This window comes from Enterococcus sp. AZ196 (assembly GCF_050498845.1).
Classification (GTDB): domain Bacteria; phylum Bacillota; class Bacilli; order Lactobacillales; family Enterococcaceae; genus Enterococcus_A; species Enterococcus_A murrayae.
In genome coordinates this window covers 461,066-1,383,811 of the sequence record NZ_JBIPAM010000002.1, presented here as the reverse complement: position 1 = coordinate 1,383,811, position 922,746 = coordinate 461,066, and the positions used below count along the sequence as shown (strand labels likewise).

Genomic DNA, 922,746 nt, shown 5'->3' with positions numbered 1-922,746 from the left:
TACGAACGATGTGTTCCTGATGTGATGGTCGATAACCATGGTGTGCCGACACATGAATGGGAGCAGCCATTTTCCGGATACACCTCCCCATCCTACAAAGGCTTCTGGCTGCCGCGTTCATTGCTGTATGGGTATTTTTGGGTACCGACGGATGAGAACTATCGCTCAAATATCGCGTTGAATAAACGGATTGAAGACGTGATCGCGGATGCGATCGGCGCCGTTCCAGAAATGAAGCGCTGGAATGAGGAATGGGCGGCACAATTTGAGGTCTATGCGCATAAATGGCTGCCGAAGCTGTTTCCGGCAGAATACTATAAAGAAATGATCAACTATTGGATCGGTTTTGCGGCAGACCCGCAGCACCGATATCCATCGATTCGTTTTCCTTGGCTGACATCTGTAGCCTACACAAGTGAGGTTGCTGATGAAACGGCGCAGGGGGATTATTTGCGATTGTGTGCTGAAGCGCATGTGGTTCATGATTTGGCTACTATTGATTTGCTATTAGCGGCAACCGCACTTTATCAGACTTCAGCTGTGTTCACAGAAGAAGAAATAACTATCGGCTATACTCGGCTTCGACCGATTATTGCATCACAATAAGGAGGAAAAATTTATATGGAATTAGCTAAATTAATTGGTATTTTGATTGTTATTATTGGCTTTGCCTTGAAGTTAGATTCGATTCTAATCATTTTAGTGGCTGCGGTCGTTACGGCGATCACGGGTGGATTAGGAGTGGAAGGATTGTTGACGACCTTAGGAACGAGCTTTGTTTCTAACCGTTCGATGGCGATTTTTATTTTGATCATGCTGGTGACTGGTACTTTGGAGCGAAACGGCTTGAAGGAATCGGCGGCGAAGCTGATTGGAAAGATCAAAAATGCCTCGGCCGGCGCGGTAATTGGGGCATATGGAGTGATGCGTTCCATCTTTGCGGCCTTCAACATTAGCTTTGGCGGTGTAGCGGGCTTTGTTCGTCCAATTATTATGCCAATGGTGATCGGTTCAATCGAAGCCAAGGGCAAGGAGCCAGAAGAGGAGTATGTTGAAGAATTAAAGGGAATGTCTTCAGGGATGGAAAACATTGCATGGTTCTTCTTCCAAGTATTATTTGTTGGGGGTCCGGGCGCATTGCTTGTTCAAGCGACATTGAAGGATCTAGGATATGAAACAAGCTTATTAGATTTAGCGAAGGTCGAAATTCCGGTGGCATTATTTGCGGTCATCGTTGCGATTGTTTATTACTTCTTAAAAGACCGAAAATTATACAAAAAATACTACGGCAACAATAAATAGGGAGGGAAGCACATGTCATTTTTTCTAAGTCAGGATGTATTATTATCTGAGAAATTACTTGAAATCATTTATATTATTATGGGCGCGGTAGCTATTTATACCGGGATCAAAAACGCTCGCGATAAAGCCAATGCGACACCGATCGGAACAGCGATCTTTTGGTGTGCCTTAGGGGTCGTAATGATGTTTGGCCGATGGATTCCGCCAATGATCAATGGACTATTGGTCATTCTTATGACCTTGCCGCCAATCTTTAAAAAGGTCAGCAAAGGCAAGGAAAGTGCGCCGGCCGAAACGGTTACTAAGAAAATGGCGGATAAGATCGGTATGAAGATTTTTATTCCGGCCTTATCAATGGGGATTTTTGCGATTATCTTTGCCGTGTTCACACAGCTAGGTGCCTTGGTTGGTGTCGGAGTTGGTGTGTTAGTGGCGATCGTTATTTTGATGGTTTATTCAAATTCAAACAAGCCAAAGGTATTCCTGGATGATGCTGAACGGATGCTGTCGACAGTAGGACCGCTAAGCATGCTGCCAATGCTGTTGGCCAGCTTGGGAGCGATCTTTACAGCGGCTGGAGTCGGCGAAGTTATCTCTGAGCTTGTGGCAAAGGTTATTCCGAAGGGCAATGTGAATTTAGGAATCATTGTTTTTGCTATCGGTATGATGCTGTTCACTATGATTATGGGAAATGCCTTTGCGGCGATCACGGTAATGACGGTGGGGATCGGTGCGCCTTTCGTATTAGCATACGGGGCTGATCCGGTGTTAATCGGTATGGTGGCGTTAACCTGCGGCTATTGCGGAACCTTGTGTACACCGATGGCGGCAAACTTCAATATCGTGCCAGTTGCCATGTTAGAGATGAAGGATCGCTTTGGCGTAATCAAGAATCAGGCCGTACTGGCAGTAATCTTTTTAGTTTTCCAAATCTGTTACATGATTTTATTTAAATAAACGAGTAAAGTAAGTATAGTAAAGGAAAGGTGACGAGTATGAAAGTATTGATTACCGGTTTTGACCCCTTTGGCGGAGCAGCGATCAATCCTGCTTATGAAGCAGTGAAACGTTTGCCAGATACGATTGAAGGCGCAGAAATTCATAAATTAGAAATCCCAACGGTTTTTAAAAAGGACGGCGAGGTTCTAGCAAAGGCGATAGAAGAGCAGCAGCCGGATATCGTTATATGTGTGGGACAAGCAGGCGGCCGATCAGATATCTCGATCGAAAAGGTTGCGATCAATTTGATGGAGGCGCGTATTCCAGATAATGAACAGCAGCAGCCATTAAACCAAGTGATTCATGAGGACGGCGAAACAGCTTATTTTGCGACGATTCCTGTCAAAGCGATGGTAAGCAACGTGAAGAAAGCGGGGATTCCGTCAAGTGTTTCTTATACAGCAGGGACCTTTGTCTGCAACGATATCATGTATCGCTTGCTCTATTTAGCAGATAAGCAAAAGAAGAACATCAAAGGCGGATTTATCCATGTTCCATATTTGCCGGAACAAGTTTTGGACTTGCCGGTAGGAACACCGAGCTTATCCGTTGAAACGATCGCCAAAGGTTTAGAGGCGGCCGTGGCAGCAGCAGTGACGACAGATGAAGATCAGCACGTTGCAATGGGAACAATCATGTAATAATAAAAACACAGAAGAGGATCAAGCAGATGATGACTGCTTGATCCTCTTTTTTATTATGCAGTTTTATACGATGAAGGGATTGTCTGCCCGACTATTTTGTCACAGTTTCCCAAAATCGTTCCAACGTATCCAGTTGGGTCAGCTGACGGTTGCATTGGTTGCTGTCTGTACAAATGTAATTCCCTTTTTTCGTATAGGTTCCGTCTCCCGCTGATTTGGTCGTTGCTAAAAAGAAGGCGACAGTGCTGATTTGATTGCAGATGGCACAGTGACCCTTTTGCACATCCGTGCTGAAGCTTCCATAAACACCCGTAAAACGTCCGTCGATTTTTCGAATCAGGTACTTACGGTTCGTTCCGCTGTCATTCCAGCCCAAATAGCTCAGCTCGTGAAAATCCAATGTCGCAAGCTCAGGAAATTGCATCTTCTTAACTTTTCGAAAGCTTTTTTCGATTTGTTTTGTTGAAGGGGTATCCATTGGAATAGTGAAGCGTTTCATTTCCTCAAAAAGCTTTTCGAATTTTTCTCTAGTCAGCCCGGTATCGAGAAACTGATCCCAATAAGCTGCCAAGGCAGGGTCGCGCTTGAATAATTCTTCGGTCTTTCCTTGGATCAATGTTTGCAAAGTCAAGATGACCTGCTTGTCATTTACGGAATGGTACGCACTCACAAGTTCACTGATCTGCTGTTTGCAATACCAATATTCATAGGGTTGTAAAACTAATTTTTCTGTATTCATTATTTTCCTCGTTTCTTTTCTTTGAGGAAAATTTATTTCCGTCAAAGAACTAATCGTTTAATAGGTAACTGGATTGTTCTTTGAGCGTACGATACAAGATGAATATATCACCATGATCTCCTCCTAATGTTGCATGATTCTTGGATAGGATAAATCATTCTCGTACTTTCTACAAGTCTTTTTTCTTTTATCCCTGTAATTTTTAAGAAAAAGCGTATTTTCATCGGTCAAAATAGTTGATAAAGTAAACTAAATATTTTATACTCGATTTAGTTGATAAAGTAAACTATTTAGCGAAAGGTCGTGATAGCTGGTGGATACCCGTGATATTAGAAGCTTTAACCGATACTACACAAAAATTTTAGGAGTCTTTGATCAAACGGTTTTTGATTTGGATTATTCCATGATCGAGATGCGGATATTGGGTGAGATTGGTCGTCATCCGAGTATTACGGCAAACGAACTGACAAAACGTTTAAATATTAAAAAGAGCTACCTGAGCCGGATATTAAGCAAGCTGGAGCGAAATGACTATATTTATAAGAAAAAAAATCCCGATGATAGTAGGAGTTTGCAGCTTTTTCTGACGGAAAAAGGACTGGAATTGAACAAATACGTCGAGGCAGAATCAGACAAAAAGGTTTTGGAATTGCTGGAACCCTTGGATACCCAGAATTATCAGGAGTTGGTCACTGCTATGAAGACGATTGAACAAATATTAGGCAAGGTTGCTCCAGAGGAACAGAAAAACTAGTTAAAGGAGTCGATAAAATTGGCAGAAGTAACGATTGTCCTATTTGAAGAAAAATATACCCAAGAGGTCGTTGATTTGATCCTCCCGATCCAAAGAGAGGAATTTAACATTGATATCAGCATTGAGGATCAGCCGGATCTTTTGAGAATCAAAGAGGAGTATATCGATACCGGCGGGAATTTTTGGGTCGCGCTTTCCAATGGCCAGGTGGTTGGAAGTATCGCGTTAGTGAAACTGGAAAATCATTGCGGCGCCATCAAAAAAATGTTCGCCGCAAAAGAGTTCCGCGGTGAAAAGCAAGTGGGAAAGAAACTGCTGAACACGTTGATCTCTTATTGTAAGGATCAAGGCTATGAGCGAATCTATCTAGGAACGGTGGATGTGTTAAAAGCAGCACAAAAATTCTATAAAAAGAACGGCTTTGAATTGATTGCTAAGACTGAAATGCCGAAGGACTATCATTTAATGGACGTCGATACTGTATTTTTTATGAGAGAGCTGACAAAGAATTAGCTGCCTATGTCCCTAGCTCCATCAAAAGTGGTGGAATTAGGGGTTCTTTGTCCATGTACATATAAGATAAAAATATCGCAAAAGAAATATACGCCCATTCTTTTATTTCATCATTAGCAACCAAAGCAAATGAACCGCCTTATCAAATCATTGCCAACCTGATAAACTGAGAGCATAAAGAAAACGAAGGAGGGTTTGCCATGAGCTTATTGAATTCGCCGATCCAGATTGGACGTTTAGAGATCGTGAATCGATTAGTTATGCCGCCGATGGCTACGGCGAAATCCCAAGAAAATGGCGAGGTTACACGTGAGCTTTGTGAATATTATGCTGAAAAATCGCGGGGCGGTCACATTGGCCTGATTATTACCGAGCATAGTTATGTCAGCCCCGCAGGCAAGGCTAGTAAAGGGCAAGTATCAATTGCTAAGGACAGCGATATTGCCGGCTTGGAGAAAGTGGTTGAGATGATTCATCAAAATGGCTCAAAGACTTTTGCCCAGCTTGCTCATGCAGGAGGCTTAGCAAAAAAGGAAATCACTGGTTATGAGCCATTAAGTGCTAGCGCAGTCGAGCTGCCGGAAACCGCCAGAAGTAAAACGATCCCGACTGAGATGACGGAAGAGGATATCCAGAAGCTCATCGCCGATTTTGCGGCGGCAGCCTTGAGAGCAAAGAGGGCGGGATTTGATGGCGTGGAGCTTCACTCAGCTCACGGTTATTTACTGAACCAGTTTTATTCTCCGCTAACCAATAGGCGTGAAGATCGCTATCATGGACATTCGATCGATGGAAGAATCCGGCTGCATTTAGATATCCTGCAGGCAATTCGCGAAATTGTTGGAGAGGATTATCCGGTTGCTATACGCTTAGGAGCGAGCGATCATTTGGCTGGTGGAACGACGATTGAGGATAGTGTGGCAGCAGCGAAGAAATTCGAAGAAGCCGGTGTTTGTTTGCTGGATATTTCTGGCGGCTTCAGCTTCTATACGAATCCCTATACCAAGGAACAGGGATATTTCAGTGATTTAACGGAGTCAATCAAGCAGAACGTCAGAATTCCGGTTTTATTAACGGGCGGGATTGTAGATGGCGTTGTCGCGGAGCGGCTTTTACGGGAGGAAAAGGCGGATATGATCGGAGTAGGGCGAGCGATACTGAAGGATTCCGATTGGGCGAAGCAGGCAATTTCTTCATTAGGATAATACAGGATTGAACAGGTGAATAAAAAAGTCAAACGCTCTTATTACTTTCATAATGGAAGGTAATAGGGGCGTTTGACTTTCATTTTTTAAAGTATTTTTCCAAAAAACTTTCGAATCATTCCGTTTTATTATGTCTGAAGAAATTCGGTGTTTGACCGGTTTCCTTTTGGAACAGCTTGAATATGGAGGGGACACTTTTATAGCCGATTTTCATCGCAATCGTACTCAAGCTTTCGTCGGTTTCACTCATGAGTCGTTTCGCTTCGGATAAGCGCTTTTGATCGATCAATTCTTGAAAGCTGCTGCCGGTTTTGTCCTTGAGCAAATTGCTTAGGTAGTTTTTATTGTAGCCGAATGTCTGTCCTAGTGATTTTAGTGAAACGTCTGTGTAGTTGTCGTTAATATATTTAAGGATTTGAATAAGCGGGTCATTTGTAGTTATTTTTTTGTTTGTGCTTATTACGGGTAAATGAGAGATTTCTACCATTAACGCACAATACAGTAGGTTTATAAGCAGTTCCTTTTCTGAATTTCTACGATTGAAAGCGGCTAATAGTAACGATTCTATCATTTTCTTAGCGAGCGGATTTCCTGCTGTGTCTAAAATAATATAGTTGCCATGCTCGTGCTGTCCATTCGCGGATTGAAAGAAAAAATCTGTTATTAAATTGCTGGAAGGAGAAAGGTTGGGCAATATGTGATTTTGAATCGACTCATCCTCTAATAGAATATTGATAATGATGTCCTCTGAATTCACGTAATCGATTTGTTGAATCACTTTTCGATCCAAAATAACTAGCTGCTCCTTTTCCAATTGAAACTTTTCACCGTTTAAGCGCTGGGTACAGCTGCCGTTTAGCACATAGTTTATCTCGATAAAGCTGTGGGTGTGGGCGGGAGTATACGAAAATCTTGAATGCTTGTTCAGGGAAATATTTCCATACTTAAAAAAATCGACCTTAGGAATTTCAGGAACAATCGAGCTGTTGTAATTCAGATTCATCGTATTAATGTTTTTTCCGGTTTTCTTTTGTAAATCCTCAAGGGCAGTGACTGCATGCAGCTGCTTTAGCAATTCCTTCATTTTTTTCTCCTCCTTTTCCGCTCATTTTATATCGACCGTGATTTCTTTATTACTAAAATAGCATATGACCTGTAAATTGGCTATAAACCTTCTTAGTATTTGAAATTGAAGCAAGGATATGAAAGCGGTTAATATATGGATGCAAGAAGAAAGGAGTTTTAAAAAAATGGATAGTAATACAAAAAAGAAGTCTTTGGTCAAGGAATATAGCCCATTGGCAACGGCTGCGGGGATTGGATCAATGCTGGGATCAGGATGTATCGTTGGACTTTCCGCGACAATTCCGGTGTGGCAAAGAGGATTGGATCTGACAACGGCGCAGGTTGGTTTTATTTCTGGGGGCTTAACATTCGCTATTGCCTTTGGTTCGTTATTTGCTGGGAAAATCACCAGCTTGTTCGGCTTGTTCAAATCATTTAACTGGATTAATTTATTTTATGCCATTGGTTCTGCTATTTGTGTCTTCTCAGGAAGCTTTGCGATGTTATTGGCTGGAGTATTAGTGATGGGCGTTGCTTCAGGAGCGGATTTGCCGATCAGCTTGACGGTCGTATCTCACGACGCACCCGACGAGAAAACATCGGCAGAGCTGGTATCGTCAACTCAGATTTTTTGGCAGGTAGGGATTTTCATTTCGTATATTTGTTCTTTTTTACTATCTGGAGTCAGCGGCGTCTTAGGTGCACGGATCGTATTTGCCATTTTGCTTACATTTTCTTTGTTTACTTGGATTTGGCGCACTCTTTCTAAAAAATTCAAGCATTTTCATGAAGAAGGCATCAAGCGTCAGCAGCAAATCAAGACAGAAACGATTGGAAAACAAGAGGTCTCTATTAAGTCCGTACTGTTTGGAGAAAATAAAAACAAATTCTTAGGCTACTTCTTAGCGATTCTTATTTTCTATGTTTGCTGGAACCTGCTGGCCAATACATGGGGACAATTTCAAACCTATGCCCTTACAAATGCAGGGGCGTCTCAGTCTCAAGCGACTGGTTTGGGAATCGTGCTGAATATTGTTTCACTAGTAACAACGATTTTATTTGCGTCAGTTTCCGGCGGGAAATACCGAAACAAAGCGTTCTTTGTCGGTGCTTTTGTTCAATTTATGGCAATGCTGGGCATGGCCATCATTGGCGGCGGAACAGGCTTCATTATGCTGGCGATCACGATCGGCTTCTACAATTTTGGGAATCCGATGGCGGGAGAAGCGATCTATAAGGTTTGGACACAGGAATCGTTCCCGGCGGAAGTGCGAGCATCGATTCAAGGGTTTATTAACGGCTTTTCTCGGGTATGCTGCGGATTGTTCGCCTTTGTGACACCCTTTTTAGTAGCTCCTGGAAAAATTCAAACTTCTATGTACGGGTTTGCCGGAATTGTTTTGTGTGCGACCTTTGCCGGAATCATCATGATGCGGCTGCAAAAGAAAAATAAAACAACACAGTATGAGCCAGGGAATGACAACGAGCTCAATACGGATAATGTATAGGTGGGGAAATCGATGATAAAAGAAGATCAAACAAGATGGCTTTGGTATCCAGGCGATTTTGAGATAAGACAGGGCTTGCTGCAGAATTTTTCAAGAGAAGAACGCAGCTATGATTGGCCGGCTTATTGGAACATGGATGATTGCCATAAAAATGTTAAATTCAAACGGTATTATGATTTGGCGGCTGAGACCAGCTTTGTTGTTCACGCAGTCGGTGTTGGATACGCTGAAGTAAATGGAAAAAAATATCCTTTTGGCGAGGAAATTCATTGTGAGCCGGGTAAAAATAAGGTTCGCGTATTTGTCGGTAACACAGAGGGACTGCCGGCAATGTATATTGAAGGCGAAGTCATTAAAAGTGATATCGGCTGGGCAGCAAGTAATTTTATCGAGGAGCTGCCAGCAGGCTGGAGCGCTTTATACTTAGCGCAGGATCGTGATCCTAACAAGGTTTACTTCGCGACCGAGACGGTTCAGGCTGTGTCAGTAGCAGAATGTCAAGGCGGCGTATTGCTTGATTATGGGCGCGCGATTTTTGGAACGATTGCTATCAAAAAATTGAATACGGCTAAGCCTGTGACGATTTGCTACGGGGAATCGGATGCGGAAGCGCTGGATATTGAAATGTGCTATTACAAAGAGGAAAATGCGGTGGCGGATACAGTTCCTAGAAAACGTGCGTTTCGCCATTTATTCATTCCTGGCCTCACACCAGAGCAGGTGGAAATCGATGCGATCCATGAGTTTATCCCATTGGAGAATCAAGCCTCATTCCATTCGGATAATGCGCTGATGAACAAAATTTGGGATATCTCTGTTGAGACCTTCACCTTGTGCAGCGGGCTGTTCTTCCTTGATGGAATCAAGCGAGATCGCTGGATTTGGTCAGGAGATGCGTATCAAAGCTATTTCATCAATCAGTATTTGTTCTTTGATGAGGATATCAATACGAGAACTATGTTGGCACTTCGAGGTCAAAATGAGATCAAGCAGCACATGAATACGATCGTTGATTACTCTATATTATGGATTATCGCAGTAGAAAATCATTATATGATGTCTGGCAATGTTGAATTTTTGAAACAAATCTATCCGAAAATGAAGAGCTTGATGGATTATTTAGTGGCTCAAACAGATGAGCTTGGCTTTATTTATGGAAGAGAAAAGGACTGGATCTTTATTGACTGGTCCGAAATGGACAAAGACGGCACATTAGCGGCAGAGCAGGTCTTATTACTTAAGGCTTATAACGCGATGATCGTTTGCGGATCGATCGTAGGGGAAAATACTGCTGAATATAGTCAAAAATATACTGTACTGGAAAAAAATCTGATGACTTATTTCTGGGATGAGGAAAAGGGCGCCTTCATTGATTCTTATCAATCAGGCAACAGACATGTAACCAGACATGCCAACATTTTTGCTGTGTTGTTCGATTTTGTCGATGAAACGAAAGCAGATAAAATTTTGAAGAATGTGCTATTGAATGATGAGATTACTCAAATCACAACACCATACTTCAAATATTATGAGCAAGATGCATTGTGTAAATTAGGACAGACCCAGACCGTTTATCAAATCATTTGTGATTACTGGGGTGGCATGGTCGAACAAAACGCGGTGACTTTCTGGGAGGAATACATTCCTGAAGAGACCGGCAATGATGTGTATGAGATGTATGGCGATCCTTTTGGCAAAAGCCTATGTCATGCTTGGGGTGCTAGTCCGATTTATTTGATTGGAAGATATTTCGCCGGTATCAGCCCAACTTCTCCTGGCTATGCCACGTTTCTAATTGAACCGCAATTGGCGTGCTTCTCTGAACTGGAAAGTACATTCCCGGTTAAAAATGGCTCTGTCACACTTAAAAAGAATAAGGATCAGCTGATTGTTTGTTCAACAAAAGAGGGCGGGACCCTTAAACTGAATGGGAAAGCGTTCGAGCTAGCAGCAAACCAAGAGTACACTTTTGAATTAGCAAATGAGCTGGCAGAAAATTTAAGCTAGCCTGAAAAGCGGCATAAGGAGGGCGGAGCATTGGAAAATACAAAGATTAGGTTGATTGAAAAAATTGGTTTTGCTTTAACGAATCTTGGAAACATTCCGATCATGACGTTATTGAATACCTATCTGTTGATTTTTTATACAGATGTTGTTGGAATTAGTCCCGCAGTAGTTGGTACGTTGTTTTTGATTTCGCGGCTGTTAGATGGAGTAAGCGACCCGTTGCTGGGCTTCTTGATCGACCGTTTTCCCAAAACGAGATTTGGAAAATACAAGCCGATCTTAGTTTTAGGGACGATCATCTGCTGTATCAATTATCTGCTAGTTTGGTTTTCGCCACTGATGTTTTCAGGCCAGAAGATCCTGGCGATCAGTGTCTCATACATTCTTTTGGGAATCACCTTTGATCTGATGGACATTCCGTTGAACAGCTTAATCCCTGTATTAACGGGTCGCGAATCTGAACGAAATGTTTTGTCTTCGATAAAGGGGGTCTCCTACACTGTCGGCCCCACGTTATTAAACATCGCTGCACCTTTGATTCTTGCCAGCTACAGTAATCAAGTCTCTGGCTATCTGCTGCTGATTGTCGGAACAGTGATTGTAGTCGCCTTTTTTACGATCGTTGGAACTTTGACACTTAAGGAGCGGGTGATCGAGGAGATCGATCACACTAAAGAGAAGAAAAATTACTCGATTAAAGACGCGGTAAAGATTCTGAAGGTCAGAGAAGTAGCGACACTTTTTATCAGTATGCTGTTTATCACTGCGGCTACCAATATTTTTAATGGTTCGCTGCTGTATTATTTAAGCTACATTATTAAGGATACTCGATTGCTCAGCTTGGCTAGCTTTTTAGGATTATTCGGCGCATTAGGAGCGGGTGTAATCGTACCTATTATTTCTAAAAAAATAGGCAAGATAAGGCTATACACGGCTGCACTGGTATTAATCAGCGGGGCAATGCTGCTTTTGATTGGTTTTAAGAGTTCACGATTGGTCTTTTTGATCGGCTATGTGCTGGTGCAGTCTGGATTAGGCTTTACGAACACGCTGCAATACAGTATTTCGGCAGATAATGTCGATATCATACGAAAAAAATTGGGCTTTGAACCAGCCGCATTAATCGCATCACTAAATTCCCTCATTATGAAATTTGCAATGGCAGTAGGAGGTGCGATCCCTGGCTTTATTCTATCCTACACTGGCTATGTAGCGAATCAGGAGCAGGTGGGGAGTGCGTCAACCGGGATCATCGTAGCAACTTTTGTGATTCCTTTTGTATTATACGTTTTGACGATGCTGGTCTTTAATTATGGCTATGGCTTTTCACCCAATAAATTATTTTCAAAGGAAAACAGGAAATCGTCTGTGTGAAAGTCGAAATGGATTAAAAAATACTCTTCAACATATGGAGAGATAAGTGTTAATTGAAACCAAGGTCTGCTATCTGCCAGATTTTGGTTTTTTTGATTTGATTTTTCCTGCTAGACTCCCCCGAGCAAAAAAGCGAATTCTCCTCTTGACACATGAACGATCATTCATGTATAATTAAATAAAACATATGATCACATGCACATATGTAAATATTGTCATGCGAAAAGAGGAGATAACTATGGAAAAAGCGAACGTGAACATCCACGATCACGAGACAGGGCACGACCACGACCACGATCATCATAGTCACGATCATGATCACAGTCATGGCGGAGGTTTTACGATTTTTATGTTTTTTGTTGGTATCGCGGCTTTTATTGGCGGCTATATTTTAGAAGGGAACAATGTGCTTTATTCAAATGCGGCCTTTATTATCGCGGTTGTTACCGCAGGCTATCATATCATTCTTGAGGGCTTAGGGGATACCTTCAAGGATTCCATCAGTGCCAGAAAATTTCAACCGAATGTCCACTTTTTGATGGCGTTGGCGGCGGCTGGCGCGATCGCGATTGGGAATTATGAAGAGGCGGCGATGCTGATTGTCATTTTTGCAGCGGCTCATTTTTTGGAGGCCTATGTTGATGGCAAGAGCAAGCGAGAAATAACGAATTTGCTAAACATGAACCCAACGGAAGCCAGAGTGCTTGCTCCTGATGGCAGCACAGAGGTTGTTCCTGTTGAAAAGGTAAAGGTTGGTGATATTCTGCAGGTTTTGAATGGCGATCAAGTACCTACAGATGGGATTGTCCGAACAGGAACGACTGCGATCGATGAATCTTCTATCAATGGAGAGAGTATTCCGAAAGAAAAAACGGTCGGTGATGAAGTTTACGGCAGCACGATCAATGGTGCGGGAACCTTCACGATGGAGGTCACGAAGGACAGCTCAGAGACGGTCTTTTCCAAAATCCTGCAGCTGGTCAATCAGTCGCAGAAGAGCTTGACGAAGACAGCGACATTGATTCAACGATTAGAACCTAAATATGTCACGGTTGTCTTGGTGCTGTTTCCCTTTGTTCTTTTGGCAGGTCCGTATATTTTCGGCTGGAGCTGGGAATTGAGCCTGTATCGCAGTATGGTGTATTTAATTTCTGTTTCGCCCTGTGCGTTAGCGGCCAGTGCGGTACCGACGACATTGGCGACGATCTCTAATTTGTCTAAAAAGGGAGTATTGGTAAAAGGCGGCGCCTATTTATCAACATTACAGGGCTTAAAGGCAATCTCCTTTGATAAAACAGGGACATTGACAAACGGCAAGCCGCAGGTCACAGATTATTCTTTTGAGCAGGCGCTGGATCAAGACGCGTTGATTGATCTGATTGTGGCGATGGAGAAGCAATCGAATCATCCATTAGCTGCGGCGATCATCAATAAATTCCCTGTTAAAGACGAACTTGCGCTTGAGGTGGAAAATGAAGTCGGCCGCGGTTTGTCAACGATCTATCAGGGCGATCATTATCGCATTGGCAAACCGACCTCCTTTGAGCAGGCCTCGTTTGTCTATAAAGAAAAGGAAAGACAGCTTTCTTCGGAAGGAAAGACCGTTGTATTTATTGGGAAAAATGAAACGGTTATCGGCTTGATTGCTTTAATGGATGTGCCCAATCGCTACGCAAAGGATGCCATCCGCTATTTCAAAGAAGCTGGTCTTCATACGACGATGATCACCGGAGATGGGAAGCTTACTGGCGAGGCAGTTGGAAAACAGATTGGCGTCGATGAGGTTGCAGCAAACGTGATGCCGGAGGACAAGGCCGCGATCGTTCAAGAACAGCAAAAGAAATACGGGTCAACAGGGATGCTGGGAGACGGAATCAATGATGCGCCTGCGCTGGTTACCGCAGATGTCGGTGTAGCGATGGGGGATGGAACAGACGTGGCGATGGATGTGGCTGATTTGGTATTGATGAAAAATGATTTGTCCAAATTAGTCTATGCTCACAAGCTCAGCAAAAAGATGGATAAGGTGACGTGGCAGAACATCGCATTCTCCATATTTGTCGTCCTATTCCTGGTTACCTTGAACTTTTTAGGAAAGATGGATATTACCATCGGCGTCATTCTCCATGAAGGCAGCACGATCGTAGTGATTTTAAATGCCCTTAGAATGTTAAAGACACCTAAAAAACTTTTAAATGATTGAAAACTTTTAAAAAAAGAGAAATGGACCGATCACAAAAGAACGTGATTGGTCCATTTTTTTTGCAGCTGTTTTATAGTTCGGCCTTTAAGATTTGCTTTGCAATGACATCCGTAGTGATCAGGTCAGTGATCAGCTGATTTTTGCAGGAATAATAGACACCTGACCACTTATCCTCGTGATACGCCAAAGCCACGACCTGCGGAATTTTCTTGAGGTCTTCAATTCCGATGCCGATGACATTCGTATTTGTGACATGATCGACCTCAACGCCGTTTTTATCGAAAAATCGGGAGTTCATATCGCCAACGACCTGCAGATCATGCAATTCCTTGATATCAGACTCTGAAAGGTACCCAATTTCCTGCATGGTATTAATGTGATAAGGGGAGGAAATACTGACAATTGCCAGATCCACCTGCTTTGCCTCCTCAAGAATCTCACGAATGTATTCATTGTTTTCAAACTCAGCACGTATGGTAGGGTTGCTGACTAGTGCAGGGGTATATAAATATTTTGATGAGCTTCTCGTCTTTCTTGCGAACTCATAGCAAAGCTGATTGGAGTGGATATCAAAATTATTTATTCCCATCCCGCCAATAAGAGGAATAAAGACCTTGTCAGAATATGATTCAAACGGAAACTGGGTGACCAATGCTTTGATCGATTTTCCCCAAGAGAGTCCGATTGATTGGACATTTTCAATTTTTCCTTTGATTGCCAAAGCGGCAGTTTGCCCCAAGACCTTCTCAATTTCTGAGGTGGAGAGATTATTCGTATCAATGACTGTCGCTGATTTAAGACCAAATTTTTCCTCAAGCTTGTTCTCTAGCTCCACTGAGTAGACCTCTTCACTATTAAAGAAAAATTCAATGAAGCCTTGGTTTCTCGCGGCAACCAGCCATTTCGAGATTAGGGATCTGGAAACCCCGAGTTTTTTGGATATTTGTACTTGGGTTAATCCTTCTTTGTAATAGAGAGTAGCCACCTTGATCAGGTTTCTCTCTTCAGATTTATTCATGTCAAAACCTCCTATTGAAGAATGCTGTAAAAGACTCTTCTTCATCTTATACTAAAAACCCTAAAAAAAAAAGTTAAAAATCCCAATTGACATAAATTGTGTCACCTGCTATTATGAACTCGAACATACCAAGTGACACGAGTTGTGTCATATGGTATGGAATCGCGCGCGCGTAGCAAATTCTACAAGAGGAGGAAGGTTATGGATTTTTTAGTTAAATTATCAGACGGTTTTATTGGGATGTTTCAAGCAGGGGCTGAGACCTTTGTCGGCTTTCTAACAGGGATCATTCCATTGCTGATCACATTGATTCTTTTTGTAAACGCTTTGATTAAGATCATTGGCGAGGAAAGAGTGTTTGGATTCATGCAAATGTGCACGAAGTTTTTCGTTTTACGCTATACACTGATTCCGTTTTTAGCTTGTTTTTTCCTAACAAACCCAATGTGTTACACATTCGGTCGATTTTTAAAGGAGGAGCATAAAGCTGCTTATTACGATGCAACCGTATCAATGGTTCACCCAATTGTTGGTCTGTTTCCTCATGCGAATGCTGCAGAACTTTTTGTTTATTTAGGTGTTGCCCAAGGCTTTGCTAAGGTCGGGAACCAAAGCGAGCTGGCGCTGAGATATCTAATGGCCGGTTTTGTCGTGATTCTTATTCGCGGAGTCATCACCGAACGAATTGCAGCTGTTTTATCCAGTCGAGACAAGAAAAAAGCAGTGAATGCTTAGAGTGAAGGCGGAGGGAAAAAAATGAGTAAAAAAGTGATTGTTCATAAAGGAAAAGGCGGATGGGGCGGCCCATTAACACTTGTTCCAGATCATAAAAAGCAATATGTCATCAGTGTGACCGGCGGCGGCATTCATCCGGTGGCTGAGAAAATTGCTGAATTAACGGGAACGACAGCTGTGGATGCGTTCAAGAATCCGGTTGAAAAGGAAGAAACACTGGCTGCTGTAATCGATTGCGGCGGGACCGCTCGCTGCGGCACCTATCCGCGAATGAATATTCCGACGGTTAATGTAAAGCTTCAGGCACCTTCTGGACCGTTATCCAAATTTATGACAGAGGATATCTTTGTTTCAGGAACAACGATCAACGATCTTGAGTTGGTCACAGGCGATGCTGCCGCTGAGATCGCGGCAGAGGAAATCCAACCAGAACCTAAGGCTTCAATAGTAGAAGAAAAACCAACCGAGAGCACCAAACCAGATCCTGCTCCCAATGGAAAACGAGGCTTCATCGGCTTTATCGATAAAATTGGTCGGGCAGCCGGTAACTTCATTAATATTATGTACCAAGCGGGAAGAGAAACGATTGAAACAGTGATGACGAACATTCTCCCGTTTATGGCATTTGTTGCTACATTGATCGGAATAATAAATTATACCGGAATCGGCGATTTGATCGCGAAGGTCTTGTCTCCATTGGCGGGCAGTCTGATTGGACTGGTTGTGTTAGGATTGATCACTAGTTTGCCTTTCTTGTCTCCATTATTAGCGCCGGGAGCGGTTATTGCTTCGGTTATCGGTCTATTGATCGGAACAGAAATTGCAAACGGAACCATCCCAGCACATTATGCGCTGCCTGCATTATTTGCCATTAATTCTCAGGTAGGCTGTGATTTTGCTCCAGTTGGGATGACCTTAGGAGAGGCGGACCCTGAAACAATTTCAACTGGGGTACCGGCGATTCTGTTTTCACGTGTGATTACAGGTCCCTTGGCAGTAGTAGTTGCCTACTTCATGTCATTCGGACTTTAAAAAAAATAGGGGTGAGTAAATTGATTCCAGACAAAATCAAATTTGGATGTTTAGTAGAAAAGGGCGTTGCAGAAGTAAAGGAAATGCCGATGCCAAAGCTTTTGGCAGATGAAATCTTAGTGAAGCAGGATGCTTGTAATATTTGTACGACAGATTATCAGCAGTGGCTGGGTCTGCGGGAGCATCAGGGCTATCCAATGGCAGGCGGTCACGAATGCTCTGGTACGATCATCGCCAAGGGTTCTGAGGTAGGCGATACGTATGAAGTCGGCGATCGTGTAAGTGTTGTCTATGATTATTGCGGGTATTGCGAGGAATGCAAGCACGGAGAGGTTACGGGCTGTGAGAATATCAAACAGTTCGGTAAAAACTACTCTGAAGAGTACTATGGAATATTTGGCTTTGCCAACTATTTTGTTCGCAAGGCGAAAAGCTTTGTCAAAATGAATCCAGATTTGCCGGCGTCTGAAGCTGCATTTGTTGAACCGCTGTCCTCTGTCATTCAAAATATGAAAAAGTTACGAGTGAAGGCAGGAACCGATACGGTCGTAGTCATTGGCGGCGGAACTATGGGCTTGCTTAATGCGGAAACAGCCAGAGCCTTTGGTGCGAAGGTGATTGTCTCTGAATTAATGGAGAAAAAGGTAGCGGTCGCAAAAGCGATGGGCTTTGAAGTGATCAATCCTAAGGAAGAAGACCCTGTCCAAAAGGTAAAAGAGCTGACGAACGGCAAAGGGGCAGACATCGTGATTGTTGCGGTAGGAGCGACACCAGCCAATAATCAAGCGCTGGAGATGGTGAAGCCTAAAGATGGGAAGATTTCAATGTACGCGGCAGGGTATCCGGCACCAGAAATGGATGTTGATCCGAACAAAGTGCATTATATGCGTCTTGAGCTGATCGGCACCTATGGGTCAACATTAGAGGACTTTTCGGATGCTGCTGAAATGCTGAATACTGGCAGAGTCGATGTTTCGAAGCTGGTAGAGACGCAGATCCCGTTGGATGATATTCAAAAAGCGTTCGAAACAGCAAGCACTCCCGGTAATTACCGAGTTTCAGTGATTTTAGATTAAAAGGATAGGAGAACGAGTGAATGGTTAAATGTTTGGCAATTGCAGATTTATTCATCGATAAGCAAATGATGGAGAATGGTTTGGCCGATTTGAAGGAAAAGGGCATCGAGGTAGTCGTAAAAGAGTGGCAGCATGACGATCTAGAAGCCCTTCAAAAGGACAATATCACACTTGAAAAGCAAGGAAGCGAAGCGGTCGATTTACCGGACTATTTAATAGAAGGAATCGAAGAGTACGACTACTTGATCACCCAGTTTGCGCCAGTCGGTAAAAAAGTGATCGACAAGGCAAAAAACTTAAAATTTGTTGGTGTGTTGCGTGCCGGAATCGAAAACGTCAATAGACAATACGCTGAAGAAAAAGGGATCACAGTGTTTAATACGCCTGGTCGAAGTGAGACGAGTGTTTCTGAATATGCTGTGGGGCTGATGCTTTCTGAAATTCGAAACATCGCCAGAGCGGATCGCAAATTACGAAATGGCGAGTGGGAAAAATCTTATCCAAACGGTGTGCTGGCTCCTGAGTTGAAGGAATCGGTTGTAGGATTGGTCGGCTATGGGGCGATTGGTCAAAAGGTAGCGAATCTGGTTCGACCATTTGGCGGAAAAATCATTTTCTTTGATGATTACTTCAAAGGCGAAACAGAGGATACACAAGTTTCTCTGGAGGAATTGGTTACGCAGGCGGACATTATTTCGATGCACTATCGTCTGACAGCCGAGACAAGAAATATGCTGAATAAAGAGCATTTCAAGAAAATGAAAACATCGGCAGTTGTCATTAATAGTGCACGTTCGGGATTGATCAACGAAGCGGATTTGATTGAAGCGTTGCAGACCAAAGAGATTACCGGTGCGGCAGTGGATGTTTTTGAACAAGAGCCTCTACCAGCAGATCACCCGTATTTAGCCTTGGAAAATGTAACGATCACTCCCCACATCGCGGGATCGACGATTGGCAATTTCGCTAATTCACCTAAAATTTTGGCGAATCGCCTCATCAATGAATACCTTTAACAGATAGGAGAATACGTATGGCTGAACTTCGCTTAGCATTGCTTGTGGTCCTGTTGTTGGTTCTGAATGTGATCACCTCTCTGAGACATTCGAATTATTACAAGAAAACAGTCAACAGCATTTTGAAAGAAAACCGAGCGGGCTTTTTAGGGATTGGAATGACTCAAAGTAAATTTAAAGCACGAAGTATTGTACTGATGGTCGCCGATCCAAACGGCGTCATTGAAGAGTGCCAGGTGATGACTGGATTGACGATCTTTGCGAAGTTCAAGCGGTATTCCGAGATTGAAGACTATTGCATCGATACGATCCCAGAACACATCTTAAAGGTAAAACATGGCGAAGCCTTAAAGCAATCAATCGACTTTATCAAAAACGAAATCGAAAATAAGCAAACATCGGAGGAAAGATAGAATGACATTATATGGAAAGCTTTTGGAAAGAGAACAAAATGGCGCACCGATCAAAGTTGGAGTAATCGGGGCAGGACAAATGGGCTTTGGGATGGTCTCTCAGATCTCAACAATTCCCGGTATGATCGTTGCAGGAATCAGTGATATCAATCTAGATGCCGCGAAAAGAGCAGCGGATGCCTACAATGCCAGTGCGGAGAAAAAAGTCGACATTTTGACAAGCACCGATTTTAAAGAAATCGTCCATTCTAAAAATGTAGAAGTGATCGTCGACGCGACGGGTGTTCCAGAGGCAGGAGCGAAAATCTCACTAGAAACATTGATCGCTAAAAAACATTTGGTTCTATTAAATGTAGAGATCGATATCACGGTTGGTCCTTTAATGAAGAAATTATACGACGCAGCGGACCTTGTCTACACTGGTTCAGACGGGGATGAGCCTGCGGCAACGGTTCAAATGTATGAATTTGCTAAGAGCATGGGGATGGAAGTCCTTGTCGCCGGCAAAGGGAAAAACAATGCCTTAAAAGTAAGTGCCAATCCAGATACTGCCCAGGCAGAAGCGGATTCCAAAGGGATGAACAGTCATATGCTGGCTGCCTTCCAGGATGGAACGAAGACAATGGCTGAAATGAATCTCCTGTCCAATGCGATCGGCTACCTGCCGGATGTTGTGGGAATGCATGGAGTCTCAGCTGATTTAGACGGAACAGTCGAAAAATTAAACCTGAAAGAAAACGGCGGCGTGTTAAATAGCTTCGGCGTTGTTGAATATGTTGACGGTATTGCTCCAGGGATCTTCTGTATTGTGAAGGGGCAAAACGAAGGCGTCCAGCATGAATTGAATTATTTACTGAAAAAGGGCGAGCGTGATCATCATATCCTATTCCGTCCGTACCACTTGTGCAGTCTGGAAACACCGTTGACCATCGCTCGAGCAGTACTAGAGCATGACACAGCGATCGTTCCTTTAGGAGCACCGATTTCTGAGACAGTGGCTGTTGCGAAACGCGACATCAAAGCAGGTGAAAAAATCGACGGAATCGGCGGCTATTGTGTTCGCGGTGTGTTGGAAACACATGCGGAAATGAAGAAAAACGGCAATGTGCCGATTGGTTTAGTCGGCGGCGGTTCGGTAGCCAAGCGTGATATCAAGGACGGTGCTTTCTTGACAATTGATGATATTGAGCTGGACGAATCAACGACGGTTTACAAACTGCGTAAATTGCAGGATGAGACCTTTGCCTAAAAACCTATGAGGAGCCTAAGCATGTACAAAACAAAAATTGTAGAAATCGGTTCGATCGTTGAGGATTTCGCGGAGGAGTTCCTGTTGATTTTATTCGGACCCCAAGCAACAGCAGAGTTAAGAGATATTTGTGTCATTCATGAAGGCGCGGATGCTCCGAAAAATGTGATCCAAAAGAATGGACGCTTGACCATCGGGGAGCAGGAGTACCATATCCTTGAGGTTGGAGAAGAGGCGAACCCCAATTTTGAGACGCTGGGACACATTTCCCTCTATTTTAGAGATGGCGAGAACAATGAGATTCTGCCTGGCGCGATTCTAGTCGAACCAAAGGTGTTTCCAACACTGGCTGTCGGAGATGAGATTTCATTCGAGTAGCGTAAAAAACAGTTAATCCATAGTAAAGGAAGATAATGATGAATACTTTTGAAGAAAAAAATATTATAAAAATTGCTTGCTTATACTACGAGGATGGACTGACGCAGGCTCAGATCGCTAAAATAATCGGTGTTTCCCGCTCCCTTGTTTCCAAGCTGCTGCTTGATGCAAGGGAACAAGGGATCGTGGAAATTACTATTAATAGTAAAAATGAATACACCTCAAAGCTGGAGCGCTCCTTAGAAGCCGTCTACGGATTAAAGACCGCGATGGTCGTCGATTCAAAGGATCTCACGAACGAAGAGGTGGAAAAGGTAGCAGCCAACTATGGGGCCTATTACCTAAATAGCCGCCTGAAATCCATCAAAAAGCTCGGGATTTCGTGGGGCAAAGGAATCCGGCGAGTGGTTGATTCCGTCATTCACAGCTCAAACACGGAGGTAGCCGTGATCCCGCTGATTGGCGGGATGGGAGACTCTCATGTCAATATCCATTCCAATCAGCTGTGCTATGATCTGGCTCGAAAAATTCGCGGGCAATCCAAATATCTGTATGCGCCCGCGATGCTGTCGGATGAACAGCTGGCGATCGCTTTACGCAGCAATCAGACGATAAAATCAGTTCTTGATGATGGCGCCAACGTTGATTTTGCGATCGTAGGCTTAGGAAATCCCTATGCCGGAAGCACGATGGAGGAAATCGGCTATTTGACGGAAGCAGATATTCAGCAGCTGAAAACGGACGAAGCACTGGGAGATATCAATTCCAACTTCTTCGATGCTAGAGGAGAAAAAGTCGACAATGAGATCAATAAAAGTATCGTGGGGATCACTTTAGAGGATATCAGAAAGATTCCTCAAGTAATGACGATTGTTGATGACCTCAGAAGAATGCCAATCGCCAAAATCGCGATTGAGACGAAGCTGATCAATATCCTCGTAACGACAGATAAAGTCGCGCAGGCCTTATTAGAGGAAGTTGCGGAATAAACGCCGAAAATGTTTACAAACGTAAAGTTTTTTTGAGAAATACTTAATGAAATGAAAGTAAATCCCCCATAAACCATCGACTTTGAAGGTTTATGGAGGATTTGCTTTTAGTATAAAAAGGACAGCGAACCCGTTTAATTTCTGGGTTCGCTGTCTTTGGTAAGGTGCCGCTAGTCTATTGAACGGCGATAAAAATAGAAATTTCCCCAGCAGGAGGGTAGTTTTCAAAATCAAATTCATACACTCGCTGGATTACTTGGGCTTCCTCCTCTGACCATATTTTCTTCCAGGCATTCAGGACGCCTAATTCGTCAGAGCTATCCACTTTGTATTCCTTCCACTGGTATTTGGAAGTATCAAAATCCCCCTCAGCCTCAGTTTCTTTGCAGATGGAAAGAGAATAGTCCCCTTTGTAATCACTTTCGTAATCATGATACACCGCCGCAATACTTTTTCCTTGTTCCTTCGCCTGTGCGATAAAGGCATTGCTTTGCTGCCATAGGCCCATAATTTTTTCTTGGATAGCAGCGTCTTTAAAGTTATTCGTTCTAACGGTATTCGAAATTGAAAATTTCATTTCAAAACCTCCTCTATAGTATGGTTTAATAGTACTATGGAAACTATGACATCTAATGTCATAGTTTATAAAAAATATTTAAGAGGAGAAAATCTATTGAATAATGGTCGGTTATTTGGAATTATCTATCATCTTCTGAACGCAAAATGAACGACTTCCAGCGAATTAGCCACAATGTTTGATGTATCTGATAGAACTATTTTCAGAGATATAAACGCACTCAGCTCTCTAGGAATACCTATCTGTGCAGAAACGGGCCGAAATGGCGGCATTTATTTGATGGATCATTTTGTCTTAGACAAGGTTTTATTTTCAAAAGAGGAGCAAGAAAGCCTGTTGCTAGCACTGAAGGGCATCAAAGCAATCGAACCGGAAAAAAGTGAGCAGGCCTATTCAAAATTGCAATCATTGTTCAAGCTTCCCGAGGACAATTGGCTGGAGGTCGATTTTTCTCCTTGGTATCAGGAAAACGAGGGTGCCCAATTCGATAGGCTCAAATCAGGAATTTTAAATAGGAAGAAGGTTGCATTTGAGTATATAAGTCAGTCGAATCAACGAGAAAAAAGGGTGTGTAATCCATTAAAGCTGATTTTCAAATCACAAACATGGTACCTGCAAGCCTTTTGCTTATCGAGGAAGGATTTCAGGGTCTTCAAAATCAGCCGCATGCAGTCTCTCAAAATAATGGACGAAACCTTTACTCCAATGGTCGTTCCTGAGATAGCTGTTCCTGAAAGGGAGGGTCAGAGGATTGAATTGACCTTGGCCTTTTCTAAAGAAATTCTCTATCGAGTATTTGATGATTTTGATCATCAGGACATAACGATTCAAAAGGATGGTTCTGCGATCGTTACCACTCAAGTAACTGATCAGCGTTGGCTCATTAGACAGTTGCTGTCCTATGGGAAACACCTGAAAATTTTGAGTCCAGACAGTATTAAGGAACGAATGAAGCATGAAATAGAGGAGATAAGAGCAAATTATGATTTTTAGGGTTGTCAGAAGGTTGTCTTTAGAAACCTAGTTTTGAAGCAGCAGCAGAATTGTTTAAAAATTTAAAGTAATTTCGAAAAATACTTTACAAAACGAAAGCGAATGAGCGGATAAACCTTCGATAATGAGGTTTTTTTGGTTATTGGCTTTTTTGCTATGCTTCGCTTGAATCTTAATTTTTCATTAAGGTTTTCTCAGTATAGCCTTTCTAATCGGTTACAATAAGGAGAAATGACTAACTAAAAGGTAGCGATACTTGTCGTAAAGTCAGGTTCTTGAACAGTTTTTAGATTGACTGTAAGAAACGACAAACGGTTTGCGTACTTTTTATAGAGAATAGAAAAAGGGTGAGATGTTTTGAAAAATGGTAGTCAGGCAATTCCCAGCTCCCTCATGGAGGTGCGAGAAAATACCTACAATTTGCAGTTTATCGTTGGTGATGCGGTTGATTTTTTATTCAACGAAGGCAAGAGTGCGCTGTCGGGCACGGTGCTCAAAAAATACACCAACGGCTGTTTGGTGGACATTAGTCAGGATTCTAGACTGACGAAGGATGAAATCGATCAGTACAATCAGAAGGTAGTCGTCAATTATAAAAAGATCAAAGGAGTGGTTCATGATGGATGAGGCGGAGTTTGAGGATTTAGAGCTTCACGTACTTACACTTGCTTTTCAAATCGATGGCTTGAAGCAAAATAAAAGCAGCTTGACTCGTGAACAAAAGGCTTCATTAGAAATTCTCGAAGAAGACTATCGGTATTATAAAAGCCAATACGACCAGAGAGTAAAAAAAGTGGAGAAAATAGTTTCCAAAGAAGCGAGTTTTGGCGATTGGTAGCTTAAAAAGAGGCAGATGGCCGATTATACAAGTGTATAGTCGGTCTTTTTTTTATCGAAAAAAAGAAATTTTTCGTTATTTTATGGCGCGTGAATGATTGGTGTAATAACAATTCGTTCCTGAGAATTATTATGCTTAATTTAATATTAATTTTTTGGTGTGTAATTTGGTTGCAAATAAGCGTATTTTGATTATGTAGATATCTCACACCACAGAATTGAAACTATTTTTGACGAAAGGAGGATTTTTTTGAAAGAGTATGGTTTGAACAACAAAAAATTGTTTTCGCTTTCACGTAAAACTTTGGAAAAAAGAATCAGCAGCTACTATCATGAAACAAACGATGGAACGGCCACCCTCGAGATGTTGATCACGCTGCAGGTTCGGGAAGACTTATGTAAAGCGGATTTTTCATATGTATTAAGAACTCTTGTGCAGCGAATCTTTTTAAAAACTAGATCTACTGCTGCTATGCGTCGCTATTATTTATATTTTATTGATTATTTCGGAAAAGAAGATTGGCAGTTATTGTCGGTCAAATTGTTTCCAGCGCAAACATTTATCTCCGAAAAGCTTGAGCATCTTTACAGCCAAGTCATTGGAAAACCGCTGACAAGCTTAGCAGAATCATGACGTGAGGATTAGGAAGGAGGCAAAAAATACGAAAAAAGAAGGGATAAAAAATGATAAGTACATTTACATTAGATGCAGAATTTGAAAATGGCAACGGCAAATCGCATCATTTTCGTTTTAAAAATTTTGATGTGTCAAAAACAGGGGAGCAGATCCGTTCCTCATTAGAAAAATTAACCAAGCTGAGTCTGTTTGAAAAGGATGGCGTTCAATTATTCAAAAAGGTGAAGCATGCGACTGTCATCGAAGAAAGAGTAACTGATCTTTTTGATGATTCAGCGAAATTCAAGAATTCGCCAAAAGCTGCAACTGATCCGTTGAGCACGATGATGAAGGCGGCAACCAGCACTGCGATTGAAGAGCCTGTCAAAGCGCAGGGTGAGCCAGCACCAACAACAAAAGCAGAAGCTGACCCAGCCACTATCCGTTTCCCGGAAGATTTGCGAATTACCGAGGAACGACCAAAAGAGGATGTATTGATTCAACACATCGAACTTCCTGAAGGGCTCGATCCGTGGTCGCTAACTCAAGAGCAGGCCATATCACTGATTTCGGCCTGTCTGCCAGCTAATGCGGCACCGGTCAATCTAGAAGTCGATGATCAATCTGTTCCGGCGAGCCTGACCCTCACGGCGATGGTGGAGGAAAGGGCGGCTCCGTCCAAGGCACCAGCAGTCAATCAGTCGCCACCAGCACAACCAAAGAAAAAACGAAAGCGGTTACTCGATCGTGTCTGCAGGCGCGAGTAGCTGACTGACTGTATCTCATCAGAAAAGCCAACGTTGGTATGGGATCGAATAGTCAGTAGAAATCAACATGAATAAAAATTTTAGCCCGTTTTATCACGGGCTATTTGTGGTGAACGGAAGCCGGCTGATTGAATAAACTATTTTTCTTAAAAGAAATCGATCGCGTTTGCGTATTTTTTTTAAAAGATTTACATTGATGAATCATTTTATTCAAGGAGGACAAGCAGTGAAGGTTACGTATGAAAAGGAACCGATTGATTTTTGTGATTACCATGCAGAACGGGTGATCCATATTACAACGTTGGCAGGTGAAGAGCTGATAAAGTTCAATCTGTTAGATAAGGATCGCAATCATTTGTGCACAGTTACGGAAAAACCGGATAACGCGCCGATCGAGGTTAGTGAGGATAATCTAACCTCGGAGGAGATAAAAGAAATCGCGGGGGTTTTAAATGAGATGTACCCAGAAGTTGAGTGGGAAGAAGAGGACCTTGAGGACACGCTGTGGGTTTTTGGACTTCAGGTCACGAGAAATGAGTCCTTGCTGGAATATAGCAGGAGGTTCGACACTCAGGTAGTCCAATATGATTTCACTTCCACTGACGAGGTGTTGGAGGATGACGAAGAAGTATGTGAGTTGGAATTTTTTGAGGAGCACTTGACGGATACGGTCATAATCGAAAACATTCTGATTCCCAAAATCCTCGAATATGATGGACTGGATACGATTATTTTGAAAATCATTCAAGGCGGGATTTTGAGGTGCTACCGGCTGGTGATCAAAAAAATGATTGGCGATTAATTAGTCATAAACTGTTTGATTTGGTAAGCCTACTAAAGGAATGGATTAACCGTGATCAATAAAGAGATTTTTTTGAGTTTCCATTGACAAATTTGAAAAAGACAAGTAGCTTTGCACTATAGCTGAAAAATGAAAAGCAGCTATCGACGTTTTAGAGGATAGAAATGAGTCTAACGTCGTTGAAAAGCAGCTGTTTTGAAAGTAGAAAGAAGGATGTTGATGAAAGGGTATAGTGTGCGGCTGGTTCGTCTGATTTTTGGGTTGTTTTTATTTGCTTTAGGGTCGTTTTTGACGATTCAGGCAAATATCGGATTGGCCTCATGGGAAGCCTTCAGTATGGGGATTGCGAATCTGACCGACCAAACCTATGGAAATATTTTGATCATTAGCGGGGTAGTGATTCTAGGTGTAGATGTGCTGTTGAAGGAAAAGGTCGGCTTTGGTACGATTCTGAATACGATTTTGATTGGGGTTTTTGTTGATATGATCCAAGCTTTTGAGATTGTTCCTCAGATGCATAGTTTTTTCTCTGGAGTTGTGATGCTGCTGCTGGGGCAGGTGTCTATTTGTATCGGCAGCTATTTTTATATCGGTGCTTCGATGGGCTGTGGTCCGCGGGATGCTTTAATGGTGGCTCTTGGGAAACGGATGCCGAACGTACCGATTGGAATCACTCGCGGTTTGATCGAGGGTACGGTTCTATTGATCGGGTGGCTGCTAGGTGCGAAGGTTGGCATTGGGACTGTTATTTCTGTTTTTGGGATCAGTTTCATTTTGGAGACCACCTTCAAGCTGCTGCATTTTGACGTGACCAATGTCGATCATGAAAGTGTTGTGGATACAGTAAGGGCGTTGTAAATTTTTCCAGTGAAAGGCGAAGCTTTGACCGCTTATGTGGTTAGAGCTTTTTTGCTTTGCAGACCCGCTTTCAGCAGAGAATAGTTATTTTAAAAAAGGCAAAGAGGCAGTTGGCTTGTAGGCCGATCATTTTCAGAAATAGTTGCTTGTTGTAAATGGTAAAAACAGCCTTTTTTTATCAATTCATTGATTTATTTTTTAACAAATTAAGCGATTGTAAGCAGATTATTGTGAAAATAAAAAAAAGTGAGCTATGCTAATTAGTGAAAGAGGGACAGTCAATCATTGAGAATCTTTTTTATAAAAGCTGTCCAGGTTATTTTATGATGCCGGAAAAATTAGTTAACAGGAGGAATTTATCATGGCAGACAATTACGGAAACAAGCCGCTTCATGAGCAATCAAGTGGAGCTGAATCCACTCATGCCTCTCAAAAGGAGCAAGAGATTAAAGGTGATTTGGTTTATGACGACAAGGTCATCCAAAAAATCATAGGTGTCGCAATCGAGCAAGTGGATGGGCTATTAACAGTTGACGGAGGCTTTCTCTCCAATGCGAAGGAAAAATTAGTCAATACAGAAGATGTCACTGCTGGCATCGAAACAGAAGTGGGCAAGAAGCAGGTCGCTGTGGATATGGATGTCGTCGTTGAGTATGGTCGCGACATTACAGCTGTTGCTGAAAAAATTCGCACAGTGATTCGTGACGAGGTTGCGAAGATGACTCATTTGGAAGTCATTGAAGTAAATATTCACGTGGTGGATATCAAGACGCAAAAAGAGTTTGAAGAAGACAGCGAAACCGTTCAAGACAAGGTCACAAGTGCGGCTAAATCAACCGGAGAATTTGCCTCAAAGCAAACGGATAAGGCGAAAGATGCTGTAAACCGCGGGACGGATAAAGCACAAGAAAGAATGGAAACTGCACAAGAACCACGAGTAAAATAAGTTTATTAGGAGGAATTTGACATGGGATTATTATGGTCATTAATTATTGGAGCAGTCATCGGCGCAATTGCCGGTGCAATTACAGGTAAAGGAAATAGTATGGGATGGATCGCGAATATTATTGCTGGGTTAGTAGGTTCTTGGTTAGGGCAAGCATTATTAGGCTCTTGGGGACCTTCATTGGCAGGGATGGCCTTGGTGCCATCAATTATTGGCGCGATTATCTTAGTGCTGATCGTTTCTTTCTTCTTAGGAAGATCCAAATAGGAAAAAACAATGTTAGTTATTGTGGATATGCAGAATCGTATTTTAGATGCGAATGATAAGAATCATGTTCCAGGAGCAGATTTCCTTATTCCCAAACTGCAGCAGCGTTTGAAAAAGGCGCGCGAGTCTGGCGAGATGGTGCTTTTCACGCGGGATATTCCCATCGAACATAAAAATGAATCGGAGGAGCTGTTTGGCTTACAGATCATAGATGAGCTGGCTCCTTTGTCGGATGAGTATGTGTTTAAGAAAAATTATTATGCTTTGCCGCCAGAATCGTTAATCCAGGTTCGGGAATTAACAGCGGAACGAAAACAGGAAAAAAGCCAAATCGAAGTGGCCGGTGTAGAATTAAGCGTATGTGTGTTAGCCAACACACTGGCTTTGCAGGGGGCACTTCCTGAAGGGAATTTTTCTATTGATTCGGATTTAGTTGCAGGAAACCACTTGAACGAAGCGACCCTCAGTTTACTGAAGGAATTCAATATTGAATGTAAATAGACAATACGCTCTAACCTTTTGACAGGGTTAGAGTTTTTTATTTCCTGCGTAAGAAAAGCCAAGCGGCAAACAAGGTGGTCAATTGATTTTTTTTTTATCCAAAAAAGGGTTTTAAAAAAGAAACGATAACTAGTCAAGCACTTACAGGGTCGTTATACTTAAGAGAGAAACAAAGAGTTAAAAAGTTGTATTATATGAAAGAAAAAAGCAGGGGTAGACGGGTGAATAGAAAATACTTAAAAAGGAAACAGTCTTTCGGTGATTATCAGGCGGCCAGAGTGGTTTGGGTCCATACCCGAGAGGATGAAACATTACTTAAAGCAGATATTTTGGATAAAACAGGAAAGGTAGTCTATAAGATAACCGAGCCGCCACAAAGCGAACTCTATGAAATTTCGGCGAATGCTCTGACCTTTGAACAGCTGGAAGAGATCACACACCTCTTGCGAACAAGTGATCTTGAGAGGAACTGGGAAGAGGAAATAGACTACGATGATGAGGAAGATATTGCCTTTGTCTTAGGTTTTTTTGGGGAATGTGTGGCCTCACGTCATTCGCTAATGCGGGAAAGCAGAAAAACGGAGGATGTGATTGTTGAATATACCTTTGATTCTAGTGAGGATTATACTGGCGATGAAATCTGTAAAACAGACTATTTAAAAAAAGAAGCAACAGAAGATGACCTGATCGAGGAGTATTTGCTGCCGAAGCTTTTAGAGCAGGAGGGAATGGATACGCTTCGCGTACACATTGCCGCAGCAGGTGTGGTCAACAGTTACTTAGTGACCATACAGGAATAGGCGTTCGAAAAAAACGGCGATGCCTGCTGAATAAGAGGCATTGCCGTTTTTTTAATAATCCAACTGCTTTAATCTAAGCTTCACGTTGTTCTTGTCAATGAATTCAATCGTATACAAAGTACCGATATCCTGCTTCAAATTTTCAAGTTTTGTCTCATCGCCAAACGAATTCAGAATGCGCAAAATTTTGTAAACAGCGATGGTTCCAAGGCCGCCGCTGCCATATTGAAAGCCCAATTCAGCCGTCTCGGAGATTCGGCCTCTTTCAATTTCTTTCAACAGCTCGTTGAATTCACCCTTGACAATGAATTGGTCCTCTTGTTCTCGGACCTTTTGCCGCAGCTCATTCAAGGTGGTTACTTGATAAAGCTCGTCACTATCACGAATTTGCCGCAGCGCATCTAACACTTCGCCTGGACTGTGCTCCGTTCCTTTAGCGATAGCGATAATCGTTTTAGAGCTGTAGGTTTCCGGATCACGTTTACTTGCTTTGGAAAGGGTCTGTTCGGAGATACCAGCAGATTTCGATAAATCGTACCGAGTCAAACCTTGTTTCTGCAAAAAAATATCTAAAACGTTCTTCATTTCCGCTCCTCCTTACTTTCACGACAGCGAACGATTACTCAACTACATTTTAGTATCGAAATGCTGGATTGTCTATAGCTCGGTGGGTTTCTTTACGGGATAAACTTAAATTACTATAAACTAATTGGCTTTCTATCATGTTAGCTATTTCTGCAATTTTTGTAAGCGTTCGCTCAATTGCTTCAGTGATTTTCTAAAAGTGGTCAAACGCTTTAATTTATCTTTAAATATTGAGTTTTAAATTCGAAAAGATAGCTAGTCGGAACCCGTAGATTCCTTTATACTGAAGGTGAAAATAGAAAGAATCAGGGAGATAAAAAAGGTGAAAATAAAATATTTGAAAAGGCTTCAGAGTTTTGGCGGATACCAAGCCAGTCGAGTGATTTGGATCACGACGTTGAAGGATGAATTATTGATGAAGTTTAATATTTTAGATAAAGACGGGATTCTGCTCTATCAAATCAGCGAACGGCCAGAGTATGAAGAGGTAGATTTAATCGACTATTCCTTGTCCAACGTGCACTTGAAGGAAATAGGAAATTTTTTCAAGGAGGATTTTCCTGAGATAGAATACGATTGGGACGATCAGGAAGAAAAGACGATCATATTGGGTTATTTTGGCGAGTTTCTAGCAAGACGGCATTGGTTGGCCAGAGATAGTAAAAAGTGCGACGATATCATTGTTGATTTCACCTTTAGTTCTTCTACGGGAGAGTCAGGCGAAAGTGCCAGCAAGGTGGAATATATCGTAAAAGGGACTACCGAAGATGAAATCATTGAGAATATCCTGCTTCCGAGGCTGATGGAGCGCGAAAGATTGGATAGAATCTTCGTTAATATTGCCGAAGCGGGAGCCGTTAATAGCTATCTAATCACGGTACAAGAGGATAAATAATTATTACTTGCAGTGTTTTAAGGCAGATACAAGAGGTGTATCTGTCTTTTTTTGTTCATTTATTCAGTAAAATTAAAAATTTACTCTTGCCCTAAAGTGAACTCCAAGGTGTATGCTTATTTCAACAGATAAAGCAGGCACAATAAAAGGACACGGACATGCAACAAATCGCCCCATTGGATCAAAGGCGGTCAGGCTTTTTTGATCCTCGTGATCCAGGAGCGGTAAAAATTTTAGTGAGATAGATAAATGAAAAAGAGGTGAAGGCATGAATATTAAGGAAGTTAGTGAAAAATACGATCTTACACCAGACACTTTGCGCTATTATGAACGCATCGGAGTCATCCCGCCGATCGCTCGTGACAAAAATGGCTACCGCGATTTTTCCGAAACGGATTTGAATTGGGTTTATTTCGCGAAAGTCTTGCGAAATGCTGGTGTTTCGATTGAAGGCTTGATTGATTATACCCGTCTTTCACGTGATGGCGGGGAAACTTTAGTTGCTAGAAAAGCGATTCTTCAGGAGCATTTAGAGGAGGCTGAGGAAAAAATCAAAGCGCTGGAAGAAGCCAGAGACTATTTGAAGTATAAATTGGATAATTACGATACCCATATGGTGGCTTATGAAAATGAGAAGCTGAAAATCAATAATGAGCCTGTTTGACTAGCTGGATCAAAAAGGAAGAACTGAAGACGACAGGGATCAACTTGATAGATAAAAAGGAGCGAGGAAATGAAAATGTTATATTTAATGCGGCATGGGGAAACCTTGTTTAATCAGCAGAAGAAAATTCAAGGCTGGTGTGATTCGCCGCTTACGGAGTTAGGCAAAAAGCAGGCATTAGTCGCACGGGAGTATTTTATAGCGAACAACATCAACTTACATAGTGCTTATGCCTCTACATCCGAACGAGCCTGTGATACGTTGGAGCTGGTGACGAACGTGGATTATACGAGAGTCAAAGGCCTGAAGGAATGGAATTTCGGAGATTTAGAAGCGGAGCATGAATACTTGAATCCGCCCTTGCCCTATGGAGACTTTTTCGTCGATTTTGGCGGTGAAAGCGAGTTGGAATTTCGAGCAAGAGTTTCCCAAACGATTTTTGACTTGGTTCAAAAGGATGCCGGGGAGAATATTCTGATGGTTTCTCATGGTGCTTCCTGCAGGCAATTTATGCGGGTTTGGGATCATACAAGCCACATTGATTTACCTGGACGCATCGCGAACTGCTGCATCTTGAAGTTCACTTTTGAGAAGGATCAGTTTGAGTTACAAGAAATAGTCAATCACGATTTCACTTCTGTTTTATAAACTAAAAAGCGATTCTACTTTACAGATGTTAAGTAGAATCGTTTTTTTAGTTACTATTGGCATCCTCCGACAAGCTGCCCTTTTCGATCCACGTGTTCTTTTTCTTAAAGTCCGACAGATTTTTTTGGAACTCTTTGGCATATAAAAGAGAGAACAGAGTATCCAAAATATATTCGAAGGCAACCTGTGAAGAGAAGGTGCTGACTTTTAAGAAGTCCATCTCCTCTTGGGTGAAGACGATCGCTTGAGCAGCGAGGGGGATCAGATTTGACTGGCTATTGCCGGTAAGCAGCACAGCAGGAATATTTTCATTCAAAAAGTGCTTCATCATTCGTTCATATTGCGGCACTCTTGCCCGATAGGTGATAAAAATGGCGCAATCGTTACTAGTCAGGCTCGCGGCATTCCAATCCTCATCGGCGTATTCATCCGCGATGATCAAAAAGCGGTTGATTTTCACCAGCTTATTTTGAAAGCTGCGGGCACGTATCTGTGAATCTCCTTGCGCAAATAGGAAAATCCGCTCGGCCTTTGCTAGCAGGTTGACGGTGTCATCAAGTATTTGATCCTCTAATTGGGCATAGGTTCGTTGGACCGTATTGATCGTCAAATCGGCAATTTTTTTAGCGATTTCTTTGGTTGAGTCCTGAGGCATAAAAGGGAAATTCGCATCCACTGGTTCTGAACGATAAAGCTCGCTGTGGGCGATCTCTGAAACAGCGACTCGAAAATCGCGAAAGCCGTCGTAGCCCATTTTTTGTGCTAAACGAATCACGGAGGAGTGAGACGTATAGGTGTTTTTGGCGAGCTCAGCGACATTGATCGCCGGGATGGTTGTCAGATGCTGCAAAATGTAGTCCGCGATTCTTTTTTCGGTATTGGTCAGGTCCTTTTGCAGCCGTAGTTTATCTATTAAGAGCATGTGATCACCTCAGTCCTTATCATAACGTAAATTCAACAAATCCAGAAGAACTGCCGCCCATTTTTCCCAATTTTTGGTATAAATGTTCAAGATTTCAGCGAAATGGATTGAATGCTTGGATAAAACGACCTGATTTGGCAGAAAGGCTTTTTTAGCAGCGAGAGTCTTTTATAATGAATGCAGCAAAACAAATTTGGAGGGATTTATTCATGTTAACTATCGCATATATTGGAAACGGAAAGAGTACGAACCGCTATCACTTACCATTTTCGACTAAATTAACGGACAAAATCAACGTCAAAACGATCTATTCGCCAAGTGGCCGAATCACCTGGAAGAAAAATCCTGGTACGAATTATACGTCAGATATCAATGACATTTACAATGATCCGGAAATTCAGCTGGTAGTAGTGACCACGCCAAGTCCGCTGCATTTTAAATTGGGTAAAGAGGTTCTGGAGCATGGGAAAAACGTCTTGATTGAAAAGCCGTTTACGGAAACCTCAGCAGAAGCAAGAGAGCTGTATCGACTAGCGGATGAAAAGGGCTTGTTCGTACAATGCTATCAAAACCGCCGCTATGATTCGGACTTTTTGACTGTTCAAAAGGTGATCGAAAGCGGTGTGCTTGGGGATCTGCTGGAGGTGGAGATGCATTATGACTATTATCGTCCGGAGGTTCCAGAAGGTGTCGAGAAATTCTCCATCGGCACCAGCTATCTGTATGGGCATGCCTGTCACACATTGGATCAGGTGATCTCTTATTTTGGTCAGCCGGATGATGTTCATTACGAAGTGCGTCAGCTTTTAGGGGATGATCGGATGAACGATTATTTTGATTTAGATCTCTTTTATGGCCGGATGAAGGTCTCGGTAAAATCCAGCTACTTCCGCTTAAAGGAACGGCCAAGCTTTGTGGTTTATGGCAAGAAGGGCGTTTTTGTGAAGGAGACCAAGGACCGCCAAGAGGAACATTTGAAGATGTTTTATATGCCGGAAAACAAGGATTTCGGGATTGATTTGCCTGAACATTATGGTACGCTGACTTATATGGATGACAAAGGCGTGTTTCATGAAGAAAAGGTGGTCTCAGAGATCGGTGATTACAGCCGGGTATATGAAGACATCTACGAAACGCTAATCAACGGCAAACCAAAAGCCGTTAAAGATGAAGAAACGCTGCTTCAGATCGAAATGTTGGAAAAAGGGATTCAGCAAGTAATCAACTAGTCAAAGAAAGAAGGGATTTCCATGAAATTAGCCATTTTTGGTTCGGGCAAAATTGTACAGGAGTTTTTACCGATTACGAAGGACTTACCTGAAATTCAAGTGAAGGCCATCTTAGGAACGAAACGCAGTCAGGAAAAAACGGAGAAAATCCAAGCCGAGTATGGGATTGAGGCATCGTATACGGAGATTGACGAGTGCCTGCAAAGTGACGCCTTCGATACTGTTTATGTCGCGGTGCCGAATCATTTGCATTACAGCTTTGCCAAAAAAGCACTGGAGGCTGGAAAACACGTGATTTGCGAGAAGCCCTTCACGTTGAAGTATGCCGAATTATTGGATCTAGAGCAGCTGGCGTTAGAAAAGGGCTTGGTTTTAGTCGAGGCTATCACGAATCAATACTTGGTCAATTACCAAGGAATCAAGGAAGCCAGTAAACATATCGGCAAGCTGAAAATCATTGAATGTAATTATTCGCAATACTCCTCCCGCTACGATGCCTTCAAGGAAGGGACGATTTTGCCAGCCTTCAATCCTAAGATGGGTGGCGGCGCTTTGATGGATATCAATATTTACAACATTCATCTGGTAGTGGGCTTGCTGGGAAAACCGCAACAGGTTCACTATTATGCGAACATCGAGCGTGATATCGACACTTCGGGTATGCTGCTGCTGGATTATGGCGATGTAAAAGTCGTCTGTATCGGAGCGAAGGATTCAGAGGCGACGATCCGTTCAACGATCCAAGGAACAGAAGGCTCTGTTGTAGTGAACGGTCCGACCAATACACTGAACAGCTACACCACTGAAGTACTTTCGGGGGAAAAAGAAACCTTTGACCACAAGGACCACCCTCATCGGATGTATGATGAATTCAAGCTATTTAATCAAGTGATCGACAACAAGGACCTGTCCTTTGTTAAACAGCAGCTTGCTCATAGTAAAATCGTGATGGAGATCGTGGAAGCAGCGTTGACAGATGCTGGAATCGTTTTGGGATAAGTCTCTGCTTTTTTGAAAAAAAGACTTGCCTTGAAGTGAACTCTAACGTGTATAGTAGGAGTCATTAAGGAAGGTGTGAAGTAGATGGAATATGCAAAATTAGGAAACACTGGACTAGATGTCTCAAGAATCTGCCTAGGCTCCATGAGCTTTGGCGATCCTAAAAACTGGATCCACAAATGGGTCTTGGAGGAAGAGGACAGCCGCCCATTGATCAAGAAGGCCTTGGAATTAGGGATTAATTTTTTTGATACGGCCAATGTTTATTCTTTAGGACGCAGTGAAGAGATTCTGGGAAAAGCGTTGAAGGATTACGCGAAGCGCGACGAGATCGTTTTGGCAACGAAGGTTCATCAAAAAATGTTCGACGGTCCGAATGGTCAAGGCTTATCGAGAAAAGCGATCCTATCGCAGATCGATCAAAGCCTGCAACGCCTGCAGACGGATTATGTGGATCTATATATTATTCATCGTTGGGATTATGATACGCCGATCGAAGAAACGATGGAGGCTCTGCACGATGTTGTGAAGGCTGGAAAGGCTCGTTATATTGGCGCTTCGGCGATGTTCGCCTATCAATTTCAACAGGCGAATTCCATTGCTGAAAAAAATGGCTGGACCAAGTTCGTTTCGATGCAAAACCATTTGAATCTGATTTATCGTGAAGAGGAACGCGAAATGATTCCTTACTGCCGTTCGGAAAAGATTGCGTTGACGCCCTATAGTCCAATGGCGTCTGGCCGACTGATTCGTGATCGCTCAGAAGAAACCAAGCGCAGCACGACAGATAGCGCTCAAAAATCGAAATATGACGAAACGGCTGATAAAGACCAGCTGATCATTGATCGTGTAGCGGAGCTGGCGGATAAATATGAGACGAATCGCGTAAATATCGCACTAGGCTGGCTCCTGCAAAAGGATCCAGTGGTTGCTCCGGTTGTCGGCGCTACAAAAATGAGCCACATCGAAACAGCCGTTGGTGCCGTTGATTTCAAATTAACCAAAGAGGATGTTCACTATTTGGAAGAGCCTTACATTCCCCACAAAGTAGTCGGACACAATTAGAAATAGCTCAAAAAACTGCAGCCTTTTGTTGGCGGCAGTTTTTTTCCTCTTGACTTAAAGTCCACTTCAGCCTGTATGCTGGAACTAACTAATATGGAGGTGAGAAGTGTGAAAAAGCTGTTTTGGTTAGCCGCCGTTACGTTCTTTTTAGGCGCATGCGGCTCAAACAATGTAAAAAATGAGGATGCCAGTCTGGGTGAAGCGGATCGTTCAAGCACACCCGCTAAAGTGAAAAAGTCGAAGAAGGACGGGGGAAAATCGATTGTTGTCTATTATTCCTTGACCGAAAATACGCGGGCTGTTGCAGAAGAAATTCAGAAGCAGGTGGAGGGGGCGAGCTTGAGGATCGAAACACAGGAGCCCTATCCAGAGGAGTATGATGAGGTGCTGGATATCGTTCAAGCCCAAAGAGAAAGAAACGAGCTGCCTGCCATTGTTTCGAAGGAAATCACTTTAGCCGATTATGATGTCATTTATCTGGGAGCACCGATTTGGTTTGGCGAACCTGCGCTGCCAGTCGAACAGTGGCTGCGTGAGAATGATTTGGCAGGTAAGAGGGTGTATCCCTTCTTCACGAGCGGCAGCAGCTCAATCAATGAATCGATGAAGCATTACAGCAAGCTGCTTGATGGCTCAACGCTAGGTAAAGGGCTGGGGATCAACTCTTCGAACAAACAGCATACCGCGGAGCTAGTCGAGGAATGGTTGGCTCAATTGGATTGAGCGCCAGAGGATGAGAGGCAAAGCCAGCAGGCGCTTTGTCTCTTTTTTCAATTGGCCTCTTAACCAGCGCTTTGATTTTAGCTGGAAGCCTGATAAAATTGAAAAGAACGAGTTTATACATAGCTAGACAATAAAGGAGTGACACGCGTGAATATCTCAGAGGTGGCAACAAAATTTGAAATGACTCCGGCAACGATTCGCTATTATGAAAAGCAGGGATTGATTCCGCCGATCACCCGGAATGCCTCTGGCGTGAGGGATTTTCAAGAGGAGGATTTAAATTGGGTCGAGTTCATTAAATGCATGCGGGATTCGGGACTTTCGATTGATTCCCTCGCTCGCTATTCAGAGCTGTATCAGCAGGGAACCGCCACTTTAATGGAACGAAAAGCGATTCTGCTGGAGGAATACCAGAAGCTGCTGGAAACGCAGCAGCTGATCAACCAAACAGTCGCTCGCTTGGAAACGAAGCTGGACAATTATGATCAGATGATTGAAGAGTGTGAGCAGCAGCTAGTTTCCGGTGCTAATAAAACGGCTGCTGAAAAGGTCTAAGGAAGGGGGGATGAGCCATGTATTTGTTTCAAAGAATTGAGGAAGCTGCATTCAAGCAAAATGATGCGAGGCGGACAATTGGAGAGTTCATTCTTGAAAATCGTGACCAGCTGCAGGAGCTAAGTATGGATGAGATCGCTAAAAGAACCTTCACTTCAAAACCAACGCTGGTTCGTTTTGCCAAGTATTTTGATTATTCTGGTTGGAAGGAGTTCATGTATGCCTTTACTCATGAGGTCGCTTACTATGATGAGAATGCCTATGAAGCTGTCGATCCCAATTTCCCCTTTTCTGCTGAAGATGATTCGCTGCAGATCATTGAACATCTCGTAACGCTAAAAATGCAAAGCATAAAGGACACTGTTTCTCATATCGCGGCGGAGGATTTGAATCATGCGGCAGAGCTGATTCAAAAAGCCGAAAATATCGTCATTTATGGGACTAGCCCGAATTCTTATTACGGCGAGCTGTTTAAGCGAAACCTGCTGACGATCCAGAAAAGGGCTTTTCTATCAAAGGCTGGAGAAAACGGCTTGATTTCTAGTGCGTTGACGAATCGGGATTGTGCCATCATCATCTCCTATTCAGGAAATAATCCCGATGAAAATCCTACTAGCAATGTCAAGAAACTAAAACGTTCGGGTGTACCGATCATCAGTATCACCAGCGGGGGAAAGAATTATCTTAGAGACTATTCCGATGTGGTGCTGAATATTTCCAGCAAAGAGCGGCTGTATTCAAAGATTGCAAACTTCGCGACACAGGAATCCATCCTATTCTTATTAGACGCGCTGTTTTCAAAGGTCTTTGCACTAAATTATCAAGTGAATATGGACAATAAAATCGCAAATTCAAAGGTTTTAGAAACAAAGAGACAATCTGACTCGAAGGACTTATCGGAGCACTTCTAAAGAAGGCCGAACGGTCATTTATTATCACATACGATAGTAAATGACTGTTCGGTTTTCGTTTTGTACGATATTTTTTAAAAGACTTTTTGGCGGCAGCTTAAACTAGCAGGCAGGGGCCGAGGACGAAAAAATGAAACGTATTTCAAGAAATTGACCTCCTCGTTTAGAAAAAGTGGAATACGTTTTAAGGTATGGACAAACTATTGGAAACGCTATCTAAGCATGGTAGAGTTCAATTACAAGCAAGACTTGATTAACCGGTTAGATCAAAAAAATCATCTTGTTCCGCTGAAAGGAGAGTCCCATGAGTAAGAAATATGAAGGTTTAGCTCATGATATTGTAGAAAAGTTTGGTGGCAAAGAGAATATAACTGAAGGCTACCATTGTCAGACACGTCTTCGATTTAAAGTGATCGATGAGTCTAAAATCGATACCGAGGGTTTAGAAGGGTTAGATGGAGTAGAAAAATATATTTTTAACGCGGGTGTCCATCAGATCGTGATCGGAACCCACGTAAAAGATGTTTTTGAAGAAATTGAAAAAATCATTGATCTTGATCCGACAAAAGAAGTTCAAACAGAGAAGAAAGGGATTTTGACGGCTATTATTGAGTTTGTCGCTGGAACGTTTCAACCAGTTATTCCGGCTTTGTCTGGCGCAGGGATGGTAAAAGCGGTCCTCGCTTTACTGATTGTCTTCCAGGTGATCTCGCCTGAGTCGCAAACCTATTACCTGTTGAACATGTTTGCCGATGGTGTTTTCTTCTTCTTACCGATTATTCTGGCATTTACCGAGGCGCAGAAGCTTCGCTGCAACCCAATTTTAGCAGCCTCTGTCGCTGCGATGATGCTGCATCCTAACTGGGGAGCGCTAGTAACCGCAGGAGATCCAGTCAGCTTTTTTGAAATTATTCCATTCACACTCGCTACGTATACTGGCTCCGTCATTCCGATTTTACTGGTGATTTTTGTCCAATCCTACGTAGAGAAATTTTTGAATCGTGTGATCCCTAAATCGGTGGAGCTTGTTTTCGTACCGATGCTGACTTTTTTAGTCATGGGAACATTAGCATTTTCTGTATTAGGACCTTTAGGCAGTATACTTGGCGGGTATTTAGCGAGCTTCTTTACCTTCCTAAGCGTCAATGCCAGCTGGGTACCAGCTGTTTTGATCGGCGGCTTTTTACCGATCATGGTCATGTTCGGCCTTCACAATGGAGTCGCTCCTCTTGGGGTGATGCAGATGGCGGAGCTAGGCTACGATAGTATTTTTGGCCCGGGCTGTGTCTGCTCAAATATCGCACAGGCGACCGCTTCGGCAGTTGTGGCCTTTAGAACAAAGGATAAAAAATTACGCCAGCTGGCGACCTCTGGTTCAATCACTGCTTATATGGGGATTACAGAGCCGACCCTTTATGGCGTGAACTTGCCTAAAAAATACCCGTTGATTTCCGCAATGATCGGTGGTGGGTTAGGCGGCTTATACGCTGGTTTGACCAATACTCATCGCTTTGCTACAGGCTCATCCGGGTTACCTGCGATTTTGCTATACATCGGTGATGACACGATGCGCTTTTTCTGGAATATCGTGATCGCATTGATCATATCTGCCGTATCGACCGCAATTTTGACTTACTTTTTGAGCTTTAAATTTGAAAAGGAAGAGAACGAATTAGAAATTCCAGAAATGAAAGAAGTTATTTTGGAGGATACGCTGATGATCAGTCCGATTAGAGGACAAGTCCTTCCACTGAATGAGGTTCACGATGAGGCGTTTGCTTCTGAAGCACTGGGTAAAGGCTTTGCGATCGAGCCAGTCGAAGGAAAGGTAGTCGCTCCGTTTGATGGAGAAATAGCTGCTGTCTTCCCGACAAAGCATGCGATTGGGCTAGTTTCAGAGACTGGGGTAGAAATTCTGATTCATGTTGGATTGAACACTGTCGAACTGAAGGGGAAATATTTTGACGTATTGGTGGAAGCGAACGAGAAAGTCAAAAAGGGACAGCCGATCTTGACCTTTGAGCTAGAGCAGCTTCAGGCAGCAGGATACGATACGCAGGTTCCAGTTGTTGTGACCAATACGCCTCAGTACTCCGCGATCGAAACGATCACGATCGGGCAAACGGACTGTAATCAAGATATTTTGGCTGTGAGAGTTTAGCGCTGGACAACGAACGCTGGCAGAAACGAGAAGGAGAATCAGAATGGCTTTAGATAAAAACTTTTTATGGGGCGGAGCGACCGCTGCCAATCAAACAGAGGGCGGCGTACTTGAAGGCGGCCGGCAATTGGCCAATATCGATGTATTACCGTACGGAGAAGATCGAAAGAAGGTAGCGGCCGGCGAACTGGAAATGCTCGATTGGAAAGAAGGGTATTACTATCCTGCTAAAGAAGCGATCGATATGTACCATCATTATATGGAAGATATTCGGCTTTTCGCTGAGATGGGCTTTAAGGTGTATCGGATGTCGCTTTCCTGGTCACGTATTTTCCCTAACGGAGATGACGAGACACCGAACGAAGCCGGCTTGAAATTTTATGAAGACATTTTTAATGAACTAAAAAAATATGGGATCGAACCACTTGTTACGATCACGCACTTTGATATCCCCATTCATTTGATCAAGGAGTATGGCGGCTGGAGAAGCCGTAAAATGGTCGATTTTTACACCCGCTACGCTGAAACAGTCATCACCCGATACAAAGGTCTGGTGCATTATTGGCTGACGATCAATGAAATCAATATTTTGCTTCACCAGCCCTTTGTTGGCGGCGGCATCGTCTTTAAGGAAGGCGAAAACAAAGAAGCGATCAAGTATCAGGCGGCGCATCATCAACTGGTCGCCAGTGCATTAACTACGAAAATTGCTCATGAGGTCGATCCTGAGAATAAAGTCGGCTGTATGCTGGCTGGCGGCAGTCATTATCCCTACACCTGCCGGCCGGAGGATTATCAAGAAGCGATCAAGCGCGATCGTGAAGGCTATTTTTTCATTGATGTCCAGGCAAGAGGCAACTATCCTAATTATGCGCTGAAAAAATTTGAACGAGAAGGCTTGTCCATTCAAATGGCGCCTGAAGACAAAGAGATATTGGCCGCATCGCCGGTCGATTTCGTGACATTTTCTTATTATTGTTCACGAACCGTCAGTGCGCATCCAGAGGACTATGAGCAGGCCACCGGAAATCTTTTTGCCTCAATCAAAAATGAGCATTTGCCATCAACTGAATGGGGCTGGCAGATCGATCCGCTGGGCTTGCGAAATTCCTTGAACCAGCTGTATGATCGTTATCAAAAGCCCTTGTTTATCGTAGAAAATGGGTTAGGAGCGGTGGATGTTCCTGATGAAAATGGCTATGTCGAGGATGACTATCGGATCGACTATCTGGAAAAGCATGTTCAAGCCTTCATGGATGCAGTGGAAATTGATGGTGTAGAGCTTCTTGGCTATACTACCTGGGGCTGTATTGATCTGATTGCAGCAAGTACTGGTCAAATGAGCAAACGGTACGGCTTTGTGTATGTCGATCGTGATGACCAGGGCAATGGTACGTTAAGACGGACAAAGAAAAAATCCTTTGATTGGTACAAACAAGTGATTGCGACAAATGGAGAAGCCGTAAGAAATCAAATCCCCTCAGCAGTCCTTTAGTGAAACAGAATGAATAGAAAGCCAATCGCTCCTAAACTTTCGAAATTTAAAGAAAAGGGACCGTTTGGCTTTCGTTTTGTTAAGTATTTTTCGAAAATACATTACACACGCTAGCTGCTGCCGCAGTTCGGTTGGGTTGAAATCGCCCGAGGATTTAATTGAGGACCATCTAAAATCGATAAATGAGGCGGTTAAAAAAGGCGATTCATCGAAACAATTTTCTTATATTCTAAAAGTGAATTGAAAAGTATCTGCAAGAATAGTAATCTAGTTAGAAATGCAGGTTTATTTGAGCAATTCATGAGAATGTGAGGGAAATAATGGGAAAAATAATTTTTTTAGATATTGATGGTACGTTGTGTAATGATGCTGGGCTTGTTCCAGACAGTGCCAAAGAAGCGATCATTCATGCATATGAAAGAGGACACCGTTTTTATTTATGTACAGGGCGTTCTAAAGCAGAGATTTCTGACGAAGTCCTTGCGTTGCCGATCAGCGGAATCATCGGTGCTGGCGGCGGCTACTGTGAGATCGATGGCGAAGTGATTTTTCATCATGTGTTTGATTCTGCGGAATTAAAGAAGATGATTCGTTTTCTAGAGGGGCATCAGATTGAATACTATCTTGAATCAAATCAAGGGCTGTTTGCGAGCGCCAAGCTAAGAGAGCGTCTGATTCAGCTTAGTTTAGGCGATAGTGCTGAGGAATCGGAGGAAGGACAGAAAAAAATCGCTGCGATCCAGTGGTTTTTGGACCTTCTAATCGAGGATTCGAGTTTAATCGACTATGAAGACGTGAATAAGCTTTCCTTTATTAATCATTCGGTTCCTTATGAGGTTATCCATGAGGAGTATGACGGAGACTTTCATATGTTGAGAAGTACCGTTCCGGCATTTGGACCAGACAGCGGCGAGATTGGTCTGAAAAATATCAATAAGAAGACTGCTATTGAAATGGTACTAGAAAAGATCCAGCGCAGCAAAGAGGATTGTCTGGCCTTTGGTGATGGGAACAATGATTTGGTCATGTTTGAAGCTGTCGGAGTCGGTATCGCCATGGGAAATGCCAAAGATGAATTGAAGGCTGCAGCGGACGAGATCACATTGACTCATGATGAGGGCGGGATCGCGCATATTTTGGCTAAGCTGAATTAATTGAAGAATTTATAAAAAGCGCTGCGTTCAAATGACGCAGCTTTTTAGTTTGCGGGAATAATCTGCTATAGTAAAAGAAAAAGCAAAGAGGCAATGTTATGGAGATCAGACTTTTACGCTATTTTTGGGCAGTTGCTCAAGAGGGAAATATTTCACGGGCAGCCCGTATCTTGAATATTACTCAGCCTACCTTGAGCCGACAAATCAAGGAGCTTGAGGAAAGTATCGGCAGACCGCTTTTTCATCGGGAAAAAAATCGCCTAAGCTTGACTCAGGATGGCTATTTTTTAAAGGAACGTGCCGAAGAAATCTTAGTATTGGATAAAAAGCTGGAGCAGGCCTTTTCAGCGCAGCGAAATGAGGAATTAAGCGGTACGATCTCGATTGGCTGTGTGGAAGCAGACAATTCAGATACGGTCGCCATGCTTTTAGAGGAGCTGATCAGTGATTATCCTCAGATCAGATTCAATTTAGTTACCGGCACAAGTGACGATATTTCGGACCGTTTAGAAAAGGGCATATTGGACCTTGCAGTATTGATCGAGCCTGTTTCATTGAAGGAAGTCGAAGCGTTGACCCTGCCGCGGGAGGAAAAATGGGGATTTCTGATCTCCAAAGAATTGTTCATCGCCAATAATGAATATATCCAGCCAGAGGATATTCGCGGGTTGCCGATCCTGTGCTCAGGTCGTGCAGAGGTTCAAAGCTTATTGGCTGAATGGTCGGGAGTTCCCTTTGACCAGTTGAATATCGTCGGCAATTACAATTTAATTTTCAATGTGCTGCCGCTGGTAGATCATAAGGTTGGTGCTGCGTTAGCGATCGAAGGAGCGATTTCGGATCGCAAATTGGAAGAGACAGTGTTTATTCCGTTGAAGCCGGCGATTAAAACCAACTGTGTTTTAGTTTGGAAAAAGCGGGTTCAAACACCGGCGGTTCAAGAGCTAATCAATCGGTTCAATCATGCCTTCAGGCTATAGTAGTATGACTATATAGGCATTAGACATAGTTGATAAAGAGTCGTATTCTGAAGTTGTTCAGGATACGACTCTTTTTTGTAAAAGGAAAGAGCCGCAGAATAATAAGAAAAGAGGAGGGAGCAGAATGACCGCAGTAGTTGTTCTTTTTTCCAGAGCTGGAGAAAACTACATTGATGGAAAAAGGCAAATGGTCTCAGTTGGAAACACCGCGATTTTGGGAGAAAAAATCAGTCAGCAGTTAACGATTCCTATGTATGAATTATTACCGTTAACGCCATATTCAGACAATTATGATGAGGCCGTGCAAAAGGCTGAGGAGGAGAAAAAAACTTCCGCGCAGGTAGCCTATGAAAAGCTGTCTGTTGACCTTGAACAGGTGGATACGATTTTTCTTGGCTACCCAAATTGGTGGGGAACCTATCCGCGGATCATCGCGACTTTTTTAGCAGAACACAATTGGCAGAATAAAACAATCTATCCTTTCATTACTCACGAAGGCAGTGCCTTTGGTTCAAGTATCCAAGACTTGCAGGCGGCTTGTGCAGGAGCCGAGATCAAGACGGGATTAGCCGTTCGCGGCTCAAAGACCAGTCGTGCGGATACCGCAGTGAAAAATTGGCTGCTATCCTATTCAAAATAAAAACAATTATCAGGAGGAACTTATAATGGCAAAACATGAAGAAGTAAAAAATGGTGTGATTTTTCCAATCGGAGAAAAAAATGATGCCTATGCACAATATTTTATCGGACAAAGCTATTTAGAGACATTAGTTGCTGATCCAGCGGTCAATGTCGGTGTTGGCAATGTCACCTTTGAACCTGGCTGCCGCAACAATTGGCACATCCATCATGATGGGTATCAATTATTACTAGTAACTGGAGGAGAAGGCTGGTATCAGGAGGAAGGAAAAGCAGCACAACTCTTGAAAGCCGGAGACGTGATCGTAACCCATGATGGCGTGAAGCATTGGCACGGAGCCACCAAAGACAGCTGGTTTGAACATGTAGCCATTACAGCAGGCACACCCGAATGGCTGGAACCAGTAAGTGACGAATGGTACAACAAATTAGAACAATAAGGAGAGAATAAATCATGAAAAAACAAACAGCTGGAAGAGAACAATTAGGAGAATTTGCACCGCAATTTGCCGCATTAAATGACGATGTATTATTTGGCGAGGTTTGGGCAAAAGAGGAGGAGCTTTCTGCTCACGATCGCAGCATGATTACCTGCTCTGCCCTTTTAGCAATGGGGGCACCGCAGCTTGAAGCACATTTGAAAATCGCCAAAGAAAATGGCGTGACAAAAGAAGAAATCAGCGCGTTGATCACCCATTTAGCCTTTTATGCTGGTTGGCCAAAAGCTTGGAGTGCTTTTTCAATGGCGAAGGAAATTTTTGACTAAGGATGTAGACAACAGGAGGAAGTTTGTATTAATGAAGAGCCCTTTGAGTGGACAGATCGCTGATGGCGACCGTCCAATGGTTTGGTTATATTTATGAACCGAGTAGCTAAGTCTGCTTTATTGTCGGTTTCATTATTGGTGGTAACAGGAGGTGCGATAGCTGGAAATATCCCGGCTATCGCCCAAGCTTACCCCGACATCAACGCAACATATATTGAGTTATTAACGACGATTCCGTCGTTTTTCATTATCACAACCGTGCTGATCAGTCCTAAAATCGCACAGGTCATCGGTAAAAAAAGAACGGTCCAATTAGGAATTCTGCTGGTCATTATTTCCGGAGCAATGCCTGCAGCAACCAGCTCGTTCTTCTCACTCTTCTTAAGCAGACTGCTTTTTGGCATAGGAGTCGGATTGTTTAATCCATTGCTGTATTCATTAGCCGCCACCTTTTTTAAGGGGAGGGAGTTAGCTTCAGTGATTGGCCTGCAGAGTGCATTCGAAGGAATCGGAGGGATGCTTTTCACCTTCACTGTCGGTCAATTATTACTAGTGAGCTGGCGGGTTTCCTTTTTCACCTATTTTCTTGCCATTCCAATTCTGCTCGTTTTTTCCTTTTTTGTTCCTGAAACAGAAACAGCCGCGATTGAAAAGCATCAAGACAAAAGAAAACGGCCGCTTACGCCGCAATTTGTCCGATATTTGATTTTTCTGCTGATTACAGTGACTGTTTACATGTCTATCGCGGTAAAGGTGACTGCCTTCTTTGTAACTAAGGGGATTGGAAATGCGACAGACGGCAGTAACTATCTCGCAATAGTAGGTCTTGGGGCAATGCTGGCAGGGATTCTTTTTGGAAGAATCGTTTCAATTCTAAAAGAATGGACCTTGCCAGCGGCTTATCTGCTTTTGGGCTTTTCGCTGATTTTATTAGCATTTTCTACAAATTTAGTGATGGCCGCCCTGTCAGCAGCTCTATGCGGATTTGGCTTTAGAACATTCATTCCATATATCTTTAACGAGATAAATCAGCAGGCGGAAAATGCAGAACGAAACACGTCGATTTTGCTGATCACCTTCAATATTGGTTCGGCCTTTGCGCCAATTTCCATTGCGCTGCTTCAAGGATTGTTGCCAGTATTAACAGGCGCTGGATTGTTTGTTGGGGAAGGAGCTCTGATGATTGCGCTGGCTGTCATTTTGACCATTATGGAGAAAAAGCCCCTCCTGGTGAGTCGTATGAATCATCTTTTCTACAAAGAAAAAAGAAGAACGAAGAGAAATCAAGAGTAGAAAGATCGTTATTTCACCTGAGGATGCAGCAAGAACAATCCTGTTTGCAATTGAGCAGCCAGCCGAGGTTTGGGTAATTGAAATGAAATGGATGTTCAGCATCGGACTATGGATTACTATCAAAGAATTTCAGCACCTCACAAAGACTTTATCACAATGGAAGGTACTGGTCATTTGCCATTCATCGATCATTCGAAAGAGTTTTCGAAAATGGTAGTGAAGGCATTGAACAGAATTCATTAGTTTTTCTACACTTAAAAGCAGGGAGAGTACTAAGATTTCGACTCTCCCTGCTTGCTTATTATAAATAATGTCGTATTTCTGCCGCTTCTTTCAAGCTTCCTTCGATGATGTGCTTTTTTAGTTTCTCCAAATCGGAAAAATCAGGCTGCTCTACGATGACCGTATCCAGAACAGTATATTTTGGCATCGCAGCCTTATCTACATTCCATTTTAAATGCTTCAGCTTATTCCAGTAATCGATTTGCAGGTCGGCATTTTGAGCCATCAGCCAAAGTTCAAATCGCATGTCTTGATGATTCAAAACGATCCCAAAGCGCAGCCCATCATTCCTCAGCTGCTGATCAAAGAAGGGAAAGTAGGTATAATCCAAATAGCCGTCCGAAAGATTTCCGACCTTATAATCCGTTGAGTTTATAAAGAAATCCGTTCGGACACTCCGGATAAATTTCAAAAGACCCGCGTACGCACGACAAACAGGACTGTCCGTGTAAATGGCCTGCTGGTAGATTTTGATATCTTCGGATAAATTTGACTCCATGGAAAAACCTCCTTATTTGAGTGGGCTGATCAGGCTTATTTTTTGCGAAATTGTTGGATCAAAAAAACAAAAATAAAGAAAAATAGCGCCTCCCAAAGGGTCGTCGTCCAACTGTATCTCGGGCTGATACCGAAAGTTAGATTTCCTATATTGGAAATAAGCAGATAAACCAGTGTGACTAAGAAAGAGTTTCGTAATCTACGCATCATAAAAAACACCCTCCATTCTACCTAAAAGTATAAACGAGGAGGCTCCATGCGTCCAATATTGTATGGGACGAGTATTATTTCTGATTTTTCCTTCTAGCAAAAGTGCCAGAGGCCCCTAGAGCGACCCCGATCGCCAAGCCGATGGCCAAGTTGTCCATAAGAAGGCCAAAAACCAACCCTAAGGACAATCCAATCGCCAGCGAACTCCCATCATCTTTTTTCATTTTTATTGCCCCATTTCCTGATTTCATTAAGCATACTAATCAGCTATCTTTATTGTAACGGATGAACAATGAAAAAAATAGGCAACTAAAAAAAATCAAATGTTCCATTTTTGATTTATCACAATTTTTCTGGCTAATTCGTCTATAATAAACGAATCACTAAGAACAAAAAACTTCCACTTTTGTGGGAGTTTTTTGTTTCGCTAAATAATAGCAGGGATCGTTTTTCTTTCGTTTTTCCTTTCGAAAATGACTATTCGATCGGGCTTGAAGATCAATTAAAATAACAGGAATTAGAGAGGTGGAATAATTGGATAAACGGAACGATTTTAGGCTGCGCTTACATTGTTGCCAAAAAAGATTGCAAGAATCTCTACTTATCAAGAAAAATAAAGGGTTATATACTCACCTTAGACGAGAGGAAGATATAGATGAAAGATCGAACAGTAAAAATATTGCGGATTTTTATAACTTCTGATTATCCAGTCACACTTGCCAAACTGGAGGAAGAATTTCATACCAGTGCGCGAACGATTCGAAATGAATTACGGGAAATCAATCAATTTTTAGCTGCCGAAAAGATTCCAGAAATCAAAAATCTTCGAAAAAGGGGCTATCAATTAATCCTGAGCTCAGAAGAAAAGAAGGCCTTGTTAAAACAGATCGATTTAGTCAATGATGAACGCTACTTGGATCGTGAAAGCCGAATTTTTGATTTGATTCTTTCCTTTTCGCTAGGAAAAAAGGCGACCTTTCTTTATCAAAAGGAGGAAGAATACCAAATCTCTAAAAGCTCACTGGATGAGGATATGCGTCGCGTCAGAAATATTTTAACCGAATATGGCATTGAGGTTTTAAGTGTGCCAAAGCAGGGAATCATCCTGCAGGGGGCGGAACGATCGATTCGAACGATGATCTATGACATCATCAACAATTCAGTAGGCGTGATTGCGCCTCAAGGTGAGCAGGAATATTCCATCAATCGGACGATTTTAAACCATTATATTCCACAGCATTTATTAAAAAAACTAGATCAGCTCTACGTTGAGTCGATGGCTTCAATGGAGGACGCAATTTATCGAAATCAGCTGCTGGTATTCACAGCAGTATGGCTGAGCCGGTATCTGCGAGAAGATTTGATTGCCAGCTCGGCTTGGGAGGCTGCGGATACCCCTCAAAGCGACATTCGTGATTTTGTGACAGCGATCTGTGAGGCATTTCAACTCTCACCACCAGAAGTCGAAATCAAATACATTGTTTTCATGTTGAATACCTTTAACTCAAGAGATATGAATAATTCGATCGAATGGGTTCAGGCACAGCTTCTTTCGATACAACTGATGCAGTTTGTTGAAGCAAAAACGAAGATTCCCTTTTCGAGAAAAGAGGAGATGCTGCAAGAAGGTCTGTACAAGCATCTCGTTGGTCTGATCAATCGAGTGAAGAGTGATATTCAAATCGTCAATCCATTGAAGGAAAATATCAAAAAGAATTATGGCAATATTTATTCCGCCATTCATCAATTCACCCCCTCGATCGAGCAGGTGACCGGCAAGCAAATAACAGAAGATGAGATTGCTTTTCTCACGATTCATTTTTCCACCTCTGTCAGTGCGATTAATCAGGATCTTCATTACATCTATAAAGCGGTAGTCATTTGCAACCACGGAGTTGCGACCGGCAAGCTGCTGTCGGAAAACCTGAAGGAGCTCTTTAATATTGAGGTTCTGGCTGTACTGAGCTCACGAGAAGTGGACTTGATCGAAAAGCTAGATGTGGATTTGATATTCAGTACAGTAGCGATTGATTACCTGCAAAAGCCTGTGTTGGAGCTGGAGCCGATCATCAAGGAGGAAAGTAAAAAAAGAATCACCAGCTTTTTGAATGAGAATCAGAAGCTCAAGCGTCTAGTCAATAACGAGGATTCCACACAATTGTTCTACGCGCTGATCGATACCATTGAAAAAAGCGGCGGCGAGGTGTCAGGAGATATTTATAAAGAATTGGAAACGCTTTTTGACAAAAATCAATTAACGATAAACAAGAAGGAGATTCAGCCGATGTTAGAAGACGTACTAAAGGACAGCAATATTTTATTGAATGAGAAGGTAAACACTTGGGAGGAATCGATTCGCAGGGTTTCCGAACCATTAGTAAATGAACAGGTGATCGAGCCTCGGTATGTGACCGCCATGATCAACTCGGTAAAAGAATATGGTCCTTATATCGTGATCGGCAAATACATCGCATTGGCGCATGCGCGTCCTGAGGATGGCGTCAATCAGCTAGGGATCAGCGTGGCAACGATCAACGAGCCTATCGAATTTGGCAACGAAGAGAACGATCCGGTGAAAATTATTTTTTGCTTAGCAGCCATCGATGCCTATTCTCACTTAAATATTATGAGAAGCCTGATCGAATTGATCAATGATGAAGCCAAGGTAGATCGTTTGAGTCGAGAAACAGATATCGAAAGGTTCAAGGAAATCTTATTTAGTTAGGGAATTATGTTTTTACTATAAATATAAAACAGAAATGGAGAGAAAAAAGATGGGAAAACAGGTATCAATTTTATTCGTATGCGGGGCAGGGCTAGGAAGCAGTTTCGCTGCTCAAATGGCAGCGGAGGACGTGCTGAATGCACATGGCGTTGATGCAAAATTGGATCATGTAGATATTTCTACAGCGGCATCGTCACAATCTGACATTATTATCACAGCACAAAATTTCAAGTCGCAGTTTGAAAAATTTTCGATTGATGAAGAGAAAACAGCCATCGTTTATTTAAAAAATATCGTCTCAAAACCAGAAATCGAAGAAAAGCTTTTACCAATCTTAGAGTCAAAAGGTGCGTTGTAAAAAACAATAAGGATGCCAGTTTGCCAGTTTTACTTCTTGCTTCAGCAAGTTAGTAAAATGGTATGCGCAACGACAATCAGACTCATTTTTCATGTTTTCGAAAAATGATTTCTAAAATAGGAGTTAGCCTTTGTCTGAGTGCATTATGTAGAAATGGTATGTCAGCATGAAAATCAAACTCATTTTTCGGTTTGTGAAAAATGAATACACTAATATGAATAAGGATGCCAGTTCCACTTTTCACAGTTAGCAAAGGGGAGCGAAACAAAACACAAAAAAGTATCCCACTAAAACAGAGCATCTAGTGGAATGGTATACGGCATGAAAATCAAACTCATTTTTCGAATTTTGAAAAATGAATACACTAATATGAATAAGGATGTCAGTTCCACTCTTCGCAGTTATCACAATGAAAAGAGATAAAACGCAAGAATTAACCCACTAGAACAGAGCACCTAGTGGAATGGTATACGGCATGAAAATCAGACTCATTTTTCGAATTTTGAAAAATGAATACTTAAATATGAATAAGGATGCCAGTTCCACTCTTCGCAGTTATCACAATGAAAAGAGATAAAACGCAAGAATTAACCCACTAGAACAGTGCACCTAGTGGAATGGTATACGGCATGAAAATCAGACTCATTTTTCGAATTTTGAAAAATGAATACTCTAATATGAATAAGGAGCGAAACAAATGGGAATTGTTAATTTCATCATCGAGAATATTTTGACACAGGCGTCGATCACGATCGCTTTGATCGCGATGCTAGGGCTATGCTTGCAGAAAAAATCAGCTGGACAAGTTATATCAGGCACGCTGAAAACCTTACTTGGCTTTCAAGTATTGAGTGCCGGTTCCAGCATTATTGTCGGCAGCTTGACTTATTTTGGCGAGATCTTTACTGCTGGTTTCCACATGCAGGGGATCATTCCTTCAATCGAAGCAATCAACGGACAAGCGATGAATGAGTTGGGCTTAGGCCGTGACATCGCACTGACTTTTCTAGGTATTTTTATTGTTAATATTCTGATTGCTCGTTTTACGAAATGGAAATACATTTTCTTAACGGGTCAAGCGATTCTTTGGATGGCAACGATGACGACTGTTTTTGGTTATTTTTCTGGATTAAGAGGACTAGTGCTGATCGTTGTTGGAAGTATCGTTGGAGCGATTTTTGCTGTTGCGATGCCGGCGATCGCTCAACCGATTATTCGAAAAATTACCGGATCCGACGATATCGCTTTAGGACACTTCTGTACGATTGGTTATATGTTTGAAGCAGGTGTTGCATACATCTTTGGTGAACGCGGGGAGAACAAAAAATCAATCGAAGACATCAATTTGCCAAAATCCTTTGAGTTTTTACAGGACACGTATTTGTCAGTCATGGTCGTGATGGTTCCGTTATATATCATCACTGCGGCCTTTGCTGGTCAAGGCGTCGGTGATCACGGAGCGCAACACTATCTGATGTTTGCTTTCTTACAGGCCATTCAATTTGTTGTCGGCGTTTATGTGCTGTTATCAGGTGTACGTCTGTTGCTAGGTGAAATCGTACCGGCATTCCGCGGAATCGCCATGAAGCTTGTACCAAATGCGATTCCTGCATTGGACTGCCCTGTATTTTTCCCATATTCACCAAATGCCGTAATTCTAGGATTCATTACAACGACGATCGGTACGATCATCGCCATGTTTGTCCTGCCGACTTTTGGATTAGCGATGATTTTACCAGGTATGCTGACAAATTTCTTTGCGGGAGGAACAGCAGGGATTTTCGGAAACGCGACTGGGGGAAGAAGAGGAGCCATCATTGGCGGGATCGCCCACGGCTTCTTTATCACCTTATTGCCAGCGCTTTTAGTAACGATCTTCAATCAAATGGGCTTTATCAATGCCACGGCAACTGACGTAGATACTGTTACAGCAGCCTTGTTATATGCTTGGATTCTTAGTCCAATCTTGAAAATGTTCTAAAATTAGGAGGTTTCAACATGTTTGGTTTTTTTAAGAAAAAGAACAAAACAGAAAAATCAGTAGAAAAAATTGAGCTGTCGGCTGAAGAAAAGGAAGCTTTAGTAAAAGAGCAGCAGGAATTAGTGGTCAAAGCTGCTGAAGCTGAACAGGCGAATCCAATTGAAAAAAGTGAATTAGCCAGTCTGTATGAAACGCTTGGCTTGAACCAGGCCAAGCTGGAGCAGATTGATTCTGCCATCGAAAGTTTTGAAAAAAGCTTAGACTACAAACTGACGATCGGTGATGGCTACAAGAAATTAATGAGCCTTTACAATGGGAAACGTGCGGAGGCTGCTCGCAATGGCGATGATGCGGGTATCGAAAAGTATATGGGCAAAATGGACGAAATGCGTCAAATTGCCAAAAAAGTGACGATCAGCGGGTAATTAATCAAAAGAAAAGAAGGTATTGGATAAATGTATAAAACATTAAAAGAAGTAACGCAAATAGCAGAAGATTTGAACATGACGATTGGGGCGTTTAATACGCACAATTTGGAAATGCTGCCGGAAATGATTCGTGCAGCAAAGGAAATGGGTTCTCCGATCATTATTCAAACGAGTATCGATACTGCTAAATATATTGGCTACGATGTGATGGTCGCAGTGGTAAAGGAGATAGCGAATACGGAAATGGTAGATGTGGCATTGCATTTAGACCATGCCAGAGACTTTAATGAGATCAAGGCAGCGATTGATGCAGGCTATTCCAGCGTGATGTATGACGGTTCACATTTACCCTTCAAAGAAAACATCGCCAAAACGAAAGCAGTCGTTGAATATGCTCATGCCAAAGGGGTTTCTGTTGAAGGCGAACTAGGGACGATCGGCGGTACAGAAGAAGGAATTTCTGTAGCAGAAAACGACAAGGTTTATACAAAACCTGCTGATGCGGTAGAGTTTGTAAAACAGACAGCGATTGATGCTCTTGCCATCGCAATTGGAACGAATCACGGACAATTCAAATCCAAAACAGAAGTAAACATTCCATTATTAAAGGAAATTCATGCAGTGGTAGATGTACCATTAGTCATTCATGGCGGTACTGGTGTGAAGGAGGAGGATTATCCAGAATTGATCAACAATGGCATCCGCAAATTTAACGTTGGAACCGAATTATTAGTGAATTGGACCAAAGTGGCGAAGGAGTCATTCGGAGAAACAGAAGTAAATAAATCGCTTCGTCATAATGTCATACCAGCTAATCAGGCGGTCAAAGAAATCGTTAAACATAAAATCAGTCTGTTTATGAACGTGGACAGCCCTTTAGCGATGCAAAAGTAAGATGAAAAAGTATTTGATTTTGATCGCAGGCAGTCCGGCAACGGGAAAGTCTTATCTGATCAATGAAATGCGGCGTGTTCTAGGAGATTTCTTCCTGATCACGCCGGATGAGGGGAAGGAAATCCTGGCTGATCAGATCGGCTTTGACAATCTAACGGAGAAGAATGAGTTAGAGAGCAAAGTTTGGACGTTCTATTACAATGCTCTATCTTTATATATGGAAGCAGGGAAGCGCATCGTAGTTTCCGAATATCCTTTTAGTGATAAACAAAAAACTAAATTAAAAAATTTAGCCGAACGCTATCACTACGAACCAATCACGATTCGTTTAGTCGCAGATTTTGACGTTCTTTGGCATCGTAGAAAGGCCAGAGATGTTGAACCTGATCGCCACCTGAGCCACATTATGACTCATTATCATTTTGGCGATACACTGATTGATCGAACACAGGCGGATAATCTGATTACAAAGGAAGCCTTTCGTGAAATTATCGACGCACGAGGATACAACCAATTTCAATTAGGCCATTTAACAGAATTTGATGTATCTGATTTCTCAACAGTTAATTACGAGCCCTTTCTAAAAGAATTAGCTGAACAAATAGCACAGAACCGCTGATCCCTCAGATCAGCGGTTCTTTTGTCCTTTTTTGATGACATAAATGAGAATGTAGAAATTTTTCGTTCATAACTTTTAAAATTCTTGTTGACAAAAATATCAAGACGTCGTACTATATTTATGAAATCGATACCATAAGGCGGTGATGTATTGGCAACTATCAAAGATGTAGCAAAAAAGGCAGGTCTTTCTGTTTCGACAGTTTCTAGGTACTTAAATAACCATCCGTATATTTCTGAAGACAAACGAAAACGAATCCAAGATGCTATGGCAGAATTGGATTATACTCCAAGCTCTGTGGCTACTCAGTTACGCTCCAAAAAGGGGACAATGATTGGGATTTTAGTTTCTCGAATTGTCAACCCATTCTTTTCCCATCTAGTAGATTCAATCGAAAAAAATGCACGAGCTCATGGCTACAACGTTTTAGTGATGCAAACTTATGATGACAAGAAAGCAGAGACGAATATGCTTGAGATGCTAAAGCAGCAAGTAATTGCCGGATTGATTATGTGTTCGATTGAGGGAGATTCGAAAAACATTGAAGCCTATCGGGAATATGGCCCGATTGTCTTATGTAACGAACAGATCCCGGATACCACTCTGCCACAGGTTTTTACGAATCAGGAAGCAGCCAGCTTTGATGCAACGAGCTATTTGATCAACAAAGGACATAAAAAAATTGCTTATTGTACAGGGGGAACATTGACACGTGGAGGACACGGAAATTCTCGTACCGAAGGATTTGAACGAGCGTTGAGGGAGTCCAACTTGCCAATGAAAATTGACTGGATATTTAAACAGGTGCATACAGTCGAAGATGGCAAAAAGGTAGCAGATAAATTACTAGCGTTAACAGAAGATGATCGCCCCGATGCAGTATTCACCAGCAGCGATGAAGTAGCCAGCGGCATTCTAGCAAGATATTTAGAGGTCGGGAAAAGGGTACCAGAAGATCTGGCAATTATGGGATTTGATAATCAGCCTTTTACTGAGATGTTGGCGGTGCCTTTAACGACAATTGCACAGCCAGTTGAAGCTTTAGGTCGAGAATCGAGTAATTTACTAATGGCACATATGGAGGGAGAAAAGTATCAGCTGGATAAATCTGATTTGGTACTAAAATTGATTATACGAAAATCTGCTTAGCAGATTTTTTTAAAATTAAAATATGGTATCGATACCATAAAAAGGAGCGAGAGTTTTGGAGATGACTTTAGAAAAGAAACAGTGGTTGAATGAAGAGCAGATTTTTTGGAAGGAAGAGGTAGTTTATCAGATATATCCAAAGAGTTTTTATGATAGTAACGGAGATGGTATTGGCGATATCAAAGGTATTATTAAAAAATTAGATTATCTGCAAGAGCTTGGTGTTACAATGTTGTGGATTTGTCCAATTTTTACTTCACCAATGGTTGATAATGGCTACGATATAGCCGATTATAAAGGTATACAGGCAGATTTTGGTACGATGGCTGATCTGACGGAGCTGATTGCATCTGCAAAGGAAAGGAACATCAAGCTGATTCTCGACTTAGTAGTAAATCATTCTTCCGATGAACATGCCTGGTTCCAAGCAGCTTTAGCAGATAAAGAAAGTGTCTATCGAGACTACTATATTTTTAAAGCTGGTAAGGCTGGAAATCCACCAAATAATTGGCGTTCGATTTTTGGCGGCAGTGTTTGGGAACCTGTTCCAAATGAAGACAATATGTATTACTTTCATACCTTTGATAAAAAACAGCCCGATCTAAATTGGGAGAATCCAGCATTAAGAAAGCAAATTTATGAAATGATTAATTGGTGGATGGAAATGGGAATCGCTGGGTTTCGAATTGACTCTATCACCTTCATAAAAAAAGATCAGGATTATAGTGATGCGGTAATAGACGGTTCTGATGGTTTAGGGAGTGTAAAGAATAAAACAAGGAATCGCCCTGGAATCGAGGCATTTCTAATTGAACTGAATAACGAAACTTTTAAAAAATATGAATGTGTAAGTGTTGGAGAAGCACCTGGTGTTCCATATGAGCAATATGCTCAATATATCGGCAAGGATGGTTATTTTAATATGATTTTTGATTTCCATTATGCAGATATTGATGTTAAAAACGGCAGTGAATGGTTTCGTCGCACAAAATGGCAGCCTCAGGATTTAAAGGAATTATTATTTCGGAGTCAACAAGCGATACAAAGCAGCGGCTGGGGAGCAAATTTTTTAGAAAATCATGATCAGCCTCGCTCGTTATCAAAATATATTACAGACGAACATTATCAGAATGAAATTGGAGCAAAAGCGTTAGGAGCTTTGTTCTTCTTTTTAAGAGGAACCCCGTTTATCTATCAGGGACAAGAAATTGGTATGAAAAATTTTCAACGTGAAACGATCGAAGATTTTAATGATGTATCTAGTATCGATAATTACCATCGTTCACTATTAGAAGGTTATTCTGAGAAAGAAGCGCTAGATTTTGTGAATTGGCGTTCCAGAGATAATACTCGAACCCCGTTTCAATGGAATGCTTCAAGTAATGCCGGTTTTAGTAAATCTACAAATTCTTGGATAAAATCAACTGGGAATCAGAAAGATGTGAATGCCGCGGATCAGATTCATCGATCCAATTCAGTTTTTTCCTTTTATAAAAAAATGATTCAATTGCGCAATCACTCTACTTACCGTGACACGTTGATCTACGGACATTTTACTCCTTTGAAAACAGCTGATGCGGTGATCGCTTATGAAAGAACAGGGAAAGAGCAGGTTCAAGTATTTGTTAACTTAAGTAACCAATTGCAGAAAATCCAAGCTTCAGGAGAAGTTTTGCTGAATAACTATTGTGAGCTGAGTAAAGAGGATGGTTCGCAGGTATTACAACCATATCAGGCTGTTGTAATCAGAAAGGGTGAAAAACATGACTAAAATAAACTATCAAGAGATCGCAAAAAAACTTGTTTCCGTTATAGGAGAAGATAATATTGTTTCTGCTACCCATTGCGCCACCCGTTTACGACTACAAGTGAAGGACCGAAAAGCCATTGATGACAGTCAAGTAGAGCAGGTGGAAGAAGTCAAAGGAGTCTTTTACAATGCGGGTCAATATCAAGTGATCCTTGGAGCAGGAATCGTGAACAAAGTTTTTGATGCATTACAATCGATCTATTCATTTAATGAAGTATCCAAAGATCAAATGGCAAAAGATGATTCATCTGCTTTACAACGAGCCGTTCGTAATATTGCTGATATCTTTGTCCCGATCATTCCGATTTTAGGTGCAACTGGGTTATTTCTCGGGTTGAAGGGCGTCCTGTTTAATGAAACTGTGCTAAATACGATGGGGCTGTCACCAAACAGTATCCCCGAATGGTTGAGTGCTTCGGTGACAGTATTGACCGATACCGCATTTGGTTTCTTAACAGCTTTCATTTGTTGGTCAGCATTCAAAAAAATGGGCGGCTTGCCGATTATCGGATTCTTGATAGGATTAATGCTGGTTTCACCAGCGTTGCCTAATGCCTATGCTGTTGCCGGAGGGACAGCAGAACCAATCATGGCTTTTGGCGTGATTCCTTTGGTGGGTTACCAAGGATCGATTTTGACTGCGCTGATCACAGGAATGATCGGCGCTACATTGGAGAAAAAATTACGTAAAGTCATGCCCAATGCAATGGATCTGATTTTCACTCCTTTTGTCGTGATACTCGTTTCAGTTTTTATAGCTCTATTTGTTTTAGGACCCATTGTTCATGGATTTGAAGGACAAGCGGTCAAAGTTATTGAAATGTTCTTGCACTTGCCATTAGGTCTTGGCGGTTTGATTATTGGATTTTTGTATCCGATTGCAGTAATGACTGGTATGCATCACATGTTCATCATGATTGAGACATCTTTAATCGCTACTACTGGTTTCAATCCATTGATTACTGTTTGTGCAATGTACGGTTTTGCGAATGCAGCTGTTTGTCTGGCAATTGCTTTGAGAACCAAAAGTACATCAATCAAGACAGCTGGAATTTCAGCGACGGTCACTCAAATGCTAGGAGTTAGTGAACCAGCTTTATTTGGGGTGGTGATGCGAACTGGGATGAAAGCGATAATAGTTATGTTAGGAAGCTCAGCAATTGGCGGAATGGTTCTCTCATTATTAGGAATTCAAGCAAATAGTTATGGCTTAGCTGTGTTGCTGTCGCCTTTGATGTATATATATGAACCATATCAAGTAATTACCTATGTATTGATTGGAATCGGTACCTTCATTCTGGCTTTTGTTCTAACCAATATCTTTGTAATCAAGAAAAGTGCAAAAGTCGAAAACATCTCGCAATCACAAAGAAAAGCAAAAAATGTAAAAGTCTATTCTCCAATTGAAGGAGAAATTATTCCAATTACAGAAGTCAATGATCAGGTTTTTGCCAGCAAAATGATGGGTGAAGGTTTTGCTGTATTGCCAAGTAAGGAGGCAATTAAGGCGCCCATTTCGGGTTTAGTAAAAATGATTGCACCAACAAAGCATGCGATTGGAATCACCGCAGATGATGGTTTGGAATTATTACTGCATCTAGGAATTGATACTGTTGAACTGAATGGCGAGCCATTTAACTTAACCATTAAAGAAGGAGATACCATTCAGCAAGGACAGGTGATCGGATCAATTGATTTAAAAATGATCGAAGGAAAAGGCAAAGATGCAACAGTGATGGTGATCATCACGGATTCCAAGGAAACAATCTCAGGTTTGGAATACAATCAAGACTATGTTTTGCCCATCCTAGGCTCTTAGGCGAATAACATGGAGTAGACACAGGAAAATCGTTATAAGGTGTATCAGGAATGGATGAGTATGTTAATAACTTGAAGACAACTATTGTCTTCAAAAGTGATGATTGCCCAGAGACAGATCTGCCGAATGATTTTAATGGACTTATTTTTTTAGTTGGACGAAAGAATGGAGGAAATCGAGAGAAGAGAAGGTTGTTGATTCATCTGAACGGTTTATCAGGCTAACAAACATTTGTCGTGATAGCGTGCTCTTTTTCAAATCCAACCGATTAAAAGACTAATCTTAATAATATTTATTCTCAATTCGACATGCGATGTTTTAATCAATAGTGGAGAGAAGTTCTTAACATCAATTATTATCCAATCGATAATAAAAAAATTTGGTAAGAAAGATAGAGAATGATAACGTATCAAAGCAATCTATTATGAATTAGAATAAATCAAAATGGGTAACGAAGAATTCTTCGTTACCCATTTTGATTTGTACATGAGTTACCTATTTTTCTCCAAAATGGCTTCATGCTGTCGGCTGTATTTGGCAATTTTTCGATCAATTTTATCCAGATATGCCTGCGTTTGCGCCAATTGCTTTTCAACCTCTTTCTTGTGTTCCGTAAAGAAATTAAGTCGGTTTTCATAGGTTGGATCACCAGCCATCGACCATTCGACAAATTGCTTAATGTCGTTTAATTGCATTCCGGTATTTTTCAAGCAGGTGATAATGGATAAATACTCCAGATCCTTCTCGTCAAAATAGCGGCGGCCATGTTCATCTCGTGCCACAAAAGGAAGCAGCCCTTTCTGATCATAAAATCTTAATGTATAGGCACTAAGGCCTGTTTTCTTAGAAATATCACTTATTTTGTAGGACAACTTTTTCTCCTCCTTTGTCATTTCTATTTTAACAGATGTTGGGTGCGGTTATTGCGAACACTTTAGAATCAGCTGGATTGTTTTAGCCGCTTCTTCTCCTTGGGGGAGGCAATTTTCCGCTAACTTGCTAATCTCACTATCCGTTGGAAAAATACCGACTTCCTCAAAAGTAAGCGGCAAGTGGGCGGCGCGGAAAAAATTTTCCATTGCATGAATCCCTTTTAATGCGGTTTCTTCAGCACATTCGCAAGGAGCGATTTTCATACTATTGACAGCAAATGCCACAAAGCGTTTCAAGCGCTTCTGATAAACCGCGCGTGCCCAGTTTGACCAAACAATACTTAATGCGAAAACAGGAGATAGGTCAAAATACACACTGAGTTCATGGGCCATTTTCAGTACTGAAAAATCAGTATACCTTTCTGGAATACGTGGTGAATAGCGGATTACTTCTATTAAATTGTTCGGTTCACGATAAGAGACAGTGTCTATCAGGTTGTGGAGCAGCGCTTCGTAAAGCTTGTCAATGACCGGTGAATGTTCTTGCTTTGTCACATACATCGTAGCGATCTGCATAATAAAATAGGTATTCTTTTTTGCGATGGCTTCCTCCTGATAATCCTTTGCAGGGTTCGGACTTGTGTGAGGGTAGTATAGTAATTGCTGCATAATAAGCACTCCTTTTTTGATTTGGATTAGGGCAAATTGTTTTGTTGCATATTATTTATTGGATAAATTTAGCTTAATACTTTGAGTATACTCTAAGTCAACAGGTAAATGAGCATCAGTTAGAGTAAAGGCTGACTGATTTTTTTGTGTAGAAGAATGCTATACTAAAAGAAACTATCGGGAGGTGGGGGAATTGGAGATTCGTCCTGTGCAGGAATCAGATCGCGCATTTTGGTTCACGCTAGATCAGCATTTGCCAAAGGAGCAATTTGATCAGAAGGTTCGGGAAAAGCTTGGGTACGTTTTATCGGTCGACGGTGTGGCCGTAGGACTAATGAGATACAATTTTTTCTGGGACGAGCACCCTTTCTGTACGATGCTGTATGTGGCCGAAGAATACCAAGGCAGAGGCTATGGTAGAGCATTAATGATATTTTGGGAAAAAGAGATGCAGCAGCGGGGCTATAAAATGCTGATGACCTCGACTCAAGTAGATGAGCAGGCCCAGCACTTTTACCGCAAATTAGGTTATCAGGATGCCGGTGGTTTACTGATTCCGGTTCCTGATTATCAGCAGCCGATGGAGATTTTTTTTGTCAAAGGAATTTAAGGAGGAGAAGAATGAACTATCAAGGAACATTGATCGCAGTGGCAGATATTGAAAGGGCCAAAGAGTTTTATCATTCTGTTTTAGGATTGGAAGTAATGGTGGATGCGGGTGAGCATATACAATTGACAGGTGGATTATTTTTACAAACGGTGGATAGTTGGGCGGAATTTATTCATAAAAAAGCAACGGAAGTCGTGCTTGAGAATAATGCCAGCGAATTGTACTTTGAGACGGATGACATGGATGATTTCATCAAACTGCTGGATGGTCGGAGCGATATCCTTTATCTGCATCCTCTGCTGGAGCATAGCTGGGGACAACGAGCTGTGCGTTTCTATGATTTGGATAAGCACATTATTGAGGTATCTGAGAGTATCACCATGGTAGTCAGACGCTTCCTTGATTCTGGTTTGACGATCGAGGAAACAGCAAATCGAACAGGCGTAGATGTTGGCTACATCGAAAATGTTTTGAAGCAGTAATCACTGTTTGATTGGCAAAGGAGTAGAATCTAGTGAAGGGAAAGAAAGCAAGAATAGGTGCGGCTCTCAAAGCTAGAGGTACAATTTTCGATGGGCGAACCAATCATCTTTTCATTTGGTATACGCAATTTTTATGTTGCTGATCCAGAAGGGAACTTACTGGAAATTGGCAGTACAAAAGAAAAATAAATTTTTTACAACGTAGGAAAAATAAGTGATTCAAAAGCCATTTTCAAAATAACTTAACAAAACGAAAGTCAAACGACGATTGTACTTAACGAAATGAAAGTATAATCGTTGTTTGGCTTTTCTTATTTTCTTAAAGACTTACTTGTTTCAAAAGTGTTTCATAACATGAAACGCTCCCCAATATATGTTTCACTGATACATTCGAACGCAATGGTATAGACGTAGTAAAGGCTCAGATGATAGATTCAAAGTATAAATAAAAGCGCTTACATAAGGGAGGAGGGGGTACGGATGGAAACGAAAAAGAAATTGGGGTTCTTTTCAATTTTAGCACTGGCATTTTCTTCTGTCTTTTCATTGGAATTGATTTCCTCTCAGGCAAAACTAGGGCCATCGTTAATAGTCAATTTCATTTTTATTGGCTGTACCTATTTTTTAGCTCATGGTCTTATCTGTGCAGAATTGGGATCAACTTATCCGGATCAAGGTGGAATTTACGTTTGGGTCAAGCGAGCCTATGGTGACAAGTGGGCTGCTCGTACGACCTGGTGGTATTGGTTGAATGTAGCTGGGTTTATACCAGCAACAGCGGTCGTGATGGTATCTATCGTAAAAGAAATGTTTTTCCCCAATTTGTCTGTTTGGGGCATCGTACTTATCTGTATCGCATGTGTTTGGTTTGTAGTGATCTTCAATTGCATTGATTTGCAGAAGGCCCAATGGCTGCCGATTATCAGTTCAATCAGCAAGGTCTTAGTGACATTCGTTTTGATAGCAGGGGGACTTTACTCAAGCTTTACTCACGGGGTGCAGCATTCTTTTGCGACAGATTCATGGCTGCCTGAATGGGATTTAAGTTTTGCTGCATTGATTCCAGTTTACGTATACAGTGTGACAGGGTTTGATTTAATCAGCTGTTCAGCAGGCGAACTTGAAAACCCCAGAAAGAATGTTCCGAAAACAGTCTTTTTGAGCGGATTTTTTACAATCTTCTTTTATATTCTTTCTGCTTCAGCGATTATCATGGTTTTGCCAACAGGAAGTATCAGTGAGACATCAGGACTTTTTGATACAGTTGTTGCAATGTTTGGTAGTAAATGGCTAGTGAATGTTATCGGAATCGTCACGTTCGTTGGCTTTTTAGGCTATGTATTCGGTTGGGCGTTGGGTGGTAATAAAGTAGCACTTGAAGCAGGTGAAAGCGGCGAGCTGCCAAAGTTTTTTGCAAAGACAAATCGCGCCTATGCTCCTGTAGGTTCCGCTGTTCTATTAGGGATTGTTTCGACAGGGTTATTGATTTTTTATGGTATTACTGCCAGTACAAGCGAAAGCTTATTTTGGACCTTATTGGCGTTCACCTCAATCATCTTTTTCTTGCCCTATATCGTTTTGAGCTTTACTTTTTTGAAGCTGCGTAAAATGGATCAAGCGATCAAGCGACCGTTTAAAGTACCATTTGGTAAAAAAACGGCGTATTTGGTTGCGATCGTTCATGCTATCTTCTTGGTTTTCAGCAGTATTTCATTTTTAATTCCGCCAGAAGGAGATAATCCTCACCTCTATGTCATCAGCCTGATCGTTGGCCTGGCTTTATCGATCGGTTGCGGTGAAGGTTTGATCTATCTTGCAATGAAACAGCAAAAAGCATCGGTGCTCGATGCATAAAAAATAAAGGAGTGTTTTCATTATGGCAAAAAGACTTGCTTCAACACCAAAAAAAGACGGCTTTCGGATGCCGGGTGAGTTTGAACCGCAGAAACAAATTTGGATGATTTGGCCAGAGCGACCGGATAATTGGCAGCATGGCGGAAAGGATGCTCAAAAAGCTTTCACCGATGTGGCTAATGCCATCAGCAAATTTACCCCTGTCACGATGTGCGTTTCTGCAGCTCAATATGAGCATTGTCGTAATTCCTTACCAAACAATATCCGTGTTGTGGAGATCGCGAATGATGATGCCTGGATGAGAGATTGCGGACCAACCTTTGTAGTCAATGATAAAGGGGATGTCCGTGCAGTTGATTGGGACTTTAACGCATGGGGCGGACTGGTCGACGGCTTATATTTTCCATGGGCAGAAGATCAAAAATTAGCTCAAAAGGTTTGCGAGATTGAATCTATCGATACGTATCACACACCGGACTTTGTTTTAGAAGGCGGCTCAATCCACGTCGATGGCGAAGGGACAGTCATGGTGACAGAAATGTGCCTGCTGTCAGAAGGACGTAATCCGCATTTAAATAAGGCAGAAATTGAAGAGATGCTGAAGGAATATTTGAATACTGAAAAAGTTTTGTGGATCCCTCGTGGAATTGATCCAGAAGAAACCAACGGACATGTCGATGATGTGGCTTGTTTTGTTCGCCCCGGAGAAGCAGCGTGCATCTACACAGAGGATACAGATCATCCATTCTATGAAGTGGCAAAAGAGACCTATGACTATCTAAGCAGTCAGACAGATGCGAAGGGTCGAAAGCTGAAAGTACACAAGCTGTGCACGACGATTGATCCAGTGACTTATGGTGAAGAATATGAGGTTGATACAGTCGCCGGCAGTATTCCAAGACACGCAGACGATATATGCATCACTTCTTATATGAATTTTTTAATTACGAATGGTGCTATTATCGCTCCACAATATGGCGATAAAAATGATTCCTTGGCATTAGAACAATTGCAGGAAATGTTCCCAAAACATGAAATCGTGGGTGTTCAAACGAGACAAGTCGTCTATGGCGGAGGGAATATCCATTGTATTACGCAACAGCAGCCAAAGGGATAGAGTTGCTGTGTCACAAAATTAACAGAAGGACCTGTGCATGGATAGCCAAGTCATTTATTATGTTTTATTCATTATTAAGCGATAGGAGTAGAGAAGATGAGACATTTTATTGATACAAATGAATTTACGAAAACAGAGCTTTTGACTATTATCAATCTTTCTCTGTTGATCAAGGATTGTGTGAAGAAGGGGTACTATCCGCCGTTGATGCGGCGTAAAACATTAGGCATGATTTTTCAGCAAAGTTCCACTCGTACACGAGTTTCGTTTGAGACAGCGATGGAGCAGTTGGGCGGGCATGCTCAGTATTTAGGACCAGGAATGATTCAACTAGGAGGTCATGAAACGATTGGAGATACCGGGAAGGTCCTTTCTCGATTGGTCGATGTGGTGATGGCACGGGTAGCGGAGCATCAAACGGTTGTCGATTTAGCAGAGGTTTCGACTGTGCCAGTTATTAATGCGATGAGCGATTTCAATCATCCTACCCAGGAAATCGGTGACTTGTGTACCATTGTTGAAAATTTACCTGAAGGAAAACGCCTAGAGGATGTAAAAGTAACGTTTGTTGGAGATGCAACGCAGGTTTGTGCGTCGTTGGGTTTTATCACAACAAAATTAGGCATGAATTTCGTTCATTATGGTCCAAAAGGCTATCAATTGAATGAAGAGTATCAATCCGTTTTAGCAAAAAATGTACAGGAAAATGGCGGGAGCTTCCTAGTAACAGATGATCCGAAACGGGCTTTGCCGGGGACCGATTTTGTTTATACAGATGTTTGGTATGGGCTTTACGAAAGTGAGCTGTCTCCGGAAGAAAGAAATCGAATTTTTATGCCGAAATATCAAGTCAATCGTGAATTGCTAGAGCAGTGCAGTCTTGGTGTGAAATTTTTACATTGCTTGCCGGCAACTAGAGGTGAAGAGGTCACGGATGAGGTCTTAGATTCATCGATTTCCTTAGCTTTTGATGAGGCAGAGAATCGTCTGACCGCCATGCGCGGCTTGCTGGTCTATCTAACCAACTATCAAAAGGACAGCAGCGAGTACGAACAGCTGGCCGCAAAAGAGAAACTCAACAGCTTTTTGGAAAGCTTAGAATAGGACGTGATTACTATGGCGAAAATTGTTGTAGCATTAGGCGGCAATGCCTTAGGAAATTCAGCGATCGAACAATTATCTCGTGCGCAATTAGCGGCTAAATCAATTGTCGACTTGATTGTTAAAGGGCATAAAGTGGTTATCGCTCACGGCAATGGACCGCAGGTTGGTCAAATCCGCTTGGCGTTTGAAACGAGTGGTGAGAAGGAGGTTATGCCGTTAGCAGAATGCATCGCAATGAGTCAAGGATACATCGGGTATCATTTGCAACAAGCAATCGATGAGGAGCTGGAGAGCCGCGGGATAAAGGACGTACCAGTTATTTCAATGCTTACTCAAGTAGTAGTGGCTGCGGACGATCCGGTCTTTCAATGTCCGACAAAACCAATCGGCGGCTATTATTCCGAGGAAGAAGCGAAAAGATTAATGGCAGAAACGAACATCAGCTATCAAGAGGATTCTGGGCGAGGCTGGCGGCGAGTGGTCCCTTCTCCAAAACCCATTGATATTTATGAGAAAAACAGTCTTCAGACATTAGTCAATGCTGGACAAGTAGTCATCGCCTGCGGTGGTGGTGGGATTCCGGTAGTGTATCACGGAACAAAATATGCCGGAGTTGACGCGGTGATCGACAAAGATTTTGCAGCATCAAAAATGGCAACTCTAATTGAGGCGGACGTGTTTGTTATCTTGACAGCGGTTGATTACGTTTATGTCAATTTCGGTAAGGAGAATCAAAAAGCATTGAAGGAAGTCAGTCTCGCACAAATGCAGCAATATATTGCAGAAAATCAATTTCCGGCTGGCAGTATGCTCCCGAAAGTAGAAGCAGCCTGCGAGTTTGTCAGCAGCGGAAAGAAAAAAACTGCTATTATTGCCAATCTTGAGCAGGTAGCTCAGGCAATCACAGCAGAAACAGGAACGATTATTCGCTTGTAGTAGCGCGTTTTAAGCGTTTATAAAGAATCAATTCGACAATAGCGATCATCGAAATACGGGAAGTCATATCAAGACTGTCATAAATAATTTCATCAGTAAAAATATAAAAATCAATATCGCATAAATTTTGCACAACATTGGTGACCGCTCGAGTAAAGCTGACGATTGTTGCTTGCGAGGATTGCTTGACTAGTTCGATGGTTTCAATAATTGCCGAGCTGTCCCCAGTGTAGGCGAAGGCAAATAAAATGTCATTGTCATTAATGTTATGCACCGCATTGCGGATAGCCGCTTTATCTGCTAGCAATACGGAACGAAAGCCTTGAGCAGTGAACAGCCAATCAACATATCGCAAGGCCTGCAGGTCCAATTCTTCACCGATTAAATAGATTACAGGATCGTTGTCCAATAGTTGATTGAACTTCTCCATGCGTTCTTGATCAGCAACACGGACGGATTCCATAATATTTTTAAGATATTCTTCACGATAATCCTTTTGCTTAATGGAGTGGGGGATTTCCTGCGGTGCCTCTGGCGTATTTGATAGACTATCCACGAAATCGCTGTAGCCTTCGAAGCCTAATTTTTTAGTGAAGCGGAAAATCGTTGCTGAAGAGACATAGCATTTCTTAGCCAGCTGGCGAATGCTGTAATGCTTCGCTTCTTCAAAATTTTTCAAAACATATTGAAAAATTCTTCTTTCTGATTCATTTAATTGCGGAAAATTTTGATTTGCTGCTGAATAGAAATTTTTCGTTTCTGTCACAGAACCACCTGCTTTCTTGTAATTTTATTATAACTCAAATTCTACTATCAAAACGATTCAATTTGACTAACTGGAGGTCTGGTAAAATGAAGCTATCACATGATAAAAATTACCCAATCAAGCATTTTGTAGACAACTATGATCTGTCCAAAGAGGAAATTCAAGATATTTTAAGTACGATTATTCAATTAAAGGAAGCGGCGTATCAAAATGCGGTTCCTCAATTATTAAAGGGTGCGACCTTAGCGATGATTTTTGAAGAACCATCGACTCGCACTCGGGTATCCTTTGAGACCGCAATGGCAGAGTTAGGAGGGCATGCACTGTATTTAAAACCTGGAGAGATTCACTTTGGTTCTCATGAAGCAATCAAAGATACCGCTCAAGTATTGTCTAGTATGTGTGATGGGATAATGTTGCGGACGGAAGACCATGAATTAGTGCTAAATTTGGCAAAATACGCTACGGTACCTGTTTTCAATGCCATGACCTATTATATTCATCCGACACAAGGATTAGCCGATGTTTTGACCATGATGGAGCATCTGCCTGCTGGGAAAACGTTAGATGATAGCCAAATCGTTTTTGTCGGAGATTCTGGCGAAAACGGTATTATGTCGATGGAACATGCGCATTTAGCTGCATCATTGGGTTTGAAATACACGATTGCTTCACCAAAGAAGTATTCCATCAGCCAAGCGGAAATCGATAAAGTAAATAAAAAAATGGCAATCACCGGAGGGAAACTAACTGTGACCGAGAATGTTGAAGAAGCAGTAAAAAATGCTGACTTTATCATTCCGGATGTTTGGTACTATTATGGTTACGAAGATGAAAAAGAAGAACGGACAGCAGCATTTTATCCCCGCTATCAATTGAACATGCAAATGTTGGAAATGGCACCAGCGCATTGTAAAGCCATGCATTGTCTGCCTGCAAATCGAGAAGTTGAGATTACTAGTGAGGTACTGGATCACCCGACGCGTTCCTTGGTTTTTCAAGAGGCAGAAAACCGGCTGCATGTACAAAGAGGTTTGTTAGCTTGGTACTTGTATCCTCGATTAAAACGGGCGGATAAACAGACCAAGGCATTTTATGAAGGAAAAATACGAGCCTTCCTTGATCAAAAGCTAAACTAGAAAGGTAGGGGATAGGTTATGGAAAATGTAAAAAAACTTGGTTTCATTGACATTGTCTCTCTTTCCTTTGCGGCGGTTTTCTCCCTTGAGCTGATTGCTTCGCAGGCGTCGATGGGGCCATCTTTGATCTTCTGTTTTATCGTCCTAGGTGTGACCTTCTTTCTTTCTCACGGATTGATTTGTGCAGAGCTTGGTTCGACCTACCCTGATCAGGGTGGGATCTATGTGTGGATCAAGCGAGCCTATGGCGATCGCTGGGCCGCACGAACGACTTGGTGGTATTGGATCAATGTCGCTGGCTTCATTCCATCGACCTTAGTGGTGATGGGATCGATTCTACAGATGTTGTTTTTCCCGGATCTTTCTGTCTGGGGGATGGTAATATTTTGTATTATTTGTACGTGGTTTATTGTTGCTTTTAACTGTATTGATCTGCAGGATGCCAAGTGGCTTACGATGATCAGTACGATATGCAAATTGATTGCTTGTCTAGCGTTGATCGTGGGTGCGGGAATAACAATATCTTCCAGAGGAGCACAAACAGAATTTTCTTTAAAGACAATCATTCCTACTTTTGATCTGGGCTTCTTTTCACTTGTTCCTGTTTACGTATATGCTTTAACGGGCTATGACCTAATCAGCTGTTCGGCTGGAGAAATGGAAAATCCTAGTAAAAATGTACCAAAAGCTGTTTTTTCAAGCGGCATATGTACGATCGTTCTCTACATCATTGCAGCGGTTTCGATGCTTATCATTTTACCAGCAGATCAAATCGATCCGGATTCTGGTTTGTTTACGGCTTTTGGTCAAGTGTTTGGAACACAGGTGATGGTCGGTGTAGCGGTGATTTCCTTTATCGCATTCTTAGGCTATATCTTCAGCTGGGCATTGGGCGGAAATAAAGCAGCACTAGAGGCTGGATTGGAAGGGGAGCTTCCCAAAATTTTTGCTAAAACAAATAAGGTTCATGCCCCGATTGGATCAGCTATTCTATTGGGCTTATCGTCAACTGCACTTTTAGTGTTTTATGGTCTGATTGCTTCTAGTAATGCCAACTTATTTTGGACGCTGCTTTCTTTCACATCGATCATTTTCTTTTTACCGTATATCGTACTTTCCTTTGCATTTATTACGTTAAGAAAAAAAGATCCCACCATCGAACGGCCTTTCCGCATTCCAGGAGGCGATGGTGTCGGAAAATTAGTCGCGGGAGTTCAATTTGTATTCTTTGCTTTTAGCACAATCTTTTTCTTTTTACCGCCTGAAGGAGAGAATCCCGTGTCTTATGTCTTATTTTTAGTGGTTGGCGTAGGGTTAGCCGTAGTAGTTGGCGAGTGGTTAATCGATAAGTCAATCAAAGAACGCACGTTGAGAGAAGCTGAAACTAGTGAATAAAAAAGGACCTTAGAAGCTGGATGCTGAATCCAACTTCTAAGGTTTTTTAGATGCATAAAGATAGAAAAGCCACTCGGAATCTTTGCGGCGATTATCAAACGGAAGATAGCCGGCATACTTATAGATATAGTCGATTTTCCAGCCGCCCGTTTTGCTCCTTTTCTCGTTGAGCAGCTGCAGTAAATCCTGTGCTCGCGGATCATCAGTACATTGACCTTTTTGAACAATATAAATCAAGTCGGTAAATGAAAGATGGTAGCTTTGTGGAAACATACTATCTGTAATATGGGGACTGATGGGGCGCCCATTGGAAAGCCGTTGAAACATTTTGTGCTGAAGCATGTAATCAATTCCTAAGTGAATCATTTCATTGACCTTCTCATCCGAAGCATCGACGTTTTCTTGATAAGTCAACAATGCACGAAGGGTTTTTCCAATGCCGATAAAGCAAGGAACATGGTTCATACAGCCGCCAAACTTGCAGATCCCTTTGTGGGGCCAGGTTGTTTTTTGTTTACGGTCAAAGACTTGATACTGTTTTATCCAAGCAAGAGCATTTTGTGCTTCCGGGGATTTGCCTAAACCTAATCGAGAGTAGGCTTCAAACAGCAACGCGTTATAGCAGGGGACGATCTCCTCCATTTTCCCGGTAAACGAAAAGCCCTCCGGTGTTGCTAAGTGCTGGTTTACATAAGAAATCAACATTTGAGTCATCGGCAACTTCTCAGCATAGGGAATTTCTGCCAAACCAATCAAAGCAAAAATTTTACCTAAAGGGTTTAAATCGGACATCGCAGTATATTTCTGCACGATGACTGACTGCTTAAGCAAATCGAGCGGATCTTCAACAATGTTTCTATTCATAAGTAATTCTAACGCCTGATCCATCATAAATCCCTTCTTCCTTCACTCTATTATCTCAAATGAGCCGCCGTTTGAAAACGGATTCTAAAAAATTCCTGAGAGGAGATGCAATCCACTTTTAAAACCTGTATGTTAGAGATAGTTCATTATCTACTAACATGTAAGAGGAAGGTGCCTAAATGAAAAAGCATCCATTGGAAGGTAAAATTGCTAAAGTAATGTTTGATTCAGGACTACAATTTCGGCTTGATTTTTTAGAGGACTATCAAATGCGTTGGACCTCGATTCGAAAAGAAGATGCAGGAGCAACGGATGTGGAAACGATCCATATTGAAGAGTATCCTGGCGGTATTTTTTCCATTGATTGGGTGGAGGAGTCGGGCTTATGCGTTTCCTATACGCTGGACACTGCTAACAGCTACGTGAAAAGTTTTATGACTTTTACAGATGAGGGTTATCGCGGTGGAAGGAGACCATTTGTTCACGAAGGACCGTTTCATTTTATTCTAGAAAACGGCGAGCCAGATACAGCACTTGTGTGAGACTTCATCACTAGGCTTCAACTGAAGTCCAAAATATAATAGAAAGCCAAACGCTCATTTACTTTAATAATTTAAAGTGATAAGGGCGTTTGGCTTTCTTTTTGTAAAGTATTTTTCAAAATGGCTTTTGAGTTAGCTGTTTTTCGAACGAAGTAGTATCCTAGTTCACTCCATGACGTGTGATACAATCGATATTATTGGTCTGATAATTATCAAGCTGTGAGATGCTTTTCTGAGTAAGATGAATCCATGAATGAGGTGAAGGAAATGATCAAAGATTTAAATCAGTTGATGGCGTATATCGAAGCCCACCTGACACAAGAGCTTTCATTATCAGAGGCGGCTAAAACGGTAGGTATATCAGAATACCACTTGAAGCGAACGTTCTCTTTTATCGCGGGGATTTCTTTAGTTGAGTACATCAAAAATCGGCGGTTAGCACGAGCGAACACCGATCTGGTCAACGGCGCGTCGGTAACGAATGTCGCATTCAACTATCAGTATCAATCGGTAGAAGGATTTTCCCGGGCCTTTCGAGAATGGTCAGGCTTCTTACCGTCAGAGGTGATAAAAAATCGCCAACAAAAATCGTTTCCTCAGCGCTCATTCTATATGGACATTAAAGGAGGAGTTTCAATGGATTTTAAAATCGAAAAAAAGGATGCGTTCCATTTAGTTGGCGTTTCTAAGCAAGTCCCGCTGCAATTTGAAGGCGTAAACGAGGCAATCCAGACATTGGCTCAAGAGATTACAGAAAAACAAAAGACAGAAATGCATGAATTGGGGGATCTGTATCCTCATCAGGTGCTGAATGCGTCATACGCTTTCGATGGAGAACGGATGGAAGAAAAGGGGACGCTGACTCATTTTATCGGCTTTGCGACAACGCAGGAAAATCCTTTTGATGATTTGGAACAGCTTCAAGTCGCCGAACAGACCTGGGCCGTTTTTCCTATTAAAGGACCCTTCCCGCAAACGTTACAGGATACTTGGGGGAAAATCTATTCTGAATGGCTGCCTTCTTCAGACTATGAGCTCGTTCAAGCACCAGAAATCTCTTTTTCGAATTTTGCTGAAGGCTTAGAAAAGTGCAGCAGCGAGATTTGGATAGCTGTGAAGGAAAAATAGAAGGATGTAAGAATCTTCTGATCAAATAAAGTAAAAAATATAAATAGAAAGCCAAACGCTCATTTACTTTAATAATTTAAAGTGATAAGGGCGTTTGGCTTTTACTTTGTAAAGTATTTTTCAAAACGGCTTTTGAGTTAGCTGTTTATACTCAGCTCTTTGATTTCCGTTATTTGGATAGTTTGAATATATTTGAGCACCTGATTCTTATCGATCGTACCGTTTGTCTCAAATAAGGAATTGGATATTCCGCAGGCCATAGCATATTTGATCGCAGCCTCAAATGTATAGCCCTTACTGATCGCAAAGGCCATTCCGCCAACAGTGGAATCGCCGCAGCCCGTCGTATTGACGATCGCTACTTCAGGGATCTGTACGTCATAAATCATTGAGTGATGCTTGACAATCGCGCCATCTCCGCCTTGGGAAATCATGATCGTTTCAATATTGTCAAAAAGCGGGTCATGTAAAATTGTAACGAGCTCTTCGGTTGTCTGGATTGCACTTCCAACCAGCTCCTCTAATTCATGGGTGTTTGGTTTGATAAAGCTTGGACGAACTGCTTGTTGACTCAAAACATTTTTCAACTGATCACCGGAAATATCCATCAAAATTGGGAAATCTTCCCCTACAATCGACCGAATAAAGCCCAATAGATGCAAATGAAAGTGCGCATCATCTGAGTTTACTGAACCAGAAATACAAATGGCATCAATGGCGTATTTTTTTAGGAGATCACCAACATGCTGAAAGAAAAGCTGCTGATTTTCCTTCGAGAGATAAAGCCCTCTTTCCACCAGTTCTGTGTGAGTGTTCCCATCATGCATGATTGTAATCGCATTTCGCGAGTTTCCTTCAACAGTAAGAAACTCAAGCTGATAACGTTCTTCGGCGATCAGCGTATCTAGGATCATCTTCCCAACGGGACCGCCCAAAATCCCTGTTAGTACCACTTCTTCACCAGACTGAGCAATGACTCTGCCGGCATTAATGCCTTTTCCGCCGATGGATGTATGAGGATTCTCTACACGATTTACCTGGTCCAAATTTAGCGAAGAAACTAGATAATTATAATCCATTGAGGGGTTCAAGGTAATCGTCAGAATCATTCCTGTTCCTCCTTAATGATTTTCGTAAATGAACTATAATAGTCAAAAGTTGTCTCTGAAAGCTGATCATCGGTCACTAAGTAATCAACATCAGACAGAGAGTAGAAGGTGTAGACATCGGATCGATTAAATTTGGAGCTGTCGGCGACAACACATTTTTTGCGTGAATGGGCAAAGGCGACGCGTTGAATCGAACCTTCGATTGAATTTGCCGTAGTGACATTGTTGTCAAAGACCCCATTGGTCGCTGCGAAGGCGATATCGATATTCAAGTTGTCAAAACTCTTTTCGGCAATTTCGCCATAAAACTCTTCTGTGGTTCGCGAAAATTCTCCGCCAGTCAACAACACACGATAATCCGTGTTATAAATCAAATAATTAAAAGCCAACAGACTATTTGTGATCACAAATAAGTTTGCTTTTTTGATTTCTGGCAAAGCATGGAGCATGGTTGTTCCAGCCCCGATGTAGATCGTGTCGTTATCCGAAATGATACTGTTCATTACTTTTCCAATAAACTTTTTCTCAGGAACATTGGTATCGATTTTTTCCTGAGTGGAGAGTTCCTGCTCAATTTTTTCAAGCTTTTGCGCTCCGCCATAAATTTTTACTAATAAGGATTGTTCTGCAAGTTCATTAATGTCTCTTCGAATCGTCATATCGGAGACACCTAAGTTTGAAGATATTTCTGGGATGGATAAGTAGTCATTTTCATGTAACAAATCCAAAATTCTTTCCTGCCGCTCTTTTTTTAACATGAAATCACCTCTAATTAAGTAAGCTCTTACAATAAACCGAATCGTACTCGGCTATGTTTATACATTAATTAATAGCATTTAAAGAAAGAAAAAGCAAGGATTAAATGTTCAGTTATGTTAAAGTTTGTTAAAGTATCGAAATGTTATTGGAAGACAATTGTTCTGAAGTGAAATAAAATGTTAAGTAAGCGTTGACAAACATTTTTACACGTTGTATATTTACATTGTAAAACACATCTTAACAAAGTTTAACAAAATGTTTCAAAAAGGAAATTGAAAGGAGTGAGACGATTCGTGGACTACAAAGAAATGTTTGATCAGCAGTTGATTAGTCTCGAGGTAGAAGGAGAGAGTGAGGAGCGTGTATTTGAACAGGTTGCGGATCACCTAAAAGAACTAGGATTTGTCAACGACGGCTATTTAAACGGTATCACTGCAAGGGAGGAACGATTTCCAACAGGTCTGATCACGCAGCATCTGAATATTGCATTGCCGCATTCGGATCCTGAATATATTGAGAAGCCCTTTGTTTATATTGCCCGGCTGAAAAATGAGGTGAAGGTCAAGCAAATGGGAGACAGTCAAGAAATGGGGGTCAAAAATTTGTTCTTTCTTGGGATTAAGGACCCTAAAGGACAGGTCGGATTGCTGCAGGCGTTTATGGAATTATTTATGAAAGAGGAGTTCGTTCAAGCATTTATGCAGGAACAGGATGAAAAGAACATCTATCAATTATTTACACAACATATTTAAGTAGAAGATTTAATAAATGAATTTATAGAAGCTGGAGGAAGTTTAAATGAAAAGAAGATTGATCGTTGCATGTGGAAGCGGAGTAGCTACAAGTCAAACAATTGCTAGTAAGATCGCCGGATTATTGGAAGATGATGGCATCGATTTCCCAGTCGAGGCAGTCGACTACAAATCGATTCAAAGCGAACTGCCATCTACGGGTATTTATGTTTATGTTGCACAGCCAGATGATGAAGTGCTGGAAAAGGCTGAGGAGCTTGGTGTGAAGGTATTTCCGGGTATTCCATTTTTAACAGGGATGGGTGCGGATCAGATTTACGATGACATCAAAGCATTAGTTGAATAAGGAACAGAAAATTTAATAAGGAAAGAAGTGGGAAGTGTGCAAATATTTCAGGATATCATTAACTATATTTTAGGGTTAGGTTCAGCTATTTTCGTTCCATTGATCATTTTGATTTTAGGACTTATTGCCGGGATGAAGTTCAAAAAGGCATTTATGTCAGCGATTACTTTAGGAATCGCCTTTACCGGGATGTCGATGGTCATTGGGTTCATGTCTAATGCTGTAAGTCCAGCGTCAGAAGCATTAGCGAAAAATACAGGACTTAATTTGCCAGCCTTAGATTTAGGCTGGACAGGAGCGGCGAGTATCACGTGGTCTTGGTCATATGCGTTTGTTTTCTTCGCGGTCGTTCTTGGCGTGAACTTTGTGATGCTGATTTTGAATTGGACGAAGACATTAAACGTCGATATGTGGAATGTTTGGGGAAAGGCTTTGACAGCTTATCTTGTCTACTTTATCAGCGGCAGCTTACTGGCTGGATTCGCTACGGCGATCGTTCAAGTTATTTTGGAATTAAAAATGGGGGATATGTTCCAACGTCATATTGAAGACCTGACCGGCATTCCTTTGGTAACGGTTACTCACCTGATGAATATTTCGGCGGTTCTATTATTGCCGATTAATGTGATCATGGATAAGATTCCTTTCTTTAATAGACGAGCAGATACAAAAGCCTTGAAGAAAAAAATCGGGGTTTTCTCTGAGAATTCTGTGATGGGCTTTATCATCGGTTTAGGACTTGGATTAGCGGCGGCTTACGGAGTGTCAGGTTCATTGAACTTGGCGATTCAAATTGCGACAGCGATGGCTCTGTTCCCAATGATCTCTAAAATGTTTATGCAATCACTTTCTCCATTGGCAGATGCTATGTCTGAAATGATGAAGAAGCGTTTCAAGGATCGTGAAGTTTACATTGGGTTAGACTGGCCGGTTTTAGCGGGGCGCTCTGAAATTTGGGTTACTGCGATTCTGTTAGTCCCTGTATTTATCGGGTATGCGATCATTTTGCCAGGCAACGCAGTCTTACCATTGGCGGGGATCATCAATTATTCCATCGCTGTAGGCGGCTTGCTGCTAACAGGCGGAAACCTGGTCAGAATGCTGATCATGGGTGTCATCTCGATGCCGATCTATCTTTATGCAGCAACATATTTAACACCTATCTTGACAGGATTGGCTGATAAGACAGGCGCGGTTGAAGGAATCAAAAAAGGGCAGCAAATCACATGGTCTTCTATTGAAGGACCCGAATTCCGAATCCTATTTGCAGAAGCGTTTAAAGGCAACATCTTAGGGATTGTTGGTGCTATCGTCTTTGTCGGAATGTTTGTCTGGCTGTATAAATACATGACAAAAGCAAAAGTTCCTAGTCAAAGATATGAAGAAGCAGCAGATAAAAAAGTCAAAGGCATGAAAGTGGCTGGGTAATAAAAATAATTGAAGGCAGGTAAAGTAAATGAAGAATAGAAAAGAGCATAAAGAAAAAACCAAATGGTTCGCTGTCTTGTTTCTTGCGGTCATCAGCTTTATCCTAGCCTTCATGACCCAGCAACTGGTCTTTAACTTTATCGCCATTGGATTAGCGATCCTTGTTTATAAATATGGCAATCTCGTACTCTTCAAGGAGTATGATGAACGTCGCAGGCAAAAATACCAGGAAGCGATGCAGATTAGAAGTGCCGCACAAATAGCGATTAAAAGTAAGAAAATATTCAAAAAATAGAAAAGGTGGTCTCGACTATGTCAGATGGACGGATGATTTTTGAAAGAGAGCGCGAAGATTTAGCGCGGATTGTGAAATTAATTTTTGCACGAAAGAACACAAATGTCGCAGGAGGCAACTTTTCATTTAAAACGACAGATAGAAACGGAAAAGAATACATTATTATGACACCAACAATGATGTCGGAGGCCTATCTGGGCGAAGTTTCACCGGCACAAATTTTAGTGGTGGAGCCTCATACGCGAAAAGTGATCGACGGTGTTGGAAAGCTGACACGAGAAATCAATTTACATGAGGCGGTATATGATACCAATCCTGAAATCAAAGCAGTCTTGCATGCCCATGCCCCAAATTCAATGTTTTGGGCTACAGCTGGCCTAGATATGCCAAACCTAACAGAAGCCACACAAAAAATCGGGTATGTTCCGGTACTTGGCTTTGAGCCGAACTGCTCGCCTGAGTTAGCAGAGCTGGTCTCGAATTATATGGAAAAAGAGAAGCTTGAGCTGCCTAATATGCTGCTGTTGAACAGTCACGGTGTATTGATCAGCGCTCCAGGTGAAACAGGAATCGAAGCGATCCATAAAGCCTTGCAAATTCTGGATACAACGGAATGGAATGCGGAGATTGCATACAAACAAACGATTTTCCAATCGTTGGGATTATTGGATGGCTACTATTCAAAAGGCAAGCAAGTCGGTACGCTAGAAGATCTGAAGGATCACAGCCCGATCTACAATCGCGATGAGGTGTTTGCGGGCGGAGACTAAAAAAAGAACAAACGTAAAGTCTTTTTCAAAAATACTTAACAAAATGAAAGCCGAACGCTCTTTTACTTTCAATTATGAAAGTGGAGGAGCGTTCGGCCTTTTTGCGTATCTTTTTTTCAAGGCGGATTGGTCAGGTTTGCGGCTTAATTTAGCCAGCCAAAATCAGACAAGCACTTATGGACATCTTTTTCAAAAGTAGAGCCATTGATACCATGGGATTCAATCTTATTTGTGGCCAAACGCAAATTCCTAAAACGATCAGCATAGCGTGAGTTATCCGGCAAGATATACAGATCGATTCCATCGTCGTCAAAGCCAAGCATCGAAGCGATTTTCTTTGCGGCTTCATAAGTTGATTGCTCATTTTGACTAGAAAAGTGATAGATGCCCTTTGGCAAATGAATGATTTTGTCGAATTGTTCCGCTAAATTGCTCGCGTAGGTCATCCCGCGACACTCATTGACAGTAAACATTGTTGGTTTTTGAAAAAACATCGCCTTCATTACATTGGTGAGGATGTTGGGACTGCTTTTGATACCAGGGGATGAGAGTCCCATCATCCAAGAAAGACGTAGAATCACGGAATCTATCTGATTTTCAATTAAAAAATTCTCGACTTCGATTTTTTGCTGCCCGTAGACGGAGCTGCTGTTAACAAGCGTATCCTCCTTAAAGGGGAGGTTCTCGGTTCGATTATTGAAGACCTGTTCGGTACTTAAAAAAATAAAGCGTGCGCCTTTTTTATGACAAGCTTTGGCAATAGTAATCGCACTCTCCGTGTTCACCTTATGCGTGTCGCGTGGATTTGCTTCACAATCAGAAGTTTGTGTTCGAGCAGCAGCGTGAAAGACGAAATCATAATCCATGCGCTCAAAAAAGCGAGTTACTGCTTCAGGATCGGCTAGGTCAACTTCCTTTCGAGTAATTGGGATAAAATCAAAATGAGTCTGATTAACAGATTGGATCAAGGAAGCTAAATACCCATTAGCCCCTGTAATCGCGATTTTTTTCATTTTCTTACTCCCTCAGATAGTAATTTTCCCATCAATCGCTTCTTTCTTTAGGCTTTCAATAATAGGAATACCCGAGCTGGTACCAATGCGTTCTGCACCGCAAGCGATCATTTCTTTGAAGGTTTGCGCATCACGGATACCGCCCGCAGCTTTCACCTTTACATCTGGTCCAACGTTTTCTTTCATTAATTTGACATCCTCAAAAGTGGCCCCAGATGGAGCAAAGCCAGTCGAGGTTTTGATGAAGTCGGGTTTTACAGTCTTGGCAATCTTAGATAAAGCGATTTTTTCAGCATCTTCAAGATAAGCATTTTCAAAAATCACTTTGGAGATTACATTATTTTTTTGGCAAACGGATACAATTTGTTCCATTTCAGTTTGCAGATAGGCCCAGTTCTTTTCTTTTACTTCGGTGATATTGACAACGTAGTCGATTTCCGTCGCACCATTTTTGATGGCATCCTGTGTTTCAGCGACCTTTGATTCGATTGAAGTTTGCCCCAATGGGAAACTGATTGCCGCTCCGATATTGACATCAGTTGCCTTTAGCAGGCGGCTGCATAATTCAGATTGAACCTGATTGATTGCGACCATTTTAAAATGATAGTCTTTCGCCTCATTACACAAAATCCTCATATCCTCTTTAGTGGCAGTTGGTTTTAGGTTTGTGTGGTCGATAAAACGAGCTAATTGGTCAATCGTGTAGCTTTTCATAAAATCCCTCCTGTATATGTAATTACATAAAAAATAGTAAAGCATATTTATTCGCTTGTCAATGATAAAAAAACTATTGACAACGCTTACTATAGGAATTATAGTTATGACATAAAATAAAATGTAATTACATATAAAGAGAGGGAGCAAAGAATGAAACTACTACTACTAAGTCACGGAGAGCTCTGCCAAGGGCTCATCTCCAGCTACCAGATGATCGCTGGGGAAAACAAAGATATTGCCGCAGTTAGTTTGACAGATACGGGTATTCAAGATTTTTCTGAACGGTTGAACAAGGTGTTAACAGGATTAGAGGCGGAGGATGTCTTGATTTTGACGGATATTAAAGGAGGAACTCCATATAACGAAGCGTACAAATACTATTTATCAAACGAGAATCGGGTACAGCTAGTTGCTGGAATGAACTTGCCGATGGTTATTGAAGCCGGTCTTAATCTATCAAATAAGGACCTGCAAGCCATCACAGAAATCGCCATAGAAATGGGAAGAGGCGGCATCGAAGGAGTCGTTAATGACACCTTTGAAGAGGATATAGAGTTTTAAACGTAATCGAAGCATTCTTTGAGTGTTATAGATAGGAATTATTTTTTACTATTTTAATTTAGGAGGAAGCAATTATGACAATCACTTTAGCAAGAATCGATGATCGTGTGATCCATGGTCAAACTACTACGAGGTGGACGAAAGCGCGATCCGTACAAGGGATTTTGGTAGTAGGTGATGACATCGCGCAAGATGAGCTGCGGAAAAAGGTACTTAAGGCTGCAGCCGGGAACTTGAAGCTAGGGATTTACACTACAGAGCAAGCGGTAGAAAGTATCCCGAAAGGAAAAGATTCGACAAAGGATTTCTTCTTAATCAGTAATTCGCCCCAAACCTTTGCGGAGCTTGTACGATTAGGTGTGGATTTTGGCGGAAAATTAAACGTTGGACCGATGAATACCCGCGAAGGAGCAAAGGTCTTAGGCAGAACAGTAGCTATCGATGAAAAAGATTATGAGGCGTTTGATTATATGGAGCAGCAAGGCATTGAAATCGGCTTCCAGCTTTTGCCCGATGACGAATCGAAACCATGGAAAATCATGAAGGCGAAGTATGATTCATTAACAAATTAGCTAGAGTGTTTGTTAAAAACGACAAAAACGCAAAAAGTAACACAAGGGAAAAGAACACCTAGTGGAATGGTATACGGCATGAAAATCAAACTCATTTTTCGAATTTTGAAAAATGAATACATTAATATGAATAAGGAGGATAAAAGATGGATGGCAGTTTGTTTTTACCAGCGTTATTGACCGGAATTTTTTGTTATTTAGGGGCGATCGAAAGCCCGTGGTTATTTGGAATGAGTGGTGGGTTTTATGTTGTAGGACGCCCTCTGGTAGCAGGTTTTTTGGTGGGGATTGCTTTTGGCGATATTAAAGCAGGAGTGTTGTGCGGATTAGCCGTGCAGGCTGTGTTCATTGCGAACTTATCAACCGGCGGCGCAACAAATAGTGAGATCACTTATGCTGCGTATGGCGGAATAGGGCTTGCGCTGGCTACGACAAGAGAGCCTGCGGTTGCGGTGACACTATCGATTCTAATTGGTCAAACCTTTGGACTTATCTTTTACAATACACGTATGGCGTTGTACTCTTTTTGGAATACACGGGCACAAAACGCAGCTGAAGCAAATGATGATCGAGGGATTATGCTTAATCATATTGCTTATCCGCAAATCACCACTTTCTTTCTTCGAGCAGTTCCAATTTTTGCGGCTATTTTCTTTGGTCGAGGCTTAGTTGATTGGCTATTAAACAATGTGCCGCAGGTTGTTACGGATACTATTTCAGTTCTGGGGGGCGTGTTGCCAGCTTTAGGAATTGCGATGCTGATGGGGATAGTAGTCAAAGAAAAGGTTCATTTAGTGTTCTTTTTCGCTGGCTTTGTTTTAATGGCCTTTGCGAAGCTAAACATGATTGCTTTAGTCTTTCTTGCGGCGATGGTGGCTTATGTGGTTTATTTAAGCACCGGAAAATCCAGCGGCGACAGCAAGCTTGTCGCTACGACGAATGGATCAGTTGAGCAAAATGAAGCAGCTTACGAGGACGACGACCTGTTTTAAAGGAGGAAAAATAGATGGAGAATCGATTAACGAAAAAAGAATTGCGTCAAATATGGAAACGTTGGGGCTTTACTCACTTATCATCGATGAGTTATGAAAAATTGCAAGCACATGCTTGGGCCTATTCGTACTTGCCATTTGCCGAAAAGTACTATAAAAATGATGCTGATGCCAAGCGAAGATTGCTCCTTAGGCATTCGATGTTCTATAATACTGAACCGCAGACGGGACAATTGATAAACGGAATTGTCGCATCATTAGAAGAGGAGATCGCTATTGGCGGTGATGTCCCAGAAGAAATGCCGGTAAATATTAAGACGACCTTAATGGGACCACTGGCAGGGATCGGTGATTCGATCATCCAAGGAATTATCGTGCCGATATTGCTTTCTATCGCGATGGGGCTAGCTGCTGGAGGAAATGCTTTAGGGCCAATATTTTACATTGTAAGCTATGGAATTATTGGTCCATTGATATCTTACTTGTGCTTTATGAATGGCTATCGTTTAGGCGTAAGCGCGATTGATGTCATTATCGGAGAGAATGCGAAACGAATTACTGATGCGTTCAATATCTTAGGGATTATGGTAGTAGGCGGGTTGGCAGCGTCCAACATCGCGTTGACGACTAAAATAAAAATTCCGATGGGTGATGAGGTGCAAAAGCTGCAAAATGTTTTGGATGGGATTTTTCCTAATGTTTTGCCTTTAGTCATGGTCTTGCTGGCTTGGTATTTACTGACATCTAAACAGATGACAGCCACAAAAGTGATCCTTGTTTTGACGGTTATTTCTGCCATTGGTGTTGTGATTGGTGTGTTTTAAACAAGAGACGTGTTTCTTATGAAACGCGTCTTCTTTTCTTTACAAAATAATGAAAAGCATAGGAGGAGCATCATGTATATTTTAAAACCAGAATCTCGAGAACGCATATGGGGGACACCACGACTGCATGATTATTACGGTGATCAGCAGATAGATAAGATCGGTTCTGTCTATTCAGCAAGCGGCGTATCTGAGATCGATTGTCCTGTAGTGAACGAAGAAAAAACATTTAGTGAAATAATCGCAGAGGATCCAAAAAAATTTGGACTGAAGACAGGTGACGTTTATCCTCTGATTATTTCATTTACAGCCTGTGATGAAAACCTCAGCATTCAGGTTCATCCTACTGATGATTATGCTCAAAGCGTGGAACAGCTGCCATATGGAAAGAGTGAAGCGTGGTACTTCATTCAGCCTCCTGAAAAAGGCTGGATTTATGCTGAGCAGCAAATTCCTGAAAAATCGGTTCTTTTAGAAGCAGCGAAGAAAAATGAGTACACAAAAATTCTAAAAGAGTATCCTGTTGCCAAGCATGAGTTGATCTATATTCCTTCAGGTACGATTCACGCTTTGACAAAGGGGTCGCTGGTTTATGAGATTCAACAATCGTCAGATATTACGTATCGTTTTTATGACTATGACCGGATAGATAAGAATGGGAAAAAACGGCCGCTTCATATCGAAAAGGCTATTGAAACGCTGCATCCTGAAAAACAAGTAGAAAAGCGAACCTTTCCGCCAGGCAACACATTTGCCCAAAGAGAATTCAGTATTCAACACTTGAAAGGAAAACAAATTGTAGAAAACAAATCGGAAATAGCCAGTATTTTGACAATTATAGCTGGCCAGCTGACGATTGCCGGAGAAACGTGTCAGACGGGTCAAAGTATTGTTCTATTAAAAGATGAAATGATTGAGCTGCCGGAAACTGCTGAAGCCGTTTTGGCTACACCAATACGTTATTGGGAAGAATAATTATGGTATAATAAACACAATTAATTGAGGAGTAGGTAGCTTATGAATATCCCGTTGCATAAAAAAATTCGAATGGACTTACTGGAAAAAATTCAAAATGGCGATTACCAAGAAAATCATCTCATTCCCACAGAAATGGAACTGGCTGAACAATACAGTGTTAGCCGGCCGACTGTTCGTCAAGCGGTACAGGCGTTGGTGGACGAGGGGTATTTGGAAAAACGAAAAAAACGAGGCACAATCGTTAAAAAGAATAAAATCCAGCAGGAATTCACCCATGTGATTGAGAGTTTTGATTCAGAGATGAGCAGAAAAGGAATCATCCCTAAAACAAAAGTCTTAAACTTCCAAAAAGTCGCGGCTAGTGAAGAAGTCGCTGAAAATTTAGAATTGAAGCAGGGGGACGCGGTTTATAAGTTAACCCGTTTGCGTTACGCTGAGGTGAAGCCGGTTGTTCTAGTGACTAGTTATATACCATATGAACGGTTTCCCGATTTTCAGCAGGTTGATTTTACCAAAGAAAAAATGTATCAGGTCTTTGAAGAGATGGGCTATCCGATTAGAACCGTCACTAGAAAATTGGAGGTGATCAAATCAGACGAAACGATTAGTGATTTGCTAGATGTTGAAGAGGGCGATCCGATGTTCTATTTCCATACGCAAGGATTTTCTGAGAATCGAGTGCCTGTAGAATACTCGATATCAAAATATCGCGGGGACATCAACTACTTTGTTTTTGAATTAGCACAATAGGCCTTGAATTCAAGGCCTATTTTCTGTGAAACCTTGAAGGCATCGCATGTCCATTTGAACTTTAAAGAAATGTACTGCAAGAAAAATCACTCTAGCACTTTACTTAAGAATTTGATAGTCTTAAACAGAAAAGAGGGGATGAAATGTTAAAAACGGATCGATTTCAGGCAATCATGTCGTTATTGGAAGTAAGCGGAACGGTACGAGTGAGCGATATCATGGATAAATTAGCGGTTTCCGATATGACTGTTCGACGTGATCTGGATGAATTAGAGAAACAAGGATTATTAGAGCGGGTGCATGGCGGTGCGAAATTAAAGGATTTTTATCGTCACGTTGAGCTTTCACATACGGAAAAACAAATCATGCTCCAGGAGGAAAAGCAACGTATTGTCGAAAAGGCTAATGAGCTGATCAATGATGGCGACACCCTTTTTCTTGGTCCAGGAACGACGATTGAATTATTGTCAAAAATTGTCCGAGCAGATTCATTGCGGATCGTGACGAATTGTCTGCCGGTGTTTGAAGAATTGAACAAGCATAAAGGAAATCGGAAAATTTATCTATTAGGCGGAGAGCTGCGGGAGACGACCCAATGTTTTGTTGGTGAAATTACGAATAAATCGCTAAATGACATGAATTTTCACAAGGCCTTTTTTAGCTGCAATGCACTCAATGAACAAAAAATCATGACCTCCACGTTTGAAGAAGGTCAGACGCAACAAATCGCTTTGAATAATTCTGTTGAACGTTTCCTATTGATTGATCATTCAAAGATTGGAAAGAAAGATTTTTCTGTCTATTATAATTTACAAGAAGTTACCGCGGTAATTACAGATGAAGACGAACAGAAGCATTATGAAAAAATTGAAAAAGAAGAAAAGTATATTGTTTAAAAAGCTATCTGGTCCTTTGAAACTTCTATCAAAAGATTTCAAAGGTTTTTTTCCAGCAATTCTTTTCTTTCATACATTCATTTGAGAAATAAAATTTTCATGTACATTCCGTTTGTTTATGTTTGTTTTTTGATTGTTTAGGCGCGGAGAATGTCAACCCGTTCACTCATTCTCGCGGTATATTAGAAGAGGATTTTGTACGATTCTATAGGCTTTGCTTTAAAAAGCGACTCTCTTAACTAAAAAAAATAAACATTTTTTGTCTGAAAGTGTTTACAAATGTATTTTAAGGTGCTATCCTATTAGTGAAATCGAAATATTAGTGGATTGTTACTATTGAATTAGGCAAAAACCGCAAGTAACTGATTGGTCTATCAATCGGTTGTTTGCGGTTTTTTTTGTAGAAGTGGGGTGAAAAAAATGTACAGAGTAGTTCAGGTGTTGAACAACAACATTGCCATCGTAAAAAAGAATCATGAACAGGCGATTGCAATGGGAAAGGGACTGGTTTTTCAGAAGAAGAAGGGCGACTTGCTGTCGGAGGATGCAATTCAAAATCTGTTTGTACTAAAGAGTGAAGAATCAAAACAAAATTTTTCTTTCTTATTAAAGGATGTTCCGTTGGATTTTATTACAACTGCTTATGAAATTATTGAAAACGCTATCCATAATTATCAGTATTCTGTTCAAGAGTATATTTATGTCACATTAACAGATCACATCTATTGGAATTACAAGAAATTGATGAAGGGAGAATATCAAAATAGTTTTTTACCGGATATTAGTAAACAATATCCCAAAGAATATCAGATTGCTAAAGATGGCCTGCGAATCATCAAAGAGCGGTTAGATATCGCTTTTCCAGAAGATGAGCTAAAAAACATTAGTATTCATTTTATCAATGCTCAAGGAAAAACGCCGGAGCCTGTCACAACGCCGGCAGATGCGTATGAAGAGCAGCAGCGTGTCATGCAGATCATTGAAGAAGCTTTACGAAAACGAAACATTGTTCGAACAGAAAAAACGCAAAATTTTTATGATCGCCTGATGATTCATTTACGCTATATGCTGGAACGAACGGAAGAAGAAAGAGTCGATGAATTTGCGGAGAAGATGGAAGAGGATTTGAAAAAGGATTACCCAGAAGCCTACAGTGTGGCAGAGGAAATGTATCGGATCATTGTAGAGAATACGGGATTAAAGCTACATGCTGGAGAAAAAGTTTATTTTACGATTCATATTCAACGATTACTTTAGTTTGATGGAGGAGAGAAACGAATGAAGAAATTACCAGAACATTTTATTTTTGGCGGAGCAACAGCTGCTTATCAATGTGAAGGAGCAACCAAAGAAGGCGGAAAAGGCGCAGTAGCCTGGGATGATTTTTTAGCTGAACAGGGCCGCTTCAGTCCCGATCCAGCGAGTGATTTTTATCATCAATATCCAGTGGACATTGAATTATGTGAGAAGTTCGGGGTAAATGGCTTGCGTCTGTCGATTGCTTGGAGTCGTATTTTTCCAAAGGGTACAGGTGAACCGAATCAAGAGGGAATTGATTACTACCATGCAATTTTTAAAAAGTGTCAGGAGCATCACGTTATTCCATTTGTAACGCTGCATCATTTTGATACACCAAAAGCTCTGTTTGATCAAAATGATTTTCTAAATCGCGACAATATTGACGCGTTTGCGAATTATGCAAAATTCTGCTTTGAAGAATTTACTGAAGTGGCGTATTGGAGCACCTTTAATGAAATTTATCCCGTCGCTACGAATCAGTATTTACTCGGTGTTTTCCCACCAGGGATCAAATTTGATTTTACGAAGATTATTATGTGTCTTCACAACATGATGGTGGCTCACGCCAAAACCGTGAACATTTTTAAAGAGAATGGGTATGCTGGAGAAATCGGCGTCGTCCATTCATTAGAAACAAAATACGCGAATTCAGATTCTGAAGAAGACAAGCATGCGGCATTTTTAGAAGATGCTTTGTCCATCCGATTTTTACTGGAGGCTACGTATCTTGGACGCTATACGGAGGAACTGCAGGGGGCATTAGACGAAATTTGTGAAGCCCAAAATGCAACGTATGAGTTTTTAGAAGAGGATTACATTGAGATGGAAAAAGCGTCTCATCGCAATGATTTTTTAGGAATCAATCATTATCACAGTCATTTTTGTAAAGCATATAAAGGACCGAATGAAATTTATCACAACGGGACTGGCGACAAAGGAACTTCGGTGTACCGGGTGAACGGGATCGCTGAACGCGTTTATCGCGATGATATTCCGAGAACTGATTGGGATTGGTTGATTTATCCTGATGGGTTGTATGATCTTTTGATGCGAATCAAAAAGGAGTATCCGCATTACAAGAAAATTTATATCACCGAGAACGGGATGGGCTACAAGGATGATTTCGAGGATGGAGTTATCATGGATGCGCCGCGAATTGATTATTTACGTCAATACCTAGGAGCGTTAAGTGATGCAATCGAAGATGGAGTCAATGTAGAAGGCTACTTCTTGTGGTCATTGATGGATATGTTCTCTTGGACCAATGGATACAATAAGCGCTATGGCTTATTCTATGTTGATTTTGAAACACAAAAGCGTTATCCGAAAGAATCAGCCTATTGGTATAAGTTTGTTAGTGAAACGAAAACGATTATTTAGTAAAGCGATAGATGGAATCAGCGCTTGATTGCATCTATCAGCTAATTGAAATGAAAAGGGATACATCGCTGTAGGAGGGAAAGAGTATGAATAAGGAAGAATTACAGATGTTAGGCTTTGAAATCGTGGCCTATTCAGGCGACGCGAGAAGCACATTGATGAAGCTGCTAAGCGAGGTGCGTCAGGGGAAATTTGAAAATGTCGAAGACGCATTAAAGGACGCTGATGAAAATCTGAAATTGGCGCATAATTCGCAAACGAAAATATTAGCGGATGAAGCGGCAGGCAGCAACCTGGATATTGGATTTATTTTTATCCATGGACAGGATCATTTAATGACCACTTTATTGTTAAGAGATTTAGTACAGGATTTTATTGAGCTTTATAAGGAGAAGTATCAAAAGTAAAAATGAAGAAGGAGATGGAGTAAGGTGAATGCAATTATTAAACAAATCGAAAAAGGAAAACCATTTTTTGAAAAAATTTCCCGAAATATTTATTTAGGTGCTATACGAGACGGCTTTTTAACAGCCATGCCAGCCATTTTATTTTCTAGTATTTTTATCATGATCGCTGCAATTCCTGAAGTTTTCGGAGTAACTTTACCAGAAGCATTCTCGACTTGGCTGTGGAAGGTCTATGGCTATTCAATGGGAATCGTTGGTTTGTTAGTAGCTGCGACTACAGCACGTTGTTTAGCGGGATCGATAAATCGTCGGTTGGAAGATGGAAAGAATATCAATGAAGTGTCTGTTATGTTGGCATCGATCGCTGGTTTCTTCATGCTGAGCGTAGAGCAGATCGACGGCGGTTTTGCCAGTGATTTTATGGGGACAAAAGGACTGTTGGCTTCATTCGTTGCCGCCTTTCTCACAGTAAATGTCTATAAATTCTGTGTTAAGCGCGATATTACGATCAGAATGCCGAAGGAAGTTCCTGGGACGATCTCGCAAATGTTTCGTGATGTGATTCCCTTCTCTTTTGCAGTGTTTGGTGCCGTTTTGATTGATTTGCTGTTCCGCAATGTCTTTCAAGGTTCGTTTGCTAATACAGCGATTACTGCTTTGCAGCCGCTATTTACAGCAGCAGACGGTTATCTAGGAATCGCCATTATTTGGGGAGCGATGGCATTATTCTGGTTCGTTGGGGTACACGGTCCGTCAATCGTGGAGCCGGCGATCGCAGCGATTATTTATGCGAATGTTGAAACGAATTTAATGCTATTCCAAAACGGCGAACAGGCCTCCAAAGTTTTGACTGTTGGTATGGGAAATTTCGTTGGAACAATGGGTGGTACCGGTGCGACGCTAGTAGTTCCGTTCTTATTCTTACTATTTGCTCGTTCTAAACAACTGAAAGCCGTAGGAAAGGCCTCGTTCGTTCCTGTCATTTTTGCAGTAAATGAACCGCTTTTGTTTGCGGCGCCGATCATTTTAAATCCGTATTTCTTTATTCCATTTTTATTGGCACCGATTGTTAACGTCTGGATCTTTAAATTCTTTGTTGATGTATTAAGCATGAATAGCTTTATGTATGTTTTGCCATGGGCCACGCCGGCACCAATCGGGTTAGTCCTGGGGACCGGAGTCAGTGTGATGGCGATCGTTTTAGCACTCGTGCTGATCGCTGTGGATTCAGTGATTTACTTACCGTTCATTAAGGCGTATGATGCAGTGCTGATTGAAGAGGAGAGTAAAAATACGCAGCTGAAGGCTACCGAAGCTGCTGGAATTGAAACGATGCAAGATGCGGGAACAGCTGTTGTGGAGGCGTTGGCAGAGGATACGATCGAGAAAATAGGCGATGGCAAGCGAGTGTTGGTGCTATGTGCCGGTGCTGGTACGAGCGCGATGCTAGCCAATGCCTTAGAAGAAGGCGCGAAGGAAACAGGCGCGAATATTCAAGCACAAGCTGGCGCTTACGGTTCGCATTATGATATTATGAAAAATTTTGATTTGATTGTCTTGGCACCGCAGGTCAACTCTTACTTAACGGACATTCAAAAGGATGCGGAGAAAGTTGGCGTGAAGGTCGTAGCAACAAAAGGCGCAGAGTATATTAAATTAACGCGTGATCCAAAGGGCGCTGTTGATTTTGTTTTAGCAGAGATTTAATACTTATTTTGGAAGTTTATAGTCGAAGCAGCCTTCGCTATAGACTTCCAAAATTAGTCTACTAATCTGTTTAACTATAAACAATATCGCTGAAGAACTTGAGACCAAGCCGACAGTTGAGTATAAAGCGAGGAATAAGGATGTTAAAAACAGATCGATTGCAAGCGATCATGTTGCTGCTTGGACCTAAGGGGCGAGTTCAAAGCAGCGAGGTCATGGAGAAATTAGCAGTATCTGATATGACGGTCAGACGTGATTTAGCTGAATTAGAGAAACAAGGACTGGTAGAACGATTTCACGGCGGGGCAAAATTACAAAATTTTTACCTGCAGGAGGAGCTTTCTCATATTGACAAAAAAATCATCCATCATGAGCAAAAGGAGAGGATCGCGCGCCGAGCGAGTGAACTAATTAATGATGGCGACACTATTTTTCTTGGGCCTGGAACAACTATCGAATTATTGGCTCAGTGTATTCAGGCGGATTTTCTGCGGATTGTAACGAATTGTCGACCGGTTTTCGATCAGTTGAATAAGCACAAAAAAAATTGGAAGCTCTATCTGTTAGGTGGGGAATTGCGGGAGAAAACGCAGTGTTTGGTTGGCGAAATTGCGGATCAATCGTTAGAGAGCATGTACTTTCAGAAGGCCTTTGTGAGCTGCAATGCGGTAAATGGGCAAAAGATCATGACATCGACATTTGAAGAGGGGCAGACGCAACAGATTGCCTTAAACAAATCCGATGCGCGATATTTGCTGATCGATCATTCCAAAATAGGGAAAAGAGATTTTTCTGTCTATTATAGTCTGCGGGATGTGACGACAGTTATTACCGATGAGCACGAACAGAAGTACTATGAAAAACTTGAGAATGTGGAAACATCTATCGTTTAATAAGCAAAACCCGGAGATTTCGTTTCTCCGGGTTTTGTTTGTTTTATTTTGCCTCAGCAGCATAAGCAACGTTGCCCTTAGCTGATGCCGGAGCGGTTTTTTCTTCTTTTTCTGCTGCATAAGCGGCATTGCGTTTTTTCATTTGACGAGCATACCAGATGAAGATCAACAGGTAAGCGCCCAGTGCTAAAGCAGCGTAGAGGACAAATTCAATTTGACCTTGAGAAGCATTGCCGACTAAGTAGCCTAAGAATTTTTCGATTGGGCCCTCCATGGTCGTATGAGAAATCATCGCAGATTCGCTTAATCCTGATGGAAAGGCGCCGACAGCTTTGGCTGTTTGAGTGACAAAAGGAGCGATCAATGTTCCGGACCATAAGAACAACGGCAACTCAATTGCACCGATGACGATCATTCGAATCAATTTTCCGCGAGTGACTACCAGCAGTGCCGGTGTAACACCCATGGCAATGATCCCGCCCAACGGCAATAATTTATTACCTGGTAAAATGATGGCTTCCAATAGCATGATTGGAGCTAAAACGTTAGCCGCTGCCCAGATTTCTGCGCGACCAGCGAGGAAAGGCCAGTCTAAACCGATATTGATGGTGCGGCCTTTTAGACGTTTGTTGGCAAAGTCAGTAATCCCTTGAGATAACGGTTCGACGGCAGCGATGAACCAGGCGCCGATCAAAGAGAACAATTCCAAACAAACCGCGGCAGTGAAGGCGAGTGAGAAAATTTGGGTTGGTGTTTGTCCAGCTAACAGCCCGACGAAAATACCTAAATAGATACCAATCGCAAATTTTGATCCCCAAAAGCCGATCTTGCTGTTTAATTTAGCGGCATCGAAGTCGTATTTATCCAGCCAAGGAAAGACCTTATCAAAAATTTTGTCAAAAACCATGATGATTGGATTCATCATGTAATTCATGTGGGTTGTTGTCATCGGATTGCTGTCAGGTGCGTTCAATAAATCATTGAAGGTCGGCTTCATCAAATCTGAGTTCCAAATTTTAAGAACCCCAATGAAAATAACCAAAGCAGAGGCGATGAACAGATTTGCACCGCAGAAGATGGCGAACAAGCCGACGATCGCTAAATGCCAAATATCAAAGATATCTACGTCCAAGGTGTTGGTCTTTTTCATTGCCAACATGATGATGTTAACGATCACCATAATCAATAGGAAGTAAAGAGTGTAGGGGGAGCCCCAGGTGATGGTTGCTAATGGTGCCCACCCTACATCTGTGATGTTCAAAGAAATTCCTGTACGTTCAACAAAAGCGGTCATTGCGTCTGAAAAAGCAGTCGTTAAAATTCCAATAATAGCTCCGATCCCAGTTAAGGCGATCCCAAGTTTGATCCCACCTTCTAGGGCGCGTGACGGTTTCACTTTAAAAAATAGGGCGATAACAGTTAGTACGATGGTCATTAATGGTGCCGCCCCTAAATTAATTAGAGGAGTAAACAGTTGATTGGCGATATCAATAATTGTACTCATTCGTTTGTCCTTTCTTGGAACTAGTGGAAATTCACTAGTCTTCCACATGACGTTTTTTGATTAGCTGTATCTGGCTCAATGAATCGACCCTCATGGTTATAGGCTGAGCAAGTTGGTTCATTGAGCCATTTTTCGATTATTTGTTCAGCGATTGGATCGCGCTCTCCATACTTTGATAAACAGGCTCTGCCATCGCAGGGATACGATAGAGAATTGCACCTGCGTCAACAATGGGAATATTTACGTTGAAGCCCAAGTCCGTATTAGCGATTTGCGCGAAAATGTCATAATGCGAAAGCATGTCTTCATTGATGTCTTTGATCATTACGGCATCGCAGGTCACTTGATAGCCGCGGTTGCTCAATTCGGTTTCTAAGGCACTTTTGATTTGGTGGCTTGAATTCACTCCTGCACCACAGGCTGCTAAAATTTTGATCATGATTGTACTCTCCTTAATAAAATTATTTTTTATCCTGCAAATTATGCAGAAATTTCCATGTTAAAGTGTTCCTCTAAAAACTGATAGATCGCTTCTGTTTCCTCAAGCTTGAAAAACGCACAGAGCTCAGCTTTATCGACCGAATTGATGAAATCCATGATATCAGCCAGCATACCGGCCTGTGCTTCACCGTTTTCGTTCAAAATCATAAATAAGAAACGGGCAGAGAGTTGCTCGCTAGGCGAGATCATATTGTGAAATGTGATCTCTTTGTTCAATTTGATTGGAATGATTCGAGTTGTTTTGACATATTCGCTTTCCGTATGAGGGATCGCTATGTCAGGCAATCCTTCAGAAACAGGAGAAAGATCCAAGCCAGTCGGATAATTTCTTTCCCGCTCTAAAAGATTCTCCAAAAAATCCTCAGTAACTAACTGTTTGTTTAAGAGATCCAAATAAACTTCTTCGAAAACTTTTTCTTGTGTGTCCTGGTTGGAAACATAGGTTGTTTCTCTAAAAAAAAGCTTTTTCAAACAGAACAGCTCCTTTCTTAGTTCGTTTGTGTTTGTTTACACGTTGAGTATAATCGCTTACATCTGCTTTGTCAACACAAAACGAAAATAAATAAACATATACTGTTGAAAAATGTTTGATAATGTTTTATTATAAGTGTGTGGAGGGACAACCTATGCTGAAAACAGAGCGTCAACAATCAATCTTGGCCATGTGCGATCGCTATGGGACGATCACAGTGAAGTTCATTCAGGAAGTATTAGATGTTTCTGATATGACCATTCGGCGAGACCTGGAAGAGCTCGCTCAAAGGAAGAAGCTGCTGCGTGTTCATGGCGGCGCACAGAAAATAAACAATCAGGAAGTTTTCACATCTTCTATAGAAACAAACGAACTTTCCCATAATGAAAAAAAGAAGCTGCATACCAGAGAAAAAGAATACATCGCAAGAAATGCGGCGGCCTACATCACTAAAGAAGATGACACGATCTTCCTTGGTTCCGGGACGACGATTGAGTTGATGACTCAATACATCGAATCGTCTTCATTGCGGATTGTGACCAACAGTTTGCCGGTTTTCAATTTATTAAGTGAAACCAAACGATTTGAACTTTATCTGATCGGCGGACTCTATCGTGAAAAGACTGGTGCTTTTGTCGGTTCGATCGCCAATGAGGCAGTCCAGAAAATCGGGATCAAGAAGGCCTTTGTCGGTGTCAATGGCTTAAAAGGACCAGAGGTGTCCAACTTCAGTATTGAAGAAGGAACGCTGCAGAAAATCGTGTTGGACAACGCCGCTGAGAAATGTTTGGTTTCTGATGCGAACAAGTTCGATCATAGCGATTTTTATAATTTCTACGATCTGCGCAAGGTTGATGCACTATTTACGGATTCTACTCTTTCAGCAGAGCTGAAGAGTTATTATCAGCAATACACCAAAATTATTCAATAAAATAAGCGAGCTTTATTAGGAGGAGGAAATAGCAATGCGTGTAGTAATTGGTTCAGACAGTGATGGGATGAGACTCAAGGAAGTCATTAAGGAAGATCTGATCAATAAAGGATTTACTGTAGTAGACAAAAGTGAAACTGCTTCGGAGGATTTTGTGGAATCCACGTTGGCGATCGCCAATGATTTAAATGAAAACGAGGGCAGCTTAGGAGTAGCGATCGATGGTTATGGTGCCGGAAGCTTTATTACAGCGGTGAAGGTAAAAGGGATGGTGGCAGCGGAGGTCTCTGATGAGCGCAGTGCCTATATGACAAGGGAGCACAACAATTCCCGCATGATCACTCTCGGTTCAAAAATCGTCGGCGATGAGCTGGCACTAAACATCGTTCGAGAATTTTTACAGGCGAACTATGATGGCGGCCGTCATCAAATTCGGGTCGATATGCTAAACAAAATGGCGTAATCAGAAAGGATGAATAGAATGAAAATCGCAATCGGCTGTGACCACATCGTCACAGATACAAAAATGGCTGTATCAGATTTCTTAAAATCAAAGGGACATGAAGTGTTGGATATGGGGACGTATGACTTTACTCGAACCCATTATCCGATTTATGGAAAAAAAGTCGGGGAAGCTGTAACCAATGGTGAAGCAGATTTAGGTGTTTGCTTATGTGGTACCGGGGTTGGGATTAACAATGCGGTCAATAAGGTTCCTGGGATTCGCAGTGCTTTGGTGCGGGACATGACCACCGCGATTTACGCGAAGGAGCAATTGAATGCTAATGTGATTGGTTTTGGCGCTCGAATCACCGGCGAATTCTTGATCTGTGACATTTTGGAGGCCTTTATCCAAGCAGAGTATCAAGAAACGGAAGAAAACAAAAAATTGATCGCCAAGATTGATCATGTCGAAAAAGCCAGCGCTGATCAAGCCGATCCGCATTTCTTCGATGAATTTATCGAAAAATGGGACCGCGGCGAATACCACGATTAAGAGGGCGGTTAAATGATTCTAACTATTACGATGAATCCTTCGATCGACATTTCCTATCCACTAGCAGAATTTAAGCTGGATACAGTTAATCGAGTGAAAAATGTTCGCAAAACAGCTGGGGGCAAGGGGTTGAATGTGACCCGCATCTTGAAACAATTAGAGGCCGAGGTGACTGCCAGCGGTTTGATCGGAGGATTTTTAGGAGAAGAAATCAAGAAAGAATTGGATCAGAATAGAATTTCTCATGACTTTTTACCAATCAGCGGGGAGACGCGGAATTGCATCGCTGTGCTGCACGAGGGGCAGCAGACGGAAATTCTAGAAAGCGGACCGGTTATTTCTGAAGCAGAAGCGGCGAAATTTCTGCAGCATTTCGAACGCTTAGCGGCAAAAGCAGATATTATCTCTATTTCCGGCAGCCTGCCGGAGGGATTACCGATGGATTATTATAGCCGCATGCTGCAGGTATGTCGGGAAAAACCAGTGGTTTTAGACTGCTCCGGCGACGCTTTGAACGCAGTACTTGTTGGTGAGGTTAAGCCTCGCTTGATCAAGCCGAACTCCGAAGAGCTTGCAGGATTACTAGGTCGAAGTGTTTCTAGCGATACAGCAGCATTAAAAGCGGCGTTGTCTGATCCGATGTTTGCGGGGATCGAATGGATCGTCGTTTCTATGGGCGGCGAGGGCGCGTTTGCGAAGCACCGCGATACATTTTATCGTGTCACCATTCCTAAAATCACAGTGGCAAATCCTGTCGGGTCCGGCGATGCGACGGTGGCTGGTTTAACTGCGGCGCTTGAAAAAGAGCGGTCTGCTGAAGACGTGTTAAAGCAGGGCAACGTTTTAGGAATGTTAAATGCCGAAGAAGCAACAACGGGACACGTAAATCTTACCAACTATCACTCATTATTCGAACAAATTGAAGTAGCGGAAGTCTAATAGGAGGGCATGAAAATGAACGAAGAAAAGCGGCAATTTATCAAGCAATTATGCAATGAAGAGGGAGTGATCGGAGCGCTAGCAATCGATCAGCGGGGAGCATTGAAAAAAATGATCACGAAGTTCAAGGGCAGCGCTGCCGAAGAATCGGAGATTATCGAATTTAAGGAACTTGTCTCCTCTCAATTAACCAAATACGCGTCATCGATTTTGCTAGATCCGGAATATGGATTACCCGCAGCGAGTGTACGAGCAGAAACGGCCGGTCTATTACTAGCCTATGAAAAAACAGGCTATGACGCATCAACTCCTGGCCGGTTACCGGATTTATTATCGATCTGGTCAGTCAAACGCCTAAAGGAAGCCGGCGCCGATGCCTGCAAATTTTTGCTTTATTATGATGTGGATGAAGCCAAAGAAATCAACGACCAAAAGCATGCCTTCATCGAACGCATCGGTTCAGAATGTCAGGCAGAGAACCTGCCATTTTTCCTAGAGCTGGTTTCTTACGATGCGGATATTTCTGACGCAGGCTCGAAGGCATATGCACTTAAAAAACCGCATAAGGTGAATGAAATGATGAAGGAATTTTCTGATCCGCGTTATGGTGTAGATGTCTTAAAAGTAGAAGTACCAGTCAATATGAATTACGTTGAAGGCTACGCTGCCGGTGAAGTCGTGTATACCAAAGCAGAAGCTGCAAACTTCTTCAAGGAACAGGCCGAAGCAACGAACTTGCCATTCATCTTTTTGAGTGCTGGTGTAAAAGCCGAGCTGTTTCAGGAAACGCTGCGCTTTGCGAAAAACGCGGGCTCAACCTTCAATGGTGTACTTTGCGGCCGTGCCACATGGGCTGACGGAGTAGAAAGCTATATCGCGGATGGTAAAGAAGCGGCGATTGAATGGATGAATACACAAGGACGTAAAAATATTGAAGAATTAAATGCGGTGTTGAAAGAAACCGCCACACCAGTGGAAGCACTGACTGCCGCTTTGTCTTAAAAAGAATTTCCAACTAAATTTATCAATTAAGACCCAGATACCTAAACTCTGGCAAAATGTCTGATAAAGGCACTTTGCTGAAGGAGCTTTCGTGTCTGGGTTTTTCAATACGGCTTTCTATTTCGGTGAAGGATTGATCCAGTTCTAATAATCAGAAACAGATCAAGTATAGAAAAAATAGTACAGGAGAATCCGTTCATAAAATGATAATAGGCCGATTTCAATTTTTCTTTAATAAACGAAAGAAAAATCACTAAAAACCTTTCGTTTATAAAGTATTTCTGTGATTCACTTAATTATTTTAGCGAAGCACTTTATTGAATGAAGTGAAGCTTGGTTCTATTCGACTCGCTAACAAGTTTTAGGGTGGGAAAATCGCCGAGAATGAGACATCTGAGACCATGTTTCATCGACACGCGGATTTTGAATAGAAAGCTTTTGAGACGGAACTAGAAAAACTCTTTACCGTAAGTATAATAAGAATATAAAGCAAAACGACTATATACTTTCGAAATGGAAAGAATATAGTCGTTTTACTTTCATTTTGTTAAGTTTTTTTCAAAACGGCTTTCGGGATTATATGCTTTTTAGCCTTCAGCTTTTTTTGACTATTTGACGAAAATCTTGAAATCTTCACAAAAATAAAATGGACATTCATAAAGAAGCTGTACTATTCTAAAAAGAATAGGAACGATCATTTTATCCAATTGAGGAGTGAGAATAGATGCGTGTATTGGTAGTTGAGGACAATCGTGAATTGGCTTTGTCAGTGAAAAAGGGCCTGGAGCAAGAGAATATTTCAGTAGATCTAGCTTATGATGGTGAGCTGGGAGAAGAAAAGGCCTTCGTAAATGCCTACGATGGCATCTTGTTGGATTTGAATTTGCCTAAAAAGGATGGGCTAGAAGTTTTGCGGCATTTAAGAGAATCCGAGGTTGAAAGTCCGGTGATTATTATTACTGCTCGCGATGAGATCGAAGAGCGGGCGAAGGGATTAGATTTTGGTGCCGATGACTATTTAGTTAAGCCTTTTGAGCTATTAGAGCTGAAAGCGCGTCTGCGGGCAGTTATTAGACGGTATCATGGCCGCGCGCTGCCGCAGATTTCGATCGGAGGGCTGATGGTTGATCCTGTTTCGCGCAAGGCCAGCTATCTGCAAAAGGAAATTTTATTGAAGCCGAAGGAATTTGATATTTTGCTGTGTATCGCGCAGCGTTATCCGGCGGTTGTCTCGTCTGAAGAAATATCTGAGCATGTCTATGATGAAGATTTTGATCCATTTTCTTCCGTCCTGCGCGTTCATCTGGCTCGCTTGAAAAAGAAGCTGGCTGAAGCTGCGGAGAAGGAAGTCTTAAAAACGATCCGAGCAAAGGGGTATCAACTATGCGACTAAATTTTAAAATGACGATTACCATGCTGACGTTCTCATTGCTGGTGACCGGAGTGATTTTAGGTAGCTTTTTCTTTTTGCGAAACAATGTAGAAAGTATCAGCTTTGCTTCTGCGTTGGGTGAGAATGTTTATATCATGGGAGAAGAGGCGACGGTCCAGTCAAAAACAAACTTGGATGTCTCAGAATCAAAAAACGGTGAGACAATGAACATTTCAATGCTGGACAAGGCTTATCGAGATGAGCTGTTCAAGTATTTACCGGCGATGGTGCTGGTGATTTGTTCGGCAGTTTTATTGCTGACCTTTTTGCTCTGGCTAGTATTACGCAAAATTTACAGCAATCAAATAGTGGCGATCACTCATGACTTAACGTTTATTGATCAATTGCCTAAAAATACCGTAAAAGATGAGGTGCTTAGTGAAGCCTTCAACAAATTAAAGGATAAATTTGACGGCCATCTGGAGGATTATCGCCGCTTGAATAGCTATTTGACCCATGAACAAAAGAATGCCATCGCGATTTTGCGCACCAATCTTGAAATTGAGCGTCAAAGTGCGAATCAAGGAAATTTAGCACTTTTAGATCGTTTAACTGACAGTATCGATGATATTTTGACCTTATCGAACAATACGAGTGATCTTGGAGAAGAGGTCGTAGATGTTTCTTTAGTCTGTGCAGAGGTTTGCGATGCCTATAAAAAGAATTATCCGAATCTTTTGTTTCAGTTTGATGAGGAGGCTTCCACGCTGATCAAAGGACGCGATCGTTGGATTTATCGCGCGGTTTCCAATTTGGTGGACAATGCGATTAAATATGGTGAGGGCAAGCTGGTAACCGTGACGATCACAAACCAAAACGAAAGTGTCATTATTGAAGTGAGGGATCAGGGAATTGGGATACCTCAAGAAAAACAGTCAGAGATTTTTTCCCATCACTACCGAGTCAACGGCTTGAAGCAAGACGGTTACGGAATCGGGCTGTCAGTGGTGTCCCACGTCTGTGATTTGTGTCGCGGGTTTGTTTACTTAGAAAGTATGGAAAAACTAGGTTCGACGTTTTATTTAAGTTTTCCTAGTGTGGGTTAACATTCAGTTAACAGAGAATTTGCTACGATACGCTCATAGGAGGAGAGAAAGCGATGATCATCATCCGACATGCTTGGCTAAATCTTAAGCGCAACCGCCTCAGTCACTTGAAGCTCAGCTGTTTCATTTTTCTGCTTACGCTGACTGTTTTCTCAATGCTGCAGATCTATCGAAGGGCGACGATTTATTTTACAGAGTATCGCGATCAAGCAGCGACTGTTGTAAAGGGCGTTCAGGATTTAAATCAAACAGGACAAGCAAACAAATTGAATACAACCGATTATGAACGATTGAAACAGTTGCCATACGTAAAGAGGAGTCAATTAACCGGGCAAAGCATCATCTCATCGTCTATAGCCCAACCGACAGAGCAGGATCAAACAGCTGTTGGGTATTATAGCTTTTCGTCGGAGGCTAACAACGGAAATTATCTACCGGTGACGATGCTGGACGATGACTCTTTAAAAACACTTTTAACTGATAAAAAAGAACAGCTTCAGGGAACGGTCCCGCTGGAAAAAGGAACGTGTGTCATCAGCGAAGCATTGGCAAATGCCAATAAGCTCAAGGTGAATGATACCATCCAGCTCGGCGCAAAAGGCCAGGAGCAAAAGGTCAGAATCGCAGGGATTGCGAACTATTCAACAACGGAACAGCTGGCAACGCTCAATACACTGCTGATCAACTGGAAAACAGAAACGATGCTACAGAAAAATATCATGCAGCCTTTTTCCACTGTGATGTTCCAATTGACCAGCAAAAAGGAAATAAAAAAATTTGTAAAAGACTTTAAAAAAATGGACTCCTTTAAAAACTATTCGCTGATCAGTCAGAGCTGGTCGCAGGGATTGCTTCAGACAACCAAAGACACGCTGGACTTACTGTTTAATGGGCTAATCGTTGCCTTAATTTTGGGAGTAGTTCTGATCGCTGCTGTTTATCAGTACCATATCAAACAGCGAAAAGATTTTTATACGCTGCACTTGATGGGGCTGGATCGCAGAATTTTGTCCTTCAGCAGCTCGCTGGAATATCTGGTCATTGTTATAGTGATTGGTCTCAGTGCATTTTTTACTTCCCAACAGCTCAGCCGCTGGATCACTGGAGGATGGCTGCTCAAGCTTCAGAAGAACTTGGCCCAGCAGGAGCCGTTTGTAGACTGGCTATTGCCTCATTTTGAGCAAAATGCTGGGGCGGGCTGGCAGAATTACGCTGGAGCATTCTTCTTAGGTGTTGGCCTGCTAATCATGCTTCTGCTGGTGAATCTCCGAATCGCTCAGATCATTCGTGATCCGTTACAGGAGGTGGCCAGAAGATGACTGAATGGGTATTAAAAAATGTCGAGTATCGTTATGAGCGTTCAGAGATAAAAACGCTGGACGGGATTCACGGAAGCTTTCAAACAGGAAAAAGCTACCAGATTTTTGGGAACCCAGGCAGCGGAAAATCAACGTTATTGGCTCTTTTTGCCGGCTTGGCGGTTTGCACCAAAGGCTCTCTGACAGTTTCAGGTCAGGAAATCGCTTCTCTTGAGCGAAACATTTACCGTGGCCGTGAGACGACGTGCCTCTTTCAAGCAGGAAGCTTATTAAAGGATTCCCCTTTAGCGAATCTGGAGATGGAAGTCTTGCTTTCTGGTGCCAAGCTTGAGAAAGAGCGGCTGAAAAGAATCCTGCTAGCTGTAGGGCTGGCGGAAAATCAGTTGAAGACTCCGACAAATCGATTATCAGAAAAAAATCGTCAATTAGTGGCCCTAGCGAAGCTGCTTGCTAAGCAGCATGCCAAGCTGATTTTAATCGATGAGCCTGAAAAAGTGTTCAGTGAATGCGGAGTGCCAGTTGCCATGGAGCTTCTTAGAAACCACTGCCTACAGCAGGAAAAGTGTTTAATTTTTACCACTCAATCAACACAATCGGTCCAATTTGCGGATGAACTATGGGGTCTTAATGGAGGGAAATTACTCTTTATTAAGGAACAACACCCTTAGGCAAGATCTCGCTTTCCAACCATCTAAGTTCTTTAATAGGAAGGATACGAAGATGAATTATTGGAAACGAGCGAAAAGCAGTATTTTTAGAAGCAAAGGAAAATCATTGATCTTGTTTGCGGTCATTTTTGTTTTAGGCAATGTGATTGCCGGAGCGATTGCGATTCAGCAATCAACGGCAAATGTTGAGAAAAAAATGAAGCAGCAGCTAGGAGCGACTGTCGCTCCCGAATTAGATTTGAATAAAATATTAGAGCAAAACGAAAACGGAGAGGTTCAAGCCACTTCACAGCATGAAAGCCTAAAAGAGGAAACAATCAAAAAGATGGGCAGCTCTCCATATGTAAAGGATTATGATTATAGCTATCTTGCGTACTTGACGGTAAAGAATTTCAAGACCTATGAGCTGAAGCAGCAGGGAGATATGCAATTCTCCACGCCATTCAAATCTATGACCTTAAAGGGCAGCAACAGCACCGAGCCGATGGATTTCAAAAATAAGAAGGTCAAATTAGTCGATGGACGAATGCTGACAAAAGAGGAGCTGTCTGGAAAAAAACCAGTTGCTTTGATTTCAAAAAAGGTCGCGGATGAAAATGGCCTCTCGGTTGGCGATCAAATGGTATTGGATACGTTGAGTTTGGCACCGAAAGAAGACGGCACGATGGATTCGCAGGATTCGACTGAGCATGCTGTGAAAATCGTGGGGTTATTTGAACCTATCAAATTGGATAAAAAGAAAAGCGATGGACAGAGCGGTCAGGAGTCCATGAATCAGCAGATTACCGAGATGGAGCTGTATAATACGGCTTTTGTTTCCAACGGTCTCGTTCGAGAAGTCAATAAAATCGAAGCTGAGAACCTGCCGGCTGAATCGCAAAAGGAAATGAGCGAGGAAGTAGCGCCGATCTTCACACTGAAATCACCAGATGATGTTGACGCCTTTAAAGCAGAAATCAAGCCGTTACTGCCGAGTGGATACAAAGCTGTCGCTTCCACTGATGAATTTGACAAAGTAGGCGCTAGTGTGAAGCGTCTCTCTAAAATTTCTGGTTATGTAGTATTATTGGCCGTTTTGGCTTCATTATTAATCATTTCACTAGTAGTCGTACTCTTCATGAAGGATCGTCGCCATGAATGGGGGATTTATCTATCCTTAGGCGAACATCGAAAGAATATCATGAAACAGGTGGTTGCTGAATTATTAGTCATCAGCGTTGCCGCATTGTTGATCTCTCTTATATCGGGGAATGTTTTAGGAAAAATGGTTTCGGAATCCTTGATCGCCGGCGATACGCTGGATCAAGCGGCCCAAAATGTCGGAAATCAAATGATTTCGATGGGAGGCGTCTCTGTTTTAGGGTCTTCACTATCGAATCAAGATGTTCTAAGCAATTATGAAGTACGTTTTACCTTACCGTATATCGCCACTTTCTTAATTGCCGGTATTGGTACAATTCTATTGGCCGCTATCTTACCATTAACCTATGTAATGCGGCTTAATCCTAAGAAAATCATGATGTAAAGGGGTATGACAATGACAATTTTAGAAGCAAGAGAGTTAAGTTATTTCTATCAAGATGGTGGAAAGCAGCGCATGATTCTGCAAGACACGTCAGTGAAATTTGAAAAGGGGCGCTTTTATACGATCTTGGGCGAGTCAGGTTCAGGCAAAACCACCTTTTTATCGCTGATCAGTGCATTGGATACGCCCAGCTCCGGTGAAATCTTATATAACGGGGAAGACATTAAGAAAATCGGTCATGAACGCTTCCGTCGGGATGATGTCAGTATCATTTTTCAAAACTACAATTTAGTTCCATATTTGACGGGATTGGAGAATGTTTTGGTTGCGATGTCGATCACGGATAACGAAATGCCGAAGGACACGATTGAGATAGCCTATAACCTTTTGGATTATATCGGAATTAATAAGGCCAAGGCTGATCGTTTGGTCAACCAGCTTTCCGGTGGTGAACAGCAGCGGATCGCGATTGCCCGTGCTTTGGCGACCAATGTGGACATTATCCTAGCCGATGAACCGACAGGAAATCTGGATGTGGGGATGGAGGAAGAGATCGTAACGATTTTTAAGGAATTGGCTGCCATTCACAATAAATGTGTGATCGTGGTGACCCATTCAAGAGAGATCGCGGAACAATCCGATGAGACCTTCTATTTAAATCAAGGTGAGCTGCTGCCGTATGAGTGATTTTCTATCGAACTTCAATGGTGATAATTACGATCGCCGAAAGGAAGAGAAGGAGCCGCGCAAGGAGCTGCCGAAGCAAGAAAAGCAGCCACCACCTAAAAAAGCCCCTTCCTCAGAGGAACGAAAAGAGCCGCCTGAGCCGCAACTAAAGCGAAGAAATCCTGGCTTGAAGGACGGCATCGATCCTTCCTATCAAAAACAAAAAAAACGGAAACAGCGCTTGATAATTTTGGCAGTTATTGCGGCGTGCGTGCTGCTAGGGGGATTCTACTATCAGCAGACACACGTTAAAGTGCCAAATTTCATCGGAAAGAATCTGACGGATGTTCAGGTTTGGGCAACGGAGAATAAGGTGAAGCCTAAGATCAAGCAAATTTACGATCGAGGGAAGGATGCCAATACGATTTTATCTCAAGAAGAAAAAGCCGGTTCGCGTGTTAAAAAGGGCGGTGTGCTGAATGTGACCAACAGCTTAGGCGCGGATCCCGATGAAAAGCTGCCGCTTCCGGATTTTATGAAAATGAACAAGCAGCAGGCAGAGAGATGGATCAAAGAGAACAAAGCGGAAAATCTTTCCTTGATTGAAGAATACAGCGATACTATTGAAAAAGGCCGCCCGCTTCGAGCAGAGATTGCTAACGCAGAGGTAACGCCAGAAACGTATAAACGAAAAGATGCAGCCAAGGTTTATTTCTCAAAAGGAAAGCAGACGTACCAAAAAGACATCAAGGTACCGGATTTTCAACGGAAGCCGCGTAGTGAGGTGGAAACCTGGGCGAAGAACAATGAAATCGATTTGACCTACGAGGAAAAAACCTCCAATGAAATACCCGCAGACAGCATCATGGAGCAAAGCATCGCAAAAGATGAAAAGATCGCGAAAAAGGATAAAATGAGCGTGACTGTGTCCTTAGGTAAAGGCTATGTTGTTCCGAATTTTTCAGATTACAGCTTGGAAGATGCTGGTACTGCTTTGGAGGGTGTACAGGTGCAGGCAAAGGGCGTTTATACAGAAAACCTGCCATATGGTCAATTAGTCTCACAAAGCGTTGAAGCGGGAAAGGTCCTGAGTGCGAAGGATGATTTAACGATCAAAGTTTACTATTCTTTAGGCCGTCCCTACATGAAGGATTTGCGAGGAACAATGGTGGAAGGCGGACTGCAGAAATACTTCCACGATGAATTCCAATCAAAAGGGGCAAATATCAATTATGTCATTCGCCGTGTAGACTCTGATCAGCCTAAAGGAACTGTTGTGGGAATGAGTCATTTCAGTGATTATATTCCGTTGAATCTGACTGTATCGATCGACATCAGCTTAGGCAATCTAGGATCAGCGCCGACTAGCTTCCCAAACAACAATAATGGAGGCGGAAGCGACAGCGGAGAGAATCAAGAAACCCCTAGCGAATAGGCGCAGATCGTAAGAAGATATATTATTATTGCCAAAAAAAGAAATAAATTTTATAAACCCATTCACTAGTTTAGTGAATGGGTTTATTTGTGTTCGTCTAAACATAATTATTTGTGTTATAATAGGAATTATATTAATATTAAATCAATCATAAATATCATTTATTTGTTTTTGTAAAATGGAGGATTTATAAATGGAAGGAACAACAGAAGAGCAAGATCGAATTCGCCGAGGGACGTTGCTAATTTCAGTATTGCTGCTATTGAGCAGTGTGGGAGGCTATTTCGTTTATCAGCATTTCTACCAGCCGGAGCTGCAGGTAACATTTGTCAGCAGAAAAGTTTTGCCGGAAACAGGCACACGAAAAAAAGAAGCCGAGAAATCTTCTGAAGAGACAAAAAATTATTCAGAAATAAAAGTAAATCAGTCAAGCAGAAAAACAGTTAAAGAGCTGGAGCAAGACCCATTGAAGGCACAAGCATCATTGTCTGGAGAGCATTTGAAAAAGAAAACTCCCGCTGACTCTCGTTTAAGGGTGTTCAGACTGAGTGATAAAATAGAGGTTTTACCGTAAGCAATTAAATGACTTATTTCAGAGTTTAAAACAAGAGATAGACAAGCTTTCTGAAATAATTCCCTCTATTGTAGAGGAACATAAATAAAAGAAAGCGTTGACACAGCAAAAATCATCCTTTACAATGAGGGTGAGAAAACTTAAATCAAAGCAACGGTGGTAGTTGCTGCTTTGAGTATGTTACTGATTGTGCAGGCAGAACTCAAATTACCTTAGGATAAATACACTATCCTTAGGTAATTTGGGTTTTTTTGTTTGAAAGGAGGGAAAGCATGATAATCAGTCAAATTTTGAACAACAATGTAGCTATTGTAAAAAAAGGGAGCAACACCCAAACACGTGGAAATGAAATTATCGTTTACTCGAAAGGAGTCGCTTTTAAACGAAAAGTTGGCGACAGCATTGAAGAAAAAGACATTCAAAAAACGTACGTACTGGATTCACATGATAAATTGGAGCATTTCAGCTACTTACTTTCAAACACCAAAGATGAATACCTACAGATTGTAACCAAGACGATCGAATATGGTGAAAAAGTCATTCAGAAGAATGTTTCCGATTATCTCTATCTGGCGTTGCTGGATCACATTGATTTTGCGATAAAACGATTGCAGAAAGAACAGATCGTTAAAAGTCCACTAGATTGGGAGGTTCGAAAGTTTTATCCAGACCATTATAAAATTGGACTTTACGCTGTGAAATTGATTGAAGAAGCAACTGGCATGGCTTGTCCAAATGAGGAAGCAGTTTCTGTCGCGTTACATTTTATCAATCTCCAAACAAAGGGTAGTGAAGAGGATAATATGATGCGAATGATGGAAACTGTACGTGACATTTTATCCATTATTAAGTATCACTTCCGATTAGATTTTGAAGAGGAAAGTATCAATTACATTCGTTTAGTCACTCATCTCCAATATTTCATTATACGGATGTTTAAGAATGAGGCATTTACGTCAAATGAGACTGAGCTCAATCGACAAATTCGTAAACTTTATCCAGAAGCTTATAGCTGTGTGAACAAAATACGCATTTATGTTAGAGACGCATTTGAAAAGGAGCTTTCTGATGATGAAGAAGCTTATCTGATGCTTCACATTCAGCGTGTCACAAAACGAGAAGAGGGGAACTAAAATGAACTATCAAGAATTTTGCCACCAGTTGATCGAGTTGGTCGGCGGCAAAGAAAATATTCAAAGTGTAACGAATTGTATGACGCGTTTGCGTTTTAAATTAAAAGATCGCAGTATTGCCAAAACCGAAGAAATCAAGGATTTGCCAGATGTAATCGATGTAGTTTCTAATGATGTGGCCTATCAAGTGATCATCGGAACACAGGTCCAAGATATTCGTCCGGAGATGAATCAGATTTTAGGTTTAAGCGGAGAAAACGTTAAAAGTGAATCTGGTGAAAAAGAAAAATTTGTTACGATGGCCTTGCGCATTTTGTCTGAAGCAATGGGCCCGATCCTAACTCCGATAATGGCTGCCGGTTTGTTGGCCGGAATTTTATCACTGATCTCATTGACCGGATTAGTATCAGCAGAAAGCTCAACTTATCTGATTTTGGATGCGATTCGCCAGTCCGTGTTTTTCTTCCTGCCAGTTTTGATTGCGATTTCATTTAGTCGTCAATTAGGTGTGAATGAGTATTTGGCGGTCGTAATCGCGCTGACACTGATGTCTGAATCCATCAATGGTGCGAAAGGGTTAGATTTTCTTGGGCTAAAATTACCTGAGACGACCTATTCAAACTCATTCTTCCCGATTATTCTTAGTATCATTTTCATGAAGTACTTAACGAAAGCATTGGAGAAAATCATTCCCAAAGCACTCCAATACTTCTTTAATCCAGTCCTGATATTGATCATTACTTTACCAATCACCTTGATTTTATTCGGACCATTGGGAACGTATATTGGTGATGGTTTAAATTTCGTTTTTGACTTTATTGGAAATACATTTGGAAGCTGGAGTGTCGTGATGTTGTATGCGGCTTTGCAGCCGTTCCTGATCACAATTGGTGCAGGAAACTTTATTATTCCGATCTTTATGAACTCTTATGCAACATTAGGCTACGATCCGGTCTTTACAGCTGCATGGATTATTTCAGATATTGCTGTATGTGGTGCGGTTATGGGCTATTTCTTCCGCTCGAAGGACAAAAAGCAAAAGCAGCTATTTGGTACAACTGCCTTTAGTGCTTTCATGAGTGTAACTGAGCCAGCTATTTATGGGGTATTTGTTAAATATCGTCGTCCCTACATCGCTGTAATGATTGGCGGGGGGCTAGGAGGTTTATTTGCCGGGTTAATGAAAGTCGTAGGTTACGCTCCTGTTGGTTTGTTTGGTCTTGCTTCATTTATTGGAAAAGACAATTACTCAAACTTTTATATGATGGTGATTGCAGTCATTATTGGTTTTATCGGCGCAGGAATCGCGGCATTTGTTTTAGGTATTCCTGATGATGACAAAGTAAAAGAAAAGCAGGCAGTGTCAGTTGAAACAGGAGAAGAAGCAGTTACAAAATTGTTAGTCAAAGCACCTGTCAAAGGAACAAATGTCGCATTGAGCAAGGTCAATGATAAGGCTTTTTCTTCATCTGCTTTAGGAAAAGGCTTAGGGATCGAACCTGAGGAAGATACGATCTATGCACCTGTTGATGGGGAGGTCGTAAGTTTATTCCCTACCAATCATGCGATCGGAATCAAAACGGAATACGGCGTTGAGATATTGATTCATATTGGCATCAACACAGTCGAGCTGGATGGAAAACACTTTGAAGCATTTGTTAAACAAGGCGATAAAGTTTCAGCAGGGGATGCCATTTTGAAAGCGAATATGGCCGAAATCAGAAATGCAGGGTATGATCCAGTCGTAATTACGGTCATTACAAATACGGCAGATTATTTAGATGTTTTACCATCAAATGATCCGAGCTTGAATAACGAAGAGGACTGTTTAACAGTCGTAGTCTAAATAATGGAGGTTGAGAACGTGACAAAATTATCTAAAGATTTTTTATGGGGTGGCAGTATTGCTGCTCATCAATTAGAAGGTGCTTGGCAGGAAGGCGGTAAAGGACCTGCAATAATGGATTTTGCGACTTCAGGATCTGCCACGACACCAAGAGAATATACAAAAACGATTGAAGCTGGCAGACAATACCCTTCTCATGAGGGAATCGATTTTTACCATCGTTACAAGGAGGATATTAAACTCTTTGGCGAAATGGGGTTTAAAAGCCTGCGAATTTCGATTGATTGGTCACGGATTTATCCGAACGGAGATGAGGATACACCCAACTCGGAAGGTTTAGCCTATTATCAAAGTGTAGTGGATGAATTATTAAAGAATGGAATTGAACCGATCGTGACTATGTATCATTTTGAATTGCCGATGAACTTGGTAACTAAGTATGGTTCATGGAAAAATCGTCAGGTGGTTGATTTCTATTTGAGATTTGTGGGTACGATGGTTAATGCGTTAAGGGGCAAGGTCAAATACTGGGTGACCTTTAATGAAATGAACCATATTGATCCGCAAACAGAAGCTTCGGATATGTTTACCTATATTTTGGCAGGATTAAAATATAGTGAATTAGAGGGAAATAAGAAAGAAATCTTGGCACTTTTGGGTTATAACATGACCTTAGCTAGTGTCAAAGCAACGAAACTGATCCATGAGATCGATCCAGAAAGTAAAGTCGGCTGTGTATTTGGGATTACTCCGACTTATCCAATCAATTGTGATCCGATCAATGTGTTGAATGCTTTTAAAGAAATGGATCGTGATTTTTATCAGATCGATGCTATGTGCAACGGGGAATTTCCAGCGTACAAATTAAGAGAATATGCTGATATGGGTATTGAGATTGGATTTACGGAAGAGGATAAGCAGGCTTTTACGGAAGGTAAGCTTGATTTTATTGGAATGAATTATTACATGAGCGCTGTTGCGATGTATGAAGGCGGCGAAGAGGATGAAGGATCGTTATTTGGTGGTGTACAAAATCCATTTCTTGAAAAAAGTAAGTGGGGTTGGGGGATTGATCCAATCGGCTTAAGATACTTGTTGAACTATACTTATCGCCGGTATGGATTGCCGATCATCATTTGTGAAAATGGTCTAGGAGCAGCGGATGAGGTTGGATCAGACGGAGTGGTTCATGATGATTATCGGATTGATTTTTTACAGAAGCATTTAAGTGAACTGAAAAAGGCTGTAGAGGAAGACAAAGTTGATTGTTTTGGCTACTTGATGTGGGGACCGATTGACCTAGTGAGTGCGACGACTGGGGAGATGAAAAAACGCTATGGGTTTATTTATGTCGATAAACACGATGATGGGACGGGTGATTTATCTAGAAAACCTAAAGATTCGTTTTATTGGTATCAACATCTGATCGAAACCAATGGGGAGGAGTTATAGAAATGAAAAAAGTATTCGGTACATTGTTGACTTGTTTGTTGGGACTTACATTGATGGGTGGATTTTTAAAAGGTCAGGAAGCAGAAGCAGCAAAGAAAAATGATGAAATCACGATCTATCTGATTCGTCACGGGAAGACTTTTTTCAATACAACCGGGCAAGTACAGGGCTTCGCGGACTCCCCTCTGACGGATAAAGGAATCAGCCAAGCGAAAAAGCTGGGAACTGGATTAAAGGATATCCAATTTGACTTGGCTTATTCTAGCGATTTAGGTCGCCAACGCAATACTGCAAAGCTGATTCTTTCAAAAAGCGATAAGAAAAAGCCAGTGTTGAAAGAACATGATGGCTTTAAGGAATGGAATTATGGCGGGTATGAAGGCAAGACGGACAAGGAAATGTGGGAACCCATTTTTGAAGCAAATGGCTTAAAGCTAGATGAAAACTGGTCAGATTATGAGAAACTAGTCGAAAAAATCGGTGACGACGGGATTGCCAATGCAATCGCAGCAAATGATCCATTAAAAGCAGCGGAAAACTATGATGAAATTACAACTCGCGGGAAAGCTGCAATGAAAACTGTGATCAAAGACGCAAAGAAGGCAAAGGCTAAAAATGTCATGGTGGTTTCTTCAGGCAGTATGATCCCAACGATTTTAGAACTGCTTGTTCCTGAAGAGTACAACGGAGAGATTTTAGATAATTGCAGCGTGACCACGTTAACATACAAAGACGGCAAGTACACGTTAGATAAAGTCGGTGATACACAATATATTGAATAAAAAGAGTACGAACTGAAAAAGCTTAACAAAGATAAAGAGAAACGCTGATAAACTTTAAAAATGGAAAGTTTATCAGCGTTTCTCTTTTCTTATATAAAGTATTATGGTTTATCGCTTTATTTTTCTTGCCTAACGCAAATTAGAAAACGCACCGAATTTTGTCATCAATTCGTCAAATCCAGGAACGGTTTCTTCCCGATTCCAATCTCGCTGCAATTCACACGCCAGCTGAGCGATGGAGGTTAATTGAGCCCCTGCTTGTTCGACACGCCGCAGCGCAGTTTCATGGGCGATTGGCGAGGTTCCACCAACAGCGTCAACGATCGGATACACTTCATAGCCCTCTTTTAAAGCATCCAATGTTGGGAAGGTCAGACAGGCCTCTGTCCATAAAGCAAGGATCAGGATTTTCTTCCGACCAGTAGCTTTGATGGCTTCATTGTATTCTTTATCCTCCCAAGCATTGATCGAGCTGCGGTCATACGAAGGGACATCTTCGCCGACAGCCTTTTTCAAGACAGGGATCGTATCGGTATTCCAGCCCTTTTCAACATTGACCGTCGAAAGAACAATTGGGATATGATAAAGCTTGGCAAGTTCGATAACAATCTCCGTATTGCGGATCAGTTCTGAACGATTCATGGAATTGATCGAGTTGATCTGAGTCGGCTGGTAATCAATTACAGTCAATACAGTATTTTCTGGTGAAAGCAATTCGTCTTCCGTTCTTTTTGCATAGCTAGTCATTCTATCCACTCCTTTAATCTAATGCCCACATTGTAACGCGGAATAGAAAAAATCACGAAGATTTCGTTTTGGTATGACTGGCTAGTTTTTCAAGAAGGAGCGTACCGGCGTTAGAGAAAATCTGTTTCTTTTTCCAGATAATATTGATTCTGGCGTTTAGGGCTGGTTTAAGCGGAACAAAAACCAAGCCGCTACCCTTTGTATTAATAATTCCATCAATACAAAAGGCCACAATGTTTCCTTCTTTGACTAATAAGGAGGCATTATAAAGCAGATTATAGCTGCCGGCAATATTGAAATGACTCAGATTTTCTCCCAGCCATTCTGACAGCTGATTGTTCACGAGTGTTTGATTGGAAATCAATAATGCGTGATCGGTCAAGTCCTTGGGCGTCACAAAAGCTTTAGAGGCTAAGGCATGATTTTCATTGATAAGGATGCCCCAGCGATCAGAAATTGGGAGTGGGAGATACTCATATTTTTGTTTTTCTACCGGATCAATCACCAGACCGAAATCCAACAGGCCCATATCAATTTTATCCTTCACATCATCGGCGTTTCCGCTATAAAGATGGACATTGATATCAGGATACTTTTCCATCAGCTCATTCAAGATAACTGATAAAAAATGAAACGCTTGGGTTTCTCCGCCGCCAATCATAATGTCGCCGCCGATCACTTCATTTTTCTGCAAATTTGATGTTGTAGTATCCACTAATGACAGGATTTCTTTGCCGCGATTTTGCAGATAGACGCCATCTTCTGTTAAAGAAATTTCTCGATTTCCGCGAATAAAGAGCTGTACGCCCAGTTCCTCCTCTAAATCCTTCAGCTGCTTTGACAAGGTGGGCTGAGAAAGGTGCAAAACTTCGGCGGCTTTACTGATGGTCTTTTCTCTAGCGACTGTTAAAAAATAATTTAATACACGTAATTCCATCTAATCACTCCTATAGATATTAACGATAGTTAGCTATGCAATATAAGTATTATTCATCGCAAGTATAACGAAGTATACTAGATTCAGCAACTAGAGGAGGAATGATACGATGAGCAAAGAGGAGCTGTTAACCCAGATCCAAGGAGCGGAGATTTTGCCTGGCTCCGACCTCTATGAGGAGATTCATGTGCTGAAGGCCGACAATGAGCGGCTCGTTATGGAAATGAACGAAAAATATCATACGCCCCAAGAGATCCGTGCGTATTTAGAAGAGATCACCGAGAAGAAAATCGATGATTCTGTTACGATTTCTCAGCCCTTTTATACGGATTTCGGCAAGCATATTTCATTTGGCAAGGACATTTTCATCAACCAAAATGTCACCTTTGTTGATTTAGGCGGTATTGCGATTGAAGATCATGTCTTGATTGGTCCAATGTGCCGGATTATTTCCGTCAATCATTTGATAGATCCGAAAAAACGCAGAGGAGTAACCGCAGCATCAGTCAACATTCACGAAAATGCTTGGTTAGGGGCGAATGTCACCGTTTTGCCAGGAGTAACGATTGGTAAAAATGCGATCGTTGCTGCGGATTCAACCGTTACCAAGGACGTCCCTGCGAATGTGATTGTAGCTGGTACACCGGCTAAAGTTATTAAGGAAATCTAGTTTGCGAAAAGAAGTGAAACAAAGGTTCGTTCATAGGAGGGATGAGAGTGAAGTTTCTACGAATGCTGCTTGTTATCGGCTTGCTTTGGAGCGGTCTTGCCGTATTGTCCACCTGCTCTGCAACAGAAAAATCCACCTATGATCAATCAACCGAGAGGACTAAAGAGGAACGTGTAGACATGCTGCGACTGCAAGTGAACGGGAACGAACTGCAAATAGAATGGGAAACGAATCCAACCGCAAAAAAGCTGCAACAACTATTGCCGAAGAAATTCACGATGCAGGATTTGCATCAAAATGAAAAATATTATGACCTGCCTGAAAACCTTCCTAGTGAGGCCAAAAAAGTTGGCAAAATCGAAGCAGGAGACATTATGCTTTATGGAGAAAGGACCCTTGTGGTATTCTATCAGTCCTTTGATACAAGCTACTCTTATACTAGAGTTGGTCGGATCGTCAATAATCAACAGCTGATTGAGCAGCTAGGAAACGCTCAAGTAGAAGTCGAAAGAATCAATTAAGAAAGCAGGGAATAAATGTGTTAAAAGAAACTTATACATTAACAAACGGAGTCAAAATACCAAAAATTGCCTATGGAACATGGAAAATCACGAATGACCAAGTAACTGAAAAAGTCTTAGAAGCGATCGAAGTAGGCTATCGTCATATTGATACTGCACAGGCCTATGAAAACGAAGAAGGCGTAGGAGCCGCAATCAAAGCCAGCACTCAGCCGCGAGAGGAGCTGTTTATTACAACGAAGCTTGCTGCTGAAATCAAGGATTACGAAGGTGCGGTCAAGGCCATCGATGACTCACTAAGAAAACTAGACTTGGACTATATTGATTTGATGATCATTCACAGTCCGAAGCCATGGGTAGATTTCCAAGGCGACAATCATTATTTTGAAGGCAATTTAGCCGCTTGGCAAGCGTTAGAAGAAGCCTATCAGGCTGGAAAGCTGCGAGCGATTGGTGTTTCCAATTTTGAAGTGGTGGACTTAGAGAATCTATTAGAACATACTACGATCAAGCCAATGGTAAATCAAGTGCTCGCTCACATTGGCCAAACACCCTTCGAGGTCATCGATTATTCTCAAGCAAATAACTTGCTGGTAGAAGCCTATTCACCAATCGCCCATGGTGCAATGCTTCAAAGTGAAACGATTACAGCTTTGGCGAAAAAATACGAGGTATCGATCCCGCAGCTGGCTATTCGCTACTGCCTGCAATTAGATCTTTTACCGTTGCCAAAAACGCAGAATCGCCAACACATGGCTAATAACGCGGATGTTGATTTTCAAATTTCACCAGAGGATATGGAGACGCTGAAGGCGTTAAGTAGTGATTTTGATTACGGAAAAAACAATGATACGCCTGTTTTTAAAAAAGTATTAGGCGATCGAAAAGAATAATGATAAAAGCGAATGACTTTACTACTTTCGATTATGAAAGTAATAAGGCCATTCGCTTTCGTTTTGTTAAGTATTTTTCAAAATGACTTTAATTCTGTTATGTTTTGTTCTATAGAATACTTTTTTTAATTGACGGATCAATGATGTCTTCTAGACAGAATGTGTGATTCTCATAGGTTAAAATAAATATCGCACAATTTGGAAACGAACGAATGAGGTCGGCTTCATCGCCTTGCCAGATCGTTTGAAGAAAGCTGATGCAAGCCCCGTTATGAGACATCGCCAAGACATTTTGGTGATCCTCCTGCGCCATGATTTGATACAGCGCAGTAGTCATTCGTTTTTGGACCATCGCCATGGATTCGCCGCCAAATTGCAAATAAAAATTCTCAAAATATTCCTTTCCCTGCGGTTGTAAAAATTGCTGCTCGCCCTCGAAGGAGCCAAACCCCATCTCCTTCAGTTCTTTCAAGCGTTGGTAGCTTTTATTATTCGTTATGATCTCCAAGGTGTCACAAGCACGTTCTTGGGTAGAAGAGTAGAGGTGATCAAATTGAATCCCATTTTCTTGAAAAAATTCTCGTGCTTGGTGGGCCTGCTCGATCCCTTTTTCGGTCAAAGGCGAATCACAGGCGCCCTGAACTTTTTTTAATTGGTTAAAAAGTGTTTCTCCATGCCTCATTAAGAATAGCTGCTTTTTCATTTTTACCTCCAATTTATCGATTCGTTAAATACATCAACGTCAATTTGAGAATGCACCCTCTGTTTTTCCAGAAGTGCACGGTGATTGATTAGGTTTACATAAAATAATTATTAAAAAGATAGACCTGTCAACATCTTTGGCAGGTCCATCTTGCACTAATAGCTGAGCTCAATCCTAGCTGTAAAATAGTCTAAAATCAATATCCTGTTCATGATTACCAAATTTTTTCCCGTAGATTGTACAGCCGCCAACATTGGCAGCATCAGATTTGACTTCGATCCGCAAAGTCCAAAGCTGGGTGTCTGATGAATGAAAGTCACTGATTTTGGTGGCAGACAAGGGTTCACCCTCCATGTAAGTTCCATGGTCCATTATTCGAATCGTTTTAAGCAGTCCGTACTGATTCAAATTATCTGGATACCAGGAGGGATTATTTTTTCCGCGAGTATCAGAGAAATCTCCAGGTGAAGTCCATGTTCCCAAGTCCTTCCCATTTAGCGAAAAAGAGATATCGGATGGCCAGTTATTGTTTGAAAAAGGAAATTCGGAGGCGATCTCCATGGAGATTTCCAGCATTTCCAGCTTTTGATCATCCTCTAATAAATTAGGAATTTGGTATTCGATGTAGCCTTGGGTAAACCAGAGAATTTGAGCATTCATTCTTGAAGGATCCATAAAATATTTTGGATGGTCATTGATCCCAATGAAATCCTCTGAAGTAGCTAGACCACAGGGGGGAACAATCGAAAAATTTGTGTATTGACCAATCGGGATCGATGTATCAAGTGTATTGTAGGCCGTGTAGATTTTTTTTGGAAAATTTATCGTAATAGAATCGACCTTCAAGCTAGAAACTTTTGAGCGGCCCAGACGATCGGTAGTGATAAGACCGGCGTTTTCTAGTTTTTTTATGTGCATGGTCACGATTGCACTGCTGAGTCCAAGCTCCGAAGCGACTTCTTTTACACTCATCTTCTTTTTAGAGAGCAACTGAATAATAGTTAAACGAACCGAACTGGCTAGTGCTTCATAAACTGGAAGAGAATCTTGAGTAATATCTAGCTGCATAAAAAATCTCCTTTGAATTAACGATTACCTTAATTATACAATTTGAAAGCGAAAAATCAATGGAATAAGGTTAATAAAAACATTAATCAAGTAATGGATTTGTAATTTAGATTAATAATTTTATGTTTGACTTTAGATATTTATTGATCTATGATGGGAATGTAAAAGAAAAGCGCTTTCTGTTTACTTGTTTGATTAATGTAAATGTTAAGGGAGATTATTATGGTAAACAATCAAAAAAAGCATTTTTGGAGTTTTGCTGGAAGTCACTTTGCGTATTTCTTCTCTTGGGCTGTTGTCTATGGCTATCTGACCTTATGGTTGGAGCAGGTCGCCGGATTAGGAGGAACAGCGGCTGGGCTGTTGTTTTCGGTTATGGCGGGAATCTCTTTGGCCTTTCAACCAATATTCGGGATTCTTTCTGACCGTCTGAAGTTCAAAAAGACATTATTAGCCGCTATTTCGCTCAGTGCGATCTTTATCGGACCCTTTTTCCAATGGCTGATGCTGCCATTGTTGGAAATCAATTTATATCTAGGCATCTTAACGGCAGGATTGTATCTGAGCTTTGTTTTAAATGGCGGTGTTGGTGTCATTGAACAATACATCGAGCGTGCAAGCTGGGTTAACAATTTCGAATACGGGCATTCTCGCATGGGCGGTTCGCTGGCTGGAATCGTAGCGACGCTGATTGCCGGCAGACTGTTTGTTTGGAATCCGACAGCGATTTTTTGGGCCTGTTCTGTTGCGGGAACAATTTTGTCTATTTTAGTCATTTTCTTCGATAAGGTAGATGTGACTGAAGAGGACTTGACTCAGTCAACAGAAGACTCGAAGCTAGACCGAAAAACGATTTTCTCGATCTTTAAATTGAAGAACTTTTGGGCCTTGGCCTTGTTTTATATTGGCGCAGCTGCTTTATATGATGTATTCGATCAACAATTTATTGTTTATTTTAAGAGCTTCTTTGAAAACGGAAATGACGGAACGATCATTTATAGCTACATGGCGTCCGCTCAAGTGGGATTAGAACTTTTACTTATGATACCAATGCCTTATATCATTAATAAAATCGGCGCTAAACGAGGATTAATCATCTTTGGATTTATTACATTTTTACGTATTTTTGGTAGCGCTCTCTCACCGAGCTATCCATTCCTGATCTTTTTCCGTATTTTGGCAGGTTTGGAAATGCCGTTGCTGCTTGTTTCAATTATGAAGTATATCTCTCATACCTTTGACCGAAAATTATATGCAACAATCTATATGTTAGGCTCGAATTTTGCCAAACAAGTATCTGTCTTCATTTTTTCAACAATCTCAGGAAGCTTATACGATGGCATTGGTTTTCACAAGACCTACTTATTATTAGCTGGTATCGTATTGGTAATTACGATAATCAGTATCTTTACTTTAGAAAATGATAAAAAAACTGAAAAGACAATCACAGCCGCAGAAGACGCGGTTGAAATCAGATAATGGAGGAAGTCACATGCAAAACACCTACAATAACCCGATCGTTTTAGAAAGAGCCGACCCTTGGGTCTATAAACATCAGGATGGTTGGTATTACTTTATGGGCTCTGTTCCCGGCTATCAAACGTTGGAGCTGCGCAGAGCCAAATCACTGAATGAGCTCGGTTCAGCAGAAGCTGTCACGATCTGGCATGCTCACGAAACGGGGAACATGAGCCAGCTGATTTGGGCGCCGGAAATCCACTATATCCAAGGAAAATGGTATATCTATTTTGCTGCAAGCGACCATTCTGACATTCGGGATCAGCACCATCATCATCGCATGTTTGTCATAGAAAATGAACAGGCGAATCCTTTTGAAGGGGAATGGGTCGAAAAAGGTCAGATCGTCACACAGTTTGAAAGCTTCAGCTTAGACGCAACAACCTTTGAGCATCAAGGCAAGCTTTATTATGTGTGGGCCCAGCTGGACCCGCGTATACCCGGAAACTCAAATCTGTACATTTCTGAAATGGCGAATCCGTGGACATTAACCGGAAAACAAACCTTGTTGACGATTCCAGAGTATGATTGGGAGAAAATCGGCTTTTGGGTAAATGAAGGACCCGCTGTGATCAAGCGAAATGGCAAAATTTTCATCACTTATTCGGGAAGCGCGACAGATGAAAATTATGCGATGGGCTTACTCTGGGCAGATGACACCAGTGATCTATTGGACGGCTTTTCGTGGCACAAGAGCCAAGAACCTGTATTTGTATCCTCCGAGAAGAACCAGCAATATGGTCCCGGCCATAACTCATTTACTAGAAATGAGGCGGATACCGAGGATGTGTTGATTTTCCATGCGCGTCCTGAGAAGAACAAGGTGGGGGATCCATTGGATAATCCAAATCGTCATGCGAATGCTCAAGTTTTTTCGTGGGATGAAAAAGGCTTTCCGCAATTTGGCGAACCCGCTCCATACAAGGAAAAAGAATTAGTCAAATAAATCCGCAAGAAATTTCATTCTCGAACTTATGACAGACCTGTTGACACTTCAGGTCTGTTTTATCGTTGTTTCTTAGAGAAATCAAACAGTGGTTATCAATTGAAGTCTATCAATCATCCAGCTATACAATCCCAAATAAAACCTGTTATTGTCGAATAGGCACTTTATCGGCTGTTTTTTTATTTATAAACCCTCCACTATAACACCAACCCTGAATCGCTTTGTTAAGATAAGGACTGATGAAAGAGGAGGATTGTATGCATTCAATGACTGAGGAGAACTATTTAACAGAGGTTTCGGCGAAGCTCGAAGAAAAGATTGTAGAAGTAGAAGAAGCCCTACAGGCAAACGAGAAGAATTACAAAGAGCTGAAGCATTATACGATCGACTATAAAAATGAGCTGGACAAATATGAAGTCTACAATCATCATCAAAATTTGAATTATCTCGACAGTCGAAGTGTACTGGAAGCAAATGTATTGAAAAAGCTGAACTATCAGAAAGCGACACCGTACTTCAGCAAGATTGCTTTTCAATTTGACGAGGAGGACGAAACGGAAGATTTTTACATTGGCCGCTACGGCTTTGCGGATAAATATGGAGAACAATTAATCTATGATTGGCGGGCGCCGATTTCCTCAATGTACTATGATTTTTCTCTTGGGGATGCCTATTACGAATCGCATAATCAGAAATTCTTTGGACAGCTGCGCTTGAAGCGGCAATTTGAAATCAAAAATGGCAAAATCGAGCTTATCGTCGATACAAACGATGCTGTTAATGATGAATTGCTCATGAGAGAGCTGGGGAAAAGCACCTCCAATGAAATGAAGACGATCATCCATACGATTCAAAGAGAACAAAATGCGGCGATCCGCGATACAAAGACGAAAAATTTAGTGATTCAAGGTGCCGCTGGATCAGGCAAAACCTCGATCGCTCTTCATCGCATGGCTTATCTGCTTTATCAGAAAAAAGAGGAATTGTCGTCTGCTGATATTTTGATCGTTTCACCTAATCAGGTATTTGCGGATTATATCTCAACCGTTTTACCTGAGCTGGGAGAAGATGATCTGCCGCAGGTGGATATTGTTCGTTTAGGAATGCTGTTTATTGAGGAAAACTATCAAGTAACTGATCGTCAGGATGAGCTAAAGGAAACTTTGGAAAATCCCGACTCGAAGCTGGCAGCAAATTACCGCTACAAACAATCTAAAGACTTTTTTACTAAGCTGAAGGATTATTTTGAAGAATTGAAAGCTCAATTATTCTTAACGGAAATCACCATCGCCGATCAGCGAATCCTTCCTGAAGAAGTCAAACGATTGGTCGATCAGCAGACGGATAAAAGCCTCTTCGAACTTATCCAAGAGGTTTCCGCACTTCTAAGCAAACGCGTTTCGGAGCCGAAGCGGGAAGCATTTTCAAAACAGCTTGAGCAGCAGTTCAAGAAAAACGTAAAAACAACTGGCAGTTTAGCAGATTATTATAAATTTCTCGCAGCGAACAGCTTGGAATTTGCGAAAGAGCGGAATACGATTCATTACTCTGATTTATTTCCCTATTTATTGTTCAAATCTATGATTGAAGGAATCAAGCCCAATAAACAGGTCAAGCATTTAGTGATCGATGAAATGCAGGATTATTCTGTCCTGCAGCTTTCAGTGATCGATCGACTGTTTCCTTGCCAAAAGACGATCTGCGGAGACGTTCATCAATCATTGGTCTCGTCGGATACAGATTTTTTAACGGAGATCCAATCTGTACTGCCCAATGTACGACTGCTGAAATTTACGACGAGCTATCGATCCAGCTTTGAGATTATGACCTTTGCCAAACAATTTATTGACGACTCGCAGGAGATTCAACCTGTCGAGCGACATGGAAAAGCAGTCGAGATTCATTCTTACGAAAAAGAAGTTTTGAAGCAAAAAATCGCAGACTTCAAAGAAAGTGACCATAAATCTTGTGGTATAATTTGTCAAGATTGGCAGGCAGCGGCAAAAATCGAAGCAGCACTGCCCAATGAGACCCTCGTTCGCTTCGAAAAGGAGACGAAAAAAATTGCGGAGGGAATCATTCTAACAACAACGCAATTTGCGAAGGGCTTGGAATTTGATCAGGTTATTTTGCCAGATATTCGTAGGAGTCAGTTAAGTGAGAAAAGCACCAGACTTTATACGAGCTGTTCCAGAGCACTGCATGAACTGACACTTTTAGTTAAAGATTGAGGAAATGAAGATGAAAACATACAGCACTTCTGAGGTGGCAGCCCTCGTTGGTTTACATCCGAATACGATCCGTCGTTACGAGGAATGGGAGCTGATACCCATTCCTCCCAGAGCGAATAATGGGTATCGTGTTTTTACTGATTACCATGTTGAAACGATCAAAATTGCTCAGATCGCTTTTCAGATCGAGGTTTTACAATCCGGCCTGCGCATGATCATGGTGGATATGGTCAAGGCGGTTGCCCGCTATGATTTCACCGAGGCACAAGCTTTACTTGATCGTTATCTCCAGTTAGTGGACCAGGAGATTTCTAATGCCCATGAAGTAATCAAGGTAGTAGAAAATCTTCTCGCTGGCAGGTTGGAAGAAGAGGACCTCTTTCTGACTAGAAGCGAAACGGCTGAATACCTCGGTGTAACTTCTGAGGCTTTGCGCAACTGGGAACGCAACGGATTGCTTGCAATTAAAAGAAGTAAAAATAATTATCGCGTTTACGATGCAGAGGATATTAAACGTTTAAAGATCATTCGAACATTACGATCAGCCAAATATTCACTGGCAGCCATTTTGCGCATGCTAAATGCCATCGATCAGGAAAAGCAGGATATCAAAACGTTATTGAATCCAACCGATCCGGATGACAGTATCCTCACAGCCTGCGACAATTTGATTGATTCGCTAGAAAAGGCGAAAGATAATGCGGGTGAATTGAAGCAACGAGTGAAGGAAATGCAGAACCTTTTTTTTAATTAGAAAAAGCGTTTGCATTTTTTGAAGACGTAATGCTATAATTCTTGTAGAAATGAATACAAATGGATAGTGATTGCATTAAGCAAGCTAAACCTGTTGATAAATCGAGCGTGTGAAACGCTTTATTTGTTGACGGGTTTTTGTTGTTTTAAAAAGCGATCAACCCAAAATAATAAGAAACGAGGACGAAGTGAATGACATTTCCTAAAGATTTTTTATGGGGCGGAGCAACAGCCGCCAATCAATGCGAAGGTGCCTGGAATATCGGCGGAAAGGGTGAAAGTATTCCAGACCATATGCGTGCTGGAGGTCTTCATAAACATCGTGTGATGACACCAACGATCGAACCCGATGGCTACTATCCTAACCATGATGGGATTGATTTTTACCATCGCTACAAAGAAGATATCGCATTGTTTGCGGAGATGGGCTTTAAGGTGTTTCGCTTGAGTATCGCCTGGTCACGGATTTTCCCCAAAGGTGATGAGACTGAACCAAATGAAGAGGGACTGGCTTTTTATGATCGAGTTTTTGACGAATGCAAAAAATATGGCATTGAACCATTAGTGACGATCAGTCATTTTGAGCTGCCTTACGCACTGGCAGAAAATTATGGCGGTTTTTCCGATCGTAAAACAATCGACTTTTTCGTAAACTATGCGACGACACTATTCGAACGTTACAAAGATAAAGTAAAGTACTGGCTAACCTTTAATGAAATCAATTTTGGCACACTGCCATTAGGCGGTCGAAACCTATTAGGTATCTTAGATGAAGAGGATAATGAGGAACGTCGTTTTCAGGCTTTACATCATATGTTCCTAGCTAGTGCAAAAGCAGTGAAAATCGGACACCAAATTAATCCAGATTTCCAAATCGGCTGTATGCTGGCTTATATGACGATGTATCCGTTGACCTGTAAACCAGAGGACGTGTTAGCTAGCCAAGAGCTGGTTAAAAAGTTGAACTGGTTCTGCGGTGACGTGCAAGTAAAAGGCAAATACCCTTATTATATGAAGAATTATTTTGCGAAGCATGGCATTCATTTGACGATTGAGGCTGGCGATGAGGAGATTTTGAAAGAGGGAACAGTTGATTACTATACCTTCTCTTACTATATGACGAGCTGCGCCACAGCAAATATTGATGAAAGCGGCGATCGTGTTGGCGGAAATCTATTTGGCGGTGTAAAAAATAATTATCTGGAAACGAGTGAATGGGGCTGGCAGATCGACCCGGTTGGCCTGCGTTTTACACTAAACGAATTATATGATCGCTACGAGATTCCATTAATGATTGTAGAAAATGGCTTAGGTGCCGTTGATAAGGTTGAGGCAGATGGGGCGATCCACGATGACTATCGAATCGATTATTTCCGTCGCCACATAGAAGAAATGGACAAAGCGATCGCTGATGGGGTGAATCTAATCGGATACACACCTTGGGGTTGTATTGATCTGGTTTCTGGCGGCACAGGAGAAATGTCGAAGCGCTACGGTTTTATTTATGTCGACAAAGATGACGAAGGAAACGGCAGCTTTGATCGTAGCCGCAAGGACAGTTTTTATTGGTATAAAAAAGTGATTGCGACCAATGGAGAAGAGCTAGCTTCTGAATAAAGAGTAGAATCAAATGAAAAGCCGAACGACACTTTTACTATTGAAAATGATCGTAAAAGTCCGTTCGGCTTTATTTTTGTAAAGTATTTTTAGCAATGACGTTAAATAGTTAAATAATGCTATACATTCATTGCTGCTTCATAGGCTGCCCAAATGGCGTCCATAACATTGGTTGGTTTCTTGGCATCACCGATCAGATGGACATTGTCAGCCTGGATTGCTTGATAAAGAGTATCATCCGATGTGTACCCAACAGATACAACGATATCGTCCGCTGGGATTTCATGTAGTTTTGGCATTCCCTGTACACCTAGAGCAAACATATGCTGGGCACGATTGGCGACGTTCGGATAATTTTTGACTGTCTCAGTCACATAAGCGATCCCATCTGCAAATTTATCGACCACTGAGTTTTTCAACACGGTCACTTGATAATAATCTAGAAGCTCCATCATCATATTGTAGTTTGCCGCAGATAAGCCAAACGCATTCAAAATCGTTTCGCTGGCTTCCACGATCGTGACTTTTTTGCCTTTTTTCGCTAAGTCATAAGCAATTTCGCAGCCAGTCAGACCACCGCCGACAATGACAACATTTTCACCTTCAACCTCTTTGTATCGCAGCGCCTCGATGGCATAGGACACATGGTTATCGTCAAATCCTGGTGTATCTAAGCGACGTTCGTTTGCTCCAGTGGCAACGAAGATTTCATCATAGCCCTTCGTCTGAGCCTCAGTCACTTCGCTGTTCATGTGGATGTTCACCTTTAGATCATTCATTTGCTTCTTATACCAAGCCAGCAGTTGTCGATCATCTTCTTTAAAATCGGGCGTAGCTGCCGCTACAAAGACGCCGCCCAACTGATCCGTTTTTTCAAATAAATCAACAGCGTGTCCGCGAATGGCTGCAACTCGAGCAGCTTCCATTCCGCCAATTCCGCCGCCAACGACTAAGATTTTTTTCTTTGTCTCAGCAGGAGTCAAGGCATAGCTCTTTTCACGACCGCAAGCCGGATTGACTGCACAAGAAATATCTTTGAATTGGAAAATCCGTCCTAAACATCCTTGATGACAATAAATACACGGACGCACATCGTCTAAACGTCCTTCCGCAAATTTATTTGGCGCCTGAGGATCAGCCAACAGTGGACGACCCATACCCATAATATCCAGTTCTCCATTAGCAATCACTTGATCTGCGAGCGAAGGATCATCAAATCTTCCTGCGCAGGCGACTGGAATAGAGACGACTTCTTTCACCTTCATGACATCTTCTAAATTGCAGGCCTTTGGCATATACATAGGGGGATGCGCCCAGAACCAGGAATCGTAGCTGCCGTTATCGCAATTCAGCATATCATAGCCAAATTCTTCTAGTTTCTTCGCGACAACAAAGGATTCTTCGTAATCACGTCCCTTTTCTTCAAATGCTTCACCGGGAATGGCACCGCGGTTAAAGTCTTTAACATAGCTCTTCACGCTGTAGCGCATCGAAACTGGAAAGTCTTGTCCGCAGGCTTCTTTGATTCCTTCGACAATCTCTTTGATGATCCGTAAACGATTATCCAGTGAACCACCGTATTCATCCGTTCGACGGTTAAAGAAGGAGATTGCGAATTGATCCAGCAAGTAGCCTTCATGAACTGCGTGAATCTCAACACCGTCCCCGCCAGCCTCTTGAACCAATTTAGCGCCCTTAGCAAAGTTCTCAATGTACTCTTTGATCTCTTCTTTTGACATGCCGCGATCTGTTTTGGTAGGGTCCCAAACATTTTGGATCGGAGCAGGGGCAGGACAAATACCGACTAATCCGTGATTTGCACGACCAGTCAAAGCAGTCAATTGGACGAATACCTTTCCGCCGGCTTCGTGAACGCCATCCATCAAATACTTCATCTCTCTAACATAGCCCTCTGGATTATTTAAAATACAAAAACCCATGTTTGATACAACGGGCATCAGCCCAGTAATGATCAGCCCAGTACCGCCTTTTGCTCTTTCAATGTAGTAATCGGCACCTTCTTTTGTATAAGCGACAGTCTCGGTACTTAGTAAACGAGGCGAGAAGACACCCATCGGCATCATAGCGATCCGATTGGGAATTTCAACAGAACCAATTTGTAAAGGGGAAAACAAATGTTTAAATTTTGATGACATACAGCAAATCCTCCTTCATTAAATGATGTTGTGAAAATATGATCAAATAGTATAATTAAAGTATAGAATATCTGATAAAGAAGACTATGATTTTAGCGCCCGAGGAATATAACTATTACGCGAGGGGAGCGGAAAAGCAGATGACAGAAAGAGGAACTCAATGTACTCAGTTTTCCAAATCGCAGGATTATTCAAATGGTTTGTCTCAGTTGAACTATCAATACACGATCAATAGTCCAAAAGAAACCCTGTCCGTCTCCAGAATTTATCAATTAGACCGCTTGGTATTAACGCACAGTATTGTCGATCGTTCTCAAGGTGTTTTTACCCGATGTACCAAGGATCAAAAAGGTTATTTGGCTTTTCGTTTTATCAGAAATGGTTTTGAACGTCATTCAGATGGAAAAAACACGAGCATTCTAAAAGACTATACGATTGGTATCTTTGATCTGCGTGAAATAAGCCATTATCAACGCGAAAAAAGGACAGAAGGAATCAATCTATTCATTCAACAGGATTGTCAAACAGAGAAAATCTTAGCCGATTCAACCACCAGTAAAACGATTGACGCCCAAAGAGGGATGGGGCGGGAATTACTAGAGATGATCTTTCAAATCGCGGAACAATTTTCCTATTGCTCGGAAGAAGAGAATCGCTTACTATTGAAGCATTTCTTGCAGATTTTTTGTGAATGGCTCTCCGAGACCGCGCCGTTTTTAGACAGTCAAAATTATAATGAGCTCTTAGTAAGTGCGACGGATTTTATGCGACAGAACCTCCAGGATGCTGATTTGACAATTGAGCAGACCGCGGAGCATTGTCAAACATCGATCCGCACTTTGCAAAAAGTCTTTCAAATTGCTGACTTGTCTTTTAGTCACTATTTGAATGATTTAAGATTGACTGCTGCTGCAATCCGCTTGTATCAAACCACTAGTCCGGTAACAGCCATTGCCTTTCAATGCGGTTACAACAATTCTGCGTATTTTAGTAAACGCTTCAAGGAAAAGTATCATCTATCGCCGATCCGCTACCGCAAAAAAGTCCAGGCAATGGTGAAATCAAACGAAGCAGCAGAAAGAAAATGTCCGTTGCTAGAAAAATTCTTTCCATAATGTAGAAGAGGCAGCAGCTGTGCGAAGTCATTTCACACAGCTGTGTTTCGTTACCTTTTATACAAGCGTTTTCTTTGATTTGGCTTCGACATTCTTGCATAATAAAAGAAAATTTATAGGGGTGAGCAATATGTCAACGATGGTATTTGTCAATTATCCAGTGAAAGATGTGCAAGCTTCGACCGTTTTTTATGAAAAGTTAGGCTTTAAGAAGAATGAAAATTTCTCTAACGAGCGTTCCAGCTCAATGGTGTGGGATGATACATTTTGGATTATGCTGCTGGAATACGATTTTTATAACCTATTCCTGAAGAACAAAAAAATTGCAGACACGAAGAGTCAGAGCGGTACACTCACAGCGTTTTCTGTTGAGAGTGCGGATGCTGTCAGGAAAATAGCAGAGGCGGCAAAGGCGAATGGCGGCGATTATTTTTCGGTTGATATGGGAATACCAGAAGATCAGATGTTTAGCTTAGAAGTAACAGATTTAGATGGCAATCAGTTTGAGCCCGTTTGGATGCCCATTTCATAAACAGAAGCGGTTGATGTTCTATACATTAAGTAGTTGCCTCGCACTTTCAGAATATGGTATGATTTTTTCGAACTGGAAAATTGGAGCTAGGGTTCCACTCAAACGAGGATCGTGACCGAGGGCTTCATCTTTTACCATATGTAAAAGGCACCTATTGATATAAAAGATCCGAGGGGAAAGGTTCAGTGTATTTGTGATGCACTGACTTTCCTCTTTTTTTGCGTGTCTGCAGGTCGGTCTGTGCATCGTTCAAATAAATCAATTTTTAATGGAGGGTAATTATGAAGAAATTGGCTTTTTTTGATTTGGATGGAACGTTATGCTGCGGCGGAGGGCTGCAAGTAGAACCAGAAATGATCGCAGCTTTTAGTGAATTGAGAGCAAAGGGTATTCTGCCAGTAATCGCTACGGGCCGCAGCTATTACGAAGTGAAGGAACTGCTGAAACAGTTGCGTGTGGAGCACTTTATTTTGTCAAATGGTTGTTACGTTCGGTTAGCAGGAAAAACTCTTTTGGATGCTAAATTTTCACAGACAGAAATCGAAACGATTCTGCAAATCGCTGATCAATATCAAGTTTCTGCTGGTTATTTTAATCAAGAAGGCTTTGCCATAACAAATTATTCGGAGATAGTGGAGGAGCACGTGACGTATATGGGAATCAAAGAGGTTCCGGTAGAGGTTGATTTTTATCAAAATAATCCAGTCAATTTTATGAATCTTTACGTAAATGCAGCGTTGGAAAAAGAAGTGAAAAAGGAATTAAGCACGGTGGCAGATACGGTTCGTTTTGCCCCTTTGGCAATTGATGTATTGCCTAAAAATGTCTCAAAAGGAGCTGCGATACAGATATTTTTGAACTCAATGGCAGGCACTCAGATGGAAACATATGCTTTTGGTGATCAGAACAATGATCTAAGTATGTTTCAATTAGTGGATCATGGAATCGCTATGCATCATGGGACCGAGGAATTAAAGGAACAAGCATCCTATATAGCTAAAACAGAGAATGGCGTACTGGAGGGATTAAGGCATTACGGTTTGATTTCCTAGAAGTATGAGGAAAGAATGAGACTTTAGGCTGATGCTCTCATATTAAGAATTCGTTAAGATGAAACTATCAATTAATAGAGAGTTGGAAAGCGTGTGAAGGGAAATAAACGAAATATTACGTTTTTGATGTTGGGTCAATTTATTTCGGTGTTTGGTGGGGCTATCTTACGATTTGCTTTGTCGTTGTTTGTATTAGATGTGACAGGAAGAGCGGATATATTTGCGACAGTTTTAGCAATTTCGAGCATTCCTGTATTATTTGCTCCAATTGGCGGAGCCATCGCAGATCGGTTTAACCGAAAAAACTTGATGGTGCTGATGGATGTTGCGAATGCAATGATTGCTGGGTTTCTCTTTTTTGTGATTGGAACCTCCCAATCGGTTCTATCCATCGGTTTTTTACTGTTCATTTTGGCAATTGTGGGAAGTTTTGACACACCCGTTGTTGGAGCAAGTATTCCATTATTAGTAGAAGAAAAGGATCTGGAAAAAATCAATGGTCTATCTAATGGGATTTTGCAATTATCAAATGTCATTGCACCAATTATTGGAGGCATTTTTTATGGATTGGTCGGGGCGAATGTGCTAGTCGGCAGCAGTATTATCTTTTTCGCTGCAGCCGCATTAATCGAGAGCTTTTTGAAAATTCCATTTGAAAAACGGGAACAATCACCTGGCACTATCCTAGAAATCTTGACCGGGGATTTGAAGGATGGCTTCCATGAGGTGAAGAATAACCGTGTGATTTTTAAGACGATAATTATGGCAGCTGCTATCAATTTTGTACTGACTTCATTCTTCATTGTTGGTTTGCCAGTGATTCTGCGGATGACCTTGCAGGTAAATGATACGATGTATGGGGTCGGAATGGCCGTCTTCAGCTTATCTAGTATTATCGGTGCGGTGTTTGCTGGACCACTAACAAAAAATTTGAAATTCAATAATTTTTATCGCGTGTTTATGTATTCAGGGATCGCTTTGCTGATCATGAACATAATGTTGAGTTTGACGGGAACGACAATCGGTTTTATGATTGTCATTCTTATGGAAATCGTGATCGGAATGATGCTCAGCGCCATTTCAGTTTATATGATCTCACTGATTCAGCGAATCACACCTAAAGAAAATCTAGGTAAAATCATGGCGACTGTGATCGCGGTTTGTCAATGTGCAGTTCCATTAGGACAATTACTAATGGGGTTATTGTTCAAACAGAACAGTGCTTCGATCTTTATTCCCTTATTCTTAATCAGCGGACTAGTATTAGTGATTTCCTTTATATGCTTTAAGCTGTTCAAAGAAACCAAAGATAGTGATATATACAAAACAGTAAATGAGTAATCAGCAAAGGCATCAGCTCTATAAAGCTGATGCTTTTTATACGTTAAACAATAATTAATTATCGTTTAACGACAAAAATATATTGTTTTGTAATGATATTCGTGCTAAAATAATGGTGAAAGGGAGGAATTAGAATGAACGTGACCAGATTTCGAAATTTATGCGGTGCATTAAATTTAGTTTTAAAGTTTATGGCCTTGATTGCCGTCGTTTCAGTTTTTGCTGGCATTGGCAACTATCTTAACAACTCTTTCACTGTCAGTCGTGACTTCTCACCGGGCTTTACATTGATAAATACTAGCAGTGGCAGTTTAGAAGATTTTACGAATTCACAAATCGCTTTGGCTGAAGTAGTTACCAAATCATTATCATTACTTGTTGTAGCCTTTTTACTTGTTGTCGGCAGTAATATTTTATTGGATATTTGGCTAGAGAAGTCGCCATTTAGCGAAAAACAAACACAGCGATTAACTGTCATATCACTTGGAATCATAATACTGTCGCTTGTTCAGTCGCCTCTTTTTTCAGCCGTTCTCTCGGCAGCTTCTCCAAGTGCTCGTTTTATCAGTTTTGATATCGGCTGGTTGTTTATATTTGGCATGGTCATGCTTTGTATGACTGGAATATTCAAATATGGGGCGGCTTTACAAAAATTGTCCGATGATACGGTCTAAGGGGTGAGGGCAATGGGAATTCAAGTTCAACTAGACCTAGAGATGGTAAAGAAAAGAATCAAATTGAACGATTTAGCTGACGCAGTAGGGATCACGCCTGCTAACCTTTCTCGGTTGAAAAATGGAAAGGTTAGTGCGATACGTTTCTCGACTTTAGAAAAAATATGTGAAGTCCTTGACTGTCAGCCAGGAGATATCCTAATTTATCAAAAAACATGAACGAGATAAGTTTAATGCTTATCTTGTTTTTTCGTTTGATTTTTGAAATACTGAATAAAAAGCTAAAGGAGCAGCATATGTATTATGATAAAGAAATCACTAAATTGATTGAAAGTAGCGACCTTTGTTTTCTTGGTTCTGTAACAGAAGCCGGTTATCCAATGATTCGAGCGATGCTGAAGCCAATTAAGGTAGAAGAAAATCGGTTTTATTTGCATACAAATACATCGTCAAGAAAAGTACAACAATTTTTGGATAATGCTAAAGCCTGTCTCTATTTTTATAATCCGCTAACTTTCACTGGGGTAACATTGATGGGTGAGATGGAGGTAGTCTCAAAGGAGGCTGAGAAACAGGCTTTCTGGCGTGATGAGTATCAGATTTATTATGAAAAAGGCGGCGGATTACCAGATTTTACTGTACTAAAATTTACAGGAAAAACAGGGGAGTTTTATCAAAATTTTCAGACGACATCCTTTTAGATCAACAATTGTAGACCATATAAAGATAGTGTAAAGAAATGCGTGCAAGTTTCACACTATCTTTAGGTCTTTTTTTTTATGCTTACAAGGTAAAGGATAACGATGTGAAAGGAAGAGAAATGAAATGACGATTGTTTTAGGAATTATCGGACTCTTATTAATGATCTATCTTTTCTGGTTTTTATTTAAGGGGGAAGAGCTATGAGCAGTGTAATCTATCAAGCAATATTTTTCCTATTTATTTTGTTAATAATAGCATTGCCGTTAGGGTGGTATATTAAAGAAATTATGCAGGGAAGGATTCCTAAAGGTGTACGCTTTTTACAACCGGTGGAACATTTCTTTTATAAAGCAATCGGTCCAATCAGTAAAAAAGAAATGTCTGCGAAACGTTATGCTATGAATGTGGTGCTGTTAAGTATTTCTTCAATTATATTATTAGTCATTATTTTAATGACGCAGCACTTTTTACCAGGGGGAACAGCAGTAGAGAATTTGTCATTGCCATTAGCACTAAACACGGCAGTCAGCTTCGTGACCAATACCAATTGGCAGGCATACGCTGGTGAAACAACGCTATCAAATGCGTCACAGATGTTTGGCCTAACAGTACAAAACTTTATTTCGGCAGGTGTCGGAATTTCTGTGTTAGCGGCCTTGCTGCGGGGACTTTCACAAGTAAAAAAGAAGGCCCTAGGAAACTTTTGGCAAGATTTGACACGTAGTCTAATTTATATATTGCTGCCGCTGTCACTAATTCTTGCTGTTTTATTAATTTCGCAGGGCACGGTTCAGTCATTTAAATCAGGAGTTGGCTATCAGGGCTTGGAAGGAAAAAGTCTGTGGCTCTATTTAGGACCTGTAGCTAGTCAGGTAGCAATCAAGCAGTTAGGAACAAATGGCGGCGGATTCTTTGGCGCCAACTCGGCTTATCCCTTTGAAAATCCGACGCTGCTTTCTAACTTTTTAGAGAATATCGCAATTCTGCTGATTCCAGCCGCTTTGATTTTTGCTTTTGGTTTTTGGGTCAAAGATTGGAAGCAGGGACGAACGATTATGATTGTTTCCTTATTTTTCCTATTGATTGCTTTCATTGGAGTCGGCTTTAGTGAGTATTACGGCCCACAATTTTCGCAGGTTATCGGCGCAACAAATCTGGAAGGAAAAGAAATTCGGCTAGGTATCGGCTGGTCCAGTCTGTGGTCAGTAGCAACGACGGCGGCCTCTAATGGTTCTGTAAACGCAATGTTGGATAGCTTTACGCCGCTTGGCGGTGCGATTCCGCTGTTTTTGATGCAGCTTGGCGAAATTATCTTCGGGGGAGTCGGCAGCGGACTTTATGGGATGCTGGCTTTTCTATTGCTGGCCGTCTTTATCGCTGGTCTTTTAGTAGGACGAACACCCGAATACTTGGGGAAAAAAATTGAAGCCTATGATATCAAGATGGCTAGTCTCGTCATTTTAACCCCTTTGATGCTGACTCTATTTGGTGCGATGGCCTTGGTCTTGCATCCAGAGATAATGACGTGGCTGACAAATCGAGGCCCGCACGCATTTAGTGAATTGCTTTATGGCGCAACGTCATTAGCGAACAATAACGGGAGTGCCTTTGGCGGTTTACTAGCAGATACGACGTTCACAAATATTCTAGGAAGCTTATTAATGGCTGTTTCAAGATATTTACCGATCTTTGCAATTTTATTCTTAGCAGAAAATATGGGTGGTAAAAGAAGAGCAGCTTTAAGCTCTGGAACGCTATCGACGGTTAGTCCAACATTTGTTTCTATGTTGATTATTGTTATTTTGGTGATCGGGGCTTTAAGCTTTTTGCCATCGTTGGCGCTTGGTCCGATTGCAGAATTCTTTACGATGAACTAGATGGAGTGAATGAAAATGAAGAAAATCTATCAATGGGCCGTGGGTCAATCATTTAAAAAATTAGACCCGCGCCAACAAATCAAAAATCCGGTCATGTTTGTGGTCTATCTTGGAGCGATCATCACGACGGTGTTATGTTTTTATCCAGTAAATGTCCCTATCTGGTTCAGCATTTCAGTAACGATTTTTCTTTGGCTGACGCTGCTCTTTGCGAATTTCGCTGAAGCTGTGGCAGAGGGACGGGGAAAAGCGCAGGCAGATAGTTTGAAGCAGGCAAAAAAGGAAGTAATGACCTATAAAATAAAAGGGCTAGAAGATATCAAAGAAGAGAATTTCATAGAATTACGTTCCTCTGATTTGAAGCGCGGCGACTTGGTTTATGTACGTGCGGGAGAGCAAATTCCAGCGGATGGTGATGTAATTGATGGTGCAGCTTCAGTTGATGAAAGTGCTATTACCGGTGAATCCGCTCCAGTAATTCGTGAATCTGGAGGAGATCGCAGCGCAGTGACTGGCGGAACCACCGTTGTTTCCGATTACTTGGTGATACGCGTCACTTCGGAAAATGGTCAATCCTTCTTGGACAAGATGATCGCTATGGTAGAAGGAACTCAGCGAAAAAAGACACCAAATGAGATTGGATTGCAGATTTTCTTGATTACCCTGACTATTATTTTCTTGACTGTATCAATTACACTTGTTCCATTTACTGATTTTAGCAGTCAGCTATCCGGGAAAGGGGAAGCTCTATCCATGATTATCGTGATTGCACTCTTAATTTGTCTGGCGCCAACCACAATCGGTGCCTTGATTTCTTCTATCGGTATCGCAGGAATGAGTCGCTTGACGAAAGAAAATGTCATCGCCATGAGTGGACGTGCGATCGAAGCGGCAGGGGACGTGGATGTTCTTTTACTAGACAAAACAGGAACCATTACATTGGGAAACCGTCGAGCAAGCGAGTTTTTGCCTGTTAATGGTGTCAGTGAAGAACAGCTGGCGGATGCGGCACAACTGTCTTCTTTGGCAGACGAAACAGCAGAAGGCCGGAGTATCGTAATTTTGGCGAAGGAACGGTTCAATTTGCGAGAAAGAGAATTTCAGCAATCAGAGGTTAAATTTATCGATTTTAGTGCTAAAACTAGAATGAGCGGAATTGATTATCGCGGAGATGAAATCCGTAAAGGCGCAGCCGACACGATGAAAAAATACGTGAGATCCAAAGGAGAAGCCTATCCGCCTGAATGTGACGATATTGTTGCTAAAATGGCTCGCGCAGGCGGAACTCCTTTGGTAGTAGTAAAAAATGATCGTGTAATGGGTGTCGTTTATTTAAAAGATATCGTGAAAAATGGCGTAAAGGATAAATTTGCCGATATGCGTAAGATGGGTATCAAGACTATCATGATTACCGGAGACAATCCGCTAACGGCAGCAGCGATCGCAGCGGAAGCGGGTGTGGATGATTTTCTAGCCGAAGCCACCCCTGAAAATAAAATGGATTTGATTCGTGACTATCAAGAAAAAGGACATTTGGTCGCTATGACTGGTGACGGCACCAATGATGCGCCAGCGCTGGCTCAAGCGGATGTAGCAATGGCAATGAACACCGGAACTCAAGCCGCCAAAGAAGCAGGAAATATGATCGATTTGGATTCCAGCCCAACTAAGCTACTGCAGGTCGTACAGATCGGTAAACAACTATTAATGACTCGCGGTGCTTTAACTACGTTTAGCATTGCAAATGATATTGCGAAATATTTCGCGGTAATACCGGTCTTGTTTTACAGTATTTATCCGCAATTAGATCGATTAAACATTATGGGATTAGGGAGTCCGTTGACTGCGATATTGTCGGCCGTGATTTATAATGCTGTAGTTATCATTGCCTTAATCCCCTTAGCGTTGAAAGGAGTGCAGTATCAAGAAAAACCGGCTAGTCAGATTTTACGACATAATCTATTGATCTATGGATTAGGCGGGATCATCGCACCGTTTATTTTTATCAAGGTGATTGATGTAATCCTCTCATTGATTATTTTATAGAAGGAGCAGGACAATGAAAAAAAGTATTTTAGGAAGCTTACGATTTTTGATGTTGAGCTTGATCGTCTTTGGTGGACTGTACACTGTTGCAGTTACTGGTATTGGACAGCTTTTCTTTTCAGATCAGGCCAATGGAAGCCAAATTACCGTGAATAATCAAACCGTTGGGTCAAAATTGATTGGGCAGTCCTTTGAACAACCGAAATATTTTTCTGGACGCAGTGAGAAAGTCAGCCAGCTATCCCCTGCTTCACCAGAACAAAAGAAGCTAGTTGAAAGTCGCCGAGCAGCTGAACTGGCAAAAAATCCGACCGAAAAGAATGTTCCAAATGACCTTGTAACAGCATCGGGCAGTGGTGTTGACCCGGATATTAGCCTATCTGCGGCAGAATTCCAGGTTGCTCGAATTGCCGAAGTGCGGGGACTATCTCAAGGATCCATTCGAAAAATTATTGCTGAACATCGTCAAAAGGATTGGTTTTCTGAGCGATACTATGTCAATGTTTTGCAGTTGAACCTAGCATTAGATAAACTAGAAGCATGATAGTCCATAATTCTCTAATCGTTTTTCGGTTAGAGAATTATTGTGCCTGCAAAGAAAGGAGGAACTTTGATGCAAACAGTAGAAGAGCCATGGGTGAAAAGACATCGTGGGCGCCTGCGGGTGTTTTTTGGGTTTGCTGCTGGTGTTGGAAAAACTTACGGCATGCTGGCAGAAGCTCATGAATTATTACTGATGGGAAAAAATGTGGTGATCGGTTATATTGAACCGCATGATCGTCCAGATACCAATCGACTAGTGGAAGGATTACCCCAAATTCCTCCAAAAAAAATTCTCTATAAGCAAATGGTTTTGACCGAGCCGGATATTGATCAAATCATTCAACAAAAACCGGAAATCGTTTTGATTGATGAATTGGCTCATACCAATGCGAAAGGGTCTCGAAACCGCAAACGATACCAGGATGTCGATGAGCTGTTGAACGCTGGAATCGATGTTTTTACTACCGTCAATGTTCAACACATCGAAAGTTTAAACGACATCGTTGAAGAAGTTACCGGAATCGAGGTCAAGGAAACGGTTCCGGATACTTTTCTGCAGCAGGCCACAATCAAGGTAATCGACGTAGAGCCGGATGAATTGATAGAACGCCTAGAGCAAGGAAAAATCTATGCCAATGAAAATGCCAAACGTGCGTTGCAGCACTTCTTCATCCCACAAAAGCTGGATCAACTTCGGGGACTTGCGATCCAACGTGCATCGGATCATATTAATCGGATCAGTGGGAAAACATTAAGAATACAAAGCAAACTTCTGACAGTCGTGAATGATGCCTTCCCAAGAATGACAGAAAAGTGTATTCGCTGGACAGCTCGTTTGGCTCAAGGCCTAGGGGCGGAGTGGACAGTCATTCAGATTCGGACACAAGAGGATACACCTACTAATATTCCATTAGCAGATAAGCTAGGGGCAGAGGTAATAAGTATTGAAGAAGACGATAGCTTTGAGACGATTGTCGAGTTCGCCAAAATGACAGGTGTTACAGATATCATTATGGGGAAAAATCTGCGTCAACCATGGTATGAGAAGATTTTTACTGAAGCATTCGATGATCGTTTATTAAAACGCTTGAATGATACCGAGCTGCATCTGATTCCTTTCAATGAAGAAAAGCAATCTTGGTTCTTTAAGACACGAACAGTCATTGAAGGGGGCGGAAAAGATCTGAGCATTGCGGTGGGAGGCGTGTTTCTAGCGACCATTGTGACAGAATTGATGCAATACCTTCACGTTGGCGATCAAAATCTGATGCTGGTCTATATTTTTTTCATTCTACTAGTCGCTCGGACAACATCTGGCTATTTTTGGAGCGCTCTTTCTTCTATTTTAAGTGTGCTGTCTTTCAACTGGTTTTTTGTCGAGCCGCTATACTCACTGACAGTCTATAAACAGGGCTATCCGATTACTTTATTAATAATGTTTGTCGTCGCCTTGATGATCAGTAATTTGATGGTTCGTTTGAAAAAACAAGCAGACAGCTCAATGGAAAAAGAACATCAGATGGAAATCTTATATGAATTGAACAAGCAATATGTGTTAGCTGAAAGTCGAAAACAAATCCTCGATATTTCTGCTACTTATTTATCCAGATTATTGGATCGAGAAGTAATTATTTTTGATCCCCGAGCAAAGGTCGAGAGCGTTCATTGTGTATCAAATAAGCAATCCGTTCTGGATAAAAAGGATGAGGCAGCTGTTGCTTTTTGGGCTGCGAAAAATCAAAAAGAAGCTGGTAACGGCACAGATACATTGATCGGCGCCAAAGGCTTTTATCTGCCGATCGTCGCAAGTGGAAAAACGTTGGCCGTATTAGGTATTGAAAGAAATGCGAACCTTGAGCTAGAAAATGATCAGCTAAACTATCTGAAGCTGGTATTGACCCAAATCGCTGTAATTTTAGAACAAACTGAATTGAAGGAGGAAAAAGAGCAGGTAGAATTGGAAAACGAGCGTGAAAAGGTCCGAAGCAACCTGTTGCGTGCAGTATCGCATGATTTAAGAACACCGTTAACGGTTATTTCTGGGATCGCCGAGACGTTAGGTATCGGGACGGATTTAAAAGAAGAAACCCGCCAAAAATTGTTAAAAGATATCCAGGAAGAGTCCCAATGGCTGATTCGAATGGTAGAAAATTTATTATCCATCACTCGAATCAATATGGATACGATGAAGGTTACAAAAACTGCTGAACCCGTAGAAGAGATTATCGAAGCTGTTTACAAGCACTTAAAGAAGGTTTATCCCGATGGGCAGGTTGAGATTCATCTGCCTGAAGAGGTCATATTTATTCAAGCAGATCCCATTTTGATCGAACAAGCGCTATTCAATCTCGTTGGAAATGCTTTTCGACACGGTGAAAAGAATCAACTGGTCAAATTGACCGTTTACCAAGAAAAGGAACAAACAGTCTTTGAAATTGAAAATCGCGGAGAGATACCACTGAAACAATTTCAAAAGATTCAGTCAAATTTAACCAGTACGAATGAAGTACCAGTTGATTCAAAAAATGGTTTGGGCATTGGGTTAAGTATTGTAAAAACGATTATTCATGCCCATAATGGCAAAATGGAAATGACCGTCGGAGAAGGCAAGACACTCGTTAGAATTTATTTGAAGTGAGGGGACATTGTATGAAGCAATCCATTTTATTGATTGAAGATGATCCGAATATTACAGATTTTATGGAAGTTGTCTTGGACCAAGAACGTTATCAATTGACGATCGCCAGTAATGGAATGGAGGCCTTGACCGCATTGCAGACCACATCGATTGATTTAGTGTTATTAGACTTAGGGCTGCCAGATATTGATGGCATTGATCTGTTGAAAATCCTTCGCAAACGAATGCATTTGCCTATTATCATTATTTCTGCGAGAAACAATGAAGAAGAGAAAGTGAAGGCTTTGGACTTAGGGGCGGATGACTATGTAACAAAACCGTTTGGTACAAATGAATTATTGGCACGTATTCGTACAGCTTTACGCCATCAAAATGTTCAAATGGAAGCACTAGCGGTTGTAGAAAATAAAGAGCTAAAAATTGATTTTGAGCGACAGCTAGTTTACAAAAAAGGTAAAGAAATTCATTTGACTAAAAATGAATACCGAATTTTAGCATTAATGTTTCATCAGTTAGGCAAGGTGGTCACTTATCAAGCCTTGATGACAGAGGTTTGGGGACCTTACAGTGATGATTCTCAAACCTTGCGAGTAAACATGTCTAATATTCGAAAAAAAATTGAGCAGGACACGTTGAAGCCTGAATATCTGATTACCGAAATCGGAGTAGGTTATCGGCTGCGTGACCATCGTTCAGAATAATTTTTTTATGTCGACCACTCAGGTCGGCATTTTTTGTTCAAAAATAGTTAAGCATCACTAATTCTCCCAATTAAGGTTAGATTTGAAAAGAACGAAAGCATTTAATTATAATTATTGTAAATTGAAACCAGAGTATCTTTGTTGTTAATGATTATCTTTATCATTTAGATGTTTCTATTTTCAATTAGAACTACCACGTGCTAATCTAGTTTTGAAGATAAATGGAGGCGCATGATGATGAGTAATTCAAAGAAATTTTTATCCACGGTAGTAATAGGAATCATTGCATTGGTATTGGAGTTTGGTTTTCAACAGAATCGAGCAGCTTTTTGGTTAGTTGCTATTGTGGGTGGGATCATGACGATCTCTATGCTGATTGGAATGATCAAGACATTACGTTCAGGAAAATATGGGGTAGATATTTTGGCGATCACCGCGATCGTCGCTACTTTATTAGTTGGTGAATATTGGGCAAGTCTGATGGTTTTGATTATGTTGACTGGTGGAGACAGCTTAGAAGATTATGCTAGCCATCAAGCAAGCAGGGAGCTGCGTTCTCTCTTGGATAATTCGCCACGAATCGCTCATCGCATCGAAGGTGAAGAGATCAGTGATTTGGCGGTGGAAGAGGTCCAAGTTGGTGACATGATAATGGTGAAGCCTGGTGAATTAGTGCCCGTCGATGGGCGGGTAGTTATGGGCGAATCCTTTGTGGATGAGTCCTCATTAACAGGAGAATCTAAGCCAATTGAGAAAAAAATCAACGATGAGCTGATGTCTGGTTCCATTAACGGAGATGCGGCTTTGCGCTTCAAAGTGACAAAAGCCGCAAAGGATAGCCAGTATCAAACCTTAGTGAAGCTAGTTAAGGAATCAGAGGCGAAGCCAGCTCATTTTGTTCGTTTAGCTGATCGATATGCGGTTCCCTTCACAATTATTGCCTATTTAATTGGCGGCATCGCTTGGTTTGTCTCAAAGGATCCTGTTCGCTTCGCCGAAGTGCTGGTAGTGGCTTCTCCTTGTCCATTGATATTAGCAGCCCCTGTAGCACTAGTCGCTGGGATGAGCCGTTCAAGTCGAAATGGGATCGTAGTGAAAACAGGGACGACAATTGAGAAATTAGCGCGAGCAAAAAGTATCGCTTTTGATAAAACTGGCACATTGACAGAAGGAAAGCTTTCGGTGGAAGAAATTATGGTAGCTTCTAATGATTTTTCCAAAGAAGAACTGATGGTGTATGCAGCTAGTGGCGAACAAGAATCTAGTCATATTTTGGCTCGATCACTCGTCGCTTATGCGAAAGAAAAGGGCGACACTTTATATCCTGTATCAAAGCTGGAGGAGATTACAGGGCAAGGGATTCAGGCTGACGTAAACGGGAAAAAAATTCGTGTCGGAAAGGCTTCATTTGTTGGGTCAACAATCGAATTAAGCAATCAGCAAACAGCTGTTTATGTTTCTTTAGAGGATCGATATATTGGATATATTACTTTTACGGATATTGTTCGTAAAGAATCTGCTGATACAATCAAAGCATTGAACGAATTAGGCATAAATAAGACCATTATGTTAACGGGAGACCATAAATCCATTGCCAATCAAATTGCTAGTGAAGTAGGCATTTCAGAGGTCCATGCAGAATGCTTACCAGAAGAGAAAATCAATGTTTTAAAAGATTTGGATGAAACCGATCGGCCAGCTATCATGGTTGGTGATGGGGTAAATGATGCACCTGCTTTGGCGATTGCCGATATCGGTATCGCTATGGGGGCTCACGGATCAACGGCTGCCAGTGAGAGCGCCGATGCAGTAATTCTGAAAGATGACTTAAGTCGAGTCTCAGAAGCTGTTCGTTTATCTCAATACACCATGCGAATTGCTCGACAATCCGTATTGATCGGTATCGTGATTTGTGTCGTTTTGATGCTGATTGCAAGTACTGGTGTGATTCCAGCTTTGCTGGGAGCTGCCCTGCAAGAAGTCATCGATACAGTTTCAATTTTGTCTGCTTTGAGAGCAAGAAAAGATCGCTAAACGCTTCTCAGAAGAATAGTTAAAAAAAAGTGCCATGTTCAGTCTGATTGACTAAGCATGGCACTTTATTGTATTAACGTTTTCGATCTATTTTCCAATTGCTCCGATTTTATCTAGTAAGTTCTTACATGCTAATAACAATGTCCGCCTCGGCCTCTTTGTCCGCCGGCACCTGATCCATCGCGTAATCCGTGATGTGTTCCAGCACGACCAGCACCATTTTGCTGATTTTGTCCTGCTTGTGGAGTATAAGTACTTGGTTGAATAGCAGAATTTTCGCTATTTTGTTGTCCGCCGCCCACATTTTGATCATAAAGTGCAGTCTCATTATTGGCTTGCTGATTAGCCCCGGCTTGACCATAATTGTCTCCATTACCATAACCGTTCCCGGCGAATTGTTGTGGATCTACAGCATCAGTGTTTTGCTGTCCATATTGATTCCCGGTGCCGTCTTGTGGCTGTACAGCGTAATTTGTCGCTTCAGCGGCATTCGGCTGTGGAGTGTTTGTGGTGGCGTTGTCTTGCTTTTCCTCATAATTTGGACAATTAGGAATTCTCGGTCCGTTCGCTTGTCCAGTGCCATCTTGTTTTCCATTTCCGTAGCCGTTCTGTGCACCCGTTCCATTTCTTTGATCAAAGCCGTTCAAAATATGATTTTGACGCAATGGACAATCTTCTCTAGGCGCTTTGTAAATATTATTGATCGTACAATAGCGTAAATTTTGAACGCCTTCTCCAGAAACAGCAGCATCCGCACGTAAAGTCGCGAAGCTCAGCATTCCAATAAAGAGCAAAGCTGCGGAAGTCATTCCCTTTTTATGCTTCATCATAAATGATCTCCTCCTTTTCAACTATAGTATAGGAAGAGAATGTGTCAAAAGTATGGCAATTAAAACGAAGGAAGAAAAATTTTGATTGTAAATTGTTCTTCATCAGCCTCTGCCGTAATTTGACCATGATGGCGGCGAATGACCTGTTTTGCAATCGACAAGCCAAGTCCAGTCCCATTTTTGTAGTTCTGGTGTTGACGATGGAAAGAGTCGAAGAGATGATCCGTATCAGGTATTGGAGCAAGCAGCTGATTAGAAAGGGAGATGTTCAACGTTTCCTCCTCATTTGAAATAGTGAGTCTGATCACAGACTTTTCAGGGGAGTACTTATTGGCATTATCCAGTAATATCTTGATCACTTGAGTAATGCGCATGTAATCTCCATCGATCATTTTAGGCTCCGTAAGCTGATTGATTAGCTGCACAGATTGCTCCTTATCACTAAAAACGATTCGATAACTTCGCAACGCGTCGTTAATACAGTCTAAAGGATTGACCAATTCCTTTTGCAGCTGAAACTCCGTAGACTGTAGACGGCTTAGCTCTAATAGATCGTTGACGAGCCTTTCTAGATTTGTGCTTTCCTTTAATAACTGTTGTAGATACTCTGTTTCTTCTGCGCTGCTTAGATACCCATCATTCATTGCTTCTAACGAACTTTTTATTACCATGACAGGTGTTCGAAGCTCATGAGAGATTTGCGAAAGAAAGTCTTTCTCTGATTGTTCCTTGCGTTCTCGAGCGGATTTTGCCTCGGCTAATCGTTGACTTAGTAGAGTGAGCTGGTCTCCAAGTTCCTGCAATTCATCCTTGGTCTGAATAGATAGTCTTTCGTGATAGTTTTCTTTTGTAAGCTCACCGGCATAATTTCGCATAGTTTCAATTGGTCTGACAAAACGCTTAGATAAACGCCAGGCAAGGATACTTGCAAGAATGACAGCCCCAAGAAGACTGATTAGCAGCATAAAATAGCCAGATAATTGATTTTTATGAATAGCATCTACTTTTGAATGCATAAGCACAACACCTTTGACTGAGTCTTCAGACAAGATAGGAGTGGCAATCGTTAGTTCTTGTAATTGAAAAAGATTTCTTTTTTTTGCCACTTGTGTTTGTTTGCTGGCAAATGTTTTCGCCACAATGCTCTTAGCTTCATCAGGAGGGCTTTCCCGGTTGATTGAATCCTCGTGATGATAATTAATGATCGTGTTCATTTTTGAATCCAGTACCCAAACATTCTCACCAGCTATTTGATTGATAAAGCGCAAAAAGGCGCCATATCCACCGCTGCCTCCTTTTTGGCCTGTGCGAGATCCACTAGTAAAATAATCTGAAAGGGTGGCGCTAATCAATTCACTTCGATGGGTCATTTCCTCCTGATGCAGATCCTCTGTTTGTTTCGCGAAAAGAATGCCGAAGAAAAGAGCACTCATTGTAGCAAAAATCAGTAATAAGCCCACGAATTGCTGGATCAGTCGAATCGTAATTTTTTTCATGTGGATTCCTCGATTCGGTACCCTTCACCCCAAACAGTCTCGATCTGCCAGTCACTAACGCCAGCTTTTTTCAATTTTGCCCGCAAACGCTTAATATGGCTATCTACTGTGCGGCTGTCACCGTAATAATCGTAACCCCAAACAGTGTCTAGCAGATTGTCGCGAGTAAAGACTTTGTTTGGATATTTTGCAAATAAAACCAGTAATTCAAATTCCTTTTTAGTCAATTTGAGTTCTTTATCCTGGACGACAGCTTGACGATTTTCCAAAAGCAGGCGCATCGATCCTAAAGTCAGCTGTTTTATCATAGATTCTTTCTCAAAATCAATGCGCCGCATAATCGCCTTGATTCGATACAAGACTTCTTTTGGTGAAAAGGGTTTAATGATATAGTCGTCCGCACCTACCTCTAAACCTAAAATACGATCTGCATCCTCCGATTTAGCCGTGATCATGATGATGGGAACCGTAGATTTTTCACGAATTTGTTGGCATATCTCAAACCCGTTTACATGCGGGAGCATGATGTCCAATAAGATAAAATCGACGGGATGACTGTCAAAGTAAGGAAGCGCATCTTTACCGTCATAAACAACATCTGTCTCATAGCCAGCTTCCTTCAAGTAGCGATTCAAAACATCCACGATTTGTGTGTTGTCTTCGATGATCAATAGTTTCATATCGGGCCTTCCTTTCAAAAGGGTGTCTGTCTATTCATTATATCGCAACTCTCTCATGGAAGGAGTCCCAAAAAGAAAATAGGATAAGATAGGGTTGTCTCAATGTAAATACATAATCATATAAGAAAATATCCGCGATTTATTGCTAAAAAAATAAGGTAAGCAAAATAAGACACTCTTTCGCGGCAATTGAGCAATAATTTACAATCCAAATTTTTTGAAAGCGTTTTTTGTTATGATACACTGATTTTGTAAGTTCGATTAAAGCTATTCTTCGTATAAAAGGGGATGTTTATTTCAGAGCTCATTATTCGATTCAACCAACCGATTTATTTAAAAAGGAATGAGGTGTTTATCTATGTTTTCTTTTCGAGAACGATCGAAAATGATTCAAAATTTGGAAGATCAAACCTTTGATTTAGTAATCATTGGCGGCGGAATCACAGGAGCGGGAGTCGCATTGCAGGCAGCAGCTTCGGGTCTATCTGTCGCGTTAGTAGAAATGCAGGATTTTGCTGAAGGGACATCTTCCAGATCTACGAAATTAGTGCATGGGGGATTACGCTATCTAAAAACCTTTGATGTAGAGGTTGTAGCGGACACAGTAAGCGAGCGGGCGATTATTCAAAGCGTTGCGCCGCATATTCCGAAAGCGGATCCAATGATTTTACCGATTTTTGATGAACCAGGTTCCACCTTCAATATGTTCTCTGTAAAAGTAGCAATGGATCTTTATGATCACTTAGCAGGGATCACCGGCGGTAAATATGCCAACTATATGCTGTCGAAGGAAGAAATTTTAGAACGAGAACCGCAGTTAGAATCAGAAGGGTTATTAGGTGGAGGCGTTTATCTAGACTATCGTAATAACGATGCTCGTTTAGTAATTGAAAATATCAAGCGAGCAGTCGAAGATGGTGCCATCGCTGTTAGTCGTATAAAGGTTGAAGAAATTGATCATGACGAGCAAGGAAAAGTATCCGGTGTAAAAGCCAAAGATTTATTGAGTGATCAAACAATCACCATCAAAAGCAGACTAGTGATCAATACTGCTGGACCATGGTCTGATTTTGTCAATAAGCTGGACGATAAAATCGACCACAAGCCTCACATGAGGCCAACCAAAGGTGTCCATTTAGTTGTAGATGGCGAGAAGCTGAAGGTTCCTCAACCAACGTATTTTGACACGGGTGAAAATGATGGCCGAATGATTTTTGTTATTCCTAGAGAAAGCAAAACCTATTTTGGTACGACTGATACGGATTATCAGGGAGATTTCAACCATCCAACCGTCGAGCAAGAGGACGTTGACTATTTATTGAAAATCGTTAATCTTCGTTATCCTGAAGCAAATCTGGCAATCAATGATATCGAAGCTGCATGGGCAGGGTTACGACCTCTGATTAGTAATGCAGGCGGCGATTATAACGGAACGAAAAAGGAAAAAATCAGCGATGAGAATTTTGAGAAAATCATTCGCGCGGCTGGAGATTATGCCAATGGAAAACAATCCCGTCCGGAAGTAGAAAAAACAATCAGCGATGCGGCAAAAGAAGAACCGAAAGACAATCCATCGGCGGTTTCACGCGGCAGTGATTTGACTATCGCAAAAGATGGCCTTTTGATTCTATCTGGCGGAAAGCTGACGGATTACCGTTTGATGGCCACTGGGGCAATGAAGAAAATTATTTCTTTATTGTCTGACAGTAATTTTAAATTGATCGATTCTGAAAATTATCCAGTCTCTGGTGGAGAAATCGATCCGAATAATGTCAATGAAGAATTAGAGAAAATTGCTAAAAAGGGTGAAGAGCAGGGCTTAAGTGCTGAAGATGCAAAGTTCTTAGCAGAGCTTTATGGATCAAACGCAGAAAAAGTTTTTGCCTTGAAGGATCAAGGGCCATTTGAAGGTCTTTCATTGGCAGAGTCTATGTCGTTACGCTACGCCATGGAGTCTGAGATGACGTTAACACCGGTTGATTATTTATTACGCCGGACAAACTATATGCTGTTTATCAGTCACCGCTTAATGGAAATTAAGGATGCAGTGGTTGATGCTATGGCAGACTATTTTGATTGGGATGCTGCAACGAAGAAAAGCTATCAATCACAATTAGAGCAGCAAATCAAAGAAACACAATTAACGGATTTAAAAAAGCACCAAATATAATATAAAAGGAGTGGGAACATGGAGTCTTATATCATGTCAATCGATCAAGGAACAACGTCAAGCAGGGCAATCGTTTTCGACAAAGCTGGTAAGGAAGTAAGTTCATCACAAAAAGAATTTACACAGCATTTTCCAAAACCAGGCTGGGTAGAACATGATGCAAATGAGATTTGGAATTCTGTTCAATCAGTTATCGCAGGTGCGCTAATTGAAGGTGGACTGAAACCAGATCAAATTGAAGGGATCGGAATTACCAATCAACGTGAAACAACAGTCATTTGGGAAAAAGAAACCGGACATCCAATCTATAATGCTATCGTCTGGCAATCCAAACAAACTAGTGATATCGCCGATGAATTGAAAGAACAAGGCCACTCAGAAATGATTCAAAAGAAAACTGGGCTGTTGATTGATTCCTATTTCTCAGCAACAAAGGTGAAATGGATCTTGGATCATGTTGAAGGCTCACGCGAACGGGCGAAAAACGGGGAATTACTATTTGGAACAATTGACACCTGGCTTGTTTGGAAGCTGACGGGCGGAGAAGCTCATGTTTCTGATTACACCAATGCCAGTCGGACGATGATGTACAACATTTACGATTTGAAATGGGATCAAGAAATTTTAGACCTTTTGGATATTCCAAAAGAAATATTACCAGAAGTGAAATCCAATTCAGAAATTTATGGACATACGGCAGACTATCATTTCTACGGAAATAAGGTGCCAATTGCCGGTATGGCGGGGGACCAGCAGGCAGCATTAGTTGGACAGTTGGCCTTTGACAAAGGAATGGTTAAAAACACCTATGGAACGGGTGCCTTTATTGTCATGAATACTGGGGAAGAACCAATTCTTTCTGAAAACGGATTATTGACGACGATCGGATACGGCATCGACGGCAAGGTCACCTACGCATTAGAAGGAAGTGTTTTCGTTGCAGGTTCTGCAATCCAATGGCTGCGTGACGGCTTGCGGATGTTCCAAAAGGCACCACAGTCAGAAGACTATGCAAAACGGGTAGACAGCAGTGAAAATGTTTATGTCGTTCCAGCCTTCACCGGACTAGGTGCACCTTATTGGGATCAGCAGGCACGTGGTGCGATCTTCGGATTGACTCGTGGAACAACAAAGGAACATTTCATTCGTGCCACCCTTGAATCATTGGCTTATCAAACGGCGGATGTGGTGAAAACAATGAACAAGGATTCTGGTACAGATATCAAGCTATTGCGTGTTGATGGCGGCGCGTCGAAAAATGATCTATTACTGCAATTCCAAGCAGATATTTTACAGACACCAGTAGAGCGGGCTCCATATCTTGAGACAACAGCCTTAGGTGTGGCTTATCTAGCTGGTCTGGCAGTAGGATATTGGAAAGATGTTGATGAAATCAAAAAATTTGCTTCTGATGGTCAACGCTATGAACCAGAAATGGATAAAGAAGTGACAGACGATCTTTATAAAGGCTGGCAAGAGGCCGTTCAAGCGACGATGCAATATAAACATCAACCAAAAGAAAAATAAGGCAATCAGTCAGCTGCACAACGCAACTAAATTTTTATGAGAGAAAAAATTTATTGTGTAGCTGACATAGCACCAAAAATTAAAGGGGATGAGTTTATGGACACAAGTATGTCAACGCAGGTTATTGGAGAAATTATTGGAACAATGGTCTTAGTATTATTAGGTGATGGTGTCGTGGCAGGTGTAAGCTTGCGTAAAACCAAAGCGGAAGGTGCGGGCTGGATCGCCATTACATTAGGCTGGGGCGCTGCCGTTACAATTGGAGCTTATGCGGCAGGCTACATGTCATTTGCACACCTGAACCCCGCAGTGACGATTGGTATGGCAATTGCTGGGAAGATTGGTTGGGACATGGTCGTTCCATACATTTTAGGTCAAATGATCGGTGCGATCATCGGTGCGGTTCTGGTCTATATCCATTATTACCCGCATTGGAAGGAAACGAACGATCAAGCGGCGATACTAGGTGTATTTTCTACAGGTCCGGCAATCCGCAGTCTAGGTGCCAATCTGATCAGTGAAATAATCGGAACCTTCATGCTGGTATTCGCTTTATTAGCGTTTGGTATGAGTAAATTTGGTGATGGATTAAATCCGATCGCTGTGGGTATTTTGATTTTAGTTATTGGACTGTCTCTGGGCGGTACGACTGGTTATGCAATCAACCCAGCTCGAGACTTAGGTCCGCGAATCGCTCATGCTTTCTTGCCAATTCCCAACAAAGGCGGTTCTGATTGGGGCTACTCTTGGGTTCCAGTTGTAGGTCCAATTATTGGCGGTATATTAGCCGCATTGTTGTTTATGATCTTACCAATGTAAGTCTTTTGGGGTAATAGAAATCAGTCTATTACCCTAATGTGCTTTAAACATAAAGTAAAATGAAAGGGACGAAAACAATAGAAACAGAACGACTAATAATTAGAAAATTTGTACCAGGTGATTGGCCGGATCTGTTAGAGTATCTGTCAGATCCACGCGTTGTTAAATATGAGCCTTACGGACCGATCAATCAGCAGCAGAGTATTGAAATCGCTCAAAGTCATAGCGAGTCTGATGAATTCTGGGCGGTTTGCTTGAAGAATAAGGTAATCGGAAACATCTATCTTGAGGAGGTTGTTCAGGATAGCTGGGAACTGGGCTTTGTCTTTCATTATGACTTTCAGCATCAAGGCTATGGCTATGAGGCTGCTTCGAGGCTGATCGATCAAGTTTTCGCACAAGGAGCTCATCGGATTTTTGCGGAGTGTCATCCGGATAATCAGGCTTCTTGGAGGTTATTAGAAAAATTAGGATTCAAAAGAGAAGGGCATTTGCGAAAGAATCTCTTCTTTAATAAAGCAGAGGATGGCACACCAATCTGGCAAGACACACTTGTCTATGGATTGCTTAGAGAAGAGTACACGTAAAAACAATATAAAGGAAAAAACTTAAGAGAACTGAGGAGGAAGTGCAAGTGAAAAAAATAATCAATGATCCGAAAAATGTTGTAGAGGAAATGGTCAGCGGATTGGTTGGCGCTTATCCAGATTATGTGAAGCAGGTCCCTGAAACATTAGTTGTTGCCCGCAGTGATGACTTTGATCAAGTTGCTTTAGTCAGCGGCGGCGGCAGCGGACATGAGCCCTCTCATGCTGGCTTTGTCGGCGATGGGATGTTGAGTGCGGCCGTTTGCGGACAGGTCTTTACTTCCCCAACGCCAGATCAAATCCATGAAGCGATCAAAGCCACGGATAAAGGAAAAGGAACCTTGATGATCGTTAAAAATTACTCAGGTGATGTCATGAACTTTGATATGGCTAAGGATTTGGCTGAAATGGATGATATTGAAGTAGATTCTGTATTAGTCGATGATGATATCGCAGTTGAAGACAGCACCTATACACAAGGCCGCCGCGGAGTGGCTGGAACGGTGTTGGTTCATAAGATTTTAGGTGGTTTAGCTCGTGAAGGAAAATCGGTTTCTGAACTGGCCGGCTATGGAAAAGAGTTAGTCAAAGATATTAAAACAGTCGGAATTGCTTTGTCTGGAGCAACTGTTCCGGAAGTAGGCAAGCCTGGTTTTATTTTAGCGGACGATGAAATGGAATTTGGTGTCGGTATCCATGGCGAGCCCGGCTATCGTCGAGAAAAAGTTAAACCTTCTTATGATATCGCAAAAGAGATTATTGGCAAGCTAAAAGCAGAATTCAATTGGCAAAAAGGCGATAAATACGGTCTGTTTGTCAATGGTATGGGTGCTACTCCATTAATGGAACTGTTCATTATGTTTAATGATGCAAAGAACATTCTTGCTGAAGATGGAATCGAGCTGACATTCAATAAAGTCGGCAATTATATGACATCGCTTGAAATGGCAGGAGCATCCATCACGATGATCAAATTAGACGAAGAGCGCTTACGTTTATTAAATGAGCCTGTTCACACGATTGCTTGGTAAAAAACTAAGCTTTTGAGCTGGCTAAATTAAAGGAATCGCAAGCTGAAGAAAAGAGTATTCAAGGAGGCCCACTATGTTTACACCAGAAAATTTGCGCAAAACGTTGGAACTATTCAATGAAAAGATTCAAATCAAAAAGGACTATTTAAGCGAGCTAGACACACCAATCGGTGATGGCGACCATGGAAACAACATGGCTCGAGGCATGGATGCGGTGATGGCGGCGGATCTATCTGGAGAATTACCGGATATTTTTAAAGCGACCGCGATGGCATTGATCAGCAAGGTTGGTGGAGCATCCGGTCCTCTTTATGGAACGGCTATGATGGAAATGATGAAGGCCAGCAAAGAGTCAAGTGAGCCTGAAATACTGTTGAACGCGGCTATCGCCGGAATCGAAAAACGCGGAAATTCAACCGTTGGTGAAAAAACGATGTTAGATTTATGGGTACCGGCAGTAGAAAATTTGAATAACGGTACTTTAAATCCAGCTACACTAGAAATATTAGTTGAACAAACAAAAAATATTAAAGCGACCAAAGGCAGAGCTTCTTATGTCGGCGAACGTTCGATTGGCCATATTGATCCAGGTGCGATGTCGTCTGCGTATTTCTTTGAGTCAATGATTGAGGCAGGTGTTTTCAGTGACTAGAGGTGTTGTGTTAGTTTCACATACGAAAGAAATACCAGAAGGTCTGAAGCGATTGATCGGCGAAGTCGCTAAAGGAGTACCTGTAACTACAGCGGGAGGCCTAGAGGACGGCGGCGTCGGAACTTCAATGGAGCGAATTTCCCAAGCAATCGAAGAAAATTCGGCAGATGAGTTGTTAGCTTTTTATGATTTGGGCAGTGCAAAAATGAATTTGGAAATGGCCATCGAAATGACAGACAAAAAAGTGACACTGTTTGATACAGCTTTGGTCGAAAGCGCTTATACTGCTTGTGCATTATTGGCGGCCGATGCAGAGGAAGCAGAGATTGAAAAGCAATTAGCTGAGTTAAAAATAAAATAAACTTTTACAGAATTCGCTTACCATATTTAAAGTCTTTTTGAAAAATACTTAACAAAAGTAAAGTCGAACGCTTATATTTCTATCGATTACGATAGTATATGAGCGTTCGACTTTTCTTATTTACGTTCTGGAAAATGGAAATCCACTAGCGCCGTATTTAGGAACTGATTGAATTCTTTCATTAATAGAAATTTTTCGACGGTTTCAGTGATAAAGTTATCTGACGTGAGAATTTCCTGATCAGTCAAAGAAAGCTCCAAATACATGCTCTTGTATTTTAAGAACTCAGCAACAGGCGAATCCGCATAAGCTTCATATCCCCGCGGCATCCGTTTTAATTGCTTACCCATTACGCGATAATATTTCTTAAAAGTGGGGTTTTCGATGATCGATAGAAATTCTGCTTCGCGTTCCAACAGTGCTTGACGAATAAGCTCAGTAGCTTCTGAAAACATATCCGCAAATAGTCCGCCGCCTAAAAAAGATTGGTTGTTTGGTTTTAGGAAAAGGAAATAGCCGCAGGGAATCGGCAGCTTGCCCTTGGGACCGATATGTGCCCGCAAAACGGAATTATAAGGTGCTTTATCATGACTAAAGCGTGTATCGCGGTTCAGTTTAAAGGTTAGATTTTTTGCTGGAATCAGCGGTATTTCTGGATCTTTCTCATGAAGCGCCTGTGACAAGGCATCTACTAATTGATTAAACGCTTCAATAACTGTCGTTCGTTCTTGCTTTGTTTCATGGAACCAATCTCGGTTATTATTCTTTTCCAAATTAGATAAGTAATCAAACATTTTTTCATATGTCATAGACCGTATTCTCCTTCGTTAATTCTGATAACTGCTTTGATACCAATAATTCTTTTAAAAACTGCTGAGGATCAAACGCGGACTGATAATGAGACAGTGCTTCAAATAGAAGCGTTTGCTCATCTAGATACTCCATATTGCTTTTCTGTTGAAGAATCTCTGCTTGCTCCAGCTGTATCATGGTTGAATAGTCGAGCCGCGATGGCTGAACCCGCTTCTGCTGAAGAGCGAAGGGGACTCTTTTTTTACAGTCGCATCTCCCACCAGCAAGCCCACAGTTGGTCTCTAAAAAATTCCCCATTTTTTCGCGGATTCGGGAAAGCCTTTTTCGATAAGCAGCGGGAGTCATCTGTAGGAGTTCACCCGCGAATTGACTGTTCATTTTGAACATCGTTCCTAAAATGAAGAGACAACGATCTTGTGGAGTCAAGCATTGAAGCATGATGTTTGTACACGAGAGTTTCAATTCTTGAGCTAGCTCATCTTGCTCGATTTCATTGAAGGACTCATCATAAGCTGGTATAGGTCGCTCAAGGTCTTTTTGCATAACGTCAAAAGTCAACTGTTCCCGAAAGGTACGCTTTTTTTGATCGTTTATTAAATGATTGATCGCAATCCGGTACACCCAGGTACTGAAACGACTTTGCTGTTTAAAGGAGGAGAGGCTTGAAATAGCTTTTAACAAAATCTCTTGCGTAGCATCCTCAGCGTCAAAGACATTTCCTAACATCCGCAGGGAAAGATTGAACACGCTGTCTTTTACTTCATTTAGCAACTCTGTCAAAGAGTCAGCATCTCCATTCAATGAAGAGTGGACGAATCGTTTCTCTTGGTCGATATCCATTTTTTAACCTCCTTTATTAATTAGACAAATTAAAACAGTAAGTGTGACAGGAAATTTAATTTTCTAGCTCTATTTTGGCAGATCCTGTTCTGTCTTTCTATAAAATGTTTCAAATGATGGTGGGGAATCGCTTCATTTCAATATTGACAAACTGATATATACTGTTATACACTGTTTGTGAAGAGGTGGATTCTCATGAAACTAATTATTCAGCACTCGTCAATGACCCCCATCTATGAACAGTTAGTAGAACAAGTAAAAGCGGCGATCATTCAGGGAGAATTGAAAGAGAACGATTCATTGCCATCTGTACGAACTTTGGCGAAAGAACTGAAAATCAGTGCACTCACAGTAAAAAAAGCCTATGATGCTTTGGATCAAGAAGGAATGATTACAACTGTACATGGGAAGGGAAGCTTTGTTTGCGGAGTAGATCCATCGTTAAAGTGGGAAGAGCAGCTTAAAGGAATACAGGATGAGCTTGAAGGAATTATCACGAAAGCACGTTTGGTTGGATTAAGTGATCAAGAGTTGAAGGAACTTATGGAACTAATACTGGAGGAATCATAATGCTTACACTAAAAAATGTAAAAAAAGACTATCAAGATTTCAGATTAGACTGTTCTTTGACACTTCAGAAAGGTGAAATCGTTGGTTTAGTTGGACGAAATGGTGCAGGAAAAAGTACCGCTTTTAAAATCGCTTTGGGGTTAGTTACTCATGAGGGAGGAACAGTAGAACTTTTCGAAAAACCGATTCATAAAGTTACTGCCAAAGATCGACAACGTTTAGGCGTTTCATTAGCAGATTCGAGCTTTAATGAGTTTTTTTCCATTAAGGAAATTATTTCGATGCTTAAAAATTTTTACCCTCAATTTGAAAAAGCTTTTTTTCTGGAGAAATGCATTGAATTTCAGCTGCCTTTAGATAAGCCGCTAAAAGAATTTTCCACTGGCATGAAGGCTCGTCTAAATATTTTAGTGGCGATCAGTCATAATGCAGAGCTGCTGATCTTAGATGAACCAACAGCCGGTTTGGATGTTATTGCTCGTGGAGAAATCTTAACCCTGCTGCAAGAGTATCTGGAGCAGGATGAATCTCGCAGTATTTTGATTAGCTCGCATATTTCAACGGATTTAGAACAACTTTGTGATTCCTTGTATTTTATTGATCAAGGAAAAATCGTCCTTAATGAGGATACTGATGTATTATTGGATGATTATGGTATTTTGAAATTAACGACCGATCAATATTATGAACTGGATAAGGCGCATATTGAAAAGGCACTACCTGCTAGCTTCGGTTATCGCTGCTTAACGAAGCAACGACGGTTCTATCATGAAAATTATCCAGACATTGTAATAGAAAAGGCCAATATCGATGAAATCGTCCTTATGCTGATGGGAGGGAATTAGAATGAAAGGTTTATATATTAAGGATCTCCGCTTGCTCGCAAAGCAAAAATTATTCTTTTTGGCGATCATTTTTCTGACTGTGATGAACGCTTATAATCTCGAAAGTTTGTCGATTGTTCCATCATTGATGCTCTTTTTCTTTGTAACATTGATTTTTACTACAGTTACTTATGATGAGATGAACCATGGATTGACTTTTCTATTCACTTTACCAATCTCTCGAAAAAAATATATTGTCCAAAAATATTCGTTGGCAATTATCGGTTCGATTGCTGCTTTATTGTTATCGATAGCAATAGTTTTTATTATGACTAGAATTCAAGGAAAGTCGGTCAATCTTGAAGCCTTCAGTATTATATTGTTCAGCCTTTTTATCGCTGGTTTGTTCTATATCAGCTTGATGATGCCAATATATTTTAAGTTTGGGGAAGAAAAGAGCAGAATGATTATGATTCTCGTGATGGGTGTAATTTTCTTTTTCGCTTTCTTAGGAAGATCATTGGTTGAGAGACTTAGCATTGATATCGACATGATTTTACAGCGTATCACTAATGCACCGCTATGGCTGATGTTGGCAGCAGGAACAACAGCTGCAGGGATTCTATGTATTCTTTCCTATTTTCTATCATTTAGAATCCTTGGAAAGAAAGAGTTTTAGCAGCACATGGAGTCAACAAAAAGTTTAGGAGTGATCATTTTGAAGATGATTACTCCTATTTTTTTAACAATTTTTAGGGCGGCTTTATTGATGGTACTGTTTCATCAACACTTTCTTCAACAGTTCAGGAAGGCCGCTAAACTGTTGAAGCTGATCGAAATAGTCTGTACAGAATCACGAATCTAGCTACGGGCAGTGTCTGGCATGCTTTTTGCCTAATAATATAGTAAGAAAGCTGTTGAAAAGGAAAAACTAGGATTGACTTTGTATTTGCTTTTTTTATTATAAAGAGAAGGGGGAGATGGCATGAAAGAAGAATTATTGAATTATTTAAAAAATCAAACCGCTTTTCTCAATTTAGAGGACCTTAGCGAATTGTTCACCGCTTCTAAGCTCGCTGAAATTTTTAGCGTAAAAAGAAATACGGTGAGTCAGTATTTGAATCAGCTGACCGAAAGCGGAGAACTTGTAAAAATAAATTCTCGTCCAGTCTATTATTTTCATAAGGGGGCCTTTGAAAAGCAATTTTTTAGCTTGAGAGCAAATTATTATGAAAGCGTTCAGACGATTTTGTCGGAACAGCCAATGTTTGGTAAAGAGCAGGACTTCTTTTCTTTGCTGATTGGGCATGATAAAAGCTTGAATCGCGTCATTGAGCAGATCAAGGCAGCTCTCAATTATCCGGATGGCGGCTTGCCGGTTTTGATCAATGGTGAAAGCGGGACGGGAAAAAGCTATTTAGTCAAGCTAATTCATCACTATTGTATTCAAAATGAGCTTCTGCCCGAAGATGCCCCATTCATTACGTTAAATTGCGCGCAATATGCCAATAACCCCGAGCTGTTGACCAGCAATCTCTTTGGAAGCGTGAAGGGTGCCTATACCGGAGCTGAGTCGGATCGTAAAGGAGCTTTTGAGGCAGCCGATGGCGGGATTTTATTTTTGGATGAGGTCCATCGTTTAAATGCTGAAGGGCAGGAAAAATTATTTACTTATTTGGATCAAGGAGAAATTTATCGAATGGGGGATACTGCTCATCCGATTACTGTAAGAACGAGGTTATTTTTTGCGACGACGGAGGAGCTGACTAGTAATTTTCTGAATACGTTTATTCGACGGATTCCTATCCAGGTAACAATTCCTTCATTACAGCAAAGGGGCAGGAATGAACGCCTGGAATTGATTTATTCCTTCTTAATCAACGAGCAGGTGAAAATCAAACGACAGCTGGTGATTACTGGACAAACCCTTGAATTGTTAGCAAGCGGAAGCTTCAAAGGAAACATCGGTGAGTTAAAAAATATTATCAAGGTAATGGCGGCACAGGCCCTTTCCGAAGCTAATGATCAGCAGCAGATCAAGCTGACGATTTATCACCTGCCTGAATCGTTACTCTCTGCAAGCAGTCAGAATCTGCAGACCTCGTTACCAGAAGAAGTGGTGATCACAAGTGAGTCCAGATTAGATAACTTGATGCTGTCAAATACTCAAAGTCAAAAAAGAGTGGAAGATTCATTTACTAAAGTGATTCTGGAGTATCAGAAATCTCAAGGAGAGCTGACTGATTGTCACTTGAAGCTAAAAGAAATCGTAGATCAATTGTTCGACTATCTGCTTTTTGAAACAGATCGCCAGCAAAAGCATGAGATGCTGCTGTATCTAACGCAATATGTTCGAGAAACCTTTCGGCAAATGGAAAGTGCTTACCAGGTCAAGTTCAACGGAAACAGTGTGTATGCTGTCGGCTATTACTTGTTCCAAAGAGGCTCAAATCGCTGGCTATCAGAAGACATTCAAATCATGGAGCTGATCCGTCAGCTGGAACGACAGATATCCGAGGCCTATCCAGCGAGTTATCATTATGTGGAGCGTATCTTGGAATTGTGCCGTCCAAAAATAGATATCGAGGTATCAGCGATGGATCGAATCGTTTTGACCTTGTATTTGAAGAAAGCGGATTGGACGAAGGAACAGGGCATGGCGAAAGCCGTGATCGTCGCTCATGGATATGCGACTGCCAGCAGTATTGCCAATGTGGCGAATCGTTTTTTAGAAAAGGATATTTTTGAATCGTTTGATATGCCTTTGGATGTGACTCCTCAGCAAATCGCCGAAGAAATTTTGGATTATAGCGAAAACAACGACATCTCTAATGGGCTGGTCATTCTGGTAGACATGGGCAGTCTCAAGGAAATTTATCAATATTTTCCAAAACAAATCAACGTTCCAATCGTGATTATGAATAATGTGACGACACCGTTAGCGATTGCTATCGGAGAAAATATCAAGCATCAGCGCACCTTGAATGAGCTGGCAAGTAAATCAGCGGCTGAAGCCGTTTTTGATTGGGAAATTATTTATCCTGAGGAAAATCGAACCAAAGCATTATTGACGACTTGCCAAACGGGGATTGGAACGGCAACGCAGATTTGCCATTTACTCGAAAAAAGTCTGCCCAGCACATGTGAATTAAAGATATTGCCATATGAATATCGCGTATTGGAAGAGAAAAAATCAGAAGAGACTGTCTTTTCTGTCTATGACGTGCTAGGGATCATCGGAACAGATGACCCGCTGATTCCAGAAATGCCTTACCTGTCCTTAGAAGAGCTGATCTCAGGAGATGAACAGAAGGTCTTGACTGAATGGTTGGCCCCAGTGATGACCGCAGAAGAAAATCAGATTTTCAATAGGAATGTGATCCGCAATTTTTCTCTGGAGAAGGTGATTGATTCTGTCACGATCCTGGATACGGATAAGGTCATGAGTGAGATCGATCTATTTATGCGGGATTTGGAGTTAGCTGGGAGAATCCAGCTTTCTAACGCCAAGAAGCTGGCGCTGTATGTTCATGTCAGCTGTTTGATCGAGCGTTTGATTCGAAATGTTCCGATTGAAACCTATGAGGGTTATCATGATTTGTATCAGTGTCAAAAAGACATGCTGGAAATCATCAAACAAGCTTTTAGTGTCATTGAAAAGGATTATAGTGTCACGATTCCTGATTCTGAGATCGCCTACATTTTTGATATTGTCTATAAGAATGCAGATACCACGATGAAAGATGAGGAATTTTAAAAAAGCAAGCGGTGCGCCACTAAAGTTGGCACACCGCTTGCTTTTATTTAAGTGTAGAGAAGATTGAGAGGTGAAAAGTAGTGGAAAGAATGCTGGTTCTAGCATCACATGGGAAGTTAGCGTCAGGAATCCATTCTTCTTTGGGGCTGATCTGCGGAAACCCTATCAAGATCGAAACGTTGGATTGCTATTTGACCGAAGGCTTTGATTTAGAAAAAGAAGTAAGTGGCCTGCTGGAGCGTTACCGTGAGTATGAATTGGTTGTCGTAACGGATTTATTCGGCGGCAGTGTGAATAATGAGTTTTTAGCACACATGGATCGTTCAAATTTTTATTTAGTTGCAGGGATGAACTTGCCATTTCTGGTTGAATTGTCCATGCAGCTCAAGAATGCTGAATCACTTCCTCAGCTGATTGAAGCATCGCTGGAAACGTCAAAGCAGACGATTCAATTTTGCAATCAATTAATTAGCGGCGAAATAGAAGAAGAGGAATTTTAAAGCAATAGAAAATGGAGGGATAAAAATGATTTTATTGACAAGAGTGGATCATCGGTTGCTTCATGGGCAAGTGGCATTTTCATGGACGCAAGGCTTAGGAGCAGACTGCATTCTGATTGCAAATGATGATGTACCAACAAATGAGCTGCGCAAAACCACTATCAAGCTGGCGAAACCGCAGGGCGTAAAATTAGTGATTAAAAATATTGAGGATTCCATCGCGGCGTTACAAAGCGGGGTAACAGATAAATATAAATTATTTATCGTAGTGGAATCAATTGCTGACGCAAAAAAATTAGCCGATGCATATCCCCAAATTCAAAAAATCAACTTAGGCGGAATCAAAGCCAAAGAGGGCACGCGGAGCATTGGAAAAGCAGTTAATGTTTTGCCTGAAGAGGAAGTTTTGCTGAAGGAATTGGTGGATCAGGGTCTGGAAGTAGAGATTCGACAAGTTCCGACAGATAAAAAAGTGGCTGTTACTGAAGTCCTTTAAAAAAGAAAGGTTGAAAAAATATGCTCATTCAAGCAATTTTACTTGGGTTAGTTGCATTTATCGCTCAGTCTGAGTACGCATTAGGCACCTCCCTTTTGTCTCGTCCAATTGTTACAGGTTTATTTACCGGAATTGTATTAGGCGATATAAAGGCTGGAATTATTATGGGAGCAACATTGGAATTAGCATTCATTGGTTCTTTCTCTGTAGGAGCAGCGATTCCTCCAGATGTTGTTACAGGCGGCGTTTTAGGAACGGCCTTTGCCATCACGGCTGGTGCCGGGACAGAGACAGCGTTGCTGCTGGGCTTGCCAATTGCGACACTGACATTGATTTTGAAAAATATCTATCTTGGAATTTTGATCCCAATCATGAACCAAAAGGCTGATAAATACGCTGAAGATGGGAACTACAAAGGAGTCGAACGGATGCATTTAACGGCCGGCTTTGGCCTTTCCTTGATGCTGGGCTTAGTCGTTATGATCTCATTTATGGTAGGCAGTAAAACAATCGGTAATTTATTGGACATGATTCCTGACTTTATTCAACACGGACTGTCAGTGGCTACTGGTTTGATCCCAGCACTAGGATTCGCGATGCTGGCGCGTCTTTTGATCAACAAACAAGTTGCTCCGTATTTCTTCTTAGGCTTTGCACTAGCTGCCTACTTAGAAATTCCGGTAACTGGAATCGCGATTTTTGGAGCAATTGTAGCGGTAGTTGTGGTGAATATTATGAATGTGCGCGGTGGGCAGAATAATAGTGCTCAGACTTCAACAGGGGAGGTAGTTGATGATGATGACTTCTAATGAGAATAATGAGTTGAAAATCACTAAGAAGGATTTGAACAAGGTATTTTGGCGGTCCTTCCAAATGGAGTTTTCCTGGAATTATGAACGTCAGATGAATCTTGCTTATTGTTACGCGATGATCCCGATTTTGAAGAAGCTGTACAAAACGAAAGAAAGTATGGCCGGGGCGTTGAAACGACATTTGGAATTCTTTAATACTACACCGCATATCGTGACCTTGATTTTAGGGATCAACGCGGCGATGGAAGAGGAAAATGCGAATGATGCCAACTTCGATGTTTCAACCATCGATAACATCAAAACTTCATTGATGGGACCACTGGCAGGTATTGGTGATTCGTTCTTCTGGGGCACCTTGCGCCTGATCGCTACGGGGGTAGGAACTTCTCTAGCTATGCAGGGAAACATCTTGGGACCCATCTTGTTCGTACTGATTTTTAATACTCCTCACTTGCTATTCCGTTATTTTGGAACCTCTTGGGGGTATAAGCTGGGGACAGGATTCTTAAAGAAAATCCAGGAAAACGGTATGATGGGCAGCTTGACGTTAGGAGCGTCAATCATCGGGCTAATGGTTGTTGGCGGAATGACAGCATCAATGATCGATATTAATATCCCGTTGAAAATCGGCTCTGGGGAAAATGCCGTGACCGTACAAAGTATTTTTGATGATATCGTACCAAGAATCTTGTCGCTTGGGGCTTTCGGAGCAGTATTCTATCTGCTTAAAAAGGAAGTAAAGGCGTTGACGATTTTACTGGGCTTGGCTCTTTTTGGAATCCTTGGTTCATGGATCGGCTTCTTTTAGAAATGGAGGGATAAGATGGCAGCAATGACCATGCTTGATTATATCAATCAAGAGCAGGAAACATTAACAAAAATTTTAAATGATTATGATTTCTCAAGTGATCATAAACTAGCAAAAATGAACACTGTGACGATTCTCGCTACAGGCTCCTCCTATAATGCTTGCTTGTCCGCCAAGCTGGCGTTTGAAAGGATCGCTGATGTCAGTATTGTAATTGAAGAGCCGTACAATTTTAACCATTACGGCCGGCTGATCAGCGGAACTGACACAATCATCGGTGTTTCTCAAAGTGGAAAAAGTGCATCGACGATTGATGCCATGAAAAAATTCAGTGATCGTAACATTCAACAGCTTGTCTTAACTAGTGACTTAGAAAGTCCGATCGCTCAAGTAGTTGATCAAGTGCTCGATTTGAATATGGGAATCGAAACAGTCGGTTTTGTCACTAAAGGATTTTCAGCAACCTTATTACAGCTGATGCTGCTTGCGATTAAAGTGGGGATTTCAAAGAACCTGATCGATGAACAGCGATTATCCGAGCTGACACAAGAGCTGCAGGAAGCAATCAGCCAGATTGAAACGGTCATCAATAAATCCAATGCCTTTTTTGAACAGCACGAGAACCTATTAAAGCTGGGCGGCCGATTTGTCGCATTAGGCTATGGTCCAAACTGGGGAACAGCGAAGGAATTTGAGACGAAGTTCACAGAAACTGTTCGGCGTCCGAGTCAAGGCTTTGAGCTGGAGGCCTATATGCATGGTCCTTACTTAGAGGCTGATTGGGCGCATACATTATTCTTCATTGAGACACCTAGTGTGAATCAAAGCCGCTCACAAGCACTGGCGGAGTATATGGACAGCTATGTTGGAAAAGTGTTGAAAATAACGACGGATAAAAGTTCCGACAAGGATGTTCTGGGCTTAGATGTCACCCTTTCGGAGTGCTTCTCTCCATTACTATTAATTATTCCATTCCAGCTGCTGGCCTATCGTACCGCTGCGGCAAAAGGAATTGATTTGAGTAAACGGATTTTTGATGATTTTGACTCAGTTTTAAAAAGCAAAATATAAAATTTAAGGAGTTTTAGACATGTTAAAATTTAATGAACAGCAGCAGATTGAGGATATTCAAGGCGCATTAGAATTACGTCCGCAGGTAGAAAAAATTATTGATGAGGTTTGGGATAAGGGCTATGACAATATCTTCTATTTAGGAATTGGCGGAACCTACGCTTCAGCTATGCAGGCGGTTACCTATATGAACGGTCGCAGTGATCTGCCTGTTTATGTACAGCATGCTGCAGAATACTATACAACTGGAAACCGCAGACTGACGAAAGACTCATTGGTCATTCTTTCATCTGTGACAGGAACGACCGAAGAAGTTGTGAAGGCAGTCGCTGAAATGAAAAAAGTCGGAGCAACATTACTCGGCTTCATCGACACAGCAGGAACGAGCTTGGCAGAAAGCTGTGACCATGTGATCACTTATCCAGCACCGGGAACGGAACAAATCAAATTCTTTATGGCTGCAGATCGTTTGCTGGAGAAAAATGGAGATTTCCCTGACTATGCAGAATATTATGCAGAACTAGAACAATATTTACCTAAAGGCTTGGTTGAAGCAGAAAAACAAGCGGAGGACTTCGGACGAGAATTCGCAGAAAAACATCGTCACGATGATATGCACTATTTTATCGGAGCCGGAAATCAATGGGGAGCGGTTTACTCTTATGCGATGTGCTATTGGGAAGAGCAAAGCTGGCTTCGTTCTAAGTCAATCCATGCTGCAGAATTCTTGCACGGCACATTGGAGATCGTTGATGAAACAACTCCTGTAACTTTATTCCTAGGAGAAGACGAACAGCGTCCATTGGCAGAACGGGTAAAAAATCTATTGCCGCGCATTTGTGGAAACTACACGTTTATCGATTCAAAGGATTACCCAATTGAAGGGATCAGCGAAAAAAATCGCGGCAGAGTCTTACCGCATCTATTGATGCATTGTGTGACTCAACGGATTGATGCACATGTTGAAAAATTAAATTGTCATCCTTTAGATATTCGTCGTTATTACCGTCAGTTTGATTATTAATTAACAATACAAAAGTATTTCTCAAAAATACTTAACAAAAAGAAAGCCAAACGGTCATTTCACTTTCATTATTGAAAGTATTTTGATCGTTTGACTTTTTTATTTACTCGACAAACCAGCAAAGTAAGCACCTTCATATTCTTGAATCCGAAAACACAATATATTGTGTTACATTTTGTCATATCACGAAATACACACAAAATCTAGTCTTTACAATGAAAAAATTTAGGAGTACTATTATCAAGGATTTGAAAGAAAAATTTAGTTTACTATGAAGGGATGGATGAAACAATGCTATTGATAGCGGGTACGATCGGAGCTGGGAAAAGCAGTCTGACAGACATGTTATCACAGGAAATGAACTCAAGACCATTTTATGAGAACGTGGACGATAACGAAGTACTGCCATTGTTTTACTCGAATCCGGAAAAATATACGTTTCTGTTGCAGATATTCTTTTTAAATAAACGTTTCTTGGCTATGAAAGATGCCTTGCAGCAAGCCGATAACGTGCTGGATCGCTCGATTTATGAGGATAGTCTGCTTTTTCATTTAAATGCGGATCTTGGCCGAGTAAGTCAAGAGGAGGTGCTGCAATACGACAACTTGTTAGACACGATGCTGAAGGAGTTAGAGCATACAGCGCCTAAAAAAAGACCTGACTTATTGGTCCATATCAAAGTTTCCTTTGACGTGATGCTGGAGCGGATCGAAAAACGTGGACGCGACTATGAACAAATCGCGGCGAACCCTGAATTATTCGACTATTATCGAATGGTCAATGAACGATATGAGAAGTGGTATGACAGCTTTGAAATCTGTCCAAAAATTCAAATCGATGGGGATCGCTATGATTTTGTAGCTGATCCGCAGGCAGCGGAGGCAGTTATTAAGCAGATCAAGGAAGAAACGAACAAATTAAACCTGCTTGAGTTCCAAAACTCAAACTATTATTCAAAAGAAACGATTGAAAAAGGCATTTTTTAGTATTTCAATTTTTTTGAACAAATAAAGAACGACCGTTTTCTAGAAGGAGCCAATTATGTTCACTTATCTCAAATTTTTACTTCACCAATTAAAAGGCTGGCCACAACAAAACTACTATTTATTTTTCTTTAGTTTAGGCTGCCAGGTGATGACCTTAGTCAATCAGCCGATCACACTGCTCACGGTGATCACATTTATCGGAACGATTTTAGGGGTATTATGTATTCTTTCTATTAATGCAGCGAAATCGGTCAATGGTATTTTAGGAATTATTTCCGCGATTTGCTTCATTTATGTCGGCTACTCAGCCAAGAATTATTTGAGTATCGGCGAACAGATCGCGTATATGATCACATTGGATATTCCCGTACTGTTAAGCAAGGAATGGAACCACAACATGGCGTCGAAAATCCGTAGGTTTACTGGAAAAACATGGTTCATCGCACTCATCAGTACGATCATCGTCTACTTTGTTTCTGGCTATTTGATCCAAAGATTTACTGACGATCCTCGCCCTTGGATCGATGCCATCGCCTTTTCAATTAGTCTAAGTGCAGGAATTATCAGCTTCCTGCGTTACAATAATCAATATTTTTGGTGGCTGGCTTCAGGACTTGCTCAGATGGTTCTTTGGTACATTTCCTTCAGACACGGTTCGGCAAGCTTGGCAATGTTTGTAAACAGCTCGGTCTATTTGATCAATGATATTTTAGCCTTCACTGTGTCTCCGTGGTACAACAAGAAGGAACGGGAAAGAATGCAGCGGATGGAAGAGGAATATTATCATTTAAGCCATTAGCTTGAACAGAAGAGACTTTAATGACTATTTTCACGTCATTAAAGTCTCTTTTTTGTGCGATCATTCATCGGATAACAGCCATTCAATTTCGTCAGTAATCCATGCTCCCGGTTTCTTTACCGGATCAAAGGCTACCCAAGAGCTCTTCATAAAAATCTTTTCCGCTTGCCAGCAGCCTTGTTTAGTTTGCTTTGCTTTCAAATATTCTAGGGCTTCGCGACACTCAGGCTGCCCTAACAGCTTCTCTGTTTTCATGACTCCTAATACTTCTATGATATTTGTCCGATAGGGGTAGGGATAAAAGAGTGTGATCAGATCCTCATATAAATAGTCCTGGTTGTTTTGATGAAAAATCACACGATGTTTCAGGATATAATCCAGTCCCTGCTGTAATTTTGCTTGAAGCCCAGGGAAATCGCCGTATTTTTGCGAGTATTCAGAAAGCACCTTAACTGATTTTACAAGACCGTCATAACAAGGTGATTTGCCGACACATCCGCCAAACCGCTGAAAAAGGTCCGCTCCATGCCAACTGGAGGGTTCATTTTTATCGAATGGAAAATAGGTAAGTATCCATTGAAGTCCCTTTTCCGCCCATTGTTTTTTTCCAGCCCGCAGAAAAATAAGGGTACAAATTGCATGATGACAAGCCAAAATGCCATCGTTTTTCCCCGTTAGTGAAAAGCCATCCGGAGTATCCACAAAGTGATGAAGCGTCTCAAGCATCGTTTGAACTTGATCCAAACACTCAAAAGCAGGTATCTCAGAAAGTTCAGCCAGCAAAAACTCCAGCTTGCGTAAACCGGTGAAGGTATCTGTCCGGTAAGGGGCTGCTAGAATCGCGGCAATAATTTCTGATTTATCTAAATAGGAGTGAATTTCCGCTGATTCCAGCGACGTTTGAGCTCGTACAGCTTTTTTTAATTGCAAGGCAGAATCCAATTCTGCTTCATTAAATATCATATAGACACCTCAAAATCCATATTAGTTGCTATAAGTGTAGCATTCTATGGTGGACTAGAACAGCTGATCTTGGCTGATAACCAAATCGCTGCTCATTGACCGACGAAAAAAAGAACAGGTATTATTTAAATAGGAATATTCTTTGAAAATTCAATGAACTATGAGATTTTAATTTAATAATAAGTTATTGTAAGGGTAATCAATAAACTGAATAGAAGAGGCTTCCTATGAGATATTTGTATCAGCAGTTACTAGCTTTTTGGCTGCTTATTATTTTAACCTTGGTTTTGATCAGTGTATCATTTACGAATATTAATAAGCGGACATTAGCTGCTCAGAACTATAATGAGATGATGAAGTATATAAAATCTGTCAATGCCACGTTAAATGGTTTTCATACAGATTTATCCGATTCTTTTTCCGAACCCTATGGCAACTTAAGCAGGGAAGAGATACTACCCTATTATCTGTTTAATGCAGAGCAAGTATTAGCGAATCAACAGATCAAGTTTGTATTAATTGATAGTCAAAAAAATATTATTTATCCAAAGAATAACAAGGAGCTTCAAAAATCCTTATTAGATGATTGGGAATGGGAACAGCTCAAACAAGGGGCAAATATCTCTAAAACCATCAAGTATGATCTTGATGGAAAGCCTAATCAGACCTCCTATGTTCTTTCGAATCGGTCTGTTTCCAATGAATTTAACGGCGTACTCATTGCATCAAAGTCAGCTAAGGACTTGGAATATAGTGAAAAACTGATTTCGGATAATTTATTAAAAGGATTTATCATTTCATCATTGTTTGGCGGAGCGATCAGTTTTGGCCTTGCGGCTAGACAGGTGAAGAAAATAAATGACTTAAAACGCGCAGTCAATCAGATCGCGAATGGAAACTACGAAATCGAGATCGAGGAAAAGGACAATAAAGACGAATTCAACGAGCTGGCGCATGATTTTAATAAAATGGCAGTCGCTTTGCAGGAGAATGAAAAGGAAATTATTCGGCAGGAAGAATTACGGAAACAGTTTATGGCGAATACCTCACACGAAATGCGAACACCATTGACCACAATCAAAGGATTATTGGAGGGCTTTGAGTATGGGGCGATCCCAGAGAGCCAAAAAGAAAAAGCTGTTTCATTGATGCAAAACGAAACGGACCGCTTGATTCGATTAGTGAAGCAAAATCTAGACTTCGAAAATATTCGAAGTCAGCAAATTACACTATCTGCTACTACGTTTAATGGAACAGAAGCGATCAAAAATATCATCGCTCAATTAGGCAAAAAGGCAGAGTCAATGAATGATCAGATTGTTTTATTAAATGAGGAGACGGTTGCTATTTACGCGGATCATGATCGGTTTATTCAGATCATGGTGAACATCATTCAAAATGCGATTCAATTTACCAAAAATGGGGAAATAAAAATAGTTTTAAAGGAAACAGATTCAGATGTCCTCATCTCCGTTGAGGACAATGGCATCGGCATGACGGAAGAGGAGCAAAAAAATATCTGGGATCGCTATTTTAAAGCAGATCCGTCCCGAAAAAACACAAAATTAGGGGAATCGGGGCTTGGTTTATCGATCGTGAAGGAACTGGTGCGATTGCATAGGGGTTCAATCGATGCGTTTAGTGAGAAGGATCAGGGCACGACCTTTACCGTTCGATTTCCTAAAGAAGGTTAAATAATAAAGGCTGCTGGTAAGATGATTATCAGCAGTTTTTTTTCGATAAACTGTTTACTAGATATTTGTTATACTTATAAAAATGGGAAAAAAGGAGAAAAGGTGTGTCAGTATACTTATTACTAATTGTACTTTTTGCGTTCATCTGTTTTGAAGGCTATCGATTTAGAAGTGACATTAAAGCTGCCTATGAGCGTTTGAATCACTATGAGGTGAAGTCCATTAATACTAGCTTTGGGAAAATGACCTATCTGGATGAAGGTTCTGGTGAAGCGATGATCATCTCTCATGGAATTTTTGGCGGCTATGATCAAGGATTGACAAGTCTGCGACAAGTAGTAGGAGATCGACAACGAAAAATTTCCCCCTCACGTTTCGGCTATGTAGGGACAGAGCTGCCTCAAGAACCCACACCGAAAAATCAGGCTAAGGCCTTTGTAGAACTGCTGGATCAACTAAAAATTGAAAAAAGTTATGTTTTGGGAACATCAGCTGGTGGAGCAGCAACCTTGCGCATGGCTTTGGAGCATCCGCATCGAGTAAAAGGCATCATCCTTTTATCTTCCGGAGCACCTGATAAAAAGAGGTCACCAGATGAGGTGAAGGAGATGGGCCTACAAGGTCCCCCGCCAATTATTGTGAATGACTTTATCATGTGGTTTACGATGAAACATTTTGGCTTTATTTTCAATCACATGATGGGTTCAAGAGTTGTGACAAATACTCTTTTTGAAACGATGCTGCCTGCAACGCCCAGACGAAAAGGAGTCAAGGCAGATAGTGAAATCACTAATACAGATATGACCTTAAACTACGAGGACTATCCGTTAGAGCAGCTGCAGGTACCAGTCTTAGTTTGCCATGCAAAAGATGATCCCATGGCAAACTATGAAGCGATAGATAAATTCATTCAACGAGTAACTGACGCGGATACCGCGATTTGTGAGACCGGTGGACATACGATTGAGGGTAATGGAGATTTTGTTAATCAAGCGATTCTTGATTTTATTGACAAAACCAATCGAGCGGAGAAATTCTCTTAAGTCATCCCAGAGCTTTCATACGTGATCCACTTGTGATGGTATACTTGTTTTAAACTGTATCAAGGAAAGGTGAGTCGATGAAAGCTGTTATTTCAGGCAGTACTGTTTTTCAAGAAGACTATCTGCAGCTGCAAAAAGATTTTAAGGATAAAGGAATTGACGTGATTGATTATCCGCGATTCAGTCAGAACCTAACAGCAGAGTACCCTCAAATTTTGACGAGCTTCTTTAAAAATATTGAAGCAACCGATATCTTTTTTTTATTCAATCAAGATAAAAATGGTGTGTCAGGTTGTATTGGTGCGGCAAGCTTTTCTGAACTGACCTATTGTCTGATGCAAAATCTTATTCATAACAAAAAGATCAAGATTATTTTATTCAAGGAGCCGTCAAAGGAGAATTTTTGCTTTGATGAGGTGAGTCTCTGGCTGGAGAATGAGTGGGTGGAGGTGGCCTCGCTCAGCTTCCTGTAACCGAATTTTGAATGATCATAAAGGAGTTTCAACAATGTTAAAGCGTTTTTTTAGTTATTATCGTCCTTATAAAGGATTGTTTCTATTAGATTTTACCTGTGCTGTATTTGCGGGTCTGCTAGAGCTGGCCTTTCCAGTTGCGGTCAATCAGGTGATTGATAAGATTATGCCGCAAAAGGAATTTCGTGTCATTCTGCTGGCCTGCTTCGCTCTTTTTCTATTTTATGTATTAAATACGGTCCTGCAATATATTGTTGTATTTTTTGGTCATCAGCTGGGGGTCAATATTGAGACGGATATGCGCCGGGAATTATTTGCCCATTTACAAACTCAACCATATGAATATTATGACAACCAAAAAACTGGGAAGCTGATCAGTCGTTTGACCACCGATTTGTTTGAAATATCAGAGGTCGCGCATCATGGTCCAGAGGATGTTTTTATTACAGTGATGACATTGGTAGGGGCGTTTTTGCTGATGCTCAACACACATGTAAAATTAGCGATTGCAACCTTTGCCGTATTGCCGCTAATCACGGTTGCTTTAGTCTTCTTCAATAAGAAGATGACCAATGTAAATACGCGTATTTATGAGGATTTAGGTGAATTTAACGCGGGAGTGGAGGCTTCTGTCAGCGGGATTCGAGTAACACAATCCTTTGCTAATGAGGAGTATGAATACCATCGGTTTGGCGGGTTAAGTGAAGCCTATCGAAAATCAAAGATTCTATTTTACCGAATAATGGCCATCAGCTCAGCGTATAACTACTTGTTGATTCGTTTAATTAATTTGTTCACACTGATTTTTGGCTCTTATTATGTGATCAAAGGGGAATTGACGAACGGTCAATTTGTCGGGTTCATTCTCCTTGCGAATGTTTTTGTTCGTCCAATCGAAAAGGTCAACACTATGATCGAAAGCTATCCAAAGGGGATCGCAGGATTCAAACGGCTGACAGAGGAATTAGATAAAAAGCCCACGATTGTCGATCAGCCAAATGCGGTGAAGGTGACACAGTTATCAGGAGATATTCATTATGAGGACGTATCCTTTTCCTATGGGGATGGAAAAAAAGTATTGAATCATGTGAATCTGACCATCAAAACAGGCGAAACCGTAGCTTTTGTCGGGCAAAGCGGCTCTGGAAAGACCACCTTGTGTAATTTGCTGCCGCGTTTTTACGAGGTGACTGAGGGACGGATCACTATCGATCGGCTGGATATTCGAGAAATGACACTAGCCTCTTTGCGAAATCAAATCGGAATCGTCCAGCAGGATGTTTTCCTGTTTCCAGGAAGCATTCGCGAAAACATTGCTTATGGTCGATTGGACGCCAGTGAAGAAGAGATCCTGACGGCAGCTAAATTGGCCCATCTGGAGGGTGTTTTAGAAACAATGCCTGAGGGAATCAATACCCAGATCGGTGAACGGGGCGTTAAGCTTTCCGGAGGACAAAAGCAGCGAGTGGCGATTGCTCGAATGTTTCTGAAAAATCCGCCGATTCTGATTTTAGATGAAGCGACCTCTGCTTTGGACACGGAAACTGAGCAGGTGATTCAGGATTCCTTGAATTCCTTAGCAAAAGGACGGACCACCATGATCATTGCCCATCGTTTAGCCTCGATCAAGCATGCGACCCGAATCGTCGTTGTTAGCTCTGAAGGAATCCTCGAACAGGGGACTCACGAAGAATTAATGGAAAAAGGCGGAGCGTATCGCCAATTATATGACGCACAATTCAGAAAATAAAAGAAAACGGCCAATCATAAAATCCTGTGGGAGATTACGACTGACCGTTTTTAATTTTACAGGCGCACTTGGAAGTTATGATTCACTTCTGCTTTGATGACTGGATGGGCTTTTAAGTATTCCGCGATGAGTTCAGTCATATCGATTGGGATTTCCCGCACGATTTTTTCTGCACGGAACATCCTATAATTTCCGCCGCCGATCGCGCGGTATTGATTCGTCACAACTTCTAGCTCTTGCTCTAAAGTAATTGGCTTGCCTTGAAAGTCAAGCCGTGTTATCCGCTGACCAGCCGGCTGGCTCATATCGATCGTGTAATCAATGCCTTCATACATATCATAATTATAATATTGTGGTTTAGGATGGATAAACGCGGGATTGAACACGATCCGACCATTTTCCACCGCAAGATAATTCGCGGTCTGCTCCAGTGCGGATCGTAATTCGGCCCCATTGATTTTAATGACCGCTAAGGTGTTGGGATAGATGTAGTTGGTAATGACATCCCGCATCGTAATCGTCTTGCCAAATCCTTTTCCATCATTATTGAAGAGCGCTGTACCAGAGATTTTTGCACCGCTGGCGAATAGTTGGACGCGATTAATAAACTCGACGTATGGATGCTCCTCAATGCGTGCCTGCATTGGATCGAGAATGCGCATATCGCCTGACACTTCACCTAAAGTTTGATCCAGCCAGCTTTCCAGTTCTGCTTCAACTGGTCTGATCACTGAGAGAATTTCAGGATCAGGCTTCACCGCCTCCACAGAATGCAGCGCGGCACAGCTGTCAACGACAACAGCCTGATCGCCATTTTTTTCTACCGTTAACTGAATTTCTCCAATATGATTTCCTCGATACCCCGGCTGCACAATTTGAACGCCGTTGATTTTTGCCGCGATGGTTCGGTGCTGATGCCCAGTGAAAAGGGCATCAATTCCAGCAACCTCCTGCAGTAAGGCATATCCTTCATTTTCACCAGTCAGTGCTTCAGTCGCCTCACCCGTGGAGAGTTCCTTTTCAAAACCGCCGTGATAACTGACCACGACCAAATCTGCCTGCTGCTTCAAGAGAGGAATGTACTTCTTTGCAGTATCAACGATGCTTTCAAAAACCATGCCTTTAAGGGTTTCTGGTTTTTCCCAATGGGGGATATACTGCGTAGTTAGTCCCAAAACAGCGATCTTTATTCCAGCTTTTTCGATAATCGTATAGGCCTTGCCGAAATACGGCTGGCCTGTATGATTTAAGACATTCGCCGCTAGAACAGGCGCAGTATAATTTTCAATCGCTTCTTTTAAATAGTCAATTCCGTAGTTAAACTCATGATTTCCGATGACTTGAACATCATAATGCATCTTATTGATCAGATCGGTTAGCTCCTTGGCTGAATGTTTTTCTTTGGCCAGGTAGTAGCTCAAGGGGGAGCCTTGTATGAAATCGCCATTCTCAATCGTAATCACTGGGCCTTCAGCTTTTGATCGAAGCTCTTTCAATTTTGCGGCTATTTTAGCCGCGCCAAGGGCTAACGCCTCTTTACCAGAATAATCTGTGGGAGAAATATAGCCATGCATATCGCTGGTTTCAAGAAAAGTAATTTTCATTTTGGCTTCTCCTTTCTTCATAGTAGTTTTTTACAATAATACAGAAGAGACCGAAGAAGCTGTCGCTGTTCGGTCTCTTCTCCAACTTGATTATTTACTCATATCAAGAGTCTTCAGAACATGGCCTGAAAGAAAATTCTCTGTTGTTTGCTGCGTCACTCGCCCCTGTTGGAGGTGGTAAAGATTATAGCCGTGACGTTCTTCAAACCGTACAAGACCATCCCCTTCGTCCTCGCCGACAAAAGACATGCTGGACACTGTAAAATAGGGGATACCGGCGATGTCGTCGTTAAAAGTATGGTGCGTATGACCATTTAATATGCAGCTAATGTTGTAGGGAGCGATCAGCTGCAGGAAACGTTCAGCTCCCGGCCATTCTGGAATACTGCTTTGATGTGCCAGCAAATGATGATGGGTTACCAAAACGATCGGCTGGTTTTTCTCCCGCTCCAACGTTTTTTTCAGCCATTGAAATTGCTGCTCATCCACAATACCATCCGCATGCCCATAGCATGAATTGTCAAAAGCAATCACGGTGAAGTCAGGCAGATATTCTACTTGATTATACGGCTCAGCGGAGGCTGCTTCATTACACCAGCCAGCTCGAAAATGTTCCTTGATATCGTGATTTCCTAAAGTAACAACGACTTTGGTGTCTCCTAAAAAATCTTTCAGCCATTCTCGTAAATAGCGATAATCTTCTACATCGCCATCCTCAGTTAAATCGCCGCTAATGATCACTAGATCCAGCACCGTTTGCTGCTGAAGCTGCTTCAAGCATTGCTCCAACGGAATAAGCGGATTTTGCATCTTTGCGAGCATCCCTTTATAGCCTTCATCGCAGGCCTCATACTTTCTGCGAAAATGTATATCTGATATATGCAATATATTCATTTTTATCTCAATTTCTTTCTTATGATTCCGGTTATTTGATCTAAAATAAACACGGTAACAACAACACCGAGCAATATTATGCTGACCTTGCTCCACGAACGCGTTTGAATCGCGAAAATCAATGGCGCACCAATTCCGCCAGCTCCAACTAGCCCAAGTGTTGCGGCACTGCGGACAGCAATCTCAAAATGGTTTAATGCCAGGGAAGAGTAGATAGGCATCAGATAGGGAACACGTACATAAAAAATCGTCTGCCAAAAATTTGCTCCTACGGCATGCATTTCTTCCACCAAACGCTCGTCCATTGCTTCCATTTCTTCAGTAAATAATTTTCCCAGCATTCCAATTTGATGAACACCGATCGCCATGACACCGGCAAACGGTCCTGGCCCAACGACCTTCACAAAAATAATGGCAAAAACCAGCTCAGGGAAGGCACGCAGCACATTGCAAATAAATTTCCCTAACTTAGTGACCCAAGGATGCGCCTGCCATAGATTTACTGCACTGATTAACGTGATGGGGATAGCTAAAACGGTGGCAATCATCGTTCCTAAGCAGGCAATGCCGATCGTCAGCAACAACAGACTCAGCAAGTCTTCGCCGCTGCCGTCATAGAGAAATCCCCAATCAGGTTGAGATAAGCCGCGTAAAACATCCATTCCCATGGAAGGTGAAAAAGTACGTAGTCCTGAATAGTCAAGCGTCATTGCTGAAAGGATAACAAGAATAATTACGACGATCAGTGAAAGGATCGTTTTTCTACTCATCTCACGAATCATCATAGAAGGGACCTCCTAACCTGCTCGCTCAATTTATCCACGAGTGCGACAGTGATCAAAATCGTCAGAATGATAATCGACACCCGTTCGTAATTCAGCAGAGCCAATGAGGAATTCAGGATCACTCCGATCCCGCCAGCACCAACGTAACCAAGAACGGTAGAGGCGCGAACATTGACCTCAAACGCGTAAAAAGCATAGCTGGCAAATTGACTCAATACCTGCGGGGCAATCGACCAGACAGCGATCTGCATTTTATTCGCACCAACAGCCGCCGCAGCTTCGATTGGTCCGAAATCAATTGTCTCAATTGCTTGGAACATTAGCTGCGACACCATGCCGAAGGTGAATACTGCGATCGTCAATACGCCTGTTGCTTCACCGATACCGAAAATTGCGACAAAAAGAGCAGCCAAAAGCAGGGTAGGAATGGTGCGAACCAAGCCCAGCAGAAAACGAAAAATCGTAGATAGCCAACGATTTTCAGTTACGACAGTCGTTGCTAGAAAGCTGACAGGGATCGCAAAAACCAGCCCAATCACAGTTCCCAAAAGCGACATTTGCAGTGTTTTGATCATCGGTTCGACTAATTTAGGCAAATAACTGAAATCAGGATGGATAAACCGCGATAAGAAGGCGGTCATCTGACTAGAATTTTGAAAGACCTGCGAAAATTCAGCTGCCGTAATCCAGGCACTGCCTTGAAAACAGGCAAATAGAAATAGAAGAATAAGCAGGTGCTTATACCACTTAAAGTGAACGGTCTCTTTCAAGCTCATCAATTTCGCCTGCCTTTTCTTCAAAAATTGCTTTGCCGTAAATCTGACTCAGCCGTTCGTCCGTCAAAGCTTCCGGTGTTCCATCAAAAACGACCTGCCCCGCATTCAAAGCGATGACCCTAGTGGAAAACTCACGCGCCAGCGGCACTGAATGAAGGTTGACGATTACGGTTTTGTTCATTGTTTGATTAATTTTTTTCAGATCCTGCATGACTTTTTGAGTAGTGATGGGGTCTAGTGAAGCGACCGGTTCATCTGCCAAAATAATCGGAGCCTGCTGTACCAAAGCTCGAGCAATCGAAACCCGCTGCTGCTGTCCGCCGCTAAGCTCGTCACTGCGTGTTTGTAATTTATCCGATAGGCCGACCGTTTCCAGTGCTTCCTTCGTTTGCTGATAATCCTCTTTGGTGAAGAGACCAAAAATACTTTTCCAAGTCGAATAATAGCCCAATCTGCCAGAGAGCACATTTTTCTGAACCGTACTGCGCTTCACAAGATTGAAGCTTTGTGAGATCAAGCCGATCTGCCGGCGGATCGTCCGCAATTCCTTCTTGTTGGCTTTTGTAATAGAGGTGCCATTGATACGGATATCTCCTTTAGTAGTATCAACTAAACGGTTGATGCTGCGTAAAAGAGTACTTTTACCGGCACCGCTCAAACCGATGATGGAAACAAATTCGCCATCTTCAATTGTTAGGTTGATATCCTTCAGACCTACAACGCCGTTCGGATACACCTTTGAAACCTTGTCAAAAATTATCATGATCCGTCTCCATTTTTTAAAGTGTCAGCAAAATAAACTTGCTGACACTTCCTGTTGTTTTATTCCGCTGCTTTTTTCGTATAGTCTCTGATCGTATCATAGGCAGAGTCGGCAGCTTCTTCATAGCCTTGATGACCCCATAAAGACATGGCTTCAGAGCCGTCTTCGTCATCCTTCATATTAAGGAAGGTCTTTTTGATTTTTGCTTTCAAATCCTTTGACATATCGGGTTGAACCGCGATGGCGTCATTGGGAATATCGCCTTCAGTTAAGTACAATACTTTTAAATCCTTGAATAGATCATTGTCTGAGAAGTTTGAGGCAAATACGTTTCTTGCTCCTTCAAAAACAAAGGCAGCATCCATTTGCTTATTCAATACGGCAGTGATCTCACTTGGGATATCATTGACGGTTGTCATTTTTGTATCCGCTGTTGGATCAATCCCAGCATTTTTTAATTCAGCTACAGGATAAATATAACCGCTGGCTGAGTTTGGACTCAATGTAGCGATATTTTTGCCTTTTAAATCCGTCAATTTGTTCAAGCCGCTATCCGCACGAACCAAAACTTCGCCTTTAAAGGTATTCGTCAATTTATCTTTCAACGGCAGGCCAGTTTCTTGATCGTAGTCACCTAGCTGTGACGTTAGAATCGCTTCGGCAGCGCCAGCATCTTTTGCTTGAACATAGGCTGCTGGAGGCATGATACCGATATCTACTTGCCCAGAAGACATGGCTTCAACAATGGTTGAATAGTCAGTAGCTAAAGTAACCTCTACATCGCGGTCCAATTTTTTTGACAGGTATTTAGCAAATGGTTTTGCCTTTGCTTCCATACTGCCGTCATTGTTTGTCGGAACGAACTGAACGACCAATTTTTCTTTGCTGTCCTTTTCTGAGCTGCTGTTTGTTTTACCAGAGCCGCAACCAACTAAAGCCGTAAGTAGCATCACTCCGATAAACCCTTTTGCTAACTGTTTTAACTGCATTTTTCTCCTCCTGTTGGATGTAATTTCTATTACGTCTAAATCATAGCAAGGAATAAAAAATAATGAAGTGACGCACGTCCTATTTTACACAACTTTTACATACAATTTACATATAAATATAAAAATCGTTCGTATTGAGACTAAAAACATTCTAGGCTATAATAAAGAAAAACTCTTTAGAGGTGACTTTTTTCATGAAAAAAATTCAAGACACGGAACAGCTGTCTGCCTACGTTGAGATGCATAATTTGCAGGATTATATGGATTCAGATTTCTTGGCGATGGCTTCTTTGCAGTATTTCGAAAAGGAAGAGCACCTCATTCAAACGGGAACGACTTCTGATTATCTGTACTTTTTAGTAGATGGAACGGTAATGGTTTATTCCTATTCCTCGGATACTCAAAATATTTGTATCGACTATGCCAAGCCTGCTACACCGCTTGGCGAGGCGTCTTCTCTATGGGGCTTGCTGCCCAAAAGCAGTGTAAAGGCCGTCTCAAATTGTATCTGCGTCAGCATCCCCCTGAATAAATACCGTTCACAGCTGCAAGAGGATGTTCGCTTTTTACAGAATATTTGCCAGCTGTTGAGCTATCGACTAAACTCAGGGATCAACCTAGCCAATTCATTAACTGAGCCAGTCGAGACTCGCTTGGCAAAGTTCATCCTCGAGCATCACGAAAACAACCAGTTTTCATTTCGCTTAACCACCTGTGCATCCATTTTAAATGTCAGCTATCGGCATCTTTTACGAACGATCACGAATTTTAGAGAGGCGAACATCATAGAAAAGAAGAAGAATGGTTATTTGATTCATGATGTCGCTGCGCTGGAGGAGCTAGCCGAAAATCTCAGCAGTCCCGCTAAATCATAGAAAATCCGCACATCCTTGTGATTATTGTTCATTGCAAGGGTGTTTTTTTGCTGAAGGAAGAGCCAATAACTAAAATTTTGGAAAAAACGAATAGTTTTCAAGATATAGGTATGCTATACTTTTGAAAGCTCAATGTGTCAAGACACATAAAAGGAGAGAAAAACGGTGAAAAAACTATTTGTTTCATTATTATTTCTAGCTTCACTGGGAACGTTAGTTGGGTGTGCACAAAATCAAGAAAAGGCAAAATCTGAAAAAGAAACGAGCAAGATAGCGCTGGTTTTGGGATTTGGCGGGGTGGATGATCGTTCCTTTAATCAGGCTGGCTGGGAAGGGCTTGAAGCTTGGGGAAAGGACAAAAAGCTGACGGCTAAAAAAGATTTTACGTATATCGAAACGAATAATCCCGAGGACAATAGCACGAATATTGATCAGGCTATAAAAAATGGCTTTACTACGATTATCAGCTTAAGCTATCTGCAAGCTGAGGAATTAAAAAACGCCGCAGAAGCAAATCCGAAATTAAAATTTGCACTTGTAGATGGGGAGGTATCAGGCAAAAAGAACATTTCCTCTGCTTCTTTTAAGGATCAGGAAAGTGCTTATTTAGCAGGATTAGCGGCTGCCTATACGACTAAAAGTAATAAAGTAGGCTTTATCGGCGGAATGGAAGGGCCCGTCATCCAGCGTTTTCAAAGCGGTTTTGAGGCAGGAGTCAAAGCCGGAGCAGACGCTCAGAGCAAGGAAATAGCTGTGAACGTCCAATACGCCGCATCATTTGACTCGCCAGACAAAGGAAAGGCCATTGCTGCTTCGATGTATAAAGATGGAGCCGATATTCTTTATCAAGCAGCAGGAAGTACGGGGGCCGGCGTTTTCCAAGAGGCGAAGGCCCGTAATGAAAATGATTATAGTAAAAAGGTTTGGGTCATTGGTGTCGATCGTGATCAAGAAGATGAGGGTGACTATAAGCTCGAAAATGGAGAAACTGGCAACTTCACTCTAACCTCCACGAAAAAGAACGTGGGAGCAGCCGTTAAGGAATTTGCGGAAACCTCCTATAATGGAAAGTTTCCTGGTGGAAAGCATCTGACTTTTGGTCTAAAGGAAGAGGGCGTCGATCTGACAAAAGGTCAGCTGTCTGAAGAAGCCTATCAAGCTGTTTCGGAGGCTAAAAAGAACATTATCAGTGACGAACTGACAGTACCGGAAAAGTAATTTCTTTAATAAAAGGATTCTAGATAGGAGCATTGATAAGCTGGTTTGAGCTATCAATGCTCTATTTTTATGGGTGTGCTGCCATGCTTTTTACCGTATACTTATTTATGGGGACAGGCATTTCCCAAAATGAAGGAGGCAATCATGCTGAATTTCACAAAGGCTACGGCCATTTATACGATTATATACGCGATCATCAGCTTTATCTTGCTGGTAAGCTTTGGCTTTTTTATGATTGCTTCACGAGGGACATTCCTTTTGACACCTTTGATTGGACTGCCATTTTTTATCGGCTTTTTACATATCGTCGGTTTTGTTTGTGAGATTACGTGTCTTCGAATAAATAAGGATTCCCCCGCCAAAAGAAAGCTGATCTTTCTTTCTCTGATCTTTTATACGATTGAAATTTTCGCTTTGCTGCTTCCTATGATGGCTATTTTGATAAAAATGAATGCCGCGTATAGCCAAAAAATCGTTTTCCTTGCACTGGCGAGTATTCCGGTGACCAAGCTGTGTTTACTGGTGCTTTCAATCATTATTCTGGTGAAGTTTCGAAAGAAGCAGGTTCCCTTTTAACCAGACTTCACTGGCTGCCAGTTTAAAGTCTTTTTGAAGAATACTTTACAAAAGGAAAGCCAAATGGTCATATTACTGTTGATTTCGACAGTAAATGACCATTTGGCTTTTTGTTTGTATCATTTTTGCTGCTTCTTTAAGTCGTTTTCCCCTGAATGAGCTTTATCGGCAGTGAATAATATTGTTCCAGCTTTTTATCTGGGGTTGTGATACGTTGGATCAACAAATCGACCAGCAAATCAGCAAAATCAGAAATGGGCTGAGCGATTGTAGACAACTGAGGAAAATAATTCTGGACAAATTTTGTTCCGTCATAGCCAATCAGCTTCAAATCCTCTGGAATCGAAATCTTCATTTCTTGACAGATATTATAGACCAGTATTGCAGTCATATCGTCGGTACAAAACAAGCTGTCCAGCTCTTCATTTTCTAAAATCCGCTTAATCTCCAAGGTTTTTAGAGCCATTGAGCTTGCTCTCGAATCAATGTTAAAGACTCGCGGTTCTAAATTTTTTTCTGATAAAAACTGCTCGTATCCTTCCAAACGTCCATTTGTCGGCGAATGCGACTTCAAGCTGCCAGTCAGAATGCCGATTTTTCTGCAGCCTCGCAGATATAAATTCTCCGTTGCCAAATAGCCGCCATGAAAGTTATCACTCCCGATGATCGGAATATTCTTAGACAAATAACGGTCGAAGGAAACGATCGGAAGTCCAATATCCTCGTATTCCTTAATTCCTAAGTTGTGGGCACCGGCTATGATGCCATCCACTCGATTTGCTGAAAGCATATTGATGTAGGCACGTTCTTTTTCTTTATTATTGGCACTATTGCAAAGAATTGTTTTGTAGCCTTGTTCAAATAGCGTGGCTTCTAGTTTATCGACGAGTTCACCAAAAAAAGGATTCGAAACTGTCGGGAAGATGAGTCCAATCAGCTGGGTATTTTTCCCCTGCAAAGAACGGGCGAGAGAATTCGGCTGATAGTTTAACTCCTTCATGGCCAGATGCACCTTATCAATGGTCTTTTGGCTTAGTGATCCGTAGTTATTGATCACACGTGAGACCGTAGTGGGGGATACACCTGCTTTTTTTGCAACATCCGTCAATTTGATTGCCATGGTATCGTTGTACTCCTTAATCGTTTTTCATGTTCCGCAAGCACCAGAAATCTCCGGTAAAATCGCCAGAAGTTCCTTCAAGATAAACATTTTTTTCCACTTCATTTGGAAATACCCGGGCAGTAAAAACAGCTTGTCCGCCATTTACAAAGATTTCGCAAACCGAATGATCAACAAAAATTTGTAATGACAAAGGACTCTCCTTCTGAAGTGCAAGACTTCGAGTTGTTCCGTATTCCTGAGCAAAGGTATGGCTTGTGTGTGTGCGGTCTACACTTATCATACCATTTTTTGTATCAAAATCGATGGTGAATGAGTGATCCCTTTGCATATCTGAATAAAGGTGCAGCCTTCCTTGACTATCGTCGGAAAAATGGAGCATTAATTCATAGCAGTTATTGGTTTTTTCAGCAAGCGCAAGGGGCCGTGAAACAAGCTTTCCCTCAATAGGCGTTTGTTCCTGTCTCAACTCGACTAGCTCCTTGACAGGCTTTTGATACAATTGCCCATCCTTGAGCTGCAATTCTTTTATGATGCTTAAACAGTGTGCCCACCCCTCTGAATCACTGGGATATTCCACTTCAGGAAGCCCGATCCAGCTTACTGCCAGAGCCCGGCCATCAGGTGCGTTAAAGGCTTGTGTGGCATAAACATCAAACCCGTAATCCAAATTCATTAATGGACTTGGCTTTGTTAATGAAGGGCGATCCGTTTCGAATGTCTCGGCGACGATATAAGTATTGGGATAAATATTTTGGTAAGCCATGATTTTCTTGCTCAATCCTTGAGGACAGAAGAGAAAAACGGGCTGCTCATCAATAAACACTAGATTTGGACATTCCACCATGAAGCCCAGCGACTGGTTTGTAAAATCTAAAGGTCCTGAAAAATGCAGGCTTTCTAAAGAATCGCCTGAATAAACCAACACTTTTCCTTCAAGTGCTTCAGTTTGAGCACCAATCAGAAGCCAATATTTCTCCTGATAGAAAAACACCTGCGGATCACGAAATTCATGGGTATACCCTTTAGGCGGAGCAGGAATAATCGGTTGCTCATCCTTGATAATCTCTCCATCATTCGTCATGTGAGCCAACATTTGATAGGACCCTCGCTGCCAATTTGAATCCCGTACATTTCCTGTGTAGGCTAGTACCAGCTCATCATCAATGACTATTCCCGAACCTGAATAAACACCGTGCTGATCATAAGCAGAATCAGGTAGGAGGGCAATCCCTTCAGAGGCCCAATCCACGAGATTGCTTGATGAAACATGGGCCCAGGACTTCACTCCATGGACAGGTCCCATTGGATAGAGCTGATAGAAGAGCTGCCATTTTCCATTGAAATATGAAAAACCATTCGGATCGTTTAGCAGACCGCTTTCCGGTTGAATATGATACCCTTGCCGCCACTTTGAACCGCGAACAATTTCATTTAGAGCTGTTTGGTAAGACGTATCCCATTGATCATAAGGGAGGTAACGCAGATCGTCAGTCCAATTTTTAATTAAGTCCATGTTTGTTTCTCCTTCCATAGGTAGAGGAACTATTTTCTAGGCTGACTCATAGGTCCAGCCAATCATTAAAAAAACGCCTTCGTTTGCTAATAAGATACTTCAAAAACCTACAATTGTCAAACGTATATCATTTATATAATTATTGATGTAACAATATACAGGAGATTTTAAAGGTGATTAAAAAATATTTTTGATAAACGTTTGACATTTCGAGAATATGCTGTATGATAAAGGTGAAAAAAGCGATTACAATAGGAGGGAGATAAATAATGAATCATCAAAAGGTAGCAGCAGAGGTCAACAAAGCAGTGGGGGAAGGGAATATTCAAGCAGCCGCTCACTGTGCTACACGATTACGCCTAGTACTAAAAGATCCCAGTAAAGTGGATCACGCAGCCTTAGATAACAACGAGGATGTAAAAGGAACTTTTGAAGCGAATGGTCAATTTCAAATCATTATTGGACCAGGAGATGTAAACAAGGTTTATGCCGAATTAGTCAAGTTGACAAATGTTAAGGAGGCCTCTACAGAAGATTTGAAAGCGGTCGCCGCTGAAGGGAAGAAGGTCAATCCCGCGATGGCATTTATCAAAGTGCTGTCGGATATCTTTGTTCCAATCGTTCCAGCCCTAGTCGCCGGCGGTTTGCTGATGGCGATCAACAACGTATTGACCTCTCAGAATTTGTTTGGTCCGCAATCAGTGGTAGAAATGTTTCCAAATATTAAAGACGTTGCCAGTATTATCAATTTGTTAGCTTCTGCACCGTTTGCCTTTCTTCCAATTTTAGTCGGGTTCTCAGCGACAAAACGTTTTGGGGGAAATGGTTATCTAGGAGCTGCGATGGGGATGGCAATGGTCATGCCTGATTTGATCAATGGTTATGGTGTCGCAAATGCGATTGCCGAAGGATCAATGCCCTACTGGAATATCTTTGGTTTGCAGGTGGCACAGGCCGGATATCAAGGTTCTGTATTGCCCGTACTAGCCGTTTCTTGGATTTTAGCCACGTTGGAAAAATTCTTCCACAAGAAAATCTCGGCCGCATTCGATTATACATTCACACCCATGTTAGCAATTATTATTACCGGTTTCTTAACCTTCATTTTCGTTGGTCCTGTAATGCGAATCGTTTCTGATGGTCTTACAGATGGACTAGTGTGGTTGTATCAAGCAACTGGAGCGGTCGGCTTAGGAATTTTTGGGCTGTTTTATTCGCCAATCGTGATTACCGGACTTCACCAAAGTTTCCCGGCAATCGAAACGACCTTATTAGCAGATGTAGCACGGACAGGCGGTTCCTTCATTTTCCCTGTTGCATCAATGGCAAACATTGCTCAAGGCGCTGCAGCATTAGCCATCTTTGTTTTAACAAAAAATGAAAAGCAAAAAAGCTTGGCTTCCTCAGCAAGTATCTCCGCACTCCTTGGAATCACAGAACCTGCGATTTTCGGGATTAATTTAAAATTAAAATTCCCGTTTGTCTGTGCCATGATCGCTTCAGGAGTCGCTAGTGTTTCATTGGGACTTTTCCATGTATTATCCGTAGCGATGGGCCCAGCAAGTGTGATCGGCTTTATCTCCATCGCACCTAAATCAATTCCATTCTTTATGATTGGCGTAGTAATCAGTTTTGTTTTAGGTTTCGTACTGACATTTGTTTATGGAAAGAAAAAAATGGACGTACCTATAACAGACGCCGCTGCTGCAGAAGAAGCTGTCATGATCAATGAAGAGCCTGATCAGTCTGCGGGTGTTCAAGATGATGTATTAGCAGCGGTTGTGGCCGGAAAAGTTGTGCCGTTAAAAGAAGTGAACGATCCAGTCTTCGCAACAGAAATGATGGGGAAGGGGATCGCGATCGCACCTGATAGCAATCAATTATTTGCTCCAACTGATGGTGTTCTGACTGTAATGTACGATTCCAAGCACGCCTATGGCATTCAAGCAGATAGCGGGGCAGAAATTCTCATTCATATCGGGATCGATACAGTCAATCTTGCAGGGAAGTTCTTCTCAACCAATAAAAAGAAGGGAGAACGAGTGAAAAAAGGGGAATTGCTGGGAACCTTTGACAGAGAAGCAATCAAGAACGCCGGTTATGATGATACAGTCATGATTTTGGTCACAAATTCACCTGCATATAGCGACATCAGTCCATTAGACAAGAAGAACGTTGCTGAAGGCGAAGATATTCTCGCGGTGAGTAAAGCCTATGAGCAATAAATGGTGGCAAAAGGCGGTCATTTATCAGATCTATCCCCGCAGCTTTCAAGACAGCAACAACGACGGGATCGGAGATTTACAGGGAATCATCCAAAGATTAGACTATCTGGCTTTTTTAGGAGTAGACGCCCTCTGGCTGAGTCCAGTCTATTCTTCTCCCAATGATGATAACGGCTATGATATCAGTGATTATCAAGCGATCGGCCCCGAATACGGAACAATGGCGGATATGGATTGTTTAATCAAAGAAGCAGAAAGTCGAAAAATCAAAATCATTATGGATTTAGTCGTAAATCATACATCTGATGAGCATATCTGGTTTCAAGAAGCCTTAAAAAGTAAAGACAATCCTTACCACGATTTTTATGTGTGGCGAAGACCTGTTGCTGGTGGTCCGCCCAATGGCTTGAAATCTAATTTTGGCGGTTCTTCCTGGACCTATGTTCCTCATCTTGATGAATATTATTTGCACCTGCACTCTAAAAAACAGCCAGATTTGAATTGGGAAAATCCGAAGATGAAACAAGCTATCTGGGATATGATGAACTTTTGGCTAGAAAAAGGGATTGGCGGCTTCCGTTTAGACGTGATTGATTTGATTGGTAAAGAGCCGGATCATGAAATCACTCAAAATGGGCCGAAGCTGCATGACCTGCTGCAGGAAATGAACCATAAAACCTTTGGAAACTATGATGTTGTTACGGTTGGAGAAACATGGGGAGCGACCCCTGAGATCGCCGAATTGTATTCAAGTCCTGACAGAGATGAGCTGTCGATGGTTTTCCAGTTTGAGCATATCAATCTGGATAAGCAGCCGGGAAAACGCAAATGGGACCTAAAAGAATTGAATCCCTACGAACTTCATGAGGTTTTCTCGAAGTGGCAGATCAAATTAGACCAAAAAGGGTGGAACTCCTTATTTTGGAACAATCACGATTTACCGCGAATCATCTCTCGTTGGGGCGATGATTCGGACGAGTATCGGGAAATCAGCGGAAAAATGCTGGCGATCTATCTTCATTTCATGAAGGGGACTCCTTATATCTATCAAGGAGAAGAGCTTGGAATGATCAATTATCCTGTCAAAGAGATTCAAGAGGTGGATGATCTTGAAAGCATTCAAATGTACAACGAGCGATTAAAGCAAGGATACCCCGTCGACGATTTGATTACTTCAATCAATGCTAAAGGACGAGATAACGCTCGACATCCGATGCAGTGGGACACGCAGCTCAATGCTGGTTTTTCTGCGGAAAAGCCTTGGCTGCCTGTACATTCTAACTACAGGACAGTCAATGCGGCGGCAGCCCTTGCTGATGAAAATTCGCTCTTTTACACATATAAACAATTGATAACTCTGAGAAAACAATTTGATGTGATCACAAATGGCGAGTATCAAATAGTAGAAACAAATAATCCGTTGGTATTAGCCTATCAGCGCTTTGACGATGAAGAAGAATTAACGGTTGTCGTGAATTTCTCTAAAGCTGTCCAGACGTATAAAGTGGCTCAAACCTTAGCGGAGCATGAGATCCTGATCCATAATTATCCTGAAAGACCCGAACAGTGGCAGCAATTAGCGCCCTACGAGGCATATGCTGTTCGTCGATCCAACTAAAAGCTTTCCCCGCAGCGAGCATAAGTTGCGGGGAAAGCTTTTTAGTTTATACTTTTTTCCAATGGAACAGCAAAGTCGAAAAATCTTCTTTGATTCGCGGAATCGCGATACCGGCAACGTTTAATTCAGCACCGGAAACAATCTCACCAGTTTCTGTATTTTTGTAAGCTGCTTGATCATCCAGATAGCGAGTTTTTAGGTAGTTCACAGGAACCGCCGGACGAGCTAGTCCGTTAAAATAGAAGATCATCGCCTCAATGTCATTCTTGATCAGCCACGCAGAGGCAAAGTATTCATCGGCCGAACGCAGCCGATAAAATTTTCCAAACTGGAGCAATCTGCGGTGAGCCTTGTAAAAATTGATTTGCTCTATAATTTCTGTTCTTTCGGTATTCGCTAAACTCGTCAAGTCTAATTCATAACCAAAGTTACCGCTCATAGCGATCAGGCTTCGGGTATGCAAAGATGTTTTACGACCGACCTGATGATTCGGTACCGGTGAAACATGCGCCCCCATCATAATCGGCGGATATAAAAGGCTGTACCCATATTGGATTTTACTGCGGCAAAGCGCATCCGTGTTATCACTGGTCCAGGTCTGAGCCATATAATACATCATCCCCGGATCAAAACGACCGCCGCCGCTTGAACAATTTTCAAATAGACAGGCGGGAAAACGCTTGGTGATCGTATCAAGCACCTGATAAAGCCCCAATACATATCGATGAGAAATTTCCTTCTGCTGCTCTGCTGGGTAAGCCAAACTGCCGACTTCTGTCAGATGGCGATTCATATCCCACTTGATATAGTCGATTTTACCTGTAGACAGGTACTTGCTTAGAATCGCGATTAAATATTCTTGAACAGCAACTTGACTCAAGTCCAACACAAACTGTCTGCGCCCCTCTGTCAGCGGATAATCAGGTACTTGCAGCGCCCACTCAGGATGCGCTTCAAACAGACGGCTATTTTCAGAAATCATCTCCGGCTCGAACCATAAGCCGAACATCAATCCTTTTCGTTGGATTTTTTCCGCTAAACCAACGATGCCCTGCGGCAATTTTTCCTGATTCTCAAACCAATCTCCTAAGGAAGTCGTATCATCGTTTCGCTGGCCAAACCAGCCATCATCCAAAACAAAAAGCTCGATTCCAGTCTCTTTAGCCAAATCTGCTTGTTTTAACAGATCGGCTTCATGAAAATCAAAATAATTTGCCTCCCACGTGTTCAACAGGATCGGTCGTTCTTGCTTTTGCCACAGAGCAGGAGCCAAGTGATTCTGATAAAGGTGATGGAAGGTTTGAGACATGCCGTTAAACCCACTAGTCGAATAGTTAATAATAACTTCAGGTGTTTGAAAGTCTTCACTCGGCCCTAGGCACCACTCAAAGGTCTCCGGCTGAATTCCTATTTGCACGCGGCTCGATCCGTATTGCTCCACCTCTACCTGGGCCGCAAAGTTCCCGCTATAAGCCAGATGAAACGCGTAGACTTCCCCTTGAAATTCATCTGTCTTAGCATCAACCAGGGCTAAAAACGGCTGGTGCTGCGGACTACTTGTTCCGCGGGCACTTTCGATCTTTTGAACGCCCGCATGTAACGGCTGCCGGCTGATGTTCGCTTCATTTGTATGAGATCCGTTCAATGTAACCATGTCAAAATCGCTACGAGGGAAGTCGATCATCATCGATCCGGCATTTTCAAGAAAAACTGTGTCCTCACTGTGATTAACGAAGCGAACACTGCGGGTAATAGCTGGATACTCTTCAAAAAGGGTGTAGCTAAGAATCATCTCGAGCTTCTGGATTTCATCAATCAGGACAATTTCCAGCGTTTCAGCAAGCGTAGCACGTAAACTGGGTAATCCCTTTAAAGAAGGCTTTCCTGTAAAAATCGAATGAGTGTGATAAACAAAATTGGTGACCGTCGTTCCATTTGATCGACGAATCTGGTAATTGCTGATGCGGTGATCCCCAGTGCCTTGTGTACTGGTTTCCATCGGTAAAGAATTTAATGAGAACCTGCGATCAGCTTTATCGGGGTTTGTGGCGAATCCGCGATCGATTCGCAGCAATGCATTGCTGCCGGAATAAAAGGGCAGTGTCCGACCAAAATAACGATGAGTAATATATTTTTCTTTTTCAATCCCAATGACATAGCTGATCGCTGAATTGGATAGATGAAATATTTCTTTTTCTGAATCAAATAAAATCGGCATGAAATCTACTCCTTGTATATTAGAGTTAGGGTTTTAACCTTCCGGTTTTGATTGGATAACCCTATGAACCATCGTTATTTAAATTTGGTATTAACTCATTCATTTTGAGATAATATATTTATTGGATTGAGAGGCTATGCCGTTTACTCCTTGAGTTTTTGAAGCTCGTAATCGAAAGACTGGCACCTCTCTCTGATAAGTGGATCACGTATGAGTTAGATGTTGAAAGTTTTTGCTTTACTCCGTATCTCGTACAAGGTAGTGACGCTTTTCAGTTGAGTGGATTTCAATCCAAAATATTTTTTTAGAAAGGTCAAATGCATGTACTTCTTAGGAATTGATATCGGCAAGCGAACCCACGTAGCTTCTTTAATGAGTAAAGAAGGTAAGGTAATATTAAAAGGTTTTTCTTTCCCTAACACTACTGAAGGAGCTGACTCACTGATTGAGCGGATTTCAAAATATTCAGAGACTCCCGCTGACTTTGTTGTCGGAATGGAGGCTACAGGGCATTATTGGCTCTCTATCTTTTCATACCTCCACGAATCAGACTTTTTGATTCACGTTGTGAATCCTCTTCAAACCGATGGCTGGCGCAAAGGAACAGAAATCAGAAAACGAAAAAATGATATTATTGATTCTGTTTTGATTGCAGACTTAATGCGTTATGGTTCCTTTGTAGAAACAGTATTGTCTGATGAAAATGTTTTTTCGTTAAAACAACTTTCACGTTACCGAACCTATTTAGTAGGTACCGTAAGCGACTTCAAACGAAAAATCATAACTATACTAGATCAAGTGTTTCCTGAATATACATCAATTTTTACCAAACAAAGTATTTTCGGAAAAGCGTCTAAAGAGTTATTGCTTGAGTTTAGTTCTCCTGTAGAGCTAGAAGAAATTTCGGCAGAAACGTTGGCTCAATATTTAGCTGAGTTAAGCAGAAACCGAATAAAGCCAGAGAAAGCAGATCAATTGAAGCAAGCAGCTTCTAACTCCTTTGGAGTAAAATTTGCTCAAGAAGCTTTTACATTTCAATTACGCTCCATGATTGAACAATTGAAATTCATCGAAAGCCAAGTAAAGGAGACTGAAAAAGAAATTAAGCGCATAATGAGCGATTTAGACTCCGTTATTCTCACAATCCCTGGAATCGGTCCCATAAATGGCGCGACTATTCTTGGTGAAATTGGAGACATTCACAAATTTTCTAATCCGAAAAAACTGGTTGCTTATGCTGGCATAGACGCTTCTGTGTCCCAATCGGGGCAATATGAAGCAACACATAATGTTATGAGCAAGCGTGGATCTCCTTACTTACGAAAAGCCCTGTTTTCAGCTGCTCTGGTTGCTTCTCAATGTGATCCTGTTTTTCGCGCGTTTTATCAGAAAAAAATTTCTGAAGGTAAGCATCATCTGACGGCCTTAGGTGCTGTTTCTCGTAAGCTTTGTTATGTAATCCATGCTATTTTGACTAAAAATGAACCTTATAAGATTGTTTCCGATTAGCTATTGAACAATCAAAAAAAATCTAATAGTGGAAGGTCTATTTGTTGCACTCATTTTTAGACTTAATTGTTATAAAATATTTTTTTTATTTAGCTATTTTTCACTTGACTCTATATAGTTAGTCTTTCTACTATATACTGTAAGCATAAGGAATCCGACTTGCGGGAACAAGAATAAATAATTTAGATTAGGCGGGTAGAAAATTGCAGAATTATTTTTCTCAGTCATACTATTATATGGATAACTACAATCTGCCTTTCTTGAAGGGAATAGGCATAGGACACGGTGATGCACACTACTTTTGGGAGAATAAGGACCGAAAAGATCATCAAGTCGTACTGCAATACACTTTGGCTGGTGTCGGCTACTTTGAATCAGGAGATCAGCGCAGCATTCAGAGAAGAGGCAGTTTTTTTCTCGCTGAAATTCCTAGCGATTGCCGTTATTATGGGAAGGAGGATTGGCAGTTTTTATATTTAGAATTTTCCAAGGAAGTGCTTCAATTATTCTATCCAATCAATCAGACCCATCATTCCAGTTCGCCGGAGTTTCAAGAACTGCTAATAAAATTGTGTGCTGAGCTAAAAGCCTGTTCGGAGGTGCCTTTTTTTGAGAATACTCAATTGGCATACTCCTTGATCTTGGCGTTAAAAAAGGAATTGCTGACGAAGCGGGTAGAAAAATACCCCTTAGCGAAGGAAATAAAAAAATATTTGGAGCAGCACTATCAAAGTGACGTGGGGCTGATGGACGTCGAAGAACAGTTTGGGGTATCCAGATACAAAGCCATCCGCCTGTTCGAGAAAGCCTACAGTATTTCACCCATGGCCTATCTAAAAAAATATCGCATCAAACGAGCTTTGCCCTTTCTAACCGATGGGCAGCGAACGGTTCATCAGATTGCTCAGCTTGTTGGTATGGCAAATGGTAATTATTTTGCTAAGGTCTTTAAAGCAGAGATGGGCATTTCACCTAGTGATTATCAAAAAAGTAAGCAACGCTTTAACGAAGAATCATAGGACTGATCGAAGAGGTTAAACGCTTTTGATCAGCTACATAAATAAAAAGCCAAACGATCAAATACTTTCGTAATTTAAAGTAAAATGATCGTTTGGCTTTCGTTTTGTAAAGTATTTTTCAAAAAGACTTTTCGCTTGTCCCTTTTTTGGGCTACAGATATTCTTGAAGAATCTCTTTATTTTCCGGTCTTTTTTCCATTTCCAGCTGGGCAATTTTATGCACGAGAGCAGCAAGTGTGATGCTCCTCATCTCATCCTCTACTTTTTTCTGAAGTTCCTCGTATTTTTCATTCAACACATCCTGGATATTTGCGCCGACAATGCAATTAGGATTGGTTTTCGGATCGACTTGGATCAGGTTTGTGTTTCCCTCAATGCTTTTATAGATCTCTAATAAAGTGATTTCTGCCGGAGCTTTTGCGAGGGTAGGGGTCGGCTTGCCAATTTGTGTATGGATCAGCTCCGCTTTTTTTAGCTGACTCATGATTTTGCGAACATTTGCTGGATTGGTCTCCACACTTCCGGCGATCATTTCGCTGGATAGGGCATCCGTTCCCTGAAAGATTTCGATGTAAGCAAGAATGTGGATCGCGTCACTGAATTGTACCGAATACTTCATACTATCTGCTCCTTTCAACATTTCTTTCTTGACATATCTTATCATACTACTTATGATTAAAGGTGTAAATTATAAATGTACAGCTAAAAAATAAGGAGTGGATCATATGAAGTATTTAGTCACAGGAGCAACCGGTGGATTTGGCGATTATGCGTTAAATTATTTAAAAGAAGAGGTGCCAGTCTCTGATATTTTTGCTTTGGTTCGAAGTGAAGAAAAGGGAGCTGCTTTAAAAGAAGCTGGTGTGAACATACGTATTGGCGATTATGCAGATAAGGCTTCGATGAAAAAAGCTTTGGAAGGAATCGATCGCTTGTTATTCGTTTCCGGAGCACCTGGCAACCGGCAGGAAGAACATGCGAATGTAGTCGAAGCCGCAAAGGAAGCCGGCGTTTCTTATATCGCCTATACGAGCTTTGCTGGCGCGGATAAAGCAACCAGTCCTTTGGCTGCGGATCACATTTTTACCGAAGGATTGATTGAAAAGACTGGCATCATGCATACCTTTTTGCGTAATAACTGGTATTTGGAAAATGAAATGCCGATAGTTGATGCCGCGTTAAAGGGCGGAAAATTTGTTTACGCGGCAGGTGATGGAAAAACTGGTTGGGCGATGAAACGGGAATATGCAGAAGTTGCCGCAAAGGCACTAGCAGGAACCGATTATCCCGCTATTTTAGAGCTTTCCGGCACACCAATCAGCTATGCTGCTTTAGCGGACAGCTTGAAAAAAGTCACGGAAAAGGATTTTGAAGTCATCGGCTCAGATGATCAAGGCTTTATTGAGAACCTTGTCGCAAATGGAATGCCTCAATCCGTAGCAGAAATATTCCTGTCTTTTCAATATGATATTAAGAATAATCAGCTGGATGTTGTTTCCGATGACTTTGAAAAAGCATTAGGCCGGCCATTGATCCGCTTGGAAGCAGGATTCAAGGAGCTGTTGGATTAATCAATAGAAGAGGTGAATGAGATGAAATATGCGGTGACTGGTGCCACTGGGAATCTGGGAAGTCGTGTAGTGAAAAGACTAACTGCTTTAGTGGAGAAAAAAGACCTTGTGGCAATCGTACACTCGATGAGCAAGGCAAAAGCTTTACAGGAACAAGCGATTGCAGTGAGACAAGGAGATTATTCGGATAGCGCAAGTATGACTGAAGCGCTCCAAGGAATCGATTTATTGATCTACATTCCTAGTAAAACGTATGATGTTGTTCAACGAGTGCAGGAATTGGAAAATACATTGACCGCGATGAGCCATGCAAAGGTTAAAAAGATTATCTTCGTCAGCTTTTTTGCGGATCAAGAAAAGAATCCTTTTACTATGTCGCCTTATTATGGCTATGCGCCAAGACGCTTGGCAGGTTCTGATTTCGCCTATACGATCGTCAAAAACGCATTATATGCGGATCCACTGGTGCCTTATTTGCCTGAGCTGATTGAACGTAAAAACATTATCTATCCAATCGGAGCAGAGAAGCTATCCTTTATTTCTTTAGACGATAGCGCAGAGGCGCTTGCCCGATTAGCGATTCAACCGGAGCTGAGAGATAGGGGACAGACTTATCTGTTAAGTCAGAAGAACAACTATTCAATGCCCGAGCTGGCTGCTGTCATGAGTGCCGTTACCGATAAAACATTCGGCTATCAGCCGGTAAGTCTCACGACATTTGCAGAGATTTACAAAGGGGACGGCGATGGCAACGAGTTAGCCTCGATGTATCATGGCGGAGCGTTGGGCATGCTAAGCGGGGTAACCAATGATTTTGAAACGATCACTGGCCATGCACCGACAGATATGAGGACCTTTTTGCAGGAGAATTATTCAAATTAACCAAACGGGTAAAAAACATTCAAATCGTAAAGTCTTTTTGAAAAAAACTTTACAAAACGAAAGCCAAACAAACGTCTCACTTTCAAAAATGAAAGGGGCGGCTTGTTTGGCTTTTTTCGTTTTATCTCAAACTATTGGGAAATAATCTCAAACATGACTACAAGATCTTCACACGCCATTTGGACCTTAGACTTTTCAATCAATATATTTTTGCCGGTCATGATGTATGAGGGCATGATTCGAATATCCTGATAATAAAGTGCTGTGCTCCGCAGCTTGTAGGTAGAGATTGCGGGAACGGCATTTTTCTTAGTCGCTTTTTTAGTAATTTTATTAAAGCATTTTTTTGCTACGTCTCCCATCAGCATGATGACCTGAACATTCGGGAAAAGCGACAGCTCCTTTTCTAGGTAAGGTAGGCTCCTGTCGATACTCGCATTAGCGACTGTCGTTTCTGTTTTAGGGGTCTTAATGGCATTCGTTAGGTAAATACCCTTAGACAAAATATCCTGAATCGTTGTTACTTCAATCCCAGCCTTTTGAAAGAGCGGAATCGTGGTTTCCATGTAGGCAGCATCTTCAGGACCGTAAAAATCATTTTCCGGATATGCGGGAACAACCTCGTTGATCATAATCGCCTTTATCGCTGCCGGATCTATATCGATATCGTTCAAATGAATCTGTTCATCCGCGCCAAAAACGGCTTCAAGCTCTTGTTTTATATTCATTTTTTCACCCTCCTATGACTTTAGTGTACAATAGAAAACTTGACGATGCATGTCCAGTTTCTATCACTTCTTTTGAAATTGCTAAGCAAACAATACTAAGGATACGGTATAATAATCGTTTAGCAGGAAAGGAGCGGGAAAGATGGAAGAAAAATATCTGACCAATGATTTATTGTCAATTACTGGTATGACACGGGATACGCTGCGCCACTATGAGCAAAAAGGGCTCATCCACCCAGAAAAGGATACCTATAATAACTATCGCCAATTTCGTTTTGCTGATATTTATCGTCTCTTGACGATCGATTTTTATCGTAAACGGGGATTTTCGATCAACGAGGTCAAAAATTTGCAGGAGAATTTTAATGAACTGGATTTCCCGCAATTGATGCAGCAGAAAAAACTGGAGATGGAGGAGAAGCTTCAGTACTACTCCAGTACCTTAGATCGAATCAACAAGCTGGCGAAGTTTCAGCAGGAGCTGGCAGAAACACTAGATTGTTTCACTCTTGAACGCATGCCGTTATATGAGGTGTTAGGCTCATTCAGTGAATTTGATGCCTTCGAAGAATACCATCAAATTTTGGCTCATTGTTCAAATGAAGATATTCTTTCTTCGATTGTTCGAAGCTTTGCGTTTGATGAGACTGGACTCAATCACTCCCGAATGCTGATTGTCAAAGAAGTTAGTGATAATTGCTTACAGGAGGGCAAAGAGTATTTAAATGCTTCGCGCTGCATCCGGCTGATCGTGACTGAGACCCTAGGCGAAGAAAACAGTGAAGAGATGGCGCATCAATTATTTGAAAAAATTTTAAACTACTCCTTAGAAAAGAACTTGGAACCTCTTGGAGAAGCCTTTGTTTTTACCAAGATGGTCACTTACCAAGATCGAAATGAACAAGCTGTACTAGAAATTTTTGTTCCTGTAAAATAGCCGCTTGACCCGGGGGCAGCCCCCGCCTCTATACTTAAAGCCAGATAAGAAATAGGGGGAATAACAATGACAAAAGCAGCGAAAAGATTTATTTTATATACGTATTTGATTTTTTGGGGAATGATCCTGGCGATTGGCGGTCTCATGGTTGCAACAGGAAGTACACAGCCAGCCAATAGTTTACAGATTCTTTCTTCGTGGGCACCCACACTGGCAGTGGTGATTTTCTGGAAAAAATTGCGCCCTAACACTGATTTAAAAAAATTTATCACAACGAAATTTTCGACACCGCTAAATTTGAAGACAGTAGCGTTAACTATAAGCATCCATCTGCTGTTTTTAGCGGGCTCTTTACTTATTGTGTCCACTATTTTGAAGCAGCCAATTCAAGACCTGCTGATTTTATCTCCAGGCTTTTTACTATCGTCGATGCTCAATCATAGTATTCGAGGCCCTTTGGGAGAAGAGCTGGGCTGGCGGGGATTTCTCATGGAGGAGCTGTTAAAAAATTTTCAGCCATTAACGATGTCGATCCTTTTAGGTTTGATTTGGGCTGGCTGGCATCTTCCTTTGTGGTTCATGTCTGGCTATAGCGGAACCGACCTGCTGCAATACGTTTTATTCTTTACGCTTTGGTGCGTTGCTCAATCGATCATCATCACACTGCTTTATCAGCGGAACAGCAATTTATTGATTCCGATACTCTTTCATTTTTTAAGCAATTACTTGTTAGGCTTACAGAAGGTAGAATTATTGCTGCTTTTAAAAATCAATGCCAGCTTGTGTTTGCTCGCAGCGATTATCTGCGGTGTGGTTCTTTATCGAAAAAGAAATCTTTAAATTGACTTATGCGACCTGCGATTACCTGCAGGTTGCATTTTTTGTTTTGCGGCTTCATTGCTAAGCAAAATATTTTCCTAAAAAATTGAATCGTGTTACGGTAATTTTATCAAGTGATAAGTGGAGGTAATAACTATGTTTTTAGCGATTAATGAAATCAAACATTCCAAGCTGCGTTATACGCTAGTAATGGGTGTCATGTTTTTGATTGCTTACCTAGTGTTCTTTTTGACGGGGTTGGCCTATGGGCTGGCGCAGGACAATCGGACTGCGGTAGACAAATGGAATGCGGATAACATCCTTTTAACTGAGGAGGCAAACAATAATTTAAATATGTCAATGATTCCTCTGAAGACCTTTGACGAGGTGAAGGCAGATAAAAAAGCATATCTCGCACAAACGGCTGGCGTCATAAAAGGCGACAGCGGAGAAAAAATTGATGTCAGCTTTTTCGGCATCGACAAGGATCAATTTTTAGCACCTAAGCTGACAAGCGGAAAAATGTTTGCCTCTGATGAAGAAGCAGTGGCAGACATTTCATTGAAGGATCAATACCAGCTAAAGCTAGGCGAGACAGTCAAAATAGCGGGAAATGATAAAACCTTGAAAATCGTTGGTTTTACGGATAACGCCAAGTTTAACGTCGCACCTGTTCTTTACACGACGATCGGTGCGTATCAGGAAATTCGTTTTGAAACACAGGGGACGAGTGAAAATACACGAATCAATGCGATCATCACTCGCGGGGATGTTCAGTCGGTGCCTGATGACTTGGATCAAATCAGCATCAAAAACTTTATCAATGATCTGCCTGGATACAGCGCGCAGGTCCTGACCTTTGGATTCATGATCGGTTTCTTGATCGTGATAGCCGCGATCGTCATCGGAATATTTATTTACGTATTAACGATGCAAAAAGCTGAAATCTTTGGCGTCATGAAGGCTCAAGGAATTTCCAGCCGCTACATTTCAAATTCCGTGATCGCCCAAACCTTTTTACTCGCGACGGTTGGTGTCGTCATCGGTTTAGGCGCGACTTTGGGAACAGCCTTGGTGCTGCCGGATGCGGTGCCGTTTCAGGTCAATATGCTGTTCTTTGGCGGGATTAGCATCTTGATGATTCTAGTTGCCTTGATCGGTGCGTTCTTCTCCGTTCGAACCATCGTGAAGATTGACCCATTGAAGGCTATCGGATAGGAGGAAAAAACATGAGTGCCATTGAATTTAAGCAAGTAGAGAAAAATTTCAAAGACGGCGATTCAACGATCGAAGCCTTAAAGGAAACGAACTTCTCCGTAGAAAAAGGGGAGTTTGTTGCGATCATCGGACCATCGGGTTCAGGTAAAAGTACCTTTTTGACAATTGCGGGAGGACTACAATCACCTTCTTCAGGCGAGGTTTTGATTAATGATGAGGACTTTAGTGAGAAGAAGGAAAAGGAGCGGGCAAAATTACGCTTCAAAGAAATCGGTTTTATTTTGCAGGCATCTAATCTAGTTCCATTTTTAACCGTCAAAAAGCAATTAAAACTAGTCGACAAAGTCAGCAAAAATGACAATTCAGAGGTCGCGGAAAAATTATTCCAGCAGCTAGGCATCGCCAGCCTAGAAAATAAATACCCTGAAGAGCTTTCTGGCGGAGAACGTCAGCGGGTGGCTATCGCACGGGCCTTATACCATGATCCAACGATTATTCTGGCAGATGAACCAACGGCCAGTCTAGACTCTGAAAAGGCATATGAGGTCGTCAAAATTCTAGCCAAAGAGACAAAAGAAAAGAATAAAGCCACGATCATGGTGACTCATGACACCCGGCTAGTAAAATTTTGTGACCGAATTTTAGAAATGAAAGATGGAAAACTAAAAGAAAAATCCGTTTCTAAGGACGAAAGTTAAGCAGATAGCGTATAATGGTTGTACCAAAGAAAAATGAGGCGATTCGATGTATGAAGAGATTTTAGATGTTGCCGAAGAACTTTTTATGAAGCAGGGATATAATGACACATCTACTCGGCAAATCGCAAAGATCCTTGGGATTACTCAACCAAATATCTACTATCATTTTAAGAACAAAGAAACTATTTATTATCAAGTAATGCAGCGCTTAGCAAACGAGGTCGGTGAGAATCTGCGGGGCTGGGCCGCAAAAGAGACGAGCTTTGAGGAGAAAATCATGGAGATGGCCCTGTATCTCCAGAAAAGACATCCATTCAGCCTGTTTATGATGATGCATGACATCCAGCATACACTGAAGCCAGAAACGGCGAAAAAATTATTTACGCTTTGGAAGGATTCCTATAAGAAGCCTTTTCTTGAAGCCTTCGAAGCGGAAGCCAAAATCAGAGCTTCGGTGGATGCTGATTTTGCGGTGGGACAATTATTTGTCTTGATTTCTTCGTATCTGGACTCACCAAAGGAAACAGCCAAAGAAGATTTGGAAAAGGCTGTGCAGCTTTTTTTCTACGGGGTGCTGAAATAATGTGAGAAGAACTTGTCTAGTGTTAAGGACAAGTTCTTTTTTTGTAAATCAATTAAATTTTTGGAAATTGCTTTTCTTGTCGCTCCTATACAATAAGGATAAGCAGAAATTAACGAGAAGGAGGGAAGAGTTGTGGAATATAATCTGGCTGTTGTGGACAATGAGGCTCCCTATGTAATGGTTTACAGCAAGGAGGGCAGCGAACGGCATTTTGATTTGGGCTCGAATGAAGACAAGCGGCGTGTCGCTTTGATCAAAGAAGGCTTCCATTTGGTTGCTGTTTCAAATGGGATTGAGTACTGGGAAAAATTGAAGAAGTAGGAAAGAGGCCGCATATTCGTTCGGCTTTCGTTTTAAAACAGAAAAATCCCTGCCTTCGAAATTGAGGGCAGGGATTTGTTTTAGGCTAAGACTGCTGCAATCATGTCTGGCAGCTCTTTTTTCATAACGCGTTTTGTAGCTAGAGCGTCAGTATAGGTAATTGTTTGATCCGCTGAAACCGTAGCTAATAATTGACGGTCTTTTTTAGGCGGATTGTAGAATACCTCGATTGCTTTTTCTGTATCTGACCATTCAGCAGAATAATTTGATTTCGTTTTCAAGGATTGATTCAAGGCTTCCGCTTGTTCGGCAGTCACACCAGCGCCGGCTGGTTCTTTGACCACATCAGCTAAAATATCCTGTGCCAGTTCAGCTGCTTTATCCGTATCTTCCTTGACCACAGCGGTTTCTGATTTGAAGCTTTCTGACCACAGGTTGTAGATGCTGTTGGTCAATTGATTCAGTGTGTTTGTGTGTGGTTTTTGAATATGCGCATCAACTAATTCTTTGAATGAGTGATCCTGCTCTGTGCTTTGAATATGACGTGTTTTTCCCTCAGGCGTTTTTTCCTCTAGATGGAGCTGGTGAGGATTCGCCTTGTCAAAATAGATTTTCACATCACTATGGATATGATTAGCCAGTGTTTCCTCCACTTGAGCAAAGGTCTTGCTGATTTGTTTGTTACGAATTTTGATTGATTTTTTAATGCTTTTCAAATTCACGAGTATCATTCAGTCGCTTTCTTTTAGGAATTGTTCTAATCGATAGTATTATAGCATACTTCGCAAAAAGTGCAGTAGAAATAAGGTAAAAGATGTTATTTGATTTAAAAAAAGCAAATTTTCTACTAAAATGATGAAAAATGTCCGCTTAACAGCTTTTTTCCTTACAATAAGCAAAGCAGTTTTCCTTGTGGAAAGCGCCAAAAAAATCCCTATCAGTCTGATAGGGATTCTGGGTTTAACGCAAATCATCCAAAAATGCTGTCTTCTCCGGATCGATCTCGTCTTTCATTTTTATCACTCTGGCAGGGGTTCCTGCGACAACGGCGCCGGCAGGTACGTCCTTAGTAACAACTGCGCCTGCTGCGACGACCGCATCTTTTCCAATATGAACGCCTTCTAAAACGACCGCGTTGGCTCCGACTAAAACATTGTCCTCCACAACGACTGGTGACGCGCTAGGCGGCTCAAGAACACCTGCTAACACTGCACCTGCACCGATATGCGCATGCTTTCCGACCGTCGCCCGTGCACCTAAGATGGCGCCCATGTCGATCATCGTACTTTCGCCGATGGAAGCACCGATATTAATGATCGCGCCCATCATGATGACCGCTTTGTCGCCAATTTCTACACGGTCGCGAATCAATGCGCCTGGCTCTATCCGGGCATTGACCGTTGAAATATCCAGCATCGGAATCGCTGAATTTCTGCGATCATTTTCAACATGCACTTCGCTGATCGCTGCCTGCTGCTCCTTTAATACTTCTTGGACAGCCTGACTGTCACCAATTAAGATCCAGGTTTTCTCTTGTCCGAAAAATTGAACTTTTTCCTTGGTGACTCCTGACAGATCGCCTTGAACATAGGCCTTGACCGGTGTCATTTTTTCAGCGTTTTTAATATATTTTGCTATTTCATAAGGATCGGTTAACGTCATCAAATTCCCCCAAGTATTCTTTTTACTTCTTTAAAACTCAGCTCTCGTCAATCAGCTTTTCCATATCGTATAAGCCAGCCGTTTTATCGCTGACATACTTAGCGGCTTTTACCGCACCGCTAGCAAAAATATTACGCGATAAAGCTAAATGATTCAACTCAATCACCTCGTCAGGTCCGGCATAGATTACCGTATGCTCGCCAGGGATCGTTCCGCCGCGAACGGCATGGATGCCAAGTTCGGATAAGGGATTTTCTAGATCATTGCCATGACGCCCATAAATATAGGTTTTCTTTTCCTCAACCGCGTCGTTGACTGCATCGGCCAATAAAAGAGCCGTACCGCTAGGGGAATCCTTTTTCTGATTGTGGTGCTTTTCAACGATTTCAATATTGAACTCTTCTTCTAAGACGGGAGTGATCTCGCGAATGGCTTTTGCCAATAAATTGATTCCTAAAGACATGTTGGCAGAGAAGAAAACAGCGGTTTGCTCAGCGGTTTTCGCCAATTGTTCCTTCACTTCATCCGTCAGACCCGTAGTAGCTACGACCACCGGGATTTTTTTTGCTGCCGCATAATCCAGCACTGCCGGTACAGCAGAATAGTGAGAAAAATCAATGATGACATCAGCCTTCACCTGGCAGTCCGCAATCGTCTGATAAGTAGGGAAGTCCGCTTCGAAGTCTTCACGATCAATACCAGCCACGACCTGCATCTCAGGCTGCTGAGCGATCATTGTTTGCAGGACTTGTCCCATTCGGCCATTGGCGCCGCTCAAAATAATATCGATCATTTATTTAACGACCTCCAGCCCATATGCTGTCATTTCTTTTCTCAGACCTTCAACCGTTTCTGCTTTAGCTGCTGAAAGAGGCAGACGGAAGTTTGGTTCGATTTTTCCTAATAATCCAACACCGGTTTTTACAGGGATAGGATTGACTTCACAGAAAATCGCATGGATCAATGGCAGCTGTGCCAATTGAAGCTCTTTCGCCAATGGGAAATTGCCATCCAATAGGGCTTTAGTCAGCTCATGAGTTTGACGAGGGGCAATATTGGCGATCGTCGAAATCGATCCTTTTCCTCCAAGAGCCATGATCGGCAAGACTTGATCATCATTGCCAGAGTAGATGGCAAAATCATCCGGCATGATACGCGCGATCTCCGCAATCTGGGAGATGTTTCCGCTGGCTTCTTTGATAGCTACCACATTCGGGATTTCAGCCAAGCGTTTCACCATTTCCGGTGCGATGTTCATATTGGTACGAGAGGCTACAGAATATAAAATAATCGGTAATTTCACACTTTGAGCGATTTTTTGATAATGTAAAAACAAGCCTTCATTAGAAGCTTTATTATAATATGGAGTCACGATCAATAGGGCATCGGCACCAACTTTTTCCGCACCTGTCGATAATTCGATCGCGTGTTGCGTGTCATTCACACCGGTTCCTGCGATAACTGGGATTCGTCCGTTTGCTTTGTTGACGACGGCTTCAATCACAGCGATGTGTTCATCATTCGCTAGGGTAGACGCTTCACCAGTCGTTCCGCAAGCGATGATTGCATCTGTACCCTCGCTGATTTGCCATTCGACTAGTTCCTCTAGTTTCTTGTAATCAACGGCACCATCAGCTTTCATAGGGGTAACCAAAGCAACACCAGATCCTTCAAATATTTTCAAGAGAAACAACTCCTTTTTCTTTTTTTCAAAGCCTTTATAAAAAGGTCCTTAATAGTAGAATTATATCCCAATTATTAACGAATGCCAACGAAAATCTCATGAAAATTTTAAACAGCAAAGGACAAAAAAACAGAGACACTAATGTCCCTGCAGGTTTAATTGATACATCAGCCATAAATCCAGACTGGCAATCAGAAAATAGATGGTTCCTACTTTATTTCCAAATAGTAAAAAGAACCCGATCGAGCCGATCGAATATACACCCAGCTCTAAAAATAATTTATTTCGTCCAGTCAGAACAGTGGGGGACTTGGGTGCCCCATACCTTGCCCAAACTAGTGTAATCGACAGGGCTAAGACCACAAAAAGAACTTTTAGATACACTTGCTTTTTTATGAATAATCCGCTGAAAAGACCACCGACAGTTCCTACTTCAAGTAAAAAACGCAGAGCCAAAACAATACTAGCCACAAATGCACCTCCAAATATATTTGAACTTTGATTAAAGAATAAACGCGACAGCGACAAAAAGATACGTCCAGCGTAGATCTTTTTCACATAAAAGATAGAGGACTCCGGCAACTAGCGAGAAAAAGAGGGTGTAGACCCCGCCGCTGAAGCCCTGTAATAGAAAATGAATCAGTCCCCAAGTGATGGCCAGCAGCAGGCCGCCGCTAGGAAAGTGGGGAGACAACTGAAACTGCGCTTCGCAGAATTTTTGACCAAAAGCGATCACTAACACGATCAAGCTGCATTCAGCTAAGTAATACATCGTCCGAAAAACAAGGGCACTCGCGCTTCGATTCAATTCGCCATTAAACTCAACGACGGGCTTGAAGCCGCCAAAACCGATTGTAGTAACAAGGATCACAGCCGCTACAAGAACAAGAATCGCCACTAGCTTCTTCTTATCTGGTGAGTGAGACGTACTGAAAACATCGAAATCGAAACGTTTCTTTGCATAATAGATCAGAAAAAGCGAAACACCTGACCATAAAATGGCCGTCAACGCAGCGTTCACTGCCACGCTTAAACCATTTGTTACCATTCCCAGAATCAATTCCAAACTAAACCCCGCAAATGCATAAAGTGCCAACCACAAAAAATCGATCGGCAAGATCTTTTTTTCCTTTTCCAAAAATAAATCCTCCAAGTCCTTTTTCTATTCAGTCTATCAATTACTAAGGAAGAAATCATTAACAATCTGGCTTCAATTTATTTAGCTATCAATTTTAAGGGAATTTATAAGATTGAGCTTTCTGGCTTTCGAAAAGATTGAAACAGGAAGGCGTTCGAGCTATTGTTACATCTGTCTGCGATCATTGCCGAAAAAATCAACGGATCGCACGGTTTTAGAAGGGAATAATCCAAAGTGAAGATTTTACTATGTGAAGACGAAGATAAAATGCGTGAGCTATTGAAGAAATTTTTCGAAAAGGAAGGCTATACAGTGGTAGAAGCCAGCGATGGCGAAGCTGCCATGGAGAAATTTTACGCAGAGACCTTTGACTTGGCGATTTTGGACTGGATGATGCCAAAAATGACAGGGCTGGAGGCCGCTAAAAGAATGAAAAGCGAGCGCAATATCAAAATCTTGATGTTGACGGCCAAAAATCTGCCAGAAGATGAGGTACGAGCATTAATGACCGGTGTCGATGACTATTTAGCGAAGCCGTTTCATGCCCAGGTCCTTTTAGCGCGGGCAGCGAAATTGTTAGGAGTGATTCAGCAAGATATCAAGCAGCCGCTGATTTTTATCCCCAATGAGAAGCGTGCATTGTTAAATGATGTGGCGCTGAGTCTGACCAACAGGGAGTATGACATGCTGTATTATCTGTATCAGAATCAAGGTCTGCCTTTAACACGGGAACAGATTCTTTTATCCGTTTGGGGAATGGATCATGAAAATGATGAAAGGACCGTCGACAGTTTTATTCGTATTTTACGAGAAAAGGTAGGGAAAGAACTTATCCAAACTGTTTATGGAACAGGCTACCGCTTTGAATTACCGAAAAAATAGTCTGACTCGCGCATTTATCCAGCGTATCGCGATCATCTTTATTTTGATTCTGTCACTCGTTACGATTTTTTATCGCTGGGGCTTTCCAACCTATTATTATTGGAAGATGGAGCAGCCGGTCAAGGAAGCGCAAAAATTGATACAAAGCGGGAAAAAAGAGCAAGTAGACGATGAGCTGGTAGTTATCGCAATCGAGAACAAGCCCGCTATTTCAAATGAGGAGTTGACCAGCGACATGGCCTTCCGCTTGAGCCAAGCCGGGATCTCATTGAATCGCTTTTGGATTGATCAGACAACTACCGCCGCTGTTAAAAAAGGGCGGTCAGTCCAACGATTATACAATCAGACGCGGCAACGAAATGATTTCTATACTATTTTCTTTGCTCAAGACAACAAATTCTACTTAATAGGGACGAGTATTCCAGATTTTCAGGCGGCTATCCAAACATTATTTCCGATTTTAATCGCGGCGACGAGTGTCTTTTTGGTGCTGCTGCTTGGTCTGATCGTTCTCTTAGTCCGGCGGCAGATCATCGAACCGATTCGCCGCTTAGAACAAACGACTCGAAACATCTCCCAATTGAATTTTGCCGACTCCGATATCACGGTTGAAAATGAGCTGGGGAATCTAAGTCAATCGATCAATCAAATGAAGCGGTCGCTTCAAGAACATGAAATGGAGATGCTTGAGCGCAATGATCAATTGAAGGCCTTCTCGTCTAATTTGGCCCATGAGCTAAAAACTCCCTTATCCGTTATGCAGCTGCTCGTTGACGGTGAAAAAATGGCGTTAGAGAATCCCAGCTTCTTAGACGATCTTGATCAGCAGCTCATCAATATGAACGAATTAGTCGCCAATCTGCTGCACTATAGTCAACAGTTAAAGGAAGCAATCCAGTTAGAGCCGGTGGCGATCAACGGGCTAATCGAAAAAGAAGTGGCCCAGCAGCAGCTCATTGATCAAAAATTCAAAATTGCGCTTGAGGTAGAACCCTGTCAGCTTGATACAAATGAGCCATTGCTGAAGGTCGTACTGATCAATCTATTAACAAACGGGATCAAATACAGCCTGAATAAACAAATGAGCATTAGCGGTAAAAAGAAACACGATCATTATTTGCTGATTTTTGAGAATTTGTCTGCAAAAATATCCCCTAAGCAGATCACTCAGCTAACCAAACCGTTTGTAGTAGGGGAGGCATCACGAAATAATCACCTGGCAGGAACCGGCTTAGGCCTTTCGATCGTCGAACAAACACTCCAGCGAATCGGTGGAGAATTGACACTTCAGCAGAAAGAACATCGTTTTATCGCGACCGTTATCCTTCCTATCAAGCAAAAACCAGTCCATTAAGTTGTGCTGGTTTTTCTTTTGCACAAGTTTTGCATAATTGTTTTCTATGCTTTGCTCATGGGAGAGGATCGGATGACGAATCAAGCAAAACGAAGAGTGATTATTGGAATCCTGGTATTTGCACTGCTTCTATCGGGTAGTGCATTGGCGATTCTATCACTGCAATAGAACGAAAAAACGAAAAGGCAGGTCAACTTATGTTTAAAAAAATTTTCATCGGACTAGTATTAATTTTAGTCTGCATTCCTATTTATGCCTTCAAAATCGAACCCAGCTTAGCAGTGGTTCACCGGCTGCAGTTAGGCAATAAATCAATGCCCAAGGAATTAAAAGTCCTTCAGCTTTCAGACATTCAAGTATCTGAAAGCTATTCAACGAAACGGTTGGATAAGGTCATTCGTAAAGTCAATAAAGAAAAACCGGATATCATTGTATTTACTGGCGATCTTTTTGATAATTACGCACAATACAATCACGAACCGGAAATCATTGAGAAGCTTAAGGAAATGAAAGCAACGATTGGGAAATACGCGGTTTGGGGAAATCATGATTATGGCGGCGGAGCAGCTAGAGTCTATCAGCAGGTCATGAATGCAGCGAATTTTGAAGTATTAAAAAATGCTGGTGAAACATTGACTCTCGCAAATGGCAAAAAAGTCTTCATTGGAGGGTTGGATGATTCTCTACTAGGTGCTCCTTCGATCGAGGAAACCTTGAGCTATCGCCAAAGATACGACTATTCTATATTACTTACTCATGAACCAGATGTAGCGGATGGATTTGTGGGCACCAATACACAATTAGTATTGGCCGGACACAGTCATGGCGGGCAGGTCCGCCTGCCGTTTTATGAAGTAAAAAATGTTTTAGCAAAAAAATATACTCGCGGACTCTATGAACTGAAGGATCATACCAAGCTATACGTCAATACCGGGCTGGGCACGACCGCCATTCACGCGCGATTGGGCGTACCGCCGGAAATTTCCGTCTTTCACTTGCATTTTTAAACACATTTTCCAAGTGGGTGTCGCCTAAAGTTTGTTGGACATTATGGGAAAATGGTATGATAGCAACGAAAGAAAGGAACGATCAAAGTGAAAAAATGGAAAAAGCTCCTTCTGATCCTTGTTATCGGATTAGCCCTCGTATTAGGTGGTGGCATAGCGTATTTAAAAACGCAAAGCTATTCTCCAACCAATAATGCATTGCAGACCGCAAAAAAAGCAGAGGACAGCGGGGATTGGTTGTATTTCTCTGGCAAGGATCAAACAAAACCTATGATCATTTTTTATCCGGGCGCACTTGTTGAACCCGAAAGCTATAGCCCTTGGGCACAAACCTTAGCCAAAGCAGGATATCCCGTTTATATCCTGAAAATGCCTCTGGATTTAGCCGTTTTAGCACCTAACCGCGGGGAAAAGGTTCTTTCTGAACACCCCAAGCGCGACTATATAGTAGGTGGCCATTCTTTAGGCGGCGTCATGGCCAGCCGCTTTGCAAAAGGGCATACCAATCATCTGGAGGGCGTCTTTTTCTTGGCTAGTTATCCAGATACAAAAGGAACCTTAGCAGATAAAAACCTCCCTGTATTGTCCTTGACTGCGGAAAATGATCGCGTCTTAAATCATGACGCCTATAAAAAGGCCAAGCAGGACTTACCTAAGTCTACCGATTATCAAGAAATCAGTGGCGGAAATCACGCCGGCTTTGGATCTTATGGTCCACAAAAAGGGGATGGCAAATCCGAGATCAATGATCAGAATCAACAAGTTGCCCAACAGCTGCTTTTATGGCTAAAGGAAAATGTTAACCATTAGCTTAGAAAATAGAAGGAACAAAACGAAAAGCCAAACGATCTTAAGCTTTCATAATTGAAAGTAAAAAGATTGTTTGGCTTTCATTTTGTTAAGTTTTTTTCGAAAAGACTTTAAGAATGTTAACTGGTACTAATTTATTTTCTTTAATAAGTAGATAGCGGCTCCGAATAGGCTAGTTCCCAGCAGAACCCAGATAATGCTGCTTCGGTCGTCATTGGTTTTAGGATAGCGCTTGTTAGAGGTGCTGGTCGTTTTAATGATTGCCGCTTTCCTGGAAGACTCGCTTGTTTTTGGTTCTTCCGTAGTAGCTGCCGGAGCGGTACTCTCGGTTGTCGAACTTTGAGTGGTACTAGGTTCTGTAGTACTTGGCTCCGTGGTACTTGGTTCTGTGGTACTTGGTTCTGTAGTGCTTGGCTCCGTGGTACTTGGTTCCGTGGTACTTGGTTCTGTTTCCTTATACGTATTAATCATAGTAAAGTGATTGTTTTCTTTATTTATTGAAAATTCAAAATCTGCGGGGATATTTACTTCATTGACATTATAAATGATTGTATCTCCAGCGTTGTTATACAAGGGCAGATCATTGTTAACACCTTGCACAGGTACAGTTGAAACAGTCGACTTGAAATTTTTCTCTTTTGTTAGTGAAAGAGTATCCGACGCTGCCCATGAACTTGGGTTGGCTAACGGTGTTCGAATCACTTGGTAGTCTATTTTGTCAGGAATCATTGATGCTGGTGCATTTTTCCATTGCTTTTCTAGGCTAAGGTCGACTTTGGGTGCTTTGATTGATGGAATCGGAAAATCTAGCAGCGATGAGCCATCACTTGCCGGGTCCAAGGTCGTTCGCTGGTTACACAAATACCAGAATTCACCTTTAAAATCATTTGCCTCGGTATTTAATCGAACTTGATACGTCACGGTAATACGTTCGTTTACACCTAAGGCAAAGTTCGAAACAGTGATTACTTGATTTTGCTCAGTGACTTCTAAATTTCTTACTAACTCATCGGCTGGCAGCCAGTTTCCGCTAGAATCCTTTTTCCAACCAGCTTTCCTGTAGTTTGCTTCAGAAAAATTTCCACTGCCTTGCAGCAAAATATCTTCACCCATTGGGTCAGTTACAGTGCCCTTTGGGATAGTTTTCGTTGCCGAGTTGATAATATTTTTTAACGCATCCCCTAATCCTAGAAGATTTTCGTCTATAGGACTATAGTGACTCTCTTTGTCCGCGATATTTCGTGCAATATATTCCCCTCTAGGAGTGGGGGCAGTACCGATGGAATAAGTGATGATGCCTTTTTCCTTTAAAGCAACGATTGTTCCAAGAGTGGCATCAGTAACAACGGTTTTATCGACCTTGTTCCCATTGGCATCAGAAATCGTATCACTAGTATTAAATTGTGGCGACTCAGTCTGAAAGTCTTTATTATAAGCAGCAGTATGGTAACCATTATAATCCGTAATTTGACCAGTATTTGGGTAGGTAGCTGCATTATCCACAGGAAGGTAGCTGCGATTTGCACTGCCATCTCCAACGTGAATCAAGATTTTCTCAGCCCCTGGTCTGCCTTGATTCAATAAAAGCTCTTGACCTGCGATCAATCCCTTTTGTATAAAAGTACCCGTATGGCTTTCAGCGGTGTTAGTCAAAAAGTTTTGCAGCTGATTCATGTCATTTGTCAAGCCGTTTGTAGAATACACATTTCTGTTGTAGGCGACAATCCCGATTTGAGCAACTCCGTTTGATAAGGAATCCCCTAATTCTGCACCGAACTCCTGCAGTCCTCTTAATGTGTTGGTCAATTTCTCCCCCTGCATAGAAGAAGAGTAGTCAATAACTAAGACAATATCTAACGGTGGGTGAGGAATCTCATTTCCTTTAATATCTAGGGTCACATCGAACAATCCTTGCTTTTTCGGATTGGATTTGACTGTCTTTCTAACATAGGCCTGATCCTGATAGTTAACGAAACCCTCAGAATCTACCGGTAGTTGATTTGTGTTTGTGTAGCCGTAATTGTACGTATCTCCATTTGCGACTCCATTACTTATGAAATTACCCGCGTTCGTTGATTCGTATTGAAAAGGACTCTCAGCAGCCAACGTTGTTGTAGAATTGGCAACAAAGAAAACAAATAGCATAGCTATAACAGTCCCGAACGACGTAAAAAACTTATTTTTCATAATATCCTCCATTAGTAACTTTATTTCGTCTCGATTATAACACTTATCGCTTTATTCTCGTAAAGATACACTCATAAATAAAGATGAAAACGCCTAACAGTTTTATTAATGACAGAATGCATCAAGAGATAATGGAGAAGCGTTTTAAAAGTAGGAATAATTACTTTCTTTAAGTAGAAGAGACTCGCTGAAATAATTTTTTTGAAAGGGTATTCATTATTTTATGGGCATAGAAAGCCTGATGTGATAGGAAAAAGCTTCTAAGAATCATTATACTTTAATAATTATTAATTTATTGGTGTGTAAAAGACGTGACAAAAGGAGTATTTTGTTGTTGTAGATATCTCAAATAATAATTAGTAAATTCTAGAGTGAAAGGAGGCAACCCCATGAAAGAATTTGGACTGAGCAAACAGAAATTATTTAGTCTCACTCGCCAGACATTGGAAAAACGCATTCGTAAATTTTATTTTGAAACGAAAGATGGAAAGGCCGCCATCGAAATGCTGATCACACTTCAGGTGAGAGATGACTTGTGTGAAGCAGATTTTTCAAATATGCTGCGATCACTCGTACAGCATATCTTCTTAAAAACAAGATCAACCGCAGCCATGCGCCGCTATTATTTTTATTTCACTACCTATTTCCAAGAAAAAGATTGGCAATTATTATTAATTAAATTATTTCCAGCACAAACATTTATCGCTGAAAAGCTTGAGCACCTATACACACAAGTTATCAAAGCGCCTTCAACAAGATTGGCGGAATCATGACCTGATTAACAGAAAAAGTGGAAGATAACAAACGAAAGGGAAGAGAAGCAAATGATTGAAACATATACATTAGATGCGGAATTTGCTAACAGCAACGGCAAATCCCAACATCTTCGAATAAAAGATGTAGACCCAACCAAAACCGCAGATGAAATCAAAGCCGCTTTAACAAAAATGACGAAGCTCACTTTGTTTGAAAAAGACGGGGTTGGTTTATACAAAGAAGTGCTGCACGCTACACGAATCAAAAAGACCGTGAAACCAATTTTTGATGATCAAACAAAAGAAGTAATCCAGACGCCATCGCCTATGATGATGGAAACAGAACCTTTGTCTGTAAAAGAAGACGCACTGCAACAGGTGCAAGAACCTGTGGATACTATAGAAAATATTCGCATTCCTGAGGATTTGACTATCATAGAAGAAATACCAGAGCCGGGTGTGCTGATTCAAAATATCGAGCTTCCTATGGGGATTGACCCTTGGTCATTAAACGAGGAGCAAGCAGGTATTTTGCTTCTTTCATGTGTACCCAATGGCGCCTCGCTGATAAACATTGAAATCAATGATCAAGTGGCACCTCCAAGACTGATCGTTACATCGGGGATTGAACAGGAGAGTTTGCCGGCTGAAACACCGACAGCAACCCAATCTCCGCCGGCAAAACCCAAAAAAGCCCGAAATCGGCGTCTGAATCGGATTCGTAAACAAGAATAACCAATCGTGTGTCTCATCAAAAAATCCAACGTTGGTATGAGGCGCAGGTTTAAACGAAGCAACAAACCAAATAAAAATTTTTGCCCGCTAAAGCAGCGGGCTATTTGGCATAGGAATCGGACGAATAATAAACTGTCAACAGCTCTTTCGGTAATCAGAAGGAGAAAGAGTGGTCGCTTTCTTAAACACCTTTGAAAAGGCTAACGGTTCTGGAAAACCTACGGAATTAGCAATGATATTAATCGGATGGTCAGTTGTACTTAACAGCTCTTTCGCTTTGTCAATCTGAACCTTACGCAGAAATGCTTTTGGACTCATCAGGTATTTCTTTTTGAATACGTGAGAAAGATGATTAGGATGTACGCCCAATTCTGAAGCAAGCTCATTAATTTGAATCCCATCATGAAAGTGTAGGTCAATATATCTTCTTGCTTGAAAGGCAATTGAAGTATCCATAATAGAAACTTTTTTTATTTCCTTATTTTCCAATAAATGCCCCACAAGAGTGTTCAGAACGCCATTTCCTTTAAGATATTTTGACAGATCATTGCTGTCCATCTCGATAATCTCAGCGATTTGCTTATGAAAAAAATGGCGGTCCGGCTCTTCCAGCTCAAAGATCGGATTCTGTTGTTGACAAAGTAATTGAACATATTGATCAACTTGGGTTCCTAGAAAACCGATCCATGAATAATTCCATGGGTCGTCGGCTGAAGCTTTGTATGTAATGAGGTCTTTAGCTGGGCTTATAAATCCTTGACCGGCACTTAGTTGAAAGCTTTTCTTATTAAGCGTAAAGGTGCCCTTTCCTGAGGTTATGAAATGAATGAAATATTACTCTCGAGAAATTGGGCCGTATGTATAATTAGGTTCACAATTTTGGATGCCGCAGCTATAAAAATTGAAATCAGAAATCATTTTTCTTTCAAACTTGTGGCTTTTATCGGTATATTGCCATTTACCATACATTTTCGTTCCTCTTCTCATCTTTTTCTTATAAATCATTTTAGCATGAAATCGTAAGAGTATTTGATTTTGACATGAAATACTCTTTTTTTTACATGTATTCATTAGATATTGCCATGTTACGCTTGTTTTATCACAAGTATGGAGGAAAGCTCAATGAATGATTGGTGGAAAAAAGCAACAGTTTATGAAATCTATCCTAGAAGTTTTAAAGACACGAATAATGATGGTATTGGTGATATTCAGGGGATTATTGAGAAGCTTGATTATCTAGAGAATTTGGGGATCGATCTTTTGTGGGTGACTCCTATGTATGTCTCTCCTCAACATGACAATGGTTATGATATTTCGGATTATTACGCTATTGACCCTTTATATGGAACGATGGAAGACTTTGATAGATTAATCCAAGTGGCTAAAAAAAGAAATATCTATCTAATGATGGACATGGTTCTAAACCATACTTCTATTGAGCATAAATGGTTCAAAGAATCTCGAAAGTCGAAAGACAATCCTTATCGCGACTATTATTTTTGGAAAGATCTCAAGCCTGATGGCTCCGCTCCAAATAATTGGACCTCTCGGTTTGGCGGAAGCGCGTGGAAATATGATGAGAAAACAGAACAAGCCTATCTACACCTATTTGATGAGACTCAGGCCGATTTAAATTGGGAAAATGAAAATGTTCGAAACGAATGCTACAAGATCTTAGATTTTTGGGCGAAAAAGGGAATAAAGGGCTTCCGATTGGATGTGGTCAATCTACTTTCTAAAACACCTGGATTGCCTGATGATCCAGTTCTTGGTCCGACGGGTGATGGTCGTACGCACAATGTTGATGGTCCTAAAATCCACGAATATCTTCATGCTATGAACCAAGAAGTATTTAAATCTATGCAGCTGGTAACAGTAGGGGAAATGTCTTCTTCTACACCTGAGCAATGTTTATTATACTCGCAAGAAGAACGTGAAGAGCTCTCTATGATCTTCAGTTTTCATCATATGAAATCAGATTATAAGGGGAAGGCTAAGTGGACCAATGAACCCTTCTCACTGGAGAAGTTAAAGGCGAGCCAATCGCTTTTTCAAGAGAAGATGCATAAGGGCAAGGGCTGGAATGCACTATTTTATTCAAATCATGACCAGCCAAGAGCACTGTCTCGTTTTGCGGATGACCGTATGTATCGACAAGAGAGCGCTAAGCTGTTAGCTATCACTCTCTTCGGTCAGCAGGGGACTACGTTCATTTATCAAGGAGAAGAGATTGGTATGACCAATGCCTATTTTTCAAGCATTGATGACTATAAAGATACTGAAAGCCTAGCAGCCTATGAGGAGCTGATCGCTTCTGGCTTCAGCGAAAGAGAAGCTCTGATCATTTTGCAACAAAAATCAAGAGATAACGCCCGTACCCCAATGCAATGGGATAACAGCATATACAAAGGCTTTTCAACTAGAGAACCTTGGTTAAGAATAAATCCAGATGAAATAAGTGCAGAAAAAGAAATGAGCGATGAAAACTCGGTGTTTTACACCTACCAAAGACTAATCGCGTATCGAAAAAAATATCCAATCTTTACTGAGGGAAGTTACCGAGCGCTTGATGCCGAAAACAAAGAGCTATTCATTTATGAACGACTTTATAACGAGGAAAAACTCTTGATTATCAGCAATTTTAGCAATAAAAATATCCACTACAAAATGCCAGCTGATTACCGAGAACCCCATAGAATCAACATATTAGAAAGCAACTATGGAAGAGAGAACCTATCAGCTACTCTGGAATTGAAGCCCTACGAAAGTTTACTGTTGTTTCGCGAGTAAACAAAAAAACTTCAAGTTTTCTTGAAGTTTTTTTATTGTTTAGCTGATATGGCCGGCATTAAATAAAGGTGGCCCGCTAAAAGCGATGTTTCTATCTCACGTCTATAGGATTCCTAGGTTGTCATGAACATTTACGCCGACAGCATTGGTTAGCTCAATTGCTTCTCTATTTTCGAAAGCGATAATCACAGTGGTTTGCTTTCCTTGCTCCAAAATAAATGGCAGGTCAACAGTCGCCAGTAATGTTTGTTCACTGATCGTTTGCCCACTATCAACATGCACTTCAATTCCTTGACCGTTCAGTTCAACTGTATCGATACCGATATGAACCAGAACCGGCTGTCCTTTTTTTGTTTCTAATAAGATTGTATGTTTGGTTGGGAAAACGCTGACCACTTTACCATTGATTGGGCTGTAAACAGCTGCTTCTTCTGGCTCAATGCCAAATCCAGCGCCCATCGCTTTCGAAGAAAAAACGGGATCGTTAACATCTTCTATTTTGATCAATTCACCGCTTACTGCGGCAAATACTACTTCTTTTTTTCGGTTGAAAAACATCCTACACACTCTCCGCTTCTATTTTCTTTAGTTTTATTTTTTGAACGATACAATCACCTTTAGGATTTTCCAAGGCCAGACCGCAGTTGATCAACTCTGAACCAGAATACACTTGTCTAGTTGTTTCTTCTTGGTAAAGTGCGTGATGGTCAAGACCAGGCAGCTTGATCAATAAACTCAAATCAAACACTTGATACCTATTGCGAAATAGATAAATCACGGCTTGCTCTTTATTCAAGAACATCCACCCACAGGTATTTCCTTCAAAAGGGGACTGCAGTCTATGAAAAGTTCCTTCCATAATGAGTTTTCTTTCTTGTTTGTACTCTTTTAAATGGCTTCGAACGGCTTTTTTCTCATCCTCTGTCAATTGAGCAATGTTCATTTCATAACCCATATTGGTAGAAGAAGCGAGAGCAGCTCGAGTTTTAAAGGGAACCACCCGATTTGTTTGATGATTAGGTACATCAGAAACATGGCCAGTCATTGATGAAATGGGGAACAAGTAGCTAGCACCATATTGAATTTGCTGCCTATCTAAACCATCCGTATTATCGCTGATCCACGTTTGCGGAAAATAGAAAAGCATTCCAGGGTCTAATCTACCGCCGCCGCTAGAGCAATTCTCGAAAAGAACCTCAGGAAAGGCACTTGTTAATTCATTGAGAACCCGATACAGTCCTAACATATAACGATGGGGGTATTCAGTTGATTCAAACGTTTGCTGCTGGGAAAAAGGGTCGGTCATATGGCGATTCATGTCCCATTTAACGTAGCTCACACCAAGTTCCATGATTGTTTTAGCGACAGTTTCAATAATGAAGTGCTGGACCTCTGGGTTTGTAAGATCCAATACATATTGATTTCGACCCAGCAGCGGCTCATAATTTTTACTTCTCATAACCCAGTCAGGATGCTTTTGAAGTAATTCCGTCTTTGGCGAAATCATCTCAGGCTCAAACCAAATGCCAAATCCAATATTTTTTTCTTTGGCATAATCAACTAAGGGCTTGAGGCCATCTGGAAATTTATCTGTATCAACAGTCCAATCTCCCAAAGATGTTTTACTGCTGTTTCTCTTTCCATACCAGCCATCGTCCAATACTACTGTTTCAAAGCCTAGATCAGCAGCAGCATCAATCAAATCAATGATTCGTTTGTGATTGACATCATAATAGGTCATTTCCCAACTATTAATGAGAAGCGGCCGCTCTTTATTTTTCCAAGCTGGAGAAATCAAATGATCAGTGAAGAAGCGATGGAAACTTTGCGAACTGCCATTAAAGCCTCGATCGCTATAAGATAAAAGGGCTTGAGGACTGTAAAAAGTTTCCTCAGCATTTAGCTGCCATGAAAATGTCTCGCTAGCTAACCCAGCTTGCATTCGTAAGTGATCATATTGATCTCTTTCTAATATGATTTCGTGATTCCCGCTGTAAATCAAGGTCATGGCATGAACTTCACCACGGAACTCATCGGCCCCTTTTGATAAAGCAATGTAAGGCGGATACTGTGGCCCGCTAGCGCCTCTAGAGCTACCAATCTTATATAGCCCATGCTGAATCTCACTGCGATTTAACTGAAACTCCTTTTGATGGGTTCCATAAAAGGTTGTGGAAAGCTGCTGGTCGTATCTAACATCAATGGAAGCACTGAATAATTTGGCTATTTTTATTGGCCGAGTTCCGATATTTTTTATTTTTGATGACCGGACGATCACAGAAGAATCTGCAAAAATTGTATAGTACAAAGCTAATTCTATTTCAGCAATCTGATCAGATAAATAAATGATCAGGGTTTGTGCTTCTTCATCAGCACCTCTTGCATGAGGCAAATCAGATAGTTGGTTTACTCCATTTTTGATTTCATAGCTTTGAAAACAGAATCTGACCAGCTCATCGCCATTTGCTTGTTGAATCTGTACTGCAGAATTCCTGAAATCTCCTTGATGGGGATAGGGGAACTCGAAGGGGAGAAATTCAGGAGAGACCTCAGGCTTTTCAGCAATAGGAGCTGCAGCAAAAGTTCTCTTTTTCAACGGCGGGCGATTACTAAAATGATAGCTCGTTAATTTTTTCCCCCAGTAACGATGAACCAGATAGGTATCTTCAACAATTTCCATAATATAGGTGATCTGCTCATTGGATAAGGTAAAGGTATTTGCTTCGGCATTGAAATGAATGAGATCCTGCATGATTAGTTATGATCCTTTCTGTATTCAGTAGGGGATATCCCCATTTCTTTTCTAAAAAATTTTGAGAAGGAGAGGGCGTCAGTAAAGCCAACTGAACCGGCAATCAGATTAATTGGATCATCGCTTTCCGTCAATAATTTTTTGGCTTTGTTGATTTTTAAATTGGTTAAATACTTCTTGGGTGAAACGCCGATCTCCTCTTTAAACATTGCTGATAAATAGTTAGGATGGATACCTACAGAATAGGCGATATCAGAAATTTGAATATCATCGTGATAATGCAGATCCATATATCGCATTGCCTGAAAAGAAGGGGAGGTCTGATGATCGTTTACCGTTTCTATCTCACACTCCCCTAAGAGCGTCCCTACAATGTCATACATAATTCCATTAATCTTAAAATATGAACCAAAGGTGTTCTGATTTAGTTCAATTATTTCCTCGATTCTTTTTTCATAAAAAGAAGCATCCGCACAATCCATCACGAAGCTAGCTTTGCTTGATTGAAGCAAGGTTTGAACAAAATTGACTGATTCTATGCCAGTAAAGCCAATCCAGGAATACTTCCAAGGATCTTGCTGATTTGCTGTATAGGTAGAAACAACATTTGCCGGTACAATAAAGAGTTGATTCTCATGTACTTCAATCTGCTGATTTTCTATTTCCAGCAGTCCTTTGCCCTCCTTCACAAAATGAATAAAGTGATAGTCTCTTCTTTTGGGCCCGTAACTATAATCGGGCTCACAATATTCAATCCCACTGTTATACAAAATGAAGTCTGAGATACTCTTCTTTGAAAAATCAGTAAACCTATCCGTATACTCTCTCAAATTATTATTCATGGTCCTATTATACATAGCAACGCTTAACAAAGAATGGCCGTCTTAGAAATTTCCATATATCCATTAATTTTTTCCATATTCCAAATGGATTAAAGGATGTTAAGATTTCATCAACCAAGGTTATGAAAACGCATTAATGCAAATGATTTTAAGGAGGTAGTAACGGATTTGGCGAATCAGCACAAGAATTCTTTCCATATAGAGCCGGCAAAAGGATTATTGAACGATCCAAATGGATTAATTCAATTTAAAGGAACCTATTATTTTTTTCATCAATGGAATCGTTTTGAAACTAATCACGAGTATAAAGAGTGGGGACTGTTTACTTCAAAGGATTTAGTACAGTGGGAAAGTCAAGGTTCCGCGATTTTACCAGATACAGAAAGTGATAAAAATGGCATCTACTCGGGAAGCGCGATTGAAAAAGATGGAAAAATGTATCTTTTCTATACGGGAAACAGCAAAAATCAAGGAAAGAGAGCGAGCTGCCAAAAAATCGCCTACTCAGAAGACGGAAAAACCTTTATCAAAATGGAAAAAGTTATCAAAACGCCTGCTGGCTATACAGAGCATCATCGAGATCCCAAGGTTTGGCAAAAAAATGGCAAGTGGTGGATGATCGTAGGGGCGCAGTCAGCAGCAAATGTCGGAGCTGTCACATTGTTTGAATCCAGTGATTTAATTAATTGGCATTATCAGGGTGAATTTTATTCAAATGAGTTATTAGATCAGATGTGTGAGTGTCCAGATGTATTTTCCCTATCTGAAGAAGCAGATATCTTGCTGGTATGCCCGCAAAAAAGAACCCCTATTGAAGAATCAGATTTGTCGCTTTCTAGTTACGCAGGATACTTAGTGGGAAAAGTAGATTATCAGCAAAAGAAATTTATTGAAAAAGAAGCATTACGAAAAATAGACTATGGATTTGATTTTTACGCCCCGCAAACCTTTGAAGATGATAAGAAAAGACGAATTATCACCGCCTGGATGTCTCGAATGGGCGATAAGGAAGAGGTCTACTGTCCTACAGTTGCCGACGGTTACCTGCATTGCTTGACCATGCCTAGAGAGCTGAAATGGAAAAACGATCGTCTTTATCAGCTTCCCTTAGAAGAATATCAGGCATTGAGAAAGGATCAATGCAACTATCGCGAAGATTCACTATTGATCAAAAATCAAAACGATACCTATGAGATGATTATCGAGTTTCAGGCTGCAATCACAGATTTTTCCATGACTTTAAATTCCGAAAGAAATTCAATTAGCTATAGAGAAGGCCGCTTGGAAATCAGCCGCATCAATTGGGTTTCAGGCGAGAGGGAAGCGAAAGTGCTTCCGGTGGATTCTCTTTCTAAGCTGCATATTTTCAATGACAATTCAGCAATGGAAGTGTTTATCAATGATGGCGAATACGTTTTTTCAATGAGAACCTTCAGCACCAGTGGCAGGGATGTCTACTATCAGAATTTAGGACACAACGGGTCAGTTATGTTTTATAATTATTAAGGAGGATAACAGATGAATAACAAAGAGATCGCAAAAAAAATCTTAGAGCTAGTCGGCGGAAATGAAAATGTCCAATCAGTGACACATTGCGCGACCAGACTTAGAATTATCACAAATGATAAGGATAAAATCGATATCAAAGCAGTCGAAGATATCGATAAAGTAAAGGGAAGCTTCTTCAATTCAGGGCAGTATCAAGTCATTTTGGGCACTGGTCTAGTGAATAAGGTATACGATGAATTCGTTCCGCTGATCGATGGTTCTGATAAGCCGTCAGATCAACAGCCAGCAGAAAAACAAAAAATGACTTTCCAACGAGCTATCAGAATATTCGGAGATGTTTTTGTTCCAATAATTCCCGTTTTAGTCGCTACAGGGCTTTTCATGGGACTTCGAGGGTTATTCACGCAAGAAGCTGTTTTAGGTGTCATCGGTCTTACTCCAGCGGACATTCCGCAGCAATTTCTAATGTTTACTCAAATTTTAACCGATACGGCTTTTGCCTTTTTACCTGCTTTAGTCGCTTGGTCTACCTTTAGAATTTTTGGCGGAACCCCTATTTTAGGGATCGTTCTAGGCTTAATGCTGGTAAGCTCTGTCCTGCCAAATGCCTATGAAGTAGGGCAGCAAGCAGCTGAACCAATGGTATTTTTCGGATTTATCAAGGTGGTTGGCTATCAAGGCTCCGTATTGCCAGCCTTTGTAACTGGAATTTTAGGCTCAAAAATCGAAGTATTTTTGAGAAAACGAATTCCTGATTCACTGGATCTAATTTTAACACCATTCTTAACTTTATTAACTGGACTTATTCTAGCACTGTTCATTATTGGACCCATTTTCCATGAAGTAGAGATCGGTGTTTTACATGCAGTAGAATTCCTATTAAATCTGCCTCTTGGGATTGGCGGATTGATTTATGGCAGCTTCGGTCAATTGCTGGGCATTTTTGGAATTCACCATATCCTAAATTTCTTAGAAATCAGCATGTTAGGGCAAGATGGCTGGAACTATTTGAATCCAATTGGAACTTGTGGAAATATTGCCCAAGCCGGGGCTGTTCTAGCAGTAGCGATCAAATCAGTTTCACCAAAAATGAAACAAATTGCTTATCCTTCAGCACTATCAGCAGCACTAGGGATTACCGAACCTGCAATTTTCGGTGTCACGCTGCGTCTAATTAAACCCTATATCATGTCAATGATTGGCGGAGGTGTCGGCGGATTCTTGGCATCCATTCTGCAACTTAAGGCAACCGGGATGGCTTTAACAGGAATCCCAGGAACACTGCTCTATTTAAATGAACAGCTGCCATTTTATATTCTAGTCAATCTTGTCGCTTTTGGTGTTTCTTTCGGATTAACCTGGACGTTTGGTTATAAAAAAGATCAAGAATTGTAAGCCACTCTGGTTTATCAATTGAGTAGACAATAGCTAAAAGCGGAGAAAACCAAAAAATTTCTCCGCTTTTATTAATTGGGCAACGCAGTTAGCGTGACTGATGAACTCCAGAATCTCTAGCTCATAGTGGGAATCTCCCCTGAGCCTTTTCTTGGTTTCTGAAAGAATTGTATGATAAAAATAAGAAAATCATTGTTGACAGCGCTTTTCTAATTTGCTATATTGAGCGTGTAAACAAATAGGGTGTAACTATTAAATTAGGCACGACCTGGGAAAACACTTTCCTTAGGTCGTTTTTTGTTGTTTTAACTATTATAATCAATTGAATTTAGAGTATTTTATAGAGAGGCTCGGTGCAACGATGAAGGTTGTTAAAAAAATCAATCATAATGTAGTACTAATTGATGATGAGGGAGTAGAAAAAATTGCGATGGGCAAAGGAATTGGGTTCTCCGCCGTCGTTAATCAAACTTTTGATCCAGCTCTTGCAGATAAATTTTTTACTTTAGATTCCAAAGAAAAAACAAAAATGTTTAGTGAGATGGCTGCCCAAATACCAATAGAATTCATAGAATTTTCAGAAGAAATCATTCAATTTATTTCAAAGAGAATTGCTTCACCGTTAGACTCAAATATTTATATCGCATTGACGGATCACATTTATTTTGCGATTCAACGGCAAAAAGAAGATAGTCAGGTAACAGCCATTATGCTGCCAGAGATGAAGCTGCTTTATCCAGAGGAGTATGAAACAGCAAATGAAGTCGTTGCTTTGATCAATCACCGTTACAATACAGAGCTGGGAGCGAATGAAGTCGGCTTCATCACAATGCATATCATCAATGCAGAGCTGGGCGAACGAAACAGTTTGAACAGTCTAAAAATTTTAGAGATGACCAAGACAATTTTAGAGGATTTGGAAAATACCTTTGGTTATCGGTTTGATAAAGATTCACTGACTTATCATCGGATGATGATCCACATCAAATTTTTAGTGAAGCGTTTGATTTATCAGGAGGAATCTCCGACTGAGAATATCGGCTTTTTTACAAGTACCTTTAAAGAAAGCAAACCATATCAAACGGCAGTAGCGATCAAAAATATGATCGAAAAAAACTTTCAATTGGACGTTCAGGAGAACGAAGTCATTTATCTGGCAATCCACTTGGCAAGAATTCAATAAGCAGGGCGTAACTATTAGGTAGGCGCAACCTTTTGACACAGGAGAAAAATCTGTGCTCATTAGGTTGCGCCTATTTTTAGTATAAAAAGAAAGGAAGGAAATAATGGGAAAAGTAATCTTCAATTCAGACGATTTCGGCTACAGCTATGGAGTGAACTACGGGATCGTGGATGCTTATCAACGAGGGATCTTGACATCAACTACTTTAATGGCCAATATGCCGGGGTTTGAACACGCTGTAAAACTAAAAAAAGAGCTTCCAGATTTAGGGGTAGGGGTCCATTTGACATTGACTTGCGGCAAACCACTCTTGAAAAATGTGGATAGTTTGATGGAGGATGACAAGTTTAAGCACTTATCATATTATAAGCAACCTTTTGAAGTAGACGGAGATCAACTCTATCAGGAATGGAACGCGCAAATTCAAAAAGTCTATCGCGCCGGAGTTATTCCAACACACTTGGACAGTCATCACCATACGCATACCTTTGGAATGAATCAGGAAGTAGTTGTTGCACTAGCAAAAAAATATGATTTGCCCGTTCGAGGAAATTTTGAGAGAAATGCAGACGTTCGACATACGGATTATTTTGAACCTTATTTCGATGATGTTGGAGAAATGTCTGTCGAAAAAAGGCAAATTGATTGTTCCATTGACGAGTATCTAGAACGCTTGATATCCGTTTTACGAGAAAAGAGAACGGTAGAGATTATGTGTCACACGGCTTATCTTGATCAGGATTTGTTGAATGGATCGAGTTTTGTCTATCCAAGAATCAATCAAGTGGCGTTTTTGATTCATTCAGATTTTGCGCAGCAGGTTAAAAGGGATCGTTTGATTGAGTTAGCAACATATAAAGATATATAGCCTAAGGAGGAGAAAAAATGTCAACTTTTAAAGCAAATATACAAAAATTAGGAAGAGCAATGCTGCTGCCTGTAGCTGCGATGCCATTAGCTGGATTGATCATGCGACTCTCAGCTGATGACATGTTGAATATTCCAGTGATTGGGGCAGCCGGAAATGCTGTATTTGGAAATTTGGATATTCTGTTTGCGATTGGTGTTACGATCGGTTTTGCGAAAACAAAAGATAAAGGCATCCCGGCACTTACTGGATTCTTAGCGATCGCTACTTTGAAAAAGGGGTTAGAAATCATGAATCCAGCCGTCAATATGGGGATATTCGGTGGGATTATTTCTGGTTTGATCGCAGCTTGGACTTATAACCGTTTCAAAGAACAAAAGCTGCCTATGGTGTTCTCGTATTTTGCAGGTGAGAAATTTCCATTGACGATGGTGATGATTTTACAAACAATCACTTCGGTTGTTTTTGGGATATTATGGCCGTTTGCCCAAGCTGGAATTGACAGCTTTGCTAGATTGTTAGTGAACATGGGGGCATTAGGGGTCGGGATTTTCATGTTCTTGAATCGTTTATTAATTCCATTTGGTCTTCATCATGTACTGAATACGTACGTTTACTACGATCTAGGAAGCTACACAGCGCCGAATGGAGAAGTATTCCGAGGGGAAATGACTCGTTTCATCAACGGTGATCCGCAAGCAGGGCTATTCTTGTCAGGTTTCTTCGTAGTTATGATGTTCGGCGTACCAGCGATCTGTTTAGCAATCTATCGTGCAGCGTTTAAAGAGAACAAAGCTATGGTCAAAGGGATTATGGGAAGCGGCGCCGCTACATCCTTCATCTCAAATATTACAGAACCAGTGGAATTCAGCTTCATGTTTCTTTCTCCAATGCTGTATGTTGTCCACGCGGCTTTTGCCGGTTTAGCGGGAATCGTTTGTTATCTGCTGAATATTCGGATTGGCTACACTTTTGGTGCCACTATCGTTGATTACCTAATCAATTTTAGAATAGCGACTAACGCTATCTTAATCATTCCAATCGGAATTGTTTTCTTTGCACTGTACTATTTTACTTTCTATTATCTGATCAAGAAGCAGAACATTCAAACTTTAGGAAGAGAAGTCGCAACAGAATTCGGAACAGAAGCAGTAGAAGATGAAAAAGAATTAGGTTTGGCAAGTAAAAATTATGAATATATGGCAAAAAAAATGCTACAGGCTTTTGGCGGATCAGAGAATATTTCTGATGCCTTTAGCTGTAATACTCGCTTAAGAGTTGAAGTTGAAAATCCAGCAATCGTCGACGAACAGCGGATCAAGCAACTAGGCGTCAGCGGTGTGATCAAGCCAACAGAAAAAAATTATCAAGTCATTATTGGGTTGGAAGTAACTTATGTAATGGCAGAATTTAATAAATTATTGGAACAATAGGGAGGACGTAAATCATGACAAACAAACAAATCATAACAATTGCCGGTGGAGGCAGTACTTATACACCAGGAATTATTCAAGCTGTTCTGAACAATGCGGATCGTTTGCCGCTTTCAGAGATTCGCCTGTACGATATTGATGCTGAAAGAAATGCTGATATGTATTTGATTATTCAATATATGTTGAAAAAAGAGGGATTCAAGGATGTTGTCATTTCTTCAACAGAAGATCCGGAGACGGCCTTTACAGGGTGTGATTTTATCTTTTCACAAATTCGAGTTGGCGGAATGAAAATGCGTGAGAAAGACGAAAAAATTCCGTTAAGTCACGGATTAGTTGGTCAGGAAACTTGCGGATTGGGTGGCTTTGCTTACGGAATGCGATCAATGAGTGGACTGTTGGAAATCGTGGGTTACGTACAACAGTATGCACCTGATGCTTGGATTTTAAATTACACAAATCCAGAATCAATTGTTTCAGAAGCTGTTCGCAGACAATATCCACAAGCGAAGATGATCAACGCTTGTGATATGACGATTTCAATTGAAGAAACGATTGCAGTCAATTATGGTTATGATCGGAAAAATTGGATACCGACTTATTACGGGCTGAATCATTTCGGCTGGTACACATCCATTTATGATAAAGAATTGAAAAAAGACATTATGCCAGAGCTTATTGAAAAATTGAACACTCAGGAAATGCAGGTAGCTGATTTTAACGCAGGAGATAAAACATGGCAAGAAGCATTTAGTATGATGTCTGTGATCACAAAGAGCTTCCCGCAACATATTCCGAATAACTATTTAGAGTATTACTTGTATCCAAATATGGTCGTAGAACATTCAGATAAAAACTACACTCGCGCCAATATGGTGATGGAAGGTAGAGAAAAGAACACCAAGGAAATGGCTGAGAAAATTCGCGGAGGAGCGACAGATGACGTTTTGAACTTCAACTTTGGGGAACATGGACAATACATTGTTGATATGGCAACATCGTTATTGAATGATGAACGTCAGCGCTTTATGCTGATAGTACCTAATCAGGGTGCTATACCAAACTTGCGATCAGACGCTGTGGTAGAAGTACCAGCTTATGTTGGAGCAACCGGAGTTGAACCGATAGCACTAAGAGAACCAATTTGCGATTTTCATAAGGGATTGATGGAGGCACAAGTAGCAGCTGAAAAATTATTAGTTGATGCTTACTTTGAAGGATCCTATCAAAAAGCATTGCAGGCTTTCACACTGAATCAAACGGTTCCGAATGCTCAAGTAGCTAAAAAAGTATTAGATGAAATGATCGAGGCCAATAAAGAATTCTGGCCGGAATTAGTCTAGAGGTGATGAGAAAATGCTCTTCTTTAAAACAAAGAAAGTTCTGAAGTCTGTTGCAAATGGTCACGTTCTACCTTTAGAGGCAGTAAAAGATGAAGTTTTCTCCTCAAAGATGATGGGTGAGGGCTATGCAATAAGTCAACATGACGGTAAGGTCTATGCACCGATTGAGGGAATTGTTGAGAGCATTTTCCCAACACTGCATGCTATAACAATTGAAAGTAAAACTGGAGAGAAATTACTGATTCACATGGGGTTAGATACTGTGGAACTAAAAGGAGTTCCTTTTTCAATCAAAGTAGCAGAAGGACAGAACGTTAAAACAGGAACATTACTCGCCTTTATGGACTTACAGCAATTAAAGAATGCTCAAAAGGACGATACCATCATCGTGGTTTTTCCAGAAATGACCAAGGGTGAGTTGCTGAAAAAAAATCAAACAGTAACATTACAAGACGAACTGTTCAAATTTTAGATCAGGAAGAGACTGGGTAGATGCCTGGTCTTTTCTTATAACGATTATTTTAGCCTTTTAGGAGAAACCAATGATTATTTTATGTTTATTACCCGCATTAGGATGGGGCTTTATGCCAATCATCGCACAACTGACAAATGCCAAACCAATCAATCAACTTTTAGGAACAACGACAGTGGCCCTTCTGATCGGCTCGCTTTTCACAGTCATCGTGCAGCCGAATTATAGTAGCGGAAGTTTTCTAGCAGCCATTTTTTCTGGGTGTTTTTGGTCGATCGGTCAATATCTCCAATTCTATTCATTTCAATTATTACCAGTATCTGAGGCCATGCCGATTTCCAATGGGACTCAACTAATCGGAACAACTTTCATTGCGGCTTTATTTTTTGGCGAATGGTCAAATATGAAAATGGCAGGCATAGGGATAGGAGGAATTTTACTGATTATTGTTGGAATTATTTTCACTTCCTATTTAGAAAAACAAGATAACACCTCGCTATTAAAAACAACTAAAAGCAAAGCGCTTATCTGTTTGCTGCTGTCTTCTTTAGCTTTAACAATTTATGTAACTTTGCCGCAAGCATTCCAAGCTAGTGGAGCAGAGGTTCTATTTCCACAAGCAATCGGAATGTGGTTCTTATCGATAGCATTATCTTTAAGCAAACGTGACGAGACAAGCTGGAGACAGGTGAAAAAAAACTTTGGGACAGGAATCGCTTGGAGTATAGCAAATATCAGTTTATTTCTTACTATACCGTTGATTGGCGTCGCCAAAAGTTTTACCTTTTCACAACTAGCAGTATTAATCTCAATTTATGCGGGGCTGGTTTTTTTGAAGGTTCAAAAAACAAAAAAGGAATGGCGAATGATCAGTTTAGGCGCTGCACTTATTACAATAGGGATATTGCTGATTGGTTCGATTAAATAAATGTCTAGTCATCATTCGGTAGCTAGACTGCTTTTAAGTATCAATAGAAAAACAAAGCGAATAACTGTAAGGGATTTGAAAAGCTATCAAGATCTCCTTATGAATAAACCAAGAAACTGCATTGATTTAGAGGTACTTCAAAACGAAATAGCGTGGTATAGAAACGATTGAAACACAAACTGATGGAGCTGCATTCACTGATCGCAAAAGCATAGCAAATTATTTGCTATACGTAGATGAACATAAAAGCAGAAAAGAACACTAATTCTTGCCAAAAATAGGAAGAATCAGTGCTCTTTTTTACTGAGATTTTTGTAGTAATGATCAAGACCAAAATAAAGCTCGTTTCATAAGAAAGTAGGAAAAAAACAAAATTTACCTCTCAAAAGAATAACGTTCATTTTTCGCGTTTTTTCGAAAGAAATTTTTTACTCAATAAGTGATGTAAATCCCGCTAAAGCAGCGGGCTATTTGGCATAAGTGTATTTTCACGTCCAAAGATCATTCATCGCATCGCGTTTTTTCTTACCAGCGATATGGGTATAGACCGTCGTAGCCGAGGTGCCCGACTGTCCAAGCTGTTCAGCGACCTGAACGAGTGAGTTTGTTTTACTATATAGCTGGGTTGCTACCGAATGACGCAGTTTGTGTGGTGAGATTTTAATTTTGAAGGCCTCTGAATATTTTCCAACCATCGCTTCAACAGCACCGCTGGCGATGCGTTTTGCTTTGCCGCGGTAGCGGGTGAGGAAAAGAGCCGTTTCATTCTCATCTGGCTGATAAAGCTGTGCTCTTTGCGAAAGATATGCGGTTAAATATTCGATGGCGATCGAAGAAATGACCACCATGTCCCATTTTCCGCCTTTACGATAAACACGCGCTTCACCAGCGGTTAAATCAAGATCCTGCAAATTCATATTCACCAATTCAGACAAACGCATCCCTGTCCCAAGAAAGAGACCGATAATCGCGAGGTCACGCACTTGGTTTTTCTTAAAGGCAGTGATCGCTTGACGAGTCTCCAGAGTATCGATATAGCGGGTTTCAATAAAATCCAGAAAATCCAACGCTTCATCATCTAAGAACAATTTCTTCTCAATCGCGGCACCACGTTCGGCCATCGTCTTATTATCCTTGACATTTGCGACTTTTCCCATCATATTGTGTTCAAGATAAGGTTTGCCGGTCGTGCGATCGATCGCTTCATTCAAATAATTGAAGAGGGATCGTAAAGCAGTGACGCCACGCTGAACCGTTGCATTTTGACGCAAGGGTAGGGCTTGCTCACTTTCTTCCAGTCGTTTCTTGGTGGATTCTTTTAAAATTTTTGGCGCCTTCACCAAGTGGGCTTTATAAAACTCCAGATCCTCCGGCCAAAGTGCCGAAAATTCTGTCAAAGTAATCTCTGACAGTTTTTCTGCCGAGGAAAAGCCTTCTTGGATCAGCCAATTTAGAAACCGCCGATATTCCTTGGCATACTCATACAAGGTGATGGAAGAATACTGATCTCCGCTTTTTTTCCGAAAATAATTTTGGACAAACCAAGGAAAAAATTGGATTTCCTCCTCCATTCGTCGATTGGCTTCCTGTTGATTCATCTGTGCCAGCTCCTTTATAACCAAAAGTATAAAGCAGAGCCGCAAGCTTGTCAAACATCAGTTATTTTATAAACTTAAACTATCTTTTGAACAACGCCAATATATTTCAACCAGTTATTTAAAGATGATTGGTCATAAAAATAGTTGTTCATTTTTCGGAAGAAATTCTTTAGTACCGGAGATATACTTTACTAGTAAAAACATTGCAAGAGGAGAGAGGAAGAATGATTACTTCAAAGAAAAAGCGCGAAGAATACTATCATGCTTTAAAGGAAAAGGATCGAAACTATGATGGAATCTTTTTTGCCGGAATCAAGACCACCGGAATTTTTTGTCATCCAACGTGCCGTGCCCGCAAACCTAAATTTGAAAACTGTGAATTTTATCCAACAGCAGAAGAAGCCTTGCTGGCAGGATATCGTCCATGTAAAATTTGTCAGCCTCTATCATTTCCGCAAGCCATTCCTGAAGAGGTGCAATTGCTGGTCAATGCCGTAGAGGAGCAGCCGGAAAAGCGCTGGAAGGAGGCTGATTTTTCGGCGATCGGTTTAAATTCGGCCACAGCTCGCAGAAAATTTAAAGAGGTTTACAAGATGACATTTGTTCAATATGCACGTGCGCGCCGAATGGGTTTGGCATTTAAAGAGATTCGGCGAGGAAGCAAAGTGATTGAGCAGCAGCTAGAAGCAGGCTATGAATCCTCTAGCGGATTTAACGATGCGTTCACCAAAATCATGGGGAATCCTGCAAAGAAGGTCGCCGCACGTCAGCTGAATGCTTCCTTTATTTCAACTCCGATCGGACGGATGCTTAGCTTAAGTGATGATGACTATCTGTATTTACTGGAATTTGAAGATCGGCGAGGGTTGGAGCGGGAAATCGAACAGCTCCGATTAAAATACAATTTTCGGATCATTTATGGGCAAACAGCCGTTAATCAGCTGGTGGAGGAACAATTAGGCGAGTATTTCCAAGGCGTACGGACTGAATTCTCATTGCCGTTGTTTTATGACGGTTCGCCATTCCAAAAAGAAGTATGGAAAATCTTAGAAACAATTCCCAGCGGCAAAACCTTAAGCTATCGGGATATCGCTCTTCTTTTGGGAGATAAAAATAAGGTTCGAGCGGTCGGCCGAGCAAATGGGTCAAATAAAATGGCGATCGTCATTCCGTGTCATCGAGTGATCGGAAGTGATGGAAACCTGACCGGATACGCTGGCGGTATAGAACGAAAGCAGTATCTGCTGGAGCTGGAGAAAAGAGCAGCACTACAAAAACAAGAATAGTCCACAAAAAGCGCCCTTCATGCCAGGCCTCCAAAAAGTTAGAGCATAAATCCAGCTTCTGGAGGTCGATACATGTGGGGCGCTTTTTTACTTGAATCGGAAAATAACTACTACAAACAGCAGAAAGAGAAAGAACATCACAGCTAATAAACAATAAATCTTGCGCTTAAGCTTAAGAAAGTCAGCCGTCTCGGCCGAGTTCATTTTACTGATCGTTTTTCGCCGAGTAAAAAGATAGAGCAGCAGGCCGCCGCCATTTTGTCCTCCGGTAGCAATGATAGACCAAAATCTGGGATTTTTAATTCCACGGCTTTTAGCATCCAGCATGACCATGGTAAAAACGTAGTAGCACAAAAAGCCAGCCGTCATTAGCAGTAAAACCATCAGAAAAATCATTATCAGTAGTTGATTCATACTATTCAGCTCCTAAATTTTTTTAATGATCAGGTAGAAAAGTGACAGGCTGTTGGCGCCGATCAAAGCAAAAAGAATCAATAAAAAAGGTTCGCTCATTCTCTGATTGAGCAAAAGAACCATCATCAATAAGAAATTGACTGAAAGCATGGCAATAAAAATTTTAAGAAAATGATTAACGACCGTATTTTCTTGTAAATGCTTGACCATCTCCTGATCTCCTTTCAATAATTCGTCTAAAGACAAGCCATAAATTTCCGATAAGCGAATGATTCGTTCAATATCCGGATAGCTTCTCCCATTTTCCCAGTTTGACATCGTTTGCCGGGTAATCCCCAGCTCTTCAGCGACATAATCCTGTGTTAAATTCAATTCGTTTCTTCGTTCCTTTAATCGTTGTCCAACATCCATATCTACACCTCAAATACTATCAATCTTTCCTCTAGCATAAAGCAAAAGTCTTTTCCCTGCGAGAAAAAGTTAGGTAAAAAAGCTTTTACATGCGATGATTAAAGGGTTTTGGCTGCTAAAAAGACAATCCTTTTCTATTAATCAGTGAATCAAAATGAACTCTAAAAAGACTCGCTGCTAAATTTTTTTACTAAAACAATTTGACAACACGATTCGATTCACGTATATTCTAAATAGATACCAATGGTATGTAAGGAGCTGAACCGATGGCTAGAGGAAAAAATCCAGAAGAGACCCGACAAAAGATTCTAACTGTTTCTGAAAAATTATTCTTGGAGAAAGGGTATGATAATACCTCCATCCAAGATATCGTGAATGGCTTAGGTGGAATGACAAAGGGTGCCATTTACCAGCATTTCCGTTCGAAGTTTGAAATCTTCGAAACGATCATTGAACCGGCAGAAACAGCTGAAGAAAGCTTGAAAAAGCACTCAGGAAATACAGGCTTGGAAAAATTGCAAAACGCGATCTTAGACGCCTTCACAGATTATTCCCGCATGAAGCTGAATTACTCAGCCGCGGTTACCTTACGAAGCCCGCGATTTATTGGAGAACAATTTCTCTCGATGTTCAACGAAGTCATTCCAGAGATTAAGAAAATCGTAGAAGAGGGGATTAGGGACGGTTCCATCGATACAGAATACCCCGAAGAAGTTGCTGACGTTTTGATGATGCATTTGAATACCTGGATCGGGTTGCACCTGACTGTCTACACAGAAGAGCAGCTTAAGCGAAAACTTCTTTTCACCAAAAAAATCTTTGATGAAATCGGTGTTCCGATTTTTAATGAACAGCTTGTCACAGAAGCAAATAAAATGTTTGAATACATTAAAAAAGATAGCAACTAATCAGCTATTTTTTTTAGACCAATAGATACCAACGGTAGGTATGTAATTATTTAACCTTTTTGCTCAGTTAACTCATTCGTTTTTGAAATCGCCACTTACAGTTTAAGAAAGCAGGTATAGTATGAAAAACAATAAAAATTTTAACTTATTGATCGGAAGTCAACTATTTTCCGTTTTAGGGACCACGATCGTCCAGTTTGTCATTTCCTTGTACGTATTAGATATTACTAAATCCGCCTTTACATTTAGCGTGATCGCTTCGTTATCCATTGTAGGTCGGTTAATTTGTTTGCCTTTTTGCGGTGTATTAGCGGATCGTTTGCCGAAAAGGAATCTGATGCTGCTGATGGATTTTCTGTATCTTGTTTTATCTGTTGGCTTGTTCCTCGTTACGCGATTAGCCGATCCGGTTACTGCAATCGGTATACTAACGGTAATCATCGGAATGGTTTCGGCCTTTGAAACGCCGGTCGTTCAATCCGCCATTCCAGTCATTTGTGCAGCCGAAGAGATTCCGCGAGCAAACGGCATCATCAGCTCAATCGGAACGTTGGGGACAGTTTTGGGTCCAATCATTGCCGGGATCATCTATCGTTTTGACGCGGTATATCAGATTTTTATGATCACTGGAGTATTATTCCTGCTGGCGATCCTTTGTGAAATCGTACTGAGTATCCCTGTTCAACCACAAGCAGGGGTGGAGGGGACGCTTTTACAAATCGTTGCGGGAGATTTAAAGGAAGTAACCAGCTATTTGAAGGCCCAAAAGGTAATTGTAAAAGTTGCGGTAGTCGCATTTCTGCTAAACTTTTTCTTAGCATCATTTATTCAAGTGATCATTCCTTATGTTTCTCGAATCCAATTAGGTGTCAGTGACGCGCAATATGGCTTAATGAATACGATTTTTGCCATCGGCAGTTTGTTGGGAACCGTCATTTATGGGGTCATTGCCAATCGTTTGAATGAAACGAGTATTACCAAGAATTTGATTTTAGTGGCGATTCTCTTCGGGCTATTAGTGATTCCATTCGGCTTGATTCAAGATCCAACAGCCGCTTTCTGGGTCATGACGATCCTTGTGGCCGGTGCAATGGCGGTAGTTACGGTGGTTTCAGTACAATTAATTGTCTATATCCAATTAGTTTCTGATCAGGCTTTGCTTGGTCGGATCATGTCATTAGTCATGATCGTCACTACACTGGCGGTGCCTTTAGGACAAGTGATGTATGGTGCTTTTGCGGCAGTCGCTTCTGGAGAAATGCTGATTGCATTAATCATTGGGACAGCGACCATAACTATTTTAATCGCGATCTTCTCAATCAGAATTTTCAAACAAATGCGCTTAGAAAAAGAACTATAAGGAGAACGGCTCTACGAAAAAACTCAACCCATTTTCTTTATAGATCCATAAATTTTTTGTTGAAGCCAGGGAGCATTCTGTTTCGCTTTTCTTGCTATACTAAAAATGAATGGATCAAGCACTAAGGAGGGATTGGAATGAGCTTTTTCAGCTATCAGGGAAAGAACATTTTTTACGAGACAATCGGAGAAGGAAAGCCACTCGTTTTTTTGCATGGAAATACCTCGTCTTCAAAATTATTTACTCCTATGCTGCCTCTTTACACCGACTTTCAGGTCGTCTTGATTGATTTTTTAGGCTATGGACGCTCTGATCGGTTAGATAAATTTCCAACAGAACTTTGGAAAGACGAAGCGAGGCAGACAATCGCCCTGCTAGAGCACTTAGCGCTCAGCGACGTAAATCTGGTTGGAACAAGCGGTGGGGCTTGGGTAGCGATCAATACCGCTTTTTTGAGACCAGATCTTATCGCCACTGTCACCGCCGACAGCTTTGACGGTCGTACTTTTCATGACGGTTTTGACCAGGCATTATTGGCAGAGCGCTCGACAACGCTGGCAGATCCGGAAGCCTCTCAATTTTATCATTGGTGTATTGGCGAGGATTGGAAAGAGGTCGTCGAAAGAGATACAGATTCCATGTGGCGGCTGATCGTCTCACGCAGAGAACTGTTCTTTGATTCTCTGCAAATTTTGCAAGCGCCTCTGCTTTTGACCGCTACGAAAAGGGACGAGATGATTCGGCCGAATATCGAACGGGAGTATCAAGCAATCGTCGGTGAAGTGGTACAGGGGCAATTCAAACTTTTTGAGAAGCCGGGACATCCCGCGATTGGCTCCAGTGCAGAGGAAGTAGCAGAAACCATCAATCAATTTATTGCCGAATATAGTTGAGAATACAGCGTGAAGGAATCAACGCTTCAGCCTTAAAATAAAAAGTTCCAATTTTACTATATATAATAGTAGAATCGGAACTTTTTTTGCGTCGAAAATCACTTTCTGTTTCGTATATGCTCCTCAAGCCAATCAAGCAATTTCTGATAAATGTCAGTTGCCGTTGGATTTTTCTCTCGATCGAAGTCGTGTTCAATCCTATCCAACTCTAGAAAAGTACATTGCTTAACGGCAGCTGCCATTTGTTGGGACGAAACGATCGGAACATCTGGATCTTTCCTGCAATGAGCCATAAAGACAGGCGGAAACTGCTCTAATTGTTTGTCATTGACCGTCAATTCATTGAGTTTTGGTCCTAAATAGCTGAGCCAATTCCCATACTGCCTAGCTGAAAGATACAAGGGAAATCTTTCGGCCACTCCGCTAACCACAGTCGGTTGATTTTGGATAAGCTGCTGTGCGGTTAGAGGGGGAACCTTAGGATAATGATTATAAAACGGGCTTGGTAAAACGAACTCCTCATGATCAAAATGATGATACCCGTAAAAACGAATCAGCCCCAGCTGGTGTTGATAATGATTAGCAGTCAAAATAGAAGCCAAGCAGCCGCCAGCTGACCGGCCAAATAAGAAAAAACCTGGTTCTAATAGATTCAGTCGAGACTGATAATTCTCTGAAAACCAGTGAACCCCTGCTTCTAAGCAATGAACAATTTCTCTTAATGGGGTCTCAGGTGCAAGCGGATAATCAAATGCTAAAACATGAAAGCCGTTTTTTAAAAAGAGCGCCAGATACGCTTCAGGAAGATCCTCACGATCCCCGAAAAGAAACCCGCCGCCATGAAAATAGAGAATTGTTTTATCCTTTGCCTCTGTCGCTGTTGCTGGAAAAAAGGAGACCTTCAATAGGAGCTCCTTCCAGGTTTTATAGATAAATTGCTGTTTTCTCATAAGATTCCTTCTTTCTACTTTCATTATAATGATTTGATTAGCAGGAATTCACAGTGCTTTAGCACAAATGGATATCAATTTTTGTCACTTATGAACAATGAAGTTCGAACTATTAGCGCTTACAATGAGGTTACTAGATAAAGGAGGTCCATGGAATGACTTTAGAAAAACGATTAGATACTACAATCAACGCATTATCCCAAATAGGCAGCGATCCAACCGGTGGTATGACACGGCTGCTCTATTCAGATTCCTGGCTAGAGGCACAAAAATTTGTTGAAGGCAAAATGCAGGAAATCGGATTAGAGACTTCCTATGATGCGATCGGAAATTTATTTGGCCGCGTAGCTGGAACAAAATATCCGGAGGAAACGATCCTTTCTGGTTCCCATATCGATACTGTCGTCAACGGCGGTACCTTAGATGGACAATTTGGTGTGATGGCCGCCTACCTAGCCATCCAGCAATTACTTGAAACCTACGGCAAGCCTTTGCGTTCATTAGAAGTCATTTCAATGGCCGAAGAAGAAGGCAGCCGTTTTCCGACTGTGTTCTGGGGAAGTAAAAACTTCGTAGGGGAGGCCTCGAGAGAACAGGTTGAAGAGATTGCTGATTCTGAAGGGCTGAAGTTCGTTGATGAAATGCGCCGCCAAGGCTTTGATTTCTCTGAGGAAGCGAATGCCAGACGTGACGATATCAAAGCATTTGTAGAGATCCATATTGAACAAGGAAACGTCTTAGAAAATGAGAAGCTGCAAATCGGTGTTGTCAATAATATCGCAGGCCAAAAACGCTATACCTTTGTTTTAAAAGGTGAAGCCAATCACGCTGGTACAACGCCAATGGGGTATCGTCGGGATGCTGTCTACGGTTTTTCCAAAATCTGTTCAGGAATCATCGATCGTGCATTCGCAGAAGGGGATCCGCTAGTGGTGACCTTTGGCAAGGTTGAACCTAAACCTAATACTGTCAATGTTGTTCCAGGCGAAGTCCTATTTACAATGGATTGCCGCCACACAGATGCTGCGGAGCTGACGCGATTTACCAAAGAAGCTGAGGAGTATATGAAAAAGGTCGCCAACGAGCTTGAATTAGAGTTGGAGATCGATTTATGGATGAATGAAGCGCCCGTTCCAATGGATGCTGACGTAGTAAAAGTCGTAGAAGGTGCTGCAAAAACCAAAGAAAAGAAATACAAAGTGATGCATAGTGGCGCTGGTCATGATTCTCAAGTCATCGCACCGCATTATCCGACTGCGATGATCTTTGTGCCAAGCATTAAGGGAATCAGCCACAATCCAGCAGAGGCGACTGACTTAGCAGACCTGGTTGCCGGCGTCGAGGTATTAGCACAAGCACTCTACGAATTGGCCTATAAAGAGTAGGAAAGAGGGAAGAATATGGGGTACAAAAATAATCATATCGGCTATATTGACGGCTTATTAGAATCAAGAGCTGTTATCAAAAAGAATAATTACGCGGTTCTTCCGCATGAAGGCTTGGTCAACAATGTGATACCGGGATTTGAAAATTGCGATTGTTCCATTCTAGGCTCCACGAAACTTGGTGCGAGCTTTGTAGATTACATCATGACTTTCCATCAAGGTGGTAAAAATGCGCTCGGCTTCGGCGGCGACGGCATCGAGACCTTAGTTTACGTGATCGATGGAAAGCTGGAAGTAAGCGACAGCAAGGAAAGTCATACGATCCTCTCTGGCGGCTATGTTTACTTGCCCGCTGGAGAAAAAATGTTTTTAGCGAATGCACAGGAAGAAGACACAGAATTTTTCTTATATAAGAAACGCTACCAGCCATTAGAAGGACACAATGCCTATAAAGTAGTCGGTAATGTAAACGAAATTGAGCCGATCCACTATGAGGGCATGAAAGATGTACTGCTTTGGGACTTTTTACCGAAGGATCTCGGCTTTGACATGAATTTCCATATCTTATCTTTTGAGCCTGGCGCAAGTCACGGCTATATTGAGACACATTATCAGGAACACGGAGCGTATCTGCTTTCTGGAAAAGGAATGTACAACTTAGACAATGATTGGCTGCCAGTAGAAAAAGGAGATTACATCTTTATGAGCGCTTACGTTCATCAGGCAGCGTACGCAGTTGGCAGAGATGAGCCATTAAAATACGTTTACTCAAAGGACTGCAACCGTGATCCTGAAATTTAGAAAAAGGAAGTAGTTTGTACGATGGAAGAAACAATGATTGTTCAACCAGTAAGATTACATGAGTTGATTCAAGATAAATTGATACAAGCCGGTTTGAAAGAGGAACATGCGGATACAGTGGCGGAACATTTAGTTTTTGCGGATGCTTGCGGTATCCATTCTCACGGAGCGGTGCGTGTCGATTACTATGCAGAACGTATAGCAAAAGGCGGAGTAACGACCGATCCTCAGATTACCTTTGAACGAACCGGCGCAAGTACAGGAATCGTTCATGGAGATAATGGCGTCGGCCAATACGTCGCGCTGCGAGCGTTGGAATACGCGATCGATCAGGCGAAAGAATCTGGGGCAGCGATTGTTGGTGTGAAGCGAATCAGTCATTGCGGTGCGCTTTCCTATTATGTAAAACGTGCCGCAGAAGAGAACCTAATCGCCATTTCTATGTGCCAGTCTGACCCGATGGTAGTTCCTTTTGGCGGTTCAGAAAACTACTTTGGAACCAATCCAATCGCCTTTGCGGCACCTAGAGAATACGGGGCTCCGGTTGTTTTTGACATGGCGACAACTGTTCAGGCTTGGGGAAAAATTTTGGACGCCCGTTCAAAAAATCAAGACATCCCAGATACCTGGGCAGTGGATGTGAATGGACAACCAACAACGAATCCTCATGAGGTGAATGGCCTGCTGCCAATGGCCGGACCTAAGGGATTTGGCTTAATGATGATGGTGGATGTCTTATCGGGCATGCTCTTAGGCCTTCCATTTGGAAAAAATGTTTCTTCTATGTATAGCGATCTGACGGAAAAAAGAAATCTTGGACAACTATTCATTCTGATTGATCCAAGACGCTTCACGGATCTGCCTAGCTTTAAACACAACATTGAGACCATGATCGAAGAGCTGCATGACATCGCCCCAGCAGCTGGCTTTAAGCAGGTTTATTATCCAGGCGAGACAAATCAAGTCAAATACGATCAGTATATGGCTGAGGGAATTCCTGTCACGAAACGCGTATTAGACTATTTGGAAAGTACTACCATCCATTTCGATCAATACGGAGAAACTGGAAGTTTTGCAACTAAGTAACAGAAAGTGAGGGAATCAAGTGTTACACACGATTATTCAGAAAAATAGCTATCAAGATTCGATCGTATTGATGCTGCTAACGAATCGATTAAATACATTGGCTGGAGTGAAGAAGGCTTCGGTTATGATGGGGACTCCCGCTAATAAGGACATTTTCAAAACTGGCGGACTTTACACTCCAGAACTGGAAGAAGCATCCTCCAATGACATGGCAATCGTTTTAGACATTCGAGATAAAGACGAAAAGTTAATTCAAGACGTATTAAGTACGATTGACGAATTTCTAGCCGAACAAAGCAAAGGCGGAAATGAGAAGGGGACAGAGACAGTAAAAACCTGGGATAAGGCGTTAGAGCTTGGTCAAGAGGCCCACGTTGCAGTCTTTTCTATTCCAGGAACGCATGCGGCAGTAGAAATTGAACACGCTTTGAATGAAGGCAAGCACGTTTTCTGCTTTAGCGACAATGTCGCGCTGGCAGACGAAGTTCGTCTGAAACAGCTGGCTCACGAAAAAGGGCTGCTGCTGATGGGGCCTGACTGCGGTACAGGGATCATCAATGGTATTCCTGTAGCCTTTACCAATGCTGTCCGTAAAGGAAGTATCGGAGTCGTGGGCGCTTCCGGAACCGGGATTCAGGAAGTGACAACACTGATTCATAAATTAGGCGGCGGTGTAACTAACGCAATTGGCACCGGCGGACGCGACTTAAAAGCCGAGGTTGGCGGAATCACCTTAAAAGACAGTGTCGCAACACTGGAGCAGGACCCAGATACAAAAGTTATCGTGGTGATCTCAAAACCGCCTGCCCCAAGCGTTCGTGATGAGGTCTTGGAGCTGTTAAGAGGCTCTTCTAAACCAGTTGTTACCATCTTTTTAGGAGAAGAACCAACCGATCATGAGGAAAATCTATACCGAGCCTATACCTTGGAAGAAGCTGCTGAAATAGCTGTTCAATTAATGCAAGGCAAAGACGTAGTGCAGAAAAATACCGCTTTAGCTGATCCAGGTTATCAATTTACCCCAGAGCAAACTGGGATCAAAGGATTGTATTCTGGCGGTACGTTAGCTTATGAAGCCGCTATGTTAATGAAGCGAGCGCTAGGGTTAAAGGATGATCAGAAGGCAGAAGATGGTTTTATCTTAAAAGACGGTGTTCATGAAATCATTGATTTAGGCGATGATATCTATACGCAAGGCAAACCACACCCAATGATCGACCCAAGCAAACGCCAAGAAATGCTGGCACAAGCAGCGGATGAACCAACAACAGCGGTAATCCTGTTAGATGATGTTTTAGGATACGGCTCGCACGCGAATATGGCAAACGAATTGGCGCCCACTATCAAGGAAATCAAAGAAAAAGCGGCGTCTGACGGCCGAGAATTGGTGGTCATCGCAACGATCGTCGGTACGGATGAAGATCCGCAAGATATGGCTGAACAGAAGAATATTCTGAAAGATGCTGGTGTCGTTCTTTGTGATAGTAACGCCCAAGCAGTCAAAATGGCACTATTGATCCTTGGCCATCCATTGACATTGCCTGAAAGAAAGATCTTACCAAAGAAAAACAGCGGGAAAGCTTCAGCAGCTCCTTCAAAAGAGATGCTACGTCTTCTAACAAATGATGCCTTTATCAACATTGGCTTACGCAGTTTTTCTGACGCAATCACCAGTCATAACGGCAAAGCCGTCCAATTTGATTGGCAGCCGGTGGCAGGTGGGAATATCACCTTGCAAAAAGCATTGCAATTTTTGAATAAGGCAATATTGAATTAGGAGGAGAATGAAACGTGTATAAAACAATTGATGAAGCAAACCAAGCGGTCGCCGCAAAAATTGTAGCTGGTTCTCCGTTCCTACTAGACGTAGTACCCGCCAAGACAGTCATTACTGAATTAAATGAAGGAAAGGTTTTGCTGCATGCAGGACCGCCGATTCGCTATGATCAAATGATCGATCCTATTCAAGGAGCGTGTGTTGGGGCGGCATTGTTTGAAGGCTGGGGCGAAACTGAAGAAGACGTTCGGCGGCAGCTAGCGTCCGGCGAAGTAACACTCATCCCTTGTCATCACGTGGATGCGGTGGGGCCAATGGGAGGGATTACCTCTGCCAATATGGCCGTACTAGTAGTAGAAAACAAAACCGACGGCAATCGCGCATACTGTACGATGAATGAGGGTATTGGTGCGGTTCTACGTTTTGGAGCCTATTCAGAAGAGGTCGTCAATCGATTACATTGGATGAAAAATACTTTGGGGCCTGTGTTAAGCGCTGCGTTAAAAACCATGGAGAACGGGTTGAATATCAATGTATTAGTGGCCAAGGCAATTTCGATGGGGGATGAGTTCCACCAACGAAATATCGCTGCCTCTCTGGCATTTCTGAAGGAAGTTGCTCCGGCAATCGTTTCATTAGAAGGATTCGAAAGTGAAAAGCAGGAAGTCATTCAATTTTTGGCGGACACGGATCAGTTCTTCTTGAATATCATGATGGCCTCTGCAAAGGCCGTAATGGACGGTGCACGAAAAATCCAAGAAGGAACAATCGTTACAGCAATGTGCCGAAATGGCCATGAATTTGGAATCCGTATCGCCGGAATGGGGGACGAATGGTTTACAGGTCCCGTGAATACACCAAAAGGCCTGTACTTCTCCGGCTTCAGCGAGGCAGACGCATCACCGGATATGGGGGATAGCGCCATCACAGAAACCTTTGGTGTTGGCGGCATGGCAATGATCGCCGCTCCGGCGGTTACTCGTTTTGTCGGCTCAGGGGGCTTTTACGATGCCTTGAACACCAGCAATGAAATGACTGAAATCTGTATTGACAGCAATCCGAATTTCCCAGTTCCAACTTGGGATTTCAAAGGAATCTGCTTAGGAATCGATGCACGAAAAGTGGTGGAAACAGGCATTTTACCAGTTATTAATACTGGAATTGCTAATAAGAAAGCTGGTCTGGGACAAATTGGCGCAGGCACAGTGACACCGCCAATCGATTGCTTTGAAAAGGCTGTCTTAGCCTATGCGAAGAAATTAGGGTTTAACGAATAAGGAGAGGAAAGCGATGCTGATAGAGTCCTGCTGTTTGGATCAAGAAATCTACAACCGTTCATTTCCTAAAAGCTGGTGGCGGGTACACAGTAAATTTGGCCGCAGCTTTAATATTCAAGATGAGACGTGTCAGCATTTAGCCGTTGTCTCCACTGAACAAAGTGCCATTGTCCCAAACGGAATCTATTTAAGAGCGACTGATTTTGAACAGCTGTCAGCGGAAATAAACGTAGATGACTGTTTGATTATTCAAAATCAAACGCTTAGATTTACAAACAGTCAATTGCTGCTTTCTGGAAAAACCTATCAGACCTTTCAAAGTCGAAGAACCAAAAAAATCGACGCAGCTATATGGGCTGACTATGAATGCTGCATCAGAAGACTTGAAAAAGAGACCGGCTATCAGGAAGGCTTGAACGCGGTTTTTGCTAGTGAGCATCGCTTTGTATCAGCAATCGATGCCTTGTGCGCTGATCAGCTGTCTCAGCAGCGTCAGGCACTGCACTTTTTAATCGGTCGCGGCCCCGGATTAACGCCATCTGGCGATGATATGATCATCGGACATTTAGCGGCTCGTCTATTGCTGGATAAGCAAAATCAAAAGCTGCAAACGTATTTACGCACCAAAATGACTGCGGTGGAGGATTTGACCACGGATGTCAGTAAGCATTATCTGCTGTGCAGTTTGAATCAGCGCTTTAATCAATCTGTTTTGAGCTTACAAGAGGCATTAGTTGATCCAAACAGGCAGCTGCAACATGCGATTCACACTGTTTTGAAAACAGGACATACCTCGGGAGCAGATTTCTTGGCAGGTTTTACAAGAACCCTCGCCTATTTTAATAAAACACACGGAGTGAACGAGAAGAAAATTTACGGAACAAAGTAAAATAAATCGTTGTTAACCTATGTAGAACCACATGCGTTAACAACGAAATCATTCAGAAAAAATGAGGAGAAAGAACATGGCAAATCGTGTAGTTATTGCTCTTGGCGGCAATGCGATTTTGAAACCTGGTCAATCGGAAACAGTTGAAGCACAGCTGGAAAATATCAAGACCAGTGCGGATATGATCGCAAAGATTGAAAAGCTGGATTACCAGATCGTTGTGACTCATGGTAATGGACCGCAGGTAGGCAATATTTTGCGGCAAAATGAAGAAGCCAAAAATATCGTACCACCATTTCCTTTAGATGTCTGCAACGCGGAATCGCAAGGATTCATCGGCTATTTAATGGAACAAACCATTAAAAATAAGATTGAGGAGGAGGGGTTGACGAGCGAAGTCGTGACACTTTTAACTCAGGTAGAGGTATCTGCGGAGGATGAAGCTTTCCAAAAACCAACCAAACCAATCGGCGTATTTTATACAAAAGCAGAAGCAGAAAAAATGTCGAAGGAACGCAATTGGAAGATGATGGAGGATGCGGGGCGCGGGTATCGTCGAGTTGTGCCGTCACCTAGACCTCTAACGATCCACGGAGTCAATTCCATCGTGAATTTACTGAATCAAAATACGATCGTCGTAGCCGGCGGAGGCGGGGGAATCCCTGTATCGAGAAAAGAGAACGGGCTCTTGAGCGGAATTGAAGCGGTCATTGATAAAGACCGTACAGGGAAGAAGCTGTCTGAGCAGGTAGATGCCGATGTCTTCATGATGCTGACAGATGTCAGCAACGTCTATATTAATTACGGCAAACCAAATCAAGAAAAGTTAGAAACGATTACGCCGGAAATTGCTCAAAAGCATTTTGAAGACGGTCACTTCGCTGACGGCAGCATGGGGCCGAAGATTGAAGCGGCGATTCACTTTGCACGCCAAGGAAAAACCTCGATCATTTGCGCCTTAGAGGAAGCAGACCAGGCTCTATTAGGTAAAGCAGGTACACGGATAGTCGGGTAATATCCCCGCTATTCGTGTACCTGAAGATGTTTTATAAATTGTCCTCCTCCGAAAGCTCTAAGGCCAAACGCAAGTCAAGGCTGACACCAGAATCATGGATATTTTTGCCAATGATCTCGTTGCATTGATCAATGCGATATTTAATCGTGTTTCGATGAACGAACAGCGCTTTGGCCGTTCGCGCAATTTCACAATGAAAATCGAGGTAGTATTTCAAGGTTTTTCGCAGCTCGATCATAGATGCTTCTTTGGGGTAGGCAAGCTCTTTTAAGGTAATTTCACAAAAATAGGTAATATCCGATGGCCCCATTTTTTCAAAAAGACTGCGCATCCCTTTTTGCTGGTATTGATAGGTCAAGGGAAGAGTCGAGAGCAATTGCATCTCTTCAAAGGCCGTTTTCGCTTCAATATAAGATTTCGCGATATCATCGATCGAGTCATAGATCGTTCCTATGCCAAATTGCAGCTGGATATCCAAACGTTCAAATAAATCCGCCGCTACAGTTTTTAGAATATTTTCCAGATTTTCCTGCTTGTGCTGGACCACTATCGCATAGTGAGCCGTGTCTTTGACCTTAAAGAGGGTAACGTCCTTAATATGATGAGCAAGCTTATCGCTCAACCAGTTAAAGCCTATTTGACTGACTTCCTCTTGATACCTGATTTTCGAATGATAGGGCTCTTTTTGCTGGCAGGCAACATAGACTACACGATAATGTCGTGCTTTAACCAGGCCATAGGTCGTCCCTGAATCAAGCCAATCGCGCGGTTCTTGGTTGGGTGCTTGCTGAATTTCGATCATTCGAGTCAAAAAATCCGTTTTCAAAATATCGTAGGACTCTTGAATCTTTTGATTTTTATACAGCATGAAGGACAACACAAGGGCCGCCTGCTCTAAGGCAAAATTTGATACAGGGTAGGGAATCTTCTCCGGATTCAAAATGACCAGCGAATGTGGAAAATAATGATTATGCTCAACCGAAAAATAAGAGACCAAAAAGGTTTTTTGATCCAAATCCTTGATCAAGATGGAATCCTCTTTCTTATTCACGAAATTGGGATCGGCTAATTTGACCTGGTCAATATAATATTCTGCTGGCTTAGTTGTTTTTGAAAAGTGTTTGGATGCTGCATAAACGCGTTTATAAGGATCAACTAAAATGACCGGCGTATTGATTAATCGGCCAAAGTCAGAAATAAAACGCGCAATACTTACATCATTTACAAGCATATTTGAAAAACGACGCTGAATATCCAAGGCGTAGTTCAATTGTTCTGTCTGTTTATCCCACAATAAATTCAGCATTTGATGGAGCAGACTGCCTAATGGGATCGAAATGGGAATTTGAACAATGGGAAATTGCTTTTGATTGGCGTAATCAATGACCTGCTGTTCGATTTCATCAATGTATCGCCCAACCTTGATCCCTAAACCAGCCGCATTTTTTTCCTGAAGCGAATCAATCAGATCAAATATCTGACTTTGATCGTTCTTGTAAATCATTGCAGTGGTTAAAAGAAAGGTCTTTTCAGGAATATAGAAAGAAATATCTGGCGTTTCACTGATTTCAATACTGTCAACCTGCAGGTTCGCATACTCTGCATTCGTCAGTAAAATCAGATCAGAAAAACGCGGGATTTGTAATAAATCAAGTATCGTTCTCATAGCACAACCTCCTAGCTAGAGTATAGGCAAGGCGGCGAGGATAAACAAGGGTCAATTAGTTATTTCGACCAGAAGAAGCAACTTTTTGTGCAAAAAGAACAATTAGCTTTACCAAATTAAAGAGAAAAAGAGGGATTTTTATGTTTTCAGAATTAGTAATACCAAGCCGAACGATTATGACACCAGGACCCGTTGAAGCACACCCGAATGTTTTAAGGGTGATGAGCTCAACTATTCTAGGTCAGTTTGATCCAGCCTTTTTGACGATCATGGATGACGTAAAGGAGATGATCAAGATACCGTTTGGAACAAAAAATGAGCAGGCTTTCGCTATTGACGGCACCTCGCGCTCTGGTTTGGAGGCAGCTTTAATTGCTTTGATTGAACCGGGAGATAAGGTCCTAATTCCTGTTTATGGCCGTTTCGCTTATTTATTAGGTGAGATTTGCGAGCGGGCCAAAGCAGAGGTCAAATATTTAGAAAAGGATTGGTCAGAGCCCTTTGATCAGAAGGAGATCATTCAAGCAATCGATGAATTTCAGCCGAAAATCGTTACGATGGTGCATGGCGAAACTGCGAATGGGCAAATGCAGACTCTAGATCAGATCGGAGCTGCCTGCCGAGAAAGAGATATTTTCTTTGTGGTCGATATGGTTGCAACCTATGGCGGGGTACCGATTTTTGTCGATGATTGGTATGTCGACATCGCAATTGGCGGTACTCAAAAATGTGTCAGTGTACCATCTGGTATGTCTTTAGTCACATACAATGATCGGGTGGAAAAGGTTCTGACCAGTCGCTACCAAAAAGAATTAGGATTAAGCAAAGTGGATCGCAATGACAATCACATCAGCAGCAATTATTTAGATTTGAGTCAGCTGCAGCGCTATTGGAATTCTGAGCGGATCAACCACCACACTGAAGCAACTAGTATGATTTATGCGCTGCATGAAGGGCTGCGGACAATGATCAATGAAGGGATTGAAAACGTCTGGGCACGTCATCAATTAAATGACCAAGCGATCGTGGCAGGTATCAGAGCTATGGGCTTGGGTTTCTATGGCAATTTGGATACAAAAATGCCGACGGTGACCCCCATTTTAATTCCTGAAGGAGCAGATGATGGGGAAGCGATCCGTAATATGCTGCTGGAAGTATTTGGTGTTGAAATTGCATCTTCCTTCGGTGACTTGAAGGGAAAAGTTTGGCGGATTGGAAACATGGGCTACAGCAGCCGTCGAGAAAATGTTCTTCAGGTTTTAGGCGCATTGGAATCTGCATTAATTTATTATGGCGCGACTGTCAATAAAGGGGAAGCAGTAAAAGCAGCGTTGCAGATTTATGAAGGATAACCAATTCACTCCGAATAAATTGGTTAATTTGCACAAATTTTTTTAAACATTTGTTTCAATTGTCAATGTATCTAATCTATATAAATTTTACAATGGAAATAGGCAATGAAAAGGCATCCATTGCCTATTTTATACTAATAAATGAATGTATACGGAGGAAGAATGATGGAAATGAATAAAGAACGGGCCGGCATGGAGTACTGGAAGAAGATTATTGTTTTGCTTTGCTCTGGCTGGGTATCGATTTGGATTTATCGCTCAGCATTATCACCAGTCTATCCACAAATCAATGCGTCATTAGGAGGAAATGTTTCTGATACCGCTTTAGGATCGATTTCAAGCTTCTACTTCTTAGGTTATGTAATTATGCAGATTCCTGCTGGTTTTTTAGTTGATAGAATTGGGAAAAAGAAAGTACTTATTCCCGGCTTTATATTTTTTGCTTTGGCCGCATTTATCATTTCTCAAGCATCAACTATCTCAATGATCTATATTGGCAGCTTCATAGCAGGGATTGGTTGCGGATCTTTCTACGGATCGGCATACTCTCTTACTTCCCAGAATATTCCAGCAGATAAGAAGAGCTTCTCTACAGCAATCGTAAATAGCGGTTCTGCAGTCGGTTCTGGTCTGGGAATGATTCTTTCCAGTTATCTGGTTGTTCAGTTGGGCCTTCCATGGCAGGTAATGATGTACATTTCAATCGGATTAACGCTAGTAATGCTGGGGGCATTCAGTCTTGTTATTCGTAGTAATAAAGATGATGTAGCGTTCAATAAACCGAAAGAAAAAGTAGAAGAAAAACCTAAAGAAGCCGTTTCAATGAAGTCTTTACTATCGCCAGCAATGCTATTTACCTATATACTTTATTTTGCTACCTGCTATGCTTATTACATGACAGTCACTTGGCTGCCAAATTTTTTAGGAACAGAACGTGGATTTCAAGGCGCAGCTATTGGTTTTTCTTCATCTTTGGTAGCGTTCGCATCAATTCCTGGAGCATTATTCTTTAGCCGGCTAGCGGATAAATATATGGACAGAAAAGTACGATTCATTGTTATTTTAGAAATCCTGGCAGCAGTAATGCTGTTGATCACTGTACAATCTTCGACATCGACCTTTTTGATGATCGCTTTGATTTTATATGGTTTTCTAGGTAAGCTAGCGGTTGAACCAATCATTATTTCTTGGTTAGGAGAAAATGCACCGCAAGTTGGAATTGGAACTACTTTAGGGGTGTTCAATTTCTTCGGGATGATGTCATCGGTGATTGCTCCTACCTTAACTGGATCGATTTCTGATGCTACAGGCTCCAAAGTTATGGGATTCTATATTGCGATCGTTCTTTTAGTGGCTGGATCACTCCTATTTCTACTATCTAACTTAAAAAAAGCTAAATAGCTATGCAGCGATTTCCTTCTATATAAGAGAGCGAGGTAATTTAATGAGAGCACTTCGGAAAATAAGCTTAACGAATCAAATTATGATAGCAATGGTCCTAGGAATCATACTAGGTGCAATTTTTCAAAAGAATATTGTAGGAATCAAAATTATTGGTGATTTGTTTTTACGCTTAATTCAAATGTCGGTAGTAATCTTGATTATGGGCTCGGTAATAGAAGCTGTTGGTGGGTTAGAAATTAAAGAATTACGAAAGATAGGTTTGAGATTAATTTTGTGGTTCATGGGATCAACCATTCTAGCTGCGGGTATAGGAATCGTATTTGGTTTAGTATTTAAACCAGGTGTTGGTTTAACCCACACACTTTCTGGTGTCAGCGATTTTGCAGTCAATGATGGTGGGCTGCAAGAAGTAATTTTAGGGTTTATTCCACAAAATATTGTCACCGCAATGGCAGAGGCGAATATGATTCAAGTGATTGTTTTCTCTCTCATGTTCGGCTTGGCCTTAAGTATGGTAAAAAGTGATGAAAGCAATACACATATTTTAGATTGGATATCGAACTTCAATAATGTTGTTTTAAAAATGGTTACAATGATTATGAAACTTGCACCAATTGGTATTTTTAGTTTGATTACTGCAGTAGTCGGAGATATAGGTATTGGCGTTTTAGGAACATTGATGAAATTTTTATTGACCTTTGGTGTCGCTGCAGTCTTATACTTGTTGATCTGGTTTCTGATAACTGGCGTTTATTGTAAGGTAAGTGTTCCTCGTCTAATCAAAAACATTTGGAGAATCACAATGATTGCTGTCACTACGACCTCTTCAGCTGTTTCTTTACCAATCAAAATCGAAGATGGGAGAGAAAAATTAGGAATTGGTGACCGCATCAATAAATTAGTAATGCCTTTAGGAATGAGCTTGAACAGTAATGGGTTAGCCATGTATTTATCTTTATCCATCGTAACTTTTGCTCAGTTTTTCAAAATCGAACTTAGTATTGGTCAACTAACACAGGCAATCTTACTTTCTACTTTAGCTTGTTTAGGCACAGTCGTCGTTCCCGGTGGAGGCCTTGTAGCATTGGCAACCGTAATGCCAATGTTAGGTCTGCCAACAGAAAGTATCGCTTTGTTAGCTGGAATCGATTGGTTTTCTGGCGTGTTTAGAACCTTGTTGAACGTAGATATTGACGTTCTAGTTGCTATGATTATAGCGAGTGATGAAAACGAACTGAATCTAGAAATATTTAATGGGACAAAAAGTTATTCGGAATTGAGTAAATAAGTTGATCCTAGAAATTACGTGCTATCTCCATCGTTTTTAAATAGAAATCCGCTGATTATTTAATGCATATCACTAAATAATCAGCGGATTTTTAACACTAGTCAAACAATCGATAAACGAGGAATTATCAATAATCTGACAAGAGTATTTTAGTTGTTCATTTTGAACAATTGGCAGTACAGATTTTTGTACTTACATCCAATGAACACTTTAACTAAAACGCTTACAATAGGTTATAAGAAATGGGTAAGCTCAAAAGAAAAAAAGGAGGCGCAATAGTGGAAAATACGGATTATCAGGTTTCAGAAGAAGAAGTCGCTCGCTTTAAAGAACGCGGCTACAACGATGACATGCTGCCTAAGACACCAGAGAAGCGGAACATGGGAACGAAAAATTATTTTACTCTCTGGATGGGATCTGTTCACAACATTCCCAATTATACAGCAGTTGGAGGATTTCTATTTTTAGGGCTATCTCCAATCAACGTCATGATGGCTTTAGTCGTTAGCGCTCTTGTTGTGTCTTTATTTATGACAATGAATGGACGAGCAGGATCGAAATACGGAATTCCATTTGCTATCCATCTACGTTCGACTTATGGAGATGTCGGTGCGAAATTACCCGGCTTTCTAAGAGGCTGTGTCGCGGCGATCGCTTGGTTTGGTTTACAAAATTATACAGGTTCGTTAGCACTTTTAGTATTGATTGGAAAAATCTGGCCTGGCTTTTTAGCCATCGGCGGTTCAACCAGCTTCTTTGGAATTGGCCTTCCGGGTTTGATTGCCTTTACTCTTTTCTGGGCACTCAACATGCTGATCGGTCTTGGCGGCGGAAATATTCTAAATAAATTTACGGCAATTTTAAGTCCGCTGATCTACATTGTATTTGGCGGAATGGCGATCTGGGCGATTCGTGCTGCTGGTGGTGTGGGAGCTATCTTAGCTTTCGATACTAGCGGAGCAACACAGAGTATCAATCCGATTTTCGCGTATTTTATGATCATCAATTCGGTGTTGGCCGTTTGGGCAGCACCAGGAGCCAGTGTTTCCGACTTTACGCAAAATGCGAAGTCCACTCGCGATCAGACAGTTGGACAAATGGCCAGCTTGCTTGTTGCCTATTTGATCTTTGCTTTCTCCAGTGTAGCAATTCTGATTGGCGGATCTATCCATTATGGGATTCAGGAATGGAATGTGTTGAACATCGTTGATCGTTGGGATAATTTCCCTGCAATTATTATTGCTATGACTGTCTTTTTGTTAACGACTATCTCAACAAATGCAACGGGTAATATTATTCCGGCAGCGTATCAGCTTTCTGCTTTGTTCCCTAAAAAAGTCGATTATAAAAAAGGGGTTATTATTGCGAGTGTGATAAGCTACGTGATCATGCCTTGGAAGTTAATGGAAAATGCGGACAGTATTTTTATATTCTTAAATTCAATCGGCGCTGTGTTAGGACCGGTGGCTGGAGTAATGATCGCCCACTACTTCTTTATCAAAAAGCAAACCATTAATTTGGATGCGCTTTATATTGATCCAAAGGCCGACAATTCAAAAAATAGTTATCGCGGCTTGAATCGCCAAGCCTATATTGCGACAATCATCGCTTTGCTGATTTCACTTAGCGGACAATTTATCCCAGCATTGCAGGCGATTTCTAATGTTTCTTGGTTAGTTGGTTTCTCTTGTGCATTTGCTATTTACTATGTTTTGAAGAAATTAGGCTCTGAGGATAATACCGAGGAAGTCTTTGATTAAAAAAACTATATACAGAGAGGAAGTAAAAGAATGAGTCACGATTTAGTTATTAAGAATGGTCTAGTAATTTTGGAAAGCGGAGAAGTTGAAACAGATGTCGCAGTCAAAGATGGGGTTATTGCTGCCATTGGAAAAGGACTAGAAGGCGACAAAGTTATTGATGCTTCTGGATTAGTCGTTAGTCCGGGAATGGTAGATGCTCATGTCCATATCACCGATCCTGGAGGCGGCTATCGCGATGAGTGGGAAGGCTATGTCACTGGAACTGCTTCTTGTGCCAAAGGCGGTGTGACTTCGTTTATGGAAATGCCTTTAAATCAAGTCCCTGCTACTACAGATGCCGAAAGCTTGAAAATCAAGTACGAAGCAGGTAACAACAAGCTGCGTTCAGACGTTGCGTCATTCGGAGGATTGACACCTTTAAATCTTAAGGGTGGGATTCAAGAGTTAAACGATGGGGGAGTTGCCGCATACAAATGCTTCATGGCGACATGCGGAGACCGTACAATCGATGGCGATTTCATGAATGTCGATGACTATTCTTTATATGAAGGAATGAAACAAATTGCCAAAACAGGCAAAGTACTGGCGATCCATGCAGAAAATGCAGCGATCACAGACAAATTAGGCGAAATTGCTTATAAAAATGGTGAAACGACCTTGAAAGCTTATGTGGAAAGCCGTCCAGTCTTTACAGAAGTAGAGCCGATTCGTCGTGCGATTCTTTTAGCGAAAGAAACAGGCTGCCGCATCCATATCTGTCATGTTGCTTGTCCTGAAGGTGTAGAGGAAGTAACGAAAGCGCGTGCAGAAGGAGTCGACGTAACGTGTGAGACATGTACTCACTACCTATACTTCCACACTGATGAATTGGATGCCATCGGACCAGTGGTGAAATGCTCGCCGCCAATCCGTGATCTGGAAACACGCAAAGCAATGTGGGACAAAGTATTATCAGGCGAAATCGCATTTGTAACATCGGATCATTCTCCTTGTACGCCTGACTTGAAGGACAAAGAAAATGCCTTTGAAGCTTGGGGCGGAATTTCAGGTGTTCAAAATAATGTGGATGTTATGTATGACGAAGGGGTTCAAAAACGCGGCATGAGCTTGAAGATGTTTGCTGATATTATTGCGACAAACCCAGCTGATCGCTATGACTTAGATTCTAAAGGCCGCATTAGTATTGGAAAAGATGCGGACTTCGTATTGATCAAACCAAATGCGCCATATACGTTAAAAGCTGAAGATTTAGAATATCGCAATAAAATCAGTCCATACATCGGACGTGAAATTGGTGCGCAAGTCGTTCAAACAATTTTACGCGGCGAATCAATTTACAGTCAAACAGATGGCGTTACCTCAGAATTTCCAGGTGCATTTATTAAAAAATAGCCATCAGCAAATTCGATGGACTGTGCTGCAATAAAGTACAGTCCATCGAGATTTTTGATTTAAGGGAGGACGTAAAAATGGAACAACCAGTTATAAAAAAACGAGCTCCCTATTGGAAGCAAATTATCTTTGTCTTGACCGCAGGATGGATTGTGATTTGGATTTACCGAATGGTTTTAACGCCGATTTATCCGATTATTAGCGATTATTTTGGTGGAGCAACTGATTCAGAACTAGGTACTATTTCAAGTTTCTACTTCTTAGGATACGTGAGTATGCAAATTCCTTCTGGGATTCTTGTAGATCGTTTTGGCAAAAAACGCATCCTGATTCCAGGTTTTCTGCTTTTTGGAGTAGGCACCCTAATTGTTGGGACCGCCTCCAGCTTGTCAACCGTCTTTATTGGCAGTATCTTAGCTGGGTTAGGGTGCGGTACCTACTACGGAGTAGCCTATTCTCTAACCACTGAGTATGTACCTACAAATAAAAAAAGCTTGGCCACAGCCATTGTAAATAGCGGAACAGCAGTTGGTAGCGGATTAGGATTGATTTCTTCAAGCTTTTTAGTTGGCGAGGGCATTTTGCCATGGCAATTTTTATTATTCATTACTGCACTTTTAATCGTAGTAATGTTGGTCGTCTTTAAGAAATGGATTCGTGAGAAAGAAAAGAACACTAGACCAGAGAAAAACAACAATGAAAAATCAAAAAATTCTATCAAAGATTTATTTAAACTGCCAATGATTGCAGCCTATGTTTTATATTTCTCAACCTTGTACACCTATTATTTAATCGATACCTGGCTTCCTAACTTTTTAGAAACAGAACGGGGGTTTCAGGGAACGGCGATTGGGGTCGCATCTTCCTTAGTATTTTTTACAGCAATACCAGGAGCACTTTTTTTTAGTCGAATGGCTGACAAAATTCCTCATAAAAAGACAACAATTATCATCCTGCTTGAGCTATTAGCTGCGTGCGTCCTATTTATGACGATCACAACATCCAATCAGTCTTTGTTGATCATTGGAATAATGGCGTATGGCTTTTTGGGCAAATTGGCGGTAGAACCAATTATTATTTCATGGTTAGGACAATTCGCACCGAAAAAGAGCATCGCCACTACTTATGGCGTTTTTAATTTTTTTGGGATGTCTGCTTCAGTGATCGTTCCATCAGTAACTGGATTGATTTCTGATGCTACTGGCACAAAGGTTTATGCCTTTTATTTGGCAATTGGGATCATCTTTGCTGGTACGCTGGTATTCTATTTAATTAATAGAATTTGTCAGGGGAAAGAAGAAAAATCAGAAATTACTGAGTCAGCGTGTTAAAAATAATCGAACTAAATAGAGTACTAGACTGTGGGCTAACCATCCGCAATCTAGTACTCTATTTAGCAGTCCATTTTAATTAGAATCCGGCTCAGATAAGAAAAGTGCTACCCGCAATTGAAGCGAAAATTCGGGCTCATTGATGCTGGTATTCAACAGCTCTTCGCATTTTTTGATGCGGTATTTTACTGTGTTGCGATGGATAAACAGGAGTTCAGCTGTTTTTGTTATCTCACATTGCATATCGAGATACGTCATCAAGGTTCTTCTCAATTCCACGTCCTGTTCGTTCTCTGGATAGGCCAAGTTTTTCAAAATCGAAACACAAAAGTACCGCATATCCTCATTAGAAACATTTTCCGTAATTCGTTTAATCCCCTGTATTTTGTTGTAAGAAACAAACGCGGTTTTATCCTCAGATTCTTCTAAAGCTTGTTTGCTTTCTGCATAGGAGAAGTGGAGAAGATCAATATTATTTACTGGATCGCCAATACCGAATCGTGCATATACCCCGAACAATTCGAATAATTGCTTATGGATATCTTCCAAAATCGGCAGGATCTCCGTTTTTTGTTGAACAATAAAAACCCACTGATTCAACTGTTCGGTCGGAAACAGCATAATACTTTTGTACTTATCTTCCACTCGCAAATATAAGTAATCATAGGTCAGTGCATCCAGCTCTTTCGCGTAAAAGTGCCGTTCTTTTGGAACAAAGGATTCGATGTAGACTACACGATAATAATTAGAGTTTAGATTAGGAAAATGACGCTTATATTCTAACCAATCGGTGTCTTGAGAAGCTGTCTTTCGATTTAGAAGGTAGGTCAAAAAGCTCCGCCGCTCTGCTCTTTTTTCATTTAACAATGTCTGCTCCTTATAAAGAGCCAATGTTAACACGGTCAAGGATTGCTGGATTGCAAATTGAGAGAAGGGGTAGGGCAGCTCGTCTGGATCAAAAATCACCAGCATATAAGGCAAATAACGGTCTGAACTGAGTGGAAAAATATTGATCAGCATTTTTCCCTGCTCTGAATCTACTAAAAGATGTTCGCCGCGTCTTTCTTTTTGGCATTCACGGACCTTATTTAAAAAAGTCGTTTTTTGCGTTTTTAATGCAGCTAGATTGGAATAGGGCATGTGAGTGCTGATGATCTCGCCAAATGGATCAATCAGCAGGACCGATTGCCTGATCATAGAACTAAGCTCTTTTACTAATGTATCGACCGAAGCCCCGCGAATCATCAAATTGACAAACTTTTGCTGGATCTCTAAAGCAAAAAAGATTTGTTCAGTCTGATCATGCCAGAGAAAGCTAAGCAGCTTATGAGAAATATCTCCCAATTGCAGGCTGACCGGTATTTGTAAAATTGGAAAATTCAATTCATCAGCGACTGCCAACACTCTGGCATCAATTTCAGTTAAGTAGCGTCCAAGCTTAATCGCTAATCCGGCGGAGGGAACATTTGCGAGGGAACGAACCAAATCACATAACCCATCCGTATCCTCACCAAAGGCCATCGCAGTCGTCACTAGCAAGGCATTTTTTTGTATGTAATAGGAAATGTCTGGTGTTTCAAAAATTTCGATCGTGTCCAATGGTCGTTCCAGATCAGCATGCTTATTTAGCACGGATAGCTCAGAAAAGCGCGGAGTCTGAAGAATTTCTTTTATTGACGTCATAGTTTTCTCCTATTGTTTTGATTGGTTTCGTCCGACGATTGACTAAAATGGCTATAGACAAAAATTTCTGGTCGCATTTTTTAAAACTTCAACTGTTTGATTGGTTTTCTCTCGACTAGCACGAATGGCAGGCATTGACACACTAAGCGTAGCAAGGAGCGTCTGCTGCTGATCCATTAACGGTATCGCAACACATCTCACCCCCAGCTCACATTCCTCATCATCAATAGAAAAGCCTTGTTCTCTGACTTTAAGCAGTTCCTTTTTCAACGCCTTCTCAGTGACTATCGTTTGATTGGTCAAGGGCACTAATTGAGTCTGAGCTAAATAGTGCTCCAACTCTTCTTCAGACATTTTACTCAGATAGAGTTTTCCCGCACCGGTACAGTATAGGGGCGCACGTTTTCCGATTTTTTGTGTAACGTTCAACAGATTGTCCTGACTGTCGATCGATTCAATATAGACCAGCTCTTGCTTGTCACAAAGCGACAAACAAGTTGCCTCATTTAATTCACTTGAAATTTGCTGCATATACGGCCGAACCAGCGAAACGATATCGTGATTGATCGTTGTACTGTTGGTTAGTAGCTTGAATTTTAAGCTCAAAGAGTAATCCGCTGTTTTAGGATTCTGCTGCACGTAGCCCAGAGTCATCAAAGTATAGAGCAGTCGTGAAGCCGTAGCTTTTGGAATAGTGGTTTGCTTTGAAATATCATTTAACGTCATTGGGCTCTTAGCTGCCGTCATAATTTCAATAATCGCAAACACCTTTTGAACAGAGTGATTGATTTTGAGTTGCTTTTCTTCCATGTTAGAAGCTCCTTCTAAATATTATTAAGAGGTATCTTTTGTCCAATCTGAACAAATCGATTTTTCGAGTGACAAAAATACACCGTTTACATTGTCCGCCTATTGCTCACATGGTAACATGCAATAAAGTGAAACGCAATATCACATAGTGAAATAAACACAGGAAGAAGGAATGAATATGAAAGCAGCAGATGCGATCGTTCAGATTATGGTAAAGGAAGGAATCACCGATGCATTTGGTATCCCCGGAGCAGGGATCAATCCCGTCTACAAATATCTAGAGGAGGCGCCGATCGAACACTTTTGCATGCGCCATGAGGAGGCCTGTATGCATGCGGCAGATGGCTATTATCGTGCTTCTCACAAAATCAGTGCCGCACTTTGTACGTCAGGTCCTGGAGCAACCAACTTTGTCACTGGCCTATACACTGCTCATATTGATTCTATTCCAGTATTAGCAATCACAGGACAAGCCAATAGCTGGCAAATGAAACAGGATGCCTTCCAATGTGTGGATATGGAGAGCATCGCTAAAACGGTTTGTAAGAAAGTTTTCTGTGTGCTGGACGCGGAAAAAATCCCTGAGATTATGCAGGAAGCCTTCTATCTGATGCGCAATGGCAAGCCAGGCCCTGTTTTACTGGATCTGCCTTTAGATATCCAGCAGGCAGAAATCGACTTTGACATCAACAGCTACCAACCGGCAAAAAAAGAGTGCGTGAAACCAGAAACGGCTGATATTCAAAAAGCCGTAGATATGATCCAAAAAGCCCAAGCTCCGATCATCATTATGGGCGGCGGCGTGATCCTATCCCACGCAGAAAAAGAATTGATCGAATTTGCGGAGTTATTGGAAATCCCCGTAATCACTACTTATATGGCTAAGGGCGGATTGCCAGAGGAACATCCGCTAAATGCAGGTCATGCCGGTATTCAAGTAGGACAGCCGATCGGCAATAAATATTTCTTAGACTCTGACTTAGTGGTAGGTATCGGCAATCGCTTTACTGACCGCCACACTGGTAATTTGGCTGTGTACCGTGAAGGTCGTCAATTTATCCATATTGATATTGAACAAGGACAGATTGGAAAAGTATTTGACCCTGAATTAGGAATTGTCTCTGACGCCAAAGAAGCATTAACTGCTTTGATCGCGGAGGCAAAAGCCCGGGAGATACACCCAATCAATCCTCAAAGAGCTGCAGACCTGCCAGCAGTCAGAAATGAATTAGCTCGTAAAACAGACTTTGACAGCAGCCCAATGATGCCGCATCGAGTGTTCCACGAGATGAATGCTGCCTTTGATGACGCTACGATGTTTACTGCCGGCTGCGGCATTACTCAAATCTGGAGCGGACAATTACAAAAAATCAATCGTTCTCGCCGCTACCTGCCATCAGGCGGAGCTGGCACGTTAGGATATGAAGTCCCAGCAGCATTTGGAGCGAAGGTTGCCGATCCACAAGCACAATCAGTGACTGTTTTAGGTGATTTCGGCTTTACTTTCATGGGGGAAGAAATTGCCGTAGCAGCCGCTTTTAAGAAGCCGATCATCGTAATCATCGTCAACAACGCATATCTCGGCTTAATTCGTCAAAATCAAAAGGGTGCTTACGGCTTTGAATACGCTGTAGACATGCCGTATAACCAAGACGGCACGATGGATTATGTGAAGGTCGCTGAAGGCTTCGGCTGTGTTGGCGAACGCGTATTTACACCTGATGAACTAAAGGGCGCGATTCAGCGGGCGAAGGGGTCTGGTAAAACATACGTCATCGACGCGATTTGCAAGCCTGAGCAATTGTGTGATATGGGAAATGCTTTGGACAATGTAAAATCATTTGTTTAATTTGCCCTCATCTACAAGAAAACAACAAAAAAAGAAAGCGAGTGAAGAAGAGTGAGAGAAAGCATTCATAAATATTTTGATATGGGACTGATTCAATGGATGAGCTATCCACCGCAAAAGTACCCGTTGTTAGATACACTAACGAAGGTAGCCAGTGACCCGTATTTTAATGCGATCGAAATGACCCAGGTAAAAGAGGACAAGGGACGTGAAAACGCGCGGGATATTTTGGCGCAAAGTCATATGCGCGTGTGTTATGGCGCGCAGCCGCGCTTGCTGGGGCCGGGCTTGAATCCAAATGCGATCGATGAAGCGGAGCGGCTGAAGGCTGAAGAAACGTTGTTAGAAGCGATCGATGAAGCGGAATACTTAGGCGCAAAAGGAATCGCCTTCCTTTCTGGAAAGTGGGAGCCTGCGACAAAAGAAGAAGCCTATCAACAATTACTGAAGACCACACGTAATCTTTGCGACTATGCCGCGAAAAAGGACATGATGATCGAGCTGGAGATCTTCGACTATGATATGGATAAGTGTTCATTGATTGGGCCAGCACCGTTGGCAGCACAATTTGCGGCAGATATTTGCTTGACCCATAATAATTTTGGGTTGATCGTGGATTTATCCCACTTCCCAACGACTTATGAAACAAGTAAATTTGTGATTCAGTGTACGAAGCCCTACATCACTCATTTGCACATTGGCAACAATGTCGTCAAAGAAGGCTGCGAGGCTTATGGTGATCTGCATCCACGCTTTGGCTACCCAAACAGCGCAAATGATGTGCCAGAATTACTAGACTTCTTCCAAGTACTGAAGGACGAGGGTTTCTTAGATGCGAAGGCGCCGATGGTTCTGTCCTTTGAAGTCCAGCCAAGACCAGACGAGGATGGGGATATTATTGTTGCTAACACGAAGCGGGTCATCGAGCGGGCTTGGGCATTACTAGAAGAGTAGAGAGAAAGGGAAGGTTCTTATGAAAATTGTTGTATTAGACGGCTATACAGAAAATCCGGGAGATTTGAGCTGGGAGGCACTGGGCCGCTTAGGAGAGTTGACCGTTTATGATCGCACCCCTCAAGAGCAAGTTCTTGAGCGAATCGGGGATGCGGAGATTGTTTTAGTCAATAAAGTTCAAATGACCAAAGAAATCATTGAACAAGCAGCAAGCGTTAAATATATCGGTGTCTTAGCAACTGGCTACAATGTTGTGGATGTGGATACTGCTAAAGCGAAAGGAATCACCGTGACAAATATTCCGACATACGGAACAGACGGTGTCGCTCAATATGCGATCGCCTTGCTTTTGGAACTGTGTCACCGCATCGGCGATCATTCCAATACGGTTCACGCTGGAGATTGGACCAATAATGCCGATTGGTGTTATTGGAACTCGCCGCAAATGGAATTAGCGGGGAAAACCATTGGGATCATCGGTTATGGCCGAATTGGACAAAAAGTAGGCACGATCGCCCAGGCGCTTGGCATGAATGTTCTTGCTAATGATCGAGGGAAAACTCAGAAGACGTTGACAGAAGCAAAAATGGTGGAGCTGGATCAATTATTTAAGGAATCAGACATGATTTCCCTGCATTGCCCATTATTCCCGGAAACAGAAGGTCTAATCAATCAAGAAAATATCGCTAAGATGAAGGATGGTGTCTACATCGTCAATGATTCTCGCGGTCAATTGATCAATGAGGCGGATTTACGCGATGCGTTGAACAGCGGAAAAGTTGGCGGTGCTGCGGTCGATGTCGTTTCTACTGAACCAATTAAGAAGGACAATCCGTTGCTGCAGGCTAAAAACATCATCATCACGCCTCATATGGCCTGGGCATCTCGTGAAGCACGCGCTCGTCTGATGGCTATCGCTGTAGAAAACGTTGAAAAATTTCAACAAGGGACACCTGTAAATGTTGTTAACTAGACGATAACGAAAGGAGCATCGTTATGAAAATAGTAATCGCGATGGACTCCTTCAAAGGCAGCGCCAGCTCATTGGAAGCTGGCACTGCCGTAAAAAAAGGAATCCAGCTGGGAATGAGGCACTCTCAGGCTATCGAGATTTTACCCGTAGCCGATGGTGGAGAAGGAACGGTCGAAGCATTCATCACCGGTACTTCAGGCTCCATCGAAACAGCAGAAGTCACTGGACCATTCGAAAAAAAAGTGAATGCGCGATATGGGCTATTAAACAATCTAGCAATCCTCGAAGTTGCGGAAACCTCAGGAATCACTTTAGTCAAAAAAGCAGACTTAGATCCTTGGCTGGCCACCAGCTATGGCTTGGGAGAGCTGCTGAGAAAGCTGATCAAAACAGGTCATAGACACTTTTTAATTGGTTTAGGCGGCAGTGCTACAAATGATGGCGGTCTGGGAATGCTGCAGGCACTAGGGTATCGCTTCTTAAAGAAAAATGGCGAGGCAATTCCTCGAAGCGTTTGTGAAATAGAACACATTGAGACCGTTGATGATTCTATGGTACCAAAGGAATTGGCAGATTGTCATTTTACTATCGCTAGTGACGTGACGAATCCCTTGTGGGGAAAGCATGGTGCTACAGCCGTCTATGGTCCTCAAAAAGGAGTCAGATCAGCGGATATAGCAAAGTTTGATGCTTTGCTGCAGCACTTTTCTACTATTACGAAGGAATATTTGAAACAGGAATTTTCTCAAATCGCCGGTGCTGGTGCAGCAGGCGGACTGGGTTTTGCGATTCTGGCTTATTTAAACGGGAAGATTACACCAGGTTTCCAGCTATTGGCCAAGGAAAAACACTTTGAAGAGAAGATCGAGGCCTGCGATCTCGTGATAACAGGGGAAGGTCGGCTTGATGCGCAATCGGTTATGGGAAAGGTCCCATCCTCCTTGGCGAAGATCACTCAAAAGTACAACAAACCATTAATCGTGATTGCAGGCAGTACATCCGATGATGCCTATCAATGCAACGACCATGGGATCGATGCTTTCTTTTCGATCATTCATCGTATTGGAACAGAAGAGGAGCTTTTACAGCCTGCCGTCACAACTGAGAGTATCCAACAAACAGCAGAACAATTATTTCGTTTTTATCAAACAATGAAGGCGCTTTAAGGAAGGATGAGTAGTATGTCAAAATCAAAAATTGAGGAAAGACTGTTTAAAATAGCTGAAGTCGCTTGTTTTGATCCAGCAGAGGGAAAGAAAAGCTTCTTTTACGAAACCGAAAAAACAGCTGGTGCTTTATGGTGTTTAGAGCCTGGTCAAACTGTTTTTAATCATTCTCATACGACATCTGACGATCTGTGGATCTGTGTCCAAGGAACAGGAACCTTTTATCCAGGCTTTGGGGAAGAAATCGAAATTACGAAAGGCGACCTGATTATTTCACGCCCAGGAGAGCAGCATGGTATGAAAAATACCGGAGACGAACGCTTCATTTTTGTAGGAGTCGCAGGACCGCATCCAATGGATTTGATTACCCACTAATAAAAATAAGGAGGACACTCTCGTTTAGAATGTCCTCCTTATTTTTATGTCCACAAATCATCAATGACAGAACGTTTTTCCTTTTTGACGATATGAGTATAAATCTCTGTTGCCGAGGTACCGCGCTGTCCTAGAATCTCGCTGACAGTTTTCAGATTTTTGGTCTTTCTAAAAGCCATCGTGCCCACACTGTGCCGCAGCTTGTGTGGCGTTGTCCGTTTGCCAAAAGCAGTGGAGTACTTGTCGATCATCTTTTCGATCGAACCGCCTTCCATTCGTTTAGCCATATTCTTGTGTTTAGTCAAAAACAGCGCCGCTACAGAGTCATCTGCATTATAGAGAACCTTCCGCTGATCGATATACTCCTGGATGTAATCAATAAAGATAGGAGAGATCATCGCATGATCCATTGTGTCGCCTTTACGTTGGACCTGAATGTACAATCCTTCATAATTAAGGTCACTAACGTTCGTATTGACTAGTTCAGATAAACGAATGCCCGATCCAAGGAACAACGCTAAGATAGCCGTATCTCTGATTCGATTTTTTTCATAGGCTGTTTTGGCCTGGCGTGAGGTTACATTATTCCCGTAGCCCTCATAAACAAATTCAACAAAATCAATCGCATCTGAATCTAAATACAGCATCTTTTCAATTTTGTCTTTTCTTACCGCATCGGAAGCATCGACACCGCCATTTTCAATATTGACCATGATATTTCTTCGAAGCATGGGACGAATGATATATTCGCCTGTCTGTTCGTCAAATTCCTCAACCTCTTCATTTGCTAAATACTTAAAGAGGGAACGAAGAGCAGTGATGCTTCGTTGAACCGTTACTTTTAGTCGATGCGTATTTCTTTCGCTCAAGGGGGATTGAGAAAGCTCATTTTCTAGTTTGCCTTCAAAGGTTCGTTTTGGTGATTGATTCAAAAAGGACTTATATAAAACGATTTTATCTTTATTCAGCCGTTCAAAATCTTCCAAGCAGATCTCTGAAATAGCATTCACAGAAATGATTCTTTCAGAAGTGAGCCAGGTAAGAAATCGGCGATATTCTTTTGAGTACTCGTATAAAGTATTAGTCGAACGGGGGATGGCTTCTAAATACAACAGATATTTTTGGATGAAGTCTGGCAATTTTTCAAATTCTTTTTCATAACGTTCTCTTAGTAATTCTCGACTCATTCGATTCAGTCCTTTCATTAATTGATGGGAGAGGGGGATGATCCTCTAAATCTATTATAATTGGCATATACCAATTAGTCAAGCGTAAAATAACATGAATATAGATAAACGCGAAGGGAGTAGGGTTAGTAAAAATATTAACTATTGCTGAAAAATGGTTCTTTCTATAAAGCTTTAAATATACTACCAAAGTTATAAAATAACAAATATCAAAATACGAAAAAGGGGGAGACAGTAACAAAAAAAGACTCAAAGTATTTTTCAATCTAAGAAATTCATAATCAATTGTTGCACATAAACTTCATCTAACTATGGAAATTCATTTGAAATGTCTTAGCAAATCCTTGATAAACCAACATCTTTACACACGTTGGTTCAATTAATTTCGAAACCTTTTTGGCTTGAATCGTGAGCGAATCGTTGCTGTTGATGAAAATTCACTCTGAAAATATTCTGAAATTACCGCTTGTAAATGTCGCTTTTTTAGTGCTGTGCACAGTAAAAAAATCATGCTTTCGGGAAAATAGATATTGTTACGAAAACATGATTTCTTGTTGGCGATCGCCTTCGAGTATAAAATCAATGATTATCCGCTGCCAATCATCGAATCATCTATGCTTTCAATTACTAGCAAAAAAGCCTGTAATTAGCATGATCGATCACCGCTGCATTCGTGTATGATGACTTATTGACTATATTCAGCCTTGATTTGCTGTCAAACGTCGCTTCGTAATCGTTTAGATACTCATGATCGTATAACCAATTCGCTGATCGCAGTTTCTGATAGTTTATGTTGATCCTTCATCATTATTGTTGCTGCTTAGTTGTTCATCAATTAAATTTACTTTATGTCTTATCAGCTTTAACTAAAAAATGCTGACGCTTTAAAAAAGTTCTCACACTGATCATAAAAAATAAAAAAAGATCAATAATAATCTAGTTTTAACGCATTCGTGGTTTGATCAGCTCTTTCTTTTAAGCTCTTTTATGGTTTGAGAAAAACTAACATTATTCTCAAACCATAAAGGAACCCTTTCGTTAGACTTTGAGAATAAAAAATCAACAATTACTCTTTTGTTCAACAAAAACATGCTTGAAGTACTAAAGCTGCTCCAACATTTGGAACTTTCAGCACTTCAAGCATGTTCTCATTTGATATTTTTCTTGAAATTAATCAGCTTAACAGCTGTTTGCAAGCTTTCTTCGTTTTTAAGTGGAAGCAAAACGGCCGTTAATTTACCAGTTTTATGAATAGATGCTTCATTTGCTTCAAGCTGGTGGAACAAGTCGTTTGCAACAAGCTGCGGCCATACTCTTTCACCGAAATAAACCGTCACTTTTACACCTGTCTCCCAAATCGATAGCCAGCCGAGATTCTTCTTTTTAAATAGTATTTTACTTAGCCAGTTATTGCCATCCTTGTAGTAATTCCAATCTTCTTTGAAGGAATGGTTATGCAATTCCTCTAAAAGCTGTTGATAAAGACTTAGATTTTCCACTGATAGATGCTTGGCTAGGTTCTCAATGGTGGGAAATTCTGTTTGGTCCTTCAGTATTGGTTTCATTTAAAACGCCTCCTTTAGTGCCAGTTTAGCAAGTAAAACTCGTCATCACCTGTCAAGTTCTATATTTGTTTAACAGCTGCTCGATCCGATCAGCCATTTTTTCGCGATAATCTTGTGGGGCTAAGATTTCCAAATGATCCCCAAATGAAAATAGATAGTTCATCGTTGATTCATCATCAGGAAAGCGAATCACAACAATCGAGGTTCCATCCTCTTTTTGTACGATGTTGTCAAATTCTTCCTGTACGCGATAGGCAGCGCCCGAATCAAACGCAAGCGTCAACTCAATTATTTTTTCTGGCGGTGCTTGCTTTTCAGCGAAGACTTTTTTAGGTATCTCTCGATGAAACACTTCCGAAAACACTCGTAAATCCCGCATTCTAGTGATTTTAAGTAAGCGGCACTCGTCTCTTAAACGGCAAAAGGCGTAGAGATACCAGGCCTTGTCTCGAAAAACCAATTTTAAAGGCTCCAGCTCTCGTTCAGTAAATTGTCCTTTGCTGCTAAGATAGCTTATTTGAATGACTTTTTTAGAAAGAATCGCCCGCTGGAGCTCATCAAAAAGATGCGTCCGCAGACCAGTCCAATCTGAAAAATCAATCTCCATCCAATCAAGCTGCTCCTTTTTAAAAAGCATACTGAGCTTTGAAACTAGCGGGCTTGTCTCAGAACCCGCTGTAAGAGTCAGACTTTGAAGTGCCAGCAAAATTTCTCTTTGCTCTGTATCAGAAAACAATGTCCTGTCTAAAACATAATTTTCCTGAATGAAAATACCGCCGCCTTTTCCCCTGACTGCATAGACTGGAATTCCGGCAGCACTTAATGCGTCAATGTCTCGATAAATCGTTCGGGCGGAGACTTCGAATTTCTCAGCCAGTTCTGGAGCTGTAACCGAGCCCTTCTCTAATAAGATAAAAAGAATTTGCAATAGTCGGCTTTCGATCATCTGACATCCCCCCTCATCTTCTAGCATATCATGCAAAATAATTGGGTGAAAGCTTAAACCAGCAAAAATAAAGTTAAAGCCAAACGGTCATTGGCTATCATCATCGATAGGAAAATGACCGTTTGGCTTTCATTTTGTTAAGTTATTTTCAGAAAGACTTTATCTTTGCTGGCTATTATTTAGCAGTCAACGCGGCTTCCTTATTTAAGAAAAATGGGCGATAATATGCCGTCGCATTGCTCATCGGTAACACTTCTTCACTTAATTCGATGCCGATTTCTTTTATTAAATAGCTGCGGCGGGCCTGCATCCGAGCCCACATCTCTGGATATTCTGTTTGGATAGACGCTCGCAGATCCTCGTCGGCCAAAACAACGCCGCCCTCACAGCTCGCACCAGAATAACCTGGAACCGAAGGAATGATATCAAATTGGAAGATCATTCCGCTGGTGATTTTTTCCTTTGAATCAGGATAAATCGGCGATGCCAGCCATTCTTCATCGGCGCACAGGTGGCCTGGGTTCAAATGCCAGCCATAATGCGCTTTTGGCAAAACTTCTTCGATTTTATTGTACAAAGTCGCCCCAGCCATATTAGTAGTGATCGTTTCCAGCCAAGTCTTGACTGCGTTAAAATAAGGCTTAGCTACTCGATCTAAATAATCCCTTTCAGCCTCAGGTAATTCTTCGCTGGCAGTTACGGCATAGCCGCCGCGGCTTTGCAGACCGCCTTTATAGCCGCTGGTCATAGAAATTCGATCACCTAGCTGAATTTTTTTCCCGGTCGGATATAGGTTGGCCTTCTCAAAACGAGCGCCCGTCGCCATGATTGTCACAACACTTGTTGTTTGGCCAAAATCATTTAAATACGCACCGATCTCCATCTCGCTCTTACCTATGTCCAGTTGATCCATGGCCTTTAAGATGCAGTTTCCAGCAATCATAGCCCCAAATTCGTAGTGGGCAATTTCATTAGCTGTATTGGTGGTACGCAGACCATTTTCCCCAATCATTAAATAGGCAGCATTTTTATAATTCGCTTGAGGGGCAGCCTGTTTTAGTCCATCAACTAAAAAGTAAGGCAAATCATAAAGCACGGCATTTTCTTCTTGCTGGCTAGTAAAGTTTTTCCACCCAATCAAACCAATGGAAGCTGCCCTGTCCAAACCTGTTTGTTTCAAAATTTCTGGAACACTCAGCGTGGTTTCCATTGGTTGGTTCGGCAATGAAAGATGCGGCATATGAACCGCTTTTGCTTCCATTCGTGCAAATGGCACCTTGTTCAGATTCTCATTGCCTAAAACCATGTAGACCTCACCTGTTTGATGAAGAACGAGCAGCGCTTCTTCAAAACGCGGAACAAATCCGGTGAAATACTCAAAATTACCGCCATGCTCCAAGTCGGCGTATATCACGACGGCATCGAAGTTTTCGGCCTGCATTTTTTTCAATAAATTGCTTTTACGAACTGCCATCGTCTCATCAGTCAATTGAACCGGCAGGATAGTTTCATCTAGTTGGGGTGCTGCTGTTTTTTGTAATTTGATCATGTTGATTTAGCTCCTTCTTTTTTTCTATCATACCATAGCAGTCAGCTGGAAAATACGCGAAATAGTTCTTTATTTTTGACAATTTATCTTATTATATAGCTAAATAGCTCGCTTTTTTTGAAGAAAATCGGTAAAATTATAATCAGAATTAATTATTTTGAAAGGAGTCAAATATGAAACAGCTACTTAACTCCTCTACTTATCGACGAATCCAGTTCGTTGAATTTTTGGATCAGCTTCCGGCTTGGTGTGATATCAAAGAAGCAGCGAAAACTGTCGACTGCTCAGTAAAAACACTTCTATCTGACATTGATTTTATCAATGAGTTTTGGGGTGACTACATCTACATTGAATATTCCAAATTCCAAGGGGTACGTCTCAACAACATCACCTCAAATAAACTTGGAAATGTCTATGGAAAGATCTATCACGAATCTCTTGAATTTCAATTTTTGGAAAAGATGCTGTATGAGTCCAATCAAGACGCCGATTACTGGATCAATGAACTGTTTATGAGCGAAGCGTCCTTTTATCGGATGGTCAATGCGCTGGAAGACTTTTTGAAGCGGCGCGGTCTGCAGCTGGAACGGTCTCCATTTCGAGTCGTTGGACCTGATGAACGCTGGGTTCGCTTCTTTTACCAGCAATATTTTACTGAAGCCTATGCTGTCAATCAATGGCCTTTTACATTAAATCACGAAGATACGACTTGCTTCATTATGCGTACCTCGACCGATTTTGATGTCTCTTTAGACGATCGCGAGATTCAAGAGGCCGCCTATCTGTTTATGGTGACATTGAATCGAATGCACCAAGGGTTTTATTTGCCGGAAAGCGTCTATGCCGAAGAAGATGACACGATCGATAAGGTCATGGATTTCAGCCGGCCCTTTGCGGAGCATCTGTTGGCTGACACAGACTTTACCTTGCCGAAGAAGTGGTACAAGGAGATCAGCCGAACAGTTTTCCATGAGTTTTATAACTGGGATAATCCAGAACAGATCGTTCGGATAAATAATAAAATCGATATCTTTTTAAAGAATATCTCCCAAGCGATCGAATACCCGTTAGACCGTGATGATAAACGGAAAATCATGCAGGAGATGATGTCCTGGTATGTAGAGTACAATTTTTATCCTTATCGCCAGATCATGCTGTTTGATAAACATCAAAAATTTGCTCGAGAGATTCAGTTGGTTTATCCGATTTTCTCCGCTATCGTGAAGATCCATTTAAAGGATATCGAGAAGAAGTCACCAGAGCTTTGGACAGATATTCGTTTGAATAATGTCTTTTTCTTATTAATGAAGGAATGGACTCACCTGCCTATACATTTAGAAAAACTACGCCAAAAGGTTTCCATTTTGGTCGTTAGTGATTTAGGACGTAAGCATGCGGAGATGCTGCAGGACTTTTTGATTGCCAATTACAATGAACGAGTGGCCGTTGACACCTTTAACGAACCCGTCATCTCAACTGGACCAGATGATTTTAAAAGCTTTGCCTCTTATGATATCGTTGTGAGTAACAATCCGATTGATGGCTATGATCATAAGAATGTTCTGATCGTGAACAACTTCTTTTCTGCCTCCGATCGCGAGAATTTATGGAACCTTATCATAGCGGTCCAAAAGAATGGCGCCCGCAAGCATTTGAAAAAGCTAGGCAATATAAAAATGATGACCGCCAAAGAAATTTATTTTTCTCAGCGAGTATTAAATTTATAAAAATGAGCAGTACCGTAGAATTCTTCTTCTCCGGTACCGCTCATTTTTTTATTTATTGGCAAAAACAATTAAATTGTAGTCGTCGTTGATACAGGTTTGTAAAGTAATCCGTTCACCGCCATCTGTGCCGGTTATCTGTTCCCAATAATCCGTGCCGTCTGCGGCAACCCCAGAATCATCTACCGTCACAATTTGTGAAACAGTATAAGAAGTTACATTATTTGAGCCGTCTGATACCTCAACTGTTGCTCCGGTCCCTAATGAAAACAACACATTAAAGATACCAGGATTGTGACCGATGAAATGAGTATTTGCTCCATCATTTCCTGATTGGACAGTTGCTCCTCCCCACGTTGCTACTTGGTTTGGATTGGCATCAATCGTTGCTTGCCCGCTCCCTTGACCAGCGTTAGCGTAAGGAATAAATTGTCCATTGATCTCTAATTGATCTGGCTGAATAGCAGTTGGCGCCGGCTTAGCTGCGTTTTGTGTTTCTTCCGGTGCCGGTGCTTCATTTGTCGGTTCTTCCTCATTTATCGTTGGTTCAGGCCGGCTGTTTGTTTCGGCTGGAACTGCCGCCTCTGCTGCTGGGGCTGTCTCCGTAGTTGAAGAGGCCACAGGAGCCTGGCTTGATTCACTTGTTGCAGTTGAGCTTGATTGACTCACTGAAGCTGCCGTTGAAGCTTCAGTTGACTTTTTCGTTGCAGCTTCAGATTTTTTCGTTTCCTTCGTTGCCGTTTCTTTCACTGATGTTTGATCCGTTGTACTTGGTGAACTCGCCTGCGAGTCTGCCAATACAGATGCTGCCCCAGTGGTAACAAAAAGTGCGGCGATTACAATAAATTTTAAATAGGTACTCATTTCCATTTCCTCCTAAACAAAAAGCTGTTTGCTATTTGCCTACAAAGTAATGGAAAAACGCCCAAATCCCTTGAATACTGCTCATGAAATAACGATCAGCATTATTTTTGGTTACCAGAAGTTGGTCATTTAACAGGTTTTTGCGCAATAATTTCATAACTTTCCATTTTAGGAACAAAACTGGTCGAGCAAATTATTAGGGAATTTATTAATTATGACGTATTTACCTGTCAAAAACACACTAGGAAAAATCGTGAGGAACTAGTTGATACTCATTAATAGTATCAAAAAGACAATCACTTTCTTCTTTTCCTAAAGATTTTATATAAACTTTAAAAAGACTCAAAATATTAGAATCCCCCTTTGTACCAATGGTTTCCGCATGATTTTCAAATCCATATTTATTCGCTAAATACAACAAAAGAGTCTTTATAAAATCTTTATTCAAGTTTTCAAAAAGACTTTTGTAAAACTCTGAGCTTTCTTCAGTGATTTCCAAGTATTCTTCAAAATCTGCTGGAGCGGAAATTTCACTCGTAATTAGCCGAAGCTTCTCCTGCTCATCCGCCACAGAATAGGCTTCCAGTAACTGATTAAAGGCACTAGTTGCCATCGTGGAGGGCAATTCTAATTGCTTCTTCTTAGTCTGCTCTATCACGAAGAAGTGAACGGCGCTCTCAGGCTCGAGTAGCTGACGGATCATTACTTGAAATCGAAGGAACACACGTCTGTAATAATCATTTTGCTGAAAAAGAAGCTCCAGCTCAGGAAAGGTTTTTTGAGTTTTGATTTTTCTTAAAACATAGTGCGCTTCGATCTGATTTAGCACGAGTGTATGGATGGTCTTTTTCCCCAAAAGCAGTTTGCCGATCATTTGCTTAAAGACAATGTCAAAAAGATTATTCACATCTTTGCGATAGTCAAAGCCTAATTCCTGCTGATAGACATTTAGAAGCTCGTGTATGTGAGCTTCAGGAATATTCTTGATGAAGAAAGTCTCAGCTGCCAGATTATGCAGATAACGTTCATAAAAATCGATTCCCACAAAATCAGTTGGTACAGCCTCAGCAAGCTGATAATCTAGAAATGCCTGATCCACTTCTGCGGCAGCGTACTCAATATCATAGGTCGAGAAGAAATTTCCGATCTCATTTAAGCTTTCCTCTAAGGATTCGATTCCAAAGCTTTGATAGTTATCCTGAATTTCTTGGTAAAGATTTTGGAGGTTTCTTAGTCGACGCCGTAACCGTTCTTGGCCCTGCATAAAACGCTGTGGCAGACTCCCCTCCTCACCATTGGCTAATACAAATTCGATGGACTGCTGGATTCTTTCCGCCTGATCGATAGGTATGACACTTGTGCCGCTTAACCGCGCTTGCAGCTTCTCCATAAAAAAGGGGTAGAATGCCGGATCGAATAATTCGTTTTTCATCACTTTTCCTCCCAATCTGGAAAATCTTCAAATGAGCCCTGCAGCATTTCTAGATCTCCCTGGTACTCTTGATAGCGCTCTTGGATTTCTTCTAGAATCTCCTGATCAGTCATCTGACCTGAATGATGCGCTCGCAAATAATAAAAGATTGCTTGGCAGACGCTGAGATGCTCTAGGTAGTCACTTTTATAGAAAAGCGGCTCAGATACTAAAAAGTAGGCAATAGTATGCGTATTCTGCCAGCTAAAATCAAGCAGATGATGCTCCATAAAAAGCTGGTTTCGTTCCTCAGCAATCTCAGAAAAATCCGCTACGGACAATTGAAAGTTCTTATGTTTTGCTTGAAGCTCCTGATTGATCACTGCCCGCGGACTGGCTTCTTGCTGCGTCAAAAACTGGTTAAATAACGTCAAATCAAATCGTGCCATTGGCTTCCCCTCCTCTTTCAAAGACTTAATAGCACAATCCTGTCAGAAAGACAATCTTGAAATCACCCTCAAAATATGTTATTATAAAGAGAGTTAGGGAAGCTGATTTAACCATTCCTTAACTTTTTTTATTAGGAAAACCGAAGCGAAGAATAATCGAACTTTCTTAAAATAACTAAAGGAGCCTTTTATGGTCTTTTTTACTTTTCTCTATTTATTAATCGCTGCTTTTGTCATTTGGGTTTGGCAGCCACCTGCGATACCGAGGCTGATTCTTTTGCTGCTGCTGATTTTGATTTACTTATGGACTTCGAAGCGTTCCAGGCCCACAAAAAATAGCAAAAATTAAAAGCAAGTCAGATTAACTCTGACTTGCTTTTTTAAACGTGATCTTTTGAATTCTAATTGGATTTAAAGGTGCGTCCTCTTCATTGGTCACTTGATTGGCAATTTCTCGTACGACGGCCATTCCTTCAATCACCTGGCCAAAGACAGTATAACGGCCGTCCAGCTCAGGAATCCCTCCAACTGCCTCATAATGCGAGCGAACCTTTAGCGGCAGATTCATACGATACAGCTGCTCTTGATCAACATGATTTCGCTCCACGATATAGAATTGATTGCCATTGGTGTTGGGGCCATGATTGCCGAGACACACCGCGCCATCGAAGTGGTACAGCCCTTCATCCACCTCATCTTCAAAATAGCCCCCATAAATTGATTCTGCCTCTTTTCCTGAACCGTCTAAAGCCCCGCCTTGAATCACAAAATCTTTGATTACCCGCGCAAAGGGCGTGCCATCATAGAAGCCTTGCTTTGCTAATCCGCGCCAATTTTTTACCGCTTTCGGAGCGTCCTGCTGGAATAGCCGCATGGTAATTGTTCCCGCATCCGTTTCTATCTGACAAATCTCCTCTTGGGGGCGAATCGGTGTTAGCTGCAGCAAATATTGATTGGGATACTTGATCCCTCGATCTTGCTGGACAACCTTTTGGATATACCACTCTAATTTTTCGCCAACGTTTAAACGAGCGACTTTGATCAAGTAGGTATATTCTTTTTTCGCTGTCGCCACACGATACGAGATAAGCCCCCGCAAATTATTGTCGCTGTTTCCCTTTACCTTAAATAAAGACAGAAAATGTGTTTCCAAAAACGTTAACTCTTGTCCCTTTAAAGGATTAAAGTGTTTTCCTTCCTTCCCCAAAACGAAAGAGTCGATCCCCTCTTCGTCTCCTGTCGCCAGCTCTTCAGTAAAGCTCTGCATACGCTCCTTGATCTCCTGCTCATCCCAATGACGGGGAATCAAGTGCTTCCTGACAGGCTCAGCTTCCAGCTTCTTTTTGACTACGATCGCCGCAGCTCCAAGAATCCCTGCGGCCAAAATCCCCTTGCTCTTTTTCATGTTCTGCCTCCACCCTGAATTTTTCCTAATTGTACCAGAAAAATACCTGCTCAGTCATTCGTACCAACAATCCATAAGCTTTTTTAGCGAACGTCAACGGTTAGAAATAGAATAGCTGAGTGAGAAGTTTTAATGTCTTTTTGAAAAATACTTTACAAAAGGAAAGCGAACACGCAAAATACCTTCGTAATTCCTCGTATTTTACGTGTTCGACTTTCTCTTAGCTAGTGAAGCCGTCCTATTCAATTATAAGGATTTCTTGAACTTTCTAATTTTCTTAGCCGCCCAATCATAATGGCTTGAGGTGGATGAAACAAAGTAGCTGCCTAAAGTACTGCCGCCAACCCATGGAAATTGACCTTTCGAGAACAGTTCATCATTAGAAAAATCCTCGGCCAGCGTGATTACCTGCTGATGGCTTGCTGCTAAAAGCGCCAATGCTTTTTCATAGCTGGTCGTTTGATGCTTCTCCCAAAATTCATTATTCATCGCTCCGTAGCTCTTCCAATTATAGCCCTCCTTTAGAAATTGCTGCTGCTTGCCCTGCCGATTTGCCTCCACCCAATTCAGCAATAATTGATGCCATTCATACAAGTGGATCAAAACATCGCGCAAATTTTTATCTCGTTGCCAATGAGCCTGCTTTTCGTTTTCGACATCAAAGGTAAATGTCGTATCCAGCTCCTCTTTTGGAAGCGAATCTAGCAGATCCGTCATTTTCTTGTAGCCGTCGTTCGCTGCCTGAATCAAATCATGCTTTGTTGTTGGTCTTGCCATTGTAAGTTCCTCCTCATAGCTCTTTCTTTAAAACTAGTATGGACCAACACGTAACGTGGGAGTCAAGAAAAAACGACAAAAATTTGTGCTTTTCTTTTGCTCGTTTTCTAGAGAGAAGTTCAGCTGAAACAAAAAGACCTCTTTCAGCGTTTAACTGAAGAGGTCTTGAACTTAACTAATCCCTTTGTCGATTTGCTTCAATCGTCGATAATGGGCGTTGGTTTGCTCTAATTCACTCGGGCTGCCCTGCATCGTCAAGTGGCCATCCTCAATGAAGATAACCTTATCCATCGCATCAATTCCTTGCAAATGATGGGTGATCCAAATAACGGTCTTGCCCTGAAGCTCATGGAAAAAGGTATTAATCAAAGCCTGCTCTGTCACTGGATCAAGCCCAACAGTTGGCTCATCCAGTAAAATGATCGGTGCTTCTTGCAGCAGGATTCGAGCTAACGCCAGTCTCTGACGTTCCCCCCCAGAAAAACGCAAGCCAGCTTCATCCACCATCGTTTCTAAGCCTTCCGGCAACCCTTCAACCAATTCTTTCAATCCGACGCGAGTCAACACCTGCCATAATTCTTCTTCTGTGGCGGACTCATTTCCAATCCGCAGATTGTTCGCAATTGTCGTATGGAATAAATAAGGCGTTTGATGGATAACCCCGAGAGCTTTACTGATCTCATCACCAAACGCGTACGTATCCACTCCATTTAACGTAATTGCCCCTTCAGTTGCCCGCAGATCGCCGCGAATCAAATTAGCCAAGGTACTCTTACCTGAACCGCTGCGCCCCAATATCGCGATTTTTTCGCCAGGCTGCAACGTCAGGTCAATCTCTACTAAAACCTCTTTTGAACTTTCAGGATAATGGTAATGCACCTGATCGATCTTTAAGGTCAATGGGCCAGAAATTTCTGGCGCAACAGTCGAAGCTGTGTGAAGCGCCGGCAACTCATTTAGGTTCTTGATAGAATCTTGATAGCTATTCGTTTCTTGGGCTGCAGCTGGCAGCGGAGCAAACGCATCTATCAATGGAAAGACCGATAGAACAAATGCTGCGATCCAATTTGCGGCTCCCCCATGATTTCCGGGAAACCGTTGACTTGTCCATAGCAGCAAGGCGATCGTGATTACGCCAAACATTAACTGCAGCAGGAAATTGCGTTTTCGCTGGAAGCTTTGAAGCTTGCGATTGACTTCTCGCAGGGCTTCTTCGGATTCTTCATGGTGGTTCACATAATCCTGCCCCCGTTGACTAAAGATCCAATCAGACACGCCTAGCACATTATCCGTTAAGTCGCTGTACAATTGATTCTTCATCTGCTTTTGCTGCTCTTGTCGTGCGCCATTGATAATCACCGACCAGAGCGGCAGCAGAAACACTACGATACCAAGCAACAGCAGCATCGCCAACGCGAAAAACGGTGAAAAGTACCCAATTCCGATAATCACAAAGACATAAAGCAGCCATGCAATAATCGTTGGAAAAATCGTCCTCAGATATAAGTTCTGAATGTGGTTGATATCCTCAGAAAGCAGCCCGAGAATATCTCCCGTTCGATGATTCTGCTTAAAGAAGATCGCGTCCTGCTCCAATGAATCATAGAGCTTCACCCGTAAATTCGACGTCATTTTCAGGACCCAGTTATGACTGACTAGTCGCTCAACATAGCGAAAGACCGGTCGACCAATCCCGAATGCCCTTGTTAAAACGATTGGAATATAAATCAGTAAAATATTTTCCGGCAAGGAAGCCGCGCGGCTAATTAAGTAGCCGGAATTGAACATCAGGGCGCCGGCGCAGAAAAAGGTAATGAATCCTAAGGTCAAAGCAAGGATCAACGATTTCCTGTATTGCTTGAAAAATGGTTTGACCCACTCGTCTGTTTTTAAGACTTGAAATAACCCGATTCGATTCATGCTTCATCACCTCTCAATGCACGACTCAAAGTTGTGAAGGCCCCATTTTTTTGTTTCAGTTCCTCCAATGTTCCCTGTTCCACCAGCCTGCCATGATCCATGACCAGCAGGTAATCCATTTCCTCCAGCCAATGAAGCCGATGCGTCGCAAAGAAGACTAAATGATCCGCCATCAGCGGCAGCATTCGCTCCTTTAATTCAACCTCTGTCTCAATATCCAAGTGAGCAGTCGGCTCATCAAATAGTAAAACCTTCCGTTCCTGATCTAAGAAGGCGCGAGCCAATGCGATGCGCTGAGCTTGTCCACCACTTAACGCCCGGGCACCTTCTCCTAGTTTTGTGTCCAAACCATCCGGTAATTCCTTTACCAGCTCCGTCAAACCAGTGACCTCAATGGCCTTCACGATTTCCTCATCGGTGGCCTGTGGATGATAAAAGGCAATGTTTTCACGAACCGAACGTTGGAAAATATAAGGATTTTGCGGAATATAGATCAATTGCTCCTGCCAATGAGGCTGATCAAAAGCGCTCATTGCTTGTTCATTTAAGCGGATTTGACCTTCATCAGGATGCAAGAAACCACTTAAAAGATTGATTAATGTAGATTTTCCTGAACCGCTCATGCCGATGATCCCGATTTTTTTATAGCCTTGAACAGTAAAATCCGCTTCTGCTCCAAGCTTATCCGCATAATTATAACGCATGTTCACATCAAGTCGGCTATCCGCTGACCACGTTGGTATTTGGATCGCTGCATCCTGACTCTCAGGCAGCTCCAAGATTTGATTCACATCGTCCATTGCATTTTTCCCATCCAATGTCGCATGATAATCACTTGAAAAATCACGAATTGGTAAGAAATACTCTGGTGCCAGAATCAAGACAGTCAACGCCGGAAACAGAAAAATGGCCTCATTAATCAGGCGTAATCCCAACAGAACTGCCACCACTGCCACCGACAGTGTCGTAAAGAAATCCAACGCGAAAGTCGAGAGGATCGCGATCTTCAATGTACTCATCGTCGCCTTGCGGAAGCGTTCACTGGTCGTGAAGATACTTTTGCTGTATTGCTTGCTGATACCAAAAAACTTTAACGTATCGATTCCACGGAGAGAATCAATGAAGTGGTTCGACAAAAGTTGAAAAACCTTGTATTGCTTGTCCGCCTTACTTTGAGCCGCATAGCCCAAGATGATCATAAAAATAATGATCAGCGGAAAGACGATCAATAGAACCACACCCGATTCCCAGTCTAAAAGAAAAATCGCGACTAATAAAATCCACGGGATAATCATCATATTCAACATTTTTGGTAAAATCAGATGCAAGTATTCTTCTACTTGATTAATCCCATCCAAGGCCGTCGTTACTACGCTCCCCGTCCCCTGCTTTTGCACGACTTGCGGTCCCAAACGAAAAATCTTCCGCAGCAGCTGACTGCGTAAATCTTTGGCCTGCTGGTAAGCATACTCTTCCAACACATGCTCCCGCACATACGTCATCAAATGCCGCAGCGCAAAAGATACGAAGAACAGCAGTATCCAGTTAAATTGATTGCTTACTCCTTCTCCGTTCCATAAGTGAGTAATCGTCATAGATAATCCATACGCTTGCCCAATTATAAAGATTGCTTGCAGGACAGCAGATCCTGCAAGCAACATCAGAATTTTCTTGATACCGGGAAGTTGTAATAACTTCTTGTCGATCATGATTGAACTCCTAATTCCTTAATAATGTATTCATTTTTCTAAAAACACGAAAAATGAAACCGATTGTCATCACGCATACCATCCAACTAGTTCATTGCGCTTTTTTCTACTCAGCTATGTTGTGAAGTGTTACACCTCGTAAACTGGGAAAAGTTGGACTGGCATCCTAATTCCTTATTAATGTATTCATTTTTCTAAAAACACGAAAAATGAGACCGATTGTCATCACGCATACCATCCAACTAGTTCATTGCGCTTTTTTCTACTCAGCTATGTTGTGAAGTGTTACACCTCGTAAACTGGGAAAAGTTGGACTGGCATCCTAATTCCTTAATAATGTATTCATTTTTCTAAAATACGAAAAATGAGTCCGATTGTCATCACGCATACCATCCAACTAGTTTGTTGCGCTTTTTTCACTACTAAAAGCTGGACTGGTAATTTCATGTGGATGCTTGATCCGTTTACGGAAAATGTAGTAGGTCCATGCTGTATAAGCCAATACGAACGGTAAGATCGTCAATGAAATATAGGACATGATCTTTAAGGTGTACGGGCTTGATGACGCATTTTCGATCAATAGATCATTGCCTGGGATCGAGCTGATCAATACCCGTGGGAACAATCCGCTAAACAATAATGCCACCAGAGCAATCAAGGTTAAGCCGCTAGTGATAAACGCCAGCATCTCCTTGTTCCTAAAGACAGAAACATTTGCGATCACCGTCAGTAAAACAATCACCGCTAATAAAATCAAGGTAACTGCAAAGTTGTTTTGGAAGAAGTCCGTTTTGAAATACATCAACACAGCAAATACGACTAAACCGACGTACAGCACGCCATAAAAGAACTGTGCGTAATTTTTCGCTCGGTAACGAATCGGTCCTTCCGTTCGCAATGAAATGTAGTTCAACCCATGCAGGTAGCATAATAAAGTCAATGCTACGCCGCCGACGATCGAATACAAATTGATGTAATCTGTAAAGGTCGCCATCATATTATGATTGGCATCCAGCGGCATCCCTTGAATCATACTAATGAACAAAACACCGAAAAAGAAAGGCACAAGAAAGCTGCCGATACTCAATGTCCAGTTCCATAGCTGTTTACGTTCCTTCGGCATGCTGGCACGAAACTCAAAGGAAACTCCGCGAATGATCAAACCAAATAAAATAATAAACAGGATCAAGTAATAGCCGCTAAACAACGAGGCATACCAATACGGAAACGAAGCGAACATCGCACCGCCTGCCGTCAACAGCCAAACCTCATTGCCATCCCAAACGGGTCCGATTGTTTGTACGATTTGGTCTTTTTCATGCTCGTCATGGGCTAAGGTTTGTACCGACATCCCTACACCAAAGTCAAAGCCTTCTAAAAAGAAGAAGCCGGAAAATAGGACGCCGATCAATAAGAACCATAATAATTGTAAACTACTCATGAGAGAACGCCCCCTTGTCAAAAGGATCGATCGAATCAGAATCTTCATTGATTTGATCCAATTCAGGTCCTTTGCTTAATTCACGTTTGACTAAATAAATCATCGTTACCGCTAAACCTGAGAACAATAAGAAATAAACGATATTTGAAATCAACAATGATGTTACCGATACATTTGGCGACACACTGTCTTCGATCGTAAACAACCCATAGACAGTCCAAGGATAACGACCTAATTCAGTCACCAGCCATCCAGCGGTATTTGCCAAAAACGGCGCAAAGGTACAAAGACCCATCACCCAAAGCATCCAACGCTTTTCGTAAAGAATCGGTTTCTTCTTACGCGTGAAGAACAAGCCAAGAATCGCCACCAATAGCATTAACATGCCAAAGCCGGCCATAATCCGGAAATTCCAGAACAAGACATTCACTGGCGGATAATAATTTCGATCCCCATATTTTTTGACTAATTCCTTATTAACCGTATCCATCCCTTTGATGGAGCCTGAAGGCTTATTATAAGAAAGAATACTTAACATGTAAGGGATTTGCACACCAAATACTTGCTTATGCTCCCGTTCATTGTCCCATGCGATCAAGGTCCAAGCTGCTGGATCCCCTGTATCTTCATAGGTTCCTTCCATCGCCGCAAATTTCATCGGCTGGCCTTCAATCAACGCTTTCATTTGCGCATCACCGGCGCCTAAAACCATGATCGAGCCAAATAAAGTAATCACAAGACCAATCCGCATCGATTTCATGAAAAATTCCCGCATCTGAGGTTCCTTGCGTTTTAACAATTGGAATGCCGCAAGTCCTGCCGCAATCATTCCGCCCATCGTAATCGCTGCTGCGATTACGTGACCAAACTCATACCAGACTTTTGGATTTGCGATCACCGCACCAAAATTAGTCATTTCTGCTCGACCGTTACGAAGGGCGTAGCCGACTGGATGCTGCATAAAACTATTTGCTGCTAAAATCCAGAAAGCTGATAACATCGAAGCTATGGTAACTAACCAAATAAAAATGACGTGGGTGCACGGTTTTACTCGATCCCATGTAAACATCCAGAGTCCTAAGAACGTTGATTCCATAAAGAAGGCCAATAAAGCCTCTATTGCTAACGGCGCGCCAAAAATATCACCAACGAACCGTGAATAATCTGACCAGTTCATCCCAAATTGAAATTCTTGAATGATCCCAGTCACGACGCCCACCGCAAAGCTCAATAGGAAAATATTTCCCCAAAATTTTGTCAATTGACGATATTTTTCATTTTTCGTTTTAACATATAAAGTTTCCATAATGGCAACAACCAAAACCATCCCAATTGAGAATGGTACGAAGAAAAAGTGAAAAACTGTTGTCATGGCAAATTGAAAACGGGCCAACGTCACTATATCCATTTTAATTCCTCCCCTACTATTGTGAATAACAAAACTAAAAAATAAAACCCTTTGTATAATACTATAATCCTTAAGAAATAAAATGCCAAATGTTCAGCTTAAGCGCTTTTTATTTCTGAATTTTGAAAAAAGAGGAAAATAACTATTTACGCAAAAAAATAGCCCCTTGATCACTAAGACCAAGCGGCTATTAGAAAAAACTATTCCGCGCCAGAATAAACTTCGAGGTGCTGCGGCAATACTTTAAAGCGCAGCGGCAGCTCCGGCCCTTCATCACCATCGACACTCGGATGCAGCTCCGCATCCTCCTTTACCGTCAAACGCCCCTCCTTAAAAGGGGTATAGCCGATCGTTTCAGTCGATTGATCCACGCCTTTGATAATCTCAGGCACACTTTTCAGCCGATCTGTGATGCTTTGATCTTTTAAATAGAGCAAATACAATTGACCATCATTGTTCTCTGCCTCAGGAACGATATGGGTAAATCCGCCAATCGTACGTGTCAGTACGATGACGACTGCGCTGCTTTCAATCTCTGTTTTCTCGCCATCGATCTCTAAAGTAAAATGATAATTTTCGTCGTTAAAGACTTCCTTTATACCATTCACGAAATACGCCAACTTGCCGAACTTCGTCTTCTCTTCAACATCCACATCGCTGATTGCTTCAGGAATACTGCCGACTGATACGATATTCATAAAATAATCGTCATTGATTTTGCCGATGTCCAAGCTTGTCTTACGTTCAGTATCAAACGAAGCGATCGCTTCTGCTGGATCCATTGAGATATTCAAGGAACGCCCCAAATCATTTACCGTTCCTAGCGGGAAAAAGCCGAATTTCGGTCGATAGTCTTGCTCAGCCAACCCATTGATCGCTTCATTCACCGTGCCATCGCCGCCCATCGCAAAGACACTGTCAACTTTTTCTTCAGCAGCTTCTCGTGCAAATTTCGTCGCATCGCCGCCCTTTTCCGTTTCTCGTACTTCTACCTCGTCAAAAAAATTTTGCAATTTTTCTTGTGCTTGTTTTTCGTAGTCCTTCGCTTCTTCATTCCCAGAGCTGGGATTGACAATCAGTACTGCTTTTTTCATTGTTTCTTTTCTCCCCTTTTCGCTAACCTGGAATTCTACTTACTAAGTATTTTTTATTTCCTTTTCAGTATAACAGGCAACAGACATCTTACCTTGGGAGACGACTTATCCTGAATCAAAAATCAAGTCACGCAAAATAGCCCGGAGCCGAAAGAATCTTTTTTAATGGAAGATTCTCACAAATCAGGGTTTGTGCTATTTAAGGGGGTATTTTAGGTCTTCGTCTTAACCAACGTTGGATGTATCCATTATTTTTTAGCGATGATTGTAGTGCACTAGGTCCTTCTATTTTCACAATAAGGATGAATCGCGCAGTTTCTTCCCTATTGATAGCTTTTTTGCATGGTGGCATGAACGTTCTGCTACCACTTTCATTTAGCTTATTAAGTTCAGTCTCAGGTAGTTGGGAAATTAGAACCTAGATCAGTTCCCCGGAATTTTCCGCAGATATCCTTATCTACGAATAGTTGACCTCCAATTGTTTCAGGGCAGACTCCACCTGTTCTGTCTTTTAGTAGCTTTTTGACTAGTCATTTCGTCAAGAACCCACTAGTCCTTGTAACGGTTCTTTGATAAATTGCGTATATAATTGCTCAAGCTTTTCAGCGATAAGGGTTTTGATCGAACGCAAACGCAGCGTTAATAGCCGCCACTCTTTTGCGTCAAAATATTCTTCAAAATAAATATAGTAGCGACGCAAAGTGGTGGGCACCCCGTCAATAGGACAATGAAATATTTAAAGAGTTTATGAGCTGCTTTTCGGTTAGCGAAAGGCAGCTTTTTTCTATTTGAAGAAGCGTCTAAACAATCATTAAGCTGCTTCGTAGTATTGGTTGTGGTATTCCATCGGTGTTAAGATGTGCAGTTTTCGTTGATAGCGACCATTGTTATAGTAGTCGATATAAGAATCGATCATTGTCATCAATTCGTCGCGACTGATAAATTTTCTGCCGTAATACTGTTCGCGTTTGAGAATCCCCCAAAAGCCTTCCATTGGTCCGTTATCAATACATTTTCCTACTCGAGACATGCTTTGCGTCATTTCTGCTTTAACGATTTTCTTGTAAAAATTCACATGGGTATATTGAAAGCCGCGATCACTATGAAAGAGCGGATGAGCGTCTGGTTCAAGGGCAACTGCTTGATCGAAGGTATCAAAAACAAGGTTCAAGTCATTCGTATCCCGAATCACGTAAGAGACGATACGACGATCATACAAATCTAAAATGGCGCTTAGATAAAGTTTCTTCACTTCAGGTCCCACATAATATTTGAACTCCGTGACATCGGTCAGCCATTTTTGATTCGGCGCTTCAGCAGTAAACTTCCGATCTAGGATATTCTCGGCAACATGATAGGGTTGGTTCGCACGTTTCGTGATACTGTTGGCTGAATGTTTAATCGTTGACTGAATGCCTTCGTGTCGGCAGATCCGCAAGACGCGTTTGTCATTTACATGGATATCATGTTCTCGATTCAGTGTATTATTTATACTGCGATAGCCTTTTTCTGGATGGTCGTCATGAATCGTTCGGATTACTTTGGCTAATTCCATATTTTCCACTGTTCGTTCGCTATACGGATGTTTGATCCAACGAAGATAAGCAGAACGGGTAACCTGTAAAAGTTTACACATTGGGAGAATGGCATAGCCTTTTTCCTCGTGAAGCTCTTTGATTGCTTCGTAAGACACGATTTTTCGGACTTGTCCTAGTGATCCCTCCTTTCTAATTCCCTGACTTTTTTTAATAAATCAATCTCCATCTGTTGGTCCTTTACTTGTTCTTCCAGTTGGGCGATTTTGATCTGCGCTTCTTCTTCAGGCGTTCGGCTAACTTGCTTGGCTTTGCGTCGCCCTCGCCGATCTTCTAAACCAGCTTTGCCTTTTTCTTCATATCGTTTGACCCATTGGTATAAATTGGCATAGTTCACTTGGTACTTAACAGCTGTCCCGCTATAATCATACTCATTGGCAATACAATAGAGGACCATTTCGATTCGTTCATCTAGACTGAATTTTTTTGTTTGTCTCACTTTACTTCCACCACTTTCTGATTTGAAGTCTCCATGAGTATTATATATCCTAATCCAGTCTCGAAGTTGCCTTTCACTTCTTAAACCATATTTTTGAGCAACTTGATCAAGGCCTCTGTTACCATCTAAGTAATCCCGAACAGCTGTCAATTTTAGATCTTTAGAATAATGCTTATTTTTCTTGGTAGCGAGCAATCCAGTTGGTCCTTCATTTTCATAGAGAATACACCACCTGCGAATCGTTCTAATGCTTACTTGAGCTTTCTGAGCAGCTTGGCTTCTACTAATCTCTCCATTTAAACACTGTTCAACAATAGCCACTCGTTCTACTGGAGTCCCTGACATCTTTCTTTTTCCCATACTAAAAACCCCTAACTAAGATTTAATTGTTTCTTTGTCCTAGTTAGGGGTAGCATATCAAAGCACGTGTCGATTTTGTTTTTAAAAATAGATGACGGACTAATTCCTTTAAAAAATAGGAAAAATCTGCATCACACAGCTCCTCTCTCACCTGAAGCGCTATCATAATTTTGACAATCTTATTCTCATCGTGAGTTTCTTCGTAATACGCCATCAGACGTTTTTCAAGTGTTTTTCTTTTTAGGGTAAATATCTGATTAGCTGTCAAATGTAATTCTGTCATGCTGCCGCCTCCTTTTTGTATTTGCTTGTGACCACGATTAAACGATACTCTAGGTAAAGATTCAAAGTCAATCGGTCATCGATTATTGGAGAATTATGTCGTAAATCAGTGACATTTTTCGACAATTTTTTAGAACTACGCAAAGAATTTGGCAAACTAGGCGCAAAAAAAGAAGCTTGCGATTTCGCAAAAGCTTCCTTTCAGATTTAACATTCTTTAGTCGTTTAAATTGTAGCGTAATTTCATGTGTTCAGAACCAGAGATGACCATATCGCCAAATAGCTTGGTTTGACGTTTCAAGGATTCGTCTGCTAATTTTTCATTCGCAGCTTCCAGGTATTTTTGGACATCTGTTTGATTATTCACGGCTTTATCGGTTTCGTTTTGAATGCCGCGATAAACGGACATTGCTTCTAAATCGAAGGTATTACGGAAATCAACATAGAAATTGTAATCCGTATCGCCCAGCAGTGCAGTTGCACAGCTCAACCAGTACATATTATTCAAATCAAAAGTACCTGTCGCATTCTTGTAGCATGCCGGTGTATCGTTAACGTTTGAGTAGAACGGTACCACTGTATTGAAGGTATTCGCACCATAGGCTAACCAATGAACGCCGGCGATTTCTGCTGGCACATTGTTGCGGATTTGCAAAATATGCACATTGTGGTTCCGATTGATTCCGATAGGACGGATCAATGTTTTTTCTGCTTCTGTACCATCCCCATAAGGATCGTATTTCGTATTTTCAAAGTGAGAACTTAAAACAAATTTGACATCTTCGATCGAGATTTTGCGGTTCGCACGACAGATGAATGGCAAATTCTGATCCATTGGGTCTTGTTCTACTTCGGGCGTGAAATATTTTTGACCATACCAAGCCCGAGGATTATTATAAACCGTATCTTTAATAGAAGAGCTTCCGAAAATGTGACGCAGATTGTAGCCTTCAAAATCAGGATTCAGATGATTGTCTTCGATCAGCGCTTTTAGATCGTCGGAGCAAAGAGTATCTGCTGAATCAAAATCAAAGTCATCAATATTCATGCGGTTTGGCGCAACAACATACGCATCGTCTGGAATCCGAACTGCCGCCCAATGATGCCCGCCGATTGTTTCCAACCACCAAACTTCGTCTTGATCAGAAAAGGCGATGCCGTTTGGCTCATAGGTCCCGTATTCTGTTAATAAAGAACCTAAGCGTTCAACCCCTTCTTTTGCACTGTGAATATAAGGTAATACCAAAGTAACGATATCTTCTTCACCGATGCCGCCTTCAACATACGGATCAAGCCCTTGAATCCGCGGATTTGTCGTGATCGTTTCTGTTGCGGACATTGCAACATTTTCACTGTTGATTCCGGCAGCTGGCCAAATACCGTTGGTTAAAATGGAGTTTGGCATAGAAGTGTAGCGCAATGGATTATCAGGCAAGTCGACTTTTACGCCGCTGATTACAGCTTGATACTGTCTTGGCTGATCTTCTGGTTGAACTACCACAAAACGTTGTGGGTCTAAAGCTTCATGCCCATCATCGTTCCTTGAAATAATAGTTGAGCCATCAATTGATGCTTTCTTTCCGACTAGTACAGTGGTACATGAACCTTTTACTCTTTTTGTCATACTTGAAACACTCTCCCTTTTCATGGTAACTCAAGTATAACGCTAAAAAAATGAAACACCAAATGAAATCCTAGCGTAAGATTTCCGCCACCAGTTCTCCCGTTTTTTCCGTTCCTTGCTGCTCTAATGAACGCACGATTTTTGAACCGATCACTACACCATCGCAGATCTGTTGGAAGCTTTTAACATGCTCACTAGTAGAGATGCCGAAGCCAGCTAAAACCGGGATATCACTAACAGCCTTGACTTTCGCTAAGTGCTCCAGCAAATCCTTACGAAAGTTTTGATCCGTCCCAGTGATTCCGTTGACAGTAACCGCATAAATGAACCCTTCCGCCTCTGCCGTCAACTGTTCGATCCGCTCAGCCGGACTCGTCAATGAAACTAATGTTAATAATGCTTTATCTCCTAAATCTGGCAGCACCAAATCGCGATGCTCATAAGGCAAATCAGGAATAATAAAGCCTTGGACATCCGTTTCCTGCAGGTCTTTGACTAATTCTTTGATGCCATAACGGAAGAAAGAATTGCTGTAGCCCATCAAGATCAACGGAACGTCTGAATGAATTTCCTGCAAAACCGCAATCAGCTTTTTCAGAGTAACCTGCTGAGCAAAAGCGCGTAAGCCAGCCGCTTGAATCGTTGGTCCATCTGCCACAGGATCAGAAAAGGGAACGCCCAGCTCAATAGCTGCAGCTCCTTGTTCTGCCAGCATCGCGATCTCTTCTTCTAATTTATCCAGACCTTGGGCGCCCGCCATGATATAGGGCACAAATAATTTTTCTGTTTCTGCTTTGTTTTTTAACGTTTGCGTCAATGGTTTCATTTTGCTGCCTCCATTCGTTCTTTGATTTGCTGGACATCCTTATCCCCGCGTCCTGAAAGATTCATCACGAGTATTTGGTCCTTTTTCATCGTTGGCGCTAGTTTTATGACTTGGGCTAAGGCATGAGAACTTTCCAGTGCCGGGATGATGCCTTCCATTCGTGAAAGATAATGGAAGGCAGCGACTGCCTCTTCATCAGTGATGGCCGCATATTCCGCCCGACCAATAGCGTGCAGAAAGGAATGCTCCGGCCCGATTCCCGGATAATCAAGCCCTGCCGATATCGAGAAGGCCTCTTGCACCTGGCCATCATCGTCTTGCAGCAGATGCATCTTAGCACCATGTAAAATGCCCACACTGCCTTTATTAATAGAAGCCGCATGCTCTTCTGTATCCAAGCCATGTCCGGAAGCTTCTACCCCCATCAAACGAACCTCTTCGTCTTCAATAAACGGATAAAACATGCCCATCGCATTGCTTCCGCCGCCAACACACGCCATTACCAAATCAGGCAGACGACCTTCCGCTTCTAAGATTTGTCTGCGAGTCTCAGTCCCAATCACGCTTTGGTAATCCCGAACAATCTCAGGAAACGGATGCGGACCTAGCACTGATCCCATCACATAATGGGTATCTTCTACAGTTGCGACCCAATAACGTAATGCCTCGTTCACAGCATCCTTCAAGGTCTTGCTGCCGGAAGTGACACTTTCAACCTTCGCGCCTAAAAGCTCCATCCGAAAGACATTCAACGCCTGACGCTTCACGTCAATCTCACCCATAAAAATCGTACATTCCATGCCGAAAAGTGCCGCAGCCGTTGCCGTTGCTACTCCATGCTGACCAGCACCAGTTTCAGCAACAACCTTTCTTTTACCCATTTTTTTCGCCAGCAGTACTTGTCCTAACGCATTGTTGATCTTATGTGCCCCCGTGTGGTTTAAATCTTCCCGCTTCAAGTAAATCTTGGCCCCGCCTAAATCATTGGTCAAGCGTTCCGCAAAATAAAGCGGATTTTCGCGCCCAACATATTGTTTTAAATAATAAGTTAGCTCCTTCTGAAATTCCAAGTCTTGCTTCGATTCCTCATAGGTCGCTTCTAATTCCTGAATAGCATACATTAAAGTCTCTGGTACAAACTTCCCGCCATATTCCCCATAAAAGCCTGCTTTATTAGGTACTTGATACATGAAACCACTCCTCGTTCATAATAGTGTATTCATTTTTTATAAAAAATGAGTTTGTTTTTCTCTCCGTCTATCATTCCACTAAACGCTTTGAGCGCTAACTGTCTTTACTTATTTTGTCGTTTATTATTCGATCATACTGGGAAAAGTGGAACTGACATCCTCGCTCAATCTTTTGTATTCATTTTTTATAAAAAATGAGTTTGTTCTTCTCTCCGTATATCATTCCACTAAACGTTTTGAACGCTATCTGTCTTTACTTAATTTTGTCTTTTATTGCCAAATCATACTGGGAAAAGTGGAACTGACATCCTCGTTCAATCTTTTGTATTCATTTTTTATAAAAAATGAGTTTGTTTTTCTCTCCGTCTATCATTCCAGTAAACGATCTTTCAATAAAATGGGTATTGCACTCGCCATTTTTACTATATGAATTCTTGTCGATCCACAGCTTTGACTGCCTGACAAAAGGCCTTAATCTTTGCGTGGTCTTTTTCACCATTGGTCTCTACCCCGCTAGATACATCTACTGCTCGCGGCTGGAAAAAACGGATCGCCTCGCCAACATTTTCTGGTTTCAATCCTCCTGCTAACCAGAGCTTTTCTTTCGGCAAACGCCGCTGATCTACTAAGTGCCAATTGAACGTTTGTCCATTGCCGCCCATCAGTTTAGCCGGCGGAGCGTCTAACAAAAGATGCGGATAATTAAAAAAATAAGAAGTCTCTTGATCCTCGATACTGAAGGCTCGGATAATGGGCCGTGAAAGCTCCGTCAAATTGGAGCTTCCATGAATTTGGATCATGTCTAAGCCGGCAATTGCAACGATTTCCTCAACTTCTGCTTCCTCTGGTGAAACGAAAACACCGACCTTTTTAATCTCCTCCGGCACCTCCTGAGTGAGCTCTCGAACTTCTTCCGGCGTAACTTGCCGCGGACTTTCTGCGAAAACGAAGCCTAAATAATCGGCACCGGCCGCCACTGCCGCGTCAATCGCGGCGCGATTCTTCAAGCCGCAGATCTTGATTTGTGTCATTTTCTTCTCACCTGCAATTCCCTGACCTTCTCGACTGGATTCGCTGCTCGCATCAAGGTCTCTCCAACTAAAACGCCATGATAATTGTGTTTTACTTTTTCAACATCCTCCCCTATTTTAAAACCCGATTCACTGATGTAAATAACGTCTCCTTCAGGTTGAGCCAGTTCAATACTCGTTTGAAGCGAAACTTTGAATGTTTTTAGGTTGCGATTATTGATGCCGATGATGTTTGCTCCAATTGCCTGCGCTTGTGCCAACTCATCAGCATTGTGTACTTCCATCAGAACCTCTAGATTCCTGGCTTGTGCTTGCTGATAAAGTTCAGCTAACCGCGAAGCTGACAATGCCGCCACAATCAGCAGCACCATGCTCGCGCCAGCTTTTTTTGCTCGATCCAATTGCCGCTCATCAATGATAAAATCTTTGCATAGAATCGGTACGTCTACCACCTGAGCGACAGCCGCTAGATCGTTAATCTTGCCTTTAAAGAAAACGGGGTCGGTCAATACAGAGATAGCGCTGACCCCGGCTTTTTCATAGTCCTCTGCTTGCTGTAAAATGTCTACGTCATCATTGATGGTACCTTTCGAGGGGGATGCGCGTTTGATTTCACCGATTACATGCATTTTCTCAGGATGTTCTTTCACTGTTTGATAAAAAGAAGGCCGCGATTTTTCTGGTACTTCTTGAACCGCAGTTAAATTTTCAACTTCCCGTTCCTTTTCGATTAAGATCGTTGACAAAAAGTCCACTTAAGCCACCTCCTGTTGTTTTGCAATTAATTGCTGTAAACGATCATAAGCTGCACCAGAAAGAATCGATTGCTCCGCTTCTGTGATTCCCTCAGTCAGCGTTTTGACGCGACCACTTGCTAAAAAGCCCAGACCAGCGTTTAGCAATACCGTTTCATAATACGCAGAAGGCACACCCTGTAAGACAGAAAGCAAGATATCTTTATTTTTTTCAACCGAACCGCCGATGATTCCGTTTAATGGAACACGCCTGAAGCCGACTTCTTCCGGAACAAAAGTAAATTCCTCGACAGTCCCTTCTTGATAAAGTGCGCAATGGGTTGTTCCAGCTAAATTTGCTTCATCCATTCCGCCATGCCCATGAACTACAATTGCCCGCTCGCGTCCCAACTGCCCTAAGGTTTTAGCTGTTTCAACTAACGAGTCCCCCGCATAAGTTCCCATCAGCTGATGTTCTAATGGGTAAGGATTGATGATTGGTCCTAGTAGATTGAAAATCGTCGGTGTCGCTAATTCCTTGCGAATGTGCATCACTGCACCCATCGCAGGATGCAGCGTTGGTGCGAACAAAAAGGCGATCCCTGCTTCTTTCAGCAGATAGTCGATCTTAGCAGGACTGACTGTCAGTGAAATCCCTAATGCCTCTAACACATCAGCACTGCCGGATTTGCTGGAAATACTTCGATTGCCGTGCTTAGCCATAGGTATGCCGCCGCCTGCTAAAACAAATGCTGCGGTAGTACTGATATTGAAGCTATGGGTGTGATCACCCCCCGTACCGCAATTGTCCATCACTCCTGCCGGTGCCGCCAGCATCGGTGTTCCTTTGCCCTGCATCACTTGTGCTAATCCTGTCAGTTCCGTTGCAGCCACTCCTTTGACCTTCAACCCGACCAATAATCCGCTGATTTGACTGTCTGTTAATTGTTGTTCAAAGATCGCTTTTCCCAGTTGCTGCATCTCGTTAATCGTTAGATCGCTCCCACGATACACTTTTTCAAATAATTCTTGCATTTAAATCCCTGCTTTCTGTAAAAATTGATTAATGTAGCTCGCGCCATCTTCTGTCCCGATAGATTCTGGATGGAATTGCAGCCCAAAGATGGGGTATCGTTTATGGCGAACGGCCATGATACAGCCCTCTGATTTATCGGTTACTTCTAGATCCTGCGGAAGCTCATCAGGGTCGATCATCAGCGAATGGTAGCGCATGACCTGTCGTTCTGCCTGTCCTTGCAATCGGGATTGCTTCCCGTGCATGATCGTCGGCGCTTTGATGATTTTGCCGCCGAAGACTTCACCGATCGCCTGGTGTCCTAGACAGATTCCTAAGATTGGCTTTTTTCGGTAGAAGCGGCGAATAAGCATTTCCATATTTCCCGCTTCAGCAGGCCGTCCCGGTCCGGGCGAAAGAACGATGGCTGAGGCTTCTGCCGCTGCGGAAAACAATTGCGGATCATCATTGCGTAAAATGGTGACTGCTTCAGGCAAAAGCTGAACCAAATTATAGGTAAATGAATCATAATTATCGACTAATAAAATCATTGTCCCACCTCCATTAATGCTTTGGCTTTTTGTAATGTCTCAACATATTCGCTGTTTGGATCAGAGTCATAAACGATCCCGGCTCCAGCCTGTACGTGGGCCTTTTGCTCTTTAACTACCATCGTGCGGATAGCGATAGCAAAATCTGCTTGATCGTTTTGACCCAAGAATCCGACAGCTCCTGCATATACAGAACGTTTCACCTTCTCCCATTGATAGATACGGGTCATTGCACGGATTTTCGGTGCTCCGCTGACGGTTCCTGCTGGCAGTGTGGCCTTCAAGGCATCTATCGCAGTATGTTCCGGCTTTAATTTGCCAGTAACGACTGATACAAGGTGCATGACAAAGCGGTAACGCTCGATCGTTAGATAGGTCGGTACTGTTACCGAGCCGTGAACCGCGACCTTGCCTAAGTCATTTCTTCCGAGATCCACCAGCATGCGATGTTCAGCAACTTCTTTCGGATCCTTTTGCAGCTCTTCAGCCAAATTCTCGTCTTGTTTTTCAGTTTCCCCACGTTTTCTCGTTCCAGCGATCGGATTCGTTGTAACAAGCTCTCCCTCAACTGTCACCAAACTTTCTGGTGAGCTGCCGATTACTTGAACGTCCGAAAAATCCAAATAGTAAAGATAGGCTGAAGGATTACTGTCTCTTAACTGCCGATAATAGCTGAAGGAATCCATTGAAAATTCTGCCGAAAGTCGTTGAGAAGGAACCACCTGGAACAAATCCCCTTCGATGATTTTTTCTTTCGCTAGTTTGACGATGCCTTCAAACTCTGCCTGAGAAAAATTGCTGGTAAAATGCAGTGGTTTGATTTCCAGCTCTGGTATTGCACATTCCTGCTGCAGCTTTTGCTCCAACTCATCCATTCGGCGTTCTAATTTTTCCTTAGAATCGCCGCTGTAGCTATTTCCTACAACTAAAAAACTGATTTGGCGCTGCTTGTCATAAACCACGTAAGATTCATAAAGATAAAATTGCAGATCTGGAAGCTTTAGCTCATCCTTGGGAATATCGCCAATATTTTCATAGCAGGCTGCGATATCATACCCGACATACCCAAGTGCTCCTCCTTGAAAAGGCAGATCTGATGCATCAAAGTCCTCCTTGAGCGTATATTTTTCTAATTCCTTTAAGGGGTCCTCGCAGGGATAGCTTTCAGCCCCATTATGAAAATTTCCATTCTGATACGTTAGCTTTCTGACTGGATCAAAAGCGATGATCGCATAATCCTGTGTTTCAGCTTTCCGTTCGAATAAACAAGTCCCACGAGCCTTCAAGCAATAATAAATAGAGATTGGATTCAGTCTTTTATCCGTTAATTCTTTAATGATTTCCATGTCAAAACTCCTTAATAAATAAATTTTCTGCTGCTGACTAGCTAAACATGTTCGCTATCCCCCTTAAGAGCCGCGAATACAAAAAAGCCCCCAAACCAAAGAAACTCTGGTTTGAGGGCGCAAGCAGCACGGTACCACCTCTTTTTTACTGTTCGAAAACAGCAACTCTAATCGTCCAACAACGATCGCACTCTGTATCGGGAGCTCCCGTCGTTCCCTACTGCTGTTCAGGAACGCTCCAACAAGTCCATTCACTAGGGAAAAAATGTTTCTTCTCATCAACCGAAACTTTCTGTGATTTTTTCTTTCCTAGCTACTTCTCTTGCTTATGATTTATTTTTGATTTCCTTTTTTTTGCAACTTGGCGACTGATCGCCCATTGTCATGCAATAAAAAATATTTCTCGGCACCCAGAGCCATCAATTACAGAAAGCGGAACAAACAAAAAAGCCCCCAAGTCGAACAAAACTCGACTTGAGGGCGGTTATTCCACGGTGCCACCTCAGTGTATGCCAAACAAGGCATTTCTCATTCAGTCGTCCAACAACGACCTTGCTCTGTATCGGGAGCTCCCGGAAGTTCCTACTAACTATTTCAAAACTTCGTCCAAAAGGCCATTCGCATAATAATCCTTACTGATTCACAGCACCATCAGCTCTCTGAAAAGGCTCATTTATGTTACTTCTCTTTTGTTAGACATTTATTTTTTTGAATAATACGCGTTTTTTTTCTGCTTGTCAACGCTTTTTGCTAAAAAAATTATTTCTCGTCGATTCTTTGACTGTTCTAAACTCACTGAACTTGCTAAAATGAAAACATTGGAGGCGAAAGCGATGAAAAAATTTTTTTCTGCACTCGTTACTTGGTTACGGCATTTTTTGTCAGGAACCTTTTATAATCGTAAAAATGTTTGGCGTGCCTTTCCTGAATTTTTTGAGGCTGCGTCTGAACAAACTTATCGCATTCCCGACTTAGAAAGTGCCGATACCCTCAGCTTCAAACAGGAAAAAGCCGTGTGCCCATCGATGACTCCTCAAGGTATGACCCTGACGGAAAACTATGTGCTGATCTCCGCTTATTGTCATGATCATCGCCACAACTCTGTCATACATGTTTTGGATAGACTCACAGGTCTCAAGCTTAAAACGATCATCTTACCGGATCTTCCTCACGCTGGCGGTTTGGCCTATGATCCAATACATCAAAAAATTTGGATTAGCAATACTGCCGGAAAGAACGCCGCGGTGACAGCCCTAGCTCTCGAGCAGATTGAGGAATACACTGAAAATTCTGGGCCGATCAATTATCAGCAAAAAAATGTCTTAAAGGAGCTGCCGCGAGCCTCTGCGATCACTTATGATCACGGCTTTCTAGTAGTGGCGCTTTTTGCTTTAAATGGTTTTGGGCAGGTCGTCTGTTATCCAATTGATGGTAAAGGCGGCTTAGCAAATCCGACCAGCAGGAGTTTGATTGAATCCCCCTTTGGTTCGTTAACGATTCCAGCAAAGGTCCAAGGGGTCACTTTTTACAAGAATTTCCTGCTGCTCTCTCAATCCTGGGGCAAACAGCCAGGGCAAATTTTTATCTTTGACATCCGGCAGACAACAAATTTCGCCGATCTTGATCAAGCCGTAAAAATTATCGCGACTCCTCCTTACTTGGAACAGATTTATGTTGAAGGCGATCAGTTGTATACACTCTTTGAAAGTGGTGCTGCGGCCTATCGCAAGAAAACCTCATTTGTTATGAAGGATATTTTACAATTAGATTTGCTAGAGCTGCTAAAATAAACCTGCGCTCCGAAACAATCGTTTTGTTTCAGAGCGCAGGTTTATTTCACCGTTCCTATAAAAAGGGTGCCATCTGGTGCTGCTGGAGCGCCTTTACTGATCACGAATTCAAACGCCTTCCCGCTTTTTTCGGTCGCGACAGCCAGATGGCAAAGGGCAATCCCAACGTCCAGATCTGTCATTTTATACATCATTCCAGGCAATCCATTGATTTTTTTCTGGCGATAAACAAAAATCGGACCATCTTTGGCAATGAAAAACCAGGGCTGTCCGTTCAAACCTGATGGCGCCAAACGTGCCGCATCAATTCTGGAATCTTTTCCTTCAGAAATCTCTGCTAACGGTTTCCGATCAAAATCCTTTAAAGCCCGCTGCTCAGGCTTCTCTGGTTCACCAAACGCCATACCGATAATAAAATCAGCATCTGCTTCCTTTGGTTTCATCATGCCGATCCAACGTGAAGCATAGCCTTGAGAAAATAAATAGAGATCGACATGCTGAAATAAAAAGCCCGCACAAGTATTTCTCAAAGGCTGCTCCTTGCCATAAATCAAGAAGTAATGCGGCGCTTTAGGAACCCCCACTCCCTTGACCATTTCCGGACCTACGATTTTATAGCTGATCTTCGCATCTGGCAAAAGCGGCTTAACGGTTTCAATAAAAGCTTTCATTTCCTTGATTTTTTCCTCAGGCAGCGGTGTTGAAGTGAAATTACGAGTCGATTTCCGAGTAAAAATACTTGAATACAGATCCATATACAACCTCCTTATAATGAGTCGTTCATTTATTCAACTATATGATTCTTTCTACCATTTCGCAAGACTACTAACTGTCCTGACCAAAAAAGGCTAGTTCGTGAAGCCAGACATGAATAAACCTGCTGCAAAGCGATTTCTTCATAATAACGGTAAAAAAACGCTAGGGATCACCCCCTAACGTTTGCTAGTCTACATATTTTGAATCAGTATTATTCAGCCATGCATAGCCAAGCCCCATGACCAAGCCGCCGCCAACGAAATTCCCAATTAAAGTGAAGAATAAATTGTGAGCGACATTTCCTGCAGTCATCTCAGCGATCGTTCCGTGAGAAGCAAAATACGCGAGTGAAAATGCTGGGAAGTTGGCAATTACGTGCTCAAAACCTAAGAAGGCGAAAATGAAAATAATAAAGATGATCGACATCACCTTCGCTGCGTCATCCTTCATACGCATGCTGACTAAAACGGCCGTATTTACTACAATATTGGCAAACATGCCTTCAACTAGGATTTGTCCGGTTGACTTTGTCAATTTAGACGCAATCCCTGTAAACATATAGTTATCGGCTTCCAAATGACCAAATGGTGCTGTTAATGATAACAGGTAGCCGCACAGGACTCCGCCAATTAAATTGAACAAAATACAAGTGAATAATAATTTTAAAGCAAAGGATACCGACATTTTTTTCTTGTACACACCAATCGTGGTGTAAAGCATATTAGATGTTCCCAATTCTGCATTCATAAATAGGATCATTACCAGTGACCAGCTAAACATGAACGCATACGCCATTTTTTCCAAACCTGGAATCGCTTCTTGCATGCGAATGGCAATATAAAAAGCAATAGCCGTTCCTAAGGCCAAAAACAAACAGGCAAACATTGAACGTACTGCATAACGAGGCAAACTCGAATTAAACAAATCAATTTTTTTACTGATTGAATACTCCAGCTGAGACATCAAAGTTGAGTGAGTGTTCACATGCTTTTCGCTTTCAGTCGCAGGTGTTTCTTCAATTTCCATAAATAAATCCGATTTCATAGGTTTCCTTCCTTCTTGGCCGCAGCCATAATGTAAGGGTATCATACAAGATTTTCATAATATTTTCAATGAAAAATTGGTAAAATATGAAATATTGAGAAAAATTGCACAAGTTATTTAATTTTCTGAGTAAAAATCGTATGATGGAAGAAACGATTGGGAGGGATTTTTATGTCCAAGCAAATTTTGAAAGCAGAAGTAGCCTCTTTAGGCGGTTTGCAGCTGAAATGCTCTGCGCGCGGGTTTGAATTTTTGATCGATGAACCAGAAAATGTAGGGGGAAGCAACGAAGCGATGAACCCGCTAGAAGCCCTGCTTTGCTCATTAGGAGCCTGCAAAATGATGGTCGTCCGTTTTTTCTATCAAGCAAAACACATCAACCTGAAATCTATGCGTGTAGAAATATTGGGTGAGATCGATTCAGATCGGCTGAAGGGCACGCCCGATGTAAAAGTCGGCTTCTCGAAGATCATCACGAACTACTACATCGAAGCAGACAATAGCGAGGAAGAAATCGCGGAGCTGGTCGCCTTCGTTGAAAGAACTTGTCCAGTCAAAGATACCATCGTCAATGCTCCGGAGATGGAGCTTCATATTAATCCATAAAAATAAACCTGCTAAAAGAGCGCCTTGTCTTTTAGCAGGTTTCCATTTTTTAACAATCCAGTTTCATTTCGTATTGATCACAAAAATGATCAAAGCCTAGTTCCTCCAACGTTAGAATCCACTCTTGATCAGTAAAATTAATATTGTGTAAGCGAACATCTTGAAAACGCCCACTTAGATTGACCATCAGCTGGCCCAATTCCGATACATGCCCTTCACGCCTGCCCCACTGCTTCACGTGACCATTCTCTTTTTGATAAATAATAAATGCGGCGCATTGCTTCGGCATCCCTGTGAACATAATCCTATAATCCTCCGGGAAGGCTTGTAGAATTTCTGTTCGATTTTCAAAAGAAGGGGCATCGTGCATCAATGGGGACAATGATTCTAAGGGAAAATCATTGATCGCCAATTCTTGGAAATCCTCGGTTCCTGTCGCTGTTTCTTTTGCATTTCCACGGAAACAAGCATACTCTTTCATAATCTTTAGTCCCATTTTTTGATAGGTGGCGACTGCAGGTGCATTCGTTTGAATCACCTCTAGCCCGTAGTAGGCAAAATCATGTTGCTTTAATAACACCATACAAAAATCCATCATCTTGGAATAAAGTCCTTTTCGGCGATGTGCTGGAACCACTCCGGTCGCTGCATCAAACGCGACCTGCTCATTATTATACTGCCCGACTGCGTTTAGCAAAACCGCTACTAATTCATCCCCGACAAAGGCCCCGCAGGATAAATCATAGCGCACATTCTCACTATGGAAACGGTGATACAACGCATCATCGCTCAACTCCATTTTCACGTAATAATCAGAAAACGCTGCCCGCATACATTCAGCAATCTTATGGAACGCTACACCTGTTAAGTCTTTGATTTCGTACATTTTATTGCCCCTTTCTTCCGCTAATACAGAAATGCCAACCGACCATTACACGCATTTAACTTCCACGCTATCTCTTACTATTAAAATAGCACAGAACGATTTAACTAAAAAGCAGATGAGCGTACTCTTACTAAGAAAATATAAACCAACTTCTCCGTCAAGGCAGCACTCAGAACAAATGAAAAGCCAAATCCCTATTTACTATCCTAATCGATCGTAAACTAAGCGTTTGGCTTTCATTTCGTTAAGTTTTTTTCAAAAAGACGTTAAATCACCTCTTTGCAGAAGACGGATTAAACAGCTTCCTTCTCTGTCATTTTGGCGGTACTGCTGCCTTTTTTCGAAGCAAAAGAAAGGATAATCCCTAATGCGATCGAACTGAAGGCTGCCACGACCACGCGAATATTCTCAGGTAAGAGAAAAACGATCGTGTGGACTGGAATCCAAAAACAAATGCCTACCTTCAACCAGTTGAAGGTAACAAAGGTGGCCCAGTCAATTTTGCCAATCAATCCCTTTAAAGTCACCGGTTCCTTTGCTGCGGAGGTTTCGATCCACAGCTCCATGATTCGATGAAACGTATTCATCGCTGGTGCAAAGGTCAGGTTCATAATGCTGCTTCCACAAAAGGCTTGGGCAAATGATACCCCAGCAAACGGTAGCAGCTTTCCTGCCTGTGCTAAGCCGGCGCCGCCCATAAAGACGGGAAAAACAAGTGTCACCATGCAGCCGATAATGCCCCAAACGACTGCTCGGAGAAGGACTTGAGATGAGAACTGATACTCACCAGCTACGATACGTTTGCCGAATAAATCACCCATCGTGGCTAAAATCCCAAATTGAATGAAGCCGCCGATATAGGGATGGGCACCGCTTGCCGCTAGTATTGGATCTCTGGTAGCTGGGATCACAAATAGGACCAATAATCCTGCCAGCAGAAGACCCCAAACAATGTCCCCTTTTTTCATCTTATCCCCCTCCTATCATTTGGGTGGCTGATACTCTTTATCCATGACCACAACAGCCTTAATGACCTCACCGCTGATGGAATCTGCTTCTGCCTGATTGATATTTTCAAAATCATAGTATTTGATAAATTGATCAAATGGGAACTCCCCGCGTTTGTAAAACTCAATTAAGTTTGGCAAATGGTATTTAGCGATGGTATCTCCAATCAGTACCCCCCGCACTTTTTTATTGCCAAAAACTAAATCGAAGAAGGTATTTACTTCGAAGTTTTTCTGAGTTACTGCCAACGGTACAAAAGTCCCAGAATTACTAACAGAATGAAGGGCTTTCGTCATTACAGGTCCGACTCCCGTTGAATCAATGACATAATCTAGCCCTCGGCCATCCGTCAAGTCCTTGATAAATTTCTCTGGGTCATCTTCCTTGCTGTTAAAGATATGGCTTGCGCCTAGTTCCTTTGCTTTAGCTAATCGCTGGTCATTGATGTCGATCGCAACAATTGGATAGCAGCCGGCGATTTTTGCCGCCATGACTGCAGAGAAGCCTACTGCGCCAGTTCCGAAAACAGCGATTCCTTCACCAACTTTTGGCTGAAGGACGCTTAGAACCGCTCCGCTTCCTGTTCCAAGTCCACAACCTAATGGCCCAAGCAAACGCAAGTCCACGTCCTTATCGACTTTTACGACATTTGATTCTTCTGTCAAGCTGTAGGTTGAGAAGGAAGATTGGTTAAAGAAGTTATTGACCTCCGTGCCATCCTCCGTATGCAGAATGAACTCTCCCCGCGGGTTTTTCCCTAAATTATTGACAGTAAACCATTTTTCACAAGACGATGGATGGCCTTCCGCGCAATGTTTACATTCTCCGCAATAAGCATAGGATAAAATCACATGATCGCCAGGTGCCACTGATGTGACTGCATTTCCGATTCTTTCAACGATTCCCGCACCTTCATGACCTAAAACGTTAGGAAAATTAATACTGTTGCCATTTCTTTCACCATAATCGGAACGGCATAACCCTGATGCCACAACTTTTACCAAGACATCCTTTGAGCCGACCTCCGCTAATTCTAATTCGGTGATTTCATATGGCGCTCCTTTTTCCTTTACTAATGCCGCTTTGACTTTCATTCGTGTTACTCCTTGTATATTAGAGTTAGGGTTTTAACCTTCCGGTTTTGATTGGATAACCCTATGAACCATCGTTATTTAAATTTGGTATTAACTCATTCATTTTGAGATAATATATTTATTGGATTGAGAGGCTATGCCGTTTACTCCTTGAGTTTTTGAAGCTCGTAATCGAAAGACTGGCACCTCTCTCTGATAAGTGGATCACGTATGAGTTAGATGTTGAAAGTTTTTGCTTTACTCCGTATCTCGTACAAGGTAGTGACGCTTTTCAGTTGAGTGGATTTCAATCCAAAATATTTTTTTAGAAAGGTCAAATGCATGTACTTCTTAGGAATTGATATCGGCAAGCGAACCCACGTAGCTTCTTTAATGAGTAAAGAAGGTAAGGTAATATTAAAAGGTTTTTCTTTCCCTAACACTACTGAAGGAGCTGACTCACTGATTGAGCGGATTTCAAAATATTCAGAGACTCCCGCTGACTTTGTTGTCGGAATGGAGGCTACAGGGCATTATTGGCTCTCTATCTTTTCATACCTCCACGAATCAGACTTTTTGATTCACGTTGTGAATCCTCTTCAAACCGATGGCTGGCGCAAAGGAACAGAAATCAGAAAACGAAAAAATGATATTATTGATTCTGTTTTGATTGCAGACTTAATGCGTTATGGTTCCTTTGTAGAAACAGTATTGTCTGATGAAAATGTTTTTTCGTTAAAACAACTTTCACGTTACCGAACCTATTTAGTAGGTACCGTAAGCGACTTCAAACGAAAAATCATAACTATACTAGATCAAGTGTTTCCTGAATATACATCAATTTTTACCAAACAAAGTATTTTCGGAAAAGCGTCTAAAGAGTTATTGCTTGAGTTTAGTTCTCCTGTAGAGCTAGAAGAAATTTCGGCAGAAACGTTGGCTCAATATTTAGCTGAGTTAAGCAGAAACCGAATAAAGCCAGAGAAAGCAGATCAATTGAAGCAAGCAGCTTCTAACTCCTTTGGAGTAAAATTTGCTCAAGAAGCTTTTACATTTCAATTACGCTCCATGATTGAACAATTGAAATTCATCGAAAGCCAAGTAAAGGAGACTGAAAAAGAAATTAAGCGCATAATGAGCGATTTAGACTCCGTTATTCTCACAATCCCTGGAATCGGTCCCATAAATGGCGCGACTATTCTTGGTGAAATTGGAGACATTCACAAATTTTCTAATCCGAAAAAACTGGTTGCTTATGCTGGCATAGACGCTTCTGTGTCCCAATCGGGGCAATATGAAGCAACACATAATGTTATGAGCAAGCGTGGATCTCCTTACTTACGAAAAGCCCTGTTTTCAGCTGCTCTGGTTGCTTCTCAATGTGATCCTGTTTTTCGCGCGTTTTATCAGAAAAAAATTTCTGAAGGTAAGCATCATCTGACGGCCTTAGGTGCTGTTTCTCGTAAGCTTTGTTATGTAATCCATGCTATTTTGACTAAAAATGAACCTTATAAGATTGTTTCCGATTAGCTATTGAACAATCAAAAAAAATCTAATAGTGGAAGGTCTATTTGTTGCACTCATTTTTAGACTTAATTGTTATAAAATATTTTTTTTATTTAGCTATTTTTCACTTGACTCTATATAGTTAGTCTTTCTTAATTTAAGGTATGTTTATCTATAGTGAAACGCTTTCATTTCTTCTTCTCCCAGCACTACCCGTTCTGCCCCTTTCGACAGAGCGATCATCTCGTGTTCGCCAGGCACAGCAACGATTGGCGCGATAAAGCTAACCCGCTTCTTCAATTCCGATACGACCATTTGCGAGTACGCTACACCGCCAGTCAGCACGATACGGTCTACTGCTCCATTTGCTACTGTAGCAAGACTTCCGATTCCTTTAGCAATTTGGTAAATGTAGCCGTCGTAGACTGTTTTTAATTCCTTATCACCTGCGACTATGCGTTCTTCGATTTTTTTGGCGTTACTTGTTCCTGCATAAGATTTTAATCCGCCTTCTCGCTTATAAATCCGCAGCATTTCTTTCAATGAATGCTCATAGCACATCGGCATCAAATATTTCAACGGCAGGCCGCCAGTTCGTTCAGTCGAAAACGGCCCTTCATCATCAGAGATCAAGTCAATCATCTTGCCATTATGATGGATACTGATCGTATTTCCGCCGCCCAAGTGTGCCACGATGAATGTTGCGTTTTGATACTCCAGCCCTTCTTCCCGAGCAACCTTCATTGCCACCGCCCGCATATTTAAGGCATGACCGACACTTTTGCGTTCAATCCCTTTTAGACCTGAGATTCGGGCCACATCTTCAAACTCGTCCACCGACACCGGATCATAAATCAAGGCGATCGTTTTCTCACTGCCCTGCTCCTTGATCTCATTAGCCAAAATGGCTCCTAAATTCGAAGGATGCTCGATTTGTGTGATGTTTTTCAAATAATCGATCATTTCGTCGTTGACCTCATAGGCTCCAGACGAAACGGGAGGCAGGCTGCCGCCGCGCCCAGCTACAGCGTCCAACTCCTTAGGATCAATCCCTTCTTCTTTCATAAATGCTAATAAGATGTCCCGCCGAAATTCCATTTGATCCACGACATTTTGAAACTTCCGTAATTCTTCTGTTGAGTGAGAGATTCCCTGTTCCTTGATAATCTCTCCATCTACATAATAGGAAACCTTGGTCGATGTCGACCCCGGGTTAATTGCTAAAATTTTCATCTGCTATCCCCTCTTGCTGCAATACATGGCGACTACTATCGAATAGGCCTTTTCCTCTTCCGTCGACCCGCGAGAAACCATAACGATCGGCACACTTGCCCCCATGATCAAGCCCGCCATCTTAGCACCGGCCAAAATCGTCAAGCTTTTGCCTAACACATTCATTGTGGTAATATCTGGCCCTACAACGATATCAGCATCTCCAGCCACCGGACTATCGTAGTGCTTGATTTCAGCTACCTCTTTGCTTAGCGAAAGATCTAAAGAAATCGGTCCATCGATCCAACAGCTGTCTGGGGCTTCCGCCTGCAGCTCATTCATAATTTCTTCTGCTTCTATCGTCGATGCAATCTTAGGATTGACTTTTTCTGCGGCGGCTAATAAGCCGACCTTTGGCTTTTTGATCCCAATTTTATTCATCACTTCGATTCCATGCTGAATCAAAATTTTCTTATCCGCTTTGCTTGGTGCGGTGACCATGCCCCCGTCAGTCGTCAACAACAGCTTGTGATAGCTCGGAATCTCATTTAATGCTACATGGCTTAATAAAGCGCTCGTTGCGATGCCCTTCTCACGATCTACCACTGCTTTTAAGAAGGTACGTGTTTGGATATGTCCCTTCATCAAGAAATCGATCTCTTTTTTATGAACCATTTCCACACCAATTGCCGCACACGCTTCTTCGGTATCTGCGGAAACAATTCGCGCAGACAACCCCAGCTGTGCTAAAATCCCGCTTATTTTTTCCTCGTCGCCAATTAAAATCGGTTCTAAATACTCTCTGACTTTTTCGTTAAAAACGGATTGAATCGTCACTTCATCGTTCGCACAAACGACACCAATACGAATTTTTTTGTCACTTGAAAAATTAGCCAGCAGCTCATCAAATTTTTGCATAGCCATCACCTAATCCCATGGATTGCCGTCATGTTTTGGTGGAATCGGCTGTGCAATGCGCGAAATGTTGATCAAATGAGTGTAGGTCAGGTTTTCCGAAATAATATTATTTCCCCAAGAACCGCAGCCCAGCGAAACCGTTGGATTCAGTCCATTGGCTGGAGAGCCGCCGGCATCAATTGTTGGTTGATTCACGACTAAACGACTGACTGGTAATACCTCACCTGCATATATTTGATGCTCTTTTGTATGACTGAACAGCCCTGCCGAATGACCCGCGCCTTCTAATAAGAGGTTTTCCCGTGCAAAGGCCACCGCCTCCTCAAACGTGTCATAGCTTTTCAGTGCCAAAACAGGGGCCATTTTCTCCTTACAGAACAACTCTTCCTTACCAACTGCTTCGACTTTTACCGCAATAATTTGGCTGTCAGCCGGCAGCACAACACCTGCCGCATCAGCGATCACTTTCGGATCCTGACCGATCATTTCTGGATTGGCTTTTCCATCAATAAACAGCGTTTCTCGCAATTTAGCTAATTCTGATTCCTCTGTAATAACCGCCGCTTGTTTGGCACGTAAAGCTTCAAAAACCTCCGTTTCTTTCTCTACTGGATAAAAGAGACTTTGCTGACAAGCACAAACGATCCCATTATCAAAGGAACGGCCAATGACTGATAACTCAGCTGCTGCTTCAACGTCAAAATCTCGGTCTAAAATGGCTTGAACATTGCCTGGTCCTACGCCATAAGCCGGATGTCCGCTAGAATAAGCCGATTTCACCAAGCCCGGACCACCGGTCGCTACGATCAAGTCGACAGATTTCATTAATTCTTGTGACAATTCAATACTTGGCTCTTCAATCACCTGGAGCAGATCTCGTGGTGCCCCAACACTGACAAGTGCTTCACGCATCAATTCAATCGTTTCTTTCGTCGTCTTCTTTGAACGAGGGTGAGGAGAAACGATCATGGCGTTTTTACCTTTCAATGCCATTAACCCATTGCCTAACGGTGTGATCGTCGGATTAGTCGTTGGTGTTACGGACCCGATGACCCCTCGTGGATGAGCAATCTCAATCAGACCTTCCTCAGGAATTTCCTTAATTACCCCAACGGACGGCTTGTCCTTCAAACTAGCAAAAATATTCGTGGCCATCCCCTGATTTTTACCGATTTTATGATCCAAACGTCCCAAACGAGTTTCTTCAATCGCCAACTTTGCTAATGGCTCAGCTTGCTCAAAAACTGCTTTTGAAATCGTATAAAGCATCTTATCTACTTGTGCCTGATCGTACCCGCTAATCTCCTCCATCGCAACACGTGCCTGTTGTACCATTTCTTCAATCGTCATTTTCTCAAGCTCCTTTCATTTTTACATACATCGGTGTATGTATATTGCAACTTCAATATACCCAACTTATGAAAGCGCTGTCAATTTAGTGAAAAAAGGAACTTGCTCGCAAAAGGTTGCTGCGAACAAGTTCCTCTTTTTTTTAAAGATTTGTAAAAATAATCGAAATACTTCGTCTGATGCCCTCCGGCGTGTAATTTTTTGTAACCTCATCCGGTGTTCCCGAACCGTACATTCCCTCAAAATAATTGTAAAGCATGCTTGAAATTGCAGATGCGTCATTCTCATTTAATCCTTCTTTTCTCAAGCCTTCTAAGAAAAATTTATATAAACGTCCGCGTGTTTCACGAAAAGTGTCCAGCAGCTCAGCGAATTCCGGATAGACCTCTAACGTTTTTAATGACTGCTGCATAAACTTAAAGCCTTCTAGGTTTTGAGACGGAACCACCAGTATTTGTACGACTTTCTCTTCAAAGCTCAGGCTTTCATCAAGCATGATTGCTCGTTTTTCCGCCTTGATTTTATCGATTGTCATACGCACAACCTCACCGAATATCTCCGACTTATTTTTAAAATGCCAATACGCCGCTCCACGGCTAACATTCGCATCCTTTGATATTTTGTCTAAAGAAGTATTTTCGAAACCCACTTCATAAAAATTTTGAAATGCCGTTTCTAACAGCCGCTGCTTTGTTATCAAGCTGTCCTGTTTTCGTTTCATTGTCATCTCTCCCGTTTTAAAAAAACAAAAATCCGCTCTTTTCTGCCTCATTTTGACTCTTTTTCATTTCTAGTAAAATTTCACGAAATCTAAGAGATTGTGAAATTTTTCTTTTCTATCTCTGCTGATATTTGTGCCCTCAGCAAAATGAATACGATTCCATTTTCACACAAATGGCTCCTTTTTAAAAGAGAAAAAAGCTGCCAAGTTTTCACTCGACAGCTTTCGCTGATTGAACTATTACTTCATCGGCGGAATAATCGCCAATAAGCCGTTGCTTAAAGTGACATAAATTGAAGAAGTGGTAGGCAACGCTTCATTAAACGTATCCTTCACAGGTAAAGCCGTTGCTGCTAAAGCAATCAAGCTCTCACTGCGGAAAAGATTAACAAAATGCTTCGTCGACATCACTTGTGGAATACGCGGACTATTGAGAATACTTGCAATCAATTTTGCTTGTACTTGATCGTTCACATCAATCTTCGCTTTTGTTGCTTTGATTTCAGGCCCGGTAGCTTTTTCTTTGGTCTCTTTCGCATGATCGAACTCAGTTAAGTCATAAGCACTGATGATCGCATTCAATTTTTCTGCGTATTGCTTATCTGTCGCATAGCGTCCTTGAAGATGTTTGGTGGCATCCTTGTAAGATTCTGTTTGATCTTTCCAAGTGGCTTTGTAGAAATCATTGTTGCCTGAGATGCCTTTTTTAATTAATTTCGCGTAATCTTCTAACGACTCCTTATAGGAAGGATATTTCCTAAACTCAGAGGTAATCTGGAAGCTTGCGCCGACATTATCCTGTTCTAACGTTTGGAAGGTGACACCTTGATCCTTGTATTTCCCTTTGATCCCAAACAAGTTGTAGTTTGGTTCACTGGCTAATGAACTATTCCCCGATCCGCTTTCTAAAATCGCTTGTGCGATCATAACAGAGGAGTAAATGCCATTCTTCTGTCCAATTTCACGGGAAGTTTCGCCAATTTTTTTAATAAATTGATCTGTTGTTTGATTCTTGTTAAAAATAAATGGCTGGTTCGGGCTGTATTCTCCAAAAGCGTTCGACAATGAACCGGTTGCTTTTGGTAAGCCGGCGATGTTCACACGAACCGCAAAGGTTGGCGCAAACGCGCTGATACTGCCGATTTTCACTACATCACCTGGCTGCGGTGCATGGATATATTGACCATTGCCGATGTAAATAGCCACGTGTGTGGTGACACTCGTCGGTGCTCCCCAGAATAATAGATCCCCTGGCTGCGCTTCGCTAACCGGAATCTGCGTTCCAGCATATTGCTGATCCCCTGTCCAGCCGCCGATATTATGGCCAGTTGCATTCGCATAAACTACATAGGCTAAGCCAGAACAGTCAAATGCATTTGGTCCCTTAGCTCCCCATACATAGGGCTTTCCAAGATGACGGTAGGCTTCTTGGACGATCGCCGTTTGCACCTCATTACTAAAGGTTGGTGCCGCTTGATTAGAAGGAACACGAACATCGGAAGCTGATCCATCCGCTTCAGGCTGGCGATTTGCTGCTGCCTGCTCTTGATTCGCTGATGGGGTGTTCACAGCTGGTTTTTGTGTATTTTGTTTGTTTGAATTATTGGCAGGCTTATCGTTGTTCGTATTATTTTGATTATTGCTATTACCTGTATTGCCGCCAGGTTTTTCTTCTGGCTTCGGCGTTGGTGTAGGCGCTGGTTTCTCTTCCTTCACCGTTTCTAGTTGAATGGATACATCTGAATCCGGCATCGTAAATATGCCGTTAACCTCAGCGCTTGATAAAATCACTGCTCCTGTTGCTGCATTGACCGCTTTAACCTCTTTTACCTTGACACCTTCAGGTAATGTCACTGAGTAATGAACCACAGTGTTAGCGATTAATCCTTTATCGGATGTATATTGAAAAGCAATCTGTGCGCCATTCGCATCACTAAACGTATTATTAGCCATTGGATTGCCATTGGCTAATAAATTGTATTGGGTCGGTTCAGGTTCAGGAGCTGGTGCTTCAGAACTTTCTGTGCTTCCTGGAGTTGAACTTTCGGTCGATTGTTGATTTGATGAAGTCGTAGCAGGATCGCTGGCCACTGTTCCACTTTCTTCAGCAAGCGCTTGTTGTGAAGATAAAATAGTTGGGCCAAACAACGTTCCCAATGCTAGTAAACTCACAATCTTATTGTACTTCACATCTATACCTCATTTCCAAATTAAATATACGTGCATATATAATTATTTTTCTTAATTACTTACTATAATATCATTAATTTAAATGCCTGTCTAAGGAGTTGATCATTGTTCATAAAATCTTCTAAATTAACAATACACAAAAATGGATTTTATTGATTTAGACATACTTTATCTTTTTAATGACTGCTATATCAATAATTGCTTCAAAAATGAAACATAAAATATAAAATGGCTATTCAAAAAGATTTCCCCCTTTCCCTAACAATAATCGATTTATTTAACACAATATTAAAAAAGTGAAATGAATTAGTTGACGAAAATAAATATTTTTATAAGTAAACATACGCAATAAAGTAAAAAAGTCTCGAATAATCAGCGATTCACTGACTATTCGAGACTTTTCGTATTTAAAAGCTTCTATATTATAGAATAAATTGGCGCTGAACAACCGCTCTTTAAGTTTTTTTGATTGCTAAACCTTCTCTTTAACGATTTTTTGCATCAATTTTGAAATGGCACGTTCGTGAAAATGCGTCATTCGGACGCTTTCGCCGTTTTCTGTGCGCCAAATCTTATTTTCATAAAAACCAACACTGTCCCGTTTCCCATCCATCAGCTCTTTGGCGTATCCCAGAACAAGACGAATCGCTTCACGTGTAGGCTCATCACTCTTAAAATACCCTGGATAGCTGCGCAGGTATTCATCGAGATCACTATTATGGGATACTTTCCAATCTTCAATGAAATCTTCTAATGCTGTGACTACATTACTCGTTTGAATCTTCCATAGTGTTATATCTACCTGATTTTTCATAATCATACCTCCATTATTCAATCCCTTTACTCTTCCTATTATAAAGGGTTTTCATTTTAATCGGCTGAGATATCCGGAAATTTTCTATTAAAAAAACTAAAAGAAGCTCCATTGATTTGGAGTAAACCTTTTACATTTGAGGTTTACCTTTTATCTGAGACAGTGGATTTGACTTCTTATTGTTTGTCATTTCAGTTATACTAATAGTAATTGAATGATAAGGATGATTTTTTATGCTAACACTTTTAATAAATAAAATTACAGAACGTTCGAAGGGAAACAAGCGAACCAGTGTTGGAATCTTGGCGGGAGTCTTAGGGTTGATCTCAAACCTTGTCCTCTTTCTCGCCAAATTTTTTATTGGTTCACTTTCAGGAAGTGTCTCGATTATGGCGGATGCAATGAACAACTTATCCGATACGGCTTCGTCCTTCATTACCCTTGCCGGCTTTAAAATTGCTGGCAAGCCAGCCGATGAGGATCATCCTTACGGTCATGAACGCTTTGAATATATCAGCGGCTTCGTCATCTCCATTTTAGTGACCTATGTCGGGTTTCGTTTTTTAGACAGCTCTTTTGTTAAAATTCTGCATCCTAGCAGTGTGCTGCTTTCTCCAATTGTCTACATCGTTTTGGTCTTATCGATTTTAATGAAGTTCTGGCAATCCTTTATGTATCGCAGATTGAGTCGCGAAATCAATTCTGATACCCTAAAGGCCACCGCCCAAGACAGTATCAACGATGTCTATACGACCATCGCGGTTTTGATTTCTGCTGTTATCGAATGGTTCAGCGGCTGGCGTATCGACGGCTATATCGGCTTTCTGATCGCCTTGTACATCATTTATTCAGGGATCAAAATGATTATGGGTTTCATCAATGATTTGATGGGCGTTCGTCCGCGCGAGGAAGAGGTTTTAGCGATTCGCAAGCATTTGGATAACTATCCAGACATCATCGGCTACCATGATCTGTTGATTCATAGCTATGGACCAAATAGTGTATTCGCTTCTGTTCATATTGAAGTCAATCAAGATTGGAGCCTGTCTCACGCCCATGAAGTGATTGATACGATCGAATACGATGTAAAACAGAATCTAGGCGTCGATCTGGTTTGTCATTTAGACCCTTATCCGATCGATGATCCCGATTTCAAACGAATCGCTCCTGAGTTAAAGAAAATTTTGAAGGACATCCACCAGCAGCTGCGGTTTCATGATTTGCGTGTAGATAAAAACACTACTCCAGAAACGATTTATTTCGATTTGGTCGTGCCTGAGGATTTAAAAAAGGTCACCAACTCGCAATTGCAGGATCAAATCAGCAGTCGCTTTATTACGCAAAGTGAGCCGGCAAAATTAAGCATTACCTTTGATCGAACCTATTTATTATAGCGAAAAAGCATTAGTCGAATGCTGTGCTCCTTCTATATAAAGGAAGCACAGCAAAACGACCAATGCTTTTTTAGCTTTTTCGTTCAACTAATTGATAGTAGGTTCGGGCCGTCAGCCGATAGACGATAAAATACAGTAGGGCAAAGATGACGGTCACGATCCCGCAAATAAGCAGGAACAGCTGCCAATTTACCAAACCAAATAGAACAAGCAGCTTTCGAATAAGTGGAAAAGCAAATGCCAAATGGATAACTGCGATTACCAATGGGAAAGAAAACACCATTGATACTTGACTGCGAATAACCTTTTTGACCTCCTTGTGCCCCATCCCCACCTTTTGTAAGATTTCAAAGCGCTCACGATCATCCATACCCTCAGAGATTTGTTTATAGTAAATGATCAAGGCTGTCGCCAAAATGAAGGTCGCACCGAATGTGATCCCTAAAAACATAAAGCCGGCGGTAATTAATCGGTTCTCAGATACAAAGGTCGCTTTGTCATCGAAAGTGTACTGGCGTTCTCCTAAAGCCTGCTGCATTTCGTATCGCAACGCTTGCGCAAAGTCTATCCGTTTCTTTTCCCCTTTTAAATCAATATTGAATAGAAAGCTGTACTTAGGACCGCGTTCCCTATTGTCCGCTTTTTTAGGAATCCAGCTATTCAAGCAACGATCGATAACCTGTTGATTTGCCATCACTACCACAAAGGAATCGGTCAATTCAACCTGTTGATTGATTCCTGGGAATTGATGGATTCGCTTTTTGATTTGAAAGCTCTGATTTTTGAATGTTAATTTATCTGATTGGTGATCACCGCTAACAGGATAGAAATAAATCTCATCCTCCTTCAGCTCCGGCTTTTCCTTCGTATGCTTTTCATATTCCTGTGCAGTCATAAAGAGCATCATGACAGCGGTAGATGCTTTTGAACTATAGTAATCGTTCAAATTCAAGTAGCTATAAGAATCCGCTTTGGGAGAAAACATGATGCTTTGTGTCGAGGTCAAATACACCTGGTCAAAAATCGGCGCTTGCTTCTCTGCACTGACCTTGCTGATGATTTTTTTAACCTGTTCGGGCTGATGGTTCGTTGTAATCGCGACATCTCGTGGATAACGTGACTCCTCAACGTCCTTCTTTCCGAGATAAAGACTTGCCGTTGTGGCTACAGTAACTAAGACCATTGTCGATAGAATACAAATACTGGCTAACCCTGCTGCATTTTGCTTCATCCGATACATCATGCTTGAGACCGAAATAAAATGATTCGTCTTGTAATAAAAACGTGGATTCCTTTTTAACAGCTTCAGCAAGGCAATACTTCCAGCCGTAAATAAGAAATAGGTGCCGAAAATGACTAAAACAACGGCTACAAAAAACAAGTTCAATGCATTCAATGGCGATTCAATCGTTACAGCGATCCAATAGGCACTGACGATACATACTAGCCCTATGATTGCTAATAACCAACGTGCTTTCGGTTCCTGCTCCCCTTTTTTGGCGCCTTGTAAAAGGGTGATAGGCTTTGTTCGTTTAATTTGCAGACAGTTGATTAAAAATAGCAAGAAGAAGATTCCGGCAAACAGCATAGTAACGAAGCCTAAGCTTTCAGGCATAATTTTAAAGACAAACTCCGTTCCGACACCGATCATTCGATGCAGCACTAGAAAAGCGAGCTTCGATAGCACTAAACCCGTAATCAAACCGCTGATCACCACTAGTAAAAAACTGAGAAACGATTCCCAGATCAACAGCTGATAAAGCTCGCTCTTGCCTAATCCTAAGATATTGTACAAGCCCAGCTCTCTTTTTCGCTGCTTCAGCAGGAAGCTATTCGTATAAAAAGAAAAGATCACAGTAAAAATCATAATAATAATATGGCCCAGACCAAACATTGAGCTGGCGGAAGCTCCGCCCGGTAATGCGCGCATCCCTTCATTATTCACAATGATTTGTGTCATCGTATTGATCGCCACTAAAAACAACATCGAAATTAGAAAGGGCGAGTAGCCGCGATGATTTTTTCTTAAGTTAGTAAAAGCTAATTTTCCATAAAACATCCGTTACGCCTCCTTTGATTGCAAGGCTGTCAATGTCTCGTTGATGGTTTCCAAAAACTCATAGTTATCCTTGTTCCCTCGATAAAGCTGGTGGTAAACCTGGCCATCCTTAATGAAAAGCACACGTTTCGCATGACTGGCCGCGATCGAGCTATGGGTCACCATCAAAATCGTCTGCCCATTATAATTCAGGCGTTGAAAAATTTGCAGCAGCTGTTCAGAGGTCTTGGAGTCCAACGCCCCTGTCGGCTCATCGGCTAACAGCAAATCTGGGTTGGTAATGATCGCTCTTGCCACAGCCACTCGCTGTTTTTGACCGCCGGACAATTCGTAAGGATATTTTTCTAATAGCTTTTCAATCCCTAAAGCCTGAACCACCGGGGTAAGTCTATTCATTAATTGATTGACCGGTGTTCGGGATAAAACTAAGGGCAATAAAATATTGTCCTTAACTGAAAATGTATCCAATAAATTAAAATCCTGAAAGACAAACCCAAGATGGTCTCGCCGAAAAGCGGCCGCGTTTTTTTCCTTAATGATGTTCAAGTCCATTCCATCTAATAAAATCGTTCCCGAAGATGGCTTGTCCAATGTCGCGATCAGATTTAACAAGGTACTTTTTCCTGAACCTGATTCCCCCATGATTGCGACATAATCACTCTTTTCAACAGAAAAATCGATCGCTCGCAATGCTTCTACAGGCATTCCTTTGAACTGAGTTTGATAAACCTTTTTAACGTTTTCCACTTTTAATAGTTCATTCATTGTGAAATCCTCCTTGTTCAGCTTGATGTAATCGGTCCTAACCAAAAAAACTAGGTCAGCCCTGCTACTTCATCATAGAATGTCGCCCTTAAAAACACTACTTACGAAAATAAATCCAAACTTACAATCATGAAAGTTTGGATTTATTCAAACGCTGATATTTCTTCAGGAAAGACGATGGTAACCGCTGTTCCTTTTTTTACCTTTGATTCAATATAGATGCGGCAGCCTAATTTAGCTGCTGCCTCCTTGCTTAGATACAGACCTAGCCCGCTGGCTCTTTGCTGCTCTCGGCCATTTAACCCGGTATAGCCCTTTTCAAAAACTCTCGGTAAGTCCTCCGCCTGAATCCCCATTCCCGTGTCACGAATCGTTAGCTGATTATCCGCAAAAGAAATGCTGATCGTTCCATTTTCAGTATATTTGATCGCGTTAAAAATGACCTGCTCTAAAATAAAAATCAGCCACTTTTTATCCGAATAGACCACACCCTCAAGCTGTCCAAGCTGCAGGCTTAGATCCTTTTGGGAGAAAAAGGTCGCATATTTTTTTACAACTGATTTTACAACTTTTTCAATTGATAATTGCTGAAAAACCAAATCCGCTTGGTCTAAATTTTGACGCATGTAATTTAAAATCATCTGCAGGTATTCATTGATCTTAAAGACTTCATTTTTCATCATTCGGGGCTCCAGCTGCCCTGATTGAATCAATAGATCTAAAGCTGCGACGGGGGTCTTGATTTGATGCAGCCAGAGTCCAAAGTCGTTCAGCATGTCCTTTTGCTTTTGCTGAAGCGCTTCTTGCTGTTGATTTTTAGTTTCCAAAACCAATCGTAACGTTTCTTGATAATTCTTCTCGCTCAAGGTCTGCGCTTTTGGCAGAAAAACTAGGCTGCCTAGCTGTAAATCCTTCGTTATTAATTGCTCCAGCCGCTTTTGCTTGCGTGCCGCTCGATAAAAAGAGACGATGGAATAGACCACCAGCATAAACATTGTAAACAGCCAGCCATCCCAAAAAGGCGCGAAGTCTAGTTCATAAAGATAAAATGTCAAAAAGATCAAGCCCCAGAAAACAACATACATCCCATAGACGATCCGCCGTTCATAAAAAAAACTTTTTAGCAGCTTCATTTTTTTCCCTCTATTAAGTATCCTTTGTTTTTGACCGTTTGAATCAAGCTGTTGATTCCAAAATCATTCAGCTTCTTGCGTAATCGCGTCAAATTAACCGCCAAAGTATTGTTGTCAATAAAATCATCACTTTGCCACAAGGTCTCAATGATTTGCTCCCGCGGAACGATTTTCCCCTGCGCGGAAAAGAGGACACTCAGGATACGTGATTCATTGGGGGTTAAGGGCAAGTGATCCTTTGACGATTGAATTTGATTAATCGCCGGCACAAACTGATACTCGTCAAAAGAATATGTCAGCTGTTGTCCGTATTGATAACTGCGCCGCAGCAATGCTTGGATCTTTGCTAATAAAATGGTCAGCTCAAATGGTTTTTCAATGAACTCATCAGCTCCCATATTCAAAGCCATCACCTGATTCATTTGATCTTTGGCAGAAGACAAGAAAATGATCGGCACCTCAGATACCTTTCGAATCTCTTGACACCAATAAAAACCATTAAAATAAGGCAAAGAGATATCTAGGATGACTAAATCCGGCTGCGCCTTTTGATAATCATCAAAAACATGCTGAAAATCAGTTGCGGCGGCACATTCCATTCCCCACTGTGTCAAATGCTGCTGAATGACCGAAACGATCGTCATGTCGTCTTCTACAAGAAAAATTTTACTCGTCATTTATCGTACCTTCTACTTTTTCCTTTTATTATACTAGAAAACTCCCTCATAATAGAAGATTCATTTTGTAAAACGCTGGGAAGTTCAACAAAAGTTTTTTTGAAAAATACTTTACAAAAAGAAAGCCAAACAACCATTTTACCTTCAATTATGAAAGTATTTGATCGTTTGGCCTTTGTTTATTCTTTTTTCTGTAGTTAGAATGCTCGGTAGACGTATTGATTTTTTGGTGCACTGACTGTCTGTACGCTGCTGACTTCAACTGATGGGATTTGCCGATCAAAAGGCTCAAAGAAATCCAGCGTGAGTATTCCTTCAACATGCAGCCACTGATTATTCTTCACCGTCAAGTGCTCCGGCAATTTGGTCATCAAGCCAAACACGCCAGAATCAGCAACACAGTGAATGATCCCAAAACGGAACAGAAAGTCGTATTTCTGATTGTTCTTATTCGCTTCATATACGAAGCCGCTAAATGAAACCTTTTTGCCGACGAAAGAATTAGGATAATTATAGATTAATTCCATCATCTCTAAGTAATTTTCATCCGTAATCACCAATTGTTGATCAGCCTCGTATTTCTTCATCAGCTTCGTCATCTGATCGTTATAGTCGCTTTTATTGTAATAGATACTCGTATCAGGCTTCAAATACTGTGTGCTCATCTCAGGGTCCCCCACGGATTCCTTGCTGATAGGAAAACTAAACCCTTTCGCTTCAACAATCGTCGTATCTAGGCTAATCGTTGGAAACAGCGTACCTGCAATCAACGGAAGCACTAGCAGTAAATAAGCCATTCCTCTTTGATAAGGTTTATTCAAGCCGTGATCGTGCCCTTCATGAACCAGCTGCTGTTCTTTCCCACTCGCCCATATTCTCAGCTGTACCAGAGCCAATAAAAGCGACAAAAACATCGTCAGAAAAATTAAATAGCGATAATGCACGTTGATGTATTGATCTAATTTTCCAGAAACCTGCAGGTACATCATCCATTCAAAATAGCCAGATAAAATCAGAAAACGTATCATCATTTCGCTCCTTTGTTGTTTAAGTATTCCTTTAATCTCAATACTGCGTGTCATTCGTCCAAAATAGTGTTCATTTGCGAATCTGTCAGTCTAGATCACAAGCGCATAAATCGTGACAATCACACTAATCAAAGCAATCAATTGCAGAATAAATTTCCCATGAAAACTGCGCTTCATCATCATCAAGTTTTTGATATCCACCATTGGGCCAAAAACGAGAAAGCCCACGATGGCATTGGTGCCAAACAGGCTTAATAAGGATGAGCCGACAAAGGCATCCGCTTCCGAACAAAGCGACATAGTAAAGGCCAAAAACAGCATCACTAAAATACCGATGATTTTAGATGAGGTCAGCTGCAGCATAAATTGCGTAGGCAAAAAGACCTGCATCCCGCTGGCGATTAAGGCGCCAATAATCAAATAGCGTCCCGTGTCAAAGAATTCATCGATTCCATGAACGAGGACGGACCAAATTTTCCCGCCAAAAGCTGGAGTTTCTTCTTGGTCGTGCTGATGATCCTCGTGAATATGCCCCACTGACTTCAAAATCGGTGAACGATTGAAATAGGCGATCCATGAGCCCACAATCAAAGCCACAACAAAACTACCTATTGCTCTCAATAAGGCAAATCGGACACTGTTGCCGAACGCGATATACGTTGAAAATAAAACGATGGGGTTGATGATTGGAGCAGTCACCATAAATGCAAATGCCGTATGCTCCGGCACTCCCTTACGCATGAACTGCGTAACGATCGGTACGATCCCGCATTCGCATGAAGGAAAAAAGAACCCTAAAAAGGAGCCGACAAGAATTGCTAGAAATCTATTTTTAGGCAGGATTCTTTTTACCCGTTCAGGTGTTAAAAAGACCTGCAGCGCTCCTGAGATGAGGCAGCCTAATAGAACAAAAGGGATCGCCTCGATGACAATCGATAGAAAGATCGCGCTCATTTGTAAAATCGAATGTGGCAGAAAATTAAACATGTCTCTCCTCCAAAATTTTCACTGTTTAAAGATATACTCTTTTTCTTCAAAAGATACAAGAAATTTTCGATTCACAAACTTTTTTTTACCTTTTTTTATCGTTTAGCCCTTTTGAAACACAAAAAAACCCGCTCATAAAGAGCGGGTTAGTATTTGCTATTTTACAGCGTCTTTTATTATGGCAGTTTTATCACTTGTTCAAACTGGTCAAAACTCGCTTTAAATCAACGTTTAATAACAATTTGTTTACGATAAAAATTCGAGCTAGAACGGACTAGTTGAGATTTTTTGCCCCTTTTTTGCCCCCTTTTTATTCGAGAATTCTGTTGACTTAATACGCATTGCGTATTATAATAAGAGTATAGAAAGGGGGAAGGAAATGCTAGAGAAAATCATAGCTTCAATAATCACTCTCATAACTGCTCGTCAGCTTTGGCACAGCGGGACAAAAGCAAAGTATGAGAGCGAAATCAAGAAGCTAGAGCTTCAAAAGAAGCGCAGAGGGGGCTAACCCCTTCTCTGCTTCTTCTTTAATTCTAGCATATATATTATGATAAATGTAGTGGACATCATTCTCGGCCTTTCAATTATTGCCCTCGTATTTGCTGGCGTTCGATATCTCTATTACAAGAAATTTAAGTAGGTGTTTAGTGTGAAATGGTTTGATATGTACAAAAGAGATTTTGGTTTCACGAGCAACTATAAACTCGCCCAGGCAACAAAGATAATGCCTAGTAGTTTGACACGCTTGAACAATTCTAATGACTGGGAAAATGTGAAAATTGGTACAATGATCCGTTTAGCCAATGCCGCCGACAAAACGCTAGATGATTTTGTAGAATACCTCAGAAACCAAAAAGTATAGGAGAGTGAAAAATGAAGTTTGGCATTAGAAAACCAAGTATTAAGAAGTCATTTAAGGCTAGAACTACGGGGAAAGCAAAACGAAAAGTCAAAAAAGTTAGTAGTCCAGGATACGGTAAAAAAGGAGCAGGTTGGGTCAAAGACCCTAAAAAAGCGGCTTATAACAAAGGCTACAAAAAGACGACCGCTAGCTTTTGGGATATATTCAAATAGAAAAACTCACACCCGTTATTAAAGTTAAGGGTGTGAGTTTTTTGTCAGTTCTATTTATATCCCATAGCTCTCCATGTAGCTTTGCCAACGATCCCATCAGCTTTCAATCCTCTACCATACTGATAATACCAAACAGCGTTATAAGTATCTTTCCCGAAAACTCCGTCAACCTTGACTCCCACTATTCGTTGAACAATCTTAACATCGTTTCCCATAGAACCATAAGCCAATAAAGGCTTTGCTTTCGCAGCTTCTACCGTTTCTGCACCAATCAAATCATTGGCTACAGGAGTAACACCTGTTACAACTCCTAAACTAACTACTGCCATCAACCCAATAATAACTTTTTTCATAAAATAACCTCCATTTTCATTATTTATAATACTATCACATAACTTCTATATGTTCAATATGTTTTCGAAAAGAGATAATTAATATAAAATAAAGCAATATAGTTAGTTCGTAATTGTTAAAAATAATAATTCTAAATAGAAAAAGCACTCGTCATGAGTGCTTTTTCCGTATGTCTTGCAAATAATACTCAGCTGAGCAATGGGTACAAAAATGGACTGGCGGAACGTATGGGAGGTCCCCACCAGTCTTGGAACCAGAATTGTTAGCAATGACACTAACATTTTTTATTATATCAAACAAATATTTTGTGTCAAATTACAAAAAAAGAGCAGATCAACTCATTTACGAATCAATCTGCTAGATAATTTTGAGGTCAACAACGAGCAAGCTGCCGACAACTTACTTATAACTTACAAAGAATTTGTGTCAATTAAAAAAGGCTCGGCACGCTTTCTGGGAAAAGCTGACCGAACCTCTGGAATACATTGCTTATTTTAATAAGCTGTTTTTGATTATATCACAACATTTTATTTCGTCAATTTGACAAAAAAACGGTTGAAAAAGTAGGGACTCAACCGTGTAGACAACTTAAAAATACTGAAGTAAGCGATTAAGGTCATTATGGTCAAAAATGATCTTGCGACAAAAAGTCCCTACTGTTTTTGTCTGAAAGGAGGACTATCCTTATGATTATAGAATAGTCTTCTACGATCTTTTAATCAAAAATATTGCTCATTGCACAAAAAAAGACTGATCTGAAGCTAGCTCGATCAGTCTTCGGGATAAAAATAAGCCTCGAAGTAAGCTTGGTTTGATTATAACAAATGATTTACCTGCGTTCAATTGTCTATTAATAAGAAAACATTGTGTATTAATACTTCAAGTAATACAATAAAAAAAGAGAGAGACCGATATTTCCCCACAGCCCCTCCGTCAAAGGTTGCTGTATCTGGTCTCTCTCTTTTTTAATAGTAGCCATTTGTTACTTGTAGAGCAAGAAATTAGCCTACTACATACATCAAAACGGCAGTTTATTCGCATTTAAAGCTTGCTGCATTGCCTTCACTAGATCACTCTGAGGACTAATAAATCCATCAACAGTAGTTTTAAACGCTCGCTGTAGGGCTTTAATCGTTTCAGTCCCACCGAGTCCGTCAATCACCCCTGTGTAAAATCCTTTTGGTTTTAAACGTTTCTGCATTTCCCGAATCAATTGCGATCCGATCAACGTACGATCAAACTGTGCCGCATAGATAAACTGATTGCAGTTTTCCTTGTATTGATGACTAACAACGCCATCTCTACTTGATAATGTGCAATACTCCTGGAGCCTACGAGTTACAGCGGGTCCCCAAGAACCGTCAATGGCTAATTTACTGCTATTGCCTGGTGTTCCCGTGGATCCGGATCCCACCCACCGCAAATAACAATTCCAAGGATAGTTGTAGTATGGACTGACATTCGTTTCGCGTCCGGTTTGATCGCCGCCCTTACCACCTGAGATTTTTCCACGCTCATCAATTGAAGCTTGAGCGAGTTTCCCACCGCCAATGTAAACAGCAACATGATTCACATCATTCAACAGAATATCGCCTGCTTGCGGTCTACCATTGTTGGCTACAACTTTCCAACCTCTTGCGGTTAGATTAGATCGCATATTTCCTGTATACGTCGCACTACCTGTATCAAACCCAGCTTCTCGTAATGCATGCAAAACGAGAGCTGAGCAATCTGTTTCGCCGCCGTTTCGAAAATCTTGACGGTTACTTTGATCGTACCCCAGGCTAACAGTGACACACCAATAAATCATACGGTTAATGAATGTTTGAATATTTCCAGCCATTTCTAACCCCTCCTATCGTACGTTATTTTCTTGGTCGTCTGGATCCACGCTGATTTTTTCATCTTCCTGTCCATTCGCTTGTAATCTCTTGATAATTGGATCAAACATGTTTGTCGCGATCCCTAGTTTATTCAGATTTTCTACGATACTCATCATCTCGTTAAGCGTTTCGAGTGCATAAACTGTAATGATCACACTTGTAGAAAAGAGACTAGGTAAAACGATTGTTAGTGGAACGATCGCAACCAGCACCAACAAAAGAGCGAATTTCTTTAGTAATCCATTACTCATTTTTTTCGATTTTAAATCTCGATTAATATAAGCTTGAATGAACCCAGTCACTACGTCTATAGCCATTAGCACCAAAACAAATGCTAACCAGATAAGCAACTTTCCGTGTTCATTCTCCATCATTGTTTGCGCCCATAGAATCATTTTCATATCCATTTATCTCACTTTCCTTTTCTGATTTTGGCTGTTGCTACTAATAAATAAAAAGACACACCCGAAGGTGTGCCGTGTCATTGATGAATTCCCCAAACGCTCTTTAGCGCCATACCTCCCAGCGGCATATCTTGTCGGATGGTTCCACCATTCGCTAAATTTGCCACCGATTCTTTAAGAGTAAGTGTTTTATTATCCTTCACGGTTATGTTCAGCTCGCCGAATTCAATTGCTGGGTTTGTATTTACACTGTTCGGTAAGTTGAAGCTTCGCAAAGAAAACTCTGTCGGCTTTGCATAAAGCGGGACGTCCACAAAATGAGACCCTGCCGTTCGTAATCCTCGATACTCAAATCGCAAGATATCAAAATCTAAGTATGATTGTGACAACGGTATCTCTGTCTCTGTCTGCCCCGTTACATTACCGATCCATAAACGTAAGGGACTCAGATATTTCCATGGATTCCATGTAGTCCCGAACTTCGTTCGAATTGCGAATTTTGGTGAGGGCTGATGAGTGATAAGAATCTGAAAAATATTCACCTCATCGTCACCTGCATCTGCATTAGATCCAAAATTCCTTAAAACTATAACATGGCTCCACTGTGATACTTGTGTCACTAAGAAAGGACCATTTGTAACCTTGTCCATCGGCGGCAACATGTAAATCCCACCTTGTACAACATCGTTTAAATCCACACCGTCCAGAAAGCCGCCTTTTGCACCAACCAGTCCATGCATGACCGCCGTACCCTCTGAGGCAGGTACAAAACCCGCCACATTGATACGAGCGTCTGAGTGCTCACTAAATCCATTGGAACCAATATGGTTCATAACAATTGCCCAGAGGGCGGATAAACTTTGTTTTTCTTCCATTTGATTCCCTCCTAAATACTAAATTCTAACGACTCACCAACGCCCAAGCGATTAAATTTCAACTTGGTGTCCGTTACCTCAATAATGTCAACGGCCACCTCTGTATCTGTTCCAATTTCTCTGGTAACAGTTCCATCAGGAGCTGAGCAAACTTGGCTAATGCGGGTTACATGCCGGATCGTTCCGGTTTCGGAAAATTCATCCTTATGCTTATGGCCAGATACGACGGCCAACAAACGATTTTTCGGCTTGTTTTTAAAGTCGACTGTGCCACTAACTGGAAAATTGGAATTGTTCCCCGATAGAATAGCACCCGTGCTGTTGTTAAACGCCTGCAGCAGCGTCAACATAACACCGTGATTGATGTTATACGTGAGATCGCTCGACATGCCGTTTGTTCCGTTTAGTGGGCAATGTTGCACGATCAACACTCGATAGTCATCGGGACATTCTTGTAAACTGGTTTTCACAAAATTAAAGGTTTCTGTAGTGATAATGCTATATAGGTCCCTGGGATATTGATTGACATTATTATAAAATCTTTCTGGATTGTCATAAGTCGAAACTGCAAGAATCATCAATTTATGTTTCTCACTGACAAGCTTCCGATTAAATGAGGAGACTTTATAGACGTCTTTTAATTCCTGCAGGCTCAAAAAGACCGATCGATCTTTGACAGGCTTGTAACACACGGCATCATCATGATTCCCAATCTGGTACACCGTTGGACACTCAAACATGTCCCCGATCTTTCGAACGTCTTCGTTTGCCTTACGAGTCAGTTCTTTGTTCTCTCGGCCATGGACATTATCACCGTTCAAAATAGCCAGATCACAATGCTTTGAAAAAAGCCCATGCATCTGGAGGTATTTAATACTTAATTGACTTGCTAAGCCATGATCGGCAATACCACCCAAGTAGATAGATTTTTGATAATGCATATCCGTGATCAGATTAATCTTAAATGCATTCTGATTGATCTTAGATACGTTTGTTTCGTAGAACTGAATTAATCGATCTTCTAGTCCGCCATTTAAAGCAAGGAAAGCCGGATCATTACTTCCATCAATTCTACTTTGAATCTCTTTCACACCGGAGTCATTTGCATCTAGTCGCTCTTTTAATGTTGGATAGGCCGATTCTTCTTGTGGTTTACGTGCCTCTATCAATTCCGTTAATACTTTGCCACCAGGGTCAACATCTTGAATAATTTCTTTATTAGAATCAACGAAGTTCCCCCACTCGTCTTTTTGCTGGTTGGAGTAGTCGATGAATTCCTCTTTTTGCTCGGTCAACTCCTTGTCGTGCTTATTTAGCATTTCATCAAGTATCGAAACATGGACCGTTGCTTGATCTGCAGACATGTCTGCTTGATCAATGACCCGCATTTCAAAATTACAGGAAGTGATCTCTTTTCCGTACCGATCAAAGATCTGGAAATAGGCATTCTGATACTTCCCGGGTACGGAAAGATTCTCTTTGGTGAATGTATAGAGATAAGAACCACTTTCGTTCGTTCTATTAGCTGAACCGTCGGTTAAATCGCCCTTTGGGTTGTTACCAATGAATCGAACGGTAAACTGAGTATTGTCAATTCGTACACCGTTATTCGTGATAATCAGCTTTAATTGTGCGATCTCTTCATTTTGACGTGCGGCCACTGCATAGCCTGTTTCAAACTTATTGATATCAAGCCAAATTTCTTCGTAGATCACTTCATTCACCTACTTTTTATCTTTGTCGTTTGATTCATTATTTTTAGAATCTAGTTCGTCTTTCAATCGAACGTTTTCAGCTTGTAATGCTTCACAAGCTACCTGCAATTCAATGTTTTGCATGGTCAATTTGCCAAGTTCAATGGCTAACATTTCGCTATTCTTTTGAATTCTTGGGTCCATTTCTGGTTTATTCATTTTCATTCTCCTTTTTCTTCCAAGGGGGCAAAGTAACTTTTCCGCTCACTTTCTTTTCTTTGACTTCTTTTATTTCGATTGGAATATCAGCTAAATTTTTTACATCTATATTGGTCGATTCACTACCCAATCTTCCCATGAATATAATCCTCCTGACGTTTTAATATAAGTATCCCCGTTAACAAATACAATTCCTGAGCTGTCATGTAAAAGAGCAATACCTGCAACACCGTTAACTTTATATTGAGTCACTTGCATATACTGCGAACCGCTTAGAATTCCTAAATAGTCTGTATAGACTCCTTTTTTCGCGTAGAAATTTAATTCTGAATGTACTCCTCGTCGTGTGTACAGTTGCCCTTTTGGATCCGCTGTTAACATTGGCGTGTATGTCGTCGCATTTTCACTTTCTCGATAAGTCATTGATATGTAGTCGCCCTCTTCATACTCGAGATCGAATACAAGTCCTTTTACTTGAGGAAAGTATTTCTTTGTATTGGTTCCGATAAAACCAACTGGTCTATCATCTCGCCAAATACCTATACCACTTTGATTGAACTCTGAAACAAGGCTGTCTCCTGAATAGATTGAGACTGCTCTAGGCGTAATGCGAACCGCAGAACCATTATCCAACTTAAAATCATTTGAATTTAAATCAATGTAACTATTTCCATTGGCTGACTCGATTCGACCTTTTTTCATTGTGACATTCCCTGTGGTCATGTTTATTTCCAATCCTGGCCCTGTAATCTTTCCCTTTGCAAACTCTGCAACGCCTGTATCCAAATTCAAAAAGAAATTCGGACCGGCCAAAATCCCCGTTTGAATAAATCGGGCATTAAATACGCCGTCAATGGTCCAAGCGGTGTGGAAATTATCCATATTGAAATCACCGTCAATAAAGCCGATTCCCTCAGAATTTGCGACTAGAAAGTGATCAGATGTTTCTAGCGATAAGCCATTCATCCAGACAGTCGCAAACGGCGTGCGATCGTCTCCTATGCCTAAATCTTCTTGATTCAACATGATAAACGCTCCGCCTTTGGCTCCTCGGATAATATCCGATTGCCATTTAGCTATTTGTTCAGACGTATAAAACGAAGCTTTTTCCTCATCTATCCGTTCAAGATCTAACTTGATATCAGAGGATGTTTTGATAGATGACTTTTTAGCCAAATTATCTCCTACAGACGAATTCACTTTTCCGGTTAATCGATCAATAGTAACACTAAAGATTCTTGCTCTATAATGATAATCTCGGTCGTAACGGTGAACTTGAATCGTATTACCGATCTCATCGCCTGAGAATACTTCTGTTTTAAATTGAACCAACGGACGGCTTATTTCAATTAGAGCGTTGTATGTGTTTAACAACAACTGCTCTTTGTCTTCGATGTCGTCGAAAATTGTAACACCTTCACGCTTTCCCATCTTCCCATTTTTCAGCGGTATCCCGTACAAAGCCGTCATTTCTGGCAACTCGATGAAGTTCTGTCCTTTTGGTTTATTTACAGGCTTACCATCTGATTTTTTCCATTCAATGTCTGTAAATTCGATTCTACGTCCGTACCCGTCGCCGACCTCTTCACCTTTGCCGCGACCAATTAGCGACGTATAAAGTTGTGATCGAGTTTGTTCTTTCACAATAGAAAGAGCACTGCCACCATAAGTAAAACGCTTGTTGGAGGCAGTACCGATCTTGTCGTATATTTCAATATATTTATCTGTGATACGCCTATTTTCGATCTTACATTTAAACCTGATTTCACAACCATGGCTCTGCAGCTGTTTCAAACAATCCTTCACCGATTGATAGTAGAAGTTATCTGTAACCATTGGTAGATTAGGTATTACATATCCTACCCGCCATTCACCCTCTGTGGCTTCTAAGATTTGACTTGCTACATAGTTCATCGTTCTGTTTGTAGGTCTAATGTCTTTTACAATAAACCCTTCAAGTTCTCGGACTGCGAAATTCACACCAACAAAGTCGCCTCTGTTGTGTGGATCTTCACCCGTTTGAATGGCATACATTGAAAAAGTTCCATCTGATTCTTTCACGGCCATATATGCAGCTGATTCTATCCTCTTGTCGTACTCTGTAGAAACGTAGAGCCTATCATTGAGAAGCTCCGACTTGTCTGCAGTAATTTCCATTTGTTGTTTGTTCTGAGTGAGGTATTTCTTTGTTACCATCCTGATAAGTTGCTGCTTATCATCAAAAAAATAAACGGTTGATGAATATTTCATATATACACCTCTCTGCACTGGACCACCATTACTCCGTTGTTGCACTCCAAGACATCCCCTCTATGGATGTAAAAATTTTCAAAGTCAGAGTCCAGATCAATAATAGCTGTTTTATCAACGCCATTCACAAGTAGGATCCCTTGATCAAAATCAAATACGAGAGTATTTCCAGAATAAATGGATCCTCCTGTTATTTTGATTATCTTACCCGTCATTTTATTTTTAATTTGTATGCTTGATCCCCGAACAATTTGTACTTCGATTTTTTCTGGTGTTGTTTCAACAGGAGACTTTATAGTTATCTGGCTACCGCTTTGTTTCGTCTTTGAATACTTCAAAGGATCTTGACAATAGATTTCGTAAGAGCCCTCGAAGCATCCGGAGCTTATCGTAATGTCTTCCTCGTCGAATTTAGAAAGCCGTCCAAAATAATAGATACCAGGGTCGTCTTGAAAGACTATCGGGACATCTTTTTCTTTGTACAAAAATTGTTTTAAATCCCTTTGCAGTTTTCGAATATCCCCAAACTCTTCAAAATACATCATATATCTAATCTTTAATGTATTATCAGAAATTTTTTGAGTGGATATTTTAGATCCGACTGCTACTTGATCAACTTCAAAGAGGACAGAGAGTGTTCCTCTGCCCTCGACTTTAGTTGTACGATAAGTATCAAATACTCTTTCAAGAAGTCGGCCATCGTATTGGAATGAATACGGCTGAATAGGTACCATCGCTGTTTCTTCCATCAAAAGTCCTCTTTCCTAAAACATACTTTGTATATCAATTTCTCGTCCCTGAAGCTCACTGATTTTAGCAACAAGTTTCCCGATGATGTCCTCGCCAAACTTAAACACAACGGAAATCTCACGATCCTGATCCTGCTGTGTATGAGTAATATTAGATTCATCTGTTCTGAGAAATGCCGCCTTTCCTGCAGGTTGGATATTCCCCCGTTGCTGATCGTAGTTGAATATGGATGAGTCCAATTCAGGATTAAAACTTAATGTATCCGCCGCTGTGTCTAAGGCTCTCTGCATCGCGTCAGAATCTCTTTCAATTCCTACAGCGATACCTTTAGGGATCCACTGACCGACTTCATCTCGGAAGACTCTTGACGGCGATTTGATGCCAAGTTTTTTCTTCATCCATTTCAAAGCATTTCCTGCTGCATTCGCAGCTGCGTCCATTAACGAACTTGCGGCTCCTGATATCCCAGAGGATACACCTCGGATAATATCTCTGCCGATAGATCCCCAATTGACATTAGAAAATGCGGATTTCACTTCTCTGAAGACTCTCGGAAGCGTCCTCAGTAAAGCAGGAATTGCTTGTATAATTCCCTTTCCTAATTCACCTAACAATTTGATTCCTTGGCGTAAAATTTGCGGCAAATTTCTACCGATCGCGGAAACGAGTTGAGCGAAAATCTGTGCAATCATTGGAATCAACTGCGGGATAATCTGCACAACACCTTTAATCAATGCCTTAAGTATTTGAATCCCGCCTTGAATAATTTTCGGCAAATTGGATAAGACTGCATTCGTTATCACACCAATGAACTGAACGACTATCGGTACTAATTTAGGAATTGTTTTCACGACTCCATTGATCAGTGATAAAAGGATCTTTATCCCACTATCGATAATTTTCGGTAGCATCACACTAACTTGTGCCGCAAAGTTCGCTAGGACTTGCTTCGCCGCACCAATCATCTGAGGCATGTTTTGCATGATTCCGTTAATCAGCCCTTGTTGAAGTTGTAATCCGGCCATTAGTAACTGTGGTCCCGCCGATATCAATCCCTGCAGCAACGTTTGAATAATCGTTATTGCTGACGAAACTAAAGACGGTAGATTTTGAGTCAATCCACTAACAAGCGTCACTATAATATCAATACCAGCCTGCAATACAACAGGGAACATCTGTTGAAAAAGCAACGCCACAGAAGCCACTAGTTGTGCTCCTTGAGCAATTAACCCGGGCAGTGCTGAAACAATCGAATTCGTAAAGTTGGCCACTAGTTCAGGTCCTTTGGTGATTGCAAGCATGATCATTTGATTAATCTGATCGCCGAAGCCAGCCTGCAATAGCCCCACCCCGGCAAGTATGCCGGCAATGATCACTCCTGGACCCAACATTTTAAGTGCTATTCCCATTATCGAGGTTAATGCGCTTGTAGTTTGACCTACGATACCCGTTACTGCTCCTGCTCCTTTTGACAGCATTGTCTGAGCCCCAGAGCCTATTTTCCCGAAGAAAGGTGTAACTTTTTCAAACTTTGATGTAACTCCACTTAACTTATTTCCGACTGCTTCGATTCCTGTGGTCGGTATACTTTTAAGCTTGCTATTGAATGATGTGACTTTAGACACTAGAGAATCGGGAAATATCTTACTTGCAATATTCCCAGTTCCAGAACCGATGGATGACAATATACTCTTGAAGCTCATTAAGCCTTGTTTGCCTTTTGACGTAAAATCCATCACGGAATTTTTCGCTTTTCCCATGCTATCGGTTGCTTTACTTGGGATTAATTTAAATGAATCAGCGAAAGTACCAGCCACATGACTCGCAGTTTCTAACCCTTTAGCCACTGGTGCAAGTGCAGTCGTCACTTTTCCAGTAATCTGTAAAGCAGGTCCTAAGCCTACAGCTAAAGCCGATCCCATTTTGACCGCTTGTAGAATTGTCCCTTTCATCTCAGGGCTTAATCCGTCAAATTGTGATTTTAAATCTGTCACAAATTTAACAGCATCTGAAAAGGCCTTTCCGAATTTTTCTCCAAATTCTCCGGCTTTTTCTTCAAGGCCTCCTAACATGTCAGTAGCATTACCGATCAACGGTTTCATTTGACTAAAGAAACCGCCACCCTTACCGCCAGCGTCTAAGAAATTCGCTCCAATACGACCAACAGCCGCCCACATATTTTTAAGGGATGCTGTAAAAGACATATCCCCCATGATTGCAGCTGCTCCACCGATATTCTTTTCGATCGCAGCCATAAACATCTCTGAAGATATTTCTCCCTTAGATGCTAGGTCTTTAACCTCACCTGCAGCAACTCCAGCCTCTTCGGCCAACCATTGATAGATTGGTATGCCTCGATCAGATAGTTGCTCCAAGTTCTCTGTATAGGCCTTCTGACCCGTTTGAACCTTGTTAACAATTGCGCCCATTTCCGACATGGATACCCCGGCAATTGCTGCCGCATCTGCTGTCGTTTTCAGGTACTTAGTCAACTTTTCACCGGGTTCAATTCCAGCAGCTACCGCATTGGCTGCAGTTGTCGCCGCTTCATCCATCCCGAACGAGGTTCCCTTTACAGATTCAAGAGCTGATTTCATGATTTCTTCTACAGCTCCAGCATCGTGTCCTAACCCTGTTAGTTTGGCTCGTGCGTCATCAATACCAGTTAAACGGGCAAACCCTTTAGCCAGCGTAATTCCGCCTAATGCTGTTGCTGCACCAATTGCGGGTTTGGTAATTTTAGAGGTTAGAAATGACCCAGCTGCAGAAGCTTTGCTCCCTATGGATGCCAAACCATTAGAAAGAGTGTGGTTTGCTGACTTTGCTTTCTGCGTAACGCGGTCAATCACACCGGAAGCCTCATCTTTGGCACCAATCTTCCCAAACATTTCGAAAATATTAACCGCCATTGACTGCACCTCCTGATGTGTTGTTCAGCATAGCCAGCGCTTTATCAGCCGCTGTTTTTGCCTCTGTCTCGATTTGTTCTTTCGACTTGCCTGAGCCAACAACCTCATCTTTCCAATCATTGAAAGATGTCTCACGGAAAGGATTCGATAGATAGACTCTCCAAAGCTCATCGTTTTGATGTTCTCGGTACATGGTAGAAAGGAAATCGCATACCTTCCGAAAAGGAATCGTAGACAACAAAAAAGAGACGTCCCCGTAACGTTTAAAAAGGATGTCTCTTAACTTCATTTGTCCGCCGTTTCGCTCAACTAGAATAGCAAGTCGGATAATTCCTTGAGCTCCGGCTTTGCGAAAAAAGCTTTGATTAATAGTACGTAGGTGACTAATTTCATCTCTCCGATATCTTCAACCGTCTTATTCGTTAGTTTAGCTAACAAGCCGTTTAATTCTGGACGGATAATGCTGATATTGGAAAGAACAAGCTTTACAATTTTCCCGATAATCTCAAAGCTTGATTCTGATAATTCATTTTGAATATCAGTAATTTTACTTTGCATTTCCTGCACTTTTGATAAGTTCTCGGTATCCTTGGCTGCAATAGCTGCTAAACCTTTAGCCTGTTGGGCTTTAATTGAGCTTTTATCTCGTTCAGCTAAAAACTCAATAACTAGATCAGCAACATTCAATCGTTCGCAAATCTCCAGCACTTCAAACAGATCATCACTTTCAAGCTCACGCATTGGATAAGCTGCCAGCTTCGCCGAAACTTTTGCCTCTTTTGCCGCTTGCCGTTCTTTTTCAGCTGCTTCTTGCGCTTGTTTTAGCTCCTCATCTGTCTTTTTAGGCAATTCTGTCACTTTACTTTTACTCATTATTTAGTCGCTCCTTTATCTTCGTCTTTTACTTTACTTGCCTCAGGAGCTCCGTCAATTTGTTTCTCTGCAAGCATTGGGGCTTTAGCTGGTGCAACATCCATTTTGGGGTACAAGATCGTGACTGGTAACGCCATCGTGTCCAAATTATCTGCCCCGGTTCGAGCTTCAAAAGTAACCGTGTAAATTGCTTCCTCTTTGTCTTTTGGCTCTACCTCCAGACCGCTCGTACAAATAGCATAATGAAAAATGATAATGATCGGTTTATCCGATCCTGCTAAAGTTCCAACATACGCCATATTTTCAACATAGTCGGTTGTAGTAATCTTATCTTTCGGCTTAATAATAGTGTAACCAGGTGGAAAGTCTCCGCCTTCTCCGCTTTCAGTAGCATCAGCAAGCAAAATCATTTTTAGGTTATCCAGAGTCATTTCAATAAAGTTTAACTCTGCAGTAGCCTCAGCCTCTTCGATCATGTCCGACCCGACAGGTGTGGTAAAAATCCCATCGACTTCTACTTGTCGATAAGTGTTTTTAATAGTGATCTTTGATCCTCCAGAGGTCGCCCCAATCAAATCAAAAGCCCATTTACTTTCAGTTTTATCCCACTTTAGATTTTTAACCCATGCCCCGGCATTCAAAAGATAGAAGTTCGGTGTTTCTTTTGAATAACCTGTTTTAGGTAACTTCTCGCTAGTAATAGCCATTTTATTTCCTCCAATCAATTTTCGCGTACAATTGCAGCGTATGACGTTGTAACGTATCCGATCCTGTAGGTATTCCTGAATCGTTCTGGTAATTGATCTGTACCAAAAAATCATCAGTTAACTGATTAAACGGCTCATGATCTGGAAACTTCTCAAGAATTGCGGACACTGCTTTTAACAAATCCACATCGCTGTTTTTTTTATCATCGAATACATCCATATCAATATAGAAACCTTGTCCAGTGAATCGTATAGGCTCACCCGATAGAGTAAACGTCATATATGGATAAACTACTTTTTTCTTTCTGTTTTTCATGTAATAGCTTTCTGGAATCGCTTGACGAAAAAGCGACTCAAGATAATTTATTACTTTGATACGTTCACTCATTAAATCCCTCCAAAAATTTGTTTGGCCAAAGCTTCAATTTTACTTTTATTCTGTCTGAATGCTGGCCTTAGGTATGGCTGCGGCGGCTGTCCATATGTGAAATGCCATTCACCAGATGGATCTTGATAGACCCATCCGCCTTTTCTTCCCCGCCCGTTTTCCGCAAACTCCCCAGTTCCGAACTCGATGTAAATTGCATACTCAACACTCGTTCCGACATACCCGACAAGCTCTCTTTCATCAACAACATAGTCAATAGACCCTTTTAGTCTCGCCGTCTGAACTGGTGCCAATAACACCGCTTGACCTTGGACTAGAGTACATGCTGAAAGTAGCCACCGAATGGTAGCCAGATTGATTGCTCGCTTTGCTTGACTGGAATTATCAATAAACGCCATTACGTCCACCTCTTACAATAAATTTCCAAATGGTGTTCCAATTCCATCGGGTCGTCTACAAATGTTATTTCGAATTCTACGCCCGTCCTGGGATTTCTGATACGATCTGTAGTTAGAATAGGGAAAGACACATCTTCACTAATTAAAACCTGCTGGGAGGTCGCTATCAGGCTATTTTGATAGGTCTGTTCGTCTGATCCCGTTATCATGTCCATAAGTCCTGAGAGCTCATGAACGACGAGCCATTCAACAATCGGATTATTACGCTCATCGAGCTTTCCTGTCTTTTTCTCTCTCAAAATCTCAAATGGCAACATAGGATCACCACTTCAACAAACGATACTTATTTACAAAAGACATCATTGCAGCGGGATAACCTGCTACAATTTCCGTACTATTTTGATCGTAATACGTCTTAGACATACGAGAGACAGTTTCAGACTTCAACCCGACTTTATCAGCCATCTTTGAATCATATTTTAGAAGCTTTTTAACCCCGGCCACTATGTCGGCAGGGTAATCTATCTTGGTAACGAATGCCTGTCGATTGATACCAGTGAAAAAACGCGCTTCCTCAAAAGTGATTTCGTTTCCAGAGACCTCACTAACAACATAAAGCCCATCATTCCATTTGCTACCCGATATCTGGATCGTATCCCCTTTTCTGATTCCTTCGACCTCTTGATTAACAATAACGGTTTTCTCGCTACCAAATCTAAGCTCATGGAATCGAGCTTTTCGATTCTGAAATGGATTGTTTGTTAACTCTCTGATCGCTATTTCAATCCCATCAATGTCATCTTGAGTAACTGACGGATAGATTTTCTTCGCCTCTTCAAGGGTAATAATCATAAACTGCACTCCTTTCATAAGAAAAAGAGAGACAGCTTATTTGCCGTCTCCCTTGATATGTTCTACATATAATTCTTTTAGCTGAACATTGCTGATGTTGCCCTTAAAATTAACCTCTGCCGCTTTTAAAGCTGTTATCATCTGATCACGAGTTAATTCTTCAGAAGTACTCATAGAATCATCTAGGGCCTCCTCAAGAACTTTGATCTTTTCCTCATATTTAACTCTCATTGCCTCGTATTCCGCAACTGAGTATGACTTGCCGCCAGTTGCGTATTTTACGATATCATACTCTCCTGAGTCCTTATTGAACTCTACAACATCATAGCCTTGTTGTAGATAGTACTCTTGTTCAGACTCGTTAATCGTTAAAACTCGATTTTCCATTTTTACTTTCAAGTTTATCCCTCCATTTTTACCACGTTTGCAGCGGTACTCGTTTCCATTTGTTGGTTTCAACACAAATATAAAAATAGTTTTCATCCCAACGCATGCATCCAACTTCTCCAGTTGCTGTAGAACTAGATGGTGTATTCTTCTTTCTGAGCCTCATTGTGTCGCTGTTGACATCTAGTAGCCGCGTTGGATCATTGCAGCCAATTCCAATTCTTCCACCCGATCGATTAATGAAGAATACTGTTTCCCAAAAGGTACCATCATCCTTGTATCGATTGATTCGAAAGTCAGAACCTTTTTGCGCGCCCGTTTCTGCGGAAGTATCCGCACCAATACTCCAACGCCTATCCTCATCTTTTGCGTATTTACCGCTACCGAATTTTATTGATCGGTCAGCTCCAGGCTTGCCTTCAATATATAATCCTTGATTACCTGCTACAAGCTTGTTTGTAGAACGCGCCAACATGTCTGACATGGGTAAACCAAATGCATTCGGTACATTGGCAGGAGCGAAAGGAAATTCAAAGATTGTTTGTAATTGCCCCTTTTCATCTGGTAACTCAATACTAAAATGGTTATGCCACACTGGATTTTCTGGAGTAGAATCGTTTGCTTCTCCATGAGCTACCAGCCATGCGACTGTCCTCGGTTCACTTTCAGGATCAATATAACCCTCTTGTATAGCAATCGCAGCTTTTGCTTGCTGATGTTTGGCCACCATCCGAATCAACTCACCATAATGCGCCGCTTCCGTTCCGCTCTGGTTGTTCTTCTGTGCTTTCTGATACGATTCGAGAATCAGCCTCGACGTACTGTCAGAATTATTTAACCCACCCTCATCTGTAGAGACTAGTTTCAAATCTTTTGGTAATTCGAGACCTGCCTCAGATACTAAAAACTGACCGAACAAGTCGATCAGTTTCGCAAAATTCTCAGATGTTAATTCTTTATTAGCTCCGAAGAGTTCTTTTAACTGCTCTTTAGTTTCGGTCATTTAATCAACACCCCGCTATCTATCATCATACCCGAATCTAATCGCCCGATTTTTTCTCCAGGCATATTAGGGTTTCACAACAAATGCAATGCCATCTGCTTTAGTTTCGAACAAGATTACATCATCATATGATTGTTCATAGTATAAGTAATTCCCCGAGTTAGCCGCGGTCGGTTGATCCAGAGATACAAAACTGTATTTCTGAGGTGCAGCCATACATGGAATATGGATCAACATCATTTCAATCTGTTTGGCTGCAGGATCGTCTTTTGCTCCATCGGTGAAATCAAACATTGTTTTGAATCGCGAAGAAGGAACAGGTAGGATCTCCACTTCGTCCAAGCGGGCAACACGTCGGTCAATCTCGCCATTGCCGTTTTGAACAGACAACGAACGTGAAATACCCTCAGCAGCTTTTAAAATTCGTTTAGATGTTGGTGTCATATAAAGGACTCGCCCTTCAACTGGTACCTCAGCCTCATCCATAGCGGTCATCAGATCGTCAAAGGTATCCAAGATGTTTGCTTTAGTCAAAGCAAGTGACGTAATCGAAGAGGCCCCGTCGATCGCAACTTTCCGAGCATAAAGAGAAGAAAACATTTGTTTGTCCATCTCTGGGATTTTTTCTTCGTCGTTATATACTCGTGTAATATTGGCGATCGAAGTAACGTAATTTGTTTCATCAACGTCTGATGGGTCAACTAACGTATTCCAGTAACGTTCATTTTTCAATTCATACGTTTCCCATTGATTTTCGTAGTTGGCATCCACTGACGAAATAGTTCGACGCGTACGATCTTTCCGACCATTCAAGATTAGCAATTTAGGCAATTTGGCTGTCTTCTGTCCTGCCCATTTGATAATTGAATTTGACGGTGAATTCCATAGCCGTTGCGAATAAAGTAATCCATTCGCTGAATATCGTGCTTGTAATGCTTGTTGGTAAGCTGTTGCATAGTTCATAATTGCTGGCATAGTTTTTCCTACTTTCTTTTATTTGTTGGCTGTTTGTGGCAAGTCTGCTGTAAATGCATCAATCATCTGTTGTGTTGGATCAGGATCAGTTTGTTTGCCATCTCCCGGCTTTGGATTAATTCGTTGGAAATTATTCATCGGATTGGGGTTTGATTCTAGATTTTCCTCATCAGTTTCTTTATTCGAATCGACAGCTTGAAAGTAATTCGGGATTGATTCCTGCAGGTCTTTCACCCGGTTTTCTAAGTCCTTTACTGTCTTGCCATCCTCAGAGAGTTCCACCTCTCCCAACTTGAACCGGGCATATTCTAAATCTGTTGCCCCGGCTTCACTTAACGCAGCATTTACCAAATCATCGATGGTCCGCTGAGTTGCTTGTCCTTCCAGCTCAGTTACGCGACTTTCAGCCTGTTCTGCACGCTGAGTAAGCTGCTGCACTTCCTCGCTGTTAGCAGCTTGTTCAAGCTGTCCTTCTAGTTCGGTTGCTCGATTCTCGGCTGCAGTCAAACGTGTTTGTACAGCTTGTACAACGCGGCCATGATCAGCAACCACAGCGTCAATCTGTTCCTCGTTCAACCCTAAAGCTCTTAACTGTTCTCGATTCATATTTATGTCTCCCTTACGTTTTTTGACGGTGCAACGACACCGTGGGTTGGCATTTAGACGGTATGCACTAACCGATTGAACAGTTTTTAGCGTCGTATTCAGGACAAAATAAAAAGCCTAGCACTGTCTGCTAGACTTAAAATTTGATTCGATTAATAGATGACACCTTCTTGATATGGAACTTCTTCAAACTCTCCAGATGTTTCAATTTCAGGTGATTCATCAAAGAAGTAATACGCTAAAGTATTCAATATATTCTCCATCGAATCGGGCTCAGCTATATAAGTACCACCGATCGGATACTGAGAGTGAATCAGAGTATCAAAAAGATTGTCTTTATGCCCGTCAATGTACGTGACACCGTCAACTACTTCGATCATCAGCTTAACCCCACCAAAGAAACCTTTTGCTTTGATTTTTACCATCTTCGATCCACCTCCTCTTAAAAGCTCAGCAATATATGAATCACCCACTCAAACATTTCGCGATCTTTTGCGAGATCTAATGGTCGAGTGTATAGAGTATCTAATCCCATCGATAAGAGCTCGTAAGCTCTGCCACCGTAATCCTTACCCATATACGCGTTGAGAAAGTTATCTACTCGAGTGATCTCTTCTCGACCATAATTTGAGTTTGGAAATACATTTTTTAGCCTTACTGAATTTTCAGAGCCAGTTCTTAACTTATAAAATTCTTTTTCTGCTTCGAGTATAGCATTATTTACATACTCTTGTCTGTGTGTTAGTTCATGAATTGCGGTTCGGAACGAATTACTCGCTCCTCTTCTTTCCGAAAGTGCTAATGTTGCCGGACTTCCATGACTGTAATAACCTCTCTTGACATTTTTCAGATTGATTTTTCCATAATCAACAGAATTTTTTACCCAGTCTGTTGGCATTACATCATAGGCATCAACAACTGTTTTCCCGACTCTACTTCGGACACTACTTAGGTGGTCTTTCAAGTTAAGCTCACCTACGCCCATTTTCCGATATTTCGAAAGTGTATCTTTGATGTTTTGCGCATTTTCCAAGGCATTGTTTTGTTGTATCTGAACAAGCTCCCACTGTTTTCGTTGAAACAGATCAAGTAGAGCTTTATGTCTCGCTCGTAAATCAGAATCATCGTGTTTAGTAGATAAATTTTTTAGAGATTTTTCATACTCATCATATGAAATTAGACCGTCTTCTAATTGCCGATTTAAATTTATATTTTCCTCTTCAAAGGCTCTCACATTAGAATTAATATTGTCTCTCAATTCATCAAGGTCCGTTTTAGTTCTTCCCAAAAGGTCTGTAATATCATTTTCGTTGTTAAGCCTGGATAGAATGGAGTCATTGTTTAAAATTTCCTCGGCAATCTCATTTGCCAGAGAACTATTTGAGCTATTCTCTGATTTAGAACCTAACCAATCATTATAGTTTTGGTAGTCTATCTCTTCATGAGACTCATTGTCACGACGTAATGAAGGTTCATATCCTTCAATAACTGAGATCGTCGCACATCGACAGTTACAGTCCTCTGAGGCAATTCCAAACATATGCGGTTGTAATGCGCTATGTCCACCTACAGTGAATCGCTCATCAATTTCTTTCACTTGACCATCTAGTTCTCGGTGACTGGTCCGAGTATCCCCATCCAGCGTGGAAACCCATTTCTTTTTAACGTCAACGCCCAACTCTTTTGCATTGTTCTGTGATTGCTGACGAGTTACACCAGTAACACGCCCTGCTTCAGTTCTGGCAATGTTCATAGCCCGGCGATACTCAGCGCCACCGATATCAGCTATTTGTCTAGCCATCTTTTGAGTTGATAGCCCTTTACCGAACCCGCTCATAAGGACCCGATTAAGGTTCTTTTTCATCTTAGCGGTATTACCAGATAACCTAGTAGACAATTTACGAGAAGCCACAGGAGTGTTAATGATCACGTTCAGTTGTTTATCTGTCAGCATGCCGAATGCAAGTGGAATCTTCTTGGACATTTCAAACTCATAGAAAAGTGAGTTGTATGCCGTATCTCCGTTGTAGCGCAAAAAAGACCAGATAGAAGACTTCTGATCTTGTTCAACTATTCGAATTTTCCGATCCATCTGGTTTCGGATGGCTTCGAGTCGTTCCTTTTGCAGTTTCTTGGAAAACTTGTCAGTCTCGTCAATCTCTTTTTGCAAGGCAATGATCTCTTTTGAAATATCATTAGCCAAGTCCTTATACATCTGGTAAAGTTCTTTGCTAACATTTCTTTCAGACGCCTGGAGAAGTTTTTCAATCTCCCGTTGATACTTATTCTGCTTGACCATCCTCGATCACCTCGTTTTTTGGTGGTTCCAGATAGTCTTGTTCCTCCACACGTTGCTTGATTTCATCATAATCAATTTCTAACAGGTCACAGATTGCTTTCAACACTGTATCATCATCAAGACGAGCTGCAGCATCTAAGATCGTATCAAGTTCTACTTGCCTGCGCTCCGCTTTCGTCTTTTCGCGCTCCTCGACTTCAGTTTCATCGATCATCGTATCTCGTGTAATCGTGATCTCAATATCTGAAGTATCATAAGATTTTCCATGACGCTCGTTTATGTCGGCAACAATCAAAGCAACCATATGTTTGAGTAGCTTTCGTAATCGAACTTCCATCTTGTTACATTTCAGATCTAGTAGAGTGTATCGAGACTGAATTACCACATTGGTCACATTCCCGTCCCCTACTTGTGACGAGTCAAAGCCCATTCCAAATTTATAGATCCCCTCTTTGTCGGTTCGAAGCTTCTCTTTTCTTGCTTCCACAGGGATATTGACAGTGTGGACATCAAGACCGCCGTTTTCCCCAGTCCCTACGGCTCCGCGAGACCGTAAGTTATTGATCAAAGTCTCGTAATTATCACCAGAAAAGTTTTTGACAGCAAAAAATGGCTGGTCAAAGTCCTGTAAGTTGTTGGACAATGCACATGCCATTAAGTCATAATCATCTATTAACTGTTTGATGGGTTCCAGGTCTGTTGTTTTGTATTTGTTGTTGTCTAAACGCAGAAAAGGAATGAAATCCGGTGTCCCCAGTGCTGTACCCATCGAACGCCCAAAAGCTTCGTCGGTTTCAGGATCAATCCTAGTATCATGATACAAAGGATTTACTTGAACGTTGGGATCCAATTCGAAGGTCTTCATATACTCGCCTGTACTGGTGAAATACCAGACCTTTTCCTTATCCCAGAGCTCTGATCGTGTCACTTGAATCGTTTTTCCATCTTTGTAAATATCCGTGTCATAGTATCGAATGATCGCAATCAACTTATTGTCTGCATCGTAGATCTCAATCACTTTAAGGCTATCTGCTACGGCAAAACTAAGCCGTTCTTCACCTAACTCGGTATAAATGAATTCGTATCCTTTTTGAGAAGCTCCTTCAACGGCTTCTTGTAACATCAGTTGAAAATCCTCGTCAATGTATTGATCAAGATAAGCTTGCAGTCCTTGTTGCTCTGTCGTGACCTCAACAGGATTAGACAGAAGATACTGCGCTTTTTGGTCAATTAATTCAGTTAGATACGAATGCGGGATTTTTATATTGCTGCGGGATGTCTCTTCTCGGACAGTCCCTTCGTTGTCTTTGTAGAACAATCGAAAGTTTAGAATGTCATGCTTAAATTTATAATAGTTAACACCTTGCCGCATTTTATCCTTGTAGGTTGCAGCACGATCAGAATTGACCGCCTGCTTGATTGCAGTCGCCAACGTTTTGGGATTGTCCGATAGAAAATATTTTGGATCCAAGGCATTCACTCCTTTCAATTTGGTATAATTTGCATATAGAAAGCGAGGTGTTACATATTAAATTAAATCATGACTGTGTAAGAGCCATTTTGTTAACTGTAGAGGATGCTTCCTTTGAAGAATTAACTCACGGCATTGCTAGTGAAACATTACAATCCTACTCGCGTTTAAAAGAATTCTCTAAAGAAGAAATACTCTACAATTCTATACTATTGATAAATGCTGAGTATTTGTCTGGAAAAAATTCCATGGTTGATTATGCTGGAAATGTGATGTTTGAGTTAAACGGTCTTACATGGTCCGGCCATCATTTTTTAGATACCGTTCGTGATCCAAAAGTTTGGAGGGAAACTAAAAAGGTCGCAGGAAAATTTGCTAGTGTCTCACTTACATTTACAGAACGTATCGCCGCAAGCATCATCACAGGGTTAATCAAGAAAGAGACGGGTTTACCACTCTAAATTCCTTTCCTTGATAAAGTGTATAAAACCTACCATTCGCCTCAGGATATCTTTCATTCAATTTGATTGCCTCTGTTGGTGTAACAAGTATATCCCGGTTCGGAGCATTACTAACCCAAACTGGGATATTTTCACCATCCTTTTTGTAAAAGCATATAACCAAATTACGAGTCTCCATTTCTTACCCCCTCCTTCTAGTAAAGCCATCCGCCACCAGCCGCCATTGTTTCCGCAATACCAGTAGTAGCATCCGGCGCATCATCGTGCTTGTTTTTTCCTTCTCGTTGATATTTTGTCATTGCCTCATAATATTCCGACCATTTACTACGCCAATCCTCTGGGAAATAAACATTTTGTTCGATCCATGCGCTATTTGAATAGATTCGCGCTTCTTTGTTCGCTGACTGATAGAAATCTTCAACAGCAACTGAACACTTGCCCTTTACCTTGTCCCTTACAGATCGCGCAAAAGAACGCCCACCGTTGTTTCTTTCGATGCGCGCTTTATTGACTCTATTATTGATGTATTGGTTCGCAACAGCTGATTCTGTGTACTCCATCGGCTCTTGTGTGTAGATCACATCTAAAACCTCACATCGACCATCTGATGTTTCTCCCCAAGCAATCGAACAAAGATAGTCTTTCCCAGTGTCAGCCGTATCACAATACGACCAAACCTTTTTATATTCAGATCGTTGATCATAAGTTTTAAGGTTTTGATACAGCCTACCTTTCTGATCAATGGGTTCTTGCTGATAGTTAGCCTCGGCGATATCTAAGTTCATTTCCTGTACCACATCGAGATATTCATCATGGGTCATTATGTCTTCACATAGCATTGATTCATCATCTTGCACTGCTTTGTAACAGATTTGGTGGACGCTAGCGGTTCGCTTATCAAGCATCTTTCCAGCAAGATCATTACTTGACCATCTTGTCATGATCAATATCTGTTTTCTGGGCCTCTCCATCCGTTGAACTAATGTATTGTTATACCATTCCCAGTGAGAATCGAGTACACGTTCGTTGTACGCCTCCTCTGCAGTCTTGATAATATCATCAACAATCACATAATTAGCACCGATACCAGTGGATGTGCCGCCTGGAGACGTAGCTAAATAGTTCTTTTCTTCTGATCCGTCTAATGACCAGAAGCCTTTTGCTGCATCGCCGTGTTTTATTTGAACCTCTGGAAAGATATCTTTGAAATACTCGGCCTTGATATTTTCATTATCAACCATTATTCCATCTCGTGTTTGTTGTGCAAATAGTGATGAAAGGATCTGATTGTACGAGCCGGTAATGATCTTTGTTTTTGGATCCTGTCCAAACATCCACAATACAAAAAGCCTTGCAGTGAAAGTTTTACCATGGCGAGGTGGCATATTGATTACTAGTATCTTTTTATCAATCTTATCTTCGTAGAAATCTTGTAACGTTTGACATAAGTCTTTCAAATATAGACGATCATCTTTATAAAACTCAGGATAAAGCAGTTGGCAAAACAACCAAAAATCTCCTCTAGCTTTTCGAATCGCCAGCTCTCTTTGAACAATTGCATATTCCACACGATCAAGAGTCGTTGATTTTTTCATACCGTTTCACCAACTCTTCTAATTCTTCGTCTGACATTTCTTCGTATTGTTTTCGAATATCTACACCGCCAGAATGTTTGATATCTTGTTTGTCCGTATAGATTCCAGCAATCGTTAAAATCATTTTACGGTCTTGATGTCCTTTTTCAGTCAGCGCATACTTGTAGGAAGCGTTAAGGACGTCAGAAGCTTTTCCTTTGATCAAATCCATTGTTATCTCGTTAACTAATTTGGTAAACTCTTCGTTTTTCATTGCCTCATAATACTTGAATCGACTTATTGTAGCAGCCTTACAAATATCAGTAACTGATTTCCCGATGTATTCCGGATTTATCAATATTTCAAGCAGCTTTTTCTCTGCTGGTGTTGGCTTGTATCTGTTAGCATTTGTTAGGTCTTCCGACATCTTTAATCACCGCCTATTTATGTATTTGTTGGCATTCTCTTTGCAAAGTCTATTCCTGTCATTGATTCATTGCATTTTGAATGATAAAATTTTAACAATGCGAGTCTTGTTATTCCTTCAAGTAAAAGGCAAGCAGTCTAGAACCGTTGCGGAAACAGCGGTTCTTTTTGTACATTGATATATAACCTTCATACTGCTATAATTTTATGTGTATCCTTTTGAAAATTTGTTTTTCAATTAGACTACTACGGAAGTGGTAGTCTTTTTTTGTATACTAAAACAGCCTCACTAGGAGACTGCTAAGACTTCAAATTTAAATCAATGATTGCCCACAAAGTAAAGAACACTTGAGGCTCCATCTTTACATCAATCCGTGTTTCGGATACTTCATAGTATTTTTTTAATTCTTCTTTTGCCTGAGGATACTTTTTTCATAGATTAGTTTACATACTTCATCAAATCCATTATTTATAATTTCTGAGCTTGATAATTTAAATTGGTGTACGTTAAATTGTTCTTCCACTGTTTCTCCTCCTTAAAATAGAAATAGCCCGCTAGGAGACTTCTACTTCTTCCATGTTCCGTTGCTCAAATACTTCTCAACAAGGATATTATCAACTTTTGTTTCCACTCCATTGCTAAATACAACCTTATGCATCGTTCCTGCCGGTGTCGCTGTTCCAGTCAATCCGTTTTTCAATTTGAATTTAAACATATTATTCCTCCCCAAAATGAAAAGACCGCCTAAGCGATCTTGATTATGTATTATCACCGATTAAAAACCAGTAAACTATCGGTCGCCTCGTCAGGCGTTTTTCTTTTTCGAGTCAGACATCTAACACGTATCCTTGAGTTATATTCTGAAACGACACGCCACCCGCGTAAGGCGACAGTGATTGGCTGTATTACGACCAAGGCGTATTGGCATTGTTAAGAGGCTCCCTTGGTTTTGTATGTATTAAGCAACCTACACGAGCTTTCACTCTCCATATATCCGCCTATCCTCGGTTGCTATTGACGCGAAACGAAACTACCAACTGAGCTAAGCGTCTAAGTCACTGGAGTGGCACTGCCCCACTCACATATCTGCCTGCTTTGTTTTGATACCAGGCCTTTCTAGGTTCCTTAGAATTACTAGAGCGCCTCGCGTATTCTACTTCCGCCACAGTGACATAAAGACGGCACACCAATATACAAAGAGGAGCTACTCACTTTCTATATTAGAATTTGCGTGCCGACCGTGATCGTTAAGAATAAAGAATGCTGACAGGAGGGAGCTGTTCACCTCCTTCATATATTCTTTTATTTGTTGTGACCTGAGCAGTAGGTCACGGTTTATATCAACGGCTAGGCCGTATCTATACTTTCTTGATACTACTATTTTAGTTCATTTAAAATCAAAAATGCCCTAATTAATCCCTAACTTTCCCCTACTATTTCCCTAAAAAAACCCTACTTTTCAAAGGCTAGTAATTCGCCATCTTTATAAGCCTCAGCAAATTGGATTAAGGCGGACGCTTTTAACTTTTCAATGTTCTTCACTGAGTAGTAAAACTCTTCATATTGGCCGTATTCGTTTATACGGTACCCTTTGAGTTTTGCAGCTATTTCATTTACTTTGTAAGGATTCACTTCACAGTACGAGTAACTAAGTATCTTTCTATGGACATCAGACAGTGATTCTAACGCCATGTCGATCTCCTTCAACTTCCTTGTATAGTTCATACTATCCTTAGAAACATATTTAAACATTTTAGTTATCTTGTTTTCTTGTCCATTTTTACTGCTTTGATGTTTGGGCATATCGGAATATTGAATCGCTTGGGTTAGGTCATATACATGATCTCCATAACTAATTCTTCTTTTCATTGGTGCATAGTTCTTTAAAACGTCACGAGCATTATTTTTAGTGGCTCTCTCATTAATTTTAGGAAACAATACCATCAAATCAGTCACCTGGCCTTTCTCTTATGCTATAATGTTATGGATGAGATAGCGTTTAGCACTGAGCTTATGCTTGGTGCTTTTCTTATTTTCCGGATTGTAAGATTAATCTCTTTTGGAAAGGAAACCATTGCCAAACCTTTGCTACTTGTATATCAACTAAAATCTTTACACCCGAATTATCTATAAGTGCTGAATACCTTGTTTTATCCATCATTTTGATATCTTTCAGCTTTTCATACCCATGAACATGGGCCACTGAAATAACTTCCTTTAAACTTTTGTATCATTTATTTCACTTCCAATCCTGTTTTGTTGTATACTATTTGCGAGCTAAACTCACTTTTTTTACTAACATATTCAATACTAGCTCACTGACCACTGACTGATCCCAGTGGTCTTTTTTGTGGTAAAATTATTTTGTCTAGCGGAAACTAGGCGAAAGTTCTTTTTCCAAGACAGCCAGTGGTCGGCTGTCTTTTTCTGTTGTATAGTAAAATCATTAAGGAAAGATTACTATAAAAATTACACTACTCATCTTTCCTTAATGATTGACCACTGATCACATCCCAGTGGTCTTTTTTTATTTTTGTTTTAGGTGTAAAATACCTTTGAACTATTCAAATCAGCTACCCATAGTTCATTGACTGCTGCCATCTACAGCAGTCCTTTTTTGTGTCATCTACCGTTCGCGCTTGAATATTATAGTTCTATATTGCTAAGATTGAGGAGTCTATCGGAAAGTAGACAAAACATTGCTTGAGCTAGGTCTCTCATTGACAAATCGTTCCATTACCTAGCTCTTTGACTGCCGTTTAAAACTGCGGCAGTCTTTTTCTACACTATAGCTTCGATTGTATAATTTTCATCTAATAACCCCTTATGTTGTTAATCATTATTGTGATTACCCTTCACATTTGATACGATACAGGTGAATTAATTCATAAAAAATAATTCTGATCAACTCGCTGTCAGTTGGAATCAACTTAACGCTCTTCTTTTATTTAGTATTCAGATTTTTCCCAAATTTTTTATATTGTTTAGGAGGAAATATTATGCGCTACTACATTTGTGATAAACAACCCAATTCTTATGGTTATCATGAAGTGCATACTTCAATTTGCCCTGCCTCGCCTCCCAAAAATCGTCAAAAAAATGTTGGTCAATTTGCAAATTGTAACCTTGCAATAAAATCTTTATATGACTTAAACAAAGGAAAAAGATTTAAATTTATAGGCTGTAGATTGTGTTGTAGGCCTTGTTCTCATTCAATTGAACACTGATATTTATTATTCACATACACTGAATTTTTTCTATTTGATATCCTCCGCTAACATACTTATTCCCAACAAAGACATCCGATCACATTGCCTTAATTAATCAAATAAGTTAAAATTAACATTCAAATATGATTAAAAAAGGAGTCTAATTATGGGCAAACAGGAAAAAGTGTTAGACAGCATTAAATCTCTAGGAGTTACTCCGATTTCTGGTAATGGTATTATTGTTCAGTTCGCCGCTCCCAACTTGAGTGCCAAGGTTCTATCATTTTTATCTACCACTGAACCATTCTACGTTTTACAACTTTGCAAAAATGAACTTATCCTCGCTCAATTGAATACTGGTGGAATGGCCGTAGCAACAAAGATAAAGAAAAACACGGAGCCATTGAAAATAGATTTTTCAACAATTGAAAAAGTTGCTATTGAGGAACATGGGTTCAATTACAAAATTTCTATTTCTTCTGACGATGGAGATATCAATTTGGTTGCTCAGCAAAAGGAGCTTTCAAACGTTAGAAGTAGCGGCGCTATAACCGCTGAAAACGCATGGGGAACCGAGAACTGGCATGCTAACAATTTAGATGACACTCTAAACGAATTAAAAAAATTATCTAAATAGCTATTAAGGAGCATAGTTAGATATAGCTATGCTTCTATTTTTCTCATCTTCCTTGAATACCTACTCTATTGCCCCAGTTAGCGAACTTTCCTACTTAATTTCCTCCGTTAGATGACTTAATTAGATAGCACACTCAATTTTGTAACACCTTTCATTTATGATATTATTAGGATAATTATTGTCACTACAATAGATATATCTTAGCCTTTCACATAGGATAGAAATGGAGATTATTATGATTAAATTCTATTATCTACTACAAAATTCAACTAAAAACTTGATACGAAGCTCTGGGATTTTACTATCCTGCTCTTTGATTTGCCTTTCTTCCTTTTTGTCATTTTGTTTTCTCAATGCTGGGTTCTTTTTTTCATATTGGCATAGCTATTCTATTGAAGAAGCTACTGAACAAGGTATCGTAGGTATCATGGGTTTAACCTCACCCGCCGGAATGCTGACAACAATTTTTAAGTTTATCTCTGTATTCGTTGCGATTATGTTTATTTTATCCACACTTAGTGCTATCAGAAGACTATTTTTCCAAATGGGGAACGATCAGCGCCCTTCTTTTCAGACAATGAGTCTGGTCGGTGAAACAACGGAATTCATTAGTTTAGATTTCGCGTTCCAATCCATATATGTGACATTAACCACTCTCTTGATTGGCGTCACAGCTGCCAATAATATTTTCATTAATCTGTTGAACCGTTCACTAGCATCCGGTCCATTTGAGAAAATAGTCGCAGGTTTTAAAATTAATACTGGGTTCCACTTATTGGTCATTTTATGGAGCTGTGTTTATATCGGCTTTAGAGTTTTCTTTTTTATAAAAAGATATTTGCATTCTTTTTTTGATAACTCTATGACTCCAGAAGATACTTAACGTACTTAAAAAAATGACTATTTTATTGCCCCAAATAAGTAGCATTTTTTAACATATGGTCATCCTTTCTACTCACTTTTTACTTTTCTAGTAACTCTGGACAGTTGCCCTCAAAATCTGGACAGTTTGATTTCTAGAATTCCTTTTATATCAACGTTTATTCAACCATCTGGACAGTTGGACAGTTTTTTCAGGTTGCTACTGTATTTATATATATTCCTATTATTTTAAATATTTACTCTTACTATATATAAACTGTCCAACTGTCCAACAACTGTCTAGAAACACTTTCATATCAACGATAATTTGAGTTGGACAGTTTGTGTTAAACTGTCCATAACTGTCCAAACTGTCCAGAATTTTATAGACCTGGAACATTAACTGAGAATTCTCGATAAGCTTTTTTGAGTCCGATACCCAAATATCTAACTTTGCCTTTTTTCTCTTTAGTAAATTTATCCGAAACTTTTTTTCCAAACTGTGTTTGAGTAAATCCATGTTCATTCATTTCTTTCGCCCACTTGCACCTCTACTCCCTTCGTGCTATATTATGGGTAACCAAATAGCGAACTTTTAGTGTCTGCCCTGTTTAAACTTTGTGAAAAGTTACAAAACAGGGTAGATATTTTTTTTAGAAATTATATTAGGTTTATCTATTTACTCGGTGTAACTTTGTAACTTTTGCTTGAAAACTCAATAGTACCAAGGGTTTCAGAGGTTACAAAAAAGTTACAAGGTAGGGTACAGTTACAAAAATTTTCTGTTTTTAGATTAAAATTTTCTCATTTAAGGTTATTTTTCTTTTTTTGTAACCCTACCTGTAACTTTCTTATAACTTCGCTGTATCCCTTGTCGCTCTAAGGCTTAAGCCACTTTTTTCGACTTTGTGAAAAATGGGTCTGTAACCACTTTTGTAACCAATTTAGATAAGTGGATGACTCAGTTTTAACCACTCGGAGCACGGTCAATTAATTTAAAAACTTCTCAAAATTTAAAATTATCAAGAAAGAATTCTATACATTTCATCCATCCGCTGTTAAATGATCCATTATCAAAAGATTCTCGTTCTTCGTAAGCTTCTTTTAGGATTGAATACATTTTTATTTTACAATTTATCCACCCCAGAACATAAGCAGCTGTTCCTAAGACAATCAACAAAATTACTACGAATATCTCATTCATTTATTTCCCTCTATCCGATGGCATTCGTGTTAACTACTTCCTCGATCACTTCGAAAAGAACAAGGTTTTCTTCCCGCATAATGCCGTAGTAAATACTCATGATTGAATCATCGCTTTTTTCATGACGCATTTCTTTTTGAAGCAAACTATAAAATTCTTCTTGAAACCCTATGTTATCTTTCGTCAAATCAATAATTTTTTTAGCCGCTAAACTAATGTTGTTCAGGTTCGCCATAGTCTCTACCTCGATCTCTAATAGTGAGAGCTTAATTTGCTTATAGATATCTAGGACCATACACTCTTTTTTCTCTTGTTCAGAAAGATCGCTTGATTTAAGGCTCTCATAGCCTTCTGTCTCGCAATATGTTTTAAAATGTCTTGTTACCATTGGTAAAGCAATTTTCTTTTTAATATTTTCAATATCGATCATTTTTGTTTCCTCCATTTTTTTGATTTATGAAGTGGCCATATAGTAATGACCACTATTTTTATTCCTGATTGTTGCACTTCGGACATGGCATCCATTTAGCTGTGGATGATTGTTCATCAACGACTACCTTCTCACCGTGGCACATTGGACAAGGTTCTTGTGCTACTTCATCAGACAGCTGAGCAGCATTGCCAACAACCATAATTAAATCTTGCTGTAATGTTTCCGGATCTTTAATGCCATCGTTGATTTGATTTTTAATATCTCCGACTAATGTTTCTAAATTCGAAACCAAATTCTTTTTATTATCGACCATTGAAATCATGGAAGTCCTCCATTCTTAAAACTTTGGTTTACTACGCTTATCCTGCGTTTTTTTCGTAAATTTTATGATGTGACCGTCTACACCCTTATAAATCCGACTAGTGATTTTGGGGTTATATATTTCTTCCAACTGTTCGTTATTCAAGTTAGTGGTGATTATCGTGCGCTGTCGTGCGTTTAACACGCCGAAAATTACATTTTGGATATATTCTCCTGCTTCTCGGTTCTCACGCTTAAACGACGATTCAGAGCCTAAATCATCCAACACCAGTAAATCGACTTTCGAAAGTAGCTCGGTCATGTTTAATTCGGTGTATTTGCTCTGGCGATCTCCAAAACTCGCCTTGATCAATCTGAACATGTCATTCATCGAAATGAACAGACAGCTAACTAGTTGTTTTGAATTTTCATTAACTGCCTGAAGCATAGCCATAGCTAGATGTGATTTCCCGACTCCTGGAACACCGGTAAAAAGAGTATTGAAGCTAGGTATTTGATTCAGCTTTTCTCTTGCCGCTTCTCGTTCTCCGTCAGTACTCTCGTCATCAGCAATAATTTTTAAACATTCTTTTTCTGTGTCGAGCGTCTTCATGTATCCGCCTGCGGCTCTTCTGGCCATCAACAAAGCTTTTTCTGATTCTTCGTCTACTGGTTCGTAGTTACTGAACGACGCATTCCATAAGCTAGGATCGCCTACGATCGAGTCTTTTTTTAGCACTTCGATCGTTCGGCGTTTTCGATGTTTCATGGATGCTTGCTTTGATTCTTCTTGTTCCGCCTCTGTTAGTTGTTGCTTTCTACATTCAGTACAAAAAGGTTTTAGGTCTCTTAGCTGTACTAAGGGCTTACCGTGTACCGGACAAACATCTTTCGTTTCTTTCAATTCGTCTAACAACGGGAAATCCATCTAAAACACCACCGGGCTATTAGAATTCGATTCCTTTTTAGGTTTTAACTGTTCATTCAAATAACTATCAAACTTATTGCTGAACAATGTTTCTGGCCGGAGATAATTACTCATTTTAGGGTCATCTAGCCATTGAGAGGTTTTGATCTCGATAACTTTGATAAAATCATCATATCTTTGGCCCTCATTCCATCGTGCTTTTATTAAGTCTTTCCACTTATTTGTGACCTTGAAGGACCTGTCAGCTTTTTCATTCAGATACTTGATAATGTCCGAATAAGGGATCGAGTCGGGGTTACCCGACATATGGTCTTTATTACCACTGTTACTTTTAAGATTGTTAATATTAAGACTGTTAATATTAGTGGGGTCATTTTGTACCGGTACGCCGTGTACCGGTAAGCTTTGTACCGGTACAAAACATACCGATACGGATTTAGGCAAAGTATAGATATTGTTACTGAATCCATTTACAGTCCGTTTGCGTTCAATGTGTACATAATTTGATTCTTTTAGTTGTTTCATGTGTCGTTGAAGACGTTTTTCACTTATCGCTAAGTCATGGCACATCAGCTCAGTGGATGGAAATGCCGTATCTCCTGCACCACAATACGAACACAGATATGCGTATATAGCTTTGGCTTCGGCTGATAGGTTAGGATCCTTCATTACTAGTTTTGGGATCATCCCGTAACCCATTGACAGCAAGCTTTCTTGTTTAATACTGTTTTTCTCCATATTTCCACCTACAAAATTCAATTTTTGTTGCATTTTCATTCCTCATCGTGATAACATTCAGTTAATCGTATTTTCACTATTTGCTTACTTCAGCGGGAACTGGAGTAGGCTTTTTTTGTTCACCATTGCGAGCATACTTTTCTAAATCTTGCATCATCTCTTTTCCAGCATCCGAACCCATTCTCAGGTACACTTTGTGAATTTCATCAGCAAGTTCGAGGCGTTCCTCTGGTGTTGCAGAATCGATAAATGAGACAAGCGAATTTACTTTATTACTCAGAACAACATTTCTAATTTCTTTCATTTTATTCACCCCATCTGTTCGATTCGTTCTGTCAATTTTATGAGAATAACTTTAACGATGTCATTTTCTTGCTTAGCGATCTCTTTTAGCAAACACTCGATTAATATTTTTCGTTCTTTCGAACCTGATTGCATAGCGTATTCCAATAAGTTTTTTAGTGATTTCACTAGGTCATTTCCGAAGTATTCTTCTGCTGTCATCATTGATTCGTTCCTCCTTCTGGTTAGTCTGGACATATGGCATTTGACACGTTTTGAATTTCATCTTTTAAAGTTGAAAGAACGTTGTTGATGTTTCCTAGCACTCCAGAATCAACTTGAAAATGAACTGAAAACTCATCGCCTTTAACCCTTGAGTACTCCATGTTCTCGATCACTCTTTCGATTAGACGAATCTGATCCGCAGCCGATGTAAGACTAATAGCATACTTTTGTAACTGCTTTTCTGATAAATTCATTGATTTTTCCTCCGTTGGTCATATTCCCATTCATCATACTGAATAAAAAGAATCAATCCGATCGCCACAAACAAACAGATTTTCAGTAATATTGGTAATACTGTAGCCACGCCACCGAATAATATGGATGCTAAAATGAGATTCACCCTCTTATTCATCGGTCTGCTCCTTTTCGAGTTCGTCTATTTTTTTCTGAAGTTCTTTTAATTCGTGGATCTTTCTAGTAAAGTGTTCCAAACGCTTTGTTGGTGTATCTAACTTGTTATCAATTACTAAATATTGATGCTTAACTATCTTTCCGTCCTTTAGGTGGGTACATAGCTGTTTATCGCCTGAAAAGAATTGAACGAAGATCGTTTGGTCATCAATCCCCTGCATTGTGTATCCTGGTAAACCATCAGCTGTTTCTAAAGTAGATTGACCGATGAAAGCTTCAATCGTTGGGAATTTTTTTGTCACATCTTTGAAAATTGCCGTGCCCTCTTTAAAAGCTTCTAGTACAAAATCTACATCCTCTATAAGTTGTTCCTGCTCTTTCCATAATTCGTCTAGTTTATCCATTGCTCATTCCTCCTGATTTTTATTAGTGCATCAAATGCACATTTTAATTCGTTCGTTAAATGGACGAATTAATCCCCATATACTACATGGTAATTCTTGCTTCCTCCTTGAATAATTGTCGGATAGTGGTTTTCAACTAGCCAAGCTAAAATTTTTTCTATCACACTTTTTGTATACTTGGTCACATCACCGCTCCAATTGTCCGTGGCCCCACCAAAGAATTTTGATTCTCCATCTTCCAAATCAATGGACGTTTGAATAAGTTGACTTACTGCTGTTTCATGCGGATTGCCTTTTTTGGAAAAGATCTTTAATTCTTTAGCAATCTCATTTGCTGAGTAATATTTTCCGCTAAGTTCTGGCATCTCCAGTAATTTTTCTCCGCTTAATACCTCTACAGCCTTATCCTGTAGTATTACCTTGTTTACTGTTGATGTAGCGTCTTTAGCCATATCTACATACATTTTTGCTTGACGTGATGTTGCATTCATTACACGCGCTGTAGCATTCATCCGTTTGATTTCTTCTAAGTCTGAATTGATATTCTTCGTTTGTTGCTTAGATTTAATGTGAGCTTCCATTTTGTTAAACGCTTCGATGTATTTCAATTTAAATTGGAGTGCCTTCTTACCTGTGAAGCCCATTGCTAAAATTGTGAAGCCATCTCTATTCATATAGATAACTCGTCGTTCGCGACCGTATGAATCAAGTTCGATTGCTTCGAAAAACATCTCCTCAAAATTGAGGACATCTTTTTTCAACTGATCAATATCTCGTAGAGTGTTATCGTGCCTTTTCTCAAAATTTTCTGCTAAATTTAAACTGTTTGTGACCGCTTTTCGATCTTTCATGATTACTAAATCTTTCATTTTGTTTCCCCCGTTTAATTTTTCAAAATAATTCCGTTTCTAAAATACGTTTCATTTAAATCGACTTCTTTGATTTCAATTGCCTCATACCATTCTTCAAGTTCAATCTGAACTGATGATCTACCTGCGTTTGTATTAATGTGTGCAACAAATTGCTGTCGTGCAGTTTCAGCATCCTTTAATGAATCGAAAATACCGATGATTTGAGTTTCAGAATTAAACTTTGAGATATCATAGCTAACAGCTACTAAGTAAAGTTTGTTCATCAACTGACCTCCTTCAAAATTTCTGTTGGTGTTACTTTTTTAGTTCTGTATTTGTTCTCATCTTTCCATCGTAGAAACCAAATGAACGTATGGACATGGATAAAAGTTGTAGAATGTCCTGGTCTAAGGATTCCATCTTTGAATTCGTCGATGTCTTCCATCTCTTTACAGTATTCAACCAGTGTTGTCTTTGACATTCCATGAAACATTTTTAGGATCAAGCCTTGTCGATACCAATCATCTGGTTTTACATTTTTTTCTGCAGATCTAATTAATTCTGCTAACGTCGGCTTTTTCATTCTGCATTCTCCCTCACAAAAGCAATTCCAAGATTATCAGCTATCAGTTGTCGATATATTTCAGCTTTAGGTCCACTCTGCATTCCAGACACTACTTGTTTAGTGTAAGTATCGGATTTGCCGATCACCGCAGCTAAATCTCTCCAGTTTTTTCCTTGTCGGTTCATTTGAACGATCACAATTTCTTTAAAATCGGTAATGAGCATTTTCCTACCCTCCTTTATATTTCTAGCTAGTTATCGAGCTTTTTTTAGAACTATGTATTGACTTATCACTAACACATATTGTAAAATCAAGGCATAGCTAAATAAGACTACAAAAACCCTTTAAATTAACTTTTCTGAGTTTGCCGACCGCGAAGTAGTTTAATTTTTAATGGTTCTCTTTAGTTTTGTTTCAAGCTCAATAACTAGCTTATGAATGAAGTATACTAACGTATTTTGTAAAAGTAAAGTATTTTTCTAACTTTTTTTGTAAAAACAACATCATAGGCTTTCAAGGGAGTGTGTTGTATGAACCTTTTGGAGCGAATAAAAAAACTTTGTAATCAACGTGGTATTAGTGTTTATCAACTTGAAGAAAAGATTGATATCGGAAGGAATACGATATATCAATGGAATAAGCGTACCCCCTCTACCGATAAAATTCAAAAAGTTGCGGATTATTTTGATGTATCCGTGGATTATCTTCTTGGCAGAACTGATGATCCTGAACCAATTGCTGAACTAGATAAGGGGCCGGGTTCAGATCTCATTGGCTATTTCAGACTTAACACTGCTGAGTTTGATCCTGATGAAACGGAAGATATAGAAGACTCTTTGAAGGATTACACTGATTTCTTAGTTCAAAAAGCTAGGGAACGAAAGGCAAGAGAGAATAAGCAGAAAAAATAATTTCCGAGGTTGGTAACTATATGGATTTTTATGATGAAAATGCTTTTCGAGACGCAACCTTTGTCGCTAACTCAATTGCGCAGCGAACAGCTGATTTTTATGATATTGAAGTTAAGGATGTTAAAAACTTTCACATTAAAGAATTTGTTGAAGATGACAAACTCGCCATTTATGCTGAACATTATTTCAAACCTCCCTTAGATAAATTAATGCTGGGATCAACACAAAAGGTTGAAGGGATAATTGTCCTAGCCGTAAACGCTTTGTCGATGGTTGAACGAAAGTTTTTCTCCGAGATGCATGAAACTATGCACGCCTATTGTGATCGTATTAAGGAAAACGACGGGAGAGCTTTCTCTGATCTCCTCTTAGAGGAAGGTTATCTTCCGGAAGACAAATACATTGAAAAAAGGGCAAATTTTGGAGCTGGTATTTTAATGGCCAATGATGAAGCTTTGATTTTCGGAATTAACAAGTTTAGAAACTTCTTGCATACTGCAAACTTCTTTTTTATGAGTAAAGGAGCTTTCAAAAATCGACTACGTGCATTTTTGGTTTTTGAAAGAAACTGTACTCCTCAGTATGCCTTCCAGCTTGTTCATAAATACGAGATGGGCTATGGAGTGGAATTTTATAAAACTATTAATATGCATTAAAAAGCCCGTGCTGGCACACGGACTAAACACCTCTGATGAGGTTGAACAATTTTATTATACCAGAAAAGAAAGGAGAAAAAATGAAAAAGATTATTAGTGCTTTAACAATTATCGCCCTCTCTTTAATCTGTTCTTCTTCCGTTCTAGCAGAATCGTTTAATTCGATTGAAAAACCTAGCGGAAGCATTTCTGATGGTGATACTTGGGTACGTGATGTGGGGGATGGTACAGACACGTACACGTTTAAACAGGGTGAGTGGCTACCAAAAGTAAGCTCCTCGATTCGCAGATCCGAGGCTAAGGAGAGATACAACAAGGATGTGTATGAACCGAATAGGATTAAACAATCTTTGTATATCGATAATGCCTTGAAAGACCCTGATGCTTTTAAAACGACCCCAGAGAATGAGGTCGAATATCTTACCCTCGGAGAAGGAAATGAAAAAGCTACTGTTAGAATTCCAAAGATTGAGGTAGATTCAAAAAAGGCCAACTCTTCATTTTACATTGATGAATTGGTCCCATTAATGCTTACTTCTTTGGTTTCAACCTACAATAACTCAGCAAGTTCTGATAGTGCAGACAGCGGTTCAACTGTGACTAGCACCAGTATATCCAGTAGCACAATCGATACAAGTAAAGAGTCAGTAGAGACAACTAGTACTACCGATTTGTCTGCCGAAAGTAGCATCGATATAAACACATCCGTGGCGCTAACCATTAGAGCCGAAGATCATACTTATGATGTGAAAGTTGGTAAAAAACTTACAAGAGAAGATTTACTAAAGATAGTTGAATATGACGGAGACAAAAACAACCTAAAAGTGACTATCTCAAACTCTGCGTTCGTTTATGTCACACCAAATGCGGAAGTTTATCATGTGGATTTGGATGATTTGTTAAGTAAAACGTCGGTGAGTCGAATCACAGTCATGACAGAACAGGAAGCATTAAAAAAAGGATTGAGAATGTCTACCGAAAATAATGACAAAAACATTGAAAATATCAATCTTTCTTTGCCAGGAAAATACAACGTAATGTTTGAAGATAGTAACGTCAGTACGAATTGTATAGTAACCGTTAAGGGGGCTGTAACAAGCCAATCAAGCGATAACTCTAATAACAATAGGGTCTCTTCTAATGAAGGAACGTTATCAAAGACTGCAGCAGGCTCTAATTTAAGCACTCAAAAAGTACTGCCAAAAACAGGTGATCGTTCAAACTCATTCTTAATTATCGGATTGATGAGTACACTCGGAGCATTAGGCTTGTTCTACGTATCTAATAGGAAATAACAAAACACGACCCCTTCCCCGCCAAGAGTTGTGATCGTGTTGAAAATAAATAACCTATAGGCATAGGCTTATTAACTGTGCCTATTATACCAAATAATAGGAGGTATTTACAATGTGGATTGAACAAACTAATGATGGACGTTTCAAATTTATTGAACGCTACAAAGATCCATATACCGAAAAGACTCGAAAAAAATCAGTGATACTGAATAGCCAATCTAAACAAGCGTGGAATAAAGCGCTAAGTATCCTGAATGATAAAATTGAAAACGAGCTGAACAAAAAGAAAATTGACAAAGTCTCCTTCCAGAACGTTTATACTGAGTGGGAAAATAATTATTTTAAATCTTTGAGACCTAACTCCAAGAACACATATATTGCTATTCGAAAAATTATTTTCAAGACTATCAATGAAGACATTTTAATTTCAAACATTGATACTAGACTATTGCAAAACTTCTTTGCCTCTCTCGACTATTCTCAGACCTATATCGCGCATATCAAGTCAAACCTTAACTTAGTATTCAAATATGCGATTAAACTAGGCTACGCCGATAATAACCCTGTGGAAAACGTGGAGATCATCTCTAAAGCGAAAACGTTAGAAGATATAGAACGAATTGAGGATAAGTACCTTGAAAAAGATGAAGTAAAACTGATCCTAGATCAACTATATAAAAGTCGTTTGACTTTCCGTGTCGGACGACTAGCAGAATTTATGTATTTAACAGGCGTTCGTTTTGGCGAGGCTGTTGCTCTACAGGAGAAAAATTTCGACATAAAGAATAGAGTTGTTCATATTCGAGGAACAATCGACTACAGCAAAGGATATAAGCAAAAAGCGATCGGACCTACCAAGACTCAAAAATCAAATAGAGATGTTCAGTTGACTCAACGGACGGTTGATCTAGTAAAACGTACTTTTGAGGAAAACAAACTTGATTTGCTATCCGAATCTGGTTTCAGTAACGATGGCTTCGTTTTTGTGACTCGATCAGGTACCCCAATGCAAAATAGTTCGTTCAATCGATCCTTTGCCGCTGCAGGTAAAAAAAGTGGAATTCACAAGCGATTAACTTCTCATATTCTTAGACATACCCATGTATCGCTACTCGCCGAACAGAATACACCGTTGAAAGCAATTATGGATCGAGTAGGACATGAAGATGCAGACGTCACTAATAAAATCTATACCCATATCACCGATAAAATGAAGACTGACTTAATCAGCCAGCTGGAAGAGAATGGTTTATAACCATTCTTTTTCTTTTTGCCCCTTTTCTGCCCCTTTTGACCATCCTGCAAAACAAAAACCCGCTAGAGCCTTACAGCCCCAACAGGTTTGATGTCGATATTATTTTACAGCGTCTTTTAATTGTTTACCAGCTTTAAAAGCAGGTGACTTGCTTGCTGCAATGGTGATTTCTTCACCAGTTTGAGGGTTGCGGCCTTTACGGGCAGCGCGTTCGCGTACTTCAAAGTTACCAAAGCCGATAACTTGGACTTTTTCGCCAGCTTTCAATGATGATTGGATTCCATCAAATAAAGCATCCACAGCTGATGTTGCGTCTTTTTTTGTCAATCCAGTCTTTTCTGCTACTTGTTCAACCAAACTTTGTTTATTGATCATAATGTATAGCCTCCACTATCTTTTTTAATGTATTCCATAGACAATTCTATTCGTTCTTGCGCAGAAAGGCAACAGTTAAAGCTCTATTTCTCTTTTTTTCGTTTTTCCACTTTTTTCGTTTTCTTTTATTGCGAATTAAAAAAATAAAAAAATTATAGAAAGATTTTCTAAATATTTTGTGTTTTTCCTTATTAAATTGGTCTTTCAAATTATAATAATTCTTAATGATAATTTGTTAAATAACAAAAATGACAGTAAATTAAGGTTTTCAGGCTTGTTTTACCATTCTTTGAACATTATATTAAATAAAAAAATGTTCAAGGAGTTTTACTGATGAATTTACGAGGGTTAATGAAAAAAGAAACGAGCAGAAGGCTGCGTATTATCGAGGAGCTCTATTACGCAAAGGACTATATCGCTTCGAAAGATTTAAGGGCCATGATGAAATGCTCGCTGCCGATACTGCTTAACGATATCGGCTTCCTAAATGGGGAGAACCTGCCATTTCAAATAAAAAAAAGTGATGGACTCTATTCCATTGAATTTGAGGAGCACGCGACACTAGATGTCGTCTACTCTTACATGCTTCGCAGAAATTTGGAATTTGAAATCTTTGAATCTCTTTTCTTTGAAGAGCACACGGGCATCCAGCCGGCAGCCAAAGAACTAAACTGCAGTTTTTCCAATATGCAGCGCTATCTGATCGCTATTAGAGAGCGCGTAGTGAAATGGGGGATCTCGGTCCTTAATCGTCCCCTGCATATTGAAGGAGACGAGCTGGTGATACGGGGCTTTTATTATAAATTCTTTAAAGAAGCGCGTGTGCCATTCACCAATTATAAATTTTCTCGTAGATTGGTGAGTGCTGTCGATCAGCTGATCCGCCAAATTTTGACAGAGAACAATGTCACAAACAATATGAATATCCATTTTCAACTGATGCACAGCTTCCTGATTGCCCTGCGCCGTCTAGATAATGGCTATACGCTTGAAGGACTTCCTGTTGATAGTGGCTTACTCATTCCAACAATAGAGCAGCTTCCTAGGCTGGTTCGATTCATCCGGCAAGAAAGTACGATAGACTTTACGGAAAAGGAATTAAGAGAGTGTCTATGGCCTTTGTTCAGTCATCAGTTGATTTTGAACCACTCCCAGCAATCCATTGCTCATAAAAAGAATAAGCAGCTGGCAAGTTTTTATGAAACCCACCATTTCTTATTGGAAAGTATCAACGATCTGCTGGCCTCTCCTCTTTCACAGGCTGAGATGGTGGAAATGATGCGCCTGTTAGGCAATGAACTCTTTTGCTATTTTCCCGATAAGCGTTCAATGGAAATTCTGCAGGAGCCGAATAGAATGCTTTTGAACCTAGTGGACAAAAAATACAGTCGGGAACTTAGTAAGCTTCGAAGGGTCGTCAGTGACTTTTTGATTCCTCAGAGAAAAGAAGCCTTTATCCCAATTTATATCTGCTGCTTGATTACGATAGTAGATAATATTTTTCAACGGCTGGCTGAATTAGACAAGCCCATCAAGGTTCTCTTGCTATCGGATGCTTCGACCTCTCACGAGCGGTTCTGGCAATCGATTTTGCCTGCCCACATCAACGGGGCAGTGAACTATGACTATTTTGAAACACCCTTTATTTTGCAGGAGCAGCTGACTAAATTAACGAAGGCTTACGATCTGATTGTTACCAATGTGACTATGACAGATCTAGAATCTGCCTGCCCGCTGATTGCGATCAATGCTTACCCTACTGCAAAAGATATTAAACGGATCCAAGAATTTATTAACGAGTTTGATCCACTCCCGTCACGAAAGGAACTATATAATGAACTTACGCCGTCTACTTAAACGAGATAGTCAGCGTCAATTGCAGCTAATCGAATTACTTTATTACTCTCCACACCCTCGTTCAAGCGAGGAGCTGATGACAACGATTCAATGTACACTACCCATCTTGCTAAGCGACATACGCGCCATTAATAAACAGAGTGACTATTATAAAATTAACAACGAAAATAGTTTGTATTCGTTAGATTTAAAGGATAATGCCACCTTAGATGTATTCATTTCAACGATGCTTACGAATTCAATGGCCTTTAAAATATTAGAGGTGATCTTTTATGAAGACTGCTATTCCTTAATCGAGCTTTCAAAGCGGCTCTTTTGCAGCTTGAGTACGGCCCAGGCCTTTATGATAAATCTACAAACCGTTCTGGCAGGCTGGAAAATGACCATTTTGCGCCGGCCCTACCGCTTAGCCGGAAATGAAGTGGCGATCCGGCATTTGTTTTTCCTGTATTTCTCAGAAAAGAAAGCAGAACGGGAAAGTACTCCCTTCAGCTCTGAATTCTTTCAATTTGGAGATGAGATCATTCGATCGATGATCGCCAATAATAAATTAGAGGTATCCTTGGCCCAGTACAATCGCTTGAGTCTTACCTTTTTTATCAGCTTGGTTCGCAATTCAAATGAACACTTCATCCCCATTGAAATGTTGAAATCAACAGCGGTCACTTCTCCCAGTCAACAAGCCATCGATAACTTCGATTACTATTTGATGGAGGAATTGGACCTTTTGTATTCTGAAGATGTTATGAAGGACAGCTTTTGGCTGCTCTATTCTGATTTATTTTTACTAGGAGACGAACAAATAGATCGAGCACTCCAAACCAACCATTCTTTGGCGTATCATTTTGAGACACATTTCATACTAGCGGAAAGGCTGAGTAAGATGCTCATCACTCCCTTGAGTGAACGAAAAAAGGAGCAGCTGGCAACGATTTTGGTCAACCAGCATCTTTTTCATGCTAAGACAAAGGAATTTATCAGTGTGCTGCAGGATCGAAAAAAAGAATGCTTGTACCTTTTAGATACCTTTCATGCTCACAGTGTTCATCAGCTGCGTAATTTAGTGATTAAATTCACAGATGAGTATGATCTTTTCAAGTCCTCCGAGTTTATCGATAACTATGTGTATCAAATTATCGCGGCGGTTCCCAGCTGCTTGAACGGTATGAAGCAGCTCGCTAAGCCGGTCAATCTGCTGATTGTTTCCAGCGATTCAAAAATGCAGGAAAGCTTATTGTCTGAGCTTTTGCGTCTTTCAATTAAAGGAAATTATGCGATCCATCAAATCAATGTCAATCAATTACATAATCAGAGCTATCTAGAAGTTTTTGAAGAATACGATGTGGTGATCAGTACTTCTACCTTCGATGTTCCAAGCTGTAAAACTCCGATCATCGCCGTTGAGCTCTGTCCTAGCATGCACTCAATAACTAAGATTCAACAGCTGATTGATAAAATCGTATTAGAAAACAACCAGTTCACCGCAAAATTAATTGAAGAAGGACTTGAGTAACATTACTCAAGTCCTTCTTTTAGTCGAGCTATTTCTTTATCCATCGAAGCCTTCTCTGCTGTCAGGCTGTCGATCATCCTTTGATACTTGTCTTTCCCATTCTTTTTACGAATGACATTTAATTGAACGGCTGAAAATAAAATGACCACTACTGCTAGAAATACGATTACAGCGAAAATAGCGCTTAATTCCATTCTAAAAAGTGTATATAGTAACACGATCAAAGCAATCACAATTTCAACGATGCTGAGTTTGGCTCTGCGGCCTCCCCCGAAAATGATCCGCTTTAGTATCGGTCCGTGCAATAATTCTTCATAACGAGTCAAGCGTGCTTCAAGGAAGCTGACTTGCTCTTTCAATAAATCAATTCGTTGTTTTTCCGGCATAGTGACTTCGCTCCTTAGTATCCTTGTACCCATTATCGCTAGTTCCTGCTGTTTTCGCAAATATTTTATTTATCATTATAAAAATAATAATTTTTGACAGTCTGCACACACAATAAGAACTTGCTAAGCATATACAGGCTACTATTAAAAAATGTAAAGGATTTCATTTGCTCACAATTGTTCATCGCCATTGAATACTTTGCGAATTCTTAGTTGAAATTGTTCTGAAATCCTGTACAATTATTTTGTAAGCGAATCCACTTCGTATACGAATAGTTAAGAAGGAGTGTGTCAAATGATTATTGGAATTCCAAAAGAAATCAAGAACAATGAAAACCGTGTTGCCCTTCCCCCATCTGGAGTATTTGATCTGACAAATCGTGGTCATCAAGTATTAGTAGAAAAAGATGCCGGCAAAGGTTCTGCGATCACTGATGAAGAGTATGCTGCCGCAGGTGCTACCATCATCAACGACGCTGCTGAAGTTTGGGCAGCTGACATGGTCATGAAAGTAAAGGAGCCGCTTCCTGAAGAGTATCAGTATTTCCGTAAAGGATTATTATTATTCACGTATCTGCACTTAGCAGCAAACAAACCTTTAACTGAAGCTTTAGTCAACAGCGGTGTAAATGCTATCGCTTATGAAAATGTACAACCGGCAGACAATACATTGCCATTACTTGCTCCAATGAGTGAAATCGCTGGCCGCATGGCGGCTCAAATCGGTGCCAACTACTTAGAACGCGTCAACGGCGGCAAAGGAATCTTGCTATCTGGTGTACCAGGCGTACGTCGAGGCAATGTCGTTGTTATCGGCGGCGGTGTGGTTGGATTGAACGCTGCGAAACTAGCCTTAGGATTAGGCGCGAATGTAACGATCTTGGATGTTAGCGTTCCTCGTTTGAAGGAACTAGATATCATCTTCGGCAACAGTGTTCAAACAATGATGTCAAATAGCTTCAATATCCAAGAATGCCTAAAAACAGCTGATTTAGTTATCGGGGCTGTCTTGATTCCAGGGCACAAAGCACCGACTTTAGTTACGAAGGAAATGGTTGCGACGATCCCTGATCACTCAGTCATCGTCGATGTAGCTATTGACCAAGGCGGAATCTTTGAAACAGAAGATCGGGTAACGACTCACGATGAACCGACTTATGTGAAAGAAGGCGTTGTTCACTATGCGGTAGCCAATATGCCAGGTGCCGTTCCGCAAACAGCTACCTATGCTTTAAGCAACAGCACAATGAGCTATGCGAACTTATTAGCGAACAACCCGCTAGAAGACTTATTGAAGGACAACTTAGCTCTTCGCCGCGGAGTCAATACCTATAATGGCAAGCTGACGATCGAAGCTGTAGCCAAAGATCTTGACATGACATATACACCGATCGATGGATTATTGAACGAAGAATTAATGATGAACTCTTAAAACAGGAAAAAACTGTCAGCGTCCTGCTGGCAGTTTTTTTTGTTATAATAGTCTGAAATCTTTTATTCTAGGAGGCCTACCATGATTTTTTCAGATTTTCCTTACGAACGTCCAGATCTTGTTCGCTATGAAGCGATCTTCAATAAAGTGACTACTCAGTTCTCTGAAGCGGCTGATTATTCAGAAGCCAAGCAAGCCTTGAAAGAGCTGAATCATTTACGCAGCAACATGTTTAAAAATATGAAATTATCCTATATTCGCTATTCGCTCAATAACAATGACTCCTTTTACCGCACGGAAAACGATTTTTGGGATCAGCAGGAGCCCTTGGTTAAGCAGATCCATAATCAGTTTTATAGAAGTCTGCTGGCGTCACCGTTCCGTTCACAATTGGAGGCAGACTTTCCTGAGACGCTTTTTCTTTTTGCGGAGGATCAGCTGCGGCTTTTAGACGACTCTGTCATTGAATTGAAGCAGCAGGAAAATGAAGCGATCAGCCAATATACTCTTTTAATCGCCACAGCTGAGATCGCGTTTGACGGAAAGACACGCACGCTCTCCGAATTGTCCGCATTTTTTACCGTTCCTGACCGAGAAACGCGCAAAGCCGCCCAGCAGGCTTACGAAGATTTTTTCGTTGCACATGAACAAGAGCTGGATACCATTTTCGATCAGCTGGTCAAGATTCGCCACCAACAGGCACAAAAGCTGGGCTTCAACAATTATGTGGACTATGGCGATCGCTTAATGAATCGCTGGGGCTACGATCGCCAGCAGCTGCAAGCCTTTCGCCAGTTTATCGTGGATGAGGTCGTACCGATCAACCAAAAGCTTTACCAACGGCAGAAGGAACGTCTAGGTGTAGAATCACTGACCCATTATGATTTGCCGCTGGTTTACCCAAATGGGAATCCGCGCCCGCAAGGAAATGCAGAAGAGCTGATCCAAAAAGCACAAACGATGTACCATGAATTATCCGAAGAGACGGGTGCCTTTTTCGATACCATGGCAAAGCAAAAGCTGCTGGATTTGACCAGTCGTCCCGGCAAACAAAACGGCGGCTACTGCGAGTTTATCGACGGCGTTCAACTGCCCTTTATCTTCGCTAATTTCAACGGCACGGCGGATGATATCGATGTCTTGACGCATGAAACAGGTCATGCTTTTCAAAGCTATTTATCGCGTTGGATCGAAGAACCGGAGCTGGTCTTTCCAACTTCTGATACTGCTGAGATCCATTCCATGAGCATGGAATTTTTCACGTGGCCTTGGATGAACACCTTTTTTGGCTCAGACAGTGAAAAATACAAATTTGCCCATTTAAGCAGTGCCCTGCAATTTTTACCCTACGGCGCCTTGGTCGATCATTACCAGGAAGAGGTTTATCTGCATCCTGATTGGTCGCCGGCTGAACGCAAAAACCGCTGGCGTCAGCTGGAGCAGATATATTGTCCAGAACGAAATTATCAAGAGTCTGAGGCATTAGCTCGCGGAATCTACTGGTACCGTCAAGGACACATTTTTGAAGTGCCCTTCTATTACATTGATTACACCTTAGCACAAGTATGCGCCTTACAATTTTGGGCACGCAGTGTGCTTGAAAAGGACCCCACAGCCTGGAGAGATTATCTGGCGATTTGCCGGGTTGGCGGCAGTAAGACCTTTTTGGAGACAGTCCAATTGGGACACCTTTCCTCTCCTTTTGATGCGCAGAAAATGACTGAATTATTAGCTTCAGTCGATCACTATCTAGCGGTTATCCCCGAAAGTGTATTACGTTAGAGGGAAAGCCTGCTGAAAATAATTTTTCAGCAGGCTTTTTGCTACGCTTTTTTTCTATTTAAGAAAAGTGCGGTGGAAAGAATGAGACAGGAACCGCCGACAAGAGACAAAATCGACCCAATCTGTTCGTTTGTTTTTGGCAGTGTGGTCTGTTTAACCGAGGCTGTTGAAAGTTGCTTCTGCTGCACTGGTTTATGAATGATTGGTACTGCTTCTGACAGCTTGTTCTTTTCCTCTGTTGGACCGCTTGCTGCTGTGTCTGCTGCTAGATTCCCGTTTCCAGCTGGATTGGGTTCATCAGGCATTTCTACATCGAGGGGAATCGTTGGATCAACAGCGCCAAAAATCCCTCCCATAGCGAAGGGCAGCTTAAAGGAGTAATTAAAAACGGCATCCGTCTCATATTCTTGATTGTATCGGACATCAAAATTTGAGACATTTTTGTAGGTGTAGGCCAGCCAATAGCGCATGTCAAAATTATTGGTACTATGATTGTTGATCTCACCGATTTTTATATACTCATTATGGATCTTATAATACAGCTGATTGTTTTTCGTCACATAAAAATGTTGGATATTATTGTTGTGGAATAAATCAATACTTTGCTCAAAATCAATGTCTGTAAAATTGAAAAAGCCTGACAGTTTTACTGGAGTGGCTGTAAGAGCATCTAAGAAAGAATAATTCAACAGCACATCCTTGATCCCCTTCATGGTGATTCCATTCTCTTTGTTGATATACAGAACTTGTCTTCCTGCCAAAGCTGTCCAGCCCTTGACCGTGATTCGCATATCAATGATCTTGCCCTTATAAGTACCAACGTTTTTATAGGTGACAGTAATCGTATTGGGTTTTTCCGAATCTAAATCAAACACATAGGAATAGCCGTCGCTTGTATAATTTTGCGTCCCTCCGACCACGTGCTCCTTCACATTCGCGAAATTCGGCATGAATTCATAGTCGTCAGGAACCTTCGTATTTTCATCAGTGACTGCTTTGCTGTGATCGACGATTTTCCCATCATGGTCATTTTTCAGCGCCGTTTTAGCTGTGGGCGTGGTCAAAACTTCAGCAGTTGCTTCGTCGTTCGTACTCGTTTCTTCTGATACACTTTCAGCCTTCGATTCCTGATCGATTGCTGAAGCTTCCTCACTTTCCTTATCTTCTTCTGCTGCCTCCATGGTTTCACTGGGCGCCTCTGGCGTTTGAGACACCGTCTCCGTCGCCACTGCATCCATCTCCGCCGTTTCCTCAACAACTGGTACCTCTGCCGCTTCTGACTCCTCTGTAATAGAGGCTGCTGGACTGCTGTCAGGGCTCTGGACTAGTTCAATTGAACTACTAGTCGCAGTGAGGTCGATCGTTTCATCTGCCCAAGCAGTACTGGTTACCATCGAAAAGCCTAAAATCATGGTTGAAAACAAATAAATACTTCTCTTCGCCATAAATTACTCCTTTTATAACATATTGTAAAATTATCATAACATTATTCAGCGGTATTAGGATAATTATTTTTAATAAATGGTATTTTTTGTGATGAATATATAATATTTGTCTAAAAAATGACTAGATAGATTCGAGGGGCTATTTATTTCGCTATTGCTTGTAGCTGTATTAGGAGTAAAATCATTTATTTCTTTTGCGATATTTTTATCAATAATTTTCAAACATCAAAAAAGACCCCTCGAAATGAGGAGTCCGTTCTATTTGGGAATTACCATCAAGCGATCATCGTTCATTTCATGAAGCTCGATCGGCCGTTGGTAAAACTCATTCAAAATTTCTTCTTTTAGCAGCGCGTCTCTTCGACCCTGCTTGAATATTTTCCCATCCCGGATCATCAGGACATGATTCAACAATGGCAGGATTTCTTCGGTATGGTGCGTCACATACAGCAGACTTGGTGCATCAGAGGCTTCCTTCATCTTTTTGATGCGCGACAATAGATCCTCTCGGGCAAATAAATCCAACCCGTTGCATGGTTCATCTAGGATCAACAGCTCAGGCTTTGCCATCAAGGCTCGGGCGATCAGCACAAGCTGCTTTTCTCCTTGAGATAAGACCTGATATACTTTGCCAATCAGCTTTTCCGCTCCCAATGAGGATAGGAGCTGCTTCGCCTCCTCCAGTTCGGCTTCCGTATATTCTTGATAAATACCGATGCTGGCAAATTTTCCAGAAAGCACGATCAACTCGGCTTGTTCTTCTCGATGAATTCGTTCCTGTAAGGATTGACTCACCCAACCGATCCGTTTGGTCAGGTCAGGAATCGATGTACGGCCAAACACTTCCCCTAAAACAGTCAGCTTCCCGCTGGAGGGCCATAAGTTTCCTGAGATCATATTCAGCATCAAGCTCTTCCCTGCACCGTTCAACCCTAAAATCGCCCAATCCTCACCAGCCTGGATGCGCCAATCGATATTCTGTAAAAGCTTCATCTGCTGGCGAACAAACTGCACGTGTTCAAAAGCTAAAATTTCCATAGATTCTCCTCCGCGTTTCCCTTTTTACAATTTTATCAAAAATACACAGAAAAGATACGTAAAATGATATAATTTTGACAGGTATAATTGAAAGGGGTTTAAAAAAATGAACTTTGAGCTATCAAACAGTACCTTTGCGCCTATCGCGAAGGTCTATCTACAACGTGGCGAACAATTACGAATCGAACCAGGAGCTATGGTCTATGAGCTCGGTGAAATAGAATTAGAAGGACAAATGAACACAAATGGCAAGAAAGGGCTCGGCGGCGCGCTAAGTGCCTTAGGCCGCTCAGTAACTAGCGGCGAAAGCTTCTTTATCAGCACAGCCACTGCACATTCTGATGACGCCATGATCGCGATCGCTCCTTCTGCTCCGGGAAAGATTTTTGCCTTGGATGTCGGTGCTGAACATTGGCGGCTGAACACTGGCGCTTTTCTCGCCAGCGAAGAACAGGTGAATTATCAAATGAAGCGTCAAAAGCTGTCGGGAGCCTTGCTGGGAGGCACCGGCGGACTGTTCGTTATGGAGACCACCGGCAGCGGGCAGATTTTGGTGTCTGCTTTTGGCGACATCGAGAAAATCGAGCTGGACGGCAATGCGCCGGCGATCATCGATAATCAGCACGTCATCGCTTGGAGCAGTTCATTAGATTACCAGATTAAGGTGGCATCCGGCACGTTCGGATTCAAAACCGGCGAAGGCGTCGTAAATGAGTTTCATGGCCGTGGGTCGGTCTATATTCAAACTCGAAATATCGAAAGCTTCGCAAATCATATCAACAGCTTCAACCCTAAATCTTAAAGATTGCCGGACAGGATTGTAACTGGAGGAAAGAACAGGTAAAATATGGTGGATACTGTTGCAGAAAGCTGGTTTATATGACTGATAAAACTAAACACGAAAACGAGTTGAAGGAAACCCCTTCACGGATGGCTCGTTATCATAATACCGAAGCGGTCGTACCGCCTAAAAAAGAACGTAAAAAAGAAGCTGTACAGGCAACTGAAGCAGAACCTATCGAAGCAGCCGCCACTGCAGCCATTCCGAAAAAACAGGCAAGCGCTCAGGAAAGAATGGTGCAAAGTACCGCTTGGCTGACGATCGGCAATATTTTTTCACGATTGCTAGGTGCAGTCTATGTTATTCCTTGGATTGCTTGGATGCAGCCTCATGGACTAGAGGCCAATTATCTCTATACAAAGGGCTATAATGTTTACGCCCTTTTCTTAATGATTTCTACCGCTGGAATTCCGGCGGCGGTCGCCAAACAGACGGCCCGTTATAATTCGATGAATGAATACGGATTAAGTAAAAAGCTGCTGTTCTACACGATGCGGCTAATGACTGTCGGCGGAATAATCTGTGCGGCTATTATGTTTATAGGAGCCCCCTATCTTTCGCAAGGAAACGCTGATTTAGTTCCTGTGATGCGTTCCCTGAGTGTGGTCCTGTTGATTTTCCCTGCGATGAGTGTGATGCGCGGTTTCTTCCAAGGAAACAACAATATGAAGCCGTACGCTATTTCTCAGATCATCGAGCAAATCGCGCGGGTCTGCTACATGTTAGCATCTGCCTTCATAATCATGCAGATCAACAACGGCAGCTATAAGACAGCCGTTGTTCATTCAACCTTTGCGGCCTTTATCGGTGTCGCTTTTGCGATGGGCGTACTGCTGTTCTCGCTGCTTAAGGAGCGTTCAGCCTTTCGTGAATTAATTAAAGAAAGCAACAATCAAATTACTTTTTCTGGGCGTCAGCTGATCCTTCAAATGATCCAGCAGGCGGTCCCATTTATTATCGTCGGCAGTGCGATCAGTATTTTTAAACTGATCGATCAATATTCCTTTGAGAAAATCATGTCAATCGTGACAGATAACTCCGCTGCGGAAAATGCCGACCTGTTTGCTTTGATCTCAGCCAATCCGGATAAATTAACCATGGTCGTGATCGCTCTCGGTACAGCGATGGCAACGGCCGGACTGCCGCTGATTACAGAACGCTTCACGAAAAAGGATCATCAGGGACTAGCAAGATTAGTAACGAATAATATTCAACTGCTTTTCTTTGTGATGATGCCTGCAACGGTGGGGATGATTGTCTTGGCCTATCCGTTGAATACATTGTTCTACTGGCCGAATGTACTCGGCTCTCAGCTACTAGCTGCTTCCTGTGTGGTGGGGATCATGATGGGGCTGTTCATGGTTTGTTCAACGATGCTTCAGGGGTTAGACGGCAATATGCAAGCCGTTTGGTTTTTGGCTGTCGGCATTTTTGTCAAAGCTGTCGCACAATTCCCATTAACGTATCTGTTTGAGGCTTACGGTCCATTAGTCGCGACCTTCGCAGGATTTTTAGTAGCGAACATGTTCTTGTTGGATCGAATCCATGTCATTACGAACTTCCCATTCCGAGAAACGATGACTGCCATCGCGAAAGTCACTGTGATGTCGATTACTATGGGAATCATCGCTTTCGTTGTGAAATTTGGCTGCGAAATGGTCTTAAGCTCAGATTCAAAAATGCAGTCTATGATCATTATTATCGTCGTAGCGGCCTTTGGCGGATTCACCTATATGATCTTAGCTTTGAAGACTCGAATGGCCGACAAGCTATTAGGTCCACGCGTCGACGGTATTCGCCGTCGTTTACGGATGCGTTAAAGAGCTTTGCAACATTCTTTGCTTAGGTCGTGGAGAATCCTGTTTTCTTAAATTTTAATAAAAAACCAAAAAAACAGCTCGGGGCTTAGGCCTCGGGCTGTTTTTCTGGAATCACCAAGTAGGTTGGTTCGATTGCTATATTTGCTAAAAATCGTTTGAAGTCACTAAAAGCGATCACCACTGTCGCTGTATTTGTGTTGGGATGAAACCCGATTTTTTTCGTTTGATCAATCGTTTCATCAATGACTAGTGTGATCTGATGTTCCGTGTCATGGGGCAGAGCTAACGGTGTCACCGATCCCCGCTCCAAGCCAAGCAAATCGAAAAGCTCCACTTCCGAGGCAAAAGATAGTTGACTTTCGCCTACTGCCTTGGCAAGCGCCTTGATGTCCAGTCGTTTTTTTCCTGGACAAATCACAAAGTAGTAGTTCCTCGTCTTCTTACTCTTCATCAAAAGATTTTTCACATCACTGCCATCAATCACAAAATCAATCTCCGCCACTGTGAAGACGGCCTTGTGATCCACTCGTTCATAAGGAATCTGCATTTCTGCTAACAGTTGATAGACTTCTGTAGCCGTCGCTTTTGACACCCCATCACCTGCTTTCTTTCAGCCAGTTGCGCCAAGTAATCATCGTTTTATTGACATGATTCAAAACTTCCAGCTCCAATTTCTTCGTATCCGCTACCTCCTGCTCTTGAAAGGTCCTTAATTTCTCATAGTTTTTCTGCAGCAGCTCATGGATCGGCTGGTTAGCCTCCGATGCTATCAGGCTGTTCGCTTCCGCCTTCAATTGTTGGATCACGATTGGTGTTGTTTCCTGAAAGTAGGGATAACCATACTTGTTCAAATTATTTTTATACGATTGCAGGGTTGCCAGCGAGGCTTCCAAAATTGCCGGGCCATCTGTTGTTCGTTTTGGTGCCTGAACAGCAGCCTTTTGCCGTCGCGGTCTTTCTTTTCGTTTAAGCGCCCACCGCGTAATCAAAAAAGTCGCTAAACAAACGAGCACGTTTGAAAGCAAAACTTCCGGGCGTAAAAGATTTTCAATCATGACTTTCACTTCCTCCAAGAGATGATACCATTATACCGAACTCACTTCTATTAAGGTATTCATTTTTCAAAAAATCTTGCGATACAGAAAAACACATTGAGGAAAATCCCCAATGTGTTTACTTTACAGCTATTTGGACTTTGGCTAATGCTTGCTCTAGGTCTGCGATCAAATCCTCTGTGTCCTCGATCCCTACAGATAAGCGCAACAGCCCCTCGGTCACACCTTGCTTGTCTCGTTCTTCCTTTGGTACGCAAGCATGGCTCATGGTCACTGGATAGGATAAAATGGATTCCACGCCTCCTAAACTGACTGCTGCAATCGGTATTTCCAAGGCATCCGCAAAGGTATATACTGCTTCTTGACTCGCCAATTCAAATGATAGTACCGCGCCGCCAGAAATTGCCTGTCGTTTGTGGACCTCATAGCCAGGATGGCTTGGTAAACCTGGATAATGGACTTTTTGTACAACGGGATGATTTTCCAGCATGTGACTGATTTTCTCGGCGCTGCGGGCACTTTGTTCCATCCGCAAGCCCATCGTTTTCAATCCGCGCATCGTCAGCCAGCAATCTTCCACGCCTAAGATTCCGCCTAAAACCTTTTGCTGCAGCTTGATTTGATTGTGCCAGTCCTCATCGTTGGTAACGACTAGCCCTGCCACAACATCACTATGACCATTAATAAATTTTGTCGCACTGTGAATCACTACATCCACACCCAGCGCCAACGGCTTCTGAAATTGTGGAGTCATAAACGTATTATCAATCATCGTCACTAAATGATGCTCCTTCGCGATTGCTACAACTCCCGCGATGTCTGTTACTGAAAGCAGCGGATTGGACGGCGTTTCTACATACAGCCCGCGCGTGTTCGGCCGAATCGCATGCTCCCACTCTTCAAGCTTGGTCTCATCCACAAATGTAACTTCGATGCCGAAGCGGTTCATCACCTCATTGACTAGTTGGAACGTTCCGCCATAAATACTCTTGCACATAACCAAGTGGTCACCCTGATTAAAACTCAATAGAACGGCCGAAATGGCTCCCATACCAGAGGCAAAAGCAGTTGCATAGTTCCCATTTTCCAACACAGCGACTGCTTCTTCCAGCGCTGTTCTGGTAGGATTGCCAAAGCGTGAATACGTATAAGCTTGTCCATCCTTGATGGAGGCTTGTTTAAAGGTCGAGCATTGATAAATCGGAATCGATGAAGCGCCAGTCTCATCGTCAAAGGCATGATAGCCATGAATTAATTTTGTCTTATCTCTCATCGCAGATCCCCCTCAATCATTTCTTACAAAATCAGCTTAACACGATTTAAAGCGGTTTCATGCTTTTTGGATGAATTCCCATAAGAAACTTAGCTTATTTTCAGGAATTCTTGGCGCTTTCTAATGGATGAAAAAATAGAACAGGGTCCCTAAAAACAGCAGCAGGCCAAAATTGACTGCGCTGAACAAACCAAGGAATTTTTTGGTTTTTGCAGGATAATAAATACGAAATAAATTGTAGCCGATCAGATTAGCCAGCGAAGCTATTAGCGTTCCCAGCCCCCCGATATTCACCCCTAAAATAACCGCCTGCTGATTTTCCGTAAACGGTGCGATCAAAAAAGCCGCTGGTACATTTGAGATGACTTGACTCAAGCCTAAGCCAGCCAAGTAGATTTGTTTTCCACTCAATGCTTGCAAAAAGGTTCTGATAAACTTAGCTTCACCGATATTTCCTACAATGATAAAGAAACAAACAAAGGTCAGCAATAATCCATAATCCACTTTCTTGAATAGCTCACGGCGATAAATCAGAAGAATCAGCGCTACCAATGGAATGCCCCATAGATAAGGCAGAACATCAAGAACGACCAAAATCATCACGAGCATCAAGCCCAGCAGTAAAAAGGTCTCTTTGCGATCAATCTGACTAGCCTCTAGACTGATCGTCTCTAGTGAATCCTTTGCGACTAAAAGACTCAAAACAGCTAACGACATAACGCTGAGCAATAGGACTAACGCCATCCAGGATAGAAATTGCCCTAGTGGAACGTGGTAGTAGTTATAGAGATATAAATTTTGCGGATTCCCAAATGGAAAGAAACTACTTCCCAGATTCGCTGCTACAATAATCAAGACGCTGCCTAAAAAGCGTCCCTTGAATTTTGGTAAAATCGATAAAAGCTTCAAATAAATCGGGAGTAACGTCAAGATCGCTACATCATTGGTTAAAAACATCGAGCCCACTAACGACAAAAGAATCATCAGCTGAACCAATTGCCGAGTATTCTTTGAATAATGCACTAATTTCTGAGCAATGAAGCGCAAAAGACCGACCTGCTCAAATCCTTGAATCAACAGCATCAAACCAAACAAGCTGAGGATCACCTTATCATCAATAAAATCGGTTGAAAAACGACCGATCAATGAGCTGATAACGGCTAACAACAGTGAGATACTGAGTAATTTATTTTCGCTAAAAAAATTTGCTGTTTTCTTCATTTGTCATGCCTCCGATATTAGCATACCCCAGAGGCTAAAATTTAGACAAAAATAAACTCTCGATCTGAGAGTTTCTGAATGGCATGCAATACGCTTAGGTCACCAGAAGCATAACAGCTAACAAGAACTAGCCAGCCTATCTTCTCATTGCTTAAACTGCTGCTCTCATCGAAAGAGAATCCCTGGTCTCCTTCATTCGAACCTCCTTTTAAGCCCTTTTCTGATAGAACTTTTGCAGGAAGCCTTTATTGTCGCTTTTTCTGTCAAAATTAAAGGATGCCCAATTGAGAGTTAAAATCCAATAATTTTGAAATGAAGCAAATAAAAAGACCCTCAATTTGAGAGTCTAATAAGCTAGCCTTTGTTAAACTTGCCTTTGCTTCAAAAATCTCTGCGTCAGATTCCTTTTGCTGCGATAATAGATTACCATCCCGATTTGAATAGCAGCAACGACTACAATAATCACGCTGATGAACATGCGGATCGAGGCTGTATCACCCGTTGAAATATAATGCAGCACATCGCCGCTGGACCAAGTCTGCTCTTGCAGTAAGTTCACCAGCTCCTGGCTAAAGATGTTGTTGTGCAGCAATAAAAGCACCCACATGACTGCAGAAACAGCGTGGTCAATGATCGACCAAACACACACGCGATTACTCCAACGCCGATCGATCAGCTTCAAGACACTAACGATCAGTGTTAAGATCGTTCCAATGATTAATACCGGTATCAAGAATCTCGTAAAGCTGTCGCTGAATAGCGAAACATTCACGAATCCATGATCTGTTTTGGAAAAAACTTGAGGCAACACACTCAAGGCACCGAGGATTAAAAAAGTATTGAAAACCAAGACAGCGACAATTTCCGCCACTGCGTCAGAGATGGGAATCTGCTTTTCTGTCGTCAACGGTGGCAAATCCTCCAGCTTCCACTCTTCACGTTTTTTATGATTCAACAGTCCCGTTCGCTCGGCGATCACAAAACCGATAGTCGTCCAAACAAGCGTCTGCATCACCCCTGATACTCCGCTTTGAATGCCCGTTTGAATCATCACTTGAAGTACGCTGCTTACGGTGCCGCTTTGCTGAAAGGTCTCAATTCCGCCGGCTACTGCTCCCACAATAAGAGTGATGACTCCAATGATCGGTACCAGTAGTTTTAGCAGACGAAGATAGTCATCATAGACCTGCGGAGAGATCAAATACCGGGGATTTTGCCGATATTGCTCCGCTAATTTCGTTGGCGACCCCATCGAGTGTAAAACCTGCTCGATCTCAGCATCACTCGGCTGCTCCGACAACATATCATAGATATTGCTCCGCAGCTCCTTTGCAACCTCTTCCCGTTCATTTTCCGGCAACTGCCCTACCACCGCAGCTATATAGCGTTCGATTAAATTTTTCATTTGTCACTCCTCCGTATAAATACCAATTAAACTTTTTTGCATGTCCTTCCACTCTTCAAATAATTTTGTTCGAACGTCTTTTCCTGTGTCGCTGATTGAATAATACTTCCGCGGCCTGCTCTCCGTCGTATCCCAATCACTTACCAGCAGCTCCTGCTTTTCCAAACGCCGCAGCAATGGATAAAGGGTGTTCGCTTCAATATCCATCCCCCGCTCCTGCAGCGTCTGCAAAAGGGCATAGCCGTAATGAGGCGTAGTCAAGCTGCCTAATACTGCCAACACCAAATTGCCTCTTTTTAATTCTGTGATATAGCTCTGTATAATATCCTTATCAGGCATGTGATCACCTCTTCTCGTTTATTATACTGTGTGTCACACATTATAGTCAATAATATATTATTTTTATAAGCAAAAAAACTCTCAAAAAAATTCGAGAGTTTTTGCTTTATTTCGTTTCTAAATCATGCAGGAACAAGCCGCTTAAAAGCTTCGGTTCAAACCAGGTTGATTTCGGCGGCATGATCTTCTTCGCATCCGCAACATCTAATAGATCCGTCATCTGAGTCGGATACATTGAAAAGGCCAGCTTCCAACCACCTGAATCAACTAGTTTTTCCAGCTCTTCAGTTCCGCGAATCCCACCAACAAAGTCAATGCGTTTATCGGTCCGAATGTCATCGATCCCGAAAATATCCTCCAGTACATATTTTTGCAGGAGTGCCACATCTAATTTCTCCACAGGATCATTAGGAACCTTCTCTGGTTTGATGCGCAAGGTATACCACGCGCTGCCGTCATATAACTGGCAATCACCGGCCTTTTCAGGCTTTTTGATCCCTGTTTTTGTCACTTGATAGTTCTCTGCCAAGCGCTCCATGAAATCAGCCGGCGGTGTTGACTTCAGCACACGATTGTATTCCCAAATCGCCAGCTCATCCTCTGGGAAGATGATGGACAAGAACTGCTCAGTCTCAGGATTTTGTTGCCCTGCTTCGCGTTTTTCCAGTCCGATCTTGACTGCTGATTCCGTCCGATGATGACCATCTGCGATGTACAAGGCATCAACCTCTGTAAATAACGCCGTCAGTTTCTCGATCGTTGCTGCTTGATCGATCACCCAAACACGATGAGTCACATCATGATAGCTGGTAAAATCATAAGCTGGCGTGTGGTCCTTCTGCCAAGTTTTAATCATCGTTTGAATCTCCGCCTGTGGACGATAGCTCAAGAAGATTGGACTCGTATTGGCATCACAGGTACGGATATGATTCATCCGATCGATTTCTTTTTCATGACGAGTAAACTCGTGCTTCTTAATTTTTTCATCAATGTAATCGCTGATTGACGTACATGCCACGATCCCTGTTTGACTACGGCCGTCCATCACCAATTCGTATAAATAGAAATAGGCATCTGATTCTTTAAACAGCCAGCCTTTTTCTAAAAATGCCGCTAGATTAGCCGCCGCTTTTTGATAGACCGTTTCATCGTAGGGCGAAAGCTCCGCAGGCAGGTCGATCTCCGCCTTGTCGATATGAAAATAACTATAAGGATTATCCGCCGCTAAGTCCTTGGCTTCCTGTGAATTTACTACATCGTAGGGCAAGGCCGCCACTTTGTCAGCTAATTCCGCCGCTGGGCGAATTCCTTTAAATGGATGAACTTGAACCATTAAAATTCACACTCCTCATCCCGCTTGATCGCGCGAACGCGGACAATGCCTTCATTTTTGCTCAGCTGATCAACGATCGCCGCGATTTTATCTGGATCGGTCTCAGAAACATCTACCAATGTATAGGCATGGTCATCCTTTCCGCGATTGACCATATTATCGATGTTGACATCTAGAGAAGCAATCTCTGATGCGATCAACCCCAGCATATTCGGTACATTGCGATTGATGATCGTGATACGATAAGGCGATTCAAAAGCCATTTCTACATTTGGAAAATTGACTGAACGCTTGATGACCCCTGTTTCCAAGAAGCGTTTTAAGCCGCGGGCTGCCATCTTCGCGCAGTTTACTTCGGCTTCCTCTGTTGAGGCGCCTAAATGCGGCAGTACCGTGATTTTGTCATTGCGCAGCAATTTTTCTTCCGCAAAATCAGTCGTAAAACCAGCGATCCGTTCTTCATTCACAGCCTTTACAACGGCATCGGTATCCACGATTTCACCGCGGGCAAAATTCAGCAAGTGCGCCGTTTTCTTCATTTGCATCAATTCTTCTGTACTGATTAAATGATGCGTATGCTCCGTCAATGGCACATGGATCGTCACGAAATCACAATTCGTCAATACTTCTTTCAAATCCTTTGCCCGTTTTACCCGACGAGAAATGCTCCACGCCGTATCAACAGAAACATATGGATCATAGCCCGTAACTTCCATTCCTAAACGATACGCATCGTTGGCCACCATCGCACCGATCGAGCCTAATCCGATGACGCCCAGCTTTTTGCCTTCTAATTCAGTGCCGGCAAATTGCGATTTTTGTGCCTCTGCCTGTTCATCAACGTTATTTCCCTCTAAAGTCTGTACCCAGCTGATTCCTTGAACCATTGGACGAACAGACAGCAGCAGACTCGCTACTACTAACTCTTTTACCGCATTGGCATTGGCCCCTGGTGTGTTGAAGACAACGATCCCTTTTTCCGTGCATTCCTTAACCGGAATATTGTTCGTTCCTGCCCCAGCTCGAGCAACACCTAAAACCGTTTTAGGAAAGTCATAATCATGCAGCTTTTGACTGCGTAAAATAATACCATCCGGCTCATCACTTTCATTGATTCGGTAATTTTCTTTATCAAAACGCGTCATACCTTCAGGAGCGATCGCGTTGAATGTTTTAATCTGAAACATTTAATTCCCTCCATTTTCCTTTTCAAACTTCGCCATAAACGCTACCAATGCTTCGACACCCTCAAGCGGGAAGGCATTGTATAGACTCGCTCGCATTCCGCCAACGGAACGGTGCCCCTTCAGATTTTCGAATCCTTCAGCTAAAGCCGCTTGGTTGAAGGCTTTGTCTAAAGCTTCATCCCCTGTGACAAATGGAATATTCGTAATTGATCGGCTCGCTTTTTCTACTGGACTTGTAAACAAGCTTGAATTTTCGATCGCGTCATATAAAAGCTGGGCTTTCTTCTGATCCTTTTCAGTGATCCCAGCGACTCCGCCTTGAGCCATCACCCATTCAAAGACTAATTTTGCAATATAGATGCTGTAGGTCGGCGGTGTATTATATAGAGAATCGTTTTTCGCCTGCAATGCATAATCCAGCATCGGCGCGAAGCCTGCTTCTTGATTGAGCAAATCTTCACGAATGATCACGACTGTAAGTCCGGCAGGGCCGATATTTTTCTGCGCACCCGCATAGATCACACCGAAATCTTCTACTTTATACTCGTTGGCTAAAATATTTGAAGACATGTCCGCAACAACTGGCACGTCGCCGAATGAAGGGATCTTCGCAAAAGCAGTTCCTTCGATCGTATTATTGGTGGTAATATGCACGTACGCTGCATTTTGATCAACAGCTTCCGGCATTTCAGGTATATAGGTAAAATTCTTATCTTCACTAGAGGCAATCACTTCAACTTCGACAGTATCCAAGGCCTTCGCAGCGCTAATGGCTTTTTTAGACCATGAACCCGTGTTGACGTATAACGCCTTTTTCCCTTGTGCTAAATTCAAAGGGACCATTGTAAATTGCAGGCTCGCACCGCCTTGCAGGAACAACACTTTATAGTTGTCAGGAATCGCCATCAGCTCTCTTAATAGAGCCTCAGCCGATTGGATGATTTCTTCAAACAAGGAGGAACGATGACTCAGCTCCATCACTGACATACCGCTATTTTTGTAATCAAGCATCTCGGACTGTGCGATCTCCAATACAGCTTTTGGTAGTACTGCGGGACCTGCAGAAAAATTATAAATCGTCATACTTATTCTCTCCTTTTCATATTTATGGAATTCATTAAAAAATGATTCCCATCCGCCAGTCGCATACTCTTTCCTTGATCGTTTGCGTCTCTATTAATGTAAGAAACAACGAAGAGAAGCAAGAGTATCCTTCTTTAAGATGTGATGACAATTATAACAGATGTCTTTAAATGATAAAAGACTAATCCTAAATTAATTTCACTGTAATTTGAATTTTTATCAGAAAATTTCATTTTTACTTACATAAATTATCCCTATTCTTTCATGAATTCGCGGCTGCCAGAACGGAATAGCAAGAAAATAAGAACGATTCACAGCAAGTCATCAAGAGATTTTGTGTGGTGAATCACTGAAGAAGACACCAAAAATACCGTCCTGATTTTTTTCAGAACGGTGCCTCCATTATTTCATTGACTGGCTCTTGCCTTTTTAACTATTTGCGTGACTCCTACATTAAAACAACCGGTTGTGCAGCACAAATAACCCTCGTATCAGGATACGAAAGAAGTCCGCCTATTTATGCCGTTTTTTCTTTTTACGACTGTTCCCATTTTTTCCCTTCTGATTATCCTTTTGACTCCCTTTGCCGGTTTTTCCTTCTTGACGGTCTCTTCGACTATTAATGAGCGCCTGAGCAGACAGCTGACTCCCACTGAGCGGTCGATTCTTACGCGATCGTTCCTTGACAGGCGTTGATTTGGGCGGCTCAGCGACACCGACCGCAAGGGGTTCACTCTTGGTAGAAGCAGAATTCGGAGCATGAGGGTCCTGCATAAAATCGGACATCGACGGCGGCGCAACGTCTGGTTCCTGTTCTTCTATTGAATCCGCTTGGCGCTCAACAAAGACAACCGCCACATCCTCCACCGTTTTTCCTTCCGGTAAATGCGCTTCAACCAAAGCCCAAGCCTCGGCATCGCTCAAGGTTCGCGGATCAAAGCCATGAGGCACCATAATCGTAAGCTCCTCTTTCGGTTCTTCTGAAATTTGGGCAGACTCCTGCTGTACCTCATCCTGCGACGGTTCTTTGGCATCTTCTTTTGGTTCTTCATGATGCATCACTTTAGCATTTTCAAAGTAGTCAAATTTGACGTATTGAGCAAATTTCCAGCTGTCCCCCTGCTGAAAGAGCTCTAAAGTCGTCAATAATTTCAACAGTCGGTAGGTCTTTTCCCACACTTCTTCTGTGGTCACCGCAGGGTTGATATCTCTTAACGTCCAGGTATGTCTTTTCCCGTTGCCTGCCTTAAAAACAGCCAGCAAATAATAATCATATTTAGAAATTTCTGTAGGCGCTTGGGCCACGGCATGGAGATAGTTGGTATTTAAACGAGATTCCTCGGTGAATTGAAAATAGGCCTTTTTATTGCTGAAAAGTCGATGAACGACGGTGTCGAACTCGCCGCTTTTGAAGTAGGGTTTGAAATAAGGGAGATTTTTGCGCAGCACATCGCTTGGTTCCGCAGTCAGAAACAATTCGCGGACCAGCTCCTTTAAGAAATCAGAATAGTCGCTTAAGACCAAGGCATTTTTAATCATAATCGCCACCGCATACTGGATGACGAAGGACACATTTTTAGTATGTTCGAAGTAACTAATAATTTTCTGCTCTAGCGCATCACGTTTAGTCACAAATAGCTGCATCTGAGTTAATGGTTTGGTTTGGACGTTTTTTTTCATAATTACTGACTCCCTCTCACTTTTGCATACGTTTTCATTTTTTCCTCAGAACTATCATACCGCAACAGAACCTCAATAAAAACAAAATACCAACCCAATTTTAGACAAAAAAATAAAGTATTTTACCACTTTGGCATCATGTCACAGGGTCATTTGTTTTAAGCTCTTAAAAAATTGCTAAAAAAGTCCAAACCAACACAATGATTGGCTTGGACTTTCAACTTCATACTATTTTTATTCTCGAGCTCTTCCAGCTCATAGCCATCGCTTTCTAAAACATGCCGCTCACCCAAAGACTCACTAACACAATCGCCATTACCACAGCTGTAAAAATGACCACGATGAGTGTTTTTGACAGCAGATCTTTTCCGAAACTTCGTTCTTTTCGCACCTTTTCTACATCTTCACCTTCCATGTAGGCAACGATTTCCTTGTAGGTCTTGACATTTTTTTCCTTTTTAAATTTTTCAAGTTTCATTGCTGCCCAAAATGATGGCAAAAATGGGATAAGAGAAAGCCACAACCCATTCTCTCCAAACAGTTTTATTGCTGGTCCAATCGAGATTGCTGCAATAAACGTACCAATTAACATAATGTAGACATACCTATCTGACTCATCTTTTTTGATCACTTTTTTCATTGTCTCCACGTCTCCTTTGACAAGTTCGTCTAAAGTCACGTTAAAAAGAACACTCAGCAATAACAGATTATGAATATCTGGATAGCTCCGTTCATTCTCCCAATTAGAGATAGTTTGGCGAGAAACATAGATTTTTTCGGATAACTCTTCTTGTGAGTAACCTGCCCCTTCGCGTAATTTTTTGATCTGTTTGCTTAAATTCATTTCATCCGCTCCTTCAGCCTCACGATAAAACTTCTTGCTGCTCCCTGCTAGCAAAAATCTTTGTCATCGGCTTTTCCATCCATGTCAAAAGTCTTTATCAAGCCCAATATACTTGATTTAACAACGTTTCTTATTTCTCTGCTCAGCGGTCAAAACTATTCAGTGCTCCATGCAGCAGTATCGTTGAATAGCAATTCTTCGTTTGCCAACGCAGTAATCCTAAAACTAACCCATAGCATAAGCCGCTCAAATCATTGTATCCAGTTCATCTCTTTTCCACTCAAGAAGCAATCGAATCCTGCCAGATAGAAAATAGAACAATCAGCAAATAAGCAGATACCCACTCATTTAAAATAACATATATAGCGATTATAAATAATCAACTTAGTAAAGAACAAAGTTGAGCTGCTGCTTCAAGTTGAAAAAATATCCCTTTGATAGAATAGCTACATTCAAAACATCAATCAGCTTTAAGAGCACTCTTTGCCTCATTTGCTTCTCCTTCCAATACAATTACTTCATCAGATTCCCTGCTTTTCTACATGTGTTTGATCCATTATTTAGTATCCGCTTCTCCACGTTCGATAGATTCAAAAATTTCGATCGGCGGGGTCGTCATACATTTTGAGATGACCTCGGCAACTTCCTCTGGTGATTCCTTCACACCGTTTCGTATCCAGCGTTTGACGATCGCGATCGCACCATAATAGATGAACTCCTGCTGCAGCTTCTCCAGTTCTGTTGACTCATTGGCGTTTAGGCGGATCTTTCTTTGAACCGCAGAGACATATGCTCGTTCCAGCTTCTCAATAAATTGTGGGCGTCCATATTCCCCAAGCAATGTTTGAGCCGTATCCTTTCGTTCATACAAGAAATTCATCACAACCAAACAAGCCTCCTTAAAGAATCGTGCTACGTGTTGCCGCCCATAGACATCGATTTTTTCAGTCACTGCCCAGCCGATATGATCGTTCAGGACCTGCTCAAAATTGGCGTAGATCTCCTCTTCCACCTCTTCTAAGACGGCATATTTATCTGGAAAATGATGATAAAAGGTTCCACGATTGATTTTTGCTTGCTTCGCTAGATTAGCGACGGTAATTTCTTCGAAGCCCACTTCATCCATCATTGTAAAAAAAGTCTGGATGATATGCAGCTTTGTCCGATCGGTTTTATTCGACATATTTTCCTCCAACAATTTGACCTGATTTGTTGAATTTTTGAACACTTACTTGGTAAATGATCAACTTTTGCACACTCGCCTCGTAATTGTTCGTTGTTCAACACCTTATTTCAGCTTAAACTATGGATCATAGAAAATCAACACAGTGTTCAATTAGGAGGAATCTCATGAATTACATTCAGGCATCCAAACTGAAAAAAACGTATCGAACAGCAACAGCAGAAATTCCAGCATTATCAGATATCTCGTTCTCACTAGATAAAGGCGAATTCACTGTCATTTTAGGGCCAAGCGGCTCGGGAAAAACTACCCTGCTAAACCTTTTAGGCGGCATGGATCAGCCCACGAGCGGCGAACTATTTGTCCAGCAGGAACCGATTCACAGCTACAAAGAAAAGGAATTAGCAAAATACCGGCGTAAAAATGTCGGATTCATTTTTCAATTTTACAATTTGATTCCGACGTTGACTGCATTGGAAAATGTCGCGATTACTCAAAAGATTGCCAAGGACTCCTTTCAGGCTAAAGATATTCTGGAGAAGGTCCAGCTTTCCCATCGCTTAATGAACTTTCCACAGGAGCTATCTGGCGGTGAACAGCAGCGTGTTTCTATCGCCCGAGCTGTCTGCAAAAATCCACAGCTTATTTTGTGCGATGAGCCTACTGGCGCTTTAGACAGTGAAATAGGTAAGCAGGTGCTGCATCTGCTGAAGGAAATGGCCGTCAACTATGGGCATACCATTCTCGTAGTCACGCATAATGCTTCGATTGCTCAAATCGCTGACCGCGTGATCCATTTAAAGGATGGCGTGATCATAGAAAATATTCGCCAAGAGCAGCCTTTAGAGATTGATGAGGTGATTTGGTAATGCTTCGTAAAACCTTTCGTGATCTGCGAAAAAATTGGATCAGTTTTCTCTCTGTCTTTCTGATGAGCTTTATTTGCCTATTCATTTTTACTGGTATTTTTCATTTTGGTCAGCAAATGGGGACCACTGGAAAACAGTTCTCAAAGAATAGCCATTTAGCCGACAGTACATTGACTGTTGCGAATTTCAACGAGCAAAAAGAAGCACAGACAAAGAAATTATCCTCCATTAAGCAGATTGCCCATCGATCAGTCGGACGCTATCAAAACGAACAGTTTTCCTTGACCATTCTAAGCTTTGATCACTCTTATACCAGCAAGCCGCAGGTTATTCGCGGAGCAAAGCTTTCTGATCAAGCCGGTATTTGGCTAGATGAAGATTTTTTTCAGGCAAATGAGCAACAACTGGGCGATTATTTTTCGATTGATAACCAGCGCTACGAAATTTTAGGAACGGTTCGTCAGCCAGAATTCATCTATCATACCGAGAACAAGGATCAGCCGCTGCCGAATCATAAAAAGAGCGGGTATGCTTACCTATCTGAGCAGTATTTTGACCAATTGCCGATCTATCCTTCTCATCAGCTTTTATTGAAAACAAACAAAGACAGCAACATCCCTTGGTTAGAAAATGAGCTCTCCGACATTTGGGGAGATGAGTATCTGCAATTGACCGAAACCAACAATGGGAGCGGTCTTTCGATCTTCCTTGATCGTGTCACTCAAGTTCAGCGCTTGGCCTTTCTTTTTTCAAGTCTGTTCTTACTGTTAACGCTGATCACGATAGAAGCGACAATGCGGCGATTCGTCAAACAGCAGCAGCTGCAGATCGCCGTGCTGAAAGCACAGGGCTTTAGTGGCTGGTCGATCCTGCTGCATTATTTGTCCTTCAGCATGATCGTAACTTTTTTTGGATCTGTCCTTGGCTGCTTTTTAGGGCCAAAGCTGCTCTCTCCTGCTTTACTTTCAGCGATCGGCAAACAATTCTCTGTTCCTAAGTGGCTGGAAGTCCAGACAACTCTTGGGTATGCCATTGTCGCAGTTATCACATTTCTCAGCATGCTCATTACTTTAATTCCCGTACTACCGCTTGTAAACCAACTCCCTGCAGTCATCATGCAAAAGCAATCTACTCAACGCTTTAAACGAGTTTGGCTGGAACAAACAAGGCTCTGGTCTTACCTGCCCTTTTCCTTGCAGTGGACTTTGCGGGATATCCAAAGAAATATTCGCCGGGCAGTATTAGGAATTTTTGGGGCAATGGGCTGTATGCTTTTACTGATCGCGGCTTTAGGAATCAAGGACTCCATCAATTTTTCTTTGGATTCTGTCTTTAATGACACTTATCATTATCAAGAAAAAGTCAGCTTCAAAAGGCCCATGAGTGCTCAGGATCGACACTCGACAGTCCAGCATCTCACTTCTGATTATCAATGGATGGAGCAGCAATCAGTAAAACTGCTGAAAGGTTCGAAAGAACAAACCGTCCAGGCAACGATTGTTTCCAATGGTCGTCAGCTGAACCTACCTGAAATTGAACTGAAGAACCTGACAGCCAATCAGGTCGCACTATCTGAAGCACTGGCAAAAGATTTGGATGTAACGGCCGAGGAGACGCTTTACATTAAGCTGCAGCAGCAGATTCTTCCGGTGTTTATCAAAAAATTACTTCCCATTTCGTCTCCGCAAGGGATATTCCTTTCGCAACGAACTTGGGAAAATTTGAAGCAGCCCTTCGAACCACAAAGTCTTTTGTTGAATGAAAAAAATCAGCTGGCGCCATCGCCTTTGATCGCCGGCAGAAGTGAAAAGCTGCAGCAGTTTAAAGACTCTCAAGCACTAATTGAGGGGATTCTAACAATCGTTTCCCTATTGATCCTAGCTGCATTGACTTTAGGAATCACCATCATGATGAATTGTCACCTGCTGATCTTTTCCGAACGCTTTATTGAATTTGCGACTCTGAAGGTTTTAGGATTTACGAAATGGGAAGTTCTTTCATTGTCCTTTTTAGAGACCTCCTTATTAACCTTGCTGGGCTGGCTGCTAGGCATCCCCGCCGGTTGGCTGTTTCTTAATACCTACGTAGCCCTGCTTTCCACAGAGCAGCAGCAATACCTGCCGTATCTCTCTTTTCAAAGCCTGATGCTTGCCAGCCTCGTCTTGCTTGCATGCATGCTGCTGGTTCAGGCGTATTTAAACAATCGTATCAATCGAATCGATTTCGCCACTGCTTTGAAGCCGGCTGAATAAAAAAATCAGGTTCCCTGCTCGAACTATCGAACGGGGAACCTGATTTATCTACAGTGTGAAAAACTCCTAACGTCAATGCGCTAGGAGTTCTCTATCTTATTCAGCTTTTGAACGACGTACATAGTTTTGGTAAAGAATAATACCGACGACGGTAAATCCTACTGGCCCTGCGATCATCCAAAGAGTATCGCGAACGCCCGCGCCTTCGATGATTGGTTGGAAGATCGTGAAGACATTCGCACCCAATACTAGTAGAAAGACGACGACACTGATAGCCATTGTCATACCATGAGATTTGTACACTTCGAACGGACGATCCAAGCCATCTTTTTTCTTGAATTTAGGGAACGCATAGATCAAGAACAAGTAAGGCAATGTCATTGATACATTCGCCATCAAAGTCAAGATGTTATAGAAGGCAGATGGATCTGGTGTAGCGAATGAAGCAATCAAGATGATCGCAACAACGATCGCACATTGTACCCACATTGCGTAGCTTGGCATACCGTTAGCATTCAATTCAGTGAATTTCTTAGGCCATAATTTCTTCGGTGTTCCCATGATCAACGTCTTCAATGGAGAATACGTCAATGTGAAGAACGCACCGCTGTAGGCTAAGAACATTCCTAAACCAGTGTATCGAGCAAACCAGTTACCCATACTGATAGCAGCGCTTTGGCTTAAGCCGATCGCGTCACCGAAAACGTAGCCCAAGTTGTTCATCATAACATAAGAAATATTTCCTAGGTTCGTTGAATCACCAGATAATACGTCTTGCCAGTTGGTACTTACACCCCATAAGAAGATCCCCAATGCGTAACCAACTGAAATGATCAACGCTGAAAGTACAACGCCTTTAGGGAATGTTTTTTCAGGATTTTTGGTTTTATCAACCATGCCCCCAACAGCTTCCAAACCACCATAAGCAAAGATCGCGAATACCGCGAATCCTAACAGGCCGATTGGACTTTGGTAACTAGGATTTGGAGAATGTAAAATATGATTGAATGGTTGAGCTAAGTGTCCACCATTTGCAACCAGAATAATTCCAGAAATCACAATCAAAACAACGTTTAAACTAGTTACCGCAATACCACCTAAGCTAGTGATTTTTACGATTCCTTTGACCCCTTTGATCGAAACCAAAGTAACGATGATCATCCATACACATGCTAATAAACCGACCACTTGGGTTGAGTTCATACCCAGCATATGTAATTTTTGCGTTTGGTCACTTCCGGCAAAAGCCGTTGTAAAAGGTATCCAAACTTTAGATGATGTAGAAACCATCCAGACAACGTAAGAAGCAAACCACATGAATGTTCCGATAAATGCGAAACGCGGTCCTACGCTGACCTCCAACCATTTATACATTCCACTGTTTTCGCCTTTGATTGTTGACCCAAATTCAGCCATCATCAATGCAAAAGGAATGAAAAACAGAATCGCAGCAACGACATAAAAGACGATTGAGCCATACCCCATCAAGTAGAATGCTACTGGACCGTTAGCAAACCCAAACACGGAGGTAAAGATCATCATGATCAGGGCACCAAGCGTCATGCCTTTTTCTGCTTTGGACATTGAAACCACTCCTATTCAATTTTGTCTCAGGACTCCTTCCACCACTGAAAGTCTTCATCAATTAGTTATTAATTGAGCAAGATTTTTTTAGTAACGAGCAGACCCTAAATGTTACTCTACAATGAAAAAACACGAAGCGCAAGAAACAGCATTGTCGAAATTTTCAGACAATTACTGCTATCAAAAGAACAATTTAATAAAAAGAAGCGGCTCTGTTAAATGATAAAATAACTATAATCCAAAGTGTTGCAGAACGCTAATTAAATTTGTTTTTTTATTATTTTCCTCCCCCTTCAAAAAAGGTTGTTATATCATGGCTCATTTCGGTCCAGCGAAAAATAGAAAGCGCTCACCTTTTATCCAACTCCTTTATTTAAAATTAAAAAAGTACATCCTTTTTACTAATAAAAGTAAGTAAGAACGGCTGTTTACTTTTTAAACATCCTTTATTATGAAAAAATAATTTAAATAATTTTATCTAAATGCCATTTTCGTTCCATCAATAAACAATCAAAAAGTATGGATAATTTAATTTTATTCCTCACATTTTAGTCTATTCACTTTGCTTAAAAATAAAAAAAGAACCTCACGTAAGAGATTCTTTCCTTTAAATTAGTTATTAGCTGTTTAGCTTTTTCCAAAAATTACTGTGATTGATCCACAGCCATCCGCCTGATAGGATGGCTAACCAGATCATGACACCGCCATTTAGCAATACAGGATGAATGTTCATTAAAACAGCGACTACGTATAGCGCGATCAAAATTGCTCCAACAATCATCGTCCCAAACATCCACAGCATCAGCCCATAATTCCCTACCCCTCTAGTGAAAAGCTGACTGATATTCGTCCAGGTCAGATTCAACAAGCGGTAATCTCGACTGAAAAAGTACAGCGACAGCAAGTAGGTACCCCATAATATTCCTGCGGTAAAGGTCAGCAGCAGAGCGATCGGAAAATGTAATGCGAGCGCGAGGAGCACACCCATAACACCTGAAATGCCCATTTGAATCCTGCAACCTACCCAAAATTTTTGTCGCAGGTATTTTTCCAATGACAGCGGCAGCGATTGAATAAAGAAGAAATTCTCTCGATCCAATGAAATCAGATTACTGACAAAGGAGGTTTGATTCAACGTAATAAAAGCAAAAACGATTCCGCAGACGAAAAATACCCCCATGAACTTTGTTCCCAATGTCGCGAGGCTGACCGGATTAGTCGTTACCATCGTTGCCACCATCACGATCGGCATGATCAATGACGAGGTCAGGACTTGCATGATCAGATTGGGATTTTTAAGCAATTGATGATTATAACTGGCTAATTGTTTTTTTAGCGATTGATTGCTTTTTCGTTTACGCTTCGTAGCTACCGTACGAGAGCCTTCATCACTGAACTGCTCATACAAACTAGGAACGACAAAAAATCGCAGTGCCAGCAAAAGCAAGCCTGTCAGAGCCAATAACGCGAGAAATGTTAGAATCCCTTTAGCTGTAAACGGTTCGCGCATCACCTGATAAAACGGCATGAAGATCGCGAGCGAGCCGCGGTCGGCAGCCCCTGCCGAATGGTCCATCGAGTTTTGTGTGAAATTAATCGCTAAGATTCCGCCGACTGAGACAACCATTGAAAAACCCAGCATCAAGCTAGTGAATAATTTCTTATGCTGGCGAAACAGCTTGGTCTTAGTCATCCCAAAAACAATCAGACTACATAAGCTGAATAAGAGAATGAAAAAGATCAAAAACAGCAAAATCGCTCCAATGACTGCAAAAACAATCGAATAACCGCTCTTAAACGCCGTCAAGAAAAACAAAATCAAAAGGGGTAATAGAAATGGCACGATCGTCATCCCTACTGCTAAAAATTTCGCAATAAAAACTTCCCCCCGCTTGATCGGCAGCGGCAAATAATCCTGCAGATCCTTGCTTTCAAAAAATACATTAAAAATAGTGGAAAGCGATTGAGAAAAACCAATCAGAGCAAATAAGGCCATATAGTACGTAAAGTATCCCGGTAATTTCGCGAAATCAATCAGTATCATCGTTGCTCCATAAATCACCAAAAAGATGACACCCGACAGCAGATATTGTTGGATAATACTACGGATGACCTGCTTTCCTTTACGGCCTTTTTTACGGATTTGATTCGTCGATGACGGATTGACATAAAGCATGTTTACCGCAATCAAACGCTTGATAATCCCGCTATTCATGAGCCGCCTCCTCGTATTCGGAAACATCCCCATCAGCCGCTTGACGCCCGGCCATCTTCAAATAGACGCTTTCCAGTGTTTCATTTGGATAATCCTGCAGCAGATTATCGACCGAGCCATTGTAGATCAGTTCTCCCTTTTTAAGGATCGCCAGTTCATCGCATAATTGCTGCGCAGTATCCAAAACATGCGTAGAAAAAATCACCGTTTTGCCTTTTTCTGCGTGCCGCTTGATCATTTCCTTCAAGTCAAATGCGGCCTGCGGGTCCAATCCTTGCAGCGGTTCGTCCAAAATCCAAATATCCGGATCAGGCAGCAGCGCGCCGATGATGATTGTCTTTTGCCGCATCCCATGAGAAAAACTTTCCAGTGTTTCCTCCTCATGCCCCACTAAGTCAAACAGCTCGATCAGCTCTTGTCGCCGGGCCTCTTGCCCCGTTAATTCATAAGCCGCTGACAGCAGATCCCAATACTCATTGGCGGTCAATTGTAAAAACATGTCGGGGGAATCAGGGACATAAGCAATCTTCTTCTTGATCGCCTGCCGATCCTCTTTTAAGTTTTTCCCGTCAAATAAAATTTCACCATTTGTTGGTTCAATAATGCTCACTAAACTTTTTATCGTTGTCGATTTTCCAGCGCCATTATGTCCTAGAAAGCCGAAAATTTCGCCTGCTTTGATCGTCAGACTTAAATTATCCAGCGCTTTTTTCTCTCCATAAACCTTTGTCACACCATTTAATTCAATCATGCTCATCACTCCTTCTTTCAACTATACGAGAAAAAAAGCCCCATGACAATAAACGCCACAAAAAAAACACTCCTGCGAGTGTTCTAAGCCTTGATTGGAATCCAGATCTCAATGATCGAGTTCTCCCGGCTCCACTGGAATTTGGCGCCGTATTTTTCAAAATGCAGAAAGTTAGTTTGAGCTAATGAAAGTCCCAGCTTCGGCACAAGGACTTGGTAGATTGCTTCATAGGTAGAGTAGATTTGGTCCATCGCCCCTCGATGCTCCACCACCAAATACCGGCAGGCAGGTATTTCCTTCAACAGAAAATCGGTTGGTATCTTTTTTGAGTGAGGAATCCCACAGTAATAAATCAGCTTTTCCTCCCGCCGCTCCATAAAGGCGAACTTTGTCCAAGCCCCTTGTTGCTGCGTCAATCCATTGACTTTTAACTGACGATTAAAAGCTGGCCAAAATGACAGGCAGCGTTCAAGATTTGTACTTTTTCGATTCGTCAATTCCAGCTCTAAGCCGATCACAGTAAAGTCCGGCAGTTCCTTCAGTTCATACTTCATCATACTTGATTATCCTTCATCGTTTTCAACCATTCTAACTGAAAGCCTTGGCAAATGACATCGGTTAATCAAAAACGGTAAATTCAACAAGGCTTAGCTAGCCTGCTGCCACTTTTTTTCAATGCTGGACTCAGCTGATTGACACTGTTCCCTCTTAATCGCAGTCGCTAAAATTTGTTCTTTTCGTTGGGCCTCAAATTCGTTGATGCGTTCCCAATAGTGCTTCTCTGTTTGCTCCTTTTGCCATTTTCTAATGTCAAATAGCACGATGATCGTCAGGATCAATAAAATAAGGGTTATCATTCTTCACACCTCCTACACCCTTATTCTATGGCTTCCTGCCAAAATCAATTAGGACATATGTCACATTTTCAAAAAAACTTTTTTTAATTTAAAAGCCGCTCGTCAGCTATTTTTAAGCAAAAGCGCTTTTTCCATCATTTTATGATAGTAAGGCCGCATCTCCGCTTCGGCAACTAGCTGGTCGATATCTGAAACAGCCAGCCATTTCACATCACTGTTCTCATCTTCTTTGATTCGCAGCGTCTGATTCTCCTCCGCCATAAAAAGATAGGTCGTGTTGATATGATGATGCGCCTTGACGAACTGCCCATTTTTGTAGTGAGCATTCACTGGTAAAATATCAAAGGCAAACAAGCCCTCATAGATCAGACGATATTCTTTTAGCCCTGTCTCCTCTTCCAGTTCCTTTTGCGCGACTTGCAAAAGGTCCTCACAGCCATCCGCATGTCCGCCAGTCCAAGAATAGGATTGGTAAATATTATGATAAACCATCAGCACCTTGTCATAGGTTGGATTTACTACCCACGCAGAGGAGGAAAAATGATACTCTGGATTTTCCCGCGTCAGCAGATGTTCTTGAAATTGCAGTCTCTCTAAAAAAATTTTTTTATCCGCTGCTTCTTGTGAGGTAAATGGTTGATAGTCCTTAATTTCTTTGATCAGTTTTTTCATCTTGTGCACCCTCTTATCTTTTGGCTTTATGTATATAGGGTATAACAAAGAGGCTGCAGCTTCTAGCCGCAACCTCTTAAAAAAATTATTTTGCTCGAACCGGCAGCCAAACTTGGAACTGGGCATTTTCGGGATTGGCATCCAGATACAATTCAATATCCGGCAGTTCATCGTATTCAAAGCCGGAAGTCGGCAACCATTCCTGAAACACCTGCTGCTGCAGCTCTTGGATCGCTCCAGGCATTGGTCCAGTCCCTGAAAAGATCGCCCATTTCGCCGCAGGAATCTCATACTGGGCAAACCCTTCTGGCACATTCTCACTCGCCACACCGATCACATATTCCCAGGCATCTTGAATCTCTGAAGTCATCAAGCTGATTCCTAATACGCCTGGATTGTTTTGATCCATCACTGGAATCAATTTTTGCAGTTCTCCGCTGGCACTTACCTCGTTCCAAAATTCTGGAATACGTTTTTGCGCCACCTCCATGTCCTGCTCAATTTTCAAACCAAGTCCTGTAACATGAAACGCTTCTTTGTCAATTAGTTGATATTCCATTGCGTGCACTCCCTTTACTGTAAGTTGGAAGGTCAGCATGGGGTAGCTAGTCAATTTTACTCCTGATTGCTTTGCTTCTTTCGGTGTGATTCCATGGACTCCTTTGAATACTCGATTAAAGGAAGTTGGAGAATCATAGCCGTATTTAACGGCTACATCGATGACTTTTTCGCCCCGCTGCAGGTCAACACCTGCTAAACTCATCCTGCGCCGTCGGATATATTCACCTAAGGTCACACCCGCGATGTATGAAAACATCCGCTGATAATGATAACTTGAGCACTGCGCCAGTTGCGCCGCCCTGTCCAAGTCGATCTCACCTGTTAAATTTTCCTCCACATAAGCAATACTACTATTGAAATGATCTAACCACTCCATCCAATTTCCTCCTGTCTCTACTATAATGGGACCAGTAAAGAAATACCTCTCAGAACGTGCCGCCTTTTGCGAGCTAGAAGCGCAGCTTTGCCAACCGATCAAAGGCCTCTGCCAAAACCTCCAATGATTGTGTTGCCGCCAGACGAATATAGTCGTCTCCTACCTTCTCGCCAAAGGCTTTTCCCGGAACGAACAAGACACCGCTCTGCTCCAAGACCGTTTCAACAAACGTCACCGAATCCAATCCGCTTTTACTGATATTAATAAAAGCATACATGCTGCCGGCAACTGGACGCAAGGATAAATACGGAATTTCTGCCACTCTTTTTTCAATGTATGCCAAACGCTCTTTAAAAATGGCGACCGTTGGGGGTACAAGCTCCTCATAATGCTTCAATGCATAGATCCCGCCACGCTGTGATGCTGTCGGTGCCGAATAAGTAATGCTCTCGTTGATCATTCCAGCAATTTGATTGATATAAGCAGGTGCCACCATGTAGCCCAGACGCCAGCCGGTCATCGCAAAGCCTTTTGAGACCCCGCTGATCGTAATCGTATTTTCTGGAGCCAGGCTAGCCATCGGTACGAATTTTTCTTTGAAGGCAAAATCCTCGTAAATTTCATCCGAAATAATGAAGAGGTCCTTTTCAATCGCCACTTCGGCGATTTGCTTCAAGGTAGCTTCAGAGAAAACAGCCCCCGTCGGATTGTTTGGCGAGTTAATGATGATGGCCTTTGTCCGATCCGTGATGGCAGCTTTTAAATCCGCTACATCTAATTGAAAGCCATTCTCCTCATAGGTCGGAACAAAAACCGGTGTTCCGCCAGATAAAACCACCTGTTCGCGATAAGGTGAAAAATACGGCTCGTGGATGATCACTTCATCACCCGGATCAAGCAGCACCTGCATCACCAAATACATCGCGTGCAAAGCACCAACTGTTCCACGAACTTGATTCAGCTGGAAGGTCAGACCATACTTTTTCTGATAAAAATCAACAACTGTCGTCAAAAATTCTTTGCTGCCATCAGGTGCTGTATAATTCGTTGCTCCTTTTTTTACATCCTCGTAGGCCGCTTCGATAATCGCCGAATTGGTAATCAAATCCGGATCACCGATTGACAAATCGATAATATCTTCCTTTTCTTTTGCTAGAACAGCGATCTTCATCAGCAAATTTTCTGCCGGCTGCTGGAAGCGTCGCGCGATTTTCCGTTTATCCATCCTTATTCCTCCGCCTCTATTACAATACCTTATTCAAGAAATCCTGCGTCCGACTATTTTGCGGATGATTAAAGATTTCCTCTGGGGTGCCCTCTTCTTGAATGACACCATCTGCCATGAAGATCACCCGATCCGCGACTTCCTTCGCAAAGCCCATCTCATGCGTCACTACAACCATGGTCATCCCTTTTTTGGCTAAATCCTGCATAACGGCCAATACTTCACCGACCATCTCGGGATCAAGCGCTGAGGTCGGTTCGTCAAACAGCATCACATCAGGATTCATCGCTAATGCGCGAGCGATTGCTACCCGCTGCTGCTGACCGCCAGAAAGACTGGCAGGATAACTATCCGCTTTTTCCTTCAAGCCAACCTGATCCAATAATGCCAGACCTTGGTCTTTTGCTTGAGCAGGATCTTCCTTTTTGATTTTCACCGGTGTGATCGTTAAATTCTCCAATACACTCATATGCGGGAACAGGTTGAAGCTTTGGAACACCATCCCCATCTTTTGGCGAATCTGATCGATATTACTGTCTGGTGCCGTGATATTTTGTCCTTCAAAAAAGATTTCGCCAGAGGTTGGTTCTTCTAATAAATTCAAACAGCGCAGGATCGTACTTTTCCCACTTCCTGAAGGTCCGATGATAACCACTACCTCGCCTTCTTTGACTGTAAGATCGATGGATTTCAACACTTCATTCTCGCCAAAGCTTTTTGACAGTTGTTTTACATTAATCATTCAGACCCATTCTCCTTTCAACTAACCCTAATAAACGGGAAATACAGAAGGTCAAGACAAAGTAGATCAGCGATACCAGCACGTATGGTAAGAACGGCTTGAAGCTGGCTCCTTGCACCACCCCTGTTTGGAAGATCAATTCAGATACCCCGATAACAGATACGACAGATGATTCTTTGATGATCGTCACAAACTCATTTCCTAAGGCTGGCAAAATATTTTTGATTGCCTGCGGAAAGACGATATAACGCATCGCTTCCTTCTGATTCATCCCTAACGAACGTGCAGCTTCCATTTGTCCTTTGTTTACTGCATTAATCCCTGCCCGAACAATTTCCGCAACATACGCCGCACTATTTAATGATACCGCGATACAACCTGCCAGTAATTTCGACAGATCCAGCCCTAAGACTCCTGTTCCGAAATAGACGATAAAGATTTGAACCAATAACGGTGTTCCTCGAACGTACTCAATATAGATGACCGCTAATGCTTTCAAGATTTTACTCTTGCTTAGTTTCATCAAGGCCAATAAACTACCGAAGATTAACCCAAACAACACGCCGACAAAAGCAAGTAGAATCGTGTACTTCGCTCCATTTAAATAATAAGGACCATATTTTTGCAGGAAGGATTGCTCATCTTGGAACATCAGATCATTGGCTTCCTTTTGATAATCCTTCAATAAATCTTTATCATTGATTGTTTTGATCGAAGCATTGACATGCTTTTTCAGCTCCGGTGTATTTTTCGACATAGCGATGGCCGTAACTTTTTCGCCCTGCTCAAATTTCACTGGGGCTAACTCCACATTGTCGCTTTGTTGGACATAAGCTTCCGCTACCGGCTGTTCTAATACGACCGCTTCGACCTTCTTATTCAATAAATTGTTGATCAAATCTGGGACCTTTTGCAATGAGGTCGGTTCCGCACCGGTCATTTCATTTTTAACTAAATCCTCTTGAGTCGTTTGCTTTTGCGCGCCTACGGATAATCCTTTGAAATCCTCTGTCGTCTTGAAATTGTCCTTTTCTCCTTTGCGAACCAAAACCTTTTGTTGCACAACAAAGTATGGATCAGAAAAATCAACTTCCTTTAACCGCTCTTCTGTGATTGACATACCGGAAATAACTAGATCGATCTTTCCCGTTTTCAAGGCGCCCAGCAACGCGTCGAAACCAAGCTCTTCTATCTTCAGCTTCACACCCATATCCTTCGCGATTTTTTGCGCGATTGATACATCAAAGCCGACAATTTTATCTTTTCCATCCACATCTGCGTGGAACTCATACGGTGCATAATCCGCTGACAATCCAACGACCAGCTCGCCGCTTTGTTGAATCCGTTCGTAGATCTCATCCTTTTCTGCACCTTGTGCCTTTGCCGGTAAAAAGCTGATCAGCATCAGCAAGACTGTGAGCAATGCGCCAATTTTCTTTTTCATACATCCCGCTCCCTTTTCCAAATAATGAATAATAATATAAGTATACGAATAAATAAAGAATAAATATTCAAAAAGCAACTTGCATTTATACTACCATAACCATTATAATAAAAAAAGAGTTTTCTAAAAATCTAATGAAAGAAGTTTGCTAATGACAAAACAATTAATCGTTCGCGGTGCTCCGCAGGAATATAAGCTAAAAGCACACGCCTGGGACTCGTTAGAATCCCATCTTAATAGAAGAAACATAAAGAATGTCCTGATCCTCCACGGAGAGAAATCCTGGGAAGCGGTAAAACCTTACTTTCCCGAACTATCAATAACAACAGCGTATCACTATTATGGCGGTCAATGTACAGATGCCGCAGCAGAAAGCTTTGCGTCTTTATGCAATCAGAAAAAATTCGATGGTATCATTGCAGTAGGTGGTGGAAAAGTCGCCGATTTAGGGAAGTTTGTTGCATACAAGGCACATTTGCCTATCATCATCCTGCCGACTTTGGCTGCTACCTGTGCGGCTTACACACCTTTAAGTGTGGTCTATGATGAAGCAGGAATCATGCTGCGTTATGATATTTTTCCAAAAGCAAGCGATCTTGTACTAATTGATCCAGCAGTCATTTTAGCCTCTCCCCGTGAATTGATGATCGCCGGTATTGGCGATACCTTGGCAAAGTGGTATGAATCTCATGCAATCATTTCCCAACTAACAGTGAAGCCGATTGAAGTACAGGTAGCAGAATTCGCTGCTCAAAAATGCCGTGAGATCCTTATTACTGAAAGCTCAGCGGCCTTAGAAGCAATGGCGCAAAATCAACTCAACCAAGCCTTTATCGATGTGGTTGAAGCCAATATTCTGCTAGCTGGAATGGTAGGAGGCTTCGGCGATGAGTACGGCCGAACCGCTGGCGCTCACTCCCTTCATGATGCCATGACCGTTTTACCCGGCAGCCATCAGCAGCTTCACGGCAACAAAGTAGCTTACGGAATTTTGGTTCAATTAATGATTGAAGAAAACTTGACAGAGATCGAGCAACTATTGCCCTTCTATCATCAATTGAATTTGCCGACAAGCTTAGCGGAGATGAATTTACATTTAACCGAAGAAGAGTACCAAGCCGTCGCTGAACGTGCCTGCGCTCCTGGCGAGATGATCCATCTAATGAAGCAAACGATCACGCCAGACCTCGTGATCCAAAAAATGAAGGCCCTAGAAGCCTTCACACAAGAATAACGAAAGGAGCTTGCGAAAATCCGCAAGCTCCTTTTTGGTCTAGTTCGGATAAAAAAACGCAAAAAAAAAAAGATACTTATAAAGCAAAGTATCTTTTAAAAAATTTTCCCAGTTCTAATGGCATAAATAGTTAAGGAAATTAGAATGAACAACGCCAACATCTCTAGAAGAAAGTCGGTGGTTTTTACTTCGTTTTTCGAAGTGTTCCTCTCTCGTTTCATTGCGCTATTAAGGCCCTCCTTACTTTTACACTGCAAGGATAACAAACCATTGGTATAGCCGCGTAACAATTCTTAATGAATTTAATTAGAATGTTATTAACGAATTCTAATTTACACTCGCTTTTTTCTCGAATAATTGATTTTGAACATTTTTGACGATTAGTACCAATGCCAGCAGCTCAAACACTTGAATCAGTGGAACACCGGCACCTGTATAGAAGAACATGAATAGCGCCTTACCCTTTGGCGCCCAAGTTGCGAACCAGGATACGCCAAACAGATAGACAAGATACGTCAGGAGCAAGCCAAGGAAAATAATTAAGTAATCCGCCAAAACACTGCGGGTCTTTTTCTTTTTGACATAGCCGGCTATAAAGATCAGCGCCGAACCCAAACTAACCAGCAGCAGTACCGGTGAAATGATGCGATACAGCAAAATAATCCCATTAATGATCAGCACGATCGGTCTCGTCCGCTTCGCTTCTGCCGCCATTCCTTCTTTAATAGTAGATACCGTTTTGACATTCAGCAGATCCAGAACTACCTGCGCCGGCTGCTCCGGCATAAAGATGGAACCGCCATAATCCGTTCGATAGCTTTTGTAGAGTGCCGTTTCCATTACTCCAGCCCGCAAATAACTGAAAACCTTCCCCATGTCTTCAGATTTCTTGCCATTGCTTTGCTTCGTTACAAAGAACAGCTTCTTTCTCTTGAGTTTGCCGGACTTAAAGCCTTCTGCCAGCTCCTCGTTGATCTGCTTGAAGACTTTCTCGTTCTCGCCGCCATTTTTATACAGACCTTCCCGTTGAAACATTTCACGCAGTCCCCAGACAAACATATCTCCAGGCAGCTCGCCATTTTTAACAGGCCAAGAATCCGGCCAAATCGAGTCCTTCAGCATCCAGTCAATTCCTTTACGGTACTTGGCAAAAGTCGGTGAAATTTTTTGTGCTTCGGCAAAGGTTCTTTTCGAAACCCAAATACCGTTGTCCTCGGCAATTGATTTCTTATCATAACCGCTATTATCGATCTGAATCAGATTTTCCGTCAATTTAGCAAAAGACGTTTTCGTTCGATCATTCGTGGTAAAAATACTATAGTGATCCTGATTCGTCTTAGAAATCAGCAGCGCTTCCCCTAAAGTAAAGAGCACAGGGGCGGCCAGCAGCAAAAGATTACTGATGATTTTTTGCTTGTTCATCGCCTTCAGTAGCTGCCAAAAATTACGAAGCACCTCTTTCAATGATGAGCCCAAAGACTGATTCTGAACAATGATGCCAAAAAGTGTACAAAACGTAGCAACTATATAAAGCGGCAGCAGCCAAATCGAATCTTCTCGCAAATACCAGAAAAAAGGAAAAGCAATCGTCAATAAAATCGACCAAGGAATTCGCGTTTTGATGGTTTCCTTCCTACGTAAATAAAGCCCCAGAATACCCGCTAAGACAAACAGGACTGTCGCAAAGACTAAACTATTGCGATAAACACGCAGCGAAAAATCTGATGTCAGTGTAGCTGGAGAATAGATCAAGAATAAAAAGCCTATACCGCTCAAATACTTATTCTTAATTAATGGTGATAAGGCTTTGATAATAGCAAATGCCGCCCCCATATTGACCAAACACAAAAACAAAGGATAGGACAACTGTGAAAAATGATTCACAAGCAAAAAGAACGTAAAAGACAAGCCTTTTGTCAACGTCCCCGTACCGTATTCTCCCAACCATTTGCCAGCTAAAATATTCAATGCTTGGTTAATAGAAAGCGCGTCATCGTAGCCTGCATGCATATATATTTTGATTGGCATCATCGCCGCGAGCACGAGTCGAAAAACAATCGCGAAGATAAAAATACCTATCAATACCCTTCCCATTAACTCTGGCTGATTCTTAAATCGATTTTTGATCATCATAGTTTAGAAAAAGGGATAAATGCAGGCAGGTTCCCTTCTGTTTCCATCATAAATTTTTGGAGCCAAATGACATCATGCCATTGATCAAACTTAAAGCCTATTTTAGGAAAATTCGCGACCTCCTGATACCCCAGCTTCTCATGAAAATCAATACTGGCTTGATTCCCGCCAGTTATACAGGCTGTCAAAATCGCGACATTTTGCTTTCTCAAGGTTTCTTCTAACGCACAATATAATTGCTTTCCCGCTCCATTGCCGCGTTTTTCACGATCGACATAGACACTGACTTCAACCGCCCAATCATAGGCAGCTCGATCTTTGTACGCATGAGCATAGGCATAGCCTAATATGCCCCCGTCCTCTTCCGCCACTAAATAAGGATAGCTGCTGACGGTTTTTTCAATTCTCTTAACAAAGTCCTCTTTGCTAGGTACCTCGTAATCAAAAGTAATAGTTGTTTCTAAAACATAGGGCGCATAAATCGCCACCAGTGAAGCTGCATCCATTGGTGATGCTACTCGAATTTTAATCATCTCAGACCTCCTTGCTGGTTCAATTCTATCACTCTGATAATTAAAAAAACACCCTCTCTAAAAAAGATCCATCGAAAATCTTAATAATTATTGCATTTTTTAACTAAATTAACGCTTAAATAATAAACACAACAGATAACAGGACGATGGAAATAATAACGGCTGGCTTCCCTCACTTCGTTATCGCATTGTGAATTTCTTGTTTTTTTCAGAAGACTGAAGCAGGAAAGGAAATTGGGTTTAGATTAGATTATAATGGTAATTCTTTAACCTTCATTGAATTAGTTTTACGTCTTCCTTATGGTTATTTTTATGTAAATATGCTTATATAGAAAGAGCGTCTTTCATCCGTTATTTTCAATTTATCGGTGTTGTGAACAAAGAGTGCGCTACCTGCGAGGGTCGGAAAATCAACGTAATAATTACCAATCAGCTTTCAGCGAGCACTACCAATAAAGGTAGTGCACTAGTCAGCAGGCTGAAAATAAATGGTTGTACGATAAAAAAAGCTTCATCACTAGGAACTAGGAGGAAATTTATGGAACAGCAGCAAACACCTGACAAGCATACAAAAGAGATGAGCTTGTTAGGTTTAAGTATGATTGTGATTGGTTCAATGCTGGGTGGCGGTGTATTTAACCTTCCCAGCAGTATCTCTCAATCAGCCGGCGTCATTGCTTCATTATTGGCGTGGCTAATTACCGGCGTCGGGGTCTTCTTTATCGCGAAGGTCTTTCAGACTCTTTCAAGGGAAGAACCAGAGATTATCGGCGGCATCTACTATTACGCCAAAGACGGCTTTGGCGATTATGTCGGATTCAACTCTGCTTGGGGCTATTGGCTAAGCAACATTATCGGGAACGTTTCTTTTGTCATTCTTTTTTTAGATGCCTTAAGCAAATTTATCCCCTCCATCGGCGGTTCTGGCGGTCAAATTGGGTTGTTTTTAGGTACGTTCATGATTTGGAGCGTCATCTTTTTGGTTGCTCGGGGGATTCGTACTGCCAGTATTTTGAATACGATCGCTACCAGCGCAAAAGTGGTGCCGATCCTATTAGCTATTTTCTTTTATTCATTCATTTCAAATATCAAACCTTTTCAATGGATGTTTTTGCTAAAAATATGCTGTTGAATGGTAAGCAGTTAGGCAGTGTTCCCACACAAATTCGTCATGCAATGCTGCAAACGATGTGGGTTTTCGTCGGAATCGAAGGCGCCGTCGTTCTATCTGGGCGAGCAAAACGCGCCCGTGATGTTGGTCGTGCAACGTTGATTGGCTACTCCATAACACTGGCAATCTATGTATTGATCGTGATGTTGAGTTTTGGCTCACTGCCGCAAGAACAGCTGGCTAACCTGCCAAGTCCTTCATTAAGCGGCGTTTTACGTGCCTCGACAGGTGCCTGGGCAAGCAATATGATTAATATTGGTGTCATAATTTCTGTATTAGGAGCCTGGATCTCATGGACAATTTTAGCTGCAGAAATTTCCTTTGACGCTGCTCAGGACAAGATGTTCCCAGCCTTCTTAGGCAAGGCCAACAAACAAAATGCACCGGTAAACGCCTTAGTTTTGAATGGCGTGATTATGCAAATCGTCTTTCTGATCTCTCGGTGGGCAATGGATGCCTTCCAAGCAGTGACCGATACTGCGACAACGATGGTTCTCGTCCCTTATGTTTTATCTGCCGCCTTCTTATGGCAAATTGCTAAAGCAAAGAAACATACTGGCCAGCAGTTTTTAGCGGTCGGCGGCGTCATTTACGGAATTTATATGCTCTATTCATCTGGAATCCTGAATCTGCTTTATTGTATCGGCATTTACGCATTGGGCTTTGTCTTTTGGCTGTGGAACAGTCATACGTATAAACGACCTGTTTTCAGGACAAAGCGAGACAAACTCTTATTTACGATTGTGACTGGCTTAGGTGTGCTAAGCTTGATCGTTTTTCTATTTCAATTAAGATAAAAGAAATGGCAGTGAGCAAACTCACTGCCATTTCCTCTATTTAAATAATTTGCATTGCCAGCGTGACCAAAAGCCCTAACGCATAACAGCTGTTAAACACAATCAGATTTTCCACCGCCAGCGGGAATGTCTTGTTTTTGATTTGTTCCTTCGTGAAACGCTTAGTCTGCGGGATAATCTTCAACAGACTAATAAAAGTCAGCAGGATCGGCCATTGATAAATCCCGGCAAACAATCCAATCAGAATCACTCCATAGCAGCTGTACATCAACACCTTAAATAATCGTACTCCCCACTCGCGGCCAATATAGAAGGGCAAGGTATAGCGATGATTTTCTACATCCTGCTCTAAGTCGCTTAAATTATTTGCCAGCATGATGTTCGCAATTGTCAGCATCAGCGGCAATGCTGCCCAGACAACTGCCAGCACCGCCAGCGTATTTCCTGTTACTGCAAAATGATCCATAGTCAATTCCATATAAAAGAGCCGTTGATCATAGGTGTTCAGATAAATCGTAATGGCAAAAATTCCCAAGCCTTCTGTGATACCGCTGAAGATTTCTCCTAGCGGCATTCTCGAAAGCGGGATCGGACCGTACGTATAAAACACCCCGACAAAAAAGCAAGCCGCCCCCATTGGTAAAAGCATCCAGCCGGTTTGAACAACTAATATCAGTCCGATGATCGCCGCGAAGCCCACCAAACCAAAAATGAGCTGTTGAATCTGTTTTTCCGATAGATTTTCTCGACCGATGACATTTTCTTCGTATTTGTATTTTTCCGAGTGAGCTTTTACGAAATCCATATAATTATTGATCGCCGTAATCGCCAAATCAAAGGCGAACATTCCGAAAAAGAAAATAAGTGTCTTGCCTGGATGAAACGCCTGAAAATAGGTGTTTGTAAATAGTACAGCGATCACAAAAGGAAAGATACCGGCAAATTTTGTGCGAATCTGCACGAGCTCGAAAAATGTTTCTCTGGTCATTTTATTTTGAGCGGCTCTCAGCCTCTTCGTATTGTCCATAATACCCCTCTTCCCAAAACTCATACCACCACAGCAAAAACATGTGGTGGTAATGAACTGCTAGATTAACGGATAAATTGCCAAAGCAACGTGGCTGCAAGGCCTAATGCATAAGAGCCATTGAATGTAACCAAATTTTTGATCGACATCGCAAAGGTCTTGCTTTTAATCTGTTCTTGGGTAAAAATTTTCGTTTGCGGATAAACCTTGACTAGGCTCACGAAGACCAAAAGTATCGGCCACTGGTAGATGCCAGCGACCCACCCGATCACAATAGCGGCATAGCAGCTGTACATCAATAGATTGAATAAGAGCACCGCATTTTTTTTGCCCAAATAAAACGGCAAGGTATAGCGATGATTGGCGATATCCTGCTCTAAATCACAAAGATTATTCGCCAGCATAATATTAGCGATCGTCGCGATCAGCGGTAACGAGGCCCAAACAACGGCTAGAGCCGCTGTTGTGCTTCCAGTAACCGCAAAATGCTTCAGATCCAGCTCCATGAAAAAGAGCCTTTGATCATACGTGTTCAAGTAAATTGTAATAGCAAAAATACCAAGCCCCATCGTTACACCGCTGAATACTTCCCCTAAAGGCATCCGAGACAATGGAATGGGACCAAAAGTGTAAAACACGCCGATGAAGCAGCAGGCACAGCCCATCACCAAAAGCAGCCAGCCTGTTTGAACAGCTAGAGTGAGTCCGACAATCGCCGCAAAGCCTATCAAGCCAAAAATAATCATTACGACCGTTCGTTCCGACAGCTGATCCTTGCCGATGACATTTTCCTGATATTTGTATTCCTCCGAATGGGCTTTGCGAAAATCCATGTAATTATTGATCGCCGTCGTTGCCATATCGAAAGCCAACATACCAAGGAAGAAAAAGAGAGTTTTTCCCCAATGGAAAGAATGGAAGTACGTATTGGTAAACAATACCGCAATCAAAAACGGAAACAAGCTCGCTAACTTGGTGCGTATCTCTACTAATTCAAAAAAACTTTTTCTTGTCATACTATTTCAAATCCTTATCGTTGCCCATCGTGTAGCCAGCTTCCTTATTCAGCTCAAAAGTATCTTTCAAACCAGAAGTTACATAGACTTTATCGTCTCGTGTCACAAAAATCGCTTCGGTATCCTTCAAATCCTCCACGTAGCTCATTCCTTCTTTGACCCCCATCGAAAAGACAGCGGTAGACAATCCATCGCCATCGATCGATTTTTTCGATACGATCGTCACCCCTGCGATATCATTGTCAAAGGGATACCCGGTCTTTGGATTGAACAGATGATGATACGTTTTGCCATCTGCTTCTAGGTAGCGCTCGTAGATACCCGATGTTACTAATGACATATTACTTTCTGGAATGCTGCCTAGAATTACGTTACGCGCTTGGTTAGGGTCTTGGATACCGACTGTCCAATCCTCCTTTTGATCGCCGCGAGGACTGCGTCCCATAACATAGACATTTCCGCCAAGGTCGATGATCGCCGTCGTTACTTCATTTTCTTTCAACACCTTAACGACTTCATCCGTGATATACCCTTTGGCGATTGCGCCTAGATCCAGCTTCATTCCTTTTTCCTTTAAATAGACCGTCTTATCCGTCTCATTAAATTCGACCTCGTGATAATTGACTAATTTCAATGCTTGATCGATCTCACTTTGTTCAGGCTTGCGAGCATCTGGGAAGCCAATGCGCCACAATGACGTGATCGATCCGATGGCCATATCGAAGCCGCCTTTAGAATCTTGACTATATTTGTAGGCTTCCTTCAATAGATAATACATATCGTCCGTCACTTTGACTGGTTTAATCCCCGCCTCTTTATTGATCTCATCGATCTCTGAACCTTCTTGATTAACAGTGATTTTATCAGCCAATTCCTTCACTCGAGCAAAAGCAGGCTTCAGCGCGGCCTTCTTACCATCATCATAAATACGAATCTGGACATAGGTACCCATCAAAAATTGTTTATCATCATAGGGCTTCTCATTTATTTTTGGTTTGTCACTGCCGCAAGCTGTCAGTACAACCAGAATCAAACTAAAGATCAGGATTACTATACGTTTTTTCACTTCCATACTTCCTTTACTAAAATTTTCACTTTATCATAGCGCGTTTACGCAAACTTTCAAAGTCTTTTTTATCTAAAGTATGATTGGTGATTTTCTAAGAAAAAAGGGTCTGTGACTGATCTGCCACAAACCCTTAAAAAGTTCCCTTAAGATTCAGGAATTATTTTTTAGTAACAATGTTATCCACTTGGATTGCTGTAGTGTTGCCTTTTTCAGCAGCATTCACTAATTGAGCAGCGTAAGTTTGGAACACATGTGATGAGTGCGTTGCGCCAGTAACCACTTCTACATCAGCAGGGGCACCTTTTTCAACTAACCCTTTGTTCAATTGTTCGATGTATTCTTTTGGTCCTACACCGCTTTTAGCCTTCATGTTCTTTTCATAGTCAGCATCATCTTTTTTAGACTTGCCATCTTTGTCGACCATGTCGAAGTTTGATTCAGTAATTTTTCCACCAGCAACAGTCATGTTGAAGATTGTACGGTAGCCATTAGAGTAGTTCTTTTCTTCTAATGTGTAGGTACCATCCTTCAGATCAGCACCATTATCGATTTCGATTGTTTTTGTGTCGCCTGCTTGAGCCGCTTGAACTAATTGTTGAGAGTAGTTTTTAAAGCTTTCGCTTGAATGTGTTGCACCAGTAACCACTTCAACTGCATCCGGATTTTGCGTTTGTTCTAAAGATTTATTCAGTTCTGGAATGTATTCTTTAGGACCAGTTTTCGTTTTTTCCTTCATATTCTTTTCGTACTCAGCATCTTTTTGCTTCGATTTTCCATCTTCATTCAAATAATCGTAGTTTGATTTCGTGATTTTTCCATCTTTAACAGTCATATCGAAAACTACTCGGTAGCCATTATTGTAGTTCTTTTCTTCAAGTTTGTAGGTGCCGTCTTTAAGATCGCCGCCTGCTTCTTTTTCAGCTGGCTTCACTGCTTCAGATGAGCTTGCTGAAGAACTTGATGCTGACTCTTTATCATTGTTTCCGCCACAAGCAGCTAATGCTATTGTAGAAAACGCTACCACAGCAAATCCTGATACTATTTTTTTCATTTTCATGATTAAACTCCACCTTTATTCTTTTTTTGTGATTCATTAAACAATAACTATTCTAAAATATTTTTTTATGTTTGTATACGATTATTCCGTTAAAACAATTTATTTTAATCCAATTATAAGGATAGTATCATTATTACTTTAGAATAATTGTGATAGACAAAAAAAAGAACTATATGTATAATGAGAGCGATTGTTCAGGTATTATCAATTCATTATTATTGTGCAGTCATTATCATTTAGAAGGAGCGGATTTTCAATGGCAAAACAGAAAATTGTCGTTGTGGGTGCAGGTTATGCAGGTGTTGCAGCAACGAAATTCATGGCCAAAAAGTTAAAAAAAGACGACGTTGAGATCACGTTGATTGACCGTCACTCTTACCATACAATGATGACCGAATTACACGAAGTAGCTGGCGGACGAGTAGAACCCGAAGCAGTCCAATACGATTTACAACGACTGTTTGCTCGCAAGAAAAATGTATCGCTAGTCACCGATACCGTTATTGGCATCGATAAAGAGAAAAAAATCGTCAAAACAAAGCTGGGCAAGTACCCCTTCGATCAATTGATCATTGGTATGGGCGGCGAGCCAAACGACTTCGGTACACCTGGGGTCAAAGAACATGGATTTACTTTATGGTCGATGGAAGACGCGATCAAGATTCGGAAACACATCGAAGATACAGTCGCAAAAGCAGCGCTTGAGCCTGATGAAGCCACTCGCCGTGCAATGCTGACCTTTGTGGTCTGCGGTTCTGGTTTTACTGGGATCGAAATGATCGGCGAATTGATGGAATGGAAAAATGTTCTGGCAAAAGAACATAAATTACGTCCTGAAGAGTTTACTTTGATGGTTGTGGAAGCCCTTCCTACTATTTTAAATATGCTTGATCGTAAAGACGCGGAAAAAGCGGAACGCTTTATGATGAAAAAAGGCATTCAGTTAAAGAAAGGCGCTCCTATTACCGAGGTAACCGCAGATCATATCGTCTTAAAGGACGGCTCGCAAATTCCAACGAACACTTTGATCTGGACTGCCGGTGTGAAAGGAACGACTGATGCAGCTGATTTTGGTTTGGAAGCTGCTCGCGGTCAGCGCTTATATGCCAACGAGTTTATGCAAGCTAAAGGCTACGAAGATAAAGACATCTACATCGTCGGTGATTTGGTTTATTATGAAGAAAACGATGATGGAAAGCCTACGCCGCAAATCGTTCAGGCTGCTGAACAAACGGCCCATACTGCTGCGGCTAATATCGTCGCAAAAATCAAAAATACGCAAAAGCACGAGTTCAAGAGTAATTATCAAGGCTTCATGGTTTCCATTGGTTCTAAATGGGGTGTTGCCAACCTAATGGACAAGGTTCATATGGCCGGCTTCATGGCGATTGTGATGAAACACATCGTTAACCTGAAATACTTCTTTGACATGCGCTCTGGCTACTACATGTTCCAATATATGATGCATGAGTTCTTCCATATCAAAAATGATCGTAATGTGACCCGCGGACATTCTTCTCGTTATGGCAATGTTCTTTGGAGCGTACCTTTACGCGTGTTCTACGGTTCAATGTGGCTGGTGGAAGCATCGAAAAAAGTAGTCGGCGACGGCAGCTATTTAAATCCAAGCTCTTGGTTTGGCAGCGGCTCGTGGTTTACTGATAAAGTCGTGTTCCCCTTCCCCTGGCTGCAGGAGCAAGTAACAACTGGCGCCTCAGCGGCTGGTTCACACGCAGCTGAAGCAACAACAGCGGCAACTGGTGCGGCTGGCGGAGCAACTGACGCAGCTGCGACTGCGGCGACACATTTTGGCTTTAACTATACATTTGGTGAAAACCCAATGCCCGTTTTTGAAAAAATGCCGAATTGGTTCGCGAAGATTATGGAATTTATGATGCCGAATAAAGATGTTGCACTATTCATGCAAAAATTCATGACCTTCGTTGAAATCGGAATCGCATTGGCCTTGATCTTTGGCTTATTCACTTGGTTAGCGAATGCTGCTACGATTGGTTTAGTCGTTGCCTTCTGTTTATCAGGTATGTTCTACTGGGTAAATATCTGGTTCATCCCTGTTGCCTTCGCCTTGATGAACGGCTCCGGTCGTGCATTAGGTCTGGACCGTTGGGTGATTCCTTGGATTCAGCGTACTGCTGGCAGATGGTGGTACGGAACACCGAGATCCATCTACGGAAAAGACAGCTCCAACTAATTTGACCAATATTGACGGAAAGTTCTAAAGGGCTTGTTTTTCTCTTTAGAACTTTCTTTATGTTATGATAAGAAAAAGATTTACGAACTCATTTTGCTTTGGAATGATCAGATGAAAATGGATCAATAGCGATCTTCAAAAGCGCCGACTTTTGCTTGGTTTCAACCAAGCTAGTTCGTTTATCCAGTATCCAGAGAAAAAATAAACGAGGTGTGTACTTTGAAACTGAAGGATTTTGCAAAAAATAGTTTGCTGCGGCCTTGGGACGGTATCATTGTTGTGATTCTTGTTTTGCTCTCCTTCGCTCCTGTCGTTGTCTTCAGTCTCAACCGCGGAACAAGCACCACACAAGAAGCAATCCTTTCGGTCGATGGAAAAGAGCTCAAAACCTTTGATCTTTCGGACAAGTCGCAGGCCTACACCTATCGTTATGAAGACAAAGATGGGGACTATAATCTAATTGAAATCAATGGAAATCGGATCCGAATCAAAGAAGCCGATTGCGGAGATCAGATCTGCGTACGCCGCGGTTGGATCGATCAATCCGGCGAAACGATTGTTTGTCTGCCCCATAAATTATTGATTGAAATCAAATCCTCAGACGGAGGGGAACCCGGCAGTGTCATTTACTAGCTGCCCTTATTATGAATAAAACACAAAAGTTGATCTACATAGCACTTCTAGTCGCTCAGGGTGTGATCTTGGGCTTAATCGAGAACATGTTTCCATCCCCTTTTGCCTTTGCGCCAGGGGCCAAGCTTGGTCTCGCCAATTTAATAACGATCGTTGCGCTGTTTACTATGCCAAAAAGAGACAGCTTCCGTTTGATTTGGATGCGTCTGATTTTAACGACCCTTTTAGGCGGAACAGTATCGACCTTCTTATATAGTATGAGCGGATCGCTGCTGAGCTATTTCGGTATGCTTTTAGTTAAAAGTCTTGGACCTAAACGCGTCAGTATTATCGGCATCAGTGCTGCCGGCGGTTTCCTGCATAATGTCGGCCAACTGCTGGTCGCCAGCTGGATTGCACAGTCTTGGACTGTCATGCTCTACTTGCCGGTCATGTCTTTTTTGGGAATTCTTGCTGGAATCGTCATTGGCATCGCGGGAAATTATCTGCTGGTTCACGTACGAGCGCTGCAAAAATTTCAATTGGACTATGAATTGACACAAAAAACGAAAAAAGGATCAGGGGGCTATCAAAAATGAAACTTCATCCCATGTGGCAAGAATATCCTGATCTTGCTAAGCAATTAACGACGACCCTTGAAATGATGGAAAATGTCGTCAAATTGAAAAATAAAAAAGTCGAATCGGCCGTATTAGATATGATCCACGCAGGCGGTAAGCTTTTACGTCCAGCCTATCAACTCCTGTTTGCCCAGTTTGGACCGGATCAAGACGAAAAAAAAGCCACCTCCTTGGCTGCCTCGATCGAAATGCTCCACACAGCTACCTTGATCCACGATGATATTGTGGATGAATCAGAATTACGACGCGGCTTGCCGACAATACGGTCGGCTTTTGGAAACGATACTGCGGTTTACGCCGGAGATTATTTGTTCATTTGCTGTTTCAAGCTACTGTCAGATTACTCTACTTCTCTAAGAAGCCTTCAATTGAATTCTCGCAGCATGGAAAAAATCTTAGACGGTGAGTTAGGTCAGATGGATGACCGCTATAAGCTAGATCAAACGGTGGATGAATACTTAGAGAACATTTCAGGAAAAACGGCGGAGCTTTTTGCTTTAAGCTGCTCCGTTGGTGCGTTTGAAAGCGGCAATAGTGAACGCTTCGCAAAAAAAGCTGGAATGATCGGACTAAATATCGGCATCGCTTTTCAAATCATGGACGATCTGCTGGATTATCAAGCGGATTCTACTACTTTAGGCAAGCCTGTTTTAGAAGACGTCCGTCAAGGGGTTTACTCCCTACCTTTGATCTACGCCCTCAATCAAGACAAAGGACAATTACGTCCTTATTTAGAAAAGAAAAAACAGATGACCAGCTCAGATACACAGCATGTTCAGCAGTTGGTTCATCAATTGGGCGGCGTGGCTTACGCACAACAGCTCGCTTCAGAATATACGGAACAAGCATTAAAGGATATTCAGAAATTACCGGAGAACTTTTTCGATACAAAGGAAAAGCTTGACCGTTTGACTCGACAAATCTTAACACGAAAAAGCTAAGCAAAAATCCGCCCAATGTGGGCGGATTTTTCAATTGCTATTTTTCAACTAAACCAAAGCTCATGCCTATAATCAAAATAACTAATACGATAATCGTAATCGCAACATATAGATAATCTTTTTCTTTCGCAAAAGCGAAGATTGATACCACCACTCGCAAAACAGGTGTCAGGATCAAGCAAAAAAGCCCTAGCATAATAAATGCTTCCCCATTTAAGCGCAGCAAGCCTTGAAAAATCAGGGACAAGCTGTTCGGTACCGGTCCACTGCTTGGTAAAAATATTAATAGGAGCATTCCAATTAAAATAATAGCAGCCGACACAATCACACCCACTCGTAAAATATATCCGATAGAGCGTTCGATTTTCAACATTTCTTCCTTATTTTCCACTAAATGATCACCCCGAATCCACGAAGAACCATTTGAATCCCCATAAACAATAAAATCGGAATGAAAATCATTCGAATCACGATTGGTTTTAAGCGCGTCATGATTCGGGATCCGATCGTTGCACCAACTAAAACACCCAATGCTAATGGGGCCGCGATTTCCGGTAAGATCGCTCCACTGAAAAAGTAAACCATCGCAGAAGCCGCCGCAGTCACTCCCATCATCAAATTACTAGTCGCACTTGAAGGCTTCAATGGCATTTTCATGATGGTATCCATCGCTGTTACCTTGAATACTCCGCTGCCGATTCCTAATAACCCCGACGCAATCCCCGCACCAAACATCATGGCGAAACCGCCTGGCACCTTTTCAACCTGATAATCGATCTGCTTATCCAGCACCTTATCGTAATAGGACCCGTTTAATTTCAATTTTTCAGCAAATGAGTCTCCTGTTGACTCTTTGATTTTTTTATCCGTTTTGCCGCGCAGCTTTTGAATCATATTGATGACTGAAAACAGTAAAAAGCCTCCGAATAAAATAAATAGAAAGCCTGTCGGCACAACTCCAGAAAGCAATGCACCAACGATTGCTCCGATCGTGGTCGCGATTTCTAAAAACATCGCGACTCGCAGATTCAGCATATCATCTTTCAAATAAGCGATCGTTGCTCCTGAACTCGTTGCGATCACACAAACAATGCTGGCAGCGATCGCATATTGGATGTCTAATCCCATTACCAACGTCAAAAAAGGCGTCAAAATGATTCCGCCGCCGATCCCTAAAATCGACCCTAATATTCCGGCCAGCACACCGACCACTAGTAATAATCCTATCTGACTAAGCATAATTTCCCGCCTTTCTGCTGTTATTATAGCGCAACATTCTTTCAAAGCAGAAAATTTAGCGTCCTTATTAAGAAATCCAATAATTATTTTTCATAAAATGGATGGTTTTCGCCAGCTATTCTTTCTCCTCTATATTCAATTGTTTATGCAGCAATTCTTTCACACGATCCACTTCCTCCTGCGGGATTCTTTGATAAGAAATCCCTTCTTCGCCAGTAAAGCCATCTCCGGTGAAGCCCTCACCCTGAACCTGCTGACTATCGATTTTTGTCAAACAAGAATGGTAGCCGGTCATGATTTTCTGCATTTGCTCGAATGTTAGATCCGTCCTTCCATTTTCTCCGATACCGTCCAAAATCTTCTGATAGCTGAAAAGACTTTTCATCGAAAGCATTTTTTTGATTAGCAATTCCATCACTTCTCTTTGCCTTCCCTGTCGGCCATAATCCCCTTTAGGATCTTCGTAGCGCATGCGGGAATATTGCAGCGCCTCCCAGCCATTCAAATGCTGTTTGCCTTTTGGATAGTCGATGCCTTCTGCGGAAAAAGCAAAATCATTATTTACAGTCACACCGCCGACTGCATCCACTAATGTCTGCAGACCGTCCATATTCACTGAAACATAATGATGGATCGGAATATCTAAAAACTGTTCAACCGTCTTCATGATCATCTCTGGACCTCCGATCGAATGAGCATGGTTGATCTTATCCTCATAGTCCGCCCCAACGATCTCAACAAATGAATCACGAGGAATACTTACCAAGGTGGTTTCTTTTGTTTGATTGTTCAATGTCGCTACCATGATCGTATTCGCTCGAAAATCTGTCTTTCTTTTAGCGTCATTCGCAATTCCCAAAATCAAAATACTCATCGGCTCAGATGCGTTCGGAGTCTTCCGTTTTCCTGTTCGCTCTACGGGAGAATACATCGAGTCCGCCATTTTTTGTGAACTATGATAAAACTTTACTGCAAAAACACTTAAGCCCGAAACAAGCACGACTAAAGCGGCAAGAACACCTAATATCCCCTTCTGCCATGATAAAACACGTGATTTTCTGATTCTCTTGCCTTTCGTCTGAGCTGGCAGCAAATATGGGTAAAATAATGCGGCAGTTCCAAAGGTCAGTCCAGCTCCAAGAAGTAAACCAGTGATAACGTCACTAAAATAGTGAACACCTAAATAAATTCTGCCGCCTGCAACCGCGATCAGCAGAAATAAAAGAACAAGCTTGAGAAGCAACGGCGGTTTTTTCTTGCTGAAAAAATAGAGCAAAAGGACTGAACAAATAAAGGTCGCTATGAGCAGCGAATGTCCACTAGGAAAACTGTAAGAAGTACGGGAGATATATTGGATTTGATCCGGTCGGGAGCGCTGGATCAGCTGCTTCAGTAAATAGCCTGCAGCACTTGCAAAAACCAAGTTCCCCAAAGCCCAAAATGCCAGCCCCTTATCATTTCTCCGCAGCAAAAGGACAGCAAGAGTAATGAAAATGGCGAGCATCGGAGCAATGGTGGCCAACTTAGCTATTGCTCCTACAAAAAGCGTTGCGTAGTAAATGTTTGGCAATCGATATTGAATGAATAGATGATCCAAGTGGTGTAGCCATTGCGCATTTGCTGTAATGGCAGTGGTAAATAAAAGGACTGCAAGCAATGCGCCTATACTTTTTATAAACAATTTTTTTCGCATAATGATTATTGATTCTCCGTTCTTTTTTCAGCTAACGACCTATTTTTCACTAAATCCCAACATAATCCCTAAGCCAATGCCTAGTACGATCAAGGAGGTCCCACCTTGGCTTAGTATCGGTAAGGGAATTCCGGTCAGCGGTAAAATACCAATCGCCGCACCAATGTTTTCAAAAATTTGAAACAGCAGACTAAACACAAACGCTGCTGCAATATAGAGATTCGCTTTATTATTTGTGTTTATTGCCGCAGACAGGACTTGGTAAAACAAATAGAAGTACAGAAAAATCACCAAGGTTCCGCCGATAAACCCAAAGCTCTCACCAATTACGGTAAAGATCATGTCCGATTCACGGACAGGCACATATACGGAAGCTTGCTCTGCCTCTCGCCCAAATAATCCGCCAGATCCAATCGCGTAGAGACTCTGTACCTGCTGATACGCAATAGAATCCCGATATTGAAACGGATCGGCCCAGGCGCGTACCCGATCCAATTGATAGGTTTTAAAGTGCAGCCAATAGAGCAGCCTATTCCCCCATTGACTAAATACTAAAACCAATAATGTGTTCCCTAGAGCGGCCCCCGCACCTGTAATAGCAGCAAGTATCTTCCAATGCACTCCAGAAATAACAAACAGCGCACCTAAAATAGCAATGAAAACCAAACTCGTTCCAAAATCCCGCTGCATGAACATCAACAAGAATGTCGGCAAACTATACAAGGCAATCTTGCCTAAATAATGCAGGTCGCTTTTCATGGTCCGCTGCTGGCAGTTCCGCTCATTGATCAGTGTTAGACGAACCATAAAAAGTATAAAGCTCAACTTCATAAGCTCTGATGGCTGAAAGGAAAAACCGCCAATTCGCAGCCAACGCTTTGTATTCGTTACGGTGTACATCGCGGGATCATAAAACCAATACAAAAGGAGCATTATCCCTAATGATAAAATGTAAAAAACAGGCGCGTATCGTAATAGATGCGCCGTTTTGATCCTGCTGACTACCCCCATCGCCAGCAGTGAAAGCAGGCAGAAAATAATCTGCCTGACTACTACCTTTTTCACCTCTGCTCCGTCTAAATCAGCGGCCATCGCCTGCACACCAACGCTGATCAAATAGAATAAAAAGATCGGCAAAAACAAAGAGTAATTAAATTCGTTGCTCAAACGTTTCATCATTTGTTCGGACCTCCGAAGAAAATTTTAGACAAATACCTAGAGCCGCTGAGAGGATCAGATAGCTGGTTCCTCCATAACTGATAAATGGCAGCGGCACGCCTGTCATGGGAATCAGTCCTAAAATACTGGCAATATTAATACTTGTTTGAATCAGTAATAGTGTTCCAACACCAAAATAAATCAAGCTGATCTGCTGGCTCGTTTCCTTTGCTGCTAGTACAAATAAACGAAGAGCGATCAAAAAAAGCAGCGCTAATACAATTAAGCCGACCACCACACCTAGTTCTTCGACTAAAATCGAATAGACAAAATCCGTTTCTGCAACTGGCAGGTAGCCTTTTTTCGTAATACTGTTCCCTAAACCTCGGCCAAAGAAACCGCCGTTATAAAGAGCATAATAAGAATTGCTCATTTGAAAGCCTTTTCCGTAGGGGTCGAGAAAAGGATCTCTCACTAGCCGAACGCGATCATAGGTATGGGCAAATAATTCCGGCAAAAGATGATGACTGCCCAGCAAAAGAATGACTCCTCCTATCAGTGCAATCCCTGCGATAAGCGTCAAAAAAATGATAAGTGAAAGCTGATAAGGCAATTGAGCAGTCGTGATGATCACTAAAGCAATCCCCCAAATAATAATCGCACCTGTCACTTTTGGCTGAAGCAGGATCAACAAACCGCTGAGTAAAACCAGTCCGCTGGGAACCAGTAGTTCGCGCCTCGTTCGTTTCACTCGGAAAAAATAGGCCAAATAAAGAATCAACGCGACATTCGTTACTTCAGAAGGCTGAAACTGGATGCCCAATAAGGAAACCCATCTTTGTGCGCCATTGATACTGACTCCGCTGATCTTTACCAGCAGCAGACTCACCAATCCTAGCGCCAATAAGCTTTTTGCCAATCCACCCTTCACTAAAACAGCGCATTTCACATGATAAATAATTGCAATCAGCAGCCAGCTCAGACCCATGAAAATGGCCTGTTTACTAAATAGCGTTAGCGGATTTTCTCCTTCGGCCATCAACCGATAAGAACTAGCGCTGAAAACAATTAAAAGACCGATTAGACTTGCTCCCAAATAAGGCAGCAGCAACAGCCAATCGATCTTTTTTCTTTTCATCATATCTCTCTCCCCTTCATCAAGTAATTGTTTGAGACGAGAGAGTCCACAGCAAATAACCTAAAAAAGAGACACCAATCGTTAGCAAAAAAACTAACAAGTTGGGTGTCTCACACAATCAATCTCATCGTCTGAGTTTTAGCACTAAACAACGTAAAGAATTACTCTTAGCTATTTTATGAAAAGCCTTAATCCGACAATTCCTATTTTACACATTGGCGTCTTTCGACGTTTCTGCGCAATAGCCTATGTTTGTTTAGGAGCCTCACCTAACAAGTTTACTTATATTTATTTTCACAAAGAATACTACGTTTTTTGTCAGCAAATAGCAAAAATTTCTATAGAAAACCCAAATTTCTTTAACTTTGCTTATGAAATCCTTTACTAAAAATTTACTAGGAATAACAAACCTTTTATGATATTTACATTAAGTAAAAAAATAGTATTTACTTTTTTACTATTCATTTCTGCTAAATTCTTTGCTTAGATAATTTTTTCGGAAAATACTAGGCCTTTTTCGTCAATAAAATGAATTGTTCAAATAACGAAAATCATCGCATAAAACTTGAACAGTTTATTTATAAAAATTGCTTTATTATTTATTCATTACTAATTACTTACAAAGGAGTTATATTTGTGAAAAAGGCTTTATATTTATCCGCAATCAGTTCTATCATTTTGGGCTCTGTTGTCGGTATTCCTCTCAAAGGGAGTGCTGAAACAAATACATATGACAGCGATTCAACTATTTCAACCAGCTCTGAACCCATTCCCTCTGCTAGTTCAGTAAACAGTATCCATTCAACATCAAGTGAAGCGGAAGCAGCCCCGTCAACCAGCACGTCGGCTTCAAGTGAAAGTACAACGGTTATTCCGTCAGCTGAAACAAGTTCAACAACGAACACAGTCGAAGCACGCGCTGCCAGCTTAGACACTTGGATGCCTGATCCAGTCCTGCAGCAAATCGTCGCAAAAGCTATTGGGAAAACAAAAGATACATTGACCCAAGAAGATATGCCGAAGCTGACCAGCCTCTTCATCCAAAATACCGACACTGCCTTAGCTAGCTTAAAAGGGTTAGAGCTGGCAGGTAATTTGGAATATTTCTACATGAATTCCAATAATCAAATCAGTGATTTTTCCGTGTTAGCCAGCTTGCCAAAATTGAAGCAGGTCTACCTGATGGGAACAAATGTCACCGATCAAAATGTTCCAATTTTCGGGCCGGTACTTACTCAATTAAATCTTTCTGGGAGCAGCGTGACCAATAACGTTTATGACAAAATCACTAAAATGACGAATTTGGAATCCTTAACCTTCGAATCCAATATGAACATTACCACTATTGAGCCTGTAATTGCTTTGACAAAACTAAAGGAATTGCGTGTCCAATTTTGCGGTATCACTGATTTTAAACCGATCAATCAAATGCCTGCACTGACACAGCTGGCTGCATACGGTCAGAATACTGGCCGAGGCGATGCTGCAACGCCGATCAATGCTGATCAATTGAATTACGATGCAGACAAACAGACGATCTACATTCCGTTTTCAATCATGCCAAACCGCATGACGAACTTCGATGGCTATGTACCGCCGTTCACTACTTCAAATAGTGCTAGTCAAACATATTTTGATTTCAATGGTGGACAGCTGGACAGCAGCCGCTTAGCTATAACAGACGAAGGGGTTACTGTTTCCGGTGTTACACAAGAAGAGTTTGATCAATTACAAACGTTTAAGTACAATGCCCGTTTGAATAATCCTGCTGGAACATACAATCAACCGGAAAGATTTACTTTTTACGCTATCTCAGCTGGAACCTATTTGCACCAATTCACTGTTCAACACACCACTCTTTCACCGGGGCTGATAATTAAATATGTAGATGAAAGCGGCGATCGAATTCGTGAAAATCAAACGATTACAGGAAATGTTGGAGAGTCTTATGATACGACCACGGAAAACTATCAGTTGACGATTCCTGGCTACTCCCTGGATCAAGATCAATTGCCTTCCAATGCAACTGGCGAATTAACTGCTGATCCACAAACGGTCACTTACGTTTATAAACGAAATTCAGCTATTTTAAATGCGCATGATTCCACGATTTACGTTGGCGATGCGTGGAAATTCGAGGACAACTTCGACGGCGGAACCGATCCTTATGGGCAGCCGATCACGATCAATGATGTTCAAACCGAAGGAAGCGTTGATAATACCAAAGTCGGGAAATATAAAATCACTTATACGTATAACCGTGTTCCTAATAGAAGCTGGACAGGCGATCATGCTGAAGCGACCGCTACAGTCACCGTGATCGATCCTGAAAAAGAAGCAAAACCTGTAACAATCAAGTACCTTGATCCAAAGGGCAAAGAAATTCATGCAAAAAAAGTCTTAACTGGTAAAATCGGAGCTGCTTTTGATGTGTCGGGCAAGGAATATCAGCCAACAATCAAAAACTATACCTTAGATAAAAAACAGCTTCCTAAAAATGCTAAAGGAAGCTTTAGCGATCAAGCACAAACGGTTATCTATGTCTATCAGCCTGTAATGACACCAGCGACTGAGACAAGCGAGCCTTCGGGAACTACTTCGTCCAGCGTTGATACAACAGCTACAACGACAACGGACACGCATTCAACAGGTGGAATTACTGATTCGAGCAAAGGCACTGTCAAACCGGCAGGCGGCTCTATCAACACCAAGCGACAAACGACCGCTACAAAAAATGCGGCCGCAAAATTACCGAAAACCGGCGAAGCGATTACTCCAAAGTATCTGATCGCTGGCACCAGCATGCTGCTTCTGGCAGCGGCTCTGCTTGTTTTCAGTCGCAAAAGAATAAAATAAAAGAACAGCCTGGCTAAAAAAATTTAGCCAGGCTGTTCTTTTATAGATTTGCTTCCAACCATTTCTGATAGAAAGCTAATTGTTCAGCCGTATGGAAGAAATGCTCTCCCTGCTCAAAGACAGTTAATAAGCTTTGAGCAGCCTCCGAAAATGTTTCAATGGTCGCTCTTGATGTCAAGTTGTCTTTTCCGCCATACAAAATATTTGTCGGGATATCCCATTTGATTGGATGCTCAACAACATAGGAATAATAATCCCATTCTACTGTTTTTACGGGCGTTTCAATCCGCTTTTCCCGCTTCAGATCAGCTGGAGTCCGTTGCGACCAAAGCAGCATATTTTCGATCAACTCCTGCATATCGACGATCGGCGACAAAAAGAACCCTTGATCGATCTTCCTATTTTGACACACTAGCATTCCAAAATACGCCCCCATGCTGCAGCCAAATAACGAAATACTTTCTGCCTGTTTTTCTAATTCAAAAAGGAGATGCTGCGCGTCTGCAACAACATTTTGCGGAGTCAGCTCATAGTCCTCTTCTTTGCGTTCCCCATGCTCCGGTAAATCAAAGCTCCAAACCTGATACCCCTTCTTCGTTGCCGTTTCCGCTAAAAGCCGAATCACGGTATCCTCTTTATGAGATTGATCTCCATGAAAAGCTAAAAGTATTTTTTTACTCGGTTCTCCCCAACGTATGACAGGAATCCCCTGAATCTTCCTCTGTTCTATTTTCATTTATTCCTCCACAATCTCCAATCCTAACCCAGCCGCGATAATCAGCGCTTGGTATGAATCGACCTTTAATCCCTTCAGCTGCTCCATTGAAAAGGCAATTTTGCCAAATTGATTGCTGGTAAAATCTAAACCAGACAATTTCGTACGCATCCAATTACTATTGTCCAAATCATTATTCAGCAAAAATAGATGCTTCCAGGTGACCTCAAAAAATTCGCTGTCGGTCATTTTACAATTTTCAAAAGCCACATTTTTCAAGTTGGTGGCGCTGAAGGAGCCAAAACTAATAAGACAATCCTTGAATTGACAATCCCGCAAATAGCTTTCCGCAAAATTACAGCCTGTCAGCTTGCAATTTTCTAAAACCACTTGATGGAAGCTGCCGCCGATCCATTCAAGATTGGAAAAATCACAATTTTTAATGACCACATTGCTGGCTTCAAAGCGGATCAGCTTCGTACGCTGCATCGTCACTTTTTCTAAAATCGATCGCCGCAGCACGAGATTTTCACAGTTCAAGTAGCTATAGTCAAACTCGACACCGTGAACCTCTTCAATCACAGCTTCGTCCTCTAAGTAAAAATTTTCAGTAAAACTCTTTGGTAAAATCGGTGATGCTGGATAATTTTTCTTCATCGCTCTACTCCTGCTCATCATTCATTTTATGTTCTAAGTTTCCCATAAATCATAAGATTTCTCTAGCCCAAATCTAAAAGAGAGTTTTAAAAGAGCTTTTTATTTTGAAGAATGATAAAATTTATCAACGAGGTGACCTTATGAGCAATAAAATAAAAGAATGGCTTCCGGTAGTCATAATCATAGCATTGATTTTTCTCGCTAGAATGTTTGTTTTTTCTCCAGTAAAAGTCGAAGGCCATTCGATGGACCCTAGCCTTCATGACAAACAGCGGCTGATTACGTCTAAAATATCCAACTTAGACAGACAAGACATCATCACTACTAAAGAGCCGGATAATCAAAGCATTTATGTAGTAAAACGCATCATCGGCTTGCCCGGTGATCACGTAGAAATGAAGAACAATGTCCTAACAATCAACGGCAAAGAATATGCTGAGACCTATCTCGATGAATTCAAAGAAAAGTTCAAAGAAGATAAGCTTTTCGAGGAGTATTCCTACAGCAAAGCGTTTCAAGAGCAGGCAGCCAACGCGACTAGTTTTACCGATGATTTCGATGTGGTCGTCCCTAAAAATCAATATTTCGTTTTAGGTGATAACCGATTGATCTCTAAAGACAGCCGGATCTTCGGCTTCGTTGACAAATCCTTGATCCAAGGAAAAGTGATTCTGCGTTTCTGGCCATTAAATGAGCTGAAGCTATTTTAAGCGTGCCGCAAAAGTAATAATTAGAAGGTCTTTTTGAAAAATACTTTACAAATTTAAAGTCAAACGCTCCTATTGCTTTCGATTACGAAAGTATAGGAGCGTTTGACTTTCATTTATGCTTTTAATAAAATTTGGAGTTGGGCTCATCGTTTCCTTCATCTACAGGAAGCTCTTAAACAATTATTCGAGCGGCTTAGTAATTTTTTCTGTCAGGATTTTCTTAGGGCCTAATAAGGTAACGTGGTGGATCTGTTCGATTGTTAAATGAAGCATGCCTCGTTCCTCCTCGTTCAAATAAATTTGTTCTTCTTTTTGACCGACGATTTTTCCCACAAGGTCATTCAAATAGTTTCCTTCATTGTCTAAGGTCTCCAGCTGAATAGCAAGCCGCTTATTTTTAAGATACCCTTGCTGCAAAACTTCTCCGATTTCTTCCAAACTCATTTGTTCTTTTCCGGCATTGATGTGATTCCGTTCCACAGCCTCCTTGCCTAAGACCGCCGTATGATCTGATAAGTAAAAACCAATCCACTTCATCATTCCGCGATCCTGGTAGGTTTGCTTAGCTTCCATAAAAAGCTGCTCTGCACTGTCATCATCATAAATCATGGCTAATCCATTCCTTCCATTCCACCAGCATGACCGCCCACCAAGCCGGCTCTCTTAATTGCTGTCGCGCCTTCGTTCAATGAATGCGCTCGAACGATCGAAGTGAAGCTGTAGCGGCTCCGAATTTGGGCAATGACCTCATCAATTTTTTCTTCCTTGATCGTTTGATTCGGATCTTCAAAAAGATTTAGCTGTAAACTGCCAGCCGGACGCAGAGAAGAGACAGTAATGGAAATATTTCGGACTTCAGATTTATCCCAATACTTTTCAAATAATGAAAAAGCAACACGAGTCAGCTCCTTCGCTTGATGCGTCGGCGGAATCTTCAGCTGGTGGTGAAATCCGCCGCGCTTCCCGCTGCCAAAATAGGCATAAGCGATCCCTAGATGCAGCGTACCTCCTAAGACGTCCGCTTTACGCAAACGTTGGGCGACCTGTTCGCAGATTTCCGCTATTACTGTCAAAATATCTCCTTTATGAGCATAATTTTTCGGTAGAACCTGTGAGTTGCCGATTGATTTTTCTTTAGTAGGATACAAATCTTTTTGCGAAAGCACTGACCGGTCGATTCCCCAAGCATGCATGTAATGCTGCATCCCCATCACGCCAAAATGATTTTTCAAAACAAACGGATCAGTGTGGGCTAAATCCCCCATCGTTCTTAATCCCATCATTTGATAGCGGCGTTCCATTCGATTGCCGATACCGCAAAAGTCATTCAAGCGCAGCGGCCAAATTTTTTCTGGAACATCCTGATAGTGCCATTGAGCAATACGCTCTTTATCGTGCTTCGCCTCAATGTCCATCGCAATTTTCGCTAATAGTGGGTTGTCCCCCATCCCAAGGGAGGTATAAATCCCTACCTTTTCAATGATTTCTTTCTGGATCATCCTGCCGACTTCTGCCGAACTATTGCCAAATAACTTCCAGCTATGAGTCAAATCACCAAATTGTTCATCAATACTATATGTATGAATGTCCTCTTCTGCCATATATGAACGAAGAATCTCCTGAATACGCATGTGATATTGGATATACAGCGTCATTCTTGGCGGCACGATATGCAGCCTTGGATGATTAGGAATTTCAAAACCGCGGCTGACATTACTGATCCCCAGCTCTTTTTTGGCCATCGGACTGGCCGCTAAAACCAACCCTTCATTCTCACGATCACCGCTCATGACGACTAATAAATCTTCCAGTGGTTCCAACCCATGCTCGATACATTCCACACTGGCGTAAAAACTTTTGGAGTCCATACAAAAAACATCTCTGACAGGTTCTCCTTCATAAATGTTCATCAAAACCACCTCCTAAAAACCAAACGTATGTTCGTTTTTAGTTTAAGATTATTCTGGCTTTTTGTCAATCATTTACTTAGCTGAGCTAATTTCATAATTCACCTTTTTAGAAAAGCAAACACTGGTCCAATTTCAAAATTTCGTTTTTTTGAAACTAGGCAACTATTTCTTTTCTCAGATCATTGTGTTGCTTGATCTTAATCACTTTTTGACACAAGTTTTCTCGAAAGAGCGTGCAGTTTTGGCATTTATCTAAAGGTTGCGTGAATTTCAACGCATCATAACGAGTATCAAAACTGTCATAGTTATAGCCATGCTCTAAAAAGCAAGTTGGCGCATATCCTTTCGTCCATTCGCCATCGTTTTTTGCGAATCGTTTCAGTGGGATAATCGGCTCAAAATGAAGGGCATGCGCTTCTTGATAAATCCCTTTGGCATCGTATCCTTTGTCGAAAATAAGGGCCGTGTTTTTGATTCCCAGTTTAGTCAACTCTCGCATCAAAGGAATCCCCACACTGACATCTGAAATTGGCGGAAGTCAAAATGGCGGACAAGATGTATTGTGATTCAGAAGTGACCGCCAAATGCGCTTTGTAGCCAAACCAATAATTATTTTTCCCTTGGCTATTCGCTTTGATTCCCCATTGAGGTGTAATAGGTAACTGAGCCCTAATTTCTTCCGTTGCCATTGCACGTTGATCGACACAGCTGGGGACTTGTGATTTTACTTTTTCAGCTGGCTTAGTGTGACCTTCTACTGCAGTGGCATCAAGCGCGATAACTTCTGAAAAAATAGTAAATTCCAGATCAATTTGTTTAAGTAACGTGTGATTTTGTTCGTTCAGAAGATGACTATTTCTATCAAACGTTTGTAAGATTCGAGAAAAGGTGGCTTCTGACGGCGTACGATCTGAGTATAAAAAGCCTAAACTAAGTTTGAAGCGAACATCTTGTTTGAGTCTCGCAACCAACGCAGCGACGGTCGGAACCCCTTCAAGATAACTGACAAGTAACGCACGAACAGCGGCTTCATAATTCACCGTGATAGGTGCTCCGACAAGAGTATTCTTTTGGAAAAGAAAAACAAGCGGCGATAAATCTAATGGGGAGAAAATCGTTAGATATTTCTCCTTAATATCTAGTTGTTCTAAAATTTGTAGATCAAATAAAGTAGGTTGTTGTATAATAGACACAAGGAATCCCCCTTTTGGAGTACGTGTCTTCTAGGACAACCTAATTGTACCAGATTGGGGAGGTTCCTTTTTTGTATGCTTTAAAAACACTGATATATCAAGGACTAATAATTATGAAATTTGCTCAATTATTTAAATTGATTAATTGCTTTAATTTGCTAGCTTTACGAACAGCCAAATAACAGGTTTGTTGATTCTCCAAAATTAAAATTCCATTCTTTGCATCTACTTGTTTGATTTTTTTCAAATGAACTAGGGTAGAGCGATGGGATCTGAAGAAATCTTTACCAAGCTTTTGCGCAATTTCATTTAAACTTCCCACAAATTCCAATCGTTCTTCCATAGTATAAACAACAATTTTGTGCTTGTTACTCGTTTCGAAAAATAAAATAGATTCAATAGGTAAAAAGTTAGTTTTATCTCCAATTAAGAAGGAAAATAGTGCTTGTTCCGATTGCCGGGCCGTTTGATTCATTCGTGTAACAATGACACTCAGACATTCACCCACACGCTTTTGAAGGCCATCTGTTCCATCCTTAATAATAAAATCAAGCGCATTCACCTTGAACTGAAAAGTCAGATGAGTCAATTCAGCATGAGTCGTCACAAAAATCAGATAACCGTCAGGATCACTTTTTCGGATTTCTTGAGCGAGTTGTAAACCATTATATTCAGGACAGTTTAAATCAATATCTAAGAAATAGACATTCTTTTGAGTATTTCCGGAAATAGTTTTTAACAACTTATGAGGATCTTCTGTTGCTAGTGCAATACTCATATCTAAATTTTCAATCATAATATACCGCTTAATAAAACGAGTCATCTTTTCTAATTGTGTCTGATCATCTTCACAAATATAAATAGAAATCATTTGAATTTTCTCCTTTTACATATCCAGTTTTTGAATCACAAGCGTTTCTTTTTGCTTCATATGAAAGGACGTATCTTCATACTCACCCACAATCTTCAATACACTACTTAAACCAAGTCCTCGGTTCTCTCCTTTAGTAGAAAAACCTTCCTGAAAGAATAAATGAAAAGGTTGTACATTAGCCTCAGTTGTATTTTGAATCACAACAATACATCCATGACTCTCTTGAATAAAAGCAATTTGAACCAATCGGTCTTCTGATAAAATGGCAGCTTCAATGGCATTATCTAAAATAATTCCCAAACAACGGCAGGCATCTAAAGTCGTCATCCTAAACTTTGAAACAGGCTCCACAATTTCTAAACTTACATGTAGTTGTCGGTTTTCTGCAGTAATTAATTTTGTCAAAAGTAAGCCACGAAGTTCAACTATCTTCATTTGGTTTAAGTCAGAAAAATTTAAGCGATACATGTCCATATCCTTACTTTTAGGCATCACATGTTCATAAAAGTAACTCTTCAATCCAGTTAAATCATTTTCATCTAAATACCCAGAAAAACCAAGTAAAATATTTTTCAAATCATGTCTAAAATGCCTAAGATCCCGCTGTGTTGCTTCTAGGGTATCAATATAAGCTAGCAATTGTTCCTGTTGTACTATCTTCTCAAGATACAAATCCTTTTGTCTACGTTCTCTCATACTGAAAATTAAAAAAATCAAAACACTTAGTAGCACAATCATTACGAATAGATTCATTTGATTTTCAGGATTCGTAAAGTAAGTCTCAGAAAGAATATTCTGCCGTTCTATGATTATTTTTGAAAATAAAATCGAGATTAAATAAATAGCTAATCCAGCCCAAGAAATATATACGGATAAATTCGTTCGATAAGTAAGTCTTTTTAAGAAACTTGTCTTCGTAACCCATTTGCGCAAAAATAAACAAGTAAAAATGGTGAAAATATTAAATAAAATTAGTGAAACGATTATGTTCAAGGGCTCAAATAAAGATCCAAATTTAATACTTTGAGTAATTCTCTCAATCATTGTAATTAGAAGCAATGATATTAAGATGATTGGCATTAGCTGGTAAATATCCTTCTTACGTAATAAAGAAAAAAGCAAAATACCAACAAAAGAAATATTATATACAGTTGAGATTTCAAGAAATAAGAATTTGAAGGCGGCCATGAATGATAGGAACAACAATAGTGCGCTGAAAGTAGCAGCAATCATTCCCCAAAATTCTTTTTTTGAAAAAAAGTCTTTAAAGGTGAGATATATGCTAATACCAGGCAAGAAAAAGTAACTGATAATAAAAAGAACACCCGTGACAATAACCCAAAAAATCTGCAAAATAAATCCTCCTTTTAACGCACAATGATTGTATCATTTTTCGAGAATGATTTATAGAAATTGCTTATTTGAAAATTTGATGGTATCCATTCCTATCTTAGCAGTAATTATTTTTAGAGCAGAATATACTTTAGGTAAGTAATTTTCGATTCTTTTTTTATCCATATTCACATTTAAATCAGTTACAACATCCATTCTTTCAGGCACATAGACAGCCGTGTCTCCGAGTGAGTTAATGATCGTTAAGTTCTCCAATGTGGTATCTTTTACTACATGAATATCTAATACTGCTTTTAATTAACTGATGTACCAGTCTAGAAAAACTATAGATCTGCTTTGTCGTCTGTATCTATTTCTAATTTATTATCAGTAGCTGTAACCTTATCTATCTTTTTTTGAAAGCTTCAGCTGTTTGCCCTTTAAGCGTAATCGTCGTTATTTCTTTCTCAGTCTCAACAATGTTAATTGTTACACATGACTCACCTGTCCCAAAAAATTGGACATAAAATACGAATAAAAGAATATCAAGCCACGGAAAAAGTGTCTAGAACATAAACTGTTTTGTTCTAGACACCTTATAACGAGATACACTGAAGATTTTAAAGAAGTGATTGTTACGTTAAATCAAACAGATTGCTTTGTTAGAGTTCATTTAGGCCTTCTATTGCATGATTAAAAGAATAAATTTAAATTATAAAATATGATTATGGTAAGCAAACTAATTAGAAGTAAAAAAACAGTCAACTTTTTACCCTTGTATTTATACCAGTTAGCCACTAAATAACCTGACATAGCAATTGTACTGAGTGGTAAAAGCCAGTTGATATAAAATAACCATTTCATTGAAGATATAATCATTGTTGGATTCATCGCAAATTTTAACGTCATAAAAAACGTACTTATCCAAACCAACAGACCGATGCTTGAAAAAATTGTTAAGAACATATAATTTTTCGACCAGTTAGTGCCTTTCTTTTTGTGCCTCTCTCTAATGAATTTAATTAATAAATAAATCAATGTTGCAAGAAAAGAAACAAAAGAGAGTACAAAAGCTATGAGATTAAAACGTTGTGTATTCAAAATAGTTACAGGTAAGAAGTCAGCAACAGTACCGAAACCGATTCTAAATACTTTCTCATCGTCGCTAAATTCAAAATATAAATGTTTAAGATTTAAGCCACCTTGTTCTATAGTTGTTTTTTGCTCATTTCCAACTTTTTGATAAATACCTGAATTTACTTCAACATATTGAATATACTCCGTTTCACCTGGAAGTTTTACATTAACTCCTCCTTTTTTGTCCTCTGTGATAATAATATCACTATCAAAAACGATAGAAGACAGCTTAGCCATTGTTGATTGCATTGTTCTTGCTGTTCGATAACGACCAACCAATTTCTTATCTGTCACACTTTTTTTAGGTGTCAAATCGTCATCAGGTAAACTTTCTCCATACAACAATGTTTCCAGTTCCTTCCGAATCCCAGTTGCTTCACCACCAATATTCGTTAATAAAACATATCCCAAGCGTTCTTCTGGAGCTAAACCCAGATGAGAAGAAAAACTTGATGTATTTTCGCTGTGCTCGATAATACGTTTATTAGCTACTTCTTTTTCCCAGAAACCATGAGCATTTCCAGGGGTATATGGTACCATACTATACGAATGTGCCTTTAGTTGTTCTAACGTGTCAGACTGCTTAAAAAGACTAAATGGAGCCTCCTTTTCATCGTTCAGTAAAGCCAGCATAAAATGAGACATATCAGTTGCAGTAGATAAGAGTGCTCCTGCCGGAATATCATTCCCTAAGAATCGCTTTCCTTTTTTTATTGAGGAAGCATCCGGCTCATAACCTAAGCTTAAATTGTCTTTTATTATTAATTGATCATCATAGATCATTGAAAAAGTTGAATGGTCCATTTTGAGTTGATCGTGAATAAATTTATTCATATAATCTGTGTAGCTTTGTCCAGTCACTTGTTCAATAATATAGCCACCTAAATTTGCTCCATAATTTGAATATGATGTGACTGTACCTGGTTGATATATTTGCTTTGGCTGGTTCTCTTTTGTAACGGTCTCTTTTAACGGTTTTAATTGCTCAACACTTTCTAAATCCATTCCTTCAATTTTTTCCTCAAATCCTGCTGTATGACTCATCAAATCTAAAATAGTTATTTTTTTATCAAATGTTAAGTTCAATGTTCCTTTAGGTAAATACTCTTGAATATCTGCATCCAGTTTGACTTTTCCCTCTTCCGCCAGCTTCATCAACATGCTCCAAGTGAAAAGCTTTGTAATAGATCCTACTTCAAAGACCGTTTTCCCCCCATCAACAGGAGTTTTTTTCTCAATATCTGAAACACCATATCCTTTTGTTAATATAATTTCTCCATCTTGTACGATTCCAATTGATGCCCCAGGAATTTTTTTCCCAATATATTTATCCATAATTTGATCTATTTGTCTTTCAATTGTTTCATCGGTTTTGACTTCTCTCTGCCCTTCTTGTGCAAGCACTGGCATACCTAACTGTAGAAATAACAACAATATGCCCATAGTTATCATTATTTTTTTCATTCTATCACCTTGTATTATTAATCTATCTGATTTCTAATACATTCACCTTTCTCAATTTATTTTTTTAACCACCCGTTGTGCTAGTTAATTTTAAAAGCATAAAATAAAACAGCTTTGCAATAGAATAAGCTCAAAACCACAATGAAATGAGTGAATATTCTATGCAAAGCCAACTACAAAATATCCAAACTTATTCAGTTTTTCAAACAACTTATCCCACTATATTGGAAAAGATTGAAGAAATATATCATAAATTTATACCTGACTTCGTTCGCTTCAAACGAAATGTTGACCAACAAAAACAGCCAGATACCGTGATTATTGCCACGTTTATTTGGGGAATCATGATGGTATTTTCAAATCAATCATGTACGTATCGTACAATTTGTGCTTTTTTATATCCTACTTCTGATTTTCCTAGTCGTTCTCGATATAGTAGAATCTGTAGGAATTTAAACAATGTTTCAAAAATTATTCTCTACGAATACGTAAAATCATTGGATAATCAAGCAACTTATGCTGTTAACTACAGTTTCTCTTGCCCATTGTGTGCCACCATTCGAAACAGACGTGCGAAACTTTTCTCTGAAGTCGCGAAAATTGGCTACAATTAAGCGAGTAAAATCATTTCCTTGCGTTGTTCTTTCCGATAAGTCCGTAGATATCATCTTTATTAACTGTCATTTGTACATAGTTAAAGTCATCATCTGTTTTGTACTGTTTCGTTAATTGCCCTGCCTTTAGTTTTGTTTCTGGCATATTCTTCCCTCCAATAACTCGTTTCGCTAACCTTAGTATAGATAGGAATAGCAACGAACAGTCGCTTTTTTCATTAATTGACAAATAGCTTCCTAAACGTCACATTCAAGAAAGAGAATGAGATTCAGGATTCGCGAACGTTATCTTGAAGTACGATTTTTGTATGTATGAAAGAGGAAGGAGACAATGGCTAAAAATAAGGTCCAAATAGTGTTGTGATTTGACGTTCAATAAACCTCTTATTAGCATATAGGGGGCGGTGAAAGATTCCGAGAAAATCCTACGTTAAGTAATATTCTTGTAATATAAGCATCGAATTGTGTGCTTGTCATAAACAATTCGATGCTTGTGTCTATAGTTAGTCAATATTTCTCAATGGTCGTAAAGCCCCAACTTCTGTGTCAGTCAATGTTGTCCAAATATAATCTCCCGTAATGGTGACTTGAAAAAATTAGATGATCCTAAGTTCCCACATAGGTATGATATAGACAAAGAGAAAAAAGAGTTCGAATTTGCTTATATCATCCTATAAAGGACGAATGGACCTCTAAATCATGGTTAAAAGATACTCTTATTCCTTGGGAAATTGAATGGTTACTTTTCTATGAATTGTGGCTCGCAACAGGAAACTGGTTGGGCGGTGGTGAACATCCCACATTACAAGACTCGCAAGAAAACTAATTAGAAAACAGTTCTTTAATTTAACCACTTTAGGTAATCACCACGAAGTGTTTCGCCCCAAGGCGAACTACTCCTTGTGGTGATTTTGACTGTTGCATAGCGGCGCAGCCGCCATGCATGCTTTTAAGCCCTTTCTTTGTCAAACGTATGAAAATCAACCCCATCGACACCACCCGCACCTGATTTATTCCTCATTACTTTCATTCTCGCCTATTTGTTTGCTTGAATTTTTCACTTATCATTACAAATCAGGATTCTCCTGTTCCTTCCAAAAGCCTATACCATATTCCTGTAACCTCTACACCGACAGCCGCCTAATCAATAAACAGGTAACCATTAGACTTATCCTAGGAGCCACACAAAGTCCCAGTTTTGACTGTACTTATTAGCCTTAACGATGCTTCATCAGTTCTTCACTTTCGTCCAGCTCTATGGCACACACCTGACAATTTTTTCTTATTGCCTTTTCACCATGCGCTCAGTACCGTAACTTTTGATTACAGCACCCATGAGTGGTTTATAGCCTATACCCTGCATATCGACTATGGAAGACCTACTTCCATCTTTTGAAAAGCATTGCTTTGGAAATACCTTTCCTCCTTTCAATTTTCCTCGCATTCAGGACACACTATGTGATAAACTTTTGTCGTCATTTGATGGCATAGAAAAACTCCTTTCGATAAAATGAGCGGTTGGTAGCCACTTAGTAGTATATCGAAAGGAGTTTTTAACGCTAAGGCTCTTTCGTCCACGCGTAGAAACGCGCGGTTTTTTTGTTTCACTCGCTAGCACGAGCGAAACTGACTGAAGTCATTAATAAAGAAAGCGAATGATTAGTAGAAATACTACTGTCATTCGCTTCTCTCCCGCATTATTCAGTTTCGGTATTCCATGTACCCCAAATATAGTTTTTTTCTACTTTAGAGATGAAATTACTGTCGCTAATTATATTATTTGAGTGATCTCAAATAACTCAATTTAACGAATGCAGTCCCAATTTATTTCCCTCTGTATCAATGAACAATGCAAAATATCCACTTTCATCAGCATGGGGGGTTTTGGGAACAATAATTGTTCCACCATTCTTTTCAACTTTGTTCAGTACAACTTGAAGGTTATCACCACCATCAAGATAGATTGTTACACCATTAGCTGAAGGGGTGTACCCTTCCCCTTGCATCAATACTCCAACAACCTTTTGTTCTTCAGTTGGGAATAACCCCATTTGTATTCCTGGGAAATCCATTTTCTCGATTTCAATTTCCAAAATTGATTGATAAAAATCAATAGCCCTTGAGATTTCCGTCGCTGGAATTTCCAATATAGAAACGAAACTGTTCATACTGATCTACCTCCATTTTTTATTATTATCATGATAATCTAGAATACTTCGACATTCATCTTAAAAGAATAGAAACATTGTTATTTCATTCAAAATCACCACTTAAAATAAGTTTACTATGAAATTAAAAATTAGTATTGTTCTGGATTGTCTTTTTCAAGCTCGAAATTAATAGTTTCGCTACACTGAGCAAAATCGGTGGGTCTTCCGGTATCGGAGGTCTTAATTTTATTCTATAATTCTTGCCAGAACAAACGGGAAAAGATAATTTTTCAATCATTCTTCCTCTCAAGCACTTCTGCAAATTAAAGTAGGAAATAATATTTGATGAATAGTCAATAGCGCAAGCCAGCAAGTAATATTCCCCTTTTGGAATATTTTCCAACACATTTAATGTCAAACTTTTAGTAGCTAACCCGCATATAGGTTTATGGTTTGGTATCGGTGTACGGAATAATCCGATAAAAAACAATCCTTTTTCAAAGTCTTTTGGGACCTCAATTGTGACATTACAGTAAAATATATCCTGCTTTTCATAATATTCCACTGTCTGGTGTACATTGTCATTTTCAAAGCTTTTTACTTCGTCAAATAATCCATTCATGTCGCTTCTATATTTTTGGGGAGAGCTTCCGGTGAATTTTTTGAATGTATTAGCAAAACTACTACTGCTTTCAAACATCGAAATATCTTGTAATTCAATAATTCTATTTGAATGCTCCATAGCAGCGATCCCTTTTTCTATTTTCAAGCTTGATAAATATTCTGCAATACTGAATCCATTTATTTCTTTGAATTTTCTGCTGAAATAATATTTATCATATCCCAAGTGATTTGCGATTTCTTCGCTTGTCATTCTCCTAATAAGTGCTTCATTCTTTATAAAGGTAATAATATCCGGCATCCTACTTCTCATAATTTCGTTTTGTCCTTTTTTAAATTTTGTTCAAAAGTTTATACTCGAGCATAGTCAAACACTTGTCCCCTGCTAAAATCCCCCCTAAACTTAGGATAAAGTATAGTAAATAGGGTATCTGAATTGGGAACAAGTTTTTGGAAAGGAAACTTATACTATATGTCAAAAGAATAATCTATATGGAATGGAGTCTCTCGACCAACCATATGTAAAATAGAGAAAACGAATAATTTGTAGAAATGCACTACTGTCATTCGTTTTTCTACCGCACTATTTCGTTCCTATGTTCCATGTCCCCCATTAAGGAACTGACCCAATAAACTCAAACAAAATAAAAAAGCACCTCTTGATGAATTCGAGTAAATGAATTTAACAAGAGGGAGGAGGCTTTTTCTTTCAGGTAGACTTCGAACTTTTTAGGAGTTTCAATTCTTGTGCGAACGATCTATGTTTTATAGCAACCCCTGTAAAATTCCTTAACTTGATGTCTACTATAGTAAGTATGCTCGTCCAGCCTAGTGGATCCGATTCGCAATTTAATCCTCGAAGTCTAGTACAACATTTCCACGCTTTCTGCCAGTTTCTACATATGAATATGCTTCTTTTACTTCATCAATCGTGTAAATTCTATCTATCACAGGTCTTAAAATATCCTGATTTGTAAGATTTACTAATAATTCTAAATCTTGAGTATTCTCTTTGACTAAGCCTTTAGCAACAGTATAAAACTTACCATTTTTTGTTAAGTACTTATCCCATTTTTTCTGTTTTGTTTTTCCAACAGTGTCGAAAATGAAATCATAGTTCTTTAGACTTCTCTCCCAATCTATTTTTGTATAATCAAGCGTGGAATCTGCACCAAGAAGACGTACCATATCAATGTTATTTGAACTACAAACGGCTGTCACTTCTAAACCAAAATGTTTGGCTAATTGTATGCTTGAAGAGCCTACAGCTCCGGATGCACCATATATAAGAATTTTAGAATTAGATTTTTTTTTCATTTTTCTTAAGTAGTGTAGAGCAGCATTTCCTCCGAAAGCTAACACAGACGCTTCTTTAAAGGACATTTTTTCAGGAATTTTAGAAATTGCTAAGTTTTGATTTAAAGAAATATACTCAGCGTGTCCACCAAATTTCATTCCAGTTGAAGCCACAATATGATCCCCTATATTGAATCGCGTTACATTGCTTCCAACTTTCTCAACAATTCCAGCTAAATCAGTCCCCAAAATAGGATTTCTTGGTTTTTGAATCCCAAATATTATACGAACAAAAGGATTAGAGGCATTTTTGACTACACAATCTCCACTAGCAACTGTAGTTGCCAGAACCCTAACTAAGATATCATTCTCTTTGACTTTTGGGATACTCAATTCTTTAATTTTTAAATGTTCTGTCGAACCGTATTTTTCACACACAATTGCTTTCACAATTACTCCTCCGTCTCTAAATAGAATAATTTTTCAACTGCTATACCAAAAAAGCGAGCTAACTTTAATGAGGATTCAATGCTGGGAAGAAATTTTCCTTTTTCTATTGCATTGATAGATTGCCTTGATATGCCTACTTGATCTGCTAATTCCTGTTGAGTCATATGATTCACACTCGTTCGATAAAACTTCAGTCTAGTGACTACTTTTTCCTTTTTCATATCTCAACCCCCATAATAATAAGCCTTTGTTAGGTTAACAATGGTAATTAAAAAGAAAAAGCCAAGCTTTAAAAGGTTAAGAATACTTTCTAATTGAGCGTTTGAAGCAAATGAAACCATTATTGCAAATAGAAATAGCGATAGTGCATAAGAGAAATTTCTAAGCACATTGTTATTAACAATTTTTTCCCACTCACCAATCTTTCCCACTTCCATCGGTATAAAAAACGATATAAAAATTTCCAGTAAAATGGAGCCGACAATAAGACTTACGAGCATTATTAAAAAGCTACGACCAATTAATACCAACTCATATTCAGAAAAATATTTTGATTCTATTGACTTATCAGAAACCAGAATTACAAACCAACTTAGAACAAATAATTTGATTACTTCTACTACGTTATAAATTTTTTTAGACATATACTACCTCCATTCGATTGTCAACAAAACTTGACATATTGAGCTTATACTTTTAAATGATTTCTGTCAAGTTTTATTGACAAAAATCGAATAGAGAAGTCCTTAGTATTAACAATATCGATATTTCGGTCAATGAAGAAAAATAGAATTTACTTTTAAAACGCAAAAATTCGTTTAGTTGATACATAAACTAGATATTCAGCTTTTGAAATCGAATTCTCGCTTTGGCTTTTAAAATGCGATCTAAATTTTCTTTAGAAAATTTAAAAATTCAATTTGTCTATTACCCAAAGGGATTATTTTACGCTGAATTCTAAAAAACCATTTCTGTCCTTTAGCAGTAAATCGCCAAATATCGGCAAGTAAGGTTCCCGACTTCAGCTGACTCTCTATTAAGTCATCTTTAGAAAATTCAACTTTTTGGATAAGTCTGTTCGTAAAATAGCTGATAAACAGAATAACGATCTTTTCATTATTCATTAACAAGATCGCATCTTGACTAATGGCAGAGAAGCCTTGTGCTCTTGCATAGCAGCAGACCATGTCCGTTTCACCATAGATTCGTTTAAAATTGTTTAACAGCGCAGACCTCACTATCAGCATCCTAATTCTCCCCCTTGTTCCATCTTTTTATAAATTAACGACTTTAAACACATCATTGTATTTAAAATCGTAGCCTTTTCCTTGTCCGGTTTTTGTATCTATGATAATTAACTGGTTAGACCCACTATTAGAATCGATAGTAAAAACCAGTGAATTATCAGAAAAGGCGTAATCTATCAGACTCGTGCTATTGGTTTTAATTGTCCATCTTGTTTCATTTTTTTTGACATCCCACAAACTAAGCAGCAACTTGCTGTCCCTTTCATTTGCTTCAGAATGTACAATGAGTAGATTTTCTTCACCTATAAGTAGCGGTGTAGATGGAAACTTTGGCTTTAAAAGCTCAACAGCAAATTGATCTGCCATGGAACCAAAAAAATCATCGTGCGGAACCGTAATGATACGCTCGCTCGTTTTATCAAGGATGTTCTTCTTGGTTAGCCCTTCGATTATTGAAAATGTATTTGTTTGTCGATCCGACGAGTGAATTAAAAGAAAGTGCGGATCAATCCATTTTTCCTCCGCCACTTTAGTCAATGATAGTTGTGAGGTTTCTTCGGAATAGCCAAATCCATATAAATATTTGGGCATTTTATCAAAAATATCCATCGCATTTAAATTCGGGCCTGCTACAGAAAATTTCTTAACCGCTTCCGCTTCTTGAATGGTTTTATTTGAGAAAAAACTTAAATAAGGAAACCTTGGATCGTTAGAAGAAATTGTTGTTGTGAATTCTAACGATTTTTTCATATTAACTGCTTGCAGGGATTTTTCGATTGTTCCGTTATCTTGATCGCCAAAATCGTTGAAGTCTTCTGATAACTTCTGAGCATTTAGGCTTTTCAAATCAAGCTGATACTGATCACCGATAGTAGTCTCGAAGAACAGCTGATTCTCTTTTTCAGACAGCCGATACCTATATCCATCAGAAGAAAGAACATTTTTCAGTTGCGGATTTTTCTTGATCAACTGCTCTGATGTCAAGATTTTTTCTCCTGTCTTTTTATTGATCCCTTCAATCTCTCCGTTCGATTGGTAGAAAATACCTTTGTTCGTTTCGCCTAAAAAAGCTGCTGATTCACTCGTTCCATTGTGAATCTTCTTTTTCCAATTTTTTTGGGGATTATTTAAAGACACCTTACTTATATAGGTACTCGTACTCACCTTATTTATAGTCCCTGTACTTCTAGCTTTGCTAACATTTTGTAAAGAATAGAAATCTTTTCCTACAATTAATTGATCCTTGATACCTACCGAGCTAGCACCCGTTAACGCAGTTGAAATAACTGTATACAGAACAAGCTGAATAAAAAAGAGATAAAGCAGTGCCGTATTTTTTCTTGGACTAGGCCGACTTCTTCCACTTAATCGAAAGAGTCCAAAAAGTTTAAATAAACACAATACGAAAGTAATCAGCAATAACGTCAATAAAATATTTTGAAAAATACTATCAGTATATTTAAAGATAAATTTAAGTCTCTCCGGATAGCTGTAGTTCATATTTTTACTCACTTTCATTAAAGATTCCAATAAATTGGCACAAAATTAACTGTTGCTACAGTTAATGAATTTCGTTAACAACAGTTAATTTTTCTATGCCATTCGTTTATTACTTAGTGCTTTTTTTCTTTAAATATGCTAATGCTATACTAACAAAGACAAGCATCGCTCCCACCAAATTAACAGATGGATTGACCGAATCATTTGTTTTCGGAAGCACTTTACCACTTTCGCTAGACCTATTATATGTTGTATGAGAATTTCTTAGACTAGCGCCCCCATTTCCTGACGTTGTTTTATCTAAAACAACGTTCTTGGATATCTTCTTATATTTATAAGCAACCTGAACAGTTGATTTTTGGAATTTTCCCGTTTTATTTTCTGGAGATTCAACTAACTCATAATTTTCGATAGTCTTTGGTTTTGTTTCATATGACTCTCCAATTTCACCAGACAATTGCTCCGCTTTGCTTATCTCTTTATCATCCATATCTAAATACTTTACGATTACGGTTCCCTTATCGTCTGTCTTTGGACGATCTTTCACTGTAACTGCCGCAACTTCTGAGGACGCATCATAGGAGTAAGTCACCTCGTACTCTCCGACTTTGGTATTGTCCATCTTACTATCATCAACCGTTACATTCGCGAATGAAACTGAGTTGCCGTCCTTGTCAAAAGCACTATCAAAATTGTCCTCTGCCTTCCACGGATCATTGACATAGATTGTCGAATCGTGGACGTTGACTGCTGTATTGCGTTCTTTTACTGTGATTGTTGCAATTGCTGTTACTCCATCATTCGTATAACTTACTTCATAAGCGCCAACTTTTTGATTATTCATTTTACTGTCGTCAACCATGATATCTTTGAAAGTTACTGTTGCTCCGGTTTTATCCAAAGCACTATCAAAATTATCTTCTGCTTTCCATGGATCATCTACATAGATTGTTGAATCGTGGACATTGACTGCTGTTAAACGATCTTTTACTGTAATCATTGCCGTTGCGGTCACGCCATCGTTTGTATAAGTTACTTCATACACGCCGGCTTTTTGATTGTTCATCTTGCTGTCGTCAACGGTGATTTTATCAAAAGCAACAGGGTTACCATCTTTATCCATTGCGCTATCGAAGTTATCCTCCGCCCTCCACGGATCATTTACGTAAATCGTCGAGTCATGCACATTTACATCAGTTTGTTTTGCCTTGACTGTCACTTTTGCTGTTGCGATTACACCATCATTGGTGTAAATCACCTCATAGACTCCTACTGTTTTATTATCCATTTTACTGTCATCTACAGTGATATCTTTGAAAGATACTGTTGCTCCAGTTTTATCCAAAGCGCTGTCAAAATTGTCTTCCGCTTTCCAGTCATCTCCCACATAAATCGTTGAATCATGAACGTTGATCGCTGTCAGTCGATCCTTTACAGTAATTGTTGCAATTGCTGTTACCCCATCATTCGTATAAGTTACTTCATACACGCCGGCTTTCTTATTATTCATTTTACTGTCATCTACAGTGATATCTCTGAAAGATACTGTTGCTCCGGTTTTATCCAAAGCACTATCAAAATTGTCTTCTGCTCTCCATGGATCATTTACATAGATTGTTGAATCGTGGACATTGATTGCTGTCATTCGATCCTTTACAGTGATTGTTGCAATTGCTGTTATTCCATCATTCGTATAAGTTACCTCATAAACGCCGGCTTTTTTATTATTCATTTTACTGTCATCTACAGTGATTTTATCAAATAAGACTGGAGCTCCATCGATATCCATCGCGCTATCAAAATTATCCTCCGCCTTCCACGCATCTCCAACATAGATCGTCGAATCGTGAACATTCACACCCGTTTGTTTTGCTTTGACTGTGATTTTCGCCGTTGCTGTCACACCATCGTTTGTGTAAGTTACTTCATAAACACCCGGAATCGTATTATCCATCTTGCTATCATCAACAGTAAGCTTTGTAAAAGCAACGGGAGTCCCATCTTTGTCTAAAGCACTGTCAAAATTATCTTCTGCCTTCCACGGATCATTCACATAAATTGTTGAATCATGGACATTGACTGCTGTCAGTTTTGGTTTGACAGTGATGGTTGCAGTTGCTGCTACACCATCATTTGTGTAGATAACCTGATAAACACCCGCTTTTTGGTTATTCATCTTACTGTCATCTACAGTAATTTTATCAAAAGTGATCGGCTTTCCAGTTTTGTCTAAGGCGCTATCAAAATTATCTTCAGCTTGCCATGAATCTCCGATATAAATCGTTGAATCATGAACGTTGACGGCCGTCAAACGATCTTTCACTGTAATCGTAGCCGTTGCAGTCACACCATCATTTGTATAAGTTACTTCATACACGCCAGCTTTTTTATTGTTCATCTTGCTGTCGTCTACAGTCAATTTATCAAAGGAGATCGAATTTCCATCTTTATCTAACGCGCTGTCAAAATTATCCTCAGCAGTCCAAGCATCCCCCACGTAAATCGTTGAATCATGGACATTGACCGCTGTTTGACGGTTTTTTACGGTAATGGTTGCAGTTGCTTTCAATCCATTAATTTCATAATCCACCTTATAAACACCTGCTTGAGATGTGTCGGCCGAACCGGTCACAACTCCGCCTTTGGCAATAAAATCAGCATAATCCGTTGCCACACCTACTCTGTCTAACAATTCGTCAAAATTATCTTCAGCCGCCCATGAATCTCCCACATAAATCGTCGAATCATGAACGTTTATAGCGGATTGATTTTTCTTATAGTAATAAGTAATCGTTTGTGGTGTCTTTTTGTCAATTGTACCAATCGCATTCGTTGGTAATCTTGTGTCATCAATATAATAATCAGGAATATCTAGCTTATACTCTGGCGTTGTCGCATCAAACGAATCCCCATCAAATCCTGATATTGTCTTTGATGCATGGAGCGGTTGATTGTTTTCATCCAAGTATTGAACAGTTACGTTGTTGAAGGTTTGTTTGACAACATACGTAACTGAAATATTTCCTGAAATATTGTATAACGGATGCGCTCCTGGATACCCGGGAACATTGCTTGGATTAAAATCAACTAAGTAAGATCCCTCTTTTTTTAAGATAATATCTGTTGATGTAAAATCAATCGCATCACCGTCATAGCCACCGGAAGGGCCCAACTTATTGCCATACATATCAGTAATAGGTAAAGGGATTGTAACCGGCAATTGATCAAAACCAACAACAAAGGTTCCAGAATCCCCTAGTATTTGATTATCAAAATTGAAATAGCACGCATGCCCTAGCGTCGTAACCGGCGAAATATCAGAAATAAAATTTCTCGATAAGACTACCGAATTCAATTGAAAGCAACTTGATAGATCAGGTAAATCATAAATTTTATTATCTGAAGCTGATATAGATTTCAAATTGGGTAAAGTCGTGATCATACTAATATCACTAAGATTATTCCAACTGACTTTTAAATCTTCCAGTTTTGACAATCCTGATAATGGAGTAATATCAGTTAAATTATTTTCCGAAGCCGTTAGATCAATTAAATTTTCTGCATACTGAAGTCCCTCAAGTGAGTTAATACCTTGATTATGGACATTCAATGTTTTCAAATTTAATAGATCAGCTTGCTTCAAATCTTCTACGGCAATTCCTAACCTTGTAGCAACTGCTTGTTGTAAGGTTTTGTCTGGCATCCATGTATCAATATTGGTGTCAGCTTTAGGAGTTGGTGTTCTTAGTTGCTCTTGACTAGAAACAGTGGCTTCAGTGGCTTCTCTTGATTCTTGTGTTGATTCACTAGAAATAATGGAGCTTTCTTGCATCTTCTCTTTTTCACTGTTCTCCAGAGGATTCTTCACTCGGAGGTTTTCAAGAGAAGAGCTGGTTGTTTGGCTCTCTTGTAGTGAACTTGTGGTTTCTTCTAATTTTTCCGCAACAACGATACTGGGAACTGAATCTGCTAAAAAGCTTGTTATCACGAATGTAGTTGCTAATCTGACAAAATATTTCTTATTCATAAATGTTCTCCCAACATAAAATAGATTTTTAATCAGTTTGTTTTTTTTGTGCGTCGTACTTATTATGTGAAATAGTAACTACATGATCACCGAATACTTCCCAATCTTTTGCTCGAGGTGGTGACAGCCAAATAATCGTCTGGTCCAATAATTCTTGATTGACTATATGATCTGAAAGAATCAGATCAGTATCCGGTCTTAAATGAGAATGGAATTTAAAATTGAAATTAGAGAAAGTGGCTATATTCTTCTTGATGAATTCATTGTACGCATCGCCATGGACAAAATTCACAAAAATATTAATCTCTGATCCGACAGTGCTATAAGGCATTATGTTTATGATTGACAATAGTAAATCAAAGAAAAACGATACCTTGTTGTGAGAAGCCTCTTGTTTTTCTTTCACATTCTTTTTGATGAAGCTGAAGCAGCTGTAAAAGTATTCCGGGAAATTTTCTTTGAAATAGGTCAAATCAATCTCTCGTAAGAAAACATCTTTGCATATGTCAATATACAAATAATCAAAGATGGTATCCTGCAGTTTTTCATTTTCGAGTAATTCCCTATTTACCGTGGAACTAATCGAGGATTGAAGCTCTTGATATAACGCATCACTATATTCTCTGCATAGAGTAAAATCCCTTACTATACCGTGTGCCTTAAAATCAATATCTCTGATATTTCCGATTAAACTAGCAGTCTCATTCTCGACATCCTCATCATTCAGACCAGACTTAATCAGCCAATCTTCACAAACTTCTATTAATTGCTCATTTCTGATTTCTAGTGGGTAATACGTTTTACTCAATACATTTTTTTTCTCAGCCTGAATGCGAACAAGGGAGACTAAAACATAATGTTTAAATCGACTTGAACTTGAGTAATGCCGGATACTTTTTTTCAAATCAGTTTCTAAATGAACGAAGTCTGCTTGAGCAGCAAGTGAGTAAAGCGAAAAACTGTCTTTATAGACTTTATAAAACAATGCTGAAAAAAACTGACGAATCAGCATTTCATCTCCTTGAATATGTCCTTTACCATCAAGCGAAAGGTTGTATTCTTTTAATTGATGGTTCACTCGATCAAATAGTCGATGGACACTAGTACGGCTAAGATAATTTTTTTCAGAATAGGATTTCTTTGAACCAAATTTATTGAAGAAAATACTTTTCAATAATAAAAATTCTTGTGATTGACTTAAATATTCTTCTTCCAGTATGTTTGAACTTACATAATACTGTTGCTGAAATTCAATTTGATCTTTGTCAATCGTAATATGAAAACTATTGTCCATCGGCAAACTAAGTGCATCCTCATTGAGTTCTCCCACGAGACTTTTTATCAAATAATTTGTATATCCTAATTCTTTTTCAAGTTCAACAAACTTTGTAGTGGCACCCAAACGATTTTCTAAATAGCGGAACAGAGTAAGTTTGGTCTGACTTCTTTCACTAATAAGTTTGTCTAACATCTTTCTATTCTCCTTTGTCCAAATAATAGCGTGCCGGACAAGTAGTAGCCTAAAGTAACTTGATTAAGATGTTCATTTCCACCACTACTCAATTTCTTCGGTTCAAATTCTAGCTCTGACTTTTTAAACAAATCTTCATTTAAAACAATCGGATCCGACCGATAACTAGTGCTTTTTGATAGCAGCTTAGCCTCCAGTTTCTGCATCGGTGAGTCTTCTACTTCAACAGTCGCAATCGCAACTCTATTTTTATATTCAAAACGTACTTGATAGATACCAGGTTTATTTACATCTACATCAGAAGTGATGGCAATCTCTTCAAAAGCCAACGGGTACCCATCTCTGTCAAAAGCGTCAATAAAGCAATCAATAGCTTCCCATTTTGAATGCGTATTGATTTTCATATCCCGTAGATTTATTTGGGATAAATCTTTTTTAACAATAATTTTAGCTTTTCCTTGGGCTGTGTTCTCTTCAATAGCAAATACGTTATTTTCAGTATTTTCTAAGATTTGAATTAAGAATGACAGTGCAAATAATACTCTTAAAAATTTTTTCCCCTTCATGAGAGATACTCCTAACATTTTGGTAGAAAAACTGTGCCAAGTTTTTCTTGGCACAGTTACCTCTTAATCCAAATTATCCTCGTTTACGTTTCCTTCTGAACCAAGCGATTATTGATGCGATACTAATCAGCGAAGCGCCTGAAACAATTGGTACAATCGAATTCGTTTCACCTGTTTGAGGATAGCTCTTTTGACTCGAAGTTACTGTACGACTAGCCGTATCTGGCAGCGTGTTCGAGCGAATATTCGTACTAGTATTGCCTAATTTATCATTTTGACCTGTCTTAACAGGAGTTGTACTGTCTGTAGTGTTCGTTGTTGAGCCTTTTTTATTATTTAGCACTTGAATTTTGGCAATTGCTGCTAATGAGCTTGGCAGCTCCGTTCCCCCTGCTCTGCTCGCTTTTTTAGAAGTCTCAAGAGCGTAGGTTACCTCATACGTTCCAATTTTACTCATATCGACTTCGCCAGAAACAGTCAGATCACTTAATTCCAAGCCATTTCCATAACGGTCTGTGGCAGATACGAAATTGTCTTTCGCTTCCCAAGTACCACCAATATAGATGACTGTGTCTTTTACAGTAATACTCGATTTATCTTTTAGCACAATCACATTGGCAGTTTGACTGATATCTCCCTGCGTAAATGTCAGCTGATAAGTTCCTGCCTTTTTCGAATCAACATTTTTGTCGCCAGTTACTTTAACATCTTTGAAGGAAACTTCACTGCCATCTTTTGTTGTGGCATTAATAAAATTATCTTCCGCTTTCCATTCATCACCTTCATAGATCGTCACGTCTCTAACCGTTAATGTTTCTTGATTCTCGACCACATGAACAGTTGCTTTTGCTTCTTTGGCTTTATAGCTGTAGGTAACTTCATAGTCGCCCACTTTATCTACATCAACAGCGGTTACTGCAGGAGCAGTTACTTGATCGAAGGCTACTGCCGTTCCAGCTTTATCCGTTGCTCCAACAAAATTATCTTCTGGACTCCATTTTCCACCGGTATAAATGGTTGAGTCTTTCGCAGTAATACTTGTTTGATTTTTCAAAACAGTCACTTTTCCAGTGGCTTGTTGATCACCGTATTCATAAATCACTTCATAAATTCCTTCTTTTGAAGGGTCTACCGTGTCATCTCCAGTGGTTTTCACCTTTTCAAAAGCGATAATACTGCCGTCTTTTGCTGTCGCGCTGACAAAGTTGTCTTCTACCTTCCAATCATCGCCTTCGTAAATCGTGATATCTCTAATAGTCAATGTCTCTTGGTTTTTTACTACATGGACTGTGACCTTAGTTTCTTTTCCATTGTAGCTATAGGTAATTTCATAGTTTCCAACCTTTGAGACGTTTACGGCGTCACTCGCTGGTGGTGTAATCTGACTAAAATCTACAGAAGCACCAGTCTTGTCTGTTGCACTAACAAAGTTATCCGCTGGATCCCAAGAACTGCCTTCATAAATAGTCGAATCTTTAGCAACAACTGATGTTTGATTTTTCAGTACAGTGACTTTTCCTACTGCTGTTTGATCGCCATGAGCATAAGTGACTTCATAATCTCCGGCAATACCGGTGTTAACTAAATTGGCATTGGTTACTTTAATATCTTTGAAAGCAACTGCATCGCCGTCTTTGGTTGTTGCGCCAACAAAATTATCTTCCGCTTTCCAAGCTTCTCCTTCATAAATTGTTACATCCTTAACTGTTAGTGTTTCCTGATTAGCCACCACATGAATGGTTGCTTTGGCTTCTTTGCCGCTATATTTATAGGTAACTTCATAATCTCCAACAACCGCACTATTTACTGCGTTACTGGCCGGTGCTGTTATTTGGCTAAAGTCTACAGCCGCACCTGTCTTATCTGTTGCACTGACAAAATTATCAGCCGGGCTCCATGAACTATTTACATAGATCGTTGAATCCTTTGCGACGATACTTGTTTGATTTTTCAAAACGGTTACTTTTCCGATAGCTGTTTGACCGCCATACACATACGTCACGTTGTAACTACCTTCTTGATTTACGTCGACCAAATCATCTCCTGTTACCGTGATATCTTTGTATTCTACTTTCATACCGTCTTTTGTCGTAGCATTTACAAAGTTATCGGCAGCGGTCCAAGTATCCCCTTGATAGATTGTTACATCTTTTACTGTTAACGTTTCTTGATTAGCAACTACATGAATGGTTGCTTTGGCTTCTTTGCCGTTGTATTTATAGGTGACTTCATAATCACCAACGACCGCAACATTTACCGCGTTGTTGGCCGGCCCAGTGATTTTACTGAAATCTACCGTTGAACCATCCTTATCAGTAGCAGAAACAAAATTATCGGCTGGATCCCAGCTGCCCCCTACATAAATCGTAGAATCCTTAGTTAGGATATTCGTTTGATTTTTTAGAACAATGACATTTCCTACAACGGTTTGTTTTCCATAGGTGTACGTTACTTTATACGTTCCTTCATTGGCAGTATCTACAGCATCTGCACCAGTAACCCCTACAGCAGAGAATGCCACTGCTTTGCCATCTTTATCCGTTGCAGAAACAAAATTGTCCTCTGCATCCCAAGAATCCCCTTCGTAAATCGTTACATCTTTTGCTTTTAATGTCTCTTTACTATCTACTACATGAATAGTTGCTTTGGCTTCTTTTCCGTTGTAACTGTACGTAACCTCGTAATCACCAAGCGTCGCAGTATCGACTTCATTCGCATTTGGTGCTGTCACTTTATCAAAAGCAACTGGCTTGCCGTCTTCATCCTTCGCGCTAACAAAGTTATCCTCTGGTGTCCATGTTTCGCCAACATAGATCGTAGAATCCTTAACAACGATTTCTGTTTGATCAAGCTTCCAAACGGCATAAAGTGTCACTGAACCATTTGCTTTGTCGGTCAGATTTTTAACAGCACCCTTATCTTGGAATTCCTTTGAACCAGAATCTTTTGTTGACCATCCTTGGAAAATGTAATTTTTACGGCTAAATGTATTCTCAGGAATAGCTTTTTCGACATCATAAATCATTGGCAGGTCAGCCATCGTCCCTGTACCGCCGTTGGCATCAAATGAAATCGTATAAGTATTTGCTTTCCAAATTGCATAGACTGTTTTATCCGAAGTAAAGCTGATTTTCTCACCATCTTTAAAATCTTCCACAGTAGCTACGTTTGAATTACTCCAACCCACAAACTCATAGCCTGTACGTTTTGGTACTGCTACCTCAGATAAATTAACTGTGTTGCCGAAGCCATATTCTTTTGTTACTTCATTTGGTTTGCTGCCAAAATTCTCGTTGTAGGTCACTTTAACTGTTTTTGCTCTCCAAACAGCTTTCAAATCTACTGTTGTTTTTGAACTGCTGCTTGTAAAGTCAATGATGTCTCCTGGTTGATATTCTTTCTTGTCATCATCCTTATCAACCCACTTCACAAAATCATAACCTGTCAGTGTAGGAACCTTATCTGGAATAGTTACTGAACCATCACCATTAACATCAAGCAACTCGCTTTGGCTTTCAGGAATGTCAGTCGCATTTTCAACACCCGCCGGTAAATAATCTGGCAAGTTTTGATCAAAATTGATTTGTGCCACTTCCGTACTAAAGACAATTGAATCGCTCTTCGCATTTAGAGTGGTTCCCGAGCCTTCTTCTTTGGCTGAATATTGGAATTGATTAATCGCTTTTTGATTGTCTGCATCAGGAATCAAAAAGTTCAGGACAGTGTCCAAACTATTATTTGGTGCAACAACTTTTAAACCAAAATCAATAAAGACCGCTGTTACATCTGTGACATCAGCAGGTTTTGTAGTAGTAAAACCATAAGAGGCAATTTTTGCTGCATCCCAACTCTGCAGATTCGATTCATAATTTGGCAACTCAGAGACTGCTTTGGTCGTGTAATAAACAGTAGCTCCATCAACACTTTCTAAACCTGCAAAGGAAACATTTCCAGTAGAACCGCGACCATCGTTCGAAGATGGAAGAATATCGTACAAACGGACATTACTAAAATTCGTATTCCCCGTATTTTGGATAGTTGCCTTCATCTGAGGCGTACCACCCTTTTCAACAGCGAAGTTCGTGGTATTCGACCAATCGTCAGAAGAACCTTTTCTCCCAGCTGTTCCACCGCTCAGCTTGGTTGCATAGACGACAGATAGTGGTGTATGTCCCCCGCTAGCCGTATATGAATTAAGCACAGAATTATCGAAGCCAAATGACTCAGCTACAGAATCGCCTAAATTATTTGTAATTCTCATTTGTGAAAATGTTGGGATATTATGACTTGCTGTAGCGTAAGCAACATCATATTTCCCTACTTTGGTACCCGAAACTACTTTTAATTCCAATGGGATAGAAAATGAAGGGCTAGTGCCATTCTTTTTTGCAATTCCAGTTGCTTCAAATTTGTAGTAATTGAACCTACTGTCTGAAGAAAGCAAAGTTACTTTGACAGAATCAGGATAATCGACTCCAGAAACTAAATCTTTATATTCTTTATAAGTATCAGGATTCTGTAATTGTAATTGTTTAGGAATACTGACTCTAACTTCAGGATTTGTCCAGTTTCCGAGAGCTTTTTCAGTGTTATATCCATTGATATTGTAATGAACTGTCTCCCCTGGTTTCCTATCTGTGGCATCACTACTTGTTACAGATACATATGCATCAGTTGTATGTGCCGGCGCGTAATAAATATTTCCTATATTAGACTTTTTAGACGCAGGCGTAGGTAGCTTGCCATCCTTCTCATCATCATAATCAAATGTCCAATAAGTCGTAGCTTTTGTGACACTATCCATAGCTATTTTGGTCCCGTCAGGCCAAGTATTCGAATCCCAATTCTTTGCAGTATAGTTAATCCTAAAGCCATTTTTAGAAGGCAACTCTCCTTCTGTTTGTCCATCGGTCCCCATTGGCACCACTACAATCTCACTGATAAACTCATTTTCATTCAGATTAGGCAATCCGACTTCTATTTTAGTCGTACCCAATCCACCATCAACTTTTCTCGTTGCACTAGTTTTTGCATTCTTGATGACTACTTCTGTTCGATAATGACCTTGTACAGCACTGCTGTCATTCGTATCAATTAATCCGACCACTACAACTGACTCATAGTTAATCTTCGAACTAACCGTTTCATCTTGAAAAAGAGTAGCTTTGGCATTTTTTATTGGCTTTTTACCTACGTTTTTAGTTGTTTGATTATGAATATAGGCATACCCTGTATTCATGGAGATACTTACGGACGAAGGATCACCAACTGTAACCATAGCTTCCTTAGACCCACCCGTAGAATTTGTAGCAGGGTTGTATAAATTCCATTCTTCTAAATCCGACTTTATATATTCTTTAGAGCCTTCTACAGTTGTCACTTTTCCATTTATTTTTTTGTAAGTCATTCCGAGTGTGACGTTGAATGTTTCTCCATTTTGGATACTAGATGGTGGCGTAAATTCCGCGTCCACCATTCTTCGGTTATCATTTACGTCTCCTGCATAAGCCCAAACAGGAAAACTAGAGGTGGCATCTTTCATTTTAGTGGAAAATCGGGTATATCCTACTGGAATTTCTGAATTATCTACAGATGTTTTCCCATCTGTTCCAAACGTATTTGTATAAACTGAATTCAAAGAAGAGCCTGTAGGTACCTGGACCCACATTTGGTTGATATCTTCATTGGTCATATCTAGTAAGCTATATTGATTAAATCTATTAAATAGATAACCTCGAGTACTGATTGGACCACTAGTATATTTTTCATCTGTTGGGTTAAATCTTTCCATCGTCACAGAAAAACCATCTCTAGTATTAGATTCAACATTCATTGCATCAGTGCTGGCAACTTCTGTTTGATCTGAATCATAAGTAGTCGCTTTCAGGCCTTCCCAAATAATCTGATCAGCTGGAATTTTCGCATTGTAATCATCATTAAATTTGAAACGTAAATTTAATGTCTCAACGGTGGTAGCTGTTTTCTTCAAATGAATGACCAGCTTATTTTCAGCTAGTTTTTCTTCATAAGATTCCACAATCGAATCCTCACTAGGTACTCCTGGATCAACAAAGCTAAAAATCGCATCTGTCATTGTGAAATGTTTAAATGTTGGATTTGATGGATCTGGTGTAAAACCATAAGGTATCTCAATCGTTGCTCCTTCGACATCAGCCTGACTAATTGATATAGCCAACGCAACCGTTAATTCTGTCGGCTTCACACCAGAAACAGGATCTGTATACGTCTGAAATTTCGTAGGTGCATTGATTCCAACTTTTATTCCATCAGTTTGCAGGCTGCTTTTTTCTAATTTTGCTGTATTTTCTTCTTCACTTTTTTCTGTTTCTTCATCAGTCGTACTTTCTTCAGTCACTTCAGATTCAGTATCACCTTTTTTTGAAGCATCTTCAGAAGTTCCTTCCTCATCAATTGTTTGCTCTGCGTCCATCGAATCACTAGACTCTGCTACAACTGTATCCGAGTTTAAAATAGCTGTATCTAGTTCTGATTCAAGAGTGCCTTTTGCACCTTCAGTATCTGTTTGACCAGTAACTGAAGTCTGCTCAGCTAATACAACAGCCGGTTGTATCACAGGATTCGAAGCTATAATTGCAGTACCTATAATTGCAATTGACTTTTTTTTCATTTCTATTCTCCTTAGTAATAATTTTTTAAAACACAACAATTTTCAAGCATGTAAATTTAGCCGTATACGACACTAGCTATTGCTTCACGCAACTCAACGGTACTCGCATTTGTCTTGATGAAATCATAGGTTGGGTTTCTGGTTTTTTCATCTTTCATATCAGCATTTTCAGTTTCTCGAAAGAATTTGTAGGGTACATTGTTAATTCTTGAAAAAAGTTTATCCACTTCAGGATCTGAAACAGTTTCACTTATGATGCATAAATTAAAATAATTCATCGCTTCTTTATCAGGTTCTCTCTCAATAAAGGTTTCCAAATAATTATTAGTAACGAAAACTTCGTGTCCTAAGAGCTGTAATATCCGCTGCGTTCTCTTTTCAGTTAAAACATTTTTTGTGAGTAATAATATTTTCATAATAATAATTCACGATGCTCCTTTCACTTTTATAAAATTATTGTCTGGCTAGTTCTAGTCAATTCTTGAATAGGCGTATCCTTTTCCCCATAAGGTTCTGATTTCGTGAGTCAGGATTGAATTTTCCTTCATTTTTCTATTTATTCTTTTTACCAATACAGATAGTTGAGATTTTTGAGAGCTTGTACAATCCCCATCCCAAACATGCTTGCAAATTTTTTCACGGGAAAATGCTTCATTCTCGCTGGCACTTAAGAAAGAAAAGACTCGCTGCTCATTTGAACTTAAATTTAGATTTTTTTCTGTATTATCTTCCTTTACGAAGTTGTCTTCTTTTACGTTATAGGCATACTCCACTTTTTCTTTTATCGTTTCCAACGTGTCATCTTGAGCAACCCAAGTTATTTTCGATATATAGGGATTTTCTTTCCCAAAAGAAGTCTCACATTCGAATAATAGTCCCATATTTCCTTGTGAAATCTTAGACAGTATTCTTTCATTTCTACTTTTTGAAATGGTGTTGCTAATAATACAAACATCAAACTTAAATTTAAGAATATCCTCGATATTTTGTAGAAAACTTTTATTTACAAAAACCTCATGACCTAATTGTTGAAGTTTATTTTGAAAATTTTCTTCAGCAAGGATATTTTCGGTCAATAATAAAATCTCCAACGCTATTTCCTCCCTCATATAATTAATAAAAAAACAAAGGTAATAATAAAGAAATGTAATTATATTCTCATTTCAAAACAAATTGTAACATAACTATAATTGATAGTATATTTCTTTAACGTTATATAGTGACCATTTTTTTGAAATATACGATAAAAAATTGGTCACTATTTGCTGATAACCTAAATTGATCATTAATTTAATCATATTTCCAATGATGAGAACAAATAAAAAAAGAAACAAATGAACTTTCATAAAAACTAAATTTCATCTGTTTCTTCTTTTTTATTTTCAGCGATTCCTTTAACTTTTTTCTACAAAACAGTGCTGTTCCTCTTTCGGAAAATCATTCGATCAACAATCATAGCACTGGGAATATTGCCAACAGAATTCAATAATGTGGCTGGAATATCAAATACTGTACTCAATAGAATGATGATCGACATCATTTCATTCGGCAGATTAAAGATTGAGATCATTAGTATTGCCGCGGATACGCCGCCTCCAGGAACAGTGCCCATGACGATTCCCGATAAAATTGCCGTTAAAATGACTAAGACTAAGGTGGAGAAATTCATATAATCAATATTACAAAGTTCTAAAATTAATAAAATTTTTAACACACTTGCACCTGTTGCTCCGTCTTTATGAATATTTGCTCCTAATGGAATGATTGTACTGGAAACATCTCTGTCAATGCCTAGCTGATCGCAGGCAGTTAGATTTGCTGGAATACATGCTGAACTAGATGCTGTCGCAACGGCTGTCAACGACGGAATCGTATTGAATCGCCAAAACAGCTTCACCTTCGCAACACCTCCAGAAAAATAGATGACGATACTATAAAAAATGAAATAAAACAAAATAGAGAATAAGAGAAAAAGAAGAAATATTTTTGCGTAGTTCTTTAAGATCGCAGCGCCTGTCTGACCGATACTGTATGAAAAATAGCAGCCAAAGCCAATCGGCGCAAACTTCATTAATGTTGAAATCATGGTATACAGAAGATCGGTAATGACTGAAAATAGCTCCTTTAATAACTTGGCTTTGTTGCCTAATTTTCTGATTGACGCTGCCGCCAATGCTGAAAATAGCAATAACGGAATCATATTCTCGGATTGAAACAGCTCCGGCAGATTTTTTACAGAGAGCATTCGAATGATTTTTTCTGTAAAGTCAACTTTCTCATTTATCTGCGGCAGCGTATTTATAATGGCATTGCTGTCAGAGGCTACCATAGACGGCAATGAAATACCTAATAGCAGTGCAATGAGACTCGCCGCCAAAGAAAACAGCAAAAATGTGACCATACTCAAAAATAAAATATGCTTGGCCTTTTCTACCGTTTTTGTAGAAATGATCGCTGTTATGACGCTAAAGAATATCAGCGGTGTGACTAAAACATAGAGAAAATTTAAATAGATGCTTCCCACAGGATAAGTAATAACCGAACTCTCTGGAAAAATTATCCCAACAAGCCCTCCGATACCTATACACAGAAGAAGTAAAAGGGATGATTTATAATTTGCGATGTACTTCATTTTTCTTCCTCCTGTGCTCCGTAAAACTGATTTACATAGTCATAAGACAATGTATCCTTTAGCAAGAGATCAAAATGATTTTTCTTTATCTGTTCACTTTGATTGAATAAATTAGTTATGCTGTTTCTACTCAACGAGGAGCCCAAGCTGACTCTTTTGACCCCGATCTTGTTTAATGCATCTATATTTTTTAACTGTTCATTTAATAAAACATTAATTGGCCCGGCAACTTCCTTAGTTACTATTTCCAGTTCATTAAATGGAATATTCCCTGGTATAAATACGCAATCGGCTCCCCATGAGAAATAGCTGTTGGCCCGTTCAATCGTCTTCCTCAATCGTTCTTTTTCCGAGCCAATCTGATTCCAGTAAATGTCTGTTCTGGAATTAATTAGAAAATCAATTCCCAGCTCATTCTTCAAATCGTTCATGACTTGCAGCTTTTTCTTCATTGACTGTGCTTCTGATAGTTTGTTGTTGGGCAAGCCATCTTCAATATTAAGGCCAACAGCGCCGGCAGCTAATACTTGTTTCGTATTTTCGTAGATCTCCCCCTCCTCTTCACCATACCCTCTTTCAAAATCAACAGATAAAGGGGTGGAGATTTTACTAGAAATGCGTTTAACAGTCTCTATTAAGAGACTAAACGGCAACGCTTCGCCATCTGAATATCCATTCGCAAAGGCTATTCCTGCACTTGTCGTAGCAATCGCCTTAAAGCCCTTTGCCTCAACGATTTTTGCGCCCCCTGCATCCCATATATTTGGTAAAACAAATAATTTCTTTTGCTTATGCAGCGCTTGTAACTGGGCCGCCGCTTCTTGTTGGTGAGTACTATTCATTTTATTCAACTCCTCATTCTGATAAGATAATAGTAAGTTAACACACAGATACTTCGATGACGGTCGAAGTGTAGAAAAGAGATGAAATTTATGAATGGAATCCCAAATCTGCCAGAAACAATTCAGCTTATTGGTGATCCAACAAGAATAGAATTAATGACTATTATGATCGATGGTCGCTATTACACCGTGACTGAACTTTCAAAAAGAACCCGCGTTTCCCTTAGTACCACGTCCTACCATTTAAAAAAGCTTACCCAGATAGGCTGGATAGATACTTATAAACAAGGAAAAAATGTGTACTATGGACTAATTAACGAGTCAATTGCGGACATACTGGAATTATTGATGACTATCTCCACACCTCAAAAGATCCAGTCCTACAATCAAAAACAAGAATATATAGAAATAAAAGAGGCCCGTACCTGCTATTCTCATTTAGCTGGAAAATTGGGGGTAAATTTGTTTGACTTCTTTATTGAGAAGGATTACTTAAGAAGGAAAAATCACGAAATTTCACTAACTGACGCTGGTCGAATATTTTTTGAAGAGATTGGGGTGAACTCACCTGAAGCGTTAAACGGAAAACTTTGCATGGATTGGAGTGAACGAAGATTCCATCTGGCTGGTCCTTTAGGTTCAGAAATTTGTGCCGCCTTTTTACGACGAGGCTGGATAATAAAATCCGATAAAAACCGAAGTGTCATTTTGTCAGCGGTTTCCCCTGCTTGGCTGCGGGCCGTCTATAAAAACAGGGACAGTCAAAAAGTACTCGTAAAGAATGAGCCGTCCTAATGTGGCATCGAAATCACAAGCAAGGAGAAACGTTAGTTAGATGAAAAAAATAGAAAGAATACTCGCAATGATTGTTCTGCTTTTAGAAAATGACGTCATCACAACTTCAGAATTTTCGGAAAGATTTGATGTCTCAAAAAGAACCGTCTTTCGCGATATCCAGACAATTGAAAATGCTGGCTTTCCGATCAGCTCCAGCTTTGGTCGAAATGGCGGGATCTCACTTATTGATTCCTTCAAGCTTCGCTCACTTAGCTTTACCGAAACAGAAAAGCAATTGATTTTGGATTCACTAACGGTCAACGAAAAAATAATCGGGGAAACGCATGAACCCAGTGTTTTAAAAGAGAAGGTCCGACTTCTTTCGAACCATTCATCAGACGATCGATCATTATCCTTAAGCTCGCCCACTGTTCACCGACCAGCAATTGAAAAATATGTTCTTGATATAAACAAGCAAATACGAGTTGCGATGACTAAAAAAATCAAAGCAGTGATCAAATACGCCGATGGAACTGGAGAAATGACCACGCGCACAGTGCAGCCTCACGAGCTGGGCCTATTTAATGGAAGCTGGTTTATGCGTGCCTACTGTGAACTGCGACAAGCTTTCCGATTTTTTAAAGTAACAAGAATTCGATCATTTACTTTAACAACTGAAAATTTCAGCCCAAAATTCGACAGTAAATCCGATCTTGCTTCATCTAAGGAATTTCAGATCAAACTAGAATTCCCAAAAAGCTCATTAGGAAGGCTATTTGACTATTATTTAGCGAATGAAATGCAAATACTGGACGATAAAATACGCGTCAGCTTTTCCTCTCATAGTTTAGAAGAAATAGCGGCCTATCTGCTTAGGTTTCATGGAAGTGTCACGATTTTAGCTCCTAATGAACTAAAACAAGAATATTCGCAAATAGTAAAAAAATTGAACAATGAATTAAATAGTGACATATAGCTGTCAGTATTGTTATTGCATACTAAGGATAATAATAGAAAAGGCGGCGAATTTTATGAACGTACATTTACAAAAAAAATCTGCATTTAAGGTAGTTGGTTTCAAAAAACACTTTCCTGTTGTTGAAGGCAAGGAAAATTTTGAGGAGATTGCGTCGATGTGGGCCTCCTTGACTCCAGAAATGATGGGCCAATTAATGACTGTCTCTGATGGTGAGATAAACGGTTTTTTGGGTGTTTCTGATGAAAATGGGCAAGAAAACTTTAACTACCTCATTGGAACAACTAGCAGGATAGACGATCACGAAGAGCTAGCTAGCATTGATTTTCCTGAAGCAGAGTGGGCGAAATTCGAATGTACCGGTCCTATCCCCCATGCGATGATGCAGCTGAAAAAGGAAATAATTTATTCTTGGCTGCCAAATTCCGACTACGACCAATTACCACTCCCTCGTTTTGAAATTTATTTTCAAGGCGACATGACATCTGATTCGTATAAAAGTGAGCTTTGGCTCCCTGTTAGAAGGAGGTAAAAAATAATGGATCTATTTAATGATTCTAATGTAAAAAGGAAGTTTGATGGGTACTCAGCTGAACAAAAGACAGCTTTACTAGAAATCCGACAACTAATTTTTGATATTAGCAGAGAAGTAGCCCCCGATGAAAGTTTGGTAGAAAACCTGAAATGGAATCAGCCCTCTTACACTGCTAAAAAAGGAACGCCGATCAGATTAGACACTTTTGGTGACGATAACATTGCTATTTTCTTTCATTGTCAGACACACCTTATCGAACAATTCAGAGAAATGTTCCAGGACGAGTTAACTTTTTCTAAAAACAGAGCGATCATTATTGATCCTGATGCGCCTCTCCCGATAGAGAATTTACGGATTTGTATTCAAATGGGCCTAACTTATCACAAAAATAAATAGCTCTTTTAAACAAAAAAATCAATCACTTAGCAACAAATACTAGGTGATTGATTTTTTGTATTTAAATTTCAAATAAACTTGAAACGCCGCAAAGAGTCGATCTCCCTGATTCGCCGGCTCCCACTACTTCACCCATTTCAAGAAAAAGGCATTCAACTCAGCAGAAGCGATCCCAGGTTTCTTATCAAGCTCTTTAACATATTCTGCAAAAAACTGCAGCTGCTCATCCAAAAAAGTATTCAACTGTGGTATTACTGCCTCTACGTCTAATTCGTCTCCCCTCTTCTTCCGAACCAATAGCTCGTCAATCACCTTCAACAACTCCGCTGATAAATCCGGCTGCTCCAATAATCGTTCAAACGCTACCGGCGGTCTTTGATGGTATTCTTTAATCCACATACATGCTAGTACTGGACGAAGCACATAAAAATATTTTTTGATTCGGACAAACTCTTTTTTAAAATATTCCCGATAGTTGCCTTCTGCCATATGAAGATAGTGATAAATCAACCGCTGCCCATCCATATTTTTTTCACTCAAGCGACGTAGTTCTACAACAAACTGAGTATCTTCCTGATAAACAATGGGAGAACTGAGCCATTCTAGTAAAGCGGGGTTGCTCTTTTGCAGCAAGCTCAGTGTCTTATCTAAATCCCAACCGCAAATATCTAATTGTTCATCAATAGGAAATTCTAAATGATCCTTTGTTTTTTCTAATTTCAAATACCAATCTTTTTCTCTTCGGTAGAGAAAACGTACATCATAGTCACTATCTTTAGAAGGAAATCCCCAAGCACGACTGCCGCTTTCTACTGCATAAAGAATCTCAATATTTTCTTGCTTGGCAATTTCTTGCAGGGCTTGTTTGATTTTTTCTTTCATTCCTATTCCTCCTACTTCACTTAAAGTCTTGGATCTAACCCTACCTCCTTGTCCATTTCAAACAATAAATTAGTTAAAAGATTCAAATAATCATTATTCTCCGCTGTCAGTTGAGTGGTAGGAAGCTTTAATAGCTCCTGAGCAAGCTCATACTCTTTGATCGATGTTCGTAATTTACGGAAAATATTTTTTCCTTGAATCAGTTTTTGATATTGGTGCGGACTGCGATAAGTAAACCCATAAATCAGTGTTAAATACGCTTCATTTCGAACCTTCAAAAAGGGTGCGACATGCTTTTTCTGATGCTCCGGCTTGATAACAATTCCTTCCATTTGCTGTTGCAGAGTCATTTGATCAAAATAATCTTGGGCCTGCTCCTCAGCATTTTCCGACCGAATATCTAACAGCAAGTATTCATCTTTGTTTAGAAATTGATAGATTTCAGATGTGGCTTGGTTCACAACAGCCTCTTCCATATTTTGATAGATGATTTTCAACAAATCAAAGGGCTTAAAATGCAATGGCGCTTCTTTTCCATAAAGTGCGATCTGCTGTTTGTACAAATCTAAGGCTTTCTCTTGATCCTGCAGCGGTACTTGATGAGGGGATGCCTTCAACCAGCCTCTAAACTGACGTGCTTGATGATCGCCATATTTTTTTGCCAACTGCTTTTTAGATAGATGATAGCTGTCTGTTTGGAAATCTGAAGCCGCTATTTGACTGCCTATTTGTTCAAACAGCTCAGTAAATTTGCTCTCCTTCAAAAAATTAACTTCTGTTTCGATTCCTTTAGCAACTGGTAAATACTCCAAATTGATTAAATTTTCACCCATCGCCCGCCATGGCAATAACTCACCATCCAGCAATAACATACGGATCTTATTTTTCTTCATGTAATCTGAAAATTGTGCCTGCAGCTCAGCAAAAACACCTTCAATTTCCGGGACTCGGATCTTGTAGCCCTTACGAGAAATCGCATAACAATCCTCCAGCTTATCAAACAAATAGACATTTGCTCGAGAACCCATATATTTTGGTTCCAACACGACCTGTTCAACACCCTGTTGACGATAATAGTTCAGTGCTTCTGACAAAGACTCTAAGTCATTTTGATCACTATTCGCTGCGGTTGGCGCCATCGTCCCCGATAAATACTGCACTTTATTTCTCACCATATGGAACAGTCGCTTACGTTCCTTATCAGATAGTCTCTCCCATGAGTGTAATTTAGGCCGTGAAAATAAATTCGGCAGTGCTTCAGTTGTTGTTTGTTCCGAAGAAACTGAAATCAACGCATTTCCTCTGCCGAACAGCTTAATCGCACTTAGCTTATTGCCATAAGCGACTCCTGTATCGATTCCATATTTATTTTTTATACGGTAGCTTTCCTTTGCGGCGATGTGCCCAAATACATGAACAGGAAGATTATACATACTTTCTTCTTCCAGCCATTGAAGCTGCTCTTGGATTGATTTTTCACGATTCAAGCGAAAATTTCGTTGATTTCGCAGTGAAACACTATCCATTTTTCCAAGGTATTGCTGATGGCATGGTGCATGGGTAACAATAAAGGACTGCTTTTCATCACCGATTCGTCGCAAAAATGGCTGGCTTCGCTCTACTAAATGATTGAATTTTGCCAAAGCTGCCGGCTCTTTCTTCAGGCAAGCAATTGATGTAAAATGCTGGTCAATCGTTTCCTGATCCGCCCCTTTAATCTCTCCTTTTAGATAGCGATAGACAAAATTTTCATGATTTCCCAGTACCAGTTGGAAATACTGCTGATTTCGATAAAGAAAATCAATGGTTTCAGTCGTTTGTTTGCCTTTGTCAATCCAATCCCCAAGCAGGATCAAAGAAAATGGTTGCTCCGTTGAAATCGTCATCTCCTCGCCAGTCACCTGATAGCCCAACTTCGATACGATTTTTTTCAAATCCGAGAGTGACTCATGAACATCTCCGATTACGGCGTAGTCCTGTTGATTAGACAATAACGTAGCTAAATAGGCTTCCTTATTGTCAACCTCTACACTAATTTTTTGAAAATCCTTTTGTTTGATTCGGTGAATTGCCGCATAGTCTTCTTTTGCCAGCTTTGGCAATACTTCCCGTTTCAAGCGATCTACGTGTTTGGTGATTAATACCTTTGAACGTTCAGACGCATAAAAATCTTCTCGCGGATAATCAAAAACAACTGCCTCTACACGATACTGTTTCTTGTCCGCGATCGCTTTGATTTCCTGACGAAAATCCTCTCCCAAGCCAATCGTATCAATAACCACGAATTCCGCATTGATCGGATAGCTGGTTAAAAACTCCAGTTTAGCGCTCAAGTAGGGAAAGGCAACACCTGAAGCTTCCATCATACTCGCCGCATATTTGTCATAGTCTCGACCTAGTAACTCTCTTCGCATGTCATCAGAAGATAGATGATGGATATTGGCTTGGAAATTCTTCTGGTCATCTTGAAAAGCCAGCTGCGGCATCAATACTTCCTTAGTGAAAGTTGTCTTGCCTGATTCAGTTGGTCCGATCAATAAAAAGATCGTATGGACTTTAGTCGTAATTTTCATAATATCTATTCCTTTCTTTCAATCATCGCACCTTGTGTTGTCGCGATCCCATTGACTTGATCTCCTGTTGTGAAAAATTGAATCGCAAATTCAGGACCGACCGTTGCTGATATCCATGTCTGAAAATCAAGTGCTCTCAATTCAAATTTGTGGTCTTCATGACGAAATTGTTTTTCCGACAATCCATAAAAACCGTTAAAATCTTTGTTAGGCGTGGACAAAATCAACCGATGGAATGGCTGATTCAGCAAACGCTGCAACAACGCTGCCGCTTCTTCCAAAGACATATGTTCAATGACTTCCATTAAAAGAATATCCCGGTCTGCTTGAGCTGGAACTTCGTCTAAAGAAGGATATAGAGTTACATTAGCCAGTCCCATTCGTTCACCGCGGTCTTTGGCATAAGCTAAAACCTCTGGGTCAATATCCACACCAATGTATGAATCAACCTTTTCAGCCATTCTAAAATAGGCTCCGCCGCCGCAGCCAACATCCAAAATATCGTGCTTCATATCCAGAAGCTCCCTTACCTTTTCAATTCGCGAATAGCCCGTTCCGCGATAAGAAAAAATAATTTCTTCGCGGCCGTTTTCTTCCAGCGCTTCTTTATAATTGAAAAATATTTCCTTTTTGTACATAAATTTTCGAACAAATAGGTTTCTCAAATAGTACGGTGCTTTAATAAATTGAAGTGCTTCGATTCCTCGTTGGATCAGTGATTCGCTTTCGTCTAAAAACGTACTGCTTTCCTTCGCTAAAAGCAGCAATACCAGGTGCGCGCCTTGAAGCAATCGTGAAAGCGAATCACAACTCATCTTCATTTGATAAAAGCCGTCCATTAATACTTCTTGCGAGATTTCAAATTCCGGTAGTATCCGACAGATGGATTGCAGCAATTCCAGTTTCTTTATTTCTATCATTGAAAGGGTCAGCTGATTAGACGATTTTTCCGCTTCAACGATTTTCATAGCCGACTTCAAGTATTCTGTCATTAGCGAGAGATAGACCTGCGGCGCAGAATACTGCTTCACATTCAAATAGTGCTTCTGTTCTTCCCTGGTTGAACGAAAGGACAAAATCGTTCCATAATCTTGAAAGTACATGCAATAGGTCTGCGGTGTTTCATACCAGCCAAAGCTCGTTCCATTTCGAATTTCACGCAGCTGCATTCCGCCTTCAGGATGTTTTTTGATTAATTGAGTAAATTCCGGATGATCGGAAGTAAGTGTTAAGATCGCCATGTTTGTTCCTCCTTGTGTTTTCTTGTCCTTATCTTAACCAATTCATAAAAATAGTTCTTTTAAAAAAGGGTGCGAACTTGATACAATGAGAAAAATAAGGAGAATCAAATGGCTAAAAAATTTCAAGAACTAGTTAAGCAATTTTCTACATTACGAAGCTATACGCGAGAATTTTTGATTTACGGCTTTAAAAGTCGAGAGGAAATCACTCTTTCCAGTCCCCGCACCTATGACAACGAACGCCGTCGATTAGAGAGCCTGCTTCATGACTATATCGAATCGCAAACTGTCAATAATAAAAAAATCTATCGTCTAGTTTTGCCGGCAAATCAAGCCGATAATCCGCTGCATATCCTATGGCAGACAAAATCCTTTACCCGTAATGATATTTTTTTGCATTTCGTGATTTTAGATATTTTGGCACAGGAAAACGCGTTCACTGTCAATGAGATCGTTCAGGCCATCGACGGTTACCTGTCCCTTTTCAACGACGATTATTTGATCGACAGCTTGACGATTCGCAACAAGCTGAATGAATATGCTCAGATGGACATTTTACGAAAGGAAAAGCAAGGAAAGCAATGGCTGTATGCCGTAAATCGCCGAACAGAATTTACTGCAAAGCAGCTGCAGGCGATTCAATTCTATAAGGAAACAGCGCCCGTTGGTGTGATTGGTGATTTTTTGCTCCAGCGTTACAAGGCGCCCTCTTCACCGTTTTGCTTCAAACATAAATTCGACAATCAAACCTTAGACAGCGAAATCCTGCTCTTCCTATTACAAGCCATCAAACAAAAACGACGAGTAAAGCTTTTCAAAGCAAATGGAGTCGAGATCCGTTTGACACCCTTAAAAGTCTACTCCAGCTGTGAGAGCGGGCGGCAATACCTCGTTGGTCTGCATTCAGGTCAATTGTATTCATTGCGGCTGGATTATTTAGAAAGCGGGGAGCTATTGAATGAAGCTGAACAGTTTTCTCGAGGACAAGAACGATTGACTGCGGCCGAAGCAACCTCCTGGAACTGCTCATTCACCGCTCGCAGACCAGTTAGCTATGAAATCCTGCTCCATCTGCCTGAGCACTATTTGTATCAGCGGCTGCTGCGGGAAAAACGACAAGGAACAGTTGAAATGCTGGAAGGAAATCTGTATAAATTTTCGATTAAGCTCGTTGATCCCCGCGGTATGGAGCCTTGGCTGCGAACATGGATGGGACGAATTGTTCGAATTACTTCCACGAATCGCACATGGGAAAATCAATTTTGGGCGGATGTTACAGAACTGAACAGTCTTTATGGATTGGAGGAATAAAATGGAGCTTTTTTCAGAAGTAAACAGTCTCTACTATCAGCTGATGACGAAAGCATTGCAGACAGAAACACTTGCACAACAGCAACAGTTATTGGATCAAGATGGTTTTAAAGAGACTCCCTTTGAAATGGTCGACTATTTGAAAGATGATGAGAACAGCTGGCATTTATTAAAGAATCACCGCTCAATCCTGAATCATCCACCACAGCCATTTCCTTTAACGAAATTAGAAAAAGCCTGGCTGACGGCAATCCAACAGGACCCCAAATTTCGTTCTGTTGGCGAACCCTTTGACTTGGAAGAAGTCGAACCGTTGTTTGATTGGCAGGATTATCAATATTTTGATCAGTTTATCAGTGAGGATCTGTTCGATGAAGACTACGAAAAAATTATTCAGCAATTGCTAGAGAGTATTCAACAAAAGGAGCTTGTGGTATTAGACTATCATTCAACTAAAAAAAGGAACGCGACTAGCCATCTTTTTCAGCCTTTAAAACTTGAGTATTCTATTAAAAACAATAAATTTCGCGTCCTAGGCAAGCGCAAAGCTGGAAAAAACTGGAAGCCGGTCGTTTTTAATTGTTCAGATATTCAGAACATTCAAGTCAAGGAACCCTTCGTGGCTAATAGCGAGCCAGTACATTCCAAGCTTTGCTCTATTGTTTGCGAACTAAAAGATGAGCGCAGTGCGCTTGAACGCGCGACCTTCCACTTTTCAAATTATCGCAAGATCCTTGAGCGATCAGATAATACGTTTTATCGCCTAACGATTTTTTATGAAAAGAAAGATGAAACGGAGCTGCTAATTAATGTCTTGTCTTTCGGTGCCCGCATGAAGGTCATTGAACCGAATCATTTTGTAGACTTGATTAAGCAGCGGTTGATCCTGCAGCAGCAACTTAACAACAAAAAGACGTTCGAAGCATAAGAGAAATGCTTCGAACGTCTTTTCACGTATAAAACCTAGGCTACTTTTTTACAAAGATCGCCTCCAGAACACTATAAAAAATCCCTGCCATAACAAAGATAATCCAGCTAAAGCCCCATGAATGAGTTAAAAATGACCAGCTAAAATAGATCATTACAACGATTGGCCAATATACCCGCTCCAGCAGATGCTTCGTACGAGCAGCATCCCCATATTTTTCCTGCATCGCGTTGGGTCCTAATGCATCCTCATCCGCAATGAAATATTTTTCCTTAATAAACTTGTCAAAGCTGCTGTAATTGATACTGCCGTAAATGATCAAAAATACACCGATCGCTAAAAAGAAGAACATCACTGGAATTCCGTATTCCGCATAGGTAAACATTTGGAAAAAGAAAATCGGCGATACGCTCAACACACACAGACAAATCCCAAAGACTAAACTAACCTGGAAGCTTTTTTGATACCCTTGTTTCAATTTCTGTGCTTCCTTATTTAAGTCTACAGGAATGTAGCGGTCGTTCAGCACAACATTGTTTTTAGAAAATTGCATCCCATTATAAATGATAACTCCGACACTAATAGCTATCAGAATGAAGAACAATAAAAAGCCCATCATCTCAGCGCCGCTGATACCCAACCCGACCAATGTTCCCACTGCTAGCAAACAGCCGCTGATGCCTAGACTGAGTCCTTTTGCGTCTTTCTTTCGCTCAGTCAAGTATTGATACATTTCGTCTTCTTCAATGCCGTCTTCAGGCTCTCTTTCGCGCGATGCAAATTCCAATTCTTCTCGCAGCTCGTCAACAGAGCCGAACTCACTGATGACTTGCCCGATTGCTTCGTGCTCGCTTTTTCCTTCATCTAATAATGCTAAATAATGGTCTTCCATAATCGTCAAAATCTCTTGCTTCGCACGTCGGACTTCTTTCGTATTTGGAAATTCGAGAAACAGCGTCTCTACATAATTTTTTATCGTATCCATAGTTTACCCTTCTTTCATAAATCGATTCACAACTATTTTAGTCTGCTTCCATTCGTCTCGCTTTTCTTCTAAAAAAGCCAAGCCTTTTTCGGTTATTTGATAGTACGTTCGTTTCTTTCCATGGGTAATTTCTCCCGGATAAGAATGGATGTAGCCATTTTTTTCCAACCGGTTGAAGGCGGAATAAAGCGTCGTCTCCTTGATGACATACACTTCCTCGCTCACATCTCTAATCTTTTGAGACACCGCATAGCCATAGGAATCGCCATCCTTCAGTACGGACAAAATGATGACATCATTGTACCCGCGAATTCCATCGCTCGAAATCATTTTGCCACCTCCTGAAATTACTTCATCTGTCGTTGTAATCATTGTACGACAATTACTACGACAGGTAAAGTAAAATTTTTTAGATTAATTGATAAATAATTTCTGTTATGGCAGAATCAACAACAGATATATGTATTTTTCCCCCTATTCAAACAAGCTTGGGGAAAAACATAAATTATACGCTATAAAGAAGGAAGTACGCTACATGCAAAAAATCGCAATTGTTGGCGGCGGCATCATTGGTATGACGCTGGCCAATTACTTAAATCAAAAAAACTATCAAGTAACCCTATTCGATGAGCCTACCGGACAAGCAACCAAAGCCAGTGCCGGGATCATCTCTCCTTGGCTTTCCAAGCGCCGGAACAAGCAATGGTACCAGCTTGCAAAAGATGGTGCGGCATTCTTCCCAAAACTAATCCAAGATTTTCAAATAGATCACACGATTTATCAACAATCGGGAACTCTGCTTTTACGTCCTGAGCATCAATTGGATGAGCTTCTTGCTTTAGCCGAGGAACGGAAGGCAAGTGCTCCTGAGATCGGCACGATCGAACGGCTTTCAGGCGAACAAACCCAGCAGGAACTGCCTTTGTTAAAGCCTCTGTCTTCTCTGAAAATCAGCGGCGGCGGTCGTTTAGATGGAAAAGCTTATCTGATTCATATGCGGAAAAAAGCGGAGGAAAAAGGAATTCATTTTGTTCCGCAGCGGGTTCAACTAGCAGATGAGCAAACGATTCTCTTCGACGAAAAAAAAGAAGCGTTCGATCAGATCATTTTAACTGTTGGTCCTCATTTGAAGGAGCTCCTCACACCTTTAGGTTATCAAGTAGATTTGCGGCCGCAAAAGGGACAGCTCCTGGTCTTCCAAACCGCGATCAAAAACAGTGGTGATTTTCCAGTTGCTATGCTGGATGGTGAAGCTGACCTGATTCCTTTTTTAGCTGGAAAAATTTTATTGGGCGCTACCCATGAAAATGACACTGGCTGGGATTTGAGAGAAACTCCTGAAGCATTTGAGCAGCTGACAAGCGGTGCGCATCGGTTTTTAGCAGAACCGGAAAAATTGTTGGCGGCACCCGCTCACTACCGGGTCGGCACCCGTGCTTATACTTCTGACTTTGCTCCATTTTTTGGTCCGTTGACTGATCATGTCCTTGTTGCCAGCGGATTAGGCTCTTCTGGTTTGACGACGGGCCCCTATATTGGCTATCTCTTGGCCCAATACCTGAATACCGGAAAAGCAGGCTGGCAAGGGTATCAAAAAGAGTTATCTCAGTATATTCACCGGTAAAAAGCAGCTGCTTCGAAAGCTATTTCGAAAAATACTTAACAAAATGAAAGCCGAACACTCAATTACTATCATCATTGAAAGTAATCAGAGTGTTCGGCTTTATATTATTCAATAATTTTTTTTGAGGTCGGTCTCTTTTGTATTACATCGGTTTTAAATTTTTTTCCAAGCGGTCAGTCATCCAAGCCAATCTGCTGGCTCTTCCAGCATCTGTTTTTGCGTCAAAATAAGCGCGCGTATAGGTTTTTCTGACTGAAGGCGGCATGTTTTCAAAGTTTTTTGACGCCTCAGCATTTCCTTTCAGCAGTGCTGATACTTCGGCAATCTGTTCCTCTGTGATTGCTGATGGTCGTGTGGCGTTCTCCCATTGACCGTTTTCCTTCGCTTCAGCGATTTTTTCACGCCCCAGCTCTGTCAGCAAGCCCTGTTCTTCCAGCTTTGCTACGATTTTTTTATTTTTCTCTGACCATTTACTGTTTTTACGGCGCAAAGCAAAATATTTAATGTAAGAATCTTCGTCAAGCTTTTTCATCACGCCATCAATCCAGCCAAAGCATAGTGCTTCTTCTAATGCTTCACCGGCCTTTAATGTCTTAACTTGCTTTGTTTTACCAAATACTAACCAGACACCGCCGCTAGTTTCCGCATTTTTTGACAGCCATGTGCGAAAATCTGCTCTTGTTTCAAATCGTAAGTTCTCCTCCATATTAGTTGTCCAAACCTAAAACGATCGGAGTCGATTTGAAGCCAATCCCCATACGGTCAATGCCCATATCAATCAATTCTAAAAAGTGTTCCCGCGTACGGATCCCGCCGCTGCCCTTGATTTTTATTCGACCTTTGCATTGATCCATCATAATTTCAATAACTTCCTTCGTAGCGCCCTTGCTTTCATAACCAGTGATAAAACCCGTACTTGTCTTAACAAAGTCTGCATTCGCGGCAATCGCGCATTCGCAGGCCTGACGAATCTGCTCTTCATTCAATGTATCGGTTTCAAAAATGACCTTCACCGCAGTTCCATGCGCATGACAAGCTTCGACGATCACACGAAGTTCTTTGGTAACATCCTCATATTTACCGCTGCGAATCCAACCAAAATTCGCAACAATATCCAATTCATAAATATCTTCTCGCTGACAATAGGTCTCTGCCTGCAAAACCTTAGAGGCAGTCGTACTGGTACCAAATGGAAAATCGCATACTACACAAATTTTTGTGTCTGTTCCTTTAGTCATCTCCGCTGCGATATCTAAAGAAGCTGGGTTGACACAAACGGTTGCACAATGATAGTCGATACCTTCTTGGATATACTGGCGAATCTCGGCTTCAGTAAAATCCGGCTTCAACACCGACTGATCGATATATGCACCTAACTCTTCGACGGTCATCTCACTAGCCCTTTTCATGGTTGATCCCTCCTATTTGATAAGCTTATCCTCTAATAAGAAGATAGTTCATTATCTGATAATTTAAGTATAGGGTATCCGTTATCCATTGTAAACGTTATCTTAGCTATGTCGCGCGATTTACCACAGCCTGCTGCTCTAGTTGTTTTTTTAATTCATTCAATGACACATTTTTAAAATCCTCATTTTTCATTCGCTTCCGATAAGCAGTGGCTGTTTCTCCTGTCAATTTCTTAAACATCCGGCTAAAGACAACCAAACTGTTAAATCCCGCTTGCTCCGCGACGCTCTCCACCGATTCATCCGTCATGGAAAGTAAAAATGCCGCCCGGTTGATGCGAACGCCTAAAATATAATCTCTAATACTAATATCCATATGATTGTGGAACACTCGTGATAAATGACTGCGATTAACCGCCAAATATCGCGCGATCCCTTCAACTGTCAATTGCTCTGCATAATGCGTTTTGATGTATTCTACAGCAGCTACTGCTAACGGCGAATATTTTTTTTGCTCACCTAAATGGACCTTCCCGCCGTCCTCTAAAAGTGCTGCTAAAAAACGATACGTCAGCTCATTTAAATGCAGTTCATTTTCTAACGTCTCTTCTGCAAAAGGAAGGCAAGCCAAAATCGTGTCGATATACTTTTGTACATCAGAAGAAACCATCGTATACTGGTCGGTTCTAAAGTGAGAGTGACGAATAATTTCATCCGCAGCAGCTCCGCCAAAAGAAAGCCAGCAATACATCCACGGATCTTCCCCGTCAGCTAAATAGAAGGTGGAATCTCCGGGACGAATCAAAAAGAGATCCCCCTTCTTTAAATGATATTGCTGATTTTTGACTTGATAAGTCCCTTTTCCTTCCATTACAATATGTAAAATATAATTCTGACGAATCGCTGGTCCAAAGGAATGGAAGGGCAACGTTTTTGAAATCCCGCAAAAATCAAAATGAAGATCCGTTTTCAAATGATGCTGCTCTTTTTTTAGAAAAATTGTCTGTTCCATCTTACCTCTCCCGTCTGATTTCCACTCTAAATTATACCGCATATTTTTTATGAATCATTAAGAATCCTCTCTTTTATTCATAGGCTTCATCGAAACGTCCCATTCCTCTATCCAAGCAGTGCTGTTTTATTGGATGGCGGCATTTTTTCTCTGCTTTCTATTTATCTGCTGGTATACTGGGAGATAGACTTTGCCAGCAAAGTCATCCAATGATCATCACAAAAAGCGGGAGGAAAACAATGGATACTTTCAAAAATTATTTAGCCCAAATTGAAGATGAAGCACATCGAGACAAATTGCGTGCACTTTTTCAATGGATTTTAACCGAGTTTCCTGAATTGGATACACGAATCGCGTGGAACGAACCCATGTTTACTCATCACGGAACATTTATCCTTGGAGTCAGCACGGCTAAAAACCATTTTTCCGTTTCACCTGAAGTCGCTTGTCTAAAAAAATTTTTACCAGCAATTCAAAACTTTGGGTACAGCCATACAACTAATATTTTTCGAATAAAATGGACTGAAGAGATCAACTATCCCCTCATCCGAGAAATGATCGCCTTCAACCTTGAGGATAAAGCGGAGTATGCTAAATTCTGGCGATAGCTGCTCTTTGGTTTAGAGCAAAAAAAATGCGACGCTTGAAATCAATGAAGAAATGCAACAAAAAGTTAAATGATCATCACAGAAGTACGTTTTAAAGAAAACGATTTCTTGTTAAATTGAAAGCAAGCACTATTGAAAAACTTCTACCCCTTGTCACTTTATTGATAAATCGATAAAATTAGCGGGACACGATGATTTCTTATTACATAAAAAGAGAGGTTTTTATTATGCAAATTACAGAACAAGCTTTTGGCAAAGACTATCACCTGATTACTATCAAAAATGAAGACGGTTTCCACCTAGCCGTTACTGATTTAGGCGCACGGATCGTTCGTTTAGGACGTGACAAGGAATTGATTTTAGGCTTCGATTCGGCAGAAGAATATTTGGAAAAGGATCCATTCATTGGCGGCACCATCGGACGGACGGCTGGTCGAATCGAAAACGGTCGTTTTACCCTTGACGATCAAGAGTACCAAGTAGCCGTTGATCCAACGACTGGACATTCTTTGCACGGCGGGAAACCCGGCTTTGAAGCAAAAAAATGGGACTACACTATTGAAAACGGCGATGACGAAGCATCGATCATTTTTACCACCGTCAGCCCTGACGGCGAACATGGTTTTCCTGGGAATTTGACTGTTGAAGTGCGGCATACCTTGACTGATGAGAATGTTTGGCGCGTAACAACCAAAGGAATCAGCGATCAAACGACGCTCTTCAATCCAACCAACCATGTCTACTTTAATTTGACCGGCGATGTTACTCAAGCGATCGATGACCATACCCTTTGGCTGAACAGCGAAAGTTTTGCTTCGTTGCGGCCAGATACGATTCCAACTGGTGAAATCACCGCAGCAGCAGGAACGCCCTTTGACTTCCAGACAGAAAAACCGTTAGCGGATGTATTTGCTAGCGACTTTGAACAAAAGAACCAATGCAACGGACTTGATCATCCTTTCTTCTTGAAGGAAAGTCATTTGCAGCAGACGGCAGCCAAATTGACCAGCCCAGACGGAAACATTGAATTGACAGTCTCTACAGATTCATCCAGCGTGGTGATCTTCACCGCAAACTTCGGCGAGGATGGTCCAGAAATACATGGAGAAAAACTAGCGCATCATGGCGGTATTACCTTTGAAACACAAATCGCCCCCGGTGCTGAACAATTCCCTGAATTCGGTTCAATTACGTTGCCTGCTAATGAGACCTTCGAAACGACAACAGAATATAAAATAACCTTGAAAGAAGCGAAGAAACATGGAAATTAAACGTGAATTAAACACTAAATTTGCTGAAATATTCGGGCCACATGAGACAACGCAATATTTTTCTCCGGGCCGGATCAACTTGATCGGCGAGCATACGGATTACAATGGCGGTCACGTCTTCCCCGCCTCTATCACCTATGGAACATACGGTGTTGCTGCTCCCCGCGAGGATAAAAAAATATTGGTCTATTCGACAAATTTTGAAGACATCGGCGTTATTACCTTTGATATCGACAAATTGGATTACGATAAAAAGGACAACTGGGCCAATTATGTAAAAGGCATGGTTCTAAAATTAAAGGAAGCGGGACATCTAATTGATCATGGCTTCGAATTGTTAGTTGAAGGAACGATCCCTAATGGTGCCGGTCTTTCCAGCAGTGCTTCTTTGGAACTATTGGTTGGTGTCGTATTGGAAGATTTATTCACCTTGGATACCGATCGGCTTGAGCTGGTCCAAACCGGTAAGAAAGTTGAAAATGAGTTTATTGGTGTAAATTCAGGTATCATGGATCAATTTGCGATTGGGTTTGGTGATGTGGATCAAGCAATTCTTTTAGACACCAACACACTGAAATACGAAATGGTTCCGGTGAAATTAGATGGCTATGCGGTGGTTATCATGAATACGAATAAACGTCGCGAACTGGCAGACTCCAAATATAATGAACGCCGCAGCGAGTGCGAAGAAGCTCTTGCTCGTTTACAAAAGAAGCTAGCGATTCAATCCTTAGGTGATCTGGATGAAGAAACCTTTGAATCCAACATCGACTTGATCGGCGAGGATACTTTGATTCGCCGTGCTCGTCATGCTGTAACCGAAAATCAACGAACCTTAGAGGCGAAGGCAGAATTAGAAAAGGGCCAGTTGGAAGCCTTTGGCAAATTATTGAACGCCTCTCATTATTCTTTGCGTCACGACTATGAAGTGACTGGAGTTGAATTGGACACGCTAGTTGATGCCGCTCAGGCACAAGCTGGTGTACTTGGTGCACGTATGACTGGCGCAGGTTTTGGCGGCTGTGCGATTGCCCTAGTCAAAGAGGAAGCTATTCCCAGCTTCAAAAACAACGTCTACGATGAATACATGAATGTTGTCGGCTACGCGCCAGACTTTTACGTTGCACATATCGGCAGCGGAGCCACGAAGATCGGCTAGTTCCCTCTCCTTCATCCCAAGTGGATGGAGGAGTTTTTATTTGCCTATTTTCTTCTAAGGGCTTTGCGGAAACCTATCCGTATACTACAATGAACAAAAAGGAGTTCTGATCATGACAAAAAAACGTGTATACATTCCTTTAGCAATTCTACTGGGGCTGCTAGGATTTAGTCCCATGCTGGTCTCTCTTTTGGGGACCAAACAAGAGGATAAACTGAACCCTAATTATTACTCAGATACCAATGAGTCACTTTTCAAATCTACTAAATAAACTGGAGCTATTTATGATCAAATTAATTGAAACTGTCAGTCGCACAGACTTGGAAACGATCGCTTCCATCTGGTTAAAAAGCAATCTTGACGCACATGACTTTATTGAAAAAAGCTATTGGCTTCATAACTACCCAGTCGTTAAAGCGATGCTTCCAAAGGCAAAACTCTATGTCTATTCTCAAAACGATGAAATCATCGGTTTTCTTGGAATGGTTGATGATTTTATTGCGGGAATTTTTGTTTTGAGTGAATACAGGTCTTTAGGCATCGGAACTCAATTACTAAATAAGGTGAAAACCAGCTGCTCGCACCTAAGCTTAAGTGTCTATTCAAAAAATGAGAGTGCCCTTCGTTTTTATCTCAAGCACGGCTTCAAAGCTCTAAAAAAGCAAACAGACCACGAAACAAACGAAGCGGAATGGTTAATGGAATGGACGGCTTGACCTCTTCGTTTCTAATTTTTCAGTCCTTCTAGTTTGACCGTGTCACATCGAGGGAATATACTCCTTCTAAAGAGGTGGTTGTAATCAAATTGAGCAAGTTCAATAATAAGTATACCTATTTAGCTGTTTCCTATTTTTTTGTTTCGCTTTTCTTCGCGTTTCAAGAAGGAACCATTCTTAAATGGGCGAGTTTCTTTTTTCTGATTTCTTTTGGCATCAACGCATTTAAAGCAATAAAGGAAGCCCAAAACTAGCGATAATTGCCCGTTTCTCTGCTATGAATGAAAATTATTTAAGCGATCATTATCTTTTCATATTTTTTCAGTAAGTGATACTATTTCCTCAAGGAGGTGAAAAATATGGAAAGAAAATCAACTTTTCGCTTGCCGTATTTTTTGATGGGGCTTCTCTTTATTTTAGTTTCTTTACTGTCATTTAGAGACCCGCAAAGCAGCTTACTTGCCATTGTTTATGTTTTTGCTCTTTCAGCCATTCTAAAAGGGATCTTTGAACTATTCTTTAGACGGAAAATCCATGAATTTACCAATCAAAAATCAACATTCTTGATCGTTCTTGGCGTATTTGATTTATTGGTGGGTATCTTCTTCTTGTTTAATCTCTCTGCCGGTTTAGTGGCGCTGCCTTTTGTCTTTGCGATTTGGTTCTTATTCGATTCAATTGCAGGCTTATTAACGGCAAGTATCTACAAAATCGAAAGTACCGGCTATTATTGGTTTCACGTTATCGTTAATGTTATCGGGATTTTATTAGGCATCATGCTTCTTTTTAATCCTTTAACTTCAGCATTGACACTTGCTTTCTTAGTCGGTTTCTATTTTATGATGGCGGGCATTTCGTTGATCGCCTATTCATTTTAAGAATTGAAAGCTTTTTTGAAAAATACTTAACAAAATGAAAGTCAAATGACCCTATCACTTAAGATTACGATAGTCTAGGATCATTTGGCTTTTTTTACGCAAAATCAGCTTTTTTTCCCTCAAATCGTTTTTTCTGAAAATTCTCTTAATTATTTATGTTAAAATGATAAAACATCATTCATTTAAGGAGGTTCCAATGAAAAAAGATTCTGGATTGGTTTATGGTTTTGGTGCATACATTATTTGGGGCATCCTGCCGCTTTACTGGAAATTATTGGGCAATGTAGCTTCTGTGGATACGTTGTTTTATCGAATTATTTGGTCACTGGTTTTCATGACAGTCTATTTGATCGTATTACGGAAATTTCCTCTCTTTATTCAAGAGGTAAAAGAACTGTTAAAAGATAAGCGAAGCATACTCGCCATCATCATGGCTGCGGTTTTCGTTTCTCTGAACTGGGGAATTTTTATCTATACCGTTTCTATCGGCGAGGTTCAGCAAGCTAGCTTGGGCTATTACATTAACCCGCTACTAAATGTGCTGGCTGGCGCGATTTATTTAAAGGAGCCTTTGACCAGACAAGCGAAGCTAGCTAGTCTTTCTGCATGTGCAGGAGTCATTCTATTGACCGTTCAAACCGGTGTTTTTCCTATTAAGTCCCTTTTATTGGCGGCTAGTTTTTGCTTATACGGCTTAACAAAAAAACAATTGAAGTTAAGCTCCGCTACCAGCATTACTCTGGAAACATTGATTATCGCACCTGTTGGTTTGATTTATTTATTTTTCCTGTCGCCAGTTGGATTTATGAATTATTCAACAAGCACCAATTTATTACTGATGGGTGCTGGGATTGTCACAGCGATTCCGTTACTGCTGTTTGCAACAGCCGTTAAAAAATTATCGTACATCACGCTTGGCTTTTTACAATACGTCAATCCTACTATTATGCTGGCAATGGCGATCTTTGTTTTTCACGAGCCTTACGCCTTACCACAATTTATCGCTTTCGCCTTTATTTGGTTAGGCATTCTGATTTTTATTCTTGGTAATTTCATCGAGTCACGTAAAAAAGGGATTCACTTGTAGAATCCCTTTTTTTTGTGCTCGCTTAATAGTTGAACTCATGCACAATCTCGCCAGACTTGAATACTTTGCTTGCTTTGACTTTGTCATAATTGGTCGCGTAGCAAAGGGCTTCCCGATGAGTCGTAAAGGTCTCCTCTGTCATTTCCCCAACAATTGTTTTTACCTGAACTACGTATTGATATTCCATATTTCTTCCTCTTTTCCTTTAAAACGCCGCAAGTCAGAACCATCTGAATAACATCTTTTCCGATAACCAATCTAGTTTGATAGGTTTATCATACCGAGCTTTTTATATAAACTCAATACCTTATGTGATGTTTTGTGACATTCGATTTAAATTTTTTCGAAAAAAGGACAATTCATGTAACTTTTATTCACATACTTCTTACTTCCTGTTGCTTTTTGTGCTTATAAATCAAAAATGAGCAAACTGTCTTTGTGTCTTTGACATTAAAAAAGACCCAAGCAACGACGCTTGGATCCCTCCATCAATCCTAGTTGTTCTTTTGAAAATTCTCGATATTTTCGATTACCTTTTGAGCCAACCGTACTTTTGCCATCGAAGTTAGACCTGCATTGGTTTTTCCGGCAAAAACATTTGGCAAACCAATCACTTCTTCTCCCAGCCCAGCTTCAGTGTCACTAAAGGCATAATTCCCCGACTGAGCTAACCAATGTTTCAACGCTGATACCTCGTGTGACGGTGCGATCGAGACATTCATCAAAATTTTTCCGTTGCCAAATGTTTGAAACGCAGCTTCATTTAATAAGACTACATTTTTATTCAGGCAAGTAATCAGGATATCGACCTTACTCAACAGTTCATCAAATGGCAGGTAATTCATCCCTAGCTCTTTTTCTATCTCTGGCTTGCGTGTTCGACTGTAGTAATGCACATCCATCCCGAAAAAGTTCATTGTTCGGGCAAGCAAGCTGCCGACAGTCCCCATACCGACGATGCCGACTTTGACACCTGTCAATTCCATCGGCTCATCCTTCCACATCGCCGGTCCGCGACCTTGCAGTAAACGAACCAATTCGCTAATGGCGTACTCCTTGACCCCTTCATCACCGTAATCGCGAACACCGGTCACAACAATCCCTTTTTTCTCTGCATGAAGAATGTCGACATTCGCATTTTCCGGTGCATATAAACTGGCACAGATGCCGATGTACCGAATGTTCGGACAAGCATCCAGCACTTCCTTATCAATAAAGCTTGTAAAGCTTAGCATGACGCAATCCGCATCCCCGATACGTTCAATGATCTCAGCTGATTCACTGGGAATATCTTCATAGAAGACAGCCTCATCTGCCAATTCTTTTAATTTCTCATCCCATTCAGGTAATAATTTGGTCGGCTCGATCGCCACCATTTTCTTAAACTTTTTCATGTTAGCCTCCTAGATATTCATACTGCCTTCATGATACGTCCTACAAATTTTCGCGTCAATGAAATTCAATCGCCCGAATAGGCAAAGCAGATTTCTTTGAGCGGCGATTTTCTTTATTCGCCTCATCTATTGGCGCTGGATTTATAGAAAGCAACGTTTAAATTGAACGTCTTTTTGATAAAAACTTTACAAAAATAAACCGAATGCTCCGATTTCTTTCATTTTGGAAAGTTTATGGGCATTCGGCTTTATCATTCACATTTTTTGTTTCTTAAACTAGATTTCTTTTTTAGGAGAAACTCGTCGACATTATTCCTTCGTTTTTGCCTCGACGATGTCCTTTACTAAATCATCGATAGCTGGGTCCTGCAAATAATTCTTCAATGTAACAATCCTCATTTTAGGATGCGCATTACGCGTTCGTTCTTCCAAATCCTGATGAACGACTACCATATCACTATCTGCTGGCACCTCTTCAATTCGATAGTTTTTGACTTCAATATCAGTGATGCCCGCCTTCTGCAATTTTTTCTTGAAGGTCGTAGCCCCCATTGCACTGCTGCCCATGCCGGCATCGCAAGCAAATGAGATTTTATTTACGCCAGCATTCATTGTGTTTGCTGCTTGAGCGTTGTCACCATTCAGCAGTTCTTTTCCTTCAGATTTCATTGATTTTGATTTTTGGACGGATTCTTCAAAGCTATCTTCGTCATCCGCCGTTTTATCTGCTTTCAAAATCACTGCTGTCACTAAGAAAGACACTGCTGTCGCGATCACTACTCCGGCGATTACCCCAAAGAAATTCCCTCGCGGAGTCAAAGCCAGATAAGAGAAAATTGAGCCCGGGCTCGGACCAGCGACCAACCCAACATTTAATAACTGAAAGGTCAAAGTTCCGGCCATACCACCTGCAATCATTGATAAAATAGTGATTGGCTTCATTAATACGTATGGGAAATACATTTCATGAATACCGCCAAAAAAGTGGATAATGATTGCCCCTGGAGCCGTTCGTTTCGCTACTTTTTTGCCAAAGAAGGAATATGCTAGCAGCAGGCCCAGACCAGGTCCAGGGTTTGACGCCACCATGAAATAGATTGACTTGCCCGCTTCTAATGTTTGCTGCATCCCTAACGGATAATAAACGCCTTGGTCAATCACATTATTTAAGAACAACACTTTTGCCGGCTCATTTATTAACGAAAGCAAAGGTAAGAAGCCCGTCGAAACCAGCGCTTCGATCGCATTCGTAACAAATTGATTGGCTGATTGGATTGTCGGACCAATAACTAAGTAAGACAAACACATCAAGATAAAACCGATGATGCCGATTGAAAAATTATTGACAACCATTTCAAATCCAGCCGGGATCTTTCCGTCTAAAAAGTCATCTGTCTTCTTCATTATCCAGCCGCCTAACGGACCGATCACCATCGCTCCCATGAACATTGGAATATCCGAACCGATAATCAGGCCGATCGTACCAATAGATCCCAATACTGCACCGCGGTGCCCGCCGATCATTCGCCCGCCAGTATACGCTAATAATAATGGCAATAAATAACTAACTGTAGGTCCGACTAACTCTCCTAGTGCTTCATTTGGAAACCAACCAGTAGGAATAAATAGTGCTGTAGCAATTCCCCACGCAATAAACGCACCAATGTTCGGCAACACCATATTCGTTAAGAAACCGCCAAAAGCCTGGATTCTCGCACGCATCGATACTTGTTTTGCTTCATTCGTTACATCCATTTCCTTCTCTCCTTTATTCCTTGATCAAATCCAACAACGCTTGTTCTGTCTCAACATCAAATAATTTCTGATACAATTTTTCATCACTCAGCAGTTCTCCTAAGCTGGCGATCAGCTCTAAGTGCCCGTCTGGTGAATCCGAAGAAAGTGTAAATAATACACTTACTGGCTCCTCACCAGGAAACATGACCGGCTCTGCCAAGCGCAGAAAAGTCATTCCAATGCCATGGCTGCCATTTTCTGGACGCGTATGAGGCATCGCCACTTGCGGCAGCAAGATAATATAATTTCCATTGTCTAAAACATTTTGGATCATCGCTTCCACATAGGATTCTTCTACAATGCCCTGCTCCAAAAGCGGCTGCGCCCCCAGTCGAATGGCCTCTTGCCAAGAAGCTATTGATTCAACAAAATTTGTCTTTCCCGTTAATTGCTCTTTTAACATCTGTGCCTCCTATCCCAGCGATTCATAAGCAGCCATCACTTCTTGAAGCAACGTGCCCGTCACATTCGAAATCTTTTTGATCGTTGTTTCTAAACCTTCTTTTTCAATCATCGCAGACAGCTTTTCGGCCTCTGGGTCAGCAGAGTTGCGATAAAGGTAACCAGCGGCAATAATTTTCAACCCTGCTTCGTGAGGCAAATCAAGTGCCTCTAGTTTTACTACCGGGGCAACTAACCGATCGTCCTGTCCCAGCTTTCTGATTGGCGAACCACCCACGCGGGCAATCTTGTCTGAAAGCCTTTGATTTCCTTGCCGCTTTAATGTTTTTTTGATAAAACTCGTTAGCTCCTCTTGGTCAAATTGGTATTCTCGAACAAAATAGGCTGCATTCTCTGCTAAAAATTGATTGACTAATGTCCATATTTTCTGATCTTGAATCGCTTCTTGAATAGTCCTGCAGCCTTGCAATGCACCAAGATACGCTATTGCTGCATGAGCTGCGTTAACGATAAACAACTTACGCTCAATATACGGCTGCATTTCATCGATCAAGACCACATCCTTTAGTTCGAAGAAAGTCGCAGGATCGAGTTGCTGACGATGAATCACCCATTCAAAGTAAGGCTCCACAACCGCGACCATTTTGTGATCAACGATTTTTCCAAGCGACTGACGATCAATCGCTGTATTTACAAAATAGGCCAATTGATCAACGATTGCTCGTTCTTTCTCAGCCAACAACCTATAAACTTCCTTTTTCAAAATTTCGCTAGCATTGATCACATTTTCATTGGCCAATATATTAATGCTGTTTTTTTGTTCAAAACGTTTGAGCAATCCCTTGGCGATTACAGGTGCGATCTTGGCTAAATTATCCGCGCCTACAGAGGTGGTTAAAATGTCCGCTTTTTCAATCGCTGAAATTACTTGTTCCATCTCGGTCAAGCTATTTAGAGCGGTCACCTGATCAATAAAAGCGGTGGTTCCCTCCTCATCAATAATTTCGATCGTATAGCCGCCATCCTGATTCAATTGCTGAATCAATTCTGCGTTCGTATCCACGAAACAAATTTCAAAACCATTTTCATGTAAGAGCTGACCTATAAACCCTCGCCCAATATTCCCTGCACCAAAATGTACTGCCTTCATCCTCTTCACCTACTCCAAGTTGGCATGATACTGCCACAAGCTGTGCATATCAATCTCTTTTTCTTCCACCATCATCAATGCAATACTGTCACCTAACAAAAGCAAGCATTGTTCAAACAAACTGGTCATTGGCTGAATCGATGGGATCTCTCCTGGTAAAGCCAGCTTGGTTTGAACTGGGATGCGAACGAATATATCCGTATACGCCTTCATCGAGCTGTTGGCGTTCGATCCGATATGTGCCACTGTCGCATCGAAACTCTTGGCCTTTTTCGCGATTGCTAGTGGAAAAGAGCTCTCTCCGCTGCCTGATCCAACAATCAACAAATCCTTTTTCGTGATTGCAGGTTCGGTGATTTGACCGACTACTACTGTTTGAATCCCCAGATGGGCCAGCCTTTTCGCGATTCCTTCCAACGATAGCAGGACACGACCGACACCCACGAAAAATACGCGCTCCGCTTTTTCAATTGCCGTTACCAGCTGCGCTACCTCTTCTACCTCAATATGATCTAAGGTTGCCGCGATTTCATTTATGATTTTCTGTTCTACTCTCTTAAATCCCAACAATTTCCCCTCCTATCTTACTAGAGCCGCTTTATTCACAGCCTCAGACAACAGCTGACGATTCTCCGCTAAGGTGTTGCCGGCGATAAATAGGCTTGTGCTTCCTAACACCAGGTTTGTGGCACCCGCGGTCAATAAGTCTGGAATTGAGGCCAATGACACGCGGCCATCGACTTGGAGGTCCACTGTCAACTCCTGCTCATCGATCAGCTGACGGAGGTCAGCGATTTTTTTCAACGCATAAGGAATTTGCTTTTCCGCTTTATTTGTCGCAAATCCCGGATTAATCAGCATTAGACACACACGGTCAATTTCCGGTAAAACATAATCCAAAACAGTTAAGGCTGTCGCCGGATTCAATGCAACCCCCACCTTTGTCCCTGCATTCTTAATCAATTGAATATACCGATCAACGTGCAGGCTGGTTTCATGGTGGAACGTAATTCCTTCCACTCCGATTTTCAGCATCTCACCAATAAAAAATTCATTGTCCTTCGACATGATATGCACATCAAAATTCATTGACGTGACTTCCCGCATTCGCTTGATCGTCTCTATTCCTAAAGGCATGCTTGGGCTGAATGAGCCGTCGATTACATCGATATGCAGCGTATCCATTCCAATATCTTCCAGCTCTATGATGCTTTTTTCTAAATTCACCAAATCTCCGCACATAATTGATGGCGATAGAATGATTTTCTTTTCCATGGACTTCCTCCTACTTGCAATGCGCTGATCTTCTCCGGATAAGACCAGCGTAGTTCGAATGCCGTACACCCTTTCATTACAAGCTCATTGTAACCGCTTAACAATCACAAGTCAACACAAACACGCAAATAACATAATTTTATATGCGTGTTTGTGCGCTTATTACCGATTAAAACGGAAGGAAATTGACAGAAAATCGCATACATGGCATGATAAACGTGAAGAAACAAGAAGGAGTGCGCACTATGTTAAAAGAGGAACGCCATCAGAAAATCCTTGATCTTTTAAATATTGAGCAAAAGGTAATTGCCAGTGATTTAAGCCAACGTTTCAATGTTTCAGAGGATACGATTCGGCGAGATTTGAAAGAATTGGATAATCAGGGGCTATTAAAAAGAGTTCACAGCGGTGCCTTGCGTGTAGGCCCGCCAATCACCGACTTCAATTATCGGGAAACGGTTGCTAGTGATCGTAAGAAAGAGCTGGCTCACAAGGCATTGCCGTTTTTGAAGGAAGATTCGGTCATAATTATTGACGGAAGTACCACCAATTTGGCTTTAGCGAAGGAGATTCCGCAAGATTTTCGGGCCACTATTATCACCAATAGCCCGCCGATCGCCATGGAATTAGCACAGCATCCAAACATTGAGATTATTAATATCGGCGGTGTGTTTTACAAACAATCGATGATCAATATCGGTGTACAGGCCTACAAGCAGCTGCGAAATATCCGAGCAGACCTTTATATCATGGGGATTTACAATCTTGATCTGGACGCGGGAACGAGTGTCCCTACCACGCAAGAATCTGAAATCAAACGGGAAATGGTTCGCATCTCCACGGAAGTTCTCGGAATGATCACTAATGATAAGTTCGGCACCATCAGCAATCACATCGTCGGCCCGGTCGACGATCTGACGTACTTGATTTCTGAAGATATTCCCGACAAAGTTCGCAAAGAATATAGCAAGCAAAAAATCGTCTTGATTGACTAATTACTCAGATTAACCTTCAAAAAAAATAAAAAGCCGAACAAGCAATACTATCCAAATAGATAGTCATATGCTTGCTCGGCTTTCATTTTGTAAAGTATTTCTCAAAAAAACTTTCAATTCATTAAGTTTTAAACCCAATCTTCATCCAAAATCGTGCCTTCAGCTACGATATTCGTATCGCCAATCAAGTACAGCTCCTCTTCCAAAACATTCACTTGAAGCTGTCCGCCTAATACTTCGATCACGACTGGATCACTTTTGACTAGGCCTTTTTTAGTCAGTGCATAGGCTGTCGAACCAGTTCCCGTGCCGCACGCCAAAGTAAAGTCCTCTACCCCTCGCTCATAGGTGCGTTCCACAACGGTTTGGTCCGGCAAGATATCATAGAAATTCACATTTGCCCCTTTTGTAAACGCAGGATGATTGCGCAGCTTTCTGGCAAAATCAACCATCGTCTCTAATTCGGTCATGGCAAGATCAGCTGCATGAACGACTAAATGAGGGATGCCCGGATGACCTAATTCGACATAATCCACTACTACCTCTTTGCCGTCAATCTGAATCACTTTATCGGCTTCATAAACGGTTGGTGAATTTAGCTGAACACGATAGCTGCGATTATCCAGGCGTTCCGCGGGAACATTACCGGCGATCGTCTCGATAATCATTTTTTCATTTGCGACACCCGTCTCATACGCCCAGCGAGCAACACAGCGTGCGCCGTTTCCGCACATCTCGGCTTCAGAGCCATCCGCATTGAAAAAACGTGCATAAAAATCACCATCACCGCGTGCAGACTCGATCGCAATCAAGGTATCTGCTCCAACTGAAATACGCCGCTTACAAACACGTGCCGAAAACGTCGTTAATTGATCACTAGAAAAATTCAGCTTTTGATTGTCGATCAAAATAAAATCATTTCCAGCGCCTTGTATTTTATAAAAGGGTACCTTCATGCTTTCGCCTCATTTCAACTGTCTTTAGTTCAAAAAGCTTGGGATTTCTTCATTTTGAATGATTTGGTCCAAGGTTTGTCGTTTTACTGTCAGCTCTGCCTGTCCTGCTTTGGTTAACACAACTGCCGGTATCGCCAGTTTATTATAATTGCTGGCCATTGAATAGCCATACGCTCCAGTTGAAAATGTAGCGAAGATATCGCCGGTTTCAACAGCTGGCAGCTCGATATCCTTCACTAAAATATCGGTGCTTTCGCAGGCTTTCCCAGAAACCGTCACTTTTTCGACTGCCGTATGGTCCGCTTTGTTCGCCAAAATGCCCGTATATTCCGCTTCATAAAGCCCCGGACGAATATTGTCTGTCATACCGCCATCGATACTGACATATTTACGCAGACCCGGAAGCTCTTTGATTGCGCCGATTTGATGCAGGCTGATTCCTGCTTCAGCTACAATACTGCGGCCTGGTTCAATAACTACTGCCGGCTGCGGAAATTGTTGCTTTTCACAAAAATCCAGCACTTTTTCCATCATTGGATCGGTGAAATAGCTAAAGGGCTTCGGCTGATCCGCATCCGTATAGCGAACCCCAAACCCGCCGCCAAAATTCAACTCTTTAATCGTATAGTCAAAGCGTTCTTTAACCATCTTCACTAAATCCAGCGCAATATCTACTGCTGCTAAGTGGGCATGGTTATCGAATAATTGACTGCCGACATGAAAATGGAAGCCTAAGAAATTCACCTCCGCTGTTTGGATCGCATTTTGAATTTGCGGAAACAAGATGGATTCATCGATCGGGATACCAAATTTCGAATCCTTTTGTCCCGTTGAAATAAATGAATGCGTTTGAACGTTCACTTCCGGCGTAATTCGAAATAGAATATCCACCACTTTTTGTTTTTCTTTGGCAATTGCCGCAATCAAGTCTACTTCCTGCAGGCTATCGACGATGATCCGGCCAACACCATAATCAATCGCCATTTCCAATTCTTCAATTGATTTGTTATTCCCGTTCATCTCAATGTGTTCAGCCGGAAACGCTCCTTTAATGGCTGTATAAAGCTCCCCGTCTGAAACGACATCTAAAGAAAAGCCTTGATTTTGAATGATTTTCAACATCGCCAGCGTGGAGAATGCTTTGCTGGCGAATGCTACTCGTACGTTTTCATACTTTTCGACAAAATCGCGTTGTAGTTCGTGACATTTCTCTTCGATCTTCGTTTGTGAAAAAACATATAGCGGCGTTCCAAATTTCTCTGCTAAGTCGACTGTATCACAGCCGTCCCACATCAAATGTCCATTTTGTACTTCAAATTCCATTATAAGCCCCCTCAATTAGTTTCCGTTCAATCCAGCGATCAGATTTACAAATGTCTGAATCCCTAAAAGCAGATTCACTTCGTCAAATTTCATTTTCCCACTATGCAGCGGATACGTATAGCCCTTTTCCTCATCACGAATCCCCAAGAAGAAAAACATCCCAGGAATTTCTTGCTGATACATTGAAAAATCTTCTGCGATCAAGTATGGCGGTGTTTCAACATAATAATCCGCAGCGACTTTTTCCAGTGTTTCCACCATCTTCGGATCATTATCCACCACTCGGTACATGTGATTGAAGTCGACTACCGCCTCACAGCCGTACCCTTTGGCGATTTCACCTGCTAATAATTCGGTCCGACGAACAACCTCATCATAAACCTTGTCATCAAATGCCCGCATCGTTCCATGTAAAACAACTTCCTTCGCTACAATATTCATCGCCTCACCGCCATGTATCGTCCCAAATGTCAAAACAACATTATCCAACGGTCCGATGTTTCTGGCTAAAATGCTATTCAACCCAGAAATCACTCCACCAGCCGCAACAATCGCGTCTTCTCCCAGCTGAGGCTGTGCGCCATGGGTACTGACGCCTTTAATCGTGATCGTCACTTCCGCATTACGGGCCATCATCGGTCCTGGTCGACAAGATATCTTTCCAGCCGGCAAATCAGGAAATACGTGCAAGCCCACGATTTCCTCCACACCTAGCTCTTGCAGAATACCTGTCTTCATGATCAGCTCTGCACCGCCTGGGCCTTCTTCCGCTGGTTGGAAAACAAAAACAAGCGTTCCTTGGATGGCTTCAGGATGTTTGTGTAAGTATGCAATAAATCCCAGCAAGGTTGCCATATGTCCATCATGCCCGCAAGCATGCATCTTCCCTGGTGTTTTCGAGGCAAAGGCGTAATCAGTCTGCTCCTCTACTGGCAAAGCATCAATATCTGAACGAAAGGCTAGCGTTTTTCCAGGCGTTTTCCCTCGTAAGACTGCAATCGTACCCGTTTCAATGACTTCATATGTCTCTGTGACACCAAAAGATGCCAGCTTTTTTCGAATATATGCTGCAGTTTGCTTTTCTTCCAGACCAAGTTCAGGAATCTGGTGCAACTCGCGCCGCATCGTGGTGACTAATTCCTCTAGTTCTTTGACTTGCGTATCGATCATCGTCTCACTCATTTCCTTAGATATTCTTAGAATAATGCTCGTTAGATTAGAATATCATTGATAGTTTCTCATATTATAGTATAGATTGCCGCTTGGGTCATTAATTTGTTTCGCAAATTTTCAGTATATGAAAAGAAAAATAGTTCCCCTTTCTTCTATTATATATAGTCAGTACTTTTTCAATCACAAGATCCAACGCCTCTTCTTTTATTACTTACATGATCAAAAAAGATTTTAATCGCCTTAAGCTCAATCATTTCAGGCTCTCTATATCAAACTACAAATAAAAATCAATCATATTTAAATATATGACTAGACATACTATCGAAAACATGATAAATTATAGCTGTAATCGATTACAAAAAAATCTAGAGGTGAAGAAAATGAATGGGTTTATGGATAAGCTAGCGGAGAAAATCATGCCCTTAGCGAACAAGCTAGGACAAAATCGTTATTTAACTGTACTTAGAGATGCCTTCATGTTGTCATTCCCGCTGACTATGTTTGGTTCAATCGTGGTTGTTATTAACAATCTGCCTTTTTTCAACGATGCCACTAAAGGCGTACTGAGTGAACTTTTTGGTAACGGGCAAAATGCTACCATGAGTATCATGTCTGTATTTGTAACATTCGGGATCGGCTATTATTTATCAGAATCATATGAAGTAGAAGGTATTTTCGGCGGAGCTGTTTCCTTTGCTAGCTTCTTGATTTTAACGCCATTTTTCATGACATTGGAAAACGGTGAAGAAGTCAGCGGCGTCTTATCTTTGGATCGTCTTGGAGCAAAAGGAATGTTTATCGGTATGATCGCCGCATTCCTTGCAGCAGAAATTTATTGCCGTATCACTAAACGAGGCTGGCAAATTAAAATGCCTGACGGTGTTCCGCCAGCAGTAACAAAATCTTTTGCGGCGTTAATTCCTGCAGTGATGACCTTAACAACATTCTTAATCGTCAATGCCATTATGACAGGTGTTTTCCATGCAAATCTGCATGATGTTATCTATGAAGTCATTCAAAAGCCTTTGACTGGTCTTGGAAGCAGCCTGCCTGCTACCTTGCTAGCTCTATTCTTGGTACAATTCTTATGGTTCTTTGGTCTGCATGGACAAATCATTGTAAACTCAGTGATGGATCCGATCTGGAATACTTTAATGCTTGATAATTTAGAGGCTTATAAAGCCGGCGACCCATTACCGCATATCATTTCAAAACCATTCATGGAAACATTTACTGTTGGTTTGGGTGGTTCTGGTATGACGCTAGCTGTCGTTATCTTGATGGCCTTTATCTTGAAGAAAAAACAATACCGTGATGTTGGACGTTTGGCTCTGGCACCTGGGATCTTCAATGTAAATGAACCGGCAATATTCGGCTTACCGATCGTTTTGAATGCGACGATCTTAATTCCTTGGGTGTTGGCACCGTTAGTCGTTACTACTATTAACTACTTAGTGATGGCTGCTGGGATCGTTCCTCCACCAACTGGTGTATCCGTTCCATGGACTGTTCCTATCGTTGCCAGTGGTATTTTAGCAACAAATTCTTGGCTGGGCGGAGCTTTGCAAGTTCTTGATTTCGTCATCGTCGGCCTAATCTGGTATCCGTTCTTACGTATTCTTGATCGTCAGCCAAATTTTGATATCGAATAATCAATCAAAAAAAGTTAAGGCAAATGCAAAAAGTTTGTCTTAACTTTTTTTATTCATTGTATAGACATTTGAATTTATGTATAATCATATTGAGGTGATATCGTTGCCAAAATACGAAGAAATCGCAAATACTTTACGGAATCGTATCAAAAGTGAAACTTATCCAGCCGGCTCTTTACTTCCGAAGCAAATCGAACTTGTTAAAGAGTTTTCTGTCAGCCGAATGACTGTCCAAAAAGCACTGGAAATTTTGACGCTGGAAGGACTATTATCATCTAAAAAAGGCGTAGGAACGACCGTTTTACACCATCCCTTTTTGACGAAAAACACTTCTTTCCTTTCTTACTATGAAGGATTGAGCGCAGAAATGGAAAAAGCGAACCGAAAATTGGAAAGCCAAGTCATTGAGTTCAATGTTGAATTTCCTGATCTCTCAATTCAGGAGAAGCTGCACATTTCAGAGGAAGAACCGGTCTATAACATTGTTCGTCTAAGAATTTTGGATGGCACCCCGTTTATCTTGGAACATACTTATATGCCGATTCAGGCAGTTCCGAACTTAAAGAAAGAGATCATTGAGGCGTCGATTTATCAATATATTAAAAACGAGCTTGGGGTCAAAATTACGGGTGCCTATCGTACGATTCGAGCAGACAAAAGCTCTGAGTATGATCAAAAATATCTTGATTGCGCGGTGGATGATCCTGTTTTAGAGATTCGGCAAATCGCTTACCAGCAAAACGGTGATCCAATCGAATACTCTCGCAGCCGAAATCGTTTTGACGTTCGCGACTATTCCTTCCTTGATATGAAAGGCAATTAAATGCCCGCAGACATATGTGAGCCGAAAGCCTTTTGGGAAAATACTTAACAAAATGAAAGCAAACGCTCCTATTACTTTAAACATTTAAAGTAATAGGAGCGTTCCGCTTTTATTTATGTCATTTTTTAGGCTCAATCTCTTCCGCTTTTACTCGGTCAGTGAGAGAATCAGGGCGGCTTTTCCCCCGTGCTCTGTATTTCCCAGCTCCAATCGGCCGTGGTGATCCTTTGCCACTCGCTCTACAATTGACAAGCCGATACCGTAATTAGTGTTCGCCGTACGGCTCTGGTCCTGCTGCCAAAACATTTCCTTTGCGTGGGTCAGCGCTGCTGGAGAAAAGCCCGGACCATTATCTTCAAAAATAAAAGACAGTTCCTGCTTCTGCTGTTCAATTCGAATAGTCACATCGCCTGCTTCAGTATGTCGAATCGCATTATCTCCAATATTTACTAAAGCTCGTGTCAGCATTACAGGAGCAGCAATAATTGTCAGATTCTCTTCTTTATTCTGGATAATGAAACGCAGCCCCTTTTGCTTGGCCAGCGGAAGAAGGGTCTTGCTCATTTCCTCCAAAATCGTTTCTATCGGAACAACGGTCTTCTCCTCTTGAAATACCTCAAAGTTCGAGATTTGCTGCAGCAGTCCAATATATTCCTTGGTTTTCAAACCAGACTCATAAATGTCAGTGATCAGCTGCTTCTGCTCATCCTCCCATTCCTCTTCTAGTAAAAGTTCCGCGTTCCCATTGATCACCGTCAATGGCGTATTGATATCATGAGTCAAAGCGGCAATTTCCTGTTTGCGCTGCTGCTGGGTCTCCCATTGCTGCACTAATGACTCTTTCAGCGCGCCCCTCATTTCCTCCATTGATTGCAGCACATGATCAAACTCCAGAATACCAGTGGATGCAGCAATGGCTGTTTCAAGATTCTTTTGCGTGATTTGCTGGCTCGCTTGCTCAACTAAAACGAGTTTGCCCTTTAGCTGTTTACTGGCTCTTCTGGCAAAGAGAATGAAAAATAGAACTAAGGCAAAAGAGATTCCTATAATAAAGAGAACTTCAAAATTTGGAAACAGCCTTCTTAAGCGTGAATTGGTAAATTGCGCTTTGTATTGCCATAAAAACAAAGCGTAAGTCCCATCGGAAAAAGTGAGGTACGCCGCTGTCGAATATGGCTCCTCTTTGTCCTTGTATTGCTTAGTGATCTTTTTCAAGGATTTCTTTGATAACGAACTGCTTTTTACAGCGCCATTTTTTGAAAAATAGACATACTGATAAAATTCAGGGGACAAATCGGCAGGAAATGTCTGACTTCCCTTCAGCCGTGTGATTTCTTTACGCGCTTCTGTTTCTCCCGCATTTGCCGGAGCGATCTTCTCGGTGGAAATCAACAACTGAAATGTCAGCAGCGTTAGCAGCAAAATGACTATGACTCCAAAGAAAGCCGACAATAAGAGATGTGAAACGTATCTGGTTAATCCAATCGTTTTTATTTTCGCCATCGATAACCAATCCCCCAGATCGTCTCAATCGGATCTTCCTTGAACTCTTTCAATTTTGCACGAACATTTTTGATGTGCTCAACGATCACACTTTCCTCCGAACTCCCGTCGTAGCCGAAGACCGCTTCATACAGCTGCGTTTTGGAAAACACTTGCCCTGCTGATTCCAACAGATGTGCACAAATCAGATATTCAGATTTAGTCAACGCAATCTCAGTTGAATCGTGAAATAATTTCTTTCCAGTCAGATCCAAGGAAAAATTGCCGCATCGCAAAACATGTGTGTGCCCACGTGATTCTCGCCGCAAATGGGCCGCAACACGTGCCCGCAGCTCTGAAACAGCAAAGGGCTTGCGAATATAATCATCCCCGCCGATTCCCAGACCGTGGATCAGCTCGCTCTCTCCAGCCTTGGCCGTGACAAAAAGAATCGGACAATCCACCAAGTTGCGAATTCGTTGACAATACGCGAACCCATCTTCCTCCGGCATCATGACATCTAATAACATCAAATCTGCGAACTTGGCTTTTTCCGGTGTAACTTCTTTCGTATGCGTGAAGGTCTCTACCTGATGCCCTTCCCGTAATAAAGCTGTTTTGATAAATGCTAAGATTTTTTCATCATCATCGATTGCAAAAATTTTTGCCATCCTCTCACCTCTTTGCTTCCATCATACGTGTAATAAGTTCAGACAACAAGCTCATTACAGCTCATTTTTACGTCCTTCCCATTGACTGAACCAAATCGATAAAAAGCCAAACATCATTAGTGTTAACAAAACCATGCTCAATTCCCCCAGCTGGATTTTCGTTAAAACATCCACACTGTTGTTTTCTAAATAAGCCGCCAGCAGCGGAACCATCCGCAGCCCCCAAGCACAGGGGAAAAGGAACCAAATCGTTTCGCCAAGTCCCGTCAGCAGCAAGGCTGAAAGCAACAGCTCCACCGCGGCCACGGAAAAATTGACATTCCGGCCAAAGCACAATCCTAACCAGAGATGAAAAAAATACTGAAAAAGCGCGCAGCACCAAACGATACCCACGAGTAATAAAATAAGAGCGAGCGACAATGAGTAATCAGAGCGAAACTGAGAAAGGATCAGATGGTAGCCTGCCCCAACAAATAGACAGGATAATAAACCGAAAATTACCAACAGAACCATTTTTGACGACAATGCCAGGAATTTTACCGGTGAGCTTAAAAGAAAGAAGCCGTCTCCTGCTTCGATTTCTTGATCTGCTACTATCGTCGTCAGCCAAGCTGCGAGGATAGGATAGATCAAAGCCAGTATTTGGAAAAAATTGATCGTTAATCTGTTTGCTTGATGATTCGTCCATTGCTGGTAGCTGAAAAAAATGACAATTCCCAACAGCGGAATGATCAGATGCAGCAACAAGAACGGGGTTCTTTTCACTTTCAAAATATCCGCCTGCAGGATTCTTTTAAACCTTCTCATGATAATGCCCCCCACTGCCAAACCATATGGTGGTTAAACAATAACCGAGAACAAATAGGCTGACGGTAATGATTAGCCCCGGAACGATAACACTTGTATCGTATAGCGGACTCCCAGCTGCTAATGGGACACCATTGGGATTGATTCCAATGATAGGCGCCATCAAACGCGGAGCAATCGCAAACGGCAGATACCAAAGATTGCCGCCCGCAAAGGTCTGGCTCGAACAGAAAATATTTAAAAATAGAATACTTAAAAAGGTAACGATCGAATTGAAGCGGTTTGCCAGAAACAAACCAAAGGGAATTTGCCAAAGCCAGCACACTGTCAATACTATTCCAGCTGCTACTCCGCGCCAAACAGGGTATTGAGCGGGAAACAGCAGACCGGAGAAAGTCGTGAGTCCAAAAACCAACCCATTGCCAAAAACTAAATAAAGTACCCCCGTCCAGATTTTCCCCTGCCAGATTTTCTTCGCCGAAATTGGCAGGATATTCACATTAAAAAAAGATAATTGCTTGTCTGAATCGATCAGATTGTTGCATATCAGGGCTGCCACCATCGGTAAAAGCAGCATATACCACCAATTGTAAGCACCAATCTGCGTGAACTGTCCGCCCATTAAGAAGATCGCCATAAGGCTGACTAACAGCGGAAACAAAACAATGCCCTTTCTGCCAAAACTCCGCTTTCCCTTCAGCAACTCTGCTTGAATAATTTTACCCATGAAAAGCAGCCTCCCCTACTTGTTTTTCTCTTGCCACATCCATAAAGAGCTTTTCCAGTGCTGCACTATTGTTAGGAAGTCCGCCCTGATATCCTAGCTGTCCATTCGCGATGATCCCAATCGTGTCCACGGTATTTTCTACTTCCGATAAGATGTGACTAGAAAGAATCACCGAGATTCCCTGCGCTGGAAATGAGCGAATCAATTCACGCAAAGCCTGAATTCCCAAAGGATCTAAACCGTTTGTCGGCTCATCCAAAATCAACAGCTTCGGTTGATTCAACAGAGCTAAAGCAATCCCCAGACGCTGCTTCATGCCCATCGAAAATTGACGTGCTTTTTTCTTACCGGTATTTCGCAAATCGACTATAGCCAACACCTCCTCTATTCTTGATGCCGATAAGCCTAAAGTCGTTGTTCGGACAAGTAAATTTTCATGAGCAGTTAAATTTCCATAAAGCGGCGGATTCTCAATCAAAGCACCGATCCCTGTTAAATCTTTGCGCTGCCACGGCTGACCCTGATAGATGATTTCTCCCTTTGAAGGCTTGATCAAGCCAGCAATCATTTTCAATGTTGTCGATTTCCCAGCACCATTGGCCCCCAACAGTCCGTACACTTCATTTTTAGGAATCGCCAGTGACAAATTATTTACGACTCTTTGCCCATGGTAGGCCTTCGTCAAATTTTTAGTAGTGAGTATCATTTCTTTCATCATTCATTCCTCCTTGTTCTACCTTTAGTATGAAAAACAACTATAAGGAAAGAATAAGGATTTTTACTTTTTTCCAAATATTTTTCAATAAAAAAGCCGCTTCGATAAATCCTTCATATAAATGAAATTTATCGTTACCCAACCTTTTGACTATAGTTTCCTTCTCCTTTTATACTTCCGTTGCACTTAAAATTTAGGAGGATTTATTTATGATTACTGGCTTAAACCTATTAAACAACCCATTCTTAAATAAAGGGACTGCGTTCACCAAAGAAGAACGCAAAAAATACGGAATCACAGGTATGCTTCCAAGTACCGTCCAAACATTAGAACAACAATCTGTTCAGGCTTACGGACAATATCTAAGCAAACCATCTGATTTAGAAAAACGGATTTTCTTGATGAACATCTTCAACACCAACCGCACTTTGTTCTACAAATTAATGGGTCAACATTTAGTTGAATTCATGCCAATCGTGTACGATCCAGTCGTTGCTGACTCGATCGAACAATACAATGAAATTTTTGTTGAACCGCAAGATGCCGCTTTTCTTTCAATCGATGATCCAGAAAGCATCAAAGACAGCTTGAAAAACGCTGCTGACGGTCGCGACATTCGTTTGATCGTAGTGACTGACGCTGAAGGAATCTTAGGCATGGGAGACTGGGGTGTTAACGGTGTCGACATCGCGATCGGTAAATTGATGGTCTACACTGCCGCTGCCGGGATCAACCCTGCACAAGTACTTCCTGTTTCAATCGACGCTGGTACCAACAACGAAACCTTATTGAACAACCCGCTTTACTTAGGTAACCGTCATGCCCGTGTGGAAGGCGATACTTACTATGACTTCATCGATCAATTCGTTGAAGCAGCAACGGATCTATTTCCTGAATTATTACTACACTGGGAAGACTTCGGACGTGGCAATGCCGCAAACATTTTAGATAAATACCAAGACAAGATCACTACCTTCAATGATGATATCCAAGGTACAGGAATCGTTGTTCTTGCTGGCGTCCTAGGCGGCTTGAACATCTCTGGCGAAGCGTTGAAAGACCAAACAATCTTGACATTTGGTGCTGGTACTGCCGGTGTCGGTATCGCAAACATTCTATTAAAAGAAATGGTTCGTCAAGGAACACCAGAAGACGAAGCTCGTAAACACTTCTACCAAGTGGACAAACAAGGTTTATTGTTTGAAGACACAGAAGGCCTAACTCCTGGTCAAATCCCATTTGCTAGAAAACGTGCTGAATTTACCAACAACGCTGAACTAACCAACTTAGAAGCGGTTGTAAAAGAAATTCACCCAACAATCATGATCGGTACATCGACTCAACCAGGTGCTTTCTCTGAAACTATCGTGAAAGAAATGGCTGCACATACTGCTCGTCCAATCATTATGCCTTTATCAAATCCGACAAAATTAGCGGAAGCAACGGCGAAAGACCTCATTGAATGGACAGATGGTAAAGCATTGATCGGAACTGGTATTCCTGCTGCTGATGTTGAATACAACGGCGTAACTTACCAAATCGGTCAAGCAAACAATGCGTTGATGTACCCAGGTCTAGGCTTAGGTCTGATCGCTTCAACGTCAACTCGCGTAAATGATGAAATCATTTCGCAAGCAAGCCGCGCACTAGGCGGAATCGTGGATGTTACAAAACCAGGTGCATCTATCCTGCCTCCAGTCGCTAAATTAACTGAGTTCTCTCAAATCATCGCTGAAACAGTTGTGAAATCAGTCGTTGATCAAAAATTAAACCGCGAAGAAATCTCAGACATCAAAGCTGCTGTTGAAGCTGCTAAATGGGTTCCTGAATACTAAAACAAGCTTCCCCATCCCCGAGAAATACGTGGTGAGAATCAAACTTTTTTTTTCGGGGTTTTGAAAAAATAAGTACTGTAACACGAAATAGGAGTAGATTTTACTCTACTCCCATTTTTTTGAAATTATCTTTAGTTTCACTACAGAAAGGATCTTTTAAAATGGCACAAAAAGAATCAACAACTGCGATGCCAGTTGAAGAAAAAAAGACCGGCTTTTGGTCAACCAAAATCACTGGCGTTAGCCTTCCTATCTATTTAATCATGGTCGTTGTTCTAATCATTGCGATGGCTTTGGGCAAATTACCTACGAACATGATCGGACCGATTGCTGTTTTAGTTATTTTTGGTAACTTATTCCATTTTATCGGTAACAAAATTCCCATCGTAAAAAGCTATTTAGGCGGCGGCTCTGTTTTTGCAATTTTCGCTTCTGCGGCTATCGCAACATTTGGTATCCTGCCTGATTACGTCGTTGAATCAACGAAAAACTTTGTCTCAAACATGGGTTTTCTTGATTTTTATATCGCTGCCTTGATCACGGGTAGTATCCTTGGTATGAACCGCAAGCTTTTGATGAAAGCTTCTGTTCGTTTTATTCCTGTAGCTCTTATTTCTATGGTTATCTCATTCTTCGCTGTCGGTCTTGTTGGTATGCTGATTGGAAATGGCTTCGCTAATTCTGTTCTTTACATTTCATTACCTGCAATGGCTGGTGGTGTTGGTGCCGGTGCTGTTCCACTATCATCCATCTACGCGCACGTTCTCGGAACAAATGCCTCATCAATCATTTCGCGTTTGATCCCTGCTACTGCAATGACGAACGTAATGGCAATTATCGGGGCTGCTTTGGTCGCTCGTATGGGTCAATCAATGCCAAAACTTAACGGTAACGGTAAGTTGATGGAAAAAGGCGATCTTGGCGATGGCAACCCTCGTGAAGTGAAACCTGATATCGCGCAACTAGGCGTTGGTCTGATGGTCGCTTTGACTTTCTTTATCCTAGGTCAAATCTGTAACTACTTTGTACCAAAGGTTCACGCTTATGCATTTATGATCATCATCGTGGTTATCTGCAAAATCACAGATATTCTTCCTGAATACTATGAGGATGCAGCTATCATGTTCAACAACTTGATCGTTAAAAACCTAACTGCCGCAGTTCTTGCTGGTATTGGTATTGCTCTATTGAACTTGAACGTTTTAGCCTCTGCTTTAACATGGCAATTTGTTGTTCTTTGCTTAACAAGTGTTGTTGTTATCTCAGTTGTTTCTGGTTTTGTTGGTCGCCTATTCGGCTTATACCCAGTCGAAGCAAGTATCACTGCTGGATTCTGTAACAACTCAATGGGCGGAACGGGTAACGTTGCTGTATTATCTGCCGCAAACCGGATGGAATTGATTGCCTTCGCTCAAATGGGCAACCGTTTAGGCGGCGCGATCGTACTAATCATTTCAGGATTCTTAATGCAGCTGTTTTCATAATTAATAAAGCTTATTTCGAAAAAACATTAAAAAAAGAAAGTCAAACCCGCATATTCCTTTCAATTCGGAAAGTATTTGTAGGTTTGGCTTTCTTTCTATAGTTATGCTGATTCTATTGTCGATTGTTTGTTACTATACTGCCGTAAAAAGAAAAACGAAAACAGCACTGTGAGCCCTTCCGTAATCGGCAAGCTCACCCAAGCACCCGTTAGTCCCCAAATAGCGGCCAACAGAATCACCAACGGAACCAGGAAAATGTACCCGCGGAACAATGCTAGGGCAAAGGCCTGTTTGGCATGACCGATGGCTGAAAAGAAAATACTGAATACAACATTCAACGACGAGCCGAACAAGGACAAGAAGAAAATCGGGATACCAAATGCGGCTAACTGAATCAGCATTGGATCATTTTCACGATTAAAGGCTGAAATAATCGGATATTTAAAAAAAAACAAGATCAGATACAAAACAACCGCCATGATAAAGCTGGTTCGCAAACCAAATGTCAACGTCTTTTGAATAGTGAGCGTGTCTCTTTTGTTCGCTGCACGACTGATCAAGGGCTGAATCCCCTGTGCGACCCCTGTAAACAAGGAAAGTGCTACAACTAAAATATTTGCTAGAACCCCATAAGCCGCGATCGCAATATCTCCCCCTAAACCAATCAGCACCTGATTGAAGACCAGAATACTGACACCTGTACTCATCTCCGCAAGAAAAGAAGAAAGACCCAGTTGAATACTTTTGGTGACTGTCAAAAGCTTCGGTCTCACCAAGCTTAGCGACAGACGGCGTTTTGAAAAATTACGATGGGTGCTCAAGATGGCTAAACTGACCAATGGTGATAAAACAGTTGCCAATGCCGCACCAGCCATCCCCATTTTCATTGGGAAAACAAAAATATAATCAAACAGCATATTAAAAACACTTGAACAAATCATGGCCTTCATCGCCAACTGCGGATTCTGATCATTTCGAATAAAGGCTAAGCACAAATTATTCAATATGAAAAAAGGGGCCATCACTAAAATGAAGCGCATATACATCGTCGTCAAATCCACCGTTGCTCCGCTGGCACCTAACAATAATGCGAGAAAACGGCTGGAAAAGAACCCCAGAACAGTAAAGAAGAGGCCGATGATTCCGCCGACAATCAGTAATTGAGAAAAATAATCTCCGCTTCTTCCCTTCAATGCAAAAAGCGTCGCACCGCCCATCCCCAACAGCAAACCAAGCCCCGTCAGCAAATTAAACAACGGCAGTGCAATATTCAATGCGGCTAGCCCCAACACTCCCACTCCATTTGCGATAAAGAATGTATCCGCCAAAATATACAAGGACAAGCCCAATGTACTCAGCACGCTTCGTGTAACATACCCTTTGATCTCACTCATCTAATTCCCTCCAAAAAAAATAGCATCCTACCCTCCAATGGCCTATGGGGTAGACTGCTGCTCAAAACAAAACCCGGCGATTTTGCTAAAAGTTCTTCATATTTCAATCCATTTTAGCAACGAATCGGCAAAAAGGCAAACCCGCTTTTTTAAACATCTAAAAACATCATCCGTTCACCGTTTTCCAGATCGTATTGGCGGCTGTCAATAAAACCAAATCGCTGATAATAGGGAATGATTTTTTTATTTTCTTCGTGGACACTTAGATAGATTCGCTCGATTTCATAATGCTGTTTTATAAAATCAATCAGCAATGGAATGAAAAAGCTGCCATAGCCTTTGCCTTGAAATTGAGCATCAATCATTAAGCGATCGAGCCAGATAGTTTTGCCTGCTTTAGCGCCGATCATCGAAAAGCCGACTAGCTGAGTATCATGGTACAAAGCTAATGGCCGCCATTGAAAGGACTGATCAAAGGCCGCCTCCAATAAGGATTGCTCATTGCTTTCAATAAAATCCTGCTGCTCTGTTGAAACAGATAATGCCGTGACTGCTCGCCAATTCTTTTCATCTACGGCTTTGATCGTTAAATTCATTGCTTGCGCCCTCCTTCTTCACGTGGGGTTCGTTAACTACCGTATCAAAAGCCAAAAAAAACAGCAATCGATAAAACCGACTGCTGCTTAAAGGTACGCATCATTTTAAGACTATTCCACCAGCTCTTTACGCTCTCGCATAAAAATAGCTGCTCCGACTGCGCCAATCAAAACAATGGTTCCAGCTACGTAACAAATTTGTATCAAGCCCTGATCAAAGGCCTTGATAACCATCTGCTGCAATCCACGGGCAAACGGTGCTTTACTCAACGCATCAGAAAAGGCAATCTGATGCCCTGAAAACGGACCCGCGTTAATCAGACCGTTCGTCAGCTTGTCAGGCAAGTGAAGACCTGCAGCATTTTGATTGATCACGTCAGCATAACGATCAGCCTCTACCAGACCTAAGATTACCACGCCAAAACTCGTTCCAAATTGTCGGAATACGTTCAATAAGCCAGAAGCCATTCCCATTTCTTCAGGCGCGACACCCTCCAGGCCAGCTGAATTTAGTACTGGATTGACAATCCCGTTCGCGATTCCGATCATGACTAAGGTTGGCCATAATTGGGCATACCCCATCGTCGGCGACAATTGCCCGATCAAGAAGATAAAGCCGGCACCACTGACTAATAAGCCAGCCACAATCATCCATTTTTTTGAAAATTTATTTCCCAGAATACCGACAACCGGTCCTAAAATCAACGACCAAACGGATAACGCCAATTGCCGAATACCTGTATCAAAGGCGGACCAGCCAATATAATTTTGCATCAGAACGGTCAAATAGGTATTGAACGCATAGATTCCTGAACCAAGTGCAAAAGCCACTAAAACCGATCCGATGAAGTTGATATTTTTAAACATCGTCAAATTCATCATGGGGTTTTTGACTTTTGCTTCAGCAAGAATGAACAGTCCCAAAAATACCGCAGCTAAGATTAACCAGCCGCCGACTTTGGGATTGGTCCACGCCCAATTAATATGCGTTTCCTTTTGAATCAACCCATAAATTCCACTGAATAATGCCGCAGCCGATAGGAACATTCCGATAAAATCGATTTTTTGATCCTTCCCGTAGCTTGGTGTTTCATTGACAAAACGAATCGTCATCAAGACCGCGATGATACCGATCGGCAGATTAATAAAGAAGATCGATTCCCAGCCAAAGGCGTCAACCAGCAACCCGCCAACCAGCGGTCCAGAAGCTGAAGACAAGCCGATGACAGAACCCAAAATCCCTAAAGCCAGACCACGCTGCTTGCCATCAAAGTTAGAGGCAACCAAGGCCATGGACAAGGACATCATTCCCGCACCGCCGACCGCTTGAATCCCGCGCCCAATATCTAAAACGACTAATGACGGCGCAAAACCATTTACCACTGAAGCGATCACGAATAAAATCAAACTGGCCAAAAAGACCTTTTTTCGACCATACATGTCGCCCATTTTTGATACGATCAATAACGTCACCGCAAAAACCAAGGTATACGCATTCAGAACCCATTGCAATTGCGTGAAGGGCTCATTGAAGGCTTTTTGCATGGTTGGCAAGGCCACATTCACTACGGTCACATCTAAAAGTCCCATAAAAACGCCTAAAGACATCGCAATCAATGAAAACCATTTTTTTGAAGAATTTTTCATATATTGTTACCACTCCCACTATCTCTATCTATTCATCGCAGATCAGGATACCCCTAGTTTCGATCAGCAATTTGTTTTTCAATCCAGGTTAATTTTGTTTTGGCGATTTGGATATCCAGCTCATAAGCTTCTACTAGAATACGGAAACGCTCCGCATTTTCTGGAAATCGTGTTTGATGCGCCACCATATCCTCCTGCGCCTTTTGATAAAAGGCTAGATCCTTTTCAATAAATGCTTGAAACTCTTCTAGAATCCTCAGCTGTTCTGTTCGCGTAACGCTATCTAATGAACGTAATTTAAAATGAATCATATCATTGCGTTTCGCGTCAGAAGGAACGGTTTCTTTCATCAATTCAATGAAGCGCTCCACACCTTTTGTGGTAATATGCCACAATTTCAGCTTTCGTCCTTCCTCATAGATCGTGGAAGTAACGAGCCCTTCCTTTTCCAATCTTTCTAATGAAGGATACAGCACACCGCTGGAAACTTTCCGCATCGGCTGTAAGGCTGAACCAACGATTTTTTGTAATTTGTAGCCGGTCTTATCACCAGTGATCAATGAACCTAAAAGCAATAAATCGTACATTATATCCTCCCCTCTGAAAAAGCTGCATCAGTCTTTTAGATATATCAACTTGCTAATTATAGGTCTTTTAGATACATTGTCAATGAAAAAGTATTTTCAAAAAACAGCGCATTTCCACTACAAAAAAAGATCCGCAGCCCTTCATTGAAAGGTACAGATCTTTTAATACATCTATTCTAATACTGCAATAAACTCGTCAGCTCGAACCCTGTATTCACCTTCGAATAAATCGAGCACACGACAAACAGTCGTTTCCCAGCAAATTCAGCATTCTTGAATCGGCGTGAGGATGCTGGAATATGGTGATGTCCGTGGATCGCTCCAATAATATTGTACCGTTCAAACAGTTTTTCAATTTTCGGCTCTTCACAAATATAGTCCTTATTGTAAGCCTCGGTCGTCTCGGGCAACAGGCTCAATTCATTAAACAACGGCGCATGAGAAACGATCACCGTCGGTATTTCTGTATTTTCGCCTAATAATTTTTCCAGAGCCTTTAAAATGAACTGCTGCTGGGCTTTTTTTCGTTTTACTAATGCAACAGGAATCGTAAGTCCGATGTAGCGGACGCCATCATGGATCAGGCTCTTATTATTCAGCACATTCATTTTTGGAAAACGAGCAGCAAGCTCCGCTTCGACAACTTCGTAAAAGGGATGATTTCCTGTCGGCAGTAAATACCAAGCCTCGTCTGGCTCCTGCAGCAATTCTTTAAACCATGCATAGTGGAAAAACGGACGCCATTTTTCCCATTGTCCATCTGTCTGATCCGTCGTTTCAGGCAATACATCTACTAATTCGTGACCGCCTATAAGGTAGATTCCTTCTATCTCTTCGTCGTGTACACGGGAATCAGAGACGTCCCCTGTCAGAATATTAAAATGCCGATTAAGAAACGGCAGCTTTCCATCCTTCGAATGAATATCTGAAACAACATTCACTAAATTTCGGTTTTCAGTGGAATGGACATTTCTGAAATATTTTTCTGCTTCGTCTGGATGGACACTGTGAGCCACATAGTTATCTCGCACTTTTGATAATTCTTCGCCATACTCTGAGCGTAAAAGCGGCTGTGTATTGACCAGTGAAGCAGAGTCCGTAGCCACAAGTGCATTTTCGAGCCCTTTTTTCACCTCTTGCGGCAGTAAGGACAACGCTGAATCAATGTCCGAATGAATCGTCAGCCCTTGATCCAACAATTGCTGATCTTGCCCCGCTGCTTCTAGCAGCTGAACATCCTTCCCATCGATCATTAATGGCAATGAATGAGCCAGCTGAACCACAAAATTCAAATACTCAGAAATATAGCCGGCAATCCCTGTTTTTACATTCTCGCTAAACAAAAACTTACCAGCAAGATTCGCCGACAACGGCCCCGTCTCATCATGCTGCATCAAGCGGCCGGCGATCTGAATCTCTAACAGCGGATTTTGCAAAATCGCGTTATACGCCTGCTTCACCTCAAAGGAGTTTTCTTCGACTCGATTACCCGTCACCTGGAAAATACTTAACGTCAAATATTTTTCCAATGTTGTCTGATGCAGCTCGATATAGCGCCGAATTTCCTCGGGATGAAGCAAATATTGAATCGCTGCCCGCTGAATATAGTTCCGCGCGGTATCATAAGGAATCGCTGAGTATACGAGGTCGCCCTTTGAAGAGATGGCCATTGAATGATTTCTGGTATTGTACGTCAATTGAAAGTACTGATTATTAAAGACAGTTTTATTGACTGGACGCCGTTTATTTTCTGGATAAAGCGCCATTCGTTCAACCAGCATCGGCGGCAGTGCGGCACTCGCTGGCAGAGACAGCTCTTGCTTTCTTATCATCAATTCTTTTTCATTTTCCTTCGATTTCATTCAAGCACCTCTATGTTCAAAGAGAAGTCATTCCTCTTTACGTACATTTCTATAGTATGTTCATTATAGCGTTTATCTCTGTTTCAAGCTTAATAAATTTCAAAATCAATAAAAATTTTAGTAAACCTCTCGCGACAGCTTGCTAGGAAGAATTGAAGAAAAGAGCTTTCCTGCAAAAAAATAAATAGAAAGCAGAATGACCCTTTTACTTTATCAATTGATAGTAAAAGGGGCATTCGCTTTCATTTTGTTAAGTATTTTCCAAAAAGACTTTCGGATTCGTCATTTATTCTTTTTAAATCATAAAAATTCGACTGCATCTATTTCATCTGTTTTTCAGCTAAACCGAATCATTTACTCGATCACAGCCTCTTCTACTTTCTCCTTATGCAGTTTCCGTTGAAATAGCTTAACAACTTCAACGATTGGAATAATTGAGAAGGAAACTCCGGCAACGACACCCCATTGTGTGCCATTCAATGACGCTACTCGGAAAATATCGTTAAGCCCTGGAACTAGGATGATCACACCCATCAAAACAAAGGAAAGCAAGATTGCCCAATTAAAGGTCTTATTTCGGAAAGGCCCTACTTTAAAGATCGACTGTTTTACCGACTTCACATTAAAGGCATGGAACAGCTGCATAAATCCAAGTGTCGCGAAACACATCGTCAGAGCATCTGCATGCTGTAAATTATACAGGGCTTGTGTTGAAAGTTCCGGCATATTCAATGCCGTATGTGCTGGATTCTGAATAGCAAACCAATAAACAAATAGTGTCAGTCCGCCTTCTAGGATTCCTTGATAAATGATGCTGCTAAAGACACCGCCGGAAAATAGATTCGAGCTTCTTCCTCGCGGTTTGTGGCTCATCAGATCTTTTTCTGCTGGCTCCATTCCTAAAGCAATCGCCGGAAAAGTATCGGTGACTAAATTGATCCATAATAGATGAATTGGCAGCAGTGTGTCCCAAGCAAACATTGTTGCAATAAACAATGTCAATACTTCTCCTAGGTTCGCTGCCAATAAATACTGAACCGTTTTTTGGATATTGGAAAATACTTTGCGACCTTCTTCTACTGCGACAACGATCGTAGCAAAATTATCATCCGCCAAGACCATATCGGACGCTCCTTTAGACACCTCGGTTCCGGTAATTCCCATACCGATACCAATATCGGCCTGCTTCAAGGACGGCGCATCATTGACGCCATCGCCAGTCATCGCTACTACCTTTCCCTCCTGCTGCCAGGCTTTGACGATTCGAACTTTATGCTCAGGCGATACACGTGCATAGACAGAATAATTGTATACCTGTTTCGCAAATACCTCATCACTCATCTCGTTCAGCTCGGCACCTGTTAAGACCGCGTTGGAATTACCGGAATGAATAATCCCCAATCGAACCGCGATCGCTTCGGCGGTATCTTTATGATCGCCAGTGATCATAATCGGACGTATCCCCGCTTCCTTAGCCATTCTGACTGCTTCAGCCGCTTCTTCTCGTTCCGGATCAATCATTCCCACCAAACCAGCAAAGCATAAATCATTTTCAAGTACTTCTGATGTCAGCTCTTGTGGGAACTGGTCAAGATACTTAAAGCCCATCGCTAACACTCGCAAGGCTTGTTTCGCCATATCCGCGTTATTGAACAAAATTTCGTTTCTTTGCTTTTCTGTCATCGAAACTTCTTCTCCAGCAACAAAGACACGATTCGTTCGTTGGATCAGCACATCCGGGGCACCCTTCACAGCCACTAGATAGCGCCCATTTGAAAGCTGATGCACAGTACTCATCAATTTGCGGTCTGAATCAAACGGCAGCTCGCCAACCCGCGGTTCCTGTTGCAGACTTTCGCCAAGAGAAAATTTCTGATCAATCCCAAACTGCACCAATGCTGTTTCAGTCGGATCACCAATCAAGCTGCCGTCTTGAGCAATTTTGGTATCATTCGCATAATTCATGATTTTTAGTGTCATGTTGTCCAGCTTAATCGGATTCTTAGAGGATTTTTGTTGAAAATCATCGTACCATTTTTCCACGGTCATTTGGTTCAGGGTCAAGGTTCCCGTTTTATCGGAAGCAATGATATCCGTACTCCCTAACGTTTCAACAGCCGGAAGTTTCCGAATGACCGAATTTCGTTTCGCCATCACTTGTGTTCCTAACGCTAAAATGATCGTGACGATCGCAGGCAAGCCTTCAGGAATCGCGGCTACCGCCAATGAAATAGACGTCAGCAGCATATCGACAAAAGAAGTGCCGTTAAACACTGTTCCAACAATGAACATGATCACGGCGATCGCGATGATAGCCATTGTCAAAAATTTTCCTAAATCATTCAAGTTATTCTTTAATGGCGTTTCAGCTTCATCCGCTTGCGCCAGCATGTCGGCGATTTTTCCTACTTCGGTACTCATTCCTGTATTTACCACGACCCCTTTTCCGCGGCCGTATGTAACATTACTGTTTGAAAAGGCCATGTTCACACGATCGCCAATACCGATATCTCCAGCCGGCAAGACAGTGATAGTCTTTTCCACAGGAACTGATTCACCCGTTAAAGCAGCCTCTTCAATTTTTAATGATGCGGCCTCCAACAGACGAATATCCGCTGGAACGACATCGCCTGCCTCCAGTAATACGATATCTCCAGGAACCAAATCATCACTTTTGATGGATAAGGTATGACCATCTCTTAAAACATTGGCGTTAGGCGTAGACATTTCCTTTAGAGCCTCGATCGCCTGCTCCGCCTTTGCTTCTTGAAAGACACCCATAATGGCGTTAATAATTACCACCAGCAAAATAATGATCGAATCCACAACTTCATGAGAAACAACAGCAGATATAATCGCGGCTGCCAATAAAACTAAAATCATAAAATCCTTGAATTGCTCCGCAAACTTCATGAACAAGCTCTTCTTTTTCCCTTCGGCTAATTCATTTTTTCCATAATCTGTCAGACGTTTTTGTGCTTCGCTTCCGCTTAGTCCTTCAGCCGATGAGTCTAGGTTCGCCAATACGTCCTCTGAAGTCTCTGAATAAAATTCCATCGTCCTTTGCTTTTTAGTTAACTCTGTCATATGCTCCTCCTGTTTTTCTTAAAAAAGAAGACTTGCGTATAATTCATCTCAAATACACAAGTCTTATTATTCAAATTTATTCCAGATAATGCGATATTTCCGTTTACTTTCTTAAAATATGAATCGCAAAGCCGCCAAACTCTCCAGCTAAATAAATATTTTTCAGCTTTCCAGCTTCATCGTAAGCCGCTGTCTCCATATTGAAAGAAAGACCTTTCTCCTTCAGTTCAGTAACAGCACCTTCTAAATCTGGTGTTCTCATAGCGATGTGGCCATTTTTACCTAGAAACGGACTTCTCATACATTCAAAATAATCTCCAGCGAATTCTGATTTTTGTCCATGACGGGAAGTCAAATTGAACATGTTGCTTAATAAAGCAGCCAGCTCCTCGGCCTCCTTAGTATTTTCTGTATTGATTCCAATATGTTCTAGCTCAAATTTATTTGTCATTTTCGCACCTCTTTATTTTTTTACATAGGGAACATGATCAGTGATCCAACAGTTAAAGCCAATAATCGAATGAAATATTGCGGTATCGTAAATACCCAAAACTCTTTTGCCGAATATTTTCCATATCCTAAGATCATAGCAGGCATGCCATCGATAGGCAGAAAGTGTCCGCACCAGCCCGAAATAACGATTGCACAGGCTGCCGCTGTAGGATCTAGTCCAAGATTCGAACATACAGCAATGGCTAAAGGTGTGAAAACATACACTGTACCGATCGTTGAACCGGTCAAAGTAGCTAGCAAGCTCGTCAAAATACAGAAAGCAAAGATCATCACAAATGGATTGACGTTTGTTCCCAGCATTCCGGCGACTGTCTCGCCAACTAAATTGGTGAGTCCTGTATTTCCTAAAGCGTCAGCAACACCAATGACACCAGCCGACATTAAAATGATTGGAGCACTGATGGCATCACGAATCTCTGCAAAATCCAATACACCAACAACTAAAATGGCAGCAACAGATAAACCAGCCATCGCATAGCCGGCGTCACCTATTCTGCTTTGCAGCAGCATTCCAACAACCGCAAAGATAAAGGCACCATACGTCACGTTTTGCTTCCATTTAGGCAATAAAGAAGCGGTTTCATTTACAGCTGAGTCTGTCTCCTCTTCATCCTCGTCTTTGATCGGATGATCCGGCAGGAATTTATATTGAATGATACAGTTCAGCAGGAAACCAAGGGATAAGAATAAATTGACAATAGCAAATTTAAAAACAGAAACATTTATCGCTTGTCCCGCTGCCCCAAGAACAGCAGTCACGATACCAAATTGCAAAGCCGTATTAAAAGGAATCAATGGATGATTCGCAGCAAAACCAGCAGTCATAATTACCTTTGATGGCGGAAGCTTCTTACTATAAGGCAGAGTAGAAAGTAAACCAATAGTAAGGACATAGTACGCCGTTGAACCAGTTCCGAACATGCTGCAGCCCAGCATAACCACTAGGATGATCAGCATATATGATTTGAAGCCGCCCTTATTCGCCATAGAAAACATGGCTTTTTTGAATACAACAATAAAATTGGTCTTCTGTAACGCCGCAATAATAGCCATAAACTCAGCCAACATGATGATCGTTGAGTTTGAAAATCCAGCAAATGCACCCTTGATATCAGTAATTCCAAATATAACCAGTAAAATACACGCAAATAGCGGCGGTGCGCCAAATGGCAGTTTGTCGATCATGATCAAAACAATCATTAATGCGGTGATTGCCAAGGCAATAATCATTTGAATAGTCATAGTAACCTCCCAAGCTTTATTTATCTATCCTTATCAAGTAGATAGAATATTGACCTCCTTAGGAAGAAAATATTCTATCCACTTTGAGCCATTTAAAGAAACGAATGGTTTAAAATGGCCTTTTCTATTGCATTCCTTTAGCCTTATTCTCTTCTAGAACCTTCTTGATTGCTTCGATTCCTTCTTCAGGAATTTGATTGAATGGCGCACGACAAGAACCTACATTGTGTCCAAGTAAACCAGTAGCTGTTTTCACGATCGTATTTGGATTGCCATATTTAAAGCAGGCTCTGAAGCTTTGAATACGTTCATTGGCTTTTTTGGCTTCCTCAATTTTGCCTTCAACAAACAAATCATAAATAGAAGCCATTGTTTGTGGGTAAACATTCGCACAGCCTGCAATGCCTCCGGTTCCGCCGGCTAACAGTGTCCAAATAATCAGTTGGTCATTGCCAGACAGAGTATAGAAATTGCCGTTCTTTTTCTTTTTTCCTGCATCGATATAGCCTAGGATGTTTGAAAAATTCCCGCTAGAATCTTTGGCACCTATAATATTTTCAATTTCAGCCAAACGTCCGACTGTTGCCGGTGCGATCGCATTTCCTGTCCGTGCTGGAATATTATATAAAACAATCGGCATGTCCACTGCTTCAGCGACTGTTTTATAATGCGTGTATAGTTCCTCTTGGCTTGCCGCGGCGAAGCTAGGCGTAATGAGAGACAGTACATCCGCTCCTGCTGCTTGCGCCATCTTACTTTGTTCGATCGTTTCTTTAGTAGAGAGTGTCCCTGTTCCGGCATAAATCGGGACACGCCCATTGGTTTGGTCAACAACGGTTTCCAGCACTACTTTTTTTTCTTCTGCCGTCAGAATATAGCCTTCGCCATTTGTCCCGAAAGGAAAAATACCGTGAATCCCATTTTCGATCATCCGCTCGACCTGCGCACGAAGCTCTTCTAGATTAATGCTTTCATCCTCATGCATCGGGGTCAAGATTGGGACAATGATTCCTTTTAATTCTGTTTGTTTCATTCAAATCGCTCCTCTAATTTTTTATCGTGTTCATAAAGCTGGTAAGAATGCGGTACCATTTCAGCGGAGACTTATTTATCTACGCCTTCACCTGATGTTGGATTGTATAATCCTTCTGCTTCTCGTTTTTCACCGAACAGCTCCTCTACCGTAAAACGTACATACTTCACACAAAGGCGATTTTTATAAGCATAGACTAAATGCAAAATACCTTTACTGTCTTGATAAAGCGTTGGGTATTCATGCTGTGAGTTGTTCGTTTTATTTTCTCTGCCAATATACCCTTCAGCCGGTTCAAGGATGCGACCGATCGGCCAAGACCTTCCATAATCCTCCGAAACCGAAACCACTACAGGATTTCGCAATCCCGGCCAAGTAACCTTGCCGAATTCTGCATTATTCGCAGCGTTCATGTTATATGCCAAAGCGATTTCTCCCGAGTGCAGCTTGATGGCACTGACGCTTGCATTGTTATTTGGCAGGACAGTCGCCTCTGGAACACTCCAGCTGTCCCCAAAATCATTGGATTCACTGACATACACATGGTCGGCAAAACGGCTGCGCATAAAGGCTACAAGATGGCCTTTTTCCACCTCGACAACATTCGCATGAACTCGTCCATTGCTGTCTGGCATCCGAACCGCTCGCCAGGTCTGGCCCTGATCATCAGAAATTTGAAATTCTGTCGGATCATTCGTCAGTCCTTCCGGTGAATCCTCACATAACCAAGTACTGAAAATCCAACGCCCATTACTCAAAATCTGAATAGCCTGACGAGAAAAAGTTCCTTCACTAGCGAATAAAACTTCTGGTTCTCCCCAGCTGGTTCCTTCATCACTTGATTTTTGAACCATGATGATCGAGGTAAACTGCATATTGTCCTTTCCCTCTTGACGACTTAACTGAGAGGTATAGATCAACCAGATCTGTCCATCTGGTGCTCGGAAGAAGGCTGGATTTTGTTCGCTGCGATCCTCCCCTTTTGATACAGTGACTGGCACTGACCACACCTGTGTGTCTGGATTCAGCTTTGATACCACGATTGAAATATCCCCGCTGCCTTCAAAACTGCCGGCAAACCATGCGCACAGCAGGCCGCCGTCTGTCGTTTCGATCAAGGTTGGTGCATGAGCGGTGTTATTACCGCCAGTTGGTATCAAGCCGAAATCTACATTTAAAAATTCATCGCGATACATAACCCCATTTGGTTCTGATTCTCTTACACGAGGTAAGCTTGTTGCCATTTTAACTCCTCCTTTTTTTCAATTGCGTTTATTTTTATGAGTTCTCTGCTAAACGAATAGCATAATCAATAGCATTCTCAAGACTAAGCTCACTTGCAGTCCATTTCCCTGCTTGATCAAAGGCTGTTCCGTGATCAACTGAGGTGCGGATAATCGGCAGATTCAAAGTGATATTGACTCCTTTGACCGCCTCCCAGCTAGCTGTTTTTTGATCATACACAAAGCCCAGCAGCTTCAACGGGATATGCCCCTGATCGTGATACATCGCAACAACAATGTCATACATCCCGCCATTTGCTTTAGAAAAGACCGTATCAGCCGGAAGCGAGCCATAAGCATTGATGCCTTCCGCCTTAGCTGCTTCAACAGCCGGATTGATCTCATTAATTTCCTCTTGACCAAACAGTCCATTTTCACCGCAATGAGGGTTTAAGCCTGCCACCGCAATCCGAGGTGTCTTTATCCCTAAGTTTTTACATGCCTGGTCAGCAATTCGAATGACATCCAGCACTCGCTCTTTGGTCGCCCGATCGCAGGCTTCACGTAAAGAAACGTGTGTGGAAACATGGACGACACGTAAATTTCCGTCAGCCAGCATCATCGTGTATTTATCTGTTCCTGTTAAATCAGCATAAATTTCGGTATGTCCGGCATAATGATGCCCCGCCGCATTCAGCGCTTCTTTATTTAAAGGATTCGTCACTGTCGCATCGATTTCCTTTGCTAAGGCTAATTCGATAACCTTTTTGACATATTGAAATGCGGCATTTCCGCCTGCCTTCGATACTTCACCGATGGGCAGCTCTGCCAAATCAACCACATTTAAATCGATTAAATCAATTGTCCCTAGTACGTATTTCCCCTCACTTGGGTGCTCAATCAGATTTACTGATAAATCCAGATCCGGATGCTTTGCCAGATAATGATCGACGACACTCTTATCCCCCACAAGAAGCGGTCTGCATCTGTCGTACAACTCTGATTTTTGAAAAGCCTTTAATGAAATTTCTGGTCCAATCCCAGCTGGATCGCCCATTGTGATACCGATGATTTTTTTCATAATTTAAAATCTCCTTCTATATAAATAAGGATCAATTATCGAATTTTCTGCATCGCTGCTACAGAATTTCCAAATAGATTTTTCTTGCATCCTCTGGCGTAACTTCCCGTTTATTATTGACAAGCAAGCGGGTAACTTCCATACCAGCTGCCACTAGCCCATCTAAGTCCTCTTCAGGTACGTTGAATTTTTTTAAACTTGTCGGAATTTCTAATACTTGAACAATTTCTTCTAATTGACTCAGCATATAGCCCGATTTTTGGTCAACAGTCAGCTCCTTGTCACCATTCTTGACCACACGATCATACGCGACAGCCAATAAATCCATAATTGCGGGCTGATTGAACTTCATCACTGGTGTCAGCAGCATCGCATTGGAGACACCATGAGCAATATGATATTTTCCTCCCAGCGGATACGAAAGCGCATGAACGGCAGTTGTTCCAGAAGAGGTAATGGCTACTCCAGCATAGAAGGAACCTAGAAGCATGCGGCTTTTTGCCTCCAACGCAGCTGGGTTGGTACACGCTTCGATGATATTGTTCATGATCAGATCCAATGCTTCTAATGCAAAGGTATTACTGATTGGGTTGGCCTTTGCCGAAGTAAAACACTCGATCGCATGACATAATGCATCGACGCCAGTCGCAGCCGCAATAGGTTTTGGCAGATTTTTGATCATCCGACTGTCCAAAAGCACATAGTCAGCGATCATTTCAGGATTGACGATGCCGATTTTTAATTCTTTTTCCGGTACACCGACGATACTATTCGGAGTTGCCTCCGCGCCTGTTCCAGCCGTAGTAGGAATCATCAAACTCGTGATTTGTTTTTTGGCAAGCAATGGATCATCTAACAAATCCTTGACCTTGTATTCATCCGTAGCTAGGATTGATGCAAGCTTAGCCACATCCATCACACTGCCCCCGCCGATAGCGATGATAAAATCCGCCTGTTCCTTTTTGAACTCGTCGACCATCGCCTGCGCCTCATGATAGCTTGGTTCTGCGGGAATCTCTGAAATGATCGTACAATCCACACCCGCTTTTTCAATTAGCGCTTTAGGCAAATCTGCTAATCCCGCTCCTAGAATTCCCTTATCTGTAAAAATTACGATTTTTTTGATACCTGTCGCGATAATTCCAGATAGCTGCTCAATCGCATGTTCCCCCGCAATGATATTCTTCGGCATTTTTAAACTGTAATCTACAAGCATTTTTCTTCCTCCATTTTCCGTTCTATTCTGTTAACTGACTGATTTCTTCAAAGAGCGCCTCATTCCCAAAGCCACCGGATTTAGTGATGACTTGGATTTCCTGTTCCTTCCATTTAATTGCTGAAAGAACGACTCCAGCACTGATTTCAGCAAGCGGCTTGATCTGATTGATCCCCAGCACACTCATCGACTGAAACAATGTATCTCCTCCTGTAAATAAAAAGGTGTTCTCCGACTTTTCTGACCAAATCGCTTGAGTCAGCTCCCCCAATGAGCGGCCAATCTTAAAACGAAAATCGGAAATCGCCAACCCCAGCTCTTGACTGTGCTGCTCAATTCCTTGGCTGGTCTCTTGACTCAAGGTTTCAAAAATGATCAATGCCTGATCGGCCATTAAACTCAGATAGTGAGCGACTTCCTTTTTTCCTTCTGAGCCGTTCCAATAATCCGGGCGCAGCAGCTGATGCGGTTTCAAAGAAATTCTAGGATAATTCCGCTGCTCCACATAATCAACTTGTTTTCTAGTAATAGGATTGACACTTCCGCAGATCACTACCAGCGGTCCTTTTAGTGAGAAGGATTTTGGCTCCGTTCTGGGAAATAATTTTTCGGCTAATACTTTCGCAAACCCTGCACAGCCGATCGAGATAGACAACAACTCCGCCTGCTCCAAAATATCGGCTTGCTTTTCCAGATCCTCATTCGTTTCAGCATCAAAAACTAAGACACCGTTGAGTGGTTCAGGCAGGTTTTCTTCTATTAAATAGCCATCAATATCTGCCTCTGCTTTTAACCTGCGCAGCACATTGCTTTCAATTACTGGCTCATATGGATCTTCTGCAAAAACACTTTGAGAAACTGGGATTCGATCTATGTAGAGATCACCATTAATCAGCACACGATTCATCTCAGGATACGCTGGTAAAAACGGAATTGCAGCTTCCTGACTCGCATCCAAAACGGCTTTGATCTCTGCACTGATATTCCCCCGTAACGCAGAATCGACCTTTTTATAAATAAATGGGATTCCAGCTTTTTTAGCGCTTACAATTATTGCATAAATTAATTTGTACGCCTCTTCAAAAGCTAAGTAGCGGCTTTCCGTATCGATCACCAAAACATCGACTTCTTCGTCAACATCGGAAAATCTTATTTTTGTGTCCGTTGAGACGAGCGTCGAGATCCCCTGCTTGGAAAATTGAACGCCGGTATCAAGGGCCCCTGTAAAATCATCTGCAATAACTAGCAGCTTTATCATCCATTCACCACCTTTGATTTCATGGTTTCATTTTAGCCTGCATTTTCGGCTTTGGATATTCACTAATAAAAATATTTGTTTCTTTTTGAAACGTTTTCATTTTTTCGATACTTATTTTTAATTAACATTGGTATAATAGTTTCAATATGAAACACAAGGAGAAACGACAATGTCGATTAAAATCAAAATTTTAGGTATTGCTCCCTACGATGAACTGAATAACTCGATGAATATCGTCAGTAAGCAATTTTCAGAAGTGGAATCAGATATTTACACTGCCGATTTGCAGGAAGGCCAAAAAGTGGCGGCAGAGCTTTTTCATGATGGTTATGACGCGATTATCTCCCGCGGCGGAACCGCCGACTTGATTCGTCAAGTGGTTTCCATCCCTGTCATCGATGTGTCGATCTCCATCTATGATATTTTGGGAACCATTCGATTAGCGAAGAATTATACTGAAAATTTTGCCATCGTCGGCTATGCCAGTATTACAGAAACCGCTCATTTGCTCTGTGACATTTTAGGCTACAACATAAAGATCATCACATTAGACGAAACGACTGACGCAAGTACAACCTTAGATGTTTTAGTTGAGGAAAATTATGAAATGATTCTCTGCGACGCGATCACGAATCGCTTGGCATTAACCAAAGCAATCAATACTATCTTGATTACCTCTGGTTTTGAAAGCGTCAAGCACGCTTATCAGGAGGCCTTGACCATCGCCAAACAATTAAAACGCGTTATCCATGAGAAATCGGTATTAGAAGAAAGCATCAAGCAGCAGAAACAGGATTTTGTTGTTCTAGACGATCGCTTTCACGTTTATTTTTCAAATGTCGCTTCTAATTTATCCAGCTCGCTTGCCAGATCCTTAAGCACAAAAAAAGATATGACAGACGAAAATCAATACTATCATACCTTTGAAAACAAAGTTTATATGCTTAGTGTAAAAAAAATAAGTATCGATGACTCGATTTATTATAGCTGTAATCTGAATGTTTCAACACCCCCGATTATTAATAACCGCTTTGGGATTTTTTATCAAAAACGCGCCGAGATTGAAGAAATTTTCACTACAAAGCTCCTATTTACTCAATTTATTCAAGAAGAGACAAAACGAAAATTACGACAGGTCAATAATTTTTATAATTCCATCATCATCGTAGGTGAAACCGGAACAGCAAAATCTAGTATTGCTTATCAAGCCTTCTTGAATCAAAAAATCCACAACAATCAATTGATTTCGATTGATGCAAAGCTGATGAACGAAAAGATGTGGAAATTTCTTGTCAACCCGACGAATGGACCGCTGGTTGATGAAAACAATACCCTGCTTTTTCAAAATATCGAACAGCTCTCTGTTCACGATGCAGAGCAGCTGATTACCATCGTAAAAAATACAAAGCTTCTGCAAAGGAATAATTTATTGTTCACTTATAATACAAACAACGTTAGTGAAGAAAAAATCTATCATCGTTTACTATTCGAATTAAATTGCGCCAGCATCTATGCACCGCCTATCAAGGAACGAAAACATGAGCTGAACGTGATCACCACGCTCCTGCTGAACAAGCTGAATATTGAATGCAACAAGGACGTGATCGGCTTCGATCCCAACGCCCTGAACGAGTTTCTGGCCTTTGACTGGCCAGGAAACTTCAACCAGCTGCAATCCGGTATCAAGGAGCTAGTGATAAACGCATCGACTCACTATATTTCTGAGCATCAGGTCGTCCAGCTGTTGAAAAAGGAACGCCTACTCCAAAATTTCTCGGACAGTCATCTTGGAAGCTTTTCCCTACAAACAAAGGTGGAGAACCCGACCCTTTTTGATTACTCAAAAGAAATTATTTTGAGTGTGCTGGAACAAAACAATGGAAATCAAACCAAGACTGCTGAACAGCTGGGGATCAGTCGAACGACACTTTGGCGCTATTTAAAGGAGGGGTAAATGACCCTTTTTCGATACTCATGACAGACAAGAGCTCTTTTAAATGTTTTTCCCTAGTTTTTTACAATGTTTAAAAAAACCGAATACTTTCTCTGCCTTTCTATCTCTTATAATGTAAGTAGATACGAAATAAGCAAAGAAATCAGGTGATTATTTTGGAGAAATATGTTTACGCCGCAATGTTATCCTTTTGCATTTTTCTGAAACTCACATCCGTCATCAGCCTTTCGTTCTTTTTACTATTATTTGGAATTGTTGCTGGGATTCTTGCTGGTCGCGTCTTTCTTTTCCGTAAATATGACCTGTTTTTACCGGTTTTTAAAGCCGATGTGCTTAGTGACAACGGGAAAATTTTGGTTTTATGTGCGAGTGTCTTTGTGTATCTCCTTTCGCTCTCTTTTATTGCCATTGGATCGTGGCTTTACTTGATATGATAGAAGCCGTTGTTGTCTTGTTTCAAAATTCGATTAAACAAAAAAGGATTGACTCTTCTAAGTCGATCCTCTTTTTTTATTCGTTGTCCTTGTGATGTTGTCCGTCATAGGTAGACATAATAATTTTATCAACAACTGTATTTTAAATTACCTAATAGCGCTGTACAAATCATTAGGTGGTTGAAGCAAAAATAAGATAATAAAAAAGCCAAACACTCATAGACAATCATAATCGAAAGTAATATGCGCATTTGGCTTTCATTTTGTTAAGTATTTTTCAAAAAAACTTTAAATCAGAAAGGTCCTTTGTCTTTTTTACTTGCTAGACTTAAGCGAGATCTGCTCCATTGGAAGCAATCACTTTTTTGTACCAATCAAACGAAGCCTTTTTCGAACGATCCAAAGTTCCGTTGCCCTGATCATCCAGATCCACGTATATGAAGCCATAACGCTTGCTCATTTCACCAGTGGATGCACTAACCAGATCAATACAGCCCCAAGGTGTATAGCCCATCAAATCAACACCATCTTCAACAGCTTCCTTCATCGCCTCGATATGCGCACGCAAATAATCAATACGATAGCCATCTTCGATCGACCCATCCGGTTGCACTTCATCGATTGCCCCCAGACCGTTTTCGACAATAAATAGCGGTACCTGATAACGACCATACAGCTCATTCATAGCGATTCGCAAACCTTCCGGATCAATTTGCCAGCCCCATTCGCTTGCTTTCAGGAATGGATTTTTTACGCCGCCAAGCAGATTGCCAGACGCCCCCTCTGTTTCTTCTGATGTTTCATCCACGACCATCGACATGTAGTAACTAAACCCAATATAATCCACTGGATAGTTCTTTAATAGCGTCAAATCTTCTTCTGTAATAACCAATTTTGCTTCATCGACACCATATTTTTTGTGCATCCGTTTAGTATAAGCTGGATAAGCACCACGAACCTGTACATCAGTACAGAAGAAATTGAATTCTTGATTTTGGACTAAATTCGCGGCTTGATTGATCGGATTTGAGTCGATACCGTAGCTCGTCGCATAAATGATCATGCAGCCAACTTGGATAGTTGGATCAATTTCACGAGCGATTTTAACCGCTAAACTGCTTGCTACAAATTGATTGTGCCACGCTTGAAAGACATTTTGCATCTCCGCTCCGCCGTTTGAAGCGACCATTCCCTGACTCAAGGCTGGAAAATGAAAGGCTGAATTGATCTCGTTAAAGGTCATCCAATAGTTCACCTTTTTACCGTAGCGAGTCAGGACTGTTTTCGCAAATCGTTCATAGAATTCAATCAATTGACGATTTTTCCAGCCGCCATATGCTGTTGCTAGATGCAGCGGCATTTCATAATGGGAGATCGTAATTACTGGCTCGATGCCATAGCTCAAGCACTCATCAATCAATGCGTCATAAAATTTCAGTCCCGCTTCATTTGGCTGCAGCTCATCACCCTTTGGAAAAATTCGTGACCAGGCGATCGAAAAACGATAGCACTTGAAACCCATTTCCGCGAATAATGCGATATCTTCACGAAAGCGCTCATAATGATCGATCCCGCGATGATTTGGATAGATATATTTTTCCTCGTCGATCTCCCAGGCAAATTCTGGTGATCCTATCACTTGAAACCGCTGCTTTCCGCCCGGCATCACATCAGCGACCGATAAGCCTTTACCATCCGTGTGATACGCACCTTCTAATTGATTCGCGGCAGTCGCGCCGCCCCATAAAAAATCTTTTTTAAACATGAAAAATCTCCTTTCATTTTGCGACAGCTCATACAATTGTCAAAATTCATTTCTCGAATCTTCGCCCGTCAGTCAACTAAGCGACATGTTTCGATGAGCAGATTTCAACTTCCACTACACTCTCACATTTCAATAATCTGTAAAAAAATTGGACTAACAAAAAAGGCCAAACCAAAATAAGACATTACATCTTATTAAGGTTTAGCCTGCTCTACCAGTCACTATCCTTCGTTCATAATTGTAACAATAAAAGCGTTTTCGTGCAAATTTTCTTGTTTTCTCGTTTTTTGCTGAGCACCCTTGGATGATCAAGTGAAATACAAAAAATACCCAAGCAGACAAATGATTGTTTATGTCTGCTTGGGTATTATATTTAGATTACTTTTAGTATACGCGAACACCAAAGTCTGGTGTGTAATATTGAGTTGAACCGTATTTCACGTTTTCACCTGGTTGCGGTGCGTGAATATATTGGTCGCCTCCTGCAGAAATCGCAACATGATAAGTCGAGCCTTGGTCACCCCAGAATAGGAGATCGCCTTGCTGCGCTTGGCTCACATCGATTTGCGTACCAGATGATTCCTGTGCAACTGTCCAAACACCGATATCCTTACCTGTTACTTGCTTGTAAACATATTGAGTCAAGCCAGAGCAGTCAAATCCGCTAGTATCTTTTCCACCCCATACATATGGTGTGCCGATATATTTTTCCGCTTCATTAACGACTTGTTCTCCACGAGAAGCTTCAGTCGTTTGCTCAGGAGCTGTTTGCTGCTGTTGTTGTTCTTGTTGTTGAGTCTGTTCTTGCTGTGTTTGTTCAGGTTGTGTTTCCGGCGTTGTTACAGGTGTTTCTGGAGCCGACGTTTGAGTCTCTTGCTCTTGCTGAGCGGGTGCCTCTTCTTCCTGAACTACTGGTGCTGTTGGCTCATTTTGTGGAGCTTCTGGAGTAACTGCCGGTGTTTCTGCTACTGGCGTTACTTCTGGTGTTGGTGTAGTATTAACAACTGATTGATCTACAGTCGGAGTTGTCGCTGCAACAGGTGTCACTGGTGTTGCTTGAGCAGCTGGCGCTGTGTTCTCATCTGTTGTACCATTGCCAACAACCACATTTTGTCCAGCATAGATGTTATTGTCAGTAATACTGTTCCAATCCGTGAACTCTTGCACGCCAATTCCAAATTGATCCGTGATAGAATGAACCGTGTCGCCAGATTGAACCGTATACTCTGTTGGTTGTTCTGGTGTCGCAACAGCAGGCTGTGCTACTGGCGGTGTCACTGGTTCAGTGGCATCATAGCTAGTTAAATCATGTTCTTGAATTGTTGAAACTAATTTTTGAACATAGCTTTGATCATTATTGAAGCGTCCTTCTAATGCTGCCGCAGCTGTTTGATAGTCTTTTGCATTACTGCGCCAAGTTCCGCTAAAGTAATTTTCATTGCCGTCACGAGAAGTAGTCTTGATGATTTCAATATAGTCTTGGATTGCTTCCTTATAAGATCCATATTGCTTTAATTCTTTTTTCTCAGATTGACCGGTTTCTGTGTTCTTCTTGTCTAACATCGCAGACTTGCCTTGATATTGACCTTCTAAACCAAATAGATTGTAATAAGGTGCTTGCGCATAAGCGTTTTGTCCCCAATCACTTTCAATGATGGCTTGTGCGATCATAATCGAAGAATAAAGATCATGTTTTTCGGCCAATGGCTTGATTTCATTTGAAATTTCATTGATAAAAGCTTTTTTATCAACATTTGACGTGGTTGCAGTCGTTTTGCCTTCAACAGCTTCTACTTCATGTGTGTTTAGTAATGGCGCTGCTACCGAAACCGTTACTAACGCTGTACCTACTACAGCAGACCCTTTTTTAAGGTAGCGATAATTAGTGGTCTTCTGCCGTTTTTGTTGACGCAGTTCACGTCGGGTTAAAACTTTATTTGACATTTAACATCTCTCCATTTCTCTCTCTCATTGCTTTCTTAACGTAATTAATTATAACACAATAGAAATGGTTGGTCATTGCTCAGAACCCGTGTTTTTTGATATTTTAGATTATTTTTTCAGATTTTAGACCAAAAACACCTATTTTTCAATTAATTTCAAAATCCTAAAAAAATTGATTCTGGAATCGCACTTTTAAAAACTTTTTAAAAATCTTTTTTGTTACTTTGAACAATCGAGGTGAAAATATGCTAAAAGACAAACTCAAGAATTTGCCAAAAACACCTGGTATCTACAAAATGAAAAACAGCCGGGGCGAGATCATCTATGTTGGCAAGGCAAAAAATTTGAAGCAGCGGGTCGGCTCCTATTTTATTCAAAACAAGCAACATTCACGGAAAGTTCTAGAGATGGTTCGTTGGATTGACGACTTTGATTATGAGCTGACGGATACGGAATTTGATGCCCTCTTATTAGAATGCCATGTCATTCATCAAATTCGTCCAAGATATAATCGAATGATGAATCATTACGAAAGCTACGGCTACTTTCAATTTTTGAGTAAAGCACCCTATTTAAGAGTCCTGAGCGAATGGTCTGAGGAAGGTTTAGTGATCGGTCCTTTCTTTAAGGAAAGCAAAATCCAAGAGCTGAAACAAATCATCAATAGTACCTACCGCTTAGACGGCCCATTGAAATATGTAGCTGGCATCGTCAAAAGCTATGACGAGCTCTCTCCAGAAGAAGAATTTGATTTGCGGATTGAAGAAATCAAAGAGACACTTTTAGGAAAGTCGACTGCTCTGCTGACAAGGATCGATCAGCGGGTTCAGGCTGCCAGTGAGCGGCATGATTACGAAGCCTCCTCCCAATGGTGGAATAATTATTTAACCGTCCAGCGCTTTTTACGGCGGAATAAGCAGCTGATCCAGATCATGCAAAATCAAACCTTTGTCGGCATTTTACCCGAGAATGGTGCTTATTATTGCTACCTCTATGCCAAAGGGGAACTGCTGAATCGAGTAATCTATCGACGTGAGCCCTCCTTTCAGCAGGCGAAAAAAAGACTGGAAAAAGGGGTTTCTGTTAAAACCTGGAAACGGCTTGAGGCAAAAGAACGACTAAACAAGGCCGATGTCGACCTATTTCCTATCTTCTTTAATTATTTGAATCAACACGGCCAGGTTTTGGGATTCGCGCCACAGGAAAAATAGCTGGTATTTGTATTCGATTTCATTCCTTGTTACAATCAGCGTAGGAGTTTAGGAAACGGGGGATGACTATGCAAATTGAGAAGATTACTAAGCCGGCACAAACGATCGTTTCGATGTCTACTCATATTTCACATGAGCACATACCAAATTACATCGGAACCTCTTTTGTAGATTTGTTAGAATATATACAAAAAAACGGCGCTGAGCTTGTAGGGACGCCATTTATTTCATACTTGAATCTGGATGAGTCGGGGCAGCCTAAAGATGAGCTTTTAGCGGTTGAGATCGGCTTTCCCATTAATAAGGAAATTCCTTCGACAGAAAAATTCCAAAGCTATGTTTTGCCTAGTTATCAGGCGGTTAGAACACTCTATGTCGGTGATTACGATGATTTAACCGATTCCTACAAGGAGTTGATTGATGCCATCAAACAAGACAATGGAATCTTCACCTTTCGCAGCTACGAGTATTTTTTGACAGATGCCTCCGTACCGCTAGAGGATCAAGAAACTATGATCGAGCTGACTTATCGATTAAAGCGAAAAAATCTGTTTACAGAATAGCTACCTCAATATTAAAATTGAATAAGAGCCCTTTGAACTAAAAATCAAAGGGCTTTTTTCGTTCTTATTTTTTTTGAAAGTCTTACTATCAGAAAAATCACTGTTTTTTTATTTCTTGCATCCCCTGCTTAATTCACCATAAAAAAACACCAAAGCAAAAAACATTAAGAAGTCTTTTAAAAGTCATTTATAACTTACGGCCATTTCCATCTAATTAATACTGCCGTTTCAGTGGGAGTTTATCTTTTATTCAATCACTTATAAGAAGAAATTAAGCGAATCCCCTGAAGAACCCTCGGTTACTTAGTTCTAATATTTATTATTTTACACACAACAAAAAAGTCTGCAAATAACCAAAATGATTATATAGACTTTTTATCAAAAACAGCTTCCAGAATTAACTAGTTCTTTTTGAAAATATGAAAAAACAAGTGATACGCGTGGAATTTGATTTTTAATCTTTTACTTTTCGCTGATCCGATGATACTTTTATCATTATTTGTTCGTTTTCCTCTTAAAAGGTTTGGCCCCACGCTTCAATGAGTGTCTGCCCTTTGGAATACGTCAAAATCGTCAAGCTGGAATTATCCACGATGCCACTCTCACGAATTTTCGCTAACGGGACACCCTTCAACGTATTTAATAAGGCCATCAATAAAATCCCATGGCTAACCACCAAAATTTTCTCACTTGGATACAGCTTAGCCGTCTCTTCGATTACCTTCGTACTTCGGGCAATCAAACTAGGGTAGGATTCTGCATGAAATTTTTCTGCGGCAAATAGGTCTGGCCGCGTTCGATAATTCTTTAGATCTTCAGGATATGCCGCCGTAATCTGATCAATCTTCTGACCGTCCCAATCCCCCAGCCGCATTTCTCGTAAATCTTCAACGACAGTCAATTCCGGAGGTGCCGCATTTTCCGCCAAAATAATGTTAGCCGTCGTTTGCGCCCGCATTTGCGGTGAAGACAACGCTACGTCAAAAGAGACAGTCTTTAAGTGTTGGGCCATCCTTTTGGTCGCCTCTACTCCTGATGGAATCAAAGGAGAATCGACAGTTCCACCATTGAAACGTCCTTCTGCATTGATTTCAGTCTTTCCATGTCGAACAAAATAAAATTGAGTCACACTCTCACTCCTCGTGTATTGTTAGGTTCATTAGTTAAAAGTGCGTTCGCCAAAGAGCGTTCCATTTCCAGTGCCCTTTGGGTTGTAACTGACAGCTTTCACCCATCCAGTATACACTAATAATCAGTGATTTATACCAAAAAGCAGAGTCCTTTCCGGCTCCGTCTTAAAAAATAACTATTTTATGAATTGAGATGTTCGTATATGCGTGACATTGTAATCGGATTCATTTATAATAAAAACAACAATGTACGTGACATCGCTTCGGTTTCACCTCATTTGGACCTTAATTCCACGAGAATCGAACCGATTTTTAACTCAGAATTAACTTCAAAATTAGCTTAGGCTGTTAATCTTATCGACTGGAGGGGAACGCATGGAAAACGAAAGAAAACAGACCAGCACTGATTTGGCACTAGCCACCGCCGGTATATTTAGTTTGATTCTTTTCAGCATCTTGATGCTCGCACGCGTAGTGGATCATCGCGAAGTAATGGATCTGTTCAGTCTCTTTACTGGTGCGGCCGCTGCTTTTTGTTACGGAAAATTCCTTTGGATCAAGCAGAAAAGCTGGTTAACATTATCAGTTATCCTCTTTGCCTTGTGTATTTTCTTTTTTATTCGCTATTTATTTTAGCCTGCTACTGTCGGTATTTTTACTGACAGTTTTTTTCTGTTGAAAATTTTGCTACTATTATATAGGGTACGATTTCAACTAAAATTTAAGGAGACAACTATGTCTGATTTCACAACACTCGTTAACTATCTAACGACGATTCCAAAAAATCCTGATTTTCACTCTGACACATTAATAATAGCTGGCAACAGCCTGCCTCATTTGATTGTTTCTGCTGCGCAATTTTGTGAAGCAGAACCTGCTATTCAACGTGTCCTTTTTGTCGGCGGAATTGGTCATGGGACCATCCCGCTAATCGCAAATTGCAAAAAGTTTTATCCAAAACTCGTTCGAACAGAATGGGAGCAGCTTTCCGAAGCAGAGATTACACAGGAAATATTTCTCCACTACTGTTCTCGTGAGCTCAGCTTGCTATTAGAAAAGAAGTCAACAAATACTGGTGAAAATGCCCGCTTCTCATACGAGCTTTTTTCTCAGAATGCACCAACGAATTTTTGGCTTGTTCAGGATCCGCTGGTACAAAAACGTGCCCACGTCACTTTTAGTAAAGAATGGCACTTACCTCTGTCCGCGATTCAGCCGCTCTTCTTCGAGCAGCCGAAATTAATTGCGTTTGACACGCGGCCCCATTTTAAAAATTCAGAGATGGATACTTGGTGGGAATCAGAATATTTCTTGTCTCTGGTCATCGGTGAAATTCGTCGTCTAAACGACGATGAAAACGGCTATGGACCGATGGGAACAGGATTTATTCCACATGTCGACGTGCCGCAGGATGTTTTGGCAAGCTATTTACGGTGTCGGAAATATTTAGAAAATGTCGAACGAAAATAAAAACGAAGCCTCTGCTTCCATTTGTTGAAAGCAGAGGCTTTATTTTATCATTTTCCTTTTTGTACGGATAAGATTTCTTTAGCAATTTGAGATTTTACCGCTGTGCCCGAAATAAGTAATCTCAACGGCTTGATAATTTGTAAACCAAATCCTGATTTTGTGTAATAAGATAGGCGGTAATGGAAATAATTGATCAGTTCAATAATCGCAAACAGCCAAATCAGCATACCAACAACTGAGAAGCTCTTTGTAAAAAGTAGAACTGGGATATAGGCTGCCAGCAAGCCATAATCCATGATTTTAAAGAGTTGATAGATTCTCGCGATCTGCTGTGTATCCAAAGCGTTCTGTTTTTTTAGCCTCATTAAGCAATTCAGCCAATAAAGTGAGCCCTGTACAAGAATGACTGTCAACACAATTAATGGATAATAAATCGCGGCTTTTCCGACCCATGGTTCCGCCCTTACCCACATGCCATAAACTACCCAAAATATCACCGCGCTAAATAGCTCCATAGAAAATAAATAGAACAATTCTTGCTTGATCGTTCTTTTCTTCAAAAAAACACCCCTGCTTTCCTTTTTTCACTCCATTTCTCTTTTGTCCACACAAAAGATACCTTTTAGTATATCACACCTAAATAGCCGCTTTCTTTTTTCTAAAAAAAAGAAGCCCTCTGTTAAGAGAACTTCTCGAGCTTTTATTCAATCACAGTACTGACAAAACCAGCAACCTTATCAAACAAATCTCCGAAAAACCCGGAAACACTTTGCCATAATCCACCGAAGTTTGGATTGGCAATAAAGTTCTGAACTTGTGTAATGACCTGATCCTTATACATATAAATGATAAATAGCAAAAACAATACACCGGCAATACGCCATAAAACGGACCCGACTTTAATTACAAAGAAAACTAACAACGCAATAAACGCAATAGCGATCAACTGATCCATCTCTGATTCCTCCTCACATTAGATATCTATATATACTCCAACGTCCATCTATTTACTTACGATTAACTTATAACAATAGTATGCCCTATTTTTTTATATTTGACATGGGTCGAAAGTCTGATATCGAATACGTAAAAAAATCTTTAGAGATTGGTTTCTTAGAATATGGTAAGCGCTTAACTTATTGTCTTATTAACCTTTTTAGTATATACCAAAAGAAAACGCACCTTATTTCTTTGTAATTTAACAGAAACTTTCTCATAAACTCTAAGCGTATTTACGCTGTATTAAAAATTATTCTCGTTACTATGAAAGCAAATAAAGCGTAAAAGGAGTCGTATTTGTGTCTACAATTACTGAACAAGCCTTAGAAGAACTAAGTCCCTTTGAATTAAGTCTCTTTTTAGAACAAAAGATTCATGAAAACAAAAATGTTACCAAGCTTTTGAATGCTGGTCGCGGAAATCCCAATTGGACCGCTCCTACACCTCGAGAAGCCTTCTTTTTACTCGGTCAGTTCGCTACACAAGAAACCCTATATGGCACTGGTGAACTAACCGCTGGAATGATCCAATCTGATGCAGATCGTGGTCAGCGCTTCGTTGAATTTTTAGCCGCTCATCCAGGAAAAGGTGCTGCCTTCTTGAAAAAAATCTGGTTTTCTGACAACAACTACCTTGGCATGCCAAAGGAAGCCTGGCTGACGGATATACTGGATCACATCATTGGCGATAATTATCCAAATCCTGTACGATGTTTGACTGCCTGCGAAGGGCCGATCAAAGCCTACTTGAATCAAGAGCTTTTCTCTGACAGTGCGATCCCCTTCGATATTTTCGCTGTTGAAGGCGGAACTGCGGGAATCTGCTATATTTTCGACACCTTATTCAATAATTTTCTATTGAATCGCGGCGATAAAATCGCATTGATGCTGCCGACCTTTGCGCCTTATTTAGAAATTCCTGAATTACCGAAATATTCTTTTGACATCGTCAAAGTCCAAGCAAAGCAAACTATGATTGATGGCAAAATGACCTATCAATACCCCGATGAAGAAATCAATAAGCTGCGCGATTCCGATATCAAAGCCGTTTTCGTGGTGAACCCAAGCAACCCGACAGCGAATGCTTTGGCACAGCCAACGATCGACTTGCTAAAGGATATCGTTGCAACGGACAATCCGGAGTTGATGATCTTGACCGATGATGTATATGGTACCTTTGTTCCGGTCTTCACCTCATTGTTCTCAGAAATTCCTTACAATACTGCCTGCATTTATTCGTATTCGAAATATTTTGGTGCGACTGGCTGGCGTGTAGGAACCATCGCCGTTGCCAAACACAATCTGTTTGACGAATTGATCGCGAACCTGCCGCAAGACAAGATCGAACAATTGAACGAGCGCTATGCTTCTTTGACCGCTGATCCAACAACCATTCCCTTTATTGATCGCTGTGTGGCTGACAGCCGCGATGTTGCCTTGAATCATGCCGCCGGTCTTTCTGCTCCGCAGCAGGTAATGATGGTTATGTTTAGTTTGTACAGCTTATTAGATGAAGGAAAAGCCTACAAGGCCGAAGTAATGGATATTTGCCGCCAACGAGAAAAGCTCTTGTTTAATACCTTAGGCCTGCAGGAACCGCTGGAGGATTTGGATACGGCCTATTATTGCGAGATCAATTACGAAGACTGGAGCCGCAAACGTTACGGCAACGCCTTCGCGGACTACTTAAAGAATAAATGGACTGTTACAAAAGTCCTGACTTCCCTCGCAGAAAAAGAACAGCTGATGCTTTTGAAAGCCAACGCTTTTGGCAGCAGTGAATGGGCTGTTCGTGTTTCTTTAGCCAATCTAGCTACTAATCAATACCCCGAGGTCGGCAAACGGATCATTCGTTTAACGGACGAAATTCGCGATCAATGGATGAAAACAAAATAGAGAAAAAGAGAAAAAAGGTTCAACATAAAAAAATGTTGAACCTTTTTCGTCTCTATTTATTGATGCGGCGATAATTTTTATCATAATAGTTTCCATTACGAATGTCATCGGGCATTCCTTCATAAGGCGCTTCACTAATGACATCCTCGTTATCTTCTCCCGCTTCACCAGCATACGTAATCTTCGCAAATTCAGGAACGACCAGCTTAGGATAAGTCTCATATTTTTCTCTTGCGGCAAGCATTTCGTCAATGTGTTCATTTTGGAATGTTACAGTAATTTCGGGATGCTCTTCCACCCATTTAGGAAAGAAAATCGTGCCATGAAGCTTTTCTTCATTTGGTAAAAAGTCTAACGCAACATCCGTTCCAGTGGGTTCTGTCCAAGTAATCTTATAGACACCTTCCGTTAGTAGATCCATTTGTACTTCCTGATCCTTCACCCAGCGTCCAGCAACCATTCCTCCGTGAATTCGATAATCTACCGTATGGTCATTTTTAGCGTACCATTCATATTCCCAGCCATTATCATAGGTATAAATAAAGTGTGTGCCGACAAAATCTGCTAATGTTTTAAATTGTTTCAATTTTATCCCTCCAATTAGTTAAACTAAAACATGTAATTATTTACATGTTTCAGTTTTCATGATTATGATAGAATGATTTCAGTTCATTGTCAAGGGAGAGGTTTAAGATCGCACAAAAAAATACGTTACAATATATTATTTTGGGAATGCTGCAGGAAGGTCAAAAGACCGGTTATGATATAAAAACTGCTTTTACCACTGAGATTGGCGAGTTTTGGCAAGCCAAACACAGTCAAATTTATCCAGAGCTGTCAAAGCTCACTAAAAAGGGCTGGATCAATTTTCAAACAGAGATCGTTGGAACAAAATTGGAGAAAAAGGTTTATTCACTAACGGACGCAGGAAGGACTGCCCTGCTGGAATGGCTGAAGGAACCCCTAACTGAGCTGCCGACAAATAAGGACGAGTTTGTTTTGAAGCTGTATTTCATAAAGAGTATCGAGGATGAACGATTGCCGGAAATGATTCAGCAGCAAATCGAACTGCATCAAAAAAAGCTGGAGCACTTGGAAAGTCGAAGGCACATCGTCTTCCCCGATGAAAAGATTCAGGAAAATTATGGGCATTATCTTATATTGATGCATGCGATTCATAGAGAGGAAGAATACTTGAGTTGGCTTGGGAGCATTGGAGCAACTAGGAAGGCTTAGCAAACTCGTTCTATTTGTGGTTAGCCCAGACATGATTTATACTGCTTTCTCAAGCTTTGACCCGATGAAAATTTTTCAGTATCTGGAGAGCCTCTTCCTACCTGCTCAAAAATGGATGAGGAAAAACAAAGCCAATTGGCTGTTTTCATCTGAGAAGCAACAGGATATATTATTACAAAACAAATGGAGTATCTCGATATGAAAAAAGTTGTTACAATCGCAGGTTCAGATGCCACTGGAGGCGGCGGACTTGAAGCGGATTTAAAAACCTTTCAGGAATTTGGTACTTTTGGTCTGGCGGCAATTACCTCCATCGTCACCTTGGAGCCAGCATCTGGCACGCACCATTTGCATCCCCTTTCCTTAGAGCTGATCCAAGAGCAAATCGCTTCTGTTTTTGCAGGTCCGGTTGATGCCGTCAAAACAGGGCTGCTGCCCTCACAGGAGATCATTGATTTAGTCAGTGAGTGTCTCCCAAAAGATCACCCATTCATCGTTGACCCAGTTATCGGCGGCAAGGGAACGCAGGATTTTATTAAAAACGAACAGGTTCAGGCTTTGAGAGAAAAATTATTGCCTCATGCACTGATTACAACACCAAATTTGCGTGAAGCGGGAATTTTATCGGAAATGGGCGAACTTACTTCGGAGAAGCAGATGCAGCAAGCAGCGAAAAAGATCGCTTTATTAGGTGTGAAGCAGGTGGTGATCAAGGGCGGCGCACGGTTGGATTCTGAAAAAACACTTGATCTGTATTATGACGGCAGTCATTTTCAACGATATCCCCACCCTGTCATTGACACGCCTTATAATCATGGTGCTGGGTGTACCTTTGCCGCAGCAATCACTGCGGCGATCGCTAAAAATTACCCCGTTGATAAAGCGGTCAAGTTGGCGATCGATTTTGTTCAGGCCGCAATCGCGATGGGAGAAAAAATAAATCCATATGTTGGGCATGTCTGGCATGGGGCTTACACACATGGAGAAAAACGATTGGAGTACTCTGATGAACAGTGACAAACGAATTCAAAACCTCGTACTAGTTGCCCTATTTTCGGCACTTACCTTGATGGGAACCATGATTAAGATTCCTCTGCCCACTGGTGCCTTTATCCACTTCGGAAATTCCGTCGTACTATTGGCTGTTCTGCTGATTGGTTATTGGCAGGGCGCTCTAGCTGGCGGAATCGGCTTTTTCGTTTTCGATATTTTAAATGGTTTCGCAGCCGAGGCGCCCTATTTCTTAATCGAGAGCTTTGTTGTGGGGGCAGCGGCTTACGCAGCATTTTCACTTTTTAAGCGCAAACCAACCCGCATTTACCAGATCGTTATTATCGGAATCTGTGCCGGCATCGCAAAATTTATCATGTCAGTCATCAAAGCGACTCTCATGTCGATGATCGCTGGCGCTCAGCTAAGACCGGCCTTCTTCGCCGCACTGGCTACGATGCCTGCCACTGTGATCAATATTTTTTCTACGATTTTGATTGTCAGCCTAGTCTATTTCCCTCTAAGACGTGCAATGCAGTTGATTTTTCATAATCAGCCTATTTAAATTATGCTATAATAAATGTCCTTGGCAGGGGCGAAAGCTTACGAAAAAGCCAGAAGCAGACAATCGGTTGAATCGATTGGGCTTCTGGCTTTTTTGCATTTAGCTATTCTTACTTAATATCCATAAAGTCAAAACGCTTAAAACTTTACAAAATAAAAGTATTTTTGGTAATTGCTTTTTTATTAAACCAAACTATCGAGTTATCGGATAAAGCGAACAACGCCTCTTCCCCTTGTCCAAAATCATCAGCCCAGATGCTTAGTGCCGTGCCGGTCATCGAATCATGACAGGAAAAGCTTCACCAAAATAGCAGTCACCTTTTTCTCAGCGCTATAAATTGTTCGATTGCTTCTCGATCCATCCCTTTTCATCCAAAAAATCAGCTTTTTTTATAGGATATCAAGCAAAAAAGCCATCATTCATTTTTTAAATAATTAAAATATTTTATGAATGCAAATTTCTTTTATTATTTTATTTTAATGTGTTATACTTTTATTTGTAAGTTTGTTATTAAATGAAAGGAGGAAAAACTATGACCTTTTTTGATCAAGAAAAACCCTATCGTGTAACGTTTGATTTAGCAGAAAACATCTTCATTGTCTATTCAACTGTTACTGGTCAACAAGCAACTGGAATCACCATTGAACAAGCGATCTATGACTTAAAAAAATCTGCCTAAGGAGCGCACCTCTCAATGAATGAAGCCTATAATTAAAAGCCTCTGCTTAACAATAGAAAGCAGGGGCTTTTTTGTGTGCTCAGCTTACATATTTGTTCGTTAACGATAAGGTAAATCTATGTCTGGCGGCCCCGCCTTCAGGTTATACTAAAGCAACAAAAAATACGGAGGTTGAAAAAATATGAAACATTTGTTATTTCCATTCTTCGCAATAAGTTATTTGTTAGCCCATGTGACCCTGCACCTGTCCCTCTACCCCATCAATTGGGTAGCAAGTTTATTCAAATAGTAGGAGAAAACAATGATAGAATTTCTTTTTCAATTTATTGATGGTTTGATTGGTTGGGGCTGGGAGCTTTTCGTTCAATTGGTCGAAATGATTTCCGATATTATCAATTACCTATTGTCTGCCCAACTGTAAAAATCTCGCTGAGTCCTTGAAAAAGGGCTCTTTTTTACTTGACTATGGACTACTTTTATTAGATGATGGGAAATTGAGTAAGAAAGTAGGAGAAACATGAGTATCTTAGATTTAACAGGGATCGCCCAGCAATTCGGCGATAAAATTTTATACGAGGATTTAGAATTGCATTTGAATAAAGGGGAACATCTTGGCCTGATTGGACAAAATGGGGCCGGAAAAAGTACCTTGATTAAGATTATTACTGGCGAACAGCTGCCAGATGAGGGCACGATCGCCTGGCAAAAAAATATCCACGTTGGGTATTTGGACCAATATGTTGAAGTTGATCCGACATTGTCGATCAAGGATTTTTTGAAGACCGCTTATGCGGCGGATTTTGCTAAAGAAGCAAAGATCGGCGAATTGTACATGGAGTATGGCGAATCGATGGATGACAAGCTGCTGGAAAAAGCGGGTCGCTTGCAGACGGAATTAGACCAAGGTGATTTTTATCAAATCGATACCTTGATCGCCGAAATGAGCAGCGGCTTAGGGCTGGATATTTTAGGCATGGGCACCCCTTTAGAGGATCTAAGCGGCGGACAACGCTCAAAACTGATTCTGGCAAAACTATTACTCGAAAAACCAGACGTTCTGATCTTGGATGAGCCGACGAATCATTTGGATGACGAACATGTCGCCTGGTTGAGCCAGTTTCTACAGGATTTTGCGGGAACCTTTGTGGTGATCTCCCATGATCGCGACTTTTTGAATCAGATTACGACTCACATTGCCGATATCGAATTCGGCAAGCTTACTAAATACACCGGAAATCTGACCAAAGCCTTAAAACAAAAGGAACAGTTTCAGGAAACCTACGTGAAGCAATACGCGTCACAAAAACGGCAAATTGAAAAAACCGAAGCTTATATTCGTAAATACAAAGCCGGTTCACGTTCAACGATGGCAAAAAGCCGACAAAAGCAATTGGATAAAGTAGAACGCTTAACGCCGCCATCTTCTAACGCAGTCGCACATTTTGAGTTCCCTCATGCCCCGATTGTTACGACGTTAGCACTTGAAACGACCGATCTCGAGATTGGGTACCAAAGACCATTATTGTCACCTATCAATATCACATTGCGTTATGGTGAAAAGGTCGCGATTCGCGGGTTTAATGGTATCGGTAAATCTACATTGCTGAAAACATTGATCGGAACAATCCCTAAAATTGCTGGCGAATTTCATTTTCCGGCTAATACAAAGATCAACTATTTCGAGCAAGATCTGCAATGGGAAAATCCCTATCAAACACCATTACAGTATTTAAGCGAACATTTTCCGAAAGAAACTGTCAAAGAATTGCGGAAGCATTTAGCTAGAGCGGGTCTGCCGAATCAATTGGCGCAAGAACCTCTTAGTACCCTGAGCGGTGGTGAGCAAACCAAGGTCAAGCTTTGTCAGATGACCATGCAAAAGGGCAACTTGTTGATCCTCGATGAGCCGACCAACCATATCGACCAAGCCACAAAGGATAGCTTACGTGAAAGCTTGGCGAGTTTCGCCGGCACGGTCATCGTTGTTTCCCACGAAGAAGGCTTCTATCAAGACTGGGTGGATCGTGTCATTGAGATTAGTCAAAATTAATTTATTATGTTTACTCGCTCCAGCAGTCTCTTTTTCGGTGAGACTGATGGAGTTTTTTTGTCCAGTTGTTGGTTTGACAGAGAATAAAAAGGACTTTTTGTATAATTTTAGGCATGCCGAATCTTTTTCTTTTCTTTTCCTGATTTTGGGTGTATGATGGCATCGTAGAAAAGATCAAGGAAGGGTGGGAATCGATTGAGTACGAAAAAACATCCCATTTTAGAACATACAAACGGGCTTTCCCTAGAGGAAGTCAATGGTACGGTTGAAGTACCGAAAGGAAAAAGTTTCTGGCGCACTCTGCTGGCCTACTCTGGTCCAGGAGCATTAGTCGCTGTTGGCTATATGGACCCGGGAAATTGGTCGACATCCATCACCGGCGGACAAAACTTCCAGTATTTATTAATGTCCGTCATCCTGCTTTCCAGTTTAGTAGCCATGCTTTTGCAATACATGGCAGCCAAGCTGGGAATCGTTACACGAATGGACCTAGCACAAGCGATTCGCGCAAGAACAAGTAAATCATTAGGAATTGTCCTTTGGATTTTGACCGAGCTGGCGATCATGGCCACGGATATCGCGGAGGTTATTGGCGCGGCGATTGCGTTGTACTTGTTATTCAATATTCCGTTAGTCATCGCCGTCTTTATTACAGTTTTTGACGTTCTCGTCCTCTTGCTGCTAACAAAAATTGGTTTTCGAAAAATCGAAGCGATCGTCGTTTGTTTGATTTTCGTGATCCTCTTTGTATTTATTTATCAAATCGCTCTATCCGATCCTAACTGGGGCGACGTATTGAAGGGCTTTGTACCAACCAATGAAACCTTCGCAAACGCCCCTGCCATCGGCGGTCAAACGCCATTAACTGGTGCTTTGGGAATTATTGGTGCGACTGTGATGCCCCACAATCTTTATCTGCACTCAGCTGTATCTCAAACAAGGAAAATCAATCACGAAGATGAAGAAGAAGTCGCAAATGCGGTTCGTTTTACGACTTGGGATTCCAATATCCAATTATCAATGGCTTTTATCGTCAATGCGCTGCTTTTGATTATGGGGGTCGCAGTGTTCAAAACCGGGACTGTTCAAGATCCCTCATTCTTCGGATTGTATGAAGCCTTATCCAATCCTGCCACAATGAGCAACGGGATCTTGATGAGTGTCGCAAAAACCGGTGCCTTATCCACTTTGTTCGCTGTCGCCTTACTGGCTTCAGGTCAAAACTCCACGATTACTGGGACTTTAACTGGGCAGGTAATTATGGAAGGCTTTATTCATATGCGGATGCCGATTTGGCTGCGTCGTTTAGTGACTCGGCTGATCTCAGTTGTTCCCGTATTAATCTGTGTGCTGCTCTTCAGCGGAAAAAGCGTGATCGAAGAACATGAGGCCTTGAACAATTTAATGAACAATTCGCAAGTCTTTCTAGCCTTTGCTTTACCATTTTCAATGCTGCCCTTACTTATGATGACCAACAGCTCCGCGGAAATGGGCGAACGCTTCAAAAATAAAAAGATCATTCAGCTTTTGGGCTGGATCTCAGTGATCGGCTTAACCTACTTGAATCTGATTGGCTTGCCAAGTCAAATCGAAGGCTTCTTCGGCGATCGGCCTTCAGCAGCAGAGATTATGACTGCTGATACGATTGCCTATGTTCTGATCGTTGCCGTATTAGCGCTGCTGGTATGGACGATCGTAGAGCTTCATAAAGGCAATAAGCGAGTTGCACTGGCTGCCAAAGAACTAAATGAGGATCTATCCGAATAACGAAGAAGCAACTAGCAAAATGAATATAATGAAAAGCGAAACGACCAAATTACTTTAAATTAGTAAAGTAATTTGATCGTTCGCTTTCATTTTGTTAAGTATTTTTCAAAACGACTTTTGATTCCGCCGCTTCTTTATTTATTTGGCTGCCAATTGATCTCTGCTTTTTTCGCCTGCGAGAACAGCTGACGATAATTCAACTGATATTCTCGGCCGTTTTTAATAAAATGGGTCCCGCATTGACGAAATTCAAAAGGAATCTCGCGTGCTATTGCTTCTTCTCGGATTTTCAAGATCCACTCATAGTTCAACGGTCGGGCATTTTTATGGTATTCACCGCCGGCCATCACTAATTCTATATCCTCTAAATAATCGGCGATGCTCACTTCTTCGATCAACGGCTGGCAAATAATATTTTTATGCTTAATCGGCAGCTCTTGTAATAGACACAAGCGTTGATCTGCTCTCACCTGATTTTCCACTGAAACACCAATAGTAACATTCTCATACCCTTCGCCCCAATCATCAGGCACAACTAATGGTAAGCGCTCGATCCGTTTTGTTAAAAAAATGAACTGCAGATCACTGCGCTCTTTGATCATTTCCCAGCACTCAGCCCGCCATGGGTCCGCCTCTTCAATCAAAAAATCACTAGAAAAACAAACATACACCGTTTGCCCGCCCTTCATTTTGTAGCCGTTCTTAGTTTTCTTGATCGGCGCATCAAATTGAGCGGACTTTTCGATTTTGCTCGTATCAATCGACTTCTTTTTGTCGCCTTCATGGATGAAACAATATCTGCATCCTTCACTGACGCGTCGACAGCCTCGCCACGGATTCCACATTGCCATTTGCTCACCTGCTTTTTTCTTTCTATTCTATCAAACTTTTGATAGGCAGTGTGCGCTATTTCGAAGCCAAGCCGTTCTGAAAAATAGGCTGGAGCTCTGATAAATATTCCTTGATCCCTGTAATTCCGCCTTCATTAAATTGTTTAATAAATTCCGAACCGATAATCGCACCGTCTGCTCCATTAGCGAGAATCTCAGCTACATCGTCTGGCGTCTTCACACCAAAGCCAACAAAGGTAGGCAGCTCTGATCTGCGCTTAACATACGGCAGCAGCTTCAGATAATCCGTTGGCAGCTGAGTGAACTCTCCCGTCTTTCCTTTTCCAGACACCAGATAAATAAATTGGGAGCTTTGAGCTAACTGCGCCTCAACCTCTTTTTCCCCCATTGCTGTTGTAAAGGTATGGACAAGCTTTCCGGCAAACTTCCCATCAAAGGTTTGATCCACACATAAAATAGCATCATACAATTCCTGAGAAAGCTGATCCAATTGAAAACTGTCAACTCCTGATTGGTACGTCATCAAGATAACGTTAAACGAATAGCGGCTGCGAATTTCGGCTAAAACCGAAACAATTTCTGCTTTAGTCAAATCTGGAAATATTTTTTCTTGCGTCTGTCTGACCACTGCGCCATCTAAATGAGGCTCTTCAACAGGAATCCCGATCTCGACATACCCTATTCCAAAAGCTGCCACCACATCCAGCATTTCAAAAAAGACAGCTCTGGTGGGATAGTTGATCGTCAAATACAACACTAAATTTTTCATTAAGCACCTCCGAATAGTTGCAACAGCCAGCCAAGGATCGGTCCATAAACAGTGTAATCCGTCTCACTCAGGATGCGCATAATCGGTGCATAGCTTCCTACCATTGGAAGTAAAAAGGCCTGACCAAAAATCAAAATGAAGCCATTTGCCAACGAGCCTAAAACAGCCCCTCTGCGGCCGCCATGAGCATTTCCGAATATCGCTGTTGCCGCCCCCGTAAAGAAGGTCGGAATCAAGGCCGGAAATACAACAACTGGATAATTGAGTGCTCCTAAAAGCAGCATTCCTGTCAAACCGGCAACTAAGCTGCAAAGAAAGCCGACAATCACTGAGGTTGGATAGTTCGGGAATAGTAAAGGAATATCCAGGCCCGGTTTTGAGTTGGGAATGATTTTATTTGCGATTCCGTGAAAGGCTGGAATGATCTCCGAAAGCATCATCCGTACACCTGTGATGATCACCGTGATCCACATTCCGAATTCAATCCCTCTTAATAATGAAAACACGATGATATCTTGTCCGCCGGTAATTTCTTTCATCGTCCAGCCAGGACTCGCAAGAATACTTACAAAGAGGAATAAAACAGTCATGACCAGCGTCAAGGCGATCGTCATTTCTCTTAAGAAGTTCAGCTTCTTAGGAATTTCCAGCTGCTCCAGATCATGCTCCTTGTTGCCAAAAGCTTTGGCTAATAAGGTCGCAACCAGTAAACCAAAGGAGCTTGAATGTGCTAAGGTAAAGCCCTCTCCTCCTTTGACACCTTTTATACAAACAGCAACGTACGCACAAGTAAACGTCATGTATGACCCTAAAAGCAGCGACCCTACAATAATGATTGCAACAAAGGACAAATTCGTGTTAAATTTCAGCAAAGCCGCAATCAATCCCGCAAAGAAAAAAGAAACATGGGCAGATAAATGAACATATTTAAAACGAGTAAAGCGAGCCAGAAGCAAATTAAATAAAAAACCAAATGCAAAAATCAGTGCCATTTCTGTTCCTATTTCAGCCAAGCTCTCAGCCTGTGCTGCACCGATATTGGCAGAAAAAGACTGCATATTGAAAATTTTAGAAATCATTTGCTGCAGAGGCAGCAAGGCGCCCCCTAAAGTCTGACCACCCACATTGATCATTGTAAAACCGATCATCGTTTTGATCGCGCTAGGAAGGACTTGATCCCAGCTCTTCTTTTGCGCCACCATGCCAACAATCACGACCATACCAATGATAAACACCGCCTGACTCAGTACATTGTTTACTATATATAAGAAGACCGACATCTCTTATCCTCCTAACTCATTTATCGTCTTTAGCAGCTGCTCTTTCAAATAGTCCTTGTCCATCATATTATCGATTCGAACGATTTGAGCCGTTGAATCTCGAAGCGTATCCGCAAAATCCGAAGTAGTGATCAAAATATCATAGCCATTTGGATCGACGGAACCGATGTCTGCGGCATCAACAACCGCTTCAATTTTCTCATCGTCCAAGATCTGCTGTGTAAACAGCCGCATCATCATACTGCTCCCAACACCTGCTCCACAAACGGTCACAATTTTTAACATGATTCCTCTCCTCCTTTAATCATCGCCAGAATTTCTTTGGGCTCTGTCGCTGCTAAAAAGCTTCCGACATTTTCCTCATGAGAAAGAATTTCCACTAATTCGGCTAAGGCCTTCAAATGCGTTTGGTGATCCACTGCACATAACCCGATAACGATAGTGACAGGATCGTTCTTAGGATGACCAAACACCACCGGCTCTTTCAAGGTCACGATGCTAAACCCAACAGCCAACGCTCCTTCTTCCGGACGTGCGTGAGGCATGGCGATCCCAGGTGCGATCACAATGTATGTGCCATTTACCTCGACATTTTTAATCATGCCTTCGATATAGTTTTCTGAGGCTAAACCGCTTTTCACCAGCAGTTCACCACTTTTTCTTACGGCCTCGTCACGATCTTTCGCGTGGTATTGAAGCGCGATTAACTCTTCTGTCAATAGTTCTTTAAGCATAGGCTGATACTCCTTTTTTAATTTTCCAGCAGCTTTTAGATTGAGATACTCCATAAACTCCTTTGATAAGCTATGAACCTGCTGAGGCGTCAAACTCGTGTATTTTTTTACGATTCCGATCAAATGATCGATACTGACCTCATGAAAGATCGGTTTGATAAACTCAGTAATCATGCGGATATCTTCATCTGATAAATAAGGATTCACTTGAACAAAAGGAACACCGTTTAGCTTTAACGGAACGGTTGAAACAACTAAATCAACGGTATGCCCTTCTAGCCATCGAACCCCTTCTCGAGCGCCAAATGTCCCAACAATGTCCACATTGAAAAGATTCCTTATCTTGTTTTTTAAGATTTCTGATGTACTGATTCCTGCAGGACAAATAATAATGATTTTCGTCTTATGAGGAACATAGAATTTTTCTCTTTCCAGCGATGCCGCGAAGAAAAGAGTAAAGAAGCTCCTTTCGTGATCAGTAAAACGAATCTCCAAGGCCTTTTCGATCAATGGAATGTGTCTGCAGACGAGCCGATGAAGCTTGTCATGATGACCCAGTACATACTCATACATTGGATTTTCTAATGTTTCTTTTGCCAATGCACGTTTGTAAGCGGGGCGCAAATGGTTGATCAATCCTTCGTATAATTTTTGATCTCCGCTGAAATCCACCGTTGAATATTCTTGATTTACAGCATTAATAAATGTTTCAACCATCAAGTTGAAGGTAAGCCATTTATCTGAACGCAGTTCCTGATATTTAGTCACAGAAGCTTCCGATAACTTGTTTGCCAAGTAAAAACATTCCATCGTTCCAACGGGATGCTCAAACAATACCGCCAGCTCCTTTTGGTAATCACATAACGTTTGCTCTTCCTTATTCAAAAGCTCCTTTTCAACACTCATAGGGAAGCTTTTGCCTAGTTCGATTCGTTTTTTTGCGATCCAAAAATGGACGATTACCTTTTGAAAGGACTCATCACTTAATTGAATCCCGATCTTGTTGCATACGGTATCAATAAATGCCTCAATCTTTGTTAAAAGCTGCTGCTCTTTTTCATAAGCTTCGATTTCAAACAACAGCGGATCTTTCTCAATTGTCGCCGCCAATAGATTACGAATATCTCCCTCCTCCCCAATAACTCGATAACCGCGAAAAGGAACCGATTCTAAACAAATGCCGCTTTGGGTTAATTTCTTTCTTATCTGCTGCAGATCACTAACTAAGGTATTTTTTGAAATGAGTGTTTGCTGCAGCAAATTTTCTGAGTTAAAGAAATCTGGTGACAGCAGAATAGATTCTAAAATACGTGTTTGTCGCATCGTCTTATCCCCGCTGACAAACGCGTTGTTTTTAAGCAGCAATTTTTCCATGTCCACTGGAACGGATGCGCGATAGCAAACTTGTGCCTTCTCAATCGTGATTTTTTCTGAAGAAATTGTCTCTAATAGTTCATTTAGCTTATTGATATCGTTATAGATTGTTCGTGTACTCACTTGAAACCGTCTGGCCATTTGACTAATTTCAATAGGTTTTCCCTGCTTTGCCAGCAAAGTGTATAAATTCGATAATCGATTATCCATAATAATTCCTCCTAAAATCAGTATAAGCGATTCCAGAAGTCATGAAAAAGAACAGTTCCCTTCAAAAAAATTGAAAGGAACTGTTCTTGATACCTATAGCTATGTTTTAAGGATGAAAATACTCTATCACCTCCATCAATTCTCAGAGGATCGTTCTTCACAATGAAATCTATAGCCTACACCACGAATATTATAAATATACTTTTCTAAGTTCAATCCATTGTGGCGAAACTTCTCTCGAATTCTAAAAACCACATTCGTAATATAAATTTTTTGATTTTCATAGGGACGATTCCAAACGAATTCATAAATTTCTTGATAAGTACACACTTGATTACAGTTTTCCTGCAGCAGCCGAATCAACATATATTCTTTGCTGGTAAAGTAGATATCTCTATTCGCCAGCCGCACACTCATACTCCCATCATTGAATGATTCAGAAATAAAAGGCGGGGTTACTTTAGAAACCTGTTCCATTTCTTTTCGAATGCTTTCTCTTAGCTGATCCACCTTTTTCTTTCTTTTTACTAAATTCTCCAAAAGCAAATGGACCTCCTTAATCGTAAAGCTGGGGTCCGTATTTATATCTGCCCCTAACTGCAGGTTCATCACTTTATCAATGGCTTCCTTCTGCTCTTGAAAAACCATGATGATTGCATCTGTCAGTTGACGAAGCTGAATGATCAATAAATACACCTCGCGACTATTTTTCCCGCCTTTTCCTGAAAAAATGATAATCGCATCATGCGCTAGCTCATGAGTCTCCAGCTGCTCGGCTGAAATGTCTTCCTTTTCGTAATGCTCTGCTGAAAATGCATCCAAGTAGCTGCTGATCTGATCAGTATCAGAATAATTATGATTTAGTACGCCTAGTAAGTTCATCTAACATCTCCCGTATATCTCACGATTTTTTGAAATATATTACCCGATTTTTTGCTTATCCTGTAGAGAGCTCACTAATCTAATGATGTCTTCTACACTAAAACTTTTTGAAAAATGGATGACCTCTGCATTATCTGTAACCTCATGCTCAAAAGGGATAATATTGGTTATGATTTTGCTGTATTGATCTTTTTTAATGTCACTGATGCCGATCTCTTCTTCGTATAGGATAGTTGCTTGTGTACTAAAGAATTTCTCGAAAATAATCTTTGTTGGTTCATCGATGATAGAATCATTCTCTAATAAAATGAGGACATTGATTGGGGTGAAAATGAATTGATTCGCAAACAAATACAATAAAAAGGATGAAGAAAAATCTGAAATAAAGGTGTTTTGAAAATGAGACGGCAGAGCCGTATGATTGATCAAATAGGTACATAATTCATTATGAAGTCTCGGATTCAAGGATTTAGCAAAGCGATTATTGTCTTCTGTATTTTTTAGATAGGTCTCACCTAAACAGATTTTCGTATATTGACGCGATAGAAAATCCTGGACAGCTAATTCAACTTTGCCTCTGTCCTCCTTTGTGCGACCGTCTAAAAGAAACTTTACCAAGCTCCGGCTAAAATCTTTGCTTGTAGAGGAGAATTCTAACAGCCGAATACCAGTCAACTTGCGCTGGTTCCAGTGAGAATAAAGCATTAGAAAAATAAAGACAACTTCGCGATAAATGACCGCATCAGAGTACTTCTTCAAGTAAGTAATTTTTCTGATTTCCAAAAAGAGCGGCGCAATTAACCGGTCAACCTTCACATTCTCAACAATTTTAGGTAAAAATTCTATTTCTCCCATTCCGATCCTTTTGAAGGATAGATTCAAGATACTTCTAACACGCTTGATTGAAACAAACCGGTCATCCGCTAAGATAAGCTGCGTCAGTGCTGCTTGATGGCAGCCCTCCACTTCGTTTATCTCAATAAACGTGGATTCATAATATAGATCCCAAAAGAATTTTCTTATATCCAGTTCTCTGCCGCTAAACTTTACCGGCGAACGAATCACACCTAAACGATAATTCTGGATAATCCTATCAAGCTTCTTCAGCAGCCTCAGTACCGTAGATTCTGAAAAATTTACTTTTTCTGCCCATTCTGAAATGGATAGATATTCTCCTGAATAAATTCCAGCGATAATTTGTACTAGAGGCTCCTGCTGAACATATTTTTTCTTCTTTTCATGGTAGATAGTGTAATCATTAACAGTCAATTTGATCCCCCGGTTTGACCCGCTGATGGTAATCGCTGAGCCAAAATAGTCCCTCAGTTCATTCAAATCCGCCAAAATAGTTCTCTTGCTAGAATTTAAGCTTTCCGCAATCTCTCTTGTTTGGATTTCCTCTTTGCCTTCCAATAAATTTAAAATTCCAAGACATCTTTTACTTAGCAAATTGGTTATTATTTTTGCTGTCAAAGATTCCATATCTTCCCCACCTTTCAGTGAAAACCATGGTCAGCTCATTTCAATATCCGAAAAAATAAAAACACGCTTATAAGATAATGTTTTGATTATAAAGATAATTTATAATTAAATTTTACCATCATCTGCTTTTATTTTCTCAGTTTAACTTCATATAAATAACTTAATGGCAGGGTTTTATTTTTTATCAAAATCATAAGCAAAAACGTAGATAACGTCTCATTTGAGCACCTCATCTACGTTTATCGCTGTATGCTTACTCTCTTTTAAACGGGCTAGCTTTTATTGAGACACGATCTTGACTAGTCAAGATCATCGCTAACACGAGAAAAAGAATGCCTAAAATAGTCAACAGCCTAATCTGCTGATGTCCTAATTTGGGGAGCTGCTGATTGTTTGGTTCGCGCTGCTCGATTGTTTGGGGAATTTTGACGACAAGCTCTTCCCACTCATTCTCCCCCGAAGCCTGAGGAGTGCTGCCGATATTTCCCTTCACCTGTATCTTGGCAGAATCGGCTATTCGATTGTTTGCTTCTGCAGGAATGGGCAGTATCACAGCCATCATTCCTATCATTGCTGCCCATAAGAACAGGTACTTCATTTGATTAAAAATGATCTGTGTCCCTCCTACTCATCATTCAAAGCCAAAGATTCTTTTAACTAGGAAATAATTGGAATAAATTTGAGAATCAAATCAAAGCTGGGATTAACTTCATCCGATAAGGTCAAGGCGCCAGAAGCAGAGCCGGTAAATGTGAAGCTGTCGCTCGCTGCTGCTGCATTACTATTATCGTCTAGTTCAAATAAGCTGTCCGTACCTGTTAAGCTTGTGCTTTTTACTCCGCTGTCGATCAACTCGATTGTGTTGATACTCAACGAATCGATTACAGAAGTTGCTTGCAGATTCTCCACATCTTCGACTATAACGTCTACTTTTCGGGCCGAATTATTAGTAATCGTATAGTTGGGAGCCACTAAGTTACTTACATTTCCATCTTCGCTGTAAAACAATGCCGTTGTTGGTAATGTAACATTGATCCATTTACTGGTATCTTCTGGATCAGGACCTGGCGTTGTATTATCAAATTCACCAATAATTCCATTCACGGGAACTACAGCGCTATCCTCACCTTCTCTTCCATCGATCGTTTGTGTAGCGGCGGAAGCAGAAGCTCCTGTTGCTAAGAGTGCTGTTAATGCGATGATACTTGTGGCTAAACGTACATGCTTTTTCATCTATTTCTCCTTCTTATATGCTTATTTATAATTAATAGCTATTAATTATCGATTGTTATCGTTAAAGCGGCTTTTGTTGCCCCTTGTTTTTCTTCTGTTTCAGGATCGTAAATCGTTACTGTGGCTGTCGCTGCATAAACCCCTTGCGGCAAATTTTTAGATAATTTAGCCTGCATAATTTCCTGTCCTGGATGAATCGCCTTTGACATAAAAACTTCCTCATTTGTCTCATCCAAAACAACTCTTACCGTAATCGGGTGACTGTTGCTTTCTGGATTGATAATCTGCAATGTTCCCTCGCTCTCACCATTTGAAAAATGAGCATTGGGATTAATGCTTAGCGTAAAATAATTCGCGTCGGCAACCTCCTGCGCGACGTCTTTGACAGAGCGGTCTCGATTTTTTTCCATCGCAGGAAGTAAATCACTGCTCACAACCTCAGGCGTTCGCTGAATAAAGTAAATGTATCCTCCTGCTATTAGACATAAAAGCAATCCAAGGATGAGCAACCAGCGATTCCTCTTATTTCTCCACCATTTTGGCTTCTTTACTTCCATAGCGGCTCTCCCCTTTTAACTTTTTTGAGATTGCTTCCGACTACCTGATCCGAATATTTCCATCAACTAGTTACCTTAAAGACAATTTCAAAATAAGGATTGATTTCTTCACGGAAAAAGAAAGCATCTCCTGTAAATCCGATTCTTTCAGTCTCATCAACACCCAGCATCAAAATATCGAAAGCCGTATTATTGATCACTCTTCCTGCCACGATAATGTCGATATCGTAAATGATTGGTTCCCCGTGGAGATGCAGCAGCAGCAGTCGATTGATATTGGTTTCGTTTTGAATACTGTCGATGCTCAGCTTGACCGGAACAGTAGAATGATTGGTAAAGCTATATTCTGGTGAGGCAATCGACTGGATGCCTGACTCAATATTGGACGTCCCATAAAACATCATCTCCAACGGGATAGTCACTTCAATCCAATCCTCATCAGAGGCAACCACAGAAAAATCTACCTCAACTTCATATTGAATTTTCTTTCCGGAAAGCAGCTGCTCTTCCACCTTTATTTTTCCTTGCGTCTCACCAAGGGAGCTTCGATCTGGATATTCTTCAAACCCTACTATCGCAACCCCGTTTGGCAGATCCAAGTAGTCGCTAACGCAAGCATCCAATTCGCTATCTGTCATATGTCTAGTAATCTGAGCTTCGATCCCAGTCGTTTGATTAACAACTAGTGGACGATAACCACTTTCAGTCAGTTCGTAATAGACACTGTTCAACCCGCCTGTTTGATCGGTCATCGATTCATCCACCATTTGAATGTTCCATTCTCTGCCGGAGGTAATACTATTGCCTGTATCCTGTCCACTCTTATAAAGGTGCCATGATTCCACTACATCTCCTATAGAAGCTTCAAACCTATTACTTCCATTGGTTTGAGTACGAAATTTTTCGACGAAAGTACTAGGAGTTTCTCCTCCAGCAAGCTCGAAGCTATCCTTTCGAGTACTCTTTCCAATCGTAATGTCGCCTGCTCCTGAAAAAATATTCAAGCGCGAAAAGATGGTTGCTCCCACTTGGGTCAGCGCGAAGGAAGTCAAACTGCTGGCACCTTGTCCTGGTACATACGTAATCCCATAATTGGGATGCCAGGTATAAGCGGCAACTGTACGAAAATCGTTTGAATTGCTCCATGAGCCTGAGATTCTAAGACTATTTCCCCAGATCACTTCGATCGGTACAGTAATTTCCGTAGTGTAAGTCCCATAAGTAATTCGTACAGGTAATTGACGGTTGCTTCCAGGAAATGATGTATCAATCTCTCCCCGCAGTTCAAGACTATATTCGTCAGCGTTCAATCCTATTCCGTCGAAAGTGACTCGGCTAATCAGCGTACGGACATCGATCATTTCCATCGTTGTACCTAGTTGAACCTGTTGCAGGTTTGCTTCGACAGCTAACGAGTTATCTCTTGTTGTAACAGTAAAATCTACCGTTATATCATAGAACAGCCTTTTTCCAGAATTCAGTGTTTCTGAAACGCGAATTGTCCCAGTCGTTTCTCCCAGCTGACTTCGATCTGGATAATCGACAAAGCTTACTGGGGCAACACCTGAAGGTAAATTCAAGTAATCTGCTATTTGCTGTTCTAACTCATTGTTCGTCGTATGGCGAGTGATCGTTCCGGCAATTCCTGTTGATTGATTAACAACCAGTGGACGAAATCCCGTTGAAGTTATCTCGTAGTAGACACTGTTTTTTCCACCCGCATGATCAACGATTTCTTCATTTTCCATCAACACATTCCATTGTCGATTGGTCAGAATATTGTTATCTGATGCTTCATTATTTTGGTAGATATGCCATGATTCCACTACATCACCTACGGAGGCGGTTCGCATTCCTTGTTGATTTGTTTTCGCTTTGAAATTATCGAGGGCGGTATTAGGTGTCTCATTTCCTTTGATTTCGAATTCAAAGTTGCTGGCTGTGGTACCAATTGTGATGTCTTGATTTCCTAGTTTTGCAGCCGTATTGTTCCCGGCCTGCGGCAATGAATTAGTCGTTAAACTACTGGCAATCTGTCCCGGAACGTAAGTAATCCCCTCATTTGGATGCCAAGTATAGGCACCGATTGTTCGCATATCCGTACTTGCTGACCAGCTTCCCAAAACACGAATACTGGAGCCCCAAACGATAGTAACAGGAACTGACACGACACTAGAATAAACCCCATAATCAACTTTGATCTCCGCTCTTCTTGATCCTGGGTTCAGCGTTTCAATTGAATTGATCAGCTCAGCCGAATATTGATTGCTGTTGATGACGTTTCCTTGCAGTTTGACCTCTTTGATCATCCTTTTGGCATCGATCGTTGCTGAATGACTTCCTAAAGGCAGCTCGATCGATTCCGTGGTGATCGCCAACTCGTCCAGACCCGTTCTGAATGTCACCGAATTCGACCTATTTGAATCGATCGTCTGGGGTAGTGTGACATCACCGCTCCCAACTTCTCGACCAGTCCCCGTCCAAAGAACCGTTTGCAGGCTATATTCTGTGTTTTCTGCTAGTGAATTGATCGTAAAACGAAGTGAATTAATCTCGTTCTGGTTAGAATAGCCTAAAGTTACCTGACTCATAGGATAGCTAAGTGTTTGTACCACTCCTGTTGACTTGTTGGTTAAATACAAATCCAACTTAGTCGGCAAATACTTACTATCATTCGCATTGACTGCTACTGATTGGGTAAAAGTAGCTGAATTGATCGTAGTATCAGTAACAACAGGTGCTTGCATTGCAGGCCTTCCAGCAGTCGTAAACGTTGTCATGTGCCCGACTCTTCGAAAATTTGGATTGATGTGATAAAAGTACCATCTAACTTGATAGGTCGTTCCCGGCTCAAGGCCGGTCACCCACCTTATAGCTCTACTAGAACTTGTTGAACTACCGGTAAGAACAAAACTAGCAACTGGTCTCCAGTCATCTAGTGATACTAATTTTCTAATCTCAAAATGTGTTTCAATTCCACCTAAACCATTTGATTCAAGTGCCACTCTTGCTGCATTATGAGTGACATAAGCAGCATTTCCGCTATCAAGAGTTATTCGGAGTCTGTCATCATTTTCCCAGGGATAGTAAACCTCATCTAAGGTTGTGACGTTTTCGTTTTCATCGAAAGGTACAACTTCTTCACTTGATTCTTCAATACTCTGAGTTTCATCCTCTGATTCTGCTTGCTCGTCCTCTGAGCTAGTAAGAGTAGAAGCAGCGTCATCACCATCAAAAGCATTTCCGACAAGTGGCTGCAGCAACGTACTTAAAATAAAGAAGATGGTCAGAATGCTTATTACCTTTTTCACTATAAATGTTCCACCTCCTTTCAAATATAGTTATTTTTCATTTTAAATTTAGCATAGGAAACCAGTCATTTCTCTGTCTTGTTTTGCACACACCGGTGCAGTTTTAGACAAAAATTTACGCTTGACTGATTTGTTAAAAAAAACATTTTAGATTGTCGCTTGGTTCGCCATTTTTGAACACCCTGTGTCAGCCCTTCTTTGTAAAAAAGGAGAACTGTTCACGTTTCTTTGAGTTATGAGGTAAAAATGCTAAAATCAAGCTATAGATTTTTTATAGAAGGAAGTGATTTTTTGGAAGAATATCGCGGATTATTAGAGAAAACCATTTTACTGCAGGAAAAACCGATCATGATGTCATTATTGATTATGAGTGATGGGGAAGAAAAAACCGAAGTCTTGATTAAGGACCGCTATCTTTCCGGCTATGTTTTTCGCTTGCCGGAAAATAAATATATGATCCACATCGAAGGTCGCCGCAACAAACGGAACCAGCTCGTTGCGAAGCATTTTGAAATCATGAATCCTGATGAGTACATCAAGATTATTGGCGCCCCAGAGTAACTAGAAGTGCCGGCACATGCCTACTAAGCTTTGCCAGATAAAGTAGAATTGAGGAAAAAACATTGTCAAAGAAAACTAAACTAGTTGCTGCAATGCTTGTTGCGGCAGCTAGTTTCGCTGTTTATAGCGTAAAAGATCAGATCCAAGCACCAACATCAGCACCCGCAGCAACGAGTCAAACTCAAAAATCCGTCGTTTCAGCGCAGCAAGATTTAGCCAAGCTTGAATATGAGGGCACTCAAACGATCGAGATCAACCAAAATGACCCGACCTTTTCCAAAGAGGACCTCAGTACCGCAAAGGGACCATGGGAAGAATTCGGCGACTTAGATCACCTGAATCGAGCGACAGCTGCTGAAGCCCTATTGAACAAAAAATTGATGCCGACGGAAAAACGCGGGGAAATCTCAAGCGTCACTCCCACTGGCTGGCACAATAAAAAAGTCAACGGGCAATATCTGTTTAATCGTTCTCATTTGATTGGCTTCCAATTAACCGGACAAAACGCCAACTGGAAAAATTTGATCACCGGTACTCGCCAATTGAACAGTCCTGAGATGCTGCGTTTTGAAATGGATATTAAATATTACCTAGAAAAAAGTAATAAGAATTATGTTCGTTATTCTGTCATCCCCGTTTTTCGCGGTGACGAATTGTTGGCACGAGGGGTTCATATGATGGCTCAATCAATCGGAAGCGATGATGTCCACTTCAATGTTTACATTTTTAACGTGCAGGATGGCGTGACTCTGAATTATGCAGACGGCACCAGTACAATTGGAACTAGCGCCTCCACTTCTGCCTCCTCAACGACCCCCTCTGAAAAGGAATATGTCGATAGTGAGGGGAAGGGACTAATCAAAGGGTCAAAAAGCGGGGTCTATCATTTACCAGGCAGCAAATATTACAACAATACGACAAATCCAAGAGCTTGGTTCAAAACTATCGAGGAAGCAAAAAGGGCTGGTTATCGCCCTGCAAAATAATTTTGAAAAATATTTCACATTTCACTTTACAGATACATTTCTTATGTTACAATAATGTTACGAAATGATTAAGGAGTGATTTTTGATGAAAAAAATTTTGTTAACATGTGCGCTATTGTTTTTATTCCCCCTGAATGCGAATGCTGAAACCGAGGCTATAAATAAATCGGAAGATTCAACTGCCGCTACAGAACAGACGACCACAGATACAACATCGGAGAACCAAAGTGACAGTACGGCTACAGAAGAATCCAGCACCACCACAACAAGTGAAGAGGCAAGTGCCACCACTACCTCCTCAAGCGAAGTAAAGAATGTAGAGGTAAAGGATATTGAGAAAGCGAAAGAAAAAACCATTAAAAAGATTGAAAAAGAAACTGGCGTAAAGCAAACAGATGAAGCTGTAACAAATGAAATTGATCCTGTAGAAATTCGCAAAATTTTGAAGGAAAACGATTTAAGCTCTATCATGTCTGAAAAAGAAATAGACAGTTATACCGATCAACAATTAATCGATGCAATGAAGCTTACTGATCGAATGGGCAGAGATGTTTGGGGCTTTGATATCGGTGGTTATGCTCGCATTTTGCAGGCCTTGTACAAAGACAAAACACTCTCTTGGGATAAGATCGAAAATATTTTGAATTTTGATCCTAATAGCTACAGCAATGCCATAGAAATGATCGATGACATCGACAGTTTGCAAGCCTACCTGAATGCTCTTTACCCTAGCGATAGTTCATTTATGGCAGTTCGCAAGATGAGCCGCGAAGAGCTGATCAACGTATTGAAATACATTTCTCCAATTCAAGAGGAAATGATCGGCACAGGCAATTCCTTCTTCCCTGGAATCATTGCTTGGATCAGTCGTTACGCTGATGATGATGATATTCGCAATGGAGTAACCCCAAGCACGACAACGAATGACACAAATTCTGGAACAACTTCAGGGCAATCTGTCTCATCGACGAATAGTGCTGAAAACAAAGCACCGGCTGACGATAATAAAAATGATAAAATTTTAGGTATTTTACCAAAAACCGGTGAAGAAAGAAAAACCTGGTTGACCGTGGCTGGCGTTATTATTCTAGCGCTTATCGCCTTTATTATGGTTCGCCGAAATCGTAAAAAATAAAAAAAGATCAGTGAGCAAAAAATTACCTTTGCTCACTGATCTTTTTATTCTTGCTTATCCTGAAATGCTTGCCAATCGGCTTCAAATTGAGCAATTCCATTTGTCGTTAATGGATGACTCCATAATTTGGGGAATAAGCTTCCCGGTATAGTCGCAATATCTGATCCTGCCAAAGCAGCCTCCTCTACATGTCCCAGATGGCGGACACTTGCCGCAATGATCTCTGTATCAAAGTCATAGATATCAAAGATTTCTCGTAAATCACTGACCAGCTGAATACCGTCCGAAGCAATATCATCCAACCTGCCTAAGAATGGGCTGACATACGTTGCCCCGGCTTTAGCCGCCATCAAGCCCTGCGCTGCAGAGAAAATCAATGTGACATTGGTCTTGATCCCTTCCTTTGAAATCGTATGAACCGCCTGAAGACCTGCTTCTGTCATGGGAATTTTGACTACGATATTCTTCGCCCATTGACTGATCTCTCTTGCCTCGCGAATCATTCCTTCACTATCTAAGGATGTAACCTCCGCGCTGACTGGCCCAGGGACCAGCCCACAAATTTCTTTGATAACTGTCTCAAAATCCTTGCCTTCCTTGGCGATGATCGTCGGATTCGTTGTTACACCGTCTACCAAGCCCAATCGATTGATCCGCTCGATCTCTTCAATATTCGCCGTGTCTAGAAAAAACTTCATCTTTTCCTCCTATACTAGGTTGTTCCATCAGCAACAGTCTCAATTGCACCTACTCGACATCCAATTTTTTTGAAGCGCTTTCTTTCCTATATAAAGTATACCCACTCTCCAGCATTACTTCAACATCCTGCTAGCATTGTGACAGTTTTGTTAGTCTCAGATAGGTCCCTCGCCCGATTTTTAAAGGCTTCAGGCTTGATAAGCTAAATGTATCAAATTTGAAAGGACGATCAATCGATCTATGATAAAAAAACTTATTGGCGTAATGCTGGGAATCCTTATTTTATTATTCGGAGCAGCTCTTTATTCAAAAAATTCATCTAGTGAAGTCGCTGGCACCTTAGATCAGCTCAATCCGTTAGTTCCGAAAAGTGAGCTTTATGTAAAAACAACCAAACCGCAGGCGGTCAATAGTTATGGTACCGCCAGTTATCAACAGCTGGCTGCCAATAAAGATGGCAAAACACGCACGATCCAGTTTAGCGGCATTTCTGAATTGAAAACCGATCGCTACTTAAAGCTTACTAATAAAGGTGCACACGTAGAGACCTACGAGGAAGTCCGTCGTGATCAGGTACCGGAAAAAGCATTAAAAGAAATTGATCCGCGGTAATAAGAAAGACTTCGAAAACTCAATCAGTTTTTGAGCACCAATTAGCTCCTACTCTCTAAAGCAGCCGCTGCATTTCTCAACGAAAAACAGTGAGTCTAGTGAACGGACGGTGAAGATTGCCTGCGTGATAATTCTAAATTTTCGCTTACTATCCCAGCAGCAACTATCATTTAAGCCAAACATGGAAAATCCTGCTAATAGTAAAGTCTTTTTGGAAAAAACTTAACAAAATGAAAGTCAAAGGAGCATATACTATCGTTTTCGAAAGTAAAATGCTCCTTTGACCTTTTATTCTTTTTACTGCTTATCATATGCTTCTAACACAGCGGGCAATGCATTGATCACTTCATTCCCCACTGCCGGCAAACCAATCATGATCGTACTGATCACTTCTTGGCGAGAAGCTCCCGCTTTTTTTGCCAGCATCACGTGAAACGGCAATCCACTTGTTTTTCCTGTTGCTGCTAAAACTGCTAGATAGGCTAGATCCTCCTTTAATGCCTCAATAATATTTTCTTTTTCATTTTATTCTACCATCATCCCCTTTTAAATGGCGCTTTCTTCCACTAGAATTGATAGTAACAATCGTTCCAAAGAAAAGGAGAAAAAATGAGTAATTTTTTGAATGTGCTGTTTGCGATCGAGCTCGCACTACTGCTGACTCATGAAATGGACGCTGTGGAGCATAAGGAATGGCGCATGTTTATCGGCTTATCGGAATTGACTGATTCAACGGCTTACTGGGTCTTTACACTGCCGCATATTATTTTATATGCTCTTGTGCTTTTTTTCCTGCTATTGAAGCAATCGGTCATTTTTTATGTCGTAGATTTTTTTCTTGTGGGTCATCTATTCCTTCACTTCCTTTTTCGGCATCATCCTAAAAACCAGCTCACCAGCTTCTGGTCAAAGCTGATTATTGTTTCTTCGGGAGTTTGCGCAGGCATGCATTTGATTTTATTAAGTATTCGTTGATTTTTTTGAAAATACGCCTTAAGTCCTATAGTCCCTCTATACTATGTAATGTATAGTATGACGTATAGAGAGGTGTTGTTGATGGACAGTCAATTGAAAAAGGGTTTGATTGAATATTGTGTTTTGGCCTCGTTAGTGGAGATCGATTCCTATGGCTATCAAATCGTCAAAGAGATCCATCCCCATCTTGAAATTACTGAATCGACGCTTTACCCAATCTTAAAAAGACTGGAGACAAACAAAAAGGTCTCTACCTATTCCAAGATCCATAATGGTCGTTTGCGGAAGTATTATCACTTAACAGATTTAGGAATTGCCAGTATTCAGAAATTTTTGCAGGAATGGAACGATGTAGAAGCGGTTCACCATTATATTAAAGGGAGTGTTGAAGAATGAATCGAGTGGAATTTATTAAGGAATTAAGCAATTATTTAGCTTACGAAGTTCGGCCTAGCGAAGTCCATCGCTTGATTGAATATTATGATGAAATGATTTTAGACCTGATGGAGGATGGCTACTCCGAAAAAGCCGCCGTCAAAAAGCTGGGTGATCCTCAGCAATTGGCCTATGAAGCTGCGGGTATCCCAACAGAGGTAAAGGTTCCTCGGCGATTTAATTGGCTATGGATCACAATGTTGATTCTAGGGTTTCCTTTATGGGGCAGCCTTGCATTAGCGGCCTTCCTAGTGCTTTTAAGTATTGATATCGTTATTTGGTGTATTCCTTTCACCGGCGCCTGTTTAGCTGGCGGTACAATTATCGGTGGTGTGGCAGCGGCCTTCACTAGCCCATTTGTTCTATTCGATTCGTTCTTCATGGGCGTGACACAGCTTGGTGCTGGTATGTTCCTATTCGGCTTCGGTCTATTATGCATGTGGTTGACCTATAAATTCAGCGCGGTCTTTATGAATATGCACCGCAGCCTGATGCGCGTGATTCGCCGTAACATTTTCCAACGAAAGGTGGTCCAAGTATGAAATCTAAACACTTAGTCCCTAAACTAGCTACCTACCTGATTGGTGCCGGCGTTCTCTTGATGATGTTAGGCTACGCACTATCTGGATTTTCACCGGATCGCTACCGCATGGATTACGATGACCGTCACTGGTACAACGTAGTAGGCTTTTACATTGATGATTAAAGTCTTTTAGAAAAATACTTAACAAAATGAAAGTGAAACGCCCCTATTACCATCAATTATGATGGTGATAAGGGCGTTTCACTTTTTATTTGTGCTGTATTGATGCTTCATGATGGTACGCTTTTTTTAATCCGCCTGCAACGCTTTTTCAACCGCTTTTTGAATCACCTTGCTCGAGTTAGTCGCACCAGAAACTGCATCGACACCGATTTTTTGCTCTTCCAGAATTTGAGCTGGAATATCATCAGCATTCTCGCCACGATCATTCGTATGCGCAAGCATTTTTATTGAACGAAACTGATGGTCCTTGATCTCTACCTCTACTTTGGCAAAAATGAAGTCGACATTGTGCTGTCCGATGTATTTTCCATCTTTGATCGTAGACAGATCAGGCTCGTTGATTTGGATTTCTTGGACTGCTTTTTTGTAATTCGTAAAACGATTGTAATAATAAATACCATATCCGCCTGCTAATACTAGTGCGATTAACCCAATTATCAGCAAGGTCCGCCCCTTCTTTTTCATTTATTTATCCGCCTTTGCATTTAGTTGATTGATTTGGTCAAATAGCTCATTGATCTGTTGCTCAAGTGTTAATTGATTCACTTTATACAGCTCATGATTGTCAAATAAGGGGGTAAGCTCTTCAATGATTGCGACGATTTGCTGCAGCATGTCAATCCGATCTTTCATATCAGTCAAATTCCATCTTAATACCTCATTGGCAGTATCATTGCAGGCTTGTCCCTCTGGTTCATTATATAATGATGTCAGTATTTTAATATCCTCCAATGAAAAGCCGGCATATTTCAATACAACGAGATTTTTCATGATCAGCAGGTCCTCTTCATCATAAAAACGATAGCCATTTTCTAAACGCTTCGTTGGTAAAATCCCTGTCTTATCATAATAACGCAAGGCAACCGGAGACACAAAAGTCTTCTCGGCGAATTCTTTGATCGTCCACATCTAGCTCCCTCCTTTTTTTCCATCTTAACATTCAACTTAAGGTGAAGGTCAAGCTCGGATCGTGTTACACTATCAGCAAATAATTAAATAGAAGAAAGGAACCTGTTTATGGAAGAAATCAAACTGATCCGTCCCCAGAAGCTCCATGAAGCCGCCGTCCTTGACTATAAGGAGGAATATTTTTCTAATGGCGAAAACGATTTGCACGGTTCTTCCCTACTGACAGAAATGGCGAGCTATGACGCCTGGCTGGCTCATTTAGCCAAGCAAGCAGATTCTGCGACGGTAAGCTCTGATTGGGTAGCAGCGACGACATTTCTGGCTGTTCGTCAAAGGGATCAAAAAATCATTGGAATGATCGACATTCGTCATTATTTGAATGATTTTCTGCGAGAATTTGGTGGACACATCGGCTTTAGCGTTCGACCAACTGAACGGAAAAAGGGCTATGCGACGGCGATTCTGCGTTTGGGCTTGGATTATTGTAAAACCCTTGGGTTGGAAAGAGTTATGCTGGGTTGCTATAAAGAAAATAGTGCCTCTGCAAGCACGATAATCAAAAATGGCGGGATTTTAACCAAAGAGTTTTCCCATGAAGCGGGAAAAAAGTTCAGCTTTATTGGATCGATTTGTCATAGTTTCTCTTTCTTAGTGATGCTAAAATAGAGATAAGAATACCGTTGAGAGAGGATGCGATACAATGACAAATGGATTAAAGAATCATGATTACTCGTTTCGCAAGCTGCAAAATGCTAATTTTCACGACATGACCTTTGAGAACGTGGATTTTTCGAATGCTGATTTAACTGGGGCAAATTTTGACAATTGCCTATGCCGTGAGTGTGATTTTTCGGGAGCGATCTTACAGAATGCTTCGCTTAAGGGAACTGATTTTCAAGGCTCCTGCTTGCGGGAAGCGGATATTTCTGGTGCCAACCTGTTTTTTGCGATGCTGGAGCACGCGGATTTGACCGATATCATCCATGACGATCAGACACAGTATTTTGATCTTTATTGCCCGGCGGAAGGCCCCTTGATCGGCTATAAAAAGTGCTTTGACTATCGGATCGTCCAATTATTGATCCCGTCAGACGCCCGCAGAACTTCTGCAACAAATACCTGCTGCCGCTGTGATAAGGCAAAAGTATTGAGTATTAAGGATATGTACACGAATGAAGATTACGACGAGGCGGTGTCATATGTCGACAGCGATTTTGTTTATCGGGTTGGCGACTATGTAACAGCCGAAAATTTCAATCCGAATCGCTGGGCGGATTCCACCGGCGGGATTCATTTTTGGCTGACGCGCAAAGAAGCTGAGGGATATATGTAAAACGCAACGCCCCCGCCATTGCATTTAATGGCGGGGGCGTCATTCGTATGTATCAACGATTCATTCTTTTTTATTACGACTCATTTTTTCTTGGAAATAATCAAGTGTCAGGCCTTTGATATCCGTTAAACGCAAAATTTCCTTCAAGGATTCGTATTCCTCATACAGCTCCTTCTTCTCCTCATCCAGCTCATAGTCGGTGACGATTCCTGACATGCTCGGCGCATTGAACATTTTGGCCGCGATCACTCGGTGGACCCCATCATTTTGCAGGATATAGCAGTCATCCTCTTTATAATAATTGAACCTGAGTAAAGAGGAGCCTTCAAGATTAAAATCATCGGAATAAAACGCCTGTTGAAAAGCCAGACCATTTTTCTTCAAGGAGGTTAAGTTTTCATTGATCTTTCCGGCGTCTCTTCCTTCGGGCAGCTCTTTCATGAAAAGATCATAGACTGATTTCTCCTCGACCGCCCAATCCGCTTTTACCCCGATGATTTTTTTTATTGGAATCTTTTTGCAGGGATGTTCACTATTTTCTATTTTATTGTAATAATTTTCCACGTGGGAATCCTGGAAAAAATTTCTTTTTTGCGACTGGATATGCCCCAGACTAATCCCTGCCTCCAGCATTCGTTCAATTGCTCTTTTTTCAAAATCTATCGTCATTATAAACCCCTCCCGACACGAACACCAACCTTCCTTTTCTAGAACGCTTCGTAGAAAAAGACCAGCCGCGATTCATTCATTTAAGGAGTACGTACTGCCTTAAAAGCTGAAACCGATGTTCTGCATAGTCGCTTGTGCTTTCTGCTTTTTCTAGCTATTTATCCAACATTTTGTTTTTCCAAGTCCATATACAATAGAACCTCGGTCAATTTCTTTGATGTTGCTTTACGCACTTCTCGCGGAATAAACTGATGGATATCCTCTTCGTTGTAGCCGATCTGCATTTTGGTTTTGCTCAAGATGATTGGACGTCTGACCAAGCCGGGGTTTTCTTCAATTAGAGTGACCAGCTCATTAAAGGATAACTCTTCAAAATCCAACGCTAATTTGTCGTATACCTTTGATCGGGTAGAAATGATCTCTTCTGTTCCCGTTTCAGTCATTGAAAGAATTTCTTTGATCTCTTCTTTGGTCAAAGGCTCATTCATAATATTTCGTTCTTCAAATGCCAATCCTTGATCCTTTAACCAAGCCTTCGCTTTTCTACATGATGCGCAGCTTGCTGAACTATATAATTTAATCATTTTTTTTACACCCTTCTATAAAATCATTTTTTAAAATATGCTCTGTTATTCTACAAATATTACGATACAGCACCTATCATCCTTTGTTAATCTGATTTTTAAAAAGTGTTCAAAAAAGGTATTTAAAAAAGTGCAAAAATCTCTTTTTTTATAACTTAGAATAATTTTCTTAATACTATCTATTGGTGGTAAAGTTGACTGGTTACACTCATCACATGATGATGACACCCATATAGACACCGCATTTAATAACAGCTAGTCAGTTGATCCAGCCCTCCTTTTCTTCGCGAATCATTTATTTCCACGAGAAGTAAAAATATGATTATTTAACAATTATTCTTCACTATCATTATTGCTATATCTTTTTACAGCCGCCTAATCAAAAAAAATGAGCTGATCAATCCCCCGTTATCGAGGTCTTTGATCACACTCATTTTGATTTAAATAGATAGCCTGCTGTCTTTTCTCCCTTAAATTGCTGGTTGAGATATATTACCAGTCAAATCGTGGGCTCAAAGGGATGCCCTCACCATTTGTCTTAGTAGCATTCTTTTCTAAAATACCTTATCATTTTAGCTTTCGGCAAATTCTGTCACAAATTGATAGACTGCACCTATTAGATTCGCCTCATCCAAAAAGCGGCAGCTCATAATTTCCGCAGTAAGATCCTGCGCTTTCTGGGCGCTTAGCAGTTGCTTGACTTCTTGATCAAGACGTTCAACAACACCTGGCCGCCTTGATATTCCTCCGCCGATCAGCAGGCGATCCACGTCTAAACTAACCAGCACGTTGTAAGCTCCGATCGCTAAAGTGGCATAAAATTGGTCCACATATTTCTTTGCCAACGCTTCATTCTCTGAATCAAATAAATGAACCGCATCGTAGTCCTCACCCGTTCCTTTTTCAAGAGAATAGCTTTTAGCTAGGTTGACTGGACTCGTTAATTCGCTGAACGTTTGGCGCTTTTCGTTTAATATCATATAGCCAAATTCCCCGCCGAACAAATGCGGCCCGGCGTATAATTTTCTATCTAGGACAATCGCGCCTCCGACCCCTGAGCCGATAATAAGAAAGGCACTATTTGATACGGTCGAGGCATTGCCCTTCCAGACTTCAGCTAGAGCGGCACAATTGGCATCGTTTTGAATAGCGACGCGCAACCCAAAAAGTGCTTCTAGTTCTTTCCTGATTTCAAATCGATGGATATAGTCAATCGCGCTTAAGCCATAGATGATTCCCGCTTTTGTATCCACCGATCCAGGAGAACTGATCGCTACTCCTGAAAAGTCTAGGCTGGACTTGTTTATTTCAGACATAAACTGTGCCTTCATGCCCTCCCAGCTCGCTGGCGTCGGCTGACTTCTCTTATTTACAAGCGTGTCTCCGTCCCATTCGGCATACTTGATTGACGAACCGCCGATATCAATAACAAAAAGATTCATACAGTTTTACCTCTCCTTTATTGAAAAAAGTATGAGAACTATGCCCATCCTTCTTAAAAATTCTCTATTATGGTCAACGTTTAAAAAAGCCGTCAAGTGATTCTGCAACGAAAAACAATGACGATCATTCGCCTCAACGAATAGATAGATTTCGCAGCTTAAGTAATCGATTACATTCCTATCATAGCACGACATACGACTGATATCTACACTTTTAAATAAAAAGTATAGATTTTTACAGAATATAGTTTGTACTATATAAAAAATTATCACCCATCCATCGTTTTGCAAAAAAAGAACTCCGCGATCAAGCAGCGTAGACAGCTTAATCACAGAGTTTTTTCCATTTTCGACATCCTTATTTAGTTAATACCAATTCTGCTTTAAAGTAATTATAGTGATGCGTTGTCGTTGAATATTCAAAGGCGGCGCCGCTGGACAAATAGCCTACCTGCTCTGCAATCCCCACAGGCTCATGAGGCTGCATCTGCAGCTCAGCCGCTTCGGCTTCCGTCGCCCCTCTCACCGTAATGATTCGGTGAGCGCTTTGGATGACCAGCCCCAGCTCACTTTCGATATAATCATAAATCGATTGCTTTACATGCTTTAGCTTCAAATTCATGATCAGATTAATAGGCATATAGGTTTCCTCAATCGCATTAGGAATACCATCTACATAGCGGACACGGTAGATAAAATAAACAAAGTCATCTTCGGAAATATTCAATTTGTCCTGAATTTTTTCATCTGGCTGGATGACGGAAAAATTTAAAACTTTACTAGTGACCTCATTTTGAGGATGCTCTGCGGTTTTTCCTCTGAACTGATTGGTGAGAGAGACCCGCTTCAGCTCTGTCGTTGACAGATCCTTGATGAATGTCCCAGCCCCTCGTCGTTTAATGATCAAGCCTTCCGCTACAAGAATGTCCAGCGCTTGCTTTACTGTCATTTTGCTGGCATCGTATTCGACGCCCAGCTCCTTTTCTGAGGGCAGCTTATCGTTGGCTTTAAATGTTCCATCAACGATTTTATTTTTAATATCATTTGAAATATGTATATACTTTTTCAACGCAAAAACCTCCTCTTGTCTTCATTATTATAGCGCAGACGCTCTTGCTTGGTCTATACTAATAACTCAGAATAGTCTAATGCTTAGCTGATATAGATGCATACTTTCACAGAAAAAAACGAGACATAAATCCCAAAGATTCATCCCTCGTTTTTATCAAAAAGGCCATTTTTACTATCCGATTCGTTTGTAGATATCTACAATTTCCTTAGCCAAATCAGTGAAGGCAATCGATGTCATCAAGTGATCCTGGCTATGAACAGCTAGAAGAGTCACTTCCATATTGTTGCCTTGCGCTTCTTGAGTAAGTAGTCCTGTTTGCGCATGATGTGCTTCTACTAATGCATTTTCTGCTGCGGTAATTTTCTCTTCTGCTTCTGAAAAATCTGACTGTTTTGCCGCTTGGATTGCTTCCACTGCATCACTTTTTGCGTTTCCCGCGTGAACGATCAAGCCCATGATCGCTTCTAAATTTTGTTGTTCCATCGAATGTCCTCCTTATAGACCCATCAGCTTTTTCGCTTCTTGCAAGACCTTCTGACCATTCATCATTCCGTAGTCAGCCATATCGATGACAGATACTGGAATTCCCTTGTCCGCAACCTTATCTTCAAATTGCTTCAGCATAAAGCGGACTTGCGGTCCTAATAATAAAACATCCACGTCCTTTTCAGCTAAAATGCCATTGGCTTCTGTCGCAGAAACAGCGAAGATATCTGCCTCAAAGTTTTCTTCCTTCGCGGCTGTTTCCATCTTTGTAACCAATAAACTAGTACTCATCCCTGCTGAACAAACTAACATAATTGTTTTCATGATCGATTTCCTCCTATTATTTGTTTAATTGATCCACTAATTTTTCTGTTAACTCAACTTCACTTGTATCGGCGACATTTTTAAACCAGTAACCGGATTTCTTGATGGTTTTTATTTGTGTTCTGATATCGGTCGAAATAAAACCATAGCGATTGCGGTACGCATTTTTCCATGACCAGCAATCGATTGGGGTCCATAGATGGTAGCCGAAGCAGTTAGAGCCCTCTTCCATCCCTCTATGCAGCCAATAAAGATGCTCCTGAATAAACTGGATGCGGTAATCGTCCTCAATCATCCCTTGTTTATTTAAATAGCGCTCTTCTCGTGAAACGCCCATCCCGTTTTCTGACACAAACCATTCAATATTATTGTAATTATCACGAATATTGACCGCGATATCATAGATAGCTTTCGGATAAATTTCCCAGCCTTTATCGACATTCATTCGTCTTCCCGGCATTTGGTATTCTTCAAAATATTTTTCTGGCAGCCAATCTACCGCTAAACTATTTGGAGAAACCTCTGGTGCTTTCACACGATGAGGATGATAGAAATTCACGCCTAAATAATCGATTGGATTGTTTTTGATGATTTCTAGCTCTTCTTCGCTGGTCTCCCAGAGCACTCCGTCTTCTGCCAGCCTCTCTGTTAATTTCGCTGGAAAGGCTCCTAGAGTTGACGCGTTCATATACAATTGATTCAGCCATAAATCCGCGAACTCAGCCGCTGCTAAATCCGCCGCATTTTGACTTGCTGGATAAGCAGGAGTCAAGTTCAGGATGATCCCGATCCGACCTGCTTCGTTTTGGTTCACCTTTTTGAAGCAAGCGATCGCTTTAGACGAAGCCAGCTGAATATTGTAGGCTACCTGAACAGCTTTTTTTCCATCTACTAGATTCGGATAATGGAATTGATGCAGGTACTCACCTTCGACAACTACCATTGGTTCATTGAAGGTAAACCAGTCCGTCACACGATCGCTAAACAATTTGAAGCACTGCTCCGCAAATTTGACGAACAGCTCAACCACATGCTTGGATTCCCAGCCGCCATATTTATGATAGAGCTCCACCGGTAAATCAAAGTGATGCAAGTTGATTACTGGCTTGATCCCATTTTTAATAAACTCATCGATCACATCATTGTAAAATGCCACATTTTTTTCATTCAATGTAGCGGTTTCAAAATCATCAATCAACCGCGTCCACTGGATCGATGTCCGAACGGAATTTAAGCCGATCTCCTTCATCAGACGAATGTCCTCTTTATAGTCATTGTAAAAATTGGACGCAAGATTCGGTCCTACCTGATCGTAAAACGCTTCTGGTTCAATATCGTACCAGTGGTCAAACATGTTGGCATGCTTCTTGTTGAACCGTCCTTCTGATTGAGGGCCTGATGTTGCGGCTCCCCACCAAAAATCGGTTGGAAATTTAATATGCATTGATTATTCTCCTCCTAAAACTTTTTTCGCTAATGCCAATCCGCCGATGATTCCCGCTCGATTATTCAACTCGCTGTGAACAATAAAGCTCTCTAAATCCGCGACAGGCATATACTCATTCATCACTTGCAAATAATAATTCCGAATGAAGGGAAACAGCTGTTTCTGATGCATGACTCCGCCGCCTAAAACAATTACCTCAGGAGCAAAGGACAGCGCATAGTTCACACAGCTCTCAGCAAGATAATAAGCGACCGTATCCCAAACAGCAGCCTCTGGACCAATCTCTGTACCCTTGATCCCCGTCCTTTTATAAATCGCTGGACCTGATACTAATCCTTCCAGGCAATCGTCATGGTAAGGACAGACACCTTCAAAGGAATCGCCGGATCTTCTGGCAATCGAAATATGCCCAATCTCTAAGTGCTTTTTTCCCGGTAAAATCTCATTATTAAGAATCACTCCGCCGCCTACGCCAGTCCCAACTGTCAGATAAACAGAATTTTTGGTCTGTCTCGCCGCACCATACGCCATTTCGCCAAATGCAGCAGCATTTACATCTGTGGTCCAATAAATAGGTACAGCCAATTTTTTTAGCGCACCCAAAAAGTCAAAATTTTTCCACCCTGACTTAGGGGTGTTGGTAATGTACCCATATGTTTCAGAGTGACGATCCACATCGATCGGACCAAAGGAACCTACCCCGATCGCCTGTACTGGATGAGCAGTGAAAAACTGTATGATGGCCTCTACATTGCGTGTAGGGTCACCAGTCTCAATGATTTCCTCGTCAATGATTTCGGTTACATTATTTTCATCCGCTATAGCACAGATTATTTTCGTTCCGCCTGCCTCAATGGCTCCTAACATCTCATCCCCTCCAATTCACCTATATTATATATACTGAACTACCAAATGTCTATACTTTTATTTATAAAAAATCAGTCATACTTAAAAAGATCAGATAAAAACCAGGCAAAGGCCATAATTTTAACCTTCATGAAAGTAATCACGAAGGTTAAAATTATTGAATGGGCTTTTCCACTATCACTGAACAGGCACTTTTCCTCAGAACCGCTGCCTACAATTCTTGCAATTCATAAACAAATGACTGGTAGTCCCCCGCCACTTGTGCGATCTCCCCATTGACACTATTAAACTGATACGGTTTTCGAATCCCTATTTTTTTCAAAATATTTCCAGATATATTTTCTCCATTGAGGCTGTAGCGTTTATTTTCCCGGACAAAAGGCACCTTGATGAATTCTCGGTTGCTGCTGTTTGCTTCTGTTAGGATTCGAAAGAAACAAACGAGTCCCTCTCTGCTCTCTTCGTCAAAAACTGCCCAGCCATATTCATTTGGCTGATCAATAACTTCCGTTAACTGATAGAATCTGCCAAAGGTTAAAAGTGATTGGTATTTTTTATAGAACAAAATATCTGTTTTTATTTGCTCTAATTCGTTTTTAGAGAGCTCAAACAAATTCAGCTCATAGCCTAATGGTCCAAACATCGCTACATTCGTTCGCATTTCTAGCGATGTTTGGCGCCGTACCTGATGATTAGGCGCAGCTGAAACATGGTTGCTAAACGAAGACAATGGGTAGCCCAATAGCGTTCCTGATTGGATGGCTAGACGCTCGATCGGATCGCTGTCATCACTCGGCCAAATCTGTGGACTATAAAAAAGAATCCCTAAATCATATCGCCCGCCTCCGCCTGCACAGCCTTCGATCAAAATATCTGGAAAATCAGATAAAATCTTTTCGTACAAACGATAAACCCCTAAGATATAGCGATGAAAAAATTCAGTCTGATTCACTTGATTGTCTGCCAGATACGCAGAATAGGCTTGGGTGATATTTCGATTCATGTCCCATTTGATGTAATCCAAATCAGTTGATGAAATAATCTTTTTCATTTGCTCGTAGATATTCTCAACAACTGCCGGATTAGAAAAATCAAGCACATACTGTCCGCGACCAATCGCTATCCGCGAAGAATCTGTATGTCTCACTACCCACTCTGGATGTTTGGTATACAATTCACTCGTCGGAGAAACCATCTCCGGTTCAAACCAAAGACCAAACTGCAGGCCCAGCTCATGAATGTCATTGCCAAAAGCAGCGATCCCCTTGGGAAATTTTCTAGGATCTTCAAACCAGTCACCAAGCGAGACTCGATCATTATCCCGTTGACCAAACCAGCCATCATCCAAAACAAAACAATCTATGCCGATTTTCTTGCCTTCCATAGCCAAAGCCAGCAGCTTTTTATGGTCAAAATCAAAATAAGTGGCCTCCCAATTATTTAAAACGACTGGTCTGTTCCGGCGATACCACTTTGGATGAATGACATGCTTCTCGGCAAACGCACTTGTTTCAGCCATTAATCCGTTGAGACCTTCACTCGTATAGTGCAAAAGCATTTCTGGTGTTTCGAAGGTGGCATTCTGCTCTAACTCCCAAGAAAAACACTCTGGATGAATCCCCAGCATCATGCGGAGATTATTCCATTCATCTACCTCGGTCTGAGCCAAAAAATTGCCAGAATAGATAAGATTCGCAGCATAGACCTCTCCCTGTTGATTATCAGAACCCTTCGGCAGCAAAGCTACGAATGGGTTGTGCTGGTGACTGGACGCTCCTTTTAAGGAACCAACGCTGACTGTTCCTTGAGTCAACGAATGGCGCTTTATATGCCTTTCCTTCAGCCATGCACCTGAAAGATGTAAAAACTCAAAGTTTTGATTTTTCATATCCAACGCACCACTTAAAAAACGCAGAAGCTTTCGTTTCTTTTCCCCTAAATTTGTCAGCTTCTGACCGCGAGCGATAGTCCCGCAATTTTTAAACAAAGAATACGTAACCTCTAATCTCAATTGATTAAATGGATCCTCTAAGCAAAAGGTAATGCTTTCCACCTGTCCATCCTCTGCAAAAGAAGCAGGAACCGCTAAATTTCTCGGCTTCTCCTTTTTAATAGTATGAGAAATATACTGAAAATCTAAATATAGACTGTCATCGCCTTCAGCCACCTTTAACGTTCCCTCTTTGAAATCAGAGGTCCCGTAAATGGGAACTTCTTGATACTGATCATGCAGGCTGAAATTAGGAATCGTTTGACTGAATTTGACTGTCCCTGCTGATTTGCTTTCTGTTGATGTCAGATAACGGACGTCTTCACTGGTGATCGTTCCAAGCTTTTTTCCAAAGTAAGCATGTCCTAAATGGCCGTTGGGAAGAATATGGATCACATAACTGATTTTTTCATTATAGAGATGAAACATCTCTTTATTTAGAACCTCGATCACTGGACATCCCCCGCTTTTTCATTACATTGACTCTCTAAATAAGCCATGCGTTTTTTTATTCCTCTGTTATAAAAGAATTTATAGGCCACTGCCAGAAAAAAGAAACTATACTGGTTTCTCAGCTGATGAAATACATTTTTCTCGGAATAAATCACTTGCGTTTTAGAATAGGACAGCTCATTAAGCACGTATCGCTGAACAATTCCCCCCTTAATATAGGTAGTAGTCAATTCAATTTCGTTTTCACTGAGCTTCGAAAGTTGAATTGAGGCGGGAATATTCGTTGTTCCAAGCTTTGACGGCATCGTTCGCGTGATTTCCGCCCCTTCAATGAAGGCTTCTCCTAAAAAACCATTTGAATGAAAATATTGTTCCTGCTCCTTAAAAATGACCTCATGTACTTTTTTTATATTCACGTTCATTTGATAGTTGTAACTCAGTGTATCTACTCTCATTGCTTGTGCCCTTTCTCAACTAATTGACGAAACTCTCAATCAGCTCTTATTTATTCAACAGATAGTTGCTCTTTTTCTTCTTTCAGATATTCTCTGTCCATCACAACTAGAAACGGTACCCAAATAAGAACCATTACCGCTAAGGTTACCACCTGTAAAATAGCACCGGCGATTGACCCTGTACCTATCCAACCGGAAAGAAAGACTGGCGTTGTCCATACCACTGTGGCACCAATCGGCCGCGGAACAAGCCCCACGTAAATAGCGAGATAGGAAATAGTTGTAGAGGCTAAGGGCGCCAATATCCATGGAATGAATGCGATCGGATTCATCACGATCGGCAAACCAAAAGTCATCGGTTCAGATACATTAAATATCGAAGGAGCGATGATTGTCTTCATCAGCTTTTTCATTCTAATAGAGCGGGCAATAAAGAAGGCCATAGTAATGGAAATGCCTAGCTGCAGACCTTGATTCACAAAGACGCCCATAAATGTTGTATTGATAATATGAGGAAGCTCAGTAGCTCCCGCCTTATAGGCTTCATAGTTTTCAATCGCTAAAGCATTCATGATTGGATCGATTACAGCGTTCACGACCAATGTTCCATGGATCCCAAACCACCAGAAAAACTGCATACAGAAGACAGCGATCAACACCGCAGGTAAAGTCCCACCGAGTCCCATTAACGGCTGTTGAAGAATCTGATAAACAAAATCAACTGCATTTCCCCACTTAGTAAAAGTAAATAGATAGCGAATAATATTGAAAATAAACAAGGGAACTGCTCCTGGAATGATCGCGACGAAGGATTGAGCAATCATCGGCGGTACAGAGTCCGGCATTTTGATCGTGATACCAGCAGCGCTGATTTTTGAGTAGATGATCGTTGCGATCATTGCGGTAACGATACCGACAAACATCCCTTCTGCACCCAATTTAGAGATTGGAATGACCGTACCCAGTTTGTCTTGATTGCTGAAGGGCAGCAGCATTAGAAAAGAAGACAAGGAAATGGCTCCCGCAAATAATTTTGGCTGTCCAAATTTATCAGCTAGCTGATAGCCGATACCAAAAACAATGAAGAGGGTCCCGACACTCATCGTGGCGTTGCCTACTGGGCCAAAAAAGTCGTTTAGGAACACATTTACCCCTTCTGGTAATTTGTCAGCAAAGCCAAAGGTCGTTGGAAAATTTTGAATAATGATCATGATCGAAGCGAACATAGTCGCAGGAAATGCCACCATGAATCCGTCACGCAGACTTAGTAAAAACTTATTGTCAGCAATGATTTGTGCTATGGGAACTATTTTTTCAGCCATTTTGTCTAAAAACTTCATTTAAAACACTCCTTAATTTTTTTGCAAACGTTTACTGTTTTTAGTATAATTGTTTAGTTAACGTTTACACAAGTCATAAAATAAAAAAAGTTTGAAACAATATCAAACTTCTTCATTCTTAATGTCATTTACAGAGTCACGCAGAATCAGCTCGCTGGAGCAAACGACGCGAACAGGCATCGCTCTGACATTCAGTAATTTTCCTCTTACTAATTCTACCCCGATCTTGCCTACTTCTTCAGAATTTAATCGAACAGTGGATAATGAGGGCGTCATGTATTGAGCCATCTCGATGTCGTCAAAACTAATAATCGAAATGTCTTCTGGAATGGACAAGCCAGCATTGATCACCGCTTTATAAACGCCCACAGCCATTGGATCACTGGCCACTACAATGGCTGTAGGTCTAGGGTTCATATTCATTATTTGGGTTCCTAACTCTAGTCCCGCCCCAGGGGACCACTCCCCTTGCAACACCGTGGTGTAGTTATCTAAATGATTCAAAACCATCCACTGCCGATAATTTTCTGATCGAATTTCTTCCTTGTAGTAAACAACTTCTCCATGTATGTCTACCCTGCTTCCCAGCCCGCCAATGAATGCGATATTCTCATGTCCTTTACTTTTTAACAGATCCAGTATTTCATGAGTCTTTTGTGCAAAATCTGTCTGGACGCAATCAAAACCAGCATATTCAGAGTAAGAATCGATCAAAACGATATTAGAATTGATCTTTCGAATTTCTTCGAGTGCCTCCAAAGTCATCTCGCCAATGACCACTACCGCGCCATACTTGCTCAGCTGAAAAATATCCTTTTCTTTGTCACGCATAGAAAAAGCTCGAAAGGTTTTTAAACGCCATTTTTTAGCCTCTGACTCTACCCCTTTTCGAATAAACATAAAGTATGGATCGCTTTTCTCATTATCCGCTTGATGTCGTGTAATGAGTGCAATGGTGTTTTTATCTCCCACGTCGCGATTTTTTCTATTTTGATTTTTCGAGTAATTCAAGCTGGTCGCAATTTCAATTACACGCTTGCGGGTATTCTCATTAATACTAAATGTTTCATCATTATTTAATATTCTGGAAACACTTGCAGCTGAAACCCCAGCTAATTTTGCTATATCTCTAATACTGGCCATATCAATTACACCTACCTATTTACTGTTTACTAAACTCTTCCTCCTTAGAGTAAAGACACATGAATGAAATGTCAAATCGATCTATGCTTTTCGAACATTTCAACTCATCCTCATAAAAAGGAGCAAAACTCCTAATTAGCCAGTCCTCCAACTTCCCAACAAAAAAAGCCCCTCAATAGACCACCAAACGGCTATCAACCGCTTCGTCTATCAAGGAGAGCTTTTTTAGTATTATTTGTGTTTTCCTATCTCACTACCACCGCAGATTTTCTCAGATTGTAGCTAGCTTCAAATTTACTAGCAGAGACCCAATACTTCCCTTTCGCTGGATCAGAGATATGATACGTATTATTATTTTGGTTAAATCCATCCAATGTTACAACATGGGCATTGTCGATCCCTGTTCCCCACCAATATTTCCCGTACCGAGGAGCCGCATAATCTCCAGTCACATAAACCACGACAGGGTTGCCTTTACGCAATTCGTCCTTCAGCGTCTCTACAGATACTCCAGAAATATCTGCTACCTTCGCGTACTTATTTCCCCAATTAGCTAGCGGTTTTGCATAAATAGAATGGTAAATGTTTGAGACTACTTTATCCGGTTTGCCGGAAAAACCGTTATTAGGATTATTATTGGGCGACATCGGCATTTCCTTGATAAAGCTCTTCAAGTTGTAGTTTTTTGCATAGCCTTTTTGCTGCAGCGCTTGTAAGAGCGAGGCCGCTTCACATCCCATTGGGAAGCCGGCACTATATTGATTGATGAATGGTGCATTTAACAAAATATATGAAGCGACTGTTTGTGACCCGCCGGCAGTATACCAAGCGATCCCTTCATTGCGCCAGCCTCTTTTGACTAAATCATTCCGTTCACTAACCAGCATCGTATAATGATGGGAGCCTGCTCCTCGTGCATTTGGGTTGAACACCCGATACATCGCCTGTCCTGTCTTCGGGGTTTTCCAGGCAATTCCTTCATAACGCCAGCCATGTTTTTTCAGATTGTCTCGCTCTTTGGCATTCAATGTGTAAAAATGCTCGCCTGAATTCGGATTATATAGGCGGTACAATTGATTTCCTGTCCCATCTACGTACATGCTGATGCCTTCGTTGCGCCAACCAAGGCGAACGAGGTAGTCCCGTTCTCCAGCATTCATCGTGTGCAGATGCTCGCCTGAATTTGGATTGTAAACGCGATATATGGCAATTTTAGCTGCTTTCGCTGTAACGGAGGCTCTGGCAGCCGCCGAAGATTGCGTTGTTGCTTTTGTTGAAGAAGCAGTTGTCTGCTTTTCTGCTGGTGTACTTGCTTGAACATCAACCTTTTCCTTCGAAGTGGTTGCTGCGCTTTCGGAGCTTGTTGTAGTTTCTGATTGCTGCGTCTCAACTGTAGCTTCTGTTTGCGATTCCTCTGTGACAGCTTCCGTGGCTTCCTCACCATTTTTTGTATCAGCAGCTGCCTCTTCTGCTTGCCCCTCTAGCAGCTGCTCTGTTTGAGGAACAGCTACTTCATCAGAAACAGCCTGAGCTCCTGACTTCGCTTCAGCATTATCGACTACATTTGAGTCCGGCTCATTTTCCTCAACAGCCTCCGTCGTTTTCAACTCGACAGCTGGATCACTTGATGATGGTTGAAGTTCTTCACTCACCTGCTGAACTTGTGCTGCTTCGGACTCATCCGCATGGACGACTGTTTTATCTGATGCTAAACCAACGACTCCTAGAAAAACGATCGGAGCTACTACCCAAATTTTCCCCTTTTTGTACATTTTATACCGTTTCTTTTCCATCCTTTGTCCTCCTATAATAATAAAAGCAACAGCCAATTATTTCTAAATCGCATCAACAGTAATATAGGTGCATCATATCAAATAAATACTCATTTTCAAACAAAAAAATTTGACCAAATGATTATTTCAAGCCGAATCCAATAATAATTGAATGACTCTGTCGAATTTTTAACAAATAACCTTATTTCCCATCTAAACTGTTCCTTTCTGCTCACCACTATAAATTTAAATCCACTCTATAATTTTTCCGCCAAACCTAGTACACTAATGATGAGCATAAAAACACATGGCGGTTGGTAGTCCGCCGCATGAAAATGTCAGTAACCTGCCCTCCCTGGGTTGTCCCTTGCTTGAAATTTATTTAGGGGAGGTGTCATCATGAAGTTGACGATTTACTTCGATGGCAGTTTTTGGTGTGGCTTGGTGGAAGCTGAAACTGATGGCCATTACCAAGTGATCCGACATGTTTTTGGTGCTGAGCCAAAGGATGGGGATGTCTTTGAGTTTATTTTTAAACGCTTGCCCTGTTTGTTGGAGCAGTCCGGTACAGTCGTCGCTGCGCCAAAGTCTGAAAAGAAAATGAATCCTAAGCGGATGCAGCGTCTAATCAATCGCGAAAAACGCCAGCCGGTAGTTTCTACCAAGGCACAGCTTGCTATCAGCGAATTACGCGAGCAAGCAAAAACAGCGAGCAAAGCGCAAAGGCGACAACGAAAAGCTGCATATGCTGAGGAACGTTTTCAGCAACGACAGACGAAGAAGCGTGAAAAGCACAAAGGACACTAAAAAGTTTCACAATGTTGTTCAGCTTCGTTCATGAAACGAGCTGTAAGCGAAAAAGACAGCCGCGGCTGCCTTTTTCGTTTGTAACCTAATATAAAATTATCCGGAGGGCTGAGGAATGAAAACAAAGAGACAAAAAGAGCTGATCGATTCATTTTTACTAACGCTTGACACTGAAACTGGTGCATTATACCGTGAAATTGTTGTCTATTTGTCTGAACTCGGCTATAACCCCAAAAAAGAGCGAGCTCATATCTCCTTCAAGCATGACCTGCATAATAAGCAGATAGCTAAAATAGGTATCAAAAGCAAAAACTCGTCTCCTTTTTTTGCTTTAAGATTTTCCGCCTGCCAAGATTATTCGCAAAAGCTTGCCGAAGCCGTCCGTGCAGCGATTATCAAATCTCCTAGTAAAACTCCCGGATGTGTACATAAAAACTGTGACTATTGCGCTGGCGACCCGGAAACACATATCTATACATTCCCGTTTCCTGACAAGGAGACAAAAGCACATTGCGGTGCATATGCTCTTGAAATACCGGGTATTGTTGCGGAGGACTTAGTGGAAATTAAGCAGCTGATCAAAAAAGAGCACGACTATTTACTAAAATACGAGCTAGACACCTGACAAGCTTATTCCCTACACGACAATAAAAAAGACAGCCGCGGCTGTCTTTTTTATTTGATCGCGGCGAGGTCAACTGAATAGCTGACTTTGATTTGATCACTGACGAAGTAATCATCTACGCCCTGAGGCAGCTGCCAGTTCACACTGACACATCCGGGTCTGCGATAATCACCGTCGCTTTCGTAATTTTCATAAAGGACGAACCAAGGAACTAATGAGGTTCCCTTTCCATTTTCATCCATGTAGCGATCTTCGGTATCGAAACGAACGATATCCCCAGAATCATCAAATGTGAAACGCCCTTTCGCACTCACACCGTTCCACGTAATCGTCCCTTCAATCCTTCGATCATCAAGTGTTTGCCAAACTACATAATCCTGTAAAAACAAGCTTGGCATAAACACCGCATCCGCCAGAGCGGTAATCAGCTGACCCTGATCCATCTCAGGTCCAGTCGAGTGAAACAATTGAATATGCTTTGCGATTCGTCCGATCATCGCTCCACGGCCATCCTTCACACTGTCTCTAACCTGGACTGGCAAGCCAAACATCCGAGCCTTTAAAAAGGCGAAGCGATCCGGCCGATAAACAAAGTTGACTTGGCAAAAATCAATCGAAACCGGTTCTTTATCTGGAGCCATTCGAAATTTGGTGTTTCCAAAACGAATATGCATATTGCGCATCAACGGTCGATCGAGATAGCCATTCTTCTTGAAGTATTTCTTTAATTGCTGCGGCAGCTGAGCGATCGCTTCTTCAGTGATCAGCTCCGGCTTCTCAGAATTTTTTTCCTGTTGAAAAGAATCGCCAACATCCGCCAAATAGCTATTCCAAGCAGGTCCGCCTGGCAGAAAAAGATAAATAATGATACATGCTAAAATAATAATTAGCCCCCATAGCAGCATAGACCATCCTTCCCTTCTCATACAGTTTTATGGTTCAGCTCTACTATATACTATACATGAAAATCGGCAGCGAGCCATCCGCCCAAGGACTTAGAAAAAGCAGCCGCTTAAATTCGGCTGCCTGCAAAGCTTCATTTACAAACCCTTTTTCCCCACAAACGGAAGAAACTTCGGTGTTTGATCCGCATAAGCGCGATAACCGGGCTTTTCTTTGTTCTTCTTCTCTAATAGCGGGACACCTGAAACAAATAAAAGCAGCAAGGTAATCGCGATCGGCCCAATCATTCCCCAAATATTTCGTGGTTCATTTAAGCTGATCAAAAAGATTCCCCACCAGCTCAAGGCTTCGCCAAAATAATTAGGATGTCTGGTCAGCGACCATAAACCCGTTGTCAATAGCTCGCCCTTCTTAGCCGTTCGCTTAAACACCGTCAGCTGATAATCACCAATGGTTTCAAAGGCAAAGCCGCTCAGCCATATGATGACCCCTAGCCAGTTCCACCAATAAAAGGCCTTTTCCGTGCCGGTTGTGACAAAGAAAATCGGCAAGGCCACGACACACAGGAGAACCCCCTGCAGAACAAAAACATTCAAATAGGCTTTTAGCTTGGCAAACTGCTTGCCCCAGCGTTTACGCATATTGACGTAGCGATAGTCCTCAGGCTTGCCGATATTCCGTTTCGCTAAATGGAAAAACAATCGCAGCCCCCAAATAGTTACGAGAATCAAAACAGCGGTTGCCGCCAGCGTTTTTTCCGGCATTAAGAGATAGCCTGTCACTGCAACGATCACAAAGCCGATTCCCCAGGCCATGTCCACAATCGAATTATTGTGCAGCGCCTGCGCGAGAAAAAACAGCGCGGTGAAATAAATGAACAGAATCATTATTATTGTCCAAACGATCATTATTTTTCATCTCCTCCCAATTCATAAGCAACTGCGATACTGCCTTCTCCCGCACTCATAGCAATCACCGTTGAACTATCCGTGATATAGCTTGGCGGAAAAGCAAGCAGCTCGCGAAGCTTTTTGCCCCACAGCTTGGCTTTGGCTTCGTTATTGACGTGAATGATCGCATATCGTTTGATTTTGTGCTTTTGATTGACCTTCCTCATCTCACGCAGAATTTTTTTCTCGTTCCCCTTGCGGCTAAAAGCAAAATTGCTCAATTTCCCTTCGCCATACTCATCAAGACTGACGATAGGCTTCAAATTGACCTGCTTAGCGAGCTTACCGACAGCCTGCGGAATCCGTCCTGAGTCGATCATCGGATCTAACCCATCCACACTCACCAGAATCTTCAATCGCTCGCGTTTTTCTGCTGCTCGCGACACCACTTCCGCAAACGGTATTCCCGCTTGAATCCACTCATTGGCGTTCATAACGAGTAAGCCCTGAGCGGCAGAATTTTGTCTGGAATCAATGACTTCGATCGGGATCGCATGGCTTCGCTTCGCTGCCTCTTTGACTGTATAATAGGTTCCGCTTAATTTCCCAGCGACAGTGATGACTAAGATCGCTTCATAGCGGGTTTCTAAAAAGGAAAACAAATTCTCGACCGTTTTCAACGTCGGCTGCGAGCTCGTCGCACGACCCTCTGTCCCTTTAGCTAGTTCAAAAAGCTGTTTCGTTTGCAGAGTAAGCTTATCGAGATAGCTAGTCGTCCCCAACAAAATATTCATCGGCAGAACATGAATCTGATTTTCCAGTAAATACTCTGCTGGAAGATCCGCGATGGAATCAGTCACTAAGGCAATCGGTGCTTTGCGCTGCTGGTTGACATGATACTGCAGCAGCATGTCGTCGGCTTTTTGCTGGATGGGATCACCAACACTGCTCAAATAGTCCAGGACCTCCGCTGGCTGATTGGTGTGAATGTGAATGCGCGCCTTGCCGCGGTTCACGGCAACAATCAGTGAATCGCCGTACGCGTTCAGCTTCTGCTGCAATTCACTCTTAGACAGCGCCACTTGATCAAGGAATACTTCGGTACAATAACGATACCTCGGCTCTGAGGTATGACTATGCTCCTGCGGTGATTGCTCAATTTTTATCCCATCTGCTGGTTCATTTACTAAATGAAGGGCTGGCTGTTTGGTCAAAAAAGCTTCCGTAAAGCCTTCGATGAATAAATAAAAGCCCTTGGCACCGGCATCGACGACTTGATTCTTTTTCAGGATTTTCAATTGATTGGTCGTATTCTCTAAGGACTGCTTGGCCTTGTGCAGAGCATTTGGCAGCAAGCTTTCCAGACTGAATACTTGCTCACTTTCATCCAGCGCCTCCGCCCATGAACGGATCACAGTAATGATTGTCCCTTCTACCGGCTGTTCAATTGCCTGATAGGCTTCACCGATCGCTGATTTAACGCTTTCCACAAAGCTTTGAACGGAGCTCTTTTCCTCCAGTTTTAGCAGATGATTGTAGATACCGTTAAAATACTGGGCAAAAATAATTCCTGAATTTCCTCGTGCACCTACTAATGAAGCCTCAGCTACCTTTTCAAACACTTCAACGACCGAGCTGCTTTCTTCCTTCGTCTCTTCCAAAATAGTTTGCATCAAAGAAGCCAAATTACTTCCCGTATCTCCATCTGATACCGGAAAAACATTGATCTGATTTAATACCTGCTTTTGATTGATTAATTGAATCGCTCCTTGCCGGAAGGCAAAAAGCAGTTCCTTTGGATCAATCGCCTGATTTGATTGACTCATTTCCATGATATTTACCTCCAATGAAAGTGCTGCGCAACGAACACCGTAAATCCAGAAACCGCCGCGGTCACAAAGGTTCCCCAAATCAAATCAATGATCGTGATCATAGCAGGCCAATTGTTTAAGGTCGCCATATTCGTTAAGTCGTAGGTTCCATAGCATAAAAGACCTAGAAAGCCTCCCGCTGCGATGGCATAAAATAGACTTCCCTTTTCTAACGCAGGAGTGACGATAAAAAGGAGAAGCCCGATCAAGTAGATTCCATAAAAAATCACTGCCGGCACAATTTTTGTCTGTCCCATCAAATGCCCTAAATTCTCCTGATACATCCGCCGAGCAAATACTAGCAGCCATAATAAATCTAAAACCAAAAAGGATGCCGCGGCTACCCCAAATAATTTCAATAAATTGACCATTCTGTTCCCTCCTCATAGTTGAAGCCTTTTAAGATTGCTGTTTTCCAATGATTGGACTCATCGTATCATTCTAGGAACAAAGGCGGAAAACATATGCCTGATCACTTGATAAAATCTGCTCAAAAGCTGTTCAATCACTATATTTTAAAGCCATGCTTCAAAATTATCCTTGAAAAAGTAAAAACAGACACTCCTTTTATCACTAGCCTGCTTGACAATTACGCTGGTTTTTGGCAAAAAAGCGACTACATATCGATAGCACACGCCAAATAGCCCGCTAAATTAGCGAGCTAAAAATTTTATTAAGTTTTCACTACTACTCATTTCACCCCATACCAACGTTGGATTTTCGATGGGATGAACACTGCTTATTCTCGTTTCCGGATACGATCAAGCAGCCGCTTTCGTTTTTTCTTTGGTGTAGGTGGCGGTGCCTGCGGGATCTCAGCGGACTCCGCCACCTTTCGTCTTTCTGTCAGAATGAGCTTGGCTGGCTGTTCTGTGTCGTCGATCTGAATATCTTCTAATGTATATCCGTCAGGCACACAGGCCGTGATAATCGACAGCGCTTCGCTCTGATACATTTCTCTTGGATTCATTTCCGCCGGCAGTTCAATTGTTTGGATTAATACATTGGGTTCAGGCTTTTCTTCAGAGACCTGAAGCATTGTTGCTGGCTGAGCGTCCTCGGCCATTTCAGGTTCTGGTCTCGTTTCCTCCACAGCGCGTACGGGTTCCTCTGCTTGTATGGACGGCTCCGCCGCTGGTTTCAGACTATCGTCAAAAAGCTCTGTCTCAATCGTTTCGATCAAAGTCGCATGCTTGACCTTTTTATATAAGCCGACACCCTTTCGTTCAAATAGGTTCAGCTGCGTTAACTTGGTTAAGGACGCTTTGATCTCCGCGCCCGTTTTCGTGGGATCCACATTTTTAAAGCGCAAATGTTGGGATTTACCGTTGCTGTTTTCAAATTCTGCATCTAATGTGAACATGCTTTTCCTTCCTTTCATTCCTTTTTTTCCTCACCTGTTCTTCGTCATGAACCTGCTAATCCTGCTAAAGGCTCTTTAATAAACTGGGTGTATAGCGCGTGTATTTTTTCAGCAATATATGTTTTTGCGGGAAATAATTTAATCGTTAACAGCCGCCATTCCTTTTTCTCGAAATAGGCCGCAAAATAACTGTAAAAGCGACGCATCGCAGCCGTTGAGCGGGTCTGTAAAAAAATGTGCCGTACCAGCCGCTTCAGCAGCATTGAAAAATCTGCCGCCTCCAGCTCATCTCGTACTTGAAGCGCTACCAAAATTTGGATGGCGCCATTTCCGTCGTTGGTTTCTTTATAATAATGAGTGACGCGTCTTTCCAATGTCTTGCGAGTCAATGTAAAGAGCTGTCGTCTGCTCAACCCATAATCTTCCATGTGTACCTCCTTCTCTATTGATACTTATTTTTATTTGAGATATCTACACACATAAAATAATCCTTTTGTCACGGCCTTTTCAATACCAAAATGTTTATTTCAAATTAACATAAAGGATTGGCGGTATTAAACGGCTTATTATTAAGAATGTTCTCTACAATAAATAACCACATAATAAGTATTTCTAATTTAATTTCATCATTTTCTCATATACAAAAAGAAGCCTTCCTCTTCATGAAGGCGGTGAAATTACTCTCCAAACTTAGCTTCACCTGCAATTTTTCTTTAACTAATCAGCTGATTTCCTGACGCTTAACCATAAAAAAGGGCCCGGACAAATGAATTGTCTTGGACCCTTGATTACTTGCTTATCTTTTCCGCTGGTTGAGCTTTTTTGTGATAAAACCAATCACAAAAACGGATAAAAGCTTGAATAGCAGTGAGCGAACCGCGCTATCCTTTTGCCTGTCATTCTTTTTGCCTGATTGGTGGTGAAAACGACTTTTAGGGTGTTCCCACTTGTTTTTTGTTTTATCCTTCATTCGTTATCCTCCTACTTATTGATTATTCAACTGGTCTATCCTACTAACCCAGTTTTATTCGTTGAAGATGCTTTTTCTGAGGATTTTTCTTCATTTTCTTCCTCGTTAAAGGCGGTCAAATCTTCATACTCCTCGTAGTATTTCTTCAAGGAGGAAGTAAACTCTGGACTCCACGGTTTGACATGTCCTGAATAATGAATGATTTTAGGATCTCTGCGCGCTTGGAAATATTCCTTCTCACCCTCTGGATCTGGATGCTCTACTTCACGTTTCATAATGTAGCTTTGGGCATTCCATTTTGGATGAAGCTGCAGCCAGTGGTCGTGCAGGATCGCATTCAGCGCATCCTGATCATGAAATTCCAATTTCTCAGGATTGTCGTGAATGTAACGCAATACGCGATTCGTTACATTTTCTGAGAGCCATGTTTTCATATTGATCAGCATGAAGCCTGAATTGAAATACTTCGTTGAATCACAGGCGATCGCCATTTTTTCTAAACGATGATGGAAGCCGGCATCCTCTACTGCGGCTAACGTATAACCCGATAGATCAATCTCCCACAATGCCGAGATATCCGCCAGCGCGATCATATCGCAATCCAAATAAAGAATTCTTTCAATATCCTGATCACGGAATAATTCCGGGATCGCAATCCGATAATACGCCGTTTCCGGGATACGGTCACTTTCCACCGCGTCCGCAAAATACTTCTTATCAATCGTTAAAAAGTGCAGCGCCGCATCATATTCTTTGACGGTTTCACGCATCAAACGTTTATTCGCAATACTGATTTCATCATCGATCACGTAAAAATCAAAATCCGCTGCGGACCCCTCAGCATTTTCTAGAATCGAAACAAAAAGTGCTGATACATGTTCCGCAAATGCATCGTTGCAGCTTGAAACTACTGTAATTTTTTCTTTTTTCATTTTACCTTCACCGTCTCCATAAAAATACTTTTGTTCAATAGATCCATGTATTTCTCTTGATAGGGGTGCCCCTCCAGCGTATTCCATGGCTTGTCATGACCTGTAAAATGAACAATCGCCGGATGCTTGCGCCCTTCTTTATACCAGTCATCGTATCGCTTCGTCGGTGCAGGATGCTTGTCAAAAATCAGTGACGATTGCATGTTCCAACGAGGATGAAAAGGATGCCAGTTCTCATAAAGCACTGCGTTTAACGCATCCTGATCATGATAGATGATTTTATCTCCATTATTCTTCAAATAATCAATTGTTTTTTCAGTAATGTGCTGCTGATTCCACTGCTCGACGTCAATGACCATCACACCAGAATTAAAATAATAGTCATCAGAATCAATGCCTAAGCGCTCCAATGCCTCGGTTTGACCTGGATCAATGATCGCGCCGATCGTCTTCCCAGCTAAATCCTGCTGATACAATTTCTGAATATCCTCCAGAATCAATGTATCCGAATCAATATACAAAATTTTTCGATAATTTTTCTCTGCCAGCATCTTCGGCATAGAGATTCTAAAGTAGGCAGTCGTTGTAATATGGTCGCTGACTAGAAAATCTTCGTAGATTTCTTCATCGACCTTTACAAATTGAATAACAGCCGCATCAGAATAGTTATGCACTGTTTGAATCAATTTCTCCTTACTCGATACTGAAAGCTCATCATCAATGATAATGAAGCGAATCGGTGTTTTTCTTCCAGTTTTATCTAATAACGTTGAGATCATTACACTCAGATAAGGAGCGTAATTTTCATCTGCTGCTGTGACTACGGGTATTTCCTCAATTTTTGAGAACATAATATCCTTCACTCCCATCAAGTTTTTCTATTTATTAATAACAGCTGGTTACAAGTCCCAGATTAGCCCCCTCAAAAGAAATAAGCAAAATTACTGCTTTGAGACCCCAATCATTTAGTCAAAAAAACCGCGAATAATCCCGATATTTGGGGGATCTTTATCGATTATTAAATTTTTATAAAGTTTTAATTTATTTATTGATTTGAAATTCCTTTTCTATTCACATGAGCGTTTAATTGTTCATTTTCTGAAAATTGGACTAACCTATAAGATAGATGAATCAAAAAAGGACGGATATAGATGAAATTGGCAGCAATAGATCTTGATGGTACCCTGCTGGATAAAGAGGGAAATATTTCTGAAGAAAATGCTTGGGCATTAAAAGAATTTGATCGCCAAGGAGGAACAGTGGCTTTGGCGACTGGCCGATCGATCCAATCAGCGAGAGAAGTATTTGAACAATTGGATTTGAGCGGCTTTACATTAGCCTCCAATGGCGCTTATGTTGCTCGCATCGAAAATGGCGACATCAAAAAAGTCTTAAAAAGCTACACGATTCTTCCGGCTACAGTGAAGACTGCACTTTCCTTTGCGATGAAAACCGAAGTAACTGTTGTAGCCAGCCGTGCTGCGCAAGATGACCGAATTTCCTTTGCTCAGGACAAAAACGAAGTCAACACCCCCTACTATGCCCAGTTCAATTTGAAGGAATCAAAAGTTGACGAGCTCTGGCAGCAAATCGACAAGGAAGCGATCAGCTATTTCAAGCTGGCGTTTACTGATGGAGACACTAGTAAATTAGTTAAGCTGCGCTCTCAGCTGGAGAAGCAGCGGATCAACAGCTCCTACTCTGATAAATACTGGCTGGAGGTTATGGCTGAGGGGGTCAATAAGGGCGCCGCGCTGAACTTTTTGACTAAACATTTATCTATGGACTTAGCCGACGTATTGGCTTTTGGCGATCAAGAAAATGATTTAGAAATGCTTAAAATCAGCGGAAGAGGGATCGCGATGGAAAATGCTGCACCTGCTGTAAAGAAAATCGCTGATAAACTGACCAAATCGAATGAGAACTCAGGTGTTGCTTTCATATTGAAAGATTATCTTGCCTAATTCTTTAGAAACCAAAAAAAAGTCGTTGCCAAAAAGCTGGCAGCGACTTTATTCGTTATAGCTTAAAATTTTGCGCTCATTGATTGGCTGACACACTCGATTATTTCTTCCATGAATGGCTAGAAATCTCAGAACCTGTTCCGCCGACACTTCTAAAATGTTTTGCATCACATACCACTCGACCCCTTCCGTTAACGGCGGAGTCGTCAACGAGCCGATGTAATGGTAATAGCTTTTATTTTCAGGCATCAGGCTCGCAACAGAAAAGCTGCCGCTCCCCTTTTCCTGATCATATTGGTTCAACACCTGTTCAAAATCGGGATTAAACGCACCTACCTGATAAAGTACGCCAATAACCGCCAGCTGACCGTTGGCTGATTGGAAGAGAAAATGACCTTCTAACGGAAAAATCTTGCCGTCTAAGCGATGCTCTCCATCAGCATGAAAATGCACTTGGACAAAGTTAAACACACGATTGTTGAAGCTGGCTTGGCCGGCTCCTAATAACTGCAGATTTTGTCCATTATTAAAAAAAGTCGCGGTCGTTTCTGAAAGGTTTACTTGCAGTTTAGCTAATGTATCATTGCTTTCAATTTGAGACGTTTGGATATCAATCGGTGATTGGCGCAGGCCGTTTTGCGGCTCCCAATCACCTTGGTGGCAATAATCTATCAAAAATTTTGCTTTCATATGATCCCTCAATTACCTAAAATTTTTACAATAATATCATTTTTCAGAAATATTTTCCATCCATTTGCAAATATCTTGAAAAACTGTAAGTTTTTGAGTTTCGTTCAACAGTTCATGGCGAGCTTTTTCGTACAGCTGTACTGTCACCTGCTCCACACCGGCAGCCTGATACGCCTTGGCTGCTTTCATCACTCCTTTGCCATATTCTCCAACTGGATCTTCTTTACCAGAGAGAAACAGCAACGGAAGCTTTTTCGGTATTTTTTTTAACAGCTCCGGCTCCTGCGCGCGAATAATCAGCGAAAAGAGCTCGTGATACCCGCTCAAGGTAAACAAAAAGCCGCAGTTTGGATCTGCCAAGTAAGCATCTACTTCCTCAGCTAAGCTGACTAGCCAATCCTTATCGGTTCGTTTATTGAAGATCTTGCGATTCATATTGCCGAACGCCAACTGATCGATCAGCCTGCTGGGGTGCTTTTTCCCCTGAAATCGACTCAGCACTTTAGCGGCCCCTTGACCAAAACGAGTCAGCCACACCGGCTGCTGCCCTGTACCCACCAGTATCGCTCCATCAATCTGCTCGCCATATTCAGCTAGGTAATTTCGCAGCACAAACGATCCCATACTATGTCCTAAAACAAAAAAGGGTAAATCGGGATAGTGTGACTGCCCCCATTTCGTTACTTGATATAAATCCTGAACCAGTCCATGTTTGATGGTTTCATCATGGAAATAACCCTGCGGATTTTCCTCAACAGATGCCCCATGTCCCAGATGATCATGCCCGATCACCGCGACATTCCGTTCGTTTAAATAATTAGCCAACGGTTCATAGCGCATCAAGTGCTCCGCCATTCCATGCGTCACTTGAAGGACCGCTTTTGGCTCCTTGCAGGACCAGTGATAGGCCTGTAAAAATGTTTTCTGATCAACAGAAAGCAGTTCAAATTTTTCTAACATCGGCTTTTCCTTTCTCGCGTACTTTCGCTTTTTTTCTATGTAATTCCATCTTAAGTTGGAGGTGCATCTAGCAAAAAGTGGTAAACTATGGATAATGGAGGGATGGAATATGTCTTGCTTAGGTAATATCATCTGGTTCATCTTTGGCGGACTGATCGGCGGGCTGACTTGGTGTCTTGCCGGCGTTTTGTGGTGTATCACCATTATCGGCATCCCGATCGGCCTGCAATGCTTCAAATTTGCCAGTCTGAGCTTTGCTCCGTTTGGCAAGGATATTGTTTATCATGGAACGGGGTTAAATTTGATTGTCAATATTATTTGGTTGATTGTTTCTGGTGTCCCCTTAGCCATTGGACATCTGGCCAGCGCTGTGGTGCTATGTCTTACGATCGTGGGAATTCCGTTTGCCGCGCAATCACTGAAGCTGGCTCGCTTAGCCTTAATGCCCTTTGGCGCCCAGATCGTTTCTATTCGTTAAAAAAGGAGGAGTGACAGTCGTCATCCTCCTTTTCTTATCCAAAAATCAAGTAAATCAGACCTGCGACAATCAAGATCAGATTCAGCGTTACCTGAATGTTCACCATCAGCGGTGTCACATTCCTTTGCTTGCGGCGTGCCAGATAGATAAAAATAGTATACGCACCGACCAAGATGACAAAAATCACTAATGCGATCAGATACAAAAGGCCACTTCCTTTTTTGTATGTAGTGTAACGCGAACACTTTCTCTCAGCAAGCAAAGTCAAAGAAATCTAATTTAATTGTTTGAAGAAATCACGCAGTTCCGCTTTTCGCCGTTCACTTAATTCACGCTTAGGGATATCCTGAATCGCCCCTTCTAAGCCGTACAACAAATGCAAACAAGCCCCGTCATCTACCAAATGGCGGATTTTTAAAAAGGCAGCCTCTGTTCCCAATTCCCGCAACTGATCAGGGGTAACTATCCCAACCTGCTCCAACTTCTCTTCATTTACTACACCAATATTTTTCATCTCTGAAATTTTCATCTCTGACTCCTTACTCCTTTTAGATATATTATACCTTAGAATAAAAGCGGAAACGACCGCTTTCACAAAAAGTTTAAAAAGCCGTCACTTTTTTTCAAATCATCACAAGAAAAGGAAATTTAAACAAAATAACCTTGGTTATTTTTTATTAAAACGAGTTTCTTATGATTTGTTTAGGATATAGCTTTATTTTTCGCCATTTATTAGGTTATTATTTGTATTAAATGATATTTTAATCTATTATATAAATCAGTACGGTTAATTTTTATTAAGTAAGAATGGAGGGCACATTCATGCTGGGGATGGATAAAAACACACGGCTAAAAATTCAGATTATAGAAACGCTCGATGGTCTGCAGACGCCGATCTCTTTAAAAGAATTACAGGAGAAAATCGGTTATGCCAGCCTTGGTACGATTCGTGTGAACTGTAAAGAATTACAAACGATCATCGAAGAGCTTTACACCGGAGATGATTATTTTTTAACTCTGCGGATGGATAATGGACGCGGTATTCAGCTTGATCGTTCCTCAACGAACCTCCAGTCCTTGACGAATTATTTATACCAGCATGATTTGGCTTGCGAAATCATTCGTATGATCCTGACGAAACGAAAAATTTCGGCCATTCAATTTTGCATGGATAAAAACATCAGCGAATCCAAGTTACGTCGTAAAATCAAAGAAATCAATCAGGATCTGTCTGATTACGATCTTTATATCTCCTGCTCCACAAAAATCAGCTTAAAAGGGCGAGAAGTCGATATTCGTCGTTTCCATTATATATTCTTCCGTGGGCTGTATCGTCAGTTCTGCCAAGTCGAACGGATCAATACTGAAAGCTACTTTCAGCTAGCCAACCAAATAGAGGATTATTTAAAGCTGGCCAATAACCCGACCAATCTAGAAATGATCTGCTTTTGGCTATTAATCACCAATCAATCCCTCAGTAAAAAAGGGGAGCTTATTTTCAACAGTACTGAAAAAGCATTGCTGAACCGCTTCAAATATCCGAAAAAACCGGCCTTTTTAAAAACCTGGAACACCAATGAATGGCGTTTTTTCCTTTATGCTATTTACAGCTCCTTGTTGAACGATTTTGAATTGCAGTATAAGAATTCCTCAAGAGAGCTCTTTTTTAACCAGGCTATTGCTCATTGGCTCAAGTCGTTTTCTACTCACTTCCGGCCATTAAACAGCCGCGAGCAGAAGTTTGTAGGCCGCAAGCTTAAGCAGCATTATGCGGCGCTGGCCTTCTTCCGACTAAATGATCCGATGATCGATGAGCTTGGAAACAATGTGGCCCTGAATCAGGTGCAGTCGCAATTTCCCTATTATTACCGACGCTTTGATGCCTTTTGGCAAGAATTCACTCAGGCAGTGCCTGGCTACGACTTTCGTCAATTGCGGCTTTATTCGTTTTTAACCTGTGTAAACCTCTTTTCATTGGAAAATTGTCTGCCAGAGATTTCAGTGTATGCGTTTTCCGAGCACAGTGATCTTTTTAGTATTTTTATCCAAGAAAAAATCAATTTGTATTTCAAAAATCGCTATCACCTGACTTTTGTTGAAACCCCGCGAGAAGCACAGCTGATTATCGGAACAACACCGGCCTGCAGAAACTTCCTGTCAGAAGGTCAAGAATCGGTCATTATTCGTTCGAACATGACTACGACCGACTACATAGATATTGAAGCGATTCTGGCAAAGCTGGTAAAAAAAGATTTGGCGCAATTAGAAAAATAAATGAAAATAGGTTGAGAATTTGATTAAAAAAAGGTATCGTAGTAGGTATTACATACACAAAGGAGGCCGTTATGGTTTACGTTAGTGAAATGCATACTACCCCACCGACTGAGTTTGGTTCTGAATTAGAGGAAAAAACATATGAAACACTGGCAAAGCTGGATATCCCCTTTTATCAAGTGGCTACAGGCGAAGCCTTGACGATGGAAGATTGTATCGATATCGATAATCGCTTAGGGATCGAAGTCGTTAAAACGATCTTTTTATGCAACCAAAAGAAAACCAAATTCTACTTGTACATTACACCAGCAGATTTTAAGTTCGTGACTAAAGATTTTGGCAAAAAATTGGAGATTCCGCGGGTATCATTTGCTTCAGCTGCATTGCTAGATGAGCGGCTGGGTGTGATTCCAGGAGCCGCAACGATCTTCGGACTGTTAAAAGATCCTGAGCATGAGATCCAGCTCGTTTTCGACAAATCCGTTGCTGAACGAGAATGGTACGGCTGCAGTTCCGGTTCTGTGACCAACTATATGAAGCTGAAAACAGCGGATTTATTTGAAAAATTCCTGCCATATACGGGACACGAAGCGATCCTTATTGATTAGAAAATGAAAAGTGTTAGGAGACAGTCTCCTAACACTTTTTTTGGACGATTCTATTATGCTGGAAAGTCGATCAAAAAAACGGATTCCTTTCCATTTTGAGAATACCTTGCAACTCCCGCCTGACCGAACTGATCAAGCGTCTAGCTGTCTACCATTTTACCGTAACACAGCCAATTTCTTTCATCGGTCCAGTGATTTCCTTACCAGAATCTGAACCAACCGCTTGGAGTGCGAAATAGTAAGTGCCTTTTGATAAGCAGACTTTGCTTAATGAATAGTCAATGTAGTAGCCTTTTCCAAAAACACCATTCGTATATTTCGCATAACGAACATCGATTGTTTTATACGCGCTGCTGTACTGACCAGTACTTGTTCTGCGGTATACACGAACCTTTGTATAGTCTAGTGAATTCGGATTTTGCGTACCTAAGAAGATTTGTGCGCCGTAGTAGCGTGTTGGGATACAACCGCATTTAAGAACATTCTTGATGCAGCCGTTCAAGCCATTGCCGATTTCTTTTCTCTTCAATGTTGTTGCACAGCTTGATCCCCATTGAGGACTTACCCAGCTGCTCCATTGACCATAGCTTGCTTTCACCCAGTAATAATAAGTGGTGCATTGGTTCAAGCCTTCATCTGTATAAGACATTTCTGAACCATCTTGTTTGCCATTCACTGTGATCGCTGTCGCATTGTTAATATTGTTCGTTGTACTGCGATATAGTGTATAGCTAGTTGCGAATCTTGTTGAAGCATTGTCGCTCTTTGTGTTTGTCCAGTTCACTTTGATCGCTTTATCGGAAACTGCTGCTGCTTTGATATTCGGATTCAATGTAGTCCCGCAAACAGTGAACTTGCCGATATTTGAACTGCTGACTGTCTCGATCGTATATGGACAAACCTTCGGACGTTTTACCATTACTTTGTAGCAATAAGTCGTATTGTGGTCCAACTTGATATCGTTATAGGTTGTTTTTCCTGTTACTTTAGCAATTTCTTTGAAATCGCCAGAGTGGTAATCGTTGCATTTTTTACTTGCACGGAAGATCTTATATTCAGCATCGCTGCCTTTTGATTCCCAGCTAAGCTTTAACCAATGATGCTGTGCTTCAGTCACACAAACATTTTTAACTGCATCCCATTTTTCTTTATAGTTGTTTTGGTTACAATGTTTTCCGCTGTGATTTTTATCGCAGTCTTCATGGTGCTTCCAATTATTGTTGCAGCCGTGACCGCTATGGTTTTCATCACAATTTGAACCGTGATGCCATTTGTTTTCATTACAGTTTTTGCCGCTGTGATTTTTGTCACAGTGTTCGCCATGTTTCCAATTGTTTGAATTACATTTGCGGTATTTACTATGATTTTTATCGCAATGCTCATCATGCTTGCCTGCATTGCTGTTGCAGGTATTGCCGTTATGTTTGCCGTCACATCCTGTTTTATGATTAAACCAGCCGTATGTTTGGGCTGCCGGCGCATTAGATGACGATTCTTCAGACGTTTCTTTTGTTGATTGTTCGGTCGATTCTTTCGCTGGTTCTTCACTAGTAGCTGCTGACGGTGCCGCTGCGGCTGCGTCAATTTTCGCATCCCCCGCTTTTGCTGCAGCATCTTGATTAGCTATTGGGCCAGCTGCGTCCTGTTCCTTGCCATCGACCACAGCTGCTACTTTATAATAGTAGAGATAATCAGCCTTAAGCGTGCCTTTTGTCTCCAACTCGTCATAAGGATCAACTGTATATGTTTTGTCACTCTTCAATGTTTGAATTCGCTCAAATTTCCCATCCTGTTCTTCTGCTCGATAGATGTTGTAGCTTTGCGCATCCTCAACCTTATCGAACTGAATCACAGTCCATTTTTGCTCATCATTATGTTTTACTGTCAGATTTGCCGGAACATTCTCCTCATCTGCTGCAAATACTTGTGCCGGTACCCCTAACGAGGACACGGTCATGATCAATAGCGTTACCAACGACATGATCCCTTTTAATTTTTTCATTAATCCCTTTTTTTTCATTTCGCTCTCCTTTTCTGCTCTTTACCCAAGTGCAAAAAGTGCACAACAAATAAACCCTACCCTAATTATGACATTGACCATTTTCTCGAGGAAAACAGTATGTGTATTTTTTGAGTTTGTTTTTGGCCAAAAACAGAAGCAGCGTTCCATAAACCACCCCCTATCAAGTGAACATACCAACAAGCATGCTCGAACACAGGAATTGCTCTCTCATTTCCCGTCTCTAAGAATGTGAATCTTCGGGATTTTTCCTGTTGTCACAAATATAACAATTATTGTGATATAATTCTATAATCACTCAAAATTCAAAAATATTCTTTGAATTATGATGAAAAATTTTCGCTATACTCCATATATTTTATAATATATTTAATAAACTAATTGGATTTCCTGCTTGACCCACCCGAATTTGTCCACATAAAACAAGACCATCAAAAAATTGATGGTCTTGTTTTATGATGTATTTTTCTACTAGGCAAGCCGCCTTGATTTTTATCCACGGATTACTGTCTATTAATAGAAACAATCTTTTGCTGCAGTCGATCATAGACGACCACGAAATTCGCAATATCCTTTTCAGAAGTCGGTACCCGGAAATAATAATCCGACTGTCCATCTGTCGGTGTATTCGTGTGATAGAACCCTGATAAATACGCGTGGGTAATATCTCCGCGAGTATCCTTGAACAGCTCAAAGAATCCGCTCGGATCCGTCACGTTTATACTTTTTTCCAACGCCTTGAACTCCGTTTGATTGCTGTCCAGCCCCGCTTTTTCCATTTGGCGATAAAGCTGCGTGTCTGTCCCGCGGCGAATCAATTCCGTCCAGGCAGTCTCGAAATCCGCTGACTTATCTAAATAGGTGTCATCTTTAGTGATCACTGATTTTACATCGCTGCCATCTTCTGCCGTCAACTCATTCAGCTCTTTTTGGTTAAAGCGAAGATTGACTGTATAATCATGGCGTGAACCACTCGTATCAGTAAAACTCCAAATCTGCCGCTGTGTCGTCATCGGCTGGTTATCCACTAAGCGCTGACCGAATCCCACTAGACTGACACTGACAAATCCCCTTTCCTCTGAACTCACCATAGGATAGATTTTGCGGTACAGATTAAAAATATTCTTCCCGTCCTTCGCCTTTCCATAGATCTTTTCGATCGCATCGGCCATCGCCTGCGAGCTGGAAAGGCTGTTGCTATCTGCGAATGCCTTATTCAAAGCATCGATTTTTTCCGTTTGTTCGCTTAATAATGTTTGATCATTGACATCCTTTAGCGGCAGCACATCTAATTTCGGGAGCTCTTCTTTTTTCTTTTCCTTATCATCACTGGCAAAAACACTGAACGGAATCGTAAATTGCGGAAAATTCCCACTCAAAACAATCCCAAAGGCCCCGACAAATAAAGCGGCTAGAATTCCCCAAAAGATCAACCATTTTTTCTTGGTATCCATAGTTCACCTCGTCTCCTCTACATTGTGGCGACAAATTAAGCAAGCGTCAAGTATTTCTAGGTAAAATCCGACTATTTTTATGAAATAATCTAAATTTTTTCTTGGAAAAATATGAATAGGATAGTTATTCTCGTCATTTTCTATTACACTAGAGGAAATGATTTTTTTAAGGATAGGCGGATATGGCAAATAGACAAGAACGACATCAACAAAGAAAAGAAAAGAAAATAAGACCTGCACGTAATAAAACGTCGCGGGGGAAATTGGCACGATCAACGAAGATCTCTCTAGGGATTCTTGCTGCAATCCTCTTAGTTGTGATTGCAGGAACGATTTTCTTCTTCCAAAAATATGGAAAGGAAGTCACCGCGGCGATCGATGCCGGCGAAGAACATGCGGCAAAGATCCAGGAAAGTGACTTCAAGCAGTATCACCCAACCACGATTCTAGATAAAAACGGACAGGTGCTCAAGGAGCTGAAAACGCAGGAACGGGACTACCTAACGTATGACAAGATGGACCCGCTCGTTTCTCAAGCCTTGATCGCAATCGAGGATAAGCGATTTTATGATCATCACGGAGTCGATACCCAAGGTCTGCTGACGGTTGCGTTGAATGCCGCGACTGGCCGCGGGGTGCGCGGCGCCTCAACCATCACCCAGCAATTGGTGAAAAATATTTATTTGACGCCAGAGGTTTCGATCTCACGGAAGATCGAGGAAATGGTCATGGCTCAGTCACTGGAAAAAAAATTTACCAAGCATCAAATTTTGGAGTACTACTTGAACAATGTCTACTTCGGACATGGCGCTTACGGAATCAATGCAGCGGCAAAGGTCTATTTTGGCAAATCGATCAATGATACCAGTCTTTTAGAAAAGGCGACACTCGTAGGGATCACCAATAATCCGGGGATTTTTGATCCGACGACGAATAAGAAAAATGCTTTGAAGCGCGCCAAGCTGATCCTCAAAGAAATGAATCAGCAGGGGTATATCACAAAGGACCAGTATGATAAGGCTGTTGCAGACGATATTTCAGCGGAGATTCACAGTAATGCGCTGAATAATCAACTAGACAATAATGAGGTCGCCTTGGCGGTGGATTCAGCTACTAAGATTTTAATGGGCCAGCAGGACTTCCGCTTCCAATATCAGTTTGATTCAAAGGAAGAAGAGGACCGCTATAACGAAGAATACAAGTCGGCCTATAACAAGGTATATCAACGAATCCTTTCCGGCGGCTATCAAATCAGCACAAGCATCGATCCAGCACTCCATGATCAGCTGCAGGGAATCGTCAGCAACGTCATGAATGCCTGGCAAGATCGTAACGGCGAGAATAATTTCTACACCAAACAGGCGGCGATGACCGTCATCGATAATCAGACTGGCGACGTGGTAGCCAGCATCGGCGGTCGCGGCGAAGAAGGCAATCATTACAATCGCGCCTTTCTCTCCTATCGTCAGCCTGGTTCGGCGATCAAACCTTTAGTATCCTTTGCGCCCGCTTATGAGCGTGGATTGTTAGAGGGCAGCGTGGTTTCAGATGACCGGCCGAATAATACGTATCCTAATAATGTATATAACGGATCAAAAGGAAATCTGACATTACGTAATGCAATGGCAATTTCTTCCAATGTCGTCGCCTACAAATTAGCCAGTGAGAACCGTGATGAATTGAAAGAGCCGGTTTATCAGCCTTTAGCTCAAATGCAATTTACCGGCTTGGATGTCGAGGATGACAATCCGATCATCGCTGTCGGCGGAATGACCTACGGGGCAACTACCCAAGAAATGGCCAGCGGAATCGCGACACTAGTCAATCAAGGAAATTATCGTGCCCCGGTCAATATCCAAACGATCAAACGCAAGGACAATGGTCAAGAAATCTTCTCGCAAAGCGAGATCGCCCAGCAGAAGGTTTACAGTGATGACGCGGCATACTTGACCATCGATACAATGAAGGCCGTTCACCAAAATGCAGATGGAACAGCGGCAGGCTTGGCCCTAGCCCACAATCAATATTGGGCCGTAAAAACCGGGACTACCGACGAAGCCAAAGATTTGTGGACAGTCGGTGCTACGCCCCACTACACTGTAGCCGTCTGGGCAGGCGATGACACGCCGCAGCCGCAGGATAATATGAGTGTCGGTCAGGCGACAAAAGAGATTTTCAAACAGACGATGGACCTTTTGAACAACGGCAAAGAAGATGTTGATTTCCAAATGCCCTCTTCCGTACAAAAAGCCGGCGGACAATTGGTCACTCGCTCTAGTCAAACAAAACAAGTATTGGCAACTCGGAAAAATTCGCTGCAAACCGCCACTACGAATATCGATACCTTGGCGAAGCAAAAAGCCAACGAGCTGACAGCCGCTAAATTGAGCACACCAATGGTAGAAGAAGCATCCACCTTCAGTAATCAATTAATCTCTGAACGGATCGATACCTTAAGCCAATTTGAGATCATCGTGACAGATACTCAGGACAATTGGCAGACCTTCGATCAGTATGCCCAAGACGTCTTTGCTCTGGTTCAACAGGTCGAGCCTTCCGGCGGAACCCTTTCCGATCAATATACCGGTGTTTACCGCAACAAGGAAGCCGAGTACGCACATGAAAAAGCTGCTCGAGATTCCGCGATCAACACCGTCAAGGACCAAATCACTGATACGAAAAATCAAAGCAAGGATTTAGACAAGCAAATCAACGAGTTGAAAAAACGACTCGAAAATGAAAAAGATTAAAAAAACAGTCGTCGCTTTGACGGCTGTTTTGCTATACTTTTAAGAAAAGGAATGAGTTTATGGAACCTATTTTAGCCCTTTTGACCGCTAAAGATACCAAAGAAGCGCTGGCGGCATTTAAAGAATTAGAAGCAAACTGTCTCGCCGAACCTATTTACGCAGATACGTTAGAGAGGTTCTTGCCTGCTTTGACTGCCGAAAATTCGTGCGGTCGAGGACGCGCCTTTAAGTTCTTTGCGATCAACGCCCGCTGGGATTCACAGGCTGTCATCGAAAAGCATCTCACAGACATTTTGGGCATCTTAGATGATTCCAAAGCTCCCACCCTTCGCCAATGTATTCCCTATCTGACCTATTTGGCCGAAGCCAAACCCGAGCTGATCCCGATCATTTGCGAAAAGCTGGATTCCTTGGCGCTCGATCAGTATAAGGAAAGTATGCAGAGTCTGATCAGAAGAGATATTGAGAAGGTTTTAAGTGAGTTTAATTGCTGAACCTTAAAAATCCCGATCACTTGGAGATTCTCCAGGTGATCGGGATTCAATTATGCTATTGATCAAATCCATTTTTATTGATAACATCGGCCATCCAGAAGCTGGATTTTTTAGGTGTTCGCTGATAGTCCTGTGAAAGTTCTACGCGATAGAACCCATAACGATTCTTAAACGCATTCAACCAGCTCCAGCAATCAGAAAATGTCCACAGATGGTAACCGAAGCAGTTCGCTCCCTCCTTGATCGCCCGATGCAGTTCTTCCAAATGATCTTTGATAAACGTTATCCGATAATCGTCTTGAATAATGCCCTCCTCATCCTCAAAGCACTCTTCTTGCGATACGCCCATGCCATTTTCAGAAATGTACCATGGAATCTCACTATAATCATTTTTTAAACGCATCGCGATGTCGTAAATTCCTCTAGGATAGATTTCCCAACCGCGATGTGGGTTGATTCGTTTTCCAGGCCAGTCATAGCCTTGGAATAAATCACGAGGACCAGTTATTTGTTCAACGCGCTCCTCCTCAGGGATGGCTTGTACTCGTAAAGGCTGGTAGTAGTTGCAGCCGATAAAATCTACGGTATTTTTCGCAAAAATATGTTTATCGTCTGCTTCAGTCTCAGGTGATAGATTCGACCGCTTCAATAGTTGAGTGAACTCATCGGAATACGTACCTTTGACTGCACCATCCAAGAAGCTGCGGATATAGATATGATCCGCCCACTTTGCGGCCTCGACATCTTCCGGCGAGTCACTTTTCGGATAAACAGGTGAAAGATTCAAAATGATACCTATTTTTCCGTCGTTAAACCGAGAAACTCGGAAAGCCTCTACCGCTTTAGCATGAGCAAGCATCGTGTGATAGCCCACCTGGACCGCGCGCTTGAAATCTTTGATCCTCGGCCAATGGGCATCGCCATAATACCCACATTCGATGTGTACTAACGGTTCATTGAAGGTCGCCCATTTTTTTACAATATCACCAAACTCTTCAAAGGCAACACTGGCATAATAAGCAAAATGATCGACTGATTCCCTTGCTTCCCAGCCGCCCTTTTCCATCAACCACCACGGCATATCAAAATGAAATAAATTGATGATCGGCTCTACACCGCTGTCCACTAGCTCTTGAAAATAAGCGCGGTAAAACGCGACTGCCTTAGGATTAAGCGTTTTTCCATCAGGCAGTAATCGTGTCCATGCGATCGATGTCCGATAAGAGTTCAGGTTCATCGACTTCATGTCAGCAACTTCTTCTTTATACTTTTCATAAACATTTGAAGTATTTTCTGGACCTACTTGGTCATAGAATAGTTCTGGCTCCATTTCGAACCATTTGTCCCATGTTGATGGACTTTTTCCATCCATTGCTGCGGCTCCTTCTGATTGCGGAGCGCTTGTAGCCGCTCCCCACAGGAACCCTTTTGGAAATTGAAGCATGATTAAATCTCCTTTATTGTTTATAAATTAAAGCGTTCACGTTTCTCAGGAGCAGCTTATATTCCAAAAATCTCGTTGTCAATCGTCTCATCTTCTCCAGCAGTCAACACCTCAGCATTCATCCGCTCCAGCAAGCGTTGAGCAGATCGCTGTCCGATCAATTGGGTAGGTGCTTTGATTACGATCCGATCCGTAAGCAATTCCGCCATCTCGCTAGTGTAATCATAATGCGCCAAAACCAAATTCTTTCTTGTCGAATCAGGAGAATGCTGCAAGTATTCAAGGACCCCTGTCATCATATTGTAGTTTGTCACAATTAATGCGGTAATATCCTGTTCCAGCAATTTTTTACCACCTCGGTAGCCGCTGATTCGAGAATAATCTCCGTATTCAGTTACCAAAACGGTGCCTGGGTGCTTAGCCGCAGTCTGTTGCGCACCTAATAGACGTTCCCTTGCAACATAATCATTTTGAGGAGCAGCTAGGAGACCGATTCTTGTGTGCCCTTCCTTGATAAGATGCTCCGTAACTTTAGCCACACTCTTTCGATCAGCGACTTGGATTCGATCAACTCCCGGCAGCTGTACGGGACTATTGATCGTCAATACTGGGATCGGCAATTCAGCCAACCGTTCCATGCCATCCCAATCCTGTTCAGACATAAAGACGATCAAGCCATCCACCGCATGCTGCACTAAATAATCAATCTTCTGATCAGCTAGTGAGACGTCTCCTTTAAATCCGCTCAACAAGACGGAATAGCCGTTTTGCTCCATCACACCTTCTATGGCACTGACAATCTCTGCCCCGAATTGACTAGACACACTATTCATTAAAAGCCCTACTGAAAAACTACGATTGTTTTTTAGGCCTTTGGCGATAATATTCTCTTTATAGTCTAGCTCCTTGATCGCAGCCGCAATCTTTTTCATATTTTGTTCTTTCAATTGATGACCATTGAGATAGCGAGAGACACTTCCTAAAGAGACCCCAGCCAGTTCAGCCACTTTCCGAATAGATGACATTTTTATGGTTCCTTTCTTATCTTAATCGGAGCTGATTTACTGTTGGAAACGAGCCGTTCTTTAACGGTTAATTTTTGAAAGAAACTTCTTCTGATAAATTCTTGACCATGATTTGGCAGCCGTCTGCCCGCTTATAAAGCTGATCCATGTCTGTAAAATAGAATTGATCATCAGACAATGTAAACGTCAGCTCAGTTGATTCATCAGGCATCAATTCAATCTTATCAAAAGCCTTCAGCTGTTTGTGACGCTGAATCACTCGACCACCTAATAAACGAACGAATACTAGCACCGTCTCTTTTCCAGTAAATTCTCCCACATTTTTAACAGTAACACTTATGGTCATTGTGTCAGACTCTTGGTGGACATGCAAGCGCTCATATGAAAATTGCGTATAGCTCAACCCATAGCCAAATTCGTGAAGAGGAGCGCCGGTTTGATCATAATAATCATCTTTTTTCGAAGCCGCCCGCTGATAATAATAAACAGGCAATTGTTGAGAATTGAGGGGATAGCTGACATTCAGCCGTCCGTTTGGATTATTATCACCGATCAGTGTCCGCGCGATTGCTGTTCCTCCAGCTTGACCTGGAAACCAGCCTACCAATACAGCATCAGATAGTTGTTGAACTTCTTGGATATCATAAGGCCGTCCTTGAATCAAAACTGTGACAATAGGTTTTTCCAGCTCCTTCACAGCTTTTAAAAGCGTCAATTGCTGGCCGCCTAAGGATAATGAAGCAACGTCCACATTTTCTCCAGAATCCATATTGATCCCTTTTGAAGAAACTGCACCATTCTTTAAAAACTCCATATCAAAATTGCGGGCACTCGAACCTCCTAACACGCAAATAATCACATCTGCATCTTGACAGTCCTTCACAGCAGCTTCAATTTTAGGCTGCTGATTTTCTGTATTCCGAACTTCGCAGCCCTCAGAGAAAACGACTTCAGATTCTGAAAAAATAGTTTGAATTTGTTGATAAATCGTTAGCTGTGTCATTTCCGCGGCTTGAGGCGCTGAATAATCCCCCAACAAAGCATAAAGACTATTCGCATTTGGTCCGATTACAGCAACCTTTTTTGTCTTGCGATCTAAGGGTAAGAGGCCGTCATTTTTAAGCAATGTCAAGGATTCCTCCGCCGCTCTCAGATTGTTCTCCTTCGATGCAGCCAATATTTTAGCTAGCCTCTCCTGCGGGTCTTCCACGAAGGGCTTCTCAAACAGTCCTAATAAAAATTTGATACCTAAAACACGGGCACATGCTGTATCAAGAACAGACTCTTCGATTCTTTTGGTTTTTACGCCTTCCGTGATTTGTAAATAGGTCTCGTCCCATAAACTCAGATCGATCCCCGCCTCTAACGCCGCATTCGCGCTGGTTATTTTCTCGTCAAAGACATCTTCTAACCTATCTAGGGCAATGCCGTCAGCCATCACGATTCCTTGATAGCCTATTTGCTCCCGCAACGTCTTTTGGAACAATTGACCATTGATATGACAAGGTACACCATCCACATCATTGTATGCTGCCATGACTCCTACAGCATTTCGTGCACTCTTTAACAGTGGAAAATAAATATCCTTGAATTCTCGGCCACCAATGGTTACTGTTCCAGAATTGTGCCCGCCTAATGCTTCTCCTTGAGCAATGCAATGCTTTAAAACAACCCCGATTTGTTCCGGCTGTTTATTGATTTCAACAACTGTCTTATCCAGATAAGCCGCTTCCTCAGAAATCAGGTCGCCCTGAAATCCGGCGATTACTGCTTCGCTCATTCGCGCGGCTAAAATAGGATCTTCACCAAAGCATTCTTCTGTTCGTCCCCAGCGCGGATCCTTTGCTAAGTCCAAGGTTGATACAAGCGCTAAGTGAACACCTTTAGCCGCTAGCTCTTGTGCCATTAAATGACTTGATTGCTTCGTCAGCTCAGTATTAAAGCTATTTCCGCGACCCAAATTTGTCGGATAGGAAATTCCGCCTAGCCCCTGATGTCCATGAGGACATTCCTCAACGATTAAGGCAGGAATTTTCCAGCGTGATTGATTGATCACGTATTCCTGAACCTGATTAACCAGTCTCCAACTATCCTCTGGAGCGATGCCTGTTTCAAAGCCGACTTTGGACCAAGGGTCTGCACGAAATAATCCGTACAACGCCCCAATCCCTTTTCCCCATTCGACATGTTCTTTAAATTTATTCGTCAGTTCAGTCTTTCCATCCTCTTTCTTTTCATAGCATTCCCAGCCATACAGATGTTGATTCACTTGACCGACCTTTTCTTCTAAACTCATTCGATCCATCAGATCGGTGACCCGTTCTCTAATCGTCAAATTCGGATTTTGATATGGAAAATTACCCAATCAGCTCTTCTCCCCTCAGCTCAGCTTCCTTATTCGAAGCAATAACAAATGGCATAAATAAGAAAACATCTAGTATGATTAACAAAATGGTAAGTACGCTAGCCATGATATTCCCACCAGTAGCGATAAATGATTGAATGACTGGCGGCGTAATCCATGGTGCTGCAGCGACCGTTTTCCCAACTAAACCAATGCTAGTCGCAAAGTAGGCAATGATTAAATTGATCGATGGAATAATCGCACACGGAATCATAAAGATTGGATTCATTACTACCGGCAAGCCAAACATTACCGGTTCAGTGATATTGAACATACAGGTGGTTAAGCCCAGCTTCGCCACTTGACGCTGATCTTTACGTTTAGATACCCAGATGATCGCGATTACTAACGGTAAAATGCACCCGCCTCCTCCAATCAATCCAAAGGCATTCGCAAAAGGCTCTGTAATTATATTAGGAATTGCTTCATGATTTTGGAAAGCCAGCATATTTTCCTCAATCGACTGAAGCATCGGTGCTTGCTTGATCGGCGCTAAAATACTTGAACCATGCATCCCAAACACCCACAGAAAATCAGAGAAGAATTGGATAAATAGCATTCCTGGAACGGATAATACAAACCCCTTTAATGGTGTCTGAATCGCCAAGTTTATCAAATCCGGAACATTTAATCCCGTTGTCTTCTGTAAAATGAAGACAAATGTACCGAAAATCAAAATGACCAATACTTCTGGTACTAAAGAATTGAAGGATGTCGCAACTGCTGGCGGCACACCATCCGGCATTTTGATCTTTAATTTTTTGTATTTTGCCAAGCGAACGAACATTTCAGTACTCAATAGAGCACAAATCATTGCAGTTGCTAGACCTGAACTTGAGGTCAGTGCCTGTGAAAACACACCGCCCACTTCAGCTGAGGTTCCATCTGTCAGTGTAACAATCGTGTTTATCGGCATCAAAATGAACATTGTAGCCAGACTCAATACACCTGCGTGAACAGCGTTAAAGGCCGGATCATCAATTGATTTTGATTTAATATAATAATTAGCCAGATTTACTCCGATATTATAACAAACGATAATTGCCAAAATACTCATTGTTCCATTATTAACAATTACGGCCAACTCTGACAAAAAACTCAAATCAATGACCTTCTGAACAGCGACATTAGAAAAAACCAACGCATTCAATAAAACCATAAAAGAGGCTGCCATTACTAAAGGCATCGTGATAATAAACGCATCACGAATCGCTAACAGGTGTCGCTGGTTATTGATTTTTGACACAATTGGCAATAATTTTTCAGACAGCTTATCGACTAAATTCATAAAAAAACTCCTTATTCTTGTTTTTTTGAACCGGTTCAAAAAGAATAATAGCAAACGATTTCAATAATTACAATAGGCTAACGCAAAGTTTTTGAACCGGTTCAAAAATAAAATCGCATTTCTCTCGATAATTATTCCCCAATGCTTTCTCTAATCATCGTATGAATCAAATCAACACAAAAAACAGCTATTCGCTAAATAGCTGGATTTTTTGATTAATCTATCATTAACCTACTGCGATAACAAATAAAATCGTAAATATTCTAATAATGATTGGCACTTCTAATCGCTTCGTTTTAACGTAGGAAATTCCTAAAATGACATTCAGCCCAATAAATAGGACTCCACGAGAGAGGCTCTCAGGTCTGTTTATCAGACAATAAATCAGAGAAGAAGCACCTATGCCTAAAAGCATATTCTCCTTGAAAACCAAACCAATGACCCCGCCACGAAAGACGACCTCCTCCATGATTGGTGTAAAAACAACTGAAAGCAGCACGATGACAATACTTGGGAGGCTGGAAAGAACATTGTCTGCGATAGACGCTGGTGTATTTTCAGCAATCAAATGCCGGTCGCTCAGAAGCTGATCAAAAACGAATAAGGCGAGCATAAAAACTATGCTTAAAAAAATAATCTTGCCATTTTTCTTCTTTAGAAAAGAAAAATCCAACGCAAGCAGATTCAACCCTTTTGACAGCTGCAGCATTATGAATGAAGCGAATAATAGGTTAAAACACATTAACACGACTTCAATCCCTGAATAACTAGAATGGCCACTCTCATACGCAGATAGCAAGAACGTTGTAAACAGTTGAGAAAAAAATACAACCAGACACCCCAAGCCTAAACAGATCATCACATTCCATAGTTTTTCTACTGTAGAGTTCCTCATGGCTCCTTCCACTTCCCTTTTCTTTTTATTTTACACTTTTAAACACAGCAAAAAGACCCAGTTATTTGATAAAGTGATCAAATAACCGGGAAATTCCAAAAGAGAAAATACAAAAAAAGTTGCCATCCTTAAAGTCTTTTTGCAAATTACTTAACAAAACGAAAGCCAAACGACCCTATTACCATCGATTATGAAGGTATCTGGCCATTCGGCTTCCTAATTATACTTTATGTCGTTTTGACAGTTTTTTTACTAAGGTACTGATTTTTTCGAAAAAGCTGCTTACATTTGTACCGTTGTACCACTATTTCCATCCAGTGTTTCTGAAGCTTTTTCTAGTGAAGCGATGATTGCGCGTCGCCCTGCCTTTGATTCAGCAAAATCAATCGCTGCTTCGACCTTCGGCAGCATACTGCCGGGAGCAAACTGATCCTCAGCGATATATTTTTTCATCTCTGCTACAGAAGTCGTTTCCAGCGCTTTTTGATCTGGCTTGCCGAAATTGACGAAGACATGATCCACAGCAGTCAAGATAATGAAGACATCTGCATCAATCAAGGCCGCCATTTTGGCAGCGGCAAAATCCTTATCGATCACCGCATCGACACCTTTATAACGGGTGCCCTCATAAATGACCGGAATGCCTCCTCCACCACAGGCGATCACGACTTGCCCCGCGTCGACTAAGGTTTGTAAACTGATTTTTTCGTAGATATCGACTGGTTTTGGCGAAGGAACGACACGGCGCCAGCCGCGGCCGGCATCCTCTACATAAACATCGTCACTTTCATCCATCAATTTTTTGGCTTCTTCTTCGCTGTAATAGCCGCCGATCGGTTTCGTTGGATTGGCAAAAGCCGGATCTTTTGGATCAACGACTACTTGTGTCAGCATTGAAACGACTGGAATATCTGCTAAGTCGCGAGATACCAATTCTTCATCGATCGCTTGCTGCAGATGATAGCCGATATAGCCTTGGCTCATCGCCGTACACTCAGGAAACGGCATCGTATCCTCCGCCGATTTGCTGGTTTCTTCAAAAGCTAAACGAATCTTGCCGACCTGCGGCCCATTCCCGTGAGCAATCACGACTTGATGGCCCGCCGCAATCAGATTAGCGATCGATTTAGCCGCCAACTCAGCTTTGGTCAGCTGCTCATTAGCGGAATTACCTAACGCGTTTCCGCCCAACGCGATAACGATTTTTGACATGAGGGTCTCCTATCTTTGTGGCTGCTGCTGAGTGATACAGTGAATATTTCCGCCACCGTATACGATTTCAACAGTATTTACACCCACAACTTCTTTATCTGGGAAAATCATTTCTAATTGCTCTAACGCCAATGCGTCATTCTTATCGCCATACTGCGGTACGATCACACCGTTATTCGTGATCAAGAAGTTCATGTAAGAAGCGATACAGATGTCGCCGTCTTCACGCGGCATCGTTCCTTCTACATAGTCGATCTTGAAATTGCCGTCAATCGTTACATTTTCGATTGGGCAGCAGATTTTATGAACCTTCAGCTTACGGCCTTTCGCATCGGTCATTTCATTTAAACGCTTGTAGGCATCCTGTGCCGCTTCATAGAAGGGACTGTTTGCATCTTCTGTGTAAATACACGCTACTTCACCCGGTCGTACGAAGCAAGCAACATCATCCACGTGACCGTTGGTTTCTTCCGGATCAATCCCGTCACCTAACCATAAAACCTTTTCGCAGTTTAAGTAGTCGCATAATTTTTGCTCGATCTCTTCTTTCGTCATGTGAGGGTTGCGCCCTTCACTCAATAAACACATCTCTGTAACTAAAACAGTTCCTTCACCATCGACATGGAATGAGCCGCCTTCTAGAATGAAATCATCCGTACGATAAGAATCGACATGTTCGATTTCGCAAATCTTTTGCGCCACTAAATCATCTTGATCCCATGGGAAATACAAGCCATCAACAAGACCGCCCCAAGCATTGAAGCCCCAGTCATTTCCACGTAATTCACCTTTGTCATTGATCACAAAGCTTGGCCCGCAATCGCGAATCCAGGCATCATTGTTGGACATTTCGTAAACAGTAATGTCTTCTGGTAGTTGACGACGGCAATTTTGGAATTGCTGCTGCGAAACCACCACATTCATTGGTGTGAATTTGCTGATTGCTTTTGCTACTTCCGTGAAGGCTTCCTGAGCCGGTTTTCCGCCATCGCGCCAGTTATCTGGGCGTTCCGGCCAGATCATCCAAACCTTTTCTTGTGGTTCATACTCGCCGGGCATTCTAAACCCGTCTTGTTTCGGTGTTGTCTTTTCGATTCTCTTCGCCATGATAAATTACTCCTTCTTTTTTGATTTTTTTCATCCATATAATCGCTTCACCAAACAGTGTGAAGACGACAGCTCCGATCGTGATCGGCAGCTGCTGACTCAATGTTTCAGGATCAAACTGCAAAGGCAGAGCCGTAAAAATCAATGAAATCACGATCATGATCATTGGCAGCGCCACCAAAACTTTCAAGAAAGTATCACTGCCGCCTACCCTAAATGGCCGTGGTGTATCTGGATCGATTTGTCTCAATTTGTAAAAAGCTGGGAACACTGGAACATAAGACATCAAGAACATAACTAGGTTCAATGAGAAGAAGGCCCAGAACAGATCCTGATTCGGTAAAATTGGTGCAATGACCACGACGATCGAAGCCACGACACCATTCATAATAGCTGCGCCGATCGGCATTTCGTCCTTTCCACCGCGTTTTGCAAATATTTTCGGCATATCGCCATTTTCCGCCGCGTAGCAGGCAGTATTGTTAACGCCCAAGGACCAAGAGATCATATTGCCGAACAGTGTCAGCAAGAACAAGAACGCCATTGCGATAATAAACCAGCCGCCAGTTGAACCAGTCAATAGCTTGAAGCTGTCCATCAGTCCGCTGCCGGTACTGATTTGATCGGTCGGAATCGCAACACCGATCCCGAAAGCTGAGAAGATGTAAATCGCTGCAATCACCAATCCACCCGCAATGATTGATTGAGGAATTTGTTTTTTAGGATTTTCCATGTCATCAGCAAAGGTACAGATAACCTCAAAACCTAATAAGTTAAAGATGATAACCGAAATAAAGGACAAGCTGTTCAAGTTGAAGCTTGGCAGCATGGAGGATAGGGTAAACTCATTGGCTACTCCTTTAGTCAATGCCGTATAAAGTCCCAACCCGCCAATTAAAATAGCCAATAGCATTTTGATCACGGCCGCGCCGTTTAGAATCCACACACTGTCGCTGACTGGATAAAAACTGATCCAGACGATCAGCCAGATAAAAACAAGTTCGATCAAAATAGCTGCTACTGTTGGAAACTCAATACCAGTGATTGTCGTCAATAAATCAGGGCAAACCACTGCTAAAGAAGCCAGCCATAATGGATAATTGATCCAATAATACCAAGACACCCGTGAACCCCAACGATGTCCAAACGCTTGGGTCACCCAGTCATAAATCCCGCCGTCACCAATATATGTCGTGCCTAATTCTGAAGAAATCAAACCATACGGCAAAAGAAACGCGATCAACAGGAAGATCCACCAAAAAAATTGTGAATTTCCGATCGCCGCGACCGGTGCTGCTGCCTCTGCCACAAACACAACACAGATAACGGATAATATTGCACTCATCAAACTAAACTTTTTCTTTTTTTCTTCCATTTTTTTCTTCCTTTCCGGTAGAAACAGGGATTGAGGATTTCCTCAATCCCCGAATGGAAATAATCTTGATGAATTTCACTTAAAGCTGCAGATCATTTCCGTCCTCACCTTTTGGGTCTATAGTGCTTTGCCTAAAAAGACTTCCAAATCTGCTTTTGCTGCTGCTTTTTTCTTTTCGTCAATTGGATTTTTGTCTGCGTAATCGTGCATCAAGTACACAAGCAGGCCGCGAATGGAAGTCAAACGATTTTCCGCTTCATCGAAACAGATCGAGTTTGGTCCATCCATTACCTCATCAGTTACTTCTTCGCCGCGAGTTGCTGGCAGACAGTGCATGAATTTCGCATCTTTACCAGCACGAGCCATCAATTCATCATTCACCTGATATTTAGGATAGAAGGTACTCATGCGTTCTTCTTCTGATAATTCTGCTTCATATAAGCCATACCAAACGTCAGTATAAACAAAATCTGAACCTTCGATCACGTCGATTTGGTCAGAAACAGTGTAGGAGCCGCCAGACTCTTTACAGATGGCATCTAATCTTGCACGATGATCCTCGTTTAATTGGAAGCCTTCCGGACCAAACTGAACAAATTCCATGCCCATTTTTGTTGCGACTAATCCTAATGAGAAGCATACCTGCGTTGCATCCCCTATGAAGGAAACCTTGCAGTCTTCGATTTTCTTGCCTGCTGGCAAATGTTCGATCATTGTACATAGGTCGCCTAACTCTTGAGTTGGATGGTTAAAATCTGACATACCGTTAATTACAGGAATTGTTGCGTTATTAGCTAGGTCATAAACGCTGTGATGACGCTCTACCCGTGCCATCAAAATATCAACTAACCGAGATAATACACGGCTCGTATCTTCAATTGTTTCATGTCCGCCTAATTGAATTTGGCCTGGAGCCAAATATTCTGCATGTCCGCCTAATTGCGTCATCGCTGTTTCAAATGATACGCGAGTTCTAGTAGAAGATTGTTGGAAGATCATGCCTAACACTTTATCTTTTAATAATGGCGGATAAAAACCGTTCTTAATAGAAGCTTTGATTTTCAATGATAAATCAACAATGTACTGAATCTCCTCCTTCGTGTAATTTTCTGTTGTAATGAAATCTCTTTTTGCCATGTTGACGCCTCCTAAGTAATTTGTTTGCTTTTGCATCTTCACTTTAGGCGAAAAAACACAAGTTTACGATAAGCTAAAGGTTGTAAACGCTACCAAATGGAAAATCCAACGAGTTTTAGCTGGTTTATTTTTGGATGTAAACCTTTTATTTTTCAAGGGTTTAGAAAAGTTTAGATAAAAGTTTAGCGTATTTTAGAACGATGGAAGAAAAAATGGTGTTATACTTATGGTGAGAAATGCGAGTAATGATTCCGAAATGAAAGGGGATTCAATATGATAGCTATCTTCGTTTATAACATTCTTTTGATCATTCTTTATTCCATCACCATGGCTTTCGCAATAAATTCCTATCTAAAAGAAAAAAACAAAGTGTTCCTGCTGATCAGTCTTTATCTTGCCTTCTTCATTTTTGACAACATCATTATTTATATGACCGAGTTCATCAATTCCTTTGCCCAAAGCTATGACCAAGCATTTATGAGTGCACCTGCTGTTAAGACCATCATTTTTATGGGAAATGCCTTTTTCTCCATCTCTATCATTGCCGAATTACGTCACGAAAAACTCAAACCTCTGCATTACGGCTTATTGATTGGATTGGCCGTGTGGATGGTCACAGTCCCATTATTGGCAAACTCAGCCTTTAAAGTCTGGCTTTACTATTTAGTGAATCAAATTTTTCTTTTCTATTTAGGGGTTTATTGTTGGCGAGGGCTTCAAAAGGATCTTCCAGATTTGAACAAAGGCTATTTGAAAAAACTTGCGATCATCTGTCTTCTTTTCAGCATCCTGATCGTCATTGAAGACAGCTTTGTGATTTTCAATGTGGATCAATACAGCTCCTTGACCACCAAAATCTACAATCGCAGTATTTCAGAGGATATTTTTTCCATTACCATCTGTCTAGTATTGTTCTATTTCTTCTCAAAGGAACGCCAGGCTCAAGAGGAAAGCTCACCTGAGGAGCAGGAGACAGCGATTTTGGTTCAAAGATTTTGTCATGCTCACCAATTCACGCAAAGAGAGACGGAAGTTTTTGAACTGCTTTTGTCCCATCATACCAATCAAGAGATTGCTGATCAGCTCTTTCTTTCACTAGGAACAGTCAAAACACATGTCCATAATATTTTTATCAAGCTGGATATCAAGAAACGGACGCAAATCTTTCCGTTGTTTGAAGACTATCAGGCGTCCACTCCTGAAAAAATTACACTAAAAAAGAGCAGCGATTTTTCTTAGAAAACCGCTGCTCTTTTTTTAATCATCTTCTATATGATGGTCCTGTGAAGAAGAACTAGAGCTGGATGAACTGGAACGAGAAGAATCGGACTCACGAGAACGAGATTCTGACTCTGCTTTTTTGCGAGAGGAATCGTCATTTTTGCTGTCTTCGATCGAATCCAATATCTCTTTATAAGAGTCATACGTCTCCTGCTTTTCAGCTAGATCCTTTTTCAACTCCGACAATTCCTTGTTGCGTTCTGCCAGTGCCTTCGCCTGCCGCTCTTGATAGCTCTTCTCTGCTTCTGCCATTGAGGCATCACTTTGCTGAATTTGAGTCGCGAAGCTGTCATTTTCATTGGCCAGCTGATTTTTCACTGGGTTCAATTTATCCAACAGCTGCTGCTTATACTTGCCATCCGGCAAGACCGCCAGCGTTTTTACTCCCGATAGATAATCCGATAAGGTTAAGCTGTCGCCTTTGTTCAGCAGACTCGTCACGTCACTCTCCGCATTCGTGAAGTCCTTCGATTGCGTTTCAGCGATGCGCAGAAGCATGCTGATGTCTTGTCCCCAATCCTTATCCTTCGCTGAGCTTTCACTCAGCTGATCCTTCAAATTCTTAATCTTTTCCTGCTCGGGGTCCTTCAAAATAGGATGTGCCGACAGATCCAGACCGTTTAATACATCACTCTCAAAAAGGCCATTCAGTTCCTCTTGGAGCTCAAAATTTTTCTTGGCGTGGTCGATATCCTCTAGGGTTTGACTTTCCCCGCGCTGATTTTTGACTTCAGTCGCTAAATCATCAAACGCATCACTTGAGATATCCGCTTTAAAATAGCCCGACTTCTGATCTTCGTAAAGGTCGGCTAAACGTTCATTCAGCACCTTTTTCGTTTCCTTTTCTGACTGGATCATTTTTTCTTGATAGATGTGATAGCTTGCAAAACTTACGGCGCCAAACACAACCAGTCCTAATATCACCCAACCGATTGTTTTTTTGTTCAAACCGGCTCCTCCTTAATGTATTTATTTCTCCAAAATGGAAAATAAGGTTCTCTTTTTACTTCTATGCGGCCTGCTCCTCTCTAACAGTGAGGATATAAGAATTTTTTGTACGTAAATACGCAGCAGAACACACAATTTGTCAACATTATAGCATTTTAATCATTGCAAAACACACGTTATAGTGAAATCTTTAGTAACTCTTTTCATTTTTATGTTATTTTAAAATTATTAGAAAATTCTAGGCATTCTGTCAATTCAATGCAAATATTTTCACCTTTCATTCGTTTCTGATAAACTCGTTCTATTCTTAAAAAAAGGACTGATTTTATTGGAAACACATGAAGAATTGGATAGAGGATTAAAAAATCGTCACGTCCAATTGATTTCAATTGGAGGAGCGATTGGTACCGGTCTATTTCTTGGTGCCGGCAAAACCATTCAGCTGACGGGTCCTTCGATTCTTCTATCATACATGATTACAGGCTGTATTATCTTCTTGATCATGCGGGCTTTGGGCGAACTGATGCTGTCGAATTTGAACTATCATTCATTTTTAGATTTTATCGCAGATTATTTAGGGAAGAAGGCGGCCTTTGTAACTGGTTGGACCTACTGGTTTTGTTGGATCGCCATCGCAATGGCCGACCTGACCGCAACCGGAATGTACGTAAACTATTGGTTGCCTGATATCCCCCAATGGCTGCCCGAATTGATCGCACTGGCCCTGCTTCTCGGCTTGAATCTGGTCGCCGTCGGACTTTTCGGCGAGTTGGAATTCTGGTTCGCCTTGATTAAGGTGGTCGCAATTATTGCTTTGATCATCGCTGGCGCCGTCATGATCCTTACTGGGTTTAAAACCAGTGCTGGATCTGTAACAGTGAATAATTTATGGCAACATGGCGGTTTCTTTCCAAAAGGTGCAGGGGGCTTTGTCCTCTCCTTCCAAATGGCGACCTTCGCTTTTTGCGGGGTGGAATTAGTTGGGCTGATCGGCGGCGAGACCTCTGATCCAAAATCAGTGCTGCCGAAAGCCATCAATACGATCCCACTGCGAATCATTTTATTTTACCTTGGGTCATTATTTATGATTATGTCGATCTATCCCTGGTCAAGTCTGTCCGCAGATCAAAGCCCCTTCGTACAGGTCTTTTCTGAAATTGGGATCGCGGCTGCCGCTTCCATCGTTAATTTAGTCGTACTAAGCTCCGCCATGTCTGCCTGCAACAGTGCGATCTACAGTACAAGCCGAATGATTCGCTCACTGGCGCAGGAGGGCAGTGCGCCGAGTCGCTTTACAAAATTGACACGCAATCGTGTTCCCGGCAATGCCTTAGTATTTTCAACCCTCATCATTTTTATCGCAGTGATCCTGAACTTTTTTGTACCTAGTCACATTTTCACCATGATCAGCTCGATTGCGACGATCTGCTTCATTTTCATTTGGGGAATGATCGTCTTTACGCATATGCGTTATCGCAAAGCAAATCCAGAGCTGGCCGCAAAAAGTACGTTTAAGCTGCCGCTGTTTCCTTATACAAATTATCTGGTGTTTATCTTTCTCGCTTTTGTCTTGTTCGTTTTAGCACTAGCTACAGATACCCGTGAGGCATTGATCTTCTCACCTATTTGGTTTATCGCTCTTTTTGCGATTTATCATTTTAAGTTCGAGAAAAATATACCGATATTCGGCAAAATTTTTCATCTTTTTGATAACAACGATTAAAATCAGTTATTTATTTCTCTGCTTGCTTGTATAACATTTTCACAAAAGTTAAGCCGCCCTCCAAACAATAAGGTGTTGGAAGACGGCTTTTGTTTATTCGTATGTTTACCCTTCTCCGTTGTCCTTAAATAGGTGGCTCTCACGGCGAAGCTGGTAGATTTTATGAATATTGATGATCAGTGTCTTGATCACAGCGTAAACTGGGATACAGATCAGCATTCCTACGATCCCAGCAACACTTCCCGCTCCAATCAAAACAAGGATAATGGTTAGCGGGTGAATATTCAGCGACTTGCCAAACAGCAGCGGTTTGATTAAATTACCATCTAATTGCTGAATGACTAAGACAGATAGCCCCATGTACAATGCTTGCAGCGGTGAAATAAACAGACCGACAATAATCGCCGGCACGGCTCCGATAAATGGCCCAACATACGGAATAATATTGGTAATTCCGCAAAAAAGAGCCAGCAGCAGGCTATAGGGCTGTTGGAAGATCGTCATTGCGATAAAACTCAAAATCCCAATAATGAAAGCGTCTAAAACGGTACTGCTGATATAAGCAGATAAGGTCTCATTTAATTCGCGCACCGTTTGACGCAGCTCTTTACGAATTGATAAGGGAAAGAAATGCGAAACAGCATCTAGGAATTTGTGACCGTCCTTAAACATAAAAATCAAAATGAAAGGAACCGTAAACAAAAGAACGAAAAATTTCATCGCGAAGCCAAAAAGCCGTGACAAGCTGGTAGTCACACTGACGATTCCGACTTTAAGCAGATTGTTGATCGTCAAATTCGCGGAAGCCAATTGTTCTTCCAAATTAAAGTTTTTGAACTCCTCTTTGTTAGCCAGTTCATTTAACCAACGACCAGATTCCTCTGCATAAACAGGCAGATTTTGCGTTAGCTGAACCGTTTGCTCGATCATTTTCGGAACAGCATTCATCATGATCAGAACAATGATAAAAGCAATCACGACAAATGATAGGAGAAACCCGATAACACGAGGGACGCCTCCTCTTTCCTCCAAAAAGACCACGATTGGATCGAACATATAGTAAAGAAAGCCGGCGATCAATAGAGGCATCAGGATTGCGGAGATCATGCCCAATACAGGTTCGAAGATATTAGGCATTTGTAACAGAAAATAAATCCCTATGATCGTTAAGACAATCTCAGCCGTCCAAAAAAACAGTTTTGATTGTTTGAAGCGTGATAGCATAAAAGCCTCCTTAAAAAAATTCTTATCCCCCAGGATATGGCTTCATCTTAACATTTCTAGTAAGAAGTAAAAACGGCTTTATTAAAACTAAAGGAAAAATTTTATTAAAACCCAAAACTTAGCTATTTGTATAACTAGAAACTCTAGGTGCTTACTTTTTCAAGCCAAAATAGTTTACAAAAAAAAGAGCGGATCGCTCCGCTCCTTTCATTATTTCAACCGTGTCACAAAACGTTCTAAACGTTGAATGGCTTCCTTCAGCTCATAAATCGAATACGCGTATGAAAGTCGTAAAAAGCCTTCTCCGCTTTTCCCAAAAGCCGATCCCGGAACCACAGCCAGCTTCTCTTCCTCCAGCAATCGCAAGGCAAACTCCTCACTACTCAAGCCAAATTGACTGATTTGCGGAAAAAGATAGAAGGCTCCCTTTGCCTTATAACAAGGCAGGCCCATTTTCTCCAACGCATGATGCAGATAATTTCGACGTTCCTCATAAGACAGCCGCATCGGCTCCACGGTCTCCTGCCAATTGTTTTTCAGTCCAGCCAGCGCCGCATATTGACTCGCAGTCGGAGCCGCCATGATCGTATATTGATGAAGCTTCAACAGCTGCTCCATAAACATCTCTGGTCCTGCCATAAAGCCTAGTCGCCAACCGGTCATCGCAAAGCCTTTTGAAAACCCGTTGATAACGATCGTCCGTTCACGCATTCCCGGAAGCTCCGCAATGCTGGTAAAGGGCTCGTCATACACAAGCTCCGCATAAATTTCATCAGAAATAACTAGCAGGTCATGCTTTTTCACTACATCGGCGATTTTAATCAACGCTTCGCGATCCATCGTTCCGCCGGTCGGATTATTTGGATAGGACAAAATCAAAATTTTGCTTTTTTCGGTCAATACACCCTCAAGCTCTTCTGGTGTCAACGCGAAATTGTTCTTCGCCTGCAAATCGATCGTTACTGGCGTACCGCCAACGATTTGCGTGATTGGTTCATAGCATACAAAGCTGGGCTGAGGAATGATCACCTCATCACCTGGATCGACAAAGGTCCGCAACGCTACATCGATGGCTTCGCTTCCGCCGACCGTCACGACAATTTCAGTCTTCGGATCGTAGCTGACCTTATTGCGATAAAGCAGGTAATCGCTGATTTTTTCACGCAGCTCGATCAGACCGGCATTGGCCGTATAAAAGGTGCGACCTTCTTGGATCGAACGCACGCCTTCTTGTGTCATATGCGACGGTGTGTCAAAATCCGGCTCACCGACACCTAGAGAAATCGCATCAGGCTGTTCAGAGACGATGTCAAAGAATTTTCGAATACCCGATGGTTGAATATCTGTAATTTTTTTCGTCAAAAAATTTCTCATGGGCTCACCTGAATTCTAGGATCTGAGTCATCTTGATACATATCAATGCCCCACTCCTTGTATTTGTCTAACAGGAAATGCGTCTGTGTTCCAGAAACATCAGGAATCGATGCTAGGTTAGTTGAGATGAATTTCGAGATTTCTTTGATGTTGCGGCCCTGCAGCAGCAGAACAAAATCGAAGCCGCCGCTGACGAAAAAGAAGGATTTGACCTCAGGAAACTTCCGAACACGTTCAGCGATTTCACGATAACCCTCTTCCCCTTTAGGAATTGTTTGAACCTCGACCAAGGCCTCGATCCAATCATCCTCCACCTTATCCCAATCAATCAAGGCACGATAGCCGCAAATAATTTTTTCTTCTTCCAGTCGTTTGATTTCTGCAGAAACGATCACTTCTTCTTCGCCCAGCATCACCGCGTATTCTTCCACAGTTAATCGACAATCGGATTCGATCAGCTTTAATAGTTGCTTGCGTTTACTTTGTTCCATATGAACGTCTCCTTCAGTTTTACATTTTATTCGATGGTTTTAATCTTTTATTTATTATTCCCAAAAAAAGAAAAACTGTCAAATTATTTTGAAAATTCATAAAATACTGACTACATTTCGGCAAGGTTACTATTAGGCAAAAATTTTTCGTTTTTCTATAACACAAACACTTGGTTTCATAGTACAATAAACTGGATGAGCAATAAGAAAAATGCGTAGAGACAGGAGGATTGGGAATGGAACAAGTAGTTGAGATTTTTATTGAAAAACAGCGGCAGCGTTTGGCCGACGGCAAGATCCGTCAAGAGGAGTATGAAGCCTTTTTAGATGGGATCAATGATGCCCTCTCATTTTTAGGGATGCATTATGTGAATGGTTCGGAAACCGTTGAAAAAGATGATCGCAAGCCGGCGACCTTTAACGAGATCGAGGAAAAATACAAGAAGTTCCGCGAAGTGGCGATGTACAAAAACAGCTTCTTACGCGTATCAGATATTATCAAACACTCTGGGCAAATGACAGATGAACTGAAAAAGATCACCAATACTGTAAAAGAAGAATTATAAAGAAGCGGATCTCCGCTTCTTTTTTATTTGAAAATCCACAAAACTATGCCCAACTAAAAAGTCTTTTTCAAAAATACTTAACAAAATGAAAGTAAATGGGTCTAACACTATCATAATCAATAGTGTTAGACCCATTTGACTTTACGCCAGCTCATTCGATGAGGAATAGATTTTTATCCCTTCATCAATAGTTCATTGTAAAATGCCTGCCCGATTTCCTTCAGCTCACTTTTATTGAAGGACTTTGCAATCCAGGTTGGCATCGGCTCTGCCACTGTTCCATAAATCTCGATCATCACTTGAATAAAGCTTTGGGCATTTAATTGATCGATGGCTTTGCGCAAACGTCTAGCTGGTTCCAGCAACTGGCTTTCGATCTGACGAGTTCGATAGCAGCGATAAATAGTACGCCCTTCCTCTGCTGCCAGTGAGAACAACGGCTGCTCCTCCGCGATTGCTTGGAGACTCTCCTGTTTGTAGCGATCATAACGCTGCTGCCACTCTAACAGTTCACCATATACGATCTCAATTTTTTGCTTGCGAACAGTAGACAAGGCACTGTAGAAGTCAATCGGCAATTTTTCTACTCGGCGATCTCGTTTGATCCAAGTTGCTAAAGTAGACTGAGGAATGCCAGCTAGCTTACCGAATTGTTCAACAGTGATGCCAAGGTCCCGTCGAATATACATTTTGATTGGGTGCTCGATCGCTGTTAGTGTCATGGTTTTCACCTATTTCCTTTGCGATATTTATACTTCATTATATAATGAACACAAAAAAATACCAAGGCGAAAAGCATACTGCTTCATCGCGCCTTGGCTGCTACTTTCTCTTTCTCGATTGACTCAGAACCTGATCGCTCAGCTCTTTTGCTTCGTTGATCCGACGCTCAGTCATCGCCTTTTGTCTTTCCATTCTCTGCTTTTGCTTCTCCAAACGGGCAATCTCGTTTTCTGCTCGGTGCCTATCATTCCCATTCAATGACGAAAGCTGTTCCTTGCGTTCATTAATCTCTTTGTTGATGTGCTCCTCCCAATCAACCATCACTTGCTTCCATCGATCAGGATCTTGCTCACCGCTTGTTTTCATTGAATCCCGCAGCAGCTTAGAATAGCGCCGCATCGAATTCCCCCAAACCTGATTTCGGTCTTGGAAATAGTCTGCCTGCTGTTCATCATCTAACGAAGCAATCAGACTGTCTTCTTCACGATCAATGATGTTTTGTAAAAAAGCTAAAATCGGCAAAATCAAATAAATGATCAACGCCGGCCTTACGTAAAACAGCCCGAAGATCAACACTACGATTCGAAAAATAATTGACAACAAATCCTGCTTGTTCAGCTCGTTCACACGCCGCTTCCGTTGTTTTTCACCTTTAAATGACTGCTCTGTTAACGCTACGATCAAACGCCGCATCACTAAAGTCACGATCAGGGTCAGGACACCATAAATCAAGAGGGTCTGTTTAGTCGTATCTTCGATCAGCAAACGCGTAGCTGACGGAACCAATGATAAGAAAAACAGCAATAGCAGATAAATCACCAAGTCCTTGTTTTTGACCTGCTCGATTTTATTGAAGGCATAGCCTGTTTGAAACCACAGATTCGCCACAAAACAAAAACTGATAAAATAGATTCCCACCGCTCGAAATAATGAGACCATATCAACCGCACCGTTGGCAGCTGTTTGAATAGGTAATTCTAAGACAATGATTGTCAAAATAATCGCAATGATCGCATCACCAAAAACGACAACACGTTCCTTCATATTTTCAGCTCCTTTCGATTCTTCTGACTTATCATATAACAAATGTGCCAAAAGGGATAATGAAAAGAATGGTCGTTAGAGAATACGATTTTCTCTCGATTAGCGGGTTCCTTTATCACAAAAACAAGGCATGACCATCAAATGATGAGCATGCCTTATCTCGCTTATTTTTTATTTTCTCAAATGTCTGCAGGCTATTCACCGATTGGCAGAATCAATTGAGATTCCGCTAAATCTAACGTGTACTCAATCGGTTGATTGCCGCGAACAGTCATTCCAAAATCTGTGCCATAAACAGCTAAGCCGATTTGACGCCCTGCTGGCAAATGATACATCGTTGGATGCAGAACGACTTCGATTTCAACAAATTCATTGGCCTTCAACTCATCGTTTTTCCAAGCATTCTCACGATTTTGCAGGTTGATGTGCCCACGAGTGATCAGCTTATACTCGTTCTCCGCCCCTAATTTGAATTCTACCAGATTGTCTTCACGCCAATTTCTGCCTAATGGCAAGCCATGCAGTGCTAAAACATCTGGTACAGGCTTCAGGCGTTTCGCTGTGCCAAAATCGATCAATTCAAAGCTCAGCATCCCTAGATCGACACTTGAAGCTACTTTGATTTTCACCTTTGGACGACCGTTTAAGAAGGTCGCTTCATTTAAAGCTTCTGTCTTCGCTAAATAGCGATGACCATCCATCGGTCCAGCTTCCTTCAGCTCTTTTTCCCACAAATCAATAGCTTTCGTGTAGCTTTGATATTGTGCTTCAGGCAATTGGTCATTGAATGTGAATTGACCTGAAGCCGCTGTTTCCGCTAAGTTGTTTTCACCCAAGTGATAAACTTTTTCGTTAGCAGGCGCCCAATCCTTCAAGGTAGCCCATGTTTCAGCCGCAGTATTCTTTTGATAAACAATGTCTGGCAAGAGTTCTTTCGCATTGTTCTCTACGCCATAAAGTTTATGACTCAGCCACAAGTTCATCATATCTTGGAAATCCAGTGACGGCATATTATTGATATAGATGTGCTGTCCCTGATGCAAGATCATTTTCTTCGCAACCGGTACATCCTTCAACGCATCCCACAAACCCGCAACCTGTCGCGGCTTCACGTTCCAGTCATTCAGTCCATGAACCATCACTACATCGCACTTGATATCTTTAATAAACGGCAAATAGTTGCGCTCATCCCAGAAAGTATTATAATTTCCATACTTCCGGTCCTGCAGCTCTGCCATTTCTTTCAAGTAATCCAAGAAAAATTTCTTGCTGTGAAGGTAATCGCCGGCATTGCGCATCTTACTGAAGGTCTCGATCGCCAAAACATCAGCGTCTTCACCCGGAAATCCGCCCGGCGCTATAACCAAGCCGTTATCACGATAATATTGATACCAATCAGAAATCGCCGCTTCAGAGATGATGGTTTCCAGCCCTTCGACTTGACGCGTCGCACAAGCAGTCGCTAAAGTACCAAGGTATGATTTTCCCGTCATTGCCACTTTGCCGTTGCTCCACCATGCTTTGATTGCGATATTATCCGTCCGATTTGTGAAAGCACGGCGATTGCCTGCTAACCATTCGATGTAGGCAACCATTGACGTCGTCTGTTCGACAGAGCCGCAGGTTTGGATTCCATCAGAATCTCGTGTACCAATCCCTGAACCATAGACTACCGCAAAGCCGCGAGCTAAGAAGAAATCATTCAAGCTATGATTATTTTCGCGAACGAAGGTCTCTGTAGCATGGGTCGCTTTCCCTTTGACTTCCCGTTCTGCCGGCAATTCTGCTGCTGCCGGCTTATATTGGATTTCTTCGTAAGTCGTCTCTGTTGGTTCTTTGCGCTCCAACGGAACATTCACATCATAGGTCAATTCCTCGCCTGCTGGTCCGTTGACTCCTTGACTGTATGGGCTCGCTGTAAATAATGTTGCCACCTGCAGCCCAGCTTCCGTTTCGGCTGGCCGTAGAATCTCCAGCTTCAACAGATCACGTTTTCCATCTTTGTCCGTATCAAGCGGCGCCTCGACATAGACGACTTCACGAATTAAACGAGAGGTATCGAAGACCGCCTGCGCTTTTCCGTTGAAGAAAAATGGCTTGCTGACTTCCTTATCCAAGTAAAATCCTTCTGAAGCAAGTTTATCAAGATAGTTCAGTCCATTTTTTGTATGGCTTGTTAATAATAAATACCACGCCTCAATAATCGTGTTCTTATCGGAAAAATCACCATCAATCATTGGTATTCCGATTTTTTCAGCCTCTGCAAGAACATCCTTTGCCGCAAAATCAATCGTCGGTTCAAAGTCTAATTGCTGCAGGCCCATCGTATAAAAAACTTCTTTCGTTAAAGGAGTATGCGCTTGATAAAATTCCGCCAGATCCGTCGCTTCATCTGCTAAGAAATTGCCAAGTTTACTAATAAAGCCGCTTTCTTCCTTTACTGTTAAAAAGCTTTTGCGTAAAAATTCAAACCATAATTTCGTCGCATTCTTTGCTGAATCGATAGTTAAGAAACCTGCTTCGGTCAATTCCTTCTTCGCTTCATCTAGCAGAACACGTTTTAAACCAAATTGATTGATTTTCATCTACTTCTCTCCTTTTTTCAGATAGTATAAGTATAACAAAATACTCCGACTTTTCGGTTAAAGTTCAATGAAAACGCTCCCTTGCTTCTTTTAAAAAATAAGCCGCGAATAATGATTTGTCATTAAGACACCGCATTGCTGCTACGGATATAGAATTACTGACAAGTGCCTCCGTCCAAGAAATTCAAGAGGAGTGCGTAGTGGTGATGTATGATGGCAAAGAGAAAAAAATCCCGGCAGACACAGTGATTGTCGCAGCAGGCTATGACCCTATCAACGATTTGGAAGAGGCCCTGCCACAAACGCTTGATGTGACAACGGTCGGTGACGCGGTAGCTTCACGAAAAATCATTGATGCCGTCCATGAAGCCTATCATTCTATCCGTGTCATGTAAATTTCGGACATTCTGAAGAACAGATCAGCATAACTAAACCCAATCCTTCGTTAAATGAACCAAGGATTGGGTTTTCATGCTTGATGGATCTATTACTAAAAGAAGTTTCATTCCCTCATGTACCAGTGCCGAGCTTTTTGTTAAAATTATGGTAGAACCGATGGTTTATTTGAAGGAGGGAATTTTATGGAAGAAATGGTATTTTGTCAAAGCTGCGGCATTCCGCTAAGAGAAGGCCTATATGGTACTGAGCATGATGGTGCTAAAAATGAAGACTACTGCCTTTATTGCTATAAACATGGTACCTTCACTGAAGACTGTACAATGGATGAAATGATTGCCATCAGTGTGAAGCATATGAAGGAAGCTGGAATGCTGGAACAACAAGGTCAGACCGAGGCAGAAGCAAAAGAATTTATGGAAGGCTTTTTCCCAGATTTGAAACGTTGGAAAAAGTAATCTGACAAAACCTCTTCGCATTTTTTGCGGAGAGGTTTTGGTTAGGTAGACTGGATCCTTTCACTACTTACTTCATCTGGCAGCTTTAGCTGTGAGCTTAGTATACTGGCCAAAAAATAGAGTCCCGCAAAAACAAACAAAGTAATATTCCCGCCAAATCGTTGAAACAAAACCGTTACCAGCATCGGCCCAAAAAAGTTGCTGAGTCCTGACCCCAGGTTTAAAACAGAGACTGCTGTAACCTTATGCTCCGGTACCATCGAAGGGATCAATGCAGAAAGCGGTCCAAACGCGGCAACCCCAATCGCAAAAACCGAAAATGCCAGAACTAGAAAAATGAAATTACCTGGGAAATAATTAATGACTACTATCAACAATAAACAAGAAAAGCCCGTGATACTCCCAGAAAATAAGGTGACGATTTTGCGCCAGCCAAACTTATCCCCTAGCTCGCCGAATAAAATACCTGCGATCGAATTAATCACATAACACGCGGCCCACGCACTGCTCCATTGCAGCAATGTGAAACTGTGCTGCAATAAGAAAATCGGCATCATGATCACAAATCCAAATTGGCCGATATTATTAATCGCTTTGACCAGTAAGCCTAATGTCAGACGTGGAAAGCGAAATAGAATTTGTAATCCCTCCTTCATTTCCCCTGTAATCGATTTGGAAGCTGCTTCAGCTTTTGCTTCCTGACATAATAAAATTGAAAGTATTCCACCGACCAGGACTAAGAAATTACCTAGCAGAAAGACAGCATAGACACTAAAATAATTTAATAGCTTCGTCGCTAACACCGGACCCACAATGGTCATGCCCAAATTGAAACACAGCCAAAACCATGAAGTTCCTCGTCCCAAATTCTTTGCAGGTGTTTGAATCGTTATCGCCACTAAAAATGCGTAAGCAAATAATGGATACACTGTTCCCCGAAGCATATATCCCGAAAAAATCAACATGGATTGTTTTGCTGCCACCCCTGTTAATAAGACGCCTGTACTTAGGAGCGATAAAAATATACTTGACAACATCACCTTATTTATCGAATAGCGCTTGACTAGAAAGCTCGTGATCCATGAAAAGAACGCAACAAATATCCCATAGCAGCTAAACAATAACGAGGCTGCCTTTACTTCGAAACCGATTGTTGTTAAATAGGAAGAAAACCAGCTTGTTTCGATTGTCGCACCCAGCATGAAAAAAATTAAACCCACATAACCCCAAAATAGTCCGCTGGAAATACCTGTCTTTTCAATAATTATTTTTTTCATTTACTCTTCCTTTACTAAAAGACTGAGATGATTGGTATCATCCCAGTCTCAGGTTACTTGATTAAGAATGTAACAACACTGTATGGATCAACTATTTCTGTATACTCCAAAGGTTCTTCTACTGCATTGATTCGTAAAACCTTGTTTCCAATGAATAGCTCCCTGACTGGTAACTGGAGTTTATTAGCCGTCGGGTTCTCAAAACGCACGATGAAAGCAGAAGAATCATAATAGGAACGATGCAGACTACTAATGAATAATTCTGTTTCACCAAAATCAAGTAGGCTATACTCTTTTTCCTGAAGTGACAGCTTCGTTTCAAAGGTCTGGATTTTATTATCGATTCGCTGTACGAAATAATTTAACGCTTGTTTTTGATAGGATACGGATGGCTGCAGCAACTGATTTTTCCAATGATGGAGTTTTTCTACTGGTAGTACAGACGCATCAATTCTTAAATCGAAATCAAAACGAATATCTTGTCCTAACTGTTGAGCCAAAGGTGTCTCCATCATGATATGACCTTTTTTGGTTGTATCACCAGAAGCACGCCCTGGTCGATACAGCAGATCAGGTTTTCCCAAACTATCTGTTGTCGCCAATAGCGTAACCCACAGTCTGTTCGCTTGATACTCATATTCCTTACTATCCTGAGTAAAAAGTGTCAATCGATAATCCTGTGAAAGACCACTGACAATTTTCTCAAAGGGATTCACATTCACCGGCATTTCAGAATAGATTTCTTCCCAATGTTCCAGCGGCTGATTTTCACGAGTGATCATACCGAATGGCAAGCCCGCTTCAGCCTTCACAAAATCCTGCAGACCTCTAAGCTGCAAACGAACTCGATGGTTCATGACGGCGTTTTTGAATGTAATTGAACCGGAAAGCTGTCCCTCTTTTTTCAATGTTAAAGTCATTTGATAAGAAAAAGTAGTGTTGTACTGTCCTGCTTCTCGATCAGTCATCGTTTTAGGCAGCTTCATTTGACCCTGCAAGATCATCTTTTGCTGTCTCTCCTCAATCAAGCATTCGCAATGATCAAAGCGCAATGTTTCTTCTACTCGGTCTTTGATTGGTGAAAAATCATAGGTGTCTCCTGCATTGCCTTCTTCTACTAAAGAAAGAAAATCTTTGAAGACGGTACCTTGGAAGTTCAGATTAACCATACCATCCATAAACTCTACTGAAAGCTCTTTGCTAGAGATTTTGCTTTCTTTACCCACATATCGTTTCAACTCGTTTTCCGTTTCTTCAAAAGCGAAGACTTTATAACCTAACCCTGGCAGCTCGCAAGTTAGTTCAACCGTTAAAATGTAATATCCCGGTTCTGTGATATAGCGATTGCCAGCAGGTGTCTCTTCCAAAATATTCTCTCGACTAGCAACAAATTCTTGTTGGACCACGACTGACTCAGCGGTTAAAAATTGCACATTTGGTTTGGATGAAAGCACCGTGACCGTTTTAGTACCCTTAAATCTATTTGGCGAAGTATTTACTACCAAAATTTCATTTTGATTTAGTGCCAAATAATCAGCCAATTGTTTTAAAATCGTATTTTCTATACTATCGCAAATTTCTTGTGCTTCCTTTAAGCGATGCTTGATATCTTCAGCAACACTATCTGAAACACATCCTGCCAAGCTGTCATGGGCTTGCGATTCTAATAATTTTTTCCATGCCAACATTACTAAACGATTACTTAATTTAATTCCAACTTTTTCTGCCAACACCATTAATGGCTCGATTCGTTGAATCAATTTGTCTTCTAAATGGAAAATCATTTGCTTTAAATCCATTCGAACAGACCCGATAGTTTTATGCACACGAGCCAGAACCGGCTCACGGAATTCTCCAGAATAAATTTCCAGCTCTTGCTGCTTCACATACGCTAAAAAATCCTGATAAGTGCTGACTTGATAGGTATATTTTCCTAACTGATTGATTTTTTCAATCTTTTCGGTAAAGTCATGAATAATTGCTAACTGATCATTTCCAGAGGGAATCAAAATCTCACTGTCAGTATATTGCTTAATAAAATCGATTGCCGGATCAAGACGACCATCGACGTACTCCGTTGTGGGCTCCAATAACATGCCTGTGCCATATCCTTGAGGTAAGCTCAAAGCGGTCACTTCTGATTTCCCGTTCAAGCCCCGCCATTTGAAATAGGGTGATTTGACATGTTTATTCAAATGCAAACCACGCCACATTATGATGCTTTCCAATCCTGCCTCTTTTAAAATCACTGGAATCTGCGCATTAAAGCCAAAAGTATCAGGCAAATAACCGATTGGCATATACTCTCCGTATTTCTTGCTTTCAAAAATACCGATCATCGCGTTGCGTAAAACCGCTTCGCCAGTAGTAAAGAACGCATCCGATTGTGTATACCACGGACCAATAAACAATTGCTTATTGGTCACCAATTCCTTAATGTCATCTCGGCGCTCTGGATATAATAGTAGATAGTCATCCAAGATCGATAATTGACCATCTAAAACAAAACTTGCTTCTGGATGCTTTTTCAACTCATCAATTGCGTCTGAGAACAACTGGTCACTTAACACTAAGGCATCCATTGAGGTAAAATACCACTCACGATCCCAATGAGTATGATTTACAATATGAACGTTTGTCATTAGCTCTCCCACTCAGCTTCATCAAATGTGTACTCTTCTTCTTCAATCGGATTCAAATCAATTCCTTGATCATTTTTACGTAATAACACACTGGATATCGCAACAAACAATGATCCTGTTGCAATCGACAAAACATAGATCGGCCATTTTTCAACAGTAAACCAGCCATAAAAACCACTGATTGGAGCTTGGTTGACCGCACCTAGACCAACTGCCATCGCCGAACCGATTGCTGAACCAATCACAGTTGACGGAATAACTTTTAATGGACTTTCAACTGCAAAGGGGATCGCTCCCTCACTGACACCAACCAATCCCATAATAATTGCTGACTTTCCGGCTTCACGTAATTCTGTATTGTATTTTTTCTTTGCAAAAACAGTTGCCAGCCCAAGTCCGATCGGTGGAATAATAATCGCTACTTGTGCCGCAGTATTTGGTGCATATACTTGACTAGTTAATAAAGCCATCGCCGTTGTGACTGCTGCTTTGTTGACGGGACCTCCTAAATCAAAGCCGACCATCGCACCGACGACCGCTGCCATGATAATTTGATTTCCGCCACTTAAGCTGTTCAACCAGTTCTCCAAACCAATATTCAAGGCCGCGAACGGAACCCCAATAATATAATTAATGATCAATACAGTCGATAAGGTTCCTAAAACAGGAATCAAAAAGACCGGAACGATCGATGCCATTGATTGCGGTAATTTCACATGGTTACGAATCCAAAGGCAAATGTACCCTGCAATCAATCCTGCTGCAATAGCACCTAAGAAGCCAGCATTGATATCCTTCACTAGCATCCCGCCTACTAAACCAGGTACAATTCCCAGTTTGTCAACAATTGAGTAAGCAATAAATGCTGAAATGACAGGGAACATTAAACCTAACGCGGTCCCGCCAAAGCCATCAATACTGTGAAGCAGACGTATAAGTCCATTCGCGCTCTCTGCATATTTCGCATCCCAAATATCAGTCAGTCCGTACAATGAACCACCCACACGGGATATTGCCATAATGACGGCACCTGCAATTACCAATGGAATCATGTAACTAATCCCGGTCAACACATGATTTTTGATTTCCGACAATACTTTCTTCATTATCTATTCCTCCTAATTAATTATTATCAACTATGGCCAACGCGTCACTGATTACTTTTTCTGCGTCCTTGATCGGTGCCGCCACAGGAACCTTCAGTATCTTCTTCCCAGCGAAACGTTCCTCATCACGAACTTTGGTATCTACTGCAAAAATTACCACCTCACCAATCTGACAGTCCTTTTCTGTCAAAGCATTATCAATTCCTGTCGCACCTTGCGTCTCTACTTTTAATAGATACCCCTTCGCTTTAGCTTCCTTTTTCAATGCTTGCGCCGCCATAAAGGTATGAGCAATTCCTGTCGCACATGCTGTGACTGCAATAATTTTTCTTTTCATAGTTTTCTCCTCCGTTTAACTTAGAATTTCTACAATTTCATCAGCCTTTGTTGCTGTTTTTAATTTTTCTACGACCTCATCATCCATTAGCTTTATCGCAATTTCAGAGAGAATGGATAAATGAGTTTCCCCTTGTTGACTATCCGGTATAGCTAGCATCACTACTAATGACACAGGCTTTTCATCCAATGCCTGCCACTCCACTTCGCTTTCTAATCTGGCAAAAGCAATTGCTGGCTCCACAACAGTTAATGATTTTCCATGGGGAATCGCGATACCATTTCCAACGCCCGTGGTTGAATGTTCTTCTCTTGATAAAACGGAGGAAACAAAGACCGCTTCATCTTTTAATAAACCTTCGGCAGACAACATTTTAGCCATTTCTTGGATAGTCTCTTCTTTCGTCGCAGTTTTTAATGCTAGATTCACACGATTGGTGTTTAATACTTCTAATACTTTCATTCTTTAAGTCCTTCTTTCAAATAAGCTAAAATTTGTGGCGCATCTCCCTTTACTAGATAGCCCTTTTCGTTTTCATCAATAATTTCTAATAAAGAATCAAATATTTTTTCTAATTGTTGGGGATCCTCATCTTTTACACAAAGAAAAAAGACAAATCGAACATTCGTACTTCCCCAAACAAGCTCATTTTTCAGTCGTAAAAAACTGATCGCTGATTTTTTGACAAACTCAGGATTTCCATGAGGTGTCGCAAATTTTTCAAAAGAGGTATAAGAAAAATGCTCCCGTTCTACAGCGCTCTTTATTATCTCTGTCGAAGCATATCCTTTCTCAACTAATTGCTCGCCGATAAATGCCAGCGCATCCTCCATTGCCTGAAAGTTTTCATCTAAGAAAATCAATTCTTTTTTGATCAGGCGGCTAAACTCATAATTGCGCTGACTGATTCCTTGATTTTCCTGTAATAATTGTTGAATTCGCTGGCGATCGATTTGGCTAAGAATCGGCGAAACGACTAAAAGCCGCTGTTCTGGCAACGAGATATTCACTGTAGAAAGAACCAAGTCCTCTGAGATGCTAGTATTGTATAGCTCCTGTACCGAAAGTATCCGATTGATAATCAGTTCTGGAAACGCTCGTTTAATTCTTGCAGCTAGCAGCTGTGAGGTTCCTTTCCCACTGCTGCAAACCAGTAAAACTTCAATTTGAGAATCATCCTCAGACTTCATTCGCTCTCGATGCGCCTGTAAATGTACAGCCATATAAGCAACCTCATCTTCTGGAATAAACAACCGATAATGCTTTTCCAGCATCTGCTTCAAGCTCAACGCCTCATCAAACGAGATAGGAAAATTCTTTTTGATATCCTGCGTATAAGGGTTATTAACAGGCAATTTATTTAAGATTCGTTCAAGGGCCAGCTTGATATGTTGAGATAAGGTCATGATGGCCTCCCGATCATCGAGACTCGTATACTGTTTAATAATTTCAGTAACTGCATGTTCATCAATCCGCGATTCCTTCACCAATTCTTGATTCAGGTGATTGAAATATATTTGAATATAGGTAATTTCAAGCTCAGGTATTTGAATCTGAAAAGCTTCTTCCAATTTAACAACCAATCCTTCCAGCACTAGCTCCTTTTTCTTCCCCTCAGTGTCTTTTTGGACATTGATCAGCTGATGATCTTTGATTCGTTCTACCGCAATCAGCAAATGTAAAATCAATGATTGATAATTCAAATCGCTGATCCGAATATCATTTTGAGAAATGAACTGCTGCAAAATGATATTGATCTGCTTTAAGTAGTCAATATTGACAAAGTTTTGAGCAAAACGCGGCACGCCTTCAATCAAATGTAAAAACTGTCCATTCTGATTAATAATCTGCCAGTTTTGTCCCCAAAAATAATGAATCAAATCCAACGCTAGTTTTCTGCGTTCATACTCCATGATGTTCAAAAAGGAGCCCTTACCAGGAATCTTTTCAATTGTCACATGGAAATAAGCAAAAATTTCATACACTTGAACCATGTCTTTCTCTAAAGTTGTTTTGCTGACAAATAGCAAATCGGACAAGTGGGCTAAAGTGAAATATCCCGAATTGTTCAAAATTTCAAAACAAAGGTATTGAACCCGTTCTTCTCTAGTATTTGGCACATCACGATCAGTCTGCTGATTTAACAATTGATAGCCAAGCGTTTTATCACCTAGAATAGAGACACCAATTTTTGGCTTTCGACTTAGTACTAAATCACTCTCCTTCAAAAAATCGGCTATTTTGTCTAATGATTTTGAAATGGTCTTATTGGATAATTTCATTTGTTTAGAAATTTCGGTGATCGTTAGTTGATCATTTTTTAATAAAATTGCGAACACCTCATAGTCACGTTTATCCATTTGAATCACCCATTCCCTTTCCTGTATTTATCATATGATGAAAGCGTTTTTTAGAAAACACTCTCTTTTACACCATTCAATCCTGTAAAAAGTTGGTATACTTTTTCAAAGCAGCTTTTACTGTATCATTTACTATCACCAAAGCATATTAAAAAAGCGGGCAAAGAATCGTGTTTACGACTCTTCGCCCACTTTTTAGCTGTTAAATACAAAACACCTGCTGTTTCTTGAAATTTCAAAAAGATTTTATAACGCCTCATATTAACCCTCAACACCAGATAAGCAACACCGTCTGTTCACATCATTTTCTTTTTATGCTAAACAACGAATTATCGCAAATTGGTTGCTTGAACTGTTTTTTCTAAAATAAGGGTCGAAGCGAACACGATACCACCGAATAAAAAAAGTAAATATGGAAAAATCGTCAATGTAAAACGATCTGCTAATACACCTAATGCAGGGGGTAAAAAGGTCGTTCCTGTATAGGCCAAAGCGAGCTGTAAACTCATGATACGGGCAGAATTTTTTGTTCCGAAGCGCTCGGGGGTCTCATGAAGCATAGTTGGAAAGATCGCCGCAGAGCCTAGTCCAGTAAAAATGAAACCTATTGCTGCAAAATTGCCTTTTCCTATTATCAGAAAAACTACACCTGCCAACAAAAGGCCTTCACTTATGTAGAGCAATTTACGACTAGATAAGAAGAACGTGAAGAAACCAGCCGCAAGTCGGCCAATGGTCAAACTAGCATAATAGCTTGAAGTCATAAATGCCGCAGTCGAAATAGGAATATCTTTTACTTTAACTAAAAAGCTGCTGCCCCATAATCCCATACATGCCTCGACGCCAACATAAAAAATGAAGCAGATCAGCGAAAAAATCACTCCCGGCTGCTTGATCAAAGTCAAGAGCGAATCCTGTGCTTCCAGCGAGTGGGCTGCCTGCTTCGGCTGCTTCCACTGCTTCCGAGTAAAATAAACAACGGTAACTAACATGAATTGCACTCCTGCTAAAACCAGATAGCCGCCCCGCCAATTTTGATTTCTTAAAAAGACACCCATAATAATCGGACCAAGGGTTGCCCCTATCCCCCAGAAGCCATGCAGCCAATTCATATGATGAGCCTTATAATGCAGCGCAACATAATCATTCACCGCAGTATCAATCGCTCCTGCTCCCAATCCCAAGGGAATCGCACTGATAATTAAAAAGACAAAATTCTTTGAAACAGAAAAACCACATAAACCAATCACCGTAAAGAGAATGCTGCAAACAATTAAATTACCGACTCCGATTTTTTGAATCAGCTGATTGGTTTGGAAACTTGAGAGAATCGTTCCAATGGAGACCACCATGGCAATGATTCCGGCAGAGCTAGCAGCTACATTAAACTCTCCATTCATACTTGGCCAAGCAACCCCTAAAATAGAGTCCGGCAATCCTAAACTAATAAAAATCAAATAAATCAACCCTAAAAACAGTATACTTTTCTTCATTTTTACCTCATTTTCTTTTCTCAAAATCAGAATGTCACTTATCTAACCTTATTGTACAGGAGTATAAAATTTTTAAAACGTCTCTTTTAAAAGAGTTTAGGATTTCTATGGTTTTCAAAACATGCAAGAAAAATGACCTTCAAGCGGCTTCACTTGAAGGTCATTTTTTTATACTAATTCAATATATTTTTCATTCTTCTCTAAATGATGCAAATAAATCAATAAACGATCATACAACTGATCATTGGCTTCTTCAATGGCAGCGCCAAGGTTTTCACCAATTTCTTTAACGGTTCGTTTACCATCGATTTGCTGAAGAATGAAGCTGCCGTATTTATCCAGCTCCATCTCAGAGGTTTCTGGGATCTTATAATGAATCTTGCGTAAGACTCGTTGGATCCAGGCATTTTGTTCGGTGATGACAAAAACGATGCCATCACGAATTTCATAATGCAGTCCTTCTTTGATTCGGTAAACACGCTTTAACAGCTCTTCCGTTTCCGGATTCACAGCATTTGGCTGTTGATTAGTCATTGTGTTTCACTTTCTTCACACTTAACAACGGCGCAATGATTGCAACGATTAAGATTGCAAGCAACAAGAATGCTGAACCATTAGAACCTAAGAAGCCTGTTGGTGTTCCTGGAGTTACTACGCCCGTTACTTGTAAAATGATTCCGATCAAACCGATAATTGAACCACCAGCGATCAAACCAGATGACAAGCTGACACCAAGAGTGATACGTTCTTCTGCAACTTCTTCTGTTTCTTTTTTGTTTAATTCATCAATTAAACGACGGATCAACGCACCAACTAAAATGATTGAAGTTGTTGAGATTGGTAAGTAGAAACCAATCGCAAATGTCATGATTGGCACCTTCATGAAGTGTAAAACCACACCCATTGCGATACCAGCGATGATCATGTGCCAAGGCAGAGAGCCAGACGTGATCCCTGAAGTTAATGTTGCCATCAAGTTTGCTTGTGGTAAACCAAATGGAGGGTTAGAACCAGTGATTGCTAATTGTGGTGACAAGATAACCATCATACCAGTAACGATTACCACACCTACAATATTAGAAATCAAGAAGTAACGACGACCTTCGTTGAAGTTTCCGCCCATTACAAACGTAACTTTTTGTGACTGAGCATAACCGCCGGCTACTGAAATTGCTAATACGATAAATGTACCAAACAACAGTAATTGTTGCGTGTTTTCAGCTGAAGTCCAGCCCATCATTACAAATACTAACGTTAAGATAACCATTGAAGCGATTGTCATACCAGATACTGGCAAGTTTGATGTACCGATCGTACCAGTCAAACGACCTGCAACGATAACAAATAGGAAGCTTAAGATAATGGACAAAATACCTGCTACAAGTGCCATTGCAATACTTCCAGTGATCACAAATCCCATAACGATACCGATCACAGCACCTACGATCAATGGCAGCATGCCGCCGCCTTCTTTTTCAGAACCGTCTTTGCGGCCTTTCAAAGTTGCAGAGATCGATGAAATGATGGTAGGGATCAATTTGATTGCACCGATCAATCCACCAGAGATCATCATACCAGCACCGATGTATTTAACATACGAACCAGAAATTACGGCAAAGTTTGAAGCACTCAATAATTGAGAGGCATTATCCCAAACATGTGCATTGCTGTTCGCCATTTCCATGAAGTAACCAAGTAATGGTGCGATCGCGAAGTTCGCTAAGATCGAACCAGCAAACATCAAGACAGATACGTCCATTCCGACGATAAATCCGATACCTGCTAATAATGGATTTACTTCTGTTTCAAATTTCCATTTATAGAAACTTTCATTGACATAACTGATAACATTGTTCATGATTCCAAAGACAGAACCAGTTAACGCAGTTAAGACACCACCGATACCGAATCCGATACCCATGTATTTAAGTGAATCGCCACCAGTATCTGAAGCGACTAATGTTTCAGAAATAGCCATTGCTTCAGGATAAACCAGTTTACCGTGTTCACTGACTAGCATGTAATCTTCCACAAGTGAGAACACACCAACACCGAGTAAGACAGCGCCGACTCCGATTCCTACACCTTCGATGAAATTCACTTTACCGCCAACTAAGATTACGGCTGGTAATACGAAAATCATACCTGATGCTACAGATTCCCCACCACTAGACATTAATTGCAATAAGTTCTTACCTAAAATGGTTTTAGGTTTTACAAATAGAGCGACTAGCCCTGATCCAATAATTGCACCTGGAATACCTGCTGCTACAGTCAAACCAGCCTTCATACCTGAATAAGCGGTCGATGCTGCAAATAGTGCAGCAAGTAAAATACCTAAAATCATAATGATTGGTGAACCTGATTTTTTAGGCTTATCAGCTACATACGGGACATAATCTTTCCCTGCTACTCCACCAAAAGCGTCTTTTGAGAGTTTTTTCATTATCTTTGAAATTCCTTCCTTACTATCATTTCCTCAATGAGATAAGGAATCCTGACAAAGACAGGATCCCTGTCTCCCATTACCGACTATTTTACTAAGCGATAAATAGCATCAGCGTAAATTGCTGTTGCTTTGAACAAGCTGTCAATCGGCATAAATTCATTTGGTTGGTGCATTACGTTTTCTTCACCTGGGAACATTGCGCCATATGCGACACCACGTTCTAGGATTCGGCCGTAAGTCCCTCCGCCGATTGATTCTTCATGGCCTTCAAGACCAGTATGTTCTTCGTAAACGTCCAATAATGTTTTCACTAATGGATCGCTTGCTGGAACATAATGAGGAGTTTTCACGTCGCCAATGATCGCGATTGAAACGCCTGCATCTTTAAGAACTTCTTCCATGTTGGCTAAGATGATATCCTTTGTGATGCCTTCTGGATGACGAACATTTAATGTAACTTTTTTGTCGCCGTCTGCACTGTAGTCGAACAAGTTCGCTGATGAAGTTGTTTCACCCATTACATCGTGTTTTGTGTAAGCATTGATTTTCTTACCGTTGTAATCTAAGTGCATATATTCAGAAATTGTTTGAATGTAGTTAGCACCATTGCCGTCAAGGTTGTAGTCAGCTAAGAAGGCTGCTAGGAATGTTGCTGAGTTAACACCGAATTTTGGTTCTTGTGCATGAGCACCTTTACCGATCACAGTAATCGTGATTTCGCCGTTGTTTTCAGCAAATTCGCCTTTGACTTCAGATTTTTCGATGAATGCGTCAAATGCCGCTTTCATGTCTGCAACTTTTGCTTCGTCGTTCACTTTAAGAACAGCTGTTGCATCTCCTGGTACCATATTCGTACGCAAACCAGAGTTGAAGCTTACAAGATCAAAGTCGCCAGCTTCAGCGTTGTCTTTGTTTGCAAAAGTCACTTCATAAGATAAAATTCCTTTTTCACCATTAATGATCGGAAATTGTGCATCTGGAGAAAAACCAACCTTAGGCATTTCTTCAACTTCCATATAACGGTGGATTCCAACCCATTCACTTTCTTCGTCAGTACCGAAGATAAAGCGAATTTTCTTAGAAATAGGTAATTCTAAATCTTTGATAATACGCATTGCATAATAAGCAGCGATTGAAGGTCCTTTATCATCGGCTGACCCACGTGCGTATAATTTTCCATCTTTGATGACTGGTTCAAATGGATCTGTGTCCCAGTTATCGTCAACGGGAACAACGTCAACGTGTCCTAAAAGCCCAAACATTTCTTCTCCGTCACCGTATTCGATGTGACCCGCTACGTTTTCGATATTTTTCGTCACGAAACCATCGCGTTCGCCAAATTCCAATACTTTACGTAAAGCGGCTGCTGGTCCTGGTCCAAGAGGTTCTTCTTTTGTTCCATGTTCCACATCGCGAATACTGTTGATACGAATAAGATCGCCTAAGTCTTTCAGTAAGTCGTCTTTGCGTGCTTCTACTTCTTTTTGCCAATCAATTGTCATTGTTTAATCCCTGCTTTCTTTTTTTTATAACAGATTGTTAAACCTGTTAGATTCATTAGAAAGATCATGTCTAAATAGTGTTCTCCAATTTTGACAGCTTAGAATAACCTTCTTACTTAACGACGAATTCACGGTCCCTTTTGGGGATGCAATACGTCAAAACAATCAACGGAAAAGACCGCTCATGAATGTCAAGATGTTATTCTATGATTCCTAATTCCGCAGTTTGTTTCACCTCCCAAGTCAGCATTATACCGTATTTTTATTCATAAGTCATTGTGAAAAAACCACCATTTAATAGAAAAAAGTTGATTTTCATTAAAAATAAAGCTTTCACGTAAAAAAACATGTTATTCAAGCTGACCAAAAAAGAAGCTGTTTTATTGTGACATGACATATTTAAAGCCTATAAGAAGTATAACGAAGGTTGAATCCGTTTACAAATTATATTTCATTCATTTAAGGGCGATCTTTCTCATCTATTTGTTATCTATAATTAATTTTAAGTTTTTGAATTTTCCTGTTAATAACAAAAAAAAGATAGCCTAATAAAAAGCTATCTCTTTCCAAATTCATGCTGTTTTTTAACCAAAAACTAATATAAGTGTTTTTTTATTCAAGATTCCGATTACAAATCGACCGCTGATTGAGCCAAGGTCATTTTTGCCTGAGGAATTCTAAATGGTGAACAAGAGATATAATCGATCGCCAAATGATTTAAGAAGGCGATTGACTTCGGATGAGCTGCCGCTTCACCGCAAATTCCAATCTTCAGTTTCGGATTTACGCTTCTCCCGCCTTCAATGGCCAGCTTCATCAGCGCTCCGACTCCTGCTTCATCCAATACTTGGAATGGATCATCCGCGAAAATCCCTGCCTCCATATATTGATTGATGATGCGCGGTGAATCATCGCGAGACAGTCCCAGAGCCATCTGAGTCAAATCATTGGTGCCAAAGCTGAAGAAGTCCGCATGTTTTGCGATCTCATCCGCTACAAAACAGGCTCTTGGGATCTCGATCATGGTACCAATTTGGTAATCCAGCATTTGCTCGTGCTCCTTGAGACTCTTTTGGATTGCTTCTTCTATCGACGCACGCACGCGGGCAAACTCCTGCGCATCAATGGTAAATGGAATCATGATTTCTGGTTGGATCGTAAAGTCATTTTCCTTCGTCACTTCGCAAGCCGCTTCAATGATCGCCTCCGCCTGCATTTGATAGATTTCTGGATAAGCCACGCCTAATCGCAAGCCGCGAAATCCTAACATTGGATTGACCTCCGCCAGATTATCCGTTTTCCGCTTCACTTCATTAAAGGTCTTGCCTAATTCTTTAGCGACCTCGCGGCATTCATCTGATCCTTTAGGCAGAAATTCATGCAGCGGCGGATCAAGTAAACGAATCGTCGTCGCTTTGCCCTGCGCTGCTTCATACATAAATTTAAAGTCCTGCTTTTGCACTTCCTTTAAATCCTTCAGCACTTCTAAGCGTTCGTCCAAACTATCTGCCAAAATCAATTGACGGAATTGCAGCAGACGGCTCTTTTCAAAGAACATGTGCTCTGTCCGAGCCAACCCAATACCGACTGCCCCTAAGGACATTCCTGTCTCGATATCATTTGGTGTTTCGGCATTTGCACGGACTCTGATTTTCGCATGACGATCCCAAATTACATGCAGCTCATCTAACGCGACGGTATTCGTTACTTCCTCCATCGGAATTTCACCAAAATAGATGCTGCCGCTGGTTCCATCAACAGATAGAATTGTTCCTTCTTCAATGACCTTGTCTCCAACGGTCGCTTTGTTTTCTTCCAGTACATTCAAGCGTTCACAGCCCACCACCGAACAGATTCCCATTCCGCGAGCAACTACTGCCGCATGTGAGGTCATACCGCCGCGACTGGTAACTACCGCTTCACTGACTGCGATTCCTTCGATATCTTCAGGTGACGTTTCTTCACGAACCAATACGACTTTTTCCCCGCGAGCTTTGGCCTCGGTCGCTGCTTCGGCAGTAAAATATGCCGCTCCTGTTGCAGCGCCCGGGCTAGCTGCTAATCCAGATAAAAATGATTCATGCAGTTTCAATTCTTTTTCATCGAAGTTAGGATGCAGCGCTGCCTCCAAGTCCTTCGCTTCGATGCGGCTGACTAATTCCTTTTCGTCAATGATTCCTTCTTTATAAAAATCCAACAGGATCGTTAGCGCCGCCTTCGACGTGCGCTTCCCACTGCGGGTCTGCAGAATAAATAATTTTTCCCGCTCGATCGTAAATTCCACATCCTGCATGTCGTGATAATGCTTTTCTAAGTTTTCGCAAATACTCTTTAATTGCTGATATTGTTCCGGCAGCTCGTCCGCCAAAACTTGGATCGGTTTTGGTGTTCGAACACCTGCCACTACATCCTCTCCCTGAGCATTGATTAAATACTCGCCGAATAAACCAGGATCACCTAACGATGGGTTGCGGGAGAATACCACACCTGTCCCAGAGCTTTCGCCAAAATTTCCAAAGACCATTTCCTGAATATTTACAGCGGTTCCTAAATCATCACTGATATCATGCAGTCGACGATAGGTTTTTGCCCGTTGATTGTTCCAGCTGCCGAAGACCGCTTCGATCGCTAAATACAATTGTTCGATCGGATCCTGCGGGAATTCCCGCTGTAATTTCTTCCGATAAATCTCTTTGTACTCGCTTACAATTTGTTTCCAATGATCGGCGGTCAACTCATTATCAAATGACAAGCCGTTTATCTTTTTTAACGCGGTGATGTGGTTTTCAAAATCACTATTATCCATCCCCATCACGACATTGCCGAACATTTGCAGCAACCGACGATAACAATCATAGGCAAAGCGTTCATTCTGACTATTCTCTGCCAAAGCCGCAACTGTTTGGTCATTTAATCCAAGGTTCAAAACAGTATCCATCATCCCCGGCATCGAGAACTTTGATCCGCTGCGAACCGAAACCAATAAGGGATTGTCTAAATCGCCAAACTGCTTCCCAGTTTTAGCAGACAATTTTTCAACGGCCTCCATCACCTGATCCTTCATTTCCGGAATCAATTGATTGCCCTGATTCAAATAATACAAACATGCTTCAGTGGTTACAGTGAAGCCGGTAGGAACTGGCAGACCTAATTTTGTCATCTCGGCAAGATTGGCTCCTTTGCCGCCTAATAAATCCTTTTGTTCCTTTGATCCTTCTGAAAATAAATAAACCCAACGATTCATGCGCTTCTCCTCTTAAAATAGTTTTATTTAACCTGATTCCAGTGTAATACGATGATTATACAAAGTCAATAAGATGTTTATATAATTTTATTACGCACATATATGTGCAAGTAAAACAGAATTTGACGCTTTAGCAAGAAAATCGTAGCGACTCGCCGTTTCTAGGCACAAAAATAGACCAGTCTAATGACTGGCCCAATTCATTTACTCCCGATAACACAAAGCTAATCCCTTTAGAAAATTCCGAGTATAATTATCGCCGCAGGGTTTAAAATTGCGGTGTCCTTCTTTCCGCAGGATCGCACCGAGCTCGCCCTTTGACGGATAAACACCGGCTTCAGCTAAAATTTCCAGCATGTCCTCACTGGTCAATGCTAAAGCAATCTTTACCTTTTTCAATAAAACATTGTTGATATGTTTGATTTCTCCACTTTGCGGCTGCGGCTTATCCTTTGCTTCACCGCGTTTTAAGGTGATAAAACCATTCAAAAATGTATCGAGAACTTTGTTATTGATCATTTTTTGATAAACGTTCTTTTCAAAATCGTCGTTTTCTTCCAGCTCCTGATCACGTACCTTTGTCAGCATCGCTTGCTCTTCTTCTCTAGAAATCTCCATGCCGCCTAGTTGAAAGGCCTTTACGATATCACTATCCTTGATATCCAACGCGTATCTTAACCGCAGCAATAAATCATTATTATTCATTTTTTTCCTCCGTAGCTGTCGCCTGATTCTCCTACTATACCATAAAAACACTCCACTTCCCTCGACTCACCAGTACAAAAAAATCGACTAAGAAACAAGTCTTAGCCGAGCTTTTTTTAAACTAATTGAAGCAGAATCAGCAAAGCAGTAATAATCGCAGGCAATGCTTGAATCAAATAAATAGATTTTGTCACAGTCTTTCCGCCATAAAGGCCGACAATCACTACAAAAAGATTAAGCAGCAGCAGAACCTTTAGCCGAATGTCTCCTTGAAATAGGAATAAACTGACCAGCATCATCAGCCCCAAGCTGCCATTGTAAATTCCCATGTTCTTCAAAGCAATCTGGGCATTCTTTTGAACGACAAATTCATGGGGCATATCAAATGTCTTGGCCTGTTTTTCCATCGGCGCAAACATTTCTAGGCCCATGATCACTAAATGAAGCAGACCAATGATTCCTGAAAGTAAAAAAATGAGCAATTCCATAAGTATCTCTCCTTATTCGAGTAAATAATCCCGATTTGAATGCCGTATATCGTTCCGCTAAACGACCTGTTCGCTCTATACCTGAAATCTGATATTCCAGTTCCACCATAGCCAACTGTGAACAGCTTGACATCCTTATTCGTTTCTTCACCTACTATATGCATCTTTTTACTTTTTTCCAATTAAAGCGACTCGGTATTACTGCTCTTGAATCACAAATCCATGGGGCGATAGCTGATATTCCTCCGCCTCATGATAATTCTGGCCGAATACTCGACGTCCCGCTTTTTCAACCTCAAAGGAATCCCCTTCGTTAAATGTCGCAATCACTGTTTTTTCCTTATAGCTGCGTGTCAGTGAAAAAGCCTTTTTATCATCATCATAATGCCAAGTCATGGTCCCGTAACTGAACACCTCGGAAAATTGCTTCCGTAAAGCAATCAGCTGTTTGAAAAACGTCCGAAGCTCCTCATCTTGTCCTTCCCAAACCATACAACGGCGACAATCCGGATCCATCTCGCCTTCCATTCCAACCTCCGTCCCATAATAAAGACACGGCGTCCCCTTTTGAATGAACATAAAGGTCAGAACAGCCTTCATCAAATCCTTGTTTCCTTGACACAAAGTTAAGATCCGCGGTGTATCATGAGAATCCAGCAAATTGAAGCTCACCTCATTGGTTTGATCCCGATAAAGCAACTGCTGGCGATTCATTCCGAAAATCATTTGCGAGATCGAAATCGTCTGCTCTACGAAAAAGGCCTTGATACTGTCGGTAAATGCGTAATTCATCACCGCGTGGAACTCATCTCCTTGCAGCCAGCGCTGGGAAGAATGCCAAATTTCACCTAAAATATACAGATCCTCTTTCTGCTGCAGCACCGCTTCATGAAATTTTTTCCAAAAATGATGATCGACCTCATTGGCCACGTCCAGCCGCCAACCGTCAATGTCAAATTCTCGAATCCAATAGGTCGCGATCTCCAATAAATACTTTTGAACTTCAGGATTCGCCGTATTCAGCTTCGGCATATGTGGATTGAAGCTGAAGGTGTCATAATTCAAATTTTTGGCATACTCTGAATCCGGAATCGCTGTATAGCTCGGTGGAAAGGAATCAATATGAAACCAGTCAGCGTAAGCAGATTCTTGACCGTGTAAAATCACATCCTGCCATTGATGAGAACTCGCACCTAAATGATTGAAGACCGCATCCAGCATCACTCGAATACCGCGCTCATGGGCCTTTTCAACCAGCTCGCGAAAAAGCTGCTTATTCCCAAAGTGAGGATCGATCTCATAATAATCCACCGTATCATATTTATGATTCGATGGAGAGGTGAAGATCGGGCAAAGATACAACCCATTTACACCTAAATCCTCCAAATAATCCAATTTTTCGATAACACCCTGCAGGTCACCGCCAAAAAAATTCTCGCGCGTCGGCTTTTCGCTTCCCCACGCTAAAGCATCCTCTGGGTCGTTTGACGAATCCCCGTTGTAAAAGCGCTCTGGAAAGATTTGATACCAAACTGTTTTTGCCACCCAATCCGGCACCTTAAAACGATCGATTTCTTGAAAATAAGGCATGCGAAAATATAAATAATCTCGACTCAATCGGTCTTCTTCATATTCAAAGATTCCCTGATCGGTGTAAAAAATCTGTGTGCCGTCATAACACGTAATGCAAAAAGCATACGCCAAGCGATGATGGGGTGCTGTTACTTCAATTTCCCAATAATCATGAGTATCCGTCGTATACGTTTTGTTCATTTCCTGCTTGGTTTGGTACCATTTTTCCTCAGCAAAGGTATAAAAATCGCCGCTGATTAAACCGACCGATTTTATCTCATTGCGACCTGTTTGCAGACGAATCCGCATCAAGTCTTTCGTATAAAGAAAAGCAAATTCGCTTTCGGGACGATGATAAATTCCTGCATAGTTCATCCCTCCACCTCCATTTCTGCATCCATTGTACCAAACTTTTTGATAACGGCTCCACTGCTATCTTTTCCCAAGTGTTTAAAAGACTTTTTTTTTCTGAAATATGCTACTATAATAATAGAAGAATGAATTTTCTTCGCCTCGTATATCGAGGATCACTCCAGGGCGTAGCATGTTTGGGGAAGCGGCTGCGTCCGTATTTTTTTGACAAAGCCAGAAAAATTTGGTTTAATAAAAACATCTTAAATTGAAACGAGGGATTATGCCATTGAAAAACTAAGCGAATGTTGGAAGCTGCAAACCGATCTTAAATTAACGAACGTTGATAGGATTAGTGTGCAGATTTTCAGGACTGGCTTAGGATTTCAAAGGGATGGTCTCTTTTTCTGTCAATTATGCTTTTCATCGTTCGTTAAGCATGAATAGACAATAAAACTTTTTTTGAAAATAGTGAACAAGCGGTACCGTATGCAGACAAGATATGAGCTGTACGCCCTACCTGCTTATCACTATTTGGAAAAAGACCCTTCACCTCCTAATCCTTTCCTGAAAATTGGTTAGGATTTTTTTGTTTCCATAGCGAAACGAACAGGGGGTATTTTTTATGTCTACAATTAAAATCACACATTTGACCTTTGGCTTTGACAAGCAGGTCGATTTACTATTTGAGGATGCCAATTTAACAATCGATAGCAGCTGGAAATTAGGTCTAGTCGGACGCAACGGCCGCGGGAAAACCACATTGCTGCAGCTCCTGCTGGGAAAATATGCGTATCAAGGAGAAATCCAATTTCCTCTGCAGCCGGTCTATTTTCCGGCTGCTGTAAACGAAACGGACCAGCTGACCTACTATGCGCTGCTGGAAATAGCTGATTTTGAGCTATGGGAATTGGAACGAGAAATGAACTTGATTCAACTGGACCCGCAGGTATTATGGCAGCCCTATCAGACACTTTCCGGCGGTGAACAAACGAAAGTCTTATTGGCGCTGCTCTTCACCCAAGCTGACTTTTTCCCGTTGATTGATGAACCAACCAACCATTTGGATTTACAGGGACGTCAGCATGTTGCGAACTATTTGCAGCACAAGGATGGCTTTATCGTCGTCAGCCACGATCGGCAATTTTTGAACCAAGTCACTGATCATACATTGGCGATTGAAAAAAGCCAGCTGGTGCTCTATCAAGGAAATTTCGCCACCTACGAAGAACAAAAAAAGCTGCGGGATGAATTTGAACTGGCACAGAATCAAAAAATCAAAAAGGAAGTCGGCCGCCTGAAAAAAACAGCGGCTGAAAAGGCGGAATGGTCTCGTTCTCGAGAAACAGAAAAATACGGAAAGCCATCCGAAAAAGGCAGCGGCGGTATTTTTGATACAGGCTTCATTGGCGCCCGCGCTGCTCGTACAATGAAACGTTCAAAAACGATCGAACAGCGGATGTATGATCAAATCGATGCCAAAGAAGGTCTTTTAAAGGACTTAGAGGATGTCGATCGGCTAACGATGAATTACCATCCAAGCAGACACACACAATTATTGAAGCTGGAGAACTTGACGCTCCATTACCCAGACCAAAAGCCGCTCTTTGATCCTCTTTCATTTGAGTTAAAACGCGGATCAATCGCTGCTTTGACCGGGCCGAATGGCATAGGAAAATCTAGTGTCCTGCATTATCTACTAGGTACTTTTGCTGGCGAGTCAGCCGGAGAGCTTCTTCGACCGAATGCGAAAATCAGCTATGTGCGGCAAAACTACGAAAGCAATCGAGGAAATCTGCAGGATTTCGCCGAAAAAAATCAATTGGATTATTCAGCCTTTTTAAATAATCTGCGAAAATTAGGGATGGAACGAAATGTCTTTCAAAATCGAATCGAAGAAATGAGTATGGGACAGCGGAAAAAAGTCGAACTAGCCAAATCCCTCGCTCAAGAAGCCGAGCTCTATATTTGGGATGAGCCGTTAAATTACCTCGATGTCTTCAATCAAAAGCAATTAGAGGATCTTTTACTACAGATCAAACCCACGATGCTGATCGTGGAACACGATCAAGCCTTCTTAGAAAATATTCACGCACAGCAAATCGCTTTAAAAAAATAAAATGAACCGTCCAAAAATGATATGCTACCCCTAACTAGGACAAAGAAACAATTAAATCTTAGTTAGGGGTTTTTAGTATGGGAAAAAGAAAGATGTCAGGGACTCCAGTAGAACGAGTGGCTATTGTTGAACAGTGTTTAAATGGAGAGATTAGTAGAAGCCAAGCTGCTCAGAAAGCTCAAGTAAGCATTAGAACGATTCGCAGGTGGTGTATTCTCTATGAAAATGAAGGACCAACTGGATTGCTCGCTACCAAGAAAAATAAGCATTATTCTAAAGATCTAAAATTGACAGCTGTTCGGGATTACTTAGATGGTAACAGAGGCCTTGATCAAGTTGCTCAAAAATATGGTTTAAGAAGTGAAAGGCAACTTCGAGACTGGATTAGGATATATAATACTCATGGAGACTTCAAATCAGAAAGTGGTGGAAGTAAAGTGAGACAAACAAAAAAATTCAGTCTAGATGAACGAATCGAAATGGTCCTCTATTGTATTGCCAATGAGTATGATTATAGCGGGACAGCTGTTAAGTACCAAGTGAACTATGCCAATTTATACCAATGGGTCAAACGATATGAAGAAAAAGGCAAAGCTGGTTTAGAAGATCGGCGAGGGCGACGCAAAGCCAAGCAAGTTAGCCGAACGCCTGAAGAAGAAGCGCAGATCAAAATCGCCCAACTGGAAGAACAAGTAAAGGACCAACAGATGGAGATTGATTTATTAAAAAAAGTCAGGGAATTAGAAAGGAGGGATCACTAGGACAAGTCCGAAAAATCGTGTCTTACGAAGCAATCAAAGAGCTTCACGAGGAAAAAGGCTATGCCATTCTCCCAATGTGTAAACTTTTACAGGTTACCCGTTCTGCTTATCTTCGTTGGATCAAACATCCGTATAGCGAACGAACAGTGGAAAATATGGAATTAGCCAAAGTAATCCGAACGATTCATGACGACCATCCAGAAAAAGGCTATCGCAGTATAAATAATACACTGAATCGAGAACATGATATCCATGTAAATGACAAACGCGTCTTGCGGATCTGCCGACACGAAGGCATTCAGTCAACGATTAAACATTCAGCCAACAGTATCACGAAACGTGCGAACCAACCCTATCATGTTGCCGAGAATATCCTAGATCGGAAGTTTACTGCTGAAGCGCCGAATCAAAAATGGCTGACCGATGTCACGGAGTTCAAATATTATGTGGGACCTGAAGTGAAGAAACTTTATCTAAGCGCCATTTTAGATTTGTATGATCGTCGTATCGTCTCTTACGTGATTCGGGATACGAATGACTTGAACCTTGTTTTTGATACCTTCGATCAAGCAGTTGCCCTTGAACCAGACGCTCATCCGCTCTTTCATAGTGATCGCGGCTTTCAATATACCCATGTGAATTTTTACAAGAAAATCGTTAAAGCAGAAATGACGCAAAGCATGTCTCGAGTAGGAAAATGTATTGATAACGGACCAATGGAAGGCTTTTGGGGGATTCTCAAACGCGAACAGTATTACGGCAGAAAATTTATCAGTCGCGACGAATTGATGACAATGATCGATTCTTATATCGACTACTATAACAATGGTCGCTATCAACGAAAACTGCACATCTTAACACCGATGGAATACCACAACCAATACTACGAAGCAGCTTAATGATTGTTTAGACGCTTCTTCAAATAGAAAAAAGCTGCCTTTCGCTAACCGAAAAGCAGCTCATAAACTCTTTAAATATTTCATTGTCCTATTGACGGGGTGCCCACCAAAAGGACGGTTCGCTTTTTTTACTCACCATTCAAAACATTACGAACTTGGACATAAAAATTTTACTTTTAACAGTCCAAATAGAAATTCTTTTCTTCTGTAGGCAAAGTGGCCTTAACATACGCACGAATATGGTTATAAAACTCATGAACAACTGTTGGAAGATCATTTTTACTTAGAACTTCAACGAACGCTAAGTGTTCTTCTGATTTTCTTTCAAGGATCTCCTGAGAAGAAATATCTTCGTTTATTGCAATGAGTAATTGATAGTACAAATTCTCTAAAATACGTGCTCTTCTCACATTACCAGATAGCTCCCAAAGATATTTATGGAAGGTAAGATCTAGTGTATTAAATAAAAAGACTCTGTCCTCTTCAGTTTGACATGTCTGTTCATTATCCTTCATATCTAAAGCTATTTTGGTTAATCGTCGAAGATCCTCCTCCTTAAGTAGTTGTTTTCTCAAAATTTTATGCAACGTTTGTTTTTCTAATGATGTTCGAATTTCAAAGACCTCCATCATTTCAGCTGACCCCATCTCAATCACATGGTTGCCTTTTCGTGGAGAAAAGGTAACCAATCCTTGTTGGTTCAGTATCCGCATTGCTTCTCTTACTGGTGCTCGACTGATCATAAGTTCCTCTGAGATATCTGTCTCAATTAGTCGATCACCACTCTTTAAGGTTCCTGCCAAAATTCTATTTTTGACATATGATACAACCATATCGCTTAAGCTCTGTTTTTCATATCTATGTATACCTTCCATAAATGGCCCAGTCTCCTTTCGATTTATTCAATTAATTATATCAGAAACTTCTTTCCAAATCTTTTGAGGTACAGGCTTTGAATATCTCAATCCTCTTCTCCGTAATATGCTTGATCTATGAACAATAAAAAAACCAGAGAAATTTCTCTGGTTTTTTTATTCATTATTGAAATATGTGTTTAGCCGAAAGCTTGCTCGGTTCTGGAGATGATTTCATCCTGTAACGCTTTTTCCAGATTATTGAAGTAATCGCTATACCCTGCAACACGTACGATCAGATTTTCATATTCCTTCGGATGCTTTTGTGCTTTTAGCAATGTCTCACGATTAATCACATTGAATTGGATATGGTGACCATCCAAGGCAAAATAGCTGCGAACGAGTGATGCCATATTAGTAATTCCAGCTTCTCCGGCAACCACGCTAGGTGTGAACTTCTGATTCAGCAACGCTCCCCCTGTTTTCGTTTGATCGATTTTTGATGCCGATTTGATCACTGCCGTTGGACCGTTGCGATCTGCACCTTTTTCTGGCGAAATACCATCTGGTAATGGAATTCCTTTGTGACGGCCGTTTGGCGACGCCTCCATTACCTGCCCAAAGTATACGTGGCAAGTTGTTGGCAGGAATTCGACAACTGTTTTCGAGCCTTTCGGTGTAGGCCGATCAGCAATGACATCTTGTAATGAAGCAGCTACATCGCGCAATAGGGTATCCGCGTATTCATCGTCATTTCCGTATTTAGGTGTTTCATTATACACGCGATCATAGATTTCGTCATAGTTTTCAAAATCAGCTTCACAGGCATCAAGCAGCTCCTGCATCGTCATTGTTTTTTGTTCAAAGACATTGTGCTTGATCGCTGCCAATGAATCGGTGATCGTCGCAATTCCTACACACTGGATGTAGCTAGTATTGTAACGTGCCCCGCCGGCATTATAATCCTTGCCGACTTTGATACAATCATCAGACATCACAGAAAGCAGCGGCACAGGCATGAATTCCATGTACATCCGTTCGATCATGTTGTTTCCTGCAACCTTCACATCTACCACGTATTGCAGCTCTTTATGGAACGCTTCGAAGATTTCTTCATAGGTTTTCATTTTCGTGAAATCGCCTACGTCGATCCCGACCTGTTTATCAGTGTAATGATCATAGCCGCGGTTCATCGCCAGTTCAAAAACTTTCGGGATATTGAGATAACCAGTTAGTACATACGCTTCTTTTCCTGCTACACCAACCTCGACACAGCCTGAACAAATTCCGCTTTCTCTGGCATCATCGACGGATTTTCCGAGATAACTCAGCTCTGCTAAAATCGCCTCCGAGTTGTACATCGCCGGCTGTCCCCAGCCTTTACGGGAGACCTTTAAAGCTTCGCGCAGGAATTTTTCAGGCGACTTACGAGAAATCTGCACATTCGAACTCGGCTGCAGCAGCTTCATTTCATCCATAACTTCCAAAATCAGATAGCTGACATCGCTCACCCCGCTTGTACCGTCAGGACGTAAAGCCCCTGTGTTCAAGTTACAGAAATCGGTATACGTTGCACTTTCTTTCAAGGTGATTCCAACTTTTGGCGGTGCTGGCTGATTATTGAATTGAATCCAAAGATTTTCCAATAGCTCACGAGCTTCTTCGCGGGTCAAACGTCCTTCTTCGATGTCTTTTTCATAGAAAGGTTCTAAATGCTGATCTAATTTTCCTGGTGAATAGGCATCCCAGTTGTTCATCTCCACGGTTACACCGATATGAGTGAACCAGTACATCTGGATTGCTTGGCGGAAGGTTTGCGGCGCATGTTCTGGAACCACATCGCAGACCTCAGCTAAGTCCAGCAGCTCCTGTTTCCATTGCGGATCTGTTTCTGCTTCAGCTAAATCACGACATTGCTGCGCGTAACGTTTGCCGTAAATGATCATTCCTTCGCAGACCAGCTTCATTCCTTCTAATTCTTCGCGCTTATTCAACGCTTCCATATCATTGTTATAGTCTAGGTTATCGATTTCCTGCTGGATATCAGCTTTAAAATCAGCGAACCCTTTTTGATACATTTTGCCGTCCGCAACCGTATGACCAGGTCCGCGCTGCATCAAGAACTCTGTATATAAGCCCGCATCGAACAACAAATGCCACTCTTCTGGCAACAGGCGATTCATTCGTGTCATCATGGCACGGTCATGCCAATAAGGGATGATAACTTCCTCTTGAATACGACGGTCTTCTTCACTCACACGGAAGAAAACCTTCTCGCGGTTGTGCATATTGTCGAAATCTTCCAAGGTGTGGCAGCATAATTCAGGGAATGTCGGAGCCGCCCATGGCTTATCTCCCTTTTCTCCTAAAACTAGCGTCCCTTTTTCAATGTAGTTCGTCCGATTTTCCATGATATACTTGAAGGCACGTCCACGTAATACTGGAGCAGAAACTTTGCCTTCCCATTTTTTATACGCTTCTGTCAACAGGATCGCTCGTTCCATCGAAATACTAGGTGTACATTCCTTGTCGCTGATTTCCCGCAATCGTTTAATCCGTTCTGTGCTGCCTCTTCTTGTTGGTTCCAGTGTTAATTCCGCCATTGTTTTTCCTCCTTGTATTTAGGTATTTCCTTCTTATATAAAACATAATGCTGAACCGCGTCATCTAATTTAGTTAGAAATTTTGCTTCATTATAGGACTGACATCTTGTTTGTTCTCAATTGTTTTAGCAGCATTATCCGCCAATCGTCACTTGATAACCGGCGTCTTGGTAAACCTTTTGAAGCCTTTCCACCTTTTCATCTGCTGGTTTGACAAAATTTTGAGTGCAGACACGCTTTAATCGTTCATATTTGTCACGACCAAAATCATGATAAGGCAGCAGTGAAATTTCACTCACATGAATTTTTTCCTTCGCCAGCCAATCGATGATCTCCTCTGCATCTACTTCTTCCGCGTTTATTTCGTCCAATAAAATCAAGCGCAAATTAATCTCTGCTTGCTGTTCCGACAAAAAACGTAAATTTTCTAATACTAGCTGATTGCCGGCTCCGGTATATAACTGATGATTATGTGAATCAATGAACTTTAAATCGTACAAAAACAAGTCCGTATAAGGCAGAATTCGGCGATAATTCTCCGTCGGCGCGACCCCGCAGGTATCAATGGCAACCGAGATGCCTAAACGTTGACATTCTTGAGCCAACTCTACCACATATTCCATGTTTTGCGCCATCACCTCACCGCCAGAAAACGTAACGCCTCCGCCTGATTGATCATAGAAAATTTGATCTGCCTGAATCTTTTTCACCAGCTCGCGGATGGAGTATTCTTCTCCAATCAGTTCTTCTTTGCCATATTTGTTCAACATAATCTCTGGTGCAAATACCTGACTTTCTGGATTGTGACACCATTCACATCTAATGGGACACCCTTTGAAAAAAATCGTCGTACGAATCCCTGGCCCATCATGGGTCGAAAACTTCTGTATATTAAAAATCGTAGGCTTTTTCACGTGCTTCCCTCCCGCCTTTAATTATAAAGTCCCCGCGCTGTAGTTGCAAGCGCTTTATTCATAATGGTGAATTTTTTTATTTTATTTTCTCTAAATAATTCACTTAAATGACGGTTAGGCATTTGGTCTTTTTTCAGGTATACTAAAATAATCAATTGATGTAAGGAGTTAAGCAGATGAATATTGGTGAAAAAGTGAAAATCCTGCGTAATGAACGGGGAATGACTCTGAAGCAGCTTTCTGAAGCCACAGGGTTGTCTACGGGTTTTTTGTCCCAATTTGAACGAGGCATCACGACCATCGCGGTCGAACACCTTTCAAATATCGCAGCTTTGTTTAATGTAAGAATCAACTACTTTTTTGAAGAGGAGCCTGAGATTGAGCCCATCGTTCGCGGCTATGATCAGCCAGTAATCCATAAATTAAACAATATAATCTACAAACAATTAAGCCGGACACCGCAGGATAAAAGGATCGCGCCAAAGATGATCGAGATCATGCCCCATGAAAAGCGTGAGCTGCCGACTACTTATCCGCATCAGGGAGAGGAATTTGTGTATGTTCTAGAGGGGATTTTAACTTTAGTGATTGAAGAAAAAACCTACCAGCTCTATCCCGGCGATTCGGCACACTATTTTTCCACGATCGATCATAACTGGGACAATCAAACAAGTAATGTTGTAAAATTTATTGTTGTTCATTATCCGAATGATTACTAAAAGCGCTCGATCAAAAATGATCGAACGCTTTTTAATTGGAGTCACATTCTTCAACGATCCATGTCCTCTACACTCTCTGGTAATACCGCTCCACTGAACCTAACTCATTTAGAGTCATTCATGTTGTTTCTTTGCTGGAAGTACTGCTAATAAATCTTCAAAAATCCTTTGAAGTCTAGCTTGTGCCTCGAAAAATAATTTTGGCTCGTAGCCTGTCAATTCTTCTTCACCAAACGAACGCTGCTCAATGTAGCAATTATAGCGAATTTCTAATTGCAACGCCGCTACCTCCGCCTGCTGGCCATAGTGCCGTGTAATAAATCCTCCACTAAACGGATGATTATTCGAAACACTATACCCTTCTTTTTCTAATAGCCCCGTCACTAACTCACGCAATCCAGCACTGGTCGTTTGATCTGCTTGATTACCGATCACAAAATCAGCTGGTTTGGTCTCATCGCCATTCGGATATTCCGCAAAGCTATGTAAATCAAATAAATAAACCTGTGAAAAATGCTGCTTTTTCTGATCAATCAATGCTTGCAGGGCTTGATGATACGGCCAATAATATTGAGTCAAACGTTGATTGATCGTTTGCTTTGATAATGGCTGCTCGTACAATGAGTTTCCAAAAGTATTTTGTTGATAAACCACCGTATCCTGATAATCCGCCCCAGACATTCGACTCTCTCGGTTCGGATCGACAGTATAGCGGTTGATATGATTTTCAATCACTGTACAACCCTTTGCTACCAAAAAGTTATACAGCTCCGGTAAAAACCAATCGGTATTTGCTAAAACTGCCTCTTGCCGTAAGCTTTCTCGCATATCCTCTGGAATCCACGTTCCACTGTGAGGCAGGCTGATAATTATCGGATAATCATTTTTTTCTTCATTAAAGATAGTAAAAGGTATCATTGGCAACCTGCTTTCATTTTGACTTTGCTCTGATTATACCCCTTCCAGCCTTTTAGCGGATAAAAAACTGACAAGGAAAAATATCCTTGCCAGTTTTTAGCTGCTATTATTTGTCTAATCGATGTAAATGTTCGTATACATCGATTAGTTCTTGAGTTAATCCTATATAGGAAATGGCGTTCATTAAATGATCCTGACTATGGACCATCAACAATGTCACCTCTGCATTATTACCACTCGCTTCAGCAGTCAGCATACCTGTTTGTGTGTTGTGTGCTTCAACCAATGCGGCATTTGCAGCATTCATTCGTTCCTCCGCCTCAGTGAAATCATTATTCTTGGCCGCAGCTAACGCGGCTACTGCTTCACTTTTGGCATTGCCAGCATTCATGATTAATCCCATGACCACTTGCAGCTGTTCATCATTCATTTGTAAAGTCCCTTCCTTCGAAGCCTCCAAAATTTTTTGCTTTTTTTATCTAGCTTAGATTTCATCAAAATCAAATGTGTCGAAGTCGATTTCGTCGTCTTCAAGTGCTTCTGCTTCTTTTTCTTCCCGCAAATACTGATCATCCAGTACTTTGATAAATGGATAATAAATCGCCATCCCTAAAACAATCAGCAATGCCTGCAACACAGAAGCCTGCCAGCCACTTACTAAGAAGCCCGAAATAATCGGCGGTGTCGTCCAAGGCAATTGAATCCCATTTGTATACGGAACGATCCCCCAATCCATGGCAAAGTAAGAAATAATAATATTAATAGTAGGAACTAGTGCAAAGGGAATCAAAATAATAGGGTTCAACACGATCGGCAGGCCAAAAATTATCGGTTCATTGATTCCGAAAATACTTGGAACTAATGACAACTGAGATAATTTTTTCACCCGCTGACTTTTACAAAAGATAACCATAACGATAATCAATGATAACGTAGATCCTCCGCCCCCAAAAGTAGCAAACATATCTTGAAACTGTCCGGTAATAATATTGGGAATTTCGTGACCGTCCTTAAAGGCTTGCATATTTTCGACTGATAATGCTCGTAAAACGGGATTAAACACTGCTCCAACCACACTTGAACCGTTGATTCCGAAAAACCAGAAAAAATGTAAGAACAAATAGGCAATAATCATCGCGCCTAATGTATTTCCCAAACTCAACAACGGTGTCTGCAAGAATTTAAAGATTACATCTTGCAAGTTCCCCATTGGTGTCAATGAGACTAACCAGTTGACGACGAACATGATTGTCACAACAACAAAACTTGGAATCAACGCTTCAAAGGATTTAACTACGGTTGGCGGAACTCCTTCCGGCATTTTTATCGTCCAACCGCGATGGATCACTGCGGCAAATATTCTGGTAGAGACCAAAGCAATCAACATTCCTAAAAACAAACCACTTGAACCCATCCATTTTAAAGGCAAGCTTGTTACATCAAAAACCTGTGTGCTGTTTTCAGGTGTAAATTGTGTTGAAAAAGGAGTCAAAATGAAAAAGGACACCAAAGCTAAAGCACCGGACTGGATCGCATCAATCTCTAGCTGTCTTCCCAAACTATAGGCAATTCCAACTACAGCTAAAATAGTCATCACATCAAAACTTGCTGATGCAGGCACTGACATCAAAGATTCCCAATTGCTTCCTAAAATTGGGGAGATGATATTGCTCCAATTCGGAATCGGAAAATTCGCTAATAATAAGAAAAACGAGCCAACAATCAATAATGGCGTTGAAATCAAAAAGCCGTCACGGATCGCAATCAAATACTTGTTTTCCCCAATGACTTTCGCTAACGGCGTCAAAACTTTTTCCAACCAGTTTAAAAACTTCTGCATCTTTTTTTCCTCCAATCAATCATATTCTATTTTTTATTTTTTTTGATAAGCTTTAATACTTCTTTCATCGCTTTTTCGCCATCCATCATGCCATAGATCTCAGGCTCGATCACAGCGACTGGAATGCCTTGAGGAGCAAATTGTGCTTTCGTTTTTTCCAGTAAAAATTTGACTTGCGGTCCTAAAAGAATTGCTACTGGTTTTTCTTTTTCAACCACTTCTTGTGAGCGCGCTACCGGAAATGCCGTGATTTGGAGCGGCATATTATGCTTATTGACGATTTCCATCATTTTGTTGACCATAATACTAGTCGACATACCTGCATCACAGAATAGATAAATTTGTTTTTTACTCATGTACTCCACTCTCCTAAGTTTTATTCAATCGGTGCTTTAATCCGTTTTTCATAAGCGTCTAGCCAGTCTTGTGTGATCGGCTGAATATCCGTGGTATGATCTGGTCCCCTATTGGCGATGAAGACTTGTGCTGCTTCCAGATCGTTTCCGACACTGAAGGTAAATTCAACGTTTGTTGCTACCCCCCACTCGCCTTTGGTATTCATAGCAATCAATGAGAATGCTCCTGCTTTTCCATAGCGTGCCGTTAATTTATCGTGGAAATCATAAACGGCTTTGTCGCAGGCCGCCTGCGGCTTGATGCCTTCACCCATCAAGCGAACAATCTCATAGGAGAGACAGCCCTTCATCAAATCTTCCCCCAAGCCTGTTGCTGCTGCGCCGCCAATCTCACTATCGACATAAAAGCCTGATCCAGATAATGGCGAATCGCCAACACGACCTGGTTTTTTCATAAACAAACCAGAACTGGATGTTCCTGCTGTCATCGTGCCCCTCTGATCTAATGTGATCGCACCGACTGTATCGTGACCATCGTAAGGATTTAAATTATTTTCTTGAATCTCCTTCAAGCGTTTCTCCCAAATTTTATGGGCCCGCTTCGTCAGCATACTCTTTCTTTCAAAGCCCTCCAGCATCGAATACTTAGTAGCGCCCTCACCGACTCGAAAACTATTAAACTTGTCTTGACTCAGTTTTCGTGCAACAGAGATGGGATTTTTTACATCCGTGATTCCGGCTACCGCGCCGATTTCAAATGTATCGCCGTTCATGAAGGCCGCATCCATTTCCAAGATGCCCTCCGCGTTTGGCAAGCCGCCAAAACCAACTGATTTATAGTAAGGATAATCCTCTACGGTCTTGATCAATGTCTCTACCGCATCGCCAGCTCCCTCTTTCTTTTCTAATATTCGCAGTGCTTCTACTACACCATCATGCGCCATACGCCAGGTGGCAATCGCTCCCCACGCCATCGTCGTGCTCCTTCCCGTTACCGTTTACATTTTAAAAATCTGACCTCATTATAAATAGTATATACTGTTTTGTATATACTAAATTCGAAATTTTTTTATCTTTTTTAGCGTTTTCTAAGCGAAACGAGAACAAACTAAAAAAGCGATACTCTGCCGTAGCGGAAATATCACTTTGGAAATAGGGAGCTGTGAGATTATTTTAGAATGCCTTACCGCAACATTCAGCAAGGAACTCGTCAGAACATTTAGAGAATAAAAAAACTACGGCCCTCATCAAGCAGAGCCGCAATTCTTTAGGCAAATTATCAGAATGAAGCAACAAAATCAAGTGAAATATCTATAACTATGAATTTCTACTTTTCCACCCATTTCTTGTAAATAATCGAAGCTTATATCATCAAGCCCATTACATATAAATGATAGTATTGACCGTCAATCAATGTAGTGTTCTTCAGTTCTCCTTCGATTTGGAAACCAAATTTTTTATACAATTCCACTGCCATGCTATTGTCTTTTCTAGTATCTAGCTGAATTTTGGTAGTAATACCGTTTGTTTTCGACCAATCTAAAAGACGTCGGATCAATTCACTGCCTATACCTTGTCCCTGAAATTTTTCCGTAACGACAATCCCAAGTTCTCCACAATGTCTTGCTTTAACTTTATGACTGGATGTAATCGTCCCAATACCTACAATCTGATTGTCTGCTACTGCTAAAAACATAACAGAATTCGGTTGTTGCTCCGTACTGATAATGCTCGCCTTTTGCATATCCACATCTAGCGGATACTCATTTTCTGTGAAACTCAAATAGGTCGTTTCCCCACCGACACGATTATAGAAAGCTACAATTTCCTCGGCATCTTCCACCACCGGATTTCGGTAAACAACAGCATCATTTAAACTCATCTTATCCTTCTTTCCGAATACATATTCTAGAAAACGCATTCATTCTTTGCTAAAGAAATTGTATGCCCGCCTAAAACGAATGTCAAGGCGCCAACCCAAAGCGCATAGCTATCTGACAATCAAACTTTGGGGACAGTGAAAACGAGCGACTGGAGAGACTGACTAGCATTCCATCTCTTTTATCCAACCGCTCGTTTTTAATCTATCATTCCATTAGCTTCAGCATAGCCCGCATATAAATTTCCATATTTAGCAACAGGTCTTCCTCATCCATGTACTCATCTTGATTGTGGGCAATTCCTTTTTGACCGGGAAACGATGGGCCGAACGCGACGATATTCGGAACAAATCGCGCATAGGTGGCGCCAGTCGTCGTGACAGGTGTTCCATCTAAACCGGTCACCTCTTCATAAACCTTTGCTAATAGCTGAACGTTGGCATCCTCTTTTGGGAAATGGCTGCTTTTGATCCGACGAGTAACGTTTAATTGGCTGTTGAGGGGTAAATGCTTTTCCAATTCCTTCGTTACTTCTGTCTCAGTAACTGACACTGGGTATCGAATAGCCACAGAAAGTGATAGCTGCCCATCTTTTTTGATCAGCTGATAGGGTGTGATCATCAATTTTCCACTGTCTGCATCTGAAAAATCGATTCCTAAGCCTTCTCCATAATGCTGGTTTGCCAGACTGGTGACGATCCATGAGAAATACTCTGCCAATTGTCCAGTAACCAATTTTTCATGAAGAATCTTTTCTGCTAATAAAGTAATCGCATTTTTTCCAAGCTCTGGTGCATTTGAGGGCGCTCGTTTGCCAATTGCTTGAATGTTTTTTCCAGCAATTGCGACAGACAATTCATCTGGAACATGATCGCGCGCCTGATCCCCCACAAAATCACCTAAACTACGCAATATGTCTTCAGGAAAAGACGTTTCTATTTCATAATTAACGATCCCGCGTTCCCCATAAACCACCGGATATTTACAATCTGGAGTAAAACCGAACTGCGGCGCTTTCTCTTCACTTAGATATAGCGGAATATCCGAACTGCCGCTTTCTTCATCTGTACCAAAAATGATGCGGATCGTTTTTTTAGTCGGCAGCTGCAAATCTTTTAGCAGCTTTAGCCCAAACAAACAAGCAAGAATCGGGCCTTTATTATCCAAGATCCCTCGGCCATAAAAACGTTGATTCTGTTTACTCAATTTAAACGGTGGGAAAGACCAGCCATCTCCGGCAGGCACGACATCCAAATGCCCTACAACACCGATATACTCTTCCCCTTCACCCCATTGGGCATAACCGACGGCATCGTTTACAATTTTCGTTTTGAAGCCGTAGCTCTGAGCCAATGCCATAACAGCTTCTAATGCTGCTTTGGGGCCTTTACCAAAGGGGGCATGCTGCTCAGGCTCGCCTTTAACACTTTCTACCTGCAGCACCTGATCAAGATCCTGATAAAATTGTTCCTTGCTCTCTTCAATCACTTTTCTAACATCAACAGACATGAGAAGACTCCTTTATTATGTTTTGCTTTGACATTCTAATGGTTATAACGAGTAAGTGTTGTCTTGAACACATAACGGTCTGAACGATAATAAGAAATATCATAAAAAATCGGCGTCGCGTCCAAAGCATAGGTCACTGAATAAACCTGCAGCAATGGGTCCCCCATTGGAACATCCAGCAGCTTTGAAAGCTCCGGCTTCACTAAAATGGCCTCTACCTCTTGATGTGAATAGGCAATTTCGGTCTTTTGCTCCAGCAATTTGAATAAGGAGCCGTTGAAATCTTCTTTGGTCAATCCTTTGACATAATACTCAGATAGATAGATTTTTTCCACCGTCATCGGCTCATCATCTAAAATCCGCCGCCGAACCAGCTCATAAATCGGCTGATCTTCTTCTAATTGCAGGGCATCCAAAATGGCCTCCGAGGGCTCGCTGACCTTTTGAAACGAGATGACTTCCGTGCTGCTGGTTTTTCCGTAGGCCTTCGCGGCTTCAGTAAACCCTTGCAAGCCTGAACGACCGCTTTGGATTTTTGGCTGCGACATCACATAGCTGCCCTTGCCGCGGCGTTTGACCAAAATGTTTTTATTGATCAAATCATCGATGGCCTTTCGAACCGTTAAGCGGCTGCAGTCAAATTCTTTGGCTAGATCATACTCGGAGGGCAATTTTTGCGAACTGACATAGATACCTTCATGGATACGCTTTTCGATTTCGGCGGAAACTTGATCAAACTTGGCTTTTGTCGTCTTTTTTTCTTCCATATTTTCTCCTTATTTTTTTCCTTTATTGTTCCAGTGGTGGATTGAACCAACAAGTGAAACAAGTAGTCATTTTTATGTTTCTCTTTCAAACTGAAAAACTTTTCAATTTCACTATACTGATTCTTCATTGACTTGGCTAGATTATTTTTACGGTATATACCGTAAAGTATATACTATATCCCTAGAATAAGAAATTCAATCATTCTCAGACTTTTTTTACTTTCAAAATAGTGTGCTCTAATCTATCAGAACGTCTTCCACAGCTTTCTTTATGATCTTCTTTCGCTTATAATACCTTCAGGTGATTTTATGAATACAATAGATGCAACGGAAATCGTTGAAAAAATGAGCAACCAAAAAATAAATTATGATCGTGTGCTGCATAAAATGATTCAATCGTGGGAAAAGGAAGCTGTCCGCCCGCGGATTTTGATTCATTCCTGTTGTGCTCCCTGCAGTACCTACACTCTGGAATTTCTGACTCAGCACGCGGATGTAACAATCTTCTTTTCAAATTCCAATATTCATCCCAAAAGTGAGTATCAGCGGCGTGTCTTGGTCCAAGAAAAGTTCATCAACGACTTTAACGCAGCGACAGGAAATCAAGTGAACCTGATCATCGATGACTATAAGCCAAATGAGTTCATTCAATTGATGCAGCAAAAAGAGCTGACGGAGGAGCCTGAAGGCGGCCAGCGGTGTACAGCTTGCTTTAATATGCGCTTGGATTTAGCAGCGAAAGAAGCAGTGGAGCGCGGATACGACTATTTCGGCAGCGCGTTGACGATCTCTCCGAAAAAAAATAGCCAATTGATCAATCAAATCGGTATGGATATTCAAAAAATTTACAATACTCACTACTTACCGAGTGATTTCAAGAAAAATTCTGGCTACCAGCGTTCGATTGAACTGTGTAAAGAATACGATGTTTATCGTCAATGCTACTGCGGCTGTGTTTTCGCCGCGAAGCAGCAGGGCTGTGATCTAAAAACAATCAACAAAGAAGCCAAAGCCTATGTAAAGGAACATCAAGCCCAAACAACTGAAGCCTAAAAAAGATCGATAGAGCGAATCTATCGATCTTTTTTAGGCAAATTCATAACTTATTAGTGTACTTATGCTTCTGGTTTCCCGTGTTTCGACATCTGTCGCTGTGTGCCTCAAATCTTTAAGAAGGCTTGATTATGTTTTCTTGGAAAAGAGTTTCAAAGGTATTCACTGCTCCACCATGCTCAACGATTTTTCCATCTACAACCTTGTCGATATCCACACCTGTAAATGAAAGCTTCTTATTTGTCGCTTTCATTCCTAACCAATCCCCCTTATGAGTCCCTTCCATAATAAATTCCGAAATAATATAGTCGTGATCCTCAAACTGACGGATGATATTCATTGTATAGTCGGGATAGGTTTTTTTTACATCAATAAGATGCTCCTTCATCCCTTCAATACCTAGCGGAATAATCGCCTCCCCTGCCCTGACCGTACACTCCGGCGAAATATAGTCCGCCACTTGATCAAGCAGGTTCTTTGATACAACAACCTCGTAAAAATACTTAATGATTTCTTTTTTGTTCATTCCTATCCCTCCACTATGCTAAAACGGTATGATCTCCGTTAAGAAGTAAAATGACACTTTTACACAATGCTGCGATAAGCTTTTCCCCGTTAAACTCGTAATCAGGTGTGCCTTCCTTAAATGAATAATAATTTGAATAAAGGACATCTCCGACAATCCCGTCAAAGGAGGCAATGATAAAACTAGTGATTTCTGACAACGGAAGAAGCGGGTGAAAGTAGCCTTCCCGCGTTTTCTCAGTAATAAATGTAAAAATATGACCGCTTAAATAGACAAATCTCGCATTTTCCTCGATTCTTGAATGAAACGCTTGACTTCTTTCTGGATCATTGGCTAACGGGATATCCATGTCCAAGAAAATTTTCCCATAAACATTGAAGGCAGCCAGTACCCGTTCTGTTGAATAATCAAATAGATCAACAAGCACCTGCTCAGGCTTCTTTTGAGCTTGAAGAATCTGTTCGATCCTCGAAACGTCATTTCCTTCAAACCTGCTGCCCTCTCGGTTAACTAGTGCGATAAGTACCTCATCTATGTTCTCGAAATACTTGTATATCCCGCCGCGGCTGGCCTTCATTTCCTTGACGATATCCGACATGCTGACCTCGTAAACCGCCTTCCTCATACAGACAGCTAATGCAGCATCCAATATATCGTTTCGCTTCTTTTCAAAATACTCTTCTTTTACTTTCGGCATAAATTTTCCTTTCAATATTTCCCAGTTGAGAAGCATCATTCCTTGATGTCGTCGCCTGCAGCAAGCAGTTCGTCATACGTATCGGCACTGATCATTTCTAGGCTCATCATGTTGAAGGCTTTTGCTAATCGGGCATATTTTTGGGAGTTAACACCCATACTGTCAATTTGCCTTATGTCGATTTGATCCTTCCATCTATTAGACTGCTTCTTTGCTGCTTTAACAGTCTCCAAAGAGTAGGATTTTATGATTTGCTTCTTTTCCAGTACATTCGTGCTGAAAAATACCTCACTCTCGACATCCCTAAGTAAAGCCTCTACCAGCAAAGCTTGTCCCGCTTCCTCAAGGGAAAAATTTCTTTGGCGCATCTCACCCCCATAAAGTGTAAACGGCGAAAAGTTAACGGGGATTTCATTTATCTGGACCACTAAACCAAAATCCAGCTGCTTCCGATTAAACGGGATAAACATGGAATCTGTTGCTTTTTGATAAACCTTCTGTTCCTTTAGATATTCTCTAATCATTGGCATATCACTTTTTTCAACGACGACGTCAATATCCCCATGTTCACGATCCGACTCACTATCAGCTAATAAGTAAGGAACAATTCCCCCGGCAAAATAGAACAAGCCACGAATTTTTTCTGCCTTTATCAGTTGTAATGCGACCTGCTTGATTTCATTGTATGAATGACTCATTTTTTCACTCCTTTACGATTTGATCAGTAATCGAAACCGCTTCTTCACATCCAAGTGTTACTGTTATTAATTTTTCAATATATAAAAACGACACCGTTGTCGTTTTTATATATTAGCATGTTGCCTGCAAGAGTTCAACCTGTAGGCAAAGACCACTTTGCTAGACAAAAAAAGTGGGAAAACAGTTTTTCCTGTTTTCCCGCTTTATCGCTTTTTTCATTATTACAATAATTTTTCCAGCACCTGCAAGACACCGGATTCATTATTCGAGGGAGCTTGCTTTTTCGCAGTCGCTAATACCTCCGGACTGCACTCCTTCATGGCATAGCTTTGCTCAGTCAGAGCCAGCATTTCCAAATCATTATTTGCATCACCAAAAGCAACCAACTCGTTTGGCTCAATTTCCCATTCGTCTAACAGCCATTTAATCGCATTTCCTTTTGTGATTCCTGGAATAATAATATCAATACTGCCATGTCCGCTGGTAACCGCGGTAATAGATCCCTCAAAAGCCTGATTGAGCCGCTCTGCAATCTCTGCGGTTTTTTCCACCGCGACATCTAAGGCGAACTTTACAATCGGGTCCTCCGGCAAGGTTTCGAAGCTGTCCACTTCCTCCATTTCATAGCTGTAAATCCTGGCAAATTTTTTGAACCCTTCGTTGGCACTTTTCAACATATAGGAGGATTTGATTCCGCAGGCTACAAAATCCAGATCATTGCTTTTTTCTACTAGAAACGAAATAATTTTATTGACCAATTCACTAGAAAAATGATGCTCTCGTGCCAGCTTTTGCTCCTTAAAAATCAGCGCGCCATTATCCGAAACGAAAGTAATTTGCTCCTCCTTACCAGGAAAGAAAGACTTCAATTGATAGTATTGATTACCGCTGGCAACAATAAACTGAATGCCCCTTTCCTGCATCTGAGCAAACAAACGATCGAACCGCTCATGTTCATAAGTATTGGCCCCATTCAAAAATGTGCCGTCCATATCCACCGCAACTGCTTTAATCATTCGTCTCCTCCTCTACCGCTCTATTGAGCAATTGCTGTAAAACATTCAATTGCAGCTCAAAATTTTGCCGCGCTTTTTTATTTTCTGTATCCAAAATGAACCCGCAGGATAAATTCAGTAACGCCGCCAGCATTAAAAAGCCTGATGTGATAAGTGTCGGCATCCGTTCAACCAAACCTGTCTGCAAATACTCTAAAAAGACGGGAACTCCCAAAATAATGGCCAACACCGTCAAAAGCCCAGCCAGCACACTAAAAAATAGTAGCGGACGATAATCCTTGAACAGTTGAAAAATCGTCTTGATCACGCGCAGCCCATCAGAAACCGTATTCAATTTTGAATCACTGCCTTCTGGACGATCGCGATAATCTACCTCAACATTTTTGATCACAAAATTTTTATCCAGCGCATGGATGTTCATTTCGGTCTCGATTTCGAAGCCTTTGCTTAAAACGGGCATACTTTTAGCAAATAACGGACTCAATGCACGATAGCCGGTCAATATATCTTTGATCGTGCCGTTGAAGAAGTAATTGATCAAATGACGAACAACGACATTGCCAGAATTATGGAAGGGACGCTTATTCTCCGAGAAATAGGTTGAAGACAAACGATCTCCCGTCACCATATCTGCCCCATTCTCCAGCACCTCACGACATAAATTTCTGGCATTCTTAGCCGGATAAGTGTCATCACCGTCCACTAGTAAATAGCATTCCGCCTCGATTTCGCGAAACATTGTTCGGACGACATTTCCCTTTCCCTGTCGACTTTCCTTTTTGACCTTCACTCCTGATGCTTTAGCAATCGCGTAGGTATCATCAGTAGAATTATTGTCATATACATAGATCGTGCCTTCCGGTAATTCCTTTTTAAAATCATCTATCACTGCTTGTATTGTTTGTGCCTCATTATAGCAAGGGATCAGTACTGCAATTTTATCCAATTGATTCCTCCTCTTTTCTTCGGTCTATTCGATAGCTCTTAGGTGTTTGATTGAAGCGTTCCTTAAACATTTTCCCAAAATAGCTGGCATTTTTAAAGCCGCATTCTTGAGCAATCCGTTCTACTGTCCACTGAGTATTCAGCATCAACGCGACAGCCATTGATAGACGATAGTCATTGATATATTCCATCGGCTTCTTTTGAGTGAAGCGGGCAAAGATCCGAAAACATTCCGAACGACTGATCTCAGTCTGCTCACAGAGCGTCTGGATCGTAAGGCGTTCCTGATAATTTTTTTGGATATAGCTCATCACCGCTTTGATTTCTCGCTCATATTTTTCAGGGCGCTTCTCTAACGGCGCTTTTTCCTGCTCCAGTAAATACTTGAAAAGCTTTTCCCAGATCAAGCTAAGCTGAGAAAGCACCCGTAATTCATAGCCGACGTTTTCCTCGATCTCGGCTAAACTTACCAATAACCCGGACATCTCCCGCCCTATTTCACTGTCACCCTTAAGCTGTTTTCCCAAGAAGCCTTGATTACTCAACGTTTGAAAATATTTCTGGTATATCGTTCCTGCTCCGCCGCCTGTCAGCAAATCCGCCGAAAAAACGATTGTCAGCATTTCTGCCGAATCCTCTTTTTCCCGCAGTGCAGCGCCATGCAGACTATTTGAATACACCACCATACTGTCGCCTTCAGCTAAAACAAAGCGCTGGTCATTCAAACGATAATCCAGTTTCCCCTTCAGCATCACATTCATTTCAATCGTCTCATGCCAATGATAATTTAAGATTTGGCCGACTGTCTCATTAAACTCATCCTGCCAAATACCAAAGGGAAACGCGTTATCTGGAAATACCATCAATTCCTTCAACTTATTATCCAGGCAAAGCTTTTTCGCTAACATAAAAAACACCACATCCGAAACTATTTTTATACTATACACCTGAATTATAGACTATATCGATTCATATTGAAACTATTTTTTTATAATTGATATTTTCTCTAGAAATCGCTAGAGCGTTTTGGAGGCTGTCGATTTTACCAGATCAGCTAATTTTCTCCACACTGAATAAGCCTGATCGTCTGTCTTTTTCAATCATGCTGCACCTTTAATAAACCACCTGTTCTGAAACAAAGAGGCTATTTCTTATTTCTTCCTAAAAACTTTCCAAGTGTCCTTTGCCACGGCCACCGCTCGCCTTCGTTTTGACTCTGATCAAGGTTTTGGCCAATGGTCATGTAGGAGGTGTCTGTTTTTTGCGGAACAGTGAAAGGCTTTTTCTCGTCCGTTTTTTGCGGCAAAGTGACAGTACTTATCGGAGAAGTTCGCGGATTGCTGCTTTCAGTCTTGATAATCATTTGGGGTGATGCCGAATCTGCGCGCGTTTTCTTCGTGGAGTGATCGCCTTCATTCTCGTGTTTGTCCGAAGGGGTCTCTGTTTTTACACTCTTTGTTGATTCAGTTCCAGTATCCGTCCGCCCTGCTTCACCTGCGACGGATTTATCTTGTTCACTAGAACTCGGCTTCTTCTCATTTGCTGCAGCTTGAGTTGGCTCCTGAGCTTTTTCCGACCGAGCGCTATATTTTGTAGTGATGATTTTTCCAGAGCCTTCATAGTTTAAGAAATTGACGAATTTTCGCACGCCGTCTACTTCAAAAATAGTCAAGGTAGTCAGGATTTGTAAACTATTTGAAATAATCTCCTCGTCCTTCGTAGGATCTGCTTCACGAATAGTCAGCTTATGGCGTTTGCCATTGGCATCCGAAAAAAAGGACTCCATGATGTAAGCATGGTTTTCCTGCCAATTATCCAGTGTCCCTTCCTGCTCTAAATACTTTTTATAGCCACGAGCCTCTTCTGTGGCCGCTAAATAAGCTGTTCTATTTTTAAACAGACGCTTGATGAGTGCCTTCCGTTCACTTTTTTTAAAATATTTTTCAAAGTACGGCAAATGACGACGCAGTGTATCATCAGGCTCTGCAGTCAAAAACAACTCGCGAATCAACGATTGAAGTTTCTCCGAGATCGCTTCCGAGCAGATAGCGCTGCGCACCAAAATAGCAACAAGATACTCAATGACCTCCGAAACACTTTTAGTTTGCTCATATCGTTTGATGATTCTCCGCTCAAGATTTACCCATTTCATCAAAAAAAGCTGTCTTTGCCCTAATTTTGCTACATCCATTTTTTATACCCCCACTTTAAAAGAAATCGTTTTCATTTTATAAAAAATATAATAACGATAAATAACTTGTTTGTAAATAGGAAATATAAATATTTTATATCAAAATAGGATAAAAAACCTTTTATTTATGCATTCATTTTCTTTATTTCTTTTAAAGTTTTTAAATCGGGAAATCTTAAAATAACTAATGACCATTTATATAAGTGCCTCAAACAAGCAAAAAAAGTGCGATCTAAAGTGAAAGAATTTCACTCAGATGCACTTCTTTTCTTATTGTCCCATGATCATCAAATTGCATGTGCGAGTGCGCTCGCGATTTTGATCCCAATCGACAAAATACAGATAACCGACAGAACCGATCAAGGGCTCTCCCTCTTTAATGATCACTGTTTCACTCGCGCCAAACAGTGACCCCTTAATATGCGCATCCGCATTCAAGATAGAGACCGGATCCGGCAGATAATTTGGATCTTTTGCGGCTAAATCCTTCAAAAATTCCACATGGGCCGGACCGGGATACAGGTAATCAGATTCCGTGTACTGTCGCGGCACCAAGCGATCCAAAATTCGGTTTTGATCTACCTGCAGAAATTCGTCCCCCTTCCAATCCTTATCGTGAACATATTCCTCAAAAATTACTGAACAGGTGGTATGCGGTGTCGTAATTGCGCACATCCCATCCTGAATACCAGAATTTTTTATCGCTTTTCTCAATTGCAGTGTAATATCCAAATAGGTTACTTTCCCCGCCTGCGTCTCTAGGGACAGCTGCTCATGTTTGACATTCATATTATTTAGCCTCTTTCCTTATATGCTTTTACTAAAGCCTCCACCATTTCAGTTAACATCTCTAATGGTGATTCAGCATTTGTTATGCCGCTCGTGCAGCCGGTACCATCAGCGCCTAGTTCAATCGTACGGTAAACATCTTCTGCTGTGCTGATCCCAGCTGCCTGCATCACCAGAATGGTTTCGTCAATCTCCTTGATTGCTTGATTGGTCTGTTGGATATACGCGCTGTCACTTGTTTGTCCTGTACCAATCAGTTCCGTTGGTTCACATAAAATAACATCCGCTCCCATTATAGCCACCGCTTGCGCTTCAGCAATCGAGTCCGCACAAACGATGGTCTGGATACCCAGCTCTTTTGCTCGCTTCAACGCTTGAGACAAATCACTGACTGTCAATGGTCGTTCCGCATGGTTCAAAAAGACTGCTCGCGCTCCTGCATGATAGATCGATTCAGGCAATACATGACCGATACCGCGACCCGGTTTGATGCCATCCATGTGCTGTGCGGTCACAATAATCTGCTCCGTCGCATTCTTTACCGCTGCAATATCCGCATAAGGAACTGTCACTAATATGGAACATTCCGGATATTTTAAGGCTAATTCGTCTGCTCGTTTAGCCAAGGCTAGCAGCTCTTCTCCATACAAATAGGACTTTGGATTAAATACAAAAAATGGACGATTTATTTTAGTCGACATGTGCTTTCCCCCTTTTTAATCAACACTTTTAGTAGCGAAAGTCTTGTAGCACGCTTCCAAAGTATTCGCCATCGCATCGTTAGCCAAGCGTTTCATTTCCAGATAATCCTTGGGACTTTCTTCCATATTACGTTTATAAGCAGCATTCAGAAAATCAGTAAAAATATTGATTTTCGCGATGCCATTAAGCGCACAGCGATTCAAATTTTCATTTCCAGAGGAAGAGCCGCCATGAAGAACCAATGGAATCTCTGTTGTTTCACGTATTTCTCTTAAACGGTCAAAGTTCAAAACAGGAGTTCCTTTATACGCACCGTGAGCGGTTCCAATTGAAATCGCTAACGAATCAACATTCGTAGTCGATACGAATGTTTGAACATCCTCAACCTCCGTATAAATCGAATCGGTTGTTTCATGGTTTTCGTAGTTTGTGCCAGCACCGACATGCCCTAACTCGGCCTCCACCGTCACGTCTTTTTGATGAGCATAGGCCACTACTTCTTTTGTGATTTTAATGTTGTCTTCCAGCGTTTCCTTCGAAGCGTCAATCATCACAGAGGTGAATCCTAAGTCGATTGCTCTTTTGATAAATGCAACATCTTCTCCATGATCCAAATGTAAAACAATTGGGACAGAGACCTTTTCCGCTAAATATTTCCCAATCAAGGCCGCCTCCTCTAATGAAATCAGCTCCTTATGCGCCTGAGCAAACGGCAGCATCAACGGCTTATTTAATTTTTCTGCCACATTGACAAACGTGCGTGCAGAATCTAAATCAATAAAATTTGTAGCAGGAACCGCGTACTTTTCTTTTCGGGCTTTTTGCAGCATGACCTTTGAGTTAACTAACAAAAAAACATCTCCTTTTTACAATTGTAAAACTGTATTTACTTTTGTAAAAATTGTAGTATGATTAAAGTTGAAAGTCAACGAAATCAAGGCATATCATATGATATAAAAAATTTTCCGATAGAACATTTGTTACATCGGCGATTAAGGAGAAAAACATGCTGGATAGAGAGGATTTAATGGTAAAGGCCGCCCTTTTATATTATGAAGAAGAAGCAACACAAAGCGAGATCGCAAAAAAACTGGGGATTTCTCGTCCAACCGTCGCCTCATTGCTTCATGAAGCAAAAGAAAAAGGCGTGGTAAAAATCACGATTCAACACAACGAGCTGCGTTTATTGAGGCTACAGGAAAAATTGATTGAAAAATACCAATTGGCTAATGTTAAAATCGTCGCAAAAACACAGAAAAACTTGAAGGCCGCCGCTGGAAAGCTTTGTGCCGACCTTGTTGAACCGCTTCTTAAAGATATCAAAAAATTAGGGATCGGTTGGGGGTCTACCCTTTATGAGTACGTCCAGCAGGCTAACCTATTAACGCTGGATCAGTTGAAAATCACTCCCCTCATTGGTGGGATCGGTCTTTCAGAGGTCCGCATCCACTCTAATCATCTAGCCTTTATGTTGTCTGAAAAATATCAATGCGATGTGTCCTATTTCTATGCTCCAGCAATCACTGACAGCTTGGATGTCAAAGAGACCCTGATGCAAACCAGCCTGATCAAAGAAATTATCGAGGAGGGAGAAAACGTGGACCTAGCTATTCTTGGTGTCAGCGACCCTATCCGTTCTTCAACCTATAAAAAATTGAAGTACATTTCTAACGAAGAGGCGCAGCTGCTTAAACAGGAAAAAGCGATCGGAGATATCGGAAGTACGATCTTCACGGCAGATGGAACGCCCCTCACCAAGGGCTTCTCACAACGCCTGCTTGGGATTGAATTGGCGGCTATCAAAAAAATTCCCCGTGTTATGATCGTTGCTACGGGAGTTGAAAAAGCTGAAAGTATCCAAACGCTATTAGCTATGGGCTTCATTACCGATTTAGTAATAGACGAAGAAATCGCTGAGCATTTATAGGGTGAAATCACGAATTTAGCTGCAATAAATCAAAAAGAAAGCTTCAGGATCAATGATCGCGTTCCCTGTATGGGGCCATCAAAATCCTAAAGCTTTCTTTTTAATAAACTTGATATTCCTGTCCTGTTTGTTTTCCTTCGACACTTTTTACATAGGCCATTGCGACACGCTCTGCCGGCACGGGGACAAAGCCCTTAAAGGAATCCTGGTACTTATCATAGGATTCCACCAAAACATTCGGACTGACACAGTTGATGCGAATGCCCTGAGTAAAATCAATAGCGGCCGACTTTACAAAGGCTGAAACACCGCCGTTTGCCATCGCCGCAGAGGCACCTCCAGGAATGGGATCGTCTTTCATGATCCCTGTAGTCAATGTGATACTGCCATCACGCCGCAAATACTTTTGGCCGATCAAGGCCAAATTGATCTGTCCCAGCAGCTTGCTTTGTACCGCCACCATATTGTCCTCTGGTGTCATTTCTTCTACTAATTGAAATTTTGCGGCTCCCGATGCATTGACAATCGCATCGACATGTCCGACCTTTTTGAACATCGTTTCGATGCTGTCCGTCGAGGTCAGATCTACCTGTACATCACCGCTCGTCCTGCCTGCTAAAATCAGCTCGTGAGCATCCTTCAACTTCTCAACGATTGCTTGACCAATCGTTCCTTTACCGCCAACAATTAAAATGCGCACAATCATTCGCTCCCTTTTATTTTTCTAAATATTCTTTGGTCGTCATGGTGGTGACGCCCAGCGCTTTTAGTTTCTTATTCCAACTATTTCGCATCGGCTTGATTAGCGAATCATGGGCATCTTCAATCAACGTTACCGGAAAATTCTCAGCCAAGGCCCCTTTGCAGGTGCTTTGAACACAGGCATTACTCATTAATCCAACTACTACAAAATTTCCTAACGAATGCTCGGTCACCACTGACTGAAATTCTGGAGCTTTGAAGGAATTCATCTGAACCTTTGTGACTACCGGATCATTCGCCTTGCGATGCAGACTCTTTGAAAGCTCTCCATATCCGACCTTCTTAATAAAAACCACTGGCAGGTTTTCTTTATGAAAATGATCAATCAATTCATTCACATGCTTTAAAAAGGCTTCCTTACCGATTAGCGGCGCTAACGTTCCAGTTTGTATATCCACTACCAACAACGCTGTTTGCATGACCTTTCCCCCCTTCTTTCTATCCCCTATTATAAAGCAATTGAAAAAGGCTTTCAGCAAAAAATCAGCTTGATTTTGGCCTGGATGTCAGTGATTAAACTGAAATCGTCATTGATACTCAACCAATTGAAAATCATTCTATCTGCTGTTTGGAGCCAGTACTCTACTTGTACACATCAACTTGAACGAACGTCATTCTTTGATAAAAATGACTGACAGTATTGTTAATTCTCTTTCTTTTGGCATAATTTCGTAAAGGAGGAAACACTATACTCGATGCTTTTTTCAGTTAATTTTAGATAAGATCGCTGGCGTTAATTAAAGGATCCTTTCATTTGCCTACGTCCCATTCGAAATGTTTTCAGAATTTATCACTACTATTTTTAGCTAAGAACAGCTCGATGTCCGTTCTTAGTTTTTTTAAGCTATCTTTAGGAACGCATTGACGAAAATAGGTGACACAGAGAACGCTCATTTGATAGTGGTAACTACGTTGAACTCAACATCTTACTAGACAAATTCAACGCTTCTTTAATCACCTGGTGCATATCGAAATAACGATACATTCCCAAGCGACCGCCAAAAACTACTTGAGGCTCATTTTTAGCTAGTGACATGTATTTATCATAGATTTTTTGATTTTTCTGGTCATTCACAGGATAAAATGGTTCCTCCCCTTTTTGCCACTCTTTTGGGTATTCCTTCGTAATTATTGTTTGTGGTTGATTGCCAGATTCAAAATGCTTATGCTCAATAATTCGCGTATAGGGAATGTCTTTATCGATATAATTGACTACAGCATTTCCTTGATAGTTTCCATACGGCAACTGTTCATGTACAAAGTCTAGCGAACGATATTCCAGTTCACCAAAGCAATAGTCGTAAAACTCATCAATCATCCCCGTGTAAACCACTCGATCAAATTTTTCCAACCATTCCTTTTTATTGCCCAAAAAATCGGTCATGAGCTCTATTTCAATATTGGGATGAGCCAACATCTTCTCAACAATTTGCGTGTATCCCCCAATAGGAATTCCCTGATAGAGATCGTTAAAATAATTGTTATCGAAGGTAAACCGAATCGGTAACCTTTTGATGATAAAAGCGGGAAGCTCCGTACAAGGCTTTCCCCATTGTTTCTCCGTATATTCTTTTATTAAGGCCTCATAAATATCTTTCCCAACAAGTGAAAGGGCCTGTTCCTCTAAATTATTCGGATTACGCTCCCTATAGTCATTGGTTTGTTCAGCAATTTTTGCTTTCGCTTCTTCGGGCGTTTTTACACCCCATAAAGAATGGAAAGTGTGCATATTAAAGGGTAGATTGTATAGCCTCCCTTTACTAAAGGCCATAGGAGTATTTGTAAATCGATTGAAAGTTGCAAATTGGTTTATATAATCCCAAATTTTTTTATTTGATGTATGAAAAATATGGGCGCCATATTTATGCACCTGAATACCATTGACTTCCTCTGTGTAGATATTTCCCGCGATATGATTTCGTTTTTCAAGAACAGTTACCCTATGACCGTTCTTAGCCATTTGATCAGCGAAAACCGAACCAAATAAGCCACTGCCTACGATTAAATAGGTTGTCATTTGCGTTTTCTCCCTTACATAGTATCGTGCCACTATTATCTGACTTACACTAAACTAAAAAAATCTCCATATTTCATAATAAGCTATTTCATGTATCAAAATATTTTTTTCCCAATATTGAGACGTTATAAATCCAATGAAATGAACTATGAGATACTTAATCCAACACGTCAAAATCATTTTTTAGATTATTTTCGAAGGGAGAATTATTGAAAAGTATGGGACGAAAAGAAATACGTAAACAACTAAAGAAAGAACAAAAACGAACAAATAGAAATGGAAAAAATTGGATGTATGCAACTCTAACAGCGGTAGGAGGTGTCATTGGAGTGGGCACAACATCAGCGAGTGCTCAAGCTGCCGAAACTACTCCACAAGCCAATACAGGAGTAGAAATTGATACTGGAAAAGTATTGGCAAATAACAATACTGCCACCATTCCAGTTGCATCGACAAGTAACTCAATGGTAGCACCTTCCAGTACATCTACAAGTGGTTCCACAACTGAGTCTACTAGTGCTTCTTTGACTGAATCAGCTAGCACTTCAACTACAAATTCTACAAGTGGCTCCACGACTGAATCGACAAGTACATCAACAACAGAATCCACTAGTGGTTCTGTTACCGACTCTGCTAGTTCGAGTCTGAGTTCATCCACTTCTGTAAGTGAAAGCACAAGTACAGTGAATTCGGAAATTTTAAGTGATTATTGGAGCGAAAGTACATCAGAGAGCACCTCGACTTCATTTAGCGACAGTACTTCAGAAAAAACATCCGCTGTAAATAGCGAAAGTTCTAGCACTCGTAACTCTGAAATTTTGAGTGAATATTGGAGTGAAAGTACCTCTAGCTCAACTTCAGACAGCGCTAGCGGGAGCACTTCAAACTCTACTAGCGAAAACAAATCATTAGCAGCAGCGAATAAGAAAGATTCTTCAACAAATAAAACTGGCGGAACGAACACAGCAACTTCAGGTGCAAATAGAACTGCCACTAGTGGAAGATCAAACTCAACCAACTCAAATACGAAAGCGGCAAGCGCCACAGGAAAAGAGCTACCTAAAACCGGGACCTCCAATCAATTGAGTGGTCAACTATCACTACTAGGACTAGCAACAGTATTCTCTGCCGGAGCCTTTTTACATCATTTAGAGAAGAAAAAAAGTTTATAAACTAAAACATAAGCAAAATTATTAAAATTGAAACTATCTCGAAAATAGAGCTCCTTGAGAAATTCATTCAAAAGTCTAATTTCTCGAGGAGTTTTATTTTTGCAATACTTCTGTGATTATCACCCGATTGAATCAAAAAAATGCTAAAGAATCTGTCTCAATAATAATTTGTGAGATAGATTCTTTATTTAAAAGATGGATGTCCTATGTATTGAAATTATTATTTCAAATGAGCACCTCGCTAATTTCCCATTCCTTCTAGTAGTTTTACCTTGAAAAAAATCAACATTGAGGTATTAACATAATCTGATTGATGTTTTTTAATTGAACCCTGTCCTATCCAACTTGAACCCTCCGATCAAAATACCATATTCATCCATTAATTTCTCCCGGAATAATTACAAGAGAGTAGTGAAACAATAAAAACAAGTATTACTATAATTTTTAATTTGTTTTACCATTTCGGGAGGATACAGATAGTAATGGAAATGGCAGTTTTTCATAGAATTTAGGAATACTCTTCAATCTAAGTATTTCCTCATTCATTTACAACGACAAGGACGTCCAACAGTTTTTCACCGTGATATTTATTTATGGTTGAATCGATTGATGATGGGCTTGTTCACTCCCAATCTTGGGTATACGAAAGATTGATAGCAAAATTCTGTCTGAAAAGATGCATAGATGAACTCAGGAACCGTTACAAAATTTCAAGTTTTTGAAACGGTTCCTGTTCTTCTAACGATATTCTTGTGTCATTTTTTAAGTAATGTATTCATTTAACACTTAAGCAGCTTTATCTACCAAAAAAAGTCTTTGATCGACTCAACAACAAAGGCGGCCGCATTAACAAAATAGCTATATCCCTCAACCATGATTTTATAGTATTTGATCCCATACGAGGAAACGAATTCCTGAGTCACAGTGAACACATTGTCCTTCAGGTTCATAGAAGAAACGGTTCCTGTATAAGGTGGGATAGCTGCATCTCCATCTGTTTTTAGCAAATCATAGACATTATAATTGTTAACCAAAGAAATTTTATGGTTGACACTATTTATCTTATCTAGATAGTTTCCTAAAAAATCCAAACTGACACTTGCATATTTGTCCAAATCACTTTCTTGTTCAAAGTCAGAAGAAGTTGGCAAAGCCTGAAAAGCATCTGAATGTAGCATATATTGTTTTCCGTCTAACCACAGCACGTAATAAATCCGGCCATTCTTCGTTTGAACACGTTTTGTAGCTGTTTGGATTGTTCCTAATAAATGAAATTGTTGTGTAGTTCCTACGACATTCACATTCAATTTATTATCATTGTAATTCACCAAACTTAAATTCACATTCTTGACTATTTTTAACTGTCGTTCAATATCTGTTATACTAGTAACCGTATTTTCAGCATAGTCTACATAAGATCCGACAAAATTACTCGAATCGTCCTTTATATAAATATAGTTCACTTCTTGCTGCTTGGAAGTAAATTTCCCATTGATAGTGCCTTCAATTTTTACTAAAGTATAGCCAGGAATTGTTTTTGCACTCGTTGTATATTCTTCGTCAATTTCGCCAATCATCGAACTCTCTTCATCAATCGCATTCCCTTCAATATCTATATAACGACTAATAACTGGCTGCGCTATCATTTCCTCTACCGATCTATACCCATAACTAATACCATCAGAAAATGTTCCACCGGAAATATATATTTCAGAACCAATCATTCGTGGAGTAAAATATGGTGCTGTCCATACTAAAGCAAATTCTTCAGCAATATAACCTTCTACTTTTGGTGGATCAGGTATCGTATACATCGTTCCGTTTAAAATCGGATTTGGATCAGTTTTAGGTAATGTCTCCTTTATTTCATCAGGTAAACCTCGATAGGATATTTTCACATTGTATAGTTGAGGCTCATAATTATAGCGAAGATGTTTTTCCATTTCCTGAAAATCTAAAGGGCCTTTGAAAATATCATCATAAATTCTATCTCCAGGGGAATAAACTTCTCCTCTAAAAGTGATATTTACAAATTTCCAACCTACCTCAAACATGTATGGTTCGCCTAATTCAATATATCCTTGAGTCGTATTTATCTTAGAATTACCCCCACCCCAAAATGGAATATCATCATTGTAAGAAAATCTTCTATTATTAATCGTATCCCACCAGAAATATTCATTCCAGACTTCAGCCATCATATCTGATTCTTTTTTCTTTTTCTGGTCATCTTCTTTTGTCGGTGCTTCTTCACTATTCAAAGTAGTATCTTCTATCTCTTCTTGTTCTTTTTGAGAAGAACCAATCTCAGATTCTTCCGTCTTAATGATACTTGTCGAACTGATGGTACTATCTGTGCTATTGTTTGTACTTGCTGTCGATTCGTTTCGTTCGCTTTCAGTAGTATTTGCGATAACAGGAATATTAAACATTCCAAAAATCATTATTACAACTATGACCCATAAGAAACTATCTTTTTTAAACTTCATTTTTCTCACTCCTTAAATCTAAAGGTTACTCAAACGCTTATTTTATATAGAAGAACCAAGGATCAATCATGTGTATGATGAAAAAAAGCTGAGCGGAATCCAAAAAGCCCTTTTCAATCTCTTAAATGAAAAACATCTAAAGTAGAAAGAATTCTTCCACTTTAGATGTTTTCATACGCCTTCAGCGTTCCTATTGACTAAAGTTCTAAAAATGAAAGACAACGAATAATCATCAGGTCCTAGAGTTCAACTCTTTTATGTTGAACTCTATACCCATCTTTGTCTAAATACTAATCTTTTTGTTGTTCATCTTTTTTCTTTAGTAAGCCCAGAGCTGCAAGAACACTAGCTAAACCTACAAATGAAAGTTGTAAGCTTGATTCAAGAGATTCACCGGTTTTTGGAAGCTCGCTTCCAGAAGATCCGGTTCCACTTGAAATTGTTGTGCTTCCTGTTCCTCCAGTTGAAGCAACCCTAGAAGTGCCAGGTGATGCTTTTGTAGTTGTCCCTAAAGGCAGACCTTTATTGCTTGTAGATGTGCTATTGGAAATTGGAGTAGTTGTACTAATTGAAGTACTGTTGCTAATACTTGTACTTGCTGAAGTACTTCCACTGTAACTTGCCGATTCACTTGTACTGGCACTGTTGCTGATGCTGGTGCTTTCAGACCTAGAATCACTGATCGATGTGCTATCGCTTGTACTTTCACTGTTACTTAGTGACGTACTTCCACTGTAACTTTGCGATTCTTCTTTTTCACTCGAACTTATAGAAGTACTTAGACTTGTACTTTCACTGTTGCTCAAGCTTGTACTGTCTGATCTGGAATCACTAATTGACGTGCTGGCACTTGTACTATCACTCAAGCTTATGCTTGTACTGATTGAGTTTGAATCACTTACTGAAGTACTTAAGCTTGTGCTTTCGCTCGTACTTGCTGAGGTACTTCCACTATAACTAGCTGATAAGCTTGTACTTTCGCTGTTACTAATGCTTGTACTGTCTGATCTGGAATCACTGATCGATGTGCTATCGCTGATGCTTTCGCTTGCGCTTACCGATGTGCTTCCACTATAACTTTGCGATTCGCTTCTGTCGCTTGCACTAGTTGACGTACTCAAACTCGTACTTTCACTGTTACTTGCTGAGGTACTTCCACTATAGCTAGCTGACAAGCTTGCACTTTCGCTATTGCTAATGCTTGTGCTAATTGAGTTCGAGTCGCTGATCGATGTGCTTAGACTTGTACTTTCACTATTACTTACACTTGTACTGTCTGATCTGGAATCACTGATCGATGTGCTATCGCTGATGCTTTCACTTGCACTTACCGATGTGCTTCCACTATAACTTTGCGATTCGCTTCTGTCGCTTGCACTAGTTGACGTACTCAAACTCGTACTTTCACTGTTACTTGCTGAGGTACTCCCACTATAGCTAGCTGACAAGCTTGCACTTTCGCTATTGCTTAGACTTGTACTGATTGAATTTGAATCACTGATTGACGTACTGTCACTTGTACTTTCGCTCGCACTTACTGAAGTGCTACCGCTGTAGCTGGTTGATTCACTTGCAGATTCACTGACACTTGTCGAAATCGATTCGCTAATTGACGTACTGATCGAATCACTGATACTTGCACTTTCACTGTTACTAATGCTGGTGCTGATTGAGTTCGAATCGCTGATCGATGTGCTTAGACTCGTACTTTCGCTATCACTCACACTTGTGCTGTCTGATCTGGAATCACTAATTGACGTGCTTCCACTTGTGCTTTCACTGTTACTAATGCTTGTACTAATTGAGTTCGAATCGCTAGTTGATGTGCTTGTGCTGGTGCTTTCGCTATCACTCACACTCGTACTGTCTGATCTGGAATCGCTGATCGATGTGCTGTCACTTGTGCTTTCGCTCGCACTTACGGACGTGCTTCCACTGTAACTGCTTGACTCACTTGCAGATTCGCTCTCGCTTATCGAAATCCATTCACTGATTGACGTACTGATTGATTCGCTAATACTTGTGCTTTCACTGTTACTAATGCTTGTACTGATTGAGTTCGAATCGCTAGTTGATGTGCTTAAGCTGGTGCTTTCACTATCACTCACACTTGTGCTGTCTGATCTGGAATCACTGATCGACGTGCTTCCACTTGTACTTTCGCTCGCACTTACGGACGTGCTTCCACTGTAACTGCTTGAGTCGCTTGCAGATTCACTGACACTTGTCGAAATCGATTCGCTAATCGAATCACTGATACTTGCACTTTCGCTGTTACTAATGCTTGTACTGATTGAGTTCGAATCGCTAGTTGATGTGCTTAAGCTGGTGCTTTCACTATCACTCACACTTGTACTGTCTGATCTGGAATCACTGATTGACGTGCTATCGCTTGTACTTTCGCTCGCACTTATGGACGTGCTTCCACTGTAACTGCTTGACTCACTCGCGGATTCACTGACACTTGTCGAAATCGATTCACTAATTGACGTACTGTTCGAATCACTGATACTTGCACTTTCGCTGTTACTAATGCTGGTGCTAATTGAGTTCGAGTCGCTAGTTGATGTGCTTGTGCTGGTGCTTTCGCTATCACTCACACTTGTGCTGTCTGATCTGGAATCACTGATTGACGTGCTTCCACTTGTGCTTTCGCTGTTACTAATGCTTGTACTGATTGAGTTCGAATCGCTAGTTGATGTGCTTAAGCTGGTGCTTTCACTATCACTCACACTTGTGCTGTCTGATCTGGAATCGCTGATCGATGTGCTGTCACTTGTACTTTCGCTCGCACTTACGGACGTGCTTCCACTGTAGCTGCTTGACTCACTCGCGGATTCACTTACACTTGTCGAGATTGATTCGCTAATCGACGTACTGATTGAGTCACTGATACTTGCACTTTCACTGTTACTAATGCTTGTGCTGATTGAGTTCGAGTCGCTAGTTGATGTGCTTGTGCTGGTGCTTTCGCTATCACTCACACTTGTGCTGTCTGATCTGGAATCACTGATCGACGTGCTGCCACTTGTGCTTTCGCTCGTACTTACGGACGTGCTTCCACTGTAGCTGCTTGACTCACTTGCAGATTCACTGACACTTGTCGAAATCGATTCACTAATTGACGTACTGATCGAATCACTGATACTTGCACTTTCGCTGTTACTAATGCTGGTGCTAATTGAGTTCGAGTCGCTAGTTGATGTGCTTAGACTCGTACTTTCACTATCACTCACACTTGTGCTATCCGATCTGGAATCACTGATCGACGTGCTTCCACTTGTGCTTTCGCTGTTACTAATGCTTGTACTGATTGAGTTCGAATCGCTAGTTGATGTGCTTGCGCTGTTGCTTTCGCTCGCACTTACGGACGTGCTGCCACTGTAGCTGCTTGACTCACTCGCAGATTCACTCACACTTGTCGAGATTGATTCGCTAATTGACGTACTGATTGAATCACTGATACTTGCACTTTCGCTGTTACTAATGCTGGTGCTGATTGAGTTCGAATCGCTGATCGATGTGCTGTCACTTGTGCTTTCGCTCGCACTTACGGACGTGCTTCCACTGTAACTGCTTGACTCACTTGCAGATTCACTGACACTTGTCGAAATCGATTCGCTAATTGACATACTGATTGAATCACTGATACTTGCACTTTCGCTGTTACTAATGCTGGTGCTGATTGAGTTCGAATCGCTAGTTGATGTGCTTGTGCTGTTGCTTTCGCTATCACTCACACTTGTGCTGTCTGATCTGGAATCGCTGATCGATGTGCTGTCACTTGTACTGTCGCTATCACTCACACTTGTACTGTCTGATCTGGAATCACTGATTGACGTGCTATCGCTTGTACTTTCGCTCGCACTTACGGACGTGCTGCCACTGTAGCTGCTTGACTCACTCGCGGATTCACTGACACTTGTCGAAATCGATTCGCTAATCGACGCACTGATCGAATCACTGATACTTGCACTTTCGCTGTTACTAATGCTGGTGCTGATTGAGTTCGAATCGCTAGTTGATGTGCTTGTGCTGTTGCTTTCGCTATCACTCACACTTGTACTGTCTGATCTGGAATCACTGATTGACGTGCTATCGCTTGTACTTTCGCTCGCACTTACGGAGGTGCTGCCACTGTAGCTGCTTGACTCACTCGCGGATTCACTGACACTTGTCGAAATCGATTCGCTAATCGACGCACTGATCGAATCACTGATACTTGCACTTTCGCTGTTACTAATGCTGGTGCTGATTGAGTTCGAATCGCTAGTTGATGTGCTTGTGCTGTTGCTTTCGCTATCACTCACACTTGTGCTGTCTGATCTGGAATCGCTGATCGATGTGCTGTCACTTGTACTGTCGCTATCACTCACACTTGTACTGTCTGATCTGGAATCGCTGATTGACGTGCTATCGCTTGTACTTTCGCTCGCACTTACGGACGTGCTTCCACTATAGCTACTTGACTCACTCGCGGATTCACTGACACTTGTCGAAATCGATTCGCTAATCGACGCACTGATCGAATCACTGATACTTGCACTTTCGCTGTTACTAATGCTGGTGCTGATTGAGTTCGAATCGCTAGTTGATGTGCTTGTGCTGTTGCTTTCACTATCACTCACACTTGTGCTGTCTGATCTGGAATCACTGATTGACGTGCTTCCACTTGTACTTTCGCTCGCACTTACAGACGTGCTGCCACTGTAACTGCTTGACTCACTCGCAGATTCACTCATACTTGTCGAGATTGATTCGCTAATCGACGTACTGATTGAATCACTGATACTTGTACTTTCACTGCTACTAATACTTGTACTGATTGAGTTCGAATCGCTAGTTGATGTGCTTAAGCTGGTGCTTTCACTATCACTCACACTTGTGCTGTCTGATCTGGAATCACTGATCGACGTGCTGTCACTTGTGCTTTCGCTATCACTCACACTTGTACTATCTGATCTGGAATCACTGATCGACGTGCTTCCACTTGTGCTTTCGCTCGTACTTACGGACGTGCTGCCACTGTAGCTGCTTGACTCACTTGCAGATTCACTGACACTTGTCGAAATCGATTCGCTAATCGACGTACTGATTGAGTCACTGATACTTGCACTTTCGCTGTTACTAATGCTTGTGCTGATTGAGTTCGAATCGCTGATCGATGTGCTTAGACTCGTACTTTCACTATCACTCACACTTGTGCTGTCTGATCTGGAATCACTGATTGACGTGCTTCCACTTGTGCTTTCGCTCGTACTTACGGACGTGCTGCCACTGTAGCTGCTTGACTCACTCGCGGATTCACTGACACTTGTCGAGATTGATTCGCTAATCGACGTACTGATTGAATCACTGATACTTGCACTTTCGCTGTTACTAATGCTGGTGCTGATTGAGTTCGAATCGCTAGTTGATGTGCTTGTGCTGTTGCTTTCGCTATCACTCACACTTGTACTGTCTGATCTGGAATCACTGATTGACGTGCTATCGCTTGTACTTTCGCTCGCACTTACGGACGTGCTGCCACTGTAGCTGCTTGACTCACTCGCGGATTCACTGACACTTGTCGAAATCGATTCGCTAATCGACGCACTGATCGAATCACTGATACTTGCACTTTCGCTGTTACTAATGCTGGTGCTGATTGAGTTCGAATCGCTAGTTGATGTGCTTGTGCTGTTGCTTTCGCTATCACTCACACTTGTACTGTCTGATCTGGAATCACTGATTGACGTGCTATCGCTTGTACTTTCGCTCGCACTTACGGACGTGCTGCCACTGTAGCTGCTTGACTCACTCGCGGATTCACTGACACTTGTCGAAATCGATTCGCTAATCGACGCACTGATCGAATCACTGATACTTGCACTTTCGCTGTTACTAATGCTGGTGCTGATTGAGTTCGAATCGCTAGTTGATGTGCTTGTGCTGTTGCTTTCGCTATCACTCACACTTGTGCTGTCTGATCTGGAATCGCTGATCGATGTGCTGTCACTTGTACTGTCGCTATCACTCACACTTGTACTGTCTGATCTGGAATCGCTGATTGACGTGCTATCGCTTGTACTTTCGCTCGCACTTACGGACGTGCTTCCACTATAGCTACTTGACTCACTCGCGGATTCACTGACACTTGTCGAAATCGATTCGCTAATCGACGCACTGATCGAATCACTGATACTTGCACTTTCGCTGTTACTAATGCTGGTGCTGATTGAGTTCGAATCGCTAGTTGATGTGCTTGTGCTGTTGCTTTCACTATCACTCACACTTGTGCTGTCTGATCTGGAATCGCTGATCGATGTGCTGTCACTTGTGCTTTCGCTCGCACTTACAGACGTGCTGCCACTGTAACTACTTGACTCACTCGCGGATTCACTGACACTTGTCGAGATTGATTCGCTAATCGACGTACTGATTGAATCACTGATACTTGTACTTTCACTGCTACTAATGCTTGTACTGATTGAGTTCGAATCGCTAGTTGATGTGCTTAAGCTGGTGCTTTCACTATCACTCACACTTGTGCTGTCTGATCTGGAATCGCTGATCGACGTGCTGTCACTTGTACTTTCACTGCTACTAATACTTGTGCTTGTTGAATTCGACTCACTAGCGCTTGTGCTTTCGCTCGTACTTACGGACGTGCTTCCACTATAGCTACTTGACTCACTTGCAGATTCACTAACACTTGTCGAGATTGATTCGCTAATCGACGTACTGATTGAGTCACTGATACTTGCACTTCCGCTGTTACTAATGCTTGTACTGATTGAGTTCGAGTCGCTGATTGATGTGCTCAAGCTGTTGCTTTCACTATCACTCACACTTGTGCTGTCTGATCTGGAATCGCTGATCGACGTGCTGTCACTTGTACTTTCACTGCTACTAATACTTGTGCTTGTTGAATTCGACTCACTAGCGCTTGTGCTTTCGCTCGTACTTACGGACGTGCTTCCACTATAGCTGCTTGACTCACTTGCAGATTCACTAACACTTGTCGAAATCGATTCGCTAATCGACGCACTGTTCGAGTCACTGATACTTGCACTTTCGCTGTTACTAATGCTTGTACTGATTGAGTTCGAATCGCTAGTTGATGTGCTTAGACTCGTACTTTCACTATCACTCACACTTGTGCTATCCGATCTGGAATCACTGATCGACGTGCTGTCACTTGTACTTTCACTGCTACTAATACTTGTGCTTGTTGAATTCGACTCACTAGCGCTTGTGCTTTCGCTCGTACTTACGGACGTGCTTCCACTATAGCTGCTTGACTCACTTGCAGATTCACTAACACTTGTCGAAATCGATTCACTAATTGACGTACTGTTCGAGTCACTGATACTTGTGCTTTCGCTGTTGCTAATGCTTGTACTGATTGAGTTCGAGTCGCTGATTGATGTGCTCAAGCTGTTGCTTTCACTATCACTCACACTTGTGCTGTCTGATCTGGAATCGCTGATCGACGTGCTGTCACTTGTACTTTCACTGCTACTAATACTTGTGCTTGTTGAATTCGACTCACTAGTGCTTGTACTTTCGCTCGTACTTACTGAAGTGCTTCCACTATAGCTGCTTGACTCACTTGCAGATTCACTAACACTTGTCGAAATTGATTCGCTAATCGACGTACTGATCGAGTCACTGATACTTCCACTTTCACTGTTACTAATGCTAGTGCTGATTGAGTTCGAGTCGCTGATTGATGTGCTCAAGCTGTTGCTTTCGCTATCACTCACACTTGTGCTGTCTGATCTGGAATCACTGATTGACGTACTGTCGCTTGTACTTTCACTTGTGCTTTCACTGCTACTAATACTTGTGCTAGTTGAGTTTGAATCACTTGTTGATGTACTAATTGATTCACTGGTACTTTTACTGTCACTCTCTGATAAGCTTTCACTTACTGAAATTGATAGTGATTCAGAATCGGATACGCTATCCGAAGTACTATTACTTTCTGATAAACTACCACTTTCGCTTTCACTATTACTCAATGAATCAGAAATGGATTCACTAACACTTTTACTGTCACTCTCTGATAAGCTTTCACTTACTGAAATTGATAGTGATTCAGAATCGGATACGCTATCCGAAGTACTATTACTTTCTGATAAACTACCACTTTCGCTTTCACTATTACTCAATGAATCAGAAATGGATTCACTAACACTTTTACTGTCACTCTCTGATAAGCTTTCACTTACTGAAATTGATAGTGATTCAGAATCGGATACGCTATCCGAAGTACTATTACTTTCTGATAAACTACCACTTTCGCTTTCACTATCACTCAATGAATCAGAGATGGACTCGCTGGTACTTTTACTTTCGCTTTCTGACAGACTTTCGCTCACTGAAATCGATAGTGATTCAGAATTTGATAAACTTTCAGAAGTACTACTACTATCTGAGATACTTGTACTTTCACTATCACTTAATGAATCAGAGGTTGAAGAACTATTACTCTCACTATCACTTTCCGATAATGATTCGCTAACAGAAATAGATAATGATTCTGATTCTGAGATACTTTCTGAGGTACTTTGACTCTCAGAGGTACTATTACTCTCACTCAAGGACTCAGAAACGGATTCACTGTTCGAAATGGATTCAGATCTTGATAAACTTTCACTTTCTGACTCTGATCGTGATTCACTTTCTGAAATGGATTCTGAAATAGATTCGCTGTCACTTTCTGAATCTGAGACAGATTCGCTATTTGATAATGATTCAGAATTAGAGTTACTATCACTATCTGATGTAGAAATGGATTCACTTTCTGATACAGAAGAAGAAACCGACTCGCTCTCTGATAGAGATTCGGAAGTAGAAATACTTTCACTTTCTGAAATAGAAATAGATTCACTTTCTGACATTGATTCCGATGTAGAATCTTCCGATTGAGAAATGGATTCACTTTCTGAGATTGATTGAGAGGTTGAAGACGATTCACTATCTGAATTGGAATCTGAATTTGAATTACTCTCACTTTCTGAAATAGAAGTCGACTCGCTTTCTGACATTGATGTTGATTCAGAAACAGGATCAACATCATAGTTAACGACAAAAGCTTGCGGAGAACCATCGATAGAAAGTCCATTATTTGTCGTTGTATCAAAAATACCATTACTTGCCAATGCTTCCGCCAAAGTATTATAAACTTGCCCATCAGGTCCGGTTATAGTATAGATATAACCATTTCTAACCAAATCTGCATCAGTTACGCCCAAAACGATCGTTCCATTAGAAACACCGGCAGCGCCATATTGACCTTCAGTAACACTTGTTGGAATTTGGTTATATGGATCTCCAGTTGCTGGATCAGTAGTAGGCTGATTGTTAGAGATAATCCCTGCTAACTGATAATCTGGATATAACGTGATTGTTAATGATTGTGGATCAGAGTCAGTGGTGCTAGTTCCGTTCGCAGTAAAGTCAAAGGTGAATATACCATTGGCGTCTGCGTAATAGCCTGCCTGAGTTAAATATCCCACAACTAAATCCGCATAACTGATTTCTGCTCCTGACGTACCATTGATAGAAACATTTGGAACTTGACCGACTAAAGCAGTCCCATCAGAATTTACAAAAGTAATATTGACAGTTTGAATATCCGCTGTAACATAGATAGTCACTAAACTTGCATCTGTGCCAACCGTTGTGGTTGTCGGTTGAATAAAACCGTTTAATTCAGACCCCGTAGCATAATGATAACCAGCAGCAACATTTGTCTTTGTATAATAATCGTTTAGCCAATCAATAACGTTCCCATAATTAGCTGGTGGTAAGTTACTTCCTGCAGTTTCTTGGCCGGAACTTAGGTAATCTGCTGAAATGACCATGCCTGTCTTAGCATCTACGTATTGATACTGAACGTTATTATTTGCTACACCGTATACATAAATATTGTAGACATACTCCGTTCCTTCCATCGGAACTATCGCTACATTTGCTTGTCCATAAGCATCTCCATCATCTGCTGTTGTTGTTCCATCCCCACCACTTTGTTTATCTGTTAATGCTGATGCTGGAACTTGACTAGCAATTGCCCACATATAATTTGGCGGCATATTAGTTAGTGCATAATCCTTATTCACTAAATTAATATATTGTCCAATGTAGTTGGTATCTTTATCAATTGGAACATCGATTGTTTTAATTACATTGCCATATTGATCGACATAATTAACTTTGACTGTACCAGGATCAATTGCTACAGTAGCCAACTCACGAGTACTGCTATCTACAATATTAGATGTAGTAACATTTCCTGCAGTATCCTTAATCGTTGTCGTACTTCCTGATATAGTCATTTCAGCAAATTTATTATTTCTATTGCCGCTAGGGGTTGCAGTTTGAGAATCACTCCCTTGCCAAGTACTGATTTGAGAATTATTCATAGTAAATGACCCTGAACCAGTAAATATCGCACCACTAGCTATCGCACCAGAACTTGTAAGACGAGCCAAATGTAAAGCTTTTGGAGAAATAAAAATGATTTTCGATCCGCTATCTGTACGAACAACAGTATTATTGTTCCATTGTTGTAAATCTAACACAGTACCTGCATTAAACGTTACAGTAGAATTATTTGTTGCATACAGTGAATTACTACCCACTGTTCTTGTAGCTGTCATAGTCAAGTTTTGACCAAAAGTTACTGTTCGTCCGGACTGATTGCTTCCAGAATAACGATTTAAATCCAGTAACATTTGAAAACCATCTTGTGACCAGTTAACGTTGTCTCCCACTAAAATTCCATTATATCCATAATAAACCAATGGATAGTTATTAGAATTATAAGTACTTAATTCATTTCCTATGATCGTTGCGCCATCGCCAGCAGTAAATGTATGTGCGTAACCTGTATCTGCAGCATTATTTCCTCGAACTGCCATAAAATAGAACATTGAATATCCAGTTGTTCCAACTGTGCGATTTAGTTCAACGTGAGAACCATTCACGATTTCTACTTGACCAATTTGCATTAGTTCTTGTTTTACATCGGCCTTAATTGTTCCGGAAAGTGTCACTTTACTATCTTCGGCATCCAATAATCGACGACCGGAATCACTAGCTGTAGTACCACCATTTCCCTTGAGGATAACGTTGTTAATATTGAAATTCCAATATCCATAACCACCCGTTGCACTTCGTGAATCAATCACTGCATCGGCTGCTGCTGTGCCACTATCACCAGAATTTGTTCCACTTTGCCAATGAATCAAATTAATATCTGTAATGGTAAATATAGAACCTCTGGTTGTCGATGAAGTTCCTACGTTGAATGCAGCACGCTCCATATTAACTGTATGGCCACCACCATCAATGATTATTCCGTTCTGACGCCAACCTAAATCACGAATGGCTACATTGGAATCTGCAGCAAAGTCTGCTGTAACCTCAATGTAAGTAAGTGTTTCATTGGTATAAGCTGATTTCAGAGAAGCCCAATCGTTTACCGCTGCATATGTTCCATTTGCAATAGCTGTTTGTTTATACGCTTCTTTGTTGGTTACTTGATCTGAGGCTGATACTGTCACAGAGGTTGGATTTTTAGGCGTTTGACCGTTGTTGATCGCATCTTCAAAATCCTCACGGTTAATATCTGGATCGGCTGAAACATTTACTTTTGTTGATTTGCCGTTTGCACCTCGAACAGAGAAATAAGCAATCAAATCGTTCGCTGCTGCATATTTTTGTGCCGCATGAATCAGAGCAGTGCTAGGAGCAACCCCCGTTTTCATTGTAAAAACAAGTTCTTTGGTATTTGAATCAACCGTTACCTCAGTCCCGTTTGGAACGATTTGGTCAAAAAGATCTTTTGCCTGTTCTGTTTGATTCTTACTTTGTTCCTGTGTTGATGGTTGCTTACTCTTTTCTACACTTAAAGAATTTGCTGCACTTCGTTTTTCGGAATGATTCATGGACTCTGATAGACTATCCGAAACCCATGAACTTGAAGACGCAGAATGACTCATAGATTCAGATATACTTGTTGATTGTTTTTCATCAGTTGCTGCTAGTAGACTCGTTGATGCAGAATCACTAACGGATGTTGACTGACTCATTGAATCTGATAAACTAATGGACTCTGATAGACTGATTGATTCAGACAAACTTTCTGACTCAGAAATACTAGTTGAATCCGTAGTACTTTCTGACTCTGTTTGACTTTCTGATTCAGTGACATTAGCAGACTCCGTTTCACTAGTAGAATCCACCACGCTTTCTGAATCGGTAATTACTGTATTTGTTGTACTTTCTGATTCTACAGATGTACTATTCTGTGTCGAAGAGGCTGGTATTTGAGTAGTATCTTGATTGGCGAGAATTTGATCCGTATCAGCTTCCATCCCCGCATCATCCTGTGGACTAGTCGATGTTGCATGTGCATCTTGTGTGATTAACGTACTTGTGCCCAAAACACCTGTAAAGGCTGTAATTGTAGCAAACATCCAATGCTTGCCACTCTTGTACATTTTGTACCGTTCTTTTTTATTTGATCTTAAAAGCTTGTACAAATTATTTTTACGACTCATAATTCAGTACAACTCTCCTTTCTTATTCATTTTTTATTATTTTTTTGAAGTGCTGAAAGAATTATCTCACAGCAAATTATAACTAGATTAGAATGTACCAATATTGGGAAACAATTTTTATTTTTATATTATGGTTGCTAAACAACTAAACTCTTTTCGTTACAAATAGAAAAAGAGTCTCTCATCAGAAACTCTAACTATCCATATATATTCACTTTACTTTTTAGTACTTTCATATAAATTCTGTGAACGAAGACTTTTAAAAAACTTCAATGTGGAGAGACATTTTTAATTGTCACTACTAAAACTCAGTAATCATTTTTGAAATTAAGAAAAATTTTTTTATTAGCTCTTTATCTTGCTAATAGTTACAACATTTTTCTTTTTTATCTTAAATACATGAAAAGTTTTTCATTATAGCTAACAATTCTATCTATTAAATTCACCTTAAAATAACTTCTTTTCGGATTCTTTATCGAGAGAGCTAGTTGACTTAAAATCAATTCTTCATTTATAATAAAATAGTCAATTGGGGAAGTACTCAAGTGGCTGAAGAGGCGCCCCTGCTAAGGGTGTAGATCGTTAAACGCGGTGCGAGGGTTCAAATCCCTCCTTCTCCGTTATATTAAAATCCCCGTCCAAGATGTTGGACGGGGATTTTAATATAACTAATGACTAACTTTTAAATCAAATGTCGCTACCCGTTGTTCTCCAGAAACAAAATCAATTTCTACTTTGTCAAACTTGTCTCCGCCAATCGGCAGCTTCCAAAAAATCTGCGTTATCCCTTTTTTTCCTTTAGGAACCTCATCTTGTCCTCGTTGTTGATTGACCCCTGTCAAGCGATTCCCATCCTTTGAAAATGCTTGAAAAGATTGGGCATAAGGGAAAAAGGGAGTATCCATATCTATATTTTTATACTCTATTTTCACAGCAAGCATCTTTTCGGTATCATAATTTTCTAATTCAATCATTCGCTTTGGAAATGCTGATTGCTTGGTTGTTGCCTGTACGACTTTCATTTCTGCTAATTTTTTTTCGCCATCTCCAAATTCGATGGTTTCATTCTCAGAAAAAACCTTGACCTCCTGAGAGAACCTAACATCTTCAGTTGTTTGTGTTTGATTTTCTCCTGAGTTCAAAGAAGATAATTCTTTTTTCAAGCTAGAATTTTCGGTTTTCAACGTTGAAACTTCTTTTTTCAAGCTCGAACTTGTTGTAGCCGAACTATCTCCGAAACAACCAGACAGCATTATTAATACGATTACAAAAACACTCATAATTCCTGTTTTTTGCTTCATACTCGCCTCTCCTTATAGCTGCTATAAAGAGTTATCTTCAAAATGAATTAACGAACTTAACAACTCATTTTGCTCTTTTAGAATGTCTTCAATCTCCTCTGATGCTTCGACTATTGTCTCATCCTGGATACCTGTATCATCAATTGTCGCACTATGTTGTTCAGAATCTGCTACGTGTTCATCCACTCCTTGAACAACCGCCATCTCCACTTCCACTGATGCAGCATTCGACGTTTCCATATCATTAGTCTGTTCAATCTTTTCTGAATTAACTGTTTGTAGTGCATTCTCTGATTGTGTTCCCTGATCCTCATCATTACTGTCGAGAAAGTCATCTCCAAAAAAAATGGTGCCAAACGTGTATATTCCTTGAGCACTCTTATTTTCAATGCTTACACAATTCAACCCAAAATTCTCAAGATACTGATTGACCGTTTCTTGGTTAATAATGCCTCTGCTCAGATCTCTAACTATAATGTTGTCGGCATATTGAACATCTTGATCTTTGGTTAAATAAGAAAGCACCTTTTTGGTTTCCTCAGCAATTTCTGCATCGATCAACGCTGCTAAGTCTATTTGCTGACGCCCATTTACAACAAGGGTGCTTTCACTGCTTGTAATCATGTTGTATACCATGTCTCTGTCAATTTGGAAAGAACGTGTACTATTTTGAACACAGTTTGTTTTGTACTCCTGCACAATTCGATCTGAAAACTCATAAATTCCGTGTGAGATATTCTCACTTTTTATCAATTCACCGTTGTCATAAATGTCACATTTTACATTATGGTCACTTACGTCAATAATGTAATTTAATCCATCAAATGATTGTATTGAACTATCAGTAGCTGTTGCATGCTGCTTTTCATTTTCTAAAATCGTACAAAATGATTTAGGAGCAAGAACCACTTCATTCACGAGGATAGAGAGTTCTGCGCCATCAATCCAAGTTTTATATTCTCCTTCAAATTTATGTTCCATTTCACTTAACTCCATTGAGCTTTTGGAATTCACACCAATACACAAGGAGCAGCTTAGTTGGTTTTCACTGATTTCTTCGAACAACTCTCGCTGATTTCCTGCTAAATACGCTAAGACAGTCCAAACCAATTGTCTAGTTTCCGTAGCCTCTAAGTTGTTCAGAACATCGCCAAAGGAATGATAGGCCTTTGATCGACGACTTTGCCGTTTCTTTAGCCCCCACAAAATTGGTTCAGAAAGCTCCTCTAATTTGATTTCACTTCCTTCTATTTCGCTCTGGTCCTTAAAAAAAGATGGTTTCCAAGTATTCTTTTTGACAGTTGAGTACAATGAGCTAAAAACCTCTCTATAGTTTGAACCAGAAATGCCCACTCTGAACTGATCAATATCTAATGCAATTATTTTTTTCACCCTACGTTCCTCCGATTAATGTATTGCTTATCTAAATGGATTATGAGTCTTCCTATCTCTATTGCTTCAAGTTTTTTTACTTTCCTCCACAAATCTCGCTGTCGTGACTGAAGTAGAGAGCGCTTTTAGCTGTTCTTCCTGCCTTTCAATCATTCGTGTGACACTAGCAATATCTTCCATCAGTGGCTCTACTTGATCGTAGCAAGCAGTAAATCCTTTAATGTAAGAGATAATTTCGTTAATTTTCGTGTATTCTTCTGTCAGATGATGAACTACTTTTCTTAATTGAACAAAATGATCCAAAGAAACTTGCTTTTCATCCTTTACCATTGAAACGTGTTTATTTACTTCAAAGATTTTTTTGTCGCGAGCCTGCGTGTGCGTTTCTATTCTTAGCAGCAGCTCGTTTAACGTCGCTCTGCTGGAATCAAGCTCATAATTTAACTCTTTACCTGTCATTTGCTGTCTCCATTTCCATAAAAAGAAGCTCCTGTTCTACCTGTATTAATGCCTGTTTAGTAAAAATTCCTTCTTTTAATAAATCGCTGAATCTGTTTACTCTTAGTTTTAGTTGCTTCAACTCATCTCTTGTGAGTTGTTCCATTAGTAAGTCAATTTCCTCCAAGGAATCAATTGCATAACCTAGCTTGTATCTAAGAATCAACTCTGAAATCGCTGAGTTCCGCCATACAATCACTGGCACACCCACGGCCAAATACAAGGAAATTTTGTGCGGTGCATTATACCGTGTATATTCCCGATATTTGCCTCCTTGTGGCAAGTCATTGTCCCAAGCAATGCCAAAACGATTCTTGGGCATCATCCTTAAAAGATCAGGTTGAGAATAAACGCCCATGTACTCAACATTTTCTCCTAAGTCAAACGCATCCTTTGATCCAAATACCTGAATTTTCGTTTGATGATCCCATTCTTTTAAAAAAACAGATTTTTGAACATTTCCTGCAAAAACTAGCGCTTTCTTTAATGATGTGTCCAGAGAAACTTGTTCTGCCGGTATTCGATAATCAAATAATTCTTTAGACACCATTGCTGTAGTAATTCCAAAAGACTTCAGCTTCAGCTCCATCTTTTCCCCATGGGTAACTAGAATATCCGCATGATTAAAGAGGTCAATTTCTTTTAAAAAGCTGCTGTCTCTCAATAACTCAGAGTCGTGAATCAATAAAGCGATTCGAGCGCCTCGTTGTTTTAATCGTTCAACAAAGGTTTTCTCAAATACAAATTGGTTGTAGCTCGGATACTGATACACAATTAAGTCGCCTGCCGCAACGCCCGCCGTAATTCCGTCAATTCTTGAAAGGAGCGACTGTTGGCTCTCCTGTTCATCAATGTACCGATAAATATATAATTTCCTGAAACCAATCTCTTCTGCAATTTCCGAAACATCTCCGCGCGCTTTAGAAACAGAGTCCACGGAAGGACCTTCTACAATATAGGTTATCCATTTATTCAAAAACACATTTCTCCTTAATCGACAGATTTTTAAAGAAATCGAACTCATTTCTAGGCAGGTAAGACGAAGAATTACTCATATTGTGTTTAATTTTATTGATGACAGTATCTTCGCTAGAAATATCCTTTGTGACATATAGATAAGCTAAAAATTGAAATATTTCTTTCGTTTGTCGGTTCTCGCCACTTTGTCGCTTTAAAATCACCGTGGCTTTATTCAACAATTTAATTGCCTGCTCATGATTATTCATATCGACAAAACATAATGACAAATCAATCACACATCCAATAAGAATGTCTTTCCACTCATTTGACTGATTACTAGAAAATTTTTTTAGCAAGCTATTTTCCAGAATAATACTTTCCTTTTCCATTACAGCGTTAGAAAAAGAATAATTTAGACTGATCCGTAAGGTTGCTAAGTAGAGTAAAATATCAAACAGTGTAAAATAATCAATCGACGTAAAATACTCTCCAATACGCCTTAACTCGAACATAGAGGGTTCTCCATTACGGCAATGTACTACCAAATCGGCATAAGTCAAAATCAATTTATACGCGTTATTATCATCACTAGAATTTTTGAACTTCCCCAATGATTTTCGTAGGTTTAAAAATTGTTTGAGTTCAGTTTCTTGATTCGACATAGACGTATAGATAACTAGCCCTAACATTTGAATTTGTTCATCCGTTGAAGAAACAAATAAGTTTAGTAATTCTCGGTCTGACATATTCAAGACTTTTTTTAAGCCCATCACCAGTTCTAGAGGTAAATCTGTTTGGTAACGTAGCCAGCGATAATACCTCGATTTTGAAAGATTGATTCTTCTTTCTAACGTTCGAATGGGTACACCTTTTCTTTTTCTGATTTCTTCCATAGCTTCACGATCAATATTTACAGCTACAACCGAATTTTGTGGTTCGGTTAGGGTTGGATTCATCATATTAATTAACCTACAAATACTTAATAGACTGCTCTGCATCATTCCACACTCTCCTGCCTGTACGTCCATCTCATTTTTTCGAGAAAAAATTGAGTCGATATGAACATTCTCACTTTCCAATAGATTCAAGCAAGGAATAGACAAGCGATCCTAGGATAACACCCGACATAATCACTGATATGATTATTGTAAGTAGTTTTGACTGTTTCTCTTTATCCCCCACATTATCTACAACCTTATTACTTTCCTGCTCAAACTTTTCATCAATTTTTCTGGATAGTTGATCCTTTTTCATTGGATTCTCTCCTTTTAAAATAAGTCCCAAAAGGATATATTTGTAAGTCATAGGTTTCTTTGTTTCTAAAAATTATTCTTCTATAGAACTTATGACCTCATTTAATTGGGCAATTTCTACATCTTGATCGGAAGCTTTTTCCATGATCTGAGAAAGCACATAATCGCTTTCACCAAAAAAGCAGCGTTTCAAAATATATTTTTCCGTAGTGAATGAAACGGAAATCGTCAAATATAGCGCCTTTAATGCATGGTATTCCTCTTGATAGGCTTGATAGTTTTGATCAAATATTGATTTAAGATTCTTAATTTCATCGATAGACACCTCTGAATGCTCTTGCATTTTAATCATCTCTTGATTTAGGCGTTGTAGCTGAGCTACTTTATCATGTTGACTATTTACAAGTTGCTGTGCCTTTTCTTTTTCTGCGGTAAAATTTAGTAATGATGAGATATTTTCCTCTATCAGTTGATTGATATTTACCAAAAGCTGATCTGCTGAAATTGTAGTTGTCATTTATACTTTCCTTCTTCCTGTTTCTAGACTTCATTTAGAATATTCAAAATAATTGTTTCATTTTCAGAAATAAAGTATTGCTTGGCAATAAAACGTTCGGTATTATAGGAAACCCGCATCGTAAGTAACAGTTCTTTCAATGATACATACTCCTGTTTATAGGTTTCAAAAATAGCATTAAAATCAGCTTTCAATTGCTTAATTGGAACAATGGCTGCTTCCTTGTTCGTCGCCAACTGCTTGATTTGTTCATTGATCGCCTGCATCACGGTTACATGTTTTTTTTGCTTTTCTAGTAATTGTGCGGCTAATTCTTTTTCCTCCTCAAAGTTCAATAAGGAATCTGGATTTTCATCTGAAAGTTTATAAATCTCATTGAAGAGTTTTTCTGCTGGAATTGTCATCATTGAGTGCTCCTTAATCAATAATCGTTATTTTATCTAGAGAGACGTTTTTTCCTACCAACTTGTTATAGTGTTCTCGCGACATTCTTACTTCCTGAACGTAAGAAATTTTATTTTCTAATATGCTTAATAGATTGCCCTTGATGTCACCCGTTTTTGTGAAAGGAGACTCCATTAAATAGAGAACATTGCGTGAGTTCGTTTGGGCTAAAGCAAATAACTCTAATCCCATATAAGAAATGAAAACACAGTCATTTTCAGTGACGTTATTCGCTACTTGAGTCGCTAAAAACTGCATAAGGCTACTATATCTAGCACATACTTCTCCAGAATCCTGGTCTCGTACAACAACTAGATTAATTTGACCTTCATAAAAAAAGTATTGGACAATTGGACGTTGCTTACTATTATAGAAATCAATCTCATGAACAGTATCCTTAAAAAAGAAAATGTTGCTATACAGCTGTCCATCATCCGCGTATTCTTCGATAAAATCAGTCGTACCATCAGCATTCAGGTATTTGACTTCTTTGACATGTCTTCTCGTTTCGGGATACGTTACTACTTGGCCAATCTCGTCCCCATCATAAATAACCGAAATGCTGCGATCTTCATTCATAAAAACTTCTGCAGCAGCTGCTGTTGGAATATTATTAAAAAATAGAAAATTATCCGGATGATAATCGCGTTTTGTTAACTCATCTAACAAATTGATTCCTTCTATCCCTTCCGACTTTTTCAATTGATTAAAATTCGGACTAGGGGAAAGTGAAATTACCTTTCCATTTCTTTCCTTTAGACGCTGTTTTTGACTTTTCCATATTTTATCTGCCGGTTTTAAGGCGCTTACTAGTTCATAGTCCATTGACAAGCTCCTTCCATTTATTGGCTATCATAGAATCTTGATACTCTTTTACAGAGTATCTCGTCTGTGCTATTATTTTTTGTTGATCTGATTCGAGAAGTTGAACGATGCCTTCAACCAATTGCTGCTTACTGTATTCTTCGTCGGTGCGTGAAAAGTCTTTTAAAAAACCGTTAACACCATTTTTTATTAACTCTAGCGCACCAAATCTCGCCTTAAAAGTTACTATTGGAAGCCCAGCATCCAGTGCTTCAATATAAGTTAAGCCAAAACCTTCTGAGTAAGAACCTGAAATGAATGCATCATATTGTGGATAAACCTGGTCGATTTGGTTTGAATGCCCCTTCAAAGTAATATAAGTTTCCGCATCTAGTTCTTCGATTAATTTCCGCAACTTACTGTCTTCTCCGCCTTGACCGTAAATATCTAACGAAATATCCGAGAACTGATTTCTTGCTTCACAAATAGCTTTGATGACAGTATCAATATGCTTCTCCGATGCTAATCGAGAGACAGTGATAAATTTTCGAAGCGAGCGACTTTGTTCTCCGGTTTCCTTATGTTGAAGCTTCTGGTCTCGAATTCCTCCTACTGGAATCGCCCATATTTTTTCCGTTTCATTGGGGAAATCAATCAAAAGATCTTGTTTTTGAAGCTCTGTCGCAACAACAACGCGATCCGTCATTGCCATATGTGTCAGCAAATACTCATAGTAATTGTTCCATAGCGGAGCGGAAGGTACGTCACGATCGGACAGATGATCCGCATGAATGATTTCAGTGATATTCGTATTTTTTGGTTTATGATTGAATAACGCTGATTCAGATTCTTGCCCTCTATCGATGAAAAAGTTTTTGGTTCCTTCAAATTGCAGGGCTAAGTATTCAAAGAAATAGCGCTGCAGTAATACTTCTGTCCGAAAAAAACGATGCTCTCCCTCAAAGTCAAAGAGATGGATATTACTAAGCAATCGGCCTCTATGTTTATGATCGATATATTCAAACATGACTTTTCTCTTACCCGTTTTATAATCAAATAGTTCGATTCTATACGTTGAAACTAAAAGTAAGTTCTCCTTCTTTTTGCTCGGTGATTTTTCTAAATGCTCCACGATCAGCATACCTGAAGAAGTGAGTGTCTCTTTTATTCGATGAGTATTCGTGAAATCTAACAGAATTTCTTCCTTGTGCTCATACTCTTTTTCGGCGCCTTTTTTTATGTAGTCCTTTCCAAAAACAAAAAGCTCCCACATATTGATCACCTTATTGTCTGGAATGCTCCACGCCTCCATTGCCTCATGTAAGTTTTTTACTAGTTCGACAAAAATATATTTGTATGGAAGTTGGACGGTATCAAAGCATTTCGCTCGATAAAACTGCGCGTGCTCCACACCAGAATTGCCTATCCCCATTGCCTTATTAACAAAAAAATTCATCTCTTCTTCCCTCCTGAACTTCATCTGCGAACACCTAATTCTATTTATTAGATATTAGAGTCTACTTTCTGCTGCTTAACGAGACGCTGTAAAATATTCAATGCATATTCGTTGATCTGTGCGCGATCCTTCAAACTTCTCCATGTATTTGTTGGCTTCGACTGAACTTTTGTTCTTCTGTTTGCTGGAATGACGGTCTCCAACACTAAAGGCAGTAATTTAAATTTGTCCTCTAGTGTGGCAAAACGCGTACCACGTTCAATCGAAAGTGAACACAGCTCTTGATAATCCTTAATATCAAAACAGACCTCGGTAATTGCGTCTAACCAAGCTTTTTCTGACCGATCACCAACCAAGAAATAATAATTCATATAATCATCAATAACTAAACTCGTAACATATCTCGTTTTTTTCTGTACGACAATATTCGTTTTAATCCCCTCATAGGGATGTCTAACCTTAAAAAAAATCGCTTCAGTACCTTCAGTCGTTTTAACTTCGTATCGTTCTTTTAAAGAATCACTAAAAATAGTTAAATATTTAAATAGGATAAATTCGTGCTTTTTATTTACTAGCTGAATATTGTAACTAACTGCTTCCTCTGGAAAGATAAAATGACCCTCTAGCTCTTTAAAGTGCCTTTTTTCTATCGAATCATTATTGACATTAAAAAATTCAATCACTAGTTGCACTGCATCCACCGTATCAAACTCTGCCTGCACCTGAATGTTATAACCCTTCCCATTCATCAAGAGCGGCAACATTGGAGACTTGCGAGCTGAATGGAACTCCGTTCTTGAATACCATGTTTTTATCGGGGTTCCTGTGGGCATAAACGGAGATGAAAATCGAATAGAATCGTTCTCTAAAAGACGTATATTCGCTCCATAATTGTAATTATCATTAAAGTCAATTCCCCACTTTATCATGTAAAAATTTTCCAATGCTTCACCCCTCTAGTTATTCAAAATCATCCATGATTCTTTGAAAACTATTGAATAAGATATTTCGATATTGTTTTAAAAACCATTTATTGATTCCTGTACTATTATCGTTATGTCTACCAACCAAGCCTTTGTATAGAACTCTGGCAGTTGATCGATTTTCCTTCAACACATTAAATAATTGCGGAAAAGCCTCCTTGTCATAGTCATCCTGTTTCATGTAGGCAATGGCAAAAGTGGTATTGCTATAATCCCCGGCGGCAAATTTATCCCAGAATTTCTGATTTAATTTTTCAGCAGCCTCAATCGTAGATTCTCCTGTGTTGTAGTAGAGCATATCCAATGAAGTGGGAAACCCATTTGGTCGTAGCACCCGTTCATTTAAAGCAATTGTTCCGATATTCGCTAACGGCTTACCGATAATGACACTATTGGGTTTTAAATCGCTGGCATAATAAAGCGCCCCAAAAGTTCCCATAGACAATCCTGATAAAATCAAGTCTGAATTTTTAAAGCCTAACAGCTTCAGCTTATCCAAAATAACGTCCACAATTTTTTGTTCAAATTCTTCACTGCCTAAGTAAAAATTTCCCCCTTCTAATCTGGGATCAGCTATCAGCATGAAGGGGCCGCCACCCATACTACTCATCATTCGCCGACCTTCAAACCCTTCCGCCGGTCGATAGCCTGAGAAATAAATCGCTAATGGCGGCTTCAAATCTCCGGCGTTAAAATAGTAGAATACTTCTCCTGAAAGATGCTCTTCATCAACTATTTTGTTTCCACCTGGGATCATCGAGCTTTTGTCAGCTAACGCTTTTCTGATATGGACTTGACTTATTTGGATCTTGCCACTTTTTCCTCGTGCATAAAGCGAAACGTTGATATAACAATTCACAGGCTGTTCAAAAATTGTTTTTTCATTCTTTTGTAGCTTCTCGAACGGTACCTCAACTATTTGAACCACCTCAGAAGTGTTTTCCTTTACTAGAAAAATCTTAAATAGTAAATCAACGTCTCCCGAAAGCACCGCCAGTTCTGAATAGAAGGTCATCCGCTCATCTGCCTTAATCAGGTTCGTCATTTTCCACGAGAGCACCTGACTGAATTGCGGTGAAAAGTTTCCTTCAAGCTCGATATAGGAGTTTCCACATTTTTGAACAGTCCCATCAAAGTCTGAACAAACATGGATATGATCATTTGACAATTTATAGCCTGACTGCCTAACTGTATATTGCTGATTCACAAACTGAAATACTTGAGCCATTTCCTTTGTTTCAATCGATATAGCTTCTTTAAGAACTAGAACCCTTTCTATCTCAGAAGAAAGATTTGCGTTTCGAGTGTAAAGAATCTGATATGCAGGCAATTGCACTAATAGATCACTATTGTTAGTGAGAATCCTCGCATTTGAGCCTAAAATGAAAACAGCTCTGGAATACTTTTTATTGAACTGCCCTTCAATAAAGAGTCCTATTTCTTGCTCATCGATTTGGAAATTATAATCACCAGGCAACCATTTATACTGAAAACTGGAGGATACCGCTTCTAAATTGGTTATTTCCCTTTCCCCAATATGAATGAGTCTAATTTTCTTAGCCATTCAAAACTTCCCTCCATTTTTTCAAGATAATTTGTGGACTAAAGTCCTCAATTACAGAGACATTCTTTACCAGTGCATTGTTCCAATTACTCAAGTCTTGTAAAAAGAAGGTCAAAGCTGGCTCTAATTCAGATGTCCTTCTAACGATCATCCCGTTCTTCTTCTCTTCAATAAAATCTGTTTTTACTTTCGCAAGTTGAGGAATTCCAGCACTGATCGCTAACGACTGCATCTGCAAATTGTATTTTTCATTAATATCCACGTAGAGCCTCGTCTTATGGAAATCGTTCCTAACGGAGAGCAGCGTAGGCTGGACTCGGAACTCAATTCGGTTATAGACATTGATCGCTTTAACTAAATTTTTCCAAGCAGCGCTTTTTCGAATTTCTTCAATCGCCAACTCATCTGCTTTATACAGACGCTTGATTCTTTTTGCTTCGATAAAATGAGCAGTTTTTTTAAAGTCCTCCGATTCACTGTCGACATCGAAATAAGAATCAATAAGTTCTTTTTGAGCCTCTTGTAATTTACGTTGATCCAGTCTAGTTCTGACTTCCACGATTAAGCTATATTTCGTATTCTCAATGAGGTTATTCATAAAAATCTGGTTCGCTGCAAGCTGAAAATCGGAAAGCTGTTCTACTTTCCAATATATAATTAGCTGTGCAATTGAATTGCTCATCCCTAAAGCTAGTTCTGTATTAAACATCGGAATGGTTGCAATTTTGACATCAGCAAGTTCTGGATTAGCTTTTTTTATGGTCAACAATTCTTGCATTTTCGCCTTTGTATCCGTTACGACACATTTCGCTGTTTTCAAACTTTTTATAAATAGATGTTTATCGTATTGATTCAGTACATCATCATCTGAAACGATTCGCACCAATTGGCCGTCTTCTTGAATTTCTTGTGTAACGTTTAAAATAGCATTGTCTGTTGTTGTGATAATCTGCTTATTCTGATCTTTGATTTGCTTCAATTCTTCCTTCAAGACCTCCGCAATCACCTCATCCATTGTGCAAAAAGTTTTCGACTTCAGGCTGTCAGCGCCTGCTTCTTCTACGATTATTTGGGAATTTCCTTTCAAAAGTTCTGTGATTGTTTTCTCACCGTATTCGTTGAAATATTCTCGTTTAGTGACGATATTTTGTTTGGTTAAATACTCGATTAGCGACAAAAAACCTCGATCATCGTAATACTCGAAGTAGTCATAATCTTCCTTAAAATATTTCACGCCTTCAATACAGCCATACTTATTAAATTTAATTTCTCCGAATTTTTTATTCTTTTGAAAAAGGATGATTCCAAATGGGGTATAGACGGGTTCAACATCTTTGGGAAGCGAAAGATCCTCTAGCCCTAATGGATGCCCCTCCTGTATGGTGATATTCTGTATTACATCATAAGCACGCCAATAACAATCAGACAGCAATGAGTGTTCCTGTGCCTTATATCTTAAAAAAGGCAAGTGATTTAATAAAAACAACTTGTATGGTTCCCCATTCTCAGTAAAAAGCTTGGTAATGTTTAGAATTCTGTCATTTTCTAAACTATTGTCGTTCTGTTCCCAATTTGGGATTAAATACATCATTGATTTGTCCACTCCTGCTTCTCACTAAAAAATATTGTAATTACGTTTCGAAAAAATAAATTTGATTTCCTGAGTGAGAGTATCGAGAATAATAATCAGCATAAAAACACTCCCAAAGTAAAACGCTAAGTTAGAAATAATCTCTACTTTTAATCCAATAAACAATGGAATAAGAGATACTAGTACCAAGTATGAATTTCCAACCATTGCGATGGTTGACAATTTCTTTTTGATATATTTTTCAGTTTCAGCTCCTGGCACCACTTCATAAATGTAATCGCCAGATTCCTTTAAATTCTTCGCAATATCATGGGGACGCACATTGATGTAGCTAAAACCCATTCCTAAAGCGTAAAGAATGATCCCATAGGTAAGAATTCCTTCAACCGTATTAAAGGAGAACATTTTGGAAAGAATATTGGAAAAAAAAGTATTGCTCCAACGATCGTTTAGCAGTAAAAGCTGGGGGATTGAAAACACAGTCACCGCGAACATGAAAGGCATGGCTCCAGCAGTGAGTAATCGAATCGGAATATATGAATTGTTAAACTTACTCTCTATTCCTGTTCGTTGGATCTGGACGCGATATTCTGAGTTGTATAGAAAAATCGTTACTACAATATAGATTAACGTAATAATAAATAACCCGATGAAATACCGACTATCTAGCCGTAAAGTACCACTTTGTCCCGAAATCAGCATCGCTGGTAAATTTGAAAGTAAGCCAGGTAAAATAAACAAGCTCTGTGCACCAATTCCCTTTTCACTATTGATATCAGATATCCAAGAAACAAACATTGCCCCAGTGGTGATTATTGTGATAACCATGCAAGATATGAGAAACTTGCTGACACCTGGAAATCTCTGATCATCAATTAACGGTTCAAACTTAAGCATCAAAGCAATTCCTTGAGCAATCGCAAAAATAAGTGTTAGGCTTCTTTGAATATATCCTCTTTGTTTAATAGAAAGATTATTAATCCTATCCGTGTCAATCATGCTGATCGTGGTCCAAATAATTAATGCCGTCATGTAGGGGCCCATTCCCAAAGAAAGCAACGTAGGTTTTGATAGATTACCTCCAGTGGTCGTCGAAAGAAAACGAATGATCAAATTTTGACTTTCCCCTTTCGGTATGTCTAAAAAACCTGGAACCTCGATCTTTTTGCCAAATTCTACAATGGTTAGCAATAACACACTCCAACATATTCGTTTGACTATTTCTTTATTATTTTTCATTGTTACCCGTCCTTTTTTAATACTAAGTAATGGCCAATTTATGGAAAATCTACATCAATGGAGCCATCGGAATTGTAAACCAAGTCCGACAACAATAGATTTCTTAACATGTTCAGCCATATTTCCTCCTTCATTTCAAAAAAGGAACGTCTTGCTTCAATTTGAAATTCATAAATTGGTCGATGCTGTCCCCAACTCCTACCATTCACAACCGCTTTTAATTGTTGCAAATTATCGGATTGTTCAACCCACATCGTATCAATCGCCTTCAGAATCACGATTCGTCTAAAATAAAGCTGTTGAAAACTATCAGGAATAATTAAATGAAGATGGCTAATTTGATTTGAAATTATCTTATTTAAATACTCACCAACGTTCTTCTTATTGTACTCAGTTAACGCTTGATCCATTTCGAAAGGATCAAAGTTGTAGGCAATATTGTTATAGATAAAATCAATCAAGTCATTTCTATTCAGATTCGCTTTTTTTGAAATAAACGAATCCCGTACATTTTCCACCGAGCGTTGAATAATTTCCTCCATGAAAGCTGCCGAACCGCCCATCACCCTGTTTCTCGCTTCATAAATCATCTCTCGTTGAACACTAATAATTTCATCGTACTCAAGGATACTTTTGCGACTTTCTACTTCTTGCTTTTTTCGATTCGCTTGCGATTTTTGGATAATTTTGTCGTATTTCTTTTCTTTTAAGGGTTTCGTTTCATCCTTATTCTTCTGCTCGTTTTCTTCGACTAACTTCTTCCTTGCCTTTGCAACCCATTTGGGCGCACTTTCCACAACAATTTTGTCCTCCATCGATACAAAAAAAACTGTATCTCCAGGATCTCCTTGCCTGCCTGCACGACCCCTGAGTTGAAAATCAATTCGATCACTGGTCATTCGTTCCGTTCCTAAAACTAGCAGCCCCCCACTCTCTTTTGCCTCAGGATCAAGTTTGATATCAGTTCCTCTACCAGCCATTGATGTTGCAACAGTTACTGCACCTTGTCTCCCTGCTTCGGAAACGATTAAAGATTCCTTAGCAACGGTCGTAGCATTTAAAAGGTTGTGAGGGATTTGTTGCTGCAGCAGCAGCAAAGAGTATAAGTTAGACATGGCAACCGATCCCGTTTCTACTAACACCGGACGCCCTTTTTTCAGCGCTTCTTTTACAGCATTTAATGAGGACAACACTTTAGCCTTATTCGTCACATACACTTCATCCGGGTGGTCAACTCTTTTTATTGGTTTATTTGTCGGAATTTGGATAACATTCACGTTATAGGTTTCACGGAATTCTTCTGCATCTGTTTTTGCCGTTCCGGTCATTCCTGAAAGGATTCTGAATTTTTTAAAGAGATTTTGATAAGTAATTGAACCCATTGATCTCGTTTCGTTTGTAATCTCTACTCCTTCTTTTGCTTCAATCGCTTGATGAAGTCCAGCCTGTAATTTAGTTCCAATCAATTTTCTCCCGTTAGCTTCATCTAAGAGTAGTATTTCCCCTTCTTCCACGACATAGTCCCTGTTTTCTTCCAATAGATGATTCGCCCGTAAAGCCAAAACTAAATGTCTGTATAAATCCCGCCACTCTTCTGTAAGAATTCCTTGAATACCAAAATAGTTCTCAGCTTTTTTGATTCCTCCTTCTTTAAACCAAACATTTCTCTTATCTTCGCTTTTTAGATAGTCTTCTCCCTCAGATAAGCTTTTAACAAACCAATCGGAGGTCTCAAATAAATTAGACTGTACTTTAGGAGCCCCAGAGATAATTAGCGGTGTTTGTGCCATATCTAATAAAATGGCATCAATCTCATCAATCAGTACAAAATTAAACTTATCTACGAATTGCTCTTCAAGAGTCGTTGCCAAATTATCGAACAGGTAATCAAAACCTAGAGCACTATGGGTGGTGTAAACAATATCCGACCCATAGACCGCTTCTTTATCTACTTCCTCTTCACTGGCATCTTTTGGCACGCCTACAGAAATAGTCAAACCTAACCATCGATACACTTTCCCTACCTCTTCAGCATCTCGCCAGGCTAGATACGAATTTGAAGTTATTAGGAAATTGCCTTTTCCCATCAGACCTCTGAGATACATTGGCATGGTTGCTGTGAGGGTTTTCCCTTCACCCGTCTTCATTTCAGCAACATTTCCATAAAATAATGCGATACCTCCTAAGATTTGAACATAATACGGCTCTAAACCTAATACCCGTCTATCCGCTTCTGCAACTACCGCATAAGCATTCGGTAGCAATTTATCGATCTTTTCACCCGCTGCAAGCCGATCCTTAAAAAGCTCCGTTTGATTTTGCAGTTCTGCATCGGACATTGCTTTATAGGTTGGGAGGAGCTTAATTATTCTATTTGCAATCTTCTTATATTTCCTTAAATTTTTATCTTTCATAATTATCCTGCTGATTCCTTCTATTTTTTAAACGTAACTATTTGATCATAACGGCAAAAAAAGAATCAATCCGTGAGAATGCGATATCCTTTCCCCCAAATAGTTTGTAAATCACAGTTTACAAATCCAGAATCTTCAAGCTTCATTTTTATTCTCCGAACGATTGACGAAGTCTGGGCTAAGTTGGAATTTGTTACTTGCGCCCATATTTTTTTGCAGATATCTTCTCTTGAAATAACTTTGCCTTTAGCATTGTATAAAATTTCAAACACTTGTCTTTCCTGATTGCTCAAGAACAACATTGAATCGATATCTTTAATGTTAAAGGACAGTAAATTGAGCTTGCTACTTTCTTGATATAGCGCATGGTTTTTTCTTAATTTCTCTCCTATCACTTCTAAAGGATCATCCATAAATATGAAATTGAAATTCTCATTTTCATATTCATGATGATTTTTTGAGAATGTGGTTGCTTTCCTAAAAAGAACGGAGTCTTGAATGCTCTCATTTTTAGCTAATTCCATCACCTCATCATCTGAAATCGTCTCGCTAAAAATAATGTTTGGAAAATAATTAATCACTGGATAATTTTTATTATCCTTTATTAATCCCTCTAGCAAATGGTTACTGCAAAAGACTTCGTAACCAAGCAGATGCAATTTTTTTAATATTTCTTCTTCAGCAAACACACATTTCGTCAGTATTAATACATTCATTTTTCTCTTCCTTTTCTCCTTTTTTATCGAACTGCTTTCTCACCATACTGATAATCATTTATAAATAAAAATTGAATTGATGGTCTCATTCGCTATTTCCCCAAAATTTGTTATTATTAGTATAGTGTCACCTCATCCAAACCTTTGTTTTATAAAAATATGTTGGTAATCGAAAAAACGAGACCTATACTTCAGTCTCCAAACTAGTTTTCAAAACGAAAATAACTATTCTTTAATTGGGACAAAAATGTTCCTAGTCTTATAAAAAACTAGAAAAAGCGTTCAAAACCTTTAAAAATAAAGGTTTTGAACGCTTTTTGACGCTTTATGACGGCGGAAATTATTTAAAGAAAAAAAAGAACTCGTCTTTCTATTTATAAACGTTGATTTTTATAAGTATTATAAATCAAAATTTGTTTAGTAAGCGCTTTCTTGAGAAAGGCAAATAGAAGGAGCCTTCGAAGCTAAAGAAAGCGTTTTCTAAGAGATTGATTTCTCCATTTCCTCGATAACTTGACATCTTTGTTCAAGCAACGCATTGACATAGGTATCCAATGTCATCTGTGTAGAGGCATGGCCTAAAAGCGCGCTGACCGAGGAGATATCCCCTCTAGACTCCAAGCAACGCGTTGCAAAAGTATGCCTCAATTGATGAAAATGAATATGAGTTAAATTTGCCTTTAAACGGATTTTATGAAAATAATAGGTAAGCAATCTCGGCTCACAAGGTTTATCGCAATGAGAAAAAACAAATTCACTAGTCGTCTTTTTCTTGTGTTTTATTAATAGTTTCCTTAACGCTTTACTGATAGGAATCACGCGTACTGAAGCTTCTGTTTTAGAACTAGCAAAATTTAACTGTGTTCGTTGTTTGCCATGTGAAACCCCTATTCGTTGATATGTATGGCGTACATGTATCAAGTCTGAATCGAAATCAATATCCGACCAACGTAAAGCAGAAATTTCTCCAATTCTCATCCCTGAATGTAATGCTAATAGAACTGGGAGACCTTTTCCTTTCTTTTCACTTAAAGCAACATGCATCAGCGTTTTTTGCTCCTGACGAGAAAGTGCCTCAACCTTTTTTTTCTTAACCCTTGGTAATTGGAGGCTGGCCAAAGGATTGGATAAAATTTTTCCACATTTTTTCGCATGATTTAAGCATTTATTTAAGACCCGAAAGATTACATGTACCGTAGATCTAGCAAGTTTAGTCCTTAATTCTTTCAGTAGATCCCTTCCTTGTTCAGCAGACATTTCGTTCAAAGGTATATCCTTTAGTATCGGTAACACGTATTTATAAATTTTGTAATAATAGCTCGAAAAAGTGGCTGGTTTGACTTCATGCTGAACATGACTCAACCAATAACTAGCCCATTCTTCAAATGTTTCACTGGAAACCCCGTGAGTTTGCTGGATTGTCATGTAATGAATTCTAAGTGGAAACATCTTTTGACGAACTTCCGTATAAGTTTTTCCATACACGTATCCATACTTAATTTTTCCATTTATTTTCCGACCTTTTGAATAACGTCCCTCCCAGCGTCCATCCTTTCTTAGATAGATATTTTCTCCTTTTCTCATTAGCAACTAACCTCCTAATTTGACGGCTTAAATGACGGTACATTTCTTTTATAATTATGGTTTATTTCTCAAAAAACGAGAATTGTATTTCTCATTTTTTACAATGTATTTTCAAAGAGAAACAAAAATAATTTATTTCATGAAGATTATTGATTAATTCTAACCACTATTTTATAATAGCATTACAAAACGATTTTAATTCAAAAGATAAATAAGTTAATTTATTTTTTAAAGAAATATTTCTTTTCTAGTTTTTTATAAGACTAAGTAAACCTATTAAAACAAATAAATACATTCCCGACATTTGATCCACACTAGATAACAAATACGGATTATTTTTAAGCTATGATTTCTCTTGTTCAAATAATTTTTTAGTACACTTTTCAATATCACTATTCTTATTTTTTTCTAATCTGCTTTTAAGTACCCCATCCACCCGTAAAAATGGATGGCTTTTTAGCACCCCTAGAAGAGGTCATCACTCACGTACTCCTCATTAGTTATTTCTTTGACATTCATGTATGAATGCCTCCTTTCAAATTCGTTAAATGAAGTAGATTTCCGTCTTATCTTCTTTACAAGAAGGTAATGGGAATGGCTCCTCTCCTCAGTTTCGCTAACCGCTTGCTTCTCCTGTAGATTCCCTTACTCCGAAAGATTCTTAAGTACTGATCCAAGTTCTTCACACCGACCATGATCTTCTTCCAATGTCCGAAGGCTCTGCTTCTCTTTGGCTGTTTTCGCAGGTTCTTTGACGGAGACGCAGAATTCACTTCATGTTACAACCGGATAAGTTGCTCCCCGATTTCTCGGTACTTTGTCATTTCGCCATGGGATTTCGTCAATAGCTGCCTGATAGCTTCTGAGCGCCTTGGCGCCTACACAGACTGGACTCTCACTAGTTAGCAATTAACCACTTGCTGGGCACGCGGCATAGAAAAACTCCTTTCGATAAAATGAGCGGTTGGTACCCACTTACTAGTCTATCGAAAGGAGTTTTTATCACTAAAGCTATCTCGTCCGCGCGTAGAAACGCGCATTTTTTGTTTCGTGTGCTCCACGAGCGAAATTGAATAAAGTCATTAATGAAAAGTGCCCCAAAAATTGATTTCATCAACTTTTGGATACCTTAAATTTTATATGTCTTTAATGTTGAAAAAAAGACCTGCCGCAGCAGGTCTCCTTTAATCTTCTTTTTCTTTGTCAATTTTTTTGTTGATTTTACCAGCGACATCGTCTGCTGTTTCCTTGGCTTTGTCTTTTGCCTTACCGAAGCCTTGTTGGACTTTTCCCTTTAGCTCAGTTGATTCGTCATCTGTCAATTTTCCCTTTGTTTCATTCACTTTACCTTTTAATTCATCGCTGTTTGCCATTATGACCCCTCCTAATTTATTCGTGTCGAACTGGCGTCCTGTTTAATTGTTTCTAAAAATAGTGTACCACCAGAAAAAATAGAAGGCTAAAAATCTGCTTACTTATTCAAAAGGCGCTCCGCCTGCTGGATTTCCTGTTTTAGTGTCTTGATTCGTTCTTCTTTTAACTCACTAGAAAATTCTAACTGCTCCAACCGCTCCAGCTCGATTTTTGCTGCAGCTAGTTCAGCCTTCACTTCATAGAGAACGCTTTCATTTAATTCCATTGTATTTCTCCTCTCAAGCATCACGCACCAACCACCAATTAATTCTATGCTACACTGCTTTTGAGGTGAAGTAAATGCGAAATACATGGCTGCAAGAACAATTAGCAACGATCTCAGATGAAAAGCATCAATTTGTTATTGATGAAGCGATCAAATACATCGAACAATTGGAAGACGATAATGAGAGTCTGCAGGTCGCTCTAGAAGGCAACATCTGGAGTCCAAAAAAGTGGAATGAAAAAGCAGAGAAGTAAGCCGCGAATCATCGGCTGCTTCTCTGCTTTTGGTTTAAATCCGTCTTATTGAAGAAAGCGAAGGATTTCTCTTTGCGCCTCCTTTGCGGCATGTTCGCAGTAATTGGCGGAAGAAGGATTTAAAAATCCGTGATCTACGTTAAGTTCGTTGCCCTACGCAACAGCCAAAAAGTCTCTCTCCCTGAGAAGCTCTTCGGCTGCTGCTTGTTAAAGGCTGTAATGAATAACTTGCTCATATTTTTTGAACAGCTCTTGATTCAGCTGATCACCGCCGTCAAGATTTGCTGAATAGAAAATCGGCGGATACTCAATCCCACGTTCCATTAATTTGCGTGTGACCTCTACAATGATCGTATTTAATATTGCTGCACCGATAACAGTGGAGCTGGGACCCACCTGTTGTTCGAGCCCTTCGATAGAACAACAGGCATCGCCAATATCTCCATGATTGTCTAAAACGATATTCGCTAATTCAAAAAGACGTTTTCCTGAAGAATGTCGACTAGTTACCTGTTTTGAATAATCTACATTGGTCAACGCGACAATCTTCACCCCTTTTTCTTTAGCAGCCAAAGCTAGGTCGATGGTTACAGGATTTCTGCCAGAGACAGAATGAAGGATCAATACGTCATCGTTCTTAAAAGGAACAGTCGAAGCAAGTGTCGTTCCATAGCCTTCCAGTCGTTCCATTTTACTAGTAACAGTAATCGGCGACTGATCCAGCATCAGCTCTCGGCCAAAAATAGCGTTGATGGTCATCATTCCGCCAGCACGATAATACAACTCTTCGGCTAGAATCCCGGCATGACTTGCCCCAAAAATATAGATTCCATTGCCATTTAAATTAGCCTCGGTCAGTAATTCAATCGTTTGATTGATCGAATCAGCTTCCTTTATTTCTACTTCCTTTAACATTTCCTGAATGCGCTCAAAATATTGAAACATTTAAAACCCTCCAAACAAACTGCCGATTAGTTTTCCAATCATTCCCCACAAGGAAAGATCATTTCCGCCAAAAATCAATAGCCAATTTTGAATGGTCGTACTAAACACCACTGCTGAAGCTCCTACTAACAGAACCATCGCTATAGACGCAGTGACTGTCCCAATAATAGCTCCGCGAAGTCCGCCTTGACCTTCACCAATTACAGCCGCACCGCCACATTCAAAGAAGCTGGTGATAACTAATGGTACGATCAAAATGCCGAATAAATCAAAGCTATTTACAATAATGACTAAGATCGTCGAAGTAACCATTGCTACGATAAACCCAATAATTACTGCATTTGGTCGATAATTAAAAAGAATTGGCACGTCAAAGGCTGGTTTCGCCCCTGGTACAACTTTCTCAGCAATTCCTTGAAAGGCTGGAATGATTTGGTTGATCAATAAACGAACCCCGTAAAGCATGATCAGTAATCCAGCACCGAAGTTTAATCCTGCTTCAAGAGCAAACATCACCAAATTGCCGCCTTCTGGAATCAAAACTGGCGCAATGATCCCTACTACCAGATTCATTAAAAACATCACCAATCCGCCAGTAATAGAAATTTCTCTGAAGAATGACAGACTTTCCGGCACATTCAAATCTTCCGTTGATTTTTCCTTATTCCCAACTCTTTTAGCAACGAAGCCTGAAATCAAAGACAAAATTCCTGTAGGGTGCCCAATCAAAAACGAGTCATCCCCTGTCGCATCCCAAACATATTTACGCATGATCCATGGCATAACTGACCAATAGATGGCCGACAGCACAGCGCTAATAACAATAAGCAGCGTACCTCTTAAGCCAGCCTCAACGCCTCCAGCTACTAACACAAAAGGGAACCACCACAGCATATGTCCAGTCAGAAAAATCGTTTTGATCGGTGTAAAGCGAGCGATCAACAAATGCAGGATCAGTCCCAAAAACATCGCCAAACCAACGGTTCCTCCATATTCAGCAGTAAACGTAACATCAGATAATCCCTCTGCCACCTTCACCCCTAGCTGAGTTTGCACAGCCACGTTGATCGGTGCAATCGTCCCAACCAGCATATTGACACCCGCAGTTAAAATGACCATTCCAAAAGCCGCAGTCATAGAGCCTTTAATAATTTCAGAAATTGATTTTCGTTGAACAAGCAATCCAATCATCGCAATTAATCCTAGTAAAACTGGCGGATTTTTTAGAATATGATCTGTGATAAAATTCATTGCCTTACCCCTCTCTTTCGCTTAAATAATTTTCCATTTGTGACCGTACTTCAGCGACATCCATATATTTTTTGATCGGATAAACCGGTGACTTGACCGATGACTTCAATTCAGACAACAGTTCATTGCTGGTAAAATAGACATCTGCTGGAGTGGCTTTTGCGGTCGAAAGATCCGTATTTTCTACCGTTGCCTTCAGACCCATCTCCTTCACGACTTTATCAATCGACATCTTCAACACCATTGAGCTGCCTACACCAAATCCACATACTGCTAAAATTTTCATTTTTTGTTTCCTCCTTCATTAAATAGTTCAACAATCTCTGGCTTGTTTCCCTCTAAAATTATTTGATAATTTTTAGTATCCATAAAAATCGTCATGATGCTTTGCAAGCTTTCTAAATGGCTTTGACTATCTTTAGCCGCCAGAACTAAAAAGATCTTTACCGGTTTATCCAACATATCGACAGGCTCCTTCACGACCAGCAGACTCATACTTTGTTGGTTTACCCCTTCTCCAGGTCGCGCGTGCAGTAATGCAAAATAATCAGCTATCACCATATAGGGGCCATGCTCCTGTACACTATCAATCATTGATTGAATATACTTTTGAGTAATATAATCTCTTTGCAGCAAGGGCTCTCCTGCTTGCTTGACCGCTTGTTGCCAATCATCAATGGCTTCGACGACCTGAATTTGATCACTTGGCAATACTGTATCTACTAAACTCATTTTTTAACCTCCATCATTTTTGATATGAACCAATTTTTATCCTCAATTCCCTGCATGACTAATTCCATCACAGGTTCAACTTTTCGAACATCCTCCTCCTTGATCATTAATAAGACGATGATGTCGACTTTTTGGTTGCCCCAGTTGATCGGTTTATCTAGGATCAAGATTGATATTGTCGTTTTTTCAACAAATTCTGGTGAGCCATGAGGAATCGCAAATCCGTTGTCCAAATAAGTTGATTGCAAGCCTTCTCGTTCCCAAACCGATTGCTTGAACTTATCCTGCAAATCCTTGTCAGAAAAACTCTGTTGATCGATCAAAAAATTGAGCGCTGCTTTTTTGTTCGAAAAATTTTGAAATAAAATATTGCGCGCAATAAACTCTTTCGTCTCGCTTGCCACCTCCAACCTCGGCAGAGTATCCTGCTCGCGGGCAATGATCAAATCAATGTACTGATTCATAATGCACTTCATGTCTTTGACCGTCACCATCGGGCTGATTCGAACCACTGGCTTTTCAGCAGCTGCAATCTCTACCGTCGAAATAATGAAATCAACATCTGAAAGATCCATTCCCTCCAGCTTTGAAGTGGAGACTGTTTCGATACTATTCACATCTGGTAAAATTCGACGGATCTTTGCCGATACAAAGGAACTAGTTCCGATCCCGTTAGGACAAACAAAGAGAATCTTGTGCATTTTCTTGATCCGCTCTAAGGCGGCTTGAAAATGAATACTTACGAACCCAACCTCATCATCAGATAAAGCAATTTGGTACGGCTTACAAAAATCAGCTAGGCCAAACCAAACGACTCCATAAAGTGCCGGATAGGTTTGCTTGATTTCGTCAATCAGCGGATTAACGACAGAAGACTGGGCTTCTAATCGCAGGATCAACTGATACAGGTGGACGACCAAATCCTCTTCTAAACGGCTATCCTGTGTTAAATCCATCTGCAAGCCTTCACTAATTTTTTGAATCAGGAATCGAACCTTCCCCCGAAAAGTGAAGGGAATCGCATCCTCCTTCATGAAAAAGCGCAACCCGCTGCCGACAATCAAATAGGTCAGATATTGAATCTCTTCTTGGGAAAAGCTGTAGATATTTTGTTCCTCCAGCTCATTCAAAAGTCCATAAACTAATGGATACTTATCAAACTCTAAAAAGAACTGTCCGTATTGATTGGTCCCCTCTAAATGAATGTGATGATCTTCCTTGGCCCGCTGAATGATCAATACGATCGACACAATAATATTTTGAATATAGCTTTCAGGTATCTCGATTCGTTTCTCATTCAATGCGTGATAGAGCCCTTTTGAAACCTTTTCCATCAACTCTTCTTCTATAAAAAGCTCTGTGGATTGGCCATTATTGAGCAGATTGAGAACGATTCGTTTTAAAATTTTTTGTATCTGAACCTCTGAACCTTTGAAAAACGTACCTGAATTATCAAACGTTAACGCCAAATCCTCTTTAGAAAATAAGTCCTTGATATAAGAAATATCATTGGCGATACTGCTTCGCGAGACATAATAATCTTCTGAAAGCTGTTGATAACTAAGATGCTCTTGCTCAAGCAGTCGTTTGACGATCCAAAACTTCCGCTGTTTACTATCTACATAATCGTTATTCATTATCATCCTCACCTTCATCCTTAATGTATCACGCACCGAATTTTACAAGTAGACCAAAAAAATGCAGTAAAAATAAAAAAAACGCTGAACACTTGCTTTTTCTTTAATAGCTATTATTCGGTGTATTCTAAAATATAACACGCATAGCCAATTTACCGACAAACAAAAAAGACCCTCTACAAGAGGATCTTTCATCTACGTACTGAACAGCCCACAGCAATCGTTCGGTACCATCTATGATTTTTTTCTTTGAGGGTACCGAAGTTGAGGTGCAGGCAGCTTTTGGTTTAAATCAGTCTTATTGAAGAAAGCGAAGGATTTCTCTTTGCGCTTCCTTTGCGGCATGTTCGCAGTAATTGGCGGAAGAAGGATCTAAAAATCCGTGAGCTGCGTTAAATTCTCGGATGAAGACAGTTGGCTTATTGGCCAATTTTGAAGCTAGCTGCCTTACTGAAAAGCCAGCTTCTTGGGAAAAAAGCAGCAAGGTTTTGCATTTGGGCATTAGTTGAACATGATCTCTGATACGAGAGCCGTAACAAGCAATCACACCGGTACAATTAATATTATCACTGCACAGCCAAGCCAATGTTCCGCCAACACTATAGCCGATAACAAAGACTGCCTCATGAATCCTAGACAGCCGATCAACAGCGTTGGAAATATTGGACTGCATCTCTGAATGATCCTGCGAATAAAAATAATTATACGCGGCTTCCGCTTCCTGATACGAAAATGCCGGACGTTTCAGTAGATTGGGACAATAAACATGAAAGCCTAATGCGTCAAAATAATGAATCTGATCATTGATGAAATCATTTACCCCGTAAATTTCATGGAGTATCAAGATTGCTTTACTGATTGCTGCCACCCCCATTTTACTCATTAATTTACTCGAAAAAAGACCTTCTAGCAAGAGGATCTTTCATCTAAGTACTGAATGGCCCGCAGCAATCGCTCGGCCCCATCTATGATTTTTTCTTTGGGGGCTCCTATGTTGAAGCGCAGGTAGCTTTTCCCTTCCACCCCATACGTCTCCCCCTTCATGATTGCGACTTTTTCTTGTTTGACCAAAATCGTCTGTAATTCCTCCATCGAATAGGGTAAATTCTTGATGTTGATCCAGGCAAGATAGGTTGCCTCAGGGATTTTGAAATGCAGGCGCGGATCAGCCTTCAGCATCGTATGCAATGCAGCAAAGTTCTCATCGATGGTTTTGTTCAGCTCTTCGACCCATTGTTTTTGATTGTTATAGCAATCCATCGTCGCAAGCAATGCAGGGTAAGGAATCGAGGATAAGCCATCTCGCCCTTTTAGAATGATTAAGAATTTTTCTCGCAGCGTCTCTTCTGGAAACAGCGCATAGGAACCGCCAAGTCCTGGTGAATTGAAGGTTTTCGATGCCGATGACAGCAACACCACGGGTGTCTTGATTTGATCTATAAATTTCAAGATTGGTAGATGCTGCTTACCAGGACGACGAACATCCATGTGAATTTCGTCGCTGATGATTGCCACTTGGTATTTATTGCATAAGGAGATCAATCGTGTAAGTTCATTCTCCGTAAACACTCGACCAGTTGGATTATGAGGATTGCATAATAAGAAAATCGCTGGCTTTTCAGCAACAAATACCTTTTCCAAAGCCGTGAAATCAATTGTGAACTGCTCCTCTTGGTTCGTCAACGAAAAAGCGATCAGGCGTCGTTCGTTCCCGCCGATACAGTTGAAAAATGCGTCATAACACGGCGTGAAGCTCACGATTTTATCCTTTCTTTGGCTCAACAGCTGGATACAGACCGATAGACTGTAAATCACACTTGGTGAATAAACACACCACTCTGGATCCATTCCGCAGGCGAACTCCTGTTGAAACCAGCGGCTGATACTTTGCTTATAATCCAAATGGTTCCAACGAGTATACCCAAAGAAGCCGCGAGCAACCGCCTTGTCCAGCACAGCGATCGTCCCATCAGGAATCATAAAATCGGTATCGGAAATGGAAAACGGCAGCAGCTCTTCTTCACCGAAGCGATCCTGCACGTAATCCCATTGGGTCGAATAGGTGCCATAGCGGGAACGCTGCTCTTTAAAATTGCTCAAGATCGATTCCTCCTTCATCAAATGAATGAATGACTTTAGATAATAGCTGGATGGTTGCCTCCACATCTGAAATCTCCACAATCGAATTCCAAGAATGGCAATAGCGAACAGGCACACAGAAAACTAACGTGGGCTTACCCGCGAACAATTGGACAGAACCTGCATCCGTGCCGCCGCCACCCAGCAGATCATACTGCCACGGGATGTGATTTTTTTCAGCGATACTTTTGCAATAGTCTAGTAATTGAATATTGCCTAAGGCCGTTTTATCTGATAAGACTAGCCCTGGTCCCGCGCCTTGAATTCGATTAGGGTATTCGGCCGCTTTGGGTGTATCCTTCCCATTCGCCACATCGATCACGATATTGATATCTGCATTGACCTGCGCCGCCGCAACTTTCGATCCCCGAGTGCCTGCCTCTTCCTGAACAGTCCCAACACCAATGACCTCAATATTTTTTGTTTCAACTTGATTTTTTACCTGTGCGATCACAGTGCAGGCCACTCGATTATCCAAGGCCTTTCCCATGATTTTTTTCTGATTAAAGCTTTTTTTCGCCTGTGTATTCGGCAAAATCATGTCGCCGATCTGCAAGCCGGCTTCTTCTAATTCAGCTCTTGAACGAACACCAAAATCGATATACATCTCACTGATCGGAACAATTTCAGTCATTTTATGATTAGTTTTGGGCAGTGTCCCCACGATTCCTTCTAAAACAGCGCCATTTTTTCGACAAGTCGCCCTGACCTGCTGCCCTAAAACCACATGTCCCCACCAGCTGCCAACCGGATAAAAGTAAACAAAACCCTCCTCTGTCATGCGCTGAACGAAAAAGCCCACCTCATCCATATGAGCATACAAGGCGATTTTCTTCTTTTTCGTTCCTAAATCACCAAAATATAAGTTGCCAAAGGTATCCTTCGTTGCTGCTTCCTGAATCATTTTCTGCAATGCCTGCTGCACCTGCGCTTCTTGCCCCGGCAGAGCATCTAGATTTGAAAGCTTCAGCAATAGTTCATCAGTTGCTGCCAATTTCCATCCACTCCTTAGTGTATTGAGTTAAAATTTCTGCCTGACCTGCTTCATTTACCCAGACATCATCTTCGATTCGAATCCCAAAACCAGCCTCCGGCAAATACACTCCCGGCTCAACAGTAAAGGTCATATTTTTCTCGATGATCACGCCCTCTTGTGGTGCTAAGGCAGGATATTCGTGACACGAAAGCCCGATCCCATGACCAAGATTATGACTAAAATATTGGGCAAGCCCCTGTTGCGCCAAAGCCTCACGTGCAGTTTGATCGATCTCGCCTAAGGTTCTGCCCACCGCAACGGCTTTGATGGCTTTTTTTTGAGCTGCTAAAACATTTTGATAGGTTTCTTTGATTGCTCCAGCGACCTCGCCAAAAGCAAAGGTCCGAGTGATATCTGAATAGTACCCCTGATAGATGGCACCAAAATCGATCATGATCAATTCATTGGCCTGGATTTCTTTCTGACTAGCATGAGCATGAGGTAGAGCGGTTCGAGCACCAGAAGCCACAATCGTTTCGAAGGCTGGGCCTGCACTGCCTATTTTTTTACTGCGATAGTCGATTTCATTCGCTAGCTCTATTTCAGTCATACCAGTGCAAATCAGTGGCAAGATTTCCTCCAATGTTTGATCAGCAATCTTAGCGGCTTGCTTGATTCCCTGTATTTCCTCTGGCGTTTTGATCATTCGCAGACCTTCGACCATATTTTTTGTTGCTACCAACTGACCGTTGACTTCTTCCGTCAACGATTGAAAGCCGCTAAAGCTCTGATAAGAAATCGTCCCTGCTTCAAATCCCAGTGCTAACCCTTTTACAAAAGGCCGTAATGCTTCATTTAAACTTCCCCCCACAGGAAGCTCACATATTTCGATATTTTTAGTTTGCTGTTGAGCCTGTTGGGTATATCGACCATCAACGAATAGACGCAGCTCTTGTTCTGTGACCAGCAGCAGGCCATTCGATCCGGTAAATCCGCATAGATAGCGGCGATTGATTTTATCTGTGACCAAAAGTCCTGATAACTGTTCTTCAGCGAGTTTTTTTCGTAATTCAGCTATTTTCATTGGTTGCGCTCCTTAAAGCAAAAAGGACAGTCCAAGCTGTCCTTTTTGGCTAGAAATCAATATCTGTTAAATATTGTTCGTCGTCATCTGAAATGACAGAGTTGGCTTTTTCAGCTTCTAATAATGCTTCCCGTTCTAATTCTTGTTTTTCCAATACTTTGAAGAATGGCAGGTACAGCCCAAAGGACATCGCGACCTGGATCACCTGAATAATAATCGCGCGCCAGTCAAATCCCGTCAGGAAGCCTTCCATAAATACTGGGACATAAGGCGGATCAAAAATCGGGAAATTCAATAGTCCTAACTTCATGCAGATCATTGGGAACATCCCAACCAAAGCGCCGCCGAAGATGAATGGAATCATCAAAACGGGATTCAGGATGATTGGCACACCAAAGAGTACCGGTTCGTTAATCCCAAATAATGACGGCAGCAGGGCAACTGCCCCAACCTTTTTATAGCGGAGCGATTTGCTGATCAGCATCGCTAAAACTAATCCGATCGTGACACCCGAGCCGGAGAAGTTGGCAAAGGCAGATAATGTTCCGTTAGTAATCACGTGCTGCAAAGGTTCGCCTGCTTCATGGGCAGCGATATTTTCTGACAGATACTGCACCGCGATTGGTGACAGGATTGGAGACAGTACCGCTGAATGAATCCCGAAGAACCAGAAGACCAAGCGTAAAACTAATACAAAATAGATGATCCACAAAGAATCAAGACTGCCAATAGCCGGCGCCAAAATATCCATAATTACCTGCGGCAGTAAAACTCCGCCGGATAGACTATCCGTTACTGCGCGAATGACGATGAACAAAACACCGATGGCTGCCGTTGGTGTAATCAATTCAAAGGAGCTGGAAACGAAATCCGGCACCCCTTCAGGCATTTTGATAACCAGCTTGTGTTTCGTAAAGAACTGATACAGTTTTACCGAAATAATCGCTACAAAAATTGCCGTAAACAAGCCTTTTGAATCAAGATAAGACGCCACAATATTGCCATTGTCATCAACATCCATCGCCACGATTAGAAAAGCAATGGCAGACAGCATCATGGACCCGACAGTATAAAGCTTATAATGCTCACTCAAGAAGTAAGAGATCGCAAGAACCGCGTATAAACCAACTAAACCTAATGAAACCTTAGAAATAATACCAAAAATATACCCATAATTCTCAAACCAATTCGCTACTGCCTGAGTCTTGATAAACTCAGGGATCGAAGGAAAGATCGCCGCGATCGAACCTAGCAACAGTACCGGGGTCATGACGACCATCCCTTTTTTGATAGCCGTTAAATAAGGATTGCTGTCGACTTTATTCGCAATTGGAACTAAGGTCTTGCGAATAAAGGCTTCCACTTTTTCAAAGGCACCCTGTTTCTTTGGATTTTCCATTTTTTTCGCTCCTAACTATTGAGTTTTCTGTGCTTGATTTTTACGATAGGCAACTAATGCTTGCTTCATCACCGTCGCACCATCCATCGAGCCATAAATATCTGAAGTCAATAAAACGGTCGGTTTAGCAACTTTATCTGCTTCACCTTTGATAAAATCATACTTGTGGCTCAGCTGCGGACCAACTAAAATTACATCATAATCATTGATATAGCGCTCTAATTTATCGACACCGATGGCCTCCATGGGATAATCCTTTTCATCCAAGCTCTTTGATTCTTTGACAATTTTCTTCATTGACTCCATCATCATCGTTGTTGAGAAGCCGCCAGCACAAACTAGCAATGTTTTCATGGTTTTTCCCCCTAAAAAATTTATATTATTGCAAAGCCTTCGCTTCGCTTTGTTCCTTTAACATACCGATCATTTCTTCAATCAGATCACGAGCCAGAATACTGGTCATCAAGTGATCCTGTGCATGAACCATCAATAGGCTTGTTTCAGATTTCTCACCGTTGATCTCGCCAGTAATCAATTTGGTTTGCACATCATGGGCGTCGATGCTTTTTTCTTTGGCCTCCTGCATCTTAGCCTCAGCCTCAGCGAACTTCCCTTTGCGGGCCAATCGTAGAGCTTCAAAGGCGGAACCGCGTGAATCTCCTGCCGCGGAAATAATTTTGAAAATGTCCATTTCTTGTTCGTTCATTGTTTTATCCTTCTTTCATTAAGCTTTTCATATAAGACATAAAGTCTTGAAAATTGGTAATTTTTACTAGTTGATTGTCCAGTGTCGGATCATCCATCATTTTGATCATCAAACGACTGATTTCTTTATGCAGATTCAAATGGTCTTTCTTAATGTTGATCAAAAAGATGACCCTTACCTGTTTTTCACGATAGCTCAACGGCTTCTTCAATAAAATCACATCAATAACTTCCTTGACTGCTGCCTGCTCCATCGGATGAGGCCCTGCGATTCCCTGTTGATAGATCGTATCGATCATCTTTTCTCGTTCTAAGACACTTTGCTTAAACCCGACCTCGACCAAACCATCGGTCTCTAAGCGATCACTCTCCGCTTCTAAAAGGCAGAGATAATCCTCTGCTTGCGTATTGATTTGGAACCAGCTTGGATCAAATAAGCTGAGAACGAACTGCTGCACATCGACAGCCTTATTTTGCGATTCTCGCAAAAGATTCAAATCCTTTTCGATTTTCGTCAGCTCGGCAGGATTCAAGATCGGCTTCGTGTAAATAATCGGAATATCAAACTGCTCCTGCTGAAGCGTCACCGTCGAAATAACCAGATCAAAAACCGAATCAATCTGATCGATTTCATTTAAGGCAAAGGTCGCGACTTCGGCGTTGCTGAACAGCCGCTCTAGATTGACCTTTAATAGGTAGGAAGCGCCGCCGCCAGTCGAACAGATGACCGCGATTTTCTGATAGTCATCGATTACTTGATTGGACTGCTTTTCCAGACTTGCCGCAAAATAAATAGCGACATAGCCAATCTCATCCTTGCTGATATCCGTATCCAAATCCTTGTTCAACTCATTGATAAAGCCCATTGCTACATTAAATACATTGGCGTATTGGGTATAGATATCGTCAATGATGGGATTTTCCAACTGATGCCCTGTATAGAGCCGCTGCAGCAGTGGAGCCACATGCATCAACAAGGCGTTGGCCAGATCCTGATCTTCACGAAACTTGGTATGATAACGCCGATCAACATGCTCTAAAGCCTTTTCGATTGCCTGCTTTAATTGCTGGTTGCTGGCGGCATCGTCTAACACCGCAAATTTTCCCCGCAGCTGTTCCTCTAAATAATTCTTTTCGGCATGAGAAAAATCAATATGATACGCAGCTTCAACATAAGCCACTAATTCTTCGGTTAAACGATCATAGCTATCGCTGATTTTCAGCTCCTCGAATTCTTCATTATTCAAGGTATTGTTCTGCATGATGCGAAAACTCAACAAGCGAATATGCTGAACAATGTTTTCAAAGACAATATCACTGATTTTTAACTGATTCTTTTGAAGCTGCTCCTGCAAGAAACGTCGCAGGTCCGCTTCATCAAAGACAAAATTGAACTCCTTGTAGCGTTCTGTCAGCACCGGTGTATGAATCGTGTTGCGGATCAAGTATAAAATCGCCCGCCGTTTTTTACTTTCAGTTCCGATAATTTTCAACCCGTAATGGGCTTTACTGAAAAGCGTAAGCTCATAATTCTCGCAAAACTGCTCCACCTGCTTGATATCTGCTTTGACTGTCGATAGACTGACATCCAGCCACTCTGCAATTTGCTGCATTGTGATGTACTCCTCATGAAACAGCAGCAGCAGCTCGATATTTTTGATTCGTTCCTGTGGGCTGGCACTGTCTATCTGCTCCTTGTGCTTTGTCCGCGACAAGTAATTGCCAAACCGCGGTTCATCGAGAACCTTCAGCTGATAGCCCTCCGAACGTATTCGTTCGACAGTAAACCCTTCTGCTGGACCAATTTCCTTCAGCCATTTCATATCATTTGCGAGTGTTCGCTCCGAGATTTGAAACTCAGCGGCCAATGCCTTGGGAGCAATCGCTTGCTTCTTTGCATATAAGTATTCAACAATTTTTTCTTGTCTCATAATGACCTCCCGCTTACAACTAAACTATACAATGTAAGCCCTTTACTTAAAATGACAACTTTTTCAAATTAAAAATGCAAAAATGACCTCAATCAAAGGTGCTTCACTATTAAAGCATAGGCTGCCCCTATTCGAAAGTCATTGGTGAAAGGCAAAAAAAATAAGCCCTCCTCATCCCTGCATCTCTAAAAGTTTGCTAGCGGAGCCAAACGTTTGAAGACACTGGAGGTTGAAGGACTTTTTATCTAATTTTCTAGCATTTAATATAGGAATATCCCTGCTCTTGCAAATTGACTAAACCAATCACACCTGACTCGATGATTTCGACCTGCTCGTGCATCTGCTTTGAACGAACATGGAAATTACGCATGGAATGGTGACACGCCTGATAGGTAATATGGGGATATTCTTTCATGAATTTGATTACTCGCGGCAACAGATAGCCTTGGATTGCCTCGCCGTTCATCAATAGTACGATTTCAGCTTTTGGCTCTGACAATAATATATGCTCAATATCATGACGGGCCTCTCGGATCATTCCTAACTCATCGACATGAAAAACAACTTTCATCTAAATCGCCTCCTATTTAAAAAATGCTTTTTTTTGAACAGAATAAAATTATTCCTACTACTTTAAGAGTAGCTGAAAGCGCTAGAAAACACAAAAGAATTCCATCCATTTAATCGTCAATTTCCGCTTTTTCTTCGAATCGATTCAAAATAAGGCAACTATTTCAAAAAAAATAGCTCTTTTTTAAATAAAAGACTTTCTTTTTACTGATGAATCCATTATTTTGGTAGTAGCATGCAAAAAAATTTAGCGGAGGACGCATTATGTCTTATCAAGAAATGCTTTTCACCTTCTTAGGTGGATTAGGAATTTTCCTTTTCGGGATCAAATATTTAGGTGACGGCCTGCAAAAAGCCGCCGGAAACCGCTTAAGAGAAATTTTGAATCGTTTCACGTCAACACCTTTTCGCGCTGTTTTAGCCGGAATTATTGTAACCGGCCTGATCCAAAGCAGCTCTGGCACGACTGTTCTAGCAGTTGGCCTAGTCAGCGCCGGCTTCATGACGCTGAAGCAAGCCATTGGGGTCATCATGGGAGCGAACGTGGGGACGACTGTCACCGCTTTCATCATTGGGTTCAATTTAAGTGAATATGCACTGCCCATTATCGGCGCGGGAGCAATTTTATTATTCTTTTCAAAACGAACCTCTCTACAATCAATCGGCCAGATTCTTTTCGGGTTTGGCGCACTTTTTTATGGATTAAAATTAATGGGAACCGCTATGGATCCGCTAAAAGATCTGCCGCAGTTCAATCAATTAATGCTTAGTGTCGCAGATCATCCTGTTTTAGGTGTTGGTATCGGGACCCTGCTTACGATGGTCTTGCAAAGCTCTAGTGCGACCATTGGGATTTTACAGCAGCTTTATATGCAGGGCAGTGTGACACTGACTGCTGCTTTACCTATTCTTTTCGGTGATAATATCGGGACAACGATCACTGCGATTATCGCCTGCTTAGGTGCAAGTGTCGCAGCTAAACGGACAGCCGCTTCTCACGTGATCTTCAACTTAGTTGGGGCAATCATTTTTACTATCCTGCTTGCACCGTTTACGAAGCTGGTCATGTTTTTCGCCAGTTCGCTGGGGCTGAATCCGGCAATGCAGATCGCCTTTGCCCACGGACTTTTTAATATTTCGAATCTAGCCATCCAATTCTGGTTTATTCCGCAAATTGAGATGCTCGTGAAGAGGATCGTCCCAGGCAGCGAGAAGAATCTGAATATCCGCTCAGTAACCTTGAGTGAACCGATCATCCACACCTCTTCTGTCATGGCGATCGAACAGGCGAAAGGCGAAGTCATCCAGATGGGAAATTATGTATTGTCTTCGGTAAAGGCCGCACGAAAATACTATAATGATACCAAAGAAGAATGGCGCGATGATGTTTTGCAATATGAGGACGCCATCAATCAGTGTGACATTGAGCTAACTGAATATCTCGTGAAGATCTCAGCGACTGAACTGACTCCCTTAGAAAGTCAGGAACAAGCCATGCTGCTGGAATTCACGAAAGACTTTGAGCGTATGGGCGACCACTCCATGAACATCATTCGTTATGTGGAAGAATCCATTGCCCTAGAAGAGAAGCAACGAGCGAAGGATAAACGAAACAAGACGAAAACAACGAATAATCGTCAAACCTTCTTGCTCCATGATGAGGATCTTGAACGACTTTTTGATAAGGTATTAAAAAATATTCGTGATGCGATGCAGGTTCTAGAAAATGATGATGTTGAGCTGGCTCAAAAAATGCTGGATCGCGAAGAAGAAATCAATCAATTGGTTGAATTGCTGCGTAAAAAATACATCAAACTGATGACGAAAGGCGAAGGCCGTGCAGCAGACGGCGTTCTGTTGATCGATATCAGTTCGAACCTTGAACGCTCTAGTGACCGTACGCTTCATATCGCGAAGTATTTCTTGGGGAACAAATACAACTTCAAATACGATACGTCGAACTTCCATTACCAAGACCCGGCAGGCTCTGCCGAAGCTGCTCTTGATAATGCTAGTGAAGCCTTAGACTAAACGCTTAGGCGGAGTGGAGCAATCCACTCCGTTTTTTTGCATTGATTCCCCTTCTATTCACGAGCCCTTCTACCTTTCACGATTGTAAGCTTGCACAGCTTTTCGTAAGTATTCTCCCCTTTAATTCCTTGGTATGATGAATTTATCAAAGAAAGGGAGTTGAAAAAATGGATACTATTACAATTACTTTATTGGGTTGGGGACTTTATTTACTAATTACTTATTTTGAAAAACGCGGAGCACGAGGAAAAGCGATTATTGCGACCTTGCTTGTCAGTCTGGTAATCATTTTATCAAATGTCTTTGGTAATTTTGCCAGCGCTTCTCAGTTGGGACTGCCAAAATTATTACTGACAGTTGGAGCCAGTGTCATGATTCTTTCCTTTTTTCTTTTTCTACCTGCCTTTTTTAAAGCAAGTAACCCATCCACCCGTGAAAACGGGTGGCTTTTTAACACCTCTAGAAGAGGTCCCCACTCACGTACTCCATAAATGGAGCTTCCCAAAAGACCGCCAACCGCTCGGCGCTCGCTACTTTATTTCTTTTTCTTACTCTTGAATGGATCAACGTATTCTCGTTTACTTATACTATCTCGAATACGATCATCTGATTCCTGCTCTCTTATATATTTTGCGATTGTCTTTTGATTCAACCCCACTGTACTTACGTAATATCCTTTAGACCAGAAACTTTTATTCCCATATTTATAGACTAAGTTTCCATGCTGCTCATGGATCAGAGTCGCACTTCTGCCTTTTAAAAATCCCATGAACTGAGAAATGCTTATTTTCGGTGGAACTCTTACTAACATGTGGATATGATCTGGCATTGCATGAGCTTCGATGATTTCTACTTCTTTCATCTCACAAAGTTTACGCAAAATTCTTCCGATATCTTTTCTTAACTCACCATAAATTACTTTTCTTCTGTATTTTGGTGTGAACACGATGTGGTACTTACAATTCCAGCGTGTATGTGATAAACTTTTGTCGTCATTTGATGGCATAGAAAAACTCCTTTCGATAAAATGAGCGGTTGGTAGCCACTTAGTAGTATATCGAAAGGAGTTTTTAACGCTAAAGCTCTTTCGTCCACGCGTAGAAACGCGCGGTTTTTTTGTTTCACTCGCTAACACGAGCGAAACTGACTGAAGTCATTAATAAAAATAAGTTAGGGAAAAGATCCATTTCTGGGTCTTTTCCCTAACTTTTTCTTATTCCTCCACTGATACCGGCACAACCTCAAATTTTGTGACATCCACCAATCCAATATCAGTGATTTTCAAATTAGGAATGACCGCTAAAGACATAAAGCCTAGGGTCATGATTGGATCGACCTGCTCTGAAACACCTAATTTCTGATGAGCCAAACGATTGATCTCCGCTTCTTGAGCCGCGACCTCTTCTCCCGTAAGATCACTCATCAATCCCGCGATTGGCAAAGCCATGCTTCCGATGACCTCTCCTGCTTCAACTAATACCACACCGCCCTCTTGTTCCTTTAAGGCTTGGACAGCTGCCGCCATGTCTTCGTCATTTGTTCCAGTGACGATCAGGTTATGAGAATCATGAGCGATCGATAAACCGATCGCGCCTTTTTTCAAGCCATAGTCCTTCAATAATCCGACAAACACATTGCCCGTATTGTGGTGTCGCTCAATCACCGCGATTTTGGTCACATCCTGCTGCGGATCAAAAATGAAGTTTCCTTGCTCATCTCTTTGAACTGAAACGATCGCTTCGTTCGTCAAGGCCTCCTGCGGGATCACTTCAACTGCACGTGCTTTTTGACTGGTCAGGTTAAGCACTAATTGCTTTTTATGAAACTTGTCGATGTGCACGCTTGATTGCACTTTTTCCGTTGAAACACGTTTGATTGCTGGAAGATAGTTTCCCTTTTCGGCCATCAATTTCCCTGCGATATACGTCGCTTCGATCTCTATCTGTGACAGATCAGAGAAAATCACTAAATCTGCTCTCAAGCCAGGAGCAACAGCTCCACGATCCGTCAACTGACAGCACTGAGCCGCATTGATGGTCGCCATTTGGATCGCTTGAATGGGTGAGACTCCTTCTTCGATACAAATACGAATACTATTATCCAAATGTCCTTTTTCCAAGATCGTTTTGGCCTGCAAATCATCCGCCGATAACACACAGCGCTGATAGTTCTTCGCCGTCACGCCCTTCAACAGAGTCCGCAAGTTTTGAGTGACCGAACCTTCTCGTAAAAAGACGTACATGCCGCGAGCGATCCGATCCTTCAATTCTTGGACAGTCGAGCATTCATGATCGTTGGCGATCCCTGCTGCCGCATAAGCATTCAATTCCTCATTGAAGACCATTGGCGAGTGTCCATCGATCCGCAGGTTGCGTTCTTTTGCGGCCAGCAACTTGTCCAACACCGCGTCCTCAGCGTGGATCACACCAGGGAAATTCATGAACTCAGCCAGTCCATCGACCTGCTTCTTCTCGAAGGCTGGAAGCATATCCGCAGCTTCCACGACTGCCCCGGCGTTTTCCATGTTAGTTGCCGGCACACAAGAAGGCATCATATAACGAATATCTAACGCTGTTTCTTTTGCCGCCTCTGCCATATAGTCCAAACCGGGCAGACCCAGGACATTGACGATCTCATGAGGATCAGCCAGCACAGTCGTCGTTCCGTGTGGCACCAGCAGCCGCCCAAACTCTTCGGGTGTTACATAAGAAGATTCCACGTGAATATGAGGATCGATAAATCCCGGCGCTACAAATTTCCCCTTCAAATCAATCGTTTCTTTTCCTTGATATTCTCCGCTGATGCCGGCAATCATTCCATCCACGATAGCTAGATCGCCATGGATCGTTTCCCCCTGATATACATCGATCACATTGGCATTCTTTAACACTAAATCAGCCGGAACACGTCCCGCTGCTGCATCAATTAATCGTTTTAATGTCGCTTTGTCCACTTCCTTCGCCCCTTTTTAAATATTTTTTCTATTATAGCAGGGTTTATCGCTTGATTCACTAGCATTCAGTGGATTATTTGAAATAATGCTCACATAAAAGAGTTTTTTTGTCAGAAAGTAAAAAGCGGTAAAAAATTAGGGCTGAGAAGGTGTGTTCTCCCAGCCCTAGTCCTATTCATTTTTAATAGTGTAAATCAATTGTTCTGGGTCAATAATCTGCTTGATCCTAAATGGTTTTCCCTTATTTTCTACCGTTTGCGCATTTGATGTTGCAACTGCTTGAGTCAAAAATACTTCAGGTGTTATCGCAGGATTTACCTGATAAGCTAATGCATACAGTCCCGCAAGATAGGGCACGGTCCAACTGATACCGCCACTTGTATCATATTGATAGTTGTCCCTGCCATAGACACCCGCATAGGTTCGGCCATCCATCGGCAGAAAAAGACATTCTTGATAGCTCGCAGCCTCTTCTTTGATCCAAGAACCGACTGAGTATGATCCCAGCTCATCAGGATCAGCCATCATTTTTCTTCCCAACCCTGCCAATCCAATCCCATATTCTTTGTCTAACGACGCGGTAACGACTAGAACCTGTTGTTCTTTAGCTTTTTTTAGAGCCCTCTGAAATAGATCGTAACCATCATCCTTTTTATTGAAGCCTCGAGAAATAGAAATGACACGGATTTTTTCCTTTTCCGGCAATGTCTGATTCAACTCAAGAAAACGTTCAATTGCTTGTGCATAGTATTTATAAGTAAACCCCTTTGACGGCATATTCCCAGCAGAATCATTATTTGCTTTATTCAGCATCATCGCGCCTAGGTTATTAGAAAGTCCCGCAGCAATGTAATACAAGTGTGCTTCTGGGGCAACACCCGTTGTTTTTCCTAATGCTAAGGAGGCAACCCCGGCTCCGTGCATTTCGGGTGTTTTTGATAAAAGATGGATTTCTTCATAGTGCTTCAAGCGATCGGCATATTGTTCATGCTCGGTGAACAAGGTATGATCAATGATTCCAATCGAGACACCTTTGCCTGTGATGCCGGCTTGATGAAGATCACGAACATGCAGACCAGGATTTTTTCCAAATGCTAAACACGCTTCTGAATCAAAACCGGCTGGTAATTTTTTGGGCCATTTCGTAGCGGAATCAAAAATGGCATAATCCAGCTTTTCTTGCTGATGAGTCAGATCGAGCTTCGATAAATCCTTTGAACGCAGGTCTAGCTGAGGAAAACTGGAAAAATCTGTATTCGGTTGGGCTATTTTTTTCATCTTTACGACTTTTTTTGTATCCGCAGTTGTCTTTCTAGCGATGCCAATCTCTGTTCCTTTTGTACGGCTATCGATCGGTTGAATCCAAAGAATATAGATGGCAGCGATCACGAATAACGCTGCTAAACCGGCTAAAACAATCAAACTGATTTTTTTCATTCTTTTCATTTTTTCCCTCCTGTTCAATTTTTTTATTACTGGTCATTAATCCTCTGTTTTAAACTCTGCCGAGGCTTTCTTGACGTTTTCAAGTGAAGCCCCTTCCGCACGGCGATCAATTGGCGGACTTTATAGTACGAGAATACTGCCGCCAAAAAAAAAGCCAACGGGGACGGTCATAAAAATGCAAACGACTGTTTTGAACTTCTCCCACATAATGTTTCCTCCTACTCTTTTTCCTACTATCATTTTAGGAAGACCTCCTCAATCTACCATCAAGGATTTATCAAGAAACCATCAAGTTTAATTTGAGATACAAAAAAATAGCTTCCTCCGATAATCAGAGAAAACTACTTTCTAGGAAAGATTATTCGAATTGTGAAATCTGTGTTGCTCACTTCCGCGGCAACCTTGATACTTAATTTTTTACTCAGTAATTCCACGATGGCTAAGCCTAACCCATGACCATTTCTAGTATTGCTGCCGACATAAAAACGCTGAAAAATTCGTTCTGGGTCAATCTGTGCATCATTTTCGTACTTATTTGTAAATGATAGAACGGTCTGGTCCTGCTGTGTTAGCTGGATTCGCAGCTGGTCCTTCCCATGCTGCAGCGCATTCGCAATCACATTTTGAAGGATTCGCGTCAGCAATTTCTCATCTGAAATGATCAGGCACTCTTCTTGAATTTCCAGTTCCGGCTCAATTGCTCGCTGCTCAAAGGTCGCTGCTTCCTTCAGCACTTCATTGATCAAAAGCTGACTCAAATTGATTTGCTGCAGTTCAGGCTCTACTGTTTTTGATTCATAATAAGATAGTTCGAAGAAGGCTTGGGTCAATGATTTCATAGCAAGAGATTTATCTAATAGGATTTGTATAGATTCCTGCTGCTCTAATGAGAGGTTCTCTCTTTCTAAAAGCTGCAAATAACCGATCATCGCTGTTAGTGGTGTCCGCAAATCATGGGAAATCTCAGAGATTGTCTCCTTCAACTCCTGTTCACGTTTCACTGTATCGATTCGCTCCATGCGCTGCTCCATAATCTGCTGATTAATGGTTTCCGTTAATTGATCGATCATCGGATTGAATAGATTGATTTCAACCAACTGATTGCTTTCTGAATCAATCTCTTTAATCCGTTGATTCAGTTTGCTGATCTCACGCTGTGTCAGCAAGATGAAAAAGACGAGGATGAAAAGAAGGAGCAATACAATTATCAGCAACAATTTCATTTCCTCGCCTCTTTCACTATTTATCGTAAATCTTGTCGTTCAAAAAGGAACACTGACGCGCCAATTGAGACGAGCCAGAGGATGAGCGCCGACAGCAGCGCCTTCCCCAATTGGTTAGCGGACAAATGAACCTGTGCGACAACAGTCATCTGCTGCAATGGGAAATACTTATAAATATCGCCAAGTTGAGTCATTCTATCTGCAAACCAACCGCCCAACTCGATCACTACTAACGTAAATAACGCGCCCATAATCAATGTTTTCGGAATGTCTCTGCAAACAAAAGAGATCAGGATAAAAATGCTCACCACCGACACATTCAAAACAGTTACAAGTACAACCACCCGCAGGATATAAAGCAGATCATCCACATGAAACGGACCACCCCAGCCATTGACGATTGAAACAACCACTGTAGTTAAAAGTGGTGTAAGCAACAATAGAAAAGCTGAAAAGCTGCTATAAACAATTGTTTTCGCAAAAACAATACTCCGGCGGCTGTGCCCGTTGGCAACCTGCTGATGAAGGGTCCGATTAGTGAAATCCGAACCTAAGAAAAACCCTGCTAAAATGACTGGTCCGAAAATTGTTAAGCTAACGGAAAAGCTGTTGGCAAAGGTCGCTTGTCCACTTTGCAAAAATGAGCCTGGCAGAATATCACCAGTCAGCACCTTGTCGAGAACCGTATAAGAAAAAAAACTAGCCAATAAAATCAGCAGCGGAACGGGCCAAAGCTTGAACAATCTGCGGTATTCTACATTAACTAAATTAATCATCGCTGATCCCCCCTGACTCTCTGCACAAAGTAATCTTCTAAACTTTCTTCGGCAATCGTCAGCGAATGGATCTCAATATTATGAGCGACTAAACACGTCAGCACACGATTCAAATCATCGACGTAATCATAGAGCTTGATAGAATGATCCGGCATAACTCGATAATTGGTGGTCGCTAAATATTTCTCGATCATCACCACTGCCGATGAAGGGTCATTCACTTTCATTGCGATATGGCGTCGGCAGCGTTCGTGGAGTTCTTTTTGACTGATTGCTTCAATGATTTTCCCTTCATTAATAATGATGTAATCAGTCACTAGCTGATGAAGCTCTTCTAAAATATGACTGCTGATCAGCATCGTTACCTTTTTTTCACGATTGATTCGTAACAGCATTTCTCTGAGCTCAACGATACTCACTGGATCTAAGCCGTTGTTTGGCTCATCCAAGATCAGGATATCCGGTTCGCTGACTAAGGCCTGGGCGATCCCTAAACGCTGCTTCATCCCAAATGAAAAATTCTTAGCCTTCTTTTTACCGGTATCAGCCAGTCCCACCGCCTCTAATGACCGATCGATCAATTCTTTGTTGGGCAGTCCCCGTGAAAGACGCACCATATTGATATTCTCATAGGCGCTCATCTCCGGATAGATCGCTGGTGCCTCGATCATACTGCCGATTCGTTTGCGACTCTGGCACAAACCTTTTTCACTTGATTGATTAAATAGCATGACCTTTCCCGAATCACTCTTGATCAGAGCCATCAAGATATTCATCAAGGTTGTTTTTCCAGCACCGTTCAAGCCAATGAAGCCATAGATTTTGCCAGCCTCAAGTGCGATAGAGACATCCTTTAGGACCTTCACCCCGCCAAAACTTTTGGTGATTCTGGTTGTTTTTAAGACAATTTCTGACATAAGCTGTCTATCCTTTGCTAAATGATTTGTTTCTATCGTTGATTTTAGTTATGAGGTGTCAAGAAAGGCTCAGTGAAATTGTCAAGAATCTATCAAGATTCCAATCTGCCTAATCGGTAGCCCACGCCCCACACTGTTTCAATGTATTCACTTTCTGGCGCGATAGCCGCAAGCTTGGTTCGCAACGAACTGACATGCACATTGATCGTATGACCATCATCGCGGTATAGATCCTGCCAAACGCTTTCAAAAATATTTTGCTTTGAAAAAACCTTATTTGGATGCAGCATTAGTAATGCTAGTATTTCAAACTCGGTACTAGTTAATTGCAACTCCTGCTGATTCAAAACGGCTCTGCGCTCTTCGCGGTTCAGAGTTAGCTGTCCATGCCGCAATTCTGCGAAAGTTTCCTTTTTGATCGGGGTATTTCTTCTTAGTACTGCCTCTGCTCGTGCTGTCAGCTCATCAATATCAAAAGGCTTCGTCACATAATCATCAGCACCGATTTTCAGCAGATCGACTTTGGTAGTCACCAACTCTTTAGCTGAAATAATGATCACCGGCACATCCGAAAACGTCCGCAGCTTCACTAAGACGGAATCGCCGCTTTTATACGGCAAGTTCAGATCCAGAAAAACCAAGTCAAAGGACTCTTTTTCTAAATAATCGATCCCCGCAAGTCCATCATAGGCAACTATACATTCCCAGCTATTTTTCTCCATCACCTTTTTTAACATCGAACATATCGCTGGATCGTCATCAATGATCAATATCTTCATGCAAGTCCCTCTTTTCTTTAGCAGATCGGCCATGTTTCTTCTCATTACTTCTATTATATACAAGTATCAATTATCTGCCTATCCAATGTCGATATCCTGCTGACCGAAGCTAGTTCATTTTAAGGCGTACATTTTCGAAAAAAACGAAAAATTACACTAAAAAAATCATGACCACCTGTGAAAACTGGTGATTGGTTCTTCGGGTAAAAACCTCTACTACCGACCCGAGTCCTAACGCCCCTTCGAAAAAATTAGTGGTTCCCTTCTCACGTCCCACATTCTCTTCCTAGTTCTTAAAGATTTCTATCTTTTCTTAACTCTGTTACTTTTCCAGTAAATGGATCAATCTCTTCAAATAGACTTATTTGATCACTTTGATAAGCTTCTATTAATTGGCTCTTGATATATTCCTCAATCGCTTTTTGGTTTCATCCTACCGTATCTGCGCAATAACCTGTAAACTAAAATTTTCGATTGCCATACTAATATTTCAAATTGGCTGACAGTCGAATATTCTCAAACTACTCTTTTAGATAACCGACAAAGGATACCATACTTATTTTTTTGGTGGGATACTTACTAATAGATGAATATGATACTTACAGGCATTTGCTTCATGGATTTTCGCTCCTTTTCTTACACACAAAACTCGTAAGATCTTTCCGAAGCTTTCCTTGTACTTCTCATAGATAATTTGACATCGATATTTTTGCGTAAAAATGATGTGATATTTACACCGCCAAGTAATGTGTACTAAGCTTCATGACGTATCCTCCTCTGACTGTAGAACCTCTCTCATCTTAGCATCTAGGGTGGATTATTCTTTTACTACATCGCTGAAAGCTCTCCTGAACCACAAGCCGAGCCTGTGGTTTTCAAAACATAAAAAAAGTTAGACAATTTACACGTGTCCAACTTTTGAAAAATTTCTATTTGGTTTTTTATTACTTTATCAAGTTATGCTACACGTCATTTTTTTCTGCAAATCGATATAAATGTAAAGCAATATAGACCGTTTCTGTTTTTTCTACAGTGATGGCTAAACTCTTTTGAACAATCTTTACTAACTTCCAAGCAAGGTTATAGTATTCTGGGTATTTTTCAATAATAATTACCTCTAGTTCATCTGGCATTCTGATTGATTCATTCCGCTCAATTCTCTCTAACATAAAACGAACATGCGTAATCAATCGGACATAAGCCAAATCGCTCTCATTGATAGTCAACTCCAATTGGTCTTCAATCACTTCTTTCAACAAAACTAGTAGTTCCGCCTTCTTTTGAATTCCCCGCATCGATTCATTACTGACAGCGGTAACGATATGCAACGTAATGAAGCCGACTTCGCCTTTTGGAATTTTAATACTCAACTCTTTTTCTAATCGTTGAACAACAGTCTCTGCAATTTCCGCCTCTTTTGGATACAAACTATTGGTTTCGTGAAGAAAAGGGTTGTCGACTTGCAGCCCCAACTGGCATCTTTTTACAATAGACGCGATGTGATCGGTCAAGGCAATATGGATATGTTCATTCAAAGGTGCAGAAATTTTCGACTGAATATAAGTAATGATTTCTGAGGAAATATCCATGATTCGTAAGGGCATCTCTGCCAAAAGCTGTGTATACAGCTTTTGTTCTTCCTTATCGACTAGACAAAAAATATCCTCAACATTATTAGAGACTAGAATATCATTTTTCTTCTTACCAAAACCAATCCCTTTTCCAATCAAGATCATTTCCTGGTTATCACTATCAGTTGCTCTGACGATATTGTTCGTGATGGTTTTCAAAATTTTATATCGAGTCATGGTCCTCCCTCCCAATCGTTTTCTTCTATCTTGATTATCTTAAATTTGGCGCATCATTTCAACTTTGTTTGGTAATCTCCTAGTTCATAAATTCCGAGATAATAATCCATGGAAAGAATTTGCCACTCACCAGATTGCTTCGTCATTTTAATAGCACCTTTTGCACATGCGTATTCCCTATGCAAATTATTTAATGTAAAGACATATGGCTGCTTACGTTGTGAATGGCCGGACATTCGATAAAAATCAAATGTAGCTGTGTCACCCTTGATCTCAATATTCGACAATAAATACGGGTGCACCCAATGCCGACTCTTTTGCCGATGATATTTCTCTGCACTAATACAGCGTCGTTTGTCCAACCCGCCAAAATTTGCGTTCATTGTATGGAAATCTTCATGCAGCGTTTCTGCAGTATAATCAAAAATCAGATGATCTAACCCGAAATTATGCTTTGCAAAAACTTCTTCAATTTGTTCTCCCTCTGTCAGGCCAGTGTCAGAATGTTTTATTCGTGCCCAAGGCGAATCCAATTCCCCTACAATACAAGGCAAATGAACATTTGGAAAGTACCCTAGAGTACTTTTTTCAAAATACCATTCCTGTTCAAGCATAGCTATATCTCCAGTATGCCAGACTACATCCATCCTCAATTCTTGTAACAACCAGATACCTGATCGCTTTTCCCAATGATTGGCAAAAAGAACCGTAAACTCACAAAAACGTATCTTCGCATCCTCAAGCTTGAGAATGCGGCAAGGAACCTCCGCACTCTGTTGTGCTTGATCACCATTTGTTCGACAAACAAAATTACAGATTCGCGAATGAAAAAAATCATTTTGAGGAAAATTTTTTAGAAAGCTATCTAAACCAAATCGGCTATGCTGTGCACCATCAGAGTAAGCTTCCACAACACTTAAATTACAACGTATGTCGTCAGTAATTAGTTGTGAAAGATCAGCAGTCTCAGGATCGTCCCAAGCTTGAATAAAGGCTGTAAATTTCTTTTTTATTTCATCGTAATTCGCTCTCATAGGTCTCTCTCTCCAAACCTTTTCTAATAAGACAGTTTATCTTGAAAAGAGAAGAAATCTTTTTCTCTTAATTTCACGTTACCACGTTTTTTTAGCTCAACCTTCTGATGAGTCGAATTCGTAAAGACGATCGAGCAAATAGCCGAAGCCGCATGTTCCTTTATATATTCAAGATCTACTGTTGCTAATGGCTGTCCTTTTTTGATTATTTGGTCTTTTTCAATCAGGATATCAAAGGGAATTCCTTGTAATCCAACAGTTTCGATCCCGATATGGATCAGAACTTCTTTTCCTTTTTCGGACAAAATACTGATGGCATGCTTGGTCGGAAATACCTCTAGAATCTTTCCGTCCACAGGTGAAACGACTTCCCCAGAAATTGGATCAATCGCAAATCCCGGCCCCATCATCTCTTCCGAAAAGACCTTATCAGGCACTTGCGAAAGGCTTAATAGCTCTCCTTCGATTGGGACAACAAACTCTTCAAATGAGTCTTCAGTTTGAACCTTTTCATTTGTATTGGATTCAGAAGATGATGGAATCACTTTCCCTTCAATGATCGCTTGAATCTGTTCCTTCAAGGATAAGGCTTTTGTTCCGAAAATAATTTGGGTCGTGTTGCCTAGTTCCATAACACCGCTTGCACCTAAATGGCTTACTTGCTTTTGATCAAATTTCTGCTTATCCATGAATTTCACCCGAAGTCTAGTGGCACAAGCGTCTAGAGAACTAATATTTTCCTTTCCGCCTAAAGCCGTTAATACCAAAGCTGGAAGCTGATCCTCAAGAATAATACTATCTGTCTGTTCTGCTAGTTGTTTTTCTCGACCTGGTGTTTGGAAATTGAATTTGCGAATCAAGAATCTGATTAAGTAATAATCAAAAGCTGCAAAAGCCACATTCATCGGAATCACCCAGAACCAGCCTGGCGCCTGCTGGAAAACGCCATAAACGAGGTAATCCATTAGTCCTCCGCAGAAACTGGAAGCGATATGAACATTTAAGAAGGACATCACTGGAAAAGCCACAGCCTTCATAATGCAATGAACGAGGTATAACGGGAAACAAGAGAATAAGAAGGTAAACTCAATTGGCTCAGTAATCCCGGTACAAAAGACTGTGATCATCCCTGCAATGTACAGACCCAACGTTTTTTTCCGATTTTCTGGCCTTGCTTCTTTGGCAATCGCCAGCGCGGTTCCGATACATACCCCTACTGTAAGGAAGACTCCGCTATAGACTCCCGCTGTTACTGGAACGCCATCTGCCAGTTGCGCGATAAACATAGCCAAGTCGCCATGAACGACCTCCCCCGCAACTGTCGTGTAACTGCCAAATTGAAACAGAAATGGTGGATACCACAAGTGCTGTAATCCGAATGGTACTAAAAGATAATTGACGATCCCATAGGTGAATAGGCCAAAAGAAGTATTCGGATCAACAACCTTTGTTGAGAAAAACTCAATGCCGCTTTGGATCGGCGGCCATACTACTAAGAACATTACAGCTAACAGAATTGAAGCTACAACAGTAATAATTGCTACAAAACGTTTTCCTTGGAAAAAGGAAAAGGCTTTTGGTAATTTAGAATCCTTGAACTTTTTATACAAAAATGCAACCAGCAAACCAATTGCCATCCCACCAAAAACACCCGTTTGCAATGTGGGAATACCCAGGATTGTGGTATAAGCACCCGAGCTTTTGGCAACCGCTTCGGTATCTATTTTGCCTAAATAACCCATCGCAGTAATAAATGTTAAATACCCGATCATTCCGCTAAAGCCAGCTATCCCATCCTGTTTACTCAATCCAAAGGAGATTGCACAAGCAAAAATGATTGGAAGGTTGCCAATAATTAGATTTCCAATCGCTTGAAAAAGACCCGCGATCAATTGAACGACATCCGTTCCCAAAAGAGGTAGAGCTTCAATAAACGTTGTATTTTGCATCATCACACCCAGCCCTAACAACAACCCACCAATTGGAATCATCGCAATAACCGGCAACATTGCTGGCCCAAATTTTTGTAAGCTATCCAGCAATTTCGTTTTTATTCCTTGAACTTTTTTCATTCTTTTCAACCCTTCCATTTTCAAATAAAGCTACCTTCATTCATCTTTTCCGATTATGCTTATCCGTGCACTGATAAACAAAAATAGGTACATGTACACGGAGATCCATTATCTCTGCGCACATGTACCTAATTAAATAGTCATACATAAATATTCAATTAACAGCTGTTGAACACATGATAACCGCTTACATAGTAAGTGTCAATCACTTTTTATTTTTAATCGAAAAAAAGTACTGTTTTTTTGGAACTTACTCGTTTCAGAATTCAATCCAAATCTTGCAATTCCTCAATGACTACTTCTATATAAAGCTAATTATTATCTGTATGATCCCATCTCAAACCATAAAAAAGAAGTAATTCCGATTTTTCAGAACTACTTCCTTCTATCTATTATATTAGCCCTCTGGATGCAGCACACTGTAAGTCTTTTTCAAAACTTCATCAGTATGAGCAGTCAATCCTTGATAGACTTCTTCATTTAATTGTTTGTATATCTTTACGTTTTCTGGTTTCGGAGTAAAGACATCTTTCACCTTAACCATCTGCTCAACAGCTTCAGCATAATCTGCATAGATGCCTAAGCCAACTGCCGCGTTTATCGCTGCACCGACACTGGCACTGCCGTTTACGACATTCCGTTTGATTGGCAAATTAAAGACATCCGCAAAAATCTGCATCAACAGATCACTGTTTGATCCACCGCCTGTCACGATAACTTCTTCGATCGGATGACCCATTTCATCAGTCATATTCGTCACATTATTTTTCATGGTATAAGCAATACCTTCTAAGATCGAACGGTACAAGTAACGATAGTCATGATGGGCATTGAATCCGATCATCACACCGCGCTTGAATGGTTCCCACGGATTTGCTAACCAATCTAAGACAGTCATCAAGCCGTCACTTCCGGCTGGAACATTGGCTGCTTGCTCGTTCAAGTATTCTTCTTCGCTGATTCCTTGATAATTCGAACGAATACTGATTTTTTCGCCTAATAAATCTTTAAACCAAGAAACTGTCCACATACCACGACGGATTCCGTAGCCTTCATAGATATAGCTTCCCGGCATCGAAGATAGAATCGGCCAATAAGTCACCACATCACTTGGCGGTAATTCCTTACCGATCATCATACTGCAAATATAAGTTCCTAAAGAAACGACTGCGCTTTTGTTAGTGACTAAGCCTGCTCCTAGAGCTTCCACTGCTTTATCACTAGTTGTCGCAAAGACTGGCAGACCTTCTGGCAAACCCGTTTTTTCACTGGCTTCTTTCGTTATGCGTCCCAGCATATCTCCCGGTTTTACTGCTTCAAACAGCATATCCTTCGGCAAGTTGTATTGTTTTAATACTTCTTCGTCCTCAGACCAATTCCATGTTTCATAATCCACTGGCCATTGACCAAAATTGTTCCCAATATTATCTTTGAATTCACCAGTCAAACGATGAGTGATGTAACCGCTTGTTGAAGTCACATATTGAACGTCAGGATTATCATGGGCATAAGGAGTCGAAGTCCGTTTATCCATCCAGCTGATCACTGGTTGAGCCAAGGTTCCATCTTTTTTTAATAGAACCCGACAGCAGCGGATAAAGCCTAGCCCGATTCCAACAATATTTTCCTTGCGAACACCAAATTCATCCATCGCTTTATTCGCTGCGACACAAAGTGAATCCCATAGATCGTCGCCAGGATGCTCTACTACAACATCATCGCCCAAGTGCATAGGGCGTAATGGTTCTTTTCCTTCTCCGACAATATTTCCTTCTAAATCAAAAATGACGATCTTAGTACTTTGGCTGCCACCGTCAATACCTACAATATATTTTTTTTCCATATGTCTCCCCGTCTCTTTTAATCATTATTTCTATCAGAAAGGCTTCACGAACTTGCATATTACCATAAAAACAGCTCGTTTAGCCGCACATCAATTAAAGAAAAAGACTGAGAAAAAGGTTCTCAGTCTTTAAATTCGTTGAACTAACGGACTAAGAATCCACCGTCGACTGCCAAGATATGTCCGTTAACAAAGTGTGACGCTTCTGATGCTAAGAAGGCTGTTGCTCCCATCAAATCTGCTACATCGCCCCAACGTCCTTCTGGTGTATGATCAACGATCCATTTGCTGCGTTCTGGATCTTCAATGGATGCTTTTGCTGCATGGGTCTTGAAGTATCCTGGTGCGATACCGTTCACTTGAATATTGTATTGCGCTAACTCATCACAGTAAGCTTTCGTTAATCCAGCCAAGCCATGCTTAGACGCTGCATAAGCGGGCGCCCATTGTCCGCCCAAGAAAGAAAACATAGAACAAATGTTGATGATTTTCCCGCTCTTTTGAGGAATCATTACTTTTGCAGCTTCGTGACTCATATCAAAGGCTGCAGTTAGATTGATGTTGATTGTTGGATCCCATTTATCGCGGCCATAGCTCACTACATCATCACATGGGCAAATGCCTGCACAGTTTACTAAAATATCAACCGAGCCAAATTCAGCAACACATTTCTCTACTACTTCCTGGCATACACCATCTTTTGTGATGTCCGCTTCCATATAAGCCGTTTTTGCTCCGCGTTCTGCTAAAACTGCGTTAAATTCTGGATCATCAGGCATGATCGACGGCATGAAAATATTTGCTCCTGCTTCTGCTAAAGCTAATGAGAAGGCTTGTCCTAAGCCAGTATTCCCGCCTGTAACGATCGCATTTTTCCCTTTGATATGAAACATATCCATTTTAAAGTCTTTGATTTCCATTCTTCTACCTTCTTTTCTTTTATTTTTTTACCCGTCTTGGGCTATTTCTTAAGTTTGCTGCTCAGCTTCCTTGCAAATTCTGCCGCATCGCCATGGACGACAATACTAGCTAAATAATTCATCGGTGCACCAAGGTCTGTATTCACCGAAATGACCTCTTTTACATTTTTTAATCCTTCGATATGTTGAGTCGATCCGTAAATCCCTAGTGCCAGATAAAGATCTGGACTGACTGTTTTACCTGATTGCCCTACCTGAATCTCCCTAGGCGCTTTTTTTCGATCAACTAGCTGCTTCGATACTGCTACAACACCATTTAGCTCATCCGCCAAATCCTGCAATTGCTCAATCGGCTGCGTAAAACCGCCGCCCGCCGAAACGATCACCTCTGCCTCACGAATATCGACACCGTTTTGTTCACTCTCCACGATCTCCAACACTTCAATTGATGACGCTTTCAATTTTTCTGGAATAAAATCAATATACTCTGGTTCTTTAGTCAGATTTTCTCCATGAAAGACATTCGGATGAACACTGGCCATGATTGGTGATGATTCGCACACGATACTTGCCATAATATTGCCTGAAAAAGCCGGACGTACCAGTTTCTTGCCGCGTTTGTCGACGTGAATATCCGTAATATCAGCCACTAATCCTACCTCAAGCCGCATCGCTAATCGCGGTGCCACCATTCGCCCAAACTCTGTTGCTAAAATGATTATGCTGTCAAACTGATACTTCCTGTGAACCTGTTCAATGATATCTGTTAATACCCGACTGTCCTTTGACTGGATCGTCGGAGCCTCAACATTGATCACTGCATCAAGTCCTTTTACTTTTTCAGTCAAATTGATCCCTAAACCATAAACGAAGGTCTCTTCTTCGCCAGCTAAACGATTGACTACATCCATCAAATCTAATGAATAATCGATTTGATCGTTATCTATCAGAATGAGTCCTTTAAACATTACAAGTACCCCTTTTCTTTTAGAAAATGAACCACTTCGTCGATGCCTTCATCGTCGACCTTCACCACTTTGTGTTCCACCGATTTTCTTTTTACAACGACATTTTTTTTCACCTTGGTTGGTGAGCCCTTGCCGCCAATTTGTTCCGCTGGTAACTGCAGCTCCTCATTCGTTACCAAGGTAAATTGGTCATCCACATTTCTCCCGATATTTTCATACCTTACAAATCCTAGACGCAAATTCATTTGATGCGTGACACTCAATACGCTGGGATTATCGATTTTCAGGCGATACATTTTTTCCTCTTGCAATGCCTCAACGATCGAATACTCCGGCGTTGCTTCTTTGATCGCGACAATATTCGAAAATTGATTGATTCCCATCGTTTCTGCAATCTGCGGTCCAACATGGCCGGTCCCGCCATCTAAAGTATGGGTACCGGTAAGCAGCAAATCATAGTTCTGGGAGGAAAGATAGCTGGATAAAATTCGACTCGTTGCCAGCGAATCACTGCCGGCAAAACGGCGATCACTGATCAATGTCGCGTGATCCGCACCCAGTCGGACAAAATCCTTCATCGGCTCTTCCAGCTTCATCGGTCCCATAGTAACGACTTCGACATAAGCAGCAGGGTTCTGCTTTTTATACCTCATGGCGAAAGCCGCCGCATTCCTATCATCTGGATTTAGAATCAGACGAGAAGCTTCACGATTGATCTTGTCTGTTTCATAATCATATTCAAATTTTTCCGTATCTGGAACGTATTTGACTAAGCAAATGATTTTCATACTTGCCCTTCCTATCACTTCACTTCCTTCAAGGACGAGTGTTCGCCCTTGAAGGAATCAGATAATTATTTTTGATACTTCAAGCCTTCTTGAACTGGATAGATATTTCCGAAGCTCATAACACCCTTCGGATCAAAGACTTCTTTCAAGCTTTCCAGCATGTAATAGGCTGATTGGTGCTCTTCTTTGGTCCATTCGTTACGATATTTCCCAATCCCGTGATGGTGACACATCGATCCGCCTAATTTCAGCGTTTCTTCTACAATGATCGCTTGGATCGGATGATGATAGATCTTCATTTCATCTTCTGGCTCACAATTGATGTCGTAGTTGTAGACGAAGTACATGTTCGTTCCGTTTAAGTAGCTGTGAGAAGAATGACCACCCAGCATAGTTAAATCCTCGGCACGAGGAAACTCGTTGCGAATTCTGTCAATGACGTTGTTATAAATTTTTGTGATGGTTTCCCAGTCTGCAGAAACTTCTGTTGTATAGCCATCGTGCTTGTCATTATCAATCATGCCTTGAATTTCGTCATCAATCGTTTGCTGTGTCCAGTTTAATTGGTTAAACCAGTTTTCAATTAATTGAGAATCTACTTGCTTCACGATACCTTCTTTAAATTTCTCGACCGCTTCTTCGATTCCCTTGCCTGTTGCTTCAACGATTCCTTCCGGGCCTTCCGCCATGAAAATCAAGACACATTTGCCTTCGTAGAAATGATAGAAGTGCTGGCGCGCATCCTCTGGTGAATAGGTCCGAGCAACCGATGGACGATAGCCGTTTACCATTACTTCGCGAAGAATCTTCACTCCATCTTCTACATCATTCACTAGATAACCAAAGAATTTATTATTATCTGGATAATATTTAAAGATTTTCACTGTGACTTCTGTGATGTAGCAAAGCGTTCCTTCATTTCCAATCACAATGTGGCGAATGTCAGGGCCTCCTGCACGGCGAGAGATATTTTTGATACGAGAGATATGACCATTTGGGAAGACGCATTCAAGCCCTACCACCATATCCTCGATGCCGCCGTATAAAGTTGAAAATTGTCCGATTGAACGAGTCGCGACCAAACCGCCGTATTGTGCGATCGGTTTTGATTGCGGCGAATGACCTGTGGTATAGCCGATTTTTCTAAGCTCATCTTCTAAAGCCTGTAAAGGAACCCCTGCTTGAACAGTTGCCTGCATGTTGTAAGGATCGATTTTCAAAATCTTGTTCATATGAGAACCGTCGATCACTAATGCCAAATCTTTCCAGTTTTCCAAACCGCCTTCAGTTGCGGTCTGACCACTTCGAGGAATAACGTTGATGTCATTTTCGTTACAATACATCAACAGTTCTTTAACTTCTTCTGCATTGTCGGGATAAACGACTGCAGTCGGCAGCGGATTGTCTAGAACCCCTTTAGCTTTCATATATTTACGATAGCGGTCAGAGGCAGCATCATATAATGTTGCATGATCTGTTACTACCTGCTCCTCAGAGACGATCTTTTTCACGTCCTTAATGATTGCTTCTTTCACCAATGTTTCAGAATTCATTCCATTAACTCCATTCATCTTTTTTTCGAAAGCGCTTTTCCTGAGTTCAGTATAAAGGGTTCATTCTCGTTTTACATTAAAATTTGATTAAATTTTCTATTTTATTCCATCTTTTTTACCCTTTATGGAAAATTTTCCATATTATGTTTGCTTTTTAGATTCTGGCTATGCTATTCTGAATTCAAGATAAAATACTGCAAATAAGGAGGCAGTCCTATGAAAATACAATTGGATCGTTTAAACGATTTAGAAATAACTATCCATAATCGCTTGTTGAAGGAAAGCCAGGAAAATCCAAGCTTAACAATCACCGAAGCCGCGAAGCTGACAGAGGTCTCTCCCTCAAAGGTCTCAAAGCTGGTCAAAAAAATGGGCTTTTCCGGCTATAAGGAATACTCCCGCTTTTTGACAGGCAAAGAATTAGTCAAACAAAAAAAGTTGAACAGTGAATTTGCCCGCATCAAAGAGTTCATTGAAAATTTTGATGAATCAACTGTTGATTATTTAGCTGACCTGATCCAGCAGTCAGGAAAAATTTTGCTTTTTGGGTATGGCCCGACAAACTTTTGCATGGAATACTTTGAATACAAGCTGAACTTCACCTTAAACAAAAATGTCATTCGTGTAAGTCAGCCTTCCCTGATTCCTGACCTTCTGACAAAAGACTCCCTGCTGCTGATCTTTTCAGTTGCTGGGAAGTTCGCCAACTTCGATCCGCTGTTCGAGGAAGCCAAAAAGCATCAAGCAAAATCCCTGCTGGTAATGGAGGAGCTGAACACAAACCTATCTCTGGATGCCAGTGAAATCATCTTTTTGACAAAATCACACCAAGACGAGCACTTGAAATCCCATGAAAAAACGCGGACAATCCTGTTGATGTACATCGAAGAAGTTATCCGTAAACTAATGCAAGAAGACCTCCGCGAATAAAATCGCAGAGGTCTTCTTCATTTTTGACGATCAATCAGCTATTTCATGATCCAATCAAACAGCCAATCCATCATCATCGCAATAAAGGCACACAAAACGGCACCAACAATAATAATCGGACCGCCGTCAGTGATCGCGATTCCCCGCAAGATCACATCGCCGACTCCACCAGCCCCTACAAACGAACCAATTGTCGTGATACCCACTGAGATCACCAGTGCATTTCGCACACCAGCTAAAATCACCGGCATCGCCAGCGGGATTTTGATCATATAGAGAATCTGATAACGATTCATGCCGATTCCTTTGGCACTATCGACGTACATCGGATCGACATTGATCAGCCCAACATAGGTATTTTTAACGATCGGCAGCAAAGAATACAGAACCACTGTCGCAACGACTGTATTTTGCCCCAATCCCATCAAAATCAAAAGGACGGTCAGCATCGCGATCGAAGGGATCGTTTGAATCACATTGATAATTCCGATCACGATATCAGAAAGCTTTTGCCGCTCAGACAATACGATTCCCAATGGAAATCCAATCAAGAAGGTCAATACAACACCAATCACCGAGATATAGACATGCACACCAAATTGTGTAATCAAGCACGAAGAGTTTTCACTTAAGTATTGCATCAGATTATCAATCATCAGCTTCCCTCCTCAAAAAAATTATGCTTTTCCAAAAAACGCTGAGCAATGATTTTCGGCTCCAACAATTCATTGTCCGACTCATAGTTCAATTGCTGCATCGTTTCCGTATCGATCGTATCCTGTAATTTCAATAAAATTGGTTTCAATTCTGGATATTTTTTCAAGGTATCTCCCGAAACAACGACGCTCGCAGTATATGGCGGGAAGAATTTCAAATCATCCTCCAGCATTACAAGATCATAGCTGCCTACTCGTCCATCAGTTGAATATCCCAAGATCACGTCTAACTCCTTCGAAACCAGCGCATCATACAGCAGCCCCACCTGCATCGGATATACCCGTTGAAATTTTGTATCATACGTTTCGGTATAGCCCTTATAGCCATCCCCCTCACGTTTATACCATGTCTGGTCAGAACCCAAGCGCATTTCCCCTGCGTGTTTTTTCAGATCGCTTACTTTTTTCAAACCATATTTTTGCGCGGTTTCCTGAGTGACCATAAAAGTAAATTGATTGGAAAAGCCGTAGCTTGGAAACCAATCAAAACCAAAGCGTTGATCAAATTCCCTTTGGACGATTTTCAATGCCTTCGCAGGATCCTTTTCTGTCGGCAGTCCCAAAGTGCCAATTAAATCCGTTCCTGTATAACGTGTCGGCGCTATATCTAAGTCTCCCCGCACCATGGCCTCATGCATCAAGTTAGCCGAACCCAGGTTATTCAGATAGACAATATTTTTATCAGTGGCATGCTGCAGCAGCTCCACCACGATGTTCCCTAAAATCTGAGATTCGGAAGTTACTCCGCCAGCCACCGTGATCGTATCGTCCTTGTTAGAAAAATTCCCCATGATGAAGCTTCCGAAAAGCAGGAGCGTCGCCGCGGCTAGAAACATTCGCTTTTTCATCGACTCACCCTCTATCCATCGTTAATTTTAATTCTGAACGCTTCAACAGTGCATCCGAAAGCAGCGCCAGCAATGTAATCGGAATGGTTCCCATCATAACAAGATCCAGCCGATACAAATTCAGTCCGTTAAAAATGAAATCGCCTAAGCCGCCGGCACCAATATACGAAGCCAAAGTCGTCCAAGAAATCACGTAGACGGTAGATACCCGAATGCCTGCCATGATGACACCCATTGCCAATGGCAATTCAATCTGCAGCAGGCGCTGCATTTGCGACATGCCCATTCCCTTAGCCGCATCTAAATAGGTCCCATCTACTGATTTGATACCAACATAGGTATTTCTTAAAATCGGCAGCAGCGAATATAAAAAGAGCGCGATCACTGCTGGAACCTTTCCAATTCCAAAGAAAGGAATCATGATCGATAGCAGCGCCAGCGATGGGATCGTTTGAAAGACGCCAACCACTTTGATCACCGTTTCCGAGCCTTTTTCTACGCGAGTCAAAAGTGCACCTAAAGGAACCGCTACAAGGATGCCAAGAAAAATCGCTAAAAAGGACAAATAGAAATGCTCCCAAAACTTCAATAAAATTTCATTTCCGTATTCAGTCCAAAAATTCATGTCATCACCTCCTATTGCCATTGTTCCTGTACGAGCGACACCAATGATGAGCGGGTCACGATGCCCACCAGATGATTGTCATCATCCACCACCGGCAAATATTTGAAGACATGGTTGATCAGCGGTTCGATCACATCAGCGACTCGGTCATTTTGATTGACACTCGCCGTATCCGTCCCCATCACATCGAAAACAGAAGTAGTTGGTTTCAATTTGGACATATTTCGTTCAATAAAATTGATATCGACAAAGCCCTTCAAGCAGTTTTGATCATCCACCACTAACAAAGTATCGACCTTTTTCTCTGACATTTGACGAATCGCGTCAGTGATCGATTTGCTTATTGAGATGGCTTCGACGCGCCCCACCATCAAATCAGATACCGTCATTTCGTTATTGTAATAGCTGTTGCGTTTGCGTTTTCCGATTAATTCTTCGACAAAATCGTTGGCCGGATGTGCCAAAATCGTCTCGACTGTGTCGTATTGAACAATCTCGCCATGATCCATGATAATGATTTTATCTGCCAGCTTGATCGCCTCGTCCATGTCATGGGTGACAAAAACGATCGTCTTTTTCATCTCCTGCTGCAGTCCTTTAATCATTTCCTGCAAGGCATCCCGGGTAATCGGGTCCAACGCACCAAACGGCTCATCCATCAAAATGATGTCCTGACTGGCTGCAAGTGCTCGAATCACTCCGATGCGCTGCTGTTGACCGCCAGAAAGATTTTTAGGTTTGCGCTCTAAATATTCCAAAGGCAGATCGACACGCTGGATCAACCGCTCGGCGATTCCTGACTTTTTTTCCTCGCTCCACTTCAAGAGCTTAGGCACGATCATAATATTTTCTCTGATTGTCATATGGGGAAATAGCCCGATATTTTGGATAACATAGCCGATTTTTCTCCGCAGCTCATCCTCATTCAACCTGGTGACATCTTGCCCGTTGATCTTGATGCTGCCCTCAGAAGGTTCGATCATCCGATTGATCATCCGCACCAAGGTGGTCTTCCCACTCCCACTCGTGCCGATCACACAAATGAATTGATTGTCTTCAATCGTTAAATCAAAAGGATGGACTGCGATCGCCTTCTCACCGTACCTCTTTTCTACCTGTTCAAACTCGATCATACCAATGATCCCTCCATTTTTATGTAATTGTCGTGACAGACTGTCCTTGCCACGACGAACAAAATTATTTGATTACCTTACTAAATAGCCACCGTCGACTGATAAAATATGACCATTCACAAAATTTGAGGCCGGGCTTGCTAAATAGACCACGGCTCCCATTAAATCTGCTTCCTCTCCCCAATAGCCAGCTGGAACATGAGCCAGAACGCTTTGATTAACAGCTGTATTTTCCTGATCACTTTTTGTCATGTCTGTCGCCAAATAACCGGGGGCGATCCCATTTACTTGAATACCATACATGGCTAACTCGTCACAATACGCTTTAGTTAAACCAACCAGCCCATGTTTGGCTGCCGCATTTGCCGGCGATTGCTGCCCACCCAGAAAAGAAGCCAGTGAACAGATATTGATGATTTTGCCGCTTTTTTGCGGAATCATGACCTTTGCTGCTTCATGAGACATGTCAAAAGCAGCGGTCAAATTTAATTGGATCATCGGGTCCCATTTTGAGCGGTCGAAGGGAAGAACATCTGCTGAAAGATGCATCCCAGCACAATTCACCAGCACATCTACCGTCCCGAACACGTCAACACAATGCTCCACCACCTGCTGCGGCACCCCTTCTTCGGTTAAATCAACCTCCATGAAGACATAACAGGAGCCGATCTCTTCGATAATTTTCTGCGTTGTTCCATCATCATCGATCAAGCTTGGAACAAGAATGTTCGCCCCGCTTCTTGCCAAGGCTAACGAAAATGCGCGGCCAATACCGGTATTTCCTCCGGTCACGATCGCAGTCTTTCCGGCTAGTGAAAAAAGATCCATACTGAATTCTGTGATTTCCATTTGTATCCCCCCATTGATATAAGCTTCATGCTAGAAATAGTTTAATTCTTTGTAGTACTTGTCGTTTTGTTGAAACGTGGATTGAAGACGCCGCTCGCACTTTACGGCGTATTCATTTTTCGAAAACCGCAAAAAAAGCGAACACCAAATAAGCTGGTGTCCGCTTTTCTCTGTCCTCTTAGCATCAACTACCGTTTTTTTAGTTTATATTTCCCAAACATCCATGTTTGTCGTTGAAATGGCTACCGCCCCTGCCTGTAAAGCTGTCATGACTAATTCCTTATCGCAAACAAGTCCGCTGGCCACAATCGGAACGTCGACAACATCCTGTACCCAAGATAAAACCTTTGGCATCGCCCCAGGTAAAACCTCCACCACGTCTGCTTTTGATGTTCCCAATTGCTTCGGCAAATTATGAAAGGACTTTGAGTCGATTAGGAAGAAGCGATGGATGGTAAATAATCCCCTGGCATTTGCCGCCCGCAGCAGAATTGATTTTGAGCTGATAATGCCATCTGCTTTAGTCGCTCGCTTCAAATAATCAACCGCTGTTTCCTTCGTTGCCAATCCATCGATCAGATCCACATCTACCATCACGATCTTGCCCGCTTCCTTTAAACGATCGACGATATCCACGATACTGCAAACATCGCCATACAAGACGAAAATGATATCACTTTCGCAGGTCAAGGCCTTCTCAAAACTGCGCTTGCTGTTGATAGCGGCAATCAGCGGATTGTCCTCCATCATCTGAATAATTTTTCTTTTCATTTTTATCCTTATCCCTACTAAGTAATTTAATACGCTTTCATTCTAGCATACCTCACAAAGACTTACATGAGAAACCCCAGGAACATCTGCCCCTTTTTCTTAATATTTTTCTGCGATTTCACGATGCAACTTCATTCGAAAAACTAGTATTTTCTCAGTCTAAGGGAAAACCAGTTTTTCGTCAATCAGCAAAAAGAAATTTCATCCAATTAAAAACGTTGAAATACCAAGGTTTTATTTGGATTTCAAGTGGCGTTTTTTTGTGTAAAAAATATTTTTGCATGGAAAAGATGTTGACATCGTTTTCATATGCTTCTATACTTTGGGTGTTACTGGAGACCAGAGAGAAGTAACGCTTACTTAAGCGTTGCTTCTTTTTTGTTTTTTTGTAAAAGAATTCACAATCAGGAGGGTGTTATATGAACAAGCAAGCAGTAAAAAAATGGGGAACGTTGTTGCTACTGTCGGCCGGCGCTGGAATTATCTTTCAGCTTCCTTACATTCGGGAGACGTTTTATGTGCCGATCCAAAAAGCGATGAATCTGACCAACGCACAAATGGGGATGCTTTCGTCAGGCTACGCTACCATGGCGACCTTTTCGTACTTTATTGGCGGAATCGTAGCCGACAAATTTTCAGCTCGTAAGTTGCTGACCTTTTCATTTTTGGTGACAGGTGTCTTAGGCTTTTGGTTCTCAACTTTTCCAAGCTTCCAGATCGCACGGCTGATTTTCGTCTTGATGGGGATTTCCACCATCATCACCTATTGGTCCGCGGCTATCAAAGCTACTCGGATGTTGGGCGACAGTTCAGAACAAGGTCGGTTATTCGGTTGGCAGGAAGGTCTGCGGGGACTGTTGAACGCGTTACTGGTATTCGGTATGACTGCTGTCTATAGTCGTTTTTCAAACGAAGTCTTAGGAACTACTTGGGCTATTCGTGTTTGTGCAATTACTGTTATTATTATTGGTATTTTAAACTGGTTTGTTATTGAAGATACAGCAGCAGAATCACATACCGAACCGATCTCTAAAGTAGCGATCGGAATGTTCAAGACGTTAAAAATGCCCCGTACATGGGTATTAGTTGCCATTGTATTCTTTGCTTATAGTATTTACGGTATCTTAGGCTACATCAATACTTACGCAATCAATGTCTACGGTTTGTCTGTTGCAGGCGGAACTACACTAGGAGGAATACGTTATTTAGTACAAGCAGCCGGCGGGATCATCGGTGGGATCATTGCCGATAAATTAGGGTCACGTATCCGGATTATCATCGGCGGTGCTGGCTTATTAACACTTTGCTTCGCTGGGTTCCTAGTATTGCCGGAAAGTGCCGGCTTACTGTCAGCAGTCATCGCAAACTTTATCTTTGGATTGTTCCTTATTTATGTAGTCCGCAGCCAATACTTCGCAATCATTGATGATGCAGGATTCCCAGTTGAAATGACTGGTCGTGTATCCGGGATTGTTTCATGTCTGGGCTACTTGCCAGATGTTTTCATGTACACTATGATTGGCGGCTGGCTAGATTCAAATCCAGGTAAAGCGGGCTTCAACATGATGTTCATGTATGCGATCGCAATGGGTGTGGGTTGTATCATTTTCTCTCTGGTTCTCACTGCCATTATCAAAAAAGACAAAGCGGCAAGTGTTGCCTCTGCTAAAGTCGATTAAACAAAAAAGGTTTCATCCCTTCAGGTTTAAAGGGATGAAACCTTTTTTTATTTTTCTGGCACATCTAAAAACTCACCATGCATATTTTCATAATGCTTCACACTCAAGGTCTCAAAAACAGCAATCATTGGATGCTCATAATTCAACTCTTTTTGAAATTCATTCAGCTGTGCCGCCAACTTCTTATATTCAACTAGTTCTTCCGCAAACAGATACCCCTTCAAAGCGATGCTCTCATGCTTTTCTTTATCAAAACAAAACAGACTGCCGGAACGATTTTGTTGAATATTTTCGGCTGTTCGGCCATCACCGTTGATATAAAACTTGAAATAATAAAAACCATTTCGTTCAAGCGGTGGTGATACAGCGATCGCATGTGGAAAACCGCGATGATCAATCGTAATCAATGTAAAGGTATCAGCTCTGGCTAGCAGCGTTTCCATGTTTTTATCCAATTCGAAAACCCCCTATCTCTCATTTTTTTGGTGTTCTGGTACATATAGCGGCATAAAATCTGCCAAAAATTCCACTGTTAAAGGCAATGCAGGTCCCTTGTCACCATCGATCCGAGAATAAATTTTCTTGTCCGTCAATGGCTTTAACGCTAATTTGTTGGTCTCCAGATAAGTGACGGTATCAGAATCTTTTAGACGTCCTGTAAAAATAAATCGTATAAGTTCAAGTAATTTTCGAAAGTGCATGTTGTGTAAAATACTAACATGCAATTCATCATAATCAGAATCCACATAAGGTCTCCCGCCGATTGAGTGAGTCGTCGTTGCTAAGGAAAACCAGACTTTTAACTTTTCATGATAGTCATCCGCTGTAATCTCCACAGGATAGGACGTATCCTTCCCGATCTGTTTGATGGCCTTCAATGGATAGACGATCAAACCAAATTTTCGTTTCTCACTCTGGCGAACTTCATTCGAGATATCTGCAAAGGAGCCAAAGGTAAAGGAGCTGATTACGGCTTTTTGCCGATCTTGGCAAGCTGCAATCCCTACTTTTCGTTGGTGTCCCGCGATAATCACATCCATCGCCTCTTCTTCATCCATTGGCAAGTGCCAGCGTTTAGCAAAATTATTGATTGTCCCACCAGGGATAATTCCTAGTGGCAAAGATTTCCCGGCTTGAAGAAAAGCCGTTCCAACAATATTCAATGACCCATCCCCGCCGATCGCTACGATCCCGTCGAGTTCATTGACTGCTTTTTTTATTGTTTCGATTGCTTGATCTGGGTCAGGCGCTGTTAAATACTCCGCTGAATGACCTGCCTGTTCAAATTTTTCACGCATCTTCTCTGCTAATTTTTCTGCGTCCCCGCTTCCTGCATTAGGATTAAAAAATATTCCGTAACGCATCTTTCTCACCTTCATTCAAATACTTTAAACGCTTATATCTAATACTATTTTATCTAACCTTTTCTATTTCACTTTATCATTTTTAACCTAAAAAAACTGTTTTAACGAACTAAATTTTTATAAAATGATGGCTTTTACTTTTTTTCTAAAAAAAACCTGCTATGATGAAACAAAGAGAGGGTTGAGAAATATGTTTGAACCAACAAAACCACGACGAAGTGATGTCCCTTTTGACGTCGTTCCTGAGCATATGCAGCAGGAAATTTGGCATATGATTTTCATGCGCCCTTTAAAAGGATTACCTCTCACTTCACCACAGCGGTTTCATTTTTTTAAAAACAAAATAGCTCGAACATTAAGCGTCGTTTACTCCCAAAGTGATCCTTACTTTTCTGACGGAATCACCGCCCCCTATGTCGAGGCTTATGAAGAAATAGAATTTCCAAAAATCATGTATGTCTATGATGATGGCTACGAGCTGATAATGACTCTAGACGAAAAAGCGCCTGATTAAAGTCAGACGCTTTTTATGTTAGACCCTTATTTTACGACCATGACATTGCATGGTGCCTGATTCACCACATAAGCCGTTGTCGAACCAACGAATAACAAGGACAAGGCACCTAGTCCGGTTGCCCCCATCACGATTAAATCTGTTCCCAATTTTTCTGCCAGCTCGATAATCTCACGCTTAGGATTTCCAGCGATGATCTGGGAGGTCATATGGACCTCTTGCTCCTCTGCTACGCGATGCTGCTCCAGTTCGGTAATGATATTCTGGGCTTTTTCGTGGACTTCCTGCATTAATGGAATCGAATTTCCTCCAGTTGTCCCGGTAAAACTAGCCGTATCGATCACTGTCACTAAGGTCAGTTTGCCCTTATTTCTTTTCGCGATATTGATTGCCTCATCGAACGCTTTTTTAGATTGTTCTGAACCATCTACAGCAACTAAAATATTTTTATATTCATCAACCATTTTTACCGCCCCTTTCAGTCCTAGTTTATCATTCCAGCGATCGTTCGAAAAATAATAATCAACGATTCTTCTTGTTTTTTTAATTTTGCTAATGATTAAAACTGCTTTAAAGACGGGTCAATAAATTGTTCTTTCCTCTTCAAGATGCTAAACTTTCCTCAATCGACAAGCATAACATTCCAAAAATACTACGAGTAAGGAGCTCCTGCAATGAATAAAAAACAACGAAGAAAGGCCCATTTGATTATCCATAGTGCTTCTACTGCCGCGGCAGGCGTTGGCGCCGGAATGGCTCAATTACCGTTTCCTGACGCAACGATCTTATTACCGATCCAGACTGCAATGGTGATCGCTTTGGGCAAAGTCTTTCATATCAAATTAGAAGAAGGCGCCGCAAAGTCCTTGGCAACTCAATTTTTAGCTCAAAAAGCCGGCCAAATGACCGCTCGTTTTTTGGCTGGAAAATTGCCAGTTGCCGGTAATATCGTGAACGGCTCCACTGCAGCAGCCATCACTGAAAGCTACGGCTGGATGATTGCGAGAGAATTCTCAGAGGAGTATGACAAAAAAATCAAAGTATAATATTTTTTTAATTACATATGATTCTCTTTTAAACAGTCTCTATCTTCGCTATACTAATAGACGTGGATGAACTTGGTGTTTTACTCGTTCAATGAAGTAGTCCGCATTTAAGAAAGAGGTGCTGGTTCGATTCCAGCCGTCCACGTACTTATAATAGCTCATGATTGAAGAAGCTGAAAAGCTTCTTTTTTTATTACTCTAGAAAGCACCCCTGCATCCAAATTAAAACACCTCCGCTTGTATTTTCACAAGTGGAGGTGTTTTAGCTCGCTAGCCGCGTAAGTTCCTAAACTGCGGTGTTACTCAGCAAGCTTTCGCCTTTTTCAGATAGGAAGAAAAAACGAAACGGATTTTTAACAGACCCGTTACTATCAAAGATATTTCCTTGAATAAAGCCGTTTTTCTTTAAATCAGCGATACTATTGTCAAATTCTGTTTTAGAAATTTCGAAAAACTGGTGGGTTAAGTTGCTAAAGTTTTTATTCGCGATTTCATCCAAAATGACATACTCTAAATCCTTTATTTCCATATGACACCCCCTTTCTGGAGGATCATGATACCACTATTTGATCAAATTTGAGATTTATTTCACATTTTTTTCTTTTTACAAAAAAATTCTTATTAAACTAACAGGTTAATTCTAGACTTTCTGTCAGTATATCACCATTACTTTATAAACAAACTGTAACGTTTCTTCGTTTAATTGTTTAGGAAAACCCATTTTTTTCGCTTTAATTAGACTATATATCACGATATTTTCTTAATTTCCGCCGTCTACAGGTATATTTTTCCTCTCATGCACTTTACTTCTTCCCTTCAATACGGTAGCATTCCTGTTGGTAACAGATTTTCTGTTAGAAACACTGGATAAAAGGATTTTTTATATGAAAAAATTTTGTACTTGGCTCTATCGCCAGCCCAGACATATCATCTATCGAATAGTGATTATTTTCTGTCTGCTGTTTTGGCTTGCGATCTATTTTCTCTTAAAATAATGATTTGGAAGAAATCTCCATTAAAGTGGAGGTTTCTTTTTGTTTTTTGCGTATCTTTTTAAGAAATAATTTTTTCAGCTTCCTACTTTACTTTCCGAACAAATGTTCGTATAATGAAATTGAGGTGATGACCATGTCTATGATTAGTCCAGATTCTGTTGAAATTTTTTATCGAACTTATGATTCCTTAGTGAAGGATTCACTGCCATTAGCATTATTTTTGAACCAAATTACTGCCAAGATGGATGAAGAAAATCGTGATTACTTTGTTATCCCTGCCAAAAAGACCGGTCGCAAAAAAGATATTTGTTTTCAGTTTGAACGGAAGGACAATGAGCTCGTTTTTAAAGGTATCCATACGAGGAGGAAAAGCGATGGAATCTCTTAAAGGAACCGTCACAAAACTAAAGATCGTTCAATTTTCCCAGCAGCCTCTTGTTTATTTCCAATTAGCAGGTACGAATTGCCTGATCGCTGCGCATTCACTGAATTTTCTCGCAGACGTGGAAAATGGGATGAAGATTCTTGTTCTCGGAAAACGCAATGCCCGCGGACAATTGATTATCGCTAAATATGCAGTATTAGGAAAAACCAAACTCATGAACGATTTCCAAACCTATCAGACAGCAAGCTAAAAGCCAGCACAAAATTGTGCTGGCTTCTTTTTTATTTATCGAACCACCATCACGTTACAAGGAGCATTATTTACGACATATGCGGTCGTTGATCCTAGTAATAAACGTGAAAAAGTCCCTGTTCCGGTAGCGCCCATTAAAATCAAATCGATCTTTTCCGCTTCGGCGTAGGCAACAATTTTGGCTTTTGGATTTCCATCATCAACGATCGAGGTGAAGGCGATATCTTCTGGAATCGATTCTTCTAAAGCTTCTACGATTGCTCCCGCAGCCTTCCTTGCTTCCTTGACAATGTGGTCTACTGCATAAGGTTCGGACCCTAGATGATTGGTGTCTGATACGATCAAAATATACAAATGTGCTTCATTTCTGCGTGTGACTTCGATGGCTTCTTGAAATGCGCGGCGTGCCTGCTCTGATGAATCCACTGCAACAAGTATTTTTTTGTAAGACTCTTTCATGGTAAGACCCCCTTTCCCTTATTCTCTTTAATTGTAAGCCAACTCGGCTAGAAATATCAAGCGCTTTCATTTAGTGTCCTAATCCTCTTTGTCCAAAAATAAAAAAAGCACCTTGATTAACAAGGTGCTTAAAGGGGATGCTAGTCAAATAAAACTAGCTAAGAAAGATTGAGAGAGGTCTTCCTCATATTCATATTTTAACAGATTTTTATCCTATTTTGGTGATTTTTTGAATTGTTTTTTTAACATTTTTAAATTTATTCTGAATGTTACTAAATATTTTCATTCCGTTAAAATGTCTATTTTCTATAATTAAGCAGAATTAAAATTACCAAAATAATTATTTTCACGCCCTAGTGACAGTTTAAAGCAATTAAAAAAACCTCGCAGCTCATTTACTGCAAGGAATTTATTCCGCGACTTTGATACATTTTTCACAAAAACAGGTAAAAATTAAAGCTTTACATATTCTAATTCAAAGCCTTTTGAATCATTCTTCATAGCAACTTGATACGCTGTGGCTAATGTCTCCAGCGTAGCAGGATCTAAAGCCAATTTCATAAAGGTCGGCAAGTCCATTTTCTCTACATCCGCTTCTTGCTGTGCAGCTAACGGTTGCATCATTTTAGCAAAGCCGCCTGTGATTGAAATATTTTGTTTCTCGCAACGAATAGCATCTCTTAGCTCCATCGGATTCGCAACTATTTTTTTCATTCCCATCACCTCTTCTTTTTTTTGATCATAGCATAGCATTTATCAGAAATCAATCATTTTGTGAACAAAAGCACAAGTTTTCGATTTCAACTTCTGTTATACTTTAAAAAAGGAGCGAAATCCATGAATACCTATTTACAAAGAAAAAAGCGCGGCTGGGTTGAAGATAGTGAACTATCTGCTCATAAAAATAAATCTGTCGATGAACTAACTCACTTGCTTTTCTCCAAAAAGGCCAGTGAAAGAACTCTTGCTGCAAAGCTTTTGCCACTAACTTGTGAAACTTCGGACAACTTATTGATTTGCTTAAAAACAGAACCTGCACTCTATACTCGCCTGGCGATCACTGAGAAATTAGAGAGCGGCAATCAAACGACGGCGTTAAAAATGATCGATTTTCTCGCGATCATCGGTGATAATCAGCATCGTTCGCCCGCCGCACCTTCAAAAAAGAAAAGCTTTCCCTTACCGCGAGATCTGATAGCTCGTTCTTTGGGACGAATGACGCCGGAAATTTTTCCGACATTACTGGAGGCGGCGGACATACTTCCGCTGTCACAACTGAGTGAGCTAATTGACGCGATCGGCTATATGGCCTTTTATCATCCTGCATTAGCGACCACAGAAAATTATCAGCGGCTTTTACAAATTAAAAACACCTATAGCAATGAACCCTTGATTCAATGGAAATTTCTGATTTGCTTTTCTGCGTTTCCTCAGAGTGAAGCGTTACTGCTGAAGGAGGAACAATTCGCAGCAGAAGCACAACGTTCAATAAATTTACTGGCATTAAAAAAGGATTGAGCAAACCGCTCAATCCTTTTTAGCTTGTATAATACTGAATGATCTGGCACAAAGCTTCCGTGGCTCCGACGCCGCATTTTTCATCGTAGTAGCGGGTAAAGCGTTCATCTCCTAAATACATCTCAGTCAGACCTCTATGGATCTCCTTAGTGTATTTTTTCCAGCTGAATTGCAGCCATGATTTGTGCAAATCAACTATCTCTTCCGCTAATGGGCTGGGTAGTTCTCCTTCTGCTAAATAGTGAGTCAACTTGCTAAATAAAGTCGCTTCAATTTCTTCCATTTTTTGATAATCAAGCTCAGACATCCCTAGCCATTTTTGATTAGAGGCTTCCACTGTCTCTTCTCCATACTTCTCACGGACCTCTTGTCCATATTTCTCTTCATTTTCCAATACAGCTTTCTGTTTGAAAGCGTCAAATTTTTCTTCAGCTGTCATTTCAATCTCTCCTTTGTAATAAAGTAATGTCTTGTCGAGAACTTCCAGCAGCTGATCCAATTCATTTCTTTTTTTCACCACTTCAACTCTTTGCTCCAGCAACGTTTGCTGAATTTTTTCAGCGGGACGGTCAATTAATCCTCTGATGGTTTTCAACGGAACCCCTAGAGAGCGATATAATAAAATTTGCTGCAGGCGATCAACTTCTTTTTCAGTATACATACGATAACCGGCCTCGCTTAAAAACGCCGGCTTTAATAGGTCGCGCTCATCATAAAAGCGCAAGGTGCGGGTACTCACACCGGATAGCTCGGCCATTTGCTTAATTGTATAGTTCATCTGATTCCTTCTATCTTTCTTTTATAGGGTTATTTCATCTACTGATTTCTCTCTCGACAAAAAATATCTTACACCTTGACGTAACGTGAAGGTCAAGGAAGAAAAAGAAACTTTTTTGCTGCTATCTATTTGACGACCATTACACTACACGGTGCATTGTTGACGACGTAATCAGTGGTCGATCCCACCAGTCTGCGTTCGATCGCACTTTTTCCAGTTGCTCCTATGTAGATCAAATCAATTTTATAGGTTTCCGGCAAATCAAAACAAAGGGCCTTTTTAGGACTTCCAACACAGGTTATCATCTGCTTATTATAATAGTCGATTCCGGCAACCTCTTCCTCTAATAATTTGATTGCCGCACGTTTTTCTTCTTCGATCAGCTGAGAAACAGGCGTTGCACGGTTCATTAACATTCCAGCGCTGTTGACAACTTGGGCAATGTACAAACGAGCATTATTTCTACGCGCGGTTTCAACTGCCTCCATCAATGCCTGATGAGCCTGCGGTGATCCATCTACTGCGGCTAAAATATTGTAATAGCGTTCATTCATTGGCCCTTCCTCCTTTTCTTCCAGTATAGCAAGCCAAACAGAAATTGTAAGCCCTATTTGGATTCAAAAGCTTATTCTATCAGTCTCTATATTGGGTTTTGCTTTTTTATAAGTACCAAAAAACACCTCGAAAAATTTCGAGGTGCCGATGCTGTTTAATTCTTTTCTAAATACAAAGATTGCTGATCAGATTCCTGGTAGATTTTTTTCATATCCGACCAATCGACTTCTCGATTTTGATACCCATATGGATCGTTTACATACACGATGTTCTTCTCACGATCAAAACCCGTGATCACAGCAGAATGAATCAACGGTGTCACATACATGCTGCCCTGATCCGTTTCCCAAAGCAGCCAATCATCATCCTTCGGGACCTGAAAATCCACCGTTGCAACGATCCAAACAGGCTTGCCGCTAGCGACCACATCTATAATTTTATTGAATGAAGCTTTCTCACCTGCTATGACGCGATAGTCATCTCCGACGTATTCCTTCGCCAATTTTGCGATCGGCTCAACAGCAACACCCATCGCCTCATCCCCGCCAGTAATGTCTCCTACAAAACCTAAATGGGGATTTCCATGATTCCCAGAATCTGTAAACAACGGCTGATAATCTAGCTCATCAGCTAACTCATTTTTATTGGTATCATAGCCATAATACTGCAATAGCATCGATAGCGCAGTAACTTCACACCCATTCTCCAACGCATCCCCATCAAATTGACTTTCTAAGGGAACGTCCAAAACTAGTCTTTTTTTTTGCTGAGAGGGCTCCAATAATTCCGTGATCTCATTTTTTTCTTTCGCAAAATGAATCCCGCCGCTGATTAATGCTATAAAAATCAGCAGTATCGCTATTCTTTTTTTCTTCATCTCATCACCTAACATTAATAGTCCATCGGAAATTATACGGTCTATTAGGAAATGAACCAAAGAAAAACCCTCGGGGCACCGGAATTTTAAAGTATTTTAACGTTTTATCTTCTCTAATGGATCAAGTCTTAAGGATTTGATAAATTCAATCTTTTATAGAGCGTTTACAAACTTTTTGTTAGTAAATAATGCCGTTCTATGATATATTGATAACTGGAATTTCGTTATCAACGTAATAGTTGCCTTTCGTCACACTAAGAAAGGAGAATGATTATGACATTCGATAACACAAACATGCAATACCGTGTCACATTGAACACTGACTTGAATCTTTTTATCGTTTTCGACAAAAATGATCAAAATCATGTAGCAACTGGCGTAACGATTGAAAAAGCGGTACAAGAATTGCAAAAAACGAAATAGGATCTCAATTCCACTTCGATCTTTAAATCGACTAAATGATTTCCTTAAAACGAATTAGGATCTCAGTTCCGCTTCAAGCTTTAGATTGATTAGCGGAATGACATACGTGGTGAGAATTAGACTGATTTTTCTCAAAAAATGATTTCCTTAAAACGAACTAGGAGTGACTCCTCAATGAAAGACGCGAAATTGCGTTAAAAGCACCTGCTGTGAATCCACGGTAGGTGCCTTTTTTTGTCTTTTATTCAGCTAAAGGAGCGGCAAGGCCAATTCAAAAAAGGCTTTGACGAATAGAAACTCGTCAAAACCTTTATTTATCTTACAACCATCACGTTGCATGGGGCGTGATTAACAATATATCCACTCGTGGAGCCGACTAACAACCGTTGGAAACGCCCTTTACCGGTGGCGCCGACATAAATCAAATCGATATCATACTGCTTCGGCAGCTCTTCGGTCAAGGCTTTCTTAGGATTGCCGATGTATTGAATCGTTTCCATATTTTGATAACGACCACGTTCAACCAGCTTTGCTAAATACTGCTTCGCTCGCTGAGTTTCCTCCGCTAAGATATCATCCATCGGCTGCGCACTGCTCATTAAAATACTGGAATCATCAATTACCTGAACGACATATAGCTTTGCTTCATTTCGTCTGGCAGCGCCGATTGCTTCGAAAAAAGCCCCTTCCGATTGATCCGATCCATCCACTGCTACCATAATATTCTTATATCTGCTGATCATTGTATCCCCTCCTCATTCAAACCAATGTGCGGATTCTTCTAAAGAAACACACCTATTGTCCCTCTCATCTAAAAAATTACCGAACCACCGTCACACTACATGGCGCATGATTCACAACATAGGCTGCAGTAGAACCAATTCGTGCTAAACTGATTTCTCCTTTTCCCGTAGCACCTAGATAAATCATATCAATGTCATTCTCTTTAGCAAATTCAACGATTTTTTCCTTTGGACTGCCTAAATCAACAAAAGGTTCAATATTCTCTAGTTCTTTTCGAGACGCATCATGAATTTTTTTCAACATTTCTTTTTCAACTTGTTCTTTTTCTGCCGCATAAATTTTACTGAAAGAAAAAGCACTGGTGGAGAGCTCGCTGTCATTAATGATTGAAATAACATTCAGTTTGGCATCATGGCGCTTGGCTGCTTCAACGGCTTCCTCAAAAGCGTGTTCTGAATGCTCTGATCCATCAACTGCTACTAAAATATTCTTGTATTTACTAATCATTGTAACCGCCTCCTTTATTAAATTATAAAGGAAAATAAGCTATCTGTGAAACGATAGCAACTTTTTGGATTTTTATTTTTTTGTGTGCAAATAGCTGTTTTTAGATTTTAATCCATCTCGTTACTCAGTTTCCGATAAAATTATTTTTACCTGTGAGCATTTTTCTTGTATCTCTTTTGGCAATCCGTTAAAGTTACAGTAGTTCATTTGTTTATCCGAGTTCCTTCCCAGGACTCCGGCCGTCGTTGCCCTGCGACGGCTTTTTTTTTGAGCAAATTTTTTGCAAAGAAAGCCTTTTCCTATTATAGTAAAAAGTGGGTATTACCCATCCTTTATAGAATTTGTTTTTTCACTTGCGGACCGCAGCCAATTTTTTGGCCGGTCTTTTTTGTGCTAACTTCCTGCAGTACTAAAATTTAGACAGTATGACTGTTTTGTTTAATAGAAGCATATGCGTGACTTTTCACATCAAGATTGCTCCTCTTTCTACAGCCTTTGTATGTTAAACTAGGTACGTTGACACAATGGGTAATTGGAGGAACGGGCATGTATAAAGCTAACTTAAGAAATATCCTGACTCGGAAAGAAGAACGGACGATTGATCTTTCTTTGATCCCTCATGTAGGAGATACACTGCAATTGAGAGAACCAGATAAATTTTTACTGGTTCATGGTGTAACTCAAATTATTGAAAAAGAGTCTATTGAATTCGAAATTTTTGTCGAACCAATTGACCGTACGTATTGGATGAACGAAATCTAACGAAAGCGAGGAACTAAAAATGATCGCTCACAAAAGAGACCGACTCCATGTAGTTTAAAAAAATACAATTACATGGAGGAATTAGAATGAATACTATTTATGATAATGAGAAATTTTTTGAAAGCTATAGCCAAATGACTCGTAGTCAACAAGGCCTGGACGGTGCCGGTGAATGGCAGACGCTGAAAGAAGTGTTGCCTGATTTTGAAGGAAAACGCGTGCTGGATTTAGGCTGCGGTTATGGCTGGCATTGTCTTTACGCAGCAGAGCATGGGGCAACCTCTGTCGTCGGTGTGGATCTCTCAGAAAAAATGTTGGCAGTTGCTCGTAAAAAAAATACTTTCAGCAATGTCACCTATCTACAGGCCAGCATTGATGACGTAGCTTTTGAACCGAATAGCTTTGATGTCGTTATCAGTTCTCTGGCGATCCATTACATTGCCGATTTTGAGAAACTGGCAAAAAATATTGCGAACTGGTTGGTCGCTGGCGGTCAGCTGATTTTTTCCGTTGAGCATCCGACTTTCACTGCAGAAGGTTCACAAGACTGGTTCTATGACGAAGCTGGGAAAATCGCACACTTCCCTGTCGATAATTATTTTTACGAAGGAAAGCGGACTGCCCACTTTCTCGGCAGCGACGTCACGAAATACCATCGGACGTTGACTACTTATCTAGATAACTTATTAACTAATGGCTTTCAGCTCAAACGGATCGTTGAACCAATGCCCCCGAAAAATATGATGCACATTTCCGGTATGAAAGATGAAATGCGCCGGCCGATGATGCTGATTGTGAGGGCGGAGAAAAAATAAGCGTAGAAATCCCCCCTATATAAAAATCTATTATGTAGGGGGGATTTATTTAGTTCTCAGTATCTTTATTCTTATTTGTTTGCGTAATACTTAAATTCTACAAGGTCCGTTGTTGCTTCTAAGGCCAAAACTCGAAAAGCATCATTGTAAAAACGCTCTTCTTTTGTATTGTCTCCATACAATCGGACTAATGCACGACATTCATTTAAAAGTGTATTGTCCTTAATATACATTCTCTTATTTCCGTTTAATAAATATGCATCATATGTTGATGAGTTTATTTTTTGTTGCTTCCAATAAATATACATCATTATCTCTCCTTCTTTTTCTGTATTTTCTTCTGATCCACTATTTGCATTTTTCAATCTATAATATTCAATAGGTTCGTATCCCATGTATCCCCCATCTGCTGGAGTTGTGTAAATTCCATTTCTTCCATATGAACAATGAATGATTGTTTTATTATCTACAAAAATCCCTGTATGTCCGTCATTTGCCCAGTATTTTGATAAAAAGATATCTCCCTTTGTACATTCAGAACGAGCTATTTTTGTAGCAATTGACGGAAGTGTTGTATCATGTAAAGAACCTGTCCATCCCATACTACCTGAGGGAATGAAGCCCCCGGCTGCTAGTGCAAAATAAACTGCGGAGCTACAATCATAACTATTCGGCCCCATGCGATTACTTTGGCTATAGGTTGTCTTACCTTCACGATCCTTCATCCATTGAATCATTTTATTTATATCTCCCATTTTTTCACCCCTTATCTATACTTTTTTAATACTTCGCTTACTATACTTTTTCACGACTTCTTAGATCAGACTATCCAAAACCTCACCCCTGATCTCCTATTCTTTCATTTATATGATTGACCGTTGTCTCAATTCTCTCGACTTGCTTAAGCGCTTCTGTCAAACCATCGATGGTGTTTAAGTAGCGTTCTTCTCGCGCATTATTCTGCTTCATCACCCATACTAAGAGAAATACAAAAAGCACTGGAAATCCGATGCTTTCAGGATTATTGAGAAACGTTGAAATAAAGTTATCCATGCTCCACCAGCTTTCCTGTATTGATTCTGTTATTGACCTTCTAGACAATTCAGAAGAACAAATTGATCCAATGAGTGAGTTCGTCATTCGCCATACATGCTGAAAAACAATCCATTAAACATCGAAAAATAGGAAAATCATTTGTCAAAAAACTTCCGAACTATCTAATTTCTTTGCTTGCACTCCCCCTCAGACATGCTTTGATGTTTTCCCGCCCATATTCAATGCAAACAATCGTTTACGCATACGCTTCATCCCTTTCTATTTGATCTATCTAAACTATATACGAACTTGTGTTCGTTTTGTTGCCAAAAAAAAGACATCAAATGCCAAGATGTTCAGCTAATTCTTCAAAAAAGCGATCGCGTAGGCGCATCACTTGTCTTTTACTTAGGAAGACCTGATCAGCAACTAAATCAAGACTGGCTTTCTGCTTATCAGACAGATACAGTCGCTCGATAATTTCTTTTGTCTCTGCTGTTGCATTTTCTAAACATTGTGCAATGACCTTTTGATTTCGTTCCAAATTGATCAGCTGTCGATCCAAAGAAATAGAAATCAGCATCTTTTTATTTTGGGTCTCTGCAGTCGAATGCGGGTGTGTTCCTTTTGTATGAAAAAGTAGTTTTTCCTTCCTTTCTAAATAATAATCCTCCATTTTAGGATAATCTCGCAGAATTCCTTTTAAATAGTCCTTCTTCCATTTTTCCATGAGCTCTCCCCCTTAAAATAACTATTACTAGAAGCAACAAGAAAATAGTCGATTATTTTTAATGCTAAATTTCCTCTATAAAGTATTCAAAATTAGTTTTGTAGCTTAATGGTAATACATTTCGCGTACCTTGTAAATCATTTTGTCGACGAATCGTCTGTTTTTTATAGAAATAGTTCGACGATTCGTGTTACTATACTATAGAAGGGAGTGTCACTATGTTTGCACAACAATTGAAAGAGCTGAGAAAAAGAACACCCCACCTCACCCAGATGGATATGGCAAAAGAGCTGGGGGTCGCAAAAACCACTTACGCTTCCTATGAACAGGGAAAGCGAACGCCGGATATAGAAACGCAGAATAAAATTGCGGATTTCTTCAATGTCTCTTTGGACTATTTGCACGGTCGCGAGCAAAAAGGCTCTTTTTCTACTAAACAGAGGACCGTGGCAGCGCATATTGATGATGAAGTGACCGAAGAACAGATGGAAGATATTCTAAACTATATTGATTTTATTAAACAAAAACATGCAAAGAAGGAGTGATCGAATGGATAAAGCAGAAAAATTGATGGCTCATTTTCAAGGAATCAATTATATCTTTGACCCTTCTATGCCTGATGGCCAAAAGGGACTATATATCGATAATCATGTTTATCTAAATCCCCGTCAAACAACGGAGGAGCTGACAGATACGGTCGCTGAAGAAATCGCCCACTATTTAACGAGCTCAGGTGACATCACACAGCAGGACACCAATGAAAAACGCAAACAAGAGCAGAAAGCCCGCGATGTTGGGGCTACTTTAATAGTGACTCCGCAAGATATCATTGATTGTTATAAAGAACGCTTTTCTACTGTTTGGGAATGTGCCGATTATTTAGGGATCAAAAAAGAATCGCTGGAGCATGCAGTCAAGGTCTACGCCCGAACCTACGAAGAGGGACTTTCCTATAAAAACTATCGCATTCTTTTTCGAGCAGATGGGACTATCGGGGTATTTGAGTTTTTTGACGAATAAAAATGACCTTAGCAGGTACGCTAAGGTCATTTCTTTTATTATAAATTAAGATGATTAAAAATTGGTCTCAGGATCGACTAGTTCACCATAACTAATAACCGTCGTAAAATCAATAAAGTCTTCTGTTTCACTTTTAATAATTTTGACGATCGCAGAATTGTTCAGTTTATTCTTTACAACTCCTAGTTGTGTTTCCTTTTTATATTCGAAAAATACTTCTTGTCCGATCGAGAAGCGCTCTCCTAAAAAAGAGGGCTGTGGAGATTTGAATCCATAGGTGTTCGCCATTTGAATATCCTCCTTCAAATATTATAAAAAAAGAAGATCGTCTCCGATCTCCTTAGTCATCCGTCAATACAACAATTCTTAGTCTTTTACAATGTTTGAAGCTTGTAAGCCGCGTTGGCCTTCTTCAACATCAAAAGTCACTGCTTGACCTTCGTCTAAAGATTTGAATCCGTCGCCTTGGATAGCTGAGAAATGTGCGAATACATCATTTCCGTCTTCTCCAGTAATAAAACCGAATCCTTTGTCTGCGTTAAACCATTTTACTGTACCTTTATTCATGTAAAGTACCTCCAATTACACATCACTGTGTTTATTTGTAATAAAAAATGACGTGTAATAAAAAAGTATCTTAAATTTCTTATAGATAACCAACTAGTCACATATCAAAGTATTACTTAGTTACCATACCATGAATGAATGGAAAAAGCAAAAAAACCTGAACATTGGTCGTTTTATCCACATATATTATTAAGTTTCACTGTTTTTTCTTAATAACTATAACCAAGCCTTGCATTCCCGTTTCTTTTCATAATAGCAAATAGGAATAGGCTGTTTACCATTCTACAGAGCTAAACACGAACAATCAATCTATAAAAAAGCATGCTGCCCAAAAATCAGACAGCATGCGGAAGTACCTTTTAAATGTAATTTTCAACTATTCAGCGGTTTCTGCGTAAAAGCCAATCCCTTCTGAACGCCAGCCTACTCTTACCAGATGGTCGCGCTCGTTTGAATCCGGCGTATAGTGATGCGCGCCTGTTTTTGCATTCGGATTGTATAGGCGATAAATAGGAACTCGTGGTTGATTTGAAAAAGCAGATACAAAAGCCGTTCCTTCATCTCGCCAGCCCACTCGCTCTAAATGAGCTGCTTCATAGCTGTTCATCGTATAATGATGGTCTCCTGCATTTGGATTATATAAGCGATAAACGGGGGCACCCGTATGGGCATTCGGGGCAAACCAACCGATCCGCTCTTCTCGCCAGCCAACACTTCTTAAATGTCTCGACTCCGACAAATTGGACGTATAAAAATGCTCACCAGAATTTGGATTGTACAAACGAAAAATACCAACACTTGCGGAAGCTTCAAGAGAAAAACCAACTAGTAAAAGACAACTGAAAAAGAGTCCGACAACTACTGTAACTTTCTTCATTGCAAACGCCTCCTTTACTTAATTATAGAGGCATTTTCAGCATTGATAAAGTACTTTTTCTGTTTCCACTCCTACTTCTCATAGAGGTTTTCAGTTTGAATAACCTTATGGCCTTCATTTTGAATCGTATACCGTACACTAGGATCATTGGGATAAGCAGCATTCCCGCCATAAACAATCAGCTGCGTGGTCTCTCCATTTTTGAGGAATTCATCGTAGCTGCCGCCAGCACCTCCAATATTCGCCCAATGTAGCACCATCCGATTCCCGCTTTGTTCAACTAGACTCCAACATTTCCGGTCATAGTTTTCCCAAATCATCTCTAGGTTATTTTCAGGATTCTTATACACGGCTTCATAAAACGCCATCGCCTCGTCCATGGATCTCCATGTGTTTGCTGATTGGTCTGCCTTTGGTGCGGCCACTGTGCCGCCATTAACGATACTTAAAAAGCCATTTTTTAACTCTTGGTTTTCTGTCTCACTAAAATGAAATGCCTTATCTGGCATCCCTTGATTTTGCATTGAAACTAAAACAAGCGGCTGCTGATCATGAAAAGCAAAAAAGTAAACATGCTTTGCTGCATACGGAGCTGTTTCAGCATCAGAATAGACGGCAACGATCGAATACTCACTGGAGGATGTTCCTGTCTCTGACCATTCGCCAGTAACAATCTGTTCATCCACTGCCATCGGCTGCGTTTTAGTCCCCTCGATCACCCCATCCGGCAAATCTAATCCATAAAAATCAACGGACTGCTTAGGATAATACGCCTTGTAGGTCTGCCCCATCGTTTGTCCCCAGCCACTCATGAACTCTTGAAGCTTAGCAGATTTGTCTGTGCTCCAAAGGTCATTCATGGATGACTTAGCTGTTTTTCCAGTTTTTTCTTTAGTTTTCTCTGTAGAATTCTTAGCAGGCAAACTGCTTGTTGATTCCGTGTCAGATCTGCTGGTTACTTTAATTTTTTGTTCAGCAGACTGTTCCTTTGGTTTTTCTTGTTTACAGCCGGCAAAAAGCGACAGAGTAAGTAAGAATACCATACTTAAAATAGCCTTTTTCATAATAGCACCTCTTCCCATAAATAGAATATCGAACTGCTTGTTTTGAAACAAGATATATTTAATATTTATTATTTTTAATTTTATTTGTAGGAAAAAAGAGGATGGTCCTGATTATTATGTATCATGCTACACATTTTTTGTTAAGGCAAGCTTGTCAAAATGACAAAGCAAAAAAAGCACCTATATTCCTCATTTTTAAGGATATTTGAGTGCTTTTATTCTCAACTTCTGCTGTTTCTATAAAGTATTAATTTTTCAAAGAAATGACTTCCTGTGTTTCTTCATCAAAGAAATGCGCTTTGCCTAAATTAAAGGCCAGCTCTACTCGTGCTCCTGGTTTGTGGAAATCGCGAGCATCAACCTTAGAAACGAATTCTGTTTCACCGACCTTGGTATACAGCAGCGTTTCTGCACCCAATAATTCGGACACCATGACTTCCGCTTTTACAACCGCTCCATCAGAGGAATCAATCGCGATTTGTTCACTGTGAATATCTTCTGGACGAATGCCAAATACGAGCTTTCTGCCTTCGTATCCTTTGCGAACCAATACACTGTTTTCCCCCTCAGGAATTTTCAAATCCAACCCATGCCCGTCTTTGATGAAGCCATCCTGCAAGGTGACTTCGAAGAAATTCATCGCTGGAGAACCAATAAATCCCGCCACAAATACATTCCGCGGCGTATCGTATACGTCTTGCGGTGTTCCTACCTGTTGAATAACGCCGTCTTTCATAATGACGATGCGGTCAGCCATCGTCATAGCTTCCGTTTGATCATGAGTAACATAAATGGTCGTCGTTCCTAAACGTTGATGCAATTTCGCAATTTCCGCTCGCATCGAAACTCGTAATTTTGCGTCTAAGTTGGACAAAGGTTCGTCCATCAAAAAGACCTGTGCATCGCGAACGATCGCACGTCCTAAAGCGACACGCTGGCGCTGGCCTCCTGATAGAGCCGCAGGTTTTCGCTTAAGGTATTCGGTCAGCCCTAAAATATCCGCCGCATTTTCTACCCGCTCCTTTATTTCGGATGGATCGTATTTTCTTAATTTTAATCCGAAGGCCATATTGTCAAAAACAGTCATATGCGGGTACAACGCGTAGTTCTGGAAAACCATCGCAATATCACGGTCTTTAGGGGCAACCTCATTCATGATGCGATCCCCGATTTTTAACTCGCCTTCTGTAATATCCTCCAGCCCCGCTATCATGCGCAAAGTGGTGGATTTCCCACAACCTGAAGGTCCGACGAAAACGATAAATTCTTTATCATCTATTTCTAAATTAAAGTCATTGACTGAATAATTTTCGGCATTGTCATATTTTTTATGAATATGCTTTAGTGAAAGCTGCGTCATTTGAAATCCCATCCTTCTTATTATTTAAAGCTCCGATAATTCTATCTCTTCCAAACTTTCGACCAGTCTATCCGCATTTGGCAGGTTGCTTTTCGTTCCTACACCAATCGCCAGCATCCCAGCGTGTTTAGCAGCGGCGATTCCCGCTTTAGCATCTTCGAACACCATGCACTGGCCAGCAGGAATCCCTAGTTTCTTTGCACCCAATAAAAATACTTCCGGATCAGGCTTCGCCCTTGAAACATCATTTCCATCTACGATCGCATCAAAATAGTGCCGCAGTCCTGTCTTCTTTAAAATAATTCCTGAATTTTTACTCGCGGACCCGAGGGCAATTTTTATATTTTTATGCTTCAATTGTTTTAACAGCTCAACCACACCAGGTAAAATCTCAGTTTCATCCATTTGCTCAATATAGTGAACATACACCTTGTTTTTTTGTTCCATAAAGTGTTCGCGTTCCTTTTCTGTATAGTGCTTGTTTCCCAATGATAGCAGGATATCTAAAGACTTGACTCTAGACACCCCTTTTAATCGCTCATTGTCTTCTGCTGAAAAAGGAATCGTTAGTTGCTCCGCTAATTGTTTCCACGCTAAATAATGGTATCTTGCAGTATCAACTAAAACACCATCAAGATCGAAAATAGCTCCATGATAGTTAGTCAAAAGATTGGCTCCTTGCTTTTTTGATTAAACGAGCAACATTCAAGCCCGTTCTTTGTAAATTTACTTCGGCCTTTTCTAATGCCTCATCTAAGCTGGCTGGCTGACCAATAATTGGAAAGCAGGCGGTGATTCCGTAGTCAGAAAAATCAAGCACCTGCTGGTCAACACTGCCGCAGATTGCGATCACAGTGGAGGTTTCTGGCGCACGTTGAGCGATCCCCACAGGGGCTTTCCCCGCCATGCTTTGCTGATCCATTTTCCCTTCTCCAACAATAATCAGATCAGCAGCCTCAGCACGCTGATCAAATGCCAGTACGTCTAAAACAAAATCAATCCCGTGAATGATTTTTCCTTTAGCAAAACCGGCAATACCTGCTGCTAAGCCGCCGCCCGCTCCACTTCCCGGAACATCAGGCAGCTTTTCATCGACGAAATCATAGACCTGTCGTAATGCCTGGTCTGTGGCGGCCAGTTCCTCTGATTTCAGTCCCTTCTGAGAGCCAAATACATAGCTTGCGCCTGCCTCTCCGCATAAAACATTTTTTACATCCGTCACTGCGTAAATCTCTGTTGTCAGCATAGGGACATTGGAAGCATCGATCCTCGCGATTTTAGCAAGGCTCCGACCATTTGGCGGTAGCAAATGGCCTGCTTCATCATAAAATCGATAGCCCAATCCAGCTGCGAACCCGATTCCGCCATCCACAGTCGCACTGCCGCCAATTCCGATATAGATTTTTTTAATCCCCATCGCCTGCAGCTGAAGGACCAGCTCTCCTAATCCAACCGTCAAGAAATCCAGCGGTCGTCTTTGTTCCTCGGAAAACATAGGCAATCCAACCAAATCGGCCATTTCAAAAAAGGCTTGTTCCTGAAAATGCATGTATCTCATTGAAAAGGGCTCTCCATCCCAGCCGCTGACCGTTTGCCACCCTTCTTTCATCGTGACATTTTGCGATAATGCATCGAGTGTGCCTTCCCCTCCATCGCCAACCGGTAATAACTCGATCTGCGCTGATGGAAAAACCTGACTAAAACTTTCCCCTAAGATCCGTGCCACTTTTTCAGCAGAAAGGCTGCCCTTGAATGAATCTGGCATTATCAAAATTTTCATCGTTTTACTTTCTGCTCCATTCTAGTTTTTCTTCCAACGAGTAAGTCGCTCCCTCGATCACAATCGGCAATTTCTTTTTCGTTTTCTTCGTTAACACAAGCGTATCTTGCGTTAAATCAATAGCCATATTTTCACCTTTCCAATGGAACTGGAATGACATCTGCTTCCAAGCCCTTGGCAGCTGCGGATTGATTTCCAATACTTTGTTTTTGGTGATTCCTGCAAAACCAAAAATAGCTGCGAGCCAAACTGCGCCTAATGCCGCGCCATGAATGCCTTCATCACTCGTATGGGGCAAATCGTTCAAGTCGATTTTGCAGGCGGCTTGAAACATTTCATAAGCCCACTCCGTCTCGTGGATTCGTGCCGCAACGATCGCATGGATCGCCTTGCTCAAGGAGGAATCATGAATCGTTCGATCCTCATAATAGTAAAGATTTTGTTTGATCGTCGCAAAATCAAATACATGGGGCTGTAAATAAAACAGCATTACCAGATCCGCTTGCTTCAAAATCTGCTGATCAATCACTTCTTGACGCGAATAATCGCTAAGGATCAGTTGATTCCCGGCTTGCTCCTTGTATGTTGATAGATCAATCACTGGTTTGCTCAAAAATGTATCATCCTGCGGAATCAACCCCTCCGCATTTATATTCGGTAAATACAGGTGCTCGAGAAAATATTCAAACTGTTGATGCAGCTTTGGATCACCCACCTGCTGCTCCAAAGCGGACCGCACGTTATAAGCTGCTAAATAATTGGTGTACGCATTATTATCCACATGCTCCGTATATTCGTCTGGACCAATCACATCATGAATCTCGATCCGACCATTTACCTCTACGCCGCGACTTAGCCAAAAAAGGGCAGTCTCTTTCAACAATTCCTTCCCGTACTGATCCATAAATTCTTGATCAGCGGTCGCTTGATAAAGATCCATCACAGCATACGCGATATCCGCGACGATATGATGCTCCGCTGCTGCCGAAGAAATAATCTGACGTTTGCCGGTGCGAATATTTATCGCTGCGTATTTAGGCGTCTCCTCGTAGCCCGTCAAGGCACTTTCCCAAGGAAACAGCGCCCCTTGATAATCGTTTTGACGCGCCTTTTCTTTGGCTCCTGCCAGCCTGAAATAGCGATATTTCAATAAGCTTTTTGCGACCGCGGGTTTGTTATGCAGAAAGAAAGGAAGAATGAAAATCTCTGTGTCCCAGAAAACATGTCCCTTGTACCCTTCTCCAGTCAAGCCCTTAGCCGCCACACTAAACTGAGGATCGTCAGGCGTCATGATTTGCAGGTGATAGCAAGAAAAATCTAGCGCTAGCTGGTCAAAAGCATTTTCACTGTCAACTGCTACACGATGCGCTAACCAAAATTCGGCCCAAGATTCTTTTGCCGCCGCCGCAATTTCTTCATAAGTTATTTCCTGTTGCGCAGCCTTTTTTGCTGCCTTAAATGGATCATCGGTTTCTAAGCTAGAATAAACATAAACCACTTTCTCAAAGACAAAGGCATCCTTTCGTTGACAAGCTTCTTGGATGCTCGTTTGAATCTTTCTATTTTTTGCAGAAATAGCTCCTGATTTATTTAGCCGCATCGCTAATCCTAACGATAAATGACTCTCGATAGTCTCGTAATCAGCTACTAATACGCGTTCATCATAGACACGCAGATCCCGCTCAATTAAATGCTGGTTGCCGCCATTAGAAACCTGACCATCAATCCCTGCCTTGACTGAGAGAGTACAATCCCTGCTTAATGGTTCAACGATCAGCTGAAAAGCGATCTGTTCCTTCTTTTTTTGACTGACTATTCGTTTATTAGTAATTTTGAACCAATCGCCCTGTTCTGTTTGCCACTTTAAGGAACGAACTAATTCACCCGTCGATAAATCTAAAAAACGCTGATAATCTGTGATCTGAGGACTGTTTAGAGAAAAAATCTCTCCATTTATCCGTAATTCCAGTTCAGTGATATCAGGCAGATTCACTAACTCGGCGGTTTCTGTTCCAACTGTTTGGTCGAAGATTCCGCGAACGAAAAATCCCTGATCCTGATTCCGATACTTCTCCTCATGAACCGCCCGAACACCTAAATAGCCGTTGCCTATAGTCATCAGTGTGGCTTCCTTATTGATCATTTCCTCATCAAATTGATTAAATTCTATTTTCATAGCTCTACTTTTCCACCTATTTCAGCCGATTGATATAATGCTTCGATCACTCTTTGAATAATGAACCCTTGTCTGCCATCTGCAATCATTGCATGAGGATCACCCGCAAGTTTACGGCAAAAATGATCTATACTTGTAAAATGATTATTGCTTTCTGTACTGGCGATTTCTTTGATAACCTCAAGCTCACCTGCTTGATCCGTATAAATTTTTCCAGGATAGAGGTTCGCCCCAGCCTGATCACCGCAAAGCTGGACATCTAAAACTCTGTCGGACTGGATATTTAAAGCAAATGAGGTATTGAGACGAAGTATACCGCCTGCTTCAAATTCTACTGTTCCAAACAAAGAATCTTCCACTGTATATTTTTTAGGGTCCCAAGAGCCAAGAGTGCCCAGATTCTTCTTAGGCCCAATTTTTTGGTATTGATAGGCTGAGACCGCCTTGATTGTTGGAAAATCCAACAGGTATAATGCTGTATCCAGCATGTGGATTCCATAGTCGATCAATGGTCCCCCGCCTTGTAATGCTTTATCAATAAAGTTGCCCCAGCCGGGAACCCCCGAACGTCTCAAGGCATTTGCTTCACTGTAATAAATATCTCCCAGCAAGTAAATATTTTCCTTCAGCATCTGAGCCTCTGGTGAATAGCGGTGTTGAAGATCATAGGCTAAAACGACGCCTTTTTCCTCCGCCCGCTTCCACATAGCTTGGGCCTCACCGCTAGTCATCGCTGGCGGCTTTTCGCAAAAAACAGAACAGCCAGCCTCCAACGCACGCATCACATTTTCATAATGAAACCGATTCGGCGTACAAATACTGACAATATCCGGCTGCACTTCTATCAGCATCTTTTCGATCGCAGTATACGCCTTCTGAAATTGATTTTTCTGACAAAAAAGTTCTCCTCTTGCCAAATCTGGATCAACTACTGCTGCTAAATGAAATGCTTCGGGTTTTGTTTGATAGTATGCGGCATGGACTTTTTCTGCCACTTGGCCGGCACCGACAATCGCTACTTTTTTCATCTTTCGTTCCTTTCAAGAAAAGCATAGTTGAGACTTCAACTATGCTTTTCTCATACATTCCTTCAAAAAGTTGATAGAATCTTGATAAACACTTGGAAGATCCTCGCCCCGTAAACGGCATTCGTATACTAAACAACCTTGATAGTTTAATTCTTTGATTGTTTTAAAGTGCTCGACAAAATCGATAGCTCCCGAACCCGGTTGATACCGATGATTGTCTGCTAAATGAATGTGACCAACGTAATCCTTCTGCTCAATCAAGGCTTTTGAAATACTATCTTCTTCAATATTCATATGATAAAAATCAGCCGTGATCTCAACGTTCTTCAATTGATTTTCATCAATGTATTTACGCGCGTCGGCTAATAGGTTGATCATATGATCTTGATACCGATTCAATGGCTCCAGATATAGTTTTGTGCCCGTTTCAGCCGCAACTTTATCCAATTGGAGCAAAGAGTCGCTGACTGCTTTAAAGTCGCCTGCTTGGCTTCTTGGAGAAACCATTGGCGGTAAGCGATACGTAAACATTCCCCAAGCTGCGGGAACCACCATTCCTTTTCCGCCGACTTCAGCCAATGCCCGCAAAATTTCAGAAATTTGCTCGATTCCGCGTAAACGGCGTTCCTCGATGAAATCTCCGATCCAGCCGTCATAGCCATTACACGCCGTTTCAACTGTAATGCCCGTTTCCTTGATAGCTTCTTTAATTTCTTCTGTGTGCTCTAATAACAGCTTTCCATCAATCTCGTAGGTTTCGAAGCCTAGCTCCTTAATAAAACGGAATTTTTCTTTGATAGACGTTGGGAAAAACGCTTGATCCTGTGTTCCAAATTTCATAACGAAATCTCCTTATTCGTAGTATTCTGGTGATTATGGTTTATAGTTCAACGCCCATTTTGACACTTAGTGAGGGCTCCTGATCGATATAACGCATATAGGCTTCCGCACTTTCAGCCATTGGGACAATTGGCGCAACGATCTCTGAGCAATCCAAGTAGCCGCTCATCAATAAATCCCAGCAAGTATCTTCAATCCGTTTACGATCCCAGCGCGGGTACTCAGGATTGGGCTCACTTGATGCACGAGCAAAGACGATCTGCGCATTATTGAAGTGCGCCTCACGCCCAAAATTCAATCCTTCAGGAAACGGTTTGGCAAAGGCCACGTAAGAAATGATTCCACCATAAGCAAGACCACGAAGCGAGGCCTGCAGAGCACTGGCTGCACCGCTGGTTTCAATGACAGAGTCGACCCCTCGCTTATTGGTCAGCTCCTTCAATTTGAAGCCCACATCTTCTGTGATTGGGTTTAAACAATGAGTTGCACCAAATTTTTCGGCTAAACGGCAGCGTTCTTCGATTGGATCAATGGCAATTACTTTCGCGCCGGCATTCACTGCAATCTGAACTGCAATTAAGCCAATCGCTCCCAAGCCAAAAATCGCCACAAAATCACCTGCACGAACATTGGCCGCTCGTGTACCGCCCATCGCAAATTGGGCCGGATCATAGCATACGGCATTTTTCCAATTATCCAGGCTTGCCATCTTGCGTAACTTGTAATTATCGACACCTTTAGCAATGACCGTTTCCCGAATCGGACCGTACGTACAAACGATCTCTCCTAGTTGATAGTCTGTGACGTCACTACCGATTTCTGCTATTTCTCCGACAACCATATTTCCTAATGGCAAATCACCGAATTCGATCCCGCGAGGACTGCCTGCTTCACGAGGCATAAACATATTCCATTCAGAAGAAAACTCATCATCAATAAAAGGGCTGATCCCTCTAAAATCGACGACCTCCGTGCCGGGTTTAGGAGAAGCAAATTTCACTTTGATCAAAACTTCGTCTGCTGAAATGGCTCTTTCTTCATATTCTTTTACTCCTGCGACTCTTGGTTCAAGTGCAACTAATTTTTTCATGTCTTTTCATCCTCTTTTTTTATTATCCTTTGACGCCGCCTTCAATGGCTCCGCCTTTAATAAAGCGCTCAGAAAGTGAATACATAATCACTACCGGCAGCGCAGTAATCAACGAGGCCGCCATCATTCTGCCCCACACATAATCTGGCGTACTAAACAGTGTATTCAGCCCGATCGGCAGGGTAAACTTGTCTGTTGATGATAGGAAGATCGATGCAAATAGAAAATCATTCCATGAAACCATGAAGCAGTAAACGAAAACAGAAATAATCCCCGAAAAGGCTAAAGGTATCATGATTTGAATGATTATCTGAAAACGACTCAAGCCATCAATCATCGCCGCCTCTTCAATATCCTTTGGGATCGTTTCAAAATAGCTACGCAGCATAAAAATAGCGGTCGGCAATGTTTGAACAACCATCGTGATGACTAAAGAGGTTCTTGTATCATACAACCCTAATGAAGAAATAATTTTGAACAGCGGAACAACAATCAAAATCCCAGAGAACATATAGACTGTATAGAAACTCGCATTGATTTTATTGCGTCCTTTAAAATTTAACCGAGCCAACGCGTAAGCCCCGCCGATCCCAATAATCACGGCAATAACTGATGCGAATAGAGAAATGATGAAGCTATTTTTGAAGTAGTCGACAAACGGAAAAATTTCCGGATTGAAAATGTCGACAAAATGCTCTGTTGTAAATTGACGAGGTAAAATCGTCGGAGTTGTTGATATTGCTTCACTGCTGCCTTTAAATGCCGTCATCAACATGATCCAAAAAGGAAACAGGTTGATCGCTAAAAAGCAAATGACCATGGCATAAAAGAATATCCGTTTTGCTTTCTTATTTTTAGCCATTGTTTAGATTCACTCGCTTTCTTGAAATTAAAATCACGACGGCAATAATCACAAATAAAATCACCGAAATAGCCGAAGCCTTTCCTAAGTCATTAAAAGCAAAGGCCGTTTTATAAAGATAAACCCCTAATATATCCACCTTATTCGTCAACAGATACACATCGGTGAACATATAAAACATCCAAATTGATCGCAAAACAATGACTGTTGCAAGAACCGGTTTGATGGCTGGCAGCGTAACGATTTTGAATTTCTGCCAAAAGTTTGCGCCATCGATATCCGCCGCCTCATACAAGCTTTTATCGACTGTTTGTAAAATCGCTAAGAGAGAAATGAACGCATAGGGATAGTATCGCCAGATCGCAAAAATCACCACCAAAGCAAAGCTGGAGCCTGGATTATCAAACCACAAGGGTGCTTCACTAAATAGATGCAGCTTATCCACTAAAAAATTATTGATAATTCCATACCCGTTGTTAAACATGTATTTCCAAGCAAAGATCAATGAAATCGAAGGCGTAACATAACTCAAAATGATCAAAGAACGGACTAGGCCACGATATTTAAACTCACGGTTGAATGCGATCGCCACTGCCAATCCTAAAGCAGTACTTCCAAAAACGACCAAAATAGTATAGGCGATCGTCAAACCTAACGATTGATAAAACGCAGGATCTTTTAAAATATCCAAGTAATTATTTAAGCCAACAAAAGTAGCTTTTAGATTTGCGTTTAACGGCAAATCTAAAAAACTAATTTGAATGTTGGACAGCATCGGAAAGAAAACCAAAACAGCTAATAAAATCATGCTGGGTGCTAGTAACGCAATAGCAAATTTTGTATCAGCCTTTTTTGCTACATTCTTCATAGGCCACTCCTACTTTTCAATCGATTCTTGAGCAGTTTTTAAAGCTTTCTCCGGATCTTCTTTTCCTACAGTTGCACTATTGACTGCTTTGGAAATCGCACCAGAACTAGTAATATCACCCATTTTAGTAAAGTTTTTATCACCAACCAAACCAAACACCTGCACTTTATCAAATGAGCTGGCAATTTCTTTTGGAAGCTCGCCAAAAGCACTGATTACTTTATTTGATTGGTAAGAAGAACTGTCTACCACTTGTTTATTAACCGGCTGAGCACCGCCAGGAGACATCAATACCCATTTTTCCATGTTTTTAGCCTCAGACAGATATTCAACAAATTTCTCAGAAGCTGCTTTTTGCTCTTTATCTAATCCAGCGGAAATCGTCAAACCAGAAACTGTTCCATAAACTGCCTCTTGCTTATTCGTCGGAATCGCAAAGCCAATATCATCCGCTTTTCCTTCTTCAAAAACGGAAGGCAAAATATACGTCGAGTAGATGGCCATTGGCGCTGAACCATTCATGAACGCGTCTTTAATCTCGGTAACGTCATTCGAACCTGGCATTGTGAATTGCGATAGTTCTTTGTAGTATTTCAAAGCTTCGATCATTTCTGGCGTGTTGATCGTCACTTTTCCTTTTTCATCTAAAACATTGGCGCCATTTGAGAGGGCAAATTGTGAAAATGCCTGCTCTGCCATCGTACTGTCCGCTGTCGGCATCGCGATCCCATATTTTTTATTCCCGGCATCATTGAAATGCTTAGCGATTTCTAAGACTGATGCCCAAGTGGTCGGCTCAGAAAATCCTGCTTCACTCAACGTTGCTTTGTTGTACCAGATTCCTTGAACCCATCCGCTGATCGGAGCTGCGATGTAGCCTGAACCGTCCTCCGTACGAACCAATTTTTTAGCACCGGCATAATAGTTGTCTTCACCGGCTTTTTTCATCACATTTCCGACAGCCTTTTGATCAATCAATTCGTCCTTGTCCATTACTTTCGCAAAATCCTGACTGACTTCAATAACTCCGGGAAGTTTATTTGAACGAGCAAGTGTAACAACTTTTGTATTGTAGGCATCTTCTTCAACAGGGATCTGCTTCACTTTGATCTCAGGATTTTCCTTTTCAAAATCAGCAACCAGCTTGTCGATTACTTTCAAGCGGTCCTGCTCAACCGAAGAATGCATAAATTCGATGGTTGTTTTCCCCTCATCCTTTGCACTTCCTCCACCACATGCCCCCAAAGTCAGAGCAACCATTGCCAGTGCTGTACCAAAAATCATTTTTTTCGCTTTCATTCCACTATCTCCTTTTTCAATTTAATGTATGCTTTTTTCCAAAACCACGAAGGATCGCTGCGCAATCGATGCTGCTAAATCACTCGTGTATTTTTTTTAAACTTTCTAGTTAAATAGCCTGCTGCCAATAGAATCACCTGCAAAAAGTCAGCCTCACAGCTTTTTTAACCAAATAAAATCGTAAGGCTTCAAAGTAAGTGCTTCTTCGATCTGGCAGTCCGTTTTAGTTAATAAATTGATATATGCTCCTGTCTCGAGTGAAATAGTCTGCGTCTGATTGCTCATATTGTGCAGCGCATAAACCTCTTCATTACGAACAAGTCCAAATGTGGCATCCGAGGTAGCAAGGACTCGCATTGGATGATTAGGATGGAAGGCTTCCTCCTCCCGCCGAAGCTGGATCAGCTCTTGCAGCTGATGATAGACCAGATTGTTTAACGAGCCTGTCTCTGTCAAGCTGTGACCTATCTCTGACGCTTCGTATTTCTCCCGATTAATGGTGCGATTGGCGCCGGTACGCTCAACTCCCTCATAATAGTTCCGACCGCCTAAAATACTTTGAACATATACAGCGGGTATCCCCACGATCGTCAATAGAATCGAATGAGCCAGCATGAAGCGTTTCACACGCAAGTCATCTTCATCCGCTTGATTGCTTAAAGCATCCATATAAGTGGTGTTGATCTCATAGGGGCTAAGAGAACCATCCGGATTTTGTTTGTAGTTGACTAAAGCGCCTTCTTTTTCTAAGTCAGCAACTAAATTAAGAATTTCCTCTTCCGCGATAATCCCGCGAATCGGATTCATTCCGATCCCATCATGAGAGGCCAAGAAATTGAAAAAGCTGGTTTCTCGCGTCGGCGGCTGAACTTCACTTGCCCACTTCTGTAAATAGCTGGCGTTTCCGGTGCGAATCGCATGCAAGACCAAAGGCGGCAACGGAAATTGATAAACCATTTGTGCTTCGTTCGTGCCGTCTCCTAAGTAGCTGATATTTTCCTTGTGGGGCACATTCGTCTCAGTAATCAATACTGTTCCAGGTGCAACCTCATCAACGATACTTCGGAAAAGCTGAATGACTTGATGCGTTTCAGCAAGATGAATACTGCTGGTTCCAATTTTTTTCCATAAAAAGCCCACCGCATCCAGCCGTATGAAGTCTGCTCCCTGATCCACATAAAAGAGCAAGACATCGATCATTCTTAGCAGAACCTTTGGATTGGCAAAATTCAAGTCAATTTGATCGTCACTGAAGGTCGTCCAAATGTTTCGTGTCTTTCCAGCTTCATCAATAAACGCTGAAAGCAGTGGCGACGTTCGCGGTCTTGTGACCATACTTAAGTCTGTCGCAGGATCGACCTCAATAAAGAAGTCCTTATAAATGGCTTGGTTTTCTAAATAGCCTTTGAACCAGTTACTTTTCGCAGACATGTGGTTGCAAACAAAGTCAAACATCAAACGGGCTTCACGATTCATTGCCTGAATATCTGCCCAATCACCAAGCTCTGGATTTACCTGCTCATAATCAATCACTGAAAAGCCATCGTCTGAACTGTATGGGAAAAAAGGCAGGAAATGCACGATCGGAAATGTATCTGAGAAAAATTTTTGATAGATTTCTTTGAAAGTCGTTAGCTTGGACTCCCCCTCTCGATAAAATTGATCGCCGTAAGTGATCAAAAAAACATCATCCTGATCCCATTGAGCCTTTCTAGTCCGAGAATTCTTATTTTTGTAGCTGTCAATTCTTTCAGTGATCGCTTGGTTCAAAAATGTCGCATCGGCTTGCTTTGGAAAAATTTCCTGAATCAATTGTTCCATCAACAACAAAACTCCTTTCCATGGGAGCGCTCCCATCTCACACCAAGATAATAGTATAGTAAGCGGTTTCTGTCAATTGTTTTTTTTACTAATTCATCCGATTTTGTGGACAAATATCAAATAATCCAGTACTATTTAGCTGTGATGGTACCGCTACCAGTGTTAGGAGGATTTTTTTGAAACCAACAATTTATGATATCGCGAACAAATCTGGCGTCTCCAAATCGACTGTTTCTCGCGTACTAAATAATCAGGACAATATTTCACCAGAAGCGAAGGAAAAGGTTTTAGCAGCCATTAAAGAATTGAACTATATGCCGAGCAAGCTGGCTCGAGGTCTTACTGGCAATGGCTTTGACGCGATTTTAACCCTTTCTCACCGCTCAGTTAGCTCAACAAGCGGAAACCCGTTCTTTTCCGATGTTATTCAATCAATTTCAGCTGTAACAGAGAAACATGATTTTGATTTGATTTTGCAGACCTCTAAAAATAATCAGGAAGAGGCTCAAAAAATTAAAAATAAGCTGAATGAGAAGCTGATTCGCGGCATTATCATACTGAGTGCCTCTCAAGATGAACAATACTTGGAGGAATTGGATGCTCTGCAAATACCGATCGTCATCATTGGGAAGCTGGAAAAGGAATACGAGTATATCTACTCGGTCGATACGGATAACTATAGTGACAGCTACAAAATGATCCAAACATTGATCGATCTGGGACATAAGGAAATCGCTTGCCTGCACGCACCGCTGGATATTCACGTATCAGCCGATCGGGTAAACGGCTATCGCAAAGCTCTGTTCGATAACTATCTGGATATAAAAAATGAATGGATCGTCGATGGCGGCTATGTACTTGAAGAATCCATTCAGGCTGCCAAAAAATTATTTAGCAACAAGCAGTTGCCTACCGCTATATTTGCTACAGACGCCCTAAAAGCCTTGAGCCTTTTCCAAGTCATTGAAAAAGAAGGCTATAAAATTCCGGATAATTTTTCCTTGATCGCCTTTAATGATGAGTCCTATTCTGCCTTTTTCACCCCGCGTCTTTCAGGAATCAATGTGCCCACAAATATTTTAGGTACAAAAGCCACCGAGCTGCTTTTCAAACTGATCGATGGTGAGAAGGATCTGCCAAAGAAAATCATCATACCCACAGAGTTGAATCTAACAAACTCTGTCTCAAAAAAATAACTGAACAAGCTATATGAGATCTCCTAAAAAGGAAAAGCCCCTAACCAACCTGTGACGCAGGGCTGGTTAGGGGCTTTGTTCGTTCTCTATTTTCGTCGGCAATAATCAACATAGCCGAAAGCGAAGGCTTCAATCAATAAGAAAAAGGAAGAAGAGGTTTGCAGCCACCAGTCGGTCGGATTGGGACTGCGGCTGCTTGAGGCGTAAAGTGAATAATCAGATCTGCCTGACAGCAAATTATTTTGCATATTCGTAATTGAAACAATCGTTGAACGGTAGGTCGAAAGGACATTCAGTACATTAAAAAGATGCTGGTTTTCACCTGACAACGACAACACAAAAATCAAGTCGTCCGTTGTGATATTCTCCATGATCCGCTTGAATTCATTGGATTGTGAAGAGGCAGGAATCATTTGGGCCGGCTTTCCAATCAGCAGCAATAAGCGCTGTAGTTCCGCTGCTTGATTTTGCTGCGTGACACCGGTGCCCAACAAATAAACATTGCGGCTGTTTTCAAGCGCACGATAAATCGTTTCCCAATTATTATCTTGCAAATACTTGATCGTTCGTTCTGCATCAGAAAAGATTCTTTTTTTGAAGGTGGTTTCTTTTCCCCCGTCACCAGGATTGTTTTGCCATTTCAAAAAATTGCGCAGCTCGCTAAACCCCGTAAACCCTAGCTTTTGTGTAAAGCGAATCACTGACGACTTTGATGAGTGACAAATTTTCGCAAAATCATTGGTCCCCATCGTAGTCATTTCTTTCGGATGCGCGTTGATATATTTAACCATTTGGATATCTACTTCATTTAACGTGTCATAGTGCTGATTAACAATATCAGAAAAAAGCATCTTCAGCCCCCCTATCGTTTAGTCTTATTTTACCCTACAGAAAAACGAATTCAACTTCCTCCAATATCTAGGATAAGAAAAAAGTATTAATGATCGTTTCCAATCATTAATACTTTCGTTGGCAGAAATTAGTTCAATTCTGGCCACCAGTCACCGTTTGCTTCAATCATTTCATCTAGGATTTGTTTAGCGACTGCTGCTGAAGGAACCGTCTTGGACAGCGTCATTGCCTGCCATAACTTTTGATACGATTTTTCTTCAAACGCGTCGACCACTAATTTTTCGACAGCAACCTGCTGCTCGATCATTCCTTTTTGGAAATGCGGAATTTTACCCATACATAACGGTTCATAGCCGCGCTTGCTGACAATACAAGGAACCTCAACCATCGCATCATCATCCAAATTAGCGATTGCTCCTTCATTTTTGACGATCAGCAGCATCCGTTCATACGTATTATAGGCTAAGGCACCAGCCAATTGAACGATAAACTCCGCGTGCTCGCCAGCTTCGATCGTCGTATCCTCTGCCGTTTGAGCCGCCGCGATGCGTTCGCATTCAGCGAAAACATTTTTCTCGCGGTTATCCATTACCTCATTCGCCCGAGTATAATTAGGATCTGCGTGGGCCACAACGTAGTCCGGATATAGGTAGTATTTTAGATACGTATTAGGCACTGTTGTTGGATCGACCGCATAAACATCTTTTACCTTCTGGAAAGTATCCATCCAGCTAGTTTCTTCCAATAACGGATTGCCTTCGCCTTCCGCTGCAGCATATCCATATTTAGCCACATGCTCTTTTAATTTTGGCATTAAATCATTGCCCTGCTTATCTGTCATTTCCGTCCACCAGCCAAAGTGATTCAATCCATAATACCGATCAACAATGTCACTTTCGCTTTCTAACCCAACAATGTCAGCGATGGATTTTTTGATCGCGACAGGCATATCGCAAATATTGATGATTTTGGCATTTGGCCGCATTCTTCGTGTCGCTTCCGCTACGATTGCCGCTGGATTGGAATAATTAAGCATCCAAGCATCTGGTGAATATTTCTCCATATAGTCGATTAATTCCACCACTCCTGGAATAGAGCGCATGCCATACGCCATTCCGCCAGGGCCGCAGGTTTCCTGACCTAAAACACCGTATTTCAATGGGATTTTTTCGTCTTTTTCACGCATAGCTAATCCGCCGACGCGAATATGCGCCATCACGAAATCAATATCGGTAAATGCCTCTTTGGGATCCGTCGTTGCCAAAAATTCAATCTCTGGTGCCCGTTCTTTGACGATCACCTCGCAAGCCTTTGCGACAATATCCTGACGCTCTTTATCATTATCGTAAAATTTCAGCTTGCGCAAAGGGAACTTATCCTGATTTTCAATCAGCATCATGACGATTCCCGCAGTATAGGTACTGCCTCCTCCTGCTATTACAACTGACTGTTTTTCCAACTTCATCCTAATCTTCCTTTCAGTTTCAAGTTTCTAAATTTCTATGATTCACTTATACCTAATCTTTCACAGATATCCTCTTTAAATCCTTGAACACCCATGCCGATGATGACTTGGACATTCGTCCCATTTAGCACGACACCCTTTTGCTGAGAAATTTTCTCTAATTGGGCAGAATCTACTAATGCCTCATCCTTGACCGTCACTCGTAATCTAGTGAAGCAGTTTGAGATGCTCTCGATGTTTTCTTTTCCACCTAAGCCGCCAACAACTAAATCAAAATCATTGCCATTGCTTCCGCTAACAGCTGCGGCTCCAGTCGCGTCGTTTGGCAAAACAGCTTCTTCTGCAAGCTCGTCTTCTCTGCCCGGTGTTTTGATGTTCAATTTATTGATCAGTAAAACAAAAACAAAATACCAGATAACTGACATGATGATTCCAACGATGATTACTAAGTAAAATTTGGTGACTGAAGGACTGAAGACCGAATTCGAGACGAACGTATCGATCAATCCATACAGCATATACGTTCTTGCTCCGATTCCCCAAAGAATCGTTTCAGAAACAGCTGTCATCAAGCTGTGAACCAGCCACAATAATGGAGAAGCAAACAGGAATGAGAAATCTAACGGCTCCGTGATCCCTGCCACAGCCGCCACAAACATTGACGGTAAAATCATTCCCTTTACCTCTTCCTTGCGGTGCTTCTTAGCACAATGGATGATCGCCAAAGCCACTGCGATCGAACCAAATATTTTTACAAATCCGAAAGTCGCAAACCGTAAAGATGGGTCTAAACTCGTGATAGAGCCCGCATTCGCCATTTCCGCGTAAAAAATATTGGCTGCCCCGTTATAAACCTGTCCGCCGATTTTGGCCGTTCCTCCTAAAGCAGTAAAGCAAAACGGCATCCACAGTAAATGATGCAAACCTGTCGGAATTAAGAAACGATTGCCAAATGAATAGATGAAAACACCCAACAAGCCAGTCGTTAAAATGAAGCCTGATAATGAAGAAATCCAACTATTCACTACCGGCCAAATATAGCTCATGCCGATCGCAGTAACTAAAATAACTGGAATCAAAATCATAAAGGAAAAACGAGACCCGCCATAAATACTTAAAAAGTCCACAAACTCCTTATCTGAAAAGCGGTTGTGAATAAACGCTACGATACAGCCAACCAGCATTCCTAAAAAGACATTCATATCAACAACCTGAAACCCTAGTACAACGGCCTGACCGGTACCAAAAAGACCCATTTCGCCAGCCTCAGCCAACTGATTGGTCAAGGTCAACCATGCATTATTCGCAGCTAAAAAGAATAAAAACGCGATCAATGAAATAAGAGCTGCCTCAACCTTTTTCTTCTTAGCTAAAGATGCTGAGATCCCCACACAAAAGATCAATGCCAAATTGTTTAACATGCTGTCCATCATTGTTTTGATTAGACCACCAAACGTTTGCAGCACATTCGGCATGAATTCCAATTGTAAAATAACAGAAACTGCTAAAAACAACCCCATTACCGCCATAAACTTCACTGGAACGATTACTGCTCTAGAAAAGTCCTGCATTGTTTGAGAAAATTTATTTTTCATCATCTCTCTCCATTCACTTTATTGAGTATACGTATCTCTTGACCTTAGACTACCAACTTTTGAAACCAGTTACAATATTTCCTTGAACCTTTGGACCTAAGTCCAAAGGTAGGAACCAAGAAGCAGAGAAGCCGATTTTTAATAACAAGTCTTTTATATTAGATTTTGTTTCAAGTACAAAAAAACCTTTTGAGACGATTTTTTAATCTCAAAAGGCGAAGCTTCTCTTTATACCATCGGCTCTTCTCTCAGCAGCTTCTTCATAATCTTTCACCTCAAGTACAAACTATTGGAATAGCCCTACCATGTTGCGACTTCAAGTCAAACAATTTCAAGTTTGTGAGCTTGTTCATACTGAAATACAAACAGAACCGATAATAAAATTCTCAAAACGTTTTTGTTCAATGGCTAAAAAACGAGTTGTAGCTCCTCTTGGCCCTCGTCCCACTTCCAGCAGCGTTTGCCCTCTCAAAGAATAGTCCTGCCACAAGAGTTTTTCATTCATTATGAACAACGATCCATTTTTTTTCAAAATAATTATAATCAGATAGATTACTTGGCAACAGATAAAAAAGTGAAAAAAATAAATAAACGTTTCAACCTTTGATCCTCCTGCCACAAAAATCATCATTTAGTTATTTTAAAAACATCATATCAAGCTATTTTTTACGGTGAAAGTCTCTATTGACCTTACTATTAAACTATTTAACAGATAGTAAAGAAAAAAAGTATTCCCGTTTTCTATTTACAAATTCGTTATCAAACGCTACTATTTTAACTAAATAAATTGGAAACGATTACAGGGGTTAAATAATGATCAAGATGGGGGTACAAAAAATGGATGTAGTGAAACTTGAGTCAAGACAAATTTTTGGAATGAAGAAAGAAACATTGATGAAAAGGGTTCTTCGTTATTTTGAACAAACACAGCAGGCAGCAGAAGTAGTGGAATACCTTGTGGCGATTCTCTTTCGTCACGCGCTTTGTGTGGGGGATTTTTCCCTTCAGCCGCTAAGCGAAATGATCCGTCAAATTTTTTTGAAGGCGGCACCAAATGATACCTTACGCCGGCACTGTGTCTACTTTGACCATTTCTTTTCACTAGAAGAATGGCAAACCGTGATTCAGCGCTTATTTTCTAGTGATGAAGAGTATCAACAATTTACCAAGGAAACTTGTTTGTATAAAAAGCTATTAGAAAAGAAGAGCCTTGAAACTCATGAAATAGCCGAATTTCAATTCGATCTTGTGTCGATTTTTAAAGATGCCAATGGGAAACGCCATACATGGACGCTCCGTGATACGAAGCAAGTGCGTTCCGAAGAAGAAACCGCCAAAGTCTTGGGCATTTTGACTACCTTGACGATCTTCCGCTCCTCAGGCATCCGCCGCTTTGCCGAATACGTGAAATTCAAAAGCAAAAAAGGCTGTATCGATGCAGAACACGAAGCCGTTCAAGCAGAGCCAGAGGTATCTGTTCAAGAAACAGCTGTTGCAGAGGAACAACCTCGCAAATCAAAACCGACATCAAAAGCAGCTGCCAGCAAAACCGCTCACGCTCAGTCATCCCGCGGTTCCGATTCAAACACACTGAACCGCCAAGAGACAGATACGCTCTCTCCGCTCCCAAGCGAAGCACCGCCGACTCAACCAAAAGAAAAAGAGCCTTCTGGGGAGTCCAATGGCGCCAAATCAAGTAAAAAAACGAAAACACCTTCGGAAAAAGTGGATACATCCGATAAACATTATGGCAAAAGCAAAGAGAAGATCCAAGAAGAACGAGATAAACGAAAATGGAAAAATAGGGTCAATAAATTCTTGGGAAGAAAGAAATAAGAATGTTTTTTTAGCTGTAAGCTAGATATTCTATTGGGAGCTATTGACTACCCCTGCTATTTTTGAAGAAGATAAGAAACGGTGAGTAGCCATTTAATAAATTAAAGACTCTTTTGCTGAAAAGCACTTCCTAAATAAGCGAAATATAGGCGTAAAATCTCCCCTTGAGATACAACATCTGCAAGAGGAGTCAAGTTATTTCTATAGTAGTGTAGCGATATAAAGTAATACTGCCGAAGCAACTAATAAAATGACAAAAATTTTCGATCCAACTTTCAACCATTTAGAAAAATTGATTTCAGCAATTGCTAGACCAGCTAATAAAACACCACCTGTTGGAGAAATCAGATTCATTAAGCCATTGCCGAATTGATTACTCAGTACGACTACATCACGATTGATATGGACTAAATCTGCCAATGGTGCCATTACCGGCATCGTTAATGCAGCAGCTCCTGATGAAGATGGGACAAAAAAAGTAACAATTATTTGAGCAATCAATAAAATAGCTGAAAACATAAATTTAGGCAAACCACCTAATAAATTGGCTAAACAGTTCAAAATAGTATCAATAATCATCCCGTTTTCCAAAATAACTAAGACACCACGTGCAAGTCCAATGATTACTGCTGCATAAGCAAAATCGGCACATCCATCAACAAATGCTTCAGCAATCTGCTTTTGATTAAATCTAGCAACGATTCCGGCATAAAGTCCTAATCCTACAAACAACGCTGAAATTTCGACCATGTACCAGCCTTGGGAAATAATTCCCCAGATCATAATCATTAAGCCGAAAATAAATCCGCCAATGATCCATTTATCACTCGTACTAAACGGCTGATCTATTTCAAAATTCTGGAATTTATGCTTCACCTTTTGGTCATTTTTATAAACAATGGACGATTCAGGATTTGCTTTGACCTTTCTAGCATATTGCATAGTAAATAGGATCGAAATCATTGTTATCACTGCCCAACAAATCACGCGATAGATTAACAGCGGGTTTCCATGAACATCAGCCACCCCTTGAGCAATCAAAACATTGAATGGATTGATTGTTGAACCGATGTACCCAGCCTGAGTCCCTAAAAATAGAATAAGAATAGCTGTCATTGAGTCAAAGCCCAATGAAAACATCAGGGAAACAAAAACAGCAAACAATGGAATGACTTCCTCACTCATCCCAAAAGTAGACCCGCCTAAGCTAAATAGGATCATGGATAGCGGAATAACCAATATCCCTTTATCACCAAGTGACTGAGCTAAAGTAAATAGTCCTCTATCTACCGCTCCAGTTTTTAAAATAATCCCAAAAGCTCCGCCAACAATTAAAACAAAGGCAACTACTTCTACTGCATTAATTACCCCTGCTGCTGGAGCTTCTAAAATCGCTCCAATTCCTTGCCCATAGCCAGCCTTATCGATCTGATGATAGGTGCCTGGCACAACCGTTGTTTTTTCCATCCCGTTGATGTTTTCAACGACTGTTTTGAATTGTCCGCTTGGAATAAACCAGGTTAATAAGGCAGCTATAATAATTAAGAGAAAAATCAACGTGTAGCTATGGGGAAAAACAAACTTACTTTTCTTGAGTTCCATACTTATTTAACACTCCTTATATCGTATCATAACGTTATATTTAAGGTAACACTTTTTCATATACGACAGAACCATCTATATAGGTCATTATCGTCTCAGCAGCCGCGACTTCTTCATAATCCCCTTGGGTCAAATCTCGATCAAAAATGGCAAATGTGGCTGATTTTCCTGGCTGAAGAACGCCATAGCGCTCTTCTCCGTTAACCAAAAAGCCATTTTTAGTAAAGCTTTGCAACAGCTCTAGCACAGAGAGCCCCTTCTCATACTGCCATGTTTCTTGACCTTTTGGAAAACGACGAAAACAAGCACGCATGATTGATTCCGGTAAATTGGTTATAAAAAGCGGCAAATCAGTCCCACTTGTTACTTGAATATCGGCTGAACGCAACAATTGATAATTAAAGAAGGCTCCTTCCGCTCCTGCTATAATTTCTGGCATGTAAGCCTCCTGATAAGAAGGATTCAATCCTAATATTTGAGGATAGATTTCCGCAACTACCCTGCCTTCCACCATTTCTTGAGTCATTTCCTGAGTAATCATTTCTAAATCACTGATGGAATTCCATACGTCTTTAGGTAAGCGCTTACCGAAATGACTAAGCATTTTGGCAGCCTTAAGCCCAGCCCTATCCCCTTCTGTAGTTAGACAGCAAGGAATACCTTTTTGATTCCATTTATCAACTTCATTTGCGATGAATTGATAGTCGATTTCCGGCCCTTTTTTTCCTGAAGCATATTCTCCGGTAATGTCGCCTGTTTCATCGGCGACAACACCATCCACCATTATTTTTACTCCCCCAAAAGCAACTTTAACGGGAAAATCTTCTGCCTTATACTGCTCTACTAATGTTGTTGAAATGGGACGTTCAACCGATTGAATATAAAAATGAGTCGCCAATTTTCGCGTATTGATTTTCTTCAGGAACTCAGCGTCATCGAAAACAATTTCCTTGATCGAAACGACTCCTCTAGAAAGCAGCAATTGCTCAAACTTTTGATAAACAGTTTGCAGCAAATCCTCATTAGCCAGCATTTCCTTGATAAGACGAAAACGACTTTCCGCACTCGTCTCGGTTTCATCGAATCCGTACCGTTGTTTCGCCTGCTGATTCATCCAGCAATAGGATCGATCCTTTGCAATGGCAGTAATAGGCCCATCATAATGAAGCTGGTTTAATGATTCCTCGGTAGGCAATGTGCCAAAAGCTTGCGGTGACCAGCCATAAGCATAGATAGGAACATCTTCTGCTTGCTCAAGGGCTGCTTCGATCTGTTCCAGAGCCTCTAATTCAGAATTTGCTTCTGTTAGATCAATTCCAGCGTGCATACTTAGATATCCGCTGAAAAAGACATGATTATCATGTATGCCCGGCATAATAAAATAGTCATCATATTCCAAAACGTTTGTGTGTTCATCCACTAAATGTTGATAGGACCAATCTTTCTCTATTTCTTTGATCGTATCCCCTTCAAATGCAATATATCCCTTAAAAGGAGAATTTTCTCCATCAAAAATATATTTTGAACGAAGTATCTTGCGCATCTCACTCACTCCTATTAACGGAAAATTATAGACTGAACTTGTAGACTTCGCTCAAATAATATTGATGCCCCACGTGAACAGGTCGTTCATTTTGATCATTAATCAGTGTATTCACGTAGAAAAATGGGGTGCCGATTCCAACCTCCATTACTTTTGCTAATTGGTCATCTGCGATCGCCATTTCAAGCGTCGTCTCACCTGGGTTAATTGCCATAATATCTTGCTTAGCCAAAATTTGGTAAAGAGAGCCCGTCAAATCAGACGTCATTAATGAGGCAAAACGTTTTTTATCGAAATAATTATTTTCCAATAAAATTGGCGTACCGTCCGCCATACGCTTCCTTTGAGTATAAATGACCTCATCCCCTACATTCAATTGCAGCTTCTTAGCAATCTCAGCAGTCGCGGGAATAACCTTTCGTTCTAAAAGCTCGCTAGACGGTGTGAAACCATTGGCTAGACAGCTTTCACTGAAACCAATCACATACTCGATTTTCCGAAAAACCTTATGCTGGCTTACAAAGGTTCCCTTCCCTTGCTTTTTAATCAAATAGCCTTCTTTTACCAAGTCTTGGATCGCTCTACGGACTGTAATCCGACTAACAGAATAAATTTCCGTCAATTCTGGCTCAGGTGGAATCTTTTCATTTTCCTTGTATTCTCCGTCTCGAATTTTACTTTTAATTATTTCTTTTAATTGTGTATATAAAGGTAATTGTGCATCTGCATCTAACATGGAATAGTCCTCACTTTTCTAGGTTATGTCTCCTAGTTAGAGTATCAAATGCCTTTTGATAAAACAAGCTACTCGTAAGAAACTCCATAGCCAAAAGAGCCTTCAACCATGCATGATTCACCCGCGAACTCATTGCCGCACTTCATCGCTGAGGCAATGTCATTTCCTTTAAGATAGTGAATCAAAAATGCGGTCAAGAAAGAATCTCCCGCAGCCATTGTATCCACAGGTTCTCTTAAAACTGGAAGGACTTCAAAATATTGGTTCCCATCGTAAGCGATAGCTGCTTTATCACCTCTAGTAGCAACTAGTACTTCATTTTTAGAGGAGAAATACTTTTTTAAAAATTCTTTCGTTTCTACATCTGATAAATCACTAACTGAGAAGAAGCCAAAATCTACCTTATTGATTGCTCGTAAAATATCCTCCTCAGTAAAATCATCTGAAAAGTCATATGAGATTTTTCCTCTAACCTCTGTCAGTTCCTCCAGTAAGTGATTGACATGGCTGTATAGTCCCATATGAATCAATGCAAATTGGTTTAAATAATCACGGTCATCTTGTGAGAGTTGGATAGGATGTTCACGTGTGACACCGCCTTCATTACTACCTAAAAAAATGCGGTCACCCTCTTTTATCTCTACTCGCGCGCACCCATTCTCTCCATTTTGAAAACGAGAATGACTATATTCAATTTCTAAATCCTTAATAGCTGATAAAACATGTGTCCCTTCTGCATCCGAACCGAAAACACCCATGAAGCTGCTGTCTTGACCAAGTTTTTTGGCAAAGACAGCAAAATTCAACGCGTTTCCTCCAGGATACATGATTGCAAGGTTTACATATTTATCAACAACATTGTCTCCTAAACCTAAAACTTTCATGCTTCTTCCTCCTATTAGTATTCAACTTTTCCCATGTACCGACGAACATCCAGATCATGATTTCGATTATTAGCTAAAGCTGAGCGATATTCTGACAATACACTATAAAACAGAATAGGATTGAAAAATTCGGAAACCTCGTCTGGAATCAAATCTAAGCCCAACTCCTTAGCGTCGACAACTTCTACTTTTTCAGCATATTTATCAAGGAACACTTTTGCCCGCTCATCAAGAGGTCGTGTGCGTCCTTGACTCATTAACAAGATAAACATCGTATCTTTGTCTGTCACTTCAAATGGGCCGTGGAAAAATTCGCCCGAATGAACCGAAGTTGAATCTAACCATTGCATCTCCATTAATGAACAAATCGAAAATCCATAGGCGTGGCCATAACTTGGTCCGCTTCCTAAAATGTAATACATTGTTTCTTCCTGATACTTATCTGCAAAAACCTTAATACGATCCTGCACTTGTTTTTTCGCATTATCTACAACTGTGTCAATAATCGTCATGCCTTCACGGAATTTATCATATGAGGAATACCCTTCTGTCGCATTAACTAATGAAACGGTCAAATCCAAAATAATTGCCATAGGATTATTCAAAACCTTCGCTCCATCGCCCCATTCGTATAAGAAACTATAATCCGAAACTTTCAACAGCTCAGCATGCTTATTATGAGTCAAACCAATAGTAATTGCACCTCTTTTTTGTGCAACTTCTCCTGCTGCAACAGATTCTGGCGTATTGCCGCCATGAGAGCAAAGAATGACTACAGAATGTTCGTCCAAACGTTTAGGAACAACTTGAACAAACTCATTAGCAGTGTATAGACCTGTACCCGCTTTCAAAACTTCTGCTTTCATAAAATAATCTGCAACATACATATCCACTAATGAACCACCACAAGCAACGAAATATATTCCTGATAGCTCTCCTCCATTCTTCTTAACTATTTCAGCAACTACTTTGTTCACATCCATCAAAAAATCCTCCTTTTAGTTATAACGTTATATGACGTTATGTATACTCATATATTAATTTCTTGCGAATAGAAAGTCAATCTATTTTTCAAAAATATTTTTCTAGTGTCATACATTTTTATTACTAAAGAGTTTTGTTTCATATTCACTCCATATAAAAAAGCCCAACCATCAAGTAAAAACGATGATTGAACTCAGCTAACCTAGCATTCTTTTTTGGCGAATCGCGTTTATCTAAACATTTAATGTAGTTTATTGAACTTTTTTGAGCTTCGAGGTCAAAAAAATTTACTTGGAAAAAATCTCAATCAATTCGTTGATGACCTGAACGATATTTCTAGAAGAAAAGAGAACGATCACTAATGGTGTCAGCAAAATAAGCACTAATAAAAAGCCTAATGTCAACAGAAAACGCCAAGAGCTTGAGACAAATTTATTTTGGTAATTGTTCAACTCACGATTGCCTAATAGCGGCTCGTCTACTGTCACGTTTACTATCTTTGTCACCCCTTCGTTTGTTGAAAAAGCAGCTTGATACACACCAGTTTCTGGGCGAATACTAGACAAATCAACCGTTGTGATCACCTTTTCTGAGCCATCAATCGTACTCCAAGCCTTAGCCTCACTGTAATTGATCGCTTGTTTTGCGGTAAGTCTCTTCGCCTGGTCAACAGTCATTAAAAAGTCTTTTGCATCAATCGCAACATCGCCAACGATTACAGTATCCTCACTTTTTACAGTGACATAAATGATTTTTTGCAGCTCTTTTCCATCCTCAACATAGCTTGTTTTGACTGGGTAAGTTCCCGGTTCGTTAGGCAGCGTCGTCTCAGAAAAGCTTTCTTGCGGAAACAACCAACAGCTGAAAAACAAACATAGTATGATCACTCTTTTCTTCATGATACGTCACCCTTTAAAGGTAATTGGATTGTCAAATAGACTTTTCCGTCTTTCGGATAGAAGGTGTAATCTCCTTTATTTTTTTGAACGATCGCCGCAATTGTATACATGCCTAAGCCCGTACTAAACTCATTTTTCGCTGTTTGAGAATGGTAAAATAAATCAAATACATGCTCAAAGTCAATTTGCTCCAAATCCTCTGCCTCATTAGAAACCGTCAGAATTAGTTGATCCTCTTTTTCATCAATATCTAGAGTAAATTCTGCATCTTCTGGCGAGTAATTAATGACGTTTGATAGAACATTGTGCAGCAGCTGTTCCGCCTCTATCTTAGAAATTTGCAGGCTGATACTCTGCGGCATGTTGATTTCACAAAATAAGCCTTTATTTTTAATTAGTATTTGGAAATTATTGAGTGACTCTCGAATGATTGGGATTAAATCTATAGTCGTTTCAGGCATAAGTTCAACCTGCTGGTTTGAAGCTTTCAAAATATCATTGATGCTTGTCAGCATCGTGTTTTCCCGCTCGAGCAGCTCCTCTAATTGATTCTTTGCTGATTTAGGAATCGTTTTATTTTCTAATAGCATTTCCACCGACATGATCATAATACTCAATGGGGTCTTGAGATCATGAATCAACGAATTAACCAGCTTTTCCTTATATAGGCTTAAATCCTGTTCTTCTTGAAGCTTCAATTCGAGCTCTGTAAACTTTGTTCCAATCTCATCGATATTACTTTTTAGTTCCTTTGAAAACGTACTAAGATCAGCTAACAAGCCGTTTTCATCTTTATAATCAGTAATTAAAATCGCCTGATCAAAATTGAATTTCTTCAATGCCAGAATACTCTCGCGAAGCTTTCTTAAGGGCTGTAAAAGCTGACCATAGATAAAGTAAACAGCCAGAATAATCAAAACCACCAGCAAAGTGACTAGCAGACAAATAAAGGCGACCAGCCAATTAAATTGACTTTGGACTTTTTGCGGATGAAAGGCAATCCAGATAGCATAATCTCTATACTTATAGGTCTTTTGAAAAACTAAATTCTCTTTTCTGACAAATTTCTTTATGTCGGATAGTTTTCCCTGAAGCGGAAGAGATTCGTAGACTAAACGATGATTTTTTAAGACTATCAATTCTATTGCAGATTCCTTTGTTGTTGCTTCCAATTTTTTTGAAACATTTTTATCCTTCTTTAGAATTGTCTCCACTTTCGTCATTGTTTGGTCCTGCCGCTGTTTTTCAAAGCGATTGTAGATTGTCGGATAAAGCAGAAAAAGCAGCACGATGATTCCGATTAAAAAACCATATAATGCCACTACAACCTTAAATTTTCGATTATTCTGTCCACTCATACCCAACACCTCTGATATTGTAAAGACTTATAAGTGATAGCTTCGCCCGAATCTGCTTCACGTGTGTCGCGATTACCCGTGAATCAACTAGCTCACTCTCCTTATTCCAGACACTTCGAAAAATGACTTCGCGAGACAATACTCGATTTTTATTCCGAAGAAACAGCACCAATAAATCGTATTCTTTTCTAGTCAAAGCGACTAGCTCGTTGTTCTTATAGACCTGTCGTGTCCGTTTTTTAATCGTCAAGTTCTCCCTCTTGCTAAATAGAACTTCCTCAGAATCCTTGTTTTCTTGCTCTAAAACACGCACGATCCGTTTCAAGATAATCTTCAACGAAGTTCCTTTTTTCAAATATTCATCTGCCTTAAGATCTAGACCGCGAAACTCATCTTCTTCACTTTCGGAACTAGTCAAAATAATGACCTTTGCTTCTGGATAAGATTCTTGAATCAACGTCATAAATTGTATGCCGTCGATTTCCCCCATTTTTAGATCGGTAATAACTAGATCCACCATTGATTTACGAAAAAGGGTGATTCCTGTTAAAGGGTCTTGTGCAGTAATCACTTCAAAACCATGTGTTTCCAAGAATTCCTGCATGAAGTTGCAAAATTCAACTGAATCGTCTACCAATAAAATTTTTTTCATCTGTCATTGTCCTCATCTATTATAAATATCCTTCATTTAGTGGATAGCACAACAGAATCACCCGACTCAGCAACTAAATTTGCCGAGTCAGTGATTCTGTATATGCTAATTATTTTTTACTTAGATTCTGATTCAGACTCTTCGTCTTTTTTCTTTTTGAAACCGAACAGGGCTAGAAGTGCCAGCATCCCTCCAACAATCGTCATACCAACTGTTGGCGTATCATTAGTTTTCGGTAATGATTTTCCGCTAGTTGAAGTCGTTGATGTACTAGATAATCCGTTTATACTTGTTTTACTTCCGCCAGTGCCCGCGCTGGTACCAGAGTTGCCATTGTCTTGTGACCAATGAGCCACTAGTTTCATGCCATTTTCTGGCATTTCGACAGTCTCCCCAACTTTTGTTTCCCCGTTGAACCAGCCAGAGAACGTATAGCCTGATCTAGTTGGATTTTTTACGTCCTTCAGACTAACTGTTGTTCCAACCGGTGCTGTGATATCCGCTGGTTGAGTCTTCGTATCCCCTCCATTGACATCAAAGCTGATCGTTTGTATCTTTTGAGCCGGATCAATAACGGTTACATCGATTTCTCTTGATTCTACAGTTGACCGTGCTTTTGTTTCATAAGAAAGTGCCGCTTTATAAACACCCTTCTTACCTTTCACTGCCGAGATATCAACACTAATATTTTCATAAGAAGCGAGTACATCGTCGGTATTTTCATCTATTACTTTTGCATCTGAAAGTTCCGCGATTTTCTTATCTAAAACATTGGCAGTCATAAACTCTTCAACTTGTTCAGTAGTTAAAACAATGTTATTCGCCTTAATAACTGGCAGAACTGCTTTCTTCTCCCAAATTGCGTAAAGAGTGACCGTGTCTCCATCTTTAGCTGTTAAGTTGTCCACTGAATCTTTGTCGTAGTGTGCAACAACGCCATCTTTTTCAGTTGACCAGCCGATAAAGTCATAGTTTTTACGCTCAAAAGCATTGGCAGTCAGTGCTTGCGGTGTGTCATAAACAAACGCCTGATCCTTCATCGTACCCGTTCCGCCATTCGCCTTGAATGCCACCTTATAGTGGTTTGCTTTCCAGGCAGCGACTAATACCATGTTTTTATCTGGCATTGGAATCGTTCCTGACACAGCTGCTTTCGCTGCATCTTCTTTGTCATACCAATGATCAAACGTATAACCTTCACGTGTTGGCGCGGTTACTTTATCCAATTCAACATTTTCTCCAATACCTGTTTGAATATCTTGCGGTTGTGTTGCCAAATCGCCGCCATTCACATCAAAGGAGATCACTCGTTCTTGAAGCTTCCACACTGCGTATAATGTTTCAGTGCCGTCCTTCACGTCCGTTAGATTCTTAATGGCCTCTTCGTTGGCATACTTCACTGAACCAGTCTTAGTCGTTGACCAGCCAACAAAATCATAATTGGTTCGATCAAATGCATTTGCAGTCAGTTTTTGTTCCGCGTCATAGGTAAAGCTTTGATCACTCATCGCACCCGTTCCGCCATTTGCATCAAACGCTACGGTGTAATCATTGGCTTGCCATTCGGCAACTAGTACTAGACCGCCAGCCGGCATCTTGAATGTGCTGGCCATTGGCGTTTTCGCTGCATCGTCTTTCACATACCAGTGAGTGAAAGTATACCCTTTACGAGTCGGTACTGCAACTTTTGCTAAGTCAACATCCGTATCTGTCATTTGCTTGATATCGGCTGGTTTCGTTGCAGCATCGCCGCCATTCACATCAAATGCAATGGTTTGCTCTGTTGCGTTCCATACAGCAAACAATTCAACCTCACCGTCTTTGTCCCCTGTCAGATTAGTGACATTGGCTTTATCAGCGTAATTCACAGATCCGTTAGCAGTTGTTGACCAGCCGGCAAAGTTATAGCCTGCTCGTTTGAATTTGTTTTCTGTCAAAGCTTGCGTTTTGTCATAAACAAATGCTTGATCGGCCATCGCTTCTGTCCCGCCGTTTGCATTGAATTTGACCGTATAATTATTGGCCTCCCATTCAGCGACTAACGTCATTCCTTTAGCTGGCATCGTTACTGATTTACCAACATCTGCTTTAGCTGTATCGCCTTTCTTGTACCAATGTTTGAAGGTATAGCCGGTTCTCGTAGGGTTCTTCACGCTACTTAAATCAATCGTATCATCTGTATTACCAGTGATGTTTCCTGGTTTACTCGATACATCGCCTCCATTAACATCGAATTGAACGATTTGGGCACTGGCTGACCAAACCGCATATAGATCAATGCTGCCGTTATTATCTGCAGTTAGATTCGAAACGGTTGCTTCATCGACATAACTTGAAGTACCGCCGCTTGTTGTTGACCAGCCGACAAACGTATAGCCGTCCTTAACAAAGCTGTTCTTCGTTAATTTCTTCGTTTCATCGTATTTGAAGTCTTGGGCTGTCATCGTTCCAGTACCAGTATTCTTATGGAAGTTCACTGTGTAAGTGTTCGCTTTCCAATCAGCTACTAAAGTCACGCCATTAGCTGGCATCGTGATTGATGCTCCTACATCAGCTTTTGCCGCATCCCCTTGTTTATACCAATGCTTGAAGGTATAACCGGTTCTCGTCGGTGCTTTAACCTTACTTAAATCAACAGTGCTATCAGTGTCGCCTGAAATATTCCCTGGTTTCGTTGAAATATCACCGCCATTGACATCAAACTGAACGATTTGACTATCCGCTTTCCAGATCGCGTATAAGGTCACCGTTTCATCCTTAACTGCAGTCAGATTATTAACGGACGCACTATCCAAGTACATATAGGCGCCTGTTTGCTTCGTTGACCAGCCTTGGAAAGTATAGCCATCTCGCGTGAATTTATTCGCAGTCAGATTTTGTGCCGTATCGTATTTGAAGCTTTGATCGGCCATCGTTCCTGTTCCGTCATTCTTATCAAACGTCACTTTATAGCTGTTTGCTTCCCATTCTGCGACTAACGTTACTCCACCTGCTGGCATCGTAATTGAATTTCCAACGTCCGCCTTACTTGCATCACTTTGTTTATACCAGTGTTTGAAGGTATAGCCTTTTCTTGTTGGGGCAGCTACACCACTTAGATCTACAGTTGTCGCTGTATCTTGTTTAATATCTCCTGGCTTGCTCGTCGCATCCCCGCCATTGACATCAAATGTGATCGTTTGTTCGTTCGCTTTCCAGACAGCATATAGGGTAACTGTATCCTTATCTTTATCAGAAAGGTTCTTGACGTTTTCATTGTTGTCATATTTCTTTTCGCCAGTTTTGCTTGTTGCCCAGCCTTGGAAGCTGTAGCCGTCTCGCGCGAAGCCGTTTGTTCTTAAGTTTTGTGCTGTATCATATTTGAAGTCTTGATCAGCCATCGTTCCCGTTCCGTCGTTCTTGTCAAACGTGACTTTATAGCTGTTCGCTTCCCATTCAGCGACCAACGTTACTCCACCTGCTGGCATCGTAATTGAATTTCCAACGTCCGCCTTACCTACATCCCCTTGTTTATACCAGTGTTTGAAGGTATAGCCTTTTCTTGTTGGGGCAGCTACACCACTTAGATCTACAGTTGTCGCTGTATCCTTTTCGATATCATCTGGTTGTGTTGAAGCATCCCCGCCGTTAATATCAAATGTGACTTTTTGTTTGGCAGCTTTGAAGGTTGCTTTCAAGACCAGATTTTCTTCAGAAATTGTTCCTGTCGAGAAGTCCCATTCAGTATTATCTGAGTCCTTCACCCACTTATCAAAGACATAGCCTGCCTTCGTTGGATCAGTTTTAGGCTTCGTTAATTTTCCTGAATATAATAGTAGATTTTCTTCTTTCGCATACTCTGTCGCTTCCACCATGTACGATGCGGTTGCAAATTTGATTGAGAAGTTCTTGGTTACAGTTGTTTGATTTCCAGCAAAGTCCGTTACAGTCATCTCAACCGTATAATCTCCGGCTTTTTTATCCCCAACCAGATAGCTGATTTGATCTTCTAAAGAAATTGTCCCTTTTGCAGAGGTACCAGAATATTCAACTGTCCCACCTTTGGTAATCTTCCAATCAGTCGAGATAGAAGTCGTTTTATCTGCCGCCGTCAAGGTTACTGAATCCGGGTTAATATCCTTGCCTGATCCATGTCCATTATCGATAGCGATGCTCGCAGTCGGTGTGTCTGTATCTGTAATATACAAATCAGTCGCATCTTTCGTACCGATCCCCGGCTCCATATCGATCGTAATTTCACCAGTAGAATTTGCTGTAGTGAAAACAAAGCTCTTACCGCTCGGAGCAGTGGCTTTTACTTTATATTCATCTGAACTGTTGATACTAAGTTTTTCAAATACATAAGCCCCATGATCACCAGCAGTCGTTCCATCAATCTTCGTGGTTCCTTTATAAAGTTCTACTGTGAAATCTTTACCATAGTCACTAGCAACTACATTGCCATCTTTATTAACAAAATTAATCGTTCCATTCAACGGCGTATTCACAAACAACGGCACACTCAAATCATTGATTTCATGAGAAGTACTTGTCAAGTCATTAATTGTGAATTCTGTATTACCATTCTTTGTGACCCATGCAGTTTTTGTATCGATCGTCTCCACACCGTCAGGTCCAGTAGTAATAAATTTAGCGCCTTTACTTGAAGGCAACGTTACTTTGACTTTATAAGTACCATATTCTAAATCGTTAAAACCAAAGATACCATTGTTATTTGATGAGTCGGAAGAGGATTCACTTGTTAATCCCGTTGGAACAAAATTGGCGCCTTCCTTCTTGAAAAGCTCAAATTGTACTTGGTTCAAACCTGGTTCTGTACCAGCTTTATCACCGCTCTCATCTAAGTCAATATAGACATTTCCTGAAATCAGCCCATCATTTTGAGCGATACTCGTTTTTACGGAAGATACAGCCGGTTCATTCACTCGCAAAGTCCCAGCTTCTGTCTCAAACTTATAGGCTACGCTATTTTTCGCAACAAAAGTTTCCGTATCATTGGCTGGTCTTTTCGCATCCAGTACGACGACCCCGCTGTACTCAAGAACTAGTTCATCACCTGGATTTAATCTCGCATTTGGTAAACTCACTCGAACGGCCCGAACCTGCGAGAAATCACTTACTGATGATACCCAGGCTCCACTACCGATAGGATCGCCACTTGGTGAAGCGAAACGAACTGGATCATTCGACAATGAATATTGTAGCGTCACATCATTTGTTTCAACACCATTTAAATAAACTTTGATTCCGCCTGAATCTGGATTAATCTGAAATTCTGACCCTCTTGGTGAGCCAGGTGAACTCACTAACGCGTCCCCAATATGTGGTAGAATGTTGACTAATTCAACATCGGAATAACGTTCTGCACCGTCATTTTTCATGGAAATTTTATATGAGACTTTTTTCCCAGGAGTAACTGTTCCTACCTCATTCTTAGTTGCATCTTTCCAATCAGCATCCTCACTACCTTTTACATTTACAGTGGTATTAACACGTTCTCCTTGTCCAACAGTTAACACTTTTTTATTCGAGTAGTAATTAGAAACGCTGGCTCCTAGTTTCGTTTGCATCTCTGTTGAAAGAGTTTCAGCAGTGAAATCATTCAATTCAGGTTCAGTAAAATCTTCAGTCAGTGAGCCCATTCCGACTTCTACTTCATAGTTGCCTGACATCATGTACCCAATCGTGTACTGATTTTCAACCAACAACATTTGAATATAATCTGCAGCAGACAGTTTGGTATCATCTGCCTTAAAATAGTAAACCGTATCCCCATCTTCTGTTTGGAATGTTCCTACGTTATTCGCTTTCGAAATAGGTGATGCGGGCGTTCCGATCCGCGGATAGTCAGACTTATACGTATTGTCGTATGGATATTGAATAGAGTTATACTTGTTCTCAACAGTAATTCCCTTAGGCACCTTAACAAAGATATAAGGTTGATCTATTTCACCTGTGATCGATACTAGCCGATAACTTCTAGTATACTTATCTCCAGAACTAACGATTCCAAAATCTCCCTTAGGCAAGTACTTATATGTAGCAATTTTATTTGCCTGTTCTTTTTTATCAGCTACTACTACATAATCCAAGGTATTAGGAGTTGATTCTATTGTTCGAGCATCCCCTTTTGCATCTGTAAAAGTTACAGAATTCGGCAACTCAAAAGTGTCTCCCGCCCCACTAGTTGATTTAACTGTATAAAATGTCCGGAATGGTTGATGAGCTCCAGGACGATAAGGTACTTCTATATAATAGTATCGTATTTTCGTTATAGTCTTATCCTGTGGAAAAAGGAAATCATCTCCCTGACTAGTTGCTTCAAACCAATTTACACCATCAAAGTATTCCACTTTTTTAAGTGCAGGAAGACTGCTCATAATTCCATTCACTACTTTATTAGGCTGTACTTCATCAGGTACCTCTGTCTCAACAACCACGTCATCAATTGGTTTTCCTGTAGTACCCATGATCGTAACCGCTGTATTGAAGGTTTGACCTGGAGCGAGTTCTTTTCCTTGGGTATCTCTTCTATAACGGAAAGTGAAATTTGTTTCTGCCTCTTTGACAGTTATGGTCATAACTGGGACATCAAAGATTTGGGTATCGTCATTATAGTATTCTGCTTTAACACTAACTGATTCACCTGGTTGCGTATCTTCTGGTAGATTAACATTCATAAATGTTAATAAATTATTTACTTCTTCTGGGCTAATATTTCCTAATGTAAATATATAGGTCTGATCATCAATTTTTTGAATTTGATTGTCTTCTAAGGTGATTGCATGCAATGAATTTTGAATATCATGGTATGCCATTTGTTTGAACAATTTAGAGAACCAATTCAATTTAGTTACATCTGAAATATGAATTTTTATTTTTAGATTTGAAAATCCTTCTTTTGTGCTTTCATTATCTTTTCTTAAGTAACCAAGTATTTCTGTGTCTGTTCCTGCATAAACTTCTGTATCTTTCCAGCCCGTTATCGCCCAATCTGAAGTCCCAGGTTGAACGTCTTTTATTCCTTCTGTATCAAATAGAATATCTTTCTTTGCTACATTACTAAATGAATCGGTCTCTTTTTTAAATTTCCCAGTAAATTCAGCATTTAAAGAAATATTGTCACCTTTCGAAATTCCCACGGCTGATTTTACCGATAACGAGACAGAATCAACATTCCCAGAATTCCAATCATCATTTAATTCAATCGTAATTGTTTTTTTATCATAGCTCATGGTTAAAGATTTCATATTTGAACTCTTAGTAGGCACTTTGACAAACACACCATTTGTAAGAGTAATAACGATCTTGCCATCTGTTAAAACATCTGTAGATAAACTGTGACTAAAGTCCACAATATAATTAATAATTTTTGAAGAGTCAGTAATCTTATCATCCGGTGTAGAATTTACATTTAATGAAACGTTACTATGTTGAGCAGCTTGTGGTCCGATCTTTGTTTTTGTTTCACTTTCCTTTTTCTGCTCTTCTCTTGGTGTTTCTTCTTTTTTATCTGCGTCTTTCTGCTCTTCTTCTTTTGATTCTTCTGTTTCTTCTGCTTTTTCAGCCACAGCAAAAACCAATTTATCGCCAATCTTTTCCTGAGCGTCATCGCTCATTTGAAGTTCATAGTCTCCTGCTTTTTCGGCAGTCAATACCAGCTCGATTTCCTCATATTCATCAATCTTAGTTAGTTGCAACTCCCGCTTTTCTTCATCGAAGGAGATAAGTGGGCGAAGCTCTTCCGCATTTTTCTCCAGATCATATTCGATACCCTCTGGTAATACGATTTTAGCAACCGAATGTGTTCCCTTTATTTTTACAGTGAAATCGTCACCTGCAGTAAGGGCTTGTTTTGGGTCTTTGAATTCCCAATTAAGTGCTTTAGCCTCCTCTACTTCAGTGGTTTCTGTAGTAGACTCTGCTGTTTCTTCAGCAGTCTCGCTCGCTGTACTTTCAGATTCTGCTGCAGGCTCCTCTGCATTTTCTGCCGCGTTCAATGGCAGGTCATCCAAAATTGTATTGGTCTTTAAGTCCTCACTGTTCATTGTTCCAGTCACTGTATTCTCATTTTCATTCGCTAAGGCCGTCACAGGTGCCAAACCATACTGGCTAAGAACTGCGACACAAACTAAGCTAATCAAATTCTTTTTTTTCATGAAATCTTTTCCTCCCTGTTGCTAAAAAAACATTAATACAAAATAATTAAAATACTTTCATTTTATTATAATCTGAAATTATGTTTAATAGCAACTTTTAATTTATCTTTTTAACTTTTTTAGTTTAAAAAAGATAAAAATCAAATACAAATAACGCTTTTTATTTAATCAGAAGATTACTTTCCCGTAATAATTACAAGCTGATTGGCAGCCCATTTTCCGTAACCTCATCTGATAGAAGATAGCCCTCACCCCACACGGTTTGAATAGCTTCCTCATTGAAACCAAATTTCCCCATTTTCTTCTTTATTTTCTTTATAAGCATCGAGGTTTGAGACAAACGCGAATTACTTGGTGTTTCATTCCAAACATACGTACAGAGATCCTCTCTTGAAACAACCTTCCCTTTAGCCTTGAACAAGCATTCTAAGGTTGCTTTTTCTCGTTTTGATAAACTGCGTTTCAACTGAACGACATCACTAGGTAACCCTGCTTCTTGATATAAGAAAATAATATTTGATTCTTCATTTTGATAAATAGCTAATTTTTCAGATAATTGCTCCCGTAAGCTGTTTATCGAATGATCAATCAGAAGCCAATCTATGATACCTAAGTCGTTTAACCGCTCTTTTTCCTTTTTCGATGGTTCTTCAACTAGTTTTCGTAGAAGAATTTGTTTGTTCAATTGGATATTCGGTACCAGCTCCTGAATCTCATTGTCGGAAATGGTTTCGCTTAAAATGATAGCTTGATAATTAATTAATAGATTTTTTTGAAAATTTCGTTGATTCTCATCTGTTATATTCATTTCTTGAATACTCATTTTTATTTGATTTAACATTTCCACCGAGCATAAAACTTCGTAGTTTAGATGTTGCAGTTGCTGCTGCAGCTCTTGTTCTATCAAAAGATTCTTAGTTAAAATCAATATTGGTCGCATTTGTTTCCCCCCAGCCTTCTCCTCAAATTTTCAGCCCTAATGTCTTATCTATTTAAAAAAAGCAAAATAAATAAAATGTAGGTGATTATTCTTTGTCATTTTTGCAATACAGAACTTTATCTTTCCATCTGCACACCTCACAAAAGATTATTTTCTTAATTATATTAATAAAAACATCTTTCATTCAATCTTCTAAGTGGATAGTTTTTTGAAGATTTTTGAAGTTCTTATTTTTATAGTATTTTTAATAAGGAATATTTGAAAATGTACGCATTAACGTTTTTTAAGTATCTTTTTGTTGATCCATTAATTGAGATACCTTTAAAAGAGATAGAAGTAAACGAACCTTCCTACTCTCTCTCCAACCCCCATTCCTCGAAAATAATTGTTCCCCATGTTAAAATCACATGACAGCTATTATTTTTTACGTTTCTGGTGAATTTCTTGTTTTAAATAAAAATAAGGGAATGGTCATAAACGTTTTTGTTAAAAGGATCAGAACCTCTGACGGCGATAATTGACGGTCGGAAAAATAAATGGGCTATCATTTAAATAACAATATTTCAAATCTCATCTCAACTAATGTTCAATAAATAGAAGTTCAAGCAGGTCTAGATTTTAAAAATCCCTCAGCTTAAATTGATAGCGCTTACTCGTATAAAACAAGAATGATTCACCTAGCAACGGCCTCTATTATTTTTTTAAACGTCTTTTCTAAACAGTGACTTGCTCAATGGCGAAGACGGCGTGAATACGTTCCTCAAGCATAGAATCCGAATAGACATCCAGCGTCATTTTGGTTGAGGAATGGCCTAATAGCGCACTCACAGAGGCAACACCGATCTTCGCCTCCAGACAACGAGTCGCGAAGGTGTGGCGTAATTGATGGAAATGAATCTGCTCTAAGTTGGCTAGTTGCCGAACTCGATGGAAGTGATAAGTCAATACTCGCGGCTCGCAGCCTTTGGTTCCGACCGAGAAAACAAATTGGCTTTTGCTCTTTATTTTCAGGTTTTTTAAAAGTTTTTTAACCACGCGATTCATTGGTATCATGCGATGTGAAGCGTAGCTTTTCACCGTATCATAATGCAAGCAGGTCCTCCTCTCTTCTTCCAGGGTTACTCGGTGACAGGTTTGATCCACGTGAATAATGTCCTTGTCAAAGTCGATATTTTCCCATGTCAATGCAGCGATTTCGCCAATGCGCAGACCTGTGTTGAGGGCAAGGATGGCCGATTGTCCTTTTTCATCTGGGTACGAGCTTGCAGCCTCGACTAAAGAGCGCTGCTGTTCAACGGTCAGTGCGTGAATTTTTTGCGGCAGTCTTTTGGGAAGTGTTACTTTTTCGCAGGGATTCTTATCAATCACTCCTTCTGCCTGAGCCATTTTTAGCGTCTTGCTTAGTAAACGGACAATGATATGAATACTATTAGGCGATAGTGTTTCTGCGAGTTGTTCGTCAATCACTCCCTGTATTCGTTCAGAAGTTATTTGGTATAAAGGAAGTTCCCCGAAATTCGGCAACAGATACCGATTCAATTTATAACAGTAATCCGAAAAGGTTGATGTTTTGACTGTGCCTTGAACAGCGATCCTCCATTTTTTAATCCACTCCTCGTACAACATCAGGCTCCTTCCATATAATTGAAACCTGTTTTGTGCTGATTGCTTTAGTGGCCGCAGCTTTGTCTGCACTTCTTGGTAGCTTTTACCATAGACGTAGCCATATTTAAGTCTGCCATCATTCCTTCTCCCTAATGCATAGCGGCCTTCCCAACGCCCATCCTTTCTAAAATAGATATTTTCTCTACCAGATCGTTTATCCATAAAATAACCACTCTTTCATTCCTAATTGACGGTTCAGGTGACGGCTTCGCGAAAAATGTTATTTTCACCGAATATCTAGATTATTTATACGTGATCGCGTTCTGTATATTCTAATTTATTGTTGAAATATTAACTCGAATATCATATACTTTTTAACGAAAGTATAACCACATTGAAATCCATATATATTTTTTTGATTATTTCTAAAATCCCTTATTTTTATTTAAAACAAGAAAAAGACCACCAGCCATTAAATAACGACGTGGTGATCTATCCATTGATTTTATTCTATTAATCTGCGAACTACTTTCTTTTAACTCCTACCTTTTCCTTTCGATTTCTTACCTAATTTTAGTCAAAAATAAAGCATTTGATCGAAAACACTAAATTACTCTTTTTTATTTAATTTTCACTTGTACACTAATAATGTTCATTGCAACAAGTCTAGTTCATAACATAACCCTTTTTCTAATTAACTCTTTGTGTAAAACTACTTCAGCAATTTCCCCATCTGATAAAACAACAATTTTACTAAAAAGACTAAATTTATGTGAAACAATGGTACCGAACTTCTCTTTTACTGAATCAAAAGAATATTTAAAAAGCTCTAGTTCTGATATTGGGTCTAAAGAAGAATTTGGTTCATCAAGCACAATAATATGTGATTCTTTTAAAAAATGCTCTGGCAAGTGCAACTTTTTGCCATTGTCCTATAAACCAACTTCCTATTTGAACAAGGACAGCAAAGCTTCCGAATCGTGCTTTAATCCCTTTTACTATTATCTAATTAATGATTATCGTATTTGTAAAAGCTAATATAAATAATAAAAGTAATGATAGACAAAGCATCGCAACGATGAGTAGGAGTACAAACGAAATTCTAACTGCCTTTTGCTTAAAAAGGTGACTATTCCTGTTAAGAAAAACTATCACCATGGAAAAACTGCTCATACATAAAAGAATCTGCCACGGTAATACTAATGATAAAACCTCGTCACTTCCTCTAATTATGAAAAGTAAAACAAATGAAAAAACAATTACAAACAAATCTATTATGATATAGAACGGCAATTCTTTAAAAAAGGCCAATTGTTTTGAATCATTCTCGATTTTTTTCATGAGATTTACATCTCCTCTCAGCATTGTATCCAAAGACAACGAGTAGAAATCTGCCAACCTTAACAACATAAAAACATCAGGATAATTCTTGCCTATTTCCCAATTTGAGAGAGTTTGCCTTGATATATTTAGTTTTTCCGCCACCTCTTGTTGTGTCTTGTTCATGTCATTTCTACTTTTTTTAATAATTTTTCCCAATTCCATAAAAAATCCACCTTCACATAAAATGGTTGTGCTTAATCAACTTATTATAACTAACTGGTCATTCATGAGTTCATAATAATCTTATTTGATTCACAGGCTTATTTCTAGAAATTAATGTTTGCAAACAGAAAAATTAGTGCAAATCATTCTTGCAAACCCTGTTTAATCGCCTTTTTAATAAGATATCCAAAAAGGAGGAAATCCGTTTTGTTTGTGTTGCATTCAAATCTCATTCTGTCGTGATCCAATATTTTAAATCTCTTTTATTCCAGTAAGATATAATACAACTGAACGATCCTCCATCCCCTCATCAGCGCTTTTAAACAACATATTGATACACTTCTCTGATTCTTCACTTCTGTTCTGGTTTATATAAAAAATGCTAAGTTCCGTGCTATAGGAATCCTCAGGGAACCTGAAAGAGGTGCGGCTTCATGTATTCCTTTTAAAGAGAGAAAGACCAAACGAAAAATGTCCAAAAGATTGATTTTATCAGCCTTTTGAACACCTCAACTTTTATACTTCTTCTACGAAAAAAAAGCATGCGGCGCATAAAATCACACCACATACTCATTTTTTTTAAATCACAATAATATTCCACACGATACCAAACTTGTCTTGAATGGTTGTATGCAGCGGACTATAAAATGTCTCCGTCGGCGGAAGAAACACCTCTCCCTCTTTACTCAGCTCGTTGTAAATTCTCTTCCCCTCAGCTGCATCGCTTGGATGTACCGTCAAATGGACTTGGTTTCCAGAAGTAACAGGCTTCGAAAATTCATCCGCAAAGGTAAATTCAGTCTCAAATAACGTCATTTTCCCATGAAGCACATAATTTCTCACATCTTCGACAACGCCCTCAGGAACGTAGTCGGTGTATCTTAGGATTTCCTTCTTTTCTCCAGAAAAAACCTTTTCATAATAAGTCATCGCTTCTTCGCACTGCCGGTTGAATACTAGATAAGGTGTCACCATAGGCCTATCCCCTCCGAATTTAAGATTTCTCTATTATACCATGCTAAATAGAAGCAACGTGTCTTTACCCGAAAAAAAGAGGCCCAACTTTTTGTCATTCCTGCCTTACCTGCAATAGATTTGATTGTATTATTAAACAGTTTTCTAGCTCGATAGTAGCTTCTCAAAAAGTTTTTTTCTGATAGAATGGACTTATGCACTTTTCACAAAATAAATGAGCTTTGGCTGTTTCTTATTAGAGCCATTTTTCATCAAGACGTTGATGAGAACGAAGCATTTTCTGTTAAAAAAGGTTGTTTGACTAAGTGAATAGAAACATTTTGAGTAGGCCTGTTTTTGAAGCCTGCTTATCTTTAAAATGTTTTTTTCAGAATATTTTGACATTTACTAAAAGGGGGAGTTAATGAATGGATCAAGAGAAACACTTGCAGGAGCTGAGCACGACTGAGACGGAATTTAATCGGGAATTGGGCGTCTTTGGCGGGGTTAGTATTATCGGCGGAATCATGATTGGTTCTGGAATTTTTTATTTAGGTTCCTATGTTTTGGAACGAAGCGGGATGAGCTTAGGGTTAGGCTTACTTGCTTGGATAGTTGGTGGTTTAGTGACCCTATTGGCTGGATTATGCTACGCGGAGCTAGGCGTTAGTATGCCTCGAGCTGGCGGTTCAACGGTTTATTTGACGGAGGCCTTTCATCCAGCGGTTGGCTTTTTGAGAGGGTTTACTGATTGGCTGATTGGCGGACCAGGCTCGATCGCTGCTATGTCGATCGCCCTGCCGACGGCGATGAGAAGCTTTTGGGACATCTCTGACATGCAGGTAAAAATCATCGCAACGGTCCTGATTATTTTACTGACCGTCTACAATCTATTTGGTATCAAGCAGGGCGCTTTTTTACAGAACATCTCTATGGTGGCGAAATTAATCCCGATCTTGATTATCCTGTTTGCGGCTTTGTTTTTAGGAACGGAACGGCCGGATTTGTCATTGACACCAGTGACCAATCCTGATGCTTCGTTCTTTGATATTATTCCTATGATTGCTTTCGCGACAGTTGCCAGCTTGTGGGCTTATGAAGGCTGGACGAATCTGAACTCGATGACAGAGGAAATGAAAAATCCTAAGAAAAACCTGCCTAAAGCGCTAATTGTCGGAATCGGCGGGATTACTATTTTATACACCTTATTCAATTTTGCTATTTATAAGGTACTGCCTTATGACGAGATTGTTACTAATATTGAAAATGGAAACCTCTATCTTGGAACAGAAGCCGCTAGAAGTGTGCTAGGCAATTGGGGCGGGATCATTGTTTCTTTAGGGATGATTCTGGCGATGTTTGGCGGGATAAACGGACTGATTATTGCTCAACCGCGAATGTATTATGCGATGGCTGTTGAAGGGCATTTCTTTAAGTCTTTTGCTAAATTACATCCGAAATACAAAGTACCGACGGCTTCCATCGTTGTCCAAATGGTTCTATCTATTATTCTTGTCTTTTCACGTAATTTGGATCAGCTGACATCTCTGGTTGTATTTACGGCGATGCTGTATAACCTTCTGACAATTATCGCTGTCTGGGTAATGCGCCGCCGCTATCCTGAATTGCACCGACCTTATCGAGTAGCCGGCTATCCATGGACCGTCCTGATCACATCGATTCTATTTATTGGCCTGCTGATTAACACCTTTACAGAGGATATCCAAAATGCGGTTCTAGGGATGGGTGTACAGATTATTGGGATCTTGGTCTACTGGTATTTTGATCGACAGCTTAAAAGAAAGAAGGCGTAGCGAATGCGGAAATTATTTACAGGCGGAAAATTTTATCTTGCTAGAGAAGAGTTTGCGGAAGCAGTACTGGTTGAAAATGATCGAATAATCAAGGTTGGTACCGATGAGGACCTGCGTAAATCGGCGTATGATGCGGTTATCGACTTAAGCGGCAAAACGATCATCCCCGGATTGAACGATTCTCACTGTCATATTTCATGTGTCGGAGCAGCGTATTTACAGGTAGACTTGTCTGGTTGCCGCTCGATTGCAGAGATTATTGATTTGACGAAGGAGTTTATCGCGAAAAATCCGGAGCTGACGAAAAACGGCGTTAGAACAATGGGCTGGAATCAGGATTTATTTACCTCTGGTGAAAAACGAGTGCTGGATGTACATGATGTCGACCAGATTTCAACCGAGATCCCCGTCATTTTGGAACGCGTTTGCGGTCATATTTGCGCCGTGAACTCCAAGGCGTTGGCTATGAAGAACATCACGAAGGACACGCCTCCCCCACGAGGAGGAACGATCGAATCTGATGAAGACGGCAATCCAAATGGTGTGTTGACGGAAAATGCCGTGCAATGGATCGAGGAAGTGATCCCTAATTATACGCGGGAGGAAAAGATCCAATTTATGTCCAAGGCGTTGAACTACGCGGCTAGCGTCGGCCTAACAAGTGTCCAATCCAACGATATCGCAGCACCAAATACGTACGGTGATTTTGAATCTATTCGAGCCATCTATGAAAATAAATTGACAAAGGTCCGTTATCGTCACCAAATCTGCGCATATACGCCGCAGGAAATGGATCAGATTATTAATGTTGAGGCCTTAGAGCCGATTTACCAAGAGCCTTATTTAGACCTTGGTCCTATTAAAATGTTCAAGGATGGAAGTTTGGGTGCTAAGACTGCTATGATGCGCGACGGCTACCTAGACGAGCCGGACAATCATGGGGTTTGTGCTTTAGATTATGACCTTCAGGTTGACTTAGTAAAAGCAGCCAGCAATCGCGGGCTGCAGGTCGTAACCCACGTGATTGGTGATGGCGCGATCGCCGAAACAGTGGCCGCGTATCAGAAGGGCTTTATCGGCGGCAAAAATAAGCTGCGCCATGCCTTGATTCATTGCCAGATCACAGACCGGCCATTGTTAGAAGAAATCGCGGCGAAGGACATCGCTGTCTTTTTCCAACCGATCTTCTTAGATTACGATATGCAGATTCTTGAGGATCGTGTTGGCGCTGAACTAGCCAGTACATCCTATGCCTTTAAAACTTTAGCGGATTTGGGCGCACCTATCGGGTATGGAACAGACGCACCCGTCGAGGACCTCAATCCCTTCCCTTGCATTTATGCCGCAGTCGCAAGAAAAAATCAACAGGGTGAGCCTGACGGCGGCTTCTATCCAGAAGAAGGGGTCGACATTTATGCAGCCATCGATGCCTATACGATCGGCTCCAGCTACTTAGAGTTTAAAGAAGCGGAAAAAGGGCGAATCGCTGAAGGCTATCTGGCTGATTTCACCGTTCTGGATGAGGATATTTTTGACATACCGCTGGATGACATCAAGGACATCCAGCCAAGAATGACCATCATCGGCGGCGAAGTGGCCTTTGAACGAGACTAGCCGAGCCAGTACCTACTCTTGTCTGCTAAATAGATATGCTATACTTTACTTAATGAGTAGCGGAAAGGAGCATTATGATGGGGGTAATTATTTTAAAAGCCTAGCAAAAGCTTGGCAGGAATGCTTGAAAAGCTTTTGCTGAATCCTAAAGTTTATTTTGAATTAGGAGGATAAAAGATGGCTTATCAAAACGCATTCGAACATTTACCAGAGGAAATCGTCAAAGAAATCCAAAAATATGTTCATGGTACAGTCCTTTATATTCCCAGAAAATCCGAAGAACGCCTGCCCTGGGGCAGCAAAACGGCTGGTAAGAAAACGCTCCAGCAGAGAAATCAGCAGATTTTTCAGGAATATCAACTGGGCAAAAGCACCCGAGAGCTGGCAGACAGCTTTTATCTGGATATCAAAAGTATCCAGCGCATCATTCGCACAATGAAAAAACACTGTTAAAAAAGAGCCGGTTCTCACTGGCTCTTTCTTTTTTTATAAAAAAGGCTGCTCCTCCCCTTGCCCCATTCTCCTTTATAATAAAAGTAGAACAACGAAAGGATCTGATTTCCATGAAACTATTTGCTGACCGCTAGACGCCATTTTTGCTGAAAGGAGGAGCATTCATGACAAAGACTAAGCTGGAGCAGTTTCTTCATGCGAAGAAAAACAAATCCGTTGCGCTCTCACAGCAGCGTTCCAAAAATAAAGTAACGGGCAAACAAACGATGGCTCATGGACAGAAAAAGCGCGGCCGTCCATTATCAAAATGACCTGCCGCACTTTCATATATGTGGATTTAAAGAGGCTGAGCCAGTGATTAATCATTGGCTGGCCTATTTTAAACATTTTCCACTGACGCCCGCCGACCGGAAATGTACCACATATCCCCCTTTCCAACACTCCCCATCTCTAAAAATAACCTAGTTTATCCTATCTTCAATATCCAGTAATGTTATTGTTCTTTTTGGTATAAATGATTTAAATAGGAAATCGAAGTTAAATTTGTCTTTTATTTAAAGAAAAATATCCAAAGAAACGTTGAAAGATAAGTGTTTATTTAAACTTAATTTGAAATGCTGTTTATAATAATTCCTAGCTAATATTTTAGAACCCAATGTTTTTTAGGAGGAATTTTTATGAAAAAGAATGCCGCTCGGCTCATGCTTCTCAGTATTTTTCTAGTCACTCTATGTGAGCCGATTGCGAAAGTATATGCCAATCAGGTCCCTGCGATGAGCAGCAGCTCATCACTCTCAGAAGCTTCAAGGAACTCGCAGCCAGCATCGTCAAGTAATGCGGCTTCAACGAGCAGTCCAGCAGAGTCCTCTTCTGCTTCAAAAGCGCCGCAGGAAGGGGCAATTCCAAGCGAAAGCAAGTCTGCTGCTGAAACTGAACAGCTTACAGCGACCTTCATTAATGGCAACGAAGTGTTCAATCAATCCAAAGTACATAAAAATGAACGGGTCCCTTATCCTGGAGAACCGGCTGCTCAAGCAGGACAAATTAGTTTCATTGGTTGGTTCACAGACCCCGTTGCCGGAAGTCAATTTGATTTTGCCACCCCGCTTCAAAAATCGACGACGTTCTATGCACGCTTCAGTCAAACCTATCTTGTACAATATAAAGACAATGCTGGAAAACTTGTTGATTCCAAGGAAGTGAAGCCTGAGGAGCGGATTCCCAAAAGCACTGTGGAGCTGACGCCTCCAGCCGGTGAACATTTTTCTTATTGGTATATCGAGGGGGATTCGACCCAAACACCCTTCAACTTTGAAGCAGCAAAAGCCGATAAAAATCTGGTTCTCGTTCCAAAATTCACTGCGGAAAGAACCGTTCTATTCGTTTCAAATGGCTCACAAGTGGACCCGCAATATATAAAGGATGGAAAAGCTGCCGCAAAACCGGCTGATCCGGTAAGAGACGGCTACACCTTCTCTCATTGGTCAACAGAAGAAAATGGTTCGGTTCCTTACGACTTTAATACGCCGATCGCGCAAGACATCACTTTATACGCGGTTTGGACGCCAGAAAAGGTCAACTATACGATCGCCTATTGGATAGAAAAGCCTAATTTAGCAAACGATCCAGGAAATGATGCTGCTAATTACAATTTTGCGTGGTCCACCGAAAGAAAAGGACAAGCTGGAGAAAGCCTCTCCGTCGATCAAGATTTAGCAGACAGCATCAAAAATTCCAGCACTCAGGGAAAAGCTGCCTTGAACTATTCGGATTACGCCTTTAGTGAAAAAAAGGGCATCTCCGGAAGCGGCCAAACAATCATTAATGTTTACTATAAGCGGACAGTTTACAAAGTGAAATTTGCTTTAAAGAATGCACAAGCAGAAATGGACGCAAACGGACAACACATTACCGGAAGCGATCCTGAATTATACACGATCTCAGCAAAATATGGTCAAGATATCAAAGAACTGTGGCCAAGTAATCCCACAGTCAAGAATTCTTCCCTTAACTTCCAAGGCTGGCTGTATCCGTCAGATTCTATTAGTTCAGGAAATATCAGTACTGGGAACCCAATTACCTTAACCAACAACCTAATCTCTACAACAGCCGGGAAAAAGGAACTAACGTTGACCGCCGACTATACAACAACGGCCAGAAAGAATGTCCGCAAGATGTACGTCGAATCCCTTGATAAAACCGATGAACTCTTCGAAGATCGTTACTATGACCTATTCGATACTCAAATATACTACTCCGCCTCAGGAGGGTATATAGAAGATCCGATTTACGGATTCACCTTTTATAAAGATCAAATAGAAGATTCTTATAATGGAAGCTACTATTACTTAAGGAACAAACACACCTTAACCTATAATACCCAAGGCGGTGAGTTCCAAGGTGCGGACCAATCTGTCGTAAAAAAATATCAGGAAACCATCACTGCACCGAAAGACCCCACTCGGGAAGGCTATGTTTTCGCGGGCTGGTATTTAGATTCAGACTATCGGCAAAAGGTCGACTTCGATCATTTCGTTATGCCCGATAGTGATACAACCTTTTTTGCGAAATGGGAATCTAATCAGGATACCGTCCACTATTTTGATTCTTTAGGCGGAAAACAGCTGCTCCAGCAGGGCTACGCAGACAATGATCATATCGTTTTTCCAAGTAACTATGTAAAGGGCAAAACCTATGTAGACGGCAAGGGCGTCTTTAACGGATGGTTTTGGCAAGTTGGTTCGTCTAGCTTTGAGTTCTCTGACACGATTCCAATAACCCACGATATTGACTTATATGCGAAGTGGCAAACAGATGGCTTTCATGTTACCTATGATCTCGGCGCTGGAACAGGCACCCTGCCAGTTGATGAAAAGGACTATGATTTAACGACGAGAGCATTGATCAAAAACGATGATGGCATCAAAGCGCCTGCTGGCAAGGTGTTTATTGGCTGGCAATCCGATCAGGAGTCTACGATTTATTACCCCGAGGATCACATGCAGGTTCGCGGGGATACAAAGCTGACCGCTGTATACGCTGCTGCTGAAGACGTGATCCATGTCACCTATCACGCTGGCGACTATGCCGATAGTCCAGCAGACGTTTCTCAAAAGGCGCTAAAAAATACGAACATCTCTTTGCAAGGAGCCCTATTTGAACGCCCTGGTAAAACACTCTCCGGCTGGAGTAAAACCGCCGCTGGAGCAAAGGATTATGACCTCGGCGAAAGAAATTTCGCAGTAGGAACGACTGACAGTGATCTGTATGCGGTATGGGAAAATAAAAAAGTTACTATCACCTTCCTGCCTGGAGAAAACGGCACCCTAGACTACAACAACCGCTCAATCACTACCGCTGTCGATTACGGAACTGCTTGGGAAGATGCCTTAACGACAATGCCCGAACCAAAACCAGACGCTGGATATACATTTGCCGGCTGGGCACCAGTATTGCCAGCTGCGAATGAAGAAATGACAAAAGACCAGATTTTTACCGCGCAATTCATCAAGAAAGCAGAAGGCAGTGTCACTGTTCGATATGTCGATGAAAATGGGGAAACAATCGCTGCTGATCAAACTGTATCTGGAACTGAAGGAGAAGCGTACGATGTCTCAGGGCCAAAATATACATTAGCCACAATCAAAAATTATCACTTTGACCATGCATCAGATAATCTCACAGGAACATTTACAGAAGGAAATATTCTGATCCTCTTGACCTATAAAAAAGAAGCACCTGCCCATGTAGGAAATGTAGTCGTGAAATACCTTGATACTCACGGAAACAAGATCCATCCAGATTTAGAGCTCAACGGCGACGTAGAAAGCACCTACGATATCAAAGGCTCTAATATTCTGATCGACGGCTACCGCTTCTTGAAAACGACCGGAACTTTAACCGGCCGCTTCAGTGAAGCACTGGTCTATATCACACATATCTATGAAAAAAACACGAAAGAAAAAGATAGTCCAAAACAACCGGACAACAAGCAGGAAAATCCTAAAATCAAAAAAACTGCAGAAATGAGCAAAACGAAAACCTATAAAAAGATTCCATCCCGCTCCCGCGGCGCTATCAACAATAAAAACATTCAGTCCATTTCAACAAAAAGCTATCCCAAGACCGGAGAAAAAACCTCTCCTTTATTGAAAATAGCCGGACTGCTAGTAATCATCCTCGTTATTGCGGCAATTTTTCTAAGACGAAAAAACCAACGAAAATAAACTGATTTCCATTGGTTCACTCAAATGATCAAATAAAAGGTGCCGGTCCAAAGCCGACACCTTTTCCTTTATTTTCACTATACTGGTTCTGGTTGTTCCTCTGCCATTTTAAGTAAACTGGCCGCTTCCTTCAGCTTTTCCCGATTGTCGTCAAAGCGACTTTGAGTGGTCGATGCGTAGACCTGAACATAATTTTGCTCAGCCTCTAAAAGGTAGATCAAAGCTTTGATCTTTGCTCCTTCTCTATCGGATGCTACTACCAATTCAACTCCAGACATTCCTTGAGCCTCAACAGGATTTCCTTGCTCGACAACCTGATCACCCAAATCTTCATAGGTATTGATGATCGCGTTTTGATAGCTTGCTAAATCAGTATAATCTGCTTTATTTTCTATGAGCAAACTTACTCCTTCTTTGCTTGAACTAACAAATAAGTCTGAATTTTCATCCTGACGTTTTTGCCATCTTTTAGGCAAAGTATAGTGAAACAACTCACCATTTTCTGCTTTTACTTCTAATACTTTTCCCTTCTCAATTTTTGACTCGCTTTTTTGTACCTTTTGCGTTTTTTGAGTTTCTTCGACAGCCTCTTTATCCTCCGGCGCACAGCCACTGACCACCAACAATAACAATCCTAAAACAACAAGTTTCTTTATCATTTTTTTCTCCTTTACAGATAATTTATTATAGATATTCTTCGCAGAACTACTTCTTAACAAACCAACACTTATCCTTGATACCATTTCTTCAATGTTCTACCTTCTAAAACGGATGTTCATCTACTATTTCGCATTTCAAACTCTTACTCGCAATGATTATTGGTGCTGTTTCAAAATCTTCCGCATTGATTTTGAAAATATAGTTTCCTAGTTCAACTTGATATTTATTAATGATCATTTGTTTTTCAACTCCACTCACAAGCTCTATGAAGGGTTTTGAGTCGTCTAAATGCCAAGTTAACAAAGTCGAAATATAAAAGGGTATGCCAAAATCTATATTTATAGCAAAATCATTGTATGAAGTATCTATCCTACCCGCAGCAACAATATTTCCAGCATTCATTCTCGCAAATTCAAAATCCATCCATAAACACTTATCCAAATAACGATTGATTTTGTTCAGTTCCTTTTCAATTTCTTCCCTATTCACTATCTTCTCCTTTAAACCTGCCACCTTACTCAATCCATTCATCTTTTTCACCATTCCATGTAATAAAGCCTTCAGTCCAATGATCTCGATCTATTTCATATTCATAGCTGTGTTGAAGCAAATATACTTTCATATCGTCATACTCCCTAATAGTTTCATCATTGGAACGAGCTTCTTAAACTAGCTCTGCACAACTTGTACTCTTCCTTCTCATAAATGAGTTATAAAAAAATGAGGTTTAATAATCACCTCAAAATTTGGGCTTATTTACTAACTCGAAATAGTATTATTTCCATCAATAAGTATAAATATCAAAGGAAATTGGTGTTCTAATTTTATTCAAAAATTCTATGGTTTCAATTTCTAAACCTACCTCCGGCATACCTGTTAATTCAGCATGAATAAGCACTTGTACCGATTTTTCTATAGATTTTTCTTCGAATGTTTCAGCAAATATTGATATTTTTGGAACTAAAAATAGCTATTAGGTTTTTCAATGCATCATCTATATTCGTACACCTTTCATATTCTATACTCCACACCCATTCATTTCTTGGTTTCATTTGTTCTGGCAGATTAGAATTTTCTTTTATACTATCTGGCCAATCTTCTACGCCTCGTTCCTTGCTGGGCCTCACTTGAAGAAAATCCGTTATACACGTTGTTTTTATCTTCTTGCTGGACAATGCAACGGATACTTCAACTATGGGAAATTTTGTGTAGTCCATCCTCGTTCTCCCTTATGCCATTCTCTGTAATATCCTGAAAGAATATACACTTTTTATTCCTAACTAACGATTTAATCCGATGTCGATTTTTTCCTAAAATAAAAATAATTCACGAAAAGTCCCTTATAAGTAAATATTTCTTTTATCTCTTTTTGATTATTATTTTCTATACAGCTAATTACGTACGGGGTTAAAACATCTCCATAAACAGTATGAGAACCAGTACTATTCCCTTCTTGCCAACTAACTTCTTGCATATAAGCATTATTAAGGTTTGGGAATGTTTTTATCAATAATAAATTCAATTCTTTACTTGTCATTGTCACTGCCCCCTTCTTAACGATTCACCAAATCTCTACTTTAACTCCGAAAGAGCTTGCGAGTTTTGTTTCAATTTGACTAAGGAGCAAAAAAAACAAACACATCAATTCCCTGAAAATCTGGTGATCGATGCAAAGGGCACACTCTCAAATTTAAATATTATGCTTCCCTCATCGAATACTTCTGGGCATTCTTTAACTTTCGAAACCAAGAACATCAATTTTTCTTCAGTAAAAATATGCTTAATATAAATGGGTACGTTTTCAATATTTTGTTCACTTATTAGTATTCTTTGATCATATTCACTTTCAAAAAGTTGAGTTCTCCAATAATCAGATTGACTGATTTCAAGAGCTACATCTTCAATACTAGTTATATATTTTTCACGTAATAGATGATTGTCCATTTTCTACTTCTCCAATTTCTCGATCAGATGACACTTGTTAAACAGAGTCTTGAAAGTTAATAAGTTGTTAAAATACAGCAGGCATAAATCTCCTATATCCACTTCTTCTCCCATTACTTCTAAAAATATTTTTATAAAGTTTCATTCATTTAGCAATTTTAAACGATAGACTATACAGATTTAAAATTCGTTTTGCCAATAGGTTTTACCTATCTCATATTCAAATATTTTAAAACACGTTACTGAATGATCTCTAAAACCTTTAGAATCCTTCATTGTTTCAATGACATCCTTACACTCTTTTCTTGTATTAAAAAAACCTATTCTCTTGCTTTCTCGCCAAGCAACACCGTCGAAGGTTCGATTGTATATATGATACAGCACAAATATCACTTTTGGTTTAGACATATACAAAACCTCCTTCCCATTGGATTTTGCCCATTCTAGCACCACTCACATAAAGATACTCTTCATTGATTCGTTTCTCTTTAATTATTTCTTTCTTGACATTTTTGGCTTCTATTTCTGTTAAGTATATTCCTATGAGATTATATTCTTCCGTTTCAAAATTTCCATGATCAATCTCTTCGTAATACTCTAGTAAATAAATATTCATGTAAAACACCTCCGTTGCCTATATAAGCCAGTAATTCTGTTAGCTCACCTTTATATAATATCAGTTGGTGCTTTGGCTAACTCTTCTAATTCTTGTTGAGAAAACATCGTATACACATCATTTTCATTTACTTCATCATCAGTCTTATTCAACAGCTTTTTTAACCATGTATCATATTTTTCATCTACAATTGCAAAATCATCTGCAACGTTATACGTATCTTTTATTTTTTAATCAGTTATCAATTACTATCGATTTCATTGAGTTATAAATCATGAAGTAGTTGACCTGTTAACCAAAATGACCCCGAGAGGATGCTCTGATCCGTAATTTCTTCAGTCACTAGCTCTGGGTCCATGACCACATCAATTTCTCCTCCCAAGGTCTTGACCTTAGCATAATAGAAAAATTCAGCTGTGTGAGAATTTTTTATTTTTTTAACGGTCAACACTCGCCCACCAAAAATTGCAGTGGAGTCTGGCACAAAATCTGGCTCTTCCTCGCTGAATAGACCGGAAGGAATAAAAAATTCTGTTGCAAATTTTACTCCTCCTTCATTTTCTTGGGCTTGCTTATAGTTCTCCTCATTGGTATAAATGGTCAACTCATGAGCAAAAGCCGCTAGCTGAACCTTTTTAATCACGGGAAAGCTCAGTTCATGCAGAGCGGCATCCGGCATATCAAAGACGAAAGGGTAGGTGAAGCCACCATCTTCACTCGGTTCAGCTTCACCATACATTTGTCCATCCAAAACCGTAGCAGCAGGATTATTGATCTTTTCTGTTAAACGAACAATTGAAACCGCGGTTCCTTTAAAATGCGGATTCAAACCAATCATTTCATTATCCTCGTTTACCTGTCCCCATAACTCAATTCCTTCTCCAAGCGCTAATTTTAAATAAGCCATCTGACCAGCTTTGATTTTCTCTCCAGATTCATAAACGAACTTGGCGTATTCCATAAACTCCTCGTTAGAATTAAGCGGTAATCCAATTGTTGAAAAATGACTGACCATAGCTCCCTCACCCTTTCACTCCATTGATTTTTGTTTTAATTAACTGGTTTATTGCGTTAATGATTATCCCCAAATAAAATATCGATTTTTTCATAAAAGAAAAACAATTCACGAAAAGTCCCTCTTCCTGATGTCAGCGAAATTTTAAAAACAGATTTTTTCTGAGCTTTGCACTATATTCCATCTGTTCTAAACCATACGAAACCATACGAAAAAAACACTAAATGGCTTAAACTCACAATATGATTTAAGCTATTTGGCGTGTATATCCCGAGTTATTAGACATTTGCGAAATGACTAGCCTATTTTCTTCTCCCTGTCATTCTGTTGATCTCAATAAATAATAGTAGAAAAACCAATACTCCTAATAAAAACTTTAAGAGTATTGGTTTTTAATACGTTAAGAACTTTCAACATACATAAAAACTTCTTCGCCAATTCTTGGTAGAACAAGAAAAACTGGTTTCCTATCGAAACGATGCCTTTGTCTTATCCAGCTACAAATGAATTTAACATTTCAGTGACTAAATCATTATTCTTTTCAAAGAATGAAGGTAGCCCTATCACATTAAGAACAACATACTCTGTCTCTGTTTCTAAAAAATAAAAACGAACTTCTGCTTTTACTCCCTCAGTATTCCCGATAAAGCTGTATAATTCACCTGCATAATGAGATGTTTGATACGGTTCTTCTTTGATTGTTTCTTCTTTGATATGGAATTCATCATCAGACTTCATGTCCTCTTTCATTGCTTTTTTAATAGCATCGAAATTCTCGACATCCGTCTTTTTGACACCAGTTACCATCATGTATTCCGCTTTATCTTCGTTTTCAGCGGCAAATGAGAACTCTTCGTCTTCAACGACATCCCATCTATCCACAATTTTCATTTTATAATTCGTTCCCTCAACTTGGAAATCGACGTCCTTTAGTTCAATCTTCTTTTCTGAAGATGATTGAACGGTCGTAGAGCTAGAAGCCTCTGTCGTAGAGGCCGACTTAACATTTTTCTCTGATTCACTCGTTTCCTTTGCTCCATCGGAACCGCATCCTGCTAAAACCGCTATCATTCCTACAAAAACAACCCATTTTTTCATCCTGTATTCTCCCAACATTCTAATTTTGAACACTCTTTTCGACTTTAGTTATAGTTTACACTAATTCCAAAGTAATTAATAATGTAAAATGTAATTTTTATAAAAATAAAACCAAAAAAACTATTTATTCGTCATATTTGCTTTTGGAATAAAGAACTATTCTCTTTATCTATTTTCTAGTAATACCAACATCCATTGATTGCATGCATTAGTCTGAATCTGTCTCAGTTTGACTTGTCATTTTTAATGTCAACTTTTACTCTCTTTTATTAATCCGAAAATTTTCCGCAAGAAAACGCATTCTCTTTTTGTTAGCGTTATCACTTTATGCTGACTAAGTCCACAAAGAAAATGCAAGCCCAATGAGCTCTTGCAATATTTTCAGAATCGTACAATACCAAGATTAGGTTGTTTATGAGAAATAAGCTATTGCAACCAAAACAATCATTAAAATGGCAAACATGATTAAGGATCTTCTATCTTCGGCTTTATCCAAATCGTCGACTTTATTGACTATTTGAGAGGTATCTATTTCATCAGATAAAGTCCCCTGTTTCATCATCCGCTCCCCTAACCAATGAGCTAATTGAATTTCCCTTTCTTGATCACCTAATGTATGCGAGTTCGCAAAAAACTTTTCCCCGTTTTTCAAAGTATCTAAAGCTTCCGAAAGATTTTTTTCTCTATAATAAAGAAAAGCTGCTCTTAATCGAGGAACTATCGGATCTTCTAACTGCAAGATTGTTCGAAATTTTTTATCTTGCCAAATCTCTTCAATTCGTGGATCATCAGGATGAAAAATCAAGAGATAAAACAAAAATTCTGCTTTAACTTTGGTTCGATAAATTGGAGCGACCTTATCTAGTTGCTGCCAAAGACTTTCCAGTTCCAGCTCAAGCTTATCCCATTGTTCTGTATCAAAAAAATAGGATACCCGCAATAGATCATGACTATCATCAAGATGTGTGCGCATAGAACCCGTTTCTATTTTCTCAAAATATTGCCTCGGCATCTCAGTAAATACCAGACCTTTATTAAGTAATTGGTTCACTTTCAACTCCAAATAGAGTAAATAGCGATATTCTTTCTGTTGCGAAGCCAGCAACAAAGTTTTACCATCGTTATGCTCCGCGGGAATCCCATTAATTATAGCAAAATCAAGTCCCACACAAGAAAAGATTAATGTAACCCATGACAGATCAAAAGCCACTAGAACAAAAATACTCACAAGCAAATTCAACAGCACGCCACCTGACAGATACCAACGAAACGGCCATTCATTTTCACTATAATCTGGCGGTGCCATTAAGCACTGTCCATCCGCGCTCGCATTAAAATATTGTTTGAAAGCTATTTTGCCATCCGATTGCCAGATCCACATAAGTGTATATATCCGAAAGCTGTTCATTCTGTAGCCCGTCAATTTGCCGAAAAGCGCATGTCCAGCTTCGTGGATAATCACTTGTAGGCCAGCTAAAAGAGCAAAACTGGGTAATAACCATACAAGATCATAAATACCGAAATATCCATCATAGACACTGCCGATTTGCACCGTCGTTAAAAAATACCACATTAATAAAGTGACTCCTATCGAAAGCCCCCACCGTATAACATTTAAAATTTTCATTTTCCCCCACCTTTGTAACATCGATAAAATATTTTCACCCTAAAAAGTTAAAATGTACCAAATTATTCTCGTCTTCTACTTATTTCATGTTTTCCATTTGAAATCAACGTGTGTCTTTAATAGAGAAAACTTTTATGATTGATTCTCCTTTCCACTTTCAACTTCACGAATCTAACTATCATTCTATTGCAGGTCCTTCGTTCTCAGAAAAAAGGTCACTAATTTATTTTTGCTACTAGTAGTTAAAAAGTCTGAAGGAAGAAGAGTTAAAATAAAAAAGAATAGTCCGATAATATAATTCATATACACAAAAATCACATCCGCTCCAGACCGATAAGAAAAATAGATCAATGATATATTAAGAAAAAAATCCATTGAAGCGAATAGCGTTGATAATAAAGAAACGATCCATAATACGAAAAAACCTCGCCCTCTTAACCCAGCATCCCGACAGCGTCTTGCATGCAAAGCTAGCGTCGGAATAAAAAGAAATAATAGATAAATGACCAGTACACCAATTGTTAACATCAGCAAATTATTCGTTCCATAATCCAAAGCCAGTTCATCGTCAACACCTTGAATCATCATATTTATCATAACGGCAATTTGATAACCTACGACGGGAATTAAAAAGAGTGACAGAATAAGAAAACCAACCATAACCCACCAATAACCCGCTCTAGTTGTCTTCCCTTTAAAATCAAAATAGCCAATAAAAAAGTGCTTTATTGCTGGTGCAAATCCTACATAAACAACATCCTTATTAATCTTTATCAATGCATAACTCCTTTATTTTTTTTAATAATTGTTTCCTTGGCTTCAACAGTTTGAGTCCAACGGAAATTCTTACTGTTACTTGTCGCTAGTGTAAAAATCTTATTGTTTACAGCAAAAATACTATTATTACCAAAACAATCATCATCAAAATGAAAATTATTAAAGAGTTTCTTTCTTCATATACATTTAAGTTGATACAGTAAGTCTAGCAGTCGGTGAAAGAGAAACGAGACGCTTTAGTATATGACGCTTACCGATTTATTTGCTTAAACTGCCCTAAATAAAGGTTCAATTGCTTCTCACAGAAAAAAGTCGAAGAAGCTGATTTCTCTTCGATTTTTCTTTGTATGACTCAAAAACAACTTCAATTCCTTTAGTCGTCGTCGCTGCAGTGAACATAGTCTAAAAGCTATTCCCAACAGTTACAATTGAAAACCCTAAATTATCTTAAAAATAGATTGTTCTCATTTGCAATTTTTTCATAAAGTTTTTTATCTATATCATTATCAATAATAATTGGTAGACTCAGGTCATAATTGGAGACTAAAATCATAGGATGTGAGTTAAAGTATAAACTGTTCCATATTTTTTCTCGAAGAAAGCCTTTGATAAATAGTTTTAAAAGATTTATATTTCCAATCTTATATATATAATTATCACCATTATTTAATACATCGATTTGATTCACATAAATTAGTCTATCTATCTTATCTAATCCCTCGCATTGTCTATCCATTACTTTAGTTATCTTACCTTTATCATCTTCACCTCCCAAATCTATATAAGCTTCGTTATCATTTATTTCAAATACTCTTTCAAAAAAAGATAAATACTTATTTTCTTGACTTAGTCTGAAGTATTCATTTGACAATAGATTAAGTCTCGGGTCACCTATCTGCATAGTTTTATTAAATACATCTAATATGGCACTTTTTTTACGCCTTGTCGCTTCAACGATTAATTCATGATAATCTGTTGCATCGAAAAATAATTTATAAATCTCATTATCAAAACTGTTTGATGAAAAATCCATTTTTTCCAATTCAGGGATCTTCCCATCCTGAATGTTAATCTCTAATTCGTTGCCCATCTTCATTATAGGTTCCTTCTCTCTTATCCTTTTCGAAATCTCTTTTATTTTTATATTCTTTCCATGAACTTCCACCATGACTTGTCCCAGCTTTATCAGTAAACAGCATTACCCATGTCGTTTTCTTTCCACCGTGATTTAGTGAAGTATGACCATCTATTTTTCTCTTTTCAATCTACACTTTATAATAAATATTATCTAGTATCAGGGTAAGGTTACAAAACAACAAAGTCAACGAATAAATATCTTTTTATATTATTTAATTAGATAAATATCATATAAATACTTAGTAATGAAAAAAATCACTGAAAAACGCTATTTAACATCACATGTTCACCCCTTCTACCATAGCTCTGATCGCAAAAAAATCATGATCCGAAATTGGGATCATGATTTTTTCTCTATCATTCATTAAAATCTAAACCTAAGCCTGATTCCTTTGTGTATTCTTAGCTTGTTTTTTAATAAATTACGTCTGATCTGGGCTGATTATCTTCGTAATCTCACCAATTTTTTCATCATATGCGTCAGAAATAATAATTACATTTTCAGTACTAAAAGCCTTAACTGCAGCCACTTTATCATATTTCGAGCTGTCACACAGTAAGTATGCTTTCTTTGCATTATTCAGTATTTCTTGCTTTTTATTTGCCTCGACTAAATTTGGGGTGCTGACGCCCTTCTCTGCGTCGATACCATTAGCTCCCAAAAATGCTTTCTGAAAATTAAAAGTTTGAATATTAGAATCAGTCAATGGGCCATTCAGTGAAGAAATTACCGGATTGTATCTTCCTCCTAAGAGAACAATTTCTGCTTGAGTCTCTTGTTGAATACTGAAAACACTTGTATTTGTAGTTATGATGGTAATCTTTCGGTTAATAATCTTATTTAGTAAAGCAGTACATGTCGAACCGGAATCTAAATAAATGACGTCTCCTTCATGAATCAGTTCAGCAGCTAAGGCGGCGATTTTTTCCTTTTCCTTCGAATGTAAGGAAGATTTTGTTGCGATAGACATTTCAGATGTTATCGAACAGATTTTGAATGCACCGCCAGATAACATCTCTATTCTTCCTGCTTTTTCTAGCTCTTTCAAATCTCTTCTCAATGTCGACATAGACACTTCAGGTAAGATACTATGTAATTTTTCAATTTTAATTACTTCTTCTGAATTCAGTGCTTCTAATATTTTCTCTTGTCTTTCATAAGGTATCATGAAGAACCTCCATAACTTGTGAATATCCAATTTATTCACTTTTTTTCAAATTATATCATACTGTTTCTGCTTTTATCATTCTTCTTTTTTGTTCCTTAAAAAATACCTCCTATACAGTTGTCTATTTACTCTAGCAACAATGAGAAGCTCCTAAACTGTCCTAAAAGCATGAAGTAACCCATCCACCCGTGAAAACGGGTGGCTTTTTAACACCTCTAGAAGAGGTCCCCACTCACGTACTCCATAAATGGAGCTTCCCAAAAGACCGCCAACCGCTCGGCGCTCGCTACTTTATTTCTTTTTCTTACTCTTGAATGGATCAACGTATTCTCGTTTACTTATACTATCTCGAATACGATCATCTGATTCCTGCTCTCTTATATATTTTGCGATTGTCTTTTGATTCAACCCCACTGTACTTACGTAATATCCTTTAGACCAGAAACTTTTATTCCCATATTTATAGACTAAGTTTCCATGCTGCTCATGGATCAGAGTCGCACTTCTGCCTTTTAAAAATCCCATGAACTGAGAAATGCTTATTTTCGGTGGAACTCTTACTAACATGTGGATATGATCTGGCATTGCATGAGCTTCGATGATTTCTACTTCTTTCATCTCACAAAGTTTACGCAAAATTCTTCCGATATCTTTTCTTAACTCACCATAAATTACTTTTCTTCTGTATTTTGGTGTGAACACGATGTGGTACTTACAATTCCAGCGTGTATGTGATAAACTTTTGTCGTCATTTGATGGCATAGAAAAACTCCTTTCGATAAAATGAGCGGTTGGTAGCCACTTAGTAGTATATCGAAAGGAGTTTTTAACGCTAAAGCTCTTTCGTCCACGCGTAGAAACGCGCGGTTTTTTTGTTTCACTCGCTAACACGAGCGAAACTGACTGAAGTCATTAAAAAGATGCAAAACGAATTTGCACCTTCTTTCCCAGCCTTATAAGTTTTCTAATTGACTAATTTGGTCAACTCTCTTTTTATGTCGTCCACCTTCAAACTCAGCTTCAAGCCATTCTTGAGTAATCATTTTGGCCAGCTCTGGTCCAACTACCCGTGAACCGAAGGCTAAAATATTGGTATTATTATGCTCTTTCGAAAGCTTTGCGCTATAGGGATCGCTACAAACCACAGCTCGTATTCCTTTTACTTTGTTTGCGGCGATAGAAATTCCGACACCAGTGCCGCAAATTAGTATTCCTAAATCGCAATTTTTAGACACTACAGCTTCAGCAACGGCTTGCGCATAATCAGGATAATTCACACGCGAATTACTTTTCGTCCCAAAATCTTGTACTGAATGGCCAAGAGCTTCTAAAAATTCTACGATACTCGGTTTTAATTCTATTCCTACGTGATCACACCCAATTGCTAATTTCATTTATACTCCATCTCCCAATTTATACTTGGATACAAGTGCTTTATAGGATTCCTCTTTCCCAAACAGAGCGGATGTCCCTAAAACAAATCCATCTACTCCAATTTCCCCCAATTCTCGTATCTTTTTCGCTGAAATTGCTCCATCAACCATCAATTGATAATGATGATTACTCTTCAGAGAAGCCAGTCGTTTGATTTTACTTTCAACATGATTCAAATACAATTGACCTGAAAAACCAGGATTAACCGTCATAACCATAATATAATCAATCATTGGCAATAACTCTTCAATTACACTTATGCTTGTTCCGGGATTGATGGCAATGCCAACTCTCTTCTGCTTCTTTTTGATTTTATCAATTGTCCGTGTCGGGTGTTGATCGGCTTCTGGATGGAAATAAATGATATCAATCCCCATATCGGAAAACTTCTCCACATATTCTCCAGGATTATCAATCATTAGATGAATATCTACTAATTTGTTTGTTAGCTTACGTATTATTTCTACATCCTGCAGGCCCATTCCAAAATTTGGAACAAAGCTTCCATCCATAATATCAAGATGAAAAATATCTATCCCGGCCCTATCCAAGGTTTCAACCTCGGCTTCTAAATTTGAAAAATCTGCACACATCATAGAAGGACATATTAGTTTATTACTCAAAGGAATCACTCCCAATCATTAATTACTATTTAACAACACCGATTGTTTGACCTCTGTTCGCCTGACCTTCTTCAAGCTCTAAGTTATTTTTACCTAAATTTGTAAAGACAACTATGACATCCGTATCTTTACCTTCATTTTCCAAAAAATCAAAATCGACTTCTGCTAATAAAGTATCAAAAGCAACCTTTTCTCCTACCTCGACCTTAATCGTAAATCCCGAACCATTTAATTCTACGGTATCGATTCCAATATGAACTAAAATTTCCAAGCCATTCTTCGATCTCAAGGAAATCGCATGCTTTGTAGGAAAAATCGCTATCACAGTTCCTTCAACAGGCGCAGTAATAAAACCTTCGTCTGGTTCTACTGCAAAGCCGTCCCCTAAAGCTTTTGTAGAAAACATTTCATCATTAACTTTATCTATTGATTTAACGAGGCCTTTTGCAGGAGAATAAACTAAACATCTTTTTTTAAATAAATTCATCTCATTCCCAGCTTTCTACACTAATTTTTCGTCCTTGTTGGTAAAAATGAAAGCTAACACTGCAGAAACAATTAGCGAAATTAGTAAACCAATCATCGCTTGAATAAAGTTCGATGAATTCTTTTCAACATAGGCCGGAAAAGTAGTTACACTCCCAAAAACAAAAGCATTTGTCACAACCTTCATTAAACCCAGATAGGCTCCACCAACTGCTCCGCCAATAATTTGTGCTAAGAAAAGCTTCTTATTCTTAACGAGCAAACCAAACAAAGTCGCTTCGATGATTGCTGACAATGCGATCGTGACCAATCCAGTCAAGGCAAAACCACGTAATTTCTTGTCTCTTGCTTTGAAATAAACACCGATTGTTGTCCCAATTACTGCAAAGTTACAAGCAAAGGTAAACGGAACAATGTAGTCAAAACCATACGTAGAGATATTATTGATCATAATTGGATTGACTGCCCAATGGATTCCTAAGCTCACAAGCACACTCCAACCACCACCGATAAGAATACCTGTTAAAATACTGCTGCGTTCAATCAGCCAGTTAACAACATTCGCAACGGCTTCACCGCTATAAACTCCGATTGGCCCAATCACAATGACAGTTAATGGAATCATAATCGCCAATGACACTAGTGGAATAATAACTAATTTCAAAGTTTCTGGAACCCTTGCATCTAAAAATTTATAAAGGTATGAAAATGCCCAAATTGAAAGAATGATTGGAACAACCGTCGAATTATAATTCATCAGAACAACCGGAATTCCAAGAAAATCAGTTGTCGCACCATTCCCAGCATTTCCCATAAGTCCAATAAAGTCTGGGTTAATCAGTGCTGCCCCAATCAATGCAGAGATGTATGGACTTGCACCAAAACGTCGTGCAGAAGTAAACGCTAACAAGACTGGCAAGAAATAAAACACACTCATAGATGAAACATAAAGAATTGAATAGGTACCGCTTCCTTCGCTGATCAAACCAAGCTGTACACATAAAATTAATAGACCGCGTAATATCCCTGAGCCAGCCAAAGCCGGTAAAATCGGTGCGAATATTGCTGAAACGGCTGAAAAAATATTACTAATAATATTTCCAGAAGAAACTTCTTCGCCTCCAACCTTTTCAGCATTTCCTTCCCCCTTAACTAATGGTTCAAACTCATCATAAAGTTTCCCGACTTCTGTACCAATCAAAAGCTGATATTGTCCTGCTTTGTTGATGACGTTGATCACGCCGTCGATATTCTCGACAGCCTGATCATCAGCTTTTGAAGTGTCTTTCAAGGTCAAGCGTAAACGAGTCGCGCAGTGAGTCATGTTTCGAACGTTTTCAGATCCGCCAATATTTTCTAAGATACTTTTCGCCATTACTTTGTAGTCCATTTTATCCACTTCCTTTTTATAGTCTTATTTACTTGTTGCTGACCAAAAATCAATCATCAATTGATTTGCTTCAATTGCGTCATTTTTATCAATAATTGTTTGAATATGATCGAGGCCTACCGTATCGATTATTTCAGCCAACAGCTTGATCATTTTCATGTTTTGCTCACACTCTTTTGAAGCATGTTCAATAATTGGGAACGTATCAAAATAGATAGCTCCATCATAATTATTTTTTTTCATATAGTATAAGAACTCTAACGTTTTGATTGGCGTTGCCGAGCCGATCATCAGTCCATCATCGTTTAAGCCATAGCCATCATTAAGATGGACACCATAAAGCTTTCCTTGGTTTCCAAAAATATCTGCAGCAAAAGCCGGATTTTCATGCTTCATCAACATATGACAATAATCTAGCGTTACACCGACATTCTTACGATTAATTTCATTTAGAAGCATCCCAGCTACACCCATACTGTCAATAAAGGCATAGGCTCGTGGTTGAAATGGTTTGTATTCGATGCTGATCTGTAAACCTGGTGCATAATCCGCGATTTCAATAAATGCGTCTCTAATTTGATTCCAAACCTTCTGATAATTGATTTGAAAGCTATAATCGAAACCATCAAAGCCCAACCAAATTGTCACTACGTTACCACCTGCATCCCGACAATAATCCGCCGCCGCCTTACATAGTCTCAGTGCGCTTTCAGCGATGCTAGAATCAGCATTTCCTAGCTCACCATTGATAAATTCATTTCTGAATCGTAATGCTACACCATTTAATTTCAAGTTGTTTTTGGCAAGCTGTTCTTTCATGTGGAATGCATCGATTCCTTCTACATGTTCTGGATAATTCAAATCGACATAGCCTAATCCTAGTTTATTAAATGCTTCAAATACAGTATTCAAATCATTGTCATACGTGGATAAGAACGAATTGATTCGTGTAGCCAATTTCATAATGATCCTCCTCGTTTGTTTTGTACAACCAAAGAATACCACGAATCAAAATCATTTACAATCACAATTTTCCATTTTATTTCAAATTATTCCACATTTTTCCATAACTGAGATTTACTAAGCACTCCTTCGTCTTATGAAAATATATTCAGTGAACAAAAAAAGCATGATCAACGATGTCAGCCTCACATCTGTTAATCATGCTTCAAAAAAACGATTATAAATGTATTATCAATCAAAGTATCTCCATTTATTTGGAATGCACCCTGTTGTTAATAAAATTGATTCTCAGTATTTTCCTTAAAATAATTTTTCAGGTCATATGGTGAATACAGTCCTTGATCTGTTACCACAGCGCCAATCAATTCTGGCGGTGTTACATCAAATGATGGGTAAATGGCATTTACTCCCTGTAATGTATGCTTGATGCCATTTAGCTCCATTACCTGCTCGGGATTACGCATCTCGATTTTGATATCTGCGCGGTCTTTTTTGTCAGCATCTGGAATCCCTGTTACAAAATAGGGCACTCCGAAATGGTTTGCCAGCAAAGCCATTTGATAGGTTCCGACTTTATTGGCGATATGCCCATCTAAAGCAATGCTGTCGGCTGCTGAAGTGAACAAGTCAATGGTCTGAGAACTAAGCAGATAGGCGATCATATTATCCGAGACGACTGTCGTCTCAAATCCCATTTCTGCGCAGCAGCTTGCGGTCAAGCGAGCCCCCTGCAGGTATGGACGCGTTTCAGCACAGAAAAAGCGCAGCTGCTTTTGTTGTTCGATTGCTTCTCTCAGCAGCATACCAATAATCGTTTCGCCGAAGCATTGCGTTAGTACAGCACCATTTTCGGGAAGTTTAGCGATCAAATACTTCGCCACCTTGTTCATCGTGTAATATCGGCGATTTAATGAATCAATTGTATTTTTTTTGATCGCCTCGGTTGGGTCTTCATCCTTTTTTATAGCAGCCTTGGCGACCTGAACACATTTTTCAGTGATCAGCCGCATACGGTTCGCTGTCGTTGGTCGTGCGGTTGAGATGACTTCACTTGCCTGCTCCAAATAAGTAAGCTGTTCGGCAACTGGCAAGGCCCTACTTTGATAACTAGCAAGTGCCATCCCCATTCCAGCGGCGGTATAAGGTCCGGCACTCTGAGTTACCATATCTGTAATCGCTTGTGCTACTTCCTGATAGGTTGTACATTCTACAAAGCGTGTTTCTCTAGGGTAGATTCGTCTATCCAAAATCCGGACTTTTCCCTGTTCATACCACGCGACATTTTCATATTTTAAAAGTGTGGGCATTGTATAATCTTGACGTTCCATTTATATTCCACCCTTACATTTATTAAACGCATCAACTAATCCTTGCCCGGTAGTAATCACGCGACGGTCTTTGATCAGCTGAATACCGCAGTTAATCAACAATCGTTCTGCCTCAATTTTTCTTTCTGGGGAGATCAACGACAGCTCTTTGACCTTTGAATCCCCTACTACCCGCCGAATGATTTCAGTTCCTGCATAACCCAAAGAATCCGCCATCACTTCTGAAATATATTGTTTCTTAAACGCGTCATTCTGATAAAGCTTGGATTGGACCAGCTCATCGTAGACACGTCCAAATTTTTCCTGAACCTTATCAAAGATTTCTCTGATGCTGGATAGTAACCATTCATCAAAAGGCGCCTCTGCAGCATTTCTTGTTAAATCTAAGACAAGCGGGAAATACATGTGTGCCAATACATTCCCGATGTCATACCCCATCGGTCCATAGAAGGCAAACTCAGGATCGATGATCTTTGTGCCTGATTGATTAATGAAGATAGAGCCGGTATGCAGATCGCCATGGATCAATGCCTGCGCGTTGTTCATATAATTGTTGCGCAGCCATGCGACTTCCATCTGCAATGCTTGATCGCTATATAAATGTTCTTCTACAAATTCTTCATTGCCTGGCGTGATGATGTTTTGCTTTTTATAATCATCAAAAGGCTCCGTCAAAACTAAATTCTCACTAATGTCGCACATATCGATATTGGTGAAGGCGTCGACTCTTCTTTTTTTCGTTCCGCTATCCAAGACCAAATCAGTAGTAGGTATCAATACTTTCGCTAGAAAATCAGAGATTTCTTCACTAAAGCTGGGGAATATTTTTTGATCGATCAGCTCGTAACGCATGTTTTTGTACTCAGAGATGTTTTCCATCGTCACTGCTGCCATCGTTTCATTGTAATCAAACACTTCTGGTATATATTCAGGCGCCAGCTCATGTTGGATTCTTAATATTTCTGCCTCAATCCGATTTCTAGACAGATCCAGCAAGCGGCCGGAGGAGCGTAAATATTTATCCGCTTGTTTCACTACAACGGATTTTTTTGTTACTGTATCTGTTACCAGATGGACATAATTAATATTTCCATCACCGATTTCTGATACCGCCAAGTTGTCCGCATGTTCAAACAGCTCTAAATGATTGACGATGTACTCCTTGATATCGTCCTCCTTCATCAAAAAATGCTCTTTAAAAGATCGTTTACTATTCATCATTTTCTATCCCTCGATCACTTTTTTATCGTGCCAATTCCAAGATTTTGACAATATCTGAACTATTCAGAGGTTTTAGATGCCCCACCGTTTGAGCATCGTTTTTCGTTGCTCGATCAGCCATCGCTTTAAAATGTGTGTCGTCAATCCCCGCTTCCGTCAAGTTGGTTTTCATTCCCAATTCAACAAAGAAATCCTTGGTCTTTTCAATCGCTCGATCAATAATCTCCTGATCAGAATAAATGACAGAATCAATACCAAAAACACGGATTCCATATTTAACAAATGGTTCTGGGTAGAAACTGCTCACATATTTCATCCAAGCTAGAGTAACGATGACCATCCCCTCGCCATGAACGATTCCGTATTGTCCACTTAATTCATGCTCAATTCGATGAGAGCCCCAGTCAGGTTCTCGGCCCAATTCCAAGCTGTTGTTGTGAGCAATAATGGCGGTCAAGGACATTTCTGCGCGTAAGTCATAATTTTCTAAATCGTTGATCAGTTTCACGCCATTTACTATAGTAGACTTCATCGCACCTTCTAGTAAAAAGTCTGTCACATCGGTATGCGGGACGTTGCTAAAATACCTTTCAAGCAAATGGGATAGGATGTCCGCAGTGCCCACTCCTGTATAGTATTTGGGCAGCTTTAACGTAAATTCAGGGTTGACGATTGAGAATTTTGGAATAATTATTTCACTTTCAACACCCAATTTGTATTCATCATTAGAAACGATCGTTGCTGGAGACATTTCTGAGCCAGAGGAGGCCACAGTAGAAATAGCTCCAATCGGCAAGGCTTCCGTCACTTCTTTTTTGCCGATAAAGAAGTCCCATGCATCTCCATCATACAAGCTTCCTAAAGCAGTCGCTTTAGCGGTATCAATCACACTGCCTCCGCCAACAGCTAAGATAAAGTCGATGTCGTGTTCCTTTACAAATCTGCTTAATTCATTGATCAGCGACAGTGCTGGATTTGGCACGACATTGCCGTTTTCAAAATACTGGATCTCATATTTTTCCAGTTCTCGATGGAGCGTCTCTGCAATTCCGAGCGTTTCATAATACTCTCCGCTGAACAAAATTAGAACCTTTTTTGTGCAACTCCACTTGTTAATCATTTCTCCAACATGCTGTTCTTCGTTTTTCCCAAAATAGATGTTTGCTGGATTGTAGTAATTGAAATTTAACATGATACTCCTCCTTACAAATGAGTAAAATCAAGACCGATGAGTCTACATCCACTTATCGGCCTTGTCGTTTATTTTCTTAAACCTAATGTTTTAGACTTCTTGCTCTACTTGCCCATAGGTTCCAAATTTCTCAACAACTACCTCCATTTGTTCTTCATTTAACAGAACGGGCTTTCCGATTGATTCTGCCCGAATTTTCAATTTTGCTAAGAATTCGATGTCCTTGGCAACAGAAAAGGCCTCTGCACAATTCGAACCAATCGCAAGCACACCATGATTCCCTAACAAGATACCGTTGTTATTGCCCATTACTCGGTAAGCTTCATCCGCCAACTCCTGAGTTCCAAATGTTTTATAGTCACAACAGCGAACCTTGTCGCCTACAGAGCCGATAATATAGTGTAACGGCTCAATTTCTTGTAACAAGCAGGAAATTGCCGTAGCATAATCTGAATGAGTATGAACCACTGAATTCACATAATCGGTTTTTTGATAGAAAATACAGTGCATATGATACTCACTTGAAGGTTTGCGTGTGCCTTCTAGCACGTTGCCAGCTAAATCTAAAACGACAATATCTTCTGGTTGTGTTTCATTATAAGGAATACCGCTTGGACTGATCAGCATCACATTGTCCTCTCGAATAAAAATCGAGATATTCCCACCAGTTCCCGTCGTTAACTTTTCCGTAATCAATTTTTTCCCAAATTCTACGATCTGTTGTCTTTCCGCCATATACTTCATGTTTAAAATGCTCCAATCTCTTTTTTACTATTAATTTGTTCTCTGTACATTAACCATCGCTCCAGCTTTTCTCGCAAATACTCATTGTTACTATTGGGTTCGTATTCATGCAGGATCGCCCGCTCCTTCATGGATGAATCCGCTGAAAAACAAACCCGCGCCGCACCAATAATGGAGGCTTCATCGTAATTTTCCTTTAAGAGCAGCTTCTTTTCGGTTAAATCTGCAATCATTTGACACAACGTCTCCATGCGCAGCCCGCCGCCTGCACCAACAATGAAAGCTGCTGTAGTCTGACTTAATACCTCGTTCTGACGAATTTTAAAAGCAATCGAAAACGCGATATCCGCAACTATGGCATGAATAAAATCCTCATAAACAATCTCCTGACTAAATGGCACATCCATCAAAAATCCGCCACTGGAAAAAGCCACATTTTTATAAGGAGATTGGGTGGTGAAGCTGGCCAAGCATTTCAAATGATGATAATTTTTTTCAATGTACTGATTGATCTTCTGATACGAGGTGTCCTTCACCAGACTGTCCATGATCTGCTGGAGATTCAAGCCTGTTACACCAGGATTTGTCTCAATCTGATAGCCCTCACCAGCCAAATTGCAGCTGCACCAAAAATTAAATTCTTTGTTTTTCTCAAAATCAGGGATTTGCGCTTGATATTTCACTACAGGTGATGAGGTCCCCGAGATCAACCCGATCTCATCTTCGGCTAGATCAATACCTTGAGCGGCTAATTGTGTATCTGCTCCGCCAACGACATATACGCATTCTTGACCCAAATCGAATTGATCTTTGATTTTTTCTGCTATTTTATGTCTTGCTCCTGTTTTGGTTACCGGCGGCAGTACAGACAGCTCGATCCCAAAAGCATCACACAGCTTCTGATCCCATTTCTTCGTATAGATATTGAATAATTGAGTCTCACTGGCCTGAGAGTACTCCATTTCAATCTGCTCTGTAAAAAGATAGCCGATCCAGTCACTTATGCTGATTACATAGTCGATCGATTGGAACAGCTCTGCTCGTTTTTGCTTCAATCCATAAAGCTTCATCGCGCCAAAATCTTCTGTTAATGGCCGTCCAGTATATTTTTCGATATATTCGCGCTCTGGAATGTCCTTCAGCCAATCTTTTCCCCGATTGTCGATATTGGGCAGGCCATAATAATCCTGCCCTTTTCCATCGATCAACACGAAGGACTCTCTTGCGGCGGAGGAGCTTACATACTTTATCGATACTCCTTTTGATTCACTCAGCACCTCGTGAATTAGTTGAAAAATCGTCTGCTTTAATTCTTCGGGTAAAAAATATTTGGCATCCTTATAGCGATTATCCAAATGATAGTTATTTTTTACTCCCTTGATAGTTACCAGCGTTCCCTCACTTGTGATGACTGCTACTCGAGTACTTCCAGTTCCTATATCAATAATTAACGCTGCTTCCTGGCTCATAGTCGATCACCTGCTACCGCTGCTTGCTCATTCAAATAATCTATAATTCTTTGTGTAATGATCTCTGAATGATGATCGACCACTTGGTGTGAAGCCCCATAAATATGCGGCGTTAGTAAAATATTCGGAATATCAGCCACCTTGCTATCCGATTCCAACGGCGGCTCCGAATCCAGTACATCCAAGATTGCCCCGCGAATAGCTCCTAAGGCGACTAACTCATAAAGTGCCTCATTGTCGACTACCGCGCTTCTGGAAGAATTAATAAAGAGACTATCCTTTTTAATGAGACTGAGCAGCTCTCGATCAATCATCCTTTTAGTGGTATCAGTGACCGGCAGATGGATACTGATGTAATCAGACGTAGAAAATAGTTCCTCTAAACCAACCTTCCGATACTCTGTTGAGCCCGTTACAAAAGGATCATAAAACGAGATTTCTACATTAAACCCTTGAAGCAGCTTCGCGATGTTTCTAGCCACCGCTCCGAAGCCTACAAAGCCAATCTTTGACTTGTAAATCTCATTTCCCATCCATAAATGATAGGGGGTCGTGCCGGGCTTCCACTGCTTCTCTTTCGTCCACTTGACTGAATCAACCAGATTTCTCTCATAGGCGATCAAAGTACTGACCCACATTTCAGCAACCGCATTAGCATTTCGAGCAGGAGTACACAACACTGGAATCTTATATTTCTCACAAGCCTTTACATCAATATTTTCTGGCGATGCTCGACAGTCCCCAATAAATTTCAAAGCGGCGTATCCCTTTAAAACGGTTTCATTAATCACATCTAGCTCTGTGATTAAGGCATCCGGTCTTTCTGCTAAAAGACAAGCGATCATCTCTTTTTCATAGAACCGTTCTCCGGTATCTGTCCAAGGCATATAAACGACTTCTGTAAATAACGAGTGCAATCTCTCTAAACTTTCATCATTCATCGGTGCTCGTACTAGTAATTTCTTCATCTCGCATCTCCTAATAACCGTTTTTCTGCAGCTAGTTGATCGTATCCACTTCTTTTGTTTCCTCTAGTTGAATATCCGAAGCCTCTGCTTCTTCTGTTCTAACATCCCGTTCATCCTTGATAGTCGGAATTTGCAAAAGAATGGAGACACAGCCGGCTGCGATCATCAGCATGGAATACCAGTTATACGGCATGACACTTACTGGTGATACGCCTGCTAATCCGCCAACAACCAAAAGCTGTCCTGCATATGGAAGCAAGCCATTAAACGCCGATGAAAAAAGATCCAAAATACTCGCTGTCCGAGAGCGGGAAATATTGAAGCGATCAGCGATTCCTCTAGCCAACGGGCCAGCCGCAATAATCGAAATCGTATTATTGGTTGTCGCAATATCAATCAAGCTTACAAGTGCCGCGATTGAAAATTCTGCTCCTCGTTTTGTTTTCACACCTTTTGTCAAGTTGTATAACAGCCAGTCGATTCCTCCAAGATACTTCATCACAGCAACCAATCCACCCACCAAAATAGCGATAATTGCCATATCCTGCATTCCCATCATACCTTCATGAATCGTCTTCATGAATCCTGTCAAACCAAAATCTCCATGTATTAAACCGATTACCAAACCGGACATTACTCCTAAAGTCATTACGTTAATAACATTGATCCCCACCAATGACAACACGATTACGAGTAGATAAGGTAAGATATTTACTAAATTATAGCTATAAGTTCCTCCTGTAATAGCGCTAGTGTCGATCGGCTGCAGCGCAAGAATAATGACATTCACAAGAACCGCTGGAAGTACGATTAAAATATTGGCTTTGAATTTTGATTTCATCGTCACTTCTTGAGTTCTGGTCGCCGCAATCGTTGTATCCGAAATAAATGAAAGATTATCCCCAAACATCGCCCCGCCAACAACAATCCCACATAAAAGAGCCACATTAGATCCAGTCTTCTCAGCAATATCAATGGCGATTGGGGCCAGTGCCGCAACAGTTCCCATTGAAGTACCCATCGCAAAGCTTAATAAACAAGCAATTAGAAAAATTCCCGGTAGAATCATATTGGAAGGTAAAATACTCAGACCAAGATTTGAAACCGAATCGACCGCATGCATCGCATTGGCAACACCATAGAACGCCCCAGCTAACATGAAGATGATTACCATTAGAATCAATGTGTGATCCCCAGCGCCCTTGCAGAAAATCGTTACCTTCTCATCAAAGCTTTTCTTATCATCCTTTTTGTTCATCATTAAAGCGACTGCACATGCGATGGAAATTCCAATCATCAGCGGCATGTTCTCGAAGCTTCCTGTGGATAGCCCAGTAAACATATAGAGTACTAAGAAAATAACCAGAGGCAGCATTCCTTTAAAATTTCCTTTTTCCATTAAAATTCTCCTTTTTTTGGTTTGTTTTTGGGTAAGCGCTTTCCTTGAACTCAATATACAAAGTTTTCCAAAGTAAGTCAATCTTTTTTTCGATATTTCCAAAATAAAACCAAATTACCCAAAACAATCAAAAAGAATACAAATATTATAATATTGATTTTCAATTCTAGGATTGCTATCATAAAGTAGAAGTCTAGCGAAGTGAGGTACATAAAAAAATGCTGAAGTTTGAACGTTTGAGAATTATTGAGAACTTGCTGAATGAAAATGGAAGTGTTTCCACCTCGGAATTAAGCAAAATGTTTGATGTGACGGAGGAAACTGTGCGCAATGATTTAGTAGAGCTGCAAAATGCCAATAAAATCAAGAGAGTTCGCGGAGGGGCTTTTCTGATCGAACCGGTGGATAATGAGGTCCCGATCACTATCCGTACAGAGATGCTTCAGGATGAAAAAAACAGAATTGCCCAAATTGCTTTAGAATACATTCATCCCGGTGACACAATTGCGATCGACTCCTCAACCACAGCTATCAGCTTGGCAAAACTAATCAAGGAAGCCCAGCTATCTGTGACAGTGATTACCAACTCGATTATTAACGGATCGATCCTAATGGATTCAAAGAATGTTAATCTGATCATTCTTGGAGGCACCCTTCGAGGAAAATCCAACTCATTGGTAGGCAACATTACCAATGAATCAATCGGAAAGTATGTTATCAACAAAGCCTTTGTCAGCTGCTCCGGCCTATCGATGCCCGCTGGCCCATCAGATACCAATGAACAAGAAGCCAAAATCAGAGAAAGTATTTTTCTCTCCTCCGAAAAAAACTTCTTGTTAGCGGATAACACTAAGTTCGATTTCCGAACCGTTTACTTGATATCTGATTTTGAATCTATTGACTGCATCATTACAAATCAAAACGTTTCAAAGGAATGGTCAAACTTCCTGACCGAGAAAAAAATTGAGTTACGTTATTAGACCAATACAAACAAGCTCCTAGCAATCAGTCAATCTGATCGCTAGGAGCTTGTTTTGGTGTCTAGGTTTTGTGGTTATTTCCTTATATGATTTCAATCGTAATAATTAATCGTTCAGTAGTTCTCGGCCAGTTTTTTCATCTGTAATTAGAATATTGATCAAACGGCCGGCAAGAGCGGATCTGATGCCGCTGATTTTTTCTTTGCCGCCAGAAACACCTATCCTACGAGGAATTTCTTTCAATTTGTTTAAATCAAATGCAACGACTCGATCATTCCAATCGCATTTCGCTAAATTCCCATGATGATCGATAAAATTATAGCAAATATCTCCAGCAATTTTATCCTGCGAGTATTCTGAACCGACCTTTACTTGGTCAGATAAGTAGGCGCTGGTCAATGTAGAATAGATCGGTGTCCCGCCTATTCCTACTAATGCTATATCTGCAGCTTCTGCTTCATCGAATACGTTTTTGATAAATGATTGTCTGATCAAAATTTCTTTTGCTTCCTTATCATCCAGTGTTATCGGAGCGTGTAATTCAACCGATCGCCCCCCGGACTGTGAAGCAAACAGCTCACAGACTCTGTTAGACTGAATGGTGATGTGCTCCATTCCCATTCCTCCGACCAATGGGACAAACTTAACATTTGGCAATTGATGCTGTTTAGAAAAATTTATCGCCGCTTCATGAACCGTCGTACCCGCGGAGACCCCAACAATATGATCAGACTTTACAATTCTTGAAAGATATTTAGCCGCAGCAATTCCTAATATTTTTACTTGTAGTCCCCGATCGGTGGATTCCACGCAGACAACTTCCTCTAACCGGTATTTCTTTTTCAGCTGTTCCTCTACTCCTCTATAAGGTCTAGCGGAGTCATCATTGATAGTAAATTCAATAATTCCATCTTTTCTGGCCTTTGCTAAAAATTTAGAGACTAAAGACCGGCTAAAATTCATCTTTTGAGCAATTTCTTCCTGGGTATTTCCTTGTTCATAATACAGGGAAGCGATCTCGACCAGTACTCTTTTATCATCAGATAATCCCATTTTTCCCCTCCTAATTAATGAGTAGCTTTGACGGACATGCTTTTAGAAAAAAAGAACGATTGGATTGTTTATCCATCAATCATCGAATAATCATTTATTCGTTTTTATTCTTTCTCTCTAACAAATATTCTGCAAGTACATCCGTTAAGGTGAGGCAGTTTATTATGCTGGATTCAATAGCGGTGAACAATACATCCTTCTTTTCATCTTCGTAACAAATAGCGCATACCTTATCAATTTTGCGAATATCGTGTAAGTTTATTCCAATCACATTTTCATTAATTCGACAATCGACCTCATTGCCATTATCATCAAAGAAACGAGAATTAACATCTCCAACGACATGAACTTCTGCTAATTCACTGATGTCCTTTTGATCAATATACCCAATTTCAGCCATCGTATTGCTTTTGGAAAAAGGGGATGCTATACCTACTAAAGCAAAATCTACTTTCTTGCCGTCCTCCAGTACATCCTTTACTGTTACATTCTCAACCAGGTTCTTTTTAATATCCCGGCTATCCACTAGGGCAGGAACATACAAATATTTACACTTTGCCCGCATTTTTCGAGATAAATCGTGGGCAATTTGATTCGAGTGAACCTCTACTCGATCTGAACCCATGCCTCCAATAAGAGGGATGACTGTTGATTCCGGTTGATTCACGTATGGATATTCATCAACCAATCTTCGCAGGATTCTTCCCCATGAGACACCAATTTTACTCGCTTTAGCAATATCCTTTTTGAAGGAGGAAATTGCCGTTTGAATAATCAACTTCTCAATTTCTTGTTTTTCCAGATAACTAGTGTCTAGTACTGCTACTCGTTTGAGTCCAAAGACCTTTTGCAATTTTAATTCTAATTGCACGGAGTAGGCGCTTGAGCTGTTGATATTGATGTCCACAATCCCTTTGCTTCGAGCATCAACTAAGTATTTTGATACTAATTGCCTAGAAATCCCCAATTGTTTGGCAATATCCGATTGCTTCATATCCTCTTTGTAATACATTGTTGCTACTCTAACTAAATCACGATCGTCTTGAATATCCATTATTGACCTCCTAAGCAAAAAACTCCCTAAATGAAAGGGAGTTTTTTCGCTAAATAAATTCTATTTCATCCCCAACTTCAAAAGCTGGAAATTCTCCCGGACTTACAATGATTGCCCCAGGCAAGATTTCTCCTATCTCATTACGGAAGTAGATAGAAATGTGACCCAACTCATCAAAGTTTGAGTTCGCCTGAGAACCAACTTCTTCTATATTATACACTTTATTTCCCATTTTTAGCTTGCCGCCTACCGAAATTGAGTTATTCGGTTGTTCTTGTACCTCGTGAATAACTGAAATGTCTCTTAATTCCGGTGTTGCTTGTGGTCCAAATAAAATGACCAAGCGTTCCTCTTCAAAAGCTGGCACCATACTGCCGATTTCTACTATTTTCGTTTTTACCATCTGTTCTTCTCCTTGTATTTAACTTTTTAGTACATACCGAAACTTGCAAAATAGGCAAGAATTACTGCGGTAAATCCAGTAAGCACTCGACTATACAGAATTGCCGGCACTCCGACCTGAACAGTCTCTGGTTTCGCTTCCCCAAGAGAAAGTCCCACTGGAATAAAGTCACAACCAACATGTGCATTAATAGCAAAAAGAGCTGGCAACGCGTATTGGACAGGGATAGAACCATTTGCAATTTGAGTACCAATCAATACACCGATTACTTGGGAAATAACCGCACCCGGTCCCAAGATTGGAGATAAAATTGGAATACTGCAGATCAATGATAGCACAATCATCCCTGGAAGCGAACCCGCTAACGGTGACAAAACCTTAGCAATCAGATCCCCTATTCCCGTATAGTTGATAATCCCGATCATCATACTGATAAATGCCATAAAAGGGATAATATTTTTCAACAGCATATCCACTGCATCACGGCCTGATTGGTAGAATACACCCATTACGCCACCAATCCCTCGAGAAAACTTAACTAGGAAACTATCTTTCTTCGCATTTTCTTGCGCGTGAGCTTCTTTTGCTTTCGCATACTTCTCTTCAAATTTTTCCTCAGGTTCTTCAACAGCTGCCGCCTCTGGCTCTGTTGCTTGAACAGCATTGGTATTGTCAGCAAGCTTCACATTCGCCGGCTTTACTCCTGAAACAAAAATGTCTTCTGTGATATGTTTTGCCAATGGTCCCGATGGAGATGAAGGCAAGATATCCACTGTTGGAATCCGCTTCATTGGATAAACCCCAATTCGAGCTGTACCGCCGCAATCAATGACAGCACAAATCATCTCATCTTCAGGAACCTGATTCTTGAAGCCATCCCAAGCCTCTGCCCCGGTTAAATCTGCTATTTGTTGTGCAACAGGATGGATTCCTCCGCCCGTTACAGATACTACTTTATTCCGTTTTTCAGTAGGAACTAGCGTCAATCCTACTCCCCAACCGCCAGTTCCAGGCTCTACAAAAACTGATTTATACATTTATTTGCCTCCTATGTTTTAAAATTATCATCCGGTTTCTGTTTATGCTTTCGCATTCTTAGATTCCTTAGCAATCAAGAATTTTGTCAATTTTTCTGTTACGATTCCCCGCATCAAAATCACCACGACACCTACTAGGAAGTAACGAACGGCCAAGCTTGATTGACTATATCCTGCTTTCATCACACCATTTGCGATCCCTAGGTAAACAAACAGCTCTCCGGCATTCGCATAAGGGAATAGTCCCGTTACAGGATGTAAGAAGGACACTACTGAATCATAAAAGGCCGGCTTCTCTTCTTCTTTAACAAATTTCCCAAAAGTATAAGCCATAGGATTTGTAAGCATCATAACGGACAATATCGGCATAACGGAATAACGTAAAATCATATATTTCGAACAATAGCGGATAGCTTTATCGACGCGTTCTTCTCCGATAAATGCAATAACTGAATACGTAAAGGTCAATAGAACAATCAGCAGTGGAACAATTCCTGTCATAAAACTTGTAAACTGTTCGCCACCTGCTTCAAACAATCCAATGAAATTTTTACCAAACCACTCGATATACTTCATATTATTAACTCCTCCTAGAGATCAGTAATCGCTTCCATTTTCCTTAAATAGACCTTGTCTAAAACACTTTCTATCTGATTGGAGCGATTCTGATTTGTTTTTCTTTGATGAATCTCTGTCAATGTTAGACCGTGATAGCGTTCTTCTTTTTTAAAACGAGCAAATATTGTAAGGCCCCTGCATGCATAGCAGCTGATTATTTTCCCATCTTCATCCACCACGACGGCTACAATCGCCTTAAACAAAGAACCCTTTGATACATCGGTATATAGCTCATAAGTTGAACAATGATCAAAGTCATCAGTCATTTTCCGAATAAATTTCTGGTAATATTTTACTTGCATAATACTCGCTAAGCTTTGAGTCACCATCAAGAAGCAAAGAGCGATCAGCAGAATCTGCATACAGTGTCCTCTTTTCTATATAAGTTGCAGATAGAGTGTTGGCTCTATCTGCGACCATTTTTCTTCTTTCGTTTTAAGCAAATGTTTCATCTTGCAGCTTGCGTAATTTGTAAACAGTGGTTGATTCGTCTAGCTCAACATCATCCATCGTCAAGAAGGCGCCATCCTTGATGTCCTTCTTAGCAACTGCTCCCGCGATTAAGCCAATTGGAATATTGGCATTTTTCTTCATGTCTTCATGTGTTTCTAGTACACCGCGTACACAGAATCCACCGATTCCATCAATTTTTTCGCCTGCTTTGATATCTTTCTTAGCAACACATACCGTTTCTGAAACTGGCGCTCCCATTGGAACAATAGCTGTATCCTGTTCTAAAACAGCACGAGCAATCGTGATTGGTGTTTCTAATGAGCACAAATGGAATGGGCGATACAAGATATGGTGATCGCGATCACCCTTCTTCATCAAGTAGTTCATTTCATGCGCAACACCTTCATTTTGTCCTTTAACGATACAGAAGATTCCTGGTGCAATACCGTCAACGTATTCAACGACACCAAACTTGCTTAATACGCCGCCGTTTTCTTTTAGATCCAAGTTTTTAACAGTGCCATCTAAATCTGCTGAAATACCATGCATTCCGACTACATCTGGAACAAATCCCATAGCATTAGATAATAAGTTCATTTCTCCCATAGTCTTCGTACCATCCTGGAATGAAGCTAGAATTTTTGGACTCATCACTTGTGCTTTCGCTTTTTCAGCAGCAGTATCTGGATTAGCGTGAACCATTAACTTATTATTCTTTCCTTTACCAGCAACCAGCACTTCCATCCCCATGCTTTTAGCAAATTCATACATTTGCATCGTTGCTGCAGGCTCGTCACCGTCTGAACCTGTGTAAATTAAGTCGGTTGCATCATACATTTTTTTCATTAGTGGGCCAATGGTGATGTCAATTTCAACATTTAGTAAAACTAAGTGCTTTTTAGCCATCAGTGATTCTAATGAAATCTGCGCTCCAGCTTCTGGAACACCTGTCGCATCAACAATAATTTCGACCTTGTCAGAATGAATGATGTCTTTAAAGTTTTGACTGATTAGAATATCAACCTTTGTGTCTGCGCTTGCATTGTACGCATCCGCCGCACGATTCGCCGCATCTAAATTGATGTCGCTGATTCCTGCTACGATCATTCCCGGAATTGTTGAAATTTGAGAAATCATTCCGAATCCCATTTGCCCTGCACCAATAACTCCAACTTTAATAGGAGCACCATTTTTTTCTCTCTCTAACAGCTTGCCATATAACGTCATTTTGAACCCTCCATCGTTTATTGTCATATGCCAATAGCGTTGGCATATGTTTAACAATTCCCAGTATAGCACCTAAAAAGTGTTTGTCAACGCTTACTTGCAACTTTTTTTCACTTATCTGGAATATGTTACGCAATTAGAACATATGTTACGATCCGTATAATTTGATTATCAAAAAATATAAAATAACATTTGGTAACTTTTTTACCAAATGTTCCAAAATGCTAGCCTCACTTTTTTATAACTTATGAAATTCTGCTTCAAACAAAAAAAGACTACGGAAAAGTCCGTAGCCGTTGTTTACACAGTAAAAAATATTTAGGCCAAGCTATTACCTGATAAAGTCCAGCACATTTTTGTAATCATTCATTGCATTCAGCATTTCTGCTCGTTTCTCGGTAGTTGTTCTGTAGCCATTGATCTCCCCAAAACCATCCATGCCGATTAACAAGGTATTCAAAACCAGATTACTAGAAATATTTTGCTTTGTACCGTAAATAATTGCTATGTCAGGATACTCCGACTTGAATTTTTTTAGGAACGTATTCTGCTTAGCAGTCAACTGAGTATCTGACAGCAGCTCAGCAGTATCTTCGCCAAACTTCCATTTGATGATATCTAAATACTTCAATACATTTTCAGGGATTTCAAATGGCTTTGCGGTCCTCACTAAAACAGAGTAATCTAGCTCCTTGACGATCTCTAAAATATTTTTAATATTAAAAATACTTTCTAAATCATCAAAGATAATAATCTCCGCACCTTCTGCCTTCAATCGTTCCAAGTTATCAGGCTTCGCGTTTTCAAAATCGATTGCTAGTTTCACTCGATTTACTGCTTTTTTTACTTTTGATACATCCTCACTGGATACCGTAAATATAGCATCCATCCCTAATTGAGAAACCTTTTTATCCACCAGCACAGCATTCTTGACCGCTTCTTCATCTTTCCAAAGCACTTGAGAATTCACACAATAAAATGGTACTTGAATTTTCCTTTTCTTCATCCATCCATCTTCCTTTCTTTTCCAACACAACCGTGAAAAAAATCACAAACATCGCGAAAAAAAATCCTTCCTCGGTGAATCATTTGGTCCATACTATAAATATAGTTCCGTATTATTCCATAAAAATTAAACGAAGTCAACTATTTTGTGATTTGTTGAACAATTTATTTTTCCATATTTTCTATTGATCTATTTTCTAAAAGTTATTTTTAATAAGCTATCCACTGTCTAAAATAATTTCTTTATGCAAATAATCCCTTTAAATACGGAATATACTGTAACCTATCGAGAATATGTTTTATCATTCTGGATTTTTCGTTGTTTTCTATCCTATCTATACCTAAACTTATTTAGTGTTCTCGACGTTTTTTCCTAAAATATAGTTTACATTTTCACAATAAAAGAGTATATTATGACTATAAAAGTAAATCGTACTTTTAAACCGTTTTTGTTGATGATTTCTCTGGCGCTTTTTGATTTAGAAACTTACGAAGAGGTGAACGTTTTGGAACAAACACTGGTAATAATTAAACCGGATGGGTTAAAGAGAAAACTCATAGGACGAATTATCCAACGATTTGAAGAGCGGGATTTAACAATAAAGAAAATGGATCAAAGAATCCTAGATAACTCCTTAGTTAAGGAGCACTACGACCATTTAAAGAATGAACCATTCTTTAATGACATCCTCTCATATATGACTTCCGGTCCAGTAATCGTCATTGTATTGGAACAAGAAAATGTCATTCAGATAGTAAGAAGAATGATTGGGACAACCAATGCTCTAGAAGCTTCACCCGGTACGATTCGAGGCGATTTTGCAATAAATGCTAGTGAAAATATCGTTCATGCCTCTGATTCCGCAGAATCTGCAGCGATAGAGATTAAGCGATTTTTTAATTAACCTCTTTTTATAAAGCAAAGCGAAATAAATATTCAGAGTACCTTATTACTATTGTTATAGCGTTATTACCAAATTACATGTACAGGTTTTGTTGGACGTTGATTCAAATCAATATCCAACAAAACTAATCAATATTTTTTTATCTTCAAACCTTTTGAATAGACTTCTTTCTAAATACTTTTAAATGCTGCCATTGATAGAAAAAGTAAGTAAAAATACCTCTAAAACAGGCAATGAATATACCACAAATGAAATAACGAATAGCAATCGAACTAAAGTTATTACCAGACTGAATAACACCGTATGTAATACTCCAAAATACAAATATTTCAGCAGGATTTGATGAAGGTACTAATGCCGTAACCGGATGGATAAACGAAACTAAAGCATCATAAAATGCAGTTTTCTCCTTTTCCTTTAGATACTTACTCGATGAATAAGCCAATGGATTTCTCAAAAAAAGGGCTGATAAAACTGGTAATAGTGAAATATTTAGAATTGGTAACTTAGCAATTTTTTTTATTAGCCATTTAATCTGCTTATTTCCAATCATTATTGTGATGGAATCTGTGAAAACTAACATGATGAGTAAAAGTGGTACAAGAGCACTGAACATACTTATGAATATTCTTGCTGCTTCCTCAAATATTCCAATAAAGTTACTACCTATCCATTCAACAAATCCCATAGATAAACCTCCTTCTAAAACTATACAAATTATCTACATCAAAGATAGTATGAAGCCGCCTACGATTCCTGCGAGAATTGCTGAAGCTAAGTTCTTCATTGACTCTCTTTTTTTGAAACCTAAAGTCGCTGTGGCTACCCATACACCAACTCCTGCTGCCAATCCCATATCTACCCATACACCAGTTTGTATTATTAAGTGTTTATTCAAGCCATGATTAAATAGCCACATGGTTCCTGTAATAAAGGCCGCTGCGATCCATCCTCCTATTGGACCAAAATTATCTACTAAGCGCCCCCAACCAATTCTACAAAGAAACGGAAACATGAAAGCCCCTGTTAATGTGGTTAATACCTGAGAAATTGTCATATCTATGCATCCTCCTCAATTTTTAGCTGCTTCATTTCATACTCCGTCATACCCGGTTCAGGAATGATCGGACGTTCTTCTTTTATTTTTGCCATATCTTTTTCTACTAAAGCAGATGCAAAACCACCTAGTGCTCCCCCTAGTGCCGTCAGTAGAATTGTTGGTAAACCTTCAAAAAAAGCGGAACTTCCTAGCAACAACGTATCTCTAAATATACAGCAAACGCCTACAGCAATTCCCAAATCCACAAAAACAGCAGATGGTTTATTATCAACAAGATTTAAATAATGGCAAACAAACCACATTGGTGCCACTAAAATGATCGCTGCTAAAAAACCTCCAAAGGGACCAATCAAATCAGCCAACTGACCAAAATTAGCTGAAATAACTGTACAGGCTATAAAGAATCCGATGAATGATCGAAATATTTTCATTTAGTTTTCCTCCTCAAATTTTTTAATAAATCTCAAAGGAAGTTCTCGCCTACTTCCTTTGAGACAAATCCATTTAAGAGTTTCCAGATATAAAATCAATTAATGCATCAGCCAAACGTTCAGGAGCTTCTAAAGCTAGACTATGCCCACATTTTTCAAATACTTCGGATTTTACAACATTCTCAGCTACTTCACGCATTTGTTCAGCCACCATAGGTCCAAAAAATTCAGGAGCTCCAATTGACATTACCGGCATTTTCAATTTAGTCTTACTGAGCTCATCATTAATTTGTCCATTTTTGAATGTAGCGCGGTAGGTTTCTAAAACACCTCGTAAGCCCCCAGGTGCTTTGATATGAGAAATCCATTCATCAATACAGGTTTCATCAATTGCATTAGGATTCCAGGTTTCTTTCTTCATCCAATCAGCCCAAAACTCTCTTTCCCGTCCAGTTATTAGCATTTCAGGTACGTGAGCTATCCAGAAAAACGGAATGTGCCATTGCCAAACTCCCTGTTGATCATACTGCAACCGAATATTTTCAGGCTTGAAATATGACATTTCTTCTAATAAACCTCCAGAAAGTAGCATTTCACAAAAAGACAAAGTTTTTACTCTTTCAGGATTCCTAGCTGCTAACGCATAGGCAAATTCAGCTCCTCGATCTTCACCATGAAGGTGAAATTGATCATAGCCCAATTGAGTCATCAATGTTTCCATATCTTTTGCATTTGTTTCAGAATCATAACCTTCTTCGGCAGTGGGCTTGTCTGTATCTCCAAATCCACGTAAATCCGGAGCTATTACAGTGAAATTTTCAGTTAACAGTGGAAACATTTTATACCAATAATAGTGCGTTTTTGGTGTTCCATGTAGTAGTAATAAAGGTTCCCCCTCTCCTGCAATCACATAGTGCATGCGTAATCCATTTACACGTGCTCTCATGTGCTGTACTGGTTTTCCTTGATGATCAAATATTTCTGGCATAATATCTCTCTCCTTCTATTTTTTTATTGTGCTAAAAAACACAATTTGAAAACTATAAAATTAATGGTACTTAGCTGGACAATAAAAGAATGCGTTTTCATGAACAAATACATAATATCACTGAACGTTCAGTTTGTAAACACTAAATATTTAGTGATTATCCATAAATTTGTTTTTTAGAGAACTAATATATATAATGATATCGTGTAGAAACACTGATAGGTGGGATATTACGTATGAAAAAAATTTCAAATAAAGATTTAGCAAAACGATTAAATATTTCTCCGGCGGCTCTCTCTTTAGTAATTAACAATAAAGCAGGAGTTTCAGATGTCACGCGTAGCCGAGTAAAAAAAACTTTAAGTGAGATGGGGTATGAGCATTTAATAAAAAAGGAAATTGTCGAAACAAAAAATATATGCTTTGCTATTTTTAAAAATCATGGAAAAATTATTAACCACCATTCCTTTTTCTTGCTAATGATGGAGACGATCGAGAAACAAGCTGCGAAATATGGTTATAATATCTTTTTGATAACTATTGATGCAAATGAAAATTTGGAAGAACAGTTTAAGAGAATAAATTCAACAGACGCTAAAGGTGTAATAATTTTTGGAACTGAAATTGAAAATAAACATGTTCCTTATTTTGAGCATTTAAAACTACCGTTTGTTGTCCTAGACAATGATTTATCGCAATATGAAGTGGTCACGGTCTCCATTAATAACGCTATGGGGACTTTTCAATCAATTGAGCATTTAATCAATATGAATCACACTGATATCGGCTATCTTCAAAGTTTTTATTTAATTAATAGCTTTGTGGAAAGAAAGAATGGCTATGAAGATGCTATGAAATACTTTGGAATTGAACTTACAAAAGAAAAAATTATCTCTCTTCCTTACACAGAGGAAGGTAGTTACCAAGCTATGAAGAAGTGGTTGACAACTGACATTTACATTCCTAAAGCATTTGTAACTGATGATGATACAATTGCTATTGGTGCAATGAAAGCCCTTCAAGAATTTGGATATAGAATACCAGAAGATATAGCTATTGTTGGCTACAACAATAGACCTAATAGCGAGATAACTACGCCTTCTCTCACAACAGTTGATGTTAATCGACAATTATTAGGAACATCTGCCGTTGATACCTTAATTGATCTCATCAGTTACAATAAACAACCAAACTTCAAAATTCGTATTAATACGAGGTTAATCAAACGAGATTCGGTATAAAAAGAATCAATCTATAGCGATAGAGATTAAACGATTTTCCCTAAACAAATTCATGATTTTGAACTAAATCAATACAGTCACCTCTGTTATTCTCGCTTCTTTAAAGGCTCAACTATTTTTTTCTAAAATATCAAAACAAGCTCCTAGCGATCAGTCGGTCTGACCACTAAGAGCTTGTTCAAATATTCATAGTCGATTTACAGAACAAATCAACTATTATTTTTAAAAATCAAAAATAAAAAGCTCTTAGCAATCATTTTAATTGATCACTGAGAGCTATTTTGTTCAATATACTTTACTACACACTTCATTAAATATGTTGATAAGGTTCTATATTACTAGAAATATCCGTACGATTCTTAAGAAATCGCTTCTGCTAGTTCACGCATATATGCTATATCTTCTTTTGAAAGATCAATATCCAAAGCTTTGCTATTTTCATCTAGCTCTTCTGGAGTTGTTGAGCCACTTAGAACATTGATATTGTCACCTTGAGCTAGAATCCACGCAATTGCTAAGTTAGCCACACTGCAATCATATTTTTCACATAGCGGCTTCCATTGGTCAATCATATCAACAACTTTAGCAAGATTTTCAGGTTCAAACCATTTCTTTCCAAAACGTGCTGTTCCCTCTGGTGCAATGTAATCTTTATCTATAGTTCCCGTCAAAATTCCCATTTCTAATGGAGAGTACGCTTGAATCGTAACACCATGTTCTTTACATAGCGGCAATAATTCTTCTTCAACTTGTCGATCTAAAATACTATATTTTGCTTGAATAATATCTAATTGCCCTTGCTTTAAGTATTCTTTTACATGGTCAACATCTACATTGGCAGCGCCTATTCCTCGAATCTTTCCTTCTGCCTTCAATTCATTCAATACATCCATCGTTTCTGAGATAGGTGTAAAGTAAGGCTCAACCGACTGCCAGTGACTCATATAAATGTCAATATAATCTGTTTGTAATCGCTCAAGACTTGACTCTATCTCTAATCGGATAGAATCTTTAGATAGATTTTTATAAAGTGAGGTTTCACCTACTTTATTGAAAAATGCACCTTCTCGTTCCCAAGTGATACCAAATTTTGTGATCACAACATAGTCTTTTCGCTTCTTGTTAATCGCCTTCCCAACAATTTTTTCACTATTTCCAAAGTTATAGCCTGGAGCAGTATCTAAAAAGTTAATATCCAGATCCAACGCATGCTGAATAGTGGCAATAGAAGTAGCTTCGTTATCTTTATTTTCAAATGCAGGACCTCCGCCAATCGCCCATGTTCCTAATCCAATACGTGACACCTGCAAGTCTGTCTTACCGATCTTCATTGTTTTCAAAAGTCTTTCTCCACCTTTATTATTTGTAGTTGTTGATCATTTCTTCAACTTGTCGACGACTTTTCACGCCTGTCGTCGCGCCAAGAGATTCGATCGAAACGGCTGCTGTTGCATTTCCAAAATAAGCACATTCCTCAAAGCCTTTTCCATTCAATAATTCAGAAATAAATCCTGAGACAAAATTATCTCCAGCCCCGATCGTATCAATCTTAACTGAGGAATCTTTCTTAAAAGCCGGCACAATTTTCTCTACGTCAGCATTTTTAATGAAACACCCTTGTTTACCAATCTTTATCAATACATTCTTCACACCAAGTGCCAAAAATATATCAGCAATTTCCTTCAAATCCTCTTTACCTGTTAAATCTGCAGCTTCTTCATAATTTGGGAAAAAATAGTCAACATAGGACAGCGCTTCTTTTATATCCTCTAACGTTTCGCCTAAACGACTCTTCACCATATCAGCACAAATCAGCATATTCTCTTCCTTAGCTTTTTGAAAGATACTGACTAAAGCATCGTTGTTTAGCAATGGGTTATTAAAAATACTTGCTAAAGATAAAATTTTAGCATCCTTTATTTCTTTCAGACTGATCGAATCAAGTCCCATTTTCCATAAGCTACCATTTCTATTAGTGATAAAAGTCCGTTCGCCATCTTCACGGACCATCCCAATATTCAACGAGGTTGTCATTTTCTCATCAACCTTCAGGTTATCTGTGAGAATGCCATTTTTTTCAGCAAACTCCCGAATAAACATCCCCGCTCCATCTGAACCCACAACACTCATTAAGGATACTTTATGTCCTAAACGGGTAATGATAGTCGCTTCATTGATTGCATCGCCGCCAATTTTCATTGAAATATCATCCAACGGGTAGGACACATGCTCGAAAATGAATTCACCTACTGGGTAGAGCGGGATATCAACTATAGCTGCTCCGATACAAATCACATCTACTTTTTTCATTTCATCATCCTCTAATCCAGTTTCGCTACTCGAATTACACCTTTGATCAAGTCACTTTTATTATTTACAGAAAATTCGAAGGCTTCTTGAGTATTTTCATAGTCGAAGTACTTATCTGCCATTGAAAGCACATCAAAATCTCCTTTGGAAATCATGCTAATCGTTTTTGGGTAATCATTTGCGTAACGAAAAACTGTCTGTATTGACACCTCTCGATTAATTTTGAGGAAATCAATTGGCGTATCTCCAGGAATCGTTCCTACGATCATAACTTTTCCGCGTCGCTTCACTAATTGCAATGCCATTTTAGCTGTTGGAATTGCTCCAGCTGTTTCGAAAACAACATCTGCACCGTATTTGCCAACAATTTCTTTGACCTTCTCAATCAACTGCTCATCACGACCATCAAAAATGGCAGTCGCTCCTAGTTCTTTAGCCTTGTCTAGACGATTTTGCAAGACATCGATAACTACAATTTCAGAAGCTCCCATCAATTTAGCTGATTGAACAGTCATTAGACCAATACACCCAGATCCTAGAATCACTACTTTCTTTCCTAAAAGTTCACCAGCCATTTCTGTGGCATGAATACCAACTGCTGCTGGTTCTACTAATGCCCCTTCAACGATTGTCATATTATCTGGCAAGTGATAGGTCATATCCGCTGGATGAGCTAAGTAATTGGTTAATGCTCCTTTATAATTAGGCTGTGTCGCCATAAAGTCAACATCTGGGCAAACGTTGTAATGTCCTTCCATACAGAATTCACATTTATAGCAAGGAACTCCTGGTTCAATACATACACGATCCCCAATTTTAAAATTGGTTACTCCATTTCCTACTTTTTCAACAACACCTGCAACTTCGTGTCCCAACCCTATTGTTTGGTTAGGATCTTTCGGCGGGATATATGGTCCATGCTGAAAACCATGGACATCAGAACCACAAATTCCAACATCACCGACTTTTATTAAAACTTCATGTTCTTTCGGTTCTGGTATGGCTGTATCTTTGATGACCATCTTTCCAGGTTTTTCTAAAATTGCTACGGTGTTCTTCATAAATGATTCTCCTTTGATTTAATTATTTCGGCCATTGCCAGTTGCTGCTTTTTTACGCTTTTCACAGTGATACTTTCAATTTCTTCAATCGATTTTTTTCTCGTTTCAATACCGAATCTTGCAAGAATTAATGCACATAGACCTAAAGCAAGTCCTAAAGCAATAAATACTGCTTGAACACCATAATTTGTTAACAGCCAAGCAATCGCATAAGGAACACATATTGCAACGATTCGGCCAATAGAATTAGAAATACCAGAACCTCGCATCTTCACTTTTGTCGGCCAAACCTCTGGTGCATACACCGCTGATGAAAAACTATTAAAAATGTATAAAACAAAAACTAAAATCGTACCAATAATAATGATTCGATTTTCATCTGTCTGTATTGAGTATACATAGCCTAGGATTGAGATCAGTGTAATTAAAGTGACTCCAAACCATTTTCTTGGAAATTTATCGATGATCAAGGTGGATACAAACACTCCTAAAGGTGCTCCCGCCATTATCAATGTAGTCATCAATAACGATTTAGAAATATTGATACCGCTATTTACAAAAATCGTTGGAATCCAAACAGTAATCGTATATAAAGAAATGTTCATGGCTATCAGAACAGTTGAGGCAACGATTGTTCTAATGCCAAGAGTTCCTTTAAAAAAAGCTTTAAATGAAACTTCTCGCTGCTTAATTTCTGATGACTCCTCTAAGGTTTCTTCAAACTGCAATGAAATATTTTTTTCCTTTTCGATTCTGCTAATTGCTTTATTTAAAATCTCTTCTCCCTGTTCTTTTCGATTATTTTCAACACACCAACGTGGTGACTCATCCAAATAAACGCTTACAAGTAATAAGATAAGTAATGAGGCTGATCCACCAATAATAAAAACCCAGCGCCAGCCAAAATTCGGAATTACTAAATAACTGACTAAAGCTGCAATCAATGGGGAGCAGTTACCGATGAAAGACAGTCGTGCTGACCATTTCCCTCTAACTTTAGCTGGAAAAAATTCAGTAAATGACGCATAGCCTATAACTATCCCGGATCCCATCCCTATTCCCATCGCTCCTCGACAAAATATCAAAAACCACATATTAAAAGATGCTGCTGCTAATAAAGAAAATATTGCAAAACAAAGAATACTCAACTGATAAGCTTTTTTCCTGCCGATCTTGTCTCCCAATGTTCCACCAATTAATGAGCCCAAGAAAAAGCCAGCCATCATAGCTGATGAAAACATTGCATTAAAGTAATTATTTGACCAACCACGATCAACTAAGTCTGCCAATATCGAACTGCCTGATGAGTTCAGAAAACCATTGATTTGTAAACCGAAGCCAATTAACAGAAAGATTTGCCAATGCCATTTAGATATCGGCAAGTTATCCAATCTTTCTCCTACTTTTTTGCCATTCATAGAGAACCTCCAATTTTTTGTTTGCGCTTTCAATATCTTTTCTATATCTTACTTCAAACAAAACAAAAAGTCAACATTTCAAATATTTTTTCTTTGTTTCAAAGAAAAAATCATTTGTATTATTTTATTTTCATCAAAAAAAGCATTCTAACGACGTTACTCTATCGTTAGAATGCTTTAAATCAACTAAAGAAATATTCTTGTCTTAGTTCACATTTTATATCTAAAAAATCAACAATTATCGTTCTATTACATTGTTCCACGGAATCTCTGTCACATAATTCTGACCTTTTAATATCAAACCAAATTTGATTCTTTTCGATTTTTTTGCATTGTCCTAAAATGATATGCTACCCCTAACTAGGACAAAGAAACAATTAAATCTTAGTTAGGGGTTTTTAGTATGGGAAAAAGAAAGATGTCAGGGACTCCAGTAGAACGAGTGGCTATTGTTGAACAGTGTTTAAATGGAGAGATTAGTAGAAGCCAAGCTGCTCAGAAAGCTCAAGTAAGCATTAGAACGATTCGCAGGTGGTGTATTCTCTATGAAAATGAAGGACCAACTGGATTGCTCGCTACCAAGAAAAATAAGCATTATTCTAAAGATCTAAAATTGACAGCTGTTCGGGATTACTTAGATGGTAACAGAGGCCTTGATCAAGTTGCTCAAAAATATGGTTTAAGAAGTGAAAGGCAACTTCGAGACTGGATTAGGATATATAATACTCATGGAGACTTCAAATCAGAAAGTGGTGGAAGTAAAGTGAGACAAACAAAAAAATTCAGTCTAGATGAACGAATCGAAATGGTCCTCTATTGTATTGCCAATGAGTATGATTATAGCGGGACAGCTGTTAAGTACCAAGTGAACTATGCCAATTTATACCAATGGGTCAAACGATATGAAGAAAAAGGCAAAGCTGGTTTAGAAGATCGGCGAGGGCGACGCAAAGCCAAGCAAGTTAGCCGAACGCCTGAAGAAGAAGCGCAGATCAAAATCGCCCAACTGGAAGAACAAGTAAAGGACCAACAGATGGAGATTGATTTATTAAAAAAAGTCAGGGAATTAGAAAGGAGGGATCACTAGGACAAGTCCGAAAAATCGTGTCTTACGAAGCAATCAAAGAGCTTCACGAGGAAAAAGGCTATGCCATTCTCCCAATGTGTAAACTTTTACAGGTTACCCGTTCTGCTTATCTTCGTTGGATCAAACATCCGTATAGCGAACGAACAGTGGAAAATATGGAATTAGCCAAAGTAATCCGAACGATTCATGACGACCATCCAGAAAAAGGCTATCGCAGTATAAATAATACACTGAATCGAGAACATGATATCCATGTAAATGACAAACGCGTCTTGCGGATCTGCCGACACGAAGGCATTCAGTCAACGATTAAACATTCAGCCAACAGTATCACGAAACGTGCGAACCAACCCTATCATGTTGCCGAGAATATCCTAGATCGGAAGTTTACTGCTGAAGCGCCGAATCAAAAATGGCTGACCGATGTCACGGAGTTCAAATATTATGTGGGACCTGAAGTGAAGAAACTTTATCTAAGCGCCATTTTAGATTTGTATGATCGTCGTATCGTCTCTTACGTGATTCGGGATACGAATGACTTGAACCTTGTTTTTGATACCTTCGATCAAGCAGTTGCCCTTGAACCAGACGCTCATCCGCTCTTTCATAGTGATCGCGGCTTTCAATATACCCATGTGAATTTTTACAAGAAAATCGTTAAAGCAGAAATGACGCAAAGCATGTCTCGAGTAGGAAAATGTATTGATAACGGACCAATGGAAGGCTTTTGGGGGATTCTCAAACGCGAACAGTATTACGGCAGAAAATTTATCAGTCGCGACGAATTGATGACAATGATCGATTCTTATATCGACTACTATAACAATGGTCGCTATCAACGAAAACTGCACATCTTAACACCGATGGAATACCACAACCAATACTACGAAGCAGCTTAATGATTGTTTAGACGCTTCTTCAAATAGAAAAAAGCTGCCTTTCGCTAACCGAAAAGCAGCTCATAAACTCTTTAAATATTTCATTGTCCTATTGACGGGGTGCCCACCAAAACCGATCGGTTAAAACCTTTGGGTTGTATTTCATATAGATTACCGATAACCACATTTTTGATAGTATTTCCTCCTATACGGGCAGAAAACAAGAAATCTCTTTAATAGTGTAATTGAATGTTATTCTTCGTAAAAAAGTCGATCCAATCATCACTAGGCTTTTTATCTGTTACTACATGATTGATTTGATCAATATTTGATAAATGAACAAAACCCTTTTTACAGAATTTTTCACTATCTATCAACAACATTACCTCAGAGGCTTGAGCAATCATGATCTTTTTTATACGAGCTTCTACTTCATTGGTGTCGGTTGCTCCAACCTGCTTATCAATTCCCTTGCAACTGATAACAGCCATTTCAACATTGTAATTTTCAATAGCCCGTTCAGTCAGATCCCCTTGCATCGAAAGAGTGCGCTTATTTAATATACCGCCTGTAGACAGAACATTGACTTCAGAGACCATCAACTCTCTCAGTGCCTCCGAAGAGTTCGTCACAATAGTCATGTCTTCTCGATCTTTCAGAAGCTTCAAGGTCTCCATAACTGTTGAGCTAGCGTCCGCAGCAATAGTGTGTACAGATTCAAGAACCTCTCTCACTTTAAAAGCAATGGCTTGTTTTGCTTCGACATTGTGTTCTGCGCGTTTGTAAAAAGGAATGTTTGAAACCGTCTCTTCTGAATTTAATACCGCACCTCCATAGGTTCGCGTCAAAATACCTTCCGCTTCCAATTTATCTAAATCACGCCTAATAGTTTCTTCAGTAACTGAAAATTGTTCACTAAGACTTGCTACTGAAACTTTTTTTTCGTTAATTAGAAGCTGCTTTATTAATGAAATTCTATCTTTTGATGCCACTTTCCCACCTCCGTAAATAAGTCTATCATATCAATATAGTAATATAAAGATTTTTACTTTTGATTTCCAATATTTTTCTGCGTTTCATTTGCTCCATTATTCAAAAAATCTGTAGTTTAGTTTTTTCTAAACTACAGACTCTAATTACTTATTCATTTTACCATCGGTACCAAATAGCATGATTTTCTCTGTTGCGCGTTGCTTCACCGCTTGGCGAACTGCTCTTTCCAACTCCAAGAAGGAATTGTCTTGCTTCTCTCGAACAGCATCCATAGCAGCCAAACATAATTCTGTATGGATATTGATTTTTGAAATCCCCAATGAAATAGCTGTTTTTACATCTTTATCAGGGATACAAGAAGCCCCGTGCAGCACGATTGGAATATCCACTGCGTGACGTACTTTTTCCAAAACATCAAAGGCAATCTTTGGTTCTGAAGAATACTCACCATGTACATTCCCGATCGCAACAGCCAATGAATCACAGCCTGTTCGAAGGACAAATTCCGATGCTTGATCTGGATCAGTATACTGATAAGCTGATAGTGCTTCTTCATAAACTGTTTCATTTCCAACATGGCCAAGTTCTGCCTCTACCGGAACTCCTAATGGATGGAAAAAATCAACAACCTCTTTCGTCAAACGAATATTCTCTTCAAATGGCGAAGCTGATGCATCACGCATAACTGAGTTCATACCATAGTTATAAGCATTTTGAACAATTTCTAAACTGCGTCCATGATCCCAGTGAGTAATTACTGGTACAGAGGCATTTTTCGCCATGGATACCATCATAGGAGCGAATTCTTCAAAAATAGTATTCCCGATAAATCCGGTTCCAAATGAAATAATAATAGGGGCTTTTGTTTCTTCGGCAGCATCTATAACCCCCATCAACATTTCTGCATTCCATACATTAAAGTGTGGAATCGCGAATCCATTTTTCTGAGCAGTTTCTTCCCAATATTTAATATTTGCTAACATATTCTCTCTCCTTCAATAAATACTAGTCTTCGTCATCAAAATCATAAGTAAAAATGACTTTAATCGCTTCTTTTTTGGCCATTAAATCAAACCCTTTTTCCCATTCAGAAAGTCCCAATCTGTGGGTAATCATCGGCTGAACACGAACATCTCCATTTTCTAATAGACGGATAGCATTGCGCCAAGTGGTTGAGTCATAGGCCATATGACCAATAATGCTAATTGCCCAAGTAGTAATGTCATTGATTGGATAATTAAACGGCTGGAAGCCCATTCCTACGCGTACTACCTCTCCATTTGGTCTTAACATGTCGATAGCTTGTTTTAACGCAATATTTGCCCCAGAACATTCTACGACCAACCCTAAGTTTTCTTTTCCACAAATTTCTTGGCACCGAGCCACTACATCCTCTTTCGATCCATTTACTACATGTGTCGCTCCTAACTCCTTCGCAACAGGGAAACGTGTCTTCGTGTCCTCTTCAAGACCAACCATCACAATATTGACTGCGCCCATGATACGAGCAATCTGAACAGAAAATAGACCTAATGGACCTGTCCCCATCACAACGACATCTTGGCCTGGCAATAGACTAGATCGCTGAGCAATTGCTTTATACGCATTACTAATTGGATCTAAAACACAAGCATCCTCGTAGTCAAGATTTTCTGGAATTTCCCAAATTGCATGTTTGTGTATCCGTAAAATTTCCCCTGGAATCAAGCAATATTTAGTAAATCCACCACCCCAGCGATTATTATCCAATCCTAAATTCACTTTTTCCGGGCAGGTTAAAAAGTCTCCTTTTTCACAAGAAGGACACGTTCCACAAACATGACCCGAATTATCAGACACGATTCTTTGGCCTACATGCCAGTCTTTTACCTTTGAACCTACTTTGACAATATCTCCGGCAAATTCGTGTCCTCGAATTGAATTAAATTCGTCCGATCCATTTTCTACACGAAAATGTTTCATATCAGCTCCACAAATTGCTGCAGCACGGATTTTTACTAAAATATCCTCTTCTCCTACTTCAGGAACGGGTACATCAATCATCCGGTATCCGCCAAATTCTTTTCCGTATCTTGCTAAAGCTTTCATTTTCTTACCTCCGATTGTTTATATTTATCACTAAAAATAATGAAAAATTATTTTTCAGTTTCTGGTAAAACATCACCAATATCTTCTACAGAAGCACTTCGCGTTTCAATTCCTAAAACCAGAATAATCACTGCTGTAATCAAAGAGACGGCGCCTAATAAAGTAAACACACCGGTTACTCCAGCATTACTTAATAGATAAGCAACGGCGTAAGGTGCCGCAATCCCACTAACACGACCTACTGCATTAGCTAATCCTGAACCTCGTAATTTAGCAGCTGTTGGCCAGATTTCTGGAACGTAAACAGCAGATGCATAACATACATACATATAGACAAACGTAATCAAAAAGAAACCCAGAATCGAAATCATAGTTATACTTGATTGAAGCGAATAAATGTAGCCTAGGATAGCGATTAGTATCAATAACCCTGAACCCATAATTTTTCTAGGTACTCTATCAATAATAAATGTGGCAATAAAAATCCCAATTGGAGCACCAAACATGCTCATCGTATTCAAGACAACAGAATCTTTTAAATCGATTCCTTGCGTTAAAAAAATTGTCGGCAGCCAATTAATCAATGTATATTGAACCACGTTCATTGCAATCAAAACAAAGGAGCCTAAAATTACACGTTTTAATAGTTCCCCTTTGAACAACTGAGAATAAGAAATTTGTACTTCCTTTTTCTTTGTTTCAGCTTCCTCTATTTCGATTGGAGGCAAAGCCTTACCTGTAGACTTTTCTACTTGCTTTTCAATATTAGTCATAATCTCATTCGCTTCTGCATATCTTCCTTGTGATTCCAACCAACGCGGTGATTCAGGGAATTTTCGAAAAATGATCAGAAGTAAGATTGTCGACAATGCTGCTGGAATTAAAAACTGTACTCTCCAATTCAACTCTGGTGCAATTGCCGGTGTTATAAACATTGCGATCGTTGAACAAATTGGATAAGACCAGTTTCCGATAAAAGAAGCTCTTGCTGACCAAGTCCCTCGATTCCTGGAAGGAACATATTCGGTAAAACCCGCAAATAATGTAACTAATAGGGCCCCCAGAGCAAATCCCATAACCACTCGACAAACGATCAAAAAGGTCATGTTAGGCGAAAATGCCCCTACAACCATCGAAACAACATGGATTGCTACAAACAACATATAGCTATTTCTTCGTCCAATTTTATCTCCGATAATGCCGCCAATAAAAGCTCCAAAGAACATTCCCGCTGTAGTTAGTGAAGAAAATACAGCACTGATATTATTGTTTGTCCACCCAATTTCGGCCAGTTGCGCTAAAACTAACCCGCCAATCGCATTACTCCAACTAACCAACAATCCAAAAGCTACCATTCCAAACAATCTCCACTGAACGCCGCTTGTCGGTAAACGATCCAAACGTGCTCCAGTATTTGGTTTAACGTTGTTCTCCATATTTTCCTCCAATATTGTAGTTTTAAACAAAAAGATATCGACAAAAACGCTTTCAAAAAAATTATATTGGTCTCTACACTTAGAAGTGTACAATGACAAATTACCGATGTCAACATAATATTTTGTTTTCGAAGATTTTTATGTTGTTTTCGAAGAATAAACAAATTGATCTAAATTCGGTAGCAATGCAAACTAATTAAAGAAAGCCTTTAGTTCCCATCATTAAAAATTTGAAAAAGACATACGTGATTCTCAAAAAAAGTCAACTATTATTTTTACTATCAATTATTACTCGTCTGCTTTTTAGCAGGCGTTTTTTCATTTATAAATACTTACACATCAAGCTTTCATCTATCCTTTCAAGAAAAATCAAATCAAAATAATTTGTCAAGCTGCTATTACTGTTTTCAGGGTGTATTTACGGAGGTTTTTCGAGATTCAAAAAATGGAAAACCTATAAAATCAACGTTTCTAGAAACAAAAATACACGGACCCTCCGAAATTGATCCCATTTTAACTATTTTGTGTCATCGAGATTTTTTCAATTTGGTGTATGCTTGCCTCACCGATCGGAACCAAAAATTCAAAGGAACATGGAGGAAAAAATTTATGAACGAACAAGCTTTCACTCATCAACAGTTATTCAGCTTAAAAAAATCTACACTGGAAAAACGGATCGTCTCCTATTACAGAATCTCCGGCGACTCCGATGCCACTGTACAGTATCTGGTCGCTCTAAAAGTCCGAAAAAATCTAGGAGATAGTGAGTTTCACTTGGTTTTAAAGGATTTGGTGCACCATCTATTCACCCAACGCAAGGTCACAAAAATCATGAAGAAATATTTCTTTCACTTTAAGGAGTACTTCGTATCTAAACAATGGAAATACTTAACGATCCGCGTCTTTCCTGTCCGTCAATACGCCGAAAAAGCGATCCACGAAGTCCGCAGCCGCTTTTCTGGTATCCATTTATTTAACAACGAAATACAGGCCGAGTGATCGTAAAGAAAAACTAAAAAGAAAGGATGAAAAACATGAAGACTATAAAAATAAAAAAACTCGTATCCACCTTTAAAAACAGTGTCGGCGAAAAACATAATCTGACGATCAAAAGCCCAACTGTTGATAAAACGCCCGAAGAAGTTCATGAAGCCTTGGAATTACTGACCACCTTAGATATTTTTGAAGAAGAAAACGGGATAAAAACTTTCGCGGAAGTCGTGACTGCTAAATACGTCGAAACAGTAAAATACATTCAATTCAATCCAGAAGCTCCGGTCGAATACGAGCCTTTGCCAGAAAAACCAGTTGAAAGGCCTGTGCCCAGCTCCATCAAACCAATCAATTATGAAAAATATATTGACTTAGTCTGCCCGCAGGCTTTGGGTGCGAGACCCGATAGCGCCCTGAATGCTTTACCGATTCATCGAACTGACAGCATAGGCCGATCACTGCCTTCAAAAGACAGCGAGAATCCTACATCAAGTGTTTCAGATCCGTCTCCTCTATCGAATGAAGAGTCCACAATGACCGCTCCGAAAAATAAAAAAGTGAAACGGAAGAAAGGCCTTATTCAATGGATACTGCAAAAATATCGAGAAAAAACAGCTGAAACGTCTTCTTAAAGAGGACTTCAGCTGCTCATTTTGAATACTTTTAATCGCACACTCACTCTATCATTCGTGCTTCCTATTGATGATGTTGCGTTTGAATATACCCTCGCGTCAATATGGGGAACGAGGCTAGATTATTGGTCAGCTGACACTGGCTTTACGGAGCCGTCCCATTTTTCCAATATCCAATTTTGTACATCTTCATTGTGCAATACCTTTATCAATTTTTTTATTCGCGGATCGTCTTTATCTTCTTTTCGAACGGCAATGATATTTCCATATGGGGAATTGTCTTCTTCCAACAAGAGGGCATCTTTCACCGGGTTTAATTTGGCTTGATAGGCAAAATTTGCGTTGATCGCAACTAGCTCGCCTTCTTCATTATTATAAGCACTCGTTAGCAGCGATGGATCGATCGAATGTTCGAACTTAAGGTTTTTCGGATTGTCTTCGATGTCTTCAAAGCTGGCGGTTTCGATAGCAACGCCTTCTTTGACCTTAACTAGATCCGCATTTTGGAGAATCGTAATAATTCTTCCCCAATCTGACACAGAATTTGAGGTGATGATCGTTGCCCCATTTTTTAAATCATCAAGTGATTTGATTTTTTTGGAGTACAGTCCCATTGGTTCGACATGGACAGCCCCGGCATTCGCAAATTCGTAGCCATTCTCTTTTATCGCTTGTTCAAAGAACGGGACATGCTGGAAATAATTTGCGTCGATATCCTTATCAGCTAAGGCTTTGTTTGGCAGAATATAATCGTCGAAGTTTTTGATTTCTAATTTGACCCCTTCTTTTGCCAATAACGGCTTCACATGCTCTAAAATTTCTCCATGTGGAGTGGTCAATGTGCCGATCACCAAAGTGTCTTCTTTCTTTTCATTCGTTGAGGCCTTGGTGCAGCCCACTAATATTAGAGCCAGTGTAAATAAAATCGAAAAAAAGATCGTTTTTCTCTTCATATGTTTTCCCCTTTTTATCATTACTATTAAAAATGACCGTAGTATCTATTTTGAACGACCGAAGAATGAACCCATCGGATCAGAGTGATAAAGTCAAAAACCGGTAGACCCGCTGCCTGTTGGATCGCATAGGAATATGGCGGCAGATCGCTGCATTCAAGCAATATCGCCCCAATCTCAGGTGCTTTCTCCAGCTCTTTTTTTACTGTCGCCACTAGATCGGCTTCTAACGTTGGATTGTCTAACGTCGTTTTTCCCCAGCGAATGGGGGCGAAGCTTTCCAAAGAACCGATCTCACAAATAATACAATCGGATAAATCTGCTCCAGAAGAACGGAAAAAGTCGGCATTTATGTCTTTTCCGCTTGCTACCAGCGTTAAGATTTTCTGTTTTTTCTTAAGTCCGATGTTTATGATCGGCACTTGAACGATGCTGGATAAAAACACAGGAATATCTACCGCTTCTGCGACGGCTTCTTGAAAATGACCAAAGTAGCCGCAAGCACCGACGATCGCTCGGACTCCCTGCTTTTCAAGTTTTTTGGCCGCTTGAACGATCTGTTCTTTGATTTGCTCGCTTCCTTCAAATAGCTCTTCGATTTCAAAATCCACCACTTCGTAAAGCACTGGAAAGTCAAAGGTCGTTGCATTTGCGACATTGCCGGGCACCTTTGGATAGATGAGATTGACCGCAATGATGCCCACCCCACAGCCCGAAAATGGTGTCGCGGATACTTGAAGGGTTGAGGCTAAATCTGCTTCGGTTTGAAGATTGCTTCCTTTTCTCACGAAATCACTCCTTGTTTTAAGTAATCCAGCAAGGCTTCTTGATCTAAATGACCAATCCCTAAATCATCTAAGGTCAGTCCTTCTTTTAAGAAATCGCGGCCAGTCATAACGGAAGCCAATGTGATCATACTGTCGATTACCTTCGTTTCAACGCCATATTTCTTTCCCAATTCATGATAAATGTGACAGCCCACAGGAATATCCTCCGTGATATAACGGTCATGAATACTGAAAGGTCCTGTACCGATCGCCATCTCAAACTGCTCATCGAAAGGCACGATGCACTCATCCCCCATGTATTCTGGTCCTAAAATACTGGTTCTCGATAAGAAATTCTTTTTAGGGAAACGCTGAAGATCCACTCCAATCGCCTCAGCCAGAGCCACTTCTTCCAGATAAAAGGCATATTGAACCTCAGAAATTGATTCGCAGTATGCGTGAGAATAAATGGAATACGTGCTTTTATCATTTCCACCAAAGACTCTGCCCCAGTTCTCCATTACACCAACGCCTAAGATCGTTCCCGGACAATGCAAAACAGGATTCACATTACTGAAGCCAATATCCAAGACGGTATTTCCACCTGTTGGTCCATCGCCAGTCGTGATGGTATCGAAACAGCCGATCTCTTGTGTGCTTTGCAAAAAGATTTCCTGATCTGTCGACGGCAGCGAGGCACCTCGTAAAGTGATCGCCCGATACATCAAGCTGACTTCCGGTGTCAATACGCCGCCTTCTTTCACCACTCTGGCGCCATAGGGTGCACTGGACCAGCCGCCAATAACCACGGATTTATCACAATTGCTTTCACGCATTTTTTTTCGTAATTTTAACGAACCAAAATTGTCTGGAATGATATGAATGATCATTCCATCCTCCAGCACAGGCACCAACTCTTCAAAAAAGGCATCATGGGCAATTGACGGAACCGCGACGATGACCAGCTTGCAGCCAGCGACACATTCTTTGACATCCGTAGTGACTTTATTCAACACAGCTCGACCTGAACGCTTGAAGCCATACTTGTTGTTTTGGTTTCCTGTTAGGAGGATACCTGTACGTTCGACATTTTCCAGCGTCGTTTTTGCAAAATCCGGCAGATCACAAATATTGACTTGATTTCCACTCAAAGCGCAATCCGCTGCGATCGCTTTCGCTGCCGCTCCTCCTCCTAAAATAGCAATTGAAGCCCCATTCGTTCTTTTTTCATTACTCATTACTTTTTTCCTCCTTTATCATTTAAAAACAAAAAAATCGTCCCTGATCTGTATTTAAAATACAAATCAAGGACGATGAGAATACACTAATCGCGGTACCACCTTAATTACTTGTTGCTAAACAAGTCGCTTTATCAGTTACGGAAAAATTTTCGATAACCTATCACTATAACGGGTGAACCCATAGTATCTAAAGACTACTCCCTCGATAACTAACGCTCAAAGACCATTTTCATCATGTTCGACTATCTCTTTTCACCAAACAGAGACTCTCTGAAAATCTACCATCACTACTCTTCTTTTCATAGCTTAATTATATTCTAATTTAAATGCAATACTACGCGATTTGATTTTGAATGTCAATACTAAGTTTTCTATTCTTTTAGAAATTTCTTTCAGCAAGCAGCTTGTGGACTATTTACTCTGAACATACTTATAAACATCAATAATTTCCTTCGCCAGATCACAAAAGGCGATTGATGTCATTAAATGATCCTGACTGTGGACCGTCAGCAAATTCATTTCAGTTGCCTCGCCTTGCGCCTCTTTTGTTAACATTTCTGTTTGGGCGTGGTGGGCCTTGACTAATGCGTCTCCGGCAATCTCGATCTTACTCATAGCACCTTTGATATCCCCGCTTTTAGCAATTTCGATAGCCTCCACTGCTTCACTTTTTGCGTTGCCGCTGTGAATGATGAGCCCCATAACGGCCTCTAACTGCGCCTGATTATTCATTTCAATTTTCTCCCTTCTCTGAGAATCTGATCATACAGCATATTCTTTCAGCGTACTGACTATTTGATACGCTGCGCCGTACATGCCTGCTTCATTGCCTAAAATCGCTTTTCTCAGCCGAAAACTTCCGGAAATTTGTGGAAAAGCATAGCTGTCTATAGCCGCTCTTAACGGAGTCAAAAATAATGGGCCGGCTTCAGATACACCGCCGCCAATCACTATCTCCTCGGGGTCTAAGGTATTCATTACGCCTGCGATTGCCCGGCCGAGATAATCGACGGTTATTTTCAATGCTTCTTTGGCCTGCGGATCATCGGCTTCGATCAAATCAAAAATTTCCTTTGTATTTGAAACAGCGGAGCGATCTGCTAGACGATTCATCGTTTTGACCATCCCATTGGCTGAGCCATAGCATTCTAAACAGTTTATATTGCCGCAGCCGCAGATTCGTTCCTCAGTGGAGTGAACTGGAATATGACCAATTTCTCCTCCCGAAGCATGCTCGCCATTTAAAATTTTGCCGTCAACGATGATCCCACCACCGACACCTGTTCCAATCGTCACAAAAACAAGATTCCGAACGTGCTCTGTAGATCCCTTCCACATTTCACCTAGAGCCGCGGCATTCGCATCATTCAGCAAAGCCACAGGAATATTTAAGCTCTTTTCGATCATTTGCTTCAGGGGAAAGTTTGTCCAGCCTAAATTGACGGCCCTTTTTACGACTTCCTCATTTACTGGGCCAGGCACTCCAATACCGATCCCTAAAATCTCTTCTAAGCATTGAGTGCCTTGACTCATTCGTTCCCGAATACTTTGAATAATATCCGCAGGAATCCCACTGCCTTCATTCGCTGTATTTGTCGGAATGCTCCATTGATCCAGCATCAAGCCGGTCATATCAAAAAGAGCCAGCTTGATGGAGGTACCGCCAATGTCGATCCCAATTACTTTATTCATCATTGTTTCTTCCTCTCCATGCAAAATTACTCTAAACTATCTTGAACTACGACCTCTGACCTTGCTTCTCTGCTGAAGAATAACCGCACTAATAAGAACAGCTCGATCACAAACAAAATGATTAAGAACAAGAAGCCCATTCGTGAACCATTGATCGTGGATTCCGCGATGCTCAGCGATTGATCCGACTGGCTTTGCGAAATGATGCTTGCAATAATCGAAGTCCCTGAAGCGCCGGCGAACTGCTGGAAAGTCATAATAATCGCATTGCCATTTGCCTGTTGTGTTTCATCCAGCTGTCTTAATCCGCTGGTCATCAGATTCCCAAAAGAAAAGCCGACGCCTAAAGTAAACATAAAATATAAGCCGCCGATCAGAAGATTGCTCAATGTTCCGCTAAAAATAGTAAACAGCAGCAATGAAAAAGCAATCACCAAACTGCCGGTCATAATCGGTTTCTTTGCGCCGAAACGATCCAAAATCCGACCGCCTAAGGGAGTGAACAATGCCCCGAGCGTGGCTCCAGGCAATACGACAAAGCCCGATATCTGAGGTGTAGCGCCATTTACTAATTGAATATAGTTCGGCAAAATAAACACCAAGCCCATTAGAACCAGCTGCAGAATAAAGAAACAAACTACGTGCAGACGATAGGCTCTATTTTTAAGCAGCTCCAACTGCAAAATAGGCTCCTCTAACCCCTTTGAACGCTGAATCAGGCTGATCAAACCAACAATTCCGAAGAAAAAGGCGCCGCCTACTTGAAAAGAAAAGAGACTCTTACTTCCCATATTGCTAAAGCCGATGATCGTTCCAGTAAACATGACCATAATGGACAGCAAACTGAGAACATCAAAGTGCGCTTTATGAACCGGACTTTTTTGCTCGATCGTCATCAACCCTACCACCATCGCAGCCAACATGATCGGAATCAATAAGATGAAAATAAAGCGCCAGCCTAAGCTGGTAATCACCAAGCCGCCAAATGTCGGACCAATCGCAGGTGCTATCGCCGGTATCATGGTACCAACGCCCATCATCATCCCAATCTTGTCAGAAGGAACCTGCTCCAAAATAATGTTGAACATCAACGGTAAGCCAATCCCTGTTCCGATCCCTTGAATGATTCTGCCTAATAATAGAATGGAAAATGATGGGGCAAAGGCGTCAATCACTATTCCCAGAGTAAAAAAGCCGATCCCGATCAAAAACAACGGCTTATTCTTAAAGGATCGTTTGAAAAAGCCTGATAACGGAACGATAATTGCTAATACCAATAAATAAATGGTGACGAGCCATTGAACCGTTGCCGTATTTACATTGAATTCTTTACTTAATGTAGGAAAAGTCACAGTCATTGCAGTCTCAGCGAGCACGCCACAAAAGGACAAAAGTCCCGTTGAAATGATTGCTCCAATTACTTTAAGTGTTAACTTTTCTTGTTTCATTTATTCTCTCCGTTTCTAATTGATACCGGTCTATTTGTAAAAAAATCGTTTAGAAAGACGGCGGCTAACAATTAGCCGCCGCCTGATTTAATCCTTTACCAATGAAAGAGCTTGCTGTAAGACCTTCTCGCCATCCATCGTGCCATATGCGGCCATATCAATGATAGCTACTGGAAGCTGATCTTTCACTAATGCTTTGATTTGCTTTTCTTTAAATCTTACTTGCGGCCCTAACAGGATCACATCTTTTTCCTTAAGATGATTTTTTACATCATCTACCGGTCGTGCATCAACAGTTGTCTCAATTTCTTTTTCTGTGCCGGCTTTTTCAATTTTTTCAATCAGTAAACTCGTACTCATCCCAGCATTGCACACTAACAAAATATTGATTTTTTTCATCGCTTTGTTCACCCTATCCTTTCTTATTCCACTACCGTTGCTTGCGCTTCTACTTCAACATCCTCAGCTTCTTCTTCTTTTTCCTTAAGCGCCTGCTGTTCGCGCTTACATTCTAAGTTATCGGCCATCTTGAAGAATGGAAAATAAATTCCGACAGATACAGCTACACAAAGAGCCTGAGCTAAAAGCATCCGCCAACCGCCTGCGATAAGTGCATTAAGAAAAGTCGGTGTTCCCGTAGGCAGCTGTGCGCCGATCATACGCGGAACCATCCCAGTCGTGATCGCTAAATAGCCAATCAGACCAGTGACTAATGGTGTGACCACAGTAGGAATCAAGAAATTCGGGTTCAAACAAATGGGCGTCCCAAAAGTAATCGGCTCATTGATCCCAAAGAAAGTCGGGATACTTGTGATTCTGCCGATGTTTTTATACTGGTCGCTTTTGGCGAAAAAGATGAAACAAATCGCTAAACCAAGCACACATCCGCCACCGCCGATTTCTAAGAAAACAGACGTGAAGCCAAAATCAATTAAATTCGGCGGAGTAGTTCCTGCCGCTGCGGCATTCATATTTTCAATCGTCATTGTTTGAATGATCGGTGCGTATACACCAAAGATGATTGCTTTCCCGTGAATACCAAACCACCAGAAAAGACCAATCAAGGCATAGGCCACCATCACACCACCAACTGAACCGCCGATTTGTTGAATCGGAACTTGCAGCACACTATAAACCAAATTATGGATACTGCCGAAGCTAGTAAAGTTAAAGCCCCAAGAAACAAGTGCCATTAAAAACGTAATGGCGAAAAATGGAATAATCGAGCTAAACGACTTCTCAACGAAGCTTGGAACACTTTCCGGCATGTGGATCGTGATATTATTTTTAACAAACCAGTAATAGAGCCTTGCAACGACTAGTCCGACAATAATACCGACAAACATTCCCTTCGAACCAATATAGTCAAAGCTGATGAAATCAACGGGCCGAACAGTATCATGAACCTGCTGCTCAATCGTTGCTAGAGGAGTCAGGATCAAGAAAGAAACAATGGCTAGAAATCCTGGAAACATGCCTTCGATGTCGAAGGACTTCGCCAAATTATAGGCGATAAAATAAACAACAATCAGCCCCATAATGTTGCTGGTGAAAATACCTGGTAATAATAGTAAAGACTTTAACCCATTCCCTTGAATGAAGTTTTGATAGCCATCAAATGGTAGATTCGCGACCAATGTACACATTGCACCCGTAATACTAGCCGGGATCGTCATAACCATCCCTTTGCTGACTGCCTTCAAATAGCGATTATCTGAAATTGTTTCTGCGGCAAGCTGGATCTTTTCGAGATTATCAACAAAACTCATAATGAAATTCTCCTTTTTTATTTTTTTATCTAGAGAAATTGTTCAATTGCCTTCCCAACACCATCTGCATCATTTGTATCTGTAATATATTTTGCTTGTTTTTTTACTTCATCAATTGCATTGCCCATCGCGATCGTAAAACCGAAGGAATCGTTCAGCATGCCCAAATCATTATAGCTGTCGCCAATCGTCATGATCTCGTTCAGATATATTCCTCGGCTATTCGCATAATGCTTGATGGCTTCCCCTTTATCAGCTAATGGATTCGTAATTTCCAAATTGATTGAGAAAGAGCCTGTTGCATTGACCGGATATTTTTTTGGTAAATGCGTTCGCAGCTCTGCGATTTTTTCGGTATTATTTGAAAAGCTGATGATTTTCCCAACCTCGTAATCGTTTTCAAAAATCTGATGGACCGAGTTGATGGGATTGATCGCTTGGTAAAGGAAATGCTTCTCCGCCTCTTGATAAGCGGCTTCTAATGATATTTCAGGGTGAAAATTATTGATTTTCGTTGCCACTGCCCATTTGCAGGTCTCTTTATCACTTGGGGAAAAGGTCCCGCCAGTTGTATAAACTTCTACATACATATCCAACTGCTGCAGCTCTGCGACAACTTGTTCTACTAACGCCTGCTCAAGATAAAGACTTTGTATAATCTCTCCTTGAGCATTGCGTAGTTCACTGCCGTTCATCACCAAATAATTGCATTCAATCCCTGCGGAGACTACTTGGGGATAAGCATCATCATAACTTCTTCCCGTCGTGATGATGAACTCCACCCCTTTGTCCTGGGCTTTCTTGATGGCGTTTACATTATTTCGTGAGATATCGTGGTTATTACTAACTAACGTACCGTCCATGTCAGATGCGATCAGCTTTATCATCTCATCACCTGCTAACCGATTACGTTCTCTAATAGCGCTTGATGGCGGCGGACTTGTTCAATACTATCCACTTCCATGTAATCCTGAATATGACGATTTCCTTCATATTCGCTGCAGATATAGCCCTCGTAGCCGGCATCCTTCAACGTTGTGATCACATCATGATAAGGAATACTGGTTTCCTGCAGCTCATTTGTGATGTCGTAAAATTTCCCGTGAATATGCGCGATATAAGGCATGTTTTCCACTAAAATTTTAGGATCCGTATAAACAAAGTGACGGCAAAACTCTGCAAAAGCTTTATCTGCTTCAGTCGCATCCGTCATTTTCGCGACCTTTTCGAAGGTATCATCGCGGTTTAAGCCATTTTCATAATTATCGCTAACTAACTTGATAATTTCTGGAGTCCCACCTTTTCGAATGTAACTATCTTGAAAAATCGACCCGATTCGTTTCGTGAAAATTCCGAAATCCGGCATAATGGCAAACCATTTCGTACCGCTTTCCTTAATGAAATCAAGCCGCTCTTCAAACCAAGGTGTCCCAAAGGTAAATGGTGCATGGACCTCCAAGGCAATCTTGACATTCATCTCCTCCGCATAAGGCAAGCTTTGCTTAACCACTTCAAGCGGTGTGGAAACTAAGGTTCTCAAAATTTTGCAGCCTAAGCGATTCGCGATTTTTAAGTCTCTCTTCATCATGTCAACATTTTCTGAAGTAGTCAACATACGGTTAGCAAATAACTTGTTGTCTAAAAAGGCATCGTAGGCAATCGGTTCAACTTGGTATTTTTCCATCCATTCATGCCATTGCTTCACAAAATCATCCGAGATATTCGGGAAGGTCGGAAGCATTTGTTCTGGTAAAAATTCGATTCCCTTAGCACCCGATTTGGCCGCTTCACGAATACAATCCTCTAACGTCATTTTTCCGGTATAAAACTCATCTTGGTAACTGTAAAGCGAGACACCGCGTTTAATCTTACTCATTACTTCATCTCCTCATTCATACTGTGGTATTGATTTTTTATGCTTCTAGCACTAATACTTTTTCATCATCGCCGACATTGTTAAACGGCAGATAAGATATTCGCAAGCTGACAAAAGCGTGCACTTTGTGTTCTCCTTCGGCTAAGCCGCCTGGTTTTTTCACAAATACCGTGATCGTTTCGACCATTTCCCAACGATGATTGATCACTGTCGGCAGCTCCGCAAAAGTAAAGGTTTCTCCTTTTACCGTGATCAGCATTTCTTCATTGGCGACCTTTTCACCGTCCACAGTCAGATCAATGACCTCTACACAGCTCATAGGTAAACCGCGATAATAGGGAATTCGTAATTGAACCTCATAACCGGTTACCTGATTGTTCTCTCTCACATTGCGAAACCCTTCTGGATTCACTAAGTATTTCTCAAACATTAGAAAGCCTCCTCATTCGTTTTAATGTATTAATTTTTCCCTAAAAAAATTAAGGTGATTCGAATGCCGCATATCATTCAACTAATGCGTTTGAGCTTAGGTTTATGAAAAATTACTAGCTATCTTTCTGACCTAGCAATCTGCGAAAAGTTGAACTGACATCCTTATTCCCCTCCTTCACCCCGTCGATGAAGGAGGGGCTTTAATTTTTAAAGTTTTACTTCATTGCCTGTTTCGGCTGCTTTATAGATTGCATCCAATACTTGTGTCACTTTAAATGCTTGTTCTGGTTTTACTAATGGTTCTGTATCATTGATCACAGCTTCCAACCATTGTTTTGCTTCAAGCTTTTCAGGATCAGAATCGCCGCCTTCAAAGAATGCGATGTTGCCTGATGCGCTTAGGTTCTCTTCTGTTAAGAGTCCATTTTTAGATCGGTTGTACGTCAACTGATTCACTGGATAGCTCATGCCGGCATCAATCTGTGCTCCGGCTTTTGTTCCGCATAAAGTAGTAGCCGCTTCTTTTGATTCCAACACATTTAGTGCCCATGAAGCTTCTAAGAAAATCGTTGATCCATCCTTCATTTTGATAAACCCAAAAGCGGAATCTTCGACTTCATAGCTGTCTGTATCCCACGGTCCAAATAGATTTCCTTCTTCTGCCCCAGGAAGATTTCCTAATTTATTGAAGACTGATCCGGTTACAGATTCGACTTCATAGTTATCCATCATCCATAAAGTAATATCCAATGCGTGCGTTCCGATATCGATCAATGGGCCGCCGCCTTGTTGGGATTTATCAGGGAAAACACCCCAAGTTGGGACTGCTTTCCGGCGAATGGCATGAGCTTTAGCAAAATAAATTTCACCCAAATCGCCATTTTCACAAGATTCATGCAAAGCAGTGACTTCTTTTCTAAACCGGTTTTGATAGCCGATCGTAAATTTCTTGCCTGATTTTTTCCAGGCATCCATCATCAATTTGGCTGCTTCTGGTGTATGAGCCATTGGTTTTTCACATAGAACATGCTTGCCTGCTTCAAACGCCGCCACAGTGATCGGACTATGACTCACATTTGGCGTACAAACATGAACAACATCGATGGTTTTATCCTTTAATAGTTCATGATAATCTTCATAATATTTCGCATCTTCCGTACCGAATTTTTCTGCCGCTTCTTTCGCACGCTCAACCTGATTGTCACAAAACGCCACCATTTCGCATTTGTCTGCTTGGCTGGTTAGCGCTGGAAAGTGTTTGTTATTCGCGATACCTCCGCAGCCGATAATTCCGATTCTTACTTTTTTCATGTTGTTCTTCCTTCCTCTTCTATCCATAATTTTTCTATTCAAAATGAATGCTCTGATGATATTTCGCAGAGATTCGAATCGCTTCTACTACCTGCATTAAGCGTAAAATTTGGTCCGGCTGGATCGTCAGCTCTTCAGTGCCTTGAGTATGGGCATAGTAATTATCAAAGAACATCCGATGTGAGACTTCTACTTTTGGCAGCTCTTCCATCAGGATTCTTCCCTCTGGTGCTGGTCCGAAGCTTCTGGTTGGTCCGGCATGGGTCATGGTGATTTTTCCGGGAACATTGCCTAATAATTCTGAAGTGCGAGTGATTTCACCTTTAGGATTGAAGCCGTCGATCTTGGCACTGCCTTTGTCACCGCCGACAAACCAATGACGCTCGAACCAGTTTTCAGAGCTGTTCAGGAAATAGGTTCCTAGCTCGATTTGCGCATTCACTCCGTTGTCAAAATAGAGCTGAATATTGAAATAATCATCGACATTCTCATTGATGACATTGCGAACATCTGCATAGACTGTTTGCAGTTTCGCTGGGATCATCCATAATATCTGGTCGATCAGATGAACCCCCCAGTCATACAGCATCCCGCCGCCTAATTCAGGATAAATGTGCCAATCATGCATATTGCCGTTGAAGCCATAAAGAGAACTTTTGACTGTATACACATTTCCTAATAATTTCTGATCATAGACCTCTTTAGCTACACGATAGTCATGATCCCAGCGGCGTTGATGATGAACGGTAAAACGAACCTTCTCCTCTTTCGTCACTGCCATCATTTCTTTTACTTCTTCCGAGTTCATCGCCAACGGTTTTTCGCAAATAATATCCTTCTTAGCTTTGGCTGCTTTGACCACCATTTCTAAATGCAGCAAATTCGGTACCGCGATGATTACGGTGTCAATTGTCTTATCGGTCAATAGATCATCCGCAGATACGTAGGTTTTTACGCCTGTTGGCGCATATTCAAACTGCGACTCATTTGTGTCACAGACTGCTTTTAAGTTGGCATAATCCAAGCCTTTGATTGTTTCAGCATGGGTCTGTCCCATAAAGCCGAAACCGATAATGCCAAAATTCAACTGTTTCGCCATCTTCATTTCCTCCTCTTCTTATCAAAATAATCCCAATGCTCAACGAATTGATTGTCGGAAATTCGGTACAAATCAACTACATGGGCTTTAGTATTTTGCTGCTCATCAACACTTCTCAGGAATACTGCCGCAAAATCCTGATCCAGCACGATTCGATCTACCTCCAAATGAAAGTACTCCTCTGAATCAAACTTGGCTTGAAAAGCCGCGACTAGTCCTGCTCTGCCTTGCCCCACACCTGGGTTGTGCTGTCGATAATCTTCTGCGATTAAATCCTCTGCCGCAGAAAGCTGCTGCTGGTTGAAAAATGCTTCATAAAATGCGGCGATTGCTTGTTTTGTAATCATTTCGTCACTTCCAGCAGGCCTTTTGCCATTGAAAGCTGGCGTTTCGTAAATTCCGTTCCGCCACAATAAAGCTCGTCCTCATACTCACAAATCAAGTAGCCGTCAAAAGCAGAAGCCTTTACGACCTCGAGGATTTCAGGATAAGGAATACTTGGTTCGACTAAATCCTCACCTAAATAATGGAATTTTCCGTGCAGCTCAAAGCTGTATGGCAATATTTCCTTTAATTCCTCCAGCATTCTTGGCAGCTCATCCTTGGGTTTGAATTGGACGAAACCGTACATTCCTTGCAGGGCAGCATTGATGGCTGGGTGCGCGCCGCTTCCCATCAGCTTTTCTCTGGCTTCTTCTAAAGGAATTCCTTGATAACGCATATCCGCGGCCAGTTGCAGGTGCTCCTCCGCTACTCCCGCTTCCAAAGCCTTGAGCCAGTGGGCTTTATTCGGAGCGATCGCGAAACAACCAAAATCAGGTACAAAGCCTAAATGCTTTGAGTTGGTTCGTTTAATTACTTCTAAATAGCGCTGCATTAATGGAGAAAGCGGTGATTCTGGATTATGGATCTCGATCCCCACTCGAATGTCATAAAGCTCCGCATACGGTGCTAACCGTTCAAAAGCTTCTGGCGATAGCATGTATTGCGAACGCATCACTTTACAGCCAAGCTTATGAGCCGCCTTCAAATCAATGATCGTATCCGCCAGCATCTCATCGTCAGTCAAATTCCGATCATGCAGCATACCCTTATCGTTGTTGGCGCCATAGCCGACTGGACCGATTCCATATTTGGCCTTCAGCTTTTGAACCAAGCCTAAAAACTCATCACTAACATTTGGATAACTCGGCAGCATTTGTGTACCGACGATCTCATAGCCGGCAGCTCCAGCTAAAGCCGCCTGTTTAACACACTCTTCAAAATCATAGGCATATCTGGCATATTCCGTTCCATAACAAAATAATGTCGCCCCTAATTTAATCGTACTCATCTCATTCTCCTTCTAGCAAAACGCTGACTTTCTCGCCTGAATCAAGCGGCATGAAATGATGCTCAGGACCAATTTGCATGTAAGGAATCCGCAGCATCAATTTCAGCTCGATCTCATGCTCGCCAGTTAGTCCCCCAGCCTTCAACACACGGATCTTCGCTAAATCAACCTGACTCCAAAATTCAGTCACGGCGTATTTTAATTTATAAAGCGGCAATTCTTTTCCTCTTAGCTCAAAGGTCACTGCCTCATCCGGCATTTTCTCCCCATCAACATAAACCTCGATCAAATCAATATCAGACAAATAATGTCCCCGATAGTAGGCCAATTGGACATCAAACGAAAATCCGTTACGACTTCCATTAATATAGAGGCCTTTGAAGGAATCCTTCTTGATGATCTGCTCGTTTAGCTTCATTCTCATAGCAAACATGTTTTGTCCTCCATTTTCCTAAATCACAAAATTCCGTAAATACTTGGTACTCAATGTCACAGACTTTTTAACATCGTCATAATTTTTCTCAAATGCCTTATCCTCTACTTCGATACAACTAAAGCCGTCAAATCCGATGTCTGTCAGTGCCGAAACATATTTGCCCCAATCGACATCACCTAAGCCGGGAAGCTTGGGGCTCATGTATGCCAATGGTGCCGCCATAACGCCAACATCCTTCAGCTTTTCAGGATAAAGCTTGATGTCCTTATAATGAACATGGAAAATCTTGTCCTTAAATTCATATAAAGGCGCAAGATAATCGATCTGCTGCCAAACAAAATGCGAAGGATCGTAATTCAAGCCAAGTGCGTCACTGTCTAAGCGTGAAAAGATTTCCCGCCAAAGCGCTGGTGTCGTCATCAGGTTTTGACCTCCTGGCCATTCATCCTCAGTAAAGAGCATTGGACAGTTTTCTATTCCGATCCTTACACCCGCAGCTTCGGCATGATTTAGGATCGGCTTCCATACCTTTTCCATCTCAGCCAGATTCTCCGATACAGATTTCGTTTGCATCCGACCGATAAAAGTTGTGACTAAGTTGACCTTCAATAGCTTAGCCGCATCAATCAGATGATACAGATGATCGATCGCCGCCTGCCTTTTTTGCATATCCTCATCTAGCGGATTAGGATAATAAGCCAGCGCCGAAATTTCTACATTTTTCTTCGCAGCATAGGATAAAATTTCTTCCGCCTTTTCTTCCGTAAGATTGGCAACATCAATATGGGATACACCCGCATATCTTCTAGTTGCTTTCTCATTGGGCCAACAAGCAACTTCTACACAATCCAAACCATTGCTTGCTACAATGTCGATCATCTCTTGATAATTGCTTTGATCAAAAATGGCACTTACAATTCCTAATTTCATGATTTTCCTCCTATACTCAACACAGCTATCATTTCGAGAAAAGCGGAACTGACAACTGTTTCTTTTCTATACCCGAAGTATAAAACGCTTTCTTAAATTAAAAATTCATATTATTGTTTTTTGTGTTAGCTATTTTTTGCCTTTCTCATTCGCCAAATAAAAAAAAGACAAAAATGATCTGCTCATTTTTGTCTTTTGCTATTTAAGAGAACCTATTGTCTCCTTTTTATATTGATGGAATAGAATTCATTTGCCATCAGCCGTTTTTTTACGACCAAGCGGTTTTGAAGCACCTCGACCTCTTCTAAGGTTTGCAGATGTGTATTCTTCTCGTCTAAGTAAATAAGATCCGAGGAACGAAGATGCTCATTAAAATTAAACCCCTCCCATAATCCAAACAAATCACCGTGGTTTTTTAAACAAGAAAAGATTCTTAATTCATATTTGCCATTTGGGATAGTGGAAAAAACAATCTCTTCTTCAACTGCCTCAGCCTCAAAGAAATTTTCCAGCTCCGTCTTTTTGAGATGCGCCTCGTCCTTCAGGAAATAGAGACTATTCGGATGAACATAGTGATGGCCTAAAACAAAAAACTCCTCTCCATCAAGTGTACAAACCAACCGCCCCTCATCCTTATAAAGAAATTTCAAGCCCTTTAGCTGGTCAAACAGCTTCATAGCATGCATCGCGGGTTTAAAGAGACCTCTTCGATTGATCAGGCCGTTTCCACCGCTTAATAGGGACGACGGTTTAGCCGTCTTCTGAGCGAGATCCGTTCCTAACCAATAGCCCAATCCCTCAACCTGATCAAAAATATCAATGATACTTTTGCTGATGAATGCGCCCTTATACAGACTATCATTCAATAGATTGCTTCTTGAAACTGTATTGCTCCATTCAGTAATATACACAGGCTTCATTAGTTGCGCCTGTTTTATTATTTGCATTTGATTCAATAAAAAATCCGGATCAGTGATTCGCTGATAATTTCTCTTTTCTCTGATCAAGCGATTAGAATAGGGAAACAAAACAAATGAATAAAAATCAAACGCACACTCCGACAGCTCTTCTTGTAAAAAGCGGTTTATATCCAGTTTGCTTGATAAAATGAAGCTCCCGCCGCCAATTGTGATCGTTGGAATCAACGATCTGCAAAGCTCTGAGGTCGTTCGATAAAACTCACTGTACCGCGCAACCAGTTCCTTATCCTCTGGATCACTGGCGACGATCTCAATCACCCATTGCCCCACTTCTTTTCGTCCATAACGATTCAGTACATGGCGACAAAAGCTGGCCAACGCTTCACGCCAGCTCTCGATTGGGTAGGCACTCTCTTTAAATGAATGAATCAATTTATTGATACTTATCCAAGGAGTCAGCCCTAGCGCTATTAATGAATCCAAAATCTCATCAAGTCTCTCATATTCCTGCAGCGACTCTCCCAAAAGCTCTGTTGTGAATACACCCCAAATTCTCCCATACTCAAAGCTAAGATTCTGCTTTAAAATCGATAAATGCTGCCGCAGATTGCTGCTTAGAACAATTTCGGCTTCACCAATATTCAATAGCTTGCTCCAGGTCTCCTTAATCGGTTCAGCCGTTAAGTTGGCGATATCCAAATGCAGAGAACTCCTTTTAGAGACATCCTCAACCAATTGATCCTCTTTATACCTGTTATAAGAATCCTTTACTTTGTCGTCGGCTTGAAGCACAGTTGTCTGCTTTTGACGCCCATTTTGCTTCCGATATTCTGAAGGGGTGACGTGATACTCCTCCTTAAATTTCTTATTGAACCCGTTAACGCTAAAAAAGCCATTATCTATTGCTATTCGTGTAATCGACTTGTCCGATTCCAGCAAATCTCTTATCGCGTATTGCATGCGGATTTGGCTCAAATAGTCCTTGAAATTCAAGCCCAGATTTTTCTTGAAAAATTTAGAAAAATAGGCGGTATCCATATGAACAATGTCCGCTAATTCTGCCAAGGTGAGATTGTCATAATACCTTTCTTTGATTATTCGAGTGATTTGCTGAATACGTTTATCCTGATCCATCCCGCTCGCACTGTATTCGATAAAGAGACTGCTGAGCTCGTTTAGCAAACGATATACCTTACTTATTTGCAAAAAATTCGTCTTATCATTCTCAAATAAAAATAAATCGATGATCTCAATGATCAGTTTGCGGATCGATTGATAATTTTTGCCTGGGTCCTTAACAGAATTACAATCAAAACTACTCCTTCCTGTTTCCAGCGCCTGTGATAATAAAAAATCAGAAATGGAAAAATGAAACAGCAAACTTTCTTTTCCATTCGCAGTTATCTGATACCTCTCCTGCTTGTTCACCACAACGATATCATCCGCTTTCATTTCATAGCAGTGCTCATCAATCTGAAGCTCCGCTTTTCCCTTCAATAAAAACAGCAAATCAGTCGTTCGCGTTTCACTTGGTAAAAGGGCAACATCTGTCATCAGCCGAATATCGCTTTGGGTATCTAAATAGCTTATGATCTCACTCATCCATTGTCTCCTTTCTTCCATTTGCCCACATTGATAACTGGGGCTTCTTTGCCTTTGATACTACCATAAGGCTCAAAAGTTTGATATCCCTTTCATATCTCTGCAGCAGATTAAAAAAATCAGATGACTCTACGCTCCATCTTAAAAGGTTCAAAAAAATACCTCATCTAATCTGCGATTTTTTATTGACGGATGAGGTGTTTAATGAAAGAATATGATGGATTAGTTGCGATTTCTGATAGGATATCTAGTTTTAGCATTCTATCAAAAACAGCTTAGAGGAACCCCCTAGCGTCAGGACTAGAAACAGGTCAATCTCAAATGGTATGGAGGAGTTTTAGTGAGAGAAATAGGATTTGATTCAAAGAAGTATTTAGTCAAGCAATCTCGCTATATTTTAGAACGAGTAAATCAATACGATAAGCTCTATCTAGAATTTGGCGGAAAATTGGTTGATGATAAGCATGCGAAACGAGTGTTGCCAGGATTTCAGGAAGATATCAAGGTGAAGCTGCTGCAAAAACTTAAGGATCAGGCGGAGATCCTAATTTGTTTATATGCAGGAGATATCGAACGCAATAAGATTCGCGGTGATTACGGGATCACCTATGATATGGACGTTTTACGCTTGATCGATGAGCTTCGGGGGTATGATTTGTCGGTGAACAGCGTAGTCATCACTCGCTATAACAATCAACCAGCGACCAATGCTTTTATCAACAAACTGGAACGTCGAAATATCAAAGTGTACAAACACGAAGCAATCGAAAATTATCCCTTGAACGTTGAGAAAATTGTTTCTAATGAAGGCTTTGGCAAAAATGAGTACGTTAAAACAGAGAAGCCAATCGTTATCGTGACCGCTCCAGGAGCAGGCAGCGGTAAACTAGCCACCTGTTTGAACCAGCTTTATCATGAAAGCAAGCTAGGGAAAAACGCCGGATACTCGAAATTCGAAACCTTTCCAGTCTGGAATGTTCCATTAAAGCACCCCTTGAACATCGCTTATGAAGCAGCGACAGTCGATCTTGGGGACGTTAATATGATCGATTCCTTCCATTTAGATCATTATGGAGAAATGGCGGTCAACTACAATCGAGATGTCCAAACATTTCCCGTAATCAAACGAATTATTGAAAAGATCACCGATCAGGAATCTGTCTACAAATCACCGACAGATATGGGGGTGAATCAGGTCAAAGCGGGCATTGTGAATGATGAGATTGTTCAAGAAGCTTCTCGCCAGGAAATTATTCGGCGGTATTTTCAGACAGAGTGTGATTTTAAAAAGGGGCTCGTTGACGAGGAAGCAGTCAATAGAATCAATTTAATTATGGAAGAGATCGATTTGAAGCCAGAGGATCGCACCGTAGTTACTCCAGCACACGCATATGCGGAAAAATTTGAGACCTCCGCAAAAGGTCCTGCCGCAGTAATCGCGCTAGAATTGCCAACTAAAAAGATCATTACCGGCCGCACGACCTCATTGATGGAGGCTTCAGCTTCTGTCATATTAAATGCGATAAAATCGCTAGCCAAAATCGATGATGACATTCATTTATTATCGCCGATTATTTTAGAAACCATCCAAAATTTGAAAAAGAACGAAATGCATATGAAAGACTACTCTTTAGATATTCGTGAAGTATTGCTTGCACTAGCAATTAGCGCCGTCACAAATCCAACGGCCCAATGCGCTTATGAAAAGCTGGTGGAGCTTGAAGGAACGCAGGCTCACTCTACAGTTATGCTGAGCAAAAACAATGAACAATCCTTTAGAAATCTAGGGATCGATATTACTTCAGCTGCAGTGTATCCATCAGAACAGCTGTATCATCAATAAAATATGCTTAATTTAGCTTGAAATAGCACAAAAAAAGATGACCTCTTCTTGAAAAAGGGGCATCTTTTTTTGTGCTATTCTATTGCAATAATCGCTGACTCTTGCAGATTCCCGCAACAAATACTCCTACTGCGAAGAAGTTTATATCTATGAGCGACACCGGTTTAAACCACCATAATCCTTCTCAGTCTCTCACATTTTATGCTTTAAATTTTTGAATCGATCCAATCTGTAATATAATCCAAAACCAACTGGATATTTCCAACCTGACAATGATGTGACGCATTTTCTTCCTTAGTGAAGACCCGGCTAGTTACCGATTTTGCATTTGACAGAGCATTGATCTGTTTATCCAAATATACAGTATAAATATCTTCTGCTCCTGCAAGAATCAGAACGTCTTGTTGAATCAAAGGTGAGATGTCCACAGTGTTATATTTTTTTATCGCTTTATAATAATCGTAAAGCGTGTCGATATCGCCAAAGACTTCTCTTCCTTGTTGAAACAGCCAGAGTGAAAACTTGTTTTCTCTCATCAGGCCATCGATCATTTGCCATTTAGGACTACTCGGCGTCTCCATCAATTGATTGATCAGCTTTTGCAGCTGCTCTGGCGCCCTATACAAAATCGCCCCATAAAAATCGTAAATCAAATCATACAGCACGACTCTTTTGATGCGCTCCTCATAAGCCGCAGCCCGTGCTGCCAAATAGCCGCCTAAAGAAACGCCTAATAAGGTGACATCTTCCAAGTTAAAATAATCTAAAATTACTTTCGTGCATAGCTCCCATTCAGGCTTCATTTTCATTTCGCATCGATTTAGTACTTCCCCTTGACCGAAGCCTTCAAACATATATACATTGTAGCCCTTGGAATATACATATTGCATAAGAGGAATAAATTCCTGAATGAAGGAGTCATAGCCGCCGTGTACAACAATATCGCCTTTACTTTCAGCCGGATGACATTTATAAAGGACAGGAAAATAGTCCTTTTTAAAAGGCACACGCACATAGGTCATATCGACATCTCGGTAAGCCGCTTGATATTCATTCATACACCGCTCATATAGCTCTGTTTTATATAGCTGTCCTTGAGCGTCATTCTCATCATCAAGCATGAAAAACAAAGCTGCCCGAAAGCATGTCACTGAAGCAATATATTTTCCTTCATTGTGAAAAACCTCAGCTTTATCAAGAAATAATTGCGACCAGCTATCAAAATCTGTCAGCTCTGCACCTATTTCAGCAACAGTGTTATAGTCTAAGGAACCGAACGAATAAAATCTATTTAATTGAAAATTGAATGCTGTGTCCTCGTGAAAATCATAAAATCCTACTGGAAAATTCATAGTCTTTCCTCCTATCTCTTTGCCTTACTTTGAAACATTATAACTATCTTCGCTTGATTCTTATTCGTATTGTTTACCTAAATTCATTCATCTATCGGACTGTCTAATAGTTTTGAAAGAAGAATTTTAATATTAAGCACTTTTTCTTCCATGGACTGCACCTCATTATCATGAATGATCGCGCTTATGCCAAAAAGAATAAATTGACTTAACAGGTGAGTATTCGGTACAGAAACGCGGATATCGCCATTTGCGATTCCTTCAAGAATAATTTGCTCAAATATTGGTTCTATCTTTAATAATGTTCTTGAAAGCAAGATGGTCATGATCTCAGGATTCACCTTTTTGGTATACATCGAGCGATATTCAGATATGGAGCTTGGTAAAAGAATAAATACTTGGTTTAACTTCTCCTTAAAATCCCATTCAGGAGTATCGGCAACTTCAGTGAGCTTAACCAAATATTTCTCATTATATGTCTCTAAAGCTGCTTCATATATCTCTTTTTTAGACTCGAAATAGTGATAGAACATCCCAATTTCCCCATCCGCTTCCTTTAAAATGGACCGAATAGATGTCTTCTCGTATCCATTTTCTAAAAACTGTTTTAGCGCGATCTCTATAAGCTCCTGGCGTCGCACATCTGGATCTTTTACAACTCGTGACATCGTAATCCTCTCCTTTAACTGACAAAACATCGTTCTGTAGATATTGTAACCACCGAACATTGTTTTGTCAATAGAATAAAAAAAGAAGACATCCTGTTAAAATGTCCTTTTACGTTTTCGATATTCGGTTGTAATAGTTTTGATTTTAAGCGATAACTACTATTTCTTCTTCATTTTCAGTCAACGCACTTGCCGTGGTAGACATTGATTTGATTCAACAAATAGTTAGATAGTTTATATTTTCTTGATAATACTATTGATCAGAAGAAAGTATACAGTTCTTTTCCTTTTTTTTAGACTGTGGGTTAAGAGGTAGCTTTCCTGTGTACCGTTTCATCAAAAATCCTGAAAACAATGCAGTGATCAGTTCTGTGATTGGCATGACAAACCAAAGCACGTCAGCACCCAATGTAAGAGGAAGCAGAAAAATCAAAAGACCGCTGATTACCAGTCCACGAGCAACGGAAATCAGAAAAGCTGCTTTAGGCTTCATCAATGCCTGAAAGTAATAGGTAGAAAAGATATTGAAGGGCAGAAAAATAAAGGACAGACCATAGTTCCTAATAATCGCTGGCGCTGCTTCAACAATTTCCTGATTCGGTGTCATAAAAATGTTGACCAGGAGCAACGGAACGCTCAAGCTTAGCACGGTCAAAAACAAACTAAAAAATCCTGCTGTTCCTAACGCATATTTCAAGGTTTCTTTGATTCTATTTCCTTGTTTTGCACCGAAATTTACTGATAGAATCGGCTGCGCCGCCTGTCCGACACTATAGGCGCAGCATTGAACAAAAGTACTGATATTCACAATAACACCATAAACTGACAACGCATTGGTTCCTAGATACTTCATGATTTGTCGATTGAACATGATCGTCACGATCCCCATTGCAACATCGACAAAAAATGTTGAGAAACCGATAACGGTGATTTCTTTTAGCTTTCTCAAGACCTTCGTAGGAGTGACCAAAAACAACGTGTTATGTTTGCTTTGAAAATGCGTCAACATCAATAAAAATGAAATCGCTGAACCGATAGCCGTAGCCAATCCAGCACCGAAAATCCCTAAATCAAATCTAAAAACAAATAAATAATCACCGAATACATTGAATAACCCACCGGCAAGAATCGCTTTGGTGGCTAGACCAGGACTATTGTCATTTCGTAAAAAAGCTGCCAGCATTTGATTGAATAGAAACAACGGTAAGACTACTTTGACTGGCAGTAAATATTGCTGAGCAAGCGGTAAAAGCGCCTCTCCAGCTCCAAACAGCTGTAGCAGCGGCTGTTCAAATAAAATCAAGCTGATCCATGTCACGACGGCTAAAATCACCGAGCCGATAACCGAAACTGTAAAATAATCGTTATCGGTCTTCGCTATATCCTCATTTTTTCCTTTCATCGTACTGAAGATAACAGAACCGCCAATCCCCATAAGCAAACCCAAACTGTAAATAATGTTCCAGACCGGAGCGACAATAGCTAATGTTGCCGTTCCATCAGGTCCTTGATACTGCCCCACCATCGCCATATCCACCACCGAGTAGATCGATGTGATCAAGGCGCTTCCAAAGGCTGCAGAAAGATACCGAAAATAGATTGTTTTCACTTTTCCCTTTAAAAATTCATTCATGTTTACCCTCCTTAACAAAAAAAGCTGGATAAAACAACAGATTTTTCATCCGTTGCCTTATCCAGCGTATCATCCTAGTAAATGATCTGCCCTCCGAGCAAGTAATATTTGTTTTAGAGGGGGGGGGTAGTTAAATGTCAAGAGGCATTTTGACCTTTGCAAGCAAGCATTCTTAATCTGAAATGAGCAAACTCTTAACTCTGCTAATATCAGCTATTGACTCTACCATACACAAAAGTAAGATCCAAAATTTTTGATTTGATGTGCCTTCTTGTCATTAGCTATCCTTGCACTCAATTTTAAAAGGGGAAACTGGATAACCAACTTCGTTAAACAACGCTGGAATGGGTGCATTGCTCCAGGCATATTCAACAGTAGTCAATTCCTGATTATTTTCAACTGAAATCTCGATCATATTCTTTTTGATGGAGACGGTAAAATTATCCGTATTTGTATGGATGCACTCCTCACAGGTTACTTTTAAGCTTTCAGCATTTTTTATTTCGATAACTATTTTGTCTTTTTCCTTAGCAATAACGTTTGCTGTAGGTGAACTAGAGTAGTAGCGTTGCTGAATGATTTCTCCGATACGTTCTCCCAGAACATTCTTTTCCGGTGGATGAATGTTGTCAGGTAGACCACAGTCCAAACTAGTGACAAGAAAGGTTGCTTTCATATTTTCAGATATTTTAGCCTGTGCCTGCCGAACTGCTGGCCAATCATGGTTCGGCTTATCTACACACAAAGGTAATTGAACGATATAAAATGGAACCTCCGCTTGAAGATCTGCTCGCCACTGTTTCATCAGCATCGATAAAAGTTCCTCATATAAGTAGCCATGCTGTGTGTCTTCTTCTCCTTGATACCAGATAACACCTAAAAAAGTATACGGGACTATTTTTTTAAACATCGTGTAATACAACCCGGCTGGACGCAAAAATGAGTACGGGGTGATTGGCGGCGGCCATGGCGAATGCCCAATTTTCTTCTTGATATCAATTAGACTGAGATTTGGGTGCTCTTCTATCCATTGATTTCTTAATGAATAATAGCTCTCAGCGATGGCTTGATAAGTATTCCACTTCACATCAAATTCTTCTCGCGTTTTACCAGTGATGGCTTGCTGGTAAGGTACTAAAATATTCTGATTTAAATTTTTACTCTTCTTTAAAAAATCCAGACTCATCCATGAACTTGCACTTGTACCACCTTTACTGCAATTTACGATACCGACAATTCTATTCGGATACTTCTTTTTGTAACGCCGCATCGAGTAATAGGCTATCGCAGAGACTTCTGCTAATGTTTCAGAATTTATTGGCTTCCATTCCTCCCAAGAAACAGTTGAGGGAATAGTTTCTATATTATCTTCATACTCAACCTGTGGAACATTGATAAAGAAAAGATCAATAGACGTTTGTGCTACTCTTTCTTTTTCAGCCTGAAAATGCGCTTCATCTGCCATCTGAAACTCGATATTGGATTGGCCTCCAAAAAGAAAGACATCCCCAAACTGAACCTGTACCTTTTTTTCTGCCAGCTCTGTCTTAACTGTGATATCGCCAATAGTACCATATTTCTGAGGAGGCAGAATCAACGAAAAATAGCCTGATTCATCAGAGGTTGTTTTAACATCAAGTTCTCCAAAACTGACTTGCACTTCTTCCTTATTAGATACCTGCCCCGTAAGAAAAAAGTCTTTTTCGGCCTGAACAACGGCATTATCAGTTAATAGAGGATTCAATTTTATCATTGTCATTTTTTTCATTCCAGTTCATTTTTTTGTTTATTCATCCGATTCGCCGTATAGATGAACGGTAGATATAACGCTGTTGCAACGAGCAAATTGATTGCTTGAACGATTGCTCCGTTCACTGATCCAGTAAACAACAATCCTGATATGATCGGCGGAACTGTCCAAGGTACTTGATTCGTAATGACATCAATAAATCCGATCTTCGTAAAGAATACACCAATATAAAAACATAGCGGCTGTACAATAACAAAGGGAATAAAGTAGATAGGATTCATTACTATGGGCAAGCCAAAAGTGATCGGTTCACTAATGTTAAAAATCGCCGGCATAAGACCGACCTTGGTTACTTGCCGAGCCCCCTGATCTCGACTGGCAATTAAGGTTGCTAATACCGGTGCTAGAGCAAAGGTTCCCGCAGAAATTGTTGAAAAGTTCATGAACATCGTCGAATACAAGTGGTGTGCTTCACCTGCGATATTTTGCACATCATTTACATTCCAAGTTACTCCAAAAATAGCTCCCCAAATACTGGATGGATGAATCCCAAACCATTGAAATAGCGACCATGTGAATTGCGAAATGAAAGCAAAGGCTGCCGTTCCCGAAACGAATTCTGCTGGCCGTTGCAGCAAATCAAGCAAAAGCTCTGGTAAAGTCATACTAAATAAAACGGTGATTCCCCCTGTTATTATAGCAAATGCTGCCATCGTTATAGTTCCGGGAATTAAACTTTCAAAGCTTCTCGCAACCATCGGAGGAACAGAATCTGGAAAACGAATTTTGATATTTGACTGCAGCAATTTGTTGTACAGCCAAACTGCCACACCGCTAATTACTAGTGCAGAAAAGACACCCTGTGTCCCAAAAAAACTAGAATTAACGACATTTTCAAGAGAAACCGTTTCATTTCCATTTGTATATTCCCAATTCCAAGGCAGACAAATGAAAAATGCCCCTAATGCGTACAAAACACTGGTCAAATGCTCTGAATTCTTCGGGAAATAGTTTCTCGAAAATATAAACGAAAAGACTACCACGAGAATCAAAGAGAAGACACTCAAAGACCCCTGTGAAATTAAATTAATAATTCCTTGAACGTTGGTTAATACTGCCGCCACATCACTGTTCAACCAAACTTTAGTACTTCCATAAAACAGTTTCCCTAAATTCAACCCGGAATCAGAAAATAGCAATCCCCCCGCCGGATCTAGAAAAACTGAATTAACCATTATTGCAAAGCCCGCTATCATAGTCGTAACAGAAACTAACACGAATGAATCTCTTAATGTTAATAAAAACTTATTCCCAGCAACTTTGCCGACAATATCCGTGAAATACGTTGCAAAGCCCTTTTTCCCTCTAAACATTACAAAATCCTCCTACATCGAAATGAAATTAATTACAAAACAAAAAATAATATGAAATATATTTCAAAAACGATGATACCGTTTTCTCCATTTTCTGTCAACAACAATTTTGAAATAAATTTCTTTCTCTATATAAATTTGTAATTTCAAAAAAACACTAGTATACTGGGAGAAAAGCGAGGAGATTTTTTGAAAAATATTGAAGAATCAATTACTATTCACTATACAAAAATGTCAAAAACCGACAAAGCAATCTTTGAGCAGATACTGGCTGCTCCCAAAAAATTTGTCGGTCTTTCTATTCACGATTTGTCAAAAGACCTTCAGGTTAGTTCGCCAACCCTTTTAAGAGCTGCTCGAAAGATCGGCTACAGCGGATATCCTGAGTTTAAGTTGGCTTTAGAAGAATACGTACGAGAAGAGAAAATAAGTCTAGCCTCTCCCTCAGAAACACTGCTTACTTCTATTATTAGCACCTATGAAAAATCCCTAGCTGGCCTTAAAGAAGGCAATCTAGAAAAGGATATTCTAGAAATAGTTGATTGGATGAACGAAGCAGCAGACATAAAGATTATCGGTATCGGTAATTCGGCCTTACCTGCACAACAACTAGTCTATTCTCTATATTCACAAGGAAAGTTTTATGAAGCAATCACCACAGAAACACAAATTTATTTTTTGCAGCAGGCTCTTAACGAAAAGGCCGTTTACTTCATTTATTCTGTAAGCGCTCTTGACTATTACGAGAATTTTATCGAGTTAGCAAACAGCATTAATGCTAAAACCGTTTTGGTCACTATGAATAAGGACGCCAAGATCAATTCAAAGCCCACTAAAACCATCGTGCTGCCTGCTACATCTACTTTTTTGAGAAATGATGGTTCTCTTAGACAATTAGACATGCGTTTAGAGTTGTTTCTTTTTTCAGAAATCGTTTCTTACTACTACGACTGGATAACCGATAAGCAAAAGAAATCAGAAAAATGATGCTATATAGAAAATTAAAGAACTATATTGCTTTCGAAACTCTAAACCTAATGATCAAAAAACTATCGATGATTCAAGCTCTATTAGAAGCTACTACTCAAATATTCGAGCAGATTTATCCCACTCAAGTAGTATTATCATCGACTATTTAAACGCCCAATCAGTCAAATGGAAATTATTGACGAACTATGAAGTAATCAAGAAGATTTGTGAATATTTTCAAAATAATTATATCTAACAATGTCACCGAGAGTTGAACAATAAGCATGTTGTCGTTGGTTATCGTAATTTGTGTAACTTATCGAGCTCAGTTTTTCTTGCAATGAGGTTTGAACTTTGAAAACTAAAAAATATGCGGTGTACAGAATCGCACCGCATATTGACAAACCTCTATTCAGTTTTCTCTTCACCAAAATGATTTGACGAAAATCCGAAATTAAACTTTTCTGTCCTGTAGCTAGTTTTCCAGTTACAGGGCATTACTCTAAATTTATCCGTATTTTTAAAATATCTAGGACAATCTATCACTTGAAATAAAATCAGTCACTTCCTTGATTTCTGGCATAGAACAAAGCGCCCCTTTTTTTGTTGTAATCAGAGAAGCTGCACCATTTGCCATCGTCAGCATCTCTACTAGTTGCTCTCTCGTCAATGCGTCCAGCCCCAAATCAAGGATAGAATGAAGCACACAACCGCAAAAAGTATCTCCTGCGCCGGTAGTTTCAATAGTATTTTCATTTTTAAAGGCAGCTACTTCAACCATCTCATCACCGTAGTAAGCTCTGCTCCCTTCACTTCCCATCGAAACAAGAACTAATTTGATTTGATGATTCTCTCTGATCTTTTTCACCGCTTTGGAATAGTCTTCCTCACCGGTAAACCATTGAATTTCATTATCCGATATTTTGAGGATATCGCAATAACCAAGCCCCACTTCTACTTGCTTCCTAGCTTCTTCCAGATTTCCCCACAAAGGTTCACGGATATTAGGATCGAATGAGATCAAGCAATCATTCTTCTTCGCGAGTTCCAAAGCTTTCACTGTTGCTTTACGTACATTTTCATGAGTCATCGAAAGTGTGCCAAAGTGAAAGATTTTTGATTGTTTAATTGGTTCTTCCTTTACTTCAAATTCAGTCAACTGCATATCTGCCCCTGGATTGCGATAAAAAGTGAAATCTCTATCGCCATTTTCCCCTGTATGAACAAAAGCTAATGTCGTATGCACTTCTTCGTCAAAGAATAAGTTGCTCATATCAATCCCTAACTTTTCCGCCTTCTGCTTCAAAAAATGACCAAAATTATCATCTCCGACTTTTCCGATAAAGGCTACGTTACGATCAAATTTTCTTAACATCGCTAATACATTACAAGGTGCTCCGCCAGGATTCATTTCTAATAACGGATTTCCTTGTTCGCTTACTCCATTTTGAGTAAAATCAATCAGGATTTCACCTAGAGCAGTTACATCTATCGTTTTCATTTTTAATCTCCTTATTTCAAATGCTCGAAGAAAATAAAAATCTCCGAGCATTTTAGCTATATTGTTTTATCTAGTTCCCATGTTTCAAGTTCAAGAATTACAAGTTTTCCTTCAGAAACCGATACATAGTTTTTATTTTGATCTTCAGCAGCAAAAACATTTAGACTATGACTAGTTTTATAGTCATCTGTAAAAATTTCTATAGAGGATTGATCCACAAACAAATGGATGTTTAACATTGTTTTGTCTTTTAGTAATAAATTACTTTTTGTCTCTCCTTGACTCCAATCATCGGAGTTCTCTCGATTAACGAACATCATCTGTTTTTTTAGATCGAATGTCACAATAGTAGACAAGCGGTCATTACTTCTCAATTTAAGCTCAAAAGACCCAGCAGTACTGCTAGTAAGATCAATAGACATCTTAAGTTCAAAACAATTGCCATGCTCCGTTGGAATAAGAAGATCATCCTTTTCAACCGAAATCTTCTCACGAATGGTTTTAGATGATTTTCGAATCTCAGTCAACTCTTCTATTGGTACAAATTTTACTGTGTTGTCTGAATCAAGGATTGCTTCACGTGGCAGATTGAACGAACCACACCAGCCTTCTTTAAAGGTGGGACCCCAGTCTTTCCACCAAGGCATCCATTCCCAACTATTGGCCCAAGCAACAAGTATGCGTCTACCTTTTTGATCGACAAAAGATTGAGGGGCGTAATAATCAAATCCCCAATCAATATTTCCCACGGTAGAATAATTAAACTTTCCTGTTTCATAATTCATATCCCCAACTAGATAAATGCTCGTTCTTTCTTTTACTCCCATTGGAGAAAAAGTTAAAACGTACTTTTCTCCATCTGCATTTTTCAATGGGAAAAAGTCGGGACATTCCCACATATAGCCAAGTTCTCCACGACTTTCTGCTAGGATATTAAAGAACGTCCAATCTTCTAAATTTTTCGAACGGTAGAGTAGCGCCTGACCAAGATCATTCTTTTTCCCAGCACACACCAAATAGAAATACTCTCCATGCTTCCAAACCTTTGGATCTCGAAATTCTCCCACCTCATAACCAATGGGTGGGGCGGCTATAACTGGATTCTTTTCACTTTTAATGAAATTGAACCCATCATCACTATAGGCCATGCATTGATTTTGTACTAATCCATCTCCGTAATTGGTTGATGCCGTGTATAAAAGATAGAGCCGTCCCTCATGTTCGATTGCACTTCCAGAAAAACATCCGCCTTTTGGATGATTATCGTATGTTTCACTCGGTGCTAACGCGAGGGGCAAATATTCCCAATGCAGCATATCATCACTGATTGCGTGTCCCCAATGCATGGAGCCCCAAAAAGAATCATACGGGTTGTACTGATAAAAGAAATGATATTTTCCTTTAAAGAAAATCAGTCCATTAGGGTCATTTAACCACCCTGCTTCAGTCATAAAATGATACTTTTGACGCATTGCTCCCTGGCTTACTTCTTCTCTTTTCTTAGCTATTTCTGCTTGAGCACGCTTGATATTCTCTTTCATTAATTCATTGGACAAAAGAATCCTCCTCACTTAAAATTACTTTTCACTACGAAATTATTTCGTACAATTGATTCTTAATTCTGTATTTGAATCAAAAAAATGTCCCTTTGTGATTTCTAATGCCAATCGAACAGTTTCTCCAGGTCGATGAAAATCTCTAGCATTCACTTTCGATACAAATTCTGTTCCATCAATTTTGCTGTATAATAACGTTTCTGAACCTAACAGCTCTGATACAACGATCGTTGCATCTATTGTTGACTCAATAACTGAATCCAATACGATCTGTTCACTTCGAATGTCTTCTGGTCGAATACCGAAAATCAACTCTTTTCCTTCATAGCCCTTAGCCACTAGCACTTTATTTTCACCTTCAGACACTTTTACCTTGAAATTTTGTCCACTAGTGATGTAGCCATTTTTTAAAGTCACATTGAAGAAGTTCATTGCAGGTGAACCAATGAAACTTGCAACAAAGACATTTTCAGGCAAATCATATACTTCTTTAGGCCTGCCAATCTGCTGGATCAGCCCATCCTTCATAATGACGATGCGATCCGCCATTGTCATGGCTTCTGTCTGATCATGAGTGACATAAATGGTTGTCGTTCCTAAGCGTTGATGCAACTTTGCGATTTCCGCACGCATCGATACACGTAATTTCGCATCCAAATTGGACAAGGGTTCATCCATCAAAAAGACCTGAGCATCGCGTACAATCGCACGACCTAAAGCGACACGTTGACGTTGTCCCCCAGATAAAGCAGCGGGTTTTCTCTTTAGATATTCAGTTAAACCTAAAATCTCCGCTGCTTCTTCTACCTTCTTTTTAATCTCATCTGTCGGATATTTTCTAAGCTTTAACCCAAAGGCCATATTATCAAACACGGTCATGTGAGGATACAAAGCATAGTTTTGGAAGACCATTGCGATATCTCGATCTTTTGGTGCTACGTTATTGATGACTCTATCACCGATTTTCAATTCCCCTTCAGTGATATCCTCAAGTCCTGCTACCATTCGAAGAGTTGTAGATTTCCCACAACCAGAAGGACCTACAAAGACAATAAATTCCTTTTCAGCAATTTCTAAATTGAAGTCAGTTACGGTATATTTTTCCGCATTTGAATATTTTTTATAAATATGTTTCATGGAAAGTGTTCCCATCATTTTTACCCTCACTTTTTTACTATTAAGCATTGCTAAACTCTAAAATAGTTTAATAGTACTTCATTGAATTAGTTAGACATAGAATACTTAACTGGAATCGGAGTCGCTCTAAAAGCATTGCTTTGTTTATCCAACTCAACCTGTGCTTCAGAACCAGAGTCGAGTACCGTATTTCCAACGGATTGTTTCTCAATCATTACCGTCTTGACTTCAAGAGCCTCGGTTGCATCATTGGTTAACAAAGCCTCTACTTGTGACGCAAAACAAGAATCACTTGATGTCAATTCTGCTTTTGTAGCGACTATATGATTATTTGAAATATAATTTCCATTACCAGCAACAACATGGATAATTACAGGAGTTGCTCCTTTAGGTGAAATTTGATCCTTGTCAATAATTTCGGAAAAATGATTGCCAATCACGGTGTTGCTGTTACCATTGATCGATAAAAGTCCAAAGGTATCATCTAAACCATTATTCCGCCCTTGCAACGGTGCCCAAGGTTCATGATCGTGCAAAAAATGATTGGATGAAACAGAATTTTCCGTACTATTTTTATCTAGAATAACCATTCCTGGGTAAAAAGCATGAAGTCTGTTATTGCTAATAAGTGAGCGGGTAACTCCTTCAAGATGAATACTGCTGGCTCCTCTAGGAAAAATATTATTTGCAGTCACTAGAAGTCCACCAAAATTCTCCGCATAAATGGAATAGCCCTTGAAGCCTGCACCAATCAAATTATCCGTCACCTTCGATGCTTGCCCCCAACCACGTAATTCTATACAGCTCCCGCATTCCGCGATAAAATTATCATGGATTGTTAATGCATCCGCATGATATGAAATAATACCATGCTCCAAATAGACAAATCCCATTTCTGTAATTCGGAACGAATCATTCGCGCTAGCAGCATATATTCCTGTTTTCCCATTCGTATAAGTGTTTTCTGGATTGGTTTCATCAGAATCATCATCTACAAAGTGTAAGCCGTCGATACAAAAATTTGAAAATTCAATAGAACTAATTCTTGGATCACCGCTACGATAAATGTAGAAAGCAGCACCATCTGCTTCTTCTTTCGGTGAACCCGCCAAATCAACAAGAATGCGACTACCTCCAGGCCAAAGCTCATGAAGATGACTCCATTCGTCCTCCGGCACATTATAACGGATACTAGAAGAAGTAAAACCATGTCCAGAGCCCATAATCTTTAAGAAGCTAATATCAATAACGATCTGTGTTTTCAAGTGATAATCACCTGGTGGAATATAGATGACTGCTCCTGGTTTCCCTCCATCATTTTCATCAATTTCATTTTGTCTTTCTTTAATGTCTAAAAGAATACTGTTAATGACTTCTCCAATATCGGTAAAAGGATCTCCCTCTCCCCATTGGGTTACATCATAATAATTTTTACTCACCATTACTCCTCCTGATGAGCGATTCTTCAATCAGAATCGCTCGTTTGTTCCTTAAAATATGTTTCCATCAGCTCTTAACTGAACCCGTAGTAATTCCTTGAACAATGAATCGCTGTGCTACGATTGACAAAACCATCACAGGTAAACTAAAAATCAGAGCGCCCGCACACATCGGACCCAAATCCATACTATAAGCTGATAAAAATTCGGATAATCCGACCGTAAATGTTTTCGCCTCCGTACTAGTCAACAACAACGACAATAAAAATTCATTCCAAGAAAGAAATAGCGTAAATACAAAGGCCGTAGCCAAACCTGGTGTACAGATCGGCAAGATGATTCGAATAAATGTCTGAAGACTAGAAGCCCCATCCATACAAGCTGCTTCGTCAATACTCGTTGGAATCCCTTCATAAAAACCAAGCATGACCCACATAACAAAAGGCATATTTATCGCTGCATAAACGATAATTAAGGCAACTCTCGTATCGTACAACCCAAGATTTGTAATCAACTCATAGATTGGGACCGCAATACTCGATGTTGGAATCATTTTTAAACACAACACGACAATAATCAAAAAGGTTGCTATCTTGGCTCCTGAACGTTGAATGGCATAAGAAGATAATGCCCCCAAAATTACTGCAATCAATGTACTGCAAACAGCTACTAAAAAACTATTTAAAATGTAATGAAAAGCTGGCATTCGTTCAAATAAACCAGTGAAATTTTCCACAGAAAGAACTGTTGGGAAGAATTTAGCAGGAATAGAAACAACCTCAGCGCCCGGCTTGAAGGATGAACTAATCAAATATAGATAGGGAAACAGCCAGACTACAGCACAGACGATCGCCAAAATTATCAGTAACTTACTTTGAATACTTCTTTTTTTCTCCATTAGCTATCCCCTCCTACACCGATTGTTTCTTCTTCGGATTCCATAGTCCTTGCATGAACACAAGGGTAAACACAACGAGTACTACCACAAGTATTAATGCCATCGCACTTGCATACCCAACTTTGTTGTATCTGGTCAACGTTTTATAGATTACAACACTAATAAGTTCAGATGAATTGTTTGGGCCGCCCTGTGTCATCGCCCAAACAATATCAAACGTTCGTGCAGCATCAATAATTCGGATGGATAATGCGGTTAATAGTACTGGCTTAATGTTTGGCAATTTTATTTTTATAATTTTTTGCCACCAGTTTGCTCCATCGATCGTAGCGGCTTCAATCATACTTCCATCAAGCCCTTGGAGGCCAGCTAGAATCATCAACATCATAAACGGGGTTGTTAACCAAATATCAGCAAAACAACAAGCCAACAATGACCATTTTTCATCCGCAAGCCACAAGATTTGGTTCGAATTCTCAAGAATACCAATGTTTACTAATAGTTGATTAATGATTCCAAACTGGGCACTCAGCATCAATTTCCAAATCAAACCAGCTACTAGTGGAGCAATCATTAGTGGGGTTAAAATAAGGGAGCGGATAATCTTGTTTCCTTTAAAGTTTTCTTCAAAGATCAAAGCTAGGATCGTTCCTAATATTAGTTCGACAACAACAGCAATAAAGATGTACACAAGCGTATTCTTTAACGGTTGTAAAAAGCTTTCATTACCAAAAGCTTTAACATAATTGTCAAAACCAACAAATTCCTTCATACCATTTGGATCAAAGCTATATAGACTGTCAAAGGCCATTTTGAAAATCGGGTAAATCATAAAAATCCCCATAAATAATGCGCCTGGTAAAAAGAAAGCAAGCACGGTTTTTCTGGATATCAACTGCATGGTCTTTCCTCCTTGTTCTTGTCTTACTCTATGATGGCCTCAATTTCGACTTTCGCATCTTTAAGAGCATCTTTAGGTGTTGCTTTTCCAGATAACGCTGACTGAACAGCTTTAGCCAGCACTTCTTCAATTTCTGTCCAATAAGGAGTAGCAGGCCTATTTTGAGAATATTCATTATCTAATGTTTCTAATACAGCTCCAAGATGTTCATCGCCCGCTTGTGTTTCATATTTTTCATATACAGATGTTCTACCTGCGATCTTCAATGATCCTTCTGTCATGTATTTCTCGTTATTGTCATACATAAATTTCAGATATTCGATTGCTGCCTCTTGGTTTTCAGAATTTTTCATCACACATTGATACCACGGTCCTGTTGTAGCTGCTACACCAGCAGAACCACCGATCATTGGTGCTACGCCAACTTTGTCCTTATTCAGTTCATAAGCAGCCGGATATTGATGGCTCCAGTTTAATTGCATCGCAAGTTTTCCATTATTAAACATTTCTTGAGCCTCAGTGGATGCAACTGATAATGTTTCTTCAGGTGCATAGCCCTTCTTATAAAGATCGCATAGATATTGCAACGCATCGACATATGGCTTTTCATCAACCAATACTTTATTTTCCTTACCTAAAACTAACGGTTTTGCTCCAGCCTGTGACGCTTGATCAAGGAAGCTACAAACTGTATCTCCCGATGCCATTCCGAAAACAGCTGTTCCATACATATCATCTTTAGTAAAGAATTCCGCGCATTCTTTGTATTCTTCCCAAGTAGTAGGGACTTTTAAATCATGACCATATTTCTTGTTGAATTCTGATTTATTTTTCTCGTCTTCAAACAGATCTTTCCTGTAAATGAGTACCTTACTATTGATCCACATTGGGAGACCTAGCAACTTATCATTTAATGTTCCACCTTCTTCAAGTGTCGGAAGGAAATCAGAAGTGATTTTATCATCCACAGATTTATTAAGTGGGGTTAATGCGTTTTCAAAAGCAGATAACCATAGGACGTCCAGACAAACAACATCATGGGCCGCCGATTTTGATTTCACTTCTGTCGAAACCTTGTCATACATTCCAGAATACGGAACTGAATCAACCACAACCTTATACCCTGTTTCTTTTTTGAAAGCATCAGCAGTACTATTAGCAATCTTTTCAGCAGGACTTCCACTTTCTACAAGGACTGTAATTGTCTTGTCCTTTCCTGCTTCTTTCCCTCCCGAACCATTTCCGCAAGCAGAAAGTACTAATGTACTTACCAATGTCAAAGCAGCTAAAGCAAACACGCCAAATCTCTTTTTATTCTTTTTCATTTTTCCACTACCTTTCTTTTCTACCATTCCAAAATAAAAAACAATTATTCCGACAATACACTCAACCTAATACTGAAATCCGTTTTATAAACCGTTTTCATTATAAATCCATACGCAGTGTTAAAAAGGCCCCGAATTAATCTAAGTTGAATCAGTACCTCCTTTTCATCTTTGTAAGCTCTTTCTATCACCCTACGCCGTAAGTATAAAATATGAAATTATCAATGTCAAACGTTTTCAAAAATATTTTCTTTGATATATCAAAATGATATCGCAAATAAAAAATATTTGAACTAAACCTAGCTCTCCAAATGAAATCCACCTATGATGTAAACTTTATTAGTTAAAAAAGTTTTGATAATGAAATTTTAATGACGCGTTTTAATGAAAATATTTTCATAACTTGCTTGAAATAATCTACTCCACATTGTATGATAGCCGTATGATAACTAGATGGTCATTTGCATCCGCTTCCAGATGAAGCATTAATGAGTTACGTATACCATCAGACAAAGAGAGGCTGCACAAATATGGATAAAGTGGGAATAAAGGCAATCGCAGAAAAAAGTGGTGTTTCCCTAACTACTGTTTCAAGATATTTTAATAAACCCGAGTTGCTATCACAAAAAACCAAAGATAAAATACAAGCAGTGATTCAGGAGTTAAATTATAGTCAAGATAATGTTGCCAGAATATTAGTGACAGGCAAGTCAAATCTTGTAGGAGTCATCTTCCCTCAGCTGCACCTTAGCTTCTATACAGAATTGCTGAATCAGCTCATTCAATTTGGAGAGGAAAAAGACTATAGTTTTATTGTTTATACCTCAAGAGATACGAAAGAGGCAGAATTAAATGTCATCGATATGTTAAAGTCTTATCGCGTAAAAGGAATCATTTTATTAAGTCATATTTTGGATTCCAAGGACATTGAGCAATTGGACGTTCCTATCATCTCGATTGAGCGTGCTGGCGGAGATTTTTGCCAAATCAATAACGATAATTACACAGGTGGTAAGCTTGCTGGGGAGAAATTAATGAATGATGGATGTGAAGTATTAGTCCATATTAATAACGGGTACTATGAAGACTGGCCTTCCTTTAAACGAATTGTAGGTTTTGAATTTTCAGTAAAGGATACGCTTCATGAAACAATTATTCGTAAGGAATTGACCGATCCGTATTCTGAAGAAGCATCCACCACTATGTCTACAGTTTTAGATGATCTCCTTAAAAAATATCCTAATAAAAAAATGGGTGTTTTTTGTTCAAACGATGATATTGCAAATATGCTTCAGAGAGACTGCATTCGAAAAGGGGTTAAAATACCAGAAGATTTAGAAATAATCGGGTATGACAATTCCCCTGTATCTGACAACGCTATCTTCCCTATCACTTCTATAGATCAAAATATTCCATTGATGGCTGAGATAGCAGTTAATTCTTTAGACACTTATATTCCACATGAAAATGTAGTATCAGCTAAATTGATAGAAAAAGGAACAACATTATAGAACTGATTACTTTTTTTATAAACAAGCCTCCAAAATCTTACTCTGAGATTTTGGAGGCCATTTTTAAATAATTTAGGAATACTTTAATATCAGGTCCAATAGATGGCCCCTGTGAAATATTGCTTTATTCACACTTCTCTAGTCGCTCAATGGTTTTTCTCCAAGATGCCAGTTCATGTAACTATTTATATCTTGAATCGAATCAACCACTCTATCCCTGTGCTCACTGCTATTTTTCAATAATTCCAACAGGATTGGTTTAACAATGTGCTTTTCTAATTTACCTTTTGAATGACTATCTTCACCAAGTCCCATCAAAGGGTCTTTAATTTTCAATCCTGCTACAAATACTGCAATCTCTTGATTCACATTTGAAAGCATTGAAAAAGGTAAGATCATAGCATCGTAGCCAAAAATTATAAGATCTTTTTCTTCCTCATCTTTAATTAGCGTAACATGATTATTAAGATTTTTTACTATCTTATACTGCATAATCTTTCACCCTCACTTACATCTTTCTAATAGAAAATTTTACCCTACCAGTCTATTAATAACCACCTTCCTCAATGCATAAAAAAACGTCACCAAGCAGACTATAGTTCCAGTTATGTGCCTTAAAGAAATACACAAATCTTTATAAATTGCACCTCACTAATCAAAGATATTTTGAGTTAACTAGATTTATCGCAACCACTTATTCTGCAGTTAATAAGTGGTCAAGTATAGAAAAAACATTGACATCCGTACGAAAAATGAGTAACATTTTTTAGTATGATTTCGTACTAATATGGAGGTAAAAAATGAACAACGCAAAAGAAATTCGATTTTTGTTCCATGCTACTCTTAACAGCCGTGATGAGCTCTATCGAATGGCAGGAAAGGCTTTTGGTTTATCCGAATGTACATTTTGGATACTGTATTACATGCGGCAATCTGAAGAAAAAGTCACACAGAAAGCTGTCAGCAGCTTCATACATCGGCCTAAGCAGACCGTGCATTCTGCTCTGAAAAACATGATAAAATCTGGACTGATAGAACTTGGCGACTACAACGGGAAACGACACAAATACATCACTCTAACAACTAAAGGCGTCGCAGTAGCAGAACAAACCGTTGATCTGGTTTTAGCTGAGGAAACGGCTGCTTTTGAAGACATGGACAGTAAGGAAAGGGAATTGCTGCTTTCTTCTCTTGTAAATTATTCAAACAATTTAACGACAAGAATGAGTAAATTCAGAAATGCCAAAGAGGTTAGTGAAAGTCTAATGATTAATCTTCAGGAGGATTTTTCACTATGAGAAATAAGCAAGAACAAGCAGTTAAGCCGCTGAAAAATAGCATGGGAACTTCTCCTATACTTCCTTTAATTGCTAAAATGTCACTACCCCCTATGCTCTCCATGCTGATTGGTTCGCTGTATAACATTGTGGACAGTATATTTGTTGCAAAACTCGGTGAAAAAGCATTGACCGCAGTATCATTGATCTATCCCCTTCAAACGCTGGCACTGGCCTTTTCTGTCGGCATGGGTATCGCTATCAATGCGATATGTGCTCGGTATTTAGGGGCAAAAGACCGTGACAGCGCAACTTCTGTGGCATCTGTGGGTCTAACACTCGCATTGCTTCAATCTTTATTGTTTGTTATTATCGGCGTTTTCTTTATCCCAGCTTTTTTGAAATTCTTTACAACTGATGAAATCATTTTGAACTATGGCGTTCAGTATGGCGTGATTGCTGTGACTTTTTCATTTGGCCAATTTGTTCTGATTGCAATCGAGAAGATGTATCAGGCCGTTGGGAAAATGTTGCTTCCTATGTTGATGGCAACGGCTGGCGCTATCATCAATATCATTCTTGATCCGATTTTGATATTTGGTCTTTGGGGATTTCCCGCTATGGGTGTGACCGGTGCGGCGATTGCCACAGTTATTGGTCAGGTGATACCTGCTCTTATCTATGTCCTTATGATATTCAACACTAAAAAAGAGATTTATGTCACATTGAAAAAAATGCGTTTGCGCAGTGCCCTAGTGAAACAGCTCTATGTGTTAGCCATTCCAGCCACACTCACACTATGCCTGCCATCTCTGCTGATTTCCGCAACCAACTCGATACTGGCTACTGTTTCGCAGACAGCGGTAGCATTCTTTGGCATTTACTTTAAGCTGCAAAATTTCATTCTAATGCCAGCAAATGGGATAGTACAGGGAATTCGGCCAGTTATCAGCTATAACTATGGCGCAAAAAATAATAAACGAGTAAACGACACCTTATTTACCGCTGGTAAAATGATAGCGATCATAAATACGCTCGGCACTTTGCTTTTCCTTTTGTGTCCTCAACTGCTCTTATCTATGTTTGACGCAAATCCAACGATGTTAAATATGGGCGTGACGGGGCTTAGGATTTTGTCCTTTACCTTCATCCTATCCACCGCAAGTGTTGTCATGTCTGGCGTTTTTGAAGCTCTTTCTCTAGGGAAATGCTCTTTGCTTATTTCGTTGGTAAGACAGTTTGTCATTACGATCCCCGCAGCGTACCTCCTGATTAAAGGGGTGGGGCTATCCGGTGCGTGGGTTGCCTTTCCTCTTGGAGAGTTTGCGGGAATTGTCATAACGGCTATTCTCTACTTTACCTTTTATAAAAAGGTGCTTGCGAACAATAGCCGCAGCACCATGGTTTCTTAGACTGGTAAAAAAATGCAGCCCCCCTTCTTTGCTAAAGAAGAATGAAAGCAGGAAAGTCTCAAAAGGACTTCCTGCTTATTTTTTTGATGTTTCGCAAGTCAAAGCTGCGGATTCTCATGTGCTTCATGCTGAAGAAACCAGCTATGCGTTTGCGGCTCTACAATATGCATTCACAAGACTATTTTCTTGTCATTCCGAATACCGATATCGGATGAAATAAGCTTGAGTAAATTCGCTTATGCCGCCGGGGCTTTATTGAAACTACTCATTTTCTATACATTATAATTATAAAAGTTACTTAAGTATCACACCTCACTTAGGAAAACCTTTACATAGCTGTCCAGTCTTCGGTACAATTAACTAATTACATAGCTTTTAGGAGGTCTGTTTTGACTAAACACAAACTGAATTCACGCTTCGGCTTTTTCCTATTACTGACAATTTTACTGTGGGCAAAAAATTTATTTGCTTATTCTGTCGATTTTGATTTGCGCTTGGATAATGCCCTTCAGGTATTTATCCTGCTGATCAATCCCATAGCGACAACGATGCTTTTTTTGTCGATTTTTCTCTTCATCAATCGGACTCGGCCTGCCTATATTACCGGCTATCTCATTTATTTATTACTAAGTATCCTGCTGTTTGCGAACGTTATCTATTACCAAGAATTCACTGATTTTCTGACTATTGATACGATTTTAGGGGCTGGTAAAGTCGCAAACGGTCTTGGTGAAAGTGCGATCCGTCTCTTCAAGCCTCATCACATGCTCTATTTTCTAGATTGTGTCGTTGTGCTTGTTTTGTTTCTTTTAAAGAAATTGCCCTTCGACACTCGCCCAGTTCGAGCAAGGTTTGCTTTTTCAGTGACGATCGCGTCTTTGCTATTTCTATCTGGAAATATTATTTTGGCAGAAACAAGCCGCCCAGGTTTATTAACTCGAACCTTCTCCAGAGACTATCTCGTAAAATATTTAGGAATCAACGCCTATACTGTCTATGATGGTGTCAAGACGTATGAAGTCTCTCAGATTCGCGCTCAAGCGAGTCCGAATGATATGGAAAAGCTCGTAGAAAAGCTTCGGCAGCAGCCAAAAGAAACAAACGCGGAAACGTTTGGAATTGCGAAAGACAAGAATATCATCTATGTCCATTTAGAAAGTGCCCATCAATTCCTGATTGACTACAAGGTGAAGGACGAAAATGGCGAAGAGCATGAAGTGATGCCATTCGTTAACAGCTTATACCATAATAACAGCTCCTTCAGCTTCGATAATTTTTACCATCAAGTAGGCGCTGGTAAAACGAGTGATGCAGAAACTTTATTGGAAAATTCACTGTTCGGGCTAAACCAAGGGGCACTCTTTTCTCAATTAGGCGGAAAAAATACATTTAATGCCGCGCCTGCGCTTCTCGACCAAAAGCTTGGCTACACGACAGCCGCTTTCCACGGGAATGCCGGAAACTTTTGGAATCGAAATGAAACCTATAAAAAATTTGGCTATCAGCATTTTTTTGATTCAAGCTACTACAAAATAAACGATGGAAATTCCTTCCAATACGGATTGCATGACAAGCCCTTTTTCCAACAATCCGTCAAATATATGGAACATCTGCAGCAGCCTTTTTATGCGAAGTTTCTCGCGGTTTCCAATCACTACCCATTTTCTGAGCTGCCCGACACGGAACTCGGCTTCCCAAATGTCGATACTGGAGATTCAACGATCGATGGCTATTTCGCGACAGCTAATTACACAGATACTGCCATCAAGGAGTTCTTTGACTATCTAAAAGCCAGCGGACTCTATGAAAATTCTATGATCGTTTTGTATGGCGATCATTACGGTATTTCGGATTCTCGAATCAAAAAGACGAAAGAATTATTCGGCAAAGAGGATTGGACGACCTTTGATACGATGCAAGCGCAAAAAGTGCCGTTGATCATCCATATCCCCGGACAAGACAAAGGAACTGTCAACCATACCTACGGCGGACAGGTTGACTTGCTGCCGACACTTTTAAATATGATCGGCTATGATTCGGAAAATTTGATGCTGCTGGGAAATGATTTACTTTCGCCAAACAGAGAACAATTGGTCGTCTTCCGCAATGGAAATTTCGTTTCGAAGGATTACTCGTATCACAAAGGCGACGTCTACGATAATCAAACCGGAGAACTGCTAAACTTTAGCCAGCCAGAAGTTTTCGAAGAAGCAAAAGAAGTGAAAAAGAAGGTCGACGAGCAGCTCGCCATCTCGGATCAAATCAACAATGGCGACTTGCTGAGATTCTATCATCATAGCGGACTCAATCCAGTCAAAACAGAGCAGATCAGCTACAAAAATTCGCTGGACACGCTATTAAGCATTGAGAAAAAGCTGGGCGACCACTCAACGAGCGTCTTTTCTACAAACGGTGGACGCTCCACAGAAGAGCTGTATAAAACGAAATCCTATGAGGAGTATGCAGAGGAAGCAAACAAATAGAATCACCATTTGTGCTTGACGTTCTATGAAATGTAAAATACAAAATTTCGTCAAACTTTAATAGCCGAACGGCCATGCCCTATCTTTCATGATAGCTGCAAAGTCGTTCGGCTTTTGTATTTTGATTCATTTTTTAGAGACTTTCGAATCATTCTCTATTTTTCATTAATTAAAGAACGTTTTATATGTTTTAATCTCTTTCTACTCTTTTTGCTAATTCTCTATCAAAGCAATTCATTTATTGTCCATATTTCAATTAATACTCATGATTATCGATTTCACTTACTGCCTTTTCAAAATCTAACTGATGCGCTAAAAATTCCTTTTCTTTTGGTGGAAACGTTTTGTCAAAATCATCTAAAAATGATTCATCTGGATACATTGCTTCTGAAAAATGGACGCTACCACTTATCCCATCCAATGCTCCTTCAAATAAAGGTAGTGCCATAACGCCAGTATAAAATTTACCATCAGGCATAGATATATTGTATTTCTTTGTGCCGACAAATCCATACGGGTGGTAATGATACGTAAATCCTCCGAGGATGATCGCATTAAACCCTAGCCTTTTCGCTTCAACAAGAGAATGCTCAATTAGCATCCGACCAAACCCTTGTCGATGATACTCCGGTGAAATACTAACTGGTCCAAAGGTAATAATTGGATGTTCAACACCGTCTTTATCGATCACTTTAGCTTTTGTGTAGAAAATACTACCGATTATTTGATTGTTTAGTTCAATAACAAATGACAATTCAGGAATAAAATCAGAATGCTTTCTAATGTTGTGTACAATCAAATGCTCCACTGCTCCTGGGAAATATAAATTCCAAAATGCGTCCCGCGTGATTTCTTCTACAATCCTATAATCTCTTTCTTCTTCATGTCTAATAATAGTAGTCATTATTTTCCTCCAAGTACTATTTATTTTTACAAAGAGATACCTGTCTAAATAATCCAACCATCCAAGTGAATACCAAAAAGACGATAGCTTTATACTATCGTCTAAGATTACAAAAATCCTATTATCCGACAGATATCGCTTCTACAAGCACAACAAATAAACCAAGGTTTATTTGTTATTCAGCTTATTGATTAGATACCTGCGACACTCACCAGACATACTCCATTCATTTTTAGATGGTTCGATTATTTTCGAGATAAGTGTAACAAATGAGCATAGTTATTTCAATCATTCTCTCAGTAAGATTTATCTATTCTTTTTTTGCATCATTAACAATTAGCTATATGCAACTGCCTTTATTCCCATCTAAAATAGCGAACTGCAATGAAAATACCAATAATGGAAATAATTGTTAATAACAGAACCATATAAAATATCCCACTTTTTTCTTGAAAAGTAATAGCCTTTAACAATTTAATTCCTTGCGTTAACGGCATAATATCTGCCACTCGCTGTAACCCTTTAGGCATAATTTCATAAGGGACTGTCGCTCCTGATAAAAAGAACATAGGAAAAAATATTGCTGAATTTATAGCACCCGTTGCCTTTTCACTCGGAGACAGACTTGCAACGATCAAACCAATAGCATGAATTGAAATCATGACTAGAAGATAAGCTGGAATAAATTGCAGCCAATTGCCTACATAAGAAAAATGAAAGAAAACAACTAATACGCCTAATAATAAAAGCATCGATACAATACTGATCGTAAAACAAAAAAGTAAATGGGCCAAAAGCAATTGAATTGGGCTAATTGGAGTTACTTGATATCTTTTCAAGATTTTTCGTTCGCGATAGGAGGATAATGCTAAAGGAAGCCCCATCACACCTGCTGAACAAATCCCTACTGTCGATACAGATACAATAGCTGTATTCAACGCATCATTACTAGAGTCCATAAATCCCATAAGACAAACAATACCAATCGGAACAAATATTCCAAAGATGATAGAAGACATTTCTCTGATCGACAGCTTTGCCTCTGATTTATACAATAACCAAAATGTTTTCATCTCAATATTCCTCCCCAATAAGCCCTAGAAAGGCTTCTTCAAGATTGGCTTTTTTACTTTCTACTATGATTTCTGCTACTGTACCACTAGCTATTTCTTTACCATCTTTTAGTACTAAAATATGATCACATAATGTTTCTACTTCATCCATATAATGTGAAGTCAGGAAAATAGTCACTCCTCTTTCCTTGAGCATCAGTAAGTAACGCCAAACTTCTCTTCTCGCTTTAGGATCAAGTCCCGTTGTCAGCTCATCTAAAAATATAATCTCTGGATTTCCCATGATCGCTAATACAATGCATAGCTTTTGTTTTTCTCCGCCTGATAATGTGGCCAAAAATGCATTCAATTTTGTTGAAAGACCAAATTCATCAAGTGTTTTCATCCAATCAATTGGCCGTTTATATAAAGAATGAGTAATTTCACAGATTTCTTTGACTTTCAACTGATTTTGAAAGGCTGATTCTTGAAATTGGACACCTACATATTGAAAGAGCTTTTTTCGTTCTTTTGCCTAACAAGGTGATATTTGCGGAATCATAATTTTGTGTGCCTAAGATACAGTCGATAGTCGTCGATTTTCCTGCACCATTATGACCTAACAATCCAAATATCGTTCCTTTCTCCACAGTAAAACTAAGTTTGTCAACTGCACGTTTCTCACCAAATGTCTTAACTAAATTTTTTACTTCTATTGCTTTGTTTTTGATAACCATTTTTTACCTCCAATCATTTTTCTGTGTTTATTCTAGCTAAAAATGATTGAATGGTGGTTCAGTGGAGAGTTTTCAATAATGTAAAATTTCAAAACATAAGCTATACTGTCCTGCAAGATTGATAGAGCATGAGGTAATGGTTCAAATAGATAAGTCGACCAAAGAAAACATAACGTTAATGAGTGTAACGGTTGCGGAAATTTTTTTACTATAAGAGGATAGTCTAAAAGCTTAATATCTAAATATAGTGAACCTCGTAGCCTTCTGGGAACAACGATACCATGGAAATCTATGTATTGCTCAGAGGCAAAACTATAAAAAACGTTTCATACAGTTGGTCTCGCCCCCCTCTAAAACTGGAACCCCACTCTTCTTTTTAAAATAAATTTATGATAAGCTGAGAAATAATTAAAAACCTACTTGCAAAAAACAAACTTTTTGAGGAGAAAAATGGTGCCGACTATCGAGTTAAGAACCTATCAACAACGAGTAATCGATCAATTAGTTAATTATTTGGATAATAACAGTATCCATATTGTCGCTCCACCCGGATCAGGCAAAACAATCCTAGGGATAACGATTATTGATAAAATACAGAGAAAAACATTAATTTTAGTTCCCTCCTTACTGTTGAAAAAGCAGTGGATTGATACGATGTGAATCCCGACAGTAGAATGTAAGAAAATGCCGACGAGAAAAATGGTGTTTTTCTTACATTTTTTAGTACACTGGTTTAAAAACAATCAGGAGGATTTTATGCGATCAGATGTACGTGAAGGAGTTCAAATTTATATTATGAGTGATATTAAACCTAATTTTACCCATTTAGCTAGACAGTTCGAATGTGATCCACGCACTGTCAAACGTTATTACGAAAACAATCTATCTAAAAAGAAAGCTGCACCGAAAAAACGGCCAAGCAAATTAGATCCTTTTCGGTCAATTATTCAAGAGAAAGTTGAACTAGGCTGTTCTGCTTCAGCGATTTATCGTTTTATCAAGAAGAAAGGTTACGAAGGGAAGGATTCTATTCTAAGAGATTACTGCAGCCAATTGCGAAAAACACACATTCAGAAAGCGACGATCCGAATTGAAACCCAACCAGGTTTGTCTGCACAAGTTGACTGGAAAGAAGATCTTGTCCTTTACAATCGTTCGGGTCAACGGTTTCAAATCAATTTATTTTTATATGTTCTAGGCTTTTCACGTTGGAAGTATATCGAGTTAACGCTAGACAGAAAACAAGATACATTACTTCGTTGTTTGAACAATGCCTTTCTTTCTTCAGAAGGAATTCCTCATGAAATTTGGTTTGATAATATGCGTACTGTTGTTGATCAAAGTAGAACGCAGTTTAGAAAGGTCACTTGGAACCAAAGGTTCTATGAATACAGTAAAGACGCAGGATTTAAACCAATTGCCTGTCGACCTTATCGTCCGCAAACAAAAGGGAAAGTGGAAGCCTTAGCTCGAACGGTCGAGCAACTAAAAGTATACAATGGCGAATTTGATACATTGGAGGATTTGATTGATCTTGTTTTTGAATTCAATGAAGAGCTTAACAAAGAAACTTCTCAAGCAATTGAGGGTCCACCAATACTGAAATTTACTGCACACGAAAAAGAGCACTTATTGCCCTTTGATTCGAAATTACTAACGACCTACACACAAGATATCCTCTCTCGTAAGGTATCCAAAGAATCGCTCGTGATTTATCAAAAGAATAAGTACTCTGTACCCGTTCGCTATATCGGCAAGACAGTTTCTCTCCAAGCTGTTGCCGGCGAACTTACTATTCATTATAACGGCGAATGTATTCAAAGACACCTTTTAAGTCAAAAAAAATTTAATTATCATTCAGATGATATGCAGGAAATTTTAAAGTCCGACATTTATCGGTCAAAATCGGATGAAGAAATTGCACACTATGTTCAAGAAAATTTGAAACTCTACGACGAGTTCTATTAGGAGGCACCATGTCACAATACCAAGAGTTACTAGATAATCTAACAACGTTAAAGCTAGATCAGATCAAAGAATATCTCCCTCATTTTTTAGAATCTGAAAAAACAAAAGAACTGTCCACAATCGATATTCTTTATTCATTAACGGAACGGGAATTAGCGTTTAGGAAACAACGGGCGGAAAAAATGAATATCAAAACGTCCCACTTCCCCTATGAAAAACGGATGTCCGATTTTGACTTTGACTATCAGCCGAGTGTAAACAAACGGCAACTGCTGGACTTATCCAGCCTGCATTTTATGGAACGGCAAGAGAACATTTTATTTATCGGCAGCAGCGGTGTTGGCAAAACACATTTAGCAACGGCGATAGGTATGGAAGCTTGTCGCCAACGAATCAGCACCTATTTTATTACGTGTAATGAGTTGATTCAGCGATTGACAAAAGCCTATCAAGAAAACCGGCATGAAGCATTAATAAAAAATTACTGCCGATATAAACTACTCATTATCGACGAAATTGGTTATTTACCGATTTCAGAGGTTGGTGCAAATCTTTTTTTCCAGTTAATCACCAGGAGATATGAAACGAAATCGACGATTATTACAACGAATATCCCATTATCAAAATGGGGAGCAGTATTCTCAGACCCAACATTAGCAAATGCCATATTGGACCGATTGGTCCATCACTCTCAACTAATCAAAATTACTGGGAGATCTTATCGCATGAAAGACTACTTGCTTGATAAGGATGTTCTTCAGGCACCTACAGATGAGAAAGGGAAGAAAATCGGTAAAAACTAGCATATTTTCACCGGCAAAAAATTACATTTGAAAATCGGGATTGACATACGATCCAAGAATATTATCCTCAATGGGAAATATCTGAAAATCTGCTTCAACCAGCTCAAATTACTATCACTACCTACCAAGATTTATTTAGTAAAGGAAAAGAGTGGAAGCGTTACTTTGAAGAATATGGCATTAATTTTCTTGTGCTAGATGAATCGCATCACTTAAAGAAACGTTGGTCTGACCTCTTGCTACATTTGCGAGAACATGCGAATGACTTGCAAACATTAGCCTTAACCGCAACACCTCCGTTCGACGCGAATCAAAAAGAGTGGAAAAACTACATTCGATTGACGGGAGCGATTGATGAAGAAATCTCTGTTTCCGAGCTGATAAAAGAAGAGGTACTCGCCCCTTATCATGATTATATCTACTTAGTACCTGTGACAAATGAAGCACAGGGACAATTCTCAGATTTTTTAGAGAATCAAAATCAAATCGTAGCTAAGCTTTGTTGTAATCAAGAAGTAACTGATTATCTGTTAGCACAAGAATTTATTCAACAGCCTTTGAATTGTACGGCGTTTATCTATAAAAATTTTGACGTTTATTTGAGTTGTCTATTCTACCTGAATGAGCAGCATTACCAAATTGGCAGGGATCACTGGAAGGTTTTAGGGACAAAACGAAAAAAATTTGAAATTCCTCAACAAACAAGAAACAGTATCATCGATTTATATCAATATTTATATCATGAAAATCCACGCTTAGATATATTTAACTATTTATCAAAAACAGGCTGGCTATACAACGATAAGCTTAGGCTATTTCCAAACTTTGAAGGCACGAATCAAGCAAACATCCCTTTAGTAAAAGAAGCGATCCAGCATATTGTTATAAAAGAAGAGAGCTATTTAGGAAGCATGCTGCGTGGTGTGCTTTTATTCGATCATATCAAAAAGGATGTTCTAGATGGGAAAGAAGGCTACTTAGAATATGGTGTTGCACCAGCATTTTTAGCTTTCAAGGACTTGCTTAAACCTGAAACTTCTCTAGCTGCTATTTGTGGAGAATTCCTCATTATTAGTCAGGAGGTTTATCAGAATTACTTCATAAACTACTCAGCATTTCAGAAAGAGAAAAATCTAGCCAATTATGTTTATCTAACCATGACAGACAAAAACCAGAGCAGTTTATTATCCCTGACAACACAGCTTTTAGATTCTGGAATTCTCAATTTATTAATTGGGACTGTCAGTTTGTTGGGTGAAGGATGGAATTGTCCTTCGATTAACACCATAATTATGGGGAACGTGGCGGGTTCCTACGTACAAACCCAGCAGATTCGCGGTAGAGGATTACGTAAAGATGTAAAAAGAAAGCTGACGAATATTTGGCATATTGGAGTAATCTATCCGAATATTCCGTTAGCAGAACAACCTTCCTTCGCTTCCATTTTTAAACGTTTATCATTTATCGAAGGCCTAAATTTGCTAACGGTACCGCTGGTTTCAACGGGTAGTGAGCGATTTGAATTACCGGATATTCCGGATATTCAAGCCATAAACGGCTATACGCAACACAATCTTTATCAAGCTAAGGAACGTGAAAAGTATTTTGCACTATGGAGTGATGCTTTAAAGCAAGGAACTCGTTTGGCAATGCCCCTGTTTATTCGAAACCAGTCTGCAGAAAAAGAATTGGATGTTAAAACAACTACCTTTAAGAATAGAAAAGAAAAATCGCTGAACTTCTTTCAATCTCTGCTTCGCGGGAATCTAGCGTTCTATTTTAAAGAACAAAAGAAGAGAAGGCTTTGGCGAAATTCTTGTCAAATCCAACAAAAAGTAGTTCAAACGATTTATCAGTTACTAATAAATGAAGGTCTGCTATCTGAAAAAATTCCCTTAACAATTAAGTGGGATGAGACTGTCTTCTCCTGTGAAGTTACTGCCAGCTATCATCAGGAAAAGCTATTTAATAACTTAGTTAGCGAAACATTGGGTGAAATCGAGAATCCCAGGTATCTTTTAAAAATTAAACATGCCTACTTTGCAGTCCCCGCTCGTTACAGCAAGAATAAAAAGGATGCTCAGTCTTTCTTAGCAGAGATTCAAAAAAGCTATTCATCGGCAGAAATTTTCTATTCGAAGAACCTTGCTGGTCGGAAACACCTGATTAATGCACGATTAAATACTTTGTTTAATCCTGATAATTTAGAAATTATCGAGCAGAAAATTTGGCATTAAAGGGGCACTGGAACGCCCATACAGAAAATAGTGATAGACACATAAAAACAAACCATCCACCATTTTGAGGAAACGGACATTTGGCAGAAAAATGAACAACGAAATTTGTATTTCTACCGCTATTTTCTGAATCACTGTTCCATGTACCCCTGTGACGTTTACGCAAAAAAACTTGTAGAATGATAAAGAAAAGCATCAGGTTCTCTTTCTATTTTGTCCTTACTGCTTAACGAACAGCATAAAAGGCAAGCTCTTCCATCAACGTTTTGATTATATTCCCAATACTACTTTTCCGCGAATATCAATAATTTATCCGTCGAGGTATCGTAAGTAAGTACATAAAATGTCCCATCGCTTTTTTCTAGCACTCTCGCTCCCTCTGCATTCTTAGGCAATTCGAAATAATCTTGATATAGTTTGTTTCCTCTAACGGTTTCTTTTATTACTTTCCTACCTGAGTTCCATAGAATATAATCCTTTTTTCTAATAAAATTGGCTTCCTCTATGAATGGATCTGTCTGGCCAAAGTTAACCTTCTTTCGTGTATTCATTTTTATGTTTCGCAAGTAATACTGATAAACAGTGATATCCTCATATTCCATGTCAGGATTTTCGGCCATCTCTGCCGATGAGTAAGGACTCACATACGTCAATAATTTTTCAATTATCCATTCATCCGAATACGCAAAGTATGCTTCCGCATAATCCACCTTCTCATCTGGAAACGTATAGCTTTGCTTTTCATTCGTTTTCAGCGTTTTAATCGTATAGCCCGTGTCGGTGGTCAAAATTTGCTTCGTTTTCTCTCTATTTACTTCTGCCTGCGATAATTCATCTCTCTGTTTATAGATATCAAAATATTGCTGATATAAACGCTCATATTCTTTACCCGTTTCCAACACTTTTTGGACCTTATTTGATGAAGCCTCAATCTGTAAGATAAACGAGCGGACTGTTTCCTCATTGGAGCGCTCAGCAGTTGGAGAACCATACCCCTGAATATAAAAAGTTCCTGAATCAAAAACAACATCGGGGTGTTTGCTGTCAAACTCAACAAATTGGCCAATTTGTTTCCCAGACTTCAAATCTACTAATCCGAAATAATACTTCTGCGTAAAACCATTCGTACCAAGCGTTTCTCTATCCTTAAAATCCCCAATCACTTTAACAGCTGCGTAATGCTCATAAACCCCTTCAACCTTATATTCAGGTAAAAATAGAAGCTCTTCATCCTCAGGAATTTCATTTAACTCAATTGTTTCAGCTTTTTTAGAATACGGATCAACTTTCCATAGCTTATCATTATTGAAATAGACCAACTGATCCTGGTAGATTCCTACTTCATGGACTTCTTGCCCGTACGACTTGATTAAATCAGTATCTGCAAATTTACTAATATCAATCTTACGTAATTTTATACTCTCTCGTTGTTCGACCGAATACGATCCCTGACCAAAAAAATAACCAACTAAACAAATAGATAGAGCCACTAGTACTGATAAAATGGCTATCCAATTTTTTCTTTTCTTCACTAATTTCTCCTTTGGGTTCATTTACTTCTACATAACTAATTTCTCTCAACACCATCATACATATGACAAGCCACTTTATGATTAGGAGCTATTTCCAGAAACGCCGGTGTCTGCTCCGCACATTTTTCCATCCTATAAGGACATCTGCTACAAAATGCACACCCTTTAAAATCATTCGTTCTGACTGGTTGTTCACCCTTAAACTCTGAAAATCCTATTTCTTGGATAAAAGGATCTGGTACTGAAGCAAACAGACCTTTTGTATATGGGTGAAGAGGATTTTCAAAGAGTTCATCCGTTTCTGCCTCTTCTACTAATGTACCAAGATACATTACCCCTATTCGATCAGAAATATACCGAATAACACCGATATCATGAGAAATAAAAAGTAAGCTAAGCTGCAGTTCTTGCTGCAGCTCCATCAGGGTATTCAAGACCTGTGCCTGAATTGAAACATCAAGCGCCGATACAGGTTCATCACAAATAATTAATCGGGGCTTGATTACCAACGCACTCGCAATCCCAAGTCGTTGTACTTGTCCGCCAGACAATTCATGCGGATACCTGAAATAATGATATTCAGACAATCCTACCTTCTCTAATATCTCTACTGCTTGATCTCGACGATCAAAGGCATCAGATACACCATGTATCTTTAAGATATCTTCGAGAATACTACCAATTCTCTGTCTTGGATTTAATGCCGACAACGTGTTTTGAAAGACCATCTGCAACTCTTTTCTCAGCGGGAAAAATTCTTTATCCTTTAGTTTAGACAGGTCTTTCCCTTCATAAATAATCGAACCACTATTCGGTTTCTCCAATCCAACAATCATCCGTCCTGTTGTCGATTTACCGCAACCTGATTCGCCTACTAATCCATAAGTTTCCCCTTCTTTTATGCTAAAGGTTAAATTATCAACTGCCAACATTTGTTCCGTTTGACTAAAAATGCTCGATTTTTGACCTCGCATTGGAAAAGATTTTCTTAGGTTTTTAATTTCTAGTAAATTATTCGCCATTGTTATTCCTCCCTCAATGCGGTTGATTTCTCATATTTCCAACACTTTACAAAATGATCTGGCCGCGCTTCTATCATCGGAGGTTGTTCTTGAAAACAGCGCTCCTCTGCATATTTACATCGCGTACAAAAATGACAACCTTTTGGAATCTCTGAGAGCGAAGGGACAGTTCCTGGTATTGTAGGCAGAGCCGTGCCGCGTTCAGCTTCCAAATGCGGAATACAAGAAATCAACCCCTCTGTATAAGGATGTAAAGGCGCTTCAAACAGTACATTCGTCACTGCATCTTCTACGATCTGACCGAGATACATCACCTTGATACGATGACAAAGTTTGGAAACAGCGCCCATATCATGAGTAATAAAAAGTACGGACATTCCCATATTTTCATTCAGGTCTCTAATTAAATCTAGAATTTGTTTTTGGATTGTTACATCTAGTGCGGTCGTTGGTTCATCGGCAATCAGAAGCTTTGGTTCGCAGGCAAGCGCCATCGCGATCATTACTCGTTGCTGCATTCCTCCTGACAGCTCAAAAGGATATTTTTTTAGACAGTCCTCAGGATTAGGAATGCCAGTCAACTGTAACATTTCAATACTATGTTTTTTTGCTTCATCCTTCGATTTCCGTTTGTGTCGCTTGATCACTTCACTCAATTGTTTTTCAACAGTATGAACGGGACTCAGGGAGTTTAATGGATCTTGAAAGATAATTGAAATCTCATTCCCTCGAATATCTCTGATCTGCGAAGGCGAACTCTGTAATAAATCCTTACCCTCAAAGAGAATCTCCCCTTCATATTTTACGGCTGTATCATGATCTCTCAATCGCAAAATGGATTGCGACATCACACTTTTTCCCGAACCAGATTCCCCAACTACACCGATGATCTCGCCAGCACGAATTTTTAAATCTACCTCGTCTACCGCAGGAAGCCACTTCTTATGAATAGGAAATTTCACCCGAAGATGATTAATCGCTAATATTTCTTTTTCTTCAACTACTTGCTTCTTCACTATTTTTTTGCGCCTCCTTTTACTCTTGGATCAAGGTAATCTCTAATGCCATCACCCAAAAGGTTCAGGCTCAAAACACAGATTACCACTGCGAGCCCTGGAGCGACCATCGTCCACGGTGCTTTAGAAAAGACTAATTTACTATCTTGCAGCATGTTCCCCCAGCTTGCTGCAGGCGCTGGGATTCCCGCGCCTAAGAAACTCAGGGAGGCCTCAGAGATTATCGCTTGTGCAAATATAAATGAAGCTTGTACGACAAGAGGCGAAATGACCCCCGGCAAAATTAATTTCCATAGAATTTTGAAACTGCTGAATCCTTGAACTTTAGCCGCCTCTATGTAAGGCTGTTCCTTAATGACCATCGCACTGGCCCGAACTGTCCGGGCTACACTTGGAGTATATACGATAGTCAGCGCCCAGACTACATTCCAACTAGACGTGCCAAAAGCAGTAATAAATGAGATTGCTAATAGGATTCCGGGAATCGCAATCAAAGCATCACAAATCCGCATTAGTATATGATCTAATAGTTTAAAATAGCTTGAATAGATGCCGATTATTGTTCCAATCACACATGAAAATGCGGCTACAGAACTTCCTACCCACAACGAAACTCTAGCTCCATACATCAAGCGGATCAAAATATCTCTTCCAAATTCATCCGTGCCGAATTTATGAACACGACTAGGGGCATTGAACCGTTCTGTCACTGCCATGGCATTGGGATCTGTCGAATGAAACATCGGAATGATCATTGCCGCCAAAAAGATTGTCACAAAACCTGCCAATCCAATGATAAATGCTGGATTTGTAAGGATTTTTTCCTTTCGAAGCTGCCTCTGTTCTTTGACGATGGCTATACCCGCTTCAGAAATACCTTTTCTTGTTAAATACACTTTCTCACCCCCTACTTTCTCCCTGGCTGAAGTCTTGGATCAACAAATCCATACAGCACATCTACGAATAAATTAATCAGTACATATAATAAAGTTACAAATAGAACTACACCTTGAATCACAAAAACATCGCGTCGATTAATCGCAGACATCGTGAGCATTCCAAGTCCCGGAATGTTAAATAATGTTTCTGTAACGATCGTCCCTGTTATCAAACTTCCAAACGATTGTCCGATAGCAGTCAAGATGACAGGAGCGGCATTTTTTAACCCATAACTTAGGAGGACATTTTTCTCCTTTAGTCCTTTTGCACGAGCGGTTTGAATAAAGCTCTTATGCAAAACATCTAATAAAGAAGATCGTATCATCCGAGTTAGATAAGCTGCTTGTACGATTCCCAAAGACAGAGCTGGCAGAAATAAGTAGTTTAAATATTCGCCTATCCCGGCAGATAGGTCGACATAACCCGCCACTGGAAACCATTGGTTATATACACTAAACACTAGCATTAAAAACATACTCAGTAAAAATCCAGGAAGAGCTGAGCCTAGTAGCGATACAGATACGGCTACTAAGTCGATAGCCGTTCCCCGTCTATAGGCTGCTAAAATTCCGAGGGGCATAGCGATAATAACCGCAAAAATTTGAGCCAGAATGGCTAAACTAAGTGTTGGGCCAAAATACTCAGCGATCACAGAAATGACCGATTGTCGTAAAAAATATGATTCGCCCCAATTCCCTCTAATAATTCCACCTAACCAATCAACGTATTGAACGAGAAATGGCCGATCAAACCCTAGCTGTGCATTCATCTGATTAATCTGATCAGAGGTCGCTTCCATTCCTAAAATAGCAGTAGCCGGTCCTCCAGGTATCAGATAGACGATCAGAAAAGTAATAATCGATACAATAAACAAGACCGGAATCAATGCTAAAATCCGTTTTCCTATATAAGACAACATAATGTACTCCTTTAACTATACTTCTGTTAAAAAACGGCGAGCCGCTAAAGCAGCTCACCGTATCTATATTTTATTTTGAAACCGTCGCATTCCAGAAAATCTGGAACCGTAGAAACTCATAGCCATCTACGTCTTTGCTGATGGCGTTTAGCCCAGTAAAGTGGCCCAGTACTGTTGCTCCGCCATAATCATAGATGTATTCTTGTAAATCATCCCAGGCGGCTTTGGCATCTTTTTGAGAATCAGCTAAGCGAATGGCTTTGATCCCATCGGTAATCTCTGGTCTGTCCATGCCTGCCCACGTCTTATCTAATACGGTCAGCTGAATCGGAAGAACATTGTAGCTATTACTTGTGATAAACATGCTGTTTTGATTTGGGTCAGCACGGTGTTCCATAAAAGTACTAAAGTCATAGCTTTCAACTTCCGCATTCATACCTGCTTTCTTAAGCTGCTCCTGAACAACCAAAGTTGCGTTGTACATCTCTGGATAATCTTGAGTTGTAACGAGTACTAACTTCTCATTATTATAGCCCACTTTTTTCAGCAGCTCTTTTGCTTTGTCTGGATCATTTTGATTGTAGTATTTTTCTCCTGCATCGCTTCCCCATTGAGTATCCTCTGAGCTAAACCATCCTGGATTCTCTTCATAAAGTTTTTTATTTCCATAACTTGCAAGAAGGATGTCATCCATATTAAGCGCTGCTAACACAGCCTGTCTCATATCCTGATTTTTCATGATCCCTACTGTCGTGTTCAGGAACAAGTTCAGTGTCCCACCTTTGGTAATATCCATTTTTAGGTTAGGTTCTTTCGTTAACTCTTCATAATTATCCTGAGGAACCTCTTCTACAACGTCATATTGACCATTCTTAGCACCGGCAATTCGAGTGGAAGCATCTGTTACAATTTCAAAAAGAAGATTTTTAGTAGCCGCTTCCTTTTTACCTGCTAAACCAGATGTCGCATTATCCTTCACTTTATAATCATCGAATTTTTCTAGTTTGATGTATTGGTCTTGTTTCCAGTTTGCTAACTTATAAGGGCCTGTTCCAATGTATTCACTGACTCCTTTTTCTCCAGCACCTTCAACGATTTCGGCTGGATAAATAGCCGCAAACATGATTGGGTTGGCGAGTACTGTGATAATGTCCGTGGAAGCTTCGTTTGCGGTCATCTTCACTGTGTAATCGTCCACTTTCTCAAATTTAGACCCACCAATTAAGGTACTGGCTTTTTGGGAATCTTTAACCCATCGATTCATTGATGCCACAACATCATCCGCTTTCATCTCATTATCATTATGAAATTTAACACCTTTTAAAAGCTTAATCGTGTATTCTTTATTATCGTCACTGACTTCATAAGAATCCGCAAGTACCGGCTGAGGTTCATAATTTTTATCCAATGCAAAAAGCGGCTCAAAAATATGGTAACCAACCTGTGCTGTAATATTTGAGTTTGCAATTTGAGCATCCAGAGAAGGCGGATTCGCTGAAATTGCAATGCGAAGCTCTTCCTTTTTCTCAGAACCTGCACTCTTGTCACTATCTGCTGCTTTTTTTCCTCCACATCCCGCTAGTAATAAAAGCAAGCATAAAGGGAATAATAAATATTTCACAACTGTTTTTCTCAACACAAACAACTCCTCCTAATTTTTCAACGTATAACCTTTTATCGTAGAATAGATTGGTCCATTGATTCAACAAAGCAATTCTGATTGACACATAAAGTAATAACTTGAGTGGTAATTCCTTTTCCTGAGTGCTCTATTTAATAAAACACACGAAAAAAGCATACCGACTCGACAGCATGCTTTCTCAAATACATATTCTAAATAAACATCTAGTGCGTTCGAAACTTTTTCGAACACACACGAAAAAAACCAGAATCTGCAGAGCGTTTCAATAGAAGCAATAGCCTAATGAAAAATAGGGACAGAAAATTCCGTATATGTTGTTTATTTATTTGATAGAATATGGTGAGAAAACGATTCTTTACACACTGACTTAGAGCACGCTAAGATTTCAGTGCTTGCTCAGGAATGACGAATGGTTTCATTGAAATCAACGCACGTCATCATTTTCTCACCTCTTCTCTTGTTATATTTTTAACAATCAACGTTATGGTAAAACGCTTTCGACTAAAAAAAGATTAGCATTCCTACTCATGAACTGTCAAGAACATATTCACTATTTGCAGCATTTCCAATATGTTATCTTTTTAGAGAATTATTCATTCGTTTGCTCATAGGATATCTAGCCAAACAGAAGAATGAACAGTTCTCTATCTGCTGCTAATTGAGATTCCAGAAATCCCAAGTGTTCCCCCGAGTTTCTCACGAATTTTGTTAATAAAAATTGCTAAAGTTCGTTCGGAAATCATAGGATAGGAGTTTTGAATTTACAGTAGACTTCTTAATCATCGCCTCATTTAAAACTGTACCTTTGGCAGTGATGTCGTGTTTTAGGTGCTTCATTTATACTTACAAATCCAACAAAAGTCAAAATCCTTCGCCTGTCAGCATACTCCTATCTATTAATTGATCCATTATTGACTCCACTCTCGGTATAACTAATCATTCGGAAATTATTCTGGTCAACTAAAACAACTCGTTTCTCCATCACTAAATCGTTATGCTCCATAGGTTTCTTGAAACGAATGTAATAACCATTATCCCAGCTTGCCTCTGTATCCTTTTTAAATTCTATCTCATCAAACGGTAAGTCGCCCTCTTGCCCCATTAATGTGGTTGTACTGTGTATGACTCCAGTACCGTCTTCTTTCACCTCAAAGCTTCCTATTGTAGAATCATCTGTATATTTGATTGTCCAATTTCCGGTCATATTAACTGGCGCATCATTTTGCTTTTCTTGGACCTGCGCAGTCATCTTTTCTCTGTACCCTTCAACATCTTCACTAGAAAATCCTTGTTTACCACCAACATTATATATTCCATAAAATGGCAGCTCAGGTTCCAGGTTGTCGTAAGTAAGTTTCATCGGATGATACATCCAATCAATAAACTCTTTTGGTAAATCAGTGGTTGACCTGCCTGGTAAATAAACCCTCATTTCATTTGCATCATCTAATCCGTATATACGATCAGTTGGTATCACCTCATATTTTCCTTCTCTACCAGCTTGAGGACCGATAACCTCTAGATTTCCGATACTCATCTTATATTCAAACTCCGAAATCTGCTCCACATTTTTGAAGTTCCCCTTAAAATCACATTGATGAACTTCTGATGCATCATAATCGGCATAAATACCGGTAAACCCACCTTTACCATCCATTTTTAAGACAGTTTGCCAACCACCCGCGCCGCTAGTGAACGTAAACTCTTTTGGCAGTTGGGAAAAGAACGCAGCATTTGGATCACTTGATAGCTCGGATATTGAGTCACTTGAACTATTCTTAACCTCTTCCCTAGCCTCTGTACTGCTCTTGGTCATCTTGGTACTTGAGTATTTTTCTGAAACCATAACTACGCCGCTACTCTCTTTACTTGTCGACTTTTTTTCAATCTTACACCCTGCAATACTAACTAAACAAAGACAAATACCCAAACCCATAATTACTTTTTTCATGTAATTTCTCCTTATCACTTTTTCCGATTTGTCATTAGTATATCAGGAAATAGCATCAAACAGTTTGGTCTCTATAAAACAGACCTATAATTATATCTTTTGTGGTATTACTTTCTAAAAAAACATCCCTTTTTAAAGCATTTTGTTGGTCATATCACTTGTTTGTTTCATAAAAAAGAATTTCCAATCTTATTTAGGTGAGATTGAGTCATAAAAAAGGGACGCTCCGCAAGCTGAATTGCGAAACGTCCGAAACGAGTAATTTGAATAACATAAGTTTTCCTTTTACTCCTCTTGCTCCTGTTCCTCCACAATTCGATGCAGATGAACAAGCAAATAGATTTTCTCTTGCTTGGTGATATTCAAATCAAATTCTTTGTAAATAAAAATTTCAAAGGCTCTAATAATAGCTACTTCCTTCGTCATTTTTGTGGCTAAAGTTTGGTACAATTCTTCTTTATCTTCATCAGGAAAAAGTTTTCCTTCATAGACCCGTTCGCTGAAGTAATTTAAATGGGTCAAAAAGCGAGAGTAAGTAAATGTATCACGGTTTATCTTTCCACCCACGATTCTTTGAACGATTTTCTCAAAATTATTCATTAGTTTTGCGATACTCTGACCTCTTTGATGTGAAGAGGATTCCATCTTGGCATTGACAAAATGAAGTCCGATAGCTGTTGCCTCACTATCAGGCAATCGAATTTGAAGTTCTTTATTTATTAGCTCTACTGCATATCGTCCAATTTGATACTCATTTTTATGGTATAACATCACATCAGGGTAATTAAAATTCTCACCAACATTTCCCGCTTCAAGACGTCTTACAACGAATGAAACATGATCAGACAAAGACAAATAGAGGTAGTCTTTTACCTCTATTTGATAGCTGCTGGCGGCATAATCAATGATTTTTTTAACCAAGTTTATATAAGTATCATCTAAGGTGCTGGCTAATTGAACGAAGTTCGTTAGCATTTTATTATCCGTCAAAATGAACACCTTTTCGATTTCATCTTCTTGAATCTCATGGCCAATTGCTTTGTTATATCCAATGCCTTTTCCCATCAAAATACACTCAGTACCTGCTTCATCTAAGGCTAAAACGAGTGAATTGTTCATCACTTTTAGCACCTGCATTGACTCACCGCCTTATCTTTTCTCTAGTCTGTCAGTCCATGATCCTGAATTACTTTTTGATACCAATAAAAACTATCTTTAGGAATACGTCGTAAATCTTTCAAATCATGATCTTCTCTATTTATATAAACAAATCCATAGCGTTTCTTAAACCCTTGATGCGAACTTAATAAATCCATGACTGACCAAGGGCAGTAACCAAATAATTCAACACCATCTTGAATCGCATCATAACAAGCTGAGATATGATCACGGATGTAATTGATACGATACTGATCATGAACTTTTCCATCTTCAGTCAAGACATCCGCCGATCCTAATCCATTTTCAGTAATAATCAGTGGTAGTCGGAATTGACGATAGTATTCATTCAGGACCAGTCGTAATCCCATTGGATCAATCTGTGCACCATACTCTGTAGCACTTAAATTCTGATTCTTTTCAACTTGGAAATAGCCATAAAGATCAAAGTCAACATCTTTTTCACGAACACCCAATGCATGCGTATCGTCAACCGGTAAGTAGCTAGCCACCAGTGTTCGATAATAATTCAACGCAATAAAATCTGGTTTCGCCGCAGCGAGGATCACCTTGTCCTCAGGCAGAACTACTGGGGCAATGCCGACCTTGTCTAAAAACTCTTGATAATAGCCAGGATATTGTCCAAAACAATACATTTCTAAAGCATAATTTGTCTTGAAATTATCATTCATTTTGGCTGCCCAAACATCCATTGGCTTATTCGAAGCAGGATAGGTCATCGTTGAAGAAACTGCTGGTCCGATTTTACTTCCTAAAATCATTTCGTGACAATCATTCGTCGCATGAGCATGGGCAACAAACATATGATAATCCATTTGAGCACGCACTCGTTCCTTGTCTTCCAGCTTCACATCATACATGTTCATACGTTCGTCTACTCGAATCATTAAGTTTTGTTCATTATTCACCTGCCAATGCTTCACTCGATCGCCAAAAGCTTGATAACATATTTGAGCGTATCTTCTAAAAGCATCCACACAAGCCCGAGATTCCCATCCATTATACTTTACAGCAAGTGCATATGGTAAATCAAAATGATATAGGGTAATAAAAGGAATAATCTCATTATCGATCAAGCAGTCAATAATCTTATTATAAAATGCAATCCCTTTTTCATTAACCTCGCCATCTCCATCTGGAATAATCCGTGTCCAAGATAAAGAAAAACGATACGTTTTCAACCCCAATTCTTTCATCATTTTGATATCTTCTTCATAGTGGTGATAAAAATCACTCGCCACTTTCGTATCCGCTTGTTGAGCAGAGCGAGTAAAAGAATTATGGTCTGCAACGGACTCTCCCTTACCATCTTTTTCCCAAGCTCCTTCTATTTGAAAAGCAGAGGAAGAGGCTCCCCACCAAAAATCTTCATCGAATTTTTTCATATATTTATACGCTCCTTATTAATCTCTTAAAATGAGTAACAGTCACTAAACTACAGGTCCCATGCAGCTTAAAATCAATTTATACTGCTGGCTTCGTCAGAAAGAACAATAGATTGCTGCTTGTTTCAATGTGATTGTCTTTCGTTGAGCCAATAGCTACATAGTTATTGGAATTAGTAATAATCACTGATGTTGTTAAATCGTACCCAGCATTTTCAATCCCCTCCATATCAAAGGAAACGATTCGCTGATCTTTCTTCAATCGATCACCAACATTCGCATGCTTTTCAAAGAATTTTCCATCTAAATTCACTGTGTCAATCCCTATATGAATTAACATTTCAACACCATTATCTAACGTTAAGCCGATAGCATGCATCGTCGGATAGAGAACACTGACTGTTGCATCCATTGGTGCGACGATCTCTCCTTTGCTTGGATAAATGGCAATTCCCTTACCCATCGCGCCAGAAGCAAAAACTTCATCTGAAACTTCCGATAATGAGATCGCCCGACCTTCTACCGGTGAATCTACTACTAAATTGCTATCTTCAAAAACTAAATCATCGTTAATTGCTTCCTTAACTGCTTCCGCCAATGTTTCTTGAACTTTTTTCGCATTTTCTTCTGGAATATCTTTAAAACCCAAAACAACCGTCATGATACATGCTCCGCCAAAAGCAATTAAACAGCCTAATAGATAACAAACAAATGCTTTCGTGCCAGCTTCAGCATAGACAGGAATGGTCAGAATACCTTGATTAGCAAAGGCATTCCCATAAGAACCGCCCCATCCCATTAAAGCTCCTCCCAACGCGCCACTGATCACAGCATAGATCATTGGTTTTTTTAAACGTAAATTGGCCCCATAGATTGCTGGTTCAGTAATCCCAAACAAGGCAGTTACAGTAGCTGATGCAGCCACCGTTTTTAAGTTTTTGTTTTTTGTTTTTAAAAATACACCTAAGGCCGCACCAGCTTGAGAAAAATTAGCAGCACCGGCGAAAGCAAGTAGATTTTGACGACCTGTTTTCGCAACATCATTAATCCCGATTGGTATAATTGCTCGATGGGCACCAAAGATAACTAGAACACACCAGATTCCACCAATGAAGGCTCCTAACAAAATTGGACTTAGCCCCATAATATAGTAGTATGCCCAGTTAACAATATTTCCAAAATAAATACCGATCGGTCCAAATACCATTAGAGTTGCCGGAACCATAACCAATAATGATACTGTTGGAACCATGATGATTTTTAACACTTCTGGCATGATTTTCTTAACGAATCTCTCAACATATGCCAATACAAAAATAGCAATTATGATTGGCACCACTGACGATACGTAGTTTGCCTGTGTAATTCCTACACCGAACAAGGTCACTGGATTTTCTCCAGTCATTAAATCAACAACTGCAGGGTAGCAAAGCGTTGCTCCTAAAATCATGGCAATGTAATCATTTGTTTTAAAGACTTTGGCCGCCGAACGTGCCAAAATGATCGGCATAAAATAAAATAGTGCGTCAGAAGCAGCATTAAGAATAATATAGGTGTTGAATTCCTTAATATCGACTTGATACATATTCAGCCCAATCAACGCCGCCACCGCCAGAATTCCTTTCAACATACCAGAGGCTGCAATTGCAGGAACTGTTGGTGTAAAGATTGCGGCCACTGTATTTAAAATTTTCGTGCCTATCCCTACTTTTTCATCCTCCTCATTGCTTGTTTCCTGTAATTCACCCACCATTGGAATCATTTCATCATAGACCTTTTCAACTTTATTCCCTAAAACTACTTGAAATTGACCGCTAGCCTCGACTACTTGGATGACTCCCTCCGTATTTGAAATGACCTCTTTATTTGCTTTGCTCTTGTCCTTAAGCACAAAGCGCAAACGAGTAAAGCAATGAGTCAAACTTGAAACATTCTCTTTACCGCCAACTTCTTCCAAGATTCGTTTTGCAACATCATGATTATCCATTTTCTAATCCTCCAAAAATTTAGTTTGTATGAACGTCAATTTCCTTTGGCCAAAGGTCCGTGCTTATTCGACAAAAAAAGATCAAATATACATAAATAACACCATAGGACATGGTTATCATTTACGTACACTTGATCTCGCCTGCATTACCAGTAACGCGTCAAACGAACGCGGTTATTAAATTTACACCCACAATATATCATGCTCCTTTTTGAAATGCAAGCGAATTCACAAATAAAATTTTATTTGCTTTTTTTTCACATTTTGCGTTATGCTTGTCCTTGAATTTTTAAATCATGAAGGATGGTGGTTATCATAAAAAAACGAGAAAAGAATCTATTACTGTTAATCGTTACGTTATTTTGGTTTGCCCAATATGTTTATATTCCTTACCAAACTCCTTACTTAGCCACAATCAATGTATCCGCGAGTTTCATCGGAATTATCATTGGCTCGTATGGTATTTCACAGTTAGCACTCCGTTTGCCAGTAGGTATAATAGCAGATTTACGACCGAACCATCGCTTGTTTATTTCGCTAGGTACCTTGTGTGCTGGAGTCGCTTCCTTATTTCGCCTCCTCTTTCAAAACGGCATTGGTTTTCTATTAGGAAATATTTTTTCAGGCTTTGCTAGTGCTACCTGGATTTCTTTCATGGTTTACTATCTTAGCCTACACGATAATCACATGCAAAACGCCGCTACAAGTAAAATTATCATGACGAATAATATTGGTATGCTGGTTGGTTTTATCACCAGCAGCCTTTTATATAATCAGATTGGTATGGCAAATATTTGTTTATTAAGTGTTTTAAGCGGGTTTTCCGGATTCGTTATTTCATTGAATCTTAAAAAAACAAAAACAAAAATTAGAATAACTGTTAATGCAAAAGAACTATTAGCTGTTGGTAAACAACCAAAATTAATTTTATTCTCTTTTTTAGCACTAATTCAACAAGGCATCCAGATGTCTACGACAATGTCATTTACTAATCAACTGATCAAGGAACAAGGCGCTACTGATTTCCAAGTTGGATTATCATCGATCATTTATATGTTCTCAGCCGTTATTTTTTCTCGTATTAGTTCCACCTTATCTCTGAATCTGCAACGTAGAAAATGGTTGACATTCATGTCATTTGGATTTCTCGCACTTTATTGTCTTATTGTTCCATTGGCTAATGCATTACCTATTTTCTATCTTTTACAAACCATTCCTGGTGTTGGTACTGGAATTTTATTCTCACTACTAACTTCTGAAGCCATGGAAGGCATCGAACTACATAAAAAATCAAGCGCAATGGGGTTCTTTCAAGCAATCTATGCAGTTGGCATGACGCTTTTCCCTGTCTTAGTCGGTGCAATCAACAATGCTATTAATCTAAAGTTCGCCTATTGGGTCCTAGCATCCTTTTCACTCGTCGGTGGAATAATCGCTCTTATTTATTACAATTTCTCCCAAAAGCTAAAGTCCTAAAATCAAAGAGCTCTGGATTGATCGACCAAAGTTAGCTTTAGGTCACTTCTTTAGAATGTCTCGAAAAGTTACTTAGAATTAATTTTATTGCTGGATTCGTTCATAAATACCTTTGAAATATTCATAACTTTCGGGGATACGACTTTCTGTATTATCGAACTTCCTGTCCCCAACATCTCCTAATTAATTTATGTGTGTTTTATGAATCTAACTCCAATGATTTACTGTGCTGCTTTCTGTTTGTATATATGGAGGGCGGACACACAAAATACAACAGCTAAGCTAATACACCATATTAACGCCATGCCTAGTGTGCTGGTTGCTAAATGCTGACTCAAGAGTAGGGCACGCACTGTATCAATAATTGGTGTCATTGGCTGATTCTCAGCCACAATGCGAAGTACGCGCGGCATAGTTTCGGTTGGCACAAACGCTGAACTAAGAAACGGGAGCACTCCGATTAACTGCATATAGCCGGATGCTTCCTCTGAGGTTTTTGCAAATACGCCAATCAATACCGCTAACCACATTGCCATAACGATATATAAAATAATAATTACCACAGCTATGATCCATTCAGTGACTCCTGCCTGTGGTCGGAAGCCGACCAATAATGAAACACAAATTGCAATCCCTGCCGTAATAATACTTTGTAAAATGGCCGCCGTAACATGCCCTACTAAAATAGAAGCTTTTGCAATCGGCATCGTACGAAAGCGATCAATAACTCCTTTGGTCATATCATTGTTTAAACGAACAGAAATTGCAGGTGTACTTTGTAAAATGGTTAACACGATTACCCCGGGAACAATGTAGTTAGCAACACTAACACCGCCTAAGTCCATCGCCCCACCAAACACATAGACAAATATCGCCAGTATTGAAGCTGGCATCATCAAAGCTAATGCAATTGCGCTTGGACTTCTAAATGATAGTTTCAAGCTTCGTATAAACATTGTCCTTGAGTCTCTTAACAGAGAACCCTCTCTCATACTGTTCATGGATTATGTCCTCCCTCTTTTTCTCCAATCAATGTCAGGAACGCATCCTCAAGCGTTGATTGCTTGGGGCAGAACTTTAATATTTCAACATTCTTTTGATTGAGAAGGTTTAGAATATCCGCAAACTGCTTTGCCCCGCCATCTGTTTGCACATCTAATCTACATTCACATTCAACGTTGAAAACCTTGTACTCACGTAGTAATTCAATTGCTTTCTCTAACTCAGGTTTATTTTTGAATTGGAGCTGTACAATCCCTCGCGGCAGTAGGTCTTTTAGCTCATCTGCGGTTCCATCCGCTATAATGACTCCTTCATGCAAAACTGCAACATGGTCGGCCAAATATTCAGCCTCATCTAAATATTGTGTTGTTAAAAATATGGTTGTGCCTGCACTTGCTTTTGATTTTATAATATCCCACATGGCCAGCCGATTTTGTGGATCAAGCCCCGATGTCGGCTCATCCAAAAATATGACAGGGGATATTCCCATCATGCTCATGGCAATATCTAGTCTACGACGCATACCGCCGGAATAGGTCGAAACTGGATGATCAGCTACATCTGTGAGACGGAATAATTCCATTAATTCGTCAGCTTGTTCTTTCTTATCAAGCAAATGTCGCAGTTCTCCAATAGTCCATAAATTTTCTTTACCTGTCAATAATTCATCTACAGCTGCGAACTGTCCCGTCAGACTAATATGGCTGCGCACTTGCCCTGCTTGCCTTACAACATCAAAACTACAAATCTCAGCACTTCCACTATCTGGTCGCAATAGCGTTGCCAGAATTTTTAAGATTGTGGTTTTCCCCGCCCCGTTAGAACCTAACAAAGAGAAAATGCTCGCCTGTGGTACCGTGAGGTTAACTCCCTTTAGTACACTCTTTTCCTTATAGGACTTGGTCAGATTTCTTACCTTAATTGCTGGTATAGTAGTATTCATATCTACTCATCCTTTACACATAAATATCCTGAAAGCGGCTTCTGTTCTTTGATATACTCTACCCATCGGAGCATATTGTGCAGGGTTTGATAGCCGTAGTAAAAGGAAGCAAA

875 protein-coding genes, 1 tRNA gene, 5 pseudogenes, 1 riboswitch and 3 other annotated features (2 of these 885 only partly in view) are annotated in these 922,746 nt (G+C 40.8%); of the genes and pseudogenes, 334 read left to right on the top strand and 547 right to left on the bottom strand.

Annotated features, from left to right (window positions below):
• The 4 genes in view from IGI67_RS24340 to pcp are tightly spaced (at most 38 nt apart) and all read left to right on the top strand, a layout consistent with a single transcriptional unit that may run on beyond the window.
• Positions 1–606, top strand: partial view of a M14 family metallopeptidase gene (locus IGI67_RS24340; protein WP_429959663.1) — the 3' portion only. The gene continues 2,628 nt to the left of window position 1, outside the view; 606 of the gene's 3,234 nt are visible here — the last part of the coding sequence; its start codon lies beyond the left edge, outside the window; its stop codon occupies positions 604–606.
• Between the two features lie 15 nt (positions 607–621).
• Positions 622–1,302: a 5-oxoproline transporter, DUF969 family subunit gene (locus IGI67_RS24335; protein WP_429959662.1), complete on the top strand. Its 681-nt coding sequence runs from the start codon at positions 622–624 to the stop codon at positions 1,300–1,302.
• A gap of 12 nt (positions 1,303–1,314) precedes the next feature.
• Positions 1,315–2,259 carry a DUF979 domain-containing protein gene (locus tag IGI67_RS24330; protein WP_429959661.1) on the top strand — a complete coding sequence of 315 codons (945 nt, stop codon included), beginning with the start codon at positions 1,315–1,317 and terminating at the stop codon, positions 2,257–2,259.
• Between the two features lie 38 nt (positions 2,260–2,297).
• The gene (gene pcp, locus IGI67_RS24325; protein WP_429959660.1) at positions 2,298–2,942 is read left to right on the top strand and encodes a pyroglutamyl-peptidase I; all 645 of its coding nucleotides are present in this window, start codon (positions 2,298–2,300) and stop codon (positions 2,940–2,942) included.
• A gap of 94 nt (positions 2,943–3,036) precedes the next feature.
• On the opposite strand, the gene IGI67_RS24320 is transcribed toward pcp, so the two are convergent.
• Positions 3,037–3,684 (bottom strand): FusB/FusC family EF-G-binding protein, encoded by a 648-nt coding sequence (locus IGI67_RS24320; RefSeq protein WP_429959659.1) that lies wholly within the window; start codon positions 3,682–3,684, stop codon positions 3,037–3,039.
• Between the two features lie 313 nt (positions 3,685–3,997).
• Between IGI67_RS24320 and IGI67_RS24315 the strand changes: the two genes are divergently transcribed.
• From IGI67_RS24315 to IGI67_RS24305, 3 genes are all read left to right on the top strand, one after another.
• A complete protein-coding gene (locus tag IGI67_RS24315; protein WP_429959658.1) occupies positions 3,998–4,438 on the top strand; it encodes a MarR family winged helix-turn-helix transcriptional regulator in 441 nt (146 codons plus the stop codon).
• Between the two features lie 18 nt (positions 4,439–4,456).
• The gene (locus IGI67_RS24310) at positions 4,457–4,951 is read left to right on the top strand and encodes a GNAT family N-acetyltransferase (RefSeq protein WP_429959657.1); all 495 of its coding nucleotides are present in this window, start codon (positions 4,457–4,459) and stop codon (positions 4,949–4,951) included.
• 200 nt (positions 4,952–5,151) lie between these two features.
• Complete coding sequence (locus IGI67_RS24305) at positions 5,152–6,156, top strand: NADH:flavin oxidoreductase (protein WP_429959656.1); 1,005 nt, start codon at positions 5,152–5,154, stop codon at positions 6,154–6,156.
• Positions 6,157–6,271: 115 nt separating this feature from the next.
• On the opposite strand, the gene IGI67_RS24300 is transcribed toward IGI67_RS24305, so the two are convergent.
• Positions 6,272–7,240, bottom strand: coding sequence for an AraC family transcriptional regulator (locus IGI67_RS24300; RefSeq protein ID WP_429959655.1), 969 nt, complete (start codon positions 7,238–7,240; stop codon positions 6,272–6,274).
• Positions 7,241–7,406: 166 nt separating this feature from the next.
• Here IGI67_RS24300 and IGI67_RS24295 point away from each other — a divergent pair, with 166 nt between their 5' ends.
• From IGI67_RS24295 to IGI67_RS24280, 4 genes are all read left to right on the top strand, one after another.
• Positions 7,407–8,729, top strand: coding sequence for an MFS transporter (locus tag IGI67_RS24295; protein ID WP_429959654.1), 1,323 nt, complete (start codon positions 7,407–7,409; stop codon positions 8,727–8,729).
• Positions 8,730–8,741: 12 nt separating this feature from the next.
• Complete coding sequence (locus IGI67_RS24290) at positions 8,742–10,736, top strand: amylo-alpha-1,6-glucosidase (protein ID WP_429959653.1); 1,995 nt, start codon at positions 8,742–8,744, stop codon at positions 10,734–10,736.
• A 30-nt stretch (positions 10,737–10,766) separates the two neighbouring features.
• Positions 10,767–12,110, top strand: coding sequence for an MFS transporter (locus IGI67_RS24285; RefSeq protein WP_429959652.1), 1,344 nt, complete (start codon positions 10,767–10,769; stop codon positions 12,108–12,110).
• A gap of 238 nt (positions 12,111–12,348) precedes the next feature.
• Positions 12,349–14,313 (top strand): heavy metal translocating P-type ATPase, encoded by a 1,965-nt coding sequence (locus tag IGI67_RS24280; RefSeq protein WP_429959651.1) that lies wholly within the window; start codon positions 12,349–12,351, stop codon positions 14,311–14,313.
• A 70-nt stretch (positions 14,314–14,383) separates the two neighbouring features.
• Here IGI67_RS24280 and IGI67_RS24275 read toward each other — a convergent pair whose 3' ends face one another.
• On the bottom strand, positions 14,384–15,331 hold the full coding sequence (locus tag IGI67_RS24275) for a sugar-binding transcriptional regulator (protein ID WP_207107681.1): 948 nt from the start codon (positions 15,329–15,331) through the stop codon (positions 14,384–14,386).
• Between the two features lie 201 nt (positions 15,332–15,532).
• Between IGI67_RS24275 and srlA (IGI67_RS24270) the strand changes: the two genes are divergently transcribed.
• Genes srlA (IGI67_RS24270) through IGI67_RS24235 form a run of 8 tightly spaced genes read left to right on the top strand, consistent with a single transcriptional unit; the run spans position 15,533 to position 22,219 of the window.
• Positions 15,533–16,066 carry a PTS glucitol/sorbitol transporter subunit IIC gene (gene srlA / locus IGI67_RS24270; RefSeq protein ID WP_207107680.1) on the top strand — a complete coding sequence of 178 codons (534 nt, stop codon included), beginning with the start codon at positions 15,533–15,535 and terminating at the stop codon, positions 16,064–16,066.
• Between the two features lie 21 nt (positions 16,067–16,087).
• Positions 16,088–17,098: a PTS glucitol/sorbitol transporter subunit IIB gene (gene srlE, locus IGI67_RS24265; protein WP_429959650.1), complete on the top strand. Its 1,011-nt coding sequence runs from the start codon at positions 16,088–16,090 to the stop codon at positions 17,096–17,098.
• Positions 17,099–17,118: 20 nt separating this feature from the next.
• Complete coding sequence (locus IGI67_RS24260) at positions 17,119–18,174, top strand: zinc-dependent alcohol dehydrogenase (protein WP_429959649.1); 1,056 nt, start codon at positions 17,119–17,121, stop codon at positions 18,172–18,174.
• 20 nt (positions 18,175–18,194) lie between these two features.
• Positions 18,195–19,190 carry a 2-hydroxyacid dehydrogenase gene (locus IGI67_RS24255; RefSeq protein ID WP_429959648.1) on the top strand — a complete coding sequence of 332 codons (996 nt, stop codon included), beginning with the start codon at positions 18,195–18,197 and terminating at the stop codon, positions 19,188–19,190.
• A gap of 17 nt (positions 19,191–19,207) precedes the next feature.
• Entirely contained in the window at positions 19,208–19,603 is a 396-nt protein-coding gene (locus IGI67_RS24250; RefSeq protein WP_207108021.1) for a transcriptional regulator GutM, read from the top strand.
• Between the two features lies 1 nt (position 19,604).
• On the top strand, positions 19,605–20,852 hold the full coding sequence (locus tag IGI67_RS24245) for an NAD(P)H-dependent oxidoreductase (protein ID WP_429959647.1): 1,248 nt from the start codon (positions 19,605–19,607) through the stop codon (positions 20,850–20,852).
• A 21-nt stretch (positions 20,853–20,873) separates the two neighbouring features.
• Entirely contained in the window at positions 20,874–21,230 is a 357-nt protein-coding gene (locus IGI67_RS24240; protein ID WP_429959646.1) for a PTS glucitol/sorbitol transporter subunit IIA, read from the top strand.
• Positions 21,231–21,268: 38 nt separating this feature from the next.
• Positions 21,269–22,219, top strand: coding sequence for a sugar-binding transcriptional regulator (locus tag IGI67_RS24235; protein ID WP_429959645.1), 951 nt, complete (start codon positions 21,269–21,271; stop codon positions 22,217–22,219).
• 175 nt (positions 22,220–22,394) lie between these two features.
• On the opposite strand, the gene IGI67_RS24230 is transcribed toward IGI67_RS24235, so the two are convergent.
• Entirely contained in the window at positions 22,395–22,796 is a 402-nt protein-coding gene (locus tag IGI67_RS24230; RefSeq protein ID WP_429959644.1) for a GyrI-like domain-containing protein, read from the bottom strand.
• Positions 22,797–22,961: 165 nt separating this feature from the next.
• On the opposite strand from IGI67_RS24230, the pseudogene IGI67_RS24225 reads away from it, so the two are divergent.
• The 12 genes and pseudogenes from IGI67_RS24225 to IGI67_RS24170 all read left to right on the top strand — a co-directional run.
• Positions 22,962–23,054: pseudogene (locus IGI67_RS24225) on the top strand (HTH domain-containing protein); the annotation flags it as partial.
• A 21-nt stretch (positions 23,055–23,075) separates the two neighbouring features.
• Entirely contained in the window at positions 23,076–23,789 is a 714-nt protein-coding gene (locus IGI67_RS24220) for a helix-turn-helix transcriptional regulator (RefSeq protein ID WP_429959643.1), read from the top strand.
• Positions 23,790–24,146: 357 nt separating this feature from the next.
• Positions 24,147–24,416, top strand: a complete 270-nt coding sequence (locus IGI67_RS24215; protein WP_429959642.1) for a DUF2187 family protein — start codon at positions 24,147–24,149, stop codon at positions 24,414–24,416.
• Positions 24,406–24,627, top strand: a complete 222-nt coding sequence (locus IGI67_RS24210) for a hypothetical protein (protein ID WP_429959641.1) — start codon at positions 24,406–24,408, stop codon at positions 24,625–24,627. The genes IGI67_RS24215 and IGI67_RS24210 overlap by 11 nt, the downstream gene beginning before the upstream one ends.
• Before the next feature lie 249 nt (positions 24,628–24,876).
• Positions 24,877–25,260, top strand: coding sequence for a hypothetical protein (locus tag IGI67_RS24205; RefSeq protein ID WP_207108028.1), 384 nt, complete (start codon positions 24,877–24,879; stop codon positions 25,258–25,260).
• A 50-nt stretch (positions 25,261–25,310) separates the two neighbouring features.
• A complete protein-coding gene (locus IGI67_RS24200; RefSeq protein WP_429959640.1) occupies positions 25,311–26,009 on the top strand; it encodes a DUF2922 domain-containing protein in 699 nt (232 codons plus the stop codon).
• A 226-nt stretch (positions 26,010–26,235) separates the two neighbouring features.
• Entirely contained in the window at positions 26,236–26,811 is a 576-nt protein-coding gene (locus tag IGI67_RS24195) for a hypothetical protein (RefSeq protein ID WP_429959639.1), read from the top strand.
• Positions 26,812–27,030: 219 nt separating this feature from the next.
• A complete protein-coding gene (locus IGI67_RS24190; RefSeq protein ID WP_429959638.1) occupies positions 27,031–27,669 on the top strand; it encodes a YczE/YyaS/YitT family protein in 639 nt (212 codons plus the stop codon).
• Between the two features lie 361 nt (positions 27,670–28,030).
• Positions 28,031–28,615, top strand: a complete 585-nt coding sequence (locus IGI67_RS24185) for an Asp23/Gls24 family envelope stress response protein (RefSeq protein ID WP_429959637.1) — start codon at positions 28,031–28,033, stop codon at positions 28,613–28,615.
• A gap of 21 nt (positions 28,616–28,636) precedes the next feature.
• On the top strand, positions 28,637–28,882 hold the full coding sequence (locus tag IGI67_RS24180) for a GlsB/YeaQ/YmgE family stress response membrane protein (protein ID WP_207108035.1): 246 nt from the start codon (positions 28,637–28,639) through the stop codon (positions 28,880–28,882).
• 9 nt (positions 28,883–28,891) lie between these two features.
• Positions 28,892–29,383, top strand: a complete 492-nt coding sequence (locus IGI67_RS24175; protein WP_429959636.1) for an isochorismatase family cysteine hydrolase — start codon at positions 28,892–28,894, stop codon at positions 29,381–29,383.
• Positions 29,384–29,604: 221 nt separating this feature from the next.
• Positions 29,605–30,183 carry a hypothetical protein gene (locus IGI67_RS24170; protein ID WP_429959635.1) on the top strand — a complete coding sequence of 193 codons (579 nt, stop codon included), beginning with the start codon at positions 29,605–29,607 and terminating at the stop codon, positions 30,181–30,183.
• Positions 30,184–30,234: 51 nt separating this feature from the next.
• On the opposite strand, the gene IGI67_RS24165 is transcribed toward IGI67_RS24170, so the two are convergent.
• Positions 30,235–30,768 carry a helix-turn-helix domain-containing protein gene (locus IGI67_RS24165; protein ID WP_429959634.1) on the bottom strand — a complete coding sequence of 178 codons (534 nt, stop codon included), beginning with the start codon at positions 30,766–30,768 and terminating at the stop codon, positions 30,235–30,237.
• Between the two features lie 322 nt (positions 30,769–31,090).
• On the opposite strand from IGI67_RS24165, the gene IGI67_RS24160 reads away from it, so the two are divergent.
• The 3 genes from IGI67_RS24160 (at position 31,091) to IGI67_RS24150 (ending at position 32,975) form a co-directional block, all read left to right on the top strand.
• Entirely contained in the window at positions 31,091–31,663 is a 573-nt protein-coding gene (locus tag IGI67_RS24160) for a hypothetical protein (protein ID WP_207108039.1), read from the top strand.
• 268 nt (positions 31,664–31,931) lie between these two features.
• Positions 31,932–32,327: a MerR family transcriptional regulator gene (locus IGI67_RS24155; protein ID WP_429959633.1), complete on the top strand. Its 396-nt coding sequence runs from the start codon at positions 31,932–31,934 to the stop codon at positions 32,325–32,327.
• A gap of 69 nt (positions 32,328–32,396) precedes the next feature.
• Positions 32,397–32,975, top strand: a complete 579-nt coding sequence (locus IGI67_RS24150; protein WP_429959632.1) for a histidine phosphatase family protein — start codon at positions 32,397–32,399, stop codon at positions 32,973–32,975.
• Positions 32,976–33,021: 46 nt separating this feature from the next.
• Here IGI67_RS24150 and IGI67_RS24145 read toward each other — a convergent pair whose 3' ends face one another.
• Positions 33,022–33,897, bottom strand: coding sequence for a MurR/RpiR family transcriptional regulator (locus IGI67_RS24145; RefSeq protein WP_429959631.1), 876 nt, complete (start codon positions 33,895–33,897; stop codon positions 33,022–33,024).
• Positions 33,898–34,106: 209 nt separating this feature from the next.
• Between IGI67_RS24145 and IGI67_RS24140 the strand changes: the two genes are divergently transcribed.
• The 14 genes from IGI67_RS24140 (at position 34,107) to IGI67_RS24075 (ending at position 47,867) form a co-directional block, all read left to right on the top strand.
• Entirely contained in the window at positions 34,107–35,126 is a 1,020-nt protein-coding gene (locus tag IGI67_RS24140) for a Gfo/Idh/MocA family oxidoreductase (protein WP_207108047.1), read from the top strand.
• Positions 35,127–35,147: 21 nt separating this feature from the next.
• Entirely contained in the window at positions 35,148–36,125 is a 978-nt protein-coding gene (locus IGI67_RS24135) for a Gfo/Idh/MocA family protein (RefSeq protein ID WP_429959630.1), read from the top strand.
• Between the two features lie 84 nt (positions 36,126–36,209).
• On the top strand, positions 36,210–37,190 hold the full coding sequence (locus IGI67_RS24130; RefSeq protein ID WP_207108049.1) for an aldo/keto reductase: 981 nt from the start codon (positions 36,210–36,212) through the stop codon (positions 37,188–37,190).
• A 108-nt stretch (positions 37,191–37,298) separates the two neighbouring features.
• The gene (locus tag IGI67_RS24125; RefSeq protein ID WP_429959629.1) at positions 37,299–37,913 is read left to right on the top strand and encodes a flavodoxin family protein; all 615 of its coding nucleotides are present in this window, start codon (positions 37,299–37,301) and stop codon (positions 37,911–37,913) included.
• A gap of 147 nt (positions 37,914–38,060) precedes the next feature.
• On the top strand, positions 38,061–38,468 hold the full coding sequence (locus IGI67_RS24120; protein ID WP_429959628.1) for a MerR family transcriptional regulator: 408 nt from the start codon (positions 38,061–38,063) through the stop codon (positions 38,466–38,468).
• Between the two features lie 17 nt (positions 38,469–38,485).
• Positions 38,486–39,379 (top strand): MurR/RpiR family transcriptional regulator, encoded by an 894-nt coding sequence (locus tag IGI67_RS24115; RefSeq protein ID WP_429959627.1) that lies wholly within the window; start codon positions 38,486–38,488, stop codon positions 39,377–39,379.
• 304 nt (positions 39,380–39,683) lie between these two features.
• Entirely contained in the window at positions 39,684–41,540 is a 1,857-nt protein-coding gene (locus IGI67_RS24110) for a beta-glucoside-specific PTS transporter subunit IIABC (RefSeq protein ID WP_429959626.1), read from the top strand.
• A gap of 43 nt (positions 41,541–41,583) precedes the next feature.
• The gene (locus IGI67_RS24105) at positions 41,584–43,035 is read left to right on the top strand and encodes a 6-phospho-beta-glucosidase (RefSeq protein ID WP_429959625.1); all 1,452 of its coding nucleotides are present in this window, start codon (positions 41,584–41,586) and stop codon (positions 43,033–43,035) included.
• A gap of 320 nt (positions 43,036–43,355) precedes the next feature.
• A complete protein-coding gene (locus IGI67_RS24100; RefSeq protein WP_429959624.1) occupies positions 43,356–44,189 on the top strand; it encodes a Cof-type HAD-IIB family hydrolase in 834 nt (277 codons plus the stop codon).
• Positions 44,190–44,287: 98 nt separating this feature from the next.
• The gene (locus IGI67_RS24095) at positions 44,288–45,169 is read left to right on the top strand and encodes a LysR family transcriptional regulator (RefSeq protein WP_207108056.1); all 882 of its coding nucleotides are present in this window, start codon (positions 44,288–44,290) and stop codon (positions 45,167–45,169) included.
• A 124-nt stretch (positions 45,170–45,293) separates the two neighbouring features.
• Positions 45,294–45,809 (top strand): flavodoxin, encoded by a 516-nt coding sequence (locus IGI67_RS24090; RefSeq protein ID WP_429959623.1) that lies wholly within the window; start codon positions 45,294–45,296, stop codon positions 45,807–45,809.
• 25 nt (positions 45,810–45,834) lie between these two features.
• Positions 45,835–46,248, top strand: coding sequence for a cupin domain-containing protein (locus tag IGI67_RS24085; protein WP_429959622.1), 414 nt, complete (start codon positions 45,835–45,837; stop codon positions 46,246–46,248).
• A 14-nt stretch (positions 46,249–46,262) separates the two neighbouring features.
• Positions 46,263–46,574 (top strand): carboxymuconolactone decarboxylase family protein, encoded by a 312-nt coding sequence (locus tag IGI67_RS24080; protein ID WP_207108059.1) that lies wholly within the window; start codon positions 46,263–46,265, stop codon positions 46,572–46,574.
• Positions 46,575–46,667: 93 nt separating this feature from the next.
• The gene (locus IGI67_RS24075; RefSeq protein WP_429959621.1) at positions 46,668–47,867 is read left to right on the top strand and encodes an MFS transporter; all 1,200 of its coding nucleotides are present in this window, start codon (positions 46,668–46,670) and stop codon (positions 47,865–47,867) included.
• Positions 47,868–48,168: 301 nt separating this feature from the next.
• Here IGI67_RS24075 and IGI67_RS24070 read toward each other — a convergent pair whose 3' ends face one another.
• From IGI67_RS24070 to IGI67_RS24060, 3 genes are all read right to left on the bottom strand, one after another.
• Positions 48,169–48,648 carry a DUF7000 family protein gene (locus IGI67_RS24070; protein ID WP_429959620.1) on the bottom strand — a complete coding sequence of 160 codons (480 nt, stop codon included), beginning with the start codon at positions 48,646–48,648 and terminating at the stop codon, positions 48,169–48,171.
• 35 nt (positions 48,649–48,683) lie between these two features.
• Positions 48,684–48,857 carry a hypothetical protein gene (locus IGI67_RS24065; protein ID WP_207108062.1) on the bottom strand — a complete coding sequence of 58 codons (174 nt, stop codon included), beginning with the start codon at positions 48,855–48,857 and terminating at the stop codon, positions 48,684–48,686.
• A gap of 74 nt (positions 48,858–48,931) precedes the next feature.
• Positions 48,932–49,081 (bottom strand): hypothetical protein, encoded by a 150-nt coding sequence (locus tag IGI67_RS24060; protein ID WP_207108063.1) that lies wholly within the window; start codon positions 49,079–49,081, stop codon positions 48,932–48,934.
• Between the two features lie 431 nt (positions 49,082–49,512).
• Here IGI67_RS24060 and IGI67_RS24055 point away from each other — a divergent pair, with 431 nt between their 5' ends.
• The 10 genes from IGI67_RS24055 (at position 49,513) to IGI67_RS24010 (ending at position 60,864) form a co-directional block, all read left to right on the top strand.
• The gene (locus IGI67_RS24055) at positions 49,513–51,582 is read left to right on the top strand and encodes a BglG family transcription antiterminator (RefSeq protein ID WP_429959619.1); all 2,070 of its coding nucleotides are present in this window, start codon (positions 49,513–49,515) and stop codon (positions 51,580–51,582) included.
• Between the two features lie 49 nt (positions 51,583–51,631).
• Positions 51,632–51,940: a PTS sugar transporter subunit IIB gene (locus tag IGI67_RS24050; protein WP_207108065.1), complete on the top strand. Its 309-nt coding sequence runs from the start codon at positions 51,632–51,634 to the stop codon at positions 51,938–51,940.
• A gap of 697 nt (positions 51,941–52,637) precedes the next feature.
• Positions 52,638–53,921, top strand: coding sequence for a PTS sugar transporter subunit IIC (locus tag IGI67_RS24045; RefSeq protein ID WP_207108066.1), 1,284 nt, complete (start codon positions 52,638–52,640; stop codon positions 53,919–53,921).
• Positions 53,922–53,938: 17 nt separating this feature from the next.
• Positions 53,939–54,346: a tetratricopeptide repeat protein gene (locus IGI67_RS24040; RefSeq protein WP_429959618.1), complete on the top strand. Its 408-nt coding sequence runs from the start codon at positions 53,939–53,941 to the stop codon at positions 54,344–54,346.
• A gap of 30 nt (positions 54,347–54,376) precedes the next feature.
• Positions 54,377–55,243, top strand: a complete 867-nt coding sequence (locus IGI67_RS24035; RefSeq protein ID WP_429959617.1) for a class II fructose-bisphosphate aldolase — start codon at positions 54,377–54,379, stop codon at positions 55,241–55,243.
• A gap of 1 nt (position 55,244) precedes the next feature.
• Positions 55,245–55,862: an AAA family ATPase gene (locus IGI67_RS24030; protein WP_429959616.1), complete on the top strand. Its 618-nt coding sequence runs from the start codon at positions 55,245–55,247 to the stop codon at positions 55,860–55,862.
• 150 nt (positions 55,863–56,012) lie between these two features.
• On the top strand, positions 56,013–57,011 hold the full coding sequence (locus IGI67_RS24025) for a LacI family DNA-binding transcriptional regulator (protein WP_429959615.1): 999 nt from the start codon (positions 56,013–56,015) through the stop codon (positions 57,009–57,011).
• Between the two features lie 61 nt (positions 57,012–57,072).
• Positions 57,073–58,782 (top strand): alpha-glucosidase, encoded by a 1,710-nt coding sequence (locus tag IGI67_RS24020; RefSeq protein ID WP_429959824.1) that lies wholly within the window; start codon positions 57,073–57,075, stop codon positions 58,780–58,782.
• A complete protein-coding gene (locus IGI67_RS24015) occupies positions 58,775–60,640 on the top strand; it encodes a glucose PTS transporter subunit IIA (RefSeq protein WP_429959614.1) in 1,866 nt (621 codons plus the stop codon). Before IGI67_RS24020 ends, IGI67_RS24015 begins: the two co-directional genes overlap by 8 nt.
• Before the next feature lie 50 nt (positions 60,641–60,690).
• Positions 60,691–60,864, top strand: coding sequence for a hypothetical protein (locus IGI67_RS24010; protein ID WP_429959613.1), 174 nt, complete (start codon positions 60,691–60,693; stop codon positions 60,862–60,864).
• Between the two features lie 267 nt (positions 60,865–61,131).
• Here the strand turns inward: IGI67_RS24010 and IGI67_RS24005 are convergent, their stop codons facing one another.
• Positions 61,132–61,512: a MerR family transcriptional regulator gene (locus tag IGI67_RS24005; RefSeq protein ID WP_429959612.1), complete on the bottom strand. Its 381-nt coding sequence runs from the start codon at positions 61,510–61,512 to the stop codon at positions 61,132–61,134.
• Positions 61,513–61,560: 48 nt separating this feature from the next.
• Positions 61,561–62,181 (bottom strand): hypothetical protein, encoded by a 621-nt coding sequence (locus tag IGI67_RS24000; RefSeq protein ID WP_429959611.1) that lies wholly within the window; start codon positions 62,179–62,181, stop codon positions 61,561–61,563.
• A gap of 193 nt (positions 62,182–62,374) precedes the next feature.
• On the opposite strand from IGI67_RS24000, the gene IGI67_RS23995 reads away from it, so the two are divergent.
• The 7 genes from IGI67_RS23995 (at position 62,375) to arcC (IGI67_RS23965) (ending at position 68,284) form a co-directional block, all read left to right on the top strand.
• The gene (locus IGI67_RS23995) at positions 62,375–62,791 is read left to right on the top strand and encodes a GNAT family N-acetyltransferase (RefSeq protein WP_429959610.1); all 417 of its coding nucleotides are present in this window, start codon (positions 62,375–62,377) and stop codon (positions 62,789–62,791) included.
• 11 nt (positions 62,792–62,802) lie between these two features.
• A complete protein-coding gene (locus tag IGI67_RS23990; protein ID WP_429959609.1) occupies positions 62,803–63,273 on the top strand; it encodes a VOC family protein in 471 nt (156 codons plus the stop codon).
• A 90-nt stretch (positions 63,274–63,363) separates the two neighbouring features.
• Positions 63,364–63,462 (top strand): VOC family protein, encoded by a 99-nt coding sequence (locus IGI67_RS23985; protein ID WP_429959608.1) that lies wholly within the window; start codon positions 63,364–63,366, stop codon positions 63,460–63,462.
• Between the two features lie 291 nt (positions 63,463–63,753).
• Positions 63,754–65,127: an APC family permease gene (locus IGI67_RS23980; protein WP_429959607.1), complete on the top strand. Its 1,374-nt coding sequence runs from the start codon at positions 63,754–63,756 to the stop codon at positions 65,125–65,127.
• A 22-nt stretch (positions 65,128–65,149) separates the two neighbouring features.
• On the top strand, positions 65,150–66,244 hold the full coding sequence (aguA, locus tag IGI67_RS23975) for an agmatine deiminase (RefSeq protein WP_429959606.1): 1,095 nt from the start codon (positions 65,150–65,152) through the stop codon (positions 66,242–66,244).
• Between the two features lie 96 nt (positions 66,245–66,340).
• Positions 66,341–67,348, top strand: coding sequence for a putrescine carbamoyltransferase (gene ptcA / locus IGI67_RS23970; RefSeq protein WP_429959605.1), 1,008 nt, complete (start codon positions 66,341–66,343; stop codon positions 67,346–67,348).
• Between the two features lie 12 nt (positions 67,349–67,360).
• Positions 67,361–68,284, top strand: a complete 924-nt coding sequence (gene arcC / locus IGI67_RS23965) for a carbamate kinase (protein WP_429959604.1) — start codon at positions 67,361–67,363, stop codon at positions 68,282–68,284.
• Here the strand turns inward: arcC (IGI67_RS23965) and IGI67_RS23960 are convergent.
• Complete coding sequence (locus IGI67_RS23960; protein ID WP_429959603.1) at positions 68,271–69,050, bottom strand: MurR/RpiR family transcriptional regulator; 780 nt, start codon at positions 69,048–69,050, stop codon at positions 68,271–68,273. The genes arcC (IGI67_RS23965) and IGI67_RS23960 overlap by 14 nt on opposite strands.
• An 86-nt stretch (positions 69,051–69,136) precedes the next feature.
• Between IGI67_RS23960 and argF the strand changes: the two genes are divergently transcribed.
• Positions 69,137–70,189: an ornithine carbamoyltransferase gene (gene argF / locus IGI67_RS23955; protein ID WP_429959602.1), complete on the top strand. Its 1,053-nt coding sequence runs from the start codon at positions 69,137–69,139 to the stop codon at positions 70,187–70,189.
• 18 nt (positions 70,190–70,207) lie between these two features.
• On the top strand, positions 70,208–71,584 hold the full coding sequence (locus tag IGI67_RS23950; RefSeq protein ID WP_429959601.1) for an APC family permease: 1,377 nt from the start codon (positions 70,208–70,210) through the stop codon (positions 71,582–71,584).
• A gap of 36 nt (positions 71,585–71,620) precedes the next feature.
• Here IGI67_RS23950 and IGI67_RS23945 read toward each other — a convergent pair whose 3' ends face one another.
• Complete coding sequence (locus IGI67_RS23945) at positions 71,621–72,475, bottom strand: hypothetical protein (RefSeq protein WP_429959600.1); 855 nt, start codon at positions 72,473–72,475, stop codon at positions 71,621–71,623.
• Positions 72,476–72,627: 152 nt separating this feature from the next.
• Here IGI67_RS23945 and IGI67_RS23940 point away from each other — a divergent pair, with 152 nt between their 5' ends.
• Positions 72,628–72,990 carry a MoaF-related domain-containing protein gene (locus IGI67_RS23940; protein ID WP_429959599.1) on the top strand — a complete coding sequence of 121 codons (363 nt, stop codon included), beginning with the start codon at positions 72,628–72,630 and terminating at the stop codon, positions 72,988–72,990.
• Between the two features lie 267 nt (positions 72,991–73,257).
• The gene (locus IGI67_RS23935) at positions 73,258–74,118 is read left to right on the top strand and encodes an AraC family transcriptional regulator (RefSeq protein ID WP_429959598.1); all 861 of its coding nucleotides are present in this window, start codon (positions 73,258–73,260) and stop codon (positions 74,116–74,118) included.
• A gap of 137 nt (positions 74,119–74,255) precedes the next feature.
• Here the strand turns inward: IGI67_RS23935 and IGI67_RS23930 are convergent, their stop codons facing one another.
• Together IGI67_RS23930 and IGI67_RS23925 are read right to left on the bottom strand one after the other, a co-directional pair.
• A complete protein-coding gene (locus IGI67_RS23930; RefSeq protein ID WP_207108084.1) occupies positions 74,256–75,227 on the bottom strand; it encodes a 1-phosphofructokinase family hexose kinase in 972 nt (323 codons plus the stop codon).
• On the bottom strand, positions 75,224–75,985 hold the full coding sequence (locus IGI67_RS23925) for a DeoR/GlpR family DNA-binding transcription regulator (protein WP_207108085.1): 762 nt from the start codon (positions 75,983–75,985) through the stop codon (positions 75,224–75,226). Before IGI67_RS23925 ends, IGI67_RS23930 begins: the two co-directional genes overlap by 4 nt.
• A 294-nt stretch (positions 75,986–76,279) precedes the next feature.
• Between IGI67_RS23925 and IGI67_RS23920 the strand changes: the two genes are divergently transcribed.
• Genes IGI67_RS23920 through IGI67_RS23900 form a run of 5 tightly spaced genes read left to right on the top strand, consistent with a single transcriptional unit; the run spans position 76,280 to position 79,577 of the window.
• Positions 76,280–76,738 carry a PTS sugar transporter subunit IIA gene (locus IGI67_RS23920; protein WP_207108086.1) on the top strand — a complete coding sequence of 153 codons (459 nt, stop codon included), beginning with the start codon at positions 76,280–76,282 and terminating at the stop codon, positions 76,736–76,738.
• Positions 76,739–76,784: 46 nt separating this feature from the next.
• On the top strand, positions 76,785–77,084 hold the full coding sequence (locus tag IGI67_RS23915) for a PTS sugar transporter subunit IIB (RefSeq protein WP_207108087.1): 300 nt from the start codon (positions 76,785–76,787) through the stop codon (positions 77,082–77,084).
• A gap of 36 nt (positions 77,085–77,120) precedes the next feature.
• Complete coding sequence (locus tag IGI67_RS23910) at positions 77,121–78,512, top strand: PTS transporter subunit IIC (protein WP_207108088.1); 1,392 nt, start codon at positions 77,121–77,123, stop codon at positions 78,510–78,512.
• Positions 78,513–78,540: 28 nt separating this feature from the next.
• A complete protein-coding gene (locus IGI67_RS23905) occupies positions 78,541–78,807 on the top strand; it encodes a hypothetical protein (RefSeq protein WP_429959597.1) in 267 nt (88 codons plus the stop codon).
• A gap of 17 nt (positions 78,808–78,824) precedes the next feature.
• On the top strand, positions 78,825–79,577 hold the full coding sequence (locus tag IGI67_RS23900) for a class II aldolase/adducin family protein (RefSeq protein WP_429959596.1): 753 nt from the start codon (positions 78,825–78,827) through the stop codon (positions 79,575–79,577).
• A 143-nt stretch (positions 79,578–79,720) separates the two neighbouring features.
• On the opposite strand, the gene IGI67_RS23895 is transcribed toward IGI67_RS23900, so the two are convergent.
• Both IGI67_RS23895 and deoC (IGI67_RS23890) read right to left on the bottom strand, forming a co-directional pair.
• A complete protein-coding gene (locus IGI67_RS23895) occupies positions 79,721–80,590 on the bottom strand; it encodes an SDR family oxidoreductase (RefSeq protein ID WP_429959595.1) in 870 nt (289 codons plus the stop codon).
• Positions 80,591–80,602: 12 nt separating this feature from the next.
• The gene (gene deoC / locus IGI67_RS23890) at positions 80,603–81,304 is read right to left on the bottom strand and encodes a deoxyribose-phosphate aldolase (RefSeq protein ID WP_429959594.1); all 702 of its coding nucleotides are present in this window, start codon (positions 81,302–81,304) and stop codon (positions 80,603–80,605) included.
• Positions 81,305–81,457: 153 nt separating this feature from the next.
• Here deoC (IGI67_RS23890) and IGI67_RS23885 point away from each other — a divergent pair, with 153 nt between their 5' ends.
• The 12 genes from IGI67_RS23885 to IGI67_RS23830 all read left to right on the top strand — a co-directional run bounded on the left by IGI67_RS23885 (position 81,458) and on the right by IGI67_RS23830 (position 92,566).
• A complete protein-coding gene (locus IGI67_RS23885; protein WP_207108093.1) occupies positions 81,458–81,868 on the top strand; it encodes a PTS sugar transporter subunit IIA in 411 nt (136 codons plus the stop codon).
• A 74-nt stretch (positions 81,869–81,942) separates the two neighbouring features.
• Positions 81,943–82,440: a PTS system mannose/fructose/N-acetylgalactosamine-transporter subunit IIB gene (locus IGI67_RS23880; RefSeq protein WP_207108094.1), complete on the top strand. Its 498-nt coding sequence runs from the start codon at positions 81,943–81,945 to the stop codon at positions 82,438–82,440.
• Between the two features lie 146 nt (positions 82,441–82,586).
• Entirely contained in the window at positions 82,587–83,432 is an 846-nt protein-coding gene (locus IGI67_RS23875; protein WP_207108095.1) for a PTS mannose/fructose/sorbose/N-acetylgalactosamine transporter subunit IIC, read from the top strand.
• A 14-nt stretch (positions 83,433–83,446) separates the two neighbouring features.
• Positions 83,447–84,256, top strand: coding sequence for a PTS system mannose/fructose/sorbose family transporter subunit IID (locus IGI67_RS23870; protein WP_207108096.1), 810 nt, complete (start codon positions 83,447–83,449; stop codon positions 84,254–84,256).
• A gap of 72 nt (positions 84,257–84,328) precedes the next feature.
• Positions 84,329–85,231, top strand: a complete 903-nt coding sequence (locus IGI67_RS23865) for a class I mannose-6-phosphate isomerase (protein ID WP_429959593.1) — start codon at positions 84,329–84,331, stop codon at positions 85,229–85,231.
• Positions 85,232–85,273: 42 nt separating this feature from the next.
• Positions 85,274–85,984, top strand: coding sequence for a GntR family transcriptional regulator (locus IGI67_RS23860; protein ID WP_207108098.1), 711 nt, complete (start codon positions 85,274–85,276; stop codon positions 85,982–85,984).
• A gap of 143 nt (positions 85,985–86,127) precedes the next feature.
• Positions 86,128–86,880, top strand: a complete 753-nt coding sequence (locus IGI67_RS23855) for a DeoR/GlpR family DNA-binding transcription regulator (RefSeq protein ID WP_429959592.1) — start codon at positions 86,128–86,130, stop codon at positions 86,878–86,880.
• Between the two features lie 420 nt (positions 86,881–87,300).
• Positions 87,301–88,137 (top strand): PRD domain-containing protein, encoded by an 837-nt coding sequence (locus IGI67_RS23850; RefSeq protein ID WP_429959591.1) that lies wholly within the window; start codon positions 87,301–87,303, stop codon positions 88,135–88,137.
• A 21-nt stretch (positions 88,138–88,158) separates the two neighbouring features.
• A complete protein-coding gene (lacG, locus tag IGI67_RS23845) occupies positions 88,159–89,559 on the top strand; it encodes a 6-phospho-beta-galactosidase (protein ID WP_429959590.1) in 1,401 nt (466 codons plus the stop codon).
• 86 nt (positions 89,560–89,645) lie between these two features.
• Complete coding sequence (locus tag IGI67_RS23840) at positions 89,646–89,966, top strand: PTS lactose/cellobiose transporter subunit IIA (protein ID WP_207108102.1); 321 nt, start codon at positions 89,646–89,648, stop codon at positions 89,964–89,966.
• 24 nt (positions 89,967–89,990) lie between these two features.
• Positions 89,991–91,673, top strand: coding sequence for a PTS lactose transporter subunit IIBC (locus IGI67_RS23835; protein ID WP_429959589.1), 1,683 nt, complete (start codon positions 89,991–89,993; stop codon positions 91,671–91,673).
• Between the two features lie 140 nt (positions 91,674–91,813).
• Positions 91,814–92,566, top strand: coding sequence for a DeoR/GlpR family DNA-binding transcription regulator (locus tag IGI67_RS23830; protein ID WP_429959588.1), 753 nt, complete (start codon positions 91,814–91,816; stop codon positions 92,564–92,566).
• Between the two features lie 43 nt (positions 92,567–92,609).
• On the opposite strand, the gene IGI67_RS23825 is transcribed toward IGI67_RS23830, so the two are convergent.
• The 3 genes from IGI67_RS23825 to IGI67_RS23815 form a co-directional block, all read right to left on the bottom strand.
• On the bottom strand, positions 92,610–94,070 hold the full coding sequence (locus IGI67_RS23825; protein WP_207108105.1) for a PTS galactitol transporter subunit IIC: 1,461 nt from the start codon (positions 94,068–94,070) through the stop codon (positions 92,610–92,612).
• A 136-nt stretch (positions 94,071–94,206) separates the two neighbouring features.
• Positions 94,207–94,509: a PTS fructose transporter subunit IIB gene (locus tag IGI67_RS23820; protein ID WP_429959587.1), complete on the bottom strand. Its 303-nt coding sequence runs from the start codon at positions 94,507–94,509 to the stop codon at positions 94,207–94,209.
• A 41-nt stretch (positions 94,510–94,550) separates the two neighbouring features.
• Positions 94,551–95,042: a PTS sugar transporter subunit IIA gene (locus IGI67_RS23815; protein WP_429959586.1), complete on the bottom strand. Its 492-nt coding sequence runs from the start codon at positions 95,040–95,042 to the stop codon at positions 94,551–94,553.
• A gap of 155 nt (positions 95,043–95,197) precedes the next feature.
• Between IGI67_RS23815 and IGI67_RS23810 the strand changes: the two genes are divergently transcribed.
• The 17 genes from IGI67_RS23810 (at position 95,198) to IGI67_RS23730 (ending at position 112,790) form a co-directional block, all read left to right on the top strand.
• Complete coding sequence (locus tag IGI67_RS23810) at positions 95,198–95,974, top strand: DeoR/GlpR family DNA-binding transcription regulator (protein ID WP_207108108.1); 777 nt, start codon at positions 95,198–95,200, stop codon at positions 95,972–95,974.
• A gap of 34 nt (positions 95,975–96,008) precedes the next feature.
• Positions 96,009–96,437 (top strand): galactose-6-phosphate isomerase subunit LacA, encoded by a 429-nt coding sequence (lacA, locus tag IGI67_RS23805; RefSeq protein WP_207108109.1) that lies wholly within the window; start codon positions 96,009–96,011, stop codon positions 96,435–96,437.
• An 18-nt stretch (positions 96,438–96,455) separates the two neighbouring features.
• Entirely contained in the window at positions 96,456–96,971 is a 516-nt protein-coding gene (gene lacB / locus IGI67_RS23800; RefSeq protein ID WP_207108110.1) for a galactose-6-phosphate isomerase subunit LacB, read from the top strand.
• A gap of 12 nt (positions 96,972–96,983) precedes the next feature.
• Positions 96,984–97,910 carry a tagatose-6-phosphate kinase gene (lacC, locus tag IGI67_RS23795; protein ID WP_429959585.1) on the top strand — a complete coding sequence of 309 codons (927 nt, stop codon included), beginning with the start codon at positions 96,984–96,986 and terminating at the stop codon, positions 97,908–97,910.
• 15 nt (positions 97,911–97,925) lie between these two features.
• Positions 97,926–98,912 carry a tagatose-bisphosphate aldolase gene (lacD, locus tag IGI67_RS23790; protein ID WP_429959584.1) on the top strand — a complete coding sequence of 329 codons (987 nt, stop codon included), beginning with the start codon at positions 97,926–97,928 and terminating at the stop codon, positions 98,910–98,912.
• A 724-nt stretch (positions 98,913–99,636) separates the two neighbouring features.
• Complete coding sequence (locus IGI67_RS23785; RefSeq protein WP_429959583.1) at positions 99,637–100,305, top strand: response regulator transcription factor; 669 nt, start codon at positions 99,637–99,639, stop codon at positions 100,303–100,305.
• The gene (locus IGI67_RS23780; protein ID WP_207108121.1) at positions 100,296–101,390 is read left to right on the top strand and encodes a sensor histidine kinase; all 1,095 of its coding nucleotides are present in this window, start codon (positions 100,296–100,298) and stop codon (positions 101,388–101,390) included. Before IGI67_RS23785 ends, IGI67_RS23780 begins: the two co-directional genes overlap by 10 nt.
• A 53-nt stretch (positions 101,391–101,443) precedes the next feature.
• Complete coding sequence (locus IGI67_RS23775) at positions 101,444–102,709, top strand: ABC transporter permease (RefSeq protein WP_429959582.1); 1,266 nt, start codon at positions 101,444–101,446, stop codon at positions 102,707–102,709.
• Positions 102,706–103,377, top strand: a complete 672-nt coding sequence (locus IGI67_RS23770) for an ATP-binding cassette domain-containing protein (protein WP_429959581.1) — start codon at positions 102,706–102,708, stop codon at positions 103,375–103,377. Before IGI67_RS23775 ends, IGI67_RS23770 begins: the two co-directional genes overlap by 4 nt.
• A gap of 52 nt (positions 103,378–103,429) precedes the next feature.
• Entirely contained in the window at positions 103,430–104,902 is a 1,473-nt protein-coding gene (locus IGI67_RS23765; RefSeq protein ID WP_429959580.1) for an ABC transporter permease, read from the top strand.
• 12 nt (positions 104,903–104,914) lie between these two features.
• Positions 104,915–105,589, top strand: coding sequence for an ABC transporter ATP-binding protein (locus IGI67_RS23760; RefSeq protein WP_207108124.1), 675 nt, complete (start codon positions 104,915–104,917; stop codon positions 105,587–105,589).
• Positions 105,582–107,003: a PASTA domain-containing protein gene (locus IGI67_RS23755; RefSeq protein WP_429959579.1), complete on the top strand. Its 1,422-nt coding sequence runs from the start codon at positions 105,582–105,584 to the stop codon at positions 107,001–107,003. The genes IGI67_RS23760 and IGI67_RS23755 overlap by 8 nt, the downstream gene beginning before the upstream one ends.
• A gap of 193 nt (positions 107,004–107,196) precedes the next feature.
• A complete protein-coding gene (locus IGI67_RS23750; RefSeq protein ID WP_429959578.1) occupies positions 107,197–107,577 on the top strand; it encodes a hypothetical protein in 381 nt (126 codons plus the stop codon).
• Positions 107,578–107,849: 272 nt separating this feature from the next.
• Complete coding sequence (locus IGI67_RS23745; protein WP_429959577.1) at positions 107,850–108,710, top strand: PRD domain-containing protein; 861 nt, start codon at positions 107,850–107,852, stop codon at positions 108,708–108,710.
• A 1-nt stretch (position 108,711) separates the two neighbouring features.
• A complete protein-coding gene (locus tag IGI67_RS23740) occupies positions 108,712–110,556 on the top strand; it encodes a beta-glucoside-specific PTS transporter subunit IIABC (protein WP_429959576.1) in 1,845 nt (614 codons plus the stop codon).
• An 18-nt stretch (positions 110,557–110,574) separates the two neighbouring features.
• Positions 110,575–112,008: a family 1 glycosylhydrolase gene (locus IGI67_RS23735; RefSeq protein ID WP_429959575.1), complete on the top strand. Its 1,434-nt coding sequence runs from the start codon at positions 110,575–110,577 to the stop codon at positions 112,006–112,008.
• 2 nt (positions 112,009–112,010) lie between these two features.
• Entirely contained in the window at positions 112,011–112,790 is a 780-nt protein-coding gene (locus IGI67_RS23730; protein ID WP_429959574.1) for a histidine phosphatase family protein, read from the top strand.
• A 129-nt stretch (positions 112,791–112,919) separates the two neighbouring features.
• Here the strand turns inward: IGI67_RS23730 and IGI67_RS23725 are convergent, their stop codons facing one another.
• Positions 112,920–113,537, bottom strand: coding sequence for an isochorismatase family protein (locus tag IGI67_RS23725; RefSeq protein ID WP_207108130.1), 618 nt, complete (start codon positions 113,535–113,537; stop codon positions 112,920–112,922).
• Positions 113,538–113,589: 52 nt separating this feature from the next.
• The gene (locus IGI67_RS23720) at positions 113,590–114,474 is read right to left on the bottom strand and encodes a LysR family transcriptional regulator (RefSeq protein ID WP_429959573.1); all 885 of its coding nucleotides are present in this window, start codon (positions 114,472–114,474) and stop codon (positions 113,590–113,592) included.
• Between the two features lie 109 nt (positions 114,475–114,583).
• On the opposite strand from IGI67_RS23720, the gene IGI67_RS23715 reads away from it, so the two are divergent.
• From IGI67_RS23715 to IGI67_RS23705, 3 genes are read left to right on the top strand one after another with little or no spacing between them, the layout of a single operon-like run.
• Positions 114,584–115,144 carry a sugar O-acetyltransferase gene (locus tag IGI67_RS23715; RefSeq protein WP_429959572.1) on the top strand — a complete coding sequence of 187 codons (561 nt, stop codon included), beginning with the start codon at positions 114,584–114,586 and terminating at the stop codon, positions 115,142–115,144.
• Positions 115,145–115,191: 47 nt separating this feature from the next.
• Positions 115,192–115,665 carry a cyclophilin-like fold protein gene (locus tag IGI67_RS23710; RefSeq protein ID WP_429959571.1) on the top strand — a complete coding sequence of 158 codons (474 nt, stop codon included), beginning with the start codon at positions 115,192–115,194 and terminating at the stop codon, positions 115,663–115,665.
• A gap of 17 nt (positions 115,666–115,682) precedes the next feature.
• Complete coding sequence (locus IGI67_RS23705; protein ID WP_429959570.1) at positions 115,683–116,558, top strand: aldo/keto reductase; 876 nt, start codon at positions 115,683–115,685, stop codon at positions 116,556–116,558.
• 109 nt (positions 116,559–116,667) lie between these two features.
• Here the strand turns inward: IGI67_RS23705 and IGI67_RS23700 are convergent, their stop codons facing one another.
• Positions 116,668–117,261 carry a histidine phosphatase family protein gene (locus IGI67_RS23700; RefSeq protein ID WP_429959569.1) on the bottom strand — a complete coding sequence of 198 codons (594 nt, stop codon included), beginning with the start codon at positions 117,259–117,261 and terminating at the stop codon, positions 116,668–116,670.
• A gap of 174 nt (positions 117,262–117,435) precedes the next feature.
• Complete coding sequence (locus IGI67_RS23695) at positions 117,436–118,329, bottom strand: ArsR/SmtB family transcription factor (RefSeq protein ID WP_429959568.1); 894 nt, start codon at positions 118,327–118,329, stop codon at positions 117,436–117,438.
• A gap of 222 nt (positions 118,330–118,551) precedes the next feature.
• Here IGI67_RS23695 and IGI67_RS23690 point away from each other — a divergent pair, with 222 nt between their 5' ends.
• The 5 genes from IGI67_RS23690 to IGI67_RS23670 all read left to right on the top strand — a co-directional run bounded on the left by IGI67_RS23690 (position 118,552) and on the right by IGI67_RS23670 (position 125,394).
• Positions 118,552–119,808, top strand: a complete 1,257-nt coding sequence (locus IGI67_RS23690) for an oligosaccharide MFS transporter (protein ID WP_429959567.1) — start codon at positions 118,552–118,554, stop codon at positions 119,806–119,808.
• A 13-nt stretch (positions 119,809–119,821) separates the two neighbouring features.
• Entirely contained in the window at positions 119,822–120,793 is a 972-nt protein-coding gene (locus IGI67_RS23685; protein WP_429959566.1) for a glycoside hydrolase family 43 protein, read from the top strand.
• 257 nt (positions 120,794–121,050) lie between these two features.
• A complete protein-coding gene (locus IGI67_RS23680; RefSeq protein ID WP_429959565.1) occupies positions 121,051–123,024 on the top strand; it encodes a HelD family protein in 1,974 nt (657 codons plus the stop codon).
• A gap of 10 nt (positions 123,025–123,034) precedes the next feature.
• A complete protein-coding gene (locus IGI67_RS23675; protein ID WP_429959564.1) occupies positions 123,035–123,778 on the top strand; it encodes a MerR family transcriptional regulator in 744 nt (247 codons plus the stop codon).
• A gap of 191 nt (positions 123,779–123,969) precedes the next feature.
• A complete protein-coding gene (locus tag IGI67_RS23670) occupies positions 123,970–125,394 on the top strand; it encodes a glycoside hydrolase family 1 protein (protein ID WP_429959563.1) in 1,425 nt (474 codons plus the stop codon).
• A 119-nt stretch (positions 125,395–125,513) separates the two neighbouring features.
• Here IGI67_RS23670 and IGI67_RS23665 read toward each other — a convergent pair whose 3' ends face one another.
• Positions 125,514–127,550 (bottom strand): FAD-dependent oxidoreductase, encoded by a 2,037-nt coding sequence (locus IGI67_RS23665; RefSeq protein ID WP_429959562.1) that lies wholly within the window; start codon positions 127,548–127,550, stop codon positions 125,514–125,516.
• A 140-nt stretch (positions 127,551–127,690) separates the two neighbouring features.
• On the opposite strand from IGI67_RS23665, the gene IGI67_RS23660 reads away from it, so the two are divergent.
• The 13 genes from IGI67_RS23660 to IGI67_RS23600 all read left to right on the top strand — a co-directional run bounded on the left by IGI67_RS23660 (position 127,691) and on the right by IGI67_RS23600 (position 142,805).
• Positions 127,691–128,665, top strand: coding sequence for a helix-turn-helix domain-containing protein (locus IGI67_RS23660; RefSeq protein ID WP_429959561.1), 975 nt, complete (start codon positions 127,691–127,693; stop codon positions 128,663–128,665).
• Positions 128,666–128,795: 130 nt separating this feature from the next.
• Positions 128,796–129,197, top strand: coding sequence for a VOC family protein (locus IGI67_RS23655; protein WP_429959560.1), 402 nt, complete (start codon positions 128,796–128,798; stop codon positions 129,195–129,197).
• Positions 129,198–129,478: 281 nt separating this feature from the next.
• Positions 129,479–130,249: an HAD family hydrolase gene (locus tag IGI67_RS23650; RefSeq protein WP_429959559.1), complete on the top strand. Its 771-nt coding sequence runs from the start codon at positions 129,479–129,481 to the stop codon at positions 130,247–130,249.
• 93 nt (positions 130,250–130,342) lie between these two features.
• On the top strand, positions 130,343–131,590 hold the full coding sequence (locus IGI67_RS23645) for an MFS transporter (RefSeq protein ID WP_429959558.1): 1,248 nt from the start codon (positions 130,343–130,345) through the stop codon (positions 131,588–131,590).
• Positions 131,591–131,724: 134 nt separating this feature from the next.
• Complete coding sequence (locus IGI67_RS23640; RefSeq protein WP_429959557.1) at positions 131,725–132,264, top strand: hypothetical protein; 540 nt, start codon at positions 131,725–131,727, stop codon at positions 132,262–132,264.
• A 12-nt stretch (positions 132,265–132,276) separates the two neighbouring features.
• Positions 132,277–132,483, top strand: coding sequence for a helix-turn-helix domain-containing protein (locus IGI67_RS23635; RefSeq protein WP_429959556.1), 207 nt, complete (start codon positions 132,277–132,279; stop codon positions 132,481–132,483).
• A 77-nt stretch (positions 132,484–132,560) separates the two neighbouring features.
• Positions 132,561–132,965: a pyridoxamine 5'-phosphate oxidase family protein gene (locus IGI67_RS23630; protein ID WP_429959555.1), complete on the top strand. Its 405-nt coding sequence runs from the start codon at positions 132,561–132,563 to the stop codon at positions 132,963–132,965.
• A gap of 201 nt (positions 132,966–133,166) precedes the next feature.
• Positions 133,167–134,843 carry a potassium-transporting ATPase subunit KdpA gene (gene kdpA, locus IGI67_RS23625; protein WP_429959554.1) on the top strand — a complete coding sequence of 559 codons (1,677 nt, stop codon included), beginning with the start codon at positions 133,167–133,169 and terminating at the stop codon, positions 134,841–134,843.
• A 15-nt stretch (positions 134,844–134,858) separates the two neighbouring features.
• Positions 134,859–136,889, top strand: a complete 2,031-nt coding sequence (kdpB, locus tag IGI67_RS23620) for a potassium-transporting ATPase subunit KdpB (protein ID WP_429959553.1) — start codon at positions 134,859–134,861, stop codon at positions 136,887–136,889.
• Positions 136,890–136,902: 13 nt separating this feature from the next.
• Complete coding sequence (locus IGI67_RS23615) at positions 136,903–137,433, top strand: potassium-transporting ATPase subunit C (RefSeq protein ID WP_429959552.1); 531 nt, start codon at positions 136,903–136,905, stop codon at positions 137,431–137,433.
• 69 nt (positions 137,434–137,502) lie between these two features.
• Entirely contained in the window at positions 137,503–140,070 is a 2,568-nt protein-coding gene (locus tag IGI67_RS23610; RefSeq protein ID WP_429959551.1) for a DUF4118 domain-containing protein, read from the top strand.
• A gap of 11 nt (positions 140,071–140,081) precedes the next feature.
• Positions 140,082–140,771: a response regulator transcription factor gene (locus tag IGI67_RS23605; RefSeq protein WP_429959550.1), complete on the top strand. Its 690-nt coding sequence runs from the start codon at positions 140,082–140,084 to the stop codon at positions 140,769–140,771.
• Positions 140,772–141,008: 237 nt separating this feature from the next.
• A complete protein-coding gene (locus tag IGI67_RS23600; protein WP_429959823.1) occupies positions 141,009–142,805 on the top strand; it encodes a heavy metal translocating P-type ATPase in 1,797 nt (598 codons plus the stop codon).
• A 131-nt stretch (positions 142,806–142,936) separates the two neighbouring features.
• Here the strand turns inward: IGI67_RS23600 and IGI67_RS23595 are convergent, their stop codons facing one another.
• Genes IGI67_RS23595 through IGI67_RS23585 form a run of 3 tightly spaced genes read right to left on the bottom strand, consistent with a single transcriptional unit; the run spans position 142,937 to position 145,811 of the window.
• Positions 142,937–143,635: a hypothetical protein gene (locus tag IGI67_RS23595; protein WP_429959549.1), complete on the bottom strand. Its 699-nt coding sequence runs from the start codon at positions 143,633–143,635 to the stop codon at positions 142,937–142,939.
• Positions 143,636–143,694: 59 nt separating this feature from the next.
• The gene (locus IGI67_RS23590) at positions 143,695–145,131 is read right to left on the bottom strand and encodes a histidine kinase dimerization/phospho-acceptor domain-containing protein (RefSeq protein WP_429959548.1); all 1,437 of its coding nucleotides are present in this window, start codon (positions 145,129–145,131) and stop codon (positions 143,695–143,697) included.
• The gene (locus IGI67_RS23585; protein ID WP_207108155.1) at positions 145,128–145,811 is read right to left on the bottom strand and encodes a response regulator transcription factor; all 684 of its coding nucleotides are present in this window, start codon (positions 145,809–145,811) and stop codon (positions 145,128–145,130) included. The genes IGI67_RS23590 and IGI67_RS23585 overlap by 4 nt, the downstream gene beginning before the upstream one ends.
• Before the next feature lie 358 nt (positions 145,812–146,169).
• On the opposite strand from IGI67_RS23585, the gene glpO reads away from it, so the two are divergent.
• From glpO to dhaM, 7 genes are all read left to right on the top strand, one after another.
• Positions 146,170–147,981, top strand: coding sequence for a type 1 glycerol-3-phosphate oxidase (gene glpO, locus IGI67_RS23580; protein ID WP_429959547.1), 1,812 nt, complete (start codon positions 146,170–146,172; stop codon positions 147,979–147,981).
• A gap of 18 nt (positions 147,982–147,999) precedes the next feature.
• Positions 148,000–149,508 carry a glycerol kinase GlpK gene (gene glpK / locus IGI67_RS23575; RefSeq protein ID WP_207108157.1) on the top strand — a complete coding sequence of 503 codons (1,509 nt, stop codon included), beginning with the start codon at positions 148,000–148,002 and terminating at the stop codon, positions 149,506–149,508.
• A gap of 96 nt (positions 149,509–149,604) precedes the next feature.
• The gene (locus IGI67_RS23570; RefSeq protein ID WP_207108158.1) at positions 149,605–150,327 is read left to right on the top strand and encodes an MIP/aquaporin family protein; all 723 of its coding nucleotides are present in this window, start codon (positions 149,605–149,607) and stop codon (positions 150,325–150,327) included.
• Between the two features lie 59 nt (positions 150,328–150,386).
• Positions 150,387–150,914, top strand: coding sequence for a GNAT family N-acetyltransferase (locus IGI67_RS23565; protein WP_207108159.1), 528 nt, complete (start codon positions 150,387–150,389; stop codon positions 150,912–150,914).
• A 47-nt stretch (positions 150,915–150,961) separates the two neighbouring features.
• Positions 150,962–151,945, top strand: a complete 984-nt coding sequence (dhaK, locus tag IGI67_RS23560) for a dihydroxyacetone kinase subunit DhaK (protein WP_207108160.1) — start codon at positions 150,962–150,964, stop codon at positions 151,943–151,945.
• Between the two features lie 73 nt (positions 151,946–152,018).
• Positions 152,019–152,597 (top strand): dihydroxyacetone kinase subunit DhaL, encoded by a 579-nt coding sequence (gene dhaL, locus IGI67_RS23555; protein WP_207108161.1) that lies wholly within the window; start codon positions 152,019–152,021, stop codon positions 152,595–152,597.
• The gene (dhaM, locus tag IGI67_RS23550) at positions 152,590–152,958 is read left to right on the top strand and encodes a dihydroxyacetone kinase phosphoryl donor subunit DhaM (protein WP_207108162.1); all 369 of its coding nucleotides are present in this window, start codon (positions 152,590–152,592) and stop codon (positions 152,956–152,958) included. Before dhaL ends, dhaM begins: the two co-directional genes overlap by 8 nt.
• Positions 152,959–153,074: 116 nt before the next feature.
• Here dhaM and IGI67_RS23545 read toward each other — a convergent pair whose 3' ends face one another.
• Positions 153,075–153,767, bottom strand: a complete 693-nt coding sequence (locus IGI67_RS23545; protein WP_207108163.1) for a DUF2461 domain-containing protein — start codon at positions 153,765–153,767, stop codon at positions 153,075–153,077.
• Positions 153,757–154,611 (bottom strand): RNA polymerase sigma factor, encoded by an 855-nt coding sequence (locus IGI67_RS23540; protein ID WP_207108164.1) that lies wholly within the window; start codon positions 154,609–154,611, stop codon positions 153,757–153,759. The genes IGI67_RS23545 and IGI67_RS23540 overlap by 11 nt, the downstream gene beginning before the upstream one ends.
• 195 nt (positions 154,612–154,806) lie before the next feature.
• On the opposite strand from IGI67_RS23540, the gene IGI67_RS23535 reads away from it, so the two are divergent.
• From IGI67_RS23535 to pnuC, 12 genes are all read left to right on the top strand, one after another.
• Positions 154,807–155,181, top strand: coding sequence for a GntR family transcriptional regulator (locus tag IGI67_RS23535; protein WP_207108165.1), 375 nt, complete (start codon positions 154,807–154,809; stop codon positions 155,179–155,181).
• Positions 155,181–156,026, top strand: coding sequence for an ABC transporter ATP-binding protein (locus IGI67_RS23530; RefSeq protein ID WP_207108166.1), 846 nt, complete (start codon positions 155,181–155,183; stop codon positions 156,024–156,026). The genes IGI67_RS23535 and IGI67_RS23530 overlap by 1 nt, the downstream gene beginning before the upstream one ends.
• 1 nt (position 156,027) lies before the next feature.
• Positions 156,028–156,684, top strand: coding sequence for an ABC-2 transporter permease (locus IGI67_RS23525; protein ID WP_429959546.1), 657 nt, complete (start codon positions 156,028–156,030; stop codon positions 156,682–156,684).
• A 306-nt stretch (positions 156,685–156,990) separates the two neighbouring features.
• Positions 156,991–159,762: a sigma 54-interacting transcriptional regulator gene (locus IGI67_RS23520; RefSeq protein ID WP_429959545.1), complete on the top strand. Its 2,772-nt coding sequence runs from the start codon at positions 156,991–156,993 to the stop codon at positions 159,760–159,762.
• Between the two features lie 80 nt (positions 159,763–159,842).
• Complete coding sequence (locus IGI67_RS23515; protein ID WP_429959544.1) at positions 159,843–160,262, top strand: PTS sugar transporter subunit IIA; 420 nt, start codon at positions 159,843–159,845, stop codon at positions 160,260–160,262.
• A gap of 25 nt (positions 160,263–160,287) precedes the next feature.
• On the top strand, positions 160,288–160,758 hold the full coding sequence (locus IGI67_RS23510; RefSeq protein WP_429959543.1) for a PTS sugar transporter subunit IIB: 471 nt from the start codon (positions 160,288–160,290) through the stop codon (positions 160,756–160,758).
• Positions 160,759–160,778: 20 nt separating this feature from the next.
• Positions 160,779–161,567 (top strand): PTS mannose/fructose/sorbose/N-acetylgalactosamine transporter subunit IIC, encoded by a 789-nt coding sequence (locus IGI67_RS23505; RefSeq protein ID WP_207108171.1) that lies wholly within the window; start codon positions 160,779–160,781, stop codon positions 161,565–161,567.
• Positions 161,551–162,378: a PTS system mannose/fructose/sorbose family transporter subunit IID gene (locus IGI67_RS23500; RefSeq protein ID WP_429959542.1), complete on the top strand. Its 828-nt coding sequence runs from the start codon at positions 161,551–161,553 to the stop codon at positions 162,376–162,378. The genes IGI67_RS23505 and IGI67_RS23500 overlap by 17 nt, the downstream gene beginning before the upstream one ends.
• Positions 162,379–162,393: 15 nt before the next feature.
• Entirely contained in the window at positions 162,394–163,449 is a 1,056-nt protein-coding gene (locus IGI67_RS23495; RefSeq protein WP_429959541.1) for an SIS domain-containing protein, read from the top strand.
• Positions 163,450–163,468: 19 nt separating this feature from the next.
• On the top strand, positions 163,469–164,473 hold the full coding sequence (locus IGI67_RS23490; protein ID WP_429959540.1) for an SIS domain-containing protein: 1,005 nt from the start codon (positions 163,469–163,471) through the stop codon (positions 164,471–164,473).
• Positions 164,474–164,752: 279 nt separating this feature from the next.
• Positions 164,753–165,460 carry a deoxynucleoside kinase gene (locus IGI67_RS23485; protein WP_207108174.1) on the top strand — a complete coding sequence of 236 codons (708 nt, stop codon included), beginning with the start codon at positions 164,753–164,755 and terminating at the stop codon, positions 165,458–165,460.
• A 55-nt stretch (positions 165,461–165,515) separates the two neighbouring features.
• Positions 165,516–166,259 (top strand): nicotinamide riboside transporter PnuC, encoded by a 744-nt coding sequence (gene pnuC / locus IGI67_RS23480; RefSeq protein ID WP_429959539.1) that lies wholly within the window; start codon positions 165,516–165,518, stop codon positions 166,257–166,259.
• A 60-nt stretch (positions 166,260–166,319) separates the two neighbouring features.
• Here the strand turns inward: pnuC and IGI67_RS23475 are convergent, their stop codons facing one another.
• Positions 166,320–167,222 (bottom strand): hypothetical protein, encoded by a 903-nt coding sequence (locus tag IGI67_RS23475; RefSeq protein ID WP_429959538.1) that lies wholly within the window; start codon positions 167,220–167,222, stop codon positions 166,320–166,322.
• 227 nt (positions 167,223–167,449) lie between these two features.
• Between IGI67_RS23475 and IGI67_RS23470 the strand changes: the two genes are divergently transcribed.
• From IGI67_RS23470 to IGI67_RS23455, 4 genes are all read left to right on the top strand, one after another.
• Entirely contained in the window at positions 167,450–168,916 is a 1,467-nt protein-coding gene (locus tag IGI67_RS23470; RefSeq protein ID WP_429959537.1) for an ATP-binding protein, read from the top strand.
• Between the two features lie 104 nt (positions 168,917–169,020).
• A complete protein-coding gene (locus tag IGI67_RS23465) occupies positions 169,021–169,959 on the top strand; it encodes an alpha/beta fold hydrolase (RefSeq protein WP_429959536.1) in 939 nt (312 codons plus the stop codon).
• Positions 169,960–170,036: 77 nt separating this feature from the next.
• A complete protein-coding gene (locus IGI67_RS23460; protein ID WP_429959535.1) occupies positions 170,037–170,432 on the top strand; it encodes a hypothetical protein in 396 nt (131 codons plus the stop codon).
• 34 nt (positions 170,433–170,466) lie between these two features.
• Positions 170,467–172,182: an ABC transporter ATP-binding protein gene (locus tag IGI67_RS23455; RefSeq protein WP_429959534.1), complete on the top strand. Its 1,716-nt coding sequence runs from the start codon at positions 170,467–170,469 to the stop codon at positions 172,180–172,182.
• A 56-nt stretch (positions 172,183–172,238) separates the two neighbouring features.
• On the opposite strand, the gene IGI67_RS23450 is transcribed toward IGI67_RS23455, so the two are convergent.
• From IGI67_RS23450 to IGI67_RS23425, 6 genes are all read right to left on the bottom strand, one after another.
• Positions 172,239–173,786 (bottom strand): bifunctional metallophosphatase/5'-nucleotidase, encoded by a 1,548-nt coding sequence (locus IGI67_RS23450; protein ID WP_429959533.1) that lies wholly within the window; start codon positions 173,784–173,786, stop codon positions 172,239–172,241.
• Positions 173,787–173,876: 90 nt separating this feature from the next.
• Positions 173,877–174,680, bottom strand: a complete 804-nt coding sequence (locus IGI67_RS23445) for a metallophosphoesterase family protein (RefSeq protein ID WP_429959532.1) — start codon at positions 174,678–174,680, stop codon at positions 173,877–173,879.
• Positions 174,681–174,682: 2 nt separating this feature from the next.
• Positions 174,683–175,465 (bottom strand): phosphonate ABC transporter, permease protein PhnE, encoded by a 783-nt coding sequence (phnE, locus tag IGI67_RS23440; RefSeq protein WP_207108183.1) that lies wholly within the window; start codon positions 175,463–175,465, stop codon positions 174,683–174,685.
• Positions 175,462–176,241 carry a phosphonate ABC transporter, permease protein PhnE gene (gene phnE, locus IGI67_RS23435; RefSeq protein WP_429959531.1) on the bottom strand — a complete coding sequence of 260 codons (780 nt, stop codon included), beginning with the start codon at positions 176,239–176,241 and terminating at the stop codon, positions 175,462–175,464. The genes phnE (IGI67_RS23440) and phnE (IGI67_RS23435) overlap by 4 nt, the downstream gene beginning before the upstream one ends.
• Positions 176,213–177,004, bottom strand: a complete 792-nt coding sequence (gene phnC / locus IGI67_RS23430; protein ID WP_429959530.1) for a phosphonate ABC transporter ATP-binding protein — start codon at positions 177,002–177,004, stop codon at positions 176,213–176,215. Before phnC ends, phnE (IGI67_RS23435) begins: the two co-directional genes overlap by 29 nt.
• Positions 177,005–177,063: 59 nt before the next feature.
• On the bottom strand, positions 177,064–177,993 hold the full coding sequence (locus tag IGI67_RS23425; protein ID WP_207108186.1) for a phosphate/phosphite/phosphonate ABC transporter substrate-binding protein: 930 nt from the start codon (positions 177,991–177,993) through the stop codon (positions 177,064–177,066).
• A 194-nt stretch (positions 177,994–178,187) separates the two neighbouring features.
• On the opposite strand from IGI67_RS23425, the gene IGI67_RS23420 reads away from it, so the two are divergent.
• The 3 genes from IGI67_RS23420 to IGI67_RS23410 all read left to right on the top strand — a co-directional run bounded on the left by IGI67_RS23420 (position 178,188) and on the right by IGI67_RS23410 (position 180,662).
• Entirely contained in the window at positions 178,188–178,868 is a 681-nt protein-coding gene (locus IGI67_RS23420) for a cyclic nucleotide-binding domain-containing protein (protein ID WP_207108187.1), read from the top strand.
• A gap of 165 nt (positions 178,869–179,033) precedes the next feature.
• Positions 179,034–180,086 (top strand): BMP family ABC transporter substrate-binding protein, encoded by a 1,053-nt coding sequence (locus tag IGI67_RS23415; RefSeq protein ID WP_207108188.1) that lies wholly within the window; start codon positions 179,034–179,036, stop codon positions 180,084–180,086.
• A 144-nt stretch (positions 180,087–180,230) separates the two neighbouring features.
• Complete coding sequence (locus IGI67_RS23410; protein WP_429959529.1) at positions 180,231–180,662, top strand: hypothetical protein; 432 nt, start codon at positions 180,231–180,233, stop codon at positions 180,660–180,662.
• Positions 180,663–180,798: 136 nt separating this feature from the next.
• Here the strand turns inward: IGI67_RS23410 and IGI67_RS23405 are convergent, their stop codons facing one another.
• A complete protein-coding gene (locus tag IGI67_RS23405) occupies positions 180,799–181,782 on the bottom strand; it encodes a LacI family DNA-binding transcriptional regulator (protein ID WP_429959528.1) in 984 nt (327 codons plus the stop codon).
• A gap of 16 nt (positions 181,783–181,798) precedes the next feature.
• A complete protein-coding gene (locus IGI67_RS23400; RefSeq protein WP_429959527.1) occupies positions 181,799–183,298 on the bottom strand; it encodes a sucrose-6-phosphate hydrolase in 1,500 nt (499 codons plus the stop codon).
• 269 nt (positions 183,299–183,567) lie between these two features.
• On the opposite strand from IGI67_RS23400, the gene IGI67_RS23395 reads away from it, so the two are divergent.
• Both IGI67_RS23395 and IGI67_RS23390 read left to right on the top strand, forming a co-directional pair.
• Positions 183,568–185,523, top strand: coding sequence for a sucrose-specific PTS transporter subunit IIBC (locus IGI67_RS23395; protein ID WP_429959526.1), 1,956 nt, complete (start codon positions 183,568–183,570; stop codon positions 185,521–185,523).
• On the top strand, positions 185,513–187,141 hold the full coding sequence (locus IGI67_RS23390) for a glycoside hydrolase family 13 protein (RefSeq protein WP_429959525.1): 1,629 nt from the start codon (positions 185,513–185,515) through the stop codon (positions 187,139–187,141). The genes IGI67_RS23395 and IGI67_RS23390 overlap by 11 nt, the downstream gene beginning before the upstream one ends.
• A gap of 46 nt (positions 187,142–187,187) precedes the next feature.
• Here the strand turns inward: IGI67_RS23390 and IGI67_RS23385 are convergent, their stop codons facing one another.
• Positions 187,188–189,359: an alpha-galactosidase gene (locus tag IGI67_RS23385; RefSeq protein WP_429959524.1), complete on the bottom strand. Its 2,172-nt coding sequence runs from the start codon at positions 189,357–189,359 to the stop codon at positions 187,188–187,190.
• A gap of 321 nt (positions 189,360–189,680) precedes the next feature.
• On the opposite strand from IGI67_RS23385, the gene IGI67_RS23380 reads away from it, so the two are divergent.
• The gene (locus IGI67_RS23380) at positions 189,681–190,868 is read left to right on the top strand and encodes an IS110 family transposase (RefSeq protein WP_429956489.1); all 1,188 of its coding nucleotides are present in this window, start codon (positions 189,681–189,683) and stop codon (positions 190,866–190,868) included.
• 203 nt (positions 190,869–191,071) lie between these two features.
• The gene (locus IGI67_RS23375; protein ID WP_429959523.1) at positions 191,072–191,887 is read left to right on the top strand and encodes an AraC family transcriptional regulator; all 816 of its coding nucleotides are present in this window, start codon (positions 191,072–191,074) and stop codon (positions 191,885–191,887) included.
• A 151-nt stretch (positions 191,888–192,038) separates the two neighbouring features.
• On the opposite strand, the gene IGI67_RS23370 is transcribed toward IGI67_RS23375, so the two are convergent.
• Positions 192,039–192,506 carry an Rrf2 family transcriptional regulator gene (locus IGI67_RS23370; protein WP_207108196.1) on the bottom strand — a complete coding sequence of 156 codons (468 nt, stop codon included), beginning with the start codon at positions 192,504–192,506 and terminating at the stop codon, positions 192,039–192,041.
• Between the two features lie 106 nt (positions 192,507–192,612).
• On the opposite strand from IGI67_RS23370, the gene IGI67_RS23365 reads away from it, so the two are divergent.
• Entirely contained in the window at positions 192,613–193,458 is an 846-nt protein-coding gene (locus IGI67_RS23365) for an SDR family oxidoreductase (RefSeq protein ID WP_429959522.1), read from the top strand.
• Between the two features lie 21 nt (positions 193,459–193,479).
• Positions 193,480–194,340: an SDR family oxidoreductase gene (locus IGI67_RS23360; RefSeq protein WP_429959521.1), complete on the top strand. Its 861-nt coding sequence runs from the start codon at positions 193,480–193,482 to the stop codon at positions 194,338–194,340.
• Between the two features lie 131 nt (positions 194,341–194,471).
• Here the strand turns inward: IGI67_RS23360 and IGI67_RS23355 are convergent, their stop codons facing one another.
• Positions 194,472–195,068 (bottom strand): uracil-DNA glycosylase family protein, encoded by a 597-nt coding sequence (locus IGI67_RS23355; protein ID WP_429959520.1) that lies wholly within the window; start codon positions 195,066–195,068, stop codon positions 194,472–194,474.
• A 142-nt stretch (positions 195,069–195,210) separates the two neighbouring features.
• Between IGI67_RS23355 and IGI67_RS23350 the strand changes: the two genes are divergently transcribed.
• The 6 genes from IGI67_RS23350 to IGI67_RS23325 all read left to right on the top strand — a co-directional run bounded on the left by IGI67_RS23350 (position 195,211) and on the right by IGI67_RS23325 (position 199,644).
• Positions 195,211–196,005: a MerR family transcriptional regulator gene (locus IGI67_RS23350; protein WP_429959519.1), complete on the top strand. Its 795-nt coding sequence runs from the start codon at positions 195,211–195,213 to the stop codon at positions 196,003–196,005.
• Between the two features lie 66 nt (positions 196,006–196,071).
• Positions 196,072–196,845 (top strand): CPBP family intramembrane glutamic endopeptidase, encoded by a 774-nt coding sequence (locus IGI67_RS23345; protein ID WP_207108201.1) that lies wholly within the window; start codon positions 196,072–196,074, stop codon positions 196,843–196,845.
• 135 nt (positions 196,846–196,980) lie between these two features.
• Positions 196,981–198,042, top strand: a complete 1,062-nt coding sequence (locus IGI67_RS23340; protein ID WP_429959518.1) for an ABC transporter permease — start codon at positions 196,981–196,983, stop codon at positions 198,040–198,042.
• 11 nt (positions 198,043–198,053) lie between these two features.
• Complete coding sequence (locus IGI67_RS23335) at positions 198,054–198,740, top strand: ABC transporter ATP-binding protein (protein WP_429959517.1); 687 nt, start codon at positions 198,054–198,056, stop codon at positions 198,738–198,740.
• 46 nt (positions 198,741–198,786) lie between these two features.
• The gene (locus tag IGI67_RS23330) at positions 198,787–199,323 is read left to right on the top strand and encodes a TetR/AcrR family transcriptional regulator (protein WP_429959516.1); all 537 of its coding nucleotides are present in this window, start codon (positions 198,787–198,789) and stop codon (positions 199,321–199,323) included.
• A gap of 132 nt (positions 199,324–199,455) precedes the next feature.
• Positions 199,456–199,644, top strand: a complete 189-nt coding sequence (locus IGI67_RS23325) for a hypothetical protein (protein WP_429959515.1) — start codon at positions 199,456–199,458, stop codon at positions 199,642–199,644.
• An 80-nt stretch (positions 199,645–199,724) separates the two neighbouring features.
• Here IGI67_RS23325 and IGI67_RS23320 read toward each other — a convergent pair whose 3' ends face one another.
• The 6 genes from IGI67_RS23320 to IGI67_RS23295 all read right to left on the bottom strand — a co-directional run bounded on the left by IGI67_RS23320 (position 199,725) and on the right by IGI67_RS23295 (position 204,128).
• Positions 199,725–200,375, bottom strand: a complete 651-nt coding sequence (locus tag IGI67_RS23320) for a hypothetical protein (RefSeq protein ID WP_242550284.1) — start codon at positions 200,373–200,375, stop codon at positions 199,725–199,727.
• Between the two features lie 229 nt (positions 200,376–200,604).
• Positions 200,605–201,306: a 2,3,4,5-tetrahydropyridine-2,6-dicarboxylate N-acetyltransferase gene (dapD, locus tag IGI67_RS23315; RefSeq protein WP_207108207.1), complete on the bottom strand. Its 702-nt coding sequence runs from the start codon at positions 201,304–201,306 to the stop codon at positions 200,605–200,607.
• A 37-nt stretch (positions 201,307–201,343) separates the two neighbouring features.
• A complete protein-coding gene (dapB, locus tag IGI67_RS23310) occupies positions 201,344–202,099 on the bottom strand; it encodes a 4-hydroxy-tetrahydrodipicolinate reductase (protein ID WP_429959514.1) in 756 nt (251 codons plus the stop codon).
• Entirely contained in the window at positions 202,100–202,990 is an 891-nt protein-coding gene (dapA, locus tag IGI67_RS23305; protein WP_429959513.1) for a 4-hydroxy-tetrahydrodipicolinate synthase, read from the bottom strand.
• A 138-nt stretch (positions 202,991–203,128) separates the two neighbouring features.
• Complete coding sequence (locus tag IGI67_RS23300; RefSeq protein WP_429959512.1) at positions 203,129–203,461, bottom strand: DUF2568 domain-containing protein; 333 nt, start codon at positions 203,459–203,461, stop codon at positions 203,129–203,131.
• Positions 203,462–203,492: 31 nt separating this feature from the next.
• Positions 203,493–204,128, bottom strand: a complete 636-nt coding sequence (locus tag IGI67_RS23295; protein ID WP_429959511.1) for a hypothetical protein — start codon at positions 204,126–204,128, stop codon at positions 203,493–203,495.
• Between the two features lie 234 nt (positions 204,129–204,362).
• Between IGI67_RS23295 and IGI67_RS23290 the strand changes: the two genes are divergently transcribed.
• From IGI67_RS23290 to IGI67_RS23275, 4 genes are all read left to right on the top strand, one after another.
• Positions 204,363–205,010: a response regulator transcription factor gene (locus IGI67_RS23290; RefSeq protein WP_429959510.1), complete on the top strand. Its 648-nt coding sequence runs from the start codon at positions 204,363–204,365 to the stop codon at positions 205,008–205,010.
• Complete coding sequence (locus IGI67_RS23285) at positions 204,991–206,364, top strand: sensor histidine kinase (RefSeq protein WP_429959509.1); 1,374 nt, start codon at positions 204,991–204,993, stop codon at positions 206,362–206,364. Before IGI67_RS23290 ends, IGI67_RS23285 begins: the two co-directional genes overlap by 20 nt.
• Positions 206,365–206,561: 197 nt before the next feature.
• Positions 206,562–207,371, top strand: coding sequence for a metallophosphoesterase (locus IGI67_RS23280; protein WP_429959508.1), 810 nt, complete (start codon positions 206,562–206,564; stop codon positions 207,369–207,371).
• 87 nt (positions 207,372–207,458) lie between these two features.
• On the top strand, positions 207,459–208,181 hold the full coding sequence (locus tag IGI67_RS23275) for an alpha/beta hydrolase (RefSeq protein WP_429959507.1): 723 nt from the start codon (positions 207,459–207,461) through the stop codon (positions 208,179–208,181).
• A gap of 129 nt (positions 208,182–208,310) precedes the next feature.
• Here the strand turns inward: IGI67_RS23275 and IGI67_RS23270 are convergent, their stop codons facing one another.
• Positions 208,311–210,368, bottom strand: coding sequence for a VWA domain-containing protein (locus IGI67_RS23270; RefSeq protein ID WP_429959506.1), 2,058 nt, complete (start codon positions 210,366–210,368; stop codon positions 208,311–208,313).
• A 389-nt stretch (positions 210,369–210,757) separates the two neighbouring features.
• Between IGI67_RS23270 and IGI67_RS23265 the strand changes: the two genes are divergently transcribed.
• A complete protein-coding gene (locus IGI67_RS23265) occupies positions 210,758–211,141 on the top strand; it encodes a hypothetical protein (RefSeq protein ID WP_429959505.1) in 384 nt (127 codons plus the stop codon).
• A gap of 51 nt (positions 211,142–211,192) precedes the next feature.
• Positions 211,193–211,858, top strand: coding sequence for a DUF2922 family protein (locus IGI67_RS23260; RefSeq protein ID WP_429959504.1), 666 nt, complete (start codon positions 211,193–211,195; stop codon positions 211,856–211,858).
• A 135-nt stretch (positions 211,859–211,993) separates the two neighbouring features.
• Here IGI67_RS23260 and IGI67_RS23255 read toward each other — a convergent pair whose 3' ends face one another.
• Together IGI67_RS23255 and IGI67_RS23250 are read right to left on the bottom strand one after the other, a co-directional pair.
• Entirely contained in the window at positions 211,994–212,347 is a 354-nt protein-coding gene (locus tag IGI67_RS23255; RefSeq protein WP_429959503.1) for a helix-turn-helix transcriptional regulator, read from the bottom strand.
• A 153-nt stretch (positions 212,348–212,500) separates the two neighbouring features.
• Positions 212,501–212,686, bottom strand: a pseudogene (locus tag IGI67_RS23250) (AraC family ligand binding domain-containing protein); the annotation flags it as partial.
• 294 nt (positions 212,687–212,980) lie between these two features.
• Here IGI67_RS23250 and IGI67_RS23245 point away from each other — a divergent pair.
• Entirely contained in the window at positions 212,981–214,648 is a 1,668-nt protein-coding gene (locus IGI67_RS23245; protein WP_429959502.1) for an alpha,alpha-phosphotrehalase, read from the top strand.
• A 102-nt stretch (positions 214,649–214,750) separates the two neighbouring features.
• On the opposite strand, the gene IGI67_RS23240 is transcribed toward IGI67_RS23245, so the two are convergent.
• From IGI67_RS23240 to IGI67_RS23230, 3 genes are read right to left on the bottom strand one after another with little or no spacing between them, the layout of a single operon-like run.
• Positions 214,751–215,206 carry a PTS sugar transporter subunit IIA gene (locus tag IGI67_RS23240; protein ID WP_429959501.1) on the bottom strand — a complete coding sequence of 152 codons (456 nt, stop codon included), beginning with the start codon at positions 215,204–215,206 and terminating at the stop codon, positions 214,751–214,753.
• 1 nt (position 215,207) lies between these two features.
• Positions 215,208–217,400, bottom strand: coding sequence for an alpha-galactosidase (locus IGI67_RS23235; protein ID WP_429959500.1), 2,193 nt, complete (start codon positions 217,398–217,400; stop codon positions 215,208–215,210).
• A gap of 2 nt (positions 217,401–217,402) precedes the next feature.
• Positions 217,403–218,257, bottom strand: a complete 855-nt coding sequence (locus IGI67_RS23230) for an AraC family transcriptional regulator (protein ID WP_207108222.1) — start codon at positions 218,255–218,257, stop codon at positions 217,403–217,405.
• Positions 218,258–218,410: 153 nt separating this feature from the next.
• On the opposite strand from IGI67_RS23230, the gene IGI67_RS23225 reads away from it, so the two are divergent.
• The 8 genes from IGI67_RS23225 to IGI67_RS23190 all read left to right on the top strand — a co-directional run bounded on the left by IGI67_RS23225 (position 218,411) and on the right by IGI67_RS23190 (position 227,373).
• The gene (locus IGI67_RS23225) at positions 218,411–219,748 is read left to right on the top strand and encodes a glycoside hydrolase family 32 protein (RefSeq protein ID WP_207108223.1); all 1,338 of its coding nucleotides are present in this window, start codon (positions 218,411–218,413) and stop codon (positions 219,746–219,748) included.
• A 12-nt stretch (positions 219,749–219,760) separates the two neighbouring features.
• On the top strand, positions 219,761–221,146 hold the full coding sequence (locus IGI67_RS23220) for a PTS transporter subunit EIIC (protein ID WP_207108224.1): 1,386 nt from the start codon (positions 219,761–219,763) through the stop codon (positions 221,144–221,146).
• Between the two features lie 361 nt (positions 221,147–221,507).
• Positions 221,508–222,329: a PRD domain-containing protein gene (locus IGI67_RS23215; protein WP_207108225.1), complete on the top strand. Its 822-nt coding sequence runs from the start codon at positions 221,508–221,510 to the stop codon at positions 222,327–222,329.
• A gap of 103 nt (positions 222,330–222,432) precedes the next feature.
• On the top strand, positions 222,433–223,197 hold the full coding sequence (locus IGI67_RS23210) for a carbohydrate deacetylase (RefSeq protein WP_207108226.1): 765 nt from the start codon (positions 222,433–222,435) through the stop codon (positions 223,195–223,197).
• A gap of 17 nt (positions 223,198–223,214) precedes the next feature.
• On the top strand, positions 223,215–224,630 hold the full coding sequence (locus tag IGI67_RS23205; RefSeq protein ID WP_429959499.1) for a PTS transporter subunit EIIC: 1,416 nt from the start codon (positions 223,215–223,217) through the stop codon (positions 224,628–224,630).
• Positions 224,631–224,644: 14 nt separating this feature from the next.
• The gene (locus IGI67_RS23200) at positions 224,645–225,973 is read left to right on the top strand and encodes a maltose-6'-phosphate glucosidase (RefSeq protein ID WP_429959498.1); all 1,329 of its coding nucleotides are present in this window, start codon (positions 224,645–224,647) and stop codon (positions 225,971–225,973) included.
• Between the two features lie 13 nt (positions 225,974–225,986).
• Positions 225,987–226,445 carry a PTS sugar transporter subunit IIA gene (locus IGI67_RS23195; protein ID WP_207108229.1) on the top strand — a complete coding sequence of 153 codons (459 nt, stop codon included), beginning with the start codon at positions 225,987–225,989 and terminating at the stop codon, positions 226,443–226,445.
• Positions 226,446–226,515: 70 nt separating this feature from the next.
• Positions 226,516–227,373: a GRP family sugar transporter gene (locus IGI67_RS23190; RefSeq protein WP_207108230.1), complete on the top strand. Its 858-nt coding sequence runs from the start codon at positions 226,516–226,518 to the stop codon at positions 227,371–227,373.
• 488 nt (positions 227,374–227,861) lie between these two features.
• On the opposite strand, the gene xerS (IGI67_RS23185) is transcribed toward IGI67_RS23190, so the two are convergent.
• Positions 227,862–228,971 carry a tyrosine recombinase XerS gene (xerS, locus tag IGI67_RS23185; RefSeq protein ID WP_429959497.1) on the bottom strand — a complete coding sequence of 370 codons (1,110 nt, stop codon included), beginning with the start codon at positions 228,969–228,971 and terminating at the stop codon, positions 227,862–227,864.
• Between the two features lie 224 nt (positions 228,972–229,195).
• On the opposite strand from xerS (IGI67_RS23185), the gene IGI67_RS23180 reads away from it, so the two are divergent.
• A complete protein-coding gene (locus IGI67_RS23180) occupies positions 229,196–230,257 on the top strand; it encodes a bifunctional transcriptional activator/DNA repair enzyme AdaA (RefSeq protein WP_429959496.1) in 1,062 nt (353 codons plus the stop codon).
• Positions 230,258–230,344: 87 nt separating this feature from the next.
• On the opposite strand, the gene IGI67_RS23175 is transcribed toward IGI67_RS23180, so the two are convergent.
• Entirely contained in the window at positions 230,345–230,671 is a 327-nt protein-coding gene (locus IGI67_RS23175) for a hypothetical protein (RefSeq protein ID WP_207108233.1), read from the bottom strand.
• Between the two features lie 12 nt (positions 230,672–230,683).
• Complete coding sequence (locus IGI67_RS23170; protein ID WP_429959495.1) at positions 230,684–231,082, bottom strand: helix-turn-helix domain-containing protein; 399 nt, start codon at positions 231,080–231,082, stop codon at positions 230,684–230,686.
• A 266-nt stretch (positions 231,083–231,348) separates the two neighbouring features.
• Here IGI67_RS23170 and IGI67_RS23165 point away from each other — a divergent pair, with 266 nt between their 5' ends.
• The 3 genes from IGI67_RS23165 (at position 231,349) to IGI67_RS23155 (ending at position 234,243) form a co-directional block, all read left to right on the top strand.
• Positions 231,349–231,990, top strand: coding sequence for a TetR/AcrR family transcriptional regulator (locus tag IGI67_RS23165; protein ID WP_429959494.1), 642 nt, complete (start codon positions 231,349–231,351; stop codon positions 231,988–231,990).
• A 121-nt stretch (positions 231,991–232,111) separates the two neighbouring features.
• Positions 232,112–233,350: an MFS transporter gene (locus IGI67_RS23160; RefSeq protein ID WP_429959493.1), complete on the top strand. Its 1,239-nt coding sequence runs from the start codon at positions 232,112–232,114 to the stop codon at positions 233,348–233,350.
• Between the two features lie 137 nt (positions 233,351–233,487).
• The gene (locus IGI67_RS23155; RefSeq protein WP_429959492.1) at positions 233,488–234,243 is read left to right on the top strand and encodes an alpha/beta fold hydrolase; all 756 of its coding nucleotides are present in this window, start codon (positions 233,488–233,490) and stop codon (positions 234,241–234,243) included.
• 98 nt (positions 234,244–234,341) lie between these two features.
• On the opposite strand, the gene IGI67_RS23150 is transcribed toward IGI67_RS23155, so the two are convergent.
• On the bottom strand, positions 234,342–235,193 hold the full coding sequence (locus tag IGI67_RS23150) for an alpha/beta hydrolase (protein WP_429959491.1): 852 nt from the start codon (positions 235,191–235,193) through the stop codon (positions 234,342–234,344).
• 155 nt (positions 235,194–235,348) lie between these two features.
• Here IGI67_RS23150 and allC point away from each other — a divergent pair, with 155 nt between their 5' ends.
• The 7 genes from allC (at position 235,349) to arcC (IGI67_RS23115) (ending at position 243,423) form a co-directional block, all read left to right on the top strand.
• The gene (allC, locus tag IGI67_RS23145) at positions 235,349–236,578 is read left to right on the top strand and encodes an allantoate deiminase (RefSeq protein WP_429959490.1); all 1,230 of its coding nucleotides are present in this window, start codon (positions 235,349–235,351) and stop codon (positions 236,576–236,578) included.
• A gap of 15 nt (positions 236,579–236,593) precedes the next feature.
• Positions 236,594–237,379 carry a (S)-ureidoglycine aminohydrolase gene (gene allE / locus IGI67_RS23140; RefSeq protein ID WP_429959489.1) on the top strand — a complete coding sequence of 262 codons (786 nt, stop codon included), beginning with the start codon at positions 236,594–236,596 and terminating at the stop codon, positions 237,377–237,379.
• Positions 237,380–237,400: 21 nt separating this feature from the next.
• A complete protein-coding gene (gene allD, locus IGI67_RS23135; RefSeq protein WP_429959488.1) occupies positions 237,401–238,465 on the top strand; it encodes an ureidoglycolate dehydrogenase in 1,065 nt (354 codons plus the stop codon).
• 19 nt (positions 238,466–238,484) lie between these two features.
• Positions 238,485–240,242, top strand: a complete 1,758-nt coding sequence (fdrA, locus tag IGI67_RS23130; RefSeq protein WP_429959487.1) for an acyl-CoA synthetase FdrA — start codon at positions 238,485–238,487, stop codon at positions 240,240–240,242.
• 14 nt (positions 240,243–240,256) lie between these two features.
• The gene (locus IGI67_RS23125) at positions 240,257–241,519 is read left to right on the top strand and encodes a DUF1116 domain-containing protein (RefSeq protein WP_429959486.1); all 1,263 of its coding nucleotides are present in this window, start codon (positions 240,257–240,259) and stop codon (positions 241,517–241,519) included.
• Positions 241,520–241,532: 13 nt separating this feature from the next.
• A complete protein-coding gene (locus IGI67_RS23120; RefSeq protein WP_429959485.1) occupies positions 241,533–242,408 on the top strand; it encodes a DUF2877 domain-containing protein in 876 nt (291 codons plus the stop codon).
• A gap of 76 nt (positions 242,409–242,484) precedes the next feature.
• Positions 242,485–243,423, top strand: coding sequence for a carbamate kinase (gene arcC, locus IGI67_RS23115; RefSeq protein ID WP_207108245.1), 939 nt, complete (start codon positions 242,485–242,487; stop codon positions 243,421–243,423).
• 31 nt (positions 243,424–243,454) lie between these two features.
• Here the strand turns inward: arcC (IGI67_RS23115) and IGI67_RS23110 are convergent, their stop codons facing one another.
• The gene (locus tag IGI67_RS23110) at positions 243,455–245,089 is read right to left on the bottom strand and encodes a PucR family transcriptional regulator (protein WP_429959484.1); all 1,635 of its coding nucleotides are present in this window, start codon (positions 245,087–245,089) and stop codon (positions 243,455–243,457) included.
• Between the two features lie 140 nt (positions 245,090–245,229).
• Here IGI67_RS23110 and IGI67_RS23105 point away from each other — a divergent pair, with 140 nt between their 5' ends.
• The 6 genes from IGI67_RS23105 to IGI67_RS23080 all read left to right on the top strand — a co-directional run bounded on the left by IGI67_RS23105 (position 245,230) and on the right by IGI67_RS23080 (position 253,619).
• A complete protein-coding gene (locus IGI67_RS23105) occupies positions 245,230–246,441 on the top strand; it encodes a pyridoxal-phosphate-dependent aminotransferase family protein (protein ID WP_429959483.1) in 1,212 nt (403 codons plus the stop codon).
• A 165-nt stretch (positions 246,442–246,606) separates the two neighbouring features.
• On the top strand, positions 246,607–247,842 hold the full coding sequence (locus tag IGI67_RS23100; protein ID WP_429959482.1) for an MFS transporter: 1,236 nt from the start codon (positions 246,607–246,609) through the stop codon (positions 247,840–247,842).
• A gap of 43 nt (positions 247,843–247,885) precedes the next feature.
• Positions 247,886–249,133, top strand: a complete 1,248-nt coding sequence (locus IGI67_RS23095; RefSeq protein WP_429959481.1) for a dicarboxylate/amino acid:cation symporter — start codon at positions 247,886–247,888, stop codon at positions 249,131–249,133.
• A gap of 278 nt (positions 249,134–249,411) precedes the next feature.
• Positions 249,412–250,893, top strand: coding sequence for an allantoin permease (allW, locus tag IGI67_RS23090; protein ID WP_429959480.1), 1,482 nt, complete (start codon positions 249,412–249,414; stop codon positions 250,891–250,893).
• Positions 250,894–250,923: 30 nt separating this feature from the next.
• Positions 250,924–252,288 carry an allantoinase AllB gene (gene allB / locus IGI67_RS23085; RefSeq protein WP_429959479.1) on the top strand — a complete coding sequence of 455 codons (1,365 nt, stop codon included), beginning with the start codon at positions 250,924–250,926 and terminating at the stop codon, positions 252,286–252,288.
• Positions 252,289–252,365: 77 nt separating this feature from the next.
• Positions 252,366–253,619, top strand: coding sequence for an MFS transporter (locus IGI67_RS23080; RefSeq protein WP_429959478.1), 1,254 nt, complete (start codon positions 252,366–252,368; stop codon positions 253,617–253,619).
• Positions 253,620–253,694: 75 nt separating this feature from the next.
• Here IGI67_RS23080 and IGI67_RS23075 read toward each other — a convergent pair whose 3' ends face one another.
• Complete coding sequence (locus IGI67_RS23075; RefSeq protein WP_429959477.1) at positions 253,695–255,302, bottom strand: PucR family transcriptional regulator; 1,608 nt, start codon at positions 255,300–255,302, stop codon at positions 253,695–253,697.
• Between the two features lie 51 nt (positions 255,303–255,353).
• Positions 255,354–256,112, bottom strand: a complete 759-nt coding sequence (locus IGI67_RS23070; protein ID WP_429959476.1) for an IclR family transcriptional regulator — start codon at positions 256,110–256,112, stop codon at positions 255,354–255,356.
• A gap of 178 nt (positions 256,113–256,290) precedes the next feature.
• Here IGI67_RS23070 and IGI67_RS23065 point away from each other — a divergent pair, with 178 nt between their 5' ends.
• The 5 genes from IGI67_RS23065 to IGI67_RS23045 are packed head-to-tail and all read left to right on the top strand — an operon-like array spanning position 256,291 to position 261,429.
• On the top strand, positions 256,291–257,961 hold the full coding sequence (locus tag IGI67_RS23065; protein ID WP_429959475.1) for a thiamine pyrophosphate-dependent enzyme: 1,671 nt from the start codon (positions 256,291–256,293) through the stop codon (positions 257,959–257,961).
• A 51-nt stretch (positions 257,962–258,012) separates the two neighbouring features.
• Positions 258,013–258,915, top strand: a complete 903-nt coding sequence (locus IGI67_RS23060; RefSeq protein ID WP_429959474.1) for a sugar phosphate isomerase/epimerase family protein — start codon at positions 258,013–258,015, stop codon at positions 258,913–258,915.
• A gap of 19 nt (positions 258,916–258,934) precedes the next feature.
• Positions 258,935–259,888 carry a D-2-hydroxyacid dehydrogenase gene (locus IGI67_RS23055; protein ID WP_429959473.1) on the top strand — a complete coding sequence of 318 codons (954 nt, stop codon included), beginning with the start codon at positions 258,935–258,937 and terminating at the stop codon, positions 259,886–259,888.
• Between the two features lie 23 nt (positions 259,889–259,911).
• Positions 259,912–261,054, top strand: a complete 1,143-nt coding sequence (locus IGI67_RS23050; protein WP_429959472.1) for a glycerate kinase family protein — start codon at positions 259,912–259,914, stop codon at positions 261,052–261,054.
• Positions 261,055–261,069: 15 nt separating this feature from the next.
• Entirely contained in the window at positions 261,070–261,429 is a 360-nt protein-coding gene (locus IGI67_RS23045; RefSeq protein ID WP_207108256.1) for a cupin domain-containing protein, read from the top strand.
• A 44-nt stretch (positions 261,430–261,473) separates the two neighbouring features.
• Here IGI67_RS23045 and xerS (IGI67_RS23040) read toward each other — a convergent pair whose 3' ends face one another.
• From xerS (IGI67_RS23040) to IGI67_RS23025, 4 genes are all read right to left on the bottom strand, one after another.
• Complete coding sequence (gene xerS / locus IGI67_RS23040; protein WP_429959471.1) at positions 261,474–262,616, bottom strand: tyrosine recombinase XerS; 1,143 nt, start codon at positions 262,614–262,616, stop codon at positions 261,474–261,476.
• A gap of 1,148 nt (positions 262,617–263,764) precedes the next feature.
• A complete protein-coding gene (locus IGI67_RS23035; RefSeq protein WP_429959470.1) occupies positions 263,765–264,181 on the bottom strand; it encodes a DUF3788 family protein in 417 nt (138 codons plus the stop codon).
• Positions 264,182–264,233: 52 nt separating this feature from the next.
• Positions 264,234–265,127 carry a helix-turn-helix transcriptional regulator gene (locus IGI67_RS23030; RefSeq protein WP_429959469.1) on the bottom strand — a complete coding sequence of 298 codons (894 nt, stop codon included), beginning with the start codon at positions 265,125–265,127 and terminating at the stop codon, positions 264,234–264,236.
• Between the two features lie 175 nt (positions 265,128–265,302).
• Positions 265,303–266,676, bottom strand: coding sequence for a Xaa-Pro aminopeptidase (locus IGI67_RS23025; RefSeq protein ID WP_429959468.1), 1,374 nt, complete (start codon positions 266,674–266,676; stop codon positions 265,303–265,305).
• Between the two features lie 173 nt (positions 266,677–266,849).
• Here IGI67_RS23025 and IGI67_RS23020 point away from each other — a divergent pair, with 173 nt between their 5' ends.
• Positions 266,850–268,403, top strand: coding sequence for a helix-turn-helix domain-containing protein (locus tag IGI67_RS23020; protein ID WP_207108265.1), 1,554 nt, complete (start codon positions 266,850–266,852; stop codon positions 268,401–268,403).
• A gap of 48 nt (positions 268,404–268,451) precedes the next feature.
• Here the strand turns inward: IGI67_RS23020 and IGI67_RS23015 are convergent, their stop codons facing one another.
• The 22 genes and pseudogenes from IGI67_RS23015 to trpE all read right to left on the bottom strand — a co-directional run bounded on the left by IGI67_RS23015 (position 268,452) and on the right by trpE (position 291,871).
• On the bottom strand, positions 268,452–269,264 hold the full coding sequence (locus IGI67_RS23015) for a class F sortase (RefSeq protein WP_429959467.1): 813 nt from the start codon (positions 269,262–269,264) through the stop codon (positions 268,452–268,454).
• A 241-nt stretch (positions 269,265–269,505) separates the two neighbouring features.
• Positions 269,506–270,696 (bottom strand): DUF6179 domain-containing protein, encoded by a 1,191-nt coding sequence (locus tag IGI67_RS23010; protein ID WP_429959466.1) that lies wholly within the window; start codon positions 270,694–270,696, stop codon positions 269,506–269,508.
• The gene (locus tag IGI67_RS23005; RefSeq protein WP_429959465.1) at positions 270,696–271,124 is read right to left on the bottom strand and encodes a DUF6323 family protein; all 429 of its coding nucleotides are present in this window, start codon (positions 271,122–271,124) and stop codon (positions 270,696–270,698) included. Before IGI67_RS23005 ends, IGI67_RS23010 begins: the two co-directional genes overlap by 1 nt.
• 361 nt (positions 271,125–271,485) lie before the next feature.
• Positions 271,486–272,529, bottom strand: coding sequence for a peptidylprolyl isomerase (locus IGI67_RS23000; protein ID WP_429959464.1), 1,044 nt, complete (start codon positions 272,527–272,529; stop codon positions 271,486–271,488).
• Between the two features lie 246 nt (positions 272,530–272,775).
• Positions 272,776–273,306 carry a ClbS/DfsB family four-helix bundle protein gene (locus tag IGI67_RS22995; RefSeq protein ID WP_429959463.1) on the bottom strand — a complete coding sequence of 177 codons (531 nt, stop codon included), beginning with the start codon at positions 273,304–273,306 and terminating at the stop codon, positions 272,776–272,778.
• Between the two features lie 171 nt (positions 273,307–273,477).
• On the bottom strand, positions 273,478–275,226 hold the full coding sequence (gene cydC, locus IGI67_RS22990; RefSeq protein ID WP_429959462.1) for a thiol reductant ABC exporter subunit CydC: 1,749 nt from the start codon (positions 275,224–275,226) through the stop codon (positions 273,478–273,480).
• The gene (gene cydD / locus IGI67_RS22985; RefSeq protein ID WP_429959461.1) at positions 275,223–276,935 is read right to left on the bottom strand and encodes a thiol reductant ABC exporter subunit CydD; all 1,713 of its coding nucleotides are present in this window, start codon (positions 276,933–276,935) and stop codon (positions 275,223–275,225) included. Before cydD ends, cydC begins: the two co-directional genes overlap by 4 nt.
• 397 nt (positions 276,936–277,332) lie before the next feature.
• The gene (cydB, locus tag IGI67_RS22980) at positions 277,333–278,376 is read right to left on the bottom strand and encodes a cytochrome d ubiquinol oxidase subunit II (protein WP_429959460.1); all 1,044 of its coding nucleotides are present in this window, start codon (positions 278,374–278,376) and stop codon (positions 277,333–277,335) included.
• Positions 278,369–279,784 carry a cytochrome ubiquinol oxidase subunit I gene (locus IGI67_RS22975; protein WP_429959459.1) on the bottom strand — a complete coding sequence of 472 codons (1,416 nt, stop codon included), beginning with the start codon at positions 279,782–279,784 and terminating at the stop codon, positions 278,369–278,371. Before IGI67_RS22975 ends, cydB begins: the two co-directional genes overlap by 8 nt.
• A gap of 200 nt (positions 279,785–279,984) precedes the next feature.
• Positions 279,985–280,878, bottom strand: coding sequence for a diacylglycerol/lipid kinase family protein (locus tag IGI67_RS22970; protein WP_429959458.1), 894 nt, complete (start codon positions 280,876–280,878; stop codon positions 279,985–279,987).
• Positions 280,879–281,416: 538 nt separating this feature from the next.
• Positions 281,417–281,578, bottom strand: a pseudogene (locus tag IGI67_RS22965) (hypothetical protein); the annotation flags it as partial.
• Positions 281,579–281,689: 111 nt separating this feature from the next.
• Positions 281,690–282,571, bottom strand: a complete 882-nt coding sequence (locus IGI67_RS22960; RefSeq protein WP_429956747.1) for an IS3 family transposase — start codon at positions 282,569–282,571, stop codon at positions 281,690–281,692.
• A 17-nt stretch (positions 282,572–282,588) separates the two neighbouring features.
• Entirely contained in the window at positions 282,589–283,272 is a 684-nt protein-coding gene (locus IGI67_RS22955) for a transposase (protein WP_429956748.1), read from the bottom strand.
• A gap of 43 nt (positions 283,273–283,315) precedes the next feature.
• The gene (locus IGI67_RS22950) at positions 283,316–283,555 is read right to left on the bottom strand and encodes a hypothetical protein (protein ID WP_429959457.1); all 240 of its coding nucleotides are present in this window, start codon (positions 283,553–283,555) and stop codon (positions 283,316–283,318) included.
• A 216-nt stretch (positions 283,556–283,771) separates the two neighbouring features.
• Entirely contained in the window at positions 283,772–285,178 is a 1,407-nt protein-coding gene (locus IGI67_RS22945; protein WP_429959456.1) for a C69 family dipeptidase, read from the bottom strand.
• A 70-nt stretch (positions 285,179–285,248) separates the two neighbouring features.
• Positions 285,249–286,004: a tryptophan synthase subunit alpha gene (gene trpA, locus IGI67_RS22940; RefSeq protein WP_429959455.1), complete on the bottom strand. Its 756-nt coding sequence runs from the start codon at positions 286,002–286,004 to the stop codon at positions 285,249–285,251.
• Entirely contained in the window at positions 286,001–287,194 is a 1,194-nt protein-coding gene (gene trpB / locus IGI67_RS22935) for a tryptophan synthase subunit beta (RefSeq protein WP_429959454.1), read from the bottom strand. Before trpB ends, trpA begins: the two co-directional genes overlap by 4 nt.
• Before the next feature lie 422 nt (positions 287,195–287,616).
• Positions 287,617–288,225: a phosphoribosylanthranilate isomerase gene (locus tag IGI67_RS22930; RefSeq protein ID WP_429959453.1), complete on the bottom strand. Its 609-nt coding sequence runs from the start codon at positions 288,223–288,225 to the stop codon at positions 287,617–287,619.
• On the bottom strand, positions 288,222–288,980 hold the full coding sequence (trpC, locus tag IGI67_RS22925; protein WP_429959452.1) for an indole-3-glycerol phosphate synthase TrpC: 759 nt from the start codon (positions 288,978–288,980) through the stop codon (positions 288,222–288,224). Before trpC ends, IGI67_RS22930 begins: the two co-directional genes overlap by 4 nt.
• Positions 288,981–289,994 carry an anthranilate phosphoribosyltransferase gene (gene trpD, locus IGI67_RS22920; RefSeq protein WP_429959451.1) on the bottom strand — a complete coding sequence of 338 codons (1,014 nt, stop codon included), beginning with the start codon at positions 289,992–289,994 and terminating at the stop codon, positions 288,981–288,983.
• Positions 289,995–290,525, bottom strand: coding sequence for an anthranilate synthase component II (locus IGI67_RS22915; protein ID WP_429959450.1), 531 nt, complete (start codon positions 290,523–290,525; stop codon positions 289,995–289,997).
• Entirely contained in the window at positions 290,522–291,871 is a 1,350-nt protein-coding gene (gene trpE, locus IGI67_RS22910; protein WP_429959449.1) for an anthranilate synthase component I, read from the bottom strand. The genes IGI67_RS22915 and trpE overlap by 4 nt, the downstream gene beginning before the upstream one ends.
• A gap of 110 nt (positions 291,872–291,981) precedes the next feature.
• Positions 291,982–292,209, bottom strand: a binding site (T-box leader).
• A gap of 135 nt (positions 292,210–292,344) precedes the next feature.
• Positions 292,345–292,575: a binding site (T-box leader), on the bottom strand.
• A 129-nt stretch (positions 292,576–292,704) separates the two neighbouring features.
• On the opposite strand from trpE, the gene IGI67_RS22905 reads away from it, so the two are divergent.
• The gene (locus tag IGI67_RS22905; RefSeq protein WP_429959448.1) at positions 292,705–293,661 is read left to right on the top strand and encodes a YncE family protein; all 957 of its coding nucleotides are present in this window, start codon (positions 292,705–292,707) and stop codon (positions 293,659–293,661) included.
• A 41-nt stretch (positions 293,662–293,702) separates the two neighbouring features.
• Here the strand turns inward: IGI67_RS22905 and IGI67_RS22900 are convergent, their stop codons facing one another.
• Together IGI67_RS22900 and IGI67_RS22895 are read right to left on the bottom strand one after the other, a co-directional pair.
• Positions 293,703–294,416: a nitroreductase family protein gene (locus IGI67_RS22900; RefSeq protein WP_429959447.1), complete on the bottom strand. Its 714-nt coding sequence runs from the start codon at positions 294,414–294,416 to the stop codon at positions 293,703–293,705.
• 187 nt (positions 294,417–294,603) lie between these two features.
• Complete coding sequence (locus IGI67_RS22895) at positions 294,604–295,461, bottom strand: formate/nitrite transporter family protein (protein ID WP_429959446.1); 858 nt, start codon at positions 295,459–295,461, stop codon at positions 294,604–294,606.
• A 171-nt stretch (positions 295,462–295,632) separates the two neighbouring features.
• On the opposite strand from IGI67_RS22895, the gene IGI67_RS22890 reads away from it, so the two are divergent.
• On the top strand, positions 295,633–296,067 hold the full coding sequence (locus tag IGI67_RS22890; protein ID WP_429959445.1) for an OsmC family protein: 435 nt from the start codon (positions 295,633–295,635) through the stop codon (positions 296,065–296,067).
• Positions 296,068–296,116: 49 nt separating this feature from the next.
• Here IGI67_RS22890 and IGI67_RS22885 read toward each other — a convergent pair whose 3' ends face one another.
• From IGI67_RS22885 to IGI67_RS22875, 3 genes are all read right to left on the bottom strand, one after another.
• Positions 296,117–296,953, bottom strand: a complete 837-nt coding sequence (locus IGI67_RS22885; RefSeq protein ID WP_429959444.1) for a GNAT family N-acetyltransferase — start codon at positions 296,951–296,953, stop codon at positions 296,117–296,119.
• 293 nt (positions 296,954–297,246) lie between these two features.
• Positions 297,247–297,921, bottom strand: a complete 675-nt coding sequence (locus IGI67_RS22880) for a hypothetical protein (RefSeq protein ID WP_207108289.1) — start codon at positions 297,919–297,921, stop codon at positions 297,247–297,249.
• A gap of 15 nt (positions 297,922–297,936) precedes the next feature.
• On the bottom strand, positions 297,937–299,055 hold the full coding sequence (locus tag IGI67_RS22875) for an NAD(P)-dependent alcohol dehydrogenase (RefSeq protein ID WP_429959443.1): 1,119 nt from the start codon (positions 299,053–299,055) through the stop codon (positions 297,937–297,939).
• A 321-nt stretch (positions 299,056–299,376) separates the two neighbouring features.
• On the opposite strand from IGI67_RS22875, the gene IGI67_RS22870 reads away from it, so the two are divergent.
• Positions 299,377–300,564: an IS110 family transposase gene (locus tag IGI67_RS22870; protein ID WP_429956489.1), complete on the top strand. Its 1,188-nt coding sequence runs from the start codon at positions 299,377–299,379 to the stop codon at positions 300,562–300,564.
• Between the two features lie 144 nt (positions 300,565–300,708).
• On the opposite strand, the gene buk is transcribed toward IGI67_RS22870, so the two are convergent.
• The 6 genes from buk to IGI67_RS22840 form a co-directional block, all read right to left on the bottom strand.
• On the bottom strand, positions 300,709–301,773 hold the full coding sequence (gene buk / locus IGI67_RS22865; protein WP_429959442.1) for a butyrate kinase: 1,065 nt from the start codon (positions 301,771–301,773) through the stop codon (positions 300,709–300,711).
• 3 nt (positions 301,774–301,776) lie between these two features.
• A complete protein-coding gene (locus IGI67_RS22860) occupies positions 301,777–302,670 on the bottom strand; it encodes a phosphate acyltransferase (RefSeq protein WP_429959441.1) in 894 nt (297 codons plus the stop codon).
• Between the two features lie 9 nt (positions 302,671–302,679).
• Complete coding sequence (locus IGI67_RS22855) at positions 302,680–304,020, bottom strand: aldehyde dehydrogenase family protein (protein ID WP_429959440.1); 1,341 nt, start codon at positions 304,018–304,020, stop codon at positions 302,680–302,682.
• 142 nt (positions 304,021–304,162) lie between these two features.
• On the bottom strand, positions 304,163–304,741 hold the full coding sequence (locus tag IGI67_RS22850; RefSeq protein ID WP_429959439.1) for a TetR/AcrR family transcriptional regulator: 579 nt from the start codon (positions 304,739–304,741) through the stop codon (positions 304,163–304,165).
• Positions 304,742–304,981: 240 nt separating this feature from the next.
• A complete protein-coding gene (locus IGI67_RS22845) occupies positions 304,982–306,931 on the bottom strand; it encodes a glucosaminidase domain-containing protein (RefSeq protein WP_429959438.1) in 1,950 nt (649 codons plus the stop codon).
• 472 nt (positions 306,932–307,403) lie between these two features.
• The gene (locus IGI67_RS22840) at positions 307,404–307,745 is read right to left on the bottom strand and encodes a hypothetical protein (protein ID WP_207108296.1); all 342 of its coding nucleotides are present in this window, start codon (positions 307,743–307,745) and stop codon (positions 307,404–307,406) included.
• 233 nt (positions 307,746–307,978) lie between these two features.
• Between IGI67_RS22840 and IGI67_RS22835 the strand changes: the two genes are divergently transcribed.
• Positions 307,979–309,139, top strand: a complete 1,161-nt coding sequence (locus IGI67_RS22835; protein ID WP_429959437.1) for a cation diffusion facilitator family transporter — start codon at positions 307,979–307,981, stop codon at positions 309,137–309,139.
• A gap of 70 nt (positions 309,140–309,209) precedes the next feature.
• Here IGI67_RS22835 and IGI67_RS22830 read toward each other — a convergent pair whose 3' ends face one another.
• The 6 genes from IGI67_RS22830 to IGI67_RS22805 form a co-directional block, all read right to left on the bottom strand.
• Complete coding sequence (locus tag IGI67_RS22830) at positions 309,210–311,198, bottom strand: FtsX-like permease family protein (RefSeq protein ID WP_429959436.1); 1,989 nt, start codon at positions 311,196–311,198, stop codon at positions 309,210–309,212.
• Positions 311,199–311,201: 3 nt separating this feature from the next.
• Positions 311,202–311,963, bottom strand: coding sequence for an ABC transporter ATP-binding protein (locus IGI67_RS22825; RefSeq protein WP_429959435.1), 762 nt, complete (start codon positions 311,961–311,963; stop codon positions 311,202–311,204).
• Positions 311,964–312,106: 143 nt separating this feature from the next.
• The gene (locus tag IGI67_RS22820; protein WP_429959434.1) at positions 312,107–313,096 is read right to left on the bottom strand and encodes an ATP-binding protein; all 990 of its coding nucleotides are present in this window, start codon (positions 313,094–313,096) and stop codon (positions 312,107–312,109) included.
• The gene (locus IGI67_RS22815) at positions 313,093–313,773 is read right to left on the bottom strand and encodes a response regulator transcription factor (RefSeq protein WP_429959433.1); all 681 of its coding nucleotides are present in this window, start codon (positions 313,771–313,773) and stop codon (positions 313,093–313,095) included. The genes IGI67_RS22820 and IGI67_RS22815 overlap by 4 nt, the downstream gene beginning before the upstream one ends.
• Positions 313,774–313,970: 197 nt before the next feature.
• Positions 313,971–314,801, bottom strand: a complete 831-nt coding sequence (locus IGI67_RS22810; protein ID WP_429959432.1) for a TIGR03943 family putative permease subunit — start codon at positions 314,799–314,801, stop codon at positions 313,971–313,973.
• Between the two features lie 90 nt (positions 314,802–314,891).
• Positions 314,892–315,788 carry a permease gene (locus IGI67_RS22805; protein ID WP_429959431.1) on the bottom strand — a complete coding sequence of 299 codons (897 nt, stop codon included), beginning with the start codon at positions 315,786–315,788 and terminating at the stop codon, positions 314,892–314,894.
• A 379-nt stretch (positions 315,789–316,167) separates the two neighbouring features.
• On the opposite strand from IGI67_RS22805, the gene IGI67_RS22800 reads away from it, so the two are divergent.
• From IGI67_RS22800 to IGI67_RS22790, 3 genes are all read left to right on the top strand, one after another.
• The gene (locus tag IGI67_RS22800; protein WP_301521363.1) at positions 316,168–316,299 is read left to right on the top strand and encodes a hypothetical protein; all 132 of its coding nucleotides are present in this window, start codon (positions 316,168–316,170) and stop codon (positions 316,297–316,299) included.
• Positions 316,300–316,440: 141 nt separating this feature from the next.
• Positions 316,441–316,653, top strand: a complete 213-nt coding sequence (locus IGI67_RS22795) for an XRE family transcriptional regulator (RefSeq protein WP_429959430.1) — start codon at positions 316,441–316,443, stop codon at positions 316,651–316,653.
• A gap of 11 nt (positions 316,654–316,664) precedes the next feature.
• Positions 316,665–316,865, top strand: coding sequence for a hypothetical protein (locus tag IGI67_RS22790; protein ID WP_429959429.1), 201 nt, complete (start codon positions 316,665–316,667; stop codon positions 316,863–316,865).
• 50 nt (positions 316,866–316,915) lie between these two features.
• Here IGI67_RS22790 and IGI67_RS22785 read toward each other — a convergent pair whose 3' ends face one another.
• From IGI67_RS22785 to IGI67_RS22675, 23 genes are all read right to left on the bottom strand, one after another.
• The gene (locus IGI67_RS22785) at positions 316,916–317,218 is read right to left on the bottom strand and encodes a peptidoglycan-binding domain-containing protein (RefSeq protein WP_429959428.1); all 303 of its coding nucleotides are present in this window, start codon (positions 317,216–317,218) and stop codon (positions 316,916–316,918) included.
• 1,019 nt (positions 317,219–318,237) lie between these two features.
• A complete protein-coding gene (locus IGI67_RS22780; RefSeq protein ID WP_429959427.1) occupies positions 318,238–319,062 on the bottom strand; it encodes a peptidoglycan-binding protein in 825 nt (274 codons plus the stop codon).
• Between the two features lie 12 nt (positions 319,063–319,074).
• Positions 319,075–319,509 carry a phage holin family protein gene (locus IGI67_RS22775; RefSeq protein ID WP_429959426.1) on the bottom strand — a complete coding sequence of 145 codons (435 nt, stop codon included), beginning with the start codon at positions 319,507–319,509 and terminating at the stop codon, positions 319,075–319,077.
• Positions 319,510–319,583: 74 nt separating this feature from the next.
• A complete protein-coding gene (locus tag IGI67_RS22770) occupies positions 319,584–320,339 on the bottom strand; it encodes a pyocin knob domain-containing protein (protein WP_429959425.1) in 756 nt (251 codons plus the stop codon).
• A 53-nt stretch (positions 320,340–320,392) separates the two neighbouring features.
• Positions 320,393–322,096 carry a BppU family phage baseplate upper protein gene (locus IGI67_RS22765; RefSeq protein WP_429959424.1) on the bottom strand — a complete coding sequence of 568 codons (1,704 nt, stop codon included), beginning with the start codon at positions 322,094–322,096 and terminating at the stop codon, positions 320,393–320,395.
• Between the two features lie 9 nt (positions 322,097–322,105).
• Positions 322,106–322,294 (bottom strand): hypothetical protein, encoded by a 189-nt coding sequence (locus IGI67_RS22760; protein WP_429959423.1) that lies wholly within the window; start codon positions 322,292–322,294, stop codon positions 322,106–322,108.
• The gene (locus IGI67_RS22755) at positions 322,287–322,433 is read right to left on the bottom strand and encodes a hypothetical protein (RefSeq protein ID WP_429959422.1); all 147 of its coding nucleotides are present in this window, start codon (positions 322,431–322,433) and stop codon (positions 322,287–322,289) included. The genes IGI67_RS22760 and IGI67_RS22755 overlap by 8 nt, the downstream gene beginning before the upstream one ends.
• Positions 322,400–324,562: a phage tail spike protein gene (locus IGI67_RS22750; protein ID WP_429959421.1), complete on the bottom strand. Its 2,163-nt coding sequence runs from the start codon at positions 324,560–324,562 to the stop codon at positions 322,400–322,402. The genes IGI67_RS22755 and IGI67_RS22750 overlap by 34 nt, the downstream gene beginning before the upstream one ends.
• Positions 324,541–325,293 (bottom strand): distal tail protein Dit, encoded by a 753-nt coding sequence (locus tag IGI67_RS22745; protein ID WP_429959420.1) that lies wholly within the window; start codon positions 325,291–325,293, stop codon positions 324,541–324,543. Before IGI67_RS22745 ends, IGI67_RS22750 begins: the two co-directional genes overlap by 22 nt.
• A 15-nt stretch (positions 325,294–325,308) precedes the next feature.
• On the bottom strand, positions 325,309–328,203 hold the full coding sequence (locus IGI67_RS22740) for a tape measure protein (RefSeq protein WP_429959419.1): 2,895 nt from the start codon (positions 328,201–328,203) through the stop codon (positions 325,309–325,311).
• Complete coding sequence (locus tag IGI67_RS22735; protein WP_429959418.1) at positions 328,193–328,492, bottom strand: hypothetical protein; 300 nt, start codon at positions 328,490–328,492, stop codon at positions 328,193–328,195. Before IGI67_RS22735 ends, IGI67_RS22740 begins: the two co-directional genes overlap by 11 nt.
• Before the next feature lie 20 nt (positions 328,493–328,512).
• Complete coding sequence (locus IGI67_RS22730; RefSeq protein WP_429959417.1) at positions 328,513–329,076, bottom strand: hypothetical protein; 564 nt, start codon at positions 329,074–329,076, stop codon at positions 328,513–328,515.
• Complete coding sequence (locus IGI67_RS22725; protein WP_429959416.1) at positions 329,076–329,783, bottom strand: hypothetical protein; 708 nt, start codon at positions 329,781–329,783, stop codon at positions 329,076–329,078. The genes IGI67_RS22730 and IGI67_RS22725 overlap by 1 nt, the downstream gene beginning before the upstream one ends.
• Before the next feature lies 1 nt (position 329,784).
• Positions 329,785–330,171 (bottom strand): hypothetical protein, encoded by a 387-nt coding sequence (locus IGI67_RS22720; protein ID WP_429959415.1) that lies wholly within the window; start codon positions 330,169–330,171, stop codon positions 329,785–329,787.
• Positions 330,171–330,569: an HK97-gp10 family putative phage morphogenesis protein gene (locus IGI67_RS22715; protein ID WP_429959414.1), complete on the bottom strand. Its 399-nt coding sequence runs from the start codon at positions 330,567–330,569 to the stop codon at positions 330,171–330,173. Before IGI67_RS22715 ends, IGI67_RS22720 begins: the two co-directional genes overlap by 1 nt.
• A gap of 321 nt (positions 330,570–330,890) precedes the next feature.
• Positions 330,891–331,421, bottom strand: a complete 531-nt coding sequence (locus tag IGI67_RS22710; protein WP_429959413.1) for a hypothetical protein — start codon at positions 331,419–331,421, stop codon at positions 330,891–330,893.
• A 36-nt stretch (positions 331,422–331,457) separates the two neighbouring features.
• On the bottom strand, positions 331,458–331,820 hold the full coding sequence (locus IGI67_RS22705) for a hypothetical protein (protein WP_429959412.1): 363 nt from the start codon (positions 331,818–331,820) through the stop codon (positions 331,458–331,460).
• Between the two features lie 16 nt (positions 331,821–331,836).
• Complete coding sequence (locus IGI67_RS22700; protein WP_429959411.1) at positions 331,837–332,811, bottom strand: hypothetical protein; 975 nt, start codon at positions 332,809–332,811, stop codon at positions 331,837–331,839.
• Between the two features lie 66 nt (positions 332,812–332,877).
• Entirely contained in the window at positions 332,878–333,786 is a 909-nt protein-coding gene (locus IGI67_RS22695; RefSeq protein ID WP_429959410.1) for a capsid protein, read from the bottom strand.
• Between the two features lie 18 nt (positions 333,787–333,804).
• Positions 333,805–334,392 carry a hypothetical protein gene (locus tag IGI67_RS22690; RefSeq protein ID WP_429959409.1) on the bottom strand — a complete coding sequence of 196 codons (588 nt, stop codon included), beginning with the start codon at positions 334,390–334,392 and terminating at the stop codon, positions 333,805–333,807.
• Positions 334,393–334,544: 152 nt separating this feature from the next.
• On the bottom strand, positions 334,545–334,817 hold the full coding sequence (locus IGI67_RS22685) for a hypothetical protein (RefSeq protein WP_429959408.1): 273 nt from the start codon (positions 334,815–334,817) through the stop codon (positions 334,545–334,547).
• Between the two features lie 17 nt (positions 334,818–334,834).
• Positions 334,835–336,691 (bottom strand): phage minor head protein, encoded by a 1,857-nt coding sequence (locus IGI67_RS22680; RefSeq protein WP_429959407.1) that lies wholly within the window; start codon positions 336,689–336,691, stop codon positions 334,835–334,837.
• Positions 336,675–338,162 carry a phage portal protein gene (locus tag IGI67_RS22675; protein WP_429959406.1) on the bottom strand — a complete coding sequence of 496 codons (1,488 nt, stop codon included), beginning with the start codon at positions 338,160–338,162 and terminating at the stop codon, positions 336,675–336,677. Before IGI67_RS22675 ends, IGI67_RS22680 begins: the two co-directional genes overlap by 17 nt.
• A gap of 47 nt (positions 338,163–338,209) precedes the next feature.
• On the opposite strand from IGI67_RS22675, the gene IGI67_RS22670 reads away from it, so the two are divergent.
• Positions 338,210–338,623, top strand: coding sequence for a DUF2513 domain-containing protein (locus IGI67_RS22670; RefSeq protein WP_429959405.1), 414 nt, complete (start codon positions 338,210–338,212; stop codon positions 338,621–338,623).
• Positions 338,624–338,817: 194 nt separating this feature from the next.
• Here IGI67_RS22670 and terL read toward each other — a convergent pair whose 3' ends face one another.
• The 6 genes from terL to IGI67_RS22640 all read right to left on the bottom strand — a co-directional run bounded on the left by terL (position 338,818) and on the right by IGI67_RS22640 (position 342,827).
• Positions 338,818–340,218, bottom strand: a complete 1,401-nt coding sequence (gene terL, locus IGI67_RS22665) for a phage terminase large subunit (RefSeq protein ID WP_429959404.1) — start codon at positions 340,216–340,218, stop codon at positions 338,818–338,820.
• Complete coding sequence (locus IGI67_RS22660; protein WP_429959403.1) at positions 340,196–340,624, bottom strand: phBC6A51 family helix-turn-helix protein; 429 nt, start codon at positions 340,622–340,624, stop codon at positions 340,196–340,198. Before IGI67_RS22660 ends, terL begins: the two co-directional genes overlap by 23 nt.
• A gap of 400 nt (positions 340,625–341,024) precedes the next feature.
• A complete protein-coding gene (locus IGI67_RS22655; RefSeq protein WP_429959402.1) occupies positions 341,025–341,147 on the bottom strand; it encodes a hypothetical protein in 123 nt (40 codons plus the stop codon).
• A 42-nt stretch (positions 341,148–341,189) separates the two neighbouring features.
• A complete protein-coding gene (locus IGI67_RS22650; protein ID WP_429959401.1) occupies positions 341,190–341,339 on the bottom strand; it encodes a hypothetical protein in 150 nt (49 codons plus the stop codon).
• Between the two features lie 737 nt (positions 341,340–342,076).
• The gene (locus IGI67_RS22645) at positions 342,077–342,580 is read right to left on the bottom strand and encodes a hypothetical protein (protein WP_429959400.1); all 504 of its coding nucleotides are present in this window, start codon (positions 342,578–342,580) and stop codon (positions 342,077–342,079) included.
• A gap of 73 nt (positions 342,581–342,653) precedes the next feature.
• Entirely contained in the window at positions 342,654–342,827 is a 174-nt protein-coding gene (locus IGI67_RS22640) for a hypothetical protein (protein ID WP_429959399.1), read from the bottom strand.
• A gap of 796 nt (positions 342,828–343,623) precedes the next feature.
• On the opposite strand from IGI67_RS22640, the gene IGI67_RS22635 reads away from it, so the two are divergent.
• The 3 genes from IGI67_RS22635 to IGI67_RS22625 all read left to right on the top strand — a co-directional run bounded on the left by IGI67_RS22635 (position 343,624) and on the right by IGI67_RS22625 (position 345,353).
• Positions 343,624–343,851 carry a hypothetical protein gene (locus IGI67_RS22635; protein ID WP_429959398.1) on the top strand — a complete coding sequence of 76 codons (228 nt, stop codon included), beginning with the start codon at positions 343,624–343,626 and terminating at the stop codon, positions 343,849–343,851.
• Positions 343,852–343,999: 148 nt separating this feature from the next.
• Positions 344,000–344,470: a hypothetical protein gene (locus tag IGI67_RS22630; protein ID WP_429959397.1), complete on the top strand. Its 471-nt coding sequence runs from the start codon at positions 344,000–344,002 to the stop codon at positions 344,468–344,470.
• A 235-nt stretch (positions 344,471–344,705) separates the two neighbouring features.
• Positions 344,706–345,353 carry a hypothetical protein gene (locus IGI67_RS22625; RefSeq protein WP_429959396.1) on the top strand — a complete coding sequence of 216 codons (648 nt, stop codon included), beginning with the start codon at positions 344,706–344,708 and terminating at the stop codon, positions 345,351–345,353.
• Positions 345,354–345,714: 361 nt separating this feature from the next.
• On the opposite strand, the gene IGI67_RS22620 is transcribed toward IGI67_RS22625, so the two are convergent.
• From IGI67_RS22620 to IGI67_RS22550, 15 genes are all read right to left on the bottom strand, one after another.
• Positions 345,715–345,861, bottom strand: coding sequence for a hypothetical protein (locus IGI67_RS22620; RefSeq protein ID WP_429959395.1), 147 nt, complete (start codon positions 345,859–345,861; stop codon positions 345,715–345,717).
• A 476-nt stretch (positions 345,862–346,337) separates the two neighbouring features.
• Positions 346,338–346,535 carry a hypothetical protein gene (locus tag IGI67_RS22615; RefSeq protein ID WP_429959394.1) on the bottom strand — a complete coding sequence of 66 codons (198 nt, stop codon included), beginning with the start codon at positions 346,533–346,535 and terminating at the stop codon, positions 346,338–346,340.
• Between the two features lie 10 nt (positions 346,536–346,545).
• On the bottom strand, positions 346,546–346,965 hold the full coding sequence (locus IGI67_RS22610; protein WP_429959393.1) for a hypothetical protein: 420 nt from the start codon (positions 346,963–346,965) through the stop codon (positions 346,546–346,548).
• A 58-nt stretch (positions 346,966–347,023) separates the two neighbouring features.
• Positions 347,024–347,290, bottom strand: coding sequence for a hypothetical protein (locus tag IGI67_RS22605; RefSeq protein WP_429959392.1), 267 nt, complete (start codon positions 347,288–347,290; stop codon positions 347,024–347,026).
• A gap of 15 nt (positions 347,291–347,305) precedes the next feature.
• Entirely contained in the window at positions 347,306–348,196 is an 891-nt protein-coding gene (locus IGI67_RS22600) for an ATP-binding protein (protein WP_429959391.1), read from the bottom strand.
• On the bottom strand, positions 348,197–348,967 hold the full coding sequence (locus IGI67_RS22595) for a conserved phage C-terminal domain-containing protein (RefSeq protein ID WP_429959390.1): 771 nt from the start codon (positions 348,965–348,967) through the stop codon (positions 348,197–348,199).
• Positions 348,968–349,010: 43 nt separating this feature from the next.
• Positions 349,011–349,238, bottom strand: a complete 228-nt coding sequence (locus IGI67_RS22590) for a hypothetical protein (protein WP_429959389.1) — start codon at positions 349,236–349,238, stop codon at positions 349,011–349,013.
• Positions 349,239–349,243: 5 nt separating this feature from the next.
• Entirely contained in the window at positions 349,244–349,441 is a 198-nt protein-coding gene (locus IGI67_RS22585) for a hypothetical protein (protein WP_429959388.1), read from the bottom strand.
• A 20-nt stretch (positions 349,442–349,461) separates the two neighbouring features.
• Positions 349,462–349,695 (bottom strand): hypothetical protein, encoded by a 234-nt coding sequence (locus tag IGI67_RS22580; protein ID WP_429959387.1) that lies wholly within the window; start codon positions 349,693–349,695, stop codon positions 349,462–349,464.
• Entirely contained in the window at positions 349,692–349,853 is a 162-nt protein-coding gene (locus tag IGI67_RS22575) for a hypothetical protein (protein ID WP_429959386.1), read from the bottom strand. The genes IGI67_RS22580 and IGI67_RS22575 overlap by 4 nt, the downstream gene beginning before the upstream one ends.
• Positions 349,846–350,256, bottom strand: coding sequence for a hypothetical protein (locus IGI67_RS22570; RefSeq protein ID WP_429959385.1), 411 nt, complete (start codon positions 350,254–350,256; stop codon positions 349,846–349,848). The genes IGI67_RS22575 and IGI67_RS22570 overlap by 8 nt, the downstream gene beginning before the upstream one ends.
• Before the next feature lie 68 nt (positions 350,257–350,324).
• Complete coding sequence (locus IGI67_RS22565) at positions 350,325–351,125, bottom strand: Rha family transcriptional regulator (RefSeq protein WP_429959384.1); 801 nt, start codon at positions 351,123–351,125, stop codon at positions 350,325–350,327.
• 14 nt (positions 351,126–351,139) lie between these two features.
• On the bottom strand, positions 351,140–351,391 hold the full coding sequence (locus IGI67_RS22560) for a hypothetical protein (RefSeq protein WP_429959383.1): 252 nt from the start codon (positions 351,389–351,391) through the stop codon (positions 351,140–351,142).
• Positions 351,391–351,690, bottom strand: coding sequence for a hypothetical protein (locus IGI67_RS22555; RefSeq protein ID WP_429959382.1), 300 nt, complete (start codon positions 351,688–351,690; stop codon positions 351,391–351,393). Before IGI67_RS22555 ends, IGI67_RS22560 begins: the two co-directional genes overlap by 1 nt.
• Positions 351,687–351,896 (bottom strand): hypothetical protein, encoded by a 210-nt coding sequence (locus IGI67_RS22550; RefSeq protein ID WP_429959381.1) that lies wholly within the window; start codon positions 351,894–351,896, stop codon positions 351,687–351,689. The genes IGI67_RS22555 and IGI67_RS22550 overlap by 4 nt, the downstream gene beginning before the upstream one ends.
• A gap of 306 nt (positions 351,897–352,202) precedes the next feature.
• Here IGI67_RS22550 and IGI67_RS22545 point away from each other — a divergent pair, with 306 nt between their 5' ends.
• The 4 genes from IGI67_RS22545 to IGI67_RS22530 all read left to right on the top strand — a co-directional run bounded on the left by IGI67_RS22545 (position 352,203) and on the right by IGI67_RS22530 (position 355,789).
• Positions 352,203–352,583 (top strand): helix-turn-helix domain-containing protein, encoded by a 381-nt coding sequence (locus IGI67_RS22545; protein ID WP_429959380.1) that lies wholly within the window; start codon positions 352,203–352,205, stop codon positions 352,581–352,583.
• A gap of 20 nt (positions 352,584–352,603) precedes the next feature.
• Positions 352,604–353,239, top strand: coding sequence for an ImmA/IrrE family metallo-endopeptidase (locus tag IGI67_RS22540; protein ID WP_429959379.1), 636 nt, complete (start codon positions 352,604–352,606; stop codon positions 353,237–353,239).
• A gap of 80 nt (positions 353,240–353,319) precedes the next feature.
• Positions 353,320–354,534 carry an LPXTG cell wall anchor domain-containing protein gene (locus tag IGI67_RS22535; protein ID WP_429959378.1) on the top strand — a complete coding sequence of 405 codons (1,215 nt, stop codon included), beginning with the start codon at positions 353,320–353,322 and terminating at the stop codon, positions 354,532–354,534.
• A gap of 112 nt (positions 354,535–354,646) precedes the next feature.
• The gene (locus IGI67_RS22530) at positions 354,647–355,789 is read left to right on the top strand and encodes a tyrosine-type recombinase/integrase (protein ID WP_429959377.1); all 1,143 of its coding nucleotides are present in this window, start codon (positions 354,647–354,649) and stop codon (positions 355,787–355,789) included.
• Positions 355,790–355,888: 99 nt separating this feature from the next.
• Here IGI67_RS22530 and IGI67_RS22525 read toward each other — a convergent pair whose 3' ends face one another.
• A complete protein-coding gene (locus IGI67_RS22525; protein ID WP_207108303.1) occupies positions 355,889–356,164 on the bottom strand; it encodes an HU family DNA-binding protein in 276 nt (91 codons plus the stop codon).
• A 333-nt stretch (positions 356,165–356,497) separates the two neighbouring features.
• Between IGI67_RS22525 and IGI67_RS22520 the strand changes: the two genes are divergently transcribed.
• Together IGI67_RS22520 and IGI67_RS22515 are read left to right on the top strand one after the other, a co-directional pair.
• Positions 356,498–358,021 carry a helix-turn-helix domain-containing protein gene (locus tag IGI67_RS22520; RefSeq protein WP_429959376.1) on the top strand — a complete coding sequence of 508 codons (1,524 nt, stop codon included), beginning with the start codon at positions 356,498–356,500 and terminating at the stop codon, positions 358,019–358,021.
• Entirely contained in the window at positions 357,999–359,534 is a 1,536-nt protein-coding gene (locus tag IGI67_RS22515) for a helix-turn-helix domain-containing protein (RefSeq protein WP_429959375.1), read from the top strand. Before IGI67_RS22520 ends, IGI67_RS22515 begins: the two co-directional genes overlap by 23 nt.
• Before the next feature lie 2 nt (positions 359,535–359,536).
• Here IGI67_RS22515 and IGI67_RS22510 read toward each other — a convergent pair whose 3' ends face one another.
• Positions 359,537–359,920, bottom strand: a complete 384-nt coding sequence (locus IGI67_RS22510) for a hypothetical protein (protein WP_429959374.1) — start codon at positions 359,918–359,920, stop codon at positions 359,537–359,539.
• Between the two features lie 295 nt (positions 359,921–360,215).
• On the opposite strand from IGI67_RS22510, the gene ald reads away from it, so the two are divergent.
• Together ald and IGI67_RS22500 are read left to right on the top strand one after the other, a co-directional pair.
• The gene (ald, locus tag IGI67_RS22505; RefSeq protein ID WP_429959373.1) at positions 360,216–361,352 is read left to right on the top strand and encodes an alanine dehydrogenase; all 1,137 of its coding nucleotides are present in this window, start codon (positions 360,216–360,218) and stop codon (positions 361,350–361,352) included.
• A gap of 81 nt (positions 361,353–361,433) precedes the next feature.
• The gene (locus IGI67_RS22500) at positions 361,434–363,134 is read left to right on the top strand and encodes a M3 family oligoendopeptidase (protein WP_429959372.1); all 1,701 of its coding nucleotides are present in this window, start codon (positions 361,434–361,436) and stop codon (positions 363,132–363,134) included.
• 41 nt (positions 363,135–363,175) lie between these two features.
• Here the strand turns inward: IGI67_RS22500 and IGI67_RS22495 are convergent, their stop codons facing one another.
• On the bottom strand, positions 363,176–364,579 hold the full coding sequence (locus tag IGI67_RS22495; protein WP_429959371.1) for an LPXTG cell wall anchor domain-containing protein: 1,404 nt from the start codon (positions 364,577–364,579) through the stop codon (positions 363,176–363,178).
• A gap of 258 nt (positions 364,580–364,837) precedes the next feature.
• Positions 364,838–365,617 (bottom strand): ABC transporter ATP-binding protein, encoded by a 780-nt coding sequence (locus tag IGI67_RS22490; protein ID WP_429959370.1) that lies wholly within the window; start codon positions 365,615–365,617, stop codon positions 364,838–364,840.
• Between the two features lie 106 nt (positions 365,618–365,723).
• Between IGI67_RS22490 and IGI67_RS22485 the strand changes: the two genes are divergently transcribed.
• Entirely contained in the window at positions 365,724–366,419 is a 696-nt protein-coding gene (locus tag IGI67_RS22485; RefSeq protein WP_207108311.1) for a TIGR00266 family protein, read from the top strand.
• Between the two features lie 77 nt (positions 366,420–366,496).
• Positions 366,497–368,278, top strand: a complete 1,782-nt coding sequence (locus tag IGI67_RS22480; RefSeq protein ID WP_429959369.1) for a putative polysaccharide biosynthesis protein — start codon at positions 366,497–366,499, stop codon at positions 368,276–368,278.
• Between the two features lie 85 nt (positions 368,279–368,363).
• Here the strand turns inward: IGI67_RS22480 and IGI67_RS22475 are convergent, their stop codons facing one another.
• From IGI67_RS22475 to IGI67_RS22415, 13 genes are all read right to left on the bottom strand, one after another.
• Positions 368,364–368,870 carry a prolyl-tRNA synthetase associated domain-containing protein gene (locus IGI67_RS22475; RefSeq protein ID WP_429959368.1) on the bottom strand — a complete coding sequence of 169 codons (507 nt, stop codon included), beginning with the start codon at positions 368,868–368,870 and terminating at the stop codon, positions 368,364–368,366.
• A gap of 4 nt (positions 368,871–368,874) precedes the next feature.
• On the bottom strand, positions 368,875–369,333 hold the full coding sequence (locus IGI67_RS22470; RefSeq protein WP_429959367.1) for a hypothetical protein: 459 nt from the start codon (positions 369,331–369,333) through the stop codon (positions 368,875–368,877).
• Between the two features lie 118 nt (positions 369,334–369,451).
• Entirely contained in the window at positions 369,452–370,606 is a 1,155-nt protein-coding gene (locus IGI67_RS22465) for a trans-sulfuration enzyme family protein (RefSeq protein WP_429959366.1), read from the bottom strand.
• A gap of 120 nt (positions 370,607–370,726) precedes the next feature.
• The gene (locus IGI67_RS22460) at positions 370,727–371,827 is read right to left on the bottom strand and encodes an SLC13 family permease (protein WP_429959365.1); all 1,101 of its coding nucleotides are present in this window, start codon (positions 371,825–371,827) and stop codon (positions 370,727–370,729) included.
• 364 nt (positions 371,828–372,191) lie between these two features.
• Positions 372,192–373,232, bottom strand: a complete 1,041-nt coding sequence (locus tag IGI67_RS22455) for an HAAS signaling domain-containing protein (protein ID WP_429959364.1) — start codon at positions 373,230–373,232, stop codon at positions 372,192–372,194.
• A 3-nt stretch (positions 373,233–373,235) separates the two neighbouring features.
• The gene (locus IGI67_RS22450) at positions 373,236–373,571 is read right to left on the bottom strand and encodes a helix-turn-helix transcriptional regulator (RefSeq protein ID WP_207110716.1); all 336 of its coding nucleotides are present in this window, start codon (positions 373,569–373,571) and stop codon (positions 373,236–373,238) included.
• A 106-nt stretch (positions 373,572–373,677) separates the two neighbouring features.
• The gene (locus IGI67_RS22445; protein WP_429959363.1) at positions 373,678–374,904 is read right to left on the bottom strand and encodes a DUF1015 domain-containing protein; all 1,227 of its coding nucleotides are present in this window, start codon (positions 374,902–374,904) and stop codon (positions 373,678–373,680) included.
• Positions 374,904–376,091, bottom strand: a complete 1,188-nt coding sequence (locus IGI67_RS22440; RefSeq protein ID WP_429959362.1) for a 3-phosphoglycerate dehydrogenase family protein — start codon at positions 376,089–376,091, stop codon at positions 374,904–374,906. Before IGI67_RS22440 ends, IGI67_RS22445 begins: the two co-directional genes overlap by 1 nt.
• Complete coding sequence (serC, locus tag IGI67_RS22435) at positions 376,092–377,174, bottom strand: 3-phosphoserine/phosphohydroxythreonine transaminase (RefSeq protein ID WP_429959361.1); 1,083 nt, start codon at positions 377,172–377,174, stop codon at positions 376,092–376,094.
• 513 nt (positions 377,175–377,687) lie between these two features.
• A complete protein-coding gene (locus IGI67_RS22430) occupies positions 377,688–378,854 on the bottom strand; it encodes a hypothetical protein (RefSeq protein ID WP_429959360.1) in 1,167 nt (388 codons plus the stop codon).
• Positions 378,855–379,125: 271 nt separating this feature from the next.
• Positions 379,126–379,698 (bottom strand): helix-turn-helix domain-containing protein, encoded by a 573-nt coding sequence (locus IGI67_RS22425; protein ID WP_429959359.1) that lies wholly within the window; start codon positions 379,696–379,698, stop codon positions 379,126–379,128.
• Between the two features lie 142 nt (positions 379,699–379,840).
• Entirely contained in the window at positions 379,841–379,948 is a 108-nt protein-coding gene (locus tag IGI67_RS22420; protein WP_429959358.1) for a CPBP family glutamic-type intramembrane protease, read from the bottom strand.
• A gap of 306 nt (positions 379,949–380,254) precedes the next feature.
• Positions 380,255–380,881, bottom strand: a complete 627-nt coding sequence (locus tag IGI67_RS22415; protein WP_429959357.1) for a TetR/AcrR family transcriptional regulator — start codon at positions 380,879–380,881, stop codon at positions 380,255–380,257.
• A 167-nt stretch (positions 380,882–381,048) separates the two neighbouring features.
• On the opposite strand from IGI67_RS22415, the gene IGI67_RS22410 reads away from it, so the two are divergent.
• Both IGI67_RS22410 and IGI67_RS22405 read left to right on the top strand, forming a co-directional pair.
• Positions 381,049–381,750 carry an ABC transporter ATP-binding protein gene (locus IGI67_RS22410; protein WP_429959356.1) on the top strand — a complete coding sequence of 234 codons (702 nt, stop codon included), beginning with the start codon at positions 381,049–381,051 and terminating at the stop codon, positions 381,748–381,750.
• The gene (locus tag IGI67_RS22405) at positions 381,750–384,002 is read left to right on the top strand and encodes an FtsX-like permease family protein (RefSeq protein WP_429959355.1); all 2,253 of its coding nucleotides are present in this window, start codon (positions 381,750–381,752) and stop codon (positions 384,000–384,002) included. The genes IGI67_RS22410 and IGI67_RS22405 overlap by 1 nt, the downstream gene beginning before the upstream one ends.
• 96 nt (positions 384,003–384,098) lie before the next feature.
• Here IGI67_RS22405 and yjeM read toward each other — a convergent pair whose 3' ends face one another.
• The 10 genes from yjeM to IGI67_RS22355 all read right to left on the bottom strand — a co-directional run bounded on the left by yjeM (position 384,099) and on the right by IGI67_RS22355 (position 394,429).
• Positions 384,099–385,586, bottom strand: a complete 1,488-nt coding sequence (gene yjeM, locus IGI67_RS22400; protein WP_207110574.1) for a glutamate/gamma-aminobutyrate family transporter YjeM — start codon at positions 385,584–385,586, stop codon at positions 384,099–384,101.
• Between the two features lie 619 nt (positions 385,587–386,205).
• Positions 386,206–387,801: an ABC transporter gene (locus IGI67_RS22395; protein WP_429959354.1), complete on the bottom strand. Its 1,596-nt coding sequence runs from the start codon at positions 387,799–387,801 to the stop codon at positions 386,206–386,208.
• Positions 387,794–388,552, bottom strand: coding sequence for an ABC transporter ATP-binding protein (locus tag IGI67_RS22390; protein ID WP_429959353.1), 759 nt, complete (start codon positions 388,550–388,552; stop codon positions 387,794–387,796). Before IGI67_RS22390 ends, IGI67_RS22395 begins: the two co-directional genes overlap by 8 nt.
• 83 nt (positions 388,553–388,635) lie before the next feature.
• Positions 388,636–389,109, bottom strand: a complete 474-nt coding sequence (locus tag IGI67_RS22385; RefSeq protein WP_429959352.1) for a GyrI-like domain-containing protein — start codon at positions 389,107–389,109, stop codon at positions 388,636–388,638.
• 90 nt (positions 389,110–389,199) lie between these two features.
• Positions 389,200–389,409, bottom strand: coding sequence for a hypothetical protein (locus IGI67_RS22380; RefSeq protein ID WP_207110570.1), 210 nt, complete (start codon positions 389,407–389,409; stop codon positions 389,200–389,202).
• A gap of 102 nt (positions 389,410–389,511) precedes the next feature.
• Positions 389,512–390,081 carry an NUDIX hydrolase gene (locus IGI67_RS22375; protein ID WP_429959351.1) on the bottom strand — a complete coding sequence of 190 codons (570 nt, stop codon included), beginning with the start codon at positions 390,079–390,081 and terminating at the stop codon, positions 389,512–389,514.
• An 85-nt stretch (positions 390,082–390,166) separates the two neighbouring features.
• Positions 390,167–391,018 carry an AraC family transcriptional regulator gene (locus IGI67_RS22370; protein ID WP_429959350.1) on the bottom strand — a complete coding sequence of 284 codons (852 nt, stop codon included), beginning with the start codon at positions 391,016–391,018 and terminating at the stop codon, positions 390,167–390,169.
• Positions 391,019–391,091: 73 nt separating this feature from the next.
• The gene (locus IGI67_RS22365) at positions 391,092–392,243 is read right to left on the bottom strand and encodes a pyridoxal phosphate-dependent aminotransferase (protein WP_429959349.1); all 1,152 of its coding nucleotides are present in this window, start codon (positions 392,241–392,243) and stop codon (positions 391,092–391,094) included.
• A gap of 19 nt (positions 392,244–392,262) precedes the next feature.
• Positions 392,263–392,985, bottom strand: a complete 723-nt coding sequence (locus tag IGI67_RS22360; protein WP_429959348.1) for an amino acid ABC transporter ATP-binding protein — start codon at positions 392,983–392,985, stop codon at positions 392,263–392,265.
• The gene (locus IGI67_RS22355; protein WP_429959347.1) at positions 392,978–394,429 is read right to left on the bottom strand and encodes an ABC transporter substrate-binding protein/permease; all 1,452 of its coding nucleotides are present in this window, start codon (positions 394,427–394,429) and stop codon (positions 392,978–392,980) included. Before IGI67_RS22355 ends, IGI67_RS22360 begins: the two co-directional genes overlap by 8 nt.
• A 151-nt stretch (positions 394,430–394,580) precedes the next feature.
• Here IGI67_RS22355 and IGI67_RS22350 point away from each other — a divergent pair, with 151 nt between their 5' ends.
• Positions 394,581–395,663, top strand: coding sequence for an iron-containing alcohol dehydrogenase family protein (locus IGI67_RS22350; RefSeq protein WP_429959346.1), 1,083 nt, complete (start codon positions 394,581–394,583; stop codon positions 395,661–395,663).
• Between the two features lie 327 nt (positions 395,664–395,990).
• Here IGI67_RS22350 and IGI67_RS22345 read toward each other — a convergent pair whose 3' ends face one another.
• Together IGI67_RS22345 and IGI67_RS22340 are read right to left on the bottom strand one after the other, a co-directional pair.
• Positions 395,991–397,745: a hypothetical protein gene (locus IGI67_RS22345; RefSeq protein ID WP_429959345.1), complete on the bottom strand. Its 1,755-nt coding sequence runs from the start codon at positions 397,743–397,745 to the stop codon at positions 395,991–395,993.
• Between the two features lie 47 nt (positions 397,746–397,792).
• The gene (locus IGI67_RS22340; protein WP_429959822.1) at positions 397,793–398,326 is read right to left on the bottom strand and encodes an N-acetyltransferase family protein; all 534 of its coding nucleotides are present in this window, start codon (positions 398,324–398,326) and stop codon (positions 397,793–397,795) included.
• Positions 398,327–398,867: 541 nt separating this feature from the next.
• On the opposite strand from IGI67_RS22340, the gene IGI67_RS22335 reads away from it, so the two are divergent.
• Together IGI67_RS22335 and IGI67_RS22330 are read left to right on the top strand one after the other, a co-directional pair.
• The gene (locus tag IGI67_RS22335; protein ID WP_429959344.1) at positions 398,868–399,461 is read left to right on the top strand and encodes an amino acid permease; all 594 of its coding nucleotides are present in this window, start codon (positions 398,868–398,870) and stop codon (positions 399,459–399,461) included.
• On the top strand, positions 399,452–400,297 hold the full coding sequence (locus tag IGI67_RS22330; RefSeq protein ID WP_429959343.1) for an amino acid permease: 846 nt from the start codon (positions 399,452–399,454) through the stop codon (positions 400,295–400,297). The genes IGI67_RS22335 and IGI67_RS22330 overlap by 10 nt, the downstream gene beginning before the upstream one ends.
• A 40-nt stretch (positions 400,298–400,337) precedes the next feature.
• On the opposite strand, the gene menA (IGI67_RS22325) is transcribed toward IGI67_RS22330, so the two are convergent.
• The 4 genes from menA (IGI67_RS22325) to pplA form a co-directional block, all read right to left on the bottom strand.
• Complete coding sequence (gene menA, locus IGI67_RS22325) at positions 400,338–401,324, bottom strand: 1,4-dihydroxy-2-naphthoate polyprenyltransferase (protein WP_429959342.1); 987 nt, start codon at positions 401,322–401,324, stop codon at positions 400,338–400,340.
• Between the two features lie 65 nt (positions 401,325–401,389).
• Positions 401,390–402,340: a 1,4-dihydroxy-2-naphthoate polyprenyltransferase gene (gene menA, locus IGI67_RS22320; protein WP_429959341.1), complete on the bottom strand. Its 951-nt coding sequence runs from the start codon at positions 402,338–402,340 to the stop codon at positions 401,390–401,392.
• 1 nt (position 402,341) lies between these two features.
• Positions 402,342–403,412 (bottom strand): FAD:protein FMN transferase, encoded by a 1,071-nt coding sequence (locus IGI67_RS22315; protein WP_242550488.1) that lies wholly within the window; start codon positions 403,410–403,412, stop codon positions 402,342–402,344.
• A 154-nt stretch (positions 403,413–403,566) separates the two neighbouring features.
• Entirely contained in the window at positions 403,567–404,466 is a 900-nt protein-coding gene (gene pplA / locus IGI67_RS22310) for an extracellular electron transfer flavoprotein PplA (protein WP_207110557.1), read from the bottom strand.
• 256 nt (positions 404,467–404,722) lie between these two features.
• Between pplA and IGI67_RS22305 the strand changes: the two genes are divergently transcribed.
• The 4 genes from IGI67_RS22305 (at position 404,723) to IGI67_RS22290 (ending at position 408,872) form a co-directional block, all read left to right on the top strand.
• Complete coding sequence (locus IGI67_RS22305; protein WP_429959340.1) at positions 404,723–406,678, top strand: FAD-dependent oxidoreductase; 1,956 nt, start codon at positions 404,723–404,725, stop codon at positions 406,676–406,678.
• Between the two features lie 219 nt (positions 406,679–406,897).
• A complete protein-coding gene (locus IGI67_RS22300) occupies positions 406,898–407,311 on the top strand; it encodes a NusG domain II-containing protein (RefSeq protein ID WP_429959339.1) in 414 nt (137 codons plus the stop codon).
• 11 nt (positions 407,312–407,322) lie between these two features.
• Positions 407,323–407,889 (top strand): Gx transporter family protein, encoded by a 567-nt coding sequence (locus IGI67_RS22295; RefSeq protein ID WP_429959338.1) that lies wholly within the window; start codon positions 407,323–407,325, stop codon positions 407,887–407,889.
• The gene (locus IGI67_RS22290; RefSeq protein ID WP_207110553.1) at positions 407,886–408,872 is read left to right on the top strand and encodes a polyprenyl synthetase family protein; all 987 of its coding nucleotides are present in this window, start codon (positions 407,886–407,888) and stop codon (positions 408,870–408,872) included. The genes IGI67_RS22295 and IGI67_RS22290 overlap by 4 nt, the downstream gene beginning before the upstream one ends.
• Before the next feature lie 37 nt (positions 408,873–408,909).
• On the opposite strand, the gene IGI67_RS22285 is transcribed toward IGI67_RS22290, so the two are convergent.
• From IGI67_RS22285 to IGI67_RS22265, 5 genes are all read right to left on the bottom strand, one after another.
• Entirely contained in the window at positions 408,910–409,263 is a 354-nt protein-coding gene (locus tag IGI67_RS22285; RefSeq protein ID WP_429959337.1) for a DUF1634 domain-containing protein, read from the bottom strand.
• On the bottom strand, positions 409,263–410,111 hold the full coding sequence (locus IGI67_RS22280; RefSeq protein ID WP_207110552.1) for a sulfite exporter TauE/SafE family protein: 849 nt from the start codon (positions 410,109–410,111) through the stop codon (positions 409,263–409,265). Before IGI67_RS22280 ends, IGI67_RS22285 begins: the two co-directional genes overlap by 1 nt.
• Positions 410,112–410,226: 115 nt before the next feature.
• Positions 410,227–411,804 carry a phosphatase PAP2/LCP family protein gene (locus tag IGI67_RS22275; RefSeq protein WP_429959336.1) on the bottom strand — a complete coding sequence of 526 codons (1,578 nt, stop codon included), beginning with the start codon at positions 411,802–411,804 and terminating at the stop codon, positions 410,227–410,229.
• A gap of 39 nt (positions 411,805–411,843) precedes the next feature.
• Complete coding sequence (locus tag IGI67_RS22270) at positions 411,844–412,980, bottom strand: FtsW/RodA/SpoVE family cell cycle protein (protein ID WP_429959821.1); 1,137 nt, start codon at positions 412,978–412,980, stop codon at positions 411,844–411,846.
• A complete protein-coding gene (locus IGI67_RS22265; protein ID WP_429959335.1) occupies positions 412,955–414,103 on the bottom strand; it encodes an FtsW/RodA/SpoVE family cell cycle protein in 1,149 nt (382 codons plus the stop codon). The genes IGI67_RS22270 and IGI67_RS22265 overlap by 26 nt, the downstream gene beginning before the upstream one ends.
• Before the next feature lie 113 nt (positions 414,104–414,216).
• A riboswitch (M-box (ykoK) riboswitch) is annotated at positions 414,217–414,384 on the bottom strand.
• 352 nt (positions 414,385–414,736) lie between these two features.
• On the opposite strand from IGI67_RS22265, the gene IGI67_RS22260 reads away from it, so the two are divergent.
• A complete protein-coding gene (locus IGI67_RS22260; protein WP_429959334.1) occupies positions 414,737–416,956 on the top strand; it encodes a MucBP domain-containing protein in 2,220 nt (739 codons plus the stop codon).
• 40 nt (positions 416,957–416,996) lie between these two features.
• Here IGI67_RS22260 and IGI67_RS22255 read toward each other — a convergent pair whose 3' ends face one another.
• Both IGI67_RS22255 and IGI67_RS22250 read right to left on the bottom strand, forming a co-directional pair.
• On the bottom strand, positions 416,997–417,692 hold the full coding sequence (locus tag IGI67_RS22255) for an alpha/beta hydrolase (RefSeq protein WP_429959333.1): 696 nt from the start codon (positions 417,690–417,692) through the stop codon (positions 416,997–416,999).
• The gene (locus tag IGI67_RS22250; RefSeq protein ID WP_429959332.1) at positions 417,693–418,328 is read right to left on the bottom strand and encodes a pentapeptide repeat-containing protein; all 636 of its coding nucleotides are present in this window, start codon (positions 418,326–418,328) and stop codon (positions 417,693–417,695) included.
• A 140-nt stretch (positions 418,329–418,468) separates the two neighbouring features.
• Here IGI67_RS22250 and lepB point away from each other — a divergent pair, with 140 nt between their 5' ends.
• Positions 418,469–419,038 carry a signal peptidase I gene (lepB, locus tag IGI67_RS22245; protein WP_429959331.1) on the top strand — a complete coding sequence of 190 codons (570 nt, stop codon included), beginning with the start codon at positions 418,469–418,471 and terminating at the stop codon, positions 419,036–419,038.
• A 180-nt stretch (positions 419,039–419,218) separates the two neighbouring features.
• Here the strand turns inward: lepB and IGI67_RS22240 are convergent, their stop codons facing one another.
• The 23 genes from IGI67_RS22240 to IGI67_RS22130 form a co-directional block, all read right to left on the bottom strand.
• Complete coding sequence (locus IGI67_RS22240) at positions 419,219–419,647, bottom strand: hypothetical protein (protein WP_207110545.1); 429 nt, start codon at positions 419,645–419,647, stop codon at positions 419,219–419,221.
• A gap of 2 nt (positions 419,648–419,649) precedes the next feature.
• Positions 419,650–420,948 carry a Y-family DNA polymerase gene (locus IGI67_RS22235; RefSeq protein WP_429959330.1) on the bottom strand — a complete coding sequence of 433 codons (1,299 nt, stop codon included), beginning with the start codon at positions 420,946–420,948 and terminating at the stop codon, positions 419,650–419,652.
• A 154-nt stretch (positions 420,949–421,102) separates the two neighbouring features.
• The gene (locus IGI67_RS22230; RefSeq protein ID WP_429959329.1) at positions 421,103–421,447 is read right to left on the bottom strand and encodes a hypothetical protein; all 345 of its coding nucleotides are present in this window, start codon (positions 421,445–421,447) and stop codon (positions 421,103–421,105) included.
• On the bottom strand, positions 421,431–422,141 hold the full coding sequence (locus IGI67_RS22225; RefSeq protein ID WP_429959328.1) for a transposase: 711 nt from the start codon (positions 422,139–422,141) through the stop codon (positions 421,431–421,433). The genes IGI67_RS22230 and IGI67_RS22225 overlap by 17 nt, the downstream gene beginning before the upstream one ends.
• A 124-nt stretch (positions 422,142–422,265) precedes the next feature.
• A complete protein-coding gene (locus IGI67_RS22220) occupies positions 422,266–423,012 on the bottom strand; it encodes a LytR/AlgR family response regulator transcription factor (protein ID WP_429959327.1) in 747 nt (248 codons plus the stop codon).
• Positions 423,013–423,027: 15 nt separating this feature from the next.
• On the bottom strand, positions 423,028–424,368 hold the full coding sequence (locus IGI67_RS22215) for a sensor histidine kinase (RefSeq protein ID WP_429959326.1): 1,341 nt from the start codon (positions 424,366–424,368) through the stop codon (positions 423,028–423,030).
• 672 nt (positions 424,369–425,040) lie between these two features.
• The gene (locus IGI67_RS22210) at positions 425,041–426,948 is read right to left on the bottom strand and encodes a serine hydrolase domain-containing protein (protein ID WP_429959325.1); all 1,908 of its coding nucleotides are present in this window, start codon (positions 426,946–426,948) and stop codon (positions 425,041–425,043) included.
• Between the two features lie 624 nt (positions 426,949–427,572).
• Entirely contained in the window at positions 427,573–427,707 is a 135-nt protein-coding gene (locus IGI67_RS22205; protein WP_429959324.1) for a hypothetical protein, read from the bottom strand.
• A 1,654-nt stretch (positions 427,708–429,361) separates the two neighbouring features.
• Positions 429,362–429,730, bottom strand: coding sequence for a VOC family protein (locus IGI67_RS22200; protein WP_429959323.1), 369 nt, complete (start codon positions 429,728–429,730; stop codon positions 429,362–429,364).
• A 124-nt stretch (positions 429,731–429,854) separates the two neighbouring features.
• Positions 429,855–430,634 carry a helix-turn-helix domain-containing protein gene (locus IGI67_RS22195; protein ID WP_429959322.1) on the bottom strand — a complete coding sequence of 260 codons (780 nt, stop codon included), beginning with the start codon at positions 430,632–430,634 and terminating at the stop codon, positions 429,855–429,857.
• 548 nt (positions 430,635–431,182) lie between these two features.
• A complete protein-coding gene (locus tag IGI67_RS22190; RefSeq protein WP_429959321.1) occupies positions 431,183–432,079 on the bottom strand; it encodes an NAD(P)-dependent alcohol dehydrogenase in 897 nt (298 codons plus the stop codon).
• 2 nt (positions 432,080–432,081) lie between these two features.
• Positions 432,082–432,300, bottom strand: a complete 219-nt coding sequence (locus IGI67_RS22185; protein ID WP_429959320.1) for a helix-turn-helix transcriptional regulator — start codon at positions 432,298–432,300, stop codon at positions 432,082–432,084.
• A 3-nt stretch (positions 432,301–432,303) separates the two neighbouring features.
• Positions 432,304–432,723 carry a hypothetical protein gene (locus tag IGI67_RS22180; protein ID WP_429959319.1) on the bottom strand — a complete coding sequence of 140 codons (420 nt, stop codon included), beginning with the start codon at positions 432,721–432,723 and terminating at the stop codon, positions 432,304–432,306.
• 243 nt (positions 432,724–432,966) lie between these two features.
• Positions 432,967–433,326 (bottom strand): hypothetical protein, encoded by a 360-nt coding sequence (locus tag IGI67_RS22175; RefSeq protein ID WP_429959318.1) that lies wholly within the window; start codon positions 433,324–433,326, stop codon positions 432,967–432,969.
• A 27-nt stretch (positions 433,327–433,353) separates the two neighbouring features.
• Positions 433,354–434,844, bottom strand: a complete 1,491-nt coding sequence (locus tag IGI67_RS22170; protein ID WP_429959317.1) for a PA2928 family protein — start codon at positions 434,842–434,844, stop codon at positions 433,354–433,356.
• A 91-nt stretch (positions 434,845–434,935) separates the two neighbouring features.
• A complete protein-coding gene (locus tag IGI67_RS22165; protein WP_429959316.1) occupies positions 434,936–438,853 on the bottom strand; it encodes a bacterial Ig-like domain-containing protein in 3,918 nt (1,305 codons plus the stop codon).
• A gap of 28 nt (positions 438,854–438,881) precedes the next feature.
• Positions 438,882–440,324 carry a helix-turn-helix domain-containing protein gene (locus tag IGI67_RS22160; RefSeq protein WP_429959315.1) on the bottom strand — a complete coding sequence of 481 codons (1,443 nt, stop codon included), beginning with the start codon at positions 440,322–440,324 and terminating at the stop codon, positions 438,882–438,884.
• Complete coding sequence (locus IGI67_RS22155) at positions 440,318–440,890, bottom strand: bacterial Ig-like domain-containing protein (protein ID WP_429959314.1); 573 nt, start codon at positions 440,888–440,890, stop codon at positions 440,318–440,320. The genes IGI67_RS22160 and IGI67_RS22155 overlap by 7 nt, the downstream gene beginning before the upstream one ends.
• Positions 440,891–440,963: 73 nt before the next feature.
• Positions 440,964–447,539, bottom strand: a complete 6,576-nt coding sequence (locus IGI67_RS22150; RefSeq protein WP_429959313.1) for a bacterial Ig-like domain-containing protein — start codon at positions 447,537–447,539, stop codon at positions 440,964–440,966.
• A gap of 56 nt (positions 447,540–447,595) precedes the next feature.
• A complete protein-coding gene (locus tag IGI67_RS22145; RefSeq protein WP_429959312.1) occupies positions 447,596–447,955 on the bottom strand; it encodes a hypothetical protein in 360 nt (119 codons plus the stop codon).
• A 54-nt stretch (positions 447,956–448,009) separates the two neighbouring features.
• Positions 448,010–448,630 (bottom strand): winged helix-turn-helix domain-containing protein, encoded by a 621-nt coding sequence (locus tag IGI67_RS22140; RefSeq protein ID WP_429959311.1) that lies wholly within the window; start codon positions 448,628–448,630, stop codon positions 448,010–448,012.
• A gap of 314 nt (positions 448,631–448,944) precedes the next feature.
• Positions 448,945–450,171 carry a dicarboxylate/amino acid:cation symporter gene (locus IGI67_RS22135; protein ID WP_429959310.1) on the bottom strand — a complete coding sequence of 409 codons (1,227 nt, stop codon included), beginning with the start codon at positions 450,169–450,171 and terminating at the stop codon, positions 448,945–448,947.
• On the bottom strand, positions 450,168–451,013 hold the full coding sequence (locus IGI67_RS22130; protein ID WP_429959309.1) for an isocitrate lyase/PEP mutase family protein: 846 nt from the start codon (positions 451,011–451,013) through the stop codon (positions 450,168–450,170). Before IGI67_RS22130 ends, IGI67_RS22135 begins: the two co-directional genes overlap by 4 nt.
• Positions 451,014–451,103: 90 nt before the next feature.
• Between IGI67_RS22130 and IGI67_RS22125 the strand changes: the two genes are divergently transcribed.
• From IGI67_RS22125 to IGI67_RS22110, 4 genes are read left to right on the top strand one after another with little or no spacing between them, the layout of a single operon-like run.
• On the top strand, positions 451,104–451,808 hold the full coding sequence (locus IGI67_RS22125; RefSeq protein WP_429959308.1) for an ArsR/SmtB family transcription factor: 705 nt from the start codon (positions 451,104–451,106) through the stop codon (positions 451,806–451,808).
• Between the two features lie 40 nt (positions 451,809–451,848).
• On the top strand, positions 451,849–452,766 hold the full coding sequence (locus tag IGI67_RS22120; protein WP_429959307.1) for a helix-turn-helix transcriptional regulator: 918 nt from the start codon (positions 451,849–451,851) through the stop codon (positions 452,764–452,766).
• Positions 452,767–452,821: 55 nt separating this feature from the next.
• On the top strand, positions 452,822–453,298 hold the full coding sequence (locus IGI67_RS22115) for a GyrI-like domain-containing protein (protein ID WP_207110539.1): 477 nt from the start codon (positions 452,822–452,824) through the stop codon (positions 453,296–453,298).
• Positions 453,299–453,304: 6 nt separating this feature from the next.
• Positions 453,305–453,697 carry a DUF1801 domain-containing protein gene (locus tag IGI67_RS22110; protein ID WP_429959306.1) on the top strand — a complete coding sequence of 131 codons (393 nt, stop codon included), beginning with the start codon at positions 453,305–453,307 and terminating at the stop codon, positions 453,695–453,697.
• Between the two features lie 123 nt (positions 453,698–453,820).
• Here IGI67_RS22110 and IGI67_RS22105 read toward each other — a convergent pair whose 3' ends face one another.
• Genes IGI67_RS22105 through IGI67_RS22095 form a run of 3 tightly spaced genes read right to left on the bottom strand, consistent with a single transcriptional unit; the run spans position 453,821 to position 458,393 of the window.
• On the bottom strand, positions 453,821–454,579 hold the full coding sequence (locus IGI67_RS22105; protein WP_429959305.1) for a nucleotidyltransferase domain-containing protein: 759 nt from the start codon (positions 454,577–454,579) through the stop codon (positions 453,821–453,823).
• Between the two features lie 20 nt (positions 454,580–454,599).
• The gene (locus tag IGI67_RS22100; RefSeq protein ID WP_429959304.1) at positions 454,600–457,152 is read right to left on the bottom strand and encodes a metallophosphoesterase; all 2,553 of its coding nucleotides are present in this window, start codon (positions 457,150–457,152) and stop codon (positions 454,600–454,602) included.
• A 5-nt stretch (positions 457,153–457,157) separates the two neighbouring features.
• Positions 457,158–458,393, bottom strand: a complete 1,236-nt coding sequence (locus tag IGI67_RS22095; protein ID WP_429959303.1) for a class I SAM-dependent methyltransferase — start codon at positions 458,391–458,393, stop codon at positions 457,158–457,160.
• Positions 458,394–458,501: 108 nt separating this feature from the next.
• Between IGI67_RS22095 and IGI67_RS22090 the strand changes: the two genes are divergently transcribed.
• Both IGI67_RS22090 and IGI67_RS22085 read left to right on the top strand, forming a co-directional pair.
• Positions 458,502–459,704 (top strand): WYL domain-containing protein, encoded by a 1,203-nt coding sequence (locus IGI67_RS22090; protein WP_429959302.1) that lies wholly within the window; start codon positions 458,502–458,504, stop codon positions 459,702–459,704.
• Between the two features lies 1 nt (position 459,705).
• Complete coding sequence (locus IGI67_RS22085; protein WP_429959301.1) at positions 459,706–460,632, top strand: WYL domain-containing protein; 927 nt, start codon at positions 459,706–459,708, stop codon at positions 460,630–460,632.
• A 40-nt stretch (positions 460,633–460,672) separates the two neighbouring features.
• Here the strand turns inward: IGI67_RS22085 and IGI67_RS22080 are convergent, their stop codons facing one another.
• A complete protein-coding gene (locus IGI67_RS22080; RefSeq protein ID WP_207108824.1) occupies positions 460,673–461,617 on the bottom strand; it encodes a permease prefix domain 1-containing protein in 945 nt (314 codons plus the stop codon).
• A gap of 3 nt (positions 461,618–461,620) precedes the next feature.
• Positions 461,621–461,947, bottom strand: coding sequence for a PadR family transcriptional regulator (locus IGI67_RS22075; RefSeq protein WP_429959300.1), 327 nt, complete (start codon positions 461,945–461,947; stop codon positions 461,621–461,623).
• Positions 461,948–462,152: 205 nt separating this feature from the next.
• Between IGI67_RS22075 and IGI67_RS22070 the strand changes: the two genes are divergently transcribed.
• On the top strand, positions 462,153–463,241 hold the full coding sequence (locus tag IGI67_RS22070; protein WP_429959299.1) for an NAD(P)/FAD-dependent oxidoreductase: 1,089 nt from the start codon (positions 462,153–462,155) through the stop codon (positions 463,239–463,241).
• 142 nt (positions 463,242–463,383) lie between these two features.
• Here the strand turns inward: IGI67_RS22070 and IGI67_RS22065 are convergent, their stop codons facing one another.
• The 3 genes from IGI67_RS22065 to IGI67_RS22055 all read right to left on the bottom strand — a co-directional run bounded on the left by IGI67_RS22065 (position 463,384) and on the right by IGI67_RS22055 (position 465,662).
• Positions 463,384–463,947, bottom strand: coding sequence for a YdeI/OmpD-associated family protein (locus IGI67_RS22065; RefSeq protein ID WP_429959298.1), 564 nt, complete (start codon positions 463,945–463,947; stop codon positions 463,384–463,386).
• A gap of 1 nt (position 463,948) precedes the next feature.
• Positions 463,949–464,650, bottom strand: a complete 702-nt coding sequence (gene deoC / locus IGI67_RS22060) for a deoxyribose-phosphate aldolase (protein WP_207108820.1) — start codon at positions 464,648–464,650, stop codon at positions 463,949–463,951.
• 106 nt (positions 464,651–464,756) lie between these two features.
• On the bottom strand, positions 464,757–465,662 hold the full coding sequence (locus tag IGI67_RS22055) for an AraC family ligand binding domain-containing protein (RefSeq protein ID WP_429959297.1): 906 nt from the start codon (positions 465,660–465,662) through the stop codon (positions 464,757–464,759).
• Positions 465,663–465,901: 239 nt separating this feature from the next.
• Here IGI67_RS22055 and IGI67_RS22050 point away from each other — a divergent pair, with 239 nt between their 5' ends.
• The 7 genes from IGI67_RS22050 to rarD all read left to right on the top strand — a co-directional run bounded on the left by IGI67_RS22050 (position 465,902) and on the right by rarD (position 471,381).
• Positions 465,902–466,270, top strand: a complete 369-nt coding sequence (locus IGI67_RS22050; protein ID WP_207108818.1) for an iron chaperone — start codon at positions 465,902–465,904, stop codon at positions 466,268–466,270.
• A gap of 227 nt (positions 466,271–466,497) precedes the next feature.
• Complete coding sequence (locus IGI67_RS22045) at positions 466,498–467,541, top strand: aldose epimerase family protein (protein ID WP_429959296.1); 1,044 nt, start codon at positions 466,498–466,500, stop codon at positions 467,539–467,541.
• Entirely contained in the window at positions 467,531–468,700 is a 1,170-nt protein-coding gene (locus tag IGI67_RS22040) for a galactokinase (RefSeq protein ID WP_429959295.1), read from the top strand. Before IGI67_RS22045 ends, IGI67_RS22040 begins: the two co-directional genes overlap by 11 nt.
• Positions 468,701–468,812: 112 nt before the next feature.
• Positions 468,813–468,971, top strand: a complete 159-nt coding sequence (locus IGI67_RS22035; protein ID WP_429959294.1) for a hypothetical protein — start codon at positions 468,813–468,815, stop codon at positions 468,969–468,971.
• 13 nt (positions 468,972–468,984) lie between these two features.
• Complete coding sequence (locus tag IGI67_RS22030; protein ID WP_429959293.1) at positions 468,985–469,416, top strand: GNAT family N-acetyltransferase; 432 nt, start codon at positions 468,985–468,987, stop codon at positions 469,414–469,416.
• A 359-nt stretch (positions 469,417–469,775) separates the two neighbouring features.
• Positions 469,776–470,294, top strand: coding sequence for an HdeD family acid-resistance protein (locus IGI67_RS22025; protein WP_429959292.1), 519 nt, complete (start codon positions 469,776–469,778; stop codon positions 470,292–470,294).
• A 196-nt stretch (positions 470,295–470,490) separates the two neighbouring features.
• On the top strand, positions 470,491–471,381 hold the full coding sequence (gene rarD, locus IGI67_RS22020; RefSeq protein ID WP_207108812.1) for an EamA family transporter RarD: 891 nt from the start codon (positions 470,491–470,493) through the stop codon (positions 471,379–471,381).
• A 22-nt stretch (positions 471,382–471,403) separates the two neighbouring features.
• Here the strand turns inward: rarD and IGI67_RS22015 are convergent, their stop codons facing one another.
• The 7 genes from IGI67_RS22015 to IGI67_RS21985 all read right to left on the bottom strand — a co-directional run bounded on the left by IGI67_RS22015 (position 471,404) and on the right by IGI67_RS21985 (position 477,399).
• The gene (locus tag IGI67_RS22015) at positions 471,404–471,568 is read right to left on the bottom strand and encodes a hypothetical protein (RefSeq protein WP_429959291.1); all 165 of its coding nucleotides are present in this window, start codon (positions 471,566–471,568) and stop codon (positions 471,404–471,406) included.
• Positions 471,569–471,875: 307 nt separating this feature from the next.
• Positions 471,876–472,775 carry an NAD(P)-dependent oxidoreductase gene (locus tag IGI67_RS22010; RefSeq protein ID WP_429959290.1) on the bottom strand — a complete coding sequence of 300 codons (900 nt, stop codon included), beginning with the start codon at positions 472,773–472,775 and terminating at the stop codon, positions 471,876–471,878.
• A gap of 309 nt (positions 472,776–473,084) precedes the next feature.
• A complete protein-coding gene (locus tag IGI67_RS22005; RefSeq protein ID WP_429959289.1) occupies positions 473,085–474,530 on the bottom strand; it encodes a PTS mannitol transporter subunit IICB in 1,446 nt (481 codons plus the stop codon).
• A 13-nt stretch (positions 474,531–474,543) separates the two neighbouring features.
• Entirely contained in the window at positions 474,544–474,975 is a 432-nt protein-coding gene (locus IGI67_RS22000) for a PTS sugar transporter subunit IIA (protein WP_429959288.1), read from the bottom strand.
• Between the two features lie 9 nt (positions 474,976–474,984).
• Entirely contained in the window at positions 474,985–476,124 is a 1,140-nt protein-coding gene (locus IGI67_RS21995; protein ID WP_429959287.1) for a mannitol-1-phosphate 5-dehydrogenase, read from the bottom strand.
• Positions 476,125–476,133: 9 nt separating this feature from the next.
• Complete coding sequence (hxlB, locus tag IGI67_RS21990; protein ID WP_429959286.1) at positions 476,134–476,691, bottom strand: 6-phospho-3-hexuloisomerase; 558 nt, start codon at positions 476,689–476,691, stop codon at positions 476,134–476,136.
• 12 nt (positions 476,692–476,703) lie between these two features.
• Positions 476,704–477,399 (bottom strand): ribulose-phosphate 3-epimerase, encoded by a 696-nt coding sequence (locus IGI67_RS21985; protein ID WP_429959285.1) that lies wholly within the window; start codon positions 477,397–477,399, stop codon positions 476,704–476,706.
• A gap of 245 nt (positions 477,400–477,644) precedes the next feature.
• Between IGI67_RS21985 and IGI67_RS21980 the strand changes: the two genes are divergently transcribed.
• Positions 477,645–478,394 (top strand): DeoR/GlpR family DNA-binding transcription regulator, encoded by a 750-nt coding sequence (locus IGI67_RS21980; RefSeq protein WP_207108804.1) that lies wholly within the window; start codon positions 477,645–477,647, stop codon positions 478,392–478,394.
• A gap of 128 nt (positions 478,395–478,522) precedes the next feature.
• Here the strand turns inward: IGI67_RS21980 and dapF are convergent, their stop codons facing one another.
• From dapF to IGI67_RS21965, 3 genes are read right to left on the bottom strand one after another with little or no spacing between them, the layout of a single operon-like run.
• On the bottom strand, positions 478,523–479,350 hold the full coding sequence (gene dapF, locus IGI67_RS21975; RefSeq protein WP_429959284.1) for a diaminopimelate epimerase: 828 nt from the start codon (positions 479,348–479,350) through the stop codon (positions 478,523–478,525).
• A gap of 24 nt (positions 479,351–479,374) precedes the next feature.
• Positions 479,375–480,673 carry a diaminopimelate decarboxylase gene (gene lysA / locus IGI67_RS21970; RefSeq protein WP_429959283.1) on the bottom strand — a complete coding sequence of 433 codons (1,299 nt, stop codon included), beginning with the start codon at positions 480,671–480,673 and terminating at the stop codon, positions 479,375–479,377.
• 15 nt (positions 480,674–480,688) lie between these two features.
• Complete coding sequence (locus tag IGI67_RS21965; RefSeq protein WP_429959282.1) at positions 480,689–481,843, bottom strand: M20 metallopeptidase family protein; 1,155 nt, start codon at positions 481,841–481,843, stop codon at positions 480,689–480,691.
• Between the two features lie 383 nt (positions 481,844–482,226).
• Between IGI67_RS21965 and celB (IGI67_RS21960) the strand changes: the two genes are divergently transcribed.
• Together celB (IGI67_RS21960) and IGI67_RS21955 are read left to right on the top strand one after the other, a co-directional pair.
• Positions 482,227–483,498, top strand: coding sequence for a PTS cellobiose transporter subunit IIC (gene celB, locus IGI67_RS21960; protein ID WP_207108800.1), 1,272 nt, complete (start codon positions 482,227–482,229; stop codon positions 483,496–483,498).
• A gap of 103 nt (positions 483,499–483,601) precedes the next feature.
• Positions 483,602–484,321 (top strand): GntR family transcriptional regulator, encoded by a 720-nt coding sequence (locus IGI67_RS21955; RefSeq protein ID WP_207108799.1) that lies wholly within the window; start codon positions 483,602–483,604, stop codon positions 484,319–484,321.
• Between the two features lie 147 nt (positions 484,322–484,468).
• Here the strand turns inward: IGI67_RS21955 and IGI67_RS21950 are convergent, their stop codons facing one another.
• From IGI67_RS21950 to IGI67_RS21930, 5 genes are read right to left on the bottom strand one after another with little or no spacing between them, the layout of a single operon-like run.
• Positions 484,469–485,824 (bottom strand): sensor histidine kinase, encoded by a 1,356-nt coding sequence (locus IGI67_RS21950; RefSeq protein WP_429959281.1) that lies wholly within the window; start codon positions 485,822–485,824, stop codon positions 484,469–484,471.
• Positions 485,812–486,474, bottom strand: coding sequence for a response regulator transcription factor (locus tag IGI67_RS21945; RefSeq protein ID WP_429959280.1), 663 nt, complete (start codon positions 486,472–486,474; stop codon positions 485,812–485,814). The genes IGI67_RS21950 and IGI67_RS21945 overlap by 13 nt, the downstream gene beginning before the upstream one ends.
• A 54-nt stretch (positions 486,475–486,528) precedes the next feature.
• Positions 486,529–487,281 carry a lantibiotic immunity ABC transporter MutG family permease subunit gene (locus tag IGI67_RS21940; protein ID WP_429959279.1) on the bottom strand — a complete coding sequence of 251 codons (753 nt, stop codon included), beginning with the start codon at positions 487,279–487,281 and terminating at the stop codon, positions 486,529–486,531.
• Positions 487,268–488,008, bottom strand: coding sequence for a lantibiotic immunity ABC transporter MutE/EpiE family permease subunit (locus IGI67_RS21935; protein WP_429959278.1), 741 nt, complete (start codon positions 488,006–488,008; stop codon positions 487,268–487,270). Before IGI67_RS21935 ends, IGI67_RS21940 begins: the two co-directional genes overlap by 14 nt.
• Positions 488,001–488,723, bottom strand: a complete 723-nt coding sequence (locus IGI67_RS21930) for a lantibiotic protection ABC transporter ATP-binding protein (protein WP_207108832.1) — start codon at positions 488,721–488,723, stop codon at positions 488,001–488,003. Before IGI67_RS21930 ends, IGI67_RS21935 begins: the two co-directional genes overlap by 8 nt.
• A 209-nt stretch (positions 488,724–488,932) precedes the next feature.
• Between IGI67_RS21930 and IGI67_RS21925 the strand changes: the two genes are divergently transcribed.
• Together IGI67_RS21925 and IGI67_RS21920 are read left to right on the top strand one after the other, a co-directional pair.
• Positions 488,933–490,558, top strand: a complete 1,626-nt coding sequence (locus tag IGI67_RS21925; protein WP_429959277.1) for a malolactic enzyme — start codon at positions 488,933–488,935, stop codon at positions 490,556–490,558.
• A gap of 161 nt (positions 490,559–490,719) precedes the next feature.
• A complete protein-coding gene (locus IGI67_RS21920; RefSeq protein WP_429959276.1) occupies positions 490,720–492,042 on the top strand; it encodes a 2-hydroxycarboxylate transporter family protein in 1,323 nt (440 codons plus the stop codon).
• Between the two features lie 101 nt (positions 492,043–492,143).
• Here IGI67_RS21920 and IGI67_RS21915 read toward each other — a convergent pair whose 3' ends face one another.
• From IGI67_RS21915 to IGI67_RS21855, 13 genes are all read right to left on the bottom strand, one after another.
• On the bottom strand, positions 492,144–493,436 hold the full coding sequence (locus tag IGI67_RS21915; RefSeq protein WP_429959275.1) for an MATE family efflux transporter: 1,293 nt from the start codon (positions 493,434–493,436) through the stop codon (positions 492,144–492,146).
• A gap of 149 nt (positions 493,437–493,585) precedes the next feature.
• Positions 493,586–494,032 carry a GNAT family N-acetyltransferase gene (locus IGI67_RS21910; RefSeq protein ID WP_429959274.1) on the bottom strand — a complete coding sequence of 149 codons (447 nt, stop codon included), beginning with the start codon at positions 494,030–494,032 and terminating at the stop codon, positions 493,586–493,588.
• Between the two features lie 111 nt (positions 494,033–494,143).
• Positions 494,144–495,679: an MFS transporter gene (locus tag IGI67_RS21905; RefSeq protein ID WP_429959273.1), complete on the bottom strand. Its 1,536-nt coding sequence runs from the start codon at positions 495,677–495,679 to the stop codon at positions 494,144–494,146.
• Positions 495,680–495,732: 53 nt separating this feature from the next.
• On the bottom strand, positions 495,733–496,266 hold the full coding sequence (locus IGI67_RS21900) for a PadR family transcriptional regulator (RefSeq protein WP_207108789.1): 534 nt from the start codon (positions 496,264–496,266) through the stop codon (positions 495,733–495,735).
• A gap of 176 nt (positions 496,267–496,442) precedes the next feature.
• The gene (locus tag IGI67_RS21895; protein WP_429959272.1) at positions 496,443–498,128 is read right to left on the bottom strand and encodes a metallophosphoesterase family protein; all 1,686 of its coding nucleotides are present in this window, start codon (positions 498,126–498,128) and stop codon (positions 496,443–496,445) included.
• A gap of 354 nt (positions 498,129–498,482) precedes the next feature.
• Entirely contained in the window at positions 498,483–501,215 is a 2,733-nt protein-coding gene (locus IGI67_RS21890; protein WP_429959271.1) for a cation-translocating P-type ATPase, read from the bottom strand.
• 103 nt (positions 501,216–501,318) lie between these two features.
• Positions 501,319–501,666 (bottom strand): 2-dehydro-3-deoxyphosphogluconate aldolase, encoded by a 348-nt coding sequence (locus IGI67_RS21885; RefSeq protein WP_429959270.1) that lies wholly within the window; start codon positions 501,664–501,666, stop codon positions 501,319–501,321.
• Between the two features lie 20 nt (positions 501,667–501,686).
• Entirely contained in the window at positions 501,687–502,970 is a 1,284-nt protein-coding gene (locus tag IGI67_RS21880; protein ID WP_207108786.1) for an SLC13 family permease, read from the bottom strand.
• Positions 502,971–503,094: 124 nt separating this feature from the next.
• Positions 503,095–504,003: a 4-hydroxy-tetrahydrodipicolinate synthase gene (gene dapA, locus IGI67_RS21875; RefSeq protein WP_429959269.1), complete on the bottom strand. Its 909-nt coding sequence runs from the start codon at positions 504,001–504,003 to the stop codon at positions 503,095–503,097.
• Between the two features lie 71 nt (positions 504,004–504,074).
• The gene (locus IGI67_RS21870) at positions 504,075–505,247 is read right to left on the bottom strand and encodes a sialidase family protein (RefSeq protein ID WP_429959268.1); all 1,173 of its coding nucleotides are present in this window, start codon (positions 505,245–505,247) and stop codon (positions 504,075–504,077) included.
• A 34-nt stretch (positions 505,248–505,281) separates the two neighbouring features.
• Positions 505,282–506,307, bottom strand: coding sequence for a 4-hydroxythreonine-4-phosphate dehydrogenase PdxA (pdxA, locus tag IGI67_RS21865; protein WP_429959267.1), 1,026 nt, complete (start codon positions 506,305–506,307; stop codon positions 505,282–505,284).
• A gap of 58 nt (positions 506,308–506,365) precedes the next feature.
• Positions 506,366–507,523: an iron-containing alcohol dehydrogenase gene (locus IGI67_RS21860; RefSeq protein ID WP_429959266.1), complete on the bottom strand. Its 1,158-nt coding sequence runs from the start codon at positions 507,521–507,523 to the stop codon at positions 506,366–506,368.
• Positions 507,524–507,545: 22 nt separating this feature from the next.
• Positions 507,546–508,781, bottom strand: coding sequence for a four-carbon acid sugar kinase family protein (locus IGI67_RS21855; protein ID WP_429959265.1), 1,236 nt, complete (start codon positions 508,779–508,781; stop codon positions 507,546–507,548).
• A gap of 169 nt (positions 508,782–508,950) precedes the next feature.
• On the opposite strand from IGI67_RS21855, the gene IGI67_RS21850 reads away from it, so the two are divergent.
• Positions 508,951–510,735, top strand: coding sequence for a PrpR N-terminal domain-containing protein (locus IGI67_RS21850; protein ID WP_429959264.1), 1,785 nt, complete (start codon positions 508,951–508,953; stop codon positions 510,733–510,735).
• A gap of 762 nt (positions 510,736–511,497) precedes the next feature.
• Here the strand turns inward: IGI67_RS21850 and IGI67_RS21845 are convergent.
• Both IGI67_RS21845 and IGI67_RS21840 read right to left on the bottom strand, forming a co-directional pair.
• A complete protein-coding gene (locus IGI67_RS21845) occupies positions 511,498–512,934 on the bottom strand; it encodes a glycoside hydrolase family 1 protein (protein WP_429959263.1) in 1,437 nt (478 codons plus the stop codon).
• A 384-nt stretch (positions 512,935–513,318) separates the two neighbouring features.
• Positions 513,319–514,878, bottom strand: a complete 1,560-nt coding sequence (locus IGI67_RS21840) for an NlpC/P60 family protein (RefSeq protein ID WP_429959262.1) — start codon at positions 514,876–514,878, stop codon at positions 513,319–513,321.
• A 245-nt stretch (positions 514,879–515,123) separates the two neighbouring features.
• Between IGI67_RS21840 and IGI67_RS21835 the strand changes: the two genes are divergently transcribed.
• Together IGI67_RS21835 and IGI67_RS21830 are read left to right on the top strand one after the other, a co-directional pair.
• Positions 515,124–516,089, top strand: coding sequence for a GIY-YIG nuclease family protein (locus IGI67_RS21835; protein ID WP_429959261.1), 966 nt, complete (start codon positions 515,124–515,126; stop codon positions 516,087–516,089).
• Between the two features lie 68 nt (positions 516,090–516,157).
• A complete protein-coding gene (locus IGI67_RS21830) occupies positions 516,158–516,652 on the top strand; it encodes a GyrI-like domain-containing protein (protein WP_207108831.1) in 495 nt (164 codons plus the stop codon).
• A gap of 514 nt (positions 516,653–517,166) precedes the next feature.
• Here the strand turns inward: IGI67_RS21830 and IGI67_RS21825 are convergent.
• Positions 517,167–517,781: a histidine phosphatase family protein gene (locus tag IGI67_RS21825; RefSeq protein ID WP_429959260.1), complete on the bottom strand. Its 615-nt coding sequence runs from the start codon at positions 517,779–517,781 to the stop codon at positions 517,167–517,169.
• Positions 517,782–518,157: 376 nt separating this feature from the next.
• Between IGI67_RS21825 and IGI67_RS21820 the strand changes: the two genes are divergently transcribed.
• Positions 518,158–518,418 carry a DUF6442 family protein gene (locus IGI67_RS21820; RefSeq protein WP_207108769.1) on the top strand — a complete coding sequence of 87 codons (261 nt, stop codon included), beginning with the start codon at positions 518,158–518,160 and terminating at the stop codon, positions 518,416–518,418.
• A gap of 99 nt (positions 518,419–518,517) precedes the next feature.
• Positions 518,518–519,252: a YdcF family protein gene (locus tag IGI67_RS21815; protein ID WP_429959259.1), complete on the top strand. Its 735-nt coding sequence runs from the start codon at positions 518,518–518,520 to the stop codon at positions 519,250–519,252.
• A 47-nt stretch (positions 519,253–519,299) separates the two neighbouring features.
• Here IGI67_RS21815 and IGI67_RS21810 read toward each other — a convergent pair whose 3' ends face one another.
• Positions 519,300–519,812: a hypothetical protein gene (locus tag IGI67_RS21810; RefSeq protein WP_429959258.1), complete on the bottom strand. Its 513-nt coding sequence runs from the start codon at positions 519,810–519,812 to the stop codon at positions 519,300–519,302.
• 140 nt (positions 519,813–519,952) lie between these two features.
• The gene (locus IGI67_RS21805; RefSeq protein ID WP_207108766.1) at positions 519,953–520,207 is read right to left on the bottom strand and encodes a hypothetical protein; all 255 of its coding nucleotides are present in this window, start codon (positions 520,205–520,207) and stop codon (positions 519,953–519,955) included.
• Between the two features lie 343 nt (positions 520,208–520,550).
• Between IGI67_RS21805 and aspD the strand changes: the two genes are divergently transcribed.
• Positions 520,551–522,146 carry an aspartate 4-decarboxylase gene (gene aspD, locus IGI67_RS21800; protein ID WP_429959257.1) on the top strand — a complete coding sequence of 532 codons (1,596 nt, stop codon included), beginning with the start codon at positions 520,551–520,553 and terminating at the stop codon, positions 522,144–522,146.
• A gap of 52 nt (positions 522,147–522,198) precedes the next feature.
• Here the strand turns inward: aspD and IGI67_RS21795 are convergent, their stop codons facing one another.
• On the bottom strand, positions 522,199–522,732 hold the full coding sequence (locus IGI67_RS21795) for a phenolic acid decarboxylase (RefSeq protein WP_429959256.1): 534 nt from the start codon (positions 522,730–522,732) through the stop codon (positions 522,199–522,201).
• Between the two features lie 107 nt (positions 522,733–522,839).
• On the opposite strand from IGI67_RS21795, the gene IGI67_RS21790 reads away from it, so the two are divergent.
• The 6 genes from IGI67_RS21790 (at position 522,840) to IGI67_RS21765 (ending at position 529,433) form a co-directional block, all read left to right on the top strand.
• Positions 522,840–523,382 (top strand): PadR family transcriptional regulator, encoded by a 543-nt coding sequence (locus tag IGI67_RS21790; protein WP_429959820.1) that lies wholly within the window; start codon positions 522,840–522,842, stop codon positions 523,380–523,382.
• Positions 523,383–523,580: 198 nt separating this feature from the next.
• Complete coding sequence (thiD, locus tag IGI67_RS21785) at positions 523,581–524,399, top strand: bifunctional hydroxymethylpyrimidine kinase/phosphomethylpyrimidine kinase (protein ID WP_429959255.1); 819 nt, start codon at positions 523,581–523,583, stop codon at positions 524,397–524,399.
• Entirely contained in the window at positions 524,389–524,937 is a 549-nt protein-coding gene (locus IGI67_RS21780; RefSeq protein WP_207108762.1) for an ECF transporter S component, read from the top strand. The genes thiD and IGI67_RS21780 overlap by 11 nt, the downstream gene beginning before the upstream one ends.
• A 532-nt stretch (positions 524,938–525,469) precedes the next feature.
• Positions 525,470–525,616, top strand: coding sequence for a hypothetical protein (locus IGI67_RS21775; RefSeq protein WP_207108761.1), 147 nt, complete (start codon positions 525,470–525,472; stop codon positions 525,614–525,616).
• Between the two features lie 517 nt (positions 525,617–526,133).
• Entirely contained in the window at positions 526,134–527,666 is a 1,533-nt protein-coding gene (locus IGI67_RS21770; protein ID WP_429959254.1) for an ABC-F family ATP-binding cassette domain-containing protein, read from the top strand.
• 195 nt (positions 527,667–527,861) lie between these two features.
• A complete protein-coding gene (locus IGI67_RS21765) occupies positions 527,862–529,433 on the top strand; it encodes an Nramp family divalent metal transporter (protein WP_429959253.1) in 1,572 nt (523 codons plus the stop codon).
• A gap of 134 nt (positions 529,434–529,567) precedes the next feature.
• Here the strand turns inward: IGI67_RS21765 and IGI67_RS21760 are convergent, their stop codons facing one another.
• The 11 genes from IGI67_RS21760 to IGI67_RS21710 form a co-directional block, all read right to left on the bottom strand.
• Positions 529,568–530,284, bottom strand: a complete 717-nt coding sequence (locus tag IGI67_RS21760) for a DUF5131 family protein (RefSeq protein ID WP_429959252.1) — start codon at positions 530,282–530,284, stop codon at positions 529,568–529,570.
• Positions 530,285–530,339: 55 nt separating this feature from the next.
• Positions 530,340–531,053 carry a tryptophan synthase subunit alpha gene (locus tag IGI67_RS21755; protein ID WP_429959251.1) on the bottom strand — a complete coding sequence of 238 codons (714 nt, stop codon included), beginning with the start codon at positions 531,051–531,053 and terminating at the stop codon, positions 530,340–530,342.
• Positions 531,053–532,333 carry a PTS ascorbate transporter subunit IIC gene (locus IGI67_RS21750; protein ID WP_429959250.1) on the bottom strand — a complete coding sequence of 427 codons (1,281 nt, stop codon included), beginning with the start codon at positions 532,331–532,333 and terminating at the stop codon, positions 531,053–531,055. The genes IGI67_RS21755 and IGI67_RS21750 overlap by 1 nt, the downstream gene beginning before the upstream one ends.
• 3 nt (positions 532,334–532,336) lie before the next feature.
• Positions 532,337–532,618: a PTS sugar transporter subunit IIB gene (locus IGI67_RS21745; protein WP_207108755.1), complete on the bottom strand. Its 282-nt coding sequence runs from the start codon at positions 532,616–532,618 to the stop codon at positions 532,337–532,339.
• Positions 532,612–534,651: a BglG family transcription antiterminator gene (locus IGI67_RS21740; protein ID WP_429959249.1), complete on the bottom strand. Its 2,040-nt coding sequence runs from the start codon at positions 534,649–534,651 to the stop codon at positions 532,612–532,614. The genes IGI67_RS21745 and IGI67_RS21740 overlap by 7 nt, the downstream gene beginning before the upstream one ends.
• A gap of 135 nt (positions 534,652–534,786) precedes the next feature.
• Positions 534,787–535,533: a winged helix-turn-helix domain-containing protein gene (locus IGI67_RS21735; RefSeq protein WP_429959248.1), complete on the bottom strand. Its 747-nt coding sequence runs from the start codon at positions 535,531–535,533 to the stop codon at positions 534,787–534,789.
• Between the two features lie 39 nt (positions 535,534–535,572).
• Positions 535,573–537,015 (bottom strand): helix-turn-helix domain-containing protein, encoded by a 1,443-nt coding sequence (locus IGI67_RS21730; protein ID WP_429959247.1) that lies wholly within the window; start codon positions 537,013–537,015, stop codon positions 535,573–535,575.
• Positions 537,016–537,268: 253 nt separating this feature from the next.
• Positions 537,269–537,577: a hypothetical protein gene (locus tag IGI67_RS21725; RefSeq protein WP_429959246.1), complete on the bottom strand. Its 309-nt coding sequence runs from the start codon at positions 537,575–537,577 to the stop codon at positions 537,269–537,271.
• Positions 537,578–537,672: 95 nt separating this feature from the next.
• Complete coding sequence (locus IGI67_RS21720; protein ID WP_429959245.1) at positions 537,673–538,248, bottom strand: hypothetical protein; 576 nt, start codon at positions 538,246–538,248, stop codon at positions 537,673–537,675.
• A gap of 41 nt (positions 538,249–538,289) precedes the next feature.
• Positions 538,290–538,805 (bottom strand): hypothetical protein, encoded by a 516-nt coding sequence (locus tag IGI67_RS21715; RefSeq protein WP_429959244.1) that lies wholly within the window; start codon positions 538,803–538,805, stop codon positions 538,290–538,292.
• Positions 538,806–538,867: 62 nt separating this feature from the next.
• Positions 538,868–542,116, bottom strand: coding sequence for a hypothetical protein (locus tag IGI67_RS21710; protein WP_429959243.1), 3,249 nt, complete (start codon positions 542,114–542,116; stop codon positions 538,868–538,870).
• 291 nt (positions 542,117–542,407) lie between these two features.
• Between IGI67_RS21710 and IGI67_RS21705 the strand changes: the two genes are divergently transcribed.
• The 3 genes from IGI67_RS21705 to IGI67_RS21695 all read left to right on the top strand — a co-directional run bounded on the left by IGI67_RS21705 (position 542,408) and on the right by IGI67_RS21695 (position 544,798).
• Positions 542,408–542,677, top strand: coding sequence for a hypothetical protein (locus IGI67_RS21705; protein WP_429959242.1), 270 nt, complete (start codon positions 542,408–542,410; stop codon positions 542,675–542,677).
• Between the two features lie 62 nt (positions 542,678–542,739).
• Positions 542,740–543,663 (top strand): DNA/RNA non-specific endonuclease, encoded by a 924-nt coding sequence (locus tag IGI67_RS21700; protein WP_429959241.1) that lies wholly within the window; start codon positions 542,740–542,742, stop codon positions 543,661–543,663.
• Positions 543,664–543,748: 85 nt separating this feature from the next.
• Positions 543,749–544,798: an LPXTG cell wall anchor domain-containing protein gene (locus IGI67_RS21695; RefSeq protein ID WP_429959240.1), complete on the top strand. Its 1,050-nt coding sequence runs from the start codon at positions 543,749–543,751 to the stop codon at positions 544,796–544,798.
• Positions 544,799–544,842: 44 nt separating this feature from the next.
• Here the strand turns inward: IGI67_RS21695 and fsa are convergent, their stop codons facing one another.
• Positions 544,843–545,496: a fructose-6-phosphate aldolase gene (gene fsa / locus IGI67_RS21690; RefSeq protein WP_429959239.1), complete on the bottom strand. Its 654-nt coding sequence runs from the start codon at positions 545,494–545,496 to the stop codon at positions 544,843–544,845.
• Between the two features lie 241 nt (positions 545,497–545,737).
• Between fsa and IGI67_RS21685 the strand changes: the two genes are divergently transcribed.
• On the top strand, positions 545,738–546,109 hold the full coding sequence (locus IGI67_RS21685; RefSeq protein WP_207108744.1) for a YxeA family protein: 372 nt from the start codon (positions 545,738–545,740) through the stop codon (positions 546,107–546,109).
• A 297-nt stretch (positions 546,110–546,406) separates the two neighbouring features.
• Here the strand turns inward: IGI67_RS21685 and IGI67_RS21680 are convergent, their stop codons facing one another.
• Entirely contained in the window at positions 546,407–546,616 is a 210-nt protein-coding gene (locus IGI67_RS21680) for a carboxymuconolactone decarboxylase family protein (protein WP_429959819.1), read from the bottom strand.
• Between the two features lie 102 nt (positions 546,617–546,718).
• Between IGI67_RS21680 and IGI67_RS21675 the strand changes: the two genes are divergently transcribed.
• The 4 genes from IGI67_RS21675 to IGI67_RS21660 all read left to right on the top strand — a co-directional run bounded on the left by IGI67_RS21675 (position 546,719) and on the right by IGI67_RS21660 (position 548,225).
• Entirely contained in the window at positions 546,719–547,084 is a 366-nt protein-coding gene (locus IGI67_RS21675) for a DUF6713 family protein (protein WP_429959238.1), read from the top strand.
• A gap of 81 nt (positions 547,085–547,165) precedes the next feature.
• Positions 547,166–547,480 carry a PadR family transcriptional regulator gene (locus IGI67_RS21670; protein WP_207108738.1) on the top strand — a complete coding sequence of 105 codons (315 nt, stop codon included), beginning with the start codon at positions 547,166–547,168 and terminating at the stop codon, positions 547,478–547,480.
• Entirely contained in the window at positions 547,477–548,061 is a 585-nt protein-coding gene (locus IGI67_RS21665; protein ID WP_429959237.1) for a DUF1700 domain-containing protein, read from the top strand. The genes IGI67_RS21670 and IGI67_RS21665 overlap by 4 nt, the downstream gene beginning before the upstream one ends.
• On the top strand, positions 548,058–548,225 hold the full coding sequence (locus IGI67_RS21660) for a hypothetical protein (protein ID WP_207108736.1): 168 nt from the start codon (positions 548,058–548,060) through the stop codon (positions 548,223–548,225). The genes IGI67_RS21665 and IGI67_RS21660 overlap by 4 nt, the downstream gene beginning before the upstream one ends.
• A gap of 126 nt (positions 548,226–548,351) precedes the next feature.
• On the opposite strand, the gene IGI67_RS21655 is transcribed toward IGI67_RS21660, so the two are convergent.
• Positions 548,352–548,750: an FMN-binding protein gene (locus IGI67_RS21655; RefSeq protein WP_429959236.1), complete on the bottom strand. Its 399-nt coding sequence runs from the start codon at positions 548,748–548,750 to the stop codon at positions 548,352–548,354.
• Positions 548,751–549,194, bottom strand: a complete 444-nt coding sequence (locus IGI67_RS21650; RefSeq protein WP_429959235.1) for a MerR family transcriptional regulator — start codon at positions 549,192–549,194, stop codon at positions 548,751–548,753. It lies immediately after the preceding gene.
• 108 nt (positions 549,195–549,302) lie between these two features.
• Here IGI67_RS21650 and IGI67_RS21645 point away from each other — a divergent pair, with 108 nt between their 5' ends.
• Positions 549,303–549,860 (top strand): GNAT family N-acetyltransferase, encoded by a 558-nt coding sequence (locus IGI67_RS21645; RefSeq protein ID WP_429959234.1) that lies wholly within the window; start codon positions 549,303–549,305, stop codon positions 549,858–549,860.
• Positions 549,861–549,894: 34 nt separating this feature from the next.
• A complete protein-coding gene (locus IGI67_RS21640; protein ID WP_429959233.1) occupies positions 549,895–550,527 on the top strand; it encodes a pentapeptide repeat-containing protein in 633 nt (210 codons plus the stop codon).
• A 60-nt stretch (positions 550,528–550,587) separates the two neighbouring features.
• On the opposite strand, the gene IGI67_RS21635 is transcribed toward IGI67_RS21640, so the two are convergent.
• From IGI67_RS21635 to IGI67_RS21575, 13 genes are all read right to left on the bottom strand, one after another.
• Positions 550,588–551,196, bottom strand: a complete 609-nt coding sequence (locus IGI67_RS21635; RefSeq protein WP_429959232.1) for a hypothetical protein — start codon at positions 551,194–551,196, stop codon at positions 550,588–550,590.
• Positions 551,197–551,354: 158 nt separating this feature from the next.
• Complete coding sequence (spx, locus tag IGI67_RS21630) at positions 551,355–551,780, bottom strand: transcriptional regulator Spx (RefSeq protein WP_207108730.1); 426 nt, start codon at positions 551,778–551,780, stop codon at positions 551,355–551,357.
• A 572-nt stretch (positions 551,781–552,352) separates the two neighbouring features.
• Positions 552,353–553,222 (bottom strand): ROK family protein, encoded by an 870-nt coding sequence (locus IGI67_RS21625; RefSeq protein WP_429959231.1) that lies wholly within the window; start codon positions 553,220–553,222, stop codon positions 552,353–552,355.
• 358 nt (positions 553,223–553,580) lie between these two features.
• Positions 553,581–554,291: a GntR family transcriptional regulator gene (locus IGI67_RS21620; RefSeq protein ID WP_429959230.1), complete on the bottom strand. Its 711-nt coding sequence runs from the start codon at positions 554,289–554,291 to the stop codon at positions 553,581–553,583.
• Positions 554,292–554,465: 174 nt separating this feature from the next.
• The gene (locus IGI67_RS21615) at positions 554,466–554,777 is read right to left on the bottom strand and encodes a PTS lactose/cellobiose transporter subunit IIA (protein ID WP_429959229.1); all 312 of its coding nucleotides are present in this window, start codon (positions 554,775–554,777) and stop codon (positions 554,466–554,468) included.
• A gap of 12 nt (positions 554,778–554,789) precedes the next feature.
• Positions 554,790–555,104, bottom strand: a complete 315-nt coding sequence (locus IGI67_RS21610; RefSeq protein WP_207108726.1) for a PTS sugar transporter subunit IIB — start codon at positions 555,102–555,104, stop codon at positions 554,790–554,792.
• A 16-nt stretch (positions 555,105–555,120) separates the two neighbouring features.
• Positions 555,121–556,548, bottom strand: a complete 1,428-nt coding sequence (locus IGI67_RS21605) for a glycoside hydrolase family 1 protein (protein ID WP_429959228.1) — start codon at positions 556,546–556,548, stop codon at positions 555,121–555,123.
• 3 nt (positions 556,549–556,551) lie between these two features.
• Complete coding sequence (locus IGI67_RS21600; protein WP_429959227.1) at positions 556,552–557,418, bottom strand: ROK family protein; 867 nt, start codon at positions 557,416–557,418, stop codon at positions 556,552–556,554.
• Positions 557,419–557,629: 211 nt separating this feature from the next.
• On the bottom strand, positions 557,630–559,861 hold the full coding sequence (locus IGI67_RS21595) for an alpha-galactosidase (protein WP_429959226.1): 2,232 nt from the start codon (positions 559,859–559,861) through the stop codon (positions 557,630–557,632).
• On the bottom strand, positions 559,858–560,316 hold the full coding sequence (locus IGI67_RS21590; RefSeq protein WP_429959225.1) for a hypothetical protein: 459 nt from the start codon (positions 560,314–560,316) through the stop codon (positions 559,858–559,860). The genes IGI67_RS21595 and IGI67_RS21590 overlap by 4 nt, the downstream gene beginning before the upstream one ends.
• 50 nt (positions 560,317–560,366) lie before the next feature.
• The gene (locus IGI67_RS21585; RefSeq protein WP_207108491.1) at positions 560,367–561,656 is read right to left on the bottom strand and encodes a PTS sugar transporter subunit IIC; all 1,290 of its coding nucleotides are present in this window, start codon (positions 561,654–561,656) and stop codon (positions 560,367–560,369) included.
• Positions 561,657–561,758: 102 nt separating this feature from the next.
• A complete protein-coding gene (locus IGI67_RS21580; protein ID WP_429959224.1) occupies positions 561,759–562,799 on the bottom strand; it encodes a LacI family DNA-binding transcriptional regulator in 1,041 nt (346 codons plus the stop codon).
• Positions 562,800–563,044: 245 nt separating this feature from the next.
• Positions 563,045–564,592: a C39 family peptidase gene (locus IGI67_RS21575; RefSeq protein ID WP_429959223.1), complete on the bottom strand. Its 1,548-nt coding sequence runs from the start codon at positions 564,590–564,592 to the stop codon at positions 563,045–563,047.
• A 378-nt stretch (positions 564,593–564,970) separates the two neighbouring features.
• Here IGI67_RS21575 and IGI67_RS21570 point away from each other — a divergent pair, with 378 nt between their 5' ends.
• On the top strand, positions 564,971–565,378 hold the full coding sequence (locus IGI67_RS21570; protein WP_429959222.1) for a YjdF family protein: 408 nt from the start codon (positions 564,971–564,973) through the stop codon (positions 565,376–565,378).
• Between the two features lie 115 nt (positions 565,379–565,493).
• Positions 565,494–566,003: a hypothetical protein gene (locus tag IGI67_RS21565; protein ID WP_429959221.1), complete on the top strand. Its 510-nt coding sequence runs from the start codon at positions 565,494–565,496 to the stop codon at positions 566,001–566,003.
• A gap of 50 nt (positions 566,004–566,053) precedes the next feature.
• Here the strand turns inward: IGI67_RS21565 and IGI67_RS21560 are convergent, their stop codons facing one another.
• The 9 genes from IGI67_RS21560 to IGI67_RS21520 all read right to left on the bottom strand — a co-directional run bounded on the left by IGI67_RS21560 (position 566,054) and on the right by IGI67_RS21520 (position 573,783).
• The gene (locus IGI67_RS21560; RefSeq protein WP_429959220.1) at positions 566,054–566,908 is read right to left on the bottom strand and encodes a DUF6544 family protein; all 855 of its coding nucleotides are present in this window, start codon (positions 566,906–566,908) and stop codon (positions 566,054–566,056) included.
• A 135-nt stretch (positions 566,909–567,043) separates the two neighbouring features.
• Positions 567,044–567,814 carry a DUF1295 domain-containing protein gene (locus IGI67_RS21555; RefSeq protein ID WP_207108486.1) on the bottom strand — a complete coding sequence of 257 codons (771 nt, stop codon included), beginning with the start codon at positions 567,812–567,814 and terminating at the stop codon, positions 567,044–567,046.
• Positions 567,814–569,628 carry a DegV family EDD domain-containing protein gene (locus IGI67_RS21550; protein WP_429959219.1) on the bottom strand — a complete coding sequence of 605 codons (1,815 nt, stop codon included), beginning with the start codon at positions 569,626–569,628 and terminating at the stop codon, positions 567,814–567,816. Before IGI67_RS21550 ends, IGI67_RS21555 begins: the two co-directional genes overlap by 1 nt.
• A gap of 5 nt (positions 569,629–569,633) precedes the next feature.
• A complete protein-coding gene (locus IGI67_RS21545) occupies positions 569,634–570,038 on the bottom strand; it encodes a DUF2177 family protein (protein WP_429959218.1) in 405 nt (134 codons plus the stop codon).
• Between the two features lie 368 nt (positions 570,039–570,406).
• Positions 570,407–571,030, bottom strand: coding sequence for a DUF2922 domain-containing protein (locus IGI67_RS21540; protein ID WP_429959217.1), 624 nt, complete (start codon positions 571,028–571,030; stop codon positions 570,407–570,409).
• A gap of 44 nt (positions 571,031–571,074) precedes the next feature.
• Positions 571,075–571,458 carry a hypothetical protein gene (locus IGI67_RS21535; protein WP_207108482.1) on the bottom strand — a complete coding sequence of 128 codons (384 nt, stop codon included), beginning with the start codon at positions 571,456–571,458 and terminating at the stop codon, positions 571,075–571,077.
• 368 nt (positions 571,459–571,826) lie between these two features.
• Complete coding sequence (locus tag IGI67_RS21530) at positions 571,827–572,000, bottom strand: hypothetical protein (protein ID WP_207108481.1); 174 nt, start codon at positions 571,998–572,000, stop codon at positions 571,827–571,829.
• 35 nt (positions 572,001–572,035) lie between these two features.
• Positions 572,036–572,932 (bottom strand): glycosyltransferase family 8 protein, encoded by an 897-nt coding sequence (locus IGI67_RS21525; RefSeq protein WP_429959216.1) that lies wholly within the window; start codon positions 572,930–572,932, stop codon positions 572,036–572,038.
• Positions 572,929–573,783: a glycosyltransferase family 8 protein gene (locus IGI67_RS21520; protein ID WP_207108479.1), complete on the bottom strand. Its 855-nt coding sequence runs from the start codon at positions 573,781–573,783 to the stop codon at positions 572,929–572,931. Before IGI67_RS21520 ends, IGI67_RS21525 begins: the two co-directional genes overlap by 4 nt.
• Before the next feature lie 300 nt (positions 573,784–574,083).
• Between IGI67_RS21520 and IGI67_RS21515 the strand changes: the two genes are divergently transcribed.
• Positions 574,084–574,896 (top strand): HAD family hydrolase, encoded by an 813-nt coding sequence (locus IGI67_RS21515; RefSeq protein ID WP_429959215.1) that lies wholly within the window; start codon positions 574,084–574,086, stop codon positions 574,894–574,896.
• A gap of 48 nt (positions 574,897–574,944) precedes the next feature.
• On the opposite strand, the gene IGI67_RS21510 is transcribed toward IGI67_RS21515, so the two are convergent.
• Both IGI67_RS21510 and IGI67_RS21505 read right to left on the bottom strand, forming a co-directional pair.
• Positions 574,945–575,586 carry a carbonic anhydrase family protein gene (locus IGI67_RS21510; RefSeq protein WP_429959214.1) on the bottom strand — a complete coding sequence of 214 codons (642 nt, stop codon included), beginning with the start codon at positions 575,584–575,586 and terminating at the stop codon, positions 574,945–574,947.
• 36 nt (positions 575,587–575,622) lie between these two features.
• Positions 575,623–576,546 carry an alpha/beta fold hydrolase gene (locus IGI67_RS21505; protein WP_429959213.1) on the bottom strand — a complete coding sequence of 308 codons (924 nt, stop codon included), beginning with the start codon at positions 576,544–576,546 and terminating at the stop codon, positions 575,623–575,625.
• Between the two features lie 109 nt (positions 576,547–576,655).
• On the opposite strand from IGI67_RS21505, the gene IGI67_RS21500 reads away from it, so the two are divergent.
• Complete coding sequence (locus tag IGI67_RS21500) at positions 576,656–577,024, top strand: YccF domain-containing protein (protein WP_207108475.1); 369 nt, start codon at positions 576,656–576,658, stop codon at positions 577,022–577,024.
• Between the two features lie 34 nt (positions 577,025–577,058).
• On the opposite strand, the gene IGI67_RS21495 is transcribed toward IGI67_RS21500, so the two are convergent.
• The gene (locus tag IGI67_RS21495; RefSeq protein WP_207108474.1) at positions 577,059–577,229 is read right to left on the bottom strand and encodes a hypothetical protein; all 171 of its coding nucleotides are present in this window, start codon (positions 577,227–577,229) and stop codon (positions 577,059–577,061) included.
• Between the two features lie 69 nt (positions 577,230–577,298).
• Positions 577,299–577,553: a TfoX/Sxy family DNA transformation protein gene (locus tag IGI67_RS21490; RefSeq protein WP_088935340.1), complete on the bottom strand. Its 255-nt coding sequence runs from the start codon at positions 577,551–577,553 to the stop codon at positions 577,299–577,301.
• 293 nt (positions 577,554–577,846) lie between these two features.
• Here IGI67_RS21490 and IGI67_RS21485 point away from each other — a divergent pair, with 293 nt between their 5' ends.
• Together IGI67_RS21485 and IGI67_RS21480 are read left to right on the top strand one after the other, a co-directional pair.
• Positions 577,847–579,298 (top strand): helix-turn-helix domain-containing protein, encoded by a 1,452-nt coding sequence (locus tag IGI67_RS21485; RefSeq protein ID WP_429959212.1) that lies wholly within the window; start codon positions 577,847–577,849, stop codon positions 579,296–579,298.
• A 71-nt stretch (positions 579,299–579,369) separates the two neighbouring features.
• Positions 579,370–579,906 (top strand): prolyl-tRNA synthetase associated domain-containing protein, encoded by a 537-nt coding sequence (locus IGI67_RS21480; RefSeq protein WP_207108472.1) that lies wholly within the window; start codon positions 579,370–579,372, stop codon positions 579,904–579,906.
• A 148-nt stretch (positions 579,907–580,054) separates the two neighbouring features.
• On the opposite strand, the gene IGI67_RS21475 is transcribed toward IGI67_RS21480, so the two are convergent.
• Positions 580,055–581,926: a hypothetical protein gene (locus IGI67_RS21475; RefSeq protein WP_429959211.1), complete on the bottom strand. Its 1,872-nt coding sequence runs from the start codon at positions 581,924–581,926 to the stop codon at positions 580,055–580,057.
• Between the two features lie 503 nt (positions 581,927–582,429).
• Positions 582,430–583,380, bottom strand: coding sequence for a hypothetical protein (locus IGI67_RS21470; RefSeq protein ID WP_429959210.1), 951 nt, complete (start codon positions 583,378–583,380; stop codon positions 582,430–582,432).
• A 182-nt stretch (positions 583,381–583,562) separates the two neighbouring features.
• Here IGI67_RS21470 and IGI67_RS21465 point away from each other — a divergent pair, with 182 nt between their 5' ends.
• Positions 583,563–586,130, top strand: coding sequence for a transglycosylase domain-containing protein (locus IGI67_RS21465; RefSeq protein ID WP_429959209.1), 2,568 nt, complete (start codon positions 583,563–583,565; stop codon positions 586,128–586,130).
• Positions 586,131–586,189: 59 nt separating this feature from the next.
• Positions 586,190–586,624, top strand: coding sequence for a hypothetical protein (locus IGI67_RS21460; protein WP_429959208.1), 435 nt, complete (start codon positions 586,190–586,192; stop codon positions 586,622–586,624).
• A 55-nt stretch (positions 586,625–586,679) separates the two neighbouring features.
• On the opposite strand, the gene IGI67_RS21455 is transcribed toward IGI67_RS21460, so the two are convergent.
• The 9 genes from IGI67_RS21455 to ptcA (IGI67_RS21415) form a co-directional block, all read right to left on the bottom strand.
• Positions 586,680–588,068 (bottom strand): glycoside hydrolase family 1 protein, encoded by a 1,389-nt coding sequence (locus IGI67_RS21455; RefSeq protein WP_429959207.1) that lies wholly within the window; start codon positions 588,066–588,068, stop codon positions 586,680–586,682.
• Positions 588,069–588,124: 56 nt separating this feature from the next.
• Complete coding sequence (locus IGI67_RS21450) at positions 588,125–589,093, bottom strand: LacI family DNA-binding transcriptional regulator (protein WP_429959206.1); 969 nt, start codon at positions 589,091–589,093, stop codon at positions 588,125–588,127.
• Positions 589,094–589,160: 67 nt separating this feature from the next.
• Positions 589,161–591,458, bottom strand: a complete 2,298-nt coding sequence (locus tag IGI67_RS21445; protein ID WP_429959205.1) for a glycoside hydrolase family 3 C-terminal domain-containing protein — start codon at positions 591,456–591,458, stop codon at positions 589,161–589,163.
• Complete coding sequence (locus IGI67_RS21440) at positions 591,451–592,785, bottom strand: PTS sugar transporter subunit IIC (protein WP_429959204.1); 1,335 nt, start codon at positions 592,783–592,785, stop codon at positions 591,451–591,453. Before IGI67_RS21440 ends, IGI67_RS21445 begins: the two co-directional genes overlap by 8 nt.
• Before the next feature lie 226 nt (positions 592,786–593,011).
• Complete coding sequence (locus IGI67_RS21435) at positions 593,012–593,680, bottom strand: CPBP family intramembrane glutamic endopeptidase (protein ID WP_429959203.1); 669 nt, start codon at positions 593,678–593,680, stop codon at positions 593,012–593,014.
• 282 nt (positions 593,681–593,962) lie between these two features.
• Positions 593,963–594,892, bottom strand: coding sequence for a carbamate kinase (arcC, locus tag IGI67_RS21430; protein ID WP_207107334.1), 930 nt, complete (start codon positions 594,890–594,892; stop codon positions 593,963–593,965).
• A gap of 9 nt (positions 594,893–594,901) precedes the next feature.
• On the bottom strand, positions 594,902–595,999 hold the full coding sequence (gene aguA / locus IGI67_RS21425; RefSeq protein WP_429959202.1) for an agmatine deiminase: 1,098 nt from the start codon (positions 595,997–595,999) through the stop codon (positions 594,902–594,904).
• Positions 595,953–597,374: an APC family permease gene (locus tag IGI67_RS21420; RefSeq protein WP_429959201.1), complete on the bottom strand. Its 1,422-nt coding sequence runs from the start codon at positions 597,372–597,374 to the stop codon at positions 595,953–595,955. Before IGI67_RS21420 ends, aguA (IGI67_RS21425) begins: the two co-directional genes overlap by 47 nt.
• A 117-nt stretch (positions 597,375–597,491) precedes the next feature.
• Entirely contained in the window at positions 597,492–598,511 is a 1,020-nt protein-coding gene (gene ptcA / locus IGI67_RS21415; protein ID WP_429959200.1) for a putrescine carbamoyltransferase, read from the bottom strand.
• A gap of 273 nt (positions 598,512–598,784) precedes the next feature.
• Here ptcA (IGI67_RS21415) and IGI67_RS21410 point away from each other — a divergent pair, with 273 nt between their 5' ends.
• A complete protein-coding gene (locus IGI67_RS21410) occupies positions 598,785–599,750 on the top strand; it encodes a response regulator transcription factor (RefSeq protein WP_429959199.1) in 966 nt (321 codons plus the stop codon).
• 18 nt (positions 599,751–599,768) lie between these two features.
• On the opposite strand, the gene IGI67_RS21405 is transcribed toward IGI67_RS21410, so the two are convergent.
• Positions 599,769–600,740: a hypothetical protein gene (locus tag IGI67_RS21405; RefSeq protein WP_429959198.1), complete on the bottom strand. Its 972-nt coding sequence runs from the start codon at positions 600,738–600,740 to the stop codon at positions 599,769–599,771.
• Between the two features lie 328 nt (positions 600,741–601,068).
• Here IGI67_RS21405 and IGI67_RS21400 point away from each other — a divergent pair, with 328 nt between their 5' ends.
• Positions 601,069–602,463, top strand: a complete 1,395-nt coding sequence (locus tag IGI67_RS21400) for an amino acid permease (RefSeq protein WP_429959197.1) — start codon at positions 601,069–601,071, stop codon at positions 602,461–602,463.
• 105 nt (positions 602,464–602,568) lie between these two features.
• Here IGI67_RS21400 and IGI67_RS21395 read toward each other — a convergent pair whose 3' ends face one another.
• The 3 genes from IGI67_RS21395 to IGI67_RS21385 form a co-directional block, all read right to left on the bottom strand.
• Complete coding sequence (locus tag IGI67_RS21395) at positions 602,569–603,687, bottom strand: AI-2E family transporter (RefSeq protein WP_429959196.1); 1,119 nt, start codon at positions 603,685–603,687, stop codon at positions 602,569–602,571.
• Between the two features lie 210 nt (positions 603,688–603,897).
• Positions 603,898–605,061, bottom strand: coding sequence for an aminotransferase class I/II-fold pyridoxal phosphate-dependent enzyme (locus tag IGI67_RS21390; protein WP_207107327.1), 1,164 nt, complete (start codon positions 605,059–605,061; stop codon positions 603,898–603,900).
• A complete protein-coding gene (locus IGI67_RS21385; protein ID WP_207107326.1) occupies positions 605,058–605,552 on the bottom strand; it encodes an Lrp/AsnC family transcriptional regulator in 495 nt (164 codons plus the stop codon). Before IGI67_RS21385 ends, IGI67_RS21390 begins: the two co-directional genes overlap by 4 nt.
• Before the next feature lie 236 nt (positions 605,553–605,788).
• Here IGI67_RS21385 and IGI67_RS21380 point away from each other — a divergent pair, with 236 nt between their 5' ends.
• Complete coding sequence (locus IGI67_RS21380) at positions 605,789–606,118, top strand: hypothetical protein (protein WP_207107325.1); 330 nt, start codon at positions 605,789–605,791, stop codon at positions 606,116–606,118.
• A gap of 173 nt (positions 606,119–606,291) precedes the next feature.
• On the opposite strand, the gene IGI67_RS21375 is transcribed toward IGI67_RS21380, so the two are convergent.
• The 3 genes from IGI67_RS21375 to IGI67_RS21365 form a co-directional block, all read right to left on the bottom strand.
• On the bottom strand, positions 606,292–606,840 hold the full coding sequence (locus IGI67_RS21375) for a hypothetical protein (protein WP_429959195.1): 549 nt from the start codon (positions 606,838–606,840) through the stop codon (positions 606,292–606,294).
• A gap of 100 nt (positions 606,841–606,940) precedes the next feature.
• Positions 606,941–607,885 carry a TMEM175 family protein gene (locus tag IGI67_RS21370; RefSeq protein WP_429959194.1) on the bottom strand — a complete coding sequence of 315 codons (945 nt, stop codon included), beginning with the start codon at positions 607,883–607,885 and terminating at the stop codon, positions 606,941–606,943.
• 194 nt (positions 607,886–608,079) lie between these two features.
• Positions 608,080–610,470 carry a Xaa-Pro dipeptidyl-peptidase gene (locus IGI67_RS21365; RefSeq protein WP_429959193.1) on the bottom strand — a complete coding sequence of 797 codons (2,391 nt, stop codon included), beginning with the start codon at positions 610,468–610,470 and terminating at the stop codon, positions 608,080–608,082.
• A 200-nt stretch (positions 610,471–610,670) separates the two neighbouring features.
• On the opposite strand from IGI67_RS21365, the gene IGI67_RS21360 reads away from it, so the two are divergent.
• On the top strand, positions 610,671–610,865 hold the full coding sequence (locus IGI67_RS21360) for a hypothetical protein (RefSeq protein ID WP_429959192.1): 195 nt from the start codon (positions 610,671–610,673) through the stop codon (positions 610,863–610,865).
• Between the two features lie 186 nt (positions 610,866–611,051).
• Positions 611,052–611,324 carry a zinc ribbon domain-containing protein gene (locus tag IGI67_RS21355; RefSeq protein WP_207107319.1) on the top strand — a complete coding sequence of 91 codons (273 nt, stop codon included), beginning with the start codon at positions 611,052–611,054 and terminating at the stop codon, positions 611,322–611,324.
• 41 nt (positions 611,325–611,365) lie between these two features.
• On the opposite strand, the gene IGI67_RS21350 is transcribed toward IGI67_RS21355, so the two are convergent.
• The 14 genes from IGI67_RS21350 to IGI67_RS21285 form a co-directional block, all read right to left on the bottom strand.
• On the bottom strand, positions 611,366–612,601 hold the full coding sequence (locus tag IGI67_RS21350) for an MFS transporter (RefSeq protein ID WP_429959191.1): 1,236 nt from the start codon (positions 612,599–612,601) through the stop codon (positions 611,366–611,368).
• Positions 612,602–612,654: 53 nt separating this feature from the next.
• Positions 612,655–615,243, bottom strand: a complete 2,589-nt coding sequence (locus IGI67_RS21345) for an alpha-mannosidase (protein WP_429959190.1) — start codon at positions 615,241–615,243, stop codon at positions 612,655–612,657.
• Positions 615,243–616,349, bottom strand: coding sequence for a PTS fructose transporter subunit IIC (locus IGI67_RS21340; protein ID WP_429959189.1), 1,107 nt, complete (start codon positions 616,347–616,349; stop codon positions 615,243–615,245). Before IGI67_RS21340 ends, IGI67_RS21345 begins: the two co-directional genes overlap by 1 nt.
• Positions 616,350–616,365: 16 nt before the next feature.
• Complete coding sequence (locus IGI67_RS21335) at positions 616,366–616,686, bottom strand: PTS fructose transporter subunit IIB (RefSeq protein WP_429959188.1); 321 nt, start codon at positions 616,684–616,686, stop codon at positions 616,366–616,368.
• Between the two features lie 15 nt (positions 616,687–616,701).
• On the bottom strand, positions 616,702–617,148 hold the full coding sequence (locus IGI67_RS21330) for a PTS sugar transporter subunit IIA (RefSeq protein WP_429959187.1): 447 nt from the start codon (positions 617,146–617,148) through the stop codon (positions 616,702–616,704).
• On the bottom strand, positions 617,145–619,046 hold the full coding sequence (locus IGI67_RS21325; protein WP_429959186.1) for a BglG family transcription antiterminator: 1,902 nt from the start codon (positions 619,044–619,046) through the stop codon (positions 617,145–617,147). The genes IGI67_RS21330 and IGI67_RS21325 overlap by 4 nt, the downstream gene beginning before the upstream one ends.
• A 329-nt stretch (positions 619,047–619,375) precedes the next feature.
• Positions 619,376–620,539: an MFS transporter gene (locus IGI67_RS21320; RefSeq protein ID WP_429959185.1), complete on the bottom strand. Its 1,164-nt coding sequence runs from the start codon at positions 620,537–620,539 to the stop codon at positions 619,376–619,378.
• Between the two features lie 168 nt (positions 620,540–620,707).
• Entirely contained in the window at positions 620,708–621,073 is a 366-nt protein-coding gene (locus tag IGI67_RS21315; RefSeq protein ID WP_207107312.1) for a PqqD family protein, read from the bottom strand.
• Positions 621,066–622,985 (bottom strand): OPT/YSL family transporter, encoded by a 1,920-nt coding sequence (locus tag IGI67_RS21310; RefSeq protein WP_207107311.1) that lies wholly within the window; start codon positions 622,983–622,985, stop codon positions 621,066–621,068. The genes IGI67_RS21315 and IGI67_RS21310 overlap by 8 nt, the downstream gene beginning before the upstream one ends.
• Before the next feature lie 86 nt (positions 622,986–623,071).
• On the bottom strand, positions 623,072–624,490 hold the full coding sequence (gene pepV, locus IGI67_RS21305; protein ID WP_429959184.1) for a dipeptidase PepV: 1,419 nt from the start codon (positions 624,488–624,490) through the stop codon (positions 623,072–623,074).
• A gap of 628 nt (positions 624,491–625,118) precedes the next feature.
• Positions 625,119–627,734, bottom strand: coding sequence for a pyruvate, phosphate dikinase (gene ppdK / locus IGI67_RS21300; RefSeq protein WP_429959183.1), 2,616 nt, complete (start codon positions 627,732–627,734; stop codon positions 625,119–625,121).
• A 204-nt stretch (positions 627,735–627,938) separates the two neighbouring features.
• The gene (locus IGI67_RS21295) at positions 627,939–628,439 is read right to left on the bottom strand and encodes a DUF1456 family protein (protein WP_429959182.1); all 501 of its coding nucleotides are present in this window, start codon (positions 628,437–628,439) and stop codon (positions 627,939–627,941) included.
• A 116-nt stretch (positions 628,440–628,555) separates the two neighbouring features.
• Positions 628,556–628,927, bottom strand: coding sequence for a DUF1304 domain-containing protein (locus IGI67_RS21290; RefSeq protein ID WP_429959181.1), 372 nt, complete (start codon positions 628,925–628,927; stop codon positions 628,556–628,558).
• Positions 628,928–629,125: 198 nt separating this feature from the next.
• The gene (locus IGI67_RS21285; RefSeq protein ID WP_429959180.1) at positions 629,126–630,874 is read right to left on the bottom strand and encodes a glycoside hydrolase family 13 protein; all 1,749 of its coding nucleotides are present in this window, start codon (positions 630,872–630,874) and stop codon (positions 629,126–629,128) included.
• 601 nt (positions 630,875–631,475) lie between these two features.
• On the opposite strand from IGI67_RS21285, the gene abc-f reads away from it, so the two are divergent.
• The 3 genes from abc-f (at position 631,476) to IGI67_RS21270 (ending at position 634,629) form a co-directional block, all read left to right on the top strand.
• Positions 631,476–632,969 (top strand): ribosomal protection-like ABC-F family protein, encoded by a 1,494-nt coding sequence (abc-f, locus tag IGI67_RS21280; RefSeq protein ID WP_429959179.1) that lies wholly within the window; start codon positions 631,476–631,478, stop codon positions 632,967–632,969.
• Between the two features lie 77 nt (positions 632,970–633,046).
• Complete coding sequence (locus IGI67_RS21275; protein WP_429956748.1) at positions 633,047–633,730, top strand: transposase; 684 nt, start codon at positions 633,047–633,049, stop codon at positions 633,728–633,730.
• A gap of 17 nt (positions 633,731–633,747) precedes the next feature.
• Positions 633,748–634,629, top strand: a complete 882-nt coding sequence (locus IGI67_RS21270; RefSeq protein WP_429956747.1) for an IS3 family transposase — start codon at positions 633,748–633,750, stop codon at positions 634,627–634,629.
• 176 nt (positions 634,630–634,805) lie between these two features.
• On the opposite strand, the gene IGI67_RS21265 is transcribed toward IGI67_RS21270, so the two are convergent.
• The 3 genes from IGI67_RS21265 to IGI67_RS21255 all read right to left on the bottom strand — a co-directional run bounded on the left by IGI67_RS21265 (position 634,806) and on the right by IGI67_RS21255 (position 639,000).
• The gene (locus IGI67_RS21265) at positions 634,806–635,462 is read right to left on the bottom strand and encodes a GntR family transcriptional regulator (RefSeq protein WP_429959178.1); all 657 of its coding nucleotides are present in this window, start codon (positions 635,460–635,462) and stop codon (positions 634,806–634,808) included.
• A 221-nt stretch (positions 635,463–635,683) separates the two neighbouring features.
• Positions 635,684–638,086: a trans-4-hydroxy-L-proline dehydratase gene (hypD, locus tag IGI67_RS21260; RefSeq protein WP_429959177.1), complete on the bottom strand. Its 2,403-nt coding sequence runs from the start codon at positions 638,084–638,086 to the stop codon at positions 635,684–635,686.
• A gap of 134 nt (positions 638,087–638,220) precedes the next feature.
• Complete coding sequence (locus IGI67_RS21255; protein ID WP_429959176.1) at positions 638,221–639,000, bottom strand: glycyl-radical enzyme activating protein; 780 nt, start codon at positions 638,998–639,000, stop codon at positions 638,221–638,223.
• A 176-nt stretch (positions 639,001–639,176) separates the two neighbouring features.
• On the opposite strand from IGI67_RS21255, the gene IGI67_RS21250 reads away from it, so the two are divergent.
• Positions 639,177–639,719, top strand: a complete 543-nt coding sequence (locus tag IGI67_RS21250; RefSeq protein WP_207107301.1) for a helix-turn-helix domain-containing protein — start codon at positions 639,177–639,179, stop codon at positions 639,717–639,719.
• Positions 639,720–639,833: 114 nt separating this feature from the next.
• Here IGI67_RS21250 and IGI67_RS21245 read toward each other — a convergent pair whose 3' ends face one another.
• The 8 genes from IGI67_RS21245 to IGI67_RS21210 all read right to left on the bottom strand — a co-directional run bounded on the left by IGI67_RS21245 (position 639,834) and on the right by IGI67_RS21210 (position 646,989).
• The gene (locus IGI67_RS21245) at positions 639,834–640,637 is read right to left on the bottom strand and encodes an N-formylglutamate amidohydrolase (protein ID WP_429959175.1); all 804 of its coding nucleotides are present in this window, start codon (positions 640,635–640,637) and stop codon (positions 639,834–639,836) included.
• 106 nt (positions 640,638–640,743) lie between these two features.
• The gene (locus tag IGI67_RS21240) at positions 640,744–641,067 is read right to left on the bottom strand and encodes a PTS lactose/cellobiose transporter subunit IIA (protein WP_429959174.1); all 324 of its coding nucleotides are present in this window, start codon (positions 641,065–641,067) and stop codon (positions 640,744–640,746) included.
• 54 nt (positions 641,068–641,121) lie between these two features.
• Positions 641,122–642,477, bottom strand: coding sequence for a PTS cellobiose transporter subunit IIC (celB, locus tag IGI67_RS21235; protein ID WP_429959173.1), 1,356 nt, complete (start codon positions 642,475–642,477; stop codon positions 641,122–641,124).
• A gap of 26 nt (positions 642,478–642,503) precedes the next feature.
• Positions 642,504–642,833 carry a PTS sugar transporter subunit IIB gene (locus tag IGI67_RS21230; RefSeq protein WP_429959172.1) on the bottom strand — a complete coding sequence of 110 codons (330 nt, stop codon included), beginning with the start codon at positions 642,831–642,833 and terminating at the stop codon, positions 642,504–642,506.
• A gap of 20 nt (positions 642,834–642,853) precedes the next feature.
• Positions 642,854–643,807 carry a N(4)-(beta-N-acetylglucosaminyl)-L-asparaginase gene (locus IGI67_RS21225; RefSeq protein WP_207107295.1) on the bottom strand — a complete coding sequence of 318 codons (954 nt, stop codon included), beginning with the start codon at positions 643,805–643,807 and terminating at the stop codon, positions 642,854–642,856.
• A gap of 389 nt (positions 643,808–644,196) precedes the next feature.
• Positions 644,197–644,715 (bottom strand): GNAT family N-acetyltransferase, encoded by a 519-nt coding sequence (locus IGI67_RS21220; RefSeq protein ID WP_207107294.1) that lies wholly within the window; start codon positions 644,713–644,715, stop codon positions 644,197–644,199.
• Between the two features lie 205 nt (positions 644,716–644,920).
• On the bottom strand, positions 644,921–646,222 hold the full coding sequence (locus IGI67_RS21215; RefSeq protein WP_207107293.1) for a M20 family metallopeptidase: 1,302 nt from the start codon (positions 646,220–646,222) through the stop codon (positions 644,921–644,923).
• Positions 646,223–646,257: 35 nt separating this feature from the next.
• Complete coding sequence (locus IGI67_RS21210; protein ID WP_207107292.1) at positions 646,258–646,989, bottom strand: GntR family transcriptional regulator, LSA1692 subfamily; 732 nt, start codon at positions 646,987–646,989, stop codon at positions 646,258–646,260.
• 309 nt (positions 646,990–647,298) lie between these two features.
• Here IGI67_RS21210 and IGI67_RS21205 point away from each other — a divergent pair, with 309 nt between their 5' ends.
• A complete protein-coding gene (locus IGI67_RS21205; RefSeq protein ID WP_429959171.1) occupies positions 647,299–648,042 on the top strand; it encodes an epoxyqueuosine reductase QueH in 744 nt (247 codons plus the stop codon).
• Between the two features lie 115 nt (positions 648,043–648,157).
• Here IGI67_RS21205 and IGI67_RS21200 read toward each other — a convergent pair whose 3' ends face one another.
• From IGI67_RS21200 to IGI67_RS21155, 10 genes are all read right to left on the bottom strand, one after another.
• Complete coding sequence (locus IGI67_RS21200; protein ID WP_429959170.1) at positions 648,158–648,568, bottom strand: ester cyclase; 411 nt, start codon at positions 648,566–648,568, stop codon at positions 648,158–648,160.
• A gap of 13 nt (positions 648,569–648,581) precedes the next feature.
• Positions 648,582–649,265: a TetR/AcrR family transcriptional regulator gene (locus tag IGI67_RS21195; RefSeq protein WP_207107289.1), complete on the bottom strand. Its 684-nt coding sequence runs from the start codon at positions 649,263–649,265 to the stop codon at positions 648,582–648,584.
• Positions 649,266–649,300: 35 nt separating this feature from the next.
• Positions 649,301–649,963 carry a hypothetical protein gene (locus tag IGI67_RS21190; RefSeq protein WP_207107288.1) on the bottom strand — a complete coding sequence of 221 codons (663 nt, stop codon included), beginning with the start codon at positions 649,961–649,963 and terminating at the stop codon, positions 649,301–649,303.
• A gap of 222 nt (positions 649,964–650,185) precedes the next feature.
• Positions 650,186–650,980 (bottom strand): Cof-type HAD-IIB family hydrolase, encoded by a 795-nt coding sequence (locus tag IGI67_RS21185; protein ID WP_429959169.1) that lies wholly within the window; start codon positions 650,978–650,980, stop codon positions 650,186–650,188.
• Positions 650,973–651,926 (bottom strand): glycosyltransferase family 2 protein, encoded by a 954-nt coding sequence (locus IGI67_RS21180; protein ID WP_429959168.1) that lies wholly within the window; start codon positions 651,924–651,926, stop codon positions 650,973–650,975. The genes IGI67_RS21185 and IGI67_RS21180 overlap by 8 nt, the downstream gene beginning before the upstream one ends.
• On the bottom strand, positions 651,919–652,833 hold the full coding sequence (locus tag IGI67_RS21175; protein WP_429959167.1) for an AraC family transcriptional regulator: 915 nt from the start codon (positions 652,831–652,833) through the stop codon (positions 651,919–651,921). Before IGI67_RS21175 ends, IGI67_RS21180 begins: the two co-directional genes overlap by 8 nt.
• Positions 652,834–653,069: 236 nt before the next feature.
• Positions 653,070–654,116 carry a hypothetical protein gene (locus IGI67_RS21170; protein ID WP_429959166.1) on the bottom strand — a complete coding sequence of 349 codons (1,047 nt, stop codon included), beginning with the start codon at positions 654,114–654,116 and terminating at the stop codon, positions 653,070–653,072.
• 270 nt (positions 654,117–654,386) lie between these two features.
• A complete protein-coding gene (locus IGI67_RS21165) occupies positions 654,387–654,905 on the bottom strand; it encodes a YjbQ family protein (RefSeq protein WP_207107285.1) in 519 nt (172 codons plus the stop codon).
• A gap of 5 nt (positions 654,906–654,910) precedes the next feature.
• A complete protein-coding gene (locus IGI67_RS21160) occupies positions 654,911–655,606 on the bottom strand; it encodes a triose-phosphate isomerase (RefSeq protein WP_429959165.1) in 696 nt (231 codons plus the stop codon).
• A 15-nt stretch (positions 655,607–655,621) separates the two neighbouring features.
• On the bottom strand, positions 655,622–656,458 hold the full coding sequence (locus IGI67_RS21155; RefSeq protein WP_429959164.1) for a class II fructose-bisphosphate aldolase: 837 nt from the start codon (positions 656,456–656,458) through the stop codon (positions 655,622–655,624).
• Between the two features lie 155 nt (positions 656,459–656,613).
• Here IGI67_RS21155 and IGI67_RS21150 point away from each other — a divergent pair, with 155 nt between their 5' ends.
• Positions 656,614–657,534, top strand: coding sequence for a sugar-binding transcriptional regulator (locus IGI67_RS21150; RefSeq protein ID WP_429959163.1), 921 nt, complete (start codon positions 656,614–656,616; stop codon positions 657,532–657,534).
• A gap of 100 nt (positions 657,535–657,634) precedes the next feature.
• Here the strand turns inward: IGI67_RS21150 and IGI67_RS21145 are convergent, their stop codons facing one another.
• The 3 genes from IGI67_RS21145 to glf form a co-directional block, all read right to left on the bottom strand.
• Entirely contained in the window at positions 657,635–658,234 is a 600-nt protein-coding gene (locus IGI67_RS21145) for a short chain dehydrogenase (protein ID WP_207107281.1), read from the bottom strand.
• A gap of 16 nt (positions 658,235–658,250) precedes the next feature.
• A complete protein-coding gene (locus tag IGI67_RS21140) occupies positions 658,251–658,715 on the bottom strand; it encodes a cysteine hydrolase family protein (RefSeq protein ID WP_429959162.1) in 465 nt (154 codons plus the stop codon).
• Between the two features lie 488 nt (positions 658,716–659,203).
• On the bottom strand, positions 659,204–660,313 hold the full coding sequence (glf, locus tag IGI67_RS21135; protein ID WP_429959161.1) for a UDP-galactopyranose mutase: 1,110 nt from the start codon (positions 660,311–660,313) through the stop codon (positions 659,204–659,206).
• Positions 660,314–660,531: 218 nt separating this feature from the next.
• Between glf and IGI67_RS21130 the strand changes: the two genes are divergently transcribed.
• Entirely contained in the window at positions 660,532–661,485 is a 954-nt protein-coding gene (locus IGI67_RS21130) for a hypothetical protein (protein WP_429959160.1), read from the top strand.
• A gap of 800 nt (positions 661,486–662,285) precedes the next feature.
• Here IGI67_RS21130 and IGI67_RS21125 read toward each other — a convergent pair.
• Together IGI67_RS21125 and IGI67_RS21120 are read right to left on the bottom strand one after the other, a co-directional pair.
• Positions 662,286–663,974 (bottom strand): MucBP domain-containing protein, encoded by a 1,689-nt coding sequence (locus IGI67_RS21125; protein WP_429959159.1) that lies wholly within the window; start codon positions 663,972–663,974, stop codon positions 662,286–662,288.
• Positions 663,975–664,264: 290 nt separating this feature from the next.
• Positions 664,265–676,528: a KxYKxGKxW signal peptide domain-containing protein gene (locus tag IGI67_RS21120; RefSeq protein WP_429959158.1), complete on the bottom strand. Its 12,264-nt coding sequence runs from the start codon at positions 676,526–676,528 to the stop codon at positions 664,265–664,267.
• A gap of 531 nt (positions 676,529–677,059) precedes the next feature.
• Between IGI67_RS21120 and IGI67_RS21115 the strand changes: the two genes are divergently transcribed.
• Positions 677,060–677,148: transfer RNA gene (locus IGI67_RS21115), tRNA-Ser, on the top strand.
• Positions 677,149–677,196: 48 nt separating this feature from the next.
• Here the strand turns inward: IGI67_RS21115 and IGI67_RS21110 are convergent.
• The 19 genes from IGI67_RS21110 to IGI67_RS21020 form a co-directional block, all read right to left on the bottom strand.
• Positions 677,197–677,829, bottom strand: a complete 633-nt coding sequence (locus tag IGI67_RS21110) for a hypothetical protein (protein WP_429959157.1) — start codon at positions 677,827–677,829, stop codon at positions 677,197–677,199.
• Positions 677,830–677,850: 21 nt separating this feature from the next.
• Entirely contained in the window at positions 677,851–679,221 is a 1,371-nt protein-coding gene (locus tag IGI67_RS21105) for a hypothetical protein (protein ID WP_429959156.1), read from the bottom strand.
• 66 nt (positions 679,222–679,287) lie between these two features.
• Positions 679,288–679,680, bottom strand: a complete 393-nt coding sequence (locus IGI67_RS21100) for a hypothetical protein (RefSeq protein WP_429959155.1) — start codon at positions 679,678–679,680, stop codon at positions 679,288–679,290.
• The gene (locus tag IGI67_RS21095) at positions 679,670–680,695 is read right to left on the bottom strand and encodes a sugar transferase (RefSeq protein WP_429959154.1); all 1,026 of its coding nucleotides are present in this window, start codon (positions 680,693–680,695) and stop codon (positions 679,670–679,672) included. Before IGI67_RS21095 ends, IGI67_RS21100 begins: the two co-directional genes overlap by 11 nt.
• Complete coding sequence (locus tag IGI67_RS21090; RefSeq protein WP_429959153.1) at positions 680,688–681,680, bottom strand: helix-turn-helix domain-containing protein; 993 nt, start codon at positions 681,678–681,680, stop codon at positions 680,688–680,690. Before IGI67_RS21090 ends, IGI67_RS21095 begins: the two co-directional genes overlap by 8 nt.
• 67 nt (positions 681,681–681,747) lie before the next feature.
• Positions 681,748–681,933, bottom strand: coding sequence for a hypothetical protein (locus tag IGI67_RS21085; RefSeq protein WP_207107841.1), 186 nt, complete (start codon positions 681,931–681,933; stop codon positions 681,748–681,750).
• Positions 681,934–682,005: 72 nt separating this feature from the next.
• Positions 682,006–682,449 carry a hypothetical protein gene (locus tag IGI67_RS21080; RefSeq protein WP_429959152.1) on the bottom strand — a complete coding sequence of 148 codons (444 nt, stop codon included), beginning with the start codon at positions 682,447–682,449 and terminating at the stop codon, positions 682,006–682,008.
• A 23-nt stretch (positions 682,450–682,472) separates the two neighbouring features.
• Positions 682,473–682,856: a DUF3110 domain-containing protein gene (locus IGI67_RS21075; RefSeq protein ID WP_429959151.1), complete on the bottom strand. Its 384-nt coding sequence runs from the start codon at positions 682,854–682,856 to the stop codon at positions 682,473–682,475.
• A 10-nt stretch (positions 682,857–682,866) separates the two neighbouring features.
• Positions 682,867–683,718 carry a hypothetical protein gene (locus IGI67_RS21070; RefSeq protein ID WP_429959150.1) on the bottom strand — a complete coding sequence of 284 codons (852 nt, stop codon included), beginning with the start codon at positions 683,716–683,718 and terminating at the stop codon, positions 682,867–682,869.
• Positions 683,708–685,153, bottom strand: coding sequence for a glycosyltransferase (locus tag IGI67_RS21065; RefSeq protein ID WP_429959149.1), 1,446 nt, complete (start codon positions 685,151–685,153; stop codon positions 683,708–683,710). Before IGI67_RS21065 ends, IGI67_RS21070 begins: the two co-directional genes overlap by 11 nt.
• 47 nt (positions 685,154–685,200) lie before the next feature.
• Positions 685,201–686,097 carry an accessory Sec system protein Asp3 gene (gene asp3 / locus IGI67_RS21060; protein WP_429959148.1) on the bottom strand — a complete coding sequence of 299 codons (897 nt, stop codon included), beginning with the start codon at positions 686,095–686,097 and terminating at the stop codon, positions 685,201–685,203.
• Positions 686,098–686,113: 16 nt separating this feature from the next.
• Positions 686,114–687,700: an accessory Sec system protein Asp2 gene (gene asp2 / locus IGI67_RS21055; protein WP_429959147.1), complete on the bottom strand. Its 1,587-nt coding sequence runs from the start codon at positions 687,698–687,700 to the stop codon at positions 686,114–686,116.
• Positions 687,693–689,291: an accessory Sec system protein Asp1 gene (gene asp1, locus IGI67_RS21050; protein WP_429959146.1), complete on the bottom strand. Its 1,599-nt coding sequence runs from the start codon at positions 689,289–689,291 to the stop codon at positions 687,693–687,695. Before asp1 ends, asp2 begins: the two co-directional genes overlap by 8 nt.
• Before the next feature lie 24 nt (positions 689,292–689,315).
• Positions 689,316–690,530, bottom strand: coding sequence for an accessory Sec system protein translocase subunit SecY2 (locus IGI67_RS21045; RefSeq protein ID WP_207107835.1), 1,215 nt, complete (start codon positions 690,528–690,530; stop codon positions 689,316–689,318).
• Positions 690,531–690,568: 38 nt separating this feature from the next.
• Entirely contained in the window at positions 690,569–692,944 is a 2,376-nt protein-coding gene (secA2, locus tag IGI67_RS21040; protein WP_429959145.1) for an accessory Sec system translocase SecA2, read from the bottom strand.
• A gap of 65 nt (positions 692,945–693,009) precedes the next feature.
• Positions 693,010–693,660: a winged helix-turn-helix domain-containing protein gene (locus tag IGI67_RS21035; protein ID WP_207107833.1), complete on the bottom strand. Its 651-nt coding sequence runs from the start codon at positions 693,658–693,660 to the stop codon at positions 693,010–693,012.
• Positions 693,661–694,140: 480 nt separating this feature from the next.
• Positions 694,141–695,244, bottom strand: coding sequence for a tyrosine-type recombinase/integrase (locus IGI67_RS21030; protein WP_207107832.1), 1,104 nt, complete (start codon positions 695,242–695,244; stop codon positions 694,141–694,143).
• 1,184 nt (positions 695,245–696,428) lie between these two features.
• Complete coding sequence (locus IGI67_RS21025) at positions 696,429–696,617, bottom strand: CsbD family protein (protein ID WP_207109066.1); 189 nt, start codon at positions 696,615–696,617, stop codon at positions 696,429–696,431.
• 98 nt (positions 696,618–696,715) lie between these two features.
• Positions 696,716–696,883, bottom strand: coding sequence for a hypothetical protein (locus tag IGI67_RS21020; protein WP_429959144.1), 168 nt, complete (start codon positions 696,881–696,883; stop codon positions 696,716–696,718).
• 74 nt (positions 696,884–696,957) lie between these two features.
• On the opposite strand from IGI67_RS21020, the gene IGI67_RS21015 reads away from it, so the two are divergent.
• Positions 696,958–697,137 (top strand): hypothetical protein, encoded by a 180-nt coding sequence (locus IGI67_RS21015; RefSeq protein WP_429959143.1) that lies wholly within the window; start codon positions 696,958–696,960, stop codon positions 697,135–697,137.
• 207 nt (positions 697,138–697,344) lie between these two features.
• Here IGI67_RS21015 and IGI67_RS21010 read toward each other — a convergent pair whose 3' ends face one another.
• The 14 genes from IGI67_RS21010 to IGI67_RS20945 form a co-directional block, all read right to left on the bottom strand.
• Complete coding sequence (locus IGI67_RS21010) at positions 697,345–698,082, bottom strand: sugar isomerase domain-containing protein (RefSeq protein ID WP_207109063.1); 738 nt, start codon at positions 698,080–698,082, stop codon at positions 697,345–697,347.
• Positions 698,083–699,333, bottom strand: coding sequence for a PTS ascorbate transporter subunit IIC (locus IGI67_RS21005; protein ID WP_207109062.1), 1,251 nt, complete (start codon positions 699,331–699,333; stop codon positions 698,083–698,085).
• Positions 699,334–699,337: 4 nt separating this feature from the next.
• Positions 699,338–699,619, bottom strand: coding sequence for a PTS sugar transporter subunit IIB (locus IGI67_RS21000; RefSeq protein ID WP_207109061.1), 282 nt, complete (start codon positions 699,617–699,619; stop codon positions 699,338–699,340).
• Positions 699,616–700,065: a PTS sugar transporter subunit IIA gene (locus IGI67_RS20995; RefSeq protein WP_429959142.1), complete on the bottom strand. Its 450-nt coding sequence runs from the start codon at positions 700,063–700,065 to the stop codon at positions 699,616–699,618. Before IGI67_RS20995 ends, IGI67_RS21000 begins: the two co-directional genes overlap by 4 nt.
• Positions 700,062–701,702, bottom strand: a complete 1,641-nt coding sequence (locus tag IGI67_RS20990) for a BglG family transcription antiterminator (RefSeq protein WP_429959141.1) — start codon at positions 701,700–701,702, stop codon at positions 700,062–700,064. The genes IGI67_RS20995 and IGI67_RS20990 overlap by 4 nt, the downstream gene beginning before the upstream one ends.
• Positions 701,703–702,000: 298 nt before the next feature.
• Positions 702,001–702,585, bottom strand: coding sequence for a dienelactone hydrolase family protein (locus IGI67_RS20985; RefSeq protein WP_429959140.1), 585 nt, complete (start codon positions 702,583–702,585; stop codon positions 702,001–702,003).
• Positions 702,586–702,608: 23 nt separating this feature from the next.
• Positions 702,609–703,802: a MalY/PatB family protein gene (locus IGI67_RS20980; RefSeq protein ID WP_429959139.1), complete on the bottom strand. Its 1,194-nt coding sequence runs from the start codon at positions 703,800–703,802 to the stop codon at positions 702,609–702,611.
• Complete coding sequence (locus IGI67_RS20975; protein WP_429959138.1) at positions 703,789–704,835, bottom strand: M42 family metallopeptidase; 1,047 nt, start codon at positions 704,833–704,835, stop codon at positions 703,789–703,791. Before IGI67_RS20975 ends, IGI67_RS20980 begins: the two co-directional genes overlap by 14 nt.
• Entirely contained in the window at positions 704,822–705,901 is a 1,080-nt protein-coding gene (locus IGI67_RS20970) for a M24 family metallopeptidase (RefSeq protein WP_429959137.1), read from the bottom strand. The genes IGI67_RS20975 and IGI67_RS20970 overlap by 14 nt, the downstream gene beginning before the upstream one ends.
• Before the next feature lie 49 nt (positions 705,902–705,950).
• On the bottom strand, positions 705,951–707,300 hold the full coding sequence (locus tag IGI67_RS20965) for a PTS sugar transporter subunit IIC (protein ID WP_207109055.1): 1,350 nt from the start codon (positions 707,298–707,300) through the stop codon (positions 705,951–705,953).
• Between the two features lie 15 nt (positions 707,301–707,315).
• Positions 707,316–707,654, bottom strand: coding sequence for a PTS sugar transporter subunit IIB (locus tag IGI67_RS20960; protein ID WP_207109054.1), 339 nt, complete (start codon positions 707,652–707,654; stop codon positions 707,316–707,318).
• Between the two features lie 25 nt (positions 707,655–707,679).
• On the bottom strand, positions 707,680–708,006 hold the full coding sequence (locus IGI67_RS20955) for a PTS lactose/cellobiose transporter subunit IIA (protein ID WP_207109053.1): 327 nt from the start codon (positions 708,004–708,006) through the stop codon (positions 707,680–707,682).
• 4 nt (positions 708,007–708,010) lie between these two features.
• On the bottom strand, positions 708,011–709,936 hold the full coding sequence (locus IGI67_RS20950; RefSeq protein ID WP_429959136.1) for a BglG family transcription antiterminator: 1,926 nt from the start codon (positions 709,934–709,936) through the stop codon (positions 708,011–708,013).
• Positions 709,937–710,189: 253 nt separating this feature from the next.
• On the bottom strand, positions 710,190–710,507 hold the full coding sequence (locus IGI67_RS20945) for a DsrE family protein (RefSeq protein WP_207109051.1): 318 nt from the start codon (positions 710,505–710,507) through the stop codon (positions 710,190–710,192).
• Between the two features lie 263 nt (positions 710,508–710,770).
• On the opposite strand from IGI67_RS20945, the gene IGI67_RS20940 reads away from it, so the two are divergent.
• A complete protein-coding gene (locus tag IGI67_RS20940; RefSeq protein ID WP_207109050.1) occupies positions 710,771–712,537 on the top strand; it encodes a Na/Pi cotransporter family protein in 1,767 nt (588 codons plus the stop codon).
• 167 nt (positions 712,538–712,704) lie between these two features.
• Positions 712,705–713,028, top strand: a complete 324-nt coding sequence (locus tag IGI67_RS20935) for a hypothetical protein (RefSeq protein WP_429959135.1) — start codon at positions 712,705–712,707, stop codon at positions 713,026–713,028.
• Between the two features lie 44 nt (positions 713,029–713,072).
• On the opposite strand, the gene tnpA (IGI67_RS20930) is transcribed toward IGI67_RS20935, so the two are convergent.
• The 16 genes and pseudogenes from tnpA (IGI67_RS20930) to IGI67_RS20855 all read right to left on the bottom strand — a co-directional run bounded on the left by tnpA (IGI67_RS20930) (position 713,073) and on the right by IGI67_RS20855 (position 731,617).
• Positions 713,073–713,543, bottom strand: a complete 471-nt coding sequence (gene tnpA, locus IGI67_RS20930) for an IS200/IS605 family transposase (protein ID WP_429956540.1) — start codon at positions 713,541–713,543, stop codon at positions 713,073–713,075.
• A gap of 207 nt (positions 713,544–713,750) precedes the next feature.
• Positions 713,751–715,490 carry an adenine deaminase gene (ade, locus tag IGI67_RS20925; protein WP_429959134.1) on the bottom strand — a complete coding sequence of 580 codons (1,740 nt, stop codon included), beginning with the start codon at positions 715,488–715,490 and terminating at the stop codon, positions 713,751–713,753.
• A gap of 171 nt (positions 715,491–715,661) precedes the next feature.
• Positions 715,662–716,936, bottom strand: coding sequence for a S8 family serine peptidase (locus IGI67_RS20920; RefSeq protein WP_429959133.1), 1,275 nt, complete (start codon positions 716,934–716,936; stop codon positions 715,662–715,664).
• Positions 716,937–717,277: 341 nt separating this feature from the next.
• Complete coding sequence (locus tag IGI67_RS20915) at positions 717,278–718,159, bottom strand: sensor histidine kinase (RefSeq protein ID WP_429959132.1); 882 nt, start codon at positions 718,157–718,159, stop codon at positions 717,278–717,280.
• Positions 718,160–718,179: 20 nt separating this feature from the next.
• Positions 718,180–718,935: an ABC transporter permease subunit gene (locus tag IGI67_RS20910; RefSeq protein ID WP_429959131.1), complete on the bottom strand. Its 756-nt coding sequence runs from the start codon at positions 718,933–718,935 to the stop codon at positions 718,180–718,182.
• The gene (locus tag IGI67_RS20905; RefSeq protein ID WP_429959130.1) at positions 718,932–719,852 is read right to left on the bottom strand and encodes an ABC transporter ATP-binding protein; all 921 of its coding nucleotides are present in this window, start codon (positions 719,850–719,852) and stop codon (positions 718,932–718,934) included. The genes IGI67_RS20910 and IGI67_RS20905 overlap by 4 nt, the downstream gene beginning before the upstream one ends.
• 92 nt (positions 719,853–719,944) lie before the next feature.
• A complete protein-coding gene (locus IGI67_RS20900) occupies positions 719,945–720,631 on the bottom strand; it encodes a response regulator transcription factor (protein WP_429959129.1) in 687 nt (228 codons plus the stop codon).
• Positions 720,632–720,924: 293 nt separating this feature from the next.
• Positions 720,925–721,379, bottom strand: a pseudogene (gene tnpA / locus IGI67_RS20895) (IS200/IS605 family transposase).
• Between the two features lie 214 nt (positions 721,380–721,593).
• Positions 721,594–722,439 (bottom strand): PRD domain-containing protein, encoded by an 846-nt coding sequence (locus IGI67_RS20890; protein ID WP_429959128.1) that lies wholly within the window; start codon positions 722,437–722,439, stop codon positions 721,594–721,596.
• Positions 722,440–722,492: 53 nt separating this feature from the next.
• Positions 722,493–723,473 (bottom strand): hypothetical protein, encoded by a 981-nt coding sequence (locus IGI67_RS20885; protein ID WP_429959127.1) that lies wholly within the window; start codon positions 723,471–723,473, stop codon positions 722,493–722,495.
• Positions 723,474–723,496: 23 nt separating this feature from the next.
• Positions 723,497–725,545 carry a glucose PTS transporter subunit IIA gene (locus IGI67_RS20880; RefSeq protein ID WP_429959126.1) on the bottom strand — a complete coding sequence of 683 codons (2,049 nt, stop codon included), beginning with the start codon at positions 725,543–725,545 and terminating at the stop codon, positions 723,497–723,499.
• Between the two features lie 397 nt (positions 725,546–725,942).
• A complete protein-coding gene (locus IGI67_RS20875; RefSeq protein ID WP_429959125.1) occupies positions 725,943–727,388 on the bottom strand; it encodes an FGGY-family carbohydrate kinase in 1,446 nt (481 codons plus the stop codon).
• A gap of 143 nt (positions 727,389–727,531) precedes the next feature.
• Complete coding sequence (locus IGI67_RS20870; RefSeq protein WP_010743859.1) at positions 727,532–728,308, bottom strand: SDR family oxidoreductase; 777 nt, start codon at positions 728,306–728,308, stop codon at positions 727,532–727,534.
• Positions 728,309–728,349: 41 nt separating this feature from the next.
• Positions 728,350–729,276 carry an electron transfer flavoprotein subunit alpha/FixB family protein gene (locus tag IGI67_RS20865; protein ID WP_429959124.1) on the bottom strand — a complete coding sequence of 309 codons (927 nt, stop codon included), beginning with the start codon at positions 729,274–729,276 and terminating at the stop codon, positions 728,350–728,352.
• Positions 729,276–730,064, bottom strand: a complete 789-nt coding sequence (locus tag IGI67_RS20860) for an electron transfer flavoprotein subunit beta/FixA family protein (protein ID WP_429959123.1) — start codon at positions 730,062–730,064, stop codon at positions 729,276–729,278. Before IGI67_RS20860 ends, IGI67_RS20865 begins: the two co-directional genes overlap by 1 nt.
• Positions 730,065–730,129: 65 nt before the next feature.
• A complete protein-coding gene (locus IGI67_RS20855; protein WP_207109039.1) occupies positions 730,130–731,617 on the bottom strand; it encodes an FAD-binding oxidoreductase in 1,488 nt (495 codons plus the stop codon).
• Positions 731,618–731,833: 216 nt separating this feature from the next.
• Between IGI67_RS20855 and IGI67_RS20850 the strand changes: the two genes are divergently transcribed.
• Positions 731,834–732,547 carry a MurR/RpiR family transcriptional regulator gene (locus tag IGI67_RS20850; protein ID WP_429959122.1) on the top strand — a complete coding sequence of 238 codons (714 nt, stop codon included), beginning with the start codon at positions 731,834–731,836 and terminating at the stop codon, positions 732,545–732,547.
• Between the two features lie 38 nt (positions 732,548–732,585).
• Here the strand turns inward: IGI67_RS20850 and IGI67_RS20845 are convergent, their stop codons facing one another.
• The 6 genes from IGI67_RS20845 to IGI67_RS20820 all read right to left on the bottom strand — a co-directional run bounded on the left by IGI67_RS20845 (position 732,586) and on the right by IGI67_RS20820 (position 737,489).
• Positions 732,586–733,203 carry an ABC transporter permease gene (locus IGI67_RS20845; protein WP_429959121.1) on the bottom strand — a complete coding sequence of 206 codons (618 nt, stop codon included), beginning with the start codon at positions 733,201–733,203 and terminating at the stop codon, positions 732,586–732,588.
• Complete coding sequence (locus IGI67_RS20840) at positions 733,203–734,111, bottom strand: osmoprotectant ABC transporter substrate-binding protein (protein WP_429959120.1); 909 nt, start codon at positions 734,109–734,111, stop codon at positions 733,203–733,205. The genes IGI67_RS20845 and IGI67_RS20840 overlap by 1 nt, the downstream gene beginning before the upstream one ends.
• Before the next feature lie 4 nt (positions 734,112–734,115).
• Complete coding sequence (locus IGI67_RS20835) at positions 734,116–734,736, bottom strand: ABC transporter permease (RefSeq protein WP_207109035.1); 621 nt, start codon at positions 734,734–734,736, stop codon at positions 734,116–734,118.
• Between the two features lie 11 nt (positions 734,737–734,747).
• Positions 734,748–735,869 (bottom strand): ABC transporter ATP-binding protein, encoded by a 1,122-nt coding sequence (locus IGI67_RS20830; RefSeq protein WP_429959119.1) that lies wholly within the window; start codon positions 735,867–735,869, stop codon positions 734,748–734,750.
• A gap of 72 nt (positions 735,870–735,941) precedes the next feature.
• Complete coding sequence (locus tag IGI67_RS20825) at positions 735,942–736,718, bottom strand: SDR family oxidoreductase (RefSeq protein ID WP_429959118.1); 777 nt, start codon at positions 736,716–736,718, stop codon at positions 735,942–735,944.
• A gap of 204 nt (positions 736,719–736,922) precedes the next feature.
• Positions 736,923–737,489 (bottom strand): glycerol-3-phosphate responsive antiterminator, encoded by a 567-nt coding sequence (locus IGI67_RS20820; RefSeq protein WP_207109033.1) that lies wholly within the window; start codon positions 737,487–737,489, stop codon positions 736,923–736,925.
• A 419-nt stretch (positions 737,490–737,908) separates the two neighbouring features.
• On the opposite strand from IGI67_RS20820, the gene IGI67_RS20815 reads away from it, so the two are divergent.
• Complete coding sequence (locus IGI67_RS20815) at positions 737,909–739,168, top strand: MFS transporter (RefSeq protein ID WP_207109032.1); 1,260 nt, start codon at positions 737,909–737,911, stop codon at positions 739,166–739,168.
• Positions 739,169–739,215: 47 nt separating this feature from the next.
• Here the strand turns inward: IGI67_RS20815 and IGI67_RS20810 are convergent, their stop codons facing one another.
• Positions 739,216–739,623, bottom strand: coding sequence for a pyridoxamine 5'-phosphate oxidase family protein (locus IGI67_RS20810; protein WP_207109031.1), 408 nt, complete (start codon positions 739,621–739,623; stop codon positions 739,216–739,218).
• A 12-nt stretch (positions 739,624–739,635) separates the two neighbouring features.
• Entirely contained in the window at positions 739,636–740,532 is an 897-nt protein-coding gene (locus tag IGI67_RS20805) for a diacylglycerol/lipid kinase family protein (protein ID WP_429959117.1), read from the bottom strand.
• A gap of 190 nt (positions 740,533–740,722) precedes the next feature.
• Between IGI67_RS20805 and IGI67_RS20800 the strand changes: the two genes are divergently transcribed.
• Complete coding sequence (locus tag IGI67_RS20800) at positions 740,723–741,046, top strand: DUF960 family protein (RefSeq protein WP_207109029.1); 324 nt, start codon at positions 740,723–740,725, stop codon at positions 741,044–741,046.
• A gap of 26 nt (positions 741,047–741,072) precedes the next feature.
• Here IGI67_RS20800 and IGI67_RS20795 read toward each other — a convergent pair whose 3' ends face one another.
• Entirely contained in the window at positions 741,073–741,510 is a 438-nt protein-coding gene (locus IGI67_RS20795; RefSeq protein ID WP_429959116.1) for a universal stress protein, read from the bottom strand.
• A gap of 210 nt (positions 741,511–741,720) precedes the next feature.
• Between IGI67_RS20795 and IGI67_RS20790 the strand changes: the two genes are divergently transcribed.
• Positions 741,721–742,092 carry a hypothetical protein gene (locus IGI67_RS20790; protein WP_429959115.1) on the top strand — a complete coding sequence of 124 codons (372 nt, stop codon included), beginning with the start codon at positions 741,721–741,723 and terminating at the stop codon, positions 742,090–742,092.
• Positions 742,093–742,378: 286 nt separating this feature from the next.
• Here the strand turns inward: IGI67_RS20790 and IGI67_RS20785 are convergent, their stop codons facing one another.
• The gene (locus IGI67_RS20785; protein WP_207109026.1) at positions 742,379–742,621 is read right to left on the bottom strand and encodes a hypothetical protein; all 243 of its coding nucleotides are present in this window, start codon (positions 742,619–742,621) and stop codon (positions 742,379–742,381) included.
• A gap of 599 nt (positions 742,622–743,220) precedes the next feature.
• Here IGI67_RS20785 and IGI67_RS20780 point away from each other — a divergent pair.
• Together IGI67_RS20780 and IGI67_RS20775 are read left to right on the top strand one after the other, a co-directional pair.
• Positions 743,221–743,475 carry a DUF5960 family protein gene (locus IGI67_RS20780; RefSeq protein WP_207109025.1) on the top strand — a complete coding sequence of 85 codons (255 nt, stop codon included), beginning with the start codon at positions 743,221–743,223 and terminating at the stop codon, positions 743,473–743,475.
• Positions 743,462–743,722 (top strand): hypothetical protein, encoded by a 261-nt coding sequence (locus IGI67_RS20775; protein ID WP_207109024.1) that lies wholly within the window; start codon positions 743,462–743,464, stop codon positions 743,720–743,722. The genes IGI67_RS20780 and IGI67_RS20775 overlap by 14 nt, the downstream gene beginning before the upstream one ends.
• A 35-nt stretch (positions 743,723–743,757) precedes the next feature.
• Here IGI67_RS20775 and IGI67_RS20770 read toward each other — a convergent pair whose 3' ends face one another.
• Together IGI67_RS20770 and IGI67_RS20765 are read right to left on the bottom strand one after the other, a co-directional pair.
• On the bottom strand, positions 743,758–744,183 hold the full coding sequence (locus tag IGI67_RS20770; protein ID WP_207109023.1) for a universal stress protein: 426 nt from the start codon (positions 744,181–744,183) through the stop codon (positions 743,758–743,760).
• A gap of 453 nt (positions 744,184–744,636) precedes the next feature.
• On the bottom strand, positions 744,637–744,897 hold the full coding sequence (locus IGI67_RS20765; RefSeq protein WP_207109022.1) for a hypothetical protein: 261 nt from the start codon (positions 744,895–744,897) through the stop codon (positions 744,637–744,639).
• A 123-nt stretch (positions 744,898–745,020) separates the two neighbouring features.
• Here IGI67_RS20765 and IGI67_RS20760 point away from each other — a divergent pair, with 123 nt between their 5' ends.
• A complete protein-coding gene (locus IGI67_RS20760; RefSeq protein WP_429959114.1) occupies positions 745,021–745,701 on the top strand; it encodes a hypothetical protein in 681 nt (226 codons plus the stop codon).
• A 19-nt stretch (positions 745,702–745,720) separates the two neighbouring features.
• On the opposite strand, the gene IGI67_RS20755 is transcribed toward IGI67_RS20760, so the two are convergent.
• The 3 genes from IGI67_RS20755 to IGI67_RS20745 form a co-directional block, all read right to left on the bottom strand.
• On the bottom strand, positions 745,721–746,479 hold the full coding sequence (locus IGI67_RS20755; protein ID WP_429959113.1) for a MerR family transcriptional regulator: 759 nt from the start codon (positions 746,477–746,479) through the stop codon (positions 745,721–745,723).
• A 125-nt stretch (positions 746,480–746,604) separates the two neighbouring features.
• Positions 746,605–747,033: a universal stress protein gene (locus tag IGI67_RS20750; protein ID WP_429959112.1), complete on the bottom strand. Its 429-nt coding sequence runs from the start codon at positions 747,031–747,033 to the stop codon at positions 746,605–746,607.
• A 155-nt stretch (positions 747,034–747,188) separates the two neighbouring features.
• Positions 747,189–747,911, bottom strand: a complete 723-nt coding sequence (locus IGI67_RS20745; RefSeq protein WP_429959111.1) for a C39 family peptidase — start codon at positions 747,909–747,911, stop codon at positions 747,189–747,191.
• A gap of 273 nt (positions 747,912–748,184) precedes the next feature.
• Here IGI67_RS20745 and IGI67_RS20740 point away from each other — a divergent pair, with 273 nt between their 5' ends.
• Positions 748,185–748,334: a hypothetical protein gene (locus IGI67_RS20740; RefSeq protein ID WP_207109010.1), complete on the top strand. Its 150-nt coding sequence runs from the start codon at positions 748,185–748,187 to the stop codon at positions 748,332–748,334.
• Between the two features lie 314 nt (positions 748,335–748,648).
• Here the strand turns inward: IGI67_RS20740 and IGI67_RS20735 are convergent, their stop codons facing one another.
• Positions 748,649–749,077: a universal stress protein gene (locus IGI67_RS20735; RefSeq protein WP_207109009.1), complete on the bottom strand. Its 429-nt coding sequence runs from the start codon at positions 749,075–749,077 to the stop codon at positions 748,649–748,651.
• 76 nt (positions 749,078–749,153) lie between these two features.
• A complete protein-coding gene (locus IGI67_RS20730) occupies positions 749,154–749,585 on the bottom strand; it encodes a universal stress protein (RefSeq protein ID WP_429959110.1) in 432 nt (143 codons plus the stop codon).
• A gap of 546 nt (positions 749,586–750,131) precedes the next feature.
• Here IGI67_RS20730 and IGI67_RS20725 point away from each other — a divergent pair.
• Both IGI67_RS20725 and IGI67_RS20720 read left to right on the top strand, forming a co-directional pair.
• Positions 750,132–750,347 carry a hypothetical protein gene (locus IGI67_RS20725; protein ID WP_207109007.1) on the top strand — a complete coding sequence of 72 codons (216 nt, stop codon included), beginning with the start codon at positions 750,132–750,134 and terminating at the stop codon, positions 750,345–750,347.
• Between the two features lie 86 nt (positions 750,348–750,433).
• Positions 750,434–751,162 (top strand): class I SAM-dependent methyltransferase, encoded by a 729-nt coding sequence (locus tag IGI67_RS20720; protein WP_429959109.1) that lies wholly within the window; start codon positions 750,434–750,436, stop codon positions 751,160–751,162.
• A gap of 71 nt (positions 751,163–751,233) precedes the next feature.
• Here the strand turns inward: IGI67_RS20720 and IGI67_RS20715 are convergent, their stop codons facing one another.
• The 3 genes from IGI67_RS20715 to IGI67_RS20705 all read right to left on the bottom strand — a co-directional run bounded on the left by IGI67_RS20715 (position 751,234) and on the right by IGI67_RS20705 (position 752,927).
• Entirely contained in the window at positions 751,234–751,917 is a 684-nt protein-coding gene (locus IGI67_RS20715) for a peptidoglycan amidohydrolase family protein (RefSeq protein WP_429959108.1), read from the bottom strand.
• An 82-nt stretch (positions 751,918–751,999) separates the two neighbouring features.
• Positions 752,000–752,215 (bottom strand): BhlA/UviB family holin-like peptide, encoded by a 216-nt coding sequence (locus IGI67_RS20710; RefSeq protein ID WP_207109004.1) that lies wholly within the window; start codon positions 752,213–752,215, stop codon positions 752,000–752,002.
• Positions 752,216–752,537: 322 nt separating this feature from the next.
• The gene (locus tag IGI67_RS20705; RefSeq protein ID WP_429959107.1) at positions 752,538–752,927 is read right to left on the bottom strand and encodes a transcriptional regulator; all 390 of its coding nucleotides are present in this window, start codon (positions 752,925–752,927) and stop codon (positions 752,538–752,540) included.
• 218 nt (positions 752,928–753,145) lie between these two features.
• Between IGI67_RS20705 and IGI67_RS20700 the strand changes: the two genes are divergently transcribed.
• Positions 753,146–753,472, top strand: coding sequence for a helix-turn-helix domain-containing protein (locus tag IGI67_RS20700; protein WP_429959106.1), 327 nt, complete (start codon positions 753,146–753,148; stop codon positions 753,470–753,472).
• Positions 753,473–753,476: 4 nt separating this feature from the next.
• Positions 753,477–753,947, top strand: a complete 471-nt coding sequence (locus IGI67_RS20695; protein WP_207109001.1) for an ImmA/IrrE family metallo-endopeptidase — start codon at positions 753,477–753,479, stop codon at positions 753,945–753,947.
• A gap of 54 nt (positions 753,948–754,001) precedes the next feature.
• Here IGI67_RS20695 and IGI67_RS20690 read toward each other — a convergent pair whose 3' ends face one another.
• The 15 genes from IGI67_RS20690 to IGI67_RS20620 form a co-directional block, all read right to left on the bottom strand.
• Positions 754,002–754,235, bottom strand: coding sequence for a hypothetical protein (locus IGI67_RS20690; protein ID WP_207109000.1), 234 nt, complete (start codon positions 754,233–754,235; stop codon positions 754,002–754,004).
• 78 nt (positions 754,236–754,313) lie between these two features.
• Positions 754,314–754,514: a cold-shock protein gene (locus IGI67_RS20685; protein WP_028020787.1), complete on the bottom strand. Its 201-nt coding sequence runs from the start codon at positions 754,512–754,514 to the stop codon at positions 754,314–754,316.
• 376 nt (positions 754,515–754,890) lie between these two features.
• Entirely contained in the window at positions 754,891–755,391 is a 501-nt protein-coding gene (locus IGI67_RS20680; protein WP_429959105.1) for a hypothetical protein, read from the bottom strand.
• A 71-nt stretch (positions 755,392–755,462) separates the two neighbouring features.
• The gene (locus IGI67_RS20675; protein ID WP_429959104.1) at positions 755,463–756,455 is read right to left on the bottom strand and encodes a DUF4767 domain-containing protein; all 993 of its coding nucleotides are present in this window, start codon (positions 756,453–756,455) and stop codon (positions 755,463–755,465) included.
• A gap of 247 nt (positions 756,456–756,702) precedes the next feature.
• On the bottom strand, positions 756,703–757,815 hold the full coding sequence (locus IGI67_RS20670; protein WP_429959103.1) for an ABC transporter ATP-binding protein: 1,113 nt from the start codon (positions 757,813–757,815) through the stop codon (positions 756,703–756,705).
• A 24-nt stretch (positions 757,816–757,839) separates the two neighbouring features.
• Positions 757,840–758,481 carry a beta-phosphoglucomutase gene (gene pgmB / locus IGI67_RS20665; protein WP_207108996.1) on the bottom strand — a complete coding sequence of 214 codons (642 nt, stop codon included), beginning with the start codon at positions 758,479–758,481 and terminating at the stop codon, positions 757,840–757,842.
• Entirely contained in the window at positions 758,474–759,595 is a 1,122-nt protein-coding gene (locus tag IGI67_RS20660; protein ID WP_429959102.1) for a glycerate kinase, read from the bottom strand. The genes pgmB and IGI67_RS20660 overlap by 8 nt, the downstream gene beginning before the upstream one ends.
• Before the next feature lie 4 nt (positions 759,596–759,599).
• Positions 759,600–761,771, bottom strand: a complete 2,172-nt coding sequence (locus IGI67_RS20655) for a glycosyl hydrolase family 65 protein (protein WP_429959101.1) — start codon at positions 761,769–761,771, stop codon at positions 759,600–759,602.
• Positions 761,768–762,799 (bottom strand): Gfo/Idh/MocA family protein, encoded by a 1,032-nt coding sequence (locus IGI67_RS20650; protein WP_429959100.1) that lies wholly within the window; start codon positions 762,797–762,799, stop codon positions 761,768–761,770. Before IGI67_RS20650 ends, IGI67_RS20655 begins: the two co-directional genes overlap by 4 nt.
• Before the next feature lie 39 nt (positions 762,800–762,838).
• Positions 762,839–763,639 (bottom strand): sugar phosphate isomerase/epimerase family protein, encoded by an 801-nt coding sequence (locus IGI67_RS20645; protein WP_429959099.1) that lies wholly within the window; start codon positions 763,637–763,639, stop codon positions 762,839–762,841.
• 40 nt (positions 763,640–763,679) lie between these two features.
• Positions 763,680–764,729, bottom strand: a complete 1,050-nt coding sequence (locus tag IGI67_RS20640; protein ID WP_429959098.1) for a zinc-dependent alcohol dehydrogenase — start codon at positions 764,727–764,729, stop codon at positions 763,680–763,682.
• A gap of 22 nt (positions 764,730–764,751) precedes the next feature.
• Positions 764,752–765,591 carry a carbohydrate ABC transporter permease gene (locus tag IGI67_RS20635; RefSeq protein ID WP_207108990.1) on the bottom strand — a complete coding sequence of 280 codons (840 nt, stop codon included), beginning with the start codon at positions 765,589–765,591 and terminating at the stop codon, positions 764,752–764,754.
• Positions 765,584–766,459, bottom strand: a complete 876-nt coding sequence (locus IGI67_RS20630; protein ID WP_207108989.1) for a carbohydrate ABC transporter permease — start codon at positions 766,457–766,459, stop codon at positions 765,584–765,586. The genes IGI67_RS20635 and IGI67_RS20630 overlap by 8 nt, the downstream gene beginning before the upstream one ends.
• A 9-nt stretch (positions 766,460–766,468) precedes the next feature.
• Positions 766,469–767,758 carry an ABC transporter substrate-binding protein gene (locus tag IGI67_RS20625; protein WP_429959097.1) on the bottom strand — a complete coding sequence of 430 codons (1,290 nt, stop codon included), beginning with the start codon at positions 767,756–767,758 and terminating at the stop codon, positions 766,469–766,471.
• Positions 767,759–767,911: 153 nt separating this feature from the next.
• Positions 767,912–769,579: a sugar phosphorylase gene (locus IGI67_RS20620; protein WP_429959096.1), complete on the bottom strand. Its 1,668-nt coding sequence runs from the start codon at positions 769,577–769,579 to the stop codon at positions 767,912–767,914.
• A gap of 176 nt (positions 769,580–769,755) precedes the next feature.
• Between IGI67_RS20620 and IGI67_RS20615 the strand changes: the two genes are divergently transcribed.
• Entirely contained in the window at positions 769,756–770,775 is a 1,020-nt protein-coding gene (locus IGI67_RS20615; protein ID WP_429959095.1) for a LacI family DNA-binding transcriptional regulator, read from the top strand.
• Positions 770,776–770,861: 86 nt separating this feature from the next.
• Here the strand turns inward: IGI67_RS20615 and IGI67_RS20610 are convergent, their stop codons facing one another.
• From IGI67_RS20610 to IGI67_RS20595, 4 genes are all read right to left on the bottom strand, one after another.
• Positions 770,862–771,626, bottom strand: a complete 765-nt coding sequence (locus tag IGI67_RS20610; protein ID WP_429959094.1) for a MurR/RpiR family transcriptional regulator — start codon at positions 771,624–771,626, stop codon at positions 770,862–770,864.
• Positions 771,627–771,754: 128 nt separating this feature from the next.
• Positions 771,755–773,092 carry a 6-phospho-alpha-glucosidase gene (locus tag IGI67_RS20605; protein WP_429959093.1) on the bottom strand — a complete coding sequence of 446 codons (1,338 nt, stop codon included), beginning with the start codon at positions 773,090–773,092 and terminating at the stop codon, positions 771,755–771,757.
• Between the two features lie 35 nt (positions 773,093–773,127).
• On the bottom strand, positions 773,128–774,687 hold the full coding sequence (locus IGI67_RS20600; protein WP_207108981.1) for a PTS transporter subunit EIIC: 1,560 nt from the start codon (positions 774,685–774,687) through the stop codon (positions 773,128–773,130).
• A 349-nt stretch (positions 774,688–775,036) separates the two neighbouring features.
• Complete coding sequence (locus tag IGI67_RS20595; protein ID WP_429959092.1) at positions 775,037–775,192, bottom strand: hypothetical protein; 156 nt, start codon at positions 775,190–775,192, stop codon at positions 775,037–775,039.
• Positions 775,193–775,524: 332 nt separating this feature from the next.
• Here IGI67_RS20595 and IGI67_RS20590 point away from each other — a divergent pair, with 332 nt between their 5' ends.
• Entirely contained in the window at positions 775,525–776,523 is a 999-nt protein-coding gene (locus IGI67_RS20590) for a hypothetical protein (protein ID WP_429959091.1), read from the top strand.
• A gap of 201 nt (positions 776,524–776,724) precedes the next feature.
• Here the strand turns inward: IGI67_RS20590 and IGI67_RS20585 are convergent, their stop codons facing one another.
• The 14 genes from IGI67_RS20585 to IGI67_RS20520 all read right to left on the bottom strand — a co-directional run bounded on the left by IGI67_RS20585 (position 776,725) and on the right by IGI67_RS20520 (position 798,405).
• Complete coding sequence (locus IGI67_RS20585) at positions 776,725–778,125, bottom strand: YfcC family protein (RefSeq protein ID WP_429959090.1); 1,401 nt, start codon at positions 778,123–778,125, stop codon at positions 776,725–776,727.
• A gap of 40 nt (positions 778,126–778,165) precedes the next feature.
• Positions 778,166–779,668, bottom strand: coding sequence for an amidohydrolase family protein (locus IGI67_RS20580; protein WP_429959089.1), 1,503 nt, complete (start codon positions 779,666–779,668; stop codon positions 778,166–778,168).
• A 25-nt stretch (positions 779,669–779,693) separates the two neighbouring features.
• Positions 779,694–780,404, bottom strand: a complete 711-nt coding sequence (locus IGI67_RS20575; protein ID WP_207108974.1) for a GntR family transcriptional regulator — start codon at positions 780,402–780,404, stop codon at positions 779,694–779,696.
• A 68-nt stretch (positions 780,405–780,472) separates the two neighbouring features.
• Complete coding sequence (locus IGI67_RS20570) at positions 780,473–781,288, bottom strand: fructoselysine 6-kinase (RefSeq protein ID WP_207108972.1); 816 nt, start codon at positions 781,286–781,288, stop codon at positions 780,473–780,475.
• Between the two features lie 14 nt (positions 781,289–781,302).
• Positions 781,303–782,271, bottom strand: a complete 969-nt coding sequence (locus IGI67_RS20565; RefSeq protein WP_207108970.1) for an SIS domain-containing protein — start codon at positions 782,269–782,271, stop codon at positions 781,303–781,305.
• A gap of 288 nt (positions 782,272–782,559) precedes the next feature.
• A complete protein-coding gene (locus IGI67_RS20560; RefSeq protein ID WP_207108969.1) occupies positions 782,560–783,171 on the bottom strand; it encodes a hypothetical protein in 612 nt (203 codons plus the stop codon).
• A complete protein-coding gene (locus IGI67_RS20555) occupies positions 783,168–784,529 on the bottom strand; it encodes a sensor histidine kinase (RefSeq protein ID WP_207108968.1) in 1,362 nt (453 codons plus the stop codon). Before IGI67_RS20555 ends, IGI67_RS20560 begins: the two co-directional genes overlap by 4 nt.
• Positions 784,513–785,181 carry a response regulator transcription factor gene (locus tag IGI67_RS20550; protein WP_207108966.1) on the bottom strand — a complete coding sequence of 223 codons (669 nt, stop codon included), beginning with the start codon at positions 785,179–785,181 and terminating at the stop codon, positions 784,513–784,515. Before IGI67_RS20550 ends, IGI67_RS20555 begins: the two co-directional genes overlap by 17 nt.
• A 116-nt stretch (positions 785,182–785,297) precedes the next feature.
• The gene (locus IGI67_RS20545) at positions 785,298–793,340 is read right to left on the bottom strand and encodes an InlB B-repeat-containing protein (RefSeq protein ID WP_429959088.1); all 8,043 of its coding nucleotides are present in this window, start codon (positions 793,338–793,340) and stop codon (positions 785,298–785,300) included.
• Between the two features lie 193 nt (positions 793,341–793,533).
• Positions 793,534–794,280, bottom strand: a complete 747-nt coding sequence (locus IGI67_RS20540; protein WP_429959087.1) for a winged helix-turn-helix domain-containing protein — start codon at positions 794,278–794,280, stop codon at positions 793,534–793,536.
• Between the two features lie 714 nt (positions 794,281–794,994).
• The gene (locus tag IGI67_RS20535) at positions 794,995–795,906 is read right to left on the bottom strand and encodes a tyrosine-type recombinase/integrase (protein WP_429959086.1); all 912 of its coding nucleotides are present in this window, start codon (positions 795,904–795,906) and stop codon (positions 794,995–794,997) included.
• Between the two features lie 650 nt (positions 795,907–796,556).
• On the bottom strand, positions 796,557–796,796 hold the full coding sequence (locus IGI67_RS20530) for a hypothetical protein (protein WP_429959085.1): 240 nt from the start codon (positions 796,794–796,796) through the stop codon (positions 796,557–796,559).
• Between the two features lie 94 nt (positions 796,797–796,890).
• Positions 796,891–797,430, bottom strand: coding sequence for a helix-turn-helix domain-containing protein (locus IGI67_RS20525; RefSeq protein ID WP_429959084.1), 540 nt, complete (start codon positions 797,428–797,430; stop codon positions 796,891–796,893).
• 579 nt (positions 797,431–798,009) lie between these two features.
• Positions 798,010–798,405 carry a VOC family protein gene (locus tag IGI67_RS20520; protein WP_429959083.1) on the bottom strand — a complete coding sequence of 132 codons (396 nt, stop codon included), beginning with the start codon at positions 798,403–798,405 and terminating at the stop codon, positions 798,010–798,012.
• 407 nt (positions 798,406–798,812) lie between these two features.
• On the opposite strand from IGI67_RS20520, the gene IGI67_RS20515 reads away from it, so the two are divergent.
• The 5 genes from IGI67_RS20515 (at position 798,813) to IGI67_RS20495 (ending at position 806,491) form a co-directional block, all read left to right on the top strand.
• Complete coding sequence (locus tag IGI67_RS20515; protein ID WP_207108958.1) at positions 798,813–800,198, top strand: APC family permease; 1,386 nt, start codon at positions 798,813–798,815, stop codon at positions 800,196–800,198.
• Positions 800,199–800,201: 3 nt separating this feature from the next.
• A complete protein-coding gene (locus IGI67_RS20510) occupies positions 800,202–801,812 on the top strand; it encodes an amidohydrolase (protein WP_429959082.1) in 1,611 nt (536 codons plus the stop codon).
• A 177-nt stretch (positions 801,813–801,989) separates the two neighbouring features.
• Complete coding sequence (locus IGI67_RS20505; RefSeq protein ID WP_207108956.1) at positions 801,990–802,265, top strand: CD3324 family protein; 276 nt, start codon at positions 801,990–801,992, stop codon at positions 802,263–802,265.
• 164 nt (positions 802,266–802,429) lie between these two features.
• Positions 802,430–802,576 carry a hypothetical protein gene (locus IGI67_RS20500; RefSeq protein WP_429959081.1) on the top strand — a complete coding sequence of 49 codons (147 nt, stop codon included), beginning with the start codon at positions 802,430–802,432 and terminating at the stop codon, positions 802,574–802,576.
• Positions 802,577–802,942: 366 nt separating this feature from the next.
• Positions 802,943–806,491, top strand: a complete 3,549-nt coding sequence (locus IGI67_RS20495) for an InlB B-repeat-containing protein (protein WP_429959080.1) — start codon at positions 802,943–802,945, stop codon at positions 806,489–806,491.
• 77 nt (positions 806,492–806,568) lie between these two features.
• On the opposite strand, the gene IGI67_RS20490 is transcribed toward IGI67_RS20495, so the two are convergent.
• From IGI67_RS20490 to IGI67_RS20365, 26 genes are all read right to left on the bottom strand, one after another.
• Positions 806,569–807,150 (bottom strand): hypothetical protein, encoded by a 582-nt coding sequence (locus IGI67_RS20490; protein WP_429959079.1) that lies wholly within the window; start codon positions 807,148–807,150, stop codon positions 806,569–806,571.
• A gap of 103 nt (positions 807,151–807,253) precedes the next feature.
• Positions 807,254–807,682 carry a hypothetical protein gene (locus IGI67_RS20485; RefSeq protein WP_429959078.1) on the bottom strand — a complete coding sequence of 143 codons (429 nt, stop codon included), beginning with the start codon at positions 807,680–807,682 and terminating at the stop codon, positions 807,254–807,256.
• A gap of 404 nt (positions 807,683–808,086) precedes the next feature.
• A complete protein-coding gene (locus IGI67_RS20480) occupies positions 808,087–808,368 on the bottom strand; it encodes a hypothetical protein (protein WP_429959077.1) in 282 nt (93 codons plus the stop codon).
• A 71-nt stretch (positions 808,369–808,439) separates the two neighbouring features.
• Positions 808,440–808,688: a hypothetical protein gene (locus IGI67_RS20475; RefSeq protein ID WP_429959076.1), complete on the bottom strand. Its 249-nt coding sequence runs from the start codon at positions 808,686–808,688 to the stop codon at positions 808,440–808,442.
• 104 nt (positions 808,689–808,792) lie between these two features.
• The gene (locus tag IGI67_RS20470) at positions 808,793–809,095 is read right to left on the bottom strand and encodes a hypothetical protein (protein WP_429959075.1); all 303 of its coding nucleotides are present in this window, start codon (positions 809,093–809,095) and stop codon (positions 808,793–808,795) included.
• Positions 809,096–809,275: 180 nt separating this feature from the next.
• On the bottom strand, positions 809,276–809,503 hold the full coding sequence (locus IGI67_RS20465; protein WP_207108943.1) for a hypothetical protein: 228 nt from the start codon (positions 809,501–809,503) through the stop codon (positions 809,276–809,278).
• The gene (locus IGI67_RS20460) at positions 809,496–809,711 is read right to left on the bottom strand and encodes a hypothetical protein (protein ID WP_207108942.1); all 216 of its coding nucleotides are present in this window, start codon (positions 809,709–809,711) and stop codon (positions 809,496–809,498) included. Before IGI67_RS20460 ends, IGI67_RS20465 begins: the two co-directional genes overlap by 8 nt.
• Positions 809,712–809,976: 265 nt before the next feature.
• Positions 809,977–810,726, bottom strand: coding sequence for a hypothetical protein (locus tag IGI67_RS20455; RefSeq protein ID WP_429959074.1), 750 nt, complete (start codon positions 810,724–810,726; stop codon positions 809,977–809,979).
• Between the two features lie 489 nt (positions 810,727–811,215).
• Positions 811,216–811,824, bottom strand: coding sequence for a hypothetical protein (locus IGI67_RS20450; protein WP_429959073.1), 609 nt, complete (start codon positions 811,822–811,824; stop codon positions 811,216–811,218).
• Positions 811,825–812,236: 412 nt separating this feature from the next.
• On the bottom strand, positions 812,237–813,451 hold the full coding sequence (locus tag IGI67_RS20445; protein WP_429959072.1) for a hypothetical protein: 1,215 nt from the start codon (positions 813,449–813,451) through the stop codon (positions 812,237–812,239).
• Between the two features lie 183 nt (positions 813,452–813,634).
• Complete coding sequence (locus IGI67_RS20440; RefSeq protein WP_429959071.1) at positions 813,635–814,228, bottom strand: DUF805 domain-containing protein; 594 nt, start codon at positions 814,226–814,228, stop codon at positions 813,635–813,637.
• A gap of 442 nt (positions 814,229–814,670) precedes the next feature.
• Complete coding sequence (locus IGI67_RS20435; RefSeq protein ID WP_429959070.1) at positions 814,671–815,396, bottom strand: hypothetical protein; 726 nt, start codon at positions 815,394–815,396, stop codon at positions 814,671–814,673.
• Between the two features lie 391 nt (positions 815,397–815,787).
• Positions 815,788–816,534: a DeoR/GlpR family DNA-binding transcription regulator gene (locus tag IGI67_RS20430; protein WP_429959069.1), complete on the bottom strand. Its 747-nt coding sequence runs from the start codon at positions 816,532–816,534 to the stop codon at positions 815,788–815,790.
• Positions 816,535–816,825: 291 nt separating this feature from the next.
• Positions 816,826–817,296: an IS200/IS605 family transposase gene (gene tnpA / locus IGI67_RS20425; RefSeq protein ID WP_429956540.1), complete on the bottom strand. Its 471-nt coding sequence runs from the start codon at positions 817,294–817,296 to the stop codon at positions 816,826–816,828.
• A 191-nt stretch (positions 817,297–817,487) separates the two neighbouring features.
• Positions 817,488–817,928 carry a ribose 5-phosphate isomerase B gene (gene rpiB, locus IGI67_RS20420; protein ID WP_207107341.1) on the bottom strand — a complete coding sequence of 147 codons (441 nt, stop codon included), beginning with the start codon at positions 817,926–817,928 and terminating at the stop codon, positions 817,488–817,490.
• The gene (gene rpe, locus IGI67_RS20415) at positions 817,929–818,591 is read right to left on the bottom strand and encodes a ribulose-phosphate 3-epimerase (RefSeq protein ID WP_429959068.1); all 663 of its coding nucleotides are present in this window, start codon (positions 818,589–818,591) and stop codon (positions 817,929–817,931) included.
• 25 nt (positions 818,592–818,616) lie between these two features.
• Complete coding sequence (locus tag IGI67_RS20410) at positions 818,617–819,078, bottom strand: PTS sugar transporter subunit IIA (protein ID WP_429959067.1); 462 nt, start codon at positions 819,076–819,078, stop codon at positions 818,617–818,619.
• A gap of 15 nt (positions 819,079–819,093) precedes the next feature.
• Positions 819,094–820,467, bottom strand: a complete 1,374-nt coding sequence (locus tag IGI67_RS20405; RefSeq protein ID WP_429959066.1) for a PTS transporter subunit EIIC — start codon at positions 820,465–820,467, stop codon at positions 819,094–819,096.
• Between the two features lie 24 nt (positions 820,468–820,491).
• Positions 820,492–821,430 (bottom strand): sugar phosphate isomerase/epimerase family protein, encoded by a 939-nt coding sequence (locus IGI67_RS20400; protein WP_429959065.1) that lies wholly within the window; start codon positions 821,428–821,430, stop codon positions 820,492–820,494.
• 272 nt (positions 821,431–821,702) lie between these two features.
• A complete protein-coding gene (locus IGI67_RS20395) occupies positions 821,703–822,758 on the bottom strand; it encodes an S-methyl-5-thioribose-1-phosphate isomerase (RefSeq protein ID WP_429959064.1) in 1,056 nt (351 codons plus the stop codon).
• Positions 822,759–823,979, bottom strand: coding sequence for an S-methyl-5-thioribose kinase (gene mtnK / locus IGI67_RS20390; protein ID WP_429959063.1), 1,221 nt, complete (start codon positions 823,977–823,979; stop codon positions 822,759–822,761).
• 22 nt (positions 823,980–824,001) lie between these two features.
• Positions 824,002–825,171 (bottom strand): iron-containing alcohol dehydrogenase, encoded by a 1,170-nt coding sequence (locus IGI67_RS20385; RefSeq protein WP_207107348.1) that lies wholly within the window; start codon positions 825,169–825,171, stop codon positions 824,002–824,004.
• A 90-nt stretch (positions 825,172–825,261) separates the two neighbouring features.
• Positions 825,262–825,915 (bottom strand): L-fuculose-phosphate aldolase, encoded by a 654-nt coding sequence (locus IGI67_RS20380; protein ID WP_207107349.1) that lies wholly within the window; start codon positions 825,913–825,915, stop codon positions 825,262–825,264.
• A 2-nt stretch (positions 825,916–825,917) separates the two neighbouring features.
• Positions 825,918–827,384: an FGGY-family carbohydrate kinase gene (locus IGI67_RS20375; RefSeq protein WP_429959062.1), complete on the bottom strand. Its 1,467-nt coding sequence runs from the start codon at positions 827,382–827,384 to the stop codon at positions 825,918–825,920.
• On the bottom strand, positions 827,381–828,352 hold the full coding sequence (locus IGI67_RS20370) for an NAD(P)-dependent oxidoreductase (protein WP_429959061.1): 972 nt from the start codon (positions 828,350–828,352) through the stop codon (positions 827,381–827,383). The genes IGI67_RS20375 and IGI67_RS20370 overlap by 4 nt, the downstream gene beginning before the upstream one ends.
• Positions 828,353–828,383: 31 nt before the next feature.
• Positions 828,384–829,751 (bottom strand): Na+/H+ antiporter NhaC family protein, encoded by a 1,368-nt coding sequence (locus tag IGI67_RS20365; protein ID WP_429959060.1) that lies wholly within the window; start codon positions 829,749–829,751, stop codon positions 828,384–828,386.
• Between the two features lie 218 nt (positions 829,752–829,969).
• On the opposite strand from IGI67_RS20365, the gene IGI67_RS20360 reads away from it, so the two are divergent.
• Positions 829,970–830,731 (top strand): DeoR/GlpR family DNA-binding transcription regulator, encoded by a 762-nt coding sequence (locus IGI67_RS20360; protein WP_429959059.1) that lies wholly within the window; start codon positions 829,970–829,972, stop codon positions 830,729–830,731.
• A gap of 105 nt (positions 830,732–830,836) precedes the next feature.
• On the opposite strand, the gene IGI67_RS20355 is transcribed toward IGI67_RS20360, so the two are convergent.
• The 8 genes from IGI67_RS20355 to IGI67_RS20320 all read right to left on the bottom strand — a co-directional run bounded on the left by IGI67_RS20355 (position 830,837) and on the right by IGI67_RS20320 (position 837,582).
• Positions 830,837–831,784 (bottom strand): sugar-binding transcriptional regulator, encoded by a 948-nt coding sequence (locus IGI67_RS20355; protein WP_207107354.1) that lies wholly within the window; start codon positions 831,782–831,784, stop codon positions 830,837–830,839.
• A gap of 94 nt (positions 831,785–831,878) precedes the next feature.
• Positions 831,879–832,838, bottom strand: coding sequence for a sugar-binding transcriptional regulator (locus IGI67_RS20350; protein WP_429959058.1), 960 nt, complete (start codon positions 832,836–832,838; stop codon positions 831,879–831,881).
• Positions 832,839–832,887: 49 nt separating this feature from the next.
• Entirely contained in the window at positions 832,888–833,241 is a 354-nt protein-coding gene (locus IGI67_RS20345; RefSeq protein ID WP_207107356.1) for a PTS glucitol/sorbitol transporter subunit IIA, read from the bottom strand.
• Between the two features lie 26 nt (positions 833,242–833,267).
• On the bottom strand, positions 833,268–834,278 hold the full coding sequence (gene srlE, locus IGI67_RS20340; RefSeq protein WP_429959057.1) for a PTS glucitol/sorbitol transporter subunit IIB: 1,011 nt from the start codon (positions 834,276–834,278) through the stop codon (positions 833,268–833,270).
• 42 nt (positions 834,279–834,320) lie between these two features.
• Positions 834,321–834,854, bottom strand: a complete 534-nt coding sequence (gene srlA / locus IGI67_RS20335; protein ID WP_207107358.1) for a PTS glucitol/sorbitol transporter subunit IIC — start codon at positions 834,852–834,854, stop codon at positions 834,321–834,323.
• Positions 834,855–834,868: 14 nt separating this feature from the next.
• Positions 834,869–835,258, bottom strand: a complete 390-nt coding sequence (locus IGI67_RS20330) for a transcriptional regulator GutM (RefSeq protein WP_207107359.1) — start codon at positions 835,256–835,258, stop codon at positions 834,869–834,871.
• 73 nt (positions 835,259–835,331) lie between these two features.
• On the bottom strand, positions 835,332–836,576 hold the full coding sequence (locus IGI67_RS20325; protein ID WP_207107360.1) for an NAD(P)H-dependent oxidoreductase: 1,245 nt from the start codon (positions 836,574–836,576) through the stop codon (positions 835,332–835,334).
• A 331-nt stretch (positions 836,577–836,907) separates the two neighbouring features.
• A complete protein-coding gene (locus IGI67_RS20320) occupies positions 836,908–837,582 on the bottom strand; it encodes a hypothetical protein (protein WP_429959056.1) in 675 nt (224 codons plus the stop codon).
• Between the two features lie 505 nt (positions 837,583–838,087).
• Between IGI67_RS20320 and ndk the strand changes: the two genes are divergently transcribed.
• Entirely contained in the window at positions 838,088–838,486 is a 399-nt protein-coding gene (ndk, locus tag IGI67_RS20315) for a nucleoside-diphosphate kinase (RefSeq protein ID WP_429959818.1), read from the top strand.
• Between the two features lie 145 nt (positions 838,487–838,631).
• On the opposite strand, the gene IGI67_RS20310 is transcribed toward ndk, so the two are convergent.
• The 4 genes from IGI67_RS20310 to IGI67_RS20295 all read right to left on the bottom strand — a co-directional run bounded on the left by IGI67_RS20310 (position 838,632) and on the right by IGI67_RS20295 (position 840,965).
• Entirely contained in the window at positions 838,632–839,174 is a 543-nt protein-coding gene (locus tag IGI67_RS20310) for a PTS glucitol/sorbitol transporter subunit IIC (RefSeq protein ID WP_429959055.1), read from the bottom strand.
• Positions 839,175–839,207: 33 nt separating this feature from the next.
• Entirely contained in the window at positions 839,208–839,543 is a 336-nt protein-coding gene (locus tag IGI67_RS20305; RefSeq protein WP_429959054.1) for a Lin0368 family putative glycerol transporter subunit, read from the bottom strand.
• Positions 839,544–839,545: 2 nt separating this feature from the next.
• Positions 839,546–839,977, bottom strand: coding sequence for a Lin0368 family putative glycerol transporter subunit (locus IGI67_RS20300; RefSeq protein ID WP_429959053.1), 432 nt, complete (start codon positions 839,975–839,977; stop codon positions 839,546–839,548).
• Between the two features lie 73 nt (positions 839,978–840,050).
• The gene (locus tag IGI67_RS20295; protein ID WP_429959052.1) at positions 840,051–840,965 is read right to left on the bottom strand and encodes an alpha/beta fold hydrolase; all 915 of its coding nucleotides are present in this window, start codon (positions 840,963–840,965) and stop codon (positions 840,051–840,053) included.
• Positions 840,966–841,201: 236 nt separating this feature from the next.
• Here IGI67_RS20295 and IGI67_RS20290 point away from each other — a divergent pair, with 236 nt between their 5' ends.
• The gene (locus IGI67_RS20290) at positions 841,202–842,206 is read left to right on the top strand and encodes a LacI family DNA-binding transcriptional regulator (protein WP_429959051.1); all 1,005 of its coding nucleotides are present in this window, start codon (positions 841,202–841,204) and stop codon (positions 842,204–842,206) included.
• A 359-nt stretch (positions 842,207–842,565) separates the two neighbouring features.
• On the opposite strand, the gene IGI67_RS20285 is transcribed toward IGI67_RS20290, so the two are convergent.
• From IGI67_RS20285 to IGI67_RS20270, 4 genes are read right to left on the bottom strand one after another with little or no spacing between them, the layout of a single operon-like run.
• The gene (locus tag IGI67_RS20285) at positions 842,566–843,537 is read right to left on the bottom strand and encodes an aldo/keto reductase (protein WP_429959817.1); all 972 of its coding nucleotides are present in this window, start codon (positions 843,535–843,537) and stop codon (positions 842,566–842,568) included.
• A 28-nt stretch (positions 843,538–843,565) separates the two neighbouring features.
• Positions 843,566–844,516, bottom strand: a complete 951-nt coding sequence (locus tag IGI67_RS20280) for a carbohydrate kinase family protein (protein ID WP_429959050.1) — start codon at positions 844,514–844,516, stop codon at positions 843,566–843,568.
• Between the two features lie 11 nt (positions 844,517–844,527).
• The gene (locus tag IGI67_RS20275; RefSeq protein ID WP_429959049.1) at positions 844,528–845,577 is read right to left on the bottom strand and encodes an NAD(P)-dependent alcohol dehydrogenase; all 1,050 of its coding nucleotides are present in this window, start codon (positions 845,575–845,577) and stop codon (positions 844,528–844,530) included.
• On the bottom strand, positions 845,574–846,995 hold the full coding sequence (locus tag IGI67_RS20270; protein WP_429959048.1) for an MFS transporter: 1,422 nt from the start codon (positions 846,993–846,995) through the stop codon (positions 845,574–845,576). The genes IGI67_RS20275 and IGI67_RS20270 overlap by 4 nt, the downstream gene beginning before the upstream one ends.
• A 403-nt stretch (positions 846,996–847,398) precedes the next feature.
• On the opposite strand from IGI67_RS20270, the gene IGI67_RS20265 reads away from it, so the two are divergent.
• Both IGI67_RS20265 and IGI67_RS20260 read left to right on the top strand, forming a co-directional pair.
• A complete protein-coding gene (locus IGI67_RS20265) occupies positions 847,399–848,082 on the top strand; it encodes a transposase (RefSeq protein ID WP_429956748.1) in 684 nt (227 codons plus the stop codon).
• Positions 848,083–848,099: 17 nt separating this feature from the next.
• Positions 848,100–848,981: an IS3 family transposase gene (locus tag IGI67_RS20260; RefSeq protein WP_429956747.1), complete on the top strand. Its 882-nt coding sequence runs from the start codon at positions 848,100–848,102 to the stop codon at positions 848,979–848,981.
• Between the two features lie 212 nt (positions 848,982–849,193).
• Here the strand turns inward: IGI67_RS20260 and IGI67_RS20255 are convergent, their stop codons facing one another.
• The 4 genes from IGI67_RS20255 to IGI67_RS20240 all read right to left on the bottom strand — a co-directional run bounded on the left by IGI67_RS20255 (position 849,194) and on the right by IGI67_RS20240 (position 853,477).
• Positions 849,194–849,952: a DeoR/GlpR family DNA-binding transcription regulator gene (locus tag IGI67_RS20255; protein WP_429959047.1), complete on the bottom strand. Its 759-nt coding sequence runs from the start codon at positions 849,950–849,952 to the stop codon at positions 849,194–849,196.
• 144 nt (positions 849,953–850,096) lie between these two features.
• Positions 850,097–850,936, bottom strand: coding sequence for a class II fructose-bisphosphate aldolase (locus tag IGI67_RS20250; RefSeq protein WP_429959046.1), 840 nt, complete (start codon positions 850,934–850,936; stop codon positions 850,097–850,099).
• A gap of 22 nt (positions 850,937–850,958) precedes the next feature.
• Entirely contained in the window at positions 850,959–852,041 is a 1,083-nt protein-coding gene (locus IGI67_RS20245; protein ID WP_429959045.1) for a zinc-binding dehydrogenase, read from the bottom strand.
• Between the two features lie 47 nt (positions 852,042–852,088).
• Positions 852,089–853,477: an MFS transporter gene (locus IGI67_RS20240; RefSeq protein WP_429959044.1), complete on the bottom strand. Its 1,389-nt coding sequence runs from the start codon at positions 853,475–853,477 to the stop codon at positions 852,089–852,091.
• 609 nt (positions 853,478–854,086) lie between these two features.
• Here IGI67_RS20240 and IGI67_RS20235 point away from each other — a divergent pair.
• Both IGI67_RS20235 and IGI67_RS20230 read left to right on the top strand, forming a co-directional pair.
• The gene (locus IGI67_RS20235) at positions 854,087–854,476 is read left to right on the top strand and encodes a hypothetical protein (protein ID WP_429959043.1); all 390 of its coding nucleotides are present in this window, start codon (positions 854,087–854,089) and stop codon (positions 854,474–854,476) included.
• A 35-nt stretch (positions 854,477–854,511) separates the two neighbouring features.
• Positions 854,512–855,102, top strand: coding sequence for a DUF2922 domain-containing protein (locus IGI67_RS20230; protein WP_429959042.1), 591 nt, complete (start codon positions 854,512–854,514; stop codon positions 855,100–855,102).
• 122 nt (positions 855,103–855,224) lie between these two features.
• Here IGI67_RS20230 and IGI67_RS20225 read toward each other — a convergent pair whose 3' ends face one another.
• The 18 genes from IGI67_RS20225 to IGI67_RS20140 all read right to left on the bottom strand — a co-directional run bounded on the left by IGI67_RS20225 (position 855,225) and on the right by IGI67_RS20140 (position 872,911).
• Positions 855,225–856,055 (bottom strand): MetQ/NlpA family ABC transporter substrate-binding protein, encoded by an 831-nt coding sequence (locus tag IGI67_RS20225; RefSeq protein WP_429959041.1) that lies wholly within the window; start codon positions 856,053–856,055, stop codon positions 855,225–855,227.
• A 26-nt stretch (positions 856,056–856,081) separates the two neighbouring features.
• Complete coding sequence (locus IGI67_RS20220; RefSeq protein ID WP_429959040.1) at positions 856,082–856,843, bottom strand: aspartate/glutamate racemase family protein; 762 nt, start codon at positions 856,841–856,843, stop codon at positions 856,082–856,084.
• Positions 856,840–858,060 (bottom strand): NAD/NADP octopine/nopaline dehydrogenase family protein, encoded by a 1,221-nt coding sequence (locus tag IGI67_RS20215; RefSeq protein WP_207107366.1) that lies wholly within the window; start codon positions 858,058–858,060, stop codon positions 856,840–856,842. The genes IGI67_RS20220 and IGI67_RS20215 overlap by 4 nt, the downstream gene beginning before the upstream one ends.
• Positions 858,061–858,125: 65 nt before the next feature.
• Positions 858,126–858,375 (bottom strand) — a binding site (T-box leader).
• 99 nt (positions 858,376–858,474) lie between these two features.
• Positions 858,475–858,795 carry a PTS lactose/cellobiose transporter subunit IIA gene (locus IGI67_RS20210; RefSeq protein ID WP_429959039.1) on the bottom strand — a complete coding sequence of 107 codons (321 nt, stop codon included), beginning with the start codon at positions 858,793–858,795 and terminating at the stop codon, positions 858,475–858,477.
• Positions 858,796–858,825: 30 nt separating this feature from the next.
• Positions 858,826–859,758 carry an ROK family protein gene (locus IGI67_RS20205; RefSeq protein WP_429959038.1) on the bottom strand — a complete coding sequence of 311 codons (933 nt, stop codon included), beginning with the start codon at positions 859,756–859,758 and terminating at the stop codon, positions 858,826–858,828.
• A gap of 23 nt (positions 859,759–859,781) precedes the next feature.
• Positions 859,782–861,203, bottom strand: coding sequence for an MFS transporter (locus tag IGI67_RS20200; RefSeq protein WP_207107369.1), 1,422 nt, complete (start codon positions 861,201–861,203; stop codon positions 859,782–859,784).
• 87 nt (positions 861,204–861,290) lie between these two features.
• Entirely contained in the window at positions 861,291–861,602 is a 312-nt protein-coding gene (locus IGI67_RS20195; RefSeq protein ID WP_207107370.1) for a PTS sugar transporter subunit IIB, read from the bottom strand.
• Between the two features lie 23 nt (positions 861,603–861,625).
• Positions 861,626–862,972 (bottom strand): PTS sugar transporter subunit IIC, encoded by a 1,347-nt coding sequence (locus IGI67_RS20190; RefSeq protein WP_429959037.1) that lies wholly within the window; start codon positions 862,970–862,972, stop codon positions 861,626–861,628.
• Positions 862,973–863,001: 29 nt separating this feature from the next.
• Complete coding sequence (locus tag IGI67_RS20185; RefSeq protein WP_429959036.1) at positions 863,002–863,859, bottom strand: Cof-type HAD-IIB family hydrolase; 858 nt, start codon at positions 863,857–863,859, stop codon at positions 863,002–863,004.
• A gap of 11 nt (positions 863,860–863,870) precedes the next feature.
• On the bottom strand, positions 863,871–864,848 hold the full coding sequence (locus IGI67_RS20180; protein WP_429959035.1) for a sugar phosphate isomerase/epimerase family protein: 978 nt from the start codon (positions 864,846–864,848) through the stop codon (positions 863,871–863,873).
• Positions 864,849–864,885: 37 nt separating this feature from the next.
• Positions 864,886–865,278, bottom strand: coding sequence for a C-glycoside deglycosidase beta subunit domain-containing protein (locus tag IGI67_RS20175; protein ID WP_429959034.1), 393 nt, complete (start codon positions 865,276–865,278; stop codon positions 864,886–864,888).
• Between the two features lie 209 nt (positions 865,279–865,487).
• Positions 865,488–866,591 carry a Gfo/Idh/MocA family protein gene (locus tag IGI67_RS20170; RefSeq protein ID WP_429959033.1) on the bottom strand — a complete coding sequence of 368 codons (1,104 nt, stop codon included), beginning with the start codon at positions 866,589–866,591 and terminating at the stop codon, positions 865,488–865,490.
• Positions 866,592–866,625: 34 nt separating this feature from the next.
• Positions 866,626–867,690 (bottom strand): Gfo/Idh/MocA family protein, encoded by a 1,065-nt coding sequence (locus IGI67_RS20165; RefSeq protein ID WP_429959032.1) that lies wholly within the window; start codon positions 867,688–867,690, stop codon positions 866,626–866,628.
• Between the two features lie 2 nt (positions 867,691–867,692).
• Positions 867,693–868,037, bottom strand: a complete 345-nt coding sequence (locus IGI67_RS20160; protein ID WP_429959031.1) for a nuclear transport factor 2 family protein — start codon at positions 868,035–868,037, stop codon at positions 867,693–867,695.
• Positions 868,034–869,023: a sugar phosphate isomerase/epimerase family protein gene (locus IGI67_RS20155; protein ID WP_429959030.1), complete on the bottom strand. Its 990-nt coding sequence runs from the start codon at positions 869,021–869,023 to the stop codon at positions 868,034–868,036. Before IGI67_RS20155 ends, IGI67_RS20160 begins: the two co-directional genes overlap by 4 nt.
• Before the next feature lies 1 nt (position 869,024).
• Positions 869,025–869,456, bottom strand: coding sequence for a C-glycoside deglycosidase beta subunit domain-containing protein (locus IGI67_RS20150; RefSeq protein WP_429959029.1), 432 nt, complete (start codon positions 869,454–869,456; stop codon positions 869,025–869,027).
• 18 nt (positions 869,457–869,474) lie between these two features.
• A complete protein-coding gene (locus IGI67_RS20145) occupies positions 869,475–870,389 on the bottom strand; it encodes a sugar phosphate isomerase/epimerase family protein (protein ID WP_429959028.1) in 915 nt (304 codons plus the stop codon).
• Positions 870,390–870,601: 212 nt separating this feature from the next.
• Complete coding sequence (locus tag IGI67_RS20140; protein WP_429959027.1) at positions 870,602–872,911, bottom strand: GH39 family glycosyl hydrolase; 2,310 nt, start codon at positions 872,909–872,911, stop codon at positions 870,602–870,604.
• Positions 872,912–873,251: 340 nt separating this feature from the next.
• Here IGI67_RS20140 and IGI67_RS20135 point away from each other — a divergent pair, with 340 nt between their 5' ends.
• Positions 873,252–874,754, top strand: a complete 1,503-nt coding sequence (locus IGI67_RS20135) for a DUF1846 domain-containing protein (RefSeq protein ID WP_429959026.1) — start codon at positions 873,252–873,254, stop codon at positions 874,752–874,754.
• A gap of 206 nt (positions 874,755–874,960) precedes the next feature.
• Here the strand turns inward: IGI67_RS20135 and IGI67_RS20130 are convergent, their stop codons facing one another.
• The 5 genes from IGI67_RS20130 to IGI67_RS20110 form a co-directional block, all read right to left on the bottom strand.
• Positions 874,961–876,106 (bottom strand): alpha/beta fold hydrolase, encoded by a 1,146-nt coding sequence (locus IGI67_RS20130; protein WP_429959025.1) that lies wholly within the window; start codon positions 876,104–876,106, stop codon positions 874,961–874,963.
• A gap of 83 nt (positions 876,107–876,189) precedes the next feature.
• Entirely contained in the window at positions 876,190–876,774 is a 585-nt protein-coding gene (locus IGI67_RS20125; RefSeq protein ID WP_429959024.1) for a TetR/AcrR family transcriptional regulator, read from the bottom strand.
• Positions 876,775–877,027: 253 nt separating this feature from the next.
• Positions 877,028–878,407 carry an MATE family efflux transporter gene (locus tag IGI67_RS20120; RefSeq protein ID WP_429959023.1) on the bottom strand — a complete coding sequence of 460 codons (1,380 nt, stop codon included), beginning with the start codon at positions 878,405–878,407 and terminating at the stop codon, positions 877,028–877,030.
• A gap of 277 nt (positions 878,408–878,684) precedes the next feature.
• Positions 878,685–880,166 carry a sialate O-acetylesterase gene (locus IGI67_RS20115; protein WP_429959022.1) on the bottom strand — a complete coding sequence of 494 codons (1,482 nt, stop codon included), beginning with the start codon at positions 880,164–880,166 and terminating at the stop codon, positions 878,685–878,687.
• A gap of 5 nt (positions 880,167–880,171) precedes the next feature.
• The gene (locus IGI67_RS20110; RefSeq protein ID WP_429959021.1) at positions 880,172–881,530 is read right to left on the bottom strand and encodes a PTS sugar transporter subunit IIC; all 1,359 of its coding nucleotides are present in this window, start codon (positions 881,528–881,530) and stop codon (positions 880,172–880,174) included.
• Between the two features lie 189 nt (positions 881,531–881,719).
• On the opposite strand from IGI67_RS20110, the gene IGI67_RS20105 reads away from it, so the two are divergent.
• Positions 881,720–882,517 carry a MurR/RpiR family transcriptional regulator gene (locus IGI67_RS20105; protein WP_429959020.1) on the top strand — a complete coding sequence of 266 codons (798 nt, stop codon included), beginning with the start codon at positions 881,720–881,722 and terminating at the stop codon, positions 882,515–882,517.
• A 511-nt stretch (positions 882,518–883,028) separates the two neighbouring features.
• Here the strand turns inward: IGI67_RS20105 and IGI67_RS20100 are convergent.
• From IGI67_RS20100 to IGI67_RS20070, 7 genes are all read right to left on the bottom strand, one after another.
• Positions 883,029–884,000 carry a carbohydrate kinase family protein gene (locus IGI67_RS20100; RefSeq protein ID WP_429959019.1) on the bottom strand — a complete coding sequence of 324 codons (972 nt, stop codon included), beginning with the start codon at positions 883,998–884,000 and terminating at the stop codon, positions 883,029–883,031.
• Positions 884,001–884,056: 56 nt separating this feature from the next.
• Complete coding sequence (locus IGI67_RS20095; RefSeq protein ID WP_429959018.1) at positions 884,057–885,556, bottom strand: glycoside hydrolase family 32 protein; 1,500 nt, start codon at positions 885,554–885,556, stop codon at positions 884,057–884,059.
• 39 nt (positions 885,557–885,595) lie between these two features.
• Entirely contained in the window at positions 885,596–886,708 is a 1,113-nt protein-coding gene (locus tag IGI67_RS20090; RefSeq protein WP_429959816.1) for an ABC transporter ATP-binding protein, read from the bottom strand.
• A gap of 71 nt (positions 886,709–886,779) precedes the next feature.
• Entirely contained in the window at positions 886,780–888,135 is a 1,356-nt protein-coding gene (locus IGI67_RS20085) for a NosD domain-containing protein (protein WP_429959017.1), read from the bottom strand.
• Positions 888,136–888,199: 64 nt separating this feature from the next.
• Positions 888,200–889,030 (bottom strand): carbohydrate ABC transporter permease, encoded by an 831-nt coding sequence (locus IGI67_RS20080; RefSeq protein WP_429959016.1) that lies wholly within the window; start codon positions 889,028–889,030, stop codon positions 888,200–888,202.
• A 13-nt stretch (positions 889,031–889,043) separates the two neighbouring features.
• Complete coding sequence (locus IGI67_RS20075) at positions 889,044–889,931, bottom strand: carbohydrate ABC transporter permease (protein WP_207107393.1); 888 nt, start codon at positions 889,929–889,931, stop codon at positions 889,044–889,046.
• Between the two features lie 23 nt (positions 889,932–889,954).
• Positions 889,955–891,256 (bottom strand): ABC transporter substrate-binding protein, encoded by a 1,302-nt coding sequence (locus tag IGI67_RS20070; protein WP_429959015.1) that lies wholly within the window; start codon positions 891,254–891,256, stop codon positions 889,955–889,957.
• 530 nt (positions 891,257–891,786) lie between these two features.
• Between IGI67_RS20070 and IGI67_RS20065 the strand changes: the two genes are divergently transcribed.
• On the top strand, positions 891,787–892,767 hold the full coding sequence (locus tag IGI67_RS20065) for a LacI family DNA-binding transcriptional regulator (protein ID WP_429959014.1): 981 nt from the start codon (positions 891,787–891,789) through the stop codon (positions 892,765–892,767).
• 138 nt (positions 892,768–892,905) lie between these two features.
• Here the strand turns inward: IGI67_RS20065 and IGI67_RS20060 are convergent, their stop codons facing one another.
• The gene (locus IGI67_RS20060) at positions 892,906–893,259 is read right to left on the bottom strand and encodes a hypothetical protein (RefSeq protein WP_429959013.1); all 354 of its coding nucleotides are present in this window, start codon (positions 893,257–893,259) and stop codon (positions 892,906–892,908) included.
• A 308-nt stretch (positions 893,260–893,567) separates the two neighbouring features.
• Between IGI67_RS20060 and IGI67_RS20055 the strand changes: the two genes are divergently transcribed.
• From IGI67_RS20055 to IGI67_RS20045, 3 genes are all read left to right on the top strand, one after another.
• On the top strand, positions 893,568–894,065 hold the full coding sequence (locus tag IGI67_RS20055) for a MarR family winged helix-turn-helix transcriptional regulator (protein WP_207110383.1): 498 nt from the start codon (positions 893,568–893,570) through the stop codon (positions 894,063–894,065).
• The gene (locus tag IGI67_RS20050) at positions 894,062–895,456 is read left to right on the top strand and encodes an MATE family efflux transporter (RefSeq protein ID WP_429959012.1); all 1,395 of its coding nucleotides are present in this window, start codon (positions 894,062–894,064) and stop codon (positions 895,454–895,456) included. Before IGI67_RS20055 ends, IGI67_RS20050 begins: the two co-directional genes overlap by 4 nt.
• 389 nt (positions 895,457–895,845) lie before the next feature.
• Entirely contained in the window at positions 895,846–897,939 is a 2,094-nt protein-coding gene (locus tag IGI67_RS20045; protein ID WP_429959011.1) for an LTA synthase family protein, read from the top strand.
• A 256-nt stretch (positions 897,940–898,195) separates the two neighbouring features.
• On the opposite strand, the gene IGI67_RS20040 is transcribed toward IGI67_RS20045, so the two are convergent.
• The 3 genes and pseudogenes from IGI67_RS20040 to IGI67_RS20030 all read right to left on the bottom strand — a co-directional run bounded on the left by IGI67_RS20040 (position 898,196) and on the right by IGI67_RS20030 (position 900,632).
• A complete protein-coding gene (locus tag IGI67_RS20040) occupies positions 898,196–898,843 on the bottom strand; it encodes a GNAT family N-acetyltransferase (RefSeq protein WP_429959010.1) in 648 nt (215 codons plus the stop codon).
• Positions 898,844–899,199: 356 nt separating this feature from the next.
• Positions 899,200–899,916 (bottom strand): ABC transporter permease, encoded by a 717-nt coding sequence (locus IGI67_RS20035; RefSeq protein ID WP_429959009.1) that lies wholly within the window; start codon positions 899,914–899,916, stop codon positions 899,200–899,202.
• 1 nt (position 899,917) lies between these two features.
• Positions 899,918–900,632: pseudogene (locus tag IGI67_RS20030) on the bottom strand (ABC transporter ATP-binding protein).
• Between the two features lie 450 nt (positions 900,633–901,082).
• Between IGI67_RS20030 and IGI67_RS20025 the strand changes: the two are divergent.
• From IGI67_RS20025 to IGI67_RS20010, 4 genes are all read left to right on the top strand, one after another.
• Entirely contained in the window at positions 901,083–901,292 is a 210-nt protein-coding gene (locus IGI67_RS20025) for a DEAD/DEAH box helicase family protein (RefSeq protein WP_429959008.1), read from the top strand.
• Between the two features lie 96 nt (positions 901,293–901,388).
• On the top strand, positions 901,389–902,600 hold the full coding sequence (gene istA / locus IGI67_RS20020; protein ID WP_429956901.1) for an IS21 family transposase: 1,212 nt from the start codon (positions 901,389–901,391) through the stop codon (positions 902,598–902,600).
• A gap of 8 nt (positions 902,601–902,608) precedes the next feature.
• A complete protein-coding gene (istB, locus tag IGI67_RS20015; RefSeq protein WP_429956808.1) occupies positions 902,609–903,403 on the top strand; it encodes an IS21-like element helper ATPase IstB in 795 nt (264 codons plus the stop codon).
• A 50-nt stretch (positions 903,404–903,453) separates the two neighbouring features.
• A complete protein-coding gene (locus IGI67_RS20010) occupies positions 903,454–905,640 on the top strand; it encodes a DEAD/DEAH box helicase family protein (protein WP_429959815.1) in 2,187 nt (728 codons plus the stop codon).
• Between the two features lie 284 nt (positions 905,641–905,924).
• On the opposite strand, the gene IGI67_RS20005 is transcribed toward IGI67_RS20010, so the two are convergent.
• The 10 genes from IGI67_RS20005 to IGI67_RS19960 all read right to left on the bottom strand — a co-directional run bounded on the left by IGI67_RS20005 (position 905,925) and on the right by IGI67_RS19960 (position 919,212).
• Positions 905,925–907,172 (bottom strand): hypothetical protein, encoded by a 1,248-nt coding sequence (locus IGI67_RS20005; protein ID WP_429959007.1) that lies wholly within the window; start codon positions 907,170–907,172, stop codon positions 905,925–905,927.
• 35 nt (positions 907,173–907,207) lie between these two features.
• Positions 907,208–908,194 (bottom strand): ABC transporter ATP-binding protein, encoded by a 987-nt coding sequence (locus IGI67_RS20000; RefSeq protein WP_429959006.1) that lies wholly within the window; start codon positions 908,192–908,194, stop codon positions 907,208–907,210.
• A 2-nt stretch (positions 908,195–908,196) separates the two neighbouring features.
• The gene (locus IGI67_RS19995) at positions 908,197–909,210 is read right to left on the bottom strand and encodes an ABC transporter ATP-binding protein (RefSeq protein ID WP_429959005.1); all 1,014 of its coding nucleotides are present in this window, start codon (positions 909,208–909,210) and stop codon (positions 908,197–908,199) included.
• Positions 909,210–910,106, bottom strand: coding sequence for an ABC transporter permease (locus IGI67_RS19990; RefSeq protein WP_429959004.1), 897 nt, complete (start codon positions 910,104–910,106; stop codon positions 909,210–909,212). Before IGI67_RS19990 ends, IGI67_RS19995 begins: the two co-directional genes overlap by 1 nt.
• A gap of 11 nt (positions 910,107–910,117) precedes the next feature.
• The gene (locus IGI67_RS19985) at positions 910,118–911,068 is read right to left on the bottom strand and encodes an ABC transporter permease (RefSeq protein ID WP_429959003.1); all 951 of its coding nucleotides are present in this window, start codon (positions 911,066–911,068) and stop codon (positions 910,118–910,120) included.
• Between the two features lie 70 nt (positions 911,069–911,138).
• Entirely contained in the window at positions 911,139–912,707 is a 1,569-nt protein-coding gene (locus IGI67_RS19980) for an ABC transporter substrate-binding protein (RefSeq protein ID WP_429959002.1), read from the bottom strand.
• A gap of 892 nt (positions 912,708–913,599) precedes the next feature.
• Positions 913,600–914,661 carry a hypothetical protein gene (locus IGI67_RS19975; RefSeq protein WP_429959001.1) on the bottom strand — a complete coding sequence of 354 codons (1,062 nt, stop codon included), beginning with the start codon at positions 914,659–914,661 and terminating at the stop codon, positions 913,600–913,602.
• Between the two features lie 285 nt (positions 914,662–914,946).
• Positions 914,947–915,798: a PRD domain-containing protein gene (locus IGI67_RS19970; RefSeq protein ID WP_207109659.1), complete on the bottom strand. Its 852-nt coding sequence runs from the start codon at positions 915,796–915,798 to the stop codon at positions 914,947–914,949.
• Between the two features lie 23 nt (positions 915,799–915,821).
• Positions 915,822–917,225 carry a glycoside hydrolase family 1 protein gene (locus tag IGI67_RS19965; protein ID WP_429959000.1) on the bottom strand — a complete coding sequence of 468 codons (1,404 nt, stop codon included), beginning with the start codon at positions 917,223–917,225 and terminating at the stop codon, positions 915,822–915,824.
• A 79-nt stretch (positions 917,226–917,304) separates the two neighbouring features.
• Positions 917,305–919,212, bottom strand: a complete 1,908-nt coding sequence (locus IGI67_RS19960) for a beta-glucoside-specific PTS transporter subunit IIABC (RefSeq protein ID WP_429958999.1) — start codon at positions 919,210–919,212, stop codon at positions 917,305–917,307.
• Between the two features lie 306 nt (positions 919,213–919,518).
• On the opposite strand from IGI67_RS19960, the gene IGI67_RS19955 reads away from it, so the two are divergent.
• The gene (locus IGI67_RS19955) at positions 919,519–920,688 is read left to right on the top strand and encodes an MFS transporter (protein WP_429958998.1); all 1,170 of its coding nucleotides are present in this window, start codon (positions 919,519–919,521) and stop codon (positions 920,686–920,688) included.
• Positions 920,689–920,909: 221 nt separating this feature from the next.
• Here the strand turns inward: IGI67_RS19955 and IGI67_RS19950 are convergent, their stop codons facing one another.
• The 3 genes in view from IGI67_RS19950 to IGI67_RS19940 are tightly spaced (at most 5 nt apart) and all read right to left on the bottom strand, a layout consistent with a single transcriptional unit that may run on beyond the window.
• Positions 920,910–921,680, bottom strand: a complete 771-nt coding sequence (locus tag IGI67_RS19950; RefSeq protein WP_429958997.1) for an ABC transporter permease — start codon at positions 921,678–921,680, stop codon at positions 920,910–920,912.
• A gap of 5 nt (positions 921,681–921,685) precedes the next feature.
• Positions 921,686–922,633 carry an ATP-binding cassette domain-containing protein gene (locus tag IGI67_RS19945; RefSeq protein ID WP_429958996.1) on the bottom strand — a complete coding sequence of 316 codons (948 nt, stop codon included), beginning with the start codon at positions 922,631–922,633 and terminating at the stop codon, positions 921,686–921,688.
• A 2-nt stretch (positions 922,634–922,635) separates the two neighbouring features.
• Positions 922,636–922,746: the final stretch of a PadR family transcriptional regulator gene (locus tag IGI67_RS19940; RefSeq protein WP_429958995.1), read on the bottom strand. It continues 438 nt past the right edge of the window; the window shows 111 of its 549 coding nt (coding positions 439–549); its start codon lies beyond the right edge, outside the window; its stop codon occupies positions 922,636–922,638.

Bases quoted from the DNA above. Each gene is read 5' to 3' on its own strand.
- IGI67_RS22200 (WP_429959323.1), bottom strand. From the start codon at position 429,730: ATGAACAGTTTCGTTTCTATATTGGAAATTCCAGCGACGGAAATCTCA.
- IGI67_RS22545 (WP_429959380.1), top strand. From the start codon at position 352,203: ATGAACCTTTTGGAGCGAATAAAAAAACTTTGTAATCAACGTGGTATT.
- IGI67_RS21160 (WP_429959165.1), bottom strand. From the start codon at position 655,606: ATGTCGACTAAAATAAATCGTCCATTTTTTGTATTTAATCCAAAGTCC.
- IGI67_RS21650 (WP_429959235.1), bottom strand. From the start codon at position 549,194: ATGTGGACGATCAAAGAATTCGCCGAGAAGACTTTTGTGTCTCCGGTT.
- IGI67_RS22625 (WP_429959396.1), top strand. From the start codon at position 344,706: ATGATTAAATTCTATTATCTACTACAAAATTCAACTAAAAACTTGATA.
- IGI67_RS21860 (WP_429959266.1), bottom strand. From the start codon at position 507,523: ATGCTTGTAGATTACAGTTTAAAAATGCCGAAGAATATCATTGCGGGG.
- IGI67_RS21615 (WP_429959229.1), bottom strand. From the start codon at position 554,777: ATGGAACAACAAAATTTAGAAGCGATCATGGGCTTGATCGTTCACGCG.
- IGI67_RS21090 (WP_429959153.1), bottom strand. From the start codon at position 681,680: ATGATGCAGAGCAGTCTATTAAGTATTTGTAGGTTAATTAATATGATG.
- IGI67_RS20290 (WP_429959051.1), top strand. From the start codon at position 841,202: ATGAAAAAAATTTCAAATAAAGATTTAGCAAAACGATTAAATATTTCT.
- asp2 (WP_429959147.1), bottom strand. From the start codon at position 687,700: ATGGCTAAGAAAATTAGACTCATTCATATTGGGGAAAGGGAAATAACC.
- IGI67_RS24115 (WP_429959627.1), top strand. From the start codon at position 38,486: ATGTATTTGTTTCAAAGAATTGAGGAAGCTGCATTCAAGCAAAATGAT.
- IGI67_RS24290 (WP_429959653.1), top strand. From the start codon at position 8,742: ATGATAAAAGAAGATCAAACAAGATGGCTTTGGTATCCAGGCGATTTT.
- IGI67_RS21940 (WP_429959279.1), bottom strand. From the start codon at position 487,281: ATGAGAAGGTTTAAAAGAATCCTGCAGGCGGATATTTTGAAAGTGAAA.
- IGI67_RS23850 (WP_429959591.1), top strand. From the start codon at position 87,301: ATGTACAGAGTAGTTCAGGTGTTGAACAACAACATTGCCATCGTAAAA.
- IGI67_RS22370 (WP_429959350.1), bottom strand. From the start codon at position 391,018: ATGGAGTGGTTAGATCATTTCAATAGTAGTATTGCTTATGTGGAGGAA.
- IGI67_RS21110 (WP_429959157.1), bottom strand. From the start codon at position 677,829: ATGAAGCAAAAAACAGGAATTATGAGTGTTTTTGTAATCGTATTAATA.
- IGI67_RS20870 (WP_010743859.1), bottom strand. From the start codon at position 728,308: ATGGAAATCAAAGACTTTAAAATGGATATGTTTCATATCAAAGGGAAA.
- IGI67_RS20085 (WP_429959017.1), bottom strand. From the start codon at position 888,135: ATGGTGAGTAAAAATTATTATGATGTAACCCAATGGGGAGAGGGAGAT.
- kdpB (WP_429959553.1), top strand. From the start codon at position 134,859: ATGAAGAAAATCTATCAATGGGCCGTGGGTCAATCATTTAAAAAATTA.
- IGI67_RS23025 (WP_429959468.1), bottom strand. From the start codon at position 266,676: ATGATCAAATTACAAAAAACAGCAGCACCCCAACTAGATGAAACTATC.
- IGI67_RS20770 (WP_207109023.1), bottom strand. From the start codon at position 744,183: ATGAAAGAGTCTTACAAAAAAATACTTGTTGCAGTGGATTCATCAGAG.
- IGI67_RS21775 (WP_207108761.1), top strand. From the start codon at position 525,470: ATGACCTTTTTTGATCAAGAAAAACCCTATCGTGTAACGTTTGATTTA.
- IGI67_RS21325 (WP_429959186.1), bottom strand. From the start codon at position 619,046: ATGGATAAACGTGACTATGAGGTGTTCGCAATTTTATTAAAAAATGAT.
- IGI67_RS23695 (WP_429959568.1), bottom strand. From the start codon at position 118,329: ATGCAGCTAGATATTACTCAAGATTCTCTTCCAGTTTATGAAGCACTA.
- IGI67_RS20690 (WP_207109000.1), bottom strand. From the start codon at position 754,235: ATGGCGAACACCTATGGATTCAAATCTCCACAGCCCTCTTTTTTAGGA.
- IGI67_RS22480 (WP_429959369.1), top strand. From the start codon at position 366,497: ATGACTGATAAAACTAAACACGAAAACGAGTTGAAGGAAACCCCTTCA.
- IGI67_RS23065 (WP_429959475.1), top strand. From the start codon at position 256,291: ATGAAAGCAGCAGATGCGATCGTTCAGATTATGGTAAAGGAAGGAATC.
- IGI67_RS22080 (WP_207108824.1), bottom strand. From the start codon at position 461,617: ATGGATACGATAAAAAATTATGTAGAGACGCTGTTTCTCGAATTTCCA.
- IGI67_RS20590 (WP_429959091.1), top strand. From the start codon at position 775,525: ATGGATGTAGTGAAACTTGAGTCAAGACAAATTTTTGGAATGAAGAAA.
- IGI67_RS20625 (WP_429959097.1), bottom strand. From the start codon at position 767,758: ATGAAAGCGAAAAAAATGATTTTTGGTACAGCACTGGCAATGGTTGCT.
- trpB (WP_429959454.1), bottom strand. From the start codon at position 287,194: ATGTATCAAGTACCTAATAAAGCAGGCTTTTATGGGGAATATGGCGGG.
- arcC (WP_207107334.1), bottom strand. From the start codon at position 594,892: ATGTCAAAAATCGTTATCGCGTTGGGCGGAAACGCGTTAGGTAATTCC.
- IGI67_RS23510 (WP_429959543.1), top strand. From the start codon at position 160,288: ATGATTTTATTGACAAGAGTGGATCATCGGTTGCTTCATGGGCAAGTG.
- IGI67_RS23350 (WP_429959519.1), top strand. From the start codon at position 195,211: ATGGAAGAAAAATATCTGACCAATGATTTATTGTCAATTACTGGTATG.
- IGI67_RS19975 (WP_429959001.1), bottom strand. From the start codon at position 914,661: ATGAAAAAAGTAATTATGGGTTTGGGTATTTGTCTTTGTTTAGTTAGT.
- IGI67_RS23610 (WP_429959551.1), top strand. From the start codon at position 137,503: ATGCAAACAGTAGAAGAGCCATGGGTGAAAAGACATCGTGGGCGCCTG.
- IGI67_RS22585 (WP_429959388.1), bottom strand. From the start codon at position 349,441: ATGATGACAGCAGAAGAATACTTCGGAAATGACCTAGTGAAATCACTA.
- IGI67_RS21340 (WP_429959189.1), bottom strand. From the start codon at position 616,349: ATGAAGAAAGTATTGTCGGAAATCAAAAATCATGTGTTGACCGGGATT.
- IGI67_RS24060 (WP_207108063.1), bottom strand. From the start codon at position 49,081: ATGAAAAAAGATGATGGGAGTTCGCTGGCGATTGGATTGTCCTTAGGG.
- IGI67_RS22790 (WP_429959429.1), top strand. From the start codon at position 316,665: ATGAAGTTTGGCATTAGAAAACCAAGTATTAAGAAGTCATTTAAGGCT.
- IGI67_RS23930 (WP_207108084.1), bottom strand. From the start codon at position 75,227: ATGATTCTGACGATTACCTTGAACCCCTCAATGGATTATAATTATCTA.
- IGI67_RS20950 (WP_429959136.1), bottom strand. From the start codon at position 709,936: ATGAGACAAGAAAAAATTGTTGAATACTTATATGCAAAGAAGCAAGCG.
- IGI67_RS23665 (WP_429959562.1), bottom strand. From the start codon at position 127,550: ATGTCATCAAAATTTAAACATTTGTTTTCCCCTTTACAAATTGGTTCT.
- IGI67_RS24045 (WP_207108066.1), top strand. From the start codon at position 52,638: ATGGGAATTGTTAATTTCATCATCGAGAATATTTTGACACAGGCGTCG.
- IGI67_RS21560 (WP_429959220.1), bottom strand. From the start codon at position 566,908: ATGCTGCTATGGGGGCTAATTATTATTTTAGCATGTATCATTATTTAT.
- IGI67_RS20730 (WP_429959110.1), bottom strand. From the start codon at position 749,585: ATGATTAGTAAATACAAGAATATTTTAGTAGCAGTTGATGGATCAGAG.
- IGI67_RS22450 (WP_207110716.1), bottom strand. From the start codon at position 373,571: ATGCCTGATAAGGATATTATACAGAGCTATATCACAGAATTAAAAAGA.
- IGI67_RS20680 (WP_429959105.1), bottom strand. From the start codon at position 755,391: ATGAAGAAAGTTACAGTAGTTGTCGGACTCTTTTTCAGTTGTCTTTTA.
- glpK (WP_207108157.1), top strand. From the start codon at position 148,000: ATGGAGTCTTATATCATGTCAATCGATCAAGGAACAACGTCAAGCAGG.
- IGI67_RS23775 (WP_429959582.1), top strand. From the start codon at position 101,444: ATGATCATCATCCGACATGCTTGGCTAAATCTTAAGCGCAACCGCCTC.
- IGI67_RS23565 (WP_207108159.1), top strand. From the start codon at position 150,387: ATGAAAGGGACGAAAACAATAGAAACAGAACGACTAATAATTAGAAAA.
- IGI67_RS20775 (WP_207109024.1), top strand. From the start codon at position 743,462: ATGGAATCTCTTAAAGGAACCGTCACAAAACTAAAGATCGTTCAATTT.
- IGI67_RS23880 (WP_207108094.1), top strand. From the start codon at position 81,943: ATGACAATCACTTTAGCAAGAATCGATGATCGTGTGATCCATGGTCAA.
- IGI67_RS20295 (WP_429959052.1), bottom strand. From the start codon at position 840,965: ATGCCAGAAATATTTGATCATCAAGGAAAACCAGTACAGCACATGAGA.
- IGI67_RS23590 (WP_429959548.1), bottom strand. From the start codon at position 145,131: ATGAAAAAAATTACGATTCGACTGATCCAGCAATTCGTGGGCTTATTA.
- IGI67_RS20760 (WP_429959114.1), top strand. From the start codon at position 745,021: ATGAATACCTATTTACAAAGAAAAAAGCGCGGCTGGGTTGAAGATAGT.
- IGI67_RS21015 (WP_429959143.1), top strand. From the start codon at position 696,958: ATGCGAAATACATGGCTGCAAGAACAATTAGCAACGATCTCAGATGAA.
- IGI67_RS20460 (WP_207108942.1), bottom strand. From the start codon at position 809,711: ATGAATATTTATTTACTAGAGTATTACGAAGAGATTGATCATGGAAAT.
- IGI67_RS21125 (WP_429959159.1), bottom strand. From the start codon at position 663,974: ATGAAGTTTAAAAAAGATAGTTTCTTATGGGTCATAGTTGTAATAATG.
- IGI67_RS23195 (WP_207108229.1), top strand. From the start codon at position 225,987: ATGCTCTTCTTTAAAACAAAGAAAGTTCTGAAGTCTGTTGCAAATGGT.
- IGI67_RS21585 (WP_207108491.1), bottom strand. From the start codon at position 561,656: ATGAAGTTTTTAGACAAAATGGCTGAAAAAATAGTTCCCATAGCACAA.
- IGI67_RS20305 (WP_429959054.1), bottom strand. From the start codon at position 839,543: ATGACAATTTCTCAGGTATTAACCACATTAACAGGGGCTTTCATGTTT.
- IGI67_RS23915 (WP_207108087.1), top strand. From the start codon at position 76,785: ATGAAAAGAAGATTGATCGTTGCATGTGGAAGCGGAGTAGCTACAAGT.
- IGI67_RS22455 (WP_429959364.1), bottom strand. From the start codon at position 373,232: ATGAAAAATTTAATCGAACGCTATATAGCTGCGGTGGTAGGGCAGTTG.
- IGI67_RS20345 (WP_207107356.1), bottom strand. From the start codon at position 833,241: ATGGTAAAAACGAAAATAGTAGAAATCGGCAGTATGGTGCCAGCTTTT.
- trpE (WP_429959449.1), bottom strand. From the start codon at position 291,871: ATGGAAATCATTAAAGAATTAACGGATAAAAGACTGAATCCAATCTCT.
- IGI67_RS20940 (WP_207109050.1), top strand. From the start codon at position 710,771: ATGTCTTATCAAGAAATGCTTTTCACCTTCTTAGGTGGATTAGGAATT.
- IGI67_RS21335 (WP_429959188.1), bottom strand. From the start codon at position 616,686: ATGAAAAGAAAAATTATTGCAGTCACAGCATGTGCGACAGGAATTGCT.
- IGI67_RS22870 (WP_429956489.1), top strand. From the start codon at position 299,377: ATGTACTTCTTAGGAATTGATATCGGCAAGCGAACCCACGTAGCTTCT.
- IGI67_RS22430 (WP_429959360.1), bottom strand. From the start codon at position 378,854: ATGAAAAAAAACGTCCAAACCAAACCATTAACTCAGATGCAGCTATTT.
- IGI67_RS22785 (WP_429959428.1), bottom strand. From the start codon at position 317,218: ATGAAAAAAGTTATTATTGGGTTGATGGCAGTAGTTAGTTTAGGAGTT.
- IGI67_RS20125 (WP_429959024.1), bottom strand. From the start codon at position 876,774: ATGTCACGAGTTGTAAAAGATCCAGATGTGCGACGCCAGGAGCTTATA.
- IGI67_RS23630 (WP_429959555.1), top strand. From the start codon at position 132,561: ATGTATTATGATAAAGAAATCACTAAATTGATTGAAAGTAGCGACCTT.
- IGI67_RS24055 (WP_429959619.1), top strand. From the start codon at position 49,513: ATGAAAGATCGAACAGTAAAAATATTGCGGATTTTTATAACTTCTGAT.
- IGI67_RS20890 (WP_429959128.1), bottom strand. From the start codon at position 722,439: ATGACTCGATATAAAATTTTGAAAACCATCACGAACAATATCGTCAGA.
- IGI67_RS22890 (WP_429959445.1), top strand. From the start codon at position 295,633: ATGTCCAAGCAAATTTTGAAAGCAGAAGTAGCCTCTTTAGGCGGTTTG.
- IGI67_RS21985 (WP_429959285.1), bottom strand. From the start codon at position 477,399: ATGGAAAAGAAAATCATTCTATCGCCATCAATTATGTGCGGAGATTTG.
- IGI67_RS23750 (WP_429959578.1), top strand. From the start codon at position 107,197: ATGGAAGGAACAACAGAAGAGCAAGATCGAATTCGCCGAGGGACGTTG.
- IGI67_RS22405 (WP_429959355.1), top strand. From the start codon at position 381,750: ATGCTTCGTAAAACCTTTCGTGATCTGCGAAAAAATTGGATCAGTTTT.
- IGI67_RS21320 (WP_429959185.1), bottom strand. From the start codon at position 620,539: ATGAAGAAAAGTATACTGTTTTTAGGGTTGATTTATTTGATTTTTATT.
- IGI67_RS23635 (WP_429959556.1), top strand. From the start codon at position 132,277: ATGGGAATTCAAGTTCAACTAGACCTAGAGATGGTAAAGAAAAGAATC.
- IGI67_RS23190 (WP_207108230.1), top strand. From the start codon at position 226,516: ATGATTATTTTATGTTTATTACCCGCATTAGGATGGGGCTTTATGCCA.
- IGI67_RS22995 (WP_429959463.1), bottom strand. From the start codon at position 273,306: ATGGCAAGACCAACAACAAAGCATGATTTGATTCAGGCAGCGAACGAC.
- IGI67_RS21555 (WP_207108486.1), bottom strand. From the start codon at position 567,814: ATGATCGTTTGGACAATAATAATGATTCTGTTCATTTATTTCACCGCG.
- IGI67_RS20470 (WP_429959075.1), bottom strand. From the start codon at position 809,095: ATGGACAATCATCTATTACGTGAAAAATATATAACTAGTATTGAAGAT.
- IGI67_RS21240 (WP_429959174.1), bottom strand. From the start codon at position 641,067: ATGAATGATGAACAGCTGCAAGTGGTCATGGGATTAATCATGAATGCT.
- IGI67_RS22775 (WP_429959426.1), bottom strand. From the start codon at position 319,509: ATGGATATGAAAATGATTCTATGGGCGCAAACAATGATGGAGAATGAA.
- IGI67_RS22495 (WP_429959371.1), bottom strand. From the start codon at position 364,579: ATGGCGAAGAGAAGTATTTATTTGTTTTCAACCATGATTTTAGGCTTT.
- IGI67_RS23485 (WP_207108174.1), top strand. From the start codon at position 164,753: ATGGATGAAACAATGCTATTGATAGCGGGTACGATCGGAGCTGGGAAA.
- IGI67_RS20710 (WP_207109004.1), bottom strand. From the start codon at position 752,215: ATGGATAACTTTATTTCAACGTTTCTCAATAATCCTGAAAGCATCGGA.
- cydB (WP_429959460.1), bottom strand. From the start codon at position 278,376: ATGAGTAGTTTACAATTATTATGGTTCTTATTGATCGGCGTCCTATTT.
- IGI67_RS20865 (WP_429959124.1), bottom strand. From the start codon at position 729,276: ATGTTTAAAGGACTCATTCTGATAGATAACGATCAAATCGATTATTCA.
- IGI67_RS23600 (WP_429959823.1), top strand. From the start codon at position 141,009: ATGAGTAATTCAAAGAAATTTTTATCCACGGTAGTAATAGGAATCATT.
- IGI67_RS20880 (WP_429959126.1), bottom strand. From the start codon at position 725,545: ATGAAAAAAGTTCAAGGAATAAAAACGAAATTGCTGGATAGCTTACAA.
- IGI67_RS23940 (WP_429959599.1), top strand. From the start codon at position 72,628: ATGAAAAAGCATCCATTGGAAGGTAAAATTGCTAAAGTAATGTTTGAT.
- cydC (WP_429959462.1), bottom strand. From the start codon at position 275,226: ATGAATCGAATCGGGTTATTTCAAGTCTTAAAAACAGACGAGTGGGTC.
- IGI67_RS23030 (WP_429959469.1), bottom strand. From the start codon at position 265,127: ATGATCGAAAGCCGACTATTGCAAATTCTTTTTATCTTATTAGAGAAG.
- IGI67_RS22595 (WP_429959390.1), bottom strand. From the start codon at position 348,967: ATGCAACAAAAATTGAATTTTGTAGGTGGAAATATGGAGAAAAACAGT.
- IGI67_RS21545 (WP_429959218.1), bottom strand. From the start codon at position 570,038: ATGGTCAATTTATTGAAATTATTTGGGGTAGCCGCGGCATCCTTTTTG.
- IGI67_RS20330 (WP_207107359.1), bottom strand. From the start codon at position 835,258: ATGCAGATTCTGCTGATCGCTCTTTGCTTCTTGATGGTGACTCAAAGC.
- IGI67_RS20715 (WP_429959108.1), bottom strand. From the start codon at position 751,917: ATGGGAGATATAAATAAAATGATTCAATGGATGAAGGATCGTGAAGGT.
- kdpA (WP_429959554.1), top strand. From the start codon at position 133,167: ATGAGCAGTGTAATCTATCAAGCAATATTTTTCCTATTTATTTTGTTA.
- IGI67_RS21950 (WP_429959281.1), bottom strand. From the start codon at position 485,824: ATGGCGAAAATAAAAACGATTGGATTAACCAGATACGTTTCACATCTC.
- IGI67_RS22715 (WP_429959414.1), bottom strand. From the start codon at position 330,569: ATGGCGTTTATTGATAATTCCAGTCAAGCAAAGCGAGCAATCAATCTG.
- IGI67_RS21780 (WP_207108762.1), top strand. From the start codon at position 524,389: ATGAACAGTGACAAACGAATTCAAAACCTCGTACTAGTTGCCCTATTT.
- IGI67_RS21535 (WP_207108482.1), bottom strand. From the start codon at position 571,458: ATGGAAGATTATGGGTTGAGCAGACGACAGCTCTTTACATTGACTCGC.
- serC (WP_429959361.1), bottom strand. From the start codon at position 377,174: ATGACGATTTATAATTTTTCTGCAGGTCCCGCAGTACTACCAAAAGCT.
- IGI67_RS20920 (WP_429959133.1), bottom strand. From the start codon at position 716,936: ATGAAAAGAATGAAAAAAATCAGTTTGATTGTTTTAGCCGGTTTAGCA.
- IGI67_RS22380 (WP_207110570.1), bottom strand. From the start codon at position 389,409: ATGATAACCCTTATTTTATTGATCCTGACGATCATCGTGCTATTTGAC.
- allB (WP_429959479.1), top strand. From the start codon at position 250,924: ATGAGTCACGATTTAGTTATTAAGAATGGTCTAGTAATTTTGGAAAGC.
- IGI67_RS21670 (WP_207108738.1), top strand. From the start codon at position 547,166: ATGGACAGTCAATTGAAAAAGGGTTTGATTGAATATTGTGTTTTGGCC.
- IGI67_RS22770 (WP_429959425.1), bottom strand. From the start codon at position 320,339: ATGAACCATATTGGTTCCAATGGATTTAGTGAGCACTCAGACGCTCGT.
- IGI67_RS21505 (WP_429959213.1), bottom strand. From the start codon at position 576,546: ATGTTAGAAAAATTTGAACTGCTTTCTGTTGATCAGAAAACATTTTTA.
- IGI67_RS20550 (WP_207108966.1), bottom strand. From the start codon at position 785,181: ATGAAAAAAATTTTATTGGTAGACGATTCAGTTGAATTTTGCAACTTC.
- IGI67_RS23505 (WP_207108171.1), top strand. From the start codon at position 160,779: ATGCTCATTCAAGCAATTTTACTTGGGTTAGTTGCATTTATCGCTCAG.
- IGI67_RS20750 (WP_429959112.1), bottom strand. From the start codon at position 747,033: ATGAATGAACGCTATTACAATATTTTAGCCGCAGTAGATGGATCACCG.
- IGI67_RS24070 (WP_429959620.1), bottom strand. From the start codon at position 48,648: ATGGAGTCAAATTTATCCGAAGATATCAAAATCTACCAGCAGGCCATT.
- IGI67_RS24085 (WP_429959622.1), top strand. From the start codon at position 45,835: ATGGCAAAACATGAAGAAGTAAAAAATGGTGTGATTTTTCCAATCGGA.
- hypD (WP_429959177.1), bottom strand. From the start codon at position 638,086: ATGGCGGAATTAACACTGGAACCAACAAGAAGAGGCAGCACAGAACGG.
- IGI67_RS20285 (WP_429959817.1), bottom strand. From the start codon at position 843,537: ATGAAGATCGGTAAGACAGACTTGCAGGTGTCACGTATTGGATTAGGA.
- IGI67_RS22035 (WP_429959294.1), top strand. From the start codon at position 468,813: ATGACAAAAAAACGTGTATACATTCCTTTAGCAATTCTACTGGGGCTG.
- IGI67_RS22355 (WP_429959347.1), bottom strand. From the start codon at position 394,429: ATGAAAAAGAAAATTGGCGCATTGCTCACAGTCTTGCTGATGCTGATC.
- IGI67_RS20640 (WP_429959098.1), bottom strand. From the start codon at position 764,729: ATGAAAAAATTAGTTGCACTTGAACCAAGAGTCGCAGGAGTAAAAGAA.
- IGI67_RS22680 (WP_429959407.1), bottom strand. From the start codon at position 336,691: ATGGTCAAGCAGAATAAGTATCAACGGGAGATTGAAAAACTTCTCCAG.
- IGI67_RS23385 (WP_429959524.1), bottom strand. From the start codon at position 189,359: ATGCCGATTTTATTTGATTCAGAAAAAGAAATATTTCATCTATCCAAT.
- IGI67_RS20765 (WP_207109022.1), bottom strand. From the start codon at position 744,897: ATGAAAAAAATAGTTGCGAATCCGATGGAGCTAAGAGATGCTATTCGT.
- IGI67_RS20455 (WP_429959074.1), bottom strand. From the start codon at position 810,726: ATGGTCAGTCATTTTTCAACAATTGGATTACCGCTTAATTCTAACGAG.
- IGI67_RS23370 (WP_207108196.1), bottom strand. From the start codon at position 192,506: ATGAAGTATTCGGTACAATTCAGTGACGCGATCCACATTCTTGCTTAC.
- IGI67_RS22015 (WP_429959291.1), bottom strand. From the start codon at position 471,568: ATGGAATATCAATACGTAGTTCAGGTAAAAACAATTGTTGGGGAAATG.
- IGI67_RS22950 (WP_429959457.1), bottom strand. From the start codon at position 283,555: ATGACAGAATTACATTTGACAGCTAATCAGATATTTACCCTAAAAAGA.
- IGI67_RS21230 (WP_429959172.1), bottom strand. From the start codon at position 642,833: ATGAGTAAAAAACAAATTTATCTATTCTGTGATGCAGGTATGTCGACT.
- IGI67_RS20685 (WP_028020787.1), bottom strand. From the start codon at position 754,514: ATGAATAAAGGTACAGTAAAATGGTTTAACGCAGACAAAGGATTCGGT.
- IGI67_RS22120 (WP_429959307.1), top strand. From the start codon at position 451,849: ATGAAAAAAATAGAAAGAATACTCGCAATGATTGTTCTGCTTTTAGAA.
- IGI67_RS23150 (WP_429959491.1), bottom strand. From the start codon at position 235,193: ATGAGAAAACAGCAATTTATCTATAAAACCTGGAAGGAGCTCCTATTG.
- IGI67_RS21025 (WP_207109066.1), bottom strand. From the start codon at position 696,617: ATGGCAAACAGCGATGAATTAAAAGGTAAAGTGAATGAAACAAAGGGA.
- IGI67_RS20945 (WP_207109051.1), bottom strand. From the start codon at position 710,507: ATGAAAGTTGTTTTTCATGTCGATGAGTTAGGAATGATCCGAGAGGCC.
- lacD (WP_429959584.1), top strand. From the start codon at position 97,926: ATGAACGAAGAAAAGCGGCAATTTATCAAGCAATTATGCAATGAAGAG.
- IGI67_RS23500 (WP_429959542.1), top strand. From the start codon at position 161,551: ATGATGATGACTTCTAATGAGAATAATGAGTTGAAAATCACTAAGAAG.
- IGI67_RS21185 (WP_429959169.1), bottom strand. From the start codon at position 650,980: ATGATTAAAGCAGTTGCGGTGGATATGGACGGCACATTTTTGAATGGG.
- dhaL (WP_207108161.1), top strand. From the start codon at position 152,019: ATGTTTACACCAGAAAATTTGCGCAAAACGTTGGAACTATTCAATGAA.
- IGI67_RS20310 (WP_429959055.1), bottom strand. From the start codon at position 839,174: ATGGGATTTGTTGAATGGATAGGTAGTAACTTTATTGGAATATTTGAG.
- IGI67_RS22740 (WP_429959419.1), bottom strand. From the start codon at position 328,203: ATGGCGGTTAATATTTTCGAAATGTTTGGGAAGATTGGTGCCAAAGAT.
- IGI67_RS21835 (WP_429959261.1), top strand. From the start codon at position 515,124: ATGCTAAAAGACAAACTCAAGAATTTGCCAAAAACACCTGGTATCTAC.
- IGI67_RS24100 (WP_429959624.1), top strand. From the start codon at position 43,356: ATGGGAAAAATAATTTTTTTAGATATTGATGGTACGTTGTGTAATGAT.
- IGI67_RS23650 (WP_429959559.1), top strand. From the start codon at position 129,479: ATGAAGAAATTGGCTTTTTTTGATTTGGATGGAACGTTATGCTGCGGC.
- IGI67_RS21245 (WP_429959175.1), bottom strand. From the start codon at position 640,637: ATGATACCTTTTACTATCTTTAATGAAGAAAAAAATGATTATCCGATA.
- IGI67_RS20700 (WP_429959106.1), top strand. From the start codon at position 753,146: ATGTTTGCACAACAATTGAAAGAGCTGAGAAAAAGAACACCCCACCTC.
- IGI67_RS22570 (WP_429959385.1), bottom strand. From the start codon at position 350,256: ATGGATAAACTAGACGAATTATGGAAAGAGCAGGAACAACTTATAGAG.
- IGI67_RS22970 (WP_429959458.1), bottom strand. From the start codon at position 280,878: ATGAAAAAAGCAGTACTGATTGTCAATCCCAGCTCTGGGAATGAAGAA.
- IGI67_RS21045 (WP_207107835.1), bottom strand. From the start codon at position 690,530: ATGAAAAATAATAAAGAAATAGTCAAACGAATATGTTGGAGTGTGTTA.
- IGI67_RS22085 (WP_429959301.1), top strand. From the start codon at position 459,706: ATGGAGCTTTTTTCAGAAGTAAACAGTCTCTACTATCAGCTGATGACG.
- IGI67_RS22650 (WP_429959401.1), bottom strand. From the start codon at position 341,339: ATGTTTAAATTCAAATTGAAAAACGGATTGACTGGAACAGCGACACCG.
- IGI67_RS21350 (WP_429959191.1), bottom strand. From the start codon at position 612,601: ATGAAAAAAATAATTATTGAAAAGACAGGTATTTCCAGCGGACTATTT.
- IGI67_RS24095 (WP_207108056.1), top strand. From the start codon at position 44,288: ATGGAGATCAGACTTTTACGCTATTTTTGGGCAGTTGCTCAAGAGGGA.
- IGI67_RS21375 (WP_429959195.1), bottom strand. From the start codon at position 606,840: ATGACACTAACAGCGATCGAGCACCCAATCAAAATGTATATTCGACGG.
- IGI67_RS19950 (WP_429958997.1), bottom strand. From the start codon at position 921,680: ATGAGAGAGGGTTCTCTGTTAAGAGACTCAAGGACAATGTTTATACGA.
- IGI67_RS22375 (WP_429959351.1), bottom strand. From the start codon at position 390,081: ATGAAAAAACTGATCAAAGAAATTAAGGACTATCAACCATTTACCTCA.
- IGI67_RS22550 (WP_429959381.1), bottom strand. From the start codon at position 351,896: ATGCTCATTACCGATTTTAAAGAAATTGTGATCGTTCAAATGAACCGA.
- IGI67_RS23675 (WP_429959564.1), top strand. From the start codon at position 123,035: ATGAAAACATACAGCACTTCTGAGGTGGCAGCCCTCGTTGGTTTACAT.
- IGI67_RS20965 (WP_207109055.1), bottom strand. From the start codon at position 707,300: ATGGAAAATCCAAAGAAACAGGGTGCCTTTGAAAAAGTGGAAGCCTTT.
- mtnK (WP_429959063.1), bottom strand. From the start codon at position 823,979: ATGATGAATAGTAAACGATCTTTTAAAGAGCATTTTTTGATGAAGGAG.
- IGI67_RS22170 (WP_429959317.1), bottom strand. From the start codon at position 434,844: ATGAAAGTGAGTAAAAATATGAACTACAGCTATCCGGAGAGACTTAAA.
- IGI67_RS21740 (WP_429959249.1), bottom strand. From the start codon at position 534,651: ATGGATAATCGATTATCGAATTTATACACTTTGCTGGCAAAGCAGGGA.
- IGI67_RS20210 (WP_429959039.1), bottom strand. From the start codon at position 858,795: ATGAATAATCAGGCGCAGTTAGAGGCCGTTATGGGGCTCATCATTCAC.
- IGI67_RS22850 (WP_429959439.1), bottom strand. From the start codon at position 304,741: ATGAAACGAAAACAGGACAGCTTGATAACAAAGCAGCGGCTGTTAGAA.
- IGI67_RS23615 (WP_429959552.1), top strand. From the start codon at position 136,903: ATGAAAAAAAGTATTTTAGGAAGCTTACGATTTTTGATGTTGAGCTTG.
- IGI67_RS22050 (WP_207108818.1), top strand. From the start codon at position 465,902: ATGGATACTTTCAAAAATTATTTAGCCCAAATTGAAGATGAAGCACAT.
- IGI67_RS22900 (WP_429959447.1), bottom strand. From the start codon at position 294,416: ATGGATCTGTATTCAAGTATTTTTACTCGGAAATCGACTCGTAATTTC.
- IGI67_RS20245 (WP_429959045.1), bottom strand. From the start codon at position 852,041: ATGAAAGCTTTAGCAAGATACGGAAAAGAATTTGGCGGATACCGGATG.
- IGI67_RS22695 (WP_429959410.1), bottom strand. From the start codon at position 333,786: ATGCCAGCAATTATGAACTATGCAACAGCTTACCAACAAGCATTACAA.
- IGI67_RS20225 (WP_429959041.1), bottom strand. From the start codon at position 856,055: ATGAAGAGAAAAACGATCTTTTTTTCGATTTTATTTACACTGGCTCTA.
- IGI67_RS20240 (WP_429959044.1), bottom strand. From the start codon at position 853,477: ATGGAGAACAACGTTAAACCAAATACTGGAGCACGTTTGGATCGTTTA.
- srlE (WP_429959057.1), bottom strand. From the start codon at position 834,278: ATGTATAAATCAGTTTTTGTAGAGCCTGGAACTGGCGGTTGGGGAGTA.
- IGI67_RS20060 (WP_429959013.1), bottom strand. From the start codon at position 893,259: ATGCAGTATAAGATAGTAAAAAATCTTAATAATCATGTTACGCTAATT.
- IGI67_RS21760 (WP_429959252.1), bottom strand. From the start codon at position 530,284: ATGGCAATGTGGAATCCGTGGCGAGGCTGTCGACGCGTCAGTGAAGGA.
- srlE (WP_429959650.1), top strand. From the start codon at position 16,088: ATGAGTAAAAAAGTGATTGTTCATAAAGGAAAAGGCGGATGGGGCGGC.
- IGI67_RS20495 (WP_429959080.1), top strand. From the start codon at position 802,943: ATGAAAAAGAATGCCGCTCGGCTCATGCTTCTCAGTATTTTTCTAGTC.
- IGI67_RS23905 (WP_429959597.1), top strand. From the start codon at position 78,541: ATGAAGAATAGAAAAGAGCATAAAGAAAAAACCAAATGGTTCGCTGTC.
- IGI67_RS22330 (WP_429959343.1), top strand. From the start codon at position 399,452: ATGCTGTTGAATGGTAAGCAGTTAGGCAGTGTTCCCACACAAATTCGT.
- IGI67_RS22805 (WP_429959431.1), bottom strand. From the start codon at position 315,788: ATGTTTAATTTTCTGCCACATTCGATTTTACAAATGAGCGCGATCTTT.
- IGI67_RS23000 (WP_429959464.1), bottom strand. From the start codon at position 272,529: ATGAAAAAGAGCAAGGGGATTTTGGCCGCAGGGATTCTTGGAGCTGCG.
- IGI67_RS19985 (WP_429959003.1), bottom strand. From the start codon at position 911,068: ATGTTGTCTTATATAGGAAAACGGATTTTAGCATTGATTCCGGTCTTG.
- IGI67_RS22255 (WP_429959333.1), bottom strand. From the start codon at position 417,692: ATGAAAATAGAACAGAGGAAGATTCAGGGGATTCCTGTCATACGTTGG.
- IGI67_RS19970 (WP_207109659.1), bottom strand. From the start codon at position 915,798: ATGCAGGTGCTAAAAGTGATGAACAATTCACTCGTTTTAGCCTTAGAT.
- IGI67_RS23345 (WP_207108201.1), top strand. From the start codon at position 196,072: ATGACAAAAGCAGCGAAAAGATTTATTTTATATACGTATTTGATTTTT.
- IGI67_RS21820 (WP_207108769.1), top strand. From the start codon at position 518,158: ATGGAAAACGAAAGAAAACAGACCAGCACTGATTTGGCACTAGCCACC.
- IGI67_RS21475 (WP_429959211.1), bottom strand. From the start codon at position 581,926: ATGAAAAAAAAGGGATTAATGAAAAAATTAAAAGGGATCATGTCGTTG.
- IGI67_RS20445 (WP_429959072.1), bottom strand. From the start codon at position 813,451: ATGAAAATTTTAAATGTTATACGGTGGGGGCTTTCGATAGGAGTCACT.
- IGI67_RS23520 (WP_429959545.1), top strand. From the start codon at position 156,991: ATGAAAGAAGAATTATTGAATTATTTAAAAAATCAAACCGCTTTTCTC.
- IGI67_RS21520 (WP_207108479.1), bottom strand. From the start codon at position 573,783: ATGTTCTCAAAAATTGAGGAAATACCCGTAGTCACAGCAGCAGATGAA.
- IGI67_RS21395 (WP_429959196.1), bottom strand. From the start codon at position 603,687: ATGCTATCACGCTTCAAACAATCAAAACTGTTTTTTTGGACGGCTGAG.
- IGI67_RS22470 (WP_429959367.1), bottom strand. From the start codon at position 369,333: ATGATTGAAAATCTTTTACGCCCGGAAGTTTTGCTTTCAAACGTGCTC.
- IGI67_RS20875 (WP_429959125.1), bottom strand. From the start codon at position 727,388: ATGGAAAAAAAATATATTGTAGGTATTGACGGTGGCAGCCAAAGTACT.
- allE (WP_429959489.1), top strand. From the start codon at position 236,594: ATGGGGTACAAAAATAATCATATCGGCTATATTGACGGCTTATTAGAA.
- IGI67_RS23570 (WP_207108158.1), top strand. From the start codon at position 149,605: ATGGACACAAGTATGTCAACGCAGGTTATTGGAGAAATTATTGGAACA.
- IGI67_RS22055 (WP_429959297.1), bottom strand. From the start codon at position 465,662: ATGGAACAGACAATTTTTCTAAAAAAAGAGCAGCATCATTTGAAAACG.
- IGI67_RS23215 (WP_207108225.1), top strand. From the start codon at position 221,508: ATGAAGGTTGTTAAAAAAATCAATCATAATGTAGTACTAATTGATGAT.
- IGI67_RS19960 (WP_429958999.1), bottom strand. From the start codon at position 919,212: ATGGATAATCATGATGTTGCAAAACGAATCTTGGAAGAAGTTGGCGGT.
- IGI67_RS21840 (WP_429959262.1), bottom strand. From the start codon at position 514,878: ATGTCAAATAAAGTTTTAACCCGACGTGAACTGCGTCAACAAAAACGG.
- IGI67_RS21410 (WP_429959199.1), top strand. From the start codon at position 598,785: ATGATAGCTATCTTCGTTTATAACATTCTTTTGATCATTCTTTATTCC.
- IGI67_RS21100 (WP_429959155.1), bottom strand. From the start codon at position 679,680: ATGACAGGTAAAGAGTTAAATTATGAGCTTGATTCCAGCAGAGCGACG.
- IGI67_RS20905 (WP_429959130.1), bottom strand. From the start codon at position 719,852: ATGTCAGAAATTGTCTTAAAAACAACCAGAATCACCAAAAGTTTTGGC.
- IGI67_RS22755 (WP_429959422.1), bottom strand. From the start codon at position 322,433: ATGGGAAGATTGGGTAGTGAATCGACCAATATAGATGTAAAAAATTTA.
- IGI67_RS23070 (WP_429959476.1), bottom strand. From the start codon at position 256,112: ATGGAAGAAAAGCAACTCAAAATCAATCACTCTGTTCAAAAGGTGTTT.
- IGI67_RS21455 (WP_429959207.1), bottom strand. From the start codon at position 588,068: ATGCTTCAATTTCCAAAAGGGTTCCTGTGGGGAGCGGCTACAAGCGCT.
- IGI67_RS22175 (WP_429959318.1), bottom strand. From the start codon at position 433,326: ATGCTGATAGTGAGGTCTGCGCTGTTAAACAATTTTAAACGAATCTAT.
- IGI67_RS23380 (WP_429956489.1), top strand. From the start codon at position 189,681: ATGTACTTCTTAGGAATTGATATCGGCAAGCGAACCCACGTAGCTTCT.
- IGI67_RS21720 (WP_429959245.1), bottom strand. From the start codon at position 538,248: ATGAAAAAGCATGTACGTTTAGCCACAAGTATCATCGCATTAACAGCA.
- IGI67_RS24180 (WP_207108035.1), top strand. From the start codon at position 28,637: ATGGGATTATTATGGTCATTAATTATTGGAGCAGTCATCGGCGCAATT.
- IGI67_RS24155 (WP_429959633.1), top strand. From the start codon at position 31,932: ATGAATATTAAGGAAGTTAGTGAAAAATACGATCTTACACCAGACACT.
- IGI67_RS20430 (WP_429959069.1), bottom strand. From the start codon at position 816,534: ATGATACCTTATGAAAGACAAGAGAAAATATTAGAAGCACTGAATTCA.
- IGI67_RS20070 (WP_429959015.1), bottom strand. From the start codon at position 891,256: ATGAAAAAGAATAAAAAGAGATTTGGCGTGTTTGCTTTAGCTGCTTTG.
- IGI67_RS20380 (WP_207107349.1), bottom strand. From the start codon at position 825,915: ATGAAGTATATGGCGGAAAGACAACAGATCGTAGAATTTGGGAAAAAA.
- istB (WP_429956808.1), top strand. From the start codon at position 902,609: ATGTCACAATACCAAGAGTTACTAGATAATCTAACAACGTTAAAGCTA.
- IGI67_RS20650 (WP_429959100.1), bottom strand. From the start codon at position 762,799: ATGAAAAAAGTAGCGATTGTCGGTGCCGGCCAAGTGGCAGAAAAAGTC.
- IGI67_RS21910 (WP_429959274.1), bottom strand. From the start codon at position 494,032: ATGAATTTAACGATCAAAGCCGTAGATGAAAAGAATTGGCGAGCAGTC.
- yjeM (WP_207110574.1), bottom strand. From the start codon at position 385,586: ATGTCCAAAGCAGAAAAAGGCATGACGCTTGGTGCCCTGATCATGATG.
- srlA (WP_207107358.1), bottom strand. From the start codon at position 834,854: ATGAAGTATATCGAGTGGTTTGGTAAAAATTTCATTGGATTGTTTGAA.
- lysA (WP_429959283.1), bottom strand. From the start codon at position 480,673: ATGGAATTTGAAGTACAAAATGGACATTTGATGTGGGACGGCTGTGAT.
- IGI67_RS20395 (WP_429959064.1), bottom strand. From the start codon at position 822,758: ATGGAACGTCAAGATTATACAATGCCCACACTTTTAAAATATGAAAAT.
- IGI67_RS23320 (WP_242550284.1), bottom strand. From the start codon at position 200,375: ATGATACTCGTGAATTTGAAAAGCATTAAAAAATCAATCAAAATTCGT.
- IGI67_RS23120 (WP_429959485.1), top strand. From the start codon at position 241,533: ATGCTGATAGAGTCCTGCTGTTTGGATCAAGAAATCTACAACCGTTCA.
- IGI67_RS23640 (WP_429959557.1), top strand. From the start codon at position 131,725: ATGAACGTGACCAGATTTCGAAATTTATGCGGTGCATTAAATTTAGTT.
- IGI67_RS21385 (WP_207107326.1), bottom strand. From the start codon at position 605,552: ATGGAACAAAGTAAACGCAAGCAACTATTAAAGCTGATCGAATCCGAT.
- IGI67_RS23105 (WP_429959483.1), top strand. From the start codon at position 245,230: ATGTTTTCAGAATTAGTAATACCAAGCCGAACGATTATGACACCAGGA.
- IGI67_RS20355 (WP_207107354.1), bottom strand. From the start codon at position 831,784: ATGGGATTATCTGATGATAAAAGAGTACTGGTCGAGATCGCTTCCCTG.
- IGI67_RS22560 (WP_429959383.1), bottom strand. From the start codon at position 351,391: ATGAACAAACTTTACTTAGTAGCTGTTAGCTATGATATCTCAAAGTTT.
- IGI67_RS23340 (WP_429959518.1), top strand. From the start codon at position 196,981: ATGTTTTTAGCGATTAATGAAATCAAACATTCCAAGCTGCGTTATACG.
- IGI67_RS22185 (WP_429959320.1), bottom strand. From the start codon at position 432,300: ATGAAAAAGGAAAAAGTAGTCACTAGACTGAAGTTTTATCGAACGAGT.
- IGI67_RS23765 (WP_429959580.1), top strand. From the start codon at position 103,430: ATGAATTATTGGAAACGAGCGAAAAGCAGTATTTTTAGAAGCAAAGGA.
- IGI67_RS23265 (WP_429959505.1), top strand. From the start codon at position 210,758: ATGAAAGAATTTGGACTGAGCAAACAGAAATTATTTAGTCTCACTCGC.
- dapF (WP_429959284.1), bottom strand. From the start codon at position 479,350: ATGAAGGTACCCTTTTATAAAATACAAGGCGCTGGAAATGATTTTATT.
- dapB (WP_429959514.1), bottom strand. From the start codon at position 202,099: ATGATCGATATTATTTTGAGCGGCGCCAATGGCCGAATGGGACAAGTC.
- IGI67_RS22045 (WP_429959296.1), top strand. From the start codon at position 466,498: ATGCAAATTACAGAACAAGCTTTTGGCAAAGACTATCACCTGATTACT.
- IGI67_RS22590 (WP_429959389.1), bottom strand. From the start codon at position 349,238: ATGAAAGAAATTAGAAATGTTGTTCTGAGTAATAAAGTAAATTCGCTT.
- IGI67_RS21380 (WP_207107325.1), top strand. From the start codon at position 605,789: ATGGAACAAGTAGTTGAGATTTTTATTGAAAAACAGCGGCAGCGTTTG.
- IGI67_RS22895 (WP_429959446.1), bottom strand. From the start codon at position 295,461: ATGAAATCGGATTTATTTATGGAAATTGAAGAAACACCTGCGACTGAA.
- IGI67_RS22275 (WP_429959336.1), bottom strand. From the start codon at position 411,804: ATGCGAAAAAAATTGTTTATAAAAAGTATAGGCGCATTGCTTGCAGTC.
- IGI67_RS21440 (WP_429959204.1), bottom strand. From the start codon at position 592,785: ATGAATTTAGTCGATAAGCTGTCTGAAAAATTATTGCCAATTGTGTCA.
- IGI67_RS23080 (WP_429959478.1), top strand. From the start codon at position 252,366: ATGGAACAACCAGTTATAAAAAAACGAGCTCCCTATTGGAAGCAAATT.
- IGI67_RS20370 (WP_429959061.1), bottom strand. From the start codon at position 828,352: ATGAAGAAATTACTAGTACGAGCACCGATGAATGATGAAAGTTTAGAG.
- IGI67_RS20565 (WP_207108970.1), bottom strand. From the start codon at position 782,271: ATGGATGTGAACAAAGTAGTTGCTGAAATAGTTAAGAAGAATGGAGGA.
- IGI67_RS21290 (WP_429959181.1), bottom strand. From the start codon at position 628,927: ATGGAATTGCTCATTTTTTTACTTTCAGGAATCATTGGTCTGCTTCAT.
- IGI67_RS20825 (WP_429959118.1), bottom strand. From the start codon at position 736,718: ATGGAAATCACAGAATTCAGTATGGATCTTTTTTCACTAGCCGGAAAG.
- IGI67_RS20660 (WP_429959102.1), bottom strand. From the start codon at position 759,595: ATGAAAATTTTGATAATGCCAGATTCATTCAAGGGCAGCCTTTCTGCT.
- IGI67_RS22885 (WP_429959444.1), bottom strand. From the start codon at position 296,953: ATGTACGAAATCAAAGACTTAACAGGTGTAGCGTTCCATAAGATTGCT.
- IGI67_RS21915 (WP_429959275.1), bottom strand. From the start codon at position 493,436: ATGAGTGAGATCAAAGGGTATGTTACACGAAGCGTGCTGAGTACATTG.
- IGI67_RS22580 (WP_429959387.1), bottom strand. From the start codon at position 349,695: ATGAATTTATCAGAAAAGCAGTTACAAAAGTATGCTATTAGTCTTACA.
- IGI67_RS22660 (WP_429959403.1), bottom strand. From the start codon at position 340,624: ATGTCGGAAGACCTAACAAATGCTAACAGATACAAGCCAACACCAGCA.
- IGI67_RS20200 (WP_207107369.1), bottom strand. From the start codon at position 861,203: ATGAAACAAGAAAAGTTAACACTTAAAGTAATTGGAGCAATCATTTCA.
- IGI67_RS22630 (WP_429959397.1), top strand. From the start codon at position 344,000: ATGGGCAAACAGGAAAAAGTGTTAGACAGCATTAAATCTCTAGGAGTT.
- IGI67_RS20990 (WP_429959141.1), bottom strand. From the start codon at position 701,702: ATGAATAACGATTATGTAGATAGTAAACAGCGGAAGTTTTGGATCGTC.
- IGI67_RS20265 (WP_429956748.1), top strand. From the start codon at position 847,399: ATGGGAAAAAGAAAGATGTCAGGGACTCCAGTAGAACGAGTGGCTATT.
- IGI67_RS24200 (WP_429959640.1), top strand. From the start codon at position 25,311: ATGATAAGTACATTTACATTAGATGCAGAATTTGAAAATGGCAACGGC.
- IGI67_RS22615 (WP_429959394.1), bottom strand. From the start codon at position 346,535: ATGAATGAGATATTCGTAGTAATTTTGTTGATTGTCTTAGGAACAGCT.
- IGI67_RS23770 (WP_429959581.1), top strand. From the start codon at position 102,706: ATGACTGAATGGGTATTAAAAAATGTCGAGTATCGTTATGAGCGTTCA.
- IGI67_RS21695 (WP_429959240.1), top strand. From the start codon at position 543,749: ATGAAAAAAATTTTGTTAACATGTGCGCTATTGTTTTTATTCCCCCTG.
- IGI67_RS22425 (WP_429959359.1), bottom strand. From the start codon at position 379,698: ATGAATTTAAGCAAACAGATCAAAAAATTACGCGAAGGGGCAGGTTAC.
- IGI67_RS20185 (WP_429959036.1), bottom strand. From the start codon at position 863,859: ATGATAAAGCTGATCGCATCTGACATGGACGGTACGTTAGTTAGTAAT.
- IGI67_RS24165 (WP_429959634.1), bottom strand. From the start codon at position 30,768: ATGAAGAACGTTTTAGATATTTTTTTGCAGAAACAAGGTTTGACTCGG.
- IGI67_RS24080 (WP_207108059.1), top strand. From the start codon at position 46,263: ATGAAAAAACAAACAGCTGGAAGAGAACAATTAGGAGAATTTGCACCG.
- IGI67_RS23100 (WP_429959482.1), top strand. From the start codon at position 246,607: ATGGAAATGAATAAAGAACGGGCCGGCATGGAGTACTGGAAGAAGATT.
- IGI67_RS21685 (WP_207108744.1), top strand. From the start codon at position 545,738: ATGATAAAAAAACTTATTGGCGTAATGCTGGGAATCCTTATTTTATTA.
- IGI67_RS22010 (WP_429959290.1), bottom strand. From the start codon at position 472,775: ATGAAAAAGTTTAAGAAAATGGTGGCGATCGAGCCGACCAAATTATTA.
- IGI67_RS24140 (WP_207108047.1), top strand. From the start codon at position 34,107: ATGTTAACTATCGCATATATTGGAAACGGAAAGAGTACGAACCGCTAT.
- IGI67_RS20110 (WP_429959021.1), bottom strand. From the start codon at position 881,530: ATGTTTAGAGGGAAAAAGGGCTTTGCAACGTATTTCACGGATATTGTC.
- IGI67_RS23110 (WP_429959484.1), bottom strand. From the start codon at position 245,089: ATGAGAACGATACTTGATTTATTACAAATCCCGCGTTTTTCTGATCTG.
- IGI67_RS22600 (WP_429959391.1), bottom strand. From the start codon at position 348,196: ATGGATTTCCCGTTGTTAGACGAATTGAAAGAAACGAAAGATGTTTGT.
- IGI67_RS22540 (WP_429959379.1), top strand. From the start codon at position 352,604: ATGGATTTTTATGATGAAAATGCTTTTCGAGACGCAACCTTTGTCGCT.
- IGI67_RS22005 (WP_429959289.1), bottom strand. From the start codon at position 474,530: ATGGATGTAACGAATGAAGCAAAACAAGTATCGATGCGTGCGAGAATC.
- IGI67_RS22525 (WP_207108303.1), bottom strand. From the start codon at position 356,164: ATGATCAATAAACAAAGTTTGGTTGAACAAGTAGCAGAAAAGACTGGA.
- IGI67_RS20035 (WP_429959009.1), bottom strand. From the start codon at position 899,916: ATGAAAACATTTTGGTTATTGTATAAATCAGAGGCAAAGCTGTCGATC.
- IGI67_RS23700 (WP_429959569.1), bottom strand. From the start codon at position 117,261: ATGAAAAAGCAGCTATTCTTAATGAGGCATGGAGAAACACTTTTTAAC.
- IGI67_RS24130 (WP_207108049.1), top strand. From the start codon at position 36,210: ATGGAATATGCAAAATTAGGAAACACTGGACTAGATGTCTCAAGAATC.
- IGI67_RS21140 (WP_429959162.1), bottom strand. From the start codon at position 658,715: ATGCAAACAGCGTTGTTGGTAGTGGATATACAAACTGGAACGTTAGCG.
- allC (WP_429959490.1), top strand. From the start codon at position 235,349: ATGACTTTAGAAAAACGATTAGATACTACAATCAACGCATTATCCCAA.
- IGI67_RS22165 (WP_429959316.1), bottom strand. From the start codon at position 438,853: ATGAATAAGAAATATTTTGTCAGATTAGCAACTACATTCGTGATAACA.
- IGI67_RS22100 (WP_429959304.1), bottom strand. From the start codon at position 457,152: ATGAAAATTACGACTAAAGTCCATACGATCTTTTTATTGATCGGACCA.
- IGI67_RS23990 (WP_429959609.1), top strand. From the start codon at position 62,803: ATGAACTATCAAGGAACATTGATCGCAGTGGCAGATATTGAAAGGGCC.
- thiD (WP_429959255.1), top strand. From the start codon at position 523,581: ATGAAAAAAGTTGTTACAATCGCAGGTTCAGATGCCACTGGAGGCGGC.
- IGI67_RS20250 (WP_429959046.1), bottom strand. From the start codon at position 850,936: ATGTTAGCAAATATTAAATATTGGGAAGAAACTGCTCAGAAAAATGGA.
- xerS (WP_429959497.1), bottom strand. From the start codon at position 228,971: ATGAATCAACAGGAAGCCAATCGACGAATGGAGGAGGAAATCCAATTT.
- aguA (WP_429959202.1), bottom strand. From the start codon at position 595,999: ATGGCGAAGAGAATCGAAAAGACAACACCGAAACAAGACGGGTTTAGA.
- IGI67_RS23335 (WP_429959517.1), top strand. From the start codon at position 198,054: ATGAGTGCCATTGAATTTAAGCAAGTAGAGAAAAATTTCAAAGACGGC.
- IGI67_RS20535 (WP_429959086.1), bottom strand. From the start codon at position 795,906: ATGTTGTACGAGGAGTGGATTAAAAAATGGAGGATCGCTGTTCAAGGC.
- IGI67_RS23020 (WP_207108265.1), top strand. From the start codon at position 266,850: ATGAAACAGCTACTTAACTCCTCTACTTATCGACGAATCCAGTTCGTT.
- IGI67_RS22690 (WP_429959409.1), bottom strand. From the start codon at position 334,392: ATGAATCGAGAACAGTTAAGAGCTTTAGGGTTGAACGAGGAACAGATT.
- IGI67_RS23865 (WP_429959593.1), top strand. From the start codon at position 84,329: ATGTATATTTTAAAACCAGAATCTCGAGAACGCATATGGGGGACACCA.
- IGI67_RS22780 (WP_429959427.1), bottom strand. From the start codon at position 319,062: ATGGCTGGAAATATTCAAACATTCATTAACCGTATGATTTATTGGTGT.
- IGI67_RS21490 (WP_088935340.1), bottom strand. From the start codon at position 577,553: ATGAAAATTTCAGAGATGAAAAATATTGGTGTAGTAAATGAAGAGAAG.
- IGI67_RS23360 (WP_429959521.1), top strand. From the start codon at position 193,480: ATGAAATATGCGGTGACTGGTGCCACTGGGAATCTGGGAAGTCGTGTA.
- IGI67_RS21195 (WP_207107289.1), bottom strand. From the start codon at position 649,265: ATGCCGAAAGTAAAAGAAGAGTATTTTGAAAAGAAGCGAAACGATATA.
- IGI67_RS20545 (WP_429959088.1), bottom strand. From the start codon at position 793,340: ATGAAAAAAAAGAATTTGATTAGCTTAGTTTGTGTCGCAGTTCTTAGC.
- IGI67_RS22295 (WP_429959338.1), top strand. From the start codon at position 407,323: ATGAATAAAACACAAAAGTTGATCTACATAGCACTTCTAGTCGCTCAG.
- IGI67_RS20465 (WP_207108943.1), bottom strand. From the start codon at position 809,503: ATGTCTAAACCAAAAGTGATATTTGTGCTGTATCATATATACAATCGA.
- IGI67_RS22335 (WP_429959344.1), top strand. From the start codon at position 398,868: ATGGAACAGCAGCAAACACCTGACAAGCATACAAAAGAGATGAGCTTG.
- IGI67_RS21530 (WP_207108481.1), bottom strand. From the start codon at position 572,000: ATGAAGGATAAAACAAAAAACAAGTGGGAACACCCTAAAAGTCGTTTT.
- IGI67_RS22145 (WP_429959312.1), bottom strand. From the start codon at position 447,955: ATGAAAATATTATTACTCACAAAAAATGTTTTAACTGAAAAGAGAACG.
- IGI67_RS22305 (WP_429959340.1), top strand. From the start codon at position 404,723: ATGGCAAAACAGAAAATTGTCGTTGTGGGTGCAGGTTATGCAGGTGTT.
- IGI67_RS23525 (WP_429959546.1), top strand. From the start codon at position 156,028: ATGAAAGGTTTATATATTAAGGATCTCCGCTTGCTCGCAAAGCAAAAA.
- IGI67_RS20670 (WP_429959103.1), bottom strand. From the start codon at position 757,815: ATGACGCAGCTTTCACTAAAGCATATTCATAAAAAATATGACAATGCC.
- IGI67_RS23405 (WP_429959528.1), bottom strand. From the start codon at position 181,782: ATGGCAATCAAATTGACGGATGTTGCAAAAAAAGCAGGTGTATCCCCC.
- IGI67_RS20150 (WP_429959029.1), bottom strand. From the start codon at position 869,456: ATGTTTGCTATGAGAATGAAGCTAAACGAGCAGATCATCAAGAAGGAT.
- IGI67_RS24075 (WP_429959621.1), top strand. From the start codon at position 46,668: ATGAACCGAGTAGCTAAGTCTGCTTTATTGTCGGTTTCATTATTGGTG.
- IGI67_RS22415 (WP_429959357.1), bottom strand. From the start codon at position 380,881: ATGTCGAATAAAACCGATCGGACAAAGCTGCATATCATCCAGACTTTT.
- IGI67_RS21830 (WP_207108831.1), top strand. From the start codon at position 516,158: ATGCAAATTGAGAAGATTACTAAGCCGGCACAAACGATCGTTTCGATG.
- IGI67_RS22040 (WP_429959295.1), top strand. From the start codon at position 467,531: ATGGAAATTAAACGTGAATTAAACACTAAATTTGCTGAAATATTCGGG.
- tnpA (WP_429956540.1), bottom strand. From the start codon at position 817,296: ATGCCATCAAATGACGACAAAAGTTTATCACATACACGCTGGAATTGT.
- IGI67_RS23245 (WP_429959502.1), top strand. From the start codon at position 212,981: ATGAATGATTGGTGGAAAAAAGCAACAGTTTATGAAATCTATCCTAGA.
- IGI67_RS20910 (WP_429959131.1), bottom strand. From the start codon at position 718,935: ATGATTAATTTAGTTAATGTAGAATACCGCAGATTGTTCAAGCTTTGG.
- IGI67_RS20560 (WP_207108969.1), bottom strand. From the start codon at position 783,171: ATGAAGAAAAGAGTGATCATACTATGTTTGTTTTTCAGCTGTTGGTTG.
- IGI67_RS20515 (WP_207108958.1), top strand. From the start codon at position 798,813: ATGGATCAAGAGAAACACTTGCAGGAGCTGAGCACGACTGAGACGGAA.
- IGI67_RS21310 (WP_207107311.1), bottom strand. From the start codon at position 622,985: ATGAAAAAACTCTCAAAAGACGCTTTTGGTGGAGTAGCAGGGAAAGAT.
- aguA (WP_429959606.1), top strand. From the start codon at position 65,150: ATGGCAAAAAGACTTGCTTCAACACCAAAAAAAGACGGCTTTCGGATG.
- IGI67_RS21130 (WP_429959160.1), top strand. From the start codon at position 660,532: ATGGGACGAAAAGAAATACGTAAACAACTAAAGAAAGAACAAAAACGA.
- IGI67_RS20600 (WP_207108981.1), bottom strand. From the start codon at position 774,687: ATGAAAAATAAATTTTCTCAAACAATGCAGGACTTTTCTAGAGCAGTA.
- IGI67_RS22290 (WP_207110553.1), top strand. From the start codon at position 407,886: ATGAAACTTCATCCCATGTGGCAAGAATATCCTGATCTTGCTAAGCAA.
- IGI67_RS24145 (WP_429959631.1), bottom strand. From the start codon at position 33,897: ATGCTCTTAATAGATAAACTACGGCTGCAAAAGGACCTGACCAATACC.
- IGI67_RS21600 (WP_429959227.1), bottom strand. From the start codon at position 557,418: ATGTTAGGAGCCATTGAGGCAGGCGGAACGAAAATAATCTGTGCTATA.
- IGI67_RS24300 (WP_429959655.1), bottom strand. From the start codon at position 7,240: ATGAAGGAATTGCTAAAGCAGCTGCATGCAGTCACTGCCCTTGAGGAT.
- IGI67_RS21515 (WP_429959215.1), top strand. From the start codon at position 574,084: ATGAAATTGGCAGCAATAGATCTTGATGGTACCCTGCTGGATAAAGAG.
- IGI67_RS20510 (WP_429959082.1), top strand. From the start codon at position 800,202: ATGCGGAAATTATTTACAGGCGGAAAATTTTATCTTGCTAGAGAAGAG.
- srlA (WP_207107680.1), top strand. From the start codon at position 15,533: ATGGATTTTTTAGTTAAATTATCAGACGGTTTTATTGGGATGTTTCAA.
- IGI67_RS22135 (WP_429959310.1), bottom strand. From the start codon at position 450,171: ATGAAGTACATCGCAAATTATAAATCATCCCTTTTACTTCTTCTGTGT.
- IGI67_RS23660 (WP_429959561.1), top strand. From the start codon at position 127,691: ATGACAGAAAGAGGAACTCAATGTACTCAGTTTTCCAAATCGCAGGAT.
- IGI67_RS22515 (WP_429959375.1), top strand. From the start codon at position 357,999: ATGAACTTACGCCGTCTACTTAAACGAGATAGTCAGCGTCAATTGCAG.
- IGI67_RS20115 (WP_429959022.1), bottom strand. From the start codon at position 880,166: ATGACAATGATAAAATTGAATCCTCTATTAACTGATAATGCCGTTGTT.
- IGI67_RS22105 (WP_429959305.1), bottom strand. From the start codon at position 454,579: ATGAAAGAAAAAATCAAACAAGCCCTGCAAGAAATTGCCAAGCAAGAA.
- IGI67_RS22635 (WP_429959398.1), top strand. From the start codon at position 343,624: ATGCGCTACTACATTTGTGATAAACAACCCAATTCTTATGGTTATCAT.
- IGI67_RS23810 (WP_207108108.1), top strand. From the start codon at position 95,198: ATGCTGAAAACAGAGCGTCAACAATCAATCTTGGCCATGTGCGATCGC.
- celB (WP_207108800.1), top strand. From the start codon at position 482,227: ATGAATGGGTTTATGGATAAGCTAGCGGAGAAAATCATGCCCTTAGCG.
- IGI67_RS23840 (WP_207108102.1), top strand. From the start codon at position 89,646: ATGAATAAGGAAGAATTACAGATGTTAGGCTTTGAAATCGTGGCCTAT.
- IGI67_RS21205 (WP_429959171.1), top strand. From the start codon at position 647,299: ATGAATACAATAGATGCAACGGAAATCGTTGAAAAAATGAGCAACCAA.
- IGI67_RS21770 (WP_429959254.1), top strand. From the start codon at position 526,134: ATGAGTATCTTAGATTTAACAGGGATCGCCCAGCAATTCGGCGATAAA.
- IGI67_RS20075 (WP_207107393.1), bottom strand. From the start codon at position 889,931: ATGCAGTTGATATCCAGAAAAACCGTGCTTGCTTTCTTTTTACCAGGC.
- IGI67_RS24295 (WP_429959654.1), top strand. From the start codon at position 7,407: ATGGATAGTAATACAAAAAAGAAGTCTTTGGTCAAGGAATATAGCCCA.
- IGI67_RS22395 (WP_429959354.1), bottom strand. From the start codon at position 387,801: ATGAATAGCGGGATTATCAAGCGTTTGATTGCGGTAAACATGCTTTAT.
- IGI67_RS20500 (WP_429959081.1), top strand. From the start codon at position 802,430: ATGACAAAGACTAAGCTGGAGCAGTTTCTTCATGCGAAGAAAAACAAA.
- IGI67_RS22915 (WP_429959450.1), bottom strand. From the start codon at position 290,525: ATGATTTTATTAGTCGATAATTATGATTCATTTACCTATAATTTGGTT.
- IGI67_RS22230 (WP_429959329.1), bottom strand. From the start codon at position 421,447: ATGCGAGAGTTGACTAAACTGGGAATCAAAAACACGGCCCTTATTTTC.
- IGI67_RS21715 (WP_429959244.1), bottom strand. From the start codon at position 538,805: ATGGAAGTAAAGAAGCCAAAATGGTGGAGAAATAAGAGGAATCGCTGG.
- IGI67_RS22510 (WP_429959374.1), bottom strand. From the start codon at position 359,920: ATGCCGGAAAAACAACGAATTGATTTATTGAAAGAGCAAGTCAGCTTC.
- IGI67_RS22195 (WP_429959322.1), bottom strand. From the start codon at position 430,634: ATGCCGGATATTATTACCTTTATAAAGAATGAAGCACTTATTAGGAGA.
- IGI67_RS24220 (WP_429959643.1), top strand. From the start codon at position 23,076: ATGGATCATTTTGTCTTAGACAAGGTTTTATTTTCAAAAGAGGAGCAA.
- IGI67_RS23760 (WP_207108124.1), top strand. From the start codon at position 104,915: ATGACAATTTTAGAAGCAAGAGAGTTAAGTTATTTCTATCAAGATGGT.
- IGI67_RS23725 (WP_207108130.1), bottom strand. From the start codon at position 113,537: ATGACTAGCTATGCAAAAAGAACGGAAGACGAATTGCTTTCACCAGAA.
- IGI67_RS23870 (WP_207108096.1), top strand. From the start codon at position 83,447: ATGGAGAATCGATTAACGAAAAAAGAATTGCGTCAAATATGGAAACGT.
- IGI67_RS21805 (WP_207108766.1), bottom strand. From the start codon at position 520,207: ATGGATCAGTTGATCGCTATTGCGTTTATTGCGTTGTTAGTTTTCTTT.
- IGI67_RS20100 (WP_429959019.1), bottom strand. From the start codon at position 884,000: ATGAAAACGATAGATGTAACTGCTCTAGGTGAAATCCTGATTGATTTT.
- IGI67_RS20175 (WP_429959034.1), bottom strand. From the start codon at position 865,278: ATGTTTGAGAAATACTTAGTGAATCCAGAAGGGTTTCGCAATGTGAGA.
- IGI67_RS24030 (WP_429959616.1), top strand. From the start codon at position 55,245: ATGAAAAAGTATTTGATTTTGATCGCAGGCAGTCCGGCAACGGGAAAG.
- IGI67_RS22150 (WP_429959313.1), bottom strand. From the start codon at position 447,539: ATGAAAAAAAAGTCAATTGCAATTATAGGTACTGCAATTATAGCTTCG.
- terL (WP_429959404.1), bottom strand. From the start codon at position 340,218: ATGAAAAAATCAACGACTCTTGATCGTGTGGAATATGCAATTGTTCAA.
- IGI67_RS22500 (WP_429959372.1), top strand. From the start codon at position 361,434: ATGATTTTTTCAGATTTTCCTTACGAACGTCCAGATCTTGTTCGCTAT.
- IGI67_RS22095 (WP_429959303.1), bottom strand. From the start codon at position 458,393: ATGGCGATCTTAACACTTACTTCCGATCATCCGGAATTTACTCAATTA.
- IGI67_RS23980 (WP_429959607.1), top strand. From the start codon at position 63,754: ATGGAAACGAAAAAGAAATTGGGGTTCTTTTCAATTTTAGCACTGGCA.
- IGI67_RS21935 (WP_429959278.1), bottom strand. From the start codon at position 488,008: ATGGGTAAAATTATTCAAGCAGAGTTGCTGAAGGGAAAGCGGAGTTTT.
- IGI67_RS21315 (WP_207107312.1), bottom strand. From the start codon at position 621,073: ATGACTAATCAACAGCCAAATGCTGTGAATCCGGAAACGGAAGAGCTG.
- IGI67_RS22210 (WP_429959325.1), bottom strand. From the start codon at position 426,948: ATGAAAAAAATAATGATAACTATGGGCATATTGTTGTTATTTCTACAG.
- IGI67_RS24090 (WP_429959623.1), top strand. From the start codon at position 45,294: ATGACCGCAGTAGTTGTTCTTTTTTCCAGAGCTGGAGAAAACTACATT.
- IGI67_RS21170 (WP_429959166.1), bottom strand. From the start codon at position 654,116: ATGGATGTAGCAAAATTAGGGCAAAGACAGCTTTTTTTGATGAAATGG.
- IGI67_RS21885 (WP_429959270.1), bottom strand. From the start codon at position 501,666: ATGACAAATAAATTTGAGCTAGAACATATTGGAATCAATACAGAAAAT.
- IGI67_RS20485 (WP_429959078.1), bottom strand. From the start codon at position 807,682: ATGAATGGATTGAGTAAGGTGGCAGGTTTAAAGGAGAAGATAGTGAAT.
- IGI67_RS20090 (WP_429959816.1), bottom strand. From the start codon at position 886,708: ATGGGAACACTTTCCATGAAACATATTTATAAAAAATATTCAAATGCG.
- IGI67_RS20630 (WP_207108989.1), bottom strand. From the start codon at position 766,459: ATGAAGAATGTAGCAAAAAAGGCTGATACAAAATTTGCTATTGCGTTA.
- IGI67_RS24135 (WP_429959630.1), top strand. From the start codon at position 35,148: ATGAAATTAGCCATTTTTGGTTCGGGCAAAATTGTACAGGAGTTTTTA.
- IGI67_RS21500 (WP_207108475.1), top strand. From the start codon at position 576,656: ATGTCTTGCTTAGGTAATATCATCTGGTTCATCTTTGGCGGACTGATC.
- IGI67_RS20230 (WP_429959042.1), top strand. From the start codon at position 854,512: ATGAAGACTATAAAAATAAAAAAACTCGTATCCACCTTTAAAAACAGT.
- IGI67_RS24190 (WP_429959638.1), top strand. From the start codon at position 27,031: ATGAAAGGGTATAGTGTGCGGCTGGTTCGTCTGATTTTTGGGTTGTTT.
- IGI67_RS24050 (WP_207108065.1), top strand. From the start codon at position 51,632: ATGGGAAAACAGGTATCAATTTTATTCGTATGCGGGGCAGGGCTAGGA.
- IGI67_RS21460 (WP_429959208.1), top strand. From the start codon at position 586,190: ATGGAACCTATTTTAGCCCTTTTGACCGCTAAAGATACCAAAGAAGCG.
- IGI67_RS23425 (WP_207108186.1), bottom strand. From the start codon at position 177,993: ATGCAGTTAAAACAGTTAGCAAAAGGGTTTATCGGAGTGATGCTACTT.
- pcp (WP_429959660.1), top strand. From the start codon at position 2,298: ATGAAAGTATTGATTACCGGTTTTGACCCCTTTGGCGGAGCAGCGATC.
- IGI67_RS21920 (WP_429959276.1), top strand. From the start codon at position 490,720: ATGGCACAAAAAGAATCAACAACTGCGATGCCAGTTGAAGAAAAAAAG.
- IGI67_RS23690 (WP_429959567.1), top strand. From the start codon at position 118,552: ATGGTAAACAATCAAAAAAAGCATTTTTGGAGTTTTGCTGGAAGTCAC.
- glpO (WP_429959547.1), top strand. From the start codon at position 146,170: ATGTTTTCTTTTCGAGAACGATCGAAAATGATTCAAAATTTGGAAGAT.
- IGI67_RS20130 (WP_429959025.1), bottom strand. From the start codon at position 876,106: ATGAATTTTCCAGTAGGATTTTATGATTTTCACGAGGACACAGCATTC.
- IGI67_RS22555 (WP_429959382.1), bottom strand. From the start codon at position 351,690: ATGAAAAAGCCGACGTTAGCAGAATTAATTAGATCTGCAGAAAAAAAT.
- IGI67_RS21625 (WP_429959231.1), bottom strand. From the start codon at position 553,222: ATGAATCTTTTTGTTATTGATATCGGCGGTTCGTCAATCAAGTATGCC.
- IGI67_RS21550 (WP_429959219.1), bottom strand. From the start codon at position 569,628: ATGGAAATGAGTCAATCAAATCAGGCGATTGATCCAAAGGAACTGCTT.
- IGI67_RS20835 (WP_207109035.1), bottom strand. From the start codon at position 734,736: ATGAATTTTTGGACTGAATACGGAAATGAAATTTTATTGAAGTTTTGG.
- IGI67_RS21365 (WP_429959193.1), bottom strand. From the start codon at position 610,470: ATGAAAATCAATCAATTTGGTTTAAAACGTGTTCTGCTAGATGAAGCG.
- IGI67_RS22265 (WP_429959335.1), bottom strand. From the start codon at position 414,103: ATGATGAAAAGAAAAAAGATCGATTGGCTGTTGCTGCTGCCTTATTTG.
- arcC (WP_429959604.1), top strand. From the start codon at position 67,361: ATGGCGAAAATTGTTGTAGCATTAGGCGGCAATGCCTTAGGAAATTCA.
- IGI67_RS21085 (WP_207107841.1), bottom strand. From the start codon at position 681,933: ATGAAAAAGGATCAACTATCCAGAAAAATTGATGAAAAGTTTGAGCAG.
- IGI67_RS21370 (WP_429959194.1), bottom strand. From the start codon at position 607,885: ATGAAGGAACGTGTTGTCGTTTTTGGTGATGCGATCATTGCGATTATT.
- IGI67_RS21465 (WP_429959209.1), top strand. From the start codon at position 583,563: ATGGCAAATAGACAAGAACGACATCAACAAAGAAAAGAAAAGAAAATA.
- IGI67_RS21355 (WP_207107319.1), top strand. From the start codon at position 611,052: ATGGAAGAAATGGTATTTTGTCAAAGCTGCGGCATTCCGCTAAGAGAA.
- IGI67_RS21905 (WP_429959273.1), bottom strand. From the start codon at position 495,679: ATGAAAAATTCTTCAAAAAAATGGTTTTCATTGATTGCGATGTCTTTA.
- IGI67_RS21745 (WP_207108755.1), bottom strand. From the start codon at position 532,618: ATGTTAAAAATTGTGACCGTTTGTGGAGCAGGTGTTGGGAGCAGTATG.
- IGI67_RS22840 (WP_207108296.1), bottom strand. From the start codon at position 307,745: ATGAAAAATCAGGTAGATATAACACTATGGAAGATTCAAACGAGTAAT.
- IGI67_RS21190 (WP_207107288.1), bottom strand. From the start codon at position 649,963: ATGAGTCATTCATACAATGAAATCAAGCAGGTCGCATTACAACTGATA.
- IGI67_RS22465 (WP_429959366.1), bottom strand. From the start codon at position 370,606: ATGAGAGATAAGACAAAATTAATTCATGGCTATCATGCCTTTGACGAT.
- IGI67_RS22115 (WP_207110539.1), top strand. From the start codon at position 452,822: ATGAACGTACATTTACAAAAAAAATCTGCATTTAAGGTAGTTGGTTTC.
- IGI67_RS20520 (WP_429959083.1), bottom strand. From the start codon at position 798,405: ATGGTGACACCTTATCTAGTATTCAACCGGCAGTGCGAAGAAGCGATG.
- IGI67_RS23820 (WP_429959587.1), bottom strand. From the start codon at position 94,509: ATGATCAAAATTTTAGCAGCCTGTGGTGCAGGAGTGAATTCAAGCCAC.
- IGI67_RS20410 (WP_429959067.1), bottom strand. From the start codon at position 819,078: ATGAATTTATTTAAAAAAAGATGTTTAGTTTATTCTCCTGCAAAAGGC.
- IGI67_RS21390 (WP_207107327.1), bottom strand. From the start codon at position 605,061: ATGAGAAATTTTTTGACGAAAAAAATTACAGATATTCAACCATCGGGT.
- IGI67_RS21005 (WP_207109062.1), bottom strand. From the start codon at position 699,333: ATGAATTTTATCACAGATCATATTCTAAAAAATCCGCCAGTTTTACTA.
- IGI67_RS23475 (WP_429959538.1), bottom strand. From the start codon at position 167,222: ATGATATTTAATGAAGCAGAATTGGATTCTGCCTTGCAATTAAAAAAA.
- IGI67_RS20720 (WP_429959109.1), top strand. From the start codon at position 750,434: ATGAATACTATTTATGATAATGAGAAATTTTTTGAAAGCTATAGCCAA.
- IGI67_RS21150 (WP_429959163.1), top strand. From the start codon at position 656,614: ATGCTGGATAGAGAGGATTTAATGGTAAAGGCCGCCCTTTTATATTAT.
- IGI67_RS22700 (WP_429959411.1), bottom strand. From the start codon at position 332,811: ATGACCGAAACTAAAGAGCAGTTAAAAGAACTCTTCGGAGCTAATAAA.
- IGI67_RS21725 (WP_429959246.1), bottom strand. From the start codon at position 537,577: ATGATGGCTGTGATACTGCCCATTCCTGCAGAAGCAAACAATCGAATA.
- lacA (WP_207108109.1), top strand. From the start codon at position 96,009: ATGCGTGTAGTAATTGGTTCAGACAGTGATGGGATGAGACTCAAGGAA.
- glf (WP_429959161.1), bottom strand. From the start codon at position 660,313: ATGACAACCTATTTAATCGTAGGCAGTGGCTTATTTGGTTCGGTTTTC.
- IGI67_RS21590 (WP_429959225.1), bottom strand. From the start codon at position 560,316: ATGAGAGTAGATACACTGAGTTACAACTATCAAATGAACGTGAATATA.
- IGI67_RS20350 (WP_429959058.1), bottom strand. From the start codon at position 832,838: ATGGATATTCAAGACGATCGTGATTTAGTTAGAGTAGCAACAATGTAT.
- IGI67_RS23330 (WP_429959516.1), top strand. From the start codon at position 198,787: ATGTATGAAGAGATTTTAGATGTTGCCGAAGAACTTTTTATGAAGCAG.
- ptcA (WP_429959200.1), bottom strand. From the start codon at position 598,511: ATGGCAAAAAGAGATTTCATTACAACAGAAAATTACACGAAGGAGGAG.
- IGI67_RS21470 (WP_429959210.1), bottom strand. From the start codon at position 583,380: ATGGATACCAAGAAAAAATGGTTGATCTTTTGGGGAATTCTAGCCGCT.
- IGI67_RS21345 (WP_429959190.1), bottom strand. From the start codon at position 615,243: ATGACAAACGTTCATATTGTAAATCATACTCATTGGGATCGTGAGTGG.
- IGI67_RS22685 (WP_429959408.1), bottom strand. From the start codon at position 334,817: ATGGTAAAAATCAAAGCAAAAGGTTTCTTTGGTGGGGTTAAGCTGATG.
- IGI67_RS23160 (WP_429959493.1), top strand. From the start codon at position 232,112: ATGAAAAACAATAAAAATTTTAACTTATTGATCGGAAGTCAACTATTT.
- IGI67_RS23715 (WP_429959572.1), top strand. From the start codon at position 114,584: ATGAGCAAAGAGGAGCTGTTAACCCAGATCCAAGGAGCGGAGATTTTG.
- IGI67_RS23785 (WP_429959583.1), top strand. From the start codon at position 99,637: ATGCGTGTATTGGTAGTTGAGGACAATCGTGAATTGGCTTTGTCAGTG.
- IGI67_RS23545 (WP_207108163.1), bottom strand. From the start codon at position 153,767: ATGACATATGAAAAAATGTTTGATTACTTATCTAATTTGGAAAAGAAT.
- phnE (WP_429959531.1), bottom strand. From the start codon at position 176,241: ATGAGCTTGAAAGAGACCGTTCACTTTAAGTGGTATAAGCACCTGCTT.
- IGI67_RS20360 (WP_429959059.1), top strand. From the start codon at position 829,970: ATGCTGAAGTTTGAACGTTTGAGAATTATTGAGAACTTGCTGAATGAA.
- IGI67_RS23075 (WP_429959477.1), bottom strand. From the start codon at position 255,302: ATGACGTCAATAAAAGAAATTCTTCAGACTCCGCGCTTTTCTGAGCTA.
- IGI67_RS24110 (WP_429959626.1), top strand. From the start codon at position 39,684: ATGAGTAAGAAATATGAAGGTTTAGCTCATGATATTGTAGAAAAGTTT.
- IGI67_RS20845 (WP_429959121.1), bottom strand. From the start codon at position 733,203: ATGATTGATAATCTGATGCAATACTTAAGTGAAAACTCTTCGTGCTTG.
- IGI67_RS20270 (WP_429959048.1), bottom strand. From the start codon at position 846,995: ATGAATGGCAAAAAAGTAGGAGAAAGATTGGATAACTTGCCGATATCT.
- IGI67_RS21165 (WP_207107285.1), bottom strand. From the start codon at position 654,905: ATGAATGTCAAACATGAGCAGCTGTCCCTAGAGACGCAGGCGGGGAAA.
- IGI67_RS20935 (WP_429959135.1), top strand. From the start codon at position 712,705: ATGGATACTATTACAATTACTTTATTGGGTTGGGGACTTTATTTACTA.
- IGI67_RS23825 (WP_207108105.1), bottom strand. From the start codon at position 94,070: ATGAGTACAATTATTGATATCGCCAATCAACTGTTTACTCCTCTAATT.
- IGI67_RS24175 (WP_429959636.1), top strand. From the start codon at position 28,892: ATGTTAGTTATTGTGGATATGCAGAATCGTATTTTAGATGCGAATGAT.
- IGI67_RS22365 (WP_429959349.1), bottom strand. From the start codon at position 392,243: ATGGATAAACGGAAAATCGCGCGACGCTTCCAGCAGCCGGCAGAAAAT.
- IGI67_RS20780 (WP_207109025.1), top strand. From the start codon at position 743,221: ATGTCTATGATTAGTCCAGATTCTGTTGAAATTTTTTATCGAACTTAT.
- IGI67_RS23730 (WP_429959574.1), top strand. From the start codon at position 112,011: ATGAAAAAAGTATTCGGTACATTGTTGACTTGTTTGTTGGGACTTACA.
- IGI67_RS20145 (WP_429959028.1), bottom strand. From the start codon at position 870,389: ATGAAATTAGGAATTGTAAGTGCCATTTTTGATCAAAGCAATTATCAA.
- IGI67_RS20790 (WP_429959115.1), top strand. From the start codon at position 741,721: ATGAATAAAAAACAACGAAGAAAGGCCCATTTGATTATCCATAGTGCT.
- IGI67_RS21755 (WP_429959251.1), bottom strand. From the start codon at position 531,053: ATGAAAAATTTAGTGTTGTATTTGACGATCAACTATCCCACCAGAGCT.
- IGI67_RS24000 (WP_429959611.1), bottom strand. From the start codon at position 62,181: ATGCAGCAATTACTATACTACCCTCACACAAGTCCGAACCCTGCAAAG.
- IGI67_RS21175 (WP_429959167.1), bottom strand. From the start codon at position 652,833: ATGTTAGCGAAAAAGCTTTGCCTGGATAATAAGTTGAAGGAATTGATG.
- IGI67_RS22860 (WP_429959441.1), bottom strand. From the start codon at position 302,670: ATGCAAAAATTTGATGAGCTGCTGGCTAATTTTTCAAGTGACAAAAAA.
- IGI67_RS23900 (WP_429959596.1), top strand. From the start codon at position 78,825: ATGTCAGATGGACGGATGATTTTTGAAAGAGAGCGCGAAGATTTAGCG.
- IGI67_RS20580 (WP_429959089.1), bottom strand. From the start codon at position 779,668: ATGCGCAAGATACTTCGTTCAAAATATATTTTTGATGGAGAAAATTCT.
- IGI67_RS23180 (WP_429959496.1), top strand. From the start codon at position 229,196: ATGATTACTTCAAAGAAAAAGCGCGAAGAATACTATCATGCTTTAAAG.
- IGI67_RS20155 (WP_429959030.1), bottom strand. From the start codon at position 869,023: ATGAGTACGATTAAATTAGGGGCGACATTATTTTGTTATGGAACGGAA.
- ppdK (WP_429959183.1), bottom strand. From the start codon at position 627,734: ATGAATCGTTGGGTTTATTTATTTTCAGAAGGATCAAAGGAACAAAAG.
- IGI67_RS22220 (WP_429959327.1), bottom strand. From the start codon at position 423,012: ATGATTTCTATTTATATTTGTGAAGATGATCAGACACAATTAGAAAAG.
- IGI67_RS22800 (WP_301521363.1), top strand. From the start codon at position 316,168: ATGCTAGAGAAAATCATAGCTTCAATAATCACTCTCATAACTGCTCGT.
- IGI67_RS22930 (WP_429959453.1), bottom strand. From the start codon at position 288,225: ATGACACAAATCAAGATCTGCGGCTTGAAGAATCGCGCCGCGATTGAC.
- IGI67_RS20160 (WP_429959031.1), bottom strand. From the start codon at position 868,037: ATGATTACAAAACAAGCAATCGCCGCATTTTATGAAGCATTTTTCAAC.
- IGI67_RS20675 (WP_429959104.1), bottom strand. From the start codon at position 756,455: ATGAAAAAGGCTATTTTAAGTATGGTATTCTTACTTACTCTGTCGCTT.
- IGI67_RS21420 (WP_429959201.1), bottom strand. From the start codon at position 597,374: ATGGAAGAAAAAAAGAAAAAGTTTAGTTTGATGAGTGCAATATTATCC.
- IGI67_RS21980 (WP_207108804.1), top strand. From the start codon at position 477,645: ATGTTAAAAGAGGAACGCCATCAGAAAATCCTTGATCTTTTAAATATT.
- tnpA (WP_429956540.1), bottom strand. From the start codon at position 713,543: ATGCCATCAAATGACGACAAAAGTTTATCACATACACGCTGGAATTGT.
- IGI67_RS24020 (WP_429959824.1), top strand. From the start codon at position 57,073: ATGACTTTAGAAAAGAAACAGTGGTTGAATGAAGAGCAGATTTTTTGG.
- IGI67_RS22075 (WP_429959300.1), bottom strand. From the start codon at position 461,947: ATGATTTCGAGCGATGGAATTCGCGGGTACAATGATGTCATCATTTTG.
- IGI67_RS24015 (WP_429959614.1), top strand. From the start codon at position 58,775: ATGACTAAAATAAACTATCAAGAGATCGCAAAAAAACTTGTTTCCGTT.
- IGI67_RS21575 (WP_429959223.1), bottom strand. From the start codon at position 564,592: ATGGAAAAGAAACGGTATAAAATGTACAAAAAGGGGAAAATTTGGGTA.
- lepB (WP_429959331.1), top strand. From the start codon at position 418,469: ATGAGCAATAAAATAAAAGAATGGCTTCCGGTAGTCATAATCATAGCA.
- IGI67_RS20995 (WP_429959142.1), bottom strand. From the start codon at position 700,065: ATGAGTTTAGTAGATACAGTATTGCCAAGTGATCAAATTCAGGTCGTC.
- IGI67_RS21845 (WP_429959263.1), bottom strand. From the start codon at position 512,934: ATGTTTAAAAAAGATTTTTTATGGGGCGGCGCGACTGCCGCGAATCAA.
- IGI67_RS21215 (WP_207107293.1), bottom strand. From the start codon at position 646,222: ATGTCTGTTGATGTTAGAAAAGTGATTGAAGAGAGCAAGGAACAATTT.
- IGI67_RS21000 (WP_207109061.1), bottom strand. From the start codon at position 699,619: ATGAAAATTTTAGCAGTATGTGGATTTGGTGTAGGCAGCTCAATGGTG.
- IGI67_RS20195 (WP_207107370.1), bottom strand. From the start codon at position 861,602: ATGAAAAAAATCAATATTTTGTTAGTGTGCAATGCTGGGATGAGTACG.
- IGI67_RS22410 (WP_429959356.1), top strand. From the start codon at position 381,049: ATGAATTACATTCAGGCATCCAAACTGAAAAAAACGTATCGAACAGCA.
- IGI67_RS20885 (WP_429959127.1), bottom strand. From the start codon at position 723,473: ATGAGAGCGAATTACGATGAAATAAAAAAGAAATTTACAGCCTTTATT.
- IGI67_RS20205 (WP_429959038.1), bottom strand. From the start codon at position 859,758: ATGATGAATAAAGTAATTGGGATCGACATTGGCGGTACCTCCATCAAG.
- IGI67_RS22745 (WP_429959420.1), bottom strand. From the start codon at position 325,293: ATGGAAGAAACAGCGATGGTACCTATTCAGCCGTATTCATTCCAATAC.
- IGI67_RS22110 (WP_429959306.1), top strand. From the start codon at position 453,305: ATGGATCTATTTAATGATTCTAATGTAAAAAGGAAGTTTGATGGGTAC.
- phnE (WP_207108183.1), bottom strand. From the start codon at position 175,465: ATGATGATTCGTGAGATGAGTAGAAAAACGATCCTTTCACTGATCGTC.
- IGI67_RS21295 (WP_429959182.1), bottom strand. From the start codon at position 628,439: ATGAATAATAATGATTTATTGCTGCGGTTAAGATACGCGTTGGATATC.
- IGI67_RS20855 (WP_207109039.1), bottom strand. From the start codon at position 731,617: ATGAATTCTGAAACATTGGTGAAAGAAGCAATCATTAAGGACGTGAAA.
- IGI67_RS21965 (WP_429959282.1), bottom strand. From the start codon at position 481,843: ATGATCGATACGCAAGTCAAAGAACTAGAGGAATTAGTCACCACGATG.
- IGI67_RS20815 (WP_207109032.1), top strand. From the start codon at position 737,909: ATGAACAAGCAAGCAGTAAAAAAATGGGGAACGTTGTTGCTACTGTCG.
- IGI67_RS20795 (WP_429959116.1), bottom strand. From the start codon at position 741,510: ATGGTTGATGAATATAAAAATATTTTAGTTGCTGTAGATGGTTCAGAA.
- IGI67_RS23005 (WP_429959465.1), bottom strand. From the start codon at position 271,124: ATGGCACGATTTGATTTGACGTTATTTAACCAGTTTTTGACGCAGCAA.
- IGI67_RS22090 (WP_429959302.1), top strand. From the start codon at position 458,502: ATGGCTAAAAAATTTCAAGAACTAGTTAAGCAATTTTCTACATTACGA.
- argF (WP_429959602.1), top strand. From the start codon at position 69,137: ATGAAGCTATCACATGATAAAAATTACCCAATCAAGCATTTTGTAGAC.
- IGI67_RS23530 (WP_207108166.1), top strand. From the start codon at position 155,181: ATGCTTACACTAAAAAATGTAAAAAAAGACTATCAAGATTTCAGATTA.
- IGI67_RS21225 (WP_207107295.1), bottom strand. From the start codon at position 643,807: ATGGCGTGGGGAGCGATTGCCACCTGGCGTATGGCGCATGATGGTGTA.
- IGI67_RS20375 (WP_429959062.1), bottom strand. From the start codon at position 827,384: ATGAGCCAGGAAGCAGCGTTAATTATTGATATAGGAACTGGAAGTACT.
- IGI67_RS21285 (WP_429959180.1), bottom strand. From the start codon at position 630,874: ATGAACTATGCAGGAATTTATCATCGTCCCGAAAGCGAATTTGCTTTT.
- deoC (WP_207108820.1), bottom strand. From the start codon at position 464,650: ATGAAAAGGGCTAGTGAGATGACCGTCGAAGAGTTAGGTGCATATATC.
- IGI67_RS22830 (WP_429959436.1), bottom strand. From the start codon at position 311,198: ATGTTTTATGGAAAATTAGCTTTTACTAACTTAAGAAAAAATCATCGC.
- IGI67_RS23855 (WP_429959592.1), top strand. From the start codon at position 86,128: ATGTTAAAAACGGATCGATTTCAGGCAATCATGTCGTTATTGGAAGTA.
- IGI67_RS23045 (WP_207108256.1), top strand. From the start codon at position 261,070: ATGTCAAAATCAAAAATTGAGGAAAGACTGTTTAAAATAGCTGAAGTC.
- IGI67_RS23010 (WP_429959466.1), bottom strand. From the start codon at position 270,696: ATGAAAAACGAATTATTCGATCCGGCATTCTACCCCTTTTTTATGGAG.
- xerS (WP_429959471.1), bottom strand. From the start codon at position 262,616: ATGAGTCGAGAATTACTAAGAGAACGTTATGAAAAAGAATTTGAAAAA.
- IGI67_RS21605 (WP_429959228.1), bottom strand. From the start codon at position 556,548: ATGCATATTAAATTTCCAACCGATTTTTGGTGGGGAGCCGCAACATCA.
- IGI67_RS23950 (WP_429959601.1), top strand. From the start codon at position 70,208: ATGGAAAATGTAAAAAAACTTGGTTTCATTGACATTGTCTCTCTTTCC.
- buk (WP_429959442.1), bottom strand. From the start codon at position 301,773: ATGAAAATTTTAGCAATTAACCCGGGGTCGACATCGACCAAGGTTTCC.
- IGI67_RS22610 (WP_429959393.1), bottom strand. From the start codon at position 346,965: ATGATCGATATTGAAAATATTAAAAAGAAAATTGCTTTACCAATGGTA.
- IGI67_RS21675 (WP_429959238.1), top strand. From the start codon at position 546,719: ATGAGTAATTTTTTGAATGTGCTGTTTGCGATCGAGCTCGCACTACTG.
- IGI67_RS23885 (WP_207108093.1), top strand. From the start codon at position 81,458: ATGAAACTACTACTACTAAGTCACGGAGAGCTCTGCCAAGGGCTCATC.
- rarD (WP_207108812.1), top strand. From the start codon at position 470,491: ATGAAAAAAGATTCTGGATTGGTTTATGGTTTTGGTGCATACATTATT.
- IGI67_RS24280 (WP_429959651.1), top strand. From the start codon at position 12,349: ATGGAAAAAGCGAACGTGAACATCCACGATCACGAGACAGGGCACGAC.
- IGI67_RS24240 (WP_429959646.1), top strand. From the start codon at position 20,874: ATGTACAAAACAAAAATTGTAGAAATCGGTTCGATCGTTGAGGATTTC.
- IGI67_RS22030 (WP_429959293.1), top strand. From the start codon at position 468,985: ATGATCAAATTAATTGAAACTGTCAGTCGCACAGACTTGGAAACGATC.
- IGI67_RS23895 (WP_429959595.1), bottom strand. From the start codon at position 80,590: ATGAAAAAAATCGCGATTACAGGGGCTAATGGGTATTTAGCTTCCTTG.
- IGI67_RS22205 (WP_429959324.1), bottom strand. From the start codon at position 427,707: ATGCCAGAAACAAAACTAAAGGCAGGGCAATTAACGAAACAGTACAAA.
- IGI67_RS21020 (WP_429959144.1), bottom strand. From the start codon at position 696,883: ATGGAATTAAATGAAAGCGTTCTCTATGAAGTGAAGGCTGAACTAGCT.
- IGI67_RS21635 (WP_429959232.1), bottom strand. From the start codon at position 551,196: ATGACGATAGATTTTGAAAAAAGAGCAATTGAACGAATGCTGGAGGCA.
- IGI67_RS21645 (WP_429959234.1), top strand. From the start codon at position 549,303: ATGGAAGAAATCAAACTGATCCGTCCCCAGAAGCTCCATGAAGCCGCC.
- IGI67_RS23830 (WP_429959588.1), top strand. From the start codon at position 91,814: ATGTTAAAAACAGATCGATTGCAAGCGATCATGTTGCTGCTTGGACCT.
- IGI67_RS20645 (WP_429959099.1), bottom strand. From the start codon at position 763,639: ATGAAATTTGGAACACAGGATCAAGCGTTTTTCCCAACGTCTATCAAA.
- IGI67_RS20850 (WP_429959122.1), top strand. From the start codon at position 731,834: ATGAAAATACAATTGGATCGTTTAAACGATTTAGAAATAACTATCCAT.
- IGI67_RS22000 (WP_429959288.1), bottom strand. From the start codon at position 474,975: ATGTTAAAAGAGCAATTAACGGGAAAGACAAATTTTGTTGAATCAATA.
- IGI67_RS23165 (WP_429959494.1), top strand. From the start codon at position 231,349: ATGGCTAGAGGAAAAAATCCAGAAGAGACCCGACAAAAGATTCTAACT.
- IGI67_RS23230 (WP_207108222.1), bottom strand. From the start codon at position 218,257: ATGTATAATAGGACCATGAATAATAATTTGAGAGAGTATACGGATAGG.
- pnuC (WP_429959539.1), top strand. From the start codon at position 165,516: ATGTTCACTTATCTCAAATTTTTACTTCACCAATTAAAAGGCTGGCCA.
- IGI67_RS23050 (WP_429959472.1), top strand. From the start codon at position 259,912: ATGAAAATAGTAATCGCGATGGACTCCTTCAAAGGCAGCGCCAGCTCA.
- IGI67_RS21525 (WP_429959216.1), bottom strand. From the start codon at position 572,932: ATGAAAAAAGAAAAAATTACAGTAGTTTCAAGCTGCAACGATGCATTT.
- IGI67_RS23875 (WP_207108095.1), top strand. From the start codon at position 82,587: ATGGATGGCAGTTTGTTTTTACCAGCGTTATTGACCGGAATTTTTTGT.
- IGI67_RS23490 (WP_429959540.1), top strand. From the start codon at position 163,469: ATGTTAAAATTTAATGAACAGCAGCAGATTGAGGATATTCAAGGCGCA.
- IGI67_RS21640 (WP_429959233.1), top strand. From the start codon at position 549,895: ATGACAAATGGATTAAAGAATCATGATTACTCGTTTCGCAAGCTGCAA.
- IGI67_RS20610 (WP_429959094.1), bottom strand. From the start codon at position 771,626: ATGCTTTTTTCTGATATTGTTAATCAGCACTATGACACGTTAAATGAA.
- IGI67_RS20215 (WP_207107366.1), bottom strand. From the start codon at position 858,060: ATGAGTAATGAAAAAAGAACGAATGGGGCTTCAATTGCTATTTTAGGA.
- IGI67_RS21010 (WP_207109063.1), bottom strand. From the start codon at position 698,082: ATGTTTCAATATTTTGAGCGCATTCAGGAAATGTTAAAGGAAGTAGAA.
- IGI67_RS20695 (WP_207109001.1), top strand. From the start codon at position 753,477: ATGGATAAAGCAGAAAAATTGATGGCTCATTTTCAAGGAATCAATTAT.
- IGI67_RS20900 (WP_429959129.1), bottom strand. From the start codon at position 720,631: ATGAAGATATTGATCATTGATGACGATCCAGCGATATGTTCGATGTTA.
- IGI67_RS20860 (WP_429959123.1), bottom strand. From the start codon at position 730,064: ATGAAAATCATTTGCTTAGTCAAATACGTTCCAGATACGGAAAAATTT.
- celB (WP_429959173.1), bottom strand. From the start codon at position 642,477: ATGCAGAAGTTTTTAAACTGGTTGGAAAAAGTTTTGACGCCGTTAGCG.
- IGI67_RS20055 (WP_207110383.1), top strand. From the start codon at position 893,568: ATGAACAACGCAAAAGAAATTCGATTTTTGTTCCATGCTACTCTTAAC.
- IGI67_RS24305 (WP_429959656.1), top strand. From the start codon at position 5,152: ATGAGCTTATTGAATTCGCCGATCCAGATTGGACGTTTAGAGATCGTG.
- IGI67_RS20000 (WP_429959006.1), bottom strand. From the start codon at position 908,194: ATGGCGAATAATTTACTAGAAATTAAAAACCTAAGAAAATCTTTTCCA.
- IGI67_RS23365 (WP_429959522.1), top strand. From the start codon at position 192,613: ATGAAGTATTTAGTCACAGGAGCAACCGGTGGATTTGGCGATTATGCG.
- IGI67_RS21035 (WP_207107833.1), bottom strand. From the start codon at position 693,660: ATGAATGTATTAATACTGACGAAATGTGTGTTTGCTGAAGAAGAAATA.
- IGI67_RS23720 (WP_429959573.1), bottom strand. From the start codon at position 114,474: ATGGAATTACGTGTATTAAATTATTTTTTAACAGTCGCTAGAGAAAAG.
- IGI67_RS21480 (WP_207108472.1), top strand. From the start codon at position 579,370: ATGGTTTACGTTAGTGAAATGCATACTACCCCACCGACTGAGTTTGGT.
- IGI67_RS20540 (WP_429959087.1), bottom strand. From the start codon at position 794,280: ATGCGACCAATATTGATTTTAACTAAGAATCTTTTGATAGAACAAGAG.
- IGI67_RS23935 (WP_429959598.1), top strand. From the start codon at position 73,258: ATGATCAAAGATTTAAATCAGTTGATGGCGTATATCGAAGCCCACCTG.
- pepV (WP_429959184.1), bottom strand. From the start codon at position 624,490: ATGACAATTGATTGGCAAAAAGAAGTAGAAGCACGCAAAGACGACTTA.
- IGI67_RS24230 (WP_429959644.1), bottom strand. From the start codon at position 22,796: ATGAAATTTTCAATTTCGAATACCGTTAGAACGAATAACTTTAAAGAC.
- IGI67_RS21275 (WP_429956748.1), top strand. From the start codon at position 633,047: ATGGGAAAAAGAAAGATGTCAGGGACTCCAGTAGAACGAGTGGCTATT.
- IGI67_RS22270 (WP_429959821.1), bottom strand. From the start codon at position 412,980: ATGAAACGTTTGAGCAACGAATTTAATTACTCTTTGTTTTTGCCGATC.
- IGI67_RS22535 (WP_429959378.1), top strand. From the start codon at position 353,320: ATGAAAAAGATTATTAGTGCTTTAACAATTATCGCCCTCTCTTTAATC.
- IGI67_RS23270 (WP_429959506.1), bottom strand. From the start codon at position 210,368: ATGAAAAATAAGTTTTTTACGTCGTTCGGGACTGTTATAGCTATGCTA.
- IGI67_RS23410 (WP_429959529.1), top strand. From the start codon at position 180,231: ATGCTGAATTTCACAAAGGCTACGGCCATTTATACGATTATATACGCG.
- IGI67_RS24185 (WP_429959637.1), top strand. From the start codon at position 28,031: ATGGCAGACAATTACGGAAACAAGCCGCTTCATGAGCAATCAAGTGGA.
- IGI67_RS21120 (WP_429959158.1), bottom strand. From the start codon at position 676,528: ATGAGTCGTAAAAATAATTTGTACAAGCTTTTAAGATCAAATAAAAAA.
- IGI67_RS21610 (WP_207108726.1), bottom strand. From the start codon at position 555,104: ATGAAAACAATTATGTTAGTTTGTTCAGCAGGGATGAGTACTAGTTTA.
- IGI67_RS23685 (WP_429959566.1), top strand. From the start codon at position 119,822: ATGCAAAACACCTACAATAACCCGATCGTTTTAGAAAGAGCCGACCCT.
- istA (WP_429956901.1), top strand. From the start codon at position 901,389: ATGCGATCAGATGTACGTGAAGGAGTTCAAATTTATATTATGAGTGAT.
- IGI67_RS21200 (WP_429959170.1), bottom strand. From the start codon at position 648,568: ATGAACAAAAAAGAAATCATTAAGTATTTTTACGAGGTTGTTGTATCA.
- spx (WP_207108730.1), bottom strand. From the start codon at position 551,780: ATGATTAAATTATATAGTTCAGCAAGCTGCGCATCATGTAGAAAAGCG.
- IGI67_RS23925 (WP_207108085.1), bottom strand. From the start codon at position 75,985: ATGTTAAAAAAAGAGCGGCAGGAAAGAATTTTGGATTTGTTACATGAA.
- IGI67_RS23945 (WP_429959600.1), bottom strand. From the start codon at position 72,475: ATGATGGATCAGGCGTTAGAATTACTTATGAATAGAAACATTGTTGAA.
- phnC (WP_429959530.1), bottom strand. From the start codon at position 177,004: ATGATAATTTTTGACAAGGTTTCAAAGGTGTATCCGAACGGCGTTGTA.
- trpD (WP_429959451.1), bottom strand. From the start codon at position 289,994: ATGCAAGAATTATTTGAAAAAGTGTATCGTGGGAGCGATCTAACGATT.
- IGI67_RS22815 (WP_429959433.1), bottom strand. From the start codon at position 313,773: ATGACGAGTAAAATTTTTCTTGTAGAAGACGACATGACGATCGTTTCG.
- IGI67_RS20740 (WP_207109010.1), top strand. From the start codon at position 748,185: ATGACATTCGATAACACAAACATGCAATACCGTGTCACATTGAACACT.
- IGI67_RS21080 (WP_429959152.1), bottom strand. From the start codon at position 682,449: ATGACAACTACAATTTCAGCAGATCAGCTTTTGGTAAATATCAATCAA.
- IGI67_RS22820 (WP_429959434.1), bottom strand. From the start codon at position 313,096: ATGAAGCTGCTAAAAAGTTTTTTTTATGAACGGCGGATCGTCTATGGG.
- IGI67_RS23260 (WP_429959504.1), top strand. From the start codon at position 211,193: ATGATTGAAACATATACATTAGATGCGGAATTTGCTAACAGCAACGGC.
- IGI67_RS23395 (WP_429959526.1), top strand. From the start codon at position 183,568: ATGAATCATCAAAAGGTAGCAGCAGAGGTCAACAAAGCAGTGGGGGAA.
- IGI67_RS20140 (WP_429959027.1), bottom strand. From the start codon at position 872,911: ATGAGTGAGATCATAAGCTATTTAGATACCCAAAGCGATATTCGGCTG.
- IGI67_RS22250 (WP_429959332.1), bottom strand. From the start codon at position 418,328: ATGAAGAAAAATTATCCAGCATCACCGATTTTACCAAAGAGTTTTACT.
- IGI67_RS24335 (WP_429959662.1), top strand. From the start codon at position 622: ATGGAATTAGCTAAATTAATTGGTATTTTGATTGTTATTATTGGCTTT.
- menA (WP_429959342.1), bottom strand. From the start codon at position 401,324: ATGGACAATACGAAGAGGCTGAGAGCCGCTCAAAATAAAATGACCAGA.
- IGI67_RS22460 (WP_429959365.1), bottom strand. From the start codon at position 371,827: ATGAAGAAAACAGCAAATTTTTTTAGCGAAAATAAATTACTCAGTATC.
- IGI67_RS22725 (WP_429959416.1), bottom strand. From the start codon at position 329,783: ATGGCTATTACTAGCGAGAAGTTACCTAAAACAGGTTATTCAAAAGAA.
- IGI67_RS22490 (WP_429959370.1), bottom strand. From the start codon at position 365,617: ATGGAAATTTTAGCTTTTGAACACGTGCAGTTTGTTCGCCAGCAGATG.
- IGI67_RS22445 (WP_429959363.1), bottom strand. From the start codon at position 374,904: ATGGTTCAAGTTCATCCATTTAAAGGAATTCGCCCAGCGGCGGAATTA.
- IGI67_RS23420 (WP_207108187.1), top strand. From the start codon at position 178,188: ATGAAAAAAATTCAAGACACGGAACAGCTGTCTGCCTACGTTGAGATG.
- IGI67_RS23605 (WP_429959550.1), top strand. From the start codon at position 140,082: ATGAAGCAATCCATTTTATTGATTGAAGATGATCCGAATATTACAGAT.
- IGI67_RS21995 (WP_429959287.1), bottom strand. From the start codon at position 476,124: ATGAAGGCAGTACATTTTGGTGCAGGGAATATTGGGCGAGGGTTTATA.
- IGI67_RS23055 (WP_429959473.1), top strand. From the start codon at position 258,935: ATGAAAATTGTTGTATTAGACGGCTATACAGAAAATCCGGGAGATTTG.
- IGI67_RS24040 (WP_429959618.1), top strand. From the start codon at position 53,939: ATGTTTGGTTTTTTTAAGAAAAAGAACAAAACAGAAAAATCAGTAGAA.
- IGI67_RS21070 (WP_429959150.1), bottom strand. From the start codon at position 683,718: ATGGACTATGAACTAGTAAGCGCCTTAAAACCGGCAGATAAAATATGG.
- IGI67_RS20970 (WP_429959137.1), bottom strand. From the start codon at position 705,901: ATGAAAATAGCTGAATTACGAAAAAAACTCGCTGAAGAACAGTTATCA.
- IGI67_RS24250 (WP_207108021.1), top strand. From the start codon at position 19,208: ATGGCTGAACTTCGCTTAGCATTGCTTGTGGTCCTGTTGTTGGTTCTG.
- IGI67_RS20280 (WP_429959050.1), bottom strand. From the start codon at position 844,516: ATGAAAAAAGTAGATGTGATTTGTATCGGAGCAGCTATAGTTGATATC.
- IGI67_RS21870 (WP_429959268.1), bottom strand. From the start codon at position 505,247: ATGGCAACAAGCTTACCTCGTGTAAGAGAATCAGAACCAAATGGGGTT.
- IGI67_RS21655 (WP_429959236.1), bottom strand. From the start codon at position 548,750: ATGAAAAAGAAGGGGCGGACCTTGCTGATAATTGGGTTAATCGCACTA.
- IGI67_RS19965 (WP_429959000.1), bottom strand. From the start codon at position 917,225: ATGAAAAAATTCGATGAAGATTTTTGGTGGGGAGCCTCTTCCTCTGCT.
- IGI67_RS20165 (WP_429959032.1), bottom strand. From the start codon at position 867,690: ATGGCGAAACAGTTGAATTTTGGCATTATCGGTTTCGGCTTTATGGGA.
- fsa (WP_429959239.1), bottom strand. From the start codon at position 545,496: ATGAAGTTTTTTCTAGACACGGCGAATATTGAAGAGATCGAGCGGATC.
- IGI67_RS23460 (WP_429959535.1), top strand. From the start codon at position 170,037: ATGAAAGCTGTTATTTCAGGCAGTACTGTTTTTCAAGAAGACTATCTG.
- IGI67_RS22760 (WP_429959423.1), bottom strand. From the start codon at position 322,294: ATGAATAAACCAGAAATGGACCCAAGAATTCAAAAGAATAGCGAAATG.
- IGI67_RS22975 (WP_429959459.1), bottom strand. From the start codon at position 279,784: ATGGATATAGTGACGTTGGCCCGTTTTCAATTTGCCATGACAACAGTT.
- IGI67_RS21815 (WP_429959259.1), top strand. From the start codon at position 518,518: ATGTCTGATTTCACAACACTCGTTAACTATCTAACGACGATTCCAAAA.
- IGI67_RS23175 (WP_207108233.1), bottom strand. From the start codon at position 230,671: ATGAATCAACTACTGATAATGATTTTTCTGATGGTTTTACTGCTAATG.
- IGI67_RS22605 (WP_429959392.1), bottom strand. From the start codon at position 347,290: ATGATTTCAATGGTCGATAATAAAAAGAATTTGGTTTCGAATTTAGAA.
- IGI67_RS22315 (WP_242550488.1), bottom strand. From the start codon at position 403,412: ATGGAAGTGAAAAAACGTATAGTAATCCTGATCTTTAGTTTGATTCTG.
- IGI67_RS22810 (WP_429959432.1), bottom strand. From the start codon at position 314,801: ATGATACGTTTTCTGATTTTATCTGGCTATTTTGAATGGATGATGTAC.
- IGI67_RS20755 (WP_429959113.1), bottom strand. From the start codon at position 746,479: ATGAACTATACAATTAAGCAAATGGCCGAGCTATCCGGTGTGAGTACC.
- IGI67_RS23455 (WP_429959534.1), top strand. From the start codon at position 170,467: ATGTTAAAGCGTTTTTTTAGTTATTATCGTCCTTATAAAGGATTGTTT.
- IGI67_RS20830 (WP_429959119.1), bottom strand. From the start codon at position 735,869: ATGATCGAGTTTGAACAGGTAGAAAAGAGGTACGGTGAGAAGGCGATC.
- IGI67_RS20040 (WP_429959010.1), bottom strand. From the start codon at position 898,843: ATGACTACTATTATTAGACATGAAGAAGAAAGAGATTATAGGATTGTA.
- IGI67_RS20955 (WP_207109053.1), bottom strand. From the start codon at position 708,006: ATGAACGAACAAGAAATGGACATTTTCAAAATTATTTCCGCGGCAGGA.
- IGI67_RS23390 (WP_429959525.1), top strand. From the start codon at position 185,513: ATGAGCAATAAATGGTGGCAAAAGGCGGTCATTTATCAGATCTATCCC.
- IGI67_RS20620 (WP_429959096.1), bottom strand. From the start codon at position 769,579: ATGGAACAATTGATTCAGGAAATTTTTCCAAAGCAAGCCGATGCGACA.
- IGI67_RS21735 (WP_429959248.1), bottom strand. From the start codon at position 535,533: ATGAACTTACTAGGCGTACTAAATCATAATTATTCTGATACTGATCAG.
- IGI67_RS21925 (WP_429959277.1), top strand. From the start codon at position 488,933: ATGATTACTGGCTTAAACCTATTAAACAACCCATTCTTAAATAAAGGG.
- pdxA (WP_429959267.1), bottom strand. From the start codon at position 506,307: ATGAAAAAAATCATCGGTATCACAATGGGCGATCCAGCTGGGATTGGA.
- IGI67_RS24150 (WP_429959632.1), top strand. From the start codon at position 32,397: ATGAAAATGTTATATTTAATGCGGCATGGGGAAACCTTGTTTAATCAG.
- IGI67_RS22485 (WP_207108311.1), top strand. From the start codon at position 365,724: ATGAACTTTGAGCTATCAAACAGTACCTTTGCGCCTATCGCGAAGGTC.
- IGI67_RS24245 (WP_429959647.1), top strand. From the start codon at position 19,605: ATGACATTATATGGAAAGCTTTTGGAAAGAGAACAAAATGGCGCACCG.
- IGI67_RS23535 (WP_207108165.1), top strand. From the start codon at position 154,807: ATGAAACTAATTATTCAGCACTCGTCAATGACCCCCATCTATGAACAG.
- IGI67_RS21880 (WP_207108786.1), bottom strand. From the start codon at position 502,970: ATGACTATTCAAATGATTATTGCCTTGGCAATCACCGCATTAATGATT.
- IGI67_RS22530 (WP_429959377.1), top strand. From the start codon at position 354,647: ATGTGGATTGAACAAACTAATGATGGACGTTTCAAATTTATTGAACGC.
- IGI67_RS22360 (WP_429959348.1), bottom strand. From the start codon at position 392,985: ATGATTAATGTAAAACAACTGTCAAAAAGCTTTGGCGAGAATGAAGTG.
- IGI67_RS21540 (WP_429959217.1), bottom strand. From the start codon at position 571,030: ATGTTCACATTAGATGCAGAATTTGAAAACAGCAACGGTAAATCCCAA.
- IGI67_RS22855 (WP_429959440.1), bottom strand. From the start codon at position 304,020: ATGACGATTGAAGAAATGGTACAACAGGCACGTGTTGCGATGGAGGAG.
- IGI67_RS22620 (WP_429959395.1), bottom strand. From the start codon at position 345,861: ATGAATGAACATGGATTTACTCAAACACAGTTTGGAAAAAAAGTTTCG.
- IGI67_RS20490 (WP_429959079.1), bottom strand. From the start codon at position 807,150: ATGATAAAGAAACTTGTTGTTTTAGGATTGTTATTGTTGGTGGTCAGT.
- IGI67_RS20635 (WP_207108990.1), bottom strand. From the start codon at position 765,591: ATGGCTAAAAATAAGAAAGCAAAACGGATATTCTTTTATGCCATGGTC.
- IGI67_RS23540 (WP_207108164.1), bottom strand. From the start codon at position 154,611: ATGGATATCGACCAAGAGAAACGATTCGTCCACTCTTCATTGAATGGA.
- IGI67_RS23015 (WP_429959467.1), bottom strand. From the start codon at position 269,264: ATGAGTACCTATTTAAAATTTATTGTAATCGCCGCACTTTTTGTTACC.
- abc-f (WP_429959179.1), top strand. From the start codon at position 631,476: ATGTCTACAATTAAAATCACACATTTGACCTTTGGCTTTGACAAGCAG.
- IGI67_RS21210 (WP_207107292.1), bottom strand. From the start codon at position 646,989: ATGGAAGAAAAAAAGACGACAAAAGCCAAGTTTGATCAAGTTTCCGCC.
- IGI67_RS20555 (WP_207108968.1), bottom strand. From the start codon at position 784,529: ATGAGTGGACAGAATAATCGAAAATTTAAGGTTGTAGTGGCATTATAT.
- allD (WP_429959488.1), top strand. From the start codon at position 237,401: ATGGAAGAAACAATGATTGTTCAACCAGTAAGATTACATGAGTTGATT.
- IGI67_RS20505 (WP_207108956.1), top strand. From the start codon at position 801,990: ATGGCTTATCAAAACGCATTCGAACATTTACCAGAGGAAATCGTCAAA.
- IGI67_RS20400 (WP_429959065.1), bottom strand. From the start codon at position 821,430: ATGAAATTGGCTACACGAATCAATTCGTTCTTATCCACGTATGACAAT.
- IGI67_RS24210 (WP_429959641.1), top strand. From the start codon at position 24,406: ATGATGGATGAGGCGGAGTTTGAGGATTTAGAGCTTCACGTACTTACA.
- IGI67_RS20080 (WP_429959016.1), bottom strand. From the start codon at position 889,030: ATGGAGAAAAAAAGAAGTATTCAAAGTAAGTTACTGATAATTTTGGCG.
- pplA (WP_207110557.1), bottom strand. From the start codon at position 404,466: ATGAAAATGAAAAAAATAGTATCAGGATTTGCTGTGGTAGCGTTTTCT.
- IGI67_RS23400 (WP_429959527.1), bottom strand. From the start codon at position 183,298: ATGGACTTAATTAAAAATTGGACTGACGATCTGCGTTACCTCCCTTAT.
- IGI67_RS20275 (WP_429959049.1), bottom strand. From the start codon at position 845,577: ATGAAGAACACCGTAGCAATTTTAGAAAAACCTGGAAAGATGGTCATC.
- IGI67_RS24235 (WP_429959645.1), top strand. From the start codon at position 21,269: ATGAATACTTTTGAAGAAAAAAATATTATAAAAATTGCTTGCTTATAC.
- IGI67_RS20525 (WP_429959084.1), bottom strand. From the start codon at position 797,430: ATGGAATTGGGAAAAATTATTAAAAAAAGTAGAAATGACATGAACAAG.
- IGI67_RS22875 (WP_429959443.1), bottom strand. From the start codon at position 299,055: ATGAAAGTCAAAGCGGCATTAGTAAAGGAAAAAGGAGCGCCATATGAA.
- IGI67_RS23355 (WP_429959520.1), bottom strand. From the start codon at position 195,068: ATGAATATAAAACAAGAGCTTGAAGCCGTTTTTGGCGCGGATGAACAG.
- IGI67_RS22235 (WP_429959330.1), bottom strand. From the start codon at position 420,948: ATGAACATTTATGAAGGAGAACCTGTCAGAGATGTTTTTTGTATGGAC.
- IGI67_RS23595 (WP_429959549.1), bottom strand. From the start codon at position 143,635: ATGATGAAGCATAAAAAGGGAATGACTTCCGCAGCTTTGCTCTTTATT.
- IGI67_RS20800 (WP_207109029.1), top strand. From the start codon at position 740,723: ATGTTTGAACCAACAAAACCACGACGAAGTGATGTCCCTTTTGACGTC.
- IGI67_RS22710 (WP_429959413.1), bottom strand. From the start codon at position 331,421: ATGATTATTACCCTTGAAGAGGCGAAGAAAATCTATCCGTCAGTTACT.
- IGI67_RS19945 (WP_429958996.1), bottom strand. From the start codon at position 922,633: ATGAATACTACTATACCAGCAATTAAGGTAAGAAATCTGACCAAGTCC.
- IGI67_RS22125 (WP_429959308.1), top strand. From the start codon at position 451,104: ATGAATGGAATCCCAAATCTGCCAGAAACAATTCAGCTTATTGGTGAT.
- IGI67_RS20480 (WP_429959077.1), bottom strand. From the start codon at position 808,368: ATGGACTACACAAAATTTCCCATAGTTGAAGTATCCGTTGCATTGTCC.
- menA (WP_429959341.1), bottom strand. From the start codon at position 402,340: ATGACAAGAAAAAGTTTTTTTGAATTAGTAGAGATACGCACCAAGTTA.
- IGI67_RS23495 (WP_429959541.1), top strand. From the start codon at position 162,394: ATGGCAGCAATGACCATGCTTGATTATATCAATCAAGAGCAGGAAACA.
- IGI67_RS23470 (WP_429959537.1), top strand. From the start codon at position 167,450: ATGAGATATTTGTATCAGCAGTTACTAGCTTTTTGGCTGCTTATTATT.
- IGI67_RS20725 (WP_207109007.1), top strand. From the start codon at position 750,132: ATGTATAAAGCTAACTTAAGAAATATCCTGACTCGGAAAGAAGAACGG.
- IGI67_RS22160 (WP_429959315.1), bottom strand. From the start codon at position 440,324: ATGTTAGACAAACTTATTAGTGAAAGAAGTCAGACCAAACTTACTCTG.
- IGI67_RS23095 (WP_429959481.1), top strand. From the start codon at position 247,886: ATGAGAGCACTTCGGAAAATAAGCTTAACGAATCAAATTATGATAGCA.
- IGI67_RS21895 (WP_429959272.1), bottom strand. From the start codon at position 498,128: ATGAAATCGAAGGAAAATGAAAAAGAATTGATGATAAGAAAGCAAGAG.
- IGI67_RS24010 (WP_429959613.1), top strand. From the start codon at position 60,691: ATGGATGAGTATGTTAATAACTTGAAGACAACTATTGTCTTCAAAAGT.
- IGI67_RS23860 (WP_207108098.1), top strand. From the start codon at position 85,274: ATGAATATCCCGTTGCATAAAAAAATTCGAATGGACTTACTGGAAAAA.
- IGI67_RS23780 (WP_207108121.1), top strand. From the start codon at position 100,296: ATGCGACTAAATTTTAAAATGACGATTACCATGCTGACGTTCTCATTG.
- IGI67_RS21450 (WP_429959206.1), bottom strand. From the start codon at position 589,093: ATGTCATCTATTCGGAAAGTGGCTGAACTGGCTGGGGTCTCTTTAGGA.
- IGI67_RS22390 (WP_429959353.1), bottom strand. From the start codon at position 388,552: ATGATTGAATTAAATGGTGTGACAAAGGTTTATGGAGAGAAAAAAGCG.
- IGI67_RS24275 (WP_207107681.1), bottom strand. From the start codon at position 15,331: ATGAATAAATCTGAAGAGAGAAACCTGATCAAGGTGGCTACTCTCTAT.
- IGI67_RS23585 (WP_207108155.1), bottom strand. From the start codon at position 145,811: ATGAAACTATTGATCATCGAAGACAACACACAAATCGTGGATGTTTTG.
- IGI67_RS20235 (WP_429959043.1), top strand. From the start codon at position 854,087: ATGAACGAACAAGCTTTCACTCATCAACAGTTATTCAGCTTAAAAAAA.
- asp1 (WP_429959146.1), bottom strand. From the start codon at position 689,291: ATGATGTATTTAATCCCAAATTGGGAACAGAACGACAATAGTTTAGAA.
- IGI67_RS20385 (WP_207107348.1), bottom strand. From the start codon at position 825,171: ATGTTAAATTTCAATTACTACAATCCAGCAAACATCTATTTTGGGAAA.
- IGI67_RS22825 (WP_429959435.1), bottom strand. From the start codon at position 311,963: ATGAATGAACTATTAAAAGTGGAAAACGTTAAAAAGGTTTATCAAACT.
- IGI67_RS23170 (WP_429959495.1), bottom strand. From the start codon at position 231,082: ATGGATGTTGGACAACGATTAAAGGAACGAAGAAACGAATTGAATTTA.
- IGI67_RS22565 (WP_429959384.1), bottom strand. From the start codon at position 351,125: ATGAAAGATTTAGTAATCATGAAAGATCGAAAAGCGGTCACAAACAGT.
- IGI67_RS24330 (WP_429959661.1), top strand. From the start codon at position 1,315: ATGTCATTTTTTCTAAGTCAGGATGTATTATTATCTGAGAAATTACTT.
- IGI67_RS21730 (WP_429959247.1), bottom strand. From the start codon at position 537,015: ATGGAATCTTTGACAGCAAAAATAATAACCAATTTGCTAAGTAAAAGA.
- IGI67_RS23200 (WP_429959498.1), top strand. From the start codon at position 224,645: ATGACAAACAAACAAATCATAACAATTGCCGGTGGAGGCAGTACTTAT.
- IGI67_RS20585 (WP_429959090.1), bottom strand. From the start codon at position 778,125: ATGGAACTCAAGAAAAGTAAGTTTGTTTTTCCCCATAGCTACACGTTG.
- IGI67_RS21930 (WP_207108832.1), bottom strand. From the start codon at position 488,723: ATGAAAGAAATGATACTCACTACTAAAAATTTGACGAAGGCCTACCAT.
- IGI67_RS20405 (WP_429959066.1), bottom strand. From the start codon at position 820,467: ATGGACTACAAAGTAATGGCGAAAAGTATCTTAGAAAATATTGGCGGA.
- dapA (WP_429959269.1), bottom strand. From the start codon at position 504,003: ATGAAACAAACAGAATTAAAAGGAATCATTGTCCCAATCTTGACCCCG.
- IGI67_RS21570 (WP_429959222.1), top strand. From the start codon at position 564,971: ATGAAGTTGACGATTTACTTCGATGGCAGTTTTTGGTGTGGCTTGGTG.
- dapD (WP_207108207.1), bottom strand. From the start codon at position 201,306: ATGACGTTAACCGATCCTTATGAAATAGCAAAATATATTAAAAACGCT.
- IGI67_RS22730 (WP_429959417.1), bottom strand. From the start codon at position 329,076: ATGAGTAAAAGTAAAGTGACAGAATTGCCTAAAAAGACAGATGAGGAG.
- IGI67_RS20570 (WP_207108972.1), bottom strand. From the start codon at position 781,288: ATGAAAGTTTTAGGTTTAGGAGACAATGTTGTTGATAAATATGTAAAC.
- IGI67_RS21250 (WP_207107301.1), top strand. From the start codon at position 639,177: ATGAATATTGGTGAAAAAGTGAAAATCCTGCGTAATGAACGGGGAATG.
- deoC (WP_429959594.1), bottom strand. From the start codon at position 81,304: ATGAAAAGCTACACGATTGACCAATTAGCTCGTTTTATCGACCACACA.
- IGI67_RS23985 (WP_429959608.1), top strand. From the start codon at position 63,364: ATGGGCGAACCAATCATCTTTTCATTTGGTATACGCAATTTTTATGTT.
- IGI67_RS23755 (WP_429959579.1), top strand. From the start codon at position 105,582: ATGAGTGATTTTCTATCGAACTTCAATGGTGATAATTACGATCGCCGA.
- IGI67_RS20820 (WP_207109033.1), bottom strand. From the start codon at position 737,489: ATGAAAAGAAAAATTATTCAGATGATGGAGGACAATCCGCTGATTGCC.
- IGI67_RS23205 (WP_429959499.1), top strand. From the start codon at position 223,215: ATGTCAACTTTTAAAGCAAATATACAAAAATTAGGAAGAGCAATGCTG.
- IGI67_RS23450 (WP_429959533.1), bottom strand. From the start codon at position 173,786: ATGAAAATTACTTTTCTTGAAACCAGCGATATGCATGGCTATATTTCT.
- IGI67_RS21075 (WP_429959151.1), bottom strand. From the start codon at position 682,856: ATGATGACAATTCCAGCAGAAAAACTCTTCAATGAGATTTATAAACTT.
- IGI67_RS20805 (WP_429959117.1), bottom strand. From the start codon at position 740,532: ATGCGTTACGGAATATTTTTTAATCCTAATGCAGGAAGCGGGGACGCA.
- IGI67_RS22130 (WP_429959309.1), bottom strand. From the start codon at position 451,013: ATGAATAGTACTCACCAACAAGAAGCGGCGGCCCAGTTACAAGCGCTG.
- ptcA (WP_429959605.1), top strand. From the start codon at position 66,341: ATGAGACATTTTATTGATACAAATGAATTTACGAAAACAGAGCTTTTG.
- IGI67_RS20435 (WP_429959070.1), bottom strand. From the start codon at position 815,396: ATGGTGGAAGTTCATGGAAAGAATATAAAAATAAAAGAGATTTCGAAA.
- IGI67_RS24320 (WP_429959659.1), bottom strand. From the start codon at position 3,684: ATGAATACAGAAAAATTAGTTTTACAACCCTATGAATATTGGTATTGC.
- IGI67_RS22070 (WP_429959299.1), top strand. From the start codon at position 462,153: ATGCAAAAAATCGCAATTGTTGGCGGCGGCATCATTGGTATGACGCTG.
- IGI67_RS20785 (WP_207109026.1), bottom strand. From the start codon at position 742,621: ATGGAAATAAAGGATTTAGAGTATGTCATTTTGGATGAAATCGCGAAT.
- IGI67_RS21435 (WP_429959203.1), bottom strand. From the start codon at position 593,680: ATGAGGAACTCTACAGTAGAAAAACTATGGAATGTGATGATCTGTTTA.
- IGI67_RS22155 (WP_429959314.1), bottom strand. From the start codon at position 440,890: ATGAAGGGGAAAAAATTTTTAAGAGTATTATTTGCACTGTCATTCTTA.
- IGI67_RS20960 (WP_207109054.1), bottom strand. From the start codon at position 707,654: ATGAAAACATTGCTAGTTTGTGCTGGCGGCTTCTCAACAACGATGATG.
- IGI67_RS20915 (WP_429959132.1), bottom strand. From the start codon at position 718,159: ATGAAATTGTTGCTGATAATTGTATTGCTCCTTCTTTTCATCCTCGTC.
- IGI67_RS22280 (WP_207110552.1), bottom strand. From the start codon at position 410,111: ATGCTTAGTCAGATAGGATTATTACTAGTGGTCGGTGTGCTGGCCGGA.
- IGI67_RS22180 (WP_429959319.1), bottom strand. From the start codon at position 432,723: ATGTCTAAAAAAATTTATAACGTAGTAGAAGTAATCAAATTATTTGTT.
- IGI67_RS22955 (WP_429956748.1), bottom strand. From the start codon at position 283,272: ATGGGAAAAAGAAAGATGTCAGGGACTCCAGTAGAACGAGTGGCTATT.
- IGI67_RS20170 (WP_429959033.1), bottom strand. From the start codon at position 866,591: ATGAAAAAAGTAAGAATCGGAATTATCGGCTGCGGAGGTATCGCGAAT.
- IGI67_RS24035 (WP_429959617.1), top strand. From the start codon at position 54,377: ATGTATAAAACATTAAAAGAAGTAACGCAAATAGCAGAAGATTTGAAC.
- IGI67_RS20985 (WP_429959140.1), bottom strand. From the start codon at position 702,585: ATGAGTAAAATGGGGGTGGCAGCAATCAGTAAAGCAATCTTGATACTC.
- IGI67_RS20475 (WP_429959076.1), bottom strand. From the start codon at position 808,688: ATGACAAGTAAAGAATTGAATTTATTATTGATAAAAACATTCCCAAAC.
- IGI67_RS20450 (WP_429959073.1), bottom strand. From the start codon at position 811,824: ATGAAAAAATGGGTTGTTTTTGTAGGAATGATAGCGGTTTTAGCAGGA.
- IGI67_RS21945 (WP_429959280.1), bottom strand. From the start codon at position 486,474: ATGGCAAAAATTTTTGCAATCGATGATGATGAAAAAATCTTAGCATTT.
- IGI67_RS20735 (WP_207109009.1), bottom strand. From the start codon at position 749,077: ATGATCAGCAGATATAAGAATATTATGGTAGCAGTGGATGGATCGGAT.
- IGI67_RS20365 (WP_429959060.1), bottom strand. From the start codon at position 829,751: ATGGAAAAAGGAAATTTTAAAGGAATGCTGCCTCTGGTTATTTTCTTA.
- secA2 (WP_429959145.1), bottom strand. From the start codon at position 692,944: ATGAAAGATAAAAATTTAAGGAAATATAAGAAGATTGCAAATAGAATA.
- IGI67_RS21850 (WP_429959264.1), top strand. From the start codon at position 508,951: ATGTCGATTAAAATCAAAATTTTAGGTATTGCTCCCTACGATGAACTG.
- lacG (WP_429959590.1), top strand. From the start codon at position 88,159: ATGAAGAAATTACCAGAACATTTTATTTTTGGCGGAGCAACAGCTGCT.
- IGI67_RS23155 (WP_429959492.1), top strand. From the start codon at position 233,488: ATGAGCTTTTTCAGCTATCAGGGAAAGAACATTTTTTACGAGACAATC.
- IGI67_RS22440 (WP_429959362.1), bottom strand. From the start codon at position 376,091: ATGTTTCAGATTAAAACATTCAACGCGATCGCTCCTGAAGGTATGACG.
- IGI67_RS21030 (WP_207107832.1), bottom strand. From the start codon at position 695,244: ATGAGAAAAGGAGAAAATATCTATCTAAGAAAGGATGGACGCTGGGAG.
- IGI67_RS20120 (WP_429959023.1), bottom strand. From the start codon at position 878,407: ATGAATGAATTTTTAAAGGGAAAAGTGAAAACAATCTATTTTCGGTAT.
- IGI67_RS21265 (WP_429959178.1), bottom strand. From the start codon at position 635,462: ATGGTTGTATCATATGTCAAAAATAGAATTTTGGCAGGAACCTTAAAG.
- IGI67_RS20300 (WP_429959053.1), bottom strand. From the start codon at position 839,977: ATGAAAATATTTCGATCATTCATCGGATTCTTTATAGCCTGTACAGTT.
- IGI67_RS23280 (WP_429959508.1), top strand. From the start codon at position 206,562: ATGTTTAAAAAAATTTTCATCGGACTAGTATTAATTTTAGTCTGCATT.
- IGI67_RS24255 (WP_429959648.1), top strand. From the start codon at position 18,195: ATGGTTAAATGTTTGGCAATTGCAGATTTATTCATCGATAAGCAAATG.
- IGI67_RS22835 (WP_429959437.1), top strand. From the start codon at position 307,979: ATGCTAACACTTTTAATAAATAAAATTACAGAACGTTCGAAGGGAAAC.
- IGI67_RS22905 (WP_429959448.1), top strand. From the start codon at position 292,705: ATGAAAAAATTTTTTTCTGCACTCGTTACTTGGTTACGGCATTTTTTG.
- IGI67_RS21510 (WP_429959214.1), bottom strand. From the start codon at position 575,586: ATGAAAGCAAAATTTTTGATAGATTATTGCCACCAAGGTGATTGGGAG.
- IGI67_RS23220 (WP_207108224.1), top strand. From the start codon at position 219,761: ATGAATAACAAAGAGATCGCAAAAAAAATCTTAGAGCTAGTCGGCGGA.
- lacB (WP_207108110.1), top strand. From the start codon at position 96,456: ATGAAAATCGCAATCGGCTGTGACCACATCGTCACAGATACAAAAATG.
- IGI67_RS22520 (WP_429959376.1), top strand. From the start codon at position 356,498: ATGAATTTACGAGGGTTAATGAAAAAAGAAACGAGCAGAAGGCTGCGT.
- IGI67_RS20065 (WP_429959014.1), top strand. From the start codon at position 891,787: ATGGATAAAGTGGGAATAAAGGCAATCGCAGAAAAAAGTGGTGTTTCC.
- IGI67_RS21890 (WP_429959271.1), bottom strand. From the start codon at position 501,215: ATGACAGAGTTAACTAAAAAGCAAAGGACGATGGAATTTTATTCAGAG.
- IGI67_RS20705 (WP_429959107.1), bottom strand. From the start codon at position 752,927: ATGGAAAAATGGAAGAAGGACTATTTAAAAGGAATTCTGCGAGATTAT.
- cydD (WP_429959461.1), bottom strand. From the start codon at position 276,935: ATGATCGACAAGAAGTTATTACAACTTCCCGGTATCAAGAAAATTCTG.
- IGI67_RS21660 (WP_207108736.1), top strand. From the start codon at position 548,058: ATGAAATCTAAACACTTAGTCCCTAAACTAGCTACCTACCTGATTGGT.
- IGI67_RS20745 (WP_429959111.1), bottom strand. From the start codon at position 747,911: ATGAAGAAAAAAAGAATAGCGATACTGCTGATTTTTATAGCATTAATC.
- IGI67_RS24065 (WP_207108062.1), bottom strand. From the start codon at position 48,857: ATGATGCGTAGATTACGAAACTCTTTCTTAGTCACACTGGTTTATCTG.
- IGI67_RS20840 (WP_429959120.1), bottom strand. From the start codon at position 734,111: ATGAAAAAGCGAATGTTTCTAGCCGCGGCGACGCTCCTGCTTTTCGGA.
- IGI67_RS20320 (WP_429959056.1), bottom strand. From the start codon at position 837,582: ATGAAGAAAAGGAAAATTCAAGTACCATTTTATTGTGTGAATTCTCAA.
- IGI67_RS20190 (WP_429959037.1), bottom strand. From the start codon at position 862,972: ATGAGTTTTGTTGATAATCTCGAAAAGATCCAGCTTGCCGCAGAAACA.
- IGI67_RS22945 (WP_429959456.1), bottom strand. From the start codon at position 285,178: ATGACAAAAAGAGTAAAAGGTTCATGTACCACTGTACTAGTCGGAAAG.
- IGI67_RS22065 (WP_429959298.1), bottom strand. From the start codon at position 463,947: ATGGAGGAGAACTTACGATTTGAAACAAGAGCAGATTTTCGCACATGG.
- rpiB (WP_207107341.1), bottom strand. From the start codon at position 817,928: ATGAAATTAGCAATTGGGTGTGATCACGTAGGAATAGAATTAAAACCG.
- IGI67_RS22720 (WP_429959415.1), bottom strand. From the start codon at position 330,171: ATGAGTGAACGTATCAAAGTAATAAATTATCTTGAGTCGCTTTTTCGT.
- IGI67_RS22880 (WP_207108289.1), bottom strand. From the start codon at position 297,921: ATGAAAAAAGGGGACATTGTTTGGGGTCTTCTGCTGGCAGGATTATTG.
- IGI67_RS23680 (WP_429959565.1), top strand. From the start codon at position 121,051: ATGCATTCAATGACTGAGGAGAACTATTTAACAGAGGTTTCGGCGAAG.
- IGI67_RS20575 (WP_207108974.1), bottom strand. From the start codon at position 780,404: ATGTTAGATGCAGATGCACAATTACCTTTATATACACAATTAAAAGAA.
- IGI67_RS20325 (WP_207107360.1), bottom strand. From the start codon at position 836,576: ATGACGTTATATGGCAAGCTGTTAGAGAGAGAAAAAAATGGTGCTCCT.
- arcC (WP_207108245.1), top strand. From the start codon at position 242,485: ATGGCAAATCGTGTAGTTATTGCTCTTGGCGGCAATGCGATTTTGAAA.
- IGI67_RS22575 (WP_429959386.1), bottom strand. From the start codon at position 349,853: ATGAATAAGAGGGTGAATCTCATTTTAGCATCCATATTATTCGGTGGC.
- trpA (WP_429959455.1), bottom strand. From the start codon at position 286,004: ATGAAACCATTGACGCAAACGTTAAAAAACAAAGCAGAAACAGAAAAA.
- IGI67_RS21750 (WP_429959250.1), bottom strand. From the start codon at position 532,333: ATGTCGGTCTTCTTATATATAGTAAACAATGTACTGAGTCAGGCGGTG.
- IGI67_RS21580 (WP_429959224.1), bottom strand. From the start codon at position 562,799: ATGGCCAGTATTAGAGATATAGCAAAATTAGCTGGGGTTTCAGCTGCA.
- IGI67_RS20025 (WP_429959008.1), top strand. From the start codon at position 901,083: ATGGTGCCGACTATCGAGTTAAGAACCTATCAACAACGAGTAATCGAT.
- IGI67_RS21855 (WP_429959265.1), bottom strand. From the start codon at position 508,781: ATGATAAAGCTGCTAGTTATTGCAGATGATTTTACAGGGGCCCTTGAT.
- IGI67_RS21065 (WP_429959149.1), bottom strand. From the start codon at position 685,153: ATGAATTTTTTTGTTAATAAGGCAATGGGGATAGGCAATTCTGGTGTG.
- IGI67_RS23445 (WP_429959532.1), bottom strand. From the start codon at position 174,680: ATGAATATATTGCATATATCAGATATACATTTTCGCAGAAAGTATGAG.
- IGI67_RS23745 (WP_429959577.1), top strand. From the start codon at position 107,850: ATGATAATCAGTCAAATTTTGAACAACAATGTAGCTATTGTAAAAAAA.
- IGI67_RS21565 (WP_429959221.1), top strand. From the start codon at position 565,494: ATGAAAACAAAGAGACAAAAAGAGCTGATCGATTCATTTTTACTAACG.
- IGI67_RS20180 (WP_429959035.1), bottom strand. From the start codon at position 864,848: ATGAGTAAGATTAAACGCGGTGTCTCGCTTTACAGTTACCAAGATGAG.
- IGI67_RS20595 (WP_429959092.1), bottom strand. From the start codon at position 775,192: ATGAATGAAAAACTCTTGTGGCAGGACTATTCTTTGAGAGGGCAAACG.
- IGI67_RS21220 (WP_207107294.1), bottom strand. From the start codon at position 644,715: ATGAGTTTAAATGATGCTGTTGTTTACCGAAATCCGGTGGTGGAAGAT.
- IGI67_RS23210 (WP_207108226.1), top strand. From the start codon at position 222,433: ATGGGAAAAGTAATCTTCAATTCAGACGATTTCGGCTACAGCTATGGA.
- IGI67_RS22240 (WP_207110545.1), bottom strand. From the start codon at position 419,647: ATGATTTATGATGATGACAGTGCAGAGCAGCTTTTTATGGAAGCTAAG.
- IGI67_RS22350 (WP_429959346.1), top strand. From the start codon at position 394,581: ATGACAAAACAATTAATCGTTCGCGGTGCTCCGCAGGAATATAAGCTA.
- IGI67_RS20605 (WP_429959093.1), bottom strand. From the start codon at position 773,092: ATGAAGTTGGAAAAACAGTCAGTTGTAATAGCAGGAGGAGGCAGTACC.
- IGI67_RS23240 (WP_429959501.1), bottom strand. From the start codon at position 215,206: ATGTTTTTCAACCGAAAAAAAGAAGTAGTATTTGCCGCAGTAAGCGGT.
- IGI67_RS23035 (WP_429959470.1), bottom strand. From the start codon at position 264,181: ATGAAACCAATACTGAAGGACCAAACAGAATTTCCCACCATTGAGAAC.
- IGI67_RS21330 (WP_429959187.1), bottom strand. From the start codon at position 617,148: ATGAAAGTATTAGAAGTATTAAACACCAATCGTGTGAATCTAGCATTA.
- lacC (WP_429959585.1), top strand. From the start codon at position 96,984: ATGATTCTAACTATTACGATGAATCCTTCGATCGACATTTCCTATCCA.
- IGI67_RS23655 (WP_429959560.1), top strand. From the start codon at position 128,796: ATGTCAACGATGGTATTTGTCAATTATCCAGTGAAAGATGTGCAAGCT.
- IGI67_RS23740 (WP_429959576.1), top strand. From the start codon at position 108,712: ATGAACTATCAAGAATTTTGCCACCAGTTGATCGAGTTGGTCGGCGGC.
- IGI67_RS21900 (WP_207108789.1), bottom strand. From the start codon at position 496,266: ATGTACGATTTATTGCTTTTAGGTTCATTGATCACTGGTGATAAGACC.
- IGI67_RS20655 (WP_429959101.1), bottom strand. From the start codon at position 761,771: ATGAAAATAGAATTTAATCAATTTGATGAGGAAATGATCAATAAGGAA.
- ald (WP_429959373.1), top strand. From the start codon at position 360,216: ATGATTATTGGAATTCCAAAAGAAATCAAGAACAATGAAAACCGTGTT.
- IGI67_RS23235 (WP_429959500.1), bottom strand. From the start codon at position 217,400: ATGCAGGATCTCATTCATTTCAATGCCGAAGCAAATACCTTTACCTTA.
- IGI67_RS22735 (WP_429959418.1), bottom strand. From the start codon at position 328,492: ATGAAGTTAAGAGACATCCTTTTTAAACGTTACGGGGACGTCTCTTTT.
- IGI67_RS22385 (WP_429959352.1), bottom strand. From the start codon at position 389,109: ATGATGAAGTATGAACTGAAGGAACTGCCGGACTTTACTGTGATCGGC.
- IGI67_RS22025 (WP_429959292.1), top strand. From the start codon at position 469,776: ATGGAAAGAAAATCAACTTTTCGCTTGCCGTATTTTTTGATGGGGCTT.
- IGI67_RS23670 (WP_429959563.1), top strand. From the start codon at position 123,970: ATGACATTTCCTAAAGATTTTTTATGGGGCGGAGCAACAGCCGCCAAT.
- IGI67_RS20050 (WP_429959012.1), top strand. From the start codon at position 894,062: ATGAGAAATAAGCAAGAACAAGCAGTTAAGCCGCTGAAAAATAGCATG.
- IGI67_RS21665 (WP_429959237.1), top strand. From the start codon at position 547,477: ATGAATCGAGTGGAATTTATTAAGGAATTAAGCAATTATTTAGCTTAC.
- IGI67_RS21485 (WP_429959212.1), top strand. From the start codon at position 577,847: ATGCTGGGGATGGATAAAAACACACGGCTAAAAATTCAGATTATAGAA.
- IGI67_RS24105 (WP_429959625.1), top strand. From the start codon at position 41,584: ATGGCTTTAGATAAAAACTTTTTATGGGGCGGAGCGACCGCTGCCAAT.